We start from the raw sequence: 922,746 nt of genomic DNA, 5'->3' as shown, positions 1-922,746 counted from the left end.
AAGATTCCAGTGGCAAAATGGGGGTAATGGTTGCTGATACTATCCACACTGGGTTTTCAGCTTGTAAGCGATTCATATTCAGTATAGGGCTACTGCGTGAAGCTTGAATCTGACAAACATCCCAGTTTGCACCTAGTTTTTTCAATGTTTCCACGGCCACGGATAAGTTTTCCAAGGTAACAAAACTCATCACTAACCAGCCGTTTTGCTGCAAACGGCCTAGACAGATCTCAATCAACTCTGCCAGTTCTCCACCAGAACCGCCGATAAATACCGCATTTGGTGTCGGCCAGCTATCCAGATAGTCAGGCGCTTTGCCGTGGACGAAACTATAATTACTGACGCCCCAATTGCCATGATTTTGCTGAATATTCGTAATATCATCGATGTTTTTTTCTATCCCATAGACATGGCCATCAACACATATCCGCGCCGCTTCTAGCCCTACAGAACCAGAACCCGCTCCAATGTCCCAAACCACGCTGCTGCGGGTAAGCTGCATTCGTGCTAGTGATACGGCCCTTACTTCGCGTTTAGTAATCAATCCCTTATTGGGCTTGCGTTGCTGAAAGCTCGTATCGCTAACCCCGAAAAGAATGGGGTCAATCCGCTTATTTTTTCGTTTAAGAATGACAATGTTGGGATCTAAATAAGTAGCTGCTCTTACCTCAGCCGCAGATAAAAAGGCCGTAACGCATTGTTCATGATGTTTTAAAGCTTGGGCAACGACAATTTCAAATTCATCAGCCATACCTTCTTCTAGCAACATGGCGGCAATGCGTTGCGGATTATTTTCAGGACTAGTCAAAACAGCCAGTAAGTCGTGTTGTCGGCAGCATTGTACTAATTCATATAAACCATGTTGTGAACAGGCTCCTCGTTGCCAATCGCCAGCATCTTGGCTATGAACTGAGACAATAATTGCTGATTGCCAGGGGAGGCAGAGTTGCGTAAATGCCAGTTGAATGCTGCTAAGATTGGGCAAGATGCGCACTTTGTTGCGATCCAGTTTTCCGATCAGATAACCGGCTATACCATGACACAAAGGGTCGCCACTGGCTAAGACAGCAACCGATTCAGCGTTTGCTAGTGCTGAGTTAATCCATTTGGGTACAGTTTTCAACTGTCCAGTTAAGTTATATTGTTGCGCATGACTTATTTCAGTTGCCAGGCTAGCCAGTAATCGGCCGCCAGCAATCACATGTTTTGCTTTACGCAATACTTGCAGGGCCTCGCCGTTAAGACTGTTAGCTCCGTCATCCAGTACACCAATAAAGTAGCATAATGCTGTCATGCTAATAAACTCCCGGCTTCCGCCAGTTTGTTGCCGTCGAAATCACAGACCAAAATCGCAATGTTAAAACGACCTGGGTAGCGATTTTCCAATGTTGCGATAACGCGCTTTGCCAGCTCAATGTGAAATTCGTGTTCCAAACCCAATTGTTCCATGCACTCGCTGGCATAGCGAGCTGTTTCCTGTCCAGCTATGGCTAGGCAAATTTCTTCGGGCGCACCGATGGTTCTGGCAATATCGGCCACTAGTTCCACATCGACTGGATTACGGTTGGCATGGGTAATTTTCTCTCCCTGTGCCATTTTTGTTAGTTTGCCGACCATGCCGCCAATGACTATTTGCTGAATCCCACATTGGTCGGCAGCATCCAGTGCAGGCGTCAAAAAATCACCCATTTGCACGAAACAGCTTTCATCCAAATTCGCCAACTCTCGCATGACAAACTTTTCGGTACGACCGCCAGTGGTCAGCACTACAGTATTTTGTCCCTGACGGGCAGCGACCTCAACGCCTTGCACCACACTGGCACGAAACGCTGCCGTCGAATAGGGATGCACGATACCGGTGGTACCCAGTATCGAAATGCCTCCAAGGATGCCAAGACGGTAGTTGAGGGTTTTTTTTGCCATCTCTTCGCCGCCTGGCACAGAGAGAGTGATCTGAACGCCTCTGTGAAGTAATTGTTCGGCTGCTATTATGCGGATATTCTCTTCAATATTTCTGCGCGGGATCGGGTTGATGGCTGGCCCTCCCACTTCCAGGCCCAAGCCCGGGCGCGTAATTAAGCCAATACCCTTACCTCCGAGCAACTGAACGGTATCGGTTTTGTCGATCCATATAACATCGGCGGTGAGCCGAGCATGGTTGGTACAATCTGGATCATCGCCTGCATCTTTTTCAATCACAGCATGCGCTAGGCCATCACGGCAGTATCCTTCGTCAACCTTGAATTCAACCAATTGTCCATTGGGCAAAAGACATTCGATCTGATTCGGAACCTGACCACTTAATAAACCTTGCATAGCTGCACGTGCAGCCGCCGCAGAACAAGCGCCTGTCGTATAGCCTTTACGTGTGCCTTTCGGTTTTTTTTCAGGCATTGGCATGGAAATTAGCCAGATTTTTGCTGACTTTCCGCCAGGCTAAGTAGAGCATGAAGTGCAGCAACTACCAGAGTCGAGCCACCTTTGCGGCCGCGAGTAATTATCCAGGGGGTATTTTTCAAGGTGCTGAGCAAGTCTTTAGATTCGGCTGCTGAGACGAAACCGACTGGCATACCGACGATCAAAGCTGGTTTTAGATTTTCTTCTCTAATCATACGCAACACTTCCAATAGTGCGGTTGGGGCGTTGCCCACAGCTACAATGCCGCCATCAAGCAAGCCTTGCTGATTCGCTTTGCACATTGCTTGCACGGCTCGTGTACTATTTACTTTGCGTGCCGCTTCTATAACATCGCTATCCGAGATAAATTGATGTGGCTTAATGCCAAAATGAGCCAAACGCGGCTGCGATAAACCCACGCAGATCATTTCCACATCAGCGACGATAGGCGCACCAGCCAAAATTGCGCGTACACCGACTTCCACTGCGTTATCTGAGAATTCCGTCAGACCGTTAAATTCGAAATCGGCTGTGGCATGTATCATACGCCTCACGATTTGCCACTGATCTTGTTGGTAAGTATGGCTACCGACTTCACTATCGACGATAGCAAAAGAGTCGTGTTCGATCTGCTGTCCCGCCTGTGTTAATTGTTCGGTTTTACTATTAGTGGTCATGATGTACATGCTGTATGGCTAATTCACGGTATTGGCAACCATCACATTCCAACATTTTAGGTGCGACAGGATCATCTGTTTCAAATACGCGTTGATCAAGCAATTTAAAAACGGCCTTATCAAAACCGAAATAACTACCGCTAGCAATGGCTATTTGCGGATATTGGGTTTGCAGGCGAGTTACTTGCAAAGTAATGCGCTCAATCAACAAGCCGGTAAATAGGTAGTAAGGCAAAATGGCAATTTGGGTCATACCTAGGTTCACTTGACGTTGTATAGCAGTTTCTAAGCGTGGATGGGTAATGCCGGTAAAAGCGATATCGATCAGTTCGTGTTCTGTATCCTCGTAAAGCCAACGTGCCAGTTTTGCCAGTTCGCCGTTTGCTACCCGATCCGAAGAACCTCGACCTAAAATGATTACCCCGGTATTTTTGGGATCCGGCATTGCCAGTTTCTGCATCACGCTTTTTAAACTGTTTTTTAGAACCTTTAGTATCTCTGAATTTGCACCAATGTGGGGGGCATAGACAAACTCGACTTGTGGAAAACGTTCTCGAACTTCGGCGATGTGTTCAGGAATTTCCGCTTTCACATGACCTGCGGCACTTAAAATCAGCGGTATAACAATAACTCTGTCAGCACCTTGCGCTGCATGTTGCAAGCCTTCAGGCAGTAAAACATCGGCCAGTTCGATGTAACACAATTCAATGCGCCAGTCTGGATGTTGTTGTTGCCATTGTTGTTTAAATGCCTTTATTTCATCATTACCGGTTTGGTTTCGTGAGCCGTGACCTACGAGAAGAATAGTGGTTGTCATGATTGTTCCTTGTTAGATATGCGCTCCGCACGGCGAAATCGATGCGTGAAACCGGCGTCGTAGAGTTTTGATTTTTTTAAATCGGGCCAGTGGCGAGCGCCTAGTGTTGGACTTATAATTATCATGGCTTGGCTGTTGATTTTGGCCTCACGGCATTTGTCGCGAATATTGGCGAGAGTGCCGCGAATAATCTGCTGTTCGTCTGGCCAACTGGCTTTGTGTACCACAAGTACCGTTGCATCTTCAGCCCAACCGGCAGCTTTTAGCTCATGTTCGATGCTAGACAAAAGAGTGATCGATAAAAACAAACAAAGCGTTGTATGATGGCTGGCCAGTTCTTGCAAGGACTCGCCTTCAGGCATCGGCGTACGACCTTCAACGCGAGTTAATATCACTGTCTGGGTCACTTCCGGTAAAGTCAGGCTCTCAACGGCACAAGCCATAGCCGCAAATGCAGACGATACGCCAGGAACTACCTCTACGCTAATGTTGGCTTTGTCCAAAGGCTGCACCATTTCAATCAATGCCCCGTAAAGCCCTGGGTCGCCAGTCTGTAAACGAATGACTACTTTTCCAGGTTGGGCTTGTTCAATGAGCCAGTCGGTAATTTGTTCCAGCCTCATCTCTTTTGAATCTTTAATCAGGCAATGGGCAGGTGCCCATTGTGTTGCTGCAGATTGAACAAGTGAGCCAGCAAACAAAATTGCATCTGCACGAGCAATCAAATCTCTGCCCTTGACCGTGATTAAATCGACATCACCAGGCCCTGCACCCACAAACCAAACCCTTGCAGGAAGTTGATTAATCATAGAAAAAATCCTGCGGCCAGCTGCGCATTGAATGGGAAATAGAGGTGCAGGTAAGTGGCTTGTAAACGCCCCAGTTGGAAAAAATCTTCGCTACAATTACGGTTGCGCTGTGGAACCGATACAGCAAATGGTTGTATGGCTATTTCCAATAGAGAATGGTGGAAGCTATGCCCACGAATTTCACCTTTATCCAGCTGTAAGCTATGCATACCAAGATTAACGAGTTTGGATTGCATTCTAGCGCTGCCGGGCAATAAGCCCACCATAGAGGCTTTATTTCCATCACAATCGGTTAAGCTTTCCAGTAAATAAAGAAAGCCGCCGCATTCGGCGTAAATCGGTTTGCCTGCCTGATGATGCAGACGCAAAGCGTCTTGCATTGCCTTATTTTCGGCTAAAGTCTGCAAATACAATTCTGGGTAGCCACCTGGTAAGTAAATACTGTCAGCGGTGGGTAATGCTTGATCAAGCAATGGTGAAAAAAATTGCAGTTCGGCCCCCATTGCCTCTAAGCAATCGAGGTTAGCTTGATAGATGAATGAAAACGCAGCATCATGGGCAACAGCAATTTTTTTGCCTATCAGTAGCTGTGGCAAGCGTTTTGATTCAATGTACTCAAAAGCAACGGATTCGGGTAATTTGCAGGGTGCTGCACTGGTCAATAATTCGGCTGCGTGATTCAACCGTTCATCCAAGTCACTAATTTCAGAAGCCTGAAGTAATCCCAAATGCCGCGAGGGTAATGCCACCGCTGCGTCTTTCATCATTGCTGCAAGCAATGGCATGGATTTCGGCAGAGATTCCTCTAACAATTTTGCATGTCCTATACTACCCACTTTATTGGCAATTACACCCGCAAATGCTAGTTGAGAACGGTAGTTTGCCAAGCCAAACGCAATAGCAGAAAATGTTTGCGCCATGCCTTGGGCATCAATAACGGCGGCTATTGGTATCCCCATTATTTGAGCTAAATCGGCACTGCTGCTCTCGCCATCGAATAGCCCCATTACCCCTTCAATCAATATGACATCTGCTTCAGCCGCTGCACGAAACAATAACTCTTGGCAATGCTTTACACCCATCATCCATAAATCTAACTGATACACAGGCTGCGCTGAGGCATACGCTAAAATCTGCGGATCGATAAAGTCGGGGCCAGTCTTGAATACGCGTACCTTGAGGTTTTGCAGCCTATGATAATAGGCCATGGCAGCCGTAACAGTTGTTTTGCCTTGTCCTGATGCAGGTGCGCTGATCAGTATTGCTGGGCAGTGCCGAGTCTGAGAGGAAACCATCATGATTTAAAGTTTACTTTTGGCAAATACCAGCCTGAAAACACACCTAAAGCCAACCAAAACAAACCATTAGTGATCACAGACATCCAGACAAAACGTTGTTGTAAAGCCTCGGGTGCCGATGATTGCATGATATCTGGGTGTGGCGCTCCAACCAGATGTGGAGCAGCCATCAAGGTAACACTAGCCAGTTGTAGCCAAAGATTTTTACCGAAAAAAAGACCATACAATCCAATAGAAGTGGCAATTGAGGTAAATAGCCACCAAGCTTGCCTACTCTGCAATTCTGCGCTGTCCGTTCCTGGCAGTTCGGGTGGCAAACCTAGTGCTGGAGCTCCGAAAAACACCAGATAACCGGCTATTGTCCACAGTACTGCTTGTGAGTATCTATAGTCATTTTTCCAATACATGGCACTACTGATCAATAATGCAAAACCAAAACCAGTCAGGCAGTTAAAAAGAATGGTGAAGCCAATTCGTTGTGCTCCGTCTTCGGGTTGCCAGTCATGAGCGTGATCAGTTATTGGCGTTTCAAAGCGTTCTGCTGCCAGAATTAAGGGTTGGATCTGATAATGCTGCAACAGGCTTAAGAAAAGGCCAGCTAACAGACCGATGAGTAGCGATGCAGCTACCAGCTTGCGGAAATCAGCCACAATTAATGGCAAGGAAAAGCGGCGCTATGTCTACTATCGTGAGCTGCGTTATGCAAATAGTTATTGGCGTCTTGCATAAAGCCAACACCTAAAATAAGGGTTAAACCCAAAAGGATGGCGCTTAAACCGGGCAAAAATTTAGAGGAAGAAATTACAGCGGATGCAGAAAGTGTTTTCATGGTCGTTTCCCGAGTCTGGTTAATTAATAACAGCGCAGAACGACCAGCCTAAAGCTAACGTTTGACAGATCACCCTCCGCGATACTGCTGTTATAGCTAGAGGCCTGTCTCCGGACTTGTGACAAAATCACTTACCGTTGCGGGGGCAGCGTCGGCTTTGAACCGACTTCCAGTTTCACCCGCACTACGCGGGAACCTTCTAACTTGGATTGGATTATATATCTGGTTAGTAGATAAGGTCAATTAAACCGAATAAGGCTATTTTAAGTAATGAAATGCCAAATATTCTTGATTCCAACGTTAGCCAATTCATTACGCATATTTAAATAGCGTTTTATTAGATAGCTATCATTAGGGTCAAGCAAGAAACCGGCAATGTTTCCACTATGAGCAATTTGAAGGCCACAAGCCCCAGTTTCATTAAGAATATTCAATAATGCTTCAAAATTGGGTTTCGGTAAAAACTGTTGGTTGATGTGAGCGCTTTTTGTCGCCACTTCGCCAAGCAGTTGAACGGATTGATCGTTAATAGCAATTTTTAGCTGCTCAAGCAAATGCCGAAAAGTGATCATTTCTTGATGATTATAGTCAGGTAAAGGATGATTTAGAGTGGATACGCCTTTTCCAGAGTCTGAAGTATTAAAACCGACAACGAAAGTCGGTGGTAATTTTTTTAATAGATGCTCCATTATCACCCCCTCTCGTTGACAAAATACCACTGGTTCATCTTCAAACATGATTGGATCACAGGCGAATTCCGATTCTATTGCAATAGAACAAATTTCATAGGGTGTTAAAGTTTGATTACAGGCGTCGGCTACCGATCTTATTGTAGCAACCACATCACTGGTAGATGAGCCAAAACCCTGTTCTGGGAGTGCTTTTGCATGAATAGTTAGATAGCCGCCATAACCATAGATACCTAAATAATTTAATGTAAGCCTAGCAGCCTTATGTGACTTTGTTTTCCAATTAGGATTAACAAATAGACCGCAATTTTTAATTGGAACAAAATTGACATGGGAATGGACCTTTCTCCAAGGTAATGTAACAAGGAAGCGTCTGTTTCCTTTTAGCTTATCTTTGACGGCACCTTGAATGAGCTCTCCATGATGCCCAAAAGCCATTCCTGTACCATTGATGAAACTAGAGCGGGTTTCTGATTTTATTGAGTTGTAATCCCTAATAATACGTCGGCGATGATCATTATTATCTATAAATAATAGGTTTTCCATGAATGGGGGCTATCAGTGATTGGCTTTTGTTGAATGCCAATGATAAATGTTATTTTAATAGAGTGGTAATAAAACTCCATTTAGTCTTCTTAATCCACGCCTATTTTAATATTTCTCAGCAGGCACTTTGAGTTTGATCTTGTGTGGACATGAAATTTATCAATGATAAATTTAAAGAGACATGGGAGTGAATTTATTCTTGACTTTATAAATGATAATAATTATCATTTGCATGCGGTGATTGCTTTGATGTATCTGCAGCTTCAGCGCTATTGGCAAAAAGTCAGCAGATTGCTCTTGGAACAGCAAAGTAATCAATGACAGCAACTGCAATATTATTGATATCAATTTAACATATGACACATACGTTCAATAAACACACTGTTCAAGGCATAACTAGCCCAGAACATTGCGATCAAAACGCTAGCCGCTACAGAATTAGTAGCCAGCAATTGTTCGCGACACAAACCGAAGTCATTATTGAACACAATGGCGAAAACTATCGCCTGCGCATTACCAGTAACGGAAAACTGATTTTAACCAAATAAAACATTTTTTACAGTACTCAGCCAGCCCCCCATCGGTAGCCAGCCAATTGTTTTAAACCAGCAAAGCGCGAGGCACTATGATTCCACAACTCTGTTTACTGCAATTTTTAGCAGTGGCTAATGCGCCAAATCGGCAATCGTCAGCTTTTAGCCATGCTCGCTTCAGTTTCCGGCTAAAAAACGCTTTAAACTACTTAGGCTTGATCATGGCTGCTGTTCTGCATTTGGTTTTGCTTGGATTGATGGATGATGCTAAACCCAAGCAAATAGACATGCCATCAACAGCTATTATGGTTAACTGGGTCAGTGCGCCGAACATTGCATCATCATCGCCTGCGATTCAAGCACAACCAACGTCAATAAAACCCAACGTTGAACCGATTAAAAACAAATCTAAAGCTACGCTGCCAGTCAGTAAGCCTAAGTCGATTATCGCGACTAACAATGAGCAGGAATCGTTGATGCCCGTGCCCATTAGTGAGCTACCAGCCCCATTATCTTTGGATGCATCCGAAGTTGATCAGGCTATAGCGACCAGAGCTGACTCCAATTCAATCCACACTGATAACGCTCCAACCAGCATAACGTTGCCGAATCTTAACGCCGATTACCTCGATAACCCTGCACCGATTTATCCAACGCAATCGCGCCGACTTGGCGAACAAGGCAAGGTGTTATTGCGTGCATTAATCAATGCGGATGGTAGCGTTGCGCAAATCATATTACGTAAAACCAGTGGGCATGATCGATTGGACAACGTCGCCCTTGAAACTGTCAAACAGTGGCGCTTCGTGCCAGCGAAACACGCAGATCAGGCCGTCGCCGCTTGGGTGTTAGTACCTATTTCATTTAGTCTAGAAGGATAAAACTATGTCGTTTAACGAAAATCTCAGTCATTTTTTGTCACAAAGCGATGGTGTCGGGCAAGTCCTATTTTCGTTGTTGATCGTCATGTCGATTAGCAGTTGGTATTTTATTCTAATCAAAGCTTGGCAAGGTTTGTGTACACGCCGTCGAACCCGGCAGTTTTTGATTGAATTTTGGGATGCTGCTTCACTGGATGAGGTAGCGCAAAACTTGAATCAACAGCACGATCAGGAGCCGTTTGCGAATCTAACCCTCCACGCTATCAATGCCACTCGACAGCATGCCGCTCATGGTGTTCAACGTTTACAGGAAGCGGGTTCCGCAGGTGAGTTCTTGATACGCGCAATGCGTCGAATCATTGATGAAGAAACCGTAAAACTGGAGTGGGGTTTAACTATTCTGGCATCGATTGCCAGCACTGCGCCCTTCGTTGGTTTGTTCGGTACAGTATGGGGTGTTTATCACGCCTTACTCGGCATAGGCCAAAACGGACAAGGAACCCTGGAGCAAATCGCCGGCCCAGTTGGTGAGGCCTTGATCATGACTGGTCTAGGTTTAGCGGTTGCGATACCGGCACTGTTGGCTTACAACGATTGTGTAAGATCTAATCGGATGTTGTTGGCACAACTGGATGCATTTGCTCATGACTTGTTTGCCTTTCTGACTATCGGTTCGGCAATCAATTCGGTTGCCAATAATTCTATATTGTGCAAACAATCTAGCTGGGCTGTGGTAGGAGAAAACTAATGGCATTTGGAAGTTTCGAACAGAACAAAACTGGCGGTCATACTCTTGCCGAAATTAACATGATTCCGCTCATCGATGTCATGTTGGTATTGCTGGTGATCTTCATGATAACTGCACCGATGATGACGCACGCAGTGAAAATCGATTTACCCAAAGCTACTAGTCAAGCACAGCAATCTACGTCAGTTAAACCTATCGAATTGGCTATTGATAGTAATGGACAATTATTTTGGAATAAAGAATCAATGAATCGGGAGCAATTGCAACAACGCCTGCAATCGCTTGATAAACAAGCCGATGGGCCGGAAGTGCATATTTGTGCAGACCGAAACGTGGCTTATCACTTTATCGCGGAAACACTGGCCGATCTAGCCAATGTTGGCGTCAGCCGTATCGGTTTCGTGTCGGAACCTGAAAAAAACTGATATTTGTCATTAACCTGGAGAAACCGATTATGAATAAACAACCCTGTACTCATGAATGTTTGGCGGTCAGTAAAGTGGGTAAGGTATTGATGTGTCGTGACTGTGGTGTTGTGCATTTACATCTGCAAAACGTGTCCATGCATTTCGATGTTGAACAATTCGCCGCCTTTGCATCCATGTTAAAAGTGGCCTCAAAAATAATGATGGCTGGAACCCATTCATCGCCACACCAGCGAAAAGCGTTTACCTTAATGCATTAAGCAAGCCCATCCCGGTAACCTCACAATGATTGTTAGCGATTTTTATACTTAATCAAGGCAAAAACTTAAACTTAGCTAAAAGTAGATAGCTGCTAACCAATAGCATACTGCATACACCGAACAAATCGTCAGCCACCCAGCATTCCCAGCCAGGCAGCCATTTATTTTGCAAAACCGCAAGGGGAATACTATGTCTAGCCATCAATCAAAATCCAATACCGTCATTGCTAAATGGCGGTTGAGTGTACTAATACCATTGAGTGCCGCGTTAAGCGGGGCCGCTTTTGCCGCCGACCCAGTGATCGAGGACACAATAATCGAGGAAGCTGTTCTCAAAGACGTCAAAGTTAAAGCCGCTCGTGATAAAAAAGCTAATAGCGTAAAGGGCTACCAAGCTAAAACCAATACAACGGCAGTAAAAACCGACACTGCGTTGATAGATCTGCCACAATCCTTGACTGTTATAACCCAAGATTTGATCAATGATCAAAATATGCAGAGCATAGCCGACATCGTTCGCTATGTACCGGGCGTCGGAATCGCTCAAGGAGAAGGTAATCGGGATAACCCGATTTTTCGTGGCAGCAGTTCCAATGCGGATATGTATGTCGATGGCATCCGTGATGACGTGCAGTATTTTCGCGATCTATACAACATTGAAAGAGTCGACGTTTTGAAAGGCCCTAATGCCATGATTTTCGGTCGTGGCGGTTCCGGTGGTTTGATTAACCGTGCTACCAAAATGGCGGATTGGAGCAACACGCACGAAGTGAATGTGCAGTTTGGTTCCTTTGATAAATACAGATTGACTGGCGATTTCGATCATGCAATTAACGATAGTGTAGCGGTGCGAATGACTAGCATGTGGGAAAATTCACGCAGCTATCGTGACGGTTTTGATGCCGGGCGCTGGGGGATTAATCCCACGCTATCCTGGCTTGCCAGTAACCAAACAAAAATCACGCTGGGTTACGAGCATTTCGAGGATGACAGAACGGCTGATCGCGGCATTTCCTCTTTTCAGGGGCGTCCAGTCAACACCGATGCCTCCACATTTTTTGGGGACCCCAATCGCAGCCGGACCAGCGCAAGGGTCGATGCTTTTAATGTTTTGGTTGATCACGATTTCGGCAATGACATAACCGTACGTAACCGCACTCGCTATGCGAGCTATGATAAGTTTTATCAGAATATCTATCCCAGTGCGGTGAATGCCGCAGGCACCCAAGTAGCAATTAGCGCCTATAACAATGCCAATCAACGGGAGAACTTTTTTAACCAAACTGATTTGACATTCTTAATGGATACTGGGATTTTCAAACACAAAGTTCTAACGGGTATGGAATTCGGTCGTCAGGAAAACAATAACTTTCGTAATACGGGTTATTTTACTTCCGTTGGTGCTAACGCGACTTCGGTTAATGTGCCGTTGGCAAACCCAGAATATAGTGGTGCTGTTACTTTCAGACAAAGCGCAACGGATGCAAATAACCATGGCATAACAACTATTGTGGCCGGTTATATGCAGGATCAAATCGAATTGAATAAACATTGGCAAGCCATCATGGGCTTACGTTACGACCGCTTCGAAGTTGATTTTACCAATAATCGCAATGGTCTACGCTTGGGTACCAACGATAATCTGCTGTCACCTCGTGGCGGGTTGATCTATAAGCCATTCGGCGACGACTTTTCGCTGTATACCAACTACAGTATTGCCTATGTTCCGCGAGCGGGAGACCAGTTATCATCACTTACCCTGACAAATGCCGCGCTGAAACCTGAGGAATACAGAAATTACGAGATAGGAACAAAATGGGATATTCACCCCGATCTGTCGGCGACACTGGCCCTATACCAGCTTGACCGCCTCAATGCTCTCGCTACCGATCCTAATAATTCAGCAATATCGTATTTGGTAGACGGTCAGCGCACGAGGGGGGTAGAGCTGGGTTTAAGCGGTAATATTACCGATGCCTGGAAGGTTATGGGGGGTTATGCCTATCAAAATGGTGAAATCACTAAAAGTATTTCCAAAACTGCATTGGCGGGTGCCACTTTGGCGCAGGTTCCAGAGCATACATTTTCGTTGTGGAACCGTTATGACGTTACTGAACAATGGGGTGTGGGGCTGGGATCGATATACCGCAGTAAAATGTTTGCAGCCACCGACAATAAGGTTGTTTTGCCCGGTTTTATTAGGTTTGATGCAGCTGTTTATTACAAAGCGACTAAAAACCTCCAACTGCAAGTAAATATCGAAAATATTTTAGACAAAAAGTATTACATCAATGCGGACAATAACACCAATATCACGCCAGGGTCGCCGATTGCGGTCAATGCGGGTGTGAGCATGAAGTTTTAATCCATTTTCGACTATTCAGTAACCCATAAGCTATTCATGAATACCTCTACCAAACATTTGCAAATACTGCCCAGTCGTCCACACAAGAAAACTGTTGGTGGTTATCTGTTTTTACCGAAGCGAATAACGCGCAGCGAATTTCTAAAATGGCTACGCCGCACCCATGCCTGGTTCGGGCTTTGGGCGGCGGCGATGGGTTTATTGTTTGGCATTACAGGTATTTTGTTGAATCATCGCGATATTTTGAAAATTCCGATTGGTAGAATGGAGCAGCAGGAAATCCTGCTGGCCCTGCCTGATCCGCGCCCAGTCGATCCAAAAGCGATGGCTGCTTGGTTGGGCGAGTCCTTGGGGATTAACACTTTTCAGGCCAAAATTCGCAGTGAACCGCCAAAAACCGTAATCTGGAACAATCAATCAATTCAGCAGCCAGGAAACTGGCAGATCATTGTGCGTAACCCACAGCGGATGCTCTCTGCCGAATACTGGGAAGGTAACGCCTTCATCAGTGTGAAACAGGGTAACGCCAATTTTCTCACTACATTGAACAATTTGCATAAAGGTGTTGGCATGAGTATTGGCTGGGTGTTACTCGTCGACAGTTTTGCAGGCGCTCTGTTACTGTTGAGTGTGACTGGCACATTGTTGTGGACACGATTGCATGGCAATCGTCTGATTGGGGTAAGTTTGGCTCTTGGCTCAATGAGTCTGGCAATATTTTTTGTCATGCAGTCAATTATGGCTTAGACCTTATTGGCCAAATTCACTTTGTTGCCAAGTAAAAGCTACTTGTAACCGTGTTGATAATACATGCTGGCAAAGGGTGGAATTACCGCCAACTCTTCCGTGTGAAAAGCTATCAATTAAAACGAACTAACACGCGCTGAAGATTGAGTTTACTGACTTATGCTTGAGATTTCCGCATTATTTATAGGTCAGATCAGAGATGGAAATTGCATATTTTTGCTGTATGCGATTGTCAAAAGAGTAGACTTACTCTGATGTTTTTGAATTTGCCAAAGGTATTCTAATCAGGCATGCTCGGAGATAAAAAAAACTCACCCTATCTTTGTTGAAGGGAGTGCTATCGTCAAAGTTGTTGTCAATATTCTAAAAAGGTGCTTGGTTGACTAAAGGTTCCAGCAATGTAATAGCAGAAATATTGGTCGTTTATGAAGTCAAACTTAACGCTGTCTAATGTCTAATGATTGAACGTTTGCCAGTACTTCGTTTATATATGCTAATTGGCATCATAAAAAGACTGCTACCTAATTGATTTTGGTGGGGTGAACGATGGGGCTCGAACCCACGACAACCGGAATCACAATCCGATTAAACATATTTAAAAATCAATAGTTTAATTCGATACTTTCCCACCAGGCAACCAAAAAAAGCTTTTATAAATCAAAGGGCTTCTTTATATTACCCACCACGAAAAATGAGTGCTAGCAACTTTGAAAACACAGCAATATTTCCTTATAGAATTGAATTTAGTCGATTAGCTTGTTTCGTTGCTTAAAGCTTCTGAAGATTTTGTAAGGAGCTGCTTCAAGTTCAGTTTGAGTTGTGAAGAAATCTCTTGATTGCTCATCATAAATAGTCTGGCGAGGACAGGAACAATATCTAGCGCGTTCCACGGCATAAGGGGGACGCCTTCCGTTGTCGCAAATGGTCCATCAGTCTCTGGTAAGACTCTATCAAAAGGCATCTTGCTCAATAGTTCTCGTCCTTTGGCACCAGCGAGCATCGAGGGTCCAACGCTGAACCAACAGCCCATGCTAATGGCACGCTGTAACTCTCGGGGGGTACCAGAAAACCAGTGAAGAATTGGCCAACCCGCAGATGGATGCTTTTCGAGAATATCTAGTACACGCGATGCTGCACCACGCGAATGCAGACTCATCACGCGCCCCCCCTGGCGCTCGCATTCAGCAACAACCCCTTTGAAAATGTCTTCCTGAATGGGCAAGGAAGACTTGAATCGAGGTGAGCCATCTAACCCAATTTCACCAACAAATCGTGCTTGCGCAACGGAAGAAAATAACAGCTCTCGTTCTGCAGTCTTACGCTCTACAATCTCCGGATGAAGCCCTAAAGCTACTTCGATATTTTCGTAGCCCGCAAATACTCGAGAGGTTCCAATCCATGCCCGAGGGCTTGTTGTGACGACCAACGTAAATTTATTGCGCCTACTCACCTCAGGCAGTAGCTTTAACGCATCAGGATATAGGTCGAGGTGACAATGCAAGTCCATCAAATAATTCTATGTTGTCGCAAGAGGACCCCAAGTTCAGCCAATCCGCGTTGGATTACAGCTTCATACTGTGGCCTAGTTGCCATATCAGCAAAGCTTAAAGCTCCGCCAAAGAGGTGCTGCACGCCCATTGACTGAGAACGAATGTATGCTATCGCAACCGCTCCTATGTCATTGGCTCCAGTTTCTCTGCCATTAACTCGCAAGTTATCAAAGCAATATCTAGGCGTCGAATCAGGTAACCCTGCTCGGATGAAAGATGCTCTCCTTACCAAGCAAGGGACGCATCGACCGCAGTGAGTCTGATTGTAATACCCGAATCGTCCGCAACTCGTCGAATCGCTAACGAGCCGTTGCAAAACAGACCGGTCAGAACAATTGGCTAACAATTCCCCTTTAGTTACAAATTGGTAAGGAGAGCGTAGGATGACAGAAATATCTACTGCATCCCATATAGCCTGTAATCGGGCAAGAAAAACTGGATGTGTGGTCTTGGTGCTGAAGCTGCCCAATCTACCTGGGCTAAGCGGTACGTTTAGGCTGATGAAGCCATTCTCGGGTACAAAGATCTCTACTGGATTATCGTTAATAATAGGAATTGCACTGCTAGCCAAGACTGCGAATGCAAAAAAAACTATTGAACGTCCCCGAGTCGAACGCTCGGATGCGTGAGTGAGTTTGATACGATGATTCCACTGAAAGTGGCGTTTCTCCGCTCCCAACTCCCGTGCGTATCTCGATTGAGTTTTTTTATCCCCTCTAGCAACTTGTGAAACAAATAAAGGGAGCCGACCATTGGCCGTGAGATCAATTGCACCAACAAGACTATCAACCCCACCGGATAATAGTTAGACACAGTCAGCATCGTACGTAAGCGGAACAATTGACTGAGGAGGAGCTTTACCTCCGGGAAGAAAGTTTATTGTCCAGAAATCACCTGTCAAAAAACGGAACGCAGACTCCAATTCAGTTTTCTGCGTAAGCCATGGAAGTGGGTCATACAGATGAACATCAAGTTCGATTACTCGTGTCCAGCCGTCTGAGCTTCGTGATCTTAGGCAAGTTAAATCAGCCGCAGCAACTGCCAAGGAAAGAGACACAAAGTCCCAAACGCGAACGGAAGGCGTCAAACCAATACGGCAAAGATCCTCAGGCCAACCAGGGGCTATCGTGCCAATATCTGGTCGGCCAGGGTTCGAATACAGTGAGAAATAATCAACTCCTTCAACGATAATATCCGGAAGAAGATTTGCGGGTGAGCATACGACTCTTGTCATAAAGCCCCCTCGTATACGGAAAAAGTATTTTGGAGGGCCTGTTGCATCATAGATTCGAGCTGCCTAGATGAGGGGTTACCATTTGCCTGCCTCAACGAACGCATTTGGGCAGAGAGCTCAGCTTTTAGGTAATCGCGCATATCGTTGATACGAGCAACCACTTCTCTGGGAGCCAATTTCGAGCTTTCAAATAACTGCCCAATGTCGAGTTGGAGACGGCTACATGCCTCGTGAGAGAGAAAAAATTCGACCAAGGTCCAGATATTTCCATCAGTCATATTCAGCAGATCAATGTCTGGTTGGATTTCCATTAATTCTGACATCGCCTGAGCCATGGAGTCCTTACATGACTCTTCCTCAAGGCTTCCACCACTGGTCGTTACCTGCTGAATGACTTCATTGATAACGTCTTGGGCAGAGGGGTTACGCGCTATCAGAGAAGATACCCACTGATTGATTCTTGGGTCAGAACCATCTCTGGCAGTTTGCAGTAACGAGATGAGGCCAGCCGCGGATCGTGTTGAAGTCCGCAGTCTAGCCGCTGTGTTTCGCGCACCGCCCATACCTGTACGCGAGTAATGACCGATTGCTTTTCCCAATGCCTCCCGACTACCTGATCGTGCGAAGGCTCCTAGTTCACGCCGGGCGTTTGCAAAGCGTCGAGCTGGAGCAATGCCCACTGCTGGCTCGATGTTTGGGGTTGGTGGATTGTTGCTATGACCCGCCTCCTCGCCATCATCGGCAGGAGCCTGTGCATTCTCAGCATCACCCCCTCCGAGTTGGTCGAGCCAAGGAGGGTCAAATGGGACACCTGAACCAGGACCGGAACTGGATGTAGAAGTACCCATTGTTGTTATTTCCCCTGAAGTGCTTTTAGAGCATTCTTGATAGGCTGTGGCGAATTGGTATCCGCCGCCCAATGAACCAAAAGTTCGTTAGCCCAAGGTTCATCCCTAATATTTGGAATTAACGGAGCTGGTCGTTTTGCAGCCGGAATCTCGCTGAGCAGTCCAACAAAAAGTGAGCCAAGTTGAGGAAATGCTCGGATGACATGCAGGCATCTTGTTAGTGAGGCATTGCTCCACTGGTCTGAACGAACACGCCTCATCAAGCGGGTTAGTACCCGTTCAGCTTCAGATTCCCCTAAAGACTGCAACTGCTTAACCAAGGGTTCCATCAAACTTTTAGCTTCCATTATTGCATCCAGAAGCGCACGTCCTTCCGGAGAAAGCTCGTCAAAGCTGGCAAGAGAAATGCCACGGTCTCTGCTCAAATATAGAAGCGGCCGAAGGTCAACGTTTGCCAAAGGCGGGGAAAGTTTCAGCCAGTCCGCAATAAAAGATACATCCCAGCTTGGGTCTGGTGCCTTGGCGGGTTCTCCTTTGACCAAAGCCTCTTCAATCTCTTTAAAGAACGTTGGCTTACCGTTTTCACTTCCTCCAACAGCCTTAACTAGGAACTCGAAGGCCGCAGGTGATGCGCATCGTTCGAATAACTGAAGTTTGACCAGTTCTTCGAAGGCAATTGTCATACCTTGTGCCTTGGCAACTGTTTCCCGAATCATGAGGTTATTCATAAATCGCTTGATAAGCCTAGGATTGCCTGCAATATGATCAGCAGTTGTGAGAAGGGGGGCTAGCTGATCAGCTAAATCAATTCTTTGTGTAAAGCCCTTTACGTCACCAAATGCCTCTGACATGGTTTTGCGGGTCAAAGCACCAGACCAGGATTTCTTCACCGCTTCCAATATTTTTGTCTGAGCCTGTTGTCGAACCTCTGGTTCCAGCTCATTTCTGCGTTCTGCCAAATCCGCAAATAACAAAACCAGGTAAGCTTTAACCTCATTGACACCAAGTCTCGGCACACGCAGCGGCACCTGAATCAGCTTGTCAAAATAGCTAGTAACGAGGTCGTCGTTAAAATTTGCACTTCCGAAATGGGCACGAACCGCCCCGCGTATCGGGGGTGTAAGCCCAAACCGCCGAAAATTCCGGCGAATCGTTTTCAAGCGTTACAGCCCCATTATTCCAGCTCCAATTTAGCTACAATTGCATCAAGGTCTATACTCTGTCCGCTATCTCTGAAAGCATAATGGCCATTAAAATGAATATTCCGCCAGGCCGCAGGCGAGACTTTCTTGATGAGTGCCAAAATCTTCAGTTTGGGGGATGCTTCATATTTGTCGAGTATCCGTGACAGGATAGCGGAATTATAATAAATGATCGCATTTGCGATTAGCCGCCCACATTCGTTACTGACCTCAATATCCAGATCCGTCCTGCCAGTGAGTTCCTTCTTGCCGCCAACCTGCGCGATTGCTGCTCGCAGTTGGTGATAAGATTCGATCCGGTTTTGCGAACGATGCGAGTTGCGCTCGATTTGTGGGTCGCGCAAATATCGCAATGTGTAAATGCTGCGGATTAGCTTATCGAACTCGAAGACCGCGCTACGGGTTGGGTTTGATTGCGTGTAGGTACATAATTTCCGAATCAGCGTACTTTGAGTCATTTCCTTGATCCCCAGAGTGGCCACGATCTGGTCGATATTGGATTTTTCGTCTTGAACCGCTTGTAAGTCGATACTCCCAACCGGCTTGATCAGGCATTTCTCGTATTTCATAGGATCGCCGCAACAATATAGATTCTTCAATTGCGTCTCAAGGTTAGTGAAGCGCGGTTCGAATCGCAATCCGAACCAGTGCGTGATTGCGAAATTGGCCTTATTAACGCTATGCATATCACCAGTAATCACCATTGGCACGATGTCGGATGTATTCTGGTACCAGATGTCGAAAACAAAATGGGCTTCATATTCATGGGCACCGATCAGCCCGCCATTCACGGGCACATGGTTACATAGCATGGTGTAGGCCACCACGCCTTTCCCCTTGCCAAAATGTTTTCTGGAATGCCGCGCTTTGATGGTTGGGTGTTCGACCCCAAGTTTTTGCCCATCAACGGCACCGTACAATACCCCTAGATCGAACGAGTAATGTGGAAAAATAGAAAGATCGGCGATAGCATTGCTGATAGCGTCGTTTGCTTTTTTCAGAGTGGATCGCCGTAAGTATTGCTGATGCGTGGTCTCCAAGATATGATAGGGAATATCGCTGGTCTGTGCCATTTTAAGATTGCCATAATTCATCGCTTGAGCCATGATGACCGCAAACAGACTGTCCTTGTCGGCGATTTGCTTAGCATAACGTGGCTGCAACGGTGTCATTGCCGACAAAAAGTGACATTGCTCATTAACAAAACGAAGTACATCGGCAATATTGCAAAAGCCCAGCTTGCTATAGAAACTTTCCTGGAGTGCTTTATCGTTGCTGGCCTTGTATTTATGCCATGTGAGTGTTTTGAGTTCACTATCGTATTCAAGGTGTTTTAGCTTTCCTTGGCGGAGATCGCTGTCAAATGCCAGCCAAAGACTATGAAGTTCATCGCTCAAGACTTTAAGTTGAGCTTCTATGGGCTGACGTACCCAGGGAATGTCTAATTGCTGGAGCACAGCCGGCATCTTCTCCAGGGAAACGAGTTCATGCGTGAAACATTGATGCTGGACGCTGTCTGTCAGGTAGAGTTCACCTGACTTGAAGCGTTTCCTGATTTGCCTATAAATCCAAAATTCGTACCGGTCAGCCTGCACACCTGTGGCTTTCCCTTCCGCATCAATGGTCAGCAGATAGCGTCGCAATCGCGGCGAGACGGTCTTTTCTATGCACGCGTTCATCGGTTGCTGCGACAAGCGTTGTTGTTTGGCAAACAAGCCCTTCATTAAAGTTAGCGCCGCCAACCACGGGTTATCCGGCACCGTACTGGCAAAATCGAGTGCGCAGTAAAGCGGACGCAAGTGCTTGCGACAATGAGCAGACAACTGTTCCACCACTTGCCAGCGCAATTCCATTTTATTTAATGGTTTCTCGCATAAGCGTTGACCAGTGATTTGTAATGTATCTTTAGGCATGATGGCAAAGGCCTGCTGACGGACTTCGCCGAAAGAAGTGTCATCGATAACCTGCTCATCGACATAGATCAGCAACAAGCGCCCAATCTGAGAGGTTTCCGGTTGTCGATTAGCCAGATGCTGGGTGATAAGCTTGTTAGCCTTGAGCTTGGTGTCGTCTTCGAGCTGCTTCATTCGGTAACCCAAGGCGTCAACCAGATTATCAGTCAGTTGCCGATAGCGAAGCCAGACGTAACATAATAAGTATAGATGGGTCTGTTCCTGCTTCAGGCGGCGAAGATCGTAGATCGTGTAAAAATGCGCGAGACTGGCGTAATAGTTAAGGTTTTGCTGAGAAATTTCCAATTTTGGCAAGAGCGTTTTAGCCAGTTGATATAAGGGTTCCAAGGCGGTGCGCTTCTGCCGCTCCAAAACCATCATGCGGTAACCAAAGTGTTTGGCGTCTTGTTTGAGAGCGGCCAATCCGGACAAAGTATCATCGCGCACAAGAAGTTGCTGGAGCGCCGTTTTGGCTGAATCGTCTAGCATCTCAGTGAGTAACACGCCCAGCCGCTTACGTTCGTTGGACAGTGTTTCGCTGATGAGAGACTGCAACGTCGTATAGCCTGGTCGAACGATCTTTTGATCATTTAAATAGGCGATAAGCTCAACCAAGATAAAACTGGGCGTGACATCGCGAGAGACAACCTGAGTAGCTCGTTCGACAAGTGCCGGTAAAAAATCTGCCGCCCATAGCCGATAGCCAAACAAGTCAACGATCAACGCGCGTTGTGCGTAATATTCATGCTTGGTTATCGGTATCGGAAGAAAGGCCAAATCATTGAAGTAGCGTGTCAGGATAAAAGTACAGTCATCTTTCACTTCATCCCAGGAAAATTGAAAGAAGGCCTGTTTGGCCTTGAAATAACCCATTTGCAATGCGCAGTAAACTTGAGCATGCACACTGCGTTGGTCGAGTACCCGTGCCAGTTCCTGTTCGGTGAAGATAAAATATTCCATCCGTTGACTGTCGTCAAAATCAGGCAGCCCATACAAGGCGAATTGCTCCTGGCTGGATAGAATGTTAAGTCTTTCGCTTTTAGTCAGCATATATCACATGCAAATTGTATCTGTAAAAACGAGCGTTAATATAGCACCATAATGGCTAGATGAAATATAATGAAAGACCTATCCATTTTGGATTGTTTTACGGTATATTTTAGGTTAAAACTTAACAGGCAGTATTTATGGGGAAAATCGTCGCTTATTTGCGTGCTTCTACCGACAAGCAAGACTTGAATCACCAAAAGTTGGAAATTTTGGAATTTGCGCGGAAAAAGGAGATACGGATTGATGAATTTGTCGAAATCACAATCTCATCGCGCAAAACCAGCAAACAACGCCGGATAGATGAATTGGCGGGAATGCTGACAGAGACCGATACGCTGGTAGTCACAGAACTTAGCCGACTGGGGCGAAGTACTGCAGAGGTCATCGCGTTAATCAATGCCCTGGTACTACGCAATATCCGCGTTATTACCATCAAGCAAAATCTGGATATTGCAAATCAGGATATGAATTCCAAGATCATTGTTACGCTGTTCTCGCTGTTTGGTGAATTGGAGAGAGATTTGATCAGTTTGCGCACCAAAGAAGCTTTAGCCGCAAAAAAGGCCAGTGGTCAGCAACTTGGCAAGCCAAAAGGTACTTTACAGAAAAGTAAATTCGACAATAGCTTGGATCGCATCAAGGAATTGCTCGGCTATGGCCTTTCTGTCAGGAAAATCGCAAAAGTGTTAGGCTATTCGAGTCACATCGCACTCAATACTTATATCAACAAACGCGGTTTACAGCAGTTGGTTAAGCGTTAGACCGCATCCCTATCGAAGCGATTGCGGGCAGTGGCTCTGGAATAATTGATATTCTATCTCAAGCTTTACTTGTTTTAGGGCCTATTAATCCAGTAGTTATGAGCATACAAGCTCTAAGCATAGATTGTCACAAAAATTTAATGTGAAATAATTGGCAAATATGATAATGTACGCTTGCGTACAATTAGCCCCTAGCCCCTAGCCCCTAGCCCCTAGCCCCTAGCCCCTAGCCCCTAGCCCCTAGCCCCTAGCCCCTAGCCATATCTTTATTTTGGGTTGGTAAAAAAGCCTGGGTCAGCCGATTGTGCTGCACTCTACCTGAACCAATCAAAACTTAAAGAAAGGAGAATCCCCCATGCTACAAGGAAAAACCCTGCTGGCCGCCAGCCTATTATTCGGTCTGGCCAGCTTTAACGCCCAGGCGACACTGACCAGCGAAACGGTCAACGGTCAAAATCTGGTCTACGACTCCGGCAATAACACCACCTGGACACAGGACGCCAATCTATTAGGCACTTGGGAAGGGGCTTATCAATCTACCAGCTACACTAATATTGTGACTGCCATCATCAATGCCAGCGGCGGCGTGATTCATGACACGCCCAATTATTATGATGGCTCCCTCAACAATTACGACGGCGCTAATGGCCGAGCCTATTCCGGCACCTACACACTGACTACTGCGGACTTTGGCAGTGGCGGCACAGTGGACTGGTGGGCCGGTCAAGCATTGGTACACTATCTGGATACCCAGAATTATGGCGGTTCCAACCAATGGGCCTTGCCAACTAGTAATCCCGTTTTTGGCTATGATAACGGCAGCCAACTGGGTGAATTGTTTTACAACGAACTGGGTGGCACAGCAGGCAGTTCCATCCCCTCAGGCCCGTTCAGCAATGTTCAAGCCTATGTGTACTGGTCTGGTACGGAGTATGCTGCCTATCCTGGCTACGCATGGTACTTCTATACCGTCTATGGCTACCAGAACCTCAGCTATAAGGACTTCCAGTTCTATGCATGGGCAGTCAGCCCCGGACAAGTGAACGCCGTGCCGGTACCAGGCGCTGTGTGGTTGTTTGGCACTGGCATGTTGGGATTACTGGGCTTGAAGCGACGCGGTCACGCTGGGTAATTGGGTGCTTTGGGTTATTTGGCCCTTTTGGGGGTCAAGGGGGCGATAGCCCCCTTGAGATTTTTTTTGGGGTAATAGCGGTTGGCGAGGGTAATATATGGCGCGTTACGAACATCTGCCCATTTACCGGGATGCCTTAAATCTGGCGGTACATTTTGAAAAAATCGTCGCCAGTTTTAGCCGTTACCACAAATACACCCTGGGTAGTGAGCTACGCAATGCCAGCCGTAAAGCGGTGACACTGATCATCCAGGCCAATAACCAAAGCGATAAACAGCAGGCTTTAAGAGTGTTACGAGATCACCTTGAAGAACTGCTGTTATTAGTCAGGATAGCCAAGGAAGCCCAGGCTTTCAAAAGTTTTAACGCCTACAGCCATGTGGTTGAGCTGACGGCAAAAGTTTGCAGACAGAACGAGGGTTGGCTGAAAAATCAAAGTCAGTCCCCGCAGAAAAAGCCGGACAAAAGCGCCAGAATGAGCTGACCGTAAAATCGTCAGTCCAGCGTGCCGAGTTGTATCATTGTGCGCCTGTTTCACCCGGTTTGCCGGGTATGGCCATACAGTGCGGAATACCGCTAGCGGATTTCCAAACGGTGGGTTGTTTTGCAACCATAAAGTAAACAGGCTATGCGTCTGCCTATGTGTACTGGTCTGGTACGGAGTATGCTGCCAATCCTAACAACGCATGGAACTTCAATACCAACAATGGCAACCAGAACAACAACAATAAGAACAACCAGTTCTATGCATGGGCAGTCAGCCCCGGAGAATGATAGCTTTTGAGCAACACCTAGAACTGTTCAGCTTCGCCAGTCTGTATCAGCATTATCTATTATGCCGCAGACACAAACGCAATACCTTTAACGCGTTGCGTTTTGAAGCTAGACAGGAACTGAATCTGCTGGAACTGTCGGCGGCGCTGCAAGATCGCAGCTATCGCCCATCCGCGTCTGTCTGTTTTGTTACTGAACGCCCGAAACTACGGGAAATATTCGCAGCCGACTTTCGGGATCGCGTTGTCCATCATGTGCTGGTGCATGAACTGGAACGCTACTGGGAGCCGGTATTTATTCATGATTCCTATGCCTGTCGCAAAGACAAAGGCATCCATAAAGCGGTAGATCGGCTGACCCAGTTTATCCGGAGCGCATCCGAAAACGGCAAGCGGCGGGCCTACTATCTGCAACTGGATGTGCGCAATTATTTCATGCGTATCGATAAGCACTTACTGTGGTCTTTTTTAAAGCCGCATATCGACAGCCCGGAAGTGCTCTGGTTATGTAAATTACTGGTGTTTCATGATTGTACTGCCAACTATAATTATAAAGGCAAACCGGGCTTGTTACAGCACATGCCGCCACACAAAAGCCTGCTGCAATGTGAAGCCGGTAAGGGTCTGCCCATAGGCAATCTCAACAGCCAGTTTTTTGCCAATGTTTATCTGAATCGCCTGGATCAGTTTGTCAAACATCAACTGAAATGCCGATATTATCTGCGCTATTGCGATGATTTTGTGCTGTTGGATACTAATCCTGAGCAACTCGCGGTCTGGCGCGAACAGATAAGACAGTTTTTGGCGGAAAGCTTATTACTGGCGCTGAACGATAGCCGTGATAAGTTAAGACCGGTCGGCAATGGCGTGGATTTTTTAGGCTACATCGTTCGTGCCGATTATAGGCTGGTCAGGCGGCGGGTCGTCAATAATCTACGTGGTAAATTACTTGGTTTTGAGCGTTTGCTGGTTAGGCAGCAATCAGAATATACCGTATATCGCTTTGATGAAACCGTGTTGGCACAATGCCGGTCTACGCTGGCATCCTATCTTGGTCATTTACGGCATGCCGATAGTTTTGATTTGCGCTGTTCCATCTGGCAGGAGTTCCCGTTTTTAGAACAGTATTTTAAAATTGATAACACGTATCTGGCCTTGCAGCTACGTTATGAACTTCCCAAACAGTTTTCCTGTACCCGCAGGCAATATAATTTCATAAAAAAACAGTTTGCGAGCGATGTGCTGCTTTTTCAGGTCGGTTGCTATTACGAATTTTATCATTCCGCAGACGATGGCCTTGCGGTATCCTTAGGCTTGAAACCACTCACCAAAAACCGGCGCGGAGCACGGTATGGTATGCCGCTATCTTGGGGTGCCAATATGGCTAAGCGATTGTTGGCGCAAGGTCGGCAGGTGTTATGGGTAATTGAGCAGGATAGTTTATCAGCGGGTGGCGTAAAATGCAGGCATCCGGCGGAGCGCTGGATTGGAATATCTGTAAAAGAAAAGTTGCTGGTCTGAGTTATGTGATTTAGAGTTTTAATACTTCCTGAATTTTCGGCGGTTTGGGCTTACACCCCCGTATCATCTGCTCATCGGCGGCTATGATGAAAGCAGTCCTGGGCATGAATAAAAGCAGCCTCATTGCTTCTAGTGTCGAAATAGCAGTGTCGGGCAAACAACGGTCAAGGTCGTCGACAAAGACTACTAAGGTCACGTCTAATCCTTCCAGAATTTCCTGAAATGCTATCCTCAGTCCTGCTATTTCATTAGGAAGTGAAATGGCTTCTTTATCCTTGAGTAAATCCTTCAAATCAGGCTGGAGCTCACCGTAGGCATCTTTGACCTTGGCTATGTCTTCGGCAGTAGGCATTCCCTCAGCCTTAAATAGCCCACCAACTGCTCCTATGACTGCACCCATAGGACCGGCAATAGCTCCCCCCATGACGACACCTTGTGCAACTGGGGCAATAAGCCTCGCCGCACGAAGCCACCTCACCCGTTTGGCGAAGTCCTTTGCTTTATCAAGAAAAGTTTTTCGCGACCCAGCCTCTTTGACCAATTTGTCTGACACCGACTGTAGTAACGCCATGCGGGCATCGTCAAAGCCTTGATATAACCAAGCGTTAAAGTCTAAGAAAATGTATTTCTCATCAGAATTATCGGATATTCGCAGGGATTCCGCGACCATCTTTACTAAGGAAGATTTTCCGACTCCCCAACTTCCTGACACTCCGATGGACAGTGGCTGTCCTGCAGAGTCTCGAATAAGTTGGGCCGCTGTATCAGCGACTACTGAAAAATTGAGTAGATCGGTCGATGTCTCGACGTCATGCCACATGTGACATCTCGCTTAAGTATTTGTGTAGCATCAATTTAATGCTCCTTTTTGAAAAAGTGCGTGCAAATAGCGCGTCGAATGTAGCTTCGGCCTTGGCTGTTCCAACGGATTGTAGACGTGTGAGCCCATTCACTTGCGATTTCTTGGTTTTACAAAACGCCATACAAACCCTTTTTTCTCCGGTGGGGCTTCATCAAATCGTTTGGCAGTAGCTTCAATCTGCTTTTTATTTCGAACAATTGTGCCCTTATCATGTTTTGCTAACGCCATTGCTGCCAAGCGCCTTAATTCCTGCCGATTCCGCTCGGTTGAAAAACTGAACTTAAACTCACATCTGAGTGCATCGAAAACTTTACTTAAGTAGAAAGAGTTTTTATGTTCTCGAACAATAAATTGTTCGACTTCTTTTTCCCAATTAGGGGGTCTTTGCTTAACAATCACTAAAAGAACAAGAAGTTCTCCCAAGCTGCTCTGGTTATTCTTGTTATAATTACTTAACAAAGCCCCCATTTTTTTCGAAAAAATATCATCTTGATACCATCCTACAACGTTATCTACTATTACAGTCATAATTCTTTCCCACTTGTCCTGTGGCGACTTAATTTCATCAAAACTTTTGTCTAAATAGAATCCCATTCCCTCAAAAGCGGCCTCCCTATGATGCGCTAAAATTGGTGACAACATTACTAAAATTTGACAAACTCGTATCCAACAAGTAACTACTTCCTCTAATAACCTTGTTTTAGCTTCTGGAGTCACATGATCACTGTTTCGTAAAGCTCGCGCGGCTCCTTTCATAGCATGAATCATCTGTTTTAATGAGGTTTCATTTATAAATGTAGCCAACTCTTGGTTATATGGTTTTGCACGATTGTAACCATGATCTGCAATTGCATCTTTTATTGCCGATGGCAACGATGACTCAGTCATGCTAAGTTCCACTTCTTGTTTTAATTTTTCTAGTGATTCATTTTTAGGTGTCCAGAGAGCATGCCTTAAAGGATTGAAATCTGCTGAGATACTAGTTCGTTTTAAGAAATCGGCATTCATATTCATCAAATCTTCAGTCAGACGATTAACTGCGTCAGACCGCCTCCTATCAATACCTGCATAAAACTCTATAATTTCAGGGAATGCTGAATATCTACGATCTGTCAATATAAATTCGGCAAAATTAGGATCATGATGCATTCTGTGGGCTGCAAAGAAGTATAACCAGTAATTGAATCGAAATTCAAACTCAGTGCCTTTCCTTACAAAAATGTGTTCCATGGCTAAAAATGCAAATAAAACTTCAATATCTAAGTCAAGTATTTGTAAGCTACAGTATTCTTGAACTTTGATATAGAAATCATTTTTTGAAAACGATTTTTTTCCAGACCGTATTAACCATTCGCAGAAAAAACCAAGAGCATATTCACAATCCTTTAAATCAGGTCGTGTTGCATAGCTTGGAATTTTATTAAATTGGTAAAATAAAAAATATAATACTCTACCAATCATTTCAGTACGATTAACTGGAGTGTCATCAAACGCTTGTTCAAAAAGCTTAAGAATTAACAAGCAATTATCTGGAGTCCGATAAATATTTAGAGCATCAATATCTTCAACTATTTTCTTTGTTACTAAATTATCATCCAAAGAACTTGTTCCTTGAAGATATTTAACGACTAATTCTCTTATCCTTGCCTTAGTCAATGCCCATAAATAAAGAATTTCGACAACTTCGTCGTTTTCTATCTCTATAGCATTTGCAATTTGTGCACAATCATCAACACCTTCAAGTAACACTATAGGAGTATTTATGTACACTGATTTTAGATTACGTAAAATAGCCCGTGTTCGTTTATCAAATAGACAGTTATCAATAATAAATCCAGCAATACTATTCTTTAGTATATTTAGCTCTTTGCATCTTGATTCAACATATGAAATAACTCCATTTTTACAAATTAGAATTTCAGTCATATCTATCATAACGATAGTAGTTGCATTTAAACGGTAATGTTCTAAGCTAACGTATCGACCTAAACAAGTTAATCCAAATTGCTTTGGAGCTCTAATGATACAAGGCCTAAAGTTTTCAACCAGATCGTTTTGAGTCATCATAACGATATCTGCACGATCTGAATGAGTTTCAGGCATATTTGCTATATCACGATCAACCCATAGACGTTTTGTTGAAGAATAGCAGGTTATTGCTTCTTCAAACTCAAACTGAAGGATAGACAGTGTGTCAGTCGTTACATTTGAAACAGAAGTATCGAATTCAATTGGAATATAATTTTTTGATGAAGGCACGAAAACTATTTTTCCTGAATCATCTCCAGCTAGGCTAGTTCCAAGTACAAATTTTTGATTTTTCGAGCTCCATTGACGATAAACAACCTCTATTGTTCCATTCGATGCATCAAAATTTATAAATGAATAGCCTAATAACTCTGACTTTTTAGTAAATAATGGTGGAGCAACACAATGAAATGAATTGCCAAACCCCCTATTTGAAAACGTAGCGGAGTTTTCATGGATATGACCAGAGAAAACTAACTGAAAACTACTAGATATTATTTTTTCTAATTCAGATTTCGCCCACTCGACTAACCAATCCAATGGATGATGCATCACAAGAATCCTGGTTTTGAATTCAGTTTCTGATAACCATTTATGTAATGATCGAGTATCGATCATAAGTTTGTTTTGGTCAGAGATATATTTATTTTCTGAATCAGATAGACCTCCGAATGAACACAGCGCCGTATTAAGACAATATACTCCAACATCGTCCGATAACGCCCAACCAGAGCCTCCAATATCTGATTCACAGGCAGTATATTTAGCGAATTTTTCTTCAAATTTTTTGTAGTTATTAAATTTTGATTCTAAAAAGGTCTGAGCGTTTTGTGGGAGATGATCATTGAACAACTGTTCATTAGTCATCTGTTCTAGCGTTGCTTTTTGAATTATTAATAAAGGTTTTAAAGCATCCCTTGAAATGTCGTGATTTCCTGGCGTACAAATCCGGTTGTCGTATAAAAAACCAGCAGCATTTAATTTTTTCGAAAAATTTGTTTCAATCGCAGCATAAAATTCTGACTTAGCGCCTTCAAGGACGATATCTCCAGAGAAAATCAAATAACGATTTTCACAACTTCTGATTTGACTCTGAATATCTTCAAAAAATCTATTGCATACTAAATCATTCTCTTCGTGCCAATTGGTACGATAGTGGAGATCAGAGATATGTAGAAACGTATACTTCATTTCATCGTCCAATTATTAAAAAATGTAGGCTTATTGTAGTGGATTGAAGTCCAACGGTGACGGGTAATGTCACATGGCACATCAGTTAGAACAGTAATTTCAGACTCATGGACTTGACGAAATCCGACACGTTTAGAAAAACCATCATTCATTTTAAAAAATTCCCAAGAATCGAATTTAGAGCATGATTACATCCATGCATCGCCCAACGCTTGAGCCTGCTGCAAAACCAGTTCAATAGCCGATTCCTGCTGATCCGGTGGATATTTATATTTCTTCAAAATCCTTTTAACCATCAATCGCAGCTTTGCCCGTATGCTTTCCCTAGTTGACCAATCAACAGTGATATTCTGACGCAGATTTTCAGTGAGTTCATGGGCGATTTTCTTCAGCGTTTCGTCCGACAGTTCCCGAACAGCCGATTCATTGTCGGCCAGCGCATCATAGAAGCGCAGTTCATCCTCGCTTAGCCCAAGCTCTTCGCCACGGTTGGCCGCTTCCCGAAATTTCTTGGCCATCGCTATTAGTTCTTCAATAACCTGGGCGGTTTCAATCGCGCGGTTCTGATAACGCTTAATCACGTTGGCCAGCAATTCGGAGAATTTCTTATCCTGAACGACATTACCGGCAAAGCGAGCCTTGATTTCACCTTCCAGCAACCTTTCTAGCAATTCTACCGCCAAGTTTCGTTCCGGAATGTTGCGCACTTCTTCAAGAAATGCGTCGTCGAGAATGCCGATATTGGGCTTGTCCAACCCCACCGCATCAAAAATATCCACCACTTCTTCCGAAACCACGGCAGAGTTGATAATCTGCCGAATCGCCAGCTCGCGTTCCTCGTCAGTGCGTTTTTTCTGACTGATGTCACGTTTGGTGAGAATGACTTTTACGGCTTGGTAAAACGCTACTTCTTCGCGTACTGCCTTGGCTTCGTCCAAGGTGCAACATAAGGTAAACGCCTTGCTCATGGCCAGCGCCGTGTCGGCAAAACGCTTCTTGCCGTCCTTTTGTTCCAGAACGTGATTGGCGGCGCCGGCCAGGCGCTTATGACCAGCCGTTAAAAAATCGCTGTAATCAAAGCCGTACATCAGGCCTCGCAAGATGTCGAGTTTTTCCTCCAGCACCGCATAGGCTTCAGCCGCATCTACGGTGGGCCGTCCACGACCATTGCTGGCCGTGTATTCCTTCAAAGCGCTACGCAATTCATTGGCAATGCCAATGTAATCGACCACTAGACCGCCCTGTTTGTCCCTGAATACCCGATTAACGCGGGCGATAGCCTGCATTAGATTGTGGCCTTTCATGGGTTTATCAACGTAAAGGGTATGCATACAGGGCGCATCAAAACCGGTGAGCCACATATCACGAACGATGACTAACCGTAGCGGATCGGCAGGGTCTTTAAAGCGTTTCTCAAGCCGCTTTTTTGCCTGTTTGCTGTAAAGATGTGGCCGCAGTAAGGCTTTATCACTGGCGGAACCGGTCATTACGATCTTGATTGCGCCTTTTTCGGGGTCGCTATCGTGCCAATCCAGTCTGAGTTTGATGATTTCATTGTATAAATGGACGCAAATCTCCCTGCTCATGGCGACAACCATGGCTTTTCCGGTTTGCGCTTTGTTGCGTTCTTCAAAGTGGGCAACCAGGTCGGCAGCCACGCTGGCAATCCGCGACTCGGCACCGACTACTTTTTCCAAGGCCGCCCAACGGCTTTTTAGTTTGGATTGCTGGTCTTCCTCCTCATCCTCGGTCAGTTCATCGACTTCAGCATCAATATCGGGCAAATCTTCGGCTTTCAACGCCAGCTTGGCCAGCCGGGATTCGAAATAAATACCGACCGTTGCACCATCCTCCTTGGCCTGCTGCATATCATAGATATGGATGTATTCGCCAAATACGGAACGGGTGTCACGATCCTCCAAAGAAACCGGGGTACCGGTGAACGCCACAAAAGTGGCATTTGGCAGTGCATCACGTAAATGTTGGGCGTAACCCACCTGAAACGCGTTCTGGTAAGCAGGTGGCGATTTATCCGCTACTTTTTGTAAAGCTAATTCATCATTAGTTGCGGTGGACGGTGCCTTAATCGTCGCTGTTTTAATGGTTTTGAGTTTGGCTTCAAAACCATACTGGGTGCGGTGGGCTTCGTCCGCAATCACGATAATGTTGTGGCGGTCGGACAGCATCGGAAAAATATCTTCATCGACACCCGGCATGAATTTCTGGATGGTAGCGAAAATAATGCCGCCGGAAGGCCGATTGCTGAGTTTGGTTCGCAGGTCTTGCCTGGTTTCCACTTGCACTGGCTGTTCGCGCAACAAGTCCTGGGCCAGCGAAAATACGCCGAACAATTGCCCATCCAGATCGTTGCGGTCGGTAATAACCACGATGGTCGGATTCTCCATAGCCGGTTCCTGCATGACTCTGGCCGCAAAGCAGGTCATGGTGATGCTTTTGCCGCTGCCTTGCGTATGCCAGACCACGCCACCTTTATGAGTGCCGTCCGGTCGGGAAGCGGTCACGACTTGGCCGATGGCTGTTTGTACAGCATGATATTGGTGATAACCGGCAATCTTTTTAACCAGTGTGCCATCGTCTTCAAACAGCACAAAAAATCGCAGATAATCGAGAAAGGTGGCTGGATTCAGCAAGCCGCGTATCAGTGTTTCCAACTCGTTGAATTGTCCCAAGGGGTCGAGAGCAACCCCATCAATGGTGCGCCATTGCATGAAGCGTTCTTCGTCACTGGTCAGAGAGCCTAAGCGCGCTTCACTGCCGTCAGTAATCACCAGCACCTCGTTGTACTGGAACACATCCGGAATTTGCTCTTTATAGGTCTGAATCTGGTCAAACGCCTTCCAGATGTCGGCATTTTCATCGGCCGGGTTTTTCAACTCCAGCAACCCCAATGGCAGACCATTGATGAACAGGATGATGTCAGGGCGGCGGGTGTGTTTCGGCCCTTTGATGGAAAATTGATTTACCGCCAGCCATTCGTTGGCGCTAACTTCGGCAAAATCGATCAGGCGGACAAAATCGCCTATGGTTTCACCGTCTTTTTGATATTGAACCCGTACCCCATTAACCAGCAAACGGTGAAAGTGGCGATTAGCAGCCAGCAGTCCGGGTGCATCAAGATTCAAAACTTGCTGCAAGGCATCTTCACAGGCGACCAAAGGAATTGCTGAGTTAAGCCGATTTATGGCTTGACGCAAGCGTTCGACTAGAATTACCTGAAGGTAGTTACTACGCTCTGCGGCGATACCGTCTACGGCAATATCGGGGCCATTGATCGAGGTATAGCCCACTTCGGTCAGCCAGCCCAACGTTTCTTGTTCCAGTTGGTCTTCGGTCATTTCAAGGCTCCGTGCTGGATGCTTCGATTCAATATGAACCTATGGTTTGCTTTAAAGCACTTAAGGATATGATTTATTTTGATTTTTTCTGCTTTAGCAAAAGCGAATAAGGTTTGCATTAAAGCACTCCTTACGCCCAGAAAGGTAAATAGCGGGCATAACGGGTAGACAAGCTATCAGACTCATCGGCTTTGATAAATCCCGCATCTTTAGTCGCCCCAATCACCAGTGAAACGGTCGCGGTTTTCGATTCGGGAAGCTTAAAGCGCTCCCGCAAACTCTGGTTAGACATCCGTTGATTGCTCACATACTGCAAACAGCAATGTTGATAACAAGCACGTATCCGATCCGGCTTACTCATCTCGGCGAAATCTTGATGGGCAAACAGTACCGCCGTTGTTCGTGTCTCTCCAACGCGAAAATCCGGCGCCGGCAATTGAAATACTTCGGCAGCGCTGACGACCTTATCGATACCGCTGCCCTTTTCTTCACAAACGCCCAATCGACGCATCAAATCCGCCAACCGCTCATTTCGAGAACGGTACTCATCAATGAAGCGTTCCACCTTGATCGGCGGCAAACCGGGATTCGATACTTCCAATCTATCGGCATACATTTCGATCATGACCGATGTACCTGAGGCTTGAAAATCCTGATGTACAAGCGCATTGGCGATCAACTCACGTATGGCCTGACGCGGAAACATTTTTACTTCCTCACGCACCACCTGTTCAACAAAATGATTCTGGGGTGCTGCGGAATGTACAAAATCGACCAAGCTCTCAAAGCCAACAGCATAACCAGGCACCCTAACTTTGTCCTCACGAGTGACCAGTTTGTTGACGCCGTCGTAAATCACCACACGCGGGGCCTTACGCGCTAAATCTGGAGAGAAGGCATCCATCCGCTTTGCCAAAAGAATAGCGGCTAAATTAGTAATGAGCCAACCACTGGGTTGCTCTGTGATCAAACGTTCCTGCGTTAACCTCGCCAGCACCCCATCCCGCGAAGTCGGATAAGGTAAGCTGATCAATTCAAAGAACGATTGCGTATCCAAAAGTGCAATCACTTCATCGGCTGTCGCTTCTTTACGGGCCACTTGATCGAACCAGTCAGGTTCGCCTTCTGCCATAATTCGGCGCAATTGATCCGAACTCATGGGTACTAATTCTTCACCGGCCCGCATCAAATAAGCACCTTCATAATGGAACGGCGTTCCTACTGGACGTGGTGGAACTTCGAATACCAGCACTCGGCCATCGGGGTGCTGCAATTCGGTAATCTCAACTCGAAAGCGTAGCGCTTCCAATATTCGTGCTTTGATTTCTCCGGTATTCTGAAATGCCTGTGTGCCGACAACCCGGCGCGGCGGCTTGTCGCTGATGCCCAACACCAGATGACCACCGCCTTCATTAGCCAAGGCCACGCAGTAACGCAGCAATTTAGTTGTGTCGTATTGCTGCTTGGCTTCTTTGAATTCCAGATGTTCGTCTTCACGAACACAGGTTAGCCAACTTTTAAGCGTATCCAAGGTGATCACGCAAAATCCTCGATAAGGTTTTCGGCATCTGGCAAGCCCATTTGTCCAGAGATCAGGCGGGGAAGTAAGGTATCACGAAGGGAAGCTAGGGTTTTGGCTTGATGAACGTTTGCCATTATTCGCCCAATCAACGGCTTGATCGCGTTACTGAAATTTTCGGCCAATAGCTCAGGTGGAATACAGATAGAATAGGCTGCCAGATCCTTCCAATTTATACGAGGCATTTTTGCGCCATTAGACAGACGCTCGGCATAGTCAATCAGCAACGTACTGAACAAATTCATTGCAACAACACCGAAATAGGCTGGATTGATTGGGTTGCAAACCAGAATATCCGTCGAACAGACACCAGCAAATGGGGCAATCACTACCTTGTGGAAATAAGGCCGCAGTTTACCAAAAAGAATATCGCCTTCAGCGAAGGCTGCTTTAGCGCTTTCAAGCTTTTCGGCATTACCCCAATCTGAAAGAGAAAGAGATTTTCGGGGAATATGCTCAAGCCCAACATAATGCTGACCGGCGTGTAGCTCCGATGGTTGTATTTGCCGCCTTGAAGTCTGTGCAATGTCACCAAGCGATCCTATTCGCCACCCCATCGGCAACAACCCCAGTTCAGTTTCCACAAAGCTATCAGGAAACAGTGCGACTGTCGCTTCGTCCATGCCTTCCGGGATGCGGCCTTGCTGTTTGGCGTGGACGGGATCGAAATCGACAAACCATGATTTGAACAGCGCCTGGGCGATAGCTTCGAGCGTGGCGTTGGTTTCTCGCAAGAGGGCGATACGATTGTCAAGAGCGTCAAAAATCTCGGCAATCTGCACCTGCTCATTCAAACTTGGCAGGACTATTGCCATCTGTCGAAGATGGGATGGTCCAAAATGCTTGATAACACTTCCAGTTGCCATTTGTTCCGCCTGCTTTACGAATGCCGCAGAGGACAAAAATGCGCGAAGATACTTGTGGTTAAGTTTGGAACTTGAACTCCGAAAACGAATAATACCCGTATATGCTATTGAGCCTACGGCATTGCTGCCAACAACGCTCACTCGCCCAAGAGATGCGCTCGTACTGATCAATAAATCGCCTTCCTGCAAGGCGAAATGACTCCATTTTTTGGCAACTTTCTCTGGGTTAAGGAAATTACAGCCAGCTGGGTGTACGACTGGAGTTTCAATATTTCTTAGCCGTAGCAACGGCACTCCTGAGTCGTGGAAGTCTTTGGCCAAAATGCCAGGCCCTTCCTGAAAGTCAGTTACAGCCTCAATGGGTAGAACATCCCAATCATCTGGAATCCTCCCCTTCAAATCCAAAGATGAAGGGCTATCAAAATTCATATCCCAGTCCTCCAATCTTCTGCCGGATCAACTGATCGAGTTCCGCGCCTTTAGCCATCTGTTCGCCCAGCTTTTCAGTGAGCTTTTGCATCTTGTCGGCAAAAGCTTCGTCATCATCTTCCACTTCTTCAGCACCAACATAGCGGCCTGGGGTGAGAACATGACCGTGTTCGGCAATTTCGGCCAGTTTGACGCTACGGCAGTAGCCCGGAACATCCTGATAGTCGCCGGCACCATCTTCGCCACGCCATGCTGCAACCGTACCTGCAATTCTATCGATTACTTCATCGGTAAATTCCGTCTGCACCCGGCTGATCATTTTGCCCAACTTACGGGCATCAATGAACAGCACTTCGCCCTGGCGACTGGTTTTTTGTTTGGCGAGAAACCATAGACAAGCCGGAATCTGAGTATTGAAGAACAGTTGACCGGGTAAGGCAATCATGACTTCCACCACATCGGCATCGACCATGGCTTTGCGAATCTCGCCTTCGCTGTTCTGGCTGGAACTCATAGAGCCATTAGCCAACACAATGCCGGCACGACCATTCGGTTTCAGCTGATAAAGCATGTGCTGCAACCAGGCATAGTTGGCGTTGCCTTGCGGCGGTGAGCCATAAACCCAGCGAGGGTCGCCTTCAAGACTACCGTGCCACCAATCGCTAATGTTGAACGGCGGATTGGCGAGAATAAAATCCGCTCGTAAATCCGAGTGCTGATTACGGGTGAAGGTGTCTGCCGGCTCGCGGCCCAGGTTAAAATCAATGCCGCGAATGGCAAGATTCATAGCCGCCAAGCGCCAGGTAGTCGGGTTGGATTCCTGACCATAAATAGACACATCGCCCAGCTTGCCGCCATGGGCTTCGATGAACTTTTCCGACTGCACGAACATACCGCCGGAACCGCAACAGGGGTCATAAACCTTGCCATGATGCGGAGCAAGTACAGCTACCAATGTTTTTACAATACTGGCAGGCGTATAGAACTGACCGCCTTTCTTGCCTTCGGCGCTGGCGAACTGGCCGAGGAAGTATTCATAAACCTGTCCCAGCACATCGCGGGCTTGGCCGGGGTCGTCACCAAAGCCAATAGTGGAAACCAGATCGACCAGTTCACCGAGTTTACCGTCTGGCAATTGTGCGCGGGCATATCGTTTGTCCAGTATGCCTTTTAATTTGGGGTTTTCGACTTCGATAATGGATAAAGCATCATCAATACGTTTGCCAATATCCGCTTGCTTGGCGGTAGCTCGTAAAGCTTCCCAGCGAGCGGTTTCCGGTACCCAAAAGACGTTGACTTCCTTGTAGTAATCGCGGTCTTCCAGTTCGGCGGCAAGCATTTCATCGTCGCATTCATGCAGGAAATACTCGTCGTTTTCGTCCTTAAAGCGCCGGGTCAATTCTGACCGACGAGCGGCGAAGGTATCAGAGATATACTTGACGAAGATGAGGCCAAGCACCAAATGCTTGTATTCGGCTGCATCCATATTCGCCCGTAGTTTATCTGCGGCAGCCCAGAGAGTCCTTTTTATGTCATCCAGCATGATTTTTAAGTGTACAAGGTCAAAAGTGACTAATTATGTAACGAATTACACCCCCTATTGAGTTATTTTAAACAATAACCCCTTTTTAATTTTTTGACCGCTGATTTTTTGGCTGGCCAATTCTGCTTATTGTTCTGAGGTAAACCATTCCTTCCTAACCATACCGGGAGAACCCACTCGGCCCATTCCTTGATCAACGACCAATCATCAAATAGACTAGGCGTCACAAACATCTGAAAAAAACGATGCATGTTTTGTTTGGTGTCGTGACTTTTCAAATAAATAGGATTCATGGCTCACCTCAGTTATTTAGCGATTTTCGGCATAGATCAGGTATCGCACTCTTTTAATATGGTATAGATAGTTTGCCTGGTAACATTGAAGTGCCTGGCAATATCAATTTTGGCAGCACCACCATTGAACATCGCTAACACCATATCTTTATCTTTTTCGTTGAGCGCATCAGGCCGACCGAATTTTTTGCCTTTCCTCTTAGCAGCGGCCAAACCCGCCTTAACACGCTCACGAATCAAACCACGCTCAAATTCTGCAAGAGACCCGAATATGTGAAAAATCAATTTACCAGTTGGACTAGTGGTATCGATATTTTCCGTTAAGGACTGAAAGCCAATATGGCGATTTTCCAGATCAGTCACAGTCTCGATAAGATGTTGCAAACTACGACCCAATCGATCCAGTTTCCATACTATTAATATATCCCCTTCCCTGAGGGACTTAAGGCATTGCTGTAATTCTGGTCGATCTGTTTTTGCGCCGGATTGCTTTTCTTCGTAAATCCGTACGCAACCTACAGAATTCAGAGCATCTAGTTGGAGCTGGGTGTCTTGATCATTGGTCGATACTCTGGCGTAACCAATCTTCACTTGTAAAAGTCCCAATCAGAAATTGTCGCACAAATAGATGTCATTTTTATTGTATGGAAAGGACTGAAGACTAAATTAACCTATGATTATTTAACTATAACACGAATTTACTTTTTTTACTTAGTTATTTAACGTTTATTGAAGGCTTTTGGAATTCAAAACCGAAATGGAAGTGGTCATCGGCAAAAAGTTAAAAAAACACTTGTTTGTTTAACGTTTGTGTTTTGAGAGGTTATCCCCAAAATCTATGGTTAACTCTGTAGTAAGGCTGCAATCATGCCAATTGTGTTTGAGCTAGGTTATTTTGCCTTCACAGGCAGATACGCGAAGGTGCTATGGTGGTAAAGTTCAACAGTTTGTTACAATTTTTTTTATCAGGATGCCTGTAAAACTTTGAATTATAATACTTCAAAAATTTCTGGGGTTAGGGCTTAGAACCCCATGAACTTTAGGAAAAACTTGTTTTGAATTATTTTGTTATCATCAAGCATAGTGTTGTAATCAACATGATCTAGGGAGTTTATAAAATTTTGAGATACGATAAATCGCTCTTTATTTATCAAGATGTACTCGTTGAGAAAATATTTATTTTGTACTAAAAATTCCATTAATTTATTAGATGTTTTGTCTTTGAAGGTTGCTAAAATTAATTTCTGCTTTCCATCATTGAATAGCAAGAATATGAATATATAAGCGTGCTTTAATGGAATTCCTAGAATGGTTTCAATATCATGTCTAAGTTTTGAGAACTGAACCATATTATTAGGAACATCGTCTATGATTTTAAATTGCATAATTGACCCTCCTTTATCAATGCTATGACTCAAGTTATTAAATAACTTCTGATACCTTTTTAGATTTTTAGCTTGGCCGTGATAGTTTTTTTTTAACAACCTTATATCTTCATGCTTTTCTGGAGAAAAAATTAGTGTACTTAATGTTTTAATTTCATCATGTATTAATGAAATCTCTTTTTTTAGTGTTCTTAGACTTTGCTTTTGAACGAAATCCTGATTAATTGTAAAAGTTCCATTTTCAAAGCTAGTAAAAATTTTCTTATCATGTGCCGCACAAAAACCTGGGAAAGTCGTGGCACTTTTCACGTTTTCTTTTTTGAAATAAAATCGTCTTATATTGCCTTTGAAATCTCTAGCAAGTATGTTAACTTCGTTATTTTCATCTGAAATTTGAGATAAGAAAATACCTTTTGAAATTTCATGTGAATCAATAGCCACTTCCTTACAACCTAAAAAATTGCAAAGTTTTTGTTCACTCTTAATGCTTTTTAGTTTATTTAGTTTTTCTTTTAAATATTTGTTCTTATTTTCTGATGGGCTGTAATAGTTTATTAGTTTTATCATGTTTTCAAGCATGAAAGCCTCCAAAATAAACAAATGTTGTTTGCAAAAAATTATAATCCATATAGGGCATATCATTACACACATCTTTTGCAATACAGGCTAAATCAATTCCCAGGGTCCCGCAAAATGCAGGCTGCGGGTACCCATACGAGAAGTCATTAGACTTAACCTAACGTTGTTCAGCCGAATTTGGAATTTAATAGTTATTACCTTAATGTAAGGTCGTTATTTGGCCCCAACCGTGCCAACAATGCCGCATTCTGCTCCTGCATCGCCAAAAACTTACCAACCAATTCCGCCGCATGTTCTCGGGCGTTTGCCGCTGATTGTATGGCTTGATCAAGTTGTTTTTTCTGATTATCCAACTCTTGTGTAGCAATGCTTCTCTGTTCCTGGTGCGCCTCTACCAATGCTTCGGCAGCCACTAACGCTTTGGTCAGTTCGGACTTAGTGTTATTACTCTCCGCGGTGATGGATAATGTTAATTTTTGCTGATTGGCCAATGCACTACGCGCTTGATATATTTCCTCATGCGCTCTATCCAATTCGGTACGAAGATCGGCAGCCCGGCGATCAATCTCGCCGACCTGTGCTTCTGCACGTTCTGCTCGGGTCAATGACTGGGCTAGTTCTGTCCGGATTCCGGCCAACTCATCAGCGGCCAGTTTTGCGGCCTCCTGATGCGCAATCGCCGCATCAGCGGCCTGGGATTTTAATAGATCAAACTCGGCGGCTTGCGCCTCATAAGCATAGGCTAATTCCTGCCGCATTTCATCTAACTCGGCTCGCTCTGTATCCCATGCGGATTGAGCAGTCCGTAGACTCTCGTTCGCCAACTCCTGAGCTTGCGTCCACAGCGCAACCAACATCTGATGATTTGCCTTAACCATGGCGTCCGGTATATGCACAGCCACCGGCGCTGCTTGAACGCTCTGGGCGCGTCGCCATTCGCGCATGATAAAAGAAGCCGCATTCATGTCTACACGGGCATATCGTCGTACCTCGTCAACAGTTGGGAAGCTTTGCCGACCGGCTTGTTTGTACAAATCGTTTGCAGCCTGGATGATGCGTTCACGTACATCGGCGAGGATAGGGGTAACTAATTGACTCATGGGTAACGTCCTAAAAAATAACATCATCAGAATAATAATCTGATTATTCTTATCTCATAAGAGCGAAAGAACGCCAGAATCGGACTCTTTAAAATTTCCGGCCATTTGGCTGTTGACGCGGAAATTTCACTTTAGCAGCATCAGCATTAATTTGATGGGTCGGTTACAACTGGATGCGCGAATGGGCGACTTATGAGGCAAATGTTTATTAACGGAGAAATCAAAACTGGCGATACCTGCAAAACCTGCATGACTTCCTGTACGGAAATTAGCTCCATTACTTCGAACAAACTAATAATAACTTCTCAAGTCCGCGTAACACGCGTTATTAAATAAATTTTGGCATGTCAAAGAACTGATTTGGAGGTTGTAAGATGGTTTTTGACCTTCATTCAACGTCGTTGACCTATCACTGCCCCTTCACTGACTGTCATTGACCATTCACTGAACGTCATTCACCCATCACAGCCCTGCATGGACCATACAAACTTATATCAACATTTATTCTTAATCGAAAACTTCACTATTTATTCAATTTAACGGGTTGACAAAAAATAAAACTCAAAATAGAATTTTTACCACTTTAACCGTTGCAAGTTGCGGTTCACTTGTAGTGCCAGTTCAGCACTTAAAATAAGGAACCTGTTAAGCGCTCCGGCGTGATTATTTTTAACGGCTTGCCGTGATGTTATTTTTTAGGGCTATCCGCACTTGTGTGGATTATCCCTTTATCTAGGCTGAGACTATGCTATCAACAGGCCTAGATTTAAGCTATTCTGGTATTCCGCCAGACCTCAACCCGCGTGCCTTGGTGCGCATTCAAAAAATATTCGCTAGAGCGTGTTAGCAAGCTGCGTCCGAACAGCGCTATTGGTATTGCATTTTATCTTTGAAATGCCGAATGTTTGCCGAAACCCGCTTCCACAAACAGGATTCCGATCTTTTGTTTTTAAAAAAATCGGTTGTACCAATTCTCAACTATCGAATACTCCCCCCAGCGTCCGCCTTTGACCAAATCGAGAAACGTTTTTCAAGCTTCTCACAAAGAGACGTTTTATCTGAACCGCTACACACCTTTAGTTCCGCCTGCTTCCGTTAAAGAACGCCGGGGCAAAAAGGGTCTTTTATCTTCCCTGTACGGAAAATTCTCTTCGGAAACGGTAAATACCGGCGTTGCATTGGAACGCAGGAACGATTGACACCCACCGTCTAGAAAGGAATTCCAAATGATCTCGCTTGAGCGCGGCGAGTATTAAAACGCGCATTGATCCTTGTTCATCACACATATCTGCCGGGCGTATGGCCTGCGCAAATTCGCTCAACTATCGTGAGAATGTGTCCTGTGTGAAAAAGAGGGTTTGGGCGGGAGTTCCCTGCTCACGATAAAGAAACTATTTTGGACAACTCCCGCCTTCTCTCAAAGCGATTTCGTAGAGACCTCTTTGAGAGAGGGCAAACAATACGCTGGGAATAGGAGGAATGGTAATGGCAAAGGTAAAGGTAAAGGGCGAAACTTCATACAGCCGCAACTACAGCATCGGCAGCCGGGACATGGCGATCGCCGGTCAGAAGGTAGTCGAGCAACGCTTTCACGGCGGATTTCAGTCAAAGCGCGATATTGGTCAGCGCTGGGCCTATTTCTGCAAATGGGCCGAGCCGCAGGGCATCAAACGCATGGAGAAAATCAGCAAGGAACTGGTGATTGAATATGGCCAAGCGCTGCAGCAAGAATTGGATGCCGGCGAACGCAAATCGCCATCTTCGCCAAAGAATTATGTCAGCGCGGTGAACACTGTGATGCGGCTCGCCACCCAAGGCGAATGGAAAACCGTCAAGCCGGGGAAAGATTGCGGGATTCAAGCCAGGTCGTATATTCCAACAGAAAGCAAAGCCATGAGCATGGCAACCCACCAAACAGCACAGCGTGCAGTCGATGACAGAATTTCCAGTTTATTGGGTTTACAACGCGCATTCGGTTTGCGATTCAAAGAAAGCTGTCTTCTCAATCCTAAACTGGCGCTTAAAGAAGCGCTTAAGGACGGTCGCATTACCCTTCGCGCCGGCACAAAAGGCGGAAAGCTACGCCGCGTTCCCTGCCGACCCTGTGGAATAACAGCACTTGAACAAGCAATAGCTGTCCAGGATGGAAGATCGCTTATTCCAAAAAACATCTCCTATGCGGATTTCCAAAAAGCCTGTTACGAACAAGCGCGTCTCGCCGAGATCGGTTTTCATAGTGAACGCCATTTTTATGCTCAAGACCGCTATCGTGAAATAACCGGCGCACCGTCGCCGGTAGAAGCAGGCTGGTCAAGAAAGGAAAGAATTTTTCAATTAGCGCTCTATCTGAACATTAGCGAGGAAGAAGCCCAAAAAATAGATGCCGTGGCCCGATTACAAATCTCGCTTGAATTAGGCCATCACCGCGTGGAGATAAGCAATGCGTACCTTGGCTAAACAAGCAGAGAAATTCTTTATGGATTATGTGCGCGGCGGCGGCAAACAGAATAGAAAAAAGCAGGTTGTCAGAATTATTGAATTTCTTGACTGGATAGAATCCACTGAGAAAGTGATATCTCTGCACGGGATTGGAAAAAATCACGTCATCGGTTTCTGGAAATCACACCGGGATTTATCCGATGCAACGGCCTACAAATATTGGCTTGGGCTTTGCAAGCTTTGGGAATGGCTGGGTAAACATGAAGAACTACCCAAACCGTTTAAACAAGGCGTTGAGCCGGAAATCAAAAAATCAGCAGAATATCCAGTTATTCCTGAACTTTCAGTTGCGATTAAAACGGTTCGTGAAAAACGGGGATTATCCATTCAAAAACTTGCGAACTTGACTTGTTGCGAGCCTTGCTTAATTGCAGCAATCGAATCCGGAAAATTAGATTTTTCATTTATGGATATTGATCTTCTTTATAAAGAAACTGGACATTCAATTTACTTATTAAACAGCGACATAACATCATTAATCATATGGGGTTATTAAAATGATAAAAAAACTATTTAATTTTAAAACTAAACCAGGCAAAAACAAAATCGATAAAGCCTTAAATAAATCCATGCCAATTAGCAATGACGAGATATTTAAGTGGACATCAGAGCGCAATAAAACAATACACGCTTTTCCAATAGAATTTATTATCAACCATGAGACAAATGCCGAATTAATTAAAGAAATAAAAATGGCAACTGGCATGGCAGGTTCGCACAATAAAGATAAAGCGGAAGTCATGCTTATGCGGCCAATCCGGCAGCTTGTTAATTTGATACACTTATTACCGGCATCGGAATTCGAGCATTTCAATCATCCATGCGGATTATTTACATTATGTCTGGAAGCTTCCTTACGATCTATCCATCGTGCAAATCGTCGGATATTAACCCGCGTCACACCCGAAATCAGGCGAGAAAATGAAGATTTATGGACTTATGCTGCATTTCTAAACGGGTTGTTTAGTGAGGCCATTGCGACAATATCGAATTTAACTGTATTTGGTGAAGATAACTTAATCAAATGGCGACCAACAAAAGAGCCACTAGCCCAATGGCTTTGCCGAAATAATCATAAGCAATACCGTATACACTGGAAATATAGGCCCGATTTCTTTTTGGCTTATACTCTAGCTGACAATATTATCGATGGCGAACAGTTGCAAATGTTGCAAGAAGGCGTGGCGGAACCGGCAATATCAAGCACTTTGGTCAACGCGCTACACAACCCGGCCAACCTTAAAAACCCACTCACTAAAATCAATTCACAAGTGGTTATAAGTCTTAAGGCCCGAAATATGAAAGATCATCAAAATCAACCGCTAGCGGGCAGACATCTTGTATATTGGCTGACCAATGCCCTGGAAGCACTATTAAAAAGTATAATCTGGGTGGCTAAAGAAGAGTTCAGCCCTATCTGGGGTGGCGATGATGGCGTTTTTCTGGTTTGGCCGTTGGCCGCCAAAAATATCAATTCCACCCTAAGGGATATGGATTGCCCCTACATACCGGACACTCAGGAAAAACTGGCTGAAATCCTGCTGGACGTTGGAATAATAGAAAGTAATGAGATGAACGAGTATCTGTTCGACATAGCTATTCCTGTTGCCGATAGTCCTGAGAAAAAGTACCTTAAAGCGGTGAAGGCTTCGCGTACTGTCAATTTGCTTTTTGCTGGGCGGTATAAAGCACTGCAAGGGAATGTACAATGCTAACGATGGGTAAACCATTTTGCAAATGTCGTCGCTAAAAGTTGGATAGGCTGATTAGCTGGAAAAGTTATTAGTAGTACCACTGGTGTCGGGTTAAAGGGGTTTTTCTCTAATCATGAGGGTGTAAATAATTTTGTTGGCTGACGCCAAAGCTTTATAAAGATAATGAGGCTCTAAAACGGCGTCTTTCGTACCCACAGGCAACTCAAAATGCACATACTATAGGGGATCGTCAAAGAAACTTACAATTACGGTCATGCTAGACAAAACGCCAAGCGTAAGCGTATTCACGCCTCCAAGCTTAAAAGCCTTTCAATCCATTGAAGTCAATATCTTTAGAGATTTTCTGCATAACACTTATGATGAATTGCTTTCGCTATCTAATACGGTAAAACTTTGGGACTGTATACCAAAATATTCGCTGTCCCAAGTCGAACAAAACCGCATGCGGTCAAAAGATGGTCAATTGCCGGTATATCGTAAAGAATTTAGATTCATGGACTGTGATTACTGCATTTTGATTACCCCGGCATTTTTAAGCATTGAAGATGGACGCGCTTATTTTCCCAGCGCAAATGAAGAACTCGTCGAAGATGCTCTTAGAAAAATGGCAACTCTGCAAAATCAATGCTTTTTTGACAAAGAGAAAGCTAGTTGCGGAATTACTTTCACCCTCCACCAATTGCGGACAGAGCTTAAAAAGCAAGGACACTCCCGCTCATACCAGGAAGTTGTCAAATCGCTGCTTATTCTGGCCAGGTCCGATATTGAAATTTATGCCAAAAACTCGGGTGGTCAGGGCTTTTCAATCGAAAAATTTATACGCATTTCCAGTTTTTCGAGTAATACGGAACTCGATAACTCTGAGTCTAGGTGGGTAGCGTTCTTTCATCCCCTCGTGTACAAAGCGATGAACGATATCGAATACCGGCAATTTAATTACCGGCAAATGATGCAGCTAAAAACCCACTTGGCGCGTTGGCTCTATAAACGACTAGCCTACTACTACACCAATGCGGCGCACACCGTGCCAATAAAGTTATCGTTAGCACACATACGCGAAGAAAGTGGGATGCTGGAGCGGTCGCGCAGTAATGATGCCATCAAAGAATTGGAGGCGGTTTTTGAAGTTTTCATGACTATCAAGGTTTTTAATTCCTTTAAACGTATCAAGGATATTAGAGGGGAGCGGAATAAAGTGATCGACATCATTTATGAGGCGCATCCACACAGCGATTTCATCAAAAGTGTCAAGGCGGCCAATAAAAGGCAATCAGATGGTCGGGAAAAACGGCAACAAAAAACGGTAGGTTTAACCCGTCAGTTACGGTAGGAATAACCCTCAACTATCGGTAGGTATAGGCCGCAGAAACAAAATTTGTGGCATTTTCTTTGAATTTGCCGCTCAATAACGGTAGGTATAATCCGCAGGTTGGCAATTTGGCAGTAGGTTTAACCCGCAACTCACCCAAAAAGCGGTAGGTTTAATCCGCAGGTGGCGAAAATTTCGGTAGGTATAAGCCGCAACTGAATTGGCAAAGTAGGTATAGCCCGCAGCAGTCGGTAGGTATGATCCGCATATGGCTCTTTAAATCATTGAAAAGCTAATAAGAAATTCGCCTTTCCTTCTTATCCTTTCTTTAATCCTTTTATTCCGTGTCTAATTGGAATTTCTTGTCATTTATCATAACTTTTTAAACGCCTTGCCAGTTGACCATGCCGATAGGCATTGATAGACTGGTTTCGACTTCTTGGTTTAATATTGACAGAACGTCGCTCTGCCCAGCCCTCCCAATTTAACGCCAGCAGTATTGGAGCAATACCGCCATGGATTACAAAGTAGTATTTGACGTAGCATCTGCTGGTTACAAAAGTTGGGACTTTCCGGCTCACGGTCTTATTCTTGTTGGAGTTGGTGTAATACTGATCTCTTTTAGAAAAAGATTACCTGGTTGGTGGGGAAAGCATCCGCGTGTAAGCAACGTTTTTACATTTTTCTACTTCGGATTTGCGGTCTTTTGGACTTTGATATCGTTTTTTTCAACCTACCACAACTATACATCTCTCGCAGAAGCAGAAAAGGCCAATAGTGTTTCTGTTGTCGAGGGGGTTGTAACTAACTTTAAGCCAATGCCTGTAACTGGGCACACTATGGAAAAATTTTGCGTTTCAGGAGCATGCTTTGAATATTCGGATTACGTAATTACTGGTGGTTTCAATAACACGAGTTCACACGGTGGCCCCATACGAGAGGGATTGCCAGTTCGAGTCACATATGTGCGCAATGCCATTATTAAGCTAGAGGTTGTCAAGTGAATACATCTAACTCTGCGAGCGCGGAACTGCCCATAAGCTAGTTGTTTCTCAGTTTTACGCTGATTGCTGATCAGGAGGTTTAAGCTGACATTAATTTTAGCGCATAGGGAGGCATGGAACACTGAAGTCAATGTGATAATGCTCATCATGCCTAACCCAAGGTTTTTTCGTAGAAAAAGCCATTACTTCACTCAAGCCTTTGGCTTCTGGAACCTTAAATAGTTGTTTCTGTAGCTCATTGTCAAAGATAACACGCCAGATTTTTACGCCATTTTTATCTGCCGAAGCTTTCAAAGCCCAAAGATGCAAAGCCATTGCGCCATAATCAATTTTTAAACCTTTGTATTCGCCTGCACCAACAAACTCGATGTCATAGCCAAATTTGTTTAAAATAGAAGTTGGCAGCTTCACGGAAATGCCTTCACTATCTACGACAGGAACAAAGAAGTCCACAGACAGCCCGTTTTGATGCGTTTTATGAGGTCTAAACTTGCCGCCTTCTTTATAACCAGACTCCCCATAGACATAAACCTTTGATGGCGCCTGAGTTTCAAGCATTGCATAAGCATCTATAACAACCTTATAGATCATGCTATGCACATAATTTCTACCTATCATTACACCAATATCGCTGTATGCAGAATAGTTCTTTCCACTAGCGGGCAGCTGCCAACCGTTTTCAAGACTTCCATTATCCAGACTTCCGAAGCAAATACTTTCTTCAGCCGCATTGGCCACCACAGAAAATAGCAATAGCGCTAGAAGACCTGATCGATACATGCTTTTTATTATGAACAAATGATTGGATTATTTTTTATATCATGCGCGATTGATTCAGCATAGGCAATAGACCGCCTGGTTTCTAGCAATAATCAGGTGAACATGAAACGGGGTGGCCCAGAATTCGCTACGCTTAAAAACCGACTCTCTCATTACTTGCCAATTGCCAGCGTTGGCAATCATTTGGCTTCCATGTCAGCAAAAGAAGTAATTTTCCGCATCCTTTCAATTAGCATTTTTATTTTCAATACCGGAAAATTATTCAAAATTCCTGGCTTGTATGCGCTTGCATTTTGAAAAAGTTATTAAATAATGATTTTTAGCAATAGGACATCTGCGGATGTCAAACACTATGGTTATTCTACATGGCACGTATCGTAACGCACGAAGAACTTAAAGCCGCAACCGGCTATGACAATAACGCATCCCTTGAAAAATGTTTGCGCAGTCAAAAAGTTCCAGTGTTATACGGTAAGGATGGTCATGTTTTTACAACCATGGATGCTATTAATAACGCCCTTGGCTTAAACGCCAATGATCAGAACCAAGAAAAAATAGAGTTTATTAGATGAAAAAACGTGGCCGTACACGATCTAGTGACAATTTTCCCTCCCATATCAAGGATCCTTCCAAGCTTCCTTCTCATACCTGGTTTAATAAATCCGGCGCTGGCAAATGGATGCTGGATTTCTATGATGCCGCCGCCGGAAAATGGCGATCAAAGCGTATTGCTGGGCCTTTGGCAACCATGGCGGAAATTTGGCAAGCCTTCGATGCGCAAGAGGCAAAATCCGAAACGACTTTCAAGAGCCTGTCCCTCGATTTTCAAAATTCCTTAGCCTGGCGAGATTTGGCTCGTTCGACACAGGACGATTATCTGGGCTGTCACGAAAAGATCATTAACTGCAAAACCGCATCCGGATCATTCGGCGACCAGCCGGTATCGAAATGGTCTGTTGGCACAGTTCGCAGTTATCGGGATTTTAGAGCCGAAGAATCCAGAAGCCGGGCAAATAAGGAGTTATCCTATATCAAGCGAGTCTTCTCATGGGCATACGAATATGAAAAAGTTAAGGACAATCCTGCCAAGGGCATCAAAAAATTAACCGTTGCAGCACGTAAACATTATGCTGAGGATGATGATTACAATTTCTTGCTGCAGGTTGCCAAGGATTCAAATTATTGGTACATGCCTATTGCAATGGAAATTGCCTATCTCTGCCGGATGCGGCTTGCTGAGGTGGTTGATTTGACAGATGCCGACGAACGGCCAGAAGGTTTGTATATCCGCAGAAGAAAAGGCTCTAAAGACAATATAACCGAATGGAACCCACGCTTAGAAAACGCCTGGAAAGCAGCCAAGGATATGCGCAGTAAAATCCTGGCGGAAAAGCGCATACCACCCAGAATCAAACCTGAAGAACGGCCAATTTTTATTAGCGAAAGAACGGGGGATAGATTGGTTGTTTCGTCGTTAAAAACCGCAAAGGCGCGAATCGATCAACAAGCGATCAAGAAAGCCAATGAACTAGGAATCGAGTTTAATCACTTCACTTTTCATGATTTGAAACGAAAAGGCGTAACGGATACGACTGGAAATAAGCAAGAAGCCAGCGGACATCGTAATGCCAGCATGCTGAATATTTATGATGTTAAACCAAGTTTAGTGAGACCTGCCGGTGAATGATTTCCCACCAGATTTCCCACCAGCGAGAGGGGAAAGCGCTTTAAATGCACTCTAAGTTATTGATTTTGGTGGGGTGAACGATGGGGCTCGAACCCACGACAACCGGAATCACAATCTGAGCGTCTATTTCAGATTGCCTATATAAAAATTAATAACTTACATGTTTTTTCTGTCTAACTATTAGTCTAATATTTACCCTTTTATATCAATTAGTTATGTTTTTATCAAAAAATAAGTTAGACAGCAAATTTTCAATCTGAGCACCGGACTTTTCTAAACCAGCCAATTTCTTCGAGCCTGCCAACTGCTTATCCCTTACGTATTTTAGACGTGGCCATCCTAAATAACAAAGTTTTACAAACAGCTAAAACAAAGTTATATTACAAGGCAATAACAAAGTTTTACAAGCCTGAAAAACAAAGTTGATGAGCGCATGGCAAGTCCAAACAAAAAACTAGCAGAGGCACTACGAGCGCTAAAGCGCTTACAGGTAAAGCAACACTGCGCCATCGAATCCGGTGACCTCAAAGACGCGCATCGCTTGATTTTAGTTGAGGAGGGATTTCTTCGGCCGGTTATGAAGGGATGGTATGTCTGCTCCAGTCCCGGAGATCAAAAAGTCGACACCACAGCCTGGTACGCAAGCTTTTGGCCCTTTCTGTCGGGCTATCTCAAAAAACGCTTCGGCAAACGCTATTGTTTAAATGTGGATGTATCCCTGCTAATCCATACCCAAAGCACCATCATTCCCAAGCAGGTCACTGTCATTACCAAGGAAGGCGGGACTTCTGTTCTCAACCTGCCCCATGGTAATTCGTTATTGATCTACTCAGATCCCAAAAACCTCCGCAGCACCAGGGTCGATGTGAACGGATTGCAGGCGCTATCTTTGCCCGAAACATTATGTAGACTGGGGCCACAGTCTTTCAGGAATAATCCACGAGAAGCTGAGATTGGCCTTAACATGATACGAGACCTTGGGGAATTGCTGGCCGTCTTGCTCACTGAAGAAGGCATGACGGCCTCTGCTGGAAGGTTAGCGGGTGCCTTTCGATTTATCGGTCGTTCTGAGGATGCAGATCGTATTTTGCAGACCATGAAACTCAGTAAATATGATGTCAGGGAGTCCAATCCGTTTGAAATTTCGATCCCCACGATCACTCTTAATAGAGAACGATCTCCCTATTCAATGCGCCTGGTATCAATGTGGGCGGGTTGGCGCGATGCTGTTTTGGACAATTTCCCCAAAGCGCCCGGACTATGCCATTCCGCTGAGAATTACCTATCCAGTGTGGATGAGCGATATGTGGCGGATGCTTACAATTCGCTCTCGATAGAAGGCTATAAGGTTACCGATGAACTTATAGAAAGGGTTGCTAAACAAGGCTGGAATCCAGATGCCATCCAGCAAGACCAAAAGGATCGCGACACGCTAGCTGCTCGCGGTTACTATCAAGCATTTCAGGCCGTTAAACTGAGCATTACAGAAATTCTGACGGGAAAAAATGCCGGACAGATTGTTAGAAGCGCTCATCATCGCTGGCACGGCGAGCTTTTCGCACCTGCAGTAACTGCCGGCATACTCGAGCCCTATCAACTGGCAGGTTACCGCAACGGTCCGGTCTATATCCGAAATTCCATGCATACACCACTACCCCGCGAGGCATTGATAGATGCCATGGATACCTTATTCAATCTGCTAGAACAAGAACCGGAGCCCGCTGTTCGAGCGGTCCTGGGTCATCACCTGTTTGTATTCATTCATCCTTATTTTGACGGCAATGGTCGACTTGGGCGGTTCCTGATGAATGCGATGCTCGCATCGGGTGGATACCCCTGGACCATTATCAGGGTGGAACGTCGCGAAGCTTATCTTTATGCGCTGGAACGGGCCAGCGTTGACGGTGACATCGCTCCCTTAACACGGTTTATTGGTGACGAGGTCAAACAATAATTGTTGCCGACTATGGATTGAATCAATCAGATACGATTAAAATATTGATCGAAGGATTCGACAATTTGAATTCATTTAATTACGGTGTTATTCTTAAAATAGATTCAATAATCTTATTTTGTGAACATAGCAAAAACGTGAAAACCTTTCGGCAACCCTTTTATCAGACCATTGTGATATTGGTCATGTTAACGAGCTGGATATTTATGCTGGCATCGTCAACCTGCGTAATGCCAATTGCTATTCAAAGCCCTGTCATAAATACCGCTATGCCGGCTGACTGTGACGATGTGTCTCATCACATTGATCACCAAAAATCGCAGGCTGAGATCCAAAAGCTTAACTGCCTATTGAAACCCTGTCCAGATTCGAAACATAGTCCAGCAATCAGTACCAAAATCGCCAAGCTCGATATTCCTGTTTTTATTCTTTGCCTGATTGGGCTGAGTACTTTTTTATACAATCCAACCTCTTTTCGAGTTTTCCGTCGTTGGCAAAGCATCGATTTTGCCAACTCCATACCGATACGCTATCGGTTCTGTGTCCTTCTGAATTAGCCTGTCTTCGTTGATAACCACGCCTCTTAGGCGAATCTAAGCCTATGCCCAGCATAGCTTGGACCTTCAGTTGATCCGTTTCTCTGCCTCTCAATCTCAAGCGTGCGCCAGTCTTGATTGCACACTTGAGTATGCAAGAGCATTAACGTTCTGACTGATCAAGATTATTAACACAGCTTTCAATTGCAAACTTAAGGCGTGGTTCACGCTTATGTGCAAAAAATATTTTGGAGACAGATTATGAAATTATCAAAAGTACTATTATTAGCCACTTTGCCGATGGTATTGGCATTAAGCGGTTGCGCAACTACTGAAGAAAATGCTGCGGCTAGTTCAGTCGCCCCCGTTGCAGTAGCACCTGCCAGTCCTGCTGTTGCTACATCGGTTGCGACTCCAACGAATGCAGCACCAGAAGCAGTCCACGCAGAACATTGCGCCAACCATAAACCCGCTTTAGCGACGATAAAACACGATTGCGTAAAGCATTGCAAAAAAGCCAAAGGAAAAAAAGGCAAAGCTTGTATCGCTCATTGTGAACAGGAAGCAATCAGCGAGCACAATTGCGAAACACATTGCGCAGATCATCCGAACAGCAACGATCCGATTTGCGCCAAACATTGCGCCGATTCAACTGAGCACAGTGCACATTGCGCTCACCATGCCGGTAATGCGCATCAATGTTCAAAACAACATTGCGCACAACACGGTGGCGCAATGGAAGCTTGCTGCGGCGAAGAGCACAATTGCCAACAACACTGTGCTCAACACCCAGGTAGCAACGATCCTGCTTGCTTAAAACACTGCCAAGACCCGCAAAAACACAGCGAGCAATGCAGTCTCGGTCACTGCGAACAGCACGGTTGAGCTACTGATCGGTAATTAACTGACCCTTGCCATGCGTCGCCGGTGGCAAGGGTTTAAAGGAGTGATTGTGGTTTACGGCGGCTTTTATATCTTTCCTTCAAGTAAAATATTTTGGTTATGGTTAATTTGGATTGAAATTTAAGCCGACTAAAAAATCGCCATCGTTTTAACTGCCGTTTCCCAATTTTTCCGTAATGCGGATTGCTTGACGGAAATACTGATTCGATATTGGGCGTTCATCGATAGCAAAGAGGATCTGATTATTTGATTATGCATGGAAATTCCATCCACAAATGCTGTGGATAACCATGTGACAAAACTATGAATTCTTGCTCTAACCGGTTGGTTTTCGGCAGAAAGCGTTAAATTGCCTAATAATCCTAAAAAAATCAGTTGAGTTTGCTCCTGCCGACAAATCGGTGCATAACATCGCTAGAGTAACAGTAGTCTACAGGTGGAGTTTATATCCCACTACTCACCATATCAGGCGGCCTTAAAAGCGTTCCTTGCAAATATTTTTTCAGGGCTTCGCTCAAAATCCGGTACCAGCACTGCAAGGGTGTTAACTGCGGCGCATTTGTCTTGAGCACGGCAAAAAAATCGCTAACTCTCTGATAAGCTTGTCTGACATAAGACGCCCTGCCATGGGTGCTCGTTATGGTGAGTGTCTTTTGACCGGCATGGCTGGTTTGTTTGCCAACCCCATGCAGAAGCAAAGGTCTGGAGACAATGGCTTCATAATGCTTGTCCGGTTCCGCCAGCCTGACAAATAGGGACCACCAGTTATAAACCAGCGCAATCATCCGAGCGATCAATCGGCAAGGTTTGATTTTTTGCGTCACAAATCCGCCCCAGCCCCATTGGTTTTTGATTTCATCAAAGTTATTTTCGCAATCTGCCCGATCCCGGTAATGTTGAACAATGCTGACTACCTCGGCATCCAGCGAGGTCACTAAGACACTGTATTCGTAAGCAGCCATGTTTTCGGCGGGATCCAGCAGTGAAAGCTGCTCCGGCAGTGCCTTGCGCGAGTCCGGCGCCACGACGATGTTTCTGGATAACCGACGCCTCACCAGAACCACTCGACGCGACTGTTTCCAGGTGCTTAGTCTGAGTTCCGTCGATAGCGCTTCCCAACCATCCACGGTTCGCTCCCAGCCCGAACGGCAATGGTGTTGCAGAATGAGCTTTTTAACGTTGGCCGATTGCCGGAGTTTAAACAAGTAGTGCACGCCACGCTGCTCAGCTTCCGTCATGATGGCATCGCTACCCCAGTCACAATCGCCGCGAATAAACGCCGGCCAGTTTTCGCGGGGTATTTTTTCCAGTAAAGCCCATAACCCTGGCGCCGAATAGGCCGATGAACTTCGGTTGCCGGCTTGCACTTCAACATCCAGAATCAAGCGCAGGTTGGCAATCATATAGGTGTGATAGGTATGCGATGGCCGCCCCGGTTTATGTGGATTGTAGCCAACGACCGCCCCTTCTTGCTTGCCATATAAAGGCTTGACCGTGACATCGGTATCCAGTATCCACGGATGGCTAAGAAGAGGACCGTAGCAACGATATAAATGGTCTTGTAGCCAAGGGACGCCATCGTCCTCGTCGATTCTATTCAGCGCGCGTCGAGCGCAGTCATCACTCACGACTTTTGTCATGCCCAGCAATTTGGCGTTGACGCTATCGCCCATTAAACTGGTGATATGCGCATAGCGCGTATGTCCCGACAGAATCAACAGGAGTAACGATCCCAGTACATTGACTTTTTTCGGCGCATTATTGCTTTCATACTTCAACGGACATTGGGTTACCCAAGGCTCAAATAAGTGTCCGATTTTGAGATATTGGATGAAAAACGGTAATTGACCCAAAGGGGTGACTTGCGCCTGCGGATCCCATTCGACATGGATTTTTCCATCGAAGGTATCGGCTGTCAACGTGGCAAATTCTCGCTTCTTCAGGCTTAATTCTTTCTCACCCGTTGGGTGAGTGGATTTTTCAGGCAATATCATGACCAACCCCAGGGATTGCGGGAAAGTTAGATTATAAGGCTAAGTTCTAATGATTTTTTAAGGTTTATTGGTCAAACGCCAGAGAAGAAACCTGTACCCATCAGAAAAAACCAATGCGGCAATTGGTCACATTTTATTCTTAACTGAGGATTGGTAGAATTTTCCGCAGTGTTGCTTGTATGCGGAACACCTATCTTCACTCTCTTTAATCCGGCCATCCCCTTGAGCCGGATTTTTTTTGTCTGGTAATCTCTAATGACCGGATGTTCTCCGCGCAATTACGGAAAATCATTTACGCTTTTGTAATCACTTTGCCACTTATCGGATAATAGTTACAAATATATTTCAAAGCTTATCCTTTTGGCTGAAAATGTAGTTTTATTACAACCAACCGCTAAGATGGTGCTATGAAAAAGTGCAAAACTACTCGTTGGCATTCCTGACAAATCAAAAATACAGAAATCCTGCTCTTTGGTTGGAGTCATGGGCAGAATCAATTTCTGTGGGGAAACCGTAGTTTTAATAGATGTTTATGGACATTTGGATACACTCAAATTTGTTGTTCATATGGCTTATCTGCACTTTATAAATAAGGAATTGCTAATGAATATTTTAATTTCGATAACTATTTTATTACTTTCACATCTCACTAATATTGCCAATGCCGGCTCCCTGAATAATGGCGAATGGACACCCTCATCATGCGGGGAAGAACCTGCTGCTCCGGTAGTTGACGACAGGGATGTCGATGAATTTAATAAAAGTGTCAATGCGATTAATGACCGGCAACAACAAGCTAAAACATACTATGGCTGCCTGATTGAAGAAGCAAATAAAGATAATGGGGTTATTGCTGACAAAGCGAATCGAGAACAGTTGGACTACAAAAAATCATTTGAAACAATTAGTGCTTCAGTAGACGCCGCAAAGAAAAAACTGGATAAAAAATAACCAGAGGAGTTTCCTAAAACAACTGAATTACCTAGTCTTCGTGGTGAATTGATATCCAAATTTCATAAAATCGTATAATTTACTGCACAGTAAATAATCGGATTATCTGTTGGTAAATTTTATAATTTTACCTATTTTTTAAAATTTATAGCCTGAAAGATCGTGGGTTGGCAAGTACATGATGAGACGTAAAAATCCATCTATGGTAAATATAGCAATCCAAAGCAAGCCTTTTCCCAGACAGAGAGCATAAAACCTAAAAACTTCATTCCCCGAAAACCCATGCGCACAATCATCCATTCTCAATGAAGCTTGGCGAAACGGACATCTCAGCCATTGTCCTCGACCCAAAATCCCGTGAGGATATTCCTCAGTTATTACGCGGTCTGCAACACATCTACACAGAGCCGTCCTTGCGCGAGCGGGTCTTCGCTATCCTTGAGGAAGTTTTGCCTGAGCGGGTGGGCGCGGAAGGCAAAGCGAGTACAAAAACTGGCCGCCCCGGCATGGAACAGTGGAAGATTCTGGTTCTTGGGGTGTTACGATCAGGTCTGCCATCACTGTTTTTCTTTCGCTTCAGCGACCAAATCCAATAGCTTTTCTTTTTGTTCTAACAGGATATTTTTATCTGTCTCTACAGTCTTTGTCGTACTGTCGATAATGATTTGACGGTTTTTATACACTATAAAACCAGCAGCAACCCCTAAACCGAAGACTAATAATGGAGGTTTTGAAATTTTAAGCATGAGTTTTTCTCCTGACACGACAATCGCGGAAGCCAGCGTACCAGTCATCACCTGCTTGGCTATTGATGAATCATTTTGAGCACGGTATGTTTTTGGTTAAGGAGACATATGATTATTTGCTGGGTAAATTAATGGGCAGGCAAAGTATAACCAGGCAGGGATTTACTTCTACCGTTCATCAATATCCGATATGAGGGAGGTGAAGCGGGTGTGTTAGCTTTGCTGACTCTTGTCGATAGGTTCAGCCAATACCTTGGATAAATTCTCAATGTCTTGGTAAGGCGCCTGTTCCAGAAGTTCATAAATACGCCGCATGAGTCCTATTCGGCGTTGCTTGGCCCGGCGGAAGACCTCGCGATAATTTCCGCCAGTCTCGAAAGCTATGCTGGCATTGAGCATGGTGTCGCTCAGGCTCTTGATTTGTTGCGGGCTCAGATTTTTGAGTTGGCTGGTTAAACTCACGATTACTCCTATTTTTCCGAAAGAAAACGCAATCCGAATTGCATCAATATTTTCGGCCAGAGGGTCAATGCGGCAATTAGTCACATTTTAAATGGCTGTCGTAATTGATAGCCTATGTTTCAACGCTTGTATGCACAGCGCTACCTTTCTTCTCTCTAATCCGGCTTCGTGCCGGATTCTTTTTTTGGAAAGTTTTTCATCCCAATTTTGTGAGTCCTTGTTTTCATTTGCTCTCTGTGCTTGAGGTGGCTGGCTTGAACTAACCGAACTTGAGTAAGAGATCAAATTTTGCACAATGAAGGCAATGTTTTCTCGATTTCGGATGGGTATGCCTATTATTAGAGCCACTGATGAGCAGAGATTTTCATATTTATAGGTTCTGGGTTAATCGACCAAAAGAGCTTAGTAGTTCTATATTATATAAAATGGAATTTTCAGTACATGGATAGTTAGCTACTTGTTTTTAGTCTGTTGGGTGTCAAACCAGATTCGGGTTTCCTGGGCGGATAGTTCAAGGAAACTATTAAATTCCTGGATTTTATCGATGGGAATGATGGCTCTGGGCATTTTAAGTTCGGTGTACGCGGTTATGCCGGTCTCGTCTTTACGATAGTAACGGCGAAAAACACCCCAGGGCGTCACATAGTCCAGTTTAGGCCCTATATTATTAACAAAATTGCCTTGATCCAGGGTGTAATTCATCTGACTTTGGTAATCGATACCTTTGAAGGAATATGGGTAATGGATATTGGTTGTTTTTGAGTCAATAGCCAGTTCTTTTAACCAGGGATCATGTTCGCTATAGTTGGTAAATTGCTCATTATCGATGGCATTATGGAATTGCGTCGTTGACGAGATCACCAACTGATTGTTAAGTCTATCCAGCCCTTCTACTTGAACAACGGGTGTTGCCTTTTCAGACATGACTGCTCGATAGTCTTCCAGTAACCAGCGATCACGTTCCACCTGAGATTTGGATGTTAATTTACTTCGCAGAGATGCCGCCCAATGCGAATGATAACGTCGTTCCAGTGATTCACTGATGTCTCCGGCACGAGTGAAACGATTATCTGCTTTGATCCTTTCTATCCAGGTATAGGGTTCGAGAGCAAGATTACCCGGAGCCATGTCTTCCCGGCCTATTGTTAGGCTTATGGCGCCTTGCAGGGATTGCGGGAGATATTCGGCCGATGTGTCCGGGTCTGTCAAATCAACGCAAGACTCCTTGTCCGGATTTAACCTGACGCAAGCAATCATGTGGTTAAAGTAGTTTGCAGAAGGCAATAGCAACTTGGATAGTGACTGTCGTTTCGTCGATGTCAGCACAGGATAAGCGTCCAAGCCAATTTGTCTGGCCAAATCGACGAACAAGAGGGTTTTGTCCTTGCAGTCGCCATAGCGGCGTTCCAGCGTCGTCAGCGATGGTCTGGGTATTGTGCCGCCATGACCATGCTCAAGCCCGACATAACGAATGTCTCTCGATACAAAATTTGATATCCGGCTCAACTTTTCCTCTGGATTAACGGCATCTTTACCCAGTTGCACGGCCAATTCCTTAATCTTTTGCGTATTTGACAGGGCGGGCTCTATCATTTTTTGCATGTTGTTCGAGATATCTTTCCAGTGTGAGGGTTCAGCCAATGCCAATACAGGCAAAATATCATACGGGGAAGGCATGTCTTTATCTGTCGGAATAGGCGGACTGGCTTCCATGGTTGAACAATGTAGTGAGTATGCGTTTTCCTGACATTCCAGCTTGGCATAATCGGTCTGCCAATTTGGTTTCAATTTGGCATCAGCCCAGTTTACGTCTACCTGAAAGCGTTCAATTTGCTCAAATTTTGCTGGATACAACAAACGCGACCAAGGTAATGGCAATTTGTCGTCATGGGTAATCGTTTTGTAGACCAGAACGGAAATACTCCCCTGTTTCAGTTGGGGAAAGGGTATCGTCACATAAGCGTGATCGCTAAAAATATTAGTAGATCTATCGTTGTTGATCTGAAGTGTGCCTGGATCGACATGGATTTGAGCGCCGTCCGGCTGCAAAACGTAGGCTTGCTGAATTTCAACCTGCTGATTGTCGACATCAAGCCAAAAACCCTTATTACCGGCATTTTCGATGCCGTTTGGATTAAGATAAAGTTGTGTATCGGTAACTGTTTCGGCAACCTCATGGTTATTACTTAAGGTGATGGCATGTTTTTCCAGTAAAGTGACGGTGCCATAGCCCAGTTTTTCAAACTCGGCGATTTTTTCCGGTTGCGCCAATAGCTCATGAAAATTTTGTGCGGTTTTAAGTGGTGTCCACCGTACCCGGCTTTTCATGTTGTCCGGTAGCTTGTTGGCGGCCTGTGCAGACAGAGACAACAGCAGTAAAGCGTATGTTAAGACGGAAAATACGCTCATTGATTAGACTCTATTGTAGTTAAATGAAGACTTTCTACTAGCTTTTGGATTGAACTTCCATCGCCTTCAGGGTTTTCCCCCATCACTTCAATAATATGTTCAGGCGTCACGACAGTGGATACAAACATGGACTCCCGCGAGTTTAAAATGCCTTTTTCGCCCGTGTAATGTGCCAAGGAGATGGGTATTAGATTTGCACTGGCATCCAATGTTCGAGACTCCGTCATCTGGTAATGTTTCCAGCCTGAGGCAATAACCTCTCGGCTACTATCCACTTTATCGTTCAAGGTTTGTTGCTGGTTGGGGTTTACGCGAACGATAACCCAGGCGGATTTCGTCCTCAATTCTAGGTCGGTATTTTTGTAAAGCGTACTGGCGGGTAATTCTCGCCAATCTGAATCCGGTATGCGTAATTGATAGATTGGCGTATACCCGGAAATTAATTGTCCGGATGTTAACGGTTTGGCCTTGTAATAATAAAACTCGGCTTTATTGTCATACATCATGATGCAAATGAGTGGGATCCCGATGATCATCATGCTTAGTTGCCTCCAGGTATAACGATCTGCAGGTTGGTGCCAATTGTCTGAATATGCCAAGCGAAGGCAATTCATTTGTCGATGTAATAGCAACAGTGGTACAGCCGCAAGGGACACACTTAGCGGATAAATGAACTGGGGCATTAATTCTATGATCAAATCACTTAATACAAATAACCCGGTCAATGTCTTCGGTGAGTATTTGAACGTGATGCCTTGCTTTTTGGCCAATTCGGCAATATTTTTTGCCATCCGATAAAAAACGATCAGATCGACCAAAGGAATCAGGATGCCTATGGCGTAGCGCTTGGGATAAAATCGGTTTTTCTCCGCTATATCGCATAAATCTTTAGCGCTATGGTACACCCAAAAAGCCGAGTAAATTGCACCGCTCAACAGCAGCAGCCAATATAATCTCCAGGTCTGCATGGGTGGATAGAGCTTGAGGAAAGTTTTTGTATTGATAGAATCCGGCTGTGGTTCGTGGTTTGTTTCGGTGATGCGGTAGGCCGGTAGTGTCTCTTGCCCTGCAATCGCAGTCTTCTGTAAAATAGTGTTACCAGAGCGTTGTGCAAACTGTGAAAGCAACATTACAGCTAAATATACGATAATCACCCCCAAGCCTAAAAGCGTTTCATCTGGAGCGGCCCATAAAATCCTTTTAAAGTCGTCAAACATGTGTCATTGGTTGTTTTTCATTGATGTTGCTTGCAATTATGATATGTAATTGAGGCTAAGCCAAATTTTTAGCTACTTAGCAGAACAACAAAATCTAAATCGAGCTTCATAATCGATCACACTGCGATAAAATAACCTTTTGTTTATTAAGCGTACTGAATTGATATGGCAAAGTTAGGGCGTAACGATCCCTGTTCTTGTGACAGCGGCAAAAAATATAAACAATGCTGTCTAAAGAGCGATGAAAGCAGGAAGGCAAATGCTCGTTCCGAGGCAATAGCCAAAGCCGTCGATTGGTTGCTAAAGAAACACAAAGCGGCCGTCCACGAAACTATCGACACTATATTCTTTGGTAACCTTGATGATAACGACCATACTTATTTGCAGGAATTAGGCGATGAAGTCATAGAAAATATCATGGGCAATGCCTTTGAATGGCTGCTGGCGGATGGAAAGATCATTATCGAAGACGAAAAGTATCGAGTGGCGGAACTGCTGCTGGGCAAAAACGGTCCGCTGTTCTCCGATAAAGAGCGGCTACGAATCGAACAGTTGTCTTCTACACCGCTCAGGTTCTACGAAATCGTCAAGGTAAAACCAGGGGAAAGCATGACGCTAAGGGATGTGCTGTTACCCGCACATCTGACGGTTCAGGTACAAAACGAATCCAGCTCTCAGTCAGTAAGCCAGTATGATTTTTTAGCGACACGCATCCTGCCTGCCGATGATCATTACGAACTATCGGGGGCTGCATACGGTTTTCCCCGCACACGCAGCCTGGAGTTGTTGAAAGAACTCCGGGAAGGATTGAAAGACCTTGAGCCTGATTCGCCCTTCGCCAAAGAAATCGCCAGTGTTGTCATCCCGGACCGCTGGCTCCAATTATTTCTAAATCCCTTTGAATTGCCGCCACAGGCAGAACAAATGATCGGTGAATCGTTCCTGTTTGTGACCGATCTTTATCGGGTTCAGGAATGGGTAGCGCTAGAGCAGGCATTGTCGGGTAATTCGGATATTGAAGGCAGTCGCGAGCAGGGCTGGACTCGTGCGGTTGAAGTAAGCAATAGCCTGCCGCACAGCAGGCTCAGTATTTATGCGAGCATCCGTCCGGATCGAGTCAAAGTGTTTTACCAAACTCAAAAGTGTGCTGACGAACATCGGTCTTGGTTCGAAAAGCTTGCAAGTACAAGTGTTGTTTTTCTTTGCCGAGAAACGTCAGATTTAGAAGATGTACTTACCCATTTTAACTCCGATGAGGCTGAGGAAGGCTTGGAACCGACGATTCTATAGCCTTAACTATGACTGCCTTAACTCATGTACCTCAATTCTTGAGCTTGTTATGCCAGTCTTTAGGTATTAAGATGTAGATCATCGGTTCCTGAATATATTAAATTAAAATAATTAACAATCAGAAAGCTCGTCTTTTCTTTTTTAGCTCAGCTTTATAAATTGTGTCATATGACGTATTTTTAGTGTGTCATATCACTTATTTTTTGCTAACAGGAATTAGATCCCATGAGGTTATGCAACAATTGAGATAGTCAACATACAACCTCATCTTAAAAATCATTTTATAAATCAATCCATTATAATCTTCATCCCAACCAAGCCACACCTGAGAAATTAAGTTGGTGCAAAATTTGCTTTCTATGAGGGTTTATCAAAATAAAAACCACTTAGATCCATCGTTTATGCCATTGCTTATTTAATAATCTGTGCCGTACAAAAAATCTCATCTTATCGAAAAACTTTCTGGCTCCGATCATAAGGAAATACATGCCTTTGCTTCCCGACGGGTTGGACAGCAGGACGCGGAAGACATAGTCCAGGATGCCTACCTACAGCTTTTGCAACGGGATAATCAAGAGTCGATTCGTGAACCACGAGCATTCTTATTCAGGGTAATCTCTAATCTCAGCATTGATCTATGGCGAAAATCTAGTCGCAGCACCGATTCAGAAATTGATCAGCAGGATTTTGAACTGGATAGCCTTATCAGCCAGCAACCCGGCCCGGAGGCCTTGACCAGCGGCCTACTGGAGTTCGACAACTTTCTCTCAGTTCTTGATGAGCTCCCTGCAATACAGCGTCATGCCTTTATTCTTAACAAAATACAAGGTCTTACCCACGCTGAAATTGCCGAACGACTGGGGGTATCCAATAAGAGTATTCAGCGATATCTGGTCGATGCAATGGAACATTTTGCTTCCCGTCTTGAAAATTTCCCACCTTAAATTGTCCAGTCTTAACAAGCTGGATCGTCGTATACTGTATAGATCAGAATATTTTTTCTTTTATGTCTAAAGATCAACCTGCCACTCAACCCATTCGCAAACAGGCCATCCAATGGCTGATTGCCAAAAACTCAGGTACCTGGTCGACTGTTGACCAGCAAGCCCTGGAGTCATGGTTGGCTGAAGATAATCAACACATGGAACAGTATAGGCAGATGCAGTTGCTTTGGGGGAGCATGGATGCCTTTAAGGAAAAGGACTTTCCGCAACGACAGGCCGCCATGCAATATCAACCACCTACCGACCTCGATAACGTGGTTAATTTCCCTGGACTAAATCCGTCCGAGATAAAGGTCGGACATCAAGTAAACGAATCTCGGCCTATCCTAGATGCCCCAAGAAGCTCAACGCACTGGTTGAAAACCGGTTTTGCCGTCGCGGCCAGCATCTTGATCGCCTTAAGCATACAGACCTACCGTCAAACCGGTATTGAGCACTATCAAACAGCTAAAGGCGAACAAAAGACCATTTTTCTTGCCGACGGCAGCCAGATTATGTTGAATACCGATTCGGAAATCACCGTTAATCTAGCGCTGTTTGAGCGTAAAGTGCAACTTGCTCGCGGGGAAGTCCTGCTTAATGTTAGCCATAACCCTCTGCGCCCATTTGCAGTCACTGCCGGAAACGGCAGAATTCGCGACATCGGCACCCGCTTCGATGTCTACGCCCAAAATAACCGGGTAGATATCGCCGTACTGGAAGGCGAAGTGGCTATTGCAACACATGCTGATAAGAAGGGGGTGTCGCTGACAGCAGGTCAAGCCGCAACCTATGATGCCGATGGCAAACTGAATGCCACCGCAATGCCGGATCCATTGATGTTAACAGCCTGGGAACGCGGCAAACTGATTTTTGCCGACCAACCATTGGCAGAGGTTCTAAGCCAAATCGCCCGCTACCACACCGTGGAATTTCAAATTGCCGATCCTAAACTGCGCGATTTGAAAATCAGCGGCACCTTTAAAACCGCCAATCTGCAATTGCTGCTGGAAACCCTGGAAGCCGGATTTCCCATCAAAGCCCAAATTATCGATTCTCAACACGTACGCTTGCAAAGATCATCCCATTCTTAAGCCTAAGATCGGCATTAAAAAGTAAAAATCGATTATTCTGTAAAATAAAATCAACGTTAGGTAAATCCTAAAACCGCTATTGACCCACCCAGCCCAGCAACTCAACAAAAGACCTTACACTAACAACCGATGCGAAATCGGGTGGGTTATCCAGCAGCAGCCGATCGCCGGTTACCAGCACACAACCCTTGTGCGTTGCCATTAACGCCCACAAATGATCATCTCCCGGCTCTGGAGCAGCAAACGACTGATCTGGTTCTCGCCAGATAGCATTAGCGACGATATCTTCCAAAATCCGGTCAACTTCCACAGCACTCAAGCCATGACATTTCTTCAGCTTTGGCCGCAGTAACACTTCGCGATATTCATCCAGCAAGGCGGGTGATAACAGATAAAGAAAAGATGCTGTCAACATGCCATCGAGAACACGGCATACCAACGCCTGCATATCGCCTGAAATGAGACCACTGACAACCACATTGGTATCAATGACTGCCAAAAGCCGAGTCACAGTGGCTTACGAACTATGCTTACTTCCTGCAAAGCCAACTCAAGCGCATCTGCCTCGGATAGCGCCGCCCGGTGTCTGGCCTGCGCCACCAGTTCAAAAGCAGTCTGACCAGTTTTGATTCCGTAAAAATCCAGACTTTCGTCAATCACCGCCACAAGGCTTTTACGTCTTTTAGTGGCGGCTTCTTTTAAGGCTTGGTAACGTTCTTCACTAAGGGTAATGGTTAATCTGGGCATGATCTATTCTCCCAATTGGTGATAAGTCATCATAACACCAAGTCACCTGTTTCGTATGAGTCTCGAATGAGTAAGCTCAAAAACCACATGGAAAAAAAATTTATTCTGCGAATCAAAAAACTCAAATCGACTAATTTATATAAATATCAATGCCATATTAATGGCACAGCCCTCATTATTCCGCATAAGCTATAAACTTTTTAGCGAAATCAGAAATTTTTTTCAAAAAAAATGTCCACTTTGCCTCCGCTAATTCGACGTAATTAATGTAAGACAATTTTTTACTCACCGTAAACGGAGTTTTCATGAAAAGCACGAATTTGTTATGGGCATCCGCCAGCTTGTGTGTTGCCATACAGACAGCCAATGCGGAAGAGCGGGTCATCAACTTCAGCATTCCACCGCAGTCGGCGGTCACCGCGCTGGATGCGCTGGCAGCACAATCTGACCTGCAGATGCTATTCAACCGTGAAGCACTAAAAAACAGCACAACCCAAGGTTTAAGTGGCTCGTTTACCGCCAGAGAAGCGTTAAAGAAACTATTGGTCGGCACCGGCTTAACATATACCTTTACCGCTGAGGATGCCGTAGCAATCAAGTTGGCTCCTACACAAATCAATCAAAGCGATCCAACTACATTGCCGACTGTAAAAGTGACTGCTGATGCCACCGTCTACGAAGACGATCCCAAAGGTTATAACGTCACCCACACCTTCACAGCGACAAAAACTGACACGCCGATCATGGAGACACCTTTAAATATCCAGGTGGTATCACAGCAGGTCATGAAAGACCAACAAGCTGTACGAATCGAAAAAGCCTTGGAAAACGTCAGCGGCGTAAATTTCATCTCACAGGGTGTTGGAGGAGCATCTTTTAATATTCGAGGTTTTGACACATTAAGCTATTATCGTGACGGCGTCAGAGTAGATACACAAGTTTTAAACACGGTATTTCCCGATGTTGCGCCACTAGAGCAAATTCAAGTGCTCAAGGGACCTGCATCCATTCTTTATGGACGACTGGAACCAGGCGGCCTTATTAATTTAGTGTCCAAACAACCCCTTTCCACCCCTTATTACTCAATGCAACAGCAGTTTGGCTCCTTCGATTTCTACCGAACCACTATGGATGCGACGGGCCCAGTCAGCAAAGACAAAACGTTACTTTACCGGCTAAACATGGCCTACGAAAATGCCGGATCGTTTAACCAATATGCCGGCGATCAACGTGTATTGTTTGCCCCCGTCATACACTGGAATATCAGCGATCAAACTCAGGCGAATTTTCATTTGCAGTATATGCATTCGATGGATCACCCAGGCGGAGTGCTTCCGGCTGTTGGCAATCGCCCCGCTTCTGTACCATTGGGCCTCAATCTGGGCGAATCCAGTTCAATCACAAAAACAGATGATATACGCGTCGGTTTCGACTGGTCACATGATTTTAATAGTCGTTGGACATTACGTCAGAATTTCAACGTCAATCTGGTTAATAATCCTGTAAGCACTATGGGCATTCAGGGTTTAGTCGATCCAACAAACTGCACAGCTCAAGGCTGCGCAGTTGCAAGAACTTATTTCAATACGCCAGCACTAAACAGCCAAGCCTATTACACATCCCTAAATCTCACTGGCAAAATCGACACATGGAACGTTGCTCATACCCTATTGATGGGCTGGGATTATCTGGTAGAAAATAGCTTTCAAGCGGGCTCATTCAACTCCTCCACGACACCCACAATTGATTTATATAATCCCGTCCATAGCGGAACAGATGGGCTTTTGAACACACCTGACTATGCCTATTCCTGGAAGTTCGGCGAAAATTGGCATGGACTGTTTGTTCAGGATCAAATGAAACTGCCGTTTAATTTAAATTTATTGGCTGGTTTTAGGTATGACAGTGCAAGCCAGAGCAACACCTATGCCTACACTATTCCCATTCAGCCCACGAGCAGCAACTCAGAAAATGTTGGAGCCCTGAAACCTCGATTTGGTATTGTGTGGCAGGCCCTTCCAGAACTCAGCCTCTATGGCAATTATGTTGAGAACTTTGGCCTCACCAATGGTCACAATGTTGACGGATCATTGCTGGCGCCAACCACGGCTGAACAAAAAGAGATAGGGGTAAAAACCGAACTTTTTGACAAACGATTCACAGGCAGCGTGGCCTGGTTTGATCTCACCAAGCAACATTTGTCCACGCCAAATTCTGATCCAGCCTTAGCCGCCCAAGGTTTTTCATCGACAACGGGTGAAGTTCGCAATCAAGGGCTTGAGGTGGATTTTTCTGGCGAAATCTGGCCCTCTGTAAAAATGATCGGCAGTTATGCCTACATCAATTCCCGTATTACCAAGGATGTCGGCACAGTATTAGATAGTAACGGCAATGTCATTGGCACCAATTCAGGCAATCAGGGCAATCGCTACTGGGGTGTTCCGACTCACGGAGGAAGTTTGTGGACGACATACGAGCCGCAAGATGGCGATTTACGTGGATTCAAATTCGGTGTAGGGATTGTTGCGCGTGGTGAGCGGCAAGGCGATAACGCTAACAGTTATCAGCTACCTGGCTATGCGATACTCAATCTCATGACAGGATATTCTTGGAAAGTGGGTGCTTCCAAAATTAGTCTCCAGCTCAACGCAGACAACTTGCTCGACAAAACTTATTACAACCCGTATAGCGGCTCGGGCCGCAATTACGTGTTTGCCTCGCCGCGCAGTTTTCTAGGCTCAATTCGCTTAGAATTTTGAAGAACTAGACAATGCAGGCACGACATTTCTGGGTTCTGGTTCATCGCTACGCCGGATTGTACATGGTATTTTTTTTATCCGTCGCCGGACTCAGCGGCAGTTTGCTGGCGTTTTATCAGGAAATCAATGCCAGGTTGAATCCGGAGATTTACCACATCCAGATTCCTGCTGACAAAGCCCCGCTTGATAGCTTTGCCCTTCGTAAGCGGGCGGAAGTGTTGGTTCCTGATGGTCAAATCAACTGGATACCCTTACACCGTCTGGATGGGGAATCTTTTATCGCCAGATTTCAACCACGAATGGATATGGCTGGAGGAACTTCTCATACACATGAGATTCCCCGGATACTCGCGCTTAACCCATACACCGGTGACGAAATTGTCCGTATTCAAGAAGGCTGGTGGCCGCTCACCCGCCAAAATCTGATGGATTTCATTTATGCCTTGCACTGGTCGCTGGCATTGGGCGAGCCTGGCCAATGGCTGCTTGGTATTGCCGCCGCCATTTGGACCATGGATTGTTTTGTAGGGTTTTATTTGACTTTGCCAATCCGGCGAAAAGTTATTACCTCAGGACAGATCAAAGTCAGACCAAAACAACTAGGTTTTTGGCAACGCTGGTCTTTAGCCTGGAAAGTTAAATGGTGGAGTTCGGCCCATCGCGTCAATTTCGATCTGCACCGTGCCGGCGGCTTGTGGACTTGGGTCATGCTGTTCATTTTTGCTTGGTCCAGCGTGGCTTTCAATCTTGGCGAGCAGGTCTATATGCCGGTGATGAAATTCTGTTGTGGCATGCCGGATCCAGTCAAAAATTTACCTGTTTTGACACAGCCCAAGCCTAAGCCGGGACTAGCCTGGCAGACTGCGTACAGTATAGGACAACAGCACATGGCCGATCAGACTCAAGCTCGCGGAGTGGCAATTCAGCACGAGAGCCTCATGTATTATGACGAGGTACACGGGATATTTTATTATAACGTTCATAGTGATCTGGATGTAGGAGAGTCGCTTGGCAGCACCAGCGTGATATTCGATGGCGACTCCGGTATGCTTCTCGCATTCATTGCTCCCACCGGACAGAATGGAGCATTAACATTTACCAATTGGATTACCAATTTGCATATGGCCAAGGTTTTTGGATTCGCCATGCAGGTTTTCGTTTGTTTGATGGGTTTGGTCGTGACAATACTCTCCGTCACCGGCGTCTATCTATGGTTAAAAAAGCGCCGCTCCGAACGCTTGCGACAAAAACCAAGAAAACCATCAATGTTGGCTACAATAGGGAAAAACTGCTGATGTTCGACTTTGATCGCTGGATAGAAATAGGCCAGTTCCTGACCCATCACAAATTGCGCACCGGTTTGACCGCGTTCGGGGTGTTCTGGGGCATCTTCATGCTGGTAATACTTCTGGGTATGGGCAAAGGCTTAGAACACGGCATGATGCAAATGTTTAAACATCAGGCGGTGAATGTGGTCTGGCTTTACGGCATGAAAGCATCTTTGCCTTTCCAAGGCTTACCACCAGGACGACCTATTGAACTGACAATAGATGATGCGATCAATTTAAATCAATTACAAGGTATTGAGGCATCAGTTCCTTGGTTTCTATTGCAACAGAAAGGAAGTATCCACTATGGCTTACGCAACGCTAATGCCATAGACATTGCTGGGATATCGTCACAAGGCGCTTATCAGGACGCCCAAGTCCTACTCAAGGGCCGCTTGCTAAATCCGCTAGACACTCAAGAACGTCGTAAAGTCGTCGTAGTCAATGAAAAGGTCGTTCAAATGCTGTTTCGTCTGGAGCAAGATCCGGTTGGCGAAACCATTTTGCTTGAGAAAATTCCTTTTCGTATCGTGGGAGTCATGACCCGAGAAGCCCCCGAAGCTGAAGCAAGAATTGTCTATATCCCCTATACGACTTTACAGGCTACTTTGAATCCTAAACCAATAGTGACCTGGATAGGCATCACCACTCATATTGGGGCTGGCTGGGAATCGGTCAAACCCCAAGTGACACGTTATCTTTCTAATCAACACCATTTCGATCTTGCAGATGCTTCGGCGCTTTATGTTCAAGATGGTAGTCTACGGTATCGACAGATCCAGAGCTTACTGATTGGCATCCGGTTTTTTTTGATTATTGTTGGCATTGGCACGTTACTAGCTGGTTGCGTTGGCGTCAGCAATACCATGCTGGTCACCGTTAAGGAGCGTACCCGTGAAATTGGCGTCCGAAAAGCCATTGGCGCCAAGCCTAGCGATATATTGCTGATGATCATGCAGGAAACTTTTGTGATCACTTTGCTGGCCGGTTATCTGGGGCTGGTAGCCGGCGTCGGATTGATCGAAGCCTTACGCCGACTGGGTTTTCAAGCCGATTTTTTCCGTGATCCTGAGGTGGATTTACCTATCGCTTTTGGTGCATTGCTGGTGCTGATACTGGCTGGCTTATTCGCTGGTTTCCTACCGGCCCGTCAAGCGGTCAAAATCGAGCCGATTGAGGCCTTACGCCATGAGTAACGCCCTAGTGAGCAATGACGAACTGGAGTACCGAACTTGATACAGTTAAGGCAAATAAGCAAAAGCTATCAATTAGGCACCCTAGCATTACCTATTTTGCACAGCATCGATTTGACCATAGGCAAAGGTGAATTCGTCGCCATCATGGGGCCTTCCGGTTCAGGCAAATCAACCTTGCTGAATGTATTAGGCATTTTGGATAACTATGACGCTGGCGAATATCGCTTAAACGGTCAATTGATACGCGATTTGTCACCCAGTCAATCAGCCGAATGCCGCAATCGTCTACTCGGTTTTGTTTTCCAATCCTTTAATCTGCTGCCCTATAAGACAGCGCTGGAAAATGTGGCTCTACCGCTCTATTACCGGCGGGTGTCGCGCCGTGTCAGAGAAACCAAGGCCAGAACATTGTTGGAACGGATGGGTTTACATGACCGCATGGATCACCAGCCTAATCAACTATCCGGTGGACAACGACAACGGGTAGCCATTGCTCGCGCATTGATCAATGATCCGCCTTTACTGCTGGCCGATGAACCTACGGGTAATCTCGACTCGCAAACCTCGGTCGAGGTCATGCAACTACTTAAAGAAATCCATATATCAGGACAGACACTGGTGATTGTTACCCACGACGAAAAAATAGCAGCGCAAGCCCAACGTATTATTCGCCTGCAGGATGGGCGTATTAGCGATTCTATTAATCCCCAGAATTTACCTGTAGTAGATATTCATGACTAAGCTCAAACAAACTCTCGTACCAATTCTTTTGGGTGTTTTTCTAATATTTCTCTTGATTGCCAGTGGATTTTGGTTGTTTCAGTTTGCGGGTAAAAGCCAGCCTCCTTTACAAACCATAGTGCCTGGTCGCATGAGCATAGTCCAAAAAACGACTGCAACCGGACAGATTGTTGCTCGACGCAAGATCAAGATTAAATCCCAAGCTAACGGCATTTTGGATGAGATTTCTGTTCAGCCCGGACAATGGCTAAGGACAGGTGATTTCATTGCCCGGATTCGTTTACGCGCCGATCCAGTCGAAGTGAATACCGCACAATCCCAGATCAACAAAGCCAGTTTGGAACACCAGCGTGCTTCCCTGGAGTTACAAAGACGAAACCAATTACACGAACAAAAATTGATTTCGGATGCCGCTTTTCAAGATGATCAACTGAAATTTGATGTGACCCGTGCCGCCTTGGAGCAGGCACAGCGTGACCTGGAACTTAGGCTTAAAGGCGCCTCCCAACAACTCAAAACCACTTCAACGCTGATCGCCGCTACCATGGACGGCATGGTGCTGGAAAAGCCGGTGGAAATCGGCGACTTCATCATTAAGACCAATGATCTTAATGAAGGTACGACCATCGTTACTTTGGCCGATATGAATAATTTGATGTTCAAAGGTGAGGTTGAAGAAGCCGAAGCTGGTAGATTGAAAATCGGGATGCCATTAAAAGTACAAGTCGGCGCCTTACAGAATATGACTTTAATGGGGACTCTGGATTTCATTGCACCCGAAGCCAAAAAATCCGATCAAGGTCGCATTACCTTTGAAATCAGAGCATCGCTACAAGCACGCGACGACGCTTTGCTCAGGGCCGGCTTCAGCGCCACAGCTGAAATCGTTTTTACCCGTCACGACAACGTACTCTCCATCCCGGAAAGCCATCTGCTGTTTAACAAAGAACAGCCATACGTGCATATCGAAGTCGAACCCGGCAAAAGCGAACAACGCAAAATAGAAGTTGGTCTTTCAGATGGAATTAACATTGAAATTATTTATGGCCTGAACGAAGGAGATCATGTCGTCACTCCCGAGAACCAGGGGCATTTGTGAAGCACAGCCCCCTAAATCTGGTGATCTTGTGCGTCTTGCTGACCGCATCTGAAACGGTTGCGGCATTACCAGACCTGTTGGAAGTCTACCGACAAGCCGTGCAGGAAGATGCTCAATTACAAAGAGTTCAAGCTAATTACGAAGCTGTTTTGGAAAACCTTCAGCAAGCTGAAGCCAAAGCCTTGTTACCCACTGTTAGCATTAATGCCAATGTCTATGGCAATCAACAAAACATCAGTCTCCAAGGCAATTCCCTGGGGATAGGCGGTAATAGCCAATTTATCAGCAACAACTATGCGCTCAACATCAGCCAGCCCTTGTTTCACCGGGATCGATTGATTGCTCTGGATCAGGCAGACAGGAAAAGCCGCCTGGCGGAAATCGAATTGGCAGCCGCACAGCAAGAGTTGATGCTGCGAGTGGTTGAACGTTATTTTGCAGTACTGTCTGCACAAGATTGTTTGGCCTTCGCACAAGCCCAGCAAAAAACCTTAGCCAAGCAACTCCATCTTACCCAACAGCGCTTTGCAGTAGGCGAAATCGCTATTACCGATGTCCCGGAAGCCGAAGCCGGCCATGATCGCTCCATGGCGGATGTGATTGAGGCGCAACGACAATTGAATAGCGCTCTCGAAGCGCTTCGAGAAATTACCGGCACGGACTATCAATCACTAGTCAAACTAATTACTGACATCCCTTTGGTGCCGCCACAACCAGAAGATGAAAATCGCTGGATAGAGTTAGCACTATCCCAAAATCTCAAACTCAATACGGTGCAATTAGCCGTTGAGATTGCTGTTGAGGAGATACGCCGGGAATCGGCCGGTCATTATCCTACATTGGATTTAGTCGGCAATCATGGTTATGCCTCGACCGGCGGACAATTTGGAACGGTCAATATCGATACCAGCACCGTGGGTTTGGCATTTAACCTACCGATCTACGAAGGCGGTCAAGTCAACTCTAAAAGTCGCGAAGCAGCCCATCGTTATGATGAGAAATGCGCTGAACTTAAGCAAGAGCAACGTGCAATACACCGGCAAACGCGTGATGCCTATTTGGGTGTCATCACCGGCATTAGCCAAGTAAAGGCTCTGCATAAGACCGTGCAATCCATCGATAGCGCTTTACTGAATATCAGAGCCGGCATCGAAGTCGGCAGCCGAACCACCCTGGATCTGGTGATTGCCGAGCGCGAAAGCTATCGGGTACAGCGAGACTATGCTCACGCCCGTTATGACTACTTACTGAATAGTTTACGTCTTAAGCAGGCGGTGGGTAGTCTATCACCTGACGACTTGGAACAAATCAATCACTGGCTGATGTTGGAAAACAATAAAGAACAGACTCCAAATACGCAGCCGATCTCGCAGAACGAAAAATAAAAAATCAGGAGGAAAACGCATGCGCAGCAAGTCAATTTCCAGAAATACTGAGATAGATCCAGGCGAAACCGATCTGGCCTTAAAGGCGGGAGCGGGTTTTCCGACCGCCCGCTATTTTCAGATTCACTTTGAGTTTTTGCACGAACAACTGCGATTAACTCAGGCTGCACTACAAGCATTGCAAATACAGATGCAACAATTGCAACAGCAATGTTCGGTCAAATCTGAACAGGCGGATCGATGCGGTCTGGAAGGCTTGCCAGTTACCCCGAATCGTCAGCCAGTAGTTAACGTATCGAAGGCACAGCCAAGGCGCCGGTCATCGACACATGTTTAAAGCAATCATCCAATTTCCGAGTATGTCGCTGTTTTTGCCTTCGGCCTTGAGTACGCCTAACGAGGGTGGCTTGCCTTTGATCGCCGCGCCGGGTTCAGCCAAGTATCGCCGTCCGTTGGCCATATTCTCTGCCACCCTGGCGGCGGCCTTATTGCATGGCTGTCTTTTATTCTGGTATGTCAATCGTCCTGCGCCGCTCCCGTTTTCCGCTGCCGTACCGTTGCCGATGATAGACATGATGTTGTCCGCGCCGCCTTCACCGGCGGTGAACCAGCCCATCACGCCGCCCACGCCAGTGCCACCCAAAGAGGTGAAAAAAACTGACCCCAAACCATTGAAGAAACCCAAGCCGAAGCCGCTGCCTTCCGAGACCAAGGTGAAACAGGTTGAAGTTCAAAAGGACGAGCCGGACAGTGTACCGCCCACCTCATCGGCGCCGCCGACTGAAAACCATGAGCGTGCTGCCTCACCGCGCAACGATACCTATACCCCAGCCAATTCGGACGCCAATTATTTGAATAATCCCAAACCGGAGTATCCGATGACTGCTCGCCAGCGGCATTGGGAAGGTTTAGTCATTTTACGAGTGTACATCACAGCTGACGGCCACGCCGCACAAGTCATCGTGCAACGCTCCAGTGGTCATGATGTGCTGGATGAATCGGCACTGGAAGCGGTGAAGAAATGGCGGTTTGTGCCAGCCAAACGCGGCGAATTTGCCGAAGCCAGCTGGGCCAGTGTGCCGATTGATTTTAGTCTGGAATGATTATCATGGACATGGTTTCCCTCAAAGTATTCCCGGATGCCTGCCTCTTACCTTATCCGGGGCAACAAGGATGTTGAACTGCCCGGATAAGGTTGATCCGGGCGATTACAAGGAATTGCGATGCACAAATAGCCAGACCAAACTCGATAGCCATAACAAATAAAAAAAACACTATGAACAAAACTAAAACAATAACCATATGGAGACACCCTTGAATTTTTCCGAAACCACCATTGTAGACAGCACCTTATGCATGCTCGGCTGTTTTTCGTTGCTGACCTGGAGCGTAATTATCTTAAAAGCCGGTGAAATGGCGCTGAATCGGGTTCGCAATCGAAAAGTCATTAACCAGTTTCCCGATATTAGCCGGTTGGCCACGCTGACCCAGTCGGAAATTGAGACTGACAAAAGCCTCAACACTCAGGCGGGCAGGGTATTATCGGTTGGCAGTCAGACCTATGCACGAGCCAAGAATCTAGCTAAGTCGAATACTTTGGAACACCATGCCGCTTGGCATGAATTGATCGAACGGGGATTGCGTCAGCAATTACAGAAAGAAAAAGCCCTGATGGAATCCGGCTTAGGCTGGCTGGCCAGCATAGGCAGTACCGCACCGTTTATCGGCTTGTTCGGCACAGTCTGGGGCATCATGCATGTGCTTAAGGACATCAGCGCCCAGGGTAATGCCAGCCTGGATGTGGTGGCCGGCCCGATCGGTGAAGCACTGATAGCTACAGCGCTGGGTATCGCTGTGGCGATTCCGGCGGTGATTGCCTACAACTTCTTCCTGCGGCAAAACCGCACGTCAATAGCTACCCTTGCTAACGGCGAGCGCATCGAAATCAGGGGTTTTGGTAGTTTCGCTGTAAAGAATCGTGATGCTCGTGTCGGTAGAAACCCTAAAACAGGTCAAGCCGTACTCATCTACGAAAAACGAATCATTCACTTTAAGCCGGGTCAGGAATTACGGCATTTAGTCAATGCTGCACGTAAAAATTATAAAATCAATGATTGATAGAATTGATTTTACCAATTTTGTCGGGAAGCTCATTGCTTGCGACCAGGGGCAAGCTGTTGTTTGTAACTTAGGAACAATAGCGAAATCAGCCTACTTGTCCTGTTAGATATTAAGCGCATCTGGCTATTACTCCAGTCACTCAATTTGAACGCGCTCGGCTTAGCCATTTGCAAGCTTTGTCCAAGCCACTTAAGCCCAGCATTTCATTGCGGTAAGTTTCTCGCAGTTCCTCAGCCACTTTCAAAAAAGCGTCGTCCGTGCCGTCCGTATCGCCATATAAACCAAAAAGCGTTCCTGCCCAGTCCCACTCGGAGGAACCATCGGCTGCCCCGTCGATCGTTACTCCGATGGCAATATAGGTTGCTTGTATAATACCCTCGATAGGTGCGAGGGTATCCAGATCAATGCCAAGCGGTTCAAGCTCATTCCCGCGTTTGTGGTATTCGTGGCTTTGTGCAACAAAGCCAATAACTTTCCGAAAGTTTTTATAAAGGCTCTGACAGGCTCTTGGATAGATTTTCAATTTCTTCGTAAGAGGCATTTTCCAAAAGCTCATATATACGCCGCAAGACTCCTATCTTGCGTTGCTTGGCTCTTCGGAAGACCTCGCGATAATTTCCGCCAGTCTCAAAAGCAATGCTGGCATTGAGCATGGTGTCGCTCAAGCTCTTGATTTGCTCTGGACTTAGATTTTTGAGTTGGCTGGTTAAGCTCACGATTGCGCTCTCATTTTTCCAAAGAGAAACGCAATCCGAATGGTGTTAATGGACTCTTTTGACATGGTGGCATTTTCATTCACAGCCTGGATTCTATTTTTACGGTACCATATAAGCAGTTCGGATGATATTTGCGGCATTTTTTCCTTCCGACCAGTTTTTAACGGCCTGTAGATTATGAATCCTGCCATTGTTTTCGATTCTGATGGGTTTTGGAAAATCAGCTATTAAATCAATGCCGGTTGATGTGATTTCGCTTGTTTTGTTCATTTATTGCAGTCGTTCGGATACTGTTAACGTTTCCTTAACACCACCTCATCTGCGCTAGGGTGTTGTATGGTGATCGGAAGAGTTGAGGTGATGATGTCGAGAGCACTGTTAAGCCGGTCAATCTGAAAGCGACCGCTGACCTTGAGATTTCCTAAGGCCGAGCTTGCCAGACTCAGTTTTATATTGTGGTAGCGGCCTAGTTCAGCAAGCACTTCGTCCAGCCTTCGGTCATCAAACACCAATTGTCCTTGCCGCCAAGCGGTAAAGTTTTCCACTGCTTCCGTGGGTTGATCGATAAATTCACCTGCCCGGTTATAAGCCAACAGTTGATTGGCGCTTAAATCGCGACTTTCGTTCGCATTCACCCGAACATTCCCTTCTTGAACGCCGATTAACACCTTGTCGGCCTGCAAATAAACATCGAACTCTGTCCCGATGTCTTCAATTTGACCATTGGCGGCTGTCACCACAAACGGGTGATCTGCATCATGAACGACACTGAAAAATACCTCGCCACGCACCAGCTTGACTGAACGTTTCCAGTAATTAAAGTGGACATGCACTTCAGTATCGCTATTCAATTCTAGATGAGAACCATCTGCAAGATTAATGGTGTAATGCTGACCATGATGGGTAGAGTAGAGAGCATCGCTGCTCTTCCAAACTTCGGGGATAAAAAAGCTTACGCCTAGTGCCAAAAAAACAGAGGCGGCCACAGCAAGCCCCCCCCATTGATGCCAGCTATTACGAACAGGTGGGCGATAGCTAAGCGCCTTATTGCGAAGCGGAAAATCCGCACCTTTCAATCGATCCAAACCCTCCCATCGAACGACAAGTCTTTCGTAAATCTGTCGGTGCTCGGGGTCTTTAGCCAACCAGCTTATAAAAGCCTGTCTATCCTCCTGCGTCACGGATTTCGAGCGCAGCTTTAGAACCCAGTCTATGGCTTCATCTCTTGATTTGTTTTTTAATTCTGGAGATGGCATGGTTTTCAGGAAAACAGAATGAATAGGGCAAAGGGAAAACATCCCCTCCTTACTTTGTATAACGCTTCAAATCGTAAAAACCGCCAAATCAGAGCGTTAATAATACCGACTTCGCTCTGCGCCACAAAAAAAGTACGATGCTTGAATAGAAAATCGTAACCAATAGAAGCTTTGGGGGCTAAAAAAGCATTATAGAACGGATGGTAGTATACGGACATCAGCAAGAAATCAATTTTGAGACTCTTCCATACGAATCAGGATATGTCGAGAAGCTTGCGCTACATAGCGTTCAGAGTTCCGTAATGAAATACCGAGTCTGTGCGCGATTTCTTGATGGGATAAGCCTTCAAGTCGATGGAGTACGAAAGCATATCTTGTTAATTCCGGCAATTCCATCAAGGCAGCATTCAATTGGTCAAGCTCTTGACGATGTCCTAATTGATCTTCCGGCAACCCCCCAGGGGCAGCCACAGCTTCAATTTTACTGTCGGGTTCGTTGTCGTTTTCTGCTTCAGTTTCCTGATAGAGGGCGCGATCTAAAACGCTCTGTCTGCGATGTAAATCTACACTTAGATTAGTGGCTGTTTTGTATAAAAACGCGCGAGGATTTTCAATGGCTTCAGGATTGGGATGTTGCAGAATCCGTGTATAGGTCTCTTGTACAAGATCTTCCGCGCAGTCGACTCCGGAACGTTGCCGAGCAAAAGCCAGCAATTCCTTGCCATGATTGAGGAAGAGAATCTCAAGAAAACGCTTACGATTTGGCATACATCTGCTGGTCTAAAACCGTTGTTGCAGTGTTAATCGGGGGTTAATCAATTTTGTGAATAGTCTGGTCAAACTCATCTATTTCCTTCCCGCTGTCCGATGCGGTGTTTTATAAGTAAATCCTATAAGGAAGCAATTATTATTCCTTTTTGTGGAAATTCGATTAGGTACACCCCTAGAAATCATTTCAAGATCCTGAATTTAGGGGTTTTAATCAGATTTTTGAGGCTTGAATTAGCTGGCGATGAAGTTAAATTTGGCGAAGATTTAAAGCCAGCACTTGAGCAAACTGTGTCATATGACACAGTTAAGATGCGTCATAAGACGTATTTGCTTTTTGTTCAACGATATTCAAAACTTTGGTTAGAGCGCTAAACGTTAATACCAAGTTTTATCCCTTCTTTACACAAATGCCTCAGTCTTTTTTGCCTTAAATCCGAAGCTTGATCCTCTCCAAAAACACATTCACCCATACGATAGTGCCTTATTTTTTCAGCTGAGAAAGAAAATAAGCCCCAAAAAGATTTTTTTTGGCGGTTTTTGATTTCCATTGCGTTACATAAATTGAGTACCTAATAAAATGGAGAGAGTTCATGAGATTTTTACATCAATCCTTGCTGATAGCAGCATTTTTAGTTGTGTCAAGAGGAATTTTAGCCGCAGACACGGTGCATAGTTTTAGCATCGAAGCGCAGGATTTAGGTCCGGCGCTGCAAAAACTGGCGACTCAATCCGGTGTTTCGATTTTTTATGCATCGGACAGCGTAGTCGGGCACAAAGCCAAAGAATTAGTCGGTAGATACACTACAAATGCAGCTCTCACCGAAATGCTATCTGGTTCTGGATTGATATTCAGCTTGTCTGCCGATGGCTCTATCTCTGTAAAACCAATGGCACCTCAACTTAACAATGCAGATCCTACCACTTTGCCGAAAGTTAACGTGGTCGGCAATGCCGTTTACGATACCAACGATCCATATAACACCGATTACACCCGCCGAAATGCCACCACTGCCACTAAAACCGATACGCCAATAATGGAAACCCCATTTAATGTTCAGGTTGTACCTCGGCAAGTCATGGAAGACCGACAATCTGTTAGGCTAGACAAGGCACTGGAAAATATAAGCAGCGTTATACCAGCCAGCGGAGTAGGAGCAGCCTATGGACAACAAAGTGGCACGCTTATTCGTGGATTTGTGACACAGGATTATTATCTGGATGGAGTAAGGATCCCAACAGGGCGACTGACAGATGGCTTCAGGGAAATGGCTAATATTCAGCAAGTGGAAGTCCTTAAAGGACCGGCATCAATTCTATACGGTCGGATGGAGCCGGGTGGTATTGTTAACTTGGTGACCAAAAAACCCCTAGACACGCCATTCAATGCAATATCGCAACAATTTGGTTCATACGATTTTTATCGCACCACTATAGATTCAACTGGACCCCTTACTGAAAACAAAGACTTGCTGTACCGCATGAATTTAGCTTACGAAAATAGCGGATCTTTTCGCGATTTTCTCAATAATGAAAGGGTGTTCCTTGCGCCAAATTTATTATGGAATATCTCCGACCGCACTAAACTAAATCTGCATCTGGAATATCAACGCAGCAACAATTCAACCGATTATGGATTTCTGGCTCCGCAAACTAGTAACAGACCGCTTCTGTTACCGATTTCACGCAATCTGTCTGGACCTAATACAAAACTGGATTCCGAACGAATAAATTTTGGTTATGATTGGTCGCATGCGTTTAACGACAACTGGAAATTGACTCAGCGTTTTGAAACAGTTTTCTTGCCAATGAGCAACTTGAATCCTCAGTTTATACCGGTAGGAACGCGAGAATTCTACGGTGAATCATTCACTTGCACAAATGCCTCATGTCCATATTATTTAGTTCAATATAAACAGAATCAATCTGCTGAAAACTATGAGGTAGTTGCAAAACTACAGATTTGAGCGGGATTTTCCCCGAAAAAGAGGTAGAAAAGGGCGGCCATTTCTGGCACGATGGAGTTTCTGACGCACACATCAACGCCCTCCTATGAATAATACGCAACCTACTGATTTTCTGCAACGTTGGAATGCTATCCAATACGATTTGATTCCTGAATTAAAAGAGGAAGTGGGTTGCCTGACACCGAAATTAGAAAAGCTCATTCATATTTTGGAATGGGTCAGAATTGAAGAGTTTATTGAGAATACGTGGTTTGGCGTGGGACGCCCACCCCATGATCGCGGTGCATTGGCGAATGCTTTTGTGGCGAAAGTTGTTCTGGGTTTATCAACGACAGTTGGCTTGCTTGAGCGCCTGCAAATAGATCGAGCCTTACGACGGTTATGTGGTTTTCCGATGTGGAAGCGATTACCGACCGAAGCGACCTTCTCACGCGCTTTTGCTGAGTTCGCACAGAACAGATTGGCCGAACGGGTGCATGAGGTGTTGATTAAAGAACATTTAGGCGAGCGTTTAGTCGGCCACATCAGTCGTGACGGCACAGCGATTGAAGCACGGGAAAAACCAGCGAAAAAAGCAGAGAAGGTGGCCCAGCCTGCCGAAAAAGTTGCCAAGCGCGGCCGCCCCAAGGCTGGCGAAGTCCGTGAACCGAAGACAACTCGGATTGGTCGGCAACTGACACAAACGCTCCCAGTCATGCTGGATGAACTACCAACAGATTGTGATCGTGGCAGCAAGTGCAATGCCCAAGGTTACAAGAACAGTTGGAATGGCTATAAACTGCACCTTGATACGGCTGACTGTGGTGTGCCAATCAGTGCGTTACTGACCAGTGCATCCGTACACGATAGCCAAACGGCTGTACCGTTATCCTTGATCAGTGCCAGCCGGGTAACGAACTTGTATGATCTGATGGACGCCGCCTACTGTAGCGATGAATTGAGAAGGCATAGCCAAAGTCTGGGGCATGTGCCGCTAATCGATCATAATCCGAGAGGTGGAGAAAAGAAACAGTTCGCACCCCATGAAGCTCAGCGCTACAACGAGCGGACACAGGCTGAACGCGCCAATGGTCGATTGAAAGATGAATTTGGTGGTCGTTTTGTTCGTGTTCAGGGGTCGGTGAAAGTGATGAGCCACTTAATGTTCGGCGTGTTGGTTCTGGCAGCAGACCAGTTGATGAGATTAATGACCTAAACGAACTTTTCAATCGGAAAATCTGTTCTGCCGACTTTGGCAGAGGGTTGCTATTACCCAAATTTAACCAAACCCGCTTATAAAAAGGAAATCGCATTCAAATTTTCGAAAATTGGCGTTTCGAGTTGATTGACGTTATGGAGCGTTGCTAATTAGCTCTTATTTGCTGAGTGTTTTGCAAGAAGCTCCTATTATTCAACAATCAACCTAAATGGCAAGTTTGATACATGGGGCATCCATCATAATTTATTGATAGGCGGCGATTATACCCGGATAAATATGCGAAATACTTACGCCTATAGCCAAGAATCACCTATTCTTGATGCCGTCAGTCCGGATTATTCGCTTCTTATTGCCAATATTTCCAACCCTAACAGACTTAGCCGCAACGGTCAGGATGAGGGATGGGGCGGATTTTATTTCCAGGATCAATTGGAACTACCCTATAAGTTACATGTGCTAGCGGGTTTTCGTTACGACGATGCAACCAATACGACCTGGACCCAAGATTTATATTTCTCAAATCCTGCTCGAGCCTTGCAACCCTATACACCGGTATCCAACCATGATACGGCTGTCAAACCAAGGTTTGGAGTGTTATGGCAACCGGCTAAAGAACTAAGTCTGTACGCCAACTACGTTGAAAATTTCGGTTTAAGTCAGGGTCATAACGCCGATAACACCCCTCTACCTCCAGTAACGGCAGAGCAATATGAAGGCGGTATCAAAACCGAACTTTTTGATGGCAGATTTACCGGCTCTCTGGCCTGGTTTGACATTACCAAACAAAATTTAGCGATTGCCGATACGAGTCCGCTCGGATTGCAAACAGGAGCTTATCGTGCGATCGGGGAAGTACGCAATCGGGGCGTTGAATTGGATTTAGCAGGGGAAGTATTACCGGGTTGGCGGATGATAGGTAACTATTCCTATATTGATTCCCGTGTTACCCGAGATAGCGATTTCAATGGTGGAACGGGAAGCATCGGTAACCGTTTACCCAATGTACCACGCAATAGCGCATCATTCTGGAATACATACGAATTTCTGGATACCGAGTTACGCGGTCTAAAATTTGGAGCCGGGGTGGTGTTGCGCGACCAGCGCCAAGGTGACTTGAATAACGACCTACAACTCCCAGGTTACGCAACGGTAGATTTAATGGCAGGCTATGGCATAAAACTGGGCAAGACTAAATTGTCTACTCAAATCAATGCTTATAATATTTTGGATAAACACTATTACGAGAGCACACCAGGCTCGCAATCTCTGCCTGCAATAGGTTACGGCATTATGCCTGGTGCTCCCACAACGGTGATGGGTTTAGTACGCCTGGAGTTTTAAGTAATCAGACAAAGATAAAAAGGTGAATGAAAAAACAGATATTTAAATGAGTTGAAATGAAAATTCGTCATTTTTGGGTTGTAGTTCATCGAATTGCTGGACTGGCAATGACAGGCTTTTTAATTATTGTAGGCTTAACCGGTAGTATATTGGTGTTTAACAATGAACTTGAAGGCCTGATTAATCCGGCAAGACATACGATCTCTAAAGATCGTGAACCTTTAGATGCGTCCATTTTGATTGAAATTGCTGAAAAAGTCAGTGCCGATGGTGAAATTTCCGCCATATTGTTTGATGCATCAGCAATCAATATCTTGTTTGAACCTAAGCAAAGTATAGACAGCGAAGTAGCAACTCCACTGGTTTACAATCGCATTATCTTGAATCCTTATACTGGGGAAATATTGGATCGGAGTCAAATCAGTGACGTATTCAAAGGCTTGTCTGATCTAATCCCCTTTATTTACCGCGTACATTATTCTTTAGCGATGGGGAAAATAGGCGGCTGGATTCTAGGTATCACCGCATTGGTATGGACAGTGGATTGCTTTATCGGCTTTTATTTGACTTTGCCTCTTGCTAGAATCACGTGCCCCCCGTCCAATCCATTACTAAATAAATCCTTTGTTAACCGTTGGCGATTGGCTTGGTGCATAAAATGGCCTACATCCCCCATTCGATTCAATTTCGATTTGCACCGAGCAGGCGGCTTGTGGGTTTGGGTTGCGTTACTGGTATTTGCTTGGTCAAGTGTCTATATGAATTTAGAGGGTTTTTACACCCGAGTCATGCAATCCATCAGCAGCTATCATCAACCGTGGACTGAATATCCCGATCTGCCGCAACCGGTTTTGAATGCTGGTATCGGTTGGCGGCCAGCCCAGGAAAATGCGCAGGTAGCGCTAAATCAGCTTTATCGAGAACAAGGCATCCGTGTAAATGCCCCCGTGAGTTTTTGGATCAATCGAGAAAAGGGATTTTACCTTTACAGCGTTCACACTAACGCTGACATTCAGGATCATGGAGGCCAGACACGTGTGGTTATTGATGCAAACAATGGCGATGTCAAACAGATCTTTCTCCCTACCGGTCAATACAATGGAAATACCATTACCAGTTGGTTAATCGCTTTGCACATGGCTAATGTCTGGGGCTTACCTTACCGAATTTTCGTTTGCATATTCGGTTCTGGAATAGTGATGCTGTCTGTGACCGGGGTATTTATCTGGTTAAAAAAACGCAAGTCTAAATGCGTTAAACCACGAATATCCGCTTAATAACATGCTTAAAATACAATTTACAGATACGATTTCGGCAACGTTTGGCAGACTTGCTGTATTTAGATTGCAATCACTGACATTTGCCATCATGGCAATAACACTGGGTAGTGGTTGTAGCCAAATGCCAGAACGCTCATCGGATGAGATGGCTTTTATTGTTCCTAAACAATGGAACGATACTACAGACGCTCAACCAACCGAATTTCTTGGCTGGTTAAATACCTTCAATGATTCAGTGCTTATAGACCTGGTCAACCAAGGACTATCAAGTAACTTCGATTTACTATCCACTGCTGCCCGAGTTGATGCAGCCAAGGAACAGGCGGTTATTGTTGGAGCTGGCCGTCTACCACAATTGTTTTTTTTACCGGGTTACCAGAGTGCTAAGGACTTTCAGAACGTTGAAGCCGGTCAGTTTGATGCCTTGTTCAATCTAAATTGGGAAGTGGATGTCTGGGGCCGCATTAAAGCCTCGCAGCAAGCTTCATCTGAAGATGCTTTCGCCGTGGCTGAAGATTACCGGTTTGCCCGGTTGTCGTTGTCAGCCCGAATTGCTCAAGTTTATTTTCAGTGGCGCGAAGCCGGTTTACAAGCCAATGTAGCTTCCCAATCGGTCAAAGACCGAAGCAAAATTGTTGCCCTGGTACGAGGCCGTTTCAATAAAGGCTTAACACGCGGTTTGGACTTACGCTTGGCTTTGACTGATCTGGCCAACGCCAAAGCGCAATCGGCAGATGCACACAATAATGTGCAAATCCTGCATAAACAATTGCAAACGCTCTTGGGCCATTATCCAAGTTTCAGTGTACAGGGTTTAAACGCAAGTAAAGAAAATTTTTCAGCAACGATCTTTAATCATCTGCCTGAACCACCTGCAACACTGGCAGAGGGTTTACCCTCTGAATTACTCAACCGCCGCCCAGACTTGATAGCTGCACTTCATCGCTTGCAAGCAGCTGACCAAAGATTGGCCAGTAGTAAAAAAGCCTTGCTGCCGCGTGTGACATTGACCGCAGTTGGGGGTACCAGCAGCCCGGCACTGACCGAAATCATTGACCCCCGATCCGCCGCATGGAATCTGATAGCCGGACTAGCCCAACCCTTATTTACCGGCGGCCGCTTACAAGCCGATATTCGTTTGAAAGAGGCTAATGTTACAGAAGCCTACAATCTATACCAAAACTTAGCGTTAAATGCGTTTCGCGAGGTTGAACAAGCTTTGGCCGCAGAAAGCCGTTTGCGTGAACAGGAACAGGCTTTGCGAGAAGCGGTGTCGCAAACCGAAGCCAGTCGTAAATTAGCTGTGTATTCCTACCGGCAAGGCTTGATTGAGATTTTGACGTTACTGGACAGTTACCGCAGTACGCTAAATGCGCAAAGCGCACATCTTGCCGTGCAGCGTCAATTGCTCACCAACCGAATTAGCCTTTATTTGGCTTTAGGCGGTAAAGTGTGAGTCAAACCTTTCATTCTCTGAAAGTGGTTTTGCCAATTGCGGTTTTGTTAATAGCGTTAGCATTCAGTTGGGTGCTGTTTACGTTGCACCCGCAGCCTGAACCGCAAATCAGTACACCAGCCATTCCTGAAGTAATGGTGTTGCGAGTAAAACCCCAAACCTTAGGTCTGAATGTTGTCTCACAGGGCGTGGTCACCCCACGCGAAGAAATTGATCTGGTCAGCGAGGTACCGGGTAAAGTAGTGCAGATGCATCCATCTTTGGTGGCGGGCGGTTTCTTTAAAGCCAACGACTTACTGCTAACCATAGACCCCCGCGATTACGAATACGCCATCATTGCCACTCAAGCTCACATTGCAGAAGCCAAACGGGTGTTGGTCGCCGAACAGGCGCAAGTCGAACAAGCTCATAGCGAATGGCTGGCATTAGGTGAAGGTGAAGCCAGTGAATTGGCTTTACGCAAACCGCAACTGGCAGAAGCGCAAGCCAAGTTGCAAGCCGCTCAAGCAGACTTATCCAAAGCCCAACTTAACCGTAGCCGTTGCGAGTTACGCGCACCGTTTGCCGGACGCGTATTGACCAAACAGGCTGGCATGGGTCAGTTTATGCCTGCTGGGACTGTGATAGCTCGCATATATGCCAGTGATGTGGCCGAAATTCGTTTACCCATCAGTCATGAGCAACTGGCGTTTTTGAATCTGCCGCTGGCGCTGCCCCATGCTAACAGCAATCTATGGCCTAAAGTCACGTTGACGGCGGATCTGGGCGGACACCGACACCAGTGGCTGGGGCGCATCGTCCGTAGCGAAGCGGCCGTTTCCCCAGATAGCGGACAGTGGTATTTGGTTGCGCAAGTGTCCGATCCCTTTCATCCGGTCGCCAATCGTCCGCCGTTGTTAAAAGGCTTATTTGTACAAGCCGAAATCGAAGGCGTAGAACTCGGCGATGTCTACCGCTTACCGCGTAATTCGGTCAGTCTGATGCAAACGGTGAAATTGGTCAATACGGAGCAAAAACTTGAGATTCGCAAAGTGGAAGTGGTTCGTACCGAAACTGAATCAGTCGTAATAAAAACCGGTATCATGCCCGGCGAACGTGTGGTAATTTCAGAGTTGCCGATCGCCATTGACGGTACCCCCGTCAAGGTGCTCAATGACTAAGCGCCGGCATACTGGAAATTTGTTTGCCTGGTTTGCCGCCAATCCTGTGGCCGCCAATCTACTGATGATGTTGATCATCAGCGGTGGCTTGGTGGGAATGCTAAATGTCGATAAAGAAGTGTTCCCTCGCTTCAGTCCGCATCAAATTATTGTCAATACCCAATATCCAGGTGCCGGCCCGGCTGAGGTTGAAGAAACGGTCTGCGTGCCAATTGAAGAAGCGATTTATGATGTTACTGGAATAAAGCATCTACATAGCGAAATTCTTGGCGATACTTGCAAAATCGAAGTGGATATTTTGCCGGAATATTCACCTGAACAAATGATGGCCAGCGTTCAAAGCCGGGTGCAAGGCATAACCAAGCTGCCAAAACTGCTAGAAAAAATCCAAATACTGCCTGCTGATCGCAATAACGACGACGGCGTTATCTGGGTGGCGTTACATGGCGACACCGACGCCTTTTCCTTACAAATTTTTGGAGAGCAAATTCAACAACGACTTGCGGCTATTCCAGGTGTTAGTAAAGTCACTAACTATGGAGAAAGAGTTTATGAAATCAGTATCGAGATTACGCCTGAAAAATTATCTCAACACCACCTGACAATAGATGAGGTTGCCCAAGCGGTCAGTAAAGCCTCGGTCGATTTACCCGGCGGTTTAATCAAAAATCCGGATGGCGAATTGTTATTACGGGTAAATCAGCGCGCAAAAGATGCTGATACTTTAGGTAGTTTAATCATCAAAACCTTACCAGACGGCAACCGAATTCAGTTAAATCAGATCGCTACGATTAAAGATGGTTTGGAAGAAAACTTATTCGAATGGCATCATAACGGTGAAACAGCTCAAGGCTGGGAAGTGCATACCGCACAAGACAGTATCGCGGTGGCAAGAAAAGTCAAAGCTATGGTCGAAACCTTGCGCACTCAATTGCCACCCGGCCTGCGACTGATTACCTGGTGGGATGATTCACAAGCTTACGATGAGCGCATCGATACATTGCTGGGAGATGGCTTGAGCGGGTTCTTGCTGGTCTGTCTGGTGTTGTCGCTGTTTCTCCGGGTGCGCGTGGCGCTGTGGGCAGGCGTGGGAATTTTTACTTCGGTGCTCGGTGCATTCTGGTTCATGCCAGTCTTGGATATTTCTTTGAACATGTTATCGCTGTTTGGCTTTTTACTGGCGATGGGCATTCTAGTGGATGACGCCATCATTATTGGCGAAAGTGTGCATAGTCGCCAAGTCGAAGGCAAACAACCACCACTGCAAGCCACTATTCAGGGCGTGCAGGACGTGGCGCTGCCGGTGATTTTATCCGTATTGATTGTCCTGGTCGCCTTTTTACCGGGCTTGTTCCTGCCCGGCTGGGGCGGACAAATGATGAAGCCGATTTGTCTGGTGATGATTTTGACCTTGGTGTTTTCCCTGGTCGAAGCCTTGCTAATTTTGCCGGCACATCTGGTCAGTGATGTCGCATCCACGATAAATCCCAGTCGTTTGCAACGCATTAGGCTCGTGATGAACGACAAGCTGGAACGATTTGTAGAGCTTTATTATCGGCCGTTTCTGGAAACTGCCATTGCCTGGCGATATTTTACGGCTTCGTTGTTTCTAGGCCTAATCATGTTTTGTGCCGCCTTAGTCGCCAGCGACACAGTAAGGCAGTCGATCAATCCCGATGTGACCAAGGATAGTTTTTGGGTGTCGATGCAATTACCGCAAAGTGCTCCTTATAGCGAAGCCAAGGATTTAGCGGGTAAAGTTGAGCGGGCTTTATTCAGTTTGCGCGATGAGTTAGATGGTGTCGGTAACCCTAATCATAGCACTGATGATGCGAGTGTCATTATTGGCGTCGAAACCATGATCTGGGAACACGGCGCGGGAATCTGGCTGGAATTTTCGCCCGAAGGCAGGAAACGGCTGAAGGTCGAAGACTTTATTCGTGATTGGCGGCAACGCATCGGCGATATTGGACGCGGCAAGGTCGATTTTATCTATAAGGAAGGTGACGTGCCCTATGACATCGAGCTGTTATTAGGCGCAACGGATGCTGAGCAACTACCGACAGCCGCAGAACAACTCAAACAACAATTACAGACTTTGCCGGGCGTGTACGATGTAATCGATTCCAGTGAACCGGGTAAACCCGAAATAAAACTCACTCTTAAACCGAATGCCGAACGCCTAGGTTTGCGACTGGAGCAACTGGCCGAGCAAGTCCATCACGGCTATTACGGCGATGAAGTGCACCGTTTTCTTCGTGGCCGTAGCGAAGTCAAAGTCATGGTGCGCTATCCACTGCAACAGCGGCAGTCACTGGACACCTTAAAACAGCAACCCATCCGCTTGCCGAATGGCGTTACCGCACCGTTAGGCGAATTGGCCAATATTCAATTGGCGCCGGGTTATTCGCGATTAGTGCGGGAAGATAGACTGCGCGTATTGAAAGTCCAAGCCCGCGTCAATCCAACCCAAGCCGATGCTAACGCCCTGTATGCGGCATTGGAACAAACCCAGATACCGGCTTTACAGCAGGCATTTCCAGGTTTAAGCGTCAAAATTGGTCAGGAACGCCAGGAGCAGGAAGCGATGCTGGCCGCTTTTGCCAAAAATACCTTGATAGCCTTGTTGGTGATTTATGCGCTGATTGCCGTGCCGTTTAAATCTTATACCAAGCCGTTGATCTTTTTGCTTGCCGCACCAGTCGCCTGGTGTGGTGCAGTCCTGGCACACTGGGCAATCGGTTTACCGCTGTCGATGGAATCGTTGGTCGGCATGATTGCCGCAAGTGGGGTTGTAGTCAATGACAGCCTGGTATTGCTAGATTACATCCGCCAGCATGGCGATGACCATCAACCGATTGAACGTCTAATCACTGATGCCTGTAGTTCGCGCTTTCGCGCTATCCTGCTGGCTTTTTTGACTAACTTTGCCGGTTTTCTGCCTACCTTACTGGAAACCAGCCCGCAAGCACAATTTCTGATTCCAATGACCTTGTCACTTTCGGCAGGCTTGCTGATCGGCATGGCCGCGAGTCTGATTTTGACACCGGTGTGCTATGCAATTTTGGGGAAAGCCTAAGCATGAACTAGACAAACAGTATGAATAATAAAACGAATGGAGGAAAACGCATGCAAAGCAAGTCAGTTTCCAAAAAAAAAGAAATCGATCCAGGCGAAACCGATCTGGCCTTAAAGGCCGGAGCGGGATTTCCCTCGGCGCGTTATTTTCAAATTCACTTCGAGTTTTTGCAGGAACAACTGCATATGACTCAGGCTGCATTGCAAGCGCTACAAATACAGATGCAACAATTGCAACAGCAATGTTCGGTCAAATCTGAACAGGCGGATCTATGCGGTCTGGAAGGCTTGCCAGTTACCCCGAATCGTCAGCCAGTAGTTAACGTATCGAAGGCACAGCCAAGGCGCCGGTCATCGACACATGTTTAAAGCAATCATCCAATTTCCGAGTATGTCAATGTTTTTGCCCTCGGCCTTGAGCACACCTAACGAGGGTCGCTTGCCTTTGATCTCGGCACCGGGTTCAGCCAAGTATCGTCGTCCGTTGGCCATTTTCTCAGCCACCCTGGTGGCCGCCTTGTTGCATGGCTGTCTGTTATTCTGGTATGTCAATCGCCCGGTGCCACTCCCGTTTTCTGCTGCCGCGCCTTTACCGATGATAGACATGATGTTGTCCGCACCGCCTTCACCGGCCGTGAACCAGCCCATCACGCCGCCCACGCCAGTGCCACCCAAAGAGGTGAAAAAAACTGACCCCAAACCATTGAAGAAACCCAAGCCCAAGCCCAAGCCGAAACCGCTACCTTCCGAAACGAAAGTGAAGCAGATTGAAGTTCAAAAGGACGAGCCGGACAGCGCACCGCCGACGTCATCAGCGCCGCCGACTGAAAACCATGACCGTGCCGCTTCGCCGCGCAACGATACTTATACCCCAGCCAATTCGGACGCCAATTATTTGAACAACCCCAAGCCGGTCTATCCGATGGTGGCTCGGCAGCGGCATTGGGAAGGGCTGGTATTGCTGCGGGTGTATATCACCGCAGACGGTCATGCCGCACAAGTGGTTGTGCAGCGCTCCAGTGGTCATGAGGTGCTGGACGAATCGGCGCTGGAAGCGGTGAAAAACTGGCGGTTTGTGCCGGCCAAACGAGGTGAATTTGCCGAAGCCAGTTGGGCCAGCGTGCCGATTGATTTTACCCTGGAATGATTTTCATGGGCATGATTTCCCCCCAAAGTATTCCCGGATGCCTGCCTCTTACCTTATCCGGGGCAACAAGGATGTTGATTTGCCCGGATTAGGTTGATCCGGGCGATTACAAGGAACGAAATCTAGCTAAAAATCAGCTATTACAAACAAATTTATAACAAAAACTAAAACTAGAAAGGAGACCACTTTGAATTTTTCCGAAACCACCATTGTTGACAGCACGCTGTGCATGCTCGGCTGTTTTTCGTTGTTGACCTGGAGCGTGATTATCTTGAAAGCCGGTGAAATGGCGCTGAATAGGTATCGCAATCGAAAAGTCATTAACCAGTTTGCCGATATTAGCCGGATGGCCACGCTGACCCAGTCGGAAATTGAGACTGACAAAAGCCTTACCACTCAGGCTGGCAGGGTGATATTGATCGGCAGCCAGACCTATGCCCGCGCCAAGAGCCTGACGAAAACCAATACCCTGGAACACCATGCCGCCTGGCATGAGCTGATCGAACGGGCTTTGCGTCAGCAATTACAAAAAGAAAAAGCCCTGATGGAATCGGGCCTAGGCTGGCTGGCCAGCATCGGCAGTACCGCACCGTTTATCGGCTTGTTCGGCACGGTATGGGGCATCATGCATGCCCTGAAGGACATCAGCGCACAGGGCAACGCCAGTCTGGATGTGGTGGCCGGCCCAATCGGCGAGGCTTTGATAGCCACGGCCCTGGGTATCGCCGTGGCGATTCCGGCGGTGATTGCCTACAACTTTTTTCTGAGACAAAACCGCACCTTAATAGCCAACCTTGAACACTTCGCCACCGATTATTTGCGCAGTTGCATCGAGAACGACTTAACCCAAACTACGGAGAATACGCATGTCCATACAACTGCCCAATGATGACGAAAGCGGCGAAATGAGCGAAATCAACGTCACGCCGCTGGTCGATGTGATGCTGGTGTTGCTCGTGGTATTTATCGTCACTACACCGCTCTTGACCCAGGTAGTTCGTGTCAAGCTGCCGAAGACCGAGCAAACCGAACCGGCACCGGACAAGCATGTTGCAATCCTCAGTATCAACGCTCAGGGCGAACCGCAACTTGACGATAAACCAGTACCACTGGCCTCCCTGGAAACCGAACTTAAGGCACTACAGGAACACGATCCTGATATCAGCATTCAGCTTCAGGCCGATCGGGCGGCAGTGTTTGAATCCGTCGCCAAGGTGATGGCGAGCGATCAACGGTCGGGTGTGGGCAAGTTGTCATTTGTGACCTTGGAGCAATAGAATTTTAATTCAAAAGTATTGGCAGTAGATCAGGTTTAAATAGTGAAGAAATCGAAATTTATTGAAGTGTTGGCCAACAAACGGCCAAATTTACAGGTTAAACAAGTCCAAAGGGCAGTTAATAGCATCGTCGAACAACTAACCCATACCCTTGCTAACGGCGAGCGCATCGAAATCAGGGGTTTTGGTAGTTTCTCGGTGAAGCGGCGTGATGCCCATACCGGTAGAAACCCCAAAACCGGCCAAGCTGTCGTGATCCAGAAAAAGCGGATTATTCATTTTAAGCCTGGCCAGGAATTACGGTTTTTGGTCAATGCGGCACGTAAAAAATACAAAATCAATGATTGATAGGGATGAGTTTGACTATTTTGTCGAGAAGGTTATGGCTAGTGTTCAACGGTCTGGAGCATTGATGTTGAGCGCATGAGGACACTGTCAACCTGGAAATCGCCCAAATTGTCGGCCTAGCTATTATGTTAGTTACTTATTTCGCCAGACAATTGATCCAGTCATTCAATTCGAACGCGCTCGGCGCGATAGTTTGCAAGCCGTGTTGCAGCCGCTTTTTCGACTAAATACTCGGAAATATCCTTTTAGCATTGCCCGATTTGAGAAATTTGGGCTGCTCAAACCCGTTGCCACACCAGAACTACAGTCAACCTCAAGCAAATAGCTCAGTCATTCGTATGGATTTAATCATCGCACGGTTAGGGACGATTTATTGGCCGCTTAGGAGAAAGCGCATGTTTATCGTTGTTAAAACCATCACCGACGTGAAAATCCCTCAACCGCATCATGGCAAAAAGCTGGCGAAACTGGCCCGCGAGTGCCTTGCCGAAGATATTCCCTTAACCATCGATTTTGAGGGTGTTAGTAGCATTACCCAAGGGTTTGCCCAGGAATTATTATTGCCGCTGGTGATGGAGTTTGGCGCGGATTTCTTAAACGGTCAACTGCATTTGGTTAACCTAAACCCAGCTATTCTGGAAACCATCAACTCCGCGACAACACATCTGGATGACTATTTTGACCGGCTTTGCAGGGTGCAGGACAAGCATTGCGACGTTGAAATCTATGAATTGAATCTGTTTTGGCTGGTGAAAGTCCGGGAACTGGCGAGGGACAATGCCGTCAACGCGCAGTTGATGATGGGCATTGCCGAGGAGGAAATGCGGTTGGCGTTGAGCAAATTGTCCATCGAAGATATTCACCATATCGCCCGCTCCGGCTGGTTATGCTTTTCGCCGCGTTTTACCAGCAGTTTTATAGAGAACATGACCAACCGGCAGCTTGATGTCGGTGAAATACTATTAGCCTTCAGCGGCTCACTGTGTTGAGGTGGCCGATGATCGATATCACCACCTTTGAAAAGCACGCCCTAGCCTTAGAGCTACTCAGACGCCATGCCCTGATTGCCATCATTCATGAAGTTACCGGCATCCCCAATAAAGTGCTCCGCGCAACCTATAAGAAAATGCATGGCCGTTCATCAAAAGGCGGCAGACCGATAGAATCAACCAAAGGCCTTACCAGAACGCTCAAGGAATACCAAGAGGCAACGCTGTTCGCCGTTTACTTTAACACCGTCAACGCTAAAATCCACGAAGATCAGGCTCGAAAAGTCATCGTGGCTTTTGATACCTATAAAGCCTTATTGCCTGGCAGTCGGCTGGATTTCTCTGGCATGTGGGTGATTGCAAAAGAGATGCGGGCAGAGATTATCAGTTTGCTTGAATGTCGCTGTGGCTCGGCAGTGCTGATCAATGCTAAGGAAGACCTGGATGATCGGTGTCTGGTTTGTAAACTGCGTTATTGAGGAGGATTTTTCTGAACACAAAATCCATCTTGTTGATAAGGCGTCTTGCCGTTTTAATTTGGCCTTATCGAACAAGCTATCAGCCAGTAGCCGCGTGTTCCCTATACACGCTTTGATACCATAAAAAAGCCCACCACAGAGGTGGGCTTCGTCCGCTGTTGTTTTTTATGTTTTTAGGTGGACGTCTGCCATAAAAAAACGGCAATTTATAATTTTGCGTTTTTTTGTTGTTCTACCGGGTTACCGGTCGCTACGCTCCCTCACAGGAAGATGACGATTCTTTCAAATCGCTTCAATCCTGCTTTGGATTTGTGAATATTATTAGACAACTAAATTTCTGTCCAGCAAAAAACGCTACAGATGGAAACACCTACGCATCTATATGATTCTACTAAGCCATTGACTCCTTGAGGATCATTTAATTTCTGCCGACCATCATCAACATAATCCTGATTCTGTCGGTGTCGGCTTGTCGTTGGCGTACCGGCCTTCGAACATTGAACTGCCACAATCAGTTAGATAATTGAATCAAATACCGTCACTCTATCTGCTTGAGGTGGAAACGGAGTTCTCCCTGCATATTTGCGACCGAATTATGCCATGTTAATTCAGTCGGGGCAGTACCGGTAAACCGCCTTTGGTTTCCATAGGGAAGCACAATTGCCAGCTAAACTCACTCCACTACCAGAACGATCTAAGCTTTGGGAGAGCTTTAGAAAAGATCGCACAGGCTGAGCTTGATTTATCAGGGAATATAGATAACAAAAGCCAGAGATAAACTTACCTTTATTTCTTACCTATCGTAAAATGGTTATAACTTTTTTACGATAAATCTTATTTTGGAATGCAACGTCTATACAGCAAACAAATATCAACCGAGCTATTTCAGAATAGGCAAATGCTGTTTGTATCCGGCCCAAGGCAAGTCGGTAAAACAACCTTAGCCAGACAGCTATGCAAAGACCACAACGGCCATTATCTGAATTGGGATGATGTTGATCATCGCCAACTGATTTTGGCGGGCACTAATGCCCTGGTTTCTGCGTTGGGCCTGGATCAATTACGTGCAGAAAAACCTTTGATTGTTTTTGATGAGCTGCATAAATATCGACACTGGAAAGATTTTTTAAAAGGTTTTTACGACCGTTACGAACAGCAAGTGCATATCCTGGTGACGGGTAGCGCGCGATTAGATATTTTTAAAAAAGGTGGCGATAGCTTGATGGGACGCTACTTCCATTTGTGCATGCATCCCTTGACTGTTCGCGAGATATGCAATCAACCGATTGACTGCGAACAATTGATACAGTCGCCACAACCAATCGCAGCGGGCAGCTTTGATCAGCTGTATCAGTTTGGCGGATTTCCGGAGCCCTTCATCAAAGCCAATCCTCGGTTTAGCTTGCGTTGGCACAATTTGCGCTCAAGACAGCTCATCCAGGAAGATATCCGGGATGGCTCAAACGTACAGGAATTGGCGCAATTAGAAGTTCTCAGTCGATTGCTCAGCGCCCAAGCTGGACAAGTGACACGTTATGCTACGCTGGCAACCCAAATTCGTGTGTCGGTAGATACCATACGTCGATGGTTAGATACCTTGGAAAGTTTTTATTTTTGTTTTCGAATCAGACCCTGGAGCGCTAATATTGCCAGCTCGTTACGCAAAGAACCGAAAACCTATTTATGGGACTGGTCTTTGATAAACGACAGTGGCATGCGAGCCGAAAACTTTATTGCCAACCATTTACTCAAAGCGGTACATTTGTGGAATGATTTGGGAATGGGTGACTTTGGGCTCTATTACCTTCGGACCAAGGATCAGAAAGAAGTGGATTTTTTAATCACTAAAAATGGTCATCCCTGGTTTTTAGTCGAAGTGAAATCTTCGGAGAGTGCTGCACTTAATGCAAACCTGGCTTGGTTTCAAGATAAAACCGGCGCCGAACATGCGTTTCAAGTTTGCCTGAACATGCCATATGTCCCAGTGGATTGTTTTTCAACAAACACGCCCATCAAAGTGCCTGCGCAAACTCTTTTATCGCAACTGGTCTAATGAGAGCCCCTTGTTGAATTAAATGTTTTTCCTGTGCGGTAATCAACGGAATTGGATACAGAAAGGATAGGATACAATTCCTAACAGCCAATTATGGCGTAGCCGCCGGCAAAATCCTGTGCAAAACCTGGGCGATATTTCGGTTCACAGAAATCAGAAAACCGGGTTGACGCCATTGGAAACGCCAACCCAGCTATTTGGCTAATTTAGAGCGCTTTATACAGCTCTATAGCCTTATTTAATTCTTCGGTAGATTTAGCGACATCGCCTTTCTTTGCAAGTATTTGTCCTTGTATCAGAATGGCATGGGCTTTTTTTGCGTCATCAGAATTGCCGGCGATCTTATCAGAAGCCGAACGAGCCGCTTTCAATTGCACTTGGGCAGCAGAAAAATCGCTTTTGCTAATTTCAACCAAGGCTTTTTCAATATGAGAAATAATCTCGGCTGAGTTTGAGACTGGCGTGCTAGCCGCTTCTTCCGCAAACGCAACAGCGCTACTTAAGCTTAAAGGGGCTACCATAAACAAGATAAATGCTATTTTTTTGAAGATTTTCATAATTTTTAAAGTTTGTGTAATGGTCTGATTGCCAATGACCTTAAAAATACGTCGCTTCAGCACGGATTACTGAAACCAGAACAGAGGGACGGGAGGGAGGGTTCACGGTCCATGCGAACTGGATATTGGCGCCGGTCCCAGAGCACATAGTGACCTGGAAAGCGTAAAGCTAATCCATGCTAATTGTAACGTTTAATTTAATGCGATTGGGTCTTGTTGAAAAGCAAAGGCCTTTCGCCTCGCATCATATCGAATTTATTGACGTGATATGAAAATGATTTAATAAGGCTTTGAAATCAATAAGTTTCATTTAATCATCAAGCAAAAAGTAGAGTTATAACCACTCCATGGCAATATTAAGACATTGACGTAATTTAAGGTAGAAAAATTGTCAGGGTGCGACAAGTTGTCACGCGTGGCAATTGGTCACATTCTAATAATCACTCTCAGCTGATACTATATTGCCAACATTGCTTGTATGCAAAGCGCTGCTTCCTTTCTCAAATCCGGCTTTATGCTGGATTTTTTTTGCCAGATACCGAACAGGCAAGCTTTTCCAGCATTAACCATATAAAACATCTTTTTTTATTAAAAGACGACGATATCGAATATTTTGCTGAAAACGGAATTTGATCAGAAAAACCGAAAACGTTAATAACAAAACTGAATTAATTTTCAAAAAAATCCGGCATAAAGCCGGATTTGAGGGAATGATATGAACGTTGCGCATACAAGCGTTCGACATCAGATTAACCATCATGATCGGTTTTGAAAATGTGACCAATTGCCGCGTGGCAAGTTGCCGCAGATTAAACAGTTACCGTTTTCACTACAGTCCGACCTAAAAGACACCCGCGCGACAATTTGTCATCTTTCCCATAGGCAATTATTTCGATAGAGTAATGCCTATTGAGGACGACGCCCCTCTGCCGTTGGGTTGCTGCGTCTTCTCATAGTTGTTTTATGCTATCTCTTTTTCAAGAACAAGGTTGTATGCAGCGATATCACCAAGGGAACAAAAATGGGCTTGTCGATCATCTTGAGTTAACCCGGCAAACTGCCTTCCATGAAGCCGGACACGCCGCTGCAATTTATCTGGAAAACAAGCAAAAGAATTTACCGTCGATTTATTTCAGTATCCATACCCGAAAATCTGAACGCATGGAAGATCGGCTATTTGCCAGGGTAGACGATGGCCGCCTGGTTGGCGATCTGGCAACTTCCACCCTGACGGAGATTGCCGGCGATCCGGATTCTTCTGATGCATACGGTTTTCAACTGGCTTGCGAAGCCGATATCATCAATTTTTTCGCGGGTCCTTTGGCAGAAGCCAAATATGTATCCATTCGGGATAACGAAATTTTCAACATCAATTTATTAACACCCCGCGCAATCATCCATTATGGCGGAAAGTCGGATATCAATGAGGTGATGTCTTACCTGGAGTTCTTGATTTCTTCACCTAAACAACGCGAAGCCAAACTTAACGCGTTGTTTGCCGAAGCATTTCATTTCGTCCAACAACCGGGAAATTGGAAAAGCATTACCGCCCTGGCTCACTACATTCTTTACAATTCCCAGGAAAACATCTCCTGCGAACAGGCTATTGAAGTGCTTGATGGACAATATCCTTATGCGAACATTCCGTGGTTGTAAACAACTTGCCTGATTAATTGGAATGAAATAAAACGTTTGATTACAGCAATTACCGATGAATTCATTCATATGCCAGGGATACACGCCACCCAGCCACAAACCAACGCCACCTGACTCATCGATAACTTTTAGTTCATGGACTAAACGCTTTTTCCCCAGACTGCTTGGCGAAGAACGGGCAGCCAACGTGCTGGCCTTAATTTCTATCCTGGTATTGCTACTGCATTACGGTGGCTTGCTCTTTTTACAGCATCCTGTGAAACAAATAGACCCTGCCAAGCCGCAACCGATGGAGGTTTTGATTATTCCTGTTAAGGCACCGAAACTCAACGTAGCTCCGCCACCGCCACCTCCTACCACAGCAAAAAAGCCACTTCCTAAAAAGCTACAACCCAAGCCTACGCTTAAAAAAGTCCCGATTGACCTGCAACAGCCATCGGATTTCGCCCCGACTAAACAGGTGCTTGAACCGCAACCCGTTGAGGAAACAACACCCTCGCCGACGACACCCGCAATCGAGAGCGAAGCAACTACGACTAAATTCGAACCATTTAGCCAAGCCGATATGAGCGCCAGCTATGCGCACAATCCAAAACCCGACTATCCAACCATAGCCAAAATTCGTGGTTGGCAAGGAGAAGTGTTGCTACGGGTACATGTTTCTGAGCAAGGAATCAGTGACCTAGTTGAAGTTCAGCGCAGCAGCGGATTTGACGCACTTGACGAGTCAGCCATTGAGGCCGTCAAACAATGGTTATTCACGCCTGCAAAATATGGAGCTGAGCCTGTCGCTAGCTCGGTCATAGTGCCAATAGTTTTTACCTTAAATGATCATAAGCAAGTTTAATCAATACATTAAGGTTACGACCCTGAAAGATTAATGTCTATATTTCTTTGTAAATTAACAATCCCTATTAAAAAAGCCCGAAACGGTCGTTTATCCAAGATATAGCTTTTTTAAACTTTCGGTAAACTAGTGTCATTGAAAATGAGGCCAGTCTGCAATGCAAATTAACATCATTAAATTCAGTTTTAACTTCTCAACAGATTTTTTTTAAAACCGGAATCAACGAAACAGCTACAGCTAAAATCAAAAAAGCAACCTTAGCTGCAATGATTTTATACTCAATTTTATTCAGCCAAGAATCCTTGGCTGTTGGTCAAATTGATGAGGCAAATCTCTTAGAATTGCTTTCAAGCTGAGGTTCTCTCGTTGGTTGAATTTTGTCGAATGCCGGTTCCAAAGTTTGGTGCTTAACTTATAGTTTTACGGCAATACCCCAAGGATACAGACCTACTGCAATGGATTTTACGTCCTGACGATTTTCCAAATTAATAATGGAAATATCGCCACTCAGTCCATTTGCTGCGTAAAGCCTCTTTTGGTAAGGTGAAAATTCTAAATTCCATACGCGTTGCCCAACCGGGAGATAATCCACGGCTTCCAGAGTGCCAGCGTCTATTACCGCCACACGATTTGCCCGCCTCAAGGCAACATAGCCGAAGGGCCGCATTTTATCGATGCGTTTACCGACTGGTTAATAGTATCAGCCGCTAAGGTTTCGCTCAGTCCTTGTCGAAAATTAGCAATCGTTCTTGAACCGACATGTTTTCGTCCAGCCATTCTTGAAACAACCAGTCTGTGGCTTAGATCGAGTAAGCGGCCAGAAAAGTCACTATCAGCAAAACCGGTAGGTAAAGCGAAGATGATATTAAATCAGAATTATTTCTAGTAAATTGGTCAGTTCCATAGTTTTTGTTTTTCTTTTGAAATTAATAGAAGCGCTTTAGTGGCACTGACCACTATCCAGTAATCAGTGCGTAGTAATTTGAACTGTTTACACAAGGACCACAAAGCCTAACCATTCCCCGGAAAAAAAGGTTTCTTTAGCAAAAGATTAGAACATATTTAAGGTTAAGTTAATTAGCCTTTGCGTGATGTTTTTTCTTGTGTTCCGCGCTGTATTTTTCCCATTTTGGGATTTGGTTAGGATTCAAAAGCCCTTCGATACTTTTATGTGTTTCTTCGTGAATGGCTCGGAGTTTCTCATGCTCTGCCTTAACAATATCTTCTAGTTTAGCTTTCTGATCAGCGTTCAGCGATAAGGCTTTAGTCAAGCTATCTACATGGTGACCTTATTTAGGACTCTCAATAGGATCGGCAAAAGCGGAATTCAGCGGCAACATTAATGCTGCTGCGAAAAATAGAATTTTTATATTCATTGCATGTTCCTTTTATACTTAAGTTTAGGAGTTTATATTTTAAAGACAATAAATTGATTTATTGAAGAAAAAGGGCCCTAATAAGGTTTTAGCCATAGAAAACTATACTATGGCATCTACATATTCTTCTAAAAACCAGCTAAATTTCCCTTACAAGAATTTTGGCAGGTTTGCAAAGCTTTCTCTGGCAGCTTTCAATTCTTGTTCCGTACCGGGAAGGTCGGATTTTTTGGCCGCATCTCTTGCTTTTTTCAATTTACCGATGGCTTTATCTCGTTCGAACTCGAATTTATAATTAGCACTAAGTTCGCCGGCATTTTCATTTGCAGCCTTGATTAATCCAGCCACTTCTTCAGCATTGCCCGAAGGAATGGCATCCAGAGCCGCTTGAATTTTGGCATCGACCTCTTTCAATACCTCAGGCACATTTTTTTTTGGCTTCTTTCGCAAATGTTGTCCCTGATAGGCACAGCATTGAAAAAAATAGGATGAAAGTGATAAAAATTTTCTTTAGTGACATAAGCTAACTCTTTATTAAGTTATTGATTGTGTAGGTTAATGTTTTATATTAGTGTGTCAATTAATTTTGGATTTTTATGTGCTCCTTGGGTTTGAGTGAATATTGCATGAGTTCTCATGATTAACCATTTAGCTATATTGCTAATACACCGAAGTTCCTAACGCTCAGACATTTCACCTAAAAAACGGGTAATGTTTTTATATTTGAAGCGATCAATCAGCGATCTTATGGCTTTACCAACTGTTATCAATGCTACTGTTGCCAAGGCAAATCCAAGCGTATAACCAAAGGCATCAATATCCAGCCAGATATCGTAGGAATGTACATAGCCATGACTTAATGCAAGAGCACCAACAACGAGAACTGCTAAAAGCGAAGAAACCTTGAAACCAGAAACCATCAACGAACCTAGTAATAAAGCGGAAAGATACATGACATTCTGTGCGTAAATAATTTCGACAGGAATGAGCGTCAAGCCGCCGCCAATCAGCATTAAAGTGACAAAAATAAAAGACATTAGATAAATCGTCCGCCTGTTGGCTTGGGATATCCAAAATCCGACCAGCAACATAGTAAAAATGTGATCTGAACTGTTTATCGGATGGAACAGACCATTAATGAATCCTATCGATTCACTCGACCAGTGCAAAGGATGTGCCTCGGCAATCATGGGTAGTGCCAGTGCGGCCAAACTAACTATTTGAAAAAATCTTGTGTTGTCTTTCATCACTTTCTCCTACTCTTTATTGATAAAATTGTTCTGAAATCGGGTCATTACATAGAGCGCATCTTGTAATCGACTCTGGGATAGCCTCTCTTGTCTTTAGGATCGACTGCGCTACGATCCTGTTCTCCTCGTTGCTCGATTTGCTTGGCAATCATTTGTTCCCAATTGTCATATCCGGCAACTTCAGCTACTCCGGCGGCCTTGTTCTTGGTAAAGACGGTTTTTCCAAGCTCAATAATATCTGCCGAGGTTTTTTGATCGATGGTTCTAAGAAACTCCGCGTCGTCCTTGATCTGATTACGAAGAGACCAATAAGCCACTTCAAATTCGACCCGCTGACTTACTGGCAAACGTTCTTTGATGATAGCCACCGATTTATGGGCTGTTTTCATACTACTGCCATTAATCTGATTTGCGTTGCCACAGGCATTGAGCAATAGGCACATCGATAACACTAAAAAACCGTATGAAGCTTTCATTATTTAAGTGAATTTATTTTTTTAGTTTGATGTTCCAAATGCCTGATTGGCAAACGGGTTAAAATTCGGGTGCGTCACTCTATTAAATCCGAACTCAGTTGCCTGATGGCAAGCGTTGCACCCCGCTGTCAAGTTATCGTAATTCCTGGTAAATGCCTGCAAGTTTTTGTCTTTGATAGCTTGCTCAAGTCCTGCCAGTGGTAGATCCATGTTTTGAGCAATCAACTCTGGAATGGGCTGCTTTATCTGTTTGTGAGTACGATGATATTTAGCGGCATCCTCAAAACCTTCATGCAATTCATCCATTTCGTAAGCCGCTAACTCCCAGTTCTGTGCTTGTCCTGCAAACCACAGTTTGGCATGACGAACAGCGCTTTGTGCCATGATTTCGCCCAATCCTGGTGTGTAGTGAACATGTTCTTGTTCGTGTTGATAATGGCCGGCACAAGCTGTCAGAAGGGTAGCAGCACCGAAAGCCAGACCGAATCTAAAAAATGGAGATTTCATACTAAATTCCTTTGATGACAAAAATTCATTAATGCATGGACTCAATCGGTTGCGGTTTGAGTAGGCGTGGCACGAAGTAAGCTGACCCGGCAACTATGATGCCAATGATGAACAGTATTAACAGGCTGTTTTGCCCGCCGGACGGCTCAGTAACTAAAGCCACGGTCAGCGGGATATGCAGAGCGCTGACTTCAGGCAGCGTATGCAGATCGGTATCGTCTACAGTCAATACCGCTAGATATTTACCGGAGGTTTTAAAATCGACCGTCGTCGATAGTACGCCTTGTTTAACGATAGCCATCGGCAGTTCGGCAACGGTTTGCCCGTCTTCGCGAAGAATTTTCAACGCCACCGGTTTTTTGCGGACATCCAGATCAAGTAAATCGATGGAAATTTGGGTTTTGCCGGTCATCGGCAGATCGATGCATTCGGCTACCGGCAGGCTTTTGCTGTCTTTAGCTTGGCTTGGATCGAGCTGATAGGCGGCGAAGTTGACAACGTAATAATCGTTGCTTTGCATGCAGCCGTACATATCGTAACTGCCTCCGTTACCCTTGCGATTGCCGCCCAACGGCACTGAAGCACCGGCTTGACCGATGGTAATAAACAACAAAGTGAAAATCAGGTAGGAATGATATGTTTTCATGGCTTCACCTCTGTAGTTACTGCTTTGTCCGCGATGGAGAATTTCAATACTCCGCTGACGATCAGGCCGTCTTCGGTGACGACCCGATAACGCATCGCGTAAGGTCCAGGTGATAACGGCTTGGTGGTAGCGGTTAAGCGGTGACGTTCGCCCAGTACCAGACGGGTATCGCCGTTGTCGACCCGATTACCCTTGGCATCGACTACCACCACAGATGGCGAACGCTCACCGACATTGCCGCTGAACCATAGCTTTACAGTGCCATCGAAATTGGACACCTCGGCATTGTTCTTGGGTTCGGATTTCAGTAACACGCCTTCGGCATGGCTAACCACGCAGATGGTCAACAGCAATAAAACGGAGAAAAATTTAAAAGTAATGTTCTTCATACTGAAAACTAAGGTAACCCAAACAGACCGGCAATAAACAGGACGATGGGATCGGCCAATGGATGGAAAAATCCTACGGTAATAACGACCAAGCCGATCACAAAAATACGAGTCCAGGCATGTAACGGAAAGTCTTGTTTGCGCCACAGAAAATGAAAAATCAGCCAACTACCCAGCCACACCATTAGAGCCAGGGTCTCCTTACCGGAATAGGAACCAATGCTGCCTGTCGGCCCGCTGCCGGTCGAGCCAGGTATCCAATGGCCGTAGGCATGTACGATTTTGTCCAACTCCTTAGTCAGCCTGGAAACATGATGGCTGATCATCAGGGTCAAAAATGCTAGTAACAGCGACAAGCTGGCCGCGACCACAGGGCCGGAGCAGAGAGGTTGATGGTTATCTGATTCGTTTTGCATCGTGTTTCCCTCGTTAAACAAAGCGTAATTTGGCTAAAACCAAGCCAGCTACAAAGCCCAGCATCAAAAAACTCCACGAAACCAGAATGGTAATACCGACAAAACGAGTAATGTCACGGCGGTATTGAATGGGTAGACCGTAAAAATAAAGTATGAAAGTGGCAGCCAGCATCAAAGGAAACGGAAATAGCGAGACGAATTCCTTAAACTCCATCAGCACGTTATGAAAGGTGGGGACATGCGCCAATATCCAGTCGCGCGGCCCGTCCTGACCGCGATAGCGCATATAAATCCAGTTGCCGCTGATAGCACCGGCTAAATTTAACAGGGTAGCGGCCAATACCCATCGGCGTAACGATTCCAACCTGACATGCATGCCTTTGATTAAGGGAATGGCTCGATGTGTAAGATAAGTGCCAAGGACTATGGCCAGAATGGCGCTGACGCCATGAATACCGGCTTTCAAGCTGTAATCGGTCGGATAGAAGAAATTGGCAGCGGGCAACAACAGTAGCAATGTCAAGGGTATTGCCACTTGGCTACGAATGACAATCTTGCTGAAATGATCGTGTAAATATTCTCCAGCGGACATGAAGTACTCCAATTAAAAATGTGTGTTAAATATCTCTAAAGAACCTGCTGATTATTGTTCGACGGTCACAAATGCCAGCTTGGAAATACCGGCATGCTGCACAGTAGCCATCACCTCGGCGACTTTTCCGTAATTGACACCTTGATCAGCATACACATGCACAGCCATGTCCGGGTTTTGCACCAATTCACTTTTCAGCTTGGTATCCAGAGCAGCCAGATCGGCAAGCGGCGTTTTGTTGAGCGTAACGCCACCCTGAGCATCAATTCCGAGCTGAAACGGCTGTTTTTGGGTATCTGGAATGGTGGAAGTCGTCTTGGGCAGCGCCACGTTGACAGACTGGGTCAATAACGGGGCCGTGACCAGCAAAATGATCACCAGTACCAGCATCACATCAACTAGCGGTGTGACATTAATTTCGCTCACCGCTGCGTCGTCTTCTGAATTTGTTTTAAATCCCATTAGCTTTCCTTGTGCTTGAATTATCAGTGTTATCACTAAAAGCAATGTGCAAAAACCCCTCTACAAAGTTTTCCAACGAAGCTCGATGGTGTTTGGCTCGGCGCTGAAAAAAGTTGTAGGCTAGTACCGCCGGAACAGCTACGGCAATACCGATAGCAGTGGCGATCAGGGCATCCCCGATGGGGCCGGCCACTACGTCGAGACTAGCAGAGCCACTTTCGCTAATCTGATGCATCGCATGCATAATGCCGAGTACCGTACCGAATAGACCGACAAAGGGTGCAGTGCTTCCGATACTGGCCAGCATAGTCAAGCCACTTTCCAAACGCTGTTGTTCTTTCTGGGTTTGTACTCGAAGGGTTTGTTCCAGTAAGTCTTGTGGGGAACCGCGAAATTTGAGACTAGACGAAGTGGATGGATGACACATTTCCGCGAGCCAATCAAAACCGCAGGTAGCAATCCGCGCCTTTGGTCCTCTGGCTTTGTCGGCCGCTAACTGTTTGGCGGACTTGAGACTGGTCGCATCCCAAAAAGCTGAATTGTATTGTTTGTTGTACGAACTGTTTTTAGCGAATTGCCAGATTTTGAAAAAAATCAAGGTCCAGGTAATCAGTGAAAACGCCAGCAAGGTGTACAAAGTGGCATCAATAATGATGTCCGGGGCAATATGAAAAGGCATGCATGTCTCCTGATTCTAATCGGTTAAACTGAAATTGATAGGCACTAATACGGAGCTGGCAACAGGTGTTTCGCCGCGTTTGGCCGGAATGAACCGCCATCTTTTAACTGCTTCTACGGCGCAATCATCCAGCATGTCATGACCGCTGCTTTTTTCAACCCTGACGGACTCACTCAATCCGTCGGCAGATACCTGTACACGCAACATGACTTTCCCTTGCCAATCCCGGCTTTTCGCTATCGCGGGATAATCCGGTTTAGGATTGCTGGCATAATTGGCGCGGAAATTAGCTTCGGTAAACGGCTCTGGATTACTTGTTGCTGGCTCGGCCTTGCTAGTTGAAGCGGTCGAAGCCGATGAGGCCGATGTGGAAATTGGAGCGGCAGACTGCTGTTCGACAAATTTCTCAGCCGGCGCGGCGTCTGGCGCTTTTTGTACGATAGGCGGCAACTTTTTAGGAATGGGTTTGACTTGCGGTTTTATCTGTTCCGGCTTTTTAACCGGTTGAGGTGGTGCCGGTGGCTGTGGCGCGACGCTAGGTTTCGGTGCGGACATAGTTATCATCGACACTTCCATCATCAAAGGTTTAGCTGGAATTATTGTCGGTTCGTTAGGGCTTAACAGCCATATGCCACCCCATAGATGCAGCAAGCACACTAGAACTGATAGCAATACCAACATATTACTGGGTCGCTCTTCTCCAAATAGCGGGGAGAAAAGTGTACTTGACAGTGGCATAACTATCTCTGGAGAGCCTCCTATCGAAACAAATTTCTGAGTTGCTAATGCTTGTCCCTGATGTGTAAAAAATAGATTCATAAAGTTACCCATAGGTTTAATTAAATGCGGCACCGTAAATTATTGCGACCGTTTCGCTCTTTCCGCATCCAGCGACTTGTGACGCAAATCGACATAGTTGCCGCCAACCCATTGCCAAAAGGTAGCGCTTGCTTCAGAGTTCTTGCTCAGTAGTTTGACTGCGATGGCCCCGTTGCTGCTGATATCAGTAATCGCGGCTTCAATATCGACGGGAGCCTTGCTATTGACCACACGCTTATCGGGATCGAAGCGCAAGGAAACGCTTTCTCCCACCTTGAACAGCAGATCACGTTTCAGGCCACCCAGGAATTGCAAACGATATTCTGGTACCGATTGAAATGGGATGACAAATTCAGCATGCCAACGAAATGGTGGACATTGGATAGGGCCACTGCCTTTAGGAAAATGTACCGTATAGCCATCATCGACTTTGGCTTTGACGATTCCCTTGGTGTAAATGTCGTGACAATTGGTTAATACGGTATCGCCGGGTTCTAGATTATATTTGCCAGCCGCTTGAGCCGGGATATGATTCAAAACCAGCATGAATCCCATACAGAAAATAGTAAATGTTCTCATCATGTATTCCTTGTTATTATTGTTTTACTCTTAATTCCATTCCTTAAACACGGTCTGCTTAGCTATGAAAGGACCGTTCTTTCCAATAGCCAGTAAGTCCCCATCAGACAAACCGATAATGAACACCCCTTTAGCAATTTCCCGGCTATCATTACATTGTTGTTAATCCACCAGATTATAGGCAGCACAATTGCTGCCACGGTGATTTGTCCGGTTTCTATTCCTAAATTGAAGGACAGTAAAGGCATCAGAATCCCGGTTTCGCCGGAGGAAATCCCCATCTCACGCAACACACTGGCAAATCCGAATCCGTGTATCAGGCCAAAACCGAAAGTCAACCACTGCCGTCCTTTGGGATGGTCGCCACGTATAACGTTTTCCACGGCGACATAAATAATGGTGAGCGCAATCAACGGCTCCACAAAGCTGCTGGGCAGATCAATAATGTTGAGGCCGGCGCAAGCCAGTGTGATGGAATGGGCGATGGTGAAAAAGGTAATGATTTTTAGGGCAGGCCAGAAACTATGGGTAACGGCCAATAGTGCAAAAAGAAACAATAAGTGATCGTAACCCGTGAGGATATGTTCTACGCCCAGTTTGAAAAAGTCAGCAAAAGTTGTAAACCAAGAATGCTCTGTTGCTTGCTCGCTGTTGACCTTACCTTCAAGCTCCAGGCTAAACTGATCGTCATTCTTGCCCAGCATTTTTTCATTCAGGGTTTTGCCGTTAACATCCCGGACGGTCAAGTATTGCTGGTGCCCATCAGGCAATTTCGCCAAAAACCTCGATCGCAACAGCAAGCTTTGTTTCGGTGCGTCTTGATAAAGAAATTCGACGTGCGCGTTATTCTGGTCGTCATAGGCCACTTGTCCGGGTTCTGACGGCGAATAATCCTTGCCGTCAATAGTGACGCGCAACTGCTCGGCCAGCAACTTGGCGATGCTGGGTTTAGCGGCTTCGCGTTCGGCATCGGTGACTTCGGCATCCAGATCGCTGTCCATCGGGGCGAAAGCTTCAATGTCTTGCAGCGCAAAAGTTACCTTGACATCAAGGCTATTGGCTTTGATAGACAAGTCCATGGAACTTAGGCCGGGTGGATGGGCATAAACCCAGGCCGATTGCAGCATAAACAAGAACGCAATCGGCCATTTAGCTAGTTGTATATTCATCTGCTTTGTTTAGAAATAGATTGTAAAGCCGGCTCTAGCCATACGCGGCTCGACCGGGTGTCTGACTATGCCATAGCTACCCACCTGATCATTAGGATGCGAAGAATATTGATAGGCATAGGCAATATCGCTGGTCGTTTCTCCAAGCAAATTGAAGACATTAAAGTCCAGTTTAAAATTCTTTTGCTTGTAACCAAGACCTAAATTGAGAATATCCACATTCGGCGCCCAGAAAGCGCCATTGGAATCCAAGGGCGAATCTCCAAAATGCCTCAAGCGCAAGGATCCGTACATACCATTAGGCGCAACTACCTGGATTCCGGCGGCAATGACTGTTCCCACCAGATTTGGGATGTAGTTACCGGTACAAGGGGTATTCGGATTCGCGGTATCGCACCCGCCGCTGCTATTAGTTTGCGGCATGTTCGTGAAATGTCCGTAGCTTCTGGCATAATCGAAATCCAGGGTCAGCCAGTCCGTTGGTTTATAATAGTTTGTGAATTCCAGTCCATAGCGATCAGACATACCATTAACATTTGTCGTACCACTATCCCCAGCGAACACCAACTCCTGACTGGATTGCAGATACCATAATGCTAATGTAGTATTTAAGCCGGGGATAAAATTGGAGCGGGCACCAACCTCGCCGCCACGCGCCCAGGCCATCGGCGTAATCATCCCTGTACTGCCAAGTTGACTACCCGTATTAGGATCCAATTGCAAGGTGGTGCCACGGGCATCATTTGAATGATAACCGGAACCGGCGTTTAAGAAATATTCTGTGTTGTACCAAGGACCTAGGATAGCGCTAAACTTTGGACTGATCATCTCTTTGGAACGATAACCAGAATTTGCTGCATTGATAGCTGCAGACTGTGAGGGATTAGCGGCTTGGAGCTGTCCTGCCAATACTTGGGAGGAATACGCCGTGGTTGCACTTGCATCCATTTGTGCTATTGCAGAATTACCATTGGTAAACGAGTTAGCCAGCGCGTCTACTTGCATCGTAATAAAATCAGCTCGCAAGGCTTGAATAGTACGGAATTTTTCGGTCCAGTGTATCTGGTTTTTGATAAACATGCCGCCGGTGCTTTCAGATACATTGTCAAGACTAACCGTATTCAGTACCTGCCGGTTTACCGTGTTGTACAGTCCTAATCCATTGATTTCGTCGTGCCGGAAACTCATGCCTAAGGTGTTATCCATATCCAGGCCAAACAGATGGTCGTAATGGGTAAATTCTTCATTACCCCCTACTTGCACCCGATGGTCACGCTGGTTCAGCTGGTCGCCCCAAGGTCCGTTCGTGTAACCGCTAAAATTCGAATACAGATTTAAGTCGTAATAAACCGCATAGACGTTGGCATCGTTCTTCCAATCACTACCCTTATTCCAAAGATTGGTCGAAAAACTATAACGATTGGTATTCCCTCCGTCCGAAGGGCTCAATGAACCATAGAGTCCTAGCTGGCCGCTATCGATGGCCATTTGGGCAATCTGATTGGTGGCAGTCCAGGCATTACTATAAGCTTTGGCGTTGACAGATACGCCCCAATTGTCGTGATCCTGTGTATAACGCAGAACCCCGTTGTATTTGTGCCCATTTTCTGGTACAGCCCAGGCGCCGTTATAAGTCTGGAATTCAGCGGCGTAGAGTAAATTACCATCATCCCCAACTTTGCTGGAATTAGCTGCTACAGTCCTGTAAAAATCGAATTCACCGCCGGTAAACTTCAAAAACCCTTGCGGCAAAGTCTTTATGGTGGTCATTTTATTAAAACCGGCAGCAGAAAAGTCACCGATCTCGGCATAATACGGGCCTTTGCCGTATTCAATTTTGTCCACCAATTCTGGAATCAAGCTATTGAGGTCCATATAACCCTGACCATGAGCATGGGTAGGCATGTTCATCGGGATGCCATCCACTACGGTGGTAAAGTCAGTGCCGTGATCAAGGTTATAGCCGCGTAAAAAATATTGGTTAGCTTTGCCGGAGCCGCTATGCTGAGTAGCGATCATGCCGGGGATCAATTCCACCAATTCACCTGGACGAGAGGATGAACGGAATTCGATCTGCTCTTGACTGATCACACCCTGTGAAGCAGAACCGGTTAAACCAAGCAGATCTCTTGACCGGCCTGCTGTAACACTAATTTCTCCCAACTCTTCAACCTTAAAGGTTTTAACCGCTTGTGGTTCTTGGTTGCTTTGATCAGCCTGCTTAGCGGTCTTTTTAGGTGTAGTTTGGACAGGAGCCATCTTAGGCTGTTCGGCCTGAAGTTCCTGAGGAGTTTGACCGGGCGTAGTTGCCTGTTGCGTCTGCTTGGCATTTTTAGCTGACTTTTTCTTCTTAGCTTTTTTGCTCAATTTAACCTGATCGGATGTTGCCGACTGCTCAACTTGATCAGTAGTAGGCCCGGCTTGTAACTCGACAGAGCTTATCCCTAAAATAATTCCCAATCCGATAATCAGTTGTTTCTTTTTAAAAATGTTTTCGTAAGTGCTCACTGCCTGCTCCTAATGCGCTAAGTTATTATTTTAATTAAATGATCTAAGTAATTGCTTTTGTGATTCGACTGAAAAAATTGTGATGCACACTGGTACCTTCTGAAAACAGTGGGATTATTGGAATGACAGACAGGCAATGAAGGTTGTTGATATTGCCTGTAGCAAAAAAACTTGGAGAATTGCAATAAGTGAACAGTGGCGCAAATGAGTTGAATTCATCTTCGTCACGCAAGCTCGGAACAAATTGATACCCTATAATGCTTATAGCAAGGCTTAGGTCATGACGGTTGTGGGGGCCGAGCGATTTGATAACTGAATTGCCGATAGGAAATCTGGCAAAACTTAATTGAAGACTGGAGGCTTCAATTAGAGATAAATGGGTGTTTTGGAACTGGCGGGGAACTGCGAAGAAGGAATGCGATTCGGGCGGCGAAGTGAGGCCAACGCCGTTGCTCAAAAAGTGCCGGCCAGGTGTATGGTTTATCTTTGGAAAATAATTTTTGAAATCTAAGTTACTGCAATCTGAAGAGTATCTTGGGTAAAAAAGCTTATTGATCGAATTTTCACACACATTTAGTAAGCTTTCTTTAACCGTAACAACATGATAATCAGCACCCGCGCTTTGTTTGCCAAGGTGGCTGATATTTTGCCGGTTCACTCTACCCGATGCTTGTAAGGAAAGCTTACCGGTTCCTGATAATAGCGCACCGCCACCGGCATCTTGCTTAGCAAAATCTATGGATATCCCTCGATTCCCATAGAAGGCAAGACTCTCCACTTCATAACTTCGTTGCTGGGGTGTCAACCAAACGTAACCTAGGTTAACGGTATCTTGAAATTGATTGACTACAAAATTATTGTCTTTGATATCGATTACAGATTCGGCAGTCTTAGCAAGTGCAGAGCTGGAAAAAAGAACGGTCAATAAACAAGTAATAGCGAGTACGACCAGTTTTGCAACCAAAATACCGGCCCCGTGTAAGAGCAGCGTGGCCAACATAAAGCCCACGGTATACGAAATCAGACTGGCGGAAGTGGAAATTTCCTGGCCGTGGGCAAAACCATGGAAAAAGGCAAAAAATGCCACAATCAGAACATTGATTTTGTTGCTGAAACGAATTTTTCGGGTTATCAAAACACTGAAAACGGCACAAGATATAAGGATAATGCCATCAACATTTGGAATTTCCAGACCCGATGCGCCTGCAAGTCCACCTAAACTCATTACGCCGACAAAAGCCAGGGGTAGCATCCAAATGGCCTTACCGCGTAATTGCGCAGCCCAGATACCGACGGCGAGCATGGTCACTAAATGATCCCAACCGGTTAAAGGATGCGAGAAACCGTTACTTAAACCGATGTCATTGAAATCTAAGAATTGTCTACCCAGAAAGGCAAGCAAAAGCAGTAAGGGCAAGCCAAAAGAAAACACCAGCCTGATAAGACTGAATCTGGAGTCAGATTGTTTTCTTGAAAAATAGCTCATTTTACGGCTGGCAATTTAGGATTATTTGAACTAGATCATAACAAAGTTTTCAAAAATGGAATAATAACCGGGAAACAAAAACTTTAGATTGTTTAGTTTATTTAAACTTATCAATATCTTAGTCAAAGCACCACTTACAATCGCAATAGTTCTATTGCAAAAAATATCCCCTTCATTTATCGCCACCACCTAAAAATCGATTGAGATCATTATTGGAAACTCTTACAAGCAACAACCTTATGACCAAACCTGTTGTAATTAAAAGTAATGCGCCGATTGCAAATCCTGTTGTGTACATAATCGTTTCGATACCTAACAACATATCAAAAGCATGTACATAGCCATGGAAAAAAGCAAAAACACCAGCGATAAGAGTGGCTATGGGCAAAGGCACCTTATAGTCTGAAACCAGCATTAAACCTAACAGGACCACTGATAGATAGAGCGCTTTGTCAGCGTAAGCAATTTCGATGGGGATAAGGGTGAAAATACCACCCATCAGCATTAATCCGACAAAAACGATGGGCAGAAGATAAACAAGTGGTCTACCCACCCGGTAAACCCAAACACCGAACGCCAACATTGCCAAGATATGATCGGTACTGGCGAATGGATCCACTAAACCACTGAAAAAACCAATTGTGTCTCCGGATAATCGGAATGGATGCGCTTGAACTGAAATAGGCATTAACAGTGCAGCCCACCAGGAACTGAGAATTATCTCCTTAGATTTCATTATGTTATTCTAGTTGTTGATTGCACATTTCATACTGTCTATCTGGAGTCAAAACGACTATAGGCTTTCACTTCGTTTAATAAAATTGTATTCAACATGCCGAAAGATGCCGTGGTAAACTTATTTTTGGTCTCAACAGAATTGCTCTTGTCAGAATACATTACAAAACAAAAAGGAGACATTTCATGACACAAAAAAACATTTTACTCAGCATCCTTTTACTGGCTTGCAGCTTAGTTCATGCAGCCGATGCAGTTGATTCTACGCTGACTAATCCAACTACAACGGTCGAACAGGCCGCTCAGAAACAGGATCAAGCAATTCAATCCGGTGTGAATTCAGAAAGCCAGCCAAAGGCTACTGAAAATCCATCTCCCAAAAAATCACGGTTTGAGCAAGATAATTTTCAACAATCAACCGGTAACGCACAAGACTTATTTCAAGGCGATCACAATTAAATTCAATTTCATGAAACAAGAGAAACACTTACCCTGAATTTATACAGATCTCGACTGCTTTTTTCGCTTTCTGTCAGCAAACGGACGAGGTTAGTTCATGGACACAACAACAGAAAACCTTCCTGGTACAAATGTCGTATCAGGGTAAGTTTTGTATCCTCCTTTAAATCGGTAAATAATTCTGTGGGTTGAAATAGCGTTCGCTTACTCATTTCATCCAGTAAAGGACGTGCTCGCTTAGACATGATCATCGTCTTTTCGCCAAATTCTAAAACGATATTTTCACCGTCTTCCGAAATCGTATACTGGTCTGGAGTCAATATTTTTAATTTAGTGTTAGGGTTTATCACCGAAACATTCAATTCAATCTCTTGTCGACATTCACTTCGACCAGGATAACCCTCCCTGACGCGCTGAATAAAGCCATCGACTACCTGTTTTGAATCTAATTTCTGCTTGAACTCTTCTACGAGCCTGGAAAACTCTGACTTGATACTGGCTTGCAATTCAGGATGGTTTGCAAAGCCAGGGGGTAAAGCTTTTCGTATTGCCAATTCATTCTTACTTGAGTGCAGCCATGATGTCATAAGCTCAACATAGGTAAAGACCGTGACTCCAAGAGTGACATGCATGGATGCATTTTCAAGGGAATTTGCGGCATGTACAAAACCTCTTGGCAAGTACAATAGATCACCTGGTTCCAAATCAAGCTCCATTAGAGGCAACGAGGGTGTCAGCATATGAGGTTTAAATGCCTGACTGTGATGCGGTAAATTCAGCGGTGGATCAAAAATCTTCCAGTGTTTAGTGCCGGAAATTTGCAGAATAAAAACTTCATGCGCATCGTAGTGAGGTGTAAATCCCGACGCATTTCCAGGTGTAATATAAATATTGGTATGCACCGCATGACTCAAATATTCCTCAACAGCTGCCGCCAAAGTCATTAGTGGCTTCCAGGCTCTATTGAAACCCGGCAGCGAAAGTGTTGCTCCGGATTTATATTCGGCTTGAAGTTTGTCTAGATCCGGTACGCCGCTAAAGACAATCTCGCCTGAACGAATATCACTACAGAAAACATCGGGATGCAGAAATGCACCGCTTTTTGATAATTGTATGGAGGGATAACGAAGCCCGCCAAACGATAAGGCAGACTGTACATTGCCTAGCGTTATTAAGTCTTTATAGTACTGCTTATCTGAGCGTTTGACATGTAGAGGCTTTTTCTCCCAATAATCAGAGAAAAACTCATCCGGTTGAATTGGCTCAATTAAACTCGAAAATGAAGAGAATTTTGCTTCCATAACTTTTATCCAGAACTGATTTTCAGACATTGTTTTATGCTCTGTCCATTAAGATGATTGAAATGTTTTTTGCCAACACCGCCAAAGATAATCTTCAATAGTTCGATTAAAAAATATTTGATGGACTGATTCTTTATCTGTGTAATTTATATTTTATCATTCGATATCCTAGGACGGTGTCTACGGAATAGCGGGTATTGCAAAACTAAAAAATATAGCTTTCCAGTCATATTGGCATTAATTATTCCCAAACCGGTCGTTTATCCCAGATATAGCTTTTTTGAACTTTCGGTAAACTAGCATCATTGAAAATGAGGCCAGTCTGCCATGAAAATTACCGACTTTAAAACCCGTGTTAGCTTCTCTACAGATTGTTTTTTTGAAACGGAAATCAGCGTAACAGCTACAGCTAAAATCAAAAAAGCAACCACAGTTACAATGATTTTATATCCACTTCTTTTCTGTCAAACATCCTTGGCAGTTGATAAAGTTGGTGAACTAATCACCTCAGCCGCCAACATCCACAAACAAGCAGCAACTTTCCCCCAAAAACTTGAAAATACACTTTGGGGACATGTAGCTAAACAGAATCATATCGACCCTTATACTTTATATGCAGTTGCCCTTATAGAATCAGCCAAAAACAGCGATCCCAATCATGTAACACCGTGGCCCTGGGCGCTCAATAAAGCAGGTCAGTCCATCATTCCTGTATCCCAGCAGGAAGCTCACACCCTCTTAAATAAATCCATTGCCCAAGGTAATCGGCACATTGATATTGGACTGATGCAAATCAATCTCCACTGGCATGGTCACCGGGTCGCAAAACCCGAACATTTGCTTAACCCTGCTATCAATCTTCAAATCGGCGCGGGACTATTAGCCGAGGCGATCCAATCGTCACCCAATAATTTAGTTTTAGGCATTGGTCGATACCATAATTGGCAAAATATCCAGACTGCTGTCGTTTACGGACGAAGAGTTTTGGCAGTAGCCGACAAAATCAGAACAGTCCTCTAATAGGTGGGACTAAGATGAAAAAATCCATTTATGACTTGAATATGGATTATCTGATTCTCGCCCATGAATTGATCAATTCCGGTCAAGAACAGGAGGCTATGGTTTGTTTAGGATTAACCCCAGAATACGTGGCGCTCCTTTACAAATTGCCCATTCAGCAATTAAGAGAATTGGCTCGCAGTGATGTTCTCAGATTCGCCCCCCGGTTATCAGTTGACCGGAAATCAATGGATTTGACTTCTAAGCATTGGGATATAGACGGCTCTGAGCAGCATGCTCGTGAGTTACGTTCTATTGTCTCAAGACAAGTAAATAGGTCATGAACAATACAAACGTTTCATTCGAAGAAAAGCTCAGCGAATATCAACTTGCATATGAATTACTGCGCAGAAAGCTAAGAACTTCTTACGTCAGCCAAATAATCAAACACATTACTCCAGATGAGCTCAAAGAAATTTATCGAATGATTCACCAGGGAGCAAGTCCGCGAGCAGGATCAACGCCGTCGATTAATACCATTCCGTATTTCCGAGAGTCGTTTATATATCTGTCATTATTTGCATCGATATACCGTACTGCCAGCTTGATCGATATCAAGACAGAAATCGATGTCTCCGCAGTCTTGTTCGCATGGGATTTTTTTTGCGAAACTTTTCCAAATCATATTCGAGAAAGCAAACCCTACAACAAGATACGTCCGGCCAATTTTAATGAGGCATGGATAATCGCGCAGTCGCTTAAAAACGGGCTGACAACCATAAAATACTGCAATGGCTGTATCGGCGATACTTTAATTATGCTGAATAGCTCTTTTCAACCTATCTGTCAGATTTGTGATATCGATCGTAAACGGGAAAACAGTAGAAAGAAGTCATCAGAACGGACAAATCAACTTAGCTGAAGATCACCGCCAAAGAATAAAGAAATCGCCGGTTGCGAATTCGAATCTTTTGTGCCGCGCTTTAACGTCGTGAACTGGAGACAATATTAGGAAATAGAATTACGAGTGATGACAACAGCCATTAGGCATTATTTGCAATGGATAGCCTTACACATAATTTTCTCATGTTTAACAATTGCTTGGGGGTAATGTGATGAGTGGATGGTATTCAATACTAATATCACATAAGAAATATAAGTGCGCTTTTGGTTCCGTTATATCGGTTAATATTTACAAGTACCGACTTATTGGAACAAGATGGCGGCATGAATAGTAATTACCAACAAATAATCGAACTCGCCCGCACCCATGCGCTGATCCGGTCTTGTGATTTGGAAACCCAAGGTGTTATGGTTTAGCGCGTAAGTACGGCTCTGTGGTAAAACGGAGTTCTCGGATTTGATGGGATGTTCGGCGACAATTAACTTGTCCGACCGGTCAAGATAGTTGACGCCGGATAATGGGATGAGCAAGATTAGCCATTAGAGTGATTTGCATGAAATTTAGACTAAAAATGACATTTCGCCAAAGTTGATATATAGTAGGCTTTGGAGGGTAGGCATGCCTAAAGTAAACGAACTACAAAAACATCTTCAACCTGGGCAAATTTATCGGCGGGCAGATCTAACCAAATGGTCAAATGCCGTTGATCGCCATCTACAGCAGCTTGTTAGCAAAGGGGTTATCCAGAAGCTTGCAGGCGGTCTTTACTACTGCCCCAAGAAAACGGTTTTTGGTGATGCTCCGCCAGAGGACGAAATGCTTGTCCGTGCTTTTCTTAAAGATGACCATTTCTATATGGCATCTCTGAATACATATAACTCATTGGGTGTTGGTACAACTCAGCTTTACAACGAGAAACTGGTTTATAACCATAAGCGAGATGGCAGATATACACTTAACGGACGGCAGTTCTATTTTTTGAAAAGATCGCGTTTTCCCGAAAAAAGCAGTCAGGAATTCTTGCTAGTGGATCTTATCAATAACCTTCACTTCTTGGCAGAGGATAAAGAAAGCATTATTAAACGCGTTGCCGAAAAAGTACGCGGCATGGATAAGGCCATACTGATGAAAGTTGTTCAAGAGTATGCAGGAGCAAGAACACAGAGTTTTTTTGAAAAACTATTTCGTTCTGACGATATGAAACATGCGGTCTAAAATTTATCTCCATGAACATCCTGATTTTACCGATCTCATCCGGGTCGTAGCGGATGAGCGCAAGATCGATCCGTATCTGGCTGAAAAAGATTATTGGCTAATGCACTGTCTTTATGGCCTCAAACTGGCCGGATACGAGTTTCAGTTGAAGGGTGGAACATCGCTTTCTAAGGGATACGGTATTATCCATCGTTTCTCAGAAGACATTGATATTCACATCGCGCCGCCGGAAGGCAGGCAAATCCGAACATCCCAAAATCATGATAAGGAAAAAGATCGTCAAGGTCGCAAGGACTATTATGATTATCTGGCCAGTAGCATCACCATTCCTGGCATCGTAAAAATTGATCGGGATACGCTGTTTGACATTCCGCCGAAATATTTTAGTGGCGGCATTCGACTTTACTATGAATCCAAATTTTCATCTGACGGTAGCGCTAAGGAAGGGATCTTACTCGAAGTTGGGTTTGATGATGTTATACCAAATCAGCCATTAGAGATCAGTTCATGGGCTATGGACTTTGCATTGGAAAAAAGGGTCGATGTGATTGATAGTAGAGCGTTGCAAATTCATTGCTATGATCCCGGCTATACTCTGGTGGAAAAATTACAGGCTATTGCCACGAAATACAGGCAGCACCAAAGTTCAGGCGATAAGTTTCCACCCAATTTTATGCGTCATTACTATGATGTTTTCTGTCTATTACAAAATAGCGGGGTTCAGGCATTTATTGGCACCGATCAATATATCGCGCATAAGAATCGGCGTTTTCCAGGCATTGACCGTCAGAAACCACTCATAGAAAATGAAGCCTTTGTCCTAGGGGATAATCACACGCGAGTTCTTTACCAAAAAGAATATCAAAGCCGTGCTGCCCTTTATTATCAGGGACAGCCGCCTTTTGATAAAGTGCTTGCAGTAATTCTAAAAAATTTGGCGCGATTGTAGGTGTGTGTTTACGGAAACAAAAAAACTAGCCTACTTGGTTGCACTTTGCAAATTCTTTTGTTCGACCTAGGATTGTAATAAATTGAAACGCTGGAGTTCATAAAAGATGCCGTCAATTCACTCACAATCAAGCCAACAGCCCAAGCTATCAAGCCGGTTTCTTCATACTGAACCAGCAAAGCCTATTTATAGTGGGCATCACGCCACCGTCAACTGTGATTGTTGCAATCGGAGTATGGTACCAAGAGTTGTCAGTTATTACGGTCAGCCTCTGAAATCTATTTGTCCTTTCTGCGGAACCACTTTCAAGAACTTTCCAAGTGGTTTGCAGCAATTCTGGCAGCGTTTTCATACTCGCACGCTGTCGTTCACTGTTTTCTATCGCCTTGCTATTGTGGCAATTGGTTTTGGTTTGATCGGTTTTTTTAGTTCAAAAGAAATTTTACCTCACAGTTTGGGATTGTTTGCGATATTCGGAACTATTATTTTCGCACCGTTGGCTTTTGCAGAACTTATTTTTCAATGCGTGGAACAATTAGCTGCCAAACTTTCTCACGAAAGTAGTTGTTACTGGGCAGCATTAGTTTTGATTGCAGTACTAACTTCCTATGCTCATCCAGAATTTACATTTCACCTGGTGCTTTTTTTATTTGTCATGTTATTTCGTGGTCTAATAGCTGGTCTGACTCAAGCAAATATCAAGGAAACGGGGTAGTGAAAAATAGCCTAATAATTAATTCGTCCACGAGCTCGATTGAAATTTCCAATTTGATCAATCAGATCCATTCTGTTTTGACCAGCAGCACTTATTAGCAATTTGGCGATATTATTCCCATCTGTATAACCCTCATCTTCAATTAATTGTTGTTTTGCATCTCCTAGGCTACCGCTGTATTCACCACCAACAGCTATCCCTGCAAAAGCCTCGAACATACTTGCTCGGTAATACGCTTGTTGGCTCGGAGTCAGTTTATCAGCTACGTCATTAACCCGCTGATCAGCCCATCTTTGGGTTGTTTCTAAAAAACCAGAATATGATTCTGAAGCACCAAATTTGATGGCATCCCAAAAGTCATTTCCCTTCGAATAGGCCTCTCGTGCACTATTGATAAAATCTTTAGCTCCTTGATTACCAACTGTACCAAGTGCCTCAATATTTTTGGCCGAATTATAAAGACTGCCGCCTAGGTAATTATATGAGGCCTCAGCAACCGACGGCATATTATTGGCAGCGGACGCAATCGCAGCTCTAAAATGCTCAGCCTTGATTTGCCCAACTTCAGCAAAGCCCTGTTTGGACTCCTGATCTACGCCTTTCAAGTTCTGTTCATGATGCGCAGTAATGGCTTGTTCTCCGGAAGCGACTTTACCCTTGGTGTTATGTATTTGACCTTGAGCCTGGTGACTGACGCCTGCAGCTTCATGTCTTGGATCAGCAAGATTGATTTGTTCAACAGAGGATTTAGCCATTCCGAAATTCGGTGATTGGCTTTTAAGACTTTCATTTTGACGAGGATGGCTATTTGGATCGGCATGAGGTGTATTGAATGCATCCCCCAGCAACTGGTAACCGGCTATTTCAGCATTTTGCGACTGCTGACTATCGAGGGTTCTATAACTCGGAAATGAAAACCCTGTCAGGAGTGACATTCCAGCTGCTGCATAGGCCTGATCGCCATTACTGATCCAGCCGGCCGCTTTCCATTGTGAAGCCAAACGTTGTGCATCACCGCGCAATCCATATTGATCCAAAGTTTGATCCAACCGTTCCATCATTTTGGGTTCATTGGCGATTTTGTAGCCAGTCTCTGCCGCACCAAAGCTGGCTTGGCTTCCAAAACGCTGTTGCGCTGAGACCGTTTGTTGATAGGTTTCCGAAGCGGAAACAGCATCGGTTGCACTGTGTTGTAAGGATGACAGTGATTGATTTTGCAATCCCATCGACGCCACATTGCGGGTGCCGGATTGCGCATCCAGCGCCATGTTTTTAGCTAATCCTGCCTGATAACCCTGGCTGTCATTCACGGTCTGGGTAATATCGGAGGCAATAGCATCGGACTTGTCCTGACCAACTTTAAAATCATTTTGCAGCCTGCCGGAAATCGCCGCACTCAACTTATCGTTCGAGGTTTTGGCGCCAGCATTAGCGCTACCGGCTACCAGTGCCGAGAAGTGATCCGCCGAAATACCGGTATCGGCATGCCTCTTGGCAAAGGCTTCACCAAACTGTCGGTTATAAGCATCGGTATGACTGGAACTGCTGGCGATTTGTTTACCCAGTGAGTGACTATCAAACGCATCGTTGGTGATACTGCTGGATTTGGAAGCCGTTGACGATACGCTGTTCATGAAGCTGCTGGTGGCTTGTTCGGAAGCGCTGGAAGCGGAAGATACCGCCGCGCTCATATCCTTGCCGGCTGTAAAGCTTGGCAGGACTTTATCGCTGCCGGTCTGGGTCACCGCCGACAACGGACTGTATTGATGCTGGGGTTGGGCATTCAAGACCGGCGCCGGACTCACTACATCAGGCGTAGTGATTTTTTCATTGGCATAATCACCGCCATCCATCCGTCCCAGAAAATGCGTCGTGGTGACTGCTCCCCGATAAATCAGCATCAATGAGATTGCTGGGGTCGAAGCAGCCAACATGCCGCCGATGGAAAGCCACTGTTGCAACTCCATATCCATCTGGTAAATACCCATCATCGAGGGCAGATTGTAATTGGCTTGGGTTAATGCCGCCATTTTGCCAGCCGCCGACATATTGATGAACAAATTGATCACCGCCAGGATCGGCATCCAGAGCTGTATCCATAACAACATCGAGAAATAGCCGATGTTCATTCTGATGCCAACACTGCCGAACAGCACTACAAATCCCATAATTGGTGCGATCGCATAGCTCAATCCCTCGATAAACGCCATCATCGGTCGGACGATTTTCGAGAACAAGGTCTGTTCCGCCGCCCATTGGGTATTGCGTTGCTGGATGGCTTGTTCGATCATGGAAGCTTTGGTCCAGTGCAGACCATCTTCATGTCGTCCAATCACCCCTTGTTCGAACATCGGCATAATGGCCGACATCAACATGTAATTACTAGCATTGACCACGCCCGGCCCAGCCAAAGCGTCAAACGCATCCTGGATTTTCGGTACTGCATCTGCGGCAGCCGGCACACCCAAAATCTGTTGTAATTTGGTTTCCAGCGCCGTGCTGAAAGCGCCATTGGCCATCACGCCTAAATTCGTCCAGGCATCGGTACAAGTCAGGGTTTGCGGTTGACCGCCAACATAGATTTCGGTCATGTAAATATCGGAGTCAAAGCGAATGGCATTGAGAGGATCGGCATCACGCAGAATGGTGTCGATGGATTTCAGATTCAGATCCACACCGGTCAAGGTACATTCCTTGACGTAGTTGGCGAAGGAGCTTTCCATATCGCTGCCGGCCACCGGCGCATTGGCAGCACCTAAACCGACGCGGGATAACAAATTCTTCCGCACGGAGGTCAAAGTTTGCAGAGTATCAGCAAAACCCTTGCCGGTCATCGTAGGCATCCCGAAAGCCTGTTCAAACAGTCGGGTGGTTCGGTAACCCATATTCGACATCACGCTACCTACTGCGGCTGGCCCCAGCGGTACGTTATCGACCACCACCACACTACCGGTATAGGCATCCTCAATGCTGACCTGGACAGACGGCGCATACAGCATCAGCCATAACACATAGGCCAACAACAAATCCTGATAGCGTATCCCTTGCCCATCAAATTGCATCAAGGCTCGCAGCATGATGATAATCACCCCGATTACGCCACCCACGGCGGCGGCAGTGCGGTAATCACCGGTACCGGAAATCATCGCCACCGCATTTAAAACCGCTTGTAGGTAGGCCGAATCGCCAACTGAGAAGATTTCAAACATGGACTACCTGACTGGAAGCGAAATATGGAAAATGTAATTTAAGCAGGGGCACGATATGACTGGGTGTTTGGTTTATAGAGGTCATAACCTGCAATGTCTAAGGGCTTGGCCAAGCAGCGGCGGATGCAGGTAGCTGAGTCACAGAACCATACTGGCGGGGTTTGACCGTATTCATCAATTGCTGATAAAACGCCATCAATGTTTGCGGATTTCCGTAACGGCCGGCAATAGTCACGTATTCGTCCTGGATCTGTTCGCGGGCGACCCGCAATGAATCCATCAGCAACTTGGCATAGGCATGGTCGTTCATTTGGGCGGCAGCCTGTACTGCACTGAGGGTGTCATTGACGATCAATTGCGCCATTTCCAAAGCGATCACCGGTGCCGCTTCTTCCGCCCAGAGTTTGGCAATCCCGGCATCTTCACGAGCCAGGTTATGGATCATGCCGCCAATTGCGTCCGGCACGGTTTGCATGAAGGCTTGCTCGGTGGCCGTGATGGTTCCGGTATTAGTCGAGAATTTATAGATCAGACCATTGCCGGTAGTGGCCGAACCCAAAAGGATATCCATCACCCTTTGTTTCAATCCGATCAAATTGAGGTTTTGGACAATGGGTTTAAGACATTGATCGGCGCCATGACCATCTGAACAGGTGTACATGTTCACGGTTTGATAGCTATTGCCAGCATCGTTACCGTACATCAAGTCTTTGATGCTCAGTATCGGTGGCGGCGCACTGATGGCATTGTTTTCACCCTTGCCGTCCGGGGCAGCTTGAGGCGCATCGACGATTATCGTGCCAGAAATACTCATCACCGCTTCCAGCAAACTATTGCCGCCAAACCGAAACCAGGCGCCGGCGTTTTGATTGACCAAAGCCCGCCAGACTAAATTGCCTTGAATTTTTTGTGTGAGATCATTGGGTGAGTTTTGTTTAATCTGCTGTATCGGATCGCCCAGGGTACTGGTATTGGTCCAACTGGAAAACACATCGCTGATGCCTTGAGTGAACGAAGCATTAGACAGATTGGCTTTACTCTGTAAATCAAACGCCTTCACCGTATCGTTGACCAAACCTTGCGATAATCGGCAAGAATTACTGAACATCTGGTTCATCTCCTGGATTTTCTTTTGCATATCGGTCATCACCGAGGCACACCAGGGACACATCGCTCCGATGGCCAGTTGAAATGCGTAACCAGCGGCATTGCTGGCAACGTTACGCAGTAACTGCACAAACTGGTTGAAGTTGATGAAACTGAAGCTGCCGCCAAATAGATCGATGCCGCCGCAACCGGCGCTGAATGAGGGTGGCACAAAAGAAATCAGGTTGGTGTTGGTAATTCCGTTACGAGCCACTAAACTGCCACCGGTAATCACACCCCGGCGTTGACCTAGATGCGCGGTCGGTGCAGTGAAATTGGTCATGGTGCCGAACATTCCATCCATTTCCTGTTGCAAGTCGGCATAGACGGGTACTGAACTCTGAACCAATAACACCAAGATCAAAGCGCGTTTTGTAATCGGTTTGCTCATGGGTTACTCCCAAATTGCGCACTGTTTTGCAATGCCTGGATCAATGACAGTGGATCTTGTGCGGTGGTCGGACTGATACTGCCGGCAGTTGGCAACAACATTGGGGTGGAGCGAATACCCTGGGTGGTTTGGTACTGGGAAGGATCGATCCAACCGGCTTCCTTGCCGGCCAGTAAAATCCGTCCGGTCATTTCCTCCAGCGACAACACACCTTGCGAAAGCGGCACGATCTTCTTGGGCGGTTTCATCAGGAACATGGCTGGTGTCTGTTCTACACCCAGTAAAGCAGCCTGGCCTCTATCGAGTTTAAAATTGCCAAACAAGCCATTCGGCATCGGTAATCCGTCCAGTGACACTGCATAAACTTTGAAGCCATAGGCTCTTTCCAGCATGCTCAAGATCGGTGCCTGCACATGGCAGTAAGCGCAATCCGAACGGAAGAAAAACAAGATTCCAGCTTGTCCGGCAATATCTTTCAAAGCACGTTCTGCGGCAACGCTGGCTTGGTGATTGGCTTCATTGGCGGCATAAGTCGCAATCGGTCGACGAACCGTTTCATCCAGTTGCGGATCTGACATCACCACATAGCGAGCGGCGTTGGTAAAGCGTTCGGCTTTGTCCATCATTACCCGTTGCAGGTAATAGAACGCCGCGACATTCTCATGACTGGGATCGTCTATTGCTTGATTGAGATAGCTCTCCATGTTTTTACGAAGCCAGGCTGAAGATAATGGCGCGGGTTCATCTGGAGGAATTTGTGTTGCTTGAGTTGGCGGCGGTACTTCAACCTTTGGCTGTTTATCGTTGGTTTCGGACTGACTTGGCGCTGATTTTAGCAAATCAGGCTCAGGCTTCTTTCCTAAAACCGGTTCTGGCAGAACTTCATACCAAAACCAGCCGCGTTGTTTGTCGGCAAAATACGAAACCTCGGGTTCAGCCACAGCCTCGTCCCCACAGGCGGAAGACACCTGAAACATCCAAGTCAGTAAAATCAGTAATAGGGCGTAGTTTCGGTTCATAGCCGAATTGTCCATTATCTCCGCTACTGATTTGCCGACGCAGAAGTGCAAATTAACACTCTACGTCATCCAAAAATCATCAAATTTATGCTAGGCAAGATGATTGCAAAAGGTGGCGATTTTCGCTATCTGCGTCAGCCATTTGTTCAAAGTGTCGATTTAAAATTCCCCAACATTCACCTAGTTTCTTAAGCGAATCAAGATCAGTGATCCCGCATAGGAATGCAGTAACCCAATCCCTATAGATATGGGATTTGAATGGTAAAAAGCACAGAAAATTCGAAGGCGAAATTTTCAATAGGGATTGACCAATTGCCAATTTGAATAGGGACGACAGCCTCGATAATCCGGTCGATTCCATTGTAAGAATCCCTATAGGAATAGGGATTTAAGTTCCAGAAATTCCATAGGGAATTAGCGGTTTGGTTTTTAGATTTAGGCTGGAAAACACCCATTTTTTAACGTCAAAAAGACTATAGGGATAGATGGACTCAATCCCTATAGTTAAGTATTAGGGATTAATCATGAAAATTGAAACAGCAAATATTTTGCCACCCGAATTTACTGAAGCACAGGTTTTGGTTTGGCTTGAGTCTAAAGTTGAGCGGCTGCACTCAGAAGCCCAACTATTGGTTGATGATTATTGGTTACGCTGGAAGGCTGAACAATCAAAACACGAAACTTCCCAGCGTGGCCGAATAGGCGTACGGGTTCGACGCCGGGAGGAGAAACTCTCATTCAGCATCGAGTGGTTTCAGCTGGCAATGATACGCGAAAACGGCCAGCGTAAATCCATAGCTAAGTACCTCAAAAAAGGCCCAGGCTATCGTTATCCATTGGTGCGTATTCTGCAAGGGGAGCCTGAATGGGAAGCGGAATTGGTTGAAGAGTTGGAAACCGAATTTGTCGATATTCGAAAACAAATCGATCTCTTGGGCAAAATACGCGATGCCCTGCAAAGCTATCGTAAGGCTACGCAAAACCGTGAACGTTGAACAAAAGTGATATTGAGGGTGTCAATCGGGGAACCTAAAATTCTAATATTGTATATTTTATATCCAGTCTTTCGAAATAAAACAATAAAATCCGCTATTACCTATTTTTTGTTGACAGACTTCATAATTAGACTTATAAATATACTATAGGAGTATTTTATGAAACGAGTCATCCCTACAAATTTTCCTGACGATCCTTTCCTGGATAGCCCTGTCACATTAGGCGCGGCCATTCGCGCTGCTCGCACGCAGGCAGGGTTGAGGCAGGAAGATGCCGCTCTGAGCATTGGGGTTGCCTTGCAGACTCTGGTGGATATCGAGGCCGGCAAAGCAGGCGTGAGTATTGGCAAAATTCTGCAAGTCGCTCAAGCCTTGGGTGTGTCACTGCTGGTCGTGCCGAATTCGCAACGCGATGTCGCCCGTCGACGCTTGGCCGATTTAACGAGTAACCCGCTATGAAACTTGAAGTCAAAGCCAACGGACAGTGTATTGGTTGGCTAAGGGTGGATAACGATAGCGGTCTTTACCAGTTCGAATATTCAGCAAACTGGTTAAGTCAGGAAAAGCGATTTCCGCTTAGCCCAGTCTTGCCCCTGGATACTGGCATAATCTCAGCAGAACAGCATAGCGCCGCCGTGAGACAGTTTTTTCAGAACCTGTTGCCGGAAGGCCAAGCCTTGGATGATGCGGCATTGGCCAACAAAGTTTCAAAAGCCAACTTAATGGGGTTACTGATCGCTTTAGGTCAGGAAACGGCAGGTGCTTTGACTATCAATCTGGCAGATCGCCCCACTCAAACGGAGCTTGAGCCAGTCGCGTCAAGCATGCGATTATTGTCCCAAGAGGAATTGTCAGTGCGTATCCGTTCTCGCCCTGATGATGCCTTCACAGTTTGGGACGGTAAAGTACGATTATCGATTGCAGGCCACCAGGACAAAATCGCTGTACTCGAAAAACACGGCCATTGGTATTTAGTCGATGGCGACCAGTTGGCGTCCACCCACATTCTCAAACCAGACCCTATCCAGTCACGCCTGAAAGGGATGACCATCAATGAATTTGCGTGTATGAAACTGGCTAAAGCGGTCGGTATACCTACGGCAGAAACCAATATGCTATGGATACCGGAACCGATTGTATTGATCCAGCGCTTTGATCGAGTGATACAGGCTGATCATATCCAGCGTTTGCATTGCATTGATGGCTGCCAAGCCTTGGGTTTAGGCGTCAGTATGAAATACGAGCGTCCTTATGGCGATGGCCGCGATGTTCAGCATATAAGGGAGGGCGCGTCCTTGCCCAAACTGTTTGCTTTACTGGATCAAGCCAGTTCGAAACCCGCTGTTGATCGTGTAGGCTTGTTACGGTGGGCTATTTTTCAAGTCTTGATCGGAAACACCGATGCGCATGGCAAAAACCTGTCATTTTTCATGGATGCCGGCGGATTGAGTCTGGCCCCGGCTTATGATCTGGTTTGTTGCCTGTTGTACGCAGAGGATCGAATCGCCGATACGCTGGCCATGGCGATTGGCGATAACTTCAATCCAACGGATTTGTCTGCCTACGACTGGGCTTTGATGGCTCAAGAATGCAGGCTCAATCCCAAACTGGTTAGTCGCGAACTCAAGCAGTTGGCTAACAAAATCTCCACTGTCTGGCCCAAATTACAGATAGAACTGATTCAAAACGGAGCCAAGCAACCTATCTTGGACGGGATTGGAGGCATTCTGCTGCGGCAATGCGAACACGCCAATAACATCGCCGCCGAAATACCCAAAGTGTCTCCTAAGTTACTGTGAATACCAAACTCTAACCTTAAAAGTTATCCACAGATGACAAATCCCTATATAAAGATTAAAAAAAGATTATAAATAGATTAGCACCCATTTTTTTGCTGTTTTCAAAATCGCTGTAAGCCTTGCCTGACAAGGTCTGCGGCGATTTTAAAAAACGGGCTGAGCGTCGGTCGAATGCCGTGTCAAACGTCGGTCGAATGCCGTGCTTTGCGTCGGCCTAATGCCGTGCCTGTCGGTCGAATGCCGTTACCCCGTCGGCCGAATGCCGTGCCTGTATCGGTCGAATGCCGTATCCCCGTCGGTCGAATGCCGTGTCGATGAGCTAAAACAGGCGCAAAATAGCGTCGGTCGAATGCCGTGCCATTTTAGTGGGGTTTGCCGTCCAAATGCCTTTTCTGACAAGGGGTTGGATGTTTTTTGATCTTGACCGAATCCTCCTCCACTTCAAAACTTTCCAGGGTGCCGATCGCGACCAAAGCATCCAGGGCTTTGCGTAACCGGTATTTGAAATCCCTAAGTGTTTTGGCGCTACTGCCGCTCAAACGGTGGATAGTGGTGATTTTTAAGGGGTAAGGCGCTGCGTGTGAAGATAAGAATCCGTGCAGCCACAATGCCAGTGGATGTTTGCGCAGTTTTTGCCGTTGAGCAAATTCAATATACGTGTAGCCATCCTCAAATAGCCGAAGCATCGATTCCGTGAGTTCGACCACGTAACGCTGAGTACGCTCATCCCGGTGATAACGCAGAAAACCTTTTTCGCCAAAGGTATCGCGGCCGTTGAAGGTCATTTCCACAAAGGCGCCGCCGAGTCTAGCCATGGATTCTTTCAGCCATTCATGCTGACTCTTACCGGTACTTCTGCCTAATGCGGTTAGCATGGCATGCGCACTGAAAGTGACATTGAATCCGGGTAATTGCTGCCTGGACAGATGCACGATATGCATCCAGACATCCAGATCGGACTGATTCAATTGCACGCCTAAATACCGCACTTCGATCCCATCGACCGCAGCCAACAACGTACGTTTTTTATAAGCAATACGCTCATTACCTTGAATGCCGGCAAACAATGCACTGCGCAAACAGGCATTCGGCGTGCCGCGCATACTGGTCGGCCAACTTGGTATCATCTCCAAGGGTTCAACGACTTTCAGTTTGGCTTTTTTGCGGTCTGCCAATTGCTGGAACCGCTCGGTAAGATTCGCTATGGAGTTGATATCTGTGTTATCCATAACGCGCCCTTACTTCTTCAGATTGCCGGGATTGCAACCCCGGTTCAGGATATTGTGCGGAATTTGGGTATGAGCAACCAAGGTGTGCTCATCGGCTGTCATGTCGAGTTGATGGTGACAATATTTTCGCCAGGCACGCTCAGTCATCTCCGGATCAGTGACATCGACATCAAATTTTCCAGCAGTATTGGTTTCAACCAGGGCTAGTTGTTCAATCCCAACTGCTTCGTTCGTTTTTACTGATTGAAATAGTGGCTTTGCGTTTTGCCTGACAACATGCTCAATGGACGTGGCTCGCAAAACTGCACCGACTAACTCTCCGCCTTGCCAGGCATTATCCAGTCGCCAAGGTGTTTCAGGAATCGAACTGGATAAAATCGATTCAATCACCGTTTCACCGATACTTGATCTGACAGCAAGTGTATCGGTTGGCGTGACGACTTGGGTCATATCGGCGCAAGCGGTACAGATCATCGAACACAAAATAAGGCGGCAGGCCATGGGGGACATAGATTTCATAATGACTCCTGAATAAAAGCAAGCCAACTACCCTAACCACAAAAAAACATGATTTGTCTGACGCAGAGACCCAAAATGACAAGCTGCGTCAGCAAAATGCACGTCATTTTTTGCCATGATCATGAGTTATGACATCGATTACTACCCACTTCATGAGCCGCCTAGCCAAACGTCTGTTCGGAGACAGATCTGTACAACCTATTGTCCAGACTGTACTCGACGAAGAGATTCCGCGTTACCCGCCATTTATGAAGGGCTTACCCGCTGCACCTGTCGATCGCATACTGACCAGTCAAGCCGAACTGATACAAGCCATTGAGCAAGCACTGGCTCTGCCGTCCAACCTCTACCATACCATTGCCGCGCCGGTCATCGCCCGCTATGCCGCTTTCAGTCATCTGCTGCCCGCCTCAGAATCCCACCATCATCGAGGGGCTGGAGGCTTGTTCCGGCATGGGCTAGAAGTCGCGTATTGGGCAACTTTGGCTTCTCAGGGTTGTTTGTTTGCCACGGACGCCACACCCAGAACACGTAAGGAATTAGAATTACGCTGGCGACTGGCTGTTTGTTTTGCAGGACTGTTACATGACATCGGCAAACCAGTTTCCGACATGGCGGTGGTTGACCGAGACGGCAAGCATATCTGGAACCCTTGCGATGAAAACCTCAACGACTGGGCAGCCCAAAATGGCATAGACCGGTATTTTCTGCGCTGGCGGGAAAACCGGCATAAGCGCCATGAACAATTTTCTGCTTTGGTAATCGAGCGGGTTCTCACCCGCAGTTCGAGAAGCTATATCCTGGAACAAGGTCCGGAAATCATGCAAGCCATGCTGGAAGCTATTAACGGTCTGGATCGTGGCGCCAAACTTTATGAACTCGTGATTTCCGCAGATTGCAGAAGTGTGGAGCGGGATTTGAAATCTCATTACCACAGCGTGGATTCGGCTATGGGTATGCCGATTGAAAAATACCTGTTCGATGCCATGCGCCGGCTGATCAAATCAGGGCAATGGCTTGCCAACGAAAAAGGCGCCCGCCTCTGGCGTTTCAAGGAAGGCCTGCATATCGTCTGGCGTACCGGTGCTCAGGATATTGTCGATATCCTGGCCAAAGATAAAGTCCCAGGTATACCAAGAGATGAAGATACCTTGGCCGATATTTTGATCGAGCGCGGCCTGGCGATTCCTAAAATCTATGCGGATGGTAGACAGTATCGTTACTGGCGCATGCAACCGCAGGGTTTAAATAACACCCTCTACATGTTACGACTGGCATCCCTGGAATTGATATTCAGCAATGAACCACCTGTTGTCATTGAAGGCATCGAAATAATTGACGATGATGTTGCCTCGGAATTTTCAACAACGGAGACAGCCAAGGTATCGTCTCAAGCAGACAAGAAAAAGTCATCTGTTGCTAAAGTAACAAACAGTATTGCCAAACCAACTGTGATAATTCCAATCGAGATACAGGATAGTCAGTTGGAAAACGCGGAGAATCAAGTTCTCATCAATCCCAAGTCCAATCAAAACAATCAGGAACAGTTGGTTATCTCTGAGGCTAATCTTGCTGTAGAGCCGCCTTTATCTGTCAGTGAATCAACCAACACCGCCGCCAGCCAAAGCGATCAACCTCCGTCAAAATCAACCAAGTTAAATAAGACAAGCAATACCTCCAAAACACTTACGAGCGAGGCTGAAAACGGTAAAGCCTATGGAGTTCTGGAAAAACCAGCACTTACTGAGAAAAATACAGCTTCAGCCCAAAAATGGCTCTCAAATCAAGGTGTGGCTGGCGAATGGCTGATAAGAATTGCCCAGGAGATAAACGACGGTCATTGGCAAATCGGCGTGGATTTGTTAGAGACACAAAACAAATTGTTACTTTCATTCCCTGGCGTTGCGCAGAAAATCGGTGTTGATCTCAATCTGTTCATCAAAACCCTAGATGACCAAGGCTGGATCATCACCGACATCCTGTCGCCGATGCGTAAAGTCCAAGTTATTCAAGAAGTGCGAGGTGTGCTTTTAGCTCCAGAACCAAGCGCGATGTTGAAACTGCTACTGACCTCAACTCAGCCAAAAACACAAACAACTGTTCAGAAAGCTAAAGAAACCGCACCAAAATCGCCCAAGCCTCTAAAAACCAATCCAGCGCCTAAAACAATCGAAACATCTGCCAAACAGCAGAATCAAAAGACGTTGGCGAAAGATCAGGAAGGTCAGCCGGAATTCCAAAATAGTGGACAACCATCCGCGCTCACCAAACTTACTAACGGAACTGGCAGCACTGACGGCAAAAATTCAACACTGAAAGAATTAAAAACTCCACTACCAAATTCTGAGCAGCTTTACCCTAAAGATTACCCCGACCAGTCAGAATCCGATCGCCCGATAGATTTTAATACTTCGTCATACAGCTTAGCGGCGACGGCAGTAATCGAACAAATATTAAAATCACTGCCAGTAACAGCCCAGACTTCAGATGAAGAAAATTGGCGTGAGATAGACAACGCCACTATTTCTGAATATGCCAAATTTTATACCAATTTGAAACGATCTCTATTACTGAGGGAAATCCACAATCACCCTGACTGCCGCCACGTCGACGGTCGTTTCCTATTACACATAAAGCCATGAAGTCCGATTACGACTACCAATTTCCTTGGCGGCCAATCTTTGAAGTCACTGCCATTGCTGGCTGGATAGTCGGCGCTGGACTGGCATTTTTGACCAGCCGCTGGTCGGGTTTGCCGCACGAACCCTTCAACTGGTTGATGATCGCCTGTGGCGTGATGGTGTTATGGCGTCTGCCACCAACCATCAGTCTTTGGTACCGGAAGCGGCAACTGAGTCAGTTTAAATTCCAATATCTTGATGTGGAAAAACTGATACAGACTGTCAAACGCCACCCTGATGAACTATGGTTCGGCTGGGGTTTTGATTGGGTGCAGAAGCACGCACAATTGGCGTATGAGATTTTAAAACGCGATGTCTCCACCCTGATTCCAACCGATCATCAACGCATGGGCTCGGCCTGGATACATGGGTTGGAGATTTCGGAAAGCGATATTCGGCAACCAATTCAGCATACTGCAGGCCACACCTTACTGGTCGGCACCACCGGCGCAGGTAAAACGCGGGCATTCGATGTGCTGGTCACTCAGGCGGTATTGCGCGGTGAAGCGGTGATCATCATCGATCCTAAAGGCGACAAAGATTTAATGGCCTCAGCCAAACGTGCTTGTGAGTTGGCTCAACGGCCAGACCGGTTTGTGTATTTCCATCCGGCCTTTCCGGAAGACAGTGTACGTCTCGATCCTTTGCACAATTTTAATAGGGCTTCGGAAATTGCTAGCCGCATTACCGCCATATTGCCGAGCGAAAACACCAACGATCCCTTCAAGGCTTTTGGCCAGAAATCCTTAGATAACGTGATTCAAGGACTGATGGTGATAGAAGAACGACCCACTTTAGTGAAATTGCGCCGCTATCTGGAAGGCGGGCCATCGACATTAGTGATACAGGCACTGGAGCGTTATTACGATAAAGCACTGGGCGATTGGCGGCAGGAAGCCAAACCATTTCTAAAATCAGCCAAGGACATCGATTCCAAAGCTGCTGGTTTAGTGCGCTTTTATAGAGAAGTTGCACAGTATCAGGCGGCTAATCTGGACCTGGAAGGCCTTTTGTCCTTGTTCGAACATGATCGTACCCATTTCAGCAAGATGGTTGCCTCCCTGATTCCAATCATGAACATGCTGACCTCAGGGCCATTGGGGCCTTTGTTGTCCCCGAATCCGAATGATGCCGATGATCTGCGTCCTATAACCAATACCGGCCATATCATCGAGAAAGCCCAGGTGACCTATATCGGTCTGGATTCACTGTCCGATGGCTTAGTCGGCAGCGCTATTGGATCAATTTTGCTGGCCGATCTGGCTGCGGTGGCCGGCGACCGTTACAACTACGGCGTCTCGGACAGACCTGTGAATGTGTTTGTCGACGAAGCCGCTGAAGTCATCAACGATCCTTTTATTCAGGTTTTGAACAAAGGTCGGGGTGCCAAAATACGCTTGTTCATCGCCACCCAAACCTTTGCCGATTTTGCTGCCCGCACAGGTTCCCAGGACAAAGCCCGGCAAGTGCTGGGCAACGTTAATAATCTGATCGCATTGCGCATCATGGACAGTGAGACGCAGGAGTACATCACCGACAATCTGCCGAAAACCCGGCTGAAATACATCATGCGCACGCAGGGCGTCGCCACCAGCGCCACTAATCCCACGGTATTTTCCGGCAATGTCGGTGAAAGACTGATGGAGGAAGAAGGCGATCTGTTCGCACCGCAGTTATTGGGGCAACTACCGGACTTGCATTACATCGCCAAATTATCTGGTGGCCGAATCGTCAAGGGGCGATTGCCCATACTCCGCTCCAGTCTGGATAAGACATAGGTTTGACCATGCAGCGCAATATCCTTTTCAGTTTGTTGATATGGCTTATGGAAATTGTTTTGGTGGCAGGCTTCGTCTCTGATCAATGGGCAATGGAAATTCAGTCGGTGGAAGACAAAATGCTGTTCGATTATTTTGGCCCAAAAAAAGACGCCGAGATCAGAAAAAAATCGCAGGATTGGTTTGACCATCTGTTTGTCAAAACCGGCATTAGGAGCAGTGTTTACCATTACTTTATACCGACTGAGCGTGAACGACAAATGTCAGTTGGATTTGAAGATGTCGGCCGGCATGATCTGTTTCCGTTTATCGAAAGCCGACTGAATGTGCTTTGGGATACCGTCTATCAGATGATCAAGCGCTTCATCATGGCTTGTGTGTGGTTACCGTTTCTGGCGGTGGCTCTGGCGCCATTTATAGTAGATGGCGTGATCCGCCGAAAAATCAGCCAAACCAATTTTGATTACCCCAGTCCCATGGCGCATCGCTATAGCCTGTATGCCATCTTGGGTGCGTTTTATCTTGTGTTCATGGGCTTAACGCTTCCGTTTCCGGTACCGCCGCAGTCGATTCCGGTGGGTGTCTTTATCGTCGCTTATGCTGTCAATGTCATGCTGGCGAATACTCAAAAAAGGGTCTAGACAGGGCGGATTTTAATTTGAACAGGCATTTGTTCAGCAGCGTTAAACAATTTTATTAGCACTAAACCAATATTTTTTAACTGTAACCCTAATGTCATCGTTAATTTTGTGGTCCATCTAAGGCCGAGGAGTAATCAATGGATAGTCAAAATTTCAATATAGTCAAATCAACCGCAAACCCAACCAAGCTGATCTCTGAAATTATATATGCAACAAAACAGTTGTCGGAGGATGAGAATTCCCAAATTCTACAAGCTCAGTTGTTCCAGATCATCGGGCATTGCTTGGATCATCAACTGGACGAAATTCTGATGAAGGCTATCGAAAAAGCCCAGGTATTAAAGCTGGATGCTGTTCTTAAAGAAATTATCTTGAATGCAGCAGAAACTGATGTGGTCTGCATGAACTCAGGGAAGACTGGGGAAGCTATGTTGTTTGCCATTCCCCTAGCAGGCTGTTGAAAAACGAATCATCTTTTATTTCTTACTAAGAAAAACGCTATTTTTTTGAAAATAGCAGTCATTTTTCGGTAAAAACGGACGATTTCTCGATTTTTAGTGCCATTTTAAGGCCTTTCCCCATCAATTGGGCGCACTTATCCCTATGCCTGCGCCGTTATCGGTTGCAAGCATAGCAATTTTCGAAGTCGTACCAAGTTATACGCTGCGAAAGTGAGTAAAGTTTGGGTTGCCACATTGGTTAATCCCCGCAGCTTTGTTTTGCGCATAGGCCCAATGGTTTTGCTCCAACCAAAAATTTGTTCGATACGTTTTCGTATTCTAAGACTGATGGCATAGCCCGGTTCATGGGTAATTTCCTCTGCAATTGCACTGCTGCGTTTTTCTGTGATGTTTCTGGCAATGTGGGGGTTGATGCCTTGTAACTGAAGCTCGTTCACGAACTCTTTAACATCATAGCCCTTATCCGCACCCAAGGTTGATTCAGGATTGACATTCCATTTGCACATTTTAGTAGCGGCTTCGCGTTCCGCAGTCCCGGTGGCTTGTGTCGTTTCAACGCCTACCACCAAACCATGACGATTTTCCATAAGCGCGTGGGCCATATAACTCAGCCTCGCTTCTTTACCTTTTCCCTTCCGGTAGAGCATAGTTTCTGGATCGGTGGTTGATGCGTGAGTGTCGTTGCAACGTAACTCGCCTTTAAAATCAATCTGCGGATCGCGTTTATTGCCTCCGTCTTGATTGTCGTCAGATTTGCCTTTACCGTCTTTGCTCTGAAAGCTTTTCTGGGATGCCCAGGCTTCGATCAGGGTACCATCAACACTGAAATGTTCGTCCGATAACAAACCATATCCTCCGGCGGCGGCAACCACTCGATTAAAAAAATCACGCGTTAGGCTTTCGGTTAAAAGGCGATCCCGATTTTGTGAGAAGGTCGAATGATCCCAAACGGCTTCATCCATATTCAATCCGACAAACCAGCGGAATAGCAGATTGAAATCCAGTTGTTCCATCAGTTGTCGTTCACTGCGCACGGTGTAGAAAATCTGAATCAAGATCGCGCGTAATAACCTTTCTGGCGGAATAGAAGGTCTTCCGTTACGGCTGTAAAGCTTTTCGAATTCGCTGTCCATGCTTTTTAATATGCCATTCGTCAGCACCTGAACCGTTCTGAGTGGATGATTAACAGGCACCCGCTCTTCTAATGTTTTGTAGCTGAACCACTCTTCTTGCTGAATATCTTGTCCGCGCATGGGTTAAAACCTGACAAATTAACTATGACTATTTTATCATGTAAGTGTGGCTGGGTTTTTCAACAGCCTGCTAGTTATGATAAAAAATATCGAGAATGATCTACCCGATAGAATTCATCATCCTCAGCGTGCCTGTCAATTATTTCGAAAATTTGGCTTAATTAGTCATGACCATGAAATAGTATTGCATAATGAATTACTGACGGTAGAGGATATAAACTTTCCTCCCAGTAAAATGAGGAAAATAAATCGCACTCTCAGCCAGCAAGCTTTGCACGGCTGTCAAATGTTTCAGACTTCAAAAAACTCGGTGAAGACCGACAATGAATTAAGTGAAGGCAGAATCGTTTTGCGATTTTTAATCGGAGTGGCACTTTCAGATATGCGCGAGATCCCATTTTTGCCGGACGATAGTAAACTAAATGCCTATCAAACAGGCCTCGAACAATGGACGCCGGAATTTATACAAGAGATTAATGTTCAAACTGGCCATGTAGTTTGGGATCTTGATCCACCTAGAATTTTAAGTTCATCAGTTTTGCCGGGCATCCGTTTACTACATTATGTTGGCTTTTTTTATGAATTAAGCTGCGAAACTGTCAGCCAACAGTCCAACATAGCCATCATCAGTCAACATGGGGATCACTCCCAATGTCAAGAAATCAGAATTGGGTTTTATGATGCCAGTCATGAACAATTAACGGGCTACACTTGGCCATTACAGTGTTCAGACGATCAAGCTATTATTCTGGAAGCAGTTGATGAGATGTTGATTCGATTCAACATCGAAAAAATGACTATAGAGCATATTTTGCCGCGCACTCAAGGTGAAAGTGAAAGTCAGCCTTTTTTCCCTTCGCCAAAAGAACTCTTAAAACTTAATGAGCAAAAAGTGACTTTGCATTGACAACGATTTTAAGTTGAACTTGTTCATGCGAATGACAAAGATCCGTTCCCAAAGCATGAAATTGCTAGTTTGATCATTTCCTAGGCGCCGGTTCGCTCATTAAAAAATCGTCCGGCACCAAGGTCAGCAATTCACGCGCTTGCTCATGGTTTGCCTGGAGCCATTGCCGATACTCAGGCTCATGCAAGACCACGATGGAGAGCTTTTCATCGTCCGGCTTGTGAAACTGCCGCATAACTTGGTGTTCGGTTGCATTAATTGTTAGCATTGAAAAAGAAAAAATAAGCTCTCCGGTGTCTTGATCGACAAAGCGTTCCCAAATCGAGGCAGCCGCCAAAGGTGCAGAGTCAGTCCGATGAATTCGCCATCTGACGGCTTTCCCGGTTGCATAATTAGGTTCATAAAAACTTTGCATGATCGCCAGACCAAATTGGCGTTGTTTCCACGCATTTCGGTAACTGGGTTTTTCAGCGACAGTTTCACTCCGTGCATTATAGGTTCGAAGTCCGAATTTCTTTTTATCTTGAGCCCAATAGGGAATAAGGCCGAACTGGGCTAATTCGCAACGTGGTTTGTCACCGTCCATCCATATTAAAGGTGTTTGATACGCAGGATAGACGTCTTCACGCCAATTGTCATTAGGTAATTCGCATTGAAAATGGTCGCGGACCCATACAGCCTGCTGTGGATTAATGGATTGAAAATTACTGCACATTATGGAATATCTATAAAATTTGTGTAAAAGGGCTCAATCATTAGCCCTGTTTTTGGGTGACCGTACCCGCATATAACCAACAAGCATGTACGCAAAAACCCTTAGCAAGTAATTTAAGTATGGTATACGATAGAGACATGGTTTTTCGTACATTTTTAAGGGCGATTTGGGCGGCAATGTTGGAACTCTATCTAAACAGCCCGAAAACAAGTGTTTTCCGGCAGGCTAAACATGATAATTTTGCATCATAGATGCAGGAATCACATGGTTTAGCTACTATTGCCGTTTGTCTCACGAATCCTAACCTTGACCCAAAGCTGCTTCCTGCAAGGCTTACAGAGGAAGCTGGGTACAACCGTTCTTTAGGTCAAAAGACCCCGTCATCGTACCCAACCATTGTCTGTTGTGCCTACAGTGCTTGCGGAAGAGCAACATATCATTTGGCATTCTCCAAAAGCTCAGATACTTCCCATTGGTCATAGGCGTGGGAGCCGTATTTTACGGCAACGACGGTACCCAACCGATCCAGAAGAATGTCGGCAGGCAATCCGAGGGGGCCGTTTTCCATTTTTAGGCCCATCTTGCCAATTAGTATACCTTTAACGGCCGCCCACAGGGCCTTGGGGTGCAACGATGCAAACCAGGACGTTTCGACCCCAAATTGTTTGTAATACTTCTTTTTTGGGTCGGCCACTGTCGCGAAAGGTAAGTCATTCTGATATTTCCTCATTTCTTCTACTGAAGAATGGAACATGATGACTTCCATGATTCCCGCCGCTTCCAGATCATCTGCTTTTTGGGAAAAGGTATGTAAATGAAAATTGCAGATGGGACATCCGGCAAATCTTCGAAATTGCAAGTGTGTTAATTTTCGTGATGGATCAGGAACTGTTTGTGATTCTCCTGCGATTGTCTCTAAAGAGAACGGCGTTATTTTTTCGCCTACTTTTACTTTCATTTTCATCACCTTTTCAGTAGTTTTTAGGATAGGAATGGCCGGACAAGCGGCTGAAGTAATCCAGATTCTCGATACCGGTCAGACGCGGATATAGCGCCACCTGTTCTGGCAAATAGGCCACCAGACGCCGGGCTTGGTCGGTTTCTTTACAGACATCGTAACCGCCGATTCGGGCGCTGCCTGAACTGGCAGCAATAAAATTCAAAAACAAATGTATTGTCGTGGTTTTACCTGCGCCGTTTGCACCCAGCAGACAAAAAATCTCACCGGGCTCGATTTTAAGATTAAGCGCATCCAAGGCGGGATTTGAGCCATAGCTTTTACTCAGCTCGCAAGCTTCTAACATGATAAAACTCCCCTTGTTTAGGTAATTAGTTGGCAATTGATGGTCTGTCTGTCGATTAGTGCTAGGGAAAAGATCGATTCGCTTTGTGCTGTGAAGCATTCTCTACAACACTAACTTTCCGATCAAAAGACAAACGACGGGCTTTTCGTTTTTTTAACCAGATATAAACGCCGGTCACTGACAGCATCGTAATCACCAAACCCATCACGCAGACGAAAATCTTCATCGGCAAACCAAAAATTCTTGCCATATGAAGTTCTTGTATCAACCCGGTAATCGTATCGGCCAAACGCGTTGGCATCGCTTGCATGTGCGACCCCGACATAGGTTCTTCAAGCGGAACTGCGCCAGTGTCGGCATCGAACTCGACGCAGGCTTGGCTGTCTTCGGCATTCAACAATGTATTTGCACACATCGTGTAACGCCCGATATTTCGGTCGATAGCCAAGATCGTTTCATGCTTGATGGCAAAGCCATCCTTGTTCGCCTTTTCGCCAAGTAAAACTCTGCCTCTGGTACGCGCTGCCGCCCATCCCAGTTTGGAATTTTCAAGCGTGGCCGAGCGGGAAGGCAGGGCGGGTGCGGGCAGCAGTTCGGGCGGCTGTGCGCCGAACAGCGTATTCATCACCTGCGTATAGACTTCATTCAAATTGAAAGCGACACTCGACCAGGCGAAGATAAATAACATGATCCAGGTCCACAGCCCGGAAGCCCGGTGAAGATCGAAATTGATGCGGAAAGCACTGGCGTTCCATTTAACCAACCAAGCTGGAGCCCATCGTGTCAACCAAGACTTACCCGTTGCAGTGCGAACGCGATGTGGCTTTGGCAGGGTTAAAAAGAACGAGACAAAACAGTCGAGCGTCCATAGTAGTGCTACGATTCCAAGAATACGCGCACCCAGCCCGGCGAGATTAGCCGGTAACGCCAATGTCATATGCAACCGGTATAGAAACCAGATGATATCCTTGCGACCAGACAAGCCCTTGGTGATATTTCGCTCGCCGATTACCTCGCCCGTGTAAGGGTCTAAATAAATCATCGGTACGCCGACTTCGTCGTGGAATACACCCAAATCGCCAGGAAGCTTCACAAATTCTTTCACAGCCACGTTTTGAACGCGGGGAGTCAGCGAAAATTGGAAACTTCGCCCTAATTCAACATAAAGCGGAGCTTCATCGACGCGCATATTTGGTACACTCGCCTCGGCCTTTTCAATCAGGTCGAGAGGATCAAGCATGGGCGTATCGCGGGTCGCAACGCGCAACAAATCAGGATTAAGCCATAAATCCAAGTCGTCCCTAAACGCCAGTAGGCTGCCGGTCAACCCGACGATGACGAGAAAAATCGTCATGGAGAGACCAAGATAGCGATGCACCAATACCCAAAAATGTCGTGTCATAGTTGTTTAGAATTGTCGTTTTATCTATATGTCGGTTGAGACTCCGAAACCAACACTGGAAATTGGGAAATTCTCGGTAGTCTGGAATCCGCGCAATTTGAAGTTATGAAGCCTATGGAATCTGTTGCGATGGTGAAATTATCGTTAAGTGAACAATACCAGCATTGTTTGATTCTAATGCTGGTTTTCGCTAACGTTTAAACACAACCTGCGGTTCTGGCTTCCGTGGTTTGGATTCCCACTAAAACTGAATTCCAATCGAACCCATAAAACTGCGTGGTGTGCCAAAGTCCACTGCGTCCACACCGGTAAAATTGGTGTATATACCGGTGTAGTAGTACTTATTCAAAAGGTTATTGACATTTAACTGTGCGGTGAGCTTGGATTTACCCACTTTAAAGTGATAGGAGGTCATTATGTCGAGCGTCGCATATCCGGGTATGGTAATAGAAGGTTGATAGCAACACCCTGTTTGTCCGTCCCGCACCGTCACTCCGCCGCCAAACTTTAAGCCTAACAAATCTCCCTGTTGTATCTCATAAGTGTTCCACAGTCTGGCGGTATTTCTTGGAACGCCAAACATTCGTGTTCCAACAGGGTCAACACTACCTGTAGGCGAAAAGGCATTGGTACCATCATTATTACTTTTGGTGATCCTTGCATCCGTATACGAATAGGTGGCTATAGCATTCCAACCTGGCACAATTTCGCCGGTCATATCAAATTCAAAACCTCGGCTTTGAGCTGCGCCGACTGCAAGAACAAAAGGACCATTTGGATAATTTGGGTCGGTCGTAATAATATTGGTTTTGGTCAAATCAAAATAGGCCAAGTTGGCGCGTAGACGACCCTCATAGAATTCGGTTTTGATGCCGCCTTCATACTGGTTTGCACTGGTGGGAGGGACAGCCTTGCCGGGGAACATAATACCCTGATTGGCACCAAAACTTTCCACATAGTTAGCATATAAACTTAGCCAGCTCTGCGGTTGCCATAGTATGCCGACACGAGGCGTCACCGCATCTTGAGACTGAGCAGTTTTGGTATCTTGAAAACAAGATGAACACCCTATTGATTGTCCAAATGATTTCAGATAACTACCGTATTCATTACTCTGATTTTGATGAATATTTTGGTATCTAATGCCACCCATTACATGCACATGATAAGGCAGTTTAATCTGATCCTGAATATAGAAGCCAAATTGATCGGTCTGTGTAGTCGTAGTTGTATACGGAGTCAGATTGGATACCGAAATACCGGCCATGGAATGCACAGGATTAAAAATGCTAATAGTTGTTTGTGGACTATTATCAACCCTGAAGGCATTTCCAGAATTAATTCTATAATAGTCCCCTCCCATCAGTAAGGTATGATGAAGCCCAAAGGTATTGAAATGACCTGTCAAATCCAGACTGTTGGCGTAAGTGTTGTTATCCCAAGTATTCCCCATATATTGCCTACTTACGTCGGTAGCAGTTGCAGAAATAGGCATTATCAAACTGTTTATATTTTGGTTCTGCTGGTTAACGGAAAACCGATGTTTCAACGACCAGTTGTCGTTAAATTGATGAGACCAGTTAAAACCACCAAAAATATTTTCAACTGAACCTGGCGAGTATTCGCCATAATTTACGCTCCTCGGAATGGGAAAAAGCTGTCCTGGCGATATGATATTGCCATTCGAATCAAATGTAGTGCCAAATCTTGGTACCCTTGAAACTGCAAGACCTAAGTTTTGATAGTTATATTCCAATTCAAATGTCGCTTGAGTTCTGGGGCTAATATTCCATTTCAAGACCGGCGCAATAAAGACATCCTGTTTATTTTGAAATTGAATAAATGAGCCACTGTCTTGATAGGACATATTCATTCGGTACAATAGCGTATCATCTTTAGTCAAAGGTCCAGTGGCGTCGACGGTGGTGCGGTAATTACTGAAGGAACCGAACTGCTGGTTTAGCGCATAATAAGGCGTTGCCAAGGGCTGCTTGGTGATCACATTGACCATGCCGCCTGGCTCGACCATGCCGTAAAGAATAGCCGCAGGGCCTTTCATCACCTCGACGCTTTCAATGTTGGACATTTCTCTGGTGGCAGAACCCTGCTGTAAACGAAAGCCGTCACGAAAGAAAGTTTCGGAGGCAAAACCTCGAAAAAATAGTGCTTGACTGGTGCCGGCAGCAGCTGCGTTATAACTCGCGCTGTTAACTGTTACACCGCTGACATTTTGCAAGGCATCCGCGACTGTGATCACCTGCTGATCCTTCAACACCTGCTTAGAAACCACCTGTACGTTCAACGGTGTTTCCATGATAGGCGTATCGGTTTTGGTGCCGCTGGTGGCGGTGGGTAGGACGTAGTCTTGGTTATAAGGGTCTTTGACGTCGTAGATACTATTGCCGACCACCGTCACCTTGGGTAATGTGGTTAACTTTTGTTCCAATAGACCGCTTGAGTCCGACTGTCCATTGGGATTGTCAACTTTCTCAATCGTGATGGCATTGTTTGGGGTTAGTCTGCTGGTCAGGCCCGTGCCACTTAACAGTTTATCTAAGGCCTCTTTAACAGTGAAATGACCGGATAAGCTTTGAACGGTCATCCCTTTGACAAGCTCGGCTGGATAACTGATTTGCAAGTCTGCTTCTTCAGAAAGTTGGTTTATTGCGGATTGCAGCGGTTGTGCAGGTATGTTGAAAGTTTGCTTGTTCACGCCCTCTGCGGTTGCGGAAAGGCTGTGTTGGATTAGGAAGAAGGTGATGATTGCAACTGCTAAAGTTTGTGATCGAGTGGTTTTTAGAGCAAATAATTGCGGCATGTATAAACTCCTTTGTTGACATTATTGCCTGCATAAATCCTGTCTCTTTCGACACAAATTCATACGGGTTGTATGTAAGACAATTGAGCGTTAAAAATCCCCCTTCGATGTTAATTTTTTTTACCCACAAGTAAAATTGATCAGGTCGACGTTAGAGTTGGCTGATCACTGTCAACCAGTTAGTGACGTGAGTAATTTTAATTGGCAAGGTTTGTTCAAGAGTGTCAAGCGCCAAAATAGGTTGAGTAAGATCAAATCGAGCATTGATCCGGTAGGTTTTCAGATGGCTGTCACTGAAGAGAATCACACCGGGTAGGTATCTATCCATTTCTCTGATCACATCGGCCAGGGGAGTATCTTGAAAAGACAGACGGCCATTGAGCCAGGTTGAATGTTGGTTATTGATAATGGATTGGACGGCAGTAAGACCAGCGTTTGTATTTGTCACTTGTTGGTCAGGATGTAATAAAGCACGTTGCTGCAATTCCACATTGCTGACTTGAACCAACCCCTTTATCACGGTGATTTTATCTTCTGTTTGTGTTTCCTGCACAATAAAACGCGTACCTAACACCCGTGTTTCAGTATTTCCGCTGTCAACAACAAAAGGTTTGGTCGTATCAGGCTGGACGTCAAAGTAAGCTTCGCCTTTAAGCAAATGAATGTAACGCTCATCGTTTTTATAAGCGACTGAAATGGCAGTATCGGTGTTTAGGGTAATACTGGAGCCATCTTTGAGTTGAACTGTTTGTGTTTCGCCTACCGAAGTGTAGTAATCGGCCTGAATTTTGGTAATCGGATCAAACAATATCAAGCAAAATACGAAACTAGCAGCAAGCGCTAAAGGCAGAGTTCTATTCCAGAGCTTATGCTTACGCTGTGTTTTTAAAGTTGTATAGGACAAGCGAGAAAGTGTTAACGCCTGATTGAAATCGGCGTCACTCCATAGTTGCGCAGCTTCGTTATAGGCCTGCTGATGTGCTGGATTTTGTGATTTCCAAACTTCAAACTCAATTTTCTCTTCTGCTGACAATCCTCCGGTTTGAATATGGGTAAACCAGTCTAACGCTTGCTCAGCAATCAGGTTATCTTGCTCACTGGCTGGCTCGGAAAAAATCGTGTTGATGGGTTTGCGCATGGCGAGTTTTGTATTGAATATATAAGGTAGGCACTTCATTTCGGATAAAAACACTTTCACGATATAACCAAATGTAAAAAATACCTCAATAGACTTTGCATAGTTAATGCGCATCTGTTCTGGAAATACCCTTTAGTCGGCATCCCTTTCTAACATTTTATCACGACAATACTTAAGTCCTTTTGCGATAAGTCTTTCCACTGCTTTGACGGTAACATCCAACTCATTAGCCACTTCCTTCATACTCATTCCTTGCACCTTATGCAGTATAAAAGCATCACGGCAACGGGGTGGTAGTTCTTCAACAATCTGAATAAAAAAATCCAGGCGCTCCTGCTGGTTAACCAGATGCTCCGTTGAAGGGGCGTTAATATCATCAGCAACCAGATAATGGGAATACGATTCAGCAACTTTGTTGCGCCTGAGGTGATTTAAAGCAAGATTGATGGCAATGCGAAACAGGAATCCACGAGGATGTTGAATAATTTGCTCTTGTGCGGATTTGGAAAGAATAAGATAACTTTCCTGAGCAATATCCACGGCTGTTTCGTCGCATTTTACAATATTGGCAACATGTCTAACTAACTCGACTCGATGAGCGTTGAATAAGGCGCTGATATTGAGGATATTGGAAGCGGGTGTTGTCATGCTAGCAGATTGTTGGCAGGCGCTTTAATAAACAAGTCGTTGATTTTGCGGAATTGGCTACTCATGGAGATTGATTTGCTAAAAGATTGGTTTTACTATTTTCAAAACACCCAAATTAATGCAATTATTGAGCCGTCTGCATGTTATTAATATTTATATGTTTTTTTGTTTAAGCAATTAAAAAATATGGCATATCCCATATAGACTGTGTGAAACCACACATTTTTGATTATTTAGGACCCGTTCACTAGCTAACCCCCCCCCATATTCATGGCCGACCGTAAGGATTGCTTCGTAAATGAGTAAAGTTGCCTTGTAACCCTTGGTATTACTGGTTTGGAAATACCAACCGCAAGAAAAACTAGCGATTGTCTTGCTGTAAACAATTCGACCGTTTGACTGAGAAAAAGTATAAGAAAACTGATTACGAAAATCAAAACAAGGTTGAATGTTTCGATTTTTTATTTTCTTATTCTGCCTGTTACTCATTGTCAGGTACCTTAGATTGGTTATTCTTTGGTAACGTTGATGATAATGACTATGATTTCTTGCAAACATTAGGCGAATATCAGTATTTCGCTGCTTATTCAAACCAGTTTTCTAAGGCCAAATTCTGAAAGCCATCAAAGTCCTTCGTGTTTCGGGTTACCAGAGTTAAATTTTGGCTAACGGCAATGGCGGCAATCTCGCCATCTGCATAAGCGCAGGTTTTTCCTTGCTTTTGCAAGCGAGCCCGCTCTTTTGCGTACCACTCAGCAGCAGCTTGGTCGAAAGGCAGCACAACCAATCCATTCGCCAATAACATCGCCAAATAAGACTGTAGTTGTTTTTTTCTTTTTGACGCAGTCAGTAACTCGCAACCATACACCAGTTCATGCCATACAATTGATGCCGTTGCATATTTGCCATCATGATCGGCAAATTGTTGTAATACTTTTTCATCGGGTTCTAAGCGTGCGGGTTCTGAAAGTATGTTGCTATCCAGCAAATAGGTTATTTGTCCCATGAAAACTCTCGTCCCTGACTGGTCGAACGTATGTTTTTAAGCTCAGTATCTGTGAGTGCGCTATCACCCTCCAAGTTAGTTCGCCATTGCTGGATGGCTTGATACAAGTTATTTTCTTTATGGGTGAGCTTTTGATAATTGGCTTCTGACAACATCACCGCTACCGGCTTGCCATGGCGGGTAAGATGAATGGCATCATCCGATTCAAGTTGATGGATCAATTGTGACAGGTTGTTTTTTGCCTCGGCTATGGTGCTGGTTTTCATGGTTAACTACTCTATTATGGCTATAGTTATAGCCATAATAGAGGTTTCGATGACTAATTTCAAGTTGCTTTACCGGAATCGGGAATCGAATTGCTGTGTAAGGAACGAAGCCTCGGCTGAGAAATTATTACACCTCTTGACGGACCTATACCACAAAATTAAATGAATTTAGCAGATTTAGATCTGCAATTTCGGCATCTGCGGCAGACAAAGATCCAATCGAATAAAACAAAATAGTGACCATCCTTACTGGAGGTCATTATGGAACCCGTAGCCATCCCTAAAACTATCGACGATCCGATCCATATTTTGCTATGGAGCGCAGATGAGATGGTGCCGTTCATGGTCTGCATGCTCACCGGCATGTTGATCGATCAATTTATTCCAGCGTTGGTGATCGCGGTGATAGCCGTTAAATTCTACCGGCGTTTTAGGGATAACCGTCCAGATGGCTATACCTTACACGCCATCTATTGGTTGGGATTACTGCCCAGCAAAGCCATCACCATCCCTAATCCGTACATTCGGCGCTTTTACCCATGAAGTTATCGGATTTTCTCAATACCTGGGAAGGACATGAAACGGAAAACCGTTTCAGCCGAGTCATTATTTTGGGATTGCTGGTGATTTGCGTCATCACCTCTCTGGCCGCCTGGCGTACCGAACGCAGCATTATCTTGGTGCCGCCATCTTTGACCAAGGAAGTCGAAGTGACCCGCACTACTGCGTCCAGCGAGTTCAAAGAGTCCTGGGGTTTGTTTCTGGCGGAGCTGTTGGGTAATACCACGCCAGCCAACGCAGATTTCCTGAAAACCGCCATTGAGCCTTTACTGGCGCCAGAGATTTACCGTACCGTGTTGGATGCCATGACCGATCAGATCAAGGCAATCAAAATGGACCGGGTGGCAATCAGCTTTACCCCCCGGCATGTCGATTACGAAGCCGAGACCAACAAGGTGTTTGTCACCGGTGAACTGAAAAGCCAAGGCCCCAGTTCCAAGCCGGACGTTAAACCGCGCACCTACGAATTCATCATCGCCATCAAAAACTACCGGCCGCGCCTGGAGTTTATCGATGTCTATCCCGAAGACCCCAGAACCCTGGAACGTCTGAAAGTCCTGCAATCCCAACAGAGAGCCAATAAGCCATGATCAAAACCTGCCGCCATGTTGCCTTGTTGCTGACCATCAGCGCACCTTTGTCCGCCGAGGATTTACACAATAACGTTTTCCCGCCTGCGTCACCAGCGGCTAATCGGACACTGCAATCAACACCTTTGGTCGATTCATCAGCAACTGTCGTTTCCGATCCGTCCGATATGCAAATCGAATTACCCCCAATTGACGCCAGCGTCCTTAAAGCCGCCGAGCAACAAGCCACTTCGGTTGCACCTCAACAAATTCAGATCAAACCGGGTATCAACGAATTGATGCCGATAGCGGTTGGTCATTTAAATCGCCTGGTGACACCGTTCGATAACCCAGTGGTGACTACTACCAGTCAGGCGACTACCAGCACCAAAGGCAAAATTGTCTATGTTGCCACTGCCGATGAAACGCCAGTTACCTTATATATCACACCCGGTGACAATCAGGACATCGCTTTGTCACTGACACTGATCCCAAAACGGATTCCCGCTCGCGAGATTCATCTGAGCTTGGACAAGGATAGCTATAAAGTCCTGACCCAACTGCAACAGCAGGCCAAAACCGCTTCTTCAGCCAAAGCCGCCGACCAGGAACAGGAATACATTTCGCATCTAAAAAAAACCTTCCGCGATCTGGGTCTGCAAAAAACGCCAGCGGGATTTTCCCTGCGCGATCCCAGTCACGGCGAGAGCATCCGGTGCCTGCAAAACCAAGTGCAGATTAAAACTGGCCAAGTCCTGGAAGGTCAGGACATGTTGATATTGGTCGGCATTGTTCGTAACACCGGTTCAGCTGCCATCGAATTCGATGAACGCTCCTGCGCCACGACCCAAGCTGAGGTATTGGCTGTAGCCGCTTGGCCCAAAGTAGTGTTGGGCGCCAATGAATCCACCGAACTCTATGTCGTCGTGAGACGCCAAGCCGAACAGGCGTCGACTCTCAGACCATCTTTGCTGACCCGGAGCGTTCCCTAATGACGGGCATGAATAGCTGGTGGTCAGGGCTCAGTCCGACCAGTAAACGCAATTTGGCGGTCGGCAGTATCGGCACGGTGTTGGTCGGTACCATTATCGCACTGGCTTCATTTTCACCGGAAGTCGCTAAACCGTCCAATAAGCAGGCCGTGATTCAACACATCCTGACCGACAGCGATCCGCGCTCCTTAGGCATAGACGGTATTTCCGCCCAGTTACGCGATTTACTGCAAAAGAACGAAGAGCAAAGTCGGCGTCTGGCGGCGATTGAGGAACAGCAAAAACGTGAAAATCAATCCGATGAGCAGCGCTTTAAACAATGGACGACGGCTGAACGTGAAGCTTACGACGCCAAATTAAAAGTCGTCGCTGGCGAATTGGAGACCATCAAAAACAAACCGGTGGCTACCGCGCAACCAGCTGCCGATTCTTCTGTTCCAGCTTCGGGTGCAACTGGATCAAATCCAGTGGGGGTACTCAATGACCCAACCGTTGGCGCCTATCCAGACCGCAGACGCTCAAGAGGTGACCGGACAACGCCGGATAACGACGATCTCACCCGCGTATTTGAGCAAGCGGCTATTCCGGCACCGGTTACGCACGGCAATCCGAATGCTTCAGGCAACCATACTGCCGCCGATGCCCAGCATCCAGCGGCGTTACAAATTCGCGTGATCAAGGATGAAAAGCCACAAGAGGCTAAACCCGTATCCGAACCCCAGGCCAAACACAGCGAAGTCTTTATTCCTGCCGGCAGCATTTTAACCGGCGTGTTGTTAAACGGCCTGGATGCTCCAACTGGCAAGCGAGCCAAGAAGGAACCCATGCCGGTGCTGTTCCGGATCAAGAAAGAAGCCATTTTACCTAATCGTTTCCACGCCGATCTGCGTGAGTGCTTTCTATTGGCCTCCGGCTTTGGCGATTTGAGCTCTGAACGTGCGTATTTTCGCGGCGAGACCTTTTCCTGTGTCCGTCAGGACGGCGGCATTATCGAAGTGCCGATGAATGCATACGCCACCGGTGAAGACGGTAAGAACGGGGTGCGCGGCCGGGTGATTTCCAAGCAAGGCGCATTGCTGGGTCAGGCCTTGATGGCGGGCTTTCTGCGCGGCTTTTCTGATGCCTTTGGCCGAAACCAGATTCCGGTGCTGATGACCGGCGGTGTCGGGGCTCTATCCGGAACCACGCCATTCCAAAGCACCTTTTCACAACAGTCCATGGAAGGCGGCACCTTGCGCGGCGCGGGTTACGCCATGGATCGACTTTCACATTTTTATATGGATATGGCCGAAGAGATTTACCCGGTGATCGAAGTCGACGCCACCCGGCAAGTCAATTTCATCGTGCAAAAAGGCACGTCACTGAAACTTAACATGCCGGCCTAATGCAATTTTCTCAACGTTATCAACCGTTTTTTTCATCAACCCAAGAGCACCGACTATGCCAATGCCGAAAGTATCCCTTCTGACTATTTTGCAGGTATCTCTGGTTGTTCAGGCCGGATTTTCATTGTTTATGCAACCAGTTCAAGCGATCGAAGCGGCCAAACCGAATGCTTCCACACTGGGCGCTGGATTGCTGTCCGCCAAGATAGATGGCATGCAGGATTTACCGATTACCGGTTTAAAGATGATCAAGACCGGTGACCAGATCATGTTTGTTTCCAGCAATGGCCGCTTCGGCATTGTGGGCGGCAAAATGATCGATGTCTGGACTAGCCAGGAAATCAAGGACATTGCCGATATCGACAAGATTGCCAATCGTATCGATCTATCAAGGATGAAACTCAATCTGGACGACCTGGGGCCTGTGACGGTTGGACATGGCAAGGAAACGGTGTTGGCGATCATTGATCCACGCTGCCCGTATTGCGGCAAGGTGATGAAAGACCTGCAAGCCTTACAGGACAAGTACACCTTCAAACTGGTGATGGTGCCGATACTGGGTCAGGAATCGCAAAACGTGGCCTTGCAACTGGCCTGTCAATTGGCTTCCAACGACAAAAAAGCGCAGGAGTCCGTTAAAGACCGGTTGTTGAAGCAGGATTATGCTGGCTTACCTACCGATAACCCCACGCAATGCAATCGTGAGCCACTGCAAAAAGCGGTGGTTACCGCCAAATTATTCGGCATCCAGGGCGTGCCGTTTCTGATTGCGCCGGACGGCCGTACCCATAGCGGAGCACCAGAATCGTTAGTCGATTGGCTGGAAAATAAACCGGCGATCACTACGTTACCGGTAAATTCCCCGATACCTAAATCAGCTGCGTTGCCTTTAACAGCACAACCCGATTCCAAAGCAGACCACCAGGAGAAAAAGCCGTGAGCCATCGTATTGATTACCGAATTCCTGTGGTCTTGATCAGCATATTAGCCAGCGGCTGCGCGACGACCGAATACGGCTGTAAAGGCATGCCGGAAGACCCCAAGTGTCTATCGACGACCGAGGCTTACCAGCTATCGGACAAAGCCTTGCCTGATCCCACGAAAACGAGCGAGGTGAATGTGGCAGGCGTAAATGCACAAACCGATAGTGCCGCTTCATTAAGCAGTTTACCGCCAACACCGATACTCCAACAACCAGTGCCGAAAATCGACGATCCCACGCCGATTCGTACCCCGGCCCAGGTGATGCGAATTTGGATTGCGCCCTGGGAAGATGCCGAAGGCGATTTGATGGTCTCCAACTATGTCTATACCGAAATCGAGCCCCGCCGCTGGATGATAGGCAAAAGCGCTCCGACCATCAGTCCTTCGCTGGTGCCGCTGCAAGTCGAGCAACGTCCGCCTGAAAAAGCACGCGACCTGGATAACTCACAAACCGACACAGAACTACGAACATTGCCGCAAGGAGGTAGAAAAACCACGGATAACAATTAGCCACCACAGCCAACAAACAATTTTATAAACACTGAACTCTAAACCCTAGAGCATATCGGTCGAGCCGATTTTAAAGTATGACCGCCGGTACCTTCAGGATCGGCGAGATTGAGCGGGCAACTGCTTAAAACAAGCGGATTTTTAATCCGGACTAGGACGGGGAACCGTTTTTTCATTATTTTTCATTAACTCATGAGGTCGTTTACTATGAAATTTAACCGTCGAATCGGGGTGTTGATTGCCCTGGTTTCCGTGCTATTGGTGACGATGGCGCCCGATAGCATGGCCGGTACCGCCGGAACCGAGTTTAGCAACGTCTGGACCTTGCTTACGGGCTGGGTCGAAGGCTTGCTGGGCCGGATTATCGCCATTGTCTTCGTCATCGTCGGTCTGGTGGCCGGCGTCGTGCGGGGCAATATGATGGGCTTTGTGTTGGGAATATCCAGTGGTGTGGGCTTATATGCAGCACCGACGATTATTACCAACATCGTCACTGCGACAATCTAGGCCGCATGCACTTTATGACCGGTTTGAGCTCCAGAACCGAGATGGCGGCGGGCAACCGCCGCACTTCCAATCGAGTGTCTGCTCGATTTACCCCCAAGACCCCGCATTTACTGAGCGTGTTGGTTGAAGCCGGCGATGGCCGACCGCTGCATCCATGCCATCCAGCTCGCGCCCGCCAATTGATTCAAAAAAAGCGTGCTGTACGCATCTGTCGTCGTCCTTACGCCATACGGCTGATAGTCCAACATCAGCCATTTCCACAAAGCGCTTTGTCTCAGGAGGATAGCCAATGAAGAAAGCGCGTATTCATACCGCCGACACCCTGTTTTCCGCCTTGGCCTATGAACCAGATCATCATCTGTTTCTACTGGCGGATTCCAGCCTCGGCTTTGGTTTTATCTGCCGGCCCTTGACTGGCGCTGATCATAGCGTATCAGCTCGCGTCAATGTTTTGCTGAATCAGGACTGGCCGACCGAAACCCTATTGCAGATCAGCCTATGGACTTCGCCGGATATCGAAGAGTCCCTAGCAGTGATGCAAACCCGCCGTCTGAAACAGCAAAAGCCAACCTATAAAGCCATGACCTGGTCCAGCATCGACTTTTTGCGGCAAGGCACTGCAAAGCCTCCTGAAGCCATTTCCGGCGCACGTCTGCGTCGCAGTCATGTCATCGTCAGCGTAAAACTACCTTTAGCCAATCCACGACCAAGTGAATCGGAAATCCGCACGGCCTGCGAATTACAAATGGCCACCCAGCAATCGTTGGCAACCATCGGTTTATATCCGGACATTCTTAGCGCCGATGTCTATGTCCGGGTGATGAATACCTTATTGAACTGGAGTCCTGATGCCGGCTGGAAAGACCGGGTGGTTCCGGAATGCGATCCGACGCAATTGATCCGCGACCAATTACTGGATTATGACAATTCGATCCAGACCGATGAAAAAGGCCTGTGGTTGGAAACCAAACGCGTTAAAACATTATCCGCCAAACGCACCCCGGATCATTTTTATTTCGGTAGCGCCAAAAGCTATCTGGGTGACATTCTATCCGGCACCCGTGGCATCCGCCAGAATGCCTTGATTAGCCTGACCTTGCATTATCCAGGCAGCGAAGCGACGCGTTCCAGGCTGGAAGGACTGAGACAATTTATTACCAATCAGGTCAATACGCCGATTGCCCGCTTTTTGCCGGCGCTTATCCAGCGCAAGCTCAATTTCGATCTGCTGTTTGACGCCTTTGGCGATGGCGACCGACCCATTCGTAGCTATTTTGGTGTGGTGTTGTTCTGTGATGAACTGGAAGAAGCCTCTGCCATCTCCAATGCCCGTGTGTATTTCCGTGAACTGGGTTTTCAACTACTGGAAGACAAGTATTTTTGCTTGCCGTTTTTTTTGAATTGTTTGCCGCTTGGACCGGAAAGAGCTGCAATACCGGAGCTGAAACGCTATCGCACTTTGGCAACCCGGCATGCCATTCCACTTTTACCGCTGTTTGGCGACTGGGCCGGCACCGGTACACCGACTCTGAATTTCGTTTCGCGCAACGGCGAGCACATGGCTGTGTCTTTATTCGATACCACTGGTAACTACAACCTGTGTATTGCCGCCGAATCCGGCAAGGGCAAATCCTTTCTGACTAACGAGATCATTGTCAGCTATTTGACCGAAGGCGCACAAATCTGGGCGATTGATGTTGGTCGGTCTTATGAAAATCTCTGCGAGGTGCTGGAAGGCGATTTTGTGAAATTCACCAACAGCTCCGGGATTTGCATGAATCCGTTCGAGATCGTTCAATGTTTCGAAGAGGAAGCCGACATGCTGGCCGGACTGGTCAGCCAAATGGCGGCACCGACCGAGAAACTCACTGATTTTCAAACCGCTGGTCTGAAACGGATATTAAAACACTTGTGGACTGAGAAAGCCCAGGCCATGTCAGTCGACGACATTGCTGCCACTTTGTGCGCCGAAGACGACCAACGTCTAAAGGATGTCGGCGAGCAGTTATTTCCCTTTACCACCAAAGGCGAATACGGCCGTTACTTCAATGGCCACAACAACGCCAAGTTCTCTAGCGATTTTACAGTACTGGAACTGGAAGAACTCAAAGGGAGGAAACATCTGCAACAGGTGGTGTTACTGCAGTTGATCTACCAGATTCAGCAGGAAATGTATCTCGGCGAGCGCAATCGCCCAAAAATCGTCATTATCGACGAAGCCTGGGATTTACTGACCGAAGGCGATGTCGCCAAATTCATGGAACACGGTTATCGGCGCTTTCGGAAATACGGCGGTGCGGCCGTAACGATTACCCAGTCAGTGAACGACTTATACCGCAATGCGGCTGGCAGAGCCATTGTCGAGAACTCGGCCAATATGTATCTCCTGGGTCAGAAGGCGGAAGTGATTGAAGGCATGAAGCAGGATAGGCGGCTGCCCTTATCGGACGGCGGCTATGAATTGCTCAAAACCGTTCACACACTGCCAGGCGCTTATTCGGAAATCTTTTTTATTACCGAAATGGGTTCCGGCATTGGCCGGCTGATTGTCGATCCTTTCAAACGCATTCTATTTTCCACCAAGCCCGAAGATGTGCAAGCCATCAAGCTGCTTAGACGCCAGGGTTTGAGTTTGGGCGATTCAGTTCAGCAAGTGCTGGACAGCCGCAAACCTAAAGAGCGTGAGGTGTTGTATGCGTAATCAGTCTCAAAAAACTCTGGAGGTAGCTCATGTTTAGTAAGGCTCAGTGGGTCGCTATTGTCCTGATTGGCACTAGCATGGGACTGGTCGGAGGCGCATTGGTTTCCTACCAGATGCTGAAAGTACCCTTGCAACGGTTGAGTATGACTACGCCTATGTTTGTTTTAGACCGCGCCAAGTTGATACAGGCTTTACCGCCGAATGCGACTGCTGATCAAATGGCGAATGCCGTAGCTGACTGGAAGAAATTATCCGCCAAACTTAGTGCGGCCGGTTACTTGGTGATCGATGCAACAGCCGTCATCGCTGCACCTGATGATGTGTATGTCAGGCCAGAAGGAAAGTAAGACTATGGCAAAAATATCAACCCACTCATCCTTGTCCGCTACGACTTCAGCCAATAAACCCAAGGCCTCATTAGGCCTGTTTTTGATCAGAGCCTTGCCGATTTTAATCCTGGTTCTGTCTGTTGAGTATTACCTCGGCCAGCGTTTTTTGATTGGCGGCGATGATCAACTGGATCGCTGTTTACCGGACAAACGCATCTATATTATAGACACCTTCAATAAGGACATCTGGCGTGGCGATTTGATCGCCTTTCGCGCGGAACGCATGGCGCCGTATTTTAAGGATGGTCAGATCATCGTCAAAATCGCTGCCGGCGTCACTGGTGACCGCATCAAGGTCGATAATCTGCAAACCACCATCAACGGGTCGCTGGTGATTGAGGGTTTACCGTTAGCGGAGAAGCTCAAGAAATCGCCAGATAAGTTTAACCGCGATGAAACTATCCCGTCAGCCGCCTATTGGGTGACCGGCAAAACACCGAAGAGTTTTGACTCGCGCTACTGGGGGTATGTTTACGACTATCAGGTGATTGGACGGGCTTATGCGCTTTATTGAGTCATGTTGCTTGAATTACGCTAAGCAGCTAATAGCTAAGCGTTTGTTCTATTACAGAAGCATCGGTTTGCTAGTAGTCTTGATGGGATTTCAGTGCACTGTTTATGCTGAAGAAGATTGGTTGACGCATTCCCATCAGATTTTAAAAAACCTGGAAGGACAATCCCGACCAGCTTGGCTCGACAATAATCCAAATACTGCCGATGCAAAGCGGGAAGCCATGGAATTGATGAAAGGCTCAGGCTCGGTATTGCCGTTCGACAAACAATCGGCGATTCAGAAAGCTGCCAATACCAGTAAGCCGTTGACGGTGATGTTTATATCCTTCTCGCAGGGCGAAGTGGCTTTGAAGGGCATATTCCAGGAAGTCTCCGGTCGCGATGATGTATTGCTGGTATTGCGTGGCCCCAAGCCTCAACAAAAACTGCCGCAATTGTTTGCCGAACTGAAACCGCTTCTGAAGGGCATAGACCCTGTGCCAAATATCGTTTTCGATCCGACCCGATTCCAAAAATACGGGGTTACCTCTGTACCGGAAATAGTAATTGAAAGCTCAGGTAAAGTCCGTTTACAGGTTAAAGGTGTTACCAGTCTGGATTGGGTAAAGGCGCAACTGGATCAGAATAAGCAAGGTGATCTTGGACGCTTTGGCGAGATTTATGACATTGCCGAAGTCGATATGCTTCAGGAGATGAAAACCCGACTAGCCAGCATAGACTGGAAGCTGAAAAAGCAGCAAGCCCTTGCTCGATTTTGGCAAAAACGAGAATTTGAAGTTTTGCCTAAAGCGACTGAAGATCATGAGCATATAGTCGATCTGACTGTTGCAGCACCCCGAGACTTATCAGCGCCGAATGGCAATCTAATTGTCCGGGCAGGACAAACCGTTAATCCTTTGGACAAGATGGCGTTTGGACTATGCCTGCTGGTATTCGACGGTACCGTTCCAGCCCAAATCGAGAGAGTTAAGAGTTTGTCCTGTCAGGATGGTAAGGCAAGGAGAATGTATTTGGCAACGCAATTGCCCCGTCAGGATGGCTGGGAGGCGTTGAAAACCCTTGAAACATCTTTGAATTCGCCGGTGTATTTACTGACACCCGATGTACGGCAACGGTTTCAGCTGCAAAACGTTCCAGCCTTGATTGAGCAATCCGGCAACCGAGTAGTGGTCCGAGAACGAAAAGTCAGCTGTTCAGTTGGAGCGGCGTCATGACAAGGATACTTACTAAATGGTGCTGTGCTTTGCCTTTGTTATTCGCATTTAACAGCCATGCCGACACCACAACCAGCGTCACTGATCCCTTATGCGCCGATGCCCAGCTTTGGTCCGGCAAACTGATTACCGATATCTGCTGGGATTGTCTTTTTCCGATTCGTGCGGCGGGTGCTGCCATTGGCGGCGGCAATGTGCCGACGATTGCCAGCGATGAAATCTTCTGCTTTTGTAACGGACCTCTGGGTATACCACAAGTAGGTATGACCATAGGCATGTGGAATCCTGCCCGGCTGATCGAACTGGTCCGTAACCCTTGGTGTTCGCCAAGCTTGGGTGGTGCAACCATCAGCATGTCTCAGGTTCGGCTGGTCGCCACCACCGGCAAAGCGGATTTCGACGCCAGCGAGATGTCGTTTTTCAATTACCACTATTTTGCTTTTCCGCTGACTATCATGCTGGATTTGTTCTGGGATAGCCACTGCAATGCCGATGGCTACCGGGACTTTGATCTGATGTACGTGTCGGAGCTCGATCCGACATGGAATAGTGATTTGCTTGCGTTTTTCACCAGTCCGGAAACTGCTTTGTTCGCTAATCCCGTTGCCATTGCGGCCTGTGTAGGGGATGCGGCGGCTGCGGCCACTGGTAATCCAATTGACGCCTTATTCTGGTGTGCCGGCGCCTGGGGGCATATGTATCCCTTATCCGGGATTTCGCCGACCAGTTACGGAACCGATACGCGTATCACCAGTTTGCTGGCGACGCGGGCAACGGCGGCTTTGCATCGACGTGGTCTGGCATGGAAAACGGCCGGCAATGATGCCTTGTGCGGTGGAGTGATTTATCCCTTCATACCGAAATCGCAATACCGGCTCAGCATGTTTTATCCAGTCGCGGAAACCAGTTCCAATCATGCCATTGGCGAGACGACGTTTACCTGGGGAGCGGGACGGACTTATCCTGGGCATGGCGAAGATCATGTATATATCCAATGGGCTTGGCGTGACTGCTGTATAGGCCAATGATGGGATTAGGCGCATTTTTTGATCGTTTTTGGATTTTGAGTCGCACGTTGGCGGGTGTGCTGTGCATTACTATGGCCTGGACGCCGTTTGGTCTCAGTTGGGCAGATGCCATGCAAAATGCCGGCAGTCAGGGACAACAGGCTGGCCAACAAATCGTCGGTGGCTTTCAGTTTCCGCTGGATAGCGGTAGTGGTGTCATGACATTGAATCCAGGCAACTCCCAGCAAACCACTATAAATGTCAGCACATTGTTTCCGGATTCGGGTAATACCAATAGCACAACAGCTAACATCACCAGCCTGTATGGAAACGACACCAGCACGCTGGCGGCAGGTCTGGATGTACAAACCACTTTAGCGACCGAAAACAGCAATACTGGACAGGCTTATCAAACCCTGATCAATAATGCCCATCAGTCGCATCCGGATTTGCAGAATGATCCAATCTGGACAACCAGCGATCAAATATTAGCTAACTTTACCCCTTGGGCACAGTCGTTCTCGGACTGCACAACTACCACCACGCAAACCGCAACTACGCAAACGGTGCAGGTACCAAATTACCAGCTTTGCGTGCGTGAACCGACTATACCGCAAAGCTGTACCGCCACCCACCAAGTTAATGTTGAACCCTTAATGACCTATGTGTCGGGTAATGGAGGCCTATCGAGTTGCGGACCGGGCTGTATGGATTTGTATGTTGGGGTGGTTGGTGATAATTATTGGTCCGCGGGTTGTGGTGTTTTTACTTGGCAAGTCACTTATAACGTCAAACATCCTGAAGCCATCATCAGCGCCAAGCTGGCCATGGTTGAATTTGATGACCACGCACAGGTTTTTTATGGCGGAAACCTAATTTATACCGGCTCCACTGGTTGGGGAGCACCTTGTGAGCTTAGCCATAACTGGAATGATTATCCGAATCTGGATGTGACTTGGGCCTTTAACAGCACCGGTAACAAAGTCTTTCAGCAAAATACCTTGGTCGGCGGTAATGGGGAGGGGTATTCCCGTATCCGGATTCAATATGATGTCTCGAAACTCATTACCCAGGATAGCTGGAGCTGGAGCGGCCCGAATTGTCAGAATCTGGCCAATGCCATCACCGATGGTATTTGCCAGTCAGGAAGTCAATTGAGCTGTACTAGCAATCCTGCCAATGCTTCCGGTTGTTATGTCGATTCGGTATCGCAAGTCATGGTCTGTGCGAGCAGTTTGTCGCCGGCACCGGTGGCAAGTTCTGCCGGTATCCCCAGCACTTGTATGAATATCTCGGCTTCTGGAAATTGTAATCTGAGTAATGTCGGCCAATGCTGGACGGACACAACCGGCACCCATTGCGTGACGCCTCCTTCGAGTGGCACGCCACCCATAACATGTTCATCCCTGGAAAGTCAGGGCTGTGCCTTTATCAAAACCCAATGTCTGGATGTGCTGGCCTCAGGTACTTGCTGGGATAGTATCGATACCTACGACTGTGGACAACAAGTCGGTATTCCCGGCATACAAAGCAGCAGCACCCAGCAATGCTCAGGGCCGATCCGCTGCATGGGTCAGGATTGCATGTCGGTGAATCAAACCCAAAGCACGGATTTTACCAAGGCGGTAGCCTTATTAAATTCGGTGCAGCAAATGGCAATGGATATGAATTGCGGATACTCCAACGTGAGTTTACAACAGATTGATCCGACTACCTGTCAGGTTTTTGGAGGGACTGCCGGGACGTGCAAAATGGTGGGTGGCGGTCTTTCCTTAGTGGATTGCTGTAACTCGCCGACTGGTGGCATGGGACTGAGCCAGTATATCGAACTGCTCATGGCAACCAGTCAATTGGATAACGCTATCATGGATATGAAAGCCACTTCGTCGATACGTGGCGTCTGGGAAGTGCTGCGTACGCCATTTTCATCGGCAGCCGATGTCTGGAACGGCGTGCAGGCGGATTTTGCATCGGGAGTAAATGATCTGGTCGGTACGGACATGCTGAGTGTCAGCGATGTGGCCGAACAGGGTTTGCTGGACTCGCTACAGGGACAACTGACCAGCTCGGTGGCGGAATGGATAGGCAGCACCTTTGGTGAAGCTGCTGGCAATGCGCTTTTCAGCGCCGGCGGTCAGGCTGCTTTCGATTCGGCAGGCAATTTAACGCCGGCAGCAGAATCGGGCGGCGTAGAAATGGGTGGTGGTGCAGCGTTTGCCGGCGAAATGCTCAGCACGCTGATGGGTGCCTATACCGCCGTGATGATTATCGTCATGATCATCCAGATGATCTATTCCTGCGAACAGAGCGAATATCAACTGGATGCCAAAAAACAGCTTAAGGTCTGTCACGACCTCGGCAGCTATTGCGATCAAAGCAGTTCAATTTTAGGCCTGTGCCTGGTCAGAAAGGAAAGCTACTGCTGCTACAACTCACCGTTGGCCAGAATCCTGAACGAACAGATCAAGCCGCAATTGGGGATGGATTTTGGTACGGCGCAAAATCCCAATTGCTCGGGGATCAAAGTCGAAGACCTGAGCAGAGTGGACTGGACTAGGGTCAATCTTAGTGAATGGCTGGGTATTCTGGCACAAACCAATCATTTGCCCACCGCCGCCAATGCGGCTTCCATGCTGAATCTAAATCAACTCACTGGTTCCGGCAGCCGGCTGAATCCGCAAAAATACAATCCTGCTGCGACGACCAGTCGGCAGGATACATTGACCCGTACGCAAGGGCGTTTAAATAGTTTGGATGTGCCGACCGTTAAACAGCAAGCGGCGCAACAAGGCTGGAGCATGGGGCCGCAATAGATATCTAGATTTGCTGAAAAGAAGCTCTAAACAATCTCCTGCTCAGCATAAATGTAAAATATTGGTCAGGCACTGCCTGACCAATTATTTAAAACCTTCATTGAACAGCGTCTTTAAGCCCTTTACCAGCCTTAAATGAAGGAATCTTGGCCGCGGCGATGGTAATTGCTTCGCCAGTTTGTGGATTACGGCCAGTGCGTTCGGCTCTTTCCTTAACTTCAAAAGTACCAAATCCAACTAACGCAATGGAATCGCCGGCTTTTAAGGTTGAACCAATAGTCTGTACCAGGGCGCTCAAAGCACGTTCTGCCTCAGCTTTGGTTAATCCGGAATGGGTGGCGATAGCATTGATTAATTCGGATTTATTCATATTGATTTCCTAAAGGCAGTTAAAAACAGAGATTCCCAAGGGGTAACGCTTATCTTTGGGAACAAGATTTATACTTACAAAGTTTGTAGCATGCTAAAAAGGTAGCTTATTTTTCTAAAATTTTTTAAAAAGCTATTTCCCAATGCCTTAACTGACTAACTGTTTCGGGTAATCCCTGTTGCAGAAGTGTATCAAGATATTCCTTGCCGGTTTTTGGAGGATTTTTCAGAGAGCGGCGATGCCTGGCAACTGCTTCCAAAACCTTTGCCGGATTGAGATCAATCAGATCCGAGATAAACTCGTCGGGATGCAAGGCTTCGACGTCGTATTTTTCAAGCTCTCTTGCCGGAAAATCCTTTAAATTGAAGGTCAAAATAACACTGGCATGACTGCGAATAGCGGCTGCTAGGACATGCCTGTCGTTGTGATCAGGCAGTTGCAGCGTCGGAATCAGAAATTCGTGCCCAGAAACCAAACAGTCACGGACACTGCTATCCATGAATTGGCGTGTTCTCTCCAGTTGTTCGCGTGTAAGCTCCGGACGAGCTTCCAGAAGATTTCTGATCCATTCTTCGTGAATTTGTTCTGTCCATTTTGCACGGTAAAGATCAGTGAGCGCTAGATGCATCAGTAAATCACGTAAGGGCGCCGGATACAGTACGCATGCGTCATACACTACAGAGAAACTGGTCATTTAATAACCCATGTTTAATTCTTGCGCCTGTGCTGTCAATGCCTCTAAGGCTGAAAACCGTTCCGTATCGATCTTATTTTTGAAATCAACCAATTTTTGATACCGTACACGACGATGAGTCCCAACCTTGTGGTAAGGAATCACGCCACTGTCCAGCAGTTTGATCAGATGCGGACGGGAAACATTGAGCATATCAGCCGCTTCTTGTGTTGTTAGTTCAGCATGAACAGGAATCATACTGACTGCATTGCCTTGAGCCATTTCGGACAAAACATCAATCAAAAGTCGGAAAGCAGCGGTCGGAATTCTTACCGCGTCATGCTCCCCAGCCTGGTCAATCACTCGAATTGATTGAGTATCTTCCTTACTGCTTAAGTACAAGGAGAGCAATCTGCTACTTTCCTTGGCCAGCGAAACTTCGGCCTCTGTTGGGAGGTCAGGGCTTTCTTTTGTGTTCATCGTTTTCTCTATGTTGTCAGTTTATGCTATCAATATTTGCATCGGTTTCAGTTTTCTGTGAATACTTAGGCCGGTTCGAAATTTTTCAGCGATCTGAGTTATGCTTTATTTGGGTGAGTTAAAATTCAGGAATGGGAATATTATACACAACCGAAATAAACGAAACAAGTGAAATAAACGAAACACTCATCTGCTCGACTCAATTTTTTCAATGGACTGTTCAAGAGTTGCTGGCATACGCTCCTAACACAGAAAGAAGACAACAAAGCACAAATGCTGTGCTGAAGTTTACTAGATAACATTCATGGCTACGAAACATACAGTAGAAATTCGAACATCCCTAATTAAGGATACATTTAGTAACGCTTTGGCTCGATCACCGATGAAAAGGGGCAACTTCTTTCACGATGTCAGGATTGAGTTCAAAAAACAGCTCGAAAGCGTATTTAGTACATATGGAATAAGTACATTTCCAGAATCTACATTGGGATATACAAATTATCTCCGAGGGAGCCGATGTGTATCCGGTAAAAATCTAATCAAATTTACAGGCTGGAAAAACGACATTAAACAAGAGCTTGATATGCAGTTCTGCGCTAAATATGGTCATGAGGACTACAGCTTTACCGCAATCAACAATATTGACAGAGCCTATTGTGAGTTACCGTCCTTATTTCCATTCGCAAAAGTTAAAGATTTCTCGCTGGGTAATATTTTGATTTTTGTCCAAAATGGGGATTACGAAATTGATGTTGTGCTTGAAGAGGGAATTTATGCTACGGGTTACGCGCACCAAATCTCAGCCAAAAAGAAAAAGTCCTATTTTTGCTTGTTTGGCATTCACTTTGACAACCACCTGCTGAGCGAACTGGCCGCAATTGATCAGCCCTGCCGTCATGATCTCGACGAAATCAGAATTGGCAAAATTTCTTACCCAGTCATGTCCATCTGCCGTCGTTGCGGACAACTATTCACATGTGCATGTTTTGACGGTCATTATTCCTGCAAAAATGAAATTGAAAAACAATTGCCTTACGGAAATAGTGAACAAGTGCTACGGTCTCAAGTAGACAATATTCAAGTATTGAATGGAATCTGCAGCCTATGTACCGGCAAGGTTCCAGGTCATATGTACGGCAGCTACATGTACTATTCCACATTTCTTCAGCGTTATTTGCCTTATCACACATTATTTTCCCGAAAAAATCTGGGGCATGACGTCTACGAGGGGGCAGAGTACAAAAACATAGAAAACGAAGTTAGGGAAGCTTTTGGCTATCCAAAAATCGGGGAGAAATGGATTTCGGAGACGATTTTGTTCAACATAGTAAAACTGATGTTCTCTCCAATGCAGGTCGTTCATCACTATCGAGGCATCGAGCTTCAGGGTTTAGAGCTTGACGTATGGATACCCGAGATTCGGCTAGGTATCGAATACCAGGGAGAACAACACTATCAGGCTTTGGGCCATTGGGGTGGCGAAGATGGACTAAAGAAACGGCAGGACAATGATCGTAAGAAAAAAACCATTTGTAAACAGTATGGTTACACGTTGATTGAGTTTTATTATCATGAAGAATTATCCGAAGAGGCCATCCGAAAAAAACTCTTTCGCCACTTGCGATCTCAAAAAGGGGCGGAACAATAGTTGCCTGTTGCAAGCGCTCAAGGCATAAGGCTTGTATCGAGCCGCCAACCTTGTTCAGCGTAGTGCGTACAACCATTATTAATACGAGGTTTAGCAACACACATGTTGTGTTCCAAACTTTGAGTTTGGGAGGTTTGCAGTTTGACCTGACTAAATAGGATCATTCTGCTAATAGGATCGTATTCAGTAAATTCAGCTCATTCGAAGCGGCAAGGTATCTATCATCAAAAATCAATTCCAATCGTGCCGGATCTTGTTCTCCAATCACTGCAGCATAAGGTATGCCAGCATAACGGGCAATAACAGGGAGCACTTCTGCTGATGTTGCCAAGCAGGCGCCAAGCGCATCCCGCCATGCGAGTTCGTCATCGCCAAGCGAGGGTAGCCGGCCGCTAGCATCTTTTTTCCAAAATCTTGGGTAATCCAAAGGCACAACCAGCCAGGTTGATGGAGATTGTAGTGATTTGATGGTTGAAAATTCGCGAGTCGCTTCTTCCTTTTCTCGCGCCAGTATTCTGAATAGCTCTTCGGCCGGTTGTCTCAATTTAAAAGGTAATGTTTCATCTCGATGGATATAACCCAGTTCTCCGAACAGTTTTGCGATTTGATGACCAACGTCCGTTGACCAGCCTTCGACATTAAATCGTTCTTGTTTTTCGAGATTTTCCCAATGTTCCAGCCAAAAAGGACCGATACAGTAGAGATGATCTGGAAGCAAACAGTCAGGATCGTCATTCGGTGAAATCAATAGTGGGGCATTATCTGCACTGGCACGTCTGGAAAACTTCTGGATATCCTCCAACCGAGAAACACTTTTAAAATCCTTAGCTCTTGCTGTTGCATCCAATGAAAACTTCGAGAATAAGTGTTGCGTGTTTTTCTGGGCATTGAAAACTAAACCACGCCGATTTGCATCAGCAGAATAATCTCTCAAAAAAACGTCTGCCTCCTTTAAAAACGCCCTGACATGCGTACTCATCAGCGACAGCATTTCTTCGCTGCCAATTCCGCCCACCGGGACCATGGCAAGATTTTGCTTATCCAGACCGGCGTCACCGACAATCCGCGTATAAATAGTCGCCCTGAGCATGACCAAATAGGTTAAGAGATCGCTGACCTGCCTGAGCCATTGCCGGAGCTCTGGAATTTCATCCTGTGGCAGAAAATCCTGGAGTAACATGACTAATCGGCGATCTTTCCAATCGCCATCATCTTGGATACTGCCATCGTCCGCAGTATAGTTTTTACCTCGACCGCGATAAATCAACTGAGCAACTTCCATTAACGCCGCTTCAATTCCAAAACGCGGTAGCAAAGCGATGATCCAATCGGTTTTAGGAAAAGATACTCCTCGTGCTCCGCTTGAGGTCATCAGAAACACTTTTACGGTATCTCGGCGATCATCTGCTATTAGGGCCTTGCGTTTGGCGGCGGTCACACTCGAATCCAGGATTGCCACTTGCTTTGCGTTTAAGAGAGGCTCGCCTTCTTCGCTCGTAACTAACAATGTCTCTACCGAACGTAAAAAAGCTTTGTCTTGCGCAAAAAAGATAACCTGGTCGGCGCCGGAAACTAGTGCCCGCTTAATTTCCTGGATGACATTACCGATAATCGTTTCACCTTGTTGCTCGACTATGGCTTGCCGAACAGTCTGCGTTCTTCCATCGGATAATTCGCCAGGCTTTATCAGATCAAGCCTTACCCGGTAATCTATCGATAACTTTGTTGCCGGGTAGCTGTTGGTCATGATGTGTAAAACCGGCAAACGCTTTCCCCCAATTCTGACTGGCATGGCTGCCAAACGAAACGGCCTTTTCCCAGCACTTTTAGAAACCAATACTTTATCTGGGGTGCGCTTGCCGCTATTTAGATAACGATCAAGGACGATTTCGTTACCCAGCGAGGCGTCAGAAACAATCAGAATCACTCGAAACAATGGTTCACTTTCAAACGACCGAATGAATTGTTGGTCCAGCCATTTAGCGACAGCATGAATAAATGGAGCACCTGCGCCATCACCGGTCAATTCATCGACCATGACCACAATGGTTTGGATGCGCTGTGCGAACGCCCGTCGTTCTTGTTTGCCGGCCTGATTGTTGGTAGGATTTTTAAACAGGTTATCCAGAGCCGACAAAGTGCTTTTGTCTCCACCCAGATCTCGATAACCCTGAATAGCCGCAGTCAGCACAACTCGATTGATGCAGGGGTTTTCTGCCAGCAGATTGCGAGTAGTCAGGGATAAGACCTTCAATACGCCGGGTCGTTTAACATCCTCCATTCTATCTTGCCGTTCAGTTTCTGCACGTTTGCGATGGCTTGAACCGATATGCGTGAGTTCAAGCTCTTCCTTCCGAGAAGGCGTAAGGATCAGCGTACTACTATCAGGGTGCTTTAAATCTTTAACGCCATCCGCAACGACTGCACTATCGACTACTCGTTTTAGTGTAAAACCTTCCTGTGGTTGTTTTTCATACCAAGCCTTGGCGGCGCCAATCAGTTTCGAGTATGTGGTGACGGTAAGGATACCGGTAGGCTGTTTGCTAATTCTATCCCGCGACAGGTTTTCTGTAACATCGTCATTAATAATGACCCTTGGGCTGACATAAAGGAACAAAAAACCTTCGCTGGATTCCTTGAGGAAACTGACGACTGCCGTGGTTTTGCCGATACCTGGATTACCTTCAAGTCCAAGTACGGTAATTTGGCCTAACGCCGATGACCGCATACCGGCGACCACGGCGGCTGAATGTAGATCGCGTAATGGCACTGGCTGGCCGTGACTAACTCGTTCAGCGAGTGTTTCCGAAATCACCGTTTGCGGATTTGCTTTCAGAAAGTATGCTATGTCGGAGTCTAAATCCACCCAGGACAATGCTTCGAACCATGGTACGGTCGCCATGGGATTCAGAAAACCTTCGACTTCTTCAGAAAAATTGTAGGCTAGGCTTTTACCAGGTTCCGGCAACTCACGCATATCGAGAAACTGTTTGCTGATCACTTTGGGTAAGGCTTTTCGAATCTTGTCAAAAGCGTGGCGAATATGATCGTTCAGAGCATCTTCATCGCAGTCCGGCACTTTTTCACTATTGCGGTAGGCTCGACCAAGACTGTCTATCAGGGAAATCCGCGGATCGTTTTCAGGGTCAATAAAGAATCGGGCGCTTAAGCTTTCAAACCCGTTTTGAGTAATAGATAACGCTCGTGCCTTGCAAGGCTTATCATCAAATCCCTTGCTCTTTAGCCAACGCAAGGAGGTATGGACATAAGAGGCTGCCTGGCATAATTTGTATAAGGGTTTATCGCGACCAGTAAATGCCGGCAAGTGGTTTTTGATATCGGGAGAGAGGACAAATTCTTCTCCGGAAACCTCGGCGCATACCCTTGAGAAAACGCTTCGGGTATCCATGAACCAGGCAAAACGCCGCAGTTCTTCAAGATGTGCCTCAGGTTTTCGGTAATCGGCAGTTTCCGGCAAGCCGTTCAGGGAAAACTCCAGACAGAGGAACTCTCTGTCGAGCTGTTCATAGCAAGGCTCCAACCATAACAAAAAATCCGCCCTGACTGGAAAACCTTTATCAGCCAAAATAGAATCGACACGTTGATCTTGGCTAAAGACTGTTGAAAATTCCAGCAAGGCGGCATCTTTTTCAACATCAAAATCGCTCTGCAAACGGGGTGGCTGTAACGGACACCACAAGGCTTTTATGCTGTAGTCTTCTGGGCCGGATTTTAATTTGCGTAGGTATTCACGCATAGCTGTTTGGCCGAGCCCCATGCCCAACTCGAATAAATGGCGAGCAGTTTCACGGGTTCTGATTTTCAGATTGGGATCGACTTCTTGAAGTTCGTTGGCTAAAGCCGCATAAATGTCAGCAGTATCCAATGACCTCCAATGCGTAAAATCTAAGCGATCCTGATCACGAACGCCACTGGCAATCAATGCCGTCAATACCCCTCTTTTGACAGCAATTTCGAATACCTGTCCCCATAGAGAATGCCGCTGGTTTAGATCGAGCATAACCTAGCCGCTATGGAGGCTATCAGTAACATGTGACAACAATGCCGGCAATGACAGTAATACATTGCCTTTACGCCGGCTGGAGGGCAGTACTTCAATTTCGCCGGCAGCATCGTTTGACGATGGCTGCACCCAGCCAAAAGGATCCAGCACGGGTTTGAAAACGCCGCCTTCGGGTTGCTTTTCCGCTTCCAGAAAATGTAGTCCTCTAAGAACGTTTAATAGACACTCTCGGATGCCATTGCTTGAACCCAGCAGATTGGAGCGCACACGCTCCCTCCACTCGCTGTTTTTAACCTGATAATCGGCATCCCAAAAATAAGTACAAAAACCAGACTGAGGCCTTGCCGCATCATCATTGCCAACAATCGCCAGCGTTGCAAAGGTATAGACAGGGATAAGTTGCTTGAGTACCCCATCGCCCTGGTCGATGGCAAATTCATCATGATCGGAAATTCGCACGGCTTCAAATGCCGATTCCAATTTGCTACGAGTGTGCAGACGGGTGGCTGGAAATACATCTCTTCTCAGCATATATAAGCAGACATGGGGAAACTTAGTGGCCACCTCGTCTAGAAATGCAGTTTGCGTATGCGGAGAATGACGCTGCGCTGAACGGTTAATCCGGCGATTACCGAAATGATTTGATACCAGTATGATGTGTTCATAGCCAAGTGCTTGCAGCCTTGATACTTCTTCGACGATGAGTTTAGGGCTTTTGAATGCATCGCGCGTTTCAACGATATGGGTTTGCATCCGATCAACGGCAAATCGATAGCCAGTTGATGCTGCATTAAACGCTTCCGCAAGATAGGTTTTTGCCCGGAATATAAATCCATCGGTATCATCGGTTTCCGGATGATCGTCGCAAGGACGAGTCGTATAAATTAGCGCGGCAATTTTATTGACCGGTAACGTATGTTTCGTGGCTACAATCATAGGAAATGCCGCCGATAATGCAAAAGCTGCCCCCCTAGCTTTGTAATGGTTATTGACCCCATCAGCTACCAAGCCTTGCATACGCACGGAAATATCACGCATCAGTGCGGATTCGACAGCTTGTGAAATCGCATACACCCAATGATCGCCTTCATCCTTTGCGGCGCTTTTCCCCTGCTGCTGGAAACGTACCATCAATGCAGGGCAGGTTTCTGAGGTTTGAATGGCTAGCTTTTCGCTCACCACCTGAAGCACCACGTAAACCAGAATAGCCATTGCCGAAGCAGCGGCTGCGCGATATTGCCGGCTATCCTCCTCAGGATATTTTGGATGATTGCGATATTTCAAACGTTCTGGATCATACCAAATATCTATCCCAGCGGGCATACGCCACGCAGGCTCAATATTGACTCGAAATTCCTTAGTGATGGGGTTTTGTTTTTCATCAACCCGTATCGGTATCCAGGTGATATTTAGGAGTTGACTGGGTAGTTCCCGATGAATTTGAACCGTAGAATTGTCATCTTCCTTTACGGACAGTGTTCTTTCGTTTAACACAGTTCGAACACGCACCGAAAATAAGGGATCAATCACTTCATCCGGTTTGCGGGCAATTTGGATATGCTTGAACCACTCAATGTTTTCAGGTTGACCTGAGGCAGGTTTGATCAAAGGATCGCGGACCCTACCTCTGGAGCGCTCTATAGATGACCAATCAACGACGCCTTGCTGAACAACCAAGTACAAATCATCAACTGATCGTTGCGCATGGGCAATGATGTTACGGGATTTCGTGCGTAGCAAGCTGATTAAGGTTTTACTCAGTTCCTTGACGCTAGGGCTCCAGGAGCACAAATCATCCAATAACAGAGTCACGCCCGATTGGCCTTGTTCATGAAGTCGGATCGACAGTTGCTTAGCCTCTGCCAACAGATCGGATGAATTAATAGTCGGATTCAAAACCAGCCAAAGAAAAACAACCTCGCTGAGGCTTCTGCGCAGTATATATGGCGACAATTCATTGCCCGACTCACCGAGAAGTATGTCACGCAAACGTTTAAGCCGTGCATCAAAAGCGGGTTCCATCTCACTTCGCGGATCTTTACCATTTACCCTAAATCGGTAGCTAACTTCGCGAACAACCGAGACACCACGGGTTTGCGGATCGACCCGACGCGATTCAAACAATTGGGTATTCCATTCAGACCAGACTGGCAGGCAATTATAAAACAGGGCTTTAATGAGTTCTTGGGAAAAGGAAAACTCCGCACTTAAACCAAAAGCGCGTGTTAAATCGAAATGTAATGAGTGCGGCGATTCCGGCGCACCGTAATACTGGAAAAGCTGATTTACTCGCTGAACATAATCGACAAACCGACAGTCATTGATTTGCTCAGATTTTGATATTTGGACGGCAAGACTTTCCATAATCGCAAAACTGACTCGCAGCCGAATGCGTGACAATGCTTCGTCTTCAAGGAAATTCAAAAAACGAGTGACTTGGCTATCCTGTTTATCAAAGTCCTGCCGGAGTGTTTCAAGCAGTTTTTCCTGCTGAACACTATCAAACTCGTCGTCTCGATAAGACTGAGCATTTGAAATACTTGTCGCCATACGCTCCAACCAATCTTCAGCCTGAATTTCTTCCTGAGCTGAAAAAACCCGCGCAACATCCTTTTCACGAATTGATGCAATGCGGTCGGTTTTGGCAAATTCCATTGCTACCATTTGTCCTGGAAGTTCTTTCAGAAAATCTCTGATTCCGGTCAGCTTTGACAAAGCCTCAAGTGCCGACGTAGGATCATTGACTAACAGATTATCTTTAGAAACGCGAAGTTTCTCGATATCATCTGCGATGAGACGTTTTAATTTGGTGATCTGTTGAGATAACCCCGTAATATTGTCACTATAGATTCGCCCCCCAAGCTTTGCGGTAAAACTTTTCGGAGGACTCACTAAATCTCGCAAAAAACCTGTAGTTGGCGAGTGTCTAAACGATTCAAGTAATTCTTTTTGTGAGAGAAATCGCTTAAGTATTCCATAAGTGTTGACGCTTAGTCGATGTTTGACTGGATCAAACTTTAGAACGGGCCAAGTGAATGGATGATCGGAAGCGTCACCTTTCGGGGGAAAGGCTCTGACTAAGAAATTAATTAGTGATGCGAGGTCTGTTGATGGAATTTGTCCGCGCGCATGCACGGACGCTCCACCTTGTTGAGGTAGTTGCGACATTGGCATTCTCCATATAGATTGATCTTTTCAGATCACATCGCCCTCTAATGTATGCCAAACAAAAGAAAACGGGATTTCAATTCTATAACGGTGAGTTTATAGCAGATGAAACATTTTGTTATAAAAATATTTAATCTGGAAATTGATTAACAATTTGAGGCATGAAACTAGGCCATGTCGTCAATTGAGCCGCCTAGCGAAGGCCGGCAAGTTGCTAACCTACTTATAACAAAATGGTTACTGAAAAAAAATGCAATACCACCAAAGTTTATCGAGGCTGATAGCCATGCATCGCCAAAGTTTTTCTGAATTTCTCACCAGCAGCCAACATTCGATAGGCTTCAGCATCATCAATAGCGTTGCTGCGATAATCTGTAAAACCAACCCGCTTAAAAAACTGCGCTAAATCCCAAGCCTCCTGGTCGGTGAACTCTACGGTGACACTAATTTCTGATTTCTGTTTCGACATATTGCACGCTCCTTCGTTTTCAGTTTTCAACGCTAGCCCCTTCAGCCAAATTCACTTTGTCGCTTTCAGATAATTCCTCCGGCTCAGCTAGCAATCCTGATTCTTCCCTGGCTGATCGCACCTCTTCACCACGCCCCTGAGCATAAGCCGCTCGATGCGCTCTTTGTTCTATCGTGACGATACGGCTTGCCAGGCGCTGCAACCTCTGTTGCCAGTGATAGTGCGCCTCAGCACAATGTTTGCTACTCAAGATCTGACACAACCACAAGGTATCCATGACCATCATCAATTGATCCAGCAACTTGATGAGCTCCAGGAATTGCGCAACCTGAGGTGAGGTAATCTGCGCCTTGAAATCAGTCGGATTAGTATAGATGGGGGTTTCGGTCAGACCATTTTCGGTATACAGCTTATCCAGCCGAGCCTTCTCCTGCTGAAGTTGTTGGGCGCAATCACCAATCATCTTGCTAACTATGCCCTCCACCTCATCAATGGCTAGTTCGTCACCGACGATACGCAAGATCACATCAATGGCATATAAGGATTTGATAAGTCGGTCGTAACTTTTCCGGATGACTCGATTCGCTTGTTCGCTGTTGATTTTGATGGTTCGTTCAAATACGGGGCGGCTAATCACAGGTCGAACCTGTTTTTCGGGTGGTGCGATATCTGCCATGGCTACTCCTTTAAATCATCTTAGTAATTCCCCGATGATAAATCGCATTTTCGATACTTTTGCTGACGCAGATGGCTGATCTGTGCATCTGCGTCAGCAAAAATGCAAATAATTTAATGTTTAATCTTTGGCAATCGACTGATCGGTTTTAGTCGCTCTTTTCAATCAATGCTGGAGTTTACACATACAAAAATCCAAACAATTCATGTCGTCTTTCGAGACGATTTGATCCGACATTTTGTCGGCGTTCCGCTTTTAAGCGGCGTAGATGATTTTCATCGACGTGTCGGGTGCGTCAAGCCCGATGTGATTTGAATGTGTTAAGTAATTTTTTCAATCCTGTTCTGGGAAGACCAATTCCCCAGCGGGAATTGTTTACCTCCCAGGCATTAGATCCAGCGCCGCGCGGTTGGATTTTTTAAGTCAATCTCCGGGCGCGGACGGAAGAGGAGGTAACAATTATGGCAAGTCGTGGAGTCAACAAGGTTATTCTGGTCGGCAATTTAGGCGCTGCACCGGATGTTCGGTATCTGCCTACGGGAGGAATGGTCACGGTTATTCGTCTGGCAACCAGCGAATCCTGGAAAGACCAAGAAAACCAACTTCAGGAACGCACAGAATGGCACCGGGTTGTGTTTTATCGCCGCCTGGCCGAAGTCGCTAGTGAGTTTCTCAAGAAAGGCAGCAAGGTTTACGTCGAAGGCAGTTTACGCACCCAGCAATGGGAGCAAAACGGTGAAAAACGTTATACCACCGAAGTAATTTGTAAAGAACTGCAAATGCTCGATCGGACAAACGAGAACGATAGCGCTGGCAATGGTGGAAAACAAAATCCCGCAAAAGCACAGCAAAACCGTTCCGCGTCAGGTAGGTCGAATTCAAATCAGCAAACTCAAAATCAGAAACCACCAGTTTCAACGGCTGCGGCTAATGCTGTTGGCAATTATGATGATTTTGACGACGACATTCCGTTCTAAAAAGCATAGAAAACTGTTCTTAGCTAGCTATCTATCAGTTATTAAGCAGTAATCATTGATCTACAACCATGCAACTTTTGTTGTTTCGGTATTTTCACCCAATGGGGACGTAACTCCCCGGCCGGGGCATTGCGTCCTCTGATATTGATAAGGAGAACGTAATGAGCAATCAAAACAGAAACAACCAGGCCCGAACCCGTAACCTGCCGATGCCCGTTGAGGCCAAGCAGATTTACGAAGTTTCCGAGCAATCCTGGAAAGTATTGACGGAAGTCACTTTTCCAACCGCCAAAACCCCGGAAGCCATCATGATGGCGCTGGATTACTGCCGTACCCGCAAGCTGGATATCTTCAAAAAGCCGGTGCATGTCGTACCGATGTGGAGCGCCGCCTTGGGCCGCAGTGTGGAAACCGTCTGGCCGTCCATCATGGAAATCCAGACTACCGCCTCGCGTACCGGGCTTTGGGCGGGTATGGATAGACCGACATGGGGTCCTGACAAGACGCATACTTTTAGCGGTCGCTATAAGGATGATAACGATCAATGGCAGGAAACATCTGTCACAGTCACTTTTCCAGAATGGGTAGCAGTCACCGTTTACCGTCTGGTTAACGGTCGCCGCTGCGCATTTACAGAAGAAGTGTACTGGATGGAAGCCTACAGCACCGCTGGCGGTAAAAACTCGCAAGTTCCCACCGCCATGTGGATCAAGCGTCCGAAAGGACAATTGGCCAAGTGCGGTAAGGCGGCCTCGTTACGAGCGGCTTTTCCGGAAGAATGCGGGTATGCAGCCGAAGAGATGGATGGCAAAAGCATAGACGATCTCAATGACGCCACGGTAATCAACGGTCAGGCTACCCGGATCGATACTGAGTCCGAACCAGATCATCCTGGTGCTCAGTCCGCAGCCGGTACGAATGACTCGCCGCGTGTCATCGACTTGTCGATGATTAGTCCTAAAGTGCAAAAAGCCGTGGCGGAACTGGTGCGACGCACTGCGTTGGCCGGCGCCTGGCAAGCTGCTTACGACTATTCCAATAACAAGTTCTCAGGGCTGGATTTAACCTTCGCCATTGCGGAACTGGATAAAGCCTCTGCGGCACATAAGTCAGCATCCGCCAATGATGGTCAGCCAATTGAAGGTGAAGTCTTACCGCCATTGACACCGGCTGAACAGGCCTTGAATCAGGCGCGTGAAACTCTGAATGCTGCCCGGACTTAGCTGGATGTTTGCTGTTTAAACCTTACTGCCGGCGCTTGCTAGATTTTAGCGATCGGTATTCGTTTCCACCCTCATTGGGCGTCATGTATCGCCCTTGGGGTGATGTTCATGACGCTCTCATTGTTATAAGGAGAAGTTATGAATGCAATCGATCAATCGTTTAACCGCATGCCTTGTTTTACCGACTGGCGGCGCTACGATTCACCCACCGTGTTACGCCGACATGGCCGTGGTTTTCTGGAACGAACCTGGAAATCCGGTCAGCTCAGTACAGAACCGCAGCCATTGACCAAACCGGAGCTGAAAACCCTGGTGGAAAGCTATGGCGGACTGTGTTTCTGTTCGGCTGATAAGACCTTGCTGTTGTTTACCGATTATCACTGGGCCAGGCGTTGTCAACGTCAGCTCATTGAGCGCGGCGTCTCGACCATCCGCATGGGTTGTCACATTCAGTTGCAGGGGCAATGGTGATGAAAGTCATCGATGTCTCGCAGCGATCCGATGCGTGGCGGCAATGGCGATCACAAGGCGTCAGTGCCAGTGAAGCAGCGGTGATCATGAACCGTTCTCCGTATAAAACGCCCTGGCGTTTGTACGCGGAGAAAATCGGTCTGGTGCTGGAGCAAAACCTGGACAACAACCCGTTGATTCTAGCAGGCATTCGCCAAGAGCCCTTGGCCTTGCAACGCTTCGAGGAAAAGCACGATGTGTTGTTATTGTCGGTTTGCGGCGAGTCAGAACGGTTTCCGCTGATGCGGGCATCGTTTGACGGCCTGTCCGAGCAGAACGAGCCCGTGGAAGTGAAATGTCCGCATGAGACCACGTTTCTGGATGTAGTGCTGAACCGGGAATGGTCGGATGCCTATAAGCTTTATTGGCACCAGGTGCAACAGCAACTGCTGGTGTCGGAAGCTGAACGTGGCTTTCTATTCTTCTACCACGAAGGTCAGGACGTGGAGTTTGAAATCCGCCGCGATGAAGCTTTCATCAATACGCTGATTCAAACCGCCATGACGTTTTGGGCCAATGTCAAGAACCGCAAGGAACCCGATAAGAACCCCGAACGCGATCTTTACCTACCCAAAGGCGCGAGTGAACTGGCCTGGCAAAAGCTGGCGGCCAATTACCGGCAGAACCAGCAATTGCTTGAAGACATCAAGGGCCAGATCGAAGTCATTCAATTCCAACAGACGCAGTACGAAAAAGCCTTGGTGGAGATGATGGGCGATTATCTGGCAGCCGAGCATTCAGGCGTGCGGGTCAACCGCTATCTGGCGCAAGGCCTGATCGATTACAAAGCGGCCATCAAGGCGCTAATTCCGGATTGTTCGGAAGCAACGCTGGAAGCCTATCGTAAACCTTCCGCCCAGCGGATACGCATGACCTGTCGTGATGATGACGGGAAACGCGCCGAGGTGCCCTTCGATCCTGAGGTACTGAAAGAAATTGTCGGCGTCGATTATTGGTTTTGATAAGGGAGAGATGAAAGTCATTCGTGTACCGGATACGTCAATTCCGGTTTTGCAGTCCCACTGGGGTTCATCCGCCCCTTGGGTCGTGGTGAATCCTTTTTTCAATCAAAGGAGGTTCACCATGAATAAAGACTTTTGGAAAATCCTGTTTACCTGGCTGGAAACCGCCAGTTTGGAAGAGTTACACCATAAACGAAATCTGGTTCAGCAGATGCTTGGCCAAATCCATGATCGTGGATTGAAATCGGACATCCGGCGAATTCTGCGCTTTATGGACGAGGAAATTCTTGCCCGTGCAGAATTATCCAAATTGATGTCTGTGGCTTGATTTGATGTTTTTAAGTTTGTTCTGAAACTGTTCGCCCCCTGGTTTGCCAGGGATTTAAACCACCCGAAGGGTACGCCAACCCCTTCAGGGGCGTGGTGTGCCTTGTGATTCGGGTTTTACCCCGCTTATAAGGAGTTCACCATGATAAAACAGTATTCGATTGCCGATACTTTCGGTATTAACGCACCGGCCAGCATGAAGGTCGAAGGTTTTGAGCCTGCTCAAAATCCTTATGTGCCGACGCAAAAGCCTTATGTATTCCGCAAGGATCATTTGCGCGATGTGCTGGCGTTTTTAGGATCACCCAATGGCGATGGTTTGTATCTGACCGGTCCGACCGGTTCCGGTAAAACCTCGTTGCTTGAGCAAGTTGCTGCTAGATTGCATTGGGGCGTCCATGCCGTCACCGGTCATGGCCGCATGGAACTTAACGATCTGCTTGGTCAGTATATGCTGATCGACGGTGGCAGTATGAAATGGATAGATGGCCCGTTAACTCTGGCTGTCCGTCTGGGACATGTGCTGCTGATCAATGAAATCGACGCAGTTGATCCGGCTGAACTGATCGGTCTTAACGAGATTGTGGAAGGCAAGCCCTTGACAATACCGCAGACCGGTCAAGTGATTGCGCCACATCCCAAGTTTCGTCTGGTCGCTACCGGTAATAGTGCCGGCGCTGGTGATCAATCGGGATTGTATCAGGGTGTGTTACGTCAAAACTTGGCATTTTTAGACAGGTTTAGGCTGATGGAAGTGGGTTACCCCGATCCTGATGACGAAATGAAGCTGCTGTCCGATGTCGTGCCCAATATGCCGGAAACGGTAAGGGTAAGCATGATCAAGGTTGCCAATCAAATCCGCAAAGTATTTATCGGCGGTTCTGACGGCGGCGGCATGTTGTCGGTGACCTTATCGACTCGTGGTCTGGTGCGTTGGGCATCCTTAGTGGCGACCTTTAAAAGCGCTCCCAATGCGCTGGCTTACTCTCTGGACAGAGCCCTGACTTTTAGAGCCGAACCGGCCGAACGCGAAGCGATTCATCGCATCGCTAAGGACGTTTTTGGCGATGACTGGATGGTGTAGTCATGGCGAAGTGGAATTTATTTCGGCATCGCAATAGTGATGGTTCCAGCAAGGATTGGGCAGTTAAGAGCAATTCAGATGGGACAATAACAACCCGTTGGGGAAAAACGGCATCGTGTTTACCGAGTTCTGGTACGCGAAGCGGCATTATTCAAACTGTCATCGAACGGCAAAAGCGAAACAAGGGCTATGTCTTTGTCGCCGAAGTCGATATCGATCAGGATGGCAATGTCAGCTTAGCCAGCCAAAACCAAAACGGAAACCTAAATCAGCAGCCTGAAGCAGATGGAAGTCCAAGCTTACAACCTGATAACTCAAGGTCTGTGGTGGACATTCTGTACTGGCATATTGAATGTAAAGCTGATCACGACACCTGTGTCACCTTGGGTATCGAAGTTCGGCGCATGCTTGGATCAATTCAAGCTTGTGACGATCTGTTTCCTAAGCCTGAGCAGGACTGGGATGGCTGGCAACAGTTGATAGACCATACCTTGAATCCGCAAGCCTTTACCCAAAGTGGACAGATTCAGCAAGTTCATGGCGTTATGCCATGGTTGTTGTTGATGGCGTTAAAGTTTAAAGGTTTTGTCGACTTAGAAATAGGCATGGCCAGCGAAAATAGTCGGGAAATATCCGCTGACCTGAAGGCAGAACCGGAAGTGCTGGCGTTTTTTGGCGCCGATCTGGAAGCTGTTCGACCGTTGGCGGAAATGCTGGGATTGCTAAAACCAAAACTGAATCTTGCTCTGGCAATGGCCGATCAAGACGATAACTGGTTCTAGCTGAATGCTAAATAGCTAGCAAAATAGTTAACGTTAATTCATTAAACCCGAAAGGGGCCATCCAGCCCTTACGGGGTCAGATGCGCCTCTTTCACATAGGAGGTACCTATGACGCAAACTGCACAAATCATTCTGGATAAAGTGGTGTTGGTGAAAGTTGAAGCCAATATCTACGGCGCCCGGAAAAAACTGAAAAAGGAAGACCTGGTGCTCGCCGATGGCAGCAAGCTGCCGCCGGAAGATTTAGCCAGCCTGGGTTCCAAGCGCCTGCTTGATCCCGACCAGCTAACCGTGTTCAATCGCCTGAAGAAGGAAGCCGAACGCATATGTTTACGCGTCGGTACCCGCTTTCTGGGTGGTTTTATCATTCCCAGTGACTCGGCAAGTTCGATTACTGAGGAACTGGATCGCATTGCAGTGGATTTTACTAAAGCGAAAGCTGATTTTTTGGCTGGCTATGATAGCGCAGTGAACGATTGGTTGGTTAAACATCCGGAATTCGCGGGGATTATCGAAAAAGCGGTCGACTCGGTGGAATTTGTATCCACCCGACTTTCATTCGATTATCTGGTATTGGCGGTCGCCATGCCGGAAACCTTGCCGGAAAAGGACATCGAACGTCTGGAGAGTAAAATCGGCTCGTTGAGCGAACAGATGTTCCATGAAATTGCGGTGGAAGCCAATCATCTGATCGAGCAGTCCCTGTTAGGCAAAGATCATGTCACGCGCAGTGCGCTAAGGCCGATCAAGCGGATACGGGATAAGCTGGACGGCCTGGGATTTCTGGATTATCGGGTAGCGCCGGTGGTGACTACAATCGACGACCTGCTAGCCAGAATTCCAGACCGGGGTGCAATTGAAGGTAGTCTGTTGCAGGAAATCCTGGCAACCGCCATGTTGCTGGCCGATCCGGATAAAACTCGCCGGCATGGTGAGGGTTTGCTGGCCGGTCAAACTATGGTGGAGGAAGATGAAACACTGGAGGTAGATAACAATCCGCCTATCGTTTCTTCATCTGCTTTGCACGTTGAATTACTTGACCAGGCTAATGCAGTTTCCGACAGCGTCTTGGAAGATACAAACTTGTTGGTTGTTTCTGGCCAAACTGTAATTGCAGGTGAATCTGTTGTCGATGTTAATGAAGTCAATCCTGTTGAAGATAGCGAAATGGGTGCCGATGACGATCTGTTTTCCGGCCTGTTTGACGGCATTTTCGAAGAGGATGACGCATTAGACGCAGAACTGGAAGTCATCGCGTCATCTGAGTCTGATTCTAAATCAACTTCTGAGTTTGAAGCGGATTTGGTGACGACTGAAGAAGATAGCGAGGAGAATTCGGACTCGGATTACTGGTTTTAGCTGGAAGCGTCGTAGTCATTTCGATATTTAAACACTAACCCAATGGGGCAAATCATCGTCCCCTAGGGGCTATGGCTTGCCTCTAACTTTTAGGAGCAAGCCATGAAAAATAACACACTGCATAACGCCTTTCCCATTGTGGCTGCCGCTATCGGCAACCGTTTTGGCATCAAGGTGAAAGTCGGCGGCGATCAGGCCTATACCAACGGCAAGTTGATTCAATTACCGGCCTACAACGGCAACGATCCTGATTATCAGGATTATGCTTGGGGATTGCTGGCGCATGAATCCGCACATATTCGCTATTCCGACTTTACTATTAATTACGGAAACTCGGTATTACGCCGGCGTTTGTGCGGCGCGATTGAAGATGTCCGCATTGAGCATGAACTGGCCAAGGATTTTCCTGGCACTCGGCTAACGCTGAGAACAGTGATTGAAAAAATGATTGTTAACGGCGGTTTCGTTGCAGCCGGTGCAGAAGATCATCTGGCCAATGTGCTGTATGGCTATGTGTTGAAAAGCCTGCGTGCGCGGGTACTCGGGCAGACGGCTTTAAATCCTCTGGTTGATATCAGTGAACAAGTGCTTAAGACACATTATCCTGTCGGCGCGGTAATCAGGCTGAAGGGTCTGTTATCGGAAGTGCCGGACGGCCTGAAGTCGGAAACCGATTGCCTTAATCTGACTGATCGCATCCTGACCATGATAGAGCAGGAATGCGAAAAGCAGGAGCAAGCAAGACAGCAGAAGCAGAATGACCAGCCGGATCAAACAGCTAAGGTTGATTCTGATTTGGATGCCAACAGTGGGAATTCGGGCGACGATCATTCCGATCAAACTTCTGATAGTTCTGATAGTTCTGATAGCTTGGATAACGCTGATACATCAACAGATTCTGGGAATACAGAGGATGCAGATAATTCTGAGTCCAATGAGGACGCCAGTATTCCAGCAACTGTAAATTCTGACTCAGAAGTTCAGAAAGAAGATGAGTCTCAATTGGCAAATAGTTGTCAGCCTGATCCTAATGAGAATGAAGATATGGATTTCCGGCAATTACTGGAAGCCATTCAGTCTGTCTCAGACGCTGATTTCGATCAGGATGTGTTTGAATCGGTGAAATCTGTTCTGGCACTGGATGATCGTCATGTACCCGAGTCTGTGATGCCCGTGGGTTTAAAACCAATCGGTAACGAAGCGGCCGGTCTTAGGTTGCTGGACAAGGTGCAAAGCGAATCGGTGAAAATCCGTGCCGCCCTGCAAGGCCTGGTGCAATCGCAAAACCTGAATCGCATGCATCCGGCTTGCCGGGGACGGCGAGTGATAGGCAGACGGATTCCACAACTGGCTTTGGGTGATGTGCGGGTATTTGCACGCGGTGCTGTCAAGCAATCCCCGAATACCGCCATTCATCTGCTATTGGATCGATCTGAAAGCATGAGTGATCTGGTTCCTGATGATCAAGGGCAAACCTTTGCATCACGCTTATCGATTGCACTGGAAGCTACCCTGGCGCTGGCTTTGGCGTATGAAGGTATTCCCGGTGTTAATCCGGGCATTACCGCATTCCCAGGAATAGATGATGAATCGGTATTCCGTTTGCTGGAGCACGGAGAACGGGTGCGATCAAAAATCGGCGCCTATTCGTTATTGGCCAGAAACACCACGCCCATGACGGAAGCCATCTGGTTTGCAGCAGCGTCATTATTACGTTGCCGGGAACCGCGCAAGGTGATGATGGTAATGACCGATGGCCAGCCCAACGATCAATTGAGCACGCTGGAGATTTTACAGCGTTGCCGCGATAGCGGGATTGAAACCGTGGGTGTGGGTCTTGGCATTGATGTCAGTCATCTATTTCCAGTAGCTATCACCATCAATGATTTCAGGGAGCTTCGCAGCCAGTTGTTTGATCTGTCGAAAACCCTATTGATGGCGGCCTGATGTTCTGTAGCCGGTAACCGGTCACCGTATTGGTGATTGGGTTATCGGCCGCGGATTCTTGAATAAGCGTTTTTCCAATGCATTTGTTTCCAACGATTCCATTGGAAAACCCAAACATTTCATGCATTCCTTCGCGAATGCTGAATCCGGCTTAGGCCGGCGTTCCGTCTTTAGGCGGCGAGCATGTTAAACCATGATCGTGTCGGGTGCGTAAAGCCCGATGTAAAACGCATTTTGTCATTGCGAAATGCATACAACTTAACCCGCTTCGGGCGACCATCGCCCGGCCGGGTGCTGTTCATTCGAAGTTTTTTCTTAAAACTTTTAAAGGAGATCTTCAATGAACTTAATATTTGGCGTCATCATATTGGCAATGTTTATCCTCGCACTGCGGGTGATTTGGGCAACTGGTCTGCAAGTACTGGCGATGTTGCAAACCGCAATGGTGGCTATAAACCGCTATCGGGCGCTTCGTAACGCCAGGGCTTCAATTCCGGTCATCATGCCCCGCATCAACCATGAGGTGGATTGGGAAGTGATGTCCGATACGGTGCGCAAGGAAATACATCGGCGTAATAGCGGCTTTGGTGGCGAACTGGATCGTCTGGATAGGCAATACCAGGCCAAGCAGAAAACCATCAAACTGTATGAAGCCGATATTGAAATAGCTCGACTGGAACGGGAATTACAGAAAATCAAACCTGTCGTGATCAACCCCGTGCCTGAAGTCAAAAAACGCCACCAATCAAAAAATCGGTCGGCTCAGGAACAGGTTGTTCTGGATGAAGTTTCTTCCAAAACACCGCATCAGGTATATCAATTACGGGAAGCGTTAAAAGGTGCTGGTGTAACTGTACCTGTTAATCAACAAGCCCGCCATTGAAGACATGCAATTTAGCACCGGTTCGTGTATTGACACTGCGAACCGGGCTAAAGGTGTTTGGCGTTTCATTAGCAAGCACCATCATGCCGTCAGGCAGCAAGGACAGCAGGTCGTCTTGAGTCTCGCGTCTTAAGCGCCGGATTTTTGCTAAAAATGGCCAGGCTTGCTCAGGATCATCAATGCTGTTGAGTACATCGGCTTCAACTGTATCCAGTTTTTTGAAAATCTGTTGGCAATGGCTAATTGCATTCAGTCTTTCATCAACAACCGGAATTGCCATCGGTTTTCGTGCCTGATGGCGTTGCTCTGTCCTACTAGGACTCAGGAAATCAAAAATGCGCAAAATATCGTCAAACATGGCTAATTTCTCGTTAAATGAGGGATTTTATCCACAATATACCGTTTTTTGTGCAAATTCAAGTGTGCTGTTGCAGCTGATTTCTGGCTTTGACAGCGTTTTTTAACCCTGCGGGAACCTCAGCCTGCCGGGTGACGGTTTCTGCAATATTTGGAGGAACCGCCCATGAATTCAGCCTTGATGAATGACATCAGTCAGTCACGTTCTGAAACCACATCAGCCTGGTATATCAATCATTACTGCTGTCCCTATTGTCACCTGGAATGGCAGGACGAATGGGATTGCACCTGTAATGACAAATGCCCGGCCTGTAATAAAGAGATCGATCCCTATGAAAGCGATTTGGTCGAATCTTAACCCGGCAGAAGCTCGCGTCCTGTCTGGGCGTGGTCTCTTGCAATATCAATAGGAGTGACACCATGAAGAAAAAATTCGTCGTCTCGTATGAGATCGATTATATCCACCGCGTTTCGGTTGGCATTGAAGCTACAAATCAGGCCGAGGCTCAACAGATCGCCGAACAGGCGTTCAATGAAGCCTTGATCTGGGATGACACCGAAGCCATGCCGCTTTTGTCCGATGAATACCATGAGTCGGGCGATGAGAGCATGGTGTGGGAATGCGAATTGGTCGAACAATTGCCGGAACCGGATAGTTCAGTTCGGCAGTTGAAAAGCGAACAGGCTGCAATGCGGGTTTGCCGGGGATTGATTGAAGCCTATCAAAGCGGCGAACAGTCTGGCAGCTCGATTGCGTGGGAAGAACTGGATCAATTGATTCCGGTTGCGCTCAAGGCCTTGGATAAAAAATCGCTGGCGACATGAGGTATTGAACCCGCTAGTCAAATAGTAGAAATCAGTTTTACACAAAACTGCATAACCGATCCTGAGTTTGCTAAATCGAATTATTTTGGCGCTCATTGTTATCAACCCAAACGGGAATGTCATATTCCCGCCAGGGATTCATGACGTTCCCGATTTTTTAAGGAAACCATCATGAATCAATCGTTTTTTGAACACACATTTGGCAATGGACATTGCGTCCACTATCGCCGTTTGGCTTCGGGTACTTGCTATCACGCCGATACCCCAGAGACGGTAGTAGACATCTTGGAAACCGTCCGGCAGAATCAACGCAAAGTCAGGCTGTTTTATGGCGATGTGCAAACCGGTCAATCCTGGTTCGAGGAACACGATGTCGTTGGCCACATTGGGCGTTCGACGGGATCAATCAAGGTGCCGTTATTAGTGCCGCCAGGCGATATCGGCGGACCGGCCTTGCTGGATCAGTGCATTATTCGTATCGACAGTCCTAAGAAAGTGCTGTACCAGCATGACACTTTTCAAGCCGGTGAATTCAGCCTGATCGGGAGCGATTCCAAAAGATTACCCTGGGAAGTCTGGATTAATCAGAACTGCCATGCCCGGTTTAAAGATAAAACCCAAGCGCGGCAGTACATTGAATTTTTGCAAGGCAAACGTTTTGAACTAAAGCACTAAGCAAGGCAGTTTTGAGTTAATTCATAAACACACATTCTCGGCCAGCGCAATGCGCGTTGCTGAAACAGTATTCATATTACCTCTGCGGGAGACATTCATCCCGCCAGGGGCTAGATGTGTCCGTCAGGGGTTCCTTTAGGAGATCCATATGATAGACCATAATCAATATTATCCAACGCCGGAAAGCTTAAGCGTAATGGCCTGGAGTAGATTCAAAAACCGTGATTTTGCCAGAGTCCTTGAACCCTCGGCAGGCGAAGGCCATTTGCTGAAGGGTTGTCCAAATAGACATTGGGAGAAGATACCGATTGACTGCGTGGAAATCGATATCGAAAAGCATCCAATCCTGCGTAACCAAGGTTATGCTGTGGTCGGCATGGATTTTTTGCAGTTTAATAATGGCAGCATCTATTCCCACATCATCATGAATCCAAAGTTTTCTCAGGGTGCGACACATGTGCTGAAGGCCTGGGATATTATGTTCGATGGAGAAATCGTCGCTATTTTAAACGCGGAAACACTGAAAAATCCGTTTTCCAAAGAGCGTAAATTGTTGCTCAGCCTGATCGAGCAATACGGCGAAGTGGAATACATGTCGCAAATGTTCACTGGTGAAGATGCCGAAAGGCAAACCGAAGTGGAAATTGCGCTGGTATGGCTGCAAAAAACCTCCCGATTTGAGGATGAGATTCTGGGCAACATCCTGGACGATCTGAAAACCGATCAGGTCGATGAAGACAGTCTGGCAGCCGGTTTTACCGAGATGAACCCATTGGCTTTGCCCAATTCGTTTGTCGAAAACGCGGTATTGATGTTCAATGCCGCCGTGGAATCGGCGAGACAAGCTGTGATGAGCGATGCTCGTGCCAACCGTTACCGGCAAATGCTGGGAAAAACCTTGGGAGAGCTAAATGGCCATGGTGCTTTTGATAATAAGCATTCAACGGTGCATTGGGCTAAGCAGCAATTGTACAGTGGTTACATCGATCTGAAGGACCGCGCCTGGTCTGGCATCTTGAGATCCACGCAAGTGACATCCAAGTTGTCTTCCTCGGCGCAAAAACGGTTGGAAGCGGATTTCGAGTCCATCAAGGCTTTGGAATTTACCGTGGCGAATATCTATGGCTTTTTACAGGGCATACTGGACAGGCAGGACGATATTCAAATCGGCATGGCTACAGATGTATTTGATCTGATTACCCGCTATCATTCGGAAAATTCCGTTTTCTATCTTGGTTGGAAGTCGAATGACAAGCATCGCACACTGGGTATGCGCATCAAGACTACCCGCTTTGTTATTCCAGGGCACAAAACCGAATCCTATCAACGGGATTTATCCTGGGACTCCGGCCGGATGTTGGCGGATATCGATAAGGTATTCGCTATGCTTGACGGCAAACGGGAGCCGGAAGTCAGTCTGGAAACGGTGTTTGGCCGACATTTTCAGGAATTGCGTAACGGCGGCCGGGTCAGCGCTTCTTATTTCTCAGTGCGGTATTTTCCGGGCCGAGGCACAATTCACTTTTTCCCAAGTAATAAAAAGTTGATCGACCGACTGAACCGGATCGTCGGCAATTACCGGCGCTGGCTGCCACCTTCGGAAACCTACGCAAGCCCGGCATTTTGGAAACAATATGACCAGGCGGAAAGGTTCGACAAGGCGTTTCAAGCTGAATTGAAAAGGCAAACACGCCGGCCGGATAGATGTATTCCTTTTGATCCATTCTGGGCTATGCGCCATGGGGATGATAATGAAATGCAAAAAGCTAATGCCGTGCTCATCAACGCCATGACCTCGGCGCTGGAGCAAAACGGTATTTATGTCGATGACCTGCTTGAAACAGTATCGGAGCAACAATTGTTGGCTGGCTAAAAATCTTAGCTTGAAATTAGGATAGGTTGCTGATCGTTTGGATGGCTAATTCACTTTAAGCCAATGAGCGCGTTATCTAATCAGATAATTGCGCTCATTTTTAATTGCGAAGACTTGGGCATTTTCGATTTTTACCGCGTAAAGGGAAATTATTGATGAGCGCTTTTTGATGCCCCAACTTGCTGGTCGAAATACAAAATTAATTAAACTATGTTATTTGACACAGTTTGCTGTGTCAAATCACGCAATTCATGCGTAAATCGGCTTAGTTGATCAAGAAGTTTAATTATTCCGCTTTAACTAAATAACACATAACTAATTGTATTAATTTGTAAAAATACTCAATTAAACAAAAATTACAAATAAAGGCATGATAATTGCATTGAAGATCGAATTTAACCTTTGTGTTTAGACTATGTAATGCATGACTTCAAAAAGCTTAACTGACCATCAAATTGTCAGCCAATTATATACCGAACATCACGATTGGCTTTTAAAATGGATTGAGTGCAAAATCTCTTGTCGCATGCAAGCGGAAGATCATGCGCACGATACTTTTGTGCGTGTCATTGCATCAAAACAAGCCCCCAACCTGAAAGAGCCTCGCGCTTTCCTGACAACTATCGCAAAAGGTTTGCTGATCGACCACTGGCGACGAAGCGACATAGAACAAGCTTACCTGGAACGTATTGCAACCTATCCGGATAAGTTTGTCATTTCACCCGAAGAAAATGTCATCATTCTCGAAGTGTTGCGGGAAATCGATGAATTACTGAATCAACTCCCGGCAAAAGTCCGTCAGGCATTCTTCTTGGCGCACTTTGAAGATCTCACGGATGCCGAAATTGCCCAAAAATTGGGCGTCAGTGACCGCATGGTCAGAAAATATGTCGCACAAGCCATGTTGAAATGCTTGAGCGCCGAAATTTAACGCAACATGCAAAATCAACGCCGCGCTACTATTGACCCTCAAGTCCTGGCTCAGGCTGCCGAATGGTATGCGATCCTGCGTAAAGGGCAGGCACACCCGACTGAGCAAGCAGAATGGGAAATCTGGCTGACCGAACACCCCGACCACCAAACCGCTTGGGCCAGAGTGGAGTTCCATGCAGATCGACTCAAATCACTCCCACCCAAAGCCGCTTTAGTTGCACTAACGGCGCCTGATTTACAGCGCCGGCGCGCCATCAAGAACCTTGTACTGTTAGGCGCGGTGGGATTATCCAGTTGGCAATTTTCCCGAAGTCGCTACTGGCAGGCATGGACGGCGAATTATCATATCGCGCAGGGTGAAACCAAAACCATTACCTTGTCGGATGGCTCAACGGTCATGCTGGATAGCGGCAGCGCGTTGAATGTTGAATTCAGCATGGATTTGCGCCGCTTACAATTGGTTGCCGGTGAGATTTACATCGAAACCGCCAAAGACAACATCGGTTGGCACAGGCCTTTAGTGGTCGATACGCAAGACGGCAGAGTTCGGGCGCTCGGCACCCGTTTTAGCGTTAACAAACAACCCGACTACAGCCAAGTCGCCGTTTATGCCAATAGCGTTGAAATCCAACCCACTGATCCAACCGCCTCAAAGCAGCTGTTACAAGCAGGTCAGGAAACTCAGTTCGTCTCAACTCGTATTGATCCAGCCCACTCGATAAAACTTGACCAACCGGCTTGGAGTCAAGGCGTTATCGTTGCCGACAACATTCCGCTCAGCGAATTTCTGATACAGCTGAATCGTTACCGGAAAGGCTATGTCACCTGCGCGCCTGAAATTGCCGATTTGCGCATTTTTGGCTCCTTCCCCATCAAAGATACCGACAAAATCCTGTTAAATCTCCAGGCCAACTTGCCGGTCAAGTTATCCAGCCCGTTCCCATACTGGGTAAAAATTCTACCGCGCTAGTCGGATTGTTTTACTCGGACCACTGCGTTCCTGCTTCTTGATCCATGACGGGCACCTGCAGCCACTCTATGGACTCCAGTGTTTCCCAGAGCAAGTCGGCTGCAACTAAATTTCAATAGTCGGTGCTTGCGCATACCACAAAAAAATCAATCTATTTTTACAACAAAATCATCGAATTAAAAAATATTTGAAATTTTTTTCTTTTTTGAGTTCCGGATTTTGAATCTCGACCGGCAAGGGTAATAACAACACCATTATTGAAAGGAGATAAAACCAATGTCAATGACGAGTCGCACCAGCCGTTCAATTCTACAACCCTCGCGATTGCACCAAGCCATCCAACACATCTTGCTGGCCTCCGCGCTAATCGTATCCGCAGCGGCGCATGGAGAGACCAGTACGGATACTGCCAGTATCAGGCATAACTATCACATTAGCGGCGGTTCATTGGGACAGGCGTTAAGGCAGTTTGCGACCAATTCCGGGTTGTTGTATTCGGCGGAAGTTGAATTGACTGAGGGTAAAACCACGGTCGGATTGGATGGCGACTACACCGTCGAAGAAGGCTTTAAAAAACTCCTAGCGGGAAGCGGTTTGACTTATAGCATCACCAGTGATAACTCGGTGGCGATTAAAGTTGCGGATGCTGAAAGTAATACGACAACGACATTGCCAAAAGTCAACGTGGTAGGCAATACAATCTACGATGTCAAAGACCCTTACAACGAAGACTACGTCCTGCCCAACGCCACCGCTGGCACCAAGACCGAGACGCCAATCATGGAAACGCCGCTGAATGTGCAGGTTATTTCTAAGCAGGTGCTAAAGGATCAGCAGGTGATTACGCTCGGGGATGCATTGAAGAATGTCAGCGGGGTTGTCGTAAGTCATCCAACAATTAGTAGTCAAATGCCTCAGGGAGGCACGCAAACAGACATCACCTTACGCGGGTTTGCTTCATCAACTTTTCTCCGTAACGGCTTCAGGCTGCAACAAGGGAATCGGGCTATGGCCAATGTCGAATCGGTCGAAGTGTTGAAAGGCCCTGCGGCTGTGCTATATGGCTTGGTTGAGCCGGGCGGCATGGTCAATGTGATCACCAAACAGCCTCAGGCAACGCCGTATTACGCTCTGAGCCAGCAATTCGGATCTTATGATATGTACCGTACTACAATGGATGCCACTGGCCCCGTTGCCGATAACAAGGATGTACTGTACCGGATGAATATGTCCTATCAAAACAGCGGTTCATATCAGGACTTCGTCGGCACGGAAGATATATTTTTAGCGCCGGTGCTGAAGTGGAATATCAGCCCTAAAACCCAGGCCACTGTAGAATTTGAGTATAACCGCAATCACCAGGGAGTGGGTAGCTCATTCAATCCTTACATAGGGGGACAACTACTCAACATCCCGATAAGCCGCAATTACGGTGAATATTCGCCCGTCGTCACGGAAACTTTTTTCGGCAGCATAAACTGGTCGCACCAGTTCAACGATGATTGGGCTATCAAGCACAGCTTTTCTGCGAATCAGAATAGCAATACAGCAAATAATCATGTACCATCTTTTGCGGTCAGTAGCGATTTAATGAATGTTTTTGCCCCCGATTATGCACCATTCAATGGCCCTAAGGTCATACAGTCAACATACCCATCTGTTAGCCAAAACAACACCTATGCCACCAATCTGGATCTGACCGGCCATTTCGATACCTTAGGCCTGAAACATACGTTGCTGCTTGGGGGGGATTATTACCGTCTGGATACAGCTAACAGAAGCGAGTTCAGTCAAAAATACACCTTTATCGATCCCTATAATCCGGTACATCCCGGTTTGCCGTTTACCGTAGACAATAGTGTCTCGCTATCAGGCCAACAGTTTCAAACCGATCAATACGGTTTATACTTCCAAGACCAAATTAAACTTCCCTTTAATGTGCATGTCACTGGCGGCCTTCGTTACCAGTACCTTCATCAAAATTCTATTCAATCATCGCAAGATATCGTAAGCCCTGCTAATGGCGCGACCCATGATGCGGTAACGCCCAGAGTCGGCATTTTATGGCACCCGCAAGGCTGGGTCAGCCTCTATGCCAACTATGTCGAAAGCTTTGGCGCAAATAGCGGTTTGGTTTATGGCGGCTCACCAGGTCAAGGCAATATAATTGCACCTACCAACGCCTTGCAGTATGAAGGCGGCGTCAAGACCGAATTCTTCGATGGCCGCTTACGTGCTACCCTCGCTTATTACGATTTGACTAAAACCAATGTTGCCACGGGTGATCCTAACCGAACACATGATTGCGGCAATGGTGGGCCCGGCCTCTGTTCGCTGGCAATCGGTGCCGTCCGTAGCCGGGGACCGGAACTGGATATTCAGGGAGAAATCCTGCCTGGCTGGAATGCAATTGCCACCTGGGCCAATGTCGACATCATCGTCGAAAAAACCAATGCATCTAACGACCCGCTCAATGGGGGTATCAACGTTGGCGACCGGATGTGGAATGTGCCGCGTAACACCGCCAGTTTCTGGAGCACTTACGAACTTCAGAACACCGATTTAAAAGGACTCAAGTTCGGTGGTGGCGTCACGGTGCGGGATGGGCAAGTAAGCTCTGGCGGACAGAACTTTTTTACCAATGTGTATTCACCGGCAATCAAATCCTCTGGCTATGCAACCTTGGGTTTGATGACGGCTTATACCCATGCTATCGGTAAATCCAAAGTCACCTTCCAATTAAATATCGATAATCTCCTGGATAAGCGTTATTACACCAACATCGCAAGTGGGTATTCCGGGGGCGTTGGTATCGATTCGGCCTATGCTACCTACGGAGCGCCGCGAACTGCGATGGGGTCGATTAGTATTCAGTATTAAACACGTCCGATGATAATAAGCTTGTTTTATGCGTTAATGTAAACCCAGCTTTTTTAAATTCGCCGAAGATGGGTTTTGATCCGCACTTTTCAAGTCGTTTTAATCATCCTAGCCTTCGAGATATTCATCATCGCAATTAATCTCTTCGATTCAGAATGCCGGCAGGTATTCCAGCCTAATAAGAATTTTTAGATATTCTAGGGAGGTTACGATTTCTCTGCCATCATTTGGATGAAAAGAATTTTTCAAACGACTATGACACGATATTTTTGGGTGCTAATCCACCGTTACGCTGGTTTGTACATGGCTTTTTTTCTAACCGTTGCCGGATTGACCGGCAGTGTGCTGGCGTTTTTTCATGAATTGGATAACTGGTTGAATCCCGAATTACATCTGGTGGAAATGCAAGACCGCCCCATGTTGGATGATTTCGCCCTGCGAGAAAAAGCCTTGAGCCTCGGACCGCACGCGGATATCAATATTATTGGTTTTAACCGTAAACCCGATCAGCTTTATGAGGCTAGGTTGATTGCCCGTACCGATCTAACAACCGGTAAACCTTATGAATTGGGACATAACTCGATTCGGTTAAATCCTTATACCGGCAAGTTAATCGAATTCGGTAAGGATGAAGGCCTGTGGCCGATAATTCGTCGGAATATTCTAAGTTTTATCTATAGCCTGCATTACTCTTTGGCCTTAGGTGAGGTGGGCGTATGGTTGTTCGGCATCGCGGCGCTGATTTGGACAATGGACTGTTTTCTGGCTTTTTATTTGACTTTTCCAGTACGTCGAGGTGTTAGTAAAGTTGGGGCAAAAGTTGATTTTCCCCAACAAGATCGTGGGTTTTGGTCACGCTGGGCGATTGCCTGGAAAATCAAGTTTCCAGCATCGGCGTTTCGAGTCAATTTCGATTTACATCGAGCTGGCGGTTTGTGGACTTGGTTGATACTATTTGTATTTGCTTGGTCATCAGTAGGTTTTAATTTACGCCAGCAAGTTTACCAGCCGGTGATGAACACATTGTTTGATTTACCGGATTTTAACCAATTTCCAATCGCCAATCTCCCCGATCCTCGCCCTGTACCGGATATTGACTGGCATAGTGCTCATGACATTGGCCGACGCTTGATGGCCGAACAGTCGCAAAAACTGCACTTTCAAATACTCAACGAGGAAGCTTTAGCCTATCAACCGGAAAAAGGGTTATTTGCCTATAGCGTCAAAAGCGACCGGGATATCAACGAGCAAAACGGAAGCACTGTAGTTTGGTTTGACGGAACTAGCTGCACATATGCAGGCGTCATATTACCTTCTGGCCAAAATACAGGTTTTACTATCAGTATGTGGTTGTTCGCACTACACATGGCCAGAGTCTGGGGCATTCCATTCAAAATCTTTGTTTGTTTGATGGGATTGGTGGTTGCAATGCTGTCAATCACCGGCGTTTATATTTGGCTAAAGAAACGTCGAGCTTATCGCTTTTCGCAAGAACGGCGAAGAAGGTTAGATGAATCCAAAGCTTAATTTTTTGGATTGCGTCGATTGTGAACAGCTAACTAGATCAGCAGTCATCAGGTATGCAGAATTACGAAAAAACACGTTGCCGATTCTAGGTGTTTGGGTGTTTCTGAGCTTTTTTCCATCAATCCAAGCTGCTGAACCCAACCCGGTACGCACAGCGTTACTATCGCAACTGGCAATCTACCCCGAATCCGCCGCCCCTGCCGTGGTAGTAAGCTTGAACCATTCGCCGATAGCCGCCCAGGTCGACGCCCTGGTGCTGGATGTGCCGGTACGGGTTGGCGATACCGTTAAAGTTGGAGCGGTGCTGGTGCAATTGTCCTGCCGGGATTTCGAGCTGGAACGGACAAGACTGCAAGCCGAACGCCAAGCCACCCAGGCTAAGCTGGAACTGTCGCAATGGCAGCTCAAACAGGCGGAAACCCTGGCCCAACAGCAAACCCTGCCGGAAGAACAGGTGCAGGAAAAACGTTCGCAACTGGCCGTATTGCATGGCGACATCGCCGCCCATGCCGCCCGCATCGAAACCACCGAACGGCAAATCAGCAACTGTACTGTCAAAGCGCCGTTTGCCGGTGTCGTGACGGAACGCTTGATTGCGGTAGGACAGTTTACGGCAAAAGGGACATCACTGGTGCGGCTGCTGGACACCAGCCACCCCGAGATATCCGCCCAGGTCTCCAGCCGGGAAACGCCTGCCTTACTCCAAGCCCAATCGCTGACATTTGAACACAACGGCGTTACTTATCCACTGCATTTACGTTCGCTGTTGCCAACCATCCGTACCGAAACCGGCGCCCAGGAAGCGCGGCTGGATTTCATTGGCCATCCTGCCGAACCCGGCGCCGCCGGACGCTTGCTGTGGCGCAACAAAATCATCCACATCCCGGCGGAACTGCTGGTCAAACGCGGCGAACAACTAGGTGTGTTCGTTAATCAGAACGGCATCGCACATTTTCAAGACTTGCCGGACGCGCAAAGCGGCCGCCCGGCAGCAATAAGCCTGCCTGCCGATAGCCAAATCATCATCACCGGGCAATTCGCCTTGCAGGAAGGTGCAGTAATCAAAGCGGAGTCGAAAGCACGAAACGAGCTTGGTAAGGCCGAGTCCATCCTGGACAAGGAAAAACCCTGAGATGTGGCTGAACGCGCTGTACCGAAATCATGTCCTGGCCAACCTGAGTTATTTCATGGTGCTGATCTTGGGGGCGCTCGCCTATACGCAACTACCCAAGGAAAAAGCCCCGGACACTTTAGCCACAGCCGCTGATATTTCGTTATCCATGCCCGGCGCCAGCGCCGAGGATGTCGAACGTCTGCTGGTGACACCAGTCGAGCGCATGCTGCGCAGCAAGATCAAAAACATCAAACATGTCAACAGTAATGCCCAAAGCGGCATGGCTTCAGTAACCGTTTTGTTTGAAGAGCTGGATAAGCCCTTGTACGAAAGGCGCATTCAGGAATTGCGGCGCGAACTGCAAAACCTGGCACAATCGGAACTACCCAAAACCGCCTCCATGCCGGAGATATTCGAAGGCAATCTAGGCTCGGACTGGTTCAAGATTCTGGTCTACGGTCCCGGTGAAGACGAAAATTTCCGTCAACAGGCCCGCCAAGTCAAACTCGATTTACAGCGTCTGCCTGGCGTGGCAATGGTGCAAACCAAAGGGCTGGAAGATCCGGAATTGCATGTCGTGTTTCATCCCGAACGGCTGGCCGGACTGGGCATTAGTCCCACGGCGCTGGCCGATACCGTTAGCAGTTATTTTAAGGATATCGCCGCCGGTGTTGTTAAAGTCGATGAACGAGAATGGCTGCTCAGGGTCACCGGCACCGAGGATGCAGCCGCACGCCTGGCGCAATTGCCGGTGATCGCCGCCAAAGGCGAAGTAAAACTCGGCGATCTGGCCGACATTAGCCGCACCAGCAAGGCGGTCAAGCTGGGGGCGCGGTTTCGCGGCCAGCCGGCGGTAGCGGTGATGCCGTTCAAGCAACCCGGCGCCAATACCCTGGCCCTGATTGATCAGTTGAAAGCTTATATCGATGCCCGCAACCGGGTTAGCGCTAATACCGGTGTGCAGTTATTCCTGCTGATCGATGACTCGGATAACATTCGTAATGCGATTTCGACCATGGAAGAACACGCCTGGTCGGGGATGTTGCTGGTATTTGCTGTCACCTGGCTATTGTTGGGCACCCGGCTGTCCCTGCTCACCACGCTGGCGGTGCCGTTTTCATTGGCTGGGGTATTTATTGCCCTGCAAGTGACCAAGCAATCGCTGAATCTCAGTGTCTTACTGGGCGTGATCATTGTGTTGGGCATGCTGGTCGACGATGCGGTAGTGGTGATCGAAGCCGTAGGCCAACAATTGCGCAGAGGTTTGGCGCCCTTGACCGCCACGGTGTCGGCCTTGCGTGAAGTCTGGCTGCCGGTCACCACATCGTCGATGACCACCATCGCCACCTTTTTACCTTTGATGCTGATGACCGGTTTTCTGGGCCACTTGATGGGTGTAGTGCCGCAGGTCGTGTGTCTGGCTCTGATTATCAGCATCGTCCAGGCCTTATGGATTTTACCCTCGCACGCTGCGGCCACTGTCAAAGCTGAGACCAGTGCTAATAGTGCTAGTTGGCGTGAAACCATGCGGCAGGGTTTACAGCGCCGGTATACGCAAGCTTTGATTCAGGTGCTGCGCCACCCCAAACGCGCTTTGTGGGTTTTGCTGGCGTTCTTCGTCTTGTCTTGTTCTGCTGTAGTCTTTTCCTGGGTGAAATTCAATTTGCTCCCGGCTGTGCCGGATTACGGGTTTGTCGTCACTTTGGAAATGAACAACGGTACGCCTTCCGCCAAAACCTTGGAAACCCTGGAGGAAATCGAACGGCGGGTAACCGCTATTTTAAAGCCCGGCGAATTGCGGGCGAGTGCGGCAGAAAGCGGTGCTATCGCTAAAGAAGGTCAATATCTATATGGTCATCAATATGGGGATTTATGGTTCAGCTTGAACCGTGACAGCCGGGATTCGGCGACCTTAATACCGCTGATTAAACCCTTGCTGAACAATCTGGAGGGTGCTGTCGAAGCTTGGGTGGAGGGTGAAGGCTCTGCGCTAGGCGGTGGGATTGGGAAAGCCATCAATCTGAATATTCAAGGTAGCCCAGGCGCTGAACTTGATTCCGCCATTGCCGAATTAAAAGCTATTGTTGCTGCCACATCGGGGGTCAGTCAAGTCCGATTGGATATCATACCCGGTCTTTCCGAACTGAAATTGCGTCTGGACAGCGCAGCGGTGCAACGTGCAGGTCTTGCCCCGGAAACCGTAGCCCGTACCTTGCAACTGTTGGCCGATGGTGAAAGCGTCGCTAGCTTCGTCGAACAGGGCGAACCGGTCGGAGTGCGGGTGCGAGCCTATCAAAACCAGGTACATGATATTGCCGAGTTACTCCGTTATACCGTCGCCAGAGCCGATGGCAGCAGCGTACCGCTCAGCCAGTTGGTGACCGCCGAACCGCGCATCGGCCCGGCCAGCATCAATCATATCGACTTTCAACAGGTACAGACCCTGCAAGCCGCACTCGACAAAACCCAGATGGACACCCTGGCCGCCAACCAGCAAATTGAAAAACGCTGGCAACAGGTCAAAGACCGATATCCCGATGTCAGCGTGCAGTTTGGCGGTGAAATGGAAACCGTGCAGGAAGGTTTGAAACAACTTTGGCAGTTGTTCGTGTTAGGTATCGGCTTGATTTTTATCATTGTTGGTGCCCAATTTAGAAGCTACGGCCTGCCGTTTCTGGTGTTGTTGAAAATCCCGATGGCATTTGCCGGCGTCATATTGGGTTTGTTGATATCCGGCGAGCCGGTCAGTCTGTACACGATGTATGGAGGTGTGGCGCTGGCCGGCATCGCAGTGAATTCAGCGATTTTGATGTTCGCCGCCGCCCATGATCGTCTGGGACGTGGTATGGGCGTAGTGCATGCCAGCGTTTGGGCGGCAAAACGGCGTTTATTGCCGATCTTCATCACCTCCCTCACTACTTTGGTCGGTTTGTTGCCCTTGGCGTTCAGCGACGATACCTCCGCAACTATGTGGAAACCAGTGGCGACCGCCATCGTCTGGGGTGTGGGGTTTTCAACGTTGTTTACCTTGTTCATGATGCCGCTGCTGTATCGGTTGGCGATGGGCTGGGTTATGAGAGAGAAAGCAGTATGAAGCGCATCAGAGAAGTTGGCTTGGTGATAAGTCTGATACTACAAAGTACTCTTGTTTACGCTCAGGACTTACTTTCTGTTTACCGGGAAGCGCTCAACGACAACCCGCAACTGGAAAAAGCCAGAGAAGGTTTGGAAGCGGTACTGGAAAGTCAGAGCCAAGCCCATGCCGCACTGTTTCTGCCGGAAGCGGTATTTACTGCCAACATCAACCGCGACTATCAAAACATCCGCTTAGGCGGGGCTGCCGCCATCGGCGCCAGTGGTAATGACGCCTTCATGTCCGGCGGTTATAACCTGTCAATCACTCAGCCATTATTACACTATGACAGGTGGGTAGCGCTGGAGCAGGCCGATAGCAAGATTGCTCAAGCCGAGGCCGATACTAGCGCTGCCGAAATCGCCCTGATGTTGAAGGTAGCCGAACGCTATTTTGATGTACTGGCTGCCGAGGAAAATCTACAGTTCGCCAAGGCCCAACAACAATCCCTGGAGCGCAAGCTTACCGAAACCCGCCAGCGGCAGGCGGTAGGGTATTTGGCCTATACCGATGTCCAGGAAGCCCAGTCGGGTTCCGACCGCGCCGCAGCCGATGCTGTGGCCGCCGAACACCAGTTACGCGATGCACGCGAAGCCTTGCAGGAAGTCTCAGGCATCCATCATGATAGTCTGGCCGTACTCAGCACAGAAATTCCCTTGATAGCGCCCGATCCAACCGATGAGCAACGTTGGATAGAGCAGGCCTTGTCCCAGAATCCGGTTGTGCTGTCCAATGAAAAAGCCGTTCAAGTCGCCAAGAACGAAATCCAACGACTGTCCGCCGGGCATTTGCCGACCTTGGATGCGCAAGGCAATCACAACTTCGCCACTTCCGGCGGCCGCTTCGGTACCGCCGACATCGAAGACAACATTGTCGGCCTGAATCTGAACTTCCCACTTTATCAAGGCGGCCGGGTCAACTCGAAAACTCGTGAAGCCGAACATCGTTACCGTCAGGCTATTGCCTCTCTTAACGAGCAAAAGCGTACGGTTCATCGAGCGACCAGCAAAGCCTATCTTGGGGTAGTGGCCGGCATCAGCCGGGTTAAGGCTTTACGACAGGCATTGAAGTCAGCCGAAACAGGGTTGGCCGCCACCCAGGCCGGCTTTAACGCTGGACGGCGAACGACACTGGATATCATCGTCGCCGAACGCGAACTACTGGGAGCTCAGCGCGATTATGCCCGAGCTCGCTACGACTATCTGCTTGACAGCCTCCGCCTGAAACAGGCAGTGGGCTCACTGTCACCGCAAGATCTGCAACAGGTGAACAGTTGGCTGAAATCAGACAGCAACTCCAACCTGCAATCGAATCCAAATCCGGTATCGCAGAATGAATAATAAAAAAATTAACGGAGGAAAACGCATGCAAAGCAAGTCACTTTCCAGAAAAACAGTCGTCGAAACCGATCTGGCTTTAAAAGCGGGTGCGGGGTTTCCAACCGCCCGCTATTTTCAGATCCACTTTGAATATCTGCAAGAGCAGTTGCATCTGACCCAAGGTGCGCTGCAAGCACTGCAAACTCAGATGCACCAGCTACAACAGCAGTTACCGGTCACAGCGAACATTCAGGCATCGGATGTGTCGTCAAAGCTGCAAAGACAACGGTAGTCGAACCATGTATCAATCGATTATCCGATTCCCGAGCCTGTCGCTGTTTTTGCCTTCGGCTTTGAGTACGCCCAACGATGGAGGCTTGCCCTTGATCGCAACGCCTGATTCAGATAAGTATCGCCGTCCACTCGGGATATTATCTGCCACTTTGGCAGCTGCCTTGCTGCATGGTTGTCTGTTGTTCTGGTATGTCAATCGCCCAGCACCACTTCCGTTTTCCGCAGCAGCGCCTTTACCGATGATAGACATGATGTTGTCCGCGCCGCCTTCACCGGCTGTCAACCAACCCATCACGCCGCCCACGCCAGTGCCACCCAAAGAGGTGAAAAAAACTGACCCCAAACCATTAAAGAAACCCAAGCCGAAACCAAAGCCGTTGCCTTCCGAAACGAAAGTGAAACAGGTTGAAGTTCAAAAGGACGAGCCGGACACTGCACCGCCTACTTCTTCGGCACCGCCGACTGAAAATCATGAGCGTGCCGCTTCACCGCGCAACGATACGTATACCCCAGCCAATTCGGACGCCAATTATCTGAACAACCCCAAGCCGGTCTATCCCATGGTGGCGCGGCAGCGGCATTGGGAAGGTTTGGTCATATTGCGGGTATACATCACCGCAGACGGTCATGCCGCACAAGTGAATGTGCAACGTTCCAGCGGCCATGAAGAATTGGATGAATCAGCACTGGAAGCCGTCAAAAACTGGCGGTTTGTGCCGGCCAAACGCGGCGAGTTTGCCGAAGCCAGTTGGGCCAGTGTGCCGATTGATTTTAGCCTGCAATGATGATTTCCCCCCCAAAGTATTCCCGGATTCCTGCCTCTTACCTTATCCGGGGCAACAAGGATGTTGATTTGCCCGGATTTGGTTGGTCCGGGCGATTACATGGAATTTAATCAAGCGAATAGCAGCCATTTCGAACAAATTTATAACTAAAACTAAAACTAGAAAGGAGACCACTTTGAATTTTTCCGAAACCACCATTGTTGATAGCACGCTGTGCATGCTCGGCTGTTTTTCGTTGCTGACCTGGAGCGTGATTATCTTGAAAGCCGGGGAAATGGCGCTGAATAGGTATCGCAATCGAAAAGTCATTAACCAGTTTACCGATATCAGCCGGATGGCCACGCTGACCCAGGCGGAAATTGAGACTGACAAAAGCCACACCACTCAGGCTGGCCGAGTATTATCCGTCGGCAGCCAGACGTATGCCCGAGCCAAGAATCTGACTAAGACCAACACGTTGGAACATCATGCCGCCTGGCACGAACTGATCGAACGGGCTTTGCGTCAGCAATTACAGAAAGAGAAAGCGCTGATGGAATCCGGATTGGGCTGGCTGGCCAGCATTGGCAGCACAGCGCCCTTTATCGGCTTGTTCGGCACAGTCTGGGGCATTATGCATGCTCTGAAGGATATCAGCGCCCAAGGCAATGCCAGTCTGGATGTAGTGGCCGGCCCTATCGGCGAAGCTTTGATAGCCACAGCACTAGGTATCGCCGTGGCGATTCCGGCGGTGATTGCCTACAACTTTTTTCTACGCCAAAACCGCACATCAATTGCAAATCTTGAACATTTTGCCACCGACTATTTGCGCAGCTGCATTGAAAACGACTTAACTGAAACCACGGAGAATAACCATGTCCATACAACTGCCCAATGATGATGAAAGCAGCGAAATGAGCGAAATCAACGTCACGCCGTTAGTAGACGTGATGCTGGTATTGCTGGTGGTGTTTATCGTCACTACACCGCTATTAACCCAGGTCGTGCGCGTCAAGCTGCCGAAAACCGAACAAACCGAACCTGCTCCGGACAAACACATTGCCATCCTCAGTATCAACGCCCAAGGCGAACCGCAACTTGATGACAAGCCTGTGCCATTAGCCTCCCTGGAAACCGAACTCAAGGCACTACAGGAACGCGATCCTGATATCAGCATTCAACTGCACGCGGATAAAGCAGCTGTATTTGAATCTGTCGCCAAGGTGATGGCGAGTGCTCAGCGCTCGGGGGTCGGCAAGTTGTCGTTTGTGACTTTGCAGCAATAGAAATTTTAATTCAAAAATAATGGCAATACATCAGGTTTGAAAGTGAAAAAATCCGAAATGATAGAAGTGTTGGTCAACAAACGGCCAAATTTACAGGTAAAACAAGTTCAAAGGGCAGTCAATAGCATCGTCGAACAACTAACCCATACCCTTGCTAACGGCGAGCGCATCGAAATCAGGGGTTTTGGTAGTTTCGCCGTGAAACAGCGTGATGCACATACCGGTAGAAATCCTAAAACCGGCCAAGCAGTACTTATCAATGAAAAGCAGGTAGTTCATTTTAAGCCGGGGCAGGAATTACGGCTTTTGGTGAATACAGTGCGTAAGCAATGTAAAAACCCAGAATGAATATATTGTTCTCATAGGGAATGGCCTGAAAAGTCAGCTTCAGGCCATTAAAGAAAATAATGCCCGAATGGTTTCAGACTATAAGAGATTCTTATGCTTTTAGTCTTGCTCTGCTTAAAACAGAGTCTGTTAAATGTCATTTTCCGTTATTGGGTTGCCCAGTTTTGCAAATATGACATCACACCAGATAAATCCAAATTGATTTGTGGCGCTTCACAAGCGGAATTAGTACCTAAATCAGATTAATTCCAGATAGAAATTTCTCAATACCATCAAATATCGCTGTTTTTTAGTATTTTTTTAAAATTTGCACCCCGCGCCGAACAAGGCTTCTCGCGAATTGTGCCCTAAAACAGTCACTTTTCGTCCGGGACATTTCTTAACCTTACCCATAGCATAGCACCCACTATCGTCATTAAGCGAAGAGGAGACTATGTCAACACTGGAACAAGACCTTGCTCAACTGAATTTTGAGTATCTGATGCTGGCCCGCGAATGCGCTCGAAGCAACCCATTGGAGGCTGCTTGGCGATTCGGGGTGGACAGAAAACAGATAGAAGAAATTGCTGAATTTTCCCTGGAAAAAATTAGAGAGATTTCTGCCGTTACCAGAACCGTCATCAGACTGGTTCCAATGAAAACGCCCAATGATATTTCATTAGCTTCTCATGGGGCCTTGCTCCTCCAGTCTAATGCTGACAAGGAGAATATGTAAATGTGCATACTCTTGTTTAAGCTTAAATCCGGTTTTAGTTACGAATTAGTCTTGGCTGAAAAACTGTTTTCGTTGGGAGCTCGGACGCCCTTGGTAGTTAGTCTCTGTAATTTTAGCAAAAAAACTGCTATCCGACTTTATAAAGCGACTCAACAAAGATCTCCCAAGCAGGGCTTGTTGCCCTATGATCAGACTTGGATTATTCGATCCTCGGTTAACAATCTCCATGCCTCCATATTTCTCGGCATCTTTCAGGATTTGACCAATTTGCAAACCGATGACGATCACGATGCACGGCTGTTCATCACTGCGTATGAATTGTATTGCCAAGTGGTTGCCAACAACCCACGACCCAGCAAGCTGGAAAAAAGTGTCGCCCAATTTATCTTGTTAGATATTAATCGTGCCTGGGAGTTGAATCATCAATTCAATTCAAACTTACTCAATTTGGTGATTTGCAAAAAATGCCAAGCACGGTTTCTTCGACTGAACACTCTGAAAGATCCATTTGAGCAATGTCCGATTTGCGAGGTATGGGCAGATCGAATTGGGCGTCGTCGTTGGTCTTCAGCTAAAGCCAAGCAAATCGCTTAGTCACTCGTATGGAGTTAATCATAGCTCGGTTATGGACGATTTAATGGCCGCCTAGGAGAAAGCGAGTGTTTATTGTTGTCAAAACTATCACCAATTCAAAAATCCCTCAACCATGTCATGGCAAAAAGCTGACAAAATTAGTCCGCGAATGTCTTGCCGAAAACTTGCCCTTGAGCATAGATTTTGAGGGTATAAATACCATTACCCAAGGTTTTTCTCGGGAGTTATTTTTACCGTTGGTATTGGAGTTTGGGGCTGATTTTCTGAAAAGCCAATTACATTTGATCAATCTAAGTCCAGATGTTCGGGAGCGTATAAACGACTCTTTTATTAATCTGGATGACTATTTTGATCAGCTTTCCAAGCAGAGTAATAAATTTTGCGATGAAGAAATTTACCAACTAAATCTGTTTTGGCTGGTAAAAGCCCGAGAAATGGCTAGGGATAATGCGATCAATGCTCAATTGATGATGGGCATTGCAGAAGAAGAAATACGATTAGCGCTTAGTAAATTGACCATTGAGGATATTCACCGTATTGCAAGATGCGGTTGGTTATGCTTTTCGCCACGTTTTTCAAGCGATTTCCTCTTGGATATTGCCAATCGACAATTTAATGTCGGTGAAATTCTTTTAGCCTTCAGCGGTTCTTTGTGTTGAGGTAGAAAATGATCGACATCACAACATTTGAAAAGCACGCGCTGGCATTTGAATTACTCAAGCGTCACGCCCTGATTGCCATCATCCATGAGGTAACCGGAATCCCCATGAAAGTGCTTCGTCCCACCTACAAGAAAATGCATGGTCGTTCGTCAAAGGGTGGCAGGCCGAAAGAATCAACCAAAGGTCTTACCAGAACGATTAAGGGATACCAGGAGGCAACGCTGTTTGCAGTTTATTTTAAATCTGCAAACTCCAAAACTGACGAAGAGCTTATTTATAAAGTTATCATGGCATTTGATATTTTTACAAGCCATTCACAGGACAGTCAACTTGATTTTTCAGGCGCGTGGGTAATTGCAAAAGAAGTGCAAAAAAGGATTGTAAGCCTGATTAAATGCCCTTGTGGCGCTGCAGTATTAATTAATGCTACGGAAGAATTGAATGACCGATGCTTAGTTTGTAAATTGCCTCACTTGGGAAGTCCTGTATGAGTCAACTGCTTTCTCAAATAGAACTTGCAGAGTTAACCGGTTCTAAGTCGGTAAATAAACAAAAAACGGTTTTGAGCGGACATGGTATAGGCTTCATCGTCCGGTATGATGGAAAAATCAGTACGACCTGGGATGCAGTCCATTCCGTATTGCGCCCAGCAAAGACCGATAGCGAACCAGAAGGCCCAAACCTGGATTTTTTGAGACCATGCAAATCGGATTGAGTTGGAAGTCTAGCTTTATAGGTCCATAAGTAACATAATTAGCATGCAATTCGGCAAGGGAGCCAGAGTAAACATAGGGAGGATGAGCCTACCGCAATTTGATTGCATAAGAATTACTTTTCAACGATTTAAAAGCTCCTAGTCGACACTAAGGCGTATGCCTTGATTTGCCTAACTTTTAACCAAAATCGAGATAGTAAATCCTATGTCACGAAAACTCCCGCCACGCGTTTACCAGAAGCACGGCGCATTTTATTTCGTCACCAACCCTGACCGAAAATGGATTCGGCTTGGGCAAACAGAAAGTGAAATGTACCGGGCGTTAGCAAAACTGAAATCAACAGATGTTCATCTAGGGGAAATGAGCGAATATTTTGAACGCTACGAGAAAGAGATCATTCCGACCAAAGCGCCTAGGACTCAGACAGATAATCTTGCTGAAATAAAAAACCTTAGACAAGCATTTGGAAAAATGCGACCCGAACATATAAAACCAAAGCATATCTATGCTTATATGGATGCCAGAGGCGCTACCGCAAAAACCAGAGCAAACCGAGAAAAATCCTTGCTGAGTTCGGTATTTAGTTCTTTAATTCGCTGGGGTGTTGTCGAGGACAACCCCTGTAAAAATGTTAAGAACTTTCAAGAAAAGGCCAGGGATCGTTATGTTGAAGATTGGGAGTATGAAGCGGTATTATCACTTGCATCCCCTGTGCTCGCCGCTGCCATGGAAATTGCTTCAACCACTGGAATGCGTCAGGGCGATATCTTAAATCTAAGATATGCAGATTTAACAGAAAATGGTGTGCCAGTTACTCAAAATAAAACAGGTAAAAAACAAATTTTTGAATGGACGCCTGCACTGAAAGCCGCAATTGAGTCGGCAAAGCATCATCCAAGGCATGCTGATAGCATCATTTATATTATTGCCAACGAACGCGGACAACAATATACCAGCGAAGGATTCAAATGTAATTGGCAGCGGCTTATGAATAAAGCACTTGAAACGGGTGCAATTAAAGAACGATTTACCTTCCATGATCTGAGAGCAAAAGCAGGTTCAGATGCCGAAGAAAATGCTCAGAAACTTTTGGGTCATGCTAGCGCAACGACCACAAGAAGGGTCTATGAAAGAAAGCCTAGTAAGGTAAAACCGATACGCTAACTTGAAAAAAGTTAGACAGTTGCGAAATAGTTAGACAAAGCTAATTATTTTTTATTGTAAGTTGTTGATTTGGTGGGGTGAACGATGGGGCTCGAACCCACGACAACCGGAATCACAATCCGGGACTCTACCAACTGAGCTACGCTCACCATAATGACCTTAGGATTGGCACGCTTGGCAGGATTCGAACCTGCGACCCTCGGCTTAGAAGGCCGATGCTCTATCCTACTGAGCTACAAGCGCAAATCTTGGTCGGGGTAGAGAGATTCGAACTCCCGACATTCTGCTCCCAAAGCAGACGCGCTACCAGACTGCGCTATACCCCGAATTGACTTACTTTTAGATCAGAGAAACTGAAGCTCCCCGTAAAGTCTGAATATATTAGCGGTATTTTCTTATCAGGTCAAATGATTTTTTTAAAGCTTATTTGTTATTCAGTTTTTTTTCGACGCCAAACATAAATTCCAGTTGCAATAGATGCAGCTACTAAAACTAACATTAAAATTGGATGCTGATAAAACAGATCAAAAAATCCACCTATGCCTTGAGAAGTGCCGCGATAATAGGGGCCCATAATTCCTCCTGTTCAATGAAGCAAATAGTTACATTGCAATTAGTCGAAAAATAAGCATTTAGCTTACCGGGTAAAATAGTATTGTCTAGTGTCAATTAGACACAACTTTAGTTGAGCGAAACTGAATGTAGAAAAGTTATAAAACCGATACCACGAGTGCAAATACAAATGCAAAAATGGTCCATAAAGTAATTTTGGTTTTAAGTGGTGTGGTTTTCCAAATGTGTGTCAATTCTGCAACGGCTGCTTGTTTACGATTGTCGGCGGCAAAAATAATTTTTAAGCGACCTTTAAGGGTGTTTTGTTCGTTTTTTTGCTGTTCTTCGTATAACAGCTCGTCTAACTTGGAATAGAAAACATCACAAGTTGGGCATTTAAATTCTTCACCTTTACGTGCTTTTCCGCATTGAGGACAGTTGCGCATAAATACTCCTTCTCAAGGATGACTTGCTTTGCAATGCAAAGCAAGTACCTAATCAGATTAAAGCTGGGTTAGTTGGCATGTAAAAAACAGAAGGTCGTTACATGTGGGTATAGTTTTAGGCGGCAATACCGTTATGTCTGAGCAAGGCATCAATACTCGGCTCACGCCCACGAAAATTCTTAAACAATGTCATGGCATTGCTACTGCCGCCTTGCTCAAGAATATTATGCAGAAACGATTCACCAGTAACACGGTCAAAAATGCCGTTTTCTTCAAATAGAGAATATGCGTCGCTGGACAGCACTTCAGCCCATTTGTAACTGTAATAGCCTGCTGCATATCCGCCAGCAAAAATATGCGAAAAGCTATGCGCAAAACGATTAAAATCGGGTACTTTTACCACTGCAATTTGCTCACGGATTTGTCGCAGAATTGGGTAAATCTGGCCGCCTTTGTCTGGGGTATAGTCCTGATGAATTTTGAAATCAAACAGACTAAATTCCAGTTGTCTGACCATTTGCATGCCTGCCTGAAAATTTTTTGCGGCTAGCATTTTGGCAAATAATGATTCAGGTAGGGGCTCACCCGTTTGGTAATGCCCGGAAATTAAGGCCAGCGCTTCTTTTTCCCAACACCAGTTTTCCAGAAATTGACTGGGTAATTCAACGGCATCCCACTCGACGCCGTTGATGCCGGATACGCCCAAATGATCAATTTGGGTTAGCATGTGATGGATGCCATGGCCAAATTCATGAAATAGAGTTTGCACTTCATCATGACTGAGTAGGGCTGGGTCATTGCCGGTCGGCGGGGTAAAATTACAGACCAGATATGCCACGGGAATCTGGATCTCGGTGGCTAATTTTCTACGGTTTACGCAGTCGTCCATCCAAGCACCGCCACGTTTTTTGGCGCGAGCATAGAGGTCAAGATAAAAACGCCCACGTACTTGACCTTGTTGGTCAGATATTTGATAAAAACTGACATCGGGGTGCCAAGTATCAAAGTCAGTAATAACAGATATATGCAAACCAAACAGTTTTTCGACGATGGCAAACAAACCAGGAATAACTCGGTTACTTGGAAAATACACTTTCACTTCTTCTTGAGAAAGTTGATAGAAATGTTGGCGCATTTTTTCCGAGTAATAACCAATATCCCAGGCTTGCAATTGATGTAAACCGTATTCATTGCTTGCAAACTCTTGTAATTCAGCTAAATCACGACGGGCCTGACGCCATGATTTATCCGCCAAATCTTCCAAAAATTTGACCACTTGTGCGGTACTTTCAGCCATTTTTTTAGCCAGTGACAGTTCCGCGTAGTTCTTATATCCCAGTAATTGTGCTTTTTCGTGGCGTAATGCCAGAATTTTTTCCATTACCTCAGTATTGTCCCACTGACTGGCATTAGGGCCCTGATCAGAAGCGCGGGTGCAAAAGGCTTCATAATGTTCGCGGCGCAGTTCACGATTATCGGCATATGTCATGATGGCCAGATAAGAGGGGAATTGCAGGTTTATTAGCCATCCATCCTTATCTTCAGCTAAGGCGGCCTGTCTGGCTTGTGCTAAGGCAGATTCTGGTAATCCTGCCAGTTCTTCTATATGGATAATTTGTTTATGCCAGGCGTTGGTAGCATCCAATAGGTTTTCTTCGTATTGACTACCTAGTTTAGAGAGTTGTTGGCTAATTTCTTTATAGCGAGTTTGTTGATCTGGTGGTAGGTCAATGCCGGATAAATGAAAATCGCGGAGTGCATTCTGTATAACTTTTTGTTGTGCGCGGTCTAAGTGATCGAAATCGCTGCCGTCATGTAAGGCTTGGTAAGCTTCATACAATGCCTGGTTTTGCCCAACCTCGGTTGCGTATTCGCTGAGTTTGCTTAAACAGGCATTGTAAGCATCACGCATGGCATCGCTATTTACCACCGAGTTCATGTGGCTAACAGGTGACCAGGCTTTGTTTAGACGATCTTCTGCATTATCAATAACTTCTATTAAGTTTTGCCAAGTGTAAGGGCCTCCGCTAGCCAGTTGTTCAGCTATAGTGGTGCGGGCGATGTTTAATAAATGATCTATAGCTGGCTCCACATGCTCGGGTAAAATTTTGGAAAATTGCGGTAAAGGGGTATTTTCTAATAAGGGATTATTCATAGCATCAAGATAAGTAAGTATAGATAAGAGAGGCCGATTAACTCAGTTAGTTAGCTTTACGCTCACTATCTAACAAAGCAATAATGGGCGCCGTATGCGGAAGAATACCGCGCCAGACAAAAAATGCTTGTGCTGCTTGCTCAACCAGCATACCTAAACCATCTAGGCTGTGCAGGGCATTTTGCGCGTGACCCCAGCGCACAAATGCAGTGGGTTGATTAGCATAGGCTAAGTCATAACAACTGCCTGCAGTGGCTAACAGATTGGGTGGTAAAGGTGGTAATTCCCCACTCAGGCTGGCCGAGGTAGCATTAATAATTAAATCGAACGATTGTCCGGTTAGTTTTGCATAATCCGTGGATTGTAGGCAACCCAGATCAGCAAATTCTAAAATCATTGCTTCTGCTTTGCTGATGGTTCTATTGGCTATGGTAATTTGATCTGGAAGCAAGGCCAGCAAAGGAGCAATAATGCCACGGCTAGCGCCCCCGGCTCCCAGAATTAAAATCCGTTTACCAGCCAAGTTGAGAGGGTGGTTGAGGGTTAAGTCATTCACTAAACCAATGCCGTCGGTGTTGTCGCCTAGTATGCTGCCATCTGCTTGGCGGCTCAGCGTATTGACAGCCTTGGCTTGACGTGCGCGTTCAGTGAGTGAGTCAGCATATTGCCAAGCTAATTCCTTAAGCGGGACTGTGCAATTCAATCCTTTGCCATTTTCATCAAAAAAACGTTTTACGGTAGTGTCGAAAGCAGCACTGCTAACCTCTTGGGCCACATATTGCATTGATTGCCCAGTTTGTTCGGCAAATAGACTATGAATACGAGGCGATTTGCTGTGATTAATAGGCTGACCAAACACAGCATAGCGGTCAATAGTATTCATAGCTGTGACCGTCTATGTATGCGGATTTCCCAGAAAACAGTGGCGGTGACAATCAAAATTGCCAGAAATGAAGCAACCAGCATAAATTCATTGGTATAAGCAATAATAATAGAGCAAGCACCCAGAAATAAGCCGACGACACTAAAATGCCAGCCTATACGTATACCATCCAGAATGGTGGCCAAAGAAAGTATTAATAATACAATTAAGCTCGCCGTAGGTTCGTCAAAACGCCCGGTTTGTTGCAGCATAAATGCGCCACCCACTACCACTAAGGTGCTAAGCCAATGCAGGGTTTGTTCTTTAACGATAGCACCGAAATCAGTTGTTCCTTTTTTTGCTTGAAACCAGGAAACGGCTACAGCCAGGGTTGCAAATACAGCCACCATCATCAGCCAGTATGGATAGCCGTCTTCAGGGGAAAAATGGGTAACGGCTATGCCAAGCAGGGATAGTAATAATAACAGGATAAAAATACCTTCCTCAATTCGGAAGCGTCTACGCTGTTCAGCTAATGTGTCATTTTGCATATTCATGGAACTCTTAAAAGTTATTTTTGAAGTTGTAACCACTCAGCAGCGGCTTTGGCGTAATATGTTAAAACCGCATCACAGCCTGCTCTTTTGAATGCAAGCAAAGATTCCAACGCCACTGCTTTTTCGTCTAACCAGCCATTAAGAGCGGCGGCTTTCAGCATGGCATATTCGCCGCTGACCTGATAGGCGAAAGTTGGAACGCCAAAACGATCTTTAGCGCGACGAATAATGTCTAGATAAGGCATGCCGGGCTTAATCATAATTATATCGGCACCTTCTTGTAAATCCAGGGCTATTTCGCGCATTGCTTCATCGGAATTGGCAGGGTCCATTTGATAACTGTATTTGTTGCCGCTACCCAAATTAGTTGCGGAGCCTACCGCATCACGAAACGGGCCGTAAAAACTTGACGCGTATTTTGCGGAATAAGCCAAAATTCGGGTATTTATAAACTGATTGGCTTCCAATGTTGTTCTGATGGCACCAATGCGCCCATCCATCATATCGGAAGGGGCAACAATATCAGCGCCGGCCTCGGCATGAGAAAGTGCCTGTCTGCATAAAATACCAACGGTTTCGTCATTGAGTACGTAACCTTCTGCGTTTAATACACCATCTTGACCATGGGACGTAAAAGGGTCTAAAGCAATGTCGGTGATAATTCCCAATTCTGGAAAATGGGCTTTTAAGGTTCTAACGCAACGTTGGGTTAAGCCTTCCGGATTAAAAGCTTCTTCGGCGGTAAGGGATTTTTTGTCCGTGGCAATCACTGGAAACAAAGCGATAGCGGGAATTCCCAACTTCAGCAAAGCTTCTGCTTCATGCAATAGCAAGTCAATAGACAATCGGTATACATCTGGCATGGAGGCAACGCTTTGGCGGTTATTATGGCCTTCAATCACAAAAAGCGGGCAAATCAGGTCATGACTTGAGAGTTGGTTTTCACTCATTAGGCGGCGAGAGAAATCTTGAAAACGCATTCTGCGTAAGCGGGTGGCTGGAAAAATACTGTTGGATGCTGACATTTTTGGATTTAAAAGAATGTTTGGAAATAGTGGCTAAGCTTCAGGTTGATTGGCTATTGGTAACATTTGCATAAATCATAAATTTTTAACTATTCGGCGTAATTTTTTAGCTTAAAATCAAATGAATATAGTATGTTCTGAATAGAGTGGAGCGTATCAGTGGACATTGATACTCATTCTGGCATCGACACATATATGGACTTCCCCCCTATTGCAAGACAAATTTTACCAAAATGAATGATTTCAAAAGTAATCAAGATTGCCGCCATATATTCGGTTTCAATTAGAGGTTGATTAATTTAACCACTGAACCTTGATGAACGTATTCGCGCGCTATTTCCACAAACATCCTAACGATTTTTAAAATCTATGTGCTTGAACGGGATAAATAGCACCGGTCTGACCTGTTGTTATCATCAATTGGATTTACTTGCCTCCGCAATCTGTTTTACTCTGTGTTACACCATTCACTTTTAATCATATCAACTGAGGGTTATCCACGCCTTACCCAACACCGGAACCCTTCTATCACGTGTAGGTGTTGGGTAAGGCGTGGATAACCCGGCCTACACGCTACGACATGACTACATCGGCGGACCTAACCTCATACCTCTTATTTTGTGTAGCCATTACCCACAAAATTCGGGCATTTTTATTGGCCAGTGCGACGGCCGCTTTGTTAAAACCACGTCGTTCAATTAGCGCCTGCAACCATCGACTTAGCGAGTCTGTTTTACCTTGGCAGTTTTTCAAGACTGATCGGGCGCCGTGAATCAGTAAAGTTCGCAGATAGCCATTACCTCGTTTACTGATACCCAACAACACCACCTTGTCACCACTCGTGTGCTGTTTGGGTACAATGCCTAAACTGGCTGCATAATTTTTGCTTTTGGTATAGCCTTTACCGTCCCCTATATCCGATGCAGCCATAGTAGCCGTAATGGCTCCTATACCTGGAACCTCTACAAATCGTTGACATAATTCGCTCTGAATACAGAGTTGATCAATCTGCTTATCATACTCTTTGATCGTTTTATCCAATTCCTTGAGTTTTTCAAGCTGTTTGGCAAACAGATTTCGACTGATCACGCTTAAACCATTCTCAGCATCTTCAATAATTTCAGTGAGGTGCGTTCTGAGCTGATTGATGCCTATAGGCAGCACAATTCCCCACTCACCTAAAAAACCCCGAATTCGATTCGCCACCGCCGTCCGTTCATCCACTGTACTTTGACGCAATCGATGCAGCATTTGAATATCTTGCTGCTCAAGCGTCTTAAGCGAAACTGTTCGTCTTTTCGGTTGGTGTGTTGCCGTCCAAATAGCCTCTGCATCGTTATAATCATTTTTATTGCCCACCACAAACCCTTTCACATAACGGGCATTCAGCAATACCACTTCATGCCCCAGTTTCTTGATTTCTCGCGCCCAATAATGCGAGCCTCCACAGGCTTCCATACCAATGATACTGACTGGCAAGTTCGCTATGTACGACAATAAATCCGCTCGCTTTACTTTCTTTTTAATCTGTTTCAGTTCAGCATTAAAACTCACCAGATGAAAAATGTTTTTTGCTAAATCTAAACCAATTACGTTATTCTTGATCATGGATTTCTCCTTACCCTTGTTTATTTGCCAGGTGCATTATGACACCGTTAGGGGTGGGGAGAAGTCCATGCCATCATCCTATAAAAACTTAGCTTTACGTTGAATCGTTACTCATTTTTTTCTTGATGACAGTATTCTAACCGCAAATTTAGCAACTGTTACAGGATTTGTAGAATACTGATATTTTTGTGGTAACCTTGCCTAGCGTTGCCAGTGGTGGCTATCCAAGCTTTAGGTGCTAAGCTGTGCTAAAATGCTGAAGCTTATTATCTATCAATAGCTTACTTAGCATTCTCTTGGTACCTGATCTTTGTTAGAATTCGCTTTAAAACCATAACTATTATTATAAAAACATACACCGCATTTATGAATAAAAAGAGTATTGTGTTATTTGTTGTCTGTTTGGCTGGTCTGCTAGCATTACAAATTAAATTTGTTTTGCCTTACATGAATGAAATTGCAGCTTCCGATTTGTTTTTGGTCGAGAGTAAAGATCTTGCCAGCCCATTGCCGATTAGTAATGATATGACGGCAATTGCCTTTTCACATTGCAACACCTATATCAAAAAAGATTTAGGTGAAGAGACCGCTGTGGCTTTTGCTAACCAGCCTACCAATGTGTGGAGTTTGGGTAATTATGAATATATTGTCAATGCGGATGCCGAGATTACGCCGAAAGACGCAGCAGGCTCTATGCGACACTATGTATGCCGTATTCAATATCAAAATGGCGATGATCTTTCTGGTGTTGCCAGTATTGATAACTGGAATATCGAAGGTATAAATGGCTTGACTGATGAATAAGCAGTATTGAGGCTAGGTATATAAACCTTGTAGTTACTTTACCTACAAGGTTTGTTACTTTATAAGAGCTTTAATTTTAAAACTGTTTAGAGTTTTTGCTATTGCGAAAAACCAGCGGCTTTTCTTCCGCAGATAAAGCTTGTAGTTTAGCTGCGTTAATGGCCGCATCTATGCGGTAACGTTCGGGTGATTTGCTACACACTGGGTCAGTGCTGAACATATCGGCGTTAAATAAATAAGCTTGGCAACGACAGCCGCCAAAATCCTTATGTTTCTCGTCGCAGCTTCGACAGGGTTCTTGCATCCATTCTGTGCCACGGAAAAAATTGAAAGTTTTGGACTCATTCCAGATTTGTTCAATACTGAAATCTTTGACATTAGGACAATCTAGTCCAGGTAATTCACGAGCAGAGTGGCAGGGTAATGCGGTTCCGTCAGGGGCAATTGTCAGGAATGTGCTACCCCAGCCATTCATACAGGCTTTAGGCCTGTCTTCGTAAAAGTCCGGCACCACATAATAGATTTTCATTTTGCCCGCCACTTTTTCCTTAAAGTCCTGAGCAATCTTTTCAGCTTCTATAAACTGTTCCCGTGTGGGTAACAAGGTGTCACGATTAAGGTGTGCCCAGCCATAATATTGGGTGTTGGCTAGTTCCAAATAATCGGCACCTAAATTTTCTGCCATTTCTAGAATTTGCGGCATTTGATGTATATTTTGCCGATGAATGACTACACATAACACCATTGGATAGCCATGCTTTTTGACCAATCGCGCCACTTCCTGTTTTTGTAGATAGGTTTCGGTGCCCGCCAGATGGTCGTTAAGTTCCTGTGTGCTAGCTTGAATGCTGACTTGAATATGGTCCAATCCAGCTTGTTTCAATTCTATTATTTTGGCTTCAGTCAAACCATAGCCGGATGTGATCAGGTTGGAATAGTAGCCCAAGTCGCGAGCGTATTTGACTAGTACCGGCAAATCTGTACGTGTGAGCGGTTCTCCACCGGAAAATCCCAGTTGAACGGCCCCCATTTTACGCGCCTGACTCAGTACTTGTTGCCATTCCTCAGTACTTAATTCCTCTGGATATTTTGCGTAGTCCAAAGGGTTGGAACAATAGGGACATTGCAACGGACATTTATAGCTAAGCTCAGCCAGTAGCCAGCGTGGAGGGGTGATATTATATGTGTTCAATCCAGCCATTTTGTAATGCCACTTCCAGAAAATAAGTAATATCGCTTGCTAAACCAGAGGTGGCAAATGCTTCTTCCAACTCTGTTATGATTTCGGGCAATTTTCGGCTGCCGTCACACAGTTTGAGTATTTCCGCTGAACTTTGGTTCAGTTCTACCATGCCTTCTGGATAAAGAATCACATATTTTTGTTGCGCTTCTTCCCATTGCAGTCGATGCAGAGTTGAAAAATGCAAATTTAGTTCTGGATTGATACTCATATTGGATAGTTAGCGCTTAAGTTAGGTTTCGACAGTAAAATAGGGTGGCATATCAGCTACATACGCTAAATAGATGGCATCAGCCATGCTCCATAATACGTCAAGTTTGAATTTCAGAATATCCAGCATGCGTTCTTGCTGTTCACGGGTTTTGTACCAGTCCAGAGTCAGTTGCAAACCATGCTCAACATCGCGACGCGCTTCGGTCAAGCGTTTGCGGAAATAGGCGTAGCCTTCTTGTTGTACCCAGGGGTAAACCTCAGGCCAGTTGTCCAAGCGTTGCTGATGAATTTTGGGTGCGAATAATTCCGTTAATGAGGAGCTAGCTGCTTCGTGCCATTCGGCCCGGCGGGCAAAATTAACATAGGCATCAACTGCGAAACGCACACCTGGAAGAACGTGTTGTAGAGAAGTCAGTTCTTCTCTACTCAGACCTACCGCAATACCCAGTTGTATCCAGGCTTCAATGCCACCGGCATCGCCGGGATGTCCGTCGTGATCCAGAATACGTTGTACCCATTTGGCACGGGTTTCCCGATCAGGACAGTTGGCCATAATGTTGGCATCCTTGATCGGTATCATGACCTGATAATAAAAACGATTTGCAACCCAGCCTTGTAATTGCTTTTGGCTTAATTTACCTTCGTTCATTAATACATGCATCGGGTGATGAATGTGGTAGTACTTTTCCATGCCGCGTAACTTGTTTTCAAATTCTTCGCGGGACCAGGGTTTATTATCGCAGCAGCTCATTAGACACCTTTATAAGTCAATTTCCAAACCATCGTAAGCGACTTCGATGCCAGCAGCATCCAAAATCTTTCGTTGCGGCGAATCTTCGTCCAGAATCGGATTTGTGTTATTGATGTGAATCAAAATCTTGCGTGCATTAGGTACGTTGTTTAAAACGTCTATCATGCCACCCGGTCCAGATTGGGGTAAGTGACCAATCTCGCGAGCTTTCTTGTGGCTGATGTTTTGCTGGCACATTTCATCGTCAGTCCAGAAAGTGCCGTCAACCATTAGGCAGTCAACATTTTGCATTGCCGCTAAGACATGCGACTCAATTTCTCCAAGACCGGGTGAATAATACAGTTTTTTGCCGGTGGAGATTTGTTCAACTATGACACCTATATTGTCACCCTCATGAGGATTATGTCGATGGGGTGAATAAGGAGGCGCCTTACTTTTTAAGGCGTGTGCATAAATCCGTATATCGTCTATGCCAGGAATAGTAAATGGGCTACTGTCACATGCAATGGGATGATGATTAACGGTGCAGTAGTCTTTCAGCATAGTGAAAAGTGGAAAGCCAGTCGTTAAATCCTGTTTAACCATTTCGGTGCAATACACTTCCAAGGGTTTGCCTTCTCTTAACATGAGCATTCCCGTCGTGTGATCGATTTGGCTGTCAATTAACAATATGGCTTTAATGCCGGTATCGCGAATACCCTCTTTAGGTTGTATGGCCGGAAAGGCTTCCAGTTGGGCGCGAATATCCGGTGATGTATTGAACAATAACCAATTGCGATTATCGGTACTGATTGCAATGGATGATTGGGTACGGGCTTTACCTTTTAGTTGGCCGTTGCGTAAACGTTGGCAATTATTGCAATTGCAATTCCATTGTGGAAAGCCACCACCTGCGCCTGCGCCAAGAACTCTGATTTTCATAGTTGACTATACTTTGATAAATGAGGGCGGAATGATACGGGATTAAAATCCGGCAGGCAAAAAAAAGGGGCAAAAAAATGCCCCTTTCCTTTGTCAATCGTAAAGATTAACGGTTATAAATGTACATGGTTACTTCAAAGCCGAAACGCATGTCATTGTAAGCAGGTGTTTCCCATTTCATTGTATACCCTCCAGAGGTTTTTATTGTGAGCTAGCTTGATCAAAAAGCTGTATTCAAGTATACGATGAAGTTTTTCTTAACGCAACTGAGCATTTAAATCTAAGCTAACTTTGCTTAGAAGTGTGGGGTAGTCAAAAGTTCCGGCTGTTTAGACTTTATTTTTGTTATGGATAGACATCATGCGTTTTGGATGATTTTCAAATTTAATAAATCGCATTAAAAAGCTGTACTTTATTAGAATCGCCACAACGCGAAGACTACGAGTGTTTTATACTATGTATTTTTAATGGAGTGCTTAAGGCTTTTGGATTTATGAAAACTTATCTGGTTGGCGGTGCGGTACGAGATCGTTTACTGGCTTATCCGGTAAGTGAATTCGATTGGTTGGTGGTTGGTGAAACGGTTGAATCTATGTTGGCACGGGGTTTTCGGCCCGTTGGTAAGGATTTTCCTGTGTTTTTACATCCGGTAACTCACGATGAATATGCGTTGGCTCGTACCGAACGTAAAACCGCGCCGGGTTACAAAGGTTTTGAAGTTTATGCTGCACCTGATGTCACTATAGAAGAAGATTTGTTAAGGCGTGATTTAACTATTAACGCGATGGCTTTGGATAGTGACGATCGGCTAATTGATCCATTTCATGGTCAGGATGATTTGAATAACCGCATCTTGCGGCATGTATCACCTGCATTTAGTGAAGATCCGGTACGTATCTTACGCGTAGCACGTTTTGCTGCACGCTATGCGCATTTGGGCTTTAAAGTGGCGGAGGAAACTCGGCAACTGATGCAGGAAATGGTTGTTAAAGGCGAGGCAGATCATTTGGTGCCTGAACGAGTATGGGCAGAAATGTGTAAAGCTTTACAGGAAACAACGCCGACTGCTTTTTTTGAAGTGTTGAGAGATTGTGATGCACTTAAAGTTATTTTTCCAGAAATTGATGCTTTGTTTGGAGTGCCGCAACCGGAACAATATCATCCAGAAATAGATACTGGGATACATACCTTAATGGTGTTAGAGCAGGTTTCTCGGTTGTCTGCTAAAGTTGATATCAGATTAGCCGCTTTATTGCATGATTTGGGTAAGGGATTAACCCCAAGATCAGGTTGGCCCAGTCATCACGGTCATGAAAAATTAGGCTTATCGTTGCTGGAGAACTTTTGCGAACGCTTACGCGTCCCCAGAAATTATAAAAATTTGTGCCTATTGGTCATGCAATACCATACGCATTGTCACCGTTTGCTGGAATTAAGAGCCGATACTTTAACCGATATGTTGCAAGCTATATTTGCGTTTAAGCATGACGAGCGTTTAGAAGCCTTTATTTTAGCGTGTGAAGCTGATGCGCGTGGACGTACTGGATTTGAAAATCGTGATTATCCACAAGCCGACTTTATGCGTCAGGCGGCGCTAGCGGCCAAGAATATAGATACACATGCTATATTGCATGAAAATAATAAAGGTGCTGATATTGGTATTGCAATACGTAAGCTAAGAATAGCTGCCATAGAGCGCTTTAAACAGCATTACTCTGCAACAGTAAAGCAAATAACCGTATGAATTTTGATGTGCAGTGAGTATTTTGACGTTTGCTGTCTGCATATACTAAGGAATATTATGGATAAAAAAATTATGGCAGGCTTAAGGCATGCTTAGTTATCGACATGGCTTTCATGCCGGAAATTTTGCAGATGTGCTTAAGCACAGTTTAATTACTCTGGTAATAAATGCACTTAAACAGAAGGAGAAACCTTTTGTATTCATTGATACGCATGCCGGGGCGGGTAAATATTCCTTAAAATCGGATTTTGCAATAAAAACCAACGAATACCAACAGGGAATTGCGCGTTTGTGGGCTGAAACAGACACTCCTCCAGAATTAAAAGATTATCTGGCGGCTGTCCGTGCAGAAAATACTGGTCGGCAATTAGTGCGCTATCCAGGATCGCCACAATTGGTAAGGCGTTTAGTCAGAGCGCAGGATAGATTGTTGTTGTCAGAATTGCACGGCACCGATTTTGAAGCTTTGCAGCAATTATTTGCGCAGGATCATCAGGTCAGCGTGGTTAAGGAAGATGGCTTAAAAAGCTTGGAAAAAAAATTACCACCCATTCAAAAACGTGGCTTTATTTTGATTGATCCCAGTTATGAAATAAAAGCAGAATTTAGTAAGGTTGTGCAGACATTGGAAGTAGCGCATCGTCATTTTGCTACGGGTATCTTCGGACTTTGGTATCCAATTATTGAGCGTGGGCTTACTGAAAAGATGTTACAAAGTTTGAAAGATCTTAATATTCCCAAACAGTTACGCATTGAACATTGTATTACCGCAGATGGAGCCGTGCGTGGTATGACAGGTTCTGGTATGCTGTTTATTAATCCTCCCTGGCAGTTGGTCAGTCAGGTAGAGGCACTGTTGCCATGGCTAAATCAGGTGTTGGCTGATAAGCATGGCTTCTGGAAAGTCGAATGGCAGGTACCTGAATAAGTTGCGGAGATGATGGTAAGGAATTAATAATGATAAAAAAAAACCTTGATCTTATTATTGTTGTTTTGGTCACGCTCGCCCTTATCGAGTTTGAAGAAACGGCAGAAATATTAGGTGAATTTGCACATTTATTGTTTGAAGTTTTGCATAACCTGTTTGAAGTAGCCGAACTGGGTGTTGATAATATTGTCGAACATGCATTTCACTTCCTGCATGTAGGTGAGTTTTTTGCCTATTTGTTTATCACTGAACGGCATGCCAGTCAGGTGTTTACCTTCTATATTTTGATGTCTATCATAGGCTATGCGCTGTTTAGACTGTCAAAATTTGTGCCGGGCATCTATAGGTTTTTAAAACAAATTCTAGTAATGACTTGGGTAAGGCGTAAAACCCAATGTCAGTTATATTGGCAGTCTTTAACCCGTGTGCATAAAGTTGCTTTAATGGTGGCGGCAGGCAGTACCGTGGTTTTTGCTGCTTTTTTTCTCATTTGAATACTAAATTAAACTCATGCCGTTACTCGATCAAGTTAAACACAGCATATTAACGGCCAATAGCCTGCAAGTTCAGGATATAGACAGGGTAATGGCTACACTGTTAAGTTCCTCGGTTGATGCTGCCGATATTTATTTTCAGTCGAGTCATTTTGAGTCGTGGTCTTTAGAAGGCGGGATTATCAAAGAAGGCAGTCACTCTATTGAACGGGGTGCCGGGGTGCGGGTGGTGAGCGGTGATAAAACCGGATTTGCCTATAGTGATCGTCTGGATGTGGCCATTTTGCTGGAAGCAGCCAAGAATGTAAAAGCCATTGTCAGACAAGGACAGCAAGCACAAACTCAAGTGGCAGGCAAACAGCATTGGTCGCCGCTTTACCCATCGGTAAATCCTTTAAAATCATTGGCCGATCAGCAGAAAATCGATTTATTAAAACGGGTAGACAGCGAAACTCGCAAACTTGATAGTCGTATCGAAGAAGTGATGGTGAGTTTGGTAGCCGCTTACGACAGCATATTAGTCGCCAATCAGGATGGTTCGCTGCATGCGGATGTTCGGCCCTTGGTACGCTTGAATGTAAGCGTCATCATGATTGAAAATGGTCGCCGCGAGCAAGGCAGTATGGGTGGCGGAGCACGCCAGGATTACAATTATTTTTTGGAAAGCGACAGAGCACTGGACTATGCCAAAGAAGCTGTGCGTCAGGCGCAAGTGAATTTACAGGCGGTTGATGCGCCCGCCGGAAATATGATAGTGGTACTGGGGCCGGGTTGGCCAGGTATCCTGTTGCATGAAGCCATTGGCCATGGACTGGAAGGGGATTTTAATCGTAAAGGTACCTCGGCGTTCTCTGGTCGGGTCGGCGAACGTGTGGCATCTGATCTGTGCACGGTGGTAGATGATGGCACATTACCCGGACGGCGTGGTTCTTTAAGCATTGATGATGAAGGCACACCCACAGAAAATACAGTTTTGATAGAAAAAGGCATATTGAAAGGTTACATGCAGGATAATCTGAATGCCCGTTTGATGGGTGTCAAATCAACTGGTAATGGTCGACGTGAATCTTATGCCCATTTACCGATGCCCAGAATGACCAACACCTACATGTTGCCCGGCTCCAGTGAGCCGGAAGAAATTATTCAATCGGTTAAAAATGGCTTATATGCGCGTAATTTTGGTGGCGGACAGGTTGATATCACCTCTGGTAAATTCGTATTTTCAGCCAGTGAAGCCTACTTGATCGAAAATGGCAAAATAACCCGGCCTGTCAAAGGAGCAACCCTGATTGGTAACGGACCCGATGTACTGACCAAAGTATCCATGGTGGGTAATGATATGCAACTGGATAGTGGCGTAGGTACTTGTGGAAAAGAGGGGCAGAGCGTGCCGGTCGGAGTTGGACAACCGACGCTGAAAATCGATGGCTTAACCGTGGGTGGTACCAGCGTTTAAAATTCTGTCACCAAAAGCCAAAGTAATCTGCTAATTGTAGGTTTTTTGTAACTACTCACCCAGTTGGTCAGCTACCCTGGCTTTTGATGCTGGGCTTGCTGACAGAGGACGCCGTGAATACGTCCGTGTAGGCTTGATGCCAGCTTTAGCTACATGGATGTAGTGTATGCATCGAATGCAGGAGCAATTCTATGTCCATGCTGGCAACACCTCTGCCAACAATCCCAGCACCAAAAACCAAGATTGTCAGCAATTTAGCGGTTTTGAAAAACTGGGTGAGTAGTTACGGTTTTTTGATAAACTAGCGAAATAGTTACGCGATTTTTTTAAAAACTGGGTGAGAAGTTAAACCACACCTTTATTTAGCACCGTTTTGAGTGCACTCAACACAATGAGATTTTACCTTGCAAAATCAGGCAGAAATTAACCGCGTAAAACAAATTGTTCAGCAATTGCTAGACGAAGCCAAACAACAAGGTGCCAGTGGCGCAGAAGCGGCATTCAGTGTTGATAATGGCCTGTCAGTCACTGCCCGGCTAGGCGAAGTGGAAACCGTTGAATATCATTGTGATCAGGGCATTGGGGTCACGGTGTATTTTGGACAAAAAAAAGGTGCAGCCAGTACCAATGATATATCCGCAGAATCCCTGAAAGAAACCGTGAAAGCTGCTTGTAGCATTGCTCGCTATGCGAGTGACGATGAATATGCTGGTTTACCAGATCAAGAATGTCTGGCAACTGCATTCCCTGATCTTGATCTGTTTCATCCGTGGGCAATCGATGCCGAACAGGCTATCAAGCTGGCGATTGAATGTGAGCAAGCCGCTCGAAGCTATCATACTGCTATCAATAATTCGGAAGGTGCAACGGTAGATACGCATCAAAGTTTAAGAGTATTTGGTAATTCACTAGGGTTTCTGCAAGGTCGGCAATCCAGTCGTCATTCTTTAAGCTGTGCAGTTTTGGCGGGTAGCGGTGATAGTATGCAACGCGATTACTGGTACAGTGTGGCACGCAACGCCGCAGATTTGGAGTCTGCTACACGGGTGGGCGAAAAAGCGGCGCAAAGAACGGTTGCTCGTCTTGATGCGCGGAGTCTCAGTACTCGCAATTGTCCAGTGCTACTGGCACCGGAAATGGCTTCAGGATTAATCGGGGCTTTGATTGGCGCTATCAGTGGCGGTAGCTTGTATCGGAAAGCTTCGTTTTTGTTGGATAGCCTGAATACACAGGTTTTGCCGGACTTTGTGCGTATTCATGAACAGCCTTTTCTAAAAGGAGCATTGGGTAGCGCCAATTATGATGCGGAAGGTGTGGCAACCCAAGCCAGGGATATAGTCAGTGAGGGGATCTTAAAATCGTATGTATTAAGTAGCTATTCTGCTCGCAAACTGGGGATGCAAACCACCGGTAATGCCAGCGGTGTACATAATTTAACCGTGGAAGCTGGCGGTGATAATGCGGATGATTTATTAAAACGTTTAGGTACTGGTTTATTGGTTACAGAACTGATGGGACAGGGCGTGAATAGGGTAACTGGTGATTATTCTCGCGGCGCTTCCGGATTTTGGGTGGAAAATGGCATTATCCAATATCCAGTGCAAGAAATTACTATCGCTGGCAATTTAAAAACCATGTTGCGAAATATTGTGGCGATTGGCAATGACGTTGATTTGCGCAGTAATATCCGGGTAGGGTCCATTTTGCTGGAGCAAATGTCCATAGCGGGTGAATAAGGGCCTTCTAACTAGTCGTTAGTCATCTAAGAAAAGCATAACCTGCATAGGCTGGGTAGAGGCGATAGCCGAAACCCAGCAAGTGTTTCAAATTGACTGACTACTGGCAGGCCCTTTAAAGCCCTCGTAAAATCTCCGCAATGATGGCGGGGCCTTTGTAGATTAAACCACTATATATTTGAATCAGACTGGCGCCGGCCTGTATTTTCTGTTGTGCATCCGTGACACTCATAATGCCACCCGCAGCAATAATCGGCAGTCGGTTATTTAGTTCCGATGCTAATACTTTGACTACCTGAGTCGCTTTTTCTGTTAACGGCGCTCCACTCAATCCACCATTCTCGTCGGCAAATTTATGAGATTGCACCTGGTCTCTGGCCAGAGTGGTATTGGTAGCAATTACTCCGTCAATGTTGAACTCAACCAGTAGTCTGGCAATCCGCACCAGATCTTCATCACTTAAATCGGGGGCAATTTTTACTGCAATCGGTGTGTACTTCCCATGTTCTGTTTGTAATTTAAGTTGTTCTTCCTTTAAATCATGCAATAAATTTTTTATTTCATCGCCTTGTTGCAATTGGCGTAAATTTTTGGTGTTGGGCGAAGAAATATTAATAGTCACATAACTGGCATGCATATAACTTTTACGCAGCCCCAGTAAATAATCCTGATTGGCATTTTCATTCGCCACATCTGCATTTTTACCAATATTAATGCCCAGAATGCCTTGGTAGCGGCTGATTTTTACCTGATTAAGCAAATATTCGATACCGAAATTATTAAAGCCCATGCGATTAATAATGGCCTGATGTTCAGGCAAACGGAATACGCGCGGAAGCGGATTACCTGCTTGCGCTCGGGGGGTAACGGTTCCAATTTCAACAAAGCCAAAGCCCATATCGCCCAAGGCATCAATATATTCACCGTTTTTATCCAGACCTGCCGCCAGTCCCAGTCGGTTTTTAAAATGTAGCCCCATCACCTGTACCGGTTTATCCTCTACCGATGCTTTACTTAAAGCCGATAAACCGGTTTGGTGGGCTAATTTTAGCAGTCTGAGTGTCAGATAATGGGCGCTTTCCGCGTCAAGCGAAAACAGTAACGGGCGTAATAATGGATAAATATTCATAATCTTCAGTTTGCCGTTATATCTTAATGTGTAGAAGCAACTTCCCTGATTTAGGTGTGACAGCCGCGCACTAAATTTTTGGGATGAGCGGATGCAACAACAGCGTTCCTGATTAGCTGGACACCTCAGCTAAAGACACTGCGTCGGCATTACGCTACGAAATGCGTAGGTGGGCACAAAAAGCAGTGCCCACCCTACCCCAGATGAGATACCTTGCTAATCAGGACAGGGTTTGCCTATAGTTTATGGTAATTTTGATTTTAAGCAGAGATTTTTTACGCAACATTAAATGTCAGTCTAAAGCATAAAGGCTAGCATCGACAGTTGTGACGCGTTCCAGTAGTAAATCCGCTAGTAATTGTGCAGCAGCCGGGCCCATGACCAAACCGTTGCGAAAATGTCCGGCGTTGATACTCAGATTATCAAAATGCGGGTGTCGGCCGATAAATGGAACGCCGTCCGGTGTGCCCGGGCGTAAACCTGCCCAATGCTGGCAAAGTGGAAAGTGCTGCAAGCTGGGTAACAGCTGGGTGGCAAACGCGTAGAGTTGCTGTTTGGCGCTTTCGCTAGTGCTTTTGTCAAAACCAGTCGCTTCTACCGTGCTACCAGCCAGAATTTTGCCATCGCGGCGCGGAATCAGGTAATGATCGCCATCCAGTACCATATAATCCAGAGTGTCAGGTTGGGCGTCAAACAGCAGCATTTGGCCTTTCACGGGTTGAATGGGTAATGCTCTGGCATTATTCTCAGCGGGGATGATGCTGTTTAAAAAGTCCGTTGTCCAGGCACCGGTACAAACAACCAGTTCCTTAAATTTGAAACACTGGTTTTCGCTATGCACCTGCTGAATATGCTGCTGTTTTATCGTAACCTGATTAATAACCGTATGTTCAAAAAAACTGACACCTAATTGCAGTAAATAGGCTTGCATGGCTTGTAAAAAACGCGGATTGCGAATTTGCGCAATGTCCGGTAACCATAAGGGATTTTGAAACCTAGTATTCAGTGCTTTTGCTTGTTTTGGAAGCACAGATTGATGAGGAATTTGATATTGCTGACACCAGGCAGACGCGGCCAGATAATCTGGATTTTTGCAAATCAACATCCCGCAATCCCGCCATTCCGGATCGATACCGGTTGCTGTTAGCAGTTCTTGATATAAATCTGGATATTTTTTCAGGCTTTGTGCAACCAATGCAGATATAGCCTGAACTTGACGCCAAGGGTAAATGGGTAGCAGAATACCCCCGCCTGCCCAGGATGACTCTTTGCCAAACTCTGCTTTGTCAATAATCATGACCTCTCGTCCCGCCAAGCGCAATTCACGGGCGGTTAGTAAACCACTAATGCCGCCGCCAATGATGAGTATGTCAGTTTGTATGGTCATGAAAAAAATTAACTGGTTAAACGTGCGATTGTTATTACCCGCTGCTGCTAGCAGCTTGATTTTGGTCGTGCTAGTCGCTGGTTGTGGTGGGTAAAACGCATTCGTTGGGTGAATGGTTTTGCCCAAAGTAACATATAAGTGTGTAAACAAGAAAAATACCAAACAACTTTTTAGTGCAAATTTTAAACTAAATGTTGTTTTTTTTTGACAAGAATATACTTGGCTTTATGATGTTTGTGCACCTTATTGATCTAAATCAATTTTTTTTAATTAAAAAAAATAACACAAAACTTGTAAGGCAACATATTTACTGCTAATATTGTCACCGTGAAGAAATGCTGTGTTGCGTTATAGCAAAAAAACAGACTTAACAATAACAAACCCTTGGGGGTAACAATGACATTCAATAAAACAAAATTAGCACTCAGCATCGCTGCTGCGTCTTTATCTCTGGTTATGATTGCACCGCAAGCACAAGCGGACGCTGCGGCACAAGCTGATGCATTGCAAACGCAAATGCAACAAATGGCTGACCAAATGAAAGCCATGCAAGCTGAGTTAGATCGTGTGAAAGCTAACTCTGCTGCTGCCGCCAATACCAATGGTAAAGTACAAGAATTGGATCAATGGATGGCTTCTGTTAAAAATACGCCTGATGCAGTTTCTGCTAAAGACAATCTGGTTGTTGTTCGTGGTGGTTGGGAGCAATTGGATCATGCCAGATCAGATGGGAATATCCAACATTCAGGTGGATTGTTGTCTGATACCAGAAACGCTAGTGGCTTTTTAGTCGGCGGTGCTTTTGATTTTAACGTAAACAACGATTTGTTTGGTTTGGTGGATGATACATCCTTTATGGTTGAGTTAGGTTTTGAATATTCTCAATTTGGAACAGGTTCAAATGCTTTGACAGCTTCTTCAGGAGCAGTTGTGGCATCAGTTAGTCCTTACAAATCAACAGACGCCCGTTTGAGACTGAATGCCTCACCAAAAATCAAATTCATGCACGGTAGCAAACTGCGTCCATGGATTATCCCTGTTGGTTTAGAGTTGAACATTCTGGGCGTTCCATCCAACGCGGTTTCTGTATTAAACTCTGGTATGCAATTCGGCGGCGGTGCTGAATATGACTTGTATAAAGGCATCGTTTTAGGTACCGATTTCCGTTATCACTACGCTACCAGCAGTATTGATGGTACTACTACCAACGGTGTTAGCGCAGGTGGTTATGTAGGTTTCAAATTCTAATTTGTAAATCTTAAGCTAGTCAAAAAGGGAAAGCCAAAAGCTTTCCCTTTTTTGTGCGTGTCAATTTTTTATACGAGGCAGACCGATATATAACCAACAGACATGAAAAAATGCTTAGTATTTTGTAAGAGCGGTGGTGCTATACTTGGCGCTTAATTATGAATAAGATTGTAGAATAGCAGTTGATTATTCAATCTGTTCTCAATTCGCGTCGAAATTTGAAAGACACACTACTGCAACGCATGCTAGAACAAAATCATGAACAGCCTTTTTCCTGAGATCACCCCCTTTCGTACTTTTTGGCTGGAAACAGCAAGTCTCCACCAAGTTTATGTCGAACAATCAGGGAATCCGGCTGGCATACCGGTCATTTTTTTACACGGTGGCCCTTGTTCAGGTACTAAACCGGATCATCGCCGTTTTTTCGATGCCAAGCGTTATCATATTATCCTGATGGATCAACGCGGTTGTGGACAGTCGTTACCCTTTGCTGAATTACACGCCAATAGCACTGATGATTTACTGGCCGATATGGAGGCGATACGCCAACAACTACGCATAGAACAATGGTTATTATTCGGTGGCTCCTGGGGAGCGACGCTGGCACTCTTATATGCACAGCGCTATCCGCAGCAGGTGGCAGGCATGATACTGCGCGGCGTATTTCTGGCTCGGCAAACTGATATGGACTGGTTTCTGGGTAACGGCGCTAATCGCATTTATCCTCAGCAATGGCAGGCTTTGCTGGACAGTATTCACGGCTATCAGGAAGCTAATGTGCAACAGGCATTGTGCGCGGCGGTATTTTCTGAGGATAATACACGGGCCAGATGTGCGGCTCAGCAATGGCTGGCCTGGGGCGGACTAGTCGCGCTGGGTAATGATTATCGACCCAATTCAGATCCAATCAGCGAACAGATGTTGCAACAAGTGCGTATGGAGTTACATTACGCCAAAAACAATTATTTTCTGCGAGAAAACCAGATTCTGGAAAACTGTGCAGTGTTACAGTCAATTCCGACTATCATTATCCACGGTCAAAACGATTTAACCTGTCCGTTGGATAGCGGCTGGTTGCTCTGGCAAGCTTTACCGCATGCCGATTTTGTAGTACTACCCAATGCAGGACATATTGCCCGTGGCGAGGAAATGATAGATGCGCTTGTGGCAGCTACCCAACAGATGGTAGCGATAATATAAAAAGGAAGAGTAACTATTAACCCAGTTGGTCAGCTATTAGGCTTTTGATGTTGGGATTGCTGACAGAGGACGCCGTGAATACGTCTATGTAGGCTTGGTGCCAGCGTCCCTGCTGGCAACACCTCTGCCAGCAATCCAAGCACCAAAAGCCAAGATTGTCAGCAATTTAACGGTTTAGTTACAAGGAGGTAACTATTCACCTTGCTTAAATCAATGCTGGGAATTAGCAAATAGCCTATATTGGTAGGGGCGGGTTGCACCCGCCCAAAACCTAAGCATTAACAAAGACCTTTGCTTAGGTACTTGGGAATACGCATTTTTTGGGCGTACGCAGTATGCGTTTACGAACGGTCTTACCCTGGTAATTTCACTGAATAGGTACAAAAGGATAAATATGAAACATAAAAAGCGTCTTATCATCGCCATGACCGGCGCTACTGGCGCAATTTATGGTGTGCGTTTGTTGCAGATTTTGCAACAGCAGCTCGATTGGGAGGCGCACTTGGTGATTTCGGCTGCGGGCTTGGTTAATCTCAAATACGAATTGGATATGGATCGCCGAACACTGTATGCCTTGGCAGATGTCACACATGGTATTGATGACATTGCTGCTTCCATTGCCAGTGGTTCCTTTAAAACCGAAGGTATTATCATTGCTCCCTGTTCAATGAAAACCCTGGCTGCCGTGGCGCATGGTTTCGGTGATAATCTTATTTCCCGTGCTGCCGATGTGGCACTTAAAGAACGGCGCAAAACGGTGTTGATTCCGCGCGAAACGCCCTTGAATTTGGCGCATATTCGTAATATGGCGGCTGTCACCGAAATGGGGGGCATTATTTATCCTCCCATGCCCGCTTTCTATAATAAAACTGACTCTTTGCAGGCTATGGTGGATGAAGGCGTGGGGCGCATACTGGATATGTTTGGTATTGAAGTTGCCGGACTCTATCAGGCCTGGAATGGTTTAAATAGCAACACCTAGTTACTCAGCGTAGGGTGGGTTAGATGCGCAATTTGTAGGATTTAAAGTTTCAAAAGTCGTTGTGCGCATCGTAACCCACCGTGGGCATAAGTAAACCGCCGAGTTACATATGACTTTCGGGTGTCCGATAGGGTGCAGGCTATTCTTCTGCACCAAAACAATGGACATAATCTTTACAGACCTCACAGGACGGTGCTCTGCACACATAAATTCCTTCGGCTTCGCAGAGTTGTTTGTAAAGAAACTTTTTCCATTTCATGTCTTTGTGGTTAAGCAGGGTTAACTGCGGAAAAAATTGACTGAGTAAGTCCGATAAATTCTGACGGCTCCATAAACCTAAATCCTGCCATAAATGATCATTGCCCAGACAAGCAGTCACTAGTAGGGTTATCAGGCATTCATGCAATGTGCTTTGTTTACTGGCATAGCGGTTTAGAAATTGTTCAAGATCCTGCTTTTCCAGCATGCGGCTAAAATCAGGCTTGAGAGCAGATACTGCGGTGCCTGAGATATGCAGGCCCGGAAAATAATTGTCCAGCAATTGTTTAAATTGAAAGGCATTCAATCCCAAATAATCGGGGAGTACCCCCATACCCACTTGCCAACTGGCAAGGATTTGCGCTAGCCAGACGCTGTTATCCGGCTGGCCAGCACAAGCCATAAGATGGTCATAGTGTTGTTGGCGGAGATCTAGCAAAGACAAGCTATTATTACTGTCCTCTGGTATTCTCTGTACGCAACTCATAGACTATTCTCCAGGCAGATAGATAAAAAACAAGTGTTTAATATTCAATGCGAATATCTTCGTCTCTAACGATCATTTGACAAGCCAGACGCCATTCGCAGGGTAAATCATCCACGATCATTTTTTCCAACTCTTCAGACGTCACTTTGCCAAGTTGTTTCAGCAATGATTTTTCTTTTTCAGTGAGTGGGCCTCCCATGCGTTGATTCTTTTTGTCGATACTACTGACCTTGATGATACAAGTACCGCAGTCGCCGTCTTCGCATTCAAAGTTAATGGGTATTTTATTTTCCAGAGCCAGTTTTAAAATGGTCTGGGTGTGACTACCAGCAACCGCATAAACGGTTTTATCACGGTATTCCGGGCTGGTAAAAGTAACTAAAGCCATGTGCTATTCTCCTCGCCTAAACGGGCTTGACGGAAATGCTTCCGCCCAATGCTTGCGCCTGACAGGCCAGGCGATTATGTTTGCCTGCCATGTTTTCGCGTAAAATCTTGTCTTCCAGTACCGAAGGTTCACTCAGGTTATTCCAACCTTCTGTAACCTTCATAATGCAGGTTCCGCAGTCGCCTTCACGGCAGCCATAAGTAATTCCGGAACCTACTTTTTCCGAAACCTCAATCACTCGGGTTCCAGCAGGCACGGTGACAGTAACGTTAATATCTTCAAATGTAATGGTCGCTTTGGCCATTGTTAAAACTCCTTAAGTTTTTAAAATATAATTTCGGCAGCCTCTAATCTGAGGACTCCCGGAGTGGAATCTTGCGACCCCCTATTTTTCATTGCTTGATTGGCAATGATTACGCCAACTCGTCCCTGAATTGGTTGTCTGTACTAAGGTGTACAGACAAAATGGTTAAACTAAAAGGTAACTATTCAGCATTGATTACCTGTGTAGGATCTGCCAACCAGCAGCGCATCACTCTCAATTACTATGTATCACTACCGTCCATAAAAGCCAGAGCAATCAGTTGCCTGTCGAATTTTTTGATAAGCGGATAATCAGTCAATTTAAAACATCCTGCTGGGTTTCGGCTATCGCCTCTACCCAGCCTACGCAGGCTATGTTTCTTTCAAGATGACTGGCTACTCGCTGAGAGTTCAAGCTAAATCGGCGAAATTCACCATTCTGGCGGCTCGCAAGCCCATTAATTCCTGTGCCAATTCCAGGCCAAACGCCTGACATTCCAAAATCTCATCATCGGTAGGGATTAATTTCACCCGAATACCGGGTATTGGTACACGTAATTTCAAACCGCGTAAGCGATCTTCAACCAGTCTTACCCCTTCACCTGTCCAGCCATATGAACCGAATACCCCGCCCAATTTGGTTTTCAGATTGACAACGGTGAGAGAAGACAGCAAATCCCAGATCGGTTTTACCGCATCGCCATTGATGGTTGGCGTGCCTAGAATCAAGCCATCGGCTTCTTCAATAAGATCAACGAATGGTGCGACCTCACCCCCTTCCAGATCGTAAAGCGATACACGCACATCCTCTACCTGCATGGCACCTTGATAAATAGCTTCAGCCATACGCCGCGTGTTGCCATAAGAACTGATATAGAAAATCAACAATGTTTTTTGGTGTGGACTTAATTCACTGTGTAAAGCGGGTGTAGATAATTGCTGATAGCGCTGAATATAACGTTGCGGACGATCTCGCAAAATGGGGCCATGGGTCGGGGCAATTAAAGTCAGTGGTAATACCTGGATCAATTCCAGCGCCCGTAATACATATTCCTTAAATGGCCGCATAATGTGGGCATAGTAATATTCAAAAGAAAAGCGAAAATCACCCACTTGATCGTTAAACAAACGGTTGTCACAAAAATGACAACCAAACACATCTCCGGAAAACAATATGGCTTCTTCCAGCGCATAAGTACATTGGGTATCAGGCCAATGTAAATAAGGCGTGTGTAAAAACTGTAAGGTACGATCTCCCAAAGATACTGAATCCCCAGTAACCACTGGCGTAAAACTGAGTTCATCCTGTTTCAGTAAACCCTTCAACATGGATTGCGCTTTCTGCGAGATAAATAATTGTGCTTGCGGGGCACGTTTCATCAATTCTGGCAGTGCTCCAGTGTGGTCTGGTTCCAGATGATTGAGGACTATCACCTTGATTTCAGAATAATCAGCTACACTTTCCAGACGGGCAAAAAAGTCAGCCGCAAAGCCTTCCTTAACCGTATCGATAATAGCCACACCTTCGCTGCCGCGGATAATATAGGCGTTGTAGCTGGTACCATTTGCGGTTTTCAGGATAATATCGAAAGTGCGTAAATTCGGGTCGAGTGCCCCTATCCAATGCACGCGCTCAGATAATGCCACTGCCAGCGGTAAACCTTCAGCATTGACCAGTTCTACGGGTTTCATGGCAGACAAGCCGATTTATGCTGATGCGTATTGGGACAGGTTTCCAGTTCTGTCCCCGCATTAGTCATGCTTAAACCCAGTTTGGATGCCATCAAGGTTGGATCAAAGCCTGCCAAGCGTTGCTCGTCTACTTCCAATAGTGGACGCCGAATCAATAAGGGATTAGCAATCATCAAGGCAATCGCCTGTTCCTGGGCGATGGCTTCGGGAATAATTTCACCATTCTTGATGGCCGGTGCGCTAAGGTTAAACCAGTCGGCTACCGGCATGGTGCCGAAAAAAGAGCGCAGTTTTTCCGGTTCTTGCCCCCAGTTTTGTGTTAACAAATTATGAATAACCAGCACATGCCCGGCTTTTATCAGCAATTGCTTTTGCCGGGTATTGTTGGTACAGCCTGGTTTTTCATAAAAATGTATGGTTGCCATGGCCTTAATGCGCTTGTAATTCCGCCATCACTTCCGCCATTCTTTCGGGTGGAATACCCGTTAACGAACCGGGTGGATTAAGCGGCACGTTTAAGGCATCCAGAATTGCGCCTTCTATAGGGCAAATACTGGCACATTGTGGCTCGGCAAAATCGTCCTCACATTCAGTACATTTTTTCGCATTAATCTTAAAATGCGTTTTCGACATATAAATCGCTTTGCTGGGACATAACGGTTCACAAGCGTAGCAATTAACACAGCTTTCAATGATTTTTAGGGACATAAGCCTGACTCCTTAAGCGCTGGCACGTTGCTGGTCGGAAACCTCTTCAAGCTTGCCAGCTGCAGCCATTTCTTTGTAAACCGCCATGACCGCTTCCTCAATGGGTTCCATGGCATGTTCGCCATTTGGCGCAATGCCAGCCTGTTCCAGCATATCCCAAGGCTCGTAACCCACTTTTGAGCACAGAACGGCTTCGCAGCCTTCCAGGGTACGAATGGTACGTTGCAAAGCGGTTTCCGCTTCTCCGCAAGCACTGTCACCACTACAATACAACTCTGTTTTGCGGTGACTGATAAAACGCACGCCTTCCGGTGAGGCTTCGTAGATTAAAAACTCTTTAGCATGTCCAAAATGCATATTGATCAAACCCTGGCCACTGGTGGCAACAGCCATCAACACTGGACGGGTAGTCAACTTTTCTTCAGCGGCAAACTGTTCTGCGGCAGTGGCTTTTGCGGCGCGTTTGCTGTTCATTTCCTCGGTGATGGCTTGATGGATAACTTTACGTTTTTCCATCGCCGCCTGATAATCGATTTCCATGGTTTCAATCTTGTCCATCGTGAACTCATCGCCACGGTCTTCACCTAACATACCTACGGCATCGGCACGACACTGGCGACAATGACGCATCATATTCATGTCACCGGAACAAGAATCCTGTAAAGCTTGTAACTCTTCTGGATTTGGCCCGCGTTGACCCATAACGCCATAGAAAGTGCCATGTTCAGCCTCAGCAATCAATGGCATTACATTATGTAAAAATGCGCCTTTTTCTTTAACGATTTTGCTGACTTCAGCCAGGTGTTTATCATTAACACCCGGTATCATCACCGAATTAACCTTGACCAAAATGCCTTTAGCTACCAGCATTTCCAAGCCTTTTTGCTGTTGTTCGATTAAAATTTTCGCGCCTTTTTTGCCTTTGATACGACGGTTTTCCCAGAATATCCAAGGATATATTTTTGCACCCACTTCAGGATCAACACAGTTGATGGTGATGGTGACATGATCAATATTGTGTTTGGATAACTCTTCAACCGCAGCCGGCAAAGCCAAGCCATTCGTAGAAACACACAGTTTTATATCAGGCGCTTCCTCGCTTAGACGGCGGAAAGTTTCGAAAGTACGTTCAGGATTGGCAAGTGGATCACCGGGGCCTGCGATACCCAAAACCGTCATTTGCGGAATATTAGCCGCTACAGCCATGGTTTTTTTCACGGCTTGATCAGGGGTTAATAATTCTGAAACTACACCTGGACGTGATTCGTTAGCGCAATCGTATTTACGGTTACAGTAATGACATTGAATATTGCAGGCAGGAGCAACCGCTACATGCATACGCGCAAAATAATGATGGGCATCTTCTGAATAGCACGGGTGGTTCTGTACTTTTTCTCGAATATCATCACTCAAATGACTTAACTGATCATCAGTGGTTCCGCAAGAACTTGCAGAGCAGCCGCCTGTAGCGGCAGGTTTTTCGTTTAAGACTGGCAATTCCATGAAACTCTCCTGGCATAAGTGGTTATAAGCACTAATGCACAGGTCGTGCCAGTTGTGATTTGTTTATAAGTATATGATTTATATTGATTTATTAATTTTGATCTGGCTGTTTGTCAGAATTGTCACAAGTTTAATGTTTGTAACGGAACAATTATTACGGGAGGAGATGGTGAGTTTTGAACAAAACGGAAGTAGGGGAGTGAAAGAATTTTTTACTATTTGATATGATTGCTAACTTTCACCATCAATAAAAAACTGACTACCCTGAAATGGAAGAGAGATATTCGTAACTATAACTTGTAGACTTTGATAAAGGTTGTAGCTTGCCTTTATTGTATTCAGATTGGCAGTGAAGCTCAGTTGGTGGTTAATTGTAGAAATATACTGTCTCTATGCGCTCTTTTAATCGAAAACTATGGCTGGTTTTAGATAAGATTTACAACTTCTATTTATCGACTCACTTAGCTCGAATGAAAACAGTTTTCACACTGATCTTCTTCGCTGCACCTGCGCCGGATCTGCCGTAATTTTACGATAGATTTCCACCCGGTCGCCATCTTTAACCAAGGTATCCAGTTTGGCAATTTTGCCAAAAATACCCACTTTTTGTGTTTCCAGATCAATTTCCGGATACTGGTTTAATAGACCAGACAACACTATCACTTCAGAAATAGTACTGGTTTCTGGTACGTCCAATTTTAACCAAATTTGCCTGTCAGCCTGAGCATAACAAACGCCTACATTCATGAGTTTTCTCCGCTCAAAATAGGATCAGGTAAAGGGCTGGCAACAGGATGAGTGACGCTGAGTTTATTATCCAGCATGCGTTTGACAGCCACCATAAAACCCAAAACTATAAACCCCCCAGGCGGCAGCGCTGTTAGTAGAAATCCTTTGTAGTGGGAGATAATAGTCGTTTCTAAAAAACTAAAGCTATCACCCAGTAGTACCGAGGCATTGGCAAACAAGGTTCCCTGAGCACTAATTTCTCTGACCGCGCCTAATACCACCATCACCAGGGTAAATCCTAGTCCCATCATTAAACCATCCCATACCGCAGGCAGTACCGGCTGTTTAGAGGCAAACGCTTCTGCGCGACCCAGAATTACACAATTGGTAACGATCAACGGAATAAATAAACCCAGTACTTTGTGTAATTCATGCATCCAGGCATTCAGAAATATGTCCACCAGGGTTACTAGCGCGGCTATGAGTAGTACAAAGATGGGAATGCGAATCTCCGGGGGGATCAGGTGCCTGCAGACAGATACTGTTGCGTTTGAGGCCAACATAACTACCATGGTCGCCAAGCCCATACCCAACCCATTTGTAGCCGTACCTGTCACAGCTAATAAAGGGCATAAAGCCAGATTTTGAGTCAATACCACATTATTATCCCATAGACCATCACGGGCGATTTTTCGATAGGGCGCTGAAAAAAATACGGCTAAGTTCATAGTTTGTGCTCGCTATAAAAACAGATTAATGGTTAGCGCTTAATAGTTCTGTCTGATGCAGTTCATAAAATTTCAAGCCGCGGCGAATGGCCTGCACTACTTTTCTGGGAGTAATGGTCGCACCACTAAATTGGTCGAAACTACCACCATCTTTTTTTACAGCCCATTGTTCCACGGACATATTTTGAAGCGATTTACCATTAAACGACAACACCCATTTTGATTTGCTAATTTCAATTTTGTCGCCTAAACCCGGTGTTTCGATATGGGAAATAACACGCACACCCAAAATTTCACCGTTTCGATCGATACCCATCACCAAATTGATAGGTCCCGCGTAACCATCTGGGGCAACAAACTTAAAGCACACAGCGCTAATTTCACCCTGTTTTTTTGCCAAATACACTTCAGTTTGATCAGCACCCAATTTGTCTGCAGTTGAATCAATCAACACACTATCTTGTAACAGGTTGTTATCATGGAGCTCAGTCGGTATTACCTGTTCCAGATTGGCTTGTAAATCTTCTTGTAATCGATGCTGAATAACACCGCGTGTCGCTAAATCAGCAAATCCAAGCAATAGCGCAGCTAACAAAGCAAAGCCAGCTAAGATGCCGGTTTGAAACTGCAATTGCGGACGTAGTTGTTCCAAGTTAGAGGGTTCCAGCCAGATAGACAGCTTTTGTTGCATCATACCTAGGACTTGCAAAGTCTTTGCGGTCAGTGCTGGTTTTTCGGGTTCGGGATTCATTTCTGATCTCACTGTGGGGAAATATCGAGCGGTTTACCGTCACGGTAGCGACCATAAATTCTAGGGCGAATATAGTGATCTATCAGTGGTGTAATTGCATTCATAAGCAAGATTGCAAAACCTGTTCCTTCAGGGTAACCACCCCAAGCGCGAATTACGAAAATAAGTATTCCGCAGCCCATACCAAATAACAATTCGCCGAGAGCTGTGTTTGGTGAAGTCACATAATCGGTGGCAATAAAAAAGGCGACCAGCATCAATGCACCCGAATTAAGCTCTACCCATGGACTCAAATAACGCGCACTGTTTACGAGATGAAATACACTGGATAATACAAAGACTGTGGCGAGTAGTGATGCCGGAATGTGCCATTTGATAATGCCTTTACGCAGTAAGCCGAAACCGCCTATTAAAAGTAATAGTGTAGATGTTTCACCCAAGCTGCCACGTTCCCAGCCTATGAAAGCCAGAAAACCGGAATAATGATTTAGACTATCCGGTAAAAATTGATTTTGTGAAAAGCCAGTTTTTACCATGCCTAGCGTAGTTGCCCCCGTTATACCATCAGCATTGTCTAAACCTGAGAAAGTTAAATTTAAACTGTCTAAAATACCGGGTCCAGTAAACAGCGGGGTGACATTAATCCAGGTAGTCATTTCAATGGGAAATGATATCAATAGTGCTACTCGGGCCAGCATGGCAGGATTGAATAAATTTTGCCCCAGACCGCCATACACATGTTTACCTAAAATAATGGCAATAGCGGCCCCCGTAACGGCAATCCACCATGGTGCCCAAGGTGGCAATGTCATGGCTACTAGCAGTCCAGTCACAATAGCAGAACCATCTCGTAAATGCGGGGTAGCCACTACGCCTTTTAATCTGAGACAACATGCTTCAAAGGCCAAAGCAGAACAAATAGTGATGACCAGTAAATACAAGGCAGGCCAACCAAACAAAAATACCCCAAATGCCGCGGAAGGCGCCAGCGCAATAATCACTTGGCGCATAATATCGTTAACCCGTCGAGTAGCGACCAGATGCGGTCCGCTTATCACTTTATTGTTCATGCCGATTCCTTAGCTGCTTGAGCTGCTGCTTGTTGCGCCAATCTAGCGGCACGTGCTTCCTGAGCCTTTTGTGCTTCAGCTTCGGCCTCCAGTCTAATCCGCTCCATACGCTGGTTTCGGTCGTTAATCAGGCGATTGGTTTGTTCGCTTTTATGTTCGGCTTGTTGGCGTTTAACTAACTCACCTGAGGCAAATTTAAAATAATGCACCAAAGGTATGTTGGATGGACAAATGTATGAACAGCTACCACAATTAATACAGTCTTTTAAACCTAAGTCGACAGCGGCATCCAATTGGTTAACACGTATGCGACTGACCATTTCTAATGGCAGCAAACCGACCGGGCAAACTGTTACACAGCTGGAGCAACGGATACAGGCTTTAGTGCTGGGTTCCTCAATTTCCTGTGAGGATAAAGCCAGTATACCGTTACAAGCTTTTACCACAGGCACTTCCGCATGAGGCAGTGCATCGCCCATCATGGGGCCACCCATGACTAAACGCTGTATTTTGGCTTTATCTGCGCCGCAAAAGGCTAAAACTTCCGATATCAGTGTGCCTATCGGTATTTCCAAATTGGCTGGATGTGCAACTGCGCCACCAGAAACAGTGACTATCCTACTAATTAGTGGTTGACCTAAACATATAGCTTGATACACGGCTCGGGCCGTCGCTACATTATGTACCACTACGCCTATATCTGTGGCCCGGCCATCAGCAGGAATTTCCAGTCCGGTTAAGTAACGAAGCATTTGTCTGTCCCAGCCCATAGGATATCGAGTGGGTACCTTTTCAATGCTGATATGGGGAAATGCCTTACTGGCGTTTTGCATGGCCAGAAATGCTTCAGGTTTATTGTCTTCTATGCCAACTAGAGCCTTGGGTGCGCCCATGCCGTGTAGCATTATACGAATACCCGTAACAATTTCCTCGGCGTGTTCTTGCATCAAACGATCATCGCAAGTTAGATAAGGTTCACATTCGCCCGCATTGATCAATAAAGTATGAATTTGATTTTTTCGACCTAAATTGAGTTTAACAGCAGAAGGAAATACGGCGCCGCCTAAACCCACCACGCCTGCTTCACCAACTTTGGTACAAATTTCCTCCGGATTGAGTGAAAATGGATCAATAGCAGGATGTTTTTGCAGCCATTCTTCCTGTCCATCACTTTCCAAAATCACCGTTCGCACCGGTAAAACTGAGGGATGTGGTGCTGGAAAATCTTTAACATCGATAATTTTGCCCGATGTTGGTGCGTGAATAGGCGCCGAAATGGTGCCTTGGCTATAAGCTAACAGTTGACCTTTGTAAACGCGCTCTCCAACTTTGACAATGGGCTCCGCAGGTTTGCCCACATGTTGTTGTACAGGTATATAAAGTTTTTTGGGGAGGGGGAAATCTTTAATAATAGTTTTATCGGTAGTTAGCTGTTTGTGTTCTTCAGCATGAATACCGCCGCGCAGTCTTGGGTTTTCTAGGAATGCGAGCATAGATATTCTCCTTTAGGCTGCAATCTGCGGTTGTGGTTTAGGCCAGCGCCAATTGCGAAGCGTTATATCAATGGGGTGCATTTGCAAACACTCTGTAGGACATACCTCTACGCATTTTTTGCAACCAATACAGGCATCTGCTACCACTGCATGAATTTGTTTAGGCGCGCCAACAATGGCATCAGTTGGACACACTTTGAAACAACGCGTACAGCCAGTGCAGGTTTCTTCGCTGACACGGGCAACCATGGGCTCTTGATCCTGTGTATTACTTAAATCAACATCGACACCCAGTAATTTTGCCAATTGTTCAACCAGTGCTGTGCCACCGGGCGGGCATAGCGTAACAGGAGCAGCACCTGAGACTAGCGCCTCAGCTGCTGGCTTACACCCAGGAAATCCGCACTGACCGCATTGAGAACCTGGCATCAGAGCTTCGACTTTCTCAACCAAAGGATCTGATTCCACTTTTAAATATTTAGCGGCAATACCTAAACTAAAGCCCAGAAGCAAGCCAAGGGCTGTCATAATGACTATGGCAGATAAAACGTACATAGCGTGCCTCTTATTTGCTGTAAAGTCCTGCAAATCCCATAAAAGCCAGCGACAAAATGCCAGCGGTGATAAACGCAATGGGGGTGCCGGAAAAAAGTGCCGGTACAGCCATGAGCGCCAAGCGTTCACGCAGACCGGCAAATAGCACCATCACCAGAGTAAATCCTAAAGCTGAACCAAAGCCAAATAGCAAGCTTTGTATAAAATTATATTTTTCCTGAATATTCAATAATGCGACGCCCAAAACTGCACAATTAGTGGTAATTAAAGGTAAAAAAATACCCAGTACTTGATAGAGTACCGGACTAGTTTTATGGATGACCATCTCTGTAAATTGCACCACAGCGGCAATGACCAAAATAAATCCTAGAACTCTTAGAAAACCGATATCAAACGGAATCAGCAAATAATGTTCTAATACCCAGCTTGCGGCAGAGGCCAAAGTTAAAACAAAGGTAGTAGCCATGCCCATACCTAATGCCGTGTCGAGTTTATTAGATACGCCCATGAAAGGACATAACCCTAAAAACTTAACCAACACGACATTGTTGACTAAGGCTGTACCTAAAATTAGAAGTAAGTATTCACTCATTGTTATAACCCACAGTTTTGTTAACTAAACAGCATCATCCATGCCAAGGCTGTAAAAAGTCAGCGCTGTAGTGGATTACGTAATAATGTTGTTGAAAATTTGTGGTATTTTCTGTGCTAAAAAATACAGTCAGTAGTCAGCTGGATTAAAATTGTTGTAAACCTTACAATTAAGTACCAACAAGGAATTTCTAGCGTATTTTATTTTGGAACGTGACCATGCTACTTTGACTAATACATGAATTACTAATGCCTGTAAATTTACACGATGAGGGTACAGCCAGCAGAAGCTACCGATTTATCGTTACTTTTAAAAGCTGGATAGGTGTCTTTGCCTTTTTAAATTCAAAACCCTGGGTTTTGGCGTTTAAATTGCATGTAATTTATCAGAACTTAATCTTATGAGAAATTCCGGCTATGACTAAACCAACACCCGAATATCTGCTTACCGAGATTGCCGCAGAAGTGGCTGATCAACTAATACCTGCAGATGTGGAGGAAGCCAGCAAGGGACAAAGAGGAAAGCAGTCGCAAAACTTACCTTTTTCCTTATTTGTTAAAACCGTGGAACAAGCACCAATTGCTATTTCTATTACCGATAAAAAAGCGAACATTCTTTATATCAATGATGCTTTCACAAGTGTCACAGGCTATAAAGCATCTGAAATACTCGGCATGAATGAATCAAAGCTTTCTGATAAATCTACGCCACGCCAAGTTTATTATGATCTTTGGCATACTATTTCCAGAAAAAAAGTTTGGCACGGACAATTGGTCAATCGTAAAAAACAAGGTCAACGCTATCTGGCTGATTTGACTATCGCGCCGATGTTGAATGAAAAAGGCGATATTAGTCATTTTATAGGTATGCATCGCGATGTAACTCAGACACATAATGCCGAACAATTAGTCACTAACCAGAAACAACTGATTGAATCGGTAATTAATGCATCACCAGTCGCAATGGTCGTACTGGACGAAAAGAAAAAGGTTGTTCTGGATAATCAGATGTACAAAATGCTGATTAGCGAATTGGATAAAAATGAGCCCGCTTTATTTTTTCTAGACGCCTTGGAACCCGACATGGGGGATCTTTGGAATGACTCAGATCGTAAACGCGGCTTTGCAAATTATGAAGTGCGTGTAGAAGGGGTGGGGCGGCGCGGTACGCGCTGGTTTTCTTGTTCGGGTAATTGGTTTACCGAAAGCGATAGTTGCGCTGATAATTTTTTTGTTAAACAATCCAGAGATTATTTGTTATTGAGTATTAACGATATCAGCCTGCAACGTCGTCAGCAGGAACATATGCAGATTCAGGCCTTGCGCACCGTGTTGGCAGAAGAAGAACATATTCGGAGTATTCGTGAAACCCTGCTGGGAGCCATGCATCAGATTTGTCAGCCTTTAAATCAAATTAATGCTGCCATTCAGATTATGGCGCAACGAAATGAAGTGAGCAATAAGCCTTTACAAGATTTATTGGGTCAAGTGCAATTAATGGGTGCAGAAACTCTGAAAACTTTACAGAATTGTGTGCCGGAAATACCTGAAACAGCAGTTGTTCCTGTTAATGTTAATCAGCTTTTGCATGAGGTGATGCTGTTGTACAGTAACAAGTTTTTAGCAAACGGAATTATCGTTGACTGGTTACCTAATCCTGTATTGCCATCTATCCTCGGTTCGGCTAATAAACTACGTATGTCTTTCAAACAATTAATTGATAACTGCGTTAATGCTATGAATCGTGCTGGCAGCCACGAACGCATGATTAAAATCATTACAGCAGTGGATAATGATTGGGTCAATGTATCGATAGCAGATACTGGGCCGGGTATTCCACAGAATCAACGCAACAAAGTTTTTGAGCCATTTTTTACGACACATGGTATGGGTGAGGTGCAGGCTGGCATGGGGTTGGTGATGGTTAAAGAAATTGTTACTCAACACAATGGCATGATAGGGATTGATCCCAATTATCAAAAGGGTTGTTGTGTTAACTTAAGCTTTCCAGTTTGTCCCAAAAATATCACTTCGGTTAATGGTTATGAATGAACGTTTACTGATGGTTGAATCGGAACTGGATACTTTATTTCTGGTTAGTCAATTACTCAATAGTACCCATGATTTGCGATCAAAGCTTAAAGGTATTCTGGAAATTTTGCATAAACGCTCAGGATTACATTTTGGAATGATCACCTTGCGTGATGTCGATGACGATAGTATGAGTTTGTGTGAAATTTACGGTGAAAATATTGATCGTTCTGTCCGTTATCAACCTGGCGAAGGACTGGTTGGGGCAATATTGGACGAGGGCTGTACGATTGTTGTGGAACGTATTAAAGATGAGCCACGTTTTTTGAGTCGTCTCGGTGTTTATAATCCTGATCTACCTTTTATAGGATCTCCCTTAGCGGTTGAACACGGTGAAGTAGTCGGGATTCTTGCCGCTCAACCCTGCGATGCCCGATTTTTGGGTGAACGTGCACGTTTTATGGAAATGGTGGCCAATTTAATTGCCAATAGTGTCAATTTGCTACGGGTTATGGAGCGTAAGCAAAACGAGTTGGCAAGTGAACGTGATTATCTAAAGCAAGCTCTGGTTAAAAATTATCGCTTTGAAAATATTATTGGCCATTCTGAACCGATGCTTAAAGTGTTTGATATTATCCGTCAGGTTGCAAAATGGCATACCACTGTACTGATTCGCGGCGAATCGGGTACCGGTAAGGAAGTGGTTGCCAGTTCCATACATTTTAATTCGGCTTGCGCAAATGGCCCGTTTTTGAAGTTGAATTGTGCGGCCTTGCCGGATACCTTGTTGGAATCAGAATTATTTGGACATGAAAAAGGTGCATTCAGCGGAGCCATTGGACAGCGCAAGGGGCGTTTTGAACTCGCCGACAATGGTACGTTGTTTCTGGATGAAATTGGTGAAATTTCCGCCTCGTTCCAGGCCAAATTGTTAAGAGTATTGCAGGAGGGTGAATTCGAAAGAGTGGGGGGAGTAAGAACGCTGAAAGTAAACGTGCGTATTATCGCCGCTACCAACCGAAATTTAGAGCAGGAAGTGGCTGAGGGTTGTTTTCGTGAAGATTTGTATTATCGGCTCAACGTCATGCCCATTAATATGCCACCGCTTAGAGATCGTATTGAAGATATTCCAGAGCTGGCGAGTTTCCTGTTGAACCGCATTTCTAAGCAACAGGGTGGTCGGCAATTGGAAATTAAAGAAAGTGCTATTCGTATTCTGATGAAACACGATTGGCCGGGAAATGTGCGCGAATTGGAAAACCGTTTAGAGCGCGCGGCGATCATGAGTGCCGAGGGTATTATCGATAGGGATGTGATTGCCAGTACCGGTCTGGAAAGTGAGATTGGCATTAGTCGTAGTGCATATGCTGTTAAGCACGTAGATTTACATGATGAAAATATGGATGAACGTGAACGCGTGATTGCTGCTTTGGAGCAAAGTGGCTGGGTGCAGGCCAAAGCAGCACGTCTGCTGGATATGACGCCTAGGCAAATAGCTTATCGGATTCAAACATTGAATATTAATGTTAAGCAAATTTGAAGGTTATTATCATATGTAAATGCGCTTGTTGTGTGTTGTTAAACTGTAAAAGTTTAAATTCAACATTATAGGCTGAACAAAACCTGTAATGCCGACGGTGGCTTTGCTCTACTTATGGCAAGCTAAATGCGATTATAAGTGCTTTTTAGCTTCCTTTATGGTCAAGCTGGAAAAAATAGCTTCGTTTTCCTTTAGATAAGCACTTACAGCCTAAGGATTCCAGCGGGCGTAATCTCGGAGAGCCCAGCCTATTGCCTTCCGAAGGAAAAATTCTTTTTCATGCGCAAGCAACTTGGCATAGCTAAATAATCGATCTGAATTAGTATGCATTCGCCAACCAAGCTGATGCAACATGGCTACACGTTGTGACCAGAAATTGTTATGCGCTATCCATTCATCCATTGCAACCTTTGCATAATGGCCATCAGTGTTATAGCAAGGATGGAACATTGCACTGACCACTCCTGCCAGCCCGTCGACAGTTTCCCACCAGGAATCAGTTAGAATAAGGCGATGCAGGTGTGGCAGTTTAGTTACTTGTATAACTCTGGCATGTCGACGAAGTAGATCAATTGCGGTGTATCGATATTCTCGTTCGGGCCGCTGCCATAGCAAATCCACTACCTCAAATAATTTCGAAGAATCCCACTTATTAATTCCAATTAGTTTTACCGCTTGCCGCCTTTTCGGCGCAGGTATCCCTAAAAACGGAAACTGCCCTTTGAGATAAGCAGACATTACTTTCGCATGATCATCATTTGCCAGCGGAAGTAATGCAGTATCCACCGCTGCAATATAGGCTTTAGGTTCCATATCTTTAACTATCTTCTTAGACTTTTACAGTACTTACTACGCGAGTCCGTAGTCCGTAGATGTGCCAACCAGCGGGCTGCGCATCATTGTGCGCCCGGCAACATTAATGGTAAAAACCATGTGGTAATAGGAATGTGGAGTCTATGATATTCGGTCATGATGATAGATTATTTTTAAAGTGACGTGCCGCCCGCTGGTTGGAATATCCTACCCAACTGGTATGGATAGTAATTAATTGAACGTCAAGTTTCAAGCTTTTACGTGCCATTAAACTGAAATTCTTTATTGTCACAAGATAGCTGATATAGCGTCTGATCAAATCGCAATCAACTTCCAGAATTGCCAAATCGAATCTAGCTTTACCGCTAATCTGCTAATGACTCCCCAGTCTCTGTAAAACTTAAAACTGTCACTTCTCCATCAGCATCGGTAATTTCAGCTTGGCTGAGCATGTGGTTAGAGTAATAGGTATAACGATGTTGCAATTCAATTTCACCGTATACCAGCTTCTGACACAAAATGAGTTGTTCTTCTGGATCAAAATAAGCCCTAAAATAGGTGTTTCGATTTTCCGGTACCATATCGGTTAATTGATTAACCAATTTCAACGGCAGTTTAACGCCGCTATAAGAAGTAAAATAGCGGCATTTGCAATTTTCGATAGATGTATTCATTGGCAAGTTAATTTAAGGTAAAAAAATTAACCACACAAATATTGTGCCATGTTTGCAGCCAGCAGCCTTTGCCAATTTTGATTGAAAAGTCTGTTACGAAACGGCTTTAACGGATTATCGATTGTCAGCTTTATGACAATCGATAACTGGTTAAACTTTAACCGCCTTTAACGCCAGAGCAGTTTTCGCTAAACGAACACCCAGAACCCAGCAAAGACGTTTCTCATGATCGGATAAATCGTTCTCTGTTTCGTTAAAGTGACTGGGGCCGTAGGGTGTTCCTCCTGTTTGAGTTTCGCGTAAAGCAATTTCATTACAAGGCAAGCTCATTAACAACATACCATGATGTAACAATGGTAGCATCATGGATAACAAGGTGCTTTCCTGTCCACCATGCATGCTGCCTGTAGAAGTAAATACTCCGGCTGGTTTGCCGGATAAAGCCCCTGCTATCCACAAACCGCTGCTGGTATCTATAAAATGTTTTAACGGGGCAGCCATATTGCCAAAATGGGTAGGGCTACCCAGTGCCAAACCATCACAATTTTCCAGATCGCTTAAACTGACGTAAGGTGCGCCAGTAGTGGGAATAGACTCTGCAATTTTTTCACACACGCTAGATATTTCTGGAACAGTGCGTAATATAGCTTCTGCGCCAGACACTGATTCCACGCCGCGTCCTATTTGTTGAGCCATGCTTAAGGTACTGCCATTACGGCTGTAATACAGAATCAGAATGCTAGTCATTTATAAAATCGCCAGTACGTTTTCTGCTGGTCTGCCGATAGCCGCTTTACCGTTGGCGACTACAATAGGTCTTTCAATCAGTCGTGGCATCTTGTGCATTGCGGTAATTAAGTCAGCATCACTCAAGTCGACATCATCCAGAATGTTTTCTTTGTATTCAGGCTCATTGGTACGCATCAGTCCGCGCGGTTTTATGCCCAGTTTTTGTATAATATCCGTTAATTCCTCAATGGAGGGTGGTGTTTTAAGGTATTCAATGATTTCGGCTTGTATGCCTTGCGCCTGAAGCAGCTTTAAAACCTCTCTGGATTTGCTACAACGAGGGTTATGGTAGATTTTTACATTCATAGTTTACTCACCTTGAAAACTCAACAAACCGCTATAATAGCATCTGAAAATATAAACATTCTGTGAATACTATGCAACTCCCTAATTATTCTCAAGCCCGTGTATTAGTGCTCGGCGATTTAATGTTAGATCGTTACTGGCACGGAACTACTTCTCGTATTTCCCCTGAAGCTCCTGTACCCGTGGTCCATGTTAATGGCGACGAGCAACGTCCAGGGGGGGCCGGTAATGTGGCATTAAATATAGCTGCGTTGGGAACCAAAGTGTCTTTGCTAGGTTTTACCGGGGACGATGAGGCAGCTCAGGTGTTAGAGAATATACTCTCACAAGCTGGCGTATTATGTCAGTTTCAGGCCATAAAGCATTTTCCGACCATTACCAAGTTACGAGTAATGAGTCGACACCAGCAATTGATTCGTCTGGATTTTGAGGATGGTTTTCATCAGGTAGCCAGTGATATGCTGTTGCATCAATTTCATGCCGAGCTAACGCAGTCACAGGTGGTGGTGCTGTCAGATTACGGGAAAGGTACTTTAAGTCAGGTACAGCACTTTATTCGTTTAGCCAATCAATTGCAAAAGCCCGTTCTGGTTGATCCAAAAGGCAGTGATTTTTCCCTCTATAAGCACGCTACGCTGATTACTCCAAATTATAGTGAATTCGAAGCCATCGTCGGTCATTGCTTCGATCAACAACAAATTGTGGAACGCGGTATAAATTTACTGGAAGAATTGGAGTTGCAAGCCTTGTTAATAACCCGAGGCGAACAGGGCATGACTTTGTTGTGTAAAAACCAGGAACCCTTGCACCTTCCTACCCACGCGCGCGAAGTTTATGATGTAACGGGTGCCGGAGATACGGTGATTTCGGTACTGGCTGCCAGTTTGGCGGCCAAAAAATCGCTGCCGGAAGCCACGCAGTTAGCTAATATGGGTGCTGGTATAGTGGTAGGAAAAATGGGTACAGCGACTGTAAATACCGATGAATTACAGATCGCTTTACAGGGTGAACGTGCCCCCCATAAAGGTGTTTGCACACTTGCAGAGTTATTGATAGAGAGGCAATCTGCACAAATGGCTGGTGACAAAGTGGTCGCGACTAACGGATGCTTTGATATTCTGCACCCTGGCCATATACGCTATTTACAACAGGCCAAAACGCTGGGAGAGCGCTTAGTGGTATTGGTAAATAGTGATGCCTCTGTGCAACGCCTAAAAGGACCGCAGCGTCCAGTTAATTCGTTGGCGCATCGTATGGAAATGCTGGCAGCTCTGGAATGTGTTGACTGGGTGGCTCCGTTTGAAGAAGACACACCGCAATTTGTCATAGATCAGCTTTTACCGGATATTCTGGTAAAAGGGGGCGATTACACCGATATCAGTAGTATTGCCGGACATGAGAGTGTGTTGGCTAATGGCGGAGAAGTGAAAATTCTGTCCTTTGTGGCTGGACATTCCACCACTGCAATTATCCAAACCATTAAAGATAAGACTCAGGCTTAACTGATGACAAAACACTACTTACTCGACAGATTGCAGCAATATTGGTTGCTGGCTCGTTTTGATAAACCAATTGGTATTCTGATTTTGTTATGGCCAACCCTATGGGCGCTTTGGATAGCCGCTAATGGAAGGCCAAATGCTTTGGTGTTGAGCGTATTTTGTCTAGGAGTGGTATTAATGCGTGCTGCGGGTTGCGTTATTAACGATTATGCAGACAAAGATTTTGATCCGCATGTACAACGCACCCAGCAAAGACCCATTGCGGCAGGCAGAGTTAAGCCTAAAGAAGCATTGATTTTATTCGCCGTGTTATGTCTAACCGCATTTGGGCTGGTGTTGTTGATGAACTTATACACTATCGCGCTTTCGTTTGTCGCGGCATTTTTGGCGGCTAGTTATCCATTTATGAAGCGTTTTACCCATCTTCCGCAAGCCTATCTAGGCATCGCGTTTGGTTTTTCAGTACCGATGGCTTTTGCTGCGCAGACTGGGGGTATTCCTTTATTGGCCTGGATTCTGTACTTGGCAGTGATATTGTGGGCTTTGGTTTACGATACCATGTATGCCATGGTTGATATTGATGATGATCTAAAAATTGGTGTCAAATCGACGGCCATTCTATTTGGTAAACGTGTGCGGGAAATAACGGCGCTATTGCAGGTCATCATTTTGGTATTGTTGCTGGTAGTGGGTCGCATGTCACAATTAGCTTGGCCGTATTATGCCGGGTTAATAGTTGCCGCTGGTCTTGCTGTTTATCAGCAGGTTTTGATTTATCATTTTGATAAACCAAGTTGTTTTAAAGCTTTTTTGAATAATAACTGGTTTGGATTGGTCGTATTCGTCGGTTTGTTAATGGCTTACTGGTAAACATATGCAAAGTTTATTAATTGATATTATCAATCTAGGTGGCAATTGATAAGGCATTTATATGTTTGGCATGACTTATGCTTTTTAGCTGGTGAACGGTGTTTTTAAGCTTAAAAACATTAAAATCACATAAAAGCGGCAATAACTTGCCGATACCAATCCAAAAGGCGGAAGTTATGAGTGTGTCAAGCATAGGCTCAATGGCATCAACGTATGCAAATCAAAGTTTAAATAGCCTGAATAGTATCTCAGGCAGTTCGGATAGTGATAGTCAGACTCCAGGGGTAGGTAAGGGACGTCATCATCATAGTGGCGGCGGATTAATGCAAAGCATTATGCAATCTTTGCAAAGTATGGGGTTGAATGTCTCGGCTGTTGGTGCGAGTGGTGTAAATTCCAGCGGCACAAGTGCTCAAGGCCAATCGTCAACCGCAGCTGTTTCGGCAAGTTCAAGTTCCACAGGAAGCCCACAACAGGCATTAAATACGTTTATGCATGATTTGTTTGCAGCTTTAAATCAGGGCAGTGCTACGCAATCTGCTGCCTCTGTAAATACTGATAACAGCACGTCAGCAACGAGTAGTGTGAAAAGTGGTTATAACGATTTTACTACTAAGTTGCAAAGTCTAATCAGTTCTTTAAATAGCAATACTTCAAGTAACACCAGTAATACTTTACAAGCTGACTTTAATAATCTGGTTACTGCTTTTGGTGGGAGTAATGCGACTGCCGCTAATTCAACGGCAACAGGTACTTCGTCGTCAACTTTAAGTTTGCAAAATTTTTTACAGCAAATTCAGAATAATGCGGGTGGTATTGGTACTCATAATGCAAGTGTGGGATCTTTATTATCGGCTACAGCTTAATACAGGCTTGTTACAAATAGCTGATTGTGTCGCAGTCAGTAATATCTAAAAGTTTTGTAAACTTTATGGTTGGTATTATCCATCGCCCACTGTGAATAATACCAACAAAAAGGATTCGTTTTTTACGGCTACCCTATCCCCTGGGTTTCTATCCTCGATATGCGCTTATTTAATCGGTGCATAAACCGATATAATATGGTGGATATAAACCATTTTTAACTTGTTAAATGCATGGCAATTTCTCTGTCTTGTTCTTAAGCTTTTAATAAATATTAAATATAAATAGCTGGCATTTTTTTTGCTTTTTATGGTTTACTGTCTTTTTTATATAAAAGCTCAGCTTTCCTTATGTGTTATTCGCCTGCATGTTACAAATGCATGACTTTATAATGCTATGCTTATGCGAGAAAAACCTTAACTCATTAGGCACTTTTGACGAAAGTGATAGTCGAATAGACATGTTTTAACTAGGAGCAGTTAATGAAATTCCAAACAAAGTTATCAACTATACTATTGCTATTCTGCTGTTTCTATAGCAGTAACAATTGGGCATGGGGACATCATCATGGCGGTGGTTTTGGTGTATATTTCGGCGCCCCTTTTTATGGATATGGCAATCCATACGGGTACGGTTATGGATATCCCTATGGTTATCCATATTATCCACCTGTGATAGCCACTGTTCCTGTTGCTCCACAAACCTATATTCAACAAGCGCCCGTTATTCAACAAGCACCAGCACAACAACAGTCGAATTATTGGCATTTTTGCACCAACCCCGAAGGTTATTATCCTTATGTTAAAGAATGCCCGGGCGGTTGGCAGCTTGTTCAACCTACTCCCCAATAGGAGCTAATATGTCACAATTAAATCGAGTGTTTGCTTTATCTATAACCCTGGGGGTCAGCGGCTGTGCCAGTATTCCTACCGGGCCAAGCGTCATGGTTTTGCCGGGTACAGGCCAGTCTTTTGAACAGTTTCGGACAGATGACTTCAATTGTCAGCAATTTGCACTTTATCAGGTTGGTGGAACCACTCCAAATAATGCTTCTATCTCAAGTGGCGTAACCAGTGCAGCAGTCGGTACCGTCATTGGTGCAGCGGCAGGCGCGGCAATTGGCGGTGGCGCTGGAGGAGCTGCTATTGGTGCGGGTACCGGTTTATTAGGTGGTAGTTTGATGGGTGCTGGAGCTGCAAGTAATTCTGGATATGCTTCTCAACAACATTATGATGCAGCTTATATCCAGTGTATGTATGCCAAAGGTCATCAAGTTCCTGTGTCTGGGCAGTTTTCAAATGCAGTGCCTGCTAGACAAGCGGTGCCGTCGGTATCAGCTCCGCAAACATTTACTCCCAGTTATCCGCCACCCCCAGACACACCTCCCCCTCCTCCTCCACAGTAAGATATACTGTCGCTTGTTTTTTATGTAAAAAGCAAGCGACCCTCGTCTCAGCGATAGTTTGGTAAAGTTTTTTTATGTCCAGTGATAAGCAATGTAAATTGTGTGTCGCTCAGTTAAATTTTCTGAATCCATTTGCGACGATTTATCGTTACACTCTTAGCGACCTATACACGCAAAATAATTATAAGTTAGTCAGTGATTTGCCGGAGCAGCAAAGCTATGCCACAAAAATTAATTAATGTACTGATACTGATTAGTTTTACAGTATTTATCAGTTCCTGTGCTTCCAAGCCAAAAGCACTCACCGCTGAAGAACAATCTGAAAAGTTGGCAGATGCTCTGGTGAATGGTGGTTACGTTTCCGCCAGTAATTTAGCTATAAATAGTGTTCGGGAAGTGTGGCGGCATGATGCAATTGAGCTGGATATAATGATGACTGCTCCCACTGCTTCTGGAAGTTATCCCTTGGTTATTTATCTGCCTAGTTTGGGCGAAGATGCGAGTGCCGCTCGGTTATGGCGGGAAGCTTGGGCTAAAGCAGGCTACGCGGTGTTTAGCATGCAACCTTTGAGTATTGGTCAAGCATTAAAAGAACTTAAGCCTGAGCAAAATAAACTTAAAAACGAAGATAAAGAAAACGAAATAGCCAATGATGACAGTCCTGATGATGTGGAGGATGGAGGCTGGTTCTCAAGTAAGAAAGATAGAAAACCATCGGGTAATGATCGTGCCAGTGAATTACGTTATCTGGGGCATGAATATTTTGCCATTGATAGCTTAAAAAATCGCATGGAACAATTATTTTGGGCTTATCAACAATTAAAAGTCCGGGCAAATCTGCAAGTACCGTTATTTGCGAATGCGAATTTTTCCAAAGTTGTTTTAGTTGGCTATGACTTAGGTGCGCAAACAGTTGCAGGAGTATTAGGTGAAGAATTTAAAGCGACATTGCCAACCAATACTGAACTTAAGCCTTTAGCAGCAATTGCCTTGAGCCCTTCGATTGATTTAGCGGAAGGTAATGTACGAAATCGATTTCAAAAATTGCATCTACCTATGCTGGTCATTACCGGCAGTGAGGACAATGATCCTTATGCGATTAGCTCTGCATCAGTTAGATCAGCTATGTGGGAGTTTGCACCCGCCGGTGGTAAATATTTACTATTATTAAAAGGTGCTGTGCATCCTTTGCTAGCAGGTTCAAATATGGGCGGCGGGCGTGATCGATCAATTCAGGGTCCTAACGATGAAATGCGTGGTGGGCGTGGATTATTACAACTCAGTAATCAATACGGTGCAGGAGGAAATCATGGACACGATGGTGGTTTTCCTGGTGGATTTATGGATGATAAAAGCAAAGAAAGAGATGCGGGTTTAGCCTACAAACAGGTTGCGGCGGTATTAAGTACCAGTAGCGCATTTTTAGATTTAGTGGTCAAAAATGATCAGTTTGCTCAATATTGGATGCAGGACAAAGCGATTAAATGGTTGGACAAGGCTGGTAGTCTAAGTGTCAGATAAGTACAAGAGCGATGCAGTTGTCAATGCAATGAACACTATTATTCTAACCACTCTAAATGCACGTTATATTCATACTGCTTTTGGTTTGCGCTACCTGTATGCCAACATGGGTGAATTGCAGCTCAGTACAACGCTGCTGGAATTTGGATTAGGGCAGCGAGCAGCCGATATTTGCGAAAAGCTGTTACAGCATCAGCCTAAGATTATTGGTTTTGGTATTTACATCTGGAATGTGTTCGAAATAACCACAATTGTGCAAACCTTAAAAAAGGTTGCCCCTGAAGTTATCATCATTTTAGGCGGCCCAGAGTTGAGTCATCCTCCCGATTTACCCGATGTCGCCGTATTAGCCGATTACATTATTACGGGTCATGCAGAAATAAGCTTCCCGTTCTTATGTCGGCAATTATTGGCTGGTGACAGATCAAGTGAGAAAGTAATCAACGGACAGAGTGCTGATTTGGCAAACCTTGTCTCACCATACCCGTATTATACCGATATAGATTTACGGCAGCGTGTAGTATATGTTGAAGCTTCAAGAGGATGTCCGTTTAAATGCGAGTTTTGCCTTTCAGCATTGGATACCACGGCCAAACCTTTTGCCTTGCATGATTTTTTACAGAATATGGATGTTTTGTTTCAGCGTGGTGCGCGGAATTTTAAATTTATAGACCGAACCTTTAATCTAAAAATAGATAGCAGTATCGCGATACTGGAGTTTTTTTTGGTACGGCTTAATGACGAGTTGAACTTACACTTTGAAGTAATACCCGACAATCTGCCAGAGCGTCTAAAGCACGTAATCGCACAATTCCCAGCAGGAGTGTTGCAATTTGAAATAGGTGTGCAAAGTTTTGATCCGCACATTCAGCAGCTTATTAGCCGTAAACAGGATAATGAAAAAACCATGGCTAATCTGTTGTGGTTACGTGAGTTTTCCAGTACGCATATTCATGCTGATCTAATCGTAGGATTGCCCGGCGATACGCTGGAAGGATTTGGCAAAAGTTTCGATAAATTGATTGCTTTAAGGCCGCAGGAAATACAGGTGGGTATCTTAAAGCGGTTACGTGGTGCCCCCATCAATCGCCACACGGAAAGTTATCGAATGTGCTACGATTCAAATCCACCCTATGCTATTTTAAGCACCCGGGATATTTCATTTACTGACATACAACGCTTAAATCGTTTTGCACGCTATTGGGATTTAATTGGAAATTCGGGGCGGTTTGTACAAACACTGCCATTGATTTTATCTGATCAACCTTTTGTACGTTTTTTACAATTTACCGATGCGTTATTTTTATTGGTGGATAGTACTTGGAAAATTGGTTTAAAACGTTTGTTCGAACTGACCTACAGGGTGATTACCGAAAACATGCAGGTCCCAGATACTATGGCTCTTGCCGTTTTAGCGGCAGATTATCAACGTAGTGGCGAAAAAGCACGCCCAGATTTTCTGCAGACTCCAGATTGTGTGTTAATTAAACGTCCGGTAGCCAATAAAAGACAGCGTCAGTTACTTTAAGCCTTGCTGAACATACTAAGACACCCAATGTAAAATAAACTCATTCAGTGTCTGTTGTATTTATTATTGTCCTCTGCAAGTAAGAGCAGCAAGTAATTAGTCGATTGTATATCCTAGTCTTTAATTCGGTTTTGCAGGATTGTTGGTTACCGGGGGTTTTACTGTTACCACTAAAGTGTTACCACTGGTCGTAAGCGTAATATCATTCAGGTTATGCAGATTGAGCGGTGTTACGCTACGCCATTGCGCGTTATCCAGACTGCGAAAAGCGGCAAAAAAACCCAGTTGTTTTGTGCTTGCATCCGGTTCAATCTGTAATGTAGTGTTTTGTCCAGGTGTTAGCAGGATTTCCTGTTTATGAACTAAATCGGCAGCCAACGTGGCTTGTTCTTTATCAAACAATGCAAAAAAATCGGCATTCATGAAATTACTTTGTTCTTTCAACTCATAAATACGCAGTAATACTGGCGACGGATTGTTACTGGCATCGGGATTGGTATTTGTTTTGCTGATCAATTGTAAATTAATTTGGGTTGGCGGTATTGGTGTTGGTTCTGGGGGGGCACTAGCGCAACCTAGGCATAAAAAAAACAAAAAACTGTAAATAGGTAAATGTTTGGAAGTTATTTTAGCTGCCCAGATTGTTGCTTGTTGCATACGATATTATCCGTAATCATTGTTTGAATGGGTGGAGTTAATGTAACTATTCGGCGTAGGATGGGTTTGGCTATCCCTCTACCCATCCTATTGCCATTGATTTTATGACGTCAAGCTTAATAGTTACGCGTCAATTTGCGTTAGATACTGCATCCTGCTCGCTTAATATTTAGAACTCATCTTCATTAGGGTTTTTTTCGAATTGCGCATGATAATCCTTTAACTGATTATGGCTAAATTGATCATTTAAAGCTTGCACTAAATCTTTAGTTTGTTCAATCATCGCTGCCAGACGTTTACGGTTCTTTTTGTTTTTGCCAACAGGACTATTGATGGGAAGCAATATACGCCAAAAGCGCAGACTTTTTTCAAATAACCCAGACAAATCTTCGGCAATATTGAGTTGTTTCTGACGCTTGTGAAGTTGATTAATGATGAGTTTGCCATGAAACTGGCTAGTCATGATGTGAATAGGCGTCAGTATCGCAATGACGGTAACAATAATGATAGGTCCTATTATAGGATCAAAAAGCATATCTAGAACGCCGCCGGCAACTTCGGCAAACAACACTAGCATGATAACAAAACCTAAAATAATTAAGGTAGAAGCGTTGCAGCGCTCTTTCCAAAGGGTAATGGCAGTTTCAACTTCTTCAAAAATGACATCTTCAATACTACGGATGCTGTTTTCTAGTTTGGCTAGTATCCGGTAAGATCGGTCATTATTAAGATTGTTGATACGTTGATCAATTACCTGAGTACTGCTACCTTGAGAAAGTACAACAAATTGACCTGTGTAAATACCATATTCAGCAAGCCTGCGTTGCCATGCCGCTGCAATTTCCTGACTTTTATGGGCATCCAACCCAATTTCGGAATGATCAATCACAAAAATAAATTTATTTGAATCCTGCTGTTCAACAATGTCAGTAATGGCGTCGCTAATTAATTCGGCATCCGCTTCGAACAAATCGGTAAATACCAACACTAAATCAGAAATATCAATAACATGTTTTCTTAATAACGCCGAAACTGGATTTTCAGTCGCTGGATTCAGGACTGGAGTATCAATGACCAATTTGTTTTTCAGGATTGCACTGTTAACGGTCAGCAATTCTAGATAGGTATTCAGTCTGCTGCCTTCTCCAGAAACCACCTGCTCGATGTCGCGACTGATTTGATAAAATGGTAAGCGGTGGTCTGCGTCCAGTGCCGTGCCAGGTAAGGTAGCGCTAGTTGCTTGTGGTGTGTATTGCAATACAGTAAATTTATGTCGAGCTGTGTGCAGATTGACGCCTAAATAGCGATTGATGAATTCCGATTTGGCTGGCGAATAGCCACCCAGGGTACTGATCAAAGGCCACCATGAAGCTTTTCGAGCAGTCGTTTCATCGTTATCAATCAGCCCCATTTCAAATTCAAACTGATCCAATTCCTGGAATACCTTAATGGTTTTTTGCAAAACCGGGTCTGTTGTGGCAAATTGCTTTTCCAGATTAATTAAATGTTTACTAACAGTTTTATCCGCCATGAGATTTAAGCCTTGTGTTCTAGAGAAGGTTTTTTAGACGGCAGGAGTATACACCCATGCAATTAAACGGAAAAACTCTTAGTAAAATGAGGTTATTATTCCTTGATATTCAAGTCCTTAAGTTTTCGGGTTAAAGTGTTACGACCATAACCTAAAAGTATTGCTGCTTCATGTTTGCGTCCATGGGTGTGTTGCAAAGCAGCTTCAATTAATAAGGTTTCAATAACCGGAATAGCTTGTTTAGCAATATCGATTTTTCCACCTAAAAGTTGCTGTTTAACCCAGTTGTTAAAAGACTGTTCCCAATTACCACACTCTTGCATTGTGATTGTATCTTGGCTTGGCAAGGTCAATTCTGGGGGTAAGTCCTCAATATGAATTTCCCGCCCCGAGGCCATTACGGTTAACCAGCGACAAATATTTTCTAATTGTCTGACATTGCCAGGCCATTTTAAATTACTTAAAAATTGTTCAGACTCTGGTTTTAAAGTCTTAATTTCGGTATTTAGTTCCTTTGCGCTTTGATAAAGAAAATGACGCATTAGTAAACCGATATCTTGACGACGTTCACGCAGAGGTGGGATGTGGATACGGATTACATTTAGACGATGAAACAAATCTTCCCGAAACCTGCCTTGAGCAACTAACGTTTCCAAATTTTGGTGGGTGGCGGCAATGATACGCACATTCACCTTGACAGAAGCATGTGCGCCCACTGGATAAAATTCGTTGTCTGCCAATACCCTTAATAAGCGTGTTTGCAATTCTGCCGGCATATCGCCAATTTCATCCAGAAAAAGGGTGCCATTATTGGCTTGTTCAAAGCGACCGATGCGTCGAGCTTGTGCGCCGGTAAATGCGCCTTTTTCATGACCAAAAAGTTCCGATTCCATCAAGTCTTTGGGGATGGCCGCCATGTTCAGAGCAATAAAAGGTTGTGCGCTGCGCGGGCTATGCCGGTGTAAGGCTTTTGCAACCAATTCTTTACCTGTGCCGGATTCGCCGTTAATCAGTACAGTAATATGTGACCGCGCCAAACGGCCAATGGCACGAAATACTTCCTGCATGGCGGGTGCTTCACCAATAATTTCAGGTGTTTCTTCAACCACTTCAGGTACGTTTTGCGTACTATTTTGTTGTTTGCTGTGAATGCAGGCACGTTGCACGGTTTCCACAACATCATTCACATCAAACGGTTTAGGTAAATATTCAAAAGCGCCGCCGTGAAACGCAGATACAGCACTTTCCAGATCAGAATGTGCTGTCATCACTATCACCGGTAATTCTGGATAGTATTGTTGAATGTTTTTTAGTAACTCAAGACCATCCATACCGGGCATGCGAATATCGGTAATTAAAACCTGAGGTAGCGTGGTTTGTAACATTTTTAGTACATCATGGGCAACGGCAAAACTTTGTGTTTCGATGCCGGCTTTTTGTAAAGCTTTTTCTAATACCCAGCGGATCGATTTGTCATCATCTACGATCCAGACTTTATCAAGTTGTTGCATGGATATTCTCCAAGGGTAAGTAAATGGAAAACACCGTATGTCCAGGTTCGCTTTCGCATTCGATTAGGCCGCTATGCTGATTAATCAGAGATTGAGCTATGGATAATCCCAAACCAGTGCCTTCAGCACGACTGGTGATCATGGGGTAAAATATTTGATCCATTAGTTCAGGTTTTATACCGGGTCCACTGTCGATTATTTGAATCTTAATAATCAATTTGTAGCGCTTACGTCCAATTGTCAAATGTCTGCCAATTCGGGTTCTAATCAGAATTTCGCCATCACTTTGAATGGCTTGTACAGCATTGCGTACAATATTAAGTAAAGCCTGGATCAATTGGTTTTTATCCGCATATAGCTCCGGAATGCTGGGGTCATAGTCAGTTTGCAGTAGGATGGCTTTATTGGCTTCTACTGCCACCAGTTGTCTGACGCGTTCAAGTACCTCGTGAATGTTCAAGAAACTTTTTTGTGCGGGCTTGTTAGGGCCTAGCATTTTATCCATCAAATCCTGTAATCGATCTGATTCAGCGATGATGATTTGGGTATATTCTTTAAGTTCAGGGTCTTGTAGTTCAATATCGAGCAGTTGTGCAGCTCCCCTGAGACCACCCAACGGATTTTTGATCTCATGTGCCAACCCTCGAACCAGAAGACGACTGGTATTTTGTTGGGCGAGTAATTGTTCCTCTTTGGTGATACGTAAATGCCTATCCACTTGTTGTAACTCAATCAAAATTTCACTGAGTTTGCCATCCTCTTGCATGGGGGTGGCACTAAGGTTGACCGTGATTGATTGGTTTAATCGTTCCAGTATCATTTCTCTGTCTACAAGAGGTTCATCTAAATTTAATCGTTGTAATAATTCATCAAAAAATAAGGTGTTCGATGTTTTAAATAGCTTGTAAATACTATTGCCGAGTAAATGTTTTGCGCTATCGGCAAGCAGAATTTCTCCTGCCGGATTGATGTAATTTAGCTGCAAATCCTTGTCAAATAACAAGATGGCTTCGTTTAGGTGGTCGAGTATTTTTTTGTACACAGTGATCATGGCGTTGTAAGCTACTTTCATGTAAAGCAATTTATATACCAAGTGTTAAAGATGGGGGTCAATAAGACATGGGATGGCTGAGTTATTATGATTGCACCAAATTGGTGCCAATTGCAAGCAATGATGGTCGATAATGGTGCTTCTTATTGGTTGGCGGAGGGATTTGAACGTGTGCTTAAGTTAGACATAGCTCCAGTGAATCTTCGTAATGACTTTTTTTAATGGTTGTATGATGTTGGGCTGACTAACTAACTTAAGGACATTTCGGGAGGGGCAAATAGTAGCTGTTTTAAAAGGAGATGCAAGTTCATCTCCTCATCTGTAACGTGTAGTGAAAAAGGATAAAAAAGAAAGAGGACGAATTAAATGTCGTAATCGATCAAAAGTGGTGCGTGATCGCTAAAACGCTGTGCTTTATATACGCTGGCAGAAATAGCTTTTGCGGCAATATCTGGTGTAGCAATTTGATAATCAATTCTCCAACCAACATTATTTGCCCAAGCTTGACCACGATTACTCCACCAGGTGTAGCATTCATCGGTAGTGTCAGGATATATGCGCCTATAAACATCTACCCAGCCCAATTCATCGAAAATTTTAGTCATCCAGGCTCGTTCTGCGGGAAGAAATCCAGAGTTTTTTTGGTTGCCCCGCCAGTTTTTCAGATCTTTTTCCTGATGGGCAATATTCCAGTCACCACAGATAACCACATCACGTCCACTGGCTTTTAAGTTCTGCAAATGTGGATAAAAGCGATCCATAACGCTGTATTTGACTATTTGTCGTTCTTCACTACTCGATCCTGAGGGTAGATAAAGAGAAACAATAGATAAATTTCCGAATTGCAATTCCAGATAGCGGCCTTCGCTATCAATATCAGTATAAGCTAAACCCTCAATGATATTGTCGGCGGGCTTTTTGCTGTAAATGCCTACGCCACTATAACCCTTTTTTTCGGCGTAATGAAAATAACCACATAGTCCTGATGGATGCAGCATGTCTGTTGTCAAATCGGCCGCTTGCGCTTTTAGTTCTTGTAGGCAAACAAAATCTGCATTTTGTTCTTGCAGCCACTGGTAAAAACCTTTGTTAGTTGCAGAGCGGATGCCATTCAAATTGGCTGAAATAATACGAAGCATGGTTAAAAATTAAGTTAGGGCAGTATCGCTAGGTTATGCGTTTTCATAGATTCAAGCAAATCAAAAATAAAAAGTAACTATTTTTATGGATATTTGTTTTTTAAAATCAATGCTATGTTCTGCATTAAGAGCGGAGTGAAGCGCCTCCTGATAAGAATACTATAAAAAGAATATGACGGTGAATAGCTACGCTAATTTTAATGTAACGGATAATCTATCAAATCGACATGTTATTCATATTTGTATACTGATGTGCATTTTGCAAATAACTAATAGCTATATGTATAGTCAGGGGCCAAAAATGTTAACAATTCAGCAGTTTTTAGCCTGGGTGAGTAAGATACTGTGGACACTGTAGTAGAGATTAGATGTTGATGCCCATGCCTGAAATGGGAAAAAGTCAGCAGATTTTTTATGCAAGGATAGTTAAACTTTTCACTAAAGCAGAAACTAGAACGTGAAAAGATAATAGAGTGACTGTTTATCTTTAGATCAATATTCAGGCTGTTGTTAGTGAATATAATCTAAAAACTTTACTGAGTTGGATCGGTTGGATTGCTCAGTAATTTTATTTAATCCTAAGGTGACCGAAATGAAAAAGCATGCTTTCAAATTAGTAATAGCTAATACTGTTACACATGTCCTTTCTGCAAGAGATTCTTATTTAGAATCACTTGTCTGTTTTGAGCATAATGCCCAAAATTTCGTTATCCCCTTAATTATTATTTGCAATTCAGAGAAAAGGTTTGCCTAGCATATATCTGCTTATGCTGTGTTTTTTAATGTTTAAATTTTTTTTGGTATACAAAAAGTAGTGTCTAATAGTTTCAAATATTAGATTTAAATTAATACTTTACTGAGTTGGATCGGTTGGATTGCTCAGTAATTTTAGATTATCCAAGGTGACCGAAATGAACACGCGTAATCTATTTACGGCAATTGCTTTAACTGCGCTTTTCACCACAACGGGTTACGCAGCTCAGCATCCAGCTACTGAACAATTTAAAGTTCAGCCCAGTACTATCTATCAAGCTATCCATGGGCAAGCACTTGCGGATACGCTTGCACATATTGCGCAACGATCTGGTATTGTTTTCAAAATTAATACTGATTTGAGTAAAGATATTATCACCCGATCTATAGCGGCAGATAACTGGAATGCAGCAATCAAAGCTTTATTGGTCGATTACAACTTTACCGCAATTCAAGAGGGTGAAAATTTTAAGACTGTAATTATTAGCGGTCACAAAAATGATGCTCCCGCTACAGTTATAGCAAAATCCATTACTGCTGATTCAGTGCTAGTCGTTGAACCTAAGTTTGGTAAATTGCCTGCGAAATATGCAGGTTTTCCTGCGGGTGCAGTTACTGCAGTGAATTTACCCATTGATAGCATGATGAGTATCAAAAACAAATCAGTGGTGAATCTAGATTTGCCTATGGGGCAATTCAATGTTGCCCATGATTACACGGTTAATGAACAAGATGGCAGTCAAACTTGGGTAGGATATCTGGCACAAGAAGGTCAAGGTTATCGGGTGTTTATGTCAAAAGGAGCGGCAGGCGTAATGGGCATGGTGACCACTCCTGATGGCACTTACAATATAGAGTCTGATAAAAATACAGTATATTTGCTAGATACCAATAAATTACAACATGCTGGTTATGATGGCGACTCCGTTGTGCCTACGGCACAAATGTTAACGGCAATTGCTGCCAATGCAACAAATTCACAAGTTGACTTGTTACAATCTGCTGTTACTTCTGCCAAAGCTTTGTTGGATAGTGCTCAAGCACAAGTACAAAAAGATAATGACTTGGTAACCAGCTTTGCAGGATCATTAAAAACCGCGCAAAGTAATTTGACAGCCGAAAATGTTAAACTAAATTCATTATTAACCGATTTTTCTGCTGCACCCGGTAATTTAGAAAATGCTAAAAACAGCTATGCTTTGGCTATTTATAACTATCAAAAAGCCGTTAATAATACCAATGTAGCCAATAGAAACTTAACGGATGCCAATGCTGCTGCTGCAACAGCCTTGGCTAACTACAATCAGGCTGTTAACGCCTTAGCGGCAGCACAAGCTCCTTCGACTGTTGTTAGCACCCCAACGGCCACCACTGTTACTGACCCCTCTGTTGTTGATTTAATGGTGGTGTATACAACAGGCGCACAAACTCAAGCCTATGCCTTACAACGTATTAGTTTATTGGTTACCGCTAGTAATCAAGCGTATGTTGACTCTCATATCAATATGAAACTAAGATTGGTACATACTGAACCCACCACTTATGTTGAAAACAACAGTAATTTCCAAGCACTACAAGATTTCTCCAACGGGAACGATGTTTTTGCGAATATTGATCAAACTCGCACACAATACGGAGCGGATTTAGTATTCCTGTTCAGACCTCTGTATGCCAGAGTAGCCGGTTCTTGTGGTACTACCTATGTGGAATTTGCTAATGGTTCAGATGCCAATGCTGCTTTGGGTTATGGAACTATCGGCGACGGCAATGCTGTTGATGCTCCTGGCTACTATTGTGCCGGTAATACTTTTACCCATGAGATTGGACATACTTTGGGTCTGGTTCATGATCGTGAGTTTACAAATGTGTCTGGCGTATTTGATTATTCCTATGCCTGGGGTGTTCAAGGTACATTTGGTACCATTATGAGCTATAAAACTCCGGTATTAATGTATTTTAGTACTCCAAAATTACAAAACCAATGTGCAGGTCAAGTATGTGGCTATCCCAGCACTAATACGGCTAAAAGTTCCGACCAAGCCTCTTCTGTGAACTACACAGCCCCGATTATTGCCAACTTTTTGCCAACCACTATTGCTATCCCCGTCTTAAATTAATTATGATTAAATCCGATTGAACAAAAATAAGGGGGCTTTTTCAGCCCCTTTTTTATATCTAAAGCAATCAGAAAAACTCTGAATGTCTATTTTTTAATTAAATATTTTGCATCAAAATATACATGATCTAGGTCAATAACGGATAATGGAACGAAATATGCTTATAGTTTTAAATTAGCGACTTTGCCCGTCATTTTTCAACTCATTTTTTAACCCCTTATGCCTAAACTTAGCGAATATTTTGATTATCAGCTCGATTCCGCTGGCGAACCTTATATGCAGGTGTCTATAAAAGGAGCGGCGTTATTACGTCTTCCCGCCACCAATAAGGGTACTGCATTTAGTTTGCAGGAACGAATCGATCTGGGTTTAGATGGTTTACTCCCTCCTTTTGTAGCAAACCTTGAGCATCAGATCGATAGGCTCTATTTGAATTTCCAAAAACAGCCAGATGACATTTCAAAATATCAATTTTTGATTTCTATTTTGGATCGTTCTGAAGTTTTGTTTTATGCTCTGTTGGAGAGACATCTGCAGGAAATGGTACCGATTGTCTACACCCCTACCATAGGGCAAGCGGTGCAACAATTTAGTGCGTTATATAATAGAGCCAGAGGCTTAACCTTATCAATTGAAAATATTAATCGAGCAGAAAGCATTCTGGAAAATTATCCCCTGCATGATATCCGCATGCTTGTTGTCACAGATGCATCCGCTATATTGGGTATTGGCGATCAAGGCATGGGTGGATTAGCAATTTGTATTGGCAAATTGGCTTTATATACTGCCGGTGGCGGCTTATGCCCATTTCAAACTGTACCGGTAAATTTGGATGTGGGTACTAATCGAGCAGAATTACTCAATGATCCACTGTATCTTGGCATGCACGAAAGCCGTTTAAGTGGTGACGCCTATTTCGAGCTAGTTGACAAGTTTGTGGCTGCTGTTAAAAACAAATGGCCTAAGGCTATTATTCAATGGGAAGATTTTGCCAAAAATGTCGCTTTCGATGTGTTAGCAAGGTATCGTGATCAGATTCCTTGTTTTAACGATGATATACAGGGTACAGGTGCTGTTGCACTGGCAGGTTTGTTGTCAGCTTGTCGATTAAAAGCACAGCCATTGACTCAGCAAATCGTGGTAGTCGCAGGCGCTGGAGCAGGGGGTATTGGTGTAGCATCACTGATAAAAGAAGGAATGATTAGAGCTGGTTTAAGTGAAGCTGAAGCGCGGCTACAAATTTATGTAGTTGATGCCTGTGGTTTGGTGGTACAGAGCGAAAATACAGATAGTTATAAAATGGGGTTAGCGCATAATCCTGATATCTATAAGGATTGGAATATTGTAAAGTCTCACCAGCCTAATCTGTTGGAGGTGTTAACCCACACTAAGCCCAGTGTCTTGATTGGCCTGTCTGGCGTAGCGGGTTTATTTACTGAGGAAATGATTAAGTCTATGGCGGAAAATCATACGAATCCGATAATATTTCCGCTTTCAAATCCCACCGATAATTGTGAGGCACACCCTAAAAATATTGTCGAATGGACACAAGGCCGAGCCATAATTTCTACTGGCAGTCCGTTTGCAGAGGTGGAATATCAGGGAAGACACTATTCAATTGGTCAAGGCAATAATGCGTTTATCTTTCCTGGATTAGGTTTTGCAGCCATACTAGGTGAATGTAGTCGCATTACTGACGATATGGTGTTGGAAGCAGCATACGCCTTAGCCGAATATACAGAACAACATTGTTTATCCGCCGGACATATTTATCCACCAGTGAGTGATCTCAAAAAGGTTAGTTTAATCGTTGCCAGTAAGGTTTTGGCAAAAGCCTTGGAAGATGGCTCCGCTACCCGTCAAGATTTAAACAGTATGGATTTGGATGCTTATGTAAAAAACAACTTTTGGCAAGCTAAACATTTGCCGTTTAAATATAAAGCGAATGCCAGTTAACAGTACTCAATGTTAACTTATAAATCAGTGACATACTTGGATCAGAATAATTGCTTTTATATGCCGATAGGGTTTAGATATAAATTCCATGTAGCCTAAAAAACTGTGCTTGTGGCTGTGGTGCGACAATTGGTCACATTTTCAATGCCATTTTTAACTGATATTCTATATTCAAAGCTTGTATGCGCAAACTTACTTCCCTCAAATCCGGCCTAGTGCCGGATTTTTTTTGCCCTTCATTCGATGGGGCTCAAAACTAATAGTAACTCTTGGCAAGAAGTCGAAAAAAGATGCTGAAACGCATCAGCTTACTGATCAGTGTTCTTCAACACCTTCCCTATGAGGTATATAGGTAAGCGTGAACCATTAAAGCATGGTTTAGCGGGTTACCTGTTTCTGTGAATTGATGATTAACATAAATATCAGGACGATGCGATTTTGATTGCTCAACTGCGTTATCATTATTAGAGGATTAGATTGTCTATTCCTGAAAAGACTGCCAGTTTGATTAATCGCTAACACTCACCTCATAACCTAATGCCGCAATTTCAGTGGCAAAAGTGTGCATTTCTTCACTGGGCATGCTTCGTAGCTCTTCGGCTTCAGGTTGATAGGATTGTCTAGCTATGCTGTATAACATAATTTTTTGTATGCTAATCTGCTGTTGTTGCAGAGAAACCAGTAACTGTAAATAAACTTGTTTTTCGTTGTCGGTCCATAATTGTTGTCGATAATGCAGCATACAAGTTTGCAGTTTTGTATGACATAAACTGCTGGCAATTTGTAAATTCTGTAGCAGTTTTTGCTGGCTCTGACCGGTATTATTGATCAGTTTTCGTCCCGCTACCGTTGCACTATCCAGTTTGAACCAGAGTTCGCCCTGAAAACTTGCCAATGTCTTTAAACCATTTTGAACGTTGGATTGATGTAATAAACTACCATTACTGATAACGACAAATTTGCTGTTTGGAAAAATGCCATAACCGCTGGCGATATCACCAATGAGTTGAATGGCTTGGGAGAAGTTTTTCAGGCTGGTGGGTTCGCCATTACCAGAAATGGCAATATCTTTAATGATTTGTTGGCTGTCAATTACCTTAAAGTCCTGAAAAAACGTACCGTGTTGAACATAGTCAAGAAAGTGGCGCAGTTCGTGTTCCAGGCGCTTAAAGTCCATTTCTGGGGCATTGCCCGCTACTAGGTTGGGTACCTGACAATAAAGGCAACGCCAGTTACAGGCATTATTGGGGTTGAAGTTTATACCGATAGATAAGCCACCCGCTCGCCGCGACATCACCGGATAGATGTATTTTAATCCGGCGATGTTACGGTCATGCTCAGTGGTACTTAGTGTTGCCGTCATTAAATCCTGACCAACACCTCTCCACGTCCGGTTTCAGCCATATCCCCTCCATAGCGGTGAACCCGGTTAAATCCTAATTCAGCATCGGCAAACCGGGAATTTAAATGTTTAAAAGAGCTAAATAATAAAGGTAAAAACGCTAGTGTATGTGTGCCACAATCGTTAAAGGTTACGGATAAGCTGGGTTTATTCCAAAGTAATAAAGTACCTCTGCGCATGGCATAGCCCAGAAAACGTCCAGAATTGCCCATTACTGCGATGGTACCCGCCAGCATGCGTGAGCCGCAATAATCACCCACATTGCCTTCAATGAGTATTTGTCCACGGCGCATATGATCTCCCACACGACTGCCCGCGTTGCCTTTAATCAGCACGGTGCCGCCTTTCATTCCCTGTTTGTTACCGGGCAAGGCACCGCCAACAAAATCGCCGGCATCACCCTCAATTTCTACAAAACCGTTCTTTATTTCACACGCTGCATAAATAGCCACATTTCCAGTCACTCTAATATGGCCTGCTTTCATTTGTAAGCCTAAATAAGCGCCAGCATCGCCAAGTACGGTTACACTGCCTCCTTCCAGTTCTTTGCCAATGTAATCCAGCTTATAGAAGCTATTGGCAATGACAATGTCTTGGCTGTTAACACCACTGATACTGAATAAATCATCAACCCGCAGCTTACGGTTTCCGCATTGTAATTCAATAGCGGCAATTTGAGCTGTTTCCAGGCCCTGCAATTTTTGGCAAACCAGTGGTGACATATCCACACGTTGTGCGGTTTGGCTTTTCAAGGTAAAGGTTAAAGCACTCATGCCATAATCTCCTGCAAATGGAAGTGGTAAGGTCCCAGTTTCCCACCGTAGTTACCGGCGCTGATGCGTTTGATGCCATTGGCTGCACCTAGCTGGCAAACTGCTTGCATCCCCGCACGCATAGCTTTGTCAATGTCCTCTTTACTTAAACCGTCAATAACGATTTCCATCACAGATTCAATTTCGGGTGATAATTCGGATTTGGTTACACCTTTCAAGGTTGGACAAAACGCATCATTGGTTGAGGCACCCAAAGCAGGGTATTTTGAACCCACTTTAGAACCCGAACGAACGACCCCGCCCGGAAATGGCATGATGACATTGGCGATTTTTTTCATTTCTACGATTGCCGCTTCACAAGCAGCAAGTGCTTGTGGTTGCGATTCTGCCAGCACCAGAAAGTTACCGCCACCTACGGCTTCAACCATACCCGTGGTGGCTTCAGTTAAAAATTCACCATCCATGACAGGTACTCGCCAGTAACGTTTGTTACTTATCTTTTTGGCAATCTGAAAGCCGTCACCAAAATAACGTAAATTTTTCCCCAGTGGTATCGGTTTTCCGGTATCTATACCAGCAAATAATGCTGAAGTAGGGGAGGTTAGCACGCATTGCCCTGCCCGAGTTTCAAGTTGTTTGGCTAGGCCTTTCGCACCCATGGCAAAAATTAAAATGGCTACACCGGGGCGTCCATCGGGTGTTTCATCTTTTCTTAAAATGCGTTCAATCCCCGCTTCGCAGCCGCAGGCAATGACGGATGTGGCAAAGCCAGTCATGGCCTGAGCGGAAATGAGTGCCCATTTTTCATTCTGGGCAGTAATAATGGCTCGTGTTGCCTTCATTGGGAAGGCTTCGGCAAAGGTTTGATCTATAGTAACGCCGTTTATTATCATGCTACACCTCGCAACGGATGTGCAGTCAAGCTGCCGCGTCCATCTTCTGTGATTTCATCATCACTAATTTTGAAATTTCCTAGTTTCATGGTTAAGAAACGGTCAAAATAATTTTGCAGGCCTTTTTCAACGGATGGATCAAAGTCAGGTTTAACGATGTGGGTGGTTCCCCATTTTGTATGCACCACTTCGCCATCTTTAACCACCAGTTCACCATCTTTAAACACATAATCGGGTTTAGTAAACATTTTTTGACGATCAGCATCTTCGGTGTAGACAGTAATGTCTGCCCAGTTACCAGGGCTTAATGCGCCGCGATCTTTCAGGCCAATAATTCGGGCTGCGCCTGCTCGAGTCATAATGGCAATCTCATTCAGGCTATATTCGCGATCTATACTGGCCAGCGAGGTCATTTTTTGCGCTTCGGGATGTATGGTTGCCAGCATATCATTGCGGAAACTTTTATCCATCAGCAGGCGAATCAGATGAGGGTAACTGGTAAAGGGGGCTCCATTTGGATGGTCAGTGGTTAGGAAGATTCTCCACGGATCATCAACTAATAAGAATATCTCTAATCCAATAGCCCATTGCAAGGCATTAACAAAGTTTTGATCTTTATACTTGAATGGGACTACACCACAACCAGCATCACATTCAATGTCCATACACACCCATTTATTGGGGTTAGCATATTTGTGATTGTAGTGTTGACGCATACTGTCACCAGAGGCGGTAACAGTTTGTCCAAATAGTACCTGACCGACATCCGCTGTGATATTTTTATTGCGATTAATGGATTCGGCAATTTGTGCTGCACCTGAAGAAAACTTGAAATCGCCCTCTGTTCCGTAACTATGGAACTGAATATGCGTGAGATGCATGGGCAAGCCTTCAATACCTTCTATGGTATTCAGTGTTGTTTCCACATTGCCAGGCACCCCAAGATTGCAACCATGTACATGTAAGGGGTGGGTAAGGCCCAGTTCTTTTACTGCGGTAGCCAAAGTTTGCAAAATTTGTCTAGGCGTAACTGCGTAATGACTATTCTGCTCATCCAGATCGAGTTTCCGCTGGTTGAATTTAAACGCATTGATGCCGCCAGCATTAACAACTTTAATACCAATACCCTTAGCAGCATGTAATGTCCAGGCAACATAGTCGTTAACGGCCTTTTGATCTTGTTTGGCTGTGAGCAGGCGTAATAAATAATCATCGCTACCTAGCATCACGTAGCCGCCTTTATCCAGAATGGGTATATCGGCCATTTCCATATGAGCCTGACGAGCATTGATGGGTAATACAGCCGGTTCAAAAGCTGCGGTATAACCCATTTCCGCATAACGATAGCCAGTGATAAAAGTACTAGGCATAGCATGGCCGTTACCCGAGCGAGTGATCAGGGTGCGTGATACAGGGTCAATTCGATGGTCTTCGGGTAACAGAGTGCGAGCGATATTGCCTTTGCCTCCACCGATGTGGGTGTGCATATCTATAGCCCCAGACATGACGACTTTACCGGATAAGTTGTACTCCTGATCTAGTGGTAAATCGCTAGGTGGTGCCGTAATAATACGGCCATCCTGAATATAAATATCCTGAATTTTTCCATCTATCCCGCTAGCAGGATCATAAAGGGTTCCACCGGTGAGTTTTATCAGCATGACGATACCTGTAAAATCTGTTCTATGGCGGACAATACCTGAGCAGTGCTGGGTAAGCCGGAGTCTCTGAGTTTTTTTAAACGAATAGCGACTACATTATCTAAGCGGTAAGCGTGTCCGTTGTGATCAATGCCGGGGGTGCCGATAGGAATAAAAACATCGGGTTCCTGGTTAAACTTCATACCAGATCGTCCTAGTACAATAGTCGGTAAGGCATTAGGTGGCGGTGGAGTCGTATTGAATGCTTGTACCCAAACCAAAACATCTGCCTCTCCATCATTTAGCAAAGATTGCGTTTCATAGAGATAGGGGTCGTAGTCAGGATAGCCTCGTGCAAAACTAACGCGCGCGGGATAGCCGGTTGTCCATCCACATACCTGATTGGCTGTTTGGTCTCCCTCTTTGCCGCCCAGGGGGAAGCCCGAGCAACGCGTACCTTGCAGATTAATTTCTTTGACAATTGCACATAAAGTCTGGACTGTGAGTTCAGCCTGATCGAACGCCAAGGCCGCTGCGCCCCAAATGACTACACCATAGTGCGCTGCTTTAAGTTTGTCGATAATGCCTTGTAAATCCGCTATGGCAATACCGGCCACAGTTTCAGTTTGTAAGCTGCGACCTTTCAATAGCGCGGCTAAAACAGCTGTCACTTCGGGTAGATCGGCATCAGCACAAGGTAAAACCTGCGCTTTGTGGCCCTTTGGAGAGGTGGATGCAGAACCCGATGGGGGTTTACCAAGATAGATGATGTCTCGATTGCTGGTATCCGCAATATGCATTGCCTCAGCATTCCACAAATAATGTTCGAAAAAGCGTGGTGCGAAACTTTCTAAATCACAGCCAACCACTAACAAAACATCGCAACGATTTTTTAGCTCAGCCAGCGTAGTATTCATCCAACCTGTATCTTGCATGGCCAAAATATTGCGGCGCGCATTATTAAAATTTCCATTATCAACCACTGCACCACTACGATCAGCTAAAGACAATAAGGCGCGCATACCGTTAACATCGGTTGCGCAACTGCTAAATAAGGGAAGTTTGCTATGGTTTAGAATTTCAGCTGCTTTGGCAACAGCAGTTTCCAGACTGACTGTTTTTCCTGCGATACGGGGTTGGGTATCAGTGATGGGTAGCTCAAAGGCTGGAGTGTTAACCATACAGCCATTTGCAGTTACTTTCAGCGTTACACCCTCTACCTGAATACTTAGGTCATCGGTGCCGATACCGCAGAAAGGACTTGGCACTTCTGTTATTTCAGTCATATCATCAGTCCTGTGTTTAATCATTTTTAATGTATTTAAAACGCGGGTCGTCGGGTGTACCTTCAAATACACCTTGGGATTCGCTGGCGGCATCCCAAAACACCACGTCTTCAATTTTTTTGGCCAAGCTAAAATCTTTTTCGGTAATACCTTTGGCAGAGTGGGTAATTAGCTTTACGATGACAAAAGCATAAGATACCGAAAGGTCAGGGTGGTGCCAAGCTTTTTCAGCCAAATGACCAACAGTGGTAACCACCATCAAACTAGCTTTCCAGCCACTGGTTTTGATTTTGCGTCTGATCCAGCCATTTTCATAATACCAATGCGGTAATTCGCTTTTCAGTCGGCTTAAGATTTCATTCTCGCTTAAAACCTGATGCGTATCGCTAGTCATGGATGTTACTCCTGCTGAAATGGGCTGTTATTCTAACGCATTTAAATTACGGATGCCTGATTGAAGTCGCGTATTATTTTATCGTTTGCAAAGACTATTGTAATCAGGTGCAGAGGTTATTTTACGATTTTTAATTGCGGCTTTTTCACCACGCGTGGCTCGGGCGGCGGCGGTGTGTCATTATCGTTGTCATCATCATCTTCTTCTTCCGGGTCGAAAACCATACCCTTTCCATTTTCTTTTGCATAGATGGCAAGCACCGCTTTGGTAGGGGTGGAAATGTGCATGGCTTTGCCAGCAAAACGAGCATTAAATTGAATTTCTTCATTACCTAAATGCAAGCCCTGTACTGCTTCTGGGCGGATGTTCAATACAATTTTACCGTTTTCAATGTAATTGGTTGGTAAAGAGCTGCCAGGAAATTCAGCATTCACCAGCAAATGCGGTGTAAGGCTGTTATCAACTAGCCATTCGTAGATCGAACGAATTAGATAAGGTTTAAGTGAAGTCATTTGTTTTGAGCAGGCATCATTTCCTTTTCTTGACTGCTGAGGCTGTCTTGAAAAGCTTTTCTTGAAAACAGGCGATTTGCATAAGCGGTAATGCCTTTCCCTAAACTGGAAATATCGATGCCAACACTGGCAAGGCGCCATAACAGTGGGGCCATAGCACAATCAATCAGAGAATATTCTTCACTCATAAAGTAGGGTGTCGCTTCAAAGACTGGTGCGGCAGCTATTAAACTTTCTTTAAGCTGTTTTTTGGCTTTGGACGATTTTTTTTCGCCATTAAGCAGAATTTCTTCCAATATTGGATACCATTCCTGGTCAATACGTTTAATGAGCATTCGCGCATTTGCTCTAGATACTGGGTCCATATGATGCAAGGCCGGATGAGGAAAGCGCTCATCCAGATACTCCATAATGATACGGGCATCATACAGTACTAAATCCCTTTCTACGAAAGTTGGAGCATTGCCGTTGGGGTTAAGCTCAAGTAAATCTTTCGGTGGATTGTTAGTGTCAAAAAATTCTATGTCTGCGGGTACGCCTTTTTCATGGACAACGAGACGTGCACAATGGCTCATGATGCATGTTGGCGACGAAAAAAGAGTCATTGCTGATTTTCGGCTAGTGATGTTTGCCACGAAGAATAACCTCTTTAATTAACGGGGTTCGAATCGGCGCGAATTGTATCATGGTTAAGCATGGATTTGGGGGTATGCGCCGCTAATGAGCTACCTTAGATAAAAACTAAGTCAAGTAGTTCGAAATTGAGTCTATTTCCTAACAGGTAAATTTGCTAAATAAACGGGTTTGTTGAGGTGGGGGAACTGGTAGTGAGGTAATTTGGCTAGACATAACAGCTGTTTGCAGAATGTTGAACGTACACCATGCGGAACGCTCAAGGCGTTCCGCATGTGAACTCTTAATGAATATCTTTCCAGTATTCTTTTTTAAGTAAGTAAGCTAAACCAGTAAACATCAACAGGAAAAACAATACGTATTTACCCATTTTTTGCCTTTCAAGTTGTACCGGTTCGCCAACATAGACCAGAAAGTTAACTAGATCATTGACCATTTTGTCGAATTCTTGTGGTGATAATTGTCCAGCTTGTTCGAGCTTGAGTTCTTTAACCACCTCATGGCCATCAACAGTTTCTAGAACAGCTGATTGTGTGCCTTGCTGCTGCCAGAATACATTAGGCATGGCAACGTCTTTGAAAATTGCATTATTAACACCTGTAGGTTTGTTTTTTTCTTCATAGAAGCCCTTGAGATAGCTGTATAACCAGTCAGCTCCCCGTGAGCGGGCGATCAAGGAAAGGTCGGGAGGTGTGGTACCAAACCATTTTTCCGCATCATGACTGTTCATGGCGGAATGCATTTGGTCATAAATGCCCGCGCCAATAGGTGCAACATGTTTAAGGATTTCTTGTTCATCCAAATGCAAATCCATCGCTATGCGTTTGTAACGGATGTGCTTGGCTGAATGGCAACCTAAACAATAAGTTACATAATATTTGGCACCACGCTCCAACGAAACAGTGTCAGAGAGATCGATATCTGCTTTCTCAAGCTTAATGCCGCTACTGGCAAGTGCGCTAAAAGACAGCAAAAATAAAAGAGTTGATAGAATTGTTTTCATGGCTTAATCAAGGCTTTCTTTTAAGTATTTTGCAAATCGAAACAGCACGGCTTTAATGCCTGCAGGATTCGGCCTTATTTTAGTAATGTTTGCTCCGTTCTGATTGGCGCGTTCTTCAACATGAGTGATTTCGTTAAACAATGCCAAAATTTTTGGAATACGTTCTTCTATTGTTGGTTGTTCGGTGACGCGATCAGGTAGAGGCTTGGTTTTTTCCCAGCGTGTATAGAGTGGCATCAGCAGGAAAAAGCCGAAATAGATTGCCGTGAATATCCTTGCCATAGTTGTGGCTAAGGGCGTGGCGGGTTGCGTTCCCAAATAACCTAAAGCCACAAAGCTAATTACGAATAACAGTAAGGCTTTCTTAAACATGCCGCCGCGATAACGTATTGATTTGGTTTTGCTGCGATCCAGCCATGGCAGCATAAACAACACTACGATTGCTCCTCCCATAGCAATTACCCCTGCAAACTTATCAGGCACTGCACGCAAAATGGCATAAAAAGGCGTGAAATACCAGACAGGGGCAATATGTTCGGGTGTTTTCAACGGGTCAGCAGGGATAAAATTGGCATGCTCCAAAAAGTATCCGCCTAATTCCGGCATATAGAATATGACGGTGGCAAAGAAAAACATAAACACGCCGACACCAACGATGTCTTTGACCGTGTAATAAGGATGAAAAGGAATACCATCCAATGGCCTGCCTTGCCAATTAGTATGCTCATGAATGTCTATGCCATCTGGGTTATTGGAACCCACCTCATGTAAAGCCACAATGTGCAGAAACACTAAAATTAACAGAACTAGTGGAACAGCAATAACGTGAAATGCAAAAAAGCGGTTTAATGTAGCATCGGATACTACATAATCGCCGCGTATCCATAACGATAATTCATCTCCAATCACTGGAATCGCACTAAATAGTGAAATAATCACCTGAGCGCCCCAATATGACATTTGTCCCCATGGCAGTAGATAACCCATAAAGGCCTCTGCCATCAAGCAAACAAAAATCAGCATACCAAAGATCCAGATTAATTCGCGAGGCTGTTTGAAAGAGCCGTATAACAGGCCTCTAAACATATGCAGATACACGATAATAAAAAATGCAGAAGCCCCAGTGGAGTGCATATAACGAACTAACCAACCCCAGTCGACATCACGCATGATGTATTCAACTGAATCGAAAGCCAATTTGGCATCCGGTTTATAGTTCATGGTTAATAAAATGCCGGTAATGAACTGATTAACTAAAACCAATAATGCTAATGAGCCGAAAAAATACCAAATATTAAAATTCTTGGGCGCGTAATAATGCGCCATGTGTTCATTCCAGAGGTCAGAGAGTGGAAAACGTTCTAGGAACCAATCTGAAAAATTGTTGATTCTTTGTTTCATGCTCTACTTTCCTCGTTTTCTTCGCCAATAATGATAAGAGTGTCCGAAATGTAACGATAGGGAGGCACTTCCAGATTAGTAGGTGCAGGTACGCCTCGATAGACTCGACCTGCCAAATCAAACCAGGAACCATGGCAAGGGCAAAAGAATCCACCTTTCCAGTCATCGCCTAAGTCATTGGGTGCTATCTCGGGGCGAAATGTGGGTGAACATCCAAGATGTGTACATAGACCAACAGCTACGAAGACTTCTGGTTTAATGGATCGTAGAGAGTTTTTACTATTTTCTGGTTGTAAGGATGCTGTAGACTGAGGATCGGCCAGTTTGCTGTCTAGTGTGACTAAAGTTGCCAGTACTTCAGGTGTTCTGTTTAACACCCATACTGGCTTGCCACGCCATGCTACCCGAATTAATTGTCCAGTTTCCATTTTGCTGATATCGACCTCGACCGGAGCACCAGCCGCCATGGCTTTAGCGCTGGGTGTCATTTGCGACAGAAAGGGTACGGCTATATAACCTGTACCTACCGCGCCAACAACAGAAAGTGCAGAGGTCAGAAACTGGCGTTTAGATTTATCTACGCCTTTTTGGATCATGTGTAACGCTCCTGTGTTTATTCGCAGCATTGTTCTATGCGGCGATTTTTTATAGTTTTTGCCAAATATACCCTACTGTTAGCATTAATAGAAGCTATAGCGTAAAAGACTTTTTGCTACTTGCAATTTGTAGGTCGAAGTTGATGACTTTCATCGAGAAGTGGTATTTTACAGCGTGTTGAAAATAAATTGTTTTCTGTTTTTGCGGCTAATTGTGCATTGTAGAAAGCGGTGTCAATAACCATTTGCTTATGTCAGAAATTTAATTAAGGTGGTTTATTGGCTAGAGACGGGGTATTTTAATAGTGTATCGGGAACTAGCTGTTCGAGTTATAAGATTTAGAGGGAGGTGTCTGAACAGCAGGTTTTCAATTTGGGTGGCAGTTTAGATGCTGAAAATGACTTAAATATTGACCATAATCAACATGATTAGTTACCTTTAGTATTTTTGATGGGCTAGTTAAATGATTAAGTCGTTTGCAATATGTTTTGCATAGCCTTTAGGAATATCTGGTTTTCATCAGGAGTGCCTATGGTCACTCTTAGACAATTTTCCAGTATACCTCCTTGTGAAGAAAGGTTTTTGATCAGAATGCCTTGTAATTTAAGTGCGTCGAATAGTTGATTAGCTGTTATTCGCAACGAACGGAATAGAATAAAGTTAGCGGCGCTAGGATAAGGCTTTATGTCGGCTAGCGCTTCCAGCGCCTTAAAAACCAAGGCTCTTTCTGCGCATAAAGTTTGGGTTTGTTCTAACAGAAACGAGCCATTATTCAGAGCGAAAGTGGCAGTAATTTGAGTGAGACTGTTAATATTGTAGGGTAGTCGAATTTTATTTAGCTGAACCAATAAGTCTGGATGTCCAATTAGAAAACCCAATCGTAATCCTGCAAGCCCCAGTTTTGATAATGTACGCATTATCAACAAGTTTTTGTATTTACCGATTTCGCTAAGAAAACTGGCATTCGCAAAGGGAGCATATGCTTCGTCTACCACCACTAAACCGGGGGCTGCAAAGATGATCTGTTTTATTGCTTCAGCATCAAATAGATTGCCGGTGGGATTATTAGGATAAGCTAAAAAAATTAGAGAGGGTTGTAACTCAGAGATAGCGAGCAGCATTGCGGGTAAATCGAGAGAAAAATCATCTGCTACTACGGGTACACCTTTAAATTGTAAACCAAGGCTATGCGCAACTTGCTTATACATAACAAATCCAGGTTCAGGGGCCAAAACGATTGCGTTTGCAGGTAATGACATTAACAGAATCTGAATGATTTCGTCAGAACCGTTTCCCAGTAAAATCTCTGATTGTGCCGAAATTTCATTGCTGCTGCGCAACGCAGCACTTAATCGACGCGCTTCCGGGTCTGGATAGCGGTTAATGTCGCAAGACTTTAATGTCTGTAACCATTGTTGTTGTATATTTTCCGGCCAAGTGTAGGGATTTTCCATGGCGTCCAGTTTAATCAGATTTTTAGCATCGGCAACTTTGTAGGCCGACATGGAAAGTAATTCTGAGCGAAACAGTTTGCTGATTGAAAACTCTGACATAACAAGGAATCCTATTACAAGAACTAAGTTTTAGTAAAAGTTATTTAAATTCTAAATTCTGCAGAGCGCGCATGGGCCGTCAAGCTCTCGCCTCGGGCCAAAACTGAAGAAATTTTACCTAAGTCTTTCGCACCCGCCTCTGAACAATTTATGAGACTGCTACGTTTTTGAAAATCATAAACGCCAAGAGGCGATGAAAAACGCGCCGTTCCTGACGTGGGTAAAACATGGTTAGGACCTGCACAATAATCACCTAAGGCCTCTGCCGTATAACGACCCATGAAAATAGCCCCGGCATGGCGAATGGCCAAACTGAGTGATTCTGGGTCCGCAACCGATAATTCCAAATGTTCGGGGGCGATGCGGTTACTAATTTCGGCAGCCTGATTCAGGTCGTTGACTTTGATAAAAGCACCACGACTTAGTAATGAACGCGTAATAATTTCGCTACGTTCCATTTCGGGTAAAAGTTTATTCATGCTTGCTTCAACCTGATCTAAAAAAGCCGCATCTGGGCTGATTAGAATGGCTTGTGCATTTTCATCGTGTTCGGCTTGTGAAAACAGATCCATCGCTATCCAGTCTGGATTAGTTTGTCCATCGCAAATAATCAGGATTTCTGAGGGGCCTGCAATCATATCAATGCCTACCTGACCAAAAACCAGCTTTTTGGCAGTAGCAACGTAAATGTTTCCGGGGCCGACGATTTTATCAACGGCTGGAATAGTCTCTGTACCATAGGCTAGTGCTGCTATCGCTTGTGCGCCACCAATTGTAAACACTCTATCGACACCTGCGACAAAAGCTGCGGCCAAAACCAAGGCATTTGTTTCGCCATGCGGTGTGGGTACCACCATTATTAATTCACCAACACCAGCAACTTTGGCAGGTATAGCATTCATCAATACTGATGACGGGTAAGCTGCTTTGCCGCCAGGTACATATAAACCCGCTTTGTCTAGTGCCGTCACTTTTTGCCCCAGTACAGTTCCATCGGCTTCAGTAAACTGCCAAGATTGCAGCTTTTGCTGTTCAGCATATGCACGAATACGAGTGGCAGCAGCTTGCAGGGCTAAAGCTTGAGCGCGGGGTAAATTAAGCCAAGCCTGTTCCAGTAACTCACGGTTTAACTCCAGTTCACTGGCGGAATTAAAGTGACATTGGTCGAAAAGATTGGTAAATTCAATCAAAGCCTGATCGCCACACTTACGAATAGCACTGATAATTTCCATAACACGTTGATGTATCTGCAAATCTTCTGTGGAATCCCAATTCAATCGTGATTCTAATTGCTGATTAAAATTGGCAGAGTTGTAATCAAGGCGGGTTATGGACAACACAGACATTTTATTACCGTTTACTTAGAGTGAGTTCAAGTTGATCAATTAGCGCTTGAATGGGTTGATGTTTCATTTTCATGGCTGCTTTATTGACAACCAGTCGTGATGTGATATTGGTAATCAATTCCCGTGGTTCCAGGCCATTTGCTTTCAGGGTATTACCGGTATCAACTAAATCGACAATGCAATCTGCAAGCCCAACTAAGGGTGCTAATTCCATAGAGCCGTAGAGTTTAATAATTTCAGCTTGAATACCCAAGTCGGCAAAATAACGTTGTGCGGTTTTGACGTATTTGGTCGCGACTCGAATACGTCCAGAAATGGGCGGAGCATCCACTTTGGCCGCCGTCATTAGTCGACAACCAGCAATCCCCAAATCAAGGGGTTCATACAAGCTTTCAGCTCCATGCTCTAAAAGAACATCTTTGCCAGCAATGCCAAGATCCGCGGCACCATATTCTACAAAAGTAGGAACATCAGTGGCACGTATAATTACCAACTGTACGTCCGGCCTGCTGGTTTGTAAAATCAGTTTGCGGCTGGTTTGTGGATCATCAAGCGGTGTAATTCCTGCTTCTGCAAGCAGTGGTAAAGCTTCTTCGTAGATGCGCCCTTTCGAGACAGCTATAGTCAACATAGTTTGTAACACCTCAACGCGGAACGCGGCGAATTGTTGCGCCTAATTGGGCAAGTTTTTCTTCAATATGATCATAACCCCGATCTATATGGTAAATTCGGTCAACCAGGGTTTCACCTTCTGCGACTAAGCCTGCCAATACTAGGCTGGCAGAAGCACGCAAATCGGTAGCCATTACCGGTGCGGCCTTTAATAACGGAATTCCTGAGCAAATGGCGGTGTTGGATTCAAGTTTAATCTGTGCGCCCATGCGCTGCAGTTCCTGTACATGCATAAATCTATTTTCAAATACTGTTTCAGTAATCAATCCTACGCCATCGGCAATTGAATTGAGCGCAGTAAATTGTGCTTGCATGTCGGTTGGGAACGCGGGGTAGGGTGCCGTGCGTATGGTTACGGCTTTAGGGCGTTTGCCGTGCATATTAAGTTCAATCCAGTTGTTACCTGTGGTGATTTCTGCGCCAGCTTCTTTAAGCTTAACCAGTACAGCATCTAAAATATGTGGGTCTGTGTTTTTTAATTTTACTCGGCCACAACTAATAGCACCGGCCACTAAATAGGTACCGGTTTCTATTCGGTCAGGTAAAATTTCGTAATGCAAATCTGCAACACCGAGTTTTTCAACTCCCTCGACTTCCAGTATATCGGTGCCAATACCTGTAATTTTAGCGCCCATTTTATTGAGAAAATTGGCTAAGTCAGATACCTCAGGTTCTTTAGCAGCATTTTCAATAATAGTGATGCCTTCAGCCAAGGTAGCTGCCATCAAAATATTTTCGGTACCCGTAACGGTAATTTTGTCTAAAACTAAATGGCAACCCTGTAGGCGTTTGGCTGTAGCATGAATGTAACCCGCTTCAACCTGTATGTCTGCGCCCATTTTGATAAGCGAGTCGATATGTATGTCCACTGGTCTTGTGCCGATTGCACAACCACCTGGAAGCGATACGTGTGCTTCACCAAAGCGTGCTAATAAAGGACCAAGTACCAAAATCGATGCACGCATGGTCTTTACCAGCTCGTAAGGAGCCTCGTATTTATTAATGCTATTGGAATCCACTTCAATATTCATTTTTTCATCCACCAACAGACCCACTCCCATTTGCCCTAATAATTCCAGAGTGGTTGTGATGTCATGTAAGTGTGGAATGTTACCAATACTAACTGGGTGTTCCGATAACAAGGTGGCCGCTAAAATTGGCAGAGCCGCATTTTTAGCGCCGGAAATGCGCAATTCGCCAGAAAGAGGCTGACCACCTGTAATGAGTAATTTATCCATGAGATTCGTGACTTGGGTTTATTTAGTGAGGCAAGACGCCTGATGTTCGGTGCTTGCAAAGTGTTCGTTTACGTCAAGACCGCTGAGCTTGGCGAGAGCGATAAGTTGTTCTGGAATATTTTTGAAGCTGATATGCTTGTTATGTTGCTTGCTTAATCTTATCCATTCAATCATCAGAGCCAATCCAGCACTGTCAGTGGCTGAAACGTCAGCCAGATCGATGCAAACGTTGTCTGAGTCTTTTAAAAGATTAAAAGAGTTAACGGTTTGCTTAGTAATGCTTGCAAAGGTTAGCTCGCCAGCGATACTGAATAAGCCGGGGGCTTTTAGACTTAATGCCATATTGGACATTATTTTCCTTCTGCTTTATTGAGTAAGAATTTACCGATCATTTCTTCGAGAATAATCGCAGAGCTGACGTTTTCAATTTTACTGTTATTTTTTAAAAACTCGCCAGATAAACCAGGGCCGGGATCAATATTGATGTATTGTTCGCCCAGCAGCCCTGCTGTATAAATGCTGGCATCGGAATCATCCGGTAAATTGTTATATTTAGCATCAATTCGCATTTCCACTACAGATTCGTGACTTTCTTTGTCTAAATTAATAGCAGAGACACGCCCAATCCTTACCCCTGCAACTGAAACAGGCGATTTGACTTTTAGACCGCCGGAGTTTTGAAATTGAGCGGTAATAGTATAGCTATCGCTACTGGTATAGGTACCAAGATTGCTAATTTGTAAAGCCATATAAAACAAAGCGGCAATGCCGGCAGCAACAAAAATGCCAACCAGAGTGTCCTGAGTTTTGGAATGCTGCATGCTAAATGTCTCCAAACATGAGTGCGGTTAGAATAAAATCCAGCCCTAGTATCGAAAAGGCTGAGTTGACTACGGTTCTTGTGGTGGCACGACTGACGCCTTCGGAAGTGGGAATTGCATCGTAGCCTTCAAACAGAGCAATCCATGACACCACAAAGCCAAAAACAACGCTTTTTATAATGCCATTAACGATGTCTTTTTGAAAATCAATGTTGGATTGCATTTGCGACCAGAATGCGCCATCGTCGACACCTAGCATGCCGACACCAACCATATGGCCGCCTATTACACCAATGCTGCTAAATAAGGCTGCTAATAGGGGTGTTGATATAAATCCTGCCAAAAAACGGGGTGTAATGATGCGTTTAATTGGGTCAATAGCCATCATTTCCATGCCGGATAGTTGCTCAGTGGCTTTCATTAAGCCAATCTCTGCCGTTAATGCGGAGCCTGCACGTCCTGCGAACAATATTGCAGAAACGACGGGACCAAGCTCCCTGACCAGTGATGCTGCAACCATTACTCCCAGAGATTCTTCTGCACCAAAATCCGATAAAATATAGAAACCCTGTAGTCCAAGCACCATACCGACAAATAAGCCGGAAATAGTGATAATCATAAACGAAAGCACGCCTACCGAATACATTTGCTTAAATAACAAGTTTGGACGCAGCAAAATTTGAGATATACCACTCAGTAAGTGCAACAGGAAATAGGTGCCGCGTCCCAGTTTCGAAAAACTACTGCGAGTGGCACTTCCAATGTGTTCAAAAAATTCAAGCATGATAAGGCCGCTGTAAGTTATTGGGACGCAAATAAATCGTCAAGATAGTCAATTGCCGGATAATGAAAATGTACCGGCCCATCCGCGTTACCATGCATAAACTGCTGTACCCATTCAGAGTCAGATTGCTCTAATTCTTGTGGGGTGCCCTGGCCGACAATTTTACCCTCGGAAATTACATAGATATAATCGGCAATTTCAGCAGTTTCCTGAACATCGTGTGAAACGATAATACTAGTCAGTCCCAGGGTATTGTTCAGCGCTTTAATCAAATGTACCAAAGCTCCCATAGAAATAGGGTCTTGGCCTGTAAACGGCTCATCGTACATTATCATGAGTGGATCTAAAGCGATGGCTCGAGCTAAAGCGACTCGCCTGGCCATTCCACCGGACAGCTCATTTGGCATCAAATCACGCGCACCACGTAAGCCTACCGCGTTTAATTTCATTAACACTAATGTGCGTATCATGGATTCCGGTAGGCGAGTATGTTCCCTTAATGGAAAAGCAACATTATCGTACACATTCATGTCAGTCAGTAATGCACCGCTTTGAAAAAGCATACCCATGCGTTTACGCAAGGTATAAAGGTCTGCTGTTTTTAGTTGATGTACATTAAGGCCATCAAAGTGAATGTTTCCACGGTCTGGAATAAGTTGTCCGCCCATTAATTTCAGTAGCGTTGTTTTTCCTGTGCCGCTGGGTCCCATAATGGCGGTGATTTTTCCACGTGGGATGTCAAGGCTAATATCGTCGAAAATTATTCTTGAACCTCTGGAATAAGATAAATTTTTGACGGTGACGATATTATTTTCGGGACTTGCACTAGTAGGCATGTGGCGAAATCATGAGATTAAATTTAGTTTCAAAAGTGCTATTTTCTATGAGGCAGCAAGAATAAGTCAATCACTTGGGATGAAAAGATAGAGAATAACATGCAATAATAGTTCCTTTTTTTAGAAATTTATTCAGTTTAGGTGGCATTTTAGTGGGGCATGATACTGATATTCAGGCATTAGCATTGGCAGTGATTCAGACAGAAGCTCAAGCGGTACTCGCATTGACAAAGCAAATTAATGAGCAGTTTGTTTATGCCTGTCGCTTAATGTTGAATTGTACTGGACGGGTAGTTGTCACCGGTATGGGAAAATCTGGGCATATAGCTGGAAAAATTGCAGCTACTTTAGCCAGTACTGGAACCCCTGCGTTTTTTGTGCATCCTGGAGAAGCGAGTCACGGTGATCTCGGTATGATAACCCGGCAGGATGTGGTGTTGGCCTTATCTAATTCTGGTGAAACTATAGAAATTCTGACAATTTTGCCTATTATTAAGCGCTTGGGCGTGCCATTAATTGCATTGACTGGTAATCCTTTGTCAACATTGGCAAAATTTGCCACTGCACATATCAACGTCGCGGTTGAAGAAGAGGCTTGTCCGCTTGGATTAGCACCAACTTCCAGTACTACTGCGGCTTTGGTAATGGGGGATGCTCTGGCTGTTTCTTTGCTTGAAACCAAAGGCTTTACTCGAGACGATTTTGCGTTATCGCATCCTGGCGGAAGTCTGGGGAAGCGATTATTATTAAAAGTTTTAGATGTTATGCATTCTGGTAATGAAGTTCCTGTGGTACCAATTGGTTGTTTGGTGAGTAGGGCGCTCTTGGAAATGACCAAAAAAAAATTAGGTATGACAGCAGTGGTGAATGCAGAGAATCAGGTCGTCGGGATTTTTACTGATGGCGATTTACGACGAATGTTGGAAAAAAATCTGGATGTACATAGTGCACTGATTGACCAAGTGATGACGCGCGAGTGCAAAGTGATAAATGCAGAAATATTAGCGGCCGAAGCCATGCAAATAATGGAAATAATGAAAATAAACGCATTATTGGTTGTTGATGCTCAGCAATCGTTAATCGGTGCGTTAAATATGCACGATTTGGTTCGTGCTGGAATTGTTTAGTTACTTTTAATTATGCTGGATTTAAGCGCAGAACTTATTGAAAAAATCAAACCCCTAAAGCTGTTGATACTTGATGTCGATGGTGTTTTAACCGATGGGCGATTGTTTTTTGATAATCAGGGTCAAGAGTACAAATGTTTTCATGCTCGAGATGGTCATGGCTTGAAATTATTGCGACAAACAGGTGTAGAAGTGGCAGTTATTTCTGGTCGTAAATCAAACTCGGTGGCCTTACGCATGGAAAGTTTAGGTATCTCTTATGTGTACCAGGGTCACGAAAATAAACGGGCAGCGTTTAAAGATATTCTGAATCAATTACAATTAACGCCTCAGCAAGTTGCTCATGTGGGTGATGATTTACTGGATTTGCCAATTCTGACTCAGGTAGGTTTTGCTATTGCAGTGCAGGATGCGAATTTTGCAGTAAAAAATTATGCCGACTGGTGTACGCAAACACCGGGGGGGCAGGGTGCTGTGCGAGAGGTCTGTGATTTGATCATGCAGGTACAAGGTAAGTACGAGGCTATATTGCAAACATATTTATGACGGAAATACGGCTTTATATATTAATTGCAACCCTTGCATTTATTTCTTGGGAATTAGTGCAGTGGAATGAAGAACGTGACGTAACGATGGAAATTGCAGAAAATAGTCCAGATTTTTTTAGTAGTGGGTATTTTAAGAAACAAATGGATAGTGATGGCTTACCAAAAAACCAATTATTAGCGGATAAAATGCAGCATTACAAATTTGATGGAGCCACTCATTTAGAAAATCCAGCCATGACGCTGTTTAATAATAATGGTCAGGCACCTTGGAATATAAAAGCAGAGAGCGGGGTAATGGCGGCAGATGGTGATAACTTAGAGCTTGTTGGTAAAACTGTAATCAGTCGTGAAGCTGCACAAAAAGCGGCTGCTTTAACAATTAATACTTCCGATTTACATGTTAAGCTACTGACCAATTATGCAGAAACCGCTGCCTGGACGGAAATCATTAGTCCACCTCATAAAACTACGGGGACAGGTATGGAAGTGATTTTTGAAAGTCCCATACACCTGAAATTGTTAACTTCGGTTAAAGGGCGTTATGAACTTAAATAAACTGGCGGGCATATGCCTGATTTTATTATCTACATGTGTTTCTGCGCTTGAAAGTGATTCACAGCAACCTATTTTTATCGATTCTGACAAAGCCGAGTATGATGAAAAAGCACAGACCAGTATTTATATCGGCAATGTTTATGCTACGCAAGGCAGTATTAAAATTGATGCTGATAAATTAGTTGTGTATATGAGCGATGGTAATATTAATAAGCTGGTCGCTACCGGAGTACCTTCCAAATTTAGACAGTTACCGGAAGTTGGCAAAGAAGAAATATTTGGCGAGGGTTTATTGAATACGTTTTTCCCGGATAAAAATTTGTTGATTTTTACCAAGAATGCTTCGGTATGGCAGGGCGATGCCAAACAATCAAGTGATTATATTGAATATGATACCAAGCTTTCTTTATTGAAAGCGGGTGAGTCTGCTTCTGATGGTAAGCGGGTTCATTCTGTGATAAAACCCAAACAAAAAGCAAATAAGGCACAATGACATGGCGTGTCTGTCTTCTAAGCAACTGTTTAAGAGTTATAACAAACGCAATGTTGTAGATGGTGTAAGTTTACAGGTTAATACGGGGGAAGTGGTTGGTTTACTGGGGCCTAATGGTGCAGGTAAAACCACCAGTTTTTATATGCTGGTTGGGTTAGTACGCGCGGATAGTGGCGATATTTTTCTTGATGAACTGTGCATTACGCACCATCCAATGCATAGACGTGCAAGGCTAGGAATAGGCTATCTGGCTCAAGAAGCTTCGGTTTTTAGAAAGCTCAGTGTTGCTGATAATTTACGTGCCGTATTACAAGTTCGGGATGATTTAACAAATGGACAGATTGAGTTGATAATTGATGAATTATTGACCGAGTTTGGTATCGTGCATTTGCGCAATCAGATAGCCTTGGGGCTGTCGGGTGGTGAACGGCGGCGCGTTGAAATTGCACGTGCCTTAGCGAGTGATCCACAATTTATTTTACTGGATGAGCCGTTTGCAGGCGTTGATCCTATCTCAGTACTGGATTTACAAAAAATTATCGCGCACTTAAAACAGCGAGGTATCGGTATACTAATCACCGAACATAAAGTTAGGGAAACGCTGGAAATATGTGATCGTGCCTATATCCTTAATGGTGGTAAAGTGATCGCCGAAGGACAATCGCAGCAGCTTGTCGATAACGAAGAAGTGCGCCGGGTATATCTGGGTGACAAGTTTAGTTTATAGGTTAAAGCCATAATGAAACAATCCCTGCAATTACGAATCGGTCAAAGTCTGACCATGACACCACAGTTGCAACAAGCTATTAAGTTGTTGCAAATGTCTACTTTGGATCTACAACAGGAAATTCAGCAGGCTCTTGAGTCAAATATAATGCTGGAGTTAGACGAGGATGAAACGCAAAATCTCGATTTTCGCGAGAAAAAAATCGATAATAGCGATCAGCAGACCAGTGAAGGTTCACTTACGGATATGCCAGATGAATTGCCGGTTGATGTGAGCTGGGACGATGTGTATGAAAGCTCTTTACCCGTTAGCGATGATGCCGGCGACAGCGGCGAATTTGAAACTTTTCGTGGAAACGCCGAAACTGTGCGTGATCATCTGCGTTGGCAGATGGAAATGCTACCTATGTCTGAGCGTGATTATGCAATAGCTGTTGCTATTATTGATGCGGTTAATGATGATGGCTATGTAACAAGTGATTTAGCAGACATATTACAAGGTTTGCTGGAGCAGATTGAAGATGTCGAAATGGATGAAGTGCAAGCCGTTTTACATATGATTCAGAATTTCGACCCCGTTGGCGTGGCTGCACTTGATTTGGCGGATTGTTTACGCTTGCAGTTGCAACAATTACCCGACAGCACTTTATTTAAGGCTGAAGCCATCGATTTTGTACGTCGACATCTGGATTTGCTTGCAAGCTGCGATCAGATTCGATTGTTGAAACGTGTTGGTTTAACCGAGGAGCAACTTAAAGGTGTATTGGCCTTAATTCGAACCTTGGACCCTAAGCCCGGTGCAAGATTGCAGCAGGACGATGTTGAATACGTGGTACCTGATGTGTTTGTTAGTAAGATTAAAGATCAATGGGTGGTGAGTTTAAATCCTGATATCGCACCTAAATTACGTGTAAATCCTTTTTATTTTGGAATGATAAAACGGGCCGATAGTAGTCAAGATAATGTCAGCATGAAAAATCATTTACAGGAAGCTCGATGGTTTATCAAAAGTTTGCATAGTCGTAATGATACCTTGCTTAGAGTGGCAAAGAGTATTGTTGAAAAACAAGGTGAATTCTTCGAACATGGAGCCATAGCTATGCGCCCCATGGTGTTAAGAGATATTGCTGAGGAGTTGGAGCTGCACGAATCAACCATCTCCCGGGTTACCACGCAAAAATATATGCATACTCCGCGTGGAGTGATCGAATTTAAGTATTTTTTCTCCAGTCATGTCAGTACTGATGGAGGAGGTGAGTGTTCTGCAACGGCTATTAGAGCACTTATAAAAGAGTTGGTCGGCAGTGAGAATCCGGCCAAACCTTTAAGCGATAGTAAAATATCCGACTTATTGAATGAGAAAGGCATCAATGTTGCTCGCCGCACCATTGCAAAATACCGCGAGGCAATGTCGATTCCTTCTACTAGCCAACGGAAAAGGCATATTTAATCCAATCTGGAAGCAGAATTTTTAAACAGGAGTATTCCATGCAAGTTAGTATCACAGGACATCATGTAGATGTGACCGATTCATTAAAAGCACATGTCGAAGACAAATTTACCAAATTAAAACGCCATTTCGATAATGTAGTCGATGTGCATGTCATTTTGACCGTTGAGAAGCTGGAACAGAAAGCTGAAGCCACAGTGCAAATCAGTGGTGCAAAATTGTTTGCTGATGATGTTCAGGAAGATATGTACGTTGCGATTGATAATATGGTCGATAAACTTGACAGACAAGTTGTCAAATTTAAAGAAAAAAACCAAAATCATCGTTAATTAGGAGTTAAGTGATGCAGGTTGATACAATTCTTCCTGCATCCTATCAGTTATGAAATTGGTTATCGTCAGTGGTTTGTCCGGTTCTGGTAAAAGTATTGCTATTGATACTTTGGAGGATTGTGGTTATTACTGCATTGACAATTTGCCGGTGGCATTGTTGGAAGATTTCATTAATCATATCGTATTGGAAGATTCTGAAACCTATCACAAAACTGCAATCGGAATTGACGCCAGAAACCGTACCAAAAAGTTGGCAGAATTTCCAAGATGTTTGGAATTTATACGAGGTAAAGGCATAGAATGTGAAGTTATCTATATGGAGGCTGAGGAAAGTATTATTCTTAAGCGCTATAGCGAAACTCGTCGCCGACACCCGTTGAGCACAGAAAGTCTGCCGCTTAGAGAAGCTCTGGAGTTTGAACGAGAGTTATTAAGACCTGTTGCTGAACGTGCAGATATTGTTATTGATACCAGTTTTACACATTACCATCAATTGCGGGAATTGTTAAAATGTAGTTTAGGTGAGCGAGATAGGGCTTCATTGTCTATTTTATTCCAATCATTTGGATTCAAATATGGTATCCCTCTCGATGCAGACTTTGTGTTTGATGCACGTTGTTTACCCAATCCGTTTTGGGCTTCGGAATTAAGAGGTCTGAATGGAAAAGACCCTCAGGTGGTAGAGTTTTTAAACAATGAGACTATCGTTAACGAGTTTTTGCAAGATGTTTGCAGTTTTATTGCGCGTTGGGCTCCACGTTTTGAAGCGGATAATCGTAGTTATTTAACAATCGCCATCGGCTGTACCGGTGGGCAACATCGTTCAGTTTTTTTGGTTGAGGCCTTGAGTCAATATTTTAAAGATAATATACCAAATGTCATTGTTCGGCATCGCGAGCTGCGTTAACCATGCGTAGATTAATTTTTTAAATTTCATCAGCTGTTAAGCTGCAATTGCAGTAACGCCAGTGTTTTTTTATTTGGAAAATGATAGTATCTGTTCTGGAAAACAGCTGATTTTATAAACCCATGTCAATCGGTACCGAATCTTTGCCAATGCTAGCTTTAGAATTTAAAAGCTCTACGTTAACAGTGCCAGTTCTGCTGTTAGCTAATAATGATCTGGTAACTATTGATCAGCAATTACAAAATAAAGTTGCTCAAGCCCCTGAGTTTTTTAAAAACTCACCATTACTGATAGATTTTCAAAAGTTGACGGCTCAAAGTCTTCCTATTACCCTTAGCGAAGTGATTGATATTGTCCGGCAGCATGGATTTATGCCTATAGGCATTCGTGGTGGAAGTGAACAACAAAATACCGAAGCTCTGGCGATGAATTTACCAGTACATAATTTGGTAGGGCAAAAAACGGAACAGACCGAAAAAAAAATAGAAAAGAATTTATCGACACCCGGTATTGAAAATTCGACTGCACAAAGTCAGTCAATAGAGAATAAATTAATTACCCATCCGGTGCGTTCTGGGCAGCGGGTTTATGCCAAAGGCGACCTGATTGTTACGGCAACCGTCAGTGCTGGAGCAGAAATCATGGCTGAAGGCAATATTCATGTCTATGGTTCTTTGCGTGGACGGGCTTTAGCTGGCGTACTTGGAGACGAAAACAGCCGGATATTTTGTTCTGATTTACAGGCAGAATTAATTTCAATTGCTGGAACTTACCAGTTACGCGATGATTTAAGCGCTTATGCGCCGCATAAACCGGTACAAATCAGCTTAGAAAATCAAAAGCTGATTATCAAAGACATTTAAGCTTTTTCTTGGAGAAACAACATTGGCCAGAATAATCGTAGTAACATCAGGCAAAGGCGGAGTGGGGAAAACCACGACTAGCGCGGCAATCGCGATGGGTTTGGCTAAGCGTGGACATAAAACCGCTGTCATCGATTTTGATGTTGGGTTACGTAATCTTGATTTAATTATGGGATGTGAGCGTCGGGTAGTTTATGATTTAGTGAATGTTATTAATAACGAAGCAACCCTGAATCAGGCGCTGATCAAAGATAAGCGTTGTGATCAGCTTTTCATACTTCCGGCCTCACAGACCCGCGATAAAGATGCCTTAACTACTGAGGGTGTTGGTAAAGTTTTGGAGGAGCTTTCTAAAGATTTTAAATATATTGTTTGCGATTCTCCTGCAGGTATAGAACGTGGTGCTACACTTGCTATGTATTTTGCTGATGATGCATTTGTGGTGACTAATCCTGAAGTTTCGTCTGTTCGAGATTCTGATCGAATGTTGGGAATCTTATCCAGCAAGTCTCGTCGGGCAGAAAAGGGTGAGGAACCCATTAAAGAATATCTATTACTATCCCGTTATGCTCCTGATCGGGTTAAGTTGGGTGAAATGTTGAGCGTTGAAGACGTTCAGGAAATTCTATCTTTACATTTGTTAGGTGTTATACCGGAATCAAAATCGGTGCTGAATGCCTCTAACTCAGGAACACCAGTCATTTTGGATGAACAATCTGATGCTGGTCAAGCGTATACAGATATTGTGGCCCGCTACTTGGGAGAAAACAGACCGCATCGTTTTATTGATGAAGAAAAAAAGGGTTTATTTAGTAAGCTGTTCGGGAGGTAACAAATGAGTCTCTTGGATTATTTTAGATCGTCGAAACCTAATACCGCTTCTTTGGCTAAAGAGCGTTTGCAAATTTTGGTTGCCCATGAACGATCATCCCGTAATAAGCCATCCTATTTGCCGAAATTGCAACAGGAATTACTGGAAGTCATACGTAAATATGTTAATGTTGAACAGGATGCAATTACGGTTAATTTTGAACAAGACGGTAACCAGGAAACCTTAGAGCTGAATATCGTATTGCCTGATGGACGTTGATTACGTGTAATTGATGAATATCTGGCACCCAGCCAATTAAGCATGAAAATCCGATTTTTTTACCTAAATGTGAGGAGTTGAAATGATAGATGTTATTGGTGATGCTGCTGGAAAAATCTGGCATTTTTTAAACGAACATGGTGAAGCGAGTGTTAATAAAGTAACCGTTGAAACCGAACTTAACAAAAATGATGTACAGCGTGCTATTGGTTGGTTGGCGAAAGAAGGTAAATTGCATATTGAAGTGAAAGGTCGTGTCGAAACCCTTTCACTAAAATAACTCTTTTCCCTTGCGTCTTTAGCCTAAGGTCGGCTGGCGCTAATCTTGGCTTTGCCTGTTTTGATTTGATTAGTGGGCCGACTTTAGGGCTTTTCTAGATACTGACGAGTAATTGAAAGGCCTCGAAAGCTAACTGTAGGTTTTGGGGCATAATTTATGCGCCTTTAAAAAAATTCCATTATGCACAGAATGACTGTGCATGTAACCCTCAAAAATCCGATTATTAAGATTGGAGTATTTATCTCGCAATGAAAGCCAAAATAGCCACTTTTCTTACCCTTGTGTTTCTGGTTGCTGTTAACTTGGGCGTTTGGTCCTATGTGAACAATCCCCTACAACTGCCATCTTGGAATAAAACTATGATGGGGCTAACATTTAACCCTATGCGTAGAGATTCTAATCCGCAAAAAGGCATTTATCCAACTAAAGAACAAATTGCCGAAGATGTACAGCTTTTAGTGGGAAAAGCGCATTCGATCAGAACCTATACTTCCTTGGAAGGCATGGAAATAGTGCCAGAATTGGCAGCAAAATATGGCGAACATTTAGCCATGGGGGCTTGGAATGATTATGAGAAAAATGAAGAAACTACCGATGAAAAAGAATTAGAAAATCGTAAAAGAATTCATGAGAAAAATCGCGAAGAATTAGAAAGTCTGATTGCATTGGCCAATCAATATCCAAAAGCGATTGTTAGAACCTTAGTAGGTAATGAAAGTATTTTAAGAGTCAGAAATGCGGCGGGAGCAAATGAAGTCGAAGCTAATGCCAAAGGAGAGGCGCAGGTTCAACAAATTATTGAATCTATCCGCGAAGTAAAAAAACGTACATGGAAACCCGTTAGTACCTCAGAAACTTGGAAAATTTGGCTAACCTATCCACAATTGGGTAACGAAGCCGACTATATTGCTGCGCATATTTTGCCTTATTGGGAAGGTATTCCTGTCGACAAAGCGGTTGATTATGTTTTTGAGCGTTATCACGAATTACAGCAAACTTTTCCTGGTAAACAGATAGTGCTGACTGAGGTGGGTTGGCCATCTGATGGTAAGCCTTATGCACAAGCAATACCGTCTTTAGAAAATCAGGCCAGATTTTTACGCGAATTTCTTAATCGAGCCACAGAAGAAAATCTGGTTTACTACGTGGTGGAAGCGTTTGATCAACCTTGGAAAATTGATATTGAAGGTAGTTCCGGTGCTTATTGGGGATTGTTTAATGCTGACAGACAGCCAAAGTTTCCAATGGAAGGCGATGTGTTGGCCAACCCAACCTGGCGGAATTGGGCTACAGGAGCGGCCATATTAAGTATTATTTTAATGGCAGCTTTCTTGTTTACGCGGAAAAGTTTGAAGCTGGCGGGTAAGTTCTTTTTCGGTATCGTCGTCAATTTGGCTGCATCGGTCTTATTTTGGTCGGCTTCCATTGTTGCGGCACGTTATCAAACCTCGTTTTCAGTGGTATTCTGGGCAATTTTGTTAATCATGCAGATGATGGCTATTCTGGTGTTACTGACAGAAAGTCTAGAGATTGCAGAAGTGTTATGGCATAAAAAGGGGCGGCGTAGCTTTAAGCCATTAACCCCGCCAGACGATTTTAGATATCCTAAAGTATCAGTGCATTTGCCTATACATAATGAGCCACCGGAAATGGTGCGTCGAACTCTCAATGCTTTGGCAAAAGTTGATTATCCAAATCTGGAAGTTTTGGTCATGGATAACAACACTAAAGACCCCAATGTTTGGCAACCAGTACAACAGGATTGTGATCGTCTTGGTCCTATGTTTCGCTTTTTTCATCTGGATAATTGGCCGGGCTACAAGGCGGGAGCTATTAACTATGCTTTAACCAATACTGCCAGCGATGCAGAAATTATTGCTGTGATCGATAGTGATTATATTTTGTCACCCGATTGGTTAAAGTCAATGGTACCGTTTTTTGATCAGGAAAACGTTGGCTTTGTGCAATCGCCGCAAGATTATCGAGATTTACATCTTGGCACTTTTAAAGAGATCTGCTATTGGGAATATGCTGGATTTTTCAATATAGGTATGGTTCAGCGTAACGAATACAACGCAATCATTCAGCATGGCACCATGACCATGGTTAGAAAATCAGCATTTGATAAAGTTGGTGCCTGGAGCGAATGGTGTATCTGCGAAGATAGTGAATTAGGTTTGCGGCTTTACGAAGCAGGCTATGACTCGGTTTACTGCAAAGAATCTTTCGGTCGTGGATTGATGCCGGATACCTTTTCTGGTTATATGACGCAACGTTTTCGCTGGGTTTATGGTGCAATGCAGATTATAAAACATCATTGGCGGCATTTTTTACCGAATAAAAACTCTTCGCTCACTTCAGCGCAGCGTTATTATTTTGTGGCTGGCTGGTTGCCCTGGTTTTCAGACGCCTTAGCTTTAATCTTTACGATGGCCAGTTTGATATTAACCGCCATGTTGCTGCAAAATCCAGAGCAAAGTGAATTACCGGTAAATGCTTTTCTACTGCCTACCATAGGTTTGTTTGGATTTAAGGTGTTACGCGGTTTATGGTTATATAAAGCGCGAGTTGCCTGTTCATTGTTCCAGTCTTTGGGTGCTGCTCTAGCGGGGTTGTCTTTAACGCATACTGTTGCGCGTGGCACTTTGCAAGGCTTATTCACGTCAGGAAAGCCATTCATGCGCACACCAAAATATGAACAGCAAGGCCCTTTAGTTGCGGGTTTATTGATAATCTGGCAAGAATTATTGTTGTTAAGTTTATTAATTGCCGGCATAGTCGCTATGCGTGCCGAGCCACATTTTGATAATTTGAGTGGTCAGTTGTGGGTGGCAGTTTTAGCCGTACAGTCAGTGCCTTATATTGCAACATTCTTAACCATATTAATCAGTGTTGCTCCTAATTATTTGCCAGATAGAAAGCAAACTGCTGATGAAGTCGATGAGGTATGAAAGTAGGGCGTATTCCTCTTTTTTTCGACTGTAGAAGAACGCCTCAATTTGGTAAAAATATTTAATCTTAAGGTTTCTATAGTGACATTAAATTAGGCCATTTAGCTCAGATGTTCGCTGTGTAGAGTCCTGGATTTTTAAATCATTTTGTGCCCCCTCTTACCAGAAATAAGAGGGGGTATGTTAATTAAATATTATTTACTTTGCGTCTCGCGGCAAGATGGTGGGAAGAATAGCTCTCGTGATTGTCTAGCCCAACAATTTCACATTTACCTCCACCCAGATTATATTCATGAGCATAATGGTCGATAAACTCCATGACGGTGTGATCGATTAATTCAGCCTCGGTCAAATCAAAATAGATAGTTTTGTGCTCAGGAAAGTCAGATAGCAAACTTTTAATAGCAATGTAGTTTGAAAATACTGCCGCACCACTTACTTTAATACGATAAGTATCGGCATCAGTTTGATCGATATGATAAGCCAGTGAGAAAATGTTGTTAATTTTAAGTCCACGGCTCAGGTGTATCAATAGTTCGACAATAATACCTATACCCACACCGATCAACAAGTCTGTGGCAAGCACGCCGATGATAGTGGCAATAAACACGATAAAGTTATCGACACCAATATGCCAAGTATGTGCAAATTCCTTAGGTGACGCAAGGCGAAAACCGGTGAACACCAGTAATGCGGCCAATGAAGTTAATGGAATTTGGTTAATTAACGCAGGAAATAATGCTACAAAAATCAGTAGAAACGCACCGTGAAAAAAGTTAGCCCAGCCAGTTTTAGCACCATTGTTAATGTTGGCGGAGCTCCGCACGATTTCAGCAATCATAGGTAAGCCACCGATTAAACCGGATAGCAGATTACCCACCCCGACAGCTGTTAAATCACGATTCAAATTCGAGTTGCGTTTGTATGGGTCAAGTTTATCAACTGCGGAGGCACTTAATAAGCTTTCCAGACTACCTACCAGCCAGATGGTGATGACTTGTTTCCAAAACTCAAACTCGCCAATTTTAGAAAAATCAGGCAAAGAAAAGCCATCGGTAAAGTTTTCCGGCACAGCGACCAGAAATTTTGCCTGTGTAGCCAGCATATGACCTAAGCCCAAACCAATCAGTACTACCAATAAAGGTGCTGGAATCATTTTTAGGTTTTTGCTTTGGATAAAAGTCCAGCTAATCAGTAAAACCAAGCCTGTGCCACCAATCAACGCAATTTCAGGCGCTAGATTGAATAAGGAATGAGGTACCTCAGCAATGATTCCTAGCAGGCTTTTGGCTGCTGGTTTTACGCCCAACAAAGTATGAATTTGCTTGGCCATAATAATAATGCCAATGGCGGCCAGCATACCATGTACTACGGATGAGGGAAAAAAAGCGCTAAGCTTACCGGCTTTATTAATCCCCATCAAAATTTGAAAAATACTCGCGATAACAATAGCTGCCAGTGTTAAATGATAACCGGCTATGGCATCTCCGTGTCCTAAGTCCTGCACGGAATCGAGAATAACAACAATCAAGCCTGCGGCGGGACCGTTAATGGTTACAAATGAACCGCTTATTCTAGAGACTACTAAGCCACCGATGATGGCGGTAATAATACCTGCCATGGGAGGGAAACCAGAGGCAATGGAAATACCTAAACACAGCGGGAGTGCGATTAAAAATACCAAAAAACCGGATAGTAGATCACTACGCCAGTTTTCGATAAGTCCGGGTATACCAGTTTGCGGTAAGGTGGTTGGAGATGAAGTTGACATAGATTCTCTCTTTAAACGACTAAAAATTAAAAAATTAGCAAAATAGATGCTGATTTTTTGTTAAAAGAACTTATAAAAAATAGCATAAATTTGAATGTTGAACTGTTTTAATATTACGTTAAAGTTGTACAGATTTTTAGCCTAGGTATAAAGTGGTTTATATGCACCGCGTTGCTGGTTTATATAAACCATGAAACTCGGATGGTAGCTCGATCTACATAGATGGCAGTACTGAGTCACAAATGTGTTTAGGTTCGATAGAGAATTAAGGGGGATCTTATTTTAGGGGTAGTGATCTGATTTTAAAATTAATTTTCTGAGAATGTTGGACTATAAAACACCTCAGTTAGAAAATGTGTCAATTGTGTAGTTATAAATGGTATGAATTATGCTTTATTTAGAGATTGACTAGTGTGGATAGTAAGTCTATTTTGTCAGGCTATGAATTAAATACAACGAAATGAGCAGTAAAACTATAAAGCAAGATTACCATCAACCAGCTACCGGTTTTAATTTGGATTCCTGTATTGAACATTTGGCTCATTGGTTACCTACTCAGGGACCGATAAAAGATTTTATTCATCATAATACCTTACATGCTTTTCAACACTTATCCTTTCACGAAGCCTTGTCAGTTGCGGGTAAACTATTTGGTGCTTGTAGTTATTTGCCATTGGACGATTACCAACGATTGTATAAGGAAGGCAGAATAAAAGAGTACGCACTGGATTGGGCGTTGGCGCAAACTGGTTGTTCAGAACTACAGCAAAAACAGATACGCGTTAAGTTGTTTGAGTCGGATAAACATAGTCATTTTCCCCCCGTTTCTCTTGCAAATCATGGTATTCGTAATGCCTTACGTACCAAACTTGAAATTGATTTGAATGCATTAGTGCATCCTATTATATTTCGTTTACTTTCCAGTTTTCTCGATCAGGGCATTAGTCGTTGGACACTACCGAAACACGGTGAGAGTTTTTGGGACTGTGTGTTAAGACTGACGAAAAATAGTTTTATACCTTTATATCCCTTTGATGAACCTGCCGTAAGGGTATTACTGGATAAAAATCCAGATGAAATAATCACTATTTGCTTGCAAAAATTAGTAGGTTCAGAAAAGTTGTACGAACAATATTTGCTGGAAGTATTACTTGCTCACCCTGGTTGGTCAGGTATGGTGAGAATTGTAGAAGAAACACCGCAATGCTTGTTAATACCCAGAAAAATTTCTTTGAAAGAATTGTTGGCCGTCGAGCTACTTTGTGAACTGGCGATTATTATCAGTAAAAAAGGCCAAAATTTTGCGGCAATCTCTAAATTAACGAATTTACAATCTATTCCTTTGCTGACAGGGGATGTGTTGCAACCAAAAGTACCTTTACGCATGAGGGTTTGGCATGATGCGATGGAGTGGGCTTTACATAGTGAGTTATTAATTGCGCTAAAAAACCAACCCATACCTTCGCTGGGTGAAGAACTGGCAAGTAAATCTCCTCCTGAGGTGCAAGCGTTCTTTTGTATTGATGATCGAGAATGCTCAATACGTCGTTATTTAGAAGAATACAATCCCAGCATCGAAACGTTTGGTGCGGCGGGTTTTTTTGGTATCGATTTTTATTATCAGGGATTGGATGATGCTTATCCGGTTGCGCAATGCCCAGTGGTCATAACTCCCAAGCATTTGGTAAAAGCTGTACCTGTTCAGCAATCGGTTGAACCAAAAGGTAATGCTATTGATGGGTTTGGCAAAATGCATTTTAGTAGCCACTCTATGTTTCGAGGCTGGATCTATACTCAAACCTTGGGGCTGGGGTATGCGGTAAAAATGGCGTGGAATGTGTTTCGACCCACTTCAAAATTACCAGGCATTAAAACGTTAAGTGAAGTAGAGGCACACAGTCACTTGCATTTACTTCGAGAAACAGACGAGCCCACTCCCGATGGACATTTTCTTGGCTTTTCGCTATCAGAAATGGCGGATCGCATTGGCAGTTTGTTACGTAATATTGGGCTGACGAATAATTTTGCACCCCTGGTTGTCGTCATTGCACATGGTTCCAGTAGTGTTAATAATCCGCACTTTGCAGCTTATGATTGCGGGGCTTGCTCGGGTAAGTCTGGTGCTCCAAATGCTCGAGCTTTTGCCTGGATGGCGAATAATCAGGGAGTAAGAGATATTTTATATGGACGCGGCATTGAAATTCCGGATAGTACCCGATTTGTAGCGGCCTTACATAATACCAGTCGTGACGAAATCAGCTATTTCGATTTGGAAGCTAATGATGAGTCAACTATTTCGGGCTTTTCGTCTTTCAAGCTAGCTATGCAAGAAGCCTTAAAACGTAATGCCCACGAACGGTGTCGCTGGTTTGAATTGGGTCCACAATCGGGTCTGCAGGAAGAGTCGCACGACCACGTTAAATCCCGAGCGTCTTCCATTTTTGAGCCACGGCCTGAATACAATCATTCCAATAATTTATACTGCATAGTGGGTCGCCGCGCTTTAACCCGTGGGCTTTTCATGGATAGACGAGCTTTTCTGCATTCCTACGATCCTGCCAGCGATCCCACCGGTGATTCGTTAGTTAAAATTATGTCTGCTATTTTTCCGGTCTGTGGTGGTATTAATCTGGAATACTTGTTTTGCCGGATAGATAATTCTGTCTATGGTGCAGGTACTAAATTACCTCATAATGTAATTGGGTTGCTTGGTGTTGCCAATGGCGTTGAAGGTGATTTACGTACAGGGCTACCGCAACAAATGGTCGAAGTACATGAGCCTGCGCGATTATTGATCGTGATTGATCAAACGCGTGACATTATCGATCAGAGCTTAGCTAAATTAGGTGATTTGAATACGTGGACGGAAAACGAATGGGTGCGGATGGTGGCATGTGAGCCGGGTAGTCGTGATTTATATCACTACTCCAAACAGGGCTGGCAAAGCATAGAGTTTCCTGCTGATATAGATGTGCCAGTAGCCACTTGCTCAGAAAGCATTATTACTTTACGCAATAAAACCATACCGGTGCATCAATTTTCAGGGGAACTTTCATGAAGCAATTATTGCTGGCATGCATACTGTTGCCGTTGATTAGTTTGGTCGCTATTTTTTTAAGTGATGGTAGCGAGAAAAAAATTGCCACCATTAGTTTTTGGTTTAGCCACGCAATGGGCGTGAGTATAGTGTCTTTATTGGGCATATGGAGCTTGTCTGGTTTTTCAAGTTTTGAATATCAGTGGTTTACACTGTACGAACAAGATGGGTATAGTTTTCCAGTGCTTTTTTATCTGGATAAGGTGAGCGCTTCCTATTTATTTTGTATTTGGTCGATTTTTGCAATTATCGTCAAATATTGCCGGGTTTATTTGCATCGTGAACAAGGCTATAAACGATTTTTTCAAACTATTTTTGCTTTTGCATTCGGCTTAAATATGATCGTTTTATCTGGCAACATTGAAATGTTGTTTGCCGGCTGGGAAGTGGTGGGGATTGCCTCGTTTTTGTTGATCGCTTTTTATCGTCATCGGCCACAACCCGTGCGTAATGCACTCCGAGCTTATACCATCTATCGTTTTTGCGATGTGGGTTTATTGTTAGCTGCTTGGATGAGTCATTTACTCTTTCATGAAAATCGTAATTTTATAGATTTTGCCGGTTTGTTTGCTAATCCAGATGTCCCTCCTGCAGGTTATCTGGCTATTACCTTTTTTTCCTGGTTGATTATTCTAGCTGCTTCGGGCAAATCTGCTCAGTTTCCGTTTAGTTTTTGGTTGCCAAGAGCGATGGAAGGGCCAACGCCTTCCAGCGCAATATTCTATGGTGCTTTATCCATACATCTGGGAGTGTTTTTATTGTTACGCACCATGCCGATATGGAGCTACCAATTTATGCCTCGTTTTATGATTTTTACCATCGGTTTATTGACGGTATTTGTTGCTACACTGGCAGAAAAAACCCAGTCTAATATTAAAGGACAAGTTGCATACGCTTCAATCACTCAGGTGGGGTTTATGTTTATGGAGTTATCGTTTGGTCTGGAAACCATCGTATTGCTACACTTTATGGGTAATGCCTTTTTACGTTGTTATCAATTACTGGTTTCGCCTTCAATTGTCGCGCATTTACTCAGAGTGGAGGGCTCGACAGATGCTGAATTTGATATTAAATCAGTATCTTATATGAGTTTTATGCCGCTTTCATTACAAAAAACATTGCCAGATGTTATACAAAATACTCTCTATGTTTTTGCCTTACAGGAAGGTAATCTGGAACGTTTAGTGCTGAGAATTTTGTGGATACCGCTGAAAAAATTAGGTTCTAATATTAACGGACTCGATTTAAAGCTAAAAGCAGGTGCTGGTTTGGTATTGCTGATTTTGATCTTGCTGTTTTACGACGAAGATGGAATGGGTAATCCTTTTCTGTCTTTTCTGGTTTCTATTGCTATGATTATGAGTGCTCTAAGTGCCTTTAGCCAAAAGCATAATCCAATATTGGTATGGAATAGTGTGGCCTTGAGCAGTGTACTGGCTGGAGTGGCTGTTTGGTTAATGAATTCGTCTGTTTGGTTAGATATTGTCTTGTTTTTATCCGGAATTATTCCGGCTTGGTTGTTGGGGTTATGGACATTGCTCAAAATGTTGAAGCATGAAAATTTTGCGGAAACCCCGTTTGTGTTTCGAGCAATGGCAGAAACCAGACCTAAACTTTCTATGTTATTGTTTTTAAGTTTTTTGGGATTAGTTGGTTTTCCAATCACTCCTGCCTTTTTGGGCGAAGATTTATTATTATCCCACGGTAGTGATCTGCAAACATGGTTTGCGTTGCCTATTACCATAACCTTTGTATTGAATGGAATAGCTGTAGCTAGAGTGTTTTTGCGCTTATGTATGGGGAGACCAACTGAAATTTCTTATATTGATGAGCATAGGTAATTTGGTTTTTAAGGAGGTAAAGTTTTTTAATGTCTTGCCATAAGAATTAATAGTTTCATTATTTTTCCAGATAACCCATAAGCTTCAGCACATGTAAACATAGGGTTGGTCGACCATTCAGATTTTGCTATAGAGCTTTTCTGCAAAGGACGCCGTAAAGACATCTTCTAGTATGGCATTAGCCATACGCATGTGGTGTCTGCGGGTTAGGGTATGTTGAAACCGTTGGCGATTGCCGTGATTGATGCCTTGATTATTTCGGTCGCCAATCAACGTTTGTTGCATAAAGTCAGTAACCCTTGTAATAAAGCCAATGGCGTAGGTGGACAGCCAGCAATGGTAAAATCCACAGGAATAACATTATGTACAGCGCCACAGCTGGCATAAGAGATTCCAAATTCCCCCCCACAAACTCCGCAATCACCAACTGCCACCACCCATTTTGGAGACGGTGTGGCTTCATACGTGCGGCGGAGAGCGGCTTCCATGTGTCTAGAAACCGGGCCTGTTACCAGCAATACATCGGCATGACGAGGTGATGCAACGAAATGTATGCCAAAGCGTTCAACATCGTAATAAACATTGTTTAGTGCATGAATTTCCAACTCACAACCGTTGCAGGACCCTGCATCTACCTGACGAATGGCTAAGCTGCCACGAAAATGTTTGTCCACCACCGTTTTTAATGACAAACCAATTTCTTCTATCGTTGTATCGTGTTGTTCTGTTGAGGGTAGTTGTTTGGCTACTTTCTCGGTTAAAACACCTGTTTTAAAAATTTTATAATAAAGTTGCAGCATGAATAACCTCTTTACAGATCGTGGCCGGAGTAGGAACCGTTAACCGATTTGTTACACACAGGGAAATCTGGAACAATGTTGCCTAGGGTTAGTTTTTCTAGGGCAGGCCAGTTGATTACACTGGGATCACGCGGCCAGTAACGACAAATCTTGTTATTGTTGGCAAAGCGGACAAAGCATAATATTTCTCCACGCCAGCCTTCAATAGCTGCAAAGCCTGTCGCTGCGGTAACGGGTGTTTGCCAGATGGTTTGCAGTTCACCTGCGGGTAGTTTATCCAACATTTCTTCTATTAAGCTTAAACTAATCCGTAATTCTTTATAGCGTACCCAAAATCTTGAGGCGACATCTCCTTGTTCTTCCAGTGCAACTCGCATTTGCAATTGTGTATAGGGTGCATATGGAATGTCTTTGCGTACATCGAAACTTTGCCCGCTGGCTCTGCCTACAAATCCCAGCGCCCCTAATGCCGAAGCCAATTCGGTAGTGAATAGTCCTGCCGCTAAAAATCGGTCTTCCAGTGAAGTGTTATTGTCGACTATCGTAATTAACTCAGTTAATTCCTGACGCAGATAGATTATGGATTTGCGTATTTGTTCTGCGGCAAGTGTACTCATATCAGTATTCACGCCACCCGGTATGATGCTATCCATGAGTAAGCGATGACCAAATAAATTTTGATTTTCTCGCAGCCATAATTCTCGCAGCCGTCCGAATTGATAAAAACCAAAACCGAAGCCCACATCGTTACACAATGCGCCCAAATCCCAAAGGTGATTAATCACTCGTTCACGCTCGGCTAAAATACCACGTATGAACGCAGCACGCGCTGGGGTTTCAATACCAGCAGCGCGTTCCATTGCCAGACACGCGGCCCAAGTGTGGCCGACAGTGGTATCGCCTGAAACCCGTCCTGCCAGTCTCGCCAAGCCTGCCGGATCACGGCCTTCAGCAATTTTTTCAATACCTTTGTGTACGTATCCAAGTCGCTCTTCAAGATGAAGTACGGTTTCACCGATAGCGAGAAAACGAAAGTGTCCAGGTTCAATAATGCCAGCGTGTACCGGGCCAACTGGAATTTCGTACACACTGGCACCATGAGCTTTTAGAAAGGGATAGTCTTTGTCTGGTGGAGTGGGTTGTGTGTTGTATCCAATAGCCGGAAAGCCAAGTCGTAATGGATACGTGTTTTCGTCCCAGGCTTGATGGCGTGTCCAGCGTGTATTATCTCGGTGGTTTTCAAAACGGATGCCAAACAAGTCTTGAATGTTGCGTTCTGGGCGGTTAGCGGCCCAATAAATTGCTGATTGAGTCGGTAATTGAGCTTGTTCGACGGGTAAATGGCAGCTAAGAATTAAATACTGTCCGTGCCGTTCCAAGCAGTTGTAGACACTGAAAGTGGTTGCTCGGTCTTCTGCCCAAACACCAGACCAGCGCCAGGAATCTTTCTGGGCAATTTCAGCCGCTTTGCCCCAGCCGCTGGCATCAATTTCCAACAACTGTGCAGGCGCTAAAGGGCTAGGCGTGATTAATTGGGTATTAATGCCTTGAGTTTCCAGTTTTTTACAAAATAAGTTAATGTTTTCATACTCAACATGACTCATTGCGGTAATCCTCCCGAAATCAACAGCGTAGCCTGTTTAAACCAATCGCCTAGAAAGTCAGGAATGGCAAGGCCCAGAAATAAGACTATAGCCAAATGTAGTATCACTGGCCACAGATGGGCTTTAATGGGTTTTTGTCCTTCAGGAACATCGCCAAACACCATGGCTTGTATATGGCGGAATAAACCAGCAAAAGCCAGGCCTATACCAAGTAACAATAAGGGAGTGAGCCAGGGATAATCGTGCATGGTGGCGACTAGTACCAGAAATTCGCTGGCAAATACACCAAACGGCGGGAAACCAGCAATAGCCACCGTGCCGATTAACAGGCCCCAGCCAATGCTGGGCTGGGTGAGTATCAGACCTCTGATTTTTTCCATGCGTTGCGTTCCAGCTAATTGGGCCGCATGACCGACAGTGACAAAAATGGCTGATTTAGTTAAAGAGTGCGTTGTCATATGGAACAGAGCTGCAAAGGTTGCCCAAGGACTGCCGATCCCAAATGCAAAAGTCATTAACCCCATATGTTCGATGGAAGAATAGCTAAATAGTCGTTTAATATCGGTTTGGCGATGCAGTAATAACGCAGCCACCAGAAACGAAAGCAAGCCAAATCCCATCATTAAATTACCTGCCAGATGCGTACCTAAGGAGCCATCTACCAGCATTTTACAGCGTACAACCGCGTATAATGCGTCGTTAAGCAGTAAACCGGAAAGAATGGCAGACATGGGGGTTGGTCCTTCGGAGTGTGCATCGGGTAACCAGTTGTGCAAAGGTACCAGTCCAATTTTGGTGCCATAACCCACGAGTAAAAACACAAATGCCAGTCCCAAAATAGCGGGATCAAGTTGACTGGCGTTGTCATGTAAAACTGTCCAGAGTAAAGCGTGACCGCCAATGCCGAGTTTTTGCTCTGCGGCAAAATAAAGTAGTACAGTGCCAAATAAGGCTTGGGCAATACCTACACCACAAAGTATGAAATATTTCCAAGCAGCTTCAACCGATTCCGGTGTGCGATACAAGCTGACCAGCAGCACGGTTGCTAAGGTAGCACCTTCCATAGATACCCACATTACACCCATATTATTAGTAGTTAGCACCAGATACATGGCGAGCATGAAGCCCTGATACATGGAGTAATATAATTTCAAGCGTTTACCGGTTAGGCGGCCGATATCTTTTTCATGTTGCATGTAGGGGCCTGAGAATATGGATGTGGTTAACCCGACAAAAGCCGTTAATGTCACCAGATACACATTGAAAGAATCAATATACAGTAATTGATGGGCAAATAATTGCGGCCCGTTCCAAAGCACATCTATAGCTAGCCATAAGGTTGCAACAAAAGAGAGAAAATTACAGCGGGTGTTGATTAAGCCAGCGTTTGGAGAGTCTCCGTAGATGGCTAACAGTACCATGCCGACTAATGGAATCAGCAAGATCAGCAAAATGGCTATCATTTTTCAACCTCACTGAGCTTGCTTAATTGATCTACATTCAGCGAATCGATACTGTTATTGATTTGGAAGAAAAACACCCCAAACACCACTGCGGCCACCAATACATCAAAAGCGACACCCAATTCAACCACCATGGGCATGCCATAGGTGGATACCACGGCCGAGAAGAACAAGCCATTTTCAATGGACATAAAGCCCACAACTTGCGCCACTGCCTGACGGCGGGTAATCATGAGGAGCATGCCTAATAAAACCACTGCCAAGCTAACGGCAATGGCATTTAAAGTGACAAGTGTCGAATGGGCTACCACGGGTAAACTGACGTAATAACTAAATACCACTAAAGCGGCACCCGACATCATGACGCGTGCAGGGTGATCTATAGTGTCCATAACTCGATGTAAGCCTAGTTTATGGATCAGGCGATGCAGCATAATGGGGATGGCTATGCCTTTCAGCAGTAAGCTAAGTACTGCTGAAATGTACAGATGTGGGTAATCCAGTACTTTAGCTGCTATGGCTGTAGCGGTTGCTAATAAAAAGCCCTGTATGGCAAAAACGCCAACCAGCCTTGTCAGTCGTGATTGACCCAGCATCAAAAATGAAGTCAGGGTAATCAGCCCTGCTATTAATAGTATGGCTTGCTGATAAAGATTAAGATCAGTTATGGACACGAGCAGCCTCCAAAATAATATGACTCAGCATACCCAAGACACTCAGAAGATAAGCAAAACTCAGATATTCCTGTACACGGAAAATACGCATTTTGGCAAATATCACTTCGGAAAGTACCAATAGTATGCCTAGGCTTGCCAATTTTAAAGCAATAGCCAGTATGCCCCAGGCCAGTGTTTGTGGGGAGAAATCCTGAGCTATACCCCAGGGAAAGAATATATTAGCTATCAATACACCGTATAACATGAGTTTAATCTGACTAGCCCATTCCATTAATGCCAGCCAGCGTCCACTGTATTCCAATATCATGGCTTCGTGGATCATGGTTAGTTCCAGATGTGTAGCAGGATTATCAACGGGAATGCGTCCGGTTTCGGCGACAGTGACTAGCATTAGGGCTCCCAGTGCAAAAACAAAAGAAGGGCGTAATACCAGGCCGGTATCCAGCACATAATTAATGGCTTGAGATAAATTGGTGGTATGTGCACTCATTGCCAGAGTAAATACTGCCATTAACATTGCCGGTTCTGCCAGCGAAGAAATTGTCATTTCGCGTGATGAGCCCATGCCACCAAAAGCGGTGCCAATATCCATGCCTGCCAATACCAAAAATGTTCTGGCCAAGGCAAAAAAGCCGACTAAAACAATAACGTCAGCAATACGTGCGGTAGGTAGATTTACGGCTATCAGAGGTACAAAAGCGGCTGCCAGCACTGTAGCTGCAAACACGATATAAGGTGCTGCACGGAAAATCCAGGATGCTGGATGCGGCAGGATAGGTTGTTTCTGGTATAGTTTACGTAAATCCCGATAAGGCTGAAATATCGAAGGTGCTTTACGATTTTGCAAACGACATTTTACCAATTTGATCCAGCCTGCCAATAGCGGTGCTGCGGTAATGAATAATAGGGTTTCCAATATAGCCAATAACCACTCCATTAGCTGATCACCCATAATAAAAAGATTAAGGTACAGAACGAATAACTTAAATAGGTGCGGATATTGCCTGTTTGTAATCTTCCCGCCTGTCTTGCCAGAGTGAGAATTGCTCGACCAGCGGGGTCATAAAGTTTTAACAGAGCCCAATCAGGAATGTGAAATTGGTAACGTAAGGAAGTAACCTTGGTGTGGCTTGGGCCTTCTTGCAGTTCCTCATGGGTTTCGTGAATTTCATACACAGGTTGAAAAATACGGCGAATAGGCATGCTGAATGCACCCGCCGTATATTGCATACGGGCGTTTAAACCACCAAAGCCACAATCCCATGGTTCTGCGTTATGGGCATCAAGCCCCGTGTGACGGTATAGAAAATAGTAACATAAGCCAACCACTAATAAGATGCCAACCAGTACGAATGACGGGGCATAAGTAGCTGTTTCTGCAGATATTGGTGTCAGCCATAACCAGCCTAGGGTAGAAATATTGGGTAGTTCTAATCCGGTGAGTTGTTGGGTAAGTTTGCCCAGACCGTTAATGAGAGGTGTTGGAAGTACGCCAAACAGTACGCAGCAGCCAGCCAACAGTGCTGGTCCAATTAACATGCCTTGATGCTCAGCCTCATGCGCATGTGCGGCATGTTGAGTCCGTGGTAATCCCAGGAATGCTATACCGTAAACTTTTACGAAACAAGTCACAGCCAAAGCCGAAGTCAGGGCTAATATGGCGCTGGCGGTAGGGATTAAACTACGCAGTACTCCGCTTTCCAAATTCACAGCTTGCAGCGCAGTTTGAAAGATTAGCCATTCGGAAACAAATCCGTTTAGAGGGGGAAGCGCAGCGATACTCAATATGCCTACCAGAAAAATGGCAGACATTTTAGGCATGCGATGAATAAGCCCACCCATATTTTCCAGGCTTTGCTCGTGAGTTTGATGAATGATGGCACCCGCACCCAGGAATAGCAGACTTTTAAATAAAGCGTGGTTAAGACAATGCAATAATGCCGCTAACAGACCCAGAGTGCCTAGTTCATTTTGACCGTTACCCAGAAAAATAATGGATAAGCCCAAAGACATAAAGATAATGCCAATATTTTCTACCGAAGAATAGGCTAGTAAACGTTTCAAATTCTGTTGTTGTAAGGCATATAGTATGCCGAGTAAAGCACTGGCTGAACCAATGATTAGCACGACGACGCCCCATTGCCAGAACATTTGATCTAATAAATCGAAATTAAAGCGGATAAATCCGTAAACCGCAATTTTAAGCATTACCCCGCTCATTAATGCTGATATATGTGAGGGAGCAACTGGATGTGCTTCTGGTAACCAAGCATGCAAAGGGACTAAGCCGGCTTTCATGCCAAAGCCAATTAATGCCAAGATGAAGGCTATGCTGGCCCAAGTTGGTTTGAGCGAAGTGCTGCGAAAAGTATCAAATGTCAAACCATCACCAAATTCGGCTAGTACCCCGAATGCCAAAATAATGGATATCGCACCAATGACTGCCATGAGCAAATAAAGAAATCCCGCTTGCCTATTTGCAGCATGTTCGTGGTGAAACACCACTAAAAAATAGCTGGCGACCGACATTACTTCCCAAGCTATCATAAAGAAAAAGGCATCATCGGCCATTAATACTAGCTCCATGCCTGCGACGAACAAGCCTGTGAATAAACCCAGTGCCGCGAAAGAATGTTTACCGCCTTCAAACTCCTGCACATAGGCTGGTCCATAAAAACTGATGGCGATGAGTGGTATGCCTAATACGCAGAAAAAAAATCCGGAAAGTGGATCAATACGCAAATGCCAGTGTAGCCAGGGTAAACCAAGGGGCAAAATATCCGAAGTTACTGCGCCGCTACTTAATACACTTATGCCTGACAGTAATGCACAGAGACCAGAAATCCCTAGCAAAATAAATAAACTATAGCGGTGATGTTCTGAGTAAACATTTTTACAAAAATAGCGGTTGATTTGATTGTGTATCTGCGGCCAGCGGTTTAAATACTTAAGATTAAGTTCGGCAAAAATTTGTTGCTGATTTGCTGCTAAGGCTATAAACGCGGATAGCAAGGCGGTGCAGACCGCTAGATAGGCGAAAAACAAAGACATAGCCACTCCTGTTGTAAAGATTGTGCTAGCGTTTGGTAGCGATATTATCTCAGAGACCGATGCTGTCGATTGTCGGTAAAGGGGATAATCGTACAACAATTGCGGTTTTAGTACTTTCTTTTCTTTACTACACGACATAATTTAGGCGGTGATGCATTTAAGTCCTAAAAATTTTAGGGTTTAGATTGGGTGTCGCTGTATCCAAAACTGAGTCTGGTGGTACAATGGTGAGTTTTATGCTTGGCTGTCTGCATAAGTCGAGTGTCGGTTTGTCAACTTCAGGTCATCTATGAGTAAACTTAAATGTGCTGTAATTGGTGCGGGTTATTTAGGAAAGTTTCATGCTGAAAAATATGCCTCTTTAAAAGATTGTGAGTTAGTTGCGGTCGTCGATATCAACGAAGAAGCTGCAAAACTCGTTGCTGAGAAAAATGGAGCTATACCGTTAACTGACTACCAATCCCTACTTGGACAGGTAGATGCTGTGAGTATTGTGGTACCTACTACTTTGCATCATAAAGTATCACGCGACTTTCTAAATGCAGGTACCAATGTTCTGGTCGAGAAGCCTATAACTGTAACGGTTGAAGAAGCCGATGAACTTATTGCTATTGCAAAGGAAAAAAATGTAATCTTGCAGGTTGGGCATTTAGAGCGTTTTAATCCAGCAATCAGAGGTTTAGAAAAACTGGAGGAAAAGCCTTTATTCATTGAATCTCATCGCTTATCACCTTTCAATCCACGCGCTAACGATGTCAGTGTTGTATTGGATTTGATGATACATGATATTGATATTATTCTGGCTTTGGTTGACTCAGAAGTGGTGCGTATTGATGCCAGTGGTACCGCGGTACTTACTAAGGGTACCGATATTGCCAATGCGCGTATTACTTTCGCGAATGGCTGTGTTGCTAATGTAACAGCTAGTCGCATTAGTTTGAAAATGGAACGAAAAATGCGTATGTTTCGTCCTTGTTCTTATATTTCTATCGATTTTCAGAATCGAATCTTGGTTAAACACAAGACTGGCGATAAGGAAATGTTCCCCGGTATTCCAGAAATAGTCACCGAAGAATCAGTTTTCGAAGGTGGTGATGCCCTTTTAGAAGAAATTAAACACTTTGTTAATTGTATTAAAACCGGCGAAAATCCATTAGTATCTGGCGACGCCGGGCGTAAAGCACTGGCAACCGCCATCGAAATCACTAAATTTTTAACACACGGATAAAAAAGGGTAGTTGCATGATACCAATGGTTAATCTGAAAGCTCAGTACGCAGATATCAAAGACGAAATCGAACGCGGCTTTGCAGAAACATTAGACAACTGTGCATTTATACTTGGGCCTAATGTTCAAGCCTTTGAAACAGAAGCGGCTACGTATTTAGGTGTTAAACACGCTATTTCCTGCGCCTCAGGTACGGATGCCCTACATCTGGCTTTGTTAGCCGAGGGAATTGAGCCGGGTGATGAAGTAGTTACCAGTGCGTTTACATTTATTGCCACTGCTGAAGCAATTAAATATGTAGGTGCTATTCCTGTTTTTGCAGAAATCGATGCACAAACGTTTAATATTACAGCTGAAACTATCGAAAAAGTGCTGACACCTAAAACCAAAGCCGTGATGCCGGTGCATCTATTTGGTCAGCCTGTCGATATAATCGCCATTAAAGCATTATGCGAAAAACACGGTTTAAAGTTGATCGAAGATTGCGCTCAATCATTTGGAGCATCTGTTAACGGCAAGCAGACGGGTGGTTTTGGAGCAGCAGCGGGCTTTAGTTTTTTTCCTAGCAAAAATTTAGGTTGTTTTGGAGATGGAGGTTTAGTGACTACTGATTGCTCTATCGCGGCCGAAAAAATAAAACAATACCGTAATCATGGTTCCAAAGAACGCTATTACCATGATGTGATTGGTTACAATAGTCGTCTTGATGAATTACAGGCGGTAGTATTACGCGCTAAATTAAAACGCATAGATCAATACAATGCTGCACGTCGCCATGCCGCGCATTTATATTCTGAACTATTGGTCGAATTACCGTTGACTACCCCGTATGAAGACGGAGTGGGTGTGCATGTCTACCACCAATATACCTTGTTATGTGATCGCCGCGATGAAGTGATGCGTGCATTGCAAAGCCAAAAAATAGGTTGTGCGGTGTATTATCCGGTACCGTTACATAAGCAGAATGTATTTAAAAACGAATGCGCTGGCGTGTCTTTGCCAGTAACAGAATCGGTGGCTGCCAATTGTTTTTCTTTACCGATTTGCTCGTCCATCAGTGATGATACAATTAAAGAAATTGTGGGTGTTATTCGTAGCGTATTGGACGCTTAACTGAAATACTAACGAATTGTTGGGTTGCAAACTTATCGTAACCCAATAATGTACACTTGGTGTGACTATTCAGCTTGATGCTCAAAAGCTGAAAGTGTATGGCTGGGATGAGTATCTCTTCGTGTTTAACAAGTTGCTAGGCCCCCTAGCTACTCCAGGCTGAGGTTTGGTGCTGACTCCATTCATCGATTTTTTTCTCATTTCACATCCCATTAAATCCTATGTCTAGTCAAGATAAAGCATATCGAGTGTGTTTCAGTGCCGGTGAAGCATCAGGTGATCAACATGCTGCACATATGTTTATGGAATTGAAAAAACAGTGTCCTAGTATTGCTGCTATCGGAATGGGCGGCAGGAAAATGCGCGAGGCAGGTATTGACATCCGTTTCGATTCTTCGGGTATAGGTGTTATCGGACTGATTGAAATAATCAAACACTATGCTGAAATTCGGCAGGCACTACGCAAAATGCAGCAGGCATTGGCGACAGAAAAACCGGATCTTCTGGTTTGCGTGGATTATAAAGAATTCAATTTGAAATTGGCGCGGTTTGCTAAAAGTCAGGGCATAAAGGTATTGTTTTATGTCAGCCCTCAGGTGTGGGCTTGGCGTCCCGGTCGAGTAGTTACTTACGGTAAGGCTATAGATATGATGGCTGTCATATTCCCGTTTGAAACGAGGTATTACGAAGCGAAAAATGTTCCAGTACGCTATGTGGGACATCCTTCAGTGGATAAGGTTTATCCCAAGCGTAGCAAAGCTGAAGATTTTGTTGAATTTGGCCTGAAAACTGAGCATCCTGTAGTGGGAATATTGCCCGGTAGTCGCGGTAACGAGATAAAACGTATGTTGCCCGTCATGCTCAAAGCAGCGGAAAAACTGGCTCAGCAAAATCAGAGTATACAATTTTTGTTACCGCAGGCCGACTCTGTAAGCGATGAACTAATAGCACCTTATCTGCAAAACTGTGCTTTGCCGATTAAAATTATTAAACAGCAAGCTTACGATGTTATTCAATGCTGCGATGCTGTAATGACCACTTCAGGAACTGCATCCTTAGAAATTGCCTTACTAGGGGTCCCTATGCTGATAGCTTATCGTTTATCACCTATCAGTTACTGGTTAGGCAAGCAATTGGTAAAGATACCCTTTATTGGTTTGCCGAATATTATTGCGGGCAAGCAAATAGTGCAAGAATTGATTCAGGATGCAGTCAGCGCCGACAGCTTGGCAGCAGAAATTCAGCGTTTATTGATGCATAGTGACTATAGAACAACGTGTATCAATGAATTGCAAAAGATAAAAAAGCAATTAGGATCGGGTGGCGGTTCCAAAAATATGGCTGATTTGGCATTAGAGATGCTGGATGATGGCAATTAAAAATTCAAAATGGTTGCTGCCAATACTGTCTGGAATTTTTATAGGCACCAGTTACATTCCGTTTCCGCCTTGGGCATCACTGTTCTGTTTTGTACCCTTGTGGTTGTTCTGGCAACAACAGCATAAACTAAAAACAATTATTTTTAGCGGCGTACTGACCAGCGTTATTTATACCCTGATAGGCTTTAACTGGGTGACGTTTACTTTACATGAGTTTGCCAAAGTAGATTGGTTTATTGCCGGCATAGGTATGCTGGTCTTTGCTGTGCTGGGGCATGTATTTGTGCCGATAGCTGGCATATTGTGGTTTTGGAGTCGCAAATTTTTGCGGGTGCAAGGTTGGTTATCGTTTGCCTTGATGGCTATATTTACAGCTATAACCGAACTTTATATACCGATGCTATTCAAATGGAATTTTGGTTATAGCTGGTATGGTGCTGGCTTGCCCATTTACCATTGGGCGGAAATTATCGGCTTTACCGGTTTGAGCATGTTGACCATACTGACTAATTTTCTGGTTTTGTTGGCTTGGCTGGCTCGTAAGCAAACTACAGGTAAACTGGGTTTTGCCGCCATTCTGCTTATGTTTTTAGGTGTTAATGGTGTCGGTATTTGGTTAAAAAACAGCGTGCCTGCACCTGATGCAGAGTTTGATGCATTGTTGGTACAAGCTAATGTTGGTAACTTTGAAAAACAGGCCATGGAACATGGTAAAGGATTTCGGGGTGAGATTTTAAAAAAATATCTACAAGCCACTACAGAGGGTCTGGCGCAACATCAAAAAGTTGATTTTGTCATGTGGTCAGAAACCGCTTTCCCTGCATTTTTGGGTGGCGATTATAACCAATCTGCTACTGTGCATAGCTTGCAAGAATTTTTACAAACGCATCAAGTCGCTTTGCTTACCGGGGCCTATGCCAAAGATCTGCAATCAGGATTGGTCACCAACTCACTATTTGCTATCGATAAACAAGGCAACATTACCGAGCCGCATTACAGTAAAACCCATCTGTTGGCTTTAGGCGAATATATACCCGGTGAAGAAGCTTTCCCATGGCTAAGGCCATTATTTCCCATGGTAGCGCATTTTGGTCGTGGGCCGGGGCCAACAGTGCTGTTAAGTTTTAATGGCTATAAAATGGGACCGCAAATTTGTTATGAGAGTCTGTTTCCAGAGTTTTCTAAAGGCTTGGCCGATTTGGGGGCGCAATTTATTGTTAACGCCACCAATGACTCCTGGTATGGTACTTGGCAAGAACCTTATCAGCATTTGTATATGACGTTGGCGCGTGGGGTTGAGTTTAGGCGACCAGTATTGCGGGTTACCAATACCGGTGTTTCCACTGTGTCTTTGGCAAATGGTGAGGTTTTAGCTATGTCACCTTTGGATACTAGTTGGACGGGGCTATACCACATACCCTATCAAACGCAGCCGCAGACTACTTTTTATCAGCGTCATTTTAGCTTGATGCCAGTGCTATTGTGGGGAGCTTTAGCAGTATTACTTGCAATCGGAATAGGGCAAAAATTTGGGTTGCTAAGAACTAACGCTTAGTTTTTTTAAGCTTACTGCTCGCACCGTAAATGTTGGTCTTGGGGTATTTCGTTTACTGAAAGGTGATAGCCCCATTTATCTTTATAATTTAAGAATGCAAAGCAATGGACAACTTAACGCTACAAAACCGCGCGAAAATGCCATCCTTAGTTGAACATTCGGTTATTTTACCGATGCTGCAATCAATCACCAAACCACTGGTCGGATTGACATCGATTCATAATGCATACGGTGAGTTGGTACTTGGGCATGTATTTAACAAGAAAATACTGTTTATTAGCGCCCCAGAATATATCGAGCAAATATTCAGCTACGAAGCCAGAGGCCTAGTCGGAAGAGGGTTGTATGAAGCAAAGAAATCCTTTTTTGGGAATGGCTTGGTAAACAGCCAAAGCGAGGTATGGAGTAAACAACGCCGCTTGATACAGCCGTTATTTACCAGGGACGCAGTGAAGGCTTGGGAGCAAATTATCGTTAGTGAAGCTGCCGATACCACCGCTCAGCTAAAAGCGGTAACAGATGCACAAACCAATCTAACCGTCCAAATCAAAAGCCTTATCCAGCGAATTTTTATTCGCATTCTGTTGGGTAAAACGGCGGAAAGTATCCCGAATAGTGCTGAGCTGTTAAAAGTAATCGATATTATAAGCCAAGAGCTGCTGCCACAGTTAGCGACAGAAATTATTTTTGGTAGTCGGGTTAAGCGTTTTATACCGCTTAAAAACAAACGCTTCCAAACTGCCGTCAATTACCTTAAAGCGTTTATCAACCAAGAAGTTGAGCAAAAACTGGAGCAGCAGGGTGACGATCTTATTTCCCTATTCATCAAAGCCAGAGATAGAAATACCGGTTATGCAATGTCACACGAATTATTGCAGGACGAAGCCGTCAATATGTTTTTTGCGGGCCAAGACACGACAATTAATACCTTGTTGTGGTTCTTTTATTTAACTGGCAAGCATGCTCATGTGCGCAACAAGATTGCTGCCGAAATCAGGCTGCTGCCAAACGAACTGCTAACAGCAGCGCATCTTAGCCAACTGAGCTATACCAAAGCTACGCTAAATGAAACCCTGCGTTTGTACCCGCCCACCTCAGCCCTGTCGACGCAAGCTATTGAGGATTTCCAGCTAGGCGCATACACCATTACCAAAGGTACTTCCATCATGCTGAGTATGTACGCCACACACTACAATACTCGGCTTTGGGAGAGACCTAACGAGTTTAATCCAGACCGGTTTGCCGATACCGCACACCCAGAGCGCCATAAATACAGTTTTTTTCCGTTTGGTGGTGGTTTACATAATTGTGTAGGCCGCCATTTTGCCGAAATGGAAATGCTGCTGATTATAGCTACGCTTTGCAGGGAGATTACATTCGAAACCGAAGTGAATGTCAAAGAAGCGATAGGGGTTACCTTAAAGCCTGATCGGCCGTTGATTGGGCGGGTCAGCTTTCATTCACAACTGGAGTGAGCCATCCCAATAACATCCATGTTTCAATGATGCCCATGACGGACGGCTTTTGGTTGGTTCAACTGTCCATTTAGATAATGGCTTTTAAAACAAAATATTGCAACCACCATATAGTTGATATTGCTTAGTAATAGTCAACACAAGCATTGGTTTATTCTGTAACAAGGTATAACTTGCTTAATATACTCGTTAACAATCAAACTCATGTCGCATGATAACAGTTATATGCTACTCTTTACGCATCCAGAAATGGTCGCAGACTTGCTCAAGGGTTTTGTTGACGAAGAATGGGTCAAGCAATGTGACTTTTCTTCATTAGAGAAAGTTAGTGGTAGCTAAGTAACTGACGATTAACGTGAAAGAGAAGACGATTTAGTGTGGCGTATACGCTGGGGCAATGATTGGTTATATGTCTATATTTTGCTAGAATTTCAATCTACAGTCGATCACTTTATGGCTGTACGTGTGCTTAGCTATATTGCACTTCTCTACCAAGACATTATACGTAACAAAAAGTTAGGCACTAAAAACTTATTGCCTCTAGTGCTTTATAATGGCGAACGATCTTGGCAAGCACCTGTTGATCTGGATGCTTTAATTTATCCAGCGCCTAAGGGTTTGGAACGATACAGACCTCAGCTAAGTTTTTTGTTGTTAGATGAAGCTCGTATTGCGGTAAAAGATTTGAGCAGCCTCAAAAACTTTGCTGCGGCTTTGTTTCAATTGGAAAATAGTCGTACTGAACAAGACATTCAGGCTGTTTTACACTATTAACTGGAATGGTTACGCAATGATAAGCAGACTGGTTTAAGAAGAGCATTTACGGTTTGGTTTAATCGCGTGTTAATACCTGGCAAAATGCCTAATACTGATTTTACGGAATTTACTGATCTTCAAGAGGTACAAACAATGTTAGCTGAAACTGTCAAAAGTTGGGCAAATGAAGCTCGTAAATCAGGGCTTCAAGAAGGCGAGCTTAATGGTATTGAAAAAGGTCGTCAACAAGAAGCGACTAAACTATTCTTATTGTTAGTTGACTCAAAATTTGGGGCGGTGAGTCAGGAACTTCAAGCCAGGAAACAGCTAGCAAGTCCAGAAGAGATTGAGCAATGGACTAAGCAAATTTTTCAGGCAGAAACACCTGCGGCTTTATTAAAAAGTTGATACAAAATAGCTGAAGAAATAGCAGTACCCTACCAAACGAAATAGCGGTGGTGGTTAAATCAAAAGTTGAAACAGGCGAGTATACGTCAGAAAGTGAAGTGATTCGCGATGGATTTAGTTGTACTAGGACTTAGTGCATTGATAGTTCGTGACTGCGCAGTCGAAAATTGTTTGCATGTACAAGTAGGTCCCGCAATAATGCGGCTTAATGTCAACCCATCACGTGGCGTTTCAGTTGATCAAGTTCTAGCTAGACTCGCAGCAAATAGGTTAATGATTAAAAGCTAATGTCGTATAAATTGCAAGCTTAATCCAGTGTTCTATCGACTTTCAATGCTAGAAATTTCTCGGGTTAGAAGCATGGCTAACCCGATTAATCTGTTAATTCAATTTTTGATGCTAAATACCTGTTACAAAAATCATTTTTTCAAATTCTGATAATACAACCCCAATTCAATAATTTCCTCATCAGTTAAGCTTTTGGCAATTAAACGCATGCGGCTGTATATATCATTATGGCGAATACCATCCCGGAAAGCTTTTAATTGACTGGAGAGGTATTCGGCATTTTGTCCATATAACGCGGGTATATCGATTTTTTGACCTTGACCGCCGTTGGCATGACATACTTCGCAAGGTGGTATTTGCCGCCTGCTATCACCATTTTTGACCAGTTTTTCAGCGTTTTCGTAGTCTATGCTGCTGCTGGACTGATATGCTTGCGATAAACTGGCAAACCATGCAGCTACATCGGCTGCATCCTGTTTGCTGAGCGTTTTGGCAAGTCCAGACATGATGGGCTGCTGGCGATTGTCGTCCGTATAATCCTGCAATTGTTTATACAAATAGGTGGGTAATTGCCCAGCTAACGATGGCGTGTTGGCCATACCGCTAATGCCACTTTCACCATGACAGGCGTTACAGGTTTGCGCCAGAGTTTTACCTTTTTGTGTATTACCTGCTTTGACAAAATTGAGTTGTTCCGCTGTCCAGGCCACTTGAGTAGATGGTTGCGCTGCTAGGCTCAACGGTGATAACAGCGTAGCTATCAGAATGATGTTTTTCATATTTTTCATACTAGTAACCCCAGGTGCTAGAGCCAAAGGTGGGCATCAGGAAGAATTGCAGTATTGGGTAGCCAAAGGCAATTAGCATAAACACGGCAATAACGCCATTCCATAACGCAAAACCGTTAAGATAGCTCGGTAAATTGAGCACGGCATGGATGGGTTCTGCGTATTCCACTTCGCCATTAAAACTGACTCCTTCACTCAGCTGGGTTTTTAACAGATTGTAAATAAGCATGCCAGCTGAGACCAGTAGAATTAAGCCACCAAAAATCATGATGATTTCATAAGGCTCCCAGGACAATGTCAGTAAATTGTCGTAATGCACACTGTCTATACGGCGCGGTTGACCTAATAAGCCCAGTATATGCCAAGGTGTGGTCATAATGCCCATACCAATAAACCAGCTCCATAGTTGCGCGATTGCCAGGGTATTGCTGTACAAAGGTTTACTGGTTAATACCGGCCAGAAATAATAGGCAATACCAAAATACATGATGATGGTGGTACCGCCGAAGATAAGATGGAAATGTCCAGAAATCCAGGCGGTGTTATGTACCATAGCATTCATGGCATAACTGGCATTGACCAATCCGCCAAAACCACCCAGTATTAGCATCAGCAAGCCTAGGATGATGGCTAATACGATGGGGTTGTTCCAGGGTAAAGTGCCTATCCAGCCAAACAAACCTTTACCACCGCGTAAACGTCCGGCAATTTCCAAAGAAGCAATCACGGTAAAGCCGGTAATAAAAGTGGGTAAAGTCACCACAAAGGTGCCGATGGCATGCAGGATTTTCCATCCGTGATTTTGTTCGGGGTCCATGTATAAATGGTGGAAGCCAATAGGTAGGCTAAATACCACCAACAGTATAAAGGCCGCGCGCGCCATTTCATCACTGAACAAAAAACCACCCGCTTGTCTGGGAACCAGGCAATAAAAAGCGGTATAGGTAGGGATTAACCAGAAATAGACAATCGGGTGCAAGGTCCAGGCAAACAATGTGCGCGCCAAACCTGGATCTATGGTGTCAATCCAGCCTAGTGACCAGGGAATTAGTTGAAACAGTACTTCGGCAGCCACGCCTACGCTGGTCCATAACCACAGGATGGCATTGGCTGTAGTGGCAAACATGGCCAAAGGTACGGGTAGTTCCGGGTTAGCCTTTTTCCATTGGCCATACATCACAATCATAGATACGGCCCAGAACCAAGAGCCTACTACCAATAAAGTAGCGCCTATGTAAAACAACGGATGTGCTTGTAAGGGTGGATAAAAGGTAAACAGTACCGATGCGGCGCCACCTAGCAATGGCAGAGCGGCCAAAACTACGCCAGTTAAGGCCACAGCAAAGCCTGTCCAGGCAAAGGTTTTATTCCAAATTGGCAGTTTTAAACTGCTGGTAGCCACATAGTAGCCAAAACCCATAATAAAAAAAGTGGTTAGTACAAACCCCATTAACACGCCATGGGTACTGACTGAAGCGTAATAAACTTCACGAGATTCAATGGCGGAAACAAAGCCACTGCGTTCCAGAACTTGATAGGTTCCCATCAAACAGGCTAGCGCAAAAGCGACGAAGGCTACCCAAAAATGGGTTAATGCCAGTTTTTTTTCGACGATATTATCCATGATTTTCTGCCCCGTTTTTGTTCATAGCTTGCCATTGCTCTTTACTGACAACCTTAATACTGGTCCACATATGCGCATGGCCCATGCCACAATATTCGTTACACAGCATGGGATAGTCGCCGGGGTGATGCAGCAGGGTTTTTACTTGCGCAACATAACCGGGAATAATCATGGTGCTCATATTGGTCATGGGGATATTGACACCGTGGATTACATCAAGGCTTACCCAGCGAAAAGTAATATCGGTCTCGGCAGGTAAGGTCAGGTTTTGCGGATAGAAGCCGTAGCGACCAGCCACCATACGTACCGTAATGCTGCCATCGGCATTTTGTTCAGCACCGAGTTTATCTTCTGCAAATTCTTTAGATAAATGCAGCTTGGCAGAGTCTATGGTTTCGACATTGCTGGGCGCATGAATGCCATGAAAAAATGCAGAAGCCAATATAACTGATACAAATAAGCCCGCAATTAATAACGAGATTGATGCCCATTTTTTTTCCAGTCGATCAATATGCATAACACCCCCCTAACCAATATGACCGCGTGGTAAAAACACGCCGTAATACATCATTAGCCAGGCAATGACCATGACTCCGGTGACTATTAACATTAGCGCCCAGGTACCTACCGGAGAGCTAGCCAGGATTTTTTTACGTTCTTCATCAGAGAGATTATGCATAGCTTCCTTCCTTATTTTAGTTTTTAGGAGTTTTGTTGGAAAAAGGTATGGGAGTTAACTGTCTTTGTCATTCTAGTGATGATTTTACCATCCATTTTTTATGGTAATAATAGCGTTAATACCGTGAAAATTAAAAGGGATATTTTGGGGTTTGATCGTTTGGAAGGTTTGTAGGGTGAGTGTCCCCCTGTTTTGGCTTGTATACAGTTCTTCCTTTGGCGTCCTTAGGCTTAGCTCAGCAGTACAATGTCCCAAGGGTATCGGATTTTTATCTCGTACTTAAGCCTAACCGGATGAAAATGGACTGGTTTCCAATTTTATTCGGTTTTTTAGCGTTTACTTATATTCGCTAACATGTTTTCTATTTGAAGTTGAGAGTGGCTGATATGTGCGGTCAGTTGAAACTGAGCTAAGGCGCGGCTTAAGTTTTGTTCAGGGTAAGAGACTTTAAAGTAGGGGTTTCCAACCAAATAATCACTAAAAAAACGTAAGCCCAATTCGAAAGGAATTAACTGAATGGCGCTGAACAGATAGGCATAATCTGCATCGGAGAAAAAAAGTTTGGCTTCCTGTAAATAGCTGCGGAGTATGCTTTCGCAGCAATCCAAATCAAAATGATTGGTTTCGCTGATGTAGCAGCAGGAACGCAGGCAATCGCCAATATCGTAATGAATCAGGCCAGGTTTTACAGTATCCAGATCGATAAGACTGATAATTTGGTGGCTATCCGGTTCGAACAAAAAATTGTTGAGTTTTGGGTCGCCGTGGATAATGCGCTGTTTTAATTCGCCTGCTATTTTAGCGTTTTCCAGTACGTCAATTTTATCTCTAAAGTGGTGGATGAATTGTTGGCAATAGTTAATTTCTGCAGAGTAAGCTTTTTGAGTATTCGCTTGTGGTAATTGCACATATTGCTGGTAATAGTGGGGGGTGATGTGAAAGCCGGGTAAGGTATCGTAAAGGTTTTCAGTCGCCAATTCACTACAGAGCTGGTGAAAGTGAGCCAGTGCGAAACCGACTTGTTCAGCTTCTGCCTGACAGTGTAATTGTTCACGGCTTTCGGCGGGATGAATGAATTCCAAGGCACGCCAGTATTGTTGTTGGGTATCTTTAAAAAAACTTTTTTGCTGATTGGTCAGGATGATGGCGGGTATTTTTAAACGGACAGCATTACTGGACTGTAAACGTATATGTTGGCTAAGTTTTTGTAAATTAGCCATGATTTGTTCGGGATTAGGAAAAACATGCTCATTAATACGCTGTAATACAAAGGCGTTACTGCTGGTGTTTACCTGATAGGTGTCGTTGATCAGGCCATTTCCCAACGGGTTGATACTTTTGATCGATTCGCTAGCACTAAATTGCAGGGCAATAGAATTAATATTGGGGTTCACAAGAGAAGATTACTTAGCAGCGAGAAATGGTCAAGTGTAGTTAATTATTCAGCGTGATATTTTAGTTTTGAAAATATTTGGCTACAGGATGTTCCGAATAGTAGTGCTGCGCACCAATCGCGACTGATGCGCAGCACGTTGGTTGGCACATCCAATCGATGTGAGCAACGCTAAATCATTACTGTTTTTTTAAACTAGTTGATTTTCATGGCTGTAATTTGTTCAGTTAACAAACGTAGGGCTTGACTACGATGACTGATGGCATTCTTTAACTCGGGTGCCAATTGCGCAGAAGAACATTGCTGTACGTCCAGCCAAAATATTGGATCGTAACCAAAGCCGTTATTGCCGATGGCGTGGTGTAATATGCTGCCTTCCCAAACGCCTTGAGCAATTAAAGGGGTTGGGTCTTGATAATGGCGAAGATAAACCATGATGCAAATAAAGCGGGCTTGGCGCTGACTATCGTCAACATTTTGCATGTCAGCTAAAAGTTTGTCGATATTGGCTTGGTCAGAGGCCTCTTTACCCGCATAACGGGCGGAAATAACCCCAGGCGCGCCTTGTAATGCGTCAACCACCAGTCCCGAATCATCGGCAATGGCTGGCATATGGCAATAACGAGCGGCATTGCGGGCTTTAATAATGGCATTCTCAATAAAGGTAGTGCCGGTTTCTTCCGGTTCTATTACCTTAAATTGCGATTGGGGGAGAATTTGGTCATTTTGCAGTATGGCCTGTATTTCTCTGATCTTGCCTGGGTTGCCACTGGCTAAAACAATGTTACTCATGATGCGGGTATTTTCGCGCTTTTTAAGGCTTCTTGTTGTTTGACCAATAAAGTCTGGATACCTTGTTCAGCCAGTTCAAGCATATTATTCAGTTCGTCTTTACGGAAAGCATGGCCCTCTGCAGTGCCTTGTACTTCAATAAAGTGTCCTGCTTCATTCATCACTACATTCATATCTGTTTCAGCTTGGTGGTCTTCTGCATAATCCAGATCAAGTACCGGTATGCCGTTGTATATGCCAACTGAAACAGATGCAACCTGACCATGTAGCGGATTTTTTTTAATCAAATGATGCTTTAACATGTGCTCTATAGCTATAGAAAGTGCTACAAAACCGCCAGTTATGGAGGCTGTGCGGGTACCACCATCGGCCTGTATGACATCGCAGTCTATGGTAATAGTGTTTTCGCCCAGTGCTTTTAAATCAATAGCGGCACGTAGAGAGCGACCTATCAGGCGTTGGATTTCCAGTGTACGTCCGCCTTGTTTGCCACGTCCGGCTTCCCGATCCATGCGGCTATGGGTGGAACGGGGCAGCATACCATATTCGGCGGTGACCCAGCCTTCGCCTTTACCTTTTAGAAAACGCGGTACGCTTTTGTCTACGCTGGCGGTACATAATACTCTGGTATCTCCAAACTCCACCAAAACTGAACCTTCGGCATGTTTTGTATAGTGGCAAGTGAAGCGTATTTCTCTTAATTGTTGGGGATTGCGTCCGCTCGGTCTCATTAGATGGATCTCACCAGGGTAAAAACTTTGGCATTATACTGTTTTTGGCTGCGGAAACGGAAAATGCCTATACTTCAATTAAATTAATATTCAGTTCATGTGCTGTATTATCGCTACACCTAAAGGCGCGCAGTTCTAAAATGCCTTTAGTGCTTAATGAAATAATTATCTGTAATGCTTCTGGATAGGCTGTTTGTTTAAGATCCGCATGCGAAGGAATAGCTGCTGTGGTGGGGTGGGAATGATAGATGGCAAACAATTGTTCCTGTTTGGCACGCATAGTTTGCATGGCGGCAATTTGTTGTTGAGCATCAAGTAAAAATTGATTATGCGGATTGTCTGCATGATTGCTAATTGGATAACAACTGCTTGGCTGACCACTGGCATCTGCACCAATTAAGCCGCAAATTTCCTGATCGGGTGTTAGAAGAGCCTGATGCAGTAATTGATTGGTGAGTTTTCGCGGTAAGCTAATTTCAAACTTATTCATGACTGATTCCATATTCCAGAAGTGACGCGAGGTTGACCAGACAGGTCGTTAAACGTGTTTATGTTATCCAGTTGTGCGGCGGCGAACAGGGCTTGAACTTCATGGGTCTGATTATAACCATGTTCAACCAGTAAATAACCCTTCGGTTTTAGATGTCGGGTGGCTTGAGCGCTGAGCAGACGAATGTCTTTAAGGCCATTTTCTGTGCTGACTAAAGCGTGTGTCGGTTCGAAACGTAGGTCACCTTGTTGTAAATGCGGGTCGTTTTCTGCAATATAGGGTGGATTGCTAATAATTAAATCAAAATCTCGTTCTACCACCTTATCTAGCCAGTGGGATACCATAAAGCGCGTGTTGCTTATGTTAAGTTGATCGGCATTGTGTTTGGCTGTAGTGATGGCTTGCTGGCTTATATCAATGGCCAGTACTTGGGCTTGGGGCCTTTCTGCTGCTAGGGTGATAGCCAGAATGCCAGAACCCGTGCCAAGATCGAGAATTTTACAGGGTCGATTGCTGGGGAGTAACTCCAAGCTGAGTTCGATGAGTAATTCGCTATCCGGTCTGGGTATCAACACATCTGGGTTAACTTGGAACGTTCGCGACCAAAATTCGCGATGCCCTGTTAGATAGGCGATGGGTATGCCGTTCTGACGTTGTGCTACCAAGCTTGCAAAGTGTTTTTGCTGGCTAATCTCGAGTTGTTTCTCTGGCCATGTCCTTAAAAATGAACGATTTTTTCCAAGGCAGTGGCAGAGCAACACCTCAGCATCCAGCAGGGCTGTCTCTGATGTTGGCGTTAACTGTGCACTGGCATGCTTAAGTAATTGTTGAATAGATTTAAGCATTGCCTAGTTGGGTTAGCAGTTCGGCCTGATGCTCATTTATCAGGGGTTGGATGACTTGCTCTAAGCCGCCTTCCATGATGTCTTCAAGTTTGTAAAGGGTTAGATTGATGCGATGATCAGTCAGTCTACCTTGTGGAAAATTATAAGTACGAATCCGCTCCGAACGATCGCCGCTACCCACTTGTAATTTGCGGTTTTCAGATTGTTCGGCATGTTGCTTTTCCTGAGCAGAAGCTAACAGGCGTGATTGCAACAATGACATGGCGCGGGCCCGATTTTTATGTTGTGATCGTTCGTCTTGACATTCAACTACTACGCCGGAAGGAATATGGGTGATACGTATGGCTGAATCAGTACGGTTAACGTGCTGGCCACCCGCGCCGGACGCTCGATAGGTATCAACACGTAAATCAGCAGGATTAATGTCTATTTCATCAATACTGTCTACCTCTGGCATGATTGCAACTGTGCAAGCCGAAGTATGTACCCGGCCCTGAGATTCAGTTTCAGGCACGCGTTGTACACGATGAGTGCCTGACTCGAATTTGAGTTGTGAATAGACATTTTGACCGCTGACGCGCAAGATAACTTCTTTGTAGCCACCGTGTTCGCCACGATTTTCGTTGATAATCTCGGTTGTCCAGCCCAGTTTTTCCGCATAGCGTTGATACATTCTGGCCAAGTCGCCAGAAAAAATAGCGGCTTCATCGCCACCTGTACCCGCACGGACTTCTAAAAATACATTGCGATTATCGTTTGGATCTTTTGGCAATAACAGTATTTGTAATTGCTGTTCTAGATCCTCGCGTGTCGATTCGGCATCCTGAATTTCTTCTTTTGCCATTTCGCGTAGTTCTGGATCGCTGTCCTTTGCCATTTCTTTAGCGGCAATCAGATGGCTCTCGTTTTCTTCGTAGGCGTGATAGCAGGCGACAATTGGGTCAAGTTGCGCATATTCCTGGCTAAGGCTGCGGAATTGATTTTGATTACTTTGTACTTCGGGTTGCGAAAGAAGTGCAGTTATTTCTTCAAAGCGTTCGCTAAGGTTTTCGAGTTTGGTTTGTATGGAGGGCTTCATCATTGGTCTATCTTAATTTGAAAATTTCACGTGAGGCGGCAATCAAGTCGTGGCGTTCGTTAGCTCCAGCATCACGTAATTGTACACAAGGGGTGTGGATTAGTTTATTGGTCAGGGTGTATGCCAGTCGTTGCAATACTTCTTCTGGACTTGTTCCATTGTTAAGTTGGGCTAGTGCTTTTTTTAGAGTATCATCGCGGGTAAACTCTGCCTGAGTACGGAAATCGCGGATGGTATCGTGGGCACCTTGTGAGCGCAGCCAAATTAAAAAATGTTCAACTTGGGTGTCGATAATTTCTTCGGCTTGTTCAGCGGCACGACGCCGGGAATCCATGTTTTGATTAACAGTATTTTGTAAATCATCAACTGTATATAAGTAAACATCCGGTAATTGGTCAACTTCGGATTCTATGTCGCGCGGTACGGCTAGGTCAACCATAAACATAGGCTTATGCTTACGTTTTTTTATGGCACTTTCGACCCGTCCTTTACCCAAAATGGGCAGTTGGCTGGCTGTGGATGATACGACAATGTCGGCTTCCGCTAAATGATTGGGTAACTCGGACAATGCGATGGCAAAACCATTAAATTGCGCAGCCAGAGCGTGGGCTTTATCATAAGTGCGATTGGCGATAATAATTCGACCAATACCGTGCTGATGAAGATGTCGGGCGGTAAGCTCTATTGTTTCGCCTGCGCCTATTAGTAGAGCTGTTTGTTCACTGAGTTTGTCGAAAATTTGTTGTGCCAGCTGTACTGCGGCAAACGCCACAGATACCGGGCTTGAACCGATTGCAGTATCTGTTCGAACTTTTTTGGCAGCGGAAAACGTGTGTTGAAATAATTTGCTCAGTGTTTTGCCCAGCGTACCAGCCTGATTGGCGGCATGGTAGGCAGTTTTCATTTGTCCCAAGATTTGCGGTTCACCCAAAATCATTGAGTCCAGTCCGCAGGCAACTCGAAACATGTGGCGAATTGATTGGCTATCTTTATAAGCGTAAAGATAAGGGGTAAAGTCAGCTGCGTTTAAGTTTTTGGTGTCGGCAATCCAGTTGATGAGTATGGTTTGGTCGTCACTTTCTGCGTGATAATAAAATTCTGTGCGGTTGCAGGTGGATAATATGGCAGCCTCATTGATTTCTTTAATATTCCATAGGTTCTTTAAGGTGTTATCAAGAATTTCCGCAGGGAAAGCCAAACGTTCGCGAATGGCGACTGGTGCGGTATTATAATTAATCCCTAAGGCAAGAAGAGTCATTGGCTATGTATATGAGCACAAGAAAAGACAGTCATTTTAAGGAATCTAGAGTTTTTATCCAAATACATTACAACGGAAATCTAAATTAAGTACTTTTTCTGATAATCTATGTTAACTAATTTTTTGAAAACGGGTCGATTGATTGCATGAATAAATGGATAAACATCGCAATACTCATGTGTCTGGCGGGTTGCGCGGTAACGCCTGAAAAATTGCCAGAAGCAGAGAATGAATTGGAACAGCAAGAGCATCTTAATGTTGGAGTGTCGCGTAATGCATCAATTGATGAAGAGGTGTTGTATTTATTGATGACTGCCGAACTTGCCGGGCAGCGTAACGAATATTATCTGGCTATGGATGCTTATTTACAGGCTGCCAAGCTTGTTGACGATCCGCGCATTGCAGAGCGAGCCGTAAAAATTGGTTTGTTCTTAAAAGACGAGAAACGTACGCGCGAAGCATTGGCGGTCTGGTTGAAAAAAGACACTAATAATTTGGGGGCTAGAAAGTTTGCAGTGTTATTGGCGGTTAAAAACTCCGATCATGCTGCTACATTGGAAAGTTTGGATGTGATGCTAAGTCACGATCCAGCCGGGTTTGAGTCTAGCCTTTTGGAAATGTTGAAACTGTTTGAAAAAGAAGGTCGTATTCAGTTTACATACAATGTACTTGAAGATCTTAACAAGATGCACCCTCAACAGGCTGAGCTGTTATTTGTGCAAGCAGTCTATGCATCGGTAATACCTAATAATGTTTTAGCTCAGGATAAAATTTCGCAAGTTCTGCAAATGCAACCTGATTGGACTAGGGCTATTATTTTTCAAGCCCAACTATCAGGTCGTGCTGGTGACATGGTTAAGGCTCGCAGTTATTTGGAAAAAGCAGTAAAGCAATCGCCTGATGATGTGCAACTTAGAAAGTTGTTGATTGAGGTATTGATGAACGCTGGCGCATTTGATGATGCAATTCGTGTTTGTCAAAAAGTGCTGGATGAAAAGCCTGATGATGCTGAAAGTCTGTTTTCAATGGCGATGATTTATATGCAGCGTAATCAGTATGAAAAGTCTGAATATTATCTTGAGAAATTAGTAAATAAGCCCGACTGGGAAGATCAGGCTAGTTTTTATTTGGGTAAGGTAGAATTGGAGCGTCATCATCCTGATAGGGCGTTAGGCTGGTTTGATAAAGTAGGACAGGGTAATTTTTCTTTTGATGCTGATTTAGCTGCCGTTTCCCTGTTGTTAAATCAAAAGCGTCTGGATGAAGTTGAACAGCGTGTTCGACACATGGAAAGCAAATATCCCGAGCAGAAGCTACGCATTCTCATGATTAAAGCCGAGTTATATAATCAACAAGGTAAATATCAGCAAGCGTTTGATGAGTTAACGTTGGCACTTAAAGATGTACCTGATAATCGTGATGTTTTGTATGCGCGTGCATTAGTAGCAGAACGTATAAATAAGTTAGATGTTTTGGAAGCGGATCTACATCAAATTTTGTTGAAAAACCCTGATGATGTAGGTGCTTTAAATGCAATGGGTTATACGCTGACCGATAAAACAACGCGTTATGATGAAGCTGAAAAATATCTTGATCATGCTTTAAAATTGCAACCTGATGAAGCTGTTATTGTGGACAGTTATGGTTGGCTGCAGTTTAAGCGAGGTCGATTGGAATTGGCTTTAGAGTATTTAAAAAAAGCCTATGCCAAAGATCCTGAGAATGAAATTGCTGCGCATGTTGCTGAAGTTTTATGGGTAATGGGAAGCACTAGAGAAGCCAAGGATATTTTTGAAAATGCCTATAAGAAATCACCTGAGGATGAATATCTTCAGCAGTTTAAGCAGCGATTTTTGTCTGATGAGCAAAAATGAGATGTTTATTACTTTTTGTGGTACTGGCATTAACTCTCAATGCTTGTGCGACCTTATCTGAAAAACCGATTGAGGTATATCAGTTGGGTTTAATGCAGCATTTGCAAAAGCAAGCTAACTGGTATTTTTCAGGTCGGTTAGCGTTGGTTGATGAGAAGAATTCTATTTCTGCTTCAATTAATTGGCGACATCGTGTAAACGAAGACAATATAGAATTATATGGACCATTAGCACAAGGTAGAGTCGCGATTACAATTGTCGGAGATAAGATAACTGTTGATGACGGTGAGCAACAACAAGCTTATCTAGGTAGAGTCGATTCGGTCTTAACAGCGTTGCTTGGCGTTGATATACCAGCTCAAGCATTGCGTTTCTGGGTGTTAGGTGTGACTGATCCTGAACAGGCCTATACAGAAATAAGTGATGGTTTTATCCAGAACGGTTGGATGGTTAGGTATAAGGAATTACAAAATTTAAATTCTGAAACGTTGCCAAGAAAAATATCATCTGAAAAAGAAAAAACAAAAGTCAGGTTGGTTATAGATCAGTGGGAATTGTCGTAATGGATAAAGAGTTATTGGAATTAGGGTGGGGTGAAAAATGGCCTGCACCCGCTAAAATAAATTTGATGCTTAGAATTATTGGCCAGCGGGAAGATGGTTATCATTTGTTACAAACTGTATTTCAGATGACTGATTTATGTGATTGGTTAACTTTTCATCCGGTTAACGATGATAGGATTGGTTTGCAAAAGCCAATACCTGGAGTGCCGGAGCAAGATGATTTAACGGTGCGGGCAGCCAACCTATTAAAACAGATAACAGGATGCCAGCAAGGTGTTCGTATTGAAGTAGATAAAGTTTTGCCTATGGGTGGTGGATTAGGGGGGGGGAGTTCTGATGCGGCCACTACCTTAGTTGTTTTGAATCGTTTATGGGGTTTGGAGTTATCGTTGCAAAAGCTAATGGAAATAGGCTTGAAATTGGGCGCTGATGTGCCTGTATTTGTTTATGGACATACTGCATGGGGTGAAGGTGTGGGCGAAAAATTACAGGCTATCGAGGTGCCAGAAAATTGGTTAGTAATTATTAAACCCGATTGCCATGTAAATACAAAAGAAATATTTTCTGCCAAAGACTTGACAAGGGATAGTAAACCAATCAAAATGACGGACTTTATTGAGGGTGATGGTCGTAATGATTGTACGGCCACTGTTTGTAAGCAGTATCCACAAGTAAAAGATGCAATGCTAGCTTTATCAAAATATGCAGAGGCTAAGTTAACAGGAACGGGCGCATGTGTATTTGCGCAGTTTTTAACTGAATTAGAAGCCAGAAATGCATATGCATCTTTAAAAAATGAGTGGCAAGTTTATTTAACAAAAGGTTTAAATATCTCACCACTCCATAATCGATTTAAACACGGATAAGTTAATCAGTTAAATGGGCTGTCGCCAAGCGGTAAGGCACGGGGTTTTGATCTCCGCATACCTAGGTTCGAATCCTAGCAGCCCAGCCATTCTCCAAACACTAATTCTGGGAGTCTTGAATGCGTGAGGCCTCGATAATGGTATTCTCGGGCAATGCAAATATTGCGTTGTCTGAAGGTATTGTCAAGAAGCTTAACATGCGCCTGGGAATGGCAACTGTTGGGCGATTTAGTGATGGCGAAATTTATGTTGAGATAGAAGAAAATGTCAGAGGTAGGGATGTTTTTATCGTTCAACCAACGTGCGCTCCGACTAATGAGAATTTAATGGAGTTATTGGTGCTAATTGATGCCATGCGTAGAGCATCGGCTGCACGAATAACGGCTGTAATGCCTTACTATGGCTATGCTAGACAAGATAGACGCTCAAGATCCGCGAGAGTGCCAATCACTGCCAGATTAGTGGCTGATATGATAGGTAATGCGGGTGCAGATAGAGTGTTAACTGTTGATTTGCATGCAGATCAGATTCAAGGTTTTTTTGGTGTACCAGTTGATAATGTGTACGCTTCACCCATTTTATTAGGTGATGTGTGGCGTCAGGAATATGAGAATTTGATAGTTGTTTCTCCAGATGTTGGTGGGGTGGTTAGGGCGCGAGCTTTAGCAAAACGACTAGGCGATGCTGATTTGGCTATTATCGACAAGCGAAGACCGCGAGCTAATGTTTCTGAGATCATGCATATTATTGGTGATGTTGAAGGAAAAACATGTGTTATGGTAGACGATTTGGTTGATACTGCCGGTACCTTGTGTCATGCAGCTGCGGCCTTAAAGAAAAATGGTGCGACCAAAGTGGTTGCATACTGTACGCATCCGGTTTTGTCGGGTTCGGCAGCGGAAAATGTTCGAAATTCAGTGCTTGATGAGTTAGTGGTAACTGACACGATTCCGCTTTCGGAAGAGTTGCTGACAATTGGAAAAATTAGACAGTTAAGCGTAGCAGAAATGTTGGCTGAGACAATTCGGCGTATAGCCGTTGGTGAGTCAGTAAGTTCGCTTTATGTTGATTAGAGATGGTAACAATTAAGTAGTGCTTGTGATAACAGGCTTTTGGAGAAGAAATGGCTAACGTTTTTGAATTTGTTGCTGAGACCCGTAGTGGTGTTGGCAGTATTGCAGCTAAAGCAGTGCGTCGTCTGGGTAAAGTGCCTGCAGTGATCTATGGTGGTGAGTCAGCTCCAGAGATGCTGGTACTGGATCATAATGAGATTGTTAAGCATCTTGCTCATGAGGCAGTTTATTCGCATGTGCTGGATGTTAAAATTGGCAACAAAACCGAGAAAGCTGTATTAAAGCATATTCAGCGTCATCCGGCTAAGCCAATCATATTGCATTTGGATTTTATGCGCGTAGATGCGACGCACAAATTAAAAGTTCATGTGCCTCTGCATTTTATTAACGAAGCTGTTTCTGTTGGTGTAAAAAAAGGCGGAATTGTCAATCACACAATGAGTGATGTTGAAGTTTTGTGTATGCCTTCTGCATTGCCGGAATTTATAGAAGTAGATTTGTCATCAGTGGATGTGGGTGCGACAGTGCATTTGTCAGATCTAGTGCTGCCTGCAGGAGTGGAAATAGTCGCACTGCAGCATGGTACTGAGCATGATCATCCTATTGCGCAAATCGTTAAAGCAAAAGGCGCTGATGAGGCGGCTGGATAAGCGATTATCTTTTGAATGATTAAGCTTATCGTTGGCCTGGGTAATCCGGGTTCACAGTATGAAAAAACCCGGCATAATGCCGGGTTTATTTTTTTAAATCACCTAGCGTTACAAAATGGTTTGGTGTGGAAATCAAGTTCACAGTTTCAGAGTGACGTTATTAGTTGTTCGATAAATGGTAAGGACTTAATTTTGATTAAGCCGTTAACGTTTATGAATAAAAGTGGTTTATCTGTTGGAAAAGTAATGCGTTATTACAAGCTAAAGCCAGAAGAAATGCTGGTGGTTCATGATGAGCTGGAATTGGCTGAGGGAGTAATAAAGTTAAAATTAGATGGCGGTCACGCTGGACACAATGGATTGCGAGATATTATTGCGCATCTTGACTCAAGAAACTTTTATCGATTGCGTCTAGGTATTGGCCGTCCCTCGCTGGGCGGAAATGTGGCTGATTATGTACTTTCTAAGCCATCGCAAGCAGGTAGTGAGTTGTTGGATAAAGTATGTCAAGTGCTGATTAAAGATTTCGATTGGCTTGTGGATGCTGATATGGCTAAACTAAATGCATTACTTCCTGCTCAAATATAGTCAAAAATAATAAAAAGCTTGACGAGCAGAATAAATATAGGCATAATTTCTAGATTGTATGACGGAGGGGTTCCCGAGCGGCCAAAGGGATCAGACTGTAAATCTGCCGGTTCTACCTTCGGAGGTTCGAATCCTCCCCCCTCCACCATCAAATTTGAATTGGATCTGCGGGTGTAGTTCAATGGTAGAACTCCAGCCTTCCAAGCTGATTGCGTGGGTTCGATTCCCATCACCCGCTCCACTATTCATAATACCGATTTAATGACGCTCATATAGCTCAGTAGGTAGAGCACTTCCTTGGTAAGGAAGAGGTCACCGGTTCAAATCCGGTTATGAGCTCCAGTTTAAGATGATTGATTCTGTTGTAGGATGTTTTCGTAATGGCTAAAGAAAAATTTGAAAGAAAAAAACCGCACGTTAACGTTGGCACCATAGGTCACGTTGATCATGGCAAAACTACTTTAACAGCGGCATTAACAAAAGTAATGGCTGAGCTGCAAGGCGGCGAAGTAAAAGCGTTCGATCAAATCGATAACGCACCCGAAGAACGTGCACGTGGTATTACCATTTCGACATCGCACGTTGAGTACGAATCAGCAAACCGTCATTATGCGCATGTTGACTGCCCAGGACACGCTGACTATGTAAAAAACATGATTACGGGTGCTGCGCAAATGGATGGCGCAATTTTGGTCTGTTCAGCAGCGGATGGCCCAATGCCACAAACACGTGAACATATTCTGTTGTCAAGACAGGTAGGTGTTCCTTACATTGTGGTGTTCTTGAACAAAGCGGACATGGTTGATGATGCCGAATTGATCGAATTAGTTGAGATGGAAATTCGTGAATTATTGAATCAATATGAATTTCCTGGCGACGACACACCAATTATCGTTGGTTCAGCGCTGAAAGCCTTAGAAGGCGAGCAAAGTGAAATTGGTGTACAGTCTGTAGTACGTCTGGTAGAAGCATTGGATAGTTATATTCCGCAACCAGAACGTGCAATTGATGGCAAATTCTTGATGCCTATCGAAGACGTATTTTCAATATCAGGTCGTGGTACAGTTGTAACTGGCCGTGTAGAGCGTGGTATTGTCAAGGTTGGTGAAGAGGTTGAGATTGTGGGTATTAAAGCCACTGTTAAAACAACTTGTACCGGTGTTGAAATGTTCCGCAAATTACTTGATCAAGGTCAGGCTGGTGACAACGTAGGTGTATTATTGCGTGGTACCAAAAGAGATGACGTTGAACGTGGTCAAGTTTTGGCACATGTCAATAGTATTAAACCACATGCACACTTCAAAGCTGAGATCTACGTATTATCAAAAGAAGAGGGTGGTCGTCATACCCCGTTCTTTAATGGATACCGTCCACAGTTTTATTTCCGTACTACTGATGTAACTGGCGCAGTCGATTTACCAGAAGGTGTGGAAATGGTTATGCCTGGTGACAATATAGCGGTAACCGTAAAATTAATTTCACCGATCGCGATGGAAGAAGGTTTACGTTTTGCTATCCGTGAAGGTGGTCGTACCGTGGGTGCAGGTGTTGTTGCTTCCATTGTTGAGTAATTAAAGTTTAAAAGAAAGTTTTCTGAATAGGTCAGTAGTTCAATTGGTAGAGCAGCGGTCTCCAAAACCGCAAGTTGGGGGTTCGAGTCCCTCCTGGCCTGCCACTCAGAAAATAGTTAGTAATTTATAATAAGATAATAAAATGAGCGCACAGGCAGAAGAAGTTACGACGGTGGTGGACATTGTAAAGCTGGTTTTGTCACCAATATTAGTCGTTGCTGGTATTGTTGCGTTCTACTATTTTTCCGATCTGCTCTTTCTATACAGAGTGTTGATATTGATGACTATCATATCCGCCGCAATTGGAATTTGTTTTACGACAGCTAGAGGACGAAGTGTGTGGGGTTTCGTTCTGGAGTCAAAACAGGAATTTCACCGAGTAGTGTGGCCAACCCGTGATGAAGCATTTCGTACAACGGGTTTAGTTATTTTAATGGTGATTATCGTAGGTTTTGTGCTTTGGTTACTTGATACGTTCCTGTTCTGGGGTGTTCAATTGTTAATGAATCAAGGGGTTAAATAATGGCACTTCGTTGGTATGTGGTTCATGCGTATTCAAATTTTGAAAATAAAGTAAAGCAAGCTCTGGAAGAACGGATAGTACGTGATGGTTTGCAAGATTATTTCGGCAAAATACTGGTTCCTACTGAAGAAGTAGTTGAAATGCGGATGGGTCAACAGCGCAAAAGTGAAAGAAAATTCTTTCCAGGATATGTGCTTGTGCAAATGGAGTTGAATGATGATACCTGGCATTTAGTTAAAAACGTACCTAGAGTATTAGGCTTTATTGGTGGAGCTTCAGACAGACCTTCGCCAATTTCAGACAAAGAAGCCATGGCTATACTAAGCCGTGTTGAAGAAGGTGTTAATAAACCAAGACCTAAAGTGTTGTTTGAGGTTGGCGAGGTGGTCAGAATTATTGATGGCCCATTCAAAGACTTCAATGGCAATATAGAAGAAGTGAATTACGAGAAAAGCCGTTTGCGTGTTTCAGTTCTGATATTCGGTCGTTCAACACCTGTTGAGTTAGAATTTGGTCAAGTTGAGAAAGCATAAGTTTTCATAGGCAGTTTACGGATCCCTGTCATCAATATGACAGGGATTTTTGTTTGTTAGGGGAGCTGAAAAGCGTTTGCACCCGTTAGGAGTAGAAATATGGCTAAAAAGATTGATTCCTATATCAAGTTACAAGTAAAAGCGGGTGAAGCAAATCCAAGTCCACCCATTGGTCCAGCATTGGGTCAACGTGGTGTTAACATCATGGAATTTTGTAAAGCATTTAATGCGCGTACGCAAGAGGTTGAAAAAGGCTTGCCTCTGCCTGTCGTCATTACTGTTTTTAGTGACAAAAGTTTCACTTTCATAACAAAAACACCTCCAGCGACAGTATTGTTGAAAAAAGCAGTCGGTATTAAAAGTGGTAGTAAAAAACCAAATACCGTTAAAGTGGGTACTGTTACGCGTGCGCAATTAGAAGAAATTGCAAAAGCAAAAATGGAAGATTTAAACGCCAGCGATATAGAATCCGCAATAAGAATTATTGCAGGTAGTGCTCGCAGCATGGGTTTAAATGTGGAGGGAGTGTAAAATGGCAAACATAAGCAAAAAATCTAAGGCGATAAAAGAAAAGGTTATCAGAAGCAAACAATACTCTGTTGCGGATGCAGTTAGTTTGCTAAAAGAATTTGCAAATATCAAATTTGATGAATCAGTTGACGTCAGTGTAAATTTGGGAGTTGATCCTAGAAAATCTGACCAGAATGTTCGTGGTGCTTCTGTATTACCAAATGGTACAGGTAAAACTGTACGGGTTGCTGTATTTACTCAAGGTCCAAATGCAGATGCTGCCAGAGAAGCGGGTGCAGATATTGTCGGTATGGACGATTTGGCTGAGCAAGTTAAACGTGGTGAATTAAACTTTGATGTCGTTATCGCATCTCCCGATGCTATGCGTGTCGTTGGACAATTAGGTCAAATATTGGGGCCAAGAGGTTTGATGCCAAATCCAAAAGTGGGCACCGTCACTCCTGATGTTGTTACTGCGGTAAAAAATGCTAAATCGGGTCAAGTTAGATACCGTACAGATAAATCAGGCATCATTCACTGTTCAATCGGTAAAGTGTCTTTTGAAGAAGCGGCATTAAAACAAAATTTAGAGTTTTTAATTTCCGATCTTAAAAAAGCTAAACCTACAGCTGCTAAAGGTATTTATCTGAAAAAGATCTCATTGTCCTCGACCATGGGTCCAGGATTATGGATTGATCAAAATAGTATTGATATTTAAATAAATTAAAACTTTGGGTTGTCGTAATAACGACAACCGTCAAAGACCGTAGGGGCTTAATGCTTAATTATCCTACGCAGACGGAAGCTGGAGCCACAAAGCTGGTGATAGGGACCGTAAGGGGCATCATTATTTGATGCGTTTTATAGATTCCGATGAGTAATCGGAAAGTACCGGAGGTAAATGTGGCACTCAATTTAGATAGCAAAAAAGTTGTCGTAGAGGAAGTTGCTGAATTCGCCGCTAAAGCCCATTCAGCCATAGCGGCTGAATATCGTGGTTTAACAGTTACCGAATTAACGGAATTGCGTAAAACTGCGAGAGAAACGGGTGTTTATTTACGTGTAGTCAAAAATACATTGGCTAAGCGTGCGGTTGCTGGGACTGAGTTTGAATGTATGCAGGATGGTCTGGTTGGGCCTTTAATACTGGCATTTTCAATTGAGGATCCTGGTTGTGCAGCGAGACTGATCAGTGAGTTTGCAAAAACGCATAATAAATTGATAGCTAAAGTGGTAGCTATTGGTGGTCAAGCTTTTGATGGGTCTGAAATTGATCGTTTGGCAAGATTGCCAACTCGTGATCAAGGTATCAGCATGCTGATGTCGGTCATGAAAGCACCAATTGAAAAACTCGCTCGCACTTTGGCAGAAATCAGAGATCAGAAAGAAGCGGCATAACGCTTCGATCAACCAGTTAAAACTCATATATATTTAGAGGAATAAAGAATGGCAATTTCAAAAGAAGAAATTTTAGAAGCAGTCGCTAACATGACTGTGTTGGAAATCGTTGATCTAATTTCAGCGATGGAAGAAAAATTTGGCGTTTCTGCAGCGGCAGCTGTAGCAGTTGCTGCACCAGCAGCGGCAGCAGCGGTTGTTGAAGAACAAACAGAATTTGATGTGATTTTAACCGGTTTCGGTGAGAATAAAGTAGCAGTTATTAAAGCTGTACGTAGTTTAACTGGTTTAGGCCTGAAAGAAGCGAAAGATGCTGTCGAAGGCGCACCAACTACAGTAAAAGAAGCTGTCAGCAAAACTGAAGCTGAAACAGCTAAAAAAGAACTAGAAGCAGCAGGCGCTACAGCCGAAATCAAATAAGTATTTTGATAAAAAAACTGGCATAAGCCTACCAAACTGGGCTGACGGCGTTTTGCCGTCGGCCTTTTACTGTTTGTAAAACAAACGGTAGTAAATAATCTCTGACGACGAAGGTATAGAAGCAATATGACCTATTCTTTTACCGAAAAAAAGCGTATCCGTAATAATTTTGGCAAGGGCTCTGAAGTACTTGAAGTACCTTATCTTTTAGCAACACAAATTGATTCGTATGCAAGTTTTCTGCAGTCTGGCATAGACTCTAACAAAAGACGCAACCAAGGTTTACATGCGGCATTTTCAAGTGTATTTCCAGTAATAAGCCATTCGGGATACGCTGTTCTTGAGTATGTAAAATATCGCTTAGGGGAGCCGGCTTTCGATGTAAGGGAATGCCAGCAACGCGGGGCAACCTATTCTGCACCGTTACGGGTATTAGTGCGTTTAGTCATTTATGATAAAGAGGCGCCAGCAAGCACCAAGGTAGTTAAAGACATCCGTGAACAGGAAGTTTACATGGGTGAGCTGCCATTGATGACAGATAATGGTACTTTTGTAATCAATGGAACTGAGCGGGTAATTGTGTCACAGTTACACAGATCACCAGGCGTGTTTTTTGATCATGATAAAGGTAAAACCCACTCATCGGGCAAGCTGCTTTTCAATGCACGCGTTATTCCTTATCGTGGTTCATGGTTAGATTTTGAGTTTGACCATAAAGATGCAGTATATGTGCGTATAGACAGACGCAGAAAAATTCCAGCTACCATTTTGTTAAGAGCCTTAGGTTACGACAACGAGGAAATGATTAGCATTTTCTTCGATGCCAATAAATTTTCCTTAAGTGCCGATAAATTTATGTTTCATGTCGTACCAGAACGGTTACGTGGTGAAATGGCAGTTTTTGATATTAAACATGATGGCAAGGTGTTAATCGAAGAAGGACGTCGTATAACTGCCAAACATGTACGCCAGTTAGAGAAAGCCGGCGTTGAAGAGATTGAAGTACCTAGAGATTATTTGTATGGAAAAATTCTTGGTCACAATGTCATTGATAAAGCGACGGGTGAATTGTTAGCGCATGTTAATGATGAAATAAGCGATAACCTGTTACAAAAATTGATTGATGCGGGCGTAGATCAGATCAATACTCTTTATGTCAATGATTTAGACCGTGGTCCATATATTTCTAACTCTATGCGCCTGGATACGACAACTAATCGTATGGAAGCTCTAGTTGAAATCTATCGAATGATGCGCCCTGGCGAACCGCCGACAGCGGAATCAGCAGAAAATCTGTTTGAAAATTTATTTTTTACTGACGAGCGTTACGATTTATCAACAGTTGGTCGAATGAAATTCAACCGTCGATTAGGCCGTGAGGAAATCGAAGGTACAGGCACTTTAAGTAAAATTGATATTATTGATGTATTAAAAGAACTTATTAAAATTAGAAACGGTAATGGAACTGTAGATGATATTGACCATCTTGGTAACAGACGGGTACGTTCTGTTGGTGAAATGATCGAAAACCAGTTCCGGATTGGTTTGGTTAGAGTCGAGCGCGCGGTAAGAGAGCGTCTTACCCTGGCTGATTCAGAAGGTTATATGCCTCAAGAGATCATAAACGCCAAACCTGTTTCTGCCGCAATAAAAGAATTCTTTGGTTCTAGTCAACTTTCACAGTTTATGGACCAAAACAATCCTTTGTCGCAAGTAACGCACAAACGTAGGGTTTCGGCTTTAGGACCTGGTGGTTTGGCCAGAGAGCGTGCTGGTTTTGAGGTGCGCGACGTACATACCACGCATTATGGTCGAGTTTGTCCGATTGAAACACCTGAAGGACCAAACATCGGATTAATCAATTCATTGTCCGTTTATGCAAGAACGAATGAATATGGTTTTCTTGAAACGCCCTATCGTAAAGTTGTTGATGGCAAGGTGACCGATCAAGTTGATTACATTTCTGCTATTGAAGAAGGGGAATATGTCATTGCTCAGTCCAGTGTGGCGGTTGACGACAATGGAAAATTAGTAGAAGGACTGGTTTCGTGTCGGCATAAAGATGAGTTTACACTCGCTTCTTCCGATACCGTGCAATATATGGATGTGTCATCGAAACAAATTGTTTCCGTGGCAGCTTCGATTATTCCTTTCCTGGAACACGACGATGCTAACCGCGCACTGATGGGATCCAACATGCAAAGACAGGCTGTGCCTACTTTGCGTACTGAAAAACCATTGGTTGGTACAGGTATGGAGCGCGTAGTTGCAAAAGACTCTGGTGTAACCGTGGTGGCGACGCGTGGCGGTCGTATTGAAGCAGTTGACGCCGCACGTATCGTGGTTCGGGTTAATGACGACGAGACTGTAGCTGGTGTTCCAGGTGTTGATATTTATAATTTGATAAAATATACACGTTCAAATCAAAATACGTGTATCAATCAAAAGCCGTTAGTGAAGCTGGGTGATATTGTGACGCGAGGCGATATCCTTGCGGATGGGCCTTCCACAGATTTGGGCGAATTGGCTTTAGGTCAAAACATGTTGATCGCTTTTATGCCTTGGAATGGATATAACTTCGAAGATTCTATTCTTGTGTCTGAGCGAGTGGTAAAAGAAGATCGTTTTACTACCATACACATTGAAGAAAAAACTTGCGTTGCCAGAGAAACTAAACATAGCCCTGAAGAAATAACTGCTGATATACCTAATGTAAGTGAAGAAGCTTTGTCCAAACTGGATGAGTCAGGTATTGTCTATGTTGGAGCAGAAGTAAAAGGCGGTGATATTCTGGTTGGAAAAGTAACACCAAAAGGTGAGACGCAACTGACGCCCGAAGAAAAACTTCTGCGTGCCATTTTTGGTGAAAAAGCGGCTGATGTAAAAGATACCTCTTTACGCGTACCAGGTAACGTACGTGGAACCGTAATTGATGTACAGGTATTTACCCGCGATGGAGTCAAAAAAGACAAGCGTGCACTTGAAATCGAAGAAGCAGAAATTAAACGCTATCGTCAAGATTTGGATGACCAATTGAAAATTGTTGAACACGATATTTTTGCTCGTGTTAAAGCATTATTGTTGGGTAAAAAAGCTGAAAAAGGCCCGCAAAATCTGAAGAAAGGCGATGAAATTACTGAAGAGTATCTTGATAGTTTGATACCGTCAGAGCTTCTGAAAATTAAAACACAGGATGAAGATGTAAACTTGCGTTTAGAAACAGTAAGTGAGCAGATTGATCAACAGCGTAAAGAATTTGAAGAGCGTTTTGAACAGAAAAAGAAAAAAATAACCATGGGTGATGATTTGGCACCTGGTGTGCTGAAAATGGTTAAAGTGTATCTGGCTGTTAAAAAGCGCATTCAGCCTGGCGATAAAATGGCGGGTCGACATGGTAACAAAGGGGTTATCTCACAAATTGTGCCGATTGAAGATATGCCATATACAGCCGATGGTAATCCTGTCGATATATTATTGAATCCTTTAGGTGTACCTTCGCGGATGAATGTCGGACAGGTATTAGAGACTCACTTAGGCTGGGCTGCAAAAGGTTTGGGTATTAAGATTGGTAAAATGTTAGAAGCTCAAGCCAAAGTTGCTGAAATCAGGGGATTCTTGGAGAAAATCTATAACTGTAGTGGTCGAAAAGAAGATCTTAACAGCTTTACAGATAAAGAAATTCTTGAAATGTCAGTTAATCTGGTATCTGGTGTGCCTATGGCTACGCCGGTTTTTGATGGTGCCTCCGAAGAAGATATTCGTACCATGTTGCAATTGGCTGATCTGCCTACGCATGGACAAACAACACTTTATGATGGCCTAACAGGTGAACCGTTTGAGCGTGAAGTAACTGTTGGCTATATGTATATGTTGAAACTAAACCATTTGGTTGATGACAAAATGCATGCCCGTTCAACGGGTCCATATAGTTTGGTAACCCAGCAACCATTAGGCGGAAAAGCACAATTTGGTGGTCAGCGTTTCGGTGAGATGGAGGTCTGGGCATTAGAAGCTTATGGTGCAGCGTATACGTTGCAAGAAATGCTGACTGTGAAATCTGATGACGTCACAGGTAGAACGCGTATGTACAAAAATATTGTTGATGGTAATCACTCAATGGAAGCTGGGATGCCCGAATCCTTCAATGTATTAGTTAAAGAAATACGTTCATTGGCGGTCAATATCGAAATGCAACAAGAGTAATCAAGATAGTTGCGAAAAGATTTTTGATAAATACCGGATAACATTTTAAGAGGGTAAGCTATTGAAAGATTTAATGAATTTTCTAAAGCGTCAAGGTCGCACAGATGATTTTGACACTATCCGTATAGGATTGGCTTCACCAGATATGATACGTTCATGGTCATATGGTGAAGTAAAGAAACCTGAAACAATTAATTACCGCACGTTTAAGCCGGAGCGAGATGGTTTGTTTTGTGCCAAAATTTTTGGTCCAATCAGCGATTACGAGTGTCTTTGCGGCAAATATAAGCGTCTAAAGCATCGTGGTGTTATCTGCGAAAAATGCGGTGTCGAAGTCACGCTGTCCAAAGTTCGGCGCGATAGAATGGGTCATATTGACCTGGCAAGTCCTGTTGCGCACATTTGGTTCTTAAAATCGTTGCCGTCACGGATTGCATTGTTGCTAGATATGACATTGCGTTCTATCGAGCGGGTTTTATATTTTGAAACATTTGTAGTCACTGATCCGGGCATGTCGCCGCTAGAAAAAGGTCAGTTATTGACAGATGAAGAATATCTGAATGCCATAGAAGAACACGGTGACGATTTTGTCGCAAAAATGGGTGCTGAAGCTATTTATGATTTGCTTAAATCTATTGATTTAAAAGAAGAAATAAATACACTTCGAGAAGAAATTAATTCAACCAATTCAGATACTAAGATTAAAAAACTGTCTAAGCGTCTGAAGGTAATTGATTCATTGTTGGCTTCAAATAATCGTCCAGAATGGATGATTATGACGGTGTTGCCTGTGTTGCCACCTGAATTGCGCCCATTAGTGCCTTTAGATGGTGGACGTTTTGCAACCTCAGATTTAAATGATTTATACCGTCGCGTTATCAATAGAAACAACCGTTTGACACGTTTACTAGATTTGAATGCGCCAGATATTATCGTGCGTAATGAAAAACGTATGCTGCAGGAAGCTGTTGATGCGTTGCTTGATAACGGTAGACGCGGACGAGCAATCACTGGTAGTAACAGGCGGCCGTTAAAATCGCTTGCTGATATGATCAAAGGTAAGCAAGGACGTTTTCGGCAGAACTTGTTGGGTAAACGTGTAGATTACTCTGGACGTTCGGTTATTGTTGTGGGCCCAACTCTGAGACTGCATCAGTGTGGATTGCCAAAGAAAATGGCTTTGGAATTGTTTAAGCCTTTTATTTTTAGCAAACTTCAATTACGTGGATTGGCCACCACCATTAAAGCAGCCAAAAAAATGGTAGAGCGCGAGGGTACTGAGGTTTGGGATATCCTTGAAGAAGTAATTAGAGAGCATCCAGTGCTTTTGAATCGTGCGCCGACACTGCATAGATTGGGTATACAAGCTTTTGAACCTACTTTAATTGAAGGAAAGGCAATACAATTGCATCCTTTAGTTTGTAGTGCTTTCAACGCAGACTTTGACGGTGACCAGATGGCGGTGCATATACCTCTATCAATAGAGGCACAGCTTGAAGCGCGTACATTAATGATGGCCACAAATAATATTTTGTCGCCTGCGAATGGTGAGCCGGTAATCAATCCATCACAAGACGTGGTTTTGGGCTTGTATTACATCAGTCGTGAAAAAATTAATGCTGTTGGCGAGGGAAGTGTTTTTGTTGATACGTCTGAGATTCTTAAAGCTTTAGACAGCAAAACTATCGAATTGCAAACCAAGATTGAAGTACGGATTACCGAAAAACTGAAAAATGCTGAGGGTAAATTTGATTCTATAGTCAGTAGAAAAAAAACCACGGTAGGGCGTGCTTTAATTTGGGATATTGTTCCTGATGGCATGCCATATGAACTGGTTAATGTTGATATGACTAAAAAGAATATTTCCAGATTAATTAACTATAGCTACCGTTATCTGGGTATCAAAGAGACCGTTATTTTAGCTGATCAAATTATGTATATGGGTTTTAAATATGCAACGCGATCTGGTGTCTCATTTGGTATTGAGGATATGGAAATTCCAGCTAAAAAAGCCGATATTATTCGTGCTGCAGATGCTGAGGTTGGAGAAATTCAAAATCAATATGCTTCTGGTTTAGTTACTGATGGTGAGCGCTATAACAAGGTCGTTGATATTTGGTCACGCGCCAATGATCAGGTCGCTAAAGTGATGATGGAAGGTTTAGGTGAAGATGAAGTTGTCAACGCCAAAGGTGAAACGGTAAAACAAAAATCTTTCAATTCCATCTTTATGATGGCTGAGTCTGGAGCTCGGGGTTCTGCTGCGCAAATTAGGCAGTTGGCCGGGATGAGGGGCTTAATGGCAAAGCCAGATGGTTCTATCATTGAGACACCTATTACCGCTAACTTTAGAGAAGGTTTGGATGTTTTACAGTACTTTATTTCCACGCACGGTGCGCGTAAAGGTCTGGCTGATACAGCATTAAAAACAGCAAACTCTGGGTATTTAACGCGTAGATTGGTTGATGTCGCCCAAGATTTGGTGATTTCAGATATTGATTGTGGTACACAAAATGGTTTGACTATGACACCAATTATTGAAGGTGGTGATGTTGTCGAGCCTTTGGTTGAACGCGTGTTAGGAAGGGTTGCAGCTATTGATGTAACCGATCCATCAGGAAATACTGTATTGATTCCTGCTGGAACCATGATCGATGAAAATCTGGTCGCTGTGTTAGAAGATAACGGCATAGACAAAATGCTGGTGCGTTCGGTGATAACCTGTGATTCACGTAAAGGCGTCTGTAGTAAATGTTATGGGCGTGATTTGGGTCGTGGTCATTTGGTCAATATTGGTGAAGCTGTGGGTGTGGTTGCTGCGCAATCAATTGGTGAGCCAGGAACACAGTTGACCATGCGTACTTTCCATATTGGTGGAGCTGCATCACGATCTGCTGCAATTAGTAATGTACAGGTTAAATCAGCCGGTAGTGTTAAATTAAACAATCTAAAAACCGTTAAAAACAGAGAGAATAATCTGGTTGCTGTATCCCGATCTGGAGAAGTAGGGGTTATGGACGACTATGGACGGGAGAGAGAGCGTTATAAAATACCCTATGGTGCTGTTTTATCAACCGTAGACGGTGGTGCAGTTAGCGCCGGGGATATTATTGTTAATTGGGATCCTCATACACATCCTGTTATCACAGAGGTGGATGGTTTTATTCAGTTGCTTGACTTTATGGATGGTATTACCGTTCAAGAGCATTCAGATGAGGTGACTGGTTTGACGTCACGGGTTGTGACTGATCCTAAGCAACGTAGTTCTGCAGGTAAAGAATTGCGACCAATGGTGCGGTTAATCAGTAGTGATGGTGGGCAGATTAATTTGCCTGGTACAGATATCCCTGCGCAATACTTTTTACCCGCTGGCGCTATCGTAGGTGTTAAAGACGGTGGTGAGGTTAAGGTTGGGGACGTATTGGCACGTATTCCACAAGAGTCCAGTAAAACTCGTGATATTACCGGTGGTTTGCCGCGTGTAGCCGATTTGTTTGAAGCGCGTAAAACAAAGGATCCTGCAATACTTGCCGAAGCAACGGGTATGGTAGCTTTTGGTAAAGAAACCAAAGGTAAGCAGCGTGTCATTATCACCGATACAGAAGGTGAGCAATTCGAGACACTTATACCAAAATGGCGTCATATTACTGTTTTTGAGGGTGAGTTTGTTGAGAAGGGTGAAACAATCGCAGAAGGTGAGTTAACGCCACATGATATTTTGCGTCTGCGCGGCATAGAAGAGTTAGCTGACTACTTAGTAAAAGAAATTCAGGATGTATATCGTTTGCAAGGGGTGAAAATCAACGACAAACACATTGAAGCGATTATTCGTCAAATGTTAAGAAAAGTTGAAATTACTGCTTCAGGTGAAACTGATTTTGTTAAAGGTGAGCAGGTTGAGCGTTGTTTGTTGAATGCAGTGAATGATCAAGCTGAGCGGGACGGTAAAATTCCTGCCAGTTACGATTCTATGTTGTTAGGTATAACAAAAGCGTCATTGGCGACTGAATCCTTCATATCAGCGGCTTCTTTCCAGGAGACTACTCGAGTATTAACTGATGCAGCGGTAAGAGGTATCAGCGATGGGTTGTATGGTTTGAAAGAGAATGTGATAGTGGGTCGTTTAATACCAGCTGGTACTGGATTAGCTTATCATGAGCAAAGACGTAAGAAGCATGGTTCCGACTCATTACATGTCGGTGAGGCTTTAAATCAAGTGGTTGAAGCTGTAGATGTTGAAGAAGCGCTTAAACAGGCGTTAAATGTAGAATAGAAAAAAATAAAAAACTCTTGACCTTATGAGCGTGGGGCTGTATTATGCTCTGCTCACATGAGTCAAGAGTTTAGGTCTGGCAGCAGTAATCAGTGTACTGTTTGTGCGCTGGTTCTGTTAGTAACAAATTGCATATCGGAGTAGTTAAGAATGGCCACGATCAATCAGTTGGTCCGTAAGCCTCGTGCTAAGAAAATTGAAAAAACCAATGTACCTGCGTTGGAAGCGTGTCCTCAACGAAGAGGGGTCTGTACTCGTGTATATACCACCACGCCGAAAAAACCAAACTCAGCTTTACGTAAAGTAGCAAGGGTTAGGTTGACAAATGGTTCAGAGGTAAGTAGTTACATTGGTGGTGAAGGGCATAATCTTCAGGAGCATTCCGTGGTTCTGATTAGAGGTGGTCGTGTTAAAGACTTGCCTGGTGTGCGTTATCACGTTGTCCGTGGAAGTCTTGATACCTCAGGTGTTAAGGACAGACGTTGCGGCCGTTCAAAATATGGCGCAAAAAGACCTAAGAAATAAGGCTGGTTAGAAAATGTCTAGAAGAAGAGTTGCTGCAAAAAGAGTAATCAATCCAGATCCACGTTTTGGTAGTGATATGCTATCAAAATTTATGAATATGATCATGGAGCACGGTAAGAAATCTGTAGCTGAAAAAATTGTCTACGGAGCCTTGGATGTGATTGAAGGCAAAGGCCATAAAGAGTCTTTGGAATTGGTCGCAAAAGCTTTGGAAAATGTACAGCCGCGTGTTGAGGTAAAGTCAAGACGGGTAGGCGGTGCTACTTATCAGGTGCCTGTTGAGGTGCGTCCTGCAAGACGTTTGGCATTATCAATGCGTTGGTTGATTGATGCTGCACGGAAAAGAAACGAAAGAACAATGTCTGCAAAGTTGGCTGGTGAATTGCTTGATGCCTCAGAAGGTCGTGGAGCAGCTGCTAAAAAACGTGAAGATACACATAAAATGGCAGAAGCGAACAAGGCATTTGCACATTACCGTTGGTAAGTAAGTATAGAAGGTTGTTGATGTGGCTAGAAAAACGCCTATAGAGCATTACCGTAATATAGGCATCATGGCTCACATAGATGCTGGAAAAACAACCACGACGGAGCGGATCCTGTTTTATACAGGAGTATCTCATAAATTGGGTGAGGTACATGATGGAACTGCAACCATGGATTGGATGGAGCAAGAACAAGAGAGAGGAATAACTATCACCTCAGCCGCAACAACTTGTTTTTGGGCTGGCATGGAAAAGCTTCGTCCGTTGCATCGTATTAATATAATTGATACGCCAGGGCATGTTGATTTTACGATAGAAGTTGAGCGTTCATTACGTGTATTGGATGGTGCTTGTGCTTTGTTTTGTGCTGTAGGTGGAGTAGAGCCGCAGTCAGAAACAGTATGGAGACAGGCAAACAAATATCATGTGCCTAGATTGGCATTCATCAATAAGATGGATAGAACAGGTGCAGATTTTCTGCGCGTTGTTGAGCAAATAAAAACGCGTCTTGGTGCCAAGGTAATTCCTATGCAATTACCAATAGGGGCGGAAGAGACATTTAAAGGCGTCATTGATTTAGTAAGAATGAAAGCCATTTACTGGGATGACTCCAGTATGGGTTTGTTGTTCGAAATAAAAGAGATACCTGCAGAATTACAGGTTGAAGCCCAAAAGTGGCATGATAAATTAATCGATATTGCTGCTGAGGGATCAGAAGAACTCACCGAAAAATATTTGGAAGAAGGTGGGTTGGCAGAAGATGAAATAAAGCTAGGTATCAGAATACAGGTAATTAACAATAATCTGGTTCCAGTATATTGTGGATCTGCATTTAAGAATAAAGGTGTGCAATGTTTGTTAGATGGTGTTCTAGATTTTTTACCATCCCCTGCTGACAAACCTGCTGTAAAAGGTCATGCAGACGGCGATGATGAAACGATAGAGCGCCAGCCCTCTGATGAAGATAAGTTTGCGGCATTAGCCTTCAAAATAGCAACTGATCCGTTTGTTGGGATACTAACATTTATTCGAGTTTACTCCGGAGTAATGAAGTCGGGAGAAACTGTTTTAAATGTTGCAAAAGGTAAAAGAGAGCGGATTGGGCGTATCGTACAGATGCATGCCAATAGCCGAGAAGAAATTGCAGAAGTCAGAGCAGGTGATATAGCTGCTGTGATAGGACTGAAAGAAGTAACCACAGGCGATACATTTTGCGAGCTAAATTCGCCAATTTTGTTGGAAAAAATGGAGTTTCCAGAGCCTGTTATAGCGATAGCCGTTGAGCCAAAAACAAAAGCCGACCAAGATAAAATGGGTGGGGCGTTAAGTCGATTAGCTCAAGAGGATCCTTCGTTTAGAGTAAATACCGACGCAGAGTCAGGTCAAACAATAATTTCAGGAATGGGGGAGCTTCATTTAGAAATAATTGTAGATCGCTTAAAGCGGGAATTTGGTGTTTCCGCTAATGTAGGTACTCCACAGGTTTCATATCGTGAAACGATTAAAAAAACCGTTGAATGTGAAGGGAAATTCATTAGACAAACGGGCGGTAAAGGCCAGTATGGACACGTCTGGTTAAGGCTTGAACCCAAAGCGCTTGGTGAAGGTTACGAGTTTGTAAATGAGTTGGTGGGCGGGGTAATTCCAAAAGAATTTGTCCCGGCTATAAATAAAGGCATACAAGAACAAATGGAAAATGGCATAATAGCGGGTTTTCCGGTTGTTGATGTTAAGGTTAGTTTGTTCGATGGGTCATATCATGATGTGGATTCGAATGAAATGGCTTTCAAAATAGCAGGATCTATGTGCTTCAGGGATGGGGCGGAAGCTGCAAATCCTGTGTTGCTGGAACCCATAATGAAAGTTGAGGTGGTCACACCAGAAGACTATATGGGAGAAGTGGTGGGTGATATAACACGGCGTAGAGGATTAATTCAAGGAATGAATGATGTGCCTGCTGGTAAAACACTTGAATGTGAGGTGCCACTGGCAGAAATGTTTGGATATGCCACCGATTTACGATCGGCTACACAAGGAAGGGCAACGTACAGTATGCAGTTTGAAAAATATAACGAAGCACCTGCAAATATTGCGGAAGCTATTATTAGAAAAGTATCTTGATTCTTTTATAAATATTAGGTATTGACTCATGGCTAAAGAAAAATTTGAAAGAAAAAAACCGCACGTTAACGTTGGCACTATTGGTCACGTTGACCATGGTAAAACAACTTTAACAGCGGCATTAACAAAGGTAATGGCTGAGCTGCAAGGCGGCGAAGTAAAAGCGTTCGATCAAATCGACAACGCACCCGAAGAACGTGCACGTGGTATTACCATTTCGACATCGCACGTTGAGTACGAATCAGCAAACCGTCATTATGCGCATGTTGACTGCCCAGGACACGCTGACTATGTAAAAAACATGATTACGGGTGCTGCGCAAATGGATGGCGCAATTTTGGTCTGTTCAGCAGCGGATGGCCCAATGCCGCAAACACGTGAACATATTCTGTTGTCAAGACAGGTAGGTGTTCCTTACATTGTGGTGTTCTTGAACAAAGCGGACATGGTTGATGATGCCGAATTGATCGAATTAGTTGAGATGGAAATTCGTGAATTATTGAATCAATATGAATTTCCTGGCGACGACACACCAATTATTGTTGGTTCAGCGCTGAAAGCCTTGGAAGGCGAGCAAAGTGAAATTGGTGTACAGTCTGTAGTACGTCTGGTAGAAGCATTGGATAGTTATATTCCGCAACCAGAACGTGCAATTGATGGCAAATTCTTGATGCCTATCGAAGACGTATTTTCAATATCAGGTCGTGGTACAGTTGTAACTGGCCGTGTAGAGCGTGGTATTGTCAAGGTTGGTGAAGAGGTTGAGATTGTGGGTATTAAAGCCACTGTTAAAACAACTTGTACCGGTGTTGAAATGTTCCGCAAATTACTTGATCAAGGTCAGGCTGGTGACAACGTAGGTGTATTATTGCGTGGTACCAAAAGAGATGACGTTGAACGTGGTCAAGTTTTGGCACATGTCAATAGTATTAAACCACATGCACACTTCAAAGCTGAGATCTACGTATTATCAAAAGAAGAGGGTGGTCGTCATACCCCGTTCTTTAATGGATACCGTCCACAGTTTTATTTCCGTACTACTGATGTAACTGGCGCAGTCGATTTACCAGAAGGTGTGGAAATGGTTATGCCTGGTGACAATATAGCGGTAACCGTAAAATTAATTTCACCGATCGCGATGGAAGAAGGTTTACGTTTTGCTATCCGTGAAGGTGGTCGTACCGTGGGTGCAGGTGTTGTTGCATCAATAGTTGAGTAAACAGAATGGCAAATCAAACTATCCGAATTCAATTAAAAGCGTTTGATCATAAATTAATTGATCAATCAGCTGGTGAAATCGTTGAAACCGCAAAGAGAACTGGAGCGCAAGTTAAAGGCCCAATTCCTTTGCCAACAAGAAAAGAGCGTTTTACTATTCTTATATCACCACATGCTAATAAAGATGCGCGTGATCAATATGAATTGAGAACATATAAAAGGTTGCTTGATATTGTTGAGCCGACCGATAAAACCGTAGATGCATTGATGAAACTTGATCTTGCAGCTGGGGTTGATGTCCAAATTAAGCTTAAATAATAGCTAGATATATTTTAGAGGGATTGGCAGATGTCAATAGGTCTTGTAGGTCGTAAATGTGGTATGACCCGAATATTTTGTGAAGATGGCGCTTCTGTGCCTGTGACAGTTTTACATATTGACTCAAATAGAGTCATACAAGTTAAAAGTGTCGAAAATGATGGCTATAGAGCAATTCAGGTTGCTGCAGGCGATTTAAAATCTTCGAAAGTCAATAAAGCAATGGCAGGTCATTATGCTGCCGCAAATGTTACTGCAGGTCATGGCTTGTGGGAATTTAGAATAAACGAAGATGAAGGCGTTGAACTATCTGCCGGTTCCGAATTAAATGTAAATGTATTTTCAGCCGGGCAAGTAGTTGATGTTTGTGGTACAAGCATCGGTAAAGGCTTTGCTGGTACGGTAAAACGCTATAACTTTAGAACGCAAGATGCAACGCACGGTAACTCTAGATCGCATAGGGTGCCAGGTTCAAATGGTATGAACCAAACACCAGGACGTGTTTTTCCTGGTAAAAAAATGTGCGGACACATGGGTGCAGTTAAAACCACAGTGCAAAATTTGACTATTCACTCTGTAGATTTAGAGAGAAATCTGATTTTAGTTAAAGGTGCTGTGCCTGGTGCAAAAGGCGGGGATGTAATTATTACGCCTGCAGTCAAAAAGTCAAATAAAGGTTAAGTTATGAGTTTGCAAGTACCTGCAATCGGTAAAGATGATTCTGCATTACCGCTCGATGTATCCGAAGCGGTTTTTGGACAGGATTACAATGAAACGTTAATTCACCAGTTGGTTACGAAATATCTTGCAACTGCCAGAGCTGGAACAAAAGCGCAAAAAACGCGTTCAGATGTCAGTGGTGGCGGTGCAAAACCATTTAGACAAAAAGGCACAGGTAGAGCGCGTGCGGGTACTACTCGTAGCCCTGTTTGGCGTACAGGTGGTGTTGCTTTTGCTGCTCGGCCTAGATCATATGATCAAAAGTTGAACAAAAAAATGTACAAAGTAGGTATTCGTTCCATCTTTTCTGAATTGCTACGTCAAGACAGAATAGCGGTTTGCAATGATATTAATCCGACTAGCCCTAAAACAAAAGAGTTTCTTGCCAAAATCAAGAATTTTGCTGCTGGTCGTTTATTGATTGTAACTGATGAAATAAATGAGAACTTGATACTTGCAGCCAGAAATTTGCCTTATGTAGCGGTACTCACACCAAGCAGTGTTGATCCAGTTTCTTTAGTTTATGCTGATAAAGTAATCGCTACAACGACTGCTTTGAAACAGATAGAGGAGCGTTTAGCATGAGTTTAAATGAAGTAAAATTGGCAAGTATTTTAGAAGCTCCGATTATTTCGGAGAAAAGCACAAATGTTGGTGATCAAAGCAACCAATATGTGTTCAAAGTTAAAAAATCCGCTACGAAGTTAGAAGTTAAGAAAGCAGTTGAATTGATGTTCAAAGTTGAGGTTGTTTCAGTTCGCGTTCTTAATGTTAAAGGTAAAATAAAACGCTTCGGGCGTTCATTAGGAAAACGTTCAGACTGGAAAAAAGCATATGTAAAATTGCAGTCTGGTCATAGCATTGAATTTGCAACAGCTTAATTAAAGATCAATAGGAGCGGTAGAAAAGCATGGCTATTCTAAAATCAAAACCGACGTCTCCAGGTTCTCGGTTTGTAGTACGTGTACAAAATAATGATTTGCATAAGGGTAAGCCATTTGCACAACTACTAGACAAAAAGAATAACACTGGTGGTCGAAATAATAGCGGTCGAATTACAACACGACATATCGGTGGCGGACATAAACAATTCTACCGTATTGTTGACTTTAAAAGGGATAAAACAGATATTCCTGCAAAAGTTGAAAGAATTGAATACGACCCAAACAGAACTGCAAACATTGCGTTAATCCTGTTTAAGGATGGTGAGCGCAGGTATATTATTGCACCAAAAAATATTGAAATTGGTCAAGAAATACTCAGTTCAGAAACAACTCCAGTTAAACCTGGAAATTGCATGCCCCTACGTAATATGCCTTTAGGTACAACCATACATTGTGTTGAACTTAAACCCGGCAAAGGTGCGCAATTAGCACGTAGTGCAGGTACATCTGTTCAATTAGTAGCCAAAGACGGAGCCTATGTAACCATCCGTTTACGCTCTGGTGAAATGAGAAAAGTGATGTCAGACTGCAAAGGAGTTGTGGGAGAGGTATCAAACTCAGAACACAATCTGATTTCATTAGGAAAAGCTGGTGCAAAACGCTGGCGTGGTGTAAGGCCGACTGTCAGAGGTGTGGCCATGAACCCAGTTGACCATCCACATGGTGGTGGTGAAGGTAGAACATCAGGTGGTAGACATCCTGTTTCACCTTGGGGAACACCTACAAAAGGTTATAAAACTCGCAAAAATAAACGTACTGACAATATGATTGTCAGACGCCGTAAGCAAAAATAAGAGGTAGCAAACGTGCCGCGTTCAATTAAAAAAGGTCCATTTATTGATCATCATCTGCTGAAAAAAGTTGAAGAAGCAGTGAAAGCAAATAATCGGAAACCAATTAAAACCTGGTCAAGAAGATCCATGATTAGCCCTGATATGTTGGGTTTGACCATAGCTGTGCACAATGGCAAACAACATGTTCCTGTTTTGATTTCAGAAAACATGGTCGGTCATAAGTTGGGTGAGTTTTCTCCAACTAGAACCTATAAAGGCCATATTGTCGATAAAAAATCAAGATAAGGAGTTAATGTGGAAGTTTCAGCCAAATTAAGTAACGCACCTTTATCTGCACAAAAAGCCAGATTGGTCGGAGATCAAATCAGAGGTTTACCAGTAGAAAAGGCTCTTAACTTGCTAAGTTTTAGTTCGAAGAAAGCCGCAGGTGTTTTTAAAAAAGTACTCGAATCGGCAATCGCTAACGCTGAGCATAACGAAAGCGCGGATGTTGATGAGTTACATGTATCGACTGTCTTTGTAAATGAAGGGACAGTAATGAAAAGAGTAAGCGCACGAGCAAAAGGTCGTGCCAATCATATACTCAAAAGAACTTGTCACATAACAATCAAAGTAGCAGAAAAATAATCGAGGTAGAAAATGGGTCAAAAAGTTCATCCCACCGGCATACGCCTTGGGATAGTTAAAGATTGGACTTCAAGATGGTATGCAAATAGCCAGAATTACCCGATTCTTCTGTTACAGGATCTTAAAGTTCGCGAATTTATTAAAAAGAAATTAGCGCATGCGTCAGTTAGTAGAGTACAGATTAATAGACCTGCTAATAATGCAAATATTACCGTACATACCGCTAGACCTGGGATTGTTATTGGTAAAAAAGGCGAAGAAATAGATGTTTTAAGACAAGATATTTCTAAAATGATGGGTGTGCCAGTTCAGTTAAATGTTGAAGAAATAAGAAAGCCAGAATTAGATGCTTATCTTGTTGCTGAAAGCATTGCACAGCAATTAGAAAAACGTATTATGTATCGTAGAGCAATGAAACGTGCTGTTACCAATACTATGCGTTTAGGTGCCGAAGGTATCAAGATTACTGTTGCAGGACGTTTAAACGGAGCTGAAATTGCCCGTACTGAATGGTATAGAGAAGGTCGCGTTCCATTGCATACATTGCGTGCCGATATTGATTACGGTACTGCCGAAGCGAAAACCACATACGGAATCATAGGCATAAAAGTCTGGATTTTCAAAGGTGAGGTTTTCGACATGGATGCACATGCGGCATCTCTAAATTCCGAACCTAAGAAATAGTTGAAGGGATAATAAAATGCTTCAGCCTAAAAGAACAAAATTTCGTAAACAACACACTGGCAAAAACAATGGGACTGCATTGCGCGGTTCTTCAGTAAGTTTTGGTGAGTATGGATTAAAGTCAATAAGTCGTGGTAGAATGACTGCCCGCCAAATTGAGGCGGCACGTAGAGCGATTAGTCGGCATGTAAAACGTGGCGGAAAAATCTGGATCAGAGTGTTTCCAGATAAACCCATAACCAAAAAACCATTAGAAGTTAGGATGGGTAAAGGTAAAGGTAGTGTTGAGTATTGGGTAGCACAAATAAAGCCAGGTACCATGCTGTTTGAAATAGAAGGCGTATCTGAAGAGATGGCCCGTGAAGCTTTCGAATTAGCAGCAGCAAAATTGCCTGTTAAAACAACATTTTCGGCACGGACAATATTGTAATGAACGCAACAGAACTACGTAAAAAATCTAAAGACGAACTTAATGCTTCGTTAGTTGAATTAAGTCGTGAACAGTTTAATTTAAGAATGCAAAAAGGAAGTGGTCAACTTGCAAAATCCAGTGAGATTAAACAAGTAAGACGTGATATTGCTCGTATTAATACTGTATTAACTGAATTGGCGAGAGTTTAAGTATGAATACGAATGTAGAAAAAGTCCGCACAGTAACGGGTCGTGTAGTCAGTAATAAAATGGATAAAACTGCCGCAGTACTAGTTGAGAGACTAGTTAAACACCCTGTGTATGGTAAGTATATTAAAAGATCTACAAAGTTTTTGGTACATGATGAAAATAATCAATGCCAAGAAGGTGATATAGTATCCATTGCTTCTTGCAGGCCTATATCCAAACACAAAACATTTAGATTAGTAGAAGTATTAGAAGCTTCTAATAAATAATTAAATTAAAATCAAGTTGGGAATTTCAAAATGATTCAGATGCAAACTAGCCTTGACGTCGCCGATAATAGCGGTGCAAAAAAGGTCATGTGTATCAAAGTATTGGGTGGTTCACATCGGCGCTATGCCGGAATTGGTGACATCATCAAAGTCAGTATTAAAGATGCCATGCCGCGTACAAGGGTTAAAAAAGGTGATGTTTATAACGCTTTAGTGGTAAGAACACGTAAAGGTGTTAGACGTTCAGATGGCTCTATTATTCGATTTGATGGCAATGCCGCAGTTATTTTGAATAACCAATTACAACCAATCGGAACACGTATTTTTGGCCCTGTTACTCGTGAGTTAAGAGGAGATAAATTTATGAAAATTATATCTCTAGCTCCTGAAGTATTGTAAGTAGAAGGTACCAGAAATGCAGAAAATCAGACAAGGTGACGAAGTAATCGTTATTGTTGGAAAAGACAAAGGTAAACAAGGAAAAGTTTCAAAAATTTTAGAAAACAACAAAATTGTTGTAGACGGTGTTAATAAAGTAAAAAAACATCAAAAAGCTAACCCAAATATTGGTGTATCTGGTGGCATTATTGAAAAAAATATGCCTATCGATATTTCAAATATAGCACTATATAATCCTAAGACAAAGAAAGCAGATCGTGTTGGATTTAGATTTGTTGATGGAAAAAAAGTCAGATTTTTTAAGTCAACTAACGAAGTTGTCGGTCTATAAGGTAATATGGCTATGGCTAGACTAGAAGCAAAATATAAAGAAGAAATTGTTCCTGTACTGTTGAAACAATTTGAATATAAATCAATCATGCAAGTTCCTAAAATCACCAAAATTACTCTTAATATGGGTGTTGGTGGCGCAGTGGCAGACAAAAAAGTCATGCAATCAGCTGTGTCTGATATGGAAAAAATTGCTGGACAAAAAGCTGTTATTACGCTTGCACGGAAATCAATTGCTGGTTTCAAAATTCGTGATGATATGCCTATCGGATGTAAAGTTACATTGCGCGGTCCCAAAATGTATGAGTTCTTTGATAGATTAATAACTATATCTATCCCACGTATTCGAGATTTTCGTGGCATGAGTTCTAAAAGTTTTGATGGTCGTGGTAATTACACGTTGGGTATAAAAGAACAAATTATTTTTCCAGAAATCGATTACGATAAAATTGATGCTCTTCGTGGAATGGATATTTGTATTACAACAACGGCACAAACCGATGAAGAAGGTTTGGCATTGTTGAAACTGTTCAATTTTCCATTTAAAAACTAAGGGCGGATAAAATGGCTAAGAAATCAATGATAGCGCGCGAAGTTAAACGCGCCGGTCTAATAAAAAAATATGATGCTAAAAGAAAAGCGCTCAAAGAAATTGTGAGATCGCCCAACTTTACATTTGAAGAAAAAGAAAATGCTCAGCTTCAATTACAAAAATTACCAAGAGACTCAAGTCAATCACGATTACGTAACAGATGTAGTCTAACTGGCCGTCCACATGGTTTTTACAGAAAATTCGGGTTAAGCCGCAATAAACTAAGGGAAGCAACCATGCGTGGTGATGTTCCTGGTTTATCTAAAGCTAGCTGGTAAATCTGGTCAATTTAAGTTTTTGGAGATATAAATATGAGCATGACAGATCCAATAGCAGATATGTTGACCAGAATAAGAAACGGTCAATCTGCTGGTAAAAAAAGCGTAAAAATCCCATCTTCTAAACTCAAAACGGCAATTGCTAAAGTTTTGAAAGAAGAGGGTTATATTGCTGACTATAAGGTCGAAACTAACGGTAATCATTTAGAGATGACCGTTGATTTAAAATATTTTAATGGCGTTCCTGTTATTGAAAATGTAAAAAGAATCAGTCGACCTGGTTTAAGAATATATAAATCAAAGGATGAGCTGCCAAAAGTTTTGGGTGGTCTTGGCATTGCAATTGTCTCAACATCAAATGGTGTAATGACTGATCGAGCTGCACGTGCTATTGGTCACGGCGGCGAAGTTATTTGTACTGTTTGTTAAGGTATTAGGAGTAATTATGTCTAGGGTAGCAAATGCTCCAATTACAATTCCATCTGATGTGCAGATAAGTATAGATGGAAATTTGATGTTGGTTAAAGGAAAATTAGGCCAACTAAACTTTGGTCTTGCTGAATGTCTTGAATTAGATATTCAAGCTGATTTGATAAAAATCAAATGGAACGAAAATATTAAAGATGCTAAGGCGCTAGCAGGCACAGCTAGAGCATCCATAAATAATATGGTTAAAGGTGTATCTGAAGGTTTTGTTAAGAAATTACTTTTAGTAGGTGTTGGTTATAGAGCACAGCTGAAAGAAAATACTTTAACTTTGGCATTAGGTTATTCCAATCCAGTAGAATTTTTGATTCCAGAAGGAGTAACTATTGAGGTACCGACACAAACTGAGCTTTTAGTTAAAGGTAGCGACAAGCAAAAAGTTGGTCAAGTGGCTTCAGAAATTAGAGCGTTGCGCCCCCCAGAACCTTATAAAGGTAAAGGTGTTAGGATTGCCGACGAATATGTTGCTAGAAAAGAAGCTAAGAAAAAATAGGTAAAACGATGGATAAGAAGTCTACCAGATTAAAAAGAGCATTAAAATTAAGAAGTAAGATTAAAAAGTTTGATGTTAATCGACTTACCATACATCGTACTTCTCAACATATTTACGCGCAGGTATTAAGTACTGATGGTAAATCCACGCTTGCTGCGGCATCAACTGTCCAAGCTGAAGTGAAAGGTGCTCTCAAAAATACCAGCAATATTAATGCAGCTTCAGAAGTTGGAAAAGCTATTGCTCAAAAAGCATTAGCAGCAGGCGTCACAGTGGTTGCATTTGATCGCTCTGGTTTTAAATATCATGGTCGCGTGAAGGCATTGGCTGATGCTGCACGTGAAGCTGGATTGAAGTTTTAGGGGAATAGTATGGCAACAGCACCAGCTCAAGGTAGTACAGACGGTTTACAAGAAAAACTAGTAAACGTTAGACGTGTAGCAAAAGTTGTAAAGGGTGGTAGAGTATTTGGCTTTGCTGCGTTAACCGTTGTTGGCGATGGTGATGGGCGGGTAGGATACGGTGTTTCAAAAGCACGTGAGGTACCCGTTGCAATTCAGAAGTCGTTAGAACAAGCGCGTAAAAATATGCGTAAAGTTGCATTAAAAGAAGGTACTTTGCAATACTCGGTTATGTCTAATACAGGCGCCGCTAAAGTATATATGCAACCCGCTTCAGAAGGTACTGGTATTATTGCCGGTGGTGCTATGCGTGCAGTATTTGAAGTGGTTGGCGTGCATAATGTTTTAGCAAAATGCATTGGTACCAATAATCCAATCAATGTTGTTAGAGCAACAATTGATGGCCTTACTTCAATGCATGATGCAAAGCAGATTGCTGCTAAGCGTGGCTTGACAGTTGATCAAATTTTAGGGTAACAGAGATGTTAGGCAAAAAATTAAGTGTAATGATGATTAAGAGCAAACATGGTAGATTGAAAAGTCATCAGCAATGTTTGAAAGGTTTAGGTTTAAGTAGAATACGTCAAGTGGTTGATGTGATTGATACGCCTGAAAATCGCGGCATGATTAATAAAATCGCATATATGCTAAAAGTTGAGGAAGTGTAATGTATTTAAATACTATACAAGCAGCATATGGCGCTAGAAAAAAAATAAAACGTGTGGGCCGTGGTATTGGTTCAACCGATGGTAAAACATGCGGTAGGGGACATAAAGGTCAAAAAGCACGTAGTGGTGGTTACCATAAAGTCGGCTTTGAAGGTGGTCAGATGCCCCTGCAAAGACGCTTACCAAAAGTTGGTTTTACTTCAAGAACAAAAAAATTCAGTGCTGAAGTAAGATTAAGTGAAATTGATTCACTCGGTTTAGTTGAAATTGATTTACAGGTTTTGATAGATAGAAATATTATTCCTGCTATATCTAAAAAAGTTAAACTGGTTAACACAGGTACTGTTTCTAAATCCATCACATTAAAAGGAATCAATGTTACTGACGGTGCTAGGCAAGCTATTGAAGCAGCCGGCGGCAAAGTTGAGGCCTAAGTGACTACAAAAGGGTTTGATGTTTCTGCAGGTAAGTTCCGATTTGGAGAATTAAAATCCAGATTGTTGTTTGTTTTGGGTGCATTTATAGTATACCGAATCGGAGCTCATATTCCAGTGCCGGGGATAGATCCTAATGCATTAGCTGCAATGTTTAAACAGCAATCAGGATCAATTCTTGATATGTTTAACATGTTTTCAGGTGGCGCTCTAATGCGGTTAAGCCTGTTTGCTCTTGGTATTATGCCTTATATATCGGCATCCATTATCATGCAGCTTATGACTATTGTCATACCTGCCATGGAGCAGTTAAAAAAAGAAGGTGAGTCCGGACGTAGAAAGATTTCGCAATTTACCCGTTACGGTACTGTAGTTCTTGCTATGTTTCAGTCAGTAGGGATATCAATTGCTTTGCAAAATCAAACTGCAGGTGGTTTAGCGGTTGTTATTCAGCCTGGTATTGGTTTTGTGATGGTAACAACCATAACATTAGTTACCGGTACTATCTTTTTGATGTGGTTGGGAGAGCAAATTACCGAAAGAGGTATTGGTAATGGTATTTCGCTTATCATTTTTGCGGGTATTGTTTCCGGATTGCCAAATGCAATTCATGGAACTTTAGAGCTAGCTAGTACCGGTGAAATGAATAGTGCGTTTATTATAGTGTTATTCGCATTAGCTATTTTTGTAACAGGTATTGTGGTATTTGTTGAAAGAGGGCAAAGGCGTATCACTATTAATTATCCTAAGAGACAACAGGGTAATAAAGTATATGCAGGTCAGACTTCTTTTCTACCGCTTAAGCTGAATATGGCAGGCGTAATTCCGCCTATTTTTGCATCAAGTATTATTTTATTCCCTGCAACAATTGCTGGCTGGTTTGGTAATATTGATGGGTTTACTTGGCTGCAAGATATTTCGACTGTGTTGTCTCCTGGTCAACCTGTTTATGTTATTTGCTATGCATTGGCAATCATTTTCTTTTGTTTCTTTTATACCGCTTTGGTATTTAATTCAAAGGAAACTGCTGAAAATTTAAAAAAATCAGGTGCTTTTTTACCAGGAATTCGTCCAGGTATACAAACTACAAATTATATTGATAAAGTAATGACTCGCCTGACACTTATTGGCGCTATTTATATAACTTTAATTTGTTTGTTACCTGAATTTCTCATCGTTTATTGGAATGTACCGTTCTCTTTCGGTGGTACCTCGTTGTTAATCATTGTTGTTGTTGTGATGGATTTTATATCGCAAATGCAAACACATTTGATGTCGCAACAGTATGAAGGCCTAATGAAAAAAGCCAACCTTAAAAAATAACGATATTAATCTGGAGTATTTATGAAAGTTCGTGCATCAATTAAAGCAATCTGCAAAAGTTGCAAAATTATTAAACGAAATGGAGTTGTGCGCGTCATCTGTAAAGATGGTAGACACAAACAGCGTCAAGGATAGATTTTTTTGCAATAAAATTCAAAGGCTGTTATAATGGCCTGCTTAACTTTATATTTATAGTACCGATCTTGGGAGTATCTGAATGGCGCGTATTGCCGGTATTAACGTAGCTGATCATAAACATGCGGGAATTGCGTTAACTGCTATTTATGGAATTGGCAGACAAACTGCAAAAAATATCTGCAGTGAAGTTGGTTTCGAGCCAACGCTTAAAATTCGAGATCTTACGGAAGATCAGCTTGAAACAGTCCGTAAGGTAATATCGTCTATGACAGTAGAGGGTGATCTTAGAAGAGAGGTCTCTATGAATATAAAACGGTTAATGGATCTTGGTTGCTATCGTGGCATTAGACACCGCAGAGGGTTGCCACTAAGAGGCCAAAGAACACGGACAAATGCGCGGACTAGAAAAGGTCCACGAAAACCTGTTACTAAATAAGATTTAAGAAATAAGGTAAGTTGATGGCAACTCAAAATCGAGTAAAAAAACGAATTAAAAAAGAAGTGTCGGATGGCATTGTACATGTCCATGCATCCTTTAATAACACTATCGTGACTATAACCGATAGAAAAGGAAATGCACTTTCTTGGGCTACTTCAGGTGGGTCTGGTTTTAGAGGTTCAAGAAAAAGTACCCCATTCGCTGCTCAGGTTGCTGCTGAAAAAGCTGGCGCAGTAGCGCTAGAGTACGGCATGAAAAATCTTGATGTAATGATTAAAGGTCCTGGGCCTGGTCGTGAATCTGCAGTCAGGTCTTTAAATAGCCTTGGCTTTAAAATAACAAATATTGTGGATGTAACACCTATTCCTCACAATGGATGTCGTCCACCAAAAAAACGTCGTGTTTAGGATATATTGGAGTAATTAAATGGCAAGATATCTTGGGCCTGCCTGCAAGTTAAGTAGAAGAGAAGGCACTGATTTATTTCTTAAAAGTAGAGGTAAATCTCTAGAAGGTAAATGCAAACTGGATCAACGACCTGGTCAGCATGGAGCCAAACGGACTAGAAACTCTGATTATGCGATACAGCTACGGGCTAAACAGAGACTACGTAGAATCTACGGAGTACTGGAAACTCAATTCAGAAACTACTATAAAGCAGCTGATTTACAAAAAGGTGCAACAGGCCAAAACTTGTTGAACTTATTAGAATCACGCCTAGACAATGTAGTTTATCGTATGGGTTATGCATCAACACGCGCTGAAGCGAGACAGTTAGTTTCTCATAAAGCTATTGTTGTTAATGATCATACAATTAATATTCCTTCTTATCAGTTAAACGCTGGTGATCAGGTAAAAATTCGAGAAAAAGCAAAAAAACAACAACGTATTAAAGACTCATTGACAGTTACTGAGCAATACGGTTTCCCTGTTTGGGTAGAAGTTAACCCAAAAGAAATGAGTGGGATTTTTAAAGCTGTTCCAGATCGTGCTGATTTAGGCTCTGATATCAACGAACAGTTAGTTGTTGAGCTTTACTCCAAGTAATCAACCCGGGATTTAAACTATGCAGAGTTCTATTGTTGGTCTTTTGAAGCCACGTTTAGTTGAGGTTATCAGCAAAACGGCCAACCATTCGAGAATTGTGATTGAACCTTTAGAACGAGGTTTTGGGCATTCATTAGGTAATGCCTTGCGCAGGGTTATGCTTTCATCAATACCCGGTTGCGCGGTTACCGAAATTGCTATTGAAGGAGTTCTTCACGAATTTTCGACAATAGAAGGTGTTCAGGAAGATGTTATTGACATTATTCTTAACCTTAAAAAGTTAGCTGTTTTATTGCATTCAAAAGATGAAGTTACTCTGTCACTATCCAAAAGTGGTGTCGGTACTGTAACTGCCAGAGATATTGATATTCCACATAATGTGGAAATTGTTAATCCAGATTTGGTTATTGCTAATATTACTTCACCTAGTGCAGCTTTCAATATCAAGATTAAGGTTGAACGTGGCAGAGGATATGTTCCTGCCAGTGTCCGTAAAGAACAATATGATGATGCTCCAGTTGGAGTGTTAATGGTAGATGCTGCTTATAGCCCTATTGTAAAAGTAGCCTATCATGTTGAAAGCACTCGTGTTGAGCAAAGAACCAATCTTGATAAGTTAATCATTGAGTTGGAAACTAACGGTACAGTTGATCCCGAAGAAGTGATCAAGCTAGCTGCTTCAATTTTGCATGACCAATTATCTGTATTTGTTGATTTTGAAAAAGTCAATGAACAGGTAACGGAAGAAGAAATAATTGAAGAACAACCATTTGACCCTGTGTTATTAAGACCAGTGGATGATTTGGAATTAACTGTTCGTTCAGCAAACTGTCTTAAAGCTGAGAATATTTTCTATATTGGTGATCTTATTCAGCGTACTGAGGTTGAATTGCTACGCACACCTAACCTTGGAAAAAAATCGCTTACAGAGATTAAAGACATATTAGCCTTAAAAGGCTTGTCGTTAGGAATGAGATTGGAAAATTGGCCGCCTGAAAACTTGGCCGACCAATCCCAAATTGGAATTTGAATTTAAGGCATTTTAGATATGAGACACCGTAAATCTGGTAGACAGTTAAATAAAAATAGCAGCCACAGAAAAGCATTATTTAGTAATATGGCTTGTTCTTTGTTTAAACATGAGTTAATTAAAACGACTCTACCTAAAGCAAAAGAATTAAGAATGATTGCTGAGCCTCTGATTACCTTATCTAAAATAGATTCTGTAGCAAAAAGACGTTTAGCATTTTCTAAATTACGTGACAGAGATGTTGTTACTAAATTATTTAATGAATTAGGACCACGTTATGGCGCTAGAAATGGTGGCTATTTACGTATTATTAAATGCGGTTTCAGATCCGGTGATGATGCGCCAATGGCGTATGTTGAACTGGTTGATAGACAAGAAACTGTATAACTAAAAAAGTAAAAATGAGCCAGTACGCATTATTTGTGTCTGGTTCATTTTTTTTATCTTTTATTTTTTAGTGTTATTAGTTTCTCCTTAATTTTTATTTCTAATCCGCGATCAACTGGTTCATAGTAGGTTCGCTGTCCCATTTTCTCTGGAAAATAATTTTCTCCTGCTGCATATGCATTTTCTTCATTATGTGCATATCTATAATTAGCGCCGTAACCTAAGTCACTCATCAGTTTTGTTGGAGCATTTCTTAGGTGTATAGGTACCTCTAAAGAACCACTTGTTTTTGCGTCATTCATAGCAGCTTTAAATGCTGTATAAACAGCATTACTTTTAGGTGCACAGGCCAAATATACAATCGCTTGCGCTAAGGATAGTTCACCCTCTGGGCTGCCTAAACGCTCGTAAGCGTTTGTTGCATCCAATGCTACCTGTAGCCCCCTTGGATCAGCATTTCCAATATCTTCTGATGCCATGCGGACTACGCGACGGGCAATATAGAGTGGGTCACACCCGGCACTTATCATTCTGCAAAACCAGTACAATGCTGCATCTGGATCTGTACCTCTTACTGATTTATGTAATGCAGAAATTTGATCATAAAAAATGTCACCTTGTTTATCAAATCGATTTGCTTGCCCTTGTAATACTTCATTAACGACTTGGTAAGTAATGATATCTTCACCATTTACATGTTCAGATAAATCAGCTGCAATTTGTAATATATTCAGGCAACGTCTTGCGTCGCCATCTGCAGCTTTACTGATTAGCTCAATTATTTCAGTGGATATTTTAAGTGGCTTATAACCTAATCCACGTAGGCTATCGCTTAGCACAACATTAATTAAATGTTGTAAGTCTACGCACTCCAAGCTGCGTAACACATAAACACGTAGTCTTGATAGTAATGCATTATTTAATTCAAATGATGGATTTTCGGTCGTTGCACCGAATAAGATGATGGAACCATTTTCGATTGGCCCCAGTAATGAATCTTGTTGGCTTTTAGAAAATCGATGAATTTCATCGATAAACACCACGGTTTGCATGCCTGTTGTGTTTTTAATTTGTGTGGCTTCAGTGACTGCAGCACGAATTTCTTTAACACCAGCCATAACTGCTGAAAGTTCGATAAAATGACTTTCAGTACTTTTTGCAATTATTTGCGCCAAAGTGGTTTTGCCAACACCCGGTGGACCCCAAAATATTAGTGAGTGTAAGACACCGTTTTCTATGGCAATGCGTAGCGATTTACCTTCTGCTAGCAAATGCTGTTGCCCAAACACTTGATCAATATTGCTTGGCCGCATTCGTGTCGCCAATGGCAAGTGCACGTGTTCCTGATTTGTAAATCCTTTATGTATCATCTAATAAACCATGTGTAATTGAATTGTTGTTTACTGATAGAATGAATTTTGTGTCGAATCATAAAATTGATAGGCAATAATGACTTTTTTCTTTAAAATTGCAATATTTTATATTTTCCAAATGGATAGCCATGGATTTAAAGTTTTTAGATTTTGAACAACCAATTGCCGAATTACAAGCTAAGATTGAAGAACTTCGTAAAGTCGAACTCGATAATCATTTTGATATATCTGAAACGCTTAAACAATTAGAGCAAAAGTGTGAAAGTCTAACAGAGACCATATTTTCTGACCTAACTGATTGGCAGATTTCTCAACTTTCCAGACATCCTGGGCGTCCATATACTTTAGATTATATTAAATTAATATTTACTGATTTCCACGAATTACACGGAGACCGTGCCTATGCTGATGATCCAGCCATTGTTTGCGGCTTGGCAAGACTAGAGGGTAAACCGGTTGTAGTTATTGGTCATCAAAAAGGACGTGATACTAAGGAAAAAATTTATCGTAATTTTGGAATGCCGCGGCCTGAAGGCTACCGTAAAGCATTACGGGTAATGAAATTAGCGGAACGTTTTAAATTGCCGATTATTTGTTTAATTGATACTCCGGGTGCTTATCCGGGAATAGATGCGGAAGAGCGCGGTCAAAGTGAAGCCATTGCACGTAATTTGTTTGAAATGACGACACTTAAAACACCTATTATTTGTACTGTAATAGGAGAGGGCGGTTCTGGTGGTGCTTTAGCGATTGGTGTTGGAGATAGGTTGTTAATGCTTGAATACAGTACTTACGCAGTTATTTCTCCGGAAGGTTGCGCATCTATTCTATGGAAAAGTGCCGATAAAGCTCAACTGGCTGCTGAAGCGATGGGAATTACCTCTGATCGTGTCCGTGAGCAAGGTTTTCTTGATGAAGTTATACGTGAGCCTATTGGTGGCGGACATCGTAATTTTTTAAAAGTTGCAATGAGTTTACGTGAAACACTGTTGCGTCATCTTGATGAATTGTATGAAGAATCTAAAAATATGGATTTAATGTTAGATAAACGTTATCAACGTATAATGCGATTTGGCTCGTACCTTGAATAATACTCAGTTTTTTTGATATATTTTAATTTATTTACGAATGGCCGATTTATTCGGCCATTTTTATTTGGATTTTATAGCGGTTTTTTGTAATTTTATCGAGTATTTCACTTGCAGATTTTAAGTATTAACCGCTATGCCGTTTCCTTACTACGTTATTAACGTATTTAAGGCACTTTATTTCAGTCATGAATATTTATTCATTGGGAAAAGTTTATTTTTAACTTACATCCGTGTGATATGGTTAGGCATAGCCATTTATGACCCCATTAAGCTATGAATTAATTTCGCAGTATTTGCCGCGTAACACAAATAACATTTACATTGCCTATAGCGGTGGTATTGATTCACATGTATTGCTACATTTGTTAGCGACACATTTACCTATAAAGACAAAAATAATTGCTGTTTATGTGCATCACGGCTTGCAATTGGTTGCTGATGACTGGTGTCGACACTGTCAGCAGCAATGTGCATTGCTAGATGTTAATTTTAAAGCACTCTATGTTGATGCTAAGGCGCTTGCTGGCGAAAGTCCAGAAGCCGCAGCACGTAATGCTCGTTATGCAGTGTTACGGCCATTAATCCAAGCTGATGATGTATTAGTATTGGCACATCATCGAGAAGATCAATTAGAAACCTTATTACTACAATTATTTAGAGGCAGTGGGATACAAGGTTTAGCAGCCATGCCACCCGTTTTGCAATTTGGACTTGGTAATATGTTACGTCCATTACTGAATATATCTAAACAAGACATTCACGAATATGCCAATCGATTTAAATTGGATTGGGTAGAAGATCCAAGCAATGCCTGTAGTGATTTTGATCGTAATTATTTACGTAATGAAATAGTGCCGTTGCTCAAATTGCGTTGGCCTTCCTTAGATAAAACGATAGCGCGTACTGCTAATCATTGTGCTGCCGCGTTAGAAGTACTTGATAATTGGGCCATTCAGCAACTACCTACTGTTTTTGATGAAAAAGATCACACGTTGTTGATAAATAAATTACATCAATACTCATCGAATCAAAGAAATTGTTTATTACGCTATTGGTTTAAGTTAATGGGTTTAAAGTCACCCAGTCAAGCCGTTTTGGAAACAATTACCCAGCAAGTCATTCTTGCAAAACTCACATCCGAGCCACAAGTGTTTGTTCAGGGTAACTATATACGTAAATATCGCCAAAAATTGTATTGTATTGCCAGTACCTATTTTCAGATACATTCTGAACCAAGGGTATGGCATAAGCAACATCAGGTTATGCAGCTAATAAATGGTTCTTATTTGACGAGGATTACATCTTCACAGGGTATAGATCAGAAGTTATGGAATTCGCATACTGTGTATATCGATTATCGACGTGGTGGCGAAAAGCTTAAATTACCTGGTAGACAGGGGAGTCATTGTTTGAAAAAACTCTATCAAGAAGCCGATATGCCCCCCTGGGAACGCAATGTTCGGCCTTTGATTTATTTAGATGATCGATTGGTCGCTGTGGCAGGATTGTGGATAGCTGAATGGGCGTGGCATCAGGACTCCAATGCCTGTTATTCAATTAACTGGCAGCCCCAGTCGGATTTTAGTCATTAAATATATTGCTGAGTGATCAACAATATTTACCCAGTTATGGGAAACTTTCTAGTTAGTGAAAGTTGCTATAAATCTTATTTTCAGTGATTGAATTAACGGTTTTTCTTGGAACTGCTAAAGTTATGTAATAGGGCTCCATTTTTTCGTTGAGCTTTTGGAGCCGTATCTAAGATTTGTACACCTTTTGATAATTTGAGGATGATGTTATGTTGAATATAATAAATTATTATGAACAGTTGGTTACTGATCAGCTTTGGAAGCTTTCCTCTGAATCAGGTTCTTTGCTTAGCCAAGCTGCGCTTGAAGATATTGCTTGTCTTAGCTTGAATAAACTGCCACCTTGTTATGTACGTAATCCAATTGATAAAGGGGCAAATATGACTGATTTACATTATCAGGAAATGTGTGAAGCGGTTAGTAATGCAATTTCCCAGTCATTAATCAAAGTCAAGAGCAGACCACATGACGAGCGAGAGAAGTGATCTAGTTATTGATTTTATTTAAGGCAGAGGCAGGGTTATCGGCGTGGATACTGATTACGCCTTTGATAACCCTGATCTGCTTCAAAATCAATAATAGTGTTATTAAAATAATCCGCTGATAACACCATCATCACTGATATCAATCCGCTCAGCTGCCGGCGTTTTCGGTAGACCTGGCATGGTCATCATATCACCAGCAATTGCGACTATAAAACCCGCTCCGTTAGCTAAGCGCACCTCGCTGATTTCCACATTGTGGTTAGAAGGAGCGCCTTTTGCGTTTGGGTTAGTCGAAAACGACATTTGCGTTTTGGCCATACAGATAGGAAAATCACCATAATTAATTTGTAAGGCTTTAATATCCGCCAATACTTTGGGGCTGGCACTGATACTTTTGGCACCATACAGCTTGGTGGCAATGGCAGAGATCTTATCCCACAAGGGCAACTCTGTAGGATACACAAATTTAAAGCTTGGTTCGCGCTGATCTACAATATTTATAATTGCTTGAGCCAGTTCTTCTGCACCCGCTCCTCCTTGCGCCCAATGTTTGGCAACGATGCTATTTGCACCGACGGCTTTACATTTTTGTTGAAGTAAATTAATTTCTGCTTCAGTGTCGAAAGTGAAATGGTTGATGCAGATAACGCAAGGTAAGCCATAATGATCTGTTATATTATTCAAATGACGTTCCAGATTCGCAAAACCGTTTGCCAATGCTTCTATATTTTCAACATTTAGATTTTCTTTTGCCACACCACCATGAAATTTTAAAGCGCGTACAGTCGCAACAAGAACGACTGCTGATGGTTTTAATCCCGACATCCTGCATTTTATATCGATAAACTTTTCTGCGCCTAAGTCGGCACCGAAGCCTGCTTCGGTCACTGCATAATCAGCCAGTTTAAGAGCCGTTTTGGTGGCAGTGACAGTGTTGCAGCCATGAGCGATATTTGCAAATGGCCCACCATGAATTATCGCAATATTGTTTTCTAGGGTTTGCACCAGATTGGGTTTAATGGCATCTTTGAGTATGGCGGCCATAGCGCCTTGGGCATTTAAATCACTGGCATAAACGGGTGTTGTTTTATCTGTTTTATAACCGATAACAATCTTGCCTAAACGTGCTTTTAAATCTGCGCGACTGGTAGCCAGACATAAAATGGCCATTACTTCAGAGGCTACTACTATGTCAAATCCGTCTTCGCGAACATAGCCGTTAGCGACGCCGCCTTGACCTATAGTGATTTTGCGCAGCGCCCTGTCATTCATATCAATGACCCGTTTCCATTGAATCCGGCGGGGATCGATATTCAGAGTGTTGCCATGATTAATGTGATTATCAATTAAGGCTGATAGTAAGTTATGTGCAACGCCGATAGCATGAAAATCACCTGTAAAATGTAAATTGATATCCTCCATAGGCACAACTTGAGCATATCCGCCACCCGCTGCCCCCCCTTTTACACCGAAACAAGGGCCTAAAGAAGGTTCACGCAAGCAAATAATGGTTTTTTTGCCTAAGCGATTTAAGGCATCACCCAAACCAACCGTGGTAGTGGTTTTACCTTCCCCGGCGGGGGTTGGGCTAATTGCAGTAACCAGGATTAATTTGCCATCCGGTTTGTCGGCTAGTGAGTTGACATATTCTAGAGAAAGCTTGGCTTTGTAATGACCGTATGGATCTAAATGTTCGAAAGGTATTCCAAATTTTTCGCTAGCCAAATCAATGATTGGCCGCATTTTCGCTTGTTGGGCAATTTCAATGTCTGACATGATTGTTTTCCATTTGCAAGTAAGTAACCGTTATGATTTGTATACGGGGTAACGTGCACATAACAAATGTACTTTCTCGCGTACTGTGTTAATGACGTTCTCATCATCAATATTATCCATTACATCACACATTAAATGGGCAATTTCACACATTTGATCTTCCTTAAATCCACGCGTAGTGGGGGCCGGAGTGCCAACGCGGATGCCGCTGGTAACGAAAGGCGATTGTGGATCATTGGGTACTGCATTTTTGTTTACAGTGATATGTGCTCGGCCAAGCGCTGCATCCGCTGCTTTGCCAGTGAGTCCTTTGCTGATTAGTGATACCAGCATTAAATGATTATCTGTACCGCCGGACACAACATTAAAACCACGTTTGATAAATACCTCTGCCATTGCTTGGGCATTTTTAACCACTTGTTGTTGATAAAGTTTAAATTCGGGTGTTAATGCCTCTTTAAATGCGACAGCCTTAGCGGCAATCACATGCATTAAAGGGCCACCCTGAATGCCAGGAAAAATATTGGAGTTAATTTTTTTTTCTAATTCAGGGTTGCTTTTACACAAAATCAGCCCGCCACGAGGTCCGCGTAGTGATTTATGGGTGGTACTGGTCACAACGTCCGCTATGGGAACTGGGTTAGGATAAAGTCCAGCCGCAACCAGTCCTGCAACATGTGCCATATCAACCACCAAATAAGCGCCTACTTTATCAGCAATGTCACGGAAACGTTGCCAGTCCCAAATACGCGAATAAGCCGAGAATCCAGCAATGATCATTTTGGGCTTATGGGTAAGTGCCAGAGATTCAACTTGGTCGTAATCAATTTCTCCGCTAACTGGGTGCAGACCATATTGGATGGCGTTGTATATTTTGCCTGAGAAATTAGGTTTTGCACCATGCGTTAAATGTCCTCCATCAGCTAAACTAAGGCCGAGAATAGTATCGCCAGGTTGTATCAATGACATAAAAACAGCCATGTTTGCTTGGGAACCTGAATGTGGTTGCACATTCGCATAATCAGCCCCAAATAATTCTTTGGCACGGTCGATAGCTAGTTGTTCAACTATATCAACGTATTCGCATCCACCATAGTAACGTTTATCGGGATAACCCTCGGCGTATTTATTGGTCAATAAAGACCCTTGAGCTTCTAATACTCGAGGACTGGCATAGTTTTCGGATGCAATCAGTTCAATATGATCTTCCTGGCGTTGACGCTCCTGTTCCATGGCCTGAAATAACTCATTGTCAAAACCCGAAATGGTCATCGATTTGTTAAACATGGTTTTTTTTCCTCAAGCTAGTTTTATTATTCGTGAATGGGGTAGAGTAACAAGATCTGCAAGTCGGCAACATTGGTGCCTGTTGCGCCAGTTATATATAAATTGTTAGTCGCTTTAAGAGCGGTATAGGCATCATGTCTGTTCAGTATTGCTATTGGGTCAATGTTTGCATGGCGCATACGCAGTAATGTTTCGTCGTTTACGATTGCCCCTGCCGCATCGGTAGGTCCATCCCGTCCATCTGTGCCTGCACTTAAAAATGTCCAGTCGCCCCTTAAAGCTAATTCTTCAGCGGCTAAGGCAAAAGCTAAGGCCAGTTCTTGATTTCGCCCTCCTTTGCCACAAGCATTGGATAATGTTACCGTAGTTTCACCGCCAGCGATAATTGCAGTTGCTTGTTTTAAACCCAGAGACTGACATTTTTTGGCATACAGAGCTAAAGATTTGGCGACCGAACGTGCTTCACCACATAATTGATTGCTATATAAATCTACAGAAAATCCCTGCTCTTTAGCATAAATGCAGGCAGCATCCACGCTAATGGCGTTACTACCAATTAGTGTATAAGCCTTATTTTTGAAAAAAGAGGCATCAGATTTTGGCGTTTCTGGGTATAGTTGCAGTTTGCCAAGTTGTAAATGATTTTGTACTGAAAACGGAATATTTCCCCAAACCTGATACGATTTAAGTACCTTGATTGCGTCACTAAAGTAAGTGTCATCGGCAACAGTGGGGCCGCTGGCTATGGTGCTGACATCGTCGCCCAAAACATCAGACAGTATTAAAGCATGTAAATCGGCATCTGCAGCGAGTTGCGCCATGCCTCCACCTTTAAGTTGTGATAAATGTTTGCGTACGCAGTTTATCTCGTTAATGCTGGCTCCACACGCTAGTAACAAATTGGTGGTTTCAATCTTTTCTGCTAATGTAATGGCAGGAACAGGAGAAGGCAGTAATGCAGATCCGCCTCCAGATACCAATATTAGAACTAATTCTTTCTGTTGAGCCTGTTTTAAGCGTTCCGTAATGTAGTTTGCAGCCTGTAAACCCGCTGTATCAGGCAAAGGGTGTCCTGCACCAAAAACATCAAAGTTATCAATAGTAAAAACATTATCATAGGTAGTGACAGCAATACCTCGGCCAGCCAGGAGATGAGCAGGGATACATTCCTGTGCAGCGAGTGCCATTGTGCATGCTGCTTTGCCAAATGCGATTAAATGGATGCGTTGCCATGAGCCAGTGCGCTGTTGAACATCGCCATGTGTATTCAGACCAATTTGCAGTTGGTTATTCTGTATATGTAAGCAGTTTCTTACGGCCTGTTGGGGATCGGCAGCAGCAACACCTGCTTGAAAAATAGCAGTAATTTTTTGATGTGGTAGAGAAGTGCTATTTGGCATTTTGTAGTGCTAATTAGAGTAACTACAAAAAATGTGTGTAACAAAGTGTTGCAGATTCATGTGTTTTTGCAAAAAATGCTGGATGGTTATTGGCAGATTATTTTCTATTGAAGTTGAATAAAAACGGGTCAAAAGGGGGGTTAGTTGTTTTTGTTCATTTGCTTTGCTAGTTCAAAGATGATTTCCGCATCAAGTACCTGTTTATTATCTGTAAAAAGTTTAGCTATACAGGCTCTATGCAAAGCCAGTTTCAAAGTGCCGAAGCCTATTGCTCCCCAGATCACTTTATCGTTGTAACATTGACCTTTGTCCATTACGCTGCTACCACCTATACCGAGCGGTGGTGTGGCATTCGCATCTGCCATTAATTCAATGTGCGGATTGTTAAGCCAATGCTCTTGTCTCAATAGTTCAACACCAGTAGCTCCAGTACAAAGTACAATATTTGCATTTTCTATGGCAATGGCACGACTATCATAATCAGAAGCTTGAACAGGGGTTAAGTCAACATTAAAGCGTTCTTTCATCGCGTAACAAACTCTTTCGGCATTAGCAAGCAGTCTGGATGTAATGCTAACCTCAGCGCCTTCCAATGCTAGCATGGCTGCTGCTCGTTGTCCTACTGGGCCTGTGCCTGCCAATACAACTGCTTTTTTCTTGGCGATATTGCCTTTGCTCACTAATTTCGCAACTACAGCTGCCGCAGTGGTATTGCTGCCATTGCTATCCAGCATCACTGAGACTTGAAACCCAGGAAAGAAGTGGTTAAGCACCGTGTTTAGGAGTTGCTGTCCTGCAAGCATATTACTTCCACCGATGAAAATAGCAGTATTTTTCTTATCTTTGGGGGCACGCGTAAAAATGGTACCGTCTATTAATGCAGCTACATTGTCAGGGGTAATATTGCCCAGCCCGATTACATGGTCGGCTCCACCGTCATAAGCAACAACGGTATCAAAGGTCGAAGGATGGGTATCGGTGTCAAATTGAAATAACAGCTTTTTCATTAACGTTTTTTATATTTTATGGGGTAGTGATAGTTGGTAGTTGTATTTTTTGCAGAGTTTATTATACAGGATAATAAATTTATCACCTCTGCAAAGCAGCATTGTAATTAGTGAAGTTTCAACTAGGCTTGTTGCAAAGCATACGCGCTATTCAATGTTATCAATTTTATAGGGTAGGAAAAAAGTCGCATCAACCATTTAAGCGAAAAACAGAAAAATCGCAATTATTGATTGTTTGGGGTAAAGCTTTGTGTCATATTGCTAAAGTAAGTTTTTATTTAAATTAATAGAAATAAGGGAATCAAATGAAGACCCCCGTTGAAATTGTGGTAACAGGCGCAGCTGGTCAAATTAGTTATTCATTATTATTCAGGTTAGCTGCAGGTGAATTATTAGGCCCAGATCAGCCAATAGTTTTGAGATTATTAGAAATTACCCCGGCGTTAGGTATGCTGGACGGTGTTTTAATGGAACTATACGATTGTGCTTATCCGTTGTTACACAAAATTGTAGTAACCGATAATCCGAGAGAAGCATTTTCGGGGGTAGATTATGCTTTTTTAGTGGGCGCTAAGCCACGTAAACAGGGTATGTTAAGAAGTGATTTATTACAGCAGAATGCGGAAATTTTTGCAGTACAAGGACGGATTTTGAATGAAGTTGCAAATCGTAAAGTAAAGGTATTGATAACAGGTAATCCAGCAAACACCAACGCATTAATTGCTATTAAGAATGCACCCGATTTAGAACCTGATTGTTTTGCAGCAATGACTATGCTTGATCATACCCGTGCAATTAGTCAACTGGCTTTAAAGTGTGGATTAGCGACTACCTGTATAAAAAATGTTACGGTCTGGGGTAATCACTCCTGTACCCAATATCCGGATTTACATCATGCCAAGGTAAATGGTATTGATGCTTTAAGTTTGGTGGATAATAGTTGGTTTCTGAATGAATTTATTCCAACTGTGCAATATAGAGGTACGGAAGTTATCAAAGCTCGCGGTCAATCGAGTGCAGCGTCGGCAGCGAATGCTGCGATTGTGCATATGCGTAAGATTATTGAGGGAACAGACCCTGGCGATTGGGTAAGTATGGCGGTTGCCTCAGATGGTAGTTATGGTATTGCAGAAGGCTTAGTTTATTCTTTTCCGGTTACCGTAAAAGAAGGTCGTGTGAATATTGTTAAGGGACTAGATTTAAATGAATTTAGTTTACATAGATTAAAACTTAACGAGCAAGAATTAAAAGAAGAACGAGATGCCATTAAACATTTGCTCTAGTTATATTTTCAGGATTTTACATTATTAATATTAATTAATGGCTTATAACAATTGAATATGCTTATAAACGTGTGGTGAGGAAGTTTTATTTTATATTGTCTGTAGAGTTGTTATGCGTAATATTGGGTATTCTGACCAATTGAAACGCTAGTTGCAGTGACAATAAAAAATAACGTGAACAACATCACTCGATGGATATTAATGTCAGTTCATTATTCATATTGATGTTAGATTGTGTAAATCAGAAAATGTTTTAGGAGACAAATGTGGCAACTATTCTTGCAGTCGATGATTCAGCCTCTATGCGGCAAATGGTATCTTTTACACTTAAAGGTGCGGGGTACAATGTAGTCGAAGCCGTTGATGGTTTAGATGCGTTGAATAAAGCTAAAGCTCAGACTTTTGATTGCGTAGTGACTGATGTGAATATGCCTAATAAAGATGGCATAAGTTTGATAAAAGATCTCAGAGCTTTACCAAATTATAAATTTACTCCCATGTTGATGTTGACTACCGAATCAGGTATGGACAAAAAGCAGCAAGGAAAAGATGCAGGTGCTACTGGGTGGATTGTTAAACCGTTTAACCCAGATCAGCTACTAAAAACTATAAAAAAAGTAATGGAATAAACTCAAATTAACAGCGGATAAATCTATGTCTATCGATATGGTACAGTTCCATCAAGTATTTTTCGAAGAAAGTTTCGAAGGCTTGGATACCATGGAATCGGGATTACTTAATCTTGATATGGGTGATGTAGATGTTGATGAAATCAATACAATTTTCAGGGCTGCACATTCTATTAAAGGCGGTAGTGGTACTTTTGGCTTTAGCGCGGTTTCTGATTTCACCCATGTGATGGAAACCATGCTCGATGAAATGCGAGATGGTCGCAGAAAAGTGACTAAACCTGCCATAGATGTACTCTTGGGCTCAGTTGATTGCCTTAGAGAAATGTTACGTGCGATACAAAATGAGGATGAAATTAATCTGGTTAGTGTAGCCGAACATAAAGCAGCACTGGAAAATGCGTTAAATAATACTGATGTTAATTCTTCGCAATCTGATCAATTCATACCCCCCCTTATTAATGTCGCAACACCAGTAGCTGCCGATTCTCAAGTTGAAGGCTGGGTAATCTCTTTCAGTCCGCATGTTAATTTATTAAGGACAGGAAACGATCCAGTGCGGATGTTCAGAGAACTGGCAGAGTTGGGTGATTTTACCGTTAATGTCGATTTACAAGGTGTGCCTGATCTTTATGATCTGGATGCAGAAGATTGCCATTTATCGTGGAAATTGATTGTAAATGGTGCCATATCCGCTCATGCAATTGATGAAGTTTTCGATTGGGTTGAAGATGAATGTGATTTAGCAAAGCAGGCAATTTATTCGCAAATGGCTACTCATTTGCCTGATGTCAATATCAGCGATGTTTCTCTAAATGTTATTGCTTCTGTTGCCGAGTTAAGCAACAAAACTGAGATTATTCAACATGCAGAGGTTATCCATAAAGAAGATAAAGACGAAAGTAAATCTTCTGTTGCAAAAGTTTCCAATTCCATTCGTGTCGATACCGGTAAAATCGATACTCTTATTAATATGGTGGGTGAACTAGTCATAACGCAGTCTATGCTTAGTCTGGTTGGCGAGCATTTTGAAGTCACTAAGCTTGATCAATTAAAAAACGGACTTTCCCAGTTAGAGCGACATACCCGGGAGCTACAGGAAAGCGTAATGAATATCCGTATGTTGCCAATTAGCTTTGTATTTAGTCGATTTCCACGAATGGCAAGGGATATCAGTAGCAAACTGGGTAAAAAAATTGATCTCAAATTGATTGGAGAAAATACTGAAGTTGATAAAACTGTTGTTGAATTGTTAAGCGATCCTTTAGTGCATCTGGTCAGGAATAGCCTTGATCATGGTATCGAAATGCCAGAAGTCAGGCTGGCTGCAGGCAAATCCGAAACAGGAACAGTTATTCTTGAAGCCTATCATCGTGGTGGCAATATTGTTATCGAAGTGCGAGATGATGGTAAAGGCCTCGATAAAGGCATGTTGCGTGCCAAAGCGATTGAAAAAGGGCTAATTGCTACTGATGCTGTTTTAACGGATAAGCAAACCTATGAATTGATTTTTATGCCTGGTTTTTCAACCGCTGAAAAACTGACTGATATATCTGGGCGCGGTGTTGGTATGGATGTTGTGCGTCGCAATATACAGGCATTAGGTGGAAATATTGAAATTATTTCTGAATTAGGCAAGGGATCAACCATTGCAATTCATCTGCCATTAACCCTTGCGATTTTGGATGGGCAATCCATTGCCGTGGGAGATGAGATTTACATATTACCTTTGGGTTCAATTGTCGAGTCGCTGAATATCAAAGAAGATCGGATAAATCGAGTAGGCGGTAAAGGTGAAACTTTTCTGTTACGCGGAATATATTTGCCGATTATCAGATTACACGAGATTTTTAACGTACCGAATGTTAAAGCCACTAAGCTAACGGAAGGTTTATTAGTGGTGGTTGAAGGGCAAGGTGAGCGTTACGGATTGTTTGTAGATGACTTGTTAGGGCAGCAACAAGTTGTCATAAAATCGCTAGAAGCCAATTATCGCCGTGTTGAAGGCGTTTCTGCCGCAACGATATTGGGAGATGGTTCAGTCGCTCTAATCCTCGACATTCCCGGTTTGGTACGTTTGTCCAATCAATAAATGCAGGAAAATACGATGACCGAACTGAATAATCTCATAGGCAGTGAATTTTCGGATACGAATAGTTTACAGTTCCTAAGTTTTACCTTGGGTAATGAAGAGTATGGTGTTGATATTTTACGCGTTCAGGAAATTCGTAGTTGGGAGCCCGTGTCACGTATACCAAACGTACCGGCCTATGAAAAAGGAGTTGTCAATCTAAGAGGTTCTATTGTACCTATTATTGATCTTCGTGAAAGATTCAATTTGGACAATATTGTCTATACTCCTTTAACTGTAGTTGTCGTCTTACAAGCACATTTTGAAGCGAAAACTCGCATCATGGGTATCGTAGTCGATACGGTTTCAGATGTGATAAATGTTGATAAAAAAAATATCCAAATATCACCCACTTTTGGTACTAAAGTAAGTACTGAATTTATCAATGGGTTGGTTTCGGTAAATGAGCGGATGTTGATACTTTTGGATGTCGATAAATTATTAAAACTGGAGGGTGTGACTGATGAACATGACAATTATTCTTAGGCCTGTCTCCTTTCAAGTTTTTATGGAGAATTTGTAATGAAACATAATACCCCTGTAACTGACCGCGAAGTTTTGATGAAGGATAATACCATCCTGGTTACCAAAACTGATCTCAAAGGGAAAATCACATTTGCAAATGATGACTTTATTGAAATAAGTGGTTTTACAGCCGAAGAGTTAATTGGCTCTGATCATAATATTGTACGTCATCCTGATATGCCTGTTGAAGCATTTGCAGACCTGTGGGCAACGATTAATCAGGGTAAGCCCTGGCGACAACTTGTCAAGAACAGGACTAAAGCGGGGGATTATTATTGGGTTGAAGCCAATGTTACACCCATATACAAAAATAATAATATTGAGGGATTCTTATCTGTAAGATACAGCCCAAGTCGTGATGAAATTCGATGTTCAGAACAATTCTATGATCAATTACGTAACCATAAAGCCACTATCAGGCCCAGTGGCTTTTTTGAAAAAATCAATTTCATTAAAAGATTATCAGTAAAGAATAAGTTAATTATTTCTAGTTTATTTTTTTTGGTGCCTGCTTTGCTTGCAATTCTTTGGGTTGTCAAAGAAAAAAATATGATTATTGAGTTTGCGCAACAAGAAGTTTTGGGTACCGAATATCACATTGCATTTACTGGGTTATTGCTACATATTGGTGACTATAGTGGTATTTCAAACCAAAATATAAAAATAGATACTTCAGCAGTTGAGCAAATTCGGCACATTATTGATGCAGATATTACTGTATTGGATAGTTTGGATACTAAATATGGTGAGATTCTAAAAACCAGCCAAGCCTGGCGCGCAATTAAACAAAATTGGGTAACTCTGTCTACAGAAAATACAACGCTGTTAACTGCTGAAGATATTTACCAAAAACAAAGCAAATTTATTGAATCCTTATATACGTTTATTGGCGAGCTAAACGATCACTCCAATTTGATACTTGATCCAGATTTGGATAGTTACTGGTTGATGGACATGAACTCTATCAAACTCCCAGAGTTGGTGGAGAGGCTCGTATTTTTAAGAAGTTATTTGGCCCTAAATTACAATAGCCAATTGCTTACGGAGAAACAGAAAATAGATTTAATGGTTAAATATCAGTTGGCGCAGACATTATTTGACAAAGCAACAGAATCTGCTGCAAAGGCGACACACTATAATGATACCGTAGCTGCAGCTGTTAGTGTCAAACGGGCAAGTTTTGAATCAGTGGTTCAACAATATTTAAAAGATATCCGCTCAAATTTAATTGAAGGCGAGAGCACCGCTAGTTCCAGCGAGCAGTATTTTAATGCTGGCACTAAAGCCATCCAGAGTGTTGAAAACTTATATATTGTTGGAGAAAATAGTTTAAAGCAATTATTAGAAAATCGGATTCATAAAGTTGAACAAGAAAAATGGGAACTACTTGCCATTGTCTTTACTTTGTTGTTTTGTAACTATTCAGCGTAAATAATTAAAAAAAAGCTTGACAAGGTTTTTGGTCGAAAAATAAAAAATTCAGTGAACTGCCAGCTTGTAGTGGAATGACGTATTTAGCTACGCATTCGGCAACTACAATTCCTCAATTGCAACATTAAATAGAAGGGTAGTGACTCTTGGTCGTTCGTGGCCTACATCGCAACCTCGAAGGCAAAAATCGACTTTTAAAACTGGCCTTATAATACCGCTAACAGTAACGGTTTAGCGGTATATTAGTTTGACTGTCGATAATATCAACATTGAAGACACCATCAAAAAAGTTCAGCAACTGATCGCTGATGAAGAGCATATGTCATCAGCTTTGCGTGCGACCTTAGAAGTCATGATCATGCTGATTCAAATAATGGCTAATCGTTTAAGCCTGACTAGCCGAAATAGCAGCAAACCGCCTTCTACGGATCGTTTTAAAGATCAAGACAAAGTCAGTGGCGATGACGAGAACAAAGGCAAAAATAGAAAGCGCGGTGGGCAGTTCGGTCGGATAGGTACAACTTTAAAAAAAGTGGACGATCCCGATGAAATTGAAATTCTGGAATTAGATCGGGCGACTTTACCACCAGGGAACTATCAGGAAGTTGGTTTTGAGATCCGCCAAGTATTTGATATTGAGATTCAGCGCCTTGTGACCGAATACCGCGCTCAAGTTCTGGAAGATCAATTTGGCAAACGTTTTACAGCCTCTTTTCCGGTTGAAGTCACTAAAGCGGTGCAATACGGGAATGGCGTCAAAGCACAGGCCGTGTATTTGTCTCAATATCAACTCATTCCCTACCAACGTGTTCAAGAGCAATTTCAGGATCAATTCCAACTACCGATCAGTGTCGGCTCAATCTTTGAATTTAACCAGCAAGCTTATCATTTGCTCGAACAATTTGAATTGAAACTCATCACGAAAATACTCGCCTCGTCCCTATTGCATTCCGATGAGACCGGGATCAACATCAATGGGAAAAATCATTGGCTGCACTGTATTTCGAACCAGCAATGGACGCTCTTTTACGCCCACGCCAAACGCGGCATGGAAGCAATAACCGCTATGAATGTTTTAACCCGTTTTACAGGTATTCTCTGCCACGATCACTGGAAGCCCTATTTCCAGTTGAACTGCCTGCATGCCTTATGTAACGCTCACCATTTGCGCGAGCTGACCTATGCCGAAGAACAAGAGAACCAAGCATGGGCTAAGGATATGCGAGAGTTGCTTGTTTCTATCAATGAGGCTGTTAAGGCCCAGGGCGGTGTTTTATCCGATTCTATAGCGGCAGGCTATACCGATCAATATCGGGCAATTCTTAAAGAGGCTGAGCAGGAATGTCCTCCCCCGCTCCCAGAGAGAAAGGAAGGACAACGGGGACGACTTAAACGCAGTAAATCGCGAAACTTATTGGAGCGGTTAATCAACTTTGAGCAGCAAACCTTAAGGTTTATGACTGATGCCAAGGTACCCTTTACCAATAACCAAGGAGAGAACGACATCAGAATGACCAAGGTTCACCAAAAGATTTCAGGCTGTTTTCGTAGTCAGGAAGGTGCTGATATTTTTTGCCGTGTTCGAAGTTATTTATCAACATGCCGGAAAAACAACATATCAGCCAGCGAAGCGTTGACACTGCTCTTTAATGGCAAATTGCCGGATTTTATACGGTGACGACCAAAATTCGCTGAGCGTGATAAATTACGCTGAATAGTTACGTTGTTTTTTGCATTAACTATTGCTTTTTTTGTTATCAGACATATTGCCAAAAGTATTAATGTTGTGAATAGTGTGTTCAGTCGCTTAGCCAATGATCATTATAAAAACCGCATTAATCTGGATGAAGCTGATGAGTTTGGCGAGATGTTGAGGGGGTTGCAGAATATGCAAATCAAGTTATATTCTGAATTAAGTGAGGCCAGAGACCAGGCGCAAAAAAACTTACTGATTAAACAGGCTTTAGATAATGTGCAATCCTGTGTAATGGTGGCTAATCCAAATCAAGAAATTATTTATATGAATAATACGGTATTGGCCATGTTTCAAAATGCTCAGTCAGATATTCGTAAGCAATTACCCAATTTTGATGCAAATAAGCTGTTAGGTGCCAATATTGATCAATTTCATAAAAATCCGGCACATCAACGTGGATTACTTGGCAATTTAACCAGTACCTTCTCATCGCAGCTGTTTATTGGTGGGCGGTATATGAATATTGTTGCCAATCCTGTCATCAATACTGACGGAGAGCGGATCGGTATTGTAGTGGAATGGTTGGATAGAACTCACGAAGTTAAAATTGAACAAGAAATCGAAGCTATCGTCGAAGCTGTAAAAGCTGGAGAATTATCAAATCGCATATCTCTCGATGATAAAAATGGCTTTTTTCAAAAACTCAGTGAAGGCATTAATGCTTTGAGCGATATTATTGAACGCGTGTTTAGTGATATAGGCAACACGATGCAATCAATGGCAGAAGGTGATTTAACTCAGCGAATTGAGAGCGATTATCAGGGAGATTATCTAAATTGTAAAAATGATATTAATGCAACTCTTGATAAACTGAGCGATATTTTTGGCCAAGTCAGCGAGTCTGCCAATTTTATTAATAACTCTTCGCAAGAAATTGCGAGTGGTAATAATAACTTATCACAAAGAGCCGAACAGCAAGCGGCCAATCTTGAGCAAACTGCAGCCAGTATGGAAGAGTTAACCGGCACAGTAAAAAATAACGCGAGTAATGCGCAACAAGCCAATCTGGTAGCCAATAATGCCAAAGAATTGGCTGAAAATGGTGGTAAGGTGGTAAAAGCGGCTGTTTTAGCTATGCAAGAAATTAACGAAAGTAGCAATAAAATTGCCGATATTATTGGTGTAATTGATGAAATTGCTTTCCAAACCAATTTATTAGCTTTAAATGCTTCAGTGGAAGCCGCTCGAGCGGGTGAACAAGGACGTGGCTTTTCCGTTGTAGCTACCGAAGTGAGAAATTTAGCGCAGCGTAGTGCTACCGCCGCTAAAGAAAGTAAAGAACTGATTCAAAATAGTGTACAAAAAGTGCGTGCGGGTACCGAGTTTGTTAACGAAACAGGTAAAGCTCTGAGTGAAATTGTCGCTGGGGTAAAGAAAGTCGGCGATATTGTGGCTGAAATTGCTGCAGCCAGTGTAGAGCAATCAGCGGGTATAGGACAGGTCAATCAGGCCGTATCGCAAATGGATGAGATTACACAACAAAATGCTGCCTTAGCTGAGCAGGCATCCGCAGCTAGCGTATCAATGAGTGATTTATCCACTAATATGGTGGATATATTGGCATTCTTTAAAACTAATAAAACAATCAATATGGCCGATCATCGTCCTGGTTTAAATGAGATAAAGGCGGATAAAGTTAAACAGGCAAACACCGAAAGCACTAAAAAAGTGGCTGTAGAATCGTATAAGAAATCGGGGTATCAGCAAAGCATCTCCTCAGAAGATGAATGGCAAGATTTTTGATGAAAAGTCTATTTTTCCCTAGTTTCTTTAGGATATGAATTCATGACACTACAGAGTTTGCCTGAAAAACAAATCGAACAATTTCTGACTTTTGAGTTAGCTGGAGATGCTTATGGCATTGAAATTCTTAAGGTTCAGGAGATTCGCGGATGGGAACCTGTTAGAAAACTGCCGAATACGCCTGATTTTGTAAAAGGAGCACTCAACTTAAGAGGATGCATAGTTCCTATTATCGACCTACGTGAACGTTTTAATATTGCAGGTTTGGAATATACCCCAACCACAGTAGTAATCGTTTTGTCTATTAAAACCCCTCAGACTGTTAATTTGATAATAGGCATGGTTGCTGATGCAGTATCTGATGTTTTTGATATTAATCTAGCCGATATTAAGGAAGCACCCAATCTGGGTTCTAAAATAAATACTTGTTATATTCGTGGTATGTATGTTAGAGAGAGCGGTATGGTAATGCTTTTGGATGTGGATAAGCTTTTAAATCCAGAAGAATTTATTGATATTTCAACATTGAAATGACTGCTCGTATTATTGCGGTTCTCAATCAGAAGGGAGGGGTTGGTAAAACCACAACCACTGTCAATTTAACTCATGCTCTGGCGAGAATGGGGAAAAAAGTATGTGTAATTGACCTAGATCCTCAGAGTCATTTGGCTGTATCTCTCGGCGTTGTAGCCTCACAAATCACAGGTATTGACGAGGTTATGCTTAATCATTCCAGTATACAAAGTCAACTCATACATACTCGGGAGTATCTGGATTTAATTGTGGCAGGTCCGCGTTTACAGGAAATAGAACAACTTAATGTCGGCGGTGCTCAGCGCGGAGATTTGTTAAGAAAGGCGTTAGTAAACAATGTTAGCGATTATGATTTTGTGTTTATCGATTGCCCACCTTCTTCTGGTGTATTAGTGGCTAATGCCTTGTTCGCTGCGAACGAGTTATTAGTACCAATGACCAGCGATTATTTGGCTTTACAAGGACTTTCGCATTTGATGGGTACCATCAGAAAGTTCGAAACGGTTATAAAAAAGAAATATAAACTTTCCTTGGTTGTTTCTAGATATATTCCTTCACGGAGACTATCCAAAGATGTGTTGATCACTATGCAAAAGTACTTTGCTGGTAAAGTGTTAGCAACACCCATCAGAGAAACAGCATTTTTGGCGGAATGTCCGAGTTTTGGAAAAACAATTTTTGAATATCGCCCCGGTTGTCGTTCTGCAAAAGATTTTGTATTACTAGCTAAAGATTTTTTAGAGGGAAGGGTAATGTAATGGCTGAAAATCAAGAAACGAGTTTAATAGGTTACGATCCATTAGTTTGGTTAAATGAGCCAGTTGAAGAGTTAAAAAATACATCTGAAACGATAGTAAATTCGGCTTCCATTTTCGACTCAACAGATCTCGATGAGAAAATCGATACCGAATTACTTGACTCATTTCCTGTAGAGGAAAGCAGTGCGTTTGAACCGACAACAAAACTATCCGCCACCGAAACTACGCCTGTAGTGACGTCAATTGCCCTTGATTCGATAATGAATATTCGAAATGTCGCTGAGTTGCATGAACGATTCTGTTTAGCGTTGGACGGCAGTAATAAGATTGATATTGACGCTTCTGCAGTCACTGTTGTAGATACGGCAACCTTACAATTGTTACTTATTTTGAAACAAACTGCGATTAAAATGCAAAAACAGGTGGTGATAGATTTTCCTTCAGATAAATTTATCGAAGCTTGTGATTTGCTCGGTATTTCTGCCTTGTTGGAAGTTGATAAAGCCGTATCCGGTTTTTTTTAGTTGGCAAATCATCATTATATTGAGGCAATAAAAATGCGCGATTTCGAATACACCTTAGCCGATTTTGATATGTTAAGGTCACTTTCCAATCAGCATTCTGGAATTTTAGTCCCTGACGATAAGTTCGATATGTTTTATTCGCGCTTATCGAAACGAGTCAGATTGTTGGGCTTCTCTAGCTTTAAGCAATACTGTGAGTATTTAAAAAATGAACCTGATGAATTTGTCGAGTTTATAAATGCCATCACCACCAATTTAACATCTTTTTTTAGAGAAAAGCATCACTTTGATTACGTTAGTAAAACGCTTATTCCTGAGCTAATAAAAAAGAATAGTGATAGTAAGCAAATTAAAGTGTGGTCTGCAGGTTGTTCAACTGGCGAAGAACCCTACTCAATTGCCATGGTACTGAAAGAAAATCTGCCTGCTGATTGGCAAATAAAAATATTGGCGACAGATCTGGATACTCATGTTTTGCAAACCGCAGTTGCCGGAATTTACAGTCGTGGGAAACTAACAGGTGTCAGTGATGAGCGTTTGCAGCGTTGGTTTCAGAAAGGTATAGGAAATCAAGAAGAAAAAGTAAGAGTTAAGCACGAATTAAGGCAGTTGGTGCATTTTAAACAATTAAACTTAATGCAACAATGGCCGATGAAAGGTTATTTTGATTTTATTTTCTGTCGTAACGTTTTGATTTATTTTGATAAAGAAACTAAAGCTATGTTGGCTAATCGGTATGCAAATTTGTTAATGGAAGGGGCGTACTTGTTTATTGGTCATTCCGAATCTTTACATCAAATGGATACCGGATTTAGTTTGGTTGGAAACACTATCTACAAAAAAATATCTAAATGAAAGAAAAACAGATTGTTTATCCTGCTTCAATAAGAGGATTTGAAAATATCAATCGGTATTGGGACGATGAAAATCAGATAATTACTGCCAAATTGTTGCCTGGTGATTATTACGTCACTTTTCAGGATGAGATGATTACCACGGTATTAGGGTCTTGTGTGTCTGCATGTATTCGTGATGCGGAGACAGGAATCGGTGGCATGAATCATTTTATGTTACCGCAGACAATAAAAAATAGATTGAATAGCCGCGATGAAAGTGTCGTTGGCACTGCCACTCGTTATGGAAATTTTGCAATGGAACATTTAATTAATATTATTCTTAGCAACGGTGGAAAACGTAAGAATCTTGAAGTTAAATTGTTTGGTGGTGGAAAAATAATCCCGACATTAAGTGATGTAGGTGCTGCCAATATTCAATTTGTACTCGATTATGTTGATACAGAGGCATTACGGTTAATATCAAAGGATTTAGGTGATATCTATCCAAGAAAAGTTAATTTTTTTCCACTGACAGGAAAAGTAAGAATGAAAAAAATTAAGGACCTACACAACGACACCATTATGTTGCGCGAAAAACAATATGGATCAAGTCTCATAAATATGCCTGTTGAAGGTAGTATAGAGCTGTTTTAGGTAATATTTATGCAAAAAATAAAATTATTGATCATTGATGATTCCGCTTTAATTCGGCAAATGCTTACCAAAATCTTTAATGAATCAGGTGATATCGAAGTTGTCGGTACGGCAAGTGATCCTATTATTGCCAGAGAGAAAATCAAAGCCTTAAACCCGGATGTTTTGACGTTGGATGTAGAAATGCCTCGTATGGATGGTTTGACATTTCTGCGCAATCTCATGAAATTACGACCGATGCCGGTAGTAATGGTTTCTACGCTGACCGAGAAAGGAGCCGATGTGACTCTGGAAGCCTTACAGTTGGGAGCCATTGATTTTGTAGCCAAGCCTAAAACGGACGTTTCCAATAGTTTGCGAGAATATGCAGAAGAGATAATAGCTAAAGTCAGAATGGCCGCCAAAACACAAGTAACCAGTTTGCAGGTTAAGAGTTTTACATCAGGAGTAGGGGCAGATAAAAGTCAAATATCAATAAAAAAACATTTTAAAACTACGCACAAAATTGTCGCTTTGGGCTCATCAACCGGTGGAACAGAGGCATTAAAAACAGTTGTTAAAGATCTACCCAGCAATGCACCTGCTATTGTTGTTTCCCAACATTTACCCGTTGCTTTCAGCGTTTCTTTTGCCCGACATGTTAACGAAATGACTGAAATGACTGCCTATGTTGCTAGTGAAGGGCAATTAATTTTGCCAGGTAATATCTATATTGCGCCTGGTGATAGACACTTACAAGTAATCCGAGATGGCGCTCGTTACGTTTGTCATTTAAATAACGGCGACCCCGTGAATCGCCATAAACCTTCGGTAGAGGTTATGTTCCGTTCGGTAGCAGAAAATGTGGGTAGTAATGCAATTGGTGTTATGCTCACTGGGATGGGGGCTGATGGTGCAGTCGCTATGCGAGAAATGCGAGATGCGGGTGCCATTAACATTATTCAGGACCAAGCGACGAGTGTAGTATGGGGCATGCCAGGTGAGGCGTTTAAGTTAGGTGCCGCTAATTTTGTTTTGCCAATTGATAAAATTGCGGCTCAAATTTTGGCGTTAATAGATTGAGAATTTATGAAACAGTTTTTTAAAGATAACTTGATTTCCATCGCTTTAAGTTTGTTTCTTTTAAGCTTACCTGCCTTTTTACCAAATTCGAGTATCCATTGGATCTCTTCGCCACTCATAATAATTGTTTGGGGCGTCGGTGCGTTTAATCAGCAGCGACGATTAAACTCAGTATCTGTTGCGCAAAAATTGAGTAGTGAAAAAATTTCCAATGCAACAATAGAACTTTATATGGCGAATGTTCAAGCAATTGTTGAGCAGGAAATATCCCGATTTCACTCGGAGCTTTTACAACTTAAAGCGATGGTTGCTGATGCTGTAGTGCTTATGTCTGATAGTTTTAATAATTTACATAACTTAACTTCCTTACAATCAAAATTAGTACACACCTTGGTGCATGAACTTGATGGAGGCGTTGATAATAGTGGTAATACATTAAACTTTGCCGATTTTGCCTTAAAAATAGATGAAGTATTACGATTTTTTATCGATCATATTCTGTTAGTCAGTAAACAAAGTATGGAAATGGTAGGGGTTATATCCGATGTAAACGGGCATATGTCGCAAGTTGAAAAATTATTGGTTGATGTACAAAAGATTGCAGATCAAACCAATTTATTAGCATTAAATGCAGCAATAGAAGCAGCCAGAGCGGGAGAAGCAGGACGCGGATTTGCAGTAGTCGCTGATGAAGTGCGAAATTTATCTAAACATTCCAATAAGTTTAGTGAAGAAATAAAAAAAGTGGTCGGTGAATCAAAACATAAAATTGAAGTAGCACAAGTGATGATAGAGACGATGGCATCAAAAGATATGAATGTCGCCATTACCGCTAAAGGCAGTATCGATCAAATGATGCAGGATATTTCAAATATGAATGTTAAAATTGCAGGCAATGTATCGCAGGTGTCTGATTTAACAGGTGAAATAGAGTTGAATGTCTCCACTGCTGTGCGTGGGCTACAATTCGAAGATTTAGCCAGGCAATTAATTGAACACCTTTATCAAAATATGGACCATTTTAATATCTTAATGGATGAATTGGGTATTAGTATGGGTTCTATAAGCTCAGGAAATCCAGAGCTTTGCGAACAAGAATTAAAGAGTGGCATTCAACGATTAACAGAAAAGCGACAACAATGGGAAGTTAAACAAACGACTGTTTTACAATCTTCAATGTCTGAAGGTGAAGTTGATTTGTTTTAATTTTAAACAGTTATGTTTCCTTGAAAAAGTGTACTTCATAAAATTCAAAGCAAATAGTGGTTTCGATCAAACTTATAGATTAGTCGGTTACACTGAATGTTCAAAAATAGGGAGTTTGTGCGGTTTACTTCGTACTGTCTGCAGAAGCATCCTTGGCATTAAATGCTTGTGGTATAGTCAAATTCGCTAATATAAATAATACCTTACTCGATAGGGTATAGTGTTTTTAGAGAAACTGAGAAGGATGTAAAAAATGAGTATTAGTGCAGACGTTAAGTCTGGAGTTTTATATATAAAGGTGAGTGGACGTTTTGATTTCGGGGTACATAATGAGTTTCGTGAAGCGAGTAAGCTAGCAGAGTCTGGCGTAAATCTGATAGAAATTGATTTGGCCAATGCCGATTATCTTGATAGTTCTGCATTAGGTATGCTTTTAGTTCTGCGTGATAGAATGACGGGCGACAAGAATGCTGTGCATATTAAAAATGCTAAAAACGAGGTTAAAAAAATAATCGAAATTGCCAATTTCGATAAACTTTTTACTATCTTATAAAGAACTGTTTTAATTTTAGAGATGAAAATGTTTTTAAACCTGTTGAGGCTGGTTATTGTTGTGATATTTCGAGTTGCCAGTTTTTTCACTAAGATGGATAGCTAAAGGTATAATCTAGTGATGACTACTCAAACCGATTTTTCAAGTTTTCGTTTTATCCGTGAATTCTTACAGAGAATATTACCTAATTCGCAGATCGTATCACTCGCTAGTATCCTACTATTTGGATCATTGTTGATCTATGTCTTAGCTGGATTATTAACACCTGTATTTGCTTCGATTATTTTAGCGTATCTGTTGGAAGGATTGGTTTCTAAAGCAGAATGTAGAAGCTTACCGCGTTTAGTGGCTGTATATTTAGTGTTTTTTGCTTTTTTGACAGGATTAGGATTTGTATTATTTATTCTTATACCAATGGTATCAGAACAAATGGTTCAGCTGGTACAGCGCATACCTGAAATTATTACGAGTGCCCAAACCGAAATTATGCGGTTCCCCGAGAACCATCCAGAACTGATTTCTAAAGCAAGAATAAAAGATATTATGTTTGCAGTGCAGCAAGATTTATTGGTGTATGGCCAGAAATTAATATCGGGTTCTGCACAATCTTTTGCAGGTTTAGTTGCCGCTATTATTTACCTGTTTCTAGTACCATTAATGGTATTTTTTTTTCTGAAAGATAAAAAAATCTTGCTTGATTGGTTTGTGCAATTTTTGCCAGCAGATAGAACTTTAACTTTACGGGTTTGGCAGGAAGTTGATTTGCAAATAGCCAATTATATCAGAGGAAAGTTTGTCGAAATTCTCATTCTCTGGTTTGCAAGTTATCTGGTGTTTTATATTTTAAACCTAAATTACGCCATGTTACTTGCTATGCTAATGGGCTTTTCAGTGTTAATACCTTATGTAGGCGCTACCTTAGTAACATTCCCAGTTTTAGGTGTGGCTTATGTACAATGGGGGGCAGAGCATGGTGATGAGTTTATGTATGTGTTGATTGCCTATTCATTAATTCAGGCAATAGATGGCGTGGTTTTGGTTCCTTTATTGTTTTCCGAAGCGGTTAATCTGCATCCCATTGCCATTATCATTGCAATTTTGTTTTTTGGTGGTTTATGGGGGTTTTGGGGTGTTTTTTTTGCAATTCCGTTAGCTACATTGGTAAAAGCGGTATTAACAGCGTGGCCAAGGCCAAGTATTGCGCCTACTAACAGTTAGCTAATTACCCGACAAAAATAAAATACGTAGATTGTATTCACTGTTAGCGCTTTCAAAGACTATTTGCGAAAGCGATAATAAATATAAGTAAATTTTTACATTTATATCTCTACAAGCGATGAAATGAGTGATGTAAAATGACACTCAGTTGTTTACGGTTCATTGACTAAACAATTGCAGAGCAAAATATCAGAAATCCCCTATTTACTGAGTCAGCAGACTCTTTATCTTATCTTCAAAGGGCAATTAAGATGCTTAAAGAAATCGAAATTAATCAGCAAGCTAAGATTGCCGAATGCGCCTATTACAAAGCTCAGCTTAGAGGATTTATTCCAGGATACGAATTGACTGATTGGCTGGAAGCAGAACAGGAATGTGAAAAAAAAGTTAGAGTGAACGCATTAAAAGTCATAAAAAAATCTAAAACCAGTTAATCGCAACGTTTTGTCAAAAATGTTTAGAACAAAAAACGTATGTATATTGTGAATAAATTCTGAGTTTTCTATTAAGAGGAATTGTATGTGTTGGAGTGGAGAGGCATCGGCAGGCCTTGCCGTTACGGGATTTATTAGCACAGCTTTTTTTTATCAAAAAGGTGAGTCAAAAGTACTTTGCCTAGCGCTGGCTTATTTTTCTCTGATGGAGTTATTGCAGGCTTATACATACACCGTCATTGATCAATGTTTTAATACGGGTAATCAAATAGCAACTTTTCTTGGCTATATGCATATTGCTTTTCAACCATTTTTCGTTAATGCAGTTGCCATGCACTTCATTCCAAAATTAATACAGAGACAAATCGCACCGTGGGTCTATCTCTGTTGTTTTGCCGCCGCAATTATCTTTATGATGCGTATTTATCCATTTAATTGGGCAAGTTTTTGTTATGAAAAAAGCTATCAATTATGGTTTTCAACAGGGATAAAGTTTGATATGCCTTTTTGTGGCAAGGATATTTGCTCAACTGCAGGTGCTTGGCACATTGCTTGGGCCATACCCGCTAATGGAAGTATTGAAATGGCTAATTCCTATGTTTATGCTGCATTTTTATTACCCCTGCTATACGGCTCATGGAAGTTAGTGCTTTACCATTTTATAACCGGTCCGTTGTTATCCTTTTTGACCACCAATAATATGAACGAATGGGCCGCAGTGTGGTGTTTGTATTCTATTGGTTTGTTGTTATTACTCATCAAAACGCCTATTCGATATTATTTGTATGTCAAAAACTGGTATGGTCAGTCTTTTCCAATTTCTAAAGTGAAAAAATATAGACAACGTAAAATATTTAGACTCGATTTAATGCCTCAAGATGATGATCAGCAAAACAACCCTCAAGCTTAAAGTATAAACTAAGCATGCAGTTTTTGGTGATTGTACTTTGCGATAGATAAAATCATTAAATATAAAAGGTTGGCAAAAAACGGGTTTAAATTGCCAAGAGTTTCCAGATCTACTTTGATTAATGGGTGAAAATAAGTGGATAACGTAAAACACATTTCGGTTCGATCACTACTATCTGAAGCATTATTAATAGATAGTATTGTGGCGGATAAGGTAGACATTCAAAAAATAAGGCGTGATATTCACGCCCATCCAGAATTAAGTTACGATGAACAGCGTACCTCTCAGCTAGTAAAAGAACAATTAAAAGCTTTGGGTATTACTGTGTACAGCGGTTTTGCGAAAACGGGTTTGGTGGGTGTTATAAAAGCCGGTCAATCTAAACGCGCAATCGGTTTACGTGCCGATATGGATGCCTTACCCATCCAAGAACATAATCATTTTTCTCATCAATCTAAGTATGCCGGAAAAATGCACGCGTGTGGACATGATGGGCATACAGCCATGTTGCTAGCGGCAGCTCGCTATTTGTCTAAGCAGCAGAATTTTGATGGTAGTGTTTATTTTATTTTTCAACCAGCAGAAGAAGAGGGGGCTGGTGCTCAAAGCATGATTAAGGATGGATTATTTGAGAAATTTCCGATGCAGGCCGTATTTGGTATGCATAACTGGCCAGGTTTGCCTGTAGGGCAGTTTGCAATTAGTTCGGGTCCAGTTATGGCCTCTAAAAATACTTTCCGTATTGTTATTCGAGGAAAAGGGTGTCACGCGGCATTGCCACATTTAGGCTTGGATCCAGTCCCTGTTGCCGCGCAAATTATTTTAGCGTTGCAAACTATCTTAACGCGCAATGCTAATCCCTTGGCTAACGGCCTAATATCGGTTACTCAGGTACATGCTGGTAGTGGAGCAACCAATGTGATTAGCGATAGTTGTGAATTAGCGGGTACTGTAAGAACTTTCTCAGATGACTTGTTAAATTTAATTGAACAAAGAATGTATGAAATAGTGCAACATACCTGTTTGGCATATGGTATGGAAGCCGAGTTTGAATTTAATAAGGATTACCCCGCCACTATTAATCACGAACAGGCAGTAGCAATATCCAGACGCGTCATGGTAAACATTGTAGGAGAGGATCAAGTCATTGCTCAATCAGCTACTATGGGTGCAGAAGATTTTGCCTTTATGTTGCAAGAGGTGCCAGGTAGCTATTGTTTTATTGGTAATGGAGAGGGTGATCATCGCAATCTTGGGCATGGCGCGGGTCCATGTAGCTTGCATAATGCCAGTTACGATTTTAATGATGATATTTTGCCGTTGGGTGCAACTTATTGGGTAAGATTGGTTGAAGCTTATTTAGCGGCAGAATGAAAAGTCATCAAGGTATTTATGATATTTTATTTAAATACTGTTTATTGGTAAACACATCAATCGGGTTCTCGCAAAAGTCTCCTGAATGATTAAAGCATCAACACTGGCTCGATGCCTGGTAAGAGCAAGATCTTTAATCACTTCTTGTTTTATGTTTGACCAGATTGACATCTGTGACTCATTGAGTATCATTTCCAATGCGCTAATACTAAATTTTGGAGAGAAGCCGGATTGATAAAATAATTCCAGCATCCAGGGTTTATCGACCACCCAACAATCACTGTATACCGTTTGATCTTTTAGAAACTGATTAAGTTCTTCGGCAACTGTCGTGATTGGTTTGCCATATTCTAATAGTTTATCTCGACTGATGCCGTGAATGACTTCTGCTTTTTCATCCCAGTGCTGCCATTCAGGGGCTGGGTTAATTAAAGAACAATACTTAAGACCATTGCTCAGTATTACACCCACTTCAATAGGGTAACTGTGGTTGCCAAATCCAGAAGCTTCAAAATCGATGACATTCGGTCGGTAATTTTTTGATTGCATCGGTATCGTTTCTAGGGGGTTAATTGCGATTCCACATAGAACACATCCTTGAAGATAAGGTCGTGCTACAGCAACAAGGATGCACTTACAATTTGTTAGTGGTTCCCGGCACTAAAAACTATACGTTGATAGTGGCTAAAATTTAATACATCAAATTTGGATTTTGGCTTCAGCGTATGCAGCAGAAAATATAGTCAATATTTCTGCTAACCTGCTGACCCCAAAATCCAAGTCTACATTTACATAAAGCTATAAAATTTAGGCACAAACTTTCTCAATTTTAGCCAAAATACCGTTAGCATCCAGTCCACATAAAGCCAATAGCTCTTCGCGACTACCTTGTTCTACAAAGTGCTTTGGTAAACCAATGTTCAAAACTGGCATTAGAATTGCCTGTTCTTGCAAGAATTCGTTTACAGCGCTTCCTGCTCCACCTGCAATAACGTTTTCTTCAACCGTAACCAGTACGTCATGGCTTTTTGCCATATCCAAAATCAACGCCTCATCCAGTGGTTTAATAAAGCGCATATTGACAACCGTGGCTCCTAGTTTTTTACCTACATCCAACGCTGGTGTTACCATAGAACCCCATGCCAGAATAGCAATCCGTCCACCAGCATGTTTGATTTCTGCTTTGCCTATAGGCAAAGCAGTCAATTCTTTGCTAACGTTAGCGCCGGGGCCTTTCCCTCTAGGGTAACGCACCGAGGCTGGACCCGCATAATTAAAACCGGTAGTCAGCATTTGTCGGCATTCATTCTCGTCAGCGGGTGCCATAATTAACATGTTTGGAATACAGCGCATATAGCTATAATCAAAACTGCCGGCATGTGTTGGACCATCGGGGCCGACTAAGCCCGCTCTATCCAGAGCAAACAAGACATCAAGATTTTGTAAAGCCACATCATGAATCAATTGATCATAAGCGCGTTGTAAAAATGTTGAATAGATGGCTACTACCGGTTTAGCGCCCTGGCAAGCTTGACCCGCTGCCAAAGTTACCGCATGTTGTTCCGCAATTGCCACATCAAAATATCGTGTTGGAAAACGTTGTGAAAACTCAACAAGACCAGAACCTTCACGCATAGCCGGTGTGATACCGAGTAAACGTTCATCCTTTTCCGCCATATCGCAGAGCCAGGTACCAAATACCTCAGTATAACTAGGATGTTTGGAGGCGGCAGCTTTGGGAAGGCAATCTAGACTGGGGTCAAAGGCTGGAACACCGTGATAAGCTAATGGATCTTTTTCGGCCGGAGCGTAGCCTTTACCTTTTTTAGTGACTACATGTAAAAATACAGGACCAGAAAGATCCTTTAGATTTTCCAATGTTGCCACTAGCCTGTCTACATCGTGACCATCAATAGGGCCAAAATAATTGAAGCCTAATTCCTCAAATAAAGTACCGGGTACAATCATACCCTTAACATGTTCCTCGGTTTTGCGTGCCAATTCCCAAACACTAGGCATGCTGCTGAGCGCTTTTTTACTTTCTTCCCGTACCGAGGAATAGAGTTTACTTGACAATATTTTAGTCAAATAGTTATTCATTGCACCCACGGGCGGCGAAATCGACATATCATTATCATTCAATATTACCAAAAGATTGGCGTTAACATCACCAGCGTGATTCATGGCTTCAAAAGCCATGCCGCCTGTAATACTGCCATCACCGATAATAGCGACCATTTTTTTATCTTCACCGCGTAACTGCGACGCAATAGCCATGCCCAGTGCTGCGCTGATTGAAGTACTGGAATGTCCAACTCCAAACGCATCATATTCGCTTTCAGCTCGACAAGGAAACGCCGATACACCGCCAAACGTACGGATTGTATGCATGCGTTCTTTACGCCCAGTCAAAATTTTATGCGGATATGCCTGGTGACCAACATCCCATACTAATTGATCATTTGGCGTGTCAAACACATAGTGTAATGCCACTGTTAATTCCACTGTACCCAAGCCAGCAGAAAAATGTCCGCCTGATATGCTGACGGTGTGCGTTAGGAAAGAGCGCAGTTCATCGGATAAATCTTTAAGCTTATCTTTGCCGAGCGCACGAACATCAGCCGGGCTACGAATGTCTTTCAGTAATGGGTAATCTTGTGTCTTTTTCATAAAATCAGTACAGGGGTTCGCGATAGAACATCAGGATGACGCCTATTTGAAACAAGGCGAACACTGAAATAAAACCGGCAACGTTTTTGCCGGGTGAGTCGAGCTTAAGTTCTAGCCAGCGTCCGCAGGCCAAAATTAAAGAAAATACACCCATCATGGTGTGACCAACTTGAATAAGAAAGGCAGACTTGGGTTCAAAACCTACATGAGAATGAGCCAATAACATCATGCCACCAAATGCGGCTAATATTGGGAAAGCATAAGGTAAAGCCTGATTATGTCCATTAATTCGAGCACGAACTTCCAGTAGACCTAAACCAAAAACTAAAAATGTAGCAATACGGTGTTGTAGAATTTCACCATTGTTGAAAGTGCTTTCCCAAAAGCCTAGTGGTCCAAGCGGCCAACTCTCTGCATCGCTTCTAAAGAACAGAAATATTCCCAAGGCCATAAAGCCAATGGGCCAGTATTTAGCCCAACTGAAACGAGGGAAATAAGACAGCATGGCAAAAAAACTCATGGTGGTTAAAAAAATACCGGCAATGTTATGATTATAATCTGACCACGCTGTGGCTGCTTCTGATGGTATTTGTCCAACAATAGCCACTCGACCGGCTTCTCCAGCAATCAATGCTTCATGTGTTGGAGATTCCCAGCGAGGCATACGTGGAGCAAACATATTGAGTACTTCTTCAAAGCTTGCTGTTAAATGTGGTATGTCAACTGCAGGTGGTTGAGAAGCCAAACTGGCTGCTGTAAATAATATGGTCAGTAAGATTAATGTTTCAACTTCAATATAATACGGAACTCGGGTAGTCAGTACATAAAGGCTACGATTTTCAAAATACGAGTTGACAGCCTGTCTATTTAAATAGGCAAACCCCAGAGCCAGGCACATCATAATCACTTTAACCATTAACAGATTGCCATAACCTGCACCCACTAATCCTTTAAAGCTTGCAATGTTATACCAAGCTAGCGGCGTTCCAGTTGCCAGAAGTATTAAAACGGCGGCGATACCTAACAGCGAAAAGCGTTTTAGCAACAAAGGCCACAGCTCAATTGCGATAGAATTATGTTTTTTCAGACGCCAAATTGATAATAATTGAAAAATTCCACCCACCCAAATTGCTGCGGCTATTTGATGAGTAACAGTAAGCGTCATCAAAAATTCCCTATCCTCTAAACGACTGGCACCATGTACTAACCAACCGCCAGAAATAACTAAGGGTAATATAATGAGTGTGGATATCTGCCAATAAAGTTTTGAACGCGTATTGCTTTTCAAGAACTGTCTAATAAATACGGCCAATACAAATGCAAGACTCGCTCTGAGCAAACCTGCTTGGAACTGAACGGTATTAAAGAAAGCAGGGAAAGGAGATTTACCCAAAGTGGCTACCATTAACCATATTTTTAAGCCTATTTGCGTAATCTGAGTAATGGTAAGCGCTTTACTGCCAAAATGAATCAGGTTGACTGTGTTATTAAGCAAGGTATTATTGTAATGCGTACCGTCTTGCCAAGGCCGCAATACCAATAAACCCCATATTAAACCGCCCACGACAATAGAGTAAAAAGTCAGGTCTATTCCACCAATCAGTGAATCCAGATAATTAGCTATACCTTCCATAAAATTCACTGACCTGTTTTGCGGACAAAGAAACGCAACAGGTCTTCGCTGAGATGACCATCAGCCGCAAATATTTTCAGTTTGATCGCGTATTCGCCCTCAGGTAAAGCGGGCAGAGATAAAATAACTTGTCCTGGTTTGGTTCCTGGTGTTGCAGTAATCACTTCCATTTTATCGCCACTTCTGACCAGAAAAACTTCTGATAAATCCAGTTCAACTTTCGAATTAAAAGATAATTCGACTTGGCTGGCTAGATTGAGTGGTACTGGTTTCAGTTTTAGCGAATTGTGTGTGACCACTGCATGACTATGGGTTGAGAAGCTAGCCAATAGAAACAGTATAAAAAAAATAAATTTTAAGTAGCTCATTTTAGGAATCATTTTCTATTTTTAAGTGCATGTCCAGCCAGATTTTTACCCAGCGTCCAGATTGACCCAGTCACTTGGTGGGTATCCGCAATGGTTTTATCTAACGAGTTAATTATCCAGTTACGATCTTTTTCGGTCAGGTTCAGAGGCGGTAAAAGTTTCACGACATTCATGCCATGTCCGGCAACTTGACTAAGGATGCGGTGTTCTTTAAATAATGGAATTGTAATCATTTGGCAAAAAAGGCCTTTGTTAGCGGCTTCCAGCATTGCCCAAGCAGCTTTAAGCGATAAACTTTTTGGCGATTGAAACTCAATCGCAATCATTAAGCCTTTGCCTCGTGCTTCTTTTAGAAACTCATATTGATTCGCACTATTATTTAAAGTAGAGATAATATCTGTACCAATTTTGGCACTATTCTCAATTAGATTTTCATTGCGTAGGACTTCCAGCGTTGCTAGACCTGCGGCCATAGCCATATTGTTTTTGGAAAAAGTGGAACCGTGTACGACAGCTCTATCCATTCGATTGAAAACGCTTTCCATGATTTTGGTCGTCATAGCAACGCCTCCAACAGGAATAAATCCTCCCGAAAGTGCCTTAGCCATTAAAATCATGTCAGGTTTTACATTCCAATGATCAATTGCCCAAAATTTGCCTGTACGACCAATTCCGCACTGAATTTCATCAGCAACAAATAAAGTGCCGTATTTACGACATAAACTTTCAACTCCGCTAAGATAATCATCGTCAGGTAAGTTAACGCCCTTTCCTTGTATAGGTTCGACAATGAACGCTGCAATTTGTTTGCTGCTTAAGGCTTGTTCCAACGCAGATAAATCATTGAAAGGAATTGAAATGCAGTCAGGCAATAAAGGTCCAAACCCTTCACGAAAAATCTCTTCTCCATTCATTGAGAGTGAGCCCATAGTCAGGCCATGAAAGCCATGATCACAGTAGACAATTCCGGAACGTTTGGTGGTATAACGAGCAAATTTAATAGCCGCTTCAACTGCTTCTGTACCCGAGTTACAAAAAAACATTTTGTCTAAATTTTCTGGAGTTGTCGCAAGTATTTCCTTTGCTAACAAGCCGCTCAGTAATGAAACATCCATTTGTACTAAGTTTGGCAATTCCAGTGTCAAGGTTTCCTGAAGCGCACTGATAACCGTTGGATGATTACGCCCAATTGCAAACACGCCAAAACCACTCAATAAATCCAGATATTCATTGTTATCTTGATCGTAAAGATATTGACCGATAGCTTTTTTGTAATTTCTGTCGAAACCTATAGTGCGTAATACCCGTACCATTTGATGATTTAGATATTGCTCATGTAAGTCAAATTTTCTGTCGAAATTTTGTGAAAAAAGTTCGGCAATGCTAAAAGACATATAACACCTCGTGTGTGATTTGCTTATTGACGAAATTAATCTGGAAAATCTCCAGAATTGTGTTGATTAACGTCAATAAAAAATTGCTATAAAATTGGCTATATTTCAAAACGGATTAATGTTTTTTGACTATATAAAATATATATCTAACAGGTTTTTAACAGTCTAATACTGCCATTCAAACTCTGATTAGCAGTGGATACTCGTTTTTTAACTACCGTCAGGATGCCATGCATAATATTTTAAGCAATCAATAGAGCAAATAAAGGCTTTTTAATAAAAGTTTAACTATAAAATGTCAAATTCTGTTGATGCTGTCGTTTGATGGTTAGTAACAGTATTAACATTTAACTATTTAAAAAACAATTTATTACATTAATTAGTGTTTTTAATTATTGTATGCCAACCTGTTTTTTGAAATTAATAATATCGTTAAGTTGATGAGCAATAATTTTAAGTGTTTTTGCGGCCGCGTTAAAGTGTAAACCTAGTTTGATTAAGCCAGGAATTTCACTCGGATGCCTTAATATATATCGCAATAATTTATCAATTTCTACATGGCCTTCCGTATTTAAAGAGTTCACAACAGCAAGTGGCAAATTCATATCGACAGGGTCAGCGATGGCGCGTATCGCTAAACAGGGTATGTTGCTCCGATTCGCTGTCTTAAATACCGCGACCGTTTCCATATCCAAAGCAAGGGCGCGAGTTTCCTGATGAATGCGCTTTTTTTTCATGCTAGAGCCGACGATAACACTGCTTTCAACTAATAAATCTGTTATCAATCTCATCCTATTTGTTAATAATATTTGCAGATGTTGTAGCCATTCTTTGTCAGCATCTAAAATCTGTTTTTGCTCAGAAAGCACTTGTTTGGGAATAAACAAATCACCCGGTTTTAACTCATCTGATAATCCAGCGGCACATCCCCAGCTAATCAGCGCTTTGGCTCCTTTGCTGACTAATAAATTCGCCGCACTTTCCGCATTAGTGGCTCCAGTCCCAGCATAAGCAACAAGAATGTTGTCGTTGAGGGCTGTATATCCACCCCGCAGCAATTTAATCTTGGTCAGAGTGGCCAATTCTTCAGGCAATGCGACTACTATCCCAACTATCCAGCGTGTTTGGGCGTTTTGGTTTATATTCACTGCTTAATGAGTTCGTTACGGTATCTTGCTAGTGCCCAAAGCGGGAAAAATTTATCATAGCCATGATATTTTAAATAAAAAACTTTCGGAAATCCGGGAGCGGTAAAACATTTATCTTCCCAAACACCATCGACTTGTTGAGTGCGTAAAATAAAATTAATCCCTGCTTTTACTTCAGCACTATTCACTTCACCGGCAGCCAATAGACCCAAAATTGCCCAGGCAGTCTGGAATGCGGTACTAAAATGATACTGACCACGATATTTCTTATCATCATGATAGCTCAGATTGTCTTCACCCCATCCACCATCTTCACGTTGTACGCTTTTCAGCCAAGCTACAGCTTTAGTGTACATAGGGTCCGATTTAGGGATATTGGTTTGTTCCAAACTCATAAGTACGGACCATGTGCCATAAATGTAATTGGTGCCCCAACGACCAAACCAGGAACCATCTGTTTCTTGATCTTGGCGAATGTAATTAATGGCTTTGTCTAATGCCGGTAGATACTCTTGGTGATCTTTGGCTACTCTAGCCATGAGCATGGCGCAGCGTGCGCTGACATCAACGGTTGGTGGATCAAGAAGCGCACCGTGATCAGCAAAAGGAATTTCATTCAGATAATAATAGGTATTATCAACATCAAAAGCGCCAAAGCCGCCATTTTCAGATTGCATTCCCGCTATCCATTGAGTGGCTCTATGGATAGATTCGTCAAGATCCGGCAAATTGGAATCCGCCATGGCAAAACCGACTACAGCAGTGTCATCTACATCAGGATAATGTGGGTTAGCAAATTGGAATGCCCATCCACCACCGTTTAAATGTGGGCGACGCACACGCCAGTCGCCGGGTTCATCGGAAAGCTGTACACTTTTTAGCCAGTTATGCGCTTTGGTTAAGCTGCTCCGGTTGGCAGTTTTGTCGGCTTCCTGTAAAGCCAGTGATGCTAATGCGGTGTCCCAAACAGGTGAAAGACAAGGTTGGCAATAAGCGTCAGTTTCGTTAATCACCAATAGTTTATCAATAGCTTTACGTGCTGTAACAACATTGGGGTGATCTTTGGGGTATCCAAGTAACAATAATGCTTCATAGGCATTTATCATGGCAGGAAAAATAGCCCCCAGCCCGTCTTCACCGTTCAGTCTTTCTGTAAACCAATCCAGTGCTTTCTGAATGGCTAGGTCATGCATGCGTTTTGGAATAAGTGGTTGGGTAATACGTCCAAGCTTATCCAAGCCTAAAAACATTTTGTTAAGTAAAGTGCGTTCAGGAAAGTAATGTTGCTCTTCGTTAGGATGGATAACAAATAACTCAAGCACATTCACTTTATGTGGGTTTTTGGCTTTGGCTTGCAGGCTGCAAAGAATAAATAAAGGTACCATAACGGTACGTGACCAATAGGATACTTTATCAAGATGGAATGGAAACCAGCTAGGAAACAGCATGATTTCTACGGGTATATAAGGAACACCTCGCCAAGGAAGCTGTTCGAAAATGGCGAGTGCTATACGAGTAAAAACATTTGCACGCGCGGCACCACCCTGGCTGAGTATCCAATTTCTAAGTTTACTCATGTGCGGGGCATTTATGTCATCGCCTGCCATCTTTAAAGCATAATATACTTTAACGCTGCAGCTTATTTCACCGGGTCCGCCAGTAAATAAGGGGTAACTTCCATCTTCTGATTGGCGGTTACGTAAATAAACAGCCATTTTAGCTTGTAATTCTACGTTAATATCGTCCAGATAATGCATCATCATGATGTATTCTGCCGGAATCGTGCAGTCTGCTTCCAGTTCGAACACCCAATAACCCGCAGGGTTTTGCAAGCTTAGTAATTTTGCTTGTGCGCGTTCGATAGCCGCATTTAATGAGCTAAGTGCATTCTTCTGTGCGGTATTGTTTTGAGTTGAGTTTTGGCTGTTAGTCTCTACTTGGGCTTCAGTAAACATGGAGATTCCTTATTGTCCAGTATGTAATAGGGGTAAATACTGCCAGCCCGGGGTTTTAAGATTGCGGCTGGCCAGTTTAAAGAATAGTGACAGTAATAAATTGCTGCGCGCACTGAGCTTGCTAATAATGATGGTGGCTTTAACACTATTCCGGCTGATTTTGACCTGGCGCGATTCGTTAAAATCGAGATTGTCATTAATTTTTTTCAAAGTCAGAATGGCCATGCCTAACGCCCACAGGCAAAAATTTCGAATACCCGTTTCATGGCTCGGCAATAATTGGGTGTATGTCAGTGCGTTTTGCAGGTGTTCGTGCGCAATACCAATTAGGTGCTTTAGACCCTGCTGAAAATTTTTATTTTGTGTGGATGGGCTAAGTTCGGATAGATTAAAACCCGTTTCAGTGAAAATATCTTGCGGTAGCCAGCAAACTCCACGTTTAGCATCATCCCAAATGTCTTTAAGAATATTGGTCATTTGTAAACCTTGACCAAATGAAACAGAAAGTTTCAATAGTTCTTCACGGTGTTGGTTTATTTCTTCGGAATAATGGCAGAATAGTTTTGCCAGCATTTCACCCACGCAGCCAGCAACGTAGTAGCAATAATCATCCATGTCCTGTAATGTTTCTAATCCAGCGTGTAAATCCATCGCTTGATAGACAGGCATACCATTAGCCATGGTTTCAACACAAGCGACTAAGGCATCAATTTGAACTTGATCCAGCGAGTGGGTGATTGCGATGACTCTGGGTATTAAATGAATCAGGGTGTGTTCGGCCGGTATGGTCTGGTCGGAAAGCAAAGGAGCCAATTCTGAAGCAAATAGTTGCGTACGCTCACCTGTTCTGACGATGTCGATAAAATTTCTGCAAAAGTATTTTTTCTGCTCGGGTGACAAAGATACTTCATCTTCTATGGTGTCGACAATTCTGCAAAGTAAGTATGCATTCGCAACCGCTGTATATAAAGCAGCAGGTAATTGCGGTATGGTTAATGCAAAAGTGCGCGACACACCTTCAAGCAGCACTGCCTGAAACTCGTCGTCAGCAAGTTGTGCGAGAGATTCTGGGTTTTCGATTAAAGGCGACTGTCCAATCATAGGGCTAAGGTAAAAACACTGTTACAAGATTGCGGTAATAATAGACTGTTTGTTGGTATTTTGCAAAGGGGTGTTGCTCAATTGCAAAAAACAATAGAAATCGTTAAATGATTCGCTGGATTGAATTGAATTTATTTTTATAAAGTCTATTTAAAACATTGAGTTATTTTTTGTTTTGTGAGGTGGTTTAGATGTGTGCATTATCTAGATAATTGTCGGTTTTTATAAAATAAACGATGGCTAATGTTGTTTTTTTCTGTTAAATGCTGGAGTGTTATAAAAAAAAGTAGTATTCTTACCACATATGAAATTGTTAACGCCCTCCTAATCACCAAAATACTGAGTGTTTAGACGGGCTGTGCAATTAAAAATTCGGTTTTTGTGAGCATGTGATGTTGTTTTTTGGCAACATGCCCATCAATTTTAAAGTATGGTTATTGGAGAATGAGTCTGTGAGTGTTCCTTTACGTCAACAAATTGCAGTAGGTAGTTATTTAATCAAGCAAAAGCTTAAAGGTGTAAAAAAGTATCCACTGGTACTGATGCTTGAGCCGCTATTTAAATGTAATTTGGCATGTGCGGGCTGTGGAAAAATTGATTACCCTGATGATGTTCTTGATAAACGTTTAACTGTTCAGGAATGTCTTGATGCGGTTGATGAGTGTGGTGCTCCCATGGTATCCATTCCCGGTGGAGAGCCGCTCATTCACAAAGAGATGCCGCAAATTGTTGAAGGTATTGTTGCCAGAAAGAAATTTGTGTATCTCTGTACTAATGCCTTGTTACTCAGAAAGAGAATTAATGACTATAAGCCATCGCCTTATTTAACTTTTTCCGTACATTTGGATGGTAATCAACACAGACATGATACTTCGGTGTGTCAAGAAGGGGTGTTTGATATTGCAGTAGAAGCTATTAAGCTCGCCTTGGACAAGGGTTTTCGAGTTACGGTAAATTGCACACTTTTTCAAGGTGAAACACCAGAAGAAGTGGCTGATTTTCTAGATTATGTCACCGAATTAGGTGTTGAGGGTGTAACAATTGCTCCAGGTTTTAGTTATGAGCATGCACCTAGACAGGATGTATTTATAAAAGGCATCGATGTTAAAAATCTGTTTCGCGGCATTTTTAAATTAGGTAAAAATCGCAAATGGAAGCTGAATCATTCTTCGCTTTATTTAGATTATCTAGCCGGTAATCAAAGCTATGATTGCACGCCTTGGGGCAATCCAACTCGAAATGTATTTGGATGGCAAAAACCTTGTTATTTGTTGGCTGATGAGGGTAGTGCAAGTTCCTTTCAAGCATTATTAGATGAAACTCCCTGGGATAAATACGGCACGGTTAAAAATCCTAAATGTGCAAATTGTATGGCGCATTGTGGCTATGAGGCTACAGCTGTTGAAGATACTTTGGCTCATCCTATAAAAGCTTTATTATCAAGCTTGCGTGGTCCTAAAACTTCGGGTGAGATGGTCGCAGAAAAAAAACCGCAGATTTCAAGCGTACCTAAAAGAACCACCATTAGCGATATTCCTGTCAAAATAGAACCTTGAAAGTTCGGGTTAAGATGGATACTCATTCAATGAGGTTTTAAAAAATGTTTAAAAAAGTATTGACTAGTTTGGTGTTACTCTTCTGTGTAACCGTTACATCAAGTTCATTTGCAGACGAACTTTCTGCTCGTCAGGTGGTTGATGATTTTCAAAATGAGCTTCTGTCTGTAATGAAGCAAGGTAAGGAGTTAGGTTTTAAAGGGCGTTATGACAAATTGGATGTTGCCGTCAGAAAAAGTCACGACTTGCCCAAAATTGCACGTATTGTAGTGGGTAAACAATGGGAAGAATTATCTGCAGAGCAGCAAATAACGCTGGAAAAGGTATTTAGTCAACTCAGTATTTCCGCCTATGCGCATAATTTTAAAGAATATACAGGTGAATCGTTTACATTCGTTTCTGAAGAAGAAACGGGTCGTGGTGGCGTAGTAATTCACACCAATTTGCATATACCGAATGAAAAAGATGTTAAATTTGATTATATGATGAAGAAAAAAGATGATGGATGGCGTATCATCAACATCATTGCCGATGGTGTAAGTGATTTGGCATTGAAACGTTCTGAATATACCAGTGTGTTAAGTAAGGATGGTTTTGATGTGCTAATTGCTAAAATCACGGAAAAAATTAATAATTATGCTGCACAATAAATTTCTGGATTGAGTTAATGCTGACTGGCAAACATTTTTTTGCAGCTAAAATGACTGCTTTATTGGTTACTACATTCTTGTTCACTGGATGCGCAAATACTGAGCCGCGTCAGGCTGTTGGAGAAGAGAGTGCGTTACCCGAAACTAAATCCATGCAAAAATCGGAAGTTGATCCTTATGAAGGATTTAACCGTAACATGTTTAGTTTCAATGATCATCTTGATGACTATGTAGCTAAACCTATTTCTGATGTGTATGTTTGGGCTACGCCAACGTTTCTAAAAACGGGTGTCAGTAATTTTTTTAGCAATCTTAAAGATATTAATGTTGTATTAAATGACAACATGCAAGGAAAATTTCAGCAAGGCGCTGAAGATGTCGGACGTTTTGTTACCAATTCCACGTTAGGTTTTTTTGGTTTTATAGATGTTGCAACCGATTTAGGCTTGTCAAAACATGAAGAAGATTTCGGACAAACATTAGCCGTATGGGGTGTTCCGCAAGGTGCTTACCTGGTATTGCCGGTACTTGGTCCAACAACGGTAAGGGGGCTGCCAGCGGGCGTTTTTGACGTGGCTGCAAATCCAACAACCTATATTGGTATGCCCGTGCAATTGGTGTCTATGTTAAATACGCGCGCTAATGCAGATGGCGCATTAAAATTCATTGATGAAGCGGCAATTGATCCTTATGTTTTTACGCGTGAAGCCTATTTGCAAAATCAAAAGCATTTGATTACCGATGGGCAAAGTAAAACAAATGTGGATATTTTACCTTTAGAAGATGATTTATTGAGTGATGTGGACGCCGCTGAGAGTAAAAACAAAAATACAGTTTCCACTACAGCTGGTCTAGCAGGTAATAAATTGCCTGGTGGGCAAATCGATGCGGTTAATCAGAGTTTGGAAAATGCTGTAACTGCGTTGGATAAAGCAAATACATCTTTGGAAGAAACATCTGCTAAAGTAGATAAGTTAAAGAAAAAGCGTCGTTTTAAAAGACGATAAACTAGGTGTTTGTAGTACCCAACCGTATTTAAAAAAGCAACAAACTTGAGTTTTTCGCAGGAGAGTTTCTATTAAGATTTAGGAATGTCTCCACAGTGTCATTTGATGGAATACCCATCTCATGGGGTTTCCATCAAATACTTTAAAATCAATAATGTAGCAGAGAATGAACTTCGTAATTTTTTAGTTTGTCTCGACCCAATAAAAAATCTAGTTCAACAACAAAAGCACAGGCTACAACAGTGGCGCCTAGCTTTTCAATTAACTCACAACTGGCTTTGGCTGTGCCGCCAGTGGCCAGTAAATCATCAATTAATAATACTTTATCCCCGCTATCAACTGCGTCAATGTGTATCTCTAGTGATGCAGATCCGTATTCTAAGTCGTAAGATACACTTTGCACATCATAAGGTAATTTGCCAGGTTTTCTTAGTGGAATAAACGGAATTCCCAGCTCCCAGGCAACTAATGCGCCAAAAATAAATCCACGTGCTTCCATGCCTGCAACAGCAGTAATATCGCGACCTAGGAATGGGTGAATTAACTGATGAATAGCTAGACGACAGGCAGCAGGGTCTTTTACGATAGGTGTAATATCTTTAAAGATTATGCCTGGTTTTGGGAAGTCAGGAATATCCCTGATTTTTTCTCTTAATCTGTCCATGGTACTTAGCTCTATAGTGTGAAATACTATTGCGATGTTTAATTGCTGCGTTCGATTATGTACAGGGATAAATCGCGTAATAAATCGGCTTCACTTCCAAAACTTTTTAAACACAAGATGGCTTGTTCATGTAATTCTAATGCTTTTTGTTTAGCACCAGCCATACCTAATAAAGCAGGGTAGGTCGGTTTGTCATTATGCATATCTTTGCCTTGGGTTTTGCCCAGGGTAGCAGTGTCGCTCTCCACATCTAGAATGTCATCCTTCACTTGGAAAGACAGGCCGATACACTTGGCATAATGATCAAGATGAGTGCTAATGGCAGGGTCGAGGTCAGCTTTTGCTATGGCAGCCAGATTGACACTGGCGCGTATTAATGCGCCCGTTTTATGGATGTGCATGTTTTCAAGTTCGGGCAGGTTTAGCTTAGTACCGACAGCCGCCAGATCAATAGCTTGGCCGCCGACCATGCCTTGCGTACCACTGGCTTTACTCAAGGTAGCAATCATTTTTAAGCGAGCAGTATCATTAGCTTTTATAGTGGGATCGTAACTAAGTATTTCAAAAGCCAGTGCCTGTAATGCATCGCCAGCCAGAATGGCTGTGGCTTCGTCAAAGGCTTTATGGCAAGTGGGTTTGCCACGGCGCAAATCGTCATTATCCATGGCTGGCAAATCGTCATGAATCAGTGAATACACATGAATAAATTCCACCGCACAAGCGAGTGCGTCTAAACTATCCTCATGGATACCCAAAGCTTGGCCTGTTGCGTAAGTGAGTAAAGGGCGAGTACGTTTACCGCCGTTTAAGACACTGTAGCGCATGGCCTGATGAAGTTTTTGCGGTAAAATATGATCAGCGGGTAGTCGCGCATCGAGTGCTTTTTCGACACGTTGCTGACAGCTAATAAGATAAGATTTAAGGTTGTTCATCGTTAAAGGGCTCCAGAGTTTGTTGGCCATTTTTTTCTAACAAAATTTGTACTTTCTGTTCTGCTTCCTGCAATGCCTGTTGGCAGGTACGAGTCAAGTTAATACCCCGTTCGAAGGCCTTTAGAGATTCCTCCAGTGAAATATCCCCCCGTTCCATTTGCTCAACGAGTTTCTCAAGTTCTTGCATGGCATCTTCAAACAATGATGGACTTTTCTTTCTGGACATAAGTGGGTACAGAGCTAAAATTAGCCAGCTATTATAGTATGAAATGAGGGTACTAATAAGAAGTTGTTGATGATTTTTATACTATGACTTTTAATTCGGCCTAATTTCTTCCAAGTTCATCTTGCATTGAAAACGTCAAAAAACCAGGGGCAACTTACGCCCCTTTTTTAATTTGGTTGTTTATGCAATCTGCTGAGGGGTGATTTTTGAAATGCCCACTGCTGCCCGTAAAGTTTGGATAAACGGTAGGCTAATTGTGCGAGCTTTTTCAGCGCCCTCTTGTAACTCCTGTTCAATGTGCTCAGGTGCTTCTAATAAGGCTTCATAGCGTTCACGAGCGGGAGCAACTTCTTCATTAATTTTCTCGAATAACACTTGTTTCATTTCTCCCCAGCTGATGCCTTCGGCGTAACGTGTGCGGATGGCTTCAATTTCATGATTATTGGCGAAAGCTTGATACAGCCCAAATAGGGTACAGTTTTCAGTTTCTTTGGGTTCGCCAGGCTCTAATGAATTGGTTTTTATTTTATTGATCAGCTTACGCAGTTTTTTCTCTGGCTCAAATAATGGAATAGTGTTGTTATAACTTTTACTCATTTTTCGACCATCTAAACCCAGAATAGTTGAAGCATTCTCATCTAACACTGCCTCGGGTAACTGGAAATGTTCGCCATATATATGGTTGAAACGGCTGGCAATATCTCTTGCCATTTCGATATGTTGAATTTGGTCTTTGCCAACAGGTACTTTATTAGCATTGAAGAGTAGAATGTCGGCAGCCATTAATATAGGGTAGCTAAATAAACCCATGGTGACGCCTTTGTCGGTATCGCTACCTTCTACTTCCTCATTCTCTGCCACGGCAGCTTTGTAGGCATGCGCACGATTCATCAGTCCTTTTGCTGTGACGCAGGTCAACATCCAAGTCAGTTCCATAATTTCCGGTATATCGGATTGCCTATAAAAAATGGCATTTGAGGTATCTAAACCTAATGCTAGCCATGTGGCAGCAATTTCCAGACTCGATTGTTTTACTCTTGCAGGTTCATGGCATTTAATCAGGGCATGATAATCAGCCAGGAAATAAAATGGCCTGACATTTTTGTTCTTACTGGCCTTGATAGCTGGGCGAATTGCACCCGCATAATTTCCCAAATGAGGAGTGCCGGTTGTGGTTATGCCGGTAAGAACGATGGAATGATTAGTCATACTTATATCGGGGTAAGCGCTAGATGGAAGGTAATGAAATTTTGAATATTTTACAGCAGCAACGAGTTGTAAAGGAAATAGCTGTTTTAAAAACGGTCAACATTACCCAGTAAAGTGTGTTTTTAATTGTAATAATGCAATATTAGCATAAAGCCTACACTATAAGTATGCGAAAGCAAGAACGCTAATGCTCTGTGTAAGGTTTAGTTCAAAATGGAAATGCTAATTTGGCGTGCGACATAATCACCTGCACTATAGCTATCATATTGGCTAAGCGATGTAACCTTATAGATGTTGCCAGTTTTGTTTCCTTCGGAGTAACTCGTGCTAGTACACGTTAAGGTAACCGGAAAATTACTCAAACCAGTAAAGGTCATGGGATTTTGCGCAGTGATTTGTGTGCAGTTTCCACCATTGCTGATAGTGGCCAGCGACCATTCAATACCTGCCCGTGCGGCTTGGTAACTCCTTGCGCCCAACAAAGCATAACTGACCGTTTCTTTTTGCAGGCCACTCAGTCGTACCATGTAAATACCGAGTAAACCAATGATAACCAGAAAAAAAATAGCCATGAAAAGGGTGAAGCCGCGCTGTTGATTCATGGAGCGTTATCCACAGGTATTTGGTGCAGTAAGTTACTGGTTGCGCCGTAGCCATCAACCAGAGCAATATTTAGAGTAACAAGTCCTGAACGGCTGGATGAGCCTGACACATAGGAGAATAAACAATTACTGATGCTGTTGGCTTGAATTTGCCCGACAGCATTAGTGGGAGGGACGTTTTGAGTGGCTGAAATGGTATAACCAGAATAACGAAGCAATTGCCCGGCTACCAAGTTGCAAGCATAGGTTATTGGTGTGTCAACAATAAAAAATCGTTGCTGAGGGGATGGCATGGGAAATTGCGTGGGGCTGGTTAAAACTATACTTGTGCTAGTGGAGTTGTTACTGAGTGAGGCTATATTGGTGCCTGCGTAGGCATTGGCTGTTAATTCATTTAGATTATAAACGACTACAGAGCCAGTAGGGGCGGCACTAAGGCTCCCAATCACATCAAAACTACTGTCGGCACTCGTAAAGTCAAGAATATTACCTGTACCCGTACTAGTGAGATATGCACGATAGCGACCACCATCGCTGGTGTGTAAAAATTCTATAGCCGTTCCGCTATTGATAATGCGGATGCTATTCGGTAAAGCTCTGCGAATGTCTCTTTGCATCATTTGCAATGCAGATTCAGCATTATCAATGAGTGTGTTACGGCTTTGCAGATTCAGGTAACTATTAACGGGCAAGGTAAGTATTTTAGTAGTTAACGAGCCGAGTACACCGATAATCACAATCACTGTGATTAGTTCAATGAGTGTAAAGCCAGACTGGTAATTCGACATTTCAGTAACTCGCACGATATCCAACCAGTGTCACCAGCGTGTTTCCTGGGCCGCTAACACTGACGGTAATTTGTTTTGCAAGAACTCCGCCATTGAGCGTGACAGGCGTTGAAACACTGACAGACACAGAATATGCGGATAAATTGCTAATGCTAGTGCCTTGTTGAGTTTGTGGTGGAGAATTGGTCAAATTATTGTAATTATCAACATTATTGTAGGTAGCGCGAATGTTGCTTGCGGTACCGCTGTAACTTTGTTGCAGAATTTCGTCCATATAAGACTCGGCAAGTGCGATAGCCTGATGAGTGACAATTGGATCGGCGCTGTGGCGATTGGTGATATTCATTACCGAGAACAGGCCAACTATGGTAATGCTGATAATCATCATCGACATTATCAATTCTATCAAGGTAACGCCGTTTTGGTGACGCATCAGACTAAGGCGCATACACGAAGCCCGTTGCTTGCTGTATGTTGATGGTTTGGCTGCCCACAGTGACGCTTGCAGTACTCGAAGCATTGCCATAAGCCTGGAAGAAAATATATTGGGCAGTGGATGTTAAACTAATACCGGAAACGCTATTTTGATAGCTGGTTTCACTCGTGCCAGGCCTGCTCACGGCTAGTGTAAAATCCGTGTTAGTCGTCGATGTACATTTGCTGCGATCAGTAAGGGCAGGTCGCAGTAGTGTAAATTGGTTACCTGTAATTTGCACCATCACATTACAGGATGTCGCTACCGCTAGCTTTTCAGCATAGCGGATAGCGTTCAACGTATCATCAAACAAAGTACGTTGCTGGTAAACCGAATAGTTAAATAATTTGGGTAGAGCAGTTGCTGAGAGCACACCCACCATGATGATGATGACTATCAGTTCTATTAGGGTAAATCCATTCCTATTTAATGACTGTTTTTGAAAATTCACTCTTAAAATAAATGCAAAAACGGGTTTAACTGACAAATTAGGCGCGCATTAGCAACCACTAACGGTGTATGTAGCAAGCCCTGTGGCCACGGTGTATAAAACGTTGCAATTTGCTGAAGTTGGACTATTGGTATAAGTCCAGGTGACCGTGCTTGCGCCGGTAAGTGTGGTTGGCGTTGTTGCATAATCGGAGCTGGCAGTTACCATGGCGACTATACCTACAGCGGTGGGTGTGCCACTTGCCACTGTAACTGCTACCGAAGTACCGTCAGAAGTGGTGATGCTGGTGGCGGTGAGATTGCCTGAAGCCAGATAGGTGGATTGAGCAATGGCTACCGCACTTTGTACCGCACCAGCCAGTGCTTTTACGGACGCTGTTCTAGCCTGAGTACCCAAATTAACAAATTTAGGTAGTGCTGTTGCTGCCAGTATACCCAGTATTACAATAACCATGACTAGCTCAATTAATGTGAAGCCTGATTGTTTGTTGTGGTTCATTTATCACCTATTGTAGATATTTAATTTTTTGTACTATGAGATTTTAATCGATTTCTAGCAATTACATGCATTTAACCATATTCATCGAATTGCCTCAAATTAAATGTAACCGAAAAGGTGCTTAAAAAGGTATCGATGCCTCACATTAATGGTAACCGAAAAGAAGCGGATTACCACAATGGGCAAACAGGCACGCAAAGCATATTTAGAAGCAATCCTAAAGCGTTATCATCAAAGCGATAAGCTTGGAAAACAAGCGATTTTAAACGAATTCTGCGAGGTCTGTGGTTATGCCCGCAAGTACGCGATCCGCTTGTTAAATCGCAAATTAGAAAAAGCGCCGCCACGCAAACGACCGGGAGCTAAACCGAAATACCAAGCAGATCAACTCATGGAACCCTTGCGTCGAATCTGGTTTGCGATTGACCAAGCTTGTGGCAAACGATTAAAGGCCGCGTTACCGGATTGGTTGCCACACTATGAAGCCTACTATGAACCACTGCCAGAAACGGTTCGTGCCGATTTACTCAAGATTTCGGCAGCGACTTTAGATCGGTTGTTAAAGCCTTTACGCATCAGGCATCCCAAAGGATTATCCGGCACTAAACCAGGAACCTTGTTAAAGAATCAAATCCCGATTCGCACCCACCACTGGGATGAGACGCTACCTGGCTTTATGGAAGCCGATACGGTTGCCCATTGTGGGAACACGTTATTAGGGGATTTTGTATGGAGCTTGACCATGACCGATATAGTGACCGGTTGGACAGAATGCCGCGCAACCTGGAATAAGGGCTCTCATGGCGTACTGGAACAAATTCAGGCCATTGAGTCTCTCTTGCCATTCCCCTTGCGCGGATTCGATTGCGATAATGGTTCTGAATTTTTGAATCACCATTTAGTCCGCTATTTCACCGATCACCCCGGCAAACCGGCTTTTACTCGCTCTAGGCCTTACAAGAAAAATGATAATGCCCATGTTGAACAGAAAAACTGGACTCACGCCAGACAGCTCTTTGGTTATGATCGTCTTGGCAATCCCAAGCTCGTAGCCTTAATGAATGACGTTTATAGCTCGCTTTGGTGTCCTTTGCAAAACCACTTTTGCCCGAGCTTAAAATTGAAAGAGAAACATCGTCATGGCGCAAAATACGTTAAAAAATATCACCAACCGCTCACACCTTACCAACGTATTCTGCATCATCCGGAAATTCCAGAAGCGACTAAAATCGCTTTAAAAGAACAACATGATCAACTTAATCCATTTGCAATGAAAGCCACTATTGAGCAACAATTAAAGATCATTTTTTCACATGTCTCGGTTACACCTAATGTGAGGCATCGTATCTGACCTTTGGGTTACCTTTTTCTATGAGGCAATGCGTCATTAAGGATAATATTAACAGATTCCTTTAGTACCAGTGCCAGTTATCCTGTTTATGGTTATAGGTATAGCGTCACAACATCGTAAACTAAATCACCCAATAGTTGCTTGAATTGTAGACTATACTAGTAGACATACAACAGTTATATGCAAACTACCGAATACGTTTACTATTACGCCACTTACAATTATTCATTAGCATGACAATACGTACTTTTATATTTTGTGATATTTGTAATCCGCAAGGCTTAAGATCTATCGAGTACCGTAGAACGACTCGATTAGACGAGCGTTCTGGTCGCCGCATTAGTGATGGCAGGGCTTGGCTGGAAGCCTCACTGGATCAGTCTCTGGATAAATCTGGCTGGGTTCGCACCGCGGACGGATTACATCTTTGCCCACGTTGTCAAACATTACATTCGTCGAATTAATAACAAAGCAACCGTTTTGCTGACGACCAGTACTTTTATACCCGTTGGTTAATGCATGGCTGAAGAGATATTCCACATTGGTAGGAAAATACCTAAAGCCAGAATTAAAACCATCAGTCCGATGATAATAATCAAAATGGGTTCGATAGCCGTGGCCAGATTTTTAAGCAAGGCATCAATTTCACCTTCATAAAATTCAGCGGCCTCTGCCAGCATATCTGAGATATTGCCGGATTCTTCACCTACTAGTAGCATTTGAATAACCAATGGCGGAAACAAGCCAATGTTTTTCGCCATACGGCTAATACTATCTCCTTTTTCGATGCCTATTCGCATACGTTGTAATTTGCTGCTAATGTATTCATTACCTACCGAATTAGACACAATAGCAATGCCTTGTATGAGTGGTACACCCGCTTGCATGATCATCGCAAAAGAGCGACAAAAGCGTTCCATGGTGGCATCCGTAATAATGTTGCCAATCAATGGCAATTTCAGCATTAACCAGTGCCATTGCAATTTACCTTGTGGGGTGCTGATAAATTTGCGAAGAATCAGTAATATTGCCAATAAGCCGCCTAGGAGATAGGGCCAGTAGTTGACGGTAAAATTGGAAATAGACATTAATAATCGCGTTTGCCATGGTAATTCGGCACCTAATTTATCGAATACACCTTTGAATGCAGGGATAACATAAATATTAACCACCACCATGGCAATACTAATAGCTGCAATGACCATCATAGGATAACGAAAAGCTGACTTTACCCGGCCCTGAGTTTCTTTTTCACGATACAGATAATGGCTAATTTGATTAAATGCCTGCTCAAGTCCTCCAGTCGTTTCGCCTACATTAATAATACTGATCAAAAGTAGCGGAAATATTTTGGGGTGCTGGGCAAGAGCTTGCGATAAAGTTTGTCCGGCTTCAAGTCGTTGCGAAATATTCTGTAGTGCTTGTTTCATGGCAATGTTGCGATTGGACTCGGCCAAACTGATAATCGCTCGGGTGATAGGTACACCTGCTTTAGTCAGACTGTACATTTGCCTACTGAAAAGAATCAGATCGTTAGTGTCTATATTACGTAAAGCTTGCCAATAGTTAAGTTGCTCCAATAAATCTTTGCTGTCTTTAATTTGTTCAATCGTAATCGGAATCTGTCCACGATTATGTAATGTCTGTGCCACTAATTGTGTCGATTCAGCTTCCAAGGTGCCAATAACTAGCTTTCCAGCGCTATTTCGGGCTTTGTAGTGGTAATTAGTCATGTTAAGCTTCCGAGATACGCATCACTTCGTGTAAAGTGGTCGAACCTTGTTTAACCAAGTCTAGCGCCTGTAAGGAAAAGCGTTTAAAACCCAATGTGTTGTGGGCGGCGGCTACGAATGCAGATGAATCGTTGCGCCTAAGTGCATCCAAAGTTTCGTGACCTAATTCAAGTAGTTCATATACGCCTATACGTCCACGGTAACCGACATGGTTGCAATGTTGGCAGCCAACACCTTGTTTAAAAGTAATCTGTTGAGCATCTGCACCAAGCATTTTTTCTAGCCAGATACTTTCAGTTTCATCAATAGTGACTGTTTGCGAACAGCGGTCACAGATTTTTCTGACTAAACGCTGAGCAATAATCACTTTTAATGCGGTAGCCAGAATATACCCTTCAATACCCATGTCTAATAACCGGGTAGCGGTTTCTACTGCACCGTTAGTGTGCAGGGTTGAGAATACCAAATGACCGGTTATAGAGGCGCGCACAGCTATTTCAGCCGTTTCCCGATCACGAATTTCTCCCACCAAAATAACATCAGGATCCTGACGTAGAGCGGAGCGCAGCACATTAGCGAAGCTCATACCAATTTTATCGTTAATCTGTGCCTGATTAATGCGAGGAATACTGTATTCCACCGGATCCTCTGCGGTAATAATTTTGGTTTGGGGTTTGTTAATATCTGATAGCGCCGCATATAAAGTGGTGGTTTTTCCGCTACCTGTTGGACCTGTTACCAAAACCAGACCTTGCGGGTTATTGATATGAGCTTTGAAACGCTTCAAAAGCTCTGCCGGCATCCCTAATAGATCCAAATTAAGTAAGCCTTTGGATTGATCCAGAATCCGCATCACCACCGATTCACCGTTTTGAATAGGTAAGGTTGAAAGCCTGATATCTAAGGTTTTATTTTTTACCCGAATCGAAAATCGACCATCTTGGGGTAAACGCTTTTCCGAGATATTAAGTCCGCACATCAGTTTTAAGCGTACAACCAATGCCGAAGCAATATTCACATTGTCTAATACATGTTCATTTAAAACCCCATCAACCCGTTGCCGGATTCTCAATACAGATTCGTCGGGTTCAATATGAATATCCGAGGCATTCGTCTGTAGAGCATCTTCAAAAATGGATTGTAATAATTTTACGACAGGAGCGTCATTGACTTCGCTACTTGAAATTAGCGTGTTTAAATCAAAAGCATTTTCAGCTAGTTCTTCACTTAATTGATCGGCCAAAGAGATGATTTCATCCGTTCGTCGATAGGCCTGATCGATAGCTGTCAGTAAGTCAGATTCTTTAACAACGGCCTGTCGAATACGTTTTTTCAATACCCGATTAATTTCGTCCAGCCCCATTAAGTCGCTGGGATCAGCCATTGCCAATAATACTTCTGTCTCGTTACTTTCCAGCAGCATGGCCCGGTAACGACGAGCCAGATTTTCAGGTAACTCTTTACAAACCTCCGGTTTGCGTTTGTATTGAGAAATATCCAGATACGGAATTTGTAATTGGCGTGATAGAAAATTGAGTAAATCTGTTTCTTTAATGAAATTCAAATCAATCAGGGTTCTACCCAGTTTTCGACCTGTTTTTTTTTGTTCAGCAAGTGCCGTCATCAATTGCTCAGAGCTGATGATCCGGTGTTGTACCAACAAGTCGCCAATGCGAATTTTTCTTGGGGATATTTCCATAAAGTGGTTAATTTAAAACTTGGAGTCTTTGTTTAATATAGTCCACAACTTCTCCTTGCAAAGTATTTTTATCTAAAGCCTGTTGGTAGGCGTTAATAGCTAATTTTGCTTGATTCAGTTTGTCTTCTGATACACCTAAACCTAACCAGTTTTCAGCTTTATCGGCTTCGATTTGTGTGAGTTTTAGGTAAATACTGGCTGCTTGCGGATAGCGCTGTAATTGTGCGTAGCAACCCGCTAGTAAAGCCAGATATTCGCTGTCGGAAGTACTTTCCAAATTGTCATTTTCCAGTAGGTTTACGGCAGCAATAAAATTTTTCTGCAGGATGTATAAGTGCGCTTTGGTTTTTTTAAACTGTAAATTGTGGGGGAATATTTGTAAGCTATCATCAGTAAAACGACTAAGTTCCTGATTGGTAGCTTTGTTTTTGATCAGAGTTTCAAGCAAGAGTGTTCGCGCAGGTAGAAATTGGGGATTCAGTTGCAAAATAGTTTCCAACTGGGCGCTTTTATTAGATAAGGAAGGATTTTTTTTAGCAGCTAAAAAGAGTGAAGCTATGCGCTCTGAGATGGATACGGGTTTTTCTGGTTTTATGAGATTGCTTGTCTGTAGAGTGTTGGTCACTAAGTTGATTTTATCGGGTGATAAATTGGGTTTGCCCATCGTTTCTGACTTTGGTTTTGTCGATGCCAATTTAACCGATGCTTGAGTTTGGTTTTCTGGGTGCGTTACTGGATGAATAACTAAGGATGGCTTGTTATTCGTTTGCAGTGTATTAGCAATTTTAACCTTAGCTGAGGCTTTATCGGCGGCTGAGCTTTCTGGCGATAGGTTAGCCGTTGCTGCTTGAGTCACCTTTTCTTCGATTAATAAGGGTTGAGCCTGAGTTTTAACTGGATCAGGTGATACTAACTCAGCTTGCGATATGGGCTGAACTTCAATTTGCGCCTTAGCTGCTGTTACTATTGGTGCTTGAGATAGAGGTTGAGACTGTAACTGAGTATTGGTGATAGGCTGAGGATCGGCAGAACTGACGGTAGGCAGTTGCGTTAAATTGCCAGTGGTCCCAGAAAGAAACAGGGCTTGGTAATGTTGCCAGGCAAAATAAGCTAATACCAGCGTGAAAATAGGTAATAACTTTAAAAAATTGCTGGTGTAACGCTGCTTTTCTGCGGTATGGATCTCAAGTACCGAGTTGGCTGGTCTATTGTTATTACGCATTTCCAGGTCGCGTAACATTTGGTTGATTAAACTCATAATGGTAAGCGGGGGAGAAAATAAATAAACACGGCACTCGCTACCACTAGCCAAGGTAATACTTTTCTGAATAACCAAATATTTAAATGGCGACGGGTATCTTCGGTGTCTACTGCCGCAAGATGGATATGCTGCCAACCGATGGAACTATGACCTTTACCGTAAGCAGCTAATAATGCTTTATGCGCAAGTATATTAATCAGTCGCGGAATTCCCTTCGTGTAAAACTGCAAAGCGGTTGCGCTAAAAATTCCGAGTAAGTCGGTATGAGTATTCCCCGCTATATATAGACGGTGTAGTAGATACTCCTGAATTTGCTGTTTGTTGAGGGCTTGCAATTGATAACTGAAACTAATGCGCTGCCTTAACTGGCGAATCGATTTTTGCTGGAGGATTTTATCGAGTTCAGGCTGAGCAAATAAGACTATTTGCAATAGTTTCTGTTTTTCTGTCTCAAGATTTGTCAGCAGTCTCAAAGACTCCAAGGTTTTAAGTGGCATCGCTTGAGCTTCATCGATAATAAGTACCACTTTTTGGCCTTGTTGAGATGCTTGCAGTAAATACTTATTGATTTTTACCAAAATACGGCTTTGGTCATTGCTGCGAGCGTAGCGCAGGTTAAATTCATCTGCGATTGATTGGTGTAGTGCGGTGGTGTCCATATCTGGGTTGGGAATATAGGCAGTCACAAACGGGGCAGGCAGTTCATTGAGTAATTTGCGGCACAGCAGTGTTTTTCCAGTACCCACTGGCCCTGTGATTTTTATGAATCCTTCGCCACCTTGCAGTGCAATTAACAGCACATTTAGGGCCTCTCTATGCGTGGGTAAATCACAGAAAAACTGGGTATCCGGAGTCAGATTAAATGGCAGCTGAGTTAGGCCAAAGTGCTTTAGATACATAGTCGTGCTTAAGCAACCTCCTGTTGTCCATTATCTATTTCCACAATTTTTTCTGTTCCAGATCTTGTAAATGTTGGCGGCTTCTTTCAATTGATTCATCCCAATCATTACTACTATTGATGATAGTGGGTTTTAGCAAAATTACCAATTCAGATTTTTGACCAGTGCCAGAGTTTTGGCGGAATAAATTGCCCACATAGGGTATGCCTGCCAACATAGATACCCCATTCTGATTATCCTGAATGTCGGTTTGCATTAATCCACCGATAACAATAATCTGACCATTCTCTGCATGCACCACGCTATCAGATTCTCTGACTACATTTAACGCCATGGGAATTTCATTGGGTTGGTCGTTTATAGTAAATTGTTTAATATCGTTAGTGACACGGGTAACGGATGGATGGATATGTAGGGTGATATTATTGCTATCCGCAATTTGTGGTGTCACATCCAATGCTATACCCGAAAAGAAAGGTGTCCAGGTAATATCTTGAGTCACTACGTTGGTGACACCGACGCTATTGTTCGAGGAAACGTTAGTAATAAAATATTGATCTTGACCTACTTTTATTACAGCTTTTTGATTATTAAGGCTAGATATTCTCGGGCTGGATAGAATATTGGTTTTTCCTTGGCTCTCCATAAGCTCGATAAAAGCATAAAAGTCACCTGATTTTACACCGATGGTGAACGCTGCCGCAGCTGTTGCTGCTCCAAGTGCTGGCAATGTGCCGCTCATAACCGCTGCACGAGCAGTATGGATAATATCTGCCCAATTGACACCGTTTTGATGACTGTCATTTAAGGTGATTTCAAGTATTTTAGCTTCTATCGCTACTTGTCTGCCAATTTGGTTTTGAGTTTGTTCGATTAGTTTTTCAACTTCACGCATTTGCGATGGTTGAGTGCGCACCACCACTATGCCGCTTTGTTTATTGATGACTACCTTGGTGCCTGTTTTTGGATTATGCAGTTCATCGCTGTTTTCGCCAATTGGAGTGGCATCTACAATGGCTGAAATGGATTGGCGAAGTTCATCCCAAAAATCAGTTTTTGATGAGGTGGTAATCCAACTTCCAGAATTGGAATTATTTGCAGACATGCTATTTGGATTACCAATGGGCGTTGTTGAACCAGAACTGGCTCCTATACCCGTTCCCAAGCCAATGCCACTCATTTGATTGTTATTATTGCGTTGGCTGCTATTGATTTGTCCAGATGATACTCGCGTATTTGAGCTGCCTTCGCGTTGCAGGTCAAGACGATCAATTTTAAATATCTTGGTTTGTAAGGTAGCTGGATAAATAACATAACCAATATCGGTTTTAGCGTAGTCATACCCATAAACTTTTTGCACAGTATTCAAAACTTGAGCGACATTAACATTTTTTAATTCCAATGAAATATGTCCTGCAACATCCGGGTGAACCACCATGTTTTCTTGGCTATCGACAACTAGGCTCATAAAAAAATCACGAGCTTCAACTTCATGAACCGAAATATTAAATGTTCCAGGATTATGACTATGACGATCATTCAATTGGGTTTGATTGAAATTAGGCAGGAGTGCATCAGTCACAGCCGCAGGTGGAAGTGCTGTTGTTGGTTTGTTTATTGGTGAGGAAGCTTTTGGGAAAGTATTTTCCACGTTCGACGGATGCAAGGCTGTAAGTCTTTCGCCACAAGCTGGCAATAGTAAAAATAGGCAGGCAGTAAAGAAGGCAATGAATTTGTACATTAGAATTATTTCACCTGATTTTTAACGGATGGGACTAGAAAAAGTTTTTTGCTGTCAGTATTATTTCTAATCAGCACGTAATGTGGGTGTATCTTTATAACCCGACTGCCATCGGTTAAGGTTTGGCCGCTTTTAACCGTTACACCATTAATTACAGCACGTCTGCTGGTAGCGGAAATCCATATGGCATTTAATTTTAAAGGGCTAGAAATACCTGTTGGTTCTACAGTTAAGATTTGCGGCAGATTATCGGGCATGGTTGGGTCATGCAATTCAGCAAAGGCCGATCTGCATGCAACTAACACCAATATTAGAATTAATACATTTTTAAACACCCAGCCACTCCTTATCAAAACTCAGGGTGTAAACCTGAATATGGGTTTCGGCAATCGGATAATTTTTAACTTGGTAATCCATGCTATCCCAATTGATACGCCAAGTTAGCGATTCCAATGTTTTTAGATAATTCAGTGTGCTGAAATAATCACCTTGTAAAGTGATTGCCAAGGTATGGCAATATAGCCAGTCAGTCTGCTTATCATTATTACCAAAGGATGTAACGGGCAATGTTTCCAGTTTAATTAATTTAAGCCTGTTGTTTTGTTTGAGTATGTCAGTAAGTGCATGCGCCATTGATTCTGATGGTACAAATTTTTTGCCACCCAAATTCAATTGTTGTTTCAAGTTACTCACAGACTGTTGAAGTTGTGTCAGTTGTATACGTGAATGATCGTTCGGATTGGGCTGGCTGATTCCCTCAAGCTGATTTGCAATCTTTAATTTATTATCAAATTGATTTTGTAATGAAGTAATTTCATTTTCAAGTGTTTGATTTTCAGTTTGCAACTGTTGGAAGAAAAAATTATCCCAGCATCCCCAAATCACCAATAGGAAGGCACTTACTATCATCAATTTTTCGCGCTGGGTAAGCAGATTAAAACGCTGCCAATAAAATTCAATGTTTGCCAGCATTAGATTCCTCCGCTTCGGTTTTTAAACTGGAACTGACACTGAAGTTGAATTGTTCCGAATTCTCCTTGGATTGCTGTATATCGAGTTTAGCAAAATAACGCCCTTTGAAAACATTGCTGGTTTGCAAACGCTCTAATAATAGTGAAATTTGTTCAGGTTTAAATGTCGAGCCTTCCAGGCGGATACTATCGGATTTGCTGTTAAATTGAATACGGGTCAGCCAAATATTATGATCAGCCTGATTCGCTAACGCTTGAAGATACCGAGAAAACCCTTGAGTTCTGTCTGATTGTGTATCTGCAAGCATCTCTAAGGTTTGTGTCAAATTTTGATAATAATTTTGAGTTTGCTGTAGTTCTTCACTTAGTACGGTATCGATTGGTTGATTAGGGTGTTCTGCCTGGATGTGTTGTAAACGGGCATCAACTTGCTGTAATTGGGTTTTTAATTGTTTTTGTTGGGCTTGGTTCGAATAAAGGTTGTTTAAACTAAAGCCGCTGATGACTATAAACAATAGCAAGCAAGCAATGACACTTAATAAATAAGGGTTCAAGAGCAAATACTTGCCGTTATCCCCGTTAACTTGATAAAGATTGATTTGCTGAATCATAGTTGACTGGCTTCCAATAAGCGGCGCAAAGATGCACCGATGACTGATGCACAGAGGTTTTGTGTCGTATCGTCCAATGTAATATCACCGTCTATAATGGCCGATAGATCCAATGCACGCGTCGTAATACCATGATGCCGATTTAAAAAGTCTATAATTTTGGGTGTGTTGATAGGCATTAAAACAGTTGCCAAGCTAGTAATAGGTGGTATATCGAAATAATTTTCAACATAATCAAAAGAACGTTGTACTTCTAAAGCCAAGCTATCTAATTCCAGATTTAGCAATTCCCCGCTGTTATAGGCACCCTCATCATCTAGGCGCGAATAGCCACAGGAAATTTTGCGAGACAGAAACAGTTCTCCCTTTTTTTGAATAACGATACAACCCTGGTCTTTTTGCAAATGCAACAATGCAATTCCTTGTTCGTTTTCACGTAGCAGTGTGGCCAGATTACGAAGAGCAGTCTCCTGAATATCAATGACTTTTACGTTTAGTCCAGCCTGTTGGCATTGTTGAGTCAATGCCAACACCATTTGCTGGGTACAAGAAACGACTTCCAGTAGTCTGGAACTATTCGCGCGATTTGATTTTGGAAGTGGATAATAGTCGATGACAGCTTCATTAACGGGATAATCCAGAAAATCAGCAATGCGCCATTGCACCGCTTGTTTCATCTCTTCGTTGATGACTGCTGGTGCATCAATACCCATTAAACGGTATTGTTCATGGTTCAGTAAAATATGACAATCGTATTTATCTAATTCGTATTGTTTAATCAATATTTCAAGTTGGGCATGTACTTGTTGGGGGCTTGCAAAAACAAATTCACAATGCAATAAGCGCGGACGAGCTTGCTCAGCGTAGTGAGTAACAGCAATAGTGAAGCCGTTGGGAAAAAAACTAACGGCCACAATACCAGGAGAAACGCTCGGTTTTTTTAGGAATTTTTGCAATAATTGCACAATGGACATTTTCCTTTAGTAAAGAAGGCAATTAAATTCAATCGAATCGTATTAATTTTTCAAAACCAACACACAGGTGAGATTTTGTTTGTTGCACTTTTCTAGGCAGATTGAATTTTTATACAAGTTTTAAGTTTATAGCAAAAATTGCACTTGTACAGTCCAATACGTAACAAAATCGCAATTATAGGCTAATAAACTGTAGTAGTTTTTTAAGGATGATTCTTAAATTATTGGTATATATAATAAAACCTCAAGTATCTGAGTGCAAGTTTTAACCGCGTTAGCTTGGTTATCCGTTCTTTTACAAATAATGGGTATTGCGGACCAACTTGAATTTTACTGACCATCCTTACGTTTACTCCAGCCAAAACGGATGGACAACTCGAAAATGTATCTTTATCGAAAGTAGGGTCCACATGTTGCTTTTACAATGAATTCGTAAGCTTTATCCGCAGTATTCTAAAATACAAGTTTGTCCAAAGTTTTTTAAATTATTAAGCAACAAAAACCAAATTTTATAGTCGGAATATCAGGTTAGTTCAGGGAGATGTCTATGCCGGAAACCATCAGAGTGTTGGCGCAGCAAATAGGCCAGATTGCAGATAGCGAAGCATGGCTGCTTGCAGTTGAACTTGAGCAAGCTAGGCGGCAGTTATGCGGATTTCTAATGGAAAATGCATACACTACTCAGTTTATAGCAGAGCAATTAGCCTTACCTTTACAAAAAGGCTCTGCCAGTTATGCATTATCTGTGGCAGAAGCCCCTCTATTACAACGCCGTAATCAAATAGACAGCATATTGCCTCCAGCCAAAGATACGGAGCAGTATCAGCATCTTTTGCCGCTATTTTTAATCAGAATGGCAACTTTGTTAATAACGCCGACAGCAAAAAATCCGCTGAATGCAGATGAAAAACAAAAGCTGTTTTGCTATTGTTCCGATCTGCAAAAGCTTAGACAGCGCATGATTAATGCCAATATTGGATTAACCGCTTTTGTTGCACATAAGTACCGATCTAGTCAATTGGGGGTTGACGAGCTGATGCAGGAGGGTATGTTAGGTTTGATCAAAGCAGTGGATAGATTCGATCCTGAGCGCGGCGTTTGTTTTTCTACCTATGCTATTTACTGGATTAGGCAAGCAGTCACTCGGCTGATATTCAATCAGGATAAAATCGTACGATTGCCGATACAGCTTGCAGAAAAAGCCAGTTCAGTGTTTGAGGCAATGCGTAATAGCTATATTCAAAACGAGCGATGGCCCACCCATGTCGAACTGATGCAATTATGTGCATTATCCGCGCAAGACATTCAAACCATTAGCAGTTATTATCAAGCTACACATTCCTTGGATGAAGCAGTTTTCCAAGAAGATGATAGCGGAACTTTGCTGGAAAAATTAGAACAACAGCAGTTTGATTTACCTTTGGATGAGCTGATCAAGCAAAGTTTGATGGTTTCATTGGATCAGGCGGTGTCTTCGTTGCCAGAAAAACAAGCGGCAATTTTAACAATGCGTTTTGGGTTGCATAATCAGACAGAAATGACTTTACAAGCTATTGCTAATCAACTTAATCTTACCCGAGAACGGGTCAGGCAAATACAAAATGAAGCTTTAAAAAAACTCTATCAGCAATTTGGGAATGAACTACTCGTATTTTTAGAGACAAATGAAAGTTCACAGTAAGCAGTTAATACATTCTCAGGTGTCAATAGGATAATCACCTGTTATCAGCTAGTTGATCAGTGGTATACAAATAAAGAGCCAATATAGGCCTAACTAATAATAAAAAGAGGAAAATATGTCATCCGAAAATAAAAATAATACCAGAAAACCCAATCCGCCACCTGATTGGAAAATAGAACTTGATAAATATTGGCAACGTATTAATCAATACAGTAATGATTTTTACCAGAGTCACAAACAATTTTTTACACCAGCCAAAATTGGCTCGCTACTGGTTGGTGCTTTGATCTTAGTATGGTTGGGCAGCGGTTGTTATATCGTTGATCAAGGTAATCGCGGTGTCGTCACTCGCTTTGGTGCCTACAGTGAAACCACACAACCCGGTTTAAACTGGCACCTGCCTTTGCCGATAGAAAGCGTTAAAATCGTAAATGTCGAGCAGCAGCGCTTCATCGAAGTCGGCTATCGCGATACAGGTCGTTTTGCCAAAGCAGCGACTATTCCACAAGAATCGTTAATGCTGACGCGGGATGAAAACATTATTAATGTGCGCCTGGCAGTACAGTATCAGATCAATAACGCAAAAGACTATTTTTTTAATGTCAAAGACAGCGAAGGCACCCTGAAACAATTGACTGAAAGTGTGGAACGGGCGGTGATAGGCAAAAGCGATATGGACTATGTACTGACTGAAGGACGAAGCGAAATTGTGGCCGAAATCAAACGCGATATTCAAAGCACAATGGATGCCTATCATGCTGGCATCACCATCGCCAGTGTTAATCTGCAAGATGCGCAACCACCCGAAGAAGTACAAGGTAGTTTTGAAGATGCTATTCGTGCCCGCGAAGATAAACAACGTCTGATTAACGAAGCCGAAGCCTATAGCAACGAAATTATTCCTAAAGCCCGTGGCGCTTCGGCACGATTACTTCAAGAAGCCGACGCTTACCAAATGGAAAAAATTGCCAAGGCAACCGGCGAAACGGAGCGCTTTGAGCAGTTATTAGTGGAATACGAAAAAAATCCAGCCATTACCCGTAAACGTTTGTATTTGGAAGCAAAAGAAAGGCTATACAGTGGTGCCAACAAAATTATGTTGGAATCGGAACGTAACGCACCGCAATTTTACATGCCTTTGGCGACTGACAGTCGTCACGTTGGAAGTAACCAGACACAATCCGCTGCATCTGAACAAAACAGCGAAGCGGTTAGCGACGATAAAAATCATAGCCATAAAGTACCCGTAAACAATGAATTACGCCCTAGCCGGAGCAAACCATGAGTACTAAAAAATTATATCAGCTATTACCCGTTAGTTTCGGCGTGTTGATTTTAGGTTACTTATCGGTTTTTTATGTGGAACAAAATGAAAAAGCCATTGTGTTCCAGTTAGGCAAGTTAGTGAGTACTGATTATGCGCCCGGTATTCATTTTAAAATGCCGATTATCAATAAAATTAAAACCTTTGATGCGCGTGTACTGACCTTGGACACCAAGTCCGAGCGTTTTCTTACCTCCGAAAAGAAAAATGTTATTGTCGACTCGTTCGCCAAATGGCGGATTGGTGATGTGGGTCTTTTTTATACCACGGTTGGCGGTGATGAATATCAGGCCAATCTGCGTCTGGAACAAATCATGAAAGACGCCATACGCGGTGAATTTGGTTTGCGCACCATTAAACAGCTCATTTCTGAAGATCGTAGCGAACTGCGTAAAACGCTGATGGACAAACTATCACCCGTAGCAGAGAAATTTGGTATAGAAATGATCGATATTCGTATCAAACGTATAGATTTGCCACCTGAAGTGAGCAGTTCGGTATTTCAACGTATGCGTGCTGAACGTGAACGGGTAGCGCGGGAGTTTCGTTCGCAAGGTGCAGAACAAGCCGAATTAATCAGTGCTGAAGCGGATAAGCAAAGACAAGTGTTACTTGCCAATGCACAACGCGATGCCGAGAATGTGCGAGGACATGGCGATGCGCAATCGGCTGAAATTTATGCGAAAAGCTACGGAAAAAACCCTGAGTTCTATGCGTTTTATCGAAGCTTGCTGGCTTACCAAACCGCTTTTGAAAAAACCGACGATACCTTGGTGTTAAAACCCGATTCGGACTTTTTTAAATACTATAATAGTGAAAAATAGCTGTAATGACTGACCAATTTCAAGCTAATCGTTCAGAATTTATAGTCTTAATTCACCGCTGTTCTATTAGGAGCGCAGTGCTATGAAAAAAATATTCACCATTCTGATTATCATACTTGCGGTGGTAATGGGTATTTATACGGTGCTAAACCGTTCTTTACCCGATTATGATCCTCATTATGAGATTTCCTATTCAGATTTTATTGAGGATGTACGCAATAAAGTCGTTACCGAAGTAATAATCGATGGCAATTATGTGGATGGTCGTCGTCAAAACGGCACACGTTTTTCCACCTATAATCCTAATGACGCACGTCTGATAGATGAGCTTCTGGAGTTTGGCGTCAAGATCAAGGTAGAAAAACCGCAACAGCAATCTACTCTGATGGCGATTATTATTTCCTGGGCTCCTACCTTACTGTTAATTGCAGTATTGGTTTATTTTATGCGCAAGCAGCAAATGATGGGGGGTGGCGGCCAAAACAGCTTTGGAAAAAGCCGCGCCAAACTCATGGCCGAAGATCAGGTTAAAGTGCGTTTCAAAGATGTAGCCGGTGTGGAAGAGGCCAAACAAGATGTCGTCGAAATGGTCGATTTCCTGAAAGATCCCGGTAAATATGAAGTATTGGGCGGCAAAATTCCACGCGGCGTGTTAATGGTGGGGCCTCCCGGTACCGGTAAAACTTTGCTGGCTCGTGCTATAGCGGGTGAAGCGGGGGTACCATTCTTTTCAATCTCCGGCTCGGATTTTGTAGAAATGTTTGTCGGTGTGGGTGCCTCGCGGGTGCGGGATATGTTTGAACAAGCCAAAAAACGCGCACCGTGCATTATTTTTATCGATGAAATTGATGCCGTGGGTCGGCAACGTGGCGCCAGTGGTATGGGTGGCGGAAACGACGAACGCGAACAAACCCTAAATCAATTGCTCGTCGAGATGGACGGCTTTAGCGGTAACGAAGGCATTATTGTTATTGCCGCCACCAACCGAGCCGATGTATTGGACAAAGCCTTACTACGCCCAGGCCGTTTTGATCGGCAGGTACAAGTGGGATTACCCGACATTAAAGGTCGTGAACAAATACTGAAAGTGCATGGCGATAAAGTGCCACTGGCCGACGATGTGAATATTAACGACTTGGCACGTGGCACACCTGGCTTTTCCGGTGCGGAACTGGCTAATCTGATCAACGAAGGCGCTTTGTTTGCCGCCCGCAAAAATCAGCGCGTAGTAACCATGCACGATTTGGATAAAGCCCGCGACAAAATGATTATGGGTGCCGAAAAACGCACCATGGTCATGAGTCGTGAAGATTTATTAATGACCGCCTACCACGAAGCCGGTCACGCTATCGTGGGTCGAAATGTTCCCGAACACGACCCGGTGTATAAAGTCAGCATCATGCCGCGTGGTGGTGCCTTGGGTATTACCATGTTCCTGCCGGAGCGTGACCAGTACAGTGCCAATAAAGACAAACTGGAAGGCCAAATTTCCAGTCTGTTTGGTGGCCGGGTAGCCGAAGCGCTGATCTATGGCAAAAACAAAGTGACCACAGGCGCATCCAACGACATCATGCGCGCCACGCAATTGGCACGCAATATGGTCACCAAATGGGGCTTGTCTGATCGATTGGGACCTATGGATTATGGCGATAGCGAAGGCAGTTATATGGGCCCGCAAGCCAAACCTATGTCAGAACAGATGTCAAATATGATAGACGAAGAAATCCGTCAGGTGATAGACAGCAATTATCAGCGTGCAGAAACCATACTCAAAGACAATATCGAGATTTTGCATAATATGGCCCATGCGCTGCTGGAATGGGAAACCATCGATAAATATCAGATTGACCTGTTAATGCAAGGCCAAAAACTAGCACCCCCAGAACCTGAAGTGATTGAGGAAAAAGTGTCGGAGGAAGTGGCCAGTGTTGAAGAAATTCAGACACCTGTCAGTGGCGAAACAACGGTTGTGTTATCTTAAAGATAGAAATCAAAGCCTGGCAGAGTTAATCTCTGCCAGAAAGACAGTTGTACAAAACCAGTGCTGTGCAAAATATGCAAAAAGCTAGAGATTGTTATTTACGAAAAAATAAATTAACAATAACCGTTAATACTAAACTCACTATCAACATGGAGGTGATGGGGATAAAAATAAAACTATGCTCATTCTGAATTTTAATATCCCCAGGTAGTTTTCCAAACCAGTTTAATAACCAGGGTAGATAGGTCAAAACTAAACCAGTCAACAGGATTACACTACCCAAAGTAACTAAAATTTTACTCGGTTCCATGTTCTTCACCGCTGTTAGGAATTGATTCAACGCTATATCGATAGGCACAGATGTTATCGGACCAAAAGTCCATATCAAGCCCCGCTTTAAGTTTTAGATGTTGCAGAAACTCTTGGCCGTTGGCAAGTGACTCCCATACTGATGGCAAAAAAGTGGCTTGTCGTGAACCTAGTTCCAATATTAATCCATCAATATGCGGGCGTAACTGATTTATAAGATCCTGTTCTGAAACAAAATCTATTTTTTCGGGGCTAGAGAGTAAAGAAATGTGTAGATCAAGATCGTTAAATTCGTGCTCTTCTAAAGGTGGAAATCGCCGGTCACAAAAAGCCGCAGCGTAAGCGTTTTCGACTACATCCAACGCCAAAGGCCTAGTTGCTTGTAATCTACCGATGCAGCCTCGTAATTCCTGATGGCAATGCAGTGTTACAAAAGTTGCACGCGGTTGTGCAAATTCAACCGGATAATCATGCAAGTTAATTTGTAATTTATTTCCAGTTTTTAAACCGTAACTGATTGCATCCCGCGCCAAACATAAAAGCTGCTGAGCATGTGTTTTAATTAACGACAAAGGCACCGTACCCCACTACTCGCTGTTTATCGCCGGCAGTATCGCCAGAGTTTCTAAGGTCAATCGTTTCTATGGCTAATGATTTTTTGGCCAATAATTTTAATAATCCACTAATGGGCAGTTGACCGCAAGCATTTTCTGACGTCAGAATTTCATATTGGCAATCTTCAATTAAGCGGCTGGTCGTTTGGTCTATTTGCTGGGCGGTCGCATAATCATGATAGTGACTCAAATCAGAGCTAATCACCAGCAAGGTTTCATCACCTCCCCACAGCAATTCCAATACTTCACAAACCTGATCAATGCTTGCATCTCCGGTAACAATAGGTATTAGGCTAAAGTTTGGCAACACACTTTGCAAAAAAGGGATATGCACTTCTAGACTGTGTTCTAAAAGATGAGCCTGTTCTATATAGTTTACAAAAGGTAACCGATCCAGCGTGGCAATGGCTGATGTATCCAGAATAACCTCGCCCAGTGGTGTGGAATAAGCACTCGTGTTGCTAATAGCAAGTCCAGGGAAAGCAACTCGATGTGATGGCCCAATCAGTACAACGCGCGAAATGCTATTGCCAGCAGGTATAAGTCGAGCATATGCAGAAGCAGCGATTGAACCCGAATAGATGTATCCAGCATGTGGAACTATCATAGCCTTGGGAGCTTTTCCGTGTTTGGTGGCCCCTGCTAGATAATCGTCAATAGTTTTCTTTAGAAGTAGAGGTTCGGCAGGATAAAAAATCCCTGCCACTGCGGGTTTTCTATTCATAGCAAGGCTCCTATCGTTGAGTGGAACTTATGAAACGATTAATACATTAAATTTGCAGTGTCTCTAGTGTATAGTAATAAGGGCGCATTTCTTCAATTTAAAGCTTGGCTTGAAATGTTTGAGTGCTACCTGGAGCAAAGACATGATAAACGCAATCAGCGAAAATATTGTGAGCACCCGTTACTGGCACACCTTGGATCAAGAACAGGTTCAATGTGATCTATGCCCTCGTTTTTGTAAGCTGCGAGAAGGCCAGCGCGGATTATGTTTTGTTCGACAGAACCTGAAACAGCAAATTGTGTTGACCAGTTATGGTCGTTCTAGCGGCTTCGTGATTGAGCCAATTGAAAAAAAACCACTGAATCAATTTTTGCCGGGTACAGCCGTATTATCTTTCGGCACAGCCGGGTGCAATTTGGCTTGCAAGTTTTGTCAAAATTGGGATATCAGTAAATCCAGGGATATGGACAAACTAATGAGTCAGGCTTCTCCGCTGGCTATTGTTGAGGCTGCAGTGGCTCATGGTTGCAGTAGTGTGGCATATACTTATAATGATCCAGTCGTGTTTCATGAATATGCTATAGATACCGCAAAAGCAGCACGAGAGCAGGGGTTAAAGTCCGTTGCCGTTACTGCCGGTTATGTTTGTAACGATCCACGTATGGAGTTTTATCAATGGATGGATGCCGCCAATGTTGATCTAAAATCTTTCAGCGAAACGTTTTATCATAAAATTACTGGCAGCCACTTACAGCCGGTACTGGAAACTCTTCTGTATCTAAAGCATGAAACGCAAGTGTGGCTGGAGCTTACCACGCTAATTATTCCCGGCGAGAACGATAGCCAAGCAGAGCTGGAAGCCATGACACAATGGGTAGTGGAAAATTTGGGTCCAGATGTGCCTATGCATTTCACCGCATTTCATCCTGATTGGAAAATGATGGATAAACCCCGCACACCCGCCTCTTCATTGCTTATGGCGCGTAGCATTGCGCTAAAAAACGGTGTCCATTACGCTTATGTTGGTAACATTAAAGACACCATGGCTGGTAGTACCTATTGTCACCATTGCAGAAATCCATTAATTGTTCGAGAGGGTTATGAATTATTAGTGTGGAATCTGGATAGTGCCAGTAACTGTCGGTTTTGTGGCTGTCAATGCGCAGGAGTTTTCAAAGCACAAGCGGGCAATTGGGGAGCAAAAAGGCAGGTGTTGCACTTTTAAAGTGATGCTTTTAAAGTGTAAGAATAGGATTGTTCTTGATGGTTAAAATTTTAAAATAAATCAATAGCTTAAATCTGTTTGTGACGGTTTGTAAACGCGAGTAAAGTCGTTACAACGGTGTCTTTCGTGTTTGATGTTTTTCTATTAATTATCAATTGCTTATAGTTTGTGGCGGAGAGGAAGGGATTCGAACCCTTGATACGTTGCCGTATACACACTTTCCAGGCGTGCGCCATCGACCACTCGGCCACCTCTCCATATTATGTCGTTCGGGCTAGGCCGAAGAGCGGAAATAATAATCGAAATAGAGTTATTTTGCAATAAAAGCCTCAGCTTAAACCAGTGTTAACGGTATTTCTATCCAATACCAATGGCACTGTTTACTCCGCATGCGTGTGGAAGCACCCAACACCTATTTAAACGGAACCCCTAATCCTCCCAATCCACAATATCCTTGTGGGTTTTTGGCCAGATATTGTTGGTGATCATCCTCGGCATAATAAAAGGTCTGTGCTGGAGCAATGTCTGTGGTGATGGGGGGTAAGCCAGACAAACTCAGTTCGGTTTGATAACGTTGTTTACTTTGTTCGGCTATAGATTGCTGATCGGCATCAAATGTAAATATACACGAGCGATACTGGGTGCCAACATCATTACCTTGGCGCATGCCTTGCGTAGGGTTATGAGACTCCCAGAACAAGGCAAGTAGATCTTCATAGCGTATTAAATTAGGGTCAAATATCACTAGTACAACTTCTGCATGGGCGGTCATACCGCTACACACTTCCTGATAGCTTGGGTTGGGGGTAAATCCGCCACTGTAGCCCACAGCAGTGCTATATACGCCAGTCAATTGCCAAAACTTTCGTTCTGCACCCCAAAAACAACCCATGCCCAGTACTGCTTGTTGCAGATGAGATGGGAAAGGCGGCAGGATACAATGACCGTTGACGTAATGCAGTGTATTGGTATGCATGGCTTCCAGACGGCCTGGTAACGCATTTTCTGCACTGACTAAGGTAGTTTTTTTAAATATAAAACTCATAATTGCATAACCAGGGTCGAATGATAGGTTGCAGAAGATTATAATCCTCATTTAGGTTGAACTAGTCATCAAATTTATATGAAACAACAAGATTGTCTTATCCGGTTTTTATTTGCAGATCAGGGTGTGCGAGGCGAATGGGTACGCTTGCAAGATAGTTGGCAACAGGCCAAGCAATATCAAATTTTGGCCAGTGATGGCGTGGAAACTCAATTGGGAGAAGCTTTGGCGGCCGTGGTCTTGTTGTCGGCCACTATTAAATTTAATGGTACTCTGATTATGCAGCTACAAGGCAGTGGCGAATTAAGAGCGTTGGTAGCACAATCCAGTCACGACCGCAAAATCCGAGGTCTGGTGCGTAGCGAAACCTCGGTTGTCGCAGATAATCTAAAAGCAATGTTAGGGGAGGGCGGACGATTGGTCATTACCGTAGAAACAGAAAATGCCGATCCTTACCAAGGAATAGTGGGTATAGAGCACGATAGTTTAGCTGAGGTACTAAAAGTCTATTTCAATCAATCCGAACAATTAGATACCTGCTTATGGTTGGTGGCTAATAAAACCCATGCCGCAGGATTATTTCTGCAAGTATTGCCCGGAGATTCACAGGATAAATTGGCCTGGGAACACCTTGAAACCTTGGCAAGCACCATAACATCAGAAGAGCTTTTGCACCTGGATTGTGAAGAATTACTGCATCGGTTGTTTAATCAGGAAAAGGTTGTCGTTTATCAGCCAGAAGCCGTGGAGTTTAAATGTGGTTGTTCTAGGTCCAAAATCAGTGGTACTTTATTAACCCTAGGCAGAGCAGAGCTAGAAAGTATTTTGGCAGAACGCCAGACCGTAGAAGTGGATTGTCAGTTCTGTGGTGCCCAGTATCACTTTGATAAAATTGATGTTGAAGATCTCCTAACCAATCCATTAAAAAATGATAATAGTTTTCCACCCACTTGCCATTGAGGATGACAATGTATAAAAAATTAAACCGGTTTATAAGACTGTTTTTGATTTTTGCTATGCTCAGTACTTTAACCGGATGTCTATACTGGATGCGAGCCTATCAAACCTATCTGCAAATGGATGAGTTTGATCGTAATTTCTCGATAGTGGCAAAAGATGATTTCACTGTGCATTTTAAAAATCCTAAGCTGCTAAGCGAAGATTTTGTATCGTTGGCCAAGTTACATGCCAGCAACGAAGAACTCAATACAGATGGAAAATTGTGGCACTATCTGTTTCGTAAGGTCGATTTAGAAAATAAAGTCATCACACCGGAAATTCATTTTTTCTTCGATTTACGCTTTAATAAACTCGATAAAATTACGGACTGGACATTTTCACCCTTATTTTTACAGATTGCCCCTCCCGCATTCCTGGAAGCTTCATTTCGTTCTCTAGGCGGAGCCGAAATTAATGAAGAAAAACAGCAATTAAAAGCAAAAGCAGAATTCATGGAAAAAATTTCTGCTGATTTGCCCAAAAAATCTGCAGTGATAAAGCACTTAGGCGATCCTTTGGAAATTACCGACGAACCCTTGCAGGAGATTTATTTCTACAAGTTTCGTTTAGATGCCAAAGAAATTGAAGAAGGTTATGAAGAGCGAGCAATCAGCGAAGTTAGGCTTACTTTTGACAAGAGCTCACACGAATTAATTAAAATGTCAGGACGTTTTGCTGGGTTAAAAATCTCTATCAACTACCGAGATTTTAAAGAAATTGAAGAAGCCAAAAACTAAGTTGAATAAAAATAAACTCATATCCTTAATTATAACGAAAGCTTTTTAGTCTATGTTCCAATTATTCCGCTTGGAACATAGACCGTAGATGAAAAAGCCCTTACATCCTGAATTCTTCGATACCCATCAGGAAAGCCTTGTCAACAGATAAGCGGTCATTTTCTGGCGAGAAGTCACGAAAGGATTAATATTAAGAACAAATGGCGTAACAAATTTGATAACTGGTTAAAGTGTGGCTAGGGATTAAGCACCGTATTAATCCCTAGCTTAACCGAAGATAAATTAATACTGCCGCCAGAACAACCAAACGGTTAATGCAATACCTACCAAAATGACAAATCCACGCATCACACGTTCTGGTAAACGATGCACTAACCAACTACCCGTCAATCCACCTCCTATGCCGCCAATTGCTAAAGCTATGGCGGCAGCCCAGTCAATTTGATTAGAAAAAATAAACAAGCTAACAGCCGAAGTATTCATTGCCACTGCCAACACATTTTTGCTGGCAGTCGCCACGCGAACCGATTGGCCAGCAATGGTTAAAGTGGCGAGCATCAAAATGCCAATACCTCCTCCAAAGTAGCCACCATAAATGCCAATTAAAAACTGAATCAGGGCCAGCACCGAAGTTGGAAGCGAATGATCTTTATGGCTAGGTTTTTTGCGGAAAGTACCCCAGATGAAAATAACGGTTGCAACTAATACCAGCCAAGGAACTAAACCTGCAAAAATGGTGACAGGTGTGTTAAGTAGTAACAGCGCACCCAAAATGCCGCCCGTAATGCTCAGACAAAATAATTGCAATAGCGAGATATTTCCAGATCCAGCGGCCAATCTACGTCCAGCTAATGCTGATGTAATTTGGTTGGGAAATAAAGCAATAGTGGAGGTGATATTGGCTGCTAAAGGATTCAATCCAGCTAATAACAAAGCGGGGAAAGTAATGAAAGAGCCGCCGCCAGCTAATGTGTTTTGAGTGCCAGCGTATAAACCTGCTAATGCTATCAACAATAATTGGGTCAAGTCGTGATTAGCAAAAATATAATTCCACGTAAGTTGCATGGTTGTCTTAAATGTGAAGGGTTAAAGTGGTAGACTCAACTTCATGAGCCATGATCAAAAGATTGGATTGTTAAGCTTACCTATTGATTAATTAATGAATTTTTAGTGTAATTTTAGGGTGTTTTTAAAAATACGTATTATGTAAAGCTATGAAAATTAAATATTTTTTATTAATTGTACTCATTCTTTCTGTTTGCTCTGCTCGCGCTAGCGATAAAGATTACTCAATTTGTGCGGTAGCAGGTTTTCATGAAGGTAATAATAATCGATTTTTAACCGATCTGGCTGAACGTGTGGCTGCAAAAAATAATCTTTTTGGCGATGAACAATGTAAAGCAGCCTTAAAAGCCGGTAAGGAAGTTGGAGCTAAGTTTTTCAAACCCGGTGCGGAAAGAACAGACGCAGATTATGTCATTATTCGTCAGGCAACCCATTTTAGTAATATGATTTATGATTCAATTTTGTCCAGAGTAAAGTTTTAAACATCACTTGTTGATAAACTGTTAACGAATGGTTGTTTCGATTAATTTAGTTATCCGTTCACGAAATGCTTGTTCTATACAAAGGCAAAACTTTTCTAAGATACCAAATGTTTAAGCGGTTCGTGGCTATGAACACTCTGCGGGTGTTAAAAAATTATGACGCAATTTTGTAATATTATTTACATTTAGTGTGATATATTTAACTGCATGTTTTATAATATTTTTTTTGGGATATTGGCGTAATAAAAAACAGAATTAGATTAGATTGAAACTATTTATTGCTAAGTGCTTATATTAAAAATATAATCGCCGCCTTTTTTCAAAACGTAATCCATTATCAAACACTTTCATGGCTTTAGGAAAATGACGACACACATTATGCCCACTTATGCCCGTCAGGCGGTTACTTTTGAACGCGGTGCAGGCGTTTGGCTTTGGGATGTCAATGGCAAACGCTATCTTGATGCCTTGGCTGGTATAGCGGTTTGTAACCTGGGGCATGCTCACCCGGCTGTTCATCAAGCGCTTTGCGAACAAAGTAATAAACTGCTGCATACCTCAAATATCTATGCAATTGATTTGCAATATAAATTGGCGGACAAGCTGTCGCAGCTTAGCGGAATGGATAATGTTTTTTTCGGTAACTCAGGAGCCGAAGCCAATGAAGCAGCTATTAAATTAGCGCGTAAATATGGGCATCAACAAGGTATAGAAAAGCCAGTAATAATCACTATGGAAAAAAGTTTTCATGGTCGTACCATGGCTACCTTAAGTGCTACCGGCAATACCAAAATTAAGCAAGGCTTTGCACCATTGTTAGAAGGCTTTATACATGTCGCTTATAACGATGTGGCGGCAATCAAAGCGGCTATTGAGGCCAATCCAAACATTGTTGCCATTTTGGTAGAGCCCATACAAGGCGAAGGCGGCGTTAACATACCCGCCTCTGATTATTTAAATCAGATTCGCGAACTTTGCGATCAGCATAATCTACTGATGATGCTCGACGAAATTCAAACCGGTGTTGGGCGTACAGGTAAGTTTTTAGCGTATCAGCACAATGGAATATTGCCAGATGTGTGTACTATGGCTAAAGCACTAGGTAACGGCGTGCCAATAGGTGCTTGTCTGGCGCGAGGTAAGGCTGCCAGTGTTTTAGCAGCTGGTAACCATGGCTCAACGTTTGGCGGTAATCCGCTTGCCTGTAGTGCGGCGCTGGCCGTTTTGGATACGTTTGCCAATACCCGTTTAATTGACGATGCCGAGAGCAAAGGTCAACTACTTTGCACACAAATGGCCAGTAAAACCAAAGGTAATCAACATATTGTCTCCATCCGGAATCTTGGCTTGATGATAGGCATTGAATTAGATGCGCCTTGTGGTGAATTAGTCGGCAAAGCTCTGGCTAAAGGCTTGTTGATTAATGTGACAGCTGAAAACGTTATTCGGCTATTGCCACCCTTATTGATAGACGCACAACAAATTGATTTGCTGACCGATATATTAGCAGTACTTGTTCAAGAACACACTAACGTTCATACCAACCATGCAGCAGCCTAGACATTTCACCAGTTTATTAGATTTATCCAGCACTGAATTGCGCGAATTAATAAAACGCGCCATTCAGCTTAAAAATTATCGTGATCCAGATTTTCAACCCTTAAAGGGAAAGGTCCTGGCGATGATTTTCGAAAAATCGTCCACACGTACGCGTATCTCTTTCGAAGCGGGCATGGCACAGTTTGGCGGTAGTGCAATTTTCTTGTCACCGCGTGATACGCAATTAGGGCGAGGAGAACCGATGGAAGATAGCGCAAAGGTTATTTCCAGTATGGTAGATTGCATCATGCTGCGTACTCACCTTCATGAAACGGTTACTACTTTTGCCAAATATTCAAGCGTGCCAGTTATCAACGGTTTGACAGATTTACTGCATCCCTGTCAATTGCTGGCCGATATGCAGACTTATTTTGAAGTGCGGGGCGATATAGCGGGTAAAACCGTTACCTGGATAGGCGATGGAAATAATATGTGCCATTCATATATTAATGCTGCCCGGCAGTTCGATTTTAAATTGAATATTGCCTGCCCTGACGATTATCGTCCCGTGCAAAGTATTGTTGATGCAGCGGGTAGCCGTGTAAGTTTTTTTAACAGCCCTGTACAAGCAGCCAAAAATGTTGATTTAGTCGTAACCGATGTGTGGGCCAGCATGGGTCAAGAAGAAGAGCAAAAACATAGAGAAATTGCCTTTCGTGATTATCAGGTCAATACAGAAACCATGCAGGCAGCCCATCATGATGCCTTATTTATGCATTGTTTACCCGCGCATCGCGGTGAAGAAGTTACCGCAGAAGTGATCGATGGACCACAAAGTGTGGTGTTTAATGAAGCCGAAAACCGCCTGCATGCGCAAAAAGCCTTACTTGAATTTCTCATCTGCCAATAAATTCGTTAAAATTACAGGTTTAACCCATTCAGAGAGCGTAACCGTGAAAAATTCGTATGCATGTTTGTTTCTACTGCTCAGTTTCAGTGGCTTGGCAAGTGCCCGAACGGTTTATGTTACCGATAGTGTTGATATTCCCTTGCGCAGTGGCGAGAGCGAACGAACTAAAATCGTCAAAATGCTGGCGAATGGTACACAGTTAAACGTTTTACAAGAGAATTCCGAAAATGGTTATACCTATGTACAATCCAGTAATGGTGCAGAAGGCTTTATACTCAGTCGCTATTTAAGCAACGAACCCAGCAGTCGTTCGCAATTGGAAGTAGCGCTAAAAAAATTGGAAACACTGCAAGAAGAAAATAAACAACTAAAGAACTCTCAGTCTGCCAATATGGATATTGGTAAAGAACGAGACAAACTTAGTAACGAGCTTAGCGAATTACAACAAACAGCAGCTAACGCCATACAACTTAAGCAACAGCGCGATCAATTGCAAGAGCGCGTTGTAGGTATAGAAAGAGAATTACAGCAATTAAAACGTGAAAACCAAGCGTTAGCCGATAGCAGTAATCAAAACTGGTTCCTTTATGGTGGAGCCCTTTCCTTAATTGGTGTAATGCTAGGTTTTATTCTGCCCAAAATAAGCTGGCGTCGTCGTTCTAGTGGTTGGGGCGATAGTTTTTAAAAAACTGTAAAATAAAGTTTTGAATCTGAAAATATCCTATAGACAGCAACCCCAGGTAGGCAGCGTCTTATAGGCATTTTCAAGCTGAAATTTAGCAATTACTTTACCTTTAATTTATAAAAGTGTTTGCAATTTCATCAAATTGTCTTATAATGGTTAGATTGATCGGGTCGTTAGCTCAGCCGGTAGAGCACCGCACTTTTAATGCGATGGTCGTGCGTTCGAATCGCACACGACCCACCACATCAAATCTAGTAAAATCAAGCTGTTAGGTTAAAGACTTACAGCTTTTTTTATGCCTGTCATTTTTAATGGGGCACTGGTGGGGCAGTTGAAAATAAAAACAGGTAAAAAGTGGCAATAACTAGCAATACAATAAACAGGCTAACAAACTGATTTAATTGTTATTGTTTGTTATTGTTTGTTATGGTTTGATGTAAGTTATTGAATTTAACTCACTACCTGTTCATGTCTAAGTAGTCTATTCACCTTAAAACCGATATTTATCCAAAATATATTAGGTTTGCATTGATCAAATCAGATTATTTTCTTCGAAGTAATTACCAAACACGATTGGCAAAACTAATCAATTACAACTCTGTTTGTCTTAAATTGCCTCTAAATTGCCCCTAAAGTGTCCTTTTTTAATGTTAATTGTTATTAATTAATTGAAAAATAAAATATAAATACAATAGAGCACCGCATTGATGATGCGTTGTTGCTATTTGTTGTGGATTGTTATAGTATTTAATGCAAGTAAAAAACGGGCTTGAAGGTGCTACCAACACCAGCAAGCCCTAACCACCACTTAACAGATAGGGTTAAGCAATGGCTAGGCTAATTATACCGCCATTGCCCCCAAGGGGTTTAACATGGCAAGCATTGAAACACGCAACACTGAAGCAGGCGACAAGTCTTACCGGGTTAAAGTCCGGCTTAAAGGTTACCCACCACAAACAGCTACTTTTGAACGGTTAACCGATGCCAAAAAATGGGCAGCCGCTACTGAATCCGCAATAAGAGAAGGTCGACACTTCAAAACAGCCGAAGCTAAAAAACACAGCTTTACAGACTTGGCTACCCGCTACTATTCCGAAGTTCTGCCTAACTACAACGAGAAAGAGCAAAAAGAGCGTAAAAGCAAGCTGGAATGGTGGCGGCATTCTATAGGGCATTGCTTGCTTTCAGATATTACCCCGGCGGCCATATCCGAGCATAAAAGCAAAATGACACAGAGCGCAGCCACCGTGGATAAGTACATCAAAAATTTATCCCATGCCTTTACCATTGCCGTTAATGATTGGGGGTGGCTGGATGATAACCCCGTCAAGAAGGTAAAAAGCCCTAAGTTACCCCGTGGGCGTGTTAGATTCTTAGATGATAGCGAACGCCTTAAGCTTTTAACAGCTTGCCAAGCGTCCACCAATAAACAGCTTTACCTGTGTGTCATTCTTGCGTTATCGACTGGCATGCGGCAAGGTGAACTAATGGGCTTGAAATGGCCTGATGTAAACTTAAAGGACGGTTTTCTTATCCTGCATGAAACCAAAAACGGCGAACGGCGGCGGGTTCCATTGGCCGGGCATGGCTTGGAATTATTAAAAGAGCATGCCAAGGTAAGGCGGCTTGATACTGATTTACTTTTCCCCGGCACTATTCACGCTAACAAACCGATAGACCTTAGAAAGCCTTTCGAAAACGCCTTAGAAGTGGCTGAAATAAACGATTTCCACTGGCACGACCTAAGACACTGTACAGCCAGTTATTTAGCTATGAATGGCGCTAGTTTAGCCGAAATAGCCGAGGTTTTAGGACATAAAACCTTAGCTATGGTGAAACGATACGCCCACCTTTCAGATGGTCATGTAAGCAATGTGGTTGCCAGCATGAACGCTAAAATATTTGGGGGTGTTTGATGACATCTCACTTTTTTAACTGGATAAAAGCAGCCCAATTTTTGAACATTCCTAAAAATGAATGGGGTGAGTTCTGGCCGCAATCTTTTAATGCTTTTGATTTGGCAAAATTGCAGGAACCTGATGATTTAAAAGAGCAAGAACTAGTAAAGGAACTTATTAACACTAAGCTGGATGGTGTAACCATTACCCGAAAGCCGAACAGCGGGGATGAAGGTCGGATATTGAAAACCGTCAACCATCCAGAAGGAACGGAAATAAGCAATACTATGACCTGGGCGCATAAGCTTTACACAAACACACCCGAACTAAACGGGGATGACATTATTGAAAATGTTTATTGTATTAATGAGTTTTCATGGTTGCTTAATTCGATAAATAAAGAGCCTAGCAAACTTATTAAATCTTGGTTCAGCACAATAGAAGCAGATAAGCCAATTATAAATAGTGATGGTTTAACAAGGTTAACCGATAAATGGCTTGATTATCTAGATAGAAATTTATGGTCTGAAACTTTTGGTATTTGTTCGATGTATGGTTATACAGTAGAGCAATTTAAAACACAGTGTCAACATGGCTTGTTTGACGATGTATGCCGAAAAATTCAGGATAAACTTGAGGTTATAAAGACAGATAGAATCAGCTTAGGTGAACATTCTTTGCATAGATTCTGTGAAGGCGAATATTTTTACAAGCCGATTGATTTTATTCATTGGGCAATACATAGAAATTTACCAGTACCGGATGAGCTTATAGGGTATTTAAAATCTCATCAAGCTACTAAAGATGATGTCAGGCTTGCAATGAGCATTCTTGATTCTCAACCCGAACCATTAGGTAATGATGATTTACACGCATACCTTAAACCCAACATAAGTACAGCGACAAATGAGCGTGAATTAAAACAGGGTTTACGGGAAATTTGGATTAAGGAAGGTAGGCCAGAGATGAAGGATTTTTTTCCTACCAAGTTAAAAAAGTACGTCAATCAAACGGGCAGCCCTATAACCAACATTTTTACAGCCGGGAAAGATGCTGGTTTTGAGTTCAGATTGAGTACCGGAACCTCTGGCAAAAGAAAGAAAAAGACACTTTCAAACTACGTGAGCGAATTTAAGAACACGCCATAACAAAAAACACTGTCAAGAGCAAAAAACAGGCAAAATTCCCTATAGCGTTCCCGGTTGTGTTCCTATTTTTCCCGACTTGGAAACCGGGAAAAAACAGGGGTTTTAATACTTATCGCCGCAGTTGTTGCGACGATTATCTGAGTATTAAATATGCCTATCCTATCTACAGTTAAGCAATTCCAACAAAAACACTTTGCCTTTAAAGAGTCAGGCTTAAGGGCTTTAATTTTCAACGAACACACCAACGGCCTTGCCAAGTCCGGCGCAATTGTCCGTATCGGTCGTAAAGTCTTGATTGATGAAGCCAAGTTCTTTGCTTGGGTAGAATCACAAAATCAAGGCAGTGCAAAATGAACAGCATCGACTTAACCCCTTACAAAATTCAACTTATCAAAAACGGCTCTGAGGTTTACAAAATAAACCAAGGCAGCACGTCACCCCTTCATGCCCGTAAAAATCAAAAAGAACTGGCAGCCGATAACCGCAGTCGCAAAATAGTTTATAAGCCTGAAAACGGTGAGCAATTCAGTGTTTTGGTTAATGAACGGTCATTTCAGCTTTTATCAAGTTTGCGTGATGGTCAATGGCATTCTATCGAATCCCTGAAAACGACTAAGAGCGAAACTAGAAAGCCTGTATCTGACTTACGTCAAGTTGGTATGCAAATTGGCACGATGCTAAAGCCTAGTCAATACAAGCTATTTGGAGAAGTTGAATTATACCCAATGGGGCTAGGTTTCGAGATTAAACAAGTTACCGACCTGTTACCTAGTATCAGTGAATGTAATTTAATCGAGAGAGCAAAGGCCAAAGCGGGTATAGCCAAGCGTATGGCAAAAATAAATAAGTCTGTCGAGTTTTTGGAACGGGAGGGGTAAGCATGCTACAGGAAAAACAAACCGCCCAGCAGTGCAATGCTAAGGCGGCTTATATCAAAACAGTGCAACGCTATTGTACCGAAATTGCCAAGCGTGTGAAGCTGGATTTTATCCGCTTGGTGGCATGGTGGCTGATAGCCTGGGGGAAATAGTGATGACTGCACCGAAACATCCGAAGCGTTCAGAGATTCGGAGTTATTCGGCCAAGCCTCACCATATATTTAAGCCTAACTTCGCAGCGGGTACACCTTCGCCCGCTGCTGTTTTGAGTCACAAGGCAGCGCATTTGCTCGATAACCTTGTGGCTCAACTCAACGGCAAAAATAACGGTGATGTTTCCGCAGCCCCTAAAATTATGGAGCTGTTTGGCTGGAAATCTCGGGGAAGTATCAGCGATGCACTAACCGAAAATCTCGCTTATGGATTTATTGAGCTAACAAGGCAGGGAGGCCGCAACCAATGTTCTCTGTATGCTGTCACATGGTTACCAATAGACGAATGCAAAGGCAAGCTTGATGTTAAGCCTACCAATGTAGCATCGAATCTGTGGAAGCCTGAGAATACAGAAAAGCGAGATAAAAGGTTTGTAATAAAGTGGGAAGCCATGCAGAAAAAATTAAAATGACTTCCCGGTATACGGACAAGCGTTCCCGGTATTCGGACAAGGTTTTTTATGACTTGTCCACATAGCGGGAACAGCCGCCAATACTTCCCGGTATTCGGACAAGTCACAGGGTATTTTACCTGCCACCTTCCCGGTATTCGGACACCTTTATAATATACCAAGGGGGTTAGATGTTTTATTCGATTGGATGTATTGCGGCAATTGCGGCGACAACAGCACGGCGTCAAAATTGAAATTCATTTGGTGGGCGTAAAATACGCATATTTACGCAAATTGGCAGGAGTTTTTCGGAACTATAAAAAGTTTCGGTAGTATAAAAAGTGATGTCATAGAACGGGGAGTTTACGGCTAGGGTATGAGTAGTCAAGAACAGCGAAAACGATTGAAAGAATATTACCGGGAGTGCAGCCAGATACATGCAGCATGGGCAGAACGCCACTATCAATATCCGCCACCAAAAACTAAGCCATTCCCCCCGGATTTAATCGGCCTGGAATGCGGCGCAAAAACCCGAGCCGGTACACCGTGCAAACAAAAGTCAACATATGCTAATGGGCGGTGTAAATGGCATGGTGGATGCAGTACCGGAGCTAAAACACTGGAAGGTAAAAAGCGTTCGGCCTTGAATGGATTTTGCCCTAAGACAAAGCGAAGTCATAGTACACGGTAAAACACTACTTTCAAACGTGAATTTGTTCGGGTTGAGCCATTCCAAAAGCTAATTCCGAATGAGCATTTAACCAGTTTTCCCATTGACCAAAAGCTAACTCGGAGTGAGCATTTATCCATGCAATCCAGTGAATTATTAGCCTTCAAAGTATTGATTATTAACAACTCGTCTTAATGAAGCGCACGGAAAATACAAATTAATAATCGCACTCCGAGTGCGAATTTAACCAGTACCAAACAAGCAAAAGCGACTTTCAACAATGCGCTTTTGTGTAGGGCAAACCAGAACTAAGAGTTCTGATTTAATCCTTTCAAATACGCCATGAATGGCGCTTTTATGCCTTAAGCAGGATTGTTGCCCCTACTGGCTTAATGGTGTAATTATTTACTATTTATTGATAAGAATCATGTCAATAATCATGCCAGTCTGTAAGCCTTATATAGCATAGCCTGTACAGAGTTGGCATGAGAACAAGCTATGCAATTGATTGTTTCCTAAAATAGAGCTAATAGACCGATACCCCGCACAAGCCCTAAGCGGCCATCTATCTTAACTTGGGAGGGGTTCAACATCATGTTGAGCGGTTATTTACCGGCTTGCGTGTTAAACTAATCGTATCATCCCGCATTGATACAATTAGAAACCATGAAACAAACGCAAAACAGAAAGATAATCATCAAGTGCCTAACCGAGCTTAACGAAGATTGTGGAGGCGTTCCACCCTATTCAGCTAGTAGCATCCTTCACATGCTTAAGTATGGCTTCGAGTGGTATGGAGCAAGTAAGCCCGTATCTATAAGCCAAATTAATCGAACCTTAAGAGACTTGCACACAGCCGGGATAATCACCTATGAAACCCGGATTGACGACCCCATAGACAATGGATTGCCGCAGCGGGTTAAATACTGGCAACTACTAAGCGATGTCGATAAAAACAAATTGATAGCTGATGTACGCAGAGTTTGCGGTCTGGCAAGGAAAGCACACGGTACTTTTTTTCTCACCAAAGACCGGTACTTTGATAAGCCAATGGATGCCGACCAAAAGAATGCAATCATTAAAGATTTAAAAGCCCTGATGCAAAAGACACACCCCGACAAGATAGACGGTCTAGGCGATCAGTTTAAGCGACTACAGACAATGCTTGCCTATGTTCGTAGTAATGTTGATTTGCTCAGCGATGCGGCCTAATGGCGAACAGTTATCTACCTGTGCCTGGGCGAAAGAAAGCTATACACAATCAGGAATACCGCCATAGTTAAACATGTTAATAATTTTGGTTGTTGTCATTTTAGGCTAATTGTCCCGTGGGGCACTGGTGGGGCAGTTGAAAATAAAAACAGGTAAAAAGTGGCAATAACTAGCAATACAATAAACAGGCTAACAAACTGATTTAATTGTTATTGTTTGTTATTGTTTGTTATTGTTTGTTATGGTTTGATGTAAGTTATTGAATTTAACTCACTTTTAATGCGATGGTCGTGCGTTCGAATCGCACACGACCCACCACGATTTTACAGTGAAAACAACCAGTTAGCGTTAACAGGCAACTGGTTTTTTTATGCCTTCAAGTTTTGTGTGCGTAAAATTTATATTTTATTTTTTCTCCCAAGCATCCATGCGTTTCAGCAATGTAGCTATTGTTTGCTGCTGTTCTTTATTTGCTTTTTGCAAGTCATTGATAATGTTTTCTTGTTCTTGCTTCGCTTTTAGTATGGTATTGATACTATTCTGTTGCTCCTGAATGGCTTTGATCATCGGCGCAAGCAAATCGTTATAACGTACGGCTAGATATTTTTCCTTGGTGTTGTCTTCGCTGATAACGCCAGCATTTTGATAACCTATGTCACGCAGGGTTTGTTGCAACTCTTGAGCGATAACTCCCCATTCCTTGGTTTGGGTAGCATTGTTATTACGAATGTATTCCACCGGACGCAATTTATTGATGAAATCCACACCCAGTGCCAAGTCGGTTATATGGTTTTTCAGGCGTTTATCTGAGGTTGAGGTTAAAGGCACTTGTGCCTCAAGAGTTACAACCGAGGTATTGCCGAGTCGTATGGCGTTTGAGTTATTCACAATTGCGCCATAACCGATAGCAGTGGCATTGGTCAGATTGCCAGAAGCCACATCCGCACTGGTACCCAGCGCAGTATTATAGGAACCCGTGGTGTTGGTATTCAGAGCAAAGTTGCCACTGGCCGCGTTATTAGAGCCGGTGGTATTTGCGGATAGTGCATTGGTACCGTTGGCAGAGTTATTGATGCCTGTGGTATTGGCAAACAGCGCCTGATAACCATGGGCAGCATTGTTATTGCCAGTGGTGTTGTAAAACATGGCGTAGACGCCATTAGCGGTGTTTTTAAAGCCAGTGGTATTGGTAAACAGCGCTTGAAAGCCGTCGGCGGCGTTGCTATAACCAGTGGTATTGGCAAACAGCGCCTGAAAGCCGTTGGCGGTGCTGTTATAACCCGTGGTATTAGCATAAAACGCTTCGAACCCCGTTGCCGTGTTGTTGGAACCCGTGGTATTGGAATACAGGGCATCGAAACCATTGGCAGTGTTGTCGTTGCCCAGGGTGTTGAAATACAGAGACTGTGTGCCATTGGCGGTATTATCACTACCTGTGCTGTTGGAATAAAGCGATCGGTAACCGTTGGCGGCGTTGTTATAGCCAGTGGTATTCGAAAAAAGAGCCTTGGTGCCATTAGCGGTGTCGGCATAGCCTGTGGTATTGGTTTGTAGTGCACTGGTACCGTTAGCGGTGTTGTTAGAGCCTGTGGTGTTGAAATAAAGAGAATTCGTCCCAGTGGCGGTGTTACTAGAGCCTGTGGTATTTTGATAAAGGGCACTAACACCATTAGCGGTGTTGTTATTTCCTGTGGTGTTGAAATGCATGGCATCTACCCCACTAGCCGTGTTCCACGATCCTGTGGTATTGTGAATAAGGGCACTTGTTCCAGTTCCCGTGTTATTAAACCCAGTAGTATTGCTTTGCAGCGCACTTGTTCCATTGGCCGTATTGTTGGACCCCGTAGTATTGTAATACAGAGCCTGATATCCATTAGCGATGTTATTAGACCCGGTGGTGTTGAAGTAAAGAGCATAGGCCCCATTTGCAGAGTTATATGCCCCTGTGGTGTTGGATAAAAGTGCATAGGCACCATTGGCCGTGTTACTGGAACCAGTGGTGTTGCTACTAAGTGCATCCATTCCATTAGCGGTGTTCCACGACCCAGTGGTGTTAGAAACAAGCGAATAGGCTCCATTGGCCGTGTTAGCCCCTCCAGTGGTGTTATCTTGAAGTGCCAGTGTTCCATTGGCGGTGTTATACCACCCCGTGGTATTGTAAAAAAGTGCACCCCTACCATTTGCAGTATTGTACGATCCTGTGGTGTTCTCTAAAAGAGCAGCAGCCCCGGTTGCCGTGTTATATGTACCTGTAGTATTCGAATACAGTGCATTTGCTCCATTGGCGGTGTTATCCCAGCCCGTAGTATTGTAGGTCAACGCATTTTGCCCGTTACCAGTGTTGTTCCCACCGGTGGTATTGGAATAAAGCGCACCACTACCATTGGCAGTGTTATTCGATCCAGTAGTGTTGGAAGCCAGTGAACTTGAGCCAGTTGCTGTGTTGTTATAGCCAGTACTGTTATTTAAGAGAGCACTGTCTCCATTAGCAGTATTACTAAATCCCGTAGTATTGTAGTAAAGAGCTTTTTGACCATTTGCAGTGTTGTTTGACCCGGTGGTGTTGGAATAAAGAGCATTTGCTCCATTAGCAGTATTGCTTGATCCAGTAGTGTTTGAAAAAAGCGCCTGATATCCATTGGCGGTGTTGTTATTTCCTGTGGTATTGAAGTGCAGCGCATCTACACCATTTGCACTGTTGAAAAACCCTGTGGTATTAGAATAAAGCGCACTTACCCCATTGGCAGTATTATCCCAACCTGTGGTGTTGGATATAAGCGCCTGTAATCCATTGGCGGTGTTGTTATAGCCAGTGGTGTTGTAATAAAGTGCACTTCCGCCATTGGCTGTATTGTTATACCCTGTCGTATTATTTTGCAGGGCAGCACCTCCATTTGCTGTGTTGTTATCCCCTGTGGTGTTGGAACTAAGGGCACTATGACCATTGGCAGTGTTGCCATTCCCAGTGGTATTGGAAGAAAGCGCACCTTCCCCGTTGGCGGTATTATTATTTCCTGTAGTGTTGGAACCAAGGGCACTATGACCATTGGCGGTGTTGCCATTCCCCGTGGTATTGGAATAAAGAGCTGCCACCCCATTCGCGGTATTGTCATACCCTGTGGTATTGGAATATAGAGCTTCTACTCCATTGGCAGTATTCCACGATCCAGTGGTGTTGTAATAAAGCGCCCAAAATCCGTTGGCGGTGTTACTAATGCCTGATGTGTTTGAAAAAAGAGCGTAGTAACCATCTGCGGTGTTGTAAGTCCCAATGGTATTGGAATAAAGTGCATTGCTTCCAGTTGCCGTATTAGTGATATCAGCATAAGTAGTTGACGGACTAGCAACAATAAAGGTGGCAAACAGGCAAAGTTTTATGAGATTGGCAGGGTAATGACTGGGCAGAAACAGTAAGGTATTAAAATTTTTCATTTGTTGTGCTCCACAAAATATTAGGTGTTTAATTTCGGTCAATCAGAGATATCCTGAGAACTCATCCAGTTTTTTATATGCAGAGCAAGTCTGCTCTCACAGGATTAGCTTCAGCGAGATGAGATAGTCTCGTAATTTTTTTGATTATAGGAAGATAGCCGTTTTGATCACCAACGCATTGTTGGACTGAATATTCTTGATATAAGTGAAAACTTTTCAAGTTCATACTCTCTGTTAAAAGTTGCAATGACTTATTGCGTTAACTAAAAATTGGTTAATGTGACCGCCATAGCTTAGGCTAGATTTGCTTGATAGGATATTTAAATCATTAATTTACTGATTAGTATATGGCTAGTGAATGTTAAAGTCTGTGAAATAAGATACTTCAAATGTGCGAATATTTCACATCGTTGACAGCGGCTGTTTTATGCCCAGTAATATGGCATGGTCAAGCAAAACCGGATATTTTTTTAGTATGGACAATGCTTCCTTTAATAGGTAAGCCGTTGACAACGATTTCGAAATTATTTGGTACATCCCCAGGATGATTAAGAAAATCGACGGTTTGTTGTATAGCGAAATAGATTTGTCCATCAGAAGCCTGTGCAGTGAAAGTTGAGTATAAAAACGGTGAGTTCAACTGGTCATTGCAACACTATCTGATTTAATATTATTAACAGAGGTGAATCAATGGCACAGAAAGGTCGACCCGGTTTATCCGCAGCTCAAAAGGTTGAGTTGTGGCAAAGATGGAAATTAGGACAATCACTCAGTGAGATAGGTCGTGCCCTTGGTAAGCATGCTGGATCCGTGCATACTGTTTTATCCGCTCATGGTGGAATTATTCCTGCAACTCGCTCAAGATCGGCTAGGTCACTGAGTCTAGTTGAGCGCGAAGAAATATCGCGAGGACTGGCGGCTGGTGAATCAATGCGACAGATTGCATCAAAACTAGCAAGATCACCCTCTACTATCTGCCGTGAAATTGCCCGTAATGGTAATAAAGATCAATATCGAGCAATCGAAGCTGATTCAAAAGCATGGGATCAAGCACAGCGACCTAAGCCCTGTCGACTGGCTACACATTCTCAACTACAAATCATGGTGGCAACTAAACTCGGTTTCGATTGGTCTCCTGAGCAAATTGCTGGCTGGCTTAAACATGAATATCCAAACGATATCAATATGCATGTCTCACATGAAACAATCTATAAAAGCCTGTATATTCAAGCACGCGGCGTTTTGAAAAAGGAATTAATCGGACATCTACGATCGAAACGAATGATGCGGCGAGGTAAGGCATCAACAACTGAAGGCCAGCCAAGAGGGCAAATTATTGATGCGGTATCGATAAAAGATCGACCTGCAGAGGTTGAGGATCGTGCAATACCTGGGCATTGGGAAGGTGATCTGATTACGGGGTCTAAAAACAGCCATATTGCTACTCTAGTTGAACGTCGGTCACGATTTGTGTTGCTGGTTCAAGTTGATGGCAAAGATACGACGAATGTTGTGAATGCATTAATTCGTCAGGTACAGCAACTTCCTTCCGGCTTAATGGCTTCGTTGACATGGGATCGTGGTACTGAATTAGCTCAACATAAAAGATTTACTGTAGCCACCGATGTGGCAATGTATTTTTGCGATCCAAGAAGCCCTTGGCAGCGAGGAACCAATGAAAATACAAACCGATTATTAAGACAATATTTTCCCAAAGGGACCGATTTAAGCGGTTATAGTCAGCAAGACCTAGATGAGATTGCTTTAAAGCTTAATACGAGACCTAGAAAAACACTGGGCTACATGATGCCTGGTGATAAACTAAACGAATGCGTTGCAATGACCAGTTGAACTCACCCCTTTTAACTTTAGAGCGTTTTTTTCTAACAAATGCCAAGATAATATGGCTAAAACTAAAGTAATTACGCTAGAAATAATCAACATAGACAAAACAGAAATGTTAGGTACTATTGCTGCAATCGACTGTTGAATAGGGAATGCATAAATATAGACGCCATACGAATAGTCGCCTAATTTGTTATATTCTCTTATGAAGCCAGCTGGAATGTAAGCGGCGTAAAATAAAATATATGGTAGAGTTATCATATAAACGACAAAGAATATTTGTTTATTTAATAATGAAAGTATCAAGGCAACAAAAAAAACATTAAAAACAGAATGCGATAAAGTTATATGTTCTCTAAGAATAAAAAAAGTTGCACCGCTAAAAAACATGAAAAATAGTTTCAAGAATTTATCATATTTTGTCATACCTGTTACTATTTCAAAATGTAATAGCATTATTACTAGACCTGCTAAAATAGCACCTGAGATTATTGTAAATTTGAATATCTTTGTCCGAAATTTTGGAGTGAAACGAAATAACATCCAAATAACTGCCAAAATAGCATACATTTTGACCTCATACGGTAAGGTCCACAGTGAGCCATTTACCGCATATTTATATGGATTACTTTCAAAGACTCCAGGTAGGTTATATTCAACACCAAAAAACAATGATATGCATTTTAGAAAATATTTGTAAGTGTTTGGGTTGGCTAAGTAGGAGTGTATTGGTAATGTCGAAAAATAAAGGCCAAGAGCAAAAATAGTTAGAAGAAGCATTACGAGAAGTGCAGGAAATATTCTTAAGACTCTGGCCCATACAAATTCTACTGCACTTTGTCTTGCCAAGAGGCTGGCAGTAACAAGAAAACCACTTGTTAAAAAAAATATATCGACTGCAATTGAGCCTATTGTTTTACCCCCAAGAGTTTCGCGAAATGGTTCAGCATCAGCCGAACCTATTGCCAATGCAAAGCTATGAGTGACTAGTACTGCAAATGCTGCAAAAATTCTAATGAGGTTGTAATTGTTATCTCGACCTTTAACAAAATTTGTTAGCTTCATATTTTTCAACTTATAAGGTTTCCTGATTACCCATAAGCTTCAGCACATATCAACAGAGGGGTGGTCAGCCATTCCAATTTTGCTGGAATGCCCCGATGCAAAATCCTGGTTGATTATCACTTCAAGTTTGTTAGCTACTTCTATTTGATGACAGGGGTGAGGCTTATAGGTAATCGAGTAAGAATAGACTTATGCTTAGTTTTGAATTTACAGCAAAATGTGTAAAGTGTCCGTTCGATGACGAACATATGATTTAACGTGTTGGGTAACGGTCAAGTAAATTGTACTAGCTCAGGCGTGATCTGATAGTTACCGATTTTTATGGGTGTCTGTCAGATTAGATTTGGTTTAAATTTTTAGATTAAATTTTTAGATGCTCAAATTTTATTTTCTTTAAAAATTTGAGACGACAAGTATTCTGATACGGAGGGATTGTCGAAACGGGTAATGACAGTTATCGATTTAAAGAAAGTTCAACTACACCGAAAAAGGAGAAAAACAAATCTAATTATCCTCTACCAAAAACCGTAAAATAAACCCAATCTAGGTGGGTCAAAATTCAATGCAAATGGTGGGTCGTTTTAAGTGCAAATCAACACTCTTTAATTTTACTCAACAAAAAAGGGGATACTAATGGCATATTGCTAGACTAATTAAGCCAGTTTTCTGAAACGACATTAGGATATTTGGCAAAATCCTTCAGATTATTAGTCACAATAGTGACATTCAGAGATACGGAGTGGGCAGCAATTAATTTGTCTAAATGATCTTGTTTACTTTCTCGGGTTGCCACGCGGATAGGGACATAAGAAACGCTAGCTGGGGCATCGAACGGAACAACCTTGATATCTTCAATCAGACTGTCCAATTCAGTCGTTCTTTTTCTGGATTGGCTGACATGGTAACACCATACTCAAGTTCAGCATAGGTGATTGCAGACATAACGACATCACCAACATAACACTGAGAAAAGCGTTCAGCAACTTCTTTCGGCTGTTTTTTCATCAAATAGATACACATTTGGTATCTGGCATATATCTGGGCATTAGAGGGCATCCAGTTCTCTTTGTTCTTGATTTTCTCGCCCATCACACATGAAGTCATCAGAAAATTTAGCAAACATCTTAAGAACATTCCCCAGCGACTGGCGAGCGGGACGGATTCTAATTTCATCTCCATTACGCTCAATTTCCAGTGCAATGTCTATGCGATCATAGGCCAAGTCAGCAGGAATACGAACAGCCTGTGAATTTCCATTTTTAAAATACGAGTAGTGTGCATTTATTATCTCCATTGATAGTCATTCAATGAAGAAAATTTACATGAATTTGTCCAAAATATATATACATGGATTTACATTTTGTACGAGTTATAGAGTGACTTTACGCCTTCTTCAAAAAACCCTTACGGTCTGTCAACGCCGCAATCTTTAGTGCAATTGCAAGAATTTTCACCTTTACCGCAAATATTGTCTCCGCAGCGGGTGCAAATTTGTATGCTGGCCGGCCCGGAAACGCAGCGACCTTGCTCTAAACTCGATGCAGCAATGGCCGTTAATCCTTCACAACACTGACTTCCTAGCCCTTGCTCCTTGCCTTCGATATCTTCACCTTCACCACGGCAACGTTGCTGCCTGATATTTTCAATCACGGCCGCAGGCACGCAAGTAGCGCCAGGAATTTCGTTCGCCTGGCCAGTGCAGATGTGGATGCGGGAGTCGGGAGTGGTAGTACCGGAAAAACTCGGGCCGACTAATAACACAATTAACAGGATACCAAAGAGAATTCGCAATTTTTAGCACCGACTAGTTAGATTGAAAGGGGCAGCACCGATGTTTCGTTCAGCATTCATTGAAACATCGGTGCTGCAATTTAAGCAAGTTTAGTGGCAGTTATTCCAATCATAACCTGGTCCACCAAAGAAAAAGTATGATCCCCAAGTTGGATCACCATAGTAAGGACCTGAAATGTCATAACAGGCAGCATCTGATCGCGTTGCGGTAAGCCCCGTTGCAGGCGTGTTCCAAACCGTATTCGGATTTGTGGTGGTTGTGTAGTTATACTTTATTAGTCTTTGATAAGCTGCTTTTTGCCACCACGCGCTAGGGAACTGTCCGCTGCCCATATCGGTAGAGGTATGTAGCCCAAGATTGCGGTTGTCGATGATTTCCCCGCCAAAATCGATTTCCGCAGCTCTATTGGCCACCCCCGCAGTACTATAACGGGCGCGTGGATAATAACCGACCCAAGTTCCTTGCACATTCAGCCACCAGGCACCGCCATCCATATCCTTAAACCATTGCATGGTGTATTCGTACTGAGTGCCATTATAGGTACTCGATGCTAAGGTTGCACCAGGATATATGGTAGAGCTAACCTGAACAAAGTCACCGCATGTGTTGTTGTAGCAGCCTGTACCCGATGCATAACCTCCATTGGTTGAGTAGATGAATAAATGCGGGTTGTAGTCTCCATACAAGTCACGGTATTTTTGCGTGCCAACTTCCAATGTTTGCAAGCCAGCTCCAGAACCACCCACTACCCAAATTTGACTTAGGCTAAATTCGCTATTGAGTTCCGTAGAAGGATTCCATACATTAATGGTAGAACTAGCACCCCAATTCGTTACATTGCGATAGGCATGCGCATATTGGTGTTGGCTAGATGGGCCCCAGTGATAGGGCGGTTGAATACCCGCTTTGGGTAAGAGTGCAGCTTTGCCAATGTGGGAGGGCACTTTGGCAAAAAAATCGTCCAATGTCGCAAATCGGCTCAAGTCGGATGCAGTTACTTGTAGTATTGGCACCGTTCCATCCTGGCAGCCTGCAACATGCACGCCTTCATTGTCGAGTAAGGGTTCAACTATACTTGCAGCTGGCGTTACATGGGCCTTTGGCTGTGCTATGTGTGGCGCTAACGGTATTGGGCTACCCGCAAGACTGGGGTTATTAACGACCGCTGGTTGCGAATTGACATCTACGCAATCAATTATACGCCCGCTTGCTGTTTTTAGTGATTGACGAATATCTGATCGATCATGGCGATGTTTTAAATAGTGATTAGCGCGACCTATTTCCACTGGATCAGTCATACGAACGACAGTGGGATTAGAAGCTTTAGCGTTATTTTTTGCATCACCAATATTGTTGCCAGGGATGGCAATAGTCGAATTATTCACCGTAGCAGAAGAGTCAATAGGCGTATAAACAGGCCCAAAAGGCACTTGCCCAGCGTAAGCATTAGAGGGCATGTATACCATGCTTCCTAATAACGCTCCCAATATGACATTTGTATTTCGAAAGTTTTTTAACATTGTAATTGTCTCCAATTAATGTAAATTAATTTATTAAATGACGATACAAGCAACTCTGGCGCTTAAAAAAGGTCCATTATTGACTCAATAGCGTTTTGTGGTTCGTAGCTCACCCAGATTCACAAAAACGTTGTCAATTGTTGCCTGTGCCGTAAATGGAGCATTCGCTAGTTCATTAAATGCCAAAACTAGCCTACAAACGGTTAATTTTGGCACAGAGTATCGGCACCTAATGTGTATACAGCCAATACAATCTCCTAATGTTCACAACTCCCGCCACGGCACACTGCCGGGAACTAAAGCACAGAATAATGTGACTATTAGGCTAAGGCCTAAAGCGAATGCTATTTCACTCTAAAAATAAAGCTAAACTCAATGTCACTTATTAAACTGGGTTTCGATCATAAGGGACATTCGGTTTACACCGGCTTGGTACTATCATTTTGTTGGGAAGTACTGTTTTCCGATGTGGTGTAAGGTTAATCTTTTGGTTCCGGTAAATCTGTTAAATTTTTCATTCGGAATTGTAATTTAGGTCACAGTAATCCTTAACTAAACCAAGCATGGTTAAAATATGGAACTGTGTTTGTGTGCGAAAATTGAGCGCCAAACATGCCTGTACGTCGTGTGGTTACAGGTTTATAGCAGTCACTTTCGGCGTCAGAAATTAAGAGAATAACCGGTATCAATCACGTTTTTTGTGCAGTTGCTGGGTCTCAATGCTCACAGTGGAAAAAATTAGAAAGTTTATCCATGAAAGACGTCAAACAAAAAGCCAATCCAACAAATTGTTGGTACCAGAAATTTGTCAGATATAAGGTTTTCTAAAAGCATAATAGTTTGAATTTAAAGAATTATATTAAAATAAATTCGCTTTTAAACACTCTAGGTCGGTACACAAAGCTGCCAAGTGGGCTTCAGCCGTGTAAACATTTCCATTCCTTCTAGTTCACGTTGTAAGATTTTCCAACGTGCCAGATCAAACGAATCCCGATACAAATAAGCAATCCAATCCGCCAGTAGCACTGCGGCATAGGTTTCAGGGGTGTGATTGTTGGCACTAGAAAGACCAGCACTGTACTGGTATCCAGCCACAATGGTAGGCTCATCATAGCCCCAGCGCTGTAGCGCAATTGCAGCGGTGCCTGCACGAAATGTAATATCCTCGGAAAGGCTCAATTCTGCAGCTATGGCAACAGAATTGAGTGCAATTGGCAACTCAGAGAAATGAACATTGGCAAACAAAGCTTGTATGTGGGCTGCAAGTTCAGGAGTATTGGCCGCATGCCAGAAATTGAATACCACTGTTTGTCTCGGCTGACTAACCTCCGTGACGCCATGGTAAGAATCGATGTTAAGCAAAAAGCCAAAAGCCTTGTTGTACTCAGGATTAACGCTGAAAACCACTTCGCTTTGCGGGGATGAGAATAATTCCAGAACACCTCCGTGTTCCGTTTGCCATTGCTTATTGAGTTGCACAACCAGTCTAGCAATCTCGTAACCCAATAGCGGTCGGTCACTATGTATACCAATAACCTGGCCAGGCAACATTCGCTGAGCCGTGACCACAATCCGATTTACCAGTGGTAATCCTGTTAACTCGCGCATTCTAGTAAGCACTTCCGTTTGAAATGATGCAGAAATACTCTCAGTGACGTCCTTTAGAGAGCATCGATAAAACGCACCATCTCGATGTTGCCAGTCACTCTCATCTACAAATAAACCCTCCAGTGCAGCGCACTGTTCCTCAGTGAAGGCAGAATTCACATAAAAAAAGGGGAAAGGGTTGTCATGGTGGTTGGGGTATGAAAGCAACGGCTAAATTCCTTAAGAGTAGTTGCGGATTGAATTATTAAGATTTGTCGATCAAAGCAATAACGTAGTTATTGCCAAAACAGACACGCATATGAAATGCAGACGCTATTCAAACTATATAATCATTATTTAGCGTGAAGGCAAGCCTGCAAGGATGTGCCGACGCCAGGAGGCGCGTCGATCGCGACTGATAGTTACTATTAATGTTTTTACGGCGACTCTTATCGTCATTGTCAGCAGTATTAAACATCTCGTTCACTTCATTCGTCAATCATTTAGGGTGTTGAACAGATTTCATCTGAATGACAGTAAAGGCTGTTTTCAATCTGATGTAGGCAATAAAAGCATAGTCGCATAAAAACCAAACAGAGGAGAATGGCATTTGCTTAAGTGTATAGTTTGCTTAAATCAATAGATTATGAAAAATTTGTAACCGTGGTTGGGTTAGCTCGACAGAGAGTAACCCAACAATCGAATCTAAATTAAATTTAAATGATTTCCTTTAAGTAGGCACCATACAAAACATAGATGTTCTTTTCTTCATCCTATAGCCGAATCAGCCAAAACTAGAGCTATTGTCTCCAAAATGTATGCGTATCCAGATAAACGGATTCAGGCAAGATCAATGAGAATGTTGCTCAGGACTAAACCAAGCTTCAGAAACCATATTGATCATTTCTTTAATAACTATTTTCAATAGCTGGAAGGCTGAAATGGTTATCAGTGCGCCGATAGTTAGCCCTGCTATCATGAAAAGTGCAATTTTCATAGTGCCTCCTTATGTTCTGTTAAATTTCAGTGTCAATGGCGTATAAACGCCAAACGCTATCCAATTGTCCTACGTTAAATATAGATTTCAAGTTGTATTTAAACGACAGCTGTGGCGTACTTTTTTATTTATTTTTATTATCATTGGCTTAAGTTTTTACGCTAATGTTGTTTGTTAATAAAATATTTACTTAACGCTGTATCAGTGATAGTAAATTAGAGAGTTTTTCTGTGGTAATTTTCAAAAAATTGAGGAATGCTCTGTAGGTTTATAAAATTTAAGCTTTTATCCTGTTTCACTGCTACGATTATTATTCAGGATACAGGTTGAAATAGTCATGTTTGCCAGATTAATGATAAATTGCTTGCCGTTTAGGTTAAACGAACATTTATTTGATTAGCCAGCCAATAATGAAAAAAAGCGTTTGCCCTTAGTTCTTCGATACAACTCATAAGAGCTTGAGCGAAGGCTGGTGTAATTGCTCAATATGGAACAGTGATGTTAATAGTTTGAATATTTAGGAGGTATAATTATGGCTTTAGTTTCGTTACGGCAACTATTGGATTATGCAGCAGAGCATAGTTTTGGTATTCCTGCATTCAATATCAGCAATATGGAGCAGGTACAAGCTATCATGCAAGCTGCTGATGCGTGTAATAGTCCCGTGATAATGCAAGGTTCGGCGGGCGCAAATAACTATGCTGGCGAGATTTTTTTACGCCATTTGATTCTGGCTGCCGTAGAGCAATACCCTCATATTCCCGTCGTCATGCATAGAGATCATGCACCTGCACCCTCTATCTGTGCTCAAGCAATTCAATCGGGCTTCAGCTCGGTTATGATGGATGGTTCTTTATTAGAAGATATGAAAACCCCTGCAGCTTTTGAATACAATGTGAATGTAACCACTAGTGTAGTTAAGATGGCACATGCCTGTGGTGTTTCAGTGGAAGGTGAAATTGGTTGTCTGGGTTCTTTAGAAACACAATTGGATACAGTTAGTCATTCGGCTTCAGAAAAATTGCAGCCCAGTTGTTTGCTGACCGATCCTGATGAAGCCGTAGAATTTGTAAAGCAAACAAACATTGATGCTTTAGCGGTTGCTATCGGTACAAGTCATGGTGCTTATAAATTTAGTAAACCACCCACGGGCGAAGTTTTGGTAATCAGTCGCTTAAAAACCTTGCAACAACGCTTACCTAATACCCATTTTGTTATGCATGGATCTAGCTCAATTCCTCAAGAGTGGTTAAAAATCATTAATGATTATGGTGGCGATATTCGTCAAACCTATGGAGTGCCGATTGAAGAGATTGTGGAAGGTATTAAATACGGTGTTCGTAAAATTAATATAGATACCGATTTGCGTATGGCTTCAACAGGCGCAATACGTCAATATGTGGCGCAACCCGAAAATGCCTCAGACTTGGATACACGTAAAATATACAAAGCCGCAAGACAGGCAATGCAACAGCTCTGTCAAACACGATACGAAGCTTTTGGTTCTGCTGGACATGCAAGCAAAATCAAAGCGATACCTTTAAAAGAAATGATTAAATATTATCTATAAAAGCTCGGCGGAACTAGTTACCCAATTGTTTAAGCCTGATAACGCCCAAATTAAAGTGTGTTTGCATTGACTAATAGCTTATGCACGGTAAGCTGTTTACATGAGTTTATTGGTGTAATGAAGCTTAATTTTGTAAGCACATATCAGGTTAATTTAATCATAAGCTCATGCTATTTTACTTAAGAATGAGTTAAACCTACGTTTTTGGAGGTGTGAAATCTATAGGCTACAAGTGGTGCTGCTAAAGTTGATGTTTAGGTCGGGAGATAGCTAAGCACAAATTTTAAGCACCACTTTTTAATATTTATGAAGCTTAAATATTTTGCATCTCTGTTTTCATGAGTTTTTACTTTTAGGGAACTTCGAAAAACCTGGCTTTTGTGCTTCGACGGGCTCAGCACGAACAGTAAACTATTGATATATAAATGCCACTGTTCGCCCTGAGCCTTTAGACTTTGCTCAGGAGAGGCTTGTCGAAGGGTGGTTTTTCGAAGTTCCCTTTTTAATGTCCTATTTAATGAAAAAGTTGCCTGAGTTTATTTTATTTTACGACGCGCAATGTCCTATTTGCAGAATAGAAGTTAATTGGCTTAGGAGTAAAAACAAAGTTGGCCGGCTTGGGTTTCAAGATATTAATGATAGCCAATTCAAACCTGAAGATTATGGTAAAACTTTTGATGAATTAATGGCTGAAATTCATGGTGTTTATCCGGATGGATACATCATCAAAGGTGTGGATGTGTTTGTTGCTTGTTATAAAGCAGTTGGATTAGGCTGGATTTTTGCTCCTACGCGTTGGCCAGTTTTAAAAACCTTGTTTGATCTGCTCTATGTTTTGTTTGCTAGGTATCGACTTCGGCTTGGCCTTCTTTTTGGAGCTAGTCCATGTAGGCGGAATAGCTGTATAGGGAAAAGCTTAAAAATTGTGAGGATATTAATCGTAATTCCGTGCTTATCACCGCTAAAATAATGCTTAAGTCTGGCATTAACCTAAACTTTTTTCTGAAAATAACGATTCCTGAGCAGTTTTATAGCTGAGTAGATGCTATTATATCGCCAAAAAATGGCAGTCAGCGTCCCTCTCTGTACAGAGTTATTCATCAGCATGTCAAAGGAAAGATTATGTCTTCAGTCCCACAGACAATTATTCCAAATCTTTTCGATAGTCACTCTACGCTTAATGAAAGACTAGCAATAATGCATGATCGAATCCTCGATGCAATTCCTTGCATTGCACGTATTGCCGTGGCTATTTATGATCCCGCCACAGATAAACTTAAAACATTCATCAATAGTACCCGTATAGGGGAAGCAATTACTGGTTATGAATTTACCCTTTCACACAGTCCATCGCTACTTAAGCTGGCAACTAGTGGCGAGCCCCGTGTAATAAACGAAATTCAGGAAGCCATAAAATCAAATTCTTTACATTCTAACTGGTTAATCACGCAAGGATATCGCTCGTCTTTTACCTTACCTCTTTACGATAATGGCGCATTTATGGGGTTTGTGTTTTTCGATTCCATGGAACAAGCTGCATTTTCCCAACTGATACAACGAGATCTTACGTTATATGCCAGTTTGATTAATATGAGTATCAGCAGCGAATTTGCTGCGGTTCGATCAATAATAGCCTCTGCCAAAGTGGCGAGGGATTTTGCAGATTTACGTGATTTTGAAACGGGTACACATCTGGAACGGATGGCTCGATATTCCAGAATAATAGCAAAGACTATTGCATCTACCCATAACCTGAATGATGAGTTCATCGAGCATGTATTCTTATTTGCACCACTACATGACATTGGAAAAATTGGTATTCCTGATAATGTACTTCTTAAACCAGGCAAATTAGACGCGGATGAACGTATTATCATGCAATCGCATGTCGAAAAAGGTTGTGGAATAGTAAAGAAAATTCTAGGCGATTTTGCACTTCAGCATCTTTCAGATTCCAAGATTATGATCAATATTGTCAAATATCATCATGAACTGCTGGACGGTTCTGGTTATCCTAATGGATTAAAAGGTAATGAGATTCCTATCGAAGCCAGAATCGTTGCTGTTGCCGATATTTTTGATGCGTTAACAAGCAAACGCCCCTATAAAGAAGTATGGAGTAGCCAGCATGCAAGGAGCGAGCTTAACAAAATGGTAGACGCAGGTAAATTGGATGTAGACTGTGTAGCTGCAATAAATGCTAATGCCCTCGAAATTGAAAGTATACAACTGCTATATCAGGACTCTGCGCTGAGTTGATGTCCATTAATCATTGCTTGTTGTCCCAATGTTGATACATATACCTTTAGGTCTATGCGATTTAAGACCCAAAAGAATTCTACGTTCTCAGTGCGTAGCATTCACCACTTTTTTAAAATAAATAAGTGAATAAACCATCCTATCCTTGCATTACAAAGAGGCAATCCGTTTTGAGTTTAAATAGTTATCAGTTAGTAGACCGTGAGCAATTAGCCAGAGACATAACCCAAATTCACCAGCAAGCTTTAGCCTCTATCGGCCCAGAAGACTTCTTGCATTTAAAGAAAATGGAGCGTTGGGGGAAAATTTGCTCGGCCATTGGATATGCTACAGCCTGGATTATTCCTAATCCTATTTCGGCACTTTTGATCAGCCAAGGTAGTTTCACGCGCTGGACGCAAGTAGCGCATCCAATCGTACATAAAGGTTACGACAAAGTTGAAGAAGTCGGCAAAAATTACACCAGCAAAAATTTTGCACAGGGTTGGCGACGTTTTTTAGATTGGCCTGATTGGATGACACTGGCTGGCTGGCATCATGAGCACGACTTATTACATCATTATAGTCTGGGCGAAATCACTGATCCTAATAATGCTCAGCACAATATGGAATGGCTAAGGCAGTCTAGCCTGCCGATGTGGACACGCTATGTAATCGTTGCATTTTTTTCCGGAATTTGGAAAATTATTTATTACACGCCACGTACGCATAAAGAATTATGTTTAAATGCCGCCCGAAAACAGGGTAAACCTAGGCCAGTCACAACACGTATTGGTGCATGGAGCCCTTTCACGCAGCAAGGTCGGTCACTATGGTTGCAAAGTATCTTGCCTTATATCATTTTTCGTTTTGTGCTGTTACCCTTGCTGTTCTTGCCTCTGGGAACATTTGCGGCGGTTAATGTATTACTCAACTCTATTCTGGCAGAAATTTTTACCAATATGCACAGTTTTCTGGTCATGATTCCAAATCATGCGGGAGATGATGTAATGATGTTTGATGAAAAATCCAAAAGCAGGGGAGAATTTTATTTGCGCCAGATTTTGGGATCGGTAAATTATCCAACTGGATCTAATTTAAACGACTTTTTTTACGGATGGTTGAATTATCAAATTGAGCATCATTTGTGGCCAGATTTGCCATTAAGCCAATACCAAAAACTGCAACCGCAGGTTCAAGCATTATGCAAAAAACATAATATTCCCTATTGTCAGCAATCGATTTTTAAGCGCCTGATGAAAGCAGTGGATGTTATGGTTGGTAAAACTTCAATGTTGAAACCCGTTATTGTGTAGATAATTAAATTTAGTTATTTAAATTAGATACATAGTATTAATACTTTCAGCCCGTTAGTTGTGAATGAGTCCAATCATGAACAGTTTGACCATTACATACTAACGGGATGGGATGCGTGTGCGATTCACTTATTTGTAGATAACTTACTTTTTTAGCTTTTCTTTACTTGCATTGTTGTATTCATAACAATTTTTAGCCGGATAAAAAGCTAAAGTGATGTCTAAAAGTCATTAAATTTTGCTTAATACGTCCAATATAGACTGCAATAGTTCATTTATAGCCAGTTGGCCTCATTATTGAATGTCACTTAGTATCTTCTCTATTTACAGAAGATTATCGATTGGCATAGATAGGTAATTGAAGCAACGATGACAAACTCACAACAACTAAATACACATTCGCTGGCAAAATTTTCGCTTACTATTACGGCTATTAAAGTAACGATGAAGCAGCAATACATACAACGGCTTAGCTCGGATCTCTCTCGGCAGCAATGGCTGGGTTGTTTTCAACGTAACGTGGTGAGCGTTATAGAACACAGTTATGAACAAGCGATGCTGGAACTGATCTGCCTGAATTTTGATACTAGCCATTCTCAGGTTAGTCGAGGTGTTTCAGAATTAACTCCGGAGGTACTGCAAATATTTGATGGATTTGTGGACGAATTTTTACTATTTGTTATCGATAAACATAGAACCTCCTGCGCTTTGTCAAATTTCCCTGACGAACACAAACCTGATCGAGCCTACGTCAATACAGTTAGGCGTGAGATAGCCGGATTGTGGCAAGAGTTCGCTTTAAATGTTAACGCCTATTTACTGGAATCAAGGGTAGATAATCGGGTGAAAATACTCCTATAAGCCACTGACAAACACTCAATATGCACTCCATTGGCTAGTCCGTTCGTGGTGAGCCTAGTCGAACCATGAGCGGGCTAGCCGATCCGACGTAAAAAATCGTACTGATTTATTATTAAGCGCTTAGTACTAATGAATAGAGCAAACTTTTAAATTTAGTGGAAATACGTTATGACAATCGACAATAAACCAATAACGTTAACTGGGAATACAGAGATTGATGATGAACATCAAACATTCATTGGTATTATCAGTCAGTTGGGCTTTGTCGGTAATGCCGAGTTCCCTGCTTTGTTCAAACAGCTTTATACGCACGCGGAACAGCATTTTCAGCGTGAAGAGCAATTGATAAAACAAACAGCATTTCCCTCAGAAATTGAGCATATAGGTGAACACTGGCGAGTATTAGCCGAGTTCAAACAATTTAAAATCAAAGCAGACAAGGGCAGGGTATGGCGATCTGTCATGATTTCGATACAGTAGAAGGATTTTATACAACAACTGAAAGTGAGGACATTTATAATCGCTTGAGACTAGAACAAAACTGGCCGGATAATCGCTATTATTACGCCGGACGCAAATTTGTATTGCCTAGACTGCAGACTTGGCATGCAGATGCTGGCATACACTATAGTTATAGCAATAATCTTTTAGAAACCAGGCCTTGGACACCGTTACTTAGCGAGATTCGAGCCCGAGTTGAAGGATATTTGCATGTTTCATTTAATGCCGTGTTAGTAAATTGTTACCGGAATGGCGAAGATCATGTTGGTTGGCATGCTGATAATGAACCTGAATTAGGCGAACAACCTTTTATAGCTTCTCTCAGTTTTGGTGCGACACGCAGTTTCGAGTTTAAGCATAAGAAATCAGACTTACATGCGCAAATACTATTACGTCAAGGTGATTTGCTGGTCATGCATCCTAGGTTTCAACAAAACTGGTTACATAGAGTCCCAATCGATCAAAGCGTAAAGCAAAGCCGTATTAATCTGACTTTTCGGCGGGTTGTGGTTTAAGAGATTTAGAAAAAAACCTACGCTTTTTTTAAACACATATCCTTTAAAGTTGTTGTAAATCCATCAAGTCAACAAACAATTGTTATTTAATGGTAACAATCTATTTTTCGTCTAATGAATAATGTTATTTATGTAATTGATAGTTAATAGTTTTTTTTGTTTAAAAAACTGGTGTGAATTTTGCGAGATTAAATTTGTAATCTAAGTTTAAGCCCCCAATCTCTGACACAGGTAAAGTATGAGTAAAATTGGCATTTTTTTCGGAACTGATACGGGAAGCACTCGACTGGTAGCCAAAAAAATATACAGTTTGCTTGGCGAAGCATTGGCTGATAAACCCAAAAACATAAATCGAACCAGCGTTGTTGAGCTGTTGCAATATGATGCATTAATTTTGGGTACGCCTAGTTATGGTGTTGGCGATTTACCGGGTTTGGCGGTAGGATGCCAAGAAGCTAATTGGGCGGAGTTTGTCCCATTACTGGATGATGTTGATTTAACAGGTAAAAAAATCGCCTTGTTTGGTTTGGGTCATCAGGAGCGTTACGCATCGCGCTTTGCCAGTTCTCTAATGCAGTTGTATCAGGTTTTTTATGGGCATGGAGCAGATATGGTTGGTCGCTGGAGTACTGAGGGTTATCAGTTCGAACATTCTAAAGCCATAATTGATAATCAATTTGTGGGTTTGGTATTGGATCAACGAGGGCAACCGCATTTAACAGATGAAAGGTTGCAAATATGGTTGGCTACAGTTACGCCTATGTTATTAGCTGCAAACGCTCAGGCTAATTAAGCAATGCTCACATCTCAAATTGATGAAGATAGTTTTGATTCAACGCCGATGGCAGATTGTAGCCAATGCCAGCATCAGCACACATTATTGATTGCTGGTAATTGTAAGCTAGGCCATTGTTGTGTTCTTGCTGAAAGTGGAAGGCAAATAGATCGATTTTTTAAAGCGCATCCCGAGCAAGCACTCTGTTATATACACGATGTTTTTTGGGAGCGCCGTGCAATAGCTGCGCGTTATTTGCCTCAAAATCAGCTGATTACTTTACTGGCAGACCCTGATGAAGCGGTAAGGCGTGTACTAGCTTATCGCTTACCGATAGATTTGTTGCTGACACTACGCAATGATGAAGATAGGGAAGTAAGAGTCACAGTTGCCGACCGTCTTCCCACAGAACAATTAGAGTTAATGGCTGATGACCCGGATTATTTGGTACGTGTCTATGTGGCGCGGCGCTTGCCGTCGGGTCGCTTGTTTCGATTGGTGGCAGATACAGATGCCGAAGTAAGACGTATTGTTGCTGAGCGTATACCACAAGTCAGTTTGGGTTTACTTGCTAATGATCCTGAAGTCACAATACGCCGTACTATTGTACAGCGCATGGATGTGGATGATATTCAGCTCATGCAATCAGACTCTGATTGGCTTGTACGTTACGAAGTTGCCCTACGCGCAAAGCAATATCAATTAGAGCAGATGTTGTCTGATGCAGATGCAGAAGTGCGTGAAGTAGTACAGCAACGCTTGGCTTTAATGGATATGGAAAAAGAGATTGATGATGAATGATTATGTTGTTGGCCTAAGTTATAGCGACCGATTGCGTCTTGCTACTACAGCTCGACATCAAGCCATGCAAGAATGGTTTGGCTCTGAATTGGCGATGTTAACGTCCTTGATGGGGCCTATGAGCGAAGGACCAGAATGGCCAGCAAGTGCTGCTTGGCTCGGGGTTCGCCGTGGACAAAATGCCTGTATTATTTCTGACGGTTTGTCTGATCCTTGGGTAGACAGACATCAAGGTGATAACGGACTTGGTCTTGAAGTTTTTATCGAATCACCCGATGTTGAGCTCACAAGCAACACGCCTTTAACTCAGTTGGCAGATACGTGGTTATTTCCCATGTTGGCAGAGATTAGTCATACATTGGCAGGTTTTCCTCGCTTATCCACAAGGTTGCTGGCTGGGGAGCTATTATCACTAGAATTAAATATTGATCACATAAAGGACGGCCGAAATATTTCCGGCGTACTGTTAAGTTTACAAAAACTACCCGTAATTAGTTTATCACCAGACAGTAACGCTACTGTACGTTTAGTTTCTGCAACTTTATTAAGTCCAGCTGAAGTCATTTATTTGCGTGGCAAAGGTGTAAGTGGACGGCAGATATTAGCTGACAAGCTGCAAGTTGCTGGCATTATGCATCTATCCCTTTTAAAAAGACCTTCGCTCGTATAAATTGAAAATTTCGTGGTCGATTTGTCAGGCCAGCTTAATAGCCAGCATTAATCTTTTTCAGGTTAATGCTGGCTATTAAGCATGACTTGATGCGCTGTTTGGTTATTGAAGAACTGGTTTAGTAATGGTAGTAGGCATAAATTTTGCCACTTGTGGTGCGGTGATATTAACAACACTGGTTTGATCAGACGCTCTAGCTGTATCGCTCGCTGGGTAGCCGCAAGGTTGTCCTGCGCATTGAGTAGTGAGTAAAGGTGTGCTAAACAGCATTAGCATAGGGGTTTGGTAGCTCATGATGGTAGCAAATACGCCTTGATTGCTCCAAGCGTAGGAATAAGGTGTTGCACCATAGCCATTGGCATCGGCTCGGTCATGAACTAGACCTAGACCATGACCAATCTCGTGAGTAAAGGTATTTACACCACAATAATAACCAGTAGCATCAACGGAGTTCCCATCACCCATGGTGCCAAAACCTACCGCAGCATTAGGTGTGCTACCCGAAGCAAATTCAACATAGCTTAATCCGCAGTTACCAGTGGCATTTACGTACAAGGGGCGAAATAAATACACTAAATCAGCGCCATATTTAGCACGTTTGGTGCTGAGGCCAGCAAATACACCCATATTGTTAACCATATCACTTAAGGCTTGATTATTGCTGTTATTTTCGACATAGGTGGTCGGTTCAGTATGTACCAGTCGTATCGCAAGATTGATTTTTGAGTCTATATACGCCTGATTGCTCATGGTGGTTAATAATTGAATTCGTTGTAGAGCATAGGCTTGGGTTTGTTTGATAGTGGTATATAAAACCATAATATCAATGGTATTTGTGATGTTGGCGTTGATAGAACTGCTTCCAGAGCTGCTTGATGAGGTTGTTGTTGTGTTTGTTGACGGAGCCTCAGCTAATTTCAGAGCAGCAACTGCAGCGTTATAGTTGGTTTGAGCTGTTGCTAGCGCTGTATTTGCAGCATTCAGAGCAGATTGAGCGGTGTTTACGGTGCTTAAAGCAGTATTGTAAGCGGCAGTAGCACTGGTTAATTGTTGGTTTGCAGTGCTAAGCGCAGAATTAGCCGAAGCAAGTGCTGCAGTTGCGTTACTGTATGCCGCAGCTGCATTTTGATAGGCTCTTAGAGTGGTGCTATAGGTGGCACTCAAACTGTTATAAGTAGCTTGGTCTTTATTGAAATTTGCCGTGGCTGTGGTTAATGTCGCATTTGCTGCGTTGTAGGCAACGACATCTGCGTTGTAAGTTTTTTGTGCGGAAACAAAAGCATAGTTATCCGCATAATAAGCTGCTAAATCGCTGCTATAAGTGGCATTGATTGAAGTCATTGCAGCCTTTTCAGTATTAACCTGAGATTGGGCTGTTGCATTGGCAGAAACTGCCAGAGTATAGGCACTATTAGCTTTAGTTGCATTGGCTAGTGCAGTGTTGTAAGCCGTATTAGCTAGGGTATAAGCGCTTTGCTCAGTAGTCAAATTATTATTAGCTGAAATTAACGCAGCGTTTGCTGTTGCTATTGCTGTAGATGTTTTAGCATTGGCAAGGGCATTTTTTGCATTAGTGACTGCCGTTTGTGCTGCTAACAGGGCAGTTTGAGCAGTGGTATTTACCGTACTTGCTGTTGCTAAGGTTGAGGCTGCGCTATTTTTGGCGTTGGTTGCCGCCGTTAAGTTGTTTAAGGTGATTTTTGCAGCGCTTTCAGCAGCGGATAATGCTGATGTGGCTCTGATTTTGGCTGTTATGGCACTAATTAACTGGGTAATGCCTGCGGTAAGTTTGGCTTTTAGGTTATTCACATTTGCCAAATCAGCAATTTCTTTAGCCTTAATAGTATTAAAAGCAGTTTGGGCGTTGTTTAATGCAGTCGTGTCGGCATTTAATTTAGCTTTTTCGGCATTAACCGCAGTTAAAGCCGCAGTTTCAGCGGCAAGCGTTTGCGTGTTTAACGCGCTTGCACTGGTTTCTGCTGTTAGCGCGTTATTTTTAGTTGTTGTTGCAGTCGCTACATTAGTCGTAGCGGTATTAAAAGCTGCCAAAGCATTTGTTAAGGCTGTCTGAGCTTTACTTAGAGCTGCTTGGTCATTTGTGACTGTTGTTTGGGCGGCGGCTAATGCTATTTGGTCAGTGGCGACAGTCGCTTTTAGTTGGTCAATAGTGGCCGTACTTGCTGCGCTGATGCTGTTTGCAGAAGCGAGAGCCTTAGCTGTTAATTGTTCCATTAATGCGGTAGGTAAACTGGTTTCCTGGTCACCTACAAAGCCAGCAGCACTCAGCTGATTTGTATCTATCAGATAAGTGTTACCTTCTGTTTGTTCAATGTGGTACGTGCCGTCCGGCGTGTTAATAACACCCATAATGCCTGCTGAACCTTGCGAAACATACACACGATAACCTTCACCTTCATTGTCAAGATGCCCTACCCAGGTTTGCATACCGTTTTGACCATCTACAGTGTTGTCATGGTTCACCGCATAATTGCCAATTGGTAAGTCTAGGGAAATAACAGAATTATCTTTAATGTCCAGCATCTGTTTAACCGGAATTTGAATTGCGGTTACCGCACCTGCGGGCATAGCGCGATATTTTTGCGGTAGCTCTTTATATGTGCGTGAAAATTCAATGGTATTTTCAGGTTGAGACTGGCTTGAGGTGGGGGCTAAAGAAATTAAGGGATTGCTGCTGTGGTTACGGCCAGTAATAATCACTGTTTTTAGTTGCTTGCCGTCCTGGATGAGCGAGTAATTGTAATCCGTTAGCAGTTCTTTTACCGCACTAGTCCAGTCGCTGGCTGCAATATTTTGCTGAACAGTATCGCTACTTAGATCAATGCCAATTTTAAACGTAATACCAGAGCGCTGAGCAAGTTGGTTGAGGGTTTCTGCTAGCGATTTGCCTTGGGCAGCATGGTAAATATGTACCGGCTGAACTGTTAATAATTCAGTTGGGGCAATAACTCCCGCATATGAACTGGTAATTGATAGGCAGCTTGCAATAGTAGCAGCCAAAATGCTGCGTTTTAGTACACTGTTGTTTTTCATTACGGTTATATTGGGTTGTTTAAAATTCGGTGCAATCTAACCGTAGTTCTCACTCGGGTAATTTAAAGTCCAGTGCTATGCATGCGTTATTATATGCAAAATGCAGCAGAGGTAATTAACTTAAGAGAAGCGAGATTAGTAATCCATTCTGTCAAGATACTATAATAATATTTGATAACTTGCAAGCAAAAAATCAAGTAAAGATGACCTGGAAATCTATTGCTTGAGTATAGTCAACAAATAAATTTAATGTGTAAATTAACCTTGTTACTGATTGGTTTTTTCTAAAAAAACTTAAAAAAACATTAAAAATCAATAATATAATAAATTTATGTGGTAATTTTTTTTCTGGCATCAGTATCGATTCATAAATTTTATCAACTTTCATCCCGGTATAATCTTACGCACTGGGTGATATGGAGATACCTTAAATCTACAAGCAAATGTAGTCGCTGATAATTTTAAGTAAAGATAGTTTATTAACTTTTCTTTCTCGATTATTGAAAATTTTAACTACCCTCTGTGAGTTTAAAGTGAGTATCACATTAAGATTAGATTAAAATAATAACTTCCTTAAGTTGATTAATATAAGTGAATTGTTTCAATGAAAATAGTATCAAGTTACGCGATTAATTGATAAAGCTTTGTATTTTCTTTGACGCATAAAAAAGCCGTCGCCCCTAAAGGCGACGGCTCATTAAGCTATTAACTTATATTGAAGCAATTATTGTAAGACAGGTGTGGTGATGGTGGTTGGCATAAATTGTGCCACTTTAGGAGCTGTCATATTCACCACTGTGGTTTGGTCTGATGCTTTTGCATCATTTGCAGCATAACCGCAAGGTTGACCAGCGCATTGTGTAGTCAATAAAGGTGTGCTAAACAGCATCAGCATAGGGGTTTGATAGCTCATGATGGTAGCAAATTTTCCTTGTTGACTCCAAGCGTATGAGTAAGGTGTAGCACCATAGCCAAAAGCATTTGCGCGATCATGCACCAGACCCAAGCTATGTCCAATTTCGTGGGTGAACGTGTTTACGCCACAATAGTAACCGCCAACATCAACAGAGTTGCCATCACCGATGGTGCCAAAGCCTATTGCTGCACTAGGTGTGCTAGCATTGGCAAATTCCAGATAGGTTAAGCCACAGTTACCTGTTGCATTTACATATAAAGGTCTAAACAAATACACCAAATCAGCACCGTATTGAGCGCGTTTCGCACTGGTACCAGCAAATGCGCCAGAGTCGTTTGTAAGATCAGATAATGCTTGATTGTTGGAATTGTTTTCTACATAAGTTGTAGGTTCTGTATGCACCAAACGTAATGCTAGGTTGATTTTGGAATCCACATAAGCTTGATTACTCATAGTGGTTAGCAATTGCAAGCGTTGTAAAGCATATGCTTGTGTTTGTTTTACGGTAGTGTAGTAAACCATAATATCAATAATATTAGTGGGGCCGGTGTTAGCAGTGGTTGCCGTAGTGCTGGTGGTAGCCGTTGTTAATTTCGCTGCATTTTGTGCGCTAGTCAGTGCGGCAATGGCGGTATTTAAAGTAGATTGAGCCGTTGCCAAGGCAGTTGTTGCGCTCGTTAATGCGGATTTAGCGCTATTTAATACTGGTAAGCCTGAGTAATAGTTCGTGATTGATTTCATGAGGTTCTGGTTGGCCGTATTTAACGCAACGTTAGCGGCATTGGCTGCCGTTGCTGCTGCATTGTAGGCGGCTGTTGCAGTGTTGTACGCGGTAACTGTCGCATTGTAATTTGCAAGTGCAGTATTGTATGTGGCTTGAGCATTGTTAACACTTGATGTATCGGCCGCAGTGGTATATCGAACGTTTTTAAGTGCGGTATTTGCAGAATTTAAAGCGGCTTTAGCAGCATTAAGTGTATTTAATGCATTGTTTTCAGCAGTAAGTGCTCTAGCTTTTGCTGCGGATGCATTTGCCAGAGCATTAGCTGTCGCATATTTGTTGTTGGTAGCCGTTGAAATTGCAGAGGCGGCAGAAAAATAAGCGGTTAGATCATTGTTCAATGCGCTAGTGGCAGCTGCCAGCGCGGCTTGATCTTTAGTAACCGTAGCTTGAGCAGCGGCGACAGCTGCTTGATCGGCAGTAACCGCAGCTTGAAGCTGAGCGATGGTTAAAGTGCTGTCTTTAGCGGTTGCAGCACCATTAGCAGAAGTACTAGCGTTGGCAGCAGCGGTAGCACTGGCTGTAATTTTTTCCATTAAAGCGGTTGGCAAGGTGAGTTCTTGATCGCCTTCAAAGCCAGCTGACGTTAATTTGTTGCTATCAACCAGATAAGTAGAGCCAGCAGTTTGTTCGATATGATAAGTACCATCGGGAGTATTAACAACCCCCATCACTCCAGCAGGACCCTGAGACATATAGACACGATAACCTTCGCCTTCAATATTTAGATGGCCTACCCAGGTTTGCATACCATTTTCACCATTCACAGTATCATCATGATTAACTGCATAGTTACCGATAGGTAAATCCATAGAAACAACAGACTTATCTTTAATATCCAGCATTTGTTTAACCGGAATATTGACCGGGGTCACAGAGCCAGCAGGAAAATCACGGTATTTTGCGGGTAAATCTTGATGCGTGGGTGTAAATTCAATGGTATTTTCGCTAGCAACACCTGTCAGATCTGCTGGTGCAGTAGCAACAACAGAAGTACTGCTGTGATTGCGGCCCGTAATAATAACGGATTTTAAGGTGTCGCCATCTTGTACAAGGGTGTAGTTATAGTCTGTTAACAAGCCTTTAACGGCGCTGATCCAGTCATTTGCAGCAATGTTTTGTTGCACAGTATCACTGCTTAGATCAATGCCAATTTTAAAGGTGATGCCAGAACGTTGCGCAATTTGGCTGAGAGTTTCAGCCAGTGATTTACCATGTGCGGCATGGTATACCTGAACAGGTTGTACTTTCAATAAGTCAGCGGCTGCGTGTACATCCGCATAAGAAGGCGCTATTGATAGACAGCTGGCAATGGTCGCAGCTAATAAGCTGCGTTTTAATACGCTATATGTTTTCATTTCGGTCACCTTAAGATGATAAAATTACTGAGCAATCCAACCGATCCAACTTCAGTAAAGTTTTTATAAAATATGTTACAGGTTGTTAAGAATAACTGTAACAAGGGTTCAAGCTCTTTTAAGCTTGGTTGTATTATAGAGACGATCAGCACAGCCAAACTGTGAACTAATACCGAAATAACTTTTTTCTTAAGGCCTATTCCCAAAATTGCGACACACTCTACATTGCAGCCAACAGCAAGCCCCAATCAAATAGAATTTATCTAAAAATGCGACTTTATTGGCAGAAAACAGAGTTAATAGCACATTTTTTTAGACGGTTTAAGCGTTCTAAACTAGCTTTTTTCTAAAAATCCTAAATCTCTAGCCTGTAGGAGCCAACACAAAAGTATCATTAATACCTTAGTCCAATTGGTTGGCTATCAGATTTATGTCATTATTAACACATGGTTTTTTCTGCTAATATATTTTGCAAAACTGCTTTTTTAACAAGAATAGTCTACGCTTTCTTTTAATTAAGCTGATTCGCAAGAGTCATGTCAGCCTAATGTAACAAGGACTAGTGCAAGTGTTTCTTTTATGAGGTATATAAAAAATGATTCGCGTAGCTATCTGTGACGAACACGAACTAGTGCGTCTAGGGTTAAGCTGTTTTTTAGATAAACAGCATGATCTTGAATTGGTTTGCCAAGCTGCAAGCTATCAGGCATTACTACAGGCTTGCTCTCTGGCTAAACCCGATATTATTTTGTTGGAAATTACCGAAGATATTGAAGTACTCAATGACCTGCTGCCAGAAATAGCAAAAGTATGCTCTTCAATATTAGTGTTAACCGCTTGTAAAGATCGTCAAAAACAATTACAGGTTTTGCGACTTGGGGCGGTGGGTATTGTTTTCAAAGATCAGAGCTTAAGTATTTTAAATAAGGCTATTCATGCCCTTCATGGTGGTGAAGTATGGGTGGATCGTGATGTATCCTTAGAACTGCTTAGAAATAGTGTTAATGCCGATCTGTGTGAGCTATCAGTAAATACCATTGCAGAAAAAAAGGACTGCAATCCTTATCATTTAACACCAAGAGAGTTAGAAATTACTATGCTTGCAGCCAACGGCCTGCCAGCAAAAGCCATAGCGGCTAAATTATTTGTCAGCGAAAAAACCATCCGTAATCAATTAGTAGTTATCTACCAAAAACTTGGCGTTTCCAGTCAGGTTGAGCTGGTCGTGCAAATGTGCAGAGAAGGGTTAAACACCTTGCATGTAGTGTAAAATTAAAAGCATTATTTTGTAATTGCAAATTAATGGCTTGTTTGTAGAGTCTAAAAATTTAAGGATAATTGATACATTACAATAATGTGTAATTTTGTTACAGTATATTCCATCTAACAAGTGAGAATAATAACTTGGCAACAGAGGCTTTGGTTCGTCAAGAGAGTTACCAGCCAGCGCAATAAAGTGCTGAGCAGGTTAGCTCCCCCTTTCAAAAATACGTCTATTCATTAAGGGGAGCCTCGAAAACTCTGGCTTTTGTTCTTAGACAGGATCAGTAATAACGGTAAGTTTTTGATATATAAATACCACCGTTCGCCCTGAGCTTGTCCACGGGTGATTTTTGAAGCTCCAAAGCCAAGTTTTGAAAGAAAGGTTTATTGGCATGTGCAACTGTTTTCTTAGGACTTTTATCCCAAACAAAAGGATAAATGCATCATGCGCAACAACTTATGGTTTGTTAATGTTACTATGCGCTAGATTGGGCTTAGCCTATCGAAAGCAGTGTTTTGAGTTTTTAAAAAAATAATAAAGATCCAGGGTTAGTAATACTGAGTAGCTAATAAAACACGAAGTATTATAGGAAGTAACTTTTCATGGCAGGTAATAAACTAGGATGTCCTAAGTTCGCTCATAGATGAGCTTTTTGGGATGTAAAAGGACTTAGTAAGTGTTTTATAATTTATTGGATATTTTTAATTTTTTGGAGAATTTTATGGGTAAGACAAAATTAGCTCTTGCATTTTCACTGCTAACAGCAAGTTCGTTAGCGTCTGCAACAGGTTGGGACTTGGGAACATTGGCATCTGGTTCAGTGACACCTGTATCTAATGCTGCTTTTTCAACATTTTCAGATGATTTCACTTTTAAAGTGGACAGTTCAACGCTTGACATAACTGGGGGTACATCAATTGCTCAGTTTTTTAGCTATACTGGCCCATCTGGGGTAGTAACTATACCTACTCTTTCGGGTATTAATAGTTTTGCATTTCAAGTTTTTGATGTAACCTCATCTAGTTTTATTGGTACAGTGGGTGGTGTAGGTAAAGATGTTAAATTAACAGGTTTATCGCTTACTGATCAATACAAGCTTGAAGTAACAGGAACACCAACTTCTACAGCTCAGGCATTATACACAGTTGTATTGGGTGCTGGTGCGGCTGTAAGCGGTGGTGTAACTAGCGCAGCGCCAGAAGCTGGCGAATGGGCGATGATGTTGTTAGGTCTGCCTATGGTGGGCTGGATGGTTCGTCGTAAACAAGATGTTGTTGTAGCTGCTGCTTAATTTATTGAATTAAAGCAGTTTGTTAAGATTAGAGCCGGATAATATCCGGCTTTTTTTTGCCTGTAAGATTTATTGCGTTTTATGAGTAATAAATTACACATATTCATGTTAAAAACTTAGCTATAGTATTAACAAAAGGGCAGCATCAATCAATGTTTGTGGTTGTTATGCGTAAATCGCTAAGTAATTGTTTAAAATGCGGTGATATTTATCATTATATTTAGGGATAATTGATACCTATACAACGGTGTTTTCCTTTGCTACAGTGTATATACCTTGTTTAAATTGTGTTTTAAGCTTATCCAAGTGTGCTTTTGCTTAAACTTTTATGTGTCATCCAATTTATGTATGGTATAGCTTTTTAGTGGAATTGTAGAGATTGGTAAAAATCGTAAACAATTGAGTATGTAATTTTCGGAGATGGTTGTAAAAGAAAGATAGGGATATTTGTCCCGAAAAAAGGGATATTTATATCATGCGAACGACAAGTTAAGCTGTTATTGTAAACTTGTATAAGAAAATGGGCGTAACTCGCAAATCAAGTGTTTTAACGGGTTTGTTTTTCAAGCTGTTGGTGAAGCTATTGTACATATGGACAATAGGATAAAGTTTTACAGGTAGTAGAATTTTCATCAGGGCTTTATGTATAGGCAAATAAAAGTTTGCTAACAATTGTCTAATATAGAGTGTCCTGTTTGGTTCTTAAACGAACTTAATGGTGAATAAGAGCTTAAAGGAATCAAAAAAAATGGATTTGTGAGTCAGGTTTTGTAGTTTTTTTTTTATTTGGAGTATTTTATGGCAAAGACAAAATTAGCCCTTGCTTTTTCACTGCTAACAGCAACTTCGTTAGCGTCTGCATCTACAGAGACTGTATCGTCTGCAGGTTCTTTCACGGATACTGTGACATTTACTGTTGCAGCTGGTCAACACGATTATGTTACCGATACAGCAAGTAGTAGTTATTTTACTTCTACTGGTGGTAACTACGGTATTACCTTAAGCTCAGTTACCTTTTTATCAACAATATATGGCATTAGCTCATTAGTGACCACTTCCGGCCCTGGTTATGCGCTTGGAAGTACAACAGGTGGTTTTAGCAATATTTTAGTGGGTCCTGGTACATATACAATCTCTATTGCTGGTAACGCTTACACTTCAGGCAATTTTACTAATACATTAACCTTAACACCAGCAGCTGCAGTTCCAGAAGCTGGCGAATGGGCAATGATGTTGTTAGGTTTGCCTATGGTAGGCTGGATGATTCGTCGTAAACAAGCTGTTTGATTGACATGATATAGCGGTTGCATATTTGTGTTGCGCTACTTACAAAAAATCAAATTTAAAGTGTTATAAGAAGAAGCCGGAAAGTACCGGCTTTTTTTATGTCTTAGAGATAAGCGATTTCCTTTTGCAGTGTAAAGACCAAGTTGTATAACTTTATAACTCAATCATTAATAGTCAATATCTCCTGATCAATTTATGAAATACTATGTTTCACAATCTAAAACAATTTGAAATGGAATTTTAAACAAGTTGTAACTTTGTGCATTGCTTGTGTAAAAAGTAAGTTAGAGTAATATACTTGCAAAAAAATGCGTCACTCAGTAAAAATTGATGCGTACACGGATTTGTACAAAGACAGACTAATCATAATTCTGATATATGCTATTATTAAGTTGAAAGGTATGTCTTGTGTATTATTTCAGACTAGTTAAAAAGAAAAGTTGCTGAAGTAAAACAATTTTTCTAATTTTCATTTGTGTAAACTTTAAATTTATTGGGATTTGTGGAATGTTTAAATAAATATTTGCAAATTTTTACAGTATGATCTTTAGAAGATGAGTTATGTTTACCTGAGCATTTTGTATGAAAATCGTTACCATCATTTAGGATATATAAAATAATGTGCCGTTTATTAAAATTTTATTGGTTCACTTTGCTGATCTCATTGGTATGGTTAATACCAGTAACATATGCTGCAGATGTAATAGGGCCCGATGATGTACTAAAGATTTCGGTATATGGGCATGATGATCTAAAACTAGACACCAGAGTATCTGCAGATGGTCGCATTACATATCCATTAATTGGCGAAGTGGTAGTAAATGGGAAATCGGCAATTGATCTTGAAGATACTATTTCCAAGAAACTGATTGAAGGTGGATTCATTCATAATCCACAAGTGAGTGTCGTAGTATTTGAACATGTAAGTCAATACGTATCAGTTCTCGGTTATGTAAACAAACCAGGACGATATCCTCTGGATTCTACCAGTAGCGTTGTTGATTTGATAGCCATGGCCGGTGGTATTATAAATGGCGTGGGTGACACAAATGCATTAATTACCAGAACTATTAATGGTAAGCCCGAAAGGCAGCAATTAAACCTAAGAACTTATTTAGAGAATCCAGATGCAGCGTCGCCATTTAAAATGCTGCAAGGTGATGTACTTTATGTGCCGAAGGCTCAAATGTTTTACATTTATGGTGAAGTAATGCATCCAGGCGGATATCCATTGGAGCCGGAACTGAATGTAGTAAAGGCAATTAGTTTAGGTGGCGGTTTAACCTTGCGTGGAACAGAGAATCGCATCCATATAAAAAGAATGGATAGCAAAGGTGAGTTAGAAGAAATTGATGCAGAATTAAATAATCCTGTATTAAAAGACGATGTTATTTATGTGGGGGAGCGCTGGTTTTAACAAATAAATATATGTAAAAATTGTCTTTGTATTGACGAATAAGTTAAAGTAAAAATGGAAAAACTATGAATTTACAACAATTTCTAAATATTATTAGATACCGAAAAAAGATTTTGTTATCGGTATTATTAGGTTTAGTCTCTATTACCATGCTGGTTAGTGTGTTGTTGCCTAAACAATATGAAGCAAAAGTATCAGTGGTAATTGATCAGCGTACTGTAGATCCATTAACAGGTATGATTCAGCCATCACAGTTGATGTCGGCATACATGGCTACACAGGTTGATATTATTGAAAGTCATAGTGTTGCGCGAAAAGTAGTTGAAAAACTCAGGCTAGCGGAGAGTCCTCAGGTACAAGAAGATTACGCAGATGCAAATACCACGGCAAATATCGTTGATTGGTTAGCTGATTTATTACTTAAAAAACTTGAAGTTACTCCATCTCGAGAAAGTAATTTGCTAGAAATAACATATACTGCAGTAAGTCCAGAATTTTCAGCACTGGTAGCAAACGCGTTTGCAGATGCTTATATTCAAACTAGTGTAGAGTTACGTGCACAACCTGCAAAATTAAATGCAGATTGGTTTGATACGCAAATGCAATCGTTGCGTCAGAAATTGGAAACAGCGCAAGCAAAGTTGTCAGATTACCAACAACAGTACGGCATAGTCGCTATCGATGACAGATTGGATATTGAAAATTCGCGATTAACTGATTTATCACGATTATTAGTAGAAAGTCAGGGGCGAACAGATGAGCTTGAATCTAGAAGAAGCCTGCTCGGCAATAATAAAGGGAGTGAATCGACAGACTCAATGCAAGAAGTTTTAGATAGTCCATTAATACAGTCGCTTAAAGCTGAGTTAGCAAAAACTGAAGCTAATTTAGAATTTTTATCAAAAAAATATGATAGAAATCATCCACAAATTAAACAAGTAGAAGCTGAAGCAGCCAGTTTACACCAGAAAATAAATACAGAAATAAGACGAGTTCAGAATAGTATGCTAAGCGGTCTCACATCCGCAAAGCAAAGAGATGAAATTTTTGCAAAAGAACTAGCAGAACAAAAAGCAAAAGTATTGGAACTAAAGAAGCAGAGAGATGAAATTGCAGTACTCAGTCATGAAGTGGAAAATGCACAAAGGACTTTTGACACTGCAATGCAACGAACAGTACAAACACGGATGGAAAGTGAGTTAAATCATACCAATATTTCAATTTTGAATCCAGCGATTGCTCCGGCTAGTGCCTCGAAACCAAAGCTTCTGCTAAATTTCATTATTTCGGTATTTCTAGGGGGTATGTTAGGCTTAGGTGCAGCACTTATAGCCGAAATGTTGGATAGACGTGTGCGTTCAGTTTTTGATATTGCTGAAGCGCTGGATTTGCCGGTATTTGCGGTAATAACCCGTTCTAAATTTAAGGTAGAACAAAAGTATATACAACGTTAGACAAAATATAGGTGCATTTAATTAAGTGTGTTCCATTAAAATATAGAAAACTATGAGTAATCGTTAAGAAATGGATAACAAAATTACCAAAATAGAAAATAATGCATCGATAGGCTCATTATTGCTCGATGCTGGAAAAATTAATCTTTCAGATGCAGAACGCATAATAGCGCTACAAAAGCAAAAAGGCTTGCGTTTTGGCGATGCGGCAAAGTCATTGGGTTTAATTGATGACGAAGACATACAAAAAGCGTTAGCCTACCAATTTGATTACCCCTACCTTAAGATTACTGAGGAAAGTTTTAGCCAGCAATTAGTGGCAGCTTATCAACCGTTCAGTCCACAAGTGGAAGCCTTAAGAGCTATACGTGGACAGTTAATGATGCGCTGGTTGGTAACGCATAAAACGTTGGCTGTAATAAGTTTAGGGCGAGAAGAAGGTCGAAGTTGCTTAGTAGCGAATTTGGCTATTGTATTTTCACAATTGGGTGAAAGAACATTGGTTATTGATGCGGATTTAAGAAATCCAAAACAGCATGAGTTATTTAAATTGGATGGTAATTATGGCTTATCTGATTTATTAGTGGGGCGAGCCGATAAAAATGTTATAAAACGCATACCTGCATTTAGAGATTTATCTATATTGCCCGCAGGTACAGTTCCGCCCAATCCGGTTGAACTGATAAGTCGAGGTTTAAGAGGCTGCTTGCAAGAATTACAAGATGACTATGACGTAATTTTAATTGATACGCCATCGGCAGATCAAGGGATAGAGGCACAAATAACGGCCACATGTAGTGGTGGCGCCTTAATTTTGGCCAGGCAACATAAAACACGCTTAAACGATTTGAAAATGCTAAAAGAAACACTAGTAGAGACGGGTAGCCAGTGCTTAGGCGCAATAATGGCAGAGTTTTAACAAGAATTACAAATGTTAAATAATTATGCAAAATAAATCAGTAGTAATTTTTTTAATACTATTTTGTGTTTTGTCTATTTCAGGTTGTGGAAAGAAAAATACAGACAAAAAATCAGGTCAAATAGTGGCTAAAGTAGATAATGATGAAGTTTCAATTCATCAAATTAATTTAGCGTTGTCGCAAAGCAAAGATATAAATAAAAATAATTTGGAAGCGGCAAAAACCCAAGTAGCAAAAGGATTGGTAGAACAATCACTGGTTTATCAACAAGCAGTAGCCGATGGGCTTGATCGGGAGCCCCAGGTGATGTTGGTTATTGAGCAAACAAAGCGGCAAATTTTAGCGCAAGCCTGGCTTGAAAAGAAATCGCAAAATGGCATAAAACCAAGTACAGAAGAGATTCAAAAATATTATGAAGATCATCCAGAGTTATTTGCGAAACATAAAACGTATAAAATAAAAGAAGTAACAATTAATAAAACGGACGATAAAGAAAATAAAATTAATCAAATAATATCAGAAAATAAAAAGTTAGATTTGTTGCTTAGCCAATTAGATGCTGAGAAGCTGGCCTATAAAGAGAATATTGGCGTCCAACCAGCCGAAAATATACCTTTAGATAAATTGTCTGAAATCAGTAAGTTAATAGACGGTGAATACATTGTATTTGATAAAGGTGCATATGTGCTATTAGTATCTGTAATGGCCTCATCTGAAAATCCGGTAGAAAAAAATAAGGCGTATCCAATTATAGAAACCTACTTAGTAAATTTAGAGCGTAAAAAAGCGATTGAAAAAGTGGTGGAAAATTTAAAAGCAAAAGCCAAAATAGAATATTTGGGCGATTATTCGGCGCTAAATAGCGATCAACAAATTAAAGCACCTGCTAAAGTAATCGAAGAATCAGGTTCCGACAACAAGTCAAAAGATGATGTTATTAACAAGGGTGTTAAAGGTCTTTAGTAAACAGGTGAAATTTAAGGTGTCGACTAGTTCAAAAAATAAAGGGCATTTAGTGAGTCGTAAAGTGAAAAAAAAATTACAGGGCGCTATCGAAATAGTAATACTCAGCGGCTATATTGTTGGGAATAATACTTATGCGGCTTCATCACCAGACGATACAATAAATCCATATGTTGCTTCTAGCATACTTTATGACAGCAATTTTTTGCGATTAGGTAAAAATGTAAATCCACTTCTGGTAACAGGTAAGAACACTACAAGTGAGATAATCAAGACAGTGACAGCCGGTGTCAATGCAGATTGGCAGTTTTTCAGCAGACAGCATTTTTTAATTAATGCAAATGTAAATCAAAACTGGTTTCAAAACTTAACCGGTTTAGACTATACCGGATGGAATACTGAGGCTAAATGGAACTGGGTAGCAGGTAATTATCTTAGTGGCAACTTAGGCTACAAAAATCAGGAAACAATGGGAAGTTTTTCTCAGTTGAATGGCTTGGTGTCCAATATGCTTAATACCCAGAGTTATTATGGCTCTGGTGGGTATTTATTTCATCCAAGTGGTAAAGTATCAGTTGGGTTTACCAGAACTGATACGGTATACGATAGTATAACAAGGCGTGCTAGTAATAGTATTCTAGACGATTATCAAATTAATTTGCAGTATATAAAGCCAACCGGAGATACTATAGGGTTGCGCTTTATACTAGAAAATGGACAATATCCACAAAGGGAATACACATCCACGAGTACAATTGATAACTCATTCACAAGTTATAATTATGCATTAACATCAAGTTATCAAGCATTAGAGAAAATAAAAGTTGATGGCTATGCCGGTATAATTCAACAAAATTATGTGCATTTAAGTGTTAGAGATTTTACTACCTGGATTGCGCAAATTGGGTTAGATTGGGCGATGACTGAAAAAACAAGTATGAATTTACTTGTGGCCCGGAATGTTATGCAATCGACAAATTTATATGCCACCTTTCAATCAACTCAGGGGGTTACGTTAAAACCAACCTGGAAAGCAACGCCAAAATTTGCTTTATCCTTACCCTTATCCTATCAGCAAATACAATATCTAGGTAATACGGGTTTTGACGCAGCCATATTACAAAATCAAGATTATAACGATTACACCTCAAGTAGAGTAGGTATGACTATGAGTTATCAACCGCTGGATAATCTAAGTATAGGCGGGCAATTAAATTATGAAAAACGGGATTCACAAAACTTGAATAGATCTTTTGTTGATGAGTCAGCTGGATTAAATATTCAGGCAAAATTTTAGCAGAAACTAGAGCTTAACATTAATAAACATATATGCAAACTTGGGTAATTAAAGCATACAAATCAAACTGGCTGCTTCCATTAATAGGTTTTATGGCATTATTTATTCCGACATACTGGGATTTGTCGCAAGATCTATGGCTGACAGAAGAGCAGACACATGGTCCAATGGTGTTACTGATTTCGATTTGGTTGCTGAGAAAGTGCTTAATTGAAAGTAATATAACATTTACAGAGCATTCGGATGTTATAAATACTGAAAATAATGCCAATATATTGGGTAGTTTTTTCTTGGGTTTAGGGTTGGCGTTTTACATAGTAGGGCGCTCACAGGAGATGTTGGTATTAGAAGTAAGCTCCGAAATTCCAATAATAGCCGGTACGTTATGGTTACTTCTAGGTAAGAAAATAATCAATATTGTATGGTTTCCGTTATTTTTTTTATTATTTATGGTGCCACTGCCTGGAATAATAATTGACAGTTTTACTGCGCCATTAAAGCAATGGATATCCTATTGTGTAGAGCATATACTGTATCCAGTAGGTTTTCCAATAGCTCGCCAAGGTGTAGTGTTAATGATAGGCCAATATCAACTATTAGTAGCAGATGCATGTTCTGGATTAAATTCAATGTTTTCGTTGGGTGCAATAGGTGTTTTATATATGTACCTAATGGCACGAAAAAGTAAAATATTTAATGTAATTATGATTGTTAGTATAATACCAATTGCAATTTTATCTAATATTCTTAGAATAATTAGCCTGGTGTTAATAACATATTATTTTGGTGATGAAGTTGGACAAGGATTTTTGCATGGTTTTGCAAGTATAGTATTATTTAGTGCAGCATTAGGATGTTTTTTTCTATTAGATTTTATTCTCGGTTTAATAATAGTTGAAAAAGTTAAGTAATCACTAAGTTAAATAATTTTAGTTATATTAAAAACCATTTTTTTTAAAATTTATTGCTGGAGTAATATGCCGATTAAAACAAAGTCAGTGCTAATTTGTATGGTTATGTTTATATCGGTTGCTTTTTCCGTGTATTTAAAACCAACGGAAAAATTTGTCAGCCAATTTGCTAATAGTGATTTGGAAGTTTTAATACCAAAAAAGTTTGGGGATTGGACATATAGCGAAGAACAAGTGCAAATTATTAGTAATGTCCAGGTTGATGAAGAGCTAAAAAGAATATATACACAAACGCTTGCGCGAACTTATGTCAACAGCAATGGTGACACTGTAATGCTGTCATTGGCCTATGGCGATAATCAAGATAGGAAATCACAAATACATCGGCCAGAAGTATGTTATGCCGCCCAAGGGTTCAATATAAGAAAAGCTGAAAAAGCGACCATTGCAACATCGTTCGCTAATATTCCAGTCATGAAACTTTTTGCCCAAAAAGGTCAAAGATTCGAATCAATAATCTATTGGGTTAGAATTGGTAATAAATTAGTCCGAGGCAATCTGGAGCAAGGCATAGCAAGGGTATCTTACGGATTAAAAGGTTATATTGCAGACGGTTTGTTATTCAGGGTATCAACAATAAGAGTAGATGGTAAAAGTGATTATACTCTTCAAGAACAATTTATTAATCAATTACTAGCAAACTCTGAAGTAGGCGTGCGAGATTTTATAATCGGAAAGGATGATTAAAGAAACAATTGAAAACAAATTTCATATAATTTTGTACCAACATATTTTTTAAAGAACCCAAAAATGACAGTACCAGATATCAGTATAATAATAGTAAACTATAATGGTATTAATTTTCTAGAAGATTGTATCGTTTCTTTAAAAAAGGCATTTGAACGTTATAAAACTGAAATCATAATAATAGACAACGCATCAATCGATGGTAGTTACGAATGGTTGAAGAAGCGTAACGACATACTATTCGTGCCTAGCGAAGAAAATCTCGGCTTTACCGGAGGAAATAATGTAGCAGCTGAGTATGCAAGCGGTAAAATTTTGTTGTTTATAAATAATGATACTGTGGTAAATACACCAATGGATTACCTAATAGATCAACTAGCAGACGAATCGATAGGTATGATAGGTTGTAGGCTGGTTTATGGAGATCAAAGGCAACAGTTTTCAATCGGATATGAGCACACTCCCTTACGAATAGTCCTATCCTGGCTAGGCTTCGAAAAAAAACATAAATTACCCAAGTTATTTAGACGCGTAGAAACTAATCCTGCTGAATATTTAATAGAACATAGTAGTGTTGATTGGATATCGGGTGCCTGTTTTGCAATACGACAAAGTGTTTGGAAAACAGTGGGTGGTTTTGATACGCGTTTTTTTATGTATTGTGAAGATGTAGATCTTTCTGTGCGGGTTAGACAATTAGGCTTAAGAGTTAGTTATACACCTAAATGTACTGTAACCCATTACGAAGGTGCTGGACGGGTATGGATTGGTACTCCTGCACTAATAAGAACAGTTAATTCTTATCATTTATACACTACCAAGTATTACGGAAAGATCGGGGCTGTATTCACATCTTTAATGCTTAGTGGGGTATTCTATGCGAGAGCTACAGGCTATTTCTTGCAAGCAATACTTAATACAGAAAAGTCCAAAGTTCAGCATGATAAATCATCAGGATATGCCCAGGCGGGTACAAAACTGCTCAAAAATGTATTTGTGTTTGAGCATAATAAATGAATAAATCCTTGTTCTTAATTTTAGTAGTCTTGGTTTTGGGTTCTTTATCTGCATTTATTAAAAATTTTTGTACACTCGTTGGATTACCCAATATTCTTATTGTCATACGAGATCCATTACTAATTGCTACTACACTGTATGGAATAAGTAAGCTTAATTTTTTTTCCTCAATTAAATGGGGCATATTAATCAGCATATTATGTTTGTTCAATATAGGTTACCTTCTGGTTGCAATGTATGAAAACAAAATATATGCAGGTTTGTATTATCAAAGAAGTTATATGCAACCTTTTTTGTTTTTTATTGGTGCATATGGAGTTATGCAATCACAAAATAAAATTAACCTCGCAAAATATTTAGTCAAATTTATGGCTTGGTGGAATTTTCTATTATTTTTGTGTGCTATAGTTATTTTTCTAGTTTTAAAAAACTTTCCGCAATACCAGCATACTTTTTTTGCTGGTGAATCAGGTGATCTACTCTCATCAACTTGGTATATCTCGGGTGGGCTTTGGATGCGTATGGGGTTGCCCGCATCAGGACCAAATACCTTAGGGTTAATATTTTCATTAAATATTGTTGTATTTAGTGTGCTTTTAATTAAGCATACAAAATTATATGTACATGGTGTATCTAATAGAATTCTAGTGACCAGTTTGGTAATTGCAATAATTGGCTTAATACTGACTTTTTCAAGAAGTAGTCTGCTATTAGTTTTATTTGTTCTACCTATCTTAGTATTTTCAGGTGATATTAAGTCTGAGAAATTGTTAAAAATTTTGTTAACTTTTTTGCTAATAGCGGTATTAAGTGTTGTAGTTGGAATAGTGGCTGATACCTATAGTGGAGGATTTATATATCGTTGGATAGAATTAAATTTAAGTGGTAAAGATCCATCCATGAATGGGCACATGGACAGCATTCTCTACGCGATAAATCATTTTAATGAATATGTATATTTCGGATATCCACGTGGTACAGTAGGGCCAAAATCTATTATCTTTACTGGGGTTTTTAATCACGTTGAAAATTGTTTTTTCGGAATATTAATGGATATGGGGGTTTTTATAGCATTATTATATATTTTGTCAGTAATAATGTTGTTTTTAATCGGTTATAAAACAAAGGAGCAGATAGTGTTACTGTTGGGTTTTATGTTACCTTGTACTTTATTGCCTTATGTGTTTGAGCATGAATTGATTATTTATTTCTATTTTATCTATTTGACGATAGGTTTTCTTTTTAAAGATAAAGTTGCCGAAGATAAATCTATACCAAATAAAAAGTACAGTTATGGTGTAAATATTGTTTATGCTAAATAGACATTATATGAATTAATTTTTAATTTTATAAACAAAGAAAATGATAAATCATAATAATATTTTATGTTATAAAAGTCGTTACCCATGTTAAAGTCTTTTAGTCAGGAAGAAAAAAAATATTTAAATTTTATTGTGTTCTGGCGGCAACCAGATTGGGGGTTTTACAATAGAAGGAATGAGGCATTTACCAAGCACTTGGCAGTAAACGAAAAAGTAAATCAAGTCGTGCATGTGGAATGGTTACCATTACGTGGTTTGCTTCGCATGCTGTACAATTATCTTTATTGTAAAGATAAAGATTTAAAAGCATTATATTTGTTGCATATTAAAAAAGCATTAAGCCTGAAAGTAGTCAAAGTAAATGATAAATTAGGTTTATATACAATATTAGTCGTATCAAATCGAAGCTACAATGATTATCCTGGCGTTAATTTATTAAGTAAATTACAGCTGTTCTGTCTAAACCAGCAATTAAAATTAATTCAAGGCCCAAAAATAATGTTGGCGTACCCGCCTAACCAATATTTAGAAGCTATTATTGATACCGTTGAGCACGATTTGCTGTTTGTTGATCTGGTAGATGATCTGGAAACGGTACATACCGAAATAAACGGTCGCTCCGTAGAGAAAATGTATGCTACCGTACTATCAAAATGTAAAAAGGGTTACGCGACGGCCGATATGTTAGCTAAGCGCTATGCGCAGAAGTTCTCGTGCGATATACAATATTTGGCAAATGGTGTAGATAGTATAGACAATAGTCAAGATCCCCAAGCTGAAAATATCGCTAAAACGCCTGTGGTGGGTTATTTTGGTATTCTAAATAGAGAAGTCGATATATCCATTATTGAATATCTGGTGAATGATAACCCTGAAATAGATTTTCATTTTATTGGTAAGATAGAACCTACGATTGGCCCAATATTTTTAGAATTAGTTAAAAATAAGAAAAATGTTATATATTATGGTCAAATTGCACACAAAAACCTAGGTAAATATGTCAGTAATTTTGATGTGATGGCTAATTATAAAAAGGCAGATATTACGACAGCTGGAAATGATTCTATTAAAATTTATGAATATCTTGCAACAGGTAAGCCCATAGTAAGTACTTCAATTGCTCCGGCAACAAGATTTTCTGATGTGATATATGTTTCTGATGATAAAGCAGAGTTCTCGGCTTGTATTAAATTGGCAGTAAGAGAAAAAACACCTGAAAAAATTGCCAAGCGTAAGAAATTGGCTGGCGATAATACTTGGAGTAAGCGGGTGGAAATTATTCTAAATGATGTATTAAATGTGTTGTAAATCTTAAATAAGGTATGCTATTTTAAGTTGTTGTTTGATTCCTGTTTCGAATATTATAACTTATTCGAATATTTTTTTGAATCTCTTATAATATCATATTAACTTACCTAATATGTAGTGCAAATATTTTATGTTTTTTTAATGAATATGTATTCACTGACTTAATGCTTTTTATGAAGAACGTCATATTGACTTATATTTTAATAATTGTATTAAATAAATTTAATTGTGAATTTTTAAAAAGCTTTATGTTAATAAAATTTGACAAATTTATATATAAACTTGAGACAACAGTATGTTGAAGATTGATTTTATAAGAAAACTTTTCAATCGTATTTACGATCGTATAAGAAGGGATTATGCAAATCCAATTATTGCTGATTTTTTGGAATTTTATGTTAAATTGACATACTCAACCAGAAAAAAATCTGTTCCTCATAATTTGGATAAAAAATTAATAGTTTCCCTAACATCGTATCCTCCGAGATTTCCAAAATTACCATTGACTCTTAAATGTCTATTGTCACAGTCAATTAAACCCGATCATTTGATTTTATGGATTTCGCATGATGATAAACATGCTTTAACTCCAGAGATTCTTGCGTTGCAAGATGTCGGCCTTGAAATTAATTTCTGTGATGATTTACGTTCATTTACCAAAATTATACCTACTTTAATTAATTATCCTGATAGCATTGTTGTTACAGCTGATGATGACTTGTATTACTGGTCAACTTGGTTGGAAGATTTAACAAAAGCTTATCAAGAAGATAGTCGTTCAGTAATATGCCATAGAGCGCATCAAATACGATGTAATGGTGATGGATACCCTTTGCCATATAATGATTGGGTATTTGATACCGGCATTCAAAAAGTATCTCCACTAATTTTTTTAACAGGCGTTGGCGGAGTATTATATCCATCTGGTATATTTCACCCTGATGTGCTTGATGTCGATCAATTTAAAAAGTTATGTCCTTATGCAGATGATGTTTGGTTGTATTGGATGGTAAGATTAAATGGTGCAATGGTTAGAAAAATAGGTCCTGTGCGTGTTCATTACAATTGGAGAAATACTCAGCAATATGGTTTGGTGATGAATAATGTATATGGTAGTAGAAATGATGGTCAAATCCAAGCTATGATAAATGTTTATGGACTACCGGCAATGGTTGATGAAGCTGAAAATATTAATTAACCTATGAAGCCTTCAGTTTCAAATAATGCAAAATGGATTGCTCTTTCACAGATTATAAGAATAGCAGTACAGTTAATTAGTTTGGCAGTTCTTACTAGGCTGTTAAACCCACATCAATATGGTTTGATGACTATGGCTACTGTGGTGACTAATTTTGCAGTATTGTTCAAAGATATGGGGACAGCTGCGGCTATCATTCAAAGAAAAGAACTGACTGAGTCAGTTAAAAATACCGTCTTTACCTTAAATGTAATGATAGGTGTTTTTATCGCCATTGTACTAGTCTTGTTTTCTCCTTTAATCAGTGCTTTTTTTAAAGAGCCTGAGTTAGTGGTAATGTTATATATTTTGGCGATCATCTTTCCCGTAACCAGCTCGGCTGGCGTACATCAGGCGTTGATGGAGCGTAATTCCTCATTCCGTACTTTAGCAATAATTGAGTCATTTTCCTCTGTTACCAGTTTAGTGGTTGCAATTACAGCAGCCTATTTAGGTCAGGGTGAATATAGTTTAGTATATCAAGCGTTGTCACTTGCATTTTTATCTTCTTCACTTATTTGGTTTTATTCAAAATGGAAACCTGCATTTAGTTGGGATAAGTCTGAGTTTTCTGCATTATTCAGATTTAGTGGAAACTTGTCGCTATTTAATTTTATTAACTATTTTTCAAGGAATGCCGATGGCTTTATTGTCGGTAGGTTTTTAGGTACATCGGTTTTAGGTGCATACTCTATGGCTTATAAATTGATGTTATTTCCAGTGCAATCGTTAACTTTTGTTTCTACGCGGGCACTTTTCCCCATTTTTAGTCAGAAACAAAATTCACCTCAAGAAGTGGCAAGACTCTATGGTGCCACCATTTCATACATTTGTTACATTACAGCGCCTTTAATGGCTGGGCTATTTATTACCAGAGAGCAGTTCGTGCTTGTTGCCTTCGGTCCCAACTGGGGGGTTGTGGCCGATATCCTTGTTTGGTTATGTCCTGTTGGTTTTATACAGTCCATTGTTAGTACAACGGGTACGGTTTTTATGGCGCGTGGTAGAACAGATATTTTGATGCAGTTGGGTATATTGGGTGCCATTTTGCAAGTTAGTGCTTTTTTTATTGGCGTGCAATGGGGTGTAGTTGAAGTTGCGGAGGCCTATTTCTTTGCTAACCTTATTAACAGTATACCCTGTTTGATTATTACCATGCGGTTGTTAAATGATTCCATTTTATCACTGTTAATGTATATATTGCGCCCCTTGATAGTTTCGGTGCTTATGATGATGGCAATTACACTTTGTCATCGACATTTTCCTTTTGGTGATTACCCTGTATATGTAGTGTTAATCATTGAAATACTAGTTGGAATGTTAGCCTATTTTATTATCAGTTATTTATTGGCCAGACAGCAGTTAAAGGTGCTTTTAGGAGGTGTTGGTTTTTGATTGTTTGGTTTATTTAGAGTTTTATCGGGGTTGTTACCCCATGGTGCTGCGTACTCTATGCGGACAAAGGTTATATATATGGCGAACGGGAAGGCTGGCTGAGAGAATCTGGATTGCGAGTCAATATCCAGCGTAAAGCCACCAAAAACAAACCAACTAAATGTCAGAAGGAGTGAAACTGGCGCATTGCTAAAACACGAGCATGGGTCGAGCTTATATCTACCAAATATAGAACAAATGGGTGGCAAATGCTTGCGTTGTACTGGGCTGGATTGCGCAAAGCTACAATTGAGTTTTTATGCCGCTATCTACAATTTGCGACGATTTTACTTAATTTGAGCCAAAACTTGGGTTTTTAGATATTTCTGATATAATCGGATAAGGTTAATAAAACCTAAGCTTAATCAATAAGATTGAGTTTCTTTATATAGTTTTTTATTTTTGCGAAATTATGGTTTTTATCAGTTTTGCTTAGTTGCCCTTGCATTCCGTGTAATTTTACATAATTTTGATAAATTATATTTACTGAGTTTATATGGGATTAAGTGCTTAGCAATAAGCTAGGTCAATATGCAATCCTATGTCGGATCGCACAGTCCATTAATGGTTCGATTGAGCTATGCACGAACGGAACTTAGCGATCTAATCCAGAGTACTTTTTATAATGTGCTTAGCCATCTCTACAATTTATTCACAAATACTTTTTTTAATTCTTTATGTATTCGGTACTTAACAGATTTTTTGTGATAAAACAGCTTTAATTTAGCATATTTTTTATTAAAACACGGTAAATAAATTATGACTTCTAAAATAAAATATTGCTTTTGTCTTTTGTTTTTAATGGCGCCTATCTTTAGTAGTGCTAGTGATTATTTAATAGGCACTTATTATTTTCCGGGTTGGACTAATCACGAAAAAGGACTAATTTATCCCATTCCCTGGTCACCGGTTAAAAAATATCCGGATAAAGAGCCATTGCTTGGTTGGTATTCTGATAACGATCCAGCTATGTTGCATCAACAAGTCGAATGGATGCGTGAATATGGTATTGGCTATGTTGCTTTTGATTGGTATTGGGGCGGTAACCAGCCTTTTCTTTCTCAGGCAGTGGATGCCTTTAAAGCTTCAAAAGTGCCTGGAGAGATGAAATATTCAATATTGTGGGCGAATCATTTTAAATTCCCTGGGGGCGTTCCAGAGTATAAAAAAATGGTCGAATACTGGGTTAAAGAGTATTTTAAAGATCCGGATTTTTTAAAGATCGATGGTAGGCCTGCTATATTTGTCTTCTCAGTGGGGCGTTTTTTTGATACAGCCAAAGACTTAGGTGTTACCCCAAAAAATCTAATAGATATGGCCGATGAAATAACACAGAATGCTGGGTTACCCAAAATCTATTTTGTGGGTGAAGACCATGCACTTGAATACTGGTTTAATAATGTTGCAAAAAAGGCCGGTTTTTCTTCAGCCTCTGTCTATAACTACCGTTTAGGATATAGCGGTTCTGCTGAGTCTGTCACTGTTAATACGGGTGGTTGGGATGCGTTGGCTGCTGCTTATCATCAAAATTGGGATTGGATGATCAAACATTCTGCTTTAGATAATTATATTGTACCAATGTCAATAGGCTGGGACAGGCGTCCTTGGGGAGGCAGCAAGCCTGCTAAATTAGATGACTCTATACCAACGCCGCAGGAATTTGAGGCTCATTTGCTGGAGGCGAAGAAATTAATGGATGCATATCCAGTGAAAACCAAAAAAATGGGTATTATTTGTTGCTGGAATGAATTTGGTGAAGGTTCTTATCTCGAGCCAACTAAAAAATTTGGATTTAGTTATCTGGAGCAAGTTAAGGCTGTGTTTGGCCCATAATGCCCGCATTTTGTTTTTCATAAATACCAGCCTTTAACAAGTAATAAGGAATGAATAAGGTTAAACTAATCAGTTTGCGTTACCTTATTCTTTCCTTCATTAATTGTTGTGTACTTTAGTAATTAACTGGATGGTATGAAATTGTTCTTAATCTATTTACGGTTCGACTGAACTTTCCCTTGCATGGACTCTGATTATAACTTTCGAATTAAAGCTTACGTTTATCCATAAAAACATTCTGCATCCGATAAATTTTTACCTTGCTTATCTCTATCGGATAATATGAGTGCTTTCTCTATAGGCCAGTTAATTCCAATTTCTTTATCGTTCCAGAGAATACTCCTTTCATAATCGGGTGCATAGTAATTGGTGGTTTTGAATGAAATTTCGGCTGTTTCAGAAAGGGTTAGAAATCCATGTGCAAAACCTTCAGGTATCCACATTTGCTGTTTATTTTCAGCCGATAAAATAGCACCGACCCATTGTCCAAAAGTTGGGGTGTTTTTACGTAAATTAACAGCGACATTAAACGCATTACCTTGTATTACTCGCACTAATTTTCCTTGGGCTTTTGGCTGTAATTGATAGTGCAATCCGCGTAGCACACCTTTTTGTGATTTAGAGTGATTGTCCTGGACAAAATTGTGTGTTAGCCCGGTTAATTCTACAAAGTTATTCTGACTAAAACTTTCGTAAAAAAAACCACGATCATCTCCAATTAGCTTAGGAGTAAACAAAATCACCTCCGGGATGGTTAGATGAGTTGCCTGCATAATGTAATGGTATAGTTTAATAAATACGCGTTTTAAAACACGCGCTGTTGTAACAGTCTTAATAGGTATTGGCCGTAGCCGTTTTTAGCGAGTGGTTTGGCGAGTGTTTCAATTTTTTCGTCACTTATCCATTGGTTACGCCAAGCTATTTCTTCGGGACAAGCGACTTTTAACCCTTGTCTGCTTTCAATAGTTTCTATAAAGTTAGCGGCTTCGATAAGGCTTTGATGCGTGCCTGTGTCAAGCCACGCATAGCCGCGGCCCATAATTTCTACGCCGAGTTGTCGTTGGGCAAGATACACTTTATTAACATCTGTTATTTCCAGTTCACCACGTGGCGAAGGTTTTAGGTTGGCGGCAATGTCGACAACTTGTTGGTCATAAAAATATAAGCCCGTAACGGCGTAGTTGCTTTTGGGTTGCGCAGGCTTTTCTTCAAGAGAAATGGCCTTACCTTGGGTGTCGAAACTGACAACGCCGTATCTTTCCGGGTCGTGAACATGATATGCAAATACTGTTGCCCCTTGATCTTTAGAGTCGGCGTTTTTAAGTTGTAAGTGTAGGTCGTGTCCATAAAAGATGTTATCACCTAACACTAGGGCGCTGGGGTGGTTGCCAATAAAATTACGACCAATAATAAATGCTTGTGCCAAACCGTCTGGGCTTGGTTGGATTGCGTAATTGAGGTTTATGCCCCAGTCGCTGCCATCTCCCAATAGATGTTGAAATAAGGGGGTATCTTGTGGCGTAGAAATGATCAGTATATCGCGTATGCCGCTCAGCATGAGTGTGCTGAGTGGGTAATAAATCATGGGCTTGTCGTAAATGGGTAGTAACTGTTTGGAGATGGCTTTGGTGACAGGATACAGCCGTGTTCCAGAGCCGCCTGCTAAAATGATACCTTTGCGTTGGGTCATATGTTTTGATTTGCTAAAGATGGGTAAGTAATGGGTTATGCCGGTATTCTGCTGAAAATGTAATTATTGTTCAATTTTACACACTACGCCCATTATAGTTTTTTTCTACCCATTGACGGTAATTGCCCGATAATACCGTTTCTACCCAATCTTGGTTGTCAAGATACCATTGCACCGTTTTGCGTATACCTGTTGTAAAGGTTTCTGCGGGTTTCCAGCCGAGCTCGCGCTCAATTTTGCTGGCGTCTATCGCGTAACGGCGGTCATGACCTGGTCTGTCGGTGACATAGGTGATTTGTTCGCTATAGCTTTTTTGATCTGGTCTGCCGCGCAGTTCGTCCAGCAGTGTGCATACGGTGTTTACGATCATAATATTGGGCATTTCATTCCAACCGCCTATATTATAAGTTTCTCCTGTGATGCCGGCTTCCAGGACGCGGCGGATGGCGCTACAATGGTCTTTAACGTATAACCAGTCACGGATTTGCATGCCATCGCCATAGACAGGTAAGGCTTTTCCGGCAAGCGCATTAACTATGATTAATGGAATCAGTTTTTCTGGGAAGTGGAAAGGACCGTAGTTATTGGAGCAATTAGTGGTTAACACCGGCAATCCATAGGTGTGATGATAGGCGCGCACTAAATGATCACTTGCTGCTTTACTGGCAGAGTATGGGCTGTTGGGTTCGTAACGGTTATTTTCAGTAAACGCGTGGTCATTTTTGTTTAATGAGCCGTATACTTCATCGGTGGATACATGCAGGAAACGAAACTGTGTTTTGTTTTCGTCTGTTAAGGTTGTCCAGTAGGCGCGTACGGCATCCAGTAAGCGGAATGTTCCAAGGATGTTGGTTTGTATAAAGTCTTCTGGGCCGTGAATAGATCGGTCTACATGACTTTCAGCTGCGAAATTGAGTATTGCTCTGGGTTGGTGTTTGTTGAGCAAGCGGTTAATCAGGTTAGTGTCACCGATATCACCCTGCACGAAAATATGCCTTTTATCTGTCGCAATTGATGCCAAATTCTGAAGATTACCTGCATAGGTGAGTACATCTAGATTTATAACGGGTTCATCGTGGCTTTCTAACCAGTCAAGTACAAAATTTGAACCGATAAATCCCGCACCGCCTGTAACTATAATACTCATTATTGAATCCAAATCCGGTAAAAATATATTCTAATTGATTATGACACGTATATTCAATTTATTTATCAGCAGTTATGCTAAAAAATTTGTACGCTGATATTGGTATGTGTAGTTTACAATAGTAGATTCATCTAGTTCAATATTTCTGCTAATAGTAAAGTGTTTTTATTTTTTTCAGTATGTATTTTTGTGGTTCCCTTAAGTTTTGTTTTGTTATGAGAGTATTGCGTTGTGAAAAAAATTATTTTATTTGTACACCAATCTGCTGATTTATACGGCTCTGATAAAGTTTTGCTTGCTTTGGTAACAGGTTTAGATCAAGAGAAGTTTCAACCTATTGTCTTGCTGCCTTTTACTGGGCCTTTACTGGATAAATTTATTGAAGCAGGTATTGAGTGTCACGTTATACCAATTACGCGGCTTTCACGAGCCACTTTATCACTGAAAGGGGTACTGGGCTTACCAGGTCATTTGATTAAAAGTACAGTTGCAATTAATCACGTGTTACAAGGCAGGCAGGTTGATATCGTACATTCAAATACATTAGCTGTATTATCCGGTGCAATTTGGAGTCGATTTTATCGTATACCTCATATTTGGCATGTACATGAAATTATTCTCCGACCTGCAATGGTGCGTAAAATCTATGCATTTTTGCTATCATTTTTTGCTGATACGATAATCTGTATTTCAAACGCAACTAAGTCTAATTTATTACTTGATAATCCTGCGCTTAACGACAAGATAAGGGTCGTTTGGAATGGCTTGATACGTGATCATGTGCTAAATTCAGAGTCTGTTAGACACACTCGCAATGCATATGGCGTAAAAGATGACGAAGTGCTTTTAGTATTAGTTGGACGTATAAATCGATGGAAAGGGCAGCATCTGCTAGTAAATGCAGTTGAAATTTTATGGCACAAAGGTATACGTAATTTAAAAATTCTATTTGTAGGTAGTGTAGTACCCGGCCAAGAGAATTTTTTAACGGATTTGGAAGCAGCAATCGATAAATCACATGCAAAACAATGTTTTATCATACAATCATTCACTGAAGATATTTGGACCATATGGGATGCTTGTGATATTGGAGTTATACCATCTACTGAACCAGAACCTTTTGGTATGGTTGCTTTAGAAGCAATGGCTTCTTCAAAAGCTGTCATTGCTGCAAATCATGGAGGTTTGGCAGAAATTGTGCTTACAGATGAAACTGGGTTGCTGGTGACCCCCAATGATCCTATCGAATTGGCAAGTGCAATAAATAGGCTTGCTGGGGATGCTGCTATACGGCAAAATATGGGGCGTGCCGCATATAATCGATACGCATCAGATTTTACACTTACAAAGTATGTAAAAAACATTACCCAAATATACGATGAGCTCTAGTTATCTGGGTAATTGTGTTTAGTTGGGTGGTTGACCCGTAGACGTTGGTTAGTTATATATTCGCAATACTCCAATCAAGCAATTAAAATTTAGGCAAAAATAATAACTTATTTAAGTAATGAAGGTTAATTGATTTTTTTATATCTATAATATAATTTTAATGTGATATGGTTAAAAGTTTAAGGCAGCTGCTTGATATATTATGCGAAAGTACAATTTAATTGAAGATGTTCACTTTAGGGTTTATCAAAGTTTTAATTAATGGTTTTTAGGTAAGGCGCGACAATTTGAGCTTAGCTTGTCTAAATATGCTATTTATAAGGTTGAGTTGTCTCACTATTTAAGAATGAGGGCTGGATGAAAAAAATACGTATTCTTGGAACGAGAGGAATTCCTGCTGCTCATGGTGGGTTTGAAACATTTGCGGAGCATTTAGCTCTTTATCTTGCAGAACAGGGTTGGTCGGTAACGGTTTATAACCAAGCGGATGATGGTTATAAAATCTGGGAAGATGAGTGGTGTGGTGTGCGTAGGGTACATATTCCGGTCAAGTTAAAAGGTTCAATTGCTACAATAATTTTTGACTTGAAATCGACTTTACACGCCGCAAGAGAATCGGATTTAATTCTTACTTTAGGTTATAACACTGCTGTTTTTTGTTTAATCTACCGATTAAAGGGTATCTGTAATCTGATTAATATGGATGGTCTGGAATGGCAGCGCGCCAAATGGCCTAAGCCCGTTCAGGCCTGGTTTTATATCAATGAGCGTTTTGGATGTTGGTTGGGTAATCATTTGATCGCAGATAACCCTGGGATAGTAGATCATCTGCTTACACGGGTTTCCCCAGATAAAATTACTATGATTCCATATGGAGCCGATGCTGCTGATAAAGTTGATAAGTCTGTGTTATCTACTTATGGACTTGAACCTGGCGAATATTTAACGCTAATCGCTCGCCCAGAACCCGAAAATTCGGTACTTGAAATTGTTAAAGCATTTTCTCGAAAACCGCGCGGAAAAACACTGTTGGTTTTGGGTAAGTACGATGAAACCCATACTTATCAGAAAGCTGTTTTGGAATCAGCCAGCGCAGAGGTAAAATTTGTAGGTGCGATTTACGATAAGCAGGTTGTTAAATCTTTGCGTTATTTTTGTGCTGTTTATATTCATGGTCATCAGGTTGGTGGTACCAATCCTTCGTTGATAGAAGCTATGGGGGTTGGTAATCCTGTTTTAGCAAATGACAATAAATTTAATCGTTGGGTTGCTGGGGAGGCGGCACGTTATTTTCATGACGAAGAGAGTTGTGCCATACAACTTGATGCTATCTTAAATGATCCACAGTTACTGTTGTCAATGAGTGAGAATATCTTAGCTCGCTATAAAGCAGAGTTTACTTGGGAACATGTGTTGTCTGACTATGAAGCTTTATTAACTAAATGGCTTTGATTATATGTAACTACTCACTCAGCTGGTTAGCTACCTAAATTTTGGTGTTGGTTTACTTGGGCAGAAGCAGTGGCAATTCCATTCTGTTACTTTAGTCAAACATCTCTGTTGAACGTCTTATGCTAGGCAAACCGGCACTAAGAGCCAATTTGTTAGCTCTTTGGCGGTTTTTGAAAAACCGAGTGAGTAGTTATGAAATTTCAACTTACGTTATTATATTATCGAATATTGAAATGTCGTTTACCTAAGATTGTAAAAGGTTCCAGCAGATTAAAGGTATTGAACAGCTCTTAGCTGTTGCCGACAATCCTAAAATTGATTGACATTCTGGCTCTGTAATTCTGACACTAACTAGTGGGCATCAAAACTTATATTTTGAATTTGTTGTTGAATGATTGCCGCTTATTATTTTTTAATCCCTAGCAAAACAAACCTAGGCATCCAATGAAGATTGATAAAATGGAAAATTAAATATGGAAGGGCAACAGACAATATTAATATAAAAAAATCTGGCCAATCTCTGCTTCTCAATGTTATGTTTATTGGTTGGCTTAAATACATTATTATCAAAGAAGCAGATCCTAAAGATGCCATCATTTTTCCAATTAAACGGTATTTTGAGATAAAGATAACGACTTTCAAAACTATCAACACCAGTGAAATTGCAAAAATCAGACTAACAATTGGTAAACCAAACAAAGATGATTTCATATCGAAAGCAATAAGTGTAGCGTATCCACTGCAAAATATTAATAAACAGGAACTAGTGCCTAATGTCGATAGTATTTGCATAAGCTTAGATTTGAGAAGATTTTGAGTGCTTGCAAGGTGTCCTGTCCAGAAAAAAACAAGAGCAATCGGTACTACTTCTGCAGCTAAAGGAAGTCTCACAGGTGTTTTTTGTAATGTTAGGGTAGCACAGATCAATATTATAAATACCATTTGACGAGAAAGTGGATTATAAGTCCCCCCCCCCCCATATTTTAAAAGTGTATTATAAGAAATTTGAGTGATAAATAGACAACTGATAAACCAAAATACACCAAACCAACCCTTTAGTACGAATCCGCCGTAAATTAACCCGCAAAAAAAGGGTAAAGCTTGAAAAGAAGGATGGATAATTGTAGCTACTATGGGTTTTATATTTAATAATAAGAGGAAAGCCATATATGGGATAAGTAGAGAAGTGCTTCTCTTCTTGATAAGAACCATAGTCATCTCTGGTTTATATAACATGCCGGATAGTATAAAAAAAAGTGGCATATGGAACAGATAGATAAATCTGGCAAGTTGTTGAAGCACTGTGTCGAGGGAATTAATAAAGACATGGGCAGTAACAACTAAAACAATACCTAACCCTTTTGCTTGATCAATCCAGTCAATTCGATCTATTTTATTTATTTCAATTATTAAGTTAAGCTGAATGTTTTTTGATGACCGAATATACAGTTCATCACCATTTAAAATTGCCAGGATAAGCGCTTACCCTGTAAAAATATGCCTTTCGTGTCTGTTTTCCCTAAGTGATAGTCCAGTTACTTTGGGTTGTCACTAGTTTTAGGTAATTCGCTAATAAAACAAAAGGTTGCCTTAACAACAAAAAAAGAATATAACCCATAAAAAGTAGTTATACTTCTGTTGAAGATGAATGCTAGTTACCAAAATAGCGAGTGATCTAACCGCTACTTTGTTCCCAATAGCAGTTAGATTATGTCAGAAAATCAATAATCCAAAAAGCATCAATTTAAATGTACAATTTTTCTGTAATGTGAACAGCCTAGTAGGCTTTTAAGTAATACTAAAATTTAATTATACAAGGATACTGAACAGTGAAAATATTAAATAATAACATTCAAATCCTTCTAGGATTATTTTTTGCCGCGACCTCATTCCTAGCCAATGCTTGTGAAAATCAAGACAAAAAAAATTGTATTGTATTTGTTGGTAACTCAATTACACAACATGGTTCCTGGGGTATGGCCGCTTCCAGCAAAGATAAGGATTTTAGTTCTCAGCTTTTAAAAAGGTTATCAGAAAAATACAATACCACTGTTTGGGAACCCTATATTAGAAATATTTACACATTAGAAAAAGATCCATTAAATTTCAAGCTCGATAGTCAACTGCAAGTGTTTGCACGAAACGCAGATTTTGTAATTGTTGAGCTAGGGGATAATTTTGACTCAAAAACAGCTAGTATTAGTGATTTTTCCAAATCTTATTTAAACTTGCTAGCTTCTTTACAACCCACAAGAGGCATATTGGCATGCGTTAGTACTTGGTGGTCTTCTCCAGAAAAAGATGGAATTATTAGAGAAAATTGTAAAGAAGTCGGTGGAATATTTGTCGACATCTCTGATTTAGGTAAACATCCAGAAAACATTGCCAAAAACGAGCGAGATATTAAAGACCCTGGAGTTGGAATACACCCAGGCGACAAAGGAATGAAAGCTATTGCCGATAGGATATATGAGGCATTAAATTAATAGGTAACTGTTCGCTTAACTCTAAATACAGACATGCTGAGGTTTACCGTTCGCCCTGTAGTTGGAAAGGTTAAGGGTTAAGCAGGGCATATTTCGACAAGCTCACCACGAACGACTTAACTTGATGCTATTGAATGCCAGGTGCTTTGCAATTCACGCTAAATTGTTACATTAATACAAAACATTAGTCTGGTTGGCTTTTCTCTATAAATTTGTGACTGACGGTTCTACTTCAATGATTGGTTTGTGTGTGTATCGTGCAATTAACGGCAATCGTTTTACAGCATGTATTATGGATAGCTCAATATACCGGTAAACAATCGCAGAAGCAGCAAGCGCAACTAAAATTGACACGCCTATAGATAAATTCAAAATTGGTGCATGTATTTTATTCAATAACACCGGCACCACTGGAGCAATCAACGGATGAAACAAGTAAAGAGAATAGGATGCTGCCCCAAAAAACAAGATTATTCTAGGTATTCTGTTCTGTATATAAGGCTCGATTGATACCATTGAAAAAACCAGAATCGCAGATGGTATGCCACTTACTATGAGTCTTGGTAAATGAAAACTAGGTTTAAAAACAATCCACAAAAGACATACAATCGAAAATATCATAGCCAAAGCAGGTGATATAAGTTTATTGTTGAGTGCAAAATACCCAATAATCATCCCAAGCCAAAATTCAAGCACTATTGAATTAAATAAAAACATCCAAACAGGAAAATTCTCAGGACGAAATAGAGATAAAACTGAAATTAGCCCCATTAAAATCCCAACAAAAATATAAATATTTATTCTTATCAATAATGCAAAAGTAAAGACAAGATAGAAAAACATCTCAAAAGTAAGGGTCCATCCCACCCCCAACAAAGGCTCTATTAAATCAGCGCTTTTTTTGTATGGAATAAAAAAATAGGAGTTGACTATATTTCCTATATTCAAAGTTGAATGAACAACCATTTCAGCCGAAAACAACATTACAATCACTTTTATAGAGGTTGCCAACCAGTACAAAGGCGTTATTCTAGTGAGACGCTGAATTGCAAATTTCGCCCATCCTTGCGGGATGCCTATAAGATTTCGTGATGATATGACCATTACAAAACCACTTATTACAAAAAAAATATCTACACCGCTTGCCCCATTATTCCAAATCTGATTATGTGTTCCAAGACGCTCTGCTGCGTAGAATGTAGAGTGAGTGATTACAACTAATAATGCAGCGATGAAGCGTAATGCTTGAATGCCGTCGTACTGGTGCTTTTTTATGTCCATTTTGATTAATATGTAAAATAATTAATTTGTATCAAAATTCAGCCAAGCAAATTCGTTATATATCTGGCATTTTATGCACATATGAGGTGCTTTCATTTTTCAATGCGAAATAAATTGTTGCTTTGTACAATGCTGAATGCGTAAACCACATTCCGTGTATATTGTTAGTTGTTGGCTAGCAGTACTGATCTGTTTTAAACCTGCGGCACACGCCGCACAATAACACTTGTTTTACTGGTGCAAGTAAGGCTATCTTGACATATAGCCCCACTAGACAAACAAAATAGTGTTGGACCTAGGCTCTAACCTAACAAGCGTTCAATGCCTTGAAAGTTATTCCACGTAATCATAGATTGTCCAGCATGTTGGTCAGTTCTTGCAGGTTACTGCTAAATCAGGCAAAGATCCCAACACACTGGTTAACAGTTTACACATTTTTACCAACAATCTGAAGTGAAAATAATTTGATCGATTCAGAGTAATCGGTAACTTTTGCTAACTTAGAAATATTCTGCAAGCGGTTTTACTATGAGTAGGAAGCCTTGTGATGGCTGATGCATAAGTAATCTTTATATTCAGAGTTAAAATCCTATCAGCATACCTGGGTATAGCAGAAAATTTCAGGCTGCATTCTTAGCTAAGAAGGTGCGATTATTTTTGCCGCAGGCGCAGTTATTTATCTACTTTTCGGAAAAACAATGTGTCCGAAGCGATGCTTTATGTTTGCTTTTTAATGACAGTGGGTGGAAATAATTGAGATTTGATAGTTGAAAGATATTCTAAGTATTACTACTTTGTTAATTTAATCCAGAATGGATTTATGATAACTATCAAGAATCATATCAACTTTAAGATTCAAAATTATAACTGTATTAAAGCGATATCGATACATCTAACTTAACCCGTATCTTAAGTGAAACCAAACTCACTGAAGTGTATAATTTAGGAGCAATGATCAGGAATGGGCGCTTTTGCTTACTGGAATCGTTACGATTTTAGACAGGAAAAGCCAACGAGATTTTATCAAGCCATTATATCAATGCTTGCTTTCGATTTTGAACATGCGCAAAAATATGCGCGACTAAAATCCAAGGTTATACAATTTCTATCAGCAGGGAATAATGGAATGAGCAACAAACAAAAAAAATATTTTTAGCTGGTCATCGTGGCATGGTTGGCAGTGCTATATATAGGCAATTACAGGAAGCGGGTTACAACAATATTGTAGTCCGTACCCGTTCAGAACTTGATTTAACCGACCAAGCGGCTGTGCGTACTTTTATGGAACAGGAAAAACCAGAACTAATTATTCTTGCTGCCGCAAGAGTAGGGGGTATACATTCTAATAACACTTTCCCTGCCGAGTTTATTTATCAAAATCTAGCCATGCAAATTAACATTATTGATCAGGGCTGGAAAGTGGGCTGTAAAAAACTTCTGTTTTTAGGTAGTTCTTGCATCTACCCAAAATTTGCAGAACAACCCATGCGGGAATCGGCATTGTTAAGCGGCAGTTTAGAATCAACCAATGAACCTTACGCAATAGCCAAAATTGCCGGTATAAAACTCTGTGAGTCGTACAATCGGCAATATGGGCTTGATTATCGCTCAGTAATGCCCACCAACTTATACGGGCAAAATGACAATTTTCATTTAGAAAACAGCCATGTGTTACCCGCCTTAATACGTAAATTTCATGAAGCAAAACTTGCCAATGCAAAAGCAGTTACCGTTTGGGGAACAGGTAAAGCCATGCGCGAATTTTTACATGTCGATGATATGGCAAATGCCTGTTTGCACGTAATGGAGTTAGATAAAGAAAAATATCAATCCGTTACCGAGCCCATGTTATCGCATCTTAATGTGGGTTCTGGTGTTGATGTAACTATCTTGGAATTAGCGGAAATGATTAAAAAAACTGTTGGCTTCCAAGGTGAAATTAGTTGGGATACCAGTAAGCCAGACGGATCACCCAGAAAGTTGATGGATAGTTCTAAGTTGCACGCTTTGGGGTGGCAGCCAAAGATTTCGTTAGAAGAAGGATTGAAGCAGACTTATCAATGGTTTATTGAACATCAGGATGATTTTAAGCATTGATGTCATCAATATAAGCTAAATCGGGCAATTTCGCTGTACTAGTTAGTTGTTGCTGAAAATACAATAAAATTCAAATCAATGTCGAACGATTGTCTTGTTGCAACGCTTTCACAGGTAGGTCGATTTTAGTTTTTGGATATTAGTAGGCAAATATTTTTATGCAAGCAGTAAAAAATGTTTTGTTACAAATATAATTGCATTCCTGATTACCTATAATCTTCAGGCAACTGCAAATATTAGTCATCGAAACCCCCATTCCGGTATGGATCTACCAGGGGTCAGGGCTGGGTTGAGTGAAAATGACTTGAAAAGCGCGATAGCGAAACCCAGCTTCGAAGCATACGCATACCCAATTTCCGTTTGGTATGATTGTTTAGCTGAAGCTTGTGAGTAATCAGGTAAACATTTCTACTAATAAACATTCTCCCCAACAAAACCTTTAAAAATAGTTTGCGCTACAATTTTTAAATCCAGAAATACCGACCATTGCCGTATGTAATCCAGATCATAATGAATACGCGCTTCCATTTTATCCATAGTCTCAGTTTCGCCTCGGCAGCCGTTTACTTGCGCCAAGCCGGTAATCCCCGGCTTCATTTTGTGGCGCAGCATATAGCCTTGAATATGTTTACGATAATATTCGTTATGGGCAATGGCATGCGGGCGAGGCCCCACTACCGACATGGTACCTTGTAATACGTTGATAAATTGAGGCAGTTCGTCAAGCGAAGTACGGCGTAAAAAATTGCCAAACGGCGTAACGCGTTTATCATTGGCCGTGGCTTGAGTAACCGTATTGCCGTTTTCCATTACCGTCATGGAACGAAACTTCCAAATTTTAATCGCCTCGCCATTTACGCCGTAACGTAGTTGTTTAAAAATGACCGGGCCGGGCGAGCTAAGTTTGATAATGGTGCCAATGATGAGCATGGGCAGAGCAATCAGCGGTAGAATGACCGAACATAAGGCTAAATCTTCTATGCGTTTAATTAAACCATCCAACGGGGAATTAAGCGGTGTATCAAATACACTAACAATAGGTATGCCTCTAAGGTTGGTCACTTTGGAATGCATCAGGTTAAAAATAAAAAAATCGGGCACAATGTTCACCGATACCGTGCTATCCGCCAGTTCTTGTATCAGATCGTTGATGCGGCTTTCTGCGCGTAATGGCAGAGTAAGATATATGTGATCAATTTCGCCGCGTTGCGCACATGCCAGCAAATCTTTAAAGTTGCCGATGGGTTGTGTGGCGTTTGCAGGAAGACGTTCCTGATTCTGGTCTATTCGGTCATCATAAAACCCGACAAATTTATAGCCTAACCAAGGCATTTCTGCCAGAGTGTTTTTTACCCGCTCCCCCAGTTCGTTGGCTCCGAGTATTGCGCAATATCGCACATTCAGGTTCATTTTTCGCAGATAGGCCAGTATTAGACGGCGTACTGAATGTAAAATAATGATACTGGTGGGGGCTAGCGGAAGCCAGAGTTCCAGTACGGTTTTTGAGAAGTTGACTTCGGCATCAAAGGTATAAAAGCAGCCAGTAACCAGAGAAAAGGCAACTATCCAGGCACCGCAAATGCGTACGGCAATATTAAACAAGGAGTCGCCGCGCCAAACTCGATAAATTTCGTTTTGTTCAGCAATAATACCGTATAGAGAACCCGAGAATATAAATAACTCCAGGTACTCGGCGTTTAAGGGTAGGGCGTAAATTTTTAATGAAACCGCCAGCGTTAGAAATATCATAGCAAGGTCAAGCACCCGCTTAATACCTTGCAGTTCTATCTGGAGTGGGCGAATAAATCCTTTAGCTTTGTTCCGATGCATTTAAATTTTGCTGATCAATCGGGTTGAAAGGCATAACTTTATACAGCTTATTATGCGTCATGGTTTAATTTAATAGCGTTATTATTAAACTATTTATTTTATAGAATGTACAGTCAAAATACAGGCTATCCTGATAAATTATAGCCACTGATAATGTTCACACGTTTATGACAAAATCAAGTATGTAGCTTGTAACAGCTGCCAGCGTATCAGTTATCAGTACTTAGTTATTCTGTTACGCTGACATCTAGTTGTTTACATCGTTCATGAGTCGACGGCACTTATGAACGATTAAGTTTTCATTTTGTTAAACTCTTCACATTTTTCGCAGTTTCTCAACGACTTTATCACCAAACTCTACGGTGCTGATCATGGTTACACCGCTGCCGGGTTTGGATAGGTCGGCAGTCGAGAAGCCATCACCAAACACATCTTGCATGGCTGTCCATACATTTTTGGCTTCAGCTTCCATGCCAAAGCTGTTTTCCAACATCATGGCAACAGAGCCTATCATGGAATAAGGGTTGGCGATGTTTTTTCCGGCGATATCCGGTGCAGAACCGTGTGAAGGTTCGTAATAAGCTTTATCCGGGCCGATACAGGCAGATGGCATTAGTCCTAAAGAACCCAGTATGCCACCACCTTGATCACTAAGAATATCGCCAAACATATTTTCCATGACCATCACATCAAACTGGGTGGGTTTTAAGCACAAAGCAGTGGCGGCTGCATCAACCAGAAAATTGATGACCTTTACGTCTGGATATTCTATAGCCACTTCTTCCATGACTTCATTCCAGAGTACACTGGATTTAAGCACATTGCTTTTATGAATATTGTGCAGCAATTTACGCCGTTTACTGGCTAATTTAAACGCTTGGTGCATAATGCGGCGGATTTGCTCTTCATCATATTCCAATGTTTCGCGCACATAGCGTAAGCCTTGAGCGTTCACCCCCATTTCTTTCTCACCAAAATACAGGCCACCCACCAGTTCGCGCACAATCATCAGGTCAATGCCTTCACCGATGATTTCGGCTTTTAGCGGAGAAAAATGTGCCAGTGCTTTGGGCAGAGAAACCGGGCGAAAGTTGGCGTAAGTATTATAGCGACGGCGCATAGGCAAAAGTGCGCCGCGTTCCGGCTGTTTATCGATGGGGATTTTTTTCGAGTCTTCATGACTTAAACCGATGGGACCTTTCAGTATAGCATCAGCCTGATCGCAAATATCTATAGTGGCTTGCGGAAATGCATCGCCGGTTTCGAAGTAGGCACAAGCACCAAATAAGGCGGGCAATAGCTCAAATTCTACATCATTACGTTCTTCAATAACTTTAAGAACTTTGATGGCTTCTTGGGTGATTTCTGGGCCGATACCGTCACCGGCCAATACTGCGATTTTATAATGCTTCATTTTTTATGCTAATTTATAAGTAAATTGGAAAACTCTAAACCAAATGGCATCGATTTAATAAATTCAAAAGCGTACGCCGACCAATACTGCGATTTTATAATGCTTCATTTTTTTTGCTAATGTCTAAGTGCGTAGGGTGGGTTTAGATGCCCAATTGGTACGATTTAAAATATTTAAAAGCCACTGTGCGCATCTTAACCCACCATGGGCATAAGTAAACCGCCCGATTATCAAAGACCTATGGGTGTCCGACGGACATGCGGTTTTCCGCATCCGTCGTCGAAGGCCGTAACCCAGCAGTCAGCTTAAAAATAGGCTATAAGCTTTGATTGGTAACCCAGCAATCAGCTTAACAACAGACTATAAGCTTCAATTAATGGCTTACGCTTTGCAAGCTAACACAATCCTACACGATTAATGCGCCAACCAACCTCGACCCATCCTATCGATATTTACCCTTATATTCTTACGTCACTGCCAATTTGGTTTAAGCCGACTATTTTACTTAGAACTTAGCTATCCTGCCTGAAAATTAATTTGAATTGTCATAATCAACATTATTGATTGCGCTACGTGCATTGCAAAGCGCATACCATTTAAGGGAAAATGTCCGCTTAGCTTTAAGTACTGGTCTGCAATGAATACTCAATCTCTACCTGCCACTTCGCTTCCCAGAAAGATCGAATTGATGGATACCACGCTACGTGATGGCGAACAAACACAAGGCGTGTCTTTTACACCCATGGAAAAAGTCAGCATTGCTAAGGCCTTGTTGCAGTTTTTACGCGTGGATCGTATTGAAGTGGCTTCGGCTCGCGTTTCGGAAGGAGAAAAAGAGGCGGTTACCTGTATTAATGAATGGGCAAAACAAGAAGGTTTCGCCGACCGCGTAGAAGTGCTGGGTTTTGTTGACCATACCAGCAGTGTGGACTGGATACTCTCTACCGGTGGTCAGGTAATTAATCTGTTGGCAAAAGGTAGCGAAAAACATTGCCGGGAACAGCTGGGTAAAACACTAGAACAACACAGTGCCGATGTGTTGAAAACTATTAATTATGCGCACCAGCAGGGTTTAAAAATTAATGTCTATTTAGAAGACTGGTCAAATGGCTATAAAGATAATCCTGCCTATGTGTATGGCATTATGGATACTCTACAACACAGTCCGGTGCGTCATTTCATGCTGCCAGATACCCTGGGTGTAATGTCGCCAGAGGAAGTTTATGCAAGTTTTACCGATATGTGTCAACGCTATCCCGATTTAAGCTTTGATTTTCACCCACATAACGATTACGGCTTGGCAACGGCTAACGTCATGGCCGCTGTAAGAGCAGGTGTTAGCGCTGTGCACTGTACTATTAATTGTTTGGGAGAGCGGGCCGGTAATGCCTCTTTGGCCGAAGTGGCTGTAGTGCTGCGCGATAAAATGGCAATGGATATTTCTATCGATGAAAGTCATCTGGTACGTATCAGTAATTTAGTAGAAAACTTTTCTGGAAAACGCATTGCTGACAATGCGCCAATTGTAGGTGCCGATGTTTTTACCCAAACAGCCGGCATTCATGCGGATGGAGACCAAAAAGGCGGCTTATATAAAACCCGCTTGGGGCCAGAACGCTTTTCGCGCACCCGTAGCTATGCGCTTGGCAAGATGAGTGGCAAAGCCTCGCTGAAAAAAAACCTGGAACTGCTGGAGCTGGATCTATCTGAAGAAGATCAAAAGAAAGTACTGGCACGTATTGTCAGTATTGGCGATTCCAAACAAACCATCACCACTGACGATTTGCCGTTTATTATTGCCGATGTACTGGAAAGCAAAAATTATCAGCATATAAAATTACAAGCCTGCTCAATTAACAGCGGGTTGGATTTGGAATCAACTGTCAGTCTACGCGTGGATATTAAAGGTGATAAACATCAAATTACCGGCGCTGGCAGTGGTGGTTTCGATGCGTTTATCGATGCTATCAGCAAGGTACTTGGTCGTTACGATTATAGCTTACCTCGCTTGGCAGACTATGAAATTCGTATCCCTAAAGGCGGTCATGCCAGTGCGTTGACCGAATGTGTCATTACCTGGGATTGTGGCAGCGAACTACGTAAAACCCGTGGTGTACACGTTAATCAGGTATTTGCCGCAATCTTTGCTACTATTAAACTCATCAATCTGCAATTGCACGAAATGGAGCTGACTGTCAGTAAATAAGCCGTAATTACTCAACATAGGGTATTAGGGCGCAAGCTGCCATGAAAGAAATATAGGTGCTGAACGAAGTGAAGCGCATCTGTCGCGATTGACACACCTTCTGACATAGACGCATCCAATAAAATCTTGAACATATTAAAACCCTTTATACCCGTTTTTGAGACTTCACCAAGGAGCTTTAAATAATGAGAATTTTGCTAACCGGCACCGCTGGTTTTATTGGAAATCATCTGGCAATACGATTACTAGAGCGCGGCGATGAAGTGATAGGTGTCGATAATCTTAATGATTACTACGATGTCAATTTAAAGCTGGATCGCTTAGCCCGCTTAAAAGACTATTCAGCTTATACTGACGTACGCTTGGATATAGCTGATAGAGCCGGAGTGGATGCACTGTTTAAACGCTATCAACCGCAAAAAGTGGTCAATCTGGCTGCGCAGGCGGGTGTCCGCTATTCCATAGAAAATCCCTATGCGTATATTGATAGTAATATCGTCGGCTTCATGAATATACTGGAAGCCAGTCGTCAACAACAGGTAGAGCATTTGGTTTACGCATCTTCAAGCTCAGTCTATGGCGCCAATGAATCTATGCCGTTTTCGGTACATGATAACGTTGATCATCCCCTAAGCTTGTACGCAGCCACTAAAAAAGCCAATGAATTAATGGCGCATACCTACAGCCATTTGCATGCATTGCCAACCACTGGCTTACGGTTTTTTACGGTTTATGGCCCGTGGGGACGTCCAGATATGGCTTTGTTTTCTTTTACGCGCGCCATTCTGGCAGGCGAAAGCATCAAAGTATTTAATTTTGGTAAACATCGCCGCGATTTTACTTATATTGATGATATTGTCGAAGGTGTAATTAGAACTCTAGATCATAACGCACAGCCCAATCTGGCCTGGAGCGGCCTGCAACCGGACGCAGCCACCAGTTTGGCACCATGGCGCATCTATAATATTGGTAATCAACAACCGGTAGAGCTACTCACATATATTGAAACCCTGGAGCACTATCTGGGCAAAACCGCAGAAAAAATTCTGTTGCCTTTACAACCGGGTGATGTGGTCGATACCTATGCCGATGTTGAACAATTAATTGCGGATGTGGGTTATCAGCCGTCTACACCTATTGAGCAGGGTATAGAGCGGTTTGTGGCATGGTATCGGGATTATTATAAGGTTTGAACAATGCGACGAGTGTTGTATCTAACTGTGTACCCTGTTTATTTTGCCACAGAAGCAAAATAAACAGGGAGCGCATTTTTAAGATTTTGGCTTAAGCCCACAACCAAGGATAATCTTGCTTATGTTGCTGTTCATACTGATCGATTTTATCCACATGCTTTAAAGTCAGGCCAATATCGTCCAGTCCACTTAGCAAATTACCTTTACGAAACGGATCTATCTCAAAGCTGAAACCATTCCCAGCCGGAGTGCTCACTTGTTGTTTTTCCAGATCCACTTCAAATTGCACACCTTCGTTGCCTGAAATTTCAGCCATTAATGCGTCCAACTGCGTTTTAGTCACTTTAATAGCCAGAATGCCATTTTTAAAACAGTTGTTATAAAAAATATCAGCAAAGCTTGTGGAAATAAGGGTGTTAAAACCATAGTCAGCAATGGCCCAAGGTGCGTGTTCTCTGGAGGAACCACAGCCAAAATTGTCACCAGCCACCAAGATTTTTGCCCCTTTAAAATGCGGATTGTTCAGTTCAAAATCCACATTATCACTACCATCGTCGTTAAAACGCCAATCGTGAAAAAGATGCGCACCAAAACCGCTACGCTCTACTTTTTTTAAGAACTGCTTGGGGATAATCTGGTCAGTATCAACATTGCTGCGATTTAATAAGGCGGCAATACTGTTATGTTTTTTATAGGGTTCCATACTTTTTTCCTATCAATTCTCGCTATTAAACTGCATAACCACGGGTTATGCAGTCGCCGCAAGTTTACGAATGTCAACAAAATGTCCGGCAGCCGCAGCTGCAGCGGCCATGGCAGGTGAAACCAGATGCGTCCGTCCACCTTTGCCTTGACGGCCTTCAAAATTGCGGTTTGAGGTGGATGCGCAACGTTGCCCTTTTGACAACTCATCACCATTCATGGCCAGACACATCGAACAACCGGGGTCACGCCATTCCCAGCCAGCATCAATAAAAATTTTATCCAGTCCTTCTTGTTCGGCCTGAAGCTTGACATGATAAGAGCCCGGTACTGCAATGGCCGTTACTCCTTTTGCCACTTTAGTGCCTTTTGCCACTCCAGCCGCCATACGTATATCCTCTATACGGCCATTGGTGCAGGAGCCAATAAAAACAAAATCAACCGGAATATCGGTAATTTTAGTGTGCGCAGCCAAGCCCATATATTCCAGTGCGTTTTCACACGCTTTGCGTTTAATCTCATCGCTAAAACTATCTGGTGCAGGCACACAGCCATCAACCCCAATCACTTGCTCAGGTGATGTTCCCCAGGATACTTGCGGAGCAATATCCGCGGCATCCAAGCTAATGGTGATATCAAACACTGCACCTTCATCACTGGGTAGAGTTTTCCAGTAAGCCAACGCTTTGTCCCAGTAATCACCGGATGGGGCAAATTCACGGCCTTGCAGATAGGCATAGGTTTTTTCGTCTGGAGCCACCAGTCCAGCTCTGGCACCCGCTTCAATTGCCATATTACACAATGTCATGCGTCCTTCCATCGATAAAGCTCTGATTGTAGAGCCGGTATACTCAATGACATAACCCGTTCCACCCGCAGTGCCGATTTTGCCAGTAATCGCCAGAGCAATATCTTTTGCCGTAGCGTAAGGGGAAAGCTCGCCATTAACGGCAATTTGCATGGTTTTAGATTTTTTCTGTGGCAAAGTCTGGGTTGCCATCACATGCTCAACTTCAGAGGTGCCAATGCCAAAAGCAAGCGCACCAAAAGCACCGTGTGTGGCGGTATGGCTGTCACCACACACCACGACCATGCCGGGATGGACAAATCCATGCTCAGGTACAACCACATGAATAACACCATTGTTTGGGCTTTTCATGTCATACAGATTTAAGCCATTTTGCTGACAGTTTTCCGCCATGGTTTCTATCTGCTTGCGTGCAATCGGGTCAGCTATCGGCAGGTTACGATTTTTAGTGGGTACACAATGATCCATGGTGGCCAGAATGCTGTGTGGATTACGCACTTTGCGACCAAACATCCGCAAACCTTCAAAGGCTTGGGGGCTGGTTACTTCGTGCATAAGATGTCGGTCAACATAAAGCAATGGTGCCTGTCCGTCCGCATCCACGACCAGATGGCTGTCCCATATTTTTTCATACAGCGTTTTTTTCATAACATATTCCAAGGCTAACATAGTGACTCAGTAGCGAGTACATGGCATTTACGAGATCAATCAAAAATAGTAATAAACTACATAAATATCTATTTTCCTCTAAAAGAGACTAGCTTTGCAAGAAGCTCAAAGTTTATCAACCGAATAAAGACTAACAAGTCTCAGGAAAGCATATAAGAATGGAAATATTGAGAAAACCGCCTGATTAAGCTTTCAGCCGGAAAGCGTATACCATGTATGGTGACCGCCACAATAAAAGGTATGAGAGTAAATCTAAGCCTGCAAAAGTGAATAACTTTGTCTTTCAGAAACACAAACCATATACAAAATAAAACGATTCCACCAATTACGGCCCCAATAATCACATCACTGATCGTATGATTGGCTAGTGCTACTCGCGAAATGGAGATTAAGAAAATCAAAGAGCTAAAGAATAGGTAAGGTACAATTTTTCGCCATCCTGTTTGGGATGAAGAAATAATAGCAGCAAAGGTTCCGTAGACAGCTAAAGACATTGCACTATGTCCGCTTGGAGAGTAAATTTCAAATTTATTGGGTAGTACAATATAACCCGTGTAAATAGCAAATTTACTTAAAGAAATACAAATGGCAGCAAAACAAAACGCTAGCAGGATGGCGAGTGCTGCATGAAATTGTTTATAAACTAGTAGAAAAAGGGTGCTAGCAAGCGTAAATGTACTGGTAACGGCGCTGTCGCCATAATCAGTGATCATAATTAGGTAATGGTTCAATCTATGGGCGTCCTGTTAATGATTTATTTCATTGGAGTTAGCTTGCTTAATGCTGCCATCTGCAATTGAGTTTTCGTTTATTTTCGGCTTTAGCGAGTGCATTACTTAAGATGACGAATTGCTAGGCCATCGATTTTAAAATATTTTGCGGAGCTGAACCAGCTTTCTGGGTTGTTTGTGCTTATTGAGCGACAAAACGGTTATTTTAGGTTCATTGGTCCAGCGCCAAACGAAAGCCAAGGTTGATGAAGTGATCAGATGGTGTGCTTTTAATACGCACATTGGATCTTACGAAATTAGGAATACCGTCCCAGCCACCTCCGCGTACATAGCGACGCGAGCAATCTCTACTTTCACACGAGCTGGTCCATTCCCAAACATTCCCTGTCATATCATATAAATTCCAGGCATTGGCTTGTTTTTTTCCCACTGGGTGAGTGCTGGAGCCTGAATCACCACGATACCAAGCGCTATCGTCCAAATTATCAGAATCGCAAAATTGTTTACGGGTATTTCCCGCTTGGCAAGCTACGAACCATTCCTCTTCGGTAGGTAATCGATAATGTTTGCCAGTCTGATTGTTTAGGCGTTTTATAAACTCCTGTATATCTTGCCAGCTTACGTTTTCTACTGGGCAGTTATCACCGCAACTAGAATATTTAGCAGGATTGTTGCCCATGATTGCTTGCCACTGCCTTTGCGTGATTTCATATTTACCTAATTGCAGACCCGTCGGTAATTGAGACATTTCTGGACAAAAGTTACATGTTTGTATTTTTGTGGTTTCAATGCTGGCAATGACTGGTAAGGATGTTACATCTTTTTTCGAGCAGCCTGCAAAACAAAAATCGCCGATAATTGACGAGTTTTCCCAAGGTACCTGATCATTGTTTTCATTAATGACACTTTCACGTACTTTTTTAAACATTTCCTCAATAGTTAGACCGGGTTGTATCAGATATTTTTTTAGGTACGAGGTATACAGACCATTTCTACCTCCAGTATTATCATCTGCAATGGATCCTGGCGCAGTTGAATAAGCAATTAGAGAGCCTTTAGGTCCGTACATGCCTACAATTCCTTCAGAACTACCCCGAAAGCCTTTGAAAGGGTTGTTACGGCAGGCATCAAGTATCAATATGTTTATCTGGTTACCTATTTCTTGCATTTCTCCAAGAATAATTCCTGCATCATAGGCGCGGGCTTTGAGTTCTGATTTATTTTGAATTTCTATTCCTACAGGGATCAGATAGTTAGTGCCATCTGTCTGTGCGGCATGACCTGAATAATATACAAGTCCGACGCTTTCTTTTTTTAAGTTGTTAACGAATTCATGTACGGCGTTATCCAGGTCTAATAATGAAGTGTTTTCTCGGTAAATAACTCGAAAACCAACTTGCTCCAAAGCTGCTTTCATGTCTCTGGCATCGTTAACTGGGTTTATTAAAGGTTTTCGCAGGTAATCTTTGTTACCAATGACCAGCGCCAGTCGCTTTGCTGTATCGGTGTCTGGTCTGTCGTTATCAATGCTGAAAACAGTATCTTGTGAATCGGTGCTTATATTTTCAACGCTTACGCCTCGGGTGGGCCAACTATGGTCAAGTACTTTAGTTGATGCTAGCGTCTTATGCTTTATAGATTGAATCATTTCGTCGGAGTTTGGTGTATACATTTCTGACCAAACACGCTGTTTGGGTAAAATTAATAGGCTAAATGAAAGCAAAACTAACAAAAATAGTCGATTCATGTATTGATTCTCCTAGCTTTAACGTTTGGCGCGTGTTGTTAGTGTAGTCATGGTTGCCGCTACAATACGTGTATTAACTTTTGATTCGGGTGTGCTTAAAAATGCCTGTCGAAATCGAGTCAAATATTCTCGTTCTGTTTGGCTGTTTGGTAATTCTCCTGCAAATAGTGGTTTAGCAGCGGCTATTGCAATTATCATCTCCTCACCGAAAGGTGGTCGGATCGTAAACTTGGGTCCACCTCCTTCACCATTGCCTAGGAGTAGGTGGCTATTAGGTGTAAGCGGTCTAGGCGGATTCCCTTGCGGACGTAACAGATAAATGGCTTCGCCGTTCGTTTGAATATATGTCAAGTACAGATAGCTGGGAAAGTCAGGCGTAGTAATGTTAATGTATAACTTATCTCCATCATTCAGCCGAGCTGGACTATAGCCTGATACTGAAATTTTTAAACCTGTAGGTTTAGCCAGAACATCACGTAAAGTTAGTAACGCTTCGCATTGTGGCCAAGGACGCAAGGTAGTATTTATAGAAATCGAAGCACCAATCTTTTTTAATTCTCTTACAATATGATTTAAATCTTGTTGCTCGCTCACGAAACCAGTCAGTCTCACAAGACCGTCGCTAGTAACAGAACCTTGCAAATCTGCACATTTTGCAGTGTGGATTAAGCCTGATACTGTCTGTTTCAATTCTGTAAGGGTGACGGGTATTATTTCCGGCAGGGCAGGGGGAATCCAAACCGGGTTAGGGATGGGGAGAGGCGTTATTGGCTTTGGCGTAGGGTTTATGTCGTGTACAGTATCACTCTCACTCTCAGGAACAATATCGGCTAATTCGGAATGAGGTAATGGGCCTGGAGCAGAAGATATTAGCATAATAAATGCATTTTGCGCCCATTTCTTGAAGGCTCGATAGGAAACCCAACCAAACCCTTTATCACCCCAAGTGTTACCCCAAGAGTTAATCAACTTGAATGCTTGTTTTGGTTCGCTATAGCCAACCAGTACCATGGCATGTCCACCAGTTCGCTCGGAAGACATGTCATCGTAAAGCTGATTTTTCTTAAGGTTTTCAAACGATCTGGACACAAACATGCCAAAAATAACTGGATTACCCTCGTAGATTTGGCCTTTTATATCATCCAATTGTTCAGTGTCGATTTTTTTCCAGTTTTTAATCCGGAACGGTGCCGCTTCAGAAAGAAGTTTTGCATCGGGTAAGCGCGAGCAATTACTCTCAACGTAGGGAAAATCGGTCAGACTAGCGACTCCTGTGTTTTGTAAAATTCCCAACGCATCGGAAATACTTCCTCCGTCTTCACAATTACCTATCTTGACTTGATTGAAAATAAATGCAGGGCTGAAAATTTGATCGGGTGTGTTGGGGGGGACACCTTGTCGGCGCGCTTCCATATAACTACGCGCTGCATAGGCAGTGGCCCATGCTACACAAGACCCCTGCTTTCCCTGGTCGCCTGGTTTGGGGAAATAGTTGGATAGATCTGTTTCGAGTGGGAAATAGGCGCGGTAGCGCGATACTTTGGGCATAGAAGCATATTTTTCAGGATTTTCAGGGATAAATCCCATGCCATGTTTTTCGTCAGCCTGCACCAAGTTGAAGACGAAAAATAACATTAATAGGTGAAAGTTAATAATGTAATTGGGTTTTTTCCAGATCAAGTAATAGCTTTGCCTATTGATTTGGCAAAATGTTGCTACAGTTAGTTTTACCAGCGTATTATGGCAACACATTGACTTTTCTCGTGAAAAATATCCTTTTACTCTTCTGGGTAGTAAATCAGTTTATAGACTTTCTGTTTCGTATGCCACACGTTATTTAATAAGCTATATACTCGACATTTTTAGAATTTGCATCCAATATTTATGTATTTTGCTTTTAGCTTCATAGTTTTTTATAGTGTGATTCGAGTAGATGGAATTGTCTTTTTCAAACTGATTTAACTGGCTTGTTTAGCATATGCCTAATTCTTGGAGCGACGCATTGAATCTATTAACTCTAGCCTACATAGTTGGTGGGGTCGGGGTTATTTTTGAATGGTACTCTTATTTATCTAATCGTGATTTGGCGTTTCGTTATTGGTCTACAGTTGCGGCATTATTTTGGGCAATACAATATTGTTTGCTGGGGGCTTGGACGGCTGGTTTAACTATGGGATTAACCGCACTACGTACTCTATCATCAGGATTTTTTTATAAAAAACAATATAAAAATGTGACTTTTATGTTGTTTTCTGCGTTGTTTGTAATGCTTGCAGCAATTTCTTGGCAAGGAATAATTTCACTGTTACCGGCGTTTGCGGTTCTGAATACCACCTTGGCCTTGTTTTATCTAACTGGCAGAAATATGCGTATGATTCTGTTAGCATCCAGTCTTGCCTGGATAGGGAATGATCTATATTGGCATGCTTGGTTTGCTTTGTTAGCTGAATGTGTTGCAGTAGGCCTTAACTTACGCACTATCAGGCGATTTTGTTCAAATGTGTAAGTTATTGATAGTGAGTTTGTATAGCTGAAATCAAATTTTGGTATAGTGATTCTGATTTTTATTTAATAGCATCAGCCGTTTTCGTATAATTGAAAAAACCTCACTAAAAAACCATCTTGCATTATTGAATAGTTAGAAAATATCAGTAATCTTATGCGAGAATGAAGCCTAATTTTTTGGCTATTTGTAAAATAATGGTTGGCATAGTTGATGATTTGTTACAAATTGATTTTGAAAGTTTAAACTAAGATGGTAGTCAGGCTTTCTCTAAAAAGTGAATTAGATATCATTTAAAACGTTAGCGTTATTAGTCAGGCTGCTTATTTTGTACTAGAATTTGCTAAATTAAGTTATTACCGCTCTGGAAAAATACATATTTTTAATTAAGTTAAGATAATCATCGATAATTACAAAGGGGAGTTTGGATGAAAGTAACTGTATTTGGCAGTGGTTATGTGGGATTAGTGACCGGCGCTTGTCTGGCCGATGCTGGTATTCGAGTAATGTGTATGGATGTTGATCAACATAAAATTGATCAGCTTAAACAGGGTATTATTCCAATTTACGAACCTGGTCTTGAACAGATAGTTAAAGATAATCAGGCAGATGGGCGATTGCAGTTTACAACTGATGTAAAAGAGGCTGTAAATTTTGGCTTGTTTCAATTTGTTGCCGTTGGCACTCCTCCAGATGAAGATGGCTCTGCTGATTTGAAATATGTGTTGGCTGTGGCTAAAAGCATTGCTGAGCATATGACTGAATACAAAATTATTATTGATAAATCGACAGTGCCAGTGGGTACTGCCGATAAAGTCAGACAAACTGTGAATGCAGTGTTAGCTGAACGTCAACAAACCTTAGAATTTGATGTGGTTTCCAATCCAGAGTTTTTGAAAGAAGGTTCAGCGGTAGAAGATTTTATGAAGCCTGATCGCATCATTATTGGTACCGATAATGAAAAGGCAGCTCGCTTAGTCAAACAACTGTATGCGCCTTTTAATCGTAATCGGGATCGTATTGTGGCTATGGATATCCGTTCTGCAGAGTTGACTAAATATGCTGCCAATGCCATGTTAGCCACCAAAATCAGTTTTATGAATGAATTGGCTAATCTGGCCGAAAAATTGGGTGCAGATATCGAAGAAGTCCGTAAAGGTATTGGTTCTGATTCACGAATTGGTTACAGCTTTATTTATCCGGGTTGTGGTTATGGCGGTTCTTGTTTTCCAAAAGACGTAAAAGCATTAGAGCGAACTGCGCATGAATATGGTTATCAAGCCGAATTATTAAGTGCTGTCGAAAATGTGAATAATAGACAGAAGCATCGCTTAGTGGAAAAAATTAATAGTTTTTATCAAAATCAATTGCAAGGTAAAGTATTTGCTTTGTGGGGGTTAGCATTTAAGCCCAATACTGATGATATGCGCGAAGCGCCTAGTCGAGTGATTTTGGAGGCATTAATAGCTGCAGGGGCAACAGTTAAAGTCTATGATCCTGAAGCATTGAACGAGGCCAAACGCATTTATGGAGATACGCTCGGGCTAGTTTATTGTAATCAACAGGAAAGTACCGTTCAGGGTGCTGACGCATTAATTATCGTTACTGAGTGGAAGCATTTTCGTAGTCAGGATTTTAATGAACTTAGCAGGTTATTGAAAGATAAGGTTATTTTTGATGGTCGTAATATTTACGATCCTGAGCAAGTAACATCCAGCGGCTTAACCTATTTTAGTATTGGCCGTTAAAAATTTGTTTCGGTAAACCCGTTTTTCGTAACTACACACTCAAGTTGGATGGCTACTGGGCTTATGATGCTGGCGTTCTTGGCAGAGGATGCCGTGAATACCTCCATGTAGGTTTATGCCAGCACCAAAAGCAAAGATTGCCAGAGCTTAACGGTTTTTAAACAACAGAGTGAGTAGTTACGTTTTTTCGACATGATTATTCATTATATCCAACTACTTGTCGGGTAATAATTATGCTACCCCTAAAATATTTAGCTGGATATTCATCTAATAACAACGAGCAAGTTTTAAGGTTAATTGATAGTGGTAAACTAGGACAAGTATTGTTAACAAAATATCCTGTTTGCCATGAAATCAAAACGGATAATGCCTTATATGGCTATATTGTAGCGTTAAAAAATCAGTTTCTTCGCCAGTCGGGACCACTGAGTAAAGTGGTTTACGATGATAAAATAGATGTGTTACATCAAGCGCTGGGTTTACATTCGGTTGTGTCTCGCGTACAAGGGGGCAAACTAAAGTCAAAAATTGAAATTCGCATCGGTACGGTTTTTAAAACAGCACCTGCTGAGTTTTTGCGTATGATTAGCGTGCACGAAGTGGCGCATCTGCGTGAAAAACAGCATAACAAAGCGTTTTACAAACTGTGCGAATATATGGAGCCGAATTATCATCAGTTGGAATTTGATATGCGTCTTTATCTGACCTATTTAAGTTTGCATGGGAATTTGTATTAGCCAGCAATTTGGGAAATCTGCCTAGCTAAGCAGGCCAGATTTTGATGAAACTTAACAAAAACCCCAATGCGCCACAAGTAGCAATGACTGTGATAACACCAATTTTGTAACGAAACAATGCCAAAAAAGCACACAGACTGATGAGTGCGGAAATGGCATCAAATATCCCTGCAAAGCCTTGTGGCCAGAATACATGCCAAGCGAAAAACACAGCCAAATTGAGTATTACGCCTACCACTGCAGCGGTAATGCTTGTTAGGGGTGCAGTAAAATTTAGATTGCCATGTGTTGATTCTACTATAGGGCCACCTGCCAAAATAAATACAAAGCTGGGGAGAAAAGTAAAGTAAGTGATTACAATTGCCGCACTTGTCCCCGCAAGTAATAGGTGGTCGGCACCAAATATTTCCTTTGCCCATCCGGCTACGAAGCCTACAAAGGTCAGAACCATAACAAGTGGGCCAGGGGTGGTTTCGCCCAAGGCTAAGCCATCAATCATTTGCTGGGGGGTTAACCAGTGAAAATGTTCTACTGCACCCTGATAAACGTAAGGCAATACCGCATAGGCACCACCAAAAGTGAGTAAGGCTGCTTTGGTAAAGAACCACGCCATTTGAGTCAGTGCGCCATCCCAACCATAGAGGGTACACAGAAACCCGATGGCTCCACACCAGAGTAGCAGACCCACAAGGGTTACTTTTGCCAAACCTAACCAACTGAATAAAGCATGGGTTGGCGTTGGTGTGTTGTCATCTATCAATGCCGGACCATAGTTGTGCTTAGTCGAGCCATGCCCGCCGCCGGTTAGGAATTTATCAGGCAGTAGCTTTCCTCCAATAGCACCGAAGATGGCCGCGATGAGCACAATTAATGGGAAAGGAGTGTCGAGCAAAAAAATAGCAAGAAATGCTGATGTTGCTATGGTCCATAAAAAGCCATTTTTAAGTGCTCTAGAGCCAATGCGATATGCAGCAAACATCACGATAGCAGTTACCGCTGGTTTTATGCCGTAAAGGACTCCTGTAATACCCGTCATATGACCATAGGCCATATAGATGAAACTTAAACCAATCAAAATCAGCAAGGATGGTAATACAAATAAGCTGCCTGCAACGATTCCACCCCAACTGCGATGCATTAACCAACCGATATAAGTGGCTAATTGTTGTGCCTCCGGTCCTGGCAAAAGCATACAATAATTTAGAGCATGTAAAAAGCGCTGTTCCGAAAGCCAATGGCGTTTTTCCACTAGCTCCTGATGCATAATGGCAATTTGCCCTGCTGGCCCACCAAAACTGATGAAGCCTAGCTTTAACCAAAAGCGAAAAGCTTCCCAAAAGCCAACTGGGGTGGGTCTGTCTAGAAAAGGCTGAGTCTGTGAAGGTTGTTTAGGTTGATTCATGTGGATTTTCCCTTTCTTGAATCTTATCAATTAGCCGTCAAAAAATCTCAGGTGTGATGGTGGGGATGATTGGCTTAGGTGGGACTCTTGAGTCGTAGGGTTTACCAACCAATGGGCGGCGCATCTGTCGAATAAGCAAAAGTAAAAAATATTTATTTTTCGACATTCTATCTTAATCGCTATTTATTTAAAACTTATTCGTGGATGATATGTTGTCTGTTGGTTAGCAGAACCTAAGACCCTACAAAAATTATTACAGGGATAAATAGGGTGTATGTTATTGTTTTACTGTATTATTTTCCAATACAAAAACTATAAATAACTTATATTTCAATAATTTATATATTTATAGGTGTAAATTGGGTGTAAGTATTAGTGGTATTATAGAATGGAATACGCAGCCAGCGTCTAAAGGCATGATGGTTAGGACGGGCGGGGGAAGGAGAAAGATTATAAAACAATGGGTTTTTTAATGCCCAAGCTTTTACAGCTTTAGTTTTTAGGTCAGAAATAGAGAAACTATTTGGCAAAGGCTTTGATGTACCAGCAAAAGATTGTAAGTAGCTTGCAGGGCAAGTTCTTACTACATTAAGAAGAATCGTCACAGGTATTTGTATAAAAAAAATAATTTTGTAGTTTATATTGTGACTTATAGCTAGTTATGATGACTTTTATTCTATTATGGCCCGTGATGTGATATCAACATAGCATGCATTCTTTTAACAATCATTATAATGTTTAAAAATAAATTAGAAGTAATAAAAATAACTAAAGGAGTTGCCAAGTACTCATCATATTTAAAACATAACGTCATATCAAAAACATTAAATAGAAAGCATTTCGATTCAACAATTGAGTGAATAAAGCACAGAAGAACAAGTAATAATGAGCAAATAATTGAATAACTTATATTGTAATAAAGCTCCCTTAATAGCTCTTTTTTTATTGTAAAAAATGGATCGCTATTTTTGACGGCATCTAATTTTGATTCTTGATCATAAACTAGGACTAATACTGATAAAAGAAGCGCAGTAAATATAGAGCCAAAATTCACTAGCAACGAAGTGATATCATCATTTAACCGGAATGAACTATATATAGAAAAAAAAGTAAATATCAGAGGCATTATAAAAAAAACAGAAATATCTGCTTTCGAAAAATTGCCATTGCTATTTTTTAACGTTTTGAAATGTCCTAATATTATTTCTGTTATGTTTAGTTTGCTACTCATTATGGAACCTCAATACTTGGATACATGACAACTCCCGGAAACAATTCGTTAAAAAATTCTGTTGATATTTCCTCACACCATTCCTGTATAGCTGTATACTCTGGATTGCCATCCACCAATTTTAATTCGTCGGGCGCTTCTATTGAGTACATCGTATGAGCCTCTGAGTTTCCAACTGTAAAAATACGAGTTTGTTTTCCTAGTGCTACAACAGTCTTAACTTGAGAGCAATGAGAACTCAACACCTCTATTGCTTTTGCTGTATCAGAGTTTTTATTCAAGCAATCCTTAAATTGACCAATAGCATTTGAAATCTTACCTTTTTTAATAGATTTTATAATAAGTGAATGTTCATTACTCCCACCATTGAAAAGCGCATCAGTACGATCTTTCCAACCATCAAACTTATTTAATCTGATTTCTACAATATTACCATCCATCCATTTGTTAACCGCTTTTTCATAAGATAAAGGATTCATTTGGAGGTTAAGTTTAGTTACTTGATTAAAATATTTACTAAATAATTCAAAAAACAATGTTTTTACCCCATGCAAGCCATGAGCATGAAGAAGAGCTATCCCTTTATTTAAATTTTTAGGCAAATAAAAATATACAAAATGATTTATAACTTCAGCATTATTAACAGCTTTCTCAAAATCAACTTCACCAGTATCTATATTTATTATATCGGTTTTTATTCCATACATGCCAACTTGAAGCCAACCATATATAATTCTTTTATCAGAATTAAATACTACACTATTGAATCTGAAAACTTGCTTATGCTCTTCAACAATTTTAAAATTTATATGTGAATCAATGTAGCTTTTTAGTAAATTATAAACATCAAATTGCCCAATTTTATCTAGCAGTGCATATTTGTTTTTACTGTCACTGTCGCCAGTTAATGATGGGTTATAGCATCTTATCGAATATGGTAATAACGAATGCATCAAAATCCTTTATTGTATATATAAATAGTTTTTATTCAGTCTTATGATTTACTATAAAACGCTAACTTATACACACCGAAAGGCCTCGCGTAGCAATAGTTACTTTAATTAAATCGTTTATAGTGCAATTCTGAAAAAATGTTACAAACTCATCAGCGAATAATCAGAGTAGCTAAGCTGAGTAACGAAGAAACACCAACAATATTGTAAAGAAATAAGGTTGGATAATTTAGCGTCTAAGCTAGGCACTATTATAGACTGAACAAAGTCACTCTATACGAAAATCATCTACTACCGCAAATCAGTGTAAATAATGTATACATTAATTTACACTTTGCAGACACCCAGCAAACCCGCATTCTACCGTGTAAAATAAACTTAATTTGACATTTATTTTACACTTGTTAACATTACTCTAAGATATTTATTTACACATCAATGGGTGGTTACTATGAAAGGTCAAAATATTGGATACATTAGAGTAAGCTCAACATCTCAAAACACAGAACGCCAATTAGTGGATGTGCAACTAGATCGTACATTTACCGATAAGGCCAGCGGCAAAGATGCTAACCGGCCAGAACTGACAAACTGCACAAACCATCTTAGAGACGGCGATATATTGCACGTTCATAGCATCGACCGTTTAGCCAGAAATTTAAAAGACCTGCAAACCATCATCGAAACCTTAACGGCAAAAGGTGTAACAGTTAAATTTTACAAAGAACACCTAACCTTTGAAGCTTCCAACACTTCACCCATGCAAACACTTATGCTACAAATGTTAGGCGCGTTTGCAGAATTTGAAAGAACCTTAATCAAAGAAAGACAACGCGAGGGCATAGAGGCCGCCAAAGCACAAGGTAAAAAACTAGGCGCACCATCCAAACTTACCGCAGAACAAACCGCAGAAATCAAAGCCAAGGCAACACTAGGTGAGGACAAAAGCAAACTAGCTAAAGATTATGGTATTAGCAGACCAACCCTTTACAAGATAATTTCAGCCTAAATAAAAAAGCCGGTCACTATACCGGCCTTTTATTAGCGACAGTGATTAAATCAGGATGACCGGTTGTCTTTATAGACGCTTAACAAATATTCAGCTTCACTAGCAATAGATGTTAATTTGGCAACATCCCTTGCTCGATACGACAAACCCCATAAAATTGAAGCAACTTTATCAAGGCTTATAAAATTTTTGCGGGAATCATCAGCAATAACCATTGCTACAAAATCCAACGTATCAGCTATGCTTTCTGACTGCATCTCAATATAGTCAGGATAACTTGCAAGGCTTTTAATATCTTTAGTCGATAAACAACCCTTTGCTTTATCAAATAATAAATCGATCATTGTGCACCGCCTAGATTTAACTTTTTTGCAAATTGGGCTTGTGTTCCTAAATCTTCAATTAAACAATCGATTTCATTAACGGCTAGTTGTATTGCTTCTAACAACCCGCCTTTAACATAACCTGTTTTAACATTTTCCGGAATTTCGCCGCCGCATTCATCATCAAGCTGAAACATGTAAAGTAATTTGGCGCACGATGCAATTGCACGTTGAGATTGTTCTATTTTTTCCAAATATGTCGCTAAAGAGCTTATTTCGCTTGCATTAAGTTTTTTGAAAATTGAAATTTGGGTAGGTTTAGACATGTCGGTTTTCCTTTGTAAAGTGAACAACCGCCGCCCATTGGTGCAAATCAATGTGGCGACGTGGCTAAGTGGGTTTGCACTACCGGACAAAGGCACCGGCCAACCTTACGGCTGCCCAAATAGCCACGCCATAACAGATAGCATGGAAGTAAGCCACGCAGAATGACGCGCACAAAAAAGCCACTGTAAAAAGTGGCGTTTTACCGCCTTTGTTTGTCGGGGTGCAAATCCCGTCCTTACTGCTGTAAGGTGGTTTAATTCTGAACCCTGTATGTAACGCTGTCAAGGCTTCCGTAAACATAAGTTAAGTTGTCCAGGTAAACCGACTAGCTGTCGATCTGGGTAAGGCTGACCAGGTACACTGACTGGCTGCCGATCTGGGCAGGGTTGATTTTAGTTAACACAACTCATCAAATAACTTTCCTTACCCAAAGGTGCTCAGTATGCCCCGCACCCAACGATTTACGCCAAAGAGGTGGGCGGCTTAATTGTGGTTGCTAAATACACAGACTGACTACACTTACCGGCTGGCTGCCGATATGGGTAAGGCCGACCAGGTAACGTGCTGGCCGTCGATCAGGGCAAGGCTGACCAGGCGCACCGACTGGCTGCCGATCATGGCAAGGCTGACCAGGTATACCGGCTGACTGTCGATCAGGGCAAGGCTGACCAGGTACACTGACTGGCTGCCGATCTGGGCAGGGTTGATTTTAGTTAACACAACTCATCAAATAACTTTCCTTACCCAAATGTGCTCAGTATGCCCCGCACTCAACGATTTACGCCAAAGAGGTGGGCGGCTTAATTGTGGTTGCTAAATACACAGACTGACTACACTTACCGGCTGGCTGCCGATATGGGTAAGGCCGACCAGGTAACGTGCTGGCCGTCGATCAGGGCAAGGCTGACCAGGCGCACCGACTGGCTGCCGATCATGGCAAGGCTGACCAGGTATACCGGCTGACTGTCGATCAGGGCAAGGCTGACCAGGTACACTGACTGGCTGCCGATCATGGCAAGGCTGACCAGGTACACTGACTGGCTGCCGATCTGGGCAGGGTTGATTTTAGTTAACACAACTCATCAAATAACTTTCCTTACCCAAAGGTGCTCAGTATGCCCCGCACCCAACGATTTACGCCAAAGAGGTGGGCGGCTTAATTGTGGTTGCTAAATACACAGACTGACTACACTTACCGGCTGGCTGCCGATATGGGTAAGGCCGACCAGGTAACGTGCTGGCCGTCGATCAGGGCAAGGCTGACCAGGCGCACCGACTGGCTGCCGATCATGGCAAGGCTGACCAGGTATACCGGCTGACTGTCGATCCGGGCAAGGCGGCCAACCTGCTTATGTTAGTCGTATTGCCCTAAGTGCTGCAAAATCCAAAAATACACCCAAAAAATTGGGTATATACCCATAAGTAAAATAATTTCTGGGTATACGCAAAGCTAAGTGTAGCAAGGTATACAGCTATATATACCCAATATCCCTATTAATATTTATATATATAGTAATTATTTTTTTAAGCGAGGCTTAACCATTACTGTATACGTGTTGATTTAATGCTAGAAATGGAATTTTAGTTATCCACAAGCAATAAATTATTTACATTATTTATTGATAAGTTGTTGTTAATTAATTGGTTTTTTGTATTCAAAATCCCATTAGTAAAAATTTAGCTCTGGCGACGCAAAGGGCAGTGTCAAATTTAGACTTTTACCCACCCCCCCCTATATGGGCTTTTTTATATTAATTACTGCCGTAACTATCTGGGGTTGGGCTAGCGCAAAGTGATTAATTAGCTTTAGGGATTTATACCCCCATGGGGGTGCGTTACCAGTTTGTAAGGTATGGATTTAAATCCATACCGCTTTAAGTCTTAATAGCAACAACAGAGCCAGCCAACCTATGGCGTATATGAGACGGGGCGCGGGGATTAGATATATATAACATTCAGAATCTAGGACTAAAGAACAAATTAAAAATCTATTGTATGTATGTGTTCAAAATAATACGGGTTTTTGGGTATATTCGTCTCTAGACTAGGGCTGGCAAGGCTTTGAGTATACCCAAGTGCAGTAAAAAACTGGGAATATACCCAAAAATACATTGGGGTATTTTGTTTTAATCGTCGTCTTCACTATCTTTTACCACTGGGGCAGGTGGAAACAATACATCTTCACGTAAAACTAAAACACGATGATAAACACCATCAATACGTTTTTTCGGGTCTGGCCTTGGCTTACCCTCACTATTATCTGGTTCTATCCAACCTTTATTAAGTAACAGCCGCCATAAAGAAGCCATACTACCGCTATGAAATGTTTGCTTTTGTGTTGTAGCGCATCTTTGGGCGGCCTGATAAGCCATGTCCTTTTGTAAGAAAATCTTACTTGGCCGGTTGTTTTTTGGGGCAACGTACCACCCGATCAAATCCCCTTTAGGTTGATAAACTTTATCATCACCAATGCCCATATTTATCCAACCAAATGAATGCGGCCTTGTTGCGGGTTCTTCTTGGGTTTTACTGTCGGAAATATGAGCATTCCCGCCACTTAATGCGGCTCTTAACAACTCAATAAACCGATTACATTCATCTTGATCTGCTTGGTAGGAATTTTGTTCTTTAAGTAATCCCTGTAGACTTATTTCAAAGTTGGATAGTAAATTATTGCTTTGCTCACTACTAATAACGCCAATATCCTCAAGAAATTCCAGAAAAATTTCAGAACTAGCAACCATGTTGGCATAAATGGTAGGTGCTCTTGAATGGGATGTAGCAATCTTATCCCGGTCTGCCGCATCTCTATACTGTTTAACTATAACGGGCAAATCAAGCTTAAGTTGATCATATTTAGGCGCTAACCATTGCACATAAGCAGATATTAAGCCTGAAAGCTTTTCAGCCCTAGATGCATCTTGCATTTTATTTAAAATTGAAAGGTCAATGTCACCAGGAGACATTTCAAGAACCAATAACCTACCAATCAACGATTGACCAGGTGCCACGTCCTCACCAGTTATTAACGTCATTGACCGATTATAATAAGCTGCCATTTCCTCCATTCCAGCGCCGCGCCGACCGCGCCCGCTTTGGTTTCCGGTTCCCCTAATTATTCTGTCTGCTATTTTTTCAAGCGCCTTAACGTCTCTTTCACCACCGATAGGCTTATAGTCATCAATTACATAGAATGCATCTTTTGCTTGATAGGCTTTTGCTTCAATGTCGGTGCCTGTATCGCCCCAATTTGCGGGAAATCCTTTATCCTCAAATTTACCGAAAAAACCTTGAGCAATAAACGCTAAAGCTGATTTTCGAGAACCTGATTTACCGTGTAGCCATAAAGCAAAATCTGTATGTAAACACTCGCCAAGTGGGGCGCGGGCAATTGCGGCCAGTAATGCAATGCCAATATGCTGCTTATTAGGACAAACTTTTAATAGCATTAACGCATCATTTACGGCCTGCTTAAGCGGTTCTCCTGTCAAAGGCGCTGGTAAACCATACAAACCCATGTGACCAGTTCCTAAATCAACCTTTATTGAATTAATCAGACCGCTTTCAGTTATTGCACCTGTTGGTGTCAAGTAATGCCATTTATCATTAATTTTCTTCCATCCCATATATTTGTATACGGTACGTCTAGGAATATCACCGTTTAATTGTGAATAGTGGTGAACGCAATCCCTTAAGCTTTCCTTTACAGTTGAACCAGTTGCAATCCGCGGCAACATGCCCCACGCGTCGTTTTGCCAACCACCTTGACTAGACGTGAAGCGGTTGAGCGGTATATCAAAAGCCGATAATGGCTTGCCATCTTGCCGTATTCCTTCAATTTTTAATTTAATTTCATCACTTAGACCGCTATCAAAAAAGATTTCTTCAAGAATTTTACAAGTAAAATTACATAATGGAATTGTAATTTCAATACCGCCCTCTTTGGTTTTTATGCGATTAAATGCGTTATTGATTATTTGATATTGACCAAACCGTAAGCCCTCGTTTTTTTCTGTGCCATCACCACTGCTCTTGCTACCCTTTACTTTGCTTGGTGCTTTCTTGGCAGAATTAACAACGGCTAAAACACGCTTGTTTTCATTATTATCTGACATGATTACCAGCCTTTAAAAATATAGCATATTCGTTAAAATCCCCCCAGATCGGCGGCACGGCCACGCTTCCACCCACATAGGCCGCCGCTTCTGTAGCTTTAGTTAAGCCGGGATTACCGGCTGTTTTATCGTTATCGGCGCAAAAAATAATTGATGCATCTGGCAGTTTTTCTCTAACAATCCGGCCAACCGCTAATAAATTATTAGCCGTAAACGCCAAATAGACGCGATAACCTGTTTCATCATGCAGCGTTGCGCCTGTAGCAAATCCCTCTGCTATCAAAACAGTTTCAGTTTTTGCACCAATCCACCAGAACAAACCAGCTAAACCGCCACCAGGTATAAAGTCCTTATCACGGCCAAAATCGGAGTGTGTTTCAGGAAATATTGCCTGCATACTACGAATAGCGCCCGACTCATTAAACAAAGGCAGCAATAGCGAGTTGTTTATAATCAGTGTTTTACGTTGTCCACTATCGGTTTTAATAACCCGTTTCCACTTACCAACACGTAGCGAGTAAGGCTTAATTTGTTTCCTTACTAAGTAAGGATGATCAACCGGCGCGGGCAAGGCTTCAGACCAGATAGAAACAGCCCTTTGTGCAGCTTTTTCTAAGATATCTAACTGTTCAGCTTGCCGTTTTGCTTGTTCAGTCTCAATACGCCGCCGTTCTTCAGGGGATAACGAAACACCTTTACCAACACTATTGATAAAAAATGTTTGCCTATCACCTGTTTTGTGGTTCCAAACAATTCCCCCTTGTTGATCTGGAAAAACCTTAATTCGACCATCATTACGGCCTTTATGATCATCCAATAAATTAGCCGTATGCCATCGGCCATCACTGGGAACGGTTTTAAATTCGACTCCAACAACCAGGCAGGCCGCGCGGCATGTATCTTCTATATGTCGCCAGGTCATTTAACTTATCCTGTCTGATAAAAAATCTTTCCACGCTTGAATTGAGTTAAATTCCTTTCTGATTTTAGTACAACTATAAACGCGCCCGTCATCACCTATAAATGCAAAATTGCAAGAAATTAAACCAATAGGTGTTATTGCTTTTACTTCTGAAGACTCTTCAACACACATAACGCCAAATACAGGTAATTCTTGAAATTTTAGTGTGTTGGTTTTCATATCAGTAAAACGATAAATAACACGCCAATTAGGTGGAATTTCAATTGTAGAAAACTTACTCATTTAGCACCCCCACTAATTGATTTATGTTGATTAGTGTTGGTTCCTACAATGTGATTAGTTGCGGCCTGTTCGATTTCGTCGATAGGTTTAACGCGCCGCGATAATAGCCATGATTCAAGCTCTGCCCGATCAAAGTACAACATTTTGCCGCGCGGCTTGTAGTGGGGGATTTGTTGAGTGGATGTTAGCTTGTAAATTGTGGAAGCGGTTAACCCTGTAAAGGCCGCGGCTTCATCGAGGTTCAGAGCGTTTTTATTACTTAAGACAGCCGTTGTTAGCACGGCCAGACGGTCAGAAATATCTTGTAAGGTAATTGTTTGCATGTTTCTTGACTCTTTTGAATTTAGTTATGGAGTCAAGATTATTAAGCGGAAAAATAGCGGTGTAACGGGATGAAACTTAGTTAATACGGCTGTTTTTATTCCCTAAGCGGTATGGTTTAACATCATCTCTTGATAGAGGGATGCCGATAATAACAGAGACAATGCGGGCAACAACATCATCTAGCGGTTGACCATAAAGCCACATCATGTGATCGCTAAGGCGGCGTATTAAGAATGCCTTTTTCAAGGTTTCGCCTCGGTTTGGTTGCTTAATTTCTAACTCTGTATTCGCCTCGTGTTGAACACAATCAATTAAAAAACGTAAAAGCTCGGAAGTGTTTATATTTTTGGCAACCGATACCCAATATACAAGTCTATAGATCAAAGGATTTTCATTCCAAGGACGATTATAAAAATTATCTTCAAATTCTGTAAGCTCAGCTTCAAAATCATTTATTTCTTGTGGTGTTTCAATACTATTAAAATTTTCATCAGAAGTATTTGCTAAAAATTTCTGATAATCTTTATTTTCCTTTAGCTTAGAATCTACTTCATGATTAATAATTTCTCGCATTGCATTTCTAGCCTCAGAAATATCATTTTTAAGACTTGGCGAACCTGCATGATTAAATAAAATTTCCAATGGACTAAGTTTTATTTCATTAGTGGTTTGATTTTCAATGAATTTTTGAGATAAGTATTTTTCTACTAGTGTGGCATTAATATTTTTTGCAAAATCATCTTCCTCAATATTAGCTAATAAAACTTCTGCATTATCAATAATTGACGTAAGTTTTCTTCTTCGTTCTGCGGGAGTTTTTGCTATTAAAATTTTAGTAGAAAACTCTCTAATGGCTAATTCAGTACATCGCCAAATGGCTAAAGCACCTTTGCTTGAATTATCTGTATATCCCCCGTGATTAGCAAACCATTTCAATTCATTATAATAGCTACTACCTGAGCTTGGACAAATATCACGGGGTTTCTGGGGGTGTCTATCTAAAGCTCGCCACGCGGCTTCCATGTCTGGATTTGTTAGCAAATTAAAAAGAATGTCGGCCATATCATTGGCAGTATTTATATAGGATAAAAAATCATCAATATCAATATCAATATTATCAAACCGATACGCTCCGCTTTCGCAATCGCTTGCTAGTAATTTTAATGACCTGAATTCATCCACAAGGGCTGTTGGTGCCCATATAGGAAACTTATATTGGGATTTTATATCCATATTGTTAAAGACCTATATCAGGTATACGGTGCATAGCCTCTTTTTTTACACTGTCGATAATATCAGCGTAAATCTGCGTTGTTTTAACTTCGCTATGCCCAAGCAACTTGGAAAGTGTATAAATATCCGTTCCATTACATAACAGTGTTACAGCAAAAGTATGGCGGCCAGTGTGAAAGGTAACGTGCTTGCTAATGCCTGCCGACATTGACCAGCGTAATAATTCCACATTGACATAAGATGAATATTTCAAACCCTCAAAAACACGGCCTTGCTTAGCTGGTTCACCCAATAGACTAAAAGCCTGTTGTGTTATGTCTAAATATTGTAATGTGCCAGTTTTTTTATGATTAAATGTAATTCTATAAACGCCATCAAGTTGGCTTATTTCCGGCCAATCAAGTTTATTTATATCACTCCATCTTAAGCCTGTTAAACATGAGAAAAGAAAAGCACGTTTTAATACATCATATCTGCATTCAGTTTTAACCAGGCTTCGCACGTCTTCAATTGTTAAATAAACTCGTTTTGTTTGTTCAGCCTTAATTCCTTTAACTTGCGGCAATGGATTACGAATAATAATCCCTTTAGCGTAAGCAGCATTAATAACGGCTCTTACCTTGTTGAAATATGAAAGAGCGGTGCCGTTGCTGATATTGTTACCGCTTTTAGTTTTTGCTTGGGTTTCAAAAAACTTTCGTACACCTTCGAGCCATTCAGGTGTGATTTGCTCAAAAGTTAAATTTGCATCTGGTGCATGCTTTTTAAGTTGAATAAGGCAGCCATTCCACACGCTATAGTTACTGCTATTGCTATTGGTTTTTTTGGTTTCCATGATCTGTGAAAAGAAACTATAGAAACTAGCGTTTAGCTTGGTAGTATCCGTAAAACCATGCTGACCACTGGCAGCTTCGGTCATTCGTTTGGCTTTGATATTTTCAATAAGTTGTGTGGTTTCTTTATTGTGCTGTTTTTCCGGTCTGCTCTTTGGTGAAGTAAATAGATATTGGTCGAGCTGCTCTATGGTTCGGGTGTGCTTGGTTTTACCGTTTGAATCTGTATAGCTGCCGTGCCAATAGACAAGCCTAAGGCTTTGCTTGTCTCCATCTTTGTTGGTGCGTTTTTCTATTGTAATCTTCATTTACTTACACCCTTTTTACACCTAAAAAATCCAAAGGTGTAATATAGGTGTAAAAAATGGGAAAGTAAAGGAAATAATTAGACAATATACAGCGTTTAAAATTTTATAAGTCTTTGTTATATTTGCTTTTGTTTGTATGTTGTTTGCGCTTGTTTTACTTGCTTACTTTCCAATACAAAAACTACTAAAAATCTCACCTAACAAGTCATCAGCAGTAAATTCACCCGTTATTTCTGCTAGACTTGTTTGTGCTTCGCGTAGATCTTCTGCTACCAGTTCCGGTGCATAATTTTCTAGTTGTTGAGCGGCGTTTTGCAGTGCCAGGCTGGCACGTTGTAAGGCCTGTAGATGTCTGCGGCGGGCAACAAAAACGCTATCAGCGGTTTCGCTAAAACCTACACTTTGTTTAAGGTGCAGTTTTAGGAGTTCCATGCCTGCACCGGTTTTAACCGATAAATAAATATCTGTACCTTGCTCCGTTTCTATGCGCTGAGCTATTTTGCCGGATTTGTCTATTTTGTTGAAAATTCGGGTAATGTTGATGTTGTTTGGTAGCGTATCAAAAGTGCTGTCGATTTCTGGATCAGTACTATCAATTAGCAGTAGTACTTTATCGGCATTTTCAATTTCCTGACGGGCGCGGCGCATGCCTTCTCGTTCCACCAGGTTATCGCTGTCACGCAAGCCTGCTGTGTCGATAATGTGTAAGGGCATGCCATCTAGCTGAATGTGTTCCCGTAATACATCGCGGGTGGTGCCTGCAATTTCTGTAACGATAGCTGCTTCGTGTCCAGCCAAGGCATTAAGCAAGCTGGATTTGCCTGCATTAGGTTTGCCTGCCAGTACCACTGTCATACCATCATGTAACAGACGCCCTTGTTGGGCGGTACTTTGAATGTTCAGGACTTTATTGTGTAGTTGTGTGATTTTTCCAGCCACCACACCGTCGTGCAGAAAATCAATTTCTTCGTCAACAAAGTCTATTGCCGCTTCAATGTAAACGCGTAATTCAATCAGTTCGTCTATCAGTTCATTGATCAGTTTGGAAAATACGCCTTGCAAAGATTGTTGTGCAGAGCGTACTGCTTGTTCGGTGCTACTAGTAATTAGATCGGCTATAGCTTCGGCTTGAGCCAGATCCAGTTTATGGTTTAGATAGGCTCGTTGACTAAATTCGCCTGGATTTGCTTGACGGGCGCCGATTGCAATAACACGGTGCAGCAACATGTCCAATACCACTCGACCGCCATGTCCTTGCAGTTCCAGTACATCTTCGCCGGTAAACGAAGCAGGTGCAGGGAAATAAATTAATAGGCCGGAGTCAATGCTGCTACCGTCTGTATTTAGAAACTTGCAGAATGTCGCGTAACGGGGGATGAGTTTTTTACGTGTGAGGTGATGGGCAATGTCAGCAACGGCAGGACCGGAAATTCTAATAATGCCTACACCGCCGTTACCCGGCGGTGTAGCTATGGCTGCAATGGTGTCGCCAGCAAACATACAGACTTAATGAGTCGGCTCATCCCCTGCTAGGATGTGTTTAGTGATATACCACTGTTGGATAATTGATAAGCTGTTATTGCAAATCCAGTATAAAACCAATCCAGAGGGAAAGAACAGGAAGAAGACGGTAAAAATGATAGGGAACATTTTCATGACTTTAGCCTGTAGCGGATCAATAGGTGCAGGGTTAAGACTTTGCTGAATTTTCATGGTGATACCATAGACTATTGGCAGCAAGTAAAAAGGATCTTGTGCCGACAAATCTTGTATCCACAAAGCAAAATCGGCCTGTCTTAATTCGACAGTTTCAATCAACACCCAGTACAGGGAGATAAATACCGGAATTTGCACCATGATAGGTAAACATCCGCCCAAAGGATTAACCTTTTCGCGTTTGTACATAGACATCATTTCAGTATTAAATTTCTGTCTGTCATCAGCATAGCGCTCTTGCAGCTCTTTAAGGCGGGGCTGTATTTTGCGCATTTTAGCCATGGATTGATAGCTGGCTTTCGATAGTTTGAAGAACAACAGTTTTATAGTGAAAGTGATACCTAAAATCGCTATTCCCCAGTTGTTAACGTAGCTATGTATCTGATTTAAAAGCCAGTATATGGGTTTGGCAATAACAGTTAGCCAGCTGTAATCAACGGTCAGTTCCAAACCCTTGGCTGTTGCTTCCAGCATGGGTTGAATTTTGGGGCCGGAGAAAAGTTCGGCTTTAAATACGCCTTCGCTATCGGGTTGGATAGTCATGTCAGCTGAATAAGAGCCAATAGCAAAGCGAGAATCGTTAAGCGCTTTAGTATAAAAATGATTTTCCTGAGTAACCGGTGGAATCCAGGCGCTGGCAAAATAATGCTGAATCATTCCGCTCCAACCGCCAGTGGCAGTTAAACTCAGGTTATCCTCCATGTCTTCATATTTAATTTTTTTAAATTTATCTTTGTCGGTGTATACAACGCCGCCGGAAAAAGTTCTGATAAAGTTATTATTATTTTTGTCGCTATGTTCTATTCGCACCAATTGTTCATACTGGCGACCTGTCCAGGGTTTTGCTGATTGGTTGATAACTTTTTGTTCTAAATCAATGGTATAACTGCCGCGCTTGAAAGTGTAAATTTTAGTTACGCGTAAGCCTTGTTCGTTAGTCCATGTCAGCGGTATGTTGATTTGCTCTTGACCTTCTTGAAGGGTGTAAGCCGATTTTTCACCAGTAAAAGTGGCGTGATGATCGGGGGCCAGGCTTGAGTTGTCGCTGGAAACCAGACCGTTTTGTGCCAGAAACAGATGCTCAGGATTGCTATCGAACAAACGGATTGGACTCAGGTTTTTTTCAGGGGCTTGTATCCCAATAAGTTCATAGGCTTTGTTGACGATAGTATTTTCTTTCTCATGTGGGTATTGCAACAGGTCAAGGTTACGTAAAGTGCCGCCTTCGGTATCAATCTCTACTGAAACGACATCGGTTTTAACCGTTATGATTTGATGCTCGGTTGTTGCGGAAAGCGTTGCATTGCTGCTACCTGTAGGCAAATTACCAATTTGCGATGCTTCAGTGTTGACTCCTGCTGTATCTTTATCAGTGACAACAGGTTTATCAGAGATAATTGCCTGAGGTTTGGGGCCATAATCAATTTGCCAAGATTCCCAGAGCATATAGGAAATCATCAACATCGCCATGACAAGTACAAATCTAATGTTATCCATTGTTATTCACTCAATTTTTTTGGAACAAGGTCAATGCCTCCCTCGTGAAAAGGGTGGCATTTTAATAGTCGACGAAACGAGAGGTAGGAGCCTTTCAAAGCACCATGCACTTGGATTGCTTCCAGGCTATAACTAGAACAGCTTGGGTAAAAACGGCATCTCGGTCCTAGTAAGGGACTGATTAAGTATTTATAAGCCTTAATTAGGGCTATCAGCAGGAGTCGCATCGTTCTACCAGTTTAAGCCAATGCTTTTCCAATGACTTTCTCAATATCAATAAGGGTGCATTTCCAGCATCTCCTCTTGCCAATACAACAATATCAATGTTGACGATATGCTGCCTGTGCAGTCTAAAGCTTTCTCTGGCAGTTCTTTTTAAGCGATTCCGTGCGACTGCTTTTTTTATTGTTTTTTTGGCAATCGCTAAACCAAGCCGAGGATGCGGCAAGTGATTGGGCGCTGCTAACACTGTAAAATATTTATCAATCGATTTTACAGGATTGTTAAATACATGTTTAAAATCAGCAGGCGTCCCTAGCCGATACTGATCAGGAAAGCCAAAATCTTCCGCCGACAATTAAACCGTCAACGAAGCGCGACCTTTGGCTCTACGCGCGTTAATTACTTTGCGGCCACCGACAGTTGCCATTCTTGCACGAAAGCCGTGAGTTCTGGCGCGTTTAATTTTGCTGGGTTGGTATGTTCTTTTCATGAGATTTTGCCTGTATAAGGAACGGATAAAAAAGGTTGTGAATAATACGTGAAGCGGGGCTTGTCTGTCAATTTAGTATGAGTTTCTTGCTAATAGGTAAAGTTTTTTTATGACTCTTAACTGTTGAAAAATCTGAATTTAGACAAAATATCAACAGATTGATAGATAATCCCTATTGACACTGTACCTTATTATTCATAGCATGGGCGGCTAAATAATTTCAGGCTGAATGTTGCCAGACCTCCATATACCATGATAGCAAATGAATCAACAACAGCTAAAGTAATCATCGATTTTGACTCAATCAGAAATTTGACTGCCCAGGAGACCTTAGCTGTTGATCAACTAATTTTGGCAGAATTAAGTTCAGATGTATTGCTTATTAATCAAATTGGCCATTACATTATCGGTAATGGTGGCAAGCGCTTGCGCCCCATGTTGTTGCTTTTGGCCGCAAAAGCACTGGGTAAAGTAGATGATCATCATCTAGTAATGGCTGCTGTCATTGAGTTTATCCATACTGCCACCTTACTACACGACGATGTGGTGGATGAGTCAGTATTACGTCGAGGTAAAGAATCTGCCAATGCAGTTTGGGGTAATGCTGCCAGCGTTTTGGTGGGCGATTACTTGTACTCCAGTGCTTTTGAAATGATGGTACGCACCAACAAAATGCGGGTAATGGAGATTCTTTCCAAAACCACAACAGCCATCGCAGAAGGAGAAGTGTTACAACTACTCAATTGCAATAATCCTGATACCACCGAAGAAAAATATTTAGAAGTCATTGCTAGAAAAACAGCTATTTTATTTAGTACTGCTACGCGTTTGGCCGCGGTAATTGCAAATACAGATGAGGCAACCGAAGATGCATTGGCAATTTATGGACAACAATTAGGAGTGGCTTTTCAGTTGATTGATGATGCGTTGGATTATAAGGCCAGCACCGCAGAGTTGGGGAAAAACCTGGGGGATGATCTTGCCGAGGGCAAACCGACATTACCTTTAATATACGCTATTCAACACGGTAATGAACAACAGGCAAAAACTGTTATAGATGCGATTCGGCAAGGATCCAGAGATGCGTTTAACGAAGTTTATGCCGTGGTAAAGGCTACTAATGCCATTGAGTATACCGAGCAGTGTGCTGAACGTGCTGCAGCTAAAGCCATCGCATCACTGGCTGTTTTGCCCGATTCTGATTATAAAACTGCTTTAGAATTATTAGCGCGTTTTTCAGTGCAACGCGATCATTAGTGCTTATTCTTGGGCTGTGCAGACTGTGAGTAATTGCTGAATTTGAGCAATAATAAGCTTATGACGGTTTTCTATTTTATTTAGTACTTGCTGTAAAAAAAGCCCAACTGGATGATCTGCATCATAGTTCAAAGTACTAAAAAAACGTTCCTCAATAGTGCTAATGACATCTGTATCGATAAGTTCCTCCAGTTCCGCTAATGCTTCAGAAGCTAAAATGGTTTCGCTAAATTCCTCTTTAGAAACTTTAGAACATTGCAGTTTGAGTTTATCTACAACAGTCAATACCTTGGTCGTAAATTCCTGTATATCAATTAATAGGGTTAAATCCATACATAGGGCTGCCAACTCAGTAGCAGAAGTATCAATATCACCGAGCATTTTTTTAAAGCGTTTTTTTACTGACTTCATTGATTTACATCCTTAGTAGTTATAATGCCTAAAAGTACTATAAATTGAGCAGCTAACACGATCTAAACTGGGTTTTTACAAAATTATTTTTTTATTACTCAAGTAATTTTTCAGCTAAGCCACTATGTCGTTGTACTTTGTGAGTAATCGCTGTTTTAAATACACTTTCTTTACTGATCATTTTAACCTGCGTTTTGGCACGCGTAATAGCTGTGTACAATAACTCCTTGCTAAGAACAGGGTTGCTGTGATCAGGTAGTATAATAAGAATATTCTCAAATTCTGAGCCCTGGCTTTTATGAATTGTCATTGCATACACTGTTTCGCACGCCTCTATGCGAGCGGGTTGTAGTTTTTTAATGCTGCCATCGCCGCGAAAAAAAAATACTCGCAACTGACCTTCACTATCCGGATCTTGTATACACAGACCTACATCACCGTTAAACAGTTGCAAACCTGGGTTGTTAGCAGTAATCATGATGGGTCTACCAGCGTACCACTGTCCGCTTAAGTTGATTTTATTCAGTTTGAATAACTGTTGTTCAACGCGTTGATTAATGTCAGTAACTGCATTAGAGCCATGTCGATTACTACATAACACTTGAAATTGGTTAAACGCATTAAAAATGCTTAGAAAATCAGCAGAACTCTTGATTAACTGTAAATAGTGTGAATAGTTTGCAACGATATAGTCAATTGGGTCGTCTGTAAGCAAACTAGTTTCATTATTGTTTTGGGTTAACAACTGCCAAGCCTGTTCTGCTTGTTGTTTATTAACAGCATCGGCTAAGATTTTAATAGCACCTTGAAAACGATGTGATTTTATTAATTCCACTGTTTGGTTTGGCAAGCTAAGGGTTAAATCGGCCAAAACTGCACCGGATTCAACCGAAGCCAATTGGTCTTTGTCCCCTAGCAAAATCAAGCGTGCACCGGGTTTTAATGCATCCACTAGTTTGCTCATCAAGGCTAGATCAACCATAGAGCTTTCATCCACCACTAGCAGGTCATAAGGTAACGGTTTTTCGGCACAATGCCGGAAGTAAGGTGAGAATGGTCGGGGGCCTAAAAGTCGGTGCAGTGTTGTTACGCTTTCAGGAATACGTGCTTTAATTAGCGGTGAGCAGGGCAGCTCAGCCTTGTTTTTAGCTATCGACTCTTGTAGCCTCATGGCGGCTTTACCAGTAGGTGCGGCTAAAGCCATATGCAAAACTGAGGTAGATGTTTCTTGTAACAAGGCCAGAATTTTAACCACTGTCGTAGTTTTTCCTGTGCCGGGTCCGCCAGTAATAATAGTTAAGCCTTGGGTGAGCGCACATTTTGCTGCTTGTTTTTGCCAGTCAATAGCGTTATCTATTACTGGAAAATAGCAATCTAAAAGTTTATCGGCCTCGTTTAAAGCAAAGATTTTATTGCTTAGGGCTTTTAATTTTTCGGCCAGTTTTTGTTCATATTGCCAATAACGATGCAAATACAGACGGTGCTGCTCAATAATTAATGGTGTTAGTTCATTGCTTGAAGAAAGCCCTGATGCCTTAGAAACTGCCTCGTCTTCAGGGCTTAATGCTATGCAGCTATGTCCAGAAGATTGTTGTGCCGATAATTGCAAGAGTAAGTTTTCAAAGCGAATTCTACTTTCACCTTGTAAATGGCTACGTTCTCCCAGAAAACGGGCAAAACCAAAATCAAGACGGCTATAGAGTTTTTCATCTGGGGTAGTCAAAATAACTCCTGTTGACAACGAATAAGCAAGAAAATTTTGTCATGCATTTTAGCGATAAAATCATAAAAAAGTTTGTAACGATTCGGCGAAATTTTGGTGTGTTTAGCTTAATGATGCGGTTTGTTTCTCACCAGAAGCCTAATGTTCATTGATTTTTATTCATAAAAGACTGCGCTGAATAATTACAAAAGTTTTATGCAATGCTTATCTTATCAGGTGTTTACAGTAAAAATTTCAGATTTTTGTCAGATAAAATGGACTGAAACTGCTAGTAGTCGAATTGATTTCGGCTGATTTTTTCTTATAAAACCTATTGTTTTATAAGTGATTTGTACTGGAAATTCTTGCAATTTTATGAAATTTCATTTAATCTGACCAACTACTTTAAGGCTAGGGGTGTTTTGCTGGCAAGTTATGCCAACAAAGCTGAGAAAAACCCTTCGAACCTGACCCGGTTAATGCCGGCGTAGGAAAGCCAGATCTTCCCTGCGCTCGCTATTGTTTGATATTTTGGAGATAAGCATGAGCGCTGTCCGTAACGAAATTACTGCCGATGAAGGTAGTAGCATAAGAATAGATTCTTATCCAGCATCCGAGAAAATTTATATACAGGGTAGTCGTCCTGATATTCAAGTGCCGATGCGTAAAATTAATTTGTCGGATACACCTGCACACTTTGGGGCCGAAAAAAACCCACCTCTGTATGTTTATGATACCTCTGGCGTATACACCGACCCCAATGTGAATGTTAATCTGCATAAAGGCTTGGCTCCGATTCGTGCTGCCTGGATTGCAGAGCGTGGTGATACCGAACTACTTAGCGCCCCCAGTTCTGCTTATGGTCGTGAGCGTTTGGCTGATGCAGCCACCGCACATTTACGCTTTGAACATATCCGTAATCCACGTCGCGCTATTGCCGGAAAAAACGTTTCGCAAATGCATTATGCACGTCAAGGCATTATCACTCCGGAAATGGAGTATATCGCCATTCGCGAAAATCAAAACATGGAAGCCATGCGTGACAGTTATCAGGGGCAGCATCCTGGTTTTTCTTTTGGAGCCTCAATTCCAGCGGTAATAACGCCAGAATTTGTACGTTCAGAAGTGGCAAGAGGCCGTGCCATTATTCCAGCCAATATTAATCACCCCGAATTAGAACCTATGATTATTGGCCGTAATTTCTTGGTCAAAATCAACGGTAATTTGGGTAATTCTGCGGTCACCTCTTCGATTGAAGAAGAAGTGGAAAAAATGTTGTGGGGTATTCGTTGGGGTGGTGACACCATTATGGATCTATCCACGGGTAAAAATATTCACGAAACCCGTGAATGGATTTTACGTAACTCCCCAGTACCTATAGGCACTGTACCTATTTATCAGGCACTGGAAAAAGTTGATGGTAAAGCCGAAGAACTGACTTGGGAAATTTATCGGGATACATTGATAGAACAGGCAGAACAAGGGGTAGACTATTTTACCATCCACGCTGGGGTTCGTTTACATCATGTACCTTTAACCGCTAAACGCATGACGGGTATTGTTTCGCGCGGTGGTTCCATTATGGCTAAATGGTGTTTAGCTCACCATACCGAAAGCTTTTTGTACACGCATTTTGAAGAAATTTGCGAAATTATGAAAGCCTATGATGTTTCGTTCTCGCTGGGAGACGGTTTACGTCCTGGCTCAATTTATGATGCCAACGATGCTGCCCAATTTGGCGAACTGGAAACCTTGGGTGAACTGACCCAGATAGCCTGGAAACACGATGTTCAAACCATGATAGAAGGCCCTGGTCACGTGCCTTTGCATATGATCAAAATCAACATGGAAAAGCAGTTGGCCGATTGTGATGAAGCGCCTTTCTATACCTTAGGGCCACTCACTACCGATATTGCACCTGGTTACGATCATATAACTTCTGCTATTGGTGCGGCCAATATCGGTTGGTATGGCTGTGCCATGCTGTGTTATGTCACCCAAAAAGAACATTTAGGCTTGCCTAATAAACAGGATGTGCGCGAAGGTATTGTTACCTACAAAATTGCCGCCCATGCTGCTGATTTGGCAAAAGGCCATCCTGGTGCGCAAATCCGCGATAACGCCATGTCGAAAGCACGGTTCGAATTCCGTTGGGAAGACCAGTTCAATATTGCTTTAGATCCAGAAAAAGCCCGTGCTTTCCATGATGAAACTTTACCTAAGCACTCGGCCAAAGTGGCGCATTTTTGTTCCATGTGTGGCCCTCACTTCTGTTCGATGAAAATCAGTCAAGATGTGCGGGAATATGCTGCCGAAAAAGGCATAGCAGAACAGGAAGCCCTGGTGAAAGGTATGGACGAAAAATCCAAGCAGTTTTTGGAAGAAGGTGCGGCGATTTATCACGAGGTTTAAGCTTCGCTGATAACAATGAGGATGGGTTGAGCCATGCTTAATCCATCCGGTTTTCTAAATATTTTTTGACAATAGTAATTATTCGTAACTACTTAGTTGATCTGCTACTCGGCTTTTGGTATAGGTGTTGTTGACAGAGGACGTTGTGAATACGTCTATGTAAGCTTGTTGTCAGTCACCCTGCTGGTAACGCCACACCACAATGCTTTTTGATAAGCTAGCTATATAGTTATGTTTTTATATTTGCAATGCTTGCAATTTGTAACCAACTCCATTCAGAGCGTAGACTTGGTTGAAGAAACGAAACCCAGTATTGAACTCATCCAATATGCAATCTGGTTATATGACCAAGGTAGTCATTGCCATTCCACTTTTAATAGCCAAGTTTAAAAGGGTGTAGACATAGTTCATTGCACCACATTGTGTAATGTGAGTGATCGAAACTGGGAGTAACTATTCAGCGTATTTTTTATGATTTAAAATCAGCGGGCTGTTGGATGTACTGAACGAGGTGGAGTGCATTTGTTGTGATAGATGCCCGCTTGGCGTCGGCATATCCTATAAAAACTGACAACTACTCGAATAGTTGCAACTTGGATAAAATAAGCTTGTCTTATAATTTGCAAAGTTTGTCGTTTCGAAGATCGGGATTTCGTTGGCTTAACTCTGCCTACGGTTATCCGTTAAAAATCATGAAATCTTCAATTAATCAACTATTTATACACCGCAAAGTAAACGTCACAGGCCCATTATTAATCAAAGCTACCTGCATATCTGCACCAAATTGTCCAAATTGGGTGTCTGGATAAATACTCGTTGCCCGTTGTTGCACATAAGCAAACAATTCCCTGCCTAGTTCTGGAGAGGCTGCAGAAGCAAAGCTGGGACGGTTGCCTTTTTCGGTGTTTGCCGCTAGCGTAAATTGTGGAACAATCAATAAGCCACCTTGAATGTCGCGAAGACTTAAATTCATTTTGTCGTTTTCATCCGCAAAAATACGATAGTTAAGAATGCGTTCCAGTAGTCTGTCAACTTGTTGCTGGCTGTCGTTTTTTTCGACGGCCAGTAAAGCCATAATGCCCGTATTGATGGTGCCGATGTCGATAGAGTTAACAGTGACTTTGGCTTGGGTGACGCGCTGGATGATGGTAATCATGGTGCTATTAGGGGTAATGTTTGTTTTATGCTAATTTGTGGTTTTGTTCTGCCCGCGCTGGGTTATACGATGTACGGATAAGAAATAAGCGCTTAAAAGTTCTACAAATTACGCATCTAACTCAGCCGACACTGAGTATTACAATATTTTTTATAATTACCACTCGGAATAACTTGCAACTCCTGTACCGACCAGTTATACAGATAAACCCAGGCCCATATAGCTAATTTGGCGGAGGTGGTAATTAATATCTGGCTACGCTGGTATTCCCAGGGCTGAGGAAATTGGTTTGTACATTCTTCGAATTCATCCAGCTGCGGCAAAACAAGCTCAGGTTGATACAAGCGATAAAGTTCGCCATGAATCAGGTTTTTATTATGGGTTGGGTTGCTGATTGCAGCAGGATAGTGGTCTACTTCATACAGCAGTCCTGGCACGCTGGCTTGATACAAAAATTTGGCCTGACCTTTTAGTAACGGGTGAGTTTCACCCTGACGATTTTTTTGCAAGGTACCATACACGAACAGTAAGTCCGTCATCGAAGCTAGTATCCAGCGTATAAACGATCTATCACCGCTTTAAACCAGCGCGGTTTAAATAAAAATACATACAGAAACACACTTGCCGATACCGGTACTGGCGAAAAGTCCAACGCAAACATCAATAATATGATGACTAACCATTTTAGTCGCCAGAAAAAACTTGCAGTGTTCATATCAGTACCTGATATTGACGATATAGAAACGATTTTCCTGCTCTCCCAGTCGGATGACTACTTCATCATCCAGTAATTTTTTTAATAGTGCTTTTGCCAGTGGTGAATCCAGGCTAATCAGGCCTCCTGTAGTGTCGATTTCATCTGCACCGACAATACGGTAGGTAATTTCTTCCCCTTCCATGGTTTCCAATGTTACCCAGGCACCGAAAAAAACTTGTTTTTGGTTAGTGGGCTTTTCGGATACTATAGTAAGTGCTGGCAGACGTTTTTGTAAATAGTGTATGCGCCGATCAATTTCGCGCAATTCTTTTTTTCGGTATATGTATTCCGCATTTTCAGAACGATCACCTTCAGCCGCTGCTGCCGATAAGGCAATAGTCACCAGTTTTCGGCGCTCCCATAGCTGTTTCAGTTCTGTTTCCAGGACTTGATAACCGTCTACAGTAATATAAGGAGATGACTTTGGTTGGGGTGGACGCCAGCGTGACATGTTTTTCTACGTGGAAAATGTATAATGTAGCATTTTAAATTCAAGCAATAAGGCGTTTATGCAAATCACCAATCAAACAGCTGTTTCATTTCATTATACCCTAAGCAATGATGCAGGCGAGCAACTGGATAGTTCCATAGGTGAAGCGCCGTTGGTATATCTGCATGGCAAGGGTAATATCATTCCCGGATTAGAAGCCGCCTTGGCTGGCAAACAGGTTGGTGATAAATTTGTGGTTACCATTCCGCCTGAACAGGCTTATGGTGTTTTCGATGCCACTATGCAGCAAGTGGTTTCCAAAAAAATGTTTGATGATACGGATATTGAAATCGGTATGCAATTCCATGCCGATGTTAGTCATGGTGCTGGTATTATCACCATTACCGAAATTAATGGCGATGATGTCACCATTGATGGCAATCATCCTTTGGCAGGCGTGGCCTTGACGTTTGCTGTAGAAGTAGTGGAAGTTAGGCCGGCTACAGCGGATGAATTAGCACATGGTCATGTTCATGGTGAAGGCTGTCATCACTAAAATGCGAGTGTTGGATATGAATGCGCTAGACTATTGTTAAGCGCATTCAGTTAAAATATCAGGCAGTTAAGCTAGCCATATCAATAACAAATCGGTATTTCACGTCACTTTTCAGCATACGTTCATAGGCATGGTTGATTTTTTCAATGTCTATCAGCTCAATATCGGCAACAATATTATGCGTTGCGCAGAAATCCAGCATTTCCTGTGTTTCCTGTATGCCGCCAATTAAGGATCCCACCAATGAGCGGCGCTTGAATATAAGATTAGCGACACTGGGAGTGGGATGTGGATAATCAGGAACGCCCACTAAACATAGGATACCATCACGTTTCAACAAGCTTAAGTATTGATCGAGATCATGTTGGGCGGCGACAGTATCGAGAATAAAATTAAAACTCTGCGCATGTTTTTGCATTTCATCAATATTCTTGGAAATGACTACTTCATCGGCACCTAGGCGCAACGCATCCTCTACCTTATGTGTTGATGTGGTGAATAGCACGGTATGCGCGCCAAATGCATGTGCAAACTTTACGCCCATATGCCCCAAACCACCCAGACCAACAATGCCGACCTTATCCCCAGCCTTAATGTTCCAGTGGCGTAAAGGAGAGTAAGTGGTAATTCCAGCACATAATAAAGGTGCAACGGCAGCTAGATCTAAGTTTTCACTGATGTGTAGCACAAAACGCTGGTCAACCACTATTTGATTGGAATAACCACCGTAAGTTATTTTGCCAGTATGTTTGTCTGGGCTGTTATAGGTAAATACTGCGGCGTGGCAAAATTGTTCCTGATGTTCCTGGCAATCCCCACAAACACCACAAGAATCAACCATGCAACCAACGCCAACCGGGTCGCCAATCTTAAAATTGCTCACTTCCGTACCTGTGGCACTTACCCTCCCGATGATTTCGTGTCCGGGTACCATAGGATAGCTACTACTTTTCCATTCATTTCGGGCCTGATGAATATCGCTATGACAAACTCCACAGTAGAGGATTTCGATAACAATATCCTGCGCTGTAGGGTCACGGCGTTCAAAATTAAAACTGCGTAATGGGGTTTGCGGATTGTAGGCGGCATAGCCGTAGCTTTTTAACATATCAATTTTTTTCCTCACATTAGTTTCAGCTAGATAATCACAGGATACATCGAACACGCGAAATGGCAACTCTAACAGGCTGTTTAGCTGAGTAAGGAGTAAAAATGTCACTATCCACTAAACCTACCTCGTAATAAGTCTATACATTTGCTTATCTTTTTATATTTTTTTTACACGCTCGCTGAAAATCGTGGAAACGGAGCGCAAGCGAAGTGAAGATTTTTAGTCCCCGATAGGCGTAGCGCCGGGCGGGTTATCGCAGCGAAGCGAAGAAAACCTGCAAGGCATCGCGAAACGCCGTCAAGCCATTTGGAGCCTAGCTCTTAAGCCGTTTAGGCGCAAGAGCAGGCGACGAGGGCGAATCGGGGCCGCCGGAGGCATTAAATGGTCGCGTAGTTTTTGCCGCTTGTTGGGGCTGGGATGCCCCTAAACAAGCTTTCGCAAAAATAGCGACTCGCTTGAGCCTAGGTATTTTTACGGTATTTTTATCTATTAATCTGTAAATTACACTGCATGCTATACAACGTTGGATGTTGTTACAGAGTTTTACTAATTAAGAGAGGTATTGTAAATGGATATAGTCTACATAGTTTTGACAGTGGTGTTTTTTGCACTGACAGGCTGGTTGATTTTGGGTTGCCAATCCTTAAGGGGGTCATGATGAGTTGGATATATTTATTAAGTGCCGGCATGGCGCTGCTGGTGTTTGTTTATCTGCTGGTCGCTTTATTTTATCCGGAGAAATTCTGATGACGGGACAGGGATTTTTTCAAATTAGTGTTTATGTTATCACGCTGTTGCTGCTAGCTAAGCCTTTAGGTAACTATATGGCGCGAGTTTATCAGGATCAGTCGGTCGGTCTAAATCGTTGGTTCGCGCCTGTTGAAAAACTATTGTATCGTCTTAGTGGTGTTAAGGCGGATGCGGAAATGCACTGGACGCAATACGCTATTGCTCTATTGGTTTTTAATCTGGCTGGTTTTTTCGCCGTCTATGCATTGCAACGTTTACAGGATATATTGCCTCTCAACCCTCAAAGTTTAGTAGCTATCAGCCCTGATTCTGCTTTCAATACTGCCGTCAGTTTTGTCAGTAATACTAACTGGCAAGGCTATAGTGGCGAAGTTGCCATGAGTTATCTGACGCAAATGCTGGGCTTAACCGTACAAAACTTTCTGTCTGCAGCCACGGGTATGGCGGTATTAGTGGCATTTATCAGAGGATTTACACGCCGAAATACTAACACTATTGGCAATTTTTGGGTTGATATGACACGTAGCACACTGTATATACTAATGCCTTTATCATTGGTGCTTGCTCTTGTTCTGGTTGGTCAGGGGGTGGTGCAAACATTTAAACCCTATCAGACGGTTTCTTTGCAGGAATCGATCAATTATCAAACGCCAAAACTGGATGTAGATGGTCAGGCTGTGCTTGATAGTGAAGGCAAGCCCGTCACCCTAACTGCTTTCACAAAGGAACAAACGTTGGCGTTGGGGCCTGCTGCCTCGCAAATTGCCATAAAACAATTAGGTACCAATGGTGGCGGTTTTTTCAATGTAAATTCTGCTCATCCATTTGAAAATCCCACGCCGTTAAGTAATTTTTTGGAAATGTTAGCCATTCTGCTAATTCCGGCAGCGCTATGCTATACCTTTGGTGCTATGGTAGGTGATATTCGTCAAGGCTGGGTCATGTTGGCGTCTATGACGCTGGTACTGGTGGCTTTGATTTTTGTTACCGTGCCAGCAGAACAACACGGAAACCCTCTGCTAAGTAGTTTGGACGTTACACAAACGGTTTCTGATACGCTGTCTGGTGGCAACATGGAAGGGAAAGAGACGCGCTTTGGCGTGGTTAATTCTGGTTTGTGGGCGATTGTAACTACTGCAGCCTCTAATGGATCTGTCAATGCTATGCATGATTCCTTTACCCCACTAGGTGGTTTGGCGCCCATGTGGTTAATGCAATTGGGTGAAGTCATTTTCGGTGGGGTGGGTTCTGGGCTCTACGGCATGATTATTTATGCGTTGGTGGCCGTATTCGTAGCCGGATTAATGATAGGGCGTACTCCAGAGTATTTGGGTAAAAAGATTGAAGCCTATGAAGTAAAAATGGCTGCGGTGATTTTGTTGATCCCTCCACTGATGGTGTTAGGAGGTACCGCTATTGCTTTGATGCTGGATGTGGGTAAGTCATCAATATTTAATCCAGGGGCGCATGGTTTTAGCGAAGTGTTATATGCATTTTCTTCAGCGGGTAATAATAATGGAAGCGCGTTTGCCGGTATTTCTGCCAATGTGCCGTTTTACAATTTTATGTTAGGTTTAGCCATGCTGTTTTCTCGCTACTGGTTAATAATACCGGTGCTAGCTATAGCCGGTTCTTTGGCGGCTAAAAAAACTATTCCAGTGGGGCCGGGTACATTATCTACCCATACACCCTTGTTTGTAATGTTGTTGATAGGTACCGTGTTATTGGTGGGGGCTTTGACTTTTGTGCCTGCCTTGGCTTTAGGGCCAGTCGTTGAAAATATACAAATGATCAATCACTCCTAATCGGAATTAAGGTAATACTATGACTAGCAATGCTGTTTCTACTTCTCTGCTGGATAAAAAGCTTTTGCAAGAGGCTTTATTCGCAGCCTTTTTAAAACTGACCCCACAACAACAATGGAAAAATCCTGTAATGTTTGTGGTGTATCTAGGTAGTTTGTTAACTACCGTATTATGGTTACAGGCACTTGATGGACAAGGTGAAGAGTCTGCAGGTTTCGTTCTTAGTATCACCTTATGGTTATGGTTCACTGTACTTTTCGCTAATTTTGCTGAAGCAGTAGCCGAAGGCCGCAGTAAAGCCCAGGCAGCCTTTTTACGCAGTGCAAAACGTGATATTGCGGCTAAAAAACTGGATGAGCCACGATATGGGGCAAATTACAGCAAGGTTGTTGGTGCCAGTTTACGGAAGGGTGATGTGGTGTTAATCGAGGCTGGAGATTTTGTTCCCGGCGATGGTGATGTGATTGAAGGTGTTGCCTCAGTGGATGAGAGTGCCATTACTGGCGAAAGTGCTCCCGTCATTCGTGAGTCTGGCGGTGATTTTAGTTCGGTGACTGGCGGTACTCGGGTGTTATCAGACTGGTTAGTAATCAGAGTTTCGGCAAATCCAGGCGAAACATTTTTGGACCGCATGATTTCTATGGTTGAGAGCGCTAAACGTCAGAAAACACCAAACGAAATTGCTCTAACTATTTTATTGGTGGCTTTAACTTTAGTATTTTTATTTGCTACGGTTACCTTATTACCGTTCTCGCTGTACAGTGTGGAAACCAGCAAAATAGGACAACCGATTAGTATCACTGTTCTGGTGGCATTGTTAGTGTGTTTGATACCAACGACCATTGGTGGGCTATTATCAGCTATTGGAGTGGCCGGTATTGGTCGTATGTTACAAAAAAATGTGATTGCTACTTCGGGTCGTGCTGTCGAGGCGGCAGGAGATGTGGATGTTTTGTTGTTGGATAAAACAGGTACCATCACTTTGGGTAATCGGCAGGCCTCAGCATTTATGCCCGTTAAAGGTATTAGTCAGCAACAATTGGCAGATGCCGCTCAAATGGCTTCATTGGCTGACGAAACACCCGAAGGCCGTAGTATAGTGGTATTGGCTAAACAGAAGTTTGGTTTCCGGGAGCGTGATGTACAAGCCTTGGGGGCAACTTTTGTACACTTTAGCGCACAGACGCGTATGAGTGGTGTCAATTTGGATGGTAGGCAAATCCGCAAAGGCGCAGAAGATGCTATTCGGCACTATGTTGCAGAGCAAGGCGGACATTTCCCTGATGAAATTCAGAAAATAGTGGTGGATGTTGCGCGACGCGGCAGTACACCGCTGGTAGTTGCTGAGGGTGCGCAGGCTTTAGGTGTAATCGAGCTAAAAGATATTGTGAAAGGGGGAATTAAGGAGCGATTTATCGAATTGCGTGCCATGGGTATCAAAACAATTATGATTACTGGCGATAATCGTCTGACGGCCGCAGCTATTGCCGCTGAGGCGGGCGTGGATGATTTTTTGGCCGAAGCAACACCGGAAGCCAAGCTGAGTTTAATTCGCCAGCATCAGGCTGAAGGCCGCTTGGTAGCCATGACCGGAGATGGCACCAATGATGCACCTGCTCTAGCTCAAGCAGATGTGGCTGTGGCGATGAATAGTGGTACCCAGGCAGCCAAAGAAGCTGGAAATATGGTCGATTTGGACTCTAATCCGACCAAACTGATCGAGATCGTTGAAACGGGTAAACAAATGTTAATGACGCGAGGTGCGTTGACAACATTTAGTATCGCAAACGATGTGGCTAAATATTTTGCCATTATTCCTGCCGCTTTTGCTACTACCTATCCGGTTTTGAATGTGTTAAATATTATGGGTTTGGCAACTCCTGCCAGCGCTATTTTGTCTGCAGTAATCTTTAATGCTTTGATTATCGTGATCTTAATTCCATTAGCCTTAAAAGGTGTCAGTTATAAGCCTATAGGTGCGGAAAAACTGTTACAAAACAATTTGCTGATTTATGGTCTTGGTGGGCTGATAGTGCCCTTTATTGGAATTAAAGCGATAGATTTGCTACTGGTAGCAATGCGCTGGGTATAAAGGAGAATGTATATGATAAATTATTTTAGACCGGCTGTTGTATTATTGCTGTTGTTTACACTGCTTACTGGAGCCATCTATCCAGTGTTGGTGACTGGTTTGGCGCAATTACTGTTTCCTGCTCAAGCAAATGGTAGCTTGCTGAAAGATAAACAAGGGCAACTGATAGGTTCGGAGCTGATTGGTCAGGCCGTTTTCGATCCAAAATACTTTTGGGGCAGGCCGTCGGCAACTGCACCCTATGCTAATAATGGTGCTGCATCGAGTGGCTCGAATCTGGGGCCAACCAACCCTGCGCTGATTGAGGCGGTTGCTGCCAGGGTGCAAGCCTTAAAAGAAGTTGATCCAGATAATCACTTTCCGGTGCCTGTCGATTTGGTCACTTCTTCTGCTAGTGGTCTTGATCCGCATATCAGTTTGGCCAGTGCACACTATCAGGTTAAACGAATTGCCAAATTACGAAAAATTAATGCAGATCAATTGCAAGATCTGGTTAATGCTAATAGTGAAGATCGGCAGTGGTGGGTGTTTGGGGAGCCTAGAGTTAATGTGTTGAAATTGAATTTGGCTTTAGATCAAATGGCGCGTTAATGGGCGGGTATAAAGAATACATTAGCGCCATACATGTATATTAATTATTTCAAGAATGCTTACGTGAAAAAGATAGCCCTTCCTTCGATCAGGCACTGCTGATTTATAACGAAGGGCTAAGGACGAGCTGTCTTTTTCATTATCGGTCTTAGAAAGTAGATTGAAAAACATTTGTAACGATTAATCGTGTTCATGGCGTCAGTTCAGTTGATCTATGCCAGAGATGATTTTACTATTATCTATATTCATTGCTATGTAGCATCGCCATTGAACAGGGCTTAACGGGTATAATAATCGTTTTATAAACGAATTTCACTCTCATGTCATTCCCGATAATTCCTGCTTCAGCTCTGCCGCAAACCTCTGAACAAAGCATTGTTTGGTCAGGGTTAAACGGCTGTGGTGATGCTCTGGCCTTAGCTACAGCCATTCGCCAGGAAAAACGTTTACTAGTCATCGTTACGGCAGATCACCAAACCGCCTTGCGCTTAGAGCACGAACTGATTTTCTTTCTGGATAACGCCTTACCCATCTTGCATTTTCCTGATTGGGAAACCTTACCCTACGATGTGTTTTCACCCTTGCCGGAAATTATTTCCGAGCGTCTGCGTACCTTGGCTTTATTGCCTGATACCCGGCGTGGAGCGTTGATTGTCTCGGTGGCAACGTTAATGCATCGATTGGCTCCACGCGAACATGTTTTGGCGCATAGTTTTTCTATTGAGGTGGGTGGTACTTTAAATCTGGAACTTACGCGAATTAAATTGGAAGCTGTCGGTTACCAATGTGTTTCTCAAGTTTATCAACATGCTGAATTTGCAGTTAGGGGCTCTATTCTGGATTTATTTCCGATGGGGAGTAAAATTCCGTATCGTATTGAGTTGTTTGATGATGAAGTTGAGTCAATACGGAGTTTTGATCCTGAGACGCAAATGTCTCAGGAAAAAATACAAAAAGTCGAATTGTTTCCTGCGCGTGAATTTCCATTTACCGATGAAGCTATCAAACTTTTTCGCCAATCTTTTCGCGCCCAGTTTCCCGATTCATCACCGAAAAACACCCTATATCTGGATATTTCTAAACAAATTGCACCTGCCGGCATTGAGTATTATCTACCTTTGTTTGTGGATCATACTGAATCATTGTTTGCCTATTTGCCAAAAAATGCGTTGTTTGTTTTGTCTGCTGGATTTATAGACAGTGCAACAACATTTTGTGCGGAAGCTGGGGAACGTTATCAGCAACGCAAATACGATATACATCGCCCCTTGTTGCCACCGGAGCGTTTGTTTTTATCTGTTGAGGAATTTAATCAGCATACCCAGGCTTTTAGTCGTATTGTGCTGGATGACGCATCATCGCAGCCTTATACCTTTCAATGCAAAAGCATGCCTGATGTGGTTATCGATAACCGCCAAAAAGAACCTGCACAAAAATTACGCCAATTTATAGAATCGTTTCAGGGAAAAATTGTATTTGTTGCTGAGACGGCAGGGCATAGAGAGGGGTTAATCGATAAGCTAAAAGTCAGTAAATTAGCTGTAAAACCCCTACAAAATTGGACAGAGTTTACAGAAACTCAACAGTCTTTGTGTATCCTGATAGCGCCATTAGATCAGGGTTTATTACTGGAAGATCCAGCAATAGCCATTATTACTGAAAATCAGATCAGTGGCGAGAAAGTTCAGCAGCGCCGAAGACGCCGTAAATCGGCTGCTCGTGAGTTGGAAAATATTTTCAATAACCTAAACGAGCTAAATATTGGCTCCCCAGTTGTGCATCAAGAGCACGGTGTTGGTCGCTATTTAGGTTTGCAAACCCTGGAAGTTGGTGGAATTACTGCCGAATTTTTAATGCTCGAATATGCCAATCACGATAAGCTCTATGTGCCGGTATCCTCTTTGCATTTGATTGGGCGATACAGTGGTATCAGTGCTGAAAACGCCCCCTTGCATAAACTGGGTACAGATCACTGGAGTAAGGCCAAGAAAAAAGCCATGGAACGAGCGCGTGATGTGGCCGCTGAATTGCTTGATATTCATGCTAAGCGTGCAGTTCGACAAGGTTTTGCCTTTTCGCTTAATCATGATGAGTATTCTGCCTTTGCAGCTGGCTTTCCGTTTGAGGAAACCCCTGATCAGCAGACTGCCATTGAGGCAATTATTGTCGATATGTTGAGTCCACAACCTATGGATAGGGTCGTGTGTGGTGATGTTGGTTTTGGTAAAACAGAAGTGGCTATGCGAGCTACTTACATTGCTGTACAAAGTGGTAAACAGGTAGCTGTGTTAGTGCCTACCACTCTGCTGGCACAACAACATTACCAAAGTTTTCGCGACCGTTTTGCAGATTGGCCGATTCGTGTTGAAGTAATGTCGCGTTTTGTAACGCCCAAGCAGCAAAAAGCTATTGGTGAAGATCTCGCAGCGGGTAAAGTTGATGTCGTAATTGGTACACATAAGTTACTATCCAAAGATATGCAATATCAGAGTTTAGGTCTGGTCATTATTGACGAAGAGCATCGTTTTGGGGTTACCCAGAAAGAACACTTCAAAAAATTACGTTATGAATTAGATTTACTAACCCTGACAGCTACTCCCATTCCACGTACCCTTAATATGGCAATGGCGGGATTGCGGGATATTTCTATTATTGCCACGCCGCCACCCAACCGCCATGCCATAAAAACCTTTGTTAGCGAATGGATTGATTCACAGATACAGGAAGCCTGTCAGCGTGAAATTAAACGTGGTGGTCAAGTGTTTTTTTTGCATAATGATGTAAAAACCATGGAAAAAATGGCTATGGAGTTGGAAGTATTGGTGCCGGAGGCACGTATTCAGATTGCGCACGGGCAAATGGCTGAACGCGATCTTGAGCAAATTATGCTGGATTTTTACCACCAACGCTTTAATTTACTGATTAGTACTACCATAATAGAAAGTGGTATCGATATTCCAAGCGCTAACACCATTGTGATCAATCGTGCCGATAAATTGGGTTTAGCCCAGCTGCATCAGTTGCGAGGGCGGGTAGGGCGTTCACATCACCGTGCATATGCTTACTGTATTGTGCCACCCAAAGCATTAATGTCTAAAGATGCCATCAAACGACTCGAAGCGTTTGAAACCTCCGGTGAATTAGGCGCAGGATTTATACTGTCCTCGCACGACATGGAAATTCGAGGGGCAGGAGAATTGCTCGGCGATGAACAAAGTGGTCAAATTCAGGAAATAGGATTTACTTTATATACAGAGCTAATGGAGCGTGCCGTAAAAGCACTTAAATCTGGCAAGCAGCCTGAATTGGATGCACCTTTAGAAATGGGGCCTGAGGTGGACTTGCAAGTTTCAGCATTGATTCCAGAAGATTATTTGCCCGATATTCATGCGCGACTCGTACTTTACAAACGCATATCAAGTGCAGAAACCAATAGTGATTTGTATGCTTTAAAAGTGGAAATGATAGACCGTTTCGGTTTGTTACCTGATCAAGTTAAAGCCTTATTTAGTATTACGGAACTGAAACAGCAAGCAAACCCGTTGGGGATTAAAAAAATCGAAGCTCATGCGGGGGGCGGGCGTATCGTATTTGGTTCTGCACCACAAATTGATGCGGGTGAATTGATTAAACTGATTCAAACTCAGGCACAGGTGTATAAATTTGATGGTGCCGATAAATTACGCTTTACATTCACGTTTAAGGATTTGGACGATAAAGTGGAGTTTTTGCAGAAATTATTGCTGAAGCTGACTCAAAAGTAAGTATGCCTCTCATCGGTAGGGGCAAAACATATTTGCCCCTATATTGATAATCGAACAAATGATGCACATCTCCTCGTTCGGCATATTCTATTGTTCATTGATTTTGATTCATGAAAGACCATGTTGAATCATTACTCTCATTTTAGCACGACAAAAAAGCCTTCTCCTCCTCGTTGCAGGTTGATTATAAGAGGCTGCCTTGGATTGACAACTTGTTTGAATTCGTCAAGATTTCTAATCCGGTAACGGTTGGCTGAGACAATAATGTCACCCGTGCGTAAGCCACTATTCCATGCAGAAGAACTCGGTTCGATTTTTTCAATCAGAACACCTTCAACTTGGTCCTTGGGGGTTGCTGTCAATGAGGCACCTTGCAAAGTGGGGTGTAATTCTTTTCCCGCAATTTCAGGGCGTTTGGGTTTTCCTATAACCGCTTGTATGGTTTTACGGTCTTCGCCACGCAGAATGTCAATATTGGCGGTATCACCCACTTGCAAAAGGCCAATTTGCGTGCGAATCTGGCTGCTGCCGTTTTTAATTTCTTGACCATTAATGGCAAGCACAATATCTCCGGGTTCCATACCTGATTTTTCAGCGGCCGACCCTGCGTCAACGCGGCTGATAACTGCGCCATGCTGACTCTTCAGGTCAAATGCTTTTATCAATTCAGGTGTCAGATCCTGCGTGGTGATACCGAGTAATCCGCGTCGTACTTCGCCATGTTGAACCAATGATTCCATTAAACGTATTGCCATATTTGATGGTATGGCAAAGCCAATGCCAACGTTTCCACCATTTGGTGCCAGGATGGCGGTGTTCATGCCGACGAATTCGCCACGTAAATTGACCAATGCTCCTCCAGAGTTACCAGGGTTAATTGATGCGTCTGTTTGGATAAAGTCTTCATAGCCCTCAATGCCTAATCCAGAGCGACCTAAGGCACTAACAATGCCAGAGGTCACAGTTTGCCCAAGTCCAAACGGATTGCCAATGGCAACTACGTAATCACCTACTTTAAGTTGGCTGGAATCAGCAACTTTTAGTGCGGTTAAATTATCGGCAGGAATTTGGATAACTGCAACATCTGCTTCTGGATCTGTGCCTAATAACTTAGCATTGAGTTGGCGGCCATCACTAAGAGTAACTGTAATTTTGTCCGCTTTGTCTATGACATGATTATTGGTTAGAATATAACCTCCGTCTTTGTCTATAATGACGCCAGAGCCAAGACTGTTTTTCTGTTGTTGTCGCTGATTTCTAGGGGTGTTAAAAAAACGGCGAAAAACCGGGTCGTTCATTAACGGGTTTTCCTGTATTTTTACATTGGTGGATGTAGAAATATTAACGACTGCAGGCATACTGTTTTCCAACATAGGCGCCAGTGAAGGCAGCGGTGTACCATCTGTTTGCAGAGGTATGGCTGCTGACAATCCTGTTTGGACTAAGCAGAGGCTAATAAACAAAAGAGTTTTGATGGTTTGGGTCATAGTTTTTCTTCCTGAATTGTTTAAATGACAGCATGGACAATGCAGATATGCTAAAAGTTTTCTAAAAATGTTCAAACATTAAATATTTTTGGTTTGCATTGTAATGGTATTAAGTTTTTTAAGGGTTGTGCACAATTTTTATGATTGATTTTTGCTAAAAGGGATGTCCGTGTTTGCAAGTTTTATTGATTCGAAGATCAGCTTCAGCATTAATATTTTCACTAACTTCATTAAGCGAGTTTAACTGATATGGCTGTAGATGCTCTCTCTGAAGAAGGTCGGATTATACGTCAATTGATTCCACTCGCGAATATGCCTGGTAAATGGTTTAACGCATTGTGTGAGCAATTGGTGGTTGAAGAGGCTGAAGATGGTAAGTTTTTATTTTATCGTGGTGATGCGAATACTGAATTGTTCTATTTGTTAAAAGGTTCGGTATCATTACAGGTTGATGATCTTAAAATTGAGACTATCACTGCAGGTAGCGATGCTGCCCGCTTTTCGCTGGCGCATCAAGTGCCACGAAAAGTGAATGTAATTGCCAAAGGTAATATTCGCTATTTGCGTTTGCGTCCTGAAATGATGAAGTTTGCACCTGATGCAAGTAAAGATGAGAGGGAAAGAGATATGACACAAATTCAGCTGACTGAAAGCGATGATTGGATGACAACCTTGTTAATGTCTCCTATTTTTAGGGCTCTTCCTCCAGCCAATTTGCAAAAAGTCATCATGGCATTGGAAGAAGTGAGCTACAAGGCTGGTGAGGTTATTATAGAGCAGGGCGAAGAGGGTGATTATTTCTACTTTGTCAAAAAAGGACAGTGTCAGATTACGCGCAAACCCCCAGCAGGGTCTAAAGAAATCAAATTGGCAACTTGCAATAATCAGGATGCTTTTGGTGAAGATGCGCTGATTTCTGGGTTGCCAAGAAACGCCGCTGTTAGTGCGATCACTGATGTTTCTCTGTTACGACTCAATAAAGATAAATTTATTAACCTGATAAAGCACCCGCTTTTAAAGCATATCAGTTACCATGACGCGGCAGAGTTACTGGCAAAAGGTGCCATGTTGATTGATGTCAGGGAGCCTGAAGAATACAATAAATACCATTTGCCACGTAGTGTAAATATTCCACTATTTTTATTGCGAATGCAGCTGCGTACTATGAATCGGCAGCAACTTTTGATTCTGGTTTGTAAAGATGGAGTAATTAGTGAAACGGCTGCGTTTATTTTAATACGGCATAAATTTAGCGCTTATGTTCTGTTGGGTGGAATCGATCAATTAGGGGCTGATCTGCTCAAGTCAACGGCAGTCGTGACTCAGGAAATGGTCATTGCTGATGTTGAGCCGCAGACTCAGGTTTTGTCAACAGTCGTTGAAAATGAAACTGGGTCGTTACTTACACATCTGCAACAAATGCAAGCCCAATATAAAATTTTACAGACAGAAAAAACAGCTTTGGAAGAAAAATGCGCTTCACTGACTAAGCATGTGAATATGCTGTTGGAGCAGTTGAAGGCGGTTAAAGGTAAAGCAGGATAAGTTTTGTAGCGGGAAATAAAACGGGGTTGCGTTTTTTATGGATAAGGCTTGTAAATACTCTGAATTCCACTCCTATTTAGCTGGATGGAATATATGGCTTAATAAAAATCTAAGTCATTGATTAATAAATATGTTTTCAAATAAGTCATTTGAAAACATATGCTATTCAAAGGCATTATGAATGTATGCTGCAATTGAATAAATCTTTTTGCAGTTTTGCAAAGCTAGTCAAATACTGATAAGACTAGCTTTAAAAAACAGATTATTTAATTTTGGCTTCTTTGTAGATAACATGTCTGCGAACAACGGGATCAAATTTTTTGATTTCCATTTTTTCAGGCATGGTTTTTTTGTTTTTAGTGGTGGTATAGAAATGGCCTGTACCTTCACTTGAAACCAGTTTGATTTTGTCACGCATATTTTATCTCCTTAAACTTGTTCGCCGCGGTTGCGGATGTCGAGAAGAACGGCGTCAATGCCATTTTTGTCGATAATACGCATACCTTTGGATGAAACCCTTAAGCGAATCCAACGATTTTCGCTTTCTACCCAAAATCTGTGATGATGCAGATTGGGTATAAAACGTCTTTTGGTTTTATTTTGGGCGTGTGATACGTTATGCCCGCTAATCGGGCGCTTACCTGTTACTTGGCATACTCTGGACATGACTACCTCAATGCGAGCTTTTATTTCAAATTAGCCAAACTTTATACCAAAAATTCTTTTTAAGGTAAACCACCCATTGAAAAAATAAATTTGATAGAATCTATAATTTACTTTGAATACTCATTAATACAGGCGCTTAATGGCAATTAAACTTGGTATGGTTATGGACCCAATAGGGCAGATTAACATTAAAAAAGACACCAGTTTCGCAATGCTGTTGGAGGCACAAGCGCGAGGTTGGGAGTTGCATTATATGGAAATGGGGGATTTGTTCTTACAAAATGGACATGCGTATGCTCGAACACGAATATTGAAAGTGCAGCGCAATGCTGAAAAATGGCATGAGTTTATCAGTGAACAGGAAATCGCATTATCAGATTTGAATGCTATTATTATGCGTAAAGATCCACCCTGTAATCAGGACTATATCTATGCCACTTATATTTTGGAACAAGCTGAATCTCAAGGCGTTTACGTGGTCAACAAACCACAATCCTTGCGCGATGCCAATGAAAAAATGTTTACGGCATGGTTTCCACAATGTTGTATTGATACACTGGTGGCTCGTGAACCGAGTAGAGTTCGAGCATTTTTGCAGAAACACAAAGAAATTATCCTTAAACCTCTGGATGGTATGGGAGGGGCTTCAATTTTTCTAGTACGTGAAAATGATCCAAATTTAAGTGTTATCTTAGAGACAATGACAGAACACGGTCAGCGATTTATTATGGCGCAAAAATATTTGCCCGATATAAAATACGGTGACAAGCGGATTTTAATGATAAACGGTTTACCTGTGCCTTATTGTTTGGCCCGAATTCCAGCTGATGGTGAAAGTCGTGGAAACTTGGCCGCTGGTGGTCATGGTGAAGGTCGGGAGCTCAGCGCAAGAGATCGCTGGATTGCTGAGCAGGTTGGTCCTGTGCTAAGAGAAAAAGGCTTGGTTTTTGTGGGTATTGATGTCATTGGTGATTATCTTACCGAAATTAATGTGACTAGCCCAACTTGTGTGCAGGAACTTGACAAACAATTTGGTATCAACATTAGTGCCCAGTTAATGGATCATATTGAGATACAACTAAAAGCATAATGGAAAACCAAGCACCAAAACTTAAAAGTTTTTCTTTGTCTAGCGGTGACACGTTATTGTTGGCAGTTTTTCTGGCTGCCTTGATTCATGCCCTAATTTTGCTAGGTGTTGGCTTTAATGGTGTCTCTTTACCAGAACCTAATAAGGTCAGTAAATCGGTTCAGGTAACCCTAACGCAACTACCCGCAAAGACGCCTCCAAAGCATGCGAAAAGTATGGCGGCTGAAAATCAGCAGGGTGGCGGGGACAAGAATAGTACCCAGGAGATGATTAAAGAAAGTTTGCCTGGATCAGCTGCTGATGCTGAAGCTATAGCAGAAATAGCTGAGCAGGAAAACAAGCCTGAACCACAAAAAACAGTACAGAAAAAAGTGCTCACCCGGCCAGAGTCTGCAACAAAATTGTCTATACCGCTACCCGAGGATGAAACTGCTGAAGCCAAAGAGGTTGCCCCAAAATTGTCCGCTGCAGATTTGCAACAGCAAATTGCACAATTAGGTGAACGCATCCGTGATAGCCAGCAAAGTTCTGAAAATAGCAAAATCAAGTTTGTAAGCGCAATTAGTGCCCATAAATATTTGGCTTCTCAATATGTAAAAGACTGGGAAGATAAAGTTGAACGGACTGGTAATCTGAATTATCCTGATTTTGCACGAAATATTGGTGATTCACAAACTTTGACTATGGATGTAGGTATTAACCCTGATGGCAGTATATACAGTATGCGTATCGTTAAGTCTTCCGGTAATCCTGCATTGGATGAGTCTGCAAAGCGAATTGTGAAAATGAGTGCGCCTTTTGCAGCCTTACCTGCTGATTTGTTAAAAGAAGTTAATGTTTTGGTTATTACTCGTGTCTGGAAGTTTTCTGATGAAACAGGCATGACTACCCGGTAAAATGATAGGTATAAAATGAATCCAATAACTTACCTTAATAATCAGTTTCTGATTGCCATGCCCGGCTTGGCAGATCCGCATTTTTTTCATACAGTGACTTATCTATGTCAGCATAATCAGGATGGTGCTTTGGGAATTGTTATCAATCGCCCTACTGAAATGAAACTATCTGATATTTTTCAGCAAATGGGTATCAAAACAGAATTGCCCAAAGTGCTAAATACTCGGGTTTTTGCAGGGGGACCGGTTCAACAAGAACGTGGTTTTGTTATCCATAGTCCTTGCGAACAGCAATGGGATTCCAGTATCTCCACGGCTGAAAATATTACATTGACCAGTTCCAGAGATGTGCTGGAAGCAATTGCCGAAGGTCGTGGTCCTAATCAGTATTTGATTGCATTGGGTTATGCAGGTTGGGGTAGTGGTCAGTTGGAAAAAGAAATTATTGAAAATGCCTGGCTCAATACCCCGTGTGGTGAGGCTATTCTGTATGAAACACCCATAAACCAACGTTGGAATGCTGCTGCGGAGCAGTTGGGTATAGATATTAATCGTTTAACCACGCCAGCTGGACATGGTTAAGATCGACCCCTTAGCCAGTAAATTCAGCAACACTGCTTATCTTGGTTTTGATTTTGGACAAAAAAAAATTGGGGTTGCAGTGGGCTATATGGATACCGCTATTGCCAGTCCCTTGCAAACAATTCGTTCTATTGGTTACTCTCCTGATTGGTCATTAATTACTAATTTGATTAGCGAATGGCAGCCTGTCGGCCTAGTAGTAGGGATATCTAAACAGTCAGATGGTAGTGATAATATCATTACACCTAAAATGGAAAAATTCTGTCGGCAGTTACAGGGGCGCTATGGTTTACCCGTTCATCAGGTTGATGAGTCGCTGACTACCTTTTCGGCCAAACAGTTGTTATTTGATGATCTTAAACTGAGTGCTGGTAAACTATGGGCTGTGCAAGATCAAGTTGCTGCGCAATTGATCCTGCAAAGTTGGTTTAATCAAAATTCATAATTACCATGCAGACACAAACTCTGGACATCAATACTTTATTGGATACTCTGGAAGCCGCTATTCGTATACAAATTGAGCAGCGCAAACTCCACAACCCTTTACTCATTGGCATACATTCCGGGGGCGCTTGGATTGCTGAAACTATGCATAAGCGCTTGAGCATAAAAGATAACTTGGGTTTACTGGATATTTCCTTTTATCGTGATGATTTCTCACAAATCGGAATGAATCCTAAGGTTAAGCGTAGTCAGTTGCCAACACATATGGAAGGTAGAGATATTATTCTGATCGACGATGTGTTCTATACTGGGCGCACCATACGCGCGGCGTTGAATGAGATTTTTGATTATGGACGCCCTAATCAAGTGGTGTTGGCGGTGTTAATAGAACGTGATGGTCGACAAATTCCAATACAACCCGATTGTGTAGGTATGGTGATGACTTTACCGCGGGGGCAGAGAATAAAACTCACCGGACCCGATCCATTAGGTATATATATTCAGACTTTGACTAGTAGTGCAGCTTGATGATGAACAGGCATTTGCAACTGACTGAACAAGGCAAACTCAAACATTTCTTAACCATCGAAGGGTTGAGTAAACAATTATTGACCGAAATTCTGGATACCGCCGAATCATTTGCAGGTATGTCAGAACATCAGGTCAAAAAAGTACCGCTCCTGCGTGGTAAAACTATCATCAATCTATTCTTCGAAAATAGCACCCGTACTCGTACTACTTTTGAATTAGCGGCAACGCGTTTATCTGCAGATGTATTGAATATGAATATAGCTACTTCCGCTACATCAAAAGGGGAAAGTCTGCTAGATACTATTCGTAATCTTGAAGCCATGCATGTAGACATGTTTGTTGTCAGGCATGCACTTAGCGGAGCCGCGCATTTTATCGCACAGCATACTGCACCTCATATTGCTGTCATCAATGCCGGTGATGGGCAGCATGCACATCCTACGCAGGCCATGTTGGATATGTTTACCATACGCCAGCATAAGAAAAACTTTGCGGGCCTTAAGGTGGCTATAGTGGGTGATATTTTGCATTCCCGAGTGGCACGTTCGCAAATTCAGGCGCTTAATACTTTGGGTGTGGCAGAAGTGCGCGTTATTGCACCTAAAACCTTGTTACCCGCTCAAGTAAAAAGTATGGGCGTAATAGATTTGCATGATATGGCCGAAGGCTTGGCAGATATAGATGTAATTATTATGTTAAGACTACAGAAAGAGCGTATGAATTCGGCATTTTTACCTAGTGAAAGTGAATATTTTCGTTGTTTTGGTCTTAGTGAAGACAAATTGAAATATGCAAAACCCGATGTCATAGTGATGCATCCAGGACCTATCAACCGAGGTGTTGAAATCGCTTCCGGCGTTGCGGATGGCCCTCATTCGGTTATTCTGCAACAAGTGACCAATGGGGTTGCAGTGCGTATGGCTATTATGTCTATGACCATGTCTGGTCACGGAAGTGCAGTATGACAACCATTCTTATTCGTAATGGCCGGATTATTGATCCTGCCAATCAAGTTGATGGCATCGGCTCAATATGTATTGCAGAGGGTAAGATTGTCGCTGTGATGAGAGAGCCAGTCGATTTTCAAGCAGATTTAGTCATTGATGCGACTGATCAATGTGTGTGTCCCGGTTTTATTGATTTAAGTGCACGTTTACGCGAACCTGGGCATAGTCACAAAGGTAGTATTTTAACTGAAACCAGAGCGGCAGCCAGTGCAGGTGTAACCAGTTTGTGTCTGCCACCAGATACTAAACCGACTATTGATACCCCTGCAGTGGTCGAATTTATTAAAGATAAGGCCGAAAAAGCCGATTATACGCAGATATATACGATTGGTGCCCTAACTCAACGTTTGGCAGGCACTGAACTTAGTGCTATGTTTGCACTCAAACAAGCGGGTTGTATTGCGGTAAGTAATGCGAGTGAACCGCTTGCCAATCTATTGATTTTGCGCCGAGCTATGGAGTATGCTGGAAGTCATAATCTGCTGTTAATGTATCGCGCTAACGAGCCGTCTTTGAGTGGTAAAGGCTGTGCTCATGAAGGGGCTGTTGCCAGCCGTTTTGGTTTGCCCGGTATTCCCGAGGCTGCTGAATCCATCGCCTTGGCGCAATGTTTGGAATTAGCCGAATTGACGGGGTGTCGGGTGCATTTCAGTCAAGTGAGTTGTAAACAATCGGTAATAAAAATTCAGCAGGCGAAAAAATATGGGCTGAATATTACCGCTGATATCGCTATCCACCAATTACATTTAACTGAAAACGACATGATCCCCTTTGATAGTGCTTATCATGTTATACCGCCACTCAGAAGTGATATAGATCTTAAGTATTTACGTGAAGGATTGGCTAATGGTACTTTGGATGCTATCAGTTCTGATCATCAACCGCATGATTTAGACGCTAAATTGGGTGCTTTTCCAGAAACGGAGCCAGGAGTAGCTGCGTTGGAAACTTTGTTACCATTACTTTTAGCCTTAACCGAAGATCCTGGTATTAATTTGTCTCAAGCCATCGCCGCATTAACCCAAAATCCAGCAGCGATTTTAGGTTTAGAAGCAGGGGCGTTAACGCCTGGTTTTCCGGCCGATGTATGCGTGTTTGATCCACAAGCTAGCTGGAAAGTTGATGAAAAAAATTGGAAAAGTGCGGGTCGAAATACACCTTACTGGGGTAGAACCCTGCGAGGTCGAGTGACTCATACGTTACAGGCTGGACGCCTAATATACACATTAAGCGAATCTGCATGAGTTTATTTGAACTGTTAGCTCAATTAATCCTGATTTATTAACATTAGTCTAAAAGCTAGAGTAGGTAGTATGGCCCATCTGAAAAATCGGCGTGGCACAGGAAGTGCCAGTATTATTGATGATCTTAAAGGTGATCAATCTTGGCGTATTTTTCGTATTATTAGTGAATTTACAGAAGGATTTGATGAGCTTTCTGAATTGCATGATGCCATTTGTTTTTTTGGATCTGCACGATTGGACGATAAACATCCGTATTACCAAAAAACGGTGGCGTTAGCTGAGTTACTTAGTGAGCATGGCTTTGCTATTATTAGTGGTGGTGGGCCGGGCATTATGGAGGCAGCCAATAAAGGTGCTCATGCTCAGAATCAGGTTTCGGTTGGTTTGAATATAGAATTGCCTATGGAGCAAAAGTCCAATCCCTATCAAACTGTCTCACTCAACTTTCGTTATTTTTTTGTGCGCAAAGTGATGTTTGTTCGTTATTCAATGGGTTATGTGTGTATGCCGGGTGGATTTGGTACCCTGGATGAATTTTTCGAAGCATTGACTTTGATGCAGACGCACAAAATTTATCCAATTCCGCTGGTACTATTTGGAAGCGACTTTTGGGGTGGTTTGATCGATTGGCTCAAAACCAAACTGGTCGACTATGGCACTATCGCACAAGAAGAAATGGATTTAATTACTATTACTGATGATCCACAGCAAGTCTTGGAGATTATGACCAGACATCGTATATGGAAGAATCGTCAACGAGGAAGAGGCTAGTTAGGTGTCACGATACCTGTAAATAATGTAAAAATGTTGACATTATAAAACGCTAAGGCTTTCAGTCATGTTGGGTTCACTCTCTACCAACCATTTTTGCATGCTAGGGTAAGGTGTTAATCCGTTGGTTTTAGCCTGAATGTTATCGAACGTTAAGCCTAACCATTGCAATATTGGCACACCAATGTAGGTGCCTCTGCTGAAATTATCAATCAGAGACTGGCCACCGCCTTTATACTCGCTATGAAACAGTACCGATAAATCAATCCCTAGATAGACTGCAGCAGCGTAAGACCAGCCAATTGCCGCCATTTCCTCAGCAGCGCGTTTGCCAGCGGTGATATGAGTTTTCTGACGTAGGGAGGGTGGCTTCACCGCTAAATGGCCTGCCTCATGTAATATGTCACTGGGATAGCTCAGTTGTTGGGTATCTATCAAAATGCCCCCATGATAAATAAGCACACCCGGCACAAAACTCTGTTCTGTGATGTGTCCATAGTTTGCTGCCAAGCCTATTGTATGTAAGAAATTAACGATTGAGATAGTGATCGGATTGGGTTCAGCATAAATCGGCATTTGCTATTCCTTGGTATTGCATACACATTAATTAATAATATCGCATATTCTTCACTGGGTTAAAGTCGTCATTTTGCGCTAAAACGTGTAATTGTTTTGCTTACTTTGGTTAAAGTTTTAAAATGCGCAACTATTTTTGCTAAACTCAGTCTATGTTGACTTCAAACTCACGGAATACAGGATAATCATGACTGCAAAGAGTCTAAGCCCGTCACAAACAGCATTAAATCAATTAAGTACATTTATCAATACCCGTATCATCGGGCAAGAAATATTAGTCGAGCGCATGTTGATTGCATTGCTGGCTGATGGACATTTACTGGTAGAAGGCGCACCGGGTTTGGCAAAAACGCGTGCCATTAATGTATTAAGCCAAAGTATAGAGGCTGATTTTCATCGCGTACAGTTTACGCCTGATTTATTGCCTTCTGATCTGACCGGTACTGAAATTTATCGGCCACAACAAGGCAGTTTCGATTTTCAGAAAGGTCCGCTATTTCACAATCTTATTCTGGCCGACGAAATAAATCGCGCACCAGCCAAAGTGCAGGCGGCTTTGCTGGAAGCGATGGCAGAGAGACAGATTACAGTCGGTAAAGCGACTTATTTATTACCTAAGCTGTTCATGGTAATGGCGACCCAAAATCCGATTGAGCAGGAAGGAACCTATCCTTTGCCAGAAGCGCAATTGGATCGATTTTTGTTACATGTCAAAATTGACTATCCAGGTGCTGAACATGAACGTGCAATATTGCATCTTGCCCGTGCCGAAGCGATGGGTAATCAACAGTCTGTCAGTGTAGGGGATCATAAAATTAGTCTTGACACTGTTTTCACTGCTCGTCAGGAAGTTTTGAATATTCACATGGCGGAAAGTTTGGAACAATATCTGTTGCAAATTGTCTTGGCTACACGGAATCCAGAAGTTTACGGACAAGATTTGGCCAACTGGATTGAATATGGTGCTAGTCCGCGTGCCAGTATTGCCTTAGATCGCTGCGCACGTGCCAAAGCTTGGCTGATAGGGCGTGATTTTGTAGATCCTTCAGATATACAGGATATCGCTTATGATGTGTTACGGCACAGATTGATTTTATCGTACGAAGCTGAGGCTGAAGGCATTACTAGTGATCATGTCATCAAACAATTAATTACTCGTATTGCCGTACCCTAACTGATGCTTAGTTTTACTGTGTCCGAAAGTTCCCTTACCTATTACTGAGACGGTTATAAGCAATGAACACGCATGTCTTACCTGGTAGTGAACGGGTTGAAGTGACTTTAAGAAATTTGATTGATCTTTCCAAGCTAGCCGCTGCGCTGGATTTACAACAGGTGAAAATTCGTGCGGTGCAAAGCGGTAATTATGTTTCTCATCTAAAAGGACGGGGAATGGCTTTTGATGAGACACGTTTATATCAACCAGGGGACGATGTGCGTCGCATTGATTGGCGAGTGACGGCACGCACCGACAAACCGCATTGCAAAGTGTTCAAGGAGGAACGCGAAAGACCTGTGTTTATTTCTGTTGATTACCGCGCTGCCATGATGTTTGCTACACGCGGCGTTTTTAAGTCGGTACAAGCGGCAAGATTCGCAGGGCTTTTAGCTTGGTCTGCACTGCGGCGCGGTGATCGGATTGGTGGGCAGATATTTAGTGAGGCTGGGTGTCTGGAATTAAAACCACAGACGGGTAAAGCGGCGTTACTACATTTTTTTAATGCCTTAGTCAAACCTGTTTATAACGGGCAGGCTGTCAATGGTCTGGATCATGTATTAAGTCGTTTGCAGCATCATGCTCATCCAGGCAGTCAAGTTTTTATTCTAAGTGATTTTCGCGGAATGAATATTGCTGCAGAACGTCATCTGGTTGATCTGGGTCGACATTGTGATGTGGTTTTGGTACAGATTGTTGATCCGTTGGAAACTCAATTACCCGTAAAAGGTCGTCATCGTTTTACTGATAGTTTGCGTGACATTCTGGTTGATAGTGGCGATAAAAAATTGCTGCAAGATTATCAAACACGATTTCAAAACAGGCAGCAGCATTTGCAACAACTTTGCCGTAAAACAGGGCTGAGTTGGCTCAGCTGTACCACTACTCTGCAAGCGATGGATGTTGTCATGCTCTTGCAGGGTAAATATTTTGCTAATTCCATGGCTTAAGGCGTGCTATTGCGAAATCATAACCATTATTGTTGTTAACTGAATTTATGGAACAATTGCCGTTAAAAGACATTCATTTTCCTGAAGCCGTGAGTATTTGGCCTCTTGCGCCGGGTTGGTATATGCTTGCTGTTTTAATATTGTTGTGCTGTTTCGGTGTTGTCTATTTATATAAGCGATTGAAAAGTAAAACAGTATTAAAAGTAGCTGCTAAAGTGTTGGTGACTATCAGAGCAGATGAAAATCTGGATAACTTACAAACTCTGGGAGCATTATCTACTTGGTTGCGGCGGGTTGCTATTAGTAATGCTCCCAGAAGCGATGTGGCTAGTTTGAGTGGATCAGACTGGTTAAGCTATCTGGATACTCACTTGCATGATGCGCCATTTAGTAAAGGGATTGGTCGCTGTCTGGCAGAGAGTCAATACCAGCGTTCTGCACCAGAAGATCTGGATTTAGATGCTTTGTTTAAGCTTTGTGAGCGTTGGCTTAAGTGCCAAAAGCCGAGTAAACCGCAGATTAATAATATCAGTCAAGAATTAAGGACAAAATAGTGTTGCATTTATATTGGCCCTGGTTGTTATTGTTATTACCTTTACCTGTTTTACTGCGTTTATTACTACCCGCTGAGCCTCAAGTAGAACAAGCGGCTTTGAAAGTTCCGTTTCTAGACGACTTTGCTGGTGGTCAGACTCAATTTCTGAGTTCCAATAAACCCTGGTGTTTATGGGTAGCCTATATAGCCTGGTTTTGTCTGGTGCTAGCGATTACACGTCCACAATGGCTGGGGGAGCCTATTGAGCTTTCCGTTAGCGGTCGAGATTTGATGTTGGCAGTAGATGTTTCCAAAAGTATGGAGGCTACCGATTTTAAAATCAAAAATGAAAATGTTGATCGCCTCACCGCAATTCAGTTTGTAGCAGGGCAATTTATTGAACGCCGAGTGGGTGACCGATTAGGACTAATTTTGTTTGGTACTCGGGCCTATTTACACGTGCCTTTAACATTTGATCGTAAAACCGTAAGGACTTTATTAAATGAAGCATTTATAGGGATTACTGAAGATGAGCCGCAAACCTCTATAGGCGATGCAATTGGTTTAGCCATCAAGCGCCTGCAAAATGAAAAAGTCGATAGCCGCGTACTAATTTTACTCACTGACGGCGCAAATACAGCAGGCGAACTGACACCGCTCAAGGCAGCAGAATTAGCTGCAAAACAACAGCTTAAAATTTATACCATCGGTATAGGTGCAGATGAAATGATGGTACGTAGTTTATTTGGTATGCGTAAGGTAAATCCATCAGCAGATTTGGACGAGAAAACTTTGACTGCTATTGCTGATATGACCGGAGGACATTATTTTCGAGCCCGCAACAGTGAAGAGTTAGAGAAAATTTATGGACTGCTCGATCAACTAGAGCCTGTAGAAAAAGACAAACAATATTTTCGACCCAAGAGCGAGCTTTACTATTGGCCTCTAGCAGTGGCGGTGTTGTTGACGGTTGGTTTGGCGACATATCGATTGAGGTTCTCATGAATTTTGCAGAGTTTCATTTTTTGCGTCCCTGGTGGTTACTGGCTATGGTGCCGATGGGGTTGTTATTTTGGTTATTGATTAAACACAAACTAAGCCGTGGAAATTGGAGTGAAGTTTGCGATGCGGAATTGTTGCCCTTTATATTAACAGAACAGCCGTTGTTGAAGAGTAGTCATCGTTTTTGGGTTGCTGGAATAGTGGGCGTGCTTAGTATTTTGGCTTTGGCTGGCCCCACCTGGCAACGTATTCCGAGTCCGGCTTTTCGTAATCAATCGGCCTTAGTGATTGCTTTGGATTTATCCGCGACTATGGATGCTACCGATATAAAGCCCAGTCGCATTAGCAAAGCCCGCTATAAAATTGCCGATTTGCTAAAACAGCGCAAAGATGGGCAAACAGCACTCATGGTTTATGCGGGAGATGCATTTACAGTCACACCACTAACGACAGACACCTCAACCATATCCAGTCAACTAGAAGCATTAACTACTGATATTATGCCCAGCCCAGGTAGTAATACAGAAGTTGCCGTACATAAAGCAGCAGAATTATTGCAACAAGCAGGTGCTACACAAGGACATATTTTGTTAGTCACTGCAAGCGTCGATCCTAAAGCAGATGTTGATAAATGGCTAGGCGCTTATCAATTATCTGTTTTGGCAATAGGAACTGCAGATGGTGCGCCTATACAGCAACAGGGTGGTGGTTTTCTCAAAGATGCCAGTGGAAATATTGTGGTAGCCCGATTGGAGAGTAGCGTGCTGGCAAGTTTGGCTCAGCGTGGTCATGGTCTTTATCAGCTAGTAAGTGCCGGTGATGAAGATGTTGAAAAATTGCATAGTTTGTTTAATGTGTTACCGGCTGATAATAAAACTGCTGAAAGCTCACAATTATTACAGCAATGGGAGGAAACAGGCCCGTGGTTATTATTTTTGGTGTTACCGTGGGCGGCGTTGCGGTTTAGAAAGGGCGTATTATTCTGGCTAGGTTTATGTCTGTTACCCCTGCCACGGAACAGTCAGGCCTTGGATTGGCAAAGTTTGTGGCAAAACCCCAATCAACGTGCGCAGCAAGCGTTTGAGAAACAAGAGTATAAACAAGCTGCAGATCAATTCGATAACTCAGAGTGGCGTGCCGCAGCTCAATATAAGGCTGGAGAATATCAACAGGCTGCGGAAACCCTAAAAAATATACAAACGACAGATGGTTATTATAATCGCGGCAATGCACTGGCAAAGGCAGGTCAATTAGAAGAAGCCATTCAGGCCTATAATCAGGCTTTACAACATGCGCCTGATCATCAGGATGCCCAATATAATAAGGATCTGGTTGAAAAGCAGTTGCAACAGCAACAAAAACAACAGAAACAGGATCAGCAGACATCTGATCAAAAAGATCAACAACAGAAACAGCAATCTGCTGAACAAAAACAATCCCAGCAAAGTGAAGCGAACCAGACAGACGCTGATCAAAAACAAGCTCAGCAGCAACAGTCTGAGCAAAAAGATAACCAGAAGCAAGAAAAACAGTCCTCTGGCGAAGATCAACAAGCTAATAAAGCAGATAAAAACGAGCAACAAGGTGATGATAAAAAAGCCGATAAAACCGATGCTAGTCAGGATTCCAAACCACACACCGCTCAAAGTGCGGATGAAATAGAAAAGGATGAAACTGCACGGGCAAACGAACAATTGTTGAAACGTATCCCTGATGAGCCAACAGGATTGTTAAAACGCAAGTTTAAGTATCTTTACAATCAGCACGATAAAGCTGCACATCCCCTTAAATGGTAACATTAATGCGATTATTGCAAATTCTGCTTATACCTTTATTACTAATAAGTCTGTCGGTACAGGCGGCAGATATACAGGTTTCTGTAGATCGCAATCCGATCTACCTGAACGACTCATTTCAGCTTATTTTTACGGCTAGTGAAGAACCAGACGGCAATCCAGATTTTTCGCCTTTACAGGAAAATTTTGAATATCTCGATCAGCAACACAGTAGTAATGTGTCTTGGGTTAACGGTCAAAGTAGCCGTAGTGAAAAGTGGGTAGTGAGTTTGCTGGCTAAGCAGGCGGGTGAATTGTTGATTCCTCCCATTTCTTTCGGTAGGGATCTGAGTAAGCCTTTACATCTTAATGTGACTGCCAACCAAAGTACCCCTCAAAGTAATGATGATATGTTTCTGGACGTGACGGCAACCCCAGACAAACCTTATGTACAATCTCAAGTGCTGTATACGTTACGCTTTTTTCGACGCTTGCAAATTATTCAAGCCAAACTTGAAGAGCCTCAACTTAAAGATGCGGTGGTCGAAAAACTGGGTGAAGATAGTACCTATACGACCCAAATCAATGGCGTCGATTATGCGGTTACAGAACGTAAATATGCGATTTTTCCGCAACAAAGTGGTTCCGTTACTATTGCGCCGCTAAATTTAAGTGCAGAAGTGGTTTCCTCTCATCGTCCGCAATTTAATGGGTTTTTTAATCAGCAAACCAGTGAAACACGCCGTATTGTTTCAAAAGCGATCACTTTAAATGTTCAACCAGTACCTGAAAGTTTTAAACCTGCAGCTTGGTTAAGTGCAGAATCTCTAGAGATTAGTGATGACTGGTCTGCACAAACCTTACAGACTAAAGTGGGTGAACCTTTAACCAGAACCCTGAAGTTGGTCGCAAAAGGCTCCACTGTGGGTCAATTGCCAGAATTATTGGCAGCAACACCTATTGATGGATTGAAAAGCTATCCCGATCAGCCGGTTTTAAAAGAAGATAAGCAAAGTGATGGTTTGACAGCAATACGTGAAGAAAAAATTGCATTTATTCCCTCAAAGCCGGGAGATTTTGCATTACCCCCTATCGAAATTAGCTGGTTTAATACTAAAACCCAGCAAATCGAAACTGCCCGCTTGCCGGCAGTGACTATAAAAGCAGTCGCTAATGCTGAGTTAGCAAATCAAACCATGCCTACTCCGAGTGTCAGTCAGTCAGTGCCGAATCAAATCAATAGCATACAAGCTGCAGATGTTGATGATGTTCGTATTTGGCAAGCTGTCTCTGCATTATTAGCTTTAGGTTGGTTATTAACGGTCATTTTATTTTTTTATCGCCACGAACGCTCTTTATCTGTACCCGAAAAAAAAATCAGGCAAGCAGCGCCACAAACCATTAGTGACGCAGACCTCAAATCAGCTTGTCTTGAAAACGATCCGCAGTTAGCGAAGCAGGTTTTGCTACAGTGGGGCAAAACGGAATTTTCTGCAGATAGTTTAGCGGAAATTGCCAAGTATTGTCCTACACCCTTAGCGGCTGAAATTGAAGGCTTAAATCAATACCTTTATTCAGAACAGACATCAATTTGGCAGGGAAAGTTATTATGGGAAACTTTTAATGCAAGGGTTAAACCACAAGGTAAACCACCAGAGCAAGATACTGGTTTGGAGCCGCTTTATAAGTTATAAGCAAGTTGGCTAGCCATTCAGTTTTTGCTAGCGGAAATGGCTCCGTGGATACTTCTATTTTGGCTTGATGCCAGCTTCCATGCTGGCAACACCTGTTGTGATTGATGCCCTTCCTTAAGCCAGCAACTATAACAACTAGTGTGAGATGATGACTACCGGGAGCTTCGAAAAACCACCCTTCGACAAGCTCAGGGCGAACGGTGGTATATATATCAATAGCCTACCGTTCGTGCTGAGCCTGTCGAAGCACAAAAGCCAGGTTTTTCGAAGTTCCCTACCATTTCAGATTAAGAGAAACTCACCGGTTTGTCACGATATTGATCTAATTTCCCCAAAGCTTCAGCAACGGGCTTGTAGGTAATATACCCTTGATAGGTATTTAGCGCTTTGGCAAAGCCAGGGTCTGTGTTTAATGCTGTTAAGCCGTGATCAGCGAGTTTTAATATATAGGGTAAGGTTGCTGAGGTTAGTGCCTGAGTTGAGGTACGCGGAAAAGCTCCTGGCATATTACTTACACAATAATGAATAACGCCATGTTCGGTATACACGGGATTGTCGTGGCTGGTGGCATGGGCTGTTTCAATGCAGCCACCTTGATCAATACTAACATCAACCAGAACACTCCCTGGTTGCATGCTTTTTACCATTTCCGAACTAATCAAATGAGATGCACGAGCACCGTGCACCAAAACGGCTCCGACGAGTAAATCGGTGTCGGGTAATTGTTCGGCAATGCTGGTAGATGAGGAAATAATAAATTTAATGTCTGCAGAAATTTCTCGATGCAGGTGAGAGGCATTTTCTGCAAAGAGTCCTGCGACAGTCACGTTAGCACCTAGTCCAATTGCAGTTTTAGCTGCATGAAATCCCACTACACCATCGCCAATGATTAAAACTTTGCCGTATTTTTTGCCAAGCACAGAGCCAAGCATAATGCCTTTGCCGCCATTATGTGCCGCCAGATAATAACTGCCCATTTGTACAGCCATATTTCCTGCTACAGCACTCATGGGTGCCAGCAATGGCAGCCTACCATTCTCATCTTCTAATGTTTCATAGGCGATAGCGCCGGTTTTTCCAGCTAGTAAAGCAGTCGTTAATTCGGGTGCAACGCCCGCAAGATGAAAATAAGTAAAAACTAGCTGATTTTTCAGATTTTTATATTCTTCATTAATCGGTTCTTTAACTTTGATAATTAATTCTTGATTCCATGCTTCATCGCTAGTGACGAGCAGTGCGCCAGCCTGACGGTATATCTCATCACTGAAGCCTGATCCTATGCCTGCACCCTGTTCAACATGGACTAGATGTCCATTTTCAGTCAAAGTCTTAACGCCTTCCGGAGTTAAACCCACTCGGTTTTCTTTGATTTTTAGTTCCTTTATCAAGCCTATTTTCATAATGACATTCTCCAAATAGTTAAAAAGTATAATCTGGCTTAAAAGGGGTTACGCTAAGTCTAACGTTATTTTGCAAAGTTTCTAAGTGATTTAATTGAAAAAATGACTACAAATTCGCCATATATGATAAAAACGCAAATTATGCGTAGCTAATTTGATTTGATCTGCCAAAAACGAGTTTAACAGTTAATTTTGTAATCTAAACAGAGTATTTATTGTTGATGCTGCTTTTTTTGTAGTCAAGTACATTAAGAATTATTTTTGTATTGATCGTGATAACAATTCACCAATAAAATATTTTAGGTAGGAAGGTAAATATAAATGTTTTAGATAAGCAATTTTAGTCACCGAACGTGGAATAAGATGCGATAAATCCAAGGCTACCAGATCATTGTCATTGCTGGGTTCGTAAGAGGTGCCAGCAATAATACCGACTCCGAGCCCCAAGCGAACATAGGTTTTAATAATATCTGAATCAGCAGCAGATAAGGTAATATCCAATTCCTTACCGGCGTTTTTAAAGGCTTTTTCAATATTTGAGCGCCCAGTAAATCCTGGAGAATAAGTTAAGATGGGGAAAGAGGCGAGTCTTCCCAGCGTAATATCACCTTGGGCTAATGGGTGGTGACGTGGCACAACCGCAATATGCTGCCATTCATAGCAAGGTTTGACGATCAGTTTGTCATCTTCATCAAGTTTTTCTGTGCAGATGGCAATATCTGCCCTGTGATGATGTAACAGCTGGATTAAATCGTCTGGAGATGATTGCACCATGTAGATGGTGATACCCGGATATTTTTCCCGAAACTTTTGCACGGGTCCAGGCAACAAATATTTGGCTTGAGTATGGGTAGTGGCAATGTGTAAGGTGCCATTACGATTGTCACGGAAATCATCGGCAATGGCCTGAATATTTTTTTTAGCCTGATTTATATTGTCAACTTGCTCCATTACCCGGTCGCCCAGTGGCGTTAAACCCAATAATTTTTTACCGTGGCGCTCAAATATGGGGGACCCTAGTTCTTCTTCAAATAACTGCAATTGTCTGCTGGCTGCAGATTGTACAACATTCAGTTTTTCTGCTGCTTTCGACTGATTATAGTTAGTTTCTTGCAGAATGCGGAGTAATTCAAGTTGATTAAGATTCATATAGGTTGATATTTAAGCCTGTTTCTGTGGGCGATTGCCAATTTTCTGGGAAATATCGAGCATTGTGGTTATCATTGGGCTTAGTTAAACCAGTGGGCGTGCTTGATAGACACTGACACTTTGTCGCCTTTATTAAGGTTTAATTGTTTAAACCGCTCATTAGGCATCTCAGCAAATAAACTATGACTTCCGCCATTCAGCTGAGTATTCAATAATTCGATACGTATGGTCGATCCTAAATGTTGCCAATCTTTTAAGATAATTTCAGATGCAGTTGTATCTGGCGCTTTTTCTATATCGATATTATGCGGACGAATATGAGCAACTATACCTTTTGCTTTTTCGATGACAACGCCCGTACTTTCTAACCAGGCTGCATCATGTTGATCAATATGCAATATATTTGTTTGACCAATAAATTTTGAAACAAAAGCATTGCTGGGATAGTCGTAAATATCAGCAGGTGTGCCTTGTTGTTCAATGCGCCCTTGATTCAATACTACCACTTGACTAGCCACTTCCATTGCTTCTTCCTGATCATGAGTCACAAAAATACTCGTGACATGCAATTCCTGATGCAGATTTCGCAACCATTGGCGTAAATCCTTGCGAACACTGGCATCTAAAGCGCCAAAGGGTTCATCCAACAGTAACACACTCGGTTCAACGGCCAATGCACGTGCCAAAGCAATTCTTTGTCGTTGACCACCGGATAATTGATCTGGGAAACGTTCAGCCAGCCAGTCTAGCTGCACTAATTCTAAGAGCTTATGTACTTTTTTGGTTATTTCAGGTTCGCTGGGTCTTTCTTTGCGAGCTTTAACTCGCAAACCAAAGGCAACATTATCAAATACGGTCATGTGTCGGAATAAAGCATAATGTTGAAACACAAAGCCTATGCCTCTACGGCTAACATGTTGTTTGGTAACATCTTCGTCATTCAGTAGTACGCTACCTTGATCAGGCGATTCAAGTCCGGCAATGATGCGCAGCAAAGTGGTTTTTCCGCAACCGGATGGGCCTAATAAGGCAACCAGCTCCCCCGCCGGGATTTCCAATGTGACATCATTTACTGCCGCAAATTGGCCGAAATTCTTGCTGATATGGGATAAAAGAATGCTCATAGAAAAGTCTCTTACTAAAATAAAATTTGGACGATAAGCGAAAAGAATTAATCGCGTTTTTGCTTCCACTCCAGAAAGCTTTTTAATATCAGGGTTACAACGGCCAATCCCGCTAAAATAGAGGCACTAGCAAAGGCAGCAACTGCGTTGTAATCGTTGTAACTGACTTCGACATGCAATGGTAGAGTGTTGGTCAGACCGCGAATGTGACCAGAAACTACAGAAACAGCACCGAATTCGCCCATTGCTCTGGCATTACATAACAACACACCGTACAACAGGGCCCATTTGATATTAGGCAAGGTAATTTGGAAGAACATTTTCCAACTACTAGCGCCTAGTGATAGAGCTGCTTCTTCTTCTTCACTACCCATTTCCTGCATCAAGGGAATTAATTCACGGGCTACAAACGGAAAGGTAATAAATAAAGTTGCTAGAATAATACCGGGAGTGGCGAATATTATTTTAATATCGTGGGCAACTAACCAAGGGCCTAACCAGCCTTGCGCACCAAATAATAGAACAAAAATAAGTCCCGAAATAACAGGTGATACAGAAAAGGGTAAGTCTATTAGTGTGGTTAATAAGCTTTTACCACGAAATTCAAAGCGGGTAATTGTCCAGGCGGCGGCAACGCCAAAAATTGTATTTAAAGGCACGGTGGTTATGGCGACTAGTAAAGTCAGTTTTAAAGCCGCTATAGCATCTGGTTCAGCTAACGCGTGAAAATAGGCTTCTACACCTTTTGCAAAAGCTTGAAACAAAATTAAAACCAAAGGTACGCATAGAAATAGCGTAATAAAACCAATAGCAATAGTGATCAGCCCCCAGCGCACCCAAGATGGGTCTCGTAAGGCTTGACGATTGGCAACACCTGTTCTGTCACTAATGGTTAAACTTGTGGTATGCATGGTTTTCTCCGGTTAAATTTGTCCTGAACGGACACGCACCCAGCGTTGTAATAAGTTGATAACTAACAACAATATGAATGATATAACGAGCATGGTGAGCGCAATGGCTGTGGCTCCCGCATATTGATATTGTTCCAATTTGGTGACGATCAATAACGGTACAATTTCCGAAATATAAGGTAGATTTCCGGCAATAAATATGACCGAACCGTATTCTCCGACGCCTCGTGCGAAAGCGAGTGATACGCCAGTGATTAGGGCCGGAAAAATGTTGGGGAAAATAATTTTTCTAAATACTTGTCCACGGGTAGCGCCTAGACTGGAAGCTGCTTCCTCCATGGTATTATCAAATTCTTGTAAAACGGGCTCAATGGTACGAACTACAAACGGAATACCAATAAATATAAGAGCAACAACTATACCGAGCGGGGTATAGGCAACTTTTACACCGAAACTATCGATTAACCATTTTCCAAATAGACCTGTCGGTTGGTAAATGGTCGCCAGTACCACACCTGCAACTGCGGTTGGTAGGGCAAATGGCAGATCAATTAAGGCGTCCAAAATACGCTTACCTGTAAATGGATAGCGCACCATTACCCAGGCAATCACAAATCCAAAAATGCCAGCAATGGCGGCAGCAAGTAGAGAAGTCGTAAAACTGACTCGAAATGCAGCCAGTACCCGTTCGTTGGTAATAATGTTTAAATAATCATCCCAGCCTAATTGCAGGCTTTTAAAAACCAGAGTGCTTAGAGGAATCAGTACTACCAATCCTAAATAAAACAGGGTGAATGCAAGTGCAGGACGAAAACCCGGCATGATATGGCTTTGACTCATGAAATATCTCTAAACAGATGTGGTTGGAACGTTATGGCGTAGTCAAATAATAGGGAATCTTGTATAGCAGGTGAAATGATATATATTGAAATGGTTATCATTAAATTAGATTTGTATGTTAAATGTCTTGATTCGATATAAGCTGACACAAACGATCAAGGTTGTTCTTAATTGGTTTGCCAAAGTATGCTTTACTATTTTTTTTGTGTTAATTAGGTATAGATACCTAGTGAGAAAACTACTTTGCCAAATTGATTTTTTTAAAAAGCTGAATCGGGTTAGTCATTAAGTCGGATTTTAAAAATACATCTATTTCAGTCAGATATCAGTAAAATTATTATTGTTTTGTTCAAGATTTTAGTGGTTTTTCGGTTGTTTATTCTTGCTGTAGCTGCTGCATCCGCTTAGAATGACTAATTGTATTTAGCTTGCGAGGAATATCAATGTCAGATTCATTTTGGTTTAGAACCGGCGAAGCCACTGTCTTTTCAAGTGAAGGGCAGGGCACAGACGCCATGCCTGAAATTTTGCTGGGAGATGTCAAGGGGCCGGCTGGACATGCCTTTGCTAATCTCATGGGGCAAACCGCAGGACATACACGAATGTTTGCGATTCGTGCCTGTAATCAACAAGTTCGCCCAGCCACCATTATGGTACCGAAAGTTACGATTAAGTCTTCAGCTTATATCAATTTATTGGGTGGTCCAGTACAGTCCGCCGTTGCGGATGCAGTGATTGATAGTGTGTCCGAAGGCGTTATTCCACGATTACAAGCTAATGAATTGTGTATTATTGCCATGCTTTGGATTGATCCGTCATGCGCAACTAATCCAAATTTGGATCGTAAAGACTTGTATCGTACCAACTATGAGGCTATGAAGCTTGCTATTCATCGAGCGATGAATAATTTACCCACTATTGATGAGCTCATCGAAAATCGTTTTAAAATCACCCATGAAATGTATGACCCTGAAACAGGTGAGTCGCAATGGTAACAGGCCATTAATTGGCCGATACCAACGTATTACCTAACAGTTCATCATTGGGTTGAACTGTTAGGTTGAGGTTGGTGATGATTATTCAGTGATTTTTAACAACATTCCACCGTCAGCATCACATTTACTGATTCTGGCTTTTGCCCTGACTGAAACTCGTACAGTTTCATTTTTCAGATTTGCAGGTAGTTTTCCTTTAACCAGAAAAAAGGATTCCTTATCTTCAAAGCTAATTGCCACTGGTTCCTGACGAATACTAACATGAATATGGTTTGGGCCGTTGCTACCAGACACGGTAAACGAAAATTCGGATCCTGGGGATACGCTGGATAAATGCTCTGGTTTGTAGTGGCTAATTTTAGCTTTTATACAGGAAACATCATCGCTGCCACCACTACTGCCACCATGCCCACCGTGACTGGGTGCCGCTTGTGCCCAAAGCATATTACTAGCACATAGGCTGGAAAGAAATGCTAAAATTTTAATGATCTGCATGGGAATACTCCTTATTTTTGTTGTTTTTATCTGGGTGCTTATTGACAGTTGGCAAAAATAAAACCCTAAGTTTAGAAATAGTTAACTTGAAACAATAGTTGTCAGAACTATACTGATATTTTAACTTAAATAGTTTATTTGGAGTAATTTGATAATATTTAGTTTATGATTGTTTTGTGTATTGCTAGATAGTTTTTTAGTGTTTTGATTTATATGATTTTTATGGGTTTTGGTGATGTTTTATACCATTAAATGGATAAGGTTATATCTCCGTGATATTGCCAGTATAGAGACATTGCTGTAGAGTCATAATTAGAGGATAGTTTTATGTTACAACGTATTTTAGAAAATCATGTCGGGGACGATACCGATATAGCCTCTTCCAGACGCCGATTTATCAAGCATTTGGCTTGCGGAGCTTTGTTGACTATGGGTAGCCCTGCTATTGCTCATGCGGCAAAAGGACGTTTCCCTTCACATAAATCATTAGCCTTTGAACATACTCACACAGGCGATAAGTTGAAATTGACGTATTTTGAAAAAAATCGTTATATTAAAACTGCTTTGCACGAAATAAACCTTTTATTGCGTGATTATCGTACTGACGATATTTATCCTATTGATGTAAAGCTGCTTGATCAGTTGCATGATTTAAAATTAATGCTGGGAACGGGTAATCGGCCTTTTCATATTATTTCCGGTTATCGTTCGCCTTACACGAACGGTCGCATGCATGCAGAGAGCTCTGGGGTAGCAAACAATAGCTTACATATGCAGGGGCGGGCAATTGATATTCGTGTAGAAGGCATGGATAGTCGTCATATACGAAATGCGGCATTAGCCCTGCATCGTGGTGGGGTCGGTTATTATCGAGAATCGGATTTTGTGCATCTAGATACAGGTAACTTCAGATTTTGGTAACTCGGCGCAGACAGTAGATAAGCCTTAGCCATCAGTGGTTGTGGTTTTGCCCAATAATGGTTGATTAGCCGATTTATTTAGTGCGCTTTGCAATTGTGCATCGTAGCCATAAATATCTGGATAAAAACGTAATTTATTATCCTGTCCTGCAAATGCTGTGGTGTAGAAAAACAGCACCGGAATAGTATTTTTCAAACTGACTCTTTTCGTTTTAGGCCCTATCATTGCTTGTTGTATGCTTTGTTTGTCCCAACCTGATTGATTTTCGAGTACAAATTCGGCAAGCTTTTCGGCTTCAGCTACCCTTACACAACCATGACTCAGATCTCTGCGATCACGGGTAAACGCGCCGCGTCCAGGGGTGTCATGTAAATATACATCGGCCTGATTAGGGAAAATAAATTTAACTTTTCCAAGTGGATTTTTTTTGCCAGGGCGCTGTCTGGCCCGCACATAACCATGTTTTAGATGATGTACTACGTCCAATTCCTCGCCGTCATCTTCCTCATCAGCAATATTATTATCGACTAGTTCTATGTCTTGACTTGTTAGGTAGTCATTATTGGTTTGAATTTTGGGTACTATTTCTTTATCCATGATGCTGCGTGGAATATTCCAATAAGGCATGAATTCCAAATATTTCATTTCTTCCCATAGTACTGGAGTTTGATTGTCCTTGGCTTTGCCAACCACTACTTTCATGGTGAGAGGATTATCATCTTCAGCAGAATTAAAAGCCCATAGCTGAAAGGCCGGAATATTGACAATAATTTGCCGACCTTCAGGCTGTTTGGGTAACCAGCGTAACCGCTCCATGGCTAACTCAATCAAAGCAATTTTTTCTTTTGCCGTTTGGTTTAGCAGTGCCAGGGTTTGTTTGCCAATAAAACCATCCGAATTTAATCCTTGCTGTTTCTGTAATCGCATGACGGCGGCTTTTGATATATCATCGTACAGTGTGTCTGATGTATCTATGCCTTGTAACTCTTCTGCAGATAGTTGTCCCATTTCCAGTAAACGGCTGCGCATTTCAGGCAATTGAGGGTCCCGATCACCTGGATGCAAGGAAGTATGAAACTCTAAATTTACATGTGGTTTGGCTTCAGATTGTTGGCGATAGAAAGCCAGTGCTTGTTTTAATAGAGAGTACTGTTTTGTTTTGGGTGCCAGTGCTTGTGGTAAGGCATCTACATTATTCTGATCGATAGATGATTTAATTAAAGCTGGAGTATCCAATGTTGATTTAGTACTAAAGGCTTGAGGATAATTAAAACTGCGAGGATCTACTCTGCCTGAGTGCAGATCGTGTGCAAAGCGTAATAATGAGATAGATACGGCCAAATCGTAAGCGGCTATGGTTTGTGAGTCGATTTCTGATTGTATCGTTACGCTTTGCAGATAATGATGCAATTGTTCTGCATCATAATTGACAGGATTCAAACCTTCTGTATTTGCATTCATCAAAATTGTCAGAGCATCGTGAATATTTTTCTCTGAACGATCTTTGCCAAGCCAGATGGGCTGCATTGCATAAAAACGATACAGCTTAGTTAGATCATTGCTTTGATGTGAAAAGTCTGTTTGTTTTAGCAAAGGATGCTGATTACTGTTTAACAGTTTTATAAGTGCATGACTGGTGTTTGTATCGGTAGTGTCAGTGCTTGCCGGTAATGAAAAGAAATACATGCCCAGCATTATAGATAGCAAATAGGGTGCAGATTTCAGCATATGCCGAGAAACAGGTATTGATAATGTTGGCTTCATGATTGAGCAAATTGACTGGCAAATAAGATAATTATATCTACATAATGATAAATAAATTGCTCAGAGTCTAGCAAAATATCAGTTATCACAGGAATTCTTAATTGATTTCACACTTAAAAATATAATTGTGCTGATTTTAATTGTGTTGGTAAGGATAGTTGGCTGTTAATCTGCTTTATAAATCCTGTTGTCATAAAGCTGTTACTAAGTTGTTATTTTTTTGTAACATTGCTTGGTTATCCTATTTTAAGGATGGTCTTGGTTAGCTGTTTTTGGCTAACCAGATAATATGAATAAAATGAGCAATGCTGCAAAGATAAACTTAGGCAATCTAGTAAAGACTGCGATTTTTATCTAGCTATGTGTAGAATGCTAAAAAAACCAAAGGAATAAGGAAAATCCAGATCATAAAACCTAACGTCATTAAATGGCAAATGGGATTTTTGAAAACCCATCAAGGCATCGTTTTTTGCTGGCTCCAACCTGGTTGATTAGTATTAGGGCTTACATTGGTAAAAGGCCGTTTTTTCAAGGTACCTGTAATCTGATCGGCACTTCTTTGGTTTAGATACTCATTCTTCGAATATTCCAAAATCCTGTATGTTTATGAGGGTGCATGGCTTTGTCTAGCCACACTTCTTCAAATAATAGCATTCAGTGCGGTGTTTTTTACCGCGAGGTTTAGATCCTATTTTTAACGGCGCGTAACCGATAATAAATGTGTTGTTCCATGATGCTATTGATGGCAACCAGAGTGTTTGGTCACATAATGGGCTTATCGTTTATGAGGAGTTGACTGGGGTTTCTCGATAAACACAGGTCTGTCGGTACTCCTGGATAAAGCGTGGTGTTAAATAAGCTCTTTAGCGGGCATATTTTAGGAAAGATACATGGAGCAGGTTTTTTCAATTTTCATGATGTTGATCAAGGCAATAGAATTCGATGTATTATATATAGATTACAGTTAGCAAAATATTCCCTATATTAATGATTGCACTGTATTAACTTAATGCTGCCGTTTTAGTGACCAGAACATCTTGTTGCCACTGATTGAATAGATGGAACCGGTACAGGTGTTGTAAAGTCAATATTGTAAAATTTTTTTAAGCAGTACAATTTTCATAACAGCAAATAACCACCCAAAGTAATCGCTATTGAGATATACATGACGACTAAACAAACTATTTTAAAAAATCTGGGCATCGCTATTTTAACCAGCAGCTTGGTGGCTTGTAACAGTGCTGAAGAAAGTAAAGCCAAATATTCAAAAGAAGGAAAGGCTTATTTAGCTTCTGGCGATTACGAAAAAGCCGCTTTGGCTTTCAAGAATGTGCAGCAGATTGACCCCAAAGATTGGGAAAATCATTACCAAATAGGTGAGGTTTTAAGTAAGCAGGGTAAAATTGAGGCTGCTTTTAAAGAATATAGCATGGTGACAGCTCAGGACGATAATCATGTAATGGCAAAAGTTAGGGTTGGGCAGATTATGCTGTTAAACCGAAATGTTGAACAGGCAGAAAAGCTGGTTGACGATGCACTTGCCAAAGATCCAAATAATTTAGAAGCGTTGGTATTAAAAGCCGGTGCGGAAGCTGCAAAAAATAACAACGATGCCGCAATGGCCCTGGTAGAAAAAGCGCTTACCATTAAGCCTGATGAAACTTCGGCTATCATGATGATGGCCTCCATCCAACTGCGCATGGAAAAGCAAGACAAGGCTGTGAGCATTTTAAAAGAAGCTATTGCCAAAAAGCCTGAAGATATTCAGTTGTATTCGATGCTGGGTGGTATTTATGCGCGTAATAAGCAATATCCAGAAGCTGAAGATATGCTGACAGCTATCTTAAAAATAAATCCTAAAGAAGTTCAATATTATAAGCATTTGGCTTTGTTTCAAATCTCGACAAATCAACTCGATAAGGCTGAAGCCACACTCCGAGATGCGGTACAAAATTTACCTGAAAATGATACAGCAAAGTCGATGTTGCTTGATTTTCTACAAGAAAAACGTAGTCCCGATGTGGCGATTGCTGAATTATTACCCATGATTGAAAAACATGCAGACGACTATGTTTTAAAATTTAAACTGGTCAATCTGCAGTTAGCTAAGAAAGATGTACCGGGTGCCGAAACTACATTAAAAGAAGTGGTCGAGCAAGACAAACTAGGACCAAATGGCATTGTGGCACGGAATAAATTAGCATCGATTTATGTGCAAACCAAACGTACAGCAGAGGCAAAACAACTAAACAAGGAAGTGCTGGATGCAAATCCACGCGATAGCGAAGCCTTAACGTTGCGTGGGCAATTTTATTTGGCAGAAAATCGAATTCCAGAGTCTATTTCTGATTTTCGGTCGGTATTGGTAGATCAACCCAATAATACGTCCGTACTGAGATTGCTGGCATCTGCGCATTTGCGCAACAATGAGGAATCCTTGGCTAGAGAAAACATGGAAAAGGTGGTCGGTTTTACGCCAAATGATGAATCTGCAAGGCTTGAGTTAGCTTCACTTTATTTAAAAGCGGGCCAAAAAGATCAGGCGAAACAGCAAATAGAAAATTTACTGAAAGTTAATCCGCAAAGTTTAAAAGGTTTTGAGGCGTTATTTAAATTTTATCTGAGTGAGAAGCAATGGGATAAGGCTCAGGGAGTTGCCAAACAGGTTCAGGAGTTAAAGCCTAAAGATGCTACTGGTTACTATATGTCAGGTTTAGGTTATCAGGTGGCAAACAAACTTGAAGCGAGTATAGAAGCCTTTCAACAGGCTTTAAACAAAAAGCCGGATGCGGTTGAACCTTTGAACGAGATGATTAAATCTTTCATGGCGCTCAAACAACCGGATAAAGCTCTTGCAAAACTACAACAGATTGTTAAGCAGCAACCGGATAATTTGATTGCCTATAATTTAATGGGTGGCGTGTATTTAAACGGGCAAAAATTCAGCGAAGCTAAGGCGGCATTTACGAAAGCGCTGGAAATAAAACCAGATTGGTATGGTCCCTATCGGAGTCTGGCAATTGTGGCTATGTCAGAAAAAAATAAAACCCAAGCGATGGAGTATTTACGTAAAGGTATAGACAAAACCGATGGTAACTTTGATTTGGTTGTCGATTTAGCTCGCTTTTACCAAAGTGAAGGGCAGTATGATAAAGTTCAGGCTTTATTTGAAGAGTCTTACAAAGCACATCCAGACTCTGTGTTGGCTGTTAATAATCTGGCGAGTTTTCTATCTGATCATGAGCCGACTCCAGCAAGTCTGGAACGTGCGGCTAAACTGGTTGAACCCCTGGAGAACAGTAGTAATCCAAGTCTGCTAGATACAGTTGGCTGGATTGCTTATCGGCAAGGTAATTATGATAAAGCTAAAAATATTCTGTTAAAAGTGCTTGAAGCAACGCCCACTGCCTATGTAAGTCAATACCATTTAGGTATGATTTATTATAAGCTGAATGATATTGCGCAAGCGAAAGAGCATTTACAAAAAGCGGTAGATAGTAAAGTACATTTTGATGGCTTTAGTGAAGCAAAAGATACCTTGAGTAAAATTTAAGCGCGTCATTGCTGAACAGTTATTTTTCTGTTTAGCGTTCTAGTTTTGTTGATTTAGGAATGGTCTGGATTAGAGACCCGCAAAATTAGGTTATCTGGCCTGTTATCTAATAGGCCAGATAGATTATCTCCGCGGATTGCATGGATTTTAGCGATTGCAAATCCTTTCAGTACATAGGCATCGGTGTATACTATGCCTAATCGTAAACTTTCTTAATACTATAGGTTTTTTTTGAACAGACAATCCAAGTCGCCATGTTGATTCAATGGTATCCCGGCCATATGCATAAGGCCAGTAAAGATATTCGCGAAGCTTTACCCAATATTGATCTACTGATAGAAATATTGGATGCTCGTATACCTTATAGTAGTCAAAACCCCATGTTAGCAAACTTGCGGGGCGATAAACCCACCATTCGTGTTCTCAGTAAAACTGACCTGGCAGATGCCGAACTCACTCGGGAATGGCAAAACTATCTAGAGCAGGAACAGGCCGTGAAAACTTTGGCGGTGACCACCTTGCAGCCAGACAAAATAAAGCAGATTTTAGAACTTTGTGCACGCATGCTGCCTGAAAAAACTCAGGCAAATAAAGTCATTCGTACCATGATTATGGGCATACCGAATGTCGGTAAGTCTACTATTATTAATGTGCTGGCTGGACGTACAATTGCCAAAACCGGCAATGAACCCGCAGTTACCAAGCAACAGCAACGTATTAATCTTAAAAATAATATTGTGCTGTCGGATACGCCAGGTGTTTTGTGGCCGAATGTCGAAAACCGTAACAGTGGTTATCGTCTGGCCGTAACGGGAGCCATTAAAGATACCGCATTCCAGCACGAAGATATTGCCCTGTTTGCGGCTGAATATTTGCTTAAAGCGTATCCTGCACTCTTGCAAACTCGTTATCAAATGGACAATCTGCCAACCGATCCACAGGTGTTTTTGCAAACCCTGGGTAAAAAACGCGGTTGCCTAAGAGCTGGGCAGCAAGTGGATATGGATAAGGCGGCAAAATTGTTTCTGAATGAATACCGGGCCGGTACTATCGGGCAAATTACATTGGAAACGCCGGATATGATAGCAATGGAAATGATAGATCTGGCTATATATAGAGAAGAAAGAGCACTTAAAAAGGCAGCGCAACGGCGACGTTCTTAGCTGACGCAGGTCGTCGCTTGACAGAAAATCTGTTGTTTTTTGTGTGTTAGCTCAGTTTCTATCTGACAAATCCTGAATTGAGTTTTGACTTATGTAACATTGATTGGGTAGATTCGACCCATTTCGGAAGAATGTGAATTTAGCTTTAATTTCCAGTTAAAATCCCTAAATGTAGGTTGGGCAGAGCACGCGAAGCCCAATATTTCGAAGCAGATTAGCTATAATTCTCATATGCCTTAAAAAATACTACCTGATATTTCAGGTTTATAGCTTCAATCGTGGGGTTACCTGATGTCAGCCTAATCTACGAGCTAGTTAGGTGTCTACTTTGCCCAAGATAGGACATTTTTACATTGCGTTAACACAAATAATTGCAATATTGAACTGAATTATTTCAAAAGCCTTGAAGATGCAAAGGGCTATCTTGGGACATTAGATAGTAGTGGATGGGAAATTCTGAGGTTTACTCCATCGCAATACAATAAAGAGCATCATGAACAATATCGGAATTATCTAAAAAGACATCACATCAGGTAATAGGACAGGAATTTGACGGCGTAGCTGTAACGATTGACAAGTATTTTTCTTATAATGAAAGTGGGGAGTTGATTTATCGGGGGGGCGCATATTATCACCCGGCTAAAATGCTCTTTCAAAACATTACACACGCAAGAAAAAGGTTAAACTTAGTAAACATAGATAATGAAGAGTTATTGAATAGGTGTGTGTCTATTTTGCAATAGGGTTGGCTGGGTTGAACAACGTGAAACCCAGCAAATTCTTCAAAATTAGCAATTTTCTTTGCATTCAATTTATCCTTTAGATTACAACGCTTATCAGCTTCGAAGCTGGGTTTCATTATCATTCAATCCAGCCTACTGCTGCAAATCAAACGTCTGCTTATTTCCTATTTTTGGTCGTCGGCAAAATCGTACCGATTGTCGCTTTGGCTGAAATTTGCCTGTTGTCCCTTCTAAAGTCGAAAGCTGCTTTATAAGTTGTTGGATATTATATAGATGTTAGTAACTACTATTCCTATCATTTTAAAAAAGCCGTCAGTTTTCTTACTTACGATGCCACCAGCATATTATCTAAGGCCTTTTTTGCTAGATTTGCTTGCTCAGCAGGTACGGAAATCCGGTTTACCACATGGCCTGCAACTAGATTTTCGAGTATCCAGGCTAAATGCTGCGGGTCGGTACGGAACATGGTGGAACACATGCTAAGAGTAGGCGCCATAAAATGTACATTTTTACCTTGTGCTTTGCATTCCTGATGCAGGCGATTGACTAGGTTTAATTCTGTGGCCACCAGCCAGCGGGTGTTGGCTTCTGCTTCGCGGACGACTTTTAAAATCATTTCAGTTGAGCCAATATAGTCCGATTTCTGGCAAACTTCAAAACAAGCTTCTGGATGGGAAATAACTTTGGTTTCTGGATGTTTTTCCAGAAATGCGTCGATTTGTTCAGGTTGAAAAGCCTGATGTACAGAGCAGTATCCTTTCCACAAAATAAGTTTGGCGTTGCGAATTTGTTCTTCACTTAAACCACCTTGTGGTTTATTAAAATCCCAGGTAACCATTTGCTCCAATGGTATGCCCATTCGGTAGCCAGTATTGCGGCCTAAATGCTGGTCTGGAAAGAATAATATTTTTTCGCGCTGCGCAAAACTCCAGTTCAGGATTTTTTCGGCATTCGATGAAGTACAGACTATGCCATCGTGTTGCCCGCAAAATGCTTTTAAATCAGCCGCAGAGTTTATATAGGTGACGGGCGTGACAGTATTTTCAACATCGATGACTTTGCCCAACTCATCCCAGCACTGCTGCACTTTTACCTTATTTGCCATATCGGCCATCGAGCATCCCGCCGCCAAGTCGGGCAAAATGGCGATTTGTTCCGGGCGCGATAAAATGTCGGCCACTTCAGCCATAAAATGCACACCACAAAACACTATGTATTCAGCGGCGGATTTTGCAGCTTCACGGGATAACTTCAGTGAATCGCCATAAATATCGGCATGTTTAAACACTTCATCGCGTTGATAATGATGTCCCAGCACGATACAGCGATCACCTAGCTTGGCCTTGGCGGCCTGAATCCGGTTATCGCACTCGCTGTCGTCCAGCAATGCATAGTCATGAATGGGTAAAGCAGTGTTAGTCATGTTACAAACCTATATTTTGCATAATCATTTAGCGTAAGCAATCAATGTATGTTGATTTGTCTACTGCTAAGTTTGTAATGCTGATCCGTTCAGCAAAAATTAGGGGCAGAGCGATAAGTTGAGTATGCCGGGTGGGAATGTTTAACACCACACGGCATGTTCAATAACTAAAGCTGTTCTTGCCGATAAGCACTTTTACTCAGGTTTTTCATCCTTACCTGCTGGCTTTCTTAATCTGATGCCTAATTCTTTCAATTGTTCCTCGCTAACAGGCGCTGGTGCATTAAACAATGGGCAAGCTGCGCTTTGTGTTTTTGGGAAAGCGATGACATCACGGATGGAAGAGGCACCCGTCATTAACATCACCAGGCGGTCCAGCCCAAAAGCGATACCGCCGTGGGGTGGCGCGCCATAACGTAAAGCATCCAAAAGGAAGCCGAATTTTTCGCGCGCTTCTTCATGGCCAATACCCAATATATCAAACACCGTCTGTTGCATGTCGGTACGGTTGATCCGAATAGAGCCTCCACCGACTTCGGTACCGTTTAACACCAAATCGTAAGCGCGGGATAAGGCATTGCCGGGATCGTTAACCAGTTCTTCTTTAGAGCAGCTGGGTGCAGTAAATGGATGATGGATGGCCGAAAAGCGTTGCGCTTTTTCATCCCAGGCAAACATGGGGAAATCGATTACCCATAAAGGTTTCCACAGACCGGTTAACAAGTTACGGTCCAGGCCGAGTTTAACACGCAGTGCGCCCATGGCTTCATTGACGATACCTGCTTTATCTGCACCAAAGAAAATCAGATCACCTTCTTCAGCACCGACTTTAGTCATCACTTTGTTCCACACATCCGCGCTGGCAAATTTGACGATGGGTGATTGCAGGCCGTCGATGCCTGTGGATAAAGAATTAACTTTAATGTAAGCCAAACCTTTCGCGCCATAAATTCCAACAAATTTAGTTAATTCGTCGATAGTGCTACGGCTTAAATCGCCGCCTGCTGGTAAGCGTAAAGCCACAACCCTGCCTTGTGGGTCATTGGCGGGGCCAGAGAATACTTTAAAATCCACATCGCGCATTTCTTCGGCAATATCTACCAGTTCCAATGGAATGCGTAAGTCTGGGCGATCAGAACCGTAACGGCGCATAGCTTCCGCATAAGTTAAAACTGGGAACGGTTCGCCTAGGTCGATATTGATGATGTCGATAAACAAGCGGCGTATCATTTTCTCCATGATATCCATAATGGCTTGTTCGTTTAGAAACGAAGTTTCGATGTCCAGCTGAGTAAATTCGGGTTGGCGGTCGGCGCGTAAATCTTCGTCACGGAAGCAGCGTACTACTTGATAGTAGCGATCCATACCCGCAATCATTAATAACTGTTTATACAGTTGTGGCGATTGTGGCAGTGCAAAAAAAGAATTCTGATGAGTGCGGCTGGGAACGATGTAATCGCGCGCACCTTCAGGAGTGGCTTTAGTCAAATAAGGCGTTTCGATTTCGAAGAATTCGTTGTCATCCAAAAATTGGCGCATATTGCGGGTGACATCTCGGCGTACTTTCATTTTTTGCTGCATGACAGTGCGGCGCAAGTCTATGTATCGATAACGCAAACGGGTTTCTTCATTGACTTCAATGTCACTTTCCAGTGGAAATGGTGGGGTTTCCGATTCGTTTAGTACTTCGATATGTTTACCCAGTACTTCAATTTGTCCTGTCGACATATTTGCATTTTGAGTTCCATCTGGGCGGTCGCGAACCACACCTTCTATACGTAATACGTATTCACTGCGCACACTCTCGGCAATGGCAAAACTATCAGCCGCATCAGGATCGAACACTACCTGCACCAATCCTGCCCGATCACGCAGATCAATAAAGATAACACCACCGTGGTCACGGCGTCTATGTACCCAACCGCATAAGGCAACGGTTTGACCAAGATGTTGGGTGTTCAATTCTCCACATTTGTGGCTACGCATAGTTTTTTCTCAGTTTGTAAAGGAAGTTTGGTGGCGGTATCTTTTAGGAACGACCTGATTCGATTGAATACCCGTTTATTCTATTAATTTTCCCATATATAGACTTCTTGCACATCAAATTTTGGCACAAAGATGTTTTGTTGGGGTATGAGATAGCGGGTTTTAGGCGGTAATAATACCGCCTAATTCTCTGTTTAAACACGCTATGCGCCAAACGATAGGCTTATTCCTACTTCAGAGTATTCAATAGCTGTAAAAATTTAATGACAAGCGCAACTACCCGCGCATCCGCCGCCTGAGCTGGCAGATTTTTCAGGTGTTTTGGATTCACCGGCTACATTTTTTTTGGCACCGCTTTTGAAATCGGTTTCGTACCAGCCGTCACCTTTCAGGCGAAAACCAGCGGCAGAAATTAACTTTTTCAATTCGGCTTCGTTACAGGCAGGACAAACTCTTAGCGGTTCGGCGCCAAGTTTTTGTAAGGCTTCGTGTTGATGACCACAAGCATTGCATTGGTATTCGTAAATAGGCATCTGCTGCTCCAATAGGCTAAAAAGAGTTACTGAGGGCTAGGGTTGAATTTTTCAAGACCCTTGATGGTAGAATAACAGAGTATTTTAATCAAACACCGAGATAATGGATAGTTTAACCATCACGCAACCCGACGACTGTCATTTACACGTTAGAACTGGCAGTGTTTTAAAGAGCGTCATAGCTCATACCGCCAGACAGTTTGGACGGGCTATTATTATGCCAAATTTAAAGCCGCCAGTGACAACAGTAGAGCAGGCGTTGGCTTATAAACAAGAAATTTTAAGTGCATTACCGGCCGATTCTACCTTTAAACCGTTAATGACGCTCTATTTAACTGGCAATACTTCTGTTGCGGAAGTGGAAAAGGTGGCAGCCTGTGATGCGGTACATGCGTTCAAATTATATCCAGCAGGTGCCACCACTCATTCAGAACAAGGTGTTGCGGATATTAAATCAATTTATCCTCTGCTGGCCAGTATGGAGGAGCTGGGTGTGCCATTATTGGTGCACGGGGAAGTGACCGATCAAGCCTCAGATATTTTTGACCGGGAAAAAATTTTTATTGAAACGATACTGAGCGCAGTTACTCAAAAATTTCCCTGTTTACGCATTGTATTAGAACATTTGACTACTTTGGAAGCCGTACAGTTTGTAGAAGCGGCTAATGCGAATGTCGCAGCGACTATCACGCCGCAACATTTGTTATTTAACCGAAATAGGATACTGGCTGGCGGAATACGACCACATTTTTATTGTTTGCCGATCCTGAAACGAGAACAGCATCGATTGGCACTTCTGGCCGCAGCGACCAGTGGCAACCCCAAATTTTTTCTGGGTACCGACAGCGCTCCACATTTAACTGAGTTAAAAGAAAATAGTTGTGGTTGTGCGGGTTGTTATACTGCGTATGCCGCCATGGAACTGTATGCTGAAATCTTTGCACAGGCAGATGCTCTGGATAAATTAGAAGGCTTTGCCAGTTTTTTCGGTGCGGATTTCTACGGATTGCCACGCAATACAGCTAAACTGATTTTGAAGAAACAGCCATGGACTGTTCCTGTTCATTATGGCGAACCAGGACAATATATAACCCCTTTACTGGCTGGTGAAACGCTACGATGGCAAGCGGCATCTGCTTGATTTTTAGTCAATTGTGTAATTTAACATGCTGAAGTTTATGCAGAAAAATTTCATTTGTCGATGGGGTATATTGCCTCTTTGGATGTTATTGACAGCAACCGTTTTTTTTCGGCCGTTTATTCCTATCGATGAAACCCGATATTTGAGTGTGGCTTGGGAAATGTGGTTGCGAGGCGATTATTGGGTGCCTTTTTTGAATGGTCATACCTATAGCCACAAACCCCCGATGTTGTTTTGGCTGTTTCATATTGGATGGGCTATTTTTGGGGTGAATGAATGGTCGCCAAGGCTGGTTGGACCGTTTTGCGCCTTACTGAATTTGCTGTTGATTCGTCAATTGGCCAAAAAACTTTGGCCAGAACAAAGCGAAATCGCTTTGTTAGTACCCTGGGTTTTAATGGCAACTTTGCTATGGACCTTGTTTGCCACGTCAGCTATGTTCGATATTTTGCTGACCTGTAATGTTTTGTTAGGAATGTTGGGTTTACTGGAGTTAGTCCAGGGAGCAAAGTATAAAGCGTGTTTATATTTTGCGGTGGCAATAGGTTTTGGCTTGTTGGCGAAAGGCCCTGTAATTTTTCTGCATTTGCTGCCCATGGCGGCTTTAATTGGTTTTTGGCATACGGCACCCATCAATAAAATGGTTAGCTATGTTGTTACCCTGTTTGCGGCATTACTGATGGGGGTTGGTATTGCTCTGCTTTGGGCCATACCTGCAGCTGTTGATGGGGGTTCTGCATACGCCAATGAAATATTTTGGCAGCAAACAGCAGATCGTACTATCGCCAGCGAAATTCATTCCCGTCCACTATTTTGGTATATTCAGTTCTTACCTTTAGTACTTTTTCCCTGGTTATTTTGGCCACGTTTTTGGAAGAATGTGCTGAAAATGGAATTTTCCATTGATAAAGGTTTACGCTTTTGTTGGTTATGGTTATTGTCGGGGCTGGTGATTTTTTCTCTGTTACCCAGTAAACAGATACATTATTTACTGCCCATACTTCCAGCATTTGCTTTATTAACAACTCGAGTTTTGCTAAAGAATGCTCAGGCTGCTAATCTGTCTGCTGAGTTAGTGCTACCCACTGTATTTGCATTGGTCGGAATATTTTTGATGCTACTTCCCCATGTGCCTGGGTTGTCGAACCTAAAATGGGTGCAGGTAATCGAAATTGGTTGGGGCGTTGCGATACTGGTCATTGCCTTAATAATGGTCGCTGTCACCGTGTTTTGGAGGCAATTATCTGTAATATCCGTGTCTACTGCTTTGGTGGTGTCGGTATTTGTAGGATTTATTTATTTCTTTCGCTATACCGGGTTGGCTTATGATCTACGTCCGGCTGCCTTACAATTGCAGGGGTTATATGCGCGTGGTATTCCTTGTGCTTTTGTTGGAAATTATCAAGGACAACTTCATTTTTTAGGGCGTTTAACACAACCATTACAGACCTTAACAACTTCTGAAGTGTCGGAATGGACTCAGCAGCATGCCGATGGCTTTTTACTTTCGGTGGAAAAGGATAAGCCTAGCGATGCATTTTATTTTCAGCCGCATCGGGAGTATTGGTTGGTATTTAGGCGGGTGGTACACAGCACAAATGTCAATGCATTATAAAAAACTACTCATAATCTGCTTACCCATTTCTAATCCTTTGTTACAATTCCAAGTTTTTTAAGATTTTGACTTTATGATGATTTCAGTTGTGGTTCCTGTTCGGAATGAAATGGATAATGTTGCGGCTTTGATAGTAGAGATTCATCAAGCACTAAGCCATCTGGAAGCGTATGAAATGATATTTATAGACGATGGCAGTACGGATGAAACCCGTTGTAAACTAGAGTCTGCTATGCAGAGCTTTCCAACGTTACGGGTATTAAGACACCAACATAGCTGTGGACAGAGCAGAGCTATACATACTGGTGTGCAGGCTGCGCAATACCCCTGGATTGTCACTATGGATGGTGATGGTCAAAACGATCCGGCAGATATTGTTGGGCTAATGGCTATTATAGAGCAACAGGCTAATCAGCTATGGATGGTGGCCGGTTATCGGCATGATCGGCACGATAATTGGTGGCGCCGTTTTTCTTCAAAAGTTGCAAATCTGGTAAGGCAGGCTGTTTTGCACGATCATACCCCAGATACGGGTTGTGGATTAAAGCTGTTTCGTCGCGATAAGTTCTTATGTTTGCCTTATTTTGATCATATGCATCGTTTTCTCCCCGCATTGATGCAAATGGCGGGTGGGCAGGTGGTATCTGTTAAAGTTAAGCATAGAACTCGAAAATTTGGAATTTCCAACTACGGCACATTGGATAGAATGTTTATTGGGATTGTCGATTTATTGGGCGTGATCTGGTTGAAAAGCCGTCATAGCCTACCCACCATTGTTGAGGTGTTACGTGGATAACGAAACTATTTGGCTTGTGATCGGTTTTTTGGGTCAAGGGCTGTTTATGGCTCGCTTTGTTGTTCAGTGGATGGCGAGTGAACGAAAAAAACAAAGTGTTATACCTGTAAAGTTTTGGTACTTTAGCATTATGGGTGGAGCAATTACTCTGGTTTATGCTATACATAAACAAGATTGGGTTTTTATTTTGGGGCAGAGTACTGGATTGTTTATTTACGTAAGAAATTTATTTTTAATTATACGTTACCATCGGCCAGAATTATCCGAATAGTGCCCGAACGCAGATGTATGTATTGCCGTCTCGTTCCTATTATAAAGTTTAAGTTAAAGGAAATACCGTGCTTTGGTTAAAATCGTTACATCTGATTTTTATGGTTACCTGGTTTGCTGGTTTGTTTTATTTGCCACGATTATTTGTGTATCACGCCATGAGTGAAGACGAAATAAGCCGCGAACGTTTTAAGATTATGGAATCAAAATTGTATTTTGGTATTATGACCCCAGGGATGATTTTGACTTTGGGGTTTGGGGTATGGATGCTGTCAGATTATGCCTGGTCGTTATATATGGCCAGTATTTGGTTAAGCATAAAATTTGTATTATTAGGTTTTTTGGTCATCTATCACCTAATTTGTGGAAAATGGCTGCTTGATTTCAAGCGCGACAGGAATATGCACTCCCATGTGTTTTTCCGTTGGGTTAATGAAATTCCAGTGTTATTTTTGTTTCTAATTGTATTTCTGGCTGTGATTAAGCCCTTTTAAGTCTTTTGTCTTTGCAGTGTAAGGTTAAAAATTGCAGGCGAGGGTCATCCCTGACCAGGTGCCGTTGGTAGCGGGATGCTTTCGCGACAGTCTCCTTGCTGACATTATAGGCCTTGCCTATCCGGTTGTCATTGCCTTAATCGATGCTCGTTATTTCTTATATTATTTGCGTATTAAGTCAGTTTAGTTTAACTTTTTTCGCTTAGAAAGCGGGTTAAGCTGTTTATAGAATGGATTAAATAATCGCAGATATTTCCGGTTTGATTAACGGAGTTTAGCCGTATGCAGCAAGAGCAAAATCACTACCATCCAGACACCCTCTTACTTAAAGTTCAGCAATTAATTGATGAAGGACGTTTTGATGACGCCAGTTCTTTTTGCCAACAACTATTGGTTTATTATCCAGATAATACATTTTGCTTAAATATTTTAGGTAGTATCGAGTTACGATTTGGGCGTTTTACTCAAGCGGCAGTATTGCTGGAAAAGTCAATTAGTATCAATCCAGAGCAAGCTGTTACGTTGTCCGAGTTAGGGAATGTTTTAAACGCACTCCAGCGTCCTACAGAAGCTATTTTGTGTTATGACAAAGCCCTTAGTTTACAAGCGGATTACGCAGAGGTGTATTGTTTTCGTGGTATTACCTGCTACCAACTTAACCGTTTTGAGCAAGCTCTTATTAGTTTCGAACGCGCAATTGCTTTAAAACCCGATTATGCACAGCCCTATATACACCGGGGCTATGTTTTATCTGAGCTTGAACGCTTTGACGAAGCTTTAACCAGTTATGCACATGCAATCACTATACGACCTGACTACGCGGAAACGTATGTCAATCTAGGAGTCACTTTCAGTAAACTCAAACGTTACGATGAAGCCTTGGCCAGTTATGCACAGGCTATTTCTTTAAAGCCAGATAATGCCGAAGCCTATTGTAATCTGGGCATTACTCTAAGTAAGCTAAAACGATATTCAGAAGCTTTACTTTGTTACGAGCAGGCCATCGGATTGAGGCCAGATAATGCCGAGGCATATTCCAATCGTGGCATTTGCTTAAATCAGTTAAATCGCTATGAAGATGCTTTGACTAGTTATGAGCAGGCATTAATATTAAAGCCTGATTATGTAGAGGCTTATTCAAATAGAGGAATAACTTTACATAAACTTAAGCGCTTTTCTGAAGCGTTAGAGAGTTATGATCATGCTATACAACTAAAGGCAGATTTTGCCGAAGCCTATGTAAATCGTGGCTTTGCCTTATCTGATTGCCTTCAGATTGAAGAATCTCTTGCCTGTTATAGCAATGCGATCGACATAAAACCCGATTTTGCCGAAGCCTATACTAATCGAGGTGTGGCTCTAACTGTACATAAACGCTATGCAGAAAGCCTTGCCGATTTTGCCGAAGCGATTGCACTACGTCCTGATTATGCAGAGGCTTTTTATAATCGCGCCATTACTTGGACTGAACTTAAAAACTTTACCGAAGGGCTGGAAAATTACGAACAAGCTATTACTTTAAAGCCGGATTATGCCGAAGCTTATTGGAACAAGGCGCTGTTACAGTTGTTGTTGGGCGATTTTTCTGAAGGTTGGCGGCTTTATGAATGGCGGTGGTTAACATCCGATTTTTCTAGTCCTAATAGACATTTCGCGCAAGCGTTGTGGTTGGGTGAAACGCCTCTTACCGGGAAAACTATATTCTTGCATGCCGAACAAGGTTTGGGGGATAGTATACAGTTTTGCCGTTATGTGCCTATGGTGGCTAAATTGGCGGCTAGAGTTATTCTGGAAGTGCCAAAATCCTTGATTACTTTATTGGTAAGTCTAAATGCCAATATTACCCTAGTAGAATCCGGTAATATATTGCCTGCATTTGATGTACATTGTCCGTTAATGAGTTTGCCGCTAGCCTTTAAAACTCAATTAGAAACTATTCCATGCCATGTGCCGTATTTGTTTTCTGATCAGAAAAAGCAAGGATTATGGCGAAAGGAATTGCCAGTAAAATGCCGTAAACGGGTGGGGTTGGTTTGTTCTGGGTCTACTGGGCATAGTAATGATCATAAACGTAGTATACCCTTGGCGACTTTTAAATCATTATTGAGTGTAGATATTGAGTGGCATTTACTTCAGAAAGATATTAAAGACTGTGATGCCGAGTTTTTGCTTAATAACCCACAAATCAATACTTATAAGGGGCAGTTGCACGATTTTTCAGACACTGCTGCGCTGATAGCTGAGCTGGATTTGGTGATCTCAGTCGATACCGCAATTGCCCACCTGTCAGGTGCATTGGGCAAACCAGTATGGATTTTGTTACCTTATGTGGCTGATTATCGCTGGTTATTGGATAGGAATGATAGTCCTTGGTATCCAACGGCCACATTATTTCGGCAGAATCAAGAAGACGATTGGCTGGCAGTTATTGCTGCTGTTAAGAAAAGTTTAACTATTTAATTTCAGGAAATACTTGGTTAACGGAGTTAAGCTCTAATTTTAAGCATAAAAAAGCCGCCTAAATGTATAAGGCGGCTTTTTTGATGCGCTTGATTATTTTTTCAAATATTCGTATACAGCGTCAATAGCTTGGTCTTCTGTGTAGCCAGCTTTTTTAACTGGACCCACTTCCATAATAGCTGCAGAGGCTTTAGGCATACCGTTTCTGCCTTCTTTAATAACTTTTGCAAATTGTTCTTTAGGCAGTTTGCCAGCTTTAATCAGGGCTGACAGTTGTGGATTAGAGGCAACGTCGTGGCAAGAACCGCAACCACGGCCAAAAGCACGTTCATAGATTTTTGCACCAATTTCTTCTTCGGTGTTTGCAGATACTTGGCTGCTAATGGCCAATAATGTAACGCATGCTAACAAACCAAATGATTTTTTCATTATTATGATCTCTCGTTGTGATTAAAAAAGAGCCGTTCATCGCCTGATGGTATGTACAGCTGTGTTGGTAAAAAAACTGCTTAAGGATAGGGAAAATTCAGAAAAAATTCAATCATTTTTCGAATAAATGCAAAAAATCAAGCAAATCCAATGCATAATTAAGTCTTTTCTTATATATCTGCTTGTTCAGCTAATACACCCAGAATATTCAGCACCCGGCAACAGTAGCCATATTCGTTATCGTGCATAAGAGCGATACCAATATGTCGATGTTGGCTAAGCGATAAATGATTCATTAAAATTATAGCCGAATATTCTGTACCCAGATAATCTATGCTGGCCTTTTGATGTCCCCATGCACCATATTCGCAATGTAAAATTCCCGCTAGCTGATTTTCTGCGTAATCGGAAAAAAGTGAAGTAAGTTCTTCAAGTGAGGTGTCACGTGAGAGGGTTGCGCTAAAATCGATAATTGAAACAATCGCCGTAGGCACTCGGTAGGAGATTGAATCTAGTTTATTACAAAGCGCCGGGAGCACCAGTTCGGTCGATTTACCAACATTGGTTGTGGTTGGGATAATCGAAATGGCACTACTACGTCCTAGTTGTGACGATGCATGATAACCATCAAGTACTCGTTGATCAGAGAGTTGAGGGTGAATAGTGACAATGCGGGCATGTTCAATGCCGAAGTGTTTGTCGAGTATATGGCAAACAGGTACCATGGCGTTTCCAGTACAGGTGCTGGCGGAAATAACCTGATGTTTATCTGACTGATAATCCTGCTGATTGATGCCATAAACTAAACTTATATCGCAACCGGTAACATTCCAGGTGCAAAGAATTTTTTTTGCGATTTTTTGTGTCAGTAAGGCGCGAAAATCAGCAATATTGGCCGTTCCAGTGGCATCAAACAACACATCTAGATTAAAGCGTCTTAAGCTGCCAAAACTATCTTCTTCAGGTGAGCTGCGTCGCCGATCTACTCTTTCGTAATGAATTCGGAAACCATCCAAAATCAAATCGTTTTCATCACAGTCCACACTAAATGGTGGGCGACCATAAGTGCTATCGTGAGCAATTAGATAGGCCACATGATCGATGGGCATAATGTCGCAGATGACGCAAATGGTGTACCTTTCAGCGGCGTTACGCATAAAGTTGGCGCGTAACACACCACGGCCAATCCTGCCCAAGCCCACAATTCCTACTTGTAAACTCATGTTTAAATATCCTTTGCTAACTGTGTGTATAGTAGGTATATAAACCATAAACCGAAATAAAACGGTTGGCATAATCGTGGAGATAAGCTAAAAGGCTGAGTCTTCATAAGTGGGTAATTGTGTTAGAAACCAACATACTATTAAATAGAAACTAGTTCAACATTCGGAACAAGTCAAGCTAAAAACAGGAAGAAGAATTATTTATTCTGTCTGAGATGTATCCAAAGACATTGGACTGAGTGCATGGAAAAAACTATTGTATGTGTTGCGATAGCATTTTTAGTGTAAGGTAAGAAATGGATTTATAGCCGAACAAAGAAATAGCATACCGCTCGATTTTAGCTTTTTGCTAATAAAGGTTAATCTACTCGAATTTGTACCTTATTCGCACTAGCTATTTTCATTAATATCATATTTTTCTGATAATCGAAGTAATACAAATACCGCACCACTGCCACCTGCTCGAGAGGGGGCTGAGCAGAATGCCAGTACATCTTTATGTTGACGCAGCCAATAATTAATGTCGTTTTTTAGTACGGGTTGATTTTCTGGTGAGTGGTAACCTTTACCATGAACAATATGTACACATCGGCAACCTTCTTCTACACAATCATGTAAAAAATCCACTAATTGTTTAAAGGCTTCTCGGCTGGTAAGACCATGTAAATCTATATCGGCATCTAACCCATAAAAACCTTTACGTAATTTCTTCAGTACAGATTTTTGCAAGCCGGGTGCAATAAATGCAATTTTATCTTCCTGATAAAGTGTTTCCAGATTATCTTCTATACTGTTTTGTAAGGGGTCGACCTGTTCAAGCGGTTTGAAAATAGGAATAGGGCGTGGTTGTTTATCAGGTTTTAAGATTACCGTGTTGGTATCTATACTCCTGACTTTGCCTATTGCCGTTCTGAACAAATTCTCTTCGTCGTTATAATGAGTTTTTTTTGTCACGTAAGCTGCTGGTTTAATGGTTTTTTGTTACTATGATGGGATTTTAAATCGTTTTATAGCAGTATGCACATTTTGATCAGCAACGATGATGGTTATTTGTCTCAGGGAATAAGCGCACTGGCCGATGCTCTGCGATGTTATGCCCAAATCTCAGTGGTCGCACCCGACAAAAATCGGAGTGCCGCCAGTAACTCTTTAACTCTTGATATGCCTCTGCGCGCCACAGTATGTGACAATGGATTCGTAAGGGTCGATGGCACCCCTACCGATTGTGTGCATTTGGCAATTACAGGTTTATTAGCACATGAACCTGATATGGTGTTTGCCGGTATTAATCACGGTGCTAATTTGGGAGATGATGTATTGTATTCTGGAACAGTTGCTGCTGCTACCGAGGGGCGCTTCTTAGGCTTGCCAGCCGTTGCGATTTCGTTGGCTTCCAGTGATGCCAAACATTTTGATACGGCTGCCCACGTGGCAGTGACGCTGCTTAAAAAAATGCAACGACAGCCATTACCTGAAGATACCTTGTTGAATGTTAATGTGCCTGATGTACCAATTGCTGAATTGAAGGGATATTTGTCCACCAGGCTTGGACAACGACATAAGGCCGAAGCTGTTATTCAGTCCGCCGATCCCAGAGGAAAAACCATTTATTGGGTTGGTCCTCCCGGTGCAGAACAAGATGCCGGTCCTGGTACTGACTTTGATGCCATTAGAAATGGTTATGTGTCTATAACACCTTTACAATTAGATTTGACTCGCTACGAACGTTTATCTGGATTAAGAGACTGGCTGGCTATGGAGATACAAGGATGAGTCAACGTATTCAAGGCATTGGCATGACTTCGCGCCGCACACGGGAACGAATGATTTCTCGACTTAGAGAGCAGGGCATTAAAAATACTGAAGTGTTACAGATTATGGCAGAAATTCCTCGGCATATATTTGTTGATGAAGCTCTGGAAAGTAGGGCTTACGAAGATACCGCTCTACCTATTGGACATAATCAAACGATTTCTCAGCCTTATATCGTCGCAAAAATGACCGAGTTATTGCTGGAGAATGGGCCGCTTAGCAAAGTGTTAGAAATTGGTACGGGTTGTGGATATCAAACAGCTATCCTGGCAAAACTGGTTGACCAAGTTTATTCAATAGAACGTATTGCTCCATTGATGAAAAAGGCACGAGACAGGCTCTGGGAGATTGATATTAAAACCGTGGGTTTTTTACATGCTGATGGCGGATTAGGTTGGGAAGTACATAAGCCCTTTGATGGTATTTTGGCGGCGGCAGCGGCGGAAGAGATACCTAACGCACTATTAGATCAGTTGGCAATCGGAGGGGTGATGGTAATACCCATAGGCCGAGAAGGTAAACAAATCCTCTACCGCGTTACGCGTAAGGAGGATAGTTTTGAGTATGAAATGATAGAGCCAGTCGTCTTTGTACCGTTTTTGTCTGGGGTAAGTAGAGCAAGAGTATAGGCAAATTACGCCACATTCAAGCTGCCGAAAAGTTAAGCTACACTCATTTTTGTAAATCCGGTTAGACAAAAAATTATCTGTTTATTGATAAGATTTAGATATTGAAAATGGGTGTTAGTAGGATTTATTTTACTTTTTTATAAATTAAAATCAATTGGTTAAGTTGTTTTTTTGGGTGGGATGAAGCGTATCTGTTTCGATTGATACACCTGTTGGTATTGCATATCCTGCCGATATTTATCTTTACGGTGAATAATGACAATCTAAATAGCTCATAGCATCAAACATATCGAGTTCTGCTGTCTTATGACAGCAACGCGAATTATCGCGCAGATGTAGTTGGCGCTTTTTTGAAATCCATAAATATAAAGTCAAAAAGTTGGCGTCTGTTTTTAAGGCATTGTTTTTTAAAATGTAATATTTTGGCCTAAATATTGCTTTGTGCTAGTTAATATTCAATTAGCTCACAGCCGCTATGACAACTATCAACCTTCAGCAAATCCAAAAAGCCGAAAGCCTGACCAATGCGTTTCGGATTTTTAATGAACTTTCCGAAAATCTTGCCAATTCCTATCATGGACTGGAAGAGCAGGTTGCTAAATTAAATGGTGAACTGGCTGCAGTTCGTAGCGAAAGAGTCAGCACCTTAGTTGAAAAAGAAAAACTTGCCAGCCGATTACAACAAATTCTTGCTGCTCTACCTGCTGCAGTCATTATTGTTAACACTTTGGGGCAAGTAATTGATTGTAATATTCATGCTATTGATTATCTCGGCGAACCTTTATTGAGTCAGGATTGGCAAACGGTAAAAGCACGTAGTTTGCAAGCTGTGGCGGGTTCTCCTAGAGAGCATCAGCTTATAGATGGTCGAAGAGTCAATATCACGCGTAATTTACTTAGCAACGATGCTGAACAAATTATCTTATTGTCAGATGTGAGTGAATTACGCTCATTACAGGATCTGCTGGCACAACAAAAGCATTTAACCGCTATGGGGGAAATGGTGGCTAGTTTGGCTCATCAGGTTAGAACGCCGCTGGCTACCGCATTATTGTATGCTTCTCAACTCAGTAATCCCAATGTGATTCCCGAAAAACGCCAACTCTTTTCCCAGAAAATTCTGGAGCGTCTACATTATCTGGAACGACAAGTAAACGATATGCTGATTTTTGCCAAACAAGGGCGTTTGGCTATGCAATGTTTTTCATTACAAGAACTCCTTCGGCAAGTTGCTGAAAGCATGGAGTCCTATACTGGCGTATTTAAAATTGATAATAATGTTAAAGCAGATCAATTGCTTGGTAATCAGGATGCTTTGTTTGGAGCATTGATGAATTTACTCAATAATGCGGTTGAAGCCGGAGCCAAGCATATTCAGTTTAGTCTGCAGCAAATGGATGCGGAACGTATGAAATTAATAATATTTGACGACGGACCCGGTATCGAACTGCATCAGAAGGATCGATTGTTTGAGCCATTTTATACCACCAAAACACATGGTACCGGTTTAGGTTTGGCAGTGGTAGATAGTGTGCTTAGAGCGCACAACGGCAGCATAAACTGTTGTTCGGAACCTGGGGCTGGTTGCACTTTTATTATCATTTTACCCTGTATTAATCACTATACATTGGGTTTGTCAGCTATAAGCACCAATCAGGAGATGTGCCATGAAGCACTTTGATATTCTCATTGTCGAAGACGATGCCGCGTTATGTGAAGCGCTATTCGATACACTGGAATTGGAAGGTTACCGGGTTGCAGCTGCCAAAAATGGTACAGAAGCCCTTAGCTTGCTCAATAAACATAGTTTTAAGTTAGTGATTAGTGATGTGCAAATGCCACTGATGAACGGATTGGAACTGTTGAATAATATGAAGCATCATTTAGAGCAGATTCCCATCTTACTGATGACTGCCTATGGCACCATTGCCAAAGCAGTTGAAGCTATGCAGGCAGGCGCAGCAGATTACTTAATCAAACCTTTTGAAGCGAGTACTCTCACCGATAAAGTGGCTTCGCTGATTGCAAATGTACCCCAGGTATTTGCTGAGCAGATCGTGGGTGATGAAAAAATGAAAAAACTGTATGCCTTGGCTACAAAAGTGGCGAAAACAGATGTCAATATACTGCTGGAAGGAGAAAGCGGTACCGGTAAAGAAATTATGGCTCGCTATATTCACCGTAATTCGCAGTATCATGCAGGGCCTTTTGAAGCCATTAATTGTGCAGCAATTCCTGAAAATATGCTGGAAGCTATGTTGTTTGGCTATGAAAAAGGCGCTTTTACCGGTGCATTGCAAGCGATGTCCGGTAAGTTTGAACAAGCACAGGGAGGTACTTTATTGTTGGATGAGATTTCGGAAATGGATCTTGGTTTGCAAGCCAAAATTTTGCGAGTGTTGCAGGAAAAAGAAGTTGAACGGTTGGGTAGTCATCGCAAAATTCAGTTACATGTCAGAATTTTAGCAACCACTAATCGAAAATTAAAAGAATATGTGCAGCAAGGTCGTTTTCGCGAGGATTTATATTTTCGGCTAAATGTATTTCCAATTAAATTGCCTTCTCTGCGTGAGCGAGTCGGTGATATTTTGCCGCTGGCAACGTCATTACTACACAAACATAAAGCGGGTGTTGGTCGGCACGTCAGTGGTTTTGATGCTGCGGCAATGCAAAAAATGCAAAATTATGCTTGGCCAGGTAATGTGCGTGAACTAGAAAACGTTGTACAACGCGCTCTGATTTTGCAAACGTCTGGTTGTATTGGTGCTGATGATCTGATTTTTGAAGATGAGATTTTACAAATGCCCACTTTTCAGGAGCAATTACCCTATCTAATAGAAGCAGCTGAAGTTGTAAATAACACGCAGTTTCTTGATGAAAATTCAACACTTAGTTTGGAAGATGGTGTGCGATCTGCTGAAGAAAAAATTATTTTGCAGATGTTAACGGAAGCAAGCGGTAGTCGGAAAACCACCGCTGAAAAACTGGGCATTAGTCCTCGTACTTTGCGTTATAAAATTGCGCGAATGAAAGAATCTGGAATTATGGTACCTTGTTAATTAATTGGCTTAAAAAATGCTTACTTATAAATAAATAAACACGAGAAGCTATCATGTCAGATATCAATGTAAATCAATTATTAAGTCAAATGCGCACTATGTCTGTAGAAGCCAGTGGTAAATCACCACAGAGCGACAGTTCAGGTGACTTTGCCGCTATGCTCAAGCAATCAATTGATTCAGTCAATCAGACGCAAACCACCGCCGGAAATCTGTCAAGGGACTTTGAAATAGGAAAAAGTGACGTAAGTTTGGCGGAAGTGATGATTGCTTCGCAAAAAGCCAATGTCTCTTTTCAAGCTATGATACAAGTGCGAAATAAATTAGTGGATGCTTATCAGTCAGTGATGAGCATGCCGATGTAATCAGTTGCATAATAATTTATGAGCGAACTAGACAAAAATTTCCCGCTGGAAGCCACTCCGCAAACAGAGGTGGCAACCGCCAATACTATGCTACATCCTGCTGTCAGAAAGTTTTTAAGTCTTTCAATGACACGGCAGATGGGGTTGATGTTAGCGTTGGCGGTGAGTGTGGCTATTGGTGTGGCGGTAGTGTTGTGGGCACAAGCACCTAGTTATGATTTGCTATATGCCGGTGTTGCCGAAAAAGACGCTACGGAAATTCTGGAAGCACTGGATAAATTGAATGTTAAATACAAAATAGACTCTGCCACTGGGGCTATCATGGTTCCCTCCGGTAACGGGCGCGATATAAAGTTGAAATTGGCTGCACAAGGCTTGCCACGTACCTCTAGCTTGGGTTACGAAATTTTGGACAAAGATAATGGTTTTGGTGCCAGTAAGAGCGTAGAAAATATACGCTATCAACGTGCATTAGAAGGTGAAATTGCACTGACCATTCAAACCATTCAAAACGTTAAGTCGGCGAAAGTATTATTAGCTTTACCTGTTCAATCGGTATTCGTACGAGAGCATAAAAAACCCAGTGCATCTGTTATAGTGGAACTTTACCAGGGTAGGGCTCTGGAAAAAGAACAAATTGAATCTATTGTGCATTTGGTTGCTTCCAGTGTACCTATGATGGAAGCAGGACAGGTAACAGTCGTTGATCAGAAAGGTCGACTATTAAATAGCAAAGAATCTTCAGAGGATATGGCGCAATCCTCTAAACAGTTCGAATACAAAAAAGATATAGAAGAGCATTTGCGTAGACGAATAGAAAATATTCTGGCCCCCTTAGTGGGTAATGATGGAATGAGTGCGCAAATTTCGGCTGATGTGGATTTTACCGTTACCGAAAAAACGCAGGAGATGTTTAATCCGGATTTACCCGCATTGCGTAGCGAACAAACACAAGAAGAAAACAGTAATATCAACAAAGTACAAGGAGTTCCAGGCGCCTTGTCTAATCAACCTCCACCGACTGGTGTTGCACCTGAAGTAGCCAGTGGACAGGAAAAACAAACCAATGCCAGTAACGGTATGGTGAGTAAAAATGCTACACGTAATTTTGAATTGGATAAAACCATTACTCATACCCGTTTAGCGACGGGTGCCCTACGGCGTCTATCGGTAGCGGTGGTGGTTGATGATAAAAAAAGCAGTCTGGATGGTAAAACGGTACAGTTGAGCTATTCACCGGAAGAACTGAATCAATTACGAGAATTGGTTAAACAGGCAGTGGGATACGATAGTAGTCGTGGTGATCAGGTGACAGTGTCCAATGTCGCTTTCAAAGTGCCTGAATTTATGGAAGTAGCCAGCGAAGGATTTTGGCAGAAAGCTTGGTTTTTGGATTTGATTAAAGTGCTGGTGGCATTAATGGTTGCAGCATTACTCATTTTTAAAGTTCTACGTCCAGCTATTGCTACATTGATTGGTATAGATGAGAATGAAGCCAAACTGAAAGCGCTAGAAGAAGCACAGAAACAAGCTGAAGAAATTGGGGGTGTGGTACGCTTTGATGAGACAGGCAAACCTATCGCAGTGAAAGTCGATGAAGAGACTGGCGAAGTGTTGGGTATTACTTCTAGTGTGGAAGATCTGTTATTGCTGGAAGCACCGCAAAGTTACGAAAAACGCCTAGAATATGTGCAAAAACTCATTGATGAAGATCCAAAACTGGTGGCTCAAGTGATAAAAGTTTGGTTGAAAGACGATGGCTGAAGAAAAAGAATTCAGTAAAGCACAGCGAGCATCCTTACTGTTGTTAGCGGTAGGGCAAGATCGTGCATCCACGGTATTGAGGCATATGGGGCCAAAAGAAGTACAGTTGGTGGGATCTACAATGGCGCAACTGGGTCCTATCACCTCACAGTTGGTTGACGAGGTTCTGGAAGAGTTCATCATTGAAATCAAAAATGAAACTGGTTTGGGGCTGGATTCAGATGAGTATATTCGTAACATGCTCACCAACGCCTTGGGAGCAGATAAAGCGGGTAGTATTATTGATCGTATATTGTTAGGTGCCAATAGTAAAGGTATCGAGCAACTTAAATGGATGGATACCCGCTCGATTGCCGATTTGATTCGTCTGGAGCATCCGCAGATTATATCGATTATTTTGTCCTTGCTGGATGCGGATCAGTCTGCCGATATTTTGACCTTACTACCGGAAAATATGCGCGCTGATATTTTAATGCGAATTGCTACTCTGGAAGGTGTACAACCAGCTGCGTTGCGCGAATTAGACGATATTATGGAGAAACAGCTGACAGGTAGTGAAGGTGTTAAATCCTCACAACTTGGAGGTATTGATGCAGCTGCAAATATTCTTAACTTTATCGAAAGCGCAGTTAGTGATCCTATGATGCTGGATATTTCGGAACAAAATGCCGATTTGAGTCAGCGTATTCAGGATAAAATGTTTGTGTTCGGTGATTTGGTTAAGGTCGATGATCGTGGTATCCAAACGCTGTTACGTGAGGTTTCCACTGATCAATTATTATTAGCTTTACGTGGTGTTGACACTCTATTGCGTGACAAAATATTTGCCAATATGTCGAGAAGAGCAGCTGAAATGTTGCGTGATGATCTAGAGGCAGCTCCTCCCACCCGCTTAAGCGAAGTAGAAGCCGCACAAAAAGATATTCTGGCCATTGCCAAACGCTTGTCAGATGCCGGTGAAATAGCCTTGGCGGGCGGTGGTGGTGATGAGTTCGTCTAAAACGGCCAATTTTACTGAGGCTGAGCTACTTAGCCTGCATACTTGGACAACCTTGCAAGAATTGGGTGGGCATCGCTCCGAGCCAATAGAGCCCAGCGAAGCTCCTCGTACCCTCACAGTAGAAGAAATTGAAGCTATGCAAAAGCAGGCTTACGATGAAGCCTTTCAGCAGGGACGGCAGGAGGGGTTTGAGCAGGGTAGGACAGAAGGTTTTGCAGAAGGAGAAAAGCAAGGCTTGGAATCGGGTAGAAAACAGGGATACCTGGAAAGTGAGCATCTGTTACAAAAACAGGCGGCAGAATTAGTGCTGTTGATGGAGTCTTTGAGTGAGCCATTTCGAGAATTAGATGCTGCTGTAGAAAAGGAGCTTGTGAAATTGACCATAGCGATTGCTAGTCAAATTATTCGGCGCGAAATCAAGCTTGATCCTGGTCAAATAGTTGCGGTGATCAGAGAGGCAATAAAAGTTTTGCCCTTGTCCGCTCAGAAAATTACGTTGAACTTGCATCCAGAGGATGCCGAGTTAGTTAGAGCTGCTTTGAATTTAGATGACAGTATGCCTCAATGGCGTTTGCTTGAAAATCCATTGCTTACACGGGGTGGTTGCACCATAGAAACAGACACTTCCTATATTGATGCTAGTCTGGAAAATCGGCTTTCTGCTGTCGTGGCAAATGTTTTAGGTGGTGAGCGTCAGCAGGATGTTGCGTCATGATACCGCAGGCACAACGCGCTGAAATTTGGTTAGAGCGATTAAAACCCTATCGGCAAAAAATACAAGATAGTCCAGAGCTAGTCGTTGAAGGTAAATTGTCGCGTATGGTCGGTTTAACTTTGGAAGCGGAAGGCTGTCGAGCTGCTATCGGTTCATTATGTAAGGTTGAAACCAAAAGTGGAAAGCAGATAGGTGCAGAAGTGGTTGGTTTTTCTGGTACGCGTTTGTATTTAATGCCTACTGGAGATACACACGGGCTGGAGCCGGGTTGTCGAGTTATCCCGTTAGGAAAAAATAGTCTAAGCAGCGTTGGTTTTGGTTTGTTGGGGCGCGTTATAGATGGTGCTGGTAATCCGCTGGATAGCAAGGGGCCGCTAGATACCAATGCGAAAGTCTCGTTAACGGGCGTTCCCATCAATCCTTTGGCTCGTAAACCCATTCGAGAGGCATTGGATGTTGGTGTTAGAGTAATCAATGCCTTGTTTAGTGTTGGTCGTGGTCAACGAATGGGGTTGTTTGCCGGCACTGGCGTGGGCAAAAGTGTATTGTTGGGGATGATGACCAAATTTACTAATGCCGATGTTGTTGTGGTGGGGCTGATTGGTGAACGGGGTCGTGAGGTCAATGAATTCGTTTTGAAAATTCTAGGTGAAGAAGGTTTAAGACGGGCGGTGGTTGTTGCATCGCCAGCTGATGATTCGCCATTAATGCGTGTGCATGGGGCATTGCGAGCAACCAGTATTGCTGAATATTTTCGAGATCAAGGCCTGGATGTTTTATTGTTAGTTGACTCATTGACCCGTTACGCTCAGGCGAGTCGGGAAATTGCGTTGGCAATTGATGAACCTCCTGCCACAAAAGGTTATCCGCCTTCGGTATTTGCAAAATTGCCGCAATTGGTGGAGCGTGCTGGCAATGGCGATCATGGTGGTGGTTCAATTACCGCGTTTTATACGGTATTGACAGAAGGCGATGATCCTAACGATCCTGTTGCTGATGCCGCTCGTGGTGTATTGGATGGACATATTGTCTTGTCTAGAAGTCTGGCTGAATCCGGCCATTTTCCTGCTATCGATGTTGAAGCCTCAATTAGTAGGGTAATGCCGGATATTGTTGATTCCGAACACCTGCAATTAGCCAGAGAGTTACGCCGATTGTATTCCACCTATCAACAAAACAGAGATTTAATCAGCGTAGGCGCGTATCGAGCTGGAGCCGATCCACGTATTGATAGGGCGATTGAAAAAAATCAGTCAATCTTGACATTTCTACAGCAAGATATGGACGAATCTGTTGATATGAGCCGAAGCCTAAACGATTTGACAAGCTTGCTTGCCGTACAATGAGCAAAAGATCAGAACGGCTTAAGGTTATTATTGATTTGTATTCGCGTCAGGAACACGATGCATTACAGTTTTTAGGACGTACCCAACAGAAATTAACAGAGCAACAAACTCAGTTAGAGCAATTGCAAAAATATCGATTGGAAAATCGGGCGGGGTTGGCGCAACAACAAGCCGCGGGTTTGACTATTATGCAGTTTCAAGAGTTGAGAGCTTTCGCTGATAAGTTAGATAAAGCCATTGCCGGTCAACAAACTTTATTAGCAAACTATGAACAAGATTTGCATAGGGCGCGAAAAAATTGGGAAGAAAGTCATCATCGTACCCAAAGTATGGAAAAAATCAGTGCACAAGCTAAAGCGGAAGAATTAAAAGCTGAAAATCGACGAGAACAAATTGAAATGGATGCAAGAGCTACCCGCACGCAAAGAAAAGATGGCATATAAACTGCTTAAATAAAGATAAAGTTTTTCGGGAGAATGTCGTGATGATTCAAACAACCAATCCAGTATCCCTTGTAACAGGTATAGATAATAGCGTAACCCAATCAACCAACGTCGGTATAGATCTCAGTAATACCGCCGCTTTTACTGCCAATTTGCTTGAACAGTTAAGTTTGTTACAAGGTAATGCAGGTAAGAATGCCGTCACTGATAACACGTTATTAAGTAATTTCCAGGCAAATAATACAACGACTGATTTAAGTACTATCGAGCAGGACTTGCAAAGTTTTGCCGCTTTATTCGGAAAATCCACGCCGCTGGCAAATAAAACTGATCAAAGTATTAATCTTGATAATACGCTCAGCGCCTTAACGGATGTGTTGCAGTATTTGCAAAGTTTGAAAACTGATGGAGTTAACCCGCTTCAGTCTGCACAGACCAATACACTTTTAAATCAGTCAGCAATCACGCAGAATACAAGTGTCGAAATACCGTCTTTAACGACAACAAATAGCAGTACTAGTGGTTCTGCGACTAATAAAAAATCGCTTTTGAGTGATCAGACTGATCCTAATGCATTAGCACAAGCTTTAGCGATTACCGGGCAACAAATTCAACAACTACAGTTAACGGTGCCGAACTCAACAGTCAATTCTGTATCGACTGATAATACAACTGGAGACGATCAGCAATTTGCAATTAATCAAGCAGTAAATTCGTCAACAAAGTCGATTACGCAAAATGATAATCGATTAGCTGCGGCAGTCTCAGCTGCCACTCAACAAGCAGCGCTCACTCAAACCGCTGCCAAAGCACAAGCAATTTCTGATGTGCCGTTGCCTTCTTCCGTCAGTAGTATGCTGTCAGGTATGTCTGGCAGCATTGTATTTTCTGCAAATCAGGCTGTGTCTAATAAAAAATCGACTCAAACAGATACTCCGTTGAGTAATATTGTTCAGACGGTTTCAACTCCAGTTGCAGAAAATTCATCATTAACCACCGACCCAAATACCAGCAACTCTGCAACGGTAAATACATTAACCGAAATCAGTAATAGCACTGGGGTTACTCAAGTGGATGCGGATAGTGAATTGACGAGTTTAACGCAATCTTTTACTACGCAAAATAAAAGTCAGCAGGCTGCTAACGCGACAGACAATATGCCGATTAATCTAATACAGCCTCACCAGTCGGTAGCCAATACAACACATGTGAATAGCATGTCAGGCATAGCTTTACCTTTGAATCACCCAAACTGGAATGCAGAATTAGCAGATAAGCTGCAATTGATGCACAAACAAGACATTTCTACAGCCGAATTACAAATTAACCCTCCTCACTTAGGTCCAATCTCTATCAAAATTGGGCTTGATCAACAGGATCAAACCACTATTTCATTTACCACTCAACATCAGCAAGTTAAAGAGGCGATCGAAGCCTCTATCCCTAAATTAAGAGAAATGCTAGGGGGTGAGCAATTGAACTTGGTTGACGTAAATGTTTCTCAACAACAATCAGATCAGAAACCTGCGCAGAGTTTTTTCCAGATGGCAAGCGATCAAGGTAAAGGTAATAATACTGGTTCACAAAATGAGACAGAAAATTCGACTAATTCATCAGCAGTTGATAAAGTAGAAACATCGGAAATAGGTTCTGCGCATGCTGGCAATGGCCTGTTAAATTTGTTTGCCTAGAAAAAATTATTGAATATGACTGTACTAAAAATTAATCGTGACGACTTTACTGAGGCATTGAGTGTAGGTATCGATTTTTTATTAGGTGAAGGCTGGTTTTTGGATACCGAAACCGGGGAGGTGTTATTACATGCTGAAGGTGTTGACGATTTTCCAGAAGATTTTCCAGATGATCCGCGGTATGTGCATATTGATGGTCTAAGTTCTGACGAAGCATTTCAGATTATGCTGGATTTCGTTGAACAGCTTGATAATAATGAAGTTGCCCTAAATCTAAGTGCTATCTTAAAACAAACAAAACCTTTTCGTCGTTTTAAAGATTTTTTGTACCAATACCCGGTCATTCAAGATGCCTGGTATGCATTCGAACTGCAACGGTATACCCAATTGGCAGATGAATGGTGCGTAGCGCACGAAATTCAGGCGGAGTGGATATAGATCCTAACCTAAAGCAACTTAACTGTTCTGGAACCGTTCAATTTGTGCTTCCAGTTCAGCAAAGTCGAAATTTTCTGCCAAGCTGTCCGCCAGTTTATCAATGCCTGCTTCGCGCAGGGCATTAAAATCTACCGCTTGCGGTGTTTGATAACCCGCCCAATCCAATAGAGCATCGCAGGCTTGGGGAAGATCAAACAAACCATGCAAGTAGCTGCCTGCTATTTGTTTATCCATAGACATCGCGCCCTCATTGCCAGAAGGCAAGCTGAACAGCGGTTGTTCTAGTGCCGGGCCATAGCTTACTCCCATGTGAATTTCATATCCTGCTACCGGAATGGTGTCGTTAAAAAAATGCCCGGTTACCTGTCGTAAAACCTTATGAGTTTCCAGAGTGGTTTCCATATCTAACCATCCCAATGCTTTTACGCTACCTGAAGAACCTTCAATGTGGTGCGGGTCGTGAATAGCTTGCCCCAGCATCTGAAAGCCGCCACAAATACCGAATAATTTGCCACCAAAGCGTAAATGCCGCTGGATATAAGTTTCCCAACCTTGCTCTTTTAGTCTAGCCAGATCTGCTTGCACGTTTTTGCTACCCGGTAATACGATTAAGTCTGCGCCATTAATTTGTTCTGGGCTTTTAGCAAAACTAACTTGCACGCCGGGATGTAGTTGTAATGGGTCAAAATCGGTATGATTACTAAAACTGGGTAAATGTGGTACCACAATACGAAATGCTGCTGATGATTGTTGTGCGTGACGTGTTGATAATGCGTCTTCCGCCTCCAGAAACAAATCATGCAGATAAGGCAGAACTGCCAGTACCGGCTTGCCCGTTTTGGCTTCAAGCCAATCCAAACCCGGTTTAAGCAGATTGAAGTCTCCGCGAAAGCGGTTGATGACAAATCCCAATACACGTTGCTGTTCAGATGTTGATAGCAACGCTAATGTGCCAACAATGTGTGCAAATACGCCGCCTTTATCAATATCCGCAATTAGTATAACCGGGCAGTCTACTGCCTCGGCAAAGCCCATATTGGCAATGTCGCCATCGCGAAGATTAATTTCTGCAGGACTTCCAGCGCCTTCAACAATCACCGTTTGGTACTCAGTAGTCAAGCGCTGCCAAGAAGCCAGTACCGCTTGCATAGCGATTTTTTTGTAATCGTGATATTGCTGGGCGGATTGATTGGCTAATACTTTGCCATGCATTATCACTTGTGCAGTCTTATCAGCAGTGGGTTTTAACAATATCGGATTCATATCGGTATGTGCAGCCAGTCTGCAAGCAGCAGCCTGCACGGCTTGAGCTCGGCCAATTTCGCCACCATCACTCGTAACCGCACTATTTAGTGCCATATTTTGCGGTTTGAATGGCGCAACAAATACACCTTGTCTATACAGGTAACGGCATAAGCCAGTTACTAAAGTACTTTTTCCTGCATCCGAAGTAGTACCCTGAACCATTAAAGCCTTGAAAGGTTTAGGTGGGTTTGGTGATAGGTTTTTCATGACTTCATTATGACAGATTAGTATTTTAATGGCATGTCCCCTAGCGCAATATCCGCTTAGTTATGTAAAGATAGCCAGATCAACGGACTGGCAGCCATTACCAAAATTGGGCGTACCTGCTTTTAACTATCTTCCAGAATAGTTACCATACCGTTAAAAAAATATAAACCAAGGAATGAAATCATGATTCAGCAAAATAACGCCATCATTTCTGGCTATAAAACGTTAAAAAAATTGCGGACGGTATTAGCTATATTGCAAGGTACGCGTTTAATTGCCACGCTTACACAAGAACAGCAAAGTACGGTATCCCATGATCAAACCAAGCGAGTTACTTATTTAACTGCATTATTCACGCGTATACATCGCGAAATGTATAGCGATTGGAAAGACCAGATTACCGTCAATCACAGGCCTGGCAGTATGCTGGATGCCGAAAAGCGTAAACAATTTCGAGAGACCATAGAACGACTGGTTTTAGACGATGAAAATAATCAGGATACTGCTATTTTTGATAATAATGGCTTTGTCATACGCTGTGAAGACATCGCTGAACGCTTAGCCGGTTTCTATCGAGCCATGCGAAGTATTCGTCCTTTTAGCTATGGAAATCGTTTGGCTTTGGATTTCTTTATTACGGCCTTGGGTAATTTGCCAGCATTTAAAGCAGTGTACGAGCCAGGCATTGATTTTAGACGCCTAACTTCAAACGATGCCCGAGCATTACACGATATTAACAGCCCGCACCGACAGATTGCAGCGGCTTTTAAGCATGCTCTTGATCCTACCCGAACTAAATGCTTGCAAAATATCGCTAACAGTTATGGCAAATGGCTGGAAAATAAACGGTTTTTGTTAGGTATTCCGTTTTTGTCCCACACTATGGCCGATGGTACTCAGTGTCTAGTCACTGTGAATGGAGGTTTGGTGGCATTGAATAGTATCAATGTGCAGGATTTTATAGCAGGTCAGCATTTTGCAGATAATCCACTAAGCGCTTCAGAAGTAGTCGTGGGTTATTTGCCAGGTACAGAAGATTTGCGTGTTCCCGAAAAAACCAGCATTGATGCCATACCCATTCGAGCGGATGGAGTGGCGCCCTTGTTTGGTCTCGATGTAAACATCTTGACTGGCTTACGTCCTCCCAGTCATGCCGAATTACTGGATTTACTTCGCCAATGCGCTGGCGAACAAGCTAATTTATTCAGTCTGGCTGCCAATGAAAGTTTAAAAAATAGAATGCTAAGCTTTGCTGATGATGAAATCCGCTTGGCTCGCACTGTGGAGATTGCTTATGAACGGTTGAATAAAATTAATCGTATTTTGTCGGATGCGGTACAAACTATTTTTGCCGATAAAACACCTGTTTCACAACCAAGATTGTTTATGGCTATGGGTGGAGCGGGTTCAGGCAAAACGGCGGTCGAAGAAATGGCCAAGGCCTGTTGCGGGGATAACTTTGTCACTGCCTCGTTGGATGAATTTCGAAAACTCAGTGATTTGTACCGGGTAATGACGGCTGCTAATCATCATAGTGATGATTATGTTTACATAGAACCGTTCGCCAACCGCTTACGAGATTTGGTGGCACAGCATGCCAGAGAAATCGGTGTCAATATTTTGTACGATGGTACCGGCATCCCTTATCAGCCGCGTTATGCCACGATTGTTAAACAATTTAATGAGGCAGATTTTTATACTTCAATCATCGCTGTGGATGCTTTTTTGGTAAAACCTCTGGGGCGTGAGGAGGAGTTGTCTCGTTCCTGTGTAATTGAGAGTGTTAAAGCGCGTTATGAAACTACTGGGCGGGCGTTGCCGTGGGTGGTAACAATCGATAAGCATATCCGAGCTCCACGTTCTTTTTTGAATGCGCTAAGAGATGATGCCCTTCAGAAAATTTGTTTGTTTGCTAATGACGGAGATAAAGATAAGCATTATTTGGTGGCAGAAAGTTTTTTATTTACCGATAGCGAAGTAATGGAATTACAAGATAGGCAACGGCAGCGGGTTTTGGCTGACTATCTACATGATGTGTGTAGAAATCGCCACGATTCGGTTTTAAAACAGCTATCTATTCAGGATGCAGCCGCTATTGAGGTGTGGCTAATGCGTAATCCTGCTTTCAATGAAGATAATGTCGGCTATCAAATATATCGAGGTGGTGAAATTAATCGAGTGCTGTTGATATACAACACTCGGCGTATGATAGATTTTGTCGAAAAGCGACAGTTAAACCCCAATGCCTCCGGTGAAGAAGGCTTGCTACATAAACCTGCCGCACTGGCGTATCATGTTGATCCATACGCCAGAGATGCATGGATTACCCGTTTACAGGGAACTGAGGCTTAAGTTTAAAATGTGTGGTATAGACTTGTAACCCAACGATCAAAGTTCTATAGCCCATCGGGTATTAAAAAAAGGGGGTGACTAGCCCCATTCCTTTAGCGGTTCCCTATCAGTATTATCGGTATGTACTGTAAAAAAAGTTGTAACTATTCAGCGTAAATAATTAAAAAAAAGCTTGACAAGGTTTTTGGTCGAAAAATAAAAAATTCAGTGAACTGCCAGCTTGTAGTGGAATGACGTATTTAGCTACGCATTCGGCAACTACAATTCCTCAATTGCAACATTAAATAGAAGGGTAGTGACTCTTGGTCGTTCGTGGCCTACATCGCAACCTCGAAGGCAAAAATCGACTTTTAAAACTGGCCTTATAATACCGCTAACAGTAACGGTTTAGCGGTATATTAGTTTGACTGTCGATAATATCAACATTGAAGACACCATCAAAAAAGTTCAGCAACTGATCGCTGATGAAGAGCATATGTCATCAGCTTTGCGTGCGACCTTAGAAGTCATGATCATGCTGATTCAAATAATGGCTAATCGTTTAAGCCTGACTAGCCGAAATAGCAGCAAACCGCCTTCTACGGATCGTTTTAAAGATCAAGACAAAGTCAGTGGCGATGACGAGAACAAAGGCAAAAATAGAAAGCGCGGTGGGCAGTTCGGTCGGATAGGTACAACTTTAAAAAAAGTGGACGATCCCGATGAAATTGAAATTCTGGAATTAGATCGGGCGACTTTACCACCAGGGAACTATCAGGAAGTTGGTTTTGAGATCCGCCAAGTATTTGATATTGAGATTCAGCGCCTTGTGACCGAATACCGCGCTCAAGTTCTGGAAGATCAATTTGGCAAACGTTTTACAGCCTCTTTTCCGGTTGAAGTCACTAAAGCGGTGCAATACGGGAATGGCGTCAAAGCACAGGCCGTGTATTTGTCTCAATATCAACTCATTCCCTACCAACGTGTTCAAGAGCAATTTCAGGATCAATTCCAACTACCGATCAGTGTCGGCTCAATCTTTGAATTTAACCAGCAAGCTTATCATTTGCTCGAACAATTTGAATTGAAACTCATCACGAAAATACTCGCCTCGTCCCTATTGCATTCCGATGAGACCGGGATCAACATCAATGGGAAAAATCATTGGCTGCACTGTATTTCGAACCAGCAATGGACGCTCTTTTACGCCCACGCCAAACGCGGCATGGAAGCAATAACCGCTATGAATGTTTTAACCCGTTTTACAGGTATTCTCTGCCACGATCACTGGAAGCCCTATTTCCAGTTGAACTGCCTGCATGCCTTATGTAACGCTCACCATTTGCGCGAGCTGACCTATGCCGAAGAACAAGAGAACCAAGCATGGGCTAAGGATATGCGAGAGTTGCTTGTTTCTATCAATGAGGCTGTTAAGGCCCAGGGCGGTGTTTTATCCGATTCTATAGCGGCAGGCTATACCGATCAATATCGGGCAATTCTTAAAGAGGCTGAGCAGGAATGTCCTCCCCCGCTCCCAGAGAGAAAGGAAGGACAACGGGGACGACTTAAACGCAGTAAATCGCGAAACTTATTGGAGCGGTTAATCAACTTTGAGCAGCAAACCTTAAGGTTTATGACTGATGCCAAGGTACCCTTTACCAATAACCAAGGAGAGAACGACATCAGAATGACCAAGGTTCACCAAAAGATTTCAGGCTGTTTTCGTAGTCAGGAAGGTGCTGATATTTTTTGCCGTGTTCGAAGTTATTTATCAACATGCCGGAAAAACAACATATCAGCCAGCGAAGCGTTGACACTGCTCTTTAATGGCAAATTGCCGGATTTTATACGGTGACGACCAAAATTCGCTGAGCGTGATAAATTACGCTGAATAGTTACAAAAAGTTTTGAAATAAGGCATAAAACTGGCAGTAATCGGGATTGAATAAAAACAATACATGGCTGCGGCTTCACCCGTTGATACCTTGAAAAACCACTGTGGTACAAACAAGGTCATAATGGCCATGACAAAATGATAAGAGGCAATTTTCCAATTGTTTTTCCAAAGAAAACCGCTAATAGCCAGTGCAAACAAAGAGCCATGTGTAACAAATAAGCCAAATGCGCTGGAGATAGAATAGCCTATGTGGTAAATCCCCATGTATAAACAGGACACCATTTTGCCAATAAAATTAGGTTCAATATCAAAAAGTTGCCATTCGTTAGGTAAAAAACTACACAGTAAAAAAAGTCCACTCAAGGTTGCACCAATCAGAGTAGCTTTTTTTAGCGATGTGACATCGGAAGAATAAGTTGCCAAGGCAGGCATAATGGCAAAAGCCTGTAAACTGATGTGGTAGGTTGATAACTCACTCAGAAGCATATTGGTGCCATATCCACATTGATCAGCAACTGGATAGGCAAAAAACTGAATGAATTCCATCAGTGAAAAATGGAAAATGGCATAAGCTCGAGCCACACGAACCCAGAATGGTTCTGTTTTATCAAGGTAAGTGACTGAAGAGGCAGCCAGACCTACCAGACCTAAACTCAAAGACATATTGGCACTAAAACACATAAGCAATCCGAAGTTTAATAAATAACTGATTAAGGGTTAGTTTAGCTTGGGCTGTAATTCAGCTTAAGCGCAAAAGAGGTTAGTAAAAACCCTAATTTGGAGTCGATTTTAAACAGCTTCTGTGTGAAAGGCGACAATTTTTACACATTAAATCAACCCTGCTAACCATGTACGTATACGTAATCCCCATTCGCTGCTGTAGCCTACTGAAGTAAAAACGATAGTTCCGTCCTTGTTCAAGAAGAAAACTGCGGGTACCGCTTTAACGCCAAAGCTTTGTGCAACTTTACCTTGTTGGTCATTGACAACAGACCAAAGTAATTGATTTTTTTGTAAATGCGCTTTAATTGCATTATCAGTTCCAGAGCGTAATGCAATGGTCAATTGCGGATAATCACTAGCCATAGCACTAATGGCATTTTGCATCATGGCACAAATGCCGCACCATTCAGCCCAAAAATAAATGATAGCCGGGCCTTGGGCAATAAAGGCCTGTGCAGGTAGCCCTGTGATAGTGGTCTGTTCAATAGAGGGTGGTTTGCCGGTAACCAAGTCACTGCTATGCAAAAACTGTCCGGCGAAGAATAGGCAGCCCACCAGAAAGTAAAATGCATATTTTTTTAGCATTTATAGTCCTTTCATCAAACTGGCGCCGTGCTGCTTAAGCCAGTTTCGTTGTTGTTGATAGTCTGGAAAATGTTTTGCTATTAGGTTCCAAAAATCTGGAGAGTGATTTTTATGTTTAATATGACATAGTTCATGTATGACAACATATTCCAGAGCCTGAGGAGGTGCTAGTAACAAGAGCCAATTCATATTAATATCGTTATGTGGGCCGCAACTGCCCCAACGGCTGGATAAGGTTTTAATTTTAAGGCTGCGGGGATACAAATTGAGCTGTGGGGCGTGTTTTTCAATTAACTCGTTGGTGAGTTGTCGGGCCTGTTTTTTCATCCAGCGGATTAAAGCCTGCCGGATGACTTCGGAACGCTGCTCCGTGGGTATGTCGTTAGCCAGGGTTGCGATAAAATGTGTATCTGCTTTTAGTTGAATACGTGTCGTTTTACTTGCGTGATGTTTGAGTAGTAAAGGAAGCTTCTGGCCCTGAAAGGGGATGCATACACCATCTGTATAGTCACTCGGTGCCAATTCAGGAATGGCTTCAGCTTTTTCGGCCACACGTATTAGAGTGGATTGAATCCATGACTGTTGTGAAGTTACAAAACTTTGAATTTGCTTGTCAGTAGTCTTAAGTGGAGCAACGACTTCGATAACACCAGGTTTAATGATAATCCGCAAGTATTTAGCGCGCGCACTATGTCTTAGTTTGTATGTCATGGCTGCTGAGAGAGTGTTGTGATTCAAAATAATTCTCAGTTAGGTATTAGAGATATTAACCAATGACTCCTGGTTAATCATATGACTTGCCAAGCCTTGCAATGCCGATTGTAACTCGTGATGGAGTTGATCAGGCATAGCGAGTTCGGACAAAGCTTTATTCATACACAACATCCATTGATCACGTTCATCTGGACCAATGGCAAATGGAAAATGTCGTCTACGTAACATGGGGTGACCATATTGTTCAATAAACAGATTAGGCCCTCCTAGCCAGCCAGAAAGAAATTTAAATAACTTCTCTTTGGCTCCGGCAAGATTTTCGGCGTGCATAGCTCGTATGCCTTGAGTTTCCGGTAATATATCCATATAAAAATAAAAACGATCGACTAGGCTACGTAATTTTGATTCGCCGCCTAGTAAATCATAGGGCGTTACTGCTGTCATTATGTTAAACCTCTTTTATACGCTGCTTGGTGAGTTATACTATAAGTTTGAGACTGACAATGTCATGGAACTATGGCATTATTGTAAGGTCGAATTAGTCCTTTAATCTATTATTGAGGTATCTATTATGCGTTTAAATACTGCTACCGTACGTTCGGAAGCTGGAGTTCTGGCGACCAATAAAGTGCTTAGAAATACTTATTTGTTGTTGTCGATGACACTGCTGTTTAGCGCTGCTACAGCGGCAACTGCAATGGTGTTAGATTTACCTCATCCGGGTTTAATTATTACACTGGTTGGCTATTTTGGTCTGTTGTTTTTAACAAATATGTTTAGCAATAGTGCGTTAGGATTGGTTTTTGTTTTTGCCCTAACTGGTTTTATGGGCATGACATTAGGCCCAATGCTGAATATGTATCTTCATGCATTTAGTAATGGTCATCAGCTTATATTAACTGCATTGGGTGGAACCGGCGTTATTTTTATGGGTTTATCGGCTTATGCACTCACCACTCGCAAAGATTTCAGTTTTATCGCTGGTTTTCTGATGGTAGGTGTGTTAGTGGCGTTTTTTGCAGGTATTGCTGCTTTGGTCTTTTCCATTCCAGCTTTATCATTAGCTGTTTCAGCAATGTTTGTGCTGTTAATGTCAGCGATGATTTTGTTTCAAACCAGTCAAATTATTCATGGCGGAGAAACTAACTATATTTTGGCTACTGTCTCTTTATATGTATCCATTTTTAATCTGTTTACCAGCTTGTTGCAATTATTAGGTGTATTTGGCGGCGACGATTGAAAAATTAAGCATGCAAGATTGGCATATTAAAATTGATAATATTTCAACTGCTTATTTATATACCTGATTATTTATGTAAGATTAGAGTGGTTAGCTAGGCCAACCTAACTGACTGAAAAATAATGACCCGGTCTAGATTTTATAGACTGGGTCTAACCCAACAATTGAAGCGTTAGTGCATTTAAAAGCTTACGTAGTGTGCTTGGTTAGAGCAAAGCTTAAGTGATTGAATTTAATAATAGCATTGTTAATGTCATTTTTTTTCGTCACACCTATATAAACTCAGTTTTGACGCAGTGGTTTATTGGGGGTGTACAGCGTAATTCCAGGATTTTGCATACTCAGGTGGTTAATAATGTTCATTATAAATGCTGATAAATTCTCGGCTTGCCTTAGGGTTAACAAAACGCTTTTTTAGAATAAGAAAATATGAACGACTTTATTCCCGGCCAACGCTGGATTAGTAATACAGAATCAGAACTGGGTTTGGGTTTGGTTTTGGAAGCAGAAAGCAATCGTGTCACGCTGTTATTTTTAGCAACTGGCGAAAAACGCATCTATGCGAGAGATAATGCGCCATTAACACGCGTTATATTTTCTGTCGGTGATGTCATTGAATCTGCAGATTATGCCAAAATTACTATACAACAGGTTGAACAGCATAGTGGTCTGTTAACTTATGTTGGCGTGGATGAAGAGGGTCTATTGCAACAGATAGACGAAATGGAACTTAATCACCATATTCAGTTCAATAAGCCTCAAGATCGATTATTTACAGGTCAATTCGATCCCACAGCTTGGTTTTTATTACGCTACGAAACCTGGCTACGCCAACAACAACATCAGCAATCTGCAGTAAAAGGTTTGCAAGGTGCACGGGTCGCATTGATCCCGCATCAATTGTATATTGCCCAGCACGCCGCAAATCGAGGTCAACCCCGTATTATGTTGGCAGATGAAGTAGGACTGGGTAAAACAATAGAAGCGGGGTTGATCATTCAACATCGTTTGATTAATGATCTTAGTCAACGCGTACTGATTTTGGTACCAGAGAGTTTGCTTCATCAATGGTTGGTAGAAATGTTGCGTAGATTTAATTTGCGCTTCAGTATATTTGATGAAAGTCGTTGTCTTGCCTCAATGGATGAAAATCCGTTCCTAAACGAACAGTTGGTACTCTGTAGTCAAAGTTTTTTTGGGAAATATACCGGACGTCAACAGCAAGCGTTGGATGCAGGCTGGGATTTGGTCGTGGTTGATGAAGCCCATCATCTAGAGTGGAGTGAGGAGGCGCCCAGTGCCGATTACCTGTTTGTCGAACAATTGGCAGAAGAAAGTCCCGGTCTGATCCTGTTAACCGCTACTCCTGAACAACTTGGAAAAGAAAGTCATTTTGCTCGATTGCGATTACTTGATCCTGATCGTTTTTATCAATTTAAGCAGTTTTTGCAGGAAGAAAGTCAATTTGAACCTGTTGCACGGTTAGCTAATTTATTGATCTCCGGTCAGGCTTTACAAGACGGTGCCCAAGAGCAGCTTAAAACCTTATTGAAAGATGATAAAGTCGATAAACTGCTTGCTCAGGTAAATGACAATTTGTCAGTAACGACCAGTAGTGATTTGGTCGGAGGTTTGAGCCATGCTCGTGAAGAGTTAATTAAATTATTGCTTGATCATCATGGTACGGGGCGTATCCTGTTTAGAAATTCTCGACAAACCGTAAAAGGTTTTCCTGATCGTCAACGCCATGGTTATTTGTTACAGGGTGATATAGACACTGATTTGCAGGATAGTCCTTATTTGTTATGGCTGGTTGAGAAGCTAAAAGCCTTAGGTGATGAGAAAGCGTTATTAATATGTAAGCAAGCTGAAACCGTTGTACAGCTTGAGCAAATTCTGCGTCAACATGTAGGACATACTGCCGCCGTATTTCACGAAGGCATGAGTATCGTAGAACGTGATCGTGCGGCTGCCTTTTTTGTAGATGAAGATAGTCGCGCTCAAGTGCTGATTTGCTCTGAAATCGGCAGCGAAGGACGCAATTTTCAATTTGTCAGGCATCTGATTTTATTTGATCTGCCAGAAAATCCAGATTTGTTGCAACAACGTATTGGTCGTCTGGATCGGATTGGGCAAAAACAAGTGATACAAATTCATGTCCCCTATCTGCACAACTCAGCTCAGCAGGTTTTGTTTCGCTGGTATGATGAAGGTTTAGATGCGTTTCGACATAATTGTTCTGGTGCTGCTCAGGTATACAAATTACTAGGTGATGAACTGAGTAATGCGATAAATACTTGTAACGAAGCGGAAATTGAGGCATTGATCTCTAAAACCCAAAAGCTTAATCAACAGGTTGAAGCAGAGTTACATAATGGACGAGATTTATTATTGGAACTTAATTCGTGTCGACCTGAAGAAGCAGGTAATCTGGTTGAACAGATTCGTCGCTCTGAAAATGATGGCAGTTTATGGCCGTATATGGAAGCGCTCTTCGATTGTTATGGTGTAGATGTAGAATATCATTCACGTGATTGCAATATTCTCTGGCCTAGCGAAAATTTGCGAATTGCCCATTTTCCTATGCTTCAGGATGAAGGCCTAACGGTAACCATCAATCGTGACATCGCTTTGACACGAGAAGATATGCAATTCATTACGGTTGAACATCCTATGGTGTTATCCGCTATGGATCTGGTGTTGTCCAGCGAAACTGGCAATGCGGCTGTCAGTGTTATCAGGCATCCACAATTGAAACCAGGGCAGTTTATGTTGGAACTGTTGTTTGTGGTGGAATGTAGTGCCCCTGCGCAATTACAGTTAGGGCGTTTTTTACCACCCACACCCATTCGAGTTTTATTAGATCAAAATAAAAAGGATTTAAGTAGCAGCGTATCTCATGCTGAGTTGGTGGAAACTAAAGAGAACTTTGATAAATCACAGATTAGTCAGTTCCTGAATAGCCAGCGTCAGTATATTCTGGATATGATTAAAGTGGCTGAAAAACAGGCCACCTTGCACATGCAGAAGCTTATTGCTGAAAGCAGTAATCGAATGGTTCAGAACCTAACGGCAGAAATTAAACGTTTGGTACGCTTAAAGCAAATAAATCCAGGTATTAAAGAATTGGAAATTGAACAACTCAAGGAAACAGTCTTGCTGTCACATGAAAGTATTCAAGAGGCTCAATTGCGGTTAGATGCGGTGAGATTCGTGATTACTAGCTAGTCACACCTAAGTATGTTAATTTGTCAGCTAAGAAGTTTGCTTTCAGAATGCTCTGGCACTCAGCACACAAATTTCAATTTGTTAAATCAACATATAAAACTAATATAGATTAAATGGTTTTGATGAATACAGTCGAATCGTCTAGCTCGATGCACTCGAACATTAAATCATCTATAGAGCCTTCCACATGATCCACATAGTGAACGCCGCATTCCTGTTCTCCTTGTTGATGTTTGAGGATGCCATGTACACTGAATGGCGTCTTTGATTCGGGTAATAGCATATTGATTTTGATCGGGCCGCTAATTTCAGCAGAAATTGGGTGTTTAAGTCTAACCCGAATACCACTATAGCTGATGTCGAGAATATCGGCATCAAGGATAACTTCCTGACTAGGTGAATTGAATACGATTCCAGCTTGCAAGCCTTTAGGTTTTACTCGATGGTGATTACGTTTTTCGTTTTGCATAGGAAGTGTTCCACTGAATGAAAACTTTGCGGTGAGAGTTGTTTCATTTAATTGTAAACCAAATTTTTGTAACTGTATTTGGCATTTAATTATTATATTGCTCAGTTACCTATTCGTGCCTGTAATGGCGAAATTACCCCCATAAGGTTCATGCATGCAATTTTCAGAATTAGGTTTGTCCGCGCAACTTCTCCAAGCCGTTGCCGAACAAGGTTATCAATCACCTACGCCCATTCAGGCGCAGGCAATACCTGTTATATTACAAGGTCGAGATGTACTGGCTGGCGCACAAACGGGTACCGGTAAAACCGCTGGTTTTACTTTACCTTTGTTGCAATTATTGCAGCAACAAGCCATCCCGCAAAAACCCAGGCCAGTACGTGTATTAATTCTTACCCCTACCCGAGAATTGGCGATGCAGGTTTATGAAAGTGTCAAAACCTATGGCAAGCATCTGCCTTTCTTTGCCGAAGCAATTTTTGGCGGAGTGAGTGTGCTGCCGCAAATTCAAAATCTTAAGCGTGGTACTGATATTGTCATTGCGACGCCAGGTCGCTTATTGGATTTGATACAACAAAAACATCTGGATTTATCGCGGGTTGAGTATTTGGTTCTGGATGAAGCAGATCGTATGCTGGATATGGGTTTTATTCGGGATATTCGTAAAGTAATTGGTTTTTTGCCTAAAAAACGGCAGAATTTATTGTTTTCTGCTACCTATGCGCCAGAAATTAGTCAATTGGCGGAACAGTTATTAACTAATCCCGTGGAAATCTCAGTTGCAAAAAGAAATGCCGCTGCAGAAACGGTTTCGCAATTAGTGTATGGGCTTAAGCGAGAGTATAAGCGTGAGCTATTGTCCTATTTGATTGGGAACGGTAATTGGCAGCAAGTATTGATCTTTGTCAGAACTAAACACGGTGCGGACCGTTTGTGTAAGCAATTAATTCAGGATGGCATACGTTGCGCTGCATTGCATGGTGATAAAAGTCAGGGAGCAAGAGTGCGGGCTTTAGACGCGTTTAAAGACGGCAGTATTACTGCATTGGTTGCCACCGATATTGCCGCTCGTGGTTTAGATATTGATCAATTACCGCATGTGGTTAATTACGATTTACCGCAAGTTGCCGAAGATTATGTGCATCGTATTGGTCGTACTGGTCGGGCTGGCGCAGATGGACAGGCAATTTCATTGGTTGATCCTGAAGAGGCCTATTTACTGGCTGCCATAGAAAAACTGTTAAAACGCGAAATTCCACGTGTTGCGGATACGGGTTATGAAAAAGTTTCTCTGGATAATGTGAATAGCAAGCCAAAACCCAAGCCGCAGCAGCCGCGCTCGGCACAACGAACTCGTCCGGGAAATCATGCTACCAGCCCAGGCAAGCAATCGACTCCCGCGCGTAAATCGAATTACAGTAGAACCAATAGTCGTTAAGGTATAGAGTTTGCAGTTGCTTACGAATTGGTAATATGAATGGCTAACCACACCGTTTCTATATCGGCTATTGTCCAATCGACTCGGTGTCGGCAATGCGCAGGGATGAGTAAATAGTCACCAGTTGCTAATTCAACGTAATGCTGATCAGAAAATTGAAGTCTGGCCTGACCTTGTAGTATCAGTACCCATTCATCTTGAGATTGCTCATACCAAAAGTCTGAGGGGTTATTATGGCCTTTGGAAACAATGCGTTCGATTTTTAGTGTAGGTGTGCTAAGCAAAGTTTGAAATAATTCTTGTTTTAACGCGGCAGGAATGTCGGTAAAAATGTTTGAGGGCAGAATTGTCATATTAACTATTGTTGTTTGCTAACTGCACTAAAACCCAAGGTTTAACCACAACAGCCCACACATCTCGCTGTTGCGCCAGCCAGTCTATGGCTTGTTGATCGCTAACATGACCAATTTGCTTATCTTTTAGCCATTGCGCCACTATGGATTTATTATCTTTAGAGAACTGATAGGCAACTTCAATTAAATCCAATTCGCTACATACGGCAATGGCCAGACCGCTTGCAAAGAAACGTTGTAATTCAATCCAGGGGATTTGTGAAGTTTCCAAGTTGACTTTAGTCTTATCAAGTTGGTCAGTGATTTCGCTCATAAATATTGTCTGTAATTGATAGGATGCTGTAGTATTCGCGCTTATTTTATCGCACCTAAAGCTTATTATGCTTTCTTGGAACTTAAATAGCCCGTCAGAGGAGTTATATGTCAATATTTAGTTCGTTTCAAAAACGTTCAACCCTGGATGCCTCCATTAAGCAGGTTGCCCAGGCCCGTAAAAATACAGGTGGTAAAGCTGAGCAGCTTTATAAAGGTGCCTATCAGGGCTTTGCCAAAGTTATCGCTGATAATCTGATTGTTTCTGAAGCACTTTATCATTGGGGATTTGCTTTGTTGCACGAAGCAGAAACTCAAGAAACAGAACAGGCTATCAGCACATTGGAAGATGCTGTCGGCAAGTTCTCGTTTTGTTTATTGATGGCTCCCAATTATCTGGGCGCGGCGATTGATGGCGGAGTGGCTTTAATGTCGTTGGCGCGTATAAGCGACGAAGTATCAAAAGCAGCCCTTTATCATAAAGCCAAACAATTTTTCGAGCGGGCCGGTAGTATCCAAAAGGGCAGTGCTGCCTATAATCTGGCTTGTATCCACGCTTTAAACGGAGATGAAACTGCTTGTTTATCCGCATTGCAGCTAGCCAAAGATAGTGGCAGTTTGCCTGACGAGCCAGTTGTGTTGCAGGATGCTGATTTGGCAAGCATTCATCAGCAACCATGGTTTAAAGAGTTTATAGAACAATTACATATACTCCCTGAGCCGGAACTAAAGCGAAACGAAGAGGCAATTAGCATAGAACCTAAAATCAATCTGAAAAAAATGGAAGATTTTGATTATTATTCCAAGTAGACGTTAACGAAATTTAAACAAGCGATACCTAGACAAAGTACGCATTAACCCGAAAATAATGTGTTCAAAGCTTAGGTACGATTAACGTTACTGTAATCGTACGAATGAAATCTATATCAGGTTGAGGGCTGGTATTTTTGAGTTTTCAGACTAAGGAGTTTATCTGCTGATATAGGGAAATTAATTTGTAAGTTAATGGCGACAATATACATGTGTACGATTACTCTAGCGTTAAGCGTACCTAAAGGTAAAGGCAATGAACCAGAAAATTGTAATAGTAGGCTGCGGTTTTGCCGGTATGTGGGCTGCAATATCTGCTGCACGCGCCGTTTACCTGGCAGGAAAGTGCGGTGAATTAGAAATCATTAGCATTTCACCGACTCCACATCTTCATATTCGCCCACGTTTTTATGAAACCGTGTTTAATGAAATGGCACCGGATATTAGCGAGCTTTTAAAGGTGATCGGGGTTCAACACCACCCAGGTACAGTAGTAAAAATCGACGCAGCAAGGCAAGAATTAGAGGTCGTCAATTTTGACGGGAAACACACAACATTAGCTTTTGATCGCTTGGTACTTGCGACTGGCAGTCAACTCTTCCTGCCCAACTTGCCAGGAATTAAGGAATACAGCTTCAACGTAGATCAGCTATCTTGCGCAATAGAACTTGATGAACACTTGCAGGCTCTCTCGACTAAGCCAGAGTCGATAGCCCGCAACACTGTCGTGGTGGCAGGTGGCGGTTTCACTGGTTTAGAGACAGCAGCAGACATGCCTGGACGTTTACGCAATATATTGGGCTCTGATGCAAATATTCAGGTTGTGGTGCTGGAACGTGAATCGGATATCGGCCCAGATCTCGGACCAGTTCCGCGCCCCTGCATTACGGAGGCACTGGCAGAATGTGGCGTAGAAGTGAAAACTTCCGCTGCTGTGGTAGCGATTGATGCTGAAAGCGTGCTTATTTCGACAGGTGAGCGCATCGCTACCAATACAGTAGTTTGGACCGCAGGAGCCAGAGCCAATGGGCTTGCCGCTCAGATCGAAGGCGAACATGATGCCTTTGGTCGCATACAGGTTGATGCGTATCTGCGTGCAAACAGCGCAAAATCGATCTTTGTTACGGGAGATATGGCGCGCGCAGCGACAGATCATGAAGGCCACGTAGCGTTGATGTCTTGTCAACACGCCTTGAGTCTGGGTCGTGTTGCCGGCCACAACGCAGCCGCTGAGTTAGTCGGATTACCAGTTCATCCATACAGCCAGCCTAAGTACGTCACCTGTCTGGATCTTGGTCCGTGGGGTGCGCTCTACACAGAAGGTTGGGATCGACAGGTTAAAATGACGCGACAGGAGGCTAAGGCACTCAAACGTGCGATTAACACACAATGGATTTATCCACCTGAGGCGGATCGTGAAGCGGCCTTCGCTATCGCCAATCCTGATTACGTCATAGTTCCTTAGGTATTGGTGACGGATAGAAATGATTCAAATTTATCTAGACAAAGACGTTTTTTTGTTTTTCAGTCAAAAATGTGAGTTCGACTCCGATAAGATTCGGAATTTGATCAATGATTGGTTGCGCAAAGATATCGAAGTGGCCAAACGGATAAGTTAATACTTAGATGTAACTCTTACCCCACCGCATCTACGTGCTAAATTAACCAGCAGTTATTTAAATGAGCGAACTTTCTGTCTTAATTGCAAAGCTTTCAGGGGTTGCCTTTTATTAACTGTTGATTAGCTTGGTTTTTCATCTTTGAATAATCAAAGACTACTTTAGGTGTTTGTTTAAGCTAGTATCCAAATAACTTCCAGCTAGTAATCCCTGTAATTTTTCTAATCCTAATTTGCGTGTAAATTCTATATTGCGTTCGGGAATTAATTCCGGGTTTTGATAGCTTTGTAGCGCTGCAGTGATGCTGTCTTCGCGGATGATATGCAGCATCGGGTAGGGTGAGCGGTTGGTGTAATTAGCTGGATCGTTTTCTGTCGAACCGGCAAAACAGTAATCAGGGTGGAAATTGGCTAGTTGATATATGCCTTCATAGCCTTGATCGATTAAAAGTTGTTCAGCAATCGCCACAAAATCAAGAAAATCGTCAAAATTGCTGCCTATTGCAGTAAAAATTTGTAGTGTCGTTACTATCTCTGGGTTTGTATCCAGATGCTGACAGGCTTTGATTAACGCTAGTAAACCTGATTCCAAACTGTCGTCACTGATAACTTCGTAGCTAATACTATTATTTTCATGTACTTGGCGGGCAAATGGGCAAATACTATAGGTGATGATAAAAGATGTCAGCCAGTTTTGTGTGGTGTTGATAATTTCTTGCGAAGTCATGATTAGATAAAAGCAGTCATTGGCTAAGCACAAGTGAGGTTAATAACCCCGCTTGTGCTTATTTTAGGATGGATTGTACTAGTAAGTAATTACTTCACTACCTTTACCCACCAACACCACGTCGGCACCACGCAATGCAAACAGACCACAGGTCACTACACCCGGAATGTTATTTAGAGTTTTTTCCAGTTCAACTGGGTCAACAATGCTTAAATTGTGCACATCCAGAATTTCGCAAGCATTATCGGTAATATAATTTTCACGCAATATGGGTTGTCCGCCCAGTTTTACCAATTGTCTGGCTACGTAACTGCGAGACAGCGGTAGAACTTCAATGGGTAATGGAAATTTGCCCATTACATCGACACATTTACTTTCGTCTACGATACACACAAATTTTCTGCTGGCTGCAGCAATAATTTTTTCACGTGTTAACGCGCCGCCGCCGCCTTTCAACATTTTTTTATGTGGAGTGACTTCGTCAGCACCATCCACATAGACATCCAGATCGCCGGTTTGATTCAGTTCGAGTACCGGAATGCCGATCTTTTTAAGATGTTCAGTGGTTTTTATCGAGCTGGAAACTGCACCTTCAATATCGGCTTTAAAATCGCAATCGGCCAATAAGTTAATTAAATGTGTGACAGTTGAGCCTGTTCCCATGCCAATGATAGGGATATTCTTAAGGTATTTAAGGGCAGCTTGGGCGACTTGTTTTTTTAATTCGTCTTGAGTCATTGTTGTTGTCCTGATGGTTTACTCTATAAAATCTGACACGGGGCGATACGCCAGTCATTGTGTGGGATAATAACCGATAATAGCCATTCTCTCAGCAGTTTTTAGGATAATGATACAGAACTATATAGAAAAAATATTGCGTGCCAAAGTTTACGATGTTGCTCAGGAAACGCCTCTGGACTTTGCTCGTACCCTTTCAGAAAAGCTTAACAACCATGTTTATCTAAAGCGCGAAGATTTGCAGCCAGTATTTTCCTTTAAGCTAAGAGGCGCTTATAACAAAATGTCGGGCTTAACCCCTGAGCAGATGGCGAAAGGCGTTATCGCAGCTTCAGCGGGTAATCACGCCCAGGGTGTTGCATTAGCCGCAAAAAAAATGGGTATCAAAGCCTTGATTGTAATGCCGAAAACCACGCCGGACATTAAAATTAAAGCGGTGCGTGCCTATGGTGCCAAAATTGTATTGCATGGCGATTCTTATGACGATGCGTATGTGCATGCCATGGAAATAGCGGTAGAAAAAGCGATGACCTTTATCCACCCCTACGATGACCCCGATGTCATTGCAGGCCAAGGAACCGTGGGTATGGAAATTTTGCGTCAGCACAATGCTGCAATACACGCGATTTTCGTACCAGTAGGGGGTGGTGGATTATTGGCTGGAATTGCCGCGTATGTTAAATTTGTGCGTCCTGACATTAAAATCATCGCTGTGGAACCTGATGATGCTGATTGTTTAAATCAGGCCATGTTGGCAGGTCAGCGCGTTACTCTGGCACAAGTCGGTTTATTTGCAGATGGTGTGGCTGTAAAACAAATTGGTGAAGAAACGTTTCGCTTAGCCCGCCTCTATGTTGATCAGGTGATTACTGTCAGTACGGATGAAATTTGTGCGGCCATAAAAGATATTTTTGATGATACCCGTTCGGTTGCAGAGCCGGCTGGTGCATTGGCTGTGGCTGGCTTAAAAAAATATGTTGAGCAACAGGATCTGAGTCACGCCACTTTGGTAGCCATTGATAGTGGGGCAAATATGAATTTTGATCGCCTGCGCTATGTGGCAGAAAGAACACTGGTGGGTGAGCATCGTGAAATTTTATTGGCAGTTACCATACCAGAGATGCCTGGTAGTTTTTTGCGGTTTTGTAAAATGTTGGGTAAACGCAGTATTACCGAATTTAATTACCGCTATTTTGATAGTCATGAGGCCCAGGTGTTTGTGGGTATTACCAGTAGTGGTGTGGAAACAGACAGGCAGCAGCTTATCGATCAATTGAGCGCGGATGGTTTTGCTGTGACGGATATGACCTGTAGTGAATTGGCTAAAGACCATATTCGTTATATGGTAGGCGGGCATGCGCCCTTCGAATTGCACGAAAGAGTTTACAGTTTGCAGTTTCCAGAACGCCCAGGCGCATTATTAAAATTTTTGATGTCTCTAGGTAGCCAATGGAATATCAGTTTATTTCATTATCGTAATCACGGCGCTGCTTTTGGAAAGGTATTGATAGGGATACAGCTTGCTGATAAGGATTGCAAGGCGTTTGTACATTGTCTTGATGTGTTGGGGTTGAGTTATCGTGAAGAAACTGCAAATCCTGCCTATCGTATGTTTGCTGGCGGCGTAAGTAAAGCCGTGCCTTAAGAATGTAGAAAATCACTTTAAGTTTATGCGCACCTTTTATACGCTGTTATTTTATCTGTTATTGCCTGCCATACTCTGCCGTCTTTATTGGCGCGGATTTAAAGCGCCTCAGTATCGTCAGCGTTGGCAAGAGCGACTTGGTTTTTATCAGCGCCCCCTTAGCTCCCATGTCGTTTGGATACATGCAGTTTCGGTAGGCGAAACAGAAGCAGCATTTCCCTTAATTAAGCAATTACAGTTGCGTTATCCACAGCAGCGTATTTTATTGACCACTACCACACCTACCGGTTCTGCACGAGTGCAGGCATTATTTGCGGAAAGTGTCGAACATGTTTATCTTCCCTATGATTTGCCGGATGTAATAGGGCGGTTTATGGCAAATTTTCAGCCTAAACTAGCCGTAATGATGGAAAAAGAGATTTGGCCTAATCTGTTTGCTGCTTGTGCTGCGCGGCAGATACCTATTTTTATTCTAAATGCCCGTTTGTCAGCAAATTCAGCGCGCTCATATTTAAAAATTCCGCGATTGGTGAAGCCAGCATTAAGCAACATTCAGCTTATTGCTGCGCAGACTGTAGATGATCAATCCCGGTTTATTGAGATCGGTGCCAAGCCTGAGCAGGTTGAAGTGCAGGGTAATATTAAATTTGATGTTTTGATTGACCAACAAATTTTAGAAGCAGGTCAAACTATACGCAAAAAGCTGTTTGTTGGACGCTATGTGTGGATTGTTGCCAGTACGCATCAGGGTGAGGAAGAGCTTATACTAAGCCTGTTTTCTATTTTGAAGGCGCATATTCCCTCTCTATTATTACTGATAGTTCCTAGGCATCCAGAGCGCTTTCAGGTGGTTAAAAAGCTCTGTGAAGAGCAGGGTCTTACAGTTGTTATGCGTAGTGACCAAACTGAGACAGTTTTAGCAGAAAATATTGACATCTATATTGCCGACAGCATGGGCGAGTTAAAAATGCTTTATGCCGCTGCAGATGTGGCATTTGTGGCGGGTAGTTTAGTCGCAGTTGGTGGTCATAACGTACTTGAGCCAGCGGCGATAGGTGTGCCGGTTTTATTTGGCGCTTATATGTTTAATTTTCAAGATATTGCGCAAGGTATGCTGGATGCAGGGGCTGCGCGCCAATGCCATAATCTGGATGAATTGAGAGATGCGATGTTAGCTTTGTATGAAGATGTGGAATTTCGACACGCTTTAATTGTCAATGCAAAGGCATTTGTTGAACAGAATCAGGGGGCTGTAGACAGGATGGTTCGGCTGTTGGCAGAACGCTTCTAATTAATCTATAAAAATCCCTGCAGTTAGTGGTTAGGTATGTTAGCTTTTTCCGTTATAATGGTTAAGTATATTTCTATCGTTTAAGGTGTAAAACGCATTATGTCGGAAATTAAAAAAGTAGTGTTAGCCTATTCTGGCGGTCTTGATACATCGGTCATCCTAAAATGGTTGCAAGATGTTTATGCATGTGAAGTGGTGACATTTACAGCAGATATTGGTCAGGGTGAAGAGTTGGAGCCAGCTCGCGCTAAAGCTAAAGCGGCTGGGATTAAAGAAATTTATATTGATGATTTACGCGAAGAGTTTGCCCGCGATTTCGTTTTCCCCATGTTTCGTGCAAATACTGTTTACGAAGGTGAATATTTGCTGGGAACTTCGATAGCCCGGCCCTTAATTGCCAAACGACTAATTGAAATTGCCAATGAAACCGGTGCTGACACTATTTCGCACGGTGCTACTGGCAAAGGTAATGACCAGGTACGTTTTGAGCTTGGAGCTTACGCTTTACGCCCGGATATTAAAGTGATTGCACCCTGGCGTGAGTGGGATTTAGATTCCCGACAAAAATTGCTCGACTATGCAGAGAAGCATGGTATTGCTGTCGAAATGAAAAAAGGCAAGACCTCACCTTACTCTATGGATGCTAATTCCCTGCATATCTCTTATGAAGGCCGCGTGCTAGAAAATCCTTGGACAGAGCCTGAAGAAGATATGTGGCGATGGACATTGTCACCAGAAAATGCGCCAGATCAAGCAACCTATATTGAACTGACGTATCGCAACGGCGATATTGTGGCAATTGATGATGTACCTCATACACCCGCAGAAGTCATGGACAATCTTAACAAGATTGCTGGAGCCAATGGAGTGGGTCGCTTGGATATCGTTGAAAATCGCTATGTTGGAATGAAATCCAGAGGTTGTTACGAGACACCCGCAGGTACAGTGATGTTGAAAGCGCATAGAGCGATTGAATCTTTGACCCTGGATAGGGAAGTTGCGCATCTAAAAGATGAGTTGATGCCACGCTACGCATCCCTCATTTATAATGGCTACTGGTGGAGTCCTGAACGACAAATGCTGCAAACCATGATTGACTACTCGCAAGCAACGGTCAATGGTAAGGTTAGAGTCAAATTGTATAAAGGGAATGTGGTCGTAGTTGGACGCAGCTCTGAAACTGATAGTTTGTTTGATGAAAACATTGCTACATTTGAGGCAGATGGTGGCGCTTATAATCAAAAAGACGCTGAAGGTTTTATTAAATTAAATGCATTGAGAATGCGAATTGCAGCAAAAAAGAAACGTCGAGTTTAAAACAGGACATTTTCTATTAAGCTTGTATAATGCGTGCTTCTACTGGAGTATCTTGCCTTGGCATTGCTATTCCAAAATAGTGTATTAATCGGTAACCACTACAACAATAATTAAGCATATGGCCGAGTTTAATCTGGACGATGTAGAACCCCGCAAGCGTGAAGTTGTCGTCCTGCAGACTATTCAACCACATCATGCATTGGTTAAAACTAACAGACTTCTGTTAATGCTGGTGTTTGCCTTAATGGCTGTTGTTTTTGTTATGGGCTTGGTCATAATACCTAGGCAAAGTTTTATAGAGCAAATCGGTCGTCAACGTTTGAGTGGTGCAACTCAGCAGGATACTGCAATTTCGGCGGATATTAATACGCTTAAAAGTCAAATGTTTGGTTTGGTGAGTGGTACGATTGATAGCAAAATCAAATCATTAGAAGATAATTTGCGCCGGGGTAGTATTGCTGATTCACTGGAGTCTCTTCAGGAATTGAAGGGTGATGTTAAAATTCTCACTTCTTATACCCCGGAATCTACTGCAAAAACCGAACAGACGGCAGTTGATAAGACAGTCATTAAAGAGCTGTCAGAGCTCAAAGGTTTGATATACTTGACTATTGTGTCTTGTGGGTTGATGATAGCTGCTTTGGCAGGAGTATGGTTGCGGCATCGTTATCGCTTAAATCATCAAAGGCCAAGAGCCTATTTAAGTCGTGAAGATTAATGTACTTTAAACGTTTAGGTTTAAAATTCTGAAAACTCAATTTTTCAAGATATGCCATTTTGGGCAATATCTAAACGCTAGAGTCCTTTCTTGTTTGCCTAATGCAAATACCTTCTTAAAAACTTCCTGTTTTGCCTGAAGTGACTGTTTTAAATAATACAGTCAAGGTTTTAGTTGTATATGAGTTTGGTTTTTTCAATGCGTTAATAATTCGGAGTAATGATGGCTTCACTTGAAATGCAGGGAGCTTATGATTTGACCAATGTAAAAATTGACGAACTCATTGCTAAGGATTGTGTGGGTAATTATGCCTTAGGTCTTATCAGTCCAAAGACTAATAAATTTGTTGTTAAATATGTTGGACGGTCAGAAACCGATCTTAATGCACGACTGAAAGAACATGTGGGTAAACATCCTAAATTTAAATTCAGTTTTGCCGCTACACCATTGGAGGCATTCGAAAAAGTATGCAGAAACTTCCATGATTTCGGTGGTATAAAGAAATTGGGTAATAGTATTCATCCAACACCACCCAGTGAATCAGGTTGGAAATGCCCGTGTTGTAAGCATTTGGGTTAGGGTAATTCTATGCTGACCAATAACGTCTTGCTTGTTTGAAATGATTAGTATGTCATTGCCAATCTAGCTTGACTGTCAAAAAGTCAAACCTTGCAGTTTTATTAAAAAAGCAAGGTTTGGCCTAGTTTTTAATGGGACGAAAGCCTAGAAAGTATAGCGTACTAATACACGTCCCTTACATAGCGTTTATCTTTCTTTAGTTGATTAACATAGTCAACAGTTTCGGTGAGTGTTTTGTTGCCATGAGTTTTGATAACGGTATGTAAAGCCTGATCAACATCTTTAGCCATACGGTACGCGTCACCGCAGACGAAGAAATAGCCGCCTTGCTCCAGCCACGCATACAATTCCGCCCCATTTTCCAGCATACGATCCTGAACATAGATTTTTTCTTCCTGATCACGGGAAAAAGCTAAATCCAGATGGGTTAATAATCCACTGCTTTGCATTGCTTCTATTTCATCTCGATACAAGAAGTCTGTTGCAGCATTGCGATCACCAAAGAAAAGCCAGTTTTTGCCACTTGCTTTACGGTATTGGCGTTCTTGCAGAAAAGCCCTAAAAGGAGCGATACCTGTTCCGGGGCCTACCATAATCATGGGCAGACTATCGTCCATAGGTACACGGAAACTTTGGTTGGGTGTAAAAAAGACTTTCACAGCAGATTCAGCACTCACTAAATCAGCCAGATAAGTGGAACAAACACCTTTATGCTGACGGCCATGTGCATCATAACGGACACTGGCAACTGTTAAATGCACCGTGTCAGGATATTGTTTGCCACTTGAAGAAATAGAATAAGCGCGGTGTTGTAAAGGTTTTAACAAGCGTAGAAATTCAGCAGCAGAAAACTCTAATGCAGGGAATTTTAGCAAAAGATCTAGAATGTCTCGCCCCCAAAGATATTCAGACAGTTTGTCTTTATCGCCGTTGAGAAGGCTGTGTAATTCTTGGTCACCAGAGCGAATAGCAATTTCTTCCAGCAATTCTTTACTGGGCAATTTGATTTCAAATTGATTGCGTAAGGCTTCAGATAATTTTATTAATTCACCGTTAACAGGTTCATCTTCATCGCCTGTGCAGTTAATGGCTTTTAATAAAGCCGCTACCAAATCCGGGCAGTTGCTGGGTATAACGCAGAGTGCGTCCCCCGCTTCATAACTCAGCTCAGACCCTGCAATCGATATTTCGTAATGTCGTGTCTCTTTTGATGAATCCAGAGCAGTGATAATGCGATTGACCAGCATTTTGGCTGGAAAAGGGTTTTTACGATTATAAGCTGATTTATTGGTCGGGTTGCCACTGTCAATCACGGCTATTGTTTCTGCACCTTCAGCCATTAAAGGAACTACTTCACTAATCCATTTTTCAGCCGCTTCTTCAAAGTCGGTGTCGCAATCAACGCGATCAAAAATTCGTGTTGCACCCATTGCATGCAAACGATTATCCCAATCAATGCCGGCCTGGCAGAATAAGTCGTAACTGGTATCGCCTAAAGCTAAAACAGCGTATTTAACCTGATCAAGGTGGGGAGCTGATTCTTGATTGGCTGCTTCCCAGAGTATTTCAGCATTATCTGGCATTGCACCTTCACCGTAAGTGCTGGTAATAATTAGCAGATAAGGCATTTGTGCCAATTGTGATATTTCAACTTCGTCCATACTCTTAACAACAGCTTGTAAACCGTGGTTTTTAGCGCTAGTCGCGACATCGTTGGCCAATGAGGCAGAGTTGCCGGTTTGACTGCCGTAAAGAATATGTAATGTCCTCGTGTTTTGCGAATTGATGCTGCTAGCACTATGTAGCATATGGCTGTGCATGCCAGCGAAAAAGCCGCTTAGCCATGCGCGTTGTGTTTCACTAAATGGAGCGTTTTGGGGGATAAAAGGTGCTTTCATTTCATTACCATCTATAGACAGGTGTCAAACTGTCCAGTCACTGAATTTGATTTGTAACTATTTTGTACCATATAGCACGCCTTTAGCAATGGGCGTGTGACGGAGGATTGACGAATTTCATATTTGATATTCTGCAACCTTAAAACTGAATAGTTACTCTAAATAATATTTAATCAGAAAAAGGGGTATTTCTACCCCTGTAATAGATTAAGTTGACTCGCTCACTAACATCTCGGTAACAATTGCTAAACTTTCCAGACTAGCAAGATTTTTTTGTACCGATGCTACGCCGTTTAAAGCGGCACGATTAATAGTATCTTGCTCAATAATCCAAGCAGTAGAGCCTATTGAATAAATACTTTGTACATCGCGTAGTTTTAGTGTTGTTTTGTAGTCGTTAAGTCTTTTTTCAGCCATTAGTGCGGCCAGTTGGCTATCCTCATACTGGCTATATGCTTCCCTGATGTTTTTAATCAATGCATCCTGTAATTTGCGTGGACGCTCCATAATAAGCTTGTAGGCATGAGAATCGATTAAGCCGGGGCTAAGCGTTTGCCCTGCTTTGCTAAGTTGATCTTTAGCGATTTGCTGTGCCTTGTCGATCACCGCATAACTATTGATTAACTTTAAAGTCAGTTCAGTGTCTGTTTCGCCATATCCGGGTATAGCTCCAGAAAATAGAGCTGATTGGGATTGGTAGGCGTGTTTAATTTCAGCTATCTGGTTTTGAGCAAATGCCACGCTAAGCTCCTCAATCATGGACTTACGATCCATCGCTTTGCTTAGAAACTCGGCAGTTTGGGTTCTGTTTAGCCATAAAGGCAGGGCAAATTTAAAATACTGCCGTTGTTCGGCCCAGTTTTTTAGAAGGAAACTAGCTTTTTCGGAGCGTGTTGCCTCAATGTGTTGTTCCAGCATATACAGTATAAATTGCTCATGGCTGTATGCGGCTGGGTGATCATCGGTCAATTTATGAATGCTGACAGAAGTGTTATCACACAAATCTTGCAGTCGGTTATCTGGATCATACTGGTAGGCATTACCGCCAGACATTCCCGTGCAGAAGCCTTTTCCAAAGCCACCTAAATTTAATACAGCGCCATTGATCATGTATTCGCAGCCGAAGTCACCGACACCTTCTACAACAGCCATTGCTCCAGAGTTACGTACAGCAAATCGGTCACCCGCTTCGCCATTGATAAATACTTTACCTCCGGATGCGCCAAATAAGGCAAAGTTACCGATTAATACATTTTCTCCGGGCAAATTAGAGCCGCCTCCCGGTGATTTAATCACGATAATACCACCACAAGCGGTTTTACCAACCCCGTCATTACAGGTGCCTGTATGTTCCATGCGCATGCCATCATTGTTGAAAGCTGCATAGCTTTGACCCGCTGAGCCGTGAGTGCGCACAATAATGGTGTCGTCTGTCAGATAACGGCGACCAAGTTGGTTGGTATAGATAAAGGGTAAGGATTCAACTTGATCAGCGTTAAGTTCATAAGCTAACAAACGCTCCAAATCGATAGCGGTTTGTCCGCCCACTGTTTTGTTGCGATTATTTAATTTGAACTGTTTGCCTTCGATCACTACTTGAGTTTTTTTATTTTCAAATAGTTGAGCTTTAACTTGTGCAAAAATTAAATCGTCAATGCTAAAATCTTTTTCCAAATAAATAGGCTTATCGATTTTAGTTTCTTTTACTTCTGCCAATAATTTTTGTAAATAAATCTGACCGACCATGCTGTCATGTGTGACCAAATGCAATAACTCGGTTTTTCCTCGAATTTCCTGAAGACTGGTATAACCCAAATCGGCCAATATTTCACGTACTTCGTGAGCAAGATTCATGAAATATTGCGCTAAAACACGAGGATCTCCTTTAAATTCCTCATGTGCAGTCGTTAATCCCGCAGGGCAGCGAATATTGCAGTTTTTTGCCATCACACATCGCAACATCATTAATGCTGTAGTGCCAAACTCGAAAGAATCACCACCTAGAATGGCCGATTTAACGACGTCCGCACCATTCTGATGGGCTGCGCTGCAACGCAAAATGACTTTTTCGCGTAAACCATTGACGGATAAGGCTTGATGTACTTCGGCGATACCAATTTCCGGTGAGCGACCTGTATTTTTTAGGCTGGTAACAGCTGCTGCACCTGTACCGCCGCTATTTCCGGCTACGTTAATGACATCAGCTCCTGCTTTGGCCACACCAACAGCAATGGTACCTATTCCTTCCGAGGACACCAGTTTTACCACAACGCGCACTCTAGCGGCTTTTGCGTCGTGAATAAGCTGGCCAAGATCTTCAATAGAATAGGTGTCGTGATGAGGTGGAGGGCTTACCAGCTCTACTTTGGGTGTGCCACCGCGCAAGGCGGCAATTTCTACGGACACTTTGGGTGCTGGAAGTTGGCCGCCTTCTCCAGGTTTAGCACCTTGACCAATTTTAATCTCGATTTCTTCCAGATTGGGATCGGCAAGATAGCCTGCCCATACACCAAAACGACCTGATGCAAACTGTTTAATTTTGCTGGAACGTAAGGTGTTAAAACGGCTGGAGTGTTCGCCACCTTCACCCGAGTTACTCATGCAGCCAGCAATATTGGTGCCTTGTGCGACCGCTTCATGCGCTTCGGCTAACAATGCGCCGTGGCTCATAGCACCTGAAGCAAATGTTGGTGTAATTTTGTGTGCGGCCTGTACTTCTTGAAGAGCCAGTCGTGGCCGAGCGCTACGGATAGCCGACAGGTAGTTGTATATTAAGCTATCTGTATTATTGCTTTGTAAGTTAATGCTTTGCTCGCTAATGCTAAGCGTATAGTCGTCATCAGTGAAACGCGTTGTTAAATGTGCGGCAAGATTTTGTAAGCGCGCATTGCTGATATTGTCACTAAAGGTGATGCTGAAGTGTAGATCACGCGTTTGCTTTACAATCAGGCCTCGAATGACGAAATTGAGATTACCTCTCAAGTTCTGGCTGCCCAGTAAACGATCAAATTCTGCCTGTGTTTTAGCGGCAGAAATATCAATTGGAAATTCCATTACATCCCGTAATGCTGCTGGACGTTTAGCGCGTTCCAGAGACAAATTACGGGTAAAATTGCGGTAGGCAGGGGTAATGCCAAACGCATCTATCTGTTTGGGTGTGCGTTTTTCATAGCCAAAATCCAGATAGGCGGTGTCGCTGGCGGTATGAGCTTGAGGTTGTGGTATATATAGAATGGCTTCGTCGGTCATATTAATATATTCCCGAACTGCGGTATTGCCAAACGTGTGACCTGCGCCTTCCTGACGTTCTTTAAACAGACCTAGAAAAGGAATGTCGTTTTCGTCTTTAACGCTTTTGGCTTTATGATGCCATTCCATAGCGCTAGCTGCGATATCACTATAACCTGCGCCACCAACAGAAGCATGAATATTGGGAAAATAGGGTTTTAATTTTGGTTCGTCAGTATCTAAATAATTGGATTCAAAGAACTCACCGCCTATGTAGCTTTCCACTGTACATAAGCCAAATTTTCCCATGGTTTTCATTAAGGATTTTTCAATGCCTTTTTGAAAATTATACAAAGCTTTTTGTTGAGCTTCACTATCACTATACTCGCTCATTACCCGATTGTGCACGCTAAGAGAGCAGAGTGCGGAAGCACCAAATCCTAGTATGGTCGCTACATCGTGAGGGCTTACAGCTTGTCCTGTTTCTAAAATCAGCGAAGAATTAAAACGCAAGCCAAGTTTAACCAGATGTTGGTTTGCTGCAGCTACCATTAATAGTGCTGGAATAGCTGCTTTGTGCGTATTAATATTGAAGTCACTCAATATAATAATACCAATGTTATTTCTGGCTGCTTGTTCGACTTGTAGGCATACTGAATTGATCGCTTCTTCCAATGCGCTTTCGTTTTTAATTGCACAATCAAAGTCTGGCGTATAAAGCATGTCTAAAGTGATATTGCGCACCTGATTTTGACGCCGGATCTGTTCTAATTGAGTGCGTTGCAAAATAGGGGTTTCTATCATCAACTGTTTGCTGTTTTCAGTTGAGAAAGTGGGTTTTGCGCCCAAAGCGACTCTTAGCGTCATGCCATCGCTTTCACGTAAAGAATCCAGCGGCGGGTTGGTGACTTGTGCAAAGCGTTGGCTAAAATAGCGGAACATGCCGCCTTCAGCCGCGCTTAATGCATTGGGCGTGAGTCCATATCCCATGGCCGAGACTTTTTCTAAACCTGTTTGCAGAATAGGATCTAGAAGAAATTTAAAGCTTTCCTGATTCAGCGAATAAGCTGTATGGCGTTGGTTGAAATTGAATTCGTGTACATTATTAATTTCCGACAAACTAACTTTTGGCAGATCGTTAATATGTATTCTGCTTTGCTCTAACAACGCTGGGTAGTCTTTTGCCTTTGCCAGATTCTCCAGTACTTGGCGAGTATTGTATGACTCACCTGTGCTGTGATCGAAATAAAGCATACCGCCTGCTTCAATGCGCCCACGACGTAATACTTCTGCTGCTGGAAAATCAATTTGTCCGGCTTCGGACATTACTGCCAGATATTCTTTGGTTTCAACAGAGCGTAGGGGGCGCAAGCCAAGACGATCAAGACGTGCGCCAACACGGATGCCATCGTTAAAGATCAGCGCTGCTGGACCATCATTTTTTTCTTCATAAAGACTGAAGTATTCCAGCATGGCTCGCACACCGGGGGATAACGACGAGTCATTTTCCCAGGCAGGGGGCATCATGGCCAGAATGGCTGTAACGATGTCTAGCCCGTCTTCGTTGATGCGACGCGTCAGTGTTTGGTCCAATCGGCTAGAATCGGATTGTCCGCAAGGAAACACTATATGTTTATTGTTTTGCCGGGCAATAGCGTTTTCGCTCAGACGGTTTTTTTTGTCGGTATTTAATTCGCCATTATGCGCCATATACCGAAAAGGCTGAGCCATAATAGTTGCTGGCGCAGTATTGGTAGAAAAACGCGTGTGAAAGAACAGCGTGTTGATTTCGTGATCTTTATCATACAAATCAACAAAATAGGGTATAACTTCAAAAGAGTTAAGTCGGCCTTTGTAAACCTGTGTGTGAGAACTCATAGACAAAGGATAAAAACCATTCAGTTCAGGACGAGTAAATCCTGATACTTCAATCGTCAGCAAAGCTGATTGGATATGTTTTTCAAATTCAGCGTGGCTGGCATGCTGTAAAGCGGTTGGTCGACCAAAAATAACCTGTTTTATCGGTAATTGTGCTTTGAGTGCGGCGGCATTGATAACAGAATTATCTACCGGAATTTCACGCCACTTGATAATGGGTAAATCATAAGCTTTAAATTGTTCTTCTACCAGTTGTGCAGCTACTGAGTCATAATGAGCGTGGTTTTCAGGGAAAAAGAAATTGGCAACGCCAAACTGACCTAACTCTAGGGAGGGATCGCCCGTCACCTTGCGGAAAAAAGTCAAAGACAGATCAATGTTGACCCCCGCGCCATCGCCAATGCCTTCTGCACTCATGCCGCCGCGATGCGGAATAGTACAGAGCGCCTCGTGGGATATAGTCAGTAGTTCGTGGGTTTGTTTGCTATCTTTACGTGTAATAAATCCAACACCGCAGCTGTCCTGAGATAGATTGGCATCGTAAAGTGTGAGTGCAGTGTTGTTTTTCTGGGCGTTTTTAATCATAGCTATCCAGATCCTGTCTTGCCGGGTTAATGCGCTAGCCGGAGAATTTACCTTGCCAGTAGTGCTGTTTATGGTCTTTCTGTTTGTTGCGTGTTAGAGTCACTTAATAGCAGCGAAATCCTTGTGGAATTTTCGGTTAGCGAAACTTTTTAATTATAACAGCTACGAGCTGCTATGTCATATCCATGCGAATGAAAATTAGCAGCGAATTGTTGGCCTGTACCCAAATATTTATGACTTAGTGAAGTGTCAATATGAATGAAGATTTTGATGTAGTGATTGTTGGTGGTGGTATGGTCGGTGCTGCGGTGGCCTGTTGTTTAGGTGGAAGCAATTTGCAGGTGGCGGTTATTGAGGCACAGGCACCGGATGTCTTTTCTTCAGAGCAACCACATGATTTGCGCGTTTCGGCATTAAGCATAGCCTCTAAAAACATTCTTGATGCAGTTGGGGCATGGCAAGGCGTAATTTCACGACGCAGTTGTCCGTTTCGGCGCATGAGAGTTTGGGAAAATATGGGAGATACCACGTTCGACAGTGATGAGATCAGCCAGCCTGAATTGGGCTATATTGTCGAAAATCGAGTTACTCAGTTGGCGTTGTTGGATAGGCTTACCAGTTTCGATAATGTTAAATTGTTGATGCCGCAAACTATTAATAAGATCGAATACAGTGGAAATGCATCAAAATTAGTGCTTGGCGATGGAACGATCTTGCAAGCAAAATTATTGGTTGCTGCGGATGGAGGGCATTCTCGAGTTAGACAAACAGTTGGTTTAGGGGTGACCAGCTGGGATTATAACCAACATGCTTTAGTGATTTACATTGAAACAGCTTATGCCCAGCAGGACATTACTTGGCAACGTTTTGTACCCAGTGGTCCGCAAGCATTCCTTCCCTTAACTGGAAATTATGCGTCATTGGTTTGGTACAATTCTCCCGATGAAGTGAGGCGCTTACAAGCTTTAACGTTTGATCAGTTAAAAGTGGAGTTATTAAACGCTTTTCCAAAATGTTTAGGTGAAGTTTCGCAGATTTTAGGTGTGGTCAGTTTTCCGCTAAAAAGACAGCATGCACAGCATTATGTGAAGCAAGGCATTGCGTTAGTAGGGGATGCTGCGCACATGATTAATCCCTTGGCAGGGCAGGGTGTAAATATTGGTTTATTAGACGCGGCCGCATTGGCTGAAGTGTTGATCAAGGCTAGTGTGGAAGGTAAAGATATAGCTGATGTCAATATATTACGTAGCTATGAAAAGCAACGGCGGAATGAAAATTTAAAAATGATGACCGTTATGGATGTTTTTTATCGGTTTTTTAGCAATGACATCTTGCCTGTAAAATTGCTCAGAAATTTAGGTTTAGGATTTGCTCAGCATATTACACCGGTGAGAAATAAGGTGATGAAAGCGGCAATGGGATTGGAAGGAAAGCTTCCTAAGTTAGCCCGTGGTGAACGTTTAATTTAAGAGTAGTTAGTGTTTAGACTGAAACGCACGCAACTAGCCACTATTTTCCTGATTATCCATAAGCTGAACACCGTGAATATGTCCGTGTAGGCTCTGGCATGGCATCCATGCCAGTCCCCAACAGCAAAATCTGAATGGCTGACGACCCCCTAGTTTTATATGTACTGAAGCTTTTATGGGTAATCAGGTTATTTTTTAAATATATATTCATATTTTTCTAAGATTAATTCATGGCAGTAAGTGAAAAATTGCCAGATGTTTATATCATGGCTACCCTCTGCTTTGACTAGTGTGAAAATATCGGTATTTGCAAAAGTAAAGTAAACTACAATTATAGATAATGTTAGAAATGGAATATCAATCCTTGGCTGCCAGAATCCAATTTTTGCATAATAATAAGTATTAAAAGGATAGTAAAACCATTCGGCAACCGCTACGCCGAGAACAACGCCTAATTCACCAAATAAATAATATCCAGATAAGATAGTCATTAACTGAATAAGTATTTTTATAACCAGCAGTATAGTGCTTGCGCGTATTTTTCCCATAGCTGTTAATAAATGGGTATACGATCCGCTTAAAATACCCAATAAAGAACCCAATGCCAACATTTGCAGTATTTTTCCTGATTCTACGTAACGTTGATCATAAAGAAAACTCATCAGTTTATTGCCAAAAAAGATAAAAAATAATGCAATTGACCAAACTAGGCTGATAAAAACTAATCGACACTTAGTCAAGACTGACTGTATGCGTTCTGGGCGTTCACGTAAGACTTCTGCATAAACAGAAATCAATACCCTACCACTGACCGCTTGGACGAGTTGCCAAGTCATCATATTTATGGTGTTTGCTAAATTAAAAAAAGAAAGTATTTTTACACCTAGAAATCCGCCCATGATGAGTTTGTTACCCTCTCCGTCTACAAAGGTTAAACAAGAGCGTATAATTATCCATTTTCCAAAATCTACCAGTTCTTTAACTGACTTTTTGTCCCAATATATCCGATGACGAATACCTTCAAGCATGGTATGACTCGTTATCATTTTAAATAAAGATCCTAGTACGCCTCCCCATACCAAAGACCATACTGACTGCTCAAACCAAGCCAGGACGATCATTATAATAGTGGAAATAAATGCTGAAAATAATTCAAACAAAACCACTTTTTTTATGACGACCTGTCTAGTTAAAATTGCTGTATTAGTCGAATTAAATCCGCTAACAATGGCATTTACACCGACTAAAGGCATAATTTGAGCCAATAATGGTTCGGAGTAAATGGAAGCGATAAATGGAGGTAATACACAAAAAATTGCGCCAATTATAAACCCTTGAATTATCTGAAAAGTCCATGCTGTATTTATGAACTCAGGGTCAAGTTCGCGTTCTCTGCGAATAATGCAATGTGTTATGCCAAAATCCGAAAGCATGATTAGACCAAACATGATGGCTTGAACAATCGCCATGATTCCGAACGCTTCGGGATATAAGAGTCGGGTTAAAATCAGGTTGCTTCCGAATCGTAATATTTGTCCTGCGCCGTAACCAATCACGCTCCAGGATCCGGCGTTCATTATTCTTCTAGCAAAACCTGTTTTATTATCCATTAGTTTTAATTTTTTTGATAAGTATAAGTGATGTCAATATAAACTGATGGAGTTTAACAGCTAAGATATTTATCTAATATTGATGAGAAAGAACTAATCATGTCCTGTTGCTAAAGTTTTTCAGTTGAATTATACGGAGCTATTGTCATAGCTGTAGATTGCTTAACTGTTTTTTCTTGTGGGTTATTAGCTATATATTCGCAACGGCCCAGTAAAGCCCCACAAAGCAACCATGCCCATCCTCCTAACGAAGAATTAGGTAGTTGATCAACTAAAATGCATGCTAGTAGTAAACAATGAGCAAGTAATAAGCGGATTTCAATATCTGATTTTAATGTTTTAATAAGATTTATTGCTTTAAATGCAGGTAATGTTAATAAACCAAATTGTGAGATGAATCCAACCAGACCATAAGTGCCTAAGGTAATAATCCAAATACCGTCAGTTACTCCGTACTCATTACCCATATCTTCTGCATAAACACGATTTCTTCCCCATGCTCCCCATCCAAAAAGTAATCGGTCTGCAGCATGTTTTAATAAAACTTCCTCGTTATTAAATCTGAATGCGAGTGATGCGGCACGATCTGGACCAAAAATATCTGCAAAGTTGATTAAGTATTGATGGGGAAAAATTTGCAATAAGCATAAAATGGGATAAAAAAGCCCTATAAACAATATTATTTTAACCATAAAGGCAGTAATTTTGGGTGGGGTAAAGTTAATTGCCAATATAGATGCTGTTGCCAGTAGTAATGCAGTAGTGCTTTTTTGTAAATATTGTACTATAAACAAATACAGCATCACTAACAGGGGAGAGAAGCGATTTATACGCTGTTTCAACTTCCAAAATAAAGCGGCGGATAAAACTGCGGTCATTAAAAAAATGCCTACCCTTAAGCCGTGCGACATAAAAACAACACTTCTGAATCCGTCATCACGCATTTGTTGTTCAAAACTATGTGGAAAAAAACCATATACCCATCTATGTAGTTGTGGGCTTAAACGAATTTCTAGCAAAATAAATAACGAGTATATTAAGCCTGCTTTAATCAACATTTTGAAAAGTAAGATATGATCTTCTTTGGTTTTAAAAATTTGCCGGGCCAGTATAAAGGGCAAAAATAAAATAAACTGAGTCATTAATGTCGATATGGCATCGTATAGTGTCACTCCGGGTAAAACTCTTCCTGCTACTTGATATATATCCCCGTTTAATAAGACTGTAATAAAAGGTGAGAATAAGGTGGTGATTAATAGAAACTGTGCAAGTCCTTTCTTGCCGAAAAACAAAATTCGGACTTTAGCTATTCGCATGCAAGCTAGGCAAGCACTTATAGCAGGTACGCTTTCTTTATTGAACTCTGGAATTAGAGGTAAATCAATGCCCACATTGACGGGCAGCCACATTAATCCACCAAAAATAGCCCAAAATGTTCCCTCGATTGCAGATGATTTGCGAAATAGTCGAAAAACAATAATTGGCCAAAGCAATAAAGCGGTATAGGCGAACCAGTTTGGGGTATTAAACATTCAATCACTTAAAAAATTAATTAAGAAAATAATAAAAGGCTTCGATTTATATAAAACAAATATGTCTATACTTAGCCTTATTTAACTAATAGCGTCACATAAATGGTCATTAAATATTGTTCATATAGTATTTGGAGTCCTTTTGCAGTATGGGCAAAAATTTTAGTTAGGCTTTGGTGAAAAACCTATGTTTAATAAGTTTACTTGAGTGCTTGATTATTATTTTGCAAAGCTTTAGTTACACGAGAAAAACTGAGTTCTAGCATGGATATATCATCGCATTGTGGATTATCCTGCTGATGATGAGTTAAATTTTTAATTAGTTGGTCTACTCGACGTATTTCTGGTTCAGTGGTGCACAACGTTTTTTGAAGGCGTTCATAGCCAAACATTAATTCTTGAGGATCGCATTGCTCAACCACGCCGTCACTATACACAAATATTGAGGTTGCATCACTGCTGTTGTAGAAATTGACTGTTTCAGAAAAGTCTTGATTAGCAAGTACCCCTAAAGGCAAATTATTTGATAAAACTTTATTAACAATGTGTCCCTGACTATCCAAAAGATAAGCCTCTGGCATTCCTCCTTGCCAAACTTGTAAAATACCGGTCCGTAAATCCATTCTGAGTAACAATGCTGCACAGAATAATTCTGTTGGTAATTTACGGCACATCTTTTCGTTTATGTCGCAAGCAAGCAATTCTATATTTGGATTTTCAGCGCATAAGGTTTCAAAAATTTCGGTGACTAAAAGTATCGCTAAGCCAGAAGATAGCCCATGCCCTGTGAAGTCACCCAACATCAAAAAAAAAGTTAGCTCATTATTATTGGTATGCGTCAGTAAAAAATCACCACCCGTTTCTTCTTTACTTATATTAATGTAATCCAGTCCATCCGGTTCACTATGTCCATATGCAAAAATTTTTTTATAAACGGTTTTTGCCATTTCCAGTTCATATTCTAGCAATTCTTTTTGTTGAGCTAATTTTACATTGTTGGCAGCCAACTCGAAATTCTTGCGTTCCAATGCGATTGATAGTGCACGTTTATCGATGATCAAATGGTATTGGCTAATTGCAGCAATAATGACTTTACGCAATTCATCAGTGGGAAACGGTTTAGGTAAATAGCGAAATATATTAATTTCATTGATCGTTTTGATGGCAATATCGAGTTCCATATTACCGGTTAGCATAATGAATACGGTGTCTGGTGTCAGATGTCTGGATTGCATCAAAAAATCCATTCCGTTTATTGATGGCATGGAATAATCGGACACTATGACGGCAAAGTCACTATGATCCTCAATCAATGCAAGTGCCTCTGCTGCTGATTTGCAGGTGTATAAATCGTATTCTCGGCCTAAGGTGCGCCGAAACATAGACAAGATGTTCTCTTCGTCATCCACGAAGAGAATTTTGTCAGTCGATTTATCAATCATAATACCCCTTTACTTAAGCAGCAGGATTAACACAGGATTATCAATTAAATGTGAGAATCGTTTCTTAAACCAATAAAAATAAATTAATTGTTGATGATTAAGATTGAATTAACTCGCTTCAAAACTTTCAGCTTTCAGTATAGTATTGGATTCAGATTAAGCAGGGTGTCTTTACTTAAATTTGCTTTTTTAGCCACAATATTTCTGGTTTTAAGGTCTTAGTCAATAATGGCTTGTTTTACGAATGTATTGATAATGCATGGGAAATTAACTTTAGTTTTAAATGATGTGGCATTTTTTTAATAACTGCTTCCCTGCAACTGGCTGAGCTTCGATTGTGACCCTGTTCGATATGAACGATGCTCAATGGTTGGCAATGCCTGAAGTATTTTGCTCCTTTTTGAGTCGCATGTTGCCGAAAACGTCTTTCGACATCAGTACTAATGCCTGTATATAAACTGTTGTCACTGCAGAGTATGATATAAACTGACCAAGTCATGTTGTACTAAGGTTGTTTTATGGATGATATGCCTTGATTGGCAAGTTCGTCGGCCCTCTCGTTACCGAAGTCACCCGCGTGTCCTTTCACCCAAATCCATTCTATGCTATGCCGTTGAATGGCCGTATCCAGGCGACGCCATAAGTCTTCATTTTTTACCGATTGATTTGCAGATGTTTTCCAGCCGCGCTTTTTCCAATTATTCATCCATTCGGTGATCCCTTGTAAGACGTATTTGGAATCAGTGTAAAGTTGAATTTGGCAACAAGAATGCAGGTTTTCCAGGGCTTGAATGGCTGCCATCAATTCCATGCGATTATTTGTGGTCGCCATCTCCCCACCACACATCACTTTCTCGTGGTCTTTATACTTTAAAAACACTCCCCATCCGCCGGGGCCTGGATTGCCTTTACAGGCTCCATCTGTGTAAATGCTGACTTTATTATTCATACTGTTGTTCTTCTAATGAGTTGGATTCCAAAATAATGCCTGCTGCTACCCTATTTTTCTGCTCTTGTCTCACTGGGGTTAAAGGGATTAAGGAATATTGTCTTTTGACTGCTTTTACGCCATAAGCCATGCCAAACAAAGTCATGGAGTTAAATTTAAATGAACTATAGTTGATTTTAAACGTATCAAGACCAAATTCGACCGTAGCCGTTACTTCGAAATTCATTAGTTTTAACCAATCCAGAATTCTTGAGCGGGGAATAAAATGGGCTCGCCAAGAATCTGCTAATTTTCTATCCCATAGAAACTGGCAGCGCACAGAAAAACTGAACGGATTAAAATTCAAAATAATTAATTCTCCACCCGGTTTTAATACTCGATTAACTTCGCGCATAGTCTGAAAGCGATGGGCGTCAAATTCCAAAATATGCGGTAAAATCACCAAGTCCATTGATTCCGTCATGATGGGCAAGCTGAATGCTTTAGCATTTACTTTTAGCGCACAATCGCAACCCACACCCTTGCCATCAAGTATTAAATAGTTCTCATACAGCGAGCAATCGATAAAATCGGTTTCCCAACCTAAGCCGCCCACTTGTAATTGTTTTTGTTTGCAACTACTCGTAATGGAGCGTTTTAAATAACGTGCTTCCATGGTTTGCAATAGCTTACCGCGAGGTGTTTGGTATAAAGTAAATAAGAATTTTCTTTTCATCGGACTCTGCCCAATTGGGAACGTTTATTTGGTATTTTAAGGCAAGCCATGATAGTATCGAGTTTTTTTATTTTAGCGAGTACAGACAATGCCCCGCTCAATTTCACAAAAATCGGCTCGACATCTGTCCTATTTACTGCCCATTTTATTATTAACAGGTTGTAGTGAAACTGCCCGTAAAGATCAGCTGGCAGAATTTTCTAGTAGCAAATTTTCAATTTTTACGCATGGTAACACTGAAAAACGTCGCAAGGATGGAGATAATCAAGCAAAGGAACATGCAACTATTTGGGATCGTATGCAATCCCTTTATGCGTTGCCAGATATAGATAATGCCAGAATTGATCGGGAAATAACTTGGTTTTTAAAAAACCCCGAATACTTGTCGCGCATTCAACAGCGAGCAGAACCCTATCTGTATTTTATTCTCAATGAAATTGAGGCAAAAAACATTCCTGGTGAAATGGCGTTGTTACCGGTTATTGAAAGTGCTTTTAGACCTGATGCGCAATCGCCCGCGCAAGCGTCCGGTTTATGGCAATTTATGGCGCCTACTGGACGTCTTTACGGCTTAAAACAAAACAGTTGGTATGATGGTCGCCGAGATGTGGTTGAATCCACGCAAGCAGCAACCACTTTTCTGAAAGAACTGGGGGAATGGTTTAATAACGACTGGTTATTGGCTTTAGCTTCTTATAATGCCGGCAAAGGGAATATTAAAAACGCCATTGAGAAAAATAATGATCGCGGCTTGCCTACTGATTTTTGGTCACTGGATCTTAATAACGAGACTTCAGCCTATGTGCCGCGTTTGTTGGCAATTGCAAAAATTTTTGCTAACCCTGAAAAGTATAACCTCAATTTACATCGATACCCGAATGAACCTTACTTCGAATTGGTTGATATTCAGTCACAGATAGATTTGGGTAAAGCTGCCGAAATGGCGCAAACACCCATAGATGATTTTTTTAAACTTAATCCAGGTTTTAATCGCTGGAGTACAGATCCAGCAGGGCCGCATCGTTTATTGATTCCAGTAGATAAAGCGGGTTCGTTTAAAGAAAAACTGGCTGAATTACCTCATCATGAAAGAATAAAATGGGTACATCACACGGTTGGCAAACACGAAAATATTAAGACTATCGCAAAAAAACACAACACCAGTGTTGATGATATTCAGCAGGTCAATCATTTAGACACTGACAATGTTGCTCAAGGTAATGTGTTACTGATCCCCATCTCTTATCAATCATTAAAAGGCGATTCTGGTAATGCTGTTGCCAGTGACTCAACCGTACCTAGTAATCATAGTCAGCCGCAACTGCCGTCTAAACAAATTTATATGACTAAAAAAGGCGATACGCTTTGGAGTGTATCCCAACATTTTGGCGTAGATAAAGATGATTTAGTTAATTGGAATAAATTGTCTGATAAATCATCATTGAAAGTAGGGCAAAAAATTCTAATTAAAAAGAGTGGTGATATCACGGTTGCTTCTGTGGCACCTGCCTTTAAGCAGATAAAATATACCGTTAAATCGGGTGACACATTGGGTCAAATATCAAAAAAATTCAATGTGAATGTCACCGAATTACGTAAGTGGAATAACGTACCGAAAAATAAAGCTGATATTAAACCCGGTACTGTTTTAAAACTCACTATTGAAACTGGGCAATCTGCAGGTTAACAATCGAAATCATTTTAAACCCACGGGGGGTGAAGCTATCATGGCTTACTACAAGTACCCTATTTGTCCCCTAATAGACACTTATTGCAAGTTCGATTTGGAAAAATCTATTTTCGGTACTGCTTGCAATAAGGATTGAGTGTATTCATGCTGAGGATGCATTAATACTTGTTCTACCATGCCTTGTTCAACAATTTTTCCTTTATACATTACCGCTACTTCGTCGGCCATTTCTGCCACCACACCAAAATTATGTGTAATCAATAAATAGCTTAAACCCTGTTCTTTTTGTAGCTGTTTCAGCAATGCAATAATTTGGGCTTGAACGGATACGTCTAGAGCGCTGGTCGGTTCGTCACAGATGATTAATTTTGGTTCAACTGCCAATGCTCGTGCAATACAGATGCGTTGTCTCTGTCCACCTGAAAATTCATGAGGATAACGCAGGGCAGAGTTTGCGGGCAAATCCACTTGTTGTAACAATTTAGCTACCCGACTTTTTCGTTGTTCGTCATTAAATTCGGGTCGTAAAGAACGTAAGCCTTCCTCTACGATATCACCCACCAGCATGCGCGGATTCATTGCTGAAAAAGGGTCTTGAAAAATGATTTGCATTTCAGTACAACGACGATGCAAATCCGAACTTCGCGATTGCTGAAGTTCTACGCCATCAAACACTATGTGACCTTCTCCTGCTTCGGTCAAATTCAGTAGACTTTTACCCAGACTGGTTTTTCCGCAGCCGGACTCTCCTACCATTGCCAATGTTTTTCCTTTTTGCAAGGAGAAACTAACACCATCGACAGCTTTAACATGACCAACAATGCGTTTGAAAATACCTGCTCTTATCGGGTAATATACTTTTAAATCATTTACTTGTAGCAAAGTGCTACTTGCGTCATTGTTTTTTTGCAAACAGCTGTTCATATCGGGTTGAGCTGCCAATAGTTTTAAACTATATGGATGTTGCGGGTGTTCAAAGAATGTTCGCGTGTTTGCCGTCTCCACGATTTTACCCTGTTGCATCACAGCAATACGATCTGCAATATTGGATACCAGTGCCAAATCATGAGTAATTATCCATAATGCCATGCCTGTTTTTTTCTGCAGGTTTTTCATGAGTGTCAAAACTTGAGCCTGGATAGTCACATCCAGCGCAGTGGTAGGCTCATCAGCAATGAGTAGATCGGGCTTGCCTGCTAAAGCCATAGCAATCATCACCCTTTGCCGTTGTCCACCCGACATTTGATGAGGATATTCGTTAATTCGTCGCTTTGGGTCTGGAATTTCTACTTGTTCTAATAGTTCTAAAACCTGTTGTTGACAATTCTGTTTCGCTAGCTGGAAATGCAGGTTAAGAACTTCGGCAATCTGTTCTCCTATGGTCATTACAGGGTTAAGCGCGGACATTGAATCCTGAAAAATTAAACCAATTCTGCGGCTACGTATCTTTGCAAAATCTATTTCAGGAATGGCCAGTAAATTGGTACCTTGTAGAGACAATATACCTGCCCGCATTTTGGCTGCATAGGGTAATAATCGCAGAACTGACAAAGCGGTGATGGATTTACCCGAACCTGACTCGCCAACTAATGCAAAAGTTTCACCTCGATAAATATTAAAGCTGATATCGTCAACCACTTTATTCTGTGATGCAAAGCTCACCTGCAAATTTTTGACTTCAAGAAGCGGATTGGGTGAATTCATATAATTTGTCTATTTTAAGAAACACGTTTGGGATCAAACGCATCCCGGACACTATCTGCAAAGAGATTAGCCGCCAGTACCAGTGTAAACATAAATACAAAAGCTGCAACCAAAGACCACCATACTAAGGGCTCGCGTGCTAGTTCCAGTCGTGCACTATTAATCATATTGCCCCAGCTATGAGTAGTAGGATCGACACCAATGTGAATATAGGATAATACTGCTTCAGCTAATACGAGCGAACTAAAATCTAAAACCACGGAAATCAATACGATATGCATTACGTTTGGAAAAATATGTCTGAACAAAATTGTTGCAGGCTTGACGCCCATGGCCCGTGCGGCCAGGATATATTCCATTTCGCGCAATTTCAGCGTTTCTGCGCGAAGCAATCGACATAAGCCCGTCCAATTGGTCACACCCAGGATCAGGCATAAAAATAGTAAACGCATATCCGCTCTTACCAATAGATTGGTAAAGTTTTCCGCGTGATTACTCATGTAGACTTGCACCATCAGAATCGAGGCCGCAATCAGTAAAACACTAGGTACAGAGTTAAGAGTGGTATAGATAAATTGAATCATATCATCTATCCAGCCTTTAAAATAACCAGCCATAATACCAAGCACAATCGCAAAAGGCAGCATCACCAGCGTTGTCAGGGTGCCAATCACCAAGCCAGTACGTATGCTTTTCAGTGCTTGATAAAACACATCTTCCCCAATTTTGTCCGTTCCGAATACGTGATAGTAATTGGATAAATAAAGTAGGGTGTATGCAATCACTATCAGTGCGCATAAGCTTATCCATACTGCTTTGGCGCTTGAGTTATCCAGAAGAGAAGGGTGGCGACGAAGATAAGCATGGCGAATGACAAAGTAAATAAATACCATTACTCCCGTAGATTGCATGATTGCAACCATAGTTTTACTGATAATATCTGCCGTTTTATCGGTATCAGGATTTTGCAAATGCCGACCGCCATGAACTAAGCGCGGATAATCCCAGTTTGTTGAGTTATCGGGATTAGTGACGGTTTCTTTGCTGTATAAATAGGCTGCAAATGGGGCAGAATAAGTTTTTTCACTACTGGTGCGCAATACCGCTACCCCCATATCCATTAGGCTAATTGCTTCGTTAGCCTGACTGTTTGCATCTTTGAAATGTATCGAGTCAGCCAAACCGATTAATACAAAACACAATAAAATTGTCAAAGATGCCATAGCTACTGAATTACTGGCAATTTTTTTTAGGGGGCGGCGCATATGCCGTTGCCGTGATAAATGCCAGGCAAACAGAGCGCTGCTCACCACTAATAAATAAACCAGTGCATCAGTCCATAACACCAACATCTTAGTTTAACCTCACGCGTGGATCCACTAAAGTATAAGAAATATCAGTGAGTAGTAGGCCAATAATATATAGGGTTGAACCTAAAAACACCATCGAACGGACAATAGCAAAATCCTGACGATTGATGGCATCAATGGTGTAGCTACCCAAACCCGGTATGCTGAAAAATGATTCCATAATTAAGCTACCCATAAATAAAAGCGGTAATATCACTACCACGCCTGTCAAAATGGGAATCATGGCGTTTTTCAAGACATGTTTAAACAATACTTCAGTTTCGCTGAGACCTTTGGCTCGTGCAGTGCGTACATAGTCTTTTTCCACTTCTTCTAAAAATAAGGTCCGATACCAACGCACGCCAGAGCCAATACCCGCTAACACACTTATGATGACTGGCAACAGTAGAAATTTAGTGGCGACTAAGCCTTCATCGTAGCCAGAAATAGGTAGTAATTTTAAGACCTTACTGATAAAAAACTGTCCACCTATAATGTAAAACAAAGACGATACCGACATCAGCACTACACAGCCTATACTGCCTAGTAATTCCAGATAACTGTATCGAAACAATACCAGTAACAATGCCATACTGATATTGGCTACCAGGCCAATGACTAAAGAGGGTAAAGCCAGTGCCAGACTTGGCCACATACGTTGTTTAATATCAGCACTGATATTGCTGCCGCTATCGGATATGCCGAAATCAAACCAGAACAAATTGATTGATTTTTGATAAAAAATAGTTTCTGTCAGTTGTTTTCCATTCTGCTGATCTTGGTTCCACAGCAAGGGTAAATCATAACCATGCTGATGTTTCCAGTTTTGTATCGCTTGTTCAGTAACACGTTTTTGTCCTAATTGCATACGTGCCATATCATCAGGACTATTGACTACAAAAAATAATACAAAAGTGAGTATATTTACAGCCATTAGTACAGGAATGGCATAGAGAAAGCGGCGAATTATATAACTTATCATAATTGCGTTTCCTGAAGACGTCGACGATATGCTCGGATTGCTGGATAAATGACGACAGCCATTGCCGCCGCGATTAGCAATAAGGGCCAGAATAGTGGTTGATTCCACTGGTGACGTTCTGCTTCTCTCAGTGCCGGATCTATGCGGATATATTTAAGGCGATTATTAATTAATTTTCCAGGTTTGAGGTTTTTATACCAAGCGTGATATAGGGCGAACTCTTTGGGATAATAACCGAATAACCACGGAACATCCTCTCGCACTATATCCTGCATCTGATTAATTATATGCTGCCGTTCAGCACCATTTTCCAAATTACGCATTTCTTCAAACAAATGATCAAATTTGGGGTTTATATAATTGCCAGCATTTTCTCCGCCTTGTTTGGCTTTGGCATTAGCGCCATATAGTAAGAAAAAGAAATTTTCGGGGTCTGGATAATCGGCGTTCCAACCCCAAACAAATATCTGCGCAGCCCCCGTACGCATTTTCTCTTGAAATCGATTGTAATCCGTTCCTCTTACCACTAATTGAATCCCTAGTTTGGCAAACTGTTTACGATACCAGTTCATCATGGCTTGATCGTCGCCACCGGAGGAAGTATCAAAATAGAGTAACAAGGCTTCATTAGTTTGTGGATCTATGCCATTAGTATATCCAGCTTCGGTAAGCAGTTGTTTGGCAATATTGATGGATTTACGTTCTGGTTTACCATTATGCCAATCATATACAATGGGATTAATCCCTTTTTGTCCCTCTTCATATCCAAAGATGCCGGGTGGAAGCACGCCTTGCGCTGCGACACCCCGTCCATTAGCAAATATGGCGATAAACTCTTCATAATCGACAGCAATGGCAATAGCTTGTCGTAGTTTGCGAGCTCGATCAGAATCGCCACCTACCACGTTATCCAGCATGTTAAAGCCCATATAGAAAATTGAGGAGCTTATTGAAGTTTGTAACTGAATGTGTTTTTCATGCATCATGGGTGTCAGTTGTGGGTCGCCGCTACCAGAGAACTGAACTGCCTGATCAAAGCTGTCTGAGCTAATGCCTGATGCGTCATAATAACCTTGTAAAAACTTTGTCCAATACGGAATAGTTTCTTTTTCCAAGGTAAAAATGACTTTATCTACAAACGGTAATTGTTTGCCAGCATCATCCAGCAAACCTTGTTCTTTATCTGTTGCTTCACCCTCGGATGGGTAAAAGTCTGAATGATAATTTGGGTTTTTGCTTAATATCATTCGTTTATTTGGGTTATTCTCTGCCAATAAATAGGGGCCTGTACCTACTGGAAACCAATCTAAGCTAATGTTCTTATTTTTTAAAGCTTGCTGTGCATAAAAGGCATCCGCTTCCCAGGGCATTGGAGCAAAAAATGGCATTGCTAACCAGAATTGAAACTGAGGGTATTTGCCTTTGATACGTACACTGTACTGATAGTCGCTCAATACTTGTACTCCACTCATATTTAGACTTTTCAGGTCTTTAATATCCAGCGTGGCACTGTTTTTGGCAAACTCGGCAAAGCCATCAATATATCCAGCCATCAATTCGGCTATAGAGGAATGAATTTTCGGAAAAGCTAAACGTTTTATCTGATAAACATAATCAGCAGCCAGTAATTCTCGACTTTGCTGAATTTTAAAATCGCCTAAAGTAGTAATATCAGATAATTGTTCTGCACTCAGTTGGTGATATAAAAAGTTACCCTTATCGTTTTTGCTGAAAGCCGGGTGAGGTTGGTAGTATATTTTTTGTTTAATATCAATGATGTATTCACTGAAAATAATGTCTTTTTCGTTAGCCGTTTCAGGCAAAACCTGACCTTGCTGGTCCAAATATCGCACCTTGGGTAGTTGTGCGGCTGTTAAAGCTTGCAATTGATAAGGGCGTTTTAGATAGTCATATTGCAGGGGAGGTTCATAGATTTGACAAATAAAACCATATTCATCAGAACTATAAGCAATAGCAGGGTCTAGATGTTTAGGGCGCTCTGCAAACGAAGAATATACTATAATTTGCCCATTACCCTCGTCAGCATAGGGGTTATTAAGCTCTGATATATCGCAACCAGTTTGTGAAACCGTAAGTAATATTAAATACAGGTTACGAATAATTAATTTAGACAATATCCTGGACATGGCAAAGGGGGTCATAAAACGTGTCTGCATTCTATCAATAAGCCATCAAAATAATAAGAAATAAAACCATATTACATAGAAACAATAAAACTGGTCCTACGTCTAGAAAAATTAAAATCTTTTTTAATTTTAAAGCTATTAGTTTATTTGCTGTTTTTAATTAAAATGTTGGTCACCTGTGTGTGTTTTGGCGTTTCTTGATCTTCGCTCTACCCCTACACTCGCGCGTATCAAATAGTGTGGTCTAGCTTTTACTTCCTCATAGATTTTGGCAATATACTCACCAATAATGCCCAAGCTAATCATAATAAAACTTCCAATAAGCAACAAACTGATAATGGTGGTAGCAAATCCAGACACGGCTTGACCTTGAATTAAAGATACAATCGCGTCACTCGCTACAAAAAAGCCTAAAATCAGGGTAGCAATGCCCAATACCGTAATAATACGTAAGGGTAGTGAGGTAAAGGAAGTGAGGGCGGTTATCGATAATTCTAATAGTGACCAGAAAGACCATTTACTATTACCTTCCAGTCGGTTGTCAACATCGAAGTAAATATAAGCTTCGTTAAATCCTATCCAGCTAGTTAAACCACGAAAAAACCGTTGTCGTTCCGGTAACTGGTGGATGATAATATCCACGATTTCTCTATCCATCAACTTAAAGTCTGAGGAATTATTAATATTAATTCCACCTAGCCCAGAAATCATTTTATTGATGCAATACGCAGTGGTTTTTTTTGCCAGAGTATCAGTGTCACGGCTGCGTTTAACTGCATGGACGATTTGTATACCATCTTGCCATTTATTTAACATCTCGGGTATTAATTTTGGAGGATGTTGCAGGTCAGCATCAATAGTAATGATGACATCACCTTTACTATGTTCTAATCCAGCTAACATTGCACCTTCTTTACCGAAGTTACGGCTAAGTGCCAGAGCTTTAATGCGCGAGTCTTGCCTAGCTAGTTCACTGATACACTGAAAGGTTTGATCGTGACTGCCGTCGTCTACAACAATAATTTCCCAGTTAATTTTACAGGTGGCTAAAATTTCGATGATATGTTGAATAGCGATGCGAATACCTTGTTCCTCATTGTAGGCAGGTACCACGACACTTAATAAATAGGCTGTTGTGTTTTCTAAATTCATCATGTGTTTATTTTAATGGTGATAACGCCCTAAAAAAATGCCAAATTTATCGTACAAATTTTGCAGTTCAGCGCTCTGTAAGAGTGCTAGTTCTTGTTCCCAGTGATGATAGGCAATTAATTGCGGATGGATGATTTCATCGGCTGCAAAATAGCCTGGGTGACACATCAGCTCATAGGTTTGACCCGGTTTCAAGGTTGCAAAAAGTTTGTCCAAATATTGAATTGTAAGCTTACCACTACTACCCAAACCCAAAAAAATCGGCATCGGTCGGGTGATGTGCCACTGGTTAATGCTTGCCATTCCTTGCATCAATATATTGCGTACTAATGCGGTACCGCTCATTGGTAATAACCAGTCTGCCTTGGTTAGACGTACAAAAGGAATATTAAAATCGTTGGCAAGTTGTAATATTAAAGGAAACAGAATCGGTAACATATGGATGTGTTCGTGAGAGTTCAAAAATACTAATCGTCTCCCTCCACAGGCTTCTATTTGTGCATGCCACTCCTGGCGTATGTGTTGGATACTGATTTTTTGATTTAAAATCATCAAGCTCATGCGATAAGCACTAGGAAATAAACCTTGATTTTTATCTAGTAGCATTCTCATCTGCTCGGTGCAAGGTTCTCCGCTCGTTAAATTCAGATGCACACCTAAATCAATATTCTGCAAAGTATCCAGTTGTTCTAGTTGCGTAGTTAAATTCGGTTTATTTGCAATAATACCTGTAGCACTTAATTTTCCAGCTTTAGCAGCGTCCAGGATACCGCGGCTAACAGCTGGAAAATAAGCGTAATCATCAGCATTCACTATTAAATTAATGGGCAAACGCTTGGTCATTTGTATTGTCAGTTGCGTGAAATAAGGTATAGCGTCCATAGGTTTTTACCGGCTGCAAATAAGCTTTTGCGCTATCTGGTAAGCTATCTAATATGGGGTTGCGTATGACATAATAATCGTGGTTTGCAGTTGCTAAATGCTGTTGCAGCGCTTCAAGATTAGGGATTTCTATGACTTTGCCACGTAAATAAAATTGTGCAGAATAGTCTATTTTTTCATTCAGATAAATTAATCGCTCACCCGTATTGGCTAATGCTGAATATGCTTCTACTAAGCGTTTTTGGGAAGGGAAGAAATCGGATTCAGGACGTTGATAACTAAAGACTAGACCTAAAAACAGCAAAGGCACCAATAAGCTTAAAATAGCGCGCTGAACTCTTGAACCAGTCAGGCTGTCGGCGAGTACCAGGGCTAAGCCAGCCAAGCTAGGTAAAACGTAAGTCCAGATTATATTAGCAGAAATACTAAAAAATAGGAGTGGTGTTAGCATCCATAGCCAACCATATAATAACCAACCATCGCCAGAATAAAATAGTTGTTTGGCTTCCTTATGTAGCAATTTATTGCTGAGTTTATACAGTAATATGAATGACCATGGAAAACTACCGCCTAACCAGTAAAGCCAGATCATTCCATGTGCGTGACCTCGACCAACGCCATAAAGATCACCTTTCCAGCCGGGTTCTGTAAAACGTTTCCAGTGTTCACCGATAAAAAAATATTCCAGAAACCCAGGTGTACGCAGTTCTGCCAACCAATACCATGGCGCACAGAGACACAACATTAATAATGTACCTCGAATCCACGGTATACGTTGCCAAATATCCAGCCATCGACCAGTAAGCAAAGTCCACAAGCCAATACTCGTGCCACACAACACCAGTGTGATAGGTCCTTTTGCCATTAAACCAATACTAAGACCGAAAAAAAACAGATAACCCCATAGCGCTTTTTCTCCACGTAAAGCCAGCCAAAAGGCCGCAAGCGCTAAAGTAATGCCAAAATTCATGGCTAAATCCATAGCCACTGTGCCTGTCATTACGAAAAACAGCACGGTACTAGATAAAATTAACAGTGCTGATAGCGCTTTTTCACTGCCTTTTTGTATTCTAACTAGATAGTAAATAATCCAAGCCACGCCAACATTGAGCACTACAGAAGGTAGTCGAGCTGCAAATTCATTGATACCCACCAAGTTTAAGCTACCAGCGGTTAACCATATGGTTAGGGGGGGTTTCCCCCAAAATGGCACCCCATATTCAATCATAGGTGTTACCCAGTTGCCTGTTTCCACCATTTTGCGAGCCATCTCGGCATAACGTGACTCGGAAGGATCGTATAAAGGATACAAACTCAAGGTGAGTAAGCGTATCAATAACATTGTTAGTACCAACCCTATAATAAAATAGGGTTTTTTGATAAGGGCAGTGATTTTCAGTAGAGACGTTTCCGACGTCTTATCCATCTTAAAAGTCCAAAGTATATTGGCAAAAAAATTCCAGACCAAGACCAACACGGTAGTCATGATTTGAGCATAAAGGTAATAGAAATGAGGAATTAATATTGCCATAAAGGCCACATTAAATCCCATTCCACAGCAAGCAATTAAAGCAAATTTCGGGAAAGTTTGAGTATGTCGCTGCCCAGAATTAAAAGTTAGCTTAAAATTTAAAAAATAATTGACTAATAACCCGGCTATTGCTCCGTAAGCTGTTGCAGATAAGGGCTGTATGTTTTGCCATTCTACCAAAGCGAACAAAACCGTATAGTGTGCTAACGTTCCCAGAATGCCTACTAATGCAAATGATAAAAACTTACTGAGCACGCTACTCACATTTGATGTTAATTTATTGATGTTCGATGATAAATAATGTTTGACTGCGATAGGCATGGATGCAGCTAATAAAAGCTGAAAAACTATCGGTTATGCATACTATTTAAACAAGGAGTTGGCTGGTTAGTTTCTCAAAATTTTCTTTATAATGCTATGGCAACAACTAATTAGCCTTATAACTGCTTAGGTTGAAAATGGCCAATAGCATAAAGTTATCTAAGGTTTTCACTTGTTTACGATGACATTTGTTTACATAAAAAAGAGTGTTTACCTAGCTGAAAGTTAAGCTTGCCCTATAGGGTTGTCGCCATTGCAAGATAAGCTATACTGGTATACTATCAGTTTAATAATAGTGTTGTTGAAAGTGTAATGCTGATAATGGCTAAAATTAGATAACTATTCTACAAATATCTTTTCGGGTAAGTTTTAGGATTGTTACGTCCAAGACAGAATTTTATTGTTGTCACCGTCAATGACTCATTTTTACCTAAATAACACCCTATGATACGCACTAAAACTTCTCAGGAAAGCACTCCAACTCCAATCGTAATAGTATCCAGTTTTACTGCAGAACCCGTTGAGAGTATTTTATCAGCTTGGATGAGTACTTTGCATTTATATGGGGGAATTGAGTTTGCGCCATATAATCAAATTTTCCAGCAACTACTGGATCCGTTGAGCCTGATGCACAAAAACCAGGGTGGAATTAATATTCTGCTATTACGTTTTGAAGACTGGTTACGAGCTGAAAAACAGGCTGATGCTAATAAATTATTAAGCTTGTACAATGAGTTGTGTAGCGCCATTCATTCTGCGGTGCTAGCATTGAAATCGCCGTTAATAGTCTGTATCTGTCCAAATTCGCCCGATACTAATCAGTTATCGACACACAGCGATTTGTTTAATAGCTTGCAAAACAACATCGAAGAAGAGTTTAAATCACTGTCTAATTGTTATTTTATAAGCACAGCGGATTGGGAAAATTATCCTTTAGCTGGTTATTATGATGCCACAAGAGATGAATTAGGACATATACCTTATACACCTGTTGGATACGCGGCCTTGGGTACCGTTTTATCTCGTAAAATTTATTCGATTAAATCTGCGCCTTATAAAGTTATCGTGTTGGATTGTGATAATACATTATGGGGAGGAGTGATTGGCGAAGAGGGTCTGCAAGGTATTGATGTTTCAGCAGATTGGCAATTTTTGCAAACCTTTATGTTAGCTCAAAAGCAAGCTGGTATGCTGTTGTGCTTATGCAGTAAAAATATAGAAGAGGATGTGCTAGAGGTATTAGATCAGCATAAAGACATGCGCATAAGGCGCGAGGACATCGTTTCATGGCGTGTTAATTGGCAGCCAAAATCTGAAAATATACGTTCATTGGCTTTAGAACTGAACTTGGGCTTGGATGCCTTTATCTTTGTGGATGATAATCCAATGGAATGTGAAGAAGTTCGGGTTAATTGCCCTGAAGTTTTAAGCCTGAATCTGCCTAAACAGCATATTCCTGATTTTTTAAAACATATTTGGGTGTTTGATCGCATTAAAGCCACTTCAGAAGATAAAATGCGTACTAGTCTTTATCAACAGGATGTTGCGCGGAAAAACCTGGAAAAAACCTTTAGTAATTATCAGGATTTTTTGGATGGACTTGAGCTTGAAGTCAATATTGCTGAGCCGGGGCAAGAGCAAATAGCGCGTGTGGCACAACTGACGCAGCGGACTAATCAGTTTAATAATACTACCATCAGGCGTTCAGAAATTGATATTCAACGTCTTGGCGAAGCCCATCTACAAGTGCGGATGGTTGAGGTAAAAGACCGGTATGGTGATTATGGTTTAGTTGGAGTGCTAATTTTTGGAATAGAAAGCCAAGCGCTTTGTATTCAGTCGTTTATGTTGAGTTGCAGAGTGCTTGGTCGCGGCGTAGAAAACCATATTTTGAAATATATGGCTAGTATTGCTTTCCAACATAATTTGCCCGTTTTACGCATACCTTATATACCCACTCCTAAAAACATTCCTATTCTGCACTTTTTAGAAAATATAGCCACACAGAAAGTAGAGCAAAACGATGGATCTTTAGTATTTGATATTAGTACTGATAGTGCGGCTCAGATGAATGCGATAGTGCGTACTGATGCCAGTGTGGAAACGTCAAAACCGGTAACAGATGCGTCAGTGACTGGGCAAATTACTAATAGTAAAACAGTGATTGATTTGAGTTTGGCTCAGACAACCACCCATTTACAGAGCGCTGAAAAAATATTGGCTTGGGTAGAAAAGCTAACAGCTAAACGCTGCCGTAATAATACAGAAGACTTAGTATTGCCTAAAACAGAAGTTGAAAAGCGGTTAGTCGCAATATGGCAAAGCATTTTGAATATTAATAGCATTAGTACCCAAGATGATTATTTTGAGCTGGGTGGCAGTTCGCTATTAGCTGTTCAGCTTATCGTAGAAGTGGAGCAAGCATTTAGTGTGACATTACCGCTTACTTCGGTTCTTGAATACCCTACAATTCAGGGGTTGGCCACACGTATTCAGCTTGATGTAGGCCAAAATGTTATAAAGCAGCCTATACTTTTGAATAAAAGCACAGCATCTAGAATTATTTATTTCATTCATGACGGTGATGGCGAAGTACTGTTATATCGTAATCTGGCATTACATCTAGAGGCAGATTTTCAGGTTTATGGCATAAAACCACGCGGACAAGCTAATTATCCAATGTTGGATACCTGCATGGAAGACATGGCAGCTTATTATATTCGACAAATTTATGAGATACAGGCTCAAGGTCCTTATCTGTTAGGTGGTATGTGCGCTGGTGGTGTCATTGCTTATGAAGTTGCCAGGCAATTAAGGGCGGATGGGCATAAAGTAGACTTTGTCGGTTTGATAGATGCGGCTGATGTTTTAGCCACAAAACGGCAGGGTCGCATCGCCAATGCCAGATTAACTCGTATCAGTTCGGTTTTGGACAATGAACAAAACAATCATCTAGTTCTGCGTTTGATCACTATTTGTAAAGTGATAAGCAAAAAAATAGTTAATTTAATTCGTTATGAAATAAGCTCTAGACTAAATAAATGGCAAGCTAGTTTAAAAGTGTATTTACTCGGTGAGTATCAACGCAGACAATGGAGTTTGCCAAAGTTTCTGTCCGATATAGAGGTACGCTATGTTTATCTGTATGCAGAAACAAACTATAAACCTGAAACGGGTATAGATAATGAGTTAGTGTTATTTAGAGCGACTGAAGGCCATGATGCAGATACACCCTATGTAACTATTTATGTTGATCCATTATTTGGCTGGGGAGAACGAACAACCGAAGGTGTTAAAGTCTATGATATTCCAGGAGGACATTCCAGTATGTTGCAAGAGCCGAATGTAAAACAGATGGCAGATTGTATTCGCGAATATGTCAAAATATAACGCTTAATCATGATTATGGACGTTTACATGGGATTAACATATGCATTTTGAGCAGCCAATTACCTTATTGGTGGTCATTGTTAATTATTGCACTAGTCAGCTGACTATCAATTGTTTGAAATCTTTGCAGAACCAAATAATGACTTTTTCAGGTGCTCATGTGGTAGTTGTGGATAATCAATCTCCAGATAGTTCTGTGTCAGACTTGCGGACAGCAATTGAAGAACAGCAATGGAACAGTTGGGTGAGTTTGATGGTATCACCCCAAAACGGTGGATATGCTTATGGAAATAATCATGCCATACGTGCAGCGTTAGCCGAATCCTTTCCTCCTGCATATCTGTGGTTGTTAAATCCTGATACAGAAGTCAAGCCAGGAGCAATGCAAACATTATATGAGTTTATGCAGTCTCACCCAGAATGCGGTATAGCGGGAGGCAGTTTTGAAAATCAGGATGGTAGTGATTGGCCTATCGCTTTTCGTTTTCCATCGCTATTGAGCGAGTTAGACAACGGCCTTAGGCTAGGTATAGTGACCCGTTTACTTGCTAAATGGGTTGTTGCCAGAGAAATGGATAAACACAATGCCCAAGTGGATTGGATGGCCGGTGCCAGTATGATAATCCGTCGTGAAGTTTTTGATAGTATTGGTCTTATGGATGAGCAATATTTTCTTTACTATGAGGAAACTGATTTTTGCTTTCAGGCTAAAAAAGCGGGCTGGAGTATTTGGTATGTGCCAGAAAGTCGCGTTATGCATATTGCCGGGCAAAGTACCAAACTCACTATTAGAAATGTAAAACCTAAACGTATCCCAAAATATTGGTTTGAGTCGAGGCAGCGTTATTTTGTTAAAAATCATGGCAAGATATATGCATTAATAGCCGATTTGATTTGGATTTTAGCTTATCTTTTATGGACCTTAAGACGGTTGATACAAGGTAAATCGAATCAGGATCCTCCTTACTTATTAAGAGACTTTATTGCAAATAGTTTGCTTTTTAGTTGTTTAAAAGTTTTTTGAGTGTAGCGTGAGCTGTTTTTAGATGAATTTATTTTCAGGAACATTGAATGGATGAAAACAGGTCGCTTAATTCTAATAAATATTTAGAATCTTTAGGTATAGTTGTCATTGGGCGTAATGAAGGGGAACGCTTGCAGCGTTGTCTAGATTCTTTGCAGGGAAAAGTAGAGAAAATTGTCTATGTTGATTCGGGTTCAACAGACGATTCTTTACTACTGGCAAAACGTATGGGTGTTACTACCGTTGCGCTGGATTTGTCAATTCCGTTTACAGCGGCACGAGCGCGTAATATTGGTTTTAAACATTTGTTGTCACTTGATGCGAATATACAGTATGTACAGTTTGTGGATGGTGATTGTGAAGTGATCGCGACATGGTTAAATAATGCCTTAGATTTTTTAATACACCACTCTGATTGTGCTGTTGTCTGTGGGCGCCGACGTGAACGTTTCCCCCAAAAAACTATTTACAATCAATTATGTGATTGGGAGTGGGATGGGCCGACTGGAATAGTTAAAGCCTGTGGCGGTGATGCGATGATGCGTGTTGATGCTTTACTTGCAGTAACAGGATATCGAGACGGATTAATTGCAGGTGAAGAGCCGGAGCTTTGTGTACGTTTACGTGGAGCAGGATGGCAGATTTGGCGGTTATCTGAAGAAATGACTTTGCATGATGCAGCAATGTTTAAGTTTAGTCAGTGGTGGAAGCGCTCCATTAGGGGCGGTTATGCTTTTGCTGCGGGTTGTTATCTTCACGGTTTTACCCAAGAAAGACATTCTTTACTAGAAAGTTCCAGAATTTGGTTGTGGGGAGGTGTTATTCCTATCGTTATTCTATCTGGATCTGTGTTGGTATCACCTTGGGTATTACTTGCTTTTGGCGTTTATCTTTTGCAAATTCTACGTTTGGCCCTAAGATTCTCGCCAACGAATTCTGATGCATGGTTATATGCATTCTTTATGGTGATCTGCAAATTTCCTGAGTTGGTTGGACAGGTTAAATTTATTATCAGTCAATTGAAAGGTACAAAAGAAATACTAATCGAATATAAATGAGCAACCTAATCTGCCAAATATTGTTTAATCAAGCTAATGCGGTCTCTCTTTAAAGAGTCATAACCCCTATCCTTAATGTTCTATGAAACTTTTGATTACAGGTGCAACTGGGTTTGTCGGAAAACAGCTTGTATATGCGGCCTTAGCTTGCGGATATGATGTTGTCGCTATGTTCAGGGGAAATGCTCTCTCGAGTTTGGCGTGTCATGAGAATTTAGAATTAATGAAATGTGATTTGTCTGTGGATGAAATTCCACCATTGAGCACTTTCAAAATTGATTGTGTTGTTCATCTTGCGGCTGATCTGCATCCTGCCAAAAACCAGTCTATAGAGCAATTACTAATTGGTACCGAAAAATTAATCACTGCAATGCAACTGGCGGGTATTACTAAATTAGTTGGTGTAAGCAGTCTTTCAGTATTGGATTATCAAGCTTTAAAACCGATGACCAGTATTGATGAAAATTTATCAGTAGCGACTCAATTTGACAAAATGAGCCGCTATTCAGCATTTAAATCCTCACAAGAAGCGGTTTTTAGGGCTTTTTCAGAACAGGGTGCAAATTGCATCATTCTTAGACCAGGCCTTATCTATAATCAAAATATGATCAATACTGCTTATGCAGGAATTATAAAAAGTAGGTATCAAATACTAATTGATCATTTAGGCGAAGTGCCGCTTGTTGAATTAGGTTCTGTGATTGATGCAATCTTGGCATCGGTTACGTTAGATTCCTGTAATCAACAAGTTATACATCTTGTTGATGATCATTTACCCAATCAAACTCAGTATCAGGCGCTATTACGACAGGTTGGATTAATAAAACCTGGCGGTATTCGAGTATCTTGGTGGATTATGCAGGTGCTGATTGTGCACATTTTATATCCAATGGCAAAGTTATTGCGTTTTGATGGTTGTTTGCCAGAAATATTTTTACCTCATGCTTTTGCATTAAGATTGAAGCCCTTTAAATTTTCCAATTTAAAGGCAAAGCAACTTTTACATTGGAAAGCTAACCGTTTGCTATAAGTGATTTATTTTGGATTTTGCCTGAAAAAATTGCATTTTTGTGTGGCTAAGGTAGCTATAAGCGGCTGGCATCACGCGTAATCTTTACTATTCACTTCTACTTTTACATAGATGTTTATGAAAATCGCTTATATTACAAGTGTTTATGGTCGTTCTAGTGATACATTTATTCGTAATGAAGTTTTAGGGCTTCGAGACAGAGGACATGAGGTCTATACCTTTTCTATACGCAGAGAAAGTGGGCAAGGGGAGTTGAGCATTGATGTTGCTAGTGAGCAATCGACCACTGATTATATTTTAGAGAAACCCCTAATATTGTTAATATACAGTACGTTGTTAGTTTTTATATGCTCTCCTTTACGTATGTGTAGGGCAATTTTATTGGCCTGGAAGACACATATACCCGGTATTAAAGGACTATTTAACCAATGTGCTTATCTTTTGGAGGCAAGCTATCTTACGCGCCGAATGGGCAAGCTAGGCATTGATATTTTGCATAATCACATCGCAGAAAATTCGGCCAACGTAGCAATGTTGGCATCACTTTTATCTAATGTACCTTTTAGTATGACGGTACATGGTCCTGGCATTTTTTTTCATCCTAAACAATGGGTATTGGGTGAGAAGGTAGCGCGTTCGGCATTTACAGCGACTATAACAAATTTTTGTAGAAGTCAATGTATGTTATTTACTGATACCAAGTACTGGCACAAATTACATATAATACGTTGCGCGGTGGGTAAAGACTTTGAATCGCCAAGCACTATCCCTATTTCTGAGGCACCTCGCTTAGTTTTCGTTGGTAGACTTTGCGCTGAAAAAGGGATGCAGATACTAATTCAGGCTGTCACTAAGCTTGTTGAGTCAGAATTTAGTTTAGAACTGATTTTAATTGGTGATGGACCGATGCGTTCCGAAATCGAAGCATTGATAAAACAGAAAAATCTTGGCAGTGTCATTCAGATTTTGGGTGCAAAAAGCAGTTCTGATGTACGCAATGAAATTAAACAGAGTAGGGCGTTAGTTTTGCCAAGTTTTGCAGAAGGTCTTCCTGTCGTTATTATGGAAGCTTTTGCATTAGGTCGTCCTGTTGTCGCAACCCAGATTGCTGGGATTCCCGAATTAGTTGTTAATGGTGTTAATGGATGGCTTGTGCCTCCTGGGTCTGTAGAGTGTCTAGAGCATGCATTGATCGAAGTCATAACGACTAGACCCTCAGTTTTACAGCAAATGGGACTAGAGGGGGCTGGCAGAGTACAGGAATTTCATAAGCTTTCTAATGAGCTGGATAAATTAGAATGTTTATTAAAAAGTGCGGTTTATCAATAGCGTGACAGGTGTATTAAAAAGGCAATTGTGATTTTGTATGGGTAGGTAAAATCAGATTTTCGATTATCTTAGGCGGGGTATCACTTGAACGGCCAACTAAAATTCTGCGTGATAAATTCGGCTTTTAGTCTAGGTCGTGTAACATTTATTAAAATTGATGATAACTAATTTAAATCAGTGTAAGCCTGAAAGTTTGCAAAATTATCCCTTTTGTATTATTGGAAGTGGTGCAGCCGGTATCAGTTTGGCGGTTGCCCTTATTCGTAAAGGCCGAAAGGTACTTTTGTTAGAAGCAGGTGATTGGAAGGAAGAGCGTGAGTTAGACGAGTTCTACACTGGTCATGCTAATGCTCCTCATCCACCAGTTAACGAATATCGACACCAAAGATTTGGAGGCACCACACATTTGTGGGGGGGGCGGTGTGTTCCTATGGATGCATTGGATTTCGATTATCGTCAACATGTGCCTAATAGTAGTTGGCCTATCAATTATCAAGAGCTTTTTAGTTATTACCCTGAAGCGCTAAGCTATTGTGATGCTGGCTTAGCCGACTTTTCTCTGCGGGCTCTAGCGCCTAAAGAAATTTCTATGTTCGATGGACTGCAAAAATTGCAGCCTGATTTAGTCGAAAAAATAGAGCGTTATAGTTTGCCAACCGATTTTTCATCTAAATATCGCTTGGAGTTATCTACTTCCAGTTTAATACAGGTCTTGCTAAGAACGCGCTGCACAAAGCTGAATGTCGCTGAGAATGGTAGTCGGATAACTTCAATAGAAGTTAGTGATGGTAAGTACGCATTAACTATAAATGCTGCGCATTTTATTATTTGTGGAGGTGGTATTGAGACCACGCGTTTGCTTTTAATCACTCAGCAGAGTACACCAAGTTGGAGCAGATTCGAGCAAAGTTTAGGTAAGTATTATGCTTGTCATTTTGACTTGATCTTTGGATCAGTACGCTTTGCGAATCAAAAGCCATTTTTTGAGTTCCAAAAAACCACAGATGGAATTTATGCGCGGCGAAAATTACATTTTTCTGAAGAATTTCAATCGCAACATAGATTGTTAAATTCTGTATTTCGCTTACACTTTCCTGCGTATGCAGATGATCGGCATGGGAGTGGTGTCCTTTCTAGTATTTATTTGGCCAAATCTTTATTGGCTAAGGAGCATCAGTCTATATTGAATCATGGAATAAATCTGACGTTAGCACAGAATAATCGTTTAAAACATCTACAAAATGTGGTGACAGATTTTGGTTCGGTAGTCAATTTTGCTTACGATTGGATGTTCAAGATGAAGTTAGCGAAACGCAAATTACCTTATACCTTGGTTTCAAATAGGAATGGTAGTTATCCTTTGGAGTTTAATAGCGAACAGATTCCAGACGCAAGTAATAAAATTGATTTGCAATCGGTAACTGATCAGTTAGGAATGAAGCGAGTAAATGTAAATTGGAAACTCACAAATATAGATATAGACTCAGGAATAGAATCTTTTAAACAGTTGCAACGGCTACTCGTTAAGACAAATAGTGCAAGGTTAGAGTTTGATGAGGGTGAATTAAAAGAAAGAATGACCAGTGCTTTGCCCGTAGGGGGACATCATCTCGGTACAACGCGAATGGGAATCTCTGAGCAAAATAGTGTGGTTAATAAAAATTGTTGTGTACACGGTGTGGACAATTTGTTTATAAGTAGCTCTTCTGTATTTACTACATCAAGTCATGCAAATCCGACGCTTACAATAGTTGCACTCTCTCTTCGGCTTGCAGATTTTCTGAACAAAATAAGTGTGGAGTAATTGTAATTTAGGTATTAGGCCATGGAAATCGAAAAACAGTAAATCTGGCTGAAATTAGCATTGTTTTCCGCTGTTAACACTTTGCTTGATAATGGGTTTGGTCTGGCTTTTTTTAGGCTGTCGAGAAGTTAAGAAATGATGGCTATTAATAGAATGGTATTTAGGATGGAACATGGCTTTATGGTTTATTGAATATCTATCCTTAGGGATAACGCTATTGATACAGATACCTGTAGTGGTGTTGTTAGTTGAAATTTTACTGGGCGTGGTTCCTCAATCTCGTAAGAATCAAGAGCAGGTTTGTAGAGGTTCTGTAGCGGTACTGGTACCTGCACATAACGAATCGGCTGTGATAGCAAATACGCTTGAGTCAATCAAATCACAAATGAAACCCGGAGATCGGTTAATCGTCATTGCAGATAACTGTACCGATAATACCGGGCAAATTGCACGAGAATTGGGGGCAGAATTAATTGAGCGAATTGATTTAAATAAGCGTGGTAAGGGATTTGCGCTTGATTTCGGTATTCAATATCTCGAATTGTCTCCTCCAAATACGGTAATACTAATAGATGCGGATTGTTTACTTAATGAGGGTAGTTATGAACATTTGGTGATGGCAGGTCAGCAATTATCAAAACCGGTACAAGCCATTTATTTAATGCATGGAAACGAAAATGCAAATTTAAAAACGCGAGTTGCGGAATTTGCTTGGGCTGTTAAAAATCGCCTCAGAGCGATGGGTGCGCATCAATTAGGAATGCCTTGCCATTTAAAAGGTTCAGGGATAGCAATACCTTGGGATATTATTCATAAGGTGAATTTAGCAAATGCCGAAATTGTAGAGGATTTAAAAATGGGTATTGATTTTGCAATTGCTGGATATGCGCCGATACTGTGCCCAGATGCAATAGTATGTAGTTCTTTTCCGGTAAGTAGCCACGGTATGCAATCACAACGAAAGCGGTGGGAGCACGGTCATATTGGGATGATAATGCGGGAGTTTCCTAAATTAATGGCATTGGGTTTAAAGCGGAAGCAGATGGGATTGGTTTTTATGGCATTAGATTTAAGCGTTCCTCCGCTAGCACTGTTGATGTCTAGCTATTTTGCATTACTTTTGTTGAATGGGATAGAATGGCTGGCTTTAAGTATAGAAAAACCTTGGTATCTTTCTCTTATAGGTTTGTCAATGCTTATTATCGCCATGTTCATAGCTTGGTGGTCTGAAGGTCGAAAATTATTGTCACTGAGCGACTTGGTATACATTCCAATTTACGTAATTGGAAAAATACCGCTCTATATTGGATTTTTAGTAAACCGTCAGGTTGAGTGGATACGGTCCAGTAGAGATAAAACATGAATAAACCAAGAGAGTAGTTGTTTAGATATTGATTGTACTTAACATTTTATATTTTATTTTATGAGCATAGAATTGGATGCGAGTAAGAAATGATAAAAAATACAAAGAGTTGTGAATAAACTTAATTATTTGTCAAACCTATGTACATCTCATGTATTTTTAAATAAATGAGAAGTAACCGACAAAATTAAGATTTAATATGGCTTAGACTGAGAACAATATCGAAAAAAGCAGATGGAATGTGCCGATTAAGTCTTGTAATGTAAAATATGTTGTAAAATATATATTTGGTATTTATGGATTTTATTGGATTTTTTTCTAGTAAATTAAAGATTTTTGTTTCCAGAAATTAAATTAGAGTTCTGAAATAAATCTGTTTAAAGATTTATGATTGATCAGTTTTTTACGTGTCTTAAAGTTTTGAAAATATTTATACGCCTACGGAAAGGTTTAAAAACACTTTTTATCGAAATGATCTAATGAAAATTTTTAGTAATATGTCTGTTATGTATAATTTATCGATTATTTCGTTAGGAGAAATGCATATTTATATAGGATTTAAATTATTATGCATTTATTAAATTTATTTAATCCAGTTAACGAAAAATATCGATTAAGTCAGAAGCGATGACAAATTTTATGCGTGAGGTTCATTGTATTTTAGGATTGCCGTTTGATGCAATGTCTATGTCAGATGCTTTGAATTATGTCCGAGATGCCGCAAAACATAAAAAATCTTGTATTGTGGCAACCCCCAATCTGAATTTTATTGTTGCTTGTCGCAAGGATAACGAGTTCCGTAAATCAATCGTAACTATTCAGCGTAATTTATCACGCTCAGCGAATTTTGGTCGTCACCGTATAAAATCCGGCAATTTGCCATTAAAGAGCAGTGTCAACGCTTCGCTGGCTGATATGTTGTTTTTCCGGCATGTTGATAAATAACTTCGAACACGGCAAAAAATATCAGCACCTTCCTGACTACGAAAACAGCCTGAAATCTTTTGGTGAACCTTGGTCATTCTGATGTCGTTCTCTCCTTGGTTATTGGTAAAGGGTACCTTGGCATCAGTCATAAACCTTAAGGTTTGCTGCTCAAAGTTGATTAACCGCTCCAATAAGTTTCGCGATTTACTGCGTTTAAGTCGTCCCCGTTGTCCTTCCTTTCTCTCTGGGAGCGGGGGAGGACATTCCTGCTCAGCCTCTTTAAGAATTGCCCGATATTGATCGGTATAGCCTGCCGCTATAGAATCGGATAAAACACCGCCCTGGGCCTTAACAGCCTCATTGATAGAAACAAGCAACTCTCGCATATCCTTAGCCCATGCTTGGTTCTCTTGTTCTTCGGCATAGGTCAGCTCGCGCAAATGGTGAGCGTTACATAAGGCATGCAGGCAGTTCAACTGGAAATAGGGCTTCCAGTGATCGTGGCAGAGAATACCTGTAAAACGGGTTAAAACATTCATAGCGGTTATTGCTTCCATGCCGCGTTTGGCGTGGGCGTAAAAGAGCGTCCATTGCTGGTTCGAAATACAGTGCAGCCAATGATTTTTCCCATTGATGTTGATCCCGGTCTCATCGGAATGCAATAGGGACGAGGCGAGTATTTTCGTGATGAGTTTCAATTCAAATTGTTCGAGCAAATGATAAGCTTGCTGGTTAAATTCAAAGATTGAGCCGACACTGATCGGTAGTTGGAATTGATCCTGAAATTGCTCTTGAACACGTTGGTAGGGAATGAGTTGATATTGAGACAAATACACGGCCTGTGCTTTGACGCCATTCCCGTATTGCACCGCTTTAGTGACTTCAACCGGAAAAGAGGCTGTAAAACGTTTGCCAAATTGATCTTCCAGAACTTGAGCGCGGTATTCGGTCACAAGGCGCTGAATCTCAATATCAAATACTTGGCGGATCTCAAAACCAACTTCCTGATAGTTCCCTGGTGGTAAAGTCGCCCGATCTAATTCCAGAATTTCAATTTCATCGGGATCGTCCACTTTTTTTAAAGTTGTACCTATCCGACCGAACTGCCCACCGCGCTTTCTATTTTTGCCTTTGTTCTCGTCATCGCCACTGACTTTGTCTTGATCTTTAAAACGATCCGTAGAAGGCGGTTTGCTGCTATTTCGGCTAGTCAGGCTTAAACGATTAGCCATTATTTGAATCAGCATGATCATGACTTCTAAGGTCGCACGCAAAGCTGATGACATATGCTCTTCATCAGCGATCAGTTGCTGAACTTTTTTGATGGTGTCTTCAATGTTGATATTATCGACAGTCAAACTAATATACCGCTAAACCGTTACTGTTAGCGGTATTATAAGGCCAGTTTTAAAAGTCGATTTTTGCCTTCGAGGTTGCGATGTAGGCCACGAACGACCAAGAGTCACTACCCTTCTATTTAATGTTGCAATTGAGGAATTGTAGTTGCCGAATGCGTAGCTAAATACGTCATTCCACTACAAGCTGGCAGTTCACTGAATTTTTTATTTTTCGACCAAAAACCTTGTCAAGCTTTTTTTTAATTATTTACGCTGAATAGTTACAATCAATCATAAAATCCGATTTAAGTATTGCAGATGGTATGCCCATTATTTGGATTGCCAAAATGTTGAGCTTACCCGTGGTTGAGCGAGTAGCTGGCGCTGATTTGTATGAAAAATTAAATGAGTCAAACGCTCCTACGCACCTTAAAGTATTCTTTTTTGGTGGAGCTGAAGGTATCGCAGAACAAGCCTGTCAAAGACAAAATGAAAATGGACAAGGTTTAAAAGCAAGTGGATTTTTTGGGCCGGGTTTTGGATCAATAGAAGAAATGAGTGCTGAGAGAATCATACAGAAAATAAATGACAGTGAAGCCGATTTTATCGTTGTTGCATTGGGAGCTAAAAAAGGGCATGCCTGGATTGAAGCGAACAGAGATAAGTTAAAGGCTCCAATAATCAGCCATTTAGGTGCTGTGATTAATTTTGTTGCGGGTAACATCAAGCGTGCGCCTCATTTTTTGCAAACTATTGGCATGGAATGGATGTGGAGAATTTATCAAGAGCCTTCGCTATGGATAAGATACGGTTATGATGGATTAAGTTTATGTAAAATGTTGGTATCAAAAGTGATACCCTATGCTCTTTGGACTATGTGCAATAAAAAGCTTTTGAAAAATATAAATGAAATACAGGTTGAATCAATGGCTGTTGGTTCTGATGTTCAAATTGTAATAAAAGGTGCTTGTGTTAACCATTCATTCGAACCATTGAAATTAATGCTAGCCGAGATCTCTGATCAATACAAAAATTACCAGCTAAATTTGCAACATGTGCCGGTGATAGACTCTGCATTTGTAGGGTTATGTATGTTGTTGTCAGTGCATGCAATAAATAACGGTGGAAAGCTAATAATAAAAAACATTAATGAAACTAATCGGAAAATAATCGACTGGAATTGTGCACAATTTTTATTAGTGAACTAGGTGAATTATCTGTTGAATTATAGTTTTTTGATAAGTATATTTGTTTTATGTTAGCAAATATATATTATGAAATATTTAAATTACTTAAAATTTATTTTTTATTTTTTTTTAAAATGCGCGTGATAAAGTTTTTTTTCTTGCTAAGCTTATGCTTAAGTATTCAAGCTTGCAAGAATCCTGCGGAAGTTGCAGATGAGCATTTTCAGCAAGGAAAAGTTTTTTTCAATGAAAAAAATTATGATAAAGCCAATGCGGAGTTATCGTTAGCAACTCAATTGAATCCCCATCATGTTGATGCTTTTTATTATATAGCTTTAATCGATGAAGTAAATAAAAGATGGCAACCAATGTTTGATAATTTGGAGCGTGTTATCTATCTAAACCCTAACTATCTGCAAGCGCATTTAAAATTGGCTAGTGTTGAAGCAGCAGCAAATCTTATTGAGAAAGCGGATAAAGAAATAGATATAGTTTTGCATTCTGAACCAAATAATGTGGAAGCGTTAATCATTAAAGGTTTAGTTTTGTTGAAGAAAAAGTTAAATCAAGAGGCAATGCATTATGTTGAAAATGCCTTGGATTTAGAACCTAAGAATGTACATGCAATTACACTGAAGACATCGATTCTTATTCAAGAAAAAGAGTATAAGTCAGCATTAGAATTAGTCGATAAAGCATTAGATGCTAAACCAAATGATATATCATTATATGTGGCTAAATTGCAAGTTAACCAAGCGACAAATGATGTTCAAGCAATTGAAGAAGATTATATAAATTTAATAAAACGCTTGCCAGATAATCTGGATTTACGGTATTCACTTATTAAAATTTATACCGAAACAAATCGATTTGTAGATGCTGATGCAATGTATAAGTCAATTTTGAATAAAAATCCTAAAGATTTTAATATTAAAAAAGCTTATGTGGATTTTATTGAGAAAAACGATCCAAAAAATACCATAGCAATAGTTCGTGAGTTTATTAAGCAAAATCCAGAAAACGTTGATATGTATTTGAAATTAGCTGATTTGTATATTAAGTCTCAGCAGATATCAGAAGCAAAAAAAGTGCTAAATAGTGTTGTTACGGAGCATAATGCTACAGGAACTGACAATACGATGCTATCTAAGTTTGATATTAAGAAAGATTCAAAACAGGTTTTGCAAGCGAAGGCAGTGCTTGCCTCAATTGCTTTTCAGGAGCATGATGAAGCAGAAGCTAGTAAGTTAATAAATGATGTGCTATCGATAGATGCACGTAATTATGATGCACTACTAATGCAGGCAAAAATTAAAATTGCTAATAATAAAATTGATGAAGCCTTGTCTATATTACGTATCTTAACTAATGAGTATCCAGATAAAGATGAACAGTTTGTTTTAATGGCAAACGCCTATTTGATGCAAAGCATGCCCGAACTAGCAAACGATGCATTCAGAAAAGCTGTAGAGATTAATCCGGCTAATTTTGATGCAGTGATACCTGTAGCAAATAAGATGATAGAGCATAATGATCTTAAGCGTGCTGAACTTTTAATAAACAAATCTCTACAATATAAACCGGATCAAGCAGAGGCTTTACGTATTTTAGAGAAAATACATGAATTAAATAAAAGTTAAAAAATGTAGGCATAAGTTTTGTTTAGTAATGTGATATATTTTGTAAAAATATATTGTTAATTGTGTTTATGTTTTTATAATAAATATGTATATAAAAATAAGAGCGCGACACTTTTATACAATACCTTAGATATTGAGTTCGAATTATCTAAATATTATAGCTATATTTTCTTTAGATTTTTTGAGCTTTTGTGATCATGAGTATGTAATTAATAGGTAATTTATGAGAAAGAAAATTATTATAAGACTGTTTGCTGCGGTTTTGCTGTTGCTTACCGAAATTGGATATTCTGATACTGGTAATTACCTAATAAATCCGGGTGATATGCTGGTTATTTCAGTTTGGAATGAGGAGGCATTACATGGTGAAATGAGAGTTTTACCTGATGGTTCTATTAGCTTTCCGTTGGTTGGGAGTTTTATAGCAGCCGGTAAGTCAGTTGATGAAGTTCAGAAAATTGTTTTGGAAAAATTAACCAAATATTTATCAGATCCGGCTGTTACTATTTCAGTTAAAGCTGTCGATGGAAATACAGTCTATGTTATTGGGCAAGTGGGTAAGCCAGGAAACTATAGCATGATTGCTCCTCTGAATGTCACTCAAGCTCTAAGTTTGGCCGGTGGATTAACGACATTTGCAAAAGCAAATAGTATATTAATTTTACGTCGTGACGGTGAGTCAACTAAGCCAATTAACTTTCAATTTGGCGAAATTGAAACAGGTGAAAATCTAGATAGTAACATTCTATTAAAAAGTGGCGATGTTATAATTGTTCCATAGGGTAAATATGTTTAATCTGTTTAAATATTGCTGGCATTATTTTTTGCTTTTTATATTTTTTAGTATTTCTGCGCAAGCAGCAGACTGGAAAGTTGATGGTAGTTTAAGTCAGATGTTTGGATATGATGATAACTTCAGGTTGGCAAAAAATCCGCAAGGATCATTTGAATTTTTTTTAACCCCACAGGTAAATTTTAAACGTAATGATGATGATTGGAATATTGCTGGCTCTGGTAGTTATGGGGTAAGGCAATACACTTATAGTCTTTATGATAATGAGCCACAAAATTATAGTATAAATACAGATTATAAAACTGCTCGCACAATTTGGGGTTTAAATGCTGATTATAATAAAGTTTTAACTAATAGTATTGCTTCAACTGATACCGGTAACTTTTTAACTTCATCAACACGTATTACTGAAGCATTAAATCCAACTTTTACGTATTTATTGAATGCTAACGATAGTATTAAGTTGTCGGCGAATTATTTGGCTTCTACTTATACAGGTGGAAGTGGTTTAGTCAATAATACTACTCAATCAGGGACATTGGATTGGAAGCGGGTTTGGACCGATAGATTAACTCAGAATCTGACTGGTTCGTATAGTCGTAGTGATTTTACAAGTAATTTTCAGCGTATAACTGAAACATATAGTGCCAATGTCGGATTGTTATATAAAATGACGCAACATTGGGATATTAATAGCGTTATTGGCGAACGCTTTACTCAGCAAAGCAGTGTCGCAAATTCAAATTCAAGTTCTACCTCTTCGGGTTGGGTTGCTAATATAAGGTTAAATCATGAAGATATTCAATCTTCTGAATATGTAATGTTGTCAAGGTCAGTTAACCCAAGTGGTCTGGGAGTTTTAACACAACAAACAGCTTTTACTGTTGGCTATAACTATAAATTTTCTGATCGCTGGAATGCTAATATTAATGGCGGATATTCTATGATAGATACCTTAGGTCAAGCTGCCACTACTGGTAGTATATATGCCAACCGTACCTATTTAACGTTTCAGCCAACTATTAACTGGAAAATGCAACGTGATATTGATATTGGATTAACATTTATTTATCGTCAACAGGATTATACTTATTCAGCTGTATCAAAAGCTTTGATGCTTACGTTTAATTATAATTGGTCTGGTTTTAATATTTCAAGGTAAGGCTAAATGGAAGAGATTAACCCCAAAATAATATTGGCTATAGCCAGACGTTGGAAGTATATAATTCTTATTCCGACCTTTGTTTTATTAACTGCAAGTTTAATGCTGGCACTTTTTTTGCCACCAGTGTATCAATCGTCAGCTACTATTCTAATTGAACAGCAACATATCCCTTCAGAGTTAGTTAAATCTACAGTAACTAGTTATGCTGATGAGCGAATAAAACTCATTGAGCAACGCGTGATGACGGTTACTAATTTATCAAAAGTTATTGATAAATACAGTGTTTATGCAAATAAGCGTGAAAAATTAAGCCAATCTGAATTAGTTGATTTATTCAAAGAAAATGCAAGTGTTGAATTAATGAATGCTGATGTAACTAATAAGGGTGGAAGATCAAAGGCGACTATTGCATTTAAATTATTGTTTTTCGATAAATCATCTGCCATTGCGCAACGCGTAGCCAATGAATTGGTAACGTTATTTCTGAGTGAAAATGTTAGAGCAAGAACGCAAAGTGCTGAGGAAACTTCAAAATTCTTAGAAGAAGAAGCAGAGAAAGTCAGAATTGAAACACAGAAAATCGAAAATGACATTGCTGAATATAAGCAAAAATACAATGAAAGTTTGCCCGAATTAATGCCTGTAAATTTGTCAATGATTAGTCGCATTGAATCTGATTTAGAGCAATTGTCATTGCAAGAAAAATTAACGACTGAAAGACGAATTAGTCTTGTTGCTCAACTAGCTGCCACCAATCCTTCCAAACCAGTTGTTTCCCAAGGTCAAAATGGTAATTCGCATAATACAGTAAGTTCGTTGTCTGAACTTAAAGCCTTAGAAAGCAGTTTGTTAGGTAAATATAATGATTCTCATCCAGATGTACAACATGTTCGCCGCCAGATTGAAAACTTGGAAAAAGAGGATGCGAAAGTTCAATCCGCAGATAATTCTGCGCTTTCCGACGCTCGGCAATCTTTAAGCCTTCTTAAGCAAAAATATTCAGATGATCATCCTGATGTAAAGGCTTTGCAGCGTAAAATTGCTGATTTAGAAAGTAAAGATGATACTTCTAAAGTCTCAAATCAACAATCCCAACGAAATAAAGAATTAGGTATAAATAATCCAGTTTATTTGCAATTAAAAAGTGAAATGGATATTGCTGAGGTTGAGCTGCAAAATATTAAAATGCAAAGGGTTAGTTTGCAGCAAAAACTTCAAAGTTTAGAAAAGAATATTTCACAAACACATCAAGTTGAACGTGGCTATGCTGAGTTGGAACGTGATTTAGAAAATCATAAGGCAAAGTATCAAGAGCTTAGAGCAAAAGAATCTGAAGCAAAACTTGCACAAACCTTAGAAGAAGAACAAAAAGCAGAGTCATTTACCTTGATTGAACCCCCTGTTGAGGCAATCAAGCCCATTAAGCCTAATCGGCTAAAAGTTTTTTTAATTGGCATTGTTATTTCCATTGGTGGTGGTGTGGGATCTGGGTTTTTGGCAGAGTTTATGTTTGGTGGTGTTAGAGGAAGTAGTGGTTTAGCGGCTGTAACGGGTTTTGAGCCTTTAGTTGTTATACCTTATATACCCAACAAAGCCGACGAACAAAGAGCGCGGCGAACCTGGACGACTTTTTGGATTGCCAGCTTAGTTGGTATTCTGGTTTTAGTTTTAGCAATACATTTTCTATATATGCCTTTAGATGTTTTATTCTACAAAGTATGGGAAAGAATTAACCTGATTTAGGATATTCGGAGATTTAGTATGGATTTTTTAGAGAAAGCACTCGATAAAGTAGGTCGTGATGAAGTGACGGTTAAGGATGAGTTGCCTAAACCAGAGCTTATAAATACTAAACTCAATACGTCTGAGATTGTTTACACGACTACCCAGAAAATTACACTTAATAATGAGATGTTACGTGATCGTAGGGTTGTTGCTATGCAAAAACATGATCCTATTGCAGACTATTTTCGAATGTTACGTACTAAAGTATTAAAACAAATGCGGGCAAATAAATGGAATAGCTTTGCAATCACGGCGCCTACTAGGGGTGTTGGAAAGTCTATGGTGGCTACAAATCTGGCAATTTCTATCGCTATGGAAGTTAATCAAACAGTTCTTCTGGTTGATTTTGATCTGCGTATTCCTAGGTTAAAATGGTATTTTGATGCTGATGTAAAATACGGAATATTAGATTATTTGAATTCTGATGTGCCACTCAATCAGATATTATTTAATCCAGGAATTGAAAGGCTTGTGGTTTTGCCTGGCGTGGGAGATACTCGAGACTCATCTGAGTTAATTTCGTCACCTAAAATGAAACAGTTGGTAGAGGATATAAAAAATCGATATAGTTCAAGAATTATTATATTTGATATGCCACCTATTTTAGCTATTGATGACGTGTTGGCAGCTTCTGAATATTATGATGCAGTTTTATTAGTTATAGAAGATGGTGTGAGTAAGGCTAGTGAAATTACAAAATCTCTGCAAATGCTTTCTAATACTAATTTATTAGGAACCGTGCTTAATAAATCGCAAAATCCGCCAGATCATCAAGGCTATGGGTACTACTAGTATGTTTTCTATTAGAGATTATTTCTTGGTATGCTATGTATAATAAATTCTTTGGATTTACTAAGAAGCCTTTTTCATTAATACCCGATCCCGAGTTTTTGTTTTTTAGTCCTAAGCATAAAAAAGCTTGGTCAGTTTTGCAATACGGTTTAGTTAGCCAGGCTGGATTTACAGTCATTACTGGTGAAATTGGCGCAGGAAAAACAACACTTATTCGAAAAGCGTTACTGACTATTGGTGATGAGTGTGTTGTGGGTCTTATTACGAATACTCATAGCGCTTTCGGAGATTTACTTACCTGGGTTCTTAATGCTTTTAATATAAGTAATACCGCTCAGGATAAGGTTGAACGTTATCAAGTGTTTGTGGATTTTTTAAACAAGCAGCATCAAAATAACAGACGTGCGATTCTAGTTGTGGACGAAGCTCAAAATATGGATCTTCAGGCTTTGGAAGAACTGCGCTTGTTATCGAATATCAATGTCAGTCAAGATATGTTGTTGCAATTGGTATTAGTTGGTCAACCCGAGTTGATTGATAAATTAAATAGCCCTGAACTAGTTCAGTTTGCCCAGAGAGTTTCAATTGAATATCATTTGGAGCCGCTTTCTGAGGCAGAAACCATTGCCTATATTCATCATAGATTGAAAGTGGTCGGTGGTGATGAGTCGATTTTTGATGATGTGGTTTGCGTAGCGGTTTATCACTTTTCTCGTGGTGTTCCAAGGCTGATCAATAACATTTGCGATTTGGCACTTGTCTATGCTTTTGGTGAGGAAGAAAAAGTAGTGACGCTTGCAAATGTAATGGAAGTCATCAATGAACGTAAGACTGGTCGAATAGTGGCGGCCAATAATAAATTGTGATTTTTGCCTGTTTACCTTGGATAATGCATGATAAAAGGCAGATTAATATGATTTTTTTAAAAAAATAGAGGATGCATTTTTTATAAGAGCTTTTTTAAGTTATGATAATTGTGTCTTAATATTATTGTGTTTTCATTTGGCTTAAAACCTTAGTACTTGGAGTGTTAATGTGATAGTTGTCACTGGTGGTGCCGGGTTTATCGGCAGTAACTTTGTTTTGGATTGGTTGGCAGAATATGACGAAACTGTCATCAATATTGATAATCTGACCTATGCGGGCAATTTGCAAAATCTTGTCAGTTTAAACAATGATCCAAGACATGTTTTTGTAAAAGGTGATATTGGTGACTACGATTTAGTACTCAGTTTACTTAAAAAATATCATATTCGTGCTGTGATTAATTTTGCGGCTGAATCGCATGTGGATCGTTCTATTCATGGACCTGAAGATTTTATTCAAACTAATATTGTTGGTAGTTTTCGCCTGCTAGAAGCTGTGCGGCATTATTGGATGGATTTGGAGCCTGAAGCTCAACAACAATTTCGTTTTTTGCACGTTTCAACCGATGAAGTATACGGTTCTTTGCAATTATCGGATCAGCCGTTTCGTGAGAGTAATCAGTATCAACCTAATAGTCCTTACTCTGCCAGTAAAGCGGCAAGTGATCACCTTGTGCGCGCTTATCACCATACCTATGGTTTGCCAGTTTTAACAACCAATTGTTCAAACAATTACGGGCCTTATCATTTTCCTGAAAAACTCATTCCTTTGTGTATTCAGAACGCTTTAATGGGTAAGTCCTTACCAATTTATGGTGATGGACAGCAAATTAGAGATTGGCTATATGTGAAAGATCATTGTAGTGCCATTCGTAAAGTTCTTGAATTAGGAAAAGTAGGTGAAGTTTATAATGTAGGTGGCTGGAATGAAAAAGCCAATCTTGAGGTAGTACACACCTTATGTGAGATATTGGATGAGTTAAGTCCCCGTACTGACTTGTTATCCTATAAGGAACAGATAACTTATGTTACTGATAGACCTGGGCATGATCGTCGCTATGCAATAGACGCAAGTAAGTTGGAGCGCGAATTAAGTTGGCTACCGGCTGAGACTTTTGAAACCGGTATACGAAAAACCGTGCAGTGGTATCTTGCTAATCAGGATTGGGTAAATAATGTCTTATCGGGCGATTATCAATCGTGGTTAAATAAAAACTACGTAGATCGTAAAGTATGAAGATTCTGTTATTCGGTAAAAACGGTCAACTTGGTTGGGAATTGCAAAGAAGTTTATTGCCCCTAGGTGAGGTATTGGCCTTAGATAAACTCCAACAAAATTTCTGTGCCGATTTAAGTCAGCCAGCCAATTTAGCAGCTACTGTTCGTGCAGTTCAACCTAATATTATTGTGAACGCGGCAGCGTATACTGCCGTTGATAAAGCGGAATCAGACATAGATATTGCAAGGTTAATTAATGCCGTATCTCCAGGGGTATTAGCCGAAGAAGCAAAACGCTGTGGTGCTTGTTTGGTGCATTATTCTACCGACTATGTATTTGATGGCAGTGGCGGTAACGCCAGGCAGGAAACAGATCCAGTTGGCCCTTTAAATGTGTACGGTCAAACCAAATTAGAAGGTGAACTGGCTATTCAGGCAGTAGGTTGCCAGCATTTGATTTTTCGTACTAGCTGGGTTTATGCGGCACGAGGTAATAACTTTGCCAAAATAATGTTAAGACTAGCTCAGGAGCGTCAACATCTTAATGTCATCAATGATCAGTTTGGTGCGCCGACTGGTGCTGAATTACTGGCAGATATAACTGCTCATGCCATTGAAAAAATTGTTCAACAGCCTGATTTGTCGGGCGTTTATCATTTGACAGCAAGTGGCGAAACAAGTTGGTACGAATATGCCCATTTTGTTTTGGATTACGCACGTCAACTGGGTATTGAGCTTAAAACCGAGCAAGGGTCAATCCAAGCGATTCCAAGTAGCGATTATCCAACGCCTGCTAAGCGACCGCTTAACTCTCGTTTAAATACCACAAAGCTTACAAAAGCATTTGGTTTGCATTTGCCAGTTTGGCAATTAGGGGTAGAACGTATGTTAACTGAATTATATGGTAAATAGTGATGACTGAACGCAAAGGTATTATTCTGGCAGGCGGTTCTGGAACACGGCTTTATCCTGTCACTAAGGCTGTCTCTAAACAACTGTTACCTGTCTACGACAAGCCAATGATCTACTATCCGCTTAGTACGTTAATGCTGGCTGGAATCAGAGACATTCTAATTATTTCTACGCCGCAAGATACGCCTTTATTTCAGCATTTGCTGGGTGATGGCAGTGATTTTGGAATTAGCATTCAATATGCGGTTCAACCAAGTCCAGATGGTTTAGCACAAGCTTTTATTATTGGTAGACACTTTGTGGGGAATCATACCAGCGCACTGGTATTAGGCGATAATATTTTTTATGGTCATGATTTACAAAGACAACTCAAAGTTGCTATGAGTAAAGATAGTGGAGCTACTGTGTTTGCTTATCACGTTTTGAATCCCGATCAATACGGTGTGGTGAGCTTTGATGTAAACGGTAGGGCCACTTCACTTGAAGAAAAACCAACACAGCCTAAAAGTAATTATGCAGTGACTGGCTTGTATTTTTACGATAATCAAGTGGTAGATATTGCTGCCAATTTAAAACCCTCTGCACGCGGTGAGCTTGAAATTACCGATGTTAACAAAGTTTATCTTGAGCAACAGCAGCTTAGCGTTGAAATTATGGGGCGTGGTTATGCTTGGTTGGATACAGGTACGCATAGTAGCTTGATTGAGGCCGGTAACTTTATAGAAACCATAGAGACTCGTCAGGGGTTAAAAGTCGCTTGTCTGGAAGAAATTGCCTGGCGCAGCAAATGGATAAACGATGAACAAATTGAAAAACTAGCTAAACCATTGGCAAAAAATGGTTACGGTCAGTACCTTTTAAATTTACTCAAACTACAGGTGTTTTGATGATAGCTGAGCGGCTTGCCATTCCCGACGTTATTTTGTTTACCCCTAAATCTTTCGGGGATGATCGAGGTTTCTTCTTTGAAAGTTTCAACCAGCAACGATTTGCAGAGCTGTCACAATGCAGTGTGCAATTTGTACAAGATAATCATTCAAAATCGCAAAAAAATGTACTACGTGGCTTACATTATCAATTAGCGCCCAAAGCTCAAGGTAAGTTGGTTAGAGTGGTACAAGGCGAGGTATTTGATGTGGCTGTGGATATTCGCAAAAATTCCCCCAGTTTCGGTCAATGGGTTGGTGCAACCTTATCCGCCGAAAATAAACAACAGCTTTGGATTCCCGCTGGTTTTGCGCATGGATTTTTAACCCTGTCAGATAGTGCTGAGTTTTTGTATAAAACCACCGATTATTATGCGCCTGATTATGAACGTAGCATTCTTTGGAATGATAAAGACCTAAACATCCAATGGCCAATTTCAGAATTGCCGTCTTTATCTGGAAAAGACCAGGCAGGAAAGTCATTTAAGGAGGCTGATTATTTTGATCATTAATTTTATTTACAAACCCGCTACAAACCGACACTAAAAGCCTAATAGCTTACTCTATAGAATGGTGACTGTGGTTTATATGAGAAATCCAAGTGATACTAGCTTAAACACAGTTTCATTTGTTGTTTAAGAGCTATTCTTAAAATCAATACTAACAAATAAGGTTTTTCCGTTACTATGTTTAGTAGATTCATTACTTTACTGTGTTGACAGGAGTTTGTGTTATGAGCGATTCTAAAAATATATTGGAATTTATACCTGATGCATTGCCTATGACCTTGCCAAAATCAGTGCCGCTGTTAGTCTTGGGCATTGTATTAATCATAACTGCTACCACAACTTTTTATACTATCCCTGCTGAGTCTGAAGGTATCGTATTACGCTTTGGTCAATATTTTGAGAAAGTGCCATCAGGATTACATGCTAAATTGCCTTTTGGGGTGGATAGTGTTTACGAAGTGCCTACCCAGCGCCAGCAAAAATTGGAATTCGGTTTTTTTACTCCCGGATTTACAAATACAGATCAAGTGGGTGATGACCCAAAGTTGGAAAAATCCATGGTCACTGGAGATCTAAACGCTGCTTTAGTTGAATGGATAGTGCAATACCGGATTACCGATCCAGAAAAATATTTGTTTGATGTTCGCGATCCAGCGCAAACACTAAGGGATTTGTCTGAGGCGGTAATGCGAGAGGTGGTGGGTGATCGCACCGTCGATGAAATCATTACCATCGGTCGACAAGAAATTGAAGAAACTGTATTACTGCGAACACGTGAGCTGGCAGAGCGTTATCAGCTGGGTGTTTCTATTAATCAAGTGCAATTAAAAAATGTTAATCCCCCTGAGCCGGTTCAACCGTCGTTTAATGAAGTTAATCGTGCGCAACAAGATCGGGAAAATGCTATTAATTTGGCAAATGGTGAGTATAACAAGGCGGTACCAAGGGTGCGAGGAGAAGCCGATCAAAAAATTCGCGCTGCTGAAGGATATCGGTTTAAACGCGTAAATGAAGCAGAAGGCGATGTAAGTGCCTTTAATCAGGTCTTTACAGAATATCTAAAAGCCCCCGATGTTACTCGATCTCGTATTTATTTTGAAACCTTGGGCGAAGTATTGCCACAGGCCAGACAGCAAGTTATTGTAGATGATTCAGTGCAGCAAATAATGCCTATGTTACCTTTCAATGCCAAGGTGTTTGGAGAAACGAAATGAGCTTATTTAGCAAACTGGGTATATTTTTAATCGGATTAGCCATTTTATTCACTTTGTCAGCCTTTACAGTTAATCAAACTGAACAAGTCATTCTTACTCAATTTGGCAGCCCGGTGGGTAATCCCATTACCCGGCCCGGTTTGCATTTTAAACTGCCATTTATCCAGCAGGTACATAGTTTCGATAAGCGTTATTTGGCTTGGGATGGCCCAATAGTCGAAATGTCCACTAAAGATAAAACCTATGTGCAGGTCGATACTTTTGCGCGTTGGCGCATTACCGATCCCTTGCGTTATTATCTGCGCTTACGGGATGAGCGAAGTGCGCAGTCGCGACTGGAAGATATTTTAGGTAGTGAAACTAGAACTGCCATAGCCCGTCATGAACTGATAGAAGTGGTGCGCTCAGATAAAGACCGCGCACCCTTGCGCGATGATGCTTTACAAGCCATTAATGGTGAAGGAACCTTGGGAATGCTTCGGCCAATTAGTGTGGGTCGTGCCGCAATTGAAAAAGATGTCATTGAAGCGGCAATACCAAAGTTGGCCGAATTTGGTGTGGAGCTGCTAGATGTTCGTTTTAAACGCATCAATTATAATCAACAGGTATTAGATAGAATCTATCAACGCATGATCAGTGAGCGCTTGCAAATTGCACAACGTTTTCGATCCGAAGGTGAGGGTGAAGCTGCGCGTATTAATGGTAATAAAGAGCGAGATATTAATCAGATCCAATCTGCTGCTTATAAGCAAGTACAGGAAATTCAGGGTGAAGCGGATGCAAAAGCCACCGAAATTTATGCAAAAGCCTATGCTCAAAGGCCTGAAGCCGCAGAGTTTTATAAATTCTTAAAGAGTATGGAAACCTACCATAAAGTTATCAATACCGATACCACTTTAGTGTTATCGACCAATAGTGAGTTATTTAGCCTGTTGAGGCGAGTTGAGCAAAAAGGTCGTTGAGGCTAAGTGGCTTAAGTAAATAGTTAGTCATATTGAGAAAGATGGCATACGGATCAAAATTCGGCCAACGTTAAATTCTATAATGCAAATTACGGTGTTTGAGTAAAGCTGTTAGAATAGTGGTTTTTTCCTGTATTAATGTCCACACTCCATGAAAAAAATACTGGTTTCCGATAAACTTGCTGAAGATGGCATTAATTTTTTGAATGAGCAAGAGGATTTGCAAATTCATATCCAAACCGGTTTAAATGAAGCAGAATTGTGCGATATTATTGCTGATTTTGATGCCTTACTGATACGTAGCGATACGCAGGTTACGGCCAAGGTTTTAAGTGCTGCTAAAAATCTTAAGGTAGTCGGGCGCGCAGGTATTGGTGTGGATAATGTGGATTTGAATGCCGCCATGGAATTGGGCGTCATTGTCATGAATACGCCGGATGCTAATGCTACCACCACCGCCGAACTTGCCTTGGCACATATTTTTTCTTTAAGTAGAAATTTGCCTGCAGCTAATCACTCTGTCAAAACGGGTAAATGGGAGCGCTCCAAATTAATGGGAGCTGAAATTACTCACAAAACTTTGGCAATATTAGGTTTTGGTACCATAGGTCGTATTGTCGCTCAACGTGGTAATGGTTTAGGTATGCGTGTGATAGCCTATGATCCGTTTGTTGCGCCTGATGTGTTTGCAGAATACGGCGCAGAAATGGTGGATTTTGATACTTTACTGAAACAGGCTGATTATTTGACGCTACACTGCCCCTTGTTAGAAAAAACTCGGCACATTATTGGTGTAGCGCAATTGGCCAAGATGAAAAGATCAGCCCGATTGATCAACTGTGCTCGCGGAGGTTTGGTGGATGAAGCTGCACTTTATACTGCATTAATTGAAAAACGCATCGCAGGTGCGGCATTAGATGTTTATGAAGAAGAGCCACCCCAAGGTTCTCCCTTGCTTGGATTGGATAATATCGTGTTTACTCCGCATCTAGGTGCATCTACTAATGAAGCTCAAGTCGCAGTAAGCGTGGAGATTGCTCGGCAAGTGGTTAAGTATTTACAGACTGGTGAAGCGATTAATGCGCTGAATTTACCTCGGTTGTCGGCTGAAGAACTCAAAAATGCCCAACCCTTTATGCATCTTGCTAATATTCTTGGCAAAGTGCTGATGAGTTTGATCGATCACCCCATTGATAAATTGGAAGTTGCTGTTTTTGGCCAAGCCGCACAAGTTAAAATCAGACCGGTTTCCACTGAAGCGTTAGTAGGGTTACTTGCCGGACAGTTTTCAACCCCTGTCAATCGGGTAAATGTTGAGAATATTGCCAAACGTCAAGGAATCCGGCTGATAGAATCACAAACTGAGTTGTCAGAAGGTTATCAATCTTTAATCAAGATTACTGGATATGCTAAGGATAAGGCGGTTTCTCTGGCGGGAACTTTGTTGGGTGCTAAACACCCGCGCTTAGTGAGTATTAATCATTATGAAATTGAAGTGGTGCCGGAAGGCGTTCTGTTGATTACTCACCATGACGATAGGCCAGGTGTTATCGCTGCAATCAGTTCTATATTGGGATCATCAAATATTAATATTACGCGCATGCAAGTCAGTATTGCTGATCAAGAGCAATCAGCCATGATGGTTATCGGTGTTTCAAATCCTTTAACCGAGCAACTTTTGCAAGTATTGCTTGATGTTCCAGCAGTTCACACCGTAAGGCAGATTGAGTTATGAGTTTTGATGTAATCTGTTTCGATTGTGATAGTACCTTAAGTAAAATAGAAGGTATAGATGAGCTTGCGCGGCGCAAAGGATTGTTTGCTGAAGTTGCCGCATTGACCGATGCTGCAATGAACGGTGAGCTGGCATTGGAAGCTGTTTATGCCAAGCGACTTGAATTGATTAAACCCAATGTAGCCGATATTGGCTGGTTGGCAGAAGTTTATATCAGCGAGATGGTAGAGGGTGTCAGCAAAACCATTAGCACTTTACAGAAAAATCATAAGACTATACATATCATTAGTGGCGGTTTGCGCCAGGCGATTTTGCCTTTAGCCGCCTATTTGAATATTCCAGAAGAGTGTGTGCATGCTGTGGAGGTAGTGTTTGGCAATGATGGCGAATATCAAGATTTCGCGCGTCATTCACCACTGGCTGTCAGTGGAGGTAAAGCCCGCGTTTGTCGAAAAATTCGTTTGACCCAGGCAAATTTAGTGATGGTGGGGGATGGACAGACTGATTTGGAAGCTAAGCTGGCAGGGGTTTATATGATAGGTTTTGGCGGAGTACTACAAAGACAAATTGTGCAGGAGCAGGCGGATTGTTATATTAGTAATCCAAGTTTAGAAGCCATTTTGCCATACGTGTTGTAGCTTAAGCTCGAAACGCCAACGGTGAAATGATAAAATCTGATTATCTAATTAGCCTAAAAATAATGTAGCTACTCACCCCCCTTTTTTTAATACACAAAATAGCTGATAACTTTTGCTTTTGGTGTCGAGGTTGCAGGTTAATGTGTTGACAGTATGGACGTATTCACGGCGTCTTCTGTCTGCACACCACATCAAAAGCGTAATAGCTGAGCAAAGGGGTGAGTACCTCAAAATAATAATCTTTGCGCTAAATAGTGATAGATCTGATACAAATTTTCGACAATGAATACCAGTTTTAGAGAGAAATAATGGCAGGGCATAGTAAGTGGGCTAATATTAAGCATCGTAAAGGTGCTCAGGATGCAAAACGTGGCAAAATTTTTACAAAACTGATTAGGGAAATCAGTGTTGCAGCAAAAGGTTCAGGGGGCGGTGACCCGGCCAAGAATCCAAGTTTGCGTTCTGCCATAGATAAAGCATTGGGTGCTAATATGCGTAGGGATACCATAGACAACACTATCAAAAAAGCCATAGGCGCTGTGGATGGAATTGTTTATGAAGAAGTACGTTATGAGGGATATGGGCCAGGGGGTACGGCCGTTATGGTCGAGTGTTTAACTGATAATCGTAACCGAACTGTCGGTGATGTGCGTCATGCTTTTTCCAAGCATAATGGCAATTTAGGTACGGATGGTTCAGTGGCGTATCTATTTCGTAAGATGGGTATTATTAGTTATTTGAGTCAGGTTGATGAAGAGGCTATTATGGAAGCAGCCATGGAGGCTGGTGCTGAGGATGTGATTAGTAATGATGACGACTCTATTGATGTGATAACGACGCCCGAAGATTATCTGCAGGTTAAAGAATCATTGGTTGCTGCTGGGTTTATACCGGATAATGCCCAAATTACCATGAATGCTGAAACAAAAACTGTACTAGATGCAGACACCGCAGAGAAAATGCTGAAACTGATTGATAGATTAGAAGATTTAGATGATGTGCAAGATGTTTATTCAAATGCCGATATTAGTGATGAAATAATGGCTAATATTGATGTTGGCTAAATCCAGTTAAACAACCTGTTTATAATAGACTATTGATTAGAATTCTAGGCATAGACCCCGGTTCACGCATTACCGGATATGGCGTGGTTGAATCCAGCTCACAAGGACTGCGCTATATAGCCAGCGGTTGTATTAGGATACAAGCCGTTGATTTCCCTCAGCGCCTCAAGCAAATTTTTGATGGAGTGAGTGAAATAATTTCACTATATAAACCTCAACAAATGGCTATTGAGCAAGTCTTTATGCATAAAAATGCGGATTCGGCTTTAAAGCTAGGGCAGGCAAGGGGAGCTGCCATCTGTGCGGGTACGCATCAAGACTTACCCGTTTTTGAATATGCAGCCAGACAAGTCAAGCAAACTTTGGTTGGTAAAGGCAGCGCCGAAAAGCAACAAGTCCAGTATATGGTTAAAATCTTGTTAGGTATTCAGGGCAATATGCAAATTGATGCAAGCGATGCCTTAGCTATCAGTTTATGCCATGCTCGGCATTTGGATATAGTAGGTCGTATGCAGAAGGCCGCAGTATGATTGGTTTTTTACGGGGTAAATTGGAGCAAAAGTCCCCACCGCAATTAGTACTGGATATTCAGGGTGTTGGTTATGAAGTAGAAGCGCCGATGAGTACTTTTTATACTTTGCCTGCTTTGGGCGAAGTAGTCAAATTGTATACACATCTTGTTATCAGGGAAGATGCTCATATTTTATTTGGCTTTGCCAGCGAAACCGAAAGACTACTGTTCAGAACTTTAATCAAAGTGAATGGTGTAGGTCCCAAGCTGGCATTAACTATTTTATCAGGGCAAAGTGTCGCTGAGTTTTATCGCTGCGTTGCCGATAATGATGTAAAAGCCTTGGTACGTTTACCCGGTGTTGGTCAGAAAACAGCAGAGCGATTACTGGTCGAAATGCGTGGACGCTTGCCAGAGTTAAATGATACCTCGTTCCCTGCTTCGGTGAATTTATCGCCCAGTATGATAGTCAATAGTCCTAAACAGGAAGCGATAACCGCGCTATGTGCATTAGGGTATAAAAATCAAGATGCCGTGCGTATGGTGCAAAGTATTGATACCATAGATAAAAGCTGTGAAGATATTATTCGCTTAGCTTTGCGTGGTGCCCTAAAATGATAGAAAGTGATCGTTTAATTACATCACAAGGTAATAATGATGAAGAACGTCAAGATCGTGCTATACGACCAAAAAGTTTAAAAGACTATGTAGGTCAGAATGAGTTACGACAGCAGATGGAGATTTTCATTCAAGCGGCTGTTTCACGTTCAGAAGCTCTGGATCATGTGCTCATTTTTGGTCCACCGGGTTTGGGTAAAACCACGCTGGCAAATATTGTTGCAATGGAGATGAATGTCAATATCCGGCAGACATCAGGGCCAGTGTTGGATAAAGCAGGCGACTTGGCTGCTTTGTTGACCAATTTGCAAGCTCACGACGTATTATTCATTGATGAAATTCATAGGCTCAGTCCGGCGGTGGAAGAAGTCTTGTATCCCGCTATGGAAGACTATCAAATTGATATTATAATAGGCGAGGGTCCAGCGGCTCGTTCCATTAAACTGGATTTGCCGCCCTTTACGTTAATAGGTGCAACTACCCGCGCCGGCTTACTGACTTCACCATTACGAGATCGCTTTGGAATTGTACAAAGACTGGAGTTTTACAGCACTGCAGAGCTGGCAAGTATTGTTAGACGTTCTGCCAAAATGCTAGGTATTTCAATGGATGATGCTGGTTCGGACGAAATTGCCTGTCGTTCACGTGGTACGCCTAGAATAGCCAATCGTCTATTGCGCAGAGTGCGAGATTTTGCAGAAGTTAAATCCGATGGTGTTGTAACTCGTGATATTGCCAATCAAGCCCTTGCAATGTTGAAAATAGATCAACAGGGTTTTGATACTCTGGATCGTAAATTAATGCTGGCTATGATCGAAAATTTTCAAGGCGGCCCGGTAGGTTTAGATACCCTTGCAGCTGTTATTAGTGAAGAACGCGGTACCGTTGAAGATGTTTTGGAGCCTTACTTATTACAACAAGGTTTTATTATGCGTACCCCAAGAGGTCGAATACTCACGCATAAAGCCTATAGTCATTTTGGATTACAACCGCCCCAGCCAGCACCTGGAATTGACGATATTTTTAGTTTATGAATAACTTATTAATTCGGAGCGCTTGGCTTTTAGGATTTTGGCATCGGATGGCGTTGCAACTCGCTAAATTTTTGCAGTTCAGCTTAATAGGGTGGCCTAACAGCAAAAAACTCTTTGTTGGGTATACAGATAGCAGATGTACTAGCAACATCCATAGGTTAGATGTTTAGATGAAGGAATTTAGCTGGCCAGTTAGAGTCTACTATGAAGACACCGATGCAGGTGGTGTGGTATTTTATGCGAATTATTTGAAATATTTTGAACGTGCCCGTACCGAAATGCTGCGCAATTTAGGGTTTGAACAAGATTTCTTATTGGCAGAACACAATGTTATCTTTGTGGTACGGTCAGTAAACGTTGATTATTTAAAACCTGCCCGCTTTAATGAACAGTTGGATGTCAGTGCCAAAGTGATTGAATATCAGAAAACCAACCTTACTTTTGAACAACAGGTTAGTTGTCAACAACAACTTTTGTGTCGCGGCGTTATCCGGATAGTCTGTCTTGATGCGCAAAAAATGAAACCTAAATTAATCCCTCTTGCAATACTGGAAAAATTAACCTAATGAATACCGATTTATCCATTTTCCATCTGGTTCAAGAAGCCAGTATAGTCGTTCAAGTTGTTATGTTTATATTGTTATCAGCTTCAATAGCCTCTTGGACGTTTATATTTACCAAACGTAGAGAACTTAAGCAAGCCATTGGTATAACCGATGATTTTGAAGATGAGTTTTGGTCAGGTGTCGGATTGAACGAACTGTACAAAAAAATGTCCAGTGATCGTTTCGAGCCAGAAGGTATCGAAAAAATATTTTTGGCTGGTTATCGGGAATTCGCCAGAATGCGTCAAAAAGGCGATGTAGAGCCTATGGTTCAAGTGGAAAGTGCGCAACGCGCTATGCGCATTGAGCTTGCAAGGGAATTAGACCGTCTGGATGAAACGCTGCCCTTTTTAGCCACCGTTGGTTCAACCAGTCCATACATTGGTTTATTTGGAACTGTTTGGGGAATTATGAATTCGTTTCGGGCGCTGGGAGAGATTAAGAATGCGACATTGGCAAACGTTGCGCCAGGCATATCTGAGGCATTGATTGCTACAGCCATCGGATTGTTTGCCGCTATTCCTGCTGTAATCGCCTACAATCGTTTTTCAACCCGTCTGGATAGATTGGCGGGTCGTTACGAATTGTTTATTGATGAGTTTGTGGTTTTACTCCAAAGACAGGCGCACGGCAAATGAATGTAGGTGGCAGAGGTCGGCATTCGCGTAAACGCCGCGCACCCATGTCGGAAATTAACGTTGTTCCTTATATTGACGTTACTTTCGTATTATTGATGATATTTATGATTACTGCGCCACTGGTACAAACCGGGGTGGATGTGGATTTGCCGCAGGCTGATGCAAAAACGGTAGAACCCAATGATACCCCCCCTGTAATTGTGTCAATTAAAAAAGATGGGTCATTTTATATAGACATAGGCGAACGGCAGGACGAACCAGTAGCTGAAGATGTTTTGTATACACGTGTTGCAGCCGTTTTAAAAAATAATCCCAAAGCACTGGTTTACGTGCGCGGTGATCATGCGGTGGAATACGGAAAAATTGTGACTGTGATGGCAAAACTGACTGCGGCGGGGCTTCCCAAAGTAGGTTTGATGACTACGCCTCCTCCAGAGAAATAATATCGATACTCTAAGCATGCAAAAATTTGCACCTTCTTTTGCACTGGCTCTAGCCTTACACATTGTGCTGGTACTGCTATTTAGTTTTAGTTTTGAACCAGATGTGAATATTGCTACGCCGCAAGAAATTCCTGAAATCATAGAAGCAACGGTTTTGGATGATAGCCAGATTCAGGCTGAAGCACATCGATTGCAGGCTGATGCTAAAAAACAGGAATTAGCTGAGCAGAAACATCAAGAACAACTGGAAAATGCGCGTAGATCAGAAGAGCAGTTGTTGCAACAAACTAAAATCAAACAGCAACAGGAACAACAAAAAGCTTTAGAAACAATAGAAAAACAAAAGCAAGCAGAAATTGCAGCGCAGAAACAGCTGGAAAAACAACAGAAACAAGAAGAGTCAGAGCGTCAAGCTAAGCAGCAAGAATTAGTGAAGCAGGCTGAGAAAGCCAAAATTGAAAAGCAGCAGCAAGCAGAAGAAGCCGCCGCGGCTAAAGCCAAACTTGAAATTGAAAAGCAAAAACTTGCAGAACAAGCCGCAGCAAAAGCCGAAAAGGATAAGCAAAAACAAGCTGATGATGCTATGGCCAAAGCCAAAGCTGAAAAAGAGAAACAAGTAGCCGAACTGGCCGCTAAAGCCAAGGCAGAAAAAGACAGGCAACAAGCTGCTGAAAAAGCAGCAAAAGAAAAGGAAATTGCCGATGCAGCTGCCAAAGCCAAGGCGGAAAAGGATAAGCAATTAGCTGCCGATAAAGCCGAAAAAGAAAAACAAGCTGCTGACGTAGCTGCCAAGGCTAAGGCAGAAAAAGACAAGCAACTGGCTGCCGAAAAAGCAGAAAAGGAAAAACAAGCTGCTGAAGTGGCAGCCAAGGCTAAGGCAGAAAAAGATAAGCAACTGGCTGCTGAAAAAGCCGAAAAGGAAAAACAGGCTGCTGAAGCGGCTGCCAAGGCTAAAGCAGAAAAAGATAAACAACTAGCTGCTGAAAAAGCCGAAAAAGAAAAACAGGCGGCTGAAGCGTCAGCCAAAGCCAAAGCTGAAAAAGAAAAACAAGCAGCTGAGGCGGCAGCGGCCCAGGCCGCAGCTCAAGCAGCTGCACAAGCTGCCGCTGCGCAAGCACAGGCAGATCAACAAGCTATAGTATCAGCCACTGCTGCCATCAATAGAAAGGTAACCAATGCCTGGACCCGACCAATTAGTGCAAGTCAAGGCTTAAAATGTACAATTCAGGTAAAATTGCTAGCCAGTGGTGATGTGATGGATGCCGTGGTAGTAAGTAGCAGTGGCGATGATATATTTGATCGCTCTGCAGAAAATGCGGTCAGAAAGGCTTCTCCATTACCTGTACCGCAGGATAGAAATTTGTTTAACCAGAATTTTAGAGTTTTTACCTTTATATTTAAACCGGAATAATCGAGAGCGGAAATAGTAGAATGATTTTAGCAAGCAAAATAGTACTGGTGGCCTTTATGGCCTTATGCTTTTCGGTGACTCATGCAGCCGGGTTGACGATAGAAATTACCAAAGGTTCACAGACTGCGGTACCCATTGCTATCGTGCCTTTTGCTCAGCAAGGCTCGATTGGTAATTTGAAAATTTCCGATATTATCGATTCCGACTTGGCAGGTAGTGGTTTCTTTAAAGTACTGGCTGAGGAAGACATGCTGACTAAGCCCAGCACTCCTGAACGTATCGAATTCAAAGACTGGCAGGTGCTCGGTCAAGATTATATGGTGATTGGTCAGGTAGTCGGTAACGGTGGCAGTTTTAATATTGAGTTCCATTTATTTAATGTTCATAATGGCCAATTGTTGACGGGGTATCGGTTAACGGTGGGAGCCAATGAATTACGTCGTGCCGCGCACCATATTAGCGATCTGATTTACGAAAAATTAACCGGACGCAAGGGTGCTTTTAATACGCGCATTGCCTATGTTACGACATCGTTAAAAGCCAATGGCAAGCAATATATGCTGCAAATTGCGGACGCGGATGGTTTCAATCCCAGAACCATTGCTGAATCGCCTGAGCCTATTATGGCTCCCGCTTGGTCACCGGACGGTTCGAAAATTGCTTATGTGTCTTTTCATACCAAACGTTCGGAAATATATGTGCAAACTCTGGCCAATGGACAGCGCGAAAGCGTTTCGTCCTTTCACGGCATAAACGGTGCCCCTTCATTTTCACCGGATGGAGGTAGTTTAGCGTTGACATTGTCTAAAGATGGTAGTCCGGATATTTATGTATTGAATCTTGCTAGTCGTAATTTGAGCCGTTTAACCACCAGTATGGCTATCGATACTGAACCTAGTTGGTCTGCTGATGGAAGCTCCATTGTGTATACCTCTGATCAGGGTGGTAAACCACAATTGTATTTGATACCCAGTTCTGGCGGCAAATCAACACGGATGACTTTTCAGGGCGACTATAATGCGCGTGGCCGGTTTTCTGCTGATGGCAAAAGCTTGGCTATGGTTACTGGCAATGGCGGTAGTTACCGGATAGCGGTGATGGATATGGCTTCACGTACAGTTAATGTCTTGACTGATGGAAACCTTGATGACGCGCCCAGTTTTGCACCCAATGGAAGTATGGTGCTTTATTCGGCGAATAGAGGCGGGCGATCCGTATTGTCGGTTGTGTCTACGGATGGCGCCATGCAGCAAAAATTGGCTTTTGAAAGTGGCGAAGTACGTGAGCCTGCTTGGGGGCCTTGAAAATTAGGGCAAACTGTTTATAAAAAATCTTAATCTCTGGAGAATAAAACACATGAAATTTAAACATATTAATATGCTGGGTTTGGCAATGGCTGCTGTATTAGTAGTGGGTTGTGGATCAGATGAAGCCGATACTGCTACAACTGACGCTACACTAGGTACGGATGCGTCGACTAGTGGTATCAATGACGGTTCATTATCGGGCAGTCAATTTGGTTCAGGCAACAACTCAGCGTCACGTTTGGGACCTGAATTTAGCGATCCGAATAATCCATTGTCTAAACAAACCATCTATTTTGAACTTGATAGCAGTCAGGTTAAACAGGAGTATGTGCCGGTCGTTGCTGCTCACGCCAACTATTTGGCTTCTCATCCCAGCCAACGTGTAATTCTGGCCGGTAATGCGGATGAAAGAGGCTCTAGCGAATACAATATCGCTTTGGGTGAGCAACGTGCCAAAGCCGTAGAAAGAATGATGAGAACACAAGGCGTAAACGCTTCACAATTGGAAATAGTGAGTTATGGTGAAGAAAAACCTGCTGTAGCAGGTCATAACGAATCTGCATGGTCAATGAATCGTCGCGTAGAGGTAGGTTATCAATGAGGTTAAATGCACTTCTGATGCTGAGTCTCGGACTTGGGCTTTTTGCCCAAGCTCAGGCACAGCCAGTTGATAACAGTGCTTACCCGGTCGGCGGCATGCAAGTTAATGCGCCCGCTTCCAGTGAGCTTTACGAAGTGTTAAGCCGGGTAGAGCAACTGCAGTCAGAAGTGCAGCAATTAAGAGGGGTAGTTGAAGAGCAATCGCAAACTATCGCTGATTTGCAACGTAAACAGAGCAATATGTATTCTGATTTGGATGGACGTGTTCAGGCATTAACGCCAGTCACATCTGCACCGCCTGTTCCGGTCGCACAGGCGCCTACACCAGCAGCCACTGTTTCGCAACCCGCTACAGCGACTGCTGTACCTGCTGCTGCGGCTGCGACATCCGTGGCTCCAGCCGCCGCTGTTCCTGCAGTGACAAATACAGTTCCTGTTACGGCAAGCCCAACATCGGCAAAAGGTAATGAAAAAGAACGCTATCAAGTGGCTTATGATACCTTGCGCAACGGACATAATGAGCAAGCTGTTAAAATGTTTGAAGCCTTTCTAGTAGATTTTCCGGCAGGTGAATTTGCTGATAATGCCCAATATTGGTTAGGTGAGGCCTATAAAATCAATCGTGAATTGGACAAAGCACGTGCGGCATTTAATAAGCTGATTAGCCAATATCCAAATAGCTCAAAAGTACCTGATGCCTTATTGAAAATCGGCTATATAGAATCCGATCTGCAAAATAATGCCAAGGCACGCGATTATCTGACTCGCGTAACCAACAGTTATCCGGGAACAACAGCCGCAAATCTGGCTGCGAAAAAACTGGCGCAAATGGCGCAATGATGGTTTGAATGGAAGCCGCTTTACGAATTACCGAAATCTTTTATTCATTACAAGGGGAAAGCAATACGGTGGGTATCCCCACTGTCTTTATTCGATTGACAGGATGCCCTTTGCGTTGTAGCTATTGTGATACCGCCTACGCTTTTACGGGGGGTGAAAAACTGGCTTTCGAAGACATACTTTCTCAAGTACAAATCTATAACACCCGCTACGTTACTGTGACGGGTGGTGAGCCGCTGGCGCAACCCGCTTGCAATGCATTGATGCTGGATTTGCTAGCTAAAGGCTATCATGTTTCGTTAGAAACCAGTGGTGCGCTTGATGTAAGTGGTGTTGATCCGCGCGTGGTAAAAGTCATGGATTTAAAAACACCTAGTTCTGGCGAGATGCATCGCAATCGCTTAGAGAATATTCAATACTTGCATAAGAGCGATCAGGTTAAATTTGTTATTGCAGACGAAGCTGATTATCAATGGTCAAAACAGCAGCTCGAAACTTTCCAGTTAGTGGAGTGTTGTCAGGTATTGTTTTCACCGGTGATGGGTAAAATGCCTGCTATGGAATTAGCTGACAGAATATTGGCCGATCAATTGCCAGTGCGTTTTCAGATACAATTACATAAATATCTTTGGAATGATGAACGCGGAAAATAAACCTAAATCAGCAATTATTTTACTTTCGGGTGGACTGGATTCTATTACCGTACTTGCCTTGGCAAAGCAGCAAGGTTTTGCCTGTTACGCTTTAAGCTTTGATTACGGTCAACGCCATAATGCTGAATTGCAAGCTGCTAAACAGATTGCAGAACATTATCAGGTGATTGAGCATAAAGTGATCCAACTTAATTTGGATAATATCGGTGGCTCGGCATTAACTGACAGCCGTATTGAAGTACCAAAATTGCCGCAACAGGGAATTCCTGTTACCTATGTTCCCGCCCGAAATACCATATTTTTGGCTTATGCATTGGCCTGGGCAGAGGTGTTGAGCGTTCAGCATGTGTTTATTGGTGTAAACGCAGTTGATTTTTCCGGCTATCCAGATTGTCGACCTGAATTTATCGATGCTTTTCAAAATTTAGCTAATCTAGCGACTAAAGTTGGAGTTGAAGGCACACGAATCCAGATTCACGCTCCACTGATCAAATTTAGCAAAGCTGATATTATCCAAAAAGGCTTGGATCTGAAAGTTGATTATAGTCAGACTGTATCCTGTTATGCCTCTGATCCGTTGGGTAGAGCCTGTGGAGTTTGTGATGCTTGTCGCTTAAGAGCGGATGGATTCAAACAACTAGCCATTGTCGATCCTACTCGATATCAAATAGAGTTCGTTAGCCAGTAAACAATTTCTGACTAAGTTTACTGCAGCGTAATGCTTTGTCAGCTATGCTTAACACTGTTTTATCAGCACTTTGGCAGGCCGAACGAGGATGACCAGTATGTATGTAACCCAAACTAAATCACAGTTTGTAGCGGTAGCGTCAATTGCTGCCGAATTAAGTGCAGTCATGGAGGTAGCCAAAGAAATTTCTTTGGCAGCCGCAAATGCCAAGGCTATCGCTTTTAGGGCGGGTGAAAAAGCCAAAGGATTTCAACCCATCACTGATTTTATTAATGATCTGGCCAAAGAAACAATTGCGCTGGTCAATAAAATCAATGCACATGCCATGTTACTTTATCGGCTAACGGTAAGTGAGCAACGCATGACAGAAGCCAGTGAACACTTTGACAGAATAACAGTATTGGCAAAAGGAGCAACCTTTGCTGGCTCGCTTGAAATACCTTTAAAAAAGGTACAATTACAAAAGCAAGCTAGTCGACGTGAATTTGAAAAACATGTGGCCGAATTACTTGAGGAACTTTCTGAAGTGATGCATCCGGCTAGAGCTGCTCGCGTTATTGCGGCTAATTCTCGAATTGAAGCTTCACAGGCAGGCGAATATTTACAAAGTCTGCAAGCTGTTGCCGAAAGTGTGGATCACGCTGCACAAATCATTCATGTCAAAGTCAATCGTTGTCGGAGCGCTTTAAGTCTAATTACCACTGATGGCTAGTGCATCATTCATAAAAATAAAAAGAGGCAGAAGCCATGAAAATGACCAAAATTTACGAAGGATCGTACCAGTGGATCATGTATGGTCGCGACCCAAACAAACCTGATAAAATTATAGATACCAATCAATATTTAGTCAGAACAGCAAAGCGTTGTTTGTTGATTGATCCTGGTGGTGTTGAATTATTTGCGCCCATGCTGGCTGCTGTATTGCATCATGCCCCAGTTGACGAAATTACCGATTTATTTGCATCGCATCAGGATCCAGATATTATTTCCTCGCTAGGGTTGTGGGATCAGGCTTTGCCGCATGCCCGATTACATGCTTCAGCCTTATGGGAAGGTTTTTTACGACATTTCGGTTGCGACTCTATCGAATATGTGGCCATTCCAGATAATGGTGGCGTGATAAGTCTGGATAGTGTGGAATTGCAAATTATTCCTGCACATTATTTACATTCATCGGCCAATTTTAATATTTACGATCCGCATGCGAAAATATTATTCTCCGGTGATATTGGTGCTGCTTTGGAAGCACCCGGAGCGCCTGTGTTTGTCGAAAATTTCGAGAATCATATAGAAAAAATGCGCTTTTTCCACCAACGCTGGATGCCATCCAATCAAGCTAAACGTGTCTGGATAGAAAAAGTTAGGCGACTGGATGTTGATATTATTGCTCCACAGCATGGTCGAATGTTTAAGGGTGACGATGTTAAACGCTTTTTAGACTGGTTTGAAGCCTTGCAAGTGGGAATTGCCGTATAAAAACAGCATCTCAGAGAGAATAGGGTTTATAATTACGCAATGTTACCCCTTGTAAAACAGGGGGTTTTTGTTAGAAAGTTTTGGAGTAATCTACAAAAGCATGGCGCAAAAACTTTATATACAGACTAATGGCTGTCAAATGAACGAATACGATTCCGATAAAATGCGGGATGTATTGCAAGCTTCACATGGTATGGAATTGACAGAATTTCCTGAACTTGCCGATGTATTGCTTTTAAATACGTGTTCGATTCGTGAAAAAGCGCAGGAAAAAGTATTTTCGGCCATAGGTCGCTGGAAAAAAATCAAAGACAAACGCCCCGATGTCATTATTGGTGTGGGCGGCTGTGTGGCAAGTCAGGAGGGGGCAGCGTTACAGAAGCGTGCGCCATATGTTGACATTGTTTTTGGTCCGCAAACCCTGCATCGCTTACCCGAACTATTAAATCAGGCCCGAAAAGGTCAGCAACATGTTGTGGATATTTCTTTTCCAGAAATTGAAAAATTCGATGCCTTGCCAGCTCCACGTGCCGAAGGTCCAAAAGCTTATGTATCGGTAATGGAAGGCTGTAGCAAGTATTGTACTTATTGCGTAGTACCTTATACCCGTGGTGAAGAAGTCAGTCGGCCACTCAATGATGTGATTGCTGAAATTACCACGCTTGCCGAGCAAGGTGTACGCGAAATCAATCTGCTAGGCCAAAACGTTAACGCCTATCGGGGAGAAACCGCTGACGGTGAAATCGCTAGTTTTGCTTTGCTTTTACATTACGTAGCGGCTGTAGACGGTATAGATCGTATTCGCTTTACTACCTCACATCCATTGGAATTTACCGACGATATTATTGAAGCATTTGCGGAAATTCCAGAATTGGTCAATCATTTACATTTGCCGGTACAAAGCGGCAGTAACCGCATATTGGCGGAGATGAAACGCGGACACAAACGCGAGGATTATTTAGAAATTATCCGTAAAATGAAAGCAGTGCGTCCAGGGATTAGTTTGTCGTCAGACTTTATTATTGGCTTTCCAGGTGAAACAGAGCAAGATTTTGCTGATACTATGGATTTAATAGAAACAGTCGGTTTCGATTTTTCTTATAGTTTTATCTTTAGTCCCAGACCAGGTACTCCTGCCGCCAATTATATTGACGAAGTCAGTATTGCCACTAAAGAACAGCGCTTACAAATACTTAAAGAGCGCTTAAATGATATGACGATGGCTTTTTCTGATGCCATGATTGGTACGGTTCAATCGGTGTTGGTAGAAGGAGCCTCTAAAAAGAATCCTTTACACTTAACCGGGCGTACTGAAAATAATCGGGTAATCAATTTTGCCGCACATCCGCGTTTAATCGGACAGTTTGTTGATGTCTTAGTGACAGAAGCTTTACCTAATTCCCTGCGTGGACGCGTAGTGGAAACTTCTATCGAAAAAATTACGCAAATAGCCTAAGCCTAGTGTTGAATACTTCAAGTTTATCCCAGGAAATTACCTTACTCCCCGCTGATAATCAGCGCTTATCGAATGTCTGCGGGGAATTAGACAAACATTTACGGCAAATTGAGCAACGTTTGCAAGTAGAAATTGCTAATCGTAGTAACCATTTTCAGGTGACGGGTGTGGATGCTGCCGTTAAAGCCGCTTGCGCTGTGATGCAGAAACTTTTCGACATGGCCGAAAATGAAGAGATTACTCCGGAGCAAGTGCATTTAAGTCTACAAGATGCCAGTATTGACCAGTTAGTTTCTGGAACTGCCTGGCATAACCATCCGGCGGTAAGTATTAAAACCAAACGGGGTGTTATTAAAGGTCGAGGGCAAAATCAGCAGGACTATCTACGCAAAATTTTATCGCATGATATCAATTTTGGTGTGGGACCGGCTGGTACAGGTAAAACCTTTTTGGCTGTCGCCTGTGCAGTAGAAGCCTTGCAAAATGAAACAGTGCGTCGCATAATTCTAGTACGACCTGCGGTGGAAGCAGGAGAGAAGCTGGGGTTTTTGCCCGGTGATATGGCACAAAAAGTCGATCCCTATTTGCGACCCTTGTACGATGCACTCTACGATATGTTAGGCTTTGAACGAGTTGAAAAACTACTGGAAAAAAATATCATTGAAGTCGCCCCTTTAGCCTTTATGCGCGGCAGAACCTTGAACGATTCATTTATTATTCTGGACGAAGCACAAAATACCACCACCGAACAGATCAAAATGTTTCTGACGCGGGTTGGGTTTGGTTCCACTACCGTTGTGACGGGCGATGTTACCCAAATCGATTTGCCCAGCGAAAAAATGTCGGGTTTGAAACATGTGCTAAAAGTATTAAAAGATGTTGAAGGCATCAGTTTTACCTTTTTTGGGGTACGTGATGTGGTTAGACATCCATTAGTGCAACGTATTGTCGCTGCTTACGATGAATACGAGCAGCAGCAATCATGAATTATATAGATCTGCAAATTGCCACTCAATCCGATTATCCAGCCACGGAACTGTTTCAGGAATGGGTAGACGCTGCCCTGACAACCAGGATGCAAGAGTCAGAAATTGTGGTGCGTTTGGTTGATGAAGCCGAAAGTGCAGAACTGAATCTGCAATACCGACATAAAACGGGTCCTACCAATATTTTGAGTTTTCCTTTTGAAGCGCCGCCAGGCATAGAATTGGATTTGTTAGGTGATTTAGTGATTTGTGCCCCCTTAATCGCTAAGGAAGCCAAGCAGCAAAACAAGTTACCAGCCCATCATTGGGCGCATATTACTATACACGGTGTGTTACATTTGTTAGGGTATGACCATATTGAAGAACAGGATGCCGAACAAATGGAAACATTGGAAATTGAAATTTTACACAAATTGAACATAGCCAACCCTTATCTGGAAGAGAGTACGCAATGAGCGATGGTAACCCCCCGAGTAGCCACCCCCATCAGAAAAGTTTGCTGGAACGCATAAGTTATTTCCTGACTGGGGAGCCACAAGATCAACAAGATTTGATGGAAATTCTGAGAGGCTCAGAAGAAAAACATCTACTGGATGCCGATGCACTCAGCATGATAGAAGGTGTCATGCAGGTTTCTGAAATGCGCGTCAGAGACATCATGATACCCCGCTCACAAATGGTGGTAGTGCCCAGAGAGGCGGAATTGGAAACTATTTTCCCTTTAGTGGTTGAGTTTGCACATTCGCGCTTTCCAGTAATTGAAGAAGATCGCAGCAAGGTAGTCGGCATTTTATTAGCCAAAGACCTGTTAGCCCATGCGTTACGTAACAAATCGCTTAAAGTTGAAAACATCATGCGTGCCGCCTATGTTGTGCCGGAAAGTAAGCGTCTGAATGTGTTACTTAAAGAATTTCGTACTGAACGTAATCATATGGCCATTGTAGTTGACGAGTACGGTAACGCTGCCGGTTTGGTCACCATTGAAGATGTGCTGGAGCAGATTGTCGGCAAAATCGAAGATGAGCATGATGAAGATGAAAATCAGGGGTTTATCTCACAACGCAGTGAGCGCGAATATATTATCAATGCACTAACACCCATTGAGGAATTTAACGAATACTTCTCTGCCGATCTTGAAGATGACGATTGCGATACCATCGGCGGTTTGATCGTGCAAAGATTAGAACATTTTCCCAAGCGTGGCGAAAAACTGGAGATGGATGAATTTATTTTTGAAGTGTTGCGTGCCGATAATCGGCGTGTGCATTTGTTAAGGCTTAAAATAAAATAGATGATTATTCTTTCTGTTGATCAGTTACCCGGTTTTTGGCGTTATTAGGGGCAGATCTTTTAACTCATATCTGTATAGCCGGTAGGACGTGGTGAGGAACGAACCGCATCATAAGGCCGATATCCTCTCATCAATCTCAAAATTGCACCAGAAGGATTAAATTCTACGGAAAGAATGATGCGGTTCGATTTTGGATTGTCAGAGACAGGCCAGGTTTAATTTATTGCTTTATTGAATGTGCTATTTTTTAGATAAGTTGTGATAAAAATGTTTGCGCAGGCACTTTAATAGGCGTATTTGTTGAAAAACAGTCTACTGGCACAAATGGCATGTTCAGGCAGACTTGAAATGCATGTTCTGCACCTGTTTTATCTTGAAACCAAGCTAGGTTTGCATTAAGTGCAGCATTAACCGCCGCTTTTACTTCGACTAAAAACCAGGGGAGGTTATTTTTTGTGATTAAAAAATCCACTTCTTTCTGATCCTTGGTTCTAAGGTAATAGAGTCCAAAATCACCCATTCCTAAGTCATTCCACCAATGTACTGCTTTGAGTAAATGGCTGGCTATAAAATTTTCGGCTCTCATACCGTTGTCAGTTATCTGAGACCAGTCCCATAAATAGGTTTTCGGTTCTTTGCGCAACGAGCTGGCAATATTAGCGCTCCAGGGGCGGATACGAAAACAAAAATAAAAACTTTCCAAGGTATCCAGCCATCGACGTATAGTATCTACCGATACCCGAATCTGCGTTGCCAGTGTCGCATAACGAGTTACTTGACCCGCTTGGGCGGTAAGTAAGCGACACAGTATTTCTAATTGTGCCAATTCCTGAATATTTGCACCGTTCCTAATATCTTCCTGTATGAGCTGTTTTGAGCGCAAATTTTGCCAACGTAAGCTAAAGCGAGAATTGGCTTTAATGAAGGGTTCAGGAAATCCGCCAAACCGATACAATTGCTCAAAACTGTCAGCTGCAATTGGCTGTGGAAATTGAATCAATTGTTCGTCTTTCATCGACTGGTTGCATATCTCGCCAATAGTCAAGGGATGCATGCACAAATGGAAGTAACGCCCCATCAAACTATCGCCACCTTTTTTAAAAATATCTAAACGCGCACTACCCGTTACCAGAATATGTACTTGCTGTTCGTAGCGGTCGTAAAAACCTTTTAAAAAATCTTTCCAGTGTCGATACTTATGCAGTTCATCAAAAACTATTAACGGTTTTTCAGCGCGTAATTGATCCAGACCTAACTTAGAAGCCAGCGCATTAGTTCCCACCAAAATCAGTTGACGATGATCAACATCATCCCAATTTAGATAATGGCCGTTGTGGTCTTGGCAAAGTTGTCTGGCTATAGTTGTTTTACCAACTTGTCTTGGGCCGGATACAAACAGCATTTGCCGATTCTGAAAAAGCTCTTTTTCTATTTGCTTGCTGTATAGACGCTGCATACTAAAATAAGGTTCATCGTAAAAAAGTTAAAACTATTTTACGATATATAAGAAAAAAAGATAAATACTTCTATGAGTATTTTCTCTATTTTCATAAATTTGTGAGCTGACGAAAGCACGCTACTCACTTAAGCATTGTTCCAGTATGCCCCTTTAGATCGCTTAGTTCATTTATTATTAGATGAAGCGCATCACGAGCAGACTGAGTAATGTCGAGCTTAGTGACTTTTGTAAAATACTTATTGTATCCAAGAACGCAGCCAAATCATTTTGATTTAATTTTCGGCTGAGGGGGCGGTGATGTTGTTGTGGGTTCTGGTGGTGGCGCATCTGTAACAGTAAAATTAAAACTGCCCGTGACTAATAATCTATCCACAGACATTACGCGATAACGTACTAAATAGAGACCTAGCTCCAGTTTGGGTAAGCGCGTGTAAATATGGGTATGGTCTGCCGAATCTAAGCTTATTTCAGAATCGTTTAGGCGCTTACCTTGGTCGTCCGTGATTGCCACGGCCAAATATTCTTTCTTAATTTCTTCGTTAAACCAAAGATCAATTTGCGCGGGTACCTCGCTTATAGATGCATTTTCATTGGGCTGTGAATTGACCAGGTAGGCTTTAGCCAGTGCTGGTAATGGTAGCCACAATACTGTCAGCAAATATAAATATAATTTGCTTCTGGCGAGACATTTATCTGCTTTTGCCATATTTATTTACCCATCGCAGATAGTAATGACAGCGCATAAAACTTTATCGCTCTTTACACTTTAAATTATATTTTTGTACCCGATAGCGTAAGGTTTCGCGCGTGGTACCCAACATACGCGCGGCGGCCGTCACATTTTCATCGGTACGATTTAACACCTCTTGAATCAAGTATTTTTCCATATCATGCAAACTTAAGCTGCCATCTAGCGGTAGATAAATGCCGTTTTCATTATCATGAGTGACAATAGTTTTACTGGAAACATTGGGTAGTTGTAACCATTGCTCTGGAAAATCTTCATCACTGGCTAACAATACACATCGTTCCAACACATTGCGTAACTCACGAATATTTCCCGGCCAGTCATAGGATTTAAGATTCTCCCAGGCTTGTTGAGAAATATTTTTTACATTTTTTGAGGATTTGCGATTGCTATCGGCTATGAATAAGGGCACCAATTCATCCAAGTCCTGTTTACGCTCTCGCAAAGCAGGAACGCGCAAGCTCATCACATTGAGGCGATGATATAAATCACTACGGAATAAACCTTGTTCAACTTTCTGGATTAAATTCAGATTGGTTGCCGCGATAATTTGAACATCTATGGCAATTTCGGATTCACCGCCAAGACGTCGAATCCGAAAATCCTCAACTGCTTTAAGCAATTTAGTCTGTAAATCCAAATCCATTTCACCAATTTCATCCAAGAATAAAGTGCCGGTGTGGGCTTGTTCAAATAGGCCGCGATGGCGTTTTTTAGCGCCTGTAAAGGCGCCTGCTTCGTAGCCAAATAATTCCGATTCCAGCAGTTCTCTGGGTAATGCTGCACAGTTTATTTCAATCAGTGGGGCCAGTGCTCTACTGCCCGTACAGTGCAGAATTCTGGCGATTAATCCTTTGCCAGTGCCAGTTTCACCACTGATAATCAAGCTGGAGAAGGGTACCTTCGCCATTTGCGCTATCATACTACGCAAGCCAGATGCCTGTGGGCTACTGCCTATTAGGGCGTCGACAGTATGTCGACTGTTTTGGGCAACCGTTTGTTGTTGCAGGCGGCGTTGGGCTCTGGCACTCCGGGCTGCGCCTTCCATTAACAGATTCAGGCGTTCCAGTTCACAAGGTTTTTCTACAAAATCATAGGCTCCCAAACGAACCGCGCGAACCGAGTCGGCAACACTACCGTAACCCGTTAGAAATACCCATTCACTGCTATTGATTTTGTTTTTTATACTTTCCAGTAAATCCAAAGCATTTCCATCTGGCAGATTCATATCCGATATTACTACCAAGGGATCAATATCCTGTTTAGATAAATGCACCTCTGCTTGGCGTATGCTTTTGGCTATGGTCACTTCCCAGTCTCGTTTACTAAAATATCGAGCTATTTCAGAGCCAAGCAAGGCTTCGTCTTCTATAATTAATAAGGTATCGGCCATGAATTTACTCAGTGACGCCAAGAGGCGAGATCTTCAATCGGTTCCAAATGGGTGTCAATATCAATATTGTTAAATAATGACATGATACGTAGTTCTATACTTTCCACCAAATCATGTCCTTGTTGTACAGTCCAGTTGCCAGGTACGAGTATATGCACAGACATAAAGCGGCGAGCTCCTGCATAGCGGGTACGAAATGCATGATAGGTGATTTGATCTGTTTTGATGAATTGTTCTAAGACCTCAATAATGGCTTGTTGTTCATCAATTGGCAGTGCCGCATCCATTAATCCAGAGATGGTACGTTTGATTAGGCGTAATCCAGACCAAATAATATTAAAAGCCACTAAAAAGGCAATTAAAGGATCCAATATTTCCCAGCCGTTCATACCTAACTGCTGAGCAATAGCCAAGCTAGCAGGAAAATGATTGCCTACTGATATGACGGCAATACCGGCTAGTACACCTACTGTTGTCCAAACATCGGTCATTAAATGTTGACCATCCGCTTCCAGAGTAATGGAATGGCGTTGCTTGCCGACATGGATTAACACTCTCGCCAATAGTAAATTAATCAGAGTGGCAAATACCGAAACAGCCATGCCGATATTCAGTTGCTGTAAGGGAAGCGGATGTTCTAACCGTTCCCAAGCTGCCCAGCCAATGCTCAGTGCAGCTAACAAGATCATAATGCCTTCGGCTCCACTGGAAAAATATTCTACTTTTTCATGTCCATAAGCGTGTTTTTCATCGGGTGGGCGTGAAGCTATGCTCAGTACAATCAGCATGATAATAGCCGCCACCAGATTAATCACAGATTCAAGAGCGTCCGATAATAATCCCACAGAATTGGTTAGCCAGTAAGCATAACTTTTAAAAGCTATGGTGCTGATAGCGGCCATAATGGATAGCCAGCCATAGATGGTTAGCGATTTGGGGTGGGTGCTCATAATTAGAATTTATTTAAAACTGGCAACTAGTCTATATTATTCTTGCATCAAATTTTGGTAGGGTTTGTCTGTGTAGAACGTATCAGCAATTTTAAAACTATGCTGGTATTGTCTTTGCTGGATATCCCGCAGTCAAAATTCAGTTTATCTTAATTTGATGTGCGGGGAGTATAACAGAGTTAAGCCTACACTCGCAGTGCAACTGAAAAGCTTAACCCATGGGCAAGTTAACAGTCACGCAAGCATGCCCCGGTGGTATGTTTTGCAGTTGTAAACCGCCATGATGGTCTCTAACAAAGCGTTGTACCATAGCCAGCCCCAATCCGGTTCCACCATCTTTTAGGCTAACGAATGGTCGAATACCGTGTTGAAGAAAATCAGCTGTAAAACCTGGGCCGGTATCGCTAACGCTAATAAATACCCGTTCTTGTTCTATGCTGGCCAACACTTTAACTTCGCCACTACCAGAACCAATAGCTTGAATTGAGTTGAGTAATAAGTTCAATAACATTTGCCGGAATTCGCTTTCCGGTAAAAATACGCAAATGTCATCAGCAACTTCATAGCTAAAATGGATATTTTCCTGTGCTTGAAATTTTAACAGCATTAATAATTCTTCGAGTACCGGACAAACTTTGATTTTTTGGGAAAGTTCTGCGCTGTTACGTGCAGAAGCCAATAAATCGTTTAGATTGCGTGTTAGGCGTTGCACTTCTCGATAGATCATCTGCATGCGTTCTGCCAGTTCAGGATCCACACATTCCTGCAGCATATTTTCCAGTGCCAGTTGGATGCTGGCTAGAGGATTACGTAATTCGTGGGCAGTACTCGCCGCTAGTTCAGCGAGTGCTGCCAGTCTTTCTGCTTTAGCCAGTTGCTGGCTTTGATCCAGCAAGGCATGACTGGTTTGTCGAACTTTTATTTCCAATGCCGAAGTATATTCCAAATGCTCTTGTTCCAGCTCCACCAGTCGGGATACCAAGTGATTATAACGGTCAAAAAGTGCATGTAATAAGGGGTCGGATGTATCGCGTTCTATCGGTTTCATTTCGCCTGCAGCCAGCCCGGAAAGCAGTTCTTTGAGAGAGTCCAAGGGTTCAAGAACGTTGGTTTTAAAAAAATAATGTCCGATCCAAAATAATAATAGGGGGAGGATAATGGCCAGCTGTAATTCCAGTTGGCTATCATTTTTAACATTGATGAGTAGTTTTGCTTCTTCGGATGCCTGAGTATCCAGTACTTGTTCTATTAATTCCAGCGCACGTAAAATACTGGCTTGATCGCCAGGCGTCGCTTGCGCAAAAACATTTTGTAAATTATTTAAATCTAACGGTACTGGAATAGCGTTATTATGGATTCTAAGAATTTCAATTAATTGGGTCTGAATTTTATCAATGTCATTTTGTTCGGTTTGACCGGTACTTTTTCGATGTGCAGAATGCTTTAATTGCAACTGCAATAACTCAAATATGGTTTTCTCCATATTGCGTCCGCCACCAATGTCCTGTTCCAGCGTATGTATACGCTGATCATTGACCCAGGTCAGCCTACCTATGGCGAGTAACTCACCAATTACCAGTAAGCCCAGTACAAAACTAACAAAAATGACTGGACGGAATAACAGCTTGCGCAGAGTGGGTTTCATTATCATAAACTAATAATTTTGGTCATTTAGAATGAAAAGATAGAGAAAGAAACTATTATTTTGAAATAGTAATACTAGGCGCGGCTGTTTTCGGTAACTCTGCCATGGTCATCTGAAACATTTGTAGCAATATTCTGAAAACTGTTTCATTCCATAGATAATCTTTATCGGGAGAAATGGAATAATAATGGTCTTTAAATTTGACTACTAAATCAGTTTTATCTGGTTTGCTGTCTGAAATGGATATTGCCAGTGTAAACGTCGGGTTAATGCTGACATCAGGGGTGCGTGGGTCTTTGCTAATGTCAATTTCAGGTTCATTGGAAATAGTGCGGCCGATAAAATAGATAATATTGCTAAAGCTTCTTAATCTGAGTTTGCCATGTAAAGGATATTCACCGCCTGAATATTCGGGGCGAATATCCACCAGTATTTCATCAGGTGCCATTACTTCAGTTTCATCGTTTAGTTGATTACGTTCTGTTTCTGTTAATTGAACCGGGTTGTAGTTACTGATGACAATACGACCTCTTACTTGTTTGTCCAGAAGATAGACATCATGTAGCTTATCAAGTTTGATGTTGTATTCTTTTTCAAGTGATTGGAATCCTTTCGGGGACATACTTTTAATCGGTATACTCCAATGTTTTTGCACTATTACGGGTTCAAAAAAAAGATGGTCGCTATCCTGTATGGACGATAAATGTAGCGCCATGCGTCTAAACAAAGTGTAATCATCCCTGTTTCGGGGGCGGTTATGGTAAATCTCACTATTTCCATCCTGTTGGCTACGGTATTCCAATACCGCGAGCCGTAACAGCATGTCGATGTCCACGTTTTGGCGGAGTAACAACGCCAGTTTATCTTCTGTCATCGGTGTCAGCATGCGTTTGGTAAACTCTTCACCCTGCATCGGAATAATACTGACGGTAGGGTTTTCCGAAACCCCTGCGCCGAGTATTGGCATCATTGCTGTTCCGTTGGCACCTGCCAATGCCGGTGTGGCACCAATATTGGCCTGAAAATTTAAGGTCGCAGCAATATTAGAAATACCAGAAAAATGAATGGGTTCATTATGTCCAGCACGGGCAATATTTAGCAGAAGTTGTTCGGCAATATCGTTAGCAGTGGCTTCGTTATAAGCTATCGACATGCTATCAATAGCCATCGGTGAAAGGCAACCAGACAGGAGTTGTGAGAATATGAAGACGATGAGGTAATGAAAAGGCCGCATGAAGAGAGTCTGCCAGTGTTGAAAAATAAATGTATTGCTATTTAGCGTGATTTTTATAGTTTAAAATCAGTGGGCTGTAGTATATGCCAACCTAAAAAGGCGCATCAATCGCGATTGATACGCCTTTTTAGGTTGGCATATACTATAAAAACTTAAATTTATACTGAATAGTGACCTAAATTTAACACGTTTGGTATTTCAATAGGCAATAAAAAACCGCCTCATCCAATTAGGCGTGAGGCGGTTTTATTAGACAGCTAGGATTGCTAGCCTAAACAAGTTGTTTAGAAGTCAACCTGTCCACGTATTTCAAAGAAATCAGGATGGGTACCGTTAAATGAATGTGAACGTGCATCAGATGCTGTTGCTGTTGAAGCAGCATTAGAACCGGAAGTTTGAGCAGCATTGTTTACGTTAGCGGTATTCACATCTAGGTAATGAATAAAGTTGGCCATTAACCTAACACGTGAATTTGGATACCAGTTCAAGCCTATTTTTCCACTGCTGGCGCGTCCACCTTGAATTACGCCATTGTTCAAGTCCAGATGATCGTAACCCACTGCCAGCTCCCACGCGCCTAGACCGCCATGCGTGGTAAAGTTGTGTAAAGGTTTAATTCTATCCCAAGCGCCAGTTTTGGCTTTATAGGCACGCGATTCTCCTGTTAGGAAATAGCTCATATAGCCATAAGCACCGTTCAGAGTGTTGCTTGAGTAACCAGTACCGGAAACGATGGTTTCAATATACTCAGCTTGTGCCGAGAATGGGCCGTAAACAAATGCAGTTTCACCTCCAAATCGGCCATAACTGCCGACTTTACGGAATGTACAGCCTGTTACTTGGTTGCTGCTTTGACTAGTACAAGCCGTTGATGAGTTATAACGAGCACTGTTAGGTATATAACCACTTAAAGGACCTGTATCCAAGATAAGGGTACGATCAACGTTGCCATCCAGTGTAGATGCGAAACGTAAACCTGTACCATTGGTGCCTGGTGTACCATTAGCGACTAAATTGCTGTCAACATAACGATCAGAAGCTGACATACCTACATGAAGAAACTTGGTTTTGTCTTCGAACCAAGGCATGCCTGTTAAACGTCCAGTTACACCCCAAGCTTGATCACCGGAACCATTATTTCTGTTAGCATTCCAGTTGCCGTTAGTCGATGAGCTATCGAAAGTAGGGGCACCATTACCTACAGATTCAGTTTGAAAACCAATCTGGGTGGTATAACGCGGTTGTGCGTAAGCCAGACCCAAGCCAACCTTGTAAGGGTTACCGTTATCGGAAAAAGCATTGGTAGCCATATTTCGTTCCAAGAATGTTAGAAAGCGGTTACTAGTCGCTTCTTCCAAGCTGAAAAACTCTTTATATTGACCTATAGTCACTGTCAATGGATCGTAGCCTTTATAACTCATAAAGGCATCGGTAACACCCCCGGATAAGCCATTACCACGCGTAAAGTCATATTCAAACTTATAGCCGAAGTCTTTGTAGTAAGCGCCTTCTATACCTAAACGGGCGCGACGAATGTTGGCACCATCGGCAATCGAGTTGGTGGTATTATTTCCGAGTGCGGCTGTCGGATGTTGATCAACGGTAGTCATGGCATCCACTTGCAGACGACCGGTCAGCTGCATATCGAAGTTACCATCCTTACTTTCAAAGCGTACCCCTTTCTCGTCCATATGCAACTTGCCTTCCGTAGGATCGTTAACGTGCTCATCCAAGGCTTTAAGTTCATTGTTTTTCAAAGCCAGATCTTCTTTGATTTTATCAATTTCAGCTTGTTGAGCGGCTGCTTGGCTAGCCTTGGCAGCGCTATCCTCAACCCGTTCAAAGCTACCTAATTTGGTGCGCCCATGACCTGGTTCAGCAAATATTTGCTGGGTTTTGTTATCAACATATAAATCCAAGGCCATTGATTCGGCACTGAAACCTGCGCTCAGCAACGTCGTCAAAGCCAAACTTAATTTAGTCAGCTTCATACATATTTCTCCAAAAGGTTTTAAAAATTAGAAGTTAATCAGCATTGGGTCGTTATATCATGCTGATTTTGAAATATTTTTTGATAGGTTAGCTAAGGTGCTAAAACTTGAGGCGGATTTTATAGGCGAAATATTACAGCTTTATGACAAATTGAGATATTTAAGAGAAATTGTTGCTATTTTGCGACATGGTTGTCGTAAAGTGCTGTTGCGGTCACATATTTTTTTTGAAAAAAAACATGTAATAGTTTGTTTTACAAGTTATTAACGATATGTAATATTCGGATACCGATTATGTAGGGCTGAAGTGTAAAGCCAACAATTGAGTTAAGCCTATTTATGTGAGCATTGACATAAAAACAATTTACCCAGTATAAAATAACTTGAAAATGGCTTCGAATTCCTCATGAACCTTGTCAATACAGATACTCAACTGTGAGATGGGCATATTTAGACTATTGGCAATTTCATCGTCATAGGGATTATCAATACTGCTAAATAAATTAGCGACCCTGATTATAGTGGCAAGTTCCGCGTAACTGCTGGTATCATCAGTGATTGCATGCAGCCTAATGGTTTCGATAATCACTTCAGGAAGTTTCCATAAACGGCACAGTTCTGCGCCGGCCTGAAATTGATCAAAACCAATCACTTGTTGTTCAATAAGTACTTGATCTAAGTAGTTAGCCGGTTGTTTGGATAGTAGGAGTAGATCTACGTCTCGGGCTAATACCGGTATGCGTCGGTAAAATAGTAATTGACCAATATTATGTAGTAAGCCACAAATGAAATTGACTTCCTTATAGCGATTGCCTAATTCCTGATCCAACTGTCTAGATAATAAAGCGCAGCGCAAATTTCTGGCCCAAAAGTCATGCATAGAAAAGGTTTGCCCGGGTAAATCAGAAAATCGTTCGATAACGATAGTGCTGAGTACCAGATTTTGTAACTCGCGGGTACCGATAAGATTAATGGCTTTTTCAACAGACGTAATTTGTGCGGGGAAACCGTAAAAAGCACTATTAACTATTTTTAAGAGTTTGGCCGTCAATGCCGCATCTTTTTCAATGACGAATGCAGCATCCATCTGTGATTTATGCGGATTGTCGATTATCGCTTTTAAAGCAAAATAGATGTTGGGTGGCGATGCTAATTGCAGGTCGCCGCTTAATAAATCAGTGATAGTCAAGGCTGTAATCTGAGTAGTTGGCATTATTAGTACAAAATTTAAAATCGCAGCTATACTGAAATCTATTGAACTGCAGTTCTGTATTTTGCGGTTACACTTAAACTTAGTGGCATTCTGGAAAAATACAAGTTTTAGTTAATGGTCTGTAATTTATCCTTTGATCCAATCTCTGCTTCCTATTTGGTCTATTAAGAATCTGGATGATGAATGTTTGTTTGTGAATCACTTAAAGAAAAAATCATTATCGTAGCTGAACACGATGTCGGTGCTATGCACGAAATCGTTACTACACTAAAGGCAAGAGATTTTCCTAATGTTTTTACCGTGGATAGCAGTGAAAAAGTTTATGAAATACTTAGGAACTATCATGATGAACCTGAAAAAGTAGGCCTAGTTGTTATTAGTGAGTTTTTATCGTCTGTGGATATAGATGATATGCGTAAAAATCTCACTTATTCTAGTAATAGCTTTGAAATACCTTTTGTGATTATTGGTAATATTGATAGTCAGCATTTAAATTCCCCTTCTGCCGTTTACAACGTTGAATCTGATAAATGTCTACTCACGTATCGAATTAATAACCCCGCTAATAGTCATGAATTGGTGTTGGCAGTTAAATGTTTACTTAATTTAAAGCAGGAACGATTCTGGCGCTATCAACAAAAAGAGCAATTACATAATGAAATAGCTGCAAAAAGTTTGATAGATGCAAAGCTGCAGTATCTGGTCGCACATGATGAATTAACAGGTTTGTTTAACCGGAGTAGTTTTGAAAGTCAGTTTAAATTAATATTGAAACAAAGCCAAAAAGAGCAAAACTCAGTCGCTTTACTGTTTATAGATGTGGATCGCTTTAGTTTAATTAACGAGTTAGAAGGGTTTGACGCGGGTGATAGATTGTTAGTCGAACTTACCCTTTTAATTAGAAAGTTGATACCCGAAGATAGTTTATTTGCCAGACTCGGTAGTGATGAGTTTTGTTTGTTCTTGAATAACAGCCCCAAAAGCCATGCCATCATTCTGGCAGAAACCATTAAAAATAGCGTGGATGAATATCGGTTTTTTACGGGTAAAGTTTTTTTTAGTGCGGCTGTTTCTATCGGTATTGTGATACAGGATAAGAACCATTCGGTATCGCATCCAGGAGAAATGATTTTACATGCGCGTCAAGCTTGTCATTTTGCCAAGAATAATGGTCGTGATCGCGTGTGGGTATATAGCTGTGAAGATAATGAAGTTAAGGAGCGTCAACGCGACATCTATTGGGTGCCATTGCTGCGAAAGGCTCTTCGTGAAAACGGATTTTTTCTGGTTTTTCAGCCAGTCGTAAAATTATCGGATGGTTATATATCTCACTATGAAGTTTTGTTACGCATGTGGGGTGCAGGTGGAGAAATTATTACGCCGGAAAAATTCATTCCTGCTGCGGAAAGAATGGGCTTAATACACAGTATTGATCTTTGGGTCGTGGAAAATGCCATCGATTTTCTAGTAAGTTCGCCTTTACAATTTTCCAATGTTTCTTTAGCGATTAATTTATCCAGCTTGGCTTTTCAGTATCCAGATTTGTTGGCGACTATTCGCAGTAAATTGTTATCAACTAAACTGGATGCAAGTCGTTTGACTTTCGAAATTACTGAGACAGCGGCGATTGATAATATTGAAAACGCCATGACTATGATGAGTAGAATTCATGCATTGGGTTGCAAGTTCGCACTTGACGATTTCGGAGCCGGTTTTTGTTCGTTTAATTATCTGAAAACTTTTCCAGTTGATTACGTAAAGATTGATGGACAGTTTATTAGAAACCTACTTGAAGATGAAACAGATCAGCTTTTGGTGAAATCCATGGTCGAGATTGCTGAAAAATTAGGAAAAACCACTATAGCGGAGTTTGTCGAATCCGTCGAAACTGCTTTGAAACTTAAAGAGCTAGGGGTTAATTATGCTCAGGGATATGTTTTTGGAAGACCTGAACGGCATTTACTGAATTATCGGCAAACTGTATTAAATAATATTCAGCCGGAAAGCATGTTGCAAATTTGATGAGTATAAACGAGTTACTGAGCCAGCTTAGAATTTAAGAGAACGGTTTCCTGAAAAGCGATTTTAAGGAGTGTAAGCTTTTTAATGATTGCAAATTTTGTTTAATTATTACTGATTAGTTTACCGGTTTGTCAAGCTCTGGTATATTTTGTTACGGTAGATACACAATTGGTCATGCACAGCATAAATCTGACTGCCAGTATCAAGGTGTATTATCAATCAAGTATTTGTGCTGTTCTTAATAATTAAAATAAATCGAAGGGGAAGTGTTATGGCAGAATTGCTTTTTATAGCGACCACCGTTTTTGTCGTTTACGTATTGTTTGTGGTCATGGCCGAAAAAAAAGAAAGCCCGGAACCTGATAAATCTGAGGTGAGTAATTCAACACCGCCAGTCGCTGAAAAAAATGTAGTTTCTGCTGAAGCAGCAGTGTCTGATGAGGAAGTGGTTGTCAAACCAGTTGTGGTACCTCTTAAACCAACAAAACCAAAGTCTAGCTCCACCAAGAAAGCGGTTGTTAAAGAGCCTGTTGTTGCAGTAGTAGCCAGTACTACTGATAGTTTGAAAAATCCAAACACGGGTGAAGTGGTTAAAATTCCAAGTAATTATACTTTTGCTAAACGTTGGATTAAAGATGCGTTAGTTGAGGAAGGGCTACTAGATAAAATTTATAAAAGCAATGAATTGGATGATGCCACTCAAGCAAAAATTCAAGATGCTGTTCAGCAGTTAAAAGCTTTGGATAAATACAAAGCTTAAACGCGTTCACTTTGCTGGTGGGCATGCTTTTGTGCCCACGTCTAACTTAACCGCAGATACTGACTGATTAATTATTCTAAACCTAGCTTTTTTAATCGGTAACGTAAGGAGCGAAAGGTGAGTCCCAATTGTTTGGCGGTAGCCGTTTTGTTCCATCGGTTTTCTTCCAGAGCCGTTGTTACAGCCTTTTTTTCGATGCCTTCCAGATAATTTTCAAGTGACATTTTTCCTGAGTCAAAGTCTTCAGCGGCCTTTGAATTCATACCGATGGGCAAATTCAAATCATCTAGATCAAGGCTACCATCTTCATCCAGTGCCATGGCTCTTTCCAGAATATTTTCCAATTCACGAACATTCCCAGGAAAATAATATTGTTTTAAAGCCTGTAGTGCATTGGCGGACAATTTTGGCACGGGTGTGCCGTTTCTATTTGCCAACCTGACAATTAAGTGCTTGCTTAACTCTGGGATATCCGCTGGACGCGTACGTAAAGCGGGTAAATTCAGTTCAATAACATTAATACGATAATACAAGTCTTGCCGGAAACTGCCATTTTGTACCATACTGCCCAAATCTTTATGAGTGGCACTCAGTAAGCGAATATCAACATGTATTTCTGCATGCTCACCAACGGGCCGAACTTTTTTCTCCTGTATAGCCCGCAGTAATTTAACTTGTAAGGTTAAAGGTAAATCCGCTACTTCGTCAAGAAACAGAGTGCCACCATTCGCCGCTTGAAATAAACCTTGTTTATCACTGATCGCGCCGGTAAAACTTCCTTTCTTATGACCAAAAAATTCGCTTTCCATTAATTCTGCGGGTATGGCACCACAGTTAATGGCGACAAAGGGGGCTTTATTTCGGTAGCTTTGTTCATGTATCAGTTTTGCAACCAGTTCTTTGCCCGATCCTGATTCGCCACTAATATAAACTGGCGCCTGATTACGTGCTACTTTATGGATTTTTGAACGGATGGCACACATAACCTCGGAGTCACCCAGCAAAATATGTCGTATCCGGCGCTCTACTTTTTCATCGACCGATTTAGGCTTTGATAGCTCTAAAGCATGGTTAACGAGTTGGCGAAGTGTGGATAAGTCAACGGGTTTGCATACAAAGTCAAACGCACCTTTTTTCATGGCCTTAATGGCATTGTCCATACTGCCATAGGCGGTGATAATGGCAACAGGGAGTTGTAGGCCTGTACTATTAATGTATTCCAGCAAATCCAAGCCATCGCCATCCGGTAAGTTCATATCCGTCAGGCATAAATCAAAACTTTGGGTGCTTAATAATTGTTGAGCAGTAGCCAGATTTTCAGCCGTAAAGGTTTTAATCTGCATTCGATTTAGTGTTATTTCCAATAATTCGCGAATATCGGGTTCATCATCAACAATTAAAGTAACGGGCATTCTCATAACTCGATCACGACAAGATCAGCATCTGCAAAAGTTAAGGTAAAACAAGCTTGGGTTGCTTGCCAGCTATAGGTTAACTGAGCTTGGTTAAGTTCAGCCAATTCACGCGAAATATATAAACCCAAACCAGTACCTTGATGTGAGGTAGTAAAAAAGGGTTCAAATAATTGTTGCAGATTTTCTGGCGCAATACCTGGACCATTATCAATCACTTTAATGCAAGGTGCTTCATTAATCCTATCAACTTCAAGCAAAATATTACCCGTATCCGGTTTGCCGTATCGCAGCGCATTTTCGCAAAGATTATCCATAATCTGTTTAAGATGAAAAGGATCCATGCTGACATTTAAACCATGAACTTTGAAGTTTATATCAAAATGATCTCTATAAGCATTATTGCTTTGTGCTTGTTCATCCAAATAATCCGGTAACCAAGTATCAAGAGAAATACGCTGTCTCTGTAAGTCGTTACGTCTGGATAAGTTAAGAATAGCTTCAATGATACGATTAACGCGTTGCGTATTGTTCTGAATGATTTCTATCAGGCGCAAGTCTTGTGTTTGTAAGTTGGCCGATTCTGGTAACAATTGTGCGGCGTGGCTAATTGCACCCAGCGGGTTACGTATTTCATGGGCAATACTGGCAGTGAGTCTACCTAATGAGGCTAGTTTGCTTTTTTGCAACCGCTGATTGTAAAGGGCGTTATCCTCAAAAGTTAACATATGTAAATGTTCGTTATACATATTAAGCAAAGCAAAGCGCACTTGAATTTTTTTACCGCTGGTTAGATTGATAAAGCTAAAATTTTGCGAGGGATTTTCAATCCACAATTCAAATGCCTGGTGTAGTCCTGGGTCAATCATGGCAAGACGTGTTGGCATCGAGACCAAGTTCAGCAGCCGTAAAGTGGATTGATTACTTAATCGAATATTTTGCTGCTCATCTATAATGACAATTCCCGATTGCATATGCTGAATTATATATCGATTAAGTTCTTCCAGTCTGGCTATGGTGATGGAATGAAGTTTTTCCTGTTGATCGGAATGCTCAGAACGTTTGGCTAGCATATACGACAATATGACAACCGAAAAAAATGAAACACCTAACATGCCTGAATAGGTTAAGGAGTTACTGTTGAAGTTATGGGTGGTAATAGCGTAAATTTGTTCTGCTAAAACAGTCATACTGGCAAGTGCAGCTAATAGCATCGCACAGCGACCACCGATCAATAAGCCGCCGGCGGCAAGAGAAATCGTTAACAAAATACCAATTCCGCTGTTTATTCCACCGCAGGCATGCATCAATAGCGGAATAAAGAGTATGTCGGTAAATATTAATATCTGTGCCAAACTAGGATAACTGAGTGTTTTGCGCAGGATGAAAAATGCGGCTAGTATCGATATAGCCAGATAAGAAATACAGGTGAACTGGTACAATTGCTTATCGCTATGCCCCTGGGTTAGATCAACATCCAGAAAATATAAGCATACAAACAAAAGTGCGACGATAGAACGGTAAACTAAAAAAACTTTTAATAGTTGCCATGCTTGACGGCTGGGAATGCCATATGCTTTAGTAAGCGGACAAGGGTAAATAATTTCGGTAGAAACTGATGACATAAGCGTTCTGTGTTATTGGAAGAAAGCTAAAATACAGGGGCATCCATCATAGCACCCTCTTTTAAATCTGATTCAAATGCCATTAAAATGGAGCAGTAAATGAATATTCATGAATATCAGGCTAAACAATTATTTCGGGATTTTTTCGTGCCAGTACCTGAGGGTGCAGTTGCGGAAACAGCGCAACAGGCCCGAAAAATTGCTGAAAGTCTAACAGGTTCGGCGTGGGTAGTTAAAGCGCAGATTCATGCAGGTGCAAGGGGAAAGGCGGGTGGCGTTAAAGTAGCTCATGATTTGGCTGAAGTACAAGAATTTACGACTGATATGTTGGGAAAGCGTTTAGTTACTCATCAAACAGACAGTAGTGGCTTGCCGGTAAATACCGTACTTGTTGAAGAAGTTTCGGCAATTAAACAAGAATTTTATCTGAGTTTAGTGTTGGATAGGGAAACCGAGGGTTTGCTTTTTATAGCTTCAGCTGCAGGTGGTATGGATATAGAAGCCGTGGCAGCACAATCACCAGAAAAAATTGTAAGGGTACCCATACACCCTGCGGCAGGATTTCAAGCTTATCAGGTACGGCAGGTGGCGGCTGCATTAGGCTTGGCAAAAGAGCAGCAAGCACAATTACACAAAATTTTGTTAGGGATTTACCAACTATTTTTGGCAAAAGACGCCAGCCAGATTGAGATTAATCCTTTAATAGAAACGGAACAAGGCCGCTTATTGGCTTTAGATGCAAAAATCAATTTTGATGATAACGCAGTTGCTGCACACGCTGATATCGCGGCACTGCGCGATATTGAGCAGGAAGATGCCAAGGAGGCCGAAGCAAAATTGTTTGACCTGAACTATGTCACTTTAGGTGGAAATATAGGCTGTATGGTTAATGGGGCTGGACTAGCCATGGCTACAATGGATATGGTGAAACTTAAAGGCGGACAACCTGCCAATTTTCTTGATGTGGGTGGGGGTACCAATAAAGAAAAGGTTAAGGAGGCGTTTAAATTAATTTTGGCGGATGGTGTTGTTAAAGCCGTTCTAGTCAATATATTTGGCGGCATAGTGCAATGTGATGTCATTGCTGCCGGAATTTTAGCAGCTGTTGAAGAAATGCATTTGCGCATTCCTGTTGTAGTCAGGCTTGAAGGCACCAATGCTGAAATTGGCCGAGAAATGCTCAATAACTCTGGGTTAGGATTAATTGCAGCAAACGATTTGAATAGTGCTGCTGAGCAAGTAGTTGCGTTAGTGGAGGCTGGAAAATGAGTATTCTGATTGATAAAAATACCCGTGTTATTTGTCAAGGATTTACCGGTAAGCAGGGTACTTTCCATTCTCAGCAAGCCTTGATCTATGGTACAAAGCTGGTGGGTGGTGTGACGCCCGGGCGCGGAGGCAGTCTGCATCTGGATTTGCCCGTGTTTGATACAGTACAGCAAGCGGTAGCTGCTACTGCAGCAACCGCCACTATGATCTATGTACCACCCTTTTTTGCTGCTGATGCTATTTTAGAAGCTTTAGACGCGGGTATTGAGCTGATTGTTTGCATTACTGAAGGGATTCCTGTATTGGAAATGATGCGGGTGAAAGCCGCTATGCAGGGTAGCAAATCTTTGTTGGTTGGGCCAAACTGTCCAGGCGTGATTACACCCGGCGAATGTAAAATTGGTATCATGCCGGGTCATATTCACAAGCCCGGTAAAATAGGTATTGTTTCGCGTTCTGGAACATTAACTTATGAAGCAGTGCATCAAACCAGTCAGCAGGGTTTAGGGCAAAGTACCTGCGTCGGTATCGGTGGAGACCCTATTCGTGGCATGAATTTTATTGATGTCATTAGCCGTTTTCAAGCGGATGAACAAACCCAAGGCATTGTCATGGTGGGCGAAATTGGTGGGAATGATGAAGAAAAAACTGCTGAATACATTAAAACGCATGTCACTAAACCGGTAGTGGGATATATTGCTGGTTTAACTGCACCTCCTGGCAAACGTATGGGACACGCTGGGGCGATAGTCACTGGCGGGTGTGGCACTGCTGCAGGTAAAGTGGCGGCCATGAAAGCCGCTGGTGTGGTTATGGTCAATTCGCCATCTGATATTGGTTTTGCTATGCGGGATTGTTTCTAAAATAAATGATGTCTTTAAAAATTGCCCTTGCCCAGCTTAATTTCACTGTTGCAGATATAAAACTAAATACCGCCAAAATTATTGCGGCGGTAAACGAGGCTAAGTCGCAACAAGCCGATATTATAGTATTCTCTGAATTATGTGTAACCGGTTATCCACCGGAAGATTTATTGTTTCGAACCGATTTTATTCGGCAGGCGGCTGAAGCTGTGCAAGAAATTATTGCTCAGGTACAAGGCATTGATGTGGTATTAGGTTATCCGAAACAACAAAACCAGTGCCTTTATAATGTGGCGATTGTTTGTCGGAATGGCGATGTTATTGCTGAATATTCTAAAAATGCCCTGCCAAATTATGGCGTGTTTGATGAACAACGTTATTTTACGGCAGGCGACGAAACAGTATTGTTCTACTTAAAAAATACCTGTCTGGCTTTGACGATTTGTGAAGACATCTGGCAAAACGGCATTATTGAAAAAAATCGCCAAGCAGGTGCACAAATTATTCTATCTTTGAATGCCTCTCCGTTTCATGCTGGTAAAAGCTATCAACGTGAAGATGTTATCGCGCAACAGCTAATCACTTCCAGTATTCCATTAGTTTATGTTAATCAAGTCGGTGGACAGGATGAATTGATTTTTGATGGCTCATCTTTCGTTGCCGATAATCAAGGTAAGGTGGTGTTTCGTGCGGCAGAATTTGTTGAACAGCTTGCGTTAGTTGAATTTAATGATGCAAAACCAGTCAGTTGCCAATCCATAGCCCCACACTACCAGTCAGTGATTAGTGAATATAAGGCTCTGGTGTTGGGAATTAAGGATTATGTGTATAAAAACGGTTTTCAGGGGGCTATTCTGGGTCTGTCTGGCGGCATCGATTCGGCCTTGGTTTTGGCGCTGGCAGTTGATGCTCTGGGGGCGGATAAAGTTGAAGCAGTATTGATGCCCTCGCGCTATACCCAGCCCATGAGTATTGAAGATGCACGTATGGAGGCTGAAGCTTTGGGGGTGCACTATCAAATTATCCCTATTGAGCCAGCAGTTCAGGCTTTTACGGATATGTTGGCCCCGGTTTTTGCTGGAGCACAAAAAGATACCACTGAAGAAAATATTCAGGCCCGATGTCGGGGGGTTTTACTAATGGCCCTTTCTAATAAACAGGGAAAATTATTGTTGACTACGGGTAATAAAAGCGAAATGAGTGTGGGGTATGCCACGCTATATGGGGATATGGCAGGCGGTTTTGCACCTTTAAAAGATGTTTATAAATTATTGGTATATCAATTGGCTGTCTACCGCAATAGTTTATCAGCGGTGATACCTGAGCGGGTAATCAGCAGGCCACCTTCGGCTGAACTGGCACCCGATCAGAAAGATGAAGACTCCTTACCCGCTTATGCTGTGCTAGATCCCATACTGGAACGCTATATCGAACAGGACTTGCCCGCAGCTGAAATTTTGGCACAAGGTTATCAGTTAGCCGACATTAACCGTGCTATTGCCCTGGTTGATCGCAACGAATACAAACGTCGTCAATCGCCACCGGGCATTCGCATTACTGCCAGGGCATTTGGACGTGATCGCCGTTATCCAATTTCATCGGGGTACCGTGGCGTTATTAACAGAGATGAACTGGAATAAGAACACTAATCAGGAGTAGTTCATGTCATTGTTACGATTTATTTTTTTTGCCGCATACTTGCTGGCTTTTAATAGTCAGGCTACAGAAACAAAACTGACTGTACCCATGGATTACACGTTAATCCGTAATGTGATGATACATCAGCTGTATACAGGAGAGGGTGAAAGCGCTCGTTTTTGGAAAGAGGGTAAAGATTGCAGCTTTCTGGATGCCTCCAATCCGCAACTGAATGGCGAAAATGGGCAAGTTAAAATTGATAACACTTTACACGCCCGTATAGGCCTTACCATGGGGGGTAATTGTGTGCCGCTGGTTGAATGGCGAGGCTTATTACAAACCCTGCAGCAACCTACTCTGGATGCTACGCATACCATACTCAGTTTTCCGGTCACTCAGGTCAGTGCGCATGATAATAATGGACAGCTGAATAGCAAGCAAATTCAAGATTTAATTAATAAAGTGGTGCAACCAAAATTAGCCACGCTAAAAATAGATTTGAACGCGTTACGTGGTGATATCGTTAAAACCTTATTACCGTTTGTCGATGCAAACGATGCCGAAAAACTGTATGACACACTGAACAGTTTGCGTTTTGATAAAGCTCAGGCGAATGATAAAGGTTTGTTGATTACTATCGGTTTTACTTACATTCAGCCTAAAAAATCAGACTCTGCCGGACAAGCAGTGTTCAATGCTGAAGAATTGCAAAAATGGCAAACTGTCTGGAGTAAACTGGAACAAAATTTAGAAAACAGCTTACGTAAGCCCCCACTTAATCAGCAATCAGCAAGTGAGCTTGAAACCCTAAAAGAAGTATTACAAGAGGCAGGTGCAGCCTTTACTGAAGGCTTGACTTCCCCTGATATCGCAGATCATGATCCGGTTCGCGAGTATCTGAATAATTCTTGGGATAAACTGGCACCCTTATTACGCGATGCGTCTAAACAATTGACGGGTACTGAAGGTTTACGCTATTTGACATTGATTTCCGCTACCGATTTGTTGTATGAGCTAGAAACCGTGACTACACCTCTGGGATTGGAGGTATCGGCAAATGGCTTGCGTAAATTGGCTAGAGCCTATTTGGCGCATTTGGCAACCTCAACATGACCATTGAAAACGGTACGCAACTGGCATCTTCTTATACCACTTCCAGTACTCGCCTCTATATTTGGGTATTACTGGCAATTTTAGCTGGTGGTGTGTTGGGGTATCTGGATGCTCGCCATGCTGTAATGCTTAAACCCATCGGCGATGGTTTTATCAACTTAATCAAAATGTTGATTGCACCTATTGTATTTTGCACCGTGGTTCTAGGTATTGCCGGGGCAGGTGATATGAAAAAAACCGGGCGCGTAGGGGTAAAAGCGCTGCTCTATTTTGAAGTTGTTTCTACTTTTGCACTAGCTACTGGTGTGCTGGTTGCCAATGTTGTTCGTCCTGGCAAGGATTTTAACGTTGATCCAGCAACATTAGACCCGATGGCCGTTTCTGTGTATGTTAAACAGGCAACAGAGCAGAATGTCGTAGATTTTTTGCTGCATATCATCCCCAAAACCTTTACAGATGCTTTCACCAGTTCTGGTGACTTACTGCAAGTATTGTTGGTAGCAATTTTATTTGGCTTTGCCCTGCAAAAAATGGGTAGTGCTGGTAAATCCGTTTACAGCTTTATTGAGGCGTGCGCACAGCTATTCTTTGTTATGATCAATGCCATTATGAAGCTTGCACCACTCGGTGCGGGTGCAGCCATGGCGTTTACTATCGGTAAATATGGCGTGATCGCACTTAAACCACTACTAATTTTGATGGGTAGCTTTTATCTGACCTGTATACTGTTTATCTTTATGGTCCTGGGTAGCATTGCTGCCTTGAATGGTTTTAATATTATTAAACTATTGAAATATATTAAGGAAGAATTGTTACTGGTGTTGGGTACTTCATCCTCAGAGTCCGCGCTGGTGCCAATAATGAAGAAATTAGAATCTTTGGGTTGTTCACGCGCCGTGGTTGGTCTGGTGGTGCCTACTGGATACTCGTTCAACTTGGATGGTACCAATATCTATTTGACGCTGGTGGCATTATTTTTGGCTCAAGCATTAAATATTGAGCTGTCATTAAGTGATCAACTGACACTTTTTTTGGTAGCCATGTTGACTAGTAAAGGCGCATCGGGTGTCACTGGGGCTGGCTTTATTACGCTGGCGGCAACATTAGCGGTTGTTCCTACATTACCGATTGCCTCGTTATCGTTAATTCTAGGTGTAGATCGCTTTATGTCTGAAGCAAGGGCTTTAACCAATCTCATTGGCAATACGGTAGCCACCATTGTGGTATCGCATTCGGAAGGAGAACTCGACAAAGCCCAGATGCATGTAGAGTTAAACAGATAAGCTATTCCCTACTTACTCCACGGTTGCGGTCTACTATCCATTCACTCCATGAACCTGCATAAAGTTTGGAGCCGTTTAGTCCAGCGTGTTCCATGGCTAACAGATTATGGCAGGCAGTAACACCAGAACCGCACATATGCACCACTTGTTCGGGTAATCTTGAGTGGGTTAACTGCTCAAACTGTATACGTAATTGTGCAGCCGGTAAAAACAGGCCATTTTTATCAAGATTAAGCTGGAAGGGGCGGTTGATTGCTTTGGGAACATGTCCGGCAACAGGGTCGATAGGTTCCTGCAAGCCTTTAAAGCGTTCCATTGTTCTGGCATCTATCAGGGTAATGTTTTGGCTGGCGAGGCCATTTTCCACTTCGGTGGTCGTTAGCCATGAGCGGCTATCGTGATAACTTCTAAAAGAGGTGCTGATAGGCTTGGGTAGTCTCGTTGTCAGGGGCAGCCCCAGTTTTTGCCATTGCGTGATGCCACCATCTAAAACCGCTACCTCATCATGCCCCAAGCTGCGTAATAGCCACCACATACGCCCCGCAAATGCGCCATTGGCATCATCATACACAATAACCTGTGAGCGGTTTTTAACCCCCCATAAACCTAATTGTTGGGTCAGAACCGAAAAATCCGGTAAAGGATGGCGGCCAGTATAGCTTTTAACGGGTGAGGATAAATGCAGGTTTAAATCGGCATAACGTGCGCCCGGCAAGTGTCCGAAACGATAGGCTTTGTGACCTGCCGTAACATCGGCCAAAGAAAACCTGCAATCGAAAATTACCCAATCAGGCGCATCAAGATGCTCGGCCAAAGTAAGAGGGGAAATCAGTGTGCGGTATGCCATGTTAAACCTCTAAAATAATTTTTCCAAAATGTTGATTTTTTTCCATGTAGGCGTGTGCTTGTTCAGCATCCCGCAGAGGAAATACGGTGTCTATCACAGGCTTAATCTGGTCATTATTCAGGAAAGGCCAGACTTTTTCTTGCAGTTGTTGGGCAATATACCCTTTAAATAGATTATCTCTGGTTCTTAAAGTAGACCCCGTGATGGTCAGGCGTTTAAGCATTAGAGACCAAAGATTTAGTTCACATTTTGCTCCCTGTTGAATGGCTATTTGCAATAAACGCCCTTCTTCAGCCAAACATTTCAGGTTGCGGGGTAAATAGCCACCACCTATCATATCCAAAATAATATCCACGCCTCGCCCTGCAGTCAATGTGTGTATGGTAGTGACAAAATCAGTATCGTTGTAGTTAATAGCGGTATTGGCACCAAGCGCCAGACATTTATGGCATTTTTCTTCACTTCCTGCTGTCACATAAACTGGATTTCCGAAGGCTTTGGCCAGTTGAATGGCAGTGGTGCCGATACCGCTGCCACCTCCATGTACTAGCAAGCTTTCGCCAGACTGTATGTCACCTCTTTCAAAAACATTGCTCCATACCGTAAAAAAAGTTTCGGGTAGGGCTGCGGCTTGCACGAAACTGAAGTTTTTTGGTATAGGTAAACAACAAGCTTCTTCCGCAACACAATATTCAGCATAGCCACCACCTGTCACCAGTGCACAAATCAGATCACCCGGTTTTAAGGTGCTAACCTGCTGTCCAATTTCAACAACAGTACCGGCTATTTCCAACCCCAAAATATCAGATGCACCTGTTGGTGGCGGGTATACTCCTTGACGTTGCAGTAAGTCCGGTCGATTAACGCCCGCTGCTGCAACTTTGATCAAAACTTGCTGATCGTTAGGTGCAGGCTGCGAGCAGTAAGCTAATTCTAGCTCGTTGGAAGTTGTTGAAGTGATGGATTGTATGGCATACATGATTAAGGGTTTTTAAGTAGAACAATAGACTTTATTATATACTCATGGCCTATTATATTTTGACACTGAAATGTAGTGTGGATAACCATCGCAACTTGGCTAAAAGCGCTATAGACGCTTAGCGTATAGAGTTGTATAAATAGGCGTGGATTATTCATACGTTACTTACTGTTGTCCACACAGTTAATGCCAGGAGTTTATGAACGATACTTTTCCGATTCGACAATTGCCCGAAAATATATTAGGTAAAGATTATGTTATAGGCGATTTACATGGTTGTTACAGTTTACTGGAACGTTTATTGGACGCTGTTAAATTCGATTATAAATATGATCGACTGTTTTCTGTTGGCGATATGATCGATAGAGGGCCAGACTCATTGCGTTGTCTGGCGCTATTGGCTGAGCCATGGTTTTATGCTGTGCAGGGTAATCACGAGCTAATGATGCAAGATTGTTTTTGGCCTTATCTGCAAAAAGGTCAGTTGCGTAGTTTAGATGACTTAAACAATAATGGCTTTCTTGATTATGGGGGGGCTTGGGTAGAGGATTATTTTGTTGCTGATCAGTATGCAATGACGGATGCTTTTAACCGCTGTTTGCAACGACTTGCACAATTACCCTTGATATTGGTGGTTGGTGAGGGTTTGAATCGCTTTAATGTTATTCATGCCGAATTGCTTAGACCCGACTATAAGCAGTCTAGTAATGAAGTCTGGCTGGATAGTGATATTGATAATTGGCTAGAACTAAAAACACTGAGGCATGATATTGAAGAGCGCTTACTTTGGGGGCGAACTTTACTAACCTTGCGTGCACCAAAGTTGAAAAATGCCAGAATGCAAAAAGGTTTATCAACTACTTTTTGTGGACATACTTATAGCAATAAACCAAGGCAAGTTTTATCTCATTTGTGTGTGGATACCGGGGCATTTTTAAGTTTGGACGAAGCGGAAATTGATTATGGTTTAACGCTCTTTGATGTGCAAGAGTTTCGCTGGTTTTCTGCCGCCTATACTCGTGCAGAAGTGATTTCCGAAAATTTCGCCTGATAGCGACAGCTATTCAAATTAGATTATTTAGTATTTAGAGAGATAAACAAAGAATGATACAGGCAGGCATTGTAGGTGGCACTGGGTATACCGGTGTGGAATTGCTGCGGATATTGGTGTTACATCCCAATGTGAAAGTGACGGTAGTCACTTCAAGAGCCGATGCAGGTCAGCGGGTAGATAAACTGTATCCCAGTTTACGAGGATTGTGCGATTTAGTGTTTACCCCACCAGAACTAAAGCAACTGTTGGAGTGTCAGGTGGTGTTTTTTGCAACACCCAATGGTACTGCGATGACTATGGCGGCAGATTTACTTAAATCGGGTGTAAAAGTTATCGATTTATCTGCCGATTTTAGAATTAAAAATGTAGTTGAATGGGAAAAGTGGTACGGCATGCCGCATGCTAGTCCCGATTTAATCGCTGAAGCTGTTTATGGTTTACCTGAAATTAATCGTGAGCAAATCAAACAAGCTAATTTGATAGCTTGTCCGGGGTGCTACCCAACAGCGGTGCAATTGGGCTTTTTACCTTTACTTAAACACGCAACTGTTAATTTAGATACGCTAATTGCCGACGTTAAATCCGGTACTAGTGGTGCAGGGCGTAAAGCAGAAATAGCGTCACTTCAAAGTGAAGCAGGGGAAAGCTTTAAAGCTTATGCGGTCACTGGACACAGACATTTGCCTGAAATCAGGCAAGGCTTACAAAATGTCGCTGGCCAACCGATAGGATTAACGTTTGTTCCGCATTTAACACCGATGATACGGGGTATTCATGCAACTCTCTATGCTCAATTGTCAGGCGATTTAGATTTGCAGGAATTGTTTGAGCAATACTATAACCACGAGCGCTTTGTCGATGTGCTACCCGTTGGTAGTCATGCTGATACCCGGAATGTTCGTGGCAGTAATCGTTGCCAGATTGCTGTACATCAACCCCAAGCTGGCAATACCGTCGTAATTTTATCCGTGATTGATAATTTGGTAAAAGGTGCATCTGGTCAGGCAGTACAAGCTCTAAACCTCATGTTTGCTTTGCCGGAAGCACAGGGGCTTGAAACAGTGGCTTTGTATCCTTAAACATATATACCGGCCCAAATCAGGCTATTATAAAAGAGTATAGATAATACGCTTTGCGTATGCACTCTCTGGAGATTTAGTAATTAGTGACCGTTAATCAATCAAAGTCACTAAAACTTGGGTAAAGCCCCTTGGAAATCCAATTGTCTCCAGGCTTCATAAAGCACAATGGATACGCAATTGGATAAATTAAGGCTACGGCTTTCTGCACGCATGGGTAAATATAATTTCAACTGCGGGGGAAGTTTATCTAAAAAGTCAGCAGGCAAACCGCGTGTTTCCGGGCCGAACAACAAGGCATCTCCTGCTTGATAGCGGATGTGGTGATAAGGTGTTTTACCTTTTGTCGTTAAGGCAAACAAGCGTTTGGGATTGGCTCTGTCTATATAATCAGTCAAAGCCGCATATTGTCTAATATTGACCCATTCGTGATAATCCAGTCCAGCGCGCCGTAAGCGTTTATCATCAAGGTCAAAACCCAGCGGTTGAATTAAATGTAGATGTGCGCCGCTATTGGCACATAAACGGATGATATTGCCGGTATTTGCGGGAATTTCCGGCTCGAACAAAACTATATCAAGCATAATAAGAGTATGAGAGGATTAGGTAAGCTGGTGCATGATTGAGTCGAAATAGTTGGTGTGTTGGATATTGGCTTAATCTCGCCACTCAGCTACCATTAAAAACGGTTTCTACAACATAAGCTGTCGCTTGTTCGTTTCACTATTAGAAACATAACCGTAATAAAACCGCTTAAGATAACTGACTGAAGTAGATACCAGTCAGTTATCCGGTGCTTGGTTTTTCGAAAAATACTTAAAATCAGCTTAAGTTACTACTTATTGATTTTTTTCAACATTAACCGGGGTAAGTTTCCATATTTCCTGGTTGTATTCGCTAATTGTCCGATCAGTAGAAAACTTACCGCTGGCTGCTGTATTCAGAATGCTCATTTTTGTCCAACGATCTTGATCTCTGTAAGCCTGCTCCACGCGTTTTTGGGCTTCAATATAGCTGCGGAAGTCGGCAATAGTCATCCAGGGGTCGTGCGGACTTTTAAGTGCCGCAATAATGTCATCAAAAATACCCGGTTCAAACTGATTAAAATGGCCGCATTCCAACAGACGCATAACATTTTGTAATTCAGAATCCTGATTAATGATGGCTTGAGGGTTGTAATGTTGATGCATGGCTTCAACTTCAGATTCGGTCAGGCCAAATAGGAAGAAATTTTCTTCTCCCGCTTCTTCACGAATTTCAATGTTGGCTCCGTCTAAGGTGCCAATGGTTAAAGCACCATTCATCATGAATTTCATGTTTCCGGTGCCAGAAGCCTCTTTGCCAGCAGTCGATATTTGTTCGGATAAATCAGCGCCAGGACAAATTTTTTCCATTGCAGAGACGCGATAGTTAGGCATAAATACCAGTCTAAGTTTGTCACCGATAGCCGGATCATTGTTAATGACGTTTGCTACGTTGTTGATCAGTTTGATGGATTTTTTTGCCATGGCATAACCAGGCGCGGCTTTGCCACCAATTAAAACACAGCGTGGTACCCAGTTTTTAGTTTCACCACGTTTGATACAGTCATATAGGTAGATAACATGCAAAACATTGAGAATTTGGCGCTTGTATTCATGAATACGTTTAACCTGAACATCAAATAATGCATCGACATTGATTTCAATGTCATGTTCGTCTTTTTTGTAATTGACTAGGCGTTGTTTGTTGGCACGTTTTAATTCAGCCCATTTTTTTCTGAATGTGGCATCTTCAGCAAACGGACGTAATTTAGCCAGAGCTGATAAATTAGTGATCCATTCATCACCAATAGTGGCTGTAATCAATTCTGCCAAATCAGGATTGCAGGCAGCTAACCAACGTCTTGGCGTAACGCCATTGGTTTTATTATTAAATTTGTAAGGCCACAATTCATAAAAATCTCTGAATAAACCTTCCTGCAGTAATTTTGAGTGTAATTCAGCAACGCCATTAACAGAAAAACTACCAACGATAGCCAGATATGCCATGCGTACTTTTTTATCACGACCTTCTTCAATGATAGACATACGTGCCATGCGATCATTATCACCAGGCCAGCGTGCTGATACTTCAGCCATGAAGTGAGCGTTAATGTCGAAAATAATTTCCATTAGGCGCGGTAACAGGTTTTCCATTAGACTTACAGACCATCTTTCCAAAGCCTCAGGTAACAAGGTGTGGTTGGTATAAGCCATGGTTTTACAGGTAATGGCCCAAGCATCTTTCCAGGCTAAACCGTGTAAGTCCAGCAGCAAGCGCATTAATTCGGCAACCGCAATGCTAGGGTGGGTATCATTCAATTGGAAGCAATTTTTTTCGGCAAAATGGGTGAAGTTGTTGCCGTGTCGACCTACCCAATTGGCTATGACGTCTTGTAAGCTGGCGGAAGCCAATAAATATTGTTGCTGTAAACGTAAGGCCTTACCATTTTCGTTGGCATCGTTGGGATAAAGCACCATGGTAATGTTTTCAGCTGTATTTTTTTGCGCTACAGCCTCTGCGTAATCACCTTCATTAAATTCCTGGAGATTGAACTCTTCGGTCGCGATTGCTTTCCAAAGCCGTAGAGTATTTACCGTACCGTTTTTATAACCAGGTACCGGGGTATCATAGGGCATGGCTAAAACATCGTGTGTATCCAGCCAAGTTGTTCTTTTGTTACCTTTTTCATCAATATGGCTTTGCGTTCTACCGCCAAATTTAACTCTAGCCATATATTCGGGTCTTTCTATCTCCCAAATATTGCCCATTCTTAACCAGTGATCAGGTAATTCTACTTGTTCACCATTAACTATCTGTTGAGTAAACATGCCGTATTCGTAACGCAGACCATAACCCGTTACCGGTAATTGCAAGGTGGCGCAGCTATCGATAAAACAAGCGGCTAAACGACCAAGGCCGCCATTTCCCAAACCTGCATCCACTTCGCTATCGACCAGTTCTTCAGCTTCTAATCCCAGATCGTATAAGGCGGCTTTAACAGCGTTATCAACGCCCAGATTTAACATGGCGTTACTTAATGAACGACCGATTAAAAACTCCATGGAAAGATAATAAGCACGCTTGCAATCCAAGTCTTTGTAAGTGTTGTACGTGTTTTTCCATCGCTCAACTAGGCGATCACTGATTGCCAGTGATAATGCTTCATAGGCGTAATGCGGTGATCGGCAATGTTCATCCCGTCCCAGTCTATGACTGTAATAGTGTTTGAAATCAGCGATAAAATGTTTTTTGTCTAGTCCGAGTTTAGGCAGTTTGGTAATATCGGACTTTGGTGTGCTTTTTCGAAAAACTCTATGGGGCATCGTTTTGTCCTCAAGTTTGGATTTAGTCGACTGGGAACTGGAAGCGATAATCAACTCCCAAATTACTAGTGCTTTAGATGCTGCTTACCTGTATAGACTCGTGTTTTACTATTTCTAACACACATACCCAAGATAGTACTTGGGTATGTGTGTTTATACATTAGATTGTTTGCTGCGGCTATGTTGGATTTAGACAGGCATTTCCTCTGTGCTTATTTCCTTCCTTTACGCGCTTATTCCAATCTGCCGTGGCATTGCTTATATTTTTTGCCGGATCCGCACGGGCAAATATCGTTACGCCCTATTTTTTCAGCGTTACGCACAAACGGTTGATCATTATTCGGTTGCGGAGTAGCAACAGGCGTTTGTTCCACTTCAAATGCAGAGTGCGCTTCAGCATGTTCAAAGTGCATTTCCTGAGGAGCCTGACGCTGTTCATCCAGTGCTTTTACATCTTCTTCTCTGGTAACTTGCACTTTAGCTAGTATGCCTACCACCTCTTGTTTGATATGGGTTAACAAGTCGCTAAACATGATAAAAGATTCTCGTTTATACTCTTGCTTAGGATCTTTTTGTGCATAACCACGGAAATGTATACCTTGACGCAACTGATCCATAGCCGCCAAATGTTCTTTCCAGCTATTGTCCAATACCTGTAACATGACAGATTTTTCAAAATGCCGCAACACGTCAGCACCAATGGCAGCTTCCTTGTTGTGACTTTCTTGAGCTGCTTTGTCAATAATGATTTGCCGAAGTTTAGGTTCGTTTAGACTGACATCCTGGTTTAACATATCCTGTAAGGGCAAGCTTAGGTTAAACTCTTGATGTAAATGTATTTCCAAACCGTGAATATCCCACTGTTCCTGCATAGTTTTAGCTGGAATGAAAGCGGTAATAACGTCATTAAGTACATCGTTACGAATTGCAGTAACAATATCACTAATATCTTCAGCAGCCATTAACTCATTACGTTGTGAGTAGATAACCTTGCGTTGATCATTGGCAACATCGTCATATGCCAGAATTTCTTTACGAATATCAAAGTTGCGATTCTCAACTTTACGTTGCGCACTTTCAATTGATCGAGTTACTAAGGGGTGTTCAATAGCTTCACCTTCTTGCATTCCCAGTTTTTGCATTAAACCCGCAACGCGCTCTGACGCAAAAATACGCATCAGATCATCTTGTAATGACAAATAGAATCGTGTAGAGCCTGGATCGCCCTGACGTCCAGACCGGCCTCTAAGCTGATTGTCTATACGTCTTGATTCATGGCGCTCTGCGCCAATAACATGTAAACCACCGCTTTGTAATACTTTTTCATGGCGTTCCTGCCAAGCATTGCGGACATTATTTTTTTCAGCGTCGCTAGCATCATCACCTAACAAGGCTAGCTCTGCAGACAAGCTGCCACCCAATACAATATCCGTACCACGACCTGCCATGTTGGTAGCAATAGTCACAGCGCCAGGCATACCCGCACGTTCTATAATATGCGCTTCGCGTTCGTGCTGTTTGGCGTTAAGTACTTCATGCTGAATATTTTGTTGTTTTAATAATCCGGAGATAAGTTCGGAGTTTTCAATTGAGCTGGTACCTACCAATACAGGTTGCTGACGTTTTACACAATCCTTGATGTCTTCAATCACTGCCTGATATTTTTCGCGAGCTGACAAAAATACCAAGTCACCCATGTCTTTACGTATCATTGGGCGGTGAGTAGGTATTACGACTACTTCCAGACCATAAATTTTATTGAGTTCGAAGGCTTCAGTATCAGCCGTACCTGTCATTCCAGACAGTTTTCTATAAAGACGGAAGTAATTCTGAAACGTGATAGATGCCAAGGTTTGATTTTCATTTTGTATCTGCACGTTTTCTTTAGCTTCAACCGCTTGATGCAAGCCTTCTGACCAGCGGCGTCCGGTCATCATCCGGCCGGTAAATTCGTCAACGATGATAATTTGATTATTTGCAACTACATAATCAACATCTTTTTGAAACAATACATGCGCACGTAATGAGGCACTCAAATAATGCATCAAGCGAATATTTGCAGCATCATAGAGTGTTGAGCCATCTGCTATCAAACCGTGTTCAGCCAATAAGCTTTCAACTCGCTCGTAACCCGCCTCTGTGAGATGAATTTGCCGAGACTTTTCATCAACTGCATAATCACCAGGCATTTTGTCTTGCAGATCAGGATCTTCCGATTTTTCCTGTTTTGTCAGATATGGAATGATTTGATTGGTGGTCAGATAAATTTCGGTGCTGCCTTCTGCCTGACCAGATATGATTAAAGGCGTTCGTGCCTCGTCAATCAGGATAGAATCCACTTCGTCTACAATCGCAAAGTTTAATTCGCGCTGAACTTTTTGGTCCAAATTAAATGCCATATTGTCGCGCAAATAATCGAAACCGAATTCATTGTTTGTTCCATAGGTAATGTCAGCCGCATAAGCAATTTTGCGTTGCTCGTGGCTGAGGTCGCTGACGATTACACCGGTGGTTAATCCCATGAAACCATAGAGCTTACCCATCCATTCTGCGTCACGTTTAGCCAAATAATCATTAACGGTAACCACGTGTACGCCATGGCCGGGCAGGGCGTTTAGATAGGCAGCCAAGGTAGCCATCAGGGTTTTACCTTCCCCGGTTTTCATTTCAGCTATTTTGCCACTATTTAAAACCATGCCGCCTATCATTTGCACATCGAAATGGCGCATCCCAAAAACTCGGGTAGATGCTTCACGGATGGCAGCAAAAGCTTCCGGTATTAAATTGTCAAGTTTTTCACCTTGGGCCAAACGTTCGCGAAATTCTTGCGTTTTGGCTTGTAAGGCATCATCGGATAATTGTTCATATTCTGCCGCCAAGGCATTAATTCTTTTAACCAATTTACGCTTTTTCTTGACCAGCCTGTCGTTACGGCTACCGACAATCAGTTTAACCAGCTTACCCAGCATGATATTTCCAGTGTGAGAGTGAATTCAAAGTATGTAATTATAAACGTTATGAGGTGTCTATGACCAGTAATCAAGCCATTGTTAATAGATAAGTTCAGATTTAACATGGACAAGCCAGCCTATCTGCGTATAATTTACAAAATTGCTGATTCGTCTTTTCAATGCATCAAGACACATTCCCATCCTGTAAAACCTTACCCTATCTGAGATTTTAATGAAAATAGTGATTCTCGGTGCCGGTGTTACCGGTTCTTCTGTAGCTGGCGCTTTAGCCAGTGAAGAAAACGATATAGTCGTAATCGATAAAAAGCCACATTTACTAACCGCGCTTAAAGCCCGGTTGGATATTGCTACTGTTGAAGGTAATGCGACTCATCCAACTATCCTTGAAAGTGCTGGTATAAAAGATGCTGATATGGTCATTGCGGTTACCGATCAGGATGAAACCAATATGCTGGCCTGTCATGTCATTAATACACTGTATAGCAAACCAAAAACTATAGCCAGAGTACGGGCTATTGATTTTCTTAACCACCCACAGTTATTCCAGCCAGGTGGAATTGATATTGTTATTAGTCCTGAACAATTGATAACAGAGTCTTTGCATAATCTGGTTAAATTCCCTGGTGCACTACATGTTTCCGAATTTGCAGATGGTTTAATTCGTCTATTTTCAATAAAAGTGGTTGCTACGGGCTTTTTAACGGGCAAAAGAATTCAAGTGGTAAAAGAAAAGCTGGCGGATGGAATGATTCGAGTGGCAGCCATATTCCGGGATGGAAAAGCCATTTCTGTAAATGGCGAAGCGGTGATAGCAACCGGGGACGAGGTGTTTTTTGTTTGTCCGCGCGATAAAGTGCGTAAAACATTGATAGACCTGCATAAGCTTGAAGCGCCCATCAAGACTGTCATGATTGCAGGCGGTGGACATGTCGGTAAGCGTTTAGCTATAGCTCTGGAGAAAAATTATCAAGTCAAAGTGATAGAATTAGACTTGGATCGCGCCAAAGATATTGCTAATGATCTCCGTAATACGCTGATTTTACATGGTGATTGTACGGATGAGGGTTTGCTGCAAGAAGAAATGATCGAAAATACTGATTTATTCTGCGCCATTACTAATAACGATGGTATCAATCTTATTTCTGCCGGGCTGGCAAAAAAACTGGGTGCCAAGCGCGCAATCTGTCTGGTTAACAATAATGCCTATCTTAAATTACTTGATGGTAGTGATATTGATTTAGCTATTCAGCCCAGACTGGAAACCTTAGGCGGTATCCTCAAGCATGTCAGAAAGGGTGATGTGGTTGGTGTGAGTTCGGTTTGTGGTGGCAGTGCAGAAGCCATAGAAGCTATTGCTCATCGCAGTAAAAATTCTAGCTCTGTGGTCGGTTTGCGGGTTGATCAAGTCAATCTGCCTGATGGCGTCATATTAGGGGCATTGATACGCGAAAAAGAAGTGTTGCCAGTGCATCACGATACAGTATTTGCAGAAGGTGATCATGTAGTGATGTTTGCCTTAAATAAAAAGCTGATTAAAGCGATCGAAGGCTATTTTCAACCTATTTAGGCTGTGTTGCTGTCGAATGGCTCCGCCGACTGTAGGCTAAGTTTCGCTTGCCATCGGTAATGCAGCGACAATTTGTCACATTTTCTTAGCATTAATAGTCTATTACACTATACCTTGGCTCATACATGCATCCCCTGTCTTTTTGGGGATTGAGTCCTTTCCTTCCTCATAATGCGGCCTCTCAGGCCGCATTTTTTTACGCTAAGCTTTAAGCCCAGGAAACAGGCTATAAAAATTAGCACTACTTTGTTTAGCAATTTCATCTACTGGCACTTGCCGTAATTCAGCTATATGCTCAGCTACATAGCGTACATAAGTAGGGTAATTTGGTTTACCTCGAAAAGGGACTGGTGCTAAGTAGGGGGAGTCAGTTTCTATTAGAAAGCGATCAGCCGATATTTTTTGAGCAACTTCTTTAATGGCAAGCGCATTTTTAAATGTAACAATGCCTGAAAACGAAATATAAAAATTTAAATCTATCGCTTTTTGCGCGTATTCCCAATCTTCTGTAAAGCAATGAATAATACCACCTACCTGATCAGCCCCTTCTTGTCTTAAAACATCTAAGGCATCCTGATCCGCATTGCGAGTATGGATAATCAAGGGTTTTTTTAAGTCTTTAGCGACTTGAATGTGATTTTTAAAACGTTGTTTTTGCCAGTCTAAATCACCTTTGCCATGAAAATAATCCAGACCGGTTTCACCGATGGCGATTACTTTCTGGTGTTCTGCCAAGACCAGTAATTCTTCGATACTGGGGTCGTGTCCATCAGTAACATTGGGGTGGACACCCACAGAAAGTGATATGTTAGGGTAGGGGAGTATTTGCTCGAATAATGCTGGGTAAGATTCCAGATCAATGGCTATGCACAACATATGTTGGATGCCTTGTTGTTCAGCATCCTGAACAAATTTAGCAAAATCATGTTCGTAGGGAGTAAGGTCAATACGATCAAGATGACAATGAGAATCTATATACATATATGAATAGGTTTGCCAATTTATTACATAGTATGAGTGGGACGCTCTGTTTCTAATGCGCCTGCCAAATAAGTTTCAATTTTATTGCGAGCTAGGCCGCCATCATGGTCGCTAAATTGTACGCCAATACCTGCAAGTCTATAACCTTCTGATCCTAAAGGTGTTTTCCATATAATTTTGCCGGCGATGGGTAGGCGTTCGGTTTCATCCAATAAGCTGAGTAACAGAAATACTTCTTCACCTAGTTCGTAATCGCGTTTGGTGGGAATAAACAAGCCGCCGTTTTTAATAAATGGCATATAGGCAGAATAGAGGGCGTTTTTCTCTTTGATGGTTAGTGACAAAATGCCTTGTCTGGAAATGTTTTCGGCCATAAGCTTAGCTTTTATTAAGTTGAAACCAGTCAATTAACAGGCGTTCAGTGACTAATTGCTTGTTAAGTTGTGTATTTACAAGTGCTTTGTTGTTCAAGAGTATGTCATAGTATTGATAAACTCGTTTTAATTCTAGGCGTTTCGCCAATGCTTGCAAGGATTTTTTAAAATCCGGATTACTGATATGCTTGCTGTCAACATCATGTGCAAGTTTTATAATGTCCATAATCCAACTACAGATCCAGTTTATAAGTGTTCCTAAATCAATAATGTCCGATTTTTGCCATTGTTCGGCCACCATTAATAGATTGGTTTTACCTTGAGCTATTTGTAACCAAATTTCAAAATAGGCGTTTCGATGTTGCATAAATCCACGTTCAGCATACTCTTTGGCTAATAAGGGTGATCCACTCGCCATAATTAACAAAGACTGATAAGGAGGCGCTACACCTTGTTGCTGCAACCAGTCTTCAGTGATCTGCGGTTTAGGAAGCGAGAAGTTGATAGTTTGGCAACGACTACGGATGGTAGCGGGTAATTTATAGGCTTGATCACTAATGAGTATGAAACAAGTGCGTTCATTAGGTTCTTCTAGGCACTTTAAGAAGGCATTTGCTGCCGCTGTGGTCAAGTTATCTGCGGGATGTAAAATCACCAGCCGATAAGTTTCATATTGTGGTTTTAAGGCCAGTTTTGCTATGAGTTGGCGGATTTTATCTATACCTATGGCTTTGCCAGGTTCGTCAGGTTCTATGACAAAATAGTCAGGATGCGTATTGGCTTTCAATAATTTACAACTAACGCATTCACCACAGGCGATTGTCGTATGTTTAATGGTTGCTGATAGTGGTGCGTGACAGAGTAAGCTTTGAGTATAGTATTCGGCCAATTGGCGTTTTCCCAGTCCCGTCGGGCCGGAAAATAATAAAGCTTGAGGTATGCGCTGTTGATCAATATAGCTCAATAGATGTGGCCAAATGACTTGTTGCCATGGAAAAATATCAACATTGTCTGTGCTCATATGGATAAAAACCGCTCAAGAATCTGATCGATTTTTATCTGAACCTCCTGTAAAGGTAAACAGGCATCTATGATTTGGTAACGCAGAGTGTCTTGTTGGGCGCGTTGCAAATATACAGTGCGTACACGTTCAAAAAATTCCAGTTGCTCAGTTTCAAATCTATCCAATTTGCCACGTCGTTTGGCTCGCTTTAAACCAACATCAGCTGGAGCATCTAGCAACAGAGTTAGATCGGGCTTTAAAGTACCCAGTATCGTTTGTTCCAGCCAGGCGATTATGTGCGTATCCATTTGACGTCCGCCACCTTGATAGGCATAAGTGGCGTCAATGAATCGATCACATAATACCCATTGTCCGTTTTGTAAGGCTGGGGCGATGACTTGCCGAATATGTTGAGCGCGCGCAGCAAATATCAATAGTAATTCAGCTGATTCACAGAGAGGTTCGTCTTGGTGATCCAGTAAAATGGCTCTGATTTTTTCTGCAAGTAGAGTGCCGCCGGGTTCGCGGGTAACAATATGCGGAATATGCTTGTCATGCAGAAAATGCTGAATGTATTCCAGGTTGGTGGTTTTACCGACGCCCTCGCCACCTTCTAAGCTGATAAATCGTCCAGGCTTCATCTTTGATATTGGTCAACAAATTTTTCGTGTTCCGCCAATGAAGCGGAAAATGCATGGCGACCATTTCCGCGGGACACAAAAAACAAAGTGTCACCGTCATCTGGATGCAGAGCCGCGTTAATAGCTTGTTTGCCTGGCATTGCAATAGGTGTGGGAGGTAGTCCTTCGATAATATAGGTATTGTAGGGGGTTGGTTCGCGTAAATCTTTGTGGCGGATATCCCCATGATAGTCATCCCCCATACCATAGATCACAGTAGGGTCAGTTTGTAACAACATGCCTTTTTTTAAACGTCGAGTAAAAACACCGGCTATTTGTTTACGTTCTTCAACCGCGGCTGTTTCTTTTTCGATGATAGATGCCAAAATCAAAGCTTGATAGGGATTCTCTAGAGGCAGTTCCTGCGCGCGTTTTTGCCATTCTTCATTAAGAACCGCTTGCATCTTATCATGTGCGCGTTTCAGCAATTCGGCATCGCTGGTATGTTTCTCAAAGAAATAGGTGTCTGGAAAAAATAAGCCTTCTGGGTGGTTTTTATCAGAGCCAATAGAACTCATCAGCTCTGTTAAATTCTGTTCCGAGAGGGTATGCTCTAAATTCGGATTGTTTTTAATGGCTTGAAAAATCTGTTTGAAAGACCAGCCTTCGGGAAAAGTAATGGAATATTGTCTGGTTTTGCCTTCGTTAAACTGTTTTAAAATATCCGCACAGGTTGAGCCTTTTGGTAAAACGTATTCACCTGCTTTGATCATGCGTGCCAGATTATTTCGGTAGGCAAATAATTTAAACCAGAAGGGATTGACGTTTATCTGTTGTGCATTTAGCTGCCGGGTAATAAAGTCAAAAGAGTCGCCTTTATTAATTTCAAATGTGGTGTCAGTTAGAACGACTGGTTTTTTTAAAATCAGGTGATTATGCATGCCGCCCCAAATTAATAGGAGTCCAAGTACCATTAATAAGGTAAAAGCAATAATGCTTCTGATCATGATGCTAACTCTATGCGTAAGGCATTAAACATGGCTTGCAGTTTTTTGGTTTGCGTGCCAATGCTAAAATGCGTTTGTTCAATCATTCGCACTGGACAGATACCTAAAATAGAGTTAGTGATAAAAATCTCGTCAGCCTGCCATAGTGCTGAACATTCAATTTCTTGTTCAAGTAATGGTATTTCATACTGTGTAGAAAATTCAATAACCATTTGCCTGACTATACCCGCAACGCCACAATTTGTCAGCTTTGGTGTATATAAAATCCCCTCTTTGCCAAGGAATACATTGCTCATGGTGCCTTCGATAACGAAATTATCATGGTCCAGCATTATACCCTCGGTTATTTCTTCATTCTGCCATTCTGCTCTGGCGAGAATTTGTTCCAGTCGATTTAAATGCTTTATACCCGCAAGGCTTTGATTAATGCCGAGGCGCTGTTTGCAAAGTCTGACAGCCACGCCGTCTGTATGAAATTGTTTTGGATAGTCTGGAAACGGATAAAGTGCAAATACTCGAGTGGGGCTTAGTTGTGCGGGTTGTCGATAACCACGTCCACCAGAGCCGCGAGTGACTATTAGTTTTAGCACAGCTCTTTGGGTTGAAGCAGACATTTGCTCTGCTTCTGCGATGAGCAGTTCCTGATCTGGTGCTGGAATAAGTAAGCGATGACAGCCATGATTGAGCCGTTTTAAATGTCTTTCCAGAAACAGTGGGCGGCCATTCAATACTTCGATGGTTTCAAATAAACCATCGCCGTATTGAAAACCCCTGTCAGCGATATCTATACTCTCGCTGCGTTCACCATTGACTAAATACATTTGTGACAACAGTGCTGTATCAGAGGCTTATTGGTAACGCTTAAAGACCAGAGTACCGTTGGTGCCGCCGAAACCAAAAGAGTTTGAGATAGCAATGTCAATTAACATGTCTCTGGCTATATTGGGAACATAATCCAAGTCGCATTCTGGATCAGGGTTGTCCAGATTGATAGTTGGAGGGGCAATTTGATGCTTTATGGCGAGTGCGCTTAGTACGGCTTCTATGCCGCCTGCTGCTCCTAGCAGATGGCCTATCATTGATTTGGTGGAGCTGATAGCCACTTTGTAAGCGTGGTCACCCAAAGCTGTTTTCATAGCGCGGGTTTCGCAAATATCACCAGCCGGTGTAGATGTGCCGTGTGCGTTAATATAATTAACGTCACTCGCATTCAATTTAGCGTCAGCCAGTGCATTTTTCATGCAGCGCGCAGCGCCTTCGCCGCCCATGGAGGGTGAGGTGATGTGATATGCGTCACCACTCATGCCATAGCCAACCAGTTCTGCATAAATTTTGGCCCCTCTGGCTTTAGCGTGCTCCAGCTCTTCCAACACCACAACCCCTGCGCCATCACTTAGCACAAAGCCGTCACGGTCTCTGTCCCAAGGGCGGCTGGCTATTTGCGGATTATCATTGCGTCGGGAAAGAGCTTTGGCAGATGCAAAACCACCCATCGCTGTTGGCGAGCTTGTGCAGCGTTCAGCGCCACCGGCGACCATGATATCTGCATCACCATATTTAATCAGTCGTGCAGCATCGCCGATATTATGGGTGCCCGTTGAACATGCCGTCACAATAGCAAAATTTGGACCTTTTAAGCCGTATTTGATAGACAAATTACCGGAAATCATATTAATGATGTTACCGGGTACAAAAAAAGGTGAAATTTTCCGGGCGCCTCCCGCAACGTATGTCGCGTAACACTCCTCAATACCCGTAATGCCGCCAATACCCGCGCCAATGGCAACGCCAATACGTTCAGCATTTTCTTCCGTGACTACTATGCCAGAGTCTTCAATGGCTTGACATCCTGCAGCAATACCATAATGTACAAACCCATCCATACGTTTCGCATCTTTTTCAGAAATATAGGCACTGATATCGAAATTACGGATTACTCCACCAAAAGTGGTGGCAAAAGTGGAAATATCGAAAGAATCAATGGGACCAATGCCACTTTTACCATTGATAATTCCATCCCAGGTTTCAGCAACATTATTGGCTAAAGGCGTAACAGCGCCTAAGCCAGTTATTACAACTCGACGTTTACTCACAGCAGACTACCGTTAAATATAGAAGACAAACAAGAGAAGAAGGGAGTAAGCTAGCGGAGTAAGTCCGCTAGCTACTTGAACGATTTATTGCAGATTGGCGTTTATATAGTCAATAGCTAATTGAACCGTGGTGATTTTTTCAGCTTCTTCGTCTGGAATTTCGCATTCGAATTCTTCTTCCAGGGCCATGACGAGTTCTACTGTGTCTAAAGAATCCGCGCCAAGATCGTCAACGAAAGACGCATCGTTTGCGATTTCTTCTTTCACGCCTAATTGCTCTGCGACAATCTTTTTTACTCGTTCTTCGATATTACTCATATTTTTTTTCCTCGAACAATGCGATTACTTTACAACAAACAATCGCCTTATCTTTAGTGTGTTGTTTTGATTAATTGGAATCTCGTCACTGGCTTTGCCTAACGACTTAATGGATTATACTTGATGTTCAGAAAAATTCACAACATTCAACGCAGTTACAAGCCAATGAATGCCTATTTATTGCGTTTTGGTGCTTAGGTTTTTAATGATCTCCTCTAATGGTACCAGATTGAGTTTGATTCTGAATAATATCGATTTATCTTCCAGCAAGCCGTAACATTCGTAGGTTCGTAATAAAATGTTGGTATGGTTTAAAGTGTTCTTTTCCGATTCAGGTAACTGTTTGACCAGAATATGTAATTTGTCGTTATTTTTAATGCGTTTCAGATGCAGTCTGTCTACCGAAATATCATGCGAGGTATACACCATAGGATTTCGTTTGAAATCGTGATTTTCCATTTGAGCTTTTTCCAGTAATGCACCTGAAGTTAGGCTGCAAGGAAAAACTTCGGGGTAATTCTCCAAATTGGTCAGATCGTCAAAGTAATCAGATTGCTCTGCCAGAGAGCCGGATAAAAAGTTTTTGACATTGCCGTTATGCATCCATTTACGTTTTAGAAAAAATTCGCTGTCGGGAACCATGGATTTGTCACTGAGAGTCTCAAGATCAGGTAGTTTGCTTAAATCAGTGTTGGCCAAAAATAATGGCTGTTTGGTTTCTTTTTTATAACCAATCAGTATGGTTTTATCTAACGATTTAATGGTTACTCGATTGGTTAATGTCAGATCGGGTATGGTGGTAATCAGTGTTTTTTTGATGTCCAATGTCATTTCCTGACGAGGACGAAGTGCATTGACAAAAGTGATCTGGTAATTGCTATAGCGTAACTGATTTTCAGCAATTATCTTGTTTTCGTGGTGTGCTTCCCGATACAGTCGCATTTGATATTCGATCAAGGTATTAAGCTGAAACCCTAATACAATGGGGCCTTTGAAAGGATTATGCGTTACCTGTAGCCATTTGTGCTTATCATGAAATAGATTAAAGTCATCGGAAGCGTTTCTAGCAACTTCGATATGGATTTGGTCAAAGACAAATGATTGATCTTTCATGCTTTACAGTAGATGGAGAAAATTGAGTATTGTTAAGCTTATACTGAAAAAGTTATATATTTTGCAGGTGAATTCGCTGTGACGAGCGCGCGCCAGTCTTTTCTGCTAAGCATAAGCTAATTGACGTATACTAAGATTTAATGAGCCATGAATGCCCTTGTAATCTCAAGCCTAGATTGTATCGGATTATGCATAAACCCGATAGGCGGATAATTAAATAGGGTTTTGCCTGTGTCTTAAAACAGATCGAAATTATTCAATTAGCTGAAATGGGTTTTTCATTATAGACGTACGGCATTTATTGTATATATTGAAATAATGATAAACCCTGTACTTTGGTAAACGATTGTTCAGCTGCTTGAAGTGCAGTTTGTTGTAGATCCAATTGACTGATAGCACTAGCATAATCAAGATCGCCAATTGAGGAAGCAGTGGTTTGATTATCCAATATAGTCTGAGCATTAATGTTTTGTTGGCTATTAGTGGCCTGCAAACGTGCGCCCACCGAAGCCTGCACGGTTTCCATGCGGGTTAGTGCATTGGTAATATCGGTTAAAGAGGCACTGGTTGATGTGTTGTTATTCAAGTTATTGGCTAACTGCGAAACAGCCTGAAACACATTGCTAATTGAACCAGTCGTCAAAGGCCCACTGGATAAGGTACCAAACACTGCGTCACCCGGGTTGCCATTGGCTACTTGACGGTTTTCAGGGCCTATAGTGATGGAGGCTTGTGAACTGTTGCCATTATAGGTAAACCCTAACGGGTCGGTACTTTGCGCATCCGCGCTAGGTGCATTGGGGTTGGGTGTAGAGGTATAAGGTAAGGTTGTGGTATTGGTACCAGAAAAAATATAGTCACCACTGGCATCCTGAGTATTCGCTAGATTCATTAACTGTTGATTAAGTTGATCAACCTGCGTGGCAATTTCCTGCTGATTTAGGGGGGTGTTAATACCATTCAAGCTTTGCATTGCCAATGATTGTATGCTTTGTAGAACATTGACAGCACTGTTCAGGGTAGAATCTGCTAGCTGTAATTTGTCTTTTGCCGCGTTGATGTTAGTCTGGTATTGCTGAGTTATTTGAATATTTTGAGTAAAATTAATCAAGCTAACCGATGCAGCTGGGTTTTCTGAAGGGCTTAAGTATTTTTGACCTGAAGCCAGTTTTGATTGCGATTGACTCAAACTGCTTTGCAGATTTTGCATGGTATACACGGCAGTTTGGTAAGTCCACGAAGTTGAAACACGCATAAAATTCTCCTATCCAACTGCATTGAGTATGGATGTAAATAAGGTTTGTACCAAAGAGATTGATTTGGCAGAGGCTTGATAAGCATTTTGAAATTGAATCAGGTTAGCTGCTTCCTCGTTTAAATTAACCCCAGATATACTTTGTTGAGCATTGGTAGCATTTTGCAGAACGGTATTTTGGGCGCTACTGTTTATTTGTGCAGTACTGGTATTTTGCCCAACAGTGGTGACTAACTGCCCATAAGCCTGGGAAAAGGTGTTAGTGCCATTGTTCATGGTTTTTTGATTTTGTAAATCAGCCAATGTCAAGGCATTGCTATTATCACCAGGTAAGCCAGTGGCGCTGGTTGCTGCAGCAATTTGTGCTGGTGTGGTGACTGCCGGGTTTACCTGAATGGTCGCCGCCGTGTTGTAATTAGGACTGATTTGAAAGCTATCACCCGACGTTAATGAGCCGCCACTGAAGGCAATGCTAAATCCATCTGCCGCTGCCGTGCTAGCCAAACTGGTATCATCCAAACCAGTAACAGCAGTATTTGTAGTTAAATTGGTTAACATATAGCTATTGGGTGAGGTACTCGTGACTTGTAACTGATAAGATGCCGCTAGTGTTGATGCCGTTGCTGGAGCTGAAAAATTGGCACTAACCTGTAACTTAGGATCGCCATAAAGTCCTTGTACTTCGGCACTAGGTGCGCCTAATACAAACAAAGGTAACCCTTGATTGCCATTTAAATCTACACCGGCAGCCTGAACATTATTCACTGCTGTCGCAAATCCTGTTGCTATCAAACCTAATTGTTGCTGAGCGGGTTGCAGTACTTGTGAGCGAAATTGAACATTACCCGCAATTTGGCCACCTGTAATTTGATTGGAAATATCATGGCCATTAAGCATGACGTCTATTTGGTTGCTATCGGTAGGTGAGCCTTGCACCGTCAGAGTGGATGCTGAAGTATCCAGCACTAAGGGCTGACCTTGACCGATAAACACATTTATGGAACCGTTTGACTGATTAACCACCGATATATTGGCTTGTTCAGACATTTTATTCAGTAAGGCGTCTCGTTGATCCAGCAAACCATTGGGAGCTTGTCCTGTGCCATTATTGCTGGCGGATACTATTTGTACATTTAATTTCGCGACGGTTTGTGCCCAATCGTTTAATTCTTGAACAGAGGCGGTCAAGTTGCCATTTACCTGGGTGTTTATATTGGTAAAAGTGGAGTTAATGCTATTAAACTGGTCGGCTAGCGCAGCAGAATCAGATAATAAAACCTGTCTGGCTGGCGTAGAGCTAGGGCTGTTTGCAACTGTATTGGCAGCATTAAAAAAGGCAGACATCGATCCTGATAACCCAGTACTCTGATTGGCGATCATATTATCGATTTGTTTCGCCATGGTGTAATAGGTGTTTGAACTATTATATGCGGATGTCGAGGAAAGCACCTGAGTATTCAGAAACTGATTATAGCTACGCGAGATTGTTGCAACCGATACCCCATTGCCTATATAGCCGTTGGCGGATTGTTGTTCAGTTTGCGTAGCAAATTGAACTTGTTCAACGCTGTAACCGGCAGTATTGGCATTACTGATATTATTACTAGTGGTATTCAGGGCTTGTTGATAGGCTGAAAGCCCAGATAATGCGGTACTTAAAATGCCTGCAGTCATGAGTATTCCCTTTTATTATCCGGCGATTTTCGCTTGCTTGGGCGAAGCAGTCTGGGTATTGAATATATTCATCACTTTTTCGGCATATTTGGGATCAGTTGCATATCCGGCCTGTTGTAATTCATGAATATAGTGTTGAGCATTCGCTGCTTTTTTTAGTGCTTCGTTGTAGCGTGGATTAGTTTTAATGAAGTTTACATAGTCATTAAAGCTCTCTTTATAGGAATTATAAGAGCGGAATCCTGCCATTTCTTTTTTAGCGATGCCATCATTGAATTCCACCGTTAATGCCTTGGTTTGTTTGCCTTGCCAGGCTTTATCGGCCTTAATGTTAAATAAATTGAAGCTGCTCTCACCCAGGCCATTTTTAATAACAGCCTGTCCCCAACCTGTTTCCAACGCGGCTTGTGCTAGTAATAGATTGACATCCACACCTAAAGCATTTGCAGCTTGTTGCGCATGAGGTAGTAATTGATTAATAAAGTCTTGTTTGTTAGAAATGGCTTGGCTATCGTCAAGTTTTTGGGTTTGCCATTCATCATCCTGACTTTGCCAGTTATTAAACCTATTTTGGCGATTGGCGTAAACACCTGATAGGCTGCGTTCCAAGCTATTCAAGCCAGATAGGTTGATAGGATTTGTTGAAGACATATTAACCGCAGGCGATTGTGTGGATGCAATTGAGCTGCTTATGATGTTATCAGCCTGGCTTAAATAATCTTCAGCATCCCGTTTTTTATCAGCCCGACCTGTTTTGGGATTTAATTGTTTGAGAATAAATTCGGCAATACCCAGTCCAGGTTTGCCTGCCAATTGCGTCGCCAATTGTTGATCATACATATCCTGATAAAAATCACTTTGCTGGTTATCCATGATGCCATCCCCCAGTTTGGCTTGGCGCATACTTTTTAACATCATGTTTAAAAATACAGATTCAAATTGGTTGGCAACTTGTTTAATCGCCTCAGGAGATTGCTCACGCGCATCAAGCTTTAGTTTTGCCAGTCCGTCAAAATCGGTGTAAACAGGTGTACTGTCCAAACTTAACATGTCAATCTCCTAAATAACTGCAAAAGGTAAGCCGTTTAAATAACGATTAATTCTGCTTGCATAGCGCCAGCACTTTTCAACGCTTCAAGAATGGCTACTAAGTCGCTGGGTCCGGCTCCGACCGCATTTACTGCATCAACAATTTCATCCAGCGATACGCCAGCGTTAAACACAAACATACGATTTTTATCTTCTTTTACAGAAACATCTGATTGTGGAGTGACAGTGGTTGTGCCGTTGGATAAGGCATTGGGTTGGCTAACCTGAGGGTTTTCACTGATGGTGACGGTCAAACTGCCATGAGACACCGCAGCCGATTGTATTCTGACCTTGTTGTTTATTATGACCGTTCCGGTTCTTGAGTTAACAATGACTTTAGCGGGAGCGGCATCGGGGGTTACTTCAATATTTTCAATGACTGAAACGAAACTGACTCGCTGTGTGACATTAGCCGGGGAGGCGACCACCACAGAACCGCCATCTAAGGCTTTCGCCGTTTCTGAACCTAAGGTTTTATTGATGGCAGCAGCCATACTGTTAGCAGTGGTAAAATCATTGGTGTTTAAATTAAACACTAAATCGCCAGGCTGATCGAAAGAAGTGGGAACGGATTGTTCAACAGTCGCTCCACCGGGTATACGTCCTACTAAAGGATTATTTACAGTAACTTTAGAGCCGTCCAAACCTGCGGCACTTAATCCGTTTACAATTAGATTGCCTTGTGCCACCGCATAAATTTTGCCGTCTGCTCCACGTAAGGGGCTCATCAGTAAAGAGCCTCCTCGCAAGCTTTTGGCGTCACCAATCGAAGAAACAGTGACATCAATCTTTTGTCCTGGTTTGGCAAAAGGCGGTAAATCCGCACTTACACTGACAAAAGCAGAGTTTTTAGTTTTTGGGTCGGTGCCAGACGGCAAAGTTAATCCCATATGCCCCATCATGCTTACCAAGCTTTGTGGGATGAATTTTGAGGTATTGTCCCCGGTTTTAGTTAAACCAGTGACAACACCGTAACCAACCAATTGATTAGTGCGTACTCCCGCTACCGAAGCCAGATCTTTAATGCGTTCGGCACTAGCGTTTTGATAAGCTAACAGTAATATCAAGCTTATAGTAATTTTGTGCATGAGCTTTGCTTCCTGTTTATTGTATAAAACATAACATCAGCCATTTGTGAATGGGTGGCAATAGACTCTTAACCAGCAGATGCTGTGAATAAGATTAACTGATCATTATCGTTACAGTATGTCTATGAAACTGTGCCTATATCCTGTTTTTGTGGTTAAAAATTTAGATGTCAGTTGTACTTTCAGTTTAGAAAGGGAACCATGGGCTGTTAACAATGCGTGTAAACCAACCCGCTTTATTGGTATCGGCCATATTTCCGTCTCCGGTATACATGATGGTTGCATCGGCTATCAGAGTTGATGGAATGGTATTGGACACACTCACATCTATAGGGCGCACAATGCCTGATACGCGGATATATTCACTGCCATCATTCAACGTTACGCGTTTTTCACCACGTACGCGTAAATTGCCATTGGGTAAAACTTCTACGACGGTAACGCTAATGCCACCCGTTAAGCTGTTGCTTTGATCGGCTTTACCTGTACCTTGATTGGTTCTGTCTATCGTGTATTTACCTGTAACTGCCGAATTAGCACCTAATAAGGCTTGGCCGGCCAAGCCAAATAAAGAGGGTACCGAGCCAGAAGTAGTTAAGCCGCTGTTTTTGTCAGCTTTCATATCGGCTTGTTTTTTTGCCGCAGTTGCTTCGACTAAAGTTACGGTCAATATGTCACCAACGCGTCGAGACTTAATATCTTCAAATAGGCGCATATCGTATCCTGCCTGATAAATTGCGCCATTATTCTGTTGGGGGGGGCGCAAATCAGCAGGTTGTACGGGAGCAAAGTCAGGATCGCGTTTGGGTAAAGTATCGCATCCCATCAAAACTAGCATCAATAGTGTCAGTGGCAATAATTTGCCGGACTTAAGATGTTTAAATTGCATGGTTGCGTTCATGATGATTGACTGTGCATTAGAGGTTTTGGGTAGCAAACGATAGCATTTGATCGGTAGTGGAAATCGCCTTGGAATTGACTTCATAGGCGCGTTGCGTTTCGATCATGTTTACCATTTCTTCGACGATATTGACATTCGAAGTTTCCAAAGCTCCCTGCGTTAAAGCGCCGAATTGATTTTCACTAGGCGTGCCTATGGTTGGTGTACCGCTGGCTACTGTTTCGCTGTAAAGGTTGTCGCCAATAGGTTCTAAGCCCGCTGGATTGATAAACGCAGCGGTTTGAATTTGGCCTATTTGATTGGCGGCCGCTGAATTAGGCTGGGTAACACTGACAGTGCCATCTTGCCCAATAGTAATGCTCAATGCATCTTGCGGCACGGTAATGCTGGGCGATAAAGGTATGCCTGCAGAGTTGACAATTTGCCCGGTAGAATCCAACTGAAAAGTCCCGTCCCGAGTATAGTTGGTGTCACCGTTTGGCATTAATATCTGAAAAAAACCTTGGCCACTGATAGCGACGTCAAGTGAGTTTCCGGTTTGCTGAATGTTACCCTGGGTGTGGATTTTTTCCGTGGCGACAGATCTAACACCCGTTCCCAATTGCAAGCCTGTGGGTAGCTGAGTGTTCTGCGAAGTTTGTCCGCCAGACTGACGTATATTTTGATACATCAAATCTTGAAAAATGGGTCGATCCGATTTAAATCCAGTGGTATTGACGTTGGCTATATTATTAGAAATTACAGCCATTCGAGTTTGTTGGGCGTCCAAGCCTGTTTTGGCGACCCATAATGCACGCTCTGTCATGATACTCTCCTAAAGATTGACAAAATTTCGTCACATCGTAAATCAAGCATATCCTATGCCAACTTTACTAAAGCGGCCGATGCTGCTGCATTGTCATCTGCACTCTTCATGGCTTTTACTTGCAATTCATAGTGTTTTGATAATTCAAGCATTTCTACCATAGCCGACATAACATTGACATTACTGCTTTCTAATGAGCCCTGTACTAATTTGACATTGGGATCTGCTACTGTTAACCCCACTTGTTTTCTATACATTAAGCCATCCGAGCGTTTTTCCAGCATACTGGGATCAGGATTTACCAGCTTGATACGATCAAGAATGGCAGTACTATTGGCTGTTGCTCCTTGAGCGATGGTACTGATGGTACCATCGCTTCCAATAGCAATTTTTCGCGTAGGGGGTATCACTATCGGATTGCCTGAATCGTTCAGTATTGGTAAGCCATTACTGTTTTGCAGCATTCCCTCTGGAGTCAATTTTAAATCTCCTGCACGCGTATAGGCTTCGGTTCCATCTTTAGTTTTTACTGCAAGCCAGCCTTTTCCATCAATAGCGATGTCCAAATCACGTCCTGTAGTCTGAAGAGTGCCTGTAGCTAAATTTGTACCCGGACGCTCCGTCATGGTAAAGACACGTGCAGGATAGCCTGGACCAAAGGCTGGCATGGCGCGAAACTGCTCGAAATCCGCTTTAAACGCTGTAGTCTGACCATTAGCCAGATTGTTGGCGTTTGCGGTTTGTGCCAGCATGGTTTGTTTAGCACCATTCATTGCCACATATAAACTTCGATCCATAACGTACTCTCTAAATGGTCAGATACAATGAATTAAGCAATTTGCAAGATACTGGTCATAATGTTATTTTCTGTCGTAATCGTCTTGGCGTTTGCCTGATAAGCTTGTTGAGCAACTATCAGATTCACTAATTCGTTAGATAAATTAACATTTGATGTTTCAACCGACCCCGCTTCAATGGTACCTAAGCTGCCTGATCCTGCTACACCCAGAGTCGCAGGACCTGATGAAGCACTTTGTTTCCAGCTGGTGCTACCCACTTTTGATAATCCATTGGTATTCGAGAAATTTGAAATGGCAACTTGTCCTAATGGCAAAGAGCCACCGTTGCTAAAGTTAGCGGATATTACTCCGGTAATGTCTATGCTAACCCCGGTTAACTGTCCAGCAGGTAAACCATTTTGGGTTTGACCGTTAACACTGAATGCTTGTTGTACCTGTGTTGAACCAGTGTAATTCATATTGCTAATGGTAATCGGTGCTGCACCAGTAGGCGGATTAATTGTGTAGGAAGATAATGCAAAATTACCACCTGAAGGTGAGATGATTTTACCGGACGAACTAAAGGTTAAATCACCAGGAATCGGTGTCGTAGCCGTCGCTGCCGGTACTGTCGCTGTGCTGGTAGATGTGCCTATTGGTGTGGCGTTTAATGGGGTTTGTACGGTAGGCGTAGCTGGGTCGCTGATATAGTGGTATGCATCCCAATCGGTTACCGAATTTCCTGAAGAATCCAGTCGTGAACCAACATTGACAAAATAGGTGGTAACAATATGAGGTGAGCCCAGCGAGTCATAGATAGTCACAGATGTCTGTGAATTATAGGTTGAAGAATTAGCTGGGTTAAATGGGGCTTGTCCAGTAGGCACACCGTTTTGTGTTTTAGAGTTAACAGCAAAGGCAGAGCCTGTGAATTGTGTGCCAGAAAAGTTAAGATTGCTAATGGTAAGAGGCTTAGCACCAGTGCTAGGTGTTGCCGAATAGGCAGATAAAGAAAATTCACCTGTTGCTGGTGAAACAAGCGCGCCGGATGTCGGGTCGAAGGTTAAGGTGCCGGTAGTTGGCGGCGTCGATGCTGTTACTGTTGTTGGCGGTGAAGTAAAGGGGCCAGCACTCAGTTCAGTTAGCACATTAGGTGTGTTAGGGTCACTGATAAAGTTGTGAACAGTGTAGGCAATATTACCATTGGCATCGGCTCCAGTATAAACAAAATAGCTGGAAAGCGTCTGCGGATTACCTTGTGAATCATTGACAGTGGTTGTTGTCATTGAATTATAACTGGTAGCATCCGTTGGGCTAAACGTGGAATTGGCTGGTGCTGCGTCGGTGCCATTCAGAGTGAGGCCCAATTTGACTGTACTGGTAGGCACAGGTGGAGAAGGTTGTGTAGAACTGGCGTTTAAATTGACATTCAGGCTAATGGTGCTTGACGGTGTAGGCGGGCCGGTAAGGGTATTTATTTGCACGGGTTGCAGTACACCCGTACTAAAACCTGCCGCTACTGTGGTGCCATTGGGGGCATAAGCCAATACAGCGTTACCCTGATTGTTTACCAGATAACCGTCCTTATCCAGCTGAAACTCGCCGTCTCGAGAATAGGATAAATTATTGGTATTAGTCGGGCTTTGTGCCAGGGTAAAAAATCCGCCTCCACTGATGGCCATATCCAAATTGTTACTGGTACTCTGTAAGGTGCCTTGAATAAATTGTTGGGCATCATTGGCGACACTTACCCCAGAACCCGGCGTTATTTTACTGACACCGCCGACACTTGATGCATAAACATCGGCAAATTCAGAGCGAGATTTTTTAAAGCCATCGGTGTTTGAGTTGGCAATGTTGTTACCCGTTACCGAAAGATCATTATTTGCAGCATTTAGGCCGCTTAAAGCAGTAGAAAAAGTCATGAATTTTCTCCTCAATTACTGGATGGTTGAAATACTACTAAAGGGAACTGATGATCCTAATCCGACCAGATTCAGTTGCAAACCGCTGCTACCAGTGCCTACTGTCACACTATTAACTTGTGAGCGGATGTTGGTTGTCTGTGCGGTATTTTTTCCGCCTACCATAGCGGTCACTTTGACGTCATAAATGCCTGTAGGTGCAGCTGCGCCCGAGCTATCAAGGCCATCCCAGTTAAATGCCACCTGACCTGCGGCTTGTGAACCTAGATCAATTTGCTTAACGGTTGCGCCAGTGCTGTGATTGGTAATGGTTAAGGTTGAATCGGTCGCTGCACTGGATAAAGTGAAATAACCATCAACATTGCCTCCTGACGTGAGCACCGCCTGACTAACTGGGGCATATACATACTGTCCAACCAAGGATGAAGCCTGTATGGTTTGGTCAGAGGTAATTGATTTTGATAAATCCTGAAATGAAGTGAGCAAGCTGTTAATACCGGTTACGGTACTAAATTCAGCCATTTGTTGAATCATGGCGTTGCTATCCGTTGGGTTAGTCGGATCTTGAGTGGTTAATTGTTTGGTTAACAAGGCCAGAAAATCAGACTGTGATAATGTGTTGGAACTACCGCTAGTTTTGCTGGTTGAAGAGGACGAACTAGTCGATGTGGTGGTCGCCAGCCCTAATTTATTAAAGGTATCTTGCAAACTGCTAGTCATAATAAAATCCTATTGTCCTAATTTTAAAGTGTCTAAAAGCATGGTTTTGGCTGTATTCAACACATCAATATTGTTTTGGTATGAACGTGAAGCCGACATCATGTTGGCCATCTCTTCTATGCTGTTGACATTGGGTTTATAGATATAACCCGTTGCATCGGCTAGCGGGTGATTGGGCGCATATTCCATGACCGGAGGCGCTTGGCTCTCGACTACACCCAGTACATTGACGCCGTTTGCTGAGTTTTTATTCAGAGCATTCTGCATTTCAGTTGCAAAAATAGGTTGGCGTGCTTTATAAACCTGATCCAAGCTACTACTGACGCTATTGGCGTTGGAAATATTGCTGGCCACCAGATTAAGTCTCAGATTTTGGGCGTTCATGCCGCTACCGGCAATATCAAATATTTTTAAACCTGACATAACTATTGTCCTTTAATGGCTGTCAATAAATCGGAAAAATTGCCTTTTAAAAAACTTAAACTGGCTTCATATTGCACCGAATTTTCAGCATATTTGGCTTGTTCTATATGTCCTTCCACGGTATTACCATCTAAAGAGCTTTGTTGAGGATTGCGGTACATTAAAGTGGCACCCAGCATGGTTTGTTGTCCTGCCAAATGTTCATTATTAGTCAGTTTCAAGCTACTACTTTCGCTGGTTACGCTGTTATTAGGACTTAAAGCTTGTTTAAAAGCAGACTTAAAATCGAGATCACGTGCTTTATAATCAGGGGTATCCGCATTGGCTAAGTTAGCGGCCAGAATTTCTCCCCGTTTTTCTCTAAGCATCAAAGCTTGGGGGTGTACCCCCAAAGCACTATTAAAATTGATTGGCATAGTCATTACCTCCAGTCGTTGCAATATTTAAAGCAGTAACTGTGCCAAAAAAAATAGTGCATTTATTTCATGAGGATAGTGTTTCTCTAGGGCTGTCTGCGTGTCAAAAAAAACGCTTTAGAGGTAAGCGGCAAAAAATTTCCGCCCACAACCCTAGTCAAAAAACTGGCATTTTTACGCGCTAGGGATAGTGTGGTTATGGGATGTAAAACATGTCTTCTGCATGCAGATATAGATAAACTATAGCGTTTTCAGAAATGGGAGTGCGAGTTAAATTGTCGGAGCAAAACGCCAGACGGGCGGGCATTTCGCTTGATTAATGTGAGTGATGACTGGTGTTCTATTGATCGCGCATGGTTAATATAATCCTAATTGTACCTGTGCTACTTCTGACATCATTTCTCGTGACCAGGGTGGATCAAGAACTACCTCGACATTGACAGAGCGAACGCCAGGTAGCACCCGGATAGATTTTTCAACATCGCCTTGAATGACAGGACCCATGCCACAGCCTGGCGCAGTTAATGTCATTTGCACATGCACATCGTTACCTCCTTCGCTGTTGCTGGTAACGCTACATTCATAAACTAAACCTAAATCAACAATGTTGACGGGAATTTCAGGATCATAGACTGTTTTCATCACTTCCCAGCAATTTTTTTCCACGGCTTTGCTGTCGGATTCCGCTACTAGGGTTTGTAGTTCATGTACTTCTTTACCCAGAGCATCTGCATCGACACCTGCAATACGTACCATATGTCCGTAATCGGTGATTACAGTATAGTTACTGCCCAGGGATTGATGTATGGTTACTTCTTGCCCTTTGTTCAGGGTACCCTGATGCCCATCCGGAATGGTGACGATGTTGACATCACGGGATAAAAATACAACTTCTCTATCTGCCATGGTGATTTCCTTAAAAAGTAAATGTTTGTACGTCAATTATTTGACCAGTGATACCTAGGCTGGCGGAGCTAAATAAATATACGAACACTGGTTCAAGGCTATTCATTGTCGGTAACTGGGTTTTATCCTCTGCTGGATACGCTTTTTTTCGTAACGGCGAATCGATAGGGCCAGGCACTAGCGTGTTGACACGAATTTTGCCAGTAGACTCTAACTCATCAGCCAGAATTTTGGCATAACCTTCCAGAGCAATTTTGGAAACTCCATAGGCTCCAGCATAGGCTTTGCCTTGCCGAGCAGCAGAGTCCGAGATAAATACCATCGTTGCTTGCGGACTGTTTTGTAACACGGGTAATAATACTCTGCTTAATAAAAAAGGAGCATTCAAATTGACGTTTAAGGTATGCCCCCAGTCCTGCGTTTTATGTGCAGCCATTGGTGTGTAGGCACTAAATTCAACAGCAGCATGCAAAACACCCTGTAAAGCACCGTAACGTTGTTTTATGCTCTCGGCGAGATCAAAATACTGTTCTTCGTTTGCACCAGCTAGATCAAAGGGGTACAGAACAGGCTCTGGTGCGTTAGCGGCAACAATGGCATCGTAAACTTTCTCAAGTTTAGGAATGTTTTTATCCAGCAGGATGATGTGTGCACCTTGCTTGGCTAATGCCAGTGCTGCAGTACTACCCAAACCGCCGCCAGCGCCGGTAATTAGAATAACGTGATTATTTAGCGACATAGTGACGATTGTATCCATTCCTGCAATTGTTGTGGGTGTGCAATGAGTGCATCAGCTCCCCATTTTTCGGGTTCATCCGTGTTTTGCAGATAACCATAAGTTGCTACCAAGGTTTTCATGTTCGCATTTTTCCCGGCGATTATGTCATGAGCCGCATCACCGATATAGACACAATTTTCGGGATTAACATCTGCCAAACGACAGGCTGCAAATAGGGGTTCTGCATGCGGTTTACTATAGGCAGTGCTATCACCGCTAATAATGCAAGCAGCGCGTTCATGCAGTTGCAAAGCGGTCATCAATGGCAGGGTAAAACGCTGGCGCTTATTGGTGACTACACCCCATTTGAGTCCAAGCTCTTCAATGTTTGCCAAAGTATCCGTTATACCGGCATAAAATTCACTATGGGTGGCAATATTCTCTTGATAACAATCCAGCATAAACTCAAGTATACGATTTTGAATATCAGGTGCAGCATTGTCGGTAGCCAGTTTAATCATCGGCAATGCACCATAGGAAATAAGTGGTTTAAGCATTGCTTGATCTTTTTCGGCATATCCATGTGCTAACAGTGCTTTATTCAAGCATGCAATTAAATCGGGTGCAGTATCGACTAGCGTTCCATCCAGATCAAATAGTACGCATTTTAGTTGAAACGCAGTCATAGCTTAATCAGGTTTGCTAAATGCAGCGATATAATTAACATTAATATCTTTTCCTAAACTAAAGCGTTTGCTAAATGGCTGGTACTCAATACCAATTAAAGCCTTAAGGTCTAGTCCGGCATTACGTGCCATTTGACTTAATTCCGCGGGTTTAATAAACGTTTTGTAGTCATGTGTTCCTTTGGGTACCATTTTTAAAACATGTTCAGCAGCGACTATCGCCAGTAGATAAGCTTTTGGTACCCGGTTTAGTGTCGAAAAAAATACCATGCCGCCTGGTTTTACGAGGTGGGAACATGCCTGGATAATGGCCTCCGGATCGGGTACATGCTCCAGCATTTCCATGCAAGTTACATGATCGAAGCTAGCAGGCTGTTGTTCCGCTAAAGCTTCTGCGCTGATGGTCTGATAGGTGGCAGAAAAACCAGATTCCAGACCATGCAAATCTGCAATTTCAATCAACTCCTCACTGAGATCAATTCCAAAAGCTTCAGCACCCGCTTGAACTAAACCTTCAGTGAGTATGCCGCCGCCACAGCCAACATCGACTACGCGATTGCCCGCTAAGTTGGCGTGTTGCTGAATAAACGCTAGACGTAAAGGATTGACATCATGCAATGTTTTTAGCTCGCCATTCGGGTCCCACCAGCGTTCTGCATGGGAACCGAATTTATGAATTTCGTGCGGATTAACGTTGTTTTTAGCTGTCATAATAGCTGGCTCTAGTAAGATGTATAGTTTACTATATTAGTAGGTTATTGGTCATGGGATTTGGTCAAAAACTTTTCCCATAAGCAATGATATAAAGTGGTTTTATCAAGTTAAGCGGCAAAGATATTGGTTTTATTTATGTCTATCTAGCCTGGTATTTCTGCATTGCTAATAAAACCTTCACGCTTATTTTTCAGTTAAGCGTTGTTGCCACACAGCAATACGTTGTCTTAAGTCAGCTATATCAATACGAGTTAACTGATGTTGATTTAGCAAGTGTTCACCCGCTACCCATACATCACTTACCTGATTTCGGCTAGTTGCATAAACAATTTGCGAAACTGGATTGAATAAAGGTTGAGTTTCCAGCTCACTTAGATCAATGGCTACCACATCAGCGGCTTTGCCTATAGAGAGTGAGCCAATTTCGGTTTCAAGCCCCAAAGCCTTGGCACCGTTAATGGTCGCCATTTTTAAGGCATCAATGGCAGGTACCGCACCAGCATTGCCCGAAAAGCCTTTTGCCAATAGAGCGGCTGTGCGCATTTCCCCCAACATATCCAAATCGTTGTTACTGGCTGCACCATCAGTTCCCAGTGCTACATTTATTCCAGCTTCCAGGCATTTTGCAACAGGGCAAAAACCGCTAGCCAGTTTTAGATTCGATTCAGGACAATGTACAATATGTGCGCCTGTGTTTGCGAACAGGTTAATGTCCTCATCTGCTAGTTGCGTCATATGTACTGCCATAAATGAGGGGCTTAGTAAGCCTAAATCATGCAGGCGTTGCAAGGGAGTTTGTTGAGTTGTTTGTTGTTGGTTACTGACTTCGTATGCCGTTTCATGCACATGCATGTGGATGCTTAATTCCATTTCATCTGCGAAAGTGCGGATTTTTTTTAGTGGAGCATCGGAAACTGTATAGGGTGCGTGCGGAGCAAAGGAATGAGTAATCAGGCGTTCATGGCGTAATTGATCACGTAATGCTAGGCCTTTATTAAGATAGGCATCAGCATTTTCTGCCCATACTGTAGGAAAATCGAATACAATCAAGCCGATATTGGCGCGTATACCGTGCTGTATGGCTTGTTGAGCAGTGATCTCAGGAAAGAAATACATGTCATTAAAACAGGTGGTTCCGCTACGTAACATTTCTGCAATCGCCAGGTCAGTGCCGTCCCTAACGAAGGCGGCACTCACCCATTTTTGTTCAGCAGGCCATATGTGATTTTGTAACCAGTCCATCAGAGGCAGATCATCCGCCAGACCACGTAATAAGCACATGGCTGCGTGAGTATGGCAATTGATCAACCCCGGAATGAGCGCATGTTCCGGGCGTTTTTCCAGAGTTCTTGCCTGATATTGATTTAAGGCCGCTTGATTTTCAAGTAAATCAATAATTCGGCCATCATTAATCACTAAACTATAGTTTTCGTGGATTACGAATTCTGGTTCAACGGGTATAATCCAGCGTGCTTGAATAATCAGATCGACCTGCATAATGCTCACCGACAAAAATGCTGATTATACCTTTTGACTACTTTTTTTACTGAATATTGAGGTTTTTTATCTGATGAGTCACCCCAAGCAATTATCCGTGCAAGCATTGCAATGGACTGGAAATAGCCTGAAAGTACTGGATCAGCGCCAATTGCCGCAAAAAATTCATTACCATGAATATGATGATGCGGTTGGAATTGCTGAGGCTATTGGCAGCATGCAAGTACGCGGAGCCCCTGCGATTGGTATAGCTGCTGCATATGGTGTGGTGCTTTCCGCGCTACAGCATTACCCTGGTCTTGATTGGCAAACTAGAGTCAATACTGATATGCAGGTACTTGCCGCTTCTCGGCCAACGGCTGTTAATCTGTTTTGGGCGTTGGAGCAAATGCGTCAACAGCTAGCTACATTATGCTCTAATCCCGTTGCGGCCTTGAATACTTTAGCCATACAAATTCATCAGGATGATATTGCCGCTAATCATGCTATGGGAGAGCGCGGTGCAGATGTTTTGGGTGATGCCAAGGCGGTTTTAACGCATTGTAATGCTGGAGCCTTAGCTACTGGCGGTTATGGGACTGCTCTAGGGGTTATTCGCAGTGCTTATCAGCGCGGAAATTTGCAAAAGGTGTATGCCGATGAAACTCGGCCCTGGTTGCAAGGTGCAAGACTGACGGTTTGGGAACTGGCTCAAGACGGTATCCCTGCCACTTTGATTGCCGATTCAGCAGCTGCATGGCTAATGAAGTCCGGTAAAATCGACTGGATAATCGTCGGGGCAGATCGCATTGCGGCCAATGGTGATGTTGCCAATAAAATTGGCACCTACTCTCTGGCGGTTTTAGCTAAGTACCATGGTGTAAAAGTCATGGTAGCGGCACCTAGTTCCACTTTCGATTTTAGTATGGAAACGGGTGAACACATTGAAATTGAACAACGTCATGCCAAAGAACTATTGGCGGACTGTTATCTGGGCGCTGACTCCTTGATTGATGCCTGGAATCCGGTTTTTGATGTTACTCCAGCAAATTTGATTTCTGCCATTGTTACAGAGCGTGGTGTCGTACTTAATCCTGGAGAACACGGCGTCAGGAGTTTAGCGCAATGATCAAACTGCAATCAGGAAATAATCCATTGTTTGCCTTGCAATGCTTATTAGCAGGTATAAAAATGCTCGGTCATCAGGAATTAAGAAAATACCTGTTGATACCTTTAGTTATAAATTTGGTACTGTATAGCCTAGCCTTTGTTTTAAGTTATTATTCAGTTTCTGGCTTGATTCAACACATGATTCCCGATTGGTTATCCTGGTTGCATTGGATCTTATGGCCGTTATTTTTTATCAGCTTTATAGTGATCAGTTTTTTTACCTTTACCTTGCTGGCGAATTTGATTGCTGCTCCTTACTACAGTCAATTATCGGCTAAAACGCTGCAAATTATCAGTGGACAACGTATTGATCCTATAGAAGCGGCCTGGGATAAAGTGTTTTTTGCGGAATTAAAACGTGTAGGTTATTTGTTGCTAAGAGTGTTGCCCTTGTTGCTATTGTTTTTGATACCCGTGGTGAATATGATAGCGCCGCTGTTGTGGGCGATATTTGCAGCCTGGGGAATTGCCATGGAATTTATGGCTTATCCACTGGAAAATAACGGTTTGCTGTTTGCTGAACAAAAACAATTCCTGCAACAAGCACGCTGGGGAGTGTTAAGTTTTGGTGGCGTAACCGGGCTGGGCTTAAGTTTGCCGGTCATTAATTTGTTGATAGGTCAAGCGGCCGTCATTGGCGCTACACTGTATGTCTACAAATTAAGCACAAATTCCAACACATTATCAGCTGAGGATACACCATGAAATATCAACCCTGTATTGATCAATGCAGTTCTGAAGGTACGCACTGTTTGGGTTGTGGGCGATCACATTCGGAAATTGCAGAAACCAAGCAATTGGTCAAAGGTATAGTGGAGTTTATACAAAAACAGGATTATGAAAATCCAGAAGACTTTGTTGCGAAAATCAGCAAAAGTGTTTTGAAGAAAATTAGCTTGATGGATAAATGAGCCCGTTTTCGATGGGATGTTTGGGTAAGTTTAGAATGTTTAATATAACTACATTTAGTCTAGAGTTTTCCACACTTCTTGGCTTTGTAAAGTAGGTAACGGTTGTAATAAATAACTGTTTTTTTATAAATTCTTGCTTAACAAGGATTAGACGGTTAATATTTTTTAAAAAAATGTTGTGGTTACCCCCTAAAAAGCGACAGAAATGAATGAATAAACAAAATATTAACATTCTAATTGTTGATGATGAACCCAATGTGTTGAAATCATTGTCACGTTTGCTTAGACAATATAGTTTGTCCGTTGCAAATAATAGTGAAGAAGCTCTGTCTTTAGCTAAACTGCATTCTTTTGATCTTGTGATCTCTGATTATCGAATGCCAGGTATCAATGGCGTCGATTTTTTAATTTTGTTTAAACTCATTCAACCTGATGCTGTTCGTGTGGTTTTAACTGGTCATGCAGATATGGAGGGTGTTCAACATGCCATTAATGAAGCTCAAGTGTTTCGATTTATCAATAAACCCTGGAATAATGATGAACTGCTTGCTATTGTGGAAAAAGGATTAGAGCAGAAGCGTATCCTATTGGAAAATCGGGAAATTGTTGATAAAGTTCGCTCTCAACAAGGCTTGGTAGACGAAAAAACGGCCATTCTCCATGCTCTTGAGACCGAAGAGCCAGGTATTACCAAGGTAAATTGGGGAGAAGATGGGTCAATAATTTTAAATGCAGACGATCTTTAATCGGGTATATCCAGATTATTTTTTATGTTCCAGGCTACCCAGACGAATGCGGAACGTTAAGCTTTTACCATGCTGCCTGAGGTTAAGAATATCGTCAATCAGTTTTTCCGTCAAAATAGTATCTTTAATATACAACAAATCGTTAGAGAGAATTTCGGCAACTTCCATACCGGGTTGCAGTTGAGTCCAGGATATTTCAACGATCGGACGATCACTGTTGGCTTCAGCTTCTGCTTCAGTTAACAACGCTAAAAAAACGTCGACGACATTAGGATCATAGTAAAGGTTTTTTTTGGATGACAAGTGCATCTTTACCTGATTCGTTGTCATCGGTTTGCCAGTGATAGAACCATCAAGATAGGTGATGTAGTCGCGTACTACAGATAAAATGCGCGCACCTAAAGGAATTTCTTGTCCAACAAATCCGTGTGGATGTCCTGAGCCGTTAAAATACTCATACTGATAGCTAATCAATTCCGCAGCGTTATGTAGTAATTCAATACTGTTAAGCAAGTTTTGACCTTCCTTAGCATGATTGAAAAATTGATTCTTTTCTAGGCTAGTCATCGAAAATTGTGCTTTTGTCAGTAGACTATCGGGCAAACTTATTTTGCCAATTTGCAGTAACAAACCAGCAAAAACTAGATCTTTAATCTGTTTGCTATCCATATTTATGCGCATAGCAATATCTTTAGCTTTTTCAGCAATATATTTGGCATGACCGCTTTTGATGCCTGGACGCATTTCGATGATTTTGGCGAAAACTTTAACCGAGTCAATATATTGTCTTTGCAATGCTTCGTTAGCGTGTTCAATGGAAACTAACGATTTACGGAGTTGATCCGTACGTTTTTCTACTTTTAATTCCAGGTTAATATTGATTTCATTCAACTGCTGGTTTTGTTGATTAATTATTTCGAACAATTGCTTACGTTCTTCACGCATGCGTTTTTGTTCTAGTGCATTGTTAACTAACGATTTTAGTTCGGTATCTTCCCAGGGTTTAGTGCAGTATTGATAAATGCGTCCTTGATTTACCGCAGCGATAGTGGATGAAATGTCGGCATAACCTGTTAGTAAAATGCGTAGAGTGTCCGGCCATGATTCTGCTGCAAGGGTTAAAAACTCAGCGCCGTCCATTTGCGGCATACGCATATCGGAAATAATCAAGTCTATATCATGAGCTTTCAAGACTTCTAAACCAGCCATGCCACTTTCAGCTAGGTGGATTTCATATTCTGGGCTGCGAAATAGTCTATGTAAAGATTTGAGAACATTAGGTTCATCGTCTACAAATAGCAGCTTAGCGACTTTATTGGGTGAAATGTTTATGTCATTCATAATGGTATAAGGGATGGCGGTACAGGAGTTTCATCGTGGATAGGTAAATAAATACGGAAGGTAGTACCTTTATTTAACACGCTATCAACCTCAATTAAACCTTGATGAGACTGAATTATTTTGTACGAAACCGATAATCCTAAACCTGTACCCTTGCCAACCGGTTTAGTGGTGAAAAACGGGTCAAAAATATGTGATTTGGTTTCTTCACTCATACCGATGCCGGTATCAGAAATTTCGATATAGACTTGATTATTGTCCGTATAACTGGTGCTGATAGTAATTTTTCCTGTGGTTTCTATCGCTTGAGCGGCATTAATCAGCAGATTCATAAATACCTGGTTGAGTTGGTCGCCCACACAGGCAAAAGGTTTGATTCCGCCGTATTGTTTGATAACTTCTGCTTTATATTTGACTTCGTTGTTTACAATATTCAGAGTGGCATCTATACCGGCTTCAAGGTCGAATAAGGCGAGTTGCTGGGAGTCCATTCTGGAAAAATCTCTTAAATCCTGCACTATTTTTTTTGCACGTTGTGCACCCTCCAACGATTCGTTAACCAAATCAACAGCATCAGACTTAATAAATTCCAAGTCGACTGTTTGTTTGAGCTGAGTAAAGGCTAAGCGGGTTGCGGAGTCAATGCTTTGCATGTTTGCCAAATGTTCAGCCATTTCCGCAATCTGTGTCAGATCTTGAATATAACGCTTTAAACTATTCAGATTGGAATAAATATACCCTAGCGGATTGTTAATTTCATGCGCAACCCCAGCTGCTAATTGGCCAATAGAAGCCATTTTTTCTGATTGTACTAAATTTGCCTGAGCTTCAATAAGTTGCCGATTCAATAGAGTTTGTTGGTTTTTCTCGATTTCCAGCGTATGGTAAGCCGTTGATAAATCCTGTGTACGTTCATTAACACGTAGTTCTAACTGTTGATTAATTTCAAGCAGCGTTTGCTCTGCCAGCTTCTGAGTAGTAATGTCCATGCCACACCCCATTAGTCCCGCAAAAGAACCATTTTGACGTATACGCGGCACCGCTGTTTCTAAAATCCAAACGATGTCTTGGTTGGGGTTACAGAGACGATATTGAATTTTGAATTTACTGAGTGTTTGTGCTGCTTTTTTATAGGTTTGTGCCACAGTTTCCCGGTCATCGATATGGATACTTTGCAACCATGTATGCCACTCAATATGTCCTGCTTCTATACCATAGGTTTTATACCAAAATCGATTGCAGAATATGGGGACATTTTTGGCGTTTGTTATCCAAATTAAAACGGGCAAATGATCGGCGAGTTCTTTGAATCGGTCTTCGCTTTCACGTAAGGCAGAATATAAATTACTATGTAGAATGTCGTATTGTTGATGATGGTCGAATTTGATTTGTGCCGCATCAATTCCCTGGTTCAGGCTAATGGCCATCAGTTTATCGGTTTTGAGGGTGTGATGACAGAGCCAATCGACCAGGAAATCAAGCAAATCTTTAGAAATAACACGAATGTTGAGTTTGGCTTCTGCTTGAACAGCTTGCATTTTATCGGCAAACTCCTGATGTTGTTCTCGGTGTTTGGCAAGCATATCCGGGTTGTAATTCGCCTTAAGCATCAGTTCGTCTTCATGCTGGAAATGATAGATGGTGTAGTCAACTAATTCATTAACTGTATCGATAATCGTTTGTTGGTCTGCACCTAAAGCCACCACTTCATCCAGCTGGTTAATCAAAGTCACCAATTGTTTGTGTTGTTCATCGACACTCGTGATGCCGACCATAAGCTGGTCATTCCAATTTAAAATGCTCATGTTGTTGTTCCATTTTAATGATTATGTTGCTCATGGTTTAGCCTACCACTACTAAAGTGAGTGAATAGTCGAACGATCTTTATTTTTGCCTAAACAAAATAAAAGCATAGTCTATTGCAATTAAAATTTCTGTAGCGTTTACATTGTTTTGCAAATTCTGTGATTAAACTTAGAAATCGTCTAAACTGATATAAATTCAGTGTGTTGAATGTTTTCTACGGTGGAAGTGCTTCGTATTCAATCTCTCTTTATGAATGCAGAAATCAAATTATGATAGAAGAAATGTCCGTATTAAGAACTATATTGTTGGTCGACGACGAGCCGAATATCATTAGTGCGCTTAAACGTACGCTACGTAGAGATGGCTATCGAATATTGACAGCGCATAGCGCCGAAGAAGGACTTAATTTGCTCATTGATAATGACGTGGGTGTCATTATTTCCGATCAACGTATGCCACAAATGACCGGAGTTGAATTTTTACGTAAAGTTAAAGAGCTTTATCCAAAAACGATACGCTTGGTTTTATCTGGATATACGGAGCTTGAGTCAGTGACCAATGCCATTAATGAGGGGGCAATCTTTAAGTTTCTAACTAAACCCTGGGATGATGAATTGCTACTTAAAAATGTACGTGAATCATTCGAGTACTATGAAATGGAGTTAGAAAATCAACGACTGACTAAAGAACTTGCCGACTCGAATGAGAAGCTGTTTAGGCTTAATCAGAATTTGGAGCAACAGGTTCAGCAGAAAACACGTGAGATTGTTCATAACATGACCATGCTGAAAGTTTCTCAAGAAATTCTTGAAAATTTGCCCATTGCGATTATTGGTGTTGATAACCACAATATGATCGCTACCTCAAACCGCTGTGCAGATCGATTGTTTCCTCATCATCAGGGCAGTTGTTTGCTCGGTTTGCAAGCCAACGAATTATTGCCCGATGCACTCATCCAACAACTGCAAAATGCAACACTGCAGGGTGAACACGCAATGGGCCCCCAACGTATACAGCTTGAAGATGGAAGAACTCTGCAAGTATGGATAAGCGCTATGGGTGATTTTAGTCAATCAAAAGGCACAGTGGTAATGCTTATGCCAAGCGGGGGAAGTTGATGTCGATAAAAGAACATGGCAATACGCAACTTAAATTAGAGCGCCTGGTTGATTTACCTTCGTTACCGGTTTTGTTACTAGATGCTTTGCAGCAAACCGCGAATAATCAAAACCTAACGCAACTTGCAGAAAAAATTGGCCAGGATCCACCTATGGTGGCCCACATTTTACGTATTATCAACTCTCCTTTTTACGGTATGCCGCGTGAAATAGCCTCTTTACGCGAAGCCATAGTGCTATTGGGGATGAATCGGGTTAGGGATTTGTTGTTCAGCACGTGTTTAATGAATAGTTTGCCAACCCAGCATAAAGATTTTGATTACCTATTTTTTTGGCATCATAGTTTGGCTGTGGCAAATTGCGCCAGATTACTCGCTACACATATCGGTATTGGTGAAGATATTGCATTTACAGCAGGGTTATTACATGACATTGGCAAGTTGGTTATTGTTTTGATGTTTCCCACTGAATATGCTTTGATTGCCAAAGAAGCCAAGTTCATTAGTGTTGTTAAAGAACGACAATTAATGGGATTTGATCATGTGGAAATTGGTAGTAAGGTGGCACAGCATTGGAATTTGCCATGGGTTATCCAAGAAGCGATTGAGCAACACGAAACACTACCATCCACAGAAATTATCTCATTAGGTTTATTAGTTTACGTCGCAAATTTTCTCATAAACACCGTTGAGCAAAATAAAACGCTAGCCTTGCTGGAATCGGAAGAAGGAGCAAAGGTGCTAGATCGGCTGAGTATTTCAATTGAGGAGCTGGAAACTTGTGTTAATACGAGTGAACAATTCGCCTCTCAAATTCTTTCTGCGCTTTAAATCTGGGAAAATCACATGCACTTGAATAATGCGCAACAATTAAGCTGGATTTATGAGCTTTACCAATTGGGACAAATTGATACACAGTATAATGATACCAAACAAGTTTATGAAAGGATGCTACAACATTTTCTGACAAGGTTTGCTACGGATTGTGGTTCATTAACCTTGTGTCAAAACGAAGAGGATAACATTCCGTCTCTAGTCGTCAATGTGGGCGCACTGGAAACAGAGCAGAGCGTTGCAGCCAGTAACAAGGTTGTGGCTTTGGTATTAGATAATCGGCAAGCCATGTTACTCAATGGCAATATAAGTCGTGATCCTAGCTTTGATTATTCTCAACTCGAATCTGAAACGCAAACCTCTGTTAGTCAATTGGCATGGCCATTACAAATAAGAAAGGATGTATTCGGCGTGTTAAGTATTTGTAGTTTTAGTCAACAAATCCAATATACACAGGCAGATTTAGAGCGTGGGCAACCTCTGGTTAATTTGATTGCATTGGTCATTGATAATGTCTGTTTGCATATCAGTCAGCAGCAACGTATTCAACAGTTAATCGAAACAAAAATTCACTATGAGGAAACTAATCAACTGTTACAAATCACAAAAGCCAATCTGTTAGCCTCTGAACAACGCTTATTTGATATTTTGGATTCAGTGGATAGCATAATTTGGTCGATGGAACCTGATACCTTAAAATTGCTCTATCTGAATAAAGCTGCATTTGACGTATCTGGTTATGCGGTGGACGATTTTATAAATGATGCTAATTTATGGCTAAATATTGTGGATCCGGCAGATCGAGTCAGGGTTGAAACCAGTTTACAAGAGATTATGCGTACTGGCACGCAGATCATAACCTATCGAATTATACGTCCAGATCGATCAGTACGCTGGCTTTTTCATCATATGCGGCTGGTGCGAAATAGCATCGGTACACCGGAACGTATAGACGGCATAACGGTTGATATTACTCAGCATAAGTTGGCTGAGGATTTACTTAAACAGCGTAATCAGGAGTTACAGTCCGCACTGGATAAAATCCAGGAAGTCCAGCGTCAATTAATCCAGTCGGAAAAATTATCTTCCATTGGTCAACTGGCTGCTGGTGTTGCTCATGAAATCAATAACCCAATTGGTTATATTAACTCGAATCTGAGCTCATTAAAAAAATATGTGGAAGAATTATTGGTATTGATATCTAAGTATGAGGCGCTAGAGTCTGACTGCTCGAATGCGGAAAAAGTTGGTCATATTCAGCAATACAAGACTAAGATTGACCTGGAGTTTACTAAAGTTGATGTACTCGATTTATTGAGTGAGTCACAGGAAGGGGCTTCTAGAGTAAAAAAAATCGTGCAGGACCTTAAAGATTTTTCACATGCAGGGGGTGGCGATGTCTGGCAGTGGTCTGATTTGCATAGCTGTCTGGATAGTACCTTAAATATTAGTAATAACGAGATTAAATACAAAGCACAGGTTATCAAGGACTATGGTGTTATTCCACAAATATGGTGTTTACCACAGCAATTGAATCAGGTATTTATGAATTTATTGGTCAATGCCGCACACGCTATTGAAAAAAATGGCACCATTAAGCTGAGTACCAAAGCTGAGGGTGGTAATATTTTGATAGAAATTAGCGATAATGGTAAAGGGATTGCGCCTGAACATATTGATAAAATTTTTGATCCGTTTTTTACCACTAAACCGGTAGGTCAAGGCACTGGGCTGGGCTTGTCTGTTTCCTATAGTATTATTAAAAAACATCAGGGCGAAATTCGCATAGACAGCAAAGTCGGCGTGGGTACGTGTTTTCGTGTAATTTTGCCCATCAACGTTGACGTCAATGCAGCATGAGTAATATTGATTCTTCGTTGATGACTCGGCACCAGCCAGTTTTACTGTTTGTAGATGATGAACCCAATGTATTGAAATCTTTGCGTCGCCTATTTTATCAAGAAAATTACACTATTTTTCTTGCAGAAAGTGGAGCTGATGGTCTGGTTATTCTAAACACGCATGCTGTGGATTTGATCCTTTGCGATATGCGTATGCCGGAAATGAACGGCGTGGAATTTTTATGTGAAGTAGTTTCCAAATGGCCGGAAACGATAAGGATTTTGTTGACGGGTTATGCAGATTTGCAATCGACTATTGATGCCGTTAACAAAGGACGTATTTATAATTACTGTAATAAGCCCTGGCAAGATCAGGAGTTAAAATTATTAGTCCGTAATGCATTGGAACAAAAAAAATTGCGGGAAGAGCGTAATAAATTAGCAAAAGAAATTGTTCAAAAAAATGCTGAATTAGACTCACTTAACAAACAGCTACAAATCTTGCTTGAGCATCGAACTCAACAATTAGATGTCGCTAATCATAATTTTACTATTCAACAGAGTCAATTAAACTATCAAGCCAATTACGATGAATTAACCGGGCTAATCAATCGACATTTACTGAGCGAGCGTTTGCAACAAATCATCATTACTGCAGAAAGCAACCAAACTCAGGTCTGTTTATTTTTTCTGGATATTGATAACTTTAAAATAATTAACGATACTCTAGGGCATTCGGTAGGTGATGAGCTACTGAAAGTGACTGCTCAGCGGCTATTAACGTGTACCCGAGCTGTTGATAGTGTAGCTCGATACGATGGTGATGGTTTTGTTGTTATACTTCCAGAAGTCGCCCAACTTGAAGAAGCTTCTAGAATTGCCGAGCGTATCATTACCGAGGTTTCACAGCCCCTACAGCTTAGTGGACATAGCTTACAAGAAACCATCAGTATTGGCATCAGTTTTTACCCGCAGGATGGACAGACTGTAGAAGTTCTGCTTCAGCATGCCGATGCTGCTATGTACGATGCCAAACTAAGAGGGCGTAATACGTTTCGGTTTTACACAGAAGAGCTCAATCTACGTTTGCTTCATCATATGCTTCTGAAAGAGGAATTATGTCAAGCGTTAAAAGATGAGCAATTCGTGGTTTTTTATCAACCTAAGATTAATTTACTGACTGGAAATGTGAGTGGTGTTGAAGCTTTACTGCGTTGGCAGCATCCAGAAAAAGGCATTATTCCACCCGACCATTTCATTCCTTTGGCAGAGGAGCTTGGGTTAATTGTACCTATGGGAGAATGGGTGTTAAAAACAGCCTGTTTGCAAGCTAAGGCCTGGCTAGATGCAGGTTTCCCCAAAATTACGGTGGCGGTAAACATTTCGCCCAAACAATTACATAGTGCTACTATTATAGACACAATAGTAGAGGTGTTAAGCCAAAGCGGACTAAACGCTGAGTATCTGGATTTGGAAGTCACCGAGGGCGCAGTGATGCAGGAACCAGAAAAAATAGTGCTGACATTGAACAAATTAAAAGCACTGGGTATCCAGATTTCAATGGACGATTTTGGTACCGGTTATTCTAGTCTGAGTTATTTGAAACGTTTTCCTTTCGATAATTTAAAAATAGACAAGGCTTTTATTAACGATGTAACCAAAAATCAAGAAGATGAAAATTTGGTGTTAACCATTATTGCCATGGCACATAATTTTAAACTGAAAGTGATTGCTGAAGGTGTAGAAACGGGTGATCAAGTAAACTTTCTGAGGTTAAAAAAATGTGACGAAATTCAGGGTTATTATTTTAGTAGACCACTTCCTGCCAATGAAGTAGAAATATTATTCGTAAAGAACCTGTACTCCTTGTCTGAGTCTATAAAATAGAAATAGAAACGGCAGCGTAAAATTTAAATACCATCAGCTAATTTCTGGATTTCGCCTTGATTCAATTAGGCAAGATAAGCTTGAGTCGATCTTTTTCGATAACAGCCTAATCTTTTGCTTTATCCGCAGCCAGCATGGATTTCATGATTTGTTCAGATATGTCATTGACAGCACCCGGTGAGTGCGAAATGAATAGCGTGTTGGTTTTGTCATTTTCACCAATGGATTTAAGCGTATCGAAATACTGAGTAATTAACACTAATTGCATGGCCTCTGCAGTTGTTACATCACCCACGGTTTTCTGGAATTGTTCAATGGACCCTCGCAGTCCCTCAATAATGGCTCTTCTTTGATTGGCAATACCTTGTCCTTGTAAGGCTTTACTTTCAGCTTCGGCTTCAGCTTTTTTTACTACTAATATTTTTTCAGCTTCACCACGAGCGGTGGCGGCCACCTGTTCGCGTTGGGCGGCATTAATATCATTCATTGCTGATTTAACTTTTTCATCAGGTACAATATCGGTAACTAGCACATTAACGATTTCATAGCCAAAGCCTTCCATATCCGCATCTAACTCACGCTTTACTGCAGCAGCAATTCCAGATTGACTGGCGAAGACTTCATCCAGCGTCATGCCGGGAACATGCCCCAAGATGACCTGCTCAACATAAGATTTAATTTGTTCTGCTGGATCGGATAATTTGTAATAGGCATCGTAAACTTTTTCAGGCCTTACTCGATTTTGTACAGAAATCGGGATGGTGACAAACACGTTATCTTTGGTTTTGGTTTCCATGGTCAGCATTATCTGATTAACACGTAAACTTATTCTGACAGCTACCGCATCAATAAAGGGTACTTTCCAGTTTAAACCGGGGTTTGCAACGCGTAAAAACTTGCCAAAGCGGGTGATAATTGCCACTTGTGCGGTGCTTACCGTAAAGAAGCTCAGTACTACCGTTATCAGGACAAATACCAACAAAATCCAATAGAAAATTTCCATTTTTGATTCCTCTGTTTTTTATTTTAGTTACTGCAAGTTAATAAATTGTGGATTACAGATAGGTAAAGATGATTCCTCTGCTAGCTATTATATTTGACAGCAGTAATCATTGATTGGATTCATCTCAGCCAGTTTTCTAACAATAATCCAGGTACACGTTCAAATTCACCTAAATTATTAGTGACCAACACTAAATCTTGGCTGCGGGCGTGTGCTGCAATATGCAGGTCATTAACCCCAATCAGTTTCCCCTCCTGTTCTAAAGCGCTCGAATGTTTCCGTAGTGATAGGATACGGTATCCACATAGGGCAAAATTTGCAAACGACTGCAAAAATCTTCAACCGTTGACAGATTTCTTGCCGGGAATTGACTTTTTTCAGCACCGTGCACCAATTCCGCTAAAGTGATAACAGAAATTGCCATTCTGCCATAATGTTTGTTAAAAGTAGCGAAGACTTCTATTGGGTGTTGTTTGATGACGTAAATGACAATATTGGTATCAAGCAAATATTTCAGCATAAGCCAAGTTTACAAGCTTTCACGTTCGTATTGATCCTGACTGGCTCGCTCGGCCATAAAATCATCACTTACTTCTGGTTCAGACAGAAAGAAACTGTCCCAACTTGAGTAAACTGGAGAAATGATACGATCATGACCAACAGTTCGCACACTCACTTTTTTTACAGAATCTGCAAAACGCATATTTGCCGGTAAACACACTGCTTGGCTGCGGTTATTGGTAAAGACTGTGCTAGGGGCATGGCGTTGCCTCCTAAATGCTATATGGCGTAACTATATCCCGCTATGTCTGAAAAAATCAAGGGATTAAAATCCATCCGAATCCCCACTGTAAAAGGTGCAAATCATCATAGTTACGCTTTCTTCTTAAAAACCAGTAAACGATTATTGGCCGGCATAGTCTCATCTGCAGTCAGCTCACAATCTATGTTAATTGCCAGAGCTAGAATGTCTTCAAAATTTTTAATGCCACTCAAGCAATTCTGGGCTTTTAGCCATTGGTCAAAACGGGCATTACTTTCGCTGGTATAAGCGCCGTTATAATTAAATGGGCCGTATATGCATACACTTGCATTGGCAGTCAGATAAACGTTAAGTCGCGCAAACAGCAGTTGAACTTCATCCCAGTTCATAATGTGCAAGGTATTGGCCGTAAATAATGCATCAATACTTTTACACGGCCAAGTGTCATCTTGTACTGCTAAGCTTAAGGGGCTTTTTAAATTGCTTAGTTGTGCCTCTGTTGTCCATAAACAAATACCGTCAATATTTTCAACTCTGTCCGTGGGTTGCCATTCCAGATAGGGGAGTTGTTTGGCAAAATAGCAGGCATGTTGCCCGGTGCCACTGCCAATCTCCCACACAGTGGTTGCTTGAGCGTACACTTTGCGAATAACTTGCAAAATCGGCTCTTTATTATTTTCACAAGCTTGAGAAAAGGGTTTCGTTATCATGGTAGAGTAGGGTAGCGTTTATAAACAAACAATGCACGTATGCAAATTAGACAAATTAATAGTATTAATGAAGTCACCGCCGCTGACTGGAATCAATGGGTAGAACCAGGGTATCCGTTTATCCGGCACGAATTTTTGCAAGCACTGGAGCAAAGTGGTGCTGTGAGTACAGAAACGGGTTGGCAAGTATCGCATTTACTGCTGTACCAAAATCATGAATTATTAGCCATATTGCCTCTCTATCGTAAACAACATTCTCAGGGTGAATATGTTTTTGATCAACAGTGGGCGGCAGCTTACCATCAATATGGCTTAGCCTATTATCCAAAATTATTGACCGCTATTCCATTTACGCCAAGTCAAGGGCAGCGTGTGCTGATTAAGCCAACTTGCGATAATCAGGCGGTCATTAGCTATTTTTTGAGCCATATACAGCAGCTGGCGGAACACACTCATGTATCTTCCTGGCATTGTTTATTTCCGGCCGAACAACAGTTTGATCAATTGCGTTTAGCCGGATTGACAATTCGCCAAGGTGTGCAGTTTCACTGGTTTAATCAGTCATACCAAAGTTTTGACGACTTTTTACAAAGCTTGACGGCTAGCAAACGCAAAATGCTAAAGCGCGAACGGCGCCGAGTTGCGGACGAAGGTATACACTTGGATAGCATAGAGGGGAAAGACATTACCGATGAACAGTGGCAGGTGTTTTTCCGTTTTTATGTTTTGACTTATCAAAAAAAAGGCGCGTATGCGTATTTAAATTTGGCATTTTTTCGGCAAATTGCGGCAAGTATGGCTGAGCAGTTATTGTTGGTTTTGGCGGTTAAGGATGGTCAATATATTGCTGCCGCATTGAGTTTTGTGGGTAGCGATTGTTTATATGGTCGATATTGGGGATGTGAAGAAGACTATTCTGGACTGCATTTTGAAACTTGTTATTATCAGGGGATTGATTACTGTATTAAGCAAGGATTGCAACGTTTTGATTCGGGGGCACAAGGGGAACACAAAATTGCGCGGGGGTTTCAGCCGGTTACTACCTATTCAGCGCATTGGTTAAAAGATGAACGATTTGCACAGGTCATTGCCGACTTTGTCGGCAGAGAGCAGCAAATGCTAGCCGATTATAAACAGGATGCCAGCACTTATTTACCCTTTAAGTGTAAAAGTCAGAATTAAATGTGGCAATTTAGAAAGCCAGTTGCAATCTAAACAGGCTGAAGGATATTGCTCGGGGCTACAGTTGTTACTTATAGCTGACTGAAAGTGCGGTTTGTCGAGTTTATGACAACACTGCTGTGCGCCAGGCTAGCAGTATCAAGCTTATATTGTGGCGTATAATTTGCTGGTAATTTAGTATTTAAGTTACCGTAAAGTACATGAAACTGTTTCTCGACTGGTCGTCCTACGAAAATGCTGGCATGGGTGATGCCTATGCCGACATCCCTAAACACGGAGGTGATTTTGCTAAAGCAGTGGCCGTTTGCATAAATAGTCGCCAGTGCATGCAGGCGTCCGCCAAAGGCGTGATGTGTCCAAGCTACCGAATTAGCCAAAATCCAGGCTTGTCACCGGGGGGACGGGTCAAGGCCCTAAAAGCAGCACTTAAGACCAATGATAATCAGGCTTTCTTCAACGCAGAACTGGCTGAGGCTATGGCCTTGTGTGTCAGTTGCAAAGGTTGCAAGCGGGAATGTGAAAACGAAGTTGACATGGCGCTGATCAAAGCTGAATTTTTGGGACAGCAAGTCGCTCACAATGGCTTGCCGCTCCGTCAACGTTTGTGGGCTGAATTACCTAGAATATTACGCTGGCATGGGTTGCGCAGCTTAGTGACTTTGCGCAATCGCTTTCCGGTTCTAGCTAGAATAGGTGAAACCTGCTTGGGTATTAGTGCAAAACTTGCTTTGCCGGTACCCGCTGCGACACCCTTTCAAGTCGGGGAAATAGCAAATGTGCATGAGGATAGTGATAATTGTGACAAGCAATTGGTGTTGTTTGTAGATACCTTTAACCTCTACTTTAATCCAGCCGCTGTTCAAGCCGCACATCACTTACTGGCCTCTGCCGGTTATCAGGTAATAAACGCTCTACCCTTGAGCTCAGATTCATCAACCAGGCCCTTGTGCTGCGGTCGCACCTATTTCTCAAATGGCATGTTGGACAAGGCTCGCGAAGAGGCGCAACGGGTTTTGGCGGCGTTGGCTAAGCATATAGCTGCTGGCCGGACTATTATTGGTCTGGAACCTTCTTGCATTCTAAGTATGCGTGATGAATATTTAAAACTTGGCCTGGGTGATGCGGCCAAGCAATTGGCGGAAAAAGTGCTGTTATTGGAAGAATTCATCGTTCGAGAACAAAACGCTAACCTTTGGCCTTGGTCATTCCAGCCCATCCCCTCAATCACGAAGCTTTTGCTACATGGACATTGTCACCAAAAGGCAGTTGGTTCGATCAAATCGGTGCGTAAATTACTTAAGCAAGTGCCGGGGCTGCAATTCGAATTGATTGAAGCCTCCTGTTGCGGGATGGCCGGTAATTTTGGTGTCGAGGCAGAGCATTATGATCATGCTCAGGCCATGTCGGAACTGGCACTATTTCCTGCTTTGCGTGCTGAACCCGAGGCATTGATAGTCACTAGCGGTTTTTCCTGTCAGCAGCAAATAGTTAACGGCGGCTTTGCTAAACCATTGCATCTGGCAGAGTTGCTGTGTCTGGCTATTCCCGTTGACCCAGTTGTAATCTAAGACTAGATATTTTCATTACTAATGCTCTGCCACCAATTATAGGAGTTGTTATGTCATTTCAGATCGTGAACATGGTGCCGGATTGTTCGCTCGAAGAGAGTGTCTTTTTGTTGCCAAGTCGGAAAGAAAACTTACTATGAACGGGTTTCCTATAAAACTTGCGGTTGCCAGCACGGATGGCATCTCCATCAACGAACACTTCGGTCATGCCAAGCAATTTCGTATTTATAGCGCAACTTCGGATAGATGCGATTTTCTGGAAACTCGTGAAGTGGCGCACTACTGTTTGGGGCAACACTCTGATGAATCCGCCATGAGCGGCATATTGGAAGCTATCAAGGATTGCTATGCAGTGTTCGTCGCCCGCATAGGCGAAGGCCCAACCAAAAAAGTTCATGCTATCGATGTTCGTGCCGTTTCCGAATACGCTTATGCTGCAATAGAAGAATCCTTATTGGATTATACGCGCAGAACTGTCGCCAGCGAGTCTATCGGATGACTTCCGAACAAGTGGCGACATGGCTCGAAAATCACCCGCTTTCGCCGCTATATATCGATTGCACTGTAGCGGTGATGCTGAAGATTTTGGATGGAAAATGCAAAATGAGGCCAACGGAAAAAATCGTCATGTCTTTGTTATACGACCAAGTCAAATACATGCCCAGCCAATTGTTGGACGAAACACTACATTCTCTAATAGCCACGGCCCGTGATCGGTTAGATGACGAAGTATTCAAAATGCTGATTTACGAAAATCGTCTACTTGCCGAAACGGCGATTTCCCGGCCAGTGATGAAGAAATTCAAGGCATTTATCCGGGAACATGGTCTGCTAGAAAGTACTGAGGAAACCTAATGAAATTTTTTATGACGCCGGGTTCCTGTTCGACTGGAATTCATATTTTGTTGGAAGAACTGGAGTTGATCTTTGAAGTTCAGATCGTCAATCTATTAGCTGGAGATCAAAATGCGCCGGATTATCTAGCGATAAATCCCAAAGCAAGCATCCCGGTTTTGCTGCGTGATGATGGTAGCGCCTTGACGGAATTTCAAGCCATTGCCTATTGGCTGGCGCGCAGCTACCCTAAAGCGCAACTTTTGCCTGGGGAAGCAAATGCCGACAGCCGGGCGATAGAGCTGATGGACTATGCTGTCGGCACGATACATGGTCAAGGTTTTGCCAGAATTTTCACTACTGATAAATTTACGCCCAACCCGGACGATTACGAAGCTGTCAAGGCGGCTGGCCGTAATCTAGTGGAAAAAGGCTTCGCCATTCTCAATCAAAATCTGCCGGGGCAAGAGTATGCTTTGGGAGGGTTCAGTATAGCCGATGCTGCCTTATTTTATATCGAATTTTGGGCCGATAAATTGGCGATTACCTTACCGGATAACTGCCGAAAACACTATCAACTCATGCTAACACGTCCGGTTGTCCGGCGGGTGTTGATGGAAGAAGGTTATCGAATATGACGCTCATCAATAAAGATAAGCCTATCGTTCTCGGTAATAGCGTGATCGATAACGATCATCAGGTTTTCATCGATTTGCTGAATGCCTTGGAGTCAGCCGGAAATTTAGAATTCACGGCTTTGTTCCAGCAACTTTATGAACATACCGAACAGCATTTTGAACACGAAAAGCAATTGATGCAGCAATCGGCTTTTCCGGCGGAAAACGAGCATTCGGGCGAACACCAACGGGTGTTAGGAGAATTCAAGCAATTTAAAACCAGAATGGATAAAGGCTTAATTAGCTTTGGCCGTTCTTTTGTCAAAGAACGGCTGCCGCAATGGTTTCAATTGCATGTCACGACTATGGATAGTGCTCTGGTCACGCATTTAAATGCAAAACATGCTAGCAAAGGATGACAATTTGCAACAAATTAGAAATAGTTGAAGGGTTCAATGAAGAAGAAGACAGTCTGGAAATGCATTAACGCTTGCTTTAAGAATACCATTGGCCCGATAACCGATACTGTATGGACGGCTCTTTGTATTACCGTGATTACAGATGCTTGAATACGTCACAGTTACAGCTGAATGAAGGCATATTCACATGGTTTATTAGTAGCGTTTTATACATACTAATAATAACAATATGATAGCTGGTAACCTCCAGCTATTGAAGTATGTGGGCGTTTCAATCAGGTCATTCATAGTTATTGCCAGCTGTCTATATCATGACCGAAATAGCTACGCATTTTGCTTTGCATAAACCGCTTACTAAAGCGTCCAAGGTAAAAAAAAGCATTGATTACCGATGAAAGAAACCCTAGGCCTGCTACAAAAATGGCTATGACATAATTCATGTCCCCAGTATGTGTCATGATTCCTGCCATTACCAGCCCCATTTCGCGTTCCACTATGCTCCAAAAACAAATTAATGTAACCATATGCCTTTAGCTACACGATAAATGGTATTTCCATATATACCTCTTAAGTACTGTAAAACGCCAATTTACTCAATGAGGATTCAAACCATGCACGCCTCATTGACTTCGTCCGTTCTTACCATGAAACTCTCCAAAGTATTCGGGCCGAAGCTGCAGCTGATGGGAACATCGGCGGCGTCACGGCCCCGTGCGATCAGCACCCGCCCGATCCGTGGCATATTGTTGCGGGCGTCAAAGATATACCAATGACCGTCTAGATAAGCCTCGAACCAGCCGGCAAAATCCATAACGCCGTAGGGCGGTGGTGTTCCCATATCGCCTAAGTAGCCGGTACAGTAGCGAGCCGGGATGTTCATACAGCGGCAAAGCGTGATTGCGAGGTGCGCATAATCTCGACAAACGCCGGACTTTTCCTGATATACCTCCCAAGCTGTTTTAGTGCAACGCGCATGTTGATAGCCAAAGCTGATATGCTGATTAACGAAATCGCAAATCGCTTGTACGCGCAGCCAGCCGCTCGGTGTATTTTCAAACAGTCGCCAGGCAGTCTCCGATAAACGATCTGTTTCGCAGTAGCGGCTGCCCAGCAAAAAAATCAGCGTATCATCTGGAAGTTCTGCAACCGGAGTTTGTCTCGCCTGTAGATTAATCAGATCGGGTAGGCCGCAATCTCTGAGGAGTGCGTCGGTGGATAAGCTTAGTCTACCTTTAGGCGCTACAATCCGGCTACACCAATTGCCATAGTTGTCGCGATAAGCTGTGAGCGGAATCGGCGGATCGGAGATTATGTGATCCAGAATAATTAGATCGGATACGCGCGTATAGTGCACACTTAATGTTAACAACATTGGAGTTGGCTGTGGACAATTGTAAATCAGTTCATAACCTAGGCGAATCTTCATTTTAAAATTCCTGTTGTTTGCCGGCTTTGCCTTGCGGCTGGCTTGGGCGATTAATTGCGGATAGACTTATCTGTACTTCAAATATTTAGTGCATGTTCGTTAACCAGCACTCTGGCTAATGATGCAATAATTACTTTGCGCAGGGTTGTCCAATGCTGACCTGCATTGATGATATATTTCTGGTTAATTTCCAACTCTATACCCATATAAATGGCGGATGGTAATTGACTGCGCAACCAGGTGGTTAAGCCGTCGCCTTTGCCAGCATAAGGGTAATTACGCCGAATGATAAGCTCAGGGTTGTGTGCTTTTAAATCTGCCTGCCAGTGCTTGCATAGCGTTGTCTCACCAACGCGCATTGGATCATAGAGCAGACCGATATCCGCACGGCGTTCTTTACCGTTCAAAACTGGGGTAAAACTATGTGATGAAAGGTGAATGACTTGTCCATGTTTCGCAATGACCTGGCGGATGGCCTGTTCTGCATCGGTACGATAGGGTTGGTAATATTCTCGTAGTATTTGCTTACGTTTATCAGTGGGTAGTTTATGGATGGCTTTGGCATGCAGGCTTGGGTTACCAATAGAGCGATTCAGATCAACTAGCAGTCTGCTGATAGTAGAGGAAACCAGGGGTGCGGAAAATGCTATTGCCAGAGCCCTAGCCATACTCAGCGCGCCGGCATCAAAGCCGCGATGAGAATCCAAAAGCTCTTGGTCTTGAAATAATTCTTGGTACGGAGTGGGAATATTGTTACCGCCATGCTCACAGGTAATCACCAGTCCTTGCAGATTTGTTTCGCCTATGCTCATGGCCTTTGCTAAATTTCCCCTTGGTATGTATGGCGATCTCACCAGTCCAGATTCGGCAGTTGGCTAAAAACCTGTCGTGTGCCGTCAGTCCATTGTTTACCCAGTGTACTAAAATAAGCATCTTCTTCGTCAAAGCGTCGACGCATCTGTATTCTAAGACTGTCCCGCTGATAACAGATTAAGTCTATGGGCATGCCGACAGACAAATTGCTGGACATGGTTGAGTCGAACGAGACCAGTACACATTTTGCGGCATTGTTTAACGAAGTTGAACGGGTTATTACCCTATCTAGGATAGGTTTACCGTATTTTGTTTCCCCAGTTTGAAGATAAGGGGTCTCCAAACCAGCTTCAATAAAATTGCCTTGTGCATAGATGCGAAACAGGCGGGGTGGTTCACCTGTAATTTGGCCGCCCAAGATGAATGAAGCATTAAAGTGTAAATCGCTAGCCGCCAAGTGCTTGCCATCGCGCCTATCAACATCTCGCATGGCGTCCGACACCAGTATGGCGATGTCGAACATAGACTCTGCACTCCATAGATTGGGTGTGCCAAGTTTAGCGTTGCGTTGTTTCAGCAGACTAATCACAGTCTGTGTGCCAGCCAAATTTCCGGAGCTCAATAGCACGATTACCCGATCCCCCTCTTGCTCAAATACGGTCATTTTGCAGAATTTGGCAATATTATCCACCCCAGCATGAGTTCGCGAGTCAGAGGCAAACACTAGTCCAGTGTCGAGCATGATGCCTATACAGTAAGTCAAAGCCGGCTCTCCAGGTTAATTTTAAAGTGCTGTAACTACTCACACAGTAGTTCAACTATCCGGTTTTGATGTCCGGATTGTTTGCATTTAGAGGTTTTGAAAAACTGGGTCAGTAGTTAGTTCTGATTATTGAATCTTTATCACGCTAGGTCTGTTCGGAAACATACATAAACCGAGCATTACTTCGTTATAGAGTGTTATTTTCTACAAGAAAAACCTCCCTAATTCACGCAGTTTGCTGAGTATTTGCATTGATTTAAAATAGGTGAATGAATAGCCTGAAACTAATTGGAGTACGCCTGTTCTACTGTTGATTCGTTAAATGTTCTCGAATAATCGCGGGTAATTTTTTAGGGGCTTTAATGCGTAATTGCTTATTGATATTAAACCGACCAAAAACAACTTCAAAATCTTTACTGCTAATTCCAAATTCACGTGCCAGAAATTTAATCATATGATCAGTAGCCCTGCCATCTTCTGGTGGGGCCGTAACGCTAATTTTGAGTTGTGAACCTTTAACTTTACCGATGGTATCCTGCTTGGCGCCGGGAGTGCCAAGCACATTTAACACTAGAGTATCACCGTCCCAGCGACAGAAATCGCTTTGTTGAGTGTTTTTAACGACTGCTTTTAATTTTGGTTTTTTCAACAGCGTCTCAAATCAGAAAATTAGCAAAGAGTTGCATAGGTAAAGCTCAAACAAAATAAAAGGCATAACATGTGGTAATCATAAACAATGTGATTAACCAAGCGCAAGCATAGCGAATGGACTGGTTTCGTGCCAGTACCGCAATATAAACTGCTTTTAACAGATTGTTGCTGCCAGTGGCAATTAACACGGCAGAAACTACCTCTGTTTCCGATGCGGCATATTTTCCAGAAAGCAACGATAAAATAAAGGGATCAATATCGGTAAAGCCCGCCACAATAGATAAAAAGTGCAAACCTTGCTGACCAAAATGACTAATCACATACTGGGTGATAAAGGCAAAAAACACGAACATAAATGCAAATATGATTGCTGTAGCAAGTTCTAAGGGGTGTTGATTAGTATTTACTTCCTGTGGAGGTGTCGTCGGTTTTCGATAATGCAGTAATCCTAAGGTGGCAATACACGACAGAATAATGAGTGTTGTAAAGGGGAGTAATAAGTCCTTGCCCGTTCTAATATCCAGAAAGAACATTATTAATAGCAATCTTAAATACATCATAGCTGTCGCCATGATTAAAGCGGCGGAAACCATACTTCTATCAGTAGGCATTTTTTGCGCACGTCGACCAATGACCACCGATATTGCCGTGCTGGAATAAAGTCCACCTAACAAACCGCTGAGCAGCAAACCTCGGCTTTTGAAAAAATAAGTTTGTGCCAAATAGCTTAAGTACGAAAACCCAGACACCACTATGACAGAAATCCAGGCTTTATAAAAAGTGATAGGCAGATCAGGTAGAATTTGTGTGTCGGGTAACAAAGGCAGTATTACCCCACAAATCAACAAAAACTTTGCCAGTGTTACTATTTCTGTATTGGTCAGGTTTTCGGAAAATTGATGAATCAACGGCCTTTCGTTGAGGATTAATATCAGCAAAACCACAAACAGTACTAAAAACCAGTTGGGAAAATAAAGACTAATAGGTCCAATCAGGAAGACTAGCAATGCAACAAAAATTTCGAATAAAGAAAAGCGCTTTTCTGCTGTTTCTCGCCAGTAGTAAATGCCTAAAAATAGGCTTAACACCCCCATTCCAGTGATCAAGAGACGGCTTGAACTGTCGATTTGATATAAAATGAAACCTAATATACCAATCAAAACCAGGGTGCGGGTACTGCCAAATCGATTCGGATAGGTGTTGATACGAAGGTAATGGTGAAACTCAAGACCCACAATAAATGATAACACTATGGTCATTATAAATTGCAATAGCAGTGGTGGGATGGCGTCTAACATTAGATTTTAACAATGAAGTATGGGCTATTTGGCAGTGTAACGTAATCTCGATAAAAATGCGGTTATTGTCAAAGTGTGTGAGAATTTTCACAATTTTATGTTTAATTCTTCACAGAATTGCGGTGATTTATCTGCGTTAATACTAGGTTGATATTTTCAATCAGTATCAGGTTTTTAAAAATAATCATAGTTTATACTGGAGAAGGGCATTGCTTCAATTAGTAGTGGCTAAGCTTAAGGGTGTAACCCAGAAAAAACTCGTTGATAGTATTCATTTATTTATTAGTCGTTGTGCGTTTTTAGTTCTACAGAAAGTATTTAGGATTAGCTGGTTTTTATTGGCCTACCATTTTATAGGGTTCATAAATACGGCATATGCGGTACCTTTACCGCAAAAGCAAATTGTCGATCTGCAATTGCGCTGGCATCATCAGTTCCAGTTTGCGGGTTATTATGCTGCATTAGAAAAAGGATACTATGCAGAAGAAGGTTTGGATGTCAGGTTGCACCCTGGAGATCCTTTACATCAGCCGGTAGAAGCAGTTTTATCCGGTCATGCTCAATATGCAGAGGGTAATAGCGAAGTCTTGTTCAGGCGGCTGCAAGGCAAGCCGTTGATTGCCCTGGCGGCGATTTTTCAACACTCACCCTCCATATTATTAGTTCGAAAGGATTCAAAAATTGATAAAGTTCATAAACTGATTGGTAAAAAAATTATGCTGATGCATTCTGATCAAGATGCAGATTTTCTTACCATGTTTTTGAACGAAGGTATATCGCTGGCTCAACTGAACATTATGCCCAGCAGTTATAATATAGAGGATTTAATCTCCGGCAAAGTCGATGTCTTTAACGCCTATATTACTAACGAGCCTTATGTGCTAGAAGAGCGAGGCATTCCCTACGATATTATTGATCCTAATAATTATAGGATCGATTTTTACAGTGATATTCTATTTACTTCCGAAGCAGAGTTATTCAATCATCCAAAGCGTGTCGATGCCATACGCAGGGCTACTTTAAAAGGTTGGTCTTATGCGATGGCGCATCCAGAAGAGATTATCGATCTATTGATAAATCATTATGCTGTAGAAAAATCCCGAAATCATCTGCAAAATGAAGCGGCAGAAATGCGCAAACTGATTTTGCCGGATTTAATAGAGATTGGTCATATAAATCCAGAGCGTTTTCAACGTATGGCAGATTCTTTCGTGCAGGCTGGAATGGTAAAACATACGCAAAACCTTGAAGGATTTGTCTATGATTTGGCACCTAAACACCTGCCTCGTTGGGTGTTAGTGGCCTTAGTGGCTTCCTTGGCTACTATTATGCTGATAGCCACAATCACTTCCTATTTATTGAAAATGAATCGGCGTCTTGCTTACGCAGAAACTGAGTTGCGTAGTTACAATAGCATTTTGTCTACAGAAATCGAAGAACGTATAGCCATAGAAAATAGTTTGCGCAATAGTGAAATCCGATATCGATCACTATTTGAAAACATGTTGGGGGGGGTTGCTTATTGCCAAATGCTTTATGGCGATAAGCAAATTAACGATTTTATCTTTCTTGAAGTTAATCCAGGATTTGAGCCGATAACGGGATTAAAAAATGTAAACGGTAAAACCGTTACCGAAGTAATACCGGAAATTAGACAAACCAATCCTGAGTTGTTTGAAGTTTTGGAACGGGTTGTGATTAGTACTTTTCCAGAAAAATTTGAAATTTATTTAAAGAGTTTAACGGCCTGGTTTTCTCTATCTATTTATAGTACGGGAAATGATTTTTTTATGATAATTTTCGATAACATTACTGAGCGACAGCAATTACAAAAAAAATATGAGCATATGGCGCATGTCGATTTTCTGACTGGCTTGTCAAATCGCGGTTATTTTATGGAGTTAGCAGAGGCTGAGTTATTGCGAATTCAACGCTATGGCGGTACTGTTTCGTTGCTAATGCTAGATTTGGATCACTTTAAAAAAATTAATGATAATTACGGGCATCAAATTGGTGACAGGGTTTTACAAAAAGTTAGCGAGGTTTGTCAGTCTGCATTACGCGATGTGGATGTAATGGGGCGGCTGGGTGGCGAAGAATTTGTTATATTGCTTCCTGAAACGCAAGGGAAAGAAGCCATTGAAGTCGCGGAAAGATTAAGAGGGCTGTTCGCCAATGCCGATATTAGTATTGATGACAAGCAAATACTAAGTTTTACAACTTCTATAGGTGTTGTGTGGCTCACCGAGCAGATAACTGAATTATCTGCTCTGCTACATTATGCAGATCAAGCTTTATATCAAGCTAAACGGAGTGGTCGTAATAAGGTGCTTACATTTTTGGATGTTAATACCAATCAGCCCGTTAATTTTGACTTATAGAGCTAAGATCATTTTGGGTTAACCGCCAAGTGGTATCTAATCGGTGCTTTCTACAATTTCTAAACCTCTAAATACCGAACAGCGTTTAAAAACCTCCATATTCGGCTCAAGTTGTTTTTGCAGGCAAAATTTTGCAACCAGTTTGGTTAAGCCTTTAATGTCCCGGCCTGTGGCGGTAGGGAAAACAGTGGCTAATTGATCCAGTAAAACAGTATCTACGGGCAGAGCAAATTGTTCGGTCATTACCTGCCAGATTTTACGCCTATCAGCCTGATGAGGCGCATGATATTTTATCAGTGCAATACAGCGGGAAATAATGGCTTCGTCAATATCATCGACACGATTAGTGGTTAGAAACAATAAGCCGTTGAAATATTCCAATACCCTTAGAAATACTCCCACCACGGCATTTGACGCCAGATTATCATTACGACGTTTGATATAGACATCCGCTTCATCAATTAACATGACTGCTCCCCAGCGTTGAGCGCGAATCAAGGTATCTTTCAGCACTTTTTCCATTTCGGCTACATTAAGTCCTAATTGTCCGGAGTGAACTCGATATAAGGGGCGTTTGATAATTTCAGAATAGACTTCTGCGGTCAGGGTTTTTCCAACACCGGCAGGTCCTGCGCAAAGTACGGTGGTGCCTCCCGATTTACCGGCGACAATGTCATCCGTTAGCATATCCATTTCTGCTGTTAGGATATCTATCAAATCCGTTTGTTCTGGTGGTAGAATCAATTTTTGTTTTAGAGTGGGTTTATATTGATATGGCTCTATATCATCAACATGCGCCCATACATGATGATGGAGTTCCAGATGAAACATTAATATATAACCATGTACCGGCAGTTCGGTGAATGCACCTTTAGGAATTTCGGCTTTATTTGCCTCCATAGCATGTTCGGTTTTACTATCATAACGTAAACTTTTACCTGCTTTGCGCAGATATTTACCTAGAATATCTCCAGTAGCTTCTAAACTTAAAGCGCGGTCACTAATGATGTTTTCATCATTAACCAGGCGACAGGCTCCGCCTGCCGATGACAGTACTACGCTATTTTTACGTGTCCAATCATTACTACGATGGCTGGCGGTTGGGTCTTCGGCAAAAATGGCAGTACCCCAGCCAGAAAACTGTTCACCATAGCGGCTACGCCAGTCGAAATAATGACTGGCAGTGATGTCATAATGAGCTATCAGTTCTGCTGTTTCTTTTAGAAAACCTTTGGCAGCGAATATTTCTGCAATGGTTAAACCGGAAATGTCTTTAGCACGAATCATCAATGATTCACTAACAATTTTAGCTTTGGTATTTGCTTTCAATTCTATAATAATGCGTCCCGCTTCTTCTTCGCCTGGCGGGGTGTAATCAATACGGGTTATCAAAAAAGCACTGGTACGACCTTTGGCATCCGCATGAAATATCCAGCCACGTATGGCATCTTCAATTAAATAATGCGTTATGGCGGGTAATAACTGTTCTAAGTTTTCTGGTTGAAAACGTTCTTGTGTCGCAAGATGCGCGGATTGCAAACTAGACAGCAAAGCAGCCTGGTTTTGCATGTTGGCACCCGCCGAGTGATAAAGTTGTTGTAAAAATTCCCATTCCTCGGTCTGTAACTGCTGGTAAAAAACTTCTGCTTTATTGCCCAGTCGTAGTTGTTCTCGCAAACTTTGTAAATGTGGAAAAGTGTCGATTAGATGTTCTACATAACGGCGTTCAATGTGAAGTTTCATCGCTGTAATAACCAAGGGAAATAATAATGAATAAGCAAAAACAGCGCCAGACTCCTAAAGGATGTCTGTTAAGACCTGAATTGCTTTACCCTTAATAAAATAGACGGATGAGTATTAAAATTAGCGCCTAAATCCTTTGTTCGAAACATAACAATTGGCTGGTTTTGAGACAAACAGGAACGACTCGATATCGTGCTTCAAAAAAATTGATGCAAATAGACGATTTAGTCAGTTATTTGTTTGTGTTCCGTAAATTAATTTATATTTATTTCTAAGCTGTTCAAGATTAAAGCGACTCTTTTGCCATATCGATAAAGGGTTTATACTGTTAGAAGCTCAGTTAAGTCGCCATGCCTCGTTGGTTGTACTGCATCGCAAAGATGTATACTGGCAAAAGTGTCGAGCCATGAACAATTTGAGTGATCTGATTTCGTTACCTACTGACGAATCTAGTGCTAGGTAGAGTTTTTAGCTAAACCTATACCGCTCACAATTTGAGTGATTAATAGTATGCACGGATTGCAATTTGAAAAATTGTTTTGATTTGGATACCAATTTTAAAGAATTAAAATTTGGGTTGAGTACCCAGTCTCTTTTTCAACAATTTGCGATGGTGTTAAGTAAAGCATGAATAAACATTCCGAGATTATTTCAGATCAATCTTCTGCACCGGATCTTTATGCGCTGCCTATCATGCCATTAATTCTGATCGTCGTAGAGGATATCGATGAACAGCAGCTCATTGCCAAGAATTTGGAATCGCAAAATTTTCGTGCTGTCGTTTCAAAATCAGGTCAAGAAGGTTTACGTCAGGCAATTTTGCTAAAACCTGATCTGGTTTTGTTGGAAATTACATTGACCGACATAAAAGGAAGCGAGGTATGTCGTCGTTTAAAGTCTGATATCGAAACTGAATCTATTCCAGTCATATACATGATTACCTATAATGAGATGCAGAAGTTACCCGATGGTTTTGCTGCGGGAGGGGAAGATTATCTTTGTAAACCAATACATACTGGAGAATTACTGTTACGAATTAAATTGTGTTTAAATCTATATGGTAGTCGATTTAAACGTAAGGCCAAAAAATCAGGTTGGTCATGGTTAGGTGGACAAACGAACCATATGCAAACTCCACATGAATTACCATCCGTAGAGCAACGCTTGTCCGTAAAATTTCTATCAAACACCGAGTCAATGGAATTATCCGGTGTATTTAGTAATGAATACAGTTTACTGCATGAGCTACACGTTTATCGGCTTAAATTGGAGAAGCAGAACGAAGCGTTGCGAGAGGCACGTATTACTGCAGAAATGGCTTTGGAACGCTATACGGCATTGTTTGATTTTGCGCCGACTGCTTATTTTATTCTCGGTAGAGAAAGTCTGATTTATCAGACTAATTTTCGGGGCGCAAATCTACTCAATCGAGAGCGTTTTAAAATTATTGGACAACGTTTCATTAATTACGTTATCAGTAATGATCGGGCTCTTTTTAAACAGTTTTTAGAAAATGTGTTTACCGCAAAGCATAAACAATCACTTGAATTATGTCTGCGCATTAACGAACAAAATATTTGGGTAAACATAGATGCCAGCATTGCTGATAGTAGTTTACGCACTTGTCTGGTTGATGTAACCGATATTAGTGAGCGTAAGCGGATTGAGTTAGAAAAACAGCGTTTACTAGATATTCTTGAAGAATCTGCAGATTTTATTGGTAGTGCAGATTTAAAAGGTAAGCTTTTGTATCATAACCGTGCAGCAAGATGCATGGTAGGTTTAGATGAAAGTGCAGATTTGTCAGGTATGACTATTGCCGATATGCATCCAGCATGGGCGGTGGAACAATTGAAGGAAATCGGCTTTCCCAAATTGTTACAACAAGGAATATGGCGTAGCGATTCAGCACTGTTACATCGAGACGGACACGAAATACCGGTTGCCCTGCTACTGGTGTTGCATAGAGATGGTGCAGGAAATCCCGAGTTTACTTCCACTATTATGCAAGATATTACGGCACGTAAGCGCATGGAAGCCCAATTAACCCGGCAAGCAGTCGAGTTGCGTACCTTGGTTGAAAACTCACCCGATGCGATTATCCGTTACGATAATCAATGTCGAAGAATCTTCACCAATCCAGCTTATTTGTCTTTATCGGAAGCCATGACTGTCGATGTGATTGGTAAGACACCCATGGAATTCTGGAGTATGCTGAGTCCAAGTGCAGAAGAATATACCCAGCGTTTAAATACGATTATCAACACGGGTAGATTGGATGTGTTGGAAGTGCAACGCATGGATAATGCAGGACAAATAATGTATTTCGCTACCTATCTGGTACCAGAGTTTGATAACTACGGCAATGTAACTACCATATTAAGTATTAGTCGAGATATTACTGAATTAAAAGCCACTGAACGACATTTGGAAGAGTCCCGCACTCAATTACGCGCTCTAAGTGCGCAGCGGGAAGAAACCCGTGAAGACGAACGGAAGCGTATAGCCAGAGAGATGCATGATGAACTTGGGCAACGCTTAACGGCTTTGAGGATGGATATTGCCAGATTGCGTTTGCGTTTTGGACAAGATAACCCAGAATTGGTCAATCAAGTCAAAGAAATGCTGCTTGCTGTTGATGCAACTATTCAAGTGGTGCGTGACGTGGCCGCCGCTTTAAGGCCGGCTGTACTGGATATGGGTATTGTTTATGCACTTGAATGGCTGGTTGAGGATTTTTGTAAAAGATCAGGTATTCAATGTGATTTGCATATACCCGAAAGTAAAAATTTTGCTTTGGATGATAGTCATTCCACCGCTATTTTTCGTATTGTACAAGAATCGCTCACTAATGTTGCCAAACATTCTGAAGCCACTAAAGTGACGGTGAAGTTGGTAAGATTGGAAAGTGATTACCTTTTAGAAATTACGGATAACGGCAAAGGTTTTGATCCTTATGCTGCACATAAACTCGGATCCTTTGGGCTTATAGGTATTGAAGAGAGGGTGTTGATGTTGGGTGGAAAGCTGACTGTCAATACCAGTCCCGGTAAAGGGGTTCAGCTTTGTGTGCTTTTTTCGATACAGTTTTTAGGCATTCAGACATAACCACCGGAAAGTTTAACAATTGTAACGTTACAGACGCTGTTAGGTATTGTTTGGTATTTTGAAAAACTGGGTGAGTGATTAAAAAATCTAGTGGTATAGCTACGACAAGCTTGGCTCGGAGGTCTGATTTTTTTATAAAGCTATTTACATATAAGTCATTGAACTAGCAGCTAATAAGCATGCAATCTTTTCTTGGAAAAGCTTATAATTTAAGATGACTATCACAAATTTTTAAAAAATAACACATTGAATTATTCTTTTTTTAATTATTCCCACTCTAGCCTCTAGACTATAAGTAAAATTCTGGTATCCTGATTTGAAAATCGCATATATACAGCTATTAAATATTGGTTAAACTATTATGATTAAAGTATTGATGGCCGATGATAATGATATCCTGCGAGAGGGATTAAAACAGTTGTTCCTATGGGCAGGAGACATATTTGTTTCGGGTATTGCTATTAACGGTGCACAAGTACTGGAACAGCTGGGGCTGGGTGGGTTCGACATCTTGCTTTTGGATATGGCTATGCCCGAACCAAATGGGGTGGATTTAATAGCTAGGATCAGGGCTATAGGCATTAAACTGCCTATTTTGGTACTTAGTATGCATAATGATCCGCAAATTGTCAGGTTAACTTTACAGGCAGGTGCTTCTGGATATTTAACCAAAGATACTGAACCTGAAAAATTATTAAAGGTCATCAGGGAAATAGCTGCTGGTGGTGAATATATTCCTTCTTTTTTATTAAGTAATGGCTTAAAAACAGATACCAGCCATTTTGTACATATTTAATCTGATTTTCCTTTGTCGCTCGATAGATAGGCAAACGGTTTAGCTAAGGGTTCTCCAACAAAAATACCTTGTCCGGGTTCTGAAACACTTTTCCAGTAGGCTTCTATTAAACTACTGCCGCGTAGATAGAAATACAATATTAAGGCCGGGTTAGAAAATTTTGCGGGGAAATTACAAGGTTCAACCACCGCACCATAACTACCCGTTGCCCCCGCTTTTAGCCATTCCATAATATTCATCTGATTGCTGCCAGACATCACACCTCCCGAAGAGGTTAGATGATCAGCAATGGCACCTGGTAAATAGCGATTTTCGGCAAGATGTGGAACAGTAATCAGACCTGTAAAGTAAAACATTACATCGGTGCGGCCCGCAATAAAGTCCTGTTCCATATAATCCACAGGCCAAAAATTCTCAAACTTTTCAGCAATGGCTGGAAACGCTACTGCGCGCGAGTTACGTACGGGGTCGGATGTTTTTAACAGATAAGCGGTGCCTTGAGGGTGTGAATAATCGGCATCAATGCCGTTATCAATAATTTTTTTGGCATCATTAAAGTTGCTGCCGCCAATTGCCATGGTAGGGCGCCATTTATAGGTGTTAAAAGGTTTGTCAGTTTCAGCTCCATAGTAAGGGCTTTTACGGGTTTCCACGCAACCCTCTGCACAAAATGCGGGATCAAATCCTGCCGCAAATGCGGTTGTAATCGACATACACTCTACCCGGAAAGGCATTAACCAGGTGAGTAAAAATGCTTGAACATGTTTGGGCGTGTTATCGTCTACCTGTTGTTTTAGCTTTTCAAATTCGTGTTTTGATAAAATGGCTTCATTGGGTGAAAAGCGGATATGAATCATTTGGCTTGCAGGAATACCGCGTTGCTGTTGGTAGTACTCAGCAATTTTCACACTTAACGCATCGGCATCGTTGACAATGACGGCTAAATCCTTGGCACTTAAATGTTGTGCAGGTTTATACAATGGTGAGATATTGTCTGCAAACGCATTTTGAAAAAAAAGACTGATCAGAAGCAACCCGATCACGAATAGTTTTATTTGCAGGGTGGCTGGCACACATTGCTCCGTATTATTTTAGTTGTTTTGATACACTAACTACAGATGTCGAGCTGTGTTAATGATATCCAAAGACAATTTAACCTGCTGGGTGTTAAAAGCAACACTCATATGAAATTGAATAAAAGAATTGCTAGTGATAGCACATTATTACATACAAATTTGCTGATATGAATAAACTGGCTGCTATTTGCAGACGCCAAGTCCATCACGCTAAGTTAAGTTGTGCTTTATTTGTTATTGCTCTAATTTCAGAGTTTGATGCAATCACGCCCCTTATTACACCGTAGTGACTCAATGAATAAACTCAATGCTCAACAACAGGCCGCAGTTAAGATTATAGACCGGCCGCTACTGGTTCTGGCCGGGGCCGGGAGTGGCAAAACCCGCGTGATTACCGAGAAAATTTCGTATTTAGTTCAGCAGGGTATTCCAGCCAGACATATTGCAGCGGTAACCTTTACCAATAAAGCGGCGCGTGAAATGAAAAGCCGGGTCAGTCGCTTGTTGGATGATAAACAAAGTAGAGGGCTACGCGTTTCTACCTTTCATGCCTTGGGTTTGGATATTTTACGTGCAGAGCATAAAACACTCGGTTACAAAGCCGCGATTACCTTGTTTGATGAACAAGATAAGTTGAGTTTGTTAAAGCAGTTAATTGCACATAGTGCTGACAACGCAGATATTGATGCGGTGGAAAAGTATAATCAGCAGATTGGGCAATGGAAAAATGCGTTTATTAATCCAGAACAGGCATTATTGTCAGCCGATAGCCCAGAAAAACACATAGCCGCAGTACTGTATCAGCACTTTAATCGCAGCTTAAAAGCCTATAACGCAGTAGATTTCGACGATTTGATCTGGTTGCCTGTTACCCTGTTTCAGCAACATCCGCATTTGGAAGAAAAATGGCGCAATAAGATCCGCTATTTGTTGGTAGACGAATATCAGGATACCAATATTACCCAATATCAGCTAGTTAAAGCCTTGGCGGGTAATCTGGGACGTTTTACAGTGGTGGGTGATGACGACCAGTCTATTTATGCCTGGCGCGGTGCACAACCAGAAAATCTGGCGCAATTGCAAAAAGATTACAGTCGTTTGCAGATTATAAAACTAGAACAAAACTATCGTTCCGCAGGGCGTATATTAAAAGTGGCTAATCATTTAATTGCTAATAATCCGCATGTGTTCGAAAAAAAGTTATGGAGTGAACTAGGCTTTGGTGATCCGTTACGGGTATTAAGTCATAAAAACGATATAAACGAAGCCAAGCAGGTTACGGCTGAAATTATCCATCATCGCTTCAAAACTGCTGGCTCTTATGGTGACTATGCCATACTGTATCGAGGCAATCACCAATCGCGTTTGTTCGAAAAGGAATTACGCGAAAACAATGTGCCTTATTTTATCAGTGGCAGCACTTCATTTTTTGCCTATACTGAAATTAAAGATGTACTGGCGTATTTACGCTTACTGGTCAACACCAGTGATGATGCCGCGTTTTTAAGAGTGATCAACACGCCGCGTCGTGAAATAGGTCCCACTACACTGGAAAAATTGGGAGCCTACGCAAATGAACGGCATATCAGCTTGTTTGCAGCCTGTTCCGAATTAGGTTTACAACAAAAAATATCTGAAAAATCGGTGCAAAGATTGCGTAAATTTTGTGATTGGTTGCAGGCCGTGAACACTAAAATTGAGCAAGGAGATGTGTTTGCAACCATAAACAGCATGATAGATGAAATTAATTATGCGCAATGGTTGCAAGAGCAAAGTAAAACCCAGGCATCAGCTGAACGCAAATTGAAAAATGTCTACGAACTGTTGGAATGGTTGCAACGCATGTCCAGTAACGATAGTGGTGAATCTAAATCGCTGGCAGAGGTAATAGCCAAAGTAATGCTGATGGATATTTTGGAACGTAATCAAGAACAAGAAGCGGGTGATCAGGTTAGTTTGATGACCTTGCATGCCGCCAAGGGGCTGGAGTTTCCACATGTGTTTTTAATTGGCATGGAAGAAAATCTGTTACCGCATCAAAACAGTATCGAAACCGGCGATATTGAAGAAGAACGCCGGTTGGCTTACGTTGGCATTACCCGGGCTCAAAAAACCTTAACATTCAGTTATTGTACCCACCGCAAACGGTATGGGGAATTAACAGAATGCGAACCCAGCCGTTTTTTAAACGAATTGCCGGAAGAAGATCTGGAATGGCTGAATAAAAAACAATTGCCTGCGGAAGAAATTAAATTACGAGGCAAAGCCAGCTTGGCGCAATTAAAATCGATGTTAACTTAATTTGTAACTACACACCGAGTTAATCCGCTGTCCAGTTTTAGTGCCAGAGATAAAAAATACCTGCACACTTTTTGAAAGAACTTATTATGAATAAAAGTATAAACGCTGTTCTTAAACCATCGAGCAAATCAAAGATTGAAGAATTAGAGAGCATTAGAGGCATTGCCGCTTTTGAAGTTTTTTACGGTCATATTCCAGCTTGGAATCCTATACTACATAATGCTGATAATATTGGCGCGGCAGCCTCCATGGTGGATTTGTTTTTTGTGCTTTCCGGTTTTGTTATCTACACGGCTTATGCTGAAAAACTTACAAGTCTTAAGGAAGTTTTTCGTTTCCAGTTTCTACGCTTTGGGCGTTTATATCCAGTCCACCTTATATTTCTATTTTTCTTTCTTGCCGTTGAGATTATTAAATACGTATTGCAGGTTAAATATGGTGTTTCTGCGCCAAACAATCAAGCCTTTACCGATAGTGGCTGGCAAGCTTTCTTTGAAAATTTATTATTAATACAGGTGCTTAGTTTTGATGGTAATCAATTAAGCTTTAATGGGCCATCCTGGTCTATTAGTGTAGAATTTTATATGTATCTATTGTTTGGCTTTATTGTTAGGTATTTAGGCAAGCTCAAAATTTTTATTTTTGCGCTTATTCCCATTATTTCTATCCTAGTGCTAGCTAATTTATCGGTGGATAATACACAGCATCTTAGCTATGTTTTTATCTTTAGATGTCTGGCTGGATTTTCCATCGGCTGTTGTACCGCCTATGCAGCCAATATACTCAACTATAAAATAAGCTCTGTTTATGTAACCCTAACAGTCGCTTGCATGCTTATTTTTTATGTCTTCAAGGGCGATGGCGCAGAAAATGGTGTTCTGTTTTTTTTATTATGCTCCCTGCTAATATTTTCAATTGTTTCATCTGAAGAAGGCGTAATTAAGCGTATCTTACGGTTAAATATATTAACCTGGTTTGGCACTATCTCTTACACTTTATATATGTCGCACATGGCTATGATATGGATAGTGAATCAATTTTTAAGATTTGTACTTAAAAAACCGGAAAATGTAATAAATGGATTTTCAACACCCGATTTATCTGTTAACGAGTCTTTAATTGCTGCGATTGTTTTAATACTAATGGTATTGATTGTAAGCCACCTAACGTATAGTTTTGTCGAACATCCCTTAAGAATGAAATCCCGTAAAATTGCAGCTGGATTTTGATTTTATGAATGGGTTATAACGATAGCGTGGTTTTGAATTTTTTTATTTCACTATGGCCAATAGTCTTTGTTCGCGTATTTTGTCATTTAAAATTTCGGCTTAATGACAAACAACAATCGGAAAGCTGTCTTTATCGAGCTGGATTTTGGCGCATCAGGAAGCTCTTAGTAACGATTAGTGCCAATGTGGTCGCAGAAATAAGTTATCGGTCATTCTGTTTGCTAAATTAAACCGGTTTAACCCTCATCAAATTAATATTGCCAATAGACAAGGCCATTGAAATTGCAGGAGAAAGCTTTAGTGATTACGCTGGCGCTAATCTCGGCTACACGGGCTTTTTTTCATTAGGCGTATCTAACATTTAAACTAGTATTCTGCTATATTAATATATATTCAATATTTTATTGACGACTTATTAAATCAGACTTTTAAAGCATGGAAAATTCAGATGCCAAATAAGATACATTACTTGTCTGTAGCCCATATACATATTCTTTTAATTGTACTGCTGTCATTTTGTTCTACCAAGGCAGTAGCCGACGTACGCATTGGGTTAGTAAAAACCCATGCACCCATAGCACATGTCATTCGGCAAGGAATTGAAATAGAACTCCACCCTGATGCAGAGATTTTTAAAGGCGATACCCTGATAACCGACTCTGAAGGTGCGGTAGGTATTATTTTTAGTGATGGCGCAGTATTAACGCTGGGACCTGATGGCAAATTAGTTTTGGACGATTTTCTATTTAATCCCTCAGAACACAAAGTTTCTTTTTTATCCCGCGTAATGAAAGGCTCTGTGGCTTTTATTTCAGGTGCTATCGGCAGGATATCACCTGATTCTGTTCAATTTAAAACTCCAACCGCTACGCTGGGATTGCGTGGAACCAAGATTTTGATTGATGTTAAATAACCACTTTAATTTTAATGAAGTGAGTGGAGATTAATAATGATAATCCGGATAGCTTTTTTAGTTTTTCTTAGTATTATGTTGGAAGCCTGTAGCAGTACAACCGTAGTTTTGGTGCCCGATCCAGGTGGTAAAGTTGGGCAGGTTTCTGTAACCACGCAAGGTGGTACCACTTTATTATCAAAAACTAATGAAAGTACCCAATTAACTATAGCAGAAGAAGCGCCTTCTCAACCCGTCGTATTAAGCGAACAGGATATTCAAAAGCAGTTTGCAGGCATTTTATCCAAGGAACCAAAACCACCGCAACACTTTAGCTTGTATTTTTCTACTGGCAGTTCAGATATATCTACTGAGGCAAAATCTCAGATTGAAACAATAGTTGCGGCGATTCAGTCACGGCATTCTTGCGATCTGAGTGTCATAGGACATAGTGATCGAGTGGGAGATAATGAGAGTAATCGCGGTATTTCGTTACAACGCGCTGAAATGGTCTCAAAAACTTTAATTGCTAACGGCATTTCAAGTCAATGTATGGATATCCGCTATTATGGTGAAAACGATCCTGCAGTACCTACGGACGATAATGTACCCGAGGCGCGTAATCGAAGAGTAGAAGTGGAAATTCGGTAGCCCGCTTTGCGATCCATAAATACGGCTAATCAGGAGGGTTGGCTAGAATCAGAGATTATTTACCGCTCATCTGCAAAAGAACGACTGCAAAATCTTCTGATTAGTTTGGTGCTGATATTATTATCACTGACCATTGGATTAACCTACAAAACAGTTGTTGAGCAGATTAATAATGCCGTTATTGCGATACAGGTAGGTCTGCTGCCTAAAACCAGCCCGACTCCCTTTCCTGTTATTGTTGAAGTTGATGAAAAAAGCCTGACTAGCTATGGTCAATGGCCTTGGCCACGGTATCAGGTAGCGAAGCTACTCGATGCGATTCGGCAATCGGCTCCGGCTTCTGTCGGTGTTGATGCGTTATTTATTGAACGTGATCGAACATCACCCTCTGAAATTCATAACGTTTTAGAGCGTGATTTCAACCAAAGTTTTTCGCTGGATAATATTCAAGAGTCTCTTAGAAACAACGATGTCATTCTCGCTAACAGCTTAAAGTCTGGCGCTTTTGTAATGGGGTATTTGTTTACCTTCGATCAGACTACACAGCATGCTTGCAAACCAAGGTCTGCTACTGGCGCATGGTTTTCGGCTGGCGGCGAAACTCAATCATCACTAAGCTTACAAACTGCTGAAAATGCACTCTGCAATATCCCCATACTACAACAATCGGCAACTGCTAGCGGTTTTATAAATGCCACACCTGATAGTGACGGAATCTATCGTAAAATACCTATGGTCATTGCTTATAAAAACCGTCTTTATCCCAGTTTGGCCTTACAAACTTATTTAACTGCCAAATCACTCGATCATTTTATTCTGTCTCCAAGTGAAACTGGATTATTGTTACAGGCAGGAAATATACAGATCCCATTGGATAGCAAAGGTAATTTAAGATTGAAATTTCCAATTGGACAATCTTTTGAAAGAATTTCTGCTTTTGACCTACTTTCAGGCAAAGTTAATGTTAATCGATTAGTCGGTAAAATTGTACTTGTAGGTTTTTCGGCAGCTGGTTTGCATGAATTTCGACCAACGCCTTATGCCGCTCAATTTCTGGGTGTCGAATTTCATGCAACCGCTGTTGATAATCTGCTTCGAGAAGATTTTTTACAAAGACCCGATCAGGCACTGGTCTTGGAATTTGGGATATCCGTAATTTTAGGCCTTAGTTTGATTTTCACCCTGACAAACGCAAATCCAAAACAGTTAGTTCTGATTCCGGTGTTACAAATATTGCTGGTTGCTTTAGGGTCACAACTTCTACTAATCCAGACGGGTATTATAATATCTCCAGCATTACCTGTGATTATGACCCTGTTTTCATTATTAATCTTTGCGATTCTAAAATATGCCCGCAAGCATAATCAAGCTAAGGAAATGGCTTTGACCATTGCTAATGCTCATGAAGGGATTATTGAAAGTTTAAACTCTATGGCCGATTCACGCGACCCCGAGACTGGAGCGCACATTAAGCGTACCCAAAACTATATCAAAGCCTTAGCTTATGAGCTTAAAAAGCACCCTAAATTTAAATCTCAGTTAACAAATGAAATTATTAAACTGTTATATAAAGCAGCACCGCTTCATGACTTAGGTAAAGTAGGAATACGTGACCATATTTTGCTTAAACCGGGCCGCCTGGAAAGTGATGAATTCGAAATTATGAAAGCTCATCCTCAAATAGGTGCCAACATCATTTTATCCGTTGCAAAACAAAGTGGCCTCAATCCTTTTATGCAATATGCCCACCAGATTTGTTTGTATCATCATGAAAAATGGGATGGTAGCGGCTATCCAAATGGCCTGGTTGGCGAACAAATTCCATTATCTGCCCGTTTGATGGCATTGGCAGATGTTTATGATGCTTTAATCTGTAAACGCGTTTATAAAAAACCATTTTCTCATCAACAAGCTATTTCGATGATAAAAGAAGGCAAGGGCAAACATTTTGATCCCCTGGTGGTTGAGGCATTTGAAAGTATTCAGGACGAGTTTATGGCTATCGCCTTACAATTCTTGGACAGTGACGATCAACGAGAAACTTTACTAGCGGAAATTAAATAACTTTTCTGTTTACTTGCAAGCCACCGTTAACAAATCGGCTGAAGTTCAAGAGCCATACCTTAACTGGGTTGTTTGGTAAAGTTCAGCGTTCTATCGTGCAACGGAACAGCAATCGTTTTATCTTCACTGCCATCAATCTGCTCGGGTTTAAAAGAATTAAGCAGGGCAATGGTTTTGTCGATGTTCGCGATCAGTTCTGTAAAGCTTGCTTCGTTATCTTCGTACTTGGGCGGCTCCACGCCCGCAAGTCGCGAGACTGAACCTTTTGCAACATCGGTTGCGATCTGTACTTGTCGGGATAAGGGATACATGTCCGGGTAAAGGCGGGAATTGATCAGCACAACTAGGTCAATTTTCTGGGTGGTCGCATGAGCGGCGGCTTTTGCCAGTTATAGCGCGTAAATTGCTCAGGCTACGAATAATAGGGGGTATGCTATTGATGTACATTGAATTTGCCATGATAAAATCGCCAAAGAAACGGGGATAGTATTAAGCGTTGACCAAATTTTAATCAATCTAAAAACAGTTTAATAAAACCAGTTATTTAGCTACATTTGTCACGGGTTGGTCACAAAGTTATCCACAGGAATTGGGGATAAATATCCGCGATATTAATCATAAACAACTATTTTTCCATATCGGCATCAATAATTGCCAAGGCTTTTTGTGGCAAATTCTCGTTGCCTGTGCCTTGCAAACATGCTTGATTATCTTCATGTACGGCGGTCATAAATTGCAGTAGCTGCATTTCAAACTTGATTTTCTCGCGGCTATCTTCAGCATCCCACATTTTGTTCAGTAGCTGCTTGGCGTGGTGATGAATAGTATAAGCCACTGCTTCCGGCAAATGTGTATAACTTTCACGTAAAGAGGTTTTAAGTTTTTCCAACGACTGTAAATATTGTTGGTAATCCTTTAAATCCTGTTTACATTGAATTTTTACCATGGTCAATTCATTGTTGTTTCTGGCTTTAGTGATTGCCAGTTCATGTGCTAATTGCTGAGCATGTTTTCTCAGTTTTGCTGCCAACTCTTGTTCTGCCAATGCTTTGCTGTGTCTTAATTCGGCAATTTCCTGTTGACGGCCTAATTGCCAGTGTAGATTTTCGTCGCGGCTACGACGCCAGAATGCCAGTCCGTTATTTAGCCATTGTGTAATCAGGGACACGGTATTTGCTCACGTAGGGACAGCATAGCTTTAGCATCAGCCTGTTGATGATATTGGCGTAGCGCTTTATACATGTTCTGATAATGGCTGTGTGGAATGTTGTGCTTTACTGATTGTAGTTCCTGATGAATTGCCAGATATAAGTGGCGTAATTGTTTTTTGTCATCAGCAGCCAACAGCTTTTGGCGTTTAAATTGGCTAAAATAGCTCAGTTGCCTATTTTTAAAATAGTTAAGCTGGGCCAATTGTTGTGTTTGCGTTTGCATCGCCAGCACCCGGCGAAGGGCGGATGCCTCGTGGCGAAAATAAGATCGCACTTCTCGGCCTAAGGCAGTTATTAAAACCAGCATGCCCGACAGTAATAACAATGCAAATGCTAATAACAGTAATTTAGCGGCTACGCTGTAAAACAGGGTCGTCAACAGGCTTAAATGCAACTGAAAAACAATAAAACCAGCGACAAACAATAGCATGGCTGTACTACAAATTGCCAAAATGCCATAAACTAGTCGGCTGGACATAATAATTAAGCAGGGCGTTCGATAAATTCCAGCGCATTACCATCCAAATCTCTACAAAATAAGGCTTTGCGTCCAGAAATGCTCAACGTGTAAGCAATGCCAGCTTCGTCCAAATCAGCGCGTAAGGCATCAATAGAGTCCACATGCATGGCTACATGCCGATCACGACCTCCGTGTGCAGGTCTGCCACTGATGGGGTCAGGATTGGCCAGTTCCAGCAAATGAATTTGCTGCGCACCAATTTGTAACCAAGCACCGGGAAAACCTAACTCAGGGCGTTCAATACGCTGCATGCCTAATACATCCTGATAAAGCCGTAAAGACTTTTCAGTGTCAGCAACGATAAGACTGGCATGATGTAAGGTAAAATTATGGGTGGACATGGTTAAAACTCTCTAATTATAGTACTGATTATTATAAAACCGCAGCGCTTGTTTGTGTTGCAGCCGCTAACCAGTTAAAGCTGGAGTGGCTATCTGTTGTAGGATTGTATTCAGCGCCTAGCCATCCTTTATAAGTCGATTGAGCAATGCAGGCAAATATATTGGCAAAGTCAATGTCACCCGTCCCAGGCTCTCCACGCCCCGGACAATCGGCGAACTGTATATGGGTAATTTTATCCATATGTGTCTGTAGAAAGGCTAGACAGTTTTCGCCCATCCGTGTCATATGATAAATATCATATTGTAAGCCCAAACGGGGGTGGTTTATTTCGGTTAAAATTTCCAACATTTGCTGGCTACTGTCTACAATAAATCCCGGCATGTCGACACTGTTAATCGCTTCAAATACCGTGTTTATTCCCAATTCTGCAAAGACTTCTGTAGCATAACGCAAATTATGTTTAAACGTGTCCAGATAGGTTGTCAGTCGATTCTTATCCAGACAACGCCCCGATAGTACATTGATGGCAACGGGTTGCAAAAGTTCAGCATAGGCTGCAGTTTGTGCTACCGCCTGTTTAAATTCGGCTTGTTTTTCCGGAACTGCGGCCAATCCTTCGCCACCGTGTAATAGGTTGTCTGCATCCACATTGAATAAAACCAGTTGCAAACCATTACTTTGCAATGCATTTTGTAATTGCTTAACAGGGAGATGATAGGGAAATTGGATTTCTACGGCTTGAAAGCCCTGTTGTTTAGCCGCTGCAAAACGCTCTAGCCAAGCATATTCAGTCAATAATAAGCTTAAATTGGCGCTAAAACGTAACATTAATTCGGCGTATACAATTTGATTAATGTCGAGGGATCTTGCTCAGAAAACCCCTGGCTGGCATGTAATTGCATTAACTGTGTCGCCAATCCAGACATCGGGGTGGCGCTGGAATGCTGCGCGGATAAATCCACCGCCATTTGCAAGTCTTTCAATAGCGTTTTTACTCGCCATTTTACAGGGCTAAACTGCCTGTGTGCCATTTCGGGGCCGACAATTTGCAAGGGTTTGGAGTCGGCAAAGCCACCTGCCAATGCTTCAGGGATCTTACTGGCATCAACGCCAGCCTGTTCAGCTAGTGCTAACATTTCCGCAATAACCAGCACATTGCAACTTACAATCATCTGGTTGCATATTTTAGTAGTCTGCCCACTGCCTATGCCACCCATATGCGTTAGGCGGCTATACAGCGGTTTTAGCACCTGACGCGCAATGGCAATGTCAGCAATATTTCCACCCGCCATAATCGCCAGACTGCCCTGTTCTGCACCGCTAGTGCCCCCAGAGACGGGAGCATCTACCCAGCGCATGCCACAGCTTAGTAATAATTGTTCGGCTAATTGTCGAGTGATTTCTGGATGAATACTGGATAAATCGATCAGTAGTTTATCAGTGCTGCCAGAAGTAACAATTTCAGACAGCACAATATCGCTGACAGCCTGACTATCCGACAAGCATAAAATGACGATATCAGAAGCTTTAACCAATGTGCTGACAGAAGCGCATGGATTAGCTCCCGCAGCAATCACTGCACTGAGTTTTTCCGCACTACGATTCCAGACATTGACTTTAAATCCGGCAGCCAATAAGCGTAAGGTCAACGGTTTTCCCATTAAGCCGATACCGATAAAACCTAGCGTATAAGAATGCTCCGTCATGGGGTAAATCCAAGTGTTTATTCGTAAAACGCCGTGCTTAAATCTGGCGTAGTGGCTAAGATTTCCTGTTGCAGATGCTGTTCAACAGGTTGAGAGCTGCTTTTTGAGGCTTGTGTCATGATATGCTCATGCAATAGCTGTATAGCCAGATCAAAGTCGGCATTAATAAACCCGCGTGCTAACTGTTCGCATAACGTATAGAGTACTGAATAATGTACTGTATCCCCAGAGGAGCACAGGTGTATTTTTTCCGACACTAAGCGCATCACTGTCAGTATAGAACCATCTTGACGCCAGGCAACAGACACATTTTGCACATCATCACCACGGCAGGCGATAGCCGCCAAAGCGTTATAAGCCAAGTCTGCTAATCCTGCCAGAATCTGAGTATTATCAGCAATAGCAAGGGCTTTGCAGGTTTCGCTGCCACATTCCATTAACAAAGCCTGACGCATCACGATATCTATATCCGCAAGATGTGTTGTCTCAGTATGTAGAGCTTGGACAATGCCAAATTTATCGTGAAACTCTCTGACGCGTTCTAAATGTTTATGCATTTGTTCTCTCTAGCTGATTGTAATTGTTATTCTCGAAACTTTAACTTTGTAGCCAAGCTCGCTTAAATAACTTCTTCTAAAGCATCTACTTTTTGAAAGCCACGTGGTAATAGAGTGCCTCGTTTGGCTCGGCTTCCCAGATAAACGCTAATATCTGCTGTTTTTAGAGTGAGGTAGCGTTTTCCAGACACAATTTTCAATTCACCTGTCGGGCTAAACGCTATAACGGCCGTTACCGCATCCTGACCGGAAGCCAGATCAGCTGCTGGGATATTAATCAGTTTATTGCCTTTACCTTTGGCCAGTTCAGGTAATTCCTGCGCTGGAAATATCAGTAAGCGGCCTTGCAATGTCACGACGGCCAGTAGACTGTCTGCTTGTGGAATCGGTATGGGGGGCAAGCTTTTTGCAGAGTCCGGCAAGCTTAATACCGCTTTTCCTGCCTTGTTTTTGGTCAAAAACTCTTTTAACTGTACGCGAAAACCATAACCTGCTGTACTGGACATTAACACCCAATCATCTGTTTGGCCGGTAAAGACATCAATAAACAAACTGCCGGCAGGCGGGTTTAATCGCCCAGTCAAGGGTTCGCCCTGACTGCGTGCCGAAGGTAAATCATGCGTAGTAATACTATAAACACGACCACTGGAATCCAGCACATAAGCCGGTTGCGTAGTGCGGCCTTTCGCCGCTGCCAGATAGGCATCACCGGCGCGATAGCTAAGGCTTTCAACCTCAATATCATAACCTTTGGCGGCACGAATCCAGCCCTTTTGCGATAGAATGATGGTAACGGGTTCGTTGCTGATTAATTCGGTGGTATCCAGGGCTTGTGCCGCGAGGCGTTCCACAATGGGTGAGCGGCGCGCATCGCCATATTTTTCTGCATCACGTTCAATTTCTTTGCGTATCAGCCGATTAAGTAAACGTTCTGATCCCAGAGTTTTCTCCAGCGCTTGTCGTTCCAACTCCAGCTCATCTTGCTCGCCACGGATTTTCATCTCCTCTAATTTGGCTAGATGGCGTAGTTTCAGTTCCAAAATTGCTTCAGCCTGAATATCGGTAATGCCAAAACGCGCCATCAATACGGGTTTAGGGTGGTCTTCTTGGCGAATAATGGCAATCACTTCGTCGATATTTAAAAATGCGATCAGCAAACCTTCCAGAATGTGTAACCGCGCCAGTACTTTATCCAGTCTGTGCTGTAAACGCCGACGCACGGTTTCGGTACGGAAACTCAACCATTCGCTGAGAATTTGCAGCAAATTTTTAACTTGCGGTTTGCCATTCAAGCCGATCATATTTAGATTGACTCGATAACTTTTTTCCAAATCGGTGGTGGCGAACAGATGTGACATAACGGCTTCAACATCAATGCGTTTGGATTTAGGAATTATTAACAGGCGGGTTGGATTCTCATGATCCGATTCATCGCGTAAATCATCAATCATGGGTAATTTTTTTGCCAGCATTTGCGCGGCAATCTGTTCCAGAAGCTTTGCTCCGGATACTTGGTGAGGAAGGGCTGTAATTACAATGGTGCCATCTTCCATTTCATATTTGGCACGCATTTTTACTGAACCATTACCGGTTTGATACATTTTTTGAATATCAACGCTGGAGGTGATGATTTCAGCATCGGTGGGATAATCGGGGCCTTTAATATGGGTTAGCAATTCTTGTAAAGGTGTTTCCGGTGCATCTAGTAATTGTAAGCATGCATTGGCTACTTCACGTAAGTTATGGGGTGGTATATCGGTAGCCATACCCACCGCAATTCCCATGGTGCCATTCAGTAATACATTGGGTAAGCGGGCAGGTAATAAAGAGGGTTCCTGTAAAGTGGCATCAAAATTATCTACCCAGTCGACTGTGCCTTGACCCAGTTCGCTCAGTAAAGTTTGTGCATATGCAGTTAAGCGTGATTCGGTATAGCGCATGGCCGCAAAAGATTTTGGATCGTCAGGTGATCCCCAGTTGCCTTGTCCATCGACTAATGGATAACGATAAGAAAAATTCTGCGCCATTAAAACCATAGCTTCGTAGCAGGCAGAATCTCCATGCGGATGATATTTACCCAATACATCACCGACAGTTCGTGCAGATTTTTTATATTTAGCCAGCGCAGTTAAACCCAGTTCCGACATTGCGTAAACAATGCGGCGTTGCACTGGCTTCAGGCCATCGCCGATATGTGGCAAAGCCCGGTCCAGAATGACGTACATGGAGTAATCCAGATATGCTTTTTCTGTGAAGTCCTTTAGCGGGAGTTGTTCAAAATTTTCCTGTACACCCATGGTTTTGCAATTAATCCTATTTGTGATGTTGCCACTGCAACGCATTTAATTTGCGCTAAAATACCATAAGCGGAGGCTATTTCTCAGCAAAAAACAGACTTAATTTACTAAACGGTGTAACAGTAGGCAGCTAATAGCGTTATTCTGAATGAGGAACAAATAGTTTTTCATGCAAAGTTGTTCTTTTCAAATCTAAGCGCCGCCGCTCTTCTTTTCTTTTATTATGGGTATAAGACAGGTGCTGGGTTTTGTTCGCACGACGATCATTATGCCAGTGTCTGACAAAGTATTGGTCAATTACAAAGCGAGAATTGTGTAATGTGCCATGCGTCAGGCTTTTGATTAAAGGTGTCACTATGCTATCAGGGGCTATTCTAATCAGCCCGTAGCGTTCTACCGGATGCCCCTTTTTATCATTGAGTTCTATAATTTGTAAAGATTTCAATGCACCGTGTTTAGTCGAAAACTCTGATTGAATAATAGGCAAAACAAATTGCTCAAGATCTTGGATTGCAATATCCGCGGGGATTCTTTTTATGATGATAAACACGGTTTATTATAATAGTAGTCAGAATTAAATAAAATATATCCGCTTATTTATCCTAATATTTGGCGGGTTTTTATGATAATTTATAATGTATCATAGTTGACTATCTCGGCACAGCATAATTTTGATGAGCCTGAGGTTGTCTCAAACCTGTGTCGTTCTATCCTTAGTAGGTGAGCAGTGTGCATTTTTGCTCTATTTTTTACAATAAGTCTATACTCGCCTAACTTGAAAATTGTTTTTGTGCTACACAGATAAAAACTCATTTAATTTTGTAGATATCATTATGTTGGATCAAGCTTTTGCAGATTATTTTGCCAGTGAATGGGTCGCGGCCTGGAATGCTCATAACCTTGATCGTATATTGGCTCATTATAGTGATGATTTTGAAATGACATCTCCTATCATCAATAAACTTACTGGAGTAGCATCAGGAACATTGTCTGGAAAAACAGCGGTTGCTGCCTATTGGGCAAAAGCCCTGACACTGTATCCCGGGCTGCATTTTGAATTAATAAATACATTGATCGGCGTAAACAGTATTTGTATTTACTATCAGGGCGTCAGCGGTTTTGCAGCCGAAGTGTTTTACTTTAACACCGCAGGCAAAGTGGTAAAAGCCTGCGCACATTATCGTGTCCTTCCCTAAGCACAATAGTCGTTTTTCAGCGTACCAAGTGCCTGAAGTTTAAATCTGAAAGGCATTGCTGACATTGTTTTAGCATGTCATTAAAACTTAGCTAATAATGGACAGAGTTAAATTTTCATCTTATCCAAGTGTGCTTTATAGTCTTCGGCTGTCAATGCTCCACTCACAGCGTCGCGTTGTTGGTTGGCCGAAAAGAAATAAGTGCGCGGTAATTCGCTATACCAGCTGGAGTCAATTTCGTAGCGCAGTTTCTGACTGTTGTCGTCAGCAAATACCCAGTTTTCTACATTGGCTAATTGGTGCTTATTCAACAGGGTTTGAATCTCTGAACTAGAGCTTGGTTCATCGCTGGATATTAGAATAATTTTTAGTTCTGGACGGCTTTTATGTAAGCTGTTTAATAGCTCCATATCTTTAATACAGCTGGAACAATCCAAAGACCATATTGCCAGCATAAAACCTTTGCCTTTATTGGCTGACAAAATTTCTTGGTAGCTCCCCGATATGAAAGGCTTAACGGGGGCTACTTCGGCCAAGGCCATGCCGAAATTGAGAAATAATAATACGCTACAGAATATTTTTATAGGCATAGGGCATCTCTTATAACAGCGCTTGAATAGCGGGGTAATGATTGAGCAAGTCTTGGCGAAAAGATTCAATTTTAGTCTCATCCTGACGTTCATCACGGCTTAGACTGACTTGGATATTATCCATAATTTGCATAGGAGCTGCGGATAAAAACAGTAAACGATCTGCCAGCGCAATAGCTTCACGCAGATCATGGCTGACAAACAGCACTGTATGAGGACGTTGCAGCCATAAGGAATACAGGAGTTGACGTATCTGTCTGGCTGTTGGTGCATCCAGTGATACAAAAGGCTCGTCCATCAGTAATATATCAGGATTGATGGCAAATGCACGAATAATGGCTGCCCTGCGTTGCATGCCCAGTGATAGCTGGTTTGGATAAACATCTTGTACCTCAGTAATTTGCATGGCAGCTAATAAACTGTCAATTAAAGCTTTGGGTGGCGCGTCTGGAAAAACTAACTCGATATTACGGCGTACAGTATGCCAGGGCAGCAAGCGTGGGTTTTGAAACACATAACCAATTTTTTGTGTTAGGTTGTTTTCCAGATTAATTTGTCCCTGATACTGCGTATCCAATCCGGCGATAATATTTAATAACGTGGTTTTGCCGCAACCAGAGGGGCCAACCAAGCAGACAAATTCGTTGGCGGCTACCTGGAACTGTAACTCGCTAATGGCTGTATGTGTGCGTTGTGCAGAACGATAGGTTTTATTGTGTAGATTGATGTTTATGCTAGTCACCGTCGCCAGCTCCGGTCTTTTCTGTCCAGTGGTCTTAACAAGATTAGTTCGATTAATTGAATGACCACTACAAATGCAAAGCTATACGCGAGCAGGCTGGCAACATCGAATAATTGAAAGAATAAATGCAATTGATAACCCATGCCATTGCTACGACCTAATAATTCAACCACCAGAATAATTTTCCAGATTAGAGCCAAACCTGAGCGGGTTGCAGCCATCACAAATGGGTGCAATTGTGGCCAAATAATATGCACAAAAGTTTTCTGTTTACTCAATCGATAGGCTTGCGCCATTTCCAGCAAATCTTTATCCAGGCTGCGGGCGCCTTCACGGATAGTCACCACAACATTGGGTAGTTTATTAATAACAACCGCTAGAATCGCCGCCCATTCTTGTAATCCAAACCAAACATAGCACAGGATAATCGTAACCAACGCGGGTATGTTGAGAAAAATAACCAACCAGTGATCGAAAAAGGCATCCAGATTTCGATTTGTGCCTAGCGCAATACCAATGCCACAGCCCAGCAGCATAGCAATGCTGAAACTCATAATCAGTCGCAATAGTGTCACGCCGAGATGATAGGGTAACTCCCCAGAAATCAGAGCTTGCCAGAAAACACTGGCTACTTTAATTGGGCTCGGTAGCGTATTACTTTGCAGGCTGAAAGCTAATAGTTGCCATAAGCCCAATAGTACTAATAATGATACAGCGGCCAGCCATTGCTGACGGATATTAGGGCTGATTGTGGGCATTAATCAATAGACCAAAAAGTACCCGTTTGTAGTTGCGGGTGTTTGGCAGTGAGTTTGTTAGTATCTAGTTGGTGCAATAATTGGTAAATTTTGCCTGCCGCTTCCTGATTAGCGATGCCCCATTGCGTTACCAGTCCTAAACAATAACGACTGCGGGTTTGTTGCAGAGCTGTAGCAGTGGTTGTTTCGGTCAGGTTTGCAATGCTTTGCCAGGCATTATCATCGTTACATAGTGACTCTTTTGCTTGTTTGGCGCTACGCAAAAAACTGTGTAAAGCGGATTTATTCTGTTGTCCCCAGCTGGCTTTAAAAACATAGCCTAAGCTGGGAACGCTGTCAGTAATTCCTAGTTGGCGAATAATCTCTTCACCGCTTAACAATTGCACATTGCCTTCCGTTTCCAAACGGGCTGCAAATTGCCAATAAGTAAGCAGTGCATCCAGGTGCTTTGCACTGAATTCTTGATTTAGTAACGGGGGTGCTGCATAGGTTTTTTCGACCGTTTTGTTAAGATCCAAACCTTGTTTTTGGCCTAATGCTTGTAACAATAGCCAATTTTTATCCAGCTCTCCACCGGCTATCCCTAATTTTTTACCCTGCAAATCAGCCAGAGTTTTTATGGAGCTGCCAGCTGGCGTTAATAAGCCGCCTGCACTATTGGAGTAGGGGTAAAACGTATAATCAGCACCTTCGGCGCGCATACTGGATACCCAGATCCAGTCAGATATAATGATATCCACGCTACCTGCCTGTAGAGCAACTTTACCGGCTTGTTGATTAGCCAGATTAACGGGTTGCACACTATAATCAGCGTTATCCAGTAAACCTGCATTTTTCATGGCCGCCAATTCCCAGGCTAGCGTGCCGGAAGCCATGACGCCCAGACGAATTTCGATAGGAGAGGCTGCTACTTTAAAATTTAAGCCTAAAGCAGCGAAGAGGAATAACAAAACATATAATTTCATAGTGCAGTTTTGCCGCTGAATAAAGTAAAGCGTTAATTTTAACGTAGTGATGGAAAGTATGAGAAAGTTTATGAAGTTAATAGTGGTATTTAAGATCACACTCGCCCGTTAAGCGGCTTGAAATGGATATGTCTGGCCCCGTATTTTGATATACATCCATACCGCAGCCGAGATTTAGCGGCTGTTTTTTCTTGTTGGCAACGATGAGTTGCTGATTGTCGGTGGCGTTATCAATATTAGTGTTGATGACTAGATTATTGCCAGTCATGTTGGAATCGAGCAGTAAATTATCCGCTTGTAAATCTAAGACTAAATCGGGTCTTTTTATTGACTGATTAGCCTTAGGTGCCTCAGATTTAGCTTCTGCTGCATGGAAGCCCAGTAAACACATCAATACGCAAGTAATGCGGTATGGTTTACCTATAAAATTAAAAAAGTTAGCAAAATTCATTGAATTCTCCGTTTGATTCTTGCCTTGATAAGATTAAGCGCAGTCGTTAAAAGTTCAAGTATAAATCTTGTAAAATGCAGTTTTAATTTGCTTTTGTTGGGTCAGTTAATTTTTGATACCTGTACCTTTGTGGAGTAACCATAAGCTAAGCACCGTTAGCAGTGTAATACAGCTGGTAGTCATAATAAAAGCCATTTGAATGTCGACATCACTTATTCCTATCAATCCATAACGAAAAGCATTAATCATGTACAAAATTGGATTTCCCAATGCGATCTTTTGCCAGATACCGGGTAGCATATTCACTGAATAAAACACACCGCCCAGATAACTTAAGGGTGTTAATACAAAATTGGGAATGATAGAAATGTCATCAAAACTGTCCGCAAATACCGCATTAATAAAACCAGCCAAAGAAAATAAGGTGGCAGTTAATAACAGTATCGCCAAGGCAATTTCCCAGTGTCTGACGTTAATTTCAGTAAACAATAAAGAGATTGCTGCAACCACAATACCTACCAAAATGCCTCTGGCAATGCCGCCGCAAACATAGCCGCTGAGTATAATCCAGTTTGGTACTGGTGCAACCAGAAGCTCCTCAATATGATGCTGAAATTTAGTGGAGTAAAACGAAGACACTACATTAGAATAAGCATGACTGATGACCGACATTAATATAATGCCCGGTACAATGTAATCCATATAGGATTCGCCATTCACACTGCCCACCCTGTTACCGATTAATTTGCCAAAGATTAAAAAATACAGTGCTGTAGTAATGGCAGGTGGTAATAGAGTTTGTGGCCAAATTCGTGTAAAACGACGAATTTCTTTGCCGAGTATAGTTAAAAACGCGATGCTATTGCTCATTGTACCAAGTCGATAAATAGTTGTTCGAGGCGGTTTGATTTGTTTTTCAAGCTGGAAATGCTAATGCCAAGTTGTGTAAGCTGTACGAATAATTGGTTCAACCCCAGATTTTTGGGGACCGCAACATTCAACAAGTGACTGCCTGCCAGTTCGATTTGATATCCGTCAATATGAGGGGCGCTGTTTAGTGGTTGCACCGTATCCAGTACAAAATGTTCAATATTGATGGTATTTAAAAAGTCACTCATGGGTGCGTTTTTTATAATGCGTCCATCATCAATAATAGCAATGTGCCTGCATAGACTTTCGGCTTCTTCCAGGTAGTGTGTGGTCAGTATAATGGTGGTGCCTTCTGCATTGACATCCTGCATCATCTGCCACATGGCTCGGCGTATTTCAATATCTACACCAGCAGTAGGCTCGTCCAGAATTAATAACTGTGGTGAATGGACCATGGCTCTGGCAATCATTAGACGTCGTTTCATACCGCCGGATAAGCGTCTGGAGACGGTATCACGTTTATCCCATAAATCCATTTGCCGCAAACACTTTTCGGTACGTTGCTTGGCAAGTTTTTTGGGAATGCCGTAAAAACCAGCCTGATTGATGACTACATTTTCCACAGTTTCAAACTGGTTAAAATTGATTTCCTGTGGAACCAAGCCTATACAGGTTTTTGCTTGGTTGGTATTTTGATCTAGATCATATCCAAATACAGACACACTGCCACTGCTTTTGGTGACCAGTGAACTAATAATGCCGATAAGTGTTGATTTACCTGCGCCGTTGGGGCCTAGTAAGGCAAAAAAATCACCTTGTTCTATTTCGAGATCGACCCCTTTTAGGGCCACAAAGCCGTTATTATAGGTTTTTTTAAGCTGTTTGATAGTTAAGGCATTCATTCTCTAGGCTATAATGAAACAATAGGTAAGTCAGAACATGTATTCTGCAAAAGTATGAGATTCTAACAGAATTTCCAATTTATCCAGAGATTGAACAGGACATCCATTGTGCCCCAACAAATACCGCTCAGCGTAGCTGCTGTAGATTTAGGTTCTAATAGCTTCCATATGATTATTTGTAGTTTGAAAGATGGCAAACTACAGGTAATAGATCGTTTAAAAGAAATGGTGCGTTTAGCTGCTGGGCTTGATCATAATCGTAATCTTGATCAGATTACTCAAGAAAGAGCGTTGGCCTGTTTGGAACGGTTCGGGCAGAGGATTAGCAATTTCCCTCCCCACAGCGTTAGTATTGTCGGTACCAACACGCTACGAGTGGCAAAAAATTCGTTACAATTTATTAATAAAGCCGAAAAAGCGCTTGGGCATCCAATTCATATTATCTCCGGTATTGAAGAAGCCCGTTTGATATATCAGGGTGTTGCACACAGTTTGGCCAGTACAGTTAGTAATAACCGTTTTGTAATGGATATTGGCGGCAGCAGTACTGAGTATATTATCGGGCAGCAAGATGTTGCGCATACCAAAGAAAGTCTGAATATGGGCTGCGTAACCGTCAGTCAGAATTTTTTTAAGCGTGGCAAAATTTCTAAAAAAGCGTTCAAAAAAGCCAGCTTGTTTGTTGAGCAGCAACTCGAACCCTTTCAACGAAAATTTTATCGTAGTCATTGGGATGAAGCTATCGGTGCATCAGGGAGTTTGAAAACTATAAGCAATGTTTTGCAAACCTCAGGTTGGAGTGATAACGGCATTACTATGGAGGGCTTGGAACAGTTAGTTGCACACTTACTGAAACTAACGCATTACGATCAACTTTTGTTTCCAGCACTCAGTATTGAGCGTCGGCCCGTGTTTATCGGTGCGGTGACTATTGTCTATGCTACATTTAAAACCTTGAATATTGAACAAATGACTGTTTCCGATGGCGCTTTGCGCGAAGGTTTAATCTATGATCTGGTTGGTCGTATTTATAATCACGATATACGTTCAGAAACCAGTAAAATGATTGCAAAGCGATACCATAGTGATCAGAACCACGCTGAGAAAATTAAAGAAACCATACGCTACATGCTTGCACAGCTGCAAGATAGCGCTTGTTTTCAAGATAATGCAATCAGTCTTCAGTTTTTGGAATGGGCGGCTGATTTACATGAGATTGGGTTTGAAATTGCTCACAGCCATTTTCACAAACATAGTGCCTACATTATAGAAAACGGTGATTTAGCTGGGTTTTCTCGGCAAGATCAATTGTTACTCTCCAAACTGGTACGCCGCCAGCGTAAAAAAATTATGCTAGAGCATTTTGCTGATCTGCCGCCACCTTGGCCACAGGATGCGCCCTTGATGGCGGTTATTTTTAGGTTGGCTGCTTTGTTACACCGGAATCGACACAATCCACGACCTGATTTTAGTCTGGAAATCGAAGACAATACCATCCGTTTGAAATTTCCTGAACAATGGCTGGAACAATCGCCCCTCACTCAAGCTGATCTGGAACAGGAGAAATATTACCTGAAGGATGCGAAATTTAATTTGATTTTTGAGCAATGCTGATATTTTTAATAAATAGCATCAACAGGTTGGGTGTTTTTTTAAAAGAAAATATACATAATGTTTGCCAGAGCATTAGTAAACTGCGTTTGCAATGGGGGTGTTCTATCACGCATCCTCAATACGGTAAACCTTTGCGGCTGTTTCTTTATAGCGGGTTATGTGTAACTGTATTATTGTCCATATTCTTATGTTTTGCACTGGATAACTCACCGCAAATTATTGTTTTTCAAGGGTTGAATCGTGAAGATATTCAGCGTGCAAAACAGCTGCTGCATGTCGAGCCAGAACAGCGTGAAAGTATTAAAACGCTTAGTCTGAATCAAAAAGACTTGAATATTGCTGTGAGTTACTTACTGGATCATTTTGTCGAAAATACCAGTGAAATAAGCATATTGCCGGATAAAATTTGTTTGCAGATTGCTATTTTTGTGCCGGAAAATCTCTGGGGTCGCTATCTTGATATTCATTTTTGCCTGCAACAAAAGCAAGATACTATTCGTATTAAATCCTTCAAAATTGGTGAAATATCCATCCCCGATCCCGCAGCCAATATTTTGATACCTTTTGTTATACAACATACGGCTTTAAACAAATATTGGCTAGAAATGCATCAATACGTCAGGGACGTGCGTATTACACCGCAAACTGTTGAGATTAGTTATCTGGGTAAGATAGTCGATGCAGCAAAACAGCTGGCTATCCAAAAGCATAAAGAGTATCCAAATTTGCATTTATATCAACAGCAAATAAATGAGATCGTCAGTCAGCATAATCCAGAATGGCGATTATCATTGAGTGAAATCATTCAGCCATTATTTTTATCAGCATTACATCGATCAACTGAAGAAACAGCCATTCAGGAGAATAGAACCATCATTATTGCTGTTGCCAGCTATATTTACAAAAATGAATTACGTAATTATTTGCCAATAGGTTTGGTGTACAGCAAAGAATATTTGGTTTTTGCCTATAAACGCAATGATATACCCCAACACTTTATTGCTTCGGCATTATTGACAGCAGTGGAATCAAAACTACTTAGTCAACAGGTGGGCATTGATAAAGAAGTTGGTGATTCTCAAAAAGGGAGTGGCTTTAGTTTTATTGATTTGAGTGCTGACCGGGCCGGTATCCGCTTTGGGCAACAGGCGGTGGCCTCACCCGAACAGGCACGCCGCTTTCAGGAGAAAGTTGCAACCATTAAAGATTACACCGCTATTCTACCGGATATTGAGGGCTTGCCCGAACATATGGATGAACTTACTTTCAAGGAAAAATATGCAAATGTTGAAAGTGAAAGTTATAAACAAATGATCAATTTAATCGACAACCGTATTGCAAAACTTCCAATCTATAATAATCCTTAAGAGTGAATAAATAGTGAGCTAGTAGGCTGAGTGTCAGTTTAGCTATCAGCTGGTTTTTCTTACACTTTAAGCCTATATCCCACCCCAGATTCAGTTAGCAAAAGCTTAGGCTGAGTGGGATCTTCTTCCAGTTTTTGGCGAAGCTGACTCATATAAATGCGCAGATAATGTGCATTTTCTTGATAAGACGGCCCCCAAACTTCTTTTAATATTTGTTTATGCGTAAGTACTTTGCCTGCATGTTTTACCAATACAGTTAGCAGACGGTATTGAATGGGGGTGAGATGCACTTCTTGATTATCTAAACTAACCAATCTGTTAATTAAATCGACTTTTAGATTCTCATTCGTAAATATATCCCCCGTCACTTGTTCTGACGAACGTAAAGAATGCCGAATTGCAACCCTGATTCGTGCCAGTAACTCACCGATACCAAAAGGTTTGGTCAAATAGTCGTCTGCACCGGCATCTAGTGCATCAATTTTGTGTTGCTCACTGCTACGTGCCGACAGGACAATAATAGGGATGGTAGACCATTCGCGAATGGCTTTAATCACTTCAACCCCTTCCATATCAGGCAGCCCCAAATCCAGTATCACCAAATCAGGTTTACGAACCCCGGTTTCAATAATGCCTTGCTTGCCAGTTTCAGCCGTAAAAATGACAAAACCGTGTGAGTTTAAACCTGTACGCAGAAAACGACGGATAGCTGGGTCGTCTTCGATGACGATAATCACGGGTTCTATTTTAGACATAGTTTGTAAATCATCGGTTTAAGGGAAATTTTATTCTTCTAGTATGGGCGGAGGTCTATCCAAAGGGATGACAAAAATAAATTCTGCGCCGCCGCCAATGCGATTTTGCGCATAAATGCGACCACCATGTACTTTAATGATGGCTTGACAAATGGCTAGTCCTAATCCTACTCCGCTTTGTGCAGTCTCATGACGGGTTTGATAAAATTTTTCGAATAATCGTAATTCCTGTCCAATGGGGATTCCAGGTCCACGATCCGCGACAGTAATTTTAACCTCTTCAGGACTGGATTCGGCACTAATATCCAGAGCACTCTCTGCTGGTGTATAACGCGCCGCATTTTCAAGTAGATTAATTAACACTTGTTCTAGCAATACTGCATCAGCATACACTAGTGGTATGCCTGCGGGTAGTTTCACTTTAACAGGGCGGCCAAGCAATTTTTTTTGAGTATGGGTTAGCGCTGTGCCAATGATTTCTTCCAGTGGATACCATTGTTTGTTAAGCTCTAAAACGCCGCCATCTAATCGAGCCATATCCAGAATATTATTGACCAAACTGGACATGCGTTCCGCTTCGTCAAGAATCGCGCGATTTAATTCTAATTTATCAACTGATTTTAACTGACCTGCATCATCAATCAAAGTGCTTGCAGAACCTATAATGGTTGCCAATGGGGTGCGTAAGTCATGAGAAATTGCACTCAATAACGAGTTTCGTAAACGTTCCGCTTCAATTTGGGCATGTGTCAGTTTGGCTTGTTCAACAAAGCGAATTCTGATGATGGACTGCGCAATCTGGCGTAAAAAAGTTTCCAGTAATTTTTGTTGTTCTGGCAGAAATACTCGACGAAGATTAACGGGTAATAATGCCAGCACACCCAATACCGTTTCTTCGTTTTGAAAAGGGTAGTAGATTGCAGAGCTGCCAGGTAAGGTATTAGTACCCTTTCCGGCGATTTCGTTATGATCAAATACCCATTGCGCTACACTCAGATCACAGCTCCGCAACGACTCAGGCATAGCTTGGGCTTTGGGGTATGTAATGCGCCCATTTTTATTAGGGAATAAAATGATATTTCGGCTGCTAAACTCAGAATATAAATGCTTTACAGCGGTGCGCACCACCTCCATTTCTGTTTGACTGGCACCGAGTTCCTTACTCATCGCATACAATACGGCTGCGCGACGCTCCCTGTGTGAGGCAACCTTAGCCTGAGAACGTACATTGACCATTAGGTTGCTAATCACTATACCGACGACTAACATCGCCAGCAAAGTAATTAAAAACTGACTATCCGCCACCGAAAAGCTGTAATAGGGCTCTACAAACAGAAAGTCAAAACTACCGACACCCAGTATTGACGCTAAAATAGAGGGGCCACGACCAAAGCGGGTAGCAATAAACACTACCCCGAGTAAATAAATCATGACCAAATTGGCTAATTCAAGTTTGCCAAAAACCAGATGACTAATAGCCGTACTTAATACAGTAACTGCTAAAGCCGATAAATAACCCAAGTAGCGTTGTTTGGCTTTGGCTGGAATTCGTTGCCTTAATCCTGGCAATGGACTCTTTTTAAACAGGGATTCGCTACTAGATTCGGCCCTGTCTTCCAAGTGAGGACTACCCAACAAATAAATGTTGATATTGTGTGCATGGCTAATCAATATATCGACGACAGAACCCAGCAGCCAACGTTTCCAGTTTCTGCGTCTGGGTTTACCCATCACTAATTTGTTGACGTTACGCTCACGCGCAAAGCGGATAATTCCTTCACTCAACTCTGGAGCGCTCAGGGTAACAGTTTCTGCGCCCAGTTGTTCCGCTAAACGCAACATCCTTAATATACCGTCACGTTTTAAAGCAGGTAAACGTTGTAACTGGGGGGTTTCTACATAAAGTACTATCCATTCTGCGCGTAGACTGCTAGCAAGGCGTTTACCGGCACGCACTAAGCGTTCTGCTAAGGGATTGGGTCCAATGCACACCAGTATTCGTTCATTTACCTGCCACACTTCGCGAATGGCATGTCCTTCGCGGTAATCCAGCATTTGTGCATCAACTCTACTGGCGGTTTGGCGTAAGGCTAGTTCTCGTAAAGCAATTAAATTACCTTTTCTAAAGAAATGATTAAGTGCTTCCTGAGCCTGTAGCGGTAAATATATTTTGCCTTCTTTTAGACGTAGCAGTAATTCATCTGGAGGCAGATCAACTAATTCAATCTCATCGGCATCTTCAAAGACAGTATCCGGTAGAGTTTCCCAAACTCGAATACCGGATATTTGACCAATGTCATCGTTTAAACTTTCCAGATGTTGAACATTAAGTGCGGTATATACATCTATGCCAGCATCCAGTAATTCATGAATATCCTGCCAACGTTTAGGGTGTCGTGATTCAGGGGCATTGGTATGTGCTAGTTCATCCACCAAGATAATAGCGGGATGACGTTTTAAAGCTGCATCAATATCAAATTCATGCAGTATTGTGCCTTTGTATTCAATCTGTCGGGTAGGTAAGATTTCCAAACCTTCCAACATGGCTTGCGTTTCCTTGCGACCATGTGTTTCCACCAAGCCCACCACTACATCCATCTGTTCGGTGCGTCGCTCATGTGCGGCCATCAGCATGGCAAAGGTTTTACCCACGCCAGCCGCTGCACCAAAAAAAATCTTCAGACGTCCACGTCTAGCCTTGGCATTGGCACGTTCAACCCGTGCAAGTAGTTCATCTGGATCGGGGCGCTCAACATTCATATGGACTTGCTCAATGCAGTGGATGTCTGGTAATAATTAGCTTATAGCAGCCGAATTTTAAACAATAGTCTGTAAAATAATTATCAATAGTTGTAATGTCGGTGTAAAAATTTTATAAAATTTTTGATTATTTGCTATCGGCTGGATTGATTTCCTGTCTTACTTAACAAAATTTTCGCTTGCCCTGTAATCCGCCAGTGTGTATCAGCATTACACGCTGCCCGGCAGTAAAATAACCCTGTTTAATTAGATCATAAATTCCAAACAATAGTTTTCCGGTATACACGGGATCTAGCGGAATGGCGTGCAGTGCTTCAAAGTTCTGCATAAATGCCAATAATTCAGGATGTGTTTTGGCAAAGCCGCCGCAATGATAATCCAGATTGATATGCCAGTTGTTTCTAATAATATGTTGAGTAGTGAGTAGCTGTTGCACATCGCTGTGCATATAACCAGCTTGCAAAGCGGCAATACCCAATATCTGACAATGAGTGGGTGCGGCTGCGATCATACCTGCCAGAGTAGTACCCGTACCACAGGCTACTGCCAGCACATCATAAGGTATTGTTATTTCAGCAATGCTTTCCGCTACCCCCTGTAAAGCTAAATTTATCGCGCCGCCTTCCGGTAACCAGTACTCGCCAGTTTTTAAGTCTGGTAAGCTGTCAAACGCCTTAAATTGGCGTAATTGTCGATATTCGCTACGCGATATAAAGCGTAAATCCATGCCCCAGTGACACAAATCAGTTAAAGTTGGGTTAAATACGGTCGGGCGTTCACCACGAATATAGGCCGCAGTTTTAAGATTAAGGCATTGGCCGGCAAAGGCCAAAGCATGTAAATGATTAGAATAAGCGCCGCCCATACTCAGCATGCAGCTGCTACCCTTAATTAAGGCATGATTAAGAATATACTTAAGTTTGCGCCATTTATTGCCGGAAATGATGCTATGCAATAAATCATCGCGTTTAATCCACAACTCAATACCCCATTTGTCTAAAAAGTGATCATTGATGCGGGTAATAGGGCAGGGTGCAAAGCTTGCCTGTAAGGACTGTAGTCGCGGATCTAATATCACGGTTAGTTTTATAGAAGGATTTAATCTAAGTCATTCAAATTGCAACTAACCGGCATTTAGAATGGCCCACGCCAGATCGGCAGCTTGTCGATTGGCTTTAACATCGTGTACTCGAAACAGTTTGACTCCAGCCATTACGCCAAGTGCTGTAGTGACAGCGGTTGCGGTTATTAATTCTTCTGGCACAGATACCTGTAGCAGATTACCCATAAAGCGTTTGCGGCTAGTACCCAATAATACCGGAAAACCCAAGCCGACCAATTGTTCAAGTTGGGCAATTAAGTGAAGATTATCTGCTTTGTGCTTGCCAAAACCAATGCCGGGATCAAGGATAATTTGTTCAGGCTTCACACCTATAGCCAGAGCGGCTGCTATACGTTGCTGCAAAGCGGCTTGTACTTCAGCAACCACATCTTGATAAACAGGATTGTCCTGCATGGTTTGCGGAGTACCTTGCATATGCATCAAAATAATCGGTGTATCTGTAGCGGCTGCTAAGGCTAAAATGCCCGCATCATCATTTCCGGCAGACACATCGTTTATCATATTTGCTCCGGCCTGTAATGCCGCATCGGCAACCTCGCTAAGCGTGGTATCTATACTAATAATTATATCGGCATGCTGTTTACGAATGGCTGAAATAACAGGTACCACCCGCTTAATCTGTTCTGTAGCCGATACCGATAAACTGCCAGGACGGGTAGATTCACCACCCACATCTATAATATCGGCTCCTTCGATTATCATTAACTCGGCTTGACGTAAAGCGGCATCTAAACCAGTGTATTTTCCACCATCCGAAAAGCTGTCTGGGGTAACATTTAAAATACCCATGATTAAGGGTTGGGGTTTGCTAAACATATTGGGAGTGAGTTTTTAATGGGGATGGGTAAGTCTCATTGTCAACCATAATGGCTGTGGTATGTATAATCTATCTAATTGAGTATGTTGTGCCCACGATAAAACAAATGCAGTCATAATCATTTTAACGAATTTACCTGTGCTGACAAAGCCAGCAACTAAATGGGTAAAGATTAAAGGAAAAAGGTATGAAGATTAATTGGCTTATATGTTTTATCGTACGACAACATAGTCAGTCATTCAAATAAACGCAAAATTTAATTGTTCTTACCTGAAAAGTTAAATAAACCACTAATTTGATGTAGTAAGAAATTTGGCTAGAAAAAAAATACATTACCGCTAAGCAATAATTATAGGATGCACTTCTTAAATCGTGGAACCGATCCAAAAGTGAAGTGTAGCCCCCGATGTGATTCAGCTTATTTGTAGTACGTTTAAAAGTAATCAAAAAAATTAAGAAAAATGCTAAAAACCAATAATCACCTCTGTTTAGTTAGTCAATCTAAAACACATAGGTTTTCTGTTGCACCCATGCTCGATTGGACAGATACACACTGCCGCTATTTCCATCGTCTGCTCAGTCAACACGCGCTACTCTATACCGAAATGGTTACCTGCGGTGCCATTTTGTACGGTAATCGTCAGCAACATTTACAATTTAATCCAGCAGAACATCCGCTGGTTTTGCAATTGGGTGGTAGCGATCCAAACCAGTTGGCACAGTGTGCGCAAATTGCAGAACAGTATGGATACGATGAAATCAACCTTAATATCGGTTGTCCAAGTGAACGTGTGCAAAATGGCAGCTTCGGTGCCTGTTTAATGGCAGAACCAGAGCTGGTGGCGGCTTGTGTGGCAGCCATGCGTCAAGCCGTAAACATACCGATCACGGTCAAATCACGTATCGGTATTGATGAGCGTGATAGTTATCCAGAATTAGTCGAATTTATTTCGACAGTTGCTAATGCCGGCTGTGAAACTTTTATTGTCCATGCCAGAAAAGCCTGGTTAAGTGGATTATCGCCCAAGCAAAACCGCGAAATTCCACCGTTGCGTTATGATGTGGTCCGGGAATTGAAGCAGGATTTTCCGCAGTTAAACATCATTATTAATGGTGGTATTTCCACGTTGGATGCAATACACGAGCATTTGCAGTATGTGGATGGTGTGATGTTAGGCCGTGAGATTTATCAAAATCCGTATTTGCTAGCCGAAGTTGATGCGCAGTTTTATGCAGATCAACAGGTGATTAAATCCAGAAAAGAAGTGGTGTTGGCTATGTTGCCGTATGTGGAACAACAGTTGCAAAATGGAGTCAGACTAAATTCGATAGTAAGGCATATGCTGGGCCTGTTTCATGGTATGCAAGGAGCCAGAGCGTGGCGGCGACATTTAAGTGAAAACGCCACTAAACCGGGAGCAGATAAATCTGTGTTGTTGCAAGCATTAGAATTTACGCAATGATGTTGTATACTCAACCACTTTTTTAAATTTGGGGCGGTAATGGAAGAATATTTTTCCAAAATTATTCAGGCGATTGGTGAGGATGTAACGCGTGAAGGTTTGCGTGATACACCTAAACGCGCTGCGAAGGCGTTTAAGTTTTTAAATAACGGCTATGAAAAAACTTTGGAAGAAGTTTTAAACGGTGCCATATTTGAAGCAGATACTGAAGATATGGTCATTGTTAAGGATATTGAATTGTATTCTTTATGTGAACATCATTTATTACCCTTTATCGGAAAATGTCATATTGGTTATTTGCCCCAAGGTAAGGTGCTGGGTTTATCCAAACTGGCGCGTATTGTGGATATGTATGGGCGACGTTTGCAAATTCAGGAGCAGTTAACCCGGCAGATCGCAACAGCAGTTTCTTCGGCAATCAATGCACGCGGAGTCGCAGTGGTGATTGAGGCCAAACATTTATGCATGATGATGCGTGGGGTTGAGAAGCAAAATTCGGTGATGACCACATCGGTGATGACCGGTATTTTTCGCGAAGAAATCAGTACGCGTTCTGAGTTTTTAAACTTGATTAATCGCTAATGCTATGAATTTGCCTCCGCAGAATAAAATAGGTGTATTGTTGGTGAATTTAGGTTCACCTGCTTCCACTTCTGTTGCTGATGTGCGTCGTTTTTTACGTGAGTTTTTAGGTGATCCACGCGTCGTAAATTTGCCGCGATTACTTTGGTGGCTGATTCTTAACTTGATTATTTTGCCTTTTCGGCCAGCAAAATCTGCCCATGCTTATCGCAGTATCTGGACAGATCAGGGGTCACCTCTTATCGTGTTTACTCAGCAATTAACGGCTAGGTTGCAGGATAAATATGGTAATGCAGAATTATTGATTGATTGTGCCATGCGTTATGGCAAACCCGCTTTAAGCGAAAAACTACATCATTTTAAACAACAAGGGGTGGATGAAATAGTCATTGTGCCTTTGTATCCGCAGTATTCGTCTACTACTACGGCCTCGATTTTTGACGTGCTTGCCAAAGATTATTTAAGCTGGCGACATATGCCATCAGTACGGTTTATCAGTGCTTATTATAAAAACCCGATTTACATTAAAGCAATAGCCGCTTCAGTTCGCCAGCATTGGCAGCAGCATCCACAGTCGGAGTTGTTGCTGATGTCTTTTCATGGCTTACCTGCCAAACTCACAGAACTGGGCGATCCCTATTCTCAACATTGTCGAGAAACTGCGGCTTTAATCGCTGCAGAATTGGGATTATCAGATCAACAATGGCAATTGGTGTTTCAATCCCGGTTTGGTAAGGCCGAATGGCTAAAGCCGTATTGTGTAGAAGTGTTGCAAAATTTACCGCAGCAGGGCATCAAGAATATTGATGTGCTTTGTCCAGGTTTTGCGGTAGATTGTCTAGAGACGCTGGAAGAAATTGCTATCACCAATAAAGAAATTTTTGTGACGGCTGGGGGTGTAAATTATCATTATATTCCGGCATTAAATGCTAGTGACGAGCATGTTGAACTGATGATTAATTTAATTGCTAACGCCCAATAATTGGGGTATGCATTCGCTGTATTGCTCTCAATTGTTACAGTAGTTCTTATTAATGTTGGTAGCTATTTAGTGTAGATTTTTATCATTAAAGTCAATGGACTGTAGGGGTGCGGAACCAAACGAAGCGCATCTATCACGATTGATGCGCCTCTTGCGTTGGCACATCCTATAAATACTTAACTTTATGTTGAGTAGTTACATAATATAATAATAATTGGGGAGGCACTATGCAAGAAAATGTCTTACAAAGCTGGAATGAAGCATGGCCGACAGCTCGATCCTGTCAGCCATTACCAACGGGGCAGGGTGTGTTGGATCCAGGTACTTTCAATAGTATCGAAGTGGATGAATTATTTGATACTGTCAATCACACCTCTACCTTGGCGGGGCAATCCGTACTGTATCGTTCCTTAAGTCGCCCGCTGGATAATCTTGCCGATATTAATGCCAAGCAAGAAGCCGTGCGCGAGATTCGAGATAACCCGTTGGTGCGAGCCAATGTCGAAAATATTATTGCACAGGCCGCCAGTGCCGAAAATCGCCTGTATGTATTGTTATTTGGCGAGTTTTTAAGCGCCTTTGGCACGGCTCGAGAACAGCATCAGATTGAAGGTTATGGCTACAAGCAATATGTGCGGGGTGTTAATTTTGTATTGAATCTGGTTACGGCTATCCAGAATTCCGAAACGCCTCAAACCCCTTATTTGCAATCTGTTTATCAAAAAATAAAATCTTTTGCTGATAGCAATACTTATTCGTTGATGGTAGGTCCCGTATATAACAGCGAAGCGGGTCTACAGAGTCCGCAAGAACGCCAGCATTCGTTGTCTCCAGCCACTATTTTTCGTCCGCGCTTATTCAAACCTTTATTACTGGTTATCTTGGTGGCTGTTTGTTGGGGGTTAGTGCAAATTTTTCCGGCTGACTGGTTAAATTTTAGTAAAGATGGCATTGCTATAGGCTCGGTGTTTTTCCTGCCGTTGTTGCTGGCTTATATTCCGGTAGTTGGAGGCTATGATCGCGATACTTGCATCATTCCATTGCGCGAAAGATATAAAAAATCGCAAGAATTGGGCGATTTGCTGGATGGATTAGGGCAGCTTGATGAATTACTGGCATTTATCAAGTTTTCTGAAGGCTTTGGGGGTGACATGATTCTGCCCGAAATGTTTACATCAGAACAACACAGTATTCAGGTTCAGGCTTGTAAAAATCCAGTGTTAGCCTTTGCAAATGCAGATTATGTAGGTAATGATTTTAGTATGGATAGTGATCGTCTGGTGTGCATTACCGGTCCGAACAGTGGCGGCAAAACCGCCTTTTGTAAAACCATTACCCAAACCCAGTTATTAGCACAAATAGGTTGCTATGTCTCTGCTAGTGCCGCGCGCTTAACGGTAGCTGACCGAATTTTTTATCAGGCTCCAGAAATTAGTCATTTGGATGATGGCGAAGGCCGTTTTGGTACCGAGCTAAAACGTACTCGCGATATTTTTCTGGCTTGCACAGCTAAAAGCTTGGTGGTACTTGACGAAATGGCAGAAGGAACTACCTTTGAAGAGAAGATGCAGTCATCTACAGATGTGTTGGATGGTTTTTACCGTAAAGGTAATAGTACTATTTTGATTACCCATAATCATCAATTGGTTGATGTGTTTGTAAAAAGACGTATTACTACGCCCTGGCAGGTCGAGTTTGCGGAAGATTTACCGACATTCCGTCTGGTACCAGGAATTTCCCGTGTCAGTCATGCTGACCGGGTAGCGAAAAAAATAGGCTTCTCCAAACAAGATATTGATCATTATTTAAGTAATTCAGCATGAAAATAGGTACACCTTATACGGAAACGGCAACCAAAGCCTTATTACTGGGAAGTGGCGAATTAGGTAAAGAAGTTGCTATTTCCTTACAGCGTTATGGGATAGAGGTGATCGCTGTTGATCGCTATGCACATGCGCCAGCCATGCAAGTGGCGCATCGCAGTCATGTGTTGGATATGACTGATGCCAAAGCGGTTAAAGCGTTGATTATGGCAGAGCAGCCTGATTTTGTTATTCCAGAATTGGAAGCTATTGCAACCGAAGCCTTGTTAGAATTGGAAGTGGACGCAGGCATCACTATCGTGCCGAATGCCAGAGCAATCCAATTGACCATGAATCGGGAGGGTATTAGGGATTTGGCGGCAGTACAGTTGCAATTGCCTACTTCCCGCTATGCGTTTGCCGAAACATTTGCTCAATTAGAAGCTGCGGTAGCGGCTGGTATTGGTTATCCGTGTTTTATAAAACCGACTATGTCTTCTTCTGGCAAAGGCCAGTCTATGGTGAAGAATGCCGAGCAATTGAAAGCGGCTTGGGATTATGCAAAAATCGCTGGACGCACAGATACAGGCAAAGTAATTGTTGAAGCTAAAGTTGATTTTGATTTTGAGATTACGCTGTTAACCGTACGTGCGCTAAATGCCCATGCAGAAGTTGAAACCTATTTTTGTGAGCCAATCGGGCATAGACAAGAGCAAGGTGATTACCGTGAAAGTTGGCAACCTCAAGCAATGACTCCAGCAGCCATTGCCTTGTCGCAACAGATTGCGGCAAAAATTACAGGCGCATTGGGCGGTTTGGGTTTATTTGGGGTGGAATTATTTATTAAGGGTGACCAGGTCTGGTTTAGTGAAGTCAGTCCACGCCCTCATGATACCGGCATGGTGACTATGTTGAGTCAACGCCAAAGCGAGTTTGATTTACATGCCAGAGCCATTTTGGGATTGCCTGTCTCTACTCGGCTAGATAAAATCGCTGCCAGCGCAGTGATACTGGGCGGGGTAGATGGGCAGTGTGTTGAATATGCAGGGTTGCCAGCCGCATTGGCAGTGCCGGACACTGATATTCGCTTATTTGCCAAGCCAGAAGCTTATGTGTCTCGACGTATGGGGGTAGCAGTAGCTGTCGCAAATACGGTTGAAGAAGCGAGGGAAAATGCAGTCAAGGCTGCAAGTTTGATTGTTGTAAGTGCCAAAAACCAGTCAATATAACTATTTAAGCGAGTGTGTTAAATGCGCATTTGCTAGGGTTTTAAGGTATTAAACATTGTTGTTTGCATCGTAACCCTCTGTGGGTATCGGTATCTGCCTAGTGGTTAAAGGCTTCTGGAGGCGATATTTCGCTGAGTAATTAGGTATTTTATGCTAACAATGTGGTTTTTGAGTGCTGACTATTCTTCTTTAAAAAGGTGTTGTGAGTGAAGCCATGTAAAATCTGTTTATGCCTGCTATTGTTGTCTGGTGCTGCTGAGGCGGATATTTTTAAATATACTGCTCCAGATGGTGCGGTTTACTATACAGACCAACCCAAAAAAGGTTTTGATTACCGGCTGATTATCCACACCAGACCCAAAACCTATTTGCACGACCTTAAGTTTATGCCACACAATAAAAGTAAATTTGCGGATATGATTAGTAAAGCTGCAGATAAACATAAGGTTGACGCCCGATTGCTGCATGCCGTTATTCAAGCTGAATCGGCCTATAATCCGCTTGCTGTTTCCTCGGCTGGGGCCGTCGGTTTGATGCAGTTAATGCCCGATACGGCGCGTCGTTATGGTGTGCTTGACAGGCGCGATGCGGAGCAGAATATTGATGGAGGCACGCGTTATTTAAAGGATTTACTGGCTAGATTTAATTCCAATTTGCGCTTAGCTGTGGCTGGCTATAATGCTGGTGAAGGGGCTGTCATGAAATATAATAATACTGTACCGCCTTACCCAGAAACGCAAAATTATGTGCAGCAGGTTTTGTCCCTTTATGGTAAAGGCTGACTCGCGTGACTGTTTCACCCGCCTTAAAATCCTTGCTGGCAAGTTCTAATCAGTTATTTACCCTGCCTGATATTTTTATTCAGCTCAATGAAATGATTCGCGATCCGCGATTTTCATTAGTGGACATCGGCAAAGTGATTGCAAAAGACCCAGGTTTGAGTGCGCGCTTATTGCAATTAGTTAATAGCTCTTTTTATGGTTTCCAGTCAAAAATCGATACCATTTCACGCGCGGTCACAGTCGTGGGTGTGGATGAATTATATAATTTGATCGTTGCAACCTGCGTGGTGGATCGATTTGAAAATATACCTTCCGAGCTGGTTGATATGACGGATTTCTGGATGCGTAGTGTGCATACAGGGGTAATGGCAAAGTTGTTGGCTAAAGGTAGTCTGGTGTTACATTCAGAGCGTCTTTTTCTTGCCGGGTTACTGCATGATGTTGGTTCGTTGGTGTTGTATCAAAATATGCCGAATGAATCGCGGCGTGTCTTGCAATTAGCAGGGCATGATCGGCGTTTAGTGGCTGATTTTGAATTGGATATACTTGGATTTACCCACGCAGATGTGGCGCGAGAACTCATTAAAAGTTGGGGTTTGCCCGAGTCACTCTATGAGCCTATTGGATGCTATTTGAATCCAGAGTATGCGCATTTGCATCGATTGGATGCTTATTTACTCAATATTGCCACCAGTTTAGTCGATGCTGGGGGGCGAGGTGAAAATGCAGAGTATGCTGCAGCCGCCTTATCTGCACACGCTCTAGCTTTAACACGAATGTCGCGAGAGCAACTGTTGCTGATCATTCCCCAAGCAGCGGATGATTTTTTGGCGGTGTTCGATATGATGGCTCCTAATAAGAGATTTCATTAGACTAATCACTTTTGAAAGAATGACTAAGCTAAATAACCTCAACCCCGGCTTCGCTAAGTAAAGAAATCAATTTTATTAGCGGTAACCCTACTAACGTGTTTGGGTCACTGGTTTCTATGCTTGAAAACAGAGCAATGCCTAAGTTTTCGGATTTAAAGCTGCCAGCGCAATCAAATGGCTGTTCGAGATCAATATAACGTTCAATTTGCTTCTGGGTAAGTGTTTTAAAGTGGACTATGCAGCTATCTATTGCGCTGTGCATTTTGTTGCTGGCAGTGTCCAGTACACAAATGCCCGTATAAAACTGTGCAGATTTTCCGGATTGGGTTAGAAGTTGTAGAATGGCCTGCTCGCGATTGCCGGGTTTGTTAAGGAATTGTTCGCCACAAACCGCCACCTGATCCGAGCCAATAATCAGGTGCTCTGGATACGTAACGCTAAGTGCGTTGGCTTTGGCTTTCGACAAGCGTAAGGCTAAATGCTGTGCAGATTCCCCAGGCAAAGGTGTCTCATCTACATGGCTGGCACAGATTTCAAAATCAAGCTGTAGTTTACGTAACAAGGCAGCGCGATAGGGAGAGCTGGAGGCAAGTATAATGGCGGGCATAAGATTAATTTTCTGAAATAAAGGCTGAAAATTTTTGTGTAACTAGGTTTGTTGCGTATATAAATCGTCAGTTAAGTAAGTAAATTTAGAAATTTTAGTCTCCCTGTAAATGGTGCATTCTATAAGGATTTCAAGGTTATTGATGCTTGAAAAACACTGTTCGAACCAAGTGTAGGTTTGACGCAACATTAGCAACCCTGTATCATTGTACAGTTATGGCAGAAAAAATACCCGACCTTATTGATCCCTTGGTACTCGCTGAACGGCGCTCTATGCTGTCGGGTACGATAAATGTCGCCGCTTTTGAACGATTGTCAGAGCTAATTACCGAGCAAAATGGTGTTGTCGCTGTTGATGTGGTGTTTGCCAAACAAGGCAAGCGGGCGGTAGTTTCTGGAAACATAAAAGGTACTTTGCAGATTGAATGTCAATCCTGTTTGGAAGCAATGCCCTGGCCTTTGGATATTGCCTTTAAACTGGGAGTGGTGTCCTCTATGCAAGAAGCGGACAAACTAGAAATTGATTGTGAGCCGTTGGTGTTTGAGGGCGAAAAAATTTCGCTTAACGCTTTGATAGAAGATGAGATTTTGTTGACTTTACCCGATTATCCCAAGCATGGGTATGAATGTATTAAACAAAAAAGCTCAAAAGCCAGCGATTACGATAAACAAAATAACCAAGCTAAAGTTGAGAATCCTTTTTCTGTTTTAGCAAAACTTAAAAATACTGGAGAATAAAAATGGCAGTACAAAAGAGTAAGGTGTCGCGCTCAAGACGCGGCCAACGTCGTTCACATGATGCTTTAACCAGCAAAACTTTGGCGCAAGATCCTTTAACAGGTGAAACTCATTTGCGCCACCACATGACGCCAGATGGTTTTTTCAAAGGCCGTCAAATTATTGCAAGTAGCGACGAAGATTAATTTTTTTAGTTCAGTCTATTATCTTAAAGCCGACGCATAAACCACTGTTGTCGGCTCATCCGACTACAGGAGCTATTCCTAAGCGTGAGTGTAACCCTATCAATTGATGCCATGGGTGGCGATTTCGGTCCTCAAGTGACCGTTCCCGCGTCACTGGCCTGTTTGAGAAAAAATCCAGACTTAAATCTGATTATGGTGGGCGACGAAACAGTTCTTACTGGGCTGTTGGCTGGTGTGTCGTCTGCGGATAAAAATCGTATTAAAGTCCAGCATGCTTCGCAAGTGGTAGAAATGGATGAATCGCCGCAAAAAGCTTTGAAAAATAAGAAAGATTCTTCAATGCGAGTGGCGATTAATCTGGTTCAGCAAGGCGTGGCCGATGCCTGTGTCAGTGCCGGTAATACCGGTGCTTTAATGGCTACCGCCCGTTTTGTTTTGAAAATGATACCCGGTATTGAGCGACCAGCGATTATTTCCACATTACCTTCTATTTTTGGGCATACCCACATGCTGGATTTAGGTGGAAATGTCGATTCCAGTGCTGAGCATCTTTATCAATTTGCCGTAATGGGTGAAGAAGTCGTCAAAGCTGTGGAGAATATCGACAAACCGCGTATTGGTCTTCTAAACATTGGTGAAGAAGATATGAAAGGCAATGAGCAAGTAAAGGCTGCAGGAAAATTGCTTGAAAATTCTACGCTGAATTATATCGGTTATGTTGAAGGTAATTCTATTAATGCTGGGCATGTCAAGGTCGATTTAATCGTGACTGATGGTTTTGTGGGTAATGTTGCTCTTAAATCCATAGAAGGCGCGGCAAAAATGATAGGTGTCAAGCTCAAAGACAGTTTTTCGAAGCATTGGCTGACCAAATTGGCTGGTTTAATAGCGTATCCAGTTTTAAAATCATTTAAAGATAGTATCGATCCTCGGATGTATAACGGTGCCAGTTTTATTGGTTTGCGTGGCCTGGTGATTAAAAGCCATGGCGGAGCAGATGTGCTAGCTTTTGAAACTGCGATTCATCTGGCCGAGCTTGAAGTTAGGCAGGATGTGATCCGTAAAATCGGTGAGAAAATTGAAAAAGCGCTTGAACAAAAGGTGACTGCATGACGCATTGGGCAACTGTGATTGGTACCGGTGCTTACTTGCCGGAAATGATTAGAACCAATCATGACCTTTCGGAAATGGTTGACACCACTGATAGCTGGATTTTTGAACGTACAGGTATTAAAAGTCGTCACATTGCGGCGGCAGACGAAACGGCAGCTAGCATGGCTGAGCATGCGTCACGCCAAGCTATTGAGATGGCGGCTATTGATGCTCAAGAAATCGATTTAATTATTGTAGCTACCAGTACCTCGGAACGTATATATCCCAGTTCTGCTTGTTTACTGCAACAAAGACTGGGCATTCAGAAATGTGTGGGTTTTGATATTCAAGCCGCCTGCTCGGGCGCTGTTTATGCTTTGAGTATTGCCGATCAATACATTAAAACCGGATTTGCTAAAACAGTGTTGGTGGTGGGCTCGGAAATTTGTTCGCGCATTGTCGATTGGAGTGATAGATCGACCTGTATTCTGTTTGGCGATGGTGCCGGGGCTGTACTTCTATCTGCTTCAGATAGGCCAGGTATACTGGCGACCCACATTCATTCTGATGGAGGTTATGAAGATTTGCTTTATTGTCCAAATCCGCAGGTAGCTGCCGTTGCCAAGCAATCAGAGCCTGGCTTTATTCAGATGCGCGGTAACGAAGTTTTTAAAGTTGCGGTAAATACCCTAGGTCGTATTGTCGATGAGACATTAGAAGCAAGCGATTTACAACAATCCGATATTGACTGGTTGGTTCCGCATCAGGCCAATATGCGCATCATAGCAGCAACTGCAAAAAAGTTGGGTATGGATATGGATCAGGTGATTTTAACTTTAGAACACCAAGGTAATACTTCTGCCGCTTCTGTGTTGCTTGCTTTTAATGAAGGTGTGCGCGATGGTAGAATTCAGCGTGGGCAAATCGTATTAATAGAAGCTTTTGGTGCTGGGTTTACTTGGGGTTCCGTTTTGCTTAAATATTAGAATTATAAGAAATGAAAGAACAAAAATATAATACTGCCTTTGTCTTCCCTGGACAGGGTTCTCAATCTCTGGGTATGCTATCTGAATTGGCACAAACTTATCCCGTAGTGATACAAACATTTGCACAAGCTTCAGAAGTGCTTGAATTTGATTTGTGGAATCTGATTGTCAATGGTCCAGATACGTTATTAAATCAGACTAAAATAACACAACCGGCCATGTTAGCTGCGGGTGTTGCTGTTTGGCGGGTTTGGTGCCAAATGTCAGAAATAAGACCAGCCTGGATGGCTGGGCATAGTTTGGGTGAGTACACTGCTTTGGTTTGTTCCGATGCAATTAGTTTTGAGGATGCGATTAACCTGGTGGCGGCGCGTGGTCAGTTGATGCAGGATGCTGTGCCGGAAGGTGTCGGTGCTATGGCTGCCATACTGGGATTAGAGGATCATCAGGTGGTCAATGCATGTGCCGAAGCGGCAATGGGTAGTAGTGTTTCTGCGGCTAATTTCAATGCGCCAGGTCAGGTAGTGATTGCGGGTGAAACAGGTGCAGTGGAAAGAGCTATGCAGGCAATGAAAGTATTAGGTGCAAAACGTGCCATAAAACTGCCAGTCAGTGTGCCTTCTCATTGTGAACTGATGATTTCAGCGGCTGAAGATTTAAACAAAATTTTGCAGGGCATAACTATTGAAATGCCTAACAGTACTTTAATCCATAATGCCGATGTTAAATCGCATGGTTCGCCAGAAGTTATTCGCAACGCTTTGCGAGAACAACTTTTTAATCCAGTACGTTGGGTGGAAACTATCAAATTTATGCGCGAACAAGGTGTGTTAAATTTTGTAGAATGTGGTCCGGGTAAAGTTTTAATGGGCTTGAATAAACGTATTGTGCCTGATGCCTTGCACATGACAATTTGTGATTCTGATACTTTAAACAATGTTTTGGGGCAGATAGATGGATAAAAAAATTGCAGTGATTACAGGGGCCAGTCGCGGTATAGGCCGGGCTATTGCAGAACGACTGGTTGCAGATGGTTTTTACGTTGTTGGTACAGCAACTTCTGATAGTGGAGCTACAGCAATTTCAGCCTATCTAGGTGAAGTCGGCAAAGGATGTAAGCTGAATGTTGCCGATGCAGCTGATATTGAAGTATTTATTAAAATGGTATGCGATGAGTTAGGAACGCCTGCTGTTTTGGTCAATAATGCTGGGATTACGCGTGACAATTTATTAATGCGAATGAAAGATGAAGAGTGGGATGATATTATCACTACCAATCTGAGTTCGATTTTCAGAATGTCTAAAGCCGTGCTCCGTAGCATGATGAAAGCGCGCTATGGTCGTATCATTAATATTTCATCCGTTGTAGCTGCGACAGGTAACGCTGGCCAAACCAATTATGCTGCAGCTAAGGCGGGAATGGTAGGCTTTGCTAAATCGCTGGCAAAAGAAGTAGGATCACGAGGTATCACTGTCAATACGGTAGCCCCTGGTTTTATTGATACCGATATGACCAAAGAACTGAGTGAAGATATTAAAAATACCTTGTTGGGCGCTATACCTCTGGGTCGCCTGGGTACACCGGAAGAAATTGCGCACGCGGTTTCTTTTCTGGCTTCTGAGCAGGCTGGGTACATTACAGGTGAAACGCTACATATTAATGGCGGCATGTATATGCCTTAATTTCAGATTTAAATCTGATACAAAACCGGCTAAAGGCCGGTTTTTTTGTTTGGAGAGTATGTTTTTTTTTGCTCTGAATCTCTTGAGTATCATTCCCGTAGTATTCTGATAATATCTTCAGTTTTTCATACTGTTTATGCTAAAACACCAAGAAAATCAGCGCGCATTAGTCGCGCCCGATTTACCCAATACTACGGTTAAATTCATACTATATAGTATGAGACAGTTTCAAGGCTTATTGGCTTTGATGCTGGTTTTGGAAACAGGGCAGGCTGCCGCTAATATTTTGGTGCCTTATGCCATAAAAGGCATTATGGATGCTGTGGCGCAAGCGACAACGGAGACTGTGCAGCAAATATTGTTCGGTCCTTTTCTGTTGTTAGCTGGATTAGGGTTAGCTGAAACGTTGTTTAGTCGTGCGAGTGGTGCGGTGCTGATAATTACCGGACCCAGGTTGCGACAGTCTACTACCCGTAATCTGTTTGCCTATCTGCAATACCATTCAGTCAAGTATTTTGGTAATCATTTTGCAGGTAGTTTGGCGCATCGTATCAGCGAAACCTCAATGAGCGTTAATCATACTGTGTGGTCTTTACTTTGCGATTTTTGGCCAATTGCAGTGACTTTTGTGGTGTCTATTTCCCTATTACTCGGTGTACACCAAACCTTAGGCTATTTTGTCGGTGGTTGGGTGTTTTTATATGTAAGTATTTCTTTTTTATTAGCTACCCGTTGTCAGCCGTATGCGCAAAATTTTGCTGCCACCCGTAGTCTCGTCAATGGCAAGATTGTCGATGCCGTAACCAATATTTTGAACGCTAAGTTATTTGCACGTTTTGCCCATGAACGTGACTATCTGGATGGTTTTCTGGAAACGGAAGTACAGGCCGCCAGACGTACTTTTTGGTATATGGAAAGAGTGCGCTGGTTTCAGTTTCTGGCGGCGGCGGCGCTAAAATTGGGTACAGTGTATTTTGCTTTAACTTTGTGGAGTGCTGGCCTGATCAGTGTGGGTGCTTTTACGATGAGTGTGGGTTTGGCGTTACTTATTATTAATGATGCTCGAAATCTGACGCGGCGATTTCTAGAGTTTTTTGAGTATGTAGGCAATGTGTCCAATGGTATAGAAACTATTGTGCGACCACATGAAATTGTGGATAAGCCCGGCGCTCAGCCATTGGATATTTCCTCAGGACGGATTGAGTTTCAGAATGTAAAATTTGCTTATGATGCAGAAAACTGGGTATTTAATGATTTAAGTGTGGTCATAGAGCCTGGGCAGCGCGTTGGATTGGTTGGATTTTCTGGCTCAGGAAAGTCTACTTTCGTGAGTTTAATACTGCGTAATTTTGTGCCGCAAAGTGGACGTATTTTAATTGATGGTGTAGATATAGCGGAGGTAACCCAAGAATCCTTGCATGCGCAACTTAGCTTAATCCCGCAAGATCCTAGCTTGTTTCATCGTAGTCTGCAAGAAAATATCGGTTACGGAAAACTGGGCGCTAGTATGGCAGAAATCAAATTGGCTGCGCAAATGGCGCATGCGGATGAGTTTATCCAAGCCATGCCTGATAATTATGCAGCACTGGTCGGTGAACGTGGTGTTAAGTTGTCCGGTGGTCAACGCCAACGTATTGCCATTGCCAGGGTGTTGCTTAAAGATGCGCCAATTTTGTTGCTTGATGAAGCAACCGCTAGTTTGGATTCAATTACCGAAAAAACCATACAAGAAAATCTGGATCGGGTTATGGGGCAAAAAACCGTGATTGCTATTGCACATCGCTTATCTACCATTGCACATCTGGATCGCATACTGGTTTTTGATAAGGGGTGTATTGTAGAGCAGGGCAGTCATTCTGATTTGTTGCAATGTAAAGGGTTTTACTATCAGCTTTGGTCTCGTCAGGCGGGCGGTTTTTTACCCGAATAAATGTATCAATCCATAGATGGCTAATTTTGATTTGGGTGATTTAATGATTAAATGATTTGAAAAAGTCAATTATTTTCAATTGGTTATGTGTTTTTGTGGATTATGTTAATTGCCGCATGGTTTTTGACACAAAGATGACTAATATGGTAAAGTCAGTCTGTAATTTTTTTGTAAAATAGATCTTGGCTTTTCTGGTTAAACAATCGTTTTGTTTTATCGGAATGTTGGCAATTTGCAATATAAAAGAAATTTTGTTGCATTGTACTTTTGGTCAATAGTATTAGATTTTGATAAGGGATATAGTTACATCACGCTGTAAGTATTTGGAAGTTTTCTGATCTTACTGTTTAAAAACTTTTTGGAAATATTCTGATAGTTTTTATTTAAGGAAAAAATAGCGTGACTGTAGAGTGTTTGTTGAGGGTTAATCAAACACAGGAACTATGATCTTGTTTTTGGAAATGGAGCATCACTTTAATAAAGCTGTTTAAGGTGGGGCCTAACTTCAAAAGCCTAATTGAAGAACAGGGATAGCAGGGTTACAAATAATCACACTACTAACTTTAACTTTAACCTTATTAAAAGGATCTCTTATGTATTTTAAAAAACTTTCTATTGCTGCGGCTTTATCTTTAAGTTTTGTTGGTATGGGTGCTGCTCAAGCAAGCAATTTGGTAACCAATGGCACTTTTAACACATTGTCAGGCTGGACAGTAACGCAACTCACAACTGGTGATATATATGCTTCTAATAATGCCGCAGTTTTTGATGGATCAACGACAGGCGAGTTTATTACACAAACTTTATCGGGTTTAACTATTGGTGATACCTACCAATTTACTTTTCAAGTTAATGTAAGTAATGATGCTCCTGCTTCATTTGCCGCTTATTTCGGTAGTTCTACATTATTGCCTGCTGTCAACGGTGCAGGAACAGGACAATATGTTACATATACTGAAACAGCAACCGCAACTGCAGCAAGCGAAGTTTTAAAATTCCAGGGTTATAATTCGAATGGAATGACAAAGCTCACAAATGTTAACGGTATTGATTTAACTTCTGCTGGCAATGTTAAAGCGGTTCCTGAGCCAGAAGTATTGGGTATGATGATGGCTGGTCTAGCTGTAATGGGGCTGGTTACTCGTCGTAAACAAAGTGCGTCATTGGCTTAGTCGGTTCTTTAATCATCACTGTCTTTGTTTTGTCAAGGCAGTTTGCCGTCCAATTTAGGGTGTGCATTGTTTTTAATTTATCTTAAAGGATCGGTTATGACTTTTAATAAAAAATCTCTTGTTCTTGCGCTGGGTTTAAACATGGCGCTTATATGTAATGCTAATGCAGACTTGGTGAATGATCCATTTTTGTCATCAACTTCTAGTTATACTGGATCTGGATGGCGTCTTTCAACTGACGCAACGGGAACTGGCTTTACTTTCGATACATCAGATCCAGGTGCTTTTGGTTTTGGTTTAGCAAGTAGCAATAATATTCCTGTTGAATTATACCAAGTATTTAAAGGATTAACGGTTGGTGCTCAATACACTATTAGTTTTGCAGTTCTTCTTGATTCGAGTCCTAGTTCTGCAACAAGCTTTTCAGCTAACTTCGGTGGCAGCAACTTATTAACGCTTAATACTCCGGCTACATCCTCTTTGCCCGTTACATATAGTTTTACAGAAACGGCTGTTAGTAGCAAAGAGATTTTGTCATTTTCTGGGTATAACTCAAACGGTAATTTCAATTATCTTACTGGCCCAATTTCCGTTTCAGCAGTACCAGAAGCTGAAGAGTGGGCTATGATGTTGTTAGGCTTACCGTTAATGGGTTGGGTCGCTCGTCGTAGACAATTAGCTGCTTAATTTTTAGGCACTGATTGATGTTCTATAATCCCCTTGCAAAGTTTTTAGCTTTGCAAGGGGATTTATCGTTCGAAATTGCTCGTGTTAATTTTATCTGTTCATCGTTCAAAATATCGCAGTAAAAAATCAATAAAAGTGGTCAGCTTGGCAGGATAAAAACGCCGTTGTAGGTAAGTGGCATAAATAGCCAATGACACACATTGATATTCTCGTAAGATCTCTACCAGTTCCCCTTTTTGTAATAGTGGCATTGCAGAAAGCTTTGGCGCTCTGACTATTCCCATGCCCAACGCTGCCGCCTGACAGAGTACCCGGCCGTTATTAGAAGCTAACAGCCAATCTGTTTTAAATTTTTTTACCTCTCCTGCCAAATTAAACGCCCAGAAATCGCCATGTGGAGTGTCCACATAATGTAGACACGGATGTTGGCTGAGTTCGTTCAACGATTGCGGACAGCCGTTAGTTGCCAGATAGGCTGGGGATGCATAAAGTGAGAGTTCTGTTTCTGCAATTTTTCTAGCTACCACACCGGGGTCTAAGGTATCGGTTACCAATAAAGAAATATCAAAGCTGCCTATACGTAGATTCGGCGGTTTGTTGTCCAGAGACATTAACACTTTGATGTCTGGAAATTCTTGCATAAATTTTGCAATCACTGGCACCATATACATGCCGCCAAAATCAATCGGTGCGCTGATTTTGATATGTCCTTTGACGCGTTCACCCATTTCAGTTGTGGATGCCTCCAAATCAGCTAAATCTTCCAACAATTGGCGGCTGCGATTGTAGTAAGCTTCACCTGCACTGGTCAGGTTTAAGGAACGGGTGGTACGGTTCAGTAAAACGACCCCGAGAGATGCCTCCAGGTTGGCAATATATTTGCTGATCATCATTGCCGAACATTTCTGTTCCTTGGCAACGGCACTTAAGGTGCCTAATTCAACTATCCGGCAGAACACCTGCATATTATTAAACTTATCCAAACTAGTTACCTCAGTGTCTCTAAAATCTGCAAAATTAACTCAATGGGAGTTTAAATAGAGCGCCCGCTTGCTCACGGACGAGTTTAGGTACCAGATACCCAGGTAAATGCTTACGTAAATACTCTATCAGAGCTAGTTCTGTCTGTGCAGGCACTGCAAAATGTCCAGTGCCATTGGCTTTATCCAGGCTATGCAGATAATAGGGCAATATACCAAAGCTAAACAGCTTCTCGCTAAGCTGGTAGAGTGTTTTTTCATCGTCATTAACCCCCTTTAATAACACGCTCTGATTAAGCAAGGTAATGTTACGTTTTTTCAGTTCGACACAAACCTTGTTCAGTTCGGCACTTAATTCATTGCCGTGATTGGCGTGGATAACCATGACTAATTGCAGTTTCGAGGTGCTAAAAATATCCAGGAGTGTTGGGGTCATTCGTTCTGGTAGCACCACGGGGACTCTTGTGTGCAAGCGAATACGTTGTAAATGCGGGACAGTATGCAGTTTTGCCAACAGGGCAGCTAATTTATCATCATTAAATAATAAAGGATCGCCACCGCTTAAAATTAGCTCATTAATTTCAGTATGACAGTTTAAATAGTCAATGGCTTGTTGCAGCTTTTGCTTTGAAAGCTGTTGTTCACCATACGGAAAATTACGGCGGAAACAATAACGGCAATGGATGGCGCATGCACCTGTCACTATCATTAGGGCGCGGCCATGATATTTATGGATAAGTCCTGCACTAGCCACTGCTGCTAAATCGCCTACCGGGTCTTGACTGTAGCCCGGAAAATTAAGCATTTCCGCTTGGAGTGGTAACACCTGTCTAAGCAGGGGGTCGTTAGGATTGCCCACTTGCATAAGATTGGCAAAACCACGTGGCACTAACAGCGGAAAATTTTTTTCGTCTGAAAGTAATTCAAGTTGTGAGCTATTCAGCTTTAGATGACGACAAAGGTCATCAATATGGGTAAAAGCTTGTGCCAGTGTTTGTTGCCACGTCAAAGATTGACTGTCCAATTGCTCTCCAGTTTCCGAATAAAATATATATCTATTATAATCTCCAGACTATTATTTGTTTCACGAGGAAAAGATGGCTATCTACAGCACCAACGAATTTAAGGGCGGTTTAAAGATCATGTTGGATAACGACCCTTGCTCCATTATTGAGAATGAATTTGTTAAACCCGGCAAGGGACAAGCATTCAATCGGGTTAAAATCAGAAACCTTAAAACTAATCGCGTCATAGAGCGTACCTTTAAATCGGGCGATACGGTAGAAAGTGCCGATGTGATTGATGTAGAAATGCAATATTTGTATAGCGATGGTGAATTTTGGCACTTTATGGTGCCATCCACTTATGAGCAATATCAATCTGAAAAAAATGCCGTAACTGAAGCAATAAAATGGTTGAAAGAACAAGACGTTTGTACTGTAACGCTCTGGAATGATGCCCCCTTATCAGTCTCACCTCCCAATTTTGTTGAATTGGCTATTACTGAAACCGATCCAGGATTAAAAGGGGATACTTCAGGTGGTGGTGGAAAGCCTGCTACTTTGGAAACGGGGGCAGTGGTTCGGGTGCCTTTATTTGTGCAGATTGGCGAAGTCATTAAAGTTGATACACGTACCGGCGAATATGTGTCACGAGTTAAAGACTAGTGGAGCAGATTGTTTGGCAGCCTGCGTGTGATCAGCGGCATTTGCGTCTACGGGCGCAAATGCTGGCCGATATCAGGATGTTTTTTCATAAGCGAGATGTATTAGAAGTAGAAACGCCTTTATTGTGCGCAACCACTGGAACTGATCCACAATTGGATTTTTTTGTCACGCAGCTTAATGCTGCGCCAAATTACCCGCATTTATATTTGCAAACCTCTCCAGAGTTTGCCATGAAACGTTTACTTGCGGCTGGATGTGGCAGTATTTATCAAATCTGCAAGGCATTTAGGAATGGCGAAAGCGGCAGACTGCATAATCCGGAATTTACACTTTTGGAATGGTATCGGCTGGACTATGCATTGCCCGCATTAATGACGGAAGTTGCTGAATTGTTAAAAGTTTTGCTTGATAAAGCCTTGCCAACCTTACAAATTAAGCATGTTACCTATCAGCAGTTGTTTCACGATGCCACTGGTTTAGATGCACTGGAATTTAATTTGACTCGCTATCAGGCTTTTGCACAAACGCGAGGATATTCTGAAGCAGCAGATTTGTGTGGCAAACAGCCTGTGTTATGGCTAGACTTCCTGTTTAGTCACTGTGTACAGCCGGCTATGCCACAGAATACTCTGCTTTTGGTGGCGGATTATCCATCCCGATTATCGTCTCTGGCTCGTGTCAGTAGCAAAGATCAGCGTCTTAGTGAGCGCTTTGAAGTATTTATTAACGGTGTTGAATTGGGAAATGGCTATTTTGAATTAACGGATGCTACAGAGCAGTCTGCCCGGTTTGATCAGGAAATAGCCTATCGGCATCAGCAGGGATTGAAAACAGTGGAAAAGGATCAGCGACTATTATCGGCTCTAAAGGCCGGTTTACCCGATTGTAGTGGCGTTGCAATCGGTTTGGACCGCTTATTAATGTTTATAACCGAAAGTCGTCACATTGATGAAGTGTTGGCATTTCCGTTAAATATAGCCTGACTTTGGCGAGAGAAGTGCAATCAACGATCCTTAGATTGCACTATTGCTGGATTAATTGACTAATGCAGTTTTTTCAATGACAGCTAACTCTTGTTTAGCCCAAGTGATTAACTCCAGGTTACCGTCATGATGTTCTACAATTGCGGTGCAACTTTCTACAAAATCACCCGTATTAATATATAAAAAGCCACCAATATCTTTCATTTCGGCGTGATGGATATGACCACAAATGACACCATCCAAATTACCATTTTTTAAAGTGTTTACTATGCTGATTTCATAATCAGAAATAAATTGCACCACATTTTTGACTTTGTATTTTACATAGGCGGCCAAAGAAAAGTTTGAAGGCATGCCGATTATATTTCGGAAGAAGCGTAGAAACCTATTGATATCTATTAGCAAGTCATAGCCTACGCTACCAACTTTTGCCAGCCACTGATAATGCGTGGCTATGGTGTCATATTCGTCGCCATGTACAATCAGAAAGCGTTTACCCAATAAGGTGGTATGAATATCTGAGTTTTTAACGACAATATCGCCGAATACATAATTGTCATACTCCCTGACATTTTCATCATGATTGCCAGGTACATAAATAATTTGAGTGCCATGTCTGGCTTTGCGCAAGAATTTTTGAATAATGGTGTTATGGTCAGGTGGCCAATACATTTTTTTGGACAATGCCCAAAAATCGATGATATCACCAACCAGATAGAGTTTTTCACTCTCATTATGCTTTAAGAAATCGAGCAAAGTATCGGCCTGACACTGCGTAGAACCTATATGCAAGTCAGAAATCCAAATTGTTTTATAGTGGTTGGTCGTCATAAGCACGTTTACAAAAATAGTTCTGTAGATGAGTATATTCTCATCTGCATTTGTGACAACTGCATTACAGCTGCTGTTCTTATCCTGTTAGTGTGAAAAAAAATTGCTTTTTGAGCATCAATTGCCAGAAAATTAGGCCTGCTTAGGCTGCATGCTGGTTGCCTATAAGCGATAAAAAGTGGGTGTCAATCTGCTAAATGTATAAAATTCTCATTCGGATACTTGAGCCTTTGCGCACTATACAGTATAGTTATAAGCTATGAATATCAGGACTTCTATTGCATCCGCCCGCTTAATTCTTATGCCTTTCTCTGGCAGAATGCTACTTGTCTTATCTCTTAGATTCCTGCCCTGTCGGGCATTTAATCTATCTTAGTTAACCAAAACACCTTTTTTGTATCCCCGGCTTTTAAAAGCTGACTATTTCATGAACGGAGTTATCATGAAAGATAAATTGATTATATTTGATACCACTTTGCGTGATGGCGAGCAAAGTCCCGGTGCGTCAATGACGCGTGACGAAAAAGTACGTATAGCCAAGGCGCTGGAACGTTTAAAAGTTGACGTTATAGAAGCCGGTTTTCCTGCAGCCAGCCAAGGCGACTTTGAATCCGTTCAGGCAGTGGCTGATAACATTAAAGACAGCACTGTGTGCGGTTTGGCGCGAGCATTAGATAAAGATATAGATCGGGCTGGCGAGGCTTTAAAGGGCGCAAAGAGCGCGCGTATTCATACTTTTATTGCAACATCGCCTATTCATATGCAAATGAAATTGCAGATGTCGCCAGAGCAGGTTATAGAGTATGCAGTACGCGCGGTGAAACGTGCCCGCCAATATACCGACAATGTTGAGTTTTCTCCAGAAGATGCCGGCCGTTCGGAGGAAGATTTTTTGTGCAGAATTCTGGAAGCCGTTATTGATGCAGGTGCTACCACTTTAAATATACCTGATACGGTGGGCTATAGTATGCCTCAGCAATTTGGAGCCACTATCGCCAACTTGATGCAACGTATTCCCAATGCGCATAAAGCGATTTTCTCGGTGCATTGTCATAACGATTTGGGCTTGGCCGTGGCTAATTCACTGTCTGCGGTTATGAATGGTGCGCGGCAAGTAGAATGTACCATCAATGGTTTGGGCGAGAGAGCAGGTAATGCCTCTTTGGAAGAAGTGGTTATGGCCGTTCGTACGCGTCAGGATTTCTTCCCTTGTATTACTACTCTGGATACTCGCGAAATTGTTACCTGTTCCAAACTGGTTTCATCAATCACTGGTTTTCCTGTGCAGCCTAATAAAGCAATTGTGGGGGCCAATGCCTTTGCCCATGAATCGGGTATTCATCAGGATGGTGTTTTAAAAAGCCGTGAAACCTACGAAATTATGCGTGCCGAAGATGTTGGTTGGTCAACAAACCGCATGGTACTGGGTAAGCATTCAGGACGAAATGCTTTTAAAACCCGAATGATAGAATTGGGTGGCGAATTTAATAGCGAAACGGATCTGAACGATGCCTTTTTCCGTTTTAAGCAATTAGCAGACAAAAAGCACGATATATTTGATGAAGATTTACAAGCCTTGATTTCTGAAAAAGGCTTTGAAGCGGAAGACGAACACATTAAATTGTTAAGCCTGAAAGCATGTTCAGAGACCGGCGAAACGCCTCATTCAACCGTGACTATCCGTGTAGATGGCAAAGAGATGACTGGCAATGCTCAGGGTGGTGGTGTTGTGGATGCCAGCTTGAAAGCAATCGAAAGTTTGGTAAAAACGGATGCTACGCTGTCACTTTATTCAGTGAATAATATTACCACGGGTACCGATGCCCAAGGTGAAGTGACAGTAAGACTAGAAAAAGCCGGGCGAATTGTGAATGGTTCTGGTGCGGATACCGATATTGTTATAGCCTCTGCAAAAGCCTATATTAATGCGGTCAATAAGTTACAGAGCCCAGAGCAAAGAAGACATCCACAGAAAAGTGATGTTTAAATTGTAATGATTGATGGATAACGCAACTCGATTACACTATCTTGAGGCTATGGGCATTACTATCTGGGTACCCAGACAGAGGCCCATAGCCTCAGAAGCAGAGGCTATGCAATCGGAGGCATTGCAAAATCCAGTTAGTCAGGATGTTGATTATTTGCAATCCGTTGATCAGCTAGCTATTCAGGCCGAACATATTGATCTAGTTGGTAATCATTTTAATGCTAGGTCAGTACCGCATGATACGCTGTCGTTTAATAATGATTGGCAAACCTTACAACAGCAAGTGGCTGCCTGTCAGCAATGTTCGCTGTGCGAAACGCGCACACAAACGGTATTTGGGGTGGGTAATCGGCATGCCGATTGGATGCTGATTGGCGAAGCCCCCGGACAAAATGAAGATTTACAAGGTGAACCTTTTGTAGGGAAAGCAGGGCAGTTGTTAACCGAAATGTTAAGAGCTATCGGTTTGCGTCGGGAAGAAGTCTATATTGCCAATATGCTTAAATGTAGACCGCCCAATAATCGAGATCCATTACCTACAGAAGTGCAAGCTTGTCATGCATTCTTACAGCAACAAATTATTTTGTTGCAACCCAAACTTATTTTAGCCGTCGGCAGGATTGCTGCGCAAAACTTGCTGAATAGCAAACAAACGCTATCAAGCTTGCGTGGTATTCGTCATCAATTGCATAATATCCCGCTAATTGTCATACCTCATCCCGCTTATCTGTTAAGAAGCTTATTAGAAAAAGCTAAAGCCTGGGAAGATTTGCAGTTTGCACTGTCAGTCTATAAAGAACTCGAAAAATAATATGTGGAAATTACTCAATAAAGTAAAGAATTTTGTTGTATATGATGCAGATCGGGAGTTTTACGCCAAAGTGTTCCCTGATTCAGTTTCCATAAAAGACCTGTTGAGGTTGCGTAAAATGGATTACAGCGATTTACCTGCTGTTCTGGAGATAGAATCGCTTAATTACGAGTTTCCCTGGCCAGAAGGTATATTCAAAGACTGTTTACGCACGATGACCTACACCAATTGGGTTTGCGAAGCACCTGGCGATGTGATTGTTGGCTATTGCATCATTTCAGTGGCGGCCGGTGAATCGCACATTATGAATATCAGTGTTAGTCCAAATTTTAAACGCCAAGGAGCTGGTCAAAAAATGCTGGATTATCTGATTGAATACGCACGTCCTCGTGCTGAACAGCTGTTTCTTGAAGTTCGCCCCAGTAATCCTGGCGCAATTGATTTATACAAAAAAACCGGTTTTAGAGAAATAGGTGTGCGTAAAGACTATTATCCAGCTAAAGATGGCAAAGAAGATGCCATTATGTTTGTGTTGGATTTGGTGCCTATGTTGTAGTTGAAATTATGTAAGTATTTAAGAGTAAAAGTCCAAACTCAATCAGGCAATGGCTGGTAAATTTTGTCAATTGTAGTAATTGGCTTTATTTATTTATTTATATTCTTTGGGCGTTAAGCTAGTTTATTGTCTAATATCCGGCATCAAAACCAAGGTTATCAGCTGCATTTTAGCTTTTTGACAAGCTAGCTGAATAGTTCTAGTTTTTTAATTAATGACGAGCCTATAGTATGCTGCCGACGTAAGGAAGCGCATCTATCGAGTACATAGGCAAGTAATGCGAACGATGCACCTCCTTACGTCGGCAATATCCTGTCATCAGAAGTTGGCTCACCTTATCGAGTTAAAATTGAAAAAAAGTCACCTCATAAAGAGGAGACTTTTAATGTGGTCAATTTTAATGAACGCTTTTTGCTGTCAAACTTTACGACGAGTAAGGCTAAAGAACCCTAATATTGCCGGGCCGAAAAGCCATACTGCACTCGGCACGGGTACTGTAGTCACTGTGGCTGTGTATTGTAGGCTTAGGAAACCGTTACCGTTGAATGGGAGCTGCCAGCCGTTGCCAGGAACGTTGCTGAGGTAAGCGTTGCCTATGCCAAAGCCTGAAGTGTCTTGCGTTGTCTGGGTGCGTGATAGCTGAATGCCGGTCACGCTCGAGTCGCTGCTGGTTAGGTAAGCTATGTACTTAGTATTGGCATTTAGACTAAGTCCCAAGTTGTCGAACTCAACGGTGGTGAAGCCCCCTGTTGAATTAAAGGTTTCGACGGCCGTAGCGCTCGTGACTAGGGTCGGTCCGACCAAATTGGTTGTCTGATTCTTGGCGTTCGTGCCAGGGTTCCATTGGGCCACATTCAGCTGCAGGGACGCCGTCGTGTTACCAACCGCATAGAAGCTGAAAGATGACAGCGTAGCGGCCGATGTTAGGGAGAATACTTCGCCTACATCTGGCGAGTCGCTGCTCGGATTTGCCGCATTACCAAAGGAAGCAAACGGCAAACCGGTGTTCGCGCCACTTGGCTCATTGGTGTAGATAGCAGCGGATGCATTACCGGCGAAAGCAAGCAGAAAGCCTGCGAGTATTTTCAGTTGAAGCGTTGATTTGGTCATGGTTTTTTCCTTTCGTAAGAGTTAATATGTTTACAAATGTTTGAAATCGCTTGGTCGAACTTCTGGTAAAACATGAGGGATTTAGACTCCCTCCTCTTCTTGCGAATACCTTTACTTCCCTAAACAGTGTTGGTGAGGTCTCGTGCTATGGTCATGTACTGCACATAAGTACCTACCATTGTTGTTAACCTCGTCACTGTTGTTAGATAAATATCTAACGCAACTAACATACTCTTTGAATGTTACCGGGGTGTGAATGAAAATGTACTTAATAGTCAGAAAGACGTTGGACTATGGCTGGCAAAGTTCGGTCAGCCTTAGTATGTGGTGAGTTTACGAACCGCACCGATCTCGAATGATGCTGCGCACGTTGTTTACTTCATCCAGCGTGCTAGTTAGTGTTACTAAATTGAGTTTTTGTTTTTTCTTGTTCGAAGATATTGAGCCAAACGATATTGTTACCAATCATTAACTCAACATCTAATTCAGAACGTACAACGCAAACTATTTTTTGAACCAATGAGAACAAGACCATTCCTTCATTGGGGAGGATTTAAAGCCATTTCTATTTTCGTCCCAATAAACCCCAGAGGCTTCGCGGTACACATATTGGTATAAGGATCTTCCTTGTCCTTCTAGTCCAAGAAGTAACTCCCCTGTATTGAGAACTTCAACTCTAGTTATCGTTTCGCGATTCATTTGATTGCCCGTAATGTGGAAGCCCAACGTTCGAAACTATAAACCTAAGACTATCATCTGGTATTTTTAAAGCATACGTTAATCTGCTTAGAATGTTGGGCTTCGCGTTGCTCTGCCCAACGACATTTTGGGATTGTAAACGTATATTCTAGCTAACTTTACGTGCTTCCAAAATGGGTCTAAATTTGTTTTTCATTGAAGGATAAAATTGAAACTAAGGGTTTTAAACCTACTTACGCATTTTTACACCCTTACAGCCTTACCTTATAAAACCATAAAAGTGCATTAACACAGTGCTACTAATGATAAGGGTGGCGGTTACTATCGTCCATATAGTATTCTTATGATTTTGTTTTAGCTGCTGACGTAACAAGCTTAATTCCTGATTTTGCATTTGCATTTGTTGTTGCATTTGCGAGGTACTTTGTATGGCATGTAGTACCAGAGCCGGAAACTCGGGGAGTTGTTCGGTAATTTCGGGGAATTTTTTTAGTAGTTCTTTAATTTTTGCCGTTGGCCCCAAACGTTGTTTAAACCAGTTTTCCAGAAAAGGTTTGGCGGTTTGCCATAAATCCAGGTCTGGATATAATTGACGTCCTAAACCTTCGATGTTTAACAGGGTTTTTTGCAGCAGCACCAATTGAGGTTGTACAACCATATCAAAACGGCGCGCAGTTTGAAATAAGCGTAATAGTAATAAACCAAAAGAAATATCTTTCAAAGGTTTTTCGAAAATAGGTTCACAGACACTACGGATGGCTGCTTCAAATTCCTCAACCCGTGTGGTTTTAGGTACCCAGCCTGATTCAATGTGCATCTGCGCTACACGACGATAGTCGTGATTAAAAAAAGCCAGAAAATTTTCTGCCAGATAACGTTGGTCGGTATCAGAAAGGCTGCCTACAATACCAAAATCCACTGCTAAATATTTATCCGGTAATTCTACAAAAATATTACCCGGATGCATGTCGGCATGGAAAAAGTTATCCCGAAATACTTGCGTGAAAAAAATTTCTACACCGCGTTCAGCCAGTTTTTTAAAATCGGCATTACCAGCCTGTAATGCTTGCATATCACCCACGGGAATACCGTAAATGCGTTCCATAACCAAAACTTTACGCCGGGTCAGAGGCCAGTAAATTTCGGGTATATACAGCATGTCCGAATTTTTGAAGTTACTGCGTATTGCGCTGGCATTAGCCGCTTCCCGCACTAAATCCAACTCATCCAGCAGCGTTTTTTCAAACTCAGCCACCACTTCAATAGCACGTAAACGTCTGGCGTCCAGCCAGAATCGCTCAGCCAACCGCGCTAACTCATACATGAGTCCTACATCCGATTGAATTTTATCTTCAATGTTAGGGCGTAGTACCTTGACAATCACTTTTTCGCCGCTATGCAGAGTAGCTGTATGTACTTGGGCAATGGAAGCTGAAGCTAAGGGTTTGGAATCAAAATCGGCAAAGGCTTGACTGATTGTCATGCCTAATTGCTGCTCTATAATTTGTAATGCGGTGTCTACAGAAAACGGTGGCACTCTATCTTGCAATTTTACTAATTCTTCTGCAATGTCTTCGGGTAGCAAATCTTTACGCGTGGAAAGGGTTTGACCAAATTTCACATAAATGGGACCTAGGTCTTCCAGAGTGCGACGAATTCTAACACCGCGTGATTCGCGGGTTTTTCTGAACCAGAAATTAGGTGAAAAAAATGCGATATAACGAATGGGGCGAAATAGGTGCGTTTTCAGCACAATTTCATCCAGGCCGTGATACATCATCACCCAGTTGATATGGATGAGGCGCATAAGATATTTGGGGCGAATCACGGCGGGCGTCCTTAAGTGTTTATAATCGGGTTAATTTTGTGACAGCTATGTCTAGCCTATCAATCCGGGCTTTAAGCCGGTCAAAATCATTACGACAGGTATCTATTTGTTGAAAAAATTGCTCTGCTTCAAGTTTGGCGGGCAGATTACGGGTTTCTTCTTGCAGAAATTCTTCAACATTGAGGCGTAGGGTGGTTAAACTATTTTGGCTCCAACCAATGCCATTACGTATAAAGCGGCTCATTTGCTCTGCAAAACGCTCACCGGTAACCTGTGCCAGTTTGCTTTGCAGATTAATATCCAACTTAGCAAACAGGTTTTGTAATTTTCGTGCTATCTCAGGGTTTCCCTCAATGCGTACTTCGCCTTTGAATAAAGAATGCATTGGCGTTGCGCTTAACCCCATTAATCCTAAAGCAGATAAGGAACCGCTTAGTGTGGCGTCGACGCTGCCGAAATAATTATCCAGAATTTGTATGCCGGTACTGTTAGGGCATAAGTAAAGCGTTTCATCTGGTCGGGTAATATGAATAGCAATCACTTTACCTGTCAGTGGTTTCAATAATTCTTCCACTTGAGTATCCAGATTAAGATAGTTATTCAGTCCCGATTCAAAAGCTCCAATTAATAAGGGTTTAATTTGAAAAGTAGCCGACATGAAGTGCGCCTATAGTTTTAAATGCGGATTAAAAACTCTGCTGTACGTTTTTGAAAAAGGGCGCGGCCCGATGTCATTGGTAAGCGTTGAGATACTGCGCAGATTTAAAGTTTATAGCCTCTATGAACCGCTACGATACCTTGTGTCATATTAAAATATTCGCAACGTTCCAATCCGGCCTGTTCCATCATCAGTTTTAGTTCATCCTGCTTAGGATGCATGCGAATTGATTCCGCCAAATAGCGATAGCTATCTTCATCTTTAGCAACGATGGCACCAATTTTTGGTAACAAATTGAACGAGTAAAAGTCGTATACTTTTTCCGTGATAGGGTCAATTGGGTGTGAAAATTCAAGAACAATGACTCGACCACCCGGTTTTAATACCCGATACATGGAACGTAATGCGGCATCTTTATCGGTGACATTGCGTAAGCCAAAGCCAATACATACACAGTCAAAACTATTGTCGGCAAAAGGTAGGCATTCCGCATTAACTTGTGCGTAACGGATGTTGCCAGTTAAGCCCCGATTGATTAAGCGATCTCTGCCAGTACGTAGCATTTCTGAATTAATATCTGCCAAAACCACTTGGCCTTGTGAACCTACCCGTTTTTCGAACAAGGTGGTTAAATCACCTGTACCGCCGGCTAGATCAAGTACCTTTTCGCCGCTACGCGTGTTAGAAAGTTGTACGGCCACTCGTTTCCATATACGATGGATACCTAACGACATCAAGTCGTTCATTACATCGTATTGACTCGCCACCGAATCAAAAACGTTACGCACCAGCGCAACTTTTTCCTGTTTGGGTACTTGTTTGAAACCAAAATGCGTTGTGTCTTCGTTTGTCATCATAAACAATATTAATTATGGAGAGGCGATATATGAGTAATACCAGCGGCTTTAAGTTCGTTTAGGTAGGTAGACCACAGTAGTGGGTATTCTGCGCCTAGTTTATACAGCAAATCCCAAGAATAAATGCCGCTGTTGTGACCATCGCTAAAAGTCAGAGCAATGGCGTAGTTGCCAACGGGTCTAATATCGGTAATGCTGACATTCTCCTTGCCGATTTGCAAGGTTTCCTGGCCTGCACCATGACCTACTGCTTCTGCGGATTGTGTGTAAACCCGTAAATATTCACTCGGTAATTCAAAAATACTACCGTCATCAAAATGCACTTCTAAAAGATTGGATATCTTGTGAAGTTTGATTTCTGTAGGTGTGCAGTGGCAAGGATTAATTTGAATGCGCATGATTTAGAGTATATAGCGACTGAGGTCTTCATCATGTGCCAATTCTTTCAAATGGGCATCCACATAGTTTGCATCAATACTAACGAATTTTTCAATTAAATCGCTGGCGGTGAAAGAAATATCTTCCAGCAGCTTTTCCAACAAAGTATGCAAACGCCTAGCACCAATGTTTTCTGTTTTTTCGTTAACTTCCCAGCCTAACTCAGCAATACGTTTAATACCGTCAGCGGTAAATTGTAACTCTACACCTTCGGTAGCCAATAGCGCCTGATATTGTTCGGTCAGTGAAGCATTCGGTTCGGTAAGAATACGTACAAAGTCATCTGCACTAAGTGCATTAAGTTCAACGCGAATCGGGAAACGCCCTTGAAGCTCAGGAATTAAATCCGAAGGCTTGGTTAAATGGAAGGCTCCTGAAGCAATAAACAAAATATGATCGGTTTTGATCATGCCATATTTAGTACTGACTGTGCTGCCTTCTACTAAAGGCAGTAGATCGCGTTGCACACCTTCACGGGACACTTCTCCACCGCCCATTTCTGAACGTTTGCAGATTTTGTCAATTTCATCCAAAAACACAATGCCGTGTTGTTCAACTGCTTGAACTGCGGTTTGTTTGATTTCGTCCTCGTTTATCATTTTGCTGGCTTCTTCTTCCTGAAGTACTTTTAATGCATCCTTGATTTTTACCTTACGAGATTTGCTGCGTCCGGTATTAAGATTTTGAAACAGGCCTTGTAATTGACTGGTCATTTCTTCCATGCCGGGCGGTGCCATGATTTCAACACCGACCGTTGGATTGCTAACATCAATTTGAATTTCTTTGTCGTCAAAATCACCTTCACGGAGTTTTTTACGCATTTTTTGACGAGTAGTTGCTTCTGTGTCGGATATCATTCCGCCTTCGGCACGCGGTAGCAAGATGTCTAGCACTTTTTCTTCAGCTGCATCAGCAGCGCGATTTTGGACTTTTTCCATGGCCAAAATTCGGGTCATTTTGACAGCGGTATCCACTAAATCACGAATAATAGAGTCTACGTCACGACCCACATAGCCAACTTCAGTAAATTTAGTGGCTTCAATTTTTATGAATGGCGCGTTGGCCAGTCTAGCTAGGCGGCGGGCTATTTCGGTTTTACCAACCCCGGTTGGGCCTATCATTAATATATTTTTCGGGGTTATTTCATCGCGTAGTTCAGGGCCGACCTGGCTACGACGCCAGCGGTTACGTAATGCAATTGCAACGGATCGTTTAGCGGAAGCTTGACCAATGATGTGTTTGTCTAGTTCGCTGACAATTTCTCGAGGTGTCATTTGACTCATGAATTTACTCTGGTAGCTCTGTATCCAATTCTTCAATACGGAGATTGTGGTTGGTGTAAATGCAAATATCGGCAGCAATAGTCAATGATTTTTCGACAATCTCGCGTGCGCTTAATTCAGTGTTTTCAAGCAGTGCACGTGCGGCACTTTGCGCAAAAGCCCCACCAGAACCAATAGCCATAAAATCATATTCTGGTTCAATAACATCGCCTGTTCCAGAAATGATTAACGAGGTTTTGGCATCAGCAATAATTAATAATGCTTCCAGTTTACGTAAGGCACGATCGGTTCGCCAATCTTTTGCCATTTCAACGGCTGCACGGGTTAGGTTACCTCGATGTTTCTCTAGTTTACCTTCAAAATGCTCAAACAGTGTGAAAGCATCGGCGGTAGCACCCGCAAAGCCAGCAATGACTTTGTCATGGTACAAACGGCGTACTTTACGGGCATTGCCTTTCATGACTGTATTGCCTAATGTTACTTGTCCATCACCGCCAATGACAACCTTGTTGTCGCGACGAACAGAAAGTATGGTAGTACCTCTAAGTTCAATACTCATTTGCTATTAATGTTAAAGGAAATTGACAGATTTTACATTTCTAAGCGGTGATGAGCCAGTAATTTAATAAACTAAAGCTTTAAATTTAGACAAAGACACTTAATTTAACAGTCTACAAGGTGTATAAGGCAGCCGTCGATTTAGCATTTTCCGATAAAAGCCGGGCGTTATTTGGCATTTTTGTGAAGACTGGTAAATTAGTGCTTTTTAATAAAACCGAAGTGGGTGTTTGAATAGCATGATATTAAATAATCGGATTTACGCAAATACTCTGCTTACGCTTCGTCAGAAAACTTAAAAGTTGCTATTTAGGCATTGAATTGTCGTGAAAAACTCATTAAAGTTTAGCCTGCTAGTTCTACAAATAAAATAATAATCAAGAGGTCGACTATGAAATTAGCATTGGTATGGAAAAGCGTTGTTTTTATCAGCGCTATCATTTTTACCCAATCTGTTTTTGCAATAACGCCAGATGAGGATGATCAAAAAGAATGTAAAAAACCTAAATTCAGAGATTTTGTGCCAGCGGATAAAGCAGAGGTTTTGCCTGAATCAGCTATTTCATTTCATGTAAGTCGGGGAGCCGATCTTAATCATGTTACCTTGGAAGCTAAAGGCGAGAAGCTGCCAATTACAGTGGTTAACAGAGTAACGTATTTACAGGTTACCGGTAAATTACCTACGGCTTTGCGTGAAGGCTATGCGCGTATTCATGTTACTGCTAAAGCAGCCGATGGCGATTGTGTGGGGAGTGATGGTTGGTTAATCAAAATCAAAGATACCACCCAGTCTGAAAAGCATCAGGAGGCAAAATAGATTTTGTAAGTTTTTGGCATTGTCCTGCATAAAAACAAATTTTTTATGGAAGTGCTAAACAATGTGGCTTGCTAAATTGTTCGTGCGTGGTGTGTGTTGATCACAGTCACGCACGCTAAAGCGATTCTAAATGACAAAACCTACTGGGGTATATTGGAGCAATTTACTTTGCAACAATCCCTGTGTCGAAGTTTATAGGGTTAGGAATATATTTAAACGGTACTGGGTTAGCGGATAGTATTCAGATTTGGTAATAAACTTAGTATTTGCTAGCTAAGCCTACGTATGGATTAGTTTGCATTTCTGCGGCAAACGTTGACATGGGTCCGTGTCCTGGAATAAAAGCCACATCTCCGCCTAAAGGCCATAACTTTTGTTGTATAGAGTCAATTAAAGCCTGATGATTACTTCTGGGAAAGTCGGTGCGACCGATAGACCCTTTGAATAACACATCGCCCACGATTGCAAGTCTTAATTCAGGGCTGAAAAATACAATATGACCCGGTGTATGACCTGGACAATGTATAACTTTTAATGCTTGTTCGCCCACTCTAACGATATCGCCATCAGTTAACCAGCGGGTTGGGGTAAAGGCTTCGGCTATTGGAAAACCAACAGTTCGACATTGATCAGGTAAAGCCTGAATCCAAAAGTCATCTGCACGGTGTGGGCCAAAAATGGGTAAAGACATTTGTTCTGCAAGTTTTGCTACGCCACCGATGTGATCCATATGTCCATGGGTAACCAAAATGCTTTCCAGCTTAGCATCGGCTTGGTCAACAGCATTCAATAGTAAATCCAGATCGCCACCAGGATCAACCAGAGCGGCTTTACGCGTTTTCTGACAGACAAGCAATGTGCTGTTTTGTTGGTAAGGCGTAACTGGGATAATGAAATATTGCATGATAAAAGTTTAAAATGATGGAGTGCTATTAATAAATTGTTACTATTCGGTAGGGCATATCCCGATTACCCATTGGTTTCAGGGAACTTCTAAAAACCTGGCTGTTGCGCTTCGACGGGCTCAGTGTGAACGGTAACCTATTGATATATAAATGTCACCGTTCGTTCTGAGCCCTTCGATGCAACGCAGGAGAGCCTTGGCGAAGGGTGGTTTTTCGAAGTTCCCTTCCTATGTAAGATATGGGGGCAGCCATTCAAGTTTGCTGCAAGTCCTTACCGAAAAGCCCAGCAGCAAAATCCAGGTTGGTCATTACTTTAAATTTACCTGCAACTGCTGTCTTATGGCTGGGCATTGATGTTGACGCTTTTACCTAAATAAACGCAATACTAAATATTTAATAGCAAATGTGCGGGTGCTTCAAGGCATTCTTTTATGATGCCTAAAAATTGTACGGCCTCTTTACCATCTACAAGTCTGTGATCATAGGATAGCGCCAGATACATAATAGGACGAATGACAATTTCCTTGTTTTCAACGACTGGCCTGTCTTTGATGGCATGCATGCCCAAAATGGCACATTGCGGGGGGTTAATAATCGGGGTGGAGAGCATAGAGCCAAAGATGCCGCCATTGGTGATGGTAAACGTACCGCCACTGAGATCTTCAACGCTAATAGAGCCGTTTCTGGCTTTGTTGCCAAAATTGTGGATACCTTTTTCAATGCCAGCAAAATCCAGTTGATCAGCATCACGAAGAATAGGTACGATCAATCCTCGTGGCGTAGTGACAGCAATTCCAATGTCATAATAACCATGATAAATAATGTCATTCCCATCAATAGAAGCGTTGATGGCAGGGAAGCGCTTCAATGCTTCAATTGCTGCTTTAACAAAAAAGGACATGAAGCCTAGTTTAATCGAATGTTTTTCTTCGAAACGGTCTTTGTACTGGTTACGTAAATCCATAACCGCTTTTAGATTGACCTCGTTAAACGTGGTTAGCATGGCCGCATTTTGTTGAGCTTGTAGCAATCGCTCTGCAATTTTAGCGCGTAAGCGCGTCATGGGGACTCGTTGTTCTGGACGTAGAATGGCGTTGGCATTTGCTGAAAGCGGAGTATGCGGAGAAACACTAGCTGCGACATTTTCTGGAATGGCTGCAGGTTGTTCCTGTAAAAATTGTTCGATATCGGTTTTCAGTATACGTCCGTGTTTGCCTGAGCCGCTAATGGTTGCAGGATCTATTTCCGTTTCAGCTACCAATCGGCGTACCGATGGGCTAAGTATGGGTTCTTCTTTGGAAATAGGCGCAGTTTGGGGTGTTTTGCTGGGTGCCGTTGTTAAAGTCTGATTTTCATGTGAGGCGGATTGTATGTCCAGCGTAGCCAATACTTGACCACCTAATACAGTTTCCCCATTTTGTTTATAAATTTCTTTTAAAGTTCCTGAGTGTTGAGCAGGTACTTCCAATATCACTTTATCTGTTTCAAGGTCTGCGAGGTTATCGCCCTCATTAATCCAGTCACCTGGATGTTTATGCCAAACGATTAATGTCGCATCGGCGACAGATTCAGGGAGGCTGGGAACCAAAATTTCAAAACTCATATTTACTTCCTTCGTTGCTGCCGTATAGAGCAGTATTAACAACTGCCTTTTGTTCACTGAGATGGGTTTTATAATTGCCAACTGCGGGTGCTGCAGAAGGCACTCGGCCCGCGTAACTGATTAAAATATCTTTATCCAAGTTATTGGCAAAATGATGTTTGGATTGATACCAAGCCCCTTGGTTTTTGGGTTCTTCCTGACACCAGACTATGTGTTCAACATTTGGATATTTTTCCATTTCAGTTTTATATTGTTGAGCTGGGAATGGGTACAATTGTTCAATACGTAAAATAGCGATATGTGTTAGCTGGTCTTGTCGGCGAGCTTCCAGTAAATCGTAATAAACTTTACCAGCACATAATACTAAGCGAGTGACATGAAAGGGATCAATATCATCCTGCTCGCCAATAACGGTTAAAAATTCGCTTTGGGTAAGGTCATCAAGGCTGGAAACTGCTAGTTTATTACGTAATAAGCTTTTGGGACTCATCACAATCAAAGGCTTCCGATATTCACGTAGTAACTGTCGCCTTAATAAATGAAAGATTTGCGCGGGTGTTGTCGGCGTGCAAACTTGCATGTTTTGATCAGCACATAGTTGTAAATAACGTTCGATACGCGCGGAGGAATGTTCTGGGCCTTGGCCTTCAAAGCCATGCGGTAGTAGCATTACCAATCCGCTGAGCTTGCCCCATTTGCTTTCCCCGGAACTGATGAATTGATCAATGACCACTTGCGCACCATTGGCAAAATCACCAAATTGCGCTTCCCAAATCACCAGTTTGTCTGGAATGGTAGAGCTATAACCGTATTCAAAACCCAGAACACCTGCTTCAGACAATAAAGAATTGAAGATTTGTGGACGACCCTGTTTTTCGCTAATAAATTTTAGCGGAATATAGTTGTCGCCGTTCACTTGATTAAGTAATATGGCGTGCCGATGCGAAAATGTACCTCGACCAATATCTTGCCCAGTTAAGCGTATATCGTAACCTTCCTGCAGCAAGGTGGCATAAGCCATGTTTTCTGCAAAGCCCCAGTCTATTGGTAATTCGCCTTTAGCCATTTTGTCTCGGTCATTCATCACTTTTGCAACTCGGGGATGCAATTCGAATCCGGGTGGTAAATCTTGAAGGCGTTGATTACAAAATTGGACGTTTTCCAAGCTTACAGCAGTATAAGTTGGGGAGTCCCACTGTTTATTCAGGTATTTGTCCCAGCGGGCAGAATAAGAGTAAGTTTTGTTGACTATGATGGGGCGGGATACCACTTGACCATCGTTCAGTAATTTTAAATATTCCTGTTCAATCGTTGCAACCATGCTTTCAGGCAAGACATTTGCGGCGACCAGTTTTTGTGCGTAAATTTGCCGGGTGGTTGGCAGGTCATGAATGGTTTTGTACATCATAGGCTGGGTTGCTGCCGGCTCATCAGCTTCGTTATGTCCAAGTCGGCGATAACAAATCAAATCAATAACTACGTCTTTATGAAATTCCATACGGTAATCTAGTGCAATTTGTGTGACAAAAGCCACTGCTTCCGGATCATCGCCGTTGACATGAAAAACTGGGGCCTGAACCATATTGGCCACATCCGTACAATAAAGTGTGGAGCGAGCGTCAAAAGGGTTACTGGTGGTAAAGCCAATCTGGTTATTGATGACAATATGCACGGTACCGCCAGTATTGAAAGCGCGGGTTTCCGACATGTTTAAGGTTTCCATCACTATACCCTGTCCAGCAAAAGCGGCATCACCATGAATTAGCACAGGAATAATAGTCTCAATGCCATCAAGACCTTGTCGATCCTGACGCGCTTTGACTGAGCCTTCCACCACTGGGTTAATAATTTCCAAATGAGAGGGATTAAAGGCTAAAGTTAAATGAATGGGGCCGCCAGGGGTGGCGATGTTTGAGGAAAAGCCCATATGGTACTTTACATCGCCAGTGATGGCTCCCGGCATGGAGGTATGGGTGCCTTCAAATTCACCAAATAATGCGGATGGGCTTTTTCCAAGGATGTTAACAAGTACGTTAAGGCGACCGCGATGAGCCATTCCAAGCACAATTTCTTTAACTTTATTTTCACCCGCTCGTTGAATCAATTCATCTAAAATCAAAATTAGAGATTCGCTGCCTTCCAATGAAAAACGTTTTTGGCCTACAAATTTCCGATGTAGAAATCTTTCCAGTCCTTCTGCAGCGGTCAAAAGTTTTAACAACCATAAGCGTTTTTCTGGGTGACTGGCAAAATGAGTTTTAGCACCTTCCAGTTTGTCTTTGATCCAGAATTTTGATTCCGCATCGACAATATGCATATATTCGCAGCCAATACTGCCACAATAAGTGTCTTTCAGGGTGTCAATGATGGCTGTTAAAGGTAAGCGATCAAATCCGCAGAGACCTCCAGTATCAAATAAGGTGCTCATGTCGGTTTCAGATAAGCCGTAATATTCCGGTTCCAGATCTGCAGGCATGCTGATGGTGCGCCCTAAAGGATTATTAAGCGCAATTTGATGACCTTTAACCCTATATTGATTAATCAGGCGTGCAACGGCAGATTGTTTTTTTACACTCTGTTCGGTAAACCCTTGCATTTTTGCCAGTCGCCCTGGTTCAGCAATGGCGAGTTTCTCAAAACGTTCGACAATAACACTATGCGGGGTATCTTCGGTAGAGCCGCAGTGTATGAGGTCAAAACGCTGCCGCCAACTTTCTGGGACCGATTCAGGTTTATATAAGTATTGTTCGTAAAGTAATTCAATATAGTTGGCATTGCTGCCATATAAAGCAGAGGATTCTTTAAACAGTTCTAGCAGGGTCGTCATGCGAACATCCTGATTTTCAGTAACTCAATACCATAATAGTAGTGCTAAAATGCTATATTAACAAATAAAAAAATGCATTAACAATCAGGTGGTGTAAAGTGCGTTGCATCCATTTTAGTCTATAGCAAATGAGAAAACATCATGGCAGAAAGCAGAGTTGTTATTAAAATTAATTACGATAAAGATCAGCAATCCGCCTCAGCGCCAAAAATAGTTACAGTCTGGCATTACGGCAGAATTTCGGTGGCTTTAGCTATTTTGGTAGTGCCTGTTGTTATTATGCTCCTATTCTGGCCTGAACGTACTGTGGTTAAGCAGGGTATAAACCCCGCACAGACTGCACAAATTGATTCCTTGCCGCGCGATGAAACTAAAGGTGTTGGGGTAAATCCTGGAAATGGAAGTATAGATACTAAAATAGAGGGGCTTCAGCAGAAAGGCTTACAACAAAACAATAAAAAAATCGAGCCTAATAATCGAAAATTGCGTAGCATTTCGGCAATTATTTTAGATAAAAAAGTTATAAGGGCTTCTTTAAATACTAGTATTAAAGATAATGAACCTTATCAGCAAGTAAAAGAGTCTATTATTCTTGCTAAGCAAGACTCAATTCAACTTTTTTAGTAACTATTCAGCGTAATTTATCACGCTCAGCGAATTTTGGTCGTCACCGTATAAAATCCGGCAATTTGCCATTAAAGAGCAGTGTCAACGCTTCGCTGGCTGATATGTTGTTTTTCCGGCATGTTGATAAATAACTTCGAACACGGCAAAAAATATCAGCACCTTCCTGACTACGAAAACAGCCTGAAATCTTTTGGTGAACCTTGGTCATTCTGATGTCGTTCTCTCCTTGGTTATTGGTAAAGGGTACCTTGGCATCAGTCATAAACCTTAAGGTTTGCTGCTCAAAGTTGATTAACCGCTCCAATAAGTTTCGCGATTTACTGCGTTTAAGTCGTCCCCGTTGTCCTTCCTTTCTCTCTGGGAGCGGGGGAGGACATTCCTGCTCAGCCTCTTTAAGAATTGCCCGATATTGATCGGTATAGCCTGCCGCTATAGAATCGGATAAAACACCGCCCTGGGCCTTAACAGCCTCATTGATAGAAACAAGCAACTCTCGCATATCCTTAGCCCATGCTTGGTTCTCTTGTTCTTCGGCATAGGTCAGCTCGCGCAAATGGTGAGCGTTACATAAGGCATGCAGGCAGTTCAACTGGAAATAGGGCTTCCAGTGATCGTGGCAGAGAATACCTGTAAAACGGGTTAAAACATTCATAGCGGTTATTGCTTCCATGCCGCGTTTGGCGTGGGCGTAAAAGAGCGTCCATTGCTGGTTCGAAATACAGTGCAGCCAATGATTTTTCCCATTGATGTTGATCCCGGTCTCATCGGAATGCAATAGGGACGAGGCGAGTATTTTCGTGATGAGTTTCAATTCAAATTGTTCGAGCAAATGATAAGCTTGCTGGTTAAATTCAAAGATTGAGCCGACACTGATCGGTAGTTGGAATTGATCCTGAAATTGCTCTTGAACACGTTGGTAGGGAATGAGTTGATATTGAGACAAATACACGGCCTGTGCTTTGACGCCATTCCCGTATTGCACCGCTTTAGTGACTTCAACCGGAAAAGAGGCTGTAAAACGTTTGCCAAATTGATCTTCCAGAACTTGAGCGCGGTATTCGGTCACAAGGCGCTGAATCTCAATATCAAATACTTGGCGGATCTCAAAACCAACTTCCTGATAGTTCCCTGGTGGTAAAGTCGCCCGATCTAATTCCAGAATTTCAATTTCATCGGGATCGTCCACTTTTTTTAAAGTTGTACCTATCCGACCGAACTGCCCACCGCGCTTTCTATTTTTGCCTTTGTTCTCGTCATCGCCACTGACTTTGTCTTGATCTTTAAAACGATCCGTAGAAGGCGGTTTGCTGCTATTTCGGCTAGTCAGGCTTAAACGATTAGCCATTATTTGAATCAGCATGATCATGACTTCTAAGGTCGCACGCAAAGCTGATGACATATGCTCTTCATCAGCGATCAGTTGCTGAACTTTTTTGATGGTGTCTTCAATGTTGATATTATCGACAGTCAAACTAATATACCGCTAAACCGTTACTGTTAGCGGTATTATAAGGCCAGTTTTAAAAGTCGATTTTTGCCTTCGAGGTTGCGATGTAGGCCACGAACGACCAAGAGTCACTACCCTTCTATTTAATGTTGCAATTGAGGAATTGTAGTTGCCGAATGCGTAGCTAAATACGTCATTCCACTACAAGCTGGCAGTTCACTGAATTTTTTATTTTTCGACCAAAAACCTTGTCAAGCTTTTTTTTAATTATTTACGCTGAATAGTTACCTTTTTTATTTCAATCAATTAAAAAATATAAAGGATAAGACTTTATTTCATAGTTGGTGGAAAGATGGAAAACTGGTTTTAAAAAAAGCACTGTTAATTAAATCCGGATCGACTAAAATTTTTTCAGAAAAAACTATGACATCAAAAGATAATGGTGAATGGAAAATTCAGTTGTTGGATGGAAAAGGGAAGGTATACAGTGAAGTTAATTTTGTAATAGAAACTGAATAACTATTTTCTTTATTTGAATATAGTGTTAACATTTAGTTGTTTGTTAAATTAAGAGGAACATATGACTGATCTTACACAACTTTCTGAAATGGAATTGCAAGAAGTTATCGATAAAGCCGAAAAAGCCTTAAAAGATAGGCTAGTAAGTAAAAGAAAAGAAGTAATTGCCCAAATAAAGGAATTAGCAGCGTCTGCAGGTTTGGTCGTTGAAATTCACGATGCTGATAAATTTATAGATAGAAAAAATAGCAAAGTTGCTCCAAGGTTTCGTAATCCGGCAGATCCATTGCAAACTTGGTCTGGACGCGGGTTGGCTCCTAAGTGGATGCAGGCTCTAATTTCCTCTGGCCGCAGCAAAAGCGAATTCGAAATCAAATAACAGTTTAAGTGTGTGATTCGATCCAGATTTTCAAATGATGAGCTAACCAATTGCTATCATCTAGACTTAAATCATGCCCTGCCCATGGGTGAGTGTGCAAGTCGATATGCCATTTTTTCTGAATAGCTATCGAACATGCTGGGTCGACTAGGCGGTCGCCCCAGCTATTTAATAACAATACGGCTTGTTTCGGTTTTTCATTAGTGGGCTTATAGCGCGCTGCTGCAATGATTTGGCGTAAGCTATTGCTTAAATTAACGGGTCTTCTGGTCTGAATTTCATGCCAGTGTGCTATGTTTACAGCATCGTTCTGGCGGTTATTAGTTACCAGCTTTAAGATAGCTTGCTCACGTTGATAAATGTTTGTTGTCAGTATAATACTGGCCAGCTTTGCATAACTTTTCCAGCGTAGTCGTTGATAAAATGGGCTTAAACTGGCAAAACTGGTGTTTATTAATACAGCAGCATTGATATCGTCTGGATATTTTTGCATCCATTCCCAGGCAACCATGCCTCCCATCGATAATGCCACTAGGGTAAGTGGTTTTTCCAGTAATCCCTGTTTGTACGCCTGTTGACGGATTTGATTTGTAATTTCCGAAATATTGCTTGGACTGCTTTGTTGGTAATATTGACCGGTACCCGGTAAATCGAGAGTTTTAATTTGAGCGAGTGGGAAAACAGTTTGTAATAGGCTTGTAAACGCACCCCAGTGTTCTGTTTCGCGCGCTAATCCACGTAATAGCAACCAGTTATCACCTATATTATTGATCATACCAGAGAGCCTTCGCGGCAGAGTTGAAGCTGTTTTTTCGTTCAGCTGATAAATATGCCCATTGCTCTGGATAGAGGATGCTTCTAAATAAAAAGTCGAAGAGCGTTAAATGTCTACGTAATATACGTTGTTGACGATGAGGCGTTAGTGGATGAAATAATCCATAGCGTTGGAATAGGTGCAGAGGGCTTTTGCGCAGCCAAAGCCATGAGCCCATTTCTAATGTCAGTGGTAGAAATAATGCGTTATTCCCATTTTTCTGTATAAAATCGTCGTATAGATAATCCCACAAATCGCCATTAATCACATATTCTTCGCTCATAGGTTCTATTTTGTAAAAATGATGCGGATAACAGCGATCAAATAGTTTTTTCCAGCCAAACGCCTCAGGGAGGTTAGGCATGGGTGTTTTGCTGGAGGCATAAGGAAACCATAAACGGTCAAGAATGCCAAAACCAGAGTGTAAATCAATGGCTACCGATAATGGCGCATTGAATAAATGTTTATTGATCACCGTGCATAAAGCCTGAGCTTCAGTTTCCATCCGAGTTTCATCGCCCCGATACCAGGGCAGTCTGGGGCTTAAACGATGACCACTATACAGTTTTGTGGTTCCAGTGCCCTCTATTGGGGCATTGCGCATAAGATCAACACCGTTACCATTGCAGCGTGTGCCCTGATAAACCCCAACAGGGTTGACTATAGGCACAAAAACCAAGCGGGCTTTTTTTAAACGCGAAGTAAACTCTTCGTCCCAATCCAATAAATGCACGATGGTTTGTAGATAGGCAAGAATGACTTCTGAGCCAATTTTTTCCAGGCCGTGTACACCCCCGAAATAAGCCAACACCGGCGCATCTGCCTGCAAAGAGCCGAGTGTAATGCAATAAATCGGGAATTCTAGTTGTTTATGTCTAGCATATTCGACAATTTCAACTTGTGCTCGATCTCCCAACTGCTCAATGATATTTTCCAGTTGAGCAAGTTCCAGAAAAGGTTTATGCATCATAGGGCTGTATCAATATAACGTTGCCTTTTTCGAGGACTTATTTTTTCGATTTCAACCATAATTAGGCTATCGATACAATTGTTAAATTCAGGATCGATATTAAAGTCCAGAAAATGACAGCCTTTATCTACACATAACTCTACATATTGCTTATAAAGTGTTGGTACTTTTACCCCTAGTCTTTTTAATTCACTGTTCAAGGTTTTAAAACTAGTAGAATAATCAGTATTAAATTCATTGGCTGCAAACTGACGGCTTTGTGAAGAAATTATAAACGGATTTCTAGCTTTAGCTTGTAACAGATCAGAACCAAACTGCTGTTGGTAAAAACTGATGATAAGTTCTTTGGCCGGTTGCGGATAAGCATTACTGATACTAACTGGGCCAAACAAATATTTAACATCAGGTTGCTCGCGTATATAGGCGCCAATTCCATACCACAGATATTCCAAACTATGTTGTCCCCAGTAGCGCGGTTGAACAAAACTGCGCCCCAACTCTAAACTAAAGGGTAAATAGCTGGCAAATTCACCCTGTAAGTCGAACAGTGTGTGGCTATAAAAGCCTTCAATACCATGCGTAGCCATAATTTTTAAGCCTTCACCCACCCGGTAAGCACCTACAATTTCTAGGTCAATATCGTCCCATAAGACAATGTGGCTATAATAAATGTCAAATTTGTCCAGATCCAGGGCTAGTCCTGTGCCTTCTTCCACTGAACGGAAAGTGAGCTCACGTAGCCTTGCTATCTCTTGCATTACCGGACAGTCATCCTGAAATTGATACAGGAAAATTTTTTTACCATCACGCGTTTCGCCGAGCATTCTCGATTGGTACAAGGCTTTTTTTACTGTTTTAGCATTTTCTGGGTGAACCACGGTTTCTACAGTATCAAACAATAAAGGTTTGTTTTTTTTGCCTAAATTTAATACGTGTTTACGAAATCGTTGACTTAGTTGTTTGTTAGAATCTGGATTATCTGCAATGGAGGCATAGGGTATTGGTGCGCCGACTTTAAATTTGATTTCTTGATTTTTTTTATTGAACATTTCCTGAACGAGCAGCATAGTTCCGAGCGGCTTGTAAAGTGTTGACATGCTATAAAATAATGCTGAATTTTTGGCTTTTATATGAATAGGTAAAATATTAGCGTGTGCTTTTTTTGCCAGTTTTACAAAACCACTTTGCCATTTACCATCTCTTATACCTGTGGGAGTAATACGCGAAACTTCACCTGCCGGAAAAATGATGATAGCTTCTTCGTTTTCTAAAGCTTCCAGCATAACTCTATAAGATTCTTTCAGATTTTTTTGTCCGGTTAAAACGTCTACCGGTAAAAAAATCGATTGCAAGGGCTCCATGTGGGAGAGTACCCGGTTCGCAACTATCCTGACATCAGGACGTACTGTACGTATCAGTTTAACTAAAGCCAAACCGTCCAGAGTGCCAAGAGGATGGTTTGCCACGATTAGTAAGCGACCTTCCGAAGGAATGTTTTTAAGCGAAGTGTTACTGACTTCATAATTTAATTTGAAGTAACTTAATAACTTATCTAGGAAAGCAAAGCCTCGCAGATGCTGGTTTTTACGGATGACATTATTAAAGTCATCTTCGTGAATGAGTTTTTTTAGTGCTTTTACAGCCAGTTTGTTATCTTTGCCTAGTTTAAAATCAGGATAGGTTTCTTTCAATATGCGTTCAGCATCAATCATTTAGCTTTGTCCAATGGGGATGGCCGGAGTATTACACAAAATTCTAACCAGCAAATGTGACAGAATTATTAAATATTAATTTTGTGTGGGTATTGATGGTGAGGTCGGTGTTCAGGCCGGACAGCTAAAAAAGTAAGGCGGTAGAATAATGATACTGTAACTTGTTGGTTTGCTACACTTTCATGAAAGAAGAAACGATGGGGTTGACATATTTGTAAGCTGCGTTGGTGGATTAAATAATAGTGCAATTTTAGTTTTCTAAAAAATATTAGAAGGTAACAACACTCAATATTTGTTTGCTCTTCAATAATACGCAACAATTAATGAATTACTAGCCCAGTGAAAGGCTTTTAATTCCAAGGAGGTTCATCGCCGTCATAGGCAACAAAGTTTTTTATGCTGGGTTGTGTAAAAATACCCGTTTTGTTGCTGCTGTCAGGTTTTACGTTTGTTAATTGACTGGAATTTTGATTCGATTCATCAAACCATTTAGAGAATAAGCTGATATCCAGCTTTTCGGGTACGTACCATTTTTTTTGGTTGGCATCCCATTTTGCGCCCAAGGTTTTCGCGGCGTCTTTTTCTGTGTAGGGTACTTTAAGATATAGCTTTGTGCTGGACATGCAGTTTTATCGAGTAAAGTGTATATTCGTCAAACATAATATTCCATTATACCTCAAGGATGAGCTTAGATAATGTCAGAATAGAGTTATGTACTACAAATCCTTAAGAGTGAGAATGGGATATATCTCGTAAGCAGGTTGTTCGTAGGGATGTTCTTTTAACAAAGTTTCTATGACGATCTTAATCAGGTGTGGAGCGCAAATCATTTCAATCTTGTATTCAGGAATAGATTCCAATTGCATAGGATTTCCTTGAAATGGCCGACTACCTTTTAAAGGTCTGAATTGACCTTCACCTAATATTTGCCAACTACATTGATCATAAAGCTCTGATTGTCCTGCACCCACTGCGAACAAGGCATTTTTGACTAATTCACAATGAGTGGCCGGTAAATAAAAAGCAATTTTATAATGCATAGAGTTATAAGAATCTTATCAGGCTTGCGAGGCTAATAAAAATACCCCCCAAAGTACGATAACCAATGTAATTTCTTCAATCATATTCACGATAGTTTGTCGGGTTGTTCTATTTAGCATTGCTGTTTGATTAGCTTTTTGATCACGCATATGTACGTTATGATTATTCATGATATTACTCCTAATGATGATATGTATAACTACGCATTTGGCCGACTAATACCCCCTGAATTTCCACTTGTTGTGGTTTATAGCGCATAGTTTGCATTTTGGAATTGGCGGGTATTAACAGTGTTTCGTGCGGGTATTGCTCAATAAATTTTAAAGTTGCTTCTGTTTTGTCTATCAGTGCAACCACGATTTCGCCGTTGCGGGCGTGGCTACGTTGTTCGATGATTACCCAGTCACCATCAAATATCCCTTCTTCTTGCATCGAATCACCTTTAATTTTCAAAACATAACAAGGTTTTTCGGTTTTTATTTCTGGGGGAATAATCATGTAACTGGTATTTTCTATTGCTTCGATAGGCCGGCCAGCCGCAATAAAGCCAACAAATGGCAAGCTGTTAGTACTATCTTCATCGGCTACATAGCTTTTTGCCAGCTCGGTCAAGCGTATACCCCTTTGTTTTCGTTCGGGGGCTTCAATCAATTGAGCATCGATCAATGCTTTAATTTGATGATGCAGAGAGCCACGTGATTTTAATCCTAGTGCGGTACATAATTCTTCCAAGGTCGGGGGGTGTATAAAACTGTTCTGGCTTTTTAATAGAAAATCCAGTATTTCTTTTTGTTTTCGGGTTAATGTATGCATTAGCGTTCCTTATTTGTTCTTATAAAGCATAGCATCAAAACAAATAAAGAACAATATAAGAACAAGTTTTTTTTCAAGTCTTAAAAAACGGCTAATTTAAGTTAGTTCTTGATGCGGGCTTTTATCCCAATTTAACAGTTACTCGTACAGTAACTTGCCGTTTATAGTTTGTCTGCTTAGACGTGATGACGCCGCGTAAACTTACACTTTGCAACAGAGTGCTATGCAGGTATGAGAGCTGATTATATTTGCTAAAGTTGTATATTCTCAGTCCTTAAAGTAAATTGTTAACGACTTAATTGATTGATTTTTTATGTTGTATTTTGAATACAAAATGAAAAAATGCTGATGCTTAATTTATGGTTATATCAAAATTGGCTTTCTGTCAGAAGCTTATAGACAACGATGGAATCTGTCTTTTGTTTAGCATTTTAGACAAGTGCTAGCTGAACAGCTAAAATTATCATTGTAAATAAAATGACAAGAACATAATAAGAACATAAATTGATTGAGTATTTGATACTCATGAAAACGCTGGACTTAAAGTAATGACAAGTCAAAGTGCATGTGAATCCAATTTATATACACACTGTTGTGTGAGTATTGCTTTTATTCAAGAGTGATTTTGGGTTAACAGGGTAAGCTCTTTATATTCTGATTCTGTTCAGACAGCGTTTTATCTGCAAACAACATAAGCGATTTGTGTTGAATTTCTAACTATAAATAGAAGAGAGGAAAAGATATGAAATGGTTTTTTGCGTTTGTAGCCTTAGTCGTAATAGGTGTTTTAGTGTTTTTGACTAGGCGTCAATCTACTCTGGAGAACACCGCTACACTTCCCCAGCCACAACCTAAGCTGATAGATTCAGAGTCGATTGCTGCCAATGATCATTCAGATAATTTTAAAACGGAATTACCTGGGCATAACATCGAAGTAAGTCAGGCCGTGATAAGTAGTGCAACTGTTAGCCATTACGATACCTTTAAGGGAACACTACCAGAAGATTCAACGCTTCGACGTCATTTTTTAAGTAATCAGGAAGCAGAAAGGTTGGCAATTACGCATCCATATCCAACCGATTCTACGCTATGTAGACACTATCTAGGCCATTTGTGGGGCATACTGGCTCAGTCTGATGATGTGGAGGTTAGACACGCAACGCTTCAGTCATCAGTAACCGAGAACCCAGATAGAGCAATTAATGTTGCGGCTGTCGTTACTTATAATCAAGCAAAAATGCCGGAAGATGCAACGCTAAGAAGACATTTTTTAACTCAAGCTCAAAGTGAGGTGGCAGCGCTATTAGCGCCGCGCCCCACCGACTCAACGTTAATACGTCATTATGATAGTCTGTTCAATACTAAGTTGAAGGAATATCTTACGCAGTATGTACTTTAATTAAATATGTCGATAAGCGGATGAGTTGATGATTTATCCGCTTAATTTAGTTTATTGGGTGTTTTCTAAACGAAAGATAGGTCCAAAACGGGTAATTGCATCAAAGTCATCCCAAATATACACGGGGTATGCTACAGGTTGGGTAGGTAGAGGTGCTGATAATAAATCCATGATACCGGTTCCTATGCGCCCAACTGCTGATATTGAGCCTTGCAGGATGCCTCCGGTAACACCATAAACAAAATTTGATTGATTGGTATCAATAATCATGTCCTTAGGAATTTCCAACAAGCCTGTAGAGATATTGGCAAATCCACTACCGAGTTTGCGAACGACTATGTCAGAATATTGTTCATTGTTGTAATCTGCATAGACGCTGGGTGCTGCTGTTAATAGTATGGTCGTCAATATAGTTATTAGTTTACAGGAAGATCGATTCATTTCTAATCTCAACGTTAAAGTGTTTACTAGCATTAAATTGCCTGGTTAAGTTAAACGATCTAATTACCTGGCAGTGTAAAGTCGGAAAAGTATAACAGAGCATATTTTAATTATAGTCACTATTCAGTAAATGTCAGGTAAGTTTCAAAGTCCAATCAGGTCGTTCATGCTTAAATGTATTTTTGAAAGCGGCTAAACACTCATTAAGCAACTGACAAAAAATGCTCTGTATTGCGTCAGTCAGGCACATTACGTTGTAGACCAAATTGGTTGCCCTATCTAAATTAAAATAAATGTTAATTGCTAGGCGTAATTTTAAACAGATAGTCAGTAATTTCGGAACCAAAGGCCAATATTTTAGTTGATTAGTGTTATGAACATACTCTGAGCAATTACGATAAATCATTTTCCTAATGCTTTGGCAAAGGCATTGCTCATGCTATTTTGCAATACAGGTTGTTGTTTCGGTTTTTGTGTTGATTTTTGGGGCTTTTCATTTTTTTCATGTACGACAATTTCACTTGCATCTATATTTGTTTTCATACTTAAAGAAATACGCTTACGGGCAACATCAATTTCCAATACTTTTACTTTAACCATTTCTCCTGTTTTTACCACATCGCGAGGGTCTTTAACAAAATCATCGGCCAAATGAGATATATGTACCAAACCATCCTGATGAACGCCAATATCCACAAAAGCACCAAAGTTGGCAACATTGGTGATAACACCTTCTAGTGTCATGCCCGGTTGAAGATCGGTTATTTTTTCCACCCCTTCTTTAAATTGAACGCTTTTAAATTCTGGGCGTGGGTCACGGCCAGGTTTTTCCAGTTCTTGTAAAATGTCCGTGACAGTTGGTAAACCAAATTCGGCGCTGGTAAAATTGGCTGCTTTTAAACCACGCAAAAATTGGCTTTGTCCAATTAAATCGCGGATAGATTTACCGGTTTCTTTGAGGATAGCGTTTACTACTGGATAAGCTTCAGGGTGAACAGCAGAAGCATCAAGTGGATTATCACCGTTCATAATGCGCAAAAACCCTGCGGCTTGTTCATAGGCTTTGTCTCCTAGACGAGGTACGCTTTTAAGCTGTTTGCGATTTTTAAATGGGCCATTGTCATCACGGAAAGCAACAATATTTTCACTGATACTGGCGCTGAGGCCGGAGACCTGTTTCAATAAAGCAACGGAAGCGGTGTTAACATCAACCCCAACTGCATTTACGCAATCCTCAACAACATTGTCCAACATTCTGGCCAGTTGTACTTGATTCACATCATGCTGGTATTGACCAACGCCTATGGATTTTGCATCAATTTTTACCAGTTCTGCCAGTGGATCCTGTAACCGTCTGGCAATTGATACTGCGCCTCGCAGAGAGACGTCTAATTCAGGAAATTCTTTTGCAGCCAGCTCGGAAGCAGAATAAACGGAAGCGCCCGCTTCTGAAACCATTACTTTATTAATGTGTAGGGCATTATGTTGTTTAATAAGATCAGCAATAAGTTGGTCTGTTTCTCTTGAACCCGTTCCGTTACCTATGCTGATAAGATCAACCTTGTGCTGCTCAATCAATCGAGCCAGGCATGCAATGGATTGATCCCATTGATTTTTGGGTGGATGCGGATATACGGTTTCTGTGCCTAAAACTTTGCCTGTTGCATCAACTATGGCAACTTTTACGCCAGTTCGAATGCCGGGATCCAGTCCCATGGTTGCTCTTGGGCCAGCAGGGGCTGCAAGTAATAAATCGCGCAAATTACTGGCAAATACCTTAATAGCTTCCAATTCTGCCGCTTCCCGTAAACGCATTTTTAAGTCCAGGTCGATGCGAGTAAATAATTTTATTTTCCAGGCAAGCCGGGCCGTTTCAGCTAACCAGGCATCACTTGCTAAATTGGTATCGGTTATTTTTAAATGCTTAGCTACAAACTGGGAGCAAAGTTGATGTTCTTCTTGTTCTTGTTCTGCGGGTTTTAGACTTAAATTGAGTAAGTCTTCGTTTCGGCCTCGAAATATTGCCAGAGCCCGATGAGAGGGTATTTTGTTAATCGCTTCTTGATAATCAAAATAATCTTTGAATTTAGCAGCCTCTGCTTCCTTGCCACTGACAACGCTGGCCTGAAGTATGCCTTTCGCCCAGATGCGTTCGCGTAATTCACTGAGTAATTCCGCGTTTTCAGCAACCAGTTCCATAATGATCTGTCGGGCTCCCTCAAGTGCTGTTGTGCAATCAGGAACGCCTTTTTCAACATCGATGTAAGCGAGTGCTGCTTGCTCGGGAATTAACTCACGATTTTCAAGTATGGCAAAGGCAAGTGGTTCTAAACCTGCTTCACGAGCAATTTGAGCCTTGGTGCGACGTTTGGGTTTATACGGTAGGTATAAATCTTCCAACAAGGTTTTTGTTTCAGCATCCTGTATGTTTTGTTCCAGTTCTGAGGTTAATTTACCTTGTGAGCGAATGCTATCCAGAATGGTGAGGCGTCGTTCGTTCAGTTCGCGTAGATAAGTAAGCCGGAGTTCAAGGTTTCGTAATTGCGTATCATCCAGGCCCCCCGTTGCTTCTTTCCGGTAACGAGCAATAAATGGAACTGTTGCGCCATCGTCTAGTAATGCGATTGCTGCAGCAACTTGTTGAGTTTTTACTGATAGTTCTTCTGCTATGCGTTGAATGACATCCATTGATTGTAGTTAGAGTTTGCAATAAATGCTTATTCTATCAGTTTACGCAAAAAAACAACTTAAAACAGATGCGCATAAAAAAGCCATCGACTGCGGGTGGCAGGCGATGGCCGAAGAGCTGTACGGTAAATCTAATTAGTTTATTTACTAAAGTATAGTAAATATTATTTTGCTTGGCTTAACACGTCATTGTTAAAATCTTTATGCTTTGCCAGAACTTGAGCTTCAGCTTGAGCAGAAGTTTCGCCACTCAGTTTTAAATGTTTAGTTTCGTCTTGTTTTAACAAAAATACGCCAATAACGGCAACCAGTGTAACTGCAATAACGACAGTTAGGGTGTTATCTTTTTCTTGTTCAGCCATTTTAGTAATCCTCATTTGATTGTTGTAATAATAAACCCTTAATTAAAAGGAGCAACTCGAGTTGCATGTCGAAGTTAAAATTATTGTTAGTCGACGGTGTATTTTTTACACCTAAATTTGTTTTGTGTCAAAACTTTATTTATTTTTTTCAGTGATTTTTCTTTATAAGTCGATGGTTGTTAATGGGTGTTTTGTAGGTAATTGAAAAATATGTGAATTTTTTTGTCAAGCTGAGCGTAAAACGAGGCATATTGGCGTATGCGATCATTGTTATTCAAATTATGTACACGCAAAAAAATAAACATCAGCGCAAAGGGAAACAAATGATACTGTCTGTTAATTGATTTTTTTCTAGTCTCTAAGGGGAGTAAATAAGTTAACTTAATTAGGTGGGCTAACAAGCAAGATTGCGATATTTTCATGCATAAGCCTGATAATATGTTGAGAATAACAGATAGTAATAAGGCCAATTCATTGAGGGGGAGTAATGTTTGAAATCGCTGAGTTAGGACAGAGTGTTGAACGCGACGAATATAAGAAAAAAGCGTCAGAATTACGTACCCAGTTACTATTGATACAGGATCAGCTGAAAGATAGCCAATTTCCGGTGCTTATTCTAATTTCCGGTGTGGATGGTGGTGGTAAGGGAGAAGTTATCAATTCATTGAATGCCTGGTTAGATCCGCATTTTATGCGTACAAACGCCTTTGCCGAGCCCAGCGATGAAGAACGTGAACGTCCAAAGTTTTGGCGTTTCTGGCGTACCTTGCCCGCTAAAGGACGTATAGGTATTTATGTAGGTTCTTGGTATAGCGATCCAATTTCTCAGCGGGTTTATCAAAAAATCGATGACGCAGCTTTGCAAGTTGAGTTAAAACTTATTAATCAATTAGAACAATTATTAACGGATGATGGAGCGTTGATAATAAAATGTTGGTTGCATCTTAAAAAAGATCGTCAGACTTCACGATTTAAAGCTTTGTCGAAAAATCCTGCGACTAAATGGCGAGTGACTGATAAAGATCGGCAACATTTGGCAAAATACGATGTTTTTTTAGGTATTGCTGAACAGGTATTGACAGACACCAGTACTCCTTATGCTCCTTGGTTGATCGTGGATGGTTCTGACATCAATTATAGCCGGTTAACGGTTGGTCAATATGTATTGGAATGTATACAGCGCCATTTGCTTTCCCAGGCTGAATTGAAGGCTAAAACTAAGGCTTTAGTTCCTGAAGTACTAAGTAAACTTGAACAACATAATTTGCTCGACACATTGGATTTATCGGTTAAGTTGGGTAAAAATAAATATAAAATTGAGTTGGAAAAGTTTCAAGGAAAACTCAATGGATTGACTAGGCAAGCATTAGTCGTGCATCGATCCAGTCTTTTGGTTTTTGAAGGGTGGGATGCGGCAGGGAAGGGCGGTGTAATACGGCGACTGACAGAGGCCATGGATGCGCGAAATTATCAGGTTATTCCTATCAGTAAACCGACCGATGAAGAAGCGGCACATCACTATCTATGGCGATTTTGGAGGCACATCCCGCGTGCGGGTCAGGTGACCATTTATGACAGAAGCTGGTATGGGCGTGTATTAGTAGAAAGGGTTGAGGGCTTGGCAGCTACGAATGAATGGCAAAGAGCATATGCTGAAATTGTTAATTTTGAAGAAGCATTATTAGCGCATGGTATGGTTATATTAAAGTTCTGGTTACATGTTGATCAGGACGAGCAAATGCGTAGGTTTAAGCAACGCGAAAATATAACTTACAAACAGTTTAAAATTACCGATGAAGATTATCGTAATCGCGCCAAGTGGGATGATTATCAGAAAGCGGTTAATGAAATGATCATGCGTACCAGTTCCAGTAAACTACCTTGGATACTGGTCGAAGCTAATGATAAATATTATGCGCGGATTAAGGTGATAAAAGCCTATTGCGAAAGATTAGAGAAAATGCTGGATGAAGGGAAAAGCTGAAAATAGTGTTCTTTTTAATCATGAATGTTTCGTTTATCAATTTTAATAAATAAGTAAACTGTAATAGAATGCAGCCCTTTTAAATCAAACTTGGTTTTTTCATGCGCTGTCCGTTTTGCTCGGTTCAAGACACTAAGGTTGTCGATACTCGTTTGGTCGACGAAGGCGATCAGGTTAAGCGCCGCCGCGAATGTCTTAGCTGTAAGGAACGCTTTACCACGTTTGAAGTAGTTGAACTGACCTTACCCCGCATTATCAAACGTAATGGTGCTAGGCAAAGTTTTGATGAAACTAAATTACGCGCTGGCATGCAACGGGCGCTGGAAAAGCGTCCGGTGGATGCCGATGCCATTGAGGCGGCTATCAGTCGTATTAAAAAAGCGTTAACGGTTAAAGGTGAGCGTGAAATTCCGGCTCGACAACTCGGTGAATTGGTCATGACAGAATTAAGCTTGCTTGACCATGTGGCCTATGTGCGTTTTGCATCAGTTTATCGTAGTTTTGAAGATGTCAGTGAATTTACGGAAATGATCGAAAATCTGCAAAAGCATGATAGCTAAACAAGATGAAGCCTATATGGCTCATGCACTTAAACTGGCGCGTAATGGAATATATACTACCGATCCAAACCCTCATGTAGGGTGTGTGTTCGTCATCGATGGGCATGTTATTGCCGAAGGTTGGACGCAACGAGCAGGATTTGCCCATGCAGAGATTGATGCGTTGCAAAAAACAGATAATGTCAAAGACGCTACTGCCTATGTCACTTTAGAGCCCTGTAGTCATCACGGTCGCACTGGGCCGTGTTGTACTGCCTTAATTGAGGCTGGTGTGCGTCGTGTGGTTGTTGCCATGCAAGACCCTAACCCATTAGTATCCGGGCAGGGCTTGCAGCAACTACGGGCAGCGGGTATTGAAGTGGTCTGTGGTGTTCTGCAAACCGAAGCAGAACTGTTAAATCGTGGTTTTTTTAAACGTATGCAACTTGGTTTGCCTTGGATAACCAGTAAAATGGCCTGTAGTTTGGATGGGCGTACGGGTATGGCATCGGGAGAAAGTAAATGGATTACATCACCTCAGGCGCGGCAAGATGTACAAAACTTTAGAGCTGCTAGTAGTGCCATTCTGACTGGAATCGGTACTATCCTTTATGATGATCCACAACTGGATGCCAGAGTGGATTTTGATGTCTTGCAACCCATTAAAGTGGTAGTAGACAGTCAGTTACGTATCCCTGTAAATGCAAAAATACTGCATAATTCAGCTGAAACTTGGATTATGACATGTAGTGAAAATGTACAAAAACAAAAACAATTAACAGATGCAGGCTGTAAAATCTGGCAAGTGCCAAGTGTTAATGGTCGTCCCGATTTGTTTCAGGTTTTTCAGCTTTTAGCCAAACAGCAGATTAATACGGTTTGGATTGAAGCGGGTGCTACCCTGAATGGTAGTTTGCTTGAGACTAATTTGGTCGATGAATGGTTGATTTATATGGCACCATGCATTTTAGGAGATCAAGGGCGAGGTTTGTTTCATTTACCTAAATTGCAACGGATGGCTGATAAAAAGCAGTTGAGTCTACTCAATGTTAGGCAATTAGGGCCAGATGTAAGAATGTTGTTTGGAGCACACAATAAAATTTAATGTGTCAGTAATATTAAGTCATCAACCCAATTATACGTGCTGAGTATGAGCTGATTGTTTCCGAATTTATCACTATAGAGTTTTCGGAGTGCATAAAACGCATATCTTAGTAATTTTTACACTCAAGAAAAGGTAAAAATGTTTACAGGTATTATTCTTGCCTTAGGGCAAATAGCGGCAATTCAGCCAAGAGGTGGTGATTGTCGTTTGAAAATTAGTACGGGTAATCTGTCAATGTCAGACACTGCCTTAGGCGATAGTATTGCTGTCAATGGCGTTTGCCTGACTGCGGTAGAATTAGGCGATCATTTTTTTTATGCTGATGTGTCGAATGAAACCTTATCTTGTACCACGTTGAATACGGCTAAAGTTGGAACCCAGGTAAATTTGGAGCTGGCGCTGCTCGCTTCTGGTAGATTGGGTGGACATATTGTGAGTGGTCATGTTGATGGCATAGGTAAAGTGGTGGATAAACAGGCTGATGGACGTTCTATCCGTTATAAATTTAAAGCGCCCGATAATCTTGCAAAATATATTTCTGAAAAAGGTTCTATCTGTATTAATGGTATTAGCTTGACAGTTAATCAGGTTGATGGTGCTTATTTTTCTGTCAATATTGTTCCACATACCTTACAGGAAACTACCTTGGCAAGCACTCAGGTTGGTGATGCAGTTAATCTGGAAGTGGATATTTTGGCACGTTATCTGGAACGCTTAATGAAAGGAGAAGCCGCGGCACAATGCCAGACAGGTGTTACTGAGGCATTACTACAATCCAGCGGTTTTATTAAATGAATACAATAGAAGAAATCATCGAAGATTTGCGGCAAGGCAAAATGGTTGTCATCATGGATGATGAAGAAAGGGAAAACGAAGGTGACTTGTTGATGGCTGCCGCCTTTGCACGAGCCGAAGACATTAACTTTATGGCTAAGTATGGACGCGGACTGATTTGTCTGACATTAACCCGTGAACGCTGTCAACAATTGCGCTTACCGCTGATGGTGAATGATAACCAAACCCCATATACGACTAATTTTACAGTATCAATAGAAGCGGCAACTGGGGTTACCACAGGTATTTCTGCGGCAGATCGGGCTTTAACCGTACAAGCTGCGGTAGCTAAAGATGCAGTACCTAGCGATTTGGTACAACCTGGACATATCTTTCCATTAATGGCTCAGGCTGGCGGGGTGTTGAAGCGCGCTGGTCATACCGAAGCTGGTTGTGATTTGGCCAAACTGGCCGGAGTTGAACCCGCTGCAGTGATTGTGGAAATTCTGAATGATGATGGTTCAATGGCGCGGCGTGCGGATTTAGAAATATTTGCCGCTCAACATCAGCTAAAAATCGGAACTATCGCGGATTTAATCCATTATCGGATTCGGCATGAAAATACTTTGGAACGTATTAGTGAATGCGCTTACCCAACAGAATTTGGTGATTTCAGGTTGTATGCTTATCAAGACCGCAATGACGATAATGTGCATCTGGCTTTAGTAATGGGCAATGTTAGTGGTGATGGACCCGTGCTGGTCAGAGTTCATGCTCGTAATCAAATTGATGATCTGTTTTTTTCCAAGCGCAGTGATTGCAGTTGTCCAGTTAGGGAAGCCATGCGAAAAATTGCCGAAGTGGGACGTGGCGTTTTAGTACTGATTCGCGAGAATGAAACCAATAAAGCCTTGGTGGAGCTGATACATGCGTATCAAATGCAGGATAATGGTATCAAAACTTCGCCTGTTTTTAATACTGAGCCTGGCTGGCGAACTACGGGTACCGGGTCCAGAATTTTGTCGGACTTAGGTGTACGGCAATTGCAGGTATTGGGAACGCAAAAAAAATATATTGGACTATCTGGTTTTGATTTGGAAGTAGTCGGACATGTTGATTCCGCCAATTGAAAAAGATCAGAGTATAACATTTTCAAAATTTTAATTTATTAACTAAAGGTAAGCTATGTCAGCAATTACGACTCTTGAAGGCCATCTTTCCGCACAAGGCGGTAGATTTTGTATTGTATCCTCACGCTTTAATAGCTTTATTGTCGAACAACTGGAAGCGGGTGCCATTGATGCATTGGTAAGACATGGTGCAGAAAAGCAAGCGATCACACTCGTAAAAGCGCCCGGCGCTTTTGAATTACCTATGGTGGTACAACGCATTGCTGCTACTAAAAAATACGATGCTATTATTGCCTTAGGCGCAGTGATACGCGGTGGAACCCCGCATTTTGAATATGTTGCTGGGGAATGCGTTAAAGGTATCGCTCAGATTGCTTTACAATATGATATTCCCGTTAGTTTTGGGGTGTTGACTGTGGATAGTATAGAGCAGGCTATTGAACGTGCAGGAACTAAAGCTGGCAATAAAGGTGCAGAAGCAGCTATGTCGGCAATAGAAATGGTTAGTTTGTTTAATAATTTGGGCGTTTAATGAGTCAAGCAAAAACCAATGCCAGACAATGTGCTGTGCAGGCTCTTTATCAATGGCAAATGAGTGGTAATAGTTTACTGCGCATTGAAACCCAGTTTTTAGAAGAAGAAATGTTAAAAGGCGCTCAAAAAACCTATTTTAGCGAGCTTTTTCATGGAGTACCACAACAGCTGGATGTGATTGATGCGGCACTGGCAGAGTTTGTTGATCGGCCTGTGGAACGCATAGACCCCGTCGAGCGTGCGATTTTGCGCATAGGTGTCTACGAGCTTATCAATCGTCTTGACACCCCTTACAAAGTAATTATTAATGAAGGGGTTAATCTGGCCAAACATTTTGGTGCTGAAGGTAGCCATAAATATGTCAATGGCATACTCGACAAAGTGTCGCAGAAAATCCGCAATGTCGAGATTGCCATTAAACAAGGTAAAGTCGGCAATTAATGGCCTGTGCTGAATTTGATTTAATCCGACGCTTTTTTGGCGTTTATCTTCCGCAGCATCCTTATAATCAATTAGGTATCGGTGACGATTGCGCTTTATTCAGTATTCCTGATGCCTATCAGTTGGCAGTAACCACCGATACAATGGTGGAAAATGTACATTTTTTTGCAGATGTAGATCCGCAATGGTTGGGGCATAAGCTATTAGCTGTAAATCTTAGCGATTTAGCAGCGATGGGTGCTGAGCCATTTGCAGTGACATTGGCGTTAACCTTGCCAAAGGTGGATACAGATTGGTTAAAGTCATTTTCACTGGGCTTTATGAACTTGGCTCGCCAATTTAATGTAGATTTAATGGGCGGTGATACCACTTCAGGGCCATTGACCCTCACTGTACAAGCAATGGGCGTGGTGCCAAAAGGTAAAGCATTGTTACGTTCAACCGCGAAAGTGGGAGACGGCATTTTTGTCAGCGGACAGCTCGGTAATGCCGGTTTGGGATTGAAGATCAAACAAGGTTATAACTGTAACAATCCTGAGCAGATGTTAATTAGTTTTCACAAACCGCAACCAAGAATTACGCAGGGGTTGTCTATAAGAGAACTTGCCAATGCCTGTATAGATATTTCCGATGGATTGGCCAGCGACCTGGGGCATATCTTGCAACAGAGTGGGGTTGGTGCCTGTATACAGTACGACCAGCTTCCCTTATCCTGGCAAGTTAAAGACTATATCAAGTTGACTGGCGATTATATTATGCCATTAACTGCCGGTGATGATTATGAGTTATGTTTTACGGTGGCACCACAACGAAAAGCAGAATTGCCAGATGGTTTTTATCAGATTGGCGTAATTGAAGCTGAAAGCGGATTACGTTTGCTAAGGGACGGACACATGGAAACAGTTGAGGTGAAAGGTTTTGAACATTTTGCTTAGGGACTATTACGGGAAAAGGCGTCTGACAGCCCGGCAAATTCTTTCCGATCCATTGTTGTTTTTGGCATTTGGTTTTGGCTCAGGTTTGTCTAAATTTATGCCGGGAACGTTGGGAACGATTGCTGCTATCCCGGTTTATTTGTTTTTTATGCAGCTTTCGCCTACATATTATCTACTGGCAACTTTACTGAGTATAGCGTTTGGCATATATCTCTGTGAGCAAGCTGCAAAGAAGCTGGGTGAACACGATTTTGGTGGTATTGTCTGGGACGAAGTGGCCGGATTTCTGGTTACCATGTGTTGGCTGCCATTTTCCTGGCAGAGTCTAATCGCAGGTTTTGTTTTATTCAGATTGTTAGATATCTTTAAACCTTGGCCTATCAGTTGGCTGGATCAGCATGTATCTGGCGGGTTAGGCATTATGATAGACGATGTTTTGGCGGGTGTATTTGCTGCCTTGCTTCTGAGAATTTGGTTTTAGGCCAGATCCATTGGGTCTATTACCGTTTAACAAAAGCTCTGTTTTAGAACTAATATGCAGAAAATTTTGGGATTATTATAGATGAATGATTTGAGCTGGTTATCACGTACCGAACTGTTAGTTGGCAAAGCAAAGCTGGATAAACTTCAACAAGCACATGTATTAGTCGTCGGTATGGGTGGTGTCGGTTCATTTGCGGCGGAATTTATTTGCCGGGCAGGAGTAGGGCAGATGACGATTGTCGATGGTGATGTGGTTGAAACCAGTAATCGTAATCGGCAGTTACCAGCAATGGCCACCACTCTAGGGCTATCTAAAGCGGATGTCATGGGTGAGCGTTTGCATGCAATCAATCCTGATTTAAAACTCAATATAAAACATGAGTTTATCACTCCCGATAGTGTTGATTTGTTATTGAGTGAACAGTATGATTATGTGGTGGATGCGATTGATAGTCTGACACCCAAGATTACTCTTATCTGTGCAGCCAAAGCTCGGAAAATGAAAATTATCAGCTCCATGGGGGCAGGCGGCAAACTTGATCCTACTCATCTCAAAGTGGTGGATATCTCCAAAACCTATAATTGTCCTTTTGCGCAATTTATACGCGTACGCTTACGTAAACTGGGCATTTCGCGTGGAGTGAAAGTGGTGTTTTCCCCAGAAGTAGTCGTGAAGGAATCATTAATGTTTACTGATGGCAGTAACTATAAAAAATCAGCTTATGGCACTATTTCCTATTTACCCGCAGCATTTGGTGGGGTGTGTGCTTCGGTGGTGATTCGTAACCTGATGCACGATCCTGCTCACGGCTAGTGACTCAAAACTGATGACTGATCCTAACAACAAGGTCATACCTGTTCAAACTGGAACACTGGTAAGTCAAGGTAAAAGTAGCCGCTTGCAGGCTATGCATGAACAGGCCATGAAAACGAGAGCTTCGCAAACTGTCGAGTTAACCCCTGCCTATCAACAACATCAAAAAGCATTGCATGCAAACCCTGATTTATTATTGGCTCAGCAAGTTATCGATACCCGTTTAGCAGAAATTGTAGCAATGCTGCCTGCTGGTAAACAAAACCGCTTGTTTAAATTGCGTTTTGGTGTCGAGTTGGCTGAGATTAGAAATTTACCTGTCCAACGGATTGTCAATTTGTTGGCAATCAATCACCCTCAGTTGCATAAACTGTTATCGAGTAAGAATTCAATCGCCGAACTGAATTATAATGGCGAATAATTTATCACTTAGTTATCCCTTTATCAGGATAGCGGGTGTCTGACGCCGTTAAGAGTAATTGCACGCCACATGTATACCCTAGAACCTAATAAAGATTACCGAGATCTCCGTCTCAGCCAGACCCCAGAACTTATGGGAGCCGAATTACAGGCGGACACTGCCAAACATTATGATGATTGTTACCACGATTATTTACTAGCCTGGTGTAATATGGATAATCTGGCCCTGCATTACGGCTATTGGGACGAGCCAAAACCTTATCAGCAACATCAAGCCCTGTTAAATAAAAATCGTATTCTTTATGAAAGTGCTGGAATTCAAGCCAGTGATAAAGTATTGGATGCCGGCTGTGGTATTGGTGGCAGCAGTATTTGGCTGGCAAAACAGCATGGAAATACGGTTACAGGGATAACCATCAGCAGTAAACAGGCTATGTATGCTCAACAACATGCTCGCCGTCATGGTGTAGCAGATCGCGTCAGTTTTCAGGTGGCCGATTTTTGTGCTACACCCTATGCTGATGCATGTTTTGACGTAGTTTGGGCTTTGGAAAGCAGTTGTCACGCCCTCAACAAGGCAGACTTTCTGCGTGAAGCTTATCGGGTACTACGGCCGGGTGGCCGCTTAGTGGTGTGTGATGGGTTTTTATTACAACGGCAATTTTCTGAAGAGCAATGGCAGGCGGTGGTAACCTGTCTGAATGGTTGGGCAGTGCCTAATTTATGTTCGCGTATAGAGTTTACAGAATTATTGACCAACCAACAATTTCAAGGCATACAATGTCTGGACATAACTGCGCAAACTTTACCTTCTGCTGATTATATGTACAAAGTAGCCAAGCGATTGCAACCCGTACAAAAAATCAGTCAGTGGCTAGGCTTGCGCTCCAAGGCGCAAACGGCCAATTATCTGGTGGGTTTGGCGCAACATCGATTATTTACAGATAAATTAACCGAATATTGCATATTTACAGCCCAAAAATGATTAAGAGCTTGCGATGAGTACCTCGGATTTGAAATATAGGATAGGGTTAGTCGGTTTATGTATCACGTTGACAGCTTGTGTTACTGTGCCACCCAATAGCGGACAGACCAATTTTTCAGGGTATGCAGAATCGGTATTTAAGCACCAGAATGCGGTGAGTAGTCGTATGATGCTGTTAAGTGACAGTGATGTGCCGTTTGAGAATGAAGAAATTGAAAATGCAGAAGAAGCCATGAGTGATGCATGTCATTTTCTTAATGAATATGCTGATCGGGAAAGCAGTGGCGAAAGTAGCAGTTTACAATTCAAAACTAAAGTGCAAGCCAGCATTGTAGGTTGTGACCAAAGCGTGCAACGTTTGGAAGCCTTACTGAATAAACAAAAAAAATAGCGTATTAACTGTCAATGGCTAACCAATGGCAATTTCAGCTATTCTCTGGTAATCCTGCATTAAAAAATAAGTGCCTTAAAATTGACGTAAGTTTGGATGCTTGTGTGCGGGGCTTTTGGTGTCGAATAGTTGACGCGTCAATTTGTTTATGGCGGCATAAGCTTGCCGATAGCAAGAATTTAATGTATTTTTATTTTTGTAACATTATGTTTTATATTGATTAAATAAAGTTGGCACACTCATGGCTTACTAAAGGTTAAACCTTTGATTTAGCACCTGGGGAGCTGTCATGAAAGAAAAATCAGCCGAATTAGCTGTAGTCAGTAATAAAAGTTTTGAAGCGTCTACAGCGGTAAATCTTCATCATTACGATATCAGTAGTGCTTTGCAAACGACCTTGGAATTTGATGAGCTTATAGCTATTTTTTGTAAAAAAATTCAGCTTACAATTCCACATAACGGCGTCGAATATTCTAATAGTGAGTTTGATTTAGAGTTTAAACGTGGCATTTTTGCGCGGCATTCCTGTACCTATGCTTTAAAAGTTGAGGATCAACAGCTCGGAGAGCTGAAGTTGATGCGCAGCAACCGTTTTAGCAAGGATGAGCTGAAAATGTTGGAAAGTTTGTTGTGTTGTCTAATTTATCCGCTCAGAAATGCTAGCTTGTTTCATAAAGCATTACGAATGGCTTATATAGACCCATTAACGAAAGCCAATAATCGCGCTGCATTTATTGATGGCTTGCAACGAGAAATAAAACGCGCCAGTCGCTCATCTTTAAATTTGTCACTCATTTTTGTTGATTTGGATCACTTCAAAGCCATTAACGATAATTACGGACATGAATGTGGTGATTTGGCGCTTGCTTCAGCGGCAGCATGGATGAAAGATACATTACGTGGTTGTGATGCTATCTATCGTTACGGTGGAGAGGAGTTTGTAGTCATGTTAATTGATACTAACCTGGATGCAGCGGCACTCATTGCTGAACGTATTCGTACGGATATTGAATCGCATACTCTGGCTTATGGTATGGAAGTGTTGAATATTACCGCCAGTTTAGGTGTCAGTACCTTACGGGGTAATGATACGGGTGACACGTTAATCAAACGTGCAGACGACGCAATGTATCTAGCAAAAAAACAAGGCCGCAATCGGGTTTGTGTGGGATAAAGTTAGAATAGGATTCGTTACATACTCTGTTGACTTTTAGCCAAGTTGAGAATGTACCAGGAAAACGTCAATCGCTGTTGTTTTTATAAACGATCGGCGTTTTCCTGGAATGTCTAATCTTAACCAGAATAACTTATAAAACTGGGCGTTTACGCAAACAACCTGCGCCTAGTAAAGCAGAACCGAATAGCCAAACAGTTGCGGGCAACGGCACCGCAGAAACTGCACCAAGCAAACCATTCGTTTCCCCGTTTGGTCCTGCCGTAAAATAAAGAGTTTGGCTGCTACCAGAGCCTCCATCATTACCAACGCTTATGGCCCATATGCCATCAATGCTCAATGGGTTACCTTTACTATCCAATAATTGACCTACAAAAGCGTTAGTCAATAAATTATAGGCATTAATTTTGCCATCTCCAAAATTGGCCACCAATAAATCGCCAGCATATTTGCCAAAGGAACTAGGCGCAATAGCCATTCCCCACGGTGAATTTAATGCACCGCTTTGGCTGGCTACTCTCGCTATTAGATTACCCTGAGTGTCAAACTCGTCAACAATGCCATTGCCAAGTCCGGCGACATCATCATGTTTATTGGCATCTTGAATGGCATAGCTTACAAACAGGTTACCCCCCAGATTTTCAATATTAAATGGCGCGTATCCCGTTGGCAGATTGGGATCAATGAAATTGCCCGATAAATTAGGTGTTGCCGTTGAGCCTGGAATAACATCAATACGGTCCGCACTAAAGTTGGCGGCATACAAATAGCTATAGTTAGCGATGTTCGCTATGGCTGCGCCTTTGTAAGCATTTGCGTTAGAAGCGGTTTGCAAAGTTTCCGCTGTTGTGCCGCCTCCCCAACCGGATATGGTGCCGTCTTCGCTGACAAACACAAAAGAATCGCCCTTAAAAGCATTGGGATTGTTGTTATAAACTTGTCCTGTTACGCTGCCATCACCTGGAATAGCAACTGTTAATCCCAGTTTTTTAGTGACTTGAGTGGTTGGATTGACACTGTAAAGAGTAGACACACCAGTGGCATTATCGGAAATCCAAAAAGCGCCAGATGGAGTATAGGATAAACCCCATGCATTTTTCAAACTGGGATCATTGATTTGCGCAGAATTAACAGATTGACTATCAGTAACCAGGTTAAGTTGACTAAATGTAGTATCAGCGTTTACCAAGAAAGAGGATAAGCTTAAAGCTGCTAATAAAGGTATTCGAATGAATGTGTGCAGTGTGTGTTCCGAACTGATTTTAATGGTCATGCTCAAATCTCCAAATTGATAAATATTAAGGTGTAGTTGCGACCATAGGCGCTGCTTTGTTTGAAAATACCGACAAACAATTCAGGTAGCTTCGTCAGAGTGATTAACGTTTCTGAGTTTATGGCATTTAAAAACAGCCAACACTTGTCGCGTTTGACGGAACCTAAATGCTGTAGATCGGTTAAGCGTATAAATAGCTTGCACGATGAAATAAAAGCTCAAGCACTTGTTAAACCGTCATTAGGTATATTTCAAATGATTGATAAAGGTTCAATGATTAATGAAAAATGACCGATTGATGATCATGGTGTCATTTCAGTCAATTTATGTGGGTATTTTTTCTCTGGAACTAGATTGAGTGCTAAGTTGACTAAGGGGTTAACGATATACGCAGAATATTTTGATCTATATCAGCATCCTGTTTTATCAGTGGCGTATATTGGTTAGCTGGATCATTGTGTTAACAAGGCTGTTAATCAACTTTATTCCATATTACAGAGTTGATGGTTAGTCAGTAACACTGATTCGTTAATTTGTTATTTGGGGGACAGTTTTTAGGTGGCGGTTGATCGGCTGCCTATCCGTTAATTTTATTCCAATCCTCCTTGCTATAAACCAAAGGGTATTACATGCAAATTCAGCAAACAGTGACCATTGATGGCAATCAGGCAGCGGCTAGCATAGCCCATAAACTAAACGAAGTAATTGCGATTTATCCTATTACACCGTCCTCACCTATGGGCGAGTGGTCCGATGAATGGTCAGCGCACGGGCAGGTTAATTTATGGGGTACAGTGCCGCAAGTTATTGAGTTGCAGAGTGAAGCCGGTGCAGCCGGTACTCTGCACGGAGCTTTACAAGCCGGTGCAATGGCAACCACATTTACCGCTTCGCAAGGTTTGCTGTTGATGTTGCCAAACATGTATAAAATCGCAGGTGAGCTGAGTGCTTGTGTGTTTCATATCGCCGCCCGTTCCCTGGCATGTCAGGGCTTGTCTATCTTTGGTGATCATAGTGATGTGATGGCTGCCCGCATGACTGGTTTTGCTATGCTCTGTTCCAACTCGCCGCAGGAAGTGCAAGATTTTGCCCTGCTGGCGCATGCAGCCAGCTTAGAAAGTCGTTTGCCTTTCATGCACTTTTTCGATGGTTTTCGTACCTCGCATGAAGTGGCTAAAATCATTAGGGTGGATGACAGCGTAATTCGTACCATGATTAAGGATGAGTGGGTAACAGCACATCGGCAGCGGGCGTTAACGCCCGATAAACCCGTGTTACGTGGCACCGCGCAAAATCCAGATGTATATTTTCAGGCGCGAGAAACCGTTAATCCATTCTACGCAGCATTACCGGCCATTATGCAAGCCACTATGGATAGGTTCGCTAGCCTAACCGGTCGTCAATATCGCCTGTTTGAATATAGCGGTTCAGCACAAGCAGAGCGGGTGGTTATTTTGATGGGCTCAGGTGTGGGTGCTGTAGCCGAAACACTGGATTATCTTAATCGCCAAGGCGAAGCCGTTGGTTTATTAAAAGTGCGCCTGTATCGCCCCTTTAGTGCGCAACATCTGATTGATGCTTTGCCTGCCAGTTGCCGAAAAATTGCGGTTTTAGACAGAACCAAAGAGCCGGGCGCAGACGGTGAGCCTTTATACAAAGATGTGCTGACTGCTATCGTACAAAATTATTCGAGTGGAAATGGCAAATTTGCAGTATTACCCAAAGTAGTGGGTGGGCGCTATGGATTGTCTTCCAAAGAATTTACCCCAGGTATGGTTAAGGCCGTGTTCGATGCACTGCAGGCTGAACAGCCTAAAAATCAATTTACCATTGGTATTATTGATGATGTCAGTTACACCAGTTTGGCATGGGATGCCCATTTTCGTACCGATGCTCAGGTCGAAACCTTTCAGGCTATGTTTTATGGTTTGGGGAGCGATGGTACTGTCAGTGCCAATAAAAACAGCATTAAAATTATTGGCGAAGAAACTGATCGCCACGCTCAGGGCTATTTCGTCTACGATTCCAAAAAGTCCGGCGCTATTACCGTCTCGCATTTACGTTTTGGCCCACAGCTCATTCAGTCAACCTATCTGATTGCCGATAACGATGCCAATTTTATCGGCTGCCATCAAAGCATATTTTTAGAACGTTACGATATGCTGGCAAATGCCGCGCCCAACTCGGTATTTTTACTGAATACGCAAACGCCACAGGCACAAATATGGGATAGTTTGCCGCTGTTGATGCAACAACAACTCATTGCAAAAAACATTCGTTTCTTTGTGATTGATGCCTATGCAGTTGCCGCTAAAAGCGGTATGGGTAAACGCATTAACACCATTATGCAAACCTGTTTTTTTGCTATTTCCGGTGTATTACCACAAGAACAGGCCATAGCGGCAATCAAGCATGCTGTGGAAAAAACCTATAGTAAAAAAGGTCAGCGCATAGTAGAGCTTAACTTTAAAGCCATTGATGAAACGCTGGCCGGTTTGCATCAACTGCCTTTGCCAAGCTTAGCCACCAGCCAGGTGCAGCCATTGTCACATGTGGCAGCCAACGCCCCCGAATTTATCCGTAAAGTCATCGCAGAGATTATTGCCGGGCGTGGTGATGGCTTACCTGTGAGTGCCATGCCTATAGACGGTACTTTTCCAACGGGTAGTGCTGCGTTTGAAAAACGAAATCTGGCGTTGGAAATTCCGGTATGGGAAACCGATTTATGTACGCAATGTGGCAAATGTCCCATGGTGTGTCCACATGCGGCCATTCGTAGCAAAATAGTAGCGACCGACTTATTGGCGCAAGCCCCAGACAGTTTCAAACACGCGCCCATGCTGGGTAAGGATTTCCCACCCGGTTTATCCATCAGTTATCAGGTCGCCCCCGAAGATTGTACCGGCTGTGGTTTATGTGTGGATATTTGCCCCATTCGCGATAAATCCAATGTCAGCCATAAAGCCCTGAACATGCAGCCGCAAGCCGCGCTACGCGACACAGAAAGCAAAAACTGGGAATATTTTTTAAGTCTGCCGGAATACGATAGGCGCTTGCTGAAAACCAATACCCTAAAAGGTTCTATGGTATTGCAACCCTTGTTCGAGTTTTCGGGGGCCTGTGTGGGCTGTGGCGAAACGCCGTATATTAAATTGGCTTCGCAATTGTTTGGTGATCGCATGATAGTCGCCAATGCCACCGGCTGTTCGTCTATTTACGGTGGTAATCTTCCCACGACGCCCTGGGCTAAAAATGCACAAGGGCGCGGTCCGGCTTGGAGTAATTCCTTATTCGAAGACAATGCCGAATTTGGTTTGGGTATGCGCATAGCCATTGATAAACACGCAGCGCATGCTGGCGAATTGTTATTACAACTCACAGACAGGCTCGGCGAAGAAAACGTGTATGCCTTGTTGGAAGCCGATCAGTCCGATGAAGCGGGCATCTATGAGCAACGCCAACGCGTTGAAGCGTTAAAACAACAATTGCAAAACCAGACGGATTTCGCTGCCAGTAAACTGTTGGAATTAGCCGATTATTTATGTAAAAAAAGCGTGTGGATAATTGGCGGTGATGGCTGGGCCTACGACATTGGCTATGGTGGTGTCGATCATATACTGGCTAGCGGTCGTAACGTCAATATACTGGTATTGGATACCGAAGTGTATTCCAATACAGGTGGACAAACCTCCAAATCAACACCGTTGGGAGCCGTAGCGAAATTCTCTGCCAGTGGTAAAGCCACCAGCAAAAAAGATCTGGCTCTGCTAGCAATGGATTACAGCAATGTCTACGTTGCACATGTGGCCTATGCCGGTAAAGATACACAAACGCTCAGTGCCTTTTTAGAAGCCGAAGCGCATGATGGCCCATCCATTATCATTGCCTATGCACCTTGTATCGCGCACGGTGTCGATCTTTCCAATAATCATCGTCAGCAAAATCTGGCGGTTAAAAGTGGACACTGGCCGTTGTTTCGCTTTGATCCGGGCAAAATAGCACTGGGTAAAAATCCTATGCATCTGGATTCTGCGGAACCCTCTATTCCGTATCGGGATTTTGTCATGACAGAAACACGTTTCAGTATGCTCTGGCAAACCAATCCACAAGCTGCCGAAGCCTTTTTGCAACAAGCACAACAAGATGTCAGAAACCGTTATCGCTATTACAAACAGCTATCAGAACTGGAGTGGAACGAAGCGACCAGTGTTTCTGCCAGTAAAGTGCAACATATTAACGATACCACTTCAGGAGCAGCATAATGGTTGATCTAGCCACTGAATATCTCGGTCTAAAGCTAGCAAATCCTTTGGTACCTTCCGCTTCACCGTTAAGTAAGAATCTGGATACGGCTATTAGGCTTGAAGATGCGGGCGCATCGGCTCTGGTAATGTATTCGTTGTTCGAAGAAAAAATAGAAGCCGAACACCAGCAAATGGAGCGTTTTTTTTATTCGCAATCTATTGGTCATGGCGAAGCAGACTCCTTTCATCCGGTACCCGATAAGATTAAAACCTATCAAGATCAATATCTGGAAAACTTGCAGAGGCTGAAAAGCTGTCTGTCTATTCCAGTGATTGCCAGCCTGAACGGTACTTCTCTGGGGGGATGGATAGAATATGGCTTGGCTTTGCAGCAAGCAGGCGCTGATGCCCTGGAATTGAATATTTATCATCTGGCTGCCAATGTCAGCGAAAGCAGTGAAACAGTAGAAAATCGTTATCTGGATATTTTGCGGGAACTGAAAAAAATCGTTAGCATTCCTTTAACGCTAAAATTATCGCCACAATTTAGTTCGCCTTTAAATTTTGCGCAGCGATTGGAAGCAGCGGGTGCCAATGGCTTAGCGCTATTTAACCGATTTTACCAGCCAGATATCGATTTGGAAACCTTACAGGTAGTGCCAAAATTGGAGTTGTCCACCTCCTCAGAAGCCTTGTTACGCATCCGCTGGACCGCCTTGTTGTATAAACGTACCAATTTATCACTAGCGGTTACGGGTGGTTTTCATACCACGAGTGATGTATTAAAAGCGCTGCTGGCAGGTGCCGATGTCGTGCATTTATGTAGCGCTTTGCTGGAGCATGGCCCCAGTCGCTTATCCAGTATTCTGGATGATTTGGTAGATTGGTTAACCCTGCATGACTATCAATCCATCCAACAACTTAAAGGTAGTGTTAGTCATCAACACGCCATCAATCCCAGCGATTACGAACGTGCCAATTACGTACAAGTATTAGATAACTACTCGCATGGCAAAGGTGTACTATGGTAAAAAGTAGCCTGGATGAAGCGTAAGCGGAATCCGGGACTCGAAGCCCAGCTACCTAAATACTTTCAAATACCTAAAAAACACCGCAAAGCCTCGGTTTTGCTTGTTTTAAACTGAGTGTGTTAGCAGTTTTTAAGCCGACACCCGGATTTCGCTGCGCTACATCCAGGCTACATAACCCTTAAATGCTCAGGTGCCAAGCCGGCATGATTTCGCTTATGCATGGCTATAAAAGCCGCCTCAAGATTTCGTGTATAACGCTCTGTATCAAACAACGCCGCATTCAATCGATTTTCTGCCAGTTTAGCCTTCAACTTTGCCAGTTTTTCCGGCTGTAAAGCCAGTTCAATCGCCTGCTCTTCATAAGCTTGCGGTGTATATACAATCAACTCAGGTAATCCCAGTGCGCTCAACAAACTGGCCGCCACCCGGCTGGCAAAAGATTCCCCGGCACAGGTTAATACCGGTAATCCCGCCCATAAGGCATCCATTGCCGTGGCATGTGCGTTATATGGCAAGGTATCCAAAAATAGATCGGCTAGCTGGTGTCTGGCTAAATGCTCGGCAATTGATGGCAAACGTTGCGAGAATAGCAAACGCTCGCCACTTATGCCTTGCTGCTCGGCGGCTTGTTTCAGATTGGTTTCTGCTTCAGGATTAGGCGAAAACCACAGTACACTACCGGGCACCGCTTGCAAAATGCGCATCCAGCTAGCAAAAACGTAAGGTGTAATCTTGAAATGATTATTAAAACAACAAAATACCACACCCGTTTCCGGTAACCCCATTTCGGCTCGGCTGAATACCTTATCCGCAATCTGGCGCTGGCTGTCGGTTACCATAAAACTATCCGGTAAATGCACCACCTTTTCACTATAAAGATGCATGCAGTGTGCGGGAATCAATACCGGATCGCCAATAATGTAATCCATATACGTTACCGGCACGCTACCGGCATAACCCAAATAGTTAACCTGTGTTGGTGCCGGGCGATAAGAAAAAATGCCAGTACGGCAATACCCGGTTAATCCGCTCAAGTCCACCGCAATATCCAGTTCCAGTTGTCTGGCCAGTAAGGCTACCTCATAGTCAGATTTGCCGTTAATATTGTGAAACTGATCAAAACCTGCCTCCAGGCGCACCCGCATTTCATCCTTTGCCTCTGGCCCAAAAGAAAAGGCCAACAGCTCAAACTGGCTTCTGTCAAACAGTTCGAACATTTGCGCGGTTAAAAAAGCCACTGGGTGATTACGAAAATCGGCAGAAAAAAAGCCAACCCGTATCCGCGTGTGGTTTGTATAAGGTGCTAATGCTGGCAGCTCAAATCTTTCCGGATAATTCAAGCCGGTCCATAGTGCCGCAATTTTGCCTTGCACCGCTAAATTGTCGGTCATAGCCAGCAGCGTAAATGGCGATAAAGTTTTTTCACCCTCAGCAATTCGTGACAGTAAATGTGCTGTTTCCTGTGCATAATCGCGCCAATCGCAAATTTGTATTTTGGTGGAAAAACGCGCCCCCGCTAAAAACTGATAATCGGGGTCTAAGGCTGTGGCCTGATCATACACCACGCAAGCCTCTTGGTAGCGTTTCAACTCATGCAGTGCCAGCCCCAATCCAAAATGCGCGGCCACATGGTCTGGTTGATGAACCAATGCCAGGCGATAGTTATCAGCAGCCCCCTGATATTGATGAATTTGTTGTAAGGTATTGCCACATAGAAAATAGGCTTCTGCATGTTCGGGTACTAATTTCATAGTCTGCCGATAACTGTCCAAGGCTGCGAAAAAATACTTGAGCTGATGTTGAACCTTACCCAATTGCAAATAGGCAAAGGCAAGTTCGGGTTGCAAAGCAATTACGCGTTGATAAACCGGTAATGCTTCTCGGTAGCGTTGCAGATTATTCAGTGCGTTGGCATAATTAAAACACGCCTCCACATGCTGTGGGTTAATAGCCAACACACGTTCAAAACAGTCAATGGCTTCCGTATGCTTGCCCAAAGCCAGAAAAGATAAGCCCCGGTTGGTAAAATAAGCCTCATCTTGCTCAGGTTTTAGGGCATAACCGTGAGCATAGCTGTCTAGCGCCTCCACGTAGCGATGCAAACAGTGTAAGGCCAATCCACGGTTATGATGTGCTTCGGCATAATTCGGGCTAAGCTTGATAGCCTGGTCAAAACACAGCAGGGCGGCCTGAAAATTCTGTAAATTCTTATAAGCCAATCCGCAATACATATACGCTTCAACAAATTGCGGCTGCAAGCTAACGGCGGTTTCGTAATGGGTGACAGCTTGCGCATACAGCTGCTGTGCAGTCAGCACATTGCCCAGATTGTAATGTGCTTTCGCATAACCGGGTTTAATGGCAAGCGCTTGGCTAAAGCTTTCTGCCGCTTGCGAATACTGTTGCAGACCGTACAAGGCTAAACCTTGATTATTAAACGCCTCGGCAAAATCAGGTTTAAAACGGATGGCCTGCGTATAACAGGCCAGTTCTTCCGGTATGCGTCCTAGCGCCTTTAACACCAAACCACGATTATTATAGGCATTTGCATAGTCAGGATTGATGGCAATGGCAGCATCAAAGCTAAGCAATGCCTGGTCTAGCTGCCCCAAATTTTGTAACGCAATCCCACGGTTATTTAACGCCTCGGCATAAGCAGGGCGTAACAACAGTGCCTGGTTATAACTGTCAACCGCAGTCGTTAACTGGCCTAAGCTTAACAAAGCATTACCCCGTTTCCACAAAGCCTCTGGAAAGTTGGCTTGTAAAGTCAGTGCCTTGGCGTAACAATCTAGCGCTTCCTGAAAACGACGCTGTTCCTGTAACAGATTGCCTTCATTGAATAAAGATTCGGCAGGGTTGGGCATAAAGGTGCTGGTAGACATAATTAAAAATGACTCCGTTAGAATATAATAACAATTAACTTACCGATTTTGATGCCTAAGCTCAGTTATATAAAACCGCAACAAAACCCAGGTAGCCTGGATGAAGCGCAGCGGAATCCGGGGCTCGAAGCCCAACCACCTAGATATTTTTAAATACCTAAAAAAACATCGTAAAGCTTTGGTTTTTTCGTTTAAATCGAGTGTGTTAGCCGTTTTTAAACCGACACCCGGATTTTGCTGCGCTTACATCCAGGCTACATAACCTTTAAATGCTCGGGAGCCAAGCCGGCATGATTTCGCTTATGCATTGCTATAAAAGCCGCTTCCAGATTTTTTGTATAACGTTCAGTATCAAACAATGCCGCATTTAATCGATTTTCTGCCAGTTTTGCTTTCAACTTTGCCAGTTTTTCTGGCTGTAAAGCCAGTTCAATCGCCTGCTCTTCATAAGCTTGCGGTGTATTTACAATCAACTCGGGTAAATCCAGTGCACTCAACAAACTGGCCGCCACCCGGCTGGCAAACGCTTCCCCTGCACAAGTTAATACAGGCAATCCTGCCCATAGTGCATCTGCGGCAGTGGTATGCGCGTTATACGGGCAAGTATCCAGAAATAGATCGGCCAAACGGTGTCTGGCCAAATGCTCAGCGGAGCAGGGCAGCCGCTGCGCAAATATCAGGCGATCTGCGCTAATACCCTGTGCTTGTGCCGCCATTCTTAAATTGTCTGCCGCATGCGGACTGTTGGAAAGCCACAAGACACTGCCCGGAACCGCCTGCAATATACGCATCCAAGCAACAAACACCTCTGGCGTAATTTTAAAATGATGATTAAAGCAACAAAACACCACGCCAGTGGCAGGCAAATCCATCTCCTGGCGACTGAAAACCCTATCCGAAATTACGCGCTGGTTATCGTTAACCAGAAAACTATCCGGTAAATAAACCAGCTGTTCTGTATAAAACGGCTGTGTCTCCGGCGGAATTAATACCGGGTCGGCTATTAGATAATCCATATACTCAGCACCCATAGTGCCAGAGTACCCCAAATAATTGACTTGTAACGGTGCCGCACGACATGCAAATACACCTGTTCGGCAATGTGCAGTATGCCCGCCCAAGTCCACCGCAATATCAATTTCCAACTGTCTGGCAAACTCTGCCGCTTCAACATCAGAGCGGTCGCCAATCTCGTAAAAATGATCAAACCCCGCTTGCAGACGCGTGCGCATCTCGTCCTCCACTGTAGGGCCAAAAGAAAAGGCTACAATCTCAAACCGGCTTCTATCGTGTAGCTCAAACAATCGTGCCGTTAATGACGCAACAGCATGATTACGAAAATCCGCAGAAAAATACGCCACGCGAATACGCTCATGCCCGTTATAAGGGCTAATGGCTGGGAGTAAGTGATTAGGTGGATAATTCTGTTGTGTCCAGATGTGTGCCGCATTTTGTTGTAACTGCGGATTATCGGTTAACAGCAAGCTGGTAAAAGGTGTGGCAACCAGCTGTTTATCGTTAATTGCTGTGCAAAGCTTAAGTGTCTCCAGCTCAAAATCTCGCCAGTCGCACAATAGCATTTGTGTGGTGAATCTATAGCCTGGCAGGCAGTCGTAATGCGGATTAAGTGCCAGCGCTAAATCAAATTGCGTTAATGCTGCCGGATACTGTTTCAGCTCTTGCAAGGCCACGCCTAAACCACAATAAGACGCAATAAAGTTGGGTCGTAATGCAATGGCTTTTTGATAAAATTCAGCCGCTTCCGCATAAGCCTGTAATTGCTGTAAAGTATTGGCATAATTATAAAAAGCATCTTCATAAGCCGGTAATAAGACCATGCCACGTTCATAACTGCTCAGCGCCGCGTGAAAATGTTTAAGTTCGTGTAAGGCAATACCGCGATTGATATACGCATAGCCATAAGCCGCATCAATTTTAATGGCGGCGTCATAACTGGCCACTGCCTCGGCAAAGCGGTGTAATTCCCGTAAAACGTTGCCCTTATTGTAATGTGCCAAGGCAAAATCAGGTCGCAAAGCCAAAGCGCGGTCAAAACAGGCCAGTGCTTCCAACCCCCGATTAAGTTCCGAAAGCGCAATCCCTCGGTTGGCCTGTGTGCCGGGTTGTTCTGGGGCAATACCCAGCGAGCGGGCCAACAGACTTTCTGCCAGTTGATACTGCCCCTGATTAAGCAAGTTGGTGCCTAACTCTGCCAATAAGGCCGCATCGGATGGATACGCGCTCAACAGCTTTTTTAAAATCAGCGCCGCTTCTGGCAGCTTACCCGCTTGTTGCAAAACAGCCGCTTGTTGAAACTGGGCAATATGTTTAGGGGAGGGGGATTTATTTTTCATACGCAAAAATCAGTCGTCCATGTTAAAAATAAGCGCCATTATGATAGATCAAAAATAATACTAACATAAAGGATTGTGCTAATAAATGGGCAGTGCTGGTGTGCAATATTCAACGTGTTGGCCATTTAAAAGCCGACACCCGGATTTCGCTGCGCTACATCCAGGCTTCGAACAACAAAAAAGCTACCCGTAGCCTGGATGCAGCGCCAGCGGAATCCGGGGTTTAAAGCCCAACCAACTATCAAAACTAACTGTGTCTTTAATGATGGAATAAACACACCCGTGCAATATTCAGCATGTTAGCGCCTTAAAAGCCGACACCCGGATTTCGCTGCGCTACATCCAGGCTACGAAAACAAAAAAGCTACCCGTAGCCTGGATGCAGCGCCAGCGGAATCCGGGGTTTAAAGCCCAACCAACTATCAAAACTAACTGCGTCTTTAATGGTGGCATAAACACATCACTGTGCAATATCCAACATGTTAGAAAGTTAACTACTATAAACCGCCGAAAACAATTTATCAACTCATTCTAAAAATAGGTCATATCACCTATTTTATGAGTAAAAGTAGGTTAAATAACATAGTTTAATAAAATAAGGGTATTATAAATACCATTAAAATATTGATTTTTATAGTTATTAAAAAGTTGGTAAGGCTCTTGCAATATATTTGCACAATTAGGCAAATAAAATACATGACTTTATGCAATTCAAAATCAAACATAAAAGCTTAGCTATATACCAAAAAAAATCGGCCCTATACCTACAGCGTAGCTAGTAAGTATTTATGTTAATAAACAATAAGTGTTCAATAATGACATACCGCAAGCGCATAGCAAGATCGCTACTCAAGCTAAGCATAGCGGCTGTTTGCTGTTTACTCATCAATAGTAGCGCCGATGCCGATCTGCTACCCGCAAGTAAACTTAAAATCAGCCAAATGCCGGGTCGCAACACCCTGCATATTCAGGCCACGCAAATACCGTTGTCACAACTGCTGGCAAAGTTGGCGGTTAATACCCATACCAACCTGCACTATGCCGCACTGTCTGTAGACAGCACCATCACGGGCGATTGCTTAGCCGACTTGCTCAGCGAACTGATGACTTGTTTATTAGGTAAACCGGTAAACAGTGTGGTGCGCTACTCCGCACAAGGCCATGCCGAAGAAGCCTGGCTATTAGGCGCAGAATGGGATGGCAAAAAAGCCAAACCGCAATATGTCGATGTAAACACTGCCAATCTGCAAGCCGATCCAGAAAACAACATCCTGTTAGAACAAGCGCAATCCGACGATCCAGCAACCCGCGCCAGCGCCATCACCAATCTTGGCGTCTCAGGGCTGGAAGACAAAGCCCTGGCCAGCAAATTACTCACCGAAGCGCTAAACGATCAAAACCCCGATATCCGCGCCAAAGCCATCGCCAGCCTCACCAATCTGCAAGGTAACAATGCCAAACCGCAATTGCTCAGCATGCTAAACGACGATAACCAGGATGTGCGCATGGCCGCCGTGGTTGCCGGTTACAACAACCCGGATTTTCTGTTGCAAGCCCAAAACGACAGCGATGCCCAAATTCGCGCCATGGCAGAAATGAGCCTGGCGCGTCTGGATAAAACCAACAACACCAGTACACCATGAAGCAGTTACTGATGTTAAACCCGTTCGCAATACCCCTCTGCCAGAAGGCCGGGTGCGAAAACACTTTGCTCTCTCCCCCGAGACAAAGTAACCGAAAACAGCGTTTACCCACGGACGTATAAATGCTGTTTTCAACCTTAACTTAAATATAACTTTAATGGAGTTTCTCAGTATGAACTTACGTAAAACACTTATCGCTTCTGCTATTTTGGCAACCGGTCTGGTTGGTTCAGTTTCAGCACATCCACTGTTTGCTGGCAAACTGGCTGCTGCCCAAAATAGTACTGATGTGTTCCGTACCACTTGTGTAAATTTCGACGGTGTAACCTATCAAGCACCAGTAGTGCCTGATGTGACTGGCAATGCTTCTGGTTTTGTCTTCGAAATCAGTCTTAACACTGGTAGCACAGTAACTGCTACCGTGGGTTACACCGGAGTAGGTAATGTCAATGGCAACACTTGGGGCAATAACATTCTGCCTGCTTCACCAGCGCCTAAAACCGCTACTGCAACTGATACCTCTCTGAGTACCGCCTGGAATCCAAATGCGGCAACTCCAGAATTTGGTGCCAACGGTTACCTGTCACCCAGCCTTGGTGCAGTAGCGGGCTTTTTAAATCCAGCCGGTACAGCATCAGGTGCGGGTAATGGCCAGTATGTGGTAGTGGTATCACATGCCAGCACTGTCTCTACTGGTTATGACTTTCTGGGTCACTGCTGGTTAAGCGCAAACGGTAAAGGGCTTTACACTGCAAACCACACCGGTCAAGGCACCTGGTTTACCGGTGCTCCGCTGGCACCAACCTTCGATTACGATCAAGTGCTTGATCAGTAAGCCGATATTGGAAAACGGATTTTCCTGATTGCGTTATTACAGCACCGTGCGCGACTGGCGGTGCTGTTTTTATGCATAGCCCTGGAAGCAAAAACAGAGCTTGCCTAAAGTACTGACCTAAACTGCTAAACCTTAAGATTGATAAAAAATATGAAAACACATTGCGCTATTATTTTTTTCCTGACCTGGGGCCTGTTCACAGCCGCCCATGCAGACAAACAGGCACTGCAAACCGAATCACAAAAAATCAGTTACGCCTTAGGGGTTGACTATATCAAAGGCTTGCTGGAAGACGAATTAGAACTGGATAACCGCGCCTTTTTGCAAGGTATTCAGGATATGCAGGCTGGCAAAACCTCGCGCCTGACCGCAGCCGAAACCAAAACTGCCCTGGATATGTTTGTAGTGCAGCGTATCCGTATCCGCCAAAACAAAACCCTGGAAACCTTGGCTGCCGGTCAACGCTTTCTGGACGAAAACCAAAACCGCGAAGGTGTGCATGTATTACCCAGAGGTCTGCAATATAAAGTGTTGACTCAGGGCAGTGGCACCACCTCGCCCACCATGGACGATGGCGTCAGCGTGCGTTACCGCTTAAGCGATCTGGATGGCAACGAACTACTTAAATCCCCCGCCGATGGCAAACCCAAAAAATTAGTCATCAAACATTTAATCAGCGGCTGGCAACAAGCCCTGCAACAAATGAAACCTGGCGACAAATGGCAGCTATTTACCCCGCCAAATCTCGCCTACGGCGAAAACGGCAGCCCCGACGGCCGCATCAAACCCAACCAAACCTTGGTATACGAACTGGAACTGGTAGACATCGTCAGCGCCGACGAAGCCCAACAAGAAATGGACAAACCCACAGCAATCACCACTAAGAATTAAAAAACACATGCAGCGCAGCCCACGTTTTTCCGTAGCCTGTGCAGCGCAAGGTTTTACGTAGCCTGGATGTAGCGCAGCGAAATCCGGGGCTCGAAGCAAACCAACCCCTGCCAACCCAAAACCCAACTTGGCAGGAAAGTTTAAAAAAACCAACCAAGCCCAAAATAGGCTTGGTTAAAGAAGTTACCAAGGGTGTTATCACCCCAAAGCCGACCCCCGTATTCCGCTTACGCTGCATACAGGCTACATAAAACCAAACGTACCCATCTCCTGGATGCCGCGCACGTTTTTCCGTAGCCTGGATGCAGCGCAGCGAAATCCGGGGTTCGAAGCAAACCACCCCTGCCACCAAAAAACTAAATGGGCAGGAAAGTTTTAAAAAAAGGAGCCAAACCCATGCACAACCTGACCCTGCCCCTATTCCTGACACTGGGCACTCTATCCTGCGCATGTACCGAAGTACAACCCTGGGAACGCGGTAATCTGGCCAAACCGGTCATGGCGGCAGACCCACTACCTTTACAATCGGCCATCCGCCAGCATAACTACGCCAGCCGCGAAGCCGCCGGTGCCGCCAGCTCCGGTGCCTCAGGAGGTGGCTGTGGTTGTAACTAAAAAACCAACAGTGTTACCCGTAAACACTTTGCCACGCCTGCTAACCCAAGTCGCCGCTTGTCGGGCCGCCCTGGCGCAATCTTTCGTTCGCCCTACGATCAATATCCGCAAACCAACACCCAAAGCCCTGATAAAAGCCTTTTGCCTATCCGCACTCACCCTGCCCGGCATGCTCAGCCAAGCACATGCGGATACCGAGGAAGATGAGGTGGGTTATCAATTAAATCATTACGAGGAAAGTGTACGTCCTTTGGTCTATCCCGTTACCAGCTTGGATTCAACCGGCAGTAACGTATATTTAGGGCAGGTTAAGCCTTTAATTAATCAATATAAGCCTTTAACAGCCGACACCGAACACGCTTTTGCGCGTTTTCGTATCAATGATCGCACCCGAGTGGCGTTCGATTTTAACCATGATGTCTGGTCGGGCGCTTCGCCATTAAATACACGACCATTGTTAGTGGGGGGGTTTGGGCCACATGACGGCGCCGGAGTGGTATTAACTGCTGGTGCTAGTCCAAGTAATGCACAACTGGGGTTTGGTCAATTTTTTGATGCACAGGGCCATTATATGGCGGTTACTCAATTTGCCAATGTTCTGGATAATAACGGTAATGTGGTTGCCTTGGTACCCGGTCAACTAACCCGTGATAACCGTTTGCAGCATATTATGGGTTACGCCTCACCGGAAAGTCGCGATCAAGTGCACATGAAACTGGGCTATGATTGGGACAATGCTTCAATGGATGCCGGTGCGGGCACCTCTATCGAACCCGATTATGAATCCCGTTTTGCTAATCTTGCCAGCAAGCTGGATTTTAACCAGAAGCAAACCACGCTGAATTTCGGCCTTAGTTATACCAATAGTGATACCCGAGCGCTTACCTCAAGATGGGGGGCTACCGATTTTCTGAATTCCGCAAACGTACAGAATACCGCGAATATTAACGATGGCGGTATTGTTGATAATTTGAATAAGCGCATTATTGGCAACCGACGTGATGCGGCTTTTACCTTTAGCTTAAGTCAGGTGATGAATAAAAACGATGTGTGGACTGCTGGGATGGGCTACACCCGTACCACCGGTTTTCAATCGAATCCCTATAAATCAGTCACTATGTTTTATTTGGACCCTAACTGGCGAAACAATAATTTTAACGGGCTAGCAGCCGATGCCTTTCCAGGTGTGCAGTATGCCAATGGCGGAGGCATGGAAACCGAAAAGCGTCCCGAGTTGCGCAATCAGCTGACTTTGGATACCAGTTATTTGCATTATATGCAGCCCTTACATGCTGCGGCTAAACTGGGTTACAGTTTTTTTATGGACGACTGGGGGATTAATGCCCACACCTTTGATGGTGAATGGCGACAGGATTTGGGCGGCAGTTGGCTGCTGACGCCGCATGTACGCTATTACTCGCAATCGGCAGCCAGTTTTTATGGCCCTTACTTTTTTTCCTATTGTAATGGTGGCTGTACTCAGTTCGATCCCAATAAAGTTTACGGTGCCCCAAATGCCTTTTCCAGCGATCAGCGCCTTTCTGCTTATGGTACGTTGAGCGGCGGTGTCTCCTTATCAAAGCAATTTGCCAAAGGCTTAAGTTTGGAGCTGGGTTTTGAATATTATACGCATAAAAGCGCCCTTAAAATCGGCGGTGGCGGCAGTGGCGATTACACCAATTTTGATTATTACACGGTCAACGCCGGCCTACATGCCAGTTTAGGTAAGCTGGCCAGTGTCACTAATTTATTCGACAGTGGCAGTCTGTTTGATGGCTGGTTCGATAACAATAGCAGTTCGGCTACCCAACCAGAGCATGCCGCGCATCAGCATGCGCATCAGCACGCCAACGCGCCCGCAGGGGTAATGTTTGCCCACATGCTGGATCAACCCGGCGAGTGGATGTTGGGCTATCGGTTTATGCAAAGTAATCAGGGTGGCACTATGTTGCATGGTAACCAGCCCGCAAATCGGACCGAACTGCTAACAGCACCATGTCCGGGTGGAAAGGTATTTGGCTTAGGGAGTAAATTCAAAAATCAATGTGACATGTTTGCAAGCAGCATGAGTATGAATATGCATATGCTGGATGTGATGTATGCCCCCACAGACTGGCTGAATGTAATGCTGATGCCACAGTTTGTGGATATGAGTATGAAAATGGATATGTCCTCTATGCCGATGTCCACCATGATGCAGGCTTGGGGCATGTATGGCTATACTGCGCGAGACCAACAACAGAGTGGTGGTTTTGGTGATACCGGTGCCTATGCGCTGTTGCGCTTATGGGATGGCGATGGTCATCATGTGCATTTGACCCAAGGTATTAGTATCCCCACAGGTACAGTGACCACCCGTTATGAATGGAATATGAATGGTTATTATTCTTACGATATGCAAGCCGGTAGCGGTACCTGGGATTACAAACCCAGCCTGACCTATACCGGAGAACAGGAAGATTGGTACTGGGGCGCACAAATTAGCGGGACACACCGCTTGCAATCCATCAGCGGTCATGGCTGGTCGTTAGGCGATATCTGGCAGGGTACTGGTTGGGGTGGTTATCGTTTCACTAACTGGTTAAGCGGTACCGTGCGCGGTGTCTACAGTGCACAAAGCGCCATACATGGCAGTTATCCAGATGGTTCTAATTATGGTGTTCTCACTTGGGGTAATATGCCGAATCAGTTCTCACAAAACTACGGTGGTAGCTATGCCGATGCCGGGTTTGGTGTTACAGCCACCGTCCCCAAAGGCGATTACGCCGGTAATAGCGCCAGCTTCGAATGGCTACAACCCCTCTATACCTACGTCAATGGCTACCAGTTAGATAGAGCTGGAGCGTTATCGGCTACCTGGAGTTATGCCTTTTAACGGATGCCTGAAATTAGAGAGATTATCGAGGGTGTTAACACCCCAAAGCAGACACCCGGATTCCGCTACGCTGCATCCAGGCTACGTAAAACCAAGCGCACCCATATCCTGGGTTTTGTAGCCTGGATGTAGCGTAAGCGAAATCCGGGATTCGAAGCAAACCACCCCTGCCAATTAAAAATCCAAATTGGCAGGAAAGAATTAAAAAAAGGAGCCAAACCCATGCACAACCTAACCCTGCCCATATTCCTAATACTGGGCGCTTTATCCTGCGCATGCACACAAGTACAACCTTGGGAACGCGGTAACCTGGCCAAACCAGTCATGGCGGCAGACCCATTACCCTTACAATCGGCCATCCGCCAGCATAACTACGCCAGCCGCGAAGCGGCCGGTGCTGCCAGTTCCGGTGCCTCTGGAGGTGGCTGTGGTTGTAACTAAAAAACCAACAGCGTTACCGGTAAACACTGTGCCACGCCTGCTAACCCAGGTCGCCGCCTGTCGCGCCGCCTTGGCACATTCTTTCGTCCGCGCCCCGGCCAATACTCGCAAAGCAAAACCCAAAACCCTGATAAAAGCCTTTTGCCTATCCGCACTCAGCTTACCCGGAATGCTTAGTCAGGCGCAAGCCGATACCGATGAAGAGGTGGGGTATCAATTAAACCATTATGAAGAAAGTGTACGTCCTTTGGTTTATCCCGTAACTACTTTGGATGCAACCGGCAGTTACGTCAATTTAGGGCAGGTCAAGCCTTTAATCAATCAATATAAGCCGTTAACAGCCGACACCGAACACGCTTTTGCACGTTTTCGCCTTAATGATCGTACCCGCGTGGCGTTCGATTTTAACCATGATGTGTGGTCTGGCGCTACACCATTAAGTACACGACCGTTATTAGTGGGGGGCTTTGGTCCGAATACTGCTGCTGCTGGGTATATGGGGGGGGGCTAGCTCTTATAATGCACCACTGCAGACTGGTAATTTTTTCGATGCACAAGGCCATTATCTGGCGGTTACCCAATTTGCCAATGTTCTGGATAATAACGGTAATGTGGTTGCCTTGGTACCCGGTCAACTCACCCGCGATAACCGTTTGCAGCATATTATGGGTTACGCCTCACCAGAAAGTCGCGATCAGGTCAATATGAAATTAGGCTACGACTGGGACAATGCTTCAATGGATGCCGGCGCAGGCACCTCTATCGAACCGGATTATGAATCACGTTTTGCTAATCTTGCCAGCAAGCTGGATTTTAACCAGAAGCAAACCACGCTGAATTTCGGCCTTAGTTATACCAGTAGTGATACCCGAGCGCTTACCTCAAGGTGGGGGCCTACAGATTTTCTGAGTCCCGCAAACGTACAGAATGCCGCGAATATTAACGATGGCGGTATTGTTGATAATTTGGATAAGCGCATTATTGGTAACCGACGTGATGCGGCTTTTACCTTTAGCTTAAGTCAGGTGATGAATAAAAACGATGTGTGGACTGCGGGCTTGGGTTACACCCGAACTACCGGATTTCAATCGAATCCGTATAAATCCGTTACTATGTTTTATTTGGACCCTAATTGGCGTAACAATAATTTTAACGGACTAGCAGCCGATGCCTTACCGGGCGTGCAGTATGCATCTGGCGGAGCAATGCAGACCGAAAAGCGTCCCGAGTTGCGCAACCAGCTGACTTTAGATACCAGTTATTTGCACTATATGGAGTCCTTAAATGCGGCGGCTAAACTGGGTTACAGTTTTTTTATGGATGACTGGGGGATTAATGCCCACACCTTTGATGGCGAATGGCGGCAGGATTTGGGCGGCAGTTGGCTGCTGACGCCGCATGTGCGTTATTACTCGCAATCGGCAGCCAGTTTTTATGGTCCCTATTTTTTTTCCTATTGTAATGGCTGTACTCAGTTCGATCCAAATAATAATTACGGCGCCCCCAATGCCTTTTCCAGCGATCAGCGCCTTTCTGCATACGGTACGCTCAGTGGTGGCGTCTCCTTATCCAAGCAATTTGCCAAAGGCTTAAGTTTAGAGTTGGGTTTTGAATATTACACCCATAAAAGCGCTCTTAAAATTGGCGGTGGCGGCAGTGGCGATTATACCAATTTTGATTATTACACAGTCAATGCTGGTGTACATGCCAGTTTGGGTAAACTGGCCAGTGTCACTAATTTATTCGACAGTGGCAGTCTGTTTGATGGCTGGTTCGATAACAATAGTAATTCCGCAACCCCGCCAGAACATGCAGCGCATCAGCATGCGCATCAGCACGCCAACGCGCCAGCAGGGGTAATGTTTGCTCATATGCTGGATCAACCAGGTGAGTGGATGTTGGGTTATCGGTTTATGCAAAGCAATCAGGGTGGCACTATGTTGCATGGCAGTCAACCGGCTAATCGGTCTGAACTGCTCACAGCACCATGTCCTGGTGGTGGTGGTAATAATGCGAGTTTATTCAAAAATCATTGTGACATGTTTGCAACCAGTATGAACATGAACATGCATATGCTGGATTTGATGTATGCCCCTACTGATTGGTTGAATGTAATGCTGATGCCACAGTTTGTGGATATGAGTATGAAAATGGATATGTCCGCTATGCCGATGTCTACCATGATGCAGGCTTGGGGTATGTATGGCTATACTGCAAGAGACCAACAGCAGAGTGGCGGTTTTGGTGATACCGGTGCCTATGCGCTATTGCGTTTATGGGATGGCGATGGTCATCATGTGCATTTAACCCAAGGAATTAGTATCCCTACAGGTACCGTAACCACCCGCTATGAATGGAGTAATTTTGGTTATTACTCCTACGATATGCAAGCGGGTAGCGGTACCTGGGATTACAAACCCAGTCTTACTTATACCGGGGAGCAGGATGACTGGTACTGGGGTGCACAAATTAGCGGTACGCACCGCTTGCAATCTATTAGCGGTCATGGCTGGTCGTTAGGGGACATTTGGCAGGGCACCGGTTGGGGTGGTTATCGTTTCACCAACTGGTTAAGCGGTACTGTTCGCGGTGTTTACAGTGCGCAAAGCGCCATACACGGTAGTTATCCGGATGGATCTAATTATGGTTCTTTCGCTTGGGGCAATATGCCGAATCAGTTCTCACAAAACTACGGTGGCAGCTATGCCGATGCCGGGTTTGGTGTTACAGCCACCGTCCCCAAAGGCGATTACGCTGGCAATAGCGCCAGCTTCGAATGGCTACAACCCCTCTATACCTATGTCAACGGCTACCAGTTAGATAGAGCTGGCGCGTTATCGGCTACCTGGAGTTATGCCTTTTAATCGATTACTGGATTTAGAGCGATTGTTGAGGGTGTTATTACCCAAAACAGGCTTGGTTAAAAAAGTTGTAAAGGGTGTTAACACCCAAAAGCCGACACCCGGATTCCGCTTTGCTACATCCAGGCTACGTAAAACCAAGCGCACCCATATCCTGGGTTTTGTAGCCTGGATGTAGCGTAAGCGAAATCCGGGGTTCGAAGCAAACCACCCCTGCCAATTAAAAACCCAAATTGGCAGGAAAGAATTAAAAAAAGGAGCAAAACCCATGCACAACCTGACTCTGCCCCTAATCCTAACACTGGGCACTCTATCCTGCGCATGCACGGAAGTACAACCCTGGGAACGGGGCAATCTGGCCAAACCGGTCATGGCGGCAGACCCATTACCCTTACAATCGGCCATTCGCCAACATAACTACGCCAGCCGCGAAGCGGCCGGTGCTGCCAGTTCCGGTGCCTCTGGAGGTGGCTGTGGTTGTAACTAAAAAACCAACAGCGTTACCGATAAACAAAGTGCCACGCCTGCTAACCCAAGTCGCCGCTTGTCGGGCTGCATTGGCACAATCTTTGGTTCGCGCCCCGGCCAATACGCACAAACCAAAGCCCAAAGCCCTAATAAAAGTGCTTTGCCTATCTGCACTCACCCTGCCCGGCATGCTTAGCCAGGCGCATGCCGATACTGATGAAGACGAGGTAGGTTATCAGTTTAGTCATTATGAAGAGGGCAAGCGGCCGTTGTATGCTCCGGGTCAAACCACCGATTCACAAGGAGATACATTCTCTAATGGCAAGCGTGTGCCTTTCACCAATCAATATCAACCACTCACCGCTAATAGTGAACACGGTTTTACGCGTTTTCGACTGAATGATCGGGTGCGTTTTGCTTTTAACTATAATCACGATGTCTGGTCTGGTGCTACACCTATGAATACCATGCCTTTGGCGGTGGGTGGTTTTGGACCTTCAACTTTAGGTACAGCCTCGCCATCTTATGAAGCAATGCAACAATATCAGTTTTTTGACGCACAAGGGCATTTTCTACGGCAGGATAGTTATAATTATTTGTTGAATCCTGATGGTTCTGTTAGCGGCATTGCGCCAGGTAAGCTAGTGCGGGATAACCGTCTACAGCATCTTCTGGGCTATGCCTCACCGGAAAGTCGCCATCAAATTGATATGAAACTGGGTTACGATTGGGACAATGCCGCGCTGGATATGGGTGCGGGTACCTCTAACGAGCCTGATTACCAGTCCAACTTTGCCAATCTGAACACTAAGCTGGAATTTAACCAGAAACAAACCGCCGTCAATTTGGGCTTGAGTTATACCAGTAGCGATACCCACGCTTACAATCAAAGCTGGACCAATTACAATCTGATGAATCCGGCTTATACCCTAACGCCGGGCAGGTTGAACGCCAACCGCCGCGATGTCGCTATTACCTTGGCCTTTAGTCAGGTAATGAATAAAAACGATGTGTTTAATGCTGGTTTTAGTTACACCCGCAGTACCGGCTTTCAGTCTAACCCGTATAAATCGGTGAGCATGTTTGTGCTCGATCCTAACTGGCGAACAGATGGGCTTTCTTATTATAATGTGAACAGTAACACCTTGCCGGGTGTACAGATGTCGATTTTAGGGGATTGGGTGGCGGAACAGCGCCCAGAGTTACGTAACCAGTTTACCTGGGATGGCAGCTTTTTGCATTATATGCCTGCCGTTAATGCGGCGGCTAAATTGGGTTACAGTTATTTTAGGGACGATTGGGGAATTAGCTCCCATACTTTTGATGGGGAATGGCGACAAGATTTGGGGGGTAGTTGGTTGCTTACCCCGCATGTGCGTTACTACTCGCAATCTGCGGCCTCTTTTTACGCGCCGTATTTTTTTACCTATTGTTCACCTATCAATGGTTGTCCTAATGGTGGTATTGATTCTAGTACCGTTATTAATACACCGAAGAACTATTCCAGCGACCAGCGCTTATCGGCCTATGGTACCTTGAGTGGTGGAGTTTCCCTGGCAAAGCAATTTGCCAAGGGTTTAAGTATGGAATTGGGTTTTGAATACTACACCCACAACAGCGCGTTAAAAATGGGTGGCGGTGGCTCTGGCGATTATACTGACTTTCACTCGTATACGGTCAATGCTGCGTTGCATGCCAATCTGGGTAAGTTAAAACTAGTCAGTACCCTGTTTGATAGCGGCAGTATGCTGGAGGGCTGGTTCGACGACAGCACTGCGCCAACGGAGCATGCCAATCACAGCGCACACCACTCGCATAATCCAACCCCAGCTGGGGTAATGTTTGCGCATATGCAGGATCAGCCCGGTGAGTGGATGTTGGGATACCGCTTTATGCAAAGTGATGTGGGTGGGGATTTATTGCATGGCAGTCAAAAAGTCGATTTTGCACAGGTACAAAATACCGCCTGTCCAAAACAGCATGGTTCAGTTGGTTTGTCTGTGTTCAGCACAGCCACCTGTTTAATGCCGCCCGGCAAAATGAGCATGAATATGCATATGCTGGATTTAATGTACGCACCCACCGATTGGTTGAATTTAATGTTGATGCCGCAGTTTGTGGATATGAGCATGAAAATGGATATGTCCTTAATGACGTCGCAAATGATGATGATGATGGGGGGAGGTATGGAAACCTGGACTGGCCGAGATCATCAGCAAAGTGGTGGTTTTGGCGATACGGGGGCTTATATGTTGTTCCGCTTGTTCGATGGCGATGGACATCATGTGCATTTAACTCAGGGTATCAGCATACCCACCGGTACAATCAATACCCGTTATGAGTGGAATTCGTTTAACTATTATTCCTATGATATGCAATCCGGTAGTGGTACTTGGGATTATAAACCTAGCCTGACATATACAGGTGAACAGGATGACTGGTTCTGGGGTGGACAGTTTAGCGGTACGCATCGCTTGCAAGCCGTTAGTAGCCACGGCTGGGCTTTGGGTGATTTATGGCAGGGTACTGCCTGGGGTGGTTATCACCTGACCGACTGGTTAAGCAGTACTGTGCGCGGTGTGTATACCGCGCAAAGCGCCATTAATGGTCAATATCTGAATGGTGGAGCACTTGGAGTCTCTACCTGGGCCAATATGCCAAACCAATATCCGCAAAACTATGGTGGCAGCTATGCAGATGTGGGTGTTGGCTTATCCGCCACCATACCCAAAGGCAATTTTGCTGGCAATACTTTTGGTTTTGAATGGTTGCAACCGGTTTATACCTATGTCAATGGCTATCAGGCAGACAGGGTTGGGGCGTTATCTGCTTCTTGGAGTTATGCCTTTTAACGGATGCCTGAAATTGGGGCGATTGTTAAGTGTGTTATCACCTCGAAGCCGACACCCGGATTCCGCTGCGCTGCATCCAGGCTACGTTTTTTTTGACTGTTCCTTTTGTGTTGTGCTATGAGATTTTATATGATTGTCGTTTTAGTTCTTATCCTTTACCGCCATGACCCCGCAACGTAAGAAACTTGGTTTGTTTAATTATCGGTTTAAAGCCATGGGGACAGTGTGCAGTATGCAGTGTTATGCCAGCAGCGAAGAGGCGGGGCGTAAGGTGTCGGAACTGGTGCATGCGGATGTTTCGCGCTTGGAGCAATTGTATTCGCGCTATTTGCCGGAAAGCTTGTTAAGTAATATAAATCGTACTGCTGCGCAGGGTGGTGAGATTAGGTTGGACGAAGAAACGGCCGGCTTATTTAATTATGCGGCTACTTGTTATGAGAATAGCGATGGTTTGTTTGATGTTACTTCGGGGGTGTTGCGCCGCGCTTGGCGTTTTGATCAGGCGCAAGTGCCAGCTCAGGAAACGATTGATGCATTATTGCTTACTGTAGGTTGGCAGAAGCTGGTTTGGGAAGCGCCACTGTTGCGTTTTCCAGTGCCGGGTTTGGAGATTGATTTGGGTGGGGTGGTTAAGGAATATGCAGCAGATCGGGCAGCGGTGATTTGTCAGGATGCCGGTATACGCCATGGGTTTATTAATTTGGGTGGCGATATTCGTATTGTCGGCCCTCATCCAGATGGTAGCCCTTGGCATGCGGGCATTGAGCATCCGCGTATTAAGGGTGAGGTATTAGCGAATCTGGAATTGTTTAACGGTGCTTTGGCTTGTAGTGGCGATTATGAGCGATGCATGGTGATTAATGGCGAACGTTATAGTCATATTATTAATCCTTTTACCGGCTGGCCTGCAAAGCATATGGCTAGTGTGAGTGTGGTTGCCGATTTTTGCTTGGTGGCGGGTAGTGCTTCTACTATAGCTATGTTGAAAGAAGCCGATGGTCCGGCGTGGCTGGAAGAGCTAGGTTTGCCGCATTTGTGGATGGATGTACACGGAAAAACCGGCAGCATGTAAGGTATTAAATGTAGCCTGGATGTAGCGCAGCGCAATCCGGGGTTCGAAGCAGATTGCTTTCACGATTGTCGTATCAAAATGGTTGGAAGGTTTGGTTTGTTTTATAGGGTGTTAGCTTATTTTGTGCCGATACCCGGATTCCGCTTTGCTACATCCAGGCTACATAGATTTAATTATTAAAAACTATGTTATTTCACGCAATTAAATTTGATAATTAAGTTAAATAACATAGTTTAATTAATTGGTATAAAAATTATATTGTTATATTGATGATAAATATCATATTTATTCATTTGGCATTACTTATGCAAACTATTAACTTGGGATGCATAGAAAATTCAATCAAAACTTAACTTAGAACGTTAGAAAAGTACTGAACATTAAGTTAGTCTGTAATTGGTATGTCGTATCGCTCAATTCATTCGTGGTTCCACTAGGCTTACCAAGTGCGGAGTGAGCAGTAACTTTTTGTAATTTTCTTAAAATACTGATGTTTGGCTATTAAGTGTTTAGCCTTTTTCAATATTTCATCCTATGGATTTATGCGGGTTAAACCCAGTATCCATGTATATCTTAACTATTAATTTAACACCAGATAACAGCCTGTTTATGCTTTGCTACTAATTAGCAGGGTGATTCCCGCTGTTTATTCAATTTAGTTTAATTGCAATTAACTCAAAGGAAATTTTTATGTACAAAATTAAAATCACCGGAAGCATGCAGAAAAATGCATTAATAGTCACGGGTGCCGCTTGCTTGTTGATGACAGGCGTTGTTGCTCAAGCGGATACCGGCACCTATACCTTAAGTTATCCTACTAGTGGTGTTTACGGTGGTAATGATGGTAACCCCATTAACGGTGGCTATAACGTTTTAAATAGCTTTTTGGCGATCAATAATAACGGTACCATCGCTGGCACCATCAACGATACCAATCTGAGTGGGGCGGGTCATGGCGGTTTTGCGGGTAGCTCTGCCGTTATTTATGGTGACGGATCTAATTCTGCTGGAACCGTTGTTAGCGGCATTAATTCGGCAGGCGGTATTGTTGGAACTTATACTATTGGCGTTGGAACTTCCAGTTTTTACTCTAATGCCGCCAATTATGGCAGTGCAGCACCAACGGTAACACTGGTAGACAACAATCTGCACGGCAGCACAAACGCTACAACGGTGGTGGGTGGCATTAACGATGCAGGTACTGCGGTAGGTGTTTCTACTCTGCGGAACGGTAGTCAATATATTTTTGAATACAATACCACTACTTCGGGTTATACCGATTTAGCTTTTGGTATTAGCGGCGCTAGTAGTATTTCGGCCAATGCTATCAGCAGCAACGGCTATATTGCGGGTACTTATGTTGATACTAACGGTATAGAGCAGGGTTATGTTTATGATGGCAGTACCTGGACTAGCATTACCGATCCCAATGTGCTGGGTAATACCACTAATCTCGCGGAACTGACAGTGGTGACTGGTGTAAATAAATTGGGTGAAGTGGTGGGTTATTATCAGGATGCTAATGGGCTAGACCATGGTTTTGTGTATGATTTAACTAATCATAATTTTGGAACCAATAATGTCAATGCCAGTATTGATGATCCTAACAGCACACAGTCCAATACCCAAATTTTTGGGATAAACGATAAGGGTACTATTGTGGGTACTACTGATGGCACTTGGGGCTTTGTGGGTACGGCTCAGGTAGCGGCAGTGCCAGTACCTGGCGCGTTCTGGCTAATGTCATCGGCATTGGCGGGTTTTGGGTTTATTAAACGCCGTAAGGTATAAAACTTGGCTGTTTAGCTGACTTATGTTCTTAGTCTTGCGTAAAGTGCTTTTGCATAATACGCAAGATGTTTTAGTTATAAATGCAGGTTTGGCAGTTACCTGAAAAGCGTTAAATCCATCCGCGTCGCTTTAGTCGAATATACAACATTAAACTACATAACGACACACCACCTACCACAGCGGGGTAGCTGTAGGGCCAATCCAGTTCGGGCATATATTTAAAGTTCATTCCGTACCAGCTGAACACCATGGTTGGGATGGCTAAAATTGCGCCCCAGCCTGCCAGTCCTTTTACCACTTCGTTTTGACGTACTGATTCAAATGTTAGATGCACTTGCATAGCGGCAATCAGCATTTCGCGGGTAGCGTCGATGGATTGGTCTATACGCTTAATATGGTCGGCAATGTCGCGAAAATAGACGCGCACGTCTTTATGGATAAAGCCATTATGAAAGCGCATTAATTCGTTGCAAATATCAATTAAGGGCGTAATTGCTGCGTGCAGGCTTAACAGTTCCCGTTTTAATTCGTATAGCCCTTCCAAC

At 42.6% G+C, this 922,746-nt stretch carries 858 protein-coding genes, 10 tRNA genes, 4 pseudogenes and 2 riboswitches (2 of these 874 running past the window's edge); of the genes and pseudogenes, 484 read left to right on the top strand and 388 right to left on the bottom strand.

What is annotated here, in order from left to right; genetic code table 11:
• From cbiE to ABH008_RS21995, 9 genes are all read right to left on the bottom strand, one after another.
• A protein-coding gene (gene cbiE, locus ABH008_RS22035) for a precorrin-6y C5,15-methyltransferase (decarboxylating) subunit CbiE (RefSeq protein WP_347987757.1) crosses the window boundary here: on the bottom strand, nucleotides 1-1,294 show its 5' portion. The gene continues 35 nt to the left of window position 1, outside the view; 1,294 of the gene's 1,329 nt are visible here — the first part of the coding sequence; it begins with the start codon at nucleotides 1,292-1,294; its stop codon lies off the left edge, out of view.
• Complete coding sequence (locus ABH008_RS22030) at nucleotides 1,291-2,400, bottom strand: cobalt-precorrin-5B (C(1))-methyltransferase (protein WP_347987756.1); 1,110 nt, start codon at nucleotides 2,398-2,400, stop codon at nucleotides 1,291-1,293. The genes cbiE and ABH008_RS22030 overlap by 4 nt, the downstream gene beginning before the upstream one ends.
• Before the next feature lie 5 nt (nucleotides 2,401-2,405).
• Nucleotides 2,406-3,074: a precorrin-8X methylmutase gene (locus tag ABH008_RS22025; protein ID WP_347987755.1), complete on the bottom strand. Its 669-nt coding sequence runs from the start codon at nucleotides 3,072-3,074 to the stop codon at nucleotides 2,406-2,408.
• Nucleotides 3,064-3,891, bottom strand: a complete 828-nt coding sequence (locus ABH008_RS22020) for a sirohydrochlorin chelatase (RefSeq protein WP_347987754.1) — start codon at nucleotides 3,889-3,891, stop codon at nucleotides 3,064-3,066. The genes ABH008_RS22025 and ABH008_RS22020 overlap by 11 nt, the downstream gene beginning before the upstream one ends.
• The gene (gene cobM / locus ABH008_RS22015) at nucleotides 3,888-4,700 is read right to left on the bottom strand and encodes a precorrin-4 C(11)-methyltransferase (RefSeq protein WP_347987753.1); all 813 of its coding nucleotides are present in this window, start codon (nucleotides 4,698-4,700) and stop codon (nucleotides 3,888-3,890) included. Before cobM ends, ABH008_RS22020 begins: the two co-directional genes overlap by 4 nt.
• On the bottom strand, nucleotides 4,697-5,998 hold the full coding sequence (locus ABH008_RS22010; RefSeq protein ID WP_347987752.1) for a cobyrinate a,c-diamide synthase: 1,302 nt from the start codon (nucleotides 5,996-5,998) through the stop codon (nucleotides 4,697-4,699). Before ABH008_RS22010 ends, cobM begins: the two co-directional genes overlap by 4 nt.
• The gene (locus ABH008_RS22005) at nucleotides 5,995-6,648 is read right to left on the bottom strand and encodes a CbtA family protein (RefSeq protein ID WP_347987751.1); all 654 of its coding nucleotides are present in this window, start codon (nucleotides 6,646-6,648) and stop codon (nucleotides 5,995-5,997) included. Before ABH008_RS22005 ends, ABH008_RS22010 begins: the two co-directional genes overlap by 4 nt.
• 2 nt (nucleotides 6,649-6,650) lie before the next feature.
• Nucleotides 6,651-6,827 carry a CbtB domain-containing protein gene (locus ABH008_RS22000; RefSeq protein ID WP_347987750.1) on the bottom strand — a complete coding sequence of 59 codons (177 nt, stop codon included), beginning with the start codon at nucleotides 6,825-6,827 and terminating at the stop codon, nucleotides 6,651-6,653.
• An 83-nt stretch (nucleotides 6,828-6,910) separates the two neighbouring features.
• Nucleotides 6,911-7,042, bottom strand: a riboswitch (cobalamin riboswitch).
• A gap of 48 nt (nucleotides 7,043-7,090) precedes the next feature.
• Entirely contained in the window at nucleotides 7,091-8,062 is a 972-nt protein-coding gene (locus tag ABH008_RS21995) for a hypothetical protein (protein ID WP_347987749.1), read from the bottom strand.
• A 392-nt stretch (nucleotides 8,063-8,454) separates the two neighbouring features.
• Between ABH008_RS21995 and ABH008_RS21990 the strand changes: the two genes are divergently transcribed.
• The 7 genes from ABH008_RS21990 (at nucleotide 8,455) to ABH008_RS21960 (ending at nucleotide 14,021) form a co-directional block, all read left to right on the top strand.
• Nucleotides 8,455-8,610 carry a hemin uptake protein HemP gene (locus ABH008_RS21990; RefSeq protein WP_347990007.1) on the top strand — a complete coding sequence of 52 codons (156 nt, stop codon included), beginning with the start codon at nucleotides 8,455-8,457 and terminating at the stop codon, nucleotides 8,608-8,610.
• 77 nt (nucleotides 8,611-8,687) lie between these two features.
• Nucleotides 8,688-9,476 carry an energy transducer TonB gene (locus ABH008_RS21985; protein ID WP_347987748.1) on the top strand — a complete coding sequence of 263 codons (789 nt, stop codon included), beginning with the start codon at nucleotides 8,688-8,690 and terminating at the stop codon, nucleotides 9,474-9,476.
• A gap of 4 nt (nucleotides 9,477-9,480) precedes the next feature.
• Entirely contained in the window at nucleotides 9,481-10,224 is a 744-nt protein-coding gene (locus ABH008_RS21980) for a MotA/TolQ/ExbB proton channel family protein (protein ID WP_347987747.1), read from the top strand.
• Complete coding sequence (locus tag ABH008_RS21975; protein WP_347987746.1) at nucleotides 10,224-10,649, top strand: biopolymer transporter ExbD; 426 nt, start codon at nucleotides 10,224-10,226, stop codon at nucleotides 10,647-10,649. The genes ABH008_RS21980 and ABH008_RS21975 overlap by 1 nt, the downstream gene beginning before the upstream one ends.
• A gap of 29 nt (nucleotides 10,650-10,678) precedes the next feature.
• Nucleotides 10,679-10,909: a DUF6686 family protein gene (locus tag ABH008_RS21970; RefSeq protein ID WP_347987745.1), complete on the top strand. Its 231-nt coding sequence runs from the start codon at nucleotides 10,679-10,681 to the stop codon at nucleotides 10,907-10,909.
• Between the two features lie 190 nt (nucleotides 10,910-11,099).
• Complete coding sequence (locus ABH008_RS21965; RefSeq protein WP_347987744.1) at nucleotides 11,100-13,274, top strand: TonB-dependent siderophore receptor; 2,175 nt, start codon at nucleotides 11,100-11,102, stop codon at nucleotides 13,272-13,274.
• A 36-nt stretch (nucleotides 13,275-13,310) separates the two neighbouring features.
• Nucleotides 13,311-14,021, top strand: a complete 711-nt coding sequence (locus ABH008_RS21960) for a PepSY-associated TM helix domain-containing protein (protein ID WP_347987743.1) — start codon at nucleotides 13,311-13,313, stop codon at nucleotides 14,019-14,021.
• 751 nt (nucleotides 14,022-14,772) lie between these two features.
• On the opposite strand, the gene qatD is transcribed toward ABH008_RS21960, so the two are convergent.
• The 4 genes from qatD to ABH008_RS21940 all read right to left on the bottom strand — a co-directional run bounded on the left by qatD (nucleotide 14,773) and on the right by ABH008_RS21940 (nucleotide 21,857).
• Entirely contained in the window at nucleotides 14,773-15,528 is a 756-nt protein-coding gene (gene qatD / locus ABH008_RS21955; RefSeq protein ID WP_347987742.1) for a Qat anti-phage system TatD family nuclease QatD, read from the bottom strand.
• Nucleotides 15,529-16,801: 1,273 nt separating this feature from the next.
• Nucleotides 16,802-17,653: a Qat anti-phage system associated protein QatB gene (gene qatB / locus ABH008_RS21950; protein WP_347987741.1), complete on the bottom strand. Its 852-nt coding sequence runs from the start codon at nucleotides 17,651-17,653 to the stop codon at nucleotides 16,802-16,804.
• A 5-nt stretch (nucleotides 17,654-17,658) separates the two neighbouring features.
• Nucleotides 17,659-18,813 carry a P-loop NTPase fold protein gene (locus tag ABH008_RS21945; protein ID WP_347987740.1) on the bottom strand — a complete coding sequence of 385 codons (1,155 nt, stop codon included), beginning with the start codon at nucleotides 18,811-18,813 and terminating at the stop codon, nucleotides 17,659-17,661.
• A gap of 14 nt (nucleotides 18,814-18,827) precedes the next feature.
• Nucleotides 18,828-21,857 (bottom strand): Tn3 family transposase, encoded by a 3,030-nt coding sequence (locus ABH008_RS21940; RefSeq protein WP_347987739.1) that lies wholly within the window; start codon nucleotides 21,855-21,857, stop codon nucleotides 18,828-18,830.
• 137 nt (nucleotides 21,858-21,994) lie between these two features.
• On the opposite strand from ABH008_RS21940, the gene ABH008_RS21935 reads away from it, so the two are divergent.
• From ABH008_RS21935 to ABH008_RS21920, 4 genes are all read left to right on the top strand, one after another.
• Nucleotides 21,995-22,618, top strand: a complete 624-nt coding sequence (locus tag ABH008_RS21935) for a recombinase family protein (protein WP_347987738.1) — start codon at nucleotides 21,995-21,997, stop codon at nucleotides 22,616-22,618.
• A gap of 355 nt (nucleotides 22,619-22,973) precedes the next feature.
• The gene (locus ABH008_RS21930; protein ID WP_347987737.1) at nucleotides 22,974-23,750 is read left to right on the top strand and encodes a DUF1566 domain-containing protein; all 777 of its coding nucleotides are present in this window, start codon (nucleotides 22,974-22,976) and stop codon (nucleotides 23,748-23,750) included.
• A 97-nt stretch (nucleotides 23,751-23,847) separates the two neighbouring features.
• Nucleotides 23,848-24,234, top strand: coding sequence for a four helix bundle protein (locus ABH008_RS21925; protein WP_347987736.1), 387 nt, complete (start codon nucleotides 23,848-23,850; stop codon nucleotides 24,232-24,234).
• Between the two features lie 265 nt (nucleotides 24,235-24,499).
• Entirely contained in the window at nucleotides 24,500-26,044 is a 1,545-nt protein-coding gene (locus ABH008_RS21920; RefSeq protein ID WP_347987735.1) for a reverse transcriptase domain-containing protein, read from the top strand.
• 10 nt (nucleotides 26,045-26,054) lie between these two features.
• On the opposite strand, the gene ABH008_RS21915 is transcribed toward ABH008_RS21920, so the two are convergent.
• The 9 genes from ABH008_RS21915 to ABH008_RS21875 form a co-directional block, all read right to left on the bottom strand.
• Nucleotides 26,055-26,864, bottom strand: coding sequence for a P-loop NTPase fold protein (locus ABH008_RS21915; RefSeq protein WP_347987734.1), 810 nt, complete (start codon nucleotides 26,862-26,864; stop codon nucleotides 26,055-26,057).
• A gap of 129 nt (nucleotides 26,865-26,993) precedes the next feature.
• A complete protein-coding gene (locus tag ABH008_RS21910) occupies nucleotides 26,994-30,125 on the bottom strand; it encodes a metallophosphoesterase (protein WP_347987733.1) in 3,132 nt (1,043 codons plus the stop codon).
• 188 nt (nucleotides 30,126-30,313) lie between these two features.
• Nucleotides 30,314-33,481, bottom strand: a complete 3,168-nt coding sequence (locus ABH008_RS21905) for a type I restriction endonuclease subunit R (RefSeq protein ID WP_347987732.1) — start codon at nucleotides 33,479-33,481, stop codon at nucleotides 30,314-30,316.
• A gap of 130 nt (nucleotides 33,482-33,611) precedes the next feature.
• A complete protein-coding gene (locus ABH008_RS21900; RefSeq protein ID WP_347987731.1) occupies nucleotides 33,612-35,021 on the bottom strand; it encodes an ATP-binding protein in 1,410 nt (469 codons plus the stop codon).
• On the bottom strand, nucleotides 35,018-36,355 hold the full coding sequence (locus tag ABH008_RS21895; protein WP_347987730.1) for a restriction endonuclease subunit S: 1,338 nt from the start codon (nucleotides 36,353-36,355) through the stop codon (nucleotides 35,018-35,020). Before ABH008_RS21895 ends, ABH008_RS21900 begins: the two co-directional genes overlap by 4 nt.
• Nucleotides 36,345-37,898, bottom strand: a complete 1,554-nt coding sequence (locus ABH008_RS21890; protein ID WP_347987729.1) for a class I SAM-dependent DNA methyltransferase — start codon at nucleotides 37,896-37,898, stop codon at nucleotides 36,345-36,347. Before ABH008_RS21890 ends, ABH008_RS21895 begins: the two co-directional genes overlap by 11 nt.
• Nucleotides 37,899-38,227: 329 nt before the next feature.
• Nucleotides 38,228-38,782, bottom strand: coding sequence for a recombinase family protein (locus ABH008_RS21885; protein ID WP_347987728.1), 555 nt, complete (start codon nucleotides 38,780-38,782; stop codon nucleotides 38,228-38,230).
• A 431-nt stretch (nucleotides 38,783-39,213) separates the two neighbouring features.
• Nucleotides 39,214-40,155 (bottom strand): hypothetical protein, encoded by a 942-nt coding sequence (locus ABH008_RS21880; protein WP_347987727.1) that lies wholly within the window; start codon nucleotides 40,153-40,155, stop codon nucleotides 39,214-39,216.
• 194 nt (nucleotides 40,156-40,349) lie between these two features.
• Nucleotides 40,350-41,255, bottom strand: coding sequence for a DNA-binding protein (locus ABH008_RS21875; RefSeq protein WP_347987726.1), 906 nt, complete (start codon nucleotides 41,253-41,255; stop codon nucleotides 40,350-40,352).
• 1,485 nt (nucleotides 41,256-42,740) lie between these two features.
• Here ABH008_RS21875 and ABH008_RS21870 point away from each other — a divergent pair.
• The 5 genes from ABH008_RS21870 (at nucleotide 42,741) to ABH008_RS21850 (ending at nucleotide 47,782) form a co-directional block, all read left to right on the top strand.
• Nucleotides 42,741-43,712: an integrase domain-containing protein gene (locus ABH008_RS21870; RefSeq protein ID WP_347987725.1), complete on the top strand. Its 972-nt coding sequence runs from the start codon at nucleotides 42,741-42,743 to the stop codon at nucleotides 43,710-43,712.
• A complete protein-coding gene (locus ABH008_RS21865; RefSeq protein WP_347987724.1) occupies nucleotides 43,696-44,250 on the top strand; it encodes a hypothetical protein in 555 nt (184 codons plus the stop codon). The genes ABH008_RS21870 and ABH008_RS21865 overlap by 17 nt, the downstream gene beginning before the upstream one ends.
• Nucleotide 44,251: 1 nt before the next feature.
• Complete coding sequence (locus ABH008_RS21860; protein WP_347987723.1) at nucleotides 44,252-45,469, top strand: TraI domain-containing protein; 1,218 nt, start codon at nucleotides 44,252-44,254, stop codon at nucleotides 45,467-45,469.
• Nucleotides 45,470-45,722: 253 nt separating this feature from the next.
• A complete protein-coding gene (locus ABH008_RS21855) occupies nucleotides 45,723-46,799 on the top strand; it encodes a hypothetical protein (RefSeq protein WP_347987722.1) in 1,077 nt (358 codons plus the stop codon).
• A gap of 494 nt (nucleotides 46,800-47,293) precedes the next feature.
• Entirely contained in the window at nucleotides 47,294-47,782 is a 489-nt protein-coding gene (locus ABH008_RS21850; RefSeq protein WP_347987721.1) for a hypothetical protein, read from the top strand.
• A gap of 96 nt (nucleotides 47,783-47,878) precedes the next feature.
• Here the strand turns inward: ABH008_RS21850 and ABH008_RS21845 are convergent, their stop codons facing one another.
• Nucleotides 47,879-48,562, bottom strand: coding sequence for a penicillin-insensitive murein endopeptidase (locus ABH008_RS21845; protein ID WP_347987720.1), 684 nt, complete (start codon nucleotides 48,560-48,562; stop codon nucleotides 47,879-47,881).
• A 365-nt stretch (nucleotides 48,563-48,927) separates the two neighbouring features.
• On the opposite strand from ABH008_RS21845, the gene ABH008_RS21840 reads away from it, so the two are divergent.
• The 5 genes from ABH008_RS21840 to ABH008_RS21820 all read left to right on the top strand — a co-directional run bounded on the left by ABH008_RS21840 (nucleotide 48,928) and on the right by ABH008_RS21820 (nucleotide 53,624).
• On the top strand, nucleotides 48,928-49,134 hold the full coding sequence (locus ABH008_RS21840) for a hypothetical protein (RefSeq protein WP_347987719.1): 207 nt from the start codon (nucleotides 48,928-48,930) through the stop codon (nucleotides 49,132-49,134).
• Nucleotides 49,131-50,249, top strand: coding sequence for a tyrosine-type recombinase/integrase (locus ABH008_RS21835; RefSeq protein WP_347987718.1), 1,119 nt, complete (start codon nucleotides 49,131-49,133; stop codon nucleotides 50,247-50,249). The genes ABH008_RS21840 and ABH008_RS21835 overlap by 4 nt, the downstream gene beginning before the upstream one ends.
• A 433-nt stretch (nucleotides 50,250-50,682) precedes the next feature.
• On the top strand, nucleotides 50,683-52,203 hold the full coding sequence (locus tag ABH008_RS21830) for a Fic family protein (RefSeq protein ID WP_347987717.1): 1,521 nt from the start codon (nucleotides 50,683-50,685) through the stop codon (nucleotides 52,201-52,203).
• Between the two features lie 206 nt (nucleotides 52,204-52,409).
• Nucleotides 52,410-52,760: a hypothetical protein gene (locus tag ABH008_RS21825; RefSeq protein ID WP_347987716.1), complete on the top strand. Its 351-nt coding sequence runs from the start codon at nucleotides 52,410-52,412 to the stop codon at nucleotides 52,758-52,760.
• A 240-nt stretch (nucleotides 52,761-53,000) separates the two neighbouring features.
• Nucleotides 53,001-53,624, top strand: a complete 624-nt coding sequence (locus ABH008_RS21820) for a hypothetical protein (RefSeq protein ID WP_347987715.1) — start codon at nucleotides 53,001-53,003, stop codon at nucleotides 53,622-53,624.
• Between the two features lie 461 nt (nucleotides 53,625-54,085).
• Here the strand turns inward: ABH008_RS21820 and ABH008_RS21815 are convergent, their stop codons facing one another.
• Entirely contained in the window at nucleotides 54,086-55,636 is a 1,551-nt protein-coding gene (locus tag ABH008_RS21815) for a transposase (protein ID WP_347987714.1), read from the bottom strand.
• Between the two features lie 483 nt (nucleotides 55,637-56,119).
• On the opposite strand from ABH008_RS21815, the gene ABH008_RS21810 reads away from it, so the two are divergent.
• Together ABH008_RS21810 and ABH008_RS21805 are read left to right on the top strand one after the other, a co-directional pair.
• The gene (locus ABH008_RS21810; protein WP_347987713.1) at nucleotides 56,120-56,587 is read left to right on the top strand and encodes a hypothetical protein; all 468 of its coding nucleotides are present in this window, start codon (nucleotides 56,120-56,122) and stop codon (nucleotides 56,585-56,587) included.
• Between the two features lie 282 nt (nucleotides 56,588-56,869).
• Nucleotides 56,870-57,141: pseudogene (locus tag ABH008_RS21805) on the top strand (ISNCY family transposase); the annotation flags it as partial.
• 3 nt (nucleotides 57,142-57,144) lie between these two features.
• Here the strand turns inward: ABH008_RS21805 and ABH008_RS21800 are convergent.
• From ABH008_RS21800 to ABH008_RS21785, 4 genes are all read right to left on the bottom strand, one after another.
• Nucleotides 57,145-57,381 (bottom strand): hypothetical protein, encoded by a 237-nt coding sequence (locus tag ABH008_RS21800; RefSeq protein WP_347987712.1) that lies wholly within the window; start codon nucleotides 57,379-57,381, stop codon nucleotides 57,145-57,147.
• A gap of 165 nt (nucleotides 57,382-57,546) precedes the next feature.
• On the bottom strand, nucleotides 57,547-57,879 hold the full coding sequence (locus ABH008_RS21795; protein ID WP_347987711.1) for a hypothetical protein: 333 nt from the start codon (nucleotides 57,877-57,879) through the stop codon (nucleotides 57,547-57,549).
• Between the two features lie 369 nt (nucleotides 57,880-58,248).
• Complete coding sequence (locus ABH008_RS21790) at nucleotides 58,249-60,204, bottom strand: DUF3857 and transglutaminase domain-containing protein (protein ID WP_347987710.1); 1,956 nt, start codon at nucleotides 60,202-60,204, stop codon at nucleotides 58,249-58,251.
• The gene (locus ABH008_RS21785; RefSeq protein WP_347987709.1) at nucleotides 60,201-61,421 is read right to left on the bottom strand and encodes a hypothetical protein; all 1,221 of its coding nucleotides are present in this window, start codon (nucleotides 61,419-61,421) and stop codon (nucleotides 60,201-60,203) included. Before ABH008_RS21785 ends, ABH008_RS21790 begins: the two co-directional genes overlap by 4 nt.
• Before the next feature lie 165 nt (nucleotides 61,422-61,586).
• Here ABH008_RS21785 and ABH008_RS21780 point away from each other — a divergent pair, with 165 nt between their 5' ends.
• From ABH008_RS21780 to ABH008_RS21770, 3 genes are all read left to right on the top strand, one after another.
• A complete protein-coding gene (locus ABH008_RS21780) occupies nucleotides 61,587-62,711 on the top strand; it encodes an SEC-C metal-binding domain-containing protein (RefSeq protein ID WP_347987708.1) in 1,125 nt (374 codons plus the stop codon).
• 425 nt (nucleotides 62,712-63,136) lie between these two features.
• A complete protein-coding gene (locus ABH008_RS21775) occupies nucleotides 63,137-63,655 on the top strand; it encodes a sigma-70 family RNA polymerase sigma factor (RefSeq protein WP_347987707.1) in 519 nt (172 codons plus the stop codon).
• A gap of 62 nt (nucleotides 63,656-63,717) precedes the next feature.
• Nucleotides 63,718-64,788 (top strand): FecR family protein, encoded by a 1,071-nt coding sequence (locus ABH008_RS21770; RefSeq protein WP_347987706.1) that lies wholly within the window; start codon nucleotides 63,718-63,720, stop codon nucleotides 64,786-64,788.
• A gap of 76 nt (nucleotides 64,789-64,864) precedes the next feature.
• Here the strand turns inward: ABH008_RS21770 and ABH008_RS21765 are convergent, their stop codons facing one another.
• Nucleotides 64,865-65,287 (bottom strand): putative toxin-antitoxin system toxin component, PIN family, encoded by a 423-nt coding sequence (locus ABH008_RS21765; RefSeq protein WP_347987705.1) that lies wholly within the window; start codon nucleotides 65,285-65,287, stop codon nucleotides 64,865-64,867.
• 8 nt (nucleotides 65,288-65,295) lie between these two features.
• Nucleotides 65,296-65,535, bottom strand: a complete 240-nt coding sequence (locus tag ABH008_RS21760; protein ID WP_347987704.1) for a hypothetical protein — start codon at nucleotides 65,533-65,535, stop codon at nucleotides 65,296-65,298.
• Between the two features lie 305 nt (nucleotides 65,536-65,840).
• On the opposite strand from ABH008_RS21760, the gene ABH008_RS21755 reads away from it, so the two are divergent.
• The 7 genes from ABH008_RS21755 (at nucleotide 65,841) to ABH008_RS21725 (ending at nucleotide 74,380) form a co-directional block, all read left to right on the top strand.
• Complete coding sequence (locus tag ABH008_RS21755; RefSeq protein WP_347987703.1) at nucleotides 65,841-68,294, top strand: TonB-dependent receptor; 2,454 nt, start codon at nucleotides 65,841-65,843, stop codon at nucleotides 68,292-68,294.
• Between the two features lie 62 nt (nucleotides 68,295-68,356).
• Nucleotides 68,357-69,589, top strand: a complete 1,233-nt coding sequence (locus tag ABH008_RS21750; RefSeq protein WP_347987702.1) for a PepSY-associated TM helix domain-containing protein — start codon at nucleotides 68,357-68,359, stop codon at nucleotides 69,587-69,589.
• Nucleotides 69,505-70,818, top strand: coding sequence for an ABC transporter permease (locus ABH008_RS21745; protein ID WP_347987701.1), 1,314 nt, complete (start codon nucleotides 69,505-69,507; stop codon nucleotides 70,816-70,818). Before ABH008_RS21750 ends, ABH008_RS21745 begins: the two co-directional genes overlap by 85 nt.
• 36 nt (nucleotides 70,819-70,854) lie before the next feature.
• Complete coding sequence (locus ABH008_RS21740) at nucleotides 70,855-71,559, top strand: ABC transporter ATP-binding protein (RefSeq protein ID WP_347987700.1); 705 nt, start codon at nucleotides 70,855-70,857, stop codon at nucleotides 71,557-71,559.
• Nucleotides 71,552-72,658 carry an efflux RND transporter periplasmic adaptor subunit gene (locus ABH008_RS21735; protein ID WP_347987699.1) on the top strand — a complete coding sequence of 369 codons (1,107 nt, stop codon included), beginning with the start codon at nucleotides 71,552-71,554 and terminating at the stop codon, nucleotides 72,656-72,658. Before ABH008_RS21740 ends, ABH008_RS21735 begins: the two co-directional genes overlap by 8 nt.
• Nucleotides 72,655-74,043: a TolC family outer membrane protein gene (locus ABH008_RS21730; RefSeq protein WP_347987698.1), complete on the top strand. Its 1,389-nt coding sequence runs from the start codon at nucleotides 72,655-72,657 to the stop codon at nucleotides 74,041-74,043. The genes ABH008_RS21735 and ABH008_RS21730 overlap by 4 nt, the downstream gene beginning before the upstream one ends.
• A 19-nt stretch (nucleotides 74,044-74,062) precedes the next feature.
• Nucleotides 74,063-74,380, top strand: a complete 318-nt coding sequence (locus ABH008_RS21725; RefSeq protein ID WP_347987697.1) for a hypothetical protein — start codon at nucleotides 74,063-74,065, stop codon at nucleotides 74,378-74,380.
• Here the strand turns inward: ABH008_RS21725 and ABH008_RS21720 are convergent.
• Nucleotides 74,363-74,728: a hypothetical protein gene (locus tag ABH008_RS21720; protein WP_347987696.1), complete on the bottom strand. Its 366-nt coding sequence runs from the start codon at nucleotides 74,726-74,728 to the stop codon at nucleotides 74,363-74,365. The genes ABH008_RS21725 and ABH008_RS21720 overlap by 18 nt on opposite strands.
• 28 nt (nucleotides 74,729-74,756) lie before the next feature.
• Between ABH008_RS21720 and ABH008_RS21715 the strand changes: the two genes are divergently transcribed.
• The 3 genes and pseudogenes from ABH008_RS21715 to ABH008_RS21705 form a co-directional block, all read left to right on the top strand.
• Nucleotides 74,757-75,146 (top strand): energy transducer TonB, encoded by a 390-nt coding sequence (locus tag ABH008_RS21715; protein WP_347987695.1) that lies wholly within the window; start codon nucleotides 74,757-74,759, stop codon nucleotides 75,144-75,146.
• A gap of 199 nt (nucleotides 75,147-75,345) precedes the next feature.
• Nucleotides 75,346-75,951: pseudogene (locus ABH008_RS21710) on the top strand (MotA/TolQ/ExbB proton channel family protein); the annotation flags it as partial.
• Nucleotides 75,952-75,963: 12 nt separating this feature from the next.
• A pseudogene (locus ABH008_RS21705) lies at nucleotides 75,964-76,161 on the top strand (HU family DNA-binding protein); the annotation flags it as partial.
• A gap of 142 nt (nucleotides 76,162-76,303) precedes the next feature.
• On the opposite strand, the gene ABH008_RS21700 reads toward ABH008_RS21705, so the two are convergent.
• The 5 genes from ABH008_RS21700 to ABH008_RS21680 form a co-directional block, all read right to left on the bottom strand.
• Nucleotides 76,304-76,720, bottom strand: a complete 417-nt coding sequence (locus ABH008_RS21700) for a hypothetical protein (protein WP_347987694.1) — start codon at nucleotides 76,718-76,720, stop codon at nucleotides 76,304-76,306.
• A gap of 259 nt (nucleotides 76,721-76,979) precedes the next feature.
• Nucleotides 76,980-77,150 carry a hypothetical protein gene (locus tag ABH008_RS21695; protein ID WP_347987693.1) on the bottom strand — a complete coding sequence of 57 codons (171 nt, stop codon included), beginning with the start codon at nucleotides 77,148-77,150 and terminating at the stop codon, nucleotides 76,980-76,982.
• 23 nt (nucleotides 77,151-77,173) lie between these two features.
• Complete coding sequence (locus ABH008_RS21690; RefSeq protein WP_347987692.1) at nucleotides 77,174-78,178, bottom strand: FecR family protein; 1,005 nt, start codon at nucleotides 78,176-78,178, stop codon at nucleotides 77,174-77,176.
• A gap of 186 nt (nucleotides 78,179-78,364) precedes the next feature.
• The gene (locus ABH008_RS21685) at nucleotides 78,365-78,904 is read right to left on the bottom strand and encodes a sigma-70 family RNA polymerase sigma factor (protein ID WP_347987691.1); all 540 of its coding nucleotides are present in this window, start codon (nucleotides 78,902-78,904) and stop codon (nucleotides 78,365-78,367) included.
• Nucleotides 78,905-79,275: 371 nt separating this feature from the next.
• Nucleotides 79,276-79,455 (bottom strand): hypothetical protein, encoded by a 180-nt coding sequence (locus tag ABH008_RS21680; RefSeq protein WP_347987690.1) that lies wholly within the window; start codon nucleotides 79,453-79,455, stop codon nucleotides 79,276-79,278.
• 42 nt (nucleotides 79,456-79,497) lie between these two features.
• Here ABH008_RS21680 and ABH008_RS21675 point away from each other — a divergent pair, with 42 nt between their 5' ends.
• From ABH008_RS21675 to ABH008_RS21605, 15 genes are all read left to right on the top strand, one after another.
• On the top strand, nucleotides 79,498-80,871 hold the full coding sequence (locus tag ABH008_RS21675; RefSeq protein WP_347987689.1) for a TonB-dependent receptor: 1,374 nt from the start codon (nucleotides 79,498-79,500) through the stop codon (nucleotides 80,869-80,871).
• Nucleotides 80,872-80,956: 85 nt separating this feature from the next.
• Nucleotides 80,957-82,066: a transposase gene (locus tag ABH008_RS21670; protein WP_347987688.1), complete on the top strand. Its 1,110-nt coding sequence runs from the start codon at nucleotides 80,957-80,959 to the stop codon at nucleotides 82,064-82,066.
• A 201-nt stretch (nucleotides 82,067-82,267) separates the two neighbouring features.
• Nucleotides 82,268-83,410, top strand: a complete 1,143-nt coding sequence (locus ABH008_RS21665) for a TonB-dependent receptor (RefSeq protein ID WP_347990006.1) — start codon at nucleotides 82,268-82,270, stop codon at nucleotides 83,408-83,410.
• A gap of 56 nt (nucleotides 83,411-83,466) precedes the next feature.
• Nucleotides 83,467-84,687, top strand: a complete 1,221-nt coding sequence (locus ABH008_RS21660; RefSeq protein WP_347987687.1) for a PepSY-associated TM helix domain-containing protein — start codon at nucleotides 83,467-83,469, stop codon at nucleotides 84,685-84,687.
• Between the two features lie 4 nt (nucleotides 84,688-84,691).
• Nucleotides 84,692-86,146 carry an efflux transporter outer membrane subunit gene (locus ABH008_RS21655; protein WP_347987686.1) on the top strand — a complete coding sequence of 485 codons (1,455 nt, stop codon included), beginning with the start codon at nucleotides 84,692-84,694 and terminating at the stop codon, nucleotides 86,144-86,146.
• A complete protein-coding gene (locus ABH008_RS21650; protein WP_347987685.1) occupies nucleotides 86,143-87,306 on the top strand; it encodes an efflux RND transporter periplasmic adaptor subunit in 1,164 nt (387 codons plus the stop codon). Before ABH008_RS21655 ends, ABH008_RS21650 begins: the two co-directional genes overlap by 4 nt.
• On the top strand, nucleotides 87,299-90,385 hold the full coding sequence (locus ABH008_RS21645) for an efflux RND transporter permease subunit (protein WP_347987684.1): 3,087 nt from the start codon (nucleotides 87,299-87,301) through the stop codon (nucleotides 90,383-90,385). Before ABH008_RS21650 ends, ABH008_RS21645 begins: the two co-directional genes overlap by 8 nt.
• Nucleotides 90,386-90,405: 20 nt before the next feature.
• A complete protein-coding gene (locus ABH008_RS21640; protein WP_347987683.1) occupies nucleotides 90,406-90,753 on the top strand; it encodes a hypothetical protein in 348 nt (115 codons plus the stop codon).
• On the top strand, nucleotides 90,746-91,531 hold the full coding sequence (locus ABH008_RS21635) for an energy transducer TonB (RefSeq protein WP_347987682.1): 786 nt from the start codon (nucleotides 90,746-90,748) through the stop codon (nucleotides 91,529-91,531). The genes ABH008_RS21640 and ABH008_RS21635 overlap by 8 nt, the downstream gene beginning before the upstream one ends.
• 187 nt (nucleotides 91,532-91,718) lie before the next feature.
• Nucleotides 91,719-92,420 carry a MotA/TolQ/ExbB proton channel family protein gene (locus tag ABH008_RS21630; RefSeq protein ID WP_347987681.1) on the top strand — a complete coding sequence of 234 codons (702 nt, stop codon included), beginning with the start codon at nucleotides 91,719-91,721 and terminating at the stop codon, nucleotides 92,418-92,420.
• Nucleotides 92,398-92,808 carry a biopolymer transporter ExbD gene (locus ABH008_RS21625; RefSeq protein ID WP_347987680.1) on the top strand — a complete coding sequence of 137 codons (411 nt, stop codon included), beginning with the start codon at nucleotides 92,398-92,400 and terminating at the stop codon, nucleotides 92,806-92,808. Before ABH008_RS21630 ends, ABH008_RS21625 begins: the two co-directional genes overlap by 23 nt.
• A gap of 42 nt (nucleotides 92,809-92,850) precedes the next feature.
• Nucleotides 92,851-93,156 carry an integration host factor subunit beta gene (locus tag ABH008_RS21620; protein ID WP_347987679.1) on the top strand — a complete coding sequence of 102 codons (306 nt, stop codon included), beginning with the start codon at nucleotides 92,851-92,853 and terminating at the stop codon, nucleotides 93,154-93,156.
• 395 nt (nucleotides 93,157-93,551) lie between these two features.
• Nucleotides 93,552-94,145 carry an STAS-like domain-containing protein gene (locus ABH008_RS21615; RefSeq protein ID WP_347987678.1) on the top strand — a complete coding sequence of 198 codons (594 nt, stop codon included), beginning with the start codon at nucleotides 93,552-93,554 and terminating at the stop codon, nucleotides 94,143-94,145.
• 8 nt (nucleotides 94,146-94,153) lie between these two features.
• On the top strand, nucleotides 94,154-94,624 hold the full coding sequence (locus tag ABH008_RS21610; RefSeq protein ID WP_347987677.1) for a FlhC family transcriptional regulator: 471 nt from the start codon (nucleotides 94,154-94,156) through the stop codon (nucleotides 94,622-94,624).
• 898 nt (nucleotides 94,625-95,522) lie between these two features.
• Nucleotides 95,523-96,677 (top strand): ATP-binding protein, encoded by a 1,155-nt coding sequence (locus ABH008_RS21605; RefSeq protein ID WP_347987676.1) that lies wholly within the window; start codon nucleotides 95,523-95,525, stop codon nucleotides 96,675-96,677.
• A 206-nt stretch (nucleotides 96,678-96,883) separates the two neighbouring features.
• Here ABH008_RS21605 and ABH008_RS21600 read toward each other — a convergent pair whose 3' ends face one another.
• Nucleotides 96,884-97,234 (bottom strand): hypothetical protein, encoded by a 351-nt coding sequence (locus ABH008_RS21600; RefSeq protein WP_347987675.1) that lies wholly within the window; start codon nucleotides 97,232-97,234, stop codon nucleotides 96,884-96,886.
• A gap of 993 nt (nucleotides 97,235-98,227) precedes the next feature.
• On the opposite strand from ABH008_RS21600, the gene ABH008_RS21595 reads away from it, so the two are divergent.
• On the top strand, nucleotides 98,228-98,890 hold the full coding sequence (locus tag ABH008_RS21595; RefSeq protein ID WP_347987674.1) for a hypothetical protein: 663 nt from the start codon (nucleotides 98,228-98,230) through the stop codon (nucleotides 98,888-98,890).
• Between the two features lie 55 nt (nucleotides 98,891-98,945).
• The gene (locus ABH008_RS21590; protein ID WP_347987673.1) at nucleotides 98,946-99,737 is read left to right on the top strand and encodes an energy transducer TonB; all 792 of its coding nucleotides are present in this window, start codon (nucleotides 98,946-98,948) and stop codon (nucleotides 99,735-99,737) included.
• Between the two features lie 412 nt (nucleotides 99,738-100,149).
• Here the strand turns inward: ABH008_RS21590 and ABH008_RS21585 are convergent, their stop codons facing one another.
• The 18 genes from ABH008_RS21585 to ABH008_RS21500 form a co-directional block, all read right to left on the bottom strand.
• The gene (locus ABH008_RS21585) at nucleotides 100,150-100,404 is read right to left on the bottom strand and encodes a hypothetical protein (protein WP_347987672.1); all 255 of its coding nucleotides are present in this window, start codon (nucleotides 100,402-100,404) and stop codon (nucleotides 100,150-100,152) included.
• Nucleotides 100,405-100,810: 406 nt separating this feature from the next.
• A complete protein-coding gene (locus tag ABH008_RS21580; protein WP_347987671.1) occupies nucleotides 100,811-101,008 on the bottom strand; it encodes a hypothetical protein in 198 nt (65 codons plus the stop codon).
• Nucleotides 101,009-101,263: 255 nt separating this feature from the next.
• Entirely contained in the window at nucleotides 101,264-101,527 is a 264-nt protein-coding gene (locus tag ABH008_RS21575) for a hypothetical protein (RefSeq protein ID WP_347987670.1), read from the bottom strand.
• 263 nt (nucleotides 101,528-101,790) lie between these two features.
• Nucleotides 101,791-102,360: a HupE/UreJ family protein gene (locus tag ABH008_RS21570; protein WP_347987669.1), complete on the bottom strand. Its 570-nt coding sequence runs from the start codon at nucleotides 102,358-102,360 to the stop codon at nucleotides 101,791-101,793.
• 47 nt (nucleotides 102,361-102,407) lie between these two features.
• On the bottom strand, nucleotides 102,408-102,839 hold the full coding sequence (locus tag ABH008_RS21565; RefSeq protein WP_347987668.1) for a hypothetical protein: 432 nt from the start codon (nucleotides 102,837-102,839) through the stop codon (nucleotides 102,408-102,410).
• A 21-nt stretch (nucleotides 102,840-102,860) separates the two neighbouring features.
• Complete coding sequence (locus tag ABH008_RS21560; protein WP_347987667.1) at nucleotides 102,861-103,346, bottom strand: hypothetical protein; 486 nt, start codon at nucleotides 103,344-103,346, stop codon at nucleotides 102,861-102,863.
• 28 nt (nucleotides 103,347-103,374) lie between these two features.
• Nucleotides 103,375-103,992 (bottom strand): hypothetical protein, encoded by a 618-nt coding sequence (locus ABH008_RS21555; protein ID WP_347987666.1) that lies wholly within the window; start codon nucleotides 103,990-103,992, stop codon nucleotides 103,375-103,377.
• The gene (locus tag ABH008_RS21550; protein ID WP_347987665.1) at nucleotides 103,989-104,381 is read right to left on the bottom strand and encodes a copper resistance CopC family protein; all 393 of its coding nucleotides are present in this window, start codon (nucleotides 104,379-104,381) and stop codon (nucleotides 103,989-103,991) included. The genes ABH008_RS21555 and ABH008_RS21550 overlap by 4 nt, the downstream gene beginning before the upstream one ends.
• 8 nt (nucleotides 104,382-104,389) lie before the next feature.
• Nucleotides 104,390-104,797: a hypothetical protein gene (locus ABH008_RS21545; protein WP_347987664.1), complete on the bottom strand. Its 408-nt coding sequence runs from the start codon at nucleotides 104,795-104,797 to the stop codon at nucleotides 104,390-104,392.
• 13 nt (nucleotides 104,798-104,810) lie between these two features.
• Nucleotides 104,811-105,389, bottom strand: coding sequence for a hypothetical protein (locus ABH008_RS21540; protein ID WP_347987663.1), 579 nt, complete (start codon nucleotides 105,387-105,389; stop codon nucleotides 104,811-104,813).
• 51 nt (nucleotides 105,390-105,440) lie between these two features.
• Nucleotides 105,441-105,851, bottom strand: a complete 411-nt coding sequence (locus ABH008_RS21535; RefSeq protein WP_347987662.1) for a biopolymer transporter ExbD — start codon at nucleotides 105,849-105,851, stop codon at nucleotides 105,441-105,443.
• Entirely contained in the window at nucleotides 105,841-106,530 is a 690-nt protein-coding gene (locus ABH008_RS21530; RefSeq protein WP_347987661.1) for a MotA/TolQ/ExbB proton channel family protein, read from the bottom strand. The genes ABH008_RS21535 and ABH008_RS21530 overlap by 11 nt, the downstream gene beginning before the upstream one ends.
• A gap of 15 nt (nucleotides 106,531-106,545) precedes the next feature.
• On the bottom strand, nucleotides 106,546-107,349 hold the full coding sequence (locus tag ABH008_RS21525) for an energy transducer TonB (RefSeq protein WP_347987660.1): 804 nt from the start codon (nucleotides 107,347-107,349) through the stop codon (nucleotides 106,546-106,548).
• Nucleotides 107,350-107,388: 39 nt separating this feature from the next.
• Nucleotides 107,389-107,931 (bottom strand): hypothetical protein, encoded by a 543-nt coding sequence (locus tag ABH008_RS21520; protein ID WP_347987659.1) that lies wholly within the window; start codon nucleotides 107,929-107,931, stop codon nucleotides 107,389-107,391.
• Nucleotides 107,932-107,990: 59 nt separating this feature from the next.
• A complete protein-coding gene (locus tag ABH008_RS21515) occupies nucleotides 107,991-109,097 on the bottom strand; it encodes a HupE/UreJ family protein (protein WP_347987658.1) in 1,107 nt (368 codons plus the stop codon).
• A 9-nt stretch (nucleotides 109,098-109,106) separates the two neighbouring features.
• Complete coding sequence (locus ABH008_RS21510; protein ID WP_347987657.1) at nucleotides 109,107-111,605, bottom strand: TonB-dependent receptor plug domain-containing protein; 2,499 nt, start codon at nucleotides 111,603-111,605, stop codon at nucleotides 109,107-109,109.
• A gap of 43 nt (nucleotides 111,606-111,648) precedes the next feature.
• Complete coding sequence (locus ABH008_RS21505; RefSeq protein WP_347987656.1) at nucleotides 111,649-113,091, bottom strand: HupE/UreJ family protein; 1,443 nt, start codon at nucleotides 113,089-113,091, stop codon at nucleotides 111,649-111,651.
• Nucleotides 113,092-113,263: 172 nt separating this feature from the next.
• Complete coding sequence (locus ABH008_RS21500) at nucleotides 113,264-113,827, bottom strand: HupE/UreJ family protein (protein ID WP_347987655.1); 564 nt, start codon at nucleotides 113,825-113,827, stop codon at nucleotides 113,264-113,266.
• Nucleotides 113,828-114,012: 185 nt separating this feature from the next.
• Between ABH008_RS21500 and ABH008_RS21495 the strand changes: the two genes are divergently transcribed.
• Nucleotides 114,013-114,285 (top strand): hypothetical protein, encoded by a 273-nt coding sequence (locus ABH008_RS21495; RefSeq protein ID WP_347987654.1) that lies wholly within the window; start codon nucleotides 114,013-114,015, stop codon nucleotides 114,283-114,285.
• Nucleotides 114,286-114,380: 95 nt separating this feature from the next.
• On the opposite strand, the gene ABH008_RS21490 is transcribed toward ABH008_RS21495, so the two are convergent.
• Nucleotides 114,381-115,616, bottom strand: coding sequence for a cupin domain-containing protein (locus ABH008_RS21490; protein ID WP_347987653.1), 1,236 nt, complete (start codon nucleotides 115,614-115,616; stop codon nucleotides 114,381-114,383).
• Between the two features lie 297 nt (nucleotides 115,617-115,913).
• Between ABH008_RS21490 and ABH008_RS21485 the strand changes: the two genes are divergently transcribed.
• The 6 genes from ABH008_RS21485 to ABH008_RS21460 all read left to right on the top strand — a co-directional run bounded on the left by ABH008_RS21485 (nucleotide 115,914) and on the right by ABH008_RS21460 (nucleotide 120,368).
• Entirely contained in the window at nucleotides 115,914-116,606 is a 693-nt protein-coding gene (locus ABH008_RS21485; RefSeq protein WP_347987652.1) for a transglycosylase SLT domain-containing protein, read from the top strand.
• Nucleotides 116,607-116,620: 14 nt separating this feature from the next.
• On the top strand, nucleotides 116,621-116,929 hold the full coding sequence (locus ABH008_RS21480) for a flagellar transcriptional regulator FlhD (RefSeq protein ID WP_347987651.1): 309 nt from the start codon (nucleotides 116,621-116,623) through the stop codon (nucleotides 116,927-116,929).
• Entirely contained in the window at nucleotides 116,926-117,507 is a 582-nt protein-coding gene (locus tag ABH008_RS21475) for a FlhC family transcriptional regulator (protein WP_347987650.1), read from the top strand. Before ABH008_RS21480 ends, ABH008_RS21475 begins: the two co-directional genes overlap by 4 nt.
• Nucleotides 117,508-118,107: 600 nt before the next feature.
• Complete coding sequence (locus tag ABH008_RS21470) at nucleotides 118,108-118,704, top strand: hypothetical protein (RefSeq protein WP_347987649.1); 597 nt, start codon at nucleotides 118,108-118,110, stop codon at nucleotides 118,702-118,704.
• Nucleotides 118,694-119,653: a nucleotidyl transferase AbiEii/AbiGii toxin family protein gene (locus ABH008_RS21465; RefSeq protein WP_347987648.1), complete on the top strand. Its 960-nt coding sequence runs from the start codon at nucleotides 118,694-118,696 to the stop codon at nucleotides 119,651-119,653. The genes ABH008_RS21470 and ABH008_RS21465 overlap by 11 nt, the downstream gene beginning before the upstream one ends.
• 235 nt (nucleotides 119,654-119,888) lie before the next feature.
• Nucleotides 119,889-120,368 carry a hypothetical protein gene (locus tag ABH008_RS21460; RefSeq protein WP_347987647.1) on the top strand — a complete coding sequence of 160 codons (480 nt, stop codon included), beginning with the start codon at nucleotides 119,889-119,891 and terminating at the stop codon, nucleotides 120,366-120,368.
• A gap of 11 nt (nucleotides 120,369-120,379) precedes the next feature.
• Here the strand turns inward: ABH008_RS21460 and ABH008_RS21455 are convergent, their stop codons facing one another.
• From ABH008_RS21455 to ABH008_RS21445, 3 genes are all read right to left on the bottom strand, one after another.
• A complete protein-coding gene (locus ABH008_RS21455; protein WP_347987646.1) occupies nucleotides 120,380-123,577 on the bottom strand; it encodes a conjugal transfer protein TraG N-terminal domain-containing protein in 3,198 nt (1,065 codons plus the stop codon).
• Between the two features lie 97 nt (nucleotides 123,578-123,674).
• Nucleotides 123,675-125,114: a conjugal transfer protein TraH gene (locus tag ABH008_RS21450; protein WP_347987645.1), complete on the bottom strand. Its 1,440-nt coding sequence runs from the start codon at nucleotides 125,112-125,114 to the stop codon at nucleotides 123,675-123,677.
• Entirely contained in the window at nucleotides 125,111-126,133 is a 1,023-nt protein-coding gene (locus tag ABH008_RS21445) for a conjugal transfer protein TraF (protein ID WP_347987644.1), read from the bottom strand. The genes ABH008_RS21450 and ABH008_RS21445 overlap by 4 nt, the downstream gene beginning before the upstream one ends.
• 524 nt (nucleotides 126,134-126,657) lie before the next feature.
• Between ABH008_RS21445 and mobI the strand changes: the two genes are divergently transcribed.
• The 3 genes from mobI (at nucleotide 126,658) to ABH008_RS21430 (ending at nucleotide 128,927) form a co-directional block, all read left to right on the top strand.
• Nucleotides 126,658-127,128 (top strand): conjugative transfer protein MobI(A/C), encoded by a 471-nt coding sequence (gene mobI / locus ABH008_RS21440; protein ID WP_347987643.1) that lies wholly within the window; start codon nucleotides 126,658-126,660, stop codon nucleotides 127,126-127,128.
• A 159-nt stretch (nucleotides 127,129-127,287) separates the two neighbouring features.
• The gene (locus tag ABH008_RS21435; RefSeq protein WP_347987642.1) at nucleotides 127,288-127,587 is read left to right on the top strand and encodes a helix-turn-helix transcriptional regulator; all 300 of its coding nucleotides are present in this window, start codon (nucleotides 127,288-127,290) and stop codon (nucleotides 127,585-127,587) included.
• Complete coding sequence (locus tag ABH008_RS21430; protein ID WP_347987641.1) at nucleotides 127,584-128,927, top strand: HipA domain-containing protein; 1,344 nt, start codon at nucleotides 127,584-127,586, stop codon at nucleotides 128,925-128,927. The genes ABH008_RS21435 and ABH008_RS21430 overlap by 4 nt, the downstream gene beginning before the upstream one ends.
• Nucleotides 128,928-129,289: 362 nt before the next feature.
• Here ABH008_RS21430 and trfA read toward each other — a convergent pair whose 3' ends face one another.
• Nucleotides 129,290-130,156 (bottom strand): plasmid replication initiator TrfA, encoded by an 867-nt coding sequence (gene trfA / locus ABH008_RS21425; RefSeq protein WP_347987640.1) that lies wholly within the window; start codon nucleotides 130,154-130,156, stop codon nucleotides 129,290-129,292.
• 9 nt (nucleotides 130,157-130,165) lie between these two features.
• Nucleotides 130,166-130,675: a hypothetical protein gene (locus ABH008_RS21420; RefSeq protein WP_347987639.1), complete on the bottom strand. Its 510-nt coding sequence runs from the start codon at nucleotides 130,673-130,675 to the stop codon at nucleotides 130,166-130,168.
• A gap of 128 nt (nucleotides 130,676-130,803) precedes the next feature.
• On the opposite strand from ABH008_RS21420, the gene mobH reads away from it, so the two are divergent.
• The 4 genes from mobH to ABH008_RS21400 all read left to right on the top strand — a co-directional run bounded on the left by mobH (nucleotide 130,804) and on the right by ABH008_RS21400 (nucleotide 136,236).
• Nucleotides 130,804-133,317, top strand: coding sequence for a MobH family relaxase (gene mobH / locus ABH008_RS21415; protein WP_347987638.1), 2,514 nt, complete (start codon nucleotides 130,804-130,806; stop codon nucleotides 133,315-133,317).
• A complete protein-coding gene (gene traD, locus ABH008_RS21410; RefSeq protein ID WP_347987637.1) occupies nucleotides 133,314-135,134 on the top strand; it encodes a conjugative transfer system coupling protein TraD in 1,821 nt (606 codons plus the stop codon). Before mobH ends, traD begins: the two co-directional genes overlap by 4 nt.
• Nucleotides 135,135-135,142: 8 nt before the next feature.
• Complete coding sequence (locus tag ABH008_RS21405) at nucleotides 135,143-135,775, top strand: DUF4400 domain-containing protein (protein WP_347987636.1); 633 nt, start codon at nucleotides 135,143-135,145, stop codon at nucleotides 135,773-135,775.
• Between the two features lie 137 nt (nucleotides 135,776-135,912).
• Nucleotides 135,913-136,236, top strand: coding sequence for a hypothetical protein (locus ABH008_RS21400; RefSeq protein ID WP_347987635.1), 324 nt, complete (start codon nucleotides 135,913-135,915; stop codon nucleotides 136,234-136,236).
• Between the two features lie 140 nt (nucleotides 136,237-136,376).
• On the opposite strand, the gene ABH008_RS21395 is transcribed toward ABH008_RS21400, so the two are convergent.
• Nucleotides 136,377-137,489, bottom strand: a complete 1,113-nt coding sequence (locus ABH008_RS21395) for an IS5 family transposase (RefSeq protein WP_347987634.1) — start codon at nucleotides 137,487-137,489, stop codon at nucleotides 136,377-136,379.
• Nucleotides 137,490-137,565: 76 nt separating this feature from the next.
• On the opposite strand from ABH008_RS21395, the gene ABH008_RS21390 reads away from it, so the two are divergent.
• Nucleotides 137,566-138,396 (top strand): hypothetical protein, encoded by an 831-nt coding sequence (locus ABH008_RS21390; RefSeq protein WP_347987633.1) that lies wholly within the window; start codon nucleotides 137,566-137,568, stop codon nucleotides 138,394-138,396.
• 73 nt (nucleotides 138,397-138,469) lie between these two features.
• On the opposite strand, the gene ABH008_RS21385 is transcribed toward ABH008_RS21390, so the two are convergent.
• The 9 genes from ABH008_RS21385 to ABH008_RS21345 form a co-directional block, all read right to left on the bottom strand.
• On the bottom strand, nucleotides 138,470-139,111 hold the full coding sequence (locus ABH008_RS21385) for an SOS response-associated peptidase family protein (protein WP_347987632.1): 642 nt from the start codon (nucleotides 139,109-139,111) through the stop codon (nucleotides 138,470-138,472).
• A gap of 436 nt (nucleotides 139,112-139,547) precedes the next feature.
• Nucleotides 139,548-140,069: a peroxiredoxin-like family protein gene (locus tag ABH008_RS21380; RefSeq protein ID WP_347987631.1), complete on the bottom strand. Its 522-nt coding sequence runs from the start codon at nucleotides 140,067-140,069 to the stop codon at nucleotides 139,548-139,550.
• Between the two features lie 13 nt (nucleotides 140,070-140,082).
• A complete protein-coding gene (locus tag ABH008_RS21375) occupies nucleotides 140,083-140,415 on the bottom strand; it encodes an ATP-binding cassette domain-containing protein (protein WP_347987630.1) in 333 nt (110 codons plus the stop codon).
• 61 nt (nucleotides 140,416-140,476) lie between these two features.
• Nucleotides 140,477-141,817 (bottom strand): PepSY-associated TM helix domain-containing protein, encoded by a 1,341-nt coding sequence (locus tag ABH008_RS21370; protein WP_347987629.1) that lies wholly within the window; start codon nucleotides 141,815-141,817, stop codon nucleotides 140,477-140,479.
• 241 nt (nucleotides 141,818-142,058) lie between these two features.
• The gene (locus tag ABH008_RS21365) at nucleotides 142,059-144,635 is read right to left on the bottom strand and encodes a TonB-dependent receptor (RefSeq protein WP_347987628.1); all 2,577 of its coding nucleotides are present in this window, start codon (nucleotides 144,633-144,635) and stop codon (nucleotides 142,059-142,061) included.
• Nucleotides 144,636-144,786: 151 nt separating this feature from the next.
• On the bottom strand, nucleotides 144,787-145,887 hold the full coding sequence (locus ABH008_RS21360) for a FecR family protein (RefSeq protein ID WP_347987627.1): 1,101 nt from the start codon (nucleotides 145,885-145,887) through the stop codon (nucleotides 144,787-144,789).
• Between the two features lie 18 nt (nucleotides 145,888-145,905).
• Entirely contained in the window at nucleotides 145,906-146,421 is a 516-nt protein-coding gene (locus tag ABH008_RS21355) for an RNA polymerase sigma factor (protein WP_347987626.1), read from the bottom strand.
• A 583-nt stretch (nucleotides 146,422-147,004) separates the two neighbouring features.
• Entirely contained in the window at nucleotides 147,005-147,427 is a 423-nt protein-coding gene (locus ABH008_RS21350) for a type II toxin-antitoxin system VapC family toxin (protein WP_347987625.1), read from the bottom strand.
• Nucleotides 147,415-147,693, bottom strand: coding sequence for a type II toxin-antitoxin system Phd/YefM family antitoxin (locus ABH008_RS21345; RefSeq protein WP_347987624.1), 279 nt, complete (start codon nucleotides 147,691-147,693; stop codon nucleotides 147,415-147,417). The genes ABH008_RS21350 and ABH008_RS21345 overlap by 13 nt, the downstream gene beginning before the upstream one ends.
• A gap of 261 nt (nucleotides 147,694-147,954) precedes the next feature.
• Between ABH008_RS21345 and traL the strand changes: the two genes are divergently transcribed.
• The 14 genes from traL to traN all read left to right on the top strand — a co-directional run bounded on the left by traL (nucleotide 147,955) and on the right by traN (nucleotide 161,838).
• Nucleotides 147,955-148,236 carry a type IV conjugative transfer system protein TraL gene (traL, locus tag ABH008_RS21340; protein WP_347987623.1) on the top strand — a complete coding sequence of 94 codons (282 nt, stop codon included), beginning with the start codon at nucleotides 147,955-147,957 and terminating at the stop codon, nucleotides 148,234-148,236.
• A complete protein-coding gene (locus ABH008_RS21335) occupies nucleotides 148,233-148,844 on the top strand; it encodes a TraE/TraK family type IV conjugative transfer system protein (RefSeq protein ID WP_347987622.1) in 612 nt (203 codons plus the stop codon). Before traL ends, ABH008_RS21335 begins: the two co-directional genes overlap by 4 nt.
• On the top strand, nucleotides 148,841-149,815 hold the full coding sequence (locus ABH008_RS21330; RefSeq protein WP_347987621.1) for a type-F conjugative transfer system secretin TraK: 975 nt from the start codon (nucleotides 148,841-148,843) through the stop codon (nucleotides 149,813-149,815). The genes ABH008_RS21335 and ABH008_RS21330 overlap by 4 nt, the downstream gene beginning before the upstream one ends.
• On the top strand, nucleotides 149,815-151,200 hold the full coding sequence (locus tag ABH008_RS21325; RefSeq protein ID WP_347987620.1) for a TraB/VirB10 family protein: 1,386 nt from the start codon (nucleotides 149,815-149,817) through the stop codon (nucleotides 151,198-151,200). Before ABH008_RS21330 ends, ABH008_RS21325 begins: the two co-directional genes overlap by 1 nt.
• Nucleotides 151,201-151,255: 55 nt before the next feature.
• The gene (locus ABH008_RS21320; protein WP_347987619.1) at nucleotides 151,256-152,140 is read left to right on the top strand and encodes a DsbC family protein; all 885 of its coding nucleotides are present in this window, start codon (nucleotides 151,256-151,258) and stop codon (nucleotides 152,138-152,140) included.
• Nucleotides 152,137-152,694 (top strand): type IV conjugative transfer system lipoprotein TraV, encoded by a 558-nt coding sequence (traV, locus tag ABH008_RS21315; RefSeq protein ID WP_347987618.1) that lies wholly within the window; start codon nucleotides 152,137-152,139, stop codon nucleotides 152,692-152,694. The genes ABH008_RS21320 and traV overlap by 4 nt, the downstream gene beginning before the upstream one ends.
• Nucleotides 152,695-152,901: 207 nt before the next feature.
• Nucleotides 152,902-153,201: a TraA family conjugative transfer protein gene (gene traA, locus ABH008_RS21310; RefSeq protein WP_347987617.1), complete on the top strand. Its 300-nt coding sequence runs from the start codon at nucleotides 152,902-152,904 to the stop codon at nucleotides 153,199-153,201.
• A gap of 14 nt (nucleotides 153,202-153,215) precedes the next feature.
• Nucleotides 153,216-153,494, top strand: coding sequence for an RRXRR domain-containing protein (locus ABH008_RS21305; RefSeq protein WP_347987616.1), 279 nt, complete (start codon nucleotides 153,216-153,218; stop codon nucleotides 153,492-153,494).
• Nucleotides 153,491-155,902 (top strand): type IV secretion system protein TraC, encoded by a 2,412-nt coding sequence (gene traC / locus ABH008_RS21300; RefSeq protein WP_347987615.1) that lies wholly within the window; start codon nucleotides 153,491-153,493, stop codon nucleotides 155,900-155,902. The genes ABH008_RS21305 and traC overlap by 4 nt, the downstream gene beginning before the upstream one ends.
• 29 nt (nucleotides 155,903-155,931) lie before the next feature.
• Entirely contained in the window at nucleotides 155,932-156,249 is a 318-nt protein-coding gene (locus ABH008_RS21295; protein ID WP_347987614.1) for a hypothetical protein, read from the top strand.
• A gap of 4 nt (nucleotides 156,250-156,253) precedes the next feature.
• The gene (lepB, locus tag ABH008_RS21290; protein ID WP_347987613.1) at nucleotides 156,254-156,805 is read left to right on the top strand and encodes a signal peptidase I; all 552 of its coding nucleotides are present in this window, start codon (nucleotides 156,254-156,256) and stop codon (nucleotides 156,803-156,805) included.
• 82 nt (nucleotides 156,806-156,887) lie between these two features.
• The gene (locus ABH008_RS21285; RefSeq protein WP_347987612.1) at nucleotides 156,888-158,018 is read left to right on the top strand and encodes a TrbC family F-type conjugative pilus assembly protein; all 1,131 of its coding nucleotides are present in this window, start codon (nucleotides 156,888-156,890) and stop codon (nucleotides 158,016-158,018) included.
• Nucleotides 158,015-159,046 (top strand): TraU family protein, encoded by a 1,032-nt coding sequence (locus ABH008_RS21280; protein ID WP_347987611.1) that lies wholly within the window; start codon nucleotides 158,015-158,017, stop codon nucleotides 159,044-159,046. The genes ABH008_RS21285 and ABH008_RS21280 overlap by 4 nt, the downstream gene beginning before the upstream one ends.
• On the top strand, nucleotides 159,043-161,838 hold the full coding sequence (gene traN, locus ABH008_RS21275; RefSeq protein ID WP_347987610.1) for a conjugal transfer mating pair stabilization protein TraN: 2,796 nt from the start codon (nucleotides 159,043-159,045) through the stop codon (nucleotides 161,836-161,838). Before ABH008_RS21280 ends, traN begins: the two co-directional genes overlap by 4 nt.
• Before the next feature lie 97 nt (nucleotides 161,839-161,935).
• On the opposite strand, the gene ABH008_RS21270 is transcribed toward traN, so the two are convergent.
• From ABH008_RS21270 to ABH008_RS21260, 3 genes are all read right to left on the bottom strand, one after another.
• A complete protein-coding gene (locus ABH008_RS21270; protein ID WP_347987609.1) occupies nucleotides 161,936-162,208 on the bottom strand; it encodes an HU family DNA-binding protein in 273 nt (90 codons plus the stop codon).
• A gap of 124 nt (nucleotides 162,209-162,332) precedes the next feature.
• Nucleotides 162,333-162,902, bottom strand: coding sequence for a PIN domain-containing protein (locus ABH008_RS21265; protein WP_347987608.1), 570 nt, complete (start codon nucleotides 162,900-162,902; stop codon nucleotides 162,333-162,335).
• Nucleotides 162,903-163,361: a helix-turn-helix domain-containing protein gene (locus tag ABH008_RS21260; RefSeq protein WP_347987607.1), complete on the bottom strand. Its 459-nt coding sequence runs from the start codon at nucleotides 163,359-163,361 to the stop codon at nucleotides 162,903-162,905.
• Nucleotides 163,362-163,665: 304 nt separating this feature from the next.
• On the opposite strand from ABH008_RS21260, the gene ABH008_RS21255 reads away from it, so the two are divergent.
• On the top strand, nucleotides 163,666-165,009 hold the full coding sequence (locus tag ABH008_RS21255; RefSeq protein ID WP_347987606.1) for a hypothetical protein: 1,344 nt from the start codon (nucleotides 163,666-163,668) through the stop codon (nucleotides 165,007-165,009).
• 160 nt (nucleotides 165,010-165,169) lie between these two features.
• On the opposite strand, the gene ABH008_RS21250 is transcribed toward ABH008_RS21255, so the two are convergent.
• The 4 genes from ABH008_RS21250 to ABH008_RS21235 form a co-directional block, all read right to left on the bottom strand.
• Entirely contained in the window at nucleotides 165,170-169,030 is a 3,861-nt protein-coding gene (locus ABH008_RS21250; protein ID WP_347987605.1) for a helicase-related protein, read from the bottom strand.
• Between the two features lie 3 nt (nucleotides 169,031-169,033).
• On the bottom strand, nucleotides 169,034-172,201 hold the full coding sequence (locus ABH008_RS21245; RefSeq protein WP_347987604.1) for a hypothetical protein: 3,168 nt from the start codon (nucleotides 172,199-172,201) through the stop codon (nucleotides 169,034-169,036).
• 268 nt (nucleotides 172,202-172,469) lie between these two features.
• On the bottom strand, nucleotides 172,470-172,670 hold the full coding sequence (locus tag ABH008_RS21240; protein WP_347987603.1) for a hypothetical protein: 201 nt from the start codon (nucleotides 172,668-172,670) through the stop codon (nucleotides 172,470-172,472).
• A 19-nt stretch (nucleotides 172,671-172,689) separates the two neighbouring features.
• Nucleotides 172,690-173,346, bottom strand: a complete 657-nt coding sequence (locus ABH008_RS21235) for a hypothetical protein (protein WP_347987602.1) — start codon at nucleotides 173,344-173,346, stop codon at nucleotides 172,690-172,692.
• A 461-nt stretch (nucleotides 173,347-173,807) separates the two neighbouring features.
• On the opposite strand from ABH008_RS21235, the gene ssb reads away from it, so the two are divergent.
• From ssb to ABH008_RS21185, 10 genes are all read left to right on the top strand, one after another.
• Nucleotides 173,808-174,323, top strand: a complete 516-nt coding sequence (ssb, locus tag ABH008_RS21230; RefSeq protein ID WP_347987601.1) for a single-stranded DNA-binding protein — start codon at nucleotides 173,808-173,810, stop codon at nucleotides 174,321-174,323.
• 209 nt (nucleotides 174,324-174,532) lie between these two features.
• Nucleotides 174,533-175,546, top strand: a complete 1,014-nt coding sequence (bet, locus tag ABH008_RS21225) for a phage recombination protein Bet (RefSeq protein ID WP_347987600.1) — start codon at nucleotides 174,533-174,535, stop codon at nucleotides 175,544-175,546.
• A 138-nt stretch (nucleotides 175,547-175,684) separates the two neighbouring features.
• Nucleotides 175,685-176,017 carry a hypothetical protein gene (locus ABH008_RS21220; RefSeq protein WP_347987599.1) on the top strand — a complete coding sequence of 111 codons (333 nt, stop codon included), beginning with the start codon at nucleotides 175,685-175,687 and terminating at the stop codon, nucleotides 176,015-176,017.
• Nucleotides 176,017-177,018 (top strand): lambda-exonuclease family protein, encoded by a 1,002-nt coding sequence (locus tag ABH008_RS21215; RefSeq protein ID WP_347987598.1) that lies wholly within the window; start codon nucleotides 176,017-176,019, stop codon nucleotides 177,016-177,018. The genes ABH008_RS21220 and ABH008_RS21215 overlap by 1 nt, the downstream gene beginning before the upstream one ends.
• Nucleotides 177,019-177,139: 121 nt before the next feature.
• The gene (locus ABH008_RS21210; protein ID WP_347987597.1) at nucleotides 177,140-177,346 is read left to right on the top strand and encodes a hypothetical protein; all 207 of its coding nucleotides are present in this window, start codon (nucleotides 177,140-177,142) and stop codon (nucleotides 177,344-177,346) included.
• 141 nt (nucleotides 177,347-177,487) lie between these two features.
• Nucleotides 177,488-178,429: an AAA family ATPase gene (locus ABH008_RS21205; RefSeq protein WP_347987596.1), complete on the top strand. Its 942-nt coding sequence runs from the start codon at nucleotides 177,488-177,490 to the stop codon at nucleotides 178,427-178,429.
• A 2-nt stretch (nucleotides 178,430-178,431) separates the two neighbouring features.
• A complete protein-coding gene (locus tag ABH008_RS21200; RefSeq protein ID WP_347987595.1) occupies nucleotides 178,432-179,211 on the top strand; it encodes a hypothetical protein in 780 nt (259 codons plus the stop codon).
• Nucleotides 179,212-179,319: 108 nt separating this feature from the next.
• Nucleotides 179,320-180,570 carry a DUF3150 domain-containing protein gene (locus ABH008_RS21195; RefSeq protein WP_347987594.1) on the top strand — a complete coding sequence of 417 codons (1,251 nt, stop codon included), beginning with the start codon at nucleotides 179,320-179,322 and terminating at the stop codon, nucleotides 180,568-180,570.
• A 102-nt stretch (nucleotides 180,571-180,672) separates the two neighbouring features.
• On the top strand, nucleotides 180,673-182,517 hold the full coding sequence (locus ABH008_RS21190; RefSeq protein ID WP_347987593.1) for a VWA domain-containing protein: 1,845 nt from the start codon (nucleotides 180,673-180,675) through the stop codon (nucleotides 182,515-182,517).
• 340 nt (nucleotides 182,518-182,857) lie between these two features.
• Nucleotides 182,858-183,400 carry a hypothetical protein gene (locus ABH008_RS21185; protein WP_347987592.1) on the top strand — a complete coding sequence of 181 codons (543 nt, stop codon included), beginning with the start codon at nucleotides 182,858-182,860 and terminating at the stop codon, nucleotides 183,398-183,400.
• Here the strand turns inward: ABH008_RS21185 and ABH008_RS21180 are convergent.
• Entirely contained in the window at nucleotides 183,378-183,758 is a 381-nt protein-coding gene (locus ABH008_RS21180; protein ID WP_347987591.1) for a hypothetical protein, read from the bottom strand. The two genes, ABH008_RS21185 and ABH008_RS21180, sit on opposite strands and share 23 nt — an antisense overlap.
• A 165-nt stretch (nucleotides 183,759-183,923) precedes the next feature.
• Between ABH008_RS21180 and ABH008_RS21175 the strand changes: the two genes are divergently transcribed.
• The 22 genes from ABH008_RS21175 to ABH008_RS21070 all read left to right on the top strand — a co-directional run bounded on the left by ABH008_RS21175 (nucleotide 183,924) and on the right by ABH008_RS21070 (nucleotide 205,549).
• Nucleotides 183,924-184,115, top strand: a complete 192-nt coding sequence (locus ABH008_RS21175; protein WP_347987590.1) for a hypothetical protein — start codon at nucleotides 183,924-183,926, stop codon at nucleotides 184,113-184,115.
• A gap of 62 nt (nucleotides 184,116-184,177) precedes the next feature.
• A complete protein-coding gene (locus ABH008_RS21170) occupies nucleotides 184,178-184,582 on the top strand; it encodes a hypothetical protein (protein WP_347987589.1) in 405 nt (134 codons plus the stop codon).
• A gap of 171 nt (nucleotides 184,583-184,753) precedes the next feature.
• Nucleotides 184,754-185,257 (top strand): hypothetical protein, encoded by a 504-nt coding sequence (locus ABH008_RS21165; protein WP_347987588.1) that lies wholly within the window; start codon nucleotides 184,754-184,756, stop codon nucleotides 185,255-185,257.
• 148 nt (nucleotides 185,258-185,405) lie between these two features.
• Nucleotides 185,406-187,130: a DUF4942 domain-containing protein gene (locus ABH008_RS21160; protein WP_347987587.1), complete on the top strand. Its 1,725-nt coding sequence runs from the start codon at nucleotides 185,406-185,408 to the stop codon at nucleotides 187,128-187,130.
• 424 nt (nucleotides 187,131-187,554) lie between these two features.
• Nucleotides 187,555-188,061, top strand: a complete 507-nt coding sequence (locus ABH008_RS21155) for a sigma-70 family RNA polymerase sigma factor (RefSeq protein ID WP_347987586.1) — start codon at nucleotides 187,555-187,557, stop codon at nucleotides 188,059-188,061.
• A gap of 6 nt (nucleotides 188,062-188,067) precedes the next feature.
• The gene (locus tag ABH008_RS21150; protein ID WP_347987585.1) at nucleotides 188,068-189,033 is read left to right on the top strand and encodes a FecR domain-containing protein; all 966 of its coding nucleotides are present in this window, start codon (nucleotides 188,068-188,070) and stop codon (nucleotides 189,031-189,033) included.
• 276 nt (nucleotides 189,034-189,309) lie between these two features.
• Nucleotides 189,310-191,913 (top strand): TonB-dependent receptor, encoded by a 2,604-nt coding sequence (locus tag ABH008_RS21145; protein WP_347987584.1) that lies wholly within the window; start codon nucleotides 189,310-189,312, stop codon nucleotides 191,911-191,913.
• A gap of 255 nt (nucleotides 191,914-192,168) precedes the next feature.
• Nucleotides 192,169-193,440: a PepSY-associated TM helix domain-containing protein gene (locus ABH008_RS21140; protein WP_347987583.1), complete on the top strand. Its 1,272-nt coding sequence runs from the start codon at nucleotides 192,169-192,171 to the stop codon at nucleotides 193,438-193,440.
• The gene (locus tag ABH008_RS21135) at nucleotides 193,424-194,572 is read left to right on the top strand and encodes an efflux RND transporter periplasmic adaptor subunit (RefSeq protein ID WP_347987582.1); all 1,149 of its coding nucleotides are present in this window, start codon (nucleotides 193,424-193,426) and stop codon (nucleotides 194,570-194,572) included. Before ABH008_RS21140 ends, ABH008_RS21135 begins: the two co-directional genes overlap by 17 nt.
• Before the next feature lies 1 nt (nucleotide 194,573).
• Nucleotides 194,574-197,648, top strand: a complete 3,075-nt coding sequence (locus tag ABH008_RS21130; protein WP_347987581.1) for an efflux RND transporter permease subunit — start codon at nucleotides 194,574-194,576, stop codon at nucleotides 197,646-197,648.
• On the top strand, nucleotides 197,645-199,027 hold the full coding sequence (locus tag ABH008_RS21125; RefSeq protein WP_347987580.1) for a TolC family outer membrane protein: 1,383 nt from the start codon (nucleotides 197,645-197,647) through the stop codon (nucleotides 199,025-199,027). The genes ABH008_RS21130 and ABH008_RS21125 overlap by 4 nt, the downstream gene beginning before the upstream one ends.
• Nucleotides 199,020-199,298 carry a hypothetical protein gene (locus ABH008_RS21120; RefSeq protein WP_347987579.1) on the top strand — a complete coding sequence of 93 codons (279 nt, stop codon included), beginning with the start codon at nucleotides 199,020-199,022 and terminating at the stop codon, nucleotides 199,296-199,298. Before ABH008_RS21125 ends, ABH008_RS21120 begins: the two co-directional genes overlap by 8 nt.
• A 7-nt stretch (nucleotides 199,299-199,305) precedes the next feature.
• Nucleotides 199,306-200,085 (top strand): energy transducer TonB, encoded by a 780-nt coding sequence (locus ABH008_RS21115; RefSeq protein WP_347987578.1) that lies wholly within the window; start codon nucleotides 199,306-199,308, stop codon nucleotides 200,083-200,085.
• Between the two features lie 175 nt (nucleotides 200,086-200,260).
• Entirely contained in the window at nucleotides 200,261-200,962 is a 702-nt protein-coding gene (locus tag ABH008_RS21110; RefSeq protein ID WP_347987577.1) for a MotA/TolQ/ExbB proton channel family protein, read from the top strand.
• Nucleotides 200,940-201,350, top strand: coding sequence for a biopolymer transporter ExbD (locus tag ABH008_RS21105; protein WP_347987576.1), 411 nt, complete (start codon nucleotides 200,940-200,942; stop codon nucleotides 201,348-201,350). Before ABH008_RS21110 ends, ABH008_RS21105 begins: the two co-directional genes overlap by 23 nt.
• Before the next feature lie 42 nt (nucleotides 201,351-201,392).
• Nucleotides 201,393-201,698, top strand: coding sequence for an integration host factor subunit beta (locus tag ABH008_RS21100; protein ID WP_347987575.1), 306 nt, complete (start codon nucleotides 201,393-201,395; stop codon nucleotides 201,696-201,698).
• A gap of 433 nt (nucleotides 201,699-202,131) precedes the next feature.
• On the top strand, nucleotides 202,132-202,413 hold the full coding sequence (locus tag ABH008_RS21095) for a flagellar transcriptional regulator FlhD (RefSeq protein WP_347987574.1): 282 nt from the start codon (nucleotides 202,132-202,134) through the stop codon (nucleotides 202,411-202,413).
• A complete protein-coding gene (locus tag ABH008_RS21090) occupies nucleotides 202,414-203,007 on the top strand; it encodes a FlhC family transcriptional regulator (protein WP_347987573.1) in 594 nt (197 codons plus the stop codon). It begins immediately after the preceding gene.
• 65 nt (nucleotides 203,008-203,072) lie between these two features.
• Nucleotides 203,073-203,666, top strand: a complete 594-nt coding sequence (locus ABH008_RS21085; RefSeq protein WP_347987572.1) for an STAS-like domain-containing protein — start codon at nucleotides 203,073-203,075, stop codon at nucleotides 203,664-203,666.
• Nucleotides 203,667-203,674: 8 nt separating this feature from the next.
• Nucleotides 203,675-204,160: a FlhC family transcriptional regulator gene (locus ABH008_RS21080; RefSeq protein WP_347987571.1), complete on the top strand. Its 486-nt coding sequence runs from the start codon at nucleotides 203,675-203,677 to the stop codon at nucleotides 204,158-204,160.
• Nucleotides 204,157-204,384, top strand: coding sequence for a DUF4224 domain-containing protein (locus ABH008_RS21075; protein ID WP_347987570.1), 228 nt, complete (start codon nucleotides 204,157-204,159; stop codon nucleotides 204,382-204,384). Before ABH008_RS21080 ends, ABH008_RS21075 begins: the two co-directional genes overlap by 4 nt.
• A gap of 205 nt (nucleotides 204,385-204,589) precedes the next feature.
• Nucleotides 204,590-205,549: a tyrosine-type recombinase/integrase gene (locus ABH008_RS21070; RefSeq protein ID WP_347987569.1), complete on the top strand. Its 960-nt coding sequence runs from the start codon at nucleotides 204,590-204,592 to the stop codon at nucleotides 205,547-205,549.
• A gap of 73 nt (nucleotides 205,550-205,622) precedes the next feature.
• On the opposite strand, the gene ABH008_RS21065 is transcribed toward ABH008_RS21070, so the two are convergent.
• From ABH008_RS21065 to ABH008_RS21020, 10 genes are all read right to left on the bottom strand, one after another.
• Nucleotides 205,623-205,698, bottom strand: a tRNA-His gene (locus ABH008_RS21065).
• A gap of 17 nt (nucleotides 205,699-205,715) precedes the next feature.
• Nucleotides 205,716-205,792: transfer RNA gene (locus ABH008_RS21060), tRNA-Arg, on the bottom strand.
• Between the two features lie 6 nt (nucleotides 205,793-205,798).
• Nucleotides 205,799-205,875: transfer RNA gene (locus ABH008_RS21055), tRNA-Pro, on the bottom strand.
• A 104-nt stretch (nucleotides 205,876-205,979) separates the two neighbouring features.
• Nucleotides 205,980-206,123, bottom strand: coding sequence for a hypothetical protein (locus tag ABH008_RS21050; protein WP_347987568.1), 144 nt, complete (start codon nucleotides 206,121-206,123; stop codon nucleotides 205,980-205,982).
• Nucleotides 206,124-206,259: 136 nt separating this feature from the next.
• Complete coding sequence (locus ABH008_RS21045; RefSeq protein WP_347987567.1) at nucleotides 206,260-206,547, bottom strand: hypothetical protein; 288 nt, start codon at nucleotides 206,545-206,547, stop codon at nucleotides 206,260-206,262.
• A 115-nt stretch (nucleotides 206,548-206,662) separates the two neighbouring features.
• Nucleotides 206,663-208,702 (bottom strand): oligopeptidase A, encoded by a 2,040-nt coding sequence (prlC, locus tag ABH008_RS21040; protein ID WP_347987566.1) that lies wholly within the window; start codon nucleotides 208,700-208,702, stop codon nucleotides 206,663-206,665.
• Nucleotides 208,703-208,748: 46 nt separating this feature from the next.
• A complete protein-coding gene (gene aroE / locus ABH008_RS21035) occupies nucleotides 208,749-209,585 on the bottom strand; it encodes a shikimate dehydrogenase (protein WP_347987565.1) in 837 nt (278 codons plus the stop codon).
• Nucleotides 209,582-210,121 (bottom strand): hypothetical protein, encoded by a 540-nt coding sequence (locus ABH008_RS21030; protein WP_347987564.1) that lies wholly within the window; start codon nucleotides 210,119-210,121, stop codon nucleotides 209,582-209,584. Before ABH008_RS21030 ends, aroE begins: the two co-directional genes overlap by 4 nt.
• 14 nt (nucleotides 210,122-210,135) lie before the next feature.
• Complete coding sequence (hemB, locus tag ABH008_RS21025; protein WP_347987563.1) at nucleotides 210,136-211,146, bottom strand: porphobilinogen synthase; 1,011 nt, start codon at nucleotides 211,144-211,146, stop codon at nucleotides 210,136-210,138.
• Between the two features lie 573 nt (nucleotides 211,147-211,719).
• Nucleotides 211,720-212,754 carry an IS110 family transposase gene (locus ABH008_RS21020; protein WP_347985910.1) on the bottom strand — a complete coding sequence of 345 codons (1,035 nt, stop codon included), beginning with the start codon at nucleotides 212,752-212,754 and terminating at the stop codon, nucleotides 211,720-211,722.
• 366 nt (nucleotides 212,755-213,120) lie between these two features.
• Between ABH008_RS21020 and ABH008_RS21015 the strand changes: the two genes are divergently transcribed.
• Nucleotides 213,121-213,558 carry a hypothetical protein gene (locus ABH008_RS21015; RefSeq protein ID WP_347987562.1) on the top strand — a complete coding sequence of 146 codons (438 nt, stop codon included), beginning with the start codon at nucleotides 213,121-213,123 and terminating at the stop codon, nucleotides 213,556-213,558.
• Nucleotides 213,559-213,634: 76 nt separating this feature from the next.
• On the opposite strand, the gene pqqE is transcribed toward ABH008_RS21015, so the two are convergent.
• The 5 genes from pqqE to pqqA all read right to left on the bottom strand — a co-directional run bounded on the left by pqqE (nucleotide 213,635) and on the right by pqqA (nucleotide 216,864).
• Nucleotides 213,635-214,759: a pyrroloquinoline quinone biosynthesis protein PqqE gene (pqqE, locus tag ABH008_RS21010; RefSeq protein WP_347987561.1), complete on the bottom strand. Its 1,125-nt coding sequence runs from the start codon at nucleotides 214,757-214,759 to the stop codon at nucleotides 213,635-213,637.
• Complete coding sequence (gene pqqD, locus ABH008_RS21005) at nucleotides 214,737-215,009, bottom strand: pyrroloquinoline quinone biosynthesis peptide chaperone PqqD (protein WP_347987560.1); 273 nt, start codon at nucleotides 215,007-215,009, stop codon at nucleotides 214,737-214,739. The genes pqqE and pqqD overlap by 23 nt, the downstream gene beginning before the upstream one ends.
• A 21-nt stretch (nucleotides 215,010-215,030) precedes the next feature.
• On the bottom strand, nucleotides 215,031-215,762 hold the full coding sequence (gene pqqC, locus ABH008_RS21000) for a pyrroloquinoline-quinone synthase PqqC (RefSeq protein ID WP_347987559.1): 732 nt from the start codon (nucleotides 215,760-215,762) through the stop codon (nucleotides 215,031-215,033).
• Between the two features lie 9 nt (nucleotides 215,763-215,771).
• Nucleotides 215,772-216,683: a pyrroloquinoline quinone biosynthesis protein PqqB gene (gene pqqB, locus ABH008_RS20995; protein ID WP_347987558.1), complete on the bottom strand. Its 912-nt coding sequence runs from the start codon at nucleotides 216,681-216,683 to the stop codon at nucleotides 215,772-215,774.
• A 106-nt stretch (nucleotides 216,684-216,789) separates the two neighbouring features.
• Nucleotides 216,790-216,864 (bottom strand): pyrroloquinoline quinone precursor peptide PqqA, encoded by a 75-nt coding sequence (gene pqqA, locus ABH008_RS20990; RefSeq protein ID WP_054760176.1) that lies wholly within the window; start codon nucleotides 216,862-216,864, stop codon nucleotides 216,790-216,792.
• Nucleotides 216,865-217,176: 312 nt separating this feature from the next.
• Here pqqA and ABH008_RS20985 point away from each other — a divergent pair, with 312 nt between their 5' ends.
• From ABH008_RS20985 to pmbA, 5 genes are all read left to right on the top strand, one after another.
• Entirely contained in the window at nucleotides 217,177-218,427 is a 1,251-nt protein-coding gene (locus ABH008_RS20985) for a multifunctional CCA addition/repair protein (RefSeq protein ID WP_347987557.1), read from the top strand.
• A gap of 88 nt (nucleotides 218,428-218,515) precedes the next feature.
• The gene (rlmJ, locus tag ABH008_RS20980; protein ID WP_347987556.1) at nucleotides 218,516-219,355 is read left to right on the top strand and encodes a 23S rRNA (adenine(2030)-N(6))-methyltransferase RlmJ; all 840 of its coding nucleotides are present in this window, start codon (nucleotides 218,516-218,518) and stop codon (nucleotides 219,353-219,355) included.
• A gap of 29 nt (nucleotides 219,356-219,384) precedes the next feature.
• Complete coding sequence (locus ABH008_RS20975; protein WP_347987555.1) at nucleotides 219,385-219,849, top strand: hypothetical protein; 465 nt, start codon at nucleotides 219,385-219,387, stop codon at nucleotides 219,847-219,849.
• Nucleotides 219,850-219,865: 16 nt separating this feature from the next.
• The gene (tldD, locus tag ABH008_RS20970) at nucleotides 219,866-221,305 is read left to right on the top strand and encodes a metalloprotease TldD (RefSeq protein ID WP_347987554.1); all 1,440 of its coding nucleotides are present in this window, start codon (nucleotides 219,866-219,868) and stop codon (nucleotides 221,303-221,305) included.
• A gap of 404 nt (nucleotides 221,306-221,709) precedes the next feature.
• Nucleotides 221,710-223,041: a metalloprotease PmbA gene (gene pmbA, locus ABH008_RS20965; protein WP_347987553.1), complete on the top strand. Its 1,332-nt coding sequence runs from the start codon at nucleotides 221,710-221,712 to the stop codon at nucleotides 223,039-223,041.
• 115 nt (nucleotides 223,042-223,156) lie between these two features.
• Here pmbA and ABH008_RS20960 read toward each other — a convergent pair whose 3' ends face one another.
• Together ABH008_RS20960 and thiO are read right to left on the bottom strand one after the other, a co-directional pair.
• Entirely contained in the window at nucleotides 223,157-224,170 is a 1,014-nt protein-coding gene (locus ABH008_RS20960) for a quinone-dependent dihydroorotate dehydrogenase (RefSeq protein ID WP_347987552.1), read from the bottom strand.
• 292 nt (nucleotides 224,171-224,462) lie between these two features.
• Nucleotides 224,463-225,707 (bottom strand): glycine oxidase ThiO, encoded by a 1,245-nt coding sequence (thiO, locus tag ABH008_RS20955; RefSeq protein ID WP_347987551.1) that lies wholly within the window; start codon nucleotides 225,705-225,707, stop codon nucleotides 224,463-224,465.
• A 246-nt stretch (nucleotides 225,708-225,953) separates the two neighbouring features.
• Between thiO and ABH008_RS20950 the strand changes: the two genes are divergently transcribed.
• From ABH008_RS20950 to ABH008_RS20940, 3 genes are all read left to right on the top strand, one after another.
• Nucleotides 225,954-226,805 carry a hypothetical protein gene (locus ABH008_RS20950; RefSeq protein WP_347987550.1) on the top strand — a complete coding sequence of 284 codons (852 nt, stop codon included), beginning with the start codon at nucleotides 225,954-225,956 and terminating at the stop codon, nucleotides 226,803-226,805.
• Between the two features lie 258 nt (nucleotides 226,806-227,063).
• Nucleotides 227,064-228,005 carry a prolyl aminopeptidase gene (gene pip, locus ABH008_RS20945; RefSeq protein WP_347987549.1) on the top strand — a complete coding sequence of 314 codons (942 nt, stop codon included), beginning with the start codon at nucleotides 227,064-227,066 and terminating at the stop codon, nucleotides 228,003-228,005.
• A gap of 394 nt (nucleotides 228,006-228,399) precedes the next feature.
• Nucleotides 228,400-228,987 carry a UbiX family flavin prenyltransferase gene (locus tag ABH008_RS20940; RefSeq protein ID WP_347987548.1) on the top strand — a complete coding sequence of 196 codons (588 nt, stop codon included), beginning with the start codon at nucleotides 228,400-228,402 and terminating at the stop codon, nucleotides 228,985-228,987.
• Nucleotides 228,988-229,126: 139 nt separating this feature from the next.
• Here the strand turns inward: ABH008_RS20940 and ABH008_RS20935 are convergent, their stop codons facing one another.
• The 14 genes from ABH008_RS20935 to rsxA all read right to left on the bottom strand — a co-directional run bounded on the left by ABH008_RS20935 (nucleotide 229,127) and on the right by rsxA (nucleotide 240,244).
• A complete protein-coding gene (locus ABH008_RS20935) occupies nucleotides 229,127-229,732 on the bottom strand; it encodes a nitrogen fixation protein NifQ (RefSeq protein WP_347987547.1) in 606 nt (201 codons plus the stop codon).
• Nucleotides 229,733-229,769: 37 nt separating this feature from the next.
• Nucleotides 229,770-230,120, bottom strand: coding sequence for a 2Fe-2S iron-sulfur cluster binding domain-containing protein (locus tag ABH008_RS20930; protein WP_347987546.1), 351 nt, complete (start codon nucleotides 230,118-230,120; stop codon nucleotides 229,770-229,772).
• 16 nt (nucleotides 230,121-230,136) lie between these two features.
• Complete coding sequence (locus ABH008_RS20925; RefSeq protein ID WP_347987545.1) at nucleotides 230,137-230,424, bottom strand: 2Fe-2S iron-sulfur cluster binding domain-containing protein; 288 nt, start codon at nucleotides 230,422-230,424, stop codon at nucleotides 230,137-230,139.
• A gap of 410 nt (nucleotides 230,425-230,834) precedes the next feature.
• Nucleotides 230,835-232,115: an FprA family A-type flavoprotein gene (locus tag ABH008_RS20920; RefSeq protein WP_347987544.1), complete on the bottom strand. Its 1,281-nt coding sequence runs from the start codon at nucleotides 232,113-232,115 to the stop codon at nucleotides 230,835-230,837.
• Entirely contained in the window at nucleotides 232,112-232,540 is a 429-nt protein-coding gene (locus tag ABH008_RS20915; RefSeq protein ID WP_347987543.1) for an ArsC/Spx/MgsR family protein, read from the bottom strand. Before ABH008_RS20915 ends, ABH008_RS20920 begins: the two co-directional genes overlap by 4 nt.
• A 4-nt stretch (nucleotides 232,541-232,544) precedes the next feature.
• The gene (locus tag ABH008_RS20910) at nucleotides 232,545-232,823 is read right to left on the bottom strand and encodes a 4Fe-4S dicluster domain-containing protein (protein ID WP_347987542.1); all 279 of its coding nucleotides are present in this window, start codon (nucleotides 232,821-232,823) and stop codon (nucleotides 232,545-232,547) included.
• Between the two features lie 12 nt (nucleotides 232,824-232,835).
• Entirely contained in the window at nucleotides 232,836-234,326 is a 1,491-nt protein-coding gene (gene nifB, locus ABH008_RS20905) for a nitrogenase cofactor biosynthesis protein NifB (RefSeq protein WP_347987541.1), read from the bottom strand.
• Between the two features lie 483 nt (nucleotides 234,327-234,809).
• A complete protein-coding gene (locus ABH008_RS20900; protein WP_347987540.1) occupies nucleotides 234,810-235,073 on the bottom strand; it encodes an RnfH family protein in 264 nt (87 codons plus the stop codon).
• Nucleotides 235,070-235,783, bottom strand: a complete 714-nt coding sequence (locus tag ABH008_RS20895; protein ID WP_347987539.1) for an electron transport complex subunit E — start codon at nucleotides 235,781-235,783, stop codon at nucleotides 235,070-235,072. The genes ABH008_RS20900 and ABH008_RS20895 overlap by 4 nt, the downstream gene beginning before the upstream one ends.
• Before the next feature lie 25 nt (nucleotides 235,784-235,808).
• On the bottom strand, nucleotides 235,809-236,534 hold the full coding sequence (rsxG, locus tag ABH008_RS20890) for an electron transport complex subunit RsxG (protein ID WP_347987538.1): 726 nt from the start codon (nucleotides 236,532-236,534) through the stop codon (nucleotides 235,809-235,811).
• An 8-nt stretch (nucleotides 236,535-236,542) separates the two neighbouring features.
• Nucleotides 236,543-237,604: an RnfABCDGE type electron transport complex subunit D gene (locus ABH008_RS20885; protein WP_347987537.1), complete on the bottom strand. Its 1,062-nt coding sequence runs from the start codon at nucleotides 237,602-237,604 to the stop codon at nucleotides 236,543-236,545.
• The gene (gene rsxC, locus ABH008_RS20880) at nucleotides 237,601-239,097 is read right to left on the bottom strand and encodes an electron transport complex subunit RsxC (RefSeq protein WP_347987536.1); all 1,497 of its coding nucleotides are present in this window, start codon (nucleotides 239,095-239,097) and stop codon (nucleotides 237,601-237,603) included. The genes ABH008_RS20885 and rsxC overlap by 4 nt, the downstream gene beginning before the upstream one ends.
• A gap of 12 nt (nucleotides 239,098-239,109) precedes the next feature.
• Nucleotides 239,110-239,652, bottom strand: a complete 543-nt coding sequence (gene rsxB / locus ABH008_RS20875; RefSeq protein WP_347987535.1) for an electron transport complex subunit RsxB — start codon at nucleotides 239,650-239,652, stop codon at nucleotides 239,110-239,112.
• Nucleotides 239,653-239,662: 10 nt separating this feature from the next.
• Entirely contained in the window at nucleotides 239,663-240,244 is a 582-nt protein-coding gene (rsxA, locus tag ABH008_RS20870) for an electron transport complex subunit RsxA (RefSeq protein ID WP_347987534.1), read from the bottom strand.
• 416 nt (nucleotides 240,245-240,660) lie between these two features.
• Between rsxA and nifL the strand changes: the two genes are divergently transcribed.
• Both nifL and nifA read left to right on the top strand, forming a co-directional pair.
• Nucleotides 240,661-242,295, top strand: a complete 1,635-nt coding sequence (gene nifL / locus ABH008_RS20865; protein ID WP_347987533.1) for a nitrogen fixation negative regulator NifL — start codon at nucleotides 240,661-240,663, stop codon at nucleotides 242,293-242,295.
• Nucleotides 242,288-243,814, top strand: coding sequence for a nif-specific transcriptional activator NifA (gene nifA / locus ABH008_RS20860; RefSeq protein ID WP_347987532.1), 1,527 nt, complete (start codon nucleotides 242,288-242,290; stop codon nucleotides 243,812-243,814). The genes nifL and nifA overlap by 8 nt, the downstream gene beginning before the upstream one ends.
• Nucleotides 243,815-244,024: 210 nt before the next feature.
• Here nifA and ABH008_RS20855 read toward each other — a convergent pair whose 3' ends face one another.
• The 4 genes from ABH008_RS20855 to arsC form a co-directional block, all read right to left on the bottom strand.
• Complete coding sequence (locus ABH008_RS20855) at nucleotides 244,025-244,627, bottom strand: DNA alkylation repair protein (RefSeq protein WP_347987531.1); 603 nt, start codon at nucleotides 244,625-244,627, stop codon at nucleotides 244,025-244,027.
• A gap of 365 nt (nucleotides 244,628-244,992) precedes the next feature.
• Entirely contained in the window at nucleotides 244,993-245,301 is a 309-nt protein-coding gene (locus ABH008_RS20850; protein WP_347987530.1) for a DUF6156 family protein, read from the bottom strand.
• Between the two features lie 150 nt (nucleotides 245,302-245,451).
• Nucleotides 245,452-246,048: an NAD(P)H:quinone oxidoreductase gene (gene wrbA, locus ABH008_RS20845; RefSeq protein WP_347987529.1), complete on the bottom strand. Its 597-nt coding sequence runs from the start codon at nucleotides 246,046-246,048 to the stop codon at nucleotides 245,452-245,454.
• Nucleotides 246,049-246,396 (bottom strand): arsenate reductase (glutaredoxin), encoded by a 348-nt coding sequence (gene arsC, locus ABH008_RS20840; protein WP_347987528.1) that lies wholly within the window; start codon nucleotides 246,394-246,396, stop codon nucleotides 246,049-246,051. It abuts the gene before it with no gap.
• A gap of 71 nt (nucleotides 246,397-246,467) precedes the next feature.
• Here arsC and hldE point away from each other — a divergent pair, with 71 nt between their 5' ends.
• From hldE to ABH008_RS20805, 7 genes are all read left to right on the top strand, one after another.
• Nucleotides 246,468-247,898 carry a bifunctional D-glycero-beta-D-manno-heptose-7-phosphate kinase/D-glycero-beta-D-manno-heptose 1-phosphate adenylyltransferase HldE gene (gene hldE / locus ABH008_RS20835; RefSeq protein ID WP_347987527.1) on the top strand — a complete coding sequence of 477 codons (1,431 nt, stop codon included), beginning with the start codon at nucleotides 246,468-246,470 and terminating at the stop codon, nucleotides 247,896-247,898.
• A 3-nt stretch (nucleotides 247,899-247,901) separates the two neighbouring features.
• Nucleotides 247,902-248,768 (top strand): 4-hydroxybenzoate octaprenyltransferase, encoded by an 867-nt coding sequence (gene ubiA, locus ABH008_RS20830; RefSeq protein WP_347987526.1) that lies wholly within the window; start codon nucleotides 247,902-247,904, stop codon nucleotides 248,766-248,768.
• 176 nt (nucleotides 248,769-248,944) lie between these two features.
• Nucleotides 248,945-249,634 carry a hypothetical protein gene (locus ABH008_RS20825; protein ID WP_347987525.1) on the top strand — a complete coding sequence of 230 codons (690 nt, stop codon included), beginning with the start codon at nucleotides 248,945-248,947 and terminating at the stop codon, nucleotides 249,632-249,634.
• Nucleotides 249,635-250,114: 480 nt separating this feature from the next.
• Entirely contained in the window at nucleotides 250,115-250,483 is a 369-nt protein-coding gene (locus ABH008_RS20820) for a hypothetical protein (protein WP_347987524.1), read from the top strand.
• Between the two features lie 8 nt (nucleotides 250,484-250,491).
• Entirely contained in the window at nucleotides 250,492-251,037 is a 546-nt protein-coding gene (locus ABH008_RS20815) for a glycine zipper family protein (RefSeq protein WP_347987523.1), read from the top strand.
• A 219-nt stretch (nucleotides 251,038-251,256) separates the two neighbouring features.
• Nucleotides 251,257-252,558, top strand: a complete 1,302-nt coding sequence (locus ABH008_RS20810) for a hypothetical protein (RefSeq protein WP_347987522.1) — start codon at nucleotides 251,257-251,259, stop codon at nucleotides 252,556-252,558.
• A 28-nt stretch (nucleotides 252,559-252,586) separates the two neighbouring features.
• Entirely contained in the window at nucleotides 252,587-254,086 is a 1,500-nt protein-coding gene (locus ABH008_RS20805; protein ID WP_347987521.1) for a DUF4080 domain-containing protein, read from the top strand.
• Between the two features lie 120 nt (nucleotides 254,087-254,206).
• On the opposite strand, the gene tssJ is transcribed toward ABH008_RS20805, so the two are convergent.
• The 5 genes from tssJ to ABH008_RS20780 all read right to left on the bottom strand — a co-directional run bounded on the left by tssJ (nucleotide 254,207) and on the right by ABH008_RS20780 (nucleotide 259,975).
• Nucleotides 254,207-254,743, bottom strand: coding sequence for a type VI secretion system lipoprotein TssJ (gene tssJ / locus ABH008_RS20800; RefSeq protein WP_347987520.1), 537 nt, complete (start codon nucleotides 254,741-254,743; stop codon nucleotides 254,207-254,209).
• A gap of 169 nt (nucleotides 254,744-254,912) precedes the next feature.
• A complete protein-coding gene (locus ABH008_RS20795) occupies nucleotides 254,913-256,274 on the bottom strand; it encodes a hypothetical protein (protein WP_347987519.1) in 1,362 nt (453 codons plus the stop codon).
• A 95-nt stretch (nucleotides 256,275-256,369) separates the two neighbouring features.
• Complete coding sequence (gene ntrC / locus ABH008_RS20790) at nucleotides 256,370-257,785, bottom strand: nitrogen regulation protein NR(I) (protein ID WP_347987518.1); 1,416 nt, start codon at nucleotides 257,783-257,785, stop codon at nucleotides 256,370-256,372.
• Complete coding sequence (gene glnL / locus ABH008_RS20785; protein ID WP_347990005.1) at nucleotides 257,772-258,827, bottom strand: nitrogen regulation protein NR(II); 1,056 nt, start codon at nucleotides 258,825-258,827, stop codon at nucleotides 257,772-257,774. Before glnL ends, ntrC begins: the two co-directional genes overlap by 14 nt.
• A gap of 371 nt (nucleotides 258,828-259,198) precedes the next feature.
• Nucleotides 259,199-259,975, bottom strand: a complete 777-nt coding sequence (locus ABH008_RS20780; protein WP_347987517.1) for an exodeoxyribonuclease III — start codon at nucleotides 259,973-259,975, stop codon at nucleotides 259,199-259,201.
• 911 nt (nucleotides 259,976-260,886) lie between these two features.
• On the opposite strand from ABH008_RS20780, the gene ABH008_RS20775 reads away from it, so the two are divergent.
• Nucleotides 260,887-262,845: a reprolysin-like metallopeptidase gene (locus ABH008_RS20775; protein ID WP_347987516.1), complete on the top strand. Its 1,959-nt coding sequence runs from the start codon at nucleotides 260,887-260,889 to the stop codon at nucleotides 262,843-262,845.
• A gap of 219 nt (nucleotides 262,846-263,064) precedes the next feature.
• A complete protein-coding gene (locus tag ABH008_RS20770) occupies nucleotides 263,065-264,801 on the top strand; it encodes an NAD-dependent malic enzyme (RefSeq protein ID WP_347987515.1) in 1,737 nt (578 codons plus the stop codon).
• 508 nt (nucleotides 264,802-265,309) lie between these two features.
• On the opposite strand, the gene ABH008_RS20765 is transcribed toward ABH008_RS20770, so the two are convergent.
• From ABH008_RS20765 to ABH008_RS20675, 19 genes are all read right to left on the bottom strand, one after another.
• Nucleotides 265,310-266,164, bottom strand: a complete 855-nt coding sequence (locus ABH008_RS20765) for a radical SAM protein (RefSeq protein ID WP_347987514.1) — start codon at nucleotides 266,162-266,164, stop codon at nucleotides 265,310-265,312.
• The gene (locus ABH008_RS20760) at nucleotides 266,164-266,976 is read right to left on the bottom strand and encodes a formylmethanofuran dehydrogenase subunit C (protein WP_347987513.1); all 813 of its coding nucleotides are present in this window, start codon (nucleotides 266,974-266,976) and stop codon (nucleotides 266,164-266,166) included. The genes ABH008_RS20765 and ABH008_RS20760 overlap by 1 nt, the downstream gene beginning before the upstream one ends.
• Nucleotides 266,973-267,869, bottom strand: a complete 897-nt coding sequence (gene fhcD, locus ABH008_RS20755; RefSeq protein WP_347987512.1) for a formylmethanofuran--tetrahydromethanopterin N-formyltransferase — start codon at nucleotides 267,867-267,869, stop codon at nucleotides 266,973-266,975. Before fhcD ends, ABH008_RS20760 begins: the two co-directional genes overlap by 4 nt.
• On the bottom strand, nucleotides 267,866-269,530 hold the full coding sequence (locus ABH008_RS20750; RefSeq protein ID WP_347987511.1) for a formylmethanofuran dehydrogenase subunit A: 1,665 nt from the start codon (nucleotides 269,528-269,530) through the stop codon (nucleotides 267,866-267,868). Before ABH008_RS20750 ends, fhcD begins: the two co-directional genes overlap by 4 nt.
• Nucleotides 269,524-270,795 (bottom strand): formylmethanofuran dehydrogenase subunit B, encoded by a 1,272-nt coding sequence (locus ABH008_RS20745; protein WP_347987510.1) that lies wholly within the window; start codon nucleotides 270,793-270,795, stop codon nucleotides 269,524-269,526. The genes ABH008_RS20750 and ABH008_RS20745 overlap by 7 nt, the downstream gene beginning before the upstream one ends.
• 16 nt (nucleotides 270,796-270,811) lie before the next feature.
• Nucleotides 270,812-271,189 (bottom strand): 4a-hydroxytetrahydrobiopterin dehydratase, encoded by a 378-nt coding sequence (locus tag ABH008_RS20740; protein ID WP_347987509.1) that lies wholly within the window; start codon nucleotides 271,187-271,189, stop codon nucleotides 270,812-270,814.
• Between the two features lie 116 nt (nucleotides 271,190-271,305).
• Nucleotides 271,306-271,701 (bottom strand): ClpXP protease specificity-enhancing factor, encoded by a 396-nt coding sequence (locus tag ABH008_RS20735; protein ID WP_347987508.1) that lies wholly within the window; start codon nucleotides 271,699-271,701, stop codon nucleotides 271,306-271,308.
• Entirely contained in the window at nucleotides 271,698-272,306 is a 609-nt protein-coding gene (locus tag ABH008_RS20730; RefSeq protein WP_347990004.1) for a glutathione S-transferase N-terminal domain-containing protein, read from the bottom strand. Before ABH008_RS20730 ends, ABH008_RS20735 begins: the two co-directional genes overlap by 4 nt.
• A 311-nt stretch (nucleotides 272,307-272,617) precedes the next feature.
• Entirely contained in the window at nucleotides 272,618-273,337 is a 720-nt protein-coding gene (locus tag ABH008_RS20725; protein WP_347987507.1) for a cytochrome c1, read from the bottom strand.
• A gap of 3 nt (nucleotides 273,338-273,340) precedes the next feature.
• Nucleotides 273,341-274,738 carry a cytochrome bc complex cytochrome b subunit gene (locus tag ABH008_RS20720; protein WP_347987506.1) on the bottom strand — a complete coding sequence of 466 codons (1,398 nt, stop codon included), beginning with the start codon at nucleotides 274,736-274,738 and terminating at the stop codon, nucleotides 273,341-273,343.
• Nucleotides 274,735-275,334 carry a ubiquinol-cytochrome c reductase iron-sulfur subunit gene (gene petA / locus ABH008_RS20715; RefSeq protein ID WP_347987505.1) on the bottom strand — a complete coding sequence of 200 codons (600 nt, stop codon included), beginning with the start codon at nucleotides 275,332-275,334 and terminating at the stop codon, nucleotides 274,735-274,737. The genes ABH008_RS20720 and petA overlap by 4 nt, the downstream gene beginning before the upstream one ends.
• A 468-nt stretch (nucleotides 275,335-275,802) precedes the next feature.
• On the bottom strand, nucleotides 275,803-276,888 hold the full coding sequence (gene hisC / locus ABH008_RS20710; RefSeq protein WP_347987504.1) for a histidinol-phosphate transaminase: 1,086 nt from the start codon (nucleotides 276,886-276,888) through the stop codon (nucleotides 275,803-275,805).
• A gap of 44 nt (nucleotides 276,889-276,932) precedes the next feature.
• The gene (gene hisD / locus ABH008_RS20705) at nucleotides 276,933-278,234 is read right to left on the bottom strand and encodes a histidinol dehydrogenase (protein WP_347987503.1); all 1,302 of its coding nucleotides are present in this window, start codon (nucleotides 278,232-278,234) and stop codon (nucleotides 276,933-276,935) included.
• Nucleotides 278,235-278,238: 4 nt separating this feature from the next.
• Nucleotides 278,239-278,865 carry an ATP phosphoribosyltransferase gene (hisG, locus tag ABH008_RS20700; RefSeq protein WP_347987502.1) on the bottom strand — a complete coding sequence of 209 codons (627 nt, stop codon included), beginning with the start codon at nucleotides 278,863-278,865 and terminating at the stop codon, nucleotides 278,239-278,241.
• Between the two features lie 13 nt (nucleotides 278,866-278,878).
• Nucleotides 278,879-280,144: a UDP-N-acetylglucosamine 1-carboxyvinyltransferase gene (gene murA, locus ABH008_RS20695; protein ID WP_347987501.1), complete on the bottom strand. Its 1,266-nt coding sequence runs from the start codon at nucleotides 280,142-280,144 to the stop codon at nucleotides 278,879-278,881.
• A gap of 18 nt (nucleotides 280,145-280,162) precedes the next feature.
• The gene (locus tag ABH008_RS20690) at nucleotides 280,163-280,495 is read right to left on the bottom strand and encodes an STAS domain-containing protein (protein ID WP_347987500.1); all 333 of its coding nucleotides are present in this window, start codon (nucleotides 280,493-280,495) and stop codon (nucleotides 280,163-280,165) included.
• Nucleotides 280,495-280,965: an outer membrane lipid asymmetry maintenance protein MlaD gene (gene mlaD, locus ABH008_RS20685; protein ID WP_347987499.1), complete on the bottom strand. Its 471-nt coding sequence runs from the start codon at nucleotides 280,963-280,965 to the stop codon at nucleotides 280,495-280,497. The genes ABH008_RS20690 and mlaD overlap by 1 nt, the downstream gene beginning before the upstream one ends.
• A gap of 1 nt (nucleotide 280,966) precedes the next feature.
• The gene (gene mlaE, locus ABH008_RS20680) at nucleotides 280,967-281,749 is read right to left on the bottom strand and encodes a lipid asymmetry maintenance ABC transporter permease subunit MlaE (protein ID WP_347987498.1); all 783 of its coding nucleotides are present in this window, start codon (nucleotides 281,747-281,749) and stop codon (nucleotides 280,967-280,969) included.
• A gap of 17 nt (nucleotides 281,750-281,766) precedes the next feature.
• Nucleotides 281,767-282,585, bottom strand: a complete 819-nt coding sequence (locus tag ABH008_RS20675) for an ATP-binding cassette domain-containing protein (RefSeq protein WP_347987497.1) — start codon at nucleotides 282,583-282,585, stop codon at nucleotides 281,767-281,769.
• Nucleotides 282,586-282,737: 152 nt separating this feature from the next.
• Between ABH008_RS20675 and ABH008_RS20670 the strand changes: the two genes are divergently transcribed.
• The 13 genes from ABH008_RS20670 to ABH008_RS20610 all read left to right on the top strand — a co-directional run bounded on the left by ABH008_RS20670 (nucleotide 282,738) and on the right by ABH008_RS20610 (nucleotide 293,907).
• Entirely contained in the window at nucleotides 282,738-283,712 is a 975-nt protein-coding gene (locus ABH008_RS20670; RefSeq protein ID WP_347987496.1) for a KpsF/GutQ family sugar-phosphate isomerase, read from the top strand.
• A 12-nt stretch (nucleotides 283,713-283,724) separates the two neighbouring features.
• Nucleotides 283,725-284,258 carry a 3-deoxy-manno-octulosonate-8-phosphatase KdsC gene (gene kdsC, locus ABH008_RS20665; RefSeq protein ID WP_347987495.1) on the top strand — a complete coding sequence of 178 codons (534 nt, stop codon included), beginning with the start codon at nucleotides 283,725-283,727 and terminating at the stop codon, nucleotides 284,256-284,258.
• Complete coding sequence (gene lptC, locus ABH008_RS20660; protein ID WP_347987494.1) at nucleotides 284,255-284,815, top strand: LPS export ABC transporter periplasmic protein LptC; 561 nt, start codon at nucleotides 284,255-284,257, stop codon at nucleotides 284,813-284,815. Before kdsC ends, lptC begins: the two co-directional genes overlap by 4 nt.
• On the top strand, nucleotides 284,802-285,308 hold the full coding sequence (gene lptA, locus ABH008_RS20655) for a lipopolysaccharide transport periplasmic protein LptA (RefSeq protein ID WP_347987493.1): 507 nt from the start codon (nucleotides 284,802-284,804) through the stop codon (nucleotides 285,306-285,308). The genes lptC and lptA overlap by 14 nt, the downstream gene beginning before the upstream one ends.
• A 1-nt stretch (nucleotide 285,309) precedes the next feature.
• Complete coding sequence (gene lptB / locus ABH008_RS20650) at nucleotides 285,310-286,035, top strand: LPS export ABC transporter ATP-binding protein (protein WP_347987492.1); 726 nt, start codon at nucleotides 285,310-285,312, stop codon at nucleotides 286,033-286,035.
• 12 nt (nucleotides 286,036-286,047) lie between these two features.
• Nucleotides 286,048-287,484: an RNA polymerase factor sigma-54 gene (locus ABH008_RS20645; RefSeq protein ID WP_347987491.1), complete on the top strand. Its 1,437-nt coding sequence runs from the start codon at nucleotides 286,048-286,050 to the stop codon at nucleotides 287,482-287,484.
• Nucleotides 287,485-287,522: 38 nt separating this feature from the next.
• On the top strand, nucleotides 287,523-287,813 hold the full coding sequence (gene raiA / locus ABH008_RS20640) for a ribosome-associated translation inhibitor RaiA (RefSeq protein WP_347987490.1): 291 nt from the start codon (nucleotides 287,523-287,525) through the stop codon (nucleotides 287,811-287,813).
• Nucleotides 287,814-287,865: 52 nt separating this feature from the next.
• Nucleotides 287,866-288,723: an RNase adapter RapZ gene (gene rapZ / locus ABH008_RS20635; RefSeq protein WP_347987489.1), complete on the top strand. Its 858-nt coding sequence runs from the start codon at nucleotides 287,866-287,868 to the stop codon at nucleotides 288,721-288,723.
• Nucleotides 288,724-288,845: 122 nt separating this feature from the next.
• Nucleotides 288,846-289,586, top strand: coding sequence for a septum site-determining protein MinC (minC, locus tag ABH008_RS20630; protein WP_347987488.1), 741 nt, complete (start codon nucleotides 288,846-288,848; stop codon nucleotides 289,584-289,586).
• Between the two features lie 22 nt (nucleotides 289,587-289,608).
• Nucleotides 289,609-290,418, top strand: a complete 810-nt coding sequence (minD, locus tag ABH008_RS20625; protein WP_347987487.1) for a septum site-determining protein MinD — start codon at nucleotides 289,609-289,611, stop codon at nucleotides 290,416-290,418.
• Between the two features lie 3 nt (nucleotides 290,419-290,421).
• Nucleotides 290,422-290,676: a cell division topological specificity factor MinE gene (minE, locus tag ABH008_RS20620; RefSeq protein WP_347987486.1), complete on the top strand. Its 255-nt coding sequence runs from the start codon at nucleotides 290,422-290,424 to the stop codon at nucleotides 290,674-290,676.
• Nucleotides 290,677-290,758: 82 nt separating this feature from the next.
• Nucleotides 290,759-290,956, top strand: coding sequence for a winged helix-turn-helix domain-containing protein (locus ABH008_RS20615; RefSeq protein WP_347987485.1), 198 nt, complete (start codon nucleotides 290,759-290,761; stop codon nucleotides 290,954-290,956).
• Between the two features lie 248 nt (nucleotides 290,957-291,204).
• Entirely contained in the window at nucleotides 291,205-293,907 is a 2,703-nt protein-coding gene (locus tag ABH008_RS20610; protein WP_347987484.1) for a glycosyltransferase, read from the top strand.
• 187 nt (nucleotides 293,908-294,094) lie between these two features.
• On the opposite strand, the gene ABH008_RS20605 is transcribed toward ABH008_RS20610, so the two are convergent.
• On the bottom strand, nucleotides 294,095-295,678 hold the full coding sequence (locus ABH008_RS20605; RefSeq protein WP_347987483.1) for a SulP family inorganic anion transporter: 1,584 nt from the start codon (nucleotides 295,676-295,678) through the stop codon (nucleotides 294,095-294,097).
• A 460-nt stretch (nucleotides 295,679-296,138) separates the two neighbouring features.
• On the opposite strand from ABH008_RS20605, the gene ABH008_RS20600 reads away from it, so the two are divergent.
• Nucleotides 296,139-298,736: a DUF2309 domain-containing protein gene (locus tag ABH008_RS20600; RefSeq protein ID WP_347987482.1), complete on the top strand. Its 2,598-nt coding sequence runs from the start codon at nucleotides 296,139-296,141 to the stop codon at nucleotides 298,734-298,736.
• Nucleotides 298,733-300,616: a proton-conducting transporter membrane subunit gene (locus tag ABH008_RS20595; protein ID WP_347987481.1), complete on the top strand. Its 1,884-nt coding sequence runs from the start codon at nucleotides 298,733-298,735 to the stop codon at nucleotides 300,614-300,616. Before ABH008_RS20600 ends, ABH008_RS20595 begins: the two co-directional genes overlap by 4 nt.
• 117 nt (nucleotides 300,617-300,733) lie before the next feature.
• Here the strand turns inward: ABH008_RS20595 and ABH008_RS20590 are convergent, their stop codons facing one another.
• From ABH008_RS20590 to hyfB, 7 genes are read right to left on the bottom strand one after another with little or no spacing between them, the layout of a single operon-like run.
• Nucleotides 300,734-300,901 (bottom strand): hypothetical protein, encoded by a 168-nt coding sequence (locus tag ABH008_RS20590; RefSeq protein ID WP_347987480.1) that lies wholly within the window; start codon nucleotides 300,899-300,901, stop codon nucleotides 300,734-300,736.
• The gene (gene nuoB, locus ABH008_RS20585) at nucleotides 300,886-301,416 is read right to left on the bottom strand and encodes an NADH-quinone oxidoreductase subunit NuoB (protein ID WP_347987479.1); all 531 of its coding nucleotides are present in this window, start codon (nucleotides 301,414-301,416) and stop codon (nucleotides 300,886-300,888) included. Before nuoB ends, ABH008_RS20590 begins: the two co-directional genes overlap by 16 nt.
• Before the next feature lie 11 nt (nucleotides 301,417-301,427).
• Complete coding sequence (locus ABH008_RS20580; protein ID WP_347987478.1) at nucleotides 301,428-303,020, bottom strand: NADH-quinone oxidoreductase subunit C; 1,593 nt, start codon at nucleotides 303,018-303,020, stop codon at nucleotides 301,428-301,430.
• Entirely contained in the window at nucleotides 303,017-304,483 is a 1,467-nt protein-coding gene (locus ABH008_RS20575; RefSeq protein ID WP_347987477.1) for a hydrogenase 4 subunit F, read from the bottom strand. Before ABH008_RS20575 ends, ABH008_RS20580 begins: the two co-directional genes overlap by 4 nt.
• Complete coding sequence (locus ABH008_RS20570; RefSeq protein WP_347987476.1) at nucleotides 304,480-305,157, bottom strand: formate hydrogenlyase; 678 nt, start codon at nucleotides 305,155-305,157, stop codon at nucleotides 304,480-304,482. Before ABH008_RS20570 ends, ABH008_RS20575 begins: the two co-directional genes overlap by 4 nt.
• The gene (locus tag ABH008_RS20565; protein ID WP_347987475.1) at nucleotides 305,144-306,112 is read right to left on the bottom strand and encodes an NADH-quinone oxidoreductase subunit H; all 969 of its coding nucleotides are present in this window, start codon (nucleotides 306,110-306,112) and stop codon (nucleotides 305,144-305,146) included. The genes ABH008_RS20570 and ABH008_RS20565 overlap by 14 nt, the downstream gene beginning before the upstream one ends.
• A complete protein-coding gene (hyfB, locus tag ABH008_RS20560; protein WP_347987474.1) occupies nucleotides 306,097-308,211 on the bottom strand; it encodes a hydrogenase 4 subunit B in 2,115 nt (704 codons plus the stop codon). The genes ABH008_RS20565 and hyfB overlap by 16 nt, the downstream gene beginning before the upstream one ends.
• Nucleotides 308,212-308,500: 289 nt before the next feature.
• On the opposite strand from hyfB, the gene ABH008_RS20555 reads away from it, so the two are divergent.
• The 8 genes and pseudogenes from ABH008_RS20555 (at nucleotide 308,501) to ABH008_RS20520 (ending at nucleotide 316,124) form a co-directional block, all read left to right on the top strand.
• The gene (locus ABH008_RS20555) at nucleotides 308,501-309,439 is read left to right on the top strand and encodes a Gfo/Idh/MocA family oxidoreductase (RefSeq protein ID WP_347987473.1); all 939 of its coding nucleotides are present in this window, start codon (nucleotides 308,501-308,503) and stop codon (nucleotides 309,437-309,439) included.
• Nucleotides 309,440-309,453: 14 nt separating this feature from the next.
• On the top strand, nucleotides 309,454-310,551 hold the full coding sequence (locus ABH008_RS20550) for a DegT/DnrJ/EryC1/StrS family aminotransferase (protein ID WP_347987472.1): 1,098 nt from the start codon (nucleotides 309,454-309,456) through the stop codon (nucleotides 310,549-310,551).
• 221 nt (nucleotides 310,552-310,772) lie between these two features.
• Nucleotides 310,773-311,930 (top strand): lipid-A-disaccharide synthase, encoded by a 1,158-nt coding sequence (gene lpxB, locus ABH008_RS20545; RefSeq protein WP_347987471.1) that lies wholly within the window; start codon nucleotides 310,773-310,775, stop codon nucleotides 311,928-311,930.
• On the top strand, nucleotides 311,917-313,485 hold the full coding sequence (gene lnt, locus ABH008_RS20540; protein ID WP_347987470.1) for an apolipoprotein N-acyltransferase: 1,569 nt from the start codon (nucleotides 311,917-311,919) through the stop codon (nucleotides 313,483-313,485). The genes lpxB and lnt overlap by 14 nt, the downstream gene beginning before the upstream one ends.
• A gap of 104 nt (nucleotides 313,486-313,589) precedes the next feature.
• The gene (locus ABH008_RS20535) at nucleotides 313,590-314,960 is read left to right on the top strand and encodes a cytochrome P450 (RefSeq protein WP_347987469.1); all 1,371 of its coding nucleotides are present in this window, start codon (nucleotides 313,590-313,592) and stop codon (nucleotides 314,958-314,960) included.
• Nucleotides 314,961-315,164: 204 nt separating this feature from the next.
• Nucleotides 315,165-315,299: a hypothetical protein gene (locus ABH008_RS20530; protein ID WP_347987468.1), complete on the top strand. Its 135-nt coding sequence runs from the start codon at nucleotides 315,165-315,167 to the stop codon at nucleotides 315,297-315,299.
• A 27-nt stretch (nucleotides 315,300-315,326) separates the two neighbouring features.
• Nucleotides 315,327-315,734: pseudogene (locus ABH008_RS20525) on the top strand (Rpn family recombination-promoting nuclease/putative transposase); the annotation flags it as partial.
• 84 nt (nucleotides 315,735-315,818) lie between these two features.
• On the top strand, nucleotides 315,819-316,124 hold the full coding sequence (locus tag ABH008_RS20520; RefSeq protein WP_347987467.1) for a hypothetical protein: 306 nt from the start codon (nucleotides 315,819-315,821) through the stop codon (nucleotides 316,122-316,124).
• Nucleotides 316,125-316,543: 419 nt separating this feature from the next.
• On the opposite strand, the gene ABH008_RS20515 is transcribed toward ABH008_RS20520, so the two are convergent.
• From ABH008_RS20515 to hemA, 11 genes are all read right to left on the bottom strand, one after another.
• The gene (locus ABH008_RS20515) at nucleotides 316,544-317,200 is read right to left on the bottom strand and encodes a c-type cytochrome (protein WP_347987466.1); all 657 of its coding nucleotides are present in this window, start codon (nucleotides 317,198-317,200) and stop codon (nucleotides 316,544-316,546) included.
• 1 nt (nucleotide 317,201) lies between these two features.
• Nucleotides 317,202-318,824, bottom strand: coding sequence for a cbb3-type cytochrome c oxidase subunit I (locus ABH008_RS20510; RefSeq protein ID WP_347987465.1), 1,623 nt, complete (start codon nucleotides 318,822-318,824; stop codon nucleotides 317,202-317,204).
• A complete protein-coding gene (locus tag ABH008_RS20505) occupies nucleotides 318,817-319,341 on the bottom strand; it encodes a cytochrome C oxidase subunit II (protein WP_347987464.1) in 525 nt (174 codons plus the stop codon). Before ABH008_RS20505 ends, ABH008_RS20510 begins: the two co-directional genes overlap by 8 nt.
• A 9-nt stretch (nucleotides 319,342-319,350) precedes the next feature.
• Nucleotides 319,351-319,503 carry a hypothetical protein gene (locus tag ABH008_RS20500; RefSeq protein ID WP_347987463.1) on the bottom strand — a complete coding sequence of 51 codons (153 nt, stop codon included), beginning with the start codon at nucleotides 319,501-319,503 and terminating at the stop codon, nucleotides 319,351-319,353.
• Between the two features lie 329 nt (nucleotides 319,504-319,832).
• Nucleotides 319,833-320,897 carry an aminoglycoside phosphotransferase family protein gene (locus tag ABH008_RS20495; RefSeq protein ID WP_347987462.1) on the bottom strand — a complete coding sequence of 355 codons (1,065 nt, stop codon included), beginning with the start codon at nucleotides 320,895-320,897 and terminating at the stop codon, nucleotides 319,833-319,835.
• A gap of 194 nt (nucleotides 320,898-321,091) precedes the next feature.
• Entirely contained in the window at nucleotides 321,092-321,688 is a 597-nt protein-coding gene (gene rdgB / locus ABH008_RS20490) for an RdgB/HAM1 family non-canonical purine NTP pyrophosphatase (RefSeq protein WP_347987461.1), read from the bottom strand.
• Nucleotides 321,685-322,419 carry a ribonuclease PH gene (gene rph / locus ABH008_RS20485; protein WP_347987460.1) on the bottom strand — a complete coding sequence of 245 codons (735 nt, stop codon included), beginning with the start codon at nucleotides 322,417-322,419 and terminating at the stop codon, nucleotides 321,685-321,687. The genes rdgB and rph overlap by 4 nt, the downstream gene beginning before the upstream one ends.
• A 67-nt stretch (nucleotides 322,420-322,486) precedes the next feature.
• Nucleotides 322,487-322,909 carry a M67 family metallopeptidase gene (locus ABH008_RS20480; RefSeq protein WP_347987459.1) on the bottom strand — a complete coding sequence of 141 codons (423 nt, stop codon included), beginning with the start codon at nucleotides 322,907-322,909 and terminating at the stop codon, nucleotides 322,487-322,489.
• Nucleotides 322,906-323,754, bottom strand: a complete 849-nt coding sequence (prmC, locus tag ABH008_RS20475) for a peptide chain release factor N(5)-glutamine methyltransferase (protein ID WP_347987458.1) — start codon at nucleotides 323,752-323,754, stop codon at nucleotides 322,906-322,908. The genes ABH008_RS20480 and prmC overlap by 4 nt, the downstream gene beginning before the upstream one ends.
• Nucleotides 323,747-324,832, bottom strand: a complete 1,086-nt coding sequence (gene prfA, locus ABH008_RS20470; RefSeq protein ID WP_347990003.1) for a peptide chain release factor 1 — start codon at nucleotides 324,830-324,832, stop codon at nucleotides 323,747-323,749. The genes prmC and prfA overlap by 8 nt, the downstream gene beginning before the upstream one ends.
• 7 nt (nucleotides 324,833-324,839) lie before the next feature.
• Nucleotides 324,840-326,090: a glutamyl-tRNA reductase gene (gene hemA / locus ABH008_RS20465; RefSeq protein ID WP_347987457.1), complete on the bottom strand. Its 1,251-nt coding sequence runs from the start codon at nucleotides 326,088-326,090 to the stop codon at nucleotides 324,840-324,842.
• Between the two features lie 146 nt (nucleotides 326,091-326,236).
• Between hemA and ABH008_RS20460 the strand changes: the two genes are divergently transcribed.
• The 52 genes from ABH008_RS20460 to rplQ all read left to right on the top strand — a co-directional run bounded on the left by ABH008_RS20460 (nucleotide 326,237) and on the right by rplQ (nucleotide 362,900).
• Nucleotides 326,237-327,964: a tetratricopeptide repeat protein gene (locus ABH008_RS20460; protein WP_347987456.1), complete on the top strand. Its 1,728-nt coding sequence runs from the start codon at nucleotides 326,237-326,239 to the stop codon at nucleotides 327,962-327,964.
• Nucleotides 327,961-328,527 carry a lipoprotein insertase outer membrane protein LolB gene (gene lolB, locus ABH008_RS20455; RefSeq protein WP_347987455.1) on the top strand — a complete coding sequence of 189 codons (567 nt, stop codon included), beginning with the start codon at nucleotides 327,961-327,963 and terminating at the stop codon, nucleotides 328,525-328,527. The genes ABH008_RS20460 and lolB overlap by 4 nt, the downstream gene beginning before the upstream one ends.
• Nucleotides 328,527-329,393 carry a 4-(cytidine 5'-diphospho)-2-C-methyl-D-erythritol kinase gene (gene ispE / locus ABH008_RS20450; RefSeq protein WP_347987454.1) on the top strand — a complete coding sequence of 289 codons (867 nt, stop codon included), beginning with the start codon at nucleotides 328,527-328,529 and terminating at the stop codon, nucleotides 329,391-329,393. The genes lolB and ispE overlap by 1 nt, the downstream gene beginning before the upstream one ends.
• Before the next feature lie 14 nt (nucleotides 329,394-329,407).
• A tRNA-Gln gene (locus tag ABH008_RS20445) sits at nucleotides 329,408-329,482 on the top strand.
• Nucleotides 329,483-329,512: 30 nt separating this feature from the next.
• Nucleotides 329,513-330,466, top strand: a complete 954-nt coding sequence (locus ABH008_RS20440) for a ribose-phosphate diphosphokinase (RefSeq protein ID WP_347987453.1) — start codon at nucleotides 329,513-329,515, stop codon at nucleotides 330,464-330,466.
• 50 nt (nucleotides 330,467-330,516) lie between these two features.
• The gene (locus ABH008_RS20435) at nucleotides 330,517-331,116 is read left to right on the top strand and encodes a 50S ribosomal protein L25/general stress protein Ctc (protein WP_347987452.1); all 600 of its coding nucleotides are present in this window, start codon (nucleotides 330,517-330,519) and stop codon (nucleotides 331,114-331,116) included.
• Nucleotides 331,117-331,131: 15 nt separating this feature from the next.
• A complete protein-coding gene (pth, locus tag ABH008_RS20430; protein WP_347987451.1) occupies nucleotides 331,132-331,704 on the top strand; it encodes an aminoacyl-tRNA hydrolase in 573 nt (190 codons plus the stop codon).
• 63 nt (nucleotides 331,705-331,767) lie between these two features.
• A tRNA-Tyr gene (locus ABH008_RS20425) sits at nucleotides 331,768-331,852 on the top strand.
• Nucleotides 331,853-331,871: 19 nt separating this feature from the next.
• A tRNA-Gly gene (locus tag ABH008_RS20420) sits at nucleotides 331,872-331,945 on the top strand.
• 25 nt (nucleotides 331,946-331,970) lie between these two features.
• Nucleotides 331,971-332,046 (top strand) — tRNA-Thr (locus ABH008_RS20415).
• A 38-nt stretch (nucleotides 332,047-332,084) separates the two neighbouring features.
• Nucleotides 332,085-333,275: an elongation factor Tu gene (gene tuf, locus ABH008_RS20410; protein ID WP_347987439.1), complete on the top strand. Its 1,191-nt coding sequence runs from the start codon at nucleotides 332,085-332,087 to the stop codon at nucleotides 333,273-333,275.
• 28 nt (nucleotides 333,276-333,303) lie between these two features.
• Nucleotides 333,304-333,379: transfer RNA gene (locus ABH008_RS20405), tRNA-Trp, on the top strand.
• Between the two features lie 38 nt (nucleotides 333,380-333,417).
• A complete protein-coding gene (gene secE, locus ABH008_RS20400) occupies nucleotides 333,418-333,798 on the top strand; it encodes a preprotein translocase subunit SecE (protein WP_347987450.1) in 381 nt (126 codons plus the stop codon).
• Nucleotides 333,798-334,331 carry a transcription termination/antitermination protein NusG gene (gene nusG / locus ABH008_RS20395; RefSeq protein WP_347987449.1) on the top strand — a complete coding sequence of 178 codons (534 nt, stop codon included), beginning with the start codon at nucleotides 333,798-333,800 and terminating at the stop codon, nucleotides 334,329-334,331. Before secE ends, nusG begins: the two co-directional genes overlap by 1 nt.
• A gap of 99 nt (nucleotides 334,332-334,430) precedes the next feature.
• Nucleotides 334,431-334,862 carry a 50S ribosomal protein L11 gene (rplK, locus tag ABH008_RS20390; RefSeq protein ID WP_347987448.1) on the top strand — a complete coding sequence of 144 codons (432 nt, stop codon included), beginning with the start codon at nucleotides 334,431-334,433 and terminating at the stop codon, nucleotides 334,860-334,862.
• A 1-nt stretch (nucleotide 334,863) separates the two neighbouring features.
• Complete coding sequence (gene rplA / locus ABH008_RS20385; protein ID WP_347987447.1) at nucleotides 334,864-335,559, top strand: 50S ribosomal protein L1; 696 nt, start codon at nucleotides 334,864-334,866, stop codon at nucleotides 335,557-335,559.
• Nucleotides 335,560-335,744: 185 nt separating this feature from the next.
• Nucleotides 335,745-336,239: a 50S ribosomal protein L10 gene (gene rplJ, locus ABH008_RS20380; RefSeq protein WP_347987446.1), complete on the top strand. Its 495-nt coding sequence runs from the start codon at nucleotides 335,745-335,747 to the stop codon at nucleotides 336,237-336,239.
• Nucleotides 336,240-336,287: 48 nt separating this feature from the next.
• A complete protein-coding gene (rplL, locus tag ABH008_RS20375; protein WP_347987445.1) occupies nucleotides 336,288-336,659 on the top strand; it encodes a 50S ribosomal protein L7/L12 in 372 nt (123 codons plus the stop codon).
• A gap of 126 nt (nucleotides 336,660-336,785) precedes the next feature.
• Nucleotides 336,786-340,862, top strand: a complete 4,077-nt coding sequence (gene rpoB, locus ABH008_RS20370) for a DNA-directed RNA polymerase subunit beta (RefSeq protein WP_347987444.1) — start codon at nucleotides 336,786-336,788, stop codon at nucleotides 340,860-340,862.
• Between the two features lie 61 nt (nucleotides 340,863-340,923).
• A complete protein-coding gene (rpoC, locus tag ABH008_RS20365) occupies nucleotides 340,924-345,135 on the top strand; it encodes a DNA-directed RNA polymerase subunit beta' (RefSeq protein WP_347987443.1) in 4,212 nt (1,403 codons plus the stop codon).
• 150 nt (nucleotides 345,136-345,285) lie between these two features.
• Nucleotides 345,286-345,660, top strand: a complete 375-nt coding sequence (gene rpsL / locus ABH008_RS20360; protein WP_347987442.1) for a 30S ribosomal protein S12 — start codon at nucleotides 345,286-345,288, stop codon at nucleotides 345,658-345,660.
• Nucleotides 345,661-345,673: 13 nt separating this feature from the next.
• The gene (gene rpsG / locus ABH008_RS20355; protein ID WP_347987441.1) at nucleotides 345,674-346,144 is read left to right on the top strand and encodes a 30S ribosomal protein S7; all 471 of its coding nucleotides are present in this window, start codon (nucleotides 345,674-345,676) and stop codon (nucleotides 346,142-346,144) included.
• A gap of 22 nt (nucleotides 346,145-346,166) precedes the next feature.
• On the top strand, nucleotides 346,167-348,263 hold the full coding sequence (gene fusA, locus ABH008_RS20350) for an elongation factor G (protein ID WP_347987440.1): 2,097 nt from the start codon (nucleotides 346,167-346,169) through the stop codon (nucleotides 348,261-348,263).
• A gap of 28 nt (nucleotides 348,264-348,291) precedes the next feature.
• On the top strand, nucleotides 348,292-349,482 hold the full coding sequence (gene tuf, locus ABH008_RS20345; RefSeq protein ID WP_347987439.1) for an elongation factor Tu: 1,191 nt from the start codon (nucleotides 348,292-348,294) through the stop codon (nucleotides 349,480-349,482).
• 5 nt (nucleotides 349,483-349,487) lie between these two features.
• Nucleotides 349,488-349,799 (top strand): 30S ribosomal protein S10, encoded by a 312-nt coding sequence (rpsJ, locus tag ABH008_RS20340; protein ID WP_347987438.1) that lies wholly within the window; start codon nucleotides 349,488-349,490, stop codon nucleotides 349,797-349,799.
• A 30-nt stretch (nucleotides 349,800-349,829) separates the two neighbouring features.
• On the top strand, nucleotides 349,830-350,480 hold the full coding sequence (rplC, locus tag ABH008_RS20335; protein WP_347987437.1) for a 50S ribosomal protein L3: 651 nt from the start codon (nucleotides 349,830-349,832) through the stop codon (nucleotides 350,478-350,480).
• Between the two features lie 3 nt (nucleotides 350,481-350,483).
• Nucleotides 350,484-351,104, top strand: coding sequence for a 50S ribosomal protein L4 (gene rplD, locus ABH008_RS20330; protein WP_347987436.1), 621 nt, complete (start codon nucleotides 350,484-350,486; stop codon nucleotides 351,102-351,104).
• Nucleotides 351,101-351,400 (top strand): 50S ribosomal protein L23, encoded by a 300-nt coding sequence (rplW, locus tag ABH008_RS20325; RefSeq protein WP_347987435.1) that lies wholly within the window; start codon nucleotides 351,101-351,103, stop codon nucleotides 351,398-351,400. The genes rplD and rplW overlap by 4 nt, the downstream gene beginning before the upstream one ends.
• Nucleotides 351,401-351,429: 29 nt before the next feature.
• Nucleotides 351,430-352,257 carry a 50S ribosomal protein L2 gene (gene rplB / locus ABH008_RS20320; protein WP_347987434.1) on the top strand — a complete coding sequence of 276 codons (828 nt, stop codon included), beginning with the start codon at nucleotides 351,430-351,432 and terminating at the stop codon, nucleotides 352,255-352,257.
• Nucleotides 352,258-352,269: 12 nt separating this feature from the next.
• Nucleotides 352,270-352,542, top strand: a complete 273-nt coding sequence (rpsS, locus tag ABH008_RS20315) for a 30S ribosomal protein S19 (protein WP_347987433.1) — start codon at nucleotides 352,270-352,272, stop codon at nucleotides 352,540-352,542.
• A 9-nt stretch (nucleotides 352,543-352,551) separates the two neighbouring features.
• Complete coding sequence (gene rplV, locus ABH008_RS20310) at nucleotides 352,552-352,884, top strand: 50S ribosomal protein L22 (protein WP_347987432.1); 333 nt, start codon at nucleotides 352,552-352,554, stop codon at nucleotides 352,882-352,884.
• Between the two features lie 12 nt (nucleotides 352,885-352,896).
• Nucleotides 352,897-353,568 carry a 30S ribosomal protein S3 gene (gene rpsC / locus ABH008_RS20305; protein ID WP_347987431.1) on the top strand — a complete coding sequence of 224 codons (672 nt, stop codon included), beginning with the start codon at nucleotides 352,897-352,899 and terminating at the stop codon, nucleotides 353,566-353,568.
• Nucleotides 353,569-353,584: 16 nt separating this feature from the next.
• On the top strand, nucleotides 353,585-353,998 hold the full coding sequence (gene rplP / locus ABH008_RS20300; protein ID WP_347987430.1) for a 50S ribosomal protein L16: 414 nt from the start codon (nucleotides 353,585-353,587) through the stop codon (nucleotides 353,996-353,998).
• Complete coding sequence (gene rpmC / locus ABH008_RS20295) at nucleotides 353,998-354,189, top strand: 50S ribosomal protein L29 (protein ID WP_347987429.1); 192 nt, start codon at nucleotides 353,998-354,000, stop codon at nucleotides 354,187-354,189. Before rplP ends, rpmC begins: the two co-directional genes overlap by 1 nt.
• A 2-nt stretch (nucleotides 354,190-354,191) precedes the next feature.
• The gene (rpsQ, locus tag ABH008_RS20290; protein ID WP_347987428.1) at nucleotides 354,192-354,455 is read left to right on the top strand and encodes a 30S ribosomal protein S17; all 264 of its coding nucleotides are present in this window, start codon (nucleotides 354,192-354,194) and stop codon (nucleotides 354,453-354,455) included.
• 30 nt (nucleotides 354,456-354,485) lie between these two features.
• Complete coding sequence (gene rplN, locus ABH008_RS20285) at nucleotides 354,486-354,854, top strand: 50S ribosomal protein L14 (RefSeq protein ID WP_347987427.1); 369 nt, start codon at nucleotides 354,486-354,488, stop codon at nucleotides 354,852-354,854.
• A 16-nt stretch (nucleotides 354,855-354,870) separates the two neighbouring features.
• Complete coding sequence (gene rplX / locus ABH008_RS20280; protein WP_347987426.1) at nucleotides 354,871-355,185, top strand: 50S ribosomal protein L24; 315 nt, start codon at nucleotides 354,871-354,873, stop codon at nucleotides 355,183-355,185.
• Between the two features lie 12 nt (nucleotides 355,186-355,197).
• On the top strand, nucleotides 355,198-355,737 hold the full coding sequence (gene rplE / locus ABH008_RS20275) for a 50S ribosomal protein L5 (protein ID WP_347987425.1): 540 nt from the start codon (nucleotides 355,198-355,200) through the stop codon (nucleotides 355,735-355,737).
• An 11-nt stretch (nucleotides 355,738-355,748) separates the two neighbouring features.
• Nucleotides 355,749-356,054 carry a 30S ribosomal protein S14 gene (rpsN, locus tag ABH008_RS20270; protein WP_347987424.1) on the top strand — a complete coding sequence of 102 codons (306 nt, stop codon included), beginning with the start codon at nucleotides 355,749-355,751 and terminating at the stop codon, nucleotides 356,052-356,054.
• Nucleotides 356,055-356,087: 33 nt separating this feature from the next.
• Nucleotides 356,088-356,483, top strand: coding sequence for a 30S ribosomal protein S8 (rpsH, locus tag ABH008_RS20265; RefSeq protein ID WP_347987423.1), 396 nt, complete (start codon nucleotides 356,088-356,090; stop codon nucleotides 356,481-356,483).
• A 16-nt stretch (nucleotides 356,484-356,499) separates the two neighbouring features.
• Entirely contained in the window at nucleotides 356,500-357,033 is a 534-nt protein-coding gene (gene rplF / locus ABH008_RS20260) for a 50S ribosomal protein L6 (RefSeq protein ID WP_347987422.1), read from the top strand.
• A gap of 8 nt (nucleotides 357,034-357,041) precedes the next feature.
• On the top strand, nucleotides 357,042-357,395 hold the full coding sequence (gene rplR, locus ABH008_RS20255; RefSeq protein ID WP_347987421.1) for a 50S ribosomal protein L18: 354 nt from the start codon (nucleotides 357,042-357,044) through the stop codon (nucleotides 357,393-357,395).
• A 9-nt stretch (nucleotides 357,396-357,404) separates the two neighbouring features.
• Nucleotides 357,405-357,911 carry a 30S ribosomal protein S5 gene (gene rpsE, locus ABH008_RS20250; protein ID WP_347987420.1) on the top strand — a complete coding sequence of 169 codons (507 nt, stop codon included), beginning with the start codon at nucleotides 357,405-357,407 and terminating at the stop codon, nucleotides 357,909-357,911.
• A 5-nt stretch (nucleotides 357,912-357,916) separates the two neighbouring features.
• Complete coding sequence (gene rpmD / locus ABH008_RS20245) at nucleotides 357,917-358,102, top strand: 50S ribosomal protein L30 (protein WP_347987419.1); 186 nt, start codon at nucleotides 357,917-357,919, stop codon at nucleotides 358,100-358,102.
• Nucleotides 358,102-358,536 carry a 50S ribosomal protein L15 gene (rplO, locus tag ABH008_RS20240; protein ID WP_347987418.1) on the top strand — a complete coding sequence of 145 codons (435 nt, stop codon included), beginning with the start codon at nucleotides 358,102-358,104 and terminating at the stop codon, nucleotides 358,534-358,536. Before rpmD ends, rplO begins: the two co-directional genes overlap by 1 nt.
• Nucleotides 358,537-359,859, top strand: a complete 1,323-nt coding sequence (gene secY / locus ABH008_RS20235) for a preprotein translocase subunit SecY (protein WP_347987417.1) — start codon at nucleotides 358,537-358,539, stop codon at nucleotides 359,857-359,859.
• 21 nt (nucleotides 359,860-359,880) lie between these two features.
• On the top strand, nucleotides 359,881-359,994 hold the full coding sequence (gene rpmJ / locus ABH008_RS20230; protein ID WP_215581251.1) for a 50S ribosomal protein L36: 114 nt from the start codon (nucleotides 359,881-359,883) through the stop codon (nucleotides 359,992-359,994).
• Nucleotides 359,995-360,076: 82 nt separating this feature from the next.
• Entirely contained in the window at nucleotides 360,077-360,433 is a 357-nt protein-coding gene (rpsM, locus tag ABH008_RS20225; protein WP_347987416.1) for a 30S ribosomal protein S13, read from the top strand.
• A gap of 23 nt (nucleotides 360,434-360,456) precedes the next feature.
• Nucleotides 360,457-360,843 (top strand): 30S ribosomal protein S11, encoded by a 387-nt coding sequence (gene rpsK / locus ABH008_RS20220; protein ID WP_347987415.1) that lies wholly within the window; start codon nucleotides 360,457-360,459, stop codon nucleotides 360,841-360,843.
• A gap of 19 nt (nucleotides 360,844-360,862) precedes the next feature.
• Nucleotides 360,863-361,483, top strand: a complete 621-nt coding sequence (gene rpsD / locus ABH008_RS20215; RefSeq protein ID WP_347987414.1) for a 30S ribosomal protein S4 — start codon at nucleotides 360,863-360,865, stop codon at nucleotides 361,481-361,483.
• Between the two features lie 19 nt (nucleotides 361,484-361,502).
• Nucleotides 361,503-362,513: a DNA-directed RNA polymerase subunit alpha gene (gene rpoA, locus ABH008_RS20210; protein ID WP_347987413.1), complete on the top strand. Its 1,011-nt coding sequence runs from the start codon at nucleotides 361,503-361,505 to the stop codon at nucleotides 362,511-362,513.
• Nucleotides 362,514-362,531: 18 nt separating this feature from the next.
• The gene (rplQ, locus tag ABH008_RS20205; RefSeq protein WP_347987412.1) at nucleotides 362,532-362,900 is read left to right on the top strand and encodes a 50S ribosomal protein L17; all 369 of its coding nucleotides are present in this window, start codon (nucleotides 362,532-362,534) and stop codon (nucleotides 362,898-362,900) included.
• A gap of 53 nt (nucleotides 362,901-362,953) precedes the next feature.
• Here the strand turns inward: rplQ and ABH008_RS20200 are convergent, their stop codons facing one another.
• The gene (locus tag ABH008_RS20200) at nucleotides 362,954-364,270 is read right to left on the bottom strand and encodes a replication-associated recombination protein A (RefSeq protein WP_347987411.1); all 1,317 of its coding nucleotides are present in this window, start codon (nucleotides 364,268-364,270) and stop codon (nucleotides 362,954-362,956) included.
• 131 nt (nucleotides 364,271-364,401) lie between these two features.
• Here ABH008_RS20200 and accA point away from each other — a divergent pair, with 131 nt between their 5' ends.
• The 3 genes from accA (at nucleotide 364,402) to ABH008_RS20185 (ending at nucleotide 367,438) form a co-directional block, all read left to right on the top strand.
• A complete protein-coding gene (gene accA / locus ABH008_RS20195) occupies nucleotides 364,402-365,364 on the top strand; it encodes an acetyl-CoA carboxylase carboxyl transferase subunit alpha (RefSeq protein ID WP_347987410.1) in 963 nt (320 codons plus the stop codon).
• A 257-nt stretch (nucleotides 365,365-365,621) separates the two neighbouring features.
• The gene (gene tilS / locus ABH008_RS20190; protein WP_347987409.1) at nucleotides 365,622-366,956 is read left to right on the top strand and encodes a tRNA lysidine(34) synthetase TilS; all 1,335 of its coding nucleotides are present in this window, start codon (nucleotides 365,622-365,624) and stop codon (nucleotides 366,954-366,956) included.
• A 206-nt stretch (nucleotides 366,957-367,162) separates the two neighbouring features.
• Nucleotides 367,163-367,438 carry a late competence development ComFB family protein gene (locus ABH008_RS20185; protein ID WP_347987408.1) on the top strand — a complete coding sequence of 92 codons (276 nt, stop codon included), beginning with the start codon at nucleotides 367,163-367,165 and terminating at the stop codon, nucleotides 367,436-367,438.
• Nucleotides 367,439-367,540: 102 nt separating this feature from the next.
• Here ABH008_RS20185 and ABH008_RS20180 read toward each other — a convergent pair whose 3' ends face one another.
• From ABH008_RS20180 to ABH008_RS20165, 4 genes are all read right to left on the bottom strand, one after another.
• Nucleotides 367,541-369,214: a formate--tetrahydrofolate ligase gene (locus ABH008_RS20180; protein ID WP_347987407.1), complete on the bottom strand. Its 1,674-nt coding sequence runs from the start codon at nucleotides 369,212-369,214 to the stop codon at nucleotides 367,541-367,543.
• 30 nt (nucleotides 369,215-369,244) lie between these two features.
• Nucleotides 369,245-370,501, bottom strand: a complete 1,257-nt coding sequence (gene glyA, locus ABH008_RS20175; protein ID WP_347987406.1) for a serine hydroxymethyltransferase — start codon at nucleotides 370,499-370,501, stop codon at nucleotides 369,245-369,247.
• Nucleotides 370,502-370,527: 26 nt separating this feature from the next.
• Nucleotides 370,528-371,901: a DUF4147 domain-containing protein gene (locus ABH008_RS20170; RefSeq protein WP_347987405.1), complete on the bottom strand. Its 1,374-nt coding sequence runs from the start codon at nucleotides 371,899-371,901 to the stop codon at nucleotides 370,528-370,530.
• A gap of 140 nt (nucleotides 371,902-372,041) precedes the next feature.
• A complete protein-coding gene (locus ABH008_RS20165; protein WP_347987404.1) occupies nucleotides 372,042-372,908 on the bottom strand; it encodes an NADP-dependent methylenetetrahydromethanopterin/methylenetetrahydrofolate dehydrogenase in 867 nt (288 codons plus the stop codon).
• A gap of 305 nt (nucleotides 372,909-373,213) precedes the next feature.
• On the opposite strand from ABH008_RS20165, the gene ABH008_RS20160 reads away from it, so the two are divergent.
• From ABH008_RS20160 to ABH008_RS20070, 19 genes are all read left to right on the top strand, one after another.
• Complete coding sequence (locus ABH008_RS20160; RefSeq protein WP_347987403.1) at nucleotides 373,214-374,191, top strand: malate dehydrogenase; 978 nt, start codon at nucleotides 373,214-373,216, stop codon at nucleotides 374,189-374,191.
• 266 nt (nucleotides 374,192-374,457) lie between these two features.
• Nucleotides 374,458-374,820 (top strand): response regulator, encoded by a 363-nt coding sequence (locus tag ABH008_RS20155; RefSeq protein WP_347987402.1) that lies wholly within the window; start codon nucleotides 374,458-374,460, stop codon nucleotides 374,818-374,820.
• Nucleotides 374,821-374,845: 25 nt separating this feature from the next.
• Nucleotides 374,846-376,912: a chemotaxis protein CheA gene (locus ABH008_RS20150; protein ID WP_347987401.1), complete on the top strand. Its 2,067-nt coding sequence runs from the start codon at nucleotides 374,846-374,848 to the stop codon at nucleotides 376,910-376,912.
• Between the two features lie 15 nt (nucleotides 376,913-376,927).
• Nucleotides 376,928-377,437, top strand: a complete 510-nt coding sequence (locus tag ABH008_RS20145; protein WP_347987400.1) for a chemotaxis protein CheW — start codon at nucleotides 376,928-376,930, stop codon at nucleotides 377,435-377,437.
• Between the two features lie 36 nt (nucleotides 377,438-377,473).
• On the top strand, nucleotides 377,474-378,907 hold the full coding sequence (locus ABH008_RS20140; RefSeq protein ID WP_347987399.1) for a PAS domain-containing protein: 1,434 nt from the start codon (nucleotides 377,474-377,476) through the stop codon (nucleotides 378,905-378,907).
• A gap of 247 nt (nucleotides 378,908-379,154) precedes the next feature.
• Nucleotides 379,155-380,585 (top strand): IS66 family transposase, encoded by a 1,431-nt coding sequence (locus ABH008_RS20135; RefSeq protein ID WP_347985933.1) that lies wholly within the window; start codon nucleotides 379,155-379,157, stop codon nucleotides 380,583-380,585.
• Nucleotides 380,586-380,630: 45 nt separating this feature from the next.
• Nucleotides 380,631-382,406, top strand: a complete 1,776-nt coding sequence (locus ABH008_RS20130) for a methyl-accepting chemotaxis protein (protein WP_347987398.1) — start codon at nucleotides 380,631-380,633, stop codon at nucleotides 382,404-382,406.
• A 42-nt stretch (nucleotides 382,407-382,448) separates the two neighbouring features.
• A complete protein-coding gene (locus ABH008_RS20125) occupies nucleotides 382,449-382,940 on the top strand; it encodes a chemotaxis protein CheW (protein ID WP_347987397.1) in 492 nt (163 codons plus the stop codon).
• The gene (locus ABH008_RS20120) at nucleotides 382,937-383,698 is read left to right on the top strand and encodes a ParA family protein (RefSeq protein WP_347987396.1); all 762 of its coding nucleotides are present in this window, start codon (nucleotides 382,937-382,939) and stop codon (nucleotides 383,696-383,698) included. The genes ABH008_RS20125 and ABH008_RS20120 overlap by 4 nt, the downstream gene beginning before the upstream one ends.
• On the top strand, nucleotides 383,698-384,222 hold the full coding sequence (locus ABH008_RS20115; RefSeq protein WP_347987395.1) for an STAS domain-containing protein: 525 nt from the start codon (nucleotides 383,698-383,700) through the stop codon (nucleotides 384,220-384,222). The genes ABH008_RS20120 and ABH008_RS20115 overlap by 1 nt, the downstream gene beginning before the upstream one ends.
• 33 nt (nucleotides 384,223-384,255) lie before the next feature.
• Nucleotides 384,256-385,077: a protein-glutamate O-methyltransferase CheR gene (locus tag ABH008_RS20110; protein WP_347987394.1), complete on the top strand. Its 822-nt coding sequence runs from the start codon at nucleotides 384,256-384,258 to the stop codon at nucleotides 385,075-385,077.
• Nucleotides 385,074-385,712, top strand: coding sequence for a chemoreceptor glutamine deamidase CheD (gene cheD, locus ABH008_RS20105; protein ID WP_347987393.1), 639 nt, complete (start codon nucleotides 385,074-385,076; stop codon nucleotides 385,710-385,712). The genes ABH008_RS20110 and cheD overlap by 4 nt, the downstream gene beginning before the upstream one ends.
• Nucleotides 385,713-385,721: 9 nt before the next feature.
• Entirely contained in the window at nucleotides 385,722-386,774 is a 1,053-nt protein-coding gene (locus ABH008_RS20100; protein WP_347987392.1) for a chemotaxis response regulator protein-glutamate methylesterase, read from the top strand.
• A gap of 6 nt (nucleotides 386,775-386,780) precedes the next feature.
• On the top strand, nucleotides 386,781-387,980 hold the full coding sequence (locus ABH008_RS20095; protein ID WP_347987391.1) for a methyl-accepting chemotaxis protein: 1,200 nt from the start codon (nucleotides 386,781-386,783) through the stop codon (nucleotides 387,978-387,980).
• A gap of 253 nt (nucleotides 387,981-388,233) precedes the next feature.
• Nucleotides 388,234-388,533: an STAS domain-containing protein gene (locus ABH008_RS20090; RefSeq protein WP_347987390.1), complete on the top strand. Its 300-nt coding sequence runs from the start codon at nucleotides 388,234-388,236 to the stop codon at nucleotides 388,531-388,533.
• 120 nt (nucleotides 388,534-388,653) lie between these two features.
• Nucleotides 388,654-389,751 carry an AI-2E family transporter gene (locus tag ABH008_RS20085; protein WP_347987389.1) on the top strand — a complete coding sequence of 366 codons (1,098 nt, stop codon included), beginning with the start codon at nucleotides 388,654-388,656 and terminating at the stop codon, nucleotides 389,749-389,751.
• Nucleotides 389,752-390,002: 251 nt separating this feature from the next.
• On the top strand, nucleotides 390,003-390,185 hold the full coding sequence (locus ABH008_RS20080; RefSeq protein ID WP_347987388.1) for a DUF2934 domain-containing protein: 183 nt from the start codon (nucleotides 390,003-390,005) through the stop codon (nucleotides 390,183-390,185).
• Between the two features lie 85 nt (nucleotides 390,186-390,270).
• Entirely contained in the window at nucleotides 390,271-391,095 is an 825-nt protein-coding gene (locus tag ABH008_RS20075) for a DUF5765 domain-containing protein (RefSeq protein WP_347987387.1), read from the top strand.
• A 135-nt stretch (nucleotides 391,096-391,230) separates the two neighbouring features.
• The gene (locus ABH008_RS20070; protein ID WP_347987386.1) at nucleotides 391,231-392,469 is read left to right on the top strand and encodes a M20 aminoacylase family protein; all 1,239 of its coding nucleotides are present in this window, start codon (nucleotides 391,231-391,233) and stop codon (nucleotides 392,467-392,469) included.
• A gap of 30 nt (nucleotides 392,470-392,499) precedes the next feature.
• Here ABH008_RS20070 and ABH008_RS20065 read toward each other — a convergent pair whose 3' ends face one another.
• The 8 genes from ABH008_RS20065 to ABH008_RS20030 all read right to left on the bottom strand — a co-directional run bounded on the left by ABH008_RS20065 (nucleotide 392,500) and on the right by ABH008_RS20030 (nucleotide 402,738).
• Nucleotides 392,500-393,018 (bottom strand): hypothetical protein, encoded by a 519-nt coding sequence (locus ABH008_RS20065; protein WP_347987385.1) that lies wholly within the window; start codon nucleotides 393,016-393,018, stop codon nucleotides 392,500-392,502.
• A gap of 258 nt (nucleotides 393,019-393,276) precedes the next feature.
• Nucleotides 393,277-395,139, bottom strand: coding sequence for a 1-deoxy-D-xylulose-5-phosphate synthase (gene dxs, locus ABH008_RS20060; RefSeq protein WP_347987384.1), 1,863 nt, complete (start codon nucleotides 395,137-395,139; stop codon nucleotides 393,277-393,279).
• Between the two features lie 4 nt (nucleotides 395,140-395,143).
• Nucleotides 395,144-396,772 (bottom strand): CopD family protein, encoded by a 1,629-nt coding sequence (locus ABH008_RS20055; RefSeq protein WP_347987383.1) that lies wholly within the window; start codon nucleotides 396,770-396,772, stop codon nucleotides 395,144-395,146.
• A 5-nt stretch (nucleotides 396,773-396,777) separates the two neighbouring features.
• Nucleotides 396,778-397,140: a copper resistance CopC family protein gene (locus ABH008_RS20050; RefSeq protein WP_347987382.1), complete on the bottom strand. Its 363-nt coding sequence runs from the start codon at nucleotides 397,138-397,140 to the stop codon at nucleotides 396,778-396,780.
• 8 nt (nucleotides 397,141-397,148) lie between these two features.
• Nucleotides 397,149-398,534 (bottom strand): aspartate aminotransferase family protein, encoded by a 1,386-nt coding sequence (locus ABH008_RS20045; RefSeq protein ID WP_347987381.1) that lies wholly within the window; start codon nucleotides 398,532-398,534, stop codon nucleotides 397,149-397,151.
• Between the two features lie 392 nt (nucleotides 398,535-398,926).
• Nucleotides 398,927-399,682, bottom strand: a complete 756-nt coding sequence (locus tag ABH008_RS20040; protein ID WP_347987380.1) for a phosphorylase — start codon at nucleotides 399,680-399,682, stop codon at nucleotides 398,927-398,929.
• Nucleotides 399,679-401,637, bottom strand: coding sequence for a squalene--hopene cyclase (gene shc / locus ABH008_RS20035; RefSeq protein ID WP_347987379.1), 1,959 nt, complete (start codon nucleotides 401,635-401,637; stop codon nucleotides 399,679-399,681). Before shc ends, ABH008_RS20040 begins: the two co-directional genes overlap by 4 nt.
• 9 nt (nucleotides 401,638-401,646) lie before the next feature.
• Nucleotides 401,647-402,738 (bottom strand): phytoene/squalene synthase family protein, encoded by a 1,092-nt coding sequence (locus ABH008_RS20030; RefSeq protein ID WP_347987378.1) that lies wholly within the window; start codon nucleotides 402,736-402,738, stop codon nucleotides 401,647-401,649.
• 452 nt (nucleotides 402,739-403,190) lie between these two features.
• On the opposite strand from ABH008_RS20030, the gene hpnH reads away from it, so the two are divergent.
• Genes hpnH through ABH008_RS20015 form a run of 3 tightly spaced genes read left to right on the top strand, consistent with a single transcriptional unit; the run spans nucleotide 403,191 to nucleotide 405,951 of the window.
• A complete protein-coding gene (gene hpnH, locus ABH008_RS20025; protein ID WP_347990002.1) occupies nucleotides 403,191-404,294 on the top strand; it encodes an adenosyl-hopene transferase HpnH in 1,104 nt (367 codons plus the stop codon).
• 44 nt (nucleotides 404,295-404,338) lie between these two features.
• Entirely contained in the window at nucleotides 404,339-404,944 is a 606-nt protein-coding gene (locus ABH008_RS20020) for an ABC transporter substrate-binding protein (RefSeq protein ID WP_347987377.1), read from the top strand.
• Nucleotides 404,945-404,961: 17 nt separating this feature from the next.
• Entirely contained in the window at nucleotides 404,962-405,951 is a 990-nt protein-coding gene (locus tag ABH008_RS20015) for a VacJ family lipoprotein (RefSeq protein ID WP_347987376.1), read from the top strand.
• A gap of 148 nt (nucleotides 405,952-406,099) precedes the next feature.
• On the opposite strand, the gene ABH008_RS20010 is transcribed toward ABH008_RS20015, so the two are convergent.
• From ABH008_RS20010 to ABH008_RS19970, 9 genes are all read right to left on the bottom strand, one after another.
• Entirely contained in the window at nucleotides 406,100-406,615 is a 516-nt protein-coding gene (locus ABH008_RS20010) for an adenine phosphoribosyltransferase (protein ID WP_347987375.1), read from the bottom strand.
• A 38-nt stretch (nucleotides 406,616-406,653) separates the two neighbouring features.
• The gene (gene ispA, locus ABH008_RS20005; protein WP_347987374.1) at nucleotides 406,654-407,547 is read right to left on the bottom strand and encodes a (2E,6E)-farnesyl diphosphate synthase; all 894 of its coding nucleotides are present in this window, start codon (nucleotides 407,545-407,547) and stop codon (nucleotides 406,654-406,656) included.
• Nucleotides 407,534-407,773, bottom strand: a complete 240-nt coding sequence (locus ABH008_RS20000) for an exodeoxyribonuclease VII small subunit (protein WP_347987373.1) — start codon at nucleotides 407,771-407,773, stop codon at nucleotides 407,534-407,536. The genes ispA and ABH008_RS20000 overlap by 14 nt, the downstream gene beginning before the upstream one ends.
• A gap of 180 nt (nucleotides 407,774-407,953) precedes the next feature.
• Entirely contained in the window at nucleotides 407,954-408,982 is a 1,029-nt protein-coding gene (locus tag ABH008_RS19995; RefSeq protein WP_347987372.1) for a tryptophan--tRNA ligase, read from the bottom strand.
• A 203-nt stretch (nucleotides 408,983-409,185) separates the two neighbouring features.
• Complete coding sequence (locus ABH008_RS19990; protein WP_347987371.1) at nucleotides 409,186-409,584, bottom strand: hypothetical protein; 399 nt, start codon at nucleotides 409,582-409,584, stop codon at nucleotides 409,186-409,188.
• Complete coding sequence (locus tag ABH008_RS19985; RefSeq protein ID WP_347987370.1) at nucleotides 409,581-410,372, bottom strand: type II secretion system protein; 792 nt, start codon at nucleotides 410,370-410,372, stop codon at nucleotides 409,581-409,583. Before ABH008_RS19985 ends, ABH008_RS19990 begins: the two co-directional genes overlap by 4 nt.
• A 1-nt stretch (nucleotide 410,373) precedes the next feature.
• Nucleotides 410,374-410,820, bottom strand: coding sequence for a prepilin-type N-terminal cleavage/methylation domain-containing protein (locus tag ABH008_RS19980; RefSeq protein WP_347987369.1), 447 nt, complete (start codon nucleotides 410,818-410,820; stop codon nucleotides 410,374-410,376).
• Entirely contained in the window at nucleotides 410,810-411,298 is a 489-nt protein-coding gene (locus ABH008_RS19975) for a type II secretion system protein (protein ID WP_347987368.1), read from the bottom strand. Before ABH008_RS19975 ends, ABH008_RS19980 begins: the two co-directional genes overlap by 11 nt.
• Before the next feature lie 48 nt (nucleotides 411,299-411,346).
• Nucleotides 411,347-411,796, bottom strand: a complete 450-nt coding sequence (locus ABH008_RS19970; protein WP_347987367.1) for a type II secretion system protein — start codon at nucleotides 411,794-411,796, stop codon at nucleotides 411,347-411,349.
• A 178-nt stretch (nucleotides 411,797-411,974) separates the two neighbouring features.
• Between ABH008_RS19970 and ABH008_RS19965 the strand changes: the two genes are divergently transcribed.
• Together ABH008_RS19965 and ABH008_RS19960 are read left to right on the top strand one after the other, a co-directional pair.
• Nucleotides 411,975-413,147 carry an integrase gene (locus ABH008_RS19965; RefSeq protein ID WP_347987366.1) on the top strand — a complete coding sequence of 391 codons (1,173 nt, stop codon included), beginning with the start codon at nucleotides 411,975-411,977 and terminating at the stop codon, nucleotides 413,145-413,147.
• A gap of 233 nt (nucleotides 413,148-413,380) precedes the next feature.
• Nucleotides 413,381-413,611 (top strand): hypothetical protein, encoded by a 231-nt coding sequence (locus ABH008_RS19960; protein ID WP_347987365.1) that lies wholly within the window; start codon nucleotides 413,381-413,383, stop codon nucleotides 413,609-413,611.
• Between the two features lie 48 nt (nucleotides 413,612-413,659).
• Here the strand turns inward: ABH008_RS19960 and ABH008_RS19955 are convergent, their stop codons facing one another.
• From ABH008_RS19955 to ABH008_RS19915, 9 genes are read right to left on the bottom strand one after another with little or no spacing between them, the layout of a single operon-like run.
• A complete protein-coding gene (locus tag ABH008_RS19955; protein ID WP_347987364.1) occupies nucleotides 413,660-414,880 on the bottom strand; it encodes a type II secretion system F family protein in 1,221 nt (406 codons plus the stop codon).
• Between the two features lies 1 nt (nucleotide 414,881).
• Nucleotides 414,882-416,579 (bottom strand): GspE/PulE family protein, encoded by a 1,698-nt coding sequence (locus ABH008_RS19950; RefSeq protein ID WP_347987363.1) that lies wholly within the window; start codon nucleotides 416,577-416,579, stop codon nucleotides 414,882-414,884.
• Between the two features lie 7 nt (nucleotides 416,580-416,586).
• Nucleotides 416,587-417,837 (bottom strand): hypothetical protein, encoded by a 1,251-nt coding sequence (locus ABH008_RS19945; RefSeq protein WP_347987362.1) that lies wholly within the window; start codon nucleotides 417,835-417,837, stop codon nucleotides 416,587-416,589.
• Complete coding sequence (locus ABH008_RS19940) at nucleotides 417,834-418,739, bottom strand: AAA family ATPase (RefSeq protein WP_347987361.1); 906 nt, start codon at nucleotides 418,737-418,739, stop codon at nucleotides 417,834-417,836. The genes ABH008_RS19945 and ABH008_RS19940 overlap by 4 nt, the downstream gene beginning before the upstream one ends.
• Before the next feature lie 34 nt (nucleotides 418,740-418,773).
• Nucleotides 418,774-420,480, bottom strand: coding sequence for a secretin N-terminal domain-containing protein (locus tag ABH008_RS19935; protein ID WP_347987360.1), 1,707 nt, complete (start codon nucleotides 420,478-420,480; stop codon nucleotides 418,774-418,776).
• A gap of 5 nt (nucleotides 420,481-420,485) precedes the next feature.
• Nucleotides 420,486-420,815, bottom strand: coding sequence for a hypothetical protein (locus ABH008_RS19930; protein ID WP_347987359.1), 330 nt, complete (start codon nucleotides 420,813-420,815; stop codon nucleotides 420,486-420,488).
• On the bottom strand, nucleotides 420,808-421,452 hold the full coding sequence (locus tag ABH008_RS19925) for a hypothetical protein (RefSeq protein ID WP_347987358.1): 645 nt from the start codon (nucleotides 421,450-421,452) through the stop codon (nucleotides 420,808-420,810). The genes ABH008_RS19930 and ABH008_RS19925 overlap by 8 nt, the downstream gene beginning before the upstream one ends.
• Nucleotides 421,436-422,062 (bottom strand): PilN domain-containing protein, encoded by a 627-nt coding sequence (locus ABH008_RS19920; protein ID WP_347987357.1) that lies wholly within the window; start codon nucleotides 422,060-422,062, stop codon nucleotides 421,436-421,438. Before ABH008_RS19920 ends, ABH008_RS19925 begins: the two co-directional genes overlap by 17 nt.
• Nucleotides 422,059-423,036: a hypothetical protein gene (locus tag ABH008_RS19915; RefSeq protein WP_347987356.1), complete on the bottom strand. Its 978-nt coding sequence runs from the start codon at nucleotides 423,034-423,036 to the stop codon at nucleotides 422,059-422,061. The genes ABH008_RS19920 and ABH008_RS19915 overlap by 4 nt, the downstream gene beginning before the upstream one ends.
• 547 nt (nucleotides 423,037-423,583) lie before the next feature.
• On the opposite strand from ABH008_RS19915, the gene ABH008_RS19910 reads away from it, so the two are divergent.
• The 4 genes from ABH008_RS19910 (at nucleotide 423,584) to ftsH (ending at nucleotide 428,846) form a co-directional block, all read left to right on the top strand.
• Entirely contained in the window at nucleotides 423,584-424,717 is a 1,134-nt protein-coding gene (locus ABH008_RS19910) for a sigma-70 family RNA polymerase sigma factor (RefSeq protein WP_347987355.1), read from the top strand.
• A 115-nt stretch (nucleotides 424,718-424,832) separates the two neighbouring features.
• Entirely contained in the window at nucleotides 424,833-426,002 is a 1,170-nt protein-coding gene (gene hflK / locus ABH008_RS19905) for an FtsH protease activity modulator HflK (protein ID WP_347987354.1), read from the top strand.
• Complete coding sequence (gene hflC, locus ABH008_RS19900; RefSeq protein ID WP_347987353.1) at nucleotides 425,999-426,865, top strand: protease modulator HflC; 867 nt, start codon at nucleotides 425,999-426,001, stop codon at nucleotides 426,863-426,865. The genes hflK (ABH008_RS19905) and hflC (ABH008_RS19900) overlap by 4 nt, the downstream gene beginning before the upstream one ends.
• A gap of 82 nt (nucleotides 426,866-426,947) precedes the next feature.
• A complete protein-coding gene (gene ftsH, locus ABH008_RS19895) occupies nucleotides 426,948-428,846 on the top strand; it encodes an ATP-dependent zinc metalloprotease FtsH (RefSeq protein WP_347987352.1) in 1,899 nt (632 codons plus the stop codon).
• A 94-nt stretch (nucleotides 428,847-428,940) separates the two neighbouring features.
• Here ftsH and ABH008_RS19890 read toward each other — a convergent pair whose 3' ends face one another.
• The 3 genes from ABH008_RS19890 to amrB are packed head-to-tail and all read right to left on the bottom strand — an operon-like array spanning nucleotide 428,941 to nucleotide 430,493.
• A complete protein-coding gene (locus ABH008_RS19890; RefSeq protein WP_347987351.1) occupies nucleotides 428,941-429,156 on the bottom strand; it encodes a DUF2905 domain-containing protein in 216 nt (71 codons plus the stop codon).
• Nucleotides 429,143-429,733: an AmmeMemoRadiSam system protein A gene (gene amrA / locus ABH008_RS19885; RefSeq protein ID WP_347987350.1), complete on the bottom strand. Its 591-nt coding sequence runs from the start codon at nucleotides 429,731-429,733 to the stop codon at nucleotides 429,143-429,145. The genes ABH008_RS19890 and amrA overlap by 14 nt, the downstream gene beginning before the upstream one ends.
• A complete protein-coding gene (gene amrB, locus ABH008_RS19880) occupies nucleotides 429,714-430,493 on the bottom strand; it encodes an AmmeMemoRadiSam system protein B (protein WP_347987349.1) in 780 nt (259 codons plus the stop codon). The genes amrA and amrB overlap by 20 nt, the downstream gene beginning before the upstream one ends.
• 142 nt (nucleotides 430,494-430,635) lie before the next feature.
• Here amrB and amrS point away from each other — a divergent pair, with 142 nt between their 5' ends.
• Nucleotides 430,636-431,718: an AmmeMemoRadiSam system radical SAM enzyme gene (amrS, locus tag ABH008_RS19875; protein ID WP_347987348.1), complete on the top strand. Its 1,083-nt coding sequence runs from the start codon at nucleotides 430,636-430,638 to the stop codon at nucleotides 431,716-431,718.
• 169 nt (nucleotides 431,719-431,887) lie between these two features.
• Here the strand turns inward: amrS and ABH008_RS19870 are convergent.
• Nucleotides 431,888-431,975 (bottom strand) — tRNA-Ser (locus ABH008_RS19870).
• Between the two features lie 155 nt (nucleotides 431,976-432,130).
• Entirely contained in the window at nucleotides 432,131-432,763 is a 633-nt protein-coding gene (msrA, locus tag ABH008_RS19865) for a peptide-methionine (S)-S-oxide reductase MsrA (RefSeq protein WP_347987347.1), read from the bottom strand.
• A 78-nt stretch (nucleotides 432,764-432,841) separates the two neighbouring features.
• On the opposite strand from msrA, the gene hslO reads away from it, so the two are divergent.
• Both hslO and ABH008_RS19855 read left to right on the top strand, forming a co-directional pair.
• Complete coding sequence (gene hslO, locus ABH008_RS19860) at nucleotides 432,842-433,723, top strand: Hsp33 family molecular chaperone HslO (protein WP_347987346.1); 882 nt, start codon at nucleotides 432,842-432,844, stop codon at nucleotides 433,721-433,723.
• 8 nt (nucleotides 433,724-433,731) lie between these two features.
• A complete protein-coding gene (locus tag ABH008_RS19855; protein WP_347987345.1) occupies nucleotides 433,732-434,499 on the top strand; it encodes a hypothetical protein in 768 nt (255 codons plus the stop codon).
• Nucleotides 434,500-434,781: 282 nt separating this feature from the next.
• On the opposite strand, the gene ABH008_RS19850 is transcribed toward ABH008_RS19855, so the two are convergent.
• The gene (locus ABH008_RS19850; protein ID WP_347987344.1) at nucleotides 434,782-435,564 is read right to left on the bottom strand and encodes a sulfite exporter TauE/SafE family protein; all 783 of its coding nucleotides are present in this window, start codon (nucleotides 435,562-435,564) and stop codon (nucleotides 434,782-434,784) included.
• 149 nt (nucleotides 435,565-435,713) lie between these two features.
• On the opposite strand from ABH008_RS19850, the gene ABH008_RS19845 reads away from it, so the two are divergent.
• The 13 genes from ABH008_RS19845 (at nucleotide 435,714) to ABH008_RS19785 (ending at nucleotide 445,590) form a co-directional block, all read left to right on the top strand.
• Nucleotides 435,714-436,046: a hypothetical protein gene (locus ABH008_RS19845; RefSeq protein WP_347987343.1), complete on the top strand. Its 333-nt coding sequence runs from the start codon at nucleotides 435,714-435,716 to the stop codon at nucleotides 436,044-436,046.
• Nucleotides 436,047-436,409: 363 nt separating this feature from the next.
• Nucleotides 436,410-437,606, top strand: coding sequence for an aspartate aminotransferase family protein (locus ABH008_RS19840; protein WP_347987342.1), 1,197 nt, complete (start codon nucleotides 436,410-436,412; stop codon nucleotides 437,604-437,606).
• Nucleotides 437,593-438,495, top strand: a complete 903-nt coding sequence (gene argF, locus ABH008_RS19835; protein ID WP_347987341.1) for an ornithine carbamoyltransferase — start codon at nucleotides 437,593-437,595, stop codon at nucleotides 438,493-438,495. The genes ABH008_RS19840 and argF overlap by 14 nt, the downstream gene beginning before the upstream one ends.
• A 43-nt stretch (nucleotides 438,496-438,538) precedes the next feature.
• Nucleotides 438,539-439,180 carry a TIGR04211 family SH3 domain-containing protein gene (locus ABH008_RS19830; protein ID WP_347987340.1) on the top strand — a complete coding sequence of 214 codons (642 nt, stop codon included), beginning with the start codon at nucleotides 438,539-438,541 and terminating at the stop codon, nucleotides 439,178-439,180.
• Between the two features lie 167 nt (nucleotides 439,181-439,347).
• Nucleotides 439,348-439,423, top strand: a tRNA-Lys gene (locus ABH008_RS19825).
• A gap of 629 nt (nucleotides 439,424-440,052) precedes the next feature.
• Nucleotides 440,053-441,096: a tyrosine-type recombinase/integrase gene (locus ABH008_RS19820; RefSeq protein WP_347987339.1), complete on the top strand. Its 1,044-nt coding sequence runs from the start codon at nucleotides 440,053-440,055 to the stop codon at nucleotides 441,094-441,096.
• Nucleotides 441,096-442,226 carry a hypothetical protein gene (locus ABH008_RS19815; RefSeq protein ID WP_347987338.1) on the top strand — a complete coding sequence of 377 codons (1,131 nt, stop codon included), beginning with the start codon at nucleotides 441,096-441,098 and terminating at the stop codon, nucleotides 442,224-442,226. Before ABH008_RS19820 ends, ABH008_RS19815 begins: the two co-directional genes overlap by 1 nt.
• Nucleotides 442,227-442,376: 150 nt before the next feature.
• Nucleotides 442,377-442,580 (top strand): hypothetical protein, encoded by a 204-nt coding sequence (locus ABH008_RS19810; RefSeq protein ID WP_347987337.1) that lies wholly within the window; start codon nucleotides 442,377-442,379, stop codon nucleotides 442,578-442,580.
• The gene (locus ABH008_RS19805) at nucleotides 442,577-443,104 is read left to right on the top strand and encodes a hypothetical protein (protein ID WP_347987336.1); all 528 of its coding nucleotides are present in this window, start codon (nucleotides 442,577-442,579) and stop codon (nucleotides 443,102-443,104) included. The genes ABH008_RS19810 and ABH008_RS19805 overlap by 4 nt, the downstream gene beginning before the upstream one ends.
• 2 nt (nucleotides 443,105-443,106) lie before the next feature.
• Nucleotides 443,107-443,256, top strand: coding sequence for a hypothetical protein (locus ABH008_RS19800; protein WP_347987335.1), 150 nt, complete (start codon nucleotides 443,107-443,109; stop codon nucleotides 443,254-443,256).
• Between the two features lie 2 nt (nucleotides 443,257-443,258).
• Nucleotides 443,259-443,729 (top strand): hypothetical protein, encoded by a 471-nt coding sequence (locus ABH008_RS19795; protein WP_347987334.1) that lies wholly within the window; start codon nucleotides 443,259-443,261, stop codon nucleotides 443,727-443,729.
• Nucleotides 443,730-444,084: 355 nt separating this feature from the next.
• Nucleotides 444,085-444,399, top strand: a complete 315-nt coding sequence (locus ABH008_RS19790; protein ID WP_347987333.1) for an HGGxSTG domain-containing protein — start codon at nucleotides 444,085-444,087, stop codon at nucleotides 444,397-444,399.
• A gap of 645 nt (nucleotides 444,400-445,044) precedes the next feature.
• Entirely contained in the window at nucleotides 445,045-445,590 is a 546-nt protein-coding gene (locus ABH008_RS19785; RefSeq protein WP_347987332.1) for a hypothetical protein, read from the top strand.
• A 405-nt stretch (nucleotides 445,591-445,995) separates the two neighbouring features.
• Here ABH008_RS19785 and ABH008_RS19780 read toward each other — a convergent pair whose 3' ends face one another.
• On the bottom strand, nucleotides 445,996-449,022 hold the full coding sequence (locus ABH008_RS19780) for a tail fiber domain-containing protein (RefSeq protein ID WP_347987331.1): 3,027 nt from the start codon (nucleotides 449,020-449,022) through the stop codon (nucleotides 445,996-445,998).
• A gap of 690 nt (nucleotides 449,023-449,712) precedes the next feature.
• Here ABH008_RS19780 and ABH008_RS19775 point away from each other — a divergent pair.
• Nucleotides 449,713-450,873 (top strand): IS30 family transposase, encoded by a 1,161-nt coding sequence (locus ABH008_RS19775; protein ID WP_347985983.1) that lies wholly within the window; start codon nucleotides 449,713-449,715, stop codon nucleotides 450,871-450,873.
• Here ABH008_RS19775 and ABH008_RS19770 read toward each other — a convergent pair.
• The 8 genes from ABH008_RS19770 to ABH008_RS19735 all read right to left on the bottom strand — a co-directional run bounded on the left by ABH008_RS19770 (nucleotide 450,844) and on the right by ABH008_RS19735 (nucleotide 457,828).
• On the bottom strand, nucleotides 450,844-451,932 hold the full coding sequence (locus tag ABH008_RS19770; protein ID WP_347987330.1) for an acyltransferase: 1,089 nt from the start codon (nucleotides 451,930-451,932) through the stop codon (nucleotides 450,844-450,846). The genes ABH008_RS19775 and ABH008_RS19770 overlap by 30 nt on opposite strands.
• Before the next feature lie 649 nt (nucleotides 451,933-452,581).
• Entirely contained in the window at nucleotides 452,582-452,800 is a 219-nt protein-coding gene (locus tag ABH008_RS19765; RefSeq protein ID WP_347987329.1) for a hypothetical protein, read from the bottom strand.
• Nucleotides 452,788-452,937 carry a hypothetical protein gene (locus ABH008_RS19760; protein WP_347987328.1) on the bottom strand — a complete coding sequence of 50 codons (150 nt, stop codon included), beginning with the start codon at nucleotides 452,935-452,937 and terminating at the stop codon, nucleotides 452,788-452,790. The genes ABH008_RS19765 and ABH008_RS19760 overlap by 13 nt, the downstream gene beginning before the upstream one ends.
• A gap of 40 nt (nucleotides 452,938-452,977) precedes the next feature.
• On the bottom strand, nucleotides 452,978-453,226 hold the full coding sequence (vapB, locus tag ABH008_RS19755) for a type II toxin-antitoxin system VapB family antitoxin (RefSeq protein WP_347987327.1): 249 nt from the start codon (nucleotides 453,224-453,226) through the stop codon (nucleotides 452,978-452,980).
• A 110-nt stretch (nucleotides 453,227-453,336) separates the two neighbouring features.
• Nucleotides 453,337-453,723 carry a hypothetical protein gene (locus ABH008_RS19750; protein WP_347987326.1) on the bottom strand — a complete coding sequence of 129 codons (387 nt, stop codon included), beginning with the start codon at nucleotides 453,721-453,723 and terminating at the stop codon, nucleotides 453,337-453,339.
• 90 nt (nucleotides 453,724-453,813) lie between these two features.
• A complete protein-coding gene (locus ABH008_RS19745) occupies nucleotides 453,814-455,244 on the bottom strand; it encodes a neprosin family prolyl endopeptidase (protein WP_347987325.1) in 1,431 nt (476 codons plus the stop codon).
• Nucleotides 455,245-456,129: 885 nt separating this feature from the next.
• Nucleotides 456,130-457,059, bottom strand: coding sequence for a 2OG-Fe(II) oxygenase (locus ABH008_RS19740; protein ID WP_347987324.1), 930 nt, complete (start codon nucleotides 457,057-457,059; stop codon nucleotides 456,130-456,132).
• A 622-nt stretch (nucleotides 457,060-457,681) separates the two neighbouring features.
• Entirely contained in the window at nucleotides 457,682-457,828 is a 147-nt protein-coding gene (locus tag ABH008_RS19735) for a hypothetical protein (protein ID WP_347987323.1), read from the bottom strand.
• Between the two features lie 532 nt (nucleotides 457,829-458,360).
• Here ABH008_RS19735 and fba point away from each other — a divergent pair.
• The 10 genes from fba to ABH008_RS19685 all read left to right on the top strand — a co-directional run bounded on the left by fba (nucleotide 458,361) and on the right by ABH008_RS19685 (nucleotide 467,075).
• Nucleotides 458,361-459,398: a class II fructose-bisphosphate aldolase gene (gene fba, locus ABH008_RS19730; RefSeq protein WP_347987322.1), complete on the top strand. Its 1,038-nt coding sequence runs from the start codon at nucleotides 458,361-458,363 to the stop codon at nucleotides 459,396-459,398.
• 517 nt (nucleotides 459,399-459,915) lie between these two features.
• Nucleotides 459,916-460,368, top strand: a complete 453-nt coding sequence (locus tag ABH008_RS19725; protein ID WP_347987321.1) for a DUF393 domain-containing protein — start codon at nucleotides 459,916-459,918, stop codon at nucleotides 460,366-460,368.
• Between the two features lie 152 nt (nucleotides 460,369-460,520).
• A complete protein-coding gene (locus tag ABH008_RS19720) occupies nucleotides 460,521-461,657 on the top strand; it encodes an HD domain-containing phosphohydrolase (protein WP_347987320.1) in 1,137 nt (378 codons plus the stop codon).
• Between the two features lie 170 nt (nucleotides 461,658-461,827).
• A complete protein-coding gene (locus ABH008_RS19715; protein WP_347987319.1) occupies nucleotides 461,828-462,952 on the top strand; it encodes a fatty acid desaturase in 1,125 nt (374 codons plus the stop codon).
• 369 nt (nucleotides 462,953-463,321) lie between these two features.
• The gene (locus tag ABH008_RS19710) at nucleotides 463,322-463,813 is read left to right on the top strand and encodes an amine oxidase (RefSeq protein WP_347987318.1); all 492 of its coding nucleotides are present in this window, start codon (nucleotides 463,322-463,324) and stop codon (nucleotides 463,811-463,813) included.
• 168 nt (nucleotides 463,814-463,981) lie between these two features.
• Nucleotides 463,982-464,293, top strand: coding sequence for a hemerythrin family protein (locus ABH008_RS19705; protein WP_347987317.1), 312 nt, complete (start codon nucleotides 463,982-463,984; stop codon nucleotides 464,291-464,293).
• Complete coding sequence (locus tag ABH008_RS19700; RefSeq protein ID WP_347987316.1) at nucleotides 464,263-464,829, top strand: alpha-ketoglutarate-dependent dioxygenase AlkB; 567 nt, start codon at nucleotides 464,263-464,265, stop codon at nucleotides 464,827-464,829. The genes ABH008_RS19705 and ABH008_RS19700 overlap by 31 nt, the downstream gene beginning before the upstream one ends.
• Nucleotides 464,830-465,067: 238 nt before the next feature.
• The gene (locus ABH008_RS19695) at nucleotides 465,068-465,622 is read left to right on the top strand and encodes a flavodoxin (protein WP_347987315.1); all 555 of its coding nucleotides are present in this window, start codon (nucleotides 465,068-465,070) and stop codon (nucleotides 465,620-465,622) included.
• A 3-nt stretch (nucleotides 465,623-465,625) separates the two neighbouring features.
• Nucleotides 465,626-466,405 carry a 4Fe4S-binding leucine-rich repeat protein gene (locus tag ABH008_RS19690; protein WP_347987314.1) on the top strand — a complete coding sequence of 260 codons (780 nt, stop codon included), beginning with the start codon at nucleotides 465,626-465,628 and terminating at the stop codon, nucleotides 466,403-466,405.
• Nucleotides 466,395-467,075, top strand: a complete 681-nt coding sequence (locus ABH008_RS19685; protein ID WP_347987313.1) for a hypothetical protein — start codon at nucleotides 466,395-466,397, stop codon at nucleotides 467,073-467,075. Before ABH008_RS19690 ends, ABH008_RS19685 begins: the two co-directional genes overlap by 11 nt.
• 102 nt (nucleotides 467,076-467,177) lie before the next feature.
• Here ABH008_RS19685 and ABH008_RS19680 read toward each other — a convergent pair whose 3' ends face one another.
• Nucleotides 467,178-470,126 (bottom strand): M12 family metallo-peptidase, encoded by a 2,949-nt coding sequence (locus ABH008_RS19680; RefSeq protein WP_347987312.1) that lies wholly within the window; start codon nucleotides 470,124-470,126, stop codon nucleotides 467,178-467,180.
• A 724-nt stretch (nucleotides 470,127-470,850) separates the two neighbouring features.
• Nucleotides 470,851-473,181: a reprolysin-like metallopeptidase gene (locus ABH008_RS19675; RefSeq protein ID WP_347987311.1), complete on the bottom strand. Its 2,331-nt coding sequence runs from the start codon at nucleotides 473,179-473,181 to the stop codon at nucleotides 470,851-470,853.
• 595 nt (nucleotides 473,182-473,776) lie between these two features.
• On the opposite strand from ABH008_RS19675, the gene ABH008_RS19670 reads away from it, so the two are divergent.
• The 16 genes from ABH008_RS19670 to ABH008_RS19595 all read left to right on the top strand — a co-directional run bounded on the left by ABH008_RS19670 (nucleotide 473,777) and on the right by ABH008_RS19595 (nucleotide 492,883).
• Nucleotides 473,777-474,451, top strand: coding sequence for a response regulator transcription factor (locus ABH008_RS19670; protein WP_347987310.1), 675 nt, complete (start codon nucleotides 473,777-473,779; stop codon nucleotides 474,449-474,451).
• A gap of 670 nt (nucleotides 474,452-475,121) precedes the next feature.
• Nucleotides 475,122-475,736 carry a hypothetical protein gene (locus ABH008_RS19665; RefSeq protein ID WP_347987309.1) on the top strand — a complete coding sequence of 205 codons (615 nt, stop codon included), beginning with the start codon at nucleotides 475,122-475,124 and terminating at the stop codon, nucleotides 475,734-475,736.
• A gap of 798 nt (nucleotides 475,737-476,534) precedes the next feature.
• Nucleotides 476,535-477,023 carry an FxDxF family PEP-CTERM protein gene (locus ABH008_RS19660; RefSeq protein WP_347987308.1) on the top strand — a complete coding sequence of 163 codons (489 nt, stop codon included), beginning with the start codon at nucleotides 476,535-476,537 and terminating at the stop codon, nucleotides 477,021-477,023.
• Between the two features lie 619 nt (nucleotides 477,024-477,642).
• Nucleotides 477,643-478,440: a polysaccharide biosynthesis/export family protein gene (locus ABH008_RS19655; protein WP_347987307.1), complete on the top strand. Its 798-nt coding sequence runs from the start codon at nucleotides 477,643-477,645 to the stop codon at nucleotides 478,438-478,440.
• 65 nt (nucleotides 478,441-478,505) lie between these two features.
• Entirely contained in the window at nucleotides 478,506-479,894 is a 1,389-nt protein-coding gene (gene epsF, locus ABH008_RS19650; RefSeq protein ID WP_347987306.1) for a chain length determinant protein EpsF, read from the top strand.
• 70 nt (nucleotides 479,895-479,964) lie between these two features.
• Complete coding sequence (gene epsG / locus ABH008_RS19645; RefSeq protein WP_347987305.1) at nucleotides 479,965-480,813, top strand: chain length determinant protein tyrosine kinase EpsG; 849 nt, start codon at nucleotides 479,965-479,967, stop codon at nucleotides 480,811-480,813.
• Nucleotides 480,814-480,838: 25 nt separating this feature from the next.
• On the top strand, nucleotides 480,839-481,777 hold the full coding sequence (locus tag ABH008_RS19640; protein ID WP_347987304.1) for an EpsD family peptidyl-prolyl cis-trans isomerase: 939 nt from the start codon (nucleotides 480,839-480,841) through the stop codon (nucleotides 481,775-481,777).
• 19 nt (nucleotides 481,778-481,796) lie between these two features.
• Complete coding sequence (locus tag ABH008_RS19635; RefSeq protein WP_347987303.1) at nucleotides 481,797-483,074, top strand: outer membrane beta-barrel protein; 1,278 nt, start codon at nucleotides 481,797-481,799, stop codon at nucleotides 483,072-483,074.
• 32 nt (nucleotides 483,075-483,106) lie between these two features.
• A complete protein-coding gene (xrtB, locus tag ABH008_RS19630) occupies nucleotides 483,107-483,985 on the top strand; it encodes an exosortase B (RefSeq protein ID WP_347987302.1) in 879 nt (292 codons plus the stop codon).
• Nucleotides 483,986-484,051: 66 nt separating this feature from the next.
• Nucleotides 484,052-484,732: an exosortase-associated protein EpsI, B-type gene (gene epsI / locus ABH008_RS19625; RefSeq protein WP_347987301.1), complete on the top strand. Its 681-nt coding sequence runs from the start codon at nucleotides 484,052-484,054 to the stop codon at nucleotides 484,730-484,732.
• Between the two features lie 63 nt (nucleotides 484,733-484,795).
• A complete protein-coding gene (locus ABH008_RS19620) occupies nucleotides 484,796-485,749 on the top strand; it encodes a glycosyltransferase family 2 protein (RefSeq protein WP_347987300.1) in 954 nt (317 codons plus the stop codon).
• A complete protein-coding gene (locus ABH008_RS19615) occupies nucleotides 485,746-487,071 on the top strand; it encodes an O-antigen ligase family protein (protein WP_347987299.1) in 1,326 nt (441 codons plus the stop codon). The genes ABH008_RS19620 and ABH008_RS19615 overlap by 4 nt, the downstream gene beginning before the upstream one ends.
• Before the next feature lie 84 nt (nucleotides 487,072-487,155).
• The gene (locus ABH008_RS19610; protein WP_347987298.1) at nucleotides 487,156-488,379 is read left to right on the top strand and encodes a hypothetical protein; all 1,224 of its coding nucleotides are present in this window, start codon (nucleotides 487,156-487,158) and stop codon (nucleotides 488,377-488,379) included.
• Between the two features lie 295 nt (nucleotides 488,380-488,674).
• A complete protein-coding gene (locus ABH008_RS19605) occupies nucleotides 488,675-489,577 on the top strand; it encodes a hypothetical protein (RefSeq protein WP_347987297.1) in 903 nt (300 codons plus the stop codon).
• A 3-nt stretch (nucleotides 489,578-489,580) separates the two neighbouring features.
• A complete protein-coding gene (locus ABH008_RS19600; protein WP_347987296.1) occupies nucleotides 489,581-491,011 on the top strand; it encodes an MOP flippase family protein in 1,431 nt (476 codons plus the stop codon).
• Between the two features lie 798 nt (nucleotides 491,012-491,809).
• Nucleotides 491,810-492,883 carry a glycoside hydrolase family 99-like domain-containing protein gene (locus ABH008_RS19595; RefSeq protein ID WP_347987295.1) on the top strand — a complete coding sequence of 358 codons (1,074 nt, stop codon included), beginning with the start codon at nucleotides 491,810-491,812 and terminating at the stop codon, nucleotides 492,881-492,883.
• Nucleotides 492,884-493,104: 221 nt separating this feature from the next.
• Here ABH008_RS19595 and rfbC (ABH008_RS19590) read toward each other — a convergent pair whose 3' ends face one another.
• The 3 genes from rfbC (ABH008_RS19590) to rfbB (ABH008_RS19580) form a co-directional block, all read right to left on the bottom strand.
• Nucleotides 493,105-493,656 carry a dTDP-4-dehydrorhamnose 3,5-epimerase gene (gene rfbC / locus ABH008_RS19590; protein WP_347987294.1) on the bottom strand — a complete coding sequence of 184 codons (552 nt, stop codon included), beginning with the start codon at nucleotides 493,654-493,656 and terminating at the stop codon, nucleotides 493,105-493,107.
• Between the two features lie 32 nt (nucleotides 493,657-493,688).
• Complete coding sequence (gene rfbA, locus ABH008_RS19585) at nucleotides 493,689-494,573, bottom strand: glucose-1-phosphate thymidylyltransferase RfbA (RefSeq protein ID WP_347987293.1); 885 nt, start codon at nucleotides 494,571-494,573, stop codon at nucleotides 493,689-493,691.
• 76 nt (nucleotides 494,574-494,649) lie between these two features.
• Nucleotides 494,650-495,720 carry a dTDP-glucose 4,6-dehydratase gene (rfbB, locus tag ABH008_RS19580; RefSeq protein WP_347987292.1) on the bottom strand — a complete coding sequence of 357 codons (1,071 nt, stop codon included), beginning with the start codon at nucleotides 495,718-495,720 and terminating at the stop codon, nucleotides 494,650-494,652.
• A 231-nt stretch (nucleotides 495,721-495,951) separates the two neighbouring features.
• On the opposite strand from rfbB (ABH008_RS19580), the gene ABH008_RS19575 reads away from it, so the two are divergent.
• Together ABH008_RS19575 and ABH008_RS19570 are read left to right on the top strand one after the other, a co-directional pair.
• Entirely contained in the window at nucleotides 495,952-497,109 is a 1,158-nt protein-coding gene (locus tag ABH008_RS19575; protein ID WP_347987291.1) for a glycosyltransferase family 4 protein, read from the top strand.
• 357 nt (nucleotides 497,110-497,466) lie between these two features.
• Nucleotides 497,467-498,561 (top strand): DUF1972 domain-containing protein, encoded by a 1,095-nt coding sequence (locus ABH008_RS19570; protein ID WP_347987290.1) that lies wholly within the window; start codon nucleotides 497,467-497,469, stop codon nucleotides 498,559-498,561.
• Nucleotides 498,562-498,966: 405 nt separating this feature from the next.
• Here ABH008_RS19570 and ABH008_RS19565 read toward each other — a convergent pair whose 3' ends face one another.
• Nucleotides 498,967-499,935, bottom strand: coding sequence for an acyltransferase family protein (locus ABH008_RS19565; protein WP_347990001.1), 969 nt, complete (start codon nucleotides 499,933-499,935; stop codon nucleotides 498,967-498,969).
• A gap of 455 nt (nucleotides 499,936-500,390) precedes the next feature.
• Between ABH008_RS19565 and ABH008_RS19560 the strand changes: the two genes are divergently transcribed.
• On the top strand, nucleotides 500,391-501,047 hold the full coding sequence (locus ABH008_RS19560) for an SGNH/GDSL hydrolase family protein (RefSeq protein ID WP_347987289.1): 657 nt from the start codon (nucleotides 500,391-500,393) through the stop codon (nucleotides 501,045-501,047).
• Nucleotides 501,048-501,251: 204 nt separating this feature from the next.
• Here the strand turns inward: ABH008_RS19560 and ABH008_RS19555 are convergent, their stop codons facing one another.
• The gene (locus tag ABH008_RS19555; protein WP_347987288.1) at nucleotides 501,252-502,328 is read right to left on the bottom strand and encodes an acyltransferase; all 1,077 of its coding nucleotides are present in this window, start codon (nucleotides 502,326-502,328) and stop codon (nucleotides 501,252-501,254) included.
• Between the two features lie 1,146 nt (nucleotides 502,329-503,474).
• On the opposite strand from ABH008_RS19555, the gene ABH008_RS19550 reads away from it, so the two are divergent.
• The gene (locus tag ABH008_RS19550; protein ID WP_347990000.1) at nucleotides 503,475-504,425 is read left to right on the top strand and encodes a GDP-L-fucose synthase; all 951 of its coding nucleotides are present in this window, start codon (nucleotides 503,475-503,477) and stop codon (nucleotides 504,423-504,425) included.
• A 411-nt stretch (nucleotides 504,426-504,836) separates the two neighbouring features.
• Here ABH008_RS19550 and ABH008_RS19545 read toward each other — a convergent pair whose 3' ends face one another.
• Nucleotides 504,837-506,255 (bottom strand): undecaprenyl-phosphate glucose phosphotransferase, encoded by a 1,419-nt coding sequence (locus ABH008_RS19545; protein ID WP_347987287.1) that lies wholly within the window; start codon nucleotides 506,253-506,255, stop codon nucleotides 504,837-504,839.
• A 316-nt stretch (nucleotides 506,256-506,571) separates the two neighbouring features.
• The gene (gene leuB, locus ABH008_RS19540) at nucleotides 506,572-507,669 is read right to left on the bottom strand and encodes a 3-isopropylmalate dehydrogenase (protein ID WP_347987286.1); all 1,098 of its coding nucleotides are present in this window, start codon (nucleotides 507,667-507,669) and stop codon (nucleotides 506,572-506,574) included.
• A gap of 637 nt (nucleotides 507,670-508,306) precedes the next feature.
• Here leuB and ABH008_RS19535 point away from each other — a divergent pair.
• Together ABH008_RS19535 and ABH008_RS19530 are read left to right on the top strand one after the other, a co-directional pair.
• Complete coding sequence (locus ABH008_RS19535; RefSeq protein WP_347987285.1) at nucleotides 508,307-509,875, top strand: alpha-isopropylmalate synthase regulatory domain-containing protein; 1,569 nt, start codon at nucleotides 508,307-508,309, stop codon at nucleotides 509,873-509,875.
• A 185-nt stretch (nucleotides 509,876-510,060) separates the two neighbouring features.
• On the top strand, nucleotides 510,061-511,068 hold the full coding sequence (locus ABH008_RS19530; protein WP_347987284.1) for an NAD-dependent epimerase: 1,008 nt from the start codon (nucleotides 510,061-510,063) through the stop codon (nucleotides 511,066-511,068).
• A gap of 91 nt (nucleotides 511,069-511,159) precedes the next feature.
• Here ABH008_RS19530 and leuD read toward each other — a convergent pair whose 3' ends face one another.
• The 5 genes from leuD to ABH008_RS19505 form a co-directional block, all read right to left on the bottom strand.
• Nucleotides 511,160-511,771 (bottom strand): 3-isopropylmalate dehydratase small subunit, encoded by a 612-nt coding sequence (gene leuD, locus ABH008_RS19525; RefSeq protein WP_347987283.1) that lies wholly within the window; start codon nucleotides 511,769-511,771, stop codon nucleotides 511,160-511,162.
• 45 nt (nucleotides 511,772-511,816) lie between these two features.
• The gene (gene leuC, locus ABH008_RS19520) at nucleotides 511,817-513,226 is read right to left on the bottom strand and encodes a 3-isopropylmalate dehydratase large subunit (RefSeq protein WP_347987282.1); all 1,410 of its coding nucleotides are present in this window, start codon (nucleotides 513,224-513,226) and stop codon (nucleotides 511,817-511,819) included.
• A gap of 161 nt (nucleotides 513,227-513,387) precedes the next feature.
• Complete coding sequence (locus ABH008_RS19515) at nucleotides 513,388-513,960, bottom strand: phosphatase PAP2 family protein (RefSeq protein WP_347987281.1); 573 nt, start codon at nucleotides 513,958-513,960, stop codon at nucleotides 513,388-513,390.
• Nucleotides 513,961-514,189: 229 nt separating this feature from the next.
• Complete coding sequence (locus ABH008_RS19510) at nucleotides 514,190-515,725, bottom strand: caspase family protein (RefSeq protein WP_347987280.1); 1,536 nt, start codon at nucleotides 515,723-515,725, stop codon at nucleotides 514,190-514,192.
• Nucleotides 515,726-515,743: 18 nt separating this feature from the next.
• Nucleotides 515,744-517,477: a C1 family peptidase gene (locus tag ABH008_RS19505; RefSeq protein WP_347987279.1), complete on the bottom strand. Its 1,734-nt coding sequence runs from the start codon at nucleotides 517,475-517,477 to the stop codon at nucleotides 515,744-515,746.
• 250 nt (nucleotides 517,478-517,727) lie between these two features.
• Here ABH008_RS19505 and ABH008_RS19500 point away from each other — a divergent pair, with 250 nt between their 5' ends.
• The 3 genes from ABH008_RS19500 (at nucleotide 517,728) to ABH008_RS19490 (ending at nucleotide 520,713) form a co-directional block, all read left to right on the top strand.
• On the top strand, nucleotides 517,728-518,231 hold the full coding sequence (locus ABH008_RS19500) for a YgjV family protein (RefSeq protein ID WP_347987278.1): 504 nt from the start codon (nucleotides 517,728-517,730) through the stop codon (nucleotides 518,229-518,231).
• Between the two features lie 425 nt (nucleotides 518,232-518,656).
• A complete protein-coding gene (locus ABH008_RS19495) occupies nucleotides 518,657-519,976 on the top strand; it encodes a UDP-glucose/GDP-mannose dehydrogenase family protein (RefSeq protein WP_347987277.1) in 1,320 nt (439 codons plus the stop codon).
• A gap of 233 nt (nucleotides 519,977-520,209) precedes the next feature.
• Nucleotides 520,210-520,713 (top strand): YgjP-like metallopeptidase domain-containing protein, encoded by a 504-nt coding sequence (locus ABH008_RS19490; RefSeq protein ID WP_347987276.1) that lies wholly within the window; start codon nucleotides 520,210-520,212, stop codon nucleotides 520,711-520,713.
• Nucleotides 520,714-520,738: 25 nt separating this feature from the next.
• Here the strand turns inward: ABH008_RS19490 and chrA are convergent, their stop codons facing one another.
• The 3 genes from chrA to ABH008_RS19475 all read right to left on the bottom strand — a co-directional run bounded on the left by chrA (nucleotide 520,739) and on the right by ABH008_RS19475 (nucleotide 524,299).
• Nucleotides 520,739-522,115 carry a chromate efflux transporter gene (chrA, locus tag ABH008_RS19485; protein WP_347987275.1) on the bottom strand — a complete coding sequence of 459 codons (1,377 nt, stop codon included), beginning with the start codon at nucleotides 522,113-522,115 and terminating at the stop codon, nucleotides 520,739-520,741.
• A 679-nt stretch (nucleotides 522,116-522,794) separates the two neighbouring features.
• Nucleotides 522,795-523,346, bottom strand: a complete 552-nt coding sequence (locus tag ABH008_RS19480; RefSeq protein WP_347987274.1) for a hypothetical protein — start codon at nucleotides 523,344-523,346, stop codon at nucleotides 522,795-522,797.
• Nucleotides 523,346-524,299, bottom strand: coding sequence for a hypothetical protein (locus tag ABH008_RS19475; RefSeq protein ID WP_347987273.1), 954 nt, complete (start codon nucleotides 524,297-524,299; stop codon nucleotides 523,346-523,348). Before ABH008_RS19475 ends, ABH008_RS19480 begins: the two co-directional genes overlap by 1 nt.
• Before the next feature lie 451 nt (nucleotides 524,300-524,750).
• Between ABH008_RS19475 and ABH008_RS19470 the strand changes: the two genes are divergently transcribed.
• A complete protein-coding gene (locus ABH008_RS19470) occupies nucleotides 524,751-525,308 on the top strand; it encodes a recombinase family protein (protein ID WP_347987272.1) in 558 nt (185 codons plus the stop codon).
• A 50-nt stretch (nucleotides 525,309-525,358) separates the two neighbouring features.
• Here the strand turns inward: ABH008_RS19470 and ABH008_RS19465 are convergent, their stop codons facing one another.
• The 4 genes from ABH008_RS19465 to ABH008_RS19450 form a co-directional block, all read right to left on the bottom strand.
• On the bottom strand, nucleotides 525,359-525,652 hold the full coding sequence (locus ABH008_RS19465) for a hypothetical protein (RefSeq protein WP_347987271.1): 294 nt from the start codon (nucleotides 525,650-525,652) through the stop codon (nucleotides 525,359-525,361).
• Entirely contained in the window at nucleotides 525,649-525,957 is a 309-nt protein-coding gene (locus ABH008_RS19460; protein WP_347987270.1) for a hypothetical protein, read from the bottom strand. The genes ABH008_RS19465 and ABH008_RS19460 overlap by 4 nt, the downstream gene beginning before the upstream one ends.
• Before the next feature lie 520 nt (nucleotides 525,958-526,477).
• A complete protein-coding gene (locus ABH008_RS19455) occupies nucleotides 526,478-526,678 on the bottom strand; it encodes a hypothetical protein (RefSeq protein ID WP_347987269.1) in 201 nt (66 codons plus the stop codon).
• Between the two features lie 116 nt (nucleotides 526,679-526,794).
• Nucleotides 526,795-527,034, bottom strand: a complete 240-nt coding sequence (locus ABH008_RS19450; protein WP_347987268.1) for a hypothetical protein — start codon at nucleotides 527,032-527,034, stop codon at nucleotides 526,795-526,797.
• A 158-nt stretch (nucleotides 527,035-527,192) separates the two neighbouring features.
• Here ABH008_RS19450 and ABH008_RS19445 point away from each other — a divergent pair, with 158 nt between their 5' ends.
• The gene (locus tag ABH008_RS19445) at nucleotides 527,193-527,330 is read left to right on the top strand and encodes a hypothetical protein (protein ID WP_347987267.1); all 138 of its coding nucleotides are present in this window, start codon (nucleotides 527,193-527,195) and stop codon (nucleotides 527,328-527,330) included.
• Nucleotides 527,331-528,084: 754 nt separating this feature from the next.
• On the opposite strand, the gene ABH008_RS19440 is transcribed toward ABH008_RS19445, so the two are convergent.
• The 11 genes from ABH008_RS19440 to rpmH all read right to left on the bottom strand — a co-directional run bounded on the left by ABH008_RS19440 (nucleotide 528,085) and on the right by rpmH (nucleotide 537,900).
• The gene (locus ABH008_RS19440; RefSeq protein WP_347987266.1) at nucleotides 528,085-530,073 is read right to left on the bottom strand and encodes a cell wall-binding protein; all 1,989 of its coding nucleotides are present in this window, start codon (nucleotides 530,071-530,073) and stop codon (nucleotides 528,085-528,087) included.
• Nucleotides 530,063-530,995 carry a hypothetical protein gene (locus ABH008_RS19435; RefSeq protein ID WP_347987265.1) on the bottom strand — a complete coding sequence of 311 codons (933 nt, stop codon included), beginning with the start codon at nucleotides 530,993-530,995 and terminating at the stop codon, nucleotides 530,063-530,065. The genes ABH008_RS19440 and ABH008_RS19435 overlap by 11 nt, the downstream gene beginning before the upstream one ends.
• Nucleotides 530,996-531,277 carry a hypothetical protein gene (locus tag ABH008_RS19430; RefSeq protein ID WP_347987264.1) on the bottom strand — a complete coding sequence of 94 codons (282 nt, stop codon included), beginning with the start codon at nucleotides 531,275-531,277 and terminating at the stop codon, nucleotides 530,996-530,998. It lies immediately after the preceding gene.
• Complete coding sequence (locus ABH008_RS19425) at nucleotides 531,274-531,600, bottom strand: helix-turn-helix domain-containing protein (RefSeq protein ID WP_347987263.1); 327 nt, start codon at nucleotides 531,598-531,600, stop codon at nucleotides 531,274-531,276. Before ABH008_RS19425 ends, ABH008_RS19430 begins: the two co-directional genes overlap by 4 nt.
• 76 nt (nucleotides 531,601-531,676) lie before the next feature.
• Nucleotides 531,677-532,834 (bottom strand): hypothetical protein, encoded by a 1,158-nt coding sequence (locus ABH008_RS19420; protein WP_347987262.1) that lies wholly within the window; start codon nucleotides 532,832-532,834, stop codon nucleotides 531,677-531,679.
• A 4-nt stretch (nucleotides 532,835-532,838) separates the two neighbouring features.
• The gene (locus ABH008_RS19415) at nucleotides 532,839-533,753 is read right to left on the bottom strand and encodes a site-specific integrase (RefSeq protein ID WP_347987261.1); all 915 of its coding nucleotides are present in this window, start codon (nucleotides 533,751-533,753) and stop codon (nucleotides 532,839-532,841) included.
• A 384-nt stretch (nucleotides 533,754-534,137) separates the two neighbouring features.
• On the bottom strand, nucleotides 534,138-535,475 hold the full coding sequence (gene mnmE / locus ABH008_RS19410) for a tRNA uridine-5-carboxymethylaminomethyl(34) synthesis GTPase MnmE (protein WP_347987260.1): 1,338 nt from the start codon (nucleotides 535,473-535,475) through the stop codon (nucleotides 534,138-534,140).
• Between the two features lie 6 nt (nucleotides 535,476-535,481).
• Nucleotides 535,482-537,188, bottom strand: coding sequence for a membrane protein insertase YidC (gene yidC, locus ABH008_RS19405; protein ID WP_347987259.1), 1,707 nt, complete (start codon nucleotides 537,186-537,188; stop codon nucleotides 535,482-535,484).
• Between the two features lie 2 nt (nucleotides 537,189-537,190).
• Complete coding sequence (gene yidD / locus ABH008_RS19400) at nucleotides 537,191-537,415, bottom strand: membrane protein insertion efficiency factor YidD (protein ID WP_347987258.1); 225 nt, start codon at nucleotides 537,413-537,415, stop codon at nucleotides 537,191-537,193.
• Nucleotides 537,400-537,765, bottom strand: coding sequence for a ribonuclease P protein component (gene rnpA, locus ABH008_RS19395; RefSeq protein WP_347987257.1), 366 nt, complete (start codon nucleotides 537,763-537,765; stop codon nucleotides 537,400-537,402). Before rnpA ends, yidD begins: the two co-directional genes overlap by 16 nt.
• The gene (rpmH, locus tag ABH008_RS19390) at nucleotides 537,766-537,900 is read right to left on the bottom strand and encodes a 50S ribosomal protein L34 (protein ID WP_020483365.1); all 135 of its coding nucleotides are present in this window, start codon (nucleotides 537,898-537,900) and stop codon (nucleotides 537,766-537,768) included. It lies immediately after the preceding gene.
• A gap of 252 nt (nucleotides 537,901-538,152) precedes the next feature.
• Here rpmH and ABH008_RS19385 point away from each other — a divergent pair, with 252 nt between their 5' ends.
• Complete coding sequence (locus tag ABH008_RS19385; RefSeq protein WP_347987256.1) at nucleotides 538,153-539,157, top strand: polyprenyl synthetase family protein; 1,005 nt, start codon at nucleotides 538,153-538,155, stop codon at nucleotides 539,155-539,157.
• 3 nt (nucleotides 539,158-539,160) lie between these two features.
• On the opposite strand, the gene ABH008_RS19380 is transcribed toward ABH008_RS19385, so the two are convergent.
• Both ABH008_RS19380 and recD read right to left on the bottom strand, forming a co-directional pair.
• Nucleotides 539,161-539,568, bottom strand: a complete 408-nt coding sequence (locus ABH008_RS19380) for a hypothetical protein (protein WP_347987255.1) — start codon at nucleotides 539,566-539,568, stop codon at nucleotides 539,161-539,163.
• A gap of 94 nt (nucleotides 539,569-539,662) precedes the next feature.
• Nucleotides 539,663-541,291, bottom strand: coding sequence for an exodeoxyribonuclease V subunit alpha (gene recD / locus ABH008_RS19375; protein ID WP_347987254.1), 1,629 nt, complete (start codon nucleotides 541,289-541,291; stop codon nucleotides 539,663-539,665).
• Between the two features lie 382 nt (nucleotides 541,292-541,673).
• A riboswitch (TPP riboswitch) is annotated at nucleotides 541,674-541,781 on the top strand.
• Between the two features lie 32 nt (nucleotides 541,782-541,813).
• On the opposite strand from recD, the gene thiC reads away from it, so the two are divergent.
• A complete protein-coding gene (gene thiC / locus ABH008_RS19370) occupies nucleotides 541,814-543,682 on the top strand; it encodes a phosphomethylpyrimidine synthase ThiC (protein WP_347987253.1) in 1,869 nt (622 codons plus the stop codon).
• Between the two features lie 709 nt (nucleotides 543,683-544,391).
• On the opposite strand, the gene dtd is transcribed toward thiC, so the two are convergent.
• From dtd to greB, 4 genes are all read right to left on the bottom strand, one after another.
• Entirely contained in the window at nucleotides 544,392-544,838 is a 447-nt protein-coding gene (gene dtd / locus ABH008_RS19365; protein ID WP_347987252.1) for a D-aminoacyl-tRNA deacylase, read from the bottom strand.
• A 116-nt stretch (nucleotides 544,839-544,954) separates the two neighbouring features.
• On the bottom strand, nucleotides 544,955-545,377 hold the full coding sequence (locus ABH008_RS19360) for a gamma-glutamylcyclotransferase family protein (protein WP_347987251.1): 423 nt from the start codon (nucleotides 545,375-545,377) through the stop codon (nucleotides 544,955-544,957).
• Between the two features lie 5 nt (nucleotides 545,378-545,382).
• A complete protein-coding gene (locus ABH008_RS19355) occupies nucleotides 545,383-545,553 on the bottom strand; it encodes a hypothetical protein (RefSeq protein WP_347987250.1) in 171 nt (56 codons plus the stop codon).
• A gap of 1 nt (nucleotide 545,554) precedes the next feature.
• Nucleotides 545,555-546,046, bottom strand: a complete 492-nt coding sequence (gene greB, locus ABH008_RS19350; protein ID WP_347987249.1) for a transcription elongation factor GreB — start codon at nucleotides 546,044-546,046, stop codon at nucleotides 545,555-545,557.
• A gap of 58 nt (nucleotides 546,047-546,104) precedes the next feature.
• On the opposite strand from greB, the gene ABH008_RS19345 reads away from it, so the two are divergent.
• Nucleotides 546,105-546,581 (top strand): peptidylprolyl isomerase, encoded by a 477-nt coding sequence (locus ABH008_RS19345; RefSeq protein WP_347987248.1) that lies wholly within the window; start codon nucleotides 546,105-546,107, stop codon nucleotides 546,579-546,581.
• A 58-nt stretch (nucleotides 546,582-546,639) separates the two neighbouring features.
• On the opposite strand, the gene ABH008_RS19340 is transcribed toward ABH008_RS19345, so the two are convergent.
• Nucleotides 546,640-547,689, bottom strand: coding sequence for an NAD(P)-dependent alcohol dehydrogenase (locus tag ABH008_RS19340; protein ID WP_347987247.1), 1,050 nt, complete (start codon nucleotides 547,687-547,689; stop codon nucleotides 546,640-546,642).
• A gap of 749 nt (nucleotides 547,690-548,438) precedes the next feature.
• Between ABH008_RS19340 and kdpA the strand changes: the two genes are divergently transcribed.
• From kdpA to mfd, 4 genes are all read left to right on the top strand, one after another.
• Nucleotides 548,439-550,247 carry a potassium-transporting ATPase subunit KdpA gene (gene kdpA / locus ABH008_RS19335; protein ID WP_347987246.1) on the top strand — a complete coding sequence of 603 codons (1,809 nt, stop codon included), beginning with the start codon at nucleotides 548,439-548,441 and terminating at the stop codon, nucleotides 550,245-550,247.
• 19 nt (nucleotides 550,248-550,266) lie between these two features.
• Nucleotides 550,267-552,339 (top strand): potassium-transporting ATPase subunit KdpB, encoded by a 2,073-nt coding sequence (gene kdpB / locus ABH008_RS19330; RefSeq protein WP_347987245.1) that lies wholly within the window; start codon nucleotides 550,267-550,269, stop codon nucleotides 552,337-552,339.
• Nucleotides 552,340-552,351: 12 nt separating this feature from the next.
• The gene (kdpC, locus tag ABH008_RS19325) at nucleotides 552,352-552,930 is read left to right on the top strand and encodes a potassium-transporting ATPase subunit KdpC (RefSeq protein WP_347987244.1); all 579 of its coding nucleotides are present in this window, start codon (nucleotides 552,352-552,354) and stop codon (nucleotides 552,928-552,930) included.
• Between the two features lie 320 nt (nucleotides 552,931-553,250).
• Entirely contained in the window at nucleotides 553,251-556,694 is a 3,444-nt protein-coding gene (mfd, locus tag ABH008_RS19320; protein WP_347987243.1) for a transcription-repair coupling factor, read from the top strand.
• A gap of 137 nt (nucleotides 556,695-556,831) precedes the next feature.
• Here the strand turns inward: mfd and ABH008_RS19315 are convergent, their stop codons facing one another.
• Nucleotides 556,832-558,181, bottom strand: a complete 1,350-nt coding sequence (locus ABH008_RS19315; protein ID WP_347987242.1) for a DegQ family serine endoprotease — start codon at nucleotides 558,179-558,181, stop codon at nucleotides 556,832-556,834.
• Between the two features lie 249 nt (nucleotides 558,182-558,430).
• Between ABH008_RS19315 and ABH008_RS19310 the strand changes: the two genes are divergently transcribed.
• Entirely contained in the window at nucleotides 558,431-559,726 is a 1,296-nt protein-coding gene (locus tag ABH008_RS19310) for a cyclic nucleotide-binding domain-containing protein (RefSeq protein ID WP_347987241.1), read from the top strand.
• Nucleotides 559,727-559,988: 262 nt separating this feature from the next.
• Here the strand turns inward: ABH008_RS19310 and rpmG are convergent, their stop codons facing one another.
• Both rpmG and rpmB read right to left on the bottom strand, forming a co-directional pair.
• Complete coding sequence (rpmG, locus tag ABH008_RS19305; RefSeq protein ID WP_196434738.1) at nucleotides 559,989-560,144, bottom strand: 50S ribosomal protein L33; 156 nt, start codon at nucleotides 560,142-560,144, stop codon at nucleotides 559,989-559,991.
• Nucleotides 560,145-560,155: 11 nt separating this feature from the next.
• Nucleotides 560,156-560,392 carry a 50S ribosomal protein L28 gene (rpmB, locus tag ABH008_RS19300; RefSeq protein ID WP_347987240.1) on the bottom strand — a complete coding sequence of 79 codons (237 nt, stop codon included), beginning with the start codon at nucleotides 560,390-560,392 and terminating at the stop codon, nucleotides 560,156-560,158.
• Nucleotides 560,393-560,531: 139 nt separating this feature from the next.
• Between rpmB and gshB the strand changes: the two genes are divergently transcribed.
• The 8 genes from gshB to ABH008_RS19260 all read left to right on the top strand — a co-directional run bounded on the left by gshB (nucleotide 560,532) and on the right by ABH008_RS19260 (nucleotide 566,957).
• Nucleotides 560,532-561,482, top strand: coding sequence for a glutathione synthase (gene gshB, locus ABH008_RS19295; RefSeq protein WP_347987239.1), 951 nt, complete (start codon nucleotides 560,532-560,534; stop codon nucleotides 561,480-561,482).
• Nucleotides 561,482-562,378 carry a TonB family protein gene (locus ABH008_RS19290; RefSeq protein WP_347987238.1) on the top strand — a complete coding sequence of 299 codons (897 nt, stop codon included), beginning with the start codon at nucleotides 561,482-561,484 and terminating at the stop codon, nucleotides 562,376-562,378. The genes gshB and ABH008_RS19290 overlap by 1 nt, the downstream gene beginning before the upstream one ends.
• Nucleotides 562,379-562,393: 15 nt before the next feature.
• A complete protein-coding gene (locus tag ABH008_RS19285) occupies nucleotides 562,394-562,960 on the top strand; it encodes a YqgE/AlgH family protein (RefSeq protein WP_347987237.1) in 567 nt (188 codons plus the stop codon).
• Entirely contained in the window at nucleotides 562,953-563,405 is a 453-nt protein-coding gene (gene ruvX / locus ABH008_RS19280) for a Holliday junction resolvase RuvX (protein ID WP_347987236.1), read from the top strand. The genes ABH008_RS19285 and ruvX overlap by 8 nt, the downstream gene beginning before the upstream one ends.
• 5 nt (nucleotides 563,406-563,410) lie before the next feature.
• Complete coding sequence (gene pyrR, locus ABH008_RS19275) at nucleotides 563,411-563,932, top strand: bifunctional pyr operon transcriptional regulator/uracil phosphoribosyltransferase PyrR (protein WP_347987235.1); 522 nt, start codon at nucleotides 563,411-563,413, stop codon at nucleotides 563,930-563,932.
• Between the two features lie 2 nt (nucleotides 563,933-563,934).
• Nucleotides 563,935-564,900, top strand: a complete 966-nt coding sequence (locus ABH008_RS19270; protein ID WP_347989999.1) for an aspartate carbamoyltransferase catalytic subunit — start codon at nucleotides 563,935-563,937, stop codon at nucleotides 564,898-564,900.
• On the top strand, nucleotides 564,897-566,186 hold the full coding sequence (locus ABH008_RS19265) for a dihydroorotase (protein ID WP_347987234.1): 1,290 nt from the start codon (nucleotides 564,897-564,899) through the stop codon (nucleotides 566,184-566,186). Before ABH008_RS19270 ends, ABH008_RS19265 begins: the two co-directional genes overlap by 4 nt.
• Before the next feature lie 69 nt (nucleotides 566,187-566,255).
• Nucleotides 566,256-566,957 carry a TIGR00730 family Rossman fold protein gene (locus ABH008_RS19260; RefSeq protein ID WP_347987233.1) on the top strand — a complete coding sequence of 234 codons (702 nt, stop codon included), beginning with the start codon at nucleotides 566,256-566,258 and terminating at the stop codon, nucleotides 566,955-566,957.
• Between the two features lie 42 nt (nucleotides 566,958-566,999).
• Here the strand turns inward: ABH008_RS19260 and ABH008_RS19255 are convergent, their stop codons facing one another.
• The gene (locus ABH008_RS19255; RefSeq protein WP_347987232.1) at nucleotides 567,000-567,533 is read right to left on the bottom strand and encodes a hypothetical protein; all 534 of its coding nucleotides are present in this window, start codon (nucleotides 567,531-567,533) and stop codon (nucleotides 567,000-567,002) included.
• Nucleotides 567,534-567,720: 187 nt separating this feature from the next.
• Between ABH008_RS19255 and ABH008_RS19250 the strand changes: the two genes are divergently transcribed.
• The 6 genes from ABH008_RS19250 (at nucleotide 567,721) to ABH008_RS19225 (ending at nucleotide 574,705) form a co-directional block, all read left to right on the top strand.
• Nucleotides 567,721-568,707, top strand: coding sequence for a MoxR family ATPase (locus ABH008_RS19250; RefSeq protein WP_347987231.1), 987 nt, complete (start codon nucleotides 567,721-567,723; stop codon nucleotides 568,705-568,707).
• 62 nt (nucleotides 568,708-568,769) lie between these two features.
• On the top strand, nucleotides 568,770-569,699 hold the full coding sequence (locus tag ABH008_RS19245; RefSeq protein ID WP_347987230.1) for a DUF58 domain-containing protein: 930 nt from the start codon (nucleotides 568,770-568,772) through the stop codon (nucleotides 569,697-569,699).
• 47 nt (nucleotides 569,700-569,746) lie between these two features.
• Entirely contained in the window at nucleotides 569,747-570,253 is a 507-nt protein-coding gene (locus tag ABH008_RS19240) for a DUF4381 domain-containing protein (protein ID WP_347987229.1), read from the top strand.
• Nucleotides 570,253-571,239, top strand: coding sequence for a VWA domain-containing protein (locus ABH008_RS19235; RefSeq protein WP_347987228.1), 987 nt, complete (start codon nucleotides 570,253-570,255; stop codon nucleotides 571,237-571,239). Before ABH008_RS19240 ends, ABH008_RS19235 begins: the two co-directional genes overlap by 1 nt.
• Nucleotides 571,236-573,032: a VWA domain-containing protein gene (locus ABH008_RS19230; protein ID WP_347987227.1), complete on the top strand. Its 1,797-nt coding sequence runs from the start codon at nucleotides 571,236-571,238 to the stop codon at nucleotides 573,030-573,032. The genes ABH008_RS19235 and ABH008_RS19230 overlap by 4 nt, the downstream gene beginning before the upstream one ends.
• A 5-nt stretch (nucleotides 573,033-573,037) precedes the next feature.
• Nucleotides 573,038-574,705 carry a BatD family protein gene (locus ABH008_RS19225; protein ID WP_347987226.1) on the top strand — a complete coding sequence of 556 codons (1,668 nt, stop codon included), beginning with the start codon at nucleotides 573,038-573,040 and terminating at the stop codon, nucleotides 574,703-574,705.
• Nucleotides 574,706-574,992: 287 nt separating this feature from the next.
• Here ABH008_RS19225 and ald read toward each other — a convergent pair whose 3' ends face one another.
• The 5 genes from ald to cysT all read right to left on the bottom strand — a co-directional run bounded on the left by ald (nucleotide 574,993) and on the right by cysT (nucleotide 580,129).
• The gene (gene ald, locus ABH008_RS19220) at nucleotides 574,993-576,105 is read right to left on the bottom strand and encodes an alanine dehydrogenase (RefSeq protein ID WP_347987225.1); all 1,113 of its coding nucleotides are present in this window, start codon (nucleotides 576,103-576,105) and stop codon (nucleotides 574,993-574,995) included.
• A gap of 255 nt (nucleotides 576,106-576,360) precedes the next feature.
• The gene (locus ABH008_RS19215) at nucleotides 576,361-577,254 is read right to left on the bottom strand and encodes a LysR substrate-binding domain-containing protein (protein WP_347987224.1); all 894 of its coding nucleotides are present in this window, start codon (nucleotides 577,252-577,254) and stop codon (nucleotides 576,361-576,363) included.
• An 80-nt stretch (nucleotides 577,255-577,334) separates the two neighbouring features.
• Nucleotides 577,335-578,378 (bottom strand): sulfate ABC transporter ATP-binding protein, encoded by a 1,044-nt coding sequence (locus ABH008_RS19210; RefSeq protein WP_347987223.1) that lies wholly within the window; start codon nucleotides 578,376-578,378, stop codon nucleotides 577,335-577,337.
• Nucleotides 578,379-578,425: 47 nt separating this feature from the next.
• Nucleotides 578,426-579,289: a sulfate ABC transporter permease subunit CysW gene (gene cysW / locus ABH008_RS19205; protein WP_347987222.1), complete on the bottom strand. Its 864-nt coding sequence runs from the start codon at nucleotides 579,287-579,289 to the stop codon at nucleotides 578,426-578,428.
• Nucleotides 579,290-579,301: 12 nt separating this feature from the next.
• Complete coding sequence (gene cysT / locus ABH008_RS19200; protein ID WP_347987221.1) at nucleotides 579,302-580,129, bottom strand: sulfate ABC transporter permease subunit CysT; 828 nt, start codon at nucleotides 580,127-580,129, stop codon at nucleotides 579,302-579,304.
• Between the two features lie 443 nt (nucleotides 580,130-580,572).
• On the opposite strand from cysT, the gene fae reads away from it, so the two are divergent.
• Nucleotides 580,573-581,124, top strand: coding sequence for a formaldehyde-activating enzyme (gene fae / locus ABH008_RS19195; protein WP_347987220.1), 552 nt, complete (start codon nucleotides 580,573-580,575; stop codon nucleotides 581,122-581,124).
• Nucleotides 581,125-581,205: 81 nt separating this feature from the next.
• Here the strand turns inward: fae and ABH008_RS19190 are convergent, their stop codons facing one another.
• Nucleotides 581,206-581,619: a hypothetical protein gene (locus tag ABH008_RS19190; protein ID WP_347987219.1), complete on the bottom strand. Its 414-nt coding sequence runs from the start codon at nucleotides 581,617-581,619 to the stop codon at nucleotides 581,206-581,208.
• 327 nt (nucleotides 581,620-581,946) lie between these two features.
• Between ABH008_RS19190 and ABH008_RS19185 the strand changes: the two genes are divergently transcribed.
• The gene (locus tag ABH008_RS19185) at nucleotides 581,947-582,540 is read left to right on the top strand and encodes a DUF882 domain-containing protein (RefSeq protein WP_347987218.1); all 594 of its coding nucleotides are present in this window, start codon (nucleotides 581,947-581,949) and stop codon (nucleotides 582,538-582,540) included.
• A gap of 24 nt (nucleotides 582,541-582,564) precedes the next feature.
• Here ABH008_RS19185 and ABH008_RS19180 read toward each other — a convergent pair whose 3' ends face one another.
• Complete coding sequence (locus tag ABH008_RS19180) at nucleotides 582,565-584,304, bottom strand: L,D-transpeptidase family protein (protein WP_347987217.1); 1,740 nt, start codon at nucleotides 584,302-584,304, stop codon at nucleotides 582,565-582,567.
• 1,165 nt (nucleotides 584,305-585,469) lie between these two features.
• Here ABH008_RS19180 and ABH008_RS19175 point away from each other — a divergent pair.
• Both ABH008_RS19175 and ylqF read left to right on the top strand, forming a co-directional pair.
• The gene (locus tag ABH008_RS19175) at nucleotides 585,470-587,857 is read left to right on the top strand and encodes a tetratricopeptide repeat protein (protein WP_347987216.1); all 2,388 of its coding nucleotides are present in this window, start codon (nucleotides 585,470-585,472) and stop codon (nucleotides 587,855-587,857) included.
• A gap of 254 nt (nucleotides 587,858-588,111) precedes the next feature.
• Entirely contained in the window at nucleotides 588,112-589,020 is a 909-nt protein-coding gene (gene ylqF, locus ABH008_RS19170) for a ribosome biogenesis GTPase YlqF (RefSeq protein WP_347987215.1), read from the top strand.
• 1,068 nt (nucleotides 589,021-590,088) lie between these two features.
• On the opposite strand, the gene nadA is transcribed toward ylqF, so the two are convergent.
• The 3 genes from nadA to ABH008_RS19155 form a co-directional block, all read right to left on the bottom strand.
• Nucleotides 590,089-591,186, bottom strand: coding sequence for a quinolinate synthase NadA (gene nadA, locus ABH008_RS19165; protein WP_347987214.1), 1,098 nt, complete (start codon nucleotides 591,184-591,186; stop codon nucleotides 590,089-590,091).
• Between the two features lie 195 nt (nucleotides 591,187-591,381).
• Complete coding sequence (gene aspS / locus ABH008_RS19160) at nucleotides 591,382-593,172, bottom strand: aspartate--tRNA ligase (RefSeq protein WP_347987213.1); 1,791 nt, start codon at nucleotides 593,170-593,172, stop codon at nucleotides 591,382-591,384.
• Between the two features lie 260 nt (nucleotides 593,173-593,432).
• The gene (locus tag ABH008_RS19155; protein ID WP_347987212.1) at nucleotides 593,433-593,705 is read right to left on the bottom strand and encodes an FmdB family zinc ribbon protein; all 273 of its coding nucleotides are present in this window, start codon (nucleotides 593,703-593,705) and stop codon (nucleotides 593,433-593,435) included.
• 103 nt (nucleotides 593,706-593,808) lie between these two features.
• Between ABH008_RS19155 and pyrC the strand changes: the two genes are divergently transcribed.
• From pyrC to ABH008_RS19125, 6 genes are all read left to right on the top strand, one after another.
• Complete coding sequence (pyrC, locus tag ABH008_RS19150; RefSeq protein WP_347987211.1) at nucleotides 593,809-594,846, top strand: dihydroorotase; 1,038 nt, start codon at nucleotides 593,809-593,811, stop codon at nucleotides 594,844-594,846.
• Between the two features lie 37 nt (nucleotides 594,847-594,883).
• The gene (locus tag ABH008_RS19145; protein WP_347987210.1) at nucleotides 594,884-596,461 is read left to right on the top strand and encodes a glycosyltransferase family 39 protein; all 1,578 of its coding nucleotides are present in this window, start codon (nucleotides 594,884-594,886) and stop codon (nucleotides 596,459-596,461) included.
• 73 nt (nucleotides 596,462-596,534) lie between these two features.
• Entirely contained in the window at nucleotides 596,535-597,257 is a 723-nt protein-coding gene (locus ABH008_RS19140; RefSeq protein WP_347987209.1) for a glycosyltransferase family 2 protein, read from the top strand.
• Nucleotides 597,250-597,528, top strand: coding sequence for a lipid-A-disaccharide synthase N-terminal domain-containing protein (locus ABH008_RS19135; protein WP_347987208.1), 279 nt, complete (start codon nucleotides 597,250-597,252; stop codon nucleotides 597,526-597,528). The genes ABH008_RS19140 and ABH008_RS19135 overlap by 8 nt, the downstream gene beginning before the upstream one ends.
• 67 nt (nucleotides 597,529-597,595) lie before the next feature.
• A complete protein-coding gene (locus ABH008_RS19130) occupies nucleotides 597,596-598,021 on the top strand; it encodes a CopD family protein (protein WP_347987207.1) in 426 nt (141 codons plus the stop codon).
• A gap of 282 nt (nucleotides 598,022-598,303) precedes the next feature.
• Entirely contained in the window at nucleotides 598,304-600,481 is a 2,178-nt protein-coding gene (locus ABH008_RS19125) for a tetratricopeptide repeat protein (RefSeq protein WP_347987206.1), read from the top strand.
• A 93-nt stretch (nucleotides 600,482-600,574) separates the two neighbouring features.
• Here the strand turns inward: ABH008_RS19125 and ABH008_RS19120 are convergent, their stop codons facing one another.
• The 3 genes from ABH008_RS19120 to ABH008_RS19110 form a co-directional block, all read right to left on the bottom strand.
• A complete protein-coding gene (locus ABH008_RS19120; RefSeq protein ID WP_347987205.1) occupies nucleotides 600,575-600,910 on the bottom strand; it encodes a c-type cytochrome in 336 nt (111 codons plus the stop codon).
• A gap of 170 nt (nucleotides 600,911-601,080) precedes the next feature.
• Nucleotides 601,081-602,133: a glyceraldehyde 3-phosphate dehydrogenase NAD-binding domain-containing protein gene (locus ABH008_RS19115; RefSeq protein ID WP_347987204.1), complete on the bottom strand. Its 1,053-nt coding sequence runs from the start codon at nucleotides 602,131-602,133 to the stop codon at nucleotides 601,081-601,083.
• Nucleotides 602,134-602,523: 390 nt separating this feature from the next.
• Complete coding sequence (locus ABH008_RS19110; protein WP_347987203.1) at nucleotides 602,524-603,087, bottom strand: Smr/MutS family protein; 564 nt, start codon at nucleotides 603,085-603,087, stop codon at nucleotides 602,524-602,526.
• Nucleotides 603,088-603,150: 63 nt separating this feature from the next.
• Here ABH008_RS19110 and surE point away from each other — a divergent pair, with 63 nt between their 5' ends.
• The 12 genes from surE to ABH008_RS19050 all read left to right on the top strand — a co-directional run bounded on the left by surE (nucleotide 603,151) and on the right by ABH008_RS19050 (nucleotide 615,395).
• The gene (surE, locus tag ABH008_RS19105; RefSeq protein ID WP_347987202.1) at nucleotides 603,151-603,906 is read left to right on the top strand and encodes a 5'/3'-nucleotidase SurE; all 756 of its coding nucleotides are present in this window, start codon (nucleotides 603,151-603,153) and stop codon (nucleotides 603,904-603,906) included.
• A complete protein-coding gene (locus ABH008_RS19100; protein WP_347987201.1) occupies nucleotides 603,903-604,574 on the top strand; it encodes a protein-L-isoaspartate(D-aspartate) O-methyltransferase in 672 nt (223 codons plus the stop codon). The genes surE and ABH008_RS19100 overlap by 4 nt, the downstream gene beginning before the upstream one ends.
• A 475-nt stretch (nucleotides 604,575-605,049) precedes the next feature.
• Nucleotides 605,050-606,255 carry an ATP-binding protein gene (locus ABH008_RS19095; protein ID WP_347987200.1) on the top strand — a complete coding sequence of 402 codons (1,206 nt, stop codon included), beginning with the start codon at nucleotides 605,050-605,052 and terminating at the stop codon, nucleotides 606,253-606,255.
• Nucleotides 606,242-607,633 (top strand): sigma-54 dependent transcriptional regulator, encoded by a 1,392-nt coding sequence (locus ABH008_RS19090; RefSeq protein WP_347987199.1) that lies wholly within the window; start codon nucleotides 606,242-606,244, stop codon nucleotides 607,631-607,633. Before ABH008_RS19095 ends, ABH008_RS19090 begins: the two co-directional genes overlap by 14 nt.
• 53 nt (nucleotides 607,634-607,686) lie before the next feature.
• Nucleotides 607,687-607,998 (top strand): flagellar hook-basal body complex protein FliE, encoded by a 312-nt coding sequence (gene fliE / locus ABH008_RS19085; protein WP_347987198.1) that lies wholly within the window; start codon nucleotides 607,687-607,689, stop codon nucleotides 607,996-607,998.
• Between the two features lie 18 nt (nucleotides 607,999-608,016).
• Nucleotides 608,017-609,762, top strand: coding sequence for a flagellar basal-body MS-ring/collar protein FliF (gene fliF, locus ABH008_RS19080; RefSeq protein ID WP_347987197.1), 1,746 nt, complete (start codon nucleotides 608,017-608,019; stop codon nucleotides 609,760-609,762).
• On the top strand, nucleotides 609,755-610,762 hold the full coding sequence (gene fliG, locus ABH008_RS19075) for a flagellar motor switch protein FliG (protein WP_347987196.1): 1,008 nt from the start codon (nucleotides 609,755-609,757) through the stop codon (nucleotides 610,760-610,762). The genes fliF and fliG overlap by 8 nt, the downstream gene beginning before the upstream one ends.
• Nucleotides 610,749-611,477 carry a flagellar assembly protein FliH gene (fliH, locus tag ABH008_RS19070; protein WP_347987195.1) on the top strand — a complete coding sequence of 243 codons (729 nt, stop codon included), beginning with the start codon at nucleotides 610,749-610,751 and terminating at the stop codon, nucleotides 611,475-611,477. Before fliG ends, fliH begins: the two co-directional genes overlap by 14 nt.
• The gene (gene fliI / locus ABH008_RS19065; protein ID WP_347987194.1) at nucleotides 611,474-612,823 is read left to right on the top strand and encodes a flagellar protein export ATPase FliI; all 1,350 of its coding nucleotides are present in this window, start codon (nucleotides 611,474-611,476) and stop codon (nucleotides 612,821-612,823) included. The genes fliH and fliI overlap by 4 nt, the downstream gene beginning before the upstream one ends.
• The gene (gene fliJ, locus ABH008_RS19060; protein WP_347987193.1) at nucleotides 612,820-613,266 is read left to right on the top strand and encodes a flagellar export protein FliJ; all 447 of its coding nucleotides are present in this window, start codon (nucleotides 612,820-612,822) and stop codon (nucleotides 613,264-613,266) included. The genes fliI and fliJ overlap by 4 nt, the downstream gene beginning before the upstream one ends.
• A 41-nt stretch (nucleotides 613,267-613,307) precedes the next feature.
• Complete coding sequence (locus tag ABH008_RS19055; RefSeq protein WP_347989998.1) at nucleotides 613,308-614,957, top strand: flagellar hook-length control protein FliK; 1,650 nt, start codon at nucleotides 613,308-613,310, stop codon at nucleotides 614,955-614,957.
• A gap of 15 nt (nucleotides 614,958-614,972) precedes the next feature.
• A complete protein-coding gene (locus ABH008_RS19050) occupies nucleotides 614,973-615,395 on the top strand; it encodes a UPF0158 family protein (RefSeq protein WP_347987192.1) in 423 nt (140 codons plus the stop codon).
• Nucleotides 615,396-615,413: 18 nt separating this feature from the next.
• Here ABH008_RS19050 and ABH008_RS19045 read toward each other — a convergent pair whose 3' ends face one another.
• Complete coding sequence (locus tag ABH008_RS19045) at nucleotides 615,414-616,907, bottom strand: cobyric acid synthase (RefSeq protein WP_347987191.1); 1,494 nt, start codon at nucleotides 616,905-616,907, stop codon at nucleotides 615,414-615,416.
• 183 nt (nucleotides 616,908-617,090) lie between these two features.
• Between ABH008_RS19045 and ABH008_RS19040 the strand changes: the two genes are divergently transcribed.
• Nucleotides 617,091-619,259, top strand: a complete 2,169-nt coding sequence (locus tag ABH008_RS19040) for a zeta toxin family protein (protein ID WP_347987190.1) — start codon at nucleotides 617,091-617,093, stop codon at nucleotides 619,257-619,259.
• Between the two features lie 403 nt (nucleotides 619,260-619,662).
• Nucleotides 619,663-621,093: an IS66 family transposase gene (locus ABH008_RS19035; protein WP_347985933.1), complete on the top strand. Its 1,431-nt coding sequence runs from the start codon at nucleotides 619,663-619,665 to the stop codon at nucleotides 621,091-621,093.
• A gap of 27 nt (nucleotides 621,094-621,120) precedes the next feature.
• Here the strand turns inward: ABH008_RS19035 and ABH008_RS19030 are convergent, their stop codons facing one another.
• The 4 genes from ABH008_RS19030 to ABH008_RS19015 all read right to left on the bottom strand — a co-directional run bounded on the left by ABH008_RS19030 (nucleotide 621,121) and on the right by ABH008_RS19015 (nucleotide 623,601).
• Entirely contained in the window at nucleotides 621,121-621,816 is a 696-nt protein-coding gene (locus tag ABH008_RS19030; RefSeq protein WP_347987189.1) for a DUF5765 domain-containing protein, read from the bottom strand.
• Between the two features lie 147 nt (nucleotides 621,817-621,963).
• Nucleotides 621,964-622,443, bottom strand: coding sequence for a protein disulfide oxidoreductase (locus ABH008_RS19025; RefSeq protein ID WP_347987188.1), 480 nt, complete (start codon nucleotides 622,441-622,443; stop codon nucleotides 621,964-621,966).
• Nucleotides 622,444-623,154, bottom strand: a complete 711-nt coding sequence (locus ABH008_RS19020) for a SprT family zinc-dependent metalloprotease (RefSeq protein WP_347987187.1) — start codon at nucleotides 623,152-623,154, stop codon at nucleotides 622,444-622,446.
• A 39-nt stretch (nucleotides 623,155-623,193) separates the two neighbouring features.
• Complete coding sequence (locus ABH008_RS19015; protein WP_347987186.1) at nucleotides 623,194-623,601, bottom strand: group II truncated hemoglobin; 408 nt, start codon at nucleotides 623,599-623,601, stop codon at nucleotides 623,194-623,196.
• A gap of 127 nt (nucleotides 623,602-623,728) precedes the next feature.
• On the opposite strand from ABH008_RS19015, the gene ABH008_RS19010 reads away from it, so the two are divergent.
• Nucleotides 623,729-624,397, top strand: a complete 669-nt coding sequence (locus ABH008_RS19010) for a Bax inhibitor-1/YccA family protein (RefSeq protein ID WP_347987185.1) — start codon at nucleotides 623,729-623,731, stop codon at nucleotides 624,395-624,397.
• 429 nt (nucleotides 624,398-624,826) lie between these two features.
• Nucleotides 624,827-627,625 (top strand): RNA polymerase-associated protein RapA, encoded by a 2,799-nt coding sequence (rapA, locus tag ABH008_RS19005; RefSeq protein ID WP_347987184.1) that lies wholly within the window; start codon nucleotides 624,827-624,829, stop codon nucleotides 627,623-627,625.
• Nucleotides 627,626-627,734: 109 nt separating this feature from the next.
• On the opposite strand, the gene ABH008_RS19000 is transcribed toward rapA, so the two are convergent.
• Nucleotides 627,735-628,094, bottom strand: a complete 360-nt coding sequence (locus ABH008_RS19000) for a PilZ domain-containing protein (protein ID WP_347987183.1) — start codon at nucleotides 628,092-628,094, stop codon at nucleotides 627,735-627,737.
• 154 nt (nucleotides 628,095-628,248) lie between these two features.
• On the opposite strand from ABH008_RS19000, the gene ABH008_RS18995 reads away from it, so the two are divergent.
• The gene (locus tag ABH008_RS18995; RefSeq protein WP_347987182.1) at nucleotides 628,249-629,532 is read left to right on the top strand and encodes a DEAD/DEAH box helicase; all 1,284 of its coding nucleotides are present in this window, start codon (nucleotides 628,249-628,251) and stop codon (nucleotides 629,530-629,532) included.
• 20 nt (nucleotides 629,533-629,552) lie between these two features.
• On the opposite strand, the gene ABH008_RS18990 is transcribed toward ABH008_RS18995, so the two are convergent.
• Both ABH008_RS18990 and ABH008_RS18985 read right to left on the bottom strand, forming a co-directional pair.
• On the bottom strand, nucleotides 629,553-629,885 hold the full coding sequence (locus ABH008_RS18990) for a cupin domain-containing protein (RefSeq protein ID WP_347987181.1): 333 nt from the start codon (nucleotides 629,883-629,885) through the stop codon (nucleotides 629,553-629,555).
• 1 nt (nucleotide 629,886) lies between these two features.
• On the bottom strand, nucleotides 629,887-630,198 hold the full coding sequence (locus ABH008_RS18985; protein ID WP_347987180.1) for a DUF2288 domain-containing protein: 312 nt from the start codon (nucleotides 630,196-630,198) through the stop codon (nucleotides 629,887-629,889).
• A 107-nt stretch (nucleotides 630,199-630,305) separates the two neighbouring features.
• Between ABH008_RS18985 and ABH008_RS18980 the strand changes: the two genes are divergently transcribed.
• The gene (locus ABH008_RS18980) at nucleotides 630,306-631,007 is read left to right on the top strand and encodes a hypothetical protein (protein ID WP_347987179.1); all 702 of its coding nucleotides are present in this window, start codon (nucleotides 630,306-630,308) and stop codon (nucleotides 631,005-631,007) included.
• A 256-nt stretch (nucleotides 631,008-631,263) separates the two neighbouring features.
• A complete protein-coding gene (locus ABH008_RS18975; protein WP_347987178.1) occupies nucleotides 631,264-632,472 on the top strand; it encodes an FAD-dependent oxidoreductase in 1,209 nt (402 codons plus the stop codon).
• Nucleotides 632,473-632,782: 310 nt separating this feature from the next.
• Here the strand turns inward: ABH008_RS18975 and ABH008_RS18970 are convergent, their stop codons facing one another.
• The gene (locus tag ABH008_RS18970; RefSeq protein WP_347987177.1) at nucleotides 632,783-633,352 is read right to left on the bottom strand and encodes a DUF1415 domain-containing protein; all 570 of its coding nucleotides are present in this window, start codon (nucleotides 633,350-633,352) and stop codon (nucleotides 632,783-632,785) included.
• A 78-nt stretch (nucleotides 633,353-633,430) separates the two neighbouring features.
• Nucleotides 633,431-634,090 (bottom strand): ribose-5-phosphate isomerase RpiA, encoded by a 660-nt coding sequence (gene rpiA / locus ABH008_RS18965; protein WP_347987176.1) that lies wholly within the window; start codon nucleotides 634,088-634,090, stop codon nucleotides 633,431-633,433.
• A gap of 109 nt (nucleotides 634,091-634,199) precedes the next feature.
• On the opposite strand from rpiA, the gene ilvA reads away from it, so the two are divergent.
• The 5 genes from ilvA to ABH008_RS18940 all read left to right on the top strand — a co-directional run bounded on the left by ilvA (nucleotide 634,200) and on the right by ABH008_RS18940 (nucleotide 639,640).
• Nucleotides 634,200-635,735 (top strand): threonine ammonia-lyase, biosynthetic, encoded by a 1,536-nt coding sequence (ilvA, locus tag ABH008_RS18960; protein WP_347987175.1) that lies wholly within the window; start codon nucleotides 634,200-634,202, stop codon nucleotides 635,733-635,735.
• A 25-nt stretch (nucleotides 635,736-635,760) separates the two neighbouring features.
• Nucleotides 635,761-637,026: a lipid IV(A) 3-deoxy-D-manno-octulosonic acid transferase gene (waaA, locus tag ABH008_RS18955; RefSeq protein ID WP_347987174.1), complete on the top strand. Its 1,266-nt coding sequence runs from the start codon at nucleotides 635,761-635,763 to the stop codon at nucleotides 637,024-637,026.
• 99 nt (nucleotides 637,027-637,125) lie between these two features.
• Complete coding sequence (locus ABH008_RS18950; protein ID WP_347987173.1) at nucleotides 637,126-638,343, top strand: argininosuccinate synthase; 1,218 nt, start codon at nucleotides 637,126-637,128, stop codon at nucleotides 638,341-638,343.
• Between the two features lie 118 nt (nucleotides 638,344-638,461).
• Nucleotides 638,462-639,061 carry a hypothetical protein gene (locus ABH008_RS18945; RefSeq protein WP_347987172.1) on the top strand — a complete coding sequence of 200 codons (600 nt, stop codon included), beginning with the start codon at nucleotides 638,462-638,464 and terminating at the stop codon, nucleotides 639,059-639,061.
• A 219-nt stretch (nucleotides 639,062-639,280) separates the two neighbouring features.
• A complete protein-coding gene (locus ABH008_RS18940) occupies nucleotides 639,281-639,640 on the top strand; it encodes a hypothetical protein (protein WP_347987171.1) in 360 nt (119 codons plus the stop codon).
• Nucleotides 639,641-639,801: 161 nt separating this feature from the next.
• On the opposite strand, the gene ABH008_RS18935 is transcribed toward ABH008_RS18940, so the two are convergent.
• Both ABH008_RS18935 and ABH008_RS18930 read right to left on the bottom strand, forming a co-directional pair.
• The gene (locus tag ABH008_RS18935; RefSeq protein WP_347987170.1) at nucleotides 639,802-641,538 is read right to left on the bottom strand and encodes a sulfite reductase flavoprotein subunit alpha; all 1,737 of its coding nucleotides are present in this window, start codon (nucleotides 641,536-641,538) and stop codon (nucleotides 639,802-639,804) included.
• A 207-nt stretch (nucleotides 641,539-641,745) separates the two neighbouring features.
• The gene (locus ABH008_RS18930; RefSeq protein WP_347987169.1) at nucleotides 641,746-647,229 is read right to left on the bottom strand and encodes a glutamate synthase-related protein; all 5,484 of its coding nucleotides are present in this window, start codon (nucleotides 647,227-647,229) and stop codon (nucleotides 641,746-641,748) included.
• A gap of 254 nt (nucleotides 647,230-647,483) precedes the next feature.
• On the opposite strand from ABH008_RS18930, the gene ABH008_RS18925 reads away from it, so the two are divergent.
• Nucleotides 647,484-648,698, top strand: a complete 1,215-nt coding sequence (locus ABH008_RS18925) for an FAD-dependent monooxygenase (protein WP_347987168.1) — start codon at nucleotides 647,484-647,486, stop codon at nucleotides 648,696-648,698.
• A 188-nt stretch (nucleotides 648,699-648,886) separates the two neighbouring features.
• Here the strand turns inward: ABH008_RS18925 and ABH008_RS18920 are convergent, their stop codons facing one another.
• The 6 genes from ABH008_RS18920 to ABH008_RS18895 all read right to left on the bottom strand — a co-directional run bounded on the left by ABH008_RS18920 (nucleotide 648,887) and on the right by ABH008_RS18895 (nucleotide 654,946).
• Nucleotides 648,887-650,308 (bottom strand): oligosaccharide flippase family protein, encoded by a 1,422-nt coding sequence (locus ABH008_RS18920; protein ID WP_347987167.1) that lies wholly within the window; start codon nucleotides 650,306-650,308, stop codon nucleotides 648,887-648,889.
• 110 nt (nucleotides 650,309-650,418) lie between these two features.
• Nucleotides 650,419-651,840, bottom strand: coding sequence for a hypothetical protein (locus ABH008_RS18915; RefSeq protein ID WP_347987166.1), 1,422 nt, complete (start codon nucleotides 651,838-651,840; stop codon nucleotides 650,419-650,421).
• A 200-nt stretch (nucleotides 651,841-652,040) separates the two neighbouring features.
• On the bottom strand, nucleotides 652,041-653,282 hold the full coding sequence (locus tag ABH008_RS18910) for a SpoIIE family protein phosphatase (protein ID WP_347987165.1): 1,242 nt from the start codon (nucleotides 653,280-653,282) through the stop codon (nucleotides 652,041-652,043).
• Between the two features lie 238 nt (nucleotides 653,283-653,520).
• Nucleotides 653,521-653,781 carry a GIY-YIG nuclease family protein gene (locus ABH008_RS18905; RefSeq protein WP_347987164.1) on the bottom strand — a complete coding sequence of 87 codons (261 nt, stop codon included), beginning with the start codon at nucleotides 653,779-653,781 and terminating at the stop codon, nucleotides 653,521-653,523.
• Nucleotides 653,782-653,787: 6 nt separating this feature from the next.
• The gene (gene rnhA, locus ABH008_RS18900; protein ID WP_347987163.1) at nucleotides 653,788-654,231 is read right to left on the bottom strand and encodes a ribonuclease HI; all 444 of its coding nucleotides are present in this window, start codon (nucleotides 654,229-654,231) and stop codon (nucleotides 653,788-653,790) included.
• The gene (locus tag ABH008_RS18895) at nucleotides 654,224-654,946 is read right to left on the bottom strand and encodes a methyltransferase domain-containing protein (RefSeq protein ID WP_347987162.1); all 723 of its coding nucleotides are present in this window, start codon (nucleotides 654,944-654,946) and stop codon (nucleotides 654,224-654,226) included. The genes rnhA and ABH008_RS18895 overlap by 8 nt, the downstream gene beginning before the upstream one ends.
• An 88-nt stretch (nucleotides 654,947-655,034) precedes the next feature.
• Here ABH008_RS18895 and ABH008_RS18890 point away from each other — a divergent pair, with 88 nt between their 5' ends.
• The gene (locus ABH008_RS18890; protein WP_347987161.1) at nucleotides 655,035-656,633 is read left to right on the top strand and encodes a LysM peptidoglycan-binding domain-containing protein; all 1,599 of its coding nucleotides are present in this window, start codon (nucleotides 655,035-655,037) and stop codon (nucleotides 656,631-656,633) included.
• A gap of 81 nt (nucleotides 656,634-656,714) precedes the next feature.
• Here the strand turns inward: ABH008_RS18890 and ABH008_RS18885 are convergent, their stop codons facing one another.
• From ABH008_RS18885 to ABH008_RS18855, 7 genes are all read right to left on the bottom strand, one after another.
• On the bottom strand, nucleotides 656,715-658,340 hold the full coding sequence (locus ABH008_RS18885; RefSeq protein WP_347987160.1) for an ABC transporter ATP-binding protein: 1,626 nt from the start codon (nucleotides 658,338-658,340) through the stop codon (nucleotides 656,715-656,717).
• A gap of 14 nt (nucleotides 658,341-658,354) precedes the next feature.
• Complete coding sequence (locus tag ABH008_RS18880; protein WP_347987159.1) at nucleotides 658,355-659,692, bottom strand: ABC transporter permease; 1,338 nt, start codon at nucleotides 659,690-659,692, stop codon at nucleotides 658,355-658,357.
• Nucleotide 659,693: 1 nt separating this feature from the next.
• Nucleotides 659,694-660,671, bottom strand: coding sequence for an ABC transporter permease (locus ABH008_RS18875; protein WP_347987158.1), 978 nt, complete (start codon nucleotides 660,669-660,671; stop codon nucleotides 659,694-659,696).
• On the bottom strand, nucleotides 660,668-662,833 hold the full coding sequence (locus tag ABH008_RS18870; RefSeq protein WP_347987157.1) for an ABC transporter substrate-binding protein: 2,166 nt from the start codon (nucleotides 662,831-662,833) through the stop codon (nucleotides 660,668-660,670). Before ABH008_RS18870 ends, ABH008_RS18875 begins: the two co-directional genes overlap by 4 nt.
• Before the next feature lie 141 nt (nucleotides 662,834-662,974).
• Nucleotides 662,975-663,973 carry a glycosyltransferase family 2 protein gene (locus ABH008_RS18865; RefSeq protein ID WP_347987156.1) on the bottom strand — a complete coding sequence of 333 codons (999 nt, stop codon included), beginning with the start codon at nucleotides 663,971-663,973 and terminating at the stop codon, nucleotides 662,975-662,977.
• 9 nt (nucleotides 663,974-663,982) lie between these two features.
• The gene (locus ABH008_RS18860; protein WP_347987155.1) at nucleotides 663,983-664,852 is read right to left on the bottom strand and encodes a ChbG/HpnK family deacetylase; all 870 of its coding nucleotides are present in this window, start codon (nucleotides 664,850-664,852) and stop codon (nucleotides 663,983-663,985) included.
• Nucleotides 664,791-666,704, bottom strand: a complete 1,914-nt coding sequence (locus tag ABH008_RS18855; protein ID WP_347987154.1) for a phospholipid carrier-dependent glycosyltransferase — start codon at nucleotides 666,702-666,704, stop codon at nucleotides 664,791-664,793. The genes ABH008_RS18860 and ABH008_RS18855 overlap by 62 nt, the downstream gene beginning before the upstream one ends.
• A 444-nt stretch (nucleotides 666,705-667,148) precedes the next feature.
• On the opposite strand from ABH008_RS18855, the gene ABH008_RS18850 reads away from it, so the two are divergent.
• The 7 genes from ABH008_RS18850 (at nucleotide 667,149) to ABH008_RS18820 (ending at nucleotide 677,702) form a co-directional block, all read left to right on the top strand.
• Nucleotides 667,149-670,094 (top strand): HAD-IIIC family phosphatase, encoded by a 2,946-nt coding sequence (locus ABH008_RS18850; RefSeq protein WP_347987153.1) that lies wholly within the window; start codon nucleotides 667,149-667,151, stop codon nucleotides 670,092-670,094.
• A 40-nt stretch (nucleotides 670,095-670,134) separates the two neighbouring features.
• Nucleotides 670,135-671,118: a glycosyltransferase family 2 protein gene (locus tag ABH008_RS18845; RefSeq protein ID WP_347987152.1), complete on the top strand. Its 984-nt coding sequence runs from the start codon at nucleotides 670,135-670,137 to the stop codon at nucleotides 671,116-671,118.
• A gap of 47 nt (nucleotides 671,119-671,165) precedes the next feature.
• Nucleotides 671,166-672,176 (top strand): glycosyltransferase family 2 protein, encoded by a 1,011-nt coding sequence (locus tag ABH008_RS18840; protein ID WP_347987151.1) that lies wholly within the window; start codon nucleotides 671,166-671,168, stop codon nucleotides 672,174-672,176.
• A gap of 82 nt (nucleotides 672,177-672,258) precedes the next feature.
• A complete protein-coding gene (locus ABH008_RS18835) occupies nucleotides 672,259-673,206 on the top strand; it encodes an NAD(P)-dependent oxidoreductase (RefSeq protein ID WP_347987150.1) in 948 nt (315 codons plus the stop codon).
• 117 nt (nucleotides 673,207-673,323) lie between these two features.
• Nucleotides 673,324-674,535: a glycosyltransferase gene (locus ABH008_RS18830; protein WP_347987149.1), complete on the top strand. Its 1,212-nt coding sequence runs from the start codon at nucleotides 673,324-673,326 to the stop codon at nucleotides 674,533-674,535.
• A gap of 157 nt (nucleotides 674,536-674,692) precedes the next feature.
• On the top strand, nucleotides 674,693-676,339 hold the full coding sequence (locus tag ABH008_RS18825; protein WP_347987148.1) for a GMC oxidoreductase: 1,647 nt from the start codon (nucleotides 674,693-674,695) through the stop codon (nucleotides 676,337-676,339).
• Between the two features lie 241 nt (nucleotides 676,340-676,580).
• The gene (locus ABH008_RS18820) at nucleotides 676,581-677,702 is read left to right on the top strand and encodes a glycosyltransferase family 2 protein (RefSeq protein WP_347987147.1); all 1,122 of its coding nucleotides are present in this window, start codon (nucleotides 676,581-676,583) and stop codon (nucleotides 677,700-677,702) included.
• Nucleotides 677,703-678,556: 854 nt separating this feature from the next.
• Here ABH008_RS18820 and ABH008_RS18815 read toward each other — a convergent pair.
• On the bottom strand, nucleotides 678,557-679,987 hold the full coding sequence (locus ABH008_RS18815) for an IS66 family transposase (RefSeq protein ID WP_347985933.1): 1,431 nt from the start codon (nucleotides 679,985-679,987) through the stop codon (nucleotides 678,557-678,559).
• Between the two features lie 269 nt (nucleotides 679,988-680,256).
• On the opposite strand from ABH008_RS18815, the gene ABH008_RS18810 reads away from it, so the two are divergent.
• From ABH008_RS18810 to ABH008_RS18645, 34 genes are all read left to right on the top strand, one after another.
• Nucleotides 680,257-681,174 carry a WecB/TagA/CpsF family glycosyltransferase gene (locus ABH008_RS18810; protein WP_347989997.1) on the top strand — a complete coding sequence of 306 codons (918 nt, stop codon included), beginning with the start codon at nucleotides 680,257-680,259 and terminating at the stop codon, nucleotides 681,172-681,174.
• Nucleotides 681,175-681,221: 47 nt separating this feature from the next.
• Complete coding sequence (locus ABH008_RS18805) at nucleotides 681,222-682,793, top strand: tetratricopeptide repeat protein (protein WP_347987146.1); 1,572 nt, start codon at nucleotides 681,222-681,224, stop codon at nucleotides 682,791-682,793.
• 223 nt (nucleotides 682,794-683,016) lie between these two features.
• A complete protein-coding gene (locus ABH008_RS18800) occupies nucleotides 683,017-683,574 on the top strand; it encodes a polysaccharide biosynthesis/export family protein (RefSeq protein ID WP_347987145.1) in 558 nt (185 codons plus the stop codon).
• A 7-nt stretch (nucleotides 683,575-683,581) separates the two neighbouring features.
• Nucleotides 683,582-684,748: a hypothetical protein gene (locus tag ABH008_RS18795; RefSeq protein ID WP_347987144.1), complete on the top strand. Its 1,167-nt coding sequence runs from the start codon at nucleotides 683,582-683,584 to the stop codon at nucleotides 684,746-684,748.
• Between the two features lie 6 nt (nucleotides 684,749-684,754).
• The gene (locus tag ABH008_RS18790) at nucleotides 684,755-686,494 is read left to right on the top strand and encodes a Wzz/FepE/Etk N-terminal domain-containing protein (RefSeq protein ID WP_347987143.1); all 1,740 of its coding nucleotides are present in this window, start codon (nucleotides 684,755-684,757) and stop codon (nucleotides 686,492-686,494) included.
• Between the two features lie 18 nt (nucleotides 686,495-686,512).
• A complete protein-coding gene (locus tag ABH008_RS18785) occupies nucleotides 686,513-687,328 on the top strand; it encodes a CpsD/CapB family tyrosine-protein kinase (RefSeq protein ID WP_347987142.1) in 816 nt (271 codons plus the stop codon).
• Between the two features lie 35 nt (nucleotides 687,329-687,363).
• Entirely contained in the window at nucleotides 687,364-688,194 is an 831-nt protein-coding gene (locus ABH008_RS18780) for an AAA family ATPase (RefSeq protein WP_347987141.1), read from the top strand.
• Between the two features lie 169 nt (nucleotides 688,195-688,363).
• On the top strand, nucleotides 688,364-689,431 hold the full coding sequence (gene rfbB, locus ABH008_RS18775; protein ID WP_347987140.1) for a dTDP-glucose 4,6-dehydratase: 1,068 nt from the start codon (nucleotides 688,364-688,366) through the stop codon (nucleotides 689,429-689,431).
• On the top strand, nucleotides 689,428-690,324 hold the full coding sequence (gene rfbD, locus ABH008_RS18770; protein WP_347987139.1) for a dTDP-4-dehydrorhamnose reductase: 897 nt from the start codon (nucleotides 689,428-689,430) through the stop codon (nucleotides 690,322-690,324). Before rfbB (ABH008_RS18775) ends, rfbD begins: the two co-directional genes overlap by 4 nt.
• A gap of 2 nt (nucleotides 690,325-690,326) precedes the next feature.
• A complete protein-coding gene (gene rfbA, locus ABH008_RS18765; protein ID WP_347987138.1) occupies nucleotides 690,327-691,211 on the top strand; it encodes a glucose-1-phosphate thymidylyltransferase RfbA in 885 nt (294 codons plus the stop codon).
• Complete coding sequence (gene rfbC, locus ABH008_RS18760) at nucleotides 691,211-691,762, top strand: dTDP-4-dehydrorhamnose 3,5-epimerase (RefSeq protein WP_347987137.1); 552 nt, start codon at nucleotides 691,211-691,213, stop codon at nucleotides 691,760-691,762. The genes rfbA (ABH008_RS18765) and rfbC (ABH008_RS18760) overlap by 1 nt, the downstream gene beginning before the upstream one ends.
• Before the next feature lie 221 nt (nucleotides 691,763-691,983).
• Nucleotides 691,984-692,973, top strand: a complete 990-nt coding sequence (gene hflK / locus ABH008_RS18755; RefSeq protein ID WP_347987136.1) for an FtsH protease activity modulator HflK — start codon at nucleotides 691,984-691,986, stop codon at nucleotides 692,971-692,973.
• On the top strand, nucleotides 692,970-693,935 hold the full coding sequence (hflC, locus tag ABH008_RS18750) for a protease modulator HflC (RefSeq protein WP_347987135.1): 966 nt from the start codon (nucleotides 692,970-692,972) through the stop codon (nucleotides 693,933-693,935). Before hflK (ABH008_RS18755) ends, hflC (ABH008_RS18750) begins: the two co-directional genes overlap by 4 nt.
• Nucleotides 693,936-694,086: 151 nt before the next feature.
• Nucleotides 694,087-695,670 (top strand): phosphoglycerate dehydrogenase, encoded by a 1,584-nt coding sequence (gene serA, locus ABH008_RS18745; protein WP_347987134.1) that lies wholly within the window; start codon nucleotides 694,087-694,089, stop codon nucleotides 695,668-695,670.
• Nucleotides 695,667-696,308, top strand: a complete 642-nt coding sequence (locus ABH008_RS18740; RefSeq protein ID WP_347987133.1) for an HAD-IB family phosphatase — start codon at nucleotides 695,667-695,669, stop codon at nucleotides 696,306-696,308. The genes serA and ABH008_RS18740 overlap by 4 nt, the downstream gene beginning before the upstream one ends.
• A gap of 308 nt (nucleotides 696,309-696,616) precedes the next feature.
• Nucleotides 696,617-697,372 carry a YebC/PmpR family DNA-binding transcriptional regulator gene (locus tag ABH008_RS18735; protein WP_347987132.1) on the top strand — a complete coding sequence of 252 codons (756 nt, stop codon included), beginning with the start codon at nucleotides 696,617-696,619 and terminating at the stop codon, nucleotides 697,370-697,372.
• 32 nt (nucleotides 697,373-697,404) lie between these two features.
• Complete coding sequence (gene ruvC, locus ABH008_RS18730; protein ID WP_347987131.1) at nucleotides 697,405-697,902, top strand: crossover junction endodeoxyribonuclease RuvC; 498 nt, start codon at nucleotides 697,405-697,407, stop codon at nucleotides 697,900-697,902.
• Nucleotides 697,899-698,501: a Holliday junction branch migration protein RuvA gene (ruvA, locus tag ABH008_RS18725; RefSeq protein WP_347987130.1), complete on the top strand. Its 603-nt coding sequence runs from the start codon at nucleotides 697,899-697,901 to the stop codon at nucleotides 698,499-698,501. The genes ruvC and ruvA overlap by 4 nt, the downstream gene beginning before the upstream one ends.
• Nucleotides 698,501-699,535, top strand: coding sequence for a Holliday junction branch migration DNA helicase RuvB (gene ruvB / locus ABH008_RS18720; RefSeq protein ID WP_347989996.1), 1,035 nt, complete (start codon nucleotides 698,501-698,503; stop codon nucleotides 699,533-699,535). Before ruvA ends, ruvB begins: the two co-directional genes overlap by 1 nt.
• Before the next feature lie 170 nt (nucleotides 699,536-699,705).
• On the top strand, nucleotides 699,706-700,101 hold the full coding sequence (gene ybgC / locus ABH008_RS18715; RefSeq protein WP_347987129.1) for a tol-pal system-associated acyl-CoA thioesterase: 396 nt from the start codon (nucleotides 699,706-699,708) through the stop codon (nucleotides 700,099-700,101).
• Entirely contained in the window at nucleotides 700,101-700,778 is a 678-nt protein-coding gene (gene tolQ / locus ABH008_RS18710) for a protein TolQ (protein WP_347987128.1), read from the top strand. The genes ybgC and tolQ overlap by 1 nt, the downstream gene beginning before the upstream one ends.
• The gene (tolR, locus tag ABH008_RS18705; protein WP_347987127.1) at nucleotides 700,775-701,221 is read left to right on the top strand and encodes a protein TolR; all 447 of its coding nucleotides are present in this window, start codon (nucleotides 700,775-700,777) and stop codon (nucleotides 701,219-701,221) included. The genes tolQ and tolR overlap by 4 nt, the downstream gene beginning before the upstream one ends.
• Nucleotides 701,222-701,237: 16 nt before the next feature.
• Entirely contained in the window at nucleotides 701,238-702,632 is a 1,395-nt protein-coding gene (gene tolA / locus ABH008_RS18700; protein ID WP_347987126.1) for a cell envelope integrity protein TolA, read from the top strand.
• Between the two features lie 20 nt (nucleotides 702,633-702,652).
• A complete protein-coding gene (gene tolB, locus ABH008_RS18695; RefSeq protein ID WP_347987125.1) occupies nucleotides 702,653-703,936 on the top strand; it encodes a Tol-Pal system beta propeller repeat protein TolB in 1,284 nt (427 codons plus the stop codon).
• 52 nt (nucleotides 703,937-703,988) lie between these two features.
• Nucleotides 703,989-704,540, top strand: coding sequence for a peptidoglycan-associated lipoprotein Pal (gene pal / locus ABH008_RS18690; protein WP_347987124.1), 552 nt, complete (start codon nucleotides 703,989-703,991; stop codon nucleotides 704,538-704,540).
• Nucleotides 704,537-705,379, top strand: a complete 843-nt coding sequence (ybgF, locus tag ABH008_RS18685; protein ID WP_347987123.1) for a tol-pal system protein YbgF — start codon at nucleotides 704,537-704,539, stop codon at nucleotides 705,377-705,379. The genes pal and ybgF overlap by 4 nt, the downstream gene beginning before the upstream one ends.
• A gap of 8 nt (nucleotides 705,380-705,387) precedes the next feature.
• The gene (queE, locus tag ABH008_RS18680) at nucleotides 705,388-706,032 is read left to right on the top strand and encodes a 7-carboxy-7-deazaguanine synthase QueE (RefSeq protein ID WP_347987122.1); all 645 of its coding nucleotides are present in this window, start codon (nucleotides 705,388-705,390) and stop codon (nucleotides 706,030-706,032) included.
• Nucleotides 706,016-706,720 carry a 7-cyano-7-deazaguanine synthase QueC gene (gene queC / locus ABH008_RS18675; protein WP_347989995.1) on the top strand — a complete coding sequence of 235 codons (705 nt, stop codon included), beginning with the start codon at nucleotides 706,016-706,018 and terminating at the stop codon, nucleotides 706,718-706,720. Before queE ends, queC begins: the two co-directional genes overlap by 17 nt.
• A 97-nt stretch (nucleotides 706,721-706,817) precedes the next feature.
• Complete coding sequence (locus tag ABH008_RS18670; RefSeq protein ID WP_347987121.1) at nucleotides 706,818-707,432, top strand: chemotaxis protein; 615 nt, start codon at nucleotides 706,818-706,820, stop codon at nucleotides 707,430-707,432.
• A gap of 35 nt (nucleotides 707,433-707,467) precedes the next feature.
• Nucleotides 707,468-708,196, top strand: a complete 729-nt coding sequence (locus ABH008_RS18665; protein WP_347987120.1) for an MBL fold metallo-hydrolase — start codon at nucleotides 707,468-707,470, stop codon at nucleotides 708,194-708,196.
• A gap of 100 nt (nucleotides 708,197-708,296) precedes the next feature.
• Entirely contained in the window at nucleotides 708,297-709,652 is a 1,356-nt protein-coding gene (miaB, locus tag ABH008_RS18660; protein ID WP_347987119.1) for a tRNA (N6-isopentenyl adenosine(37)-C2)-methylthiotransferase MiaB, read from the top strand.
• A gap of 5 nt (nucleotides 709,653-709,657) precedes the next feature.
• Nucleotides 709,658-710,638, top strand: coding sequence for a PhoH family protein (locus ABH008_RS18655; RefSeq protein ID WP_347987118.1), 981 nt, complete (start codon nucleotides 709,658-709,660; stop codon nucleotides 710,636-710,638).
• Entirely contained in the window at nucleotides 710,635-711,093 is a 459-nt protein-coding gene (gene ybeY / locus ABH008_RS18650; RefSeq protein ID WP_347987117.1) for an rRNA maturation RNase YbeY, read from the top strand. Before ABH008_RS18655 ends, ybeY begins: the two co-directional genes overlap by 4 nt.
• Nucleotides 711,090-711,929 (top strand): transporter associated domain-containing protein, encoded by an 840-nt coding sequence (locus ABH008_RS18645; RefSeq protein ID WP_347987116.1) that lies wholly within the window; start codon nucleotides 711,090-711,092, stop codon nucleotides 711,927-711,929. Before ybeY ends, ABH008_RS18645 begins: the two co-directional genes overlap by 4 nt.
• Before the next feature lie 247 nt (nucleotides 711,930-712,176).
• On the opposite strand, the gene ABH008_RS18640 is transcribed toward ABH008_RS18645, so the two are convergent.
• The 8 genes from ABH008_RS18640 to ABH008_RS18605 all read right to left on the bottom strand — a co-directional run bounded on the left by ABH008_RS18640 (nucleotide 712,177) and on the right by ABH008_RS18605 (nucleotide 722,562).
• The gene (locus ABH008_RS18640; protein WP_347987115.1) at nucleotides 712,177-713,385 is read right to left on the bottom strand and encodes an ATP-binding protein; all 1,209 of its coding nucleotides are present in this window, start codon (nucleotides 713,383-713,385) and stop codon (nucleotides 712,177-712,179) included.
• Nucleotides 713,386-713,650: 265 nt separating this feature from the next.
• Nucleotides 713,651-714,094: a copper resistance protein CopC gene (locus tag ABH008_RS18635; protein ID WP_347987114.1), complete on the bottom strand. Its 444-nt coding sequence runs from the start codon at nucleotides 714,092-714,094 to the stop codon at nucleotides 713,651-713,653.
• 43 nt (nucleotides 714,095-714,137) lie between these two features.
• Nucleotides 714,138-715,529 (bottom strand): sigma-54 dependent transcriptional regulator, encoded by a 1,392-nt coding sequence (locus ABH008_RS18630; RefSeq protein WP_347987113.1) that lies wholly within the window; start codon nucleotides 715,527-715,529, stop codon nucleotides 714,138-714,140.
• An 8-nt stretch (nucleotides 715,530-715,537) separates the two neighbouring features.
• Nucleotides 715,538-716,479: a cation diffusion facilitator family transporter gene (locus ABH008_RS18625; RefSeq protein ID WP_347987112.1), complete on the bottom strand. Its 942-nt coding sequence runs from the start codon at nucleotides 716,477-716,479 to the stop codon at nucleotides 715,538-715,540.
• 211 nt (nucleotides 716,480-716,690) lie between these two features.
• Nucleotides 716,691-718,124, bottom strand: a complete 1,434-nt coding sequence (locus tag ABH008_RS18620) for an ATP-binding protein (RefSeq protein ID WP_347987111.1) — start codon at nucleotides 718,122-718,124, stop codon at nucleotides 716,691-716,693.
• Between the two features lie 55 nt (nucleotides 718,125-718,179).
• Nucleotides 718,180-719,292, bottom strand: a complete 1,113-nt coding sequence (locus tag ABH008_RS18615) for a hypothetical protein (protein ID WP_347987110.1) — start codon at nucleotides 719,290-719,292, stop codon at nucleotides 718,180-718,182.
• 350 nt (nucleotides 719,293-719,642) lie between these two features.
• Nucleotides 719,643-721,349 carry a porin gene (locus ABH008_RS18610; RefSeq protein WP_347987109.1) on the bottom strand — a complete coding sequence of 569 codons (1,707 nt, stop codon included), beginning with the start codon at nucleotides 721,347-721,349 and terminating at the stop codon, nucleotides 719,643-719,645.
• A 364-nt stretch (nucleotides 721,350-721,713) separates the two neighbouring features.
• The gene (locus tag ABH008_RS18605) at nucleotides 721,714-722,562 is read right to left on the bottom strand and encodes an HDOD domain-containing protein (RefSeq protein WP_347987108.1); all 849 of its coding nucleotides are present in this window, start codon (nucleotides 722,560-722,562) and stop codon (nucleotides 721,714-721,716) included.
• A 183-nt stretch (nucleotides 722,563-722,745) separates the two neighbouring features.
• On the opposite strand from ABH008_RS18605, the gene ABH008_RS18600 reads away from it, so the two are divergent.
• Both ABH008_RS18600 and ABH008_RS18595 read left to right on the top strand, forming a co-directional pair.
• Nucleotides 722,746-724,584, top strand: a complete 1,839-nt coding sequence (locus tag ABH008_RS18600) for an EAL domain-containing protein (protein WP_347987107.1) — start codon at nucleotides 722,746-722,748, stop codon at nucleotides 724,582-724,584.
• 271 nt (nucleotides 724,585-724,855) lie between these two features.
• Nucleotides 724,856-725,344 carry a hypothetical protein gene (locus tag ABH008_RS18595; RefSeq protein WP_347987106.1) on the top strand — a complete coding sequence of 163 codons (489 nt, stop codon included), beginning with the start codon at nucleotides 724,856-724,858 and terminating at the stop codon, nucleotides 725,342-725,344.
• A gap of 71 nt (nucleotides 725,345-725,415) precedes the next feature.
• Here the strand turns inward: ABH008_RS18595 and ABH008_RS18590 are convergent, their stop codons facing one another.
• Both ABH008_RS18590 and ABH008_RS18585 read right to left on the bottom strand, forming a co-directional pair.
• Nucleotides 725,416-726,762: a sigma-54 dependent transcriptional regulator gene (locus ABH008_RS18590; protein ID WP_347987105.1), complete on the bottom strand. Its 1,347-nt coding sequence runs from the start codon at nucleotides 726,760-726,762 to the stop codon at nucleotides 725,416-725,418.
• Complete coding sequence (locus tag ABH008_RS18585) at nucleotides 726,759-728,381, bottom strand: HAMP domain-containing sensor histidine kinase (RefSeq protein WP_347987104.1); 1,623 nt, start codon at nucleotides 728,379-728,381, stop codon at nucleotides 726,759-726,761. The genes ABH008_RS18590 and ABH008_RS18585 overlap by 4 nt, the downstream gene beginning before the upstream one ends.
• A 99-nt stretch (nucleotides 728,382-728,480) precedes the next feature.
• Between ABH008_RS18585 and sucC the strand changes: the two genes are divergently transcribed.
• The 5 genes from sucC to ABH008_RS18560 are packed head-to-tail and all read left to right on the top strand — an operon-like array spanning nucleotide 728,481 to nucleotide 734,547.
• On the top strand, nucleotides 728,481-729,650 hold the full coding sequence (gene sucC, locus ABH008_RS18580) for an ADP-forming succinate--CoA ligase subunit beta (RefSeq protein WP_347987103.1): 1,170 nt from the start codon (nucleotides 728,481-728,483) through the stop codon (nucleotides 729,648-729,650).
• Complete coding sequence (gene sucD / locus ABH008_RS18575) at nucleotides 729,647-730,513, top strand: succinate--CoA ligase subunit alpha (protein WP_347987102.1); 867 nt, start codon at nucleotides 729,647-729,649, stop codon at nucleotides 730,511-730,513. The genes sucC and sucD overlap by 4 nt, the downstream gene beginning before the upstream one ends.
• An 8-nt stretch (nucleotides 730,514-730,521) precedes the next feature.
• Nucleotides 730,522-732,153, top strand: coding sequence for an NAD+ synthase (locus ABH008_RS18570; RefSeq protein WP_347989994.1), 1,632 nt, complete (start codon nucleotides 730,522-730,524; stop codon nucleotides 732,151-732,153).
• Nucleotides 732,154-732,175: 22 nt separating this feature from the next.
• Entirely contained in the window at nucleotides 732,176-733,264 is a 1,089-nt protein-coding gene (locus tag ABH008_RS18565; RefSeq protein WP_347987101.1) for a hypothetical protein, read from the top strand.
• Nucleotides 733,261-734,547 carry a dicarboxylate/amino acid:cation symporter gene (locus ABH008_RS18560; RefSeq protein WP_347987100.1) on the top strand — a complete coding sequence of 429 codons (1,287 nt, stop codon included), beginning with the start codon at nucleotides 733,261-733,263 and terminating at the stop codon, nucleotides 734,545-734,547. The genes ABH008_RS18565 and ABH008_RS18560 overlap by 4 nt, the downstream gene beginning before the upstream one ends.
• Before the next feature lies 1 nt (nucleotide 734,548).
• Here the strand turns inward: ABH008_RS18560 and ABH008_RS18555 are convergent, their stop codons facing one another.
• Both ABH008_RS18555 and ABH008_RS18550 read right to left on the bottom strand, forming a co-directional pair.
• Entirely contained in the window at nucleotides 734,549-735,394 is an 846-nt protein-coding gene (locus ABH008_RS18555; RefSeq protein ID WP_347987099.1) for a sulfurtransferase, read from the bottom strand.
• A gap of 1 nt (nucleotide 735,395) precedes the next feature.
• Nucleotides 735,396-736,373 carry an NAD(P)H-quinone oxidoreductase gene (locus ABH008_RS18550; protein WP_347987098.1) on the bottom strand — a complete coding sequence of 326 codons (978 nt, stop codon included), beginning with the start codon at nucleotides 736,371-736,373 and terminating at the stop codon, nucleotides 735,396-735,398.
• A gap of 199 nt (nucleotides 736,374-736,572) precedes the next feature.
• Between ABH008_RS18550 and ABH008_RS18545 the strand changes: the two genes are divergently transcribed.
• Both ABH008_RS18545 and argC read left to right on the top strand, forming a co-directional pair.
• The gene (locus ABH008_RS18545; protein WP_347987097.1) at nucleotides 736,573-737,424 is read left to right on the top strand and encodes a metallophosphoesterase; all 852 of its coding nucleotides are present in this window, start codon (nucleotides 736,573-736,575) and stop codon (nucleotides 737,422-737,424) included.
• 53 nt (nucleotides 737,425-737,477) lie between these two features.
• Complete coding sequence (argC, locus tag ABH008_RS18540; RefSeq protein WP_347987096.1) at nucleotides 737,478-738,506, top strand: N-acetyl-gamma-glutamyl-phosphate reductase; 1,029 nt, start codon at nucleotides 737,478-737,480, stop codon at nucleotides 738,504-738,506.
• Between the two features lie 110 nt (nucleotides 738,507-738,616).
• Here argC and trmL read toward each other — a convergent pair whose 3' ends face one another.
• The 3 genes from trmL to secA all read right to left on the bottom strand — a co-directional run bounded on the left by trmL (nucleotide 738,617) and on the right by secA (nucleotide 744,822).
• Nucleotides 738,617-739,090, bottom strand: a complete 474-nt coding sequence (gene trmL, locus ABH008_RS18535; protein WP_347987095.1) for a tRNA (uridine(34)/cytosine(34)/5-carboxymethylaminomethyluridine(34)-2'-O)-methyltransferase TrmL — start codon at nucleotides 739,088-739,090, stop codon at nucleotides 738,617-738,619.
• A 255-nt stretch (nucleotides 739,091-739,345) separates the two neighbouring features.
• Nucleotides 739,346-741,853: a glycogen/starch/alpha-glucan phosphorylase gene (locus ABH008_RS18530; RefSeq protein ID WP_347987094.1), complete on the bottom strand. Its 2,508-nt coding sequence runs from the start codon at nucleotides 741,851-741,853 to the stop codon at nucleotides 739,346-739,348.
• Nucleotides 741,854-742,086: 233 nt separating this feature from the next.
• Complete coding sequence (gene secA / locus ABH008_RS18525) at nucleotides 742,087-744,822, bottom strand: preprotein translocase subunit SecA (protein WP_347987093.1); 2,736 nt, start codon at nucleotides 744,820-744,822, stop codon at nucleotides 742,087-742,089.
• A gap of 214 nt (nucleotides 744,823-745,036) precedes the next feature.
• Here secA and trkA point away from each other — a divergent pair, with 214 nt between their 5' ends.
• Nucleotides 745,037-746,392, top strand: a complete 1,356-nt coding sequence (gene trkA, locus ABH008_RS18520; RefSeq protein WP_347987092.1) for a Trk system potassium transporter TrkA — start codon at nucleotides 745,037-745,039, stop codon at nucleotides 746,390-746,392.
• A gap of 201 nt (nucleotides 746,393-746,593) precedes the next feature.
• Here trkA and ABH008_RS18515 read toward each other — a convergent pair whose 3' ends face one another.
• The 25 genes from ABH008_RS18515 to ABH008_RS18395 all read right to left on the bottom strand — a co-directional run bounded on the left by ABH008_RS18515 (nucleotide 746,594) and on the right by ABH008_RS18395 (nucleotide 769,497).
• On the bottom strand, nucleotides 746,594-747,373 hold the full coding sequence (locus ABH008_RS18515; RefSeq protein ID WP_347987091.1) for a TatD family hydrolase: 780 nt from the start codon (nucleotides 747,371-747,373) through the stop codon (nucleotides 746,594-746,596).
• Nucleotides 747,374-747,396: 23 nt separating this feature from the next.
• On the bottom strand, nucleotides 747,397-747,747 hold the full coding sequence (locus tag ABH008_RS18510) for a PilZ domain-containing protein (RefSeq protein ID WP_347987090.1): 351 nt from the start codon (nucleotides 747,745-747,747) through the stop codon (nucleotides 747,397-747,399).
• A gap of 4 nt (nucleotides 747,748-747,751) precedes the next feature.
• Nucleotides 747,752-748,768, bottom strand: a complete 1,017-nt coding sequence (locus ABH008_RS18505; protein ID WP_347987089.1) for a DNA polymerase III subunit delta' — start codon at nucleotides 748,766-748,768, stop codon at nucleotides 747,752-747,754.
• Nucleotides 748,765-749,391 carry a dTMP kinase gene (gene tmk / locus ABH008_RS18500; protein WP_347987088.1) on the bottom strand — a complete coding sequence of 209 codons (627 nt, stop codon included), beginning with the start codon at nucleotides 749,389-749,391 and terminating at the stop codon, nucleotides 748,765-748,767. Before tmk ends, ABH008_RS18505 begins: the two co-directional genes overlap by 4 nt.
• Nucleotides 749,388-750,377, bottom strand: a complete 990-nt coding sequence (mltG, locus tag ABH008_RS18495) for an endolytic transglycosylase MltG (protein WP_347987087.1) — start codon at nucleotides 750,375-750,377, stop codon at nucleotides 749,388-749,390. The genes tmk and mltG overlap by 4 nt, the downstream gene beginning before the upstream one ends.
• Nucleotides 750,374-751,198 (bottom strand): aminodeoxychorismate lyase, encoded by an 825-nt coding sequence (gene pabC / locus ABH008_RS18490; protein ID WP_347987086.1) that lies wholly within the window; start codon nucleotides 751,196-751,198, stop codon nucleotides 750,374-750,376. The genes mltG and pabC overlap by 4 nt, the downstream gene beginning before the upstream one ends.
• A gap of 27 nt (nucleotides 751,199-751,225) precedes the next feature.
• The gene (gene fabF / locus ABH008_RS18485) at nucleotides 751,226-752,470 is read right to left on the bottom strand and encodes a beta-ketoacyl-ACP synthase II (protein ID WP_347987085.1); all 1,245 of its coding nucleotides are present in this window, start codon (nucleotides 752,468-752,470) and stop codon (nucleotides 751,226-751,228) included.
• Nucleotides 752,471-752,554: 84 nt separating this feature from the next.
• A complete protein-coding gene (gene acpP / locus ABH008_RS18480) occupies nucleotides 752,555-752,788 on the bottom strand; it encodes an acyl carrier protein (protein ID WP_013820083.1) in 234 nt (77 codons plus the stop codon).
• Between the two features lie 177 nt (nucleotides 752,789-752,965).
• A complete protein-coding gene (locus ABH008_RS18475; protein ID WP_347987084.1) occupies nucleotides 752,966-753,901 on the bottom strand; it encodes a hypothetical protein in 936 nt (311 codons plus the stop codon).
• Between the two features lie 298 nt (nucleotides 753,902-754,199).
• Nucleotides 754,200-755,156 carry a flagellar hook-associated protein FlgL gene (gene flgL, locus ABH008_RS18470; protein ID WP_347987083.1) on the bottom strand — a complete coding sequence of 319 codons (957 nt, stop codon included), beginning with the start codon at nucleotides 755,154-755,156 and terminating at the stop codon, nucleotides 754,200-754,202.
• 9 nt (nucleotides 755,157-755,165) lie between these two features.
• Nucleotides 755,166-756,830 carry a flagellar hook-associated protein FlgK gene (flgK, locus tag ABH008_RS18465; RefSeq protein WP_347987082.1) on the bottom strand — a complete coding sequence of 555 codons (1,665 nt, stop codon included), beginning with the start codon at nucleotides 756,828-756,830 and terminating at the stop codon, nucleotides 755,166-755,168.
• Between the two features lie 15 nt (nucleotides 756,831-756,845).
• On the bottom strand, nucleotides 756,846-757,880 hold the full coding sequence (gene flgJ, locus ABH008_RS18460) for a flagellar assembly peptidoglycan hydrolase FlgJ (protein ID WP_347987081.1): 1,035 nt from the start codon (nucleotides 757,878-757,880) through the stop codon (nucleotides 756,846-756,848).
• Between the two features lie 35 nt (nucleotides 757,881-757,915).
• Nucleotides 757,916-759,007 carry a flagellar basal body P-ring protein FlgI gene (locus ABH008_RS18455; RefSeq protein WP_347987080.1) on the bottom strand — a complete coding sequence of 364 codons (1,092 nt, stop codon included), beginning with the start codon at nucleotides 759,005-759,007 and terminating at the stop codon, nucleotides 757,916-757,918.
• Nucleotides 759,008-759,194: 187 nt separating this feature from the next.
• Nucleotides 759,195-759,896, bottom strand: a complete 702-nt coding sequence (locus tag ABH008_RS18450) for a flagellar basal body L-ring protein FlgH (RefSeq protein ID WP_347987079.1) — start codon at nucleotides 759,894-759,896, stop codon at nucleotides 759,195-759,197.
• A gap of 28 nt (nucleotides 759,897-759,924) precedes the next feature.
• Nucleotides 759,925-760,713 (bottom strand): flagellar basal-body rod protein FlgG, encoded by a 789-nt coding sequence (gene flgG / locus ABH008_RS18445; protein ID WP_347987078.1) that lies wholly within the window; start codon nucleotides 760,711-760,713, stop codon nucleotides 759,925-759,927.
• Nucleotides 760,714-760,766: 53 nt separating this feature from the next.
• Complete coding sequence (gene flgF, locus ABH008_RS18440) at nucleotides 760,767-761,510, bottom strand: flagellar basal-body rod protein FlgF (RefSeq protein WP_347987077.1); 744 nt, start codon at nucleotides 761,508-761,510, stop codon at nucleotides 760,767-760,769.
• A 32-nt stretch (nucleotides 761,511-761,542) separates the two neighbouring features.
• Nucleotides 761,543-763,417, bottom strand: a complete 1,875-nt coding sequence (locus ABH008_RS18435) for a flagellar hook-basal body complex protein (protein WP_347987076.1) — start codon at nucleotides 763,415-763,417, stop codon at nucleotides 761,543-761,545.
• Nucleotides 763,418-763,432: 15 nt separating this feature from the next.
• Nucleotides 763,433-764,137 (bottom strand): flagellar hook capping FlgD N-terminal domain-containing protein, encoded by a 705-nt coding sequence (locus ABH008_RS18430; protein ID WP_347987075.1) that lies wholly within the window; start codon nucleotides 764,135-764,137, stop codon nucleotides 763,433-763,435.
• A gap of 9 nt (nucleotides 764,138-764,146) precedes the next feature.
• Entirely contained in the window at nucleotides 764,147-764,560 is a 414-nt protein-coding gene (flgC, locus tag ABH008_RS18425; protein ID WP_347987074.1) for a flagellar basal body rod protein FlgC, read from the bottom strand.
• Between the two features lie 2 nt (nucleotides 764,561-764,562).
• On the bottom strand, nucleotides 764,563-764,976 hold the full coding sequence (flgB, locus tag ABH008_RS18420) for a flagellar basal body rod protein FlgB (RefSeq protein ID WP_347987073.1): 414 nt from the start codon (nucleotides 764,974-764,976) through the stop codon (nucleotides 764,563-764,565).
• 357 nt (nucleotides 764,977-765,333) lie between these two features.
• Nucleotides 765,334-765,882: a putative Fe-S cluster assembly protein SufT gene (sufT, locus tag ABH008_RS18415; protein WP_347987072.1), complete on the bottom strand. Its 549-nt coding sequence runs from the start codon at nucleotides 765,880-765,882 to the stop codon at nucleotides 765,334-765,336.
• 10 nt (nucleotides 765,883-765,892) lie between these two features.
• The gene (locus ABH008_RS18410) at nucleotides 765,893-766,621 is read right to left on the bottom strand and encodes an SDR family NAD(P)-dependent oxidoreductase (RefSeq protein WP_347987071.1); all 729 of its coding nucleotides are present in this window, start codon (nucleotides 766,619-766,621) and stop codon (nucleotides 765,893-765,895) included.
• A complete protein-coding gene (locus ABH008_RS18405; protein WP_347987070.1) occupies nucleotides 766,612-767,286 on the bottom strand; it encodes an HAD-IA family hydrolase in 675 nt (224 codons plus the stop codon). The genes ABH008_RS18410 and ABH008_RS18405 overlap by 10 nt, the downstream gene beginning before the upstream one ends.
• A 3-nt stretch (nucleotides 767,287-767,289) precedes the next feature.
• Complete coding sequence (ubiG, locus tag ABH008_RS18400; protein WP_347987069.1) at nucleotides 767,290-767,997, bottom strand: bifunctional 2-polyprenyl-6-hydroxyphenol methylase/3-demethylubiquinol 3-O-methyltransferase UbiG; 708 nt, start codon at nucleotides 767,995-767,997, stop codon at nucleotides 767,290-767,292.
• 186 nt (nucleotides 767,998-768,183) lie between these two features.
• Entirely contained in the window at nucleotides 768,184-769,497 is a 1,314-nt protein-coding gene (locus tag ABH008_RS18395) for a TRZ/ATZ family hydrolase (RefSeq protein ID WP_347987068.1), read from the bottom strand.
• 73 nt (nucleotides 769,498-769,570) lie between these two features.
• Between ABH008_RS18395 and mtnA the strand changes: the two genes are divergently transcribed.
• From mtnA to ABH008_RS18375, 4 genes are all read left to right on the top strand, one after another.
• A complete protein-coding gene (mtnA, locus tag ABH008_RS18390; protein ID WP_347987067.1) occupies nucleotides 769,571-770,605 on the top strand; it encodes an S-methyl-5-thioribose-1-phosphate isomerase in 1,035 nt (344 codons plus the stop codon).
• Nucleotides 770,602-771,351, top strand: coding sequence for a sulfate transporter CysZ (cysZ, locus tag ABH008_RS18385; RefSeq protein ID WP_347987066.1), 750 nt, complete (start codon nucleotides 770,602-770,604; stop codon nucleotides 771,349-771,351). The genes mtnA and cysZ overlap by 4 nt, the downstream gene beginning before the upstream one ends.
• The gene (locus ABH008_RS18380; RefSeq protein ID WP_347987065.1) at nucleotides 771,348-771,557 is read left to right on the top strand and encodes a DUF1289 domain-containing protein; all 210 of its coding nucleotides are present in this window, start codon (nucleotides 771,348-771,350) and stop codon (nucleotides 771,555-771,557) included. Before cysZ ends, ABH008_RS18380 begins: the two co-directional genes overlap by 4 nt.
• Nucleotides 771,558-771,766: 209 nt before the next feature.
• Nucleotides 771,767-772,303, top strand: coding sequence for a response regulator (locus ABH008_RS18375; RefSeq protein WP_347987064.1), 537 nt, complete (start codon nucleotides 771,767-771,769; stop codon nucleotides 772,301-772,303).
• Nucleotides 772,304-772,318: 15 nt separating this feature from the next.
• Here ABH008_RS18375 and ABH008_RS18370 read toward each other — a convergent pair whose 3' ends face one another.
• Together ABH008_RS18370 and ABH008_RS18365 are read right to left on the bottom strand one after the other, a co-directional pair.
• Nucleotides 772,319-773,644, bottom strand: a complete 1,326-nt coding sequence (locus tag ABH008_RS18370; RefSeq protein WP_347987063.1) for an HD domain-containing phosphohydrolase — start codon at nucleotides 773,642-773,644, stop codon at nucleotides 772,319-772,321.
• Complete coding sequence (locus ABH008_RS18365; protein WP_347987062.1) at nucleotides 773,641-775,449, bottom strand: bacteriohemerythrin; 1,809 nt, start codon at nucleotides 775,447-775,449, stop codon at nucleotides 773,641-773,643. Before ABH008_RS18365 ends, ABH008_RS18370 begins: the two co-directional genes overlap by 4 nt.
• A 270-nt stretch (nucleotides 775,450-775,719) precedes the next feature.
• Here ABH008_RS18365 and ABH008_RS18360 point away from each other — a divergent pair, with 270 nt between their 5' ends.
• The 4 genes from ABH008_RS18360 to ABH008_RS18345 are packed head-to-tail and all read left to right on the top strand — an operon-like array spanning nucleotide 775,720 to nucleotide 781,129.
• The gene (locus tag ABH008_RS18360) at nucleotides 775,720-776,568 is read left to right on the top strand and encodes a response regulator (protein WP_347987061.1); all 849 of its coding nucleotides are present in this window, start codon (nucleotides 775,720-775,722) and stop codon (nucleotides 776,566-776,568) included.
• Entirely contained in the window at nucleotides 776,568-777,398 is an 831-nt protein-coding gene (locus tag ABH008_RS18355; RefSeq protein ID WP_347987060.1) for an HDOD domain-containing protein, read from the top strand. Before ABH008_RS18360 ends, ABH008_RS18355 begins: the two co-directional genes overlap by 1 nt.
• A 15-nt stretch (nucleotides 777,399-777,413) precedes the next feature.
• The gene (locus tag ABH008_RS18350) at nucleotides 777,414-779,261 is read left to right on the top strand and encodes an ATP-binding protein (protein ID WP_347987059.1); all 1,848 of its coding nucleotides are present in this window, start codon (nucleotides 777,414-777,416) and stop codon (nucleotides 779,259-779,261) included.
• Nucleotides 779,258-781,129, top strand: a complete 1,872-nt coding sequence (locus ABH008_RS18345) for an EAL domain-containing protein (RefSeq protein WP_347987058.1) — start codon at nucleotides 779,258-779,260, stop codon at nucleotides 781,127-781,129. Before ABH008_RS18350 ends, ABH008_RS18345 begins: the two co-directional genes overlap by 4 nt.
• A gap of 106 nt (nucleotides 781,130-781,235) precedes the next feature.
• Here ABH008_RS18345 and ABH008_RS18340 read toward each other — a convergent pair whose 3' ends face one another.
• From ABH008_RS18340 to ABH008_RS18325, 4 genes are all read right to left on the bottom strand, one after another.
• Nucleotides 781,236-782,132, bottom strand: coding sequence for an SPFH domain-containing protein (locus ABH008_RS18340; RefSeq protein WP_347987057.1), 897 nt, complete (start codon nucleotides 782,130-782,132; stop codon nucleotides 781,236-781,238).
• Between the two features lie 259 nt (nucleotides 782,133-782,391).
• Nucleotides 782,392-782,652 carry a PIN domain-containing protein gene (locus tag ABH008_RS18335; protein ID WP_347987056.1) on the bottom strand — a complete coding sequence of 87 codons (261 nt, stop codon included), beginning with the start codon at nucleotides 782,650-782,652 and terminating at the stop codon, nucleotides 782,392-782,394.
• A 9-nt stretch (nucleotides 782,653-782,661) separates the two neighbouring features.
• Nucleotides 782,662-782,916: a type II toxin-antitoxin system VapB family antitoxin gene (gene vapB / locus ABH008_RS18330; RefSeq protein ID WP_347989993.1), complete on the bottom strand. Its 255-nt coding sequence runs from the start codon at nucleotides 782,914-782,916 to the stop codon at nucleotides 782,662-782,664.
• A gap of 89 nt (nucleotides 782,917-783,005) precedes the next feature.
• Nucleotides 783,006-783,605 (bottom strand): DUF938 domain-containing protein, encoded by a 600-nt coding sequence (locus tag ABH008_RS18325; protein WP_347987055.1) that lies wholly within the window; start codon nucleotides 783,603-783,605, stop codon nucleotides 783,006-783,008.
• Nucleotides 783,606-783,644: 39 nt separating this feature from the next.
• Here ABH008_RS18325 and ABH008_RS18320 point away from each other — a divergent pair, with 39 nt between their 5' ends.
• The 6 genes from ABH008_RS18320 (at nucleotide 783,645) to ABH008_RS18295 (ending at nucleotide 788,225) form a co-directional block, all read left to right on the top strand.
• Complete coding sequence (locus ABH008_RS18320; RefSeq protein WP_347987054.1) at nucleotides 783,645-784,787, top strand: GNAT family N-acetyltransferase; 1,143 nt, start codon at nucleotides 783,645-783,647, stop codon at nucleotides 784,785-784,787.
• A gap of 200 nt (nucleotides 784,788-784,987) precedes the next feature.
• Nucleotides 784,988-786,355, top strand: a complete 1,368-nt coding sequence (locus tag ABH008_RS18315; RefSeq protein ID WP_347987053.1) for a (Fe-S)-binding protein — start codon at nucleotides 784,988-784,990, stop codon at nucleotides 786,353-786,355.
• Nucleotides 786,356-786,491: 136 nt separating this feature from the next.
• A complete protein-coding gene (locus ABH008_RS18310) occupies nucleotides 786,492-786,854 on the top strand; it encodes a NifB/NifX family molybdenum-iron cluster-binding protein (protein ID WP_347987052.1) in 363 nt (120 codons plus the stop codon).
• The gene (locus ABH008_RS18305; protein ID WP_347987051.1) at nucleotides 786,851-787,210 is read left to right on the top strand and encodes a hypothetical protein; all 360 of its coding nucleotides are present in this window, start codon (nucleotides 786,851-786,853) and stop codon (nucleotides 787,208-787,210) included. The genes ABH008_RS18310 and ABH008_RS18305 overlap by 4 nt, the downstream gene beginning before the upstream one ends.
• Nucleotides 787,210-787,827 (top strand): glutathione S-transferase N-terminal domain-containing protein, encoded by a 618-nt coding sequence (locus ABH008_RS18300; protein WP_347987050.1) that lies wholly within the window; start codon nucleotides 787,210-787,212, stop codon nucleotides 787,825-787,827. The genes ABH008_RS18305 and ABH008_RS18300 overlap by 1 nt, the downstream gene beginning before the upstream one ends.
• Nucleotides 787,824-788,225 (top strand): hemerythrin domain-containing protein, encoded by a 402-nt coding sequence (locus tag ABH008_RS18295; RefSeq protein ID WP_347987049.1) that lies wholly within the window; start codon nucleotides 787,824-787,826, stop codon nucleotides 788,223-788,225. Before ABH008_RS18300 ends, ABH008_RS18295 begins: the two co-directional genes overlap by 4 nt.
• A 290-nt stretch (nucleotides 788,226-788,515) precedes the next feature.
• On the opposite strand, the gene ABH008_RS18290 is transcribed toward ABH008_RS18295, so the two are convergent.
• The 6 genes from ABH008_RS18290 to ABH008_RS18265 all read right to left on the bottom strand — a co-directional run bounded on the left by ABH008_RS18290 (nucleotide 788,516) and on the right by ABH008_RS18265 (nucleotide 793,137).
• Entirely contained in the window at nucleotides 788,516-788,749 is a 234-nt protein-coding gene (locus ABH008_RS18290) for a hypothetical protein (protein ID WP_347987048.1), read from the bottom strand.
• Between the two features lie 80 nt (nucleotides 788,750-788,829).
• Nucleotides 788,830-789,651, bottom strand: coding sequence for a transglutaminase family protein (locus tag ABH008_RS18285; RefSeq protein ID WP_347987047.1), 822 nt, complete (start codon nucleotides 789,649-789,651; stop codon nucleotides 788,830-788,832).
• Nucleotides 789,652-789,728: 77 nt separating this feature from the next.
• Entirely contained in the window at nucleotides 789,729-790,463 is a 735-nt protein-coding gene (locus ABH008_RS18280) for an N-formylglutamate amidohydrolase (RefSeq protein WP_347987046.1), read from the bottom strand.
• 38 nt (nucleotides 790,464-790,501) lie between these two features.
• Complete coding sequence (locus ABH008_RS18275; protein WP_347987045.1) at nucleotides 790,502-791,227, bottom strand: peptidase; 726 nt, start codon at nucleotides 791,225-791,227, stop codon at nucleotides 790,502-790,504.
• 304 nt (nucleotides 791,228-791,531) lie between these two features.
• A complete protein-coding gene (locus ABH008_RS18270; RefSeq protein ID WP_347987044.1) occupies nucleotides 791,532-791,876 on the bottom strand; it encodes a DUF167 family protein in 345 nt (114 codons plus the stop codon).
• Nucleotides 791,877-791,922: 46 nt separating this feature from the next.
• Nucleotides 791,923-793,137, bottom strand: coding sequence for a DUF4010 domain-containing protein (locus ABH008_RS18265; protein WP_347987043.1), 1,215 nt, complete (start codon nucleotides 793,135-793,137; stop codon nucleotides 791,923-791,925).
• A gap of 248 nt (nucleotides 793,138-793,385) precedes the next feature.
• On the opposite strand from ABH008_RS18265, the gene ABH008_RS18260 reads away from it, so the two are divergent.
• Nucleotides 793,386-795,557, top strand: a complete 2,172-nt coding sequence (locus tag ABH008_RS18260) for a diguanylate cyclase (protein ID WP_347987042.1) — start codon at nucleotides 793,386-793,388, stop codon at nucleotides 795,555-795,557.
• A 36-nt stretch (nucleotides 795,558-795,593) separates the two neighbouring features.
• On the opposite strand, the gene ABH008_RS18255 is transcribed toward ABH008_RS18260, so the two are convergent.
• Nucleotides 795,594-797,300 carry an ATP-binding protein gene (locus ABH008_RS18255; protein ID WP_347987041.1) on the bottom strand — a complete coding sequence of 569 codons (1,707 nt, stop codon included), beginning with the start codon at nucleotides 797,298-797,300 and terminating at the stop codon, nucleotides 795,594-795,596.
• A gap of 627 nt (nucleotides 797,301-797,927) precedes the next feature.
• Between ABH008_RS18255 and ABH008_RS18250 the strand changes: the two genes are divergently transcribed.
• Both ABH008_RS18250 and ABH008_RS18245 read left to right on the top strand, forming a co-directional pair.
• Nucleotides 797,928-800,408 (top strand): PAS domain S-box protein, encoded by a 2,481-nt coding sequence (locus tag ABH008_RS18250; RefSeq protein WP_347987040.1) that lies wholly within the window; start codon nucleotides 797,928-797,930, stop codon nucleotides 800,406-800,408.
• Nucleotides 800,409-800,769: 361 nt separating this feature from the next.
• Entirely contained in the window at nucleotides 800,770-801,204 is a 435-nt protein-coding gene (locus ABH008_RS18245; RefSeq protein WP_347987039.1) for a response regulator transcription factor, read from the top strand.
• Here ABH008_RS18245 and ABH008_RS18240 read toward each other — a convergent pair.
• Nucleotides 801,201-802,277: a TIGR03790 family protein gene (locus tag ABH008_RS18240; protein ID WP_347987038.1), complete on the bottom strand. Its 1,077-nt coding sequence runs from the start codon at nucleotides 802,275-802,277 to the stop codon at nucleotides 801,201-801,203. The genes ABH008_RS18245 and ABH008_RS18240 overlap by 4 nt on opposite strands.
• Nucleotides 802,278-802,574: 297 nt before the next feature.
• On the opposite strand from ABH008_RS18240, the gene rep reads away from it, so the two are divergent.
• The 5 genes from rep to ABH008_RS18215 all read left to right on the top strand — a co-directional run bounded on the left by rep (nucleotide 802,575) and on the right by ABH008_RS18215 (nucleotide 809,417).
• Nucleotides 802,575-804,581 (top strand): DNA helicase Rep, encoded by a 2,007-nt coding sequence (gene rep / locus ABH008_RS18235; RefSeq protein ID WP_347987037.1) that lies wholly within the window; start codon nucleotides 802,575-802,577, stop codon nucleotides 804,579-804,581.
• An 86-nt stretch (nucleotides 804,582-804,667) separates the two neighbouring features.
• Nucleotides 804,668-805,810: an acyltransferase gene (locus ABH008_RS18230; RefSeq protein WP_347987036.1), complete on the top strand. Its 1,143-nt coding sequence runs from the start codon at nucleotides 804,668-804,670 to the stop codon at nucleotides 805,808-805,810.
• A gap of 448 nt (nucleotides 805,811-806,258) precedes the next feature.
• Entirely contained in the window at nucleotides 806,259-806,723 is a 465-nt protein-coding gene (locus ABH008_RS18225; RefSeq protein WP_347987035.1) for a hypothetical protein, read from the top strand.
• Nucleotides 806,724-806,759: 36 nt separating this feature from the next.
• Nucleotides 806,760-807,353 (top strand): OmpA family protein, encoded by a 594-nt coding sequence (locus tag ABH008_RS18220; protein ID WP_347987034.1) that lies wholly within the window; start codon nucleotides 806,760-806,762, stop codon nucleotides 807,351-807,353.
• A gap of 6 nt (nucleotides 807,354-807,359) precedes the next feature.
• Nucleotides 807,360-809,417 (top strand): CHASE2 domain-containing protein, encoded by a 2,058-nt coding sequence (locus ABH008_RS18215; RefSeq protein WP_347987033.1) that lies wholly within the window; start codon nucleotides 807,360-807,362, stop codon nucleotides 809,415-809,417.
• Between the two features lie 59 nt (nucleotides 809,418-809,476).
• On the opposite strand, the gene ABH008_RS18210 is transcribed toward ABH008_RS18215, so the two are convergent.
• The 9 genes from ABH008_RS18210 to ABH008_RS18170 all read right to left on the bottom strand — a co-directional run bounded on the left by ABH008_RS18210 (nucleotide 809,477) and on the right by ABH008_RS18170 (nucleotide 816,600).
• Nucleotides 809,477-809,758 (bottom strand): DUF1993 domain-containing protein, encoded by a 282-nt coding sequence (locus tag ABH008_RS18210; protein WP_347987032.1) that lies wholly within the window; start codon nucleotides 809,756-809,758, stop codon nucleotides 809,477-809,479.
• 284 nt (nucleotides 809,759-810,042) lie between these two features.
• Nucleotides 810,043-810,585 (bottom strand): hypothetical protein, encoded by a 543-nt coding sequence (locus ABH008_RS18205; RefSeq protein WP_347987031.1) that lies wholly within the window; start codon nucleotides 810,583-810,585, stop codon nucleotides 810,043-810,045.
• Nucleotides 810,576-811,106 carry a hypothetical protein gene (locus tag ABH008_RS18200; protein ID WP_347987030.1) on the bottom strand — a complete coding sequence of 177 codons (531 nt, stop codon included), beginning with the start codon at nucleotides 811,104-811,106 and terminating at the stop codon, nucleotides 810,576-810,578. The genes ABH008_RS18205 and ABH008_RS18200 overlap by 10 nt, the downstream gene beginning before the upstream one ends.
• A 5-nt stretch (nucleotides 811,107-811,111) precedes the next feature.
• Nucleotides 811,112-811,489, bottom strand: coding sequence for a VOC family protein (locus tag ABH008_RS18195; RefSeq protein WP_347987029.1), 378 nt, complete (start codon nucleotides 811,487-811,489; stop codon nucleotides 811,112-811,114).
• Nucleotides 811,490-811,520: 31 nt separating this feature from the next.
• Entirely contained in the window at nucleotides 811,521-812,318 is a 798-nt protein-coding gene (locus tag ABH008_RS18190; RefSeq protein WP_347987028.1) for a TIM barrel protein, read from the bottom strand.
• On the bottom strand, nucleotides 812,318-813,196 hold the full coding sequence (locus ABH008_RS18185; RefSeq protein WP_347987027.1) for an NAD(P)-dependent oxidoreductase: 879 nt from the start codon (nucleotides 813,194-813,196) through the stop codon (nucleotides 812,318-812,320). Before ABH008_RS18185 ends, ABH008_RS18190 begins: the two co-directional genes overlap by 1 nt.
• A gap of 17 nt (nucleotides 813,197-813,213) precedes the next feature.
• Complete coding sequence (locus tag ABH008_RS18180) at nucleotides 813,214-813,753, bottom strand: nucleoside triphosphate pyrophosphohydrolase family protein (RefSeq protein WP_347987026.1); 540 nt, start codon at nucleotides 813,751-813,753, stop codon at nucleotides 813,214-813,216.
• A gap of 62 nt (nucleotides 813,754-813,815) precedes the next feature.
• Nucleotides 813,816-816,050 carry a DNA topoisomerase IV subunit A gene (gene parC / locus ABH008_RS18175; RefSeq protein ID WP_347987025.1) on the bottom strand — a complete coding sequence of 745 codons (2,235 nt, stop codon included), beginning with the start codon at nucleotides 816,048-816,050 and terminating at the stop codon, nucleotides 813,816-813,818.
• A 139-nt stretch (nucleotides 816,051-816,189) separates the two neighbouring features.
• Nucleotides 816,190-816,600: a hypothetical protein gene (locus tag ABH008_RS18170; protein WP_347987024.1), complete on the bottom strand. Its 411-nt coding sequence runs from the start codon at nucleotides 816,598-816,600 to the stop codon at nucleotides 816,190-816,192.
• A 283-nt stretch (nucleotides 816,601-816,883) separates the two neighbouring features.
• On the opposite strand from ABH008_RS18170, the gene ABH008_RS18165 reads away from it, so the two are divergent.
• Nucleotides 816,884-817,246, top strand: a complete 363-nt coding sequence (locus ABH008_RS18165) for a nuclear transport factor 2 family protein (RefSeq protein ID WP_347987023.1) — start codon at nucleotides 816,884-816,886, stop codon at nucleotides 817,244-817,246.
• Between the two features lie 107 nt (nucleotides 817,247-817,353).
• Here ABH008_RS18165 and ABH008_RS18160 read toward each other — a convergent pair whose 3' ends face one another.
• From ABH008_RS18160 to ABH008_RS18130, 7 genes are all read right to left on the bottom strand, one after another.
• A complete protein-coding gene (locus tag ABH008_RS18160) occupies nucleotides 817,354-817,836 on the bottom strand; it encodes a hypothetical protein (protein ID WP_347987022.1) in 483 nt (160 codons plus the stop codon).
• Between the two features lie 10 nt (nucleotides 817,837-817,846).
• Nucleotides 817,847-818,578 carry an ATP-binding cassette domain-containing protein gene (locus ABH008_RS18155; protein WP_347987021.1) on the bottom strand — a complete coding sequence of 244 codons (732 nt, stop codon included), beginning with the start codon at nucleotides 818,576-818,578 and terminating at the stop codon, nucleotides 817,847-817,849.
• Nucleotides 818,575-819,336 (bottom strand): ABC transporter permease, encoded by a 762-nt coding sequence (locus tag ABH008_RS18150; RefSeq protein WP_347987020.1) that lies wholly within the window; start codon nucleotides 819,334-819,336, stop codon nucleotides 818,575-818,577. Before ABH008_RS18150 ends, ABH008_RS18155 begins: the two co-directional genes overlap by 4 nt.
• Nucleotides 819,336-820,301: an ABC transporter substrate-binding protein gene (locus ABH008_RS18145; protein WP_347987019.1), complete on the bottom strand. Its 966-nt coding sequence runs from the start codon at nucleotides 820,299-820,301 to the stop codon at nucleotides 819,336-819,338. Before ABH008_RS18145 ends, ABH008_RS18150 begins: the two co-directional genes overlap by 1 nt.
• A gap of 76 nt (nucleotides 820,302-820,377) precedes the next feature.
• Entirely contained in the window at nucleotides 820,378-820,752 is a 375-nt protein-coding gene (locus ABH008_RS18140) for a hypothetical protein (RefSeq protein ID WP_347987018.1), read from the bottom strand.
• A 105-nt stretch (nucleotides 820,753-820,857) separates the two neighbouring features.
• Nucleotides 820,858-821,622 carry an ABC transporter permease gene (locus ABH008_RS18135; protein WP_347987017.1) on the bottom strand — a complete coding sequence of 255 codons (765 nt, stop codon included), beginning with the start codon at nucleotides 821,620-821,622 and terminating at the stop codon, nucleotides 820,858-820,860.
• On the bottom strand, nucleotides 821,619-822,524 hold the full coding sequence (locus ABH008_RS18130) for an ABC transporter ATP-binding protein (protein WP_347987016.1): 906 nt from the start codon (nucleotides 822,522-822,524) through the stop codon (nucleotides 821,619-821,621). Before ABH008_RS18130 ends, ABH008_RS18135 begins: the two co-directional genes overlap by 4 nt.
• Before the next feature lie 108 nt (nucleotides 822,525-822,632).
• Here ABH008_RS18130 and ppx point away from each other — a divergent pair, with 108 nt between their 5' ends.
• Together ppx and ABH008_RS18120 are read left to right on the top strand one after the other, a co-directional pair.
• Entirely contained in the window at nucleotides 822,633-824,138 is a 1,506-nt protein-coding gene (gene ppx, locus ABH008_RS18125; RefSeq protein WP_347987015.1) for an exopolyphosphatase, read from the top strand.
• Complete coding sequence (locus ABH008_RS18120) at nucleotides 824,132-825,505, top strand: hypothetical protein (protein WP_347987014.1); 1,374 nt, start codon at nucleotides 824,132-824,134, stop codon at nucleotides 825,503-825,505. The genes ppx and ABH008_RS18120 overlap by 7 nt, the downstream gene beginning before the upstream one ends.
• Before the next feature lie 59 nt (nucleotides 825,506-825,564).
• Here the strand turns inward: ABH008_RS18120 and ABH008_RS18115 are convergent, their stop codons facing one another.
• From ABH008_RS18115 to folP, 4 genes are all read right to left on the bottom strand, one after another.
• The gene (locus ABH008_RS18115) at nucleotides 825,565-826,260 is read right to left on the bottom strand and encodes a response regulator (protein ID WP_347987013.1); all 696 of its coding nucleotides are present in this window, start codon (nucleotides 826,258-826,260) and stop codon (nucleotides 825,565-825,567) included.
• A 30-nt stretch (nucleotides 826,261-826,290) separates the two neighbouring features.
• Entirely contained in the window at nucleotides 826,291-829,020 is a 2,730-nt protein-coding gene (locus tag ABH008_RS18110) for a sensor histidine kinase KdpD (RefSeq protein WP_347987012.1), read from the bottom strand.
• Nucleotides 829,021-829,183: 163 nt separating this feature from the next.
• Nucleotides 829,184-830,098 carry a pyridoxal-phosphate dependent enzyme gene (locus tag ABH008_RS18105; protein WP_347987011.1) on the bottom strand — a complete coding sequence of 305 codons (915 nt, stop codon included), beginning with the start codon at nucleotides 830,096-830,098 and terminating at the stop codon, nucleotides 829,184-829,186.
• Nucleotides 830,099-830,143: 45 nt separating this feature from the next.
• Nucleotides 830,144-830,959 carry a dihydropteroate synthase gene (folP, locus tag ABH008_RS18100; RefSeq protein ID WP_347987010.1) on the bottom strand — a complete coding sequence of 272 codons (816 nt, stop codon included), beginning with the start codon at nucleotides 830,957-830,959 and terminating at the stop codon, nucleotides 830,144-830,146.
• Nucleotides 830,960-831,421: 462 nt separating this feature from the next.
• Here folP and dusA point away from each other — a divergent pair, with 462 nt between their 5' ends.
• The 7 genes from dusA (at nucleotide 831,422) to ABH008_RS18065 (ending at nucleotide 838,672) form a co-directional block, all read left to right on the top strand.
• Nucleotides 831,422-832,423, top strand: coding sequence for a tRNA dihydrouridine(20/20a) synthase DusA (gene dusA / locus ABH008_RS18095; protein ID WP_347987009.1), 1,002 nt, complete (start codon nucleotides 831,422-831,424; stop codon nucleotides 832,421-832,423).
• Between the two features lie 39 nt (nucleotides 832,424-832,462).
• The gene (folE, locus tag ABH008_RS18090) at nucleotides 832,463-833,005 is read left to right on the top strand and encodes a GTP cyclohydrolase I FolE (protein WP_347987008.1); all 543 of its coding nucleotides are present in this window, start codon (nucleotides 832,463-832,465) and stop codon (nucleotides 833,003-833,005) included.
• A gap of 4 nt (nucleotides 833,006-833,009) precedes the next feature.
• Nucleotides 833,010-833,987 (top strand): ferrochelatase, encoded by a 978-nt coding sequence (gene hemH / locus ABH008_RS18085; RefSeq protein WP_347987007.1) that lies wholly within the window; start codon nucleotides 833,010-833,012, stop codon nucleotides 833,985-833,987.
• Nucleotides 833,988-834,214: 227 nt separating this feature from the next.
• Nucleotides 834,215-835,810: a DNA mismatch repair protein MutS gene (locus ABH008_RS18080; RefSeq protein ID WP_347987006.1), complete on the top strand. Its 1,596-nt coding sequence runs from the start codon at nucleotides 834,215-834,217 to the stop codon at nucleotides 835,808-835,810.
• The gene (gene purT, locus ABH008_RS18075; RefSeq protein WP_347987005.1) at nucleotides 835,807-837,018 is read left to right on the top strand and encodes a formate-dependent phosphoribosylglycinamide formyltransferase; all 1,212 of its coding nucleotides are present in this window, start codon (nucleotides 835,807-835,809) and stop codon (nucleotides 837,016-837,018) included. The genes ABH008_RS18080 and purT overlap by 4 nt, the downstream gene beginning before the upstream one ends.
• 206 nt (nucleotides 837,019-837,224) lie before the next feature.
• Nucleotides 837,225-837,800 (top strand): lytic transglycosylase domain-containing protein, encoded by a 576-nt coding sequence (locus ABH008_RS18070; protein WP_347987004.1) that lies wholly within the window; start codon nucleotides 837,225-837,227, stop codon nucleotides 837,798-837,800.
• A gap of 5 nt (nucleotides 837,801-837,805) precedes the next feature.
• Entirely contained in the window at nucleotides 837,806-838,672 is an 867-nt protein-coding gene (locus ABH008_RS18065; RefSeq protein ID WP_347987003.1) for an HDOD domain-containing protein, read from the top strand.
• Nucleotides 838,673-838,700: 28 nt separating this feature from the next.
• Here the strand turns inward: ABH008_RS18065 and ABH008_RS18060 are convergent, their stop codons facing one another.
• A complete protein-coding gene (locus ABH008_RS18060) occupies nucleotides 838,701-839,279 on the bottom strand; it encodes a nucleoside triphosphate pyrophosphatase (RefSeq protein ID WP_347987002.1) in 579 nt (192 codons plus the stop codon).
• A 215-nt stretch (nucleotides 839,280-839,494) separates the two neighbouring features.
• Here ABH008_RS18060 and ABH008_RS18055 point away from each other — a divergent pair, with 215 nt between their 5' ends.
• The 9 genes from ABH008_RS18055 to ABH008_RS18015 all read left to right on the top strand — a co-directional run bounded on the left by ABH008_RS18055 (nucleotide 839,495) and on the right by ABH008_RS18015 (nucleotide 847,751).
• On the top strand, nucleotides 839,495-840,016 hold the full coding sequence (locus ABH008_RS18055) for a YceD family protein (protein WP_347987001.1): 522 nt from the start codon (nucleotides 839,495-839,497) through the stop codon (nucleotides 840,014-840,016).
• Nucleotides 840,017-840,018: 2 nt separating this feature from the next.
• Nucleotides 840,019-840,201 carry a 50S ribosomal protein L32 gene (gene rpmF / locus ABH008_RS18050; RefSeq protein WP_347987000.1) on the top strand — a complete coding sequence of 61 codons (183 nt, stop codon included), beginning with the start codon at nucleotides 840,019-840,021 and terminating at the stop codon, nucleotides 840,199-840,201.
• 84 nt (nucleotides 840,202-840,285) lie between these two features.
• Nucleotides 840,286-841,314, top strand: a complete 1,029-nt coding sequence (gene plsX / locus ABH008_RS18045; RefSeq protein ID WP_347986999.1) for a phosphate acyltransferase PlsX — start codon at nucleotides 840,286-840,288, stop codon at nucleotides 841,312-841,314.
• Nucleotides 841,311-842,279 (top strand): beta-ketoacyl-ACP synthase III, encoded by a 969-nt coding sequence (locus ABH008_RS18040; RefSeq protein WP_347986998.1) that lies wholly within the window; start codon nucleotides 841,311-841,313, stop codon nucleotides 842,277-842,279. Before plsX ends, ABH008_RS18040 begins: the two co-directional genes overlap by 4 nt.
• An 11-nt stretch (nucleotides 842,280-842,290) precedes the next feature.
• Nucleotides 842,291-843,241, top strand: coding sequence for an ACP S-malonyltransferase (gene fabD / locus ABH008_RS18035; protein WP_347986997.1), 951 nt, complete (start codon nucleotides 842,291-842,293; stop codon nucleotides 843,239-843,241).
• Nucleotides 843,234-843,962, top strand: coding sequence for a 3-oxoacyl-ACP reductase FabG (fabG, locus tag ABH008_RS18030; protein ID WP_347986996.1), 729 nt, complete (start codon nucleotides 843,234-843,236; stop codon nucleotides 843,960-843,962). The genes fabD and fabG overlap by 8 nt, the downstream gene beginning before the upstream one ends.
• 136 nt (nucleotides 843,963-844,098) lie before the next feature.
• On the top strand, nucleotides 844,099-845,892 hold the full coding sequence (locus ABH008_RS18025) for an ABC transporter ATP-binding protein (RefSeq protein ID WP_347986995.1): 1,794 nt from the start codon (nucleotides 844,099-844,101) through the stop codon (nucleotides 845,890-845,892).
• Nucleotides 845,893-846,485: 593 nt separating this feature from the next.
• Entirely contained in the window at nucleotides 846,486-847,064 is a 579-nt protein-coding gene (locus ABH008_RS18020; RefSeq protein WP_347986994.1) for a PEP-CTERM sorting domain-containing protein, read from the top strand.
• A 96-nt stretch (nucleotides 847,065-847,160) separates the two neighbouring features.
• A complete protein-coding gene (locus ABH008_RS18015; RefSeq protein WP_347986993.1) occupies nucleotides 847,161-847,751 on the top strand; it encodes an FxDxF family PEP-CTERM protein in 591 nt (196 codons plus the stop codon).
• A 98-nt stretch (nucleotides 847,752-847,849) separates the two neighbouring features.
• Here the strand turns inward: ABH008_RS18015 and ABH008_RS18010 are convergent, their stop codons facing one another.
• Both ABH008_RS18010 and epmB read right to left on the bottom strand, forming a co-directional pair.
• Entirely contained in the window at nucleotides 847,850-848,734 is an 885-nt protein-coding gene (locus ABH008_RS18010) for a LysR family transcriptional regulator (protein ID WP_347986992.1), read from the bottom strand.
• 34 nt (nucleotides 848,735-848,768) lie between these two features.
• Nucleotides 848,769-849,755: an EF-P beta-lysylation protein EpmB gene (epmB, locus tag ABH008_RS18005; RefSeq protein ID WP_347986991.1), complete on the bottom strand. Its 987-nt coding sequence runs from the start codon at nucleotides 849,753-849,755 to the stop codon at nucleotides 848,769-848,771.
• A 73-nt stretch (nucleotides 849,756-849,828) separates the two neighbouring features.
• Between epmB and efp the strand changes: the two genes are divergently transcribed.
• Together efp and epmA are read left to right on the top strand one after the other, a co-directional pair.
• The gene (gene efp / locus ABH008_RS18000) at nucleotides 849,829-850,398 is read left to right on the top strand and encodes an elongation factor P (protein WP_347986990.1); all 570 of its coding nucleotides are present in this window, start codon (nucleotides 849,829-849,831) and stop codon (nucleotides 850,396-850,398) included.
• Nucleotides 850,398-851,381 carry an EF-P lysine aminoacylase EpmA gene (gene epmA, locus ABH008_RS17995; RefSeq protein ID WP_347986989.1) on the top strand — a complete coding sequence of 328 codons (984 nt, stop codon included), beginning with the start codon at nucleotides 850,398-850,400 and terminating at the stop codon, nucleotides 851,379-851,381. The genes efp and epmA overlap by 1 nt, the downstream gene beginning before the upstream one ends.
• A gap of 51 nt (nucleotides 851,382-851,432) precedes the next feature.
• Here epmA and ABH008_RS17990 read toward each other — a convergent pair whose 3' ends face one another.
• On the bottom strand, nucleotides 851,433-852,212 hold the full coding sequence (locus ABH008_RS17990; RefSeq protein ID WP_347986988.1) for a UDP-2,3-diacylglucosamine diphosphatase: 780 nt from the start codon (nucleotides 852,210-852,212) through the stop codon (nucleotides 851,433-851,435).
• Nucleotides 852,213-852,654: 442 nt separating this feature from the next.
• Here ABH008_RS17990 and ABH008_RS17985 point away from each other — a divergent pair, with 442 nt between their 5' ends.
• The 3 genes from ABH008_RS17985 to rimI are packed head-to-tail and all read left to right on the top strand — an operon-like array spanning nucleotide 852,655 to nucleotide 855,566.
• On the top strand, nucleotides 852,655-854,199 hold the full coding sequence (locus ABH008_RS17985) for a 2-isopropylmalate synthase (RefSeq protein ID WP_347986987.1): 1,545 nt from the start codon (nucleotides 852,655-852,657) through the stop codon (nucleotides 854,197-854,199).
• Between the two features lie 13 nt (nucleotides 854,200-854,212).
• On the top strand, nucleotides 854,213-855,010 hold the full coding sequence (locus ABH008_RS17980; protein ID WP_347986986.1) for a uracil-DNA glycosylase: 798 nt from the start codon (nucleotides 854,213-854,215) through the stop codon (nucleotides 855,008-855,010).
• Nucleotide 855,011: 1 nt separating this feature from the next.
• Complete coding sequence (gene rimI, locus ABH008_RS17975; RefSeq protein ID WP_347986985.1) at nucleotides 855,012-855,566, top strand: ribosomal protein S18-alanine N-acetyltransferase; 555 nt, start codon at nucleotides 855,012-855,014, stop codon at nucleotides 855,564-855,566.
• A gap of 417 nt (nucleotides 855,567-855,983) precedes the next feature.
• Here rimI and ABH008_RS17970 read toward each other — a convergent pair whose 3' ends face one another.
• The 7 genes from ABH008_RS17970 to hslV form a co-directional block, all read right to left on the bottom strand.
• Complete coding sequence (locus ABH008_RS17970) at nucleotides 855,984-856,676, bottom strand: hypothetical protein (protein WP_347986984.1); 693 nt, start codon at nucleotides 856,674-856,676, stop codon at nucleotides 855,984-855,986.
• Between the two features lie 958 nt (nucleotides 856,677-857,634).
• Nucleotides 857,635-859,203: a ubiquinone biosynthesis regulatory protein kinase UbiB gene (gene ubiB, locus ABH008_RS17965; protein WP_347986983.1), complete on the bottom strand. Its 1,569-nt coding sequence runs from the start codon at nucleotides 859,201-859,203 to the stop codon at nucleotides 857,635-857,637.
• A 19-nt stretch (nucleotides 859,204-859,222) separates the two neighbouring features.
• Entirely contained in the window at nucleotides 859,223-859,861 is a 639-nt protein-coding gene (locus ABH008_RS17960; protein WP_347986982.1) for an SCP2 sterol-binding domain-containing protein, read from the bottom strand.
• A 104-nt stretch (nucleotides 859,862-859,965) separates the two neighbouring features.
• A complete protein-coding gene (ubiE, locus tag ABH008_RS17955; protein ID WP_347989992.1) occupies nucleotides 859,966-860,715 on the bottom strand; it encodes a bifunctional demethylmenaquinone methyltransferase/2-methoxy-6-polyprenyl-1,4-benzoquinol methylase UbiE in 750 nt (249 codons plus the stop codon).
• Nucleotides 860,716-860,726: 11 nt separating this feature from the next.
• The gene (locus tag ABH008_RS17950) at nucleotides 860,727-861,116 is read right to left on the bottom strand and encodes a DUF971 domain-containing protein (RefSeq protein ID WP_347986981.1); all 390 of its coding nucleotides are present in this window, start codon (nucleotides 861,114-861,116) and stop codon (nucleotides 860,727-860,729) included.
• Nucleotides 861,117-861,119: 3 nt separating this feature from the next.
• Nucleotides 861,120-862,439, bottom strand: a complete 1,320-nt coding sequence (gene hslU / locus ABH008_RS17945; protein WP_347986980.1) for an ATP-dependent protease ATPase subunit HslU — start codon at nucleotides 862,437-862,439, stop codon at nucleotides 861,120-861,122.
• 4 nt (nucleotides 862,440-862,443) lie between these two features.
• A complete protein-coding gene (hslV, locus tag ABH008_RS17940; RefSeq protein ID WP_347986979.1) occupies nucleotides 862,444-862,998 on the bottom strand; it encodes an ATP-dependent protease subunit HslV in 555 nt (184 codons plus the stop codon).
• 390 nt (nucleotides 862,999-863,388) lie between these two features.
• On the opposite strand from hslV, the gene ABH008_RS17935 reads away from it, so the two are divergent.
• Nucleotides 863,389-863,814, top strand: coding sequence for a hypothetical protein (locus ABH008_RS17935; protein WP_347986978.1), 426 nt, complete (start codon nucleotides 863,389-863,391; stop codon nucleotides 863,812-863,814).
• A 259-nt stretch (nucleotides 863,815-864,073) separates the two neighbouring features.
• Here the strand turns inward: ABH008_RS17935 and ABH008_RS17930 are convergent, their stop codons facing one another.
• The 3 genes from ABH008_RS17930 to ABH008_RS17920 form a co-directional block, all read right to left on the bottom strand.
• Nucleotides 864,074-864,718, bottom strand: a complete 645-nt coding sequence (locus ABH008_RS17930) for an MBL fold metallo-hydrolase (protein WP_347986977.1) — start codon at nucleotides 864,716-864,718, stop codon at nucleotides 864,074-864,076.
• A gap of 386 nt (nucleotides 864,719-865,104) precedes the next feature.
• A complete protein-coding gene (gene odhB / locus ABH008_RS17925; RefSeq protein ID WP_347986976.1) occupies nucleotides 865,105-866,322 on the bottom strand; it encodes a 2-oxoglutarate dehydrogenase complex dihydrolipoyllysine-residue succinyltransferase in 1,218 nt (405 codons plus the stop codon).
• A complete protein-coding gene (locus tag ABH008_RS17920; RefSeq protein ID WP_347986975.1) occupies nucleotides 866,312-869,149 on the bottom strand; it encodes a 2-oxoglutarate dehydrogenase E1 component in 2,838 nt (945 codons plus the stop codon). Before ABH008_RS17920 ends, odhB begins: the two co-directional genes overlap by 11 nt.
• A 141-nt stretch (nucleotides 869,150-869,290) precedes the next feature.
• Here ABH008_RS17920 and ABH008_RS17915 point away from each other — a divergent pair, with 141 nt between their 5' ends.
• Entirely contained in the window at nucleotides 869,291-869,773 is a 483-nt protein-coding gene (locus tag ABH008_RS17915) for a hypothetical protein (protein ID WP_347986974.1), read from the top strand.
• A gap of 43 nt (nucleotides 869,774-869,816) precedes the next feature.
• On the opposite strand, the gene ABH008_RS17910 is transcribed toward ABH008_RS17915, so the two are convergent.
• Complete coding sequence (locus ABH008_RS17910; protein WP_347985933.1) at nucleotides 869,817-871,247, bottom strand: IS66 family transposase; 1,431 nt, start codon at nucleotides 871,245-871,247, stop codon at nucleotides 869,817-869,819.
• Between the two features lie 556 nt (nucleotides 871,248-871,803).
• Between ABH008_RS17910 and ABH008_RS17905 the strand changes: the two genes are divergently transcribed.
• Nucleotides 871,804-872,121, top strand: a complete 318-nt coding sequence (locus ABH008_RS17905; RefSeq protein WP_347986973.1) for an H-NS histone family protein — start codon at nucleotides 871,804-871,806, stop codon at nucleotides 872,119-872,121.
• Nucleotides 872,122-872,125: 4 nt separating this feature from the next.
• On the opposite strand, the gene ABH008_RS17900 is transcribed toward ABH008_RS17905, so the two are convergent.
• From ABH008_RS17900 to lexA, 7 genes are all read right to left on the bottom strand, one after another.
• Nucleotides 872,126-872,896: an alpha/beta hydrolase gene (locus ABH008_RS17900; protein ID WP_347986972.1), complete on the bottom strand. Its 771-nt coding sequence runs from the start codon at nucleotides 872,894-872,896 to the stop codon at nucleotides 872,126-872,128.
• The gene (locus tag ABH008_RS17895) at nucleotides 872,886-873,905 is read right to left on the bottom strand and encodes a M14 family zinc carboxypeptidase (RefSeq protein ID WP_347986971.1); all 1,020 of its coding nucleotides are present in this window, start codon (nucleotides 873,903-873,905) and stop codon (nucleotides 872,886-872,888) included. The genes ABH008_RS17900 and ABH008_RS17895 overlap by 11 nt, the downstream gene beginning before the upstream one ends.
• Nucleotides 873,902-875,617: a GNAT family N-acyltransferase gene (locus ABH008_RS17890; RefSeq protein WP_347986970.1), complete on the bottom strand. Its 1,716-nt coding sequence runs from the start codon at nucleotides 875,615-875,617 to the stop codon at nucleotides 873,902-873,904. The genes ABH008_RS17895 and ABH008_RS17890 overlap by 4 nt, the downstream gene beginning before the upstream one ends.
• A gap of 350 nt (nucleotides 875,618-875,967) precedes the next feature.
• Nucleotides 875,968-876,240, bottom strand: a complete 273-nt coding sequence (locus ABH008_RS17885; protein ID WP_347986969.1) for a DUF5710 domain-containing protein — start codon at nucleotides 876,238-876,240, stop codon at nucleotides 875,968-875,970.
• A 93-nt stretch (nucleotides 876,241-876,333) separates the two neighbouring features.
• On the bottom strand, nucleotides 876,334-876,657 hold the full coding sequence (locus tag ABH008_RS17880) for an NGG1p interacting factor NIF3 (RefSeq protein WP_347986968.1): 324 nt from the start codon (nucleotides 876,655-876,657) through the stop codon (nucleotides 876,334-876,336).
• A gap of 18 nt (nucleotides 876,658-876,675) precedes the next feature.
• Complete coding sequence (locus tag ABH008_RS17875) at nucleotides 876,676-876,828, bottom strand: hypothetical protein (RefSeq protein ID WP_347986967.1); 153 nt, start codon at nucleotides 876,826-876,828, stop codon at nucleotides 876,676-876,678.
• 10 nt (nucleotides 876,829-876,838) lie between these two features.
• Entirely contained in the window at nucleotides 876,839-877,471 is a 633-nt protein-coding gene (gene lexA, locus ABH008_RS17870) for a transcriptional repressor LexA (RefSeq protein ID WP_347986966.1), read from the bottom strand.
• 742 nt (nucleotides 877,472-878,213) lie between these two features.
• Between lexA and ABH008_RS17865 the strand changes: the two genes are divergently transcribed.
• On the top strand, nucleotides 878,214-878,870 hold the full coding sequence (locus ABH008_RS17865) for a hypothetical protein (RefSeq protein WP_347986965.1): 657 nt from the start codon (nucleotides 878,214-878,216) through the stop codon (nucleotides 878,868-878,870).
• A gap of 51 nt (nucleotides 878,871-878,921) precedes the next feature.
• On the opposite strand, the gene ABH008_RS17860 is transcribed toward ABH008_RS17865, so the two are convergent.
• The 3 genes from ABH008_RS17860 to ABH008_RS17850 form a co-directional block, all read right to left on the bottom strand.
• Nucleotides 878,922-879,311: an exosortase system-associated protein, TIGR04073 family gene (locus ABH008_RS17860; protein WP_347986964.1), complete on the bottom strand. Its 390-nt coding sequence runs from the start codon at nucleotides 879,309-879,311 to the stop codon at nucleotides 878,922-878,924.
• Nucleotides 879,312-879,713: 402 nt separating this feature from the next.
• Nucleotides 879,714-881,999, bottom strand: coding sequence for a Tex family protein (locus ABH008_RS17855; protein WP_347986963.1), 2,286 nt, complete (start codon nucleotides 881,997-881,999; stop codon nucleotides 879,714-879,716).
• 164 nt (nucleotides 882,000-882,163) lie between these two features.
• Nucleotides 882,164-882,361 carry a hypothetical protein gene (locus ABH008_RS17850; protein WP_347986962.1) on the bottom strand — a complete coding sequence of 66 codons (198 nt, stop codon included), beginning with the start codon at nucleotides 882,359-882,361 and terminating at the stop codon, nucleotides 882,164-882,166.
• A gap of 487 nt (nucleotides 882,362-882,848) precedes the next feature.
• Between ABH008_RS17850 and pap the strand changes: the two genes are divergently transcribed.
• The 14 genes from pap to ABH008_RS17780 all read left to right on the top strand — a co-directional run bounded on the left by pap (nucleotide 882,849) and on the right by ABH008_RS17780 (nucleotide 894,070).
• Entirely contained in the window at nucleotides 882,849-884,345 is a 1,497-nt protein-coding gene (gene pap / locus ABH008_RS17845) for a polyphosphate:AMP phosphotransferase (RefSeq protein WP_347986961.1), read from the top strand.
• Nucleotides 884,346-884,446: 101 nt separating this feature from the next.
• Nucleotides 884,447-884,905 (top strand): transcriptional regulator NrdR, encoded by a 459-nt coding sequence (nrdR, locus tag ABH008_RS17840; RefSeq protein WP_347986960.1) that lies wholly within the window; start codon nucleotides 884,447-884,449, stop codon nucleotides 884,903-884,905.
• A complete protein-coding gene (ribD, locus tag ABH008_RS17835) occupies nucleotides 884,895-885,989 on the top strand; it encodes a bifunctional diaminohydroxyphosphoribosylaminopyrimidine deaminase/5-amino-6-(5-phosphoribosylamino)uracil reductase RibD (RefSeq protein WP_347986959.1) in 1,095 nt (364 codons plus the stop codon). Before nrdR ends, ribD begins: the two co-directional genes overlap by 11 nt.
• Nucleotides 885,990-886,127: 138 nt before the next feature.
• Nucleotides 886,128-886,784 (top strand): riboflavin synthase, encoded by a 657-nt coding sequence (locus ABH008_RS17830; protein WP_347986958.1) that lies wholly within the window; start codon nucleotides 886,128-886,130, stop codon nucleotides 886,782-886,784.
• Nucleotides 886,781-887,893, top strand: a complete 1,113-nt coding sequence (gene ribBA / locus ABH008_RS17825; protein ID WP_347986957.1) for a bifunctional 3,4-dihydroxy-2-butanone-4-phosphate synthase/GTP cyclohydrolase II — start codon at nucleotides 886,781-886,783, stop codon at nucleotides 887,891-887,893. The genes ABH008_RS17830 and ribBA overlap by 4 nt, the downstream gene beginning before the upstream one ends.
• Nucleotides 887,894-887,948: 55 nt before the next feature.
• Entirely contained in the window at nucleotides 887,949-888,425 is a 477-nt protein-coding gene (gene ribE / locus ABH008_RS17820; protein WP_347986956.1) for a 6,7-dimethyl-8-ribityllumazine synthase, read from the top strand.
• On the top strand, nucleotides 888,425-888,868 hold the full coding sequence (gene nusB, locus ABH008_RS17815) for a transcription antitermination factor NusB (RefSeq protein ID WP_347986955.1): 444 nt from the start codon (nucleotides 888,425-888,427) through the stop codon (nucleotides 888,866-888,868). Before ribE ends, nusB begins: the two co-directional genes overlap by 1 nt.
• On the top strand, nucleotides 888,868-889,803 hold the full coding sequence (thiL, locus tag ABH008_RS17810) for a thiamine-phosphate kinase (protein ID WP_347986954.1): 936 nt from the start codon (nucleotides 888,868-888,870) through the stop codon (nucleotides 889,801-889,803). Before nusB ends, thiL begins: the two co-directional genes overlap by 1 nt.
• Complete coding sequence (locus tag ABH008_RS17805) at nucleotides 889,787-890,284, top strand: phosphatidylglycerophosphatase A (protein WP_347986953.1); 498 nt, start codon at nucleotides 889,787-889,789, stop codon at nucleotides 890,282-890,284. The genes thiL and ABH008_RS17805 overlap by 17 nt, the downstream gene beginning before the upstream one ends.
• A gap of 81 nt (nucleotides 890,285-890,365) precedes the next feature.
• On the top strand, nucleotides 890,366-891,100 hold the full coding sequence (locus ABH008_RS17800) for a tRNA threonylcarbamoyladenosine dehydratase (protein WP_347986952.1): 735 nt from the start codon (nucleotides 890,366-890,368) through the stop codon (nucleotides 891,098-891,100).
• Between the two features lie 13 nt (nucleotides 891,101-891,113).
• Nucleotides 891,114-891,521 (top strand): hypothetical protein, encoded by a 408-nt coding sequence (locus tag ABH008_RS17795; protein ID WP_347986951.1) that lies wholly within the window; start codon nucleotides 891,114-891,116, stop codon nucleotides 891,519-891,521.
• A 69-nt stretch (nucleotides 891,522-891,590) separates the two neighbouring features.
• The gene (locus ABH008_RS17790) at nucleotides 891,591-892,505 is read left to right on the top strand and encodes a methyltransferase domain-containing protein (protein ID WP_347986950.1); all 915 of its coding nucleotides are present in this window, start codon (nucleotides 891,591-891,593) and stop codon (nucleotides 892,503-892,505) included.
• A 13-nt stretch (nucleotides 892,506-892,518) separates the two neighbouring features.
• Nucleotides 892,519-892,896 (top strand): hypothetical protein, encoded by a 378-nt coding sequence (locus ABH008_RS17785; RefSeq protein ID WP_347986949.1) that lies wholly within the window; start codon nucleotides 892,519-892,521, stop codon nucleotides 892,894-892,896.
• Nucleotides 892,897-893,185: 289 nt separating this feature from the next.
• On the top strand, nucleotides 893,186-894,070 hold the full coding sequence (locus tag ABH008_RS17780) for a GGDEF domain-containing protein (protein WP_347986948.1): 885 nt from the start codon (nucleotides 893,186-893,188) through the stop codon (nucleotides 894,068-894,070).
• Nucleotides 894,071-894,203: 133 nt separating this feature from the next.
• Here ABH008_RS17780 and ABH008_RS17775 read toward each other — a convergent pair whose 3' ends face one another.
• Nucleotides 894,204-895,343 carry a TIGR03118 family protein gene (locus tag ABH008_RS17775; protein ID WP_347986947.1) on the bottom strand — a complete coding sequence of 380 codons (1,140 nt, stop codon included), beginning with the start codon at nucleotides 895,341-895,343 and terminating at the stop codon, nucleotides 894,204-894,206.
• 60 nt (nucleotides 895,344-895,403) lie between these two features.
• Between ABH008_RS17775 and ABH008_RS17770 the strand changes: the two genes are divergently transcribed.
• From ABH008_RS17770 to ABH008_RS17760, 3 genes are all read left to right on the top strand, one after another.
• Nucleotides 895,404-895,634 (top strand): hypothetical protein, encoded by a 231-nt coding sequence (locus tag ABH008_RS17770; protein WP_347986946.1) that lies wholly within the window; start codon nucleotides 895,404-895,406, stop codon nucleotides 895,632-895,634.
• A gap of 338 nt (nucleotides 895,635-895,972) precedes the next feature.
• Nucleotides 895,973-899,605, top strand: a complete 3,633-nt coding sequence (gene nifJ / locus ABH008_RS17765) for a pyruvate:ferredoxin (flavodoxin) oxidoreductase (RefSeq protein ID WP_347986945.1) — start codon at nucleotides 895,973-895,975, stop codon at nucleotides 899,603-899,605.
• Nucleotides 899,605-900,618 (top strand): dihydroorotate dehydrogenase-like protein, encoded by a 1,014-nt coding sequence (locus tag ABH008_RS17760; RefSeq protein ID WP_347986944.1) that lies wholly within the window; start codon nucleotides 899,605-899,607, stop codon nucleotides 900,616-900,618. The genes nifJ and ABH008_RS17760 overlap by 1 nt, the downstream gene beginning before the upstream one ends.
• 167 nt (nucleotides 900,619-900,785) lie before the next feature.
• Here the strand turns inward: ABH008_RS17760 and ABH008_RS17755 are convergent, their stop codons facing one another.
• A complete protein-coding gene (locus ABH008_RS17755; protein ID WP_347986943.1) occupies nucleotides 900,786-903,503 on the bottom strand; it encodes a tetratricopeptide repeat protein in 2,718 nt (905 codons plus the stop codon).
• Between the two features lie 254 nt (nucleotides 903,504-903,757).
• Nucleotides 903,758-905,857: a tetratricopeptide repeat protein gene (locus tag ABH008_RS17750; RefSeq protein WP_347986942.1), complete on the bottom strand. Its 2,100-nt coding sequence runs from the start codon at nucleotides 905,855-905,857 to the stop codon at nucleotides 903,758-903,760.
• An 815-nt stretch (nucleotides 905,858-906,672) separates the two neighbouring features.
• On the opposite strand from ABH008_RS17750, the gene ABH008_RS17745 reads away from it, so the two are divergent.
• The 13 genes from ABH008_RS17745 to ABH008_RS17685 all read left to right on the top strand — a co-directional run bounded on the left by ABH008_RS17745 (nucleotide 906,673) and on the right by ABH008_RS17685 (nucleotide 922,201).
• Nucleotides 906,673-907,500, top strand: coding sequence for a HEAT repeat domain-containing protein (locus ABH008_RS17745; RefSeq protein ID WP_347986941.1), 828 nt, complete (start codon nucleotides 906,673-906,675; stop codon nucleotides 907,498-907,500).
• A gap of 172 nt (nucleotides 907,501-907,672) precedes the next feature.
• Nucleotides 907,673-908,335, top strand: a complete 663-nt coding sequence (locus ABH008_RS17740; protein WP_347986940.1) for a hypothetical protein — start codon at nucleotides 907,673-907,675, stop codon at nucleotides 908,333-908,335.
• Between the two features lie 150 nt (nucleotides 908,336-908,485).
• Nucleotides 908,486-909,226: an FKBP-type peptidyl-prolyl cis-trans isomerase gene (locus tag ABH008_RS17735; protein WP_347986939.1), complete on the top strand. Its 741-nt coding sequence runs from the start codon at nucleotides 908,486-908,488 to the stop codon at nucleotides 909,224-909,226.
• A gap of 396 nt (nucleotides 909,227-909,622) precedes the next feature.
• Nucleotides 909,623-909,841 carry a DUF4266 domain-containing protein gene (locus ABH008_RS17730; protein WP_347986938.1) on the top strand — a complete coding sequence of 73 codons (219 nt, stop codon included), beginning with the start codon at nucleotides 909,623-909,625 and terminating at the stop codon, nucleotides 909,839-909,841.
• Nucleotides 909,828-912,716: a DUF3570 domain-containing protein gene (locus ABH008_RS17725; RefSeq protein WP_347986937.1), complete on the top strand. Its 2,889-nt coding sequence runs from the start codon at nucleotides 909,828-909,830 to the stop codon at nucleotides 912,714-912,716. The genes ABH008_RS17730 and ABH008_RS17725 overlap by 14 nt, the downstream gene beginning before the upstream one ends.
• A gap of 222 nt (nucleotides 912,717-912,938) precedes the next feature.
• A complete protein-coding gene (locus ABH008_RS17720; protein WP_347986936.1) occupies nucleotides 912,939-913,157 on the top strand; it encodes a DUF4266 domain-containing protein in 219 nt (72 codons plus the stop codon).
• Entirely contained in the window at nucleotides 913,144-913,668 is a 525-nt protein-coding gene (locus ABH008_RS17715) for a hypothetical protein (RefSeq protein WP_347986935.1), read from the top strand. The genes ABH008_RS17720 and ABH008_RS17715 overlap by 14 nt, the downstream gene beginning before the upstream one ends.
• Complete coding sequence (locus ABH008_RS17710; RefSeq protein ID WP_347986934.1) at nucleotides 913,625-916,021, top strand: DUF3570 domain-containing protein; 2,397 nt, start codon at nucleotides 913,625-913,627, stop codon at nucleotides 916,019-916,021. The genes ABH008_RS17715 and ABH008_RS17710 overlap by 44 nt, the downstream gene beginning before the upstream one ends.
• Nucleotides 916,011-916,196, top strand: coding sequence for a hypothetical protein (locus tag ABH008_RS17705; protein WP_347986933.1), 186 nt, complete (start codon nucleotides 916,011-916,013; stop codon nucleotides 916,194-916,196). Before ABH008_RS17710 ends, ABH008_RS17705 begins: the two co-directional genes overlap by 11 nt.
• 90 nt (nucleotides 916,197-916,286) lie before the next feature.
• Nucleotides 916,287-916,505 carry a DUF4266 domain-containing protein gene (locus tag ABH008_RS17700; RefSeq protein ID WP_347986932.1) on the top strand — a complete coding sequence of 73 codons (219 nt, stop codon included), beginning with the start codon at nucleotides 916,287-916,289 and terminating at the stop codon, nucleotides 916,503-916,505.
• Complete coding sequence (locus tag ABH008_RS17695) at nucleotides 916,492-919,338, top strand: DUF3570 domain-containing protein (protein ID WP_347986931.1); 2,847 nt, start codon at nucleotides 916,492-916,494, stop codon at nucleotides 919,336-919,338. Before ABH008_RS17700 ends, ABH008_RS17695 begins: the two co-directional genes overlap by 14 nt.
• Nucleotides 919,339-919,501: 163 nt before the next feature.
• Entirely contained in the window at nucleotides 919,502-920,410 is a 909-nt protein-coding gene (locus ABH008_RS17690; protein WP_347986930.1) for an FAD:protein FMN transferase, read from the top strand.
• Between the two features lie 690 nt (nucleotides 920,411-921,100).
• Nucleotides 921,101-922,201 carry a VPLPA-CTERM sorting domain-containing protein gene (locus tag ABH008_RS17685; protein ID WP_347986929.1) on the top strand — a complete coding sequence of 367 codons (1,101 nt, stop codon included), beginning with the start codon at nucleotides 921,101-921,103 and terminating at the stop codon, nucleotides 922,199-922,201.
• A 109-nt stretch (nucleotides 922,202-922,310) separates the two neighbouring features.
• Here ABH008_RS17685 and corA read toward each other — a convergent pair whose 3' ends face one another.
• Nucleotides 922,311-922,746 carry the 3' portion of a magnesium/cobalt transporter CorA gene (gene corA / locus ABH008_RS17680; protein WP_347989991.1) on the bottom strand. 530 nt of this gene lie beyond the right edge of the window, so only the last 436 of its 966 coding nucleotides appear in the window; its start codon lies off the right edge, out of view — the gene reads right to left on this strand; it ends in the stop codon at nucleotides 922,311-922,313.

This window comes from Methylomonas sp. AM2-LC (genome assembly GCF_039904985.1).
GTDB lineage: Bacteria > Pseudomonadota > Gammaproteobacteria > Methylococcales > Methylomonadaceae > Methylomonas.
Note: the sequence above shows the minus strand (reverse complement) of the source record. Positions and strands in the feature narration are given on the sequence as shown.

Excerpts from the sequence above, each read along its gene's own strand:
- ABH008_RS22030 (WP_347987756.1), bottom strand. The coding sequence starts at position 2,400 with ATGCCAATGCCTGAAAAAAAACCGAAAGGCACACGTAAAGGCTATACG.
- ABH008_RS22025 (WP_347987755.1), bottom strand. The coding sequence starts at position 3,074 with ATGACCACTAATAGTAAAACCGAACAATTAACACAGGCGGGACAGCAG.
- ABH008_RS22020 (WP_347987754.1), bottom strand. The coding sequence starts at position 3,891 with ATGACAACCACTATTCTTCTCGTAGGTCACGGCTCACGAAACCAAACC.
- cobM (WP_347987753.1), bottom strand. The coding sequence starts at position 4,700 with ATGATTAATCAACTTCCTGCAAGGGTTTGGTTTGTGGGTGCAGGGCCT.
- ABH008_RS22010 (WP_347987752.1), bottom strand. The coding sequence starts at position 5,998 with ATGATGGTTTCCTCTCAGACTCGGCACTGCCCAGCAATACTGATCAGC.
- ABH008_RS22000 (WP_347987750.1), bottom strand. The coding sequence starts at position 6,827 with ATGAAAACACTTTCTGCATCCGCTGTAATTTCTTCCTCTAAATTTTTG.
- ABH008_RS21995 (WP_347987749.1), bottom strand. The coding sequence starts at position 8,062 with ATGGAAAACCTATTATTTATAGATAATAATGATCATCGCCGACGTATT.
- ABH008_RS21985 (WP_347987748.1), top strand. The coding sequence starts at position 8,688 with ATGATTCCACAACTCTGTTTACTGCAATTTTTAGCAGTGGCTAATGCG.
- ABH008_RS21980 (WP_347987747.1), top strand. The coding sequence starts at position 9,481 with ATGTCGTTTAACGAAAATCTCAGTCATTTTTTGTCACAAAGCGATGGT.
- ABH008_RS21975 (WP_347987746.1), top strand. The coding sequence starts at position 10,224 with ATGGCATTTGGAAGTTTCGAACAGAACAAAACTGGCGGTCATACTCTT.
- ABH008_RS21970 (WP_347987745.1), top strand. The coding sequence starts at position 10,679 with ATGAATAAACAACCCTGTACTCATGAATGTTTGGCGGTCAGTAAAGTG.
- ABH008_RS21965 (WP_347987744.1), top strand. The coding sequence starts at position 11,100 with ATGTCTAGCCATCAATCAAAATCCAATACCGTCATTGCTAAATGGCGG.
- ABH008_RS21960 (WP_347987743.1), top strand. The coding sequence starts at position 13,311 with ATGAATACCTCTACCAAACATTTGCAAATACTGCCCAGTCGTCCACAC.
- qatD (WP_347987742.1), bottom strand. The coding sequence starts at position 15,528 with ATGGACTTGCATTGTCACCTCGACCTATATCCTGATGCGTTAAAGCTA.
- qatB (WP_347987741.1), bottom strand. The coding sequence starts at position 17,653 with ATGGGTACTTCTACATCCAGTTCCGGTCCTGGTTCAGGTGTCCCATTT.
- ABH008_RS21940 (WP_347987739.1), bottom strand. The coding sequence starts at position 21,857 with ATGCTGACTAAAAGCGAAAGACTTAACATTCTATCCAGCCAGGAGCAA.
- ABH008_RS21935 (WP_347987738.1), top strand. The coding sequence starts at position 21,995 with ATGGGGAAAATCGTCGCTTATTTGCGTGCTTCTACCGACAAGCAAGAC.
- ABH008_RS21930 (WP_347987737.1), top strand. The coding sequence starts at position 22,974 with ATGCTACAAGGAAAAACCCTGCTGGCCGCCAGCCTATTATTCGGTCTG.
- ABH008_RS21925 (WP_347987736.1), top strand. The coding sequence starts at position 23,848 with ATGGCGCGTTACGAACATCTGCCCATTTACCGGGATGCCTTAAATCTG.
- ABH008_RS21920 (WP_347987735.1), top strand. The coding sequence starts at position 24,500 with ATGGGCAGTCAGCCCCGGAGAATGATAGCTTTTGAGCAACACCTAGAA.
- ABH008_RS21915 (WP_347987734.1), bottom strand. The coding sequence starts at position 26,864 with ATGTGGCATGACGTCGAGACATCGACCGATCTACTCAATTTTTCAGTA.
- ABH008_RS21910 (WP_347987733.1), bottom strand. The coding sequence starts at position 30,125 with ATGAAGTATACGTTTCTACATATCTCTGATCTCCACTATCGTACCAAT.
- ABH008_RS21905 (WP_347987732.1), bottom strand. The coding sequence starts at position 33,481 with ATGACCGAAGACCAACTGGAACAAGAAACGTTGGGCTGGCTGACCGAA.
- ABH008_RS21895 (WP_347987730.1), bottom strand. The coding sequence starts at position 36,355 with ATGAATTTTGATAGCCCTTCATCTTTGGATTTGAAGGGGAGGATTCCA.
- ABH008_RS21890 (WP_347987729.1), bottom strand. The coding sequence starts at position 37,898 with ATGCTGGATGACATAAAAAGGACTCTCTGGGCTGCCGCAGATAAACTA.
- ABH008_RS21880 (WP_347987727.1), bottom strand. The coding sequence starts at position 40,155 with ATGCTTGAAAACATGATAAAACTAATAAACTATTACAGCCCATCAGAA.
- ABH008_RS21875 (WP_347987726.1), bottom strand. The coding sequence starts at position 41,255 with ATGAGTCAATTAGTTACCCCTATCCTCGCCGATGTACGTGAACGCATC.
- ABH008_RS21870 (WP_347987725.1), top strand. The coding sequence starts at position 42,741 with ATGGCAAAGGTAAAGGTAAAGGGCGAAACTTCATACAGCCGCAACTAC.
- ABH008_RS21865 (WP_347987724.1), top strand. The coding sequence starts at position 43,696 with ATGCGTACCTTGGCTAAACAAGCAGAGAAATTCTTTATGGATTATGTG.
- ABH008_RS21860 (WP_347987723.1), top strand. The coding sequence starts at position 44,252 with ATGATAAAAAAACTATTTAATTTTAAAACTAAACCAGGCAAAAACAAA.
- ABH008_RS21855 (WP_347987722.1), top strand. The coding sequence starts at position 45,723 with ATGCTAGACAAAACGCCAAGCGTAAGCGTATTCACGCCTCCAAGCTTA.
- ABH008_RS21850 (WP_347987721.1), top strand. The coding sequence starts at position 47,294 with ATGGATTACAAAGTAGTATTTGACGTAGCATCTGCTGGTTACAAAAGT.
- ABH008_RS21845 (WP_347987720.1), bottom strand. The coding sequence starts at position 48,562 with ATGTATCGATCAGGTCTTCTAGCGCTATTGCTATTTTCTGTGGTGGCC.
- ABH008_RS21840 (WP_347987719.1), top strand. The coding sequence starts at position 48,928 with ATGGCACGTATCGTAACGCACGAAGAACTTAAAGCCGCAACCGGCTAT.
- ABH008_RS21835 (WP_347987718.1), top strand. The coding sequence starts at position 49,131 with ATGAAAAAACGTGGCCGTACACGATCTAGTGACAATTTTCCCTCCCAT.
- ABH008_RS21830 (WP_347987717.1), top strand. The coding sequence starts at position 50,683 with ATGGCAAGTCCAAACAAAAAACTAGCAGAGGCACTACGAGCGCTAAAG.
- ABH008_RS21825 (WP_347987716.1), top strand. The coding sequence starts at position 52,410 with ATGCTGGCATCGTCAACCTGCGTAATGCCAATTGCTATTCAAAGCCCT.
- ABH008_RS21820 (WP_347987715.1), top strand. The coding sequence starts at position 53,001 with ATGAAATTATCAAAAGTACTATTATTAGCCACTTTGCCGATGGTATTG.
- ABH008_RS21815 (WP_347987714.1), bottom strand. The coding sequence starts at position 55,636 with ATGATATTGCCTGAAAAATCCACTCACCCAACGGGTGAGAAAGAATTA.
- ABH008_RS21810 (WP_347987713.1), top strand. The coding sequence starts at position 56,120 with ATGGGCAGAATCAATTTCTGTGGGGAAACCGTAGTTTTAATAGATGTT.
- ABH008_RS21800 (WP_347987712.1), bottom strand. The coding sequence starts at position 57,381 with ATGACTGGTACGCTGGCTTCCGCGATTGTCGTGTCAGGAGAAAAACTC.
- ABH008_RS21790 (WP_347987710.1), bottom strand. The coding sequence starts at position 60,204 with ATGAGCGTATTTTCCGTCTTAACATACGCTTTACTGCTGTTGTCTCTG.
- ABH008_RS21785 (WP_347987709.1), bottom strand. The coding sequence starts at position 61,421 with ATGTTTGACGACTTTAAAAGGATTTTATGGGCCGCTCCAGATGAAACG.
- ABH008_RS21780 (WP_347987708.1), top strand. The coding sequence starts at position 61,587 with ATGGCAAAGTTAGGGCGTAACGATCCCTGTTCTTGTGACAGCGGCAAA.
- ABH008_RS21770 (WP_347987706.1), top strand. The coding sequence starts at position 63,718 with ATGTCTAAAGATCAACCTGCCACTCAACCCATTCGCAAACAGGCCATC.
- ABH008_RS21760 (WP_347987704.1), bottom strand. The coding sequence starts at position 65,535 with ATGCCCAGATTAACCATTACCCTTAGTGAAGAACGTTACCAAGCCTTA.
- ABH008_RS21755 (WP_347987703.1), top strand. The coding sequence starts at position 65,841 with ATGAAAAGCACGAATTTGTTATGGGCATCCGCCAGCTTGTGTGTTGCC.
- ABH008_RS21750 (WP_347987702.1), top strand. The coding sequence starts at position 68,357 with ATGGTATTTTTTTTATCCGTCGCCGGACTCAGCGGCAGTTTGCTGGCG.
- ABH008_RS21745 (WP_347987701.1), top strand. The coding sequence starts at position 69,505 with ATGGTTAAAAAAGCGCCGCTCCGAACGCTTGCGACAAAAACCAAGAAA.
- ABH008_RS21735 (WP_347987699.1), top strand. The coding sequence starts at position 71,552 with ATGACTAAGCTCAAACAAACTCTCGTACCAATTCTTTTGGGTGTTTTT.
- ABH008_RS21725 (WP_347987697.1), top strand. The coding sequence starts at position 74,063 with ATGCGCAGCAAGTCAATTTCCAGAAATACTGAGATAGATCCAGGCGAA.
- ABH008_RS21700 (WP_347987694.1), bottom strand. The coding sequence starts at position 76,720 with ATGAGCTTTTGGAAAATGCCTCTTACGAAGAAATTGAAAATCTATCCA.
- ABH008_RS21695 (WP_347987693.1), bottom strand. The coding sequence starts at position 77,150 with ATGAACAAAACAAGCGAAATCACATCAACCGGCATTGATTTAATAGCT.
- ABH008_RS21690 (WP_347987692.1), bottom strand. The coding sequence starts at position 78,178 with ATGTTTTCCCTTTGCCCTATTCATTCTGTTTTCCTGAAAACCATGCCA.
- ABH008_RS21685 (WP_347987691.1), bottom strand. The coding sequence starts at position 78,904 with ATGCCAAATCGTAAGCGTTTTCTTGAGATTCTCTTCCTCAATCATGGC.
- ABH008_RS21680 (WP_347987690.1), bottom strand. The coding sequence starts at position 79,455 with ATGGAAATCAAAAACCGCCAAAAAAAATCTTTTTGGGGCTTATTTTCT.
- ABH008_RS21675 (WP_347987689.1), top strand. The coding sequence starts at position 79,498 with ATGAGATTTTTACATCAATCCTTGCTGATAGCAGCATTTTTAGTTGTG.
- ABH008_RS21670 (WP_347987688.1), top strand. The coding sequence starts at position 80,957 with ATGAATAATACGCAACCTACTGATTTTCTGCAACGTTGGAATGCTATC.
- ABH008_RS21660 (WP_347987687.1), top strand. The coding sequence starts at position 83,467 with ATGAAAATTCGTCATTTTTGGGTTGTAGTTCATCGAATTGCTGGACTG.
- ABH008_RS21655 (WP_347987686.1), top strand. The coding sequence starts at position 84,692 with ATGCTTAAAATACAATTTACAGATACGATTTCGGCAACGTTTGGCAGA.
- ABH008_RS21645 (WP_347987684.1), top strand. The coding sequence starts at position 87,299 with ATGACTAAGCGCCGGCATACTGGAAATTTGTTTGCCTGGTTTGCCGCC.
- ABH008_RS21640 (WP_347987683.1), top strand. The coding sequence starts at position 90,406 with ATGAATAATAAAACGAATGGAGGAAAACGCATGCAAAGCAAGTCAGTT.
- ABH008_RS21635 (WP_347987682.1), top strand. The coding sequence starts at position 90,746 with ATGTTTAAAGCAATCATCCAATTTCCGAGTATGTCAATGTTTTTGCCC.
- ABH008_RS21625 (WP_347987680.1), top strand. The coding sequence starts at position 92,398 with ATGTCCATACAACTGCCCAATGATGACGAAAGCGGCGAAATGAGCGAA.
- ABH008_RS21615 (WP_347987678.1), top strand. The coding sequence starts at position 93,552 with ATGTTTATCGTTGTTAAAACCATCACCGACGTGAAAATCCCTCAACCG.
- ABH008_RS21610 (WP_347987677.1), top strand. The coding sequence starts at position 94,154 with ATGATCGATATCACCACCTTTGAAAAGCACGCCCTAGCCTTAGAGCTA.
- ABH008_RS21605 (WP_347987676.1), top strand. The coding sequence starts at position 95,523 with ATGCTGTTTGTATCCGGCCCAAGGCAAGTCGGTAAAACAACCTTAGCC.
- ABH008_RS21600 (WP_347987675.1), bottom strand. The coding sequence starts at position 97,234 with ATGAAAATCTTCAAAAAAATAGCATTTATCTTGTTTATGGTAGCCCCT.
- ABH008_RS21595 (WP_347987674.1), top strand. The coding sequence starts at position 98,228 with ATGCAGCGATATCACCAAGGGAACAAAAATGGGCTTGTCGATCATCTT.
- ABH008_RS21590 (WP_347987673.1), top strand. The coding sequence starts at position 98,946 with ATGAATTCATTCATATGCCAGGGATACACGCCACCCAGCCACAAACCA.
- ABH008_RS21585 (WP_347987672.1), bottom strand. The coding sequence starts at position 100,404 with ATGCGGCCCTTCGGCTATGTTGCCTTGAGGCGGGCAAATCGTGTGGCG.
- ABH008_RS21570 (WP_347987669.1), bottom strand. The coding sequence starts at position 102,360 with ATGAAAGACAACACAAGATTTTTTCAAATAGTTAGTTTGGCCGCACTG.
- ABH008_RS21565 (WP_347987668.1), bottom strand. The coding sequence starts at position 102,839 with ATGAAAGCTTCATACGGTTTTTTAGTGTTATCGATGTGCCTATTGCTC.
- ABH008_RS21560 (WP_347987667.1), bottom strand. The coding sequence starts at position 103,346 with ATGAAATCTCCATTTTTTAGATTCGGTCTGGCTTTCGGTGCTGCTACC.
- ABH008_RS21555 (WP_347987666.1), bottom strand. The coding sequence starts at position 103,992 with ATGAAAACATATCATTCCTACCTGATTTTCACTTTGTTGTTTATTACC.
- ABH008_RS21550 (WP_347987665.1), bottom strand. The coding sequence starts at position 104,381 with ATGAAGAACATTACTTTTAAATTTTTCTCCGTTTTATTGCTGTTGACC.
- ABH008_RS21545 (WP_347987664.1), bottom strand. The coding sequence starts at position 104,797 with ATGCAAAACGAATCAGATAACCATCAACCTCTCTGCTCCGGCCCTGTG.
- ABH008_RS21540 (WP_347987663.1), bottom strand. The coding sequence starts at position 105,389 with ATGTCCGCTGGAGAATATTTACACGATCATTTCAGCAAGATTGTCATT.
- ABH008_RS21535 (WP_347987662.1), bottom strand. The coding sequence starts at position 105,851 with ATGGGATTTAAAACAAATTCAGAAGACGACGCAGCGGTGAGCGAAATT.
- ABH008_RS21530 (WP_347987661.1), bottom strand. The coding sequence starts at position 106,530 with ATGCCTTTTCATATTGCCCCGGACATCATTATTGATGCCACTTTGTAC.
- ABH008_RS21525 (WP_347987660.1), bottom strand. The coding sequence starts at position 107,349 with ATGAATCTATTTTTTACACATCAGGGACAAGCATTAGCAACTCAGAAA.
- ABH008_RS21520 (WP_347987659.1), bottom strand. The coding sequence starts at position 107,931 with ATGATGAGAACATTTACTATTTTCTGTATGGGATTCATGCTGGTTTTG.
- ABH008_RS21515 (WP_347987658.1), bottom strand. The coding sequence starts at position 109,097 with ATGAATATACAACTAGCTAAATGGCCGATTGCGTTCTTGTTTATGCTG.
- ABH008_RS21505 (WP_347987656.1), bottom strand. The coding sequence starts at position 113,091 with ATGAGCTATTTTTCAAGAAAACAATCTGACTCCAGATTCAGTCTTATC.
- ABH008_RS21500 (WP_347987655.1), bottom strand. The coding sequence starts at position 113,827 with ATGAAATCTAAGGAGATAATTCTCAGTTCCTGGTGGGCTGCACTGTTA.
- ABH008_RS21495 (WP_347987654.1), top strand. The coding sequence starts at position 114,013 with ATGACACAAAAAAACATTTTACTCAGCATCCTTTTACTGGCTTGCAGC.
- ABH008_RS21490 (WP_347987653.1), bottom strand. The coding sequence starts at position 115,616 with ATGTCTGAAAATCAGTTCTGGATAAAAGTTATGGAAGCAAAATTCTCT.
- ABH008_RS21485 (WP_347987652.1), top strand. The coding sequence starts at position 115,914 with ATGAAAATTACCGACTTTAAAACCCGTGTTAGCTTCTCTACAGATTGT.
- ABH008_RS21480 (WP_347987651.1), top strand. The coding sequence starts at position 116,621 with ATGAAAAAATCCATTTATGACTTGAATATGGATTATCTGATTCTCGCC.
- ABH008_RS21475 (WP_347987650.1), top strand. The coding sequence starts at position 116,926 with ATGAACAATACAAACGTTTCATTCGAAGAAAAGCTCAGCGAATATCAA.
- ABH008_RS21470 (WP_347987649.1), top strand. The coding sequence starts at position 118,108 with ATGCCTAAAGTAAACGAACTACAAAAACATCTTCAACCTGGGCAAATT.
- ABH008_RS21465 (WP_347987648.1), top strand. The coding sequence starts at position 118,694 with ATGCGGTCTAAAATTTATCTCCATGAACATCCTGATTTTACCGATCTC.
- ABH008_RS21460 (WP_347987647.1), top strand. The coding sequence starts at position 119,889 with ATGGTACCAAGAGTTGTCAGTTATTACGGTCAGCCTCTGAAATCTATT.
- ABH008_RS21455 (WP_347987646.1), bottom strand. The coding sequence starts at position 123,577 with ATGTTTGAAATCTTCTCAGTTGGCGATTCGGCCTACCTACAAGCGGTT.
- ABH008_RS21450 (WP_347987645.1), bottom strand. The coding sequence starts at position 125,114 with ATGAGCAAACCGATTACAAAACGCGCTTTGATCTTGGTGTTATTGGTT.
- ABH008_RS21445 (WP_347987644.1), bottom strand. The coding sequence starts at position 126,133 with ATGAACCGAAACTACGCCCTATTACTGATTTTACTGACTTGGATGTTT.
- mobI (WP_347987643.1), top strand. The coding sequence starts at position 126,658 with ATGAAAATTGAAACAGCAAATATTTTGCCACCCGAATTTACTGAAGCA.
- ABH008_RS21435 (WP_347987642.1), top strand. The coding sequence starts at position 127,288 with ATGAAACGAGTCATCCCTACAAATTTTCCTGACGATCCTTTCCTGGAT.
- ABH008_RS21430 (WP_347987641.1), top strand. The coding sequence starts at position 127,584 with ATGAAACTTGAAGTCAAAGCCAACGGACAGTGTATTGGTTGGCTAAGG.
- trfA (WP_347987640.1), bottom strand. The coding sequence starts at position 130,156 with ATGGATAACACAGATATCAACTCCATAGCGAATCTTACCGAGCGGTTC.
- ABH008_RS21420 (WP_347987639.1), bottom strand. The coding sequence starts at position 130,675 with ATGAAATCTATGTCCCCCATGGCCTGCCGCCTTATTTTGTGTTCGATG.
- mobH (WP_347987638.1), top strand. The coding sequence starts at position 130,804 with ATGACATCGATTACTACCCACTTCATGAGCCGCCTAGCCAAACGTCTG.
- traD (WP_347987637.1), top strand. The coding sequence starts at position 133,314 with ATGAAGTCCGATTACGACTACCAATTTCCTTGGCGGCCAATCTTTGAA.
- ABH008_RS21405 (WP_347987636.1), top strand. The coding sequence starts at position 135,143 with ATGCAGCGCAATATCCTTTTCAGTTTGTTGATATGGCTTATGGAAATT.
- ABH008_RS21400 (WP_347987635.1), top strand. The coding sequence starts at position 135,913 with ATGGATAGTCAAAATTTCAATATAGTCAAATCAACCGCAAACCCAACC.
- ABH008_RS21395 (WP_347987634.1), bottom strand. The coding sequence starts at position 137,489 with ATGCGCGGACAAGATATTCAGCAAGAAGAGTGGTTCAGCTACAAAACA.
- ABH008_RS21390 (WP_347987633.1), top strand. The coding sequence starts at position 137,566 with ATGATAAAAAATATCGAGAATGATCTACCCGATAGAATTCATCATCCT.
- ABH008_RS21385 (WP_347987632.1), bottom strand. The coding sequence starts at position 139,111 with ATGTGCAGTAATTTTCAATCCATTAATCCACAGCAGGCTGTATGGGTC.
- ABH008_RS21380 (WP_347987631.1), bottom strand. The coding sequence starts at position 140,069 with ATGAAAGTAAAAGTAGGCGAAAAAATAACGCCGTTCTCTTTAGAGACA.
- ABH008_RS21375 (WP_347987630.1), bottom strand. The coding sequence starts at position 140,415 with ATGTTAGAAGCTTGCGAGCTGAGTAAAAGCTATGGCTCAAATCCCGCC.
- ABH008_RS21370 (WP_347987629.1), bottom strand. The coding sequence starts at position 141,817 with ATGACACGACATTTTTGGGTATTGGTGCATCGCTATCTTGGTCTCTCC.
- ABH008_RS21365 (WP_347987628.1), bottom strand. The coding sequence starts at position 144,635 with ATGCCGCAATTATTTGCTCTAAAAACCACTCGATCACAAACTTTAGCA.
- ABH008_RS21360 (WP_347987627.1), bottom strand. The coding sequence starts at position 145,887 with ATGCGCATTAACTATGCAAAGTCTATTGAGGTATTTTTTACATTTGGT.
- ABH008_RS21355 (WP_347987626.1), bottom strand. The coding sequence starts at position 146,421 with ATGACAACACCCGCTTCCAATATCCTCAATATCAGCGCCTTATTCAAC.
- ABH008_RS21350 (WP_347987625.1), bottom strand. The coding sequence starts at position 147,427 with ATGGGACAAATAACCTATTTGCTGGATAGCAACATACTTTCAGAACCC.
- ABH008_RS21345 (WP_347987624.1), bottom strand. The coding sequence starts at position 147,693 with ATGAAAACCAGCACCATAGCCGAGGCAAAAAACAACCTGTCACAATTG.
- traL (WP_347987623.1), top strand. The coding sequence starts at position 147,955 with ATGGAACCCGTAGCCATCCCTAAAACTATCGACGATCCGATCCATATT.
- ABH008_RS21335 (WP_347987622.1), top strand. The coding sequence starts at position 148,233 with ATGAAGTTATCGGATTTTCTCAATACCTGGGAAGGACATGAAACGGAA.
- ABH008_RS21330 (WP_347987621.1), top strand. The coding sequence starts at position 148,841 with ATGATCAAAACCTGCCGCCATGTTGCCTTGTTGCTGACCATCAGCGCA.
- ABH008_RS21325 (WP_347987620.1), top strand. The coding sequence starts at position 149,815 with ATGACGGGCATGAATAGCTGGTGGTCAGGGCTCAGTCCGACCAGTAAA.
- ABH008_RS21320 (WP_347987619.1), top strand. The coding sequence starts at position 151,256 with ATGCCAATGCCGAAAGTATCCCTTCTGACTATTTTGCAGGTATCTCTG.
- traA (WP_347987617.1), top strand. The coding sequence starts at position 152,902 with ATGAAATTTAACCGTCGAATCGGGGTGTTGATTGCCCTGGTTTCCGTG.
- ABH008_RS21305 (WP_347987616.1), top strand. The coding sequence starts at position 153,216 with ATGACCGGTTTGAGCTCCAGAACCGAGATGGCGGCGGGCAACCGCCGC.
- traC (WP_347987615.1), top strand. The coding sequence starts at position 153,491 with ATGAAGAAAGCGCGTATTCATACCGCCGACACCCTGTTTTCCGCCTTG.
- ABH008_RS21295 (WP_347987614.1), top strand. The coding sequence starts at position 155,932 with ATGTTTAGTAAGGCTCAGTGGGTCGCTATTGTCCTGATTGGCACTAGC.
- lepB (WP_347987613.1), top strand. The coding sequence starts at position 156,254 with ATGGCAAAAATATCAACCCACTCATCCTTGTCCGCTACGACTTCAGCC.
- ABH008_RS21285 (WP_347987612.1), top strand. The coding sequence starts at position 156,888 with ATGGGATTTCAGTGCACTGTTTATGCTGAAGAAGATTGGTTGACGCAT.
- ABH008_RS21280 (WP_347987611.1), top strand. The coding sequence starts at position 158,015 with ATGACAAGGATACTTACTAAATGGTGCTGTGCTTTGCCTTTGTTATTC.
- traN (WP_347987610.1), top strand. The coding sequence starts at position 159,043 with ATGATGGGATTAGGCGCATTTTTTGATCGTTTTTGGATTTTGAGTCGC.
- ABH008_RS21270 (WP_347987609.1), bottom strand. The coding sequence starts at position 162,208 with ATGAATAAATCCGAATTAATCAATGCTATCGCCACCCATTCCGGATTA.
- ABH008_RS21265 (WP_347987608.1), bottom strand. The coding sequence starts at position 162,902 with ATGACCAGTTTCTCTGTAGTGTATGACGCATGCGTACTGTATCCGGCG.
- ABH008_RS21260 (WP_347987607.1), bottom strand. The coding sequence starts at position 163,361 with ATGAACACAAAAGAAAGCCCTGACCTCCCAACAGAGGCCGAAGTTTCG.
- ABH008_RS21255 (WP_347987606.1), top strand. The coding sequence starts at position 163,666 with ATGGCTACGAAACATACAGTAGAAATTCGAACATCCCTAATTAAGGAT.
- ABH008_RS21250 (WP_347987605.1), bottom strand. The coding sequence starts at position 169,030 with ATGCTCGATCTAAACCAGCGGCATTCTCTATGGGGACAGGTATTCGAA.
- ABH008_RS21245 (WP_347987604.1), bottom strand. The coding sequence starts at position 172,201 with ATGTCGCAACTACCTCAACAAGGTGGAGCGTCCGTGCATGCGCGCGGA.
- ABH008_RS21240 (WP_347987603.1), bottom strand. The coding sequence starts at position 172,670 with ATGTCGAAACAGAAATCAGAAATTAGTGTCACCGTAGAGTTCACCGAC.
- ABH008_RS21235 (WP_347987602.1), bottom strand. The coding sequence starts at position 173,346 with ATGGCAGATATCGCACCACCCGAAAAACAGGTTCGACCTGTGATTAGC.
- ssb (WP_347987601.1), top strand. The coding sequence starts at position 173,808 with ATGGCAAGTCGTGGAGTCAACAAGGTTATTCTGGTCGGCAATTTAGGC.
- bet (WP_347987600.1), top strand. The coding sequence starts at position 174,533 with ATGCCCGTTGAGGCCAAGCAGATTTACGAAGTTTCCGAGCAATCCTGG.
- ABH008_RS21220 (WP_347987599.1), top strand. The coding sequence starts at position 175,685 with ATGAATGCAATCGATCAATCGTTTAACCGCATGCCTTGTTTTACCGAC.
- ABH008_RS21215 (WP_347987598.1), top strand. The coding sequence starts at position 176,017 with ATGAAAGTCATCGATGTCTCGCAGCGATCCGATGCGTGGCGGCAATGG.
- ABH008_RS21210 (WP_347987597.1), top strand. The coding sequence starts at position 177,140 with ATGAATAAAGACTTTTGGAAAATCCTGTTTACCTGGCTGGAAACCGCC.
- ABH008_RS21205 (WP_347987596.1), top strand. The coding sequence starts at position 177,488 with ATGATAAAACAGTATTCGATTGCCGATACTTTCGGTATTAACGCACCG.
- ABH008_RS21200 (WP_347987595.1), top strand. The coding sequence starts at position 178,432 with ATGGCGAAGTGGAATTTATTTCGGCATCGCAATAGTGATGGTTCCAGC.
- ABH008_RS21195 (WP_347987594.1), top strand. The coding sequence starts at position 179,320 with ATGACGCAAACTGCACAAATCATTCTGGATAAAGTGGTGTTGGTGAAA.
- ABH008_RS21190 (WP_347987593.1), top strand. The coding sequence starts at position 180,673 with ATGAAAAATAACACACTGCATAACGCCTTTCCCATTGTGGCTGCCGCT.
- ABH008_RS21185 (WP_347987592.1), top strand. The coding sequence starts at position 182,858 with ATGAACTTAATATTTGGCGTCATCATATTGGCAATGTTTATCCTCGCA.
- ABH008_RS21180 (WP_347987591.1), bottom strand. The coding sequence starts at position 183,758 with ATGTTTGACGATATTTTGCGCATTTTTGATTTCCTGAGTCCTAGTAGG.
- ABH008_RS21175 (WP_347987590.1), top strand. The coding sequence starts at position 183,924 with ATGAATTCAGCCTTGATGAATGACATCAGTCAGTCACGTTCTGAAACC.
- ABH008_RS21170 (WP_347987589.1), top strand. The coding sequence starts at position 184,178 with ATGAAGAAAAAATTCGTCGTCTCGTATGAGATCGATTATATCCACCGC.
- ABH008_RS21165 (WP_347987588.1), top strand. The coding sequence starts at position 184,754 with ATGAATCAATCGTTTTTTGAACACACATTTGGCAATGGACATTGCGTC.
- ABH008_RS21160 (WP_347987587.1), top strand. The coding sequence starts at position 185,406 with ATGATAGACCATAATCAATATTATCCAACGCCGGAAAGCTTAAGCGTA.
- ABH008_RS21155 (WP_347987586.1), top strand. The coding sequence starts at position 187,555 with ATGACTTCAAAAAGCTTAACTGACCATCAAATTGTCAGCCAATTATAT.
- ABH008_RS21150 (WP_347987585.1), top strand. The coding sequence starts at position 188,068 with ATGCAAAATCAACGCCGCGCTACTATTGACCCTCAAGTCCTGGCTCAG.
- ABH008_RS21145 (WP_347987584.1), top strand. The coding sequence starts at position 189,310 with ATGTCAATGACGAGTCGCACCAGCCGTTCAATTCTACAACCCTCGCGA.
- ABH008_RS21140 (WP_347987583.1), top strand. The coding sequence starts at position 192,169 with ATGACACGATATTTTTGGGTGCTAATCCACCGTTACGCTGGTTTGTAC.
- ABH008_RS21135 (WP_347987582.1), top strand. The coding sequence starts at position 193,424 with ATGAATCCAAAGCTTAATTTTTTGGATTGCGTCGATTGTGAACAGCTA.
- ABH008_RS21130 (WP_347987581.1), top strand. The coding sequence starts at position 194,574 with ATGTGGCTGAACGCGCTGTACCGAAATCATGTCCTGGCCAACCTGAGT.
- ABH008_RS21125 (WP_347987580.1), top strand. The coding sequence starts at position 197,645 with ATGAAGCGCATCAGAGAAGTTGGCTTGGTGATAAGTCTGATACTACAA.
- ABH008_RS21120 (WP_347987579.1), top strand. The coding sequence starts at position 199,020 with ATGAATAATAAAAAAATTAACGGAGGAAAACGCATGCAAAGCAAGTCA.
- ABH008_RS21115 (WP_347987578.1), top strand. The coding sequence starts at position 199,306 with ATGTATCAATCGATTATCCGATTCCCGAGCCTGTCGCTGTTTTTGCCT.
- ABH008_RS21105 (WP_347987576.1), top strand. The coding sequence starts at position 200,940 with ATGTCCATACAACTGCCCAATGATGATGAAAGCAGCGAAATGAGCGAA.
- ABH008_RS21095 (WP_347987574.1), top strand. The coding sequence starts at position 202,132 with ATGTCAACACTGGAACAAGACCTTGCTCAACTGAATTTTGAGTATCTG.
- ABH008_RS21090 (WP_347987573.1), top strand. The coding sequence starts at position 202,414 with ATGTGCATACTCTTGTTTAAGCTTAAATCCGGTTTTAGTTACGAATTA.
- ABH008_RS21080 (WP_347987571.1), top strand. The coding sequence starts at position 203,675 with ATGATCGACATCACAACATTTGAAAAGCACGCGCTGGCATTTGAATTA.
- ABH008_RS21075 (WP_347987570.1), top strand. The coding sequence starts at position 204,157 with ATGAGTCAACTGCTTTCTCAAATAGAACTTGCAGAGTTAACCGGTTCT.
- ABH008_RS21070 (WP_347987569.1), top strand. The coding sequence starts at position 204,590 with ATGTCACGAAAACTCCCGCCACGCGTTTACCAGAAGCACGGCGCATTT.
- ABH008_RS21050 (WP_347987568.1), bottom strand. The coding sequence starts at position 206,123 with ATGGGCCCCTATTATCGCGGCACTTCTCAAGGCATAGGTGGATTTTTT.
- ABH008_RS21045 (WP_347987567.1), bottom strand. The coding sequence starts at position 206,547 with ATGCGCAACTGTCCTCAATGCGGAAAAGCACGTAAAGGTGAAGAATTT.
- prlC (WP_347987566.1), bottom strand. The coding sequence starts at position 208,702 with ATGAATAATCCCTTATTAGAAAATACCCCTTTACCGCAATTTTCCAAA.
- aroE (WP_347987565.1), bottom strand. The coding sequence starts at position 209,585 with ATGAATACTATTGACCGCTATGCTGTGTTTGGTCAGCCTATTAATCAC.
- ABH008_RS21030 (WP_347987564.1), bottom strand. The coding sequence starts at position 210,121 with ATGAATATGCAAAATGACACATTAGCTGAACAGCGTAGACGCTTCCGA.
- hemB (WP_347987563.1), bottom strand. The coding sequence starts at position 211,146 with ATGTCAGCATCCAACAGTATTTTTCCAGCCACCCGCTTACGCAGAATG.
- ABH008_RS21020 (WP_347985910.1), bottom strand. The coding sequence starts at position 212,754 with ATGATCAAGAATAACGTAATTGGTTTAGATTTAGCAAAAAACATTTTT.
- ABH008_RS21015 (WP_347987562.1), top strand. The coding sequence starts at position 213,121 with ATGAATAAAAAGAGTATTGTGTTATTTGTTGTCTGTTTGGCTGGTCTG.
- pqqE (WP_347987561.1), bottom strand. The coding sequence starts at position 214,759 with ATGGCTGGATTGAACACATATAATATCACCCCTCCACGCTGGCTACTG.
- pqqD (WP_347987560.1), bottom strand. The coding sequence starts at position 215,009 with ATGAGTATCAATCCAGAACTAAATTTGCATTTTTCAACTCTGCATCGA.
- pqqC (WP_347987559.1), bottom strand. The coding sequence starts at position 215,762 with ATGAGCTGCTGCGATAATAAACCCTGGTCCCGCGAAGAATTTGAAAAC.
- pqqB (WP_347987558.1), bottom strand. The coding sequence starts at position 216,683 with ATGAAAATCAGAGTTCTTGGCGCAGGCGCAGGTGGTGGCTTTCCACAA.
- ABH008_RS20985 (WP_347987557.1), top strand. The coding sequence starts at position 217,177 with ATGAAAACTTATCTGGTTGGCGGTGCGGTACGAGATCGTTTACTGGCT.
- rlmJ (WP_347987556.1), top strand. The coding sequence starts at position 218,516 with ATGCTTAGTTATCGACATGGCTTTCATGCCGGAAATTTTGCAGATGTG.
- ABH008_RS20975 (WP_347987555.1), top strand. The coding sequence starts at position 219,385 with ATGATAAAAAAAAACCTTGATCTTATTATTGTTGTTTTGGTCACGCTC.
- tldD (WP_347987554.1), top strand. The coding sequence starts at position 219,866 with ATGCCGTTACTCGATCAAGTTAAACACAGCATATTAACGGCCAATAGC.
- ABH008_RS20960 (WP_347987552.1), bottom strand. The coding sequence starts at position 224,170 with ATGAATATTTATCCATTATTACGCCCGTTACTGTTTTCGCTTGACGCG.
- ABH008_RS20950 (WP_347987550.1), top strand. The coding sequence starts at position 225,954 with ATGACATTCAATAAAACAAAATTAGCACTCAGCATCGCTGCTGCGTCT.
- pip (WP_347987549.1), top strand. The coding sequence starts at position 227,064 with ATGAACAGCCTTTTTCCTGAGATCACCCCCTTTCGTACTTTTTGGCTG.
- ABH008_RS20940 (WP_347987548.1), top strand. The coding sequence starts at position 228,400 with ATGAAACATAAAAAGCGTCTTATCATCGCCATGACCGGCGCTACTGGC.
- ABH008_RS20935 (WP_347987547.1), bottom strand. The coding sequence starts at position 229,732 with ATGAGTTGCGTACAGAGAATACCAGAGGACAGTAATAATAGCTTGTCT.
- ABH008_RS20930 (WP_347987546.1), bottom strand. The coding sequence starts at position 230,120 with ATGGCTTTAGTTACTTTTACCAGCCCGGAATACCGTGATAAAACCGTT.
- ABH008_RS20925 (WP_347987545.1), bottom strand. The coding sequence starts at position 230,424 with ATGGCCAAAGCGACCATTACATTTGAAGATATTAACGTTACTGTCACC.
- ABH008_RS20920 (WP_347987544.1), bottom strand. The coding sequence starts at position 232,115 with ATGAAACCCGTAGAACTGGTCAATGCTGAAGGTTTACCGCTGGCAGTG.
- ABH008_RS20915 (WP_347987543.1), bottom strand. The coding sequence starts at position 232,540 with ATGGCAACCATACATTTTTATGAAAAACCAGGCTGTACCAACAATACC.
- ABH008_RS20910 (WP_347987542.1), bottom strand. The coding sequence starts at position 232,823 with ATGTCCCTAAAAATCATTGAAAGCTGTGTTAATTGCTACGCTTGTGAA.
- nifB (WP_347987541.1), bottom strand. The coding sequence starts at position 234,326 with ATGGAATTGCCAGTCTTAAACGAAAAACCTGCCGCTACAGGCGGCTGC.
- ABH008_RS20900 (WP_347987540.1), bottom strand. The coding sequence starts at position 235,073 with ATGAATGTAGGCGTTTGTTATGCTCAGGCTGACAGGCAAATTTGGTTA.
- ABH008_RS20895 (WP_347987539.1), bottom strand. The coding sequence starts at position 235,783 with ATGAACTTAGCCGTATTTTTTTCAGCGCCCTATCGAAAAATCGCCCGT.
- rsxG (WP_347987538.1), bottom strand. The coding sequence starts at position 236,534 with ATGAATCCCGAACCCGAAAAACCAGCACTGACCGCAAAGACTTTGCAA.
- ABH008_RS20885 (WP_347987537.1), bottom strand. The coding sequence starts at position 237,604 with ATGAACAATAAAGTGATAAGCGGACCGCATCTGGTCGCTACTCGACGG.
- rsxC (WP_347987536.1), bottom strand. The coding sequence starts at position 239,097 with ATGCTCGCATTCCTAGAAAACCCAAGACTGCGCGGCGGTATTCATGCT.
- rsxB (WP_347987535.1), bottom strand. The coding sequence starts at position 239,652 with ATGTACGTTTTATCTGCCATAGTCATTATGACAGCCCTTGGCTTGCTT.
- rsxA (WP_347987534.1), bottom strand. The coding sequence starts at position 240,244 with ATGAGTGAATACTTACTTCTAATTTTAGGTACAGCCTTAGTCAACAAT.
- nifL (WP_347987533.1), top strand. The coding sequence starts at position 240,661 with ATGACTAAACCAACACCCGAATATCTGCTTACCGAGATTGCCGCAGAA.
- nifA (WP_347987532.1), top strand. The coding sequence starts at position 242,288 with ATGAATGAACGTTTACTGATGGTTGAATCGGAACTGGATACTTTATTT.
- ABH008_RS20855 (WP_347987531.1), bottom strand. The coding sequence starts at position 244,627 with ATGGAACCTAAAGCCTATATTGCAGCGGTGGATACTGCATTACTTCCG.
- ABH008_RS20850 (WP_347987530.1), bottom strand. The coding sequence starts at position 245,301 with ATGAATACATCTATCGAAAATTGCAAATGCCGCTATTTTACTTCTTAT.
- wrbA (WP_347987529.1), bottom strand. The coding sequence starts at position 246,048 with ATGACTAGCATTCTGATTCTGTATTACAGCCGTAATGGCAGTACCTTA.
- arsC (WP_347987528.1), bottom strand. The coding sequence starts at position 246,396 with ATGAATGTAAAAATCTACCATAACCCTCGTTGTAGCAAATCCAGAGAG.
- hldE (WP_347987527.1), top strand. The coding sequence starts at position 246,468 with ATGCAACTCCCTAATTATTCTCAAGCCCGTGTATTAGTGCTCGGCGAT.
- ubiA (WP_347987526.1), top strand. The coding sequence starts at position 247,902 with ATGACAAAACACTACTTACTCGACAGATTGCAGCAATATTGGTTGCTG.
- ABH008_RS20825 (WP_347987525.1), top strand. The coding sequence starts at position 248,945 with ATGAGTGTGTCAAGCATAGGCTCAATGGCATCAACGTATGCAAATCAA.
- ABH008_RS20820 (WP_347987524.1), top strand. The coding sequence starts at position 250,115 with ATGAAATTCCAAACAAAGTTATCAACTATACTATTGCTATTCTGCTGT.
- ABH008_RS20815 (WP_347987523.1), top strand. The coding sequence starts at position 250,492 with ATGTCACAATTAAATCGAGTGTTTGCTTTATCTATAACCCTGGGGGTC.
- ABH008_RS20810 (WP_347987522.1), top strand. The coding sequence starts at position 251,257 with ATGCCACAAAAATTAATTAATGTACTGATACTGATTAGTTTTACAGTA.
- ABH008_RS20805 (WP_347987521.1), top strand. The coding sequence starts at position 252,587 with ATGAACACTATTATTCTAACCACTCTAAATGCACGTTATATTCATACT.
- tssJ (WP_347987520.1), bottom strand. The coding sequence starts at position 254,743 with ATGCAACAAGCAACAATCTGGGCAGCTAAAATAACTTCCAAACATTTA.
- ABH008_RS20795 (WP_347987519.1), bottom strand. The coding sequence starts at position 256,274 with ATGGCGGATAAAACTGTTAGTAAACATTTAATTAATCTGGAAAAGCAA.
- ntrC (WP_347987518.1), bottom strand. The coding sequence starts at position 257,785 with ATGCAACAACTTGATAAAGTCTGGATCGTAGATGATGACAAATCGATC.
- ABH008_RS20780 (WP_347987517.1), bottom strand. The coding sequence starts at position 259,975 with ATGCTTCGTATTATTTCAGCCAATTTGAATGGCATCCGCTCTGCAACT.
- ABH008_RS20775 (WP_347987516.1), top strand. The coding sequence starts at position 260,887 with ATGAACACGCGTAATCTATTTACGGCAATTGCTTTAACTGCGCTTTTC.
- ABH008_RS20770 (WP_347987515.1), top strand. The coding sequence starts at position 263,065 with ATGCCTAAACTTAGCGAATATTTTGATTATCAGCTCGATTCCGCTGGC.
- ABH008_RS20765 (WP_347987514.1), bottom strand. The coding sequence starts at position 266,164 with ATGACGGCAACACTAAGTACCACTGAGCATGACCGTAACATCGCCGGA.
- ABH008_RS20760 (WP_347987513.1), bottom strand. The coding sequence starts at position 266,976 with ATGAGTGCTTTAACCTTTACCTTGAAAAGCCAAACCGCACAACGTGTG.
- fhcD (WP_347987512.1), bottom strand. The coding sequence starts at position 267,869 with ATGATAATAAACGGCGTTACTATAGATCAAACCTTTGCCGAAGCCTTC.
- ABH008_RS20750 (WP_347987511.1), bottom strand. The coding sequence starts at position 269,530 with ATGCTGATAAAACTCACCGGTGGAACCCTTTATGATCCTGCTAGCGGG.
- ABH008_RS20745 (WP_347987510.1), bottom strand. The coding sequence starts at position 270,795 with ATGACTGAAATAACAGAAGTGCCAAGTCCTTTCTGCGGTATCGGCACC.
- ABH008_RS20740 (WP_347987509.1), bottom strand. The coding sequence starts at position 271,189 with ATGACTAGCGATACGCATCAGGTTTTAAGCGAGAATGAAATCTTAAGC.
- ABH008_RS20735 (WP_347987508.1), bottom strand. The coding sequence starts at position 271,701 with ATGACTTCACTTAAACCTTATCTAATTCGTTCGATCTACGAATGGCTA.
- ABH008_RS20730 (WP_347990004.1), bottom strand. The coding sequence starts at position 272,306 with ATGACTCTTTTTTCGTCGCCAACATGCATCATGAGCCATTGTGCACGT.
- ABH008_RS20725 (WP_347987507.1), bottom strand. The coding sequence starts at position 273,337 with ATGAAAACAATTCTATCAACTCTTTTATTTTTGCTGTCTTTTAGCGCA.
- ABH008_RS20720 (WP_347987506.1), bottom strand. The coding sequence starts at position 274,738 with ATGAAACAAAGAATCAACAATTTTTCAGATTGGTTCCTAGAACGTTTT.
- petA (WP_347987505.1), bottom strand. The coding sequence starts at position 275,334 with ATGATCCAAAAAGGCGTAGATAAATCTAAACGCCAGTTTCTGACCTCT.
- hisC (WP_347987504.1), bottom strand. The coding sequence starts at position 276,888 with ATGTCAGAGTTTTCAATCAGCAAACTGTTTCGCTCAGAATTACTTTCC.
- hisD (WP_347987503.1), bottom strand. The coding sequence starts at position 278,234 with ATGTCTGTGTTGTCCATAACCCGCCTTGATTACAACTCTGCCAATTTT.
- hisG (WP_347987502.1), bottom strand. The coding sequence starts at position 278,865 with ATGTTGACTATAGCTGTCTCGAAAGGGCGCATCTACGAAGAAGCTTTA.
- murA (WP_347987501.1), bottom strand. The coding sequence starts at position 280,144 with ATGGATAAATTACTCATTACAGGTGGTCAGCCTCTTTCTGGCGAATTG.
- ABH008_RS20690 (WP_347987500.1), bottom strand. The coding sequence starts at position 280,495 with ATGTCCAATATGGCATTAAGTCTAAAAGCCCCCGGCTTATTCAGTATC.
- mlaD (WP_347987499.1), bottom strand. The coding sequence starts at position 280,965 with ATGCAGCATTCCAAAACTCAGGACACTCTGGTTGGCATTTTTGTTGCT.
- mlaE (WP_347987498.1), bottom strand. The coding sequence starts at position 281,749 with ATGCTTGAATTTTTTGAACACATTGGAAGTGCCACTCGCAGTAGTTTT.
- ABH008_RS20675 (WP_347987497.1), bottom strand. The coding sequence starts at position 282,585 with ATGCCTACTAGTGCAAGTCCCGAAAATAATATCGTCACCGTCAAAAAT.
- kdsC (WP_347987495.1), top strand. The coding sequence starts at position 283,725 with ATGCTGGATTTAAGCGCAGAACTTATTGAAAAAATCAAACCCCTAAAG.
- lptC (WP_347987494.1), top strand. The coding sequence starts at position 284,255 with ATGACGGAAATACGGCTTTATATATTAATTGCAACCCTTGCATTTATT.
- lptA (WP_347987493.1), top strand. The coding sequence starts at position 284,802 with ATGAACTTAAATAAACTGGCGGGCATATGCCTGATTTTATTATCTACA.
- lptB (WP_347987492.1), top strand. The coding sequence starts at position 285,310 with ATGGCGTGTCTGTCTTCTAAGCAACTGTTTAAGAGTTATAACAAACGC.
- ABH008_RS20645 (WP_347987491.1), top strand. The coding sequence starts at position 286,048 with ATGAAACAATCCCTGCAATTACGAATCGGTCAAAGTCTGACCATGACA.
- raiA (WP_347987490.1), top strand. The coding sequence starts at position 287,523 with ATGCAAGTTAGTATCACAGGACATCATGTAGATGTGACCGATTCATTA.
- rapZ (WP_347987489.1), top strand. The coding sequence starts at position 287,866 with ATGAAATTGGTTATCGTCAGTGGTTTGTCCGGTTCTGGTAAAAGTATT.
- minC (WP_347987488.1), top strand. The coding sequence starts at position 288,846 with ATGTCAATCGGTACCGAATCTTTGCCAATGCTAGCTTTAGAATTTAAA.
- minE (WP_347987486.1), top strand. The coding sequence starts at position 290,422 with ATGAGTCTCTTGGATTATTTTAGATCGTCGAAACCTAATACCGCTTCT.
- ABH008_RS20615 (WP_347987485.1), top strand. The coding sequence starts at position 290,759 with ATGATAGATGTTATTGGTGATGCTGCTGGAAAAATCTGGCATTTTTTA.
- ABH008_RS20610 (WP_347987484.1), top strand. The coding sequence starts at position 291,205 with ATGAAAGCCAAAATAGCCACTTTTCTTACCCTTGTGTTTCTGGTTGCT.
- ABH008_RS20605 (WP_347987483.1), bottom strand. The coding sequence starts at position 295,678 with ATGTCAACTTCATCTCCAACCACCTTACCGCAAACTGGTATACCCGGA.
- ABH008_RS20600 (WP_347987482.1), top strand. The coding sequence starts at position 296,139 with ATGAGCAGTAAAACTATAAAGCAAGATTACCATCAACCAGCTACCGGT.
- ABH008_RS20595 (WP_347987481.1), top strand. The coding sequence starts at position 298,733 with ATGAAGCAATTATTGCTGGCATGCATACTGTTGCCGTTGATTAGTTTG.
- ABH008_RS20590 (WP_347987480.1), bottom strand. The coding sequence starts at position 300,901 with ATGCAACAAACGTTGATTGGCGACCGAAATAATCAAGGCATCAATCAC.
- nuoB (WP_347987479.1), bottom strand. The coding sequence starts at position 301,416 with ATGCTGCAACTTTATTATAAAATTTTTAAAACAGGTGTTTTAACCGAG.
- ABH008_RS20580 (WP_347987478.1), bottom strand. The coding sequence starts at position 303,020 with ATGAGTCATGTTGAGTATGAAAACATTAACTTATTTTGTAAAAAACTG.
- ABH008_RS20575 (WP_347987477.1), bottom strand. The coding sequence starts at position 304,483 with ATGATAGCCATTTTGCTGATCTTGCTGATTCCATTAGTCGGCATGGTA.
- ABH008_RS20565 (WP_347987475.1), bottom strand. The coding sequence starts at position 306,112 with ATGGGTGATCAGCTAATGGAGTGGTTATTGGCTATATTGGAAACCCTA.
- hyfB (WP_347987474.1), bottom strand. The coding sequence starts at position 308,211 with ATGTCTTTGTTTTTCGCCTATCTAGCGGTCTGCACCGCCTTGCTATCC.
- ABH008_RS20555 (WP_347987473.1), top strand. The coding sequence starts at position 308,501 with ATGAGTAAACTTAAATGTGCTGTAATTGGTGCGGGTTATTTAGGAAAG.
- ABH008_RS20550 (WP_347987472.1), top strand. The coding sequence starts at position 309,454 with ATGATACCAATGGTTAATCTGAAAGCTCAGTACGCAGATATCAAAGAC.
- lpxB (WP_347987471.1), top strand. The coding sequence starts at position 310,773 with ATGTCTAGTCAAGATAAAGCATATCGAGTGTGTTTCAGTGCCGGTGAA.
- lnt (WP_347987470.1), top strand. The coding sequence starts at position 311,917 with ATGATGGCAATTAAAAATTCAAAATGGTTGCTGCCAATACTGTCTGGA.
- ABH008_RS20535 (WP_347987469.1), top strand. The coding sequence starts at position 313,590 with ATGGACAACTTAACGCTACAAAACCGCGCGAAAATGCCATCCTTAGTT.
- ABH008_RS20530 (WP_347987468.1), top strand. The coding sequence starts at position 315,165 with ATGTCGCATGATAACAGTTATATGCTACTCTTTACGCATCCAGAAATG.
- ABH008_RS20520 (WP_347987467.1), top strand. The coding sequence starts at position 315,819 with ATGCCTAATACTGATTTTACGGAATTTACTGATCTTCAAGAGGTACAA.
- ABH008_RS20515 (WP_347987466.1), bottom strand. The coding sequence starts at position 317,200 with ATGAAAAATATGAAAAACATCATTCTGATAGCTACGCTGTTATCACCG.
- ABH008_RS20510 (WP_347987465.1), bottom strand. The coding sequence starts at position 318,824 with ATGGATAATATCGTCGAAAAAAAACTGGCATTAACCCATTTTTGGGTA.
- ABH008_RS20505 (WP_347987464.1), bottom strand. The coding sequence starts at position 319,341 with ATGCATATTGATCGACTGGAAAAAAAATGGGCATCAATCTCGTTATTA.
- ABH008_RS20500 (WP_347987463.1), bottom strand. The coding sequence starts at position 319,503 with ATGCATAATCTCTCTGATGAAGAACGTAAAAAAATCCTGGCTAGCTCT.
- rdgB (WP_347987461.1), bottom strand. The coding sequence starts at position 321,688 with ATGAGTAACATTGTTTTAGCCAGTGGCAACCCAGGCAAGATCAGAGAA.
- rph (WP_347987460.1), bottom strand. The coding sequence starts at position 322,419 with ATGAGACCGAGCGGACGCAATCCCCAACAATTAAGAGAAATACGCTTC.
- ABH008_RS20480 (WP_347987459.1), bottom strand. The coding sequence starts at position 322,909 with ATGAATAAGTTTGAAATTAGCTTACCGCGAAAACTCACCAATCAATTA.
- prmC (WP_347987458.1), bottom strand. The coding sequence starts at position 323,754 with ATGCTTAAATCTATTCAACAATTACTTAAGCATGCCAGTGCACAGTTA.
- prfA (WP_347990003.1), bottom strand. The coding sequence starts at position 324,832 with ATGAAGCCCTCCATACAAACCAAACTCGAAAACCTTAGCGAACGCTTT.
- hemA (WP_347987457.1), bottom strand. The coding sequence starts at position 326,090 with ATGACTCTTCTTGCCTTAGGGATTAATTATAATACCGCACCAGTCGCC.
- ABH008_RS20460 (WP_347987456.1), top strand. The coding sequence starts at position 326,237 with ATGAATAAATGGATAAACATCGCAATACTCATGTGTCTGGCGGGTTGC.
- lolB (WP_347987455.1), top strand. The coding sequence starts at position 327,961 with ATGAGATGTTTATTACTTTTTGTGGTACTGGCATTAACTCTCAATGCT.
- ispE (WP_347987454.1), top strand. The coding sequence starts at position 328,527 with ATGGATAAAGAGTTATTGGAATTAGGGTGGGGTGAAAAATGGCCTGCA.
- ABH008_RS20440 (WP_347987453.1), top strand. The coding sequence starts at position 329,513 with ATGCGTGAGGCCTCGATAATGGTATTCTCGGGCAATGCAAATATTGCG.
- ABH008_RS20435 (WP_347987452.1), top strand. The coding sequence starts at position 330,517 with ATGGCTAACGTTTTTGAATTTGTTGCTGAGACCCGTAGTGGTGTTGGC.
- pth (WP_347987451.1), top strand. The coding sequence starts at position 331,132 with ATGATTAAGCTTATCGTTGGCCTGGGTAATCCGGGTTCACAGTATGAA.
- tuf (WP_347987439.1), top strand. The coding sequence starts at position 332,085 with ATGGCTAAAGAAAAATTTGAAAGAAAAAAACCGCACGTTAACGTTGGC.
- secE (WP_347987450.1), top strand. The coding sequence starts at position 333,418 with ATGAGCGCACAGGCAGAAGAAGTTACGACGGTGGTGGACATTGTAAAG.
- nusG (WP_347987449.1), top strand. The coding sequence starts at position 333,798 with ATGGCACTTCGTTGGTATGTGGTTCATGCGTATTCAAATTTTGAAAAT.
- rplK (WP_347987448.1), top strand. The coding sequence starts at position 334,431 with ATGGCTAAAAAGATTGATTCCTATATCAAGTTACAAGTAAAAGCGGGT.
- rplA (WP_347987447.1), top strand. The coding sequence starts at position 334,864 with ATGGCAAACATAAGCAAAAAATCTAAGGCGATAAAAGAAAAGGTTATC.
- rplL (WP_347987445.1), top strand. The coding sequence starts at position 336,288 with ATGGCAATTTCAAAAGAAGAAATTTTAGAAGCAGTCGCTAACATGACT.
- rpoB (WP_347987444.1), top strand. The coding sequence starts at position 336,786 with ATGACCTATTCTTTTACCGAAAAAAAGCGTATCCGTAATAATTTTGGC.
- rpsL (WP_347987442.1), top strand. The coding sequence starts at position 345,286 with ATGGCCACGATCAATCAGTTGGTCCGTAAGCCTCGTGCTAAGAAAATT.
- rpsG (WP_347987441.1), top strand. The coding sequence starts at position 345,674 with ATGTCTAGAAGAAGAGTTGCTGCAAAAAGAGTAATCAATCCAGATCCA.
- tuf (WP_347987439.1), top strand. The coding sequence starts at position 348,292 with ATGGCTAAAGAAAAATTTGAAAGAAAAAAACCGCACGTTAACGTTGGC.
- rpsJ (WP_347987438.1), top strand. The coding sequence starts at position 349,488 with ATGGCAAATCAAACTATCCGAATTCAATTAAAAGCGTTTGATCATAAA.
- rplC (WP_347987437.1), top strand. The coding sequence starts at position 349,830 with ATGTCAATAGGTCTTGTAGGTCGTAAATGTGGTATGACCCGAATATTT.
- rplD (WP_347987436.1), top strand. The coding sequence starts at position 350,484 with ATGAGTTTGCAAGTACCTGCAATCGGTAAAGATGATTCTGCATTACCG.
- rplW (WP_347987435.1), top strand. The coding sequence starts at position 351,101 with ATGAGTTTAAATGAAGTAAAATTGGCAAGTATTTTAGAAGCTCCGATT.
- rplB (WP_347987434.1), top strand. The coding sequence starts at position 351,430 with ATGGCTATTCTAAAATCAAAACCGACGTCTCCAGGTTCTCGGTTTGTA.
- rpsC (WP_347987431.1), top strand. The coding sequence starts at position 352,897 with ATGGGTCAAAAAGTTCATCCCACCGGCATACGCCTTGGGATAGTTAAA.
- rplP (WP_347987430.1), top strand. The coding sequence starts at position 353,585 with ATGCTTCAGCCTAAAAGAACAAAATTTCGTAAACAACACACTGGCAAA.
- rpmC (WP_347987429.1), top strand. The coding sequence starts at position 353,998 with ATGAACGCAACAGAACTACGTAAAAAATCTAAAGACGAACTTAATGCT.
- rpsQ (WP_347987428.1), top strand. The coding sequence starts at position 354,192 with ATGAATACGAATGTAGAAAAAGTCCGCACAGTAACGGGTCGTGTAGTC.
- rplN (WP_347987427.1), top strand. The coding sequence starts at position 354,486 with ATGATTCAGATGCAAACTAGCCTTGACGTCGCCGATAATAGCGGTGCA.
- rplX (WP_347987426.1), top strand. The coding sequence starts at position 354,871 with ATGCAGAAAATCAGACAAGGTGACGAAGTAATCGTTATTGTTGGAAAA.
- rplE (WP_347987425.1), top strand. The coding sequence starts at position 355,198 with ATGGCTAGACTAGAAGCAAAATATAAAGAAGAAATTGTTCCTGTACTG.
- rpsN (WP_347987424.1), top strand. The coding sequence starts at position 355,749 with ATGGCTAAGAAATCAATGATAGCGCGCGAAGTTAAACGCGCCGGTCTA.
- rpsH (WP_347987423.1), top strand. The coding sequence starts at position 356,088 with ATGAGCATGACAGATCCAATAGCAGATATGTTGACCAGAATAAGAAAC.
- rplF (WP_347987422.1), top strand. The coding sequence starts at position 356,500 with ATGTCTAGGGTAGCAAATGCTCCAATTACAATTCCATCTGATGTGCAG.
- rplR (WP_347987421.1), top strand. The coding sequence starts at position 357,042 with ATGGATAAGAAGTCTACCAGATTAAAAAGAGCATTAAAATTAAGAAGT.
- rpsE (WP_347987420.1), top strand. The coding sequence starts at position 357,405 with ATGGCAACAGCACCAGCTCAAGGTAGTACAGACGGTTTACAAGAAAAA.
- rpmD (WP_347987419.1), top strand. The coding sequence starts at position 357,917 with ATGTTAGGCAAAAAATTAAGTGTAATGATGATTAAGAGCAAACATGGT.
- rplO (WP_347987418.1), top strand. The coding sequence starts at position 358,102 with ATGTATTTAAATACTATACAAGCAGCATATGGCGCTAGAAAAAAAATA.
- rpmJ (WP_215581251.1), top strand. The coding sequence starts at position 359,881 with ATGAAAGTTCGTGCATCAATTAAAGCAATCTGCAAAAGTTGCAAAATT.
- rpsM (WP_347987416.1), top strand. The coding sequence starts at position 360,077 with ATGGCGCGTATTGCCGGTATTAACGTAGCTGATCATAAACATGCGGGA.
- rpsK (WP_347987415.1), top strand. The coding sequence starts at position 360,457 with ATGGCAACTCAAAATCGAGTAAAAAAACGAATTAAAAAAGAAGTGTCG.
- rpsD (WP_347987414.1), top strand. The coding sequence starts at position 360,863 with ATGGCAAGATATCTTGGGCCTGCCTGCAAGTTAAGTAGAAGAGAAGGC.
- rpoA (WP_347987413.1), top strand. The coding sequence starts at position 361,503 with ATGCAGAGTTCTATTGTTGGTCTTTTGAAGCCACGTTTAGTTGAGGTT.
- rplQ (WP_347987412.1), top strand. The coding sequence starts at position 362,532 with ATGAGACACCGTAAATCTGGTAGACAGTTAAATAAAAATAGCAGCCAC.
- ABH008_RS20200 (WP_347987411.1), bottom strand. The coding sequence starts at position 364,270 with ATGATACATAAAGGATTTACAAATCAGGAACACGTGCACTTGCCATTG.
- accA (WP_347987410.1), top strand. The coding sequence starts at position 364,402 with ATGGATTTAAAGTTTTTAGATTTTGAACAACCAATTGCCGAATTACAA.
- tilS (WP_347987409.1), top strand. The coding sequence starts at position 365,622 with ATGACCCCATTAAGCTATGAATTAATTTCGCAGTATTTGCCGCGTAAC.
- ABH008_RS20185 (WP_347987408.1), top strand. The coding sequence starts at position 367,163 with ATGTTGAATATAATAAATTATTATGAACAGTTGGTTACTGATCAGCTT.
- ABH008_RS20180 (WP_347987407.1), bottom strand. The coding sequence starts at position 369,214 with ATGTCAGACATTGAAATTGCCCAACAAGCGAAAATGCGGCCAATCATT.
- glyA (WP_347987406.1), bottom strand. The coding sequence starts at position 370,501 with ATGTTTAACAAATCGATGACCATTTCGGGTTTTGACAATGAGTTATTT.
- ABH008_RS20170 (WP_347987405.1), bottom strand. The coding sequence starts at position 371,901 with ATGCCAAATAGCACTTCTCTACCACATCAAAAAATTACTGCTATTTTT.
- ABH008_RS20165 (WP_347987404.1), bottom strand. The coding sequence starts at position 372,908 with ATGAAAAAGCTGTTATTTCAATTTGACACCGATACCCATCCTTCGACC.
- ABH008_RS20160 (WP_347987403.1), top strand. The coding sequence starts at position 373,214 with ATGAAGACCCCCGTTGAAATTGTGGTAACAGGCGCAGCTGGTCAAATT.
- ABH008_RS20150 (WP_347987401.1), top strand. The coding sequence starts at position 374,846 with ATGTCTATCGATATGGTACAGTTCCATCAAGTATTTTTCGAAGAAAGT.
- ABH008_RS20145 (WP_347987400.1), top strand. The coding sequence starts at position 376,928 with ATGACCGAACTGAATAATCTCATAGGCAGTGAATTTTCGGATACGAAT.
- ABH008_RS20140 (WP_347987399.1), top strand. The coding sequence starts at position 377,474 with ATGAAACATAATACCCCTGTAACTGACCGCGAAGTTTTGATGAAGGAT.
- ABH008_RS20125 (WP_347987397.1), top strand. The coding sequence starts at position 382,449 with ATGACACTACAGAGTTTGCCTGAAAAACAAATCGAACAATTTCTGACT.
- ABH008_RS20120 (WP_347987396.1), top strand. The coding sequence starts at position 382,937 with ATGACTGCTCGTATTATTGCGGTTCTCAATCAGAAGGGAGGGGTTGGT.
- ABH008_RS20115 (WP_347987395.1), top strand. The coding sequence starts at position 383,698 with ATGGCTGAAAATCAAGAAACGAGTTTAATAGGTTACGATCCATTAGTT.
- ABH008_RS20110 (WP_347987394.1), top strand. The coding sequence starts at position 384,256 with ATGCGCGATTTCGAATACACCTTAGCCGATTTTGATATGTTAAGGTCA.
- cheD (WP_347987393.1), top strand. The coding sequence starts at position 385,074 with ATGAAAGAAAAACAGATTGTTTATCCTGCTTCAATAAGAGGATTTGAA.
- ABH008_RS20100 (WP_347987392.1), top strand. The coding sequence starts at position 385,722 with ATGCAAAAAATAAAATTATTGATCATTGATGATTCCGCTTTAATTCGG.
- ABH008_RS20095 (WP_347987391.1), top strand. The coding sequence starts at position 386,781 with ATGAAACAGTTTTTTAAAGATAACTTGATTTCCATCGCTTTAAGTTTG.
- ABH008_RS20090 (WP_347987390.1), top strand. The coding sequence starts at position 388,234 with ATGAGTATTAGTGCAGACGTTAAGTCTGGAGTTTTATATATAAAGGTG.
- ABH008_RS20085 (WP_347987389.1), top strand. The coding sequence starts at position 388,654 with ATGACTACTCAAACCGATTTTTCAAGTTTTCGTTTTATCCGTGAATTC.
- ABH008_RS20080 (WP_347987388.1), top strand. The coding sequence starts at position 390,003 with ATGCTTAAAGAAATCGAAATTAATCAGCAAGCTAAGATTGCCGAATGC.
- ABH008_RS20075 (WP_347987387.1), top strand. The coding sequence starts at position 390,271 with ATGTGTTGGAGTGGAGAGGCATCGGCAGGCCTTGCCGTTACGGGATTT.
- ABH008_RS20065 (WP_347987385.1), bottom strand. The coding sequence starts at position 393,018 with ATGCAATCAAAAAATTACCGACCGAATGTCATCGATTTTGAAGCTTCT.
- dxs (WP_347987384.1), bottom strand. The coding sequence starts at position 395,139 with ATGAAAAAGACACAAGATTACCCATTACTGAAAGACATTCGTAGCCCG.
- ABH008_RS20055 (WP_347987383.1), bottom strand. The coding sequence starts at position 396,772 with ATGGAAGGTATAGCTAATTATCTGGATTCACTGATTGGTGGAATAGAC.
- ABH008_RS20050 (WP_347987382.1), bottom strand. The coding sequence starts at position 397,140 with ATGAGCTACTTAAAATTTATTTTTTTTATACTGTTTCTATTGGCTAGC.
- ABH008_RS20045 (WP_347987381.1), bottom strand. The coding sequence starts at position 398,534 with ATGTCTTTTAGCATTGCCGAACTTTTTTCACAAAATTTCGACAGAAAA.
- shc (WP_347987379.1), bottom strand. The coding sequence starts at position 401,637 with ATGTTTACTGAAGCCCAAGTAGAGACTAACAGCCAAAACTCAACTCAA.
- ABH008_RS20030 (WP_347987378.1), bottom strand. The coding sequence starts at position 402,738 with ATGATTGGACAGTCGCCTTTAATCGAAAACCCAGAATCTCTCGCACAA.
- ABH008_RS20020 (WP_347987377.1), top strand. The coding sequence starts at position 404,339 with ATGTTTAAAAAAGTATTGACTAGTTTGGTGTTACTCTTCTGTGTAACC.
- ABH008_RS20015 (WP_347987376.1), top strand. The coding sequence starts at position 404,962 with ATGCTGACTGGCAAACATTTTTTTGCAGCTAAAATGACTGCTTTATTG.
- ABH008_RS20010 (WP_347987375.1), bottom strand. The coding sequence starts at position 406,615 with ATGGACAGATTAAGAGAAAAAATCAGGGATATTCCTGACTTCCCAAAA.
- ispA (WP_347987374.1), bottom strand. The coding sequence starts at position 407,547 with ATGAACAACCTTAAATCTTATCTTATTAGCTGTCAGCAACGTGTCGAA.
- ABH008_RS20000 (WP_347987373.1), bottom strand. The coding sequence starts at position 407,773 with ATGTCCAGAAAGAAAAGTCCATCATTGTTTGAAGATGCCATGCAAGAA.
- ABH008_RS19995 (WP_347987372.1), bottom strand. The coding sequence starts at position 408,982 with ATGACTAATCATTCCATCGTTCTTACCGGCATAACCACAACCGGCACT.
- ABH008_RS19990 (WP_347987371.1), bottom strand. The coding sequence starts at position 409,584 with ATGAATCAACAGCGCGGCTTCACCCTTTTCATGGCTATTTTTTTTCTG.
- ABH008_RS19985 (WP_347987370.1), bottom strand. The coding sequence starts at position 410,372 with ATGTCGAATTACCAGTCTGGCTTTACACTCATTGAACTAATCACAGTG.
- ABH008_RS19980 (WP_347987369.1), bottom strand. The coding sequence starts at position 410,820 with ATGCGCCTTAGTCTGATGCGTCACCAAAACGGCGTTACCTTGATAGAA.
- ABH008_RS19970 (WP_347987367.1), bottom strand. The coding sequence starts at position 411,796 with ATGAACCACAACAAACAATCAGGCTTCACATTAATTGAGCTAGTCATG.
- ABH008_RS19965 (WP_347987366.1), top strand. The coding sequence starts at position 411,975 with ATGGGCAAACAGGCACGCAAAGCATATTTAGAAGCAATCCTAAAGCGT.
- ABH008_RS19960 (WP_347987365.1), top strand. The coding sequence starts at position 413,381 with ATGACAATACGTACTTTTATATTTTGTGATATTTGTAATCCGCAAGGC.
- ABH008_RS19955 (WP_347987364.1), bottom strand. The coding sequence starts at position 414,880 with ATGACTAATTACCACTACAAAGCCCGAAATAGCGCTGGAAAGCTAGTT.
- ABH008_RS19950 (WP_347987363.1), bottom strand. The coding sequence starts at position 416,579 with ATGGAAATATCCCCAAGAAAAATTCGCATTGGCGACTTGTTGGTACAA.
- ABH008_RS19945 (WP_347987362.1), bottom strand. The coding sequence starts at position 417,837 with ATGAGTTTAATCAACCAAATGTTACGCGACCTGGAAATGCGTAATAAC.
- ABH008_RS19940 (WP_347987361.1), bottom strand. The coding sequence starts at position 418,739 with ATGTATCTAAAGCACTTTGGCCTAACTCAGCTGCCATTTAATCTGACT.
- ABH008_RS19935 (WP_347987360.1), bottom strand. The coding sequence starts at position 420,480 with ATGTACAAATTCATTGCCTTCTTTACTGCCTGCCTATTTTTACTATTG.
- ABH008_RS19925 (WP_347987358.1), bottom strand. The coding sequence starts at position 421,452 with ATGCTGGCAAACATTGAATTTTATTGGCAGCGTTTTAATCTGCTTACC.
- ABH008_RS19920 (WP_347987357.1), bottom strand. The coding sequence starts at position 422,062 with ATGATTCAGCAAATCAATCTTTATCAAGTTAACGGGGATAACGGCAAG.
- ABH008_RS19915 (WP_347987356.1), bottom strand. The coding sequence starts at position 423,036 with ATGTCCATTGTGCAATTATTGCAAAAATTCCTAAAAAAACCGAGCGTT.
- ABH008_RS19910 (WP_347987355.1), top strand. The coding sequence starts at position 423,584 with ATGCCGGAAACCATCAGAGTGTTGGCGCAGCAAATAGGCCAGATTGCA.
- hflK (WP_347987354.1), top strand. The coding sequence starts at position 424,833 with ATGTCATCCGAAAATAAAAATAATACCAGAAAACCCAATCCGCCACCT.
- hflC (WP_347987353.1), top strand. The coding sequence starts at position 425,999 with ATGAGTACTAAAAAATTATATCAGCTATTACCCGTTAGTTTCGGCGTG.
- ftsH (WP_347987352.1), top strand. The coding sequence starts at position 426,948 with ATGAAAAAAATATTCACCATTCTGATTATCATACTTGCGGTGGTAATG.
- ABH008_RS19890 (WP_347987351.1), bottom strand. The coding sequence starts at position 429,156 with ATGGAACCGAGTAAAATTTTAGTTACTTTGGGTAGTGTAATCCTGTTG.
- amrB (WP_347987349.1), bottom strand. The coding sequence starts at position 430,493 with ATGAATAGAAAACCCGCAGTGGCAGGGATTTTTTATCCTGCCGAACCT.
- amrS (WP_347987348.1), top strand. The coding sequence starts at position 430,636 with ATGATAAACGCAATCAGCGAAAATATTGTGAGCACCCGTTACTGGCAC.
- msrA (WP_347987347.1), bottom strand. The coding sequence starts at position 432,763 with ATGAGTTTTATATTTAAAAAAACTACCTTAGTCAGTGCAGAAAATGCG.
- hslO (WP_347987346.1), top strand. The coding sequence starts at position 432,842 with ATGAAACAACAAGATTGTCTTATCCGGTTTTTATTTGCAGATCAGGGT.
- ABH008_RS19855 (WP_347987345.1), top strand. The coding sequence starts at position 433,732 with ATGTATAAAAAATTAAACCGGTTTATAAGACTGTTTTTGATTTTTGCT.
- ABH008_RS19850 (WP_347987344.1), bottom strand. The coding sequence starts at position 435,564 with ATGCAACTTACGTGGAATTATATTTTTGCTAATCACGACTTGACCCAA.
- ABH008_RS19845 (WP_347987343.1), top strand. The coding sequence starts at position 435,714 with ATGAAAATTAAATATTTTTTATTAATTGTACTCATTCTTTCTGTTTGC.
- ABH008_RS19840 (WP_347987342.1), top strand. The coding sequence starts at position 436,410 with ATGACGACACACATTATGCCCACTTATGCCCGTCAGGCGGTTACTTTT.
- argF (WP_347987341.1), top strand. The coding sequence starts at position 437,593 with ATGCAGCAGCCTAGACATTTCACCAGTTTATTAGATTTATCCAGCACT.
- ABH008_RS19820 (WP_347987339.1), top strand. The coding sequence starts at position 440,053 with ATGGCAAGCATTGAAACACGCAACACTGAAGCAGGCGACAAGTCTTAC.
- ABH008_RS19815 (WP_347987338.1), top strand. The coding sequence starts at position 441,096 with ATGACATCTCACTTTTTTAACTGGATAAAAGCAGCCCAATTTTTGAAC.
- ABH008_RS19810 (WP_347987337.1), top strand. The coding sequence starts at position 442,377 with ATGCCTATCCTATCTACAGTTAAGCAATTCCAACAAAAACACTTTGCC.
- ABH008_RS19805 (WP_347987336.1), top strand. The coding sequence starts at position 442,577 with ATGAACAGCATCGACTTAACCCCTTACAAAATTCAACTTATCAAAAAC.
- ABH008_RS19800 (WP_347987335.1), top strand. The coding sequence starts at position 443,107 with ATGCTACAGGAAAAACAAACCGCCCAGCAGTGCAATGCTAAGGCGGCT.
- ABH008_RS19795 (WP_347987334.1), top strand. The coding sequence starts at position 443,259 with ATGACTGCACCGAAACATCCGAAGCGTTCAGAGATTCGGAGTTATTCG.
- ABH008_RS19790 (WP_347987333.1), top strand. The coding sequence starts at position 444,085 with ATGAGTAGTCAAGAACAGCGAAAACGATTGAAAGAATATTACCGGGAG.
- ABH008_RS19785 (WP_347987332.1), top strand. The coding sequence starts at position 445,045 with ATGAAACAAACGCAAAACAGAAAGATAATCATCAAGTGCCTAACCGAG.
- ABH008_RS19780 (WP_347987331.1), bottom strand. The coding sequence starts at position 449,022 with ATGAAAAATTTTAATACCTTACTGTTTCTGCCCAGTCATTACCCTGCC.
- ABH008_RS19775 (WP_347985983.1), top strand. The coding sequence starts at position 449,713 with ATGGCACAGAAAGGTCGACCCGGTTTATCCGCAGCTCAAAAGGTTGAG.
- ABH008_RS19770 (WP_347987330.1), bottom strand. The coding sequence starts at position 451,932 with ATGAAGCTAACAAATTTTGTTAAAGGTCGAGATAACAATTACAACCTC.
- ABH008_RS19760 (WP_347987328.1), bottom strand. The coding sequence starts at position 452,937 with ATGAAAAAACAGCCGAAAGAAGTTGCTGAACGCTTTTCTCAGTGTTAT.
- vapB (WP_347987327.1), bottom strand. The coding sequence starts at position 453,226 with ATGGAGATAATAAATGCACACTACTCGTATTTTAAAAATGGAAATTCA.
- ABH008_RS19745 (WP_347987325.1), bottom strand. The coding sequence starts at position 455,244 with ATGTTAAAAAACTTTCGAAATACAAATGTCATATTGGGAGCGTTATTA.
- ABH008_RS19735 (WP_347987323.1), bottom strand. The coding sequence starts at position 457,828 with ATGAAAATTGCACTTTTCATGATAGCAGGGCTAACTATCGGCGCACTG.
- fba (WP_347987322.1), top strand. The coding sequence starts at position 458,361 with ATGGCTTTAGTTTCGTTACGGCAACTATTGGATTATGCAGCAGAGCAT.
- ABH008_RS19725 (WP_347987321.1), top strand. The coding sequence starts at position 459,916 with ATGAAAAAGTTGCCTGAGTTTATTTTATTTTACGACGCGCAATGTCCT.
- ABH008_RS19720 (WP_347987320.1), top strand. The coding sequence starts at position 460,521 with ATGTCTTCAGTCCCACAGACAATTATTCCAAATCTTTTCGATAGTCAC.
- ABH008_RS19710 (WP_347987318.1), top strand. The coding sequence starts at position 463,322 with ATGACAAACTCACAACAACTAAATACACATTCGCTGGCAAAATTTTCG.
- ABH008_RS19705 (WP_347987317.1), top strand. The coding sequence starts at position 463,982 with ATGACAATCGACAATAAACCAATAACGTTAACTGGGAATACAGAGATT.
- ABH008_RS19700 (WP_347987316.1), top strand. The coding sequence starts at position 464,263 with ATGGCGATCTGTCATGATTTCGATACAGTAGAAGGATTTTATACAACA.
- ABH008_RS19695 (WP_347987315.1), top strand. The coding sequence starts at position 465,068 with ATGAGTAAAATTGGCATTTTTTTCGGAACTGATACGGGAAGCACTCGA.
- ABH008_RS19690 (WP_347987314.1), top strand. The coding sequence starts at position 465,626 with ATGCTCACATCTCAAATTGATGAAGATAGTTTTGATTCAACGCCGATG.
- ABH008_RS19685 (WP_347987313.1), top strand. The coding sequence starts at position 466,395 with ATGATGAATGATTATGTTGTTGGCCTAAGTTATAGCGACCGATTGCGT.
- ABH008_RS19680 (WP_347987312.1), bottom strand. The coding sequence starts at position 470,126 with ATGAAAAACAACAGTGTACTAAAACGCAGCATTTTGGCTGCTACTATT.
- ABH008_RS19675 (WP_347987311.1), bottom strand. The coding sequence starts at position 473,181 with ATGAAAACATATAGCGTATTAAAACGCAGCTTATTAGCTGCGACCATT.
- ABH008_RS19670 (WP_347987310.1), top strand. The coding sequence starts at position 473,777 with ATGATTCGCGTAGCTATCTGTGACGAACACGAACTAGTGCGTCTAGGG.
- ABH008_RS19660 (WP_347987308.1), top strand. The coding sequence starts at position 476,535 with ATGGCAAAGACAAAATTAGCCCTTGCTTTTTCACTGCTAACAGCAACT.
- ABH008_RS19655 (WP_347987307.1), top strand. The coding sequence starts at position 477,643 with ATGTGCCGTTTATTAAAATTTTATTGGTTCACTTTGCTGATCTCATTG.
- epsF (WP_347987306.1), top strand. The coding sequence starts at position 478,506 with ATGAATTTACAACAATTTCTAAATATTATTAGATACCGAAAAAAGATT.
- epsG (WP_347987305.1), top strand. The coding sequence starts at position 479,965 with ATGGATAACAAAATTACCAAAATAGAAAATAATGCATCGATAGGCTCA.
- ABH008_RS19640 (WP_347987304.1), top strand. The coding sequence starts at position 480,839 with ATGCAAAATAAATCAGTAGTAATTTTTTTAATACTATTTTGTGTTTTG.
- xrtB (WP_347987302.1), top strand. The coding sequence starts at position 483,107 with ATGCAAACTTGGGTAATTAAAGCATACAAATCAAACTGGCTGCTTCCA.
- epsI (WP_347987301.1), top strand. The coding sequence starts at position 484,052 with ATGCCGATTAAAACAAAGTCAGTGCTAATTTGTATGGTTATGTTTATA.
- ABH008_RS19620 (WP_347987300.1), top strand. The coding sequence starts at position 484,796 with ATGACAGTACCAGATATCAGTATAATAATAGTAAACTATAATGGTATT.
- ABH008_RS19615 (WP_347987299.1), top strand. The coding sequence starts at position 485,746 with ATGAATAAATCCTTGTTCTTAATTTTAGTAGTCTTGGTTTTGGGTTCT.
- ABH008_RS19610 (WP_347987298.1), top strand. The coding sequence starts at position 487,156 with ATGTTAAAGTCTTTTAGTCAGGAAGAAAAAAAATATTTAAATTTTATT.
- ABH008_RS19605 (WP_347987297.1), top strand. The coding sequence starts at position 488,675 with ATGTTGAAGATTGATTTTATAAGAAAACTTTTCAATCGTATTTACGAT.
- ABH008_RS19600 (WP_347987296.1), top strand. The coding sequence starts at position 489,581 with ATGAAGCCTTCAGTTTCAAATAATGCAAAATGGATTGCTCTTTCACAG.
- ABH008_RS19595 (WP_347987295.1), top strand. The coding sequence starts at position 491,810 with ATGACTTCTAAAATAAAATATTGCTTTTGTCTTTTGTTTTTAATGGCG.
- rfbC (WP_347987294.1), bottom strand. The coding sequence starts at position 493,656 with ATGCAGGCAACTCATCTAACCATCCCGGAGGTGATTTTGTTTACTCCT.
- rfbA (WP_347987293.1), bottom strand. The coding sequence starts at position 494,573 with ATGACCCAACGCAAAGGTATCATTTTAGCAGGCGGCTCTGGAACACGG.
- rfbB (WP_347987292.1), bottom strand. The coding sequence starts at position 495,720 with ATGAGTATTATAGTTACAGGCGGTGCGGGATTTATCGGTTCAAATTTT.
- ABH008_RS19570 (WP_347987290.1), top strand. The coding sequence starts at position 497,467 with ATGAAAAAAATACGTATTCTTGGAACGAGAGGAATTCCTGCTGCTCAT.
- ABH008_RS19555 (WP_347987288.1), bottom strand. The coding sequence starts at position 502,328 with ATGGACATAAAAAAGCACCAGTACGACGGCATTCAAGCATTACGCTTC.
- ABH008_RS19545 (WP_347987287.1), bottom strand. The coding sequence starts at position 506,255 with ATGCATCGGAACAAAGCTAAAGGATTTATTCGCCCACTCCAGATAGAA.
- leuB (WP_347987286.1), bottom strand. The coding sequence starts at position 507,669 with ATGAAGCATTATAAAATCGCAGTATTGGCCGGTGACGGTATCGGCCCA.
- ABH008_RS19535 (WP_347987285.1), top strand. The coding sequence starts at position 508,307 with ATGAATACTCAATCTCTACCTGCCACTTCGCTTCCCAGAAAGATCGAA.
- ABH008_RS19530 (WP_347987284.1), top strand. The coding sequence starts at position 510,061 with ATGAGAATTTTGCTAACCGGCACCGCTGGTTTTATTGGAAATCATCTG.
- leuD (WP_347987283.1), bottom strand. The coding sequence starts at position 511,771 with ATGGAACCCTATAAAAAACATAACAGTATTGCCGCCTTATTAAATCGC.
- leuC (WP_347987282.1), bottom strand. The coding sequence starts at position 513,226 with ATGAAAAAAACGCTGTATGAAAAAATATGGGACAGCCATCTGGTCGTG.
- ABH008_RS19515 (WP_347987281.1), bottom strand. The coding sequence starts at position 513,960 with ATGATCACTGATTATGGCGACAGCGCCGTTACCAGTACATTTACGCTT.
- ABH008_RS19510 (WP_347987280.1), bottom strand. The coding sequence starts at position 515,725 with ATGAATCGACTATTTTTGTTAGTTTTGCTTTCATTTAGCCTATTAATT.
- ABH008_RS19505 (WP_347987279.1), bottom strand. The coding sequence starts at position 517,477 with ATGTGTTGCCATAATACGCTGGTAAAACTAACTGTAGCAACATTTTGC.
- ABH008_RS19495 (WP_347987277.1), top strand. The coding sequence starts at position 518,657 with ATGAAAGTAACTGTATTTGGCAGTGGTTATGTGGGATTAGTGACCGGC.
- ABH008_RS19490 (WP_347987276.1), top strand. The coding sequence starts at position 520,210 with ATGCTACCCCTAAAATATTTAGCTGGATATTCATCTAATAACAACGAG.
- chrA (WP_347987275.1), bottom strand. The coding sequence starts at position 522,115 with ATGAATCAACCTAAACAACCTTCACAGACTCAGCCTTTTCTAGACAGA.
- ABH008_RS19480 (WP_347987274.1), bottom strand. The coding sequence starts at position 523,346 with ATGAGTAGCAAACTAAACATAACAGAAATAATATTAGGACATTTCAAA.
- ABH008_RS19475 (WP_347987273.1), bottom strand. The coding sequence starts at position 524,299 with ATGCATTCGTTATTACCATATTCGATAAGATGCTATAACCCATCATTA.
- ABH008_RS19470 (WP_347987272.1), top strand. The coding sequence starts at position 524,751 with ATGAAAGGTCAAAATATTGGATACATTAGAGTAAGCTCAACATCTCAA.
- ABH008_RS19465 (WP_347987271.1), bottom strand. The coding sequence starts at position 525,652 with ATGATCGATTTATTATTTGATAAAGCAAAGGGTTGTTTATCGACTAAA.
- ABH008_RS19460 (WP_347987270.1), bottom strand. The coding sequence starts at position 525,957 with ATGTCTAAACCTACCCAAATTTCAATTTTCAAAAAACTTAATGCAAGC.
- ABH008_RS19440 (WP_347987266.1), bottom strand. The coding sequence starts at position 530,073 with ATGTCAGATAATAATGAAAACAAGCGTGTTTTAGCCGTTGTTAATTCT.
- ABH008_RS19435 (WP_347987265.1), bottom strand. The coding sequence starts at position 530,995 with ATGACCTGGCGACATATAGAAGATACATGCCGCGCGGCCTGCCTGGTT.
- ABH008_RS19430 (WP_347987264.1), bottom strand. The coding sequence starts at position 531,277 with ATGAGTAAGTTTTCTACAATTGAAATTCCACCTAATTGGCGTGTTATT.
- ABH008_RS19425 (WP_347987263.1), bottom strand. The coding sequence starts at position 531,600 with ATGCAAACAATTACCTTACAAGATATTTCTGACCGTCTGGCCGTGCTA.
- ABH008_RS19420 (WP_347987262.1), bottom strand. The coding sequence starts at position 532,834 with ATGGATATAAAATCCCAATATAAGTTTCCTATATGGGCACCAACAGCC.
- ABH008_RS19415 (WP_347987261.1), bottom strand. The coding sequence starts at position 533,753 with ATGACCGAAGCTGCCAGTGGTCAGCATGGTTTTACGGATACTACCAAG.
- mnmE (WP_347987260.1), bottom strand. The coding sequence starts at position 535,475 with ATGTTTGCTGGCGACACCATTGCAGCCATAGCTACACCGCCGGGTAAC.
- yidC (WP_347987259.1), bottom strand. The coding sequence starts at position 537,188 with ATGGATAACATTAGATTTGTACTTGTCATGGCGATGTTGATGATTTCC.
- yidD (WP_347987258.1), bottom strand. The coding sequence starts at position 537,415 with ATGCGACTCCTGCTGATAGCCCTAATTAAGGCTTATAAATACTTAATC.
- rpmH (WP_020483365.1), bottom strand. The coding sequence starts at position 537,900 with ATGAAAAGAACATACCAACCCAGCAAAATTAAACGCGCCAGAACTCAC.
- ABH008_RS19385 (WP_347987256.1), top strand. The coding sequence starts at position 538,153 with ATGATAGCAAATGAATCAACAACAGCTAAAGTAATCATCGATTTTGAC.
- ABH008_RS19380 (WP_347987255.1), bottom strand. The coding sequence starts at position 539,568 with ATGAAGTCAGTAAAAAAACGCTTTAAAAAAATGCTCGGTGATATTGAT.
- thiC (WP_347987253.1), top strand. The coding sequence starts at position 541,814 with ATGAGCGCTGTCCGTAACGAAATTACTGCCGATGAAGGTAGTAGCATA.
- dtd (WP_347987252.1), bottom strand. The coding sequence starts at position 544,838 with ATGATTACCATCATCCAGCGCGTCACCCAAGCCAAAGTCACTGTTAAC.
- ABH008_RS19360 (WP_347987251.1), bottom strand. The coding sequence starts at position 545,377 with ATGACGGACTTACTGTTCGTGTATGGTACCTTGCAAAAAAATCGTCAG.
- ABH008_RS19355 (WP_347987250.1), bottom strand. The coding sequence starts at position 545,553 with ATGAACACTGCAAGTTTTTTCTGGCGACTAAAATGGTTAGTCATCATA.
- greB (WP_347987249.1), bottom strand. The coding sequence starts at position 546,046 with ATGTCACGCTGGCGTCCACCCCAACCAAAGTCATCTCCTTATATTACT.
- ABH008_RS19345 (WP_347987248.1), top strand. The coding sequence starts at position 546,105 with ATGCAAATCACCAATCAAACAGCTGTTTCATTTCATTATACCCTAAGC.
- ABH008_RS19340 (WP_347987247.1), bottom strand. The coding sequence starts at position 547,689 with ATGTTAAAAAGCTACGGCTATGCCGCCTACAATCCGCAAACCCCATTA.
- kdpA (WP_347987246.1), top strand. The coding sequence starts at position 548,439 with ATGACGGGACAGGGATTTTTTCAAATTAGTGTTTATGTTATCACGCTG.
- kdpB (WP_347987245.1), top strand. The coding sequence starts at position 550,267 with ATGACTAGCAATGCTGTTTCTACTTCTCTGCTGGATAAAAAGCTTTTG.
- kdpC (WP_347987244.1), top strand. The coding sequence starts at position 552,352 with ATGATAAATTATTTTAGACCGGCTGTTGTATTATTGCTGTTGTTTACA.
- mfd (WP_347987243.1), top strand. The coding sequence starts at position 553,251 with ATGTCATTCCCGATAATTCCTGCTTCAGCTCTGCCGCAAACCTCTGAA.
- ABH008_RS19315 (WP_347987242.1), bottom strand. The coding sequence starts at position 558,181 with ATGACCCAAACCATCAAAACTCTTTTGTTTATTAGCCTCTGCTTAGTC.
- ABH008_RS19310 (WP_347987241.1), top strand. The coding sequence starts at position 558,431 with ATGGCTGTAGATGCTCTCTCTGAAGAAGGTCGGATTATACGTCAATTG.
- rpmG (WP_196434738.1), bottom strand. The coding sequence starts at position 560,144 with ATGCGTGACAAAATCAAACTGGTTTCAAGTGAAGGTACAGGCCATTTC.
- rpmB (WP_347987240.1), bottom strand. The coding sequence starts at position 560,392 with ATGTCCAGAGTATGCCAAGTAACAGGTAAGCGCCCGATTAGCGGGCAT.
- gshB (WP_347987239.1), top strand. The coding sequence starts at position 560,532 with ATGGCAATTAAACTTGGTATGGTTATGGACCCAATAGGGCAGATTAAC.
- ABH008_RS19290 (WP_347987238.1), top strand. The coding sequence starts at position 561,482 with ATGGAAAACCAAGCACCAAAACTTAAAAGTTTTTCTTTGTCTAGCGGT.
- ABH008_RS19285 (WP_347987237.1), top strand. The coding sequence starts at position 562,394 with ATGAATCCAATAACTTACCTTAATAATCAGTTTCTGATTGCCATGCCC.
- ruvX (WP_347987236.1), top strand. The coding sequence starts at position 562,953 with ATGGTTAAGATCGACCCCTTAGCCAGTAAATTCAGCAACACTGCTTAT.
- pyrR (WP_347987235.1), top strand. The coding sequence starts at position 563,411 with ATGCAGACACAAACTCTGGACATCAATACTTTATTGGATACTCTGGAA.
- ABH008_RS19270 (WP_347989999.1), top strand. The coding sequence starts at position 563,935 with ATGAACAGGCATTTGCAACTGACTGAACAAGGCAAACTCAAACATTTC.
- ABH008_RS19265 (WP_347987234.1), top strand. The coding sequence starts at position 564,897 with ATGACAACCATTCTTATTCGTAATGGCCGGATTATTGATCCTGCCAAT.
- ABH008_RS19260 (WP_347987233.1), top strand. The coding sequence starts at position 566,256 with ATGGCCCATCTGAAAAATCGGCGTGGCACAGGAAGTGCCAGTATTATT.
- ABH008_RS19255 (WP_347987232.1), bottom strand. The coding sequence starts at position 567,533 with ATGCCGATTTATGCTGAACCCAATCCGATCACTATCTCAATCGTTAAT.
- ABH008_RS19250 (WP_347987231.1), top strand. The coding sequence starts at position 567,721 with ATGACTGCAAAGAGTCTAAGCCCGTCACAAACAGCATTAAATCAATTA.
- ABH008_RS19245 (WP_347987230.1), top strand. The coding sequence starts at position 568,770 with ATGAACACGCATGTCTTACCTGGTAGTGAACGGGTTGAAGTGACTTTA.
- ABH008_RS19240 (WP_347987229.1), top strand. The coding sequence starts at position 569,747 with ATGGAACAATTGCCGTTAAAAGACATTCATTTTCCTGAAGCCGTGAGT.
- ABH008_RS19230 (WP_347987227.1), top strand. The coding sequence starts at position 571,236 with ATGAATTTTGCAGAGTTTCATTTTTTGCGTCCCTGGTGGTTACTGGCT.
- ABH008_RS19225 (WP_347987226.1), top strand. The coding sequence starts at position 573,038 with ATGCGATTATTGCAAATTCTGCTTATACCTTTATTACTAATAAGTCTG.
- ald (WP_347987225.1), bottom strand. The coding sequence starts at position 576,105 with ATGAAAATAGGCTTGATAAAGGAACTAAAAATCAAAGAAAACCGAGTG.
- ABH008_RS19215 (WP_347987224.1), bottom strand. The coding sequence starts at position 577,254 with ATGAATCTTAATCAACTTGAATTACTCCGCATTCTGCAAGAAACTAAC.
- ABH008_RS19210 (WP_347987223.1), bottom strand. The coding sequence starts at position 578,378 with ATGAGCATTCTTTTATCCCATATCAGCAAGAATTTCGGCCAATTTGCG.
- cysW (WP_347987222.1), bottom strand. The coding sequence starts at position 579,289 with ATGCATACCACAAGTTTAACCATTAGTGACAGAACAGGTGTTGCCAAT.
- cysT (WP_347987221.1), bottom strand. The coding sequence starts at position 580,129 with ATGAGTCAAAGCCATATCATGCCGGGTTTTCGTCCTGCACTTGCATTC.
- fae (WP_347987220.1), top strand. The coding sequence starts at position 580,573 with ATGTCAGATTCATTTTGGTTTAGAACCGGCGAAGCCACTGTCTTTTCA.
- ABH008_RS19190 (WP_347987219.1), bottom strand. The coding sequence starts at position 581,619 with ATGCAGATCATTAAAATTTTAGCATTTCTTTCCAGCCTATGTGCTAGT.
- ABH008_RS19185 (WP_347987218.1), top strand. The coding sequence starts at position 581,947 with ATGTTACAACGTATTTTAGAAAATCATGTCGGGGACGATACCGATATA.
- ABH008_RS19180 (WP_347987217.1), bottom strand. The coding sequence starts at position 584,304 with ATGAAGCCAACATTATCAATACCTGTTTCTCGGCATATGCTGAAATCT.
- ABH008_RS19175 (WP_347987216.1), top strand. The coding sequence starts at position 585,470 with ATGACGACTAAACAAACTATTTTAAAAAATCTGGGCATCGCTATTTTA.
- ylqF (WP_347987215.1), top strand. The coding sequence starts at position 588,112 with ATGTTGATTCAATGGTATCCCGGCCATATGCATAAGGCCAGTAAAGAT.
- nadA (WP_347987214.1), bottom strand. The coding sequence starts at position 591,186 with ATGACTAACACTGCTTTACCCATTCATGACTATGCATTGCTGGACGAC.
- aspS (WP_347987213.1), bottom strand. The coding sequence starts at position 593,172 with ATGCGTAGCCACAAATGTGGAGAATTGAACACCCAACATCTTGGTCAA.
- ABH008_RS19155 (WP_347987212.1), bottom strand. The coding sequence starts at position 593,705 with ATGCCTATTTACGAATACCAATGCAATGCTTGTGGTCATCAACACGAA.
- pyrC (WP_347987211.1), top strand. The coding sequence starts at position 593,809 with ATGGATAGTTTAACCATCACGCAACCCGACGACTGTCATTTACACGTT.
- ABH008_RS19145 (WP_347987210.1), top strand. The coding sequence starts at position 594,884 with ATGCAGAAAAATTTCATTTGTCGATGGGGTATATTGCCTCTTTGGATG.
- ABH008_RS19140 (WP_347987209.1), top strand. The coding sequence starts at position 596,535 with ATGATGATTTCAGTTGTGGTTCCTGTTCGGAATGAAATGGATAATGTT.
- ABH008_RS19125 (WP_347987206.1), top strand. The coding sequence starts at position 598,304 with ATGCAGCAAGAGCAAAATCACTACCATCCAGACACCCTCTTACTTAAA.
- ABH008_RS19120 (WP_347987205.1), bottom strand. The coding sequence starts at position 600,910 with ATGAAAAAATCATTTGGTTTGTTAGCATGCGTTACATTATTGGCCATT.
- ABH008_RS19115 (WP_347987204.1), bottom strand. The coding sequence starts at position 602,133 with ATGAGTTTACAAGTAGGAATTGTGGGCTTGGGCAGGATTGGCCGTGGT.
- surE (WP_347987202.1), top strand. The coding sequence starts at position 603,151 with ATGCACATTTTGATCAGCAACGATGATGGTTATTTGTCTCAGGGAATA.
- ABH008_RS19100 (WP_347987201.1), top strand. The coding sequence starts at position 603,903 with ATGAGTCAACGTATTCAAGGCATTGGCATGACTTCGCGCCGCACACGG.
- ABH008_RS19095 (WP_347987200.1), top strand. The coding sequence starts at position 605,050 with ATGACAACTATCAACCTTCAGCAAATCCAAAAAGCCGAAAGCCTGACC.
- ABH008_RS19090 (WP_347987199.1), top strand. The coding sequence starts at position 606,242 with ATGAAGCACTTTGATATTCTCATTGTCGAAGACGATGCCGCGTTATGT.
- fliE (WP_347987198.1), top strand. The coding sequence starts at position 607,687 with ATGTCAGATATCAATGTAAATCAATTATTAAGTCAAATGCGCACTATG.
- fliF (WP_347987197.1), top strand. The coding sequence starts at position 608,017 with ATGAGCGAACTAGACAAAAATTTCCCGCTGGAAGCCACTCCGCAAACA.
- fliG (WP_347987196.1), top strand. The coding sequence starts at position 609,755 with ATGGCTGAAGAAAAAGAATTCAGTAAAGCACAGCGAGCATCCTTACTG.
- fliH (WP_347987195.1), top strand. The coding sequence starts at position 610,749 with ATGAGTTCGTCTAAAACGGCCAATTTTACTGAGGCTGAGCTACTTAGC.
- fliI (WP_347987194.1), top strand. The coding sequence starts at position 611,474 with ATGATACCGCAGGCACAACGCGCTGAAATTTGGTTAGAGCGATTAAAA.
- fliJ (WP_347987193.1), top strand. The coding sequence starts at position 612,820 with ATGAGCAAAAGATCAGAACGGCTTAAGGTTATTATTGATTTGTATTCG.
- ABH008_RS19055 (WP_347989998.1), top strand. The coding sequence starts at position 613,308 with ATGATTCAAACAACCAATCCAGTATCCCTTGTAACAGGTATAGATAAT.
- ABH008_RS19050 (WP_347987192.1), top strand. The coding sequence starts at position 614,973 with ATGACTGTACTAAAAATTAATCGTGACGACTTTACTGAGGCATTGAGT.
- ABH008_RS19045 (WP_347987191.1), bottom strand. The coding sequence starts at position 616,907 with ATGAAAAACCTATCACCAAACCCACCTAAACCTTTCAAGGCTTTAATG.
- ABH008_RS19040 (WP_347987190.1), top strand. The coding sequence starts at position 617,091 with ATGATTCAGCAAAATAACGCCATCATTTCTGGCTATAAAACGTTAAAA.
- ABH008_RS19030 (WP_347987189.1), bottom strand. The coding sequence starts at position 621,816 with ATGTGTTTTAGTGCCAATATGTCTTTGAGTTTAGGTCTGGTAGGTCTG.
- ABH008_RS19025 (WP_347987188.1), bottom strand. The coding sequence starts at position 622,443 with ATGCTAAAAAAATATGCATTTTACTTTCTGGTGGGCTGCCTATTCTTC.
- ABH008_RS19020 (WP_347987187.1), bottom strand. The coding sequence starts at position 623,154 with ATGACATACAAACTAAGACATAGTGCGCGCGCTAAATACTTGCGGATT.
- ABH008_RS19015 (WP_347987186.1), bottom strand. The coding sequence starts at position 623,601 with ATGACAGCAGTAACGCCCTATGATTTACTAGGCGGCGAATCAAAATTA.
- ABH008_RS19010 (WP_347987185.1), top strand. The coding sequence starts at position 623,729 with ATGCGTTTAAATACTGCTACCGTACGTTCGGAAGCTGGAGTTCTGGCG.
- rapA (WP_347987184.1), top strand. The coding sequence starts at position 624,827 with ATGAACGACTTTATTCCCGGCCAACGCTGGATTAGTAATACAGAATCA.
- ABH008_RS19000 (WP_347987183.1), bottom strand. The coding sequence starts at position 628,094 with ATGCAAAACGAAAAACGTAATCACCATCGAGTAAAACCTAAAGGCTTG.
- ABH008_RS18995 (WP_347987182.1), top strand. The coding sequence starts at position 628,249 with ATGCAATTTTCAGAATTAGGTTTGTCCGCGCAACTTCTCCAAGCCGTT.
- ABH008_RS18990 (WP_347987181.1), bottom strand. The coding sequence starts at position 629,885 with ATGACAATTCTGCCCTCAAACATTTTTACCGACATTCCTGCCGCGTTA.
- ABH008_RS18985 (WP_347987180.1), bottom strand. The coding sequence starts at position 630,198 with ATGAGCGAAATCACTGACCAACTTGATAAGACTAAAGTCAACTTGGAA.
- ABH008_RS18980 (WP_347987179.1), top strand. The coding sequence starts at position 630,306 with ATGTCAATATTTAGTTCGTTTCAAAAACGTTCAACCCTGGATGCCTCC.
- ABH008_RS18975 (WP_347987178.1), top strand. The coding sequence starts at position 631,264 with ATGAACCAGAAAATTGTAATAGTAGGCTGCGGTTTTGCCGGTATGTGG.
- ABH008_RS18970 (WP_347987177.1), bottom strand. The coding sequence starts at position 633,352 with ATGACTTCGCAAGAAATTATCAACACCACACAAAACTGGCTGACATCT.
- rpiA (WP_347987176.1), bottom strand. The coding sequence starts at position 634,090 with ATGACTCAAGACGAATTAAAAAAACAAGTCGCCCAAGCTGCCCTTAAA.
- ilvA (WP_347987175.1), top strand. The coding sequence starts at position 634,200 with ATGATACAGAACTATATAGAAAAAATATTGCGTGCCAAAGTTTACGAT.
- waaA (WP_347987174.1), top strand. The coding sequence starts at position 635,761 with ATGCGCACCTTTTATACGCTGTTATTTTATCTGTTATTGCCTGCCATA.
- ABH008_RS18950 (WP_347987173.1), top strand. The coding sequence starts at position 637,126 with ATGTCGGAAATTAAAAAAGTAGTGTTAGCCTATTCTGGCGGTCTTGAT.
- ABH008_RS18945 (WP_347987172.1), top strand. The coding sequence starts at position 638,462 with ATGGCCGAGTTTAATCTGGACGATGTAGAACCCCGCAAGCGTGAAGTT.
- ABH008_RS18940 (WP_347987171.1), top strand. The coding sequence starts at position 639,281 with ATGATGGCTTCACTTGAAATGCAGGGAGCTTATGATTTGACCAATGTA.
- ABH008_RS18935 (WP_347987170.1), bottom strand. The coding sequence starts at position 641,538 with ATGAAAGCACCTTTTATCCCCCAAAACGCTCCATTTAGTGAAACACAA.
- ABH008_RS18930 (WP_347987169.1), bottom strand. The coding sequence starts at position 647,229 with ATGATTAAAAACGCCCAGAAAAACAACACTGCACTCACACTTTACGAT.
- ABH008_RS18925 (WP_347987168.1), top strand. The coding sequence starts at position 647,484 with ATGAATGAAGATTTTGATGTAGTGATTGTTGGTGGTGGTATGGTCGGT.
- ABH008_RS18920 (WP_347987167.1), bottom strand. The coding sequence starts at position 650,308 with ATGGATAATAAAACAGGTTTTGCTAGAAGAATAATGAACGCCGGATCC.
- ABH008_RS18915 (WP_347987166.1), bottom strand. The coding sequence starts at position 651,840 with ATGTTTAATACCCCAAACTGGTTCGCCTATACCGCTTTATTGCTTTGG.
- ABH008_RS18910 (WP_347987165.1), bottom strand. The coding sequence starts at position 653,282 with ATGATTGATAAATCGACTGACAAAATTCTCTTCGTGGATGACGAAGAG.
- ABH008_RS18905 (WP_347987164.1), bottom strand. The coding sequence starts at position 653,781 with ATGACTTGGTCAGTTTATATCATACTCTGCAGTGACAACAGTTTATAT.
- rnhA (WP_347987163.1), bottom strand. The coding sequence starts at position 654,231 with ATGAATAATAAAGTCAGCATTTACACAGATGGAGCCTGTAAAGGCAAT.
- ABH008_RS18895 (WP_347987162.1), bottom strand. The coding sequence starts at position 654,946 with ATGAAAAGAAAATTCTTATTTACTTTATACCAAACACCTCGCGGTAAG.
- ABH008_RS18890 (WP_347987161.1), top strand. The coding sequence starts at position 655,035 with ATGCCCCGCTCAATTTCACAAAAATCGGCTCGACATCTGTCCTATTTA.
- ABH008_RS18885 (WP_347987160.1), bottom strand. The coding sequence starts at position 658,340 with ATGAATTCACCCAATCCGCTTCTTGAAGTCAAAAATTTGCAGGTGAGC.
- ABH008_RS18880 (WP_347987159.1), bottom strand. The coding sequence starts at position 659,692 with ATGTTGGTGTTATGGACTGATGCACTGGTTTATTTATTAGTGGTGAGC.
- ABH008_RS18875 (WP_347987158.1), bottom strand. The coding sequence starts at position 660,671 with ATGATAAGTTATATAATTCGCCGCTTTCTCTATGCCATTCCTGTACTA.
- ABH008_RS18870 (WP_347987157.1), bottom strand. The coding sequence starts at position 662,833 with ATGACCCCCTTTGCCATGTCCAGGATATTGTCTAAATTAATTATTCGT.
- ABH008_RS18865 (WP_347987156.1), bottom strand. The coding sequence starts at position 663,973 with ATGATGAATTTAGAAAACACAACAGCCTATTTATTAAGTGTCGTGGTA.
- ABH008_RS18860 (WP_347987155.1), bottom strand. The coding sequence starts at position 664,852 with ATGGACGCTATACCTTATTTCACGCAACTGACAATACAAATGACCAAG.
- ABH008_RS18855 (WP_347987154.1), bottom strand. The coding sequence starts at position 666,704 with ATGCCTATCGCAGTCAAACATTATTTATCATCGAACATCAATAAATTA.
- ABH008_RS18850 (WP_347987153.1), top strand. The coding sequence starts at position 667,149 with ATGATACGCACTAAAACTTCTCAGGAAAGCACTCCAACTCCAATCGTA.
- ABH008_RS18845 (WP_347987152.1), top strand. The coding sequence starts at position 670,135 with ATGCATTTTGAGCAGCCAATTACCTTATTGGTGGTCATTGTTAATTAT.
- ABH008_RS18840 (WP_347987151.1), top strand. The coding sequence starts at position 671,166 with ATGGATGAAAACAGGTCGCTTAATTCTAATAAATATTTAGAATCTTTA.
- ABH008_RS18835 (WP_347987150.1), top strand. The coding sequence starts at position 672,259 with ATGAAACTTTTGATTACAGGTGCAACTGGGTTTGTCGGAAAACAGCTT.
- ABH008_RS18830 (WP_347987149.1), top strand. The coding sequence starts at position 673,324 with ATGAAAATCGCTTATATTACAAGTGTTTATGGTCGTTCTAGTGATACA.
- ABH008_RS18825 (WP_347987148.1), top strand. The coding sequence starts at position 674,693 with ATGATAACTAATTTAAATCAGTGTAAGCCTGAAAGTTTGCAAAATTAT.
- ABH008_RS18805 (WP_347987146.1), top strand. The coding sequence starts at position 681,222 with ATGTTAGCAAATATATATTATGAAATATTTAAATTACTTAAAATTTAT.
- ABH008_RS18800 (WP_347987145.1), top strand. The coding sequence starts at position 683,017 with ATGAGAAAGAAAATTATTATAAGACTGTTTGCTGCGGTTTTGCTGTTG.
- ABH008_RS18795 (WP_347987144.1), top strand. The coding sequence starts at position 683,582 with ATGTTTAATCTGTTTAAATATTGCTGGCATTATTTTTTGCTTTTTATA.
- ABH008_RS18790 (WP_347987143.1), top strand. The coding sequence starts at position 684,755 with ATGGAAGAGATTAACCCCAAAATAATATTGGCTATAGCCAGACGTTGG.
- ABH008_RS18785 (WP_347987142.1), top strand. The coding sequence starts at position 686,513 with ATGGATTTTTTAGAGAAAGCACTCGATAAAGTAGGTCGTGATGAAGTG.
- ABH008_RS18780 (WP_347987141.1), top strand. The coding sequence starts at position 687,364 with ATGTATAATAAATTCTTTGGATTTACTAAGAAGCCTTTTTCATTAATA.
- rfbD (WP_347987139.1), top strand. The coding sequence starts at position 689,428 with ATGAAGATTCTGTTATTCGGTAAAAACGGTCAACTTGGTTGGGAATTG.
- rfbA (WP_347987138.1), top strand. The coding sequence starts at position 690,327 with ATGACTGAACGCAAAGGTATTATTCTGGCAGGCGGTTCTGGAACACGG.
- rfbC (WP_347987137.1), top strand. The coding sequence starts at position 691,211 with ATGATAGCTGAGCGGCTTGCCATTCCCGACGTTATTTTGTTTACCCCT.
- hflK (WP_347987136.1), top strand. The coding sequence starts at position 691,984 with ATGAGCGATTCTAAAAATATATTGGAATTTATACCTGATGCATTGCCT.
- hflC (WP_347987135.1), top strand. The coding sequence starts at position 692,970 with ATGAGCTTATTTAGCAAACTGGGTATATTTTTAATCGGATTAGCCATT.
- serA (WP_347987134.1), top strand. The coding sequence starts at position 694,087 with ATGAAAAAAATACTGGTTTCCGATAAACTTGCTGAAGATGGCATTAAT.
- ABH008_RS18740 (WP_347987133.1), top strand. The coding sequence starts at position 695,667 with ATGAGTTTTGATGTAATCTGTTTCGATTGTGATAGTACCTTAAGTAAA.
- ABH008_RS18735 (WP_347987132.1), top strand. The coding sequence starts at position 696,617 with ATGGCAGGGCATAGTAAGTGGGCTAATATTAAGCATCGTAAAGGTGCT.
- ruvA (WP_347987130.1), top strand. The coding sequence starts at position 697,899 with ATGATTGGTTTTTTACGGGGTAAATTGGAGCAAAAGTCCCCACCGCAA.
- ybgC (WP_347987129.1), top strand. The coding sequence starts at position 699,706 with ATGAAGGAATTTAGCTGGCCAGTTAGAGTCTACTATGAAGACACCGAT.
- tolQ (WP_347987128.1), top strand. The coding sequence starts at position 700,101 with ATGAATACCGATTTATCCATTTTCCATCTGGTTCAAGAAGCCAGTATA.
- tolR (WP_347987127.1), top strand. The coding sequence starts at position 700,775 with ATGAATGTAGGTGGCAGAGGTCGGCATTCGCGTAAACGCCGCGCACCC.
- tolA (WP_347987126.1), top strand. The coding sequence starts at position 701,238 with ATGCAAAAATTTGCACCTTCTTTTGCACTGGCTCTAGCCTTACACATT.
- tolB (WP_347987125.1), top strand. The coding sequence starts at position 702,653 with ATGATTTTAGCAAGCAAAATAGTACTGGTGGCCTTTATGGCCTTATGC.
- pal (WP_347987124.1), top strand. The coding sequence starts at position 703,989 with ATGAAATTTAAACATATTAATATGCTGGGTTTGGCAATGGCTGCTGTA.
- ybgF (WP_347987123.1), top strand. The coding sequence starts at position 704,537 with ATGAGGTTAAATGCACTTCTGATGCTGAGTCTCGGACTTGGGCTTTTT.
- queE (WP_347987122.1), top strand. The coding sequence starts at position 705,388 with ATGGAAGCCGCTTTACGAATTACCGAAATCTTTTATTCATTACAAGGG.
- queC (WP_347989995.1), top strand. The coding sequence starts at position 706,016 with ATGAACGCGGAAAATAAACCTAAATCAGCAATTATTTTACTTTCGGGT.
- ABH008_RS18670 (WP_347987121.1), top strand. The coding sequence starts at position 706,818 with ATGTATGTAACCCAAACTAAATCACAGTTTGTAGCGGTAGCGTCAATT.
- ABH008_RS18665 (WP_347987120.1), top strand. The coding sequence starts at position 707,468 with ATGAAAATGACCAAAATTTACGAAGGATCGTACCAGTGGATCATGTAT.
- miaB (WP_347987119.1), top strand. The coding sequence starts at position 708,297 with ATGGCGCAAAAACTTTATATACAGACTAATGGCTGTCAAATGAACGAA.
- ybeY (WP_347987117.1), top strand. The coding sequence starts at position 710,635 with ATGAATTATATAGATCTGCAAATTGCCACTCAATCCGATTATCCAGCC.
- ABH008_RS18645 (WP_347987116.1), top strand. The coding sequence starts at position 711,090 with ATGAGCGATGGTAACCCCCCGAGTAGCCACCCCCATCAGAAAAGTTTG.
- ABH008_RS18640 (WP_347987115.1), bottom strand. The coding sequence starts at position 713,385 with ATGCAGCGTCTATACAGCAAGCAAATAGAAAAAGAGCTTTTTCAGAAT.
- ABH008_RS18635 (WP_347987114.1), bottom strand. The coding sequence starts at position 714,094 with ATGGCAAAAGCAGATAAATGTCTCGCCAGAAGCAAATTATATTTATAT.
- ABH008_RS18630 (WP_347987113.1), bottom strand. The coding sequence starts at position 715,529 with ATGGCCGATACCTTATTAATTATAGAAGACGAAGCCTTGCTTGGCTCT.
- ABH008_RS18625 (WP_347987112.1), bottom strand. The coding sequence starts at position 716,479 with ATGAGCACCCACCCCAAATCGCTAACCATCTATGGCTGGCTATCCATT.
- ABH008_RS18620 (WP_347987111.1), bottom strand. The coding sequence starts at position 718,124 with ATGAAACCCACTCTGCGCAAGCTGTTATTCCGTCCAGTCATTTTTGTT.
- ABH008_RS18615 (WP_347987110.1), bottom strand. The coding sequence starts at position 719,292 with ATGGCTATTGATAGCATGTCGATAGCTTATAACGAAGCCACTGCTAAC.
- ABH008_RS18610 (WP_347987109.1), bottom strand. The coding sequence starts at position 721,349 with ATGAAGCTGACTAAATTAAGTTTGGCTTTGACGACGTTGCTGAGCGCA.
- ABH008_RS18605 (WP_347987108.1), bottom strand. The coding sequence starts at position 722,562 with ATGCCAACTACTCAGATTACAGCCTTGACTATCACTGATTTATTAAGC.
- ABH008_RS18600 (WP_347987107.1), top strand. The coding sequence starts at position 722,746 with ATGTTTGTTTGTGAATCACTTAAAGAAAAAATCATTATCGTAGCTGAA.
- ABH008_RS18595 (WP_347987106.1), top strand. The coding sequence starts at position 724,856 with ATGGCAGAATTGCTTTTTATAGCGACCACCGTTTTTGTCGTTTACGTA.
- ABH008_RS18590 (WP_347987105.1), bottom strand. The coding sequence starts at position 726,762 with ATGAGAATGCCCGTTACTTTAATTGTTGATGATGAACCCGATATTCGC.
- ABH008_RS18585 (WP_347987104.1), bottom strand. The coding sequence starts at position 728,381 with ATGTCATCAGTTTCTACCGAAATTATTTACCCTTGTCCGCTTACTAAA.
- sucC (WP_347987103.1), top strand. The coding sequence starts at position 728,481 with ATGAATATTCATGAATATCAGGCTAAACAATTATTTCGGGATTTTTTC.
- sucD (WP_347987102.1), top strand. The coding sequence starts at position 729,647 with ATGAGTATTCTGATTGATAAAAATACCCGTGTTATTTGTCAAGGATTT.
- ABH008_RS18570 (WP_347989994.1), top strand. The coding sequence starts at position 730,522 with ATGTCTTTAAAAATTGCCCTTGCCCAGCTTAATTTCACTGTTGCAGAT.
- ABH008_RS18565 (WP_347987101.1), top strand. The coding sequence starts at position 732,176 with ATGTCATTGTTACGATTTATTTTTTTTGCCGCATACTTGCTGGCTTTT.
- ABH008_RS18560 (WP_347987100.1), top strand. The coding sequence starts at position 733,261 with ATGACCATTGAAAACGGTACGCAACTGGCATCTTCTTATACCACTTCC.
- ABH008_RS18555 (WP_347987099.1), bottom strand. The coding sequence starts at position 735,394 with ATGGCATACCGCACACTGATTTCCCCTCTTACTTTGGCCGAGCATCTT.
- ABH008_RS18550 (WP_347987098.1), bottom strand. The coding sequence starts at position 736,373 with ATGTATGCCATACAATCCATCACTTCAACAACTTCCAACGAGCTAGAA.
- ABH008_RS18545 (WP_347987097.1), top strand. The coding sequence starts at position 736,573 with ATGAACGATACTTTTCCGATTCGACAATTGCCCGAAAATATATTAGGT.
- argC (WP_347987096.1), top strand. The coding sequence starts at position 737,478 with ATGATACAGGCAGGCATTGTAGGTGGCACTGGGTATACCGGTGTGGAA.
- trmL (WP_347987095.1), bottom strand. The coding sequence starts at position 739,090 with ATGCTTGATATAGTTTTGTTCGAGCCGGAAATTCCCGCAAATACCGGC.
- ABH008_RS18530 (WP_347987094.1), bottom strand. The coding sequence starts at position 741,853 with ATGCCCCATAGAGTTTTTCGAAAAAGCACACCAAAGTCCGATATTACC.
- secA (WP_347987093.1), bottom strand. The coding sequence starts at position 744,822 with ATGCTGGGTAAGCTGGTTAAACTGATTGTCGGTAGCCGTAACGACAGG.
- trkA (WP_347987092.1), top strand. The coding sequence starts at position 745,037 with ATGAAAATAGTGATTCTCGGTGCCGGTGTTACCGGTTCTTCTGTAGCT.
- ABH008_RS18515 (WP_347987091.1), bottom strand. The coding sequence starts at position 747,373 with ATGTATATAGATTCTCATTGTCATCTTGATCGTATTGACCTTACTCCC.
- ABH008_RS18510 (WP_347987090.1), bottom strand. The coding sequence starts at position 747,747 with ATGGCCGAAAACATTTCCAGACAAGGCATTTTGTCACTAACCATCAAA.
- ABH008_RS18505 (WP_347987089.1), bottom strand. The coding sequence starts at position 748,768 with ATGAGCACAGACAATGTTGATATTTTTCCATGGCAACAAGTCATTTGG.
- tmk (WP_347987088.1), bottom strand. The coding sequence starts at position 749,391 with ATGAAGCCTGGACGATTTATCAGCTTAGAAGGTGGCGAGGGCGTCGGT.
- mltG (WP_347987087.1), bottom strand. The coding sequence starts at position 750,377 with ATGATCAGAAGCATTATTGCTTTTACCTTATTAATGGTACTTGGACTC.
- pabC (WP_347987086.1), bottom strand. The coding sequence starts at position 751,198 with ATGTATTTAGTCAATGGTGAACGCAGCGAGAGTATAGATATCGCTGAC.
- acpP (WP_013820083.1), bottom strand. The coding sequence starts at position 752,788 with ATGAGTAATATCGAAGAACGAGTAAAAAAGATTGTCGCAGAGCAATTA.
- ABH008_RS18475 (WP_347987084.1), bottom strand. The coding sequence starts at position 753,901 with ATGAAAGATCAATCATTTGTCTTTGACCAAATCCATATCGAAGTTGCT.
- flgL (WP_347987083.1), bottom strand. The coding sequence starts at position 755,156 with ATGCGTGTTTCAACTTCGTGGACTTACCAAACTGCCGTGTATACCATG.
- flgK (WP_347987082.1), bottom strand. The coding sequence starts at position 756,830 with ATGACTGCAGGCATTTTAAGTACCGCATTATCTGGGCTTTCAGCCTAT.
- flgJ (WP_347987081.1), bottom strand. The coding sequence starts at position 757,880 with ATGTTAAGTTTGGACAGTACACCTGTTTACACCGATTTTGACGGACTG.
- ABH008_RS18455 (WP_347987080.1), bottom strand. The coding sequence starts at position 759,007 with ATGCACAAAATTACTATAAGCTTGATATTACTGTTAGCTTATCAAAAC.
- ABH008_RS18450 (WP_347987079.1), bottom strand. The coding sequence starts at position 759,896 with ATGCAATTTAAACATCTTAAGTCCGGCAAATTATTGCCACTGACACTA.
- flgG (WP_347987078.1), bottom strand. The coding sequence starts at position 760,713 with ATGACAGAGCGTGCATTATGGGTCGCCAAAACAGGCTTGGACGCCCAA.
- flgF (WP_347987077.1), bottom strand. The coding sequence starts at position 761,510 with ATGGATCGAAGTTTATATGTGGCAATGAATGGTGCTAAACAAACCATG.
- ABH008_RS18435 (WP_347987076.1), bottom strand. The coding sequence starts at position 763,417 with ATGACTTTTTCTACTGCTTTAAGCGGCCTAAATGCTGCAAATAATGAT.
- ABH008_RS18430 (WP_347987075.1), bottom strand. The coding sequence starts at position 764,137 with ATGACTAGCAGTTTGCAAGATACCTTTAATAAATTAGGGCTGGCGACC.
- flgC (WP_347987074.1), bottom strand. The coding sequence starts at position 764,560 with ATGTCAGGTTTAAAAATATTTGATATTGCCGGTAGCGGCATGAACGCC.
- flgB (WP_347987073.1), bottom strand. The coding sequence starts at position 764,976 with ATGCCAATCAATTTTAATAGTGCTTTGGGGGTACACCCCCAAGCTTTG.
- sufT (WP_347987072.1), bottom strand. The coding sequence starts at position 765,882 with ATGGCAGATAGAGAAGTTGTATTTTTATCCCGTGATGTCAACATCGTC.
- ABH008_RS18410 (WP_347987071.1), bottom strand. The coding sequence starts at position 766,621 with ATGTCGCTAAATAATCACGTTATTCTAATTACCGGCGCTGGCGGCGGT.
- ABH008_RS18405 (WP_347987070.1), bottom strand. The coding sequence starts at position 767,286 with ATGACTGCGTTTCAACTAAAATGCGTACTATTTGATCTGGATGGAACG.
- ubiG (WP_347987069.1), bottom strand. The coding sequence starts at position 767,997 with ATGACAGCTAAAAACAACGTTAATCCGCACGAAATTCATAAATTCGGT.
- ABH008_RS18395 (WP_347987068.1), bottom strand. The coding sequence starts at position 769,497 with ATGCAGGTCGATCTGATTATTCAAGCACGCTGGATTATACCCGTTGAA.
- mtnA (WP_347987067.1), top strand. The coding sequence starts at position 769,571 with ATGAGTCACCCCAAGCAATTATCCGTGCAAGCATTGCAATGGACTGGA.
- cysZ (WP_347987066.1), top strand. The coding sequence starts at position 770,602 with ATGATCAAACTGCAATCAGGAAATAATCCATTGTTTGCCTTGCAATGC.
- ABH008_RS18380 (WP_347987065.1), top strand. The coding sequence starts at position 771,348 with ATGAAATATCAACCCTGTATTGATCAATGCAGTTCTGAAGGTACGCAC.
- ABH008_RS18375 (WP_347987064.1), top strand. The coding sequence starts at position 771,767 with ATGAATAAACAAAATATTAACATTCTAATTGTTGATGATGAACCCAAT.
- ABH008_RS18370 (WP_347987063.1), bottom strand. The coding sequence starts at position 773,644 with ATGAATGACATAAACATTTCACCCAATAAAGTCGCTAAGCTGCTATTT.
- ABH008_RS18365 (WP_347987062.1), bottom strand. The coding sequence starts at position 775,449 with ATGAGCATTTTAAATTGGAATGACCAGCTTATGGTCGGCATCACGAGT.
- ABH008_RS18360 (WP_347987061.1), top strand. The coding sequence starts at position 775,720 with ATGATAGAAGAAATGTCCGTATTAAGAACTATATTGTTGGTCGACGAC.
- ABH008_RS18355 (WP_347987060.1), top strand. The coding sequence starts at position 776,568 with ATGTCGATAAAAGAACATGGCAATACGCAACTTAAATTAGAGCGCCTG.
- ABH008_RS18350 (WP_347987059.1), top strand. The coding sequence starts at position 777,414 with ATGCACTTGAATAATGCGCAACAATTAAGCTGGATTTATGAGCTTTAC.
- ABH008_RS18345 (WP_347987058.1), top strand. The coding sequence starts at position 779,258 with ATGAGTAATATTGATTCTTCGTTGATGACTCGGCACCAGCCAGTTTTA.
- ABH008_RS18340 (WP_347987057.1), bottom strand. The coding sequence starts at position 782,132 with ATGGAAATTTTCTATTGGATTTTGTTGGTATTTGTCCTGATAACGGTA.
- ABH008_RS18335 (WP_347987056.1), bottom strand. The coding sequence starts at position 782,652 with ATGCTGAAATATTTGCTTGATACCAATATTGTCATTTACGTCATCAAA.
- ABH008_RS18325 (WP_347987055.1), bottom strand. The coding sequence starts at position 783,605 with ATGATAACGAAACCCTTTTCTCAAGCTTGTGAAAATAATAAAGAGCCG.
- ABH008_RS18320 (WP_347987054.1), top strand. The coding sequence starts at position 783,645 with ATGCAAATTAGACAAATTAATAGTATTAATGAAGTCACCGCCGCTGAC.
- ABH008_RS18315 (WP_347987053.1), top strand. The coding sequence starts at position 784,988 with ATGAAACTGTTTCTCGACTGGTCGTCCTACGAAAATGCTGGCATGGGT.
- ABH008_RS18310 (WP_347987052.1), top strand. The coding sequence starts at position 786,492 with ATGAACGGGTTTCCTATAAAACTTGCGGTTGCCAGCACGGATGGCATC.
- ABH008_RS18305 (WP_347987051.1), top strand. The coding sequence starts at position 786,851 with ATGACTTCCGAACAAGTGGCGACATGGCTCGAAAATCACCCGCTTTCG.
- ABH008_RS18300 (WP_347987050.1), top strand. The coding sequence starts at position 787,210 with ATGAAATTTTTTATGACGCCGGGTTCCTGTTCGACTGGAATTCATATT.
- ABH008_RS18295 (WP_347987049.1), top strand. The coding sequence starts at position 787,824 with ATGACGCTCATCAATAAAGATAAGCCTATCGTTCTCGGTAATAGCGTG.
- ABH008_RS18290 (WP_347987048.1), bottom strand. The coding sequence starts at position 788,749 with ATGGTTACATTAATTTGTTTTTGGAGCATAGTGGAACGCGAAATGGGG.
- ABH008_RS18285 (WP_347987047.1), bottom strand. The coding sequence starts at position 789,651 with ATGAAGATTCGCCTAGGTTATGAACTGATTTACAATTGTCCACAGCCA.
- ABH008_RS18280 (WP_347987046.1), bottom strand. The coding sequence starts at position 790,463 with ATGAGCATAGGCGAAACAAATCTGCAAGGACTGGTGATTACCTGTGAG.
- ABH008_RS18265 (WP_347987043.1), bottom strand. The coding sequence starts at position 793,137 with ATGACCATAGTGTTATCATTTATTGTGGGTCTTGAGTTTCACCATTAC.
- ABH008_RS18255 (WP_347987041.1), bottom strand. The coding sequence starts at position 797,300 with ATGAAACTTCACATTGAACGCCGTTATGTAGAACATCTAATCGACACT.
- ABH008_RS18250 (WP_347987040.1), top strand. The coding sequence starts at position 797,928 with ATGAATAAACATTCCGAGATTATTTCAGATCAATCTTCTGCACCGGAT.
- ABH008_RS18245 (WP_347987039.1), top strand. The coding sequence starts at position 800,770 with ATGATTAAAGTATTGATGGCCGATGATAATGATATCCTGCGAGAGGGA.
- rep (WP_347987037.1), top strand. The coding sequence starts at position 802,575 with ATGAATAAACTCAATGCTCAACAACAGGCCGCAGTTAAGATTATAGAC.
- ABH008_RS18230 (WP_347987036.1), top strand. The coding sequence starts at position 804,668 with ATGAATAAAAGTATAAACGCTGTTCTTAAACCATCGAGCAAATCAAAG.
- ABH008_RS18225 (WP_347987035.1), top strand. The coding sequence starts at position 806,259 with ATGCCAAATAAGATACATTACTTGTCTGTAGCCCATATACATATTCTT.
- ABH008_RS18220 (WP_347987034.1), top strand. The coding sequence starts at position 806,760 with ATGATAATCCGGATAGCTTTTTTAGTTTTTCTTAGTATTATGTTGGAA.
- ABH008_RS18200 (WP_347987030.1), bottom strand. The coding sequence starts at position 811,106 with ATGTCCAGCCGACTAGTTTATGGCATTTTGGCAATTTGTAGTACAGCC.
- ABH008_RS18195 (WP_347987029.1), bottom strand. The coding sequence starts at position 811,489 with ATGTCCACCCATAATTTTACCTTACATCATGCCAGTCTTATCGTTGCT.
- ABH008_RS18190 (WP_347987028.1), bottom strand. The coding sequence starts at position 812,318 with ATGTTACGTTTTAGCGCCAATTTAAGCTTATTATTGACTGAATATGCT.
- ABH008_RS18185 (WP_347987027.1), bottom strand. The coding sequence starts at position 813,196 with ATGACGGAGCATTCTTATACGCTAGGTTTTATCGGTATCGGCTTAATG.
- ABH008_RS18180 (WP_347987026.1), bottom strand. The coding sequence starts at position 813,753 with ATGCATAAACATTTAGAACGCGTCAGAGAGTTTCACGATAAATTTGGC.
- parC (WP_347987025.1), bottom strand. The coding sequence starts at position 816,050 with ATGGGTGTACAGGAAAATTTTGAACAACTCCCGCTAAAGGACTTCACA.
- ABH008_RS18165 (WP_347987023.1), top strand. The coding sequence starts at position 816,884 with ATGTTGGATCAAGCTTTTGCAGATTATTTTGCCAGTGAATGGGTCGCG.
- ABH008_RS18160 (WP_347987022.1), bottom strand. The coding sequence starts at position 817,836 with ATGCCTATAAAAATATTCTGTAGCGTATTATTATTTCTCAATTTCGGC.
- ABH008_RS18150 (WP_347987020.1), bottom strand. The coding sequence starts at position 819,336 with ATGCCCACAATCAGCCCTAATATCCGTCAGCAATGGCTGGCCGCTGTA.
- ABH008_RS18145 (WP_347987019.1), bottom strand. The coding sequence starts at position 820,301 with ATGAAATTATATGTTTTGTTATTCCTCTTCGCTGCTTTAGGCTTAAAT.
- ABH008_RS18140 (WP_347987018.1), bottom strand. The coding sequence starts at position 820,752 with ATGAATTTTGCTAACTTTTTTAATTTTATAGGTAAACCATACCGCATT.
- ABH008_RS18135 (WP_347987017.1), bottom strand. The coding sequence starts at position 821,622 with ATGAGCAATAGCATCGCGTTTTTAACTATACTCGGCAAAGAAATTCGT.
- ABH008_RS18130 (WP_347987016.1), bottom strand. The coding sequence starts at position 822,524 with ATGAATGCCTTAACTATCAAACAGCTTAAAAAAACCTATAATAACGGC.
- ABH008_RS18120 (WP_347987014.1), top strand. The coding sequence starts at position 824,132 with ATGCTGATATTTTTAATAAATAGCATCAACAGGTTGGGTGTTTTTTTA.
- ABH008_RS18115 (WP_347987013.1), bottom strand. The coding sequence starts at position 826,260 with ATGTCTAAAATAGAACCCGTGATTATCGTCATCGAAGACGACCCAGCT.
- ABH008_RS18110 (WP_347987012.1), bottom strand. The coding sequence starts at position 829,020 with ATGAATGTTGAGCGCCCCGATCCAGATGAACTACTTGCACGGGTTGAA.
- folP (WP_347987010.1), bottom strand. The coding sequence starts at position 830,959 with ATGTTTAGCAAACCCCAACCCTTAATCATGGGTATTTTAAATGTTACC.
- dusA (WP_347987009.1), top strand. The coding sequence starts at position 831,422 with ATGCTAAAAACCAATAATCACCTCTGTTTAGTTAGTCAATCTAAAACA.
- folE (WP_347987008.1), top strand. The coding sequence starts at position 832,463 with ATGGAAGAATATTTTTCCAAAATTATTCAGGCGATTGGTGAGGATGTA.
- hemH (WP_347987007.1), top strand. The coding sequence starts at position 833,010 with ATGAATTTGCCTCCGCAGAATAAAATAGGTGTATTGTTGGTGAATTTA.
- ABH008_RS18080 (WP_347987006.1), top strand. The coding sequence starts at position 834,215 with ATGCAAGAAAATGTCTTACAAAGCTGGAATGAAGCATGGCCGACAGCT.
- purT (WP_347987005.1), top strand. The coding sequence starts at position 835,807 with ATGAAAATAGGTACACCTTATACGGAAACGGCAACCAAAGCCTTATTA.
- ABH008_RS18060 (WP_347987002.1), bottom strand. The coding sequence starts at position 839,279 with ATGCCCGCCATTATACTTGCCTCCAGCTCTCCCTATCGCGCTGCCTTG.
- ABH008_RS18055 (WP_347987001.1), top strand. The coding sequence starts at position 839,495 with ATGGCAGAAAAAATACCCGACCTTATTGATCCCTTGGTACTCGCTGAA.
- rpmF (WP_347987000.1), top strand. The coding sequence starts at position 840,019 with ATGGCAGTACAAAAGAGTAAGGTGTCGCGCTCAAGACGCGGCCAACGT.
- ABH008_RS18040 (WP_347986998.1), top strand. The coding sequence starts at position 841,311 with ATGACGCATTGGGCAACTGTGATTGGTACCGGTGCTTACTTGCCGGAA.
- fabD (WP_347986997.1), top strand. The coding sequence starts at position 842,291 with ATGAAAGAACAAAAATATAATACTGCCTTTGTCTTCCCTGGACAGGGT.
- fabG (WP_347986996.1), top strand. The coding sequence starts at position 843,234 with ATGGATAAAAAAATTGCAGTGATTACAGGGGCCAGTCGCGGTATAGGC.
- ABH008_RS18025 (WP_347986995.1), top strand. The coding sequence starts at position 844,099 with ATGCTAAAACACCAAGAAAATCAGCGCGCATTAGTCGCGCCCGATTTA.
- ABH008_RS18020 (WP_347986994.1), top strand. The coding sequence starts at position 846,486 with ATGTATTTTAAAAAACTTTCTATTGCTGCGGCTTTATCTTTAAGTTTT.
- ABH008_RS18015 (WP_347986993.1), top strand. The coding sequence starts at position 847,161 with ATGACTTTTAATAAAAAATCTCTTGTTCTTGCGCTGGGTTTAAACATG.
- efp (WP_347986990.1), top strand. The coding sequence starts at position 849,829 with ATGGCTATCTACAGCACCAACGAATTTAAGGGCGGTTTAAAGATCATG.
- ABH008_RS17990 (WP_347986988.1), bottom strand. The coding sequence starts at position 852,212 with ATGACGACCAACCACTATAAAACAATTTGGATTTCTGACTTGCATATA.
- ABH008_RS17985 (WP_347986987.1), top strand. The coding sequence starts at position 852,655 with ATGAAAGATAAATTGATTATATTTGATACCACTTTGCGTGATGGCGAG.
- ABH008_RS17980 (WP_347986986.1), top strand. The coding sequence starts at position 854,213 with ATGGATAACGCAACTCGATTACACTATCTTGAGGCTATGGGCATTACT.
- rimI (WP_347986985.1), top strand. The coding sequence starts at position 855,012 with ATGTGGAAATTACTCAATAAAGTAAAGAATTTTGTTGTATATGATGCA.
- ABH008_RS17970 (WP_347986984.1), bottom strand. The coding sequence starts at position 856,676 with ATGACCAAATCAACGCTTCAACTGAAAATACTCGCAGGCTTTCTGCTT.
- ABH008_RS17960 (WP_347986982.1), bottom strand. The coding sequence starts at position 859,861 with ATGTCGGCTACTTTTCAAATTAAACCCTTATTAATTGGAGCTTTTGAA.
- ubiE (WP_347989992.1), bottom strand. The coding sequence starts at position 860,715 with ATGACAAACGAAGACACAACGCATTTTGGTTTCAAACAAGTACCCAAA.
- ABH008_RS17950 (WP_347986981.1), bottom strand. The coding sequence starts at position 861,116 with ATGCGCATTCAAATTAATCCTTGCCACTGCACACCTACAGAAATCAAA.
- hslU (WP_347986980.1), bottom strand. The coding sequence starts at position 862,439 with ATGAGTCAAATGACACCTCGAGAAATTGTCAGCGAACTAGACAAACAC.
- hslV (WP_347986979.1), bottom strand. The coding sequence starts at position 862,998 with ATGAGTATTGAACTTAGAGGTACTACCATACTTTCTGTTCGTCGCGAC.
- ABH008_RS17935 (WP_347986978.1), top strand. The coding sequence starts at position 863,389 with ATGAAATTAGCATTGGTATGGAAAAGCGTTGTTTTTATCAGCGCTATC.
- ABH008_RS17930 (WP_347986977.1), bottom strand. The coding sequence starts at position 864,718 with ATGCAATATTTCATTATCCCAGTTACGCCTTACCAACAAAACAGCACA.
- odhB (WP_347986976.1), bottom strand. The coding sequence starts at position 866,322 with ATGAGTTTTGAAATTTTGGTTCCCAGCCTCCCTGAATCTGTCGCCGAT.
- ABH008_RS17920 (WP_347986975.1), bottom strand. The coding sequence starts at position 869,149 with ATGACGACCCTGCTAGAACTGTTTAAAGAATCCTCTGCTTTATATGGC.
- ABH008_RS17915 (WP_347986974.1), top strand. The coding sequence starts at position 869,291 with ATGGCAGAAAGCAGAGTTGTTATTAAAATTAATTACGATAAAGATCAG.
- ABH008_RS17905 (WP_347986973.1), top strand. The coding sequence starts at position 871,804 with ATGACTGATCTTACACAACTTTCTGAAATGGAATTGCAAGAAGTTATC.
- ABH008_RS17900 (WP_347986972.1), bottom strand. The coding sequence starts at position 872,896 with ATGATCAATAATATAGGTGATAACTGGTTGCTATTACGTGGATTAGCG.
- ABH008_RS17895 (WP_347986971.1), bottom strand. The coding sequence starts at position 873,905 with ATGATGCATAAACCTTTTCTGGAACTTGCTCAACTGGAAAATATCATT.
- ABH008_RS17890 (WP_347986970.1), bottom strand. The coding sequence starts at position 875,617 with ATGATTGATGCTGAACGCATATTGAAAGAAACCTATCCTGATTTTAAA.
- ABH008_RS17885 (WP_347986969.1), bottom strand. The coding sequence starts at position 876,240 with ATGTCCAGCACAAAGCTATATCTTAAAGTACCCTACACAGAAAAAGAC.
- ABH008_RS17880 (WP_347986968.1), bottom strand. The coding sequence starts at position 876,657 with ATGCATTATAAAATTGCTTTTTATTTACCGGCCACTCATTGTGAATTA.
- ABH008_RS17875 (WP_347986967.1), bottom strand. The coding sequence starts at position 876,828 with ATGAATAATCATAACGTACATATGCGTGATCAAAAAGCTAATCAAACA.
- lexA (WP_347986966.1), bottom strand. The coding sequence starts at position 877,471 with ATGCATACATTAACCCGAAAACAAAAAGAAATACTGGATTTTCTATTA.
- ABH008_RS17865 (WP_347986965.1), top strand. The coding sequence starts at position 878,214 with ATGAAATGGTTTTTTGCGTTTGTAGCCTTAGTCGTAATAGGTGTTTTA.
- ABH008_RS17860 (WP_347986964.1), bottom strand. The coding sequence starts at position 879,311 with ATGAATCGATCTTCCTGTAAACTAATAACTATATTGACGACCATACTA.
- ABH008_RS17855 (WP_347986963.1), bottom strand. The coding sequence starts at position 881,999 with ATGGATGTCATTCAACGCATAGCAGAAGAACTATCAGTAAAAACTCAA.
- ABH008_RS17850 (WP_347986962.1), bottom strand. The coding sequence starts at position 882,361 with ATGGCTGAACAAGAAAAAGATAACACCCTAACTGTCGTTATTGCAGTT.
- pap (WP_347986961.1), top strand. The coding sequence starts at position 882,849 with ATGTTTGAAATCGCTGAGTTAGGACAGAGTGTTGAACGCGACGAATAT.
- nrdR (WP_347986960.1), top strand. The coding sequence starts at position 884,447 with ATGCGCTGTCCGTTTTGCTCGGTTCAAGACACTAAGGTTGTCGATACT.
- ribD (WP_347986959.1), top strand. The coding sequence starts at position 884,895 with ATGATAGCTAAACAAGATGAAGCCTATATGGCTCATGCACTTAAACTG.
- ABH008_RS17830 (WP_347986958.1), top strand. The coding sequence starts at position 886,128 with ATGTTTACAGGTATTATTCTTGCCTTAGGGCAAATAGCGGCAATTCAG.
- ribBA (WP_347986957.1), top strand. The coding sequence starts at position 886,781 with ATGAATACAATAGAAGAAATCATCGAAGATTTGCGGCAAGGCAAAATG.
- ribE (WP_347986956.1), top strand. The coding sequence starts at position 887,949 with ATGTCAGCAATTACGACTCTTGAAGGCCATCTTTCCGCACAAGGCGGT.
- nusB (WP_347986955.1), top strand. The coding sequence starts at position 888,425 with ATGAGTCAAGCAAAAACCAATGCCAGACAATGTGCTGTGCAGGCTCTT.
- thiL (WP_347986954.1), top strand. The coding sequence starts at position 888,868 with ATGGCCTGTGCTGAATTTGATTTAATCCGACGCTTTTTTGGCGTTTAT.
- ABH008_RS17800 (WP_347986952.1), top strand. The coding sequence starts at position 890,366 with ATGAATGATTTGAGCTGGTTATCACGTACCGAACTGTTAGTTGGCAAA.
- ABH008_RS17795 (WP_347986951.1), top strand. The coding sequence starts at position 891,114 with ATGACTGATCCTAACAACAAGGTCATACCTGTTCAAACTGGAACACTG.
- ABH008_RS17790 (WP_347986950.1), top strand. The coding sequence starts at position 891,591 with ATGTATACCCTAGAACCTAATAAAGATTACCGAGATCTCCGTCTCAGC.
- ABH008_RS17785 (WP_347986949.1), top strand. The coding sequence starts at position 892,519 with ATGAGTACCTCGGATTTGAAATATAGGATAGGGTTAGTCGGTTTATGT.
- ABH008_RS17780 (WP_347986948.1), top strand. The coding sequence starts at position 893,186 with ATGAAAGAAAAATCAGCCGAATTAGCTGTAGTCAGTAATAAAAGTTTT.
- ABH008_RS17775 (WP_347986947.1), bottom strand. The coding sequence starts at position 895,343 with ATGACCATTAAAATCAGTTCGGAACACACACTGCACACATTCATTCGA.
- nifJ (WP_347986945.1), top strand. The coding sequence starts at position 895,973 with ATGCAAATTCAGCAAACAGTGACCATTGATGGCAATCAGGCAGCGGCT.
- ABH008_RS17760 (WP_347986944.1), top strand. The coding sequence starts at position 899,605 with ATGGTTGATCTAGCCACTGAATATCTCGGTCTAAAGCTAGCAAATCCT.
- ABH008_RS17755 (WP_347986943.1), bottom strand. The coding sequence starts at position 903,503 with ATGTCTACCAGCACCTTTATGCCCAACCCTGCCGAATCTTTATTCAAT.
- ABH008_RS17750 (WP_347986942.1), bottom strand. The coding sequence starts at position 905,857 with ATGAAAAATAAATCCCCCTCCCCTAAACATATTGCCCAGTTTCAACAA.
- ABH008_RS17745 (WP_347986941.1), top strand. The coding sequence starts at position 906,673 with ATGACATACCGCAAGCGCATAGCAAGATCGCTACTCAAGCTAAGCATA.
- ABH008_RS17740 (WP_347986940.1), top strand. The coding sequence starts at position 907,673 with ATGAACTTACGTAAAACACTTATCGCTTCTGCTATTTTGGCAACCGGT.
- ABH008_RS17735 (WP_347986939.1), top strand. The coding sequence starts at position 908,486 with ATGAAAACACATTGCGCTATTATTTTTTTCCTGACCTGGGGCCTGTTC.
- ABH008_RS17730 (WP_347986938.1), top strand. The coding sequence starts at position 909,623 with ATGCACAACCTGACCCTGCCCCTATTCCTGACACTGGGCACTCTATCC.
- ABH008_RS17720 (WP_347986936.1), top strand. The coding sequence starts at position 912,939 with ATGCACAACCTAACCCTGCCCATATTCCTAATACTGGGCGCTTTATCC.
- ABH008_RS17705 (WP_347986933.1), top strand. The coding sequence starts at position 916,011 with ATGCCTTTTAATCGATTACTGGATTTAGAGCGATTGTTGAGGGTGTTA.
- ABH008_RS17700 (WP_347986932.1), top strand. The coding sequence starts at position 916,287 with ATGCACAACCTGACTCTGCCCCTAATCCTAACACTGGGCACTCTATCC.
- ABH008_RS17690 (WP_347986930.1), top strand. The coding sequence starts at position 919,502 with ATGACCCCGCAACGTAAGAAACTTGGTTTGTTTAATTATCGGTTTAAA.
- ABH008_RS17685 (WP_347986929.1), top strand. The coding sequence starts at position 921,101 with ATGTACAAAATTAAAATCACCGGAAGCATGCAGAAAAATGCATTAATA.